The sequence below is a fragment of the Micromonospora sp. LH3U1 genome (assembly GCF_028475105.1).
GTDB lineage: Bacteria > Actinomycetota > Actinomycetes > Mycobacteriales > Micromonosporaceae > Micromonospora.
The window spans coordinates 2,958,187-3,864,957 of the sequence record NZ_CP116936.1; the positions used below are offsets into that span (position 1 = coordinate 2,958,187).

Sequence of the window (906,771 nt, forward strand, 5' to 3'; positions counted from 1 at the left end):
AACGCGCGCACCGTCTGCAGCAGTCGCCACCGGACCGCTCCGCCTCGGCGGTGCACGCTGACCAGGCTCTTGTCCGCCAGCCTGCCAAGCACGTCGGCAACCGCACCGCGGGTGCTACCGGTCGGGCTCACCCCGGCGACGGCGGCGAGGTCGAACGCTCCGGCGAAGACGGCGAGCCGCCGGAACAGTGCCTGTTCCTCGTCATCGAGCAGGTCGTGGCTCCAGCCGATGACTGCGCGCAGCGAGCGGTGCCGCTCGTCCACACCCCGACCGCCGGCCACCAGCCGTAGCTGGTCGTCGAGCGCGGCCAACAACCCGTTCTCGCCCAGGGTGGCACTACGGGCCGCGGCCAATTCGATCGCCAGCGGCATGCCGTCCAGTCGCGCGCACAGCTTGGCGACCACCACGGGGTCCGCCCCGAACCCGGGGTCCGCGGCGGTAGCGCGGTCGATGAAGAGCCGCTCGGCGTCGGACTCCAGCGGCAGCGGGCCCAGCGGTACGGCACGTTCACCCCGTACGCCGAGGCGTTCCCTGCTGGTGGCGAGGATGTGGGTGCCGGGGCAGGCGGCCAGCACCCGCTCGGCGAACGGTGCCACCACGTCGATCACATGCTCGCAGTTGTCCAGCACCAGCAACGATCGACTCTCTCCGAGCCGCTCCACCACAGCGTCCTCCAGCGACTGCTGGGGGCGCTCGCTGACGCCGAGCGCGGTGGCCACTGCCTGTGCGACGTACCCGCCACGGGCCGGGACGAGGTCGACGAACGCGCCGCCGGAGGGAAAGGAGGGCCCTGCCGCGCCGGCGATCTGGCCCGCCAGCCGGGTCTTCCCCACCCCGCCTGGTCCCACCACGGTCACGAGTCGGGCGCCGCGCAGCGTCTCCATCAGGTGCTCGCGCTCCACGCTCCTGCCAACGAAGGTGGTGAGCGCCGACGGCAGGCCGGCCAGCCGCCCGGGTACCGGGGCCCCCGCCTGCACCTGTACGGCGAGCTCGCCGAGCGCCCTTCGGTCGGCGACACCGTACTTGCGCAGCAGCGAGGAGACGTGATTCTCCACGGTCCGCACGGAGATGTGCAGCCTGCCGGCGATGTCGGCGTTGGACATGCGCGCGCCGAGCATGACGAGCACCTCGACCTCTCGCTTCGACGCTCCGGCGGGATGGGTGACGTCCATCCCTCCATCATGGTCGACGCTGGATCAGTAGTGCGTAGTCCCATGAGTGGTGGAATGCGTGGTCGCCGCCGATGCCCGTCCCGCCCCCCGTGCAGCAGGCTCTACCCGAGTTCAGCGAAATCACCTGGGAGACATCATGGGACGCGTTGTTCTGTCCATCTTCACCAGCGCCGACGGGGTCGTCGTCAACCCGCAGCGGTTCACCTTCCAGTTCGTCAGCGAGGACTCCATGCGGACCGGGCTGGCGCAACTGCGGGCCGCCGACGCGCTGCTGCTCGGCCGGGTCACCTATGAGGGGTTCGCCGCGTCCTGGCCGAGCATGACCGACGAGGCGGGCTTCGCGGACAAGATGAACAGCATGCCCAAGTACGTCGTCTCGACGACGCTGGACCGGGGCGAGTGGAACAACACCACCGTCATCAGCGAGAACGTCGCCGAGACGATCACCAAGCTGAAGGCCGAGGTGCACGGCGACATCCTGATCTACGGCAGCGTCGCGCTGGTCAGGTGGCTGCTGCGCAACGAACTCGTCGACGAACTGCGCCTGGTCACCTACCCCGTCGTGATGGGTGGTGGCGTGCGCCTCTTCGAGGAGTCGGGTGAGCCGGCGGTCCTGCGGCTGGTCGGCGCGCAGGCGTTCGACTCGGGCGTGGTCATGCTGACCTACGCCCCCAGCGGGGACAATCTCGTCGGGTGGGGGCCGGAGCCTGGGGCCCCAGACGGTGAAGGATAAGAGCGAGCCGGCGCTCGGCCCTCGGCTGCGACACGTTCTACAGACCCGTGCTTTTCAACGAACAGTGCTGAAGGAGAAGACCGTGAACGACGATGTCACCCAGTACATCAACAAGACGCAGCCGTGGCAGATGGACGTATGTGAAAAACTACGTGCGATGATAGACCAGACCATCCCAGGTGTCGAGGAACGGCTTCAGTACGGCAAGCCGCACTACCTCAAGAACGGTCATTACGCGGCCGTCATCGCGGTAGCCAAGTCCAAGGTCTCGTTCATGGTCTTCAACGCGACGGAGATCCCCGAGGTCAAGGGATTCCTCCGGGCAATGGGCAACGGTGAACGCAAAACTGTCGACATCAAAGAAGGGCAGGACGTCGACTACGGCTCACTCGCCAGCATCCTGGGAAAGACCACGGCCGCCTTGTAGGTGCAGCGTGTCTGCCGGGGCAGGGTCTGATCGATCTGATCCGCCGCGATCAACAAATAGTAGTGATCCCAGCATCGACGAAAGAGAGCCGAGAACCCATCTGCGTACGGAAGCGATCTTCGGCGGGGTGCCGTGACGCTGACGCGGATCTCACGCCACGCGCGGCGGCGTCGGTTCCTGGCGGCGCTCGGTGCCGTGCGGCGGGATGTACGGGAGGAGCTCGGCGAGCTTGGCGGTGTTGCCGAGCCGGGTGAAGATCGCGCGAGCTTCCTCGAACGCCCGTCGCGCGGCCAACGGCTCGGTCTGCGCGTACGCCTTGCCCAGATTTGTGAGCGCCGCGGCCTGCATCGAATGCCATCCGCGGGTGCGCCAGATCGCTACCGATTCCTCGAGGTGGCCGATCGCCCGTGCGGGGCAGCCGTCGGCCAGCTCGATCTCGCCCAGCACCTCCAGCGCCTGGGCCAGGTGGTGGCTCATGTGGTACTCACGGCTGAGCAGCACCGACGTCTCGGCGATGCTACGCGCGGCCGGATCACCCCGTTGAAAGTCCAGCCGTGCCAGCGCGAGCAGCGTCAAGACCTCGGTGTACGTGTCGCCGTAGTGACGCGAGATGCTCAGCGACTCGCGAAGCATGCCGTGGCTACGTTCGAAGTTGGCGAGCTCGCGATGGGTGATGCCGGAGAACTGCAGGACGGTCGCGACCCAACGCGGATTGCCCAGGGTCCGCGCCTCGTCCAGTGCATCGGCCAGGCCAGCGGCGGCGTCGTCGAACCGCCCCTGCTCGTAGTAAGCGACTGACAGCGCCAACCGGGCCCGGATCCGGCCCCCCCGGTGCTCCGACCGGTTGGCCCACTGGAGGGCACGGGTGGCGTAGGTGATTGCGGTGGTGCGGTCGCCCGCCGCGGTGAGCGCCCAGGAGCACATCACGGCGGCGTCGCTCATGCCCTGCTCGTGCCTCAGGAGGGTGAACATGTCCAACAGCCGGAACGCCTCGTCGTGCAGCCGGGACATCGCGTCGCCGTCGCCGCCGTCGGTGATCCACGTGGTCACGTCGATCAGGCCGCGTAGCATGACCGCCTCACCGAGCAGGTTGCCCGCCGCGCGGCACGCAGACATGACCTCGGTGTTGGTGTCGACCCAGTCGCTGTACATGCCGCGCACGTCGAAATACTTCTCCATGCACCCGGCCAGGTCGAACGCCACGTCGTCGAGGCCGAGCAGACAGACCTGCCGGATCAGGGACAGCAGCGCCGCCCTCTCGGCATCGAACCACAGGCCCGGGTCGATACTCGGCGTGTACCGCTCGACCCAGCCCATGACCGGGCGCGGCGCGGGTCCGCTGATCGCCGCGTAGCACGGCCCTGGGATGTGTCCAGCCATCCGCTCGGTGAGGGCCAGCCAGCCGCCGAACCCGCGGGTGAGCGCGGCCGCAAGCGACTCACCGGTCTCCTCGACCGTGGCGCGCTCCCGAGCGAAGATCCGTACCAGGTCGTGGAAGCGGTAGCGCTGCTGCCCGGCCGCATCGGTGTCGGCGGCCGTCAGCAACTGCGCATCCACCAACGCTTCGGCGTGCTCGACGCCGGTGTCCAATGTCGAGTCGAGCATGGCTGCGGCGAACCAGGCCGGAAAGTCCGGCAGGTCGAAGAGGCCGAGCAGCCGGAACAGCCGCTGTGCCGTCGGGTCGAGCCCCTGGTAGCTCAGCGCCAGCGAGGCGCGAACCTCCAGGTCACCGACTGCCAACTGGTCCAGGCGGCGTCGCTCGTCGCCGAGCATCGTCGCCAGGTGTCCGAGGTGCCATTTGGGCCGGGCGGCGAGGCGCGCCCCGGCGACGCGCACCGCCAGCGGTAGCCCACCACACAACGCGATGATCTGCGCCGCCCCGGTGTGCTGTGCGGCCACCCGCTCGTCCGTGGTGATGCTGGCCAGGAGCCGGATCGCCGTCGTAGGTGCAAACACGTCGAGGTCGACGCGACGGGCACCCTCGATGCCGGTCAGCCGTGCCCGGCTGGTCACCAGGACAGCGCAGGTCGCCGTGCCCGGCAGCAGGGGTCGGACCTGGCTCTCGGTGGCCGCGTTGTCCAAGACCAGCAGCACCGAGCGGTCGGCGAGGCGGGTGCGGTACAGCTCGGCACGTTCGGTCTCGTCCGCCGGAATTCTCTGGTTCGGTACACCCAGCGCGCGCAGAAACCGGGCCAGGACGTCGCCGGACTGCAACGGCGACGCGTCGGCACCGCGCAGGTTGACGTAGAGCTGACCGTCGATGTATTTGGCGGCCAGCCGATGGGCGACGTGGACGGCGAGGGCCGTTTTGCCGACGCCACCCATGCCACTGATCGTCGCGATGGCCGGGGCGTGGTGGCGTCGGCCGGGTCCCGTCGGGCCCGACAGGTGCTCGTACAGCGGTACCACATGCTCCTCGCGGCCGGTGAAGTCGGCGATGTCGGCGGGCAGCATGGCAGGCACGGGTCCACCGTCCGGTGCGGGCTGCGGCGCGTCGTGCGTGACAGGTGCCGCGCCATCCGGCCGGGCCGTTGCGGCGGCGAGCGCATTGCGTGCCGCGACCCACGTGGCGACCGCCGCCCCGTCGAGCCCGCAGGCGCGGACGAACGTCGCGACGATGTCGCTCCTGGGCAGGCTGGCGCGGGCGAGCATCGAGGCGGTCGTACTCGCCGGCAGCACCTCACCGGCGGCCTCCGCCCGACGGGCCAGCTGCCGGTACGACAGGTCTGACCACGCTCTCAACTGGCGGAGAGCGGCAATGAACTCGCCCGGCCCGTTGATCCCATTCGGGTTCGGCGAACCACCAACATGCTGAGTCATGCGTCCCCCGCATCGACGTCGCTCTAGTTGATCACCCTAGTCCCCGACTGGTTGTGGAGCCAGGGGCGTTCAGGGCTGCCCGAGACAGACCCAGAAACCGAATCCATTGTGGTGGCTGGTCTCAGCTGAAGCGACGGCCGCACATCCAGAACGGTGACCGACACGTATCCATCTCCGAGCTCGGCCCGGGATAGGCGGGCAACTCGCTGCCTTCGGCGGTTCGTGACCTGCGGCCGATCGACGGGAGCGTGACAGGGAGCGGTCCCTGGTCAGCGTTCGCCGCTGAGTAGTGCGGCGTTGAAGTCGTCAGGTTTGACGGTGGTGGGACGGTCGCTGACTTGGCCGTCTCCGAGTTCGATGACGCGCCAGACGCCGTCGTCTCGCTGGGCGAGATCGACGGTGACGAACGGCAGGCCGAGCGCGGCGACCAGCGGCGTGGTCGCGGTGAGGTCGAGGTCGGCGGGTGGGAGGTCGTTCGGGGTGTCGGGGTGCGCTCCGATGAGTGCGCAGGTGCCGTTGATCCACCAGGTACGGACCTCGGCGGTGGTGAAGCGTTCGAAACGGCGCAGGACGAAGCCGCCGGTGACGTCGTCGCCGCGTAGTTCGAGGAATCGGGCCCCGACCTGCCAGGCGGTGGCAGCGTCGCTGAGGTCGGGGATGAACGCGGCTTCGTGCCAGTGGTGTTTCATCGACTTCGTGTAGTCACGCAGCACGGCCGGCCCCTCGCCGAGATCCGTGCGCGCCTGGTCGAACGCAGTCCGGTCGGTGCCGGTGGTCCAGGCGGAGGTCGGGGTGACCGGTGCGAGTGCGGCGTACCAGCCGGGGAGTTCGTGGGCGCGGCGGTACTGGTCGCTGCTGGTTCGTAGGGTCACGCCGCGGACGGCGAGCGCCTCGGCGAAGGCCTCGTACTGTTCGCTGCGGAGCATCCAGCCGCGGTAGACCGCGACCCCGCCGGTCGGGACCGTGGCGACGGCCCGCGCCGGGTCGTTCTGGGTCAGGGCGTCATGGTCGACCAGCGCGACGTCGAGCCCGGCGTCGCGGGCCGCGAGGGCTTCGGCCGCGAAGTGGTCGTCGGGCCGGCGTGGCCGCAGAGGGTTCGCGGGTACCAGCAACATCACCAGGGCATCATGCCCGAGGCGTGGCGGGGGCGATACCCGATATTCCTCCGGGCTGGATCGGCTCCGAGTGACCCCGGATGAGTGTCGAAGACCGCGGTCCCCAGAACCGGTGGGCGGCTATTCGAGGTGGAAGGTGGCGGAGGCACGCTCGGCGCTCGAACTTACCGCTTCCACGTAGAGCAGTCCGTCGCGGTGACGCACATATCGGCCCGGGAAGTTCTGTGACTCCAGGGAGAGCCCGTCGCTGGCGGCCAGGCCGGATTGGCGACGGAAGCTCGCGTCGCCGCCGAAGAGGGTCGAGCCGTCGTTCCGCTCGACGTACAGGGCGAAGCCACGGTGACGCAGGTAGTACCCCGGGAAGTTCGTCGACTCCAACGACACCGATCCGCCCCCGGCCAGGCCGGTGACGATGCGGAACTGGGAGTCGGCCAGGTTCGCCACGTTCGGCTCGACTCGGGTCCGGTAGTCGTAGTGTCGGATGTAGCTGCTGGTCAGATCATGTGACCGCAGTCGAACCGGGGTGGTCCCGTCGGGCACCGGGATGCCGAAGTTCGGGGTGCCATCGGCGTTCCAGTACAGCTTCTGAACCCTGGTCCGTCGGTTCGGGTCGTTGAGCGGATCACCGTTGATGTCGCGGTAGTTGCGGTCGTGATAGACCAGGATGTCGCTCTGCCCGTCCTCGGAGACGGTGAACGAGTTGTGGCCGGGGCCGTACTGGCCGGTGGCCGCGTTGCTGGCGAACACCGGGTTGGGGCTCTTGCTCCAGGAGCCGGCGTCGAGCAGGTTCGCGGTGGCGGAGGCGCTCAGCATCCCAAGGCAGTAGTTGGCGTCCGTGGCGCTGGCCGAGTAGGTCAGGAAGAGGCGGCCGTTGCGTTGGATCACCGCCGGTCCCTCGGCGACCCGGTAGCCGCGGGTCTCCCAGTCGTACGTCGGCACGACCAGCCGGGTCACCGTGCCCGTGATCTGCCAAGGGTTGGCACCCATCCGAGCGAGGTAGACGTTGGAGTTGTTGGATATGCCCGGCTCCTGCTGCGCCCAGGTCAGATAGCGCACCCCGTTGGCGACGAAGGTCGATGCGTCCAGGCTGAAGGTGTCCCAGGGTGTCGTGATCCGGCCACGTTCGGTCCACGAACCGGTCAGCGGATTCGCGCTGGAGTTCTCCAGCACGTACATCCGGATTCGCCACACGTCATCGGTCCGGCCCGCGGCGAAGTAGACGTACCACCGGTTGTTGATGAAATGGATCTCTGGTGCCCAGATGTGGGCGCCCATCTCTCCGCTGGTGTGCCGGCTCCAGATCGTCGTTTCCGCCGCCGTCGCCAGGCCCTGCAAGGTGGTCGCACGTCGCAGTACGATCCGGTCGTACTGCGGCACCGTCGCGGTCATGTAGTAGTAGCCGTCGGTGTGCCTGACGATGTGCGGGTCGGCCCGCTGGTTCACCAGCGGGTTGGTGTAGTTGACGGCCGGTGCGGCGTACGCCGGCCCGGCCACCGGCAGGCTGGCCGACACGGCGAGCACCACCAACACCGCGGCCACAACCGACCGTAGGCCTCGGGGGCCACAGTTGCCGGCAGGCCCCGAACCGACGGCTCGGCGGGTAACTGGACCGGTTCGGTGGAGTGGCAGCGGCATCTGTCCTCCGTGCGGTTGGTGAGCAACCATCGATCAGCACAGGTGATACCGGCCTGCGGTGTCGTAGTCGATCCGGTGACGCAATGTTGGCGCTAACATCGATGGATGTCAAGGCGCGCTGCTGTCGGCGCGGCGTTTGCCAGTGGCGGGACGCGGGAGCCCGGAGCGGTCGTCACATCGGGCGACGTGGTGCGCAACGGCAAGGAGTCGCTGTACTCGGCTGCCGCGCTACTCCGGCTCGCAATCGTTGACCGGCCGGGCCAACTGCCCTGACCAGCCACCGCGCCGGCGGCGACCTGATGATGGCCGCCGCCGGCGCGGCCCGGCGTCAGAGCCGGGAGGTGAAGGTGGCCAGGAAGCGGTGCGGTGTGACCACGCCGGCGTTGTCGAAGCAGATGACGTCGACGTCGGCGTTGGTGGTGTACGTCCAGGGTTGGGTGAGGTGGCAGTAGTTGCTGCCGGAGCCCTGCGCCACCACCTGGGCGTGCGTCTCCTTGATGCCGATCTGCGGGAAGGTCGCCAGGTAGCGGCCGGCGGGCGCCAGCGCTGCCACCGTGTTCGCGCCGACGCCGAGCACCGAGTTGTCGTTGGTCGGCCCGCCGACGGCGGTACCCAGGTAACCGAAGTACGACGGCGGGCCGAGGGATCCGATCACCGGCCGCCGGCGGTGGTACGAGAGGGCGAAGTCGGTGTTGGTGAACGCGCCGGCCTGGTCGTAGCAGAAGACGTACACCTGCACGTCGCTGCCGACCGCGTTCCAGGAGTAGACCTTGCACCGGCGGGGACCGGCGTTCGGCTGCACGGCGGTGACCTGCACGTTGCCGGCGAGCAGCCCGGCCAGCCCCACCCCGGGCAGCCGCACCAGGTACTGCCCGACGCCCAGCGGCCCCACCGCATTCGCCACGCCCGTGGAGTTGTACGACTGCACCACCACGCCGCTGCCCCACTGCACGTACGCGTGGGAGGTGCCGGCCGGCAGCACGCCCGAGCTGGTGGTCCAGAGCACGGTGAACGGGGTGTCCTCGCGCGTGCCGCCGGGCTTGTGGCACTGCACGTCGACGATCTCGTCGGCGCCGGACTGGAACCAGCGGACCACCTCGCAGTAGTGCCCGGTCCGGTTCACCGGGGTCACGTGTGGCACGCCCCGTGAGCTGGCACCCACCTGCGGGAAGCGGACCTGGAACCGACCGGGTGCGAGCTTGACGCCGTCGGCCCAGGCGGCAGGGAACGCGGTCTTCCAGCTACCCCACTGCCGGCTGGTGTCCAGCACGGTCCAGACCGGCACGGTGGGGTCCTTGACGTACGCGAACCCCCAGCGGTCGGCGGTGGCCGCCGCGGCCGGTGCCGCTGGTGCGAGTGCGCTGGCGGCCAGAACGGCGGCCAGTGCTGCGGTGACGAACGATCGGAGACGCATGTGTTCCTCCATTCGACGGGAACATGTCGGGGAGGAGTGTGCAGGTGGTGACGCTATGGTCACAGTCGGCTACCGTGCGCTCCGCTGTCGGGTGTCCGCCACTCGCCAGCGAGCTACTGGGGAGGGGGTCGGTCGCTACCGCCGCCGCTGGGAAGCCGCCCCGTGAGGGTCTCGCGTAGATCGTCGGGCAGCCCGTCGATCTCGACCAGCTCGGGCAGCAGCCCCGGCTCGGTCATGTACGCCCGGAACGCCTGCGCGATCGTCACCCCGTGCGCCGGACGGTCCTCGACGATCACCGGATCGCCGGCCCACACCTCGCCCGGCTCCACCACGCGCAGGTACGCGCCCGGACGGTTCGCCCGGGTGAACGTTTTCACCCAGCGCGGCTCGCCCATCTTGTGCTGGAACGTGACGCACGGAATGCGGCCGAAGGTCGGCTGGAGGACCAACCGTGGACCGATGCGCCACCGCTCGCCGATGACCGCGCCGTTGACGTCGACCCCCTCGGTCGTCAGGTTCTCGCCGAAGAGCCCGTTGGACAGCCGGCGGCTCAGCCGTGCCTGCCACCAGTCGTAGTCCTCCCGCGCGTACGCGTACACGGCCTGGTCGTCGCCGCCGTGATGCTCGACGTCGAAGATCTGGTCACCGACCAGGCCGCTGTGCAGCCCGGTCGTCTTGGGCCCCGGCGCGCGCACGGCAACCAAGCGGTCAACCGGCCGCTTGTTGATGCCCGTGACACCAACGCCCTTGGCCGGGTTGGGCTCCGGCACCGCGAGATTGACCGAGACAATCCTGCTCACGCCCAGCAACCTAACCGCCCTGGCCACCGCCCGCCGAGCCATTTCTCGCCATCCGCCGAGGCACCCCTGGCAGCCCAGCAGCCCAGCAGCGGGCAGCGGCAATTGCACCGCGACTCAAGGCGGACGGCGTAGGAGAGCGGTCCCTTGCACCCCTTTTCCGGCTGGCAGCGCTGGCCGTGGCCGGGGCTGTCACTGACCGGGGGCTGACAGGCTAGTTTGCTCGGATGAGTCTCCTCGATGACGTCGCGCGGCGTGACAATTGGCGATGCTGGGTGTGTGACGAGCCGGTCGACGCGGACATGTCGGTGAACGACCCGCGTGGTCCCAGCGTCGACAGCCGCACCGCCGACAAGAAGGCCAAGGTCGCCGAGCGACTCGCGCACCGTGCCTGCAACACTCGCAAGGGCGCGGTCAAGGTGGTCATCGCCTGGCCGGACCGTCTGCACGTGGTGGAGCCCGCGCCGCTGATCACCGTCGCCGAGCGACTCGAACGCAAGGGTGGCCGCGAGTTGGTCGCCCGCTGCCCGAGCAAGAAGGACGCCCAGGAGGCGGCGGACTGGCTGGTCGACCGGTTCTCCCGGCTGGCACCCGGACTCCCGGTGACCGCAAGCGTCGACGCAGGCGGCGGACAGTATCTCGTCACCCTGGCCACCGGCCGCCGCTGACCGGTGGCCCTGGGCCGACGACGCGAGGTCGCCGGCCCACCACCCCTCTTGCTACCGAACCCGCAGCTGCTGGTGGACTGCCGCAGCGGGAGCGTAGGTCGGGTCACCGGAGTAGGCGACGTGGACCGGGTACGCCCCTGCTGACAGTCCGGTGGTCGGCAGGTTGATGACGGCCGCCCCGCCGGTCAGCGGCGGACGTTTCACCCTCGCGTAACGGGTATTCAGGCGTACCGACGCGGCCGGCGGCTGAACAGCGTCACGGAGTAAGGGAGTACGTGTCATGCCCGATCAGCCCACTATCGTCTTCGTGCACGGCGCGTTCGCCGAGTCGGCGAGCTGGAACGGTGTGATCGAGCGGCTGGGCGCCGCGTACGACTCGGTGGCCGCCGCCAACCCGCTACGGGGCGTCGCGAGTGACGCCGCGTACGTGCGGGATGTGGTACGCGGGATCGGCGGCCCGGTCATCCTCGTCGGCCACTCGTACGGCGGCATGGTGGTCACGCAGGCCGCAGCCGACGAACCATCGGTGCGGGCCCTCGTGTACGTCAACGCCTTCTGCCCGGACACCGACGAGTCGGCGCTGTCGCTGTCCGGGAAATTCCCCGGCAGCACGCTCGCCGACACGCTGGTGCAGTACCCGGTGTCGACCGGTGGCAACGAGGTGGCGATCGGTCAGGACTCCTACCACGCGCAGTTCGCCGCAGACGTGTCGGCCGACCTTGCCGCGCTCATGGCCCGGACCCAGCGACCGATCACCGAGCAGGCCCTGGGTGACAAGCTCTCCGGCGACCCCGCCTGGCGCTCGCTGCCCAGCTGGTTCGTGTTCGGGGACGCCGACAAGAACATCCCCGTCGCCGTGCATCGATTCATGGCCGAGCGGGCCGACCCGCGGGGTCAGCGCGAGGTCGTCGGTGGTTCACACGCGATGGCGGTGTCCACGCCGAGCGAGGTCGCCGAGACGGTCATCGAGGCGGTCCGTGGCGTGAGCGGCTGACGTTCCCTGCCCGAACCGGCGGCGGGGCGACGCGGGCGGTGGCGGTAATTGGCGATGCGGTCCAGGACGGCGGTGCGGCAGACTGGCCGGCATGGTCACCTTGATGCGCAGCGTCGCCGAACTGACCAACGCGGTGCGTGCGGGTTCCCCGGTGAAGTTTCTGTTCTTCTGGGGTCACCAGCCGCAGCGTGACGGCAGCATCGGGGCAGGTTGCCTGAGCCAATGGTGGCCAGCGTCCTTCAGCGTCGACGGGCGGGAGTTTCCCTCGGCCGAGCATTACATGATGTGGCGTAAAGCCATCTTGTTCGGCGACGAGGCGGTAGCCGCCAAGATCCTGACGGTGACGCACCCTCATGCGGCGAAGACGCTCGGCCGGCAGGTCGAGGGGTTCGACGAGCAGGCCTGGGAGCGGCATCGCTATGACATCGTGGTGGCGGGCGCCGTGGCGAAGTTCGGCCAGCACCAGGAGCTACGCGAATATCTGGTCGACACCGGTGAGCGCGTGCTTGTGGAGGCCAGCCCGGTAGACCGGTTGTGGGGCATCGGTCTGGCTGTCGATCACCCACACGCCATCGACCCCGCGCGGTGGCGCGGGTTGAATCTGCTCGGTTTCGCTCTCATGCAGGCCCGCACCGTCCTCGCCGGCGCGGCGACCCGTGGGGAAGCGACGGACGGCGCCCTGCGGTCAACGAGGTAACGGGGGCAGCGCCGGGCTGTCGAGCCACGCCGCGAACAGGCCGTCCAGGGGCTCGTGGGCGAAGCGCTGGGCGTGTGAACGGAACTGCTCGGTCGTCACTGTCGCGTGCTGGCGCTCGGCAACCCAGGCCCGCAGGAGCGCGAAGAACGACTCGTCGCCGATCCTCTTTCGCACGGCATGCACCGTGAGCGCGCCACGCTTGTAGACCAGCGGGTCGAACATCCGGTCGACGCCGGGGTCCGCGACGACGACGTCCCTCGGGCGATTCGCGACGCGGGCGTACCACTGCGCGGCCAGGGCGTCCGCCGGCACGTCGCCGCAGACGCCGGACCACAACCACTCGGCGTACGTGGCGAAGCCCTCGTTGAGCCAGATGTGCCGCCAGTCCGCCACCGTCAGGCTGTTGCCGAACCACTGGTGGGCCAGTTCGTGCACGACAAGCCGCTCGTGCGTGCGCCGCCCGTCGACGTGGTTCCGGCCGAAGATGGCCATGCCCTGCGCTTCGACCGGATCGTCAAGGTCGTCGTCGGCGACCACGACGACGTACTCCCGGAACGGGTACGGCCCGAAGAGCCGCTGCAGCGCCGCCATGATCTCGCCGTGCCGGCCGAAGTCGTGGGCGACGTGCCTGCGCAGCGCGGGCGGGATCGCGGCGCGCTGCACCACCCCGCCGGCGGCCAGGTCCACCAGCTCGTAGCGTCCGATCTGGACGCTCATCAGGTACGGCGAGGTGGGCTCGTGCCGCTCGTACACCCAGGTCGTGCTGCCCGCGCCACGCCGCCGGAGAACGGGATCACCGGTCACCAGGACGGTGTACGGGGAGGAGGTCGTGACCGCCACCCGGAAGGTGGCCTTGGCGCCGGGCTGGTCGTCGCACGGGAACCACGACGGTGATCCGTTCGGCTGGCTGGCCACGAGCGCACCGTCGGTCAGCTCCTCCCACCCGAGTTCGCCCCAACGGCCGGAGATGGGCACCGGCTTCCCCGCGTACCGGATGTCCACCCGGAAGGTGTCCCCGGCGCCGATCGGCCGCTCAGGCTTGATCTGCAGCTTGTCCGGCCGGTGGAGGTATTTTGCCGGGCGCCCGTCCACCCGGACGTCCTGTACGCGGAGCCGACCGAGGTCGAGCGTGAACCGCGACAGGTGCTGCACGGCCACCGCGGTGATGTCGGCCCGGCCGCCGAGCCGGTTCGACGCGACCCGGTAATCGAGGTCGAGGTCGTAGTGCAGCACCCGGTAGCCGCCGTTGCCGTGCTCGGGCAGGTACGAGTCGCCCGAGCGTTCGGCGCCGGGCGTGGCACCGGGCGACGTCATGCCGACCGCGCGACCGGCGCCGGCCAGGTCGCGATCGGGTTGCCCAGCCACCGGCTGTCGCACGGAACGGCGTCGCCGCGGGTCACCAGCGAACCCGGTCCGACGGTGGTCCGCGCGCCGATGCTCGCGCCCGGCAGAACGATGCCGTGCGGGCCGAGCGCGGCTCCCGCGCCCAGTACGACCTCATCCATGCTCATCACACGATCATGGAACAGGTGGGTCTGCACCACACAACCGCGGTTCACCGTGGCGCCGTCGCCGAGCCGCACCAGGTCGTACTCGGGCAGCCAGTAGGTCTCCAGCCAGACGCCCCGGCCGATCTTCGCGCCGAGCGTGCGCAGCCACAGCGTGAGGAGCGGCGTGCCGGTCGCGAAGCGGACGAGCCACGGCGCGGCGAGGACCTCGACGAACGTGTCGGCGAGCTCGTTGCGCCACACGAAGGAGGTCCACAGCGCGCGCTCGGTGGCCCGGAACCGCCCGACCAGCAGCCACTTGGCAGCCGTCGCGATGGCGGCGGCGGCGATCGCCGCACCCAGCAGCACCGGCCCGGAGACGAGCGCCGCCGCTCCCCACCCAGCGGTTCGCCAGACGAACGCGAGGACGGCCAGGACGCCGACCGCCAGGGCGGCGGCGAACATCACCGGGACGATCCGGCACAGCTCGATCGCGGCCCGGGCCAGCTTCAGCCGAACCGGCGGGTCGAAGGTGCGGCTGGTGTCCGCGGCTTCCACGGTACGGCGCAAGGGCATCGGCGGTGCGCCCAGCCACGACGAGTCCTTCTTCGCCTTGAGCGGCGCCGACGACAGCACGCCGACGAGCCCGCGCTTGGGCACCGATCTGCCGGGCGCCGCCATCCCGGAATTGCCGAGGAATGCCTGCTTGCCGATGCGGGCCGGAGCGACACGCAGCCACCCGTGGCTCAGCTCGTACGTCGCGACCATGGTGTCGTCGGCCAGGAAGGCCCCGTCCGCGACCGTGGTCATCGTGGGCAGGGCGAGCACCGTGGAGGCCTCCACTCCGCGCCCCACCTTGGCCCCCAGCAGCCGTAACCACACCGGTGTGAAGAGGCTGGCGTAGAGCGGGAACAGCCCGACCCGGGCCATCCCCATCAGCCGCTCGGTCGTCCAGACCTGCCACGCCACCCGCCCCTGCACGGGGTGGTACCCGGCGCGCAGGCCGATGCTGAGCGCCCGGACGGCCCCGAGCACCAGCAGCGCATAGCCCACGACGTAGGCGACGGTCGCCACCGCGACGGCGGCCAGCACCGCACCGACTGTCGGTCGGACCGTGAGGGTCCAGCCGAGCAGGGCGAGCGCCGGCAGAGCGGCGACGACCGGTACCAGCCCCAGCAATTGGGCGGTCACTCCGTACGCCATCGGCCAGAGGCGTGACCCCGTCCGCGACTGCGTGGGACGCTGCCCGGGCCACCCGGCCGAATCCTTGGCAGCGGGTGCGGCCGGTGAACCGGCCCAGAGCTGGTTCGCCGGTACGGCACCGGTCACGGCCGAGCCCGCGGCGATGCGCGCGCCCTTGCCGACCCGAGCGCCCGGCATCAGGGTGCTGCGGGATCCGACCCGGGCGCCGGCGCCGACGCGTACCTTGCCGATGCGGACGACGTCGCCGTCGACCCAGTGGCCGGACAGGTCGACCTCCGGCTCGATCGCCGCGCCGCGGCCGAGCTTCAGCAGGCCAGTGACCGGCGGCGCGGAGTGCAGGTCGACGTCGGCGCCGATCTGCGCGCCGAGCGCCTTGGCGTAGGTGATCATCCAGGATGCTCCGGCGACGCTGGTGGCGCCGGTCAGCTCGGCGAGTCGTTCAGCGGCCCACAGCCGCAGGTGCACGCTGCCCCCGCGCGGGTAGCTGCCCGGGCGTACCCCCCGGAGCAGCAGTCGCGCTCCTCCGGCGGCCACGGCGATCCGGCCGAGCGGGCTGAACAGCAGCGCCCAGCCCAGCGCCACCCACCACCAGGACACGGTCGCCGCCCAGGGTGCCGGAGCCAGCAGGGCGAGAACGTTGCCGAGGGCGGCCAGGACGGTCAGCCAGCGGAGCCCGACCAGCGCGAGCATCGGCACCATGAGCACGGCCTGGATCAGCCCGGCACGCCGGGGCGTCGGCCGGACCTCCCGACGCGTTGCCACCGTGCTGTCGAGCGCGTCGAGTACGGCCGCGAGCCGCGACAGCTTCGGGTGGAGGTAGATGTCGGCCACCGAGACCCGTGGGTGCCGCCGCCGGATCCACGCCACCAGTTGCGCCGCGTTCAGGCTCCCGCCGCCGTGGTTGAAGAAGTCCGCGCCCGCCTCGGTGGGGCGTACGCCCAAAATCTCCGCCCAGCCGCCAGCGAGCCAGTCCTCGGTCGCGGTCAGCTCACCCGCGGTGTCCTCAGCGGTGGCCAGCGGCCAGGGCAGCGCGGCCCGGTCCACCTTGCCGGACGTACGGGTGGGCAGCGCATCCACCACGGCCAGCAGCGGAACGAGCGCGGCCGGCAGTTGCTCACGGATCCGCAGCGCCGCCATCGCGGAGTCGAATGCGACGCCGTCCTGCGGCACCACGTACCCCACCAGCAGTTGATTGCCCGCGGCGGTCCGCTGCACCGCCGCGGCTGCACCGGCGACTCCCGGCAGTGCCTGTAGTGCGGCGTCGATCTCACCCAGCTCGATCCGGCGTCCGCCGAGTTTGACCTGTTCGTCACCGCGCCCGACGAACAGAAGCCCCTCGGGTTCCGCCCGGACGATGTCCCCACTGCGGTAGGCCCGCTGCCAGCCGAGCGCGGGCAGCACCGCGAACTTCTCGGCGTCCTTGCCCGGGTCCAGGTAGCGGGCGAGTCCCACCCCGCCGATCACCAGCTCGCCGGTCTCGCCCATCCCGACCGGAGCGCCGGACCCGTCGACGACCGCGAGCTCCCAGCCGGCCAGCGGCAGCCCGATGCGTACCGGTCCCTCGCCGGTCATCCGCGCGGCGCAGGCGACCACGGTCGCCTCGGTCGGTCCGTAGGTGTTCCAGACCTCGCGGCCCTCGACGGCCAGGCGCTGCGCGAGCTCAGGTGGGCAGGCCTCCCCACCGAAGATCAGCAGCCGGACGTCCTCCAGCGCCTCGACCGGCCACAGTGCCGCGAGCGTCGGCACGGTCGACACCACGGAGATGCGCTGCTCGGCCAGCCACGGACCGAGGTCGACGCCGCTGCGGACGAGCGACCGCGCGGCCGGCACCAGACAGGCGCCGTGCCGCCACGCCAGCCACATCTCCTCGCAGGACGCGTCGAACGCCACCGACAGCCCTGCCAGGACCCGGTCCTGCGGGCCGATGGCCTCATCGGCCTCGCCGGCGAGAAACAGTTGCGCCTCGGCGTCCACGAAAGCCGCCGCCGCGCCGTGGCTGACCGCGACACCCTTCGGGGTGCCCGTCGAGCCGGAGGTGAAGATGATCCAGGCGTCGTCGGCCGGGCCGGGCCGGCCGCTCCCGCCCTCGGGAGTACGGCGAAGCGACACCGTCAGCCCGTCACCGAGCACCGCGGCGACGTCCGCCTCGGCGAAGACGAGCTCGGCGCGTTCCTCGGGATCGTCCGCGTCGACCGGCACGTAGGCCGCGCCCGCCGCGAGCACACCGAGGATCGCCAGGTACAGCTCGGCCGTACCCGACGAGATCCGGACGCCCACCCGGTCGCCGCGGCCAATCCCGTGCCGGGCGAGCGACGTTCGTACGGCCTCGACCTCGTCGGCCATGTCGCGGTACGTCAGTGCCGTGGCGCCGCTGTCGAGAGCGCGGGCGTCGGGGTGTGCGCGCACGGTCTCGTCGAGAATGTCGACAAGTGTGCGGCGGACCGGGGCCGAGGAGGAGCGGAACACCGCGGGGGCCGCCGGTGCGGTGCCCATCGGCGGAAGTGTGCCCGGCCGCGAATCAGTCGTCATGGTCACCGGGCGTGCACCATCTTCACCTCGCGGGTCGGCCTCATCCAGGCGTGCGGCATGCGGACCCGCCCTGGGCAGCCCTCAACGCTACGTCGCACCAGCGGAAAAGCGGCCGCAACACAGCGGATTCGTGTCCACCACCACACTGCGTCTCCCGCCAGAGGCTTGACACAGAGCGGTGCCGTCAACCTGACAGGCCCGGGCCGTGGGTCGCGGCCCGGGCGTTCCCGGCGGTCAGACGATCTCGATCACCGCGGCGGTCCACATGAAACCGATGCCAGCGCCGATCGTGACAAGGCGGTCGCCGGACTTCAGGCGGTTCGTCTCGTACAGGTGGTTGATGCCGGCGAACTGGTCGCAGTTGCCCATGTGGGCGTAGTCCAGGCCCCACTCGTACGTGGTGGTGGCCGGGTCGAGATCGAGCGTCTTGTAGAAGCTCCACTCGGCGATCGGCCGGATCAGCGTCGCGTGGACGAACCACTGCGCGTCCTTGAGGGTCATCTCGGCCTCGTCGAGGAGCTGCTCGAGCACCCCGGCCACCCTCTGGCCGACCAGGCCCACGGCGTCGTCGTACGCGTCCTCGTTCTTCATCAGCCAGTCGTCCTTGCGGGCGGTCAGATTCACCGGCTTGCCGTCGTCGAACGGCGTCCTCGACCACGGCTCGGGACCGCGGTAGAGCGGCTCCAGGCTCGGCTCGGTGGCGCTGACCGTGCTGATCACCTTGGCGAATCCGCCGCGCTTGGAGACCACGGCCGCGGCGGCGCCGTCGCCGAAGACGGTCTGGTCGTCGCTCGTCCACCGGTCGATGAACGGCAGGTGGAAGGCGTCGCCCGAGGTGATCAGCGCGGCGGTGGCCGACGGGCGGGCGATCAGGTGCGAGGCGGCGAGCTCGATGCCGCCGAGTAGGCCGTTGCTGCCCTGGCGGATCTCCATGGTGACCGAAGCGCCGTTGGCGCCCACGGTCTCCTGCTGCACGTAGTGTGCGGGGCTCCAGAACTCCCGGCCCTGGTGTCCGACGTACGCGTGCAGCACCGCGTCGAAGTCCTCGGGTCGGTGCCCGGAGCGCTCCACCGCCTGCCGTCCCGCCACGGCCGCCATCACCGGGCCGGACTCGCCGGGCCCGGCCACCCGGACCGCGCGGATGCCGTTGGTCTCGGCGGCGGTCGCGTCGTAGACGCCGTCAGCGACCGCCTGCTCGGCGGTGTAGACCTCCTCCGGCAGGTGTACCCCGAGCCCGGCCAGATAGATGTTGTCCCAACGCACAGCGCCTCCTTGTGGTCGCACCATTTGCACCGAGCATGGCGGGCCCGGCTCGACCGGCCCTTGAGCGCGACTCAGCGCCGGCTGAAGACGACCTCGCGGGTGGGTTGATCAGCGCGGCCGGCCCCGGCCGGGCGGCCTCCGCGCCGTCCGGTGCGGCGCCGAGGACAGCGACCCGTACCGCGGCCGGCACGGCTGCGGTCGGGTCGTTCGCACTGTCGGGGCCGTGCGTTCCGGCAGGGGTACCGGGGTGGCCGACTCGCCCACACTGATCAGTCCTTGTGCGATCCAGCCGGCGACCCGCCGGATCACGATGCCCAGGGTGGGCCACAGGCGCGCCATGCCGTGAGGTTGCCTCAGCGCGGTCCAACGTCCCTGGAGCGCGGCTCGCCCAAGGGCCGCTCCAGGGACGTGCGCCACGGTGGAACCCCGAACCTGGTCACCGCAGGAGGCTCAGCACGAGCACGACCGCCCCCAGGGTGAAGAAAAGGGGGAAGTCCGGTGGCAGGATGCCGCCGAGGTGCCGGTGAAAGCGCAGGACCAGCATCAGGCCGAAGAAGCCCAAGGCGTACGCGGCACCCAGCACGGCGGCCGACGAATGCCACCACCCGAGGACCAGCAACGCCGCCGCGGCGGCGTCGAACGTCCCGAGGAGCAGGACCAGCCAGCGCTCCGGCCGGAAGCCGAAGTGCTTGGTCAGCGGATCGATGCCGGCCTCCATGCCGATGAACATGGCCAGCCCGTGCAGGACGAACTCCATGACGAGGATGGCTGAGCAGACAGTGGCGATGATCCGCACCTGTGGCCTCCTAGGCGGGTAGCGGGCCGGTCGGGCAATGAATAGATGAATCCCGATGTAGGCTGCCGTGCCCGGACTCCCCTTCGCGTGCCAGGCAAGATCAGGACGACTTAATTAGATCAGTGGCCCGGAAGAAAATCAATGCTCTTGACAAAGAGCAGTGCTCCCTAAATGATCGGTCTGTACACCGGCGCAGGACATATCTGTAGGTAAGGGCGAAAGGAAGCGCCATGAGCGAGCAAGTCCAGGTCGCGGCCGGGCGCGAGTCGGCGTTGCACCGCCGCCGCTGGCTGATCATGTCCGTGGTGTCAGTCGGTCAGTTGATGATCGCGCTCGACACCACGGTCGCCAGCGTGATGGGCCCGCAGTTGCAGAAGGATCTCGGGCTCTCCGCCACCGGCCTGCAATGGGTCTTCAACAACTACATCGTGCTGTTCGGCGGCCTGTTGCTGCTCGGTGGCCGGCTCAACGACGTGATCGGGCGCCGGCGCATGTTCATCGGCGGGCTGGTGCTCTTCGCGCTCGGCTCGCTGCTGGCCGCGATGGCGAACACCGACACGCAGATCATGGCCGCCCGGGCGGTCCAGGGCATCGCCGCGGCTGGTCTGTCCCCGGCCTGTCTGTCCATCCTGGTCGTCGCGTTCAAGGACCCGACCGAGCGCAGCAAGGCGTTCGGCGTCTGGGGCGCGGTCATCGGCGTCGGCGCCGGTCTCGGCACGCTGCTCGGTGGCGCCATCGTCGATGTCAACTGGCGGCTCGCGTTCTACATCAACCTGCCGATCGCCGCGGTGCTGCTGTTCGCCGCGTTCGCGCTCATTCCGGGCGGCGCCCCGGTCGGGCCGCGACCCAAGGCGGACGTGCTCGGTGGCCTGACCGGAACGCTCGGCCTCGGCGCGCTCGTCTTCGCCATCGTGAGCGTCAACGACCACGGGTGGACCGGCATGCGCACCCTGGTGTCGTTCGCGATCGCGGTGATCATGCTGCCGGCGTTCGTGGTGATCGAACAGCGGGCGGAAGCGCCGCTGCTGCCGCTGCGACTGTTCCGCCTGCGCGGGGTGGTCGCCGGCAGCCTCGGCGAGCTGTTCACCGCCGGCATCATGATCCCGTGCTTCATGCTGCTGCCGATCTACATGCAGAGCGTCCTCGGGTACACCCCGCTGGAGACCGGCCTGGCGTACCTGCCGACCACGCTCGCGATGATGATCGTCGCGGGGCCGCTGTCCAAGGCGATCCCGAAGATCGGCGCCCAGGTGCCGTACGTCATCGGCGCCGTCCTGCTGGCCGTCATGCTGGTCCTGCTGCTGAGGACACCGGTCGACGCGTCGTACTGGTCGGTGCTGTTCCCGATCACCACGCTGCTCGGTGTCGGCCTGGTGCTCTGCCTCATCCCGACCCCGACCGTCGGCACGTCCGAGGCGACCGAGGAGGACGCCGGCACGACGTCGGCCTTGCTCAACGTCTCCACCCAGGTCGGCGGCGCGCTCGGCCTGGCGGTCGCGGCCACCGTGCTCCAGCACCGCATCACCGAGTACGCCGCAGACGGCCGGGTCGGCGCGGACGCGCTCAACGACGCCCTCCAGGCGGGCATCGCGACCCTCTTCGTCTGGGTCGGGCTGAGCCTGCTCACCGGCATCATCGGCTTCCGTGGACTGCCGCCGCGGGTGCCAGCGGACACCGCGGCCGGCACGGACACCGACCGCCCCTCGGTCACGGTGGCCACCTGACCGGCGGCACGTGAACGACCAGGCCCGGCCGACGGCCGGGCCTGGTCGGCGTCTGCTCGGGCGGGGCGAGCAGCCCGGCGAACCGGTGCGGTGCCAGCTCCACGGCGGCTCAGATCCAGCCGGCGTCGCGGGCTATGCGCACCGCGTCGACCCGGGTGCGGGCGCCAAGCTTCGCCGTGATCGACGTGAGGTTGTTGCGGATCGTGCCGATCGACAGGTGCAACATCGACGCGATCTCGCCGGCCGAGTGACCGTGCGCGGTCTTGGTGAGGATCTGCGCCTCGCGCGGGGACAGCGGGTTGAAACGGCGCTCGTTGAGCGCCGCCAGAGCGATCTGCGAGTCGACCACCCGGCGTCCCGCCGCGACCTCGCGGACGGCCGCCGCCAGGGTGGTCGGCGACGATCCCTTGAGGATGAACCCGGTTACCCCCGCCTCGATGCTGCGTTCCAGCATGCCGGGCTGTTCGATCCCGGTGAGAATGAGGGTGCGGCAGGTCGGCAACTGAAGGTGCAGTTGACGGGCGGCGCTCAACCCGTCCAGGCCGGGCAGATTCATGTCGATGATGGCCACCTGTGGACGGTGAGTGAGCGCCGCCGACAAAATCTTGTCGCCGCGCGCCAGTTCGACGACGACCTCGAAATCTGGCTGTAACTGAAGAAGGGCGACCAAGGCCCCTCGAATCATGTGGACGTCCTCGGCCAGCAAAATCTTCAACTGCGGCGACGACAACATGGCCTCCCGTTCTGTCATCGACCCGGGCGGGACAGCACGGCCCCGTCGTATGGTGGGTTTGTTCGTTCACGTAAGGGAGTCGCCCAGCCGAGCACCGGCTCGCCTGCTCCTGAATGGACAGCCGGTCCCTGGCCCTGCGAGCCGCACCCGACCTGCTGTCAGGCGCCGACACCGCATTCGCAGACCGCGGCGACCAGGACACCGACCGCAGGCACGGCCGCACCGAACAGTGCACCCTGCGGGGCGCCGCCGGTTGGCACCGGGCCGTCGAAAACTGCTCGCACCGGGCGCGAGCCGTAACTGTCCGCGAGCGCGTTCTCCAGCTCCGGACCGGCACCGCGACCCACGCGATGGCTACCTTCCGCGAGCGAACCAGCCATCAGCACGGTCTGGGTCGCGGGACGCGTGAACATCGCCCATAACCGCTGTGACCTCCATGATCCGCACCGTCTACAGCAATTAACAGAACCGGCCCGAACCGGGCAGATAGGAATAACGACGGGGCCGTGGGCGGGATAGGGGAAAAGCGGGCGGAACGAAGGTGACGCGAAGACGGGCCCGGCGTGCAGCCCGGCCCGCTCGCGCAGGTCTGAATATTCATTGTGGTCAGTAGATCACGGCCGGCGGACCCTGTCGGCAGCCCACCGTGTTGATTTGATGACAGAAATCTCGGTGGGGCGCCGGAGTTCCGGCGCCCCACGTGCGAGCTATGCCATGGCGGTCAGGACCGGGTCCAGCAGGGGCCGGCCGCCGCTGAGAATGACTTCCTGGAGGCGGCGCAGGCGCGGGGCCGGCTCGACCCCGAGCTCATCGATGAGCAACGTGCGAATGCGCTGGAACTCCTGCAGCGCGCCATTGATCCGGCCGGACTCGTACAGCGAGACCATGTAGTGGGCGGCGAACCGCTCGTTGATCGGGTGGCGGCTGGAGAGTGTACGTAGCTCACCGACGATCTCGTGGTGCCGCCCCAGGTGCAGGTCGGCGTCGATCCGACGGCTGAGCGCGGCCTCCCTGGCGTCCTGAAGCGCCATCGCCTCCAGGCCGAGCAGCGGGCCGATCTGGATGTCCGACAGCACCGGCCCGCGCCACAGGTCCAGTGCCGCGCCGAGCAATCGGCTGGCCATCCGGCGGTCGCCGTCCTCGGACGCCCGGGTGCCCTCGGCGGAGAGCCGGCGGAACTCCTGGGCGTCGGTGACGGCGTGGCTGAGCGAGTATCCGCTGCGGTGGGTCACCAGGATCTCCCGGGAGCCCGTCGGGTGCCGGCCGTCGACCGCCTTGTCGATGAGTCGGCGCAGCTGATGGATGTAGGTGTGAATGGTGGTCGTGGCACTCTGCGGAGGATTGTTTTCCCACAGTTCCTCGAAGAGATCCGACTTCGTCACCAGTCGATCCGGGTTGAGAGCCAGCAGGGCGAGTATTTGGCACGGTTTCGCGGCACTCGGAACGATTGACGTCTCGTTGTGAGACGCGGACAACGGACCCAACAATTCAATTCGCACGGCCCCCCCAGTCTGTGCAAACGCAACTTCGGTCGAGGGAAAGCCTGCCGAGAGGACGAGTTCTGTGCCAGTGATGGGATCATCGCTGAACGTGAAAATCTCACGGGACCGGTTCCTCCGGTCGATCAACGTCCTGCTCGGGCGGCCTCCGTGGCGAGCTCGACGCGTAACTCGGCACGCAACTGCCGGGCGAACTCGGCCATCGCGTCGCCGGCGAAGTAGAAGTGCCCGCCCGGGAACAGGCACTGCCGCAGCGGCTCGACGGTCTCCTCCTGCCAGGCAGGCAGGCTGCTCAGCGGCGCGAACGGGTCGTCGATGCCGCCGAAGACGGTGACCGGGCAGGGCAGCGGCAGCCGGCCCGCCACGGGTCGGTAGGACGCCACCGCCTCCAGGTCGGCCCGGACGATCCGCAGGAACTGCTCGCGGAACTCCGGGATCTCACCGATGCGGGCCGGTAGCCCGCCAAGCCCGACCAGCGTGGTGAGCAGGCTCGTGTCGTCCAGCCCGGTCAGCTCGGCCGGCCCGGCGACCGGGGTGGCTGGCGCGCTCCGGCCGGAGACTCCCACCCAGACCGGCGGCCTGCCCTGCCCGGCCAGCCGGCGTGCCACCTCGCCGGCCACGATCGCGCCCATGCTGTGGCCGAAGAGCGCGTAGCGGCCATCCGCCTGCGGCGAGACGTCGGCGAGCACCGCGTCGACGACCCGCGTCATCTCCCGGGACAGCCGCTCGCCGTGCCGGGAGCCGCGCCCGGGCAGGTCCAGCAGCAGCACGTCCCAATCGTCCGGCAGCAGCCCGACCAGAGGGTAGTAGGCCATCGCGGAACTGCCGGCATGGTGCAGCAGGATCAGGCGGACGGTGGGGTCGTCGACCGGGCGCGGACGGATGAACGGCCTCACCGGACGCCTCCCGCCGCCACGCTGACCGGCTCCGCCGCCGACCGGGCCGCGATCGTCGCCGCCAACTCGGCGAGCAACTCGCCCAGCGGCCGGTCGACGGCGAACTCCGCCTGCATGTCCGGCGTCGCGTAACGGTTCTCGACACTGCGCACGAAGAGCATCGCGGTGAACGAGTCGCCGCCCAGGTCGGCGAAGGTGGCCGCGAGGTCCAACTCGTCGGCTTTGAGGGCGGCCGCCAGCTCGTCACGGAGGAAGGCGACGACCGCGTCGGTGCCGGTCAGAGCGTCCGTAGCGGCCGGCAGCGGCGTCACCACCGGCGCCCCCGCCTCGAACCCGCCGGGCCGGGGCTCGTCGACCCAGTACCGGCGCCGCTGGAACGGATAGGTGGGCAGGTCCGGAAGGTACCGGGCCCCGCTGGCCCGCAGCGGTTCCCAGCGCAGGTCGACACCGGCCCGGAACACCTGACCGAGCGCGTCCAGGAACACCCGCTCCGCCCGGGCCACCTCGGCCGGGACGAGGACCACGCGCCGCGTACCGAAGCTCAGGACCGCCGCCTCCGTACCAGCGCGCTCACTGCTGGAACGCACCGGTACGGCAAGCGCCGTCAGGGCGGCGACCAACCAGCCGGCCGGTTCGTCGCCGGCGTCGGCGAGGCCGGGGAAGCGGTCCGCCAACCGCCGTACGGCGTCGGCCAGCGCGGCCGGGTCCCCGGTGTGCAGCAGCACCTCCCGGGGCACGTCCGTGACCGTGGCGGCGGGCAGGTCGACGGCGTTGCTGAGCGCCCGGGCCAGCTCCGCGGCGCGGCGCCGGTCACCGCGATCCGGTACGCCATCGGCGCGCGCCCGGCCCGCACCGTGTGGCAGATCGAACCGACCGTCCGGTCGTCTGCGCGGTAGAGCCGGGTGCTGACCGAGGCGGCCAGCGCGCGCAGCGCCGGCTCGCTCCGGGCGGAGAGCACCAGCAGCTCGGGTCGTCCGGCCGGCTCGTCCGGCTCGGCGGGCGCCGGCGCCGACTGGAGCACGACGTGCGCGTTCGTGCCGCTGAGCCCGAACGCGCTGATCCCGGCGAACCGCTCGCCGGTCCAGTCGCGCGGCTCGCGCACCACCTCAAGGCACTGCCGGGACCACGGGATGAACGGGTTCAGCGGTCCCTCGCCCGGTGGCACGTCGGCCACGAGCCGGCCGTGCTGGAGCATGAGCACCACCTTGATCAGCCCGGCCATGCCGGCCGCCGCCTCCAGGTGGCCCAGCCGTGCCTTGACGCTGCCCAGCCGCAGCGGGTCGCCGGCCGGCCGGCCGGGCGCGAACACTCCGTCCAACGCCGCCGCCTCGATCGGATCGCCGAGCGAGGTGCCGGTGCCGTGCGCCTCCACGTAGGAGACCTGCGCCGGCGCGACCCCGGCGTCCTGGAGCGCGGCCAGGATCACCTCCTGCTGGGCGGGGCCGTTCGGCACGGTGAGCCCGGACGACGCGCCGTCGTGGTTGACCGCGGTGCCGCGCAGCACCGCCAGCACCGGCCGGTCCTCGGCCAGCGCGTCGTCGAGGCGCATCACGACCACGGTGGCGACGCCCTCGCCCCGACCGTAGCCGTCGGCGCCGTCCAGGAACGGCTTGGACCGGCCGTCCGGGGCGACCGCGCGGCTCTGACACAGCGACACCATCAGCTGCGGTGAGAACAGCAGATTCGCGCCGCCGACCAGCGCGTACCGGCACTCCCGGCCACGCAACGCCCGGGCCGCGGAGTGCAGCGCCACCAGCGACGACGAGCAAGCGGTGTCCATGGTGACGGCCGGGCCGCGCAGCCCGAGCGCGTAGCTGATCCGCCCGGCCGCGAAGCAGTGCCCACTGCCGGTGCCGAAGTACGGGTCGAGCCGTTCCGGGTCACCGTCGGCGAGCCGTTGCCCGTACTCGGCGGCCATGATGCCGACATAGACGCCCGCGTCCAGCCGCCCACCGCGGCGGACCGCGACGCCGGCCCGCTCAAGTGCCTCCCAGGAGGTCTCCAGCAGCAGCCGCTGCTGCGGGTCCAGCGACTCGGCCTCCCGGTTGGAGATGCCGAAGAAGTCGGCGTCGAAGCTGGCCACGTCGCGCAGGAAGCCGGCCCGCCGCACGTACGACCGTCCGGCCCGGCCGACCTCGGGGTGGTACGCCGCGCGCAGCCCCGGCCGGTCGGCGGGAATCTCGGAGGCCGCGTGCCCCGTGCCGCTGAGCAGGTCCCAGTACGCCTCGGGCGTGCTGACCCCGCCGGGGAACCGCAGCGCCATTCCGACCACCGCCAGGGGGGTGTGCCGCTCCTGCTCAAGTTCGCGGATGCGTGCCCGCAGGCCACGGGACTGCCGTAGTTGTTCCTCGACCAGGGCGCGCAACTCCGTTGAATCCACGTCGCTCCTCGCTTCTTGCTGGGCCTCGCGGCACCGGTGCTCGATTACGGCGGGACCGTACCGACGCGTACTTGAGACCGCCTGAGGTCAGCGCGGTGCAGCGATCGTCAAGAACGGCTCAAGGGGGCCCGGACAGACTCGGCCTCACCGACAGCAGGAGGCACAGTCATGACCCGCAACACGGTGCAGGGCATCCTCGGGTGCATCGGCGGCACACCGCTCGTCGAGCTCGACGGCCTGCTGCGTGACGTTCCGGCCCGGGTGTTCGCGAAGCTCGAGCTGGCCAACCCGGGCGGCAGCATCAAGGACCGTACGGCGCTGAACATGCTGTTGCACGGCATCCACAGCGGCGAGCTGGTCCCGCACCGGTCGGTGGTGATCGAGTCCAGCTCGGGCAACCTGGCCGTGGGCATCGCACAGATCTGCCGGTACTTCGGGTTGCGCTTCATCTGCGTGGTGGACGCCAAGACCACCCAGCAGAACCTCGCGATCCTGCGGGCCTTCCAGGCCGAGATCGAGCTGATCGAGGAACCGGACCCGGCCACCGGTGAGTTCCTGCCGATTCGCCTGCAACGGGTCCGCGAGCTGATGGCACGCGAGCCGCACGGCTACTGGCCGAACCAGTACGCGAACCCGCGCAACCCGCAGGCGCACCACCGCACCATGCAGGAGATCGTCGACGCGCTGCCCGGCGATCTGGACTTCATCTTCTGCGCCACCAGCACCTGCGGCACGTTGACCGGTGTCACCGAGTACGTCCGGGAGCACCGGATGGGCACCACGGTGATCGCGGTGGACGCGGTCGGCAGCGCCATCTTCGGCGACGAGAGCCGGCGGCGGCTGATCCCGGGCCACGGCGCCTCGGCCCCGCCGCCGCTGCTCGACCCGGCCAGCACCTGGCCGGTCGTGCACGTGTCCGACCTGGACGCCGTGGTCGGCTGCCGGCGGCTGATGGCGCGGGAGGCGATCCTGGCCGGCGGCTCCTCCGGCGCCGTGGTGTCGGCGCTGGAGCGCTACCGCGACCAGATCCCGGCCGGCGCCACCTGCGTGCTCGTCTTCCCGGACCGCGGGGAGCGCTACCTCAACACGATCTATTCCGACACCTGGGTCCGGCAGAACTTCGGCGAGGTGTCGCACCTGTGGAAGGAATCCGGGATCGCGGCCGCCGGGCGGCTGTGACGACCGGCAGGCAATCGACGAGAGGGACGACGATGCGGATCTCCGCTCTTCCCGACGGTCTTCCGGCCGTCATCAGCAACGACGACAACGGCGCGATCCTCGACACGGTGCGCGACAACCGCGCCGCGATCCGGTCGCTCATCACCGAGAAGGGCGCGGTGCTGTTCCGCGGCTTCGACGTCGGCGGCGTCGACGGGCTGCACACCGTGGTGCGGACGCTGTCCGGCGAGCCGCTCGACTACACCGAGCGGTCCTCGCCGCGCAGCAGCCTCTCCGGCAACGTCTTCACCTCGACCGACTACCCGGAGAGCGAGGAGATCTTCCTTCACAACGAGTGCTCGTACCAGCAGCACTGGCCCATGAAGGTCTACTTCTACTGCATCACCCCGTCCGCGACGCAGGGCGCCACCCCGTTTGCCGATGTCCGCAAGGTCCTTGAGCACATCGACCCGGCGGTGGTCGAGGAGTTCACCCGGCGCAAGTGGTCGTACGTGCGCAACTTCGGGCCGATGGGTGGCACCTGGCAGTACTTCTACGACACCGACGACCGGGCCGAGGTGGAGCGGTACTGCGCCGCGCAGAACATCCAGGTCGAGTGGATCGGCGAGGACGGGCTGCGCACCCGGGCGGTGCGCGACGCCGTGCACCGGCACCCGGTCACCGGCGCCGAGGTGTGGTTCAACCACGCCACCTTCTTCCACGTGGACACGCTGCCGGGCGTCTACCGCGAGGAGATGCTGGAGATGTTCGGCGAGGAGAACCTGCCGACCAACAGCTACTACGGCGACGGCGGCCAGATCCCGGCCGAGGTGACCAAGCACCTCCAGGAGGCGTACCGGGCCGCCAGCACCCGGTTCGACTGGCAGAAGGACGACCTCGTCGTCATCGACAACATGCTGACCGCGCACGGCCGGGAGCCGTACACCGGCGCTCGGAAGATCGCCATCGCCATGGGTGAGGCGTCGAACGCGGCGGTCGAGGCACCGTGACCACGTACGCCGGCCCGGCGCTCGTGATGCGGCCGGCGCTCCCGGACGACCTCGACGAGATCACCCGGATCGAGGTCGGGCCGGAAACCACGCCGTACATCGGCGTCACCGGCCGGGAATACCACCTGGCGGCCCGCGCCGACGCCGACCAGGAGCACCTGGTCGGTGTGGTCGGGACGACCGTGACCGGTTTCATCCTGCTGGCCGGGCTGCGCGACGGCGGCGGCCGGATCGAGCTGCGCCGGATCGTACTGGCGCACGAGTTCCGCGGCCGCGGGCACGGCCGGGCGATGGTGCGGGCCGCGGTGGCCCACGCCCACGAGCGGTACGACGCCCGGTCCGTCTGGCTGGACGTCAAGCCGGACAACCACCGGGCACTGGCGCTCTACACCTCCGAGGGTTTCCGCCCGGACGGCACCATCCCGGATCCGCAGGAGCCCGCTGAGGTGCTGTTGCTGATGACGCGGCCGCGCGACGACCGCGCCGCTCGAACCGAAAGTGAGGACTGAGGATGAGGGAGAAGCTGGCGCTCGTCGACCCGGACGCGACCGGGTCGGCGTTCACCGCCGGTCACGCGGGCGACGCCGGATGCGAGCGGTGCGTGGCCGAGCTGACCGAGGTCGGCCACGACTTCGTCGGGGCGTTCGCCAAGCGCGACTACGAGCGGTTCATCGGGCACTTCATCGGCGCCAACGCCACCGGCCTCGGCGCCGACGGGACCGTCGGCATGAACCGCGACGCCTGGGGCCGGATCCTCCAGGAGTACTTCGAGGAGCCGACCTGGACGCTGACGGTCACGCCGATCAAGACGGTGGTCCAGCAGTGCGTCAGCGGCCAGATCCTCGAGGTCGTCCGCTTCGACTCCGCCGAGATGACCATCACCTTCGTGCACGCCACCTGCTGGCTGCGCGACCACGGCACCTGGAAGGTGGTGCTGCAGACCGAGGCCGGCCCGTTGCAGGACACCCAGGCCCTGCTGGACCGCGTCGCCGAGCAGCAGGCCGAGGTGGCCCGGTCATGACACAGACCCTCCCCGCGCGGACCGACGGCGGCCCGGCGCCGGACCGCCGGAGCCGACCCGAGTTCCACGGCTCGGCGGTCGTCGCGTTCCGGGAGTCGGCCGCGGCCCACCCCGGCCGCGCCGCGGTCGTCGGTGTCGACGCCACGCTCACCTACGCCGAGCTGGACGACCGCAGCGACCGCCTGGCCACACTGCTGGCCGCCCGGGGCGCCGGGCCGGAGCGCGCGGTCGGCGTGCTGCTGCCCCGCACCGCCGACCTGATCGTCGCGATCCTCGGCATCCTCAAGGCCGGCGCGGTCTATGTGCCGTTCGACCCGGAGCAGCCGGCCCAGCGCCTCGGGCGGATCGTCCGCGACGCCGCGCCGGTCACCACTATCACGCACGCCGACCTGGTCGACTCGCTGCCCGAGGGGTCCGGGCCCGACCCGGTGCTGCTCGACCGGACCGACTGGTCCACCGTGGAGCGCTCGGAGCCGGCCGTCCTGCACCCGGACAACCTCGCGTACATCATCTTCACCTCCGGCTCGACCGGGCGCCCGAAGGGCGTCGAGGTGTCACACCGGGCGCTGATCAGCTTCCTGAACGGCATGGAGCAGGGCGGCTTCTTCGGGCCGCCCGGCGTCCGGCTGGCCTGGAACGCCTCGGTCGCGTTCGACGCCTCGGTGCAGGAGTGGGTGCGGGTCTTCCGCGGTGACACGGTCGGCGTGTTGACCGACGACATGCGGCGCGACGCCGAGGAGTTCGCCGAGTTCATGGTCGAGCGCGAGCTCACCGAGGCGGACATGACGCCGTCGCACGCGCAGATGCTCATCGAGGACCTGGCCGACATCGCCGGCCCGGAGCGGCACCTGCGGCTCTTCATCGCCGGCGAGGCGGTGCCGCCCGGCCTGTGGTCGCGGTTGCAGGCGCTGATCGGCGACGGCGTGGTCACGGCCATGAACCTGTACGGGCCGACCGAGGCCGCGGTCAACGTGGCCGGCACGTTCATCCGGCCCGGCGAGAGCCCGACGATCGGCCGCCCGCTCGCCGGGGTCGAGGCTCGCGTGGTGGACATCGATCTCGTACCGGTCCCGGACGGCACGCCTGGCGAGTTGTGCGTGGCCGGGCCCTACCTGGCCCGGGGCTACTCCGGACGGGCCGGGCTCACCGCCGCGCGATTCGTGCCCGACCCGCTGTCGGCCGACGGCGCCCGGATGTACCGGACCGGCGACCGGGTGGTCCGCCGGGTCGACGGGACGATCGAGTACATCGGGCGCACCGACGACCAGATCAAGATTCGGGGACACCGGGTCGAGCTCGGCGAGATCGAGTCGGTGCTCGCCGATCACCCGGACGTCAGCCGCGCGGTGATGCTCTACCAGCGCGGGGACGACGGCGGGCGGCTCTCCGCCGTGCTCCACCTGCGGCCCGGCGGCGACCTGAAGGCCGTCCGGGCGTACGCGGCCGGCCAGTTGCCGAGCTGGATGCAGCCCAGCGACTGGGCGGTCGTCGACGCCATCCCGCTGACCGTCGGCGGCAAGGCCGACCGCGGTGCCCTCATCCGCCGGCTCACGTCCCCCGAGGACGCCCCGGACGGGTCCGAACCTGCCAAGGAGACGCAGATGAAGGTCGACGCCACGAACACCGTCCGCGAGGTGTGGTGCGAGGTCCTCGAGCTCGAGAAGGTCGACGACGAGGACGACTTCTTCGTCATCGGCGGCCACTCGCTCAGCGCGATGCAGGTGGCCAGCCGCCTGCGGGCCGGCCTGGGCGGGGTCAAGATCCCCACCCGGATGCTGTTCGAGCACCGCACGTTCGCCGCCTTCACGGCCGCGGTGAACGAGCGCCTGAACAGTGCGGCGGTGTCGGCGTGAGCCGCTGGACCGTGCTGGTCAACCACGAGGAGCAGTACGGGCTGTTCCCGGCCGACCGGCCCAGCCCCGGCGGGTGGCGCCCGGCCGGCTTCGAGGGCACCGAGGAGGAGTGCGTCGCGCACGTCGACCAGGTCTGGACCGACCTGCGCCCGGTGTCGCTGCGCCGCGCCACGGCCGGGCAGCCCGGCAGCTAGGAACCGGGAGGCCGGCCGGCCGATGCCCCCTCAGCGGCGGCCGGCCTCCCCCAGCCGCACGACGACTCAGGAGCTGATGAGAAGCATGTCCCAGGTACCACCATTCGCGATCATCTCCGGCCGGCAGGTCCACGATGCCGTGCACGGGCGGGAGCGCGAGGTCACCGAGCTGATCGAAAGCGCGTACCGGCTGCACGGCGAGGGCGAGACGACCAACCCGGACTCGTACTTCCTGCGCTTCCCGGACCGGCCGCGGGACCGGATCATCGCCCTGCCGGCCTCGGTCCGGGGCAAGGTCGGCGTGCACGGACTCAAGTGGATTTCCAGCTTTCCGGACAACGTGACGGCCGGCATCCCGCGCGCCTCGGCGGTGCTGGTCCTCAACGACTTCCACACCGGCTACCCGATCGCCTGTCTCGAGGCGTCGATCATCAGTGCGGCGCGGACAGCGGCGTCGGCGGCGTCGGCGGCGGTCCGCCTGTCCACCGCGCGCGGCGCCGCGCCGCGCCGGCTCGGCGTGGTGGGCGCCGGGGTCATCGCCCGCTACACCTACCACTACCTGCGGGCCAACGGACTGCACTTCGATTCGGTCGGGGTACACGACCTGTCGGCGGAGCACGCCGCAGGGTTCGGCGACCACCTTCGACGCTCCGGAGAGCAGGACGTGGTTCGGCACGACAGCCTCGACGGGCTGTTGGCCGACAGCGACCTGGTGCTGTTCGCGACCGTCGCCGGCGAGCCGCACGTGATCGACCCGGCGCTGTTCGGCCACGCGCCGCTGGTGCTGCACCTGTCGCTGCGCGACCTCGGCCCGGACGTGATCCTGAACGCCTGGAACGTGGTCGACGACGTCGAGCACGTGATGAAGGCCGGCACCTCGGTCCACCTCACCGAGCAGCGGGTCGGCCACCGGGACTTCGTCGCCGGCACGCTGTGTGACGTCCTGGCCGGGCGGATCGCCCCGCCCGCGGACCGGCCGGTCGTGTTCTCCCCGTTCGGCCTCGGTGTGCTCGACCTGGTGCTGGCCAAGCACGTCTACGACCAGGTTGCCGCCGACGGCGGGCTGACCACCGTCCCGGACTTCTTCTACGACCTCCAGCGGTACGGCTGAGCGCCCGATCACGACGGCCCCGATCTCGAAGGCAAGGATCGAACATGAGACTGGTTTCATTGAGCGAGGTGCTGCCCGGCGAGCCCGTGACCAACCGCGACATGGCCGAGCGCTTCGGCTTGCACGAGCGGTGGCTGGACTCCGTCACGGGCAACCGCACGCGCTACTTCTGCCGACCGGACAGCCCCACGGGCGTACCGAAGACCACCGGCGACCTGGCCACCGAGGCGGGGGAGCAGGCCCTGGTCCGGGCCGGTGTGGACCCGGCGGCCATCGACTTCCTCATCCTCTCCACGGCGTCCCCGGACCACCTGATGCCGGCGACCGTCAACCTGGTCGCCGACCGGCTCGGCCTCAACGACCTGCCGACCTTTCAGCTGACCTCCGGCTGCGCCGGCGCGTTGCAGGGCCTCTACACCGCCCGCGCGCTGCTCGCCTCGGGCCTGCGCCGCGGCCTGGTCATCGGCGCCGACACCTGCCGCAACATGCTGCCGCCCGGCGACGCCGCGGTCCAGCTGCGGCCGGCCGAGATGGTGAACTTCGCGATGTTCGGCGACGGCGGCGGGGCGGCCGTGGTGGAGGCCGGCGAGGACGGCCCGGGCCTGCTGGTCGAGCACCTGTTCCTGCGCACCGTCGGCAAGGGCCGGGCGCCCGCCCAGATCGTCCGCTGGTACGGCGCCGCCGGCGCGCCGCAGGAGACCGGCGAGCACGGCCGCGTGGTGCGCGAGGCGATGAGCGAGGAGGACTACAAGGCGATCGAGCAGCATGTGCCGGAGGCCGCCCGGGCCATCCTCGACGAGCTGGTGGCGGTCACCGGATGGCGGCTGCCCGACGTCGAGCACGTCCTCACCCCGCAGCTCAACGGCGTGATGACCGAACGGATCCGCGAGTATCTCAGCATCGGCGAGCAGCAGGCGGTGTCCTGCGTGGCGGACACCGGCAACAACGGCAACGCGTTGCCGTTCATCCAGCTCAACCGGGCGCTGCGGCGCATCCGTGGCGGGGTGGGCGAGCGCGGCCGGATGCTGGTGGCGACCGTCGAATCGTCGAAATGGGTACTGGCCGGCATGGCGCTGCGCCACCGACCCGAGGGCGACTCCAATGTCGATTGACCACAGCGTCCCGCCCGCCCCGGCCACCGGCCGGGTCGCGCTGGCCGAGTTGCGGGCCACTCTCGGCGCCATCCCGCCGGATCTCGCGGCGGTCCGCGAGCTGCTCGGCCGGGTGCCCGACCCCTCGATCTGGAGGCGGCCGGCCGCCTCCTGCACGGCGCCCGCGGCCGCGCCGCACTTGCCGGTGCGGACCTGCCGCGGACGACCGTGGCCCTGCTCGGCAGCTCCACCCTGGACGCGCTGCCCCCGATGATCACCGCGGCGGCGCTCCGCCGCGGGATCCTCCCCGAGGTCCGGATGGCCGGGTTCAACCAATGGCAGCTGGAGATCGCCGCCGGCGCGCCGGAGCTGTCCACGCTGCGTCCCCGGCTGGTTGCCTGCCTGCTCGACGACGCGGCGGTCTTCGACCGGGTGGCCGACCCGGTCGACCTCGACGAGGTCGAAGCCCGTTGCGTCGCCTTCCCGACGGAGGTTGCCACCTGGGCCACCGCCGCCCGCGAGACGCTGGGCGGCCTGACAGTGCTCGGCACCATCCCGCTGAGCCCGCTGCGGTCGCGCCGGCTGGTGAGCTACGCCGCCCGTGCCCGGCTCGCCGCAGTGTGGTCGCGGATGAACGCCGAGTTGGCCGGCCTGGCCGCCGACCTGCCGTCGGCCGTGGTACTGGACTTCCCGGACCTCGCCGAGACGGCCGGCGGCATCTTCGCGGGCGACCGGATGCGCCACGTCGCGGGCCACGCCTACAGGCCCAGCTACCTGCTCGCGTACGCCGAGGAGCTGTCCCGGGTCGCCGCCGCCGACCTGGGCCGGTCCGCCAAGTGCCTGGTGCTCGACCTGGACAACACGGTCTGGGACGGCGTGGTCGGTGACGTCGGCACCGCCGGGCTGCGGGTTGGCGGCAGCTATCCGGGGACCGCGCACACCGAGCTCCAGCGGCTTGCCCGCGACCTGTCTGCACAGGGCGTCCTGCTCGCGGTCAGCTCCAAGAACGACGACCCGCTCGCCGTCGAGGCGCTCGACACCCACCCCGAGATGCTGCTGCGCAGCGAGCACTTCGTGGCCCGACGGATCGACTGGGAGCCCAAGGCCGGCAACGTCCGGGCCATCGCCGCCGAGCTGAACCTCGGCAGCGACGCCTTCGTCTTCGTCGACGACAACCCGGTCGAGCGGGAACTGATGCGCCGGATGGCGCCCGAGGTCGCCACCGTCGAGTTGCCCGACGACCCGGCGGGTTACGCCGGCGCGCTCGCCGCCCGCGGCGACTTCCTGGTGCTGTCGCTGACCGACGAGGACCGCGACCGCACCACTTCGTACCGCGCCCGGGCCCGGAGCCGGGAGATCGAGCAGCAGGCGACCAGCCTGGAGGATCACCTGGCACAACTCGGCTCGCGGCTCACCGTCGAGCCGCTGACGCCGATGAACGCCGGCCGGATCACACAGTTGTTCGCCAAGACCAACCAGTTCAACCTCACCGGCGTTCGGTACGGCGCGGCCGAGGTGGACCGGTCCGGCACGGACGGCGCACCCACCTTCTTCGCGGCCCGGCTCAGCGACCGGTTCGGCGACCACGGGCTGATCGCCGCGATCGCCCTCGACCGGGCCGCGGACGGCGCCTGGACGGTCGGCAACTTCGTGCTCAGCTGCCGGGTGTTCAGCCGCGGCGTGGAAAGCACGCTGCTCGGCCTGGTGCTGCGGTCGGCGGCCGCAGCCGGGGCGCCCGGCGTCGCCGGCACGTTCCGGGCGACCGACCGCAACGGCCGGTTCGCCGGCCTCTATCCGTCGCTCGGCTTCCGCCCCACCACCGCTGCCGGCGAGTTCCGGCACGACCTGGCGCGGCTGCCCGACCTGAGTCCCTTCATCGAGATCACGCATGAATCGGAGGTGTTCCGTGCTGGCTGAGGACCTGGTGGTCGAGGTCATCACCGACCTGCTCGACCTGCCCGGCAAGACCCTCGCGGCGGGCACCCCGCTCGTCGCGGTGGACGGCTGGGACTCGGTCAACGCGCTGCGGGTGCTGGTGTACCTGGAGCGCGAGACGGGCCGGCCGCTCGACTACGAGCGGTTTGCCGCGGCCGCCACGGTCGGCGACCTCGCGGAGCTCGTCGACCGGACCGGCGCGGGGACGCCCCGATGAGCGCCGTGCAGGAGACGGACGTCCTGATCGTCGGCGGCGGGCCGGCCGGCGCGCTGCTCGGCTTCCTGCTGGCCCGCCGCGGCGTCGGTGTGCTCGTGGTCGAGAAGCAGACCTCCCTGGAGCGCGACTTCCGGGGCGAGACCGTGGCCGCGCCGTCGGTCGTGACACTGCGCCGGCTCGGCTTCGGCCCGGCGCTCGACGACCACGGCTTCCTGCGCACCGAGGGCGTCACGATGCGGATGGAGGGCCGTCGGGTGATGCACGTCGACTACCGGCGGTTCGGGCTCGGCGAGGTGCCGGTCGACATCCCGCAGCCCGCGCTCATCGCGATGTTCGCGGACGCGGCCGCGCAGTACCCGACGTTCGAGTACCGCTTCGGTGTCTCGTTCACCGGCCTGGTACGCGACGGCGACACCGTCACCGGCGCCCGCCTGCGCAGCCGCGACGGCACGACGACCGAGGTGCGCGCCCGGCTCGTGGTCGGTGCCGACGGCCGGTTCTCCAAGGTGCGGCACGCGGCCGGCATCACCGCCGACGTGCAGCACATGGCCCGCGACTTCCTGTCCTTCAAGCTGCCCCGGCCGGCCGACTGGGGCCTGCAGGCGGAGCTCGTCGTCGACCGCGACCGGCACCTGGTGGTGCTGCCGACGTTCCCGGACTTCCTGCGGATCGGCCACAACCTGCCGAAGCGAGGGCTCGGCGCACTACGCAAGGCGGGCTTCGCGCCGTTCAAGGCGGGCATCATGGCGCTCGACCCGCGGCTGGCCCCGGTCGTCGCGGAGCACCTGAACTCGTGGGACGACACGTCGTTCCTGGAGATCTTCACGGCCGAGGTGCCGGAGTGGACCCGGGACGGCCTGGTCCTGATCGGCGACGCCTCGCACACCTGCACGCCGATCCTCGGCCAGGGCGTCAACCTGGCCATCCAGGATGCGGTGGTGATCGCGCCGATCATCGCCAACGCCCTGTCCGGCGCCGGCCCGATCCCCGCCTCGGCGTTCGCCGGATTCGTGACCGAACGGCGCCGCCACAAGGCGCACGTCACCAGCTTCCAGCGGCTCCAGGAGAAGGCGCTGGCCACCGGCAGCACGCCCGGTGTGCTGTTGCGCCGCGCCCGGTACCGGCTGCTCGACGCGCTGCCGCTGAAGTACCGGATTTTCGGCGGCGTCCTGAACGCTCCGCACGGCATCGACCCGGTCGACCTGGCCCCGGATGCCGGCGGCACCCGGCAGGGCCTCGGCGTCTGACTCACCCGGCCCTGCAACTCCGTTCCTCTCTTCGTCGACATCGAGGCGGTCCCGTGATGCATGACAACGACCCTGCCGGCGACCCGACCCAGCTCCTGGCCGTGGTGGGCATGGCCGGGCGGTTCCCGAACGCGCCCGACCTGGACGCCTTCTGGCAGCTGCTGGCCGACGGCGGTGACGCCATCCGGCCGGTGCCGCCGGAGCGCTGGGACGCCACCGCCCAGCTCGACCCGGAGCGGGCGGTGCAGGACGTCGGCGGCTTCCTCGACGGCGTTGACCAGTTCGACCCCGGCTTCTTCGGCATCTCCCCGCGCGAGGCCGCGGACATCGACCCGCAACAGCGGCTGATGCTCGAGGTGGCCTGGCGGGCGCTGGAGGACGCCGGCCAGCCGGCCGCGGCGCTGCGGGGCACGCGTACCGGCGTGTACGTCGGCGCGTCCTGGCACGACTACGAGATCCTGCGCAAGGAGCGGGGCGCAGGCGCCACCCAGCACAGCACGGTGGGCAACGCCCTGGACGTGATCGCCGCCCGGGTCTCGTACTTCCTGGGCGCCACCGGCCCGTCGCTGGTGGTCGAGACCGGGTGCTCGTCGTCGCTGGTGGCTCTGCACCTGGCCGGCCAGGCACTGCGCACCGGCGAGATCGACGCGGCCCTGGTCGGGGGAGTCAACCTGATCCTCGCGCCGGACGTCTCGATCGGGCTGACCCACTTCGGCGGCCTGTCCCCGGAGGGCCGGTGCAAAGCTTTCGCCGCAGACGCCGACGGGTTCGTCCGGGCCGAGGGCATCGCCGGGCTGTATCTCAAGCGGCTGGACCGGGCGATCGCCGACGGCGACCGGATCCAGGGCGTGATCGTGCGGACCGTGGTGAACAACGACGGCGGCGGGGACAGCCTGGTCACGCCGAACCCCGCCGGCCAGGAGGACCTGTTGCGCCGGGCGTACACCGAGGGCGGCATCCCGCTGGACCGGCTCGCCTACGTCGAGGCGCACGGCACCGGCACCGGCCGCGGCGACCCGGTCGAGGCCGAGGCGCTCGGCCGGATCGTCGGCCAGGCGCGGGACGCGTCCGCCGGCCCGCTGCCGATCGGGTCGGTCAAGACGAACATCGGACACACCGAGGCGACCGCCGGCCTGGCCGGACTGCTCAAGGTGCTGCTCGCGATCCGGCACCGCACCGTGCCAGCCACCCGGCACCGCGGCGAGCTGAACCCGGCCATCGACTTCACCGGCCTGAACCTGCGGGTGGCCACCGGTCCGGTCGCGCTGCCCGACGAGCCGCTCTTCCTCGGCGTGAACTCGTTCGGCTGGGGCGGCACGAACGCGCACGTGGTCGTCGCTGGCCCTCCGCGCGACCCGGCCGGCACCGAACCGGCGTCACCAGCCCTCGGCGTCCCGGCCGTGCTGCCGATCTCCGCGCACTCGCCGGCCGCGCTGCGCGACCGGGTGCGGGACGTGCACGGCCTACTCGCGCACGGCGCCGACCCGGTGCAGGTGGCCGGCGCCCTCGCGCACCGCGCCGACCACTTCCCGCTGCGGGTGGCCGCGCTCGCCGCCGACACCGCCGCGACGCTGGAGCGCCTCGACAAGTGGGCCGCCGACGCGGACGCCGACATCGACGGGCTGGTCACCGGCCGCGCCGAGACGGTCGGTCGGGTCGCCTTCGTCTTCCCGGGCCAAGGTTCGCAGTGGGCGGCCATGGGCCGCGACCTGTACGCCGCCAGCCCGGTCTTCCAGTCCGTGGTATACCGCTGCTCGCGGGCGATCGCGCCGCACGTCGACTGGGACCTCGCCGAGGTGCTCTCCGGCGCGGCCGGAAACGCGTGGACGTCGCGCGTCGACATGGTGCAGCCGGCCCTGTGGGCGATGTCGGTGGGGCTCGCCGAGCTGTGGCGACACGCCGGCGTCACCCCGGACGTGGTGGTTGGGCACAGCCAGGGTGAGGTCTCCGCCGCGACCGTGGCCGGGATCCTGTCCTACGAGGACGCTGCCCTGGTCGTCGCCACCCGCAGTGCGCTCGCCGTGCGGGCGTCCGGCCGGGGCCGGATGCTCGCCGTGGCGCTCGACCCGGAGTCGGCGCGGGCGGCGCTCGCCGGGTTCGAGGACCTGGTGTCGCTCGCCGTCGAGAACGGACCGGACTCGTGCGTGCTCTCCGGCGACGGGGACGCCGTGCTCGCGCTTCGCGAGATCCTGGAGGCGGACGGCGTGCACTGCCGGCTCGTCGACGTGGACTACGCGTCGCACAGCCCGCAGATGGACGCGCTCACCCCGGCCCTGACCGCGGCGCTCGGCGCGATCACCCCGACCGGCGGGACGGTCGAGCTGGTCTCGACGGTGCGGGCGGCCATCATGTCCGGTCCCGAGATGGGCGCGACGTACTGGGCCGAGAACCTGCGCCGTCCGGTGCGCTTCCTGACCACCGTGGACGAGCTGATCGACCGGGGGGTCACGCACCTGGTCGAGATCAGCCCGCACCCGGTCCTGCTGACCGCGCTCGAGCAGATCGCCGTGCGGCGCCCGCTCCCGCCCCGCGTGCTGACCACCCTGCGCCGGGACGCCGGGACGGTGGACGACCTGGCCGGGGCGTTCGCCGCCGCGTACGTGGCTGGTGTGGCCCCGCACGCCTACCTGCCACCGGGCCGGACCGTCCGGCTGCCCGGCGTTGCCTGGCAGCGCACCCGGAACTGGACGGAGGGCGCGCGCCGTCGCACCGGCCGGCTCGGGCTCGACGTCGTTCTCGTTCCGTCGGCCACCGAGCCCGACCTGTGGCAGGGCGAGCTGGAGCTCGGCACCGGCAGCCAGCCGTGGCTCGTCGACCACCAGGTGCACGACGCCGTGGTGGTGCCCGGGGCGGCGATGCTCGCCATCGCCCTGGCCACCGGCCGGGCCCGGACCGGGCAGGAGCCGGCCGTGCTGCGCGACGTCCGGTTCAGCGCCGACCTCACCCTGGCCGGCGACGCGGCGGCGCAGATCGGCGCGCTGTGGCGCGACGACGTCACCGAGGGCGGCTCGTTCACGCTGTGCTCGTTGTCGTCCGACGGATCCGGCTGGACCACCCACGCGACGGCCCGGGCGCAGCAGTCCGTCGGCACCACCCCGGTGCCCTTCCCGACCGGGCTGGCCGCGCAGAGTCCGATCGAGGCGGCGGAGTTCTACGAGGCGTGCGGGCGGCGCGGGCTGCGGTACGGCCCGGCGCTGCAGGGCGTCCGCCGGGTGTCGGTCGACGGCGCCCGCGCGCTCGGCGAGCTGGAGCTGCCGGCGAAGTGCCGGGCCGGTGCGACGGCCGCCCTGCACCCCGCGCTGTGGGACGCGGCCCTGCAGGTCAGCCTCGCCGTCAGCGAGGGCACCGCCACGGTGGTGCCGACCGAGGTGGAGCGGGTCGAACGGCACGCCGGCACGACGCTGACAGCCGGCTGGTCGTACGCCGAGCGGCGCGACGACGGCCGGTACGACGTGCACGTCTTCGACACCGAGCGGCAGCCGGTGCTGAGCATGATCGGGCTGTGCCTCCGGGAGTTGGCGCTGACGGCCGGCGACGACCCGGACGAGGCGCTGCTGCACCGGCTGGCGTTCCGGCCCGCCCAGTGTCCCGAGCCGGCGGAGCTCACCGGCCGGTGGCTCGTCGCCGGGACCGGCCCGCTGGCCGCCGCTCTGCCGGGGGAGGAGCTGACCGACCTGGCCGCCCTCGTCGGGGAGGAGCCGGCCGGCGTGGTGTTCCTCGTGCCGACCGCCGAGCCGGAGCAGCGTGCCGCACTGGTCCGTCTCACCGAGCTGGCCCGGTCTGCCGCGGCACTGCCCGCGCCGCCCCGGATCGCGGTGGTGACCACCGGCGCCCAGGCGGTCACCGAGGCCGATCTGCCGGATCCGGGCGCCGCCCTGTTCTGGGGCTTCACCCGCGTGCTGCGCCGCGAGCACCCGGAGCTCGCCCCCACGCTGATTGACGTCGGTGCGACCGGTGACCCGGCTGCGGTGGCGCTCGCCGTCGCCGCCGAACTGGCCACCACCGGCGACGACCAGGTGGTGCTGCGCGGCGCGGACCGCTGGGTGGGTCGGATCGTGGCCGGCCGGGCGGAGCCGGACGAGGCCGTGCCCGAGTGGCGCACTCCGGCGCAGCCGTTCCGCCTGGTGCCGGCCCGGCCGGGTCGCTGGGACGGCCTGGAGTTCCGGCCGCGGTCCCGGCGCGCTCCGGCCGACGGCGAGGTGCAGGTGGAGGTGACCGCCGCCGCGCTCAATTTCATCGACGTGATGAAGGCGATGGGCACCTACCCGGACCCGGTCGGCGGCGAGCTGCTCGGCGGCGAGTGCGCCGGGCGGATCACCGCCGTGGGCGCCGGCGTCACCGGGCTCGCCGTCGGTGACCGGGTGGTCGCCTGCGCGTTCGGCGCGATCGCCTCGCACCTGACGGTCGACGCCGCCCGGGTGCGCCCGCTGTCCCCCGAGATCGACGACGCCGACGCGGCGGCGCTGCCGCTGGCGACGCTGACCGCCTGGTACGCGCTGGCCGACCTGGGCCGGGTACGGGCCGGCGAGACGGTGCTCGTGCACTCCGCCGCCGGCGGGCTGGGTCTGGCCGCGATCGGCGTCGCCCAGCACCTCGGCGCCGAGGTGCTGGCCACCGCGGGCACCGAGGAGAAACGCGACTACCTGCGCGGTATCGGCATACGGCACGTCTTCGACTCGCGCGACCTGTCCTGGGCCGGCGAGGTGCTGACGGCCACCGGCGGCCGCGGCGTCGACGTGGTCCTCAACTCGCTCACCGGCGCGGCGATCGACGCCGGGCTGGACGTGCTCGCCGAGGACGGCCGGTTCCTCGAGGTCGGTAAGAAGGACGTGTACGCCGGCCGCCGGATCAGCCTGGCCGCCTTCCGCAAGTCGGTCACCATCTCGGCGGTCGACCTGGCCGGCCTGATGGACCGGCGTCCGGAACGGTTCGACCCGCTCCTCACGGAGGTGTGGGACCTGGTGACGACCGGCAAGCTACCGCGGCTGCCGGTGACCCGGTACGACTTCGCCGGCGCCGCCGACGCGCTGCGCACGATGGCCACCGGCCGGCACATCGGCAAGCTGGTGCTGGTGGACCCGGCGACGGTCACCGCCGTGGCCCCGGAGCCGATGCCGGGCGGCCGGTTCCGGTCCGACGGCAGTTACGTGATCACCGGCGGCCTGGGCGCGCTCGGCCTCTCGCTGGCCGAGTTCGTCGCGGGGCATGGCGGCGGATCGCTCGCCCTGCTCGGGCGGCGGGCGCCGGATCAGGCCGCGGCGGACCGGATCGCAGCGCTCCGGGCCGCGGGTGCGATGTCCGGGCGTACCCGGTGGACGTCACCAGCCGCGAGGCGCTGGCCGGGGTCCTCGACCAGGTCCGCGTCGGGCAGGCGCCGATCCGGGGTGTGGTGCACGCCGCCGGTGTGCTCGACGACGCGACGGTCGCGACCCTGCGCCCGGAGCAGATCGAGCATGCGGTGGCGCCGAAGGCGGACGGCGCGCGGCACCTGGACGCGCTGACCGTCGGCGACCCGCTGGACCTGTTCGTGCTGTTCTCCTCGGCCGCCGCGCTCGTCGGCAACGCCGGCCAGGCCGGCTACGCGGCCGGCAACGCCTACCTGGACGGCCTCGCCGAGGCGCGCCGCCGCCGTGGCCGGCCGGCACTGTCCGTCCAGTGGGGACCGTTCGCCGACGTCGGACTCGCCGCGCAGGACGGCAACCGCGGCGACCGCCTGTCCGAGCGCGGCATGGGCAGTTTCCCGGTCGCCCAGGCGTGGCCAGCCCTCGCCCGGTTCCTGCGCGACGGCGAGCGGGTCGTCGGCTACGTGCCGCTGAACGTGCGGCAGTGGTTCGACGCCTACCCGGACACCGCGGCGCTGCCCAGCTGGCAGGAGCTGCGGGCCGAGGGCGGCGCGGCCGGCGGCGCGGACAGCAAGGTGTTCCTGGATCGCCTGCACGGCGCGGCGCCGGACGACCGGGTGCCGTTGGTGGAGGACAAGGTGCGCGAGCTGACCGGGCGGGTGCTGCGCATCGATCCTGGCGCCGTGGACCAGCAGACCCCGTTCAAGGCGCTCGGGCTGGACTCGCTGATGAGCCTGGAACTGCGCAACCGCCTGGAGTCCGCGTTCGGGTTGAAGCTCTCACCCACGCTGCTCTGGACCTACGGCACGGCCGGCGCCCTTGCCTCGGTGCTGTGCGAGCAACTCCTCGACATCGCGACGGAAACGGAACGAGTGCAGTGACGACGACACCGGGCGGCCCGACGCCGCTGAGCCGTGCCCTGGACACCATCCGCAAACTCCGCGGGCAACTCGACGAGCTGGGCGGCCGCCAGCCGATCGCCGTCATCGGCGCCGGGCTGCGCCTGCCCGGCGGGATCGACACCCTGGACGGGTACTGGGCCGCGCTCACCGCGGGCCGCGACCTGATCCGGCCGATCCCGGCGGCCCGCACCGAGCCGTTCACCGACGAGTGGGCGACGCTGCCCCGCCAGGGCGGTTTCCTCGACGAGGTGCTCACCTTCGACGCCGCGTACTTCGGGATCAGCCCGCGCGAGGCGAGCGCCCTGGACCCACAGCACCGGTTGTTGCTCGAGGTGGCGGCGGAGGCGCTGGACCACGCGGCCACCCCGCCGGACCGCCTGCGCGACCAGCGGGTCGGCTGCTACATCGGCATCACCCACCAGGACTACCGGGACTGGGAGCCACGGACCGCGGACGCCTACTGGGCGACCGGCAACGGCCACTGCTTCGCGGTCGGTCGGGTCGCGTACGCGCTCGGCCTCACCGGCCCGGCGGTGGCCGTGGACACCGCGTGCTCGTCGTCGCTGGTCGCCCTGCACCAGGCGGTGGCGGCGCTGCGGGCCGGCGAGTGCGAAACGGCGCTGGCCGGCGGAGTCAACCTGATCCTGTCGCCGCGCTCGACCCGGCTGCTCGGCCCGGAGATGGGCGCGCTCGCCCCGGACGGCCGGTGCAAGGCGTTCGACGCCCGCGCCAACGGCTTCACCCGCGGCGAGGGCTCCGTCGTCCTGGTGCTCAAGCGGCTCGACGCCGCCGTCCGTGACGGCGACAACGTGCTTGCCGTGGTCAAGGGGTCCGCGCTCAACCAGGACGGCCGGTCCTCGGGTTTCACCGCCCCGAACGTCCTGGCGCAGACCGCGCTGCTGCGCGCGGCGCTGGCCGACGCCGGTCTCACCGCCGCCGACGTCGGGCTCGTCGAGACCCACGGCACCGGTACGGCCCTGGGCGACCCGATCGAGATGGAAGCCCTTGCCACGGTGCTCGGGCGCCCGCGCGGCACGGACGCGCCGCTGCTGATCGGGGCCGCCAAGACGAACTTCGGTCACCTTGAGGCGGCTGCCGGCGTACTCGGCATCCTCAAGGCGGTCCTCTCGCTGCGGAACGCCCAGGTGCCGCCGCTCGTGCACTTCGGCACGCTCAACCCGCGGATCGACCTGAGCGGCACCGCGATCACCCTGCCCACCGAGGTGCTGGCGTGGGACGAGGCGGCCGGGAACCGGCACGCCGGGGTCAGTTCGTTCGGCATGAGTGGCACGAACGCCCACGTCATCCTCGGCACCGCCGAGTCGGCTGGGGTGACACCGCCGACCCGGCCGGAGTCGGACGAGGTGGTCGGCTTCGAGATCGGCGCGCACACGCCGGAGGCGCTGCGGACGCTCGCTGCCCGCTACCGGGACCGGCTGGCGACCCTCGACGAGGCGGACTATCCGGCCTTCGCGCACAGCGCCGGGGCGGGCCGGCCCCGACGACGGGTGCGCGCCTGGGTGGCCGCCGCCGACACGGGCGTCGCGGCGGACGCGCTCGCCGCCCTCGCCGCCGGCGAACCGTCGCCGGCGGTGCGTGATCTCGCCGTGGACGCCGAGCCACCGGCGCCGGCGCCGGCCCGCCGGGTCGTCGACCTGCCGAGCTATCCGTGGCAGCGGCAGCGCTTCGCCCCGAAGGTGGACGTCGCCACCGCGCCGGCCCCTCCGCTGAACGAGCTGACCTGGGTGCCGCTGCCGGAGCGCGACGACCGCCGTCCGGTCGTGGTCCTGGGTGACGACGCCGAACTGACCGGGCTACTCGAGTCCCGAGCCCGGGCGGCGGGCCGCGTGGTGCTTCCGCTCGGCGGCGCGCGCCCCGAGGAGCCGGCCTGCGTCCTGCTGGCGTACGCGGCGCCGGCGCTGCCGGCCACCACCGGCGACGCCCCGGCCATCGACGCGACCGCGGCCCTGTGCGCGGCGGTCACCGTCGCGCTGCGCGACGTGCCGGCCGGCCATCGGGTCGTGTTGCTGACCCGGGGTGCCCGTCGGGTGACCCGCGACGACGAGGTGCCCGCCACCGGGCACGGCGCGCTGCACGGCCTGGCCCCGGTGCTGGGCCTGGAGTCCGCCGCGTACGCCGGGATCGCCGACCTGCCGGCCAACCCGGGCGTGGCCGACATCGACGCCCTGCTGCGGGCTCTGCCCGACGGCGGACCGGAGGATCTGCTCGCGGTCCGCGACGGGCGGGTGCTCACCGGACGGCTTCGGGCCGCCGCTTCCACCGCCACGGCCGACCGGCCGCCGCTCCGCGCCGACGCGACCTACCTGGTTACCGGCGGGCTCGGCGGGGTCGGCCGGGTGCTCGTCGACGACCTGGTCCGCCGCGGCGCCCGGCACCTGCTGCTCCTCGGCCGACGGCGGGAGGACGGCCTTGCGTCAGCCGCAGCCGACCTGCTCGCCCGGCTCCGGTCCGAGGGCGTCGATGTGCGCTACCGGTCGGCCGACTGCGCGGACCCGGTGGCGCTGGCCGACGCCCTGGCCGCCGACGGCCGCCCAATCGCGGGCGTGCTGCACGCCGCGGGCACGATCGAGCGCACGCCCCTGCCCGAGGTGGACGGTCCGGCCTTCGCCGAGGCATTGCGCGCCAAGCTGGCCGGCGCCTGGTGGCTGCACCTGCTCCTGGCCGACCAGCCGCTCGACTTCTTCATCGTCACCTCGTCGGTGTCGGCACTCTGGGGCGCCGACGGCTATGCCGCGTACGCCGCGGCCAACGGCGCCGCCGAACTGGTGATCCGGCACCGTGCCGGCCTGGGGCTGGCGGCCACCACGGTCGCGTACGGCCCGTGGGCCGGCGACGGCATGGTCGACGCCGACGATCTCGCCGACCTGGCCCGCGGCGGCGTGGGCGCGGTGCGGCCCGAGCACGGCGTCGCGGCGCTGACCGCCCTGGCGCAGGGGGCGGAGTCGTCGATCGTGTGCTGCCCGGCCGACTGGGCCCGGCTCGACGCGGTGCTGGCCGGCCGCCACCCGCGCGCCCTGCTCCGCGAGCTGGCTCCGGCCGTCGAGCCAGCTGCGGAGCCGGCCGCCGCGGTCTCCCTACGGGACCTGCCCGACCTGGCCCGGCCGGGCGCCGCCCGGGACGCCGTGCGGGACGCGGTGGCCCAGGTTCTGGGCTTCGCGTCGACCGCCGAGATCCGCGACGATCAGGGCTTCTTCGACCTCGGGCTGGACTCGATGATGGTGATCGACCTGCTCGACGCACTCGGCGCGCGGTTCGGCATCCGACTGCGGACGGCGGACGTCTTCGACCACCCGACGGTGGCCGACCTCGGTGCGCTCGTCCTGGACCGGGCGGTCGGCGCGGCGGCACCCGAGGCGCAGCCGCTGCGCCTTGCCGAGCCGCTGCTGGCGACGCCTGTTCAACCCGAACAACCGGCCGTGATCCCGGCCGGCGAGCCGATCGCGATCATCGGTATGGCCGGCCGCTTCCCCGGCGCCGACTCGGTCGACGAGCTGTGGGACCTGTTGATCGGCGGCCGCGACGGGGTCGGCCCGGTGCCCGCAGACCGATGGGATGGCGCCGCCCTGCACGACGCCGACCAGTTGCGTGCCGGCACCATCACCACCGACCAGGGCGGCTTCCTGCGCGACGTGGACCGGTTCGATGCCGCCTTCTTCGACATCCCGGGCCGCGAGGCGGAGAGCCTGGACCCGCAGCAGCGGCTACTGCTGGAGACGGCCTGGCACGCGTTCGAGAACGCCGGCCTCGACCCGCGCAGCCTGCGCGGCGGCCGCACCGGCGTCTTCGTCGGCATCTCCAACAGCGACTACGCCCGCCTGCTCGAACGCGGCGGCCTGGACGGGCTGGACGCCTACTTCGGCACCGGCACCGCGCTCAACGCCGCGGCCGGCCGGCTCAGCTATCTGTACGGGCTCCAGGGCCCGGCGATGGCGGTCGACACCGCGTGCTCGTCGTCGCTGGTCGCGCTGCACCTGGCGATCCGATCGCTGCGCGCGGGGGAGTCGCAGACCGCGCTGGTCGGCGGGGTCAACATCATCGCCGCCCCGACCGCCTCGGTGGCGGTCAGCCGGGCGCACATGCTGTCGCCGACCGGTCGCTGCCGCACCTTCAGCGCCGACGCGGACGGCTTCGTCCGCTCCGAGGCGGTGGCGATGGTGGTGCTCAAGCCGCTCAGCGTGGCCCGGCGCGAGGGCGACCGGGTGCTCGCGGTGCTGCACGGCAGCGCCGTCAACTCCGACGGCGCGTCGACCGGGCTGACCGCGCCGAACGGGCGGGCGCAGCAGGCGGTGATCCGGTCGGCGTTGGCGGACGCCGGGGTTGACGCCGCCGAGGTGTCCTATCTCGAGGCGCACGGCACCGGTACGGCGCTGGGCGACCCGGTCGAGGTCGCCGCCGCCTGGCAGGTCCTCGGCTCCGGCCGCAAGCCGGGCACCCCGCTCTACGTCGGCTCGGTGAAGAGCAACGTCGGCCACTGCGAGTCCGCGTCCGGCATGGTCTCGCTGGTCAAGACGGTGCTCGCGATGCGGCACGAACGGCTGCCGGCCGACCTGCACTGCGCCGAACTGAACCCGAAGATCGACTGGGCGGAGATGAACGTCCGGGTGGTGGACGGCGCCATGCCGTGGCGGGCCGTGGGCGACCGGCGACTGGCCGGCATCTCGGCGTTCGGCTTCTCCGGCACGAACGCGCACGTGGTCGTCGGCGAAGCCCCGGCCGAGGAGCAACCGCCGGCCGTACGCCCGCCGTTCGTCCTGCCGCTGTCCGGATCGGACGCCCCTGGCCTGGACCGGGTCACCGCCGCCTGGCGCGACGCGCTCGCCGACGACCCGTCCGAGGAGCGGGTGGCCCGGCTGACCGCGGTCGCCGGCTCCGGGCGGGCCCACCTGCGCGCCCGCCGCGCGGTCGTCGGTCGTACTGCCGCGGAGTTGCTCGCCGGGTTGGAGAAGGCGCCGCCGGAGACTGGCACCGGCCGGCCGCCGCGGGTGGCGTTCCTCTTCTCCGGCCAGGGCAGCCAGTACTTCGGGATGGCCCGCGAGCTGTACGAGACCGAGCCGGTGTTCCGGGCCCGCTTCGACGAGTGCGACGCCGTCGTGGCCCCGCATCTGGGCGCCTCGCTCACCGAGCTGCTCTGGACCGGCACCGACCCGGACCGGATCAACCAGACCGCGGTGACCCAGCCCGCGCTGGTCGCCCTGCAACTGTCGCTGGCCGCCCTGTGGGAGTCCTGGGGAGTCACCGCGACCGCCGTGCTCGGCCACAGCGTCGGCGAGATCGCGGCCGCCGTCCACGCCGACGTGCTCGACCTGGCGGACGGCCTGTTCCTGATCAGCCATCGGTCGCGGCTGATGCAGCACTCCACACCGGGCGCGATGCTTGCGGTGACAGCCACCGAGGCCGAGGTCGCCGAGCGGATCAGCGGCTACCCGCTGGACGTCGCCGCGATAAACGGGCCGCGCGCCGTCGTGGTGGCCGGCCCGGCCGACGCCGTCGACGCGTTCGCCGCGGCCTGTAAGGCCGACCGGATCGGGGCACAACGCCTGGTCGTCTCGCACGCCTTCCACTCCCGGCTGATGGAGCCGATGCTCGGCGAGTTGCGGTCCGTCGTCGCCACGCTGGAGCACCGGCCGCCCGCGCTCCCGATCGTGAGCAATGTGACCGGCCGGCTCGCCGAGGGCTACGACGCCGACTACTGGACCCGGCACGTGCGGCAGCCGGTGCGCTTCGCCGACGGCATCGAGGCGTTGCGCGAGCTCGGGGTCGACGCGTTCGTCGAGATCGGGCCGGGACGCACGCTTACCGGCCTGGTGACGGCGGGCGGCCTGCTGCCGTCCGGCGGCGCGCTGCCGTCGATGCGCCGCGGTTCGTCGGACCGGGCGGTCCTGATCGAGGCGGCCGCGCGGCTGTACGAGCTGGGCCAGCCGATCAAGTGGGCCGCGGTGCAGGGCCGCGCGGCCGGGCCGGCGCCGGACTACCCGTTCGCCGACACCCGGTTCTGGGTGCGGCCGGTCCCGGCGCAGCCGTCGCCCGCGCCGGCCGTCAACGGACCACACTGGGGCAGCGAGGTCCAGTCGCCCGCGCTGCGGGCGCGGGTCTTCGAGTTCCCGCGCACCACCGCGTTCCCCGCGTACCTCACCGACCACCGGCTGTACGGCACGGTGGTCACCCCGGCCGCGTCGCACCTGGCGACCGCGCTGTCCGCGCTGGCCGGCGACGGCGCGGCGCTGACCCTGACCGACGTGGTCTGCCCGCGCGCGCTGGTCGTCGCCGAGGACGAGGAGTACCGGGTGCAGCTGGTCGCCGACACCGCGACCGGTCACCTGGCCGTGCACAGCCTGCTCGACGCCGAGCGGCGGCAGTGGCAGGAGCACCTCTCCGGCCGGTTGGCCGACGGCGACGATGCGGGCCGGTCGGCCCCGGCGGAGGCGGAGCGGGCGGCGTTCGTCGCCGACGCCGAGCGGCACATCCCCGGGGCGGCGTTCTACGCCTACTTCGCGGCGCTCGGCTACACCCTCGGTCCGTCCTTCCGGTGGATCGCCGACGTGTGGATCCGCGGCGAGGAGGCGCTGATCCGCTACGCGCCGCCCGTGCTGCCCGACGATCCGGCGTCGTACCAGCTGTATCCGGGCTTGATCGACTCGTGCTTCCAGAGCATCGCCGGTTTCCTGGTCGACGACCGGGCCGCCGAGGCCGCGTCGCTCGCCATCCCGTTCTCGGCGGCTCGGATCGCCTTCCCGGCCGGACCGCGACCGTCCGGCGAGCTGTGGGGAAAGGTCCGGGTGCGGTCGGCCGAGCCGCTGGCCGGCGGACGCAGTCGGGTGGACGCCGCCGACCTGCATTTGTTCACACCCGGCGGCGAGAGCCTGATGGTGGTGGACGACTTCCGGGTGCGGCACGCGCCGCGCGAGCTGCTGCGGCAGAGCCTGCGCGAGGAGCGGTCCCACCTGTACGCCGTCGACTGGACCCCGATCGAGGTCCCGGAGCGGCCGGCCGGGCGGCAGTACGTCGTCGGGCTGGTCGGTGACGGCCCGTTTGCCGCCGACCTGGCCGTCGCCCTGCGCCGCGCCGGGCACACCGTCGATCCGGACGGCCCGGCCGACCTGGTGGTGGACGCCCGATGGTCCGCACCGGACGGGTCCGAGCCGCTGGACGCGGTCCGGGCGCTCGCCAGGTCGCTGGGGGACACCCGGCCGGCGGTGCCGTACGCGGTGCTCGGACCGGCCGGACCGGCCGGGGCGCCGCTGCGTGAGGCGCTGTGGGGCCTGCTCACCGCGCTGGAGGCGGAGGAGCCGGACCGTCGGCTGCTCCGCGTCGCGACCGACCGCGACACCGTGGATCGGCTGGCGGCGACGCTGATCGACGCGGTTGCCGGCGGGCTCGCCGAGCCCCGGCTGCGCGTGCTGGCCGGCGACGTCACCGGTGCCCGGCTGACGCCGACGCGACCGCGGCCGCGGGCGCGGCTGGCCGGCCGGAGTGCTGATCACCGGTGGCCTGGGCGCGCTCGGTCTGAGCACCGCCCGGATGCTGGCCGAGCGGGGGACCAGGGCGGTGACCCTGGTGGGACGGTCCGCGCCGGGCGAGGGTGCGCGGCGGGTGTTGGACTCGCTCGCCGAGCAGGGCGTACGGGTCGAGGTGGTGCGCGGCGATGTCGGTGACCCGCGGGTGTGTGCCGCGGCGGTGGCGGCGGCCGATCGGCTCGGCCCGCTGGACGCCGTCCTGCACCTGGCGGGGACAACCGCCGACGGGGCGTTCGCCACGGCGGCGCCGTCGACCTACGATGCGGTCTTCGCCGGCAAGGTGGACGGCGCCGCAGCCCTCGCGGGGGCGCTGCGGGGCCGGAACCTGAGCGCGTTCGTGCTGTACTCCTCGGTCTCCGCGGTGCTGGGCTCGGCCGGGCAGACCGGCTACGCGGCGGCCAACGGCTACCTGACCGGGCTGGCCGAGTCGCTGCGGGCCGAGGGTGTTCCGGCGGTGAGCGTCGCCTGGGGCCCGTGGGTGCCTGACGGCGACTCCGGCCTGGCCGGCACCGAGGCGGTGCGGAGGGCGGCCGAGCGGTTCCAGGTGCGGCCGCTGACCGACGCGGATGCCGCGCCGGTCCTGGCGGCGGCGCTGGACAGCGACGTGCACCAGCTGGTGGCGGTCGCGTTCGACGCGCCCCGCTATGCCCAGTTGGTGGCCGGCCATCCTCGGGCGGCCCTGGTGGCGGCGTTGGCGGAGCCGGTGGCCGCCGCGCCCGTCGATGCGACCGCGCCGCAGCCGGGCTGGCTCCAGGACCGGGTGTCCGGCCTGGCCGAGGCGGACGCGCCGGCCGCGCTGCGTGACGCGGTGGCGTCGATGGTGGCCGAGACGCTCGGCAGTCCCGCCCCGGTGGACGAGCACCGCGGCTTCGCCGACCTTGGCCTCGACTCGATCATGGCGATCGACCTGCGGACGCGGCTGGCGCACGGCCTCGGCCGGGAGCTTCCGGCGACGGTGGCGCTCGACCACCCGACAGTCGTGGCCCTGACCGCCTATCTGGCCGGGGAACTGTCCGGCGCCCGGGCCCCGGTGCCGGTGCCTGGGGCCCGGCCGGCCGAACTGCACGACACGGTGCTGTCCGAGCTGTCGCTCGACGACCTGGTCGCCGCGGCCCGGGAGGACCTCGCCGCCGGCTGGTGAGACACGACGGAGCCCGGTCACCGCGACGGTGACCGGGCTCCTTTGTGTCGAGAGTTCAGCGGCCGGCGAGCGTGGCGACGCCACCGACGACGTCGGACCAGAGCGCCCTGGGCAGGATGCCGTGCCCGTACCCCGGGAAGGTCATCAGGCGGGCGCCCGGGATGGCGTCGGCGGTGGCCCGGCCGCCCGCGACGTCCCAGATCTTGTCCGCCTCGCCGTGCACCACCAGGGCCGGGATGCGCAACTCGGCGAGCTGGGCACGGCGGTCCCGGGAGGCCATCAACGCCGCCTCGTGCCGCAACCGGCCGGCCTGGTCGTAGGCGCGGTCGAACGCGATCCGGCCGCGCTCGCGCAGCCAACGCTCGTCCATGTCGTGTCCGGGCGAGCCGATCAGGTCGAACAGGTCGACCATCAGTTGGCCGGCACCCTCCCGGTCCTCGACCGGCCGGTCCTGGAGCTTCTGCAGGCGCATCGCGGTGCGCATGGTCAGCCGGCCGATCCGGGGCGACGCGGTGGCCGAGATCGAGGTCAGGCTCAGCACCCGTTCAGGGTGCTGGATCGCGATCTGCTGCGCGATCATCCCGCCGAGCGAGATGCCGACGACGTGCGCGCGCGGCCAGCCCAGCGCGTCGAGCACGGCGACCGCGTCACCGGCCATGTCCGGCAGCCGGTACGCCGCAGCGCCCGGCCGCAGCATCATGCGCATGATGGTGGGGCGTCCGGCCTCGTGCAGGTGGGTCGAGGCGCCCACGTCCCGGTGGTCGAATCGGGCGACGGTGAAGCCCCGTTCGGCGAAAACGCCGCAGAGGTCGTCGTGCCACATGATCATCTGCATGCCGAGGCCCATGACGAGCAGCAGTGGCTCACCGTTGGGGCGGCCGAGGCTCTCGTACGCGATCTGAATGCCACCCGGGCGGCCGGCGTGCGGCGACACCGCCGTGCCGGCCAGGCGGGCATGCCCTGGTTCGGTCGTCATCCCTGCAGGATCCTCCGCGCCGCTTGAGCCCGGGTCGAGCCGCCGGGTCAAGCTGCGCTCCAGCCCCGGTACATAGCGTGAGCAGCACAAACAGTTGCTAGCCGAAGGGGTCACAATGGACGATCAGAAGGTCACCGTCCTCGCCGTGCTCGATGGCGGCCCGGCTGACATCCCGGTCACGATGCGCACCTGTCACGTCGCCGGCGACGCGGACACGATCAAGCTCCAGTGGCTCAACGGGTACGAGCATTTTCACCGTACGGCCGCAGGTCCGGACGGCTCGGCCGTGTTCGCCTGGGTCGCCCGGACCCGGATCGCCGAGTAGCGGCCGACTCCGCGAACTGCGGGTCGGCCGGGATCCGGGCGGTCACGACGAAGCGACCGTCCCGGGGGCCGACGTCCAGATCGCCACCCACGATCTCCATGCGCTCGGCGAGCCCGGTCAGTCCGGTGCCGTACGAGAAGGGCTCGTTGAGCGTGCCGCCCACCCCGTCGTCGGCGACCTGCACGACGAAGGTGTCGCCTTCGTCGATGACCGTGATCGAGCACTGCCGGGCCGAGGCGTGCCGAATCACGTTCGTCGTCGCCTCCCGCACCACCCATCCGGCTGTCTCGTTGGCCAGTTGCGGCAGTGACAGCGGCCCGGTCACGGTCACGGCCACGCCGCAGGCGGTCAACAGGGCCTCGGAGCTCTCGGTCTCGACCCGCAGCGACACCGTGCGATAGCCGGACACGGCCGCGCGCACCTCGGCCAGAGCGTCCCGGGCGGTGGCGCTCACCTCGAGGATCTCGGTGATCGCCCGGCCCGGGTCGCGGCCGACCATCTGGGCGGCGATCTCGGCCTTCAGGGTGACCGCGGAGAGTCGCTGGCCCAGGATGTCGTGCAGGTCGCGGGCGATGCGCAGCCGCTCCTCGGCGACCGCGAGGTAGGTCAGCTCGGCGCGCGCCTCCTGCAGCTGCATCGACGTCTCGATCTGCTTGTAGACGGCCACCTGGACGGCCCCGACGATCACCAGGAGCACCAGGAGCACGACGACCGAGTTGCGCTCGGCGTGCAACACGAACTGGGCGATGATGGTGAGTGAGCCGATAAGCCCGACCAGGAGCGCCCGCCACCACCGCAGTGGAAAGTTGATCAGCAACATGATCGCGGCGAAGACGCCCAGCCCGGAGAGCCAGTCGTAGTGCAGTGTCGGGATCAGCAGCCCGCCGAGCACCAGGGTGAGCAGGACGGTCACCGGCGCCCGGTTGCGGTGCATCTGCGGGGTGTTGCGAATGATGACCCGGCAGTAGCCGGCGGCGAAGGCGATCAGATTCAGGGCGAGCCAGATCGAGTTGCTGCCGATCGCACCGACCGGATAGGCGAGGAAGAGCAGGCAGGAGAGGCCGAAGAACCGGACTTGCATACCTCGTCGTCGAAGCGTCCAGTCACGGCGGAAGACGCGCATCGACTCATTCAACCATCAGGTACATAGTGGATGGCTGTACAAAAGTTTACGTCTTGTGAACTTGGTGTCGCCCGGCGTCACGGAAGGCCGGCGAGCCGCTCGCCGGCCTCGGTGGCGTGCCCGGCTTGAGCAGCTCGGCCGGAGAGGCGCTCAAGCGCTGGACCGTACGGTCGGTGGCGTGCCGCACACGATGACCGCAGACCTGTTCCCGGCCGGCGTCGTCGCCGTCGAGGCGTTCGACGACGCCGAGCCGGCGCCGCTCTTCCCGGAGGAAGAGCGGCTGATCGCCCGGGCCGGCTCGAAGCGCCGCACCGAGTTCGCCACCGCCCGCCGCTGTGCCCGGGAGGCCCTGGCGGGTCTCGGCTGCCCGCCCGCCCCGGTGCTGCCCGGCGAGGGGGGCGCTCCGACCTGGCCGGCCGGCGTGGTCGGCAGCATCACGCACTGCGCCGGCTACCGGCTGGCGGCTGTCGCACCAGCCTCGACACTGTGGACACTGGGCGTGGACGCCGAGCCGAACGAGCCGCTGCCGCCGGGCCTACTTGGCTGCGTCGCCTCCGCACCGGAGCGCGTCGCCGTCACCGCACTGCTGGCCTCGGATCCGTCCGTCCGCTGGGACCGGCTGCTGTTCTGCGTCAAGGAAGCGGTCTACAAGGTCTGGTTCCCGCTGACCCGGCAGCCGCTGGGCTTCACCGGGGCGGTTGTCACCATCGACGCGGCCGGCCGGACCTTCGACGCCCGCCTCACGGTGCCCGGCCCACGGCTGGACGGCCGCGAGGTGACCGGGTTCGCCGGCCGCTGGCTGGCCCACCGGGGCCTGCTCGTCGCGGCTCTGGCCACCCCGGTCCGCGACCCGGCGACGACCCGGGCCGGCTGAGCCGAGCGGTGGTGCTCGACCGGACGTGTCGCCGGCCTGCCGGCGCTGCCCGACGGCGCGGAGGCGGACCTGGACCGCTGCTTCCGGTTGGAGATCGACCTGATCGTGGCCGCGTTGAGGCGGACGCCGGCGTCAGGCGGTCAGGCCGGCCAGCGTGGCGGCCTTACCCAGCTGAAAGCCGAAGAAGCCGCGCCGGTCCCGGTCGACCGAGTTGGTGAGCTGGCCGAAGAGCTCGGCGTTGACCGCGCCGCAGAGCATGAAGAACATCGCCGCGCTGTCGGCGACGAGCCGCGGCGGCATGTCGTCGCCGAGCCGGGCCGCGACGACGGCCAGTTCCTCGGCGTACTCCCCGGTGAGCGGCTCGCCGAGCTCCAGGAGCCCGGCCCGCAGCGCCTCCTTGAGCACCCGCCCGATCAGCAGGATGACCCGGACGCCGGGCCCGATGGTGTCCTCCGGCGCGCGGTAGCCGGGCACCGGGCTGCCGTAGATCAGCGCCCACTCGTGCGGCGCCGCCAGGGCCCAGTCGCGGACGGCGTGCCCGACGGCGAGCCAGCGCTCCAGCCCCGGCTCGGCCTTCTCGGCGGCGCGCTCGGCGCTCTCGCCAAGCGCGTCGTACGCGTCGATGATGAGCGCGGTGAGCAGGTCGTCGCGGCTGGGGAAGTAACGGTAGACGGCGGACGACGCCATGCCCATGTCCCGGGCGACCGCGCGCAGCGACAGGTTGGAGCCCTCGGCGGCCAGGTGGCGCCAGGCCACCGTCTTGAGCTCCTTGACCATTTCGGCCCGGACCCGGGCGCGGACCCCCGACGCCTTCATAGTGATCGACCGTAGCACATCGAGAGCACTGCTCTGATTCGGAGCGCTCGACCTTGACCGGGGTCCAGGTCCGCGGATCCTCGGACCTGCCTGACGTCAACGAATCGACGGCTCGCTGATCGGCGCGGTTCGCCCGACTGCGCACGCCCCCGAGCGGCGCTCGTCAGGACGTCGCGGCCGACTGCCCACTGCGGTTGCCCGGGCTCGTGGCGTGCCCGGGGCGGAAGGTCAGCACCCGGGGGCCAGCCTTGGTGATCGCGACGGTGTGCTCGGAATGGGCCGTCCGCGAGCCGTCTGCGGACCGGATCGTCCACCCGTCCTCATCAAATTTAATCTTGCCGGTGCTGCGGCAGAACCACGGCTCGATCGCGAGCGTCAGGCCGGGCTTGAGCTTCATGCCTCGGCCTGGGCGACCGTCGTTCGGCACGTGTGGGGCCTCATGCATGGTGCGGCCGATGCCGTGCCCGCCGAATTCGTCGTTGACCTGGTAGCCGTAGCGGCGGGCGACCTCGCCGATGGCCGCGGAGATGTCGCCGAGTTGATTGCCTGGCTGGGCGGCGTCGATCCCGGCCCTCAGTGCGGCCTCGGTGGCCTCGATCAGCTTCAGGTCATCCGGGGCGGGAGTGCCGATGATGACGGACAGCGCGGAGTCGGCGACCCAGCCGTCGATCCCGACCGCCATGTCGATGCTCAGCAGGTCACCGTCGCGCAGGGCGTAGTTGCGCGGCAGGCCGTGCAGCACGGCGTCGTTGACCGAGAGGCACAGGACGTTACGGAACGGGCCGCGGCCGAACGACGGTGTGTAGTCCCAGTAGCAGGACTGGGCGCCACGCTCCTTGATCCGGCGGCGGGCGTGGTGCTCAAGGTCCATCAGGTTGACCCCGATGGCGGCAACCTCACGCAGCTCCGCCAGCAACTCGCCGACGAACTGGCCGGTCACGGCCATCCGATCGATCTCCTCGGCGGACTTCAGTTCGATCACGATCAGCCCTTCCCTCTCGTAGCGGTATATTTATACCACGCTGGTCGGGGCGCCCGGCGGGTCGGCATTGCCGGTCCGGGAAGGCGGATCTATCCTGCTCACATGGTCCGCCCACCGCTCACACCCGAACAGATCGCAGCGGGGCAACGTCTCGGAGCGGCGCTTCGGGTCGCGCGAGGTAACCGCAGTCCCGTCGAGGTGGCCTTGGCGGCCGGCATCTCGCCGGAGACGCTGCGCAAGATCGAGGTGGGCCGGCTCCCCGCTCCCGCGTTCGGCACCGTGGTCTGCCTCAGTGAGGTCCTCGGCGTCGCGCTCAGCGACCTGGCCGAGGTGTGGCTGGCCGACCTACGCCTCCGCGAGGCGTCCTGAGGGCGTGGTGGAGACCACCGCTCCTGCTGCCACCGCAGGTTCGAGCTTCTCCGAAGTTCCTCGGCTCAGCCTTGGCGGCTGACAGAAGGCCTCGCTGACCGCGGCTTCTGAAAACGTTTACCGTCGCCGATCCCGACGGCGGCCTTGTGTTCCTCGAATGAACCCGACACATACACACGTGACAAGCAAGTATCTTAGCGGTAAGTTAGCTGCAAGTCAGCGTGTGGAGGGATCATCATGACGTACACGTCCGAGTTCGGCGCGGTCAGCGCCGCGCATCACCCGGAGGCCGCGCAGGAGCGGGTGGTCACGAAATCCGGCACGATCGGTCGGTTCGTCGCCCCGGGAAGTGCCACCCAGGGTCGCTTCGGCCTCTACGAGTGGCGGATGCGGGCCCGGGCAGGCGGGGCTGGCGCACACTTCCACCGGACCTTCTCCGAGTCCTTCTACGTCGTGGCAGGCGCGGTGCGGCTCTACGACGGGTCGGACTGGATCGACGGGAGACCCGGCGACTTCCTGCACGTGCCCGAGGGTGGCGTGCACGGCTTCCGCAACGACAGCGACGCCGAGGCGGTGATGCTGATCCTGTTCGCGCCGGGCATCCCGCGCGAGACCTACTTCCGCGAACTTGCCGAGATCGCCACGACCGGCCGGACATTGTCCGAAGAGGAGTGGACCGACCTGTTCGCTCGCCACGACCAGTACCGCGCCTGAGGAGGTCCGATGCCGACGTACGCCGACATGTGGTTCGACCCGAAGTGCCCCTGGGCCTGGAACACCTCGCGCTGGCTGATGGAGGTCGAGCAGGTCCGCGATGTGCGGGTGCGCTTCCACGTGATGAGCCTGTGGCTGCTCAACCGTGACCGCGAGGTCGACCCCTGGTACCGCGACTGGTTGACCGACACTCTCGGTCCCGTCCGCGTGGTCGTCGCCGTCCAGCAGGCGTTCGGGGACGACACGGTTCGTGACCTCTACACCGCCCTGGGCACCCGCATCCACCACGACAAGACCCCGATCGGGCCCGAGCTCTACGCCGCGGCCCTCTCCGAGCTCGGCCTGCCGGCCGACCTCGCCGCTGCAGCCGACGCGTCCGATCAGGACGAGGCCCTGCGCCGGAGCCACGATGACGGCCTGCGGCCGGTCGGTGAGGACCTCGGCACCCCCGCCATCCACGTGCCCGCCCCCGACGGCACCGTCAATGCCTTCTTCGGCCCCGTCGTCACCCCCGTCCCTCGCGGCGAGGCCGCCGGCCTGCTCTGGGACGGGGTCCTGCTCGTCTCCAGCACCCCCGGCTTCTACGAGATCAAACGCGGCAACCGCCCCAGCCCTCGCGTCTTCTGACGGCGAGGGTGGAGCGGGCCATCGCCCTGTCGCACAAGATCCGCCGGCCACGGACGTCCGGGGAGATCTACGACGACCTCGTCAGCTCGCCCCCGTACATCTGATGTATGTGTGTCTGGAGCGGCACCCTGTTGGCTTCCTTGCGGTGACCCGCGCTCCGGCGGCTCTGACGAAGCGCTGTTCTGACGGGCCAGATGACGTCGATTCCACCCATTGATCGATCGTTGCCTATCCTGTCGCTCGGGAGTAACCTTCGCGAAACACATCAGATGTCTGGCTGACTCAGGGCCTGGCGTCGGCCTGCCCAGCGAGGTCGGCGTTGGCGCCACCAAGCGGATAGTTGTCACGCTTCGGGCTGGCCGGATCGGTCACCGTTTGGAGGATCGATGTCAGACCTGACCCGACGGCAAGCCCTCAGGATGGGAGCGGCCGGGGCGGGCGGCGCGCTGCTGCCGTTGCCCTGGTCCGCCGTGGCCCGAGGAGACTCGGTGGCGCCGCCGCAGGTGCTGGCCGCCGGGGACCTGGCCCTCTGGTACGACGAGTCCGCGGGCACCGACTGGCTCCGTGCGCTGCCGATCGGCAACGGTCGGCTCGGCGCCATGGTCTTCGGTAACGTCGACACGGAACGACTTCAGCTCAACGAGGACACCGTCTGGGCCGGCGGCCCCCACGACCCCAGCAACCCCAGGGGCCTGGGGGCGCTGCCGGAGATCCGGCGGCTGGTCAACGCCAATCAGTGGACCCAGGCCCAGGACCTCGTCAACCAGAACATGATGGGCAACCCCGGCGGTCAGTTGGCCTACCAGACCGTTGGCAACCTCCGGCTCACCTTTCCCACCTCGGGTGGGGCATCGCAGTACGACCGGCAGTTGGACCTCACCACCGCGACCACCTCCGTGACGTACGTGATGAACGGCGTCCGATACCAGCGCGAGGTGTTCGCCAGCGCGCCGGACCAGGTCATCGCGATGCGGCTGACCGCCGACCGGGCCAGTTCGATCACCTTCACCGCCACTTTCGACAGCCCGCAGCGCACCACGGTGTCCAGCCCCGACGGCACGACGGTCGCCCTCGACGGTGTCTCCGGGAACATGGAGGGCGTCACCGGTGCGGTCCGCTTCCTCGCGCTGGCCAACGCCACCGTCAGCGGCGGCACCGTGTCCAGCTCCGGCGGCACCCTGCGGGTCACGAACGCCACCAGCGTGACCCTGTTGATCTCCATCGGGTCCAGCTACGTCAACTACCGCAACGTCGGCGGCGACTACCAGGGCATCGCGCGGCAGCGCCTCACCACGGCGCGGGCCAGCAGTTACGACCAGCTGCGCAGTCGGCACGTGGCCGACTACCAGGCGCTGTTCGGCCGGGTCACCCTCGACCTGGGCCGGACCTCTGCCGCCGACCAGACGACCGACGTCCGGATCGCCCAGCACAACAGCGTCAACGACCCGCAGTTCTCCGCGTTGTTGTTCCAGTACGGCCGGTACCTGCTGATCTCCTCCTCGCGGCCCGGCACCCAGCCGGCCAACCTGCAGGGCATCTGGAACGACTCGCTGACCCCATCCTGGGACTCGAAATACACGATCAACGCCAACCTGCCGATGAACTACTGGCCGGCCAACACCACCAACCTGTCCGAGTGTCACGGCCCGGTGTTCGACATGGTCAGGGACCTGTCGGTCGCTGGCGTCCGCACCGCGCAGCTGCAGTACGGCGCTGGTGGCTGGGTCACCCACCACAACACGGACGCGTGGCGGGCCACCTCGGTGGTGGACGGCGCTTTCTGGGGCATGTGGCAGACCGGCGGCGCATGGCTGGCCACGTTGATCTGGGACCATTACCTGTTCAACGGTGACATCGAGTTCCTGCGGGCGAACTACCCGGCCATGAAGGGCGCCGCGCAGTTCTTCCTGGACACCCTGGTGACCGAGCCGACCCTCGGCTACCTGGTGACCAACCCGTCGAACTCACCGGAGCTCGGCCACCACGCGAACGCCAGCGTGTGTGCCGGCCCCACGATGGACAACCAGATCCTGCGGGACCTCTTCGACGGCTGCGCCCGCGCGAGCGAGATCCTCAACGTGGACAGCACCTTCCGGGCCCAGGTCCGGGCCACCCGGGATCGACTCGCGCCCATGAAGGTCGGCTCGCGCGGCAACATCCAGGAGTGGCTCTACGACTGGGTGGAGACCGAGCCCAACCACCGGCACATCTCGCACCTGTACGGTCTGGCCCCCAGCAACCAGATCACGAAGCGGGGCACGCCGCAGTTGTTCGAGGCCGCACGGCGGACGCTGGAGCTGCGCGGTGATGACGGAACGGGCTGGTCGTTGGCCTGGAAAATCAACTTCTGGGCCCGGATGGAGGAAGGCAAACGGGCCCACGACCTGATCCGCTACCTCGCCACGACCGCCCGGCTCGCGCCCAACATGTTCGACCTGCACCCGCCCTTCCAGATCGACGGCAACTTCGGTGCCACCGCCGGCATCGCCGAAATGCTGCTACAGAGCCACGCCGGCGAACTGCACATCCTGCCCGCACTGCCGGCCGCCTGGCCGAGCGGCCGGGTGACCGGCCTGCGGGGTCGGGGCGGGCACACGGTCGACATCACGTGGAGCAACGGGCAGGCCAGCGAGGTTCTCATCCGGCCGGACCGCGCCGGAGCCGTCCGCCTGCGCGGCCGGCTCTTCACCGGCAACCTCACGGTGGTCGACACCGCCGACGGTACGCCGGCCCGGATCACCCGGATCGAGACCGACCTCGTCGAGCTCACCGTGCAGGCCGGGCGCACCTACCGGGCCACCAGCTCGGGCAGCACCACACCGACGCTGGAACAGAGCTTCAGCAACGCCGGCATCACCAACGACACCAACACCGGCGCCGGAAACTTCGACGGCAACGGGGCCACCCTCTCCGCGCAGGCTCTGGCCCAGGCCGGCGTCACCCCGGGCAGCACGGTGAGCCGCAACGGGGTCAACTTCCGCTGGCCGAACGTCAGCCCCGGCGTCGCCGACAACGCCATCGCCTCGGGGCAGTCCATCAGCGTGACCGGCACCGGCCGTACGCTCGGTTTCCTCGCGACCGGCACCTACGGGGCCGTCTCGGGGACCGGCGCGGTGGTCTACGCCGACGGCACGCGCCAGACGTTCACGCTCAGCACGCCCGACTGGTATGGCGGACCACATGCCGGCGGCACCGCCGCCGTCGTGACCGCGTACCAGAACCGGCCCGGCAACCAGCGCCAGGCCACCGCCGCCTGCATCTACTACGTGGGGGTCGCCTTGCAGAGCAAGGCGGTGGCCCGGGTCGAGTTGCCCAACATCAGTGCCCGGCCCGCGGCCAACGTGCCGACCATGCACATCTTCGCCATCGCGATCGGAGCCTGACGGCGTCGGCAGGAGATCACAATCGTGACGCCCACGTCGACCCCGGCCAGCGGTTACGCGCAGTTGTCGTCGTGGCCGTCCGACGTCGTCAGACCAGGAACTGCTCCCGCATCTTCGCGCCCAGGTTGATCCCACCCACGGCCCGGGGGCCGGCGGGATCGTGCACGCTGACGGTGTTGTTGCGGCGCATCAGCTCACGAACCGACGGTGGCAGCCGGGGTGGGTCGTCCATGGCGGCGAGGACCTGACCGGCACTCGCGATCAGTCGATCGGCCAGCGCGGCGGCATCGGTGTCGACCCGTACCCGTCCGTACTCCCAGCCGGCGGTGGTGAGGTCGAGCACCTCGAACATGCGGGTCAGGAGCGGGTTCGGGTCGGTCACCCGGTCGAGCCGGGGCGCCCGGGTGCCGACCACCGCGACGGCGGCGGTCACCTGCGCGTACGGGTGGAAGCCGCACGGCAACGCGAACAGTGGCCACCGCAGGGCCGGACCGGCTTCCATCCACAGCGGCCGGTAGTTGCGGCGGTGCACCAGGAGCCGCCGGCCCGTCCGCCGGTGTATCTCGTGGGCCTGGGCCTGTAGGTCCACGTGGGCCTCGTCGGCGACCTGGCTCACGATTCGGGCCGCCACCACCAGGCCGTCGTCGCTGTTCAGCGTGCCGGTAAGCGCCTCGACCTGCTCGGAAAACCGGATCTGAGCCTGGGCGCCGTATCGGTACTGGACGTCCTGTAGCAGCGCCTGCTGTCGTCCCGGATCGAGCTGGACCCGCCTACCGCCCAGCAACCGCCGGAGCCAGCGCATGTCGCCTCGTTTCAGCAGAGCCGTCGCGGACGGCGGCAATGCTAGTGCGTCCGGCCCCGCTCGTGTGTGGACGGGGTGGCTGAACCACCCCTCGGAGCTTGATGGTGATCACCGGCGGCGCGCCGTGGTCACCTTCGGCCCGTGCGCCACACGACCACCTGAGCGCGGGCTCACGGCCTGGCTCGACCGGCGGCGGGTTTGGCCACTAGTTGCCTGGGGCAATAAGACGGCGACGATAATCCTTCGGAGGGACGGCTCTCGTGGAAATTTCGGGCTTCTTCACCGCCATCATCATCGGCCTGATCATCGGCGCGCTCGGCCGGCTGGTCGTACCGGGCAAGCAGAACATCCCGATCTGGCTCACCCTGCTCATCGGTGTGGTCGCCGCGATCGTCGGCACCCTCGTCGCTGGCGCCTTCGGTGTCGCCGAGACCGGCGGGGTCGACTGGATCGAGCTGATCCTCCAGGTCGCCTTCGCCGCTATCGGCGTCGTGATCGCTGCGGGCGCCTACGGCCGCCGCCGCGTGCGCTGACTCTTCGCGCCATCGCGCCGGCCCGATCCCGTTCAACCGGGGTCGGGCCGGCGTCCGTTGCGGGGGACTGCTCGCGTGACAGAGTGGTTCATGCCCTTGAGCGCGTATCACCTCAGAACGTCGATCGCCGTCTCGGATATACACGAGGCCGTTGCGTTCTACGAGGGAAAGCTGGGCCTGCAAGCGCTGCAGTCCGGCCCCAGTGCGAGCGTCGTCGACGGCAGCCGCGTCTATGGTTCCGGTGGCGGGCCGGCGCTGAACGTGTACCAGTCGGGCACCGCCGGGAAGACTCCGGCGACGTTGGCGACGTGGTATGTCGACGACATCGACCAGATCGTCGACCAGCTCTCCTCGGTCGGCGTCGAATTCATCCGCTACGAGCAGTTGGACCACGACCCCAAGGGAATCACTGCTCGGGCCGGCGGTGGACGTATCGCGTGGTTCCAGGATCCGGATGGCAATACCTTCGCCCTCGAAGCCGACGTCTGATTCTGCCTCAAAAACCCGCCGACCGATCGGTTGAGGCTATGGGAGCGCTCCCGTACCATACCTGACGCGGCCTGTTAACGCTCACAACAGGGACCCCTGCCAATGACCATCACCAATGTGTAGGCCGCCAACCCGTCAGGAGGGTGCTATATGACCAGATCCAGATCCACCAATGTCGGCTTGATCGCGGCCGGCACTGCTCTGCTGGTGTCGACGACGGTTGTCGTAGCGTTACCAGCTGGGGCCGCTGCTGCCGGCTGTTCGGTGAACTATGCCGTGTCGTCGCAGTGGCAGGGCGGGTTCGGTGCCAACGTGTCGATCACAAACCTGGGTGATCCGTTGACGGACTGGACCTTGACGTGGTCGTACACCGCCGGGCAAGCGGTGACGCAGGCGTGGAACACGTCGTTGACGCAGAGCGGATCGGCGGTGACCGCCAAGAACGTGAGTTACAACGGCTCGGTCGCGACCAACGGCACGGTGTCGTTCGGGTTCAACGGCTCATGGACGGGCAGCAATCCCGCGCCGACGAGCTTCGCCCTGAACGGCGTGACGTGTACCGGTAGCACGACGCCCACGACCCCGCCGCCGACGACCCCACCCCCGACCACTCCACCGCCGACGACCCCGCCGCCGACGACGCCTCCGCCGGGTGGCACGTGCAACCTGCCGTCGACGTACCGCTGGTCGTCGACGGGTTCGTTGGCGAACCCGAGGTCGGGGTGGGTGTCGCTGAAGGACTTCACCGTCGCTCCGTACAACGGTCGGCAGTTGGTCTACGCGACGACGCACGACTTCGGGTCGAGCTGGGGGTCGATGAACTTCGGGCTGTTCACGAACTACTCGGAGATGGCGTCGGCCAGCCAGAACGCGATGAACTCGGCCACTGTCGCGCCGTCGTTGTTCTACTTCGCGCCGCGCAACATCTGGGTGTTGGCCTACCAGTGGGGTGGCACGGCGTTCTCCTACCGGACCTCCAGTGATCCCACGAACCCGAATGGGTGGTCGGGGGCGCAGACGCTGTTCACCGGGAGTATCTCCGGTTCCGGGACCGGGCCGATCGATCAGGCGGTCATCGGTGACGGCACGAACATGTACCTGTTCTTCGCCGGCGACAACGGCAAGATCTACCGGGCCAGCATGCCCATCGGGAACTTCCCGGGCAGCTTCGGCTCCACCTACACGACGATCATGAGCGACACCACGAACAACCTGTTCGAGGCCGTTCAGGTCTACAAGCTCCAGGGCCAGGACCGGTACCTGATGATCGTCGAGGCGATCGGCTCGCAGGGCCGCTACTTCCGTTCCTTCACCGCGACCAGCCTGGGCGGTTCGTGGACCCCGCAGGCCGCGACCGAGAGCAACCCCTTCGCCGGCAAAGCCAACAGCGGCGCCACCTGGACCAACGACATCAGCCACGGCGAGCTGCTACGGACCAACGCCGACCAGACCATGACCGTTGACCCCTGCAACCTGCAACTGCTCTACCAGGGCCGTTCCCCCAGCTCCGGCGGCGACTACGGCCTCCTGCCCTACCGGCCCGGCCTGCTCACCCTGCAACGCTAAGCCCACCGACGCACGGCCCACCGGCCGGCGTCCAGGATCGAGTGGAACGGAACGGGCGGGCCCGGCGCAACGCCGAGCCCGCCCGCGGTCCCTGCGAATGCTGACGGAGTGCAGCCACGAAGGACTGAGCGCGAAACGCCGAACTCGCGCCGGGACGGACCGGTGGTTGGCCGATGAGTTTGGGATGATGCGCCGGTCTACCTACCGACATCACCTGACTCGAAGGGATCACCGCGATGGCAAAGGTCATCTCCACGCTGTTCATCTCGGCCGACGGTGTGGCCGAGATCGACCCTGATTGGCACTTCCCGTACTTCGACGAGAACATGGGTCGCGCCGTCACCGAGGACTATGACGCCGCTGACGTGCTGCTCATCGGGCGCGAGACCTACGGCAGCTTCGCCGGAGCCTGGCCCGAGCGTGAGGCCGCGGGTGGCGACGACGCACCGTTCGCCAAGCAACTCGGGGACGTTCGCAAGGTCGTCGTCTCGCGCCAGCCGTTGGAGTTCTCCTGGCGCAACTCGGAGCTGATCAACGGCGATCTCCTCGATGCCGTCACCGCGCTCAAGGCCGACGCCGGCATCCGCGGCATCCTCATCCCGGGGTCGATCTCCGTGGTACAGCAACTGCTCGCCGCAGGGCTGGTCGACGAGCTGCGACTTCTGGTGCATCCGGTGGCAGCGCGCAAGGGCCGCAAGCTGTTCGACGAGGGCGATGCGGCCTACCACCTGCGACTGGTGGCGACGGAGGCGTTCCCGACGGGCGTACTGCGGGTGATCTACGCGCCGGGCGCGGCGCCGACCAAAGCCGGTTACGACGATGCCAAGGACCAGCTGTCGGCAGACAACTAGTCACCGTCGCAAGGAGGCACGCTCACGGCGGGAGCAGCGGCGCGAATGGGGTGAGGTGCGCGGCAACATGCGCCGTTGGTCTGAGCACCACCGATCCATCCCACACTCCGAACAAATTTTAGTGAGGATCTTCGATATTGACGTAGGGCGTTGGCGGCGGCAGGATCTCGGCACCACCACCACTGTGATCCCCTCTGGGAGACGCCATGACCCGTCCTCGCCTGCCCCTCCTGCGGGCAGCCACCCGGTTGGCCGCACTCGCCGCAGCCACCGCCGGCGTGCTGCTCACCGTCGCCACTCCCGCCAGCGCCGCTGTGCCCGCTGGCCGCTACGTCTCACTCGGCGACTCGTACGCCGCGGGTCCGTTGATCCCCACCCAGGTGGACCTGAACTGCCTGCGGTCCAACCGCAACTTCCCATCGCTGGTCGCAGCATCCGCCGGCTCGTCGTCGTTCGCCGACGTGAGCTGTTCCGGGGCCACCACCGACGACATCCTCTACGGTGGCAGCGGCCAGTTGGGCATCGCGGTGCCACCGCAGCTCAACGCGGTCACGTCGAACACGGCGCTGGTGACGGTGCAGATCGGCGGCAACGACATCAGCTTCTCCGGCATCATCGGTGACTGTGCGGAGGCGAGCCTCAGCAGCCCGCTCGGGTCCCCGTGCAAGAACCGGTACACCGCCGGGGGCGTCGACCAGTTGCAGGCGAGGATCGTCGCCGCCAAGCCGAAGGTGACGGCCGTGCTGCAGGCGGTCCGCCGGGCCGCACCGGGCGCGCGGGTCGTGGTGCTCGGGTACCCGGCGATCCTGCCGGACAGCGGTTATGGCTGCTGGCCCGTCGTCCCGATCGCCTACCAGGACGTGCCGTACCTGCGGGGCATCGAAAAGTCGCTCAACGCGATGCTGGCCAGCGCCGCTGGCGCGAACGGCGCCACCTACGCCGACGTCTACACCCCGTCGATCGGCCGCGACGCGTGCAAGAGCAGCGGCACCCGGTGGGTCGAGGGACTGGTGCCACAGAACGCGGCCGCACCCTTCCACCCGAACGCCCGGGGCGAGCAGGGCATGGCGAACGCACTGCTCGCCACGTTGAACAGCTGACCGGCCCGCACTCGGTGGATCCGGGCACCGCCGGTCGTTACCCGTAACACCCACCTCTGGCGTGGCGGCCTCGGCCGCCACGCCAGAGGTGGTGTCAGGAGTTGGTCGGGGTCAACTGGTACGGCAGGTGACCGTCGGCCAGGTCCAGTTGCCGTTGGCCATGATCGTTACGCCGAAGTTGTTGCCGTTGCCGTTCGGCGTCGCGGTGACCGTGCCACTGTTGCCGTTGACGGAGGCGTTCCAACTGTTCTGAATGCTCTGGCCTCCGCCAAGGCCGAGGCTGACGACCCAGTTGTTGGTGCCGCTGACCGCGACATTGAGGTTGAACCGGTCACCCCACTGCTGGCCGGCGGAGAGCGTCGCGTTGCAGTTGCCGGTCCCTGGATTGCCGGTGGTGGGCCCGGAGGTCGGGTTGCTGCCACCGCCCTCCCGGACGGTGATGTCGGAGCTTCCGCTGCTCTGGTAGCCCTCGGTGGCCATGATCTGGTAGCTGTGGTTGGTGCCGAGGTTCAAGCCGGCGCGGGCCCAGGCGTCGAAGTGGTTGGCCGTGGTGATGGTGCCACTCGAGCGCTTCTGCTGGCGGACGCTCCAGTACTGGTAGAACGTCTGGTTGCCGTCGATCGACGGGGCGTTGACCCGCTGGCTGCGGAGGATGTCGTAGGTGCCGCCGTCAGTGGTGACCGTGCCCATCCGGGTGGCGCCGCTGCTCGGGTTGTAGCTGCCGAAGTTTTCCACCACGTAGTACTCGATGAGCGGGTTGCGCGTCCATCCGTACAGGGCGAGGTAGGTGTTGTTGTTGCCCGGGTTGTAGCTGCCCGAGTAGGTGACCGTCCGTCGGTTGCCGGTGGCCCAACCCTTGCCGCCGACCCAGTTGTTGGTGCTCCTGTCCCAACTGCTGGAGTATCGACCGTCGGCGCGCAGCGTCATGCTGGCGTTGCCACTGTCTTTCCAGAACGAGAAGAAGTAGCCGTTGTGCGTGCCGGTGAGGTTCGAGGTGAGGGTCCGGTCGGCCTCGGCGTACGCGTTGGTGGCCGTCATCGTGCCCGCGATGGCCAGTACAGCGGCGCAGGCGGCGCCGAGGAGTAGCCGCAGGCGGCCGCGCCTCCTCGGTCCGGTGGGGGTGTGGTGGGTGTCGATCATGTGCCTGTTTCCTCCTCGTGACGGCTGGCGGACGCCAGCAGCGCGGCACGACCCGGCAGGCTGTCGGTGGCCGGGTGACGGCCATCGGGCAATCGGCGTCGCACCGCGTGGTGGTGGTTGGCCGGTCGTCCTGCGCGACGACCGGAGGAGTGGGTCGCGGTGGCTGGCATTGACGGTGATTGAGCGCCGTCGATGGGGACCGTATTAACACGGCCGTCGACTTGTCAATATTTTCCGGAAACACTGGGGCGGTCTCGCGCTGGCGGCCGATCTTGCGCAGCACGGTATCAATACTGGTCATTAGTCGATCAGGGATCAGGTCGATGACGCCAGCGTCCCGAGACGCTGATCGCGATCCAGGTACGAGCCGCCGAAATTTCCGGAGAGCTCCCGGATCGAAATCAGCGGTGCCGGCGGGCGTTGAGCCGGGCCGCCTGGCGGGTCAGGTGGTCACGTTCGGCGAGGTTGGTGGCCTTCTGGGCCGCCTCGGCGTACAGCCGTGCCGCCGTTCTCACATCGCCGTCGCGCTCGTGCAGGTACGCCGCCACCGCCGCATAGCGGGGCAGCGCGTCGTTCAGCGCCGCGAGCGCCGCCAGGCCGGCACGCGGGCCGTCGGCCTCGCCGACGGCGACCACGCGATTGAGTCGGACGACCGGGCTGTCGGTCAGGCGCGCGAGTTCGTCGTACCACTCGACGATCTGCACCCAGTCGGTCTCCTCGGCGGTCGGCGCGTCAGCGTGCAGTGCCGCGATGGCGGCCTGGGCCTGGAACTCGCCCAGCCGGTCGCGGGCGAGGGCCGCCTGAAGGATCTCGACGCCCTCGGCAATCGAGGTGGTGTCCCACCGGCGGCGATCCTGCTCGGCGAGCGGCACCAGGCTGCCGTCGAGCGCGGTCCGGGCGGCGCGTCGGGCATGGTGGAGCAGCATGAGGGCGAGCAGCCCCGCCACCTCGGGGTGGTCGATCGCTGCCGCGAGCTGACGGGTGAGCCGGATGGCCTCGGCGGCGAGGTCGACGTCGCCGGAGTAGCCCTCGTTGAAAACCAGGTAGAGGACGCGCAGCACGGTGGCGACGTCGCCGGTCTGGTCGAACCGCACTCCGGAGACGGTGCGTTTGGCCCGGCTGATGCGCTGCGCCATGGTCGCCTCGGGCACCAGGTAGGCGTGGGCGATCTGGCGTGTGGTCAGACCGCCGACGGCGCGCAGCGTGAGCGCGACCGCGGATGACGGCGTCAGCGACGGGTGGGCGCACAGGAAGTAGAGCTGGAGCGTGTCGTCCACCGCTGGCGAGGGCCCGGGCGCCGGCTCCTCGTCGGCGAGGTCCTCACGCCGACGGCGGGCGGCGTCCGACCGGGTCGTATCGAGGAACCGGCGCCAGGCCACGGTGACCAGCCAGCCCTTCGGGTCCCGCGGTGGGTCGTCCGGCCAGACGCGGACCGCCTCGACCAGTGCGTCCTGCAAGGCGTCCTCGGCCGCCGCGAAGGTGACTCCGCGGCGGACGAGGACGCCGAGGACGCTCGGCGTGAGGCTCCGGAGCAGGGCCTCGTTCACTGCGGAAGTCACTCCGTGATGGTGGGCGGCTCGGTCAGGAACGGACGCAACTCGAGCCACTCGTGGATGGGCTTGCCGCCTGCCCCAGGGGCGGCCGACAGTTCCCCGGCCAGCTCGATGGCGCGCTCGTAGGTGTCGACGTCGATCACCATCCAGCCGGCGATGAGGTCCTTGGTCTCGGCGAATGGGCCGTCGGTGACCGGCGGGCGGCCCTCACCGTCGTACCGGACGAACGTCCCCTCGGGCGCGAGCGCCTGACCGTCGACGAACTCGCCGGTCCCCTCGAGCCGGGTCGCGAAGTCGTTCATGTACTGCATGTGGGCCGAGATCTCCTCCGGCGTCCACCGGTCCATGGGCACGTCGTTGACCGCCGCCGGCGCGCCGCGGTAGTGCTTGAGCAGCAGGTACTTGGCCATCGTGTTTCTCCTCGATGTTGGTGCGACCCATCGTGGTCACGTTCCACCTCGGGGACGCAGCCAGTCACCAGTTCTCGACATGGTTGCCCGAAACTTGATCCGTTCCAGAATAGTGAGCTAGTGTTCGTCAGGTGATGTCCGACTTCGAGGCGCAACTGCGGGCCGTCTCGCTGCGCGTGACCCGGCCCCGATTGGCGGTGCTCGCGGCGTTGCGCGACCACCCGCACGTCGGCACCGACGCGGTGATCGCGCTGGTACGGGCGGATCATCCCACGGTGTCCCACCAAGCGGTGTACGACGTGCTGCGTGTGCTCACCGATGCTGGTCTGGTGCGGCGTATCCAGCCTGCCGGTGCGACCGCCCGCTACGAGTCCCGGGTCGCGGACAACCACCACCATGTCGTGTGCCGCTCCTGCGGCGCGATCGCCGACGTCGAGTGCGCCGTCGGTCACGCCCCCTGTCTCACCGCCCCGGTCGACCACGGTTTCGTGGTCGACGAGGCGGAGGTCGTCTATTGGGGCACCTGCCCCGACTGCGCGACCGACCGCATGCCCCAGAACTCCGTAAGCTCGGAAGGAAGTACATGAGCGACACCCAGGACAATCACCCCATCAGTGCGCAGGGCGTGGACCAGAAGGCAGCGGCCGGCTGCCCGGTCGCGCACGACTCGGTGACCGCGCACGGCAGCGAGAGTGAGAACCCGGCGATCGACTCGCCGACCCCGAAGACCGGCGGTCGTCCGCGCACCAACCGGGACTGGTGGCCCAACCAGCTCGACCTCTCGGTGTTGCACGCCCACTCGTCCAAGGGCAACCCGTTGGGGGAGAGCTTCAGCTACGCCAAGGAGTTCGCCAAGCTCGACGTCGAGGCCCTCAAGCGCGACATCACCGAGGCCCTCACCACCTCGCAGGACTGGTGGCCGGCCGACTTCGGCCACTACGGCGGCCTGATGATCCGGATGAGCTGGCACTCCGCCGGCACGTACCGCATCGAGGACGGCCGCGGTGGCGCCGGCGACGGTGGTCAGCGTTTCGCTCCGCTCAACAGCTGGCCGGACAACGCCAACCTCGACAAGGCCCGCCGGCTGCTCTGGCCGGTCAAGCAGAAGTACGGCCAGCAGATCTCGTGGGCCGACCTGATCGTGCTCGCCGGTAACGTCTCCCTGGAGTCGATGGGCTTCAAGACCTTCGGCTTCGGGTTCGGTCGCGAGGACGTGTGGGAGCCCGAGGAGATCTTCTGGGGTCCGGAGGACACCTGGCTCGGCGACGAGCGCTACGCCTCCGAAAAGGAGATGGCGGCCGGCGTCGGGGCGACCGAGATGGGTCTCATCTACGTCAACCCGGAGGGGCCTCGCGGCAACGCCGACCCGCTGGCGGCGGCGCACTTCATTCGCGAGACCTTCGCCCGGATGGCGATGAACGACGAGGAGACCGTCGCCCTGATCGCGGGTGGCCACACCTTCGGCAAGACCCACGGTGCCGGCGTCGCCGACAACCACGTGGGCCCCGAGCCCGAGGGCGCCCCCCTGGAGGCGCAGGGCCTCGGCTGGCTGAGCACCCACGGCAGCGGCAAGGGCGGTGACACGATCACCAGCGGTCTCGAGGTGACGTGGACCGACGTCCCGACGCAGTGGAGCAACCGGTTCTTCGAGATCCTCTTCGGCTACGAGTGGGAGCTCACCACGAGCCCTGGCGGCGCCAAGCAGTGGGTCGCCAAGGACGCGGAGGCGATCATCCCGGACGCCCACGACGCGTCGAAGAAGCACAAGCCGACGATGCTCACGACCGACCTGTCGCTGCGCGTCGACCCGGCGTACGAGAAGATTTCGCGCCGCTTCCTGGAGAACCCCGACCAGTTCGCGTTGGCTTTCGCCAAGGCCTGGTACAAGTTGCTGCACCGCGACATGGGCCCGGTCGACCGCTTCCTCGGGCCGTGGGTCCCGGAGGCCCAGCTGTGGCAGGACCCGGTGCCGGCCGTCGACCACGAGCTCGTGGGTGACGCCGACGTCGCCGCCCTCAAGGCGAAGGTCCTGGAGTCCGGCCTCACGACCGCCCAGCTGATCTCCACCGCCTGGGCCTCGGCCGCCAGCTACCGGTCCACCGACAAGCGCGGCGGCGCCAACGGCGCCCGGATCCGCCTTGAGCCGCAGCGCAGCTGGGAGGTCAACCAGCCCGAGCAACTCGCGACGGTCCTGGAGACCCTCGAGGGCATCCAGCGGGAGTTCAACTCCGCTGGTGGCGCGAAGGTCTCGCTCGCGGACCTGATCGTGCTGGCCGGTTCGGCTGCCGTCGAGAAGGCGGCGCGTGACGCCGGCGTCGAGGTGACCGTGCCGTTCCGTCCGGGCCGCACCGACGCCACGCTGGAGCAGACCGACGTGGAGTCCTTCCGGGTCCTCGAGCCGCGCGCGGACGCGTTCCGCAACTACCTGCGTCCGGGCGAGAAGACCCAGCCGGAGGTGCTGCTCATCGACCGCGCCTACATGCTCAACCTGACCGCGCCCGAGATGACCGTCCTCATCGGCGGCCTGCGCTCCCTCGGCGCCAACACCGGCGGCAGCCAGCACGGTGTCCTCACCGACCAGCCGGGCGTGCTCACCAACGACTTCTTCGCCAACCTGCTTTCTCCGGGCACCCGGTGGAGCGCGTCGAAGTCCGACGAGCACGTGTACGAGATCCGCGACCTGGCCACCGATGAGGTGAAGTGGACCGCCACGGCGGTCGACCTCATCTTCGGCTCCAACTCGCAGCTGCGGGCCCTCGCCGAGGTCTACGCCAGCCAGGACGCCCGCGACAAGTTCGTGGTCGACTTCGTGGCAGCCTGGACCAAGGTCATGGAGCTCGACCGGTTCGACCTCGTCTGACAGGTCTCACCCGACGAGCCCCGGTCAATCCATCAGCGATTGGCCGGGGCTCGTCGGCCGTTGCACGTCCGTGAGCAGGTATGCCGTGGCCGTCCTCACCGCCGCGGCGTTCGGCGGCCATCCTTGGCGGACCGATACCCCCCGGGGTATGGTCGGACCTAGGAGGTGTCGATGAAACTTCGGCCGGAGATGACGTCGGATGCGCTGACCAGGCTCAAGCGGGCCCGTGGGCAGCTCAACGCGGTTATCGAGATGATGGAGAGCGGTCAGGACTGTCGTGAGGCGCTGACCCAGCTTGCCGCGGTGTCCAAGGCGATCGACCGGGCGGGTTTCAAGATCATTGCCTCGGGGATGCGGCACTGTGGGACCGCGCGCGAACGCGGCGAGGAGCCGGAGATGACCGAGGAGGAGCTGGAGAAGCTCTTCCTGGCCCTCGCCTGAGACGGCACGAGGTCACCTACGCCGCGTAGCTGCGGCGTAGGTGGGTGACAGCGTGCAGATGAAGAACAAGGCAGCAGTGTGCCATCTGCATACCCCCAGGGGTATGTGCGCTTTGTCGAACTTGAAGGAGTAGGCATGACAGTCGAGGTTTCCGTCGTCGCGACGTCCTCCCTCGGTGATCGCAGCTACCTCGCCTCGGACGGGCGGGTGGCGATCGTGGTCGACCCTCAGCGCGACATCGACCGCGTGATGTACCTCGCCGGGGCGTTGGGCGTCCGCATCACCCATGTCGTGGAAACCCACATCCACAACGACTACGTCTCCGGAGGGCTGGAACTCGCCCGGATCACCGGCGCCCACTACCTGGTGGCCGCGGCCGACGAGGTCCGCTTCGAGCGGACGCCGGTCTCCGACGGCGACCAGGTCGCCGTCTCCGACTCGCTACGGCTGCGGGTGCTCGCCACGCCGGGTCACACCTTCCACCACCTGTCGTACGTCCTGGATGAGGCCATCGACGGCGGTTGGCGGCCGGTCGGTGTCTTCACCGGTGGGTCACTGCTGTTCGGCACGACGGGCCGGACCGACCTGCTGGGCAAGCAGCACGCCCACGAATTGGCCCACCGCCAGCACGCCTCGGCGAAGCGGTTGGCGGATCTGCTGCCCGAGGGGGCCGAGGTGTGGCCGACGCACGGGTTCGGCAGCTTCTGCTCGGCCAGCCAGTCGGACGCCCCGGAGTCGACGATCGGCCGGGAAAAGGAGAAGAATCCGGTCCTGAGGCTGGTCGCGGACGACTTCGTCACAGAGACCCTCGCGGGCCTCGACGCCTACCCGGCGTACTACGCCCACATGGGCGTGGAGAACTTCGCCGGAGCGGCCCCGGTCGACCTCACCCCCGTGAGCCGCGCCGATGCCGCCGAACTGCGTGAGCGGATGACCGACGGGCAGTGGGTGGTGGACCTGCGGCACCGCAAGGCGTACGCCGCCTCGCACCTGGCCGGCACGGTCAGCCTCGGCCTCGACGGCCCGATGTCCACCTGGCTCGGTTGGCTGATCGACTGGGGCGTGCCGATCACCCTGCTCGCCGAGACCCCGGGACAGGTCGCCGACGCCCAGCGTGAGCTGGTCCGGATCGGCATCGACCGCCCGGCCGCGCAGGTCACCGGCGAGGTGGAGCAGTGGGCGGCCGAGCCCGGCCAGCTGCGGGAGCTACGGATGGCCGACTTCGTGGCCCTCGCGGCCGCTCGCGCGGGGCACGTCCCTGCCGGCCTGCCCGCCGCGGACGTGGTCCTCGACGTGCGAATGACCAACGAGTGGCGATCCCGCCACATCGACGGCGCCGTGCACATTCCCCTGCCTGACCTGCCCATGCGCCTGGCCGACGTGCCGGTCGGGGCCGTCTGGGTGCACTGCGGCTCCGGCTACCGGGCCACCGCGGCGGCGTCGCTGCTGGCGAACGCCGGCCGCGAGGTGGTCGTCATCGACGACATGTTCGGCCAGGCCGAGCGCGCGGGCGTGGAGATGTCCACCGACGCCTGACCCGAACAGCACGACCACTGGCCGACGCCTCCCAGGCCTCGGCCGGATACCCCTGCCATGCCGTGTAGCGCCTTGTCCGTGAAAGAGGAGAAATGAGCCCTTCCGAGAACGCCCGCCCTGCCACCGTCGATGCCCCCGGGCTGCGGGAGCTGATCGACTCCGGCCACGCACCGCGCCTGCTGGACGTGCGTACCCCGGCGGAGTTCGAGACGTCGCACATCCCCGGCTCCTACAACGTGCCGCTCGACCTGCTCAAGGAGCACCGCGAAGAGCTGCGCAACCACCTGGACGAGGACGTCGTGCTGGTATGTCGCTCCGGTGCCCGCGCCACCCAGGCCGAGCACTCCCTGGCCGGGGTCGGCCTGCCGAACCTGAAGGTCCTCGACGGCGGCATCATGGCCTGGCAGGCGGCCAACGCGCCGATCAACCATGGTGCCCCCCGATGGGACCTCGAACGCCAGGTCCGCCTCGTCGCCGGCTCGATCGTGCTGGTCAGCGTCATCGGCTCGGTGTTCGTGCCGCAGCTGAAGTGGGTGGCCGGATTCATCGGCGCCGGCCTCACCTTCGCGGCCGTCACCAACACCTGCGCCATGGGCATGATGCTCGGCAAACTGCCGTACAACAGGGGCGCCAGCTGTGACCTGGACACCATCGTCGGCCACCTGCGCGGCAGCACCGGTAAACGCGCGTGACACCGGCCCTGGCACTGACCGTCGGACTGGCCGTGCTGATCGGGGTCAGTCTCGGGTTGCTCGGAGGTGGCGGATCGATCCTCGCCGTGCCGCTGTTGGTCTACGTCGCCGACCTGCCCGCGAAAGAAGCCATCGCGACCTCGCTGCTCGTTGTCGGCGCCACCAGCATGGTAGGCGTCCTTCCGCACGCTCGCGCCCACCGGGTGCGCTGGCGTACCGGCCTGATCTTCGGGTTCGCCGGGATGATCGGTGCCTACATCGGCGGCCGTCTGGCCGGGTTCGTCCCGGCTGGGTTCCTGCTCACCGGGTTCGCCGTGATGATGCTGGCCACCGCGGTCACGATGATTCGCGGCCGACGCGACGCCGAGGGCAGGGCAGTGCCGCACGAACTGCCGGTGCTGCGGGTGATCCTCGACGGTCTGGTGGTCGGGCTGGTGACCGGCCTGGTCGGTGCCGGTGGCGGCTTCCTGGTGGTGCCCGCCCTGGCCCTGCTCGGTGGCCTGCCGATGCCGGTCGCGGTCGGGACCTCGCTGGTGGTCATCGCGATGAAGTCGTTCGCCGGCCTGGCCGGCTACCTGTCCAGCGTGAGCATTGACTGGGGACTCGCGGCAGCGGTCACCGTCGCCGCCATCGTCGGCAGTGTTGCCGGCGGGCGGCTCGTCGGTCGGATCCCGGCCGACGTCCTGCGCAAGTCGTTCGGCTGGTTCGTCGTGGTGATGGGCGTCCTCGTCCTCGTCCAGCAACTGCCCACGGAACTGCGGACCGACCCGCTGTTGTGGACCGGCGTCGGCGTCGCCGCGGCGACCTCGGTCGCGCTGGCCGTGCTGAGGGGCCGGAACAAGGCGCGGACGCAGAGCGAGCCGGCCACCCGCTGAGGTCTCGCACGGTGCCACCACCGTCCACCTCGACGTCATCCGGATGACATTCCACGAGTAGCGAATCCCACTGACGAATTTTTTGTCTGGATGATCAGCTGGCGGATGGGCCTGTTCATGGCAAGGTGTTGATCTGCCCGGGCGGCGGGCGCGGACCTAGTCACGCAGGGAGTCATCGTGGCCCATCCCGACCTGCAGGCCGAGGAAGCGGACCAAGACGCTGGAAGTCCTGCGATTCCCCGGCAGCGGGGCGAGGGCGTCCCGGTCGGGCGGGTGCTTCCCGCGCGGCCGGCCGTACCAGGCGCCGATTGGCGTCCGCTGCGGATCGCGATGATCGGTCAGAAGGGGCTGCCGGCGACCTACGGCGGGATCGAACGGCACGTGGAGGAGGTGGCCAGCCGGTTGGCCAGCTACGGGCACGAGGTCACGGTCTACTGCCGCAGGAGCTACGGTGACGTGCCTGCCAACGGCTACCGGGGCGTACGGCTGCGCCAGGTCCACACGATCGCGAGCAAGCACCTCGACGCCATCGTGCACGCGGCCAACTCGACCGTGGCGGCGATGACCGAGCGACCGGACATCGTGCACTACCACGGGCTCGGGCCGAGCCTGGTCGCCCCGATGCCGCGCTGGTTCTCACGAGCACGAGTGGTGCTGACCGTGCACGGGTTGGACAACCAGCGGGCCAAGTGGGGGCTCGCCGCGCGGGCGGTGTTGGGGACCGCCCACTGGCTCAGCGGGTACGTCCCGCACCAGCGGGTCGCGGTCTCGCGTGGGCTCGTCGCCCACTACGAGAACCGGTTCGGTCGGCCCACGACCTACATCGCGAACGGCGTCAACCCGGCCCGACCGGTGCCGACCCGTCAGATCGAGGCCCGGTTCGGGCTGACCCCCGGCGGCTACCTGCTGCTGGTCGGCCGATTGGTCCCCGAGAAGGCGGCCGACCTGCTGATTCGGGCCTTCCGCCGGACCCAGACCGGAATGCGGCTGGCGATCGTCGGCGGGTCGTCGTTCACCGACGACTTCGTGGCCCGCCTGCGCCGGGAAGCCGAAGGGGACGACCGGATCGTCTTCACCGGGTTCGTCTACGGCGACCTGCTCGCCGAGTTGTACGGCAGCGCCGCCGGCTTCGTCCAGCCGTCCCGCTTGGAGGGACTGCCGTTGACGTTGCTGGAGGCGGCCGCGTACGGGCTGCCGGTGGTCGCGAGCGACATCGCGCCGCACGTCGAGGTGCTGGAGTCCGACGCCGCTGGCCGGCGGTTGTTCCGCGACGGCGACGAGGACGACCTGGTCCGGGTGTTGACGGCGCTGCTCGCCGACCTGCCGGGAGAACGGGCCGGTGCCGTGGCGCTGGGCGACCGGGTGACCGAAATGTACAGCTGGGACACCGCTGCCCGCGAGTTGGAACGGCTCTATCTCAGCCTCGTTCCGGCGCCTGGCCGGCGGAACAGAGCACGACTTGCGGCAGCGACCGACTGACCGTGCGAGCCAGGTGTCAACGGAGCGTCGGGTCAGCCCCGCGGAGGACGGCGCAGTCGGTGCAACGGCCCCTTCTGCCGTCGAGAGGGCAGGGCTAGATTGAACCGTCTTTGTGCCGGGAGGACATCGGTTGGCCGCGCCCGGCAGCGGCCGGGCAGCGTCGATTCGGTTCAGTGGGATCAGTGGAACAACACACGCAGCAGGTGGTCGATGCGGGACGGTCGGGGTACACGAGGCCGCCGGGCGACGGGACTCCGCCCGTGAGCAGGGGGCTCGACACGCCTCGCCTCCTCACCGGCGGTGCGGCGCTGGCCGCCGCGGTCGTGGCGGTGGTCGCGGGAGTCTCGATGGCGGCCGGTGACCGTAGGGGCATGGTGCTGCCGCTCGCCGCGGTCGCGGGCCTCGCGGTGGCCGTCCTCGCGCTGACCCGGTTCGCCGGGTACGTGTTGCTGATGCTCGCGGTCCGCTCCTGCGTCGACCTGTTCAAGCTCACCGGACCGAGTGCGGGCCAGGCCGACTCCGCCGGAACGGCGCGGGCGGTGGACCCCTCCACCCTGCTCGCGGTGCTGTTCCTCCTCGCCGCCGGGCTCTGGTTGGCCGCACAGCTCAGCCGGCACGGGCGGCTGCGCGGCTCCCCGCTGAGTTGGGCCATGCTGCTCGTCGGCGCCAGCAGCGTGGTCAGCGCCCTCGGTGCGACCCGGCCGGCGAACAGCCTGTTGGAGGCGTTGCGGATCCTCACCGTGGTGGTGATGTTCGTGGTGCTGGAACAGCTCATGCCCGACACTGCGGCGATCCGTCGGGTCCTGCTCGCCTGCTACGTCTCGTTGGTGCTGGCACTCGGCTACACCGTGGTCCTGTCACTGCTCGGCAACCCGCCGGCCGAGGTGAAGGGCGACTTCACCCGGATCAGCGGAACGTTCAGCCAGTCGACCACATTCGGCCGCTACCTGATGTTCATGGTGATCTTCGGGTTCGCGATGTACCGCTTCCTGGGTCGCCGGCTGCGGGTGTCACTCGGCGTGCTGCTCGCGCTCTCGCTGCTGTTCCTGCTGCTCACCAACACCCGTAGTGCCCTGCTCGGCGCGGCGATCGGCCTGGTCGTGGTCTCGGTGCTGCACCGCAGCAAGCGGATGCTGGTCACCCTCTGCGTGGTGGCGGTCGCCGGGGTGGCCCTGGTGCCCGCCGTCGGCGAGCGGTTCGCCCAACTCGGCACCTCGCGCGAGGTCGGCGGAGACCCGACCGGAAACACCCTGGCATGGCGGATCGGTTACTGGACCGAGATCGTCACGCTGGCCGACCGTAACCCGGTGACCGGTATCGGGCCGAACATGACCCAGCGCGAGACCGACGAGGCGAAGAAGCCGCACAACGACTTCCTGCGGGCGTACGTCGAGACCGGGCTGCTCGGTCTCGGGGCGTACCTCATGATGCTGTTCGCCTTTCTCTACACCGCGCGGACCGCGCTGCGGCGGGCGCCTCCGGGCAGCTTCGAGCGCGGCGTCGCGGTCGGCTTCACCGGCTGCGCCACCGCGTTCGTGGCGGTCAGCGCCGCGTCCAACGTCATATCCAACGTGGTTACGCTCTGGTATTTCGTCGCGTTCGCCGCGGCGGCCAGTGCGATCGCCCGCCGCCCGGCCCCGAACCTGGCCGGCGAGCAGCCGCGAAGCACGTCTGTCCCGGTCTGAATGAACGACAGCATTGGGGAAAAAGTGGAGATCGTCGACTACCTGCGGGTCGCCCGGCGGCGCCTCTGGGTACTCGTGGGGGTGCCGCTGCTCGCCACCGGAGCCGCAGCCGGCATCGTCCTGTTCGCACCACAGCAGTACAGCGGCGCCGCGTACGTCGCGGCGCCGGCGCTGGTGGGCGGTGCGGCCGGGACGCAGTACACCGGTACGCAGGCGGCGAACCAGTTCGTCGCGGCATTCGGTGCGGCGGTCACCTCGCCCCGGGTCCTCGCCGACGTGGCCGGTGACACCGGGGTGACGCCGGAGCGGTTGCGCGACGGGCTCGCCGTCACCCAGGTCGGCGCGAGCAGCCAACTGGAGGTGACGTACACGGCCCGCGACCAGGCGAAGGTCGCGCCGGTGCTGACCGCGACGACCACCCGCGCCCTCGCCTTCCTCTTCACCTCCCAGGTCGGGATCGCCACCGGTGAGGTCGAGGCGGCCAACGCCGACGTCACCGCGGCCACCAAGGCGATCGGAGAGTGGGAGAAGGCCAACAAGGTCTCCCAGCCGGACCGGATCTACCAGGCGACGTTGGGCGAGCTGACCAGCCTGCGGCAGCAACAGCTCTCCATGCAGGCGGTCGGCAACGGCCGGGGCGCCGACGCGGCTGCCGCCGCGATCACCGCCGCCCAGAAGAAGCTCGACGACCTGGGGCCGAAGCTTCCCGACTACCAGGCCCTGCTCGCCCAGCGGGACGCGGCGACAAGTGCGCTGTCCCAGGCGCGGGAGGGGTTGCAGGCGGCTCGGGCGCAGGCCCAGGCCGCCGATCCGAAGCAGGTGACCAGCATCGGCGAGACGCACGAGGTGAGCCGGATGGCGGAGCTGCTGCGTACCGCCCTGCCGGTGGGTGGTGCCGGCCTGCTGCTGGGGGTGCTGCTGGTGGGCGTACTCGAACTGCTCTCGCGGGCTCGTGCCGCCGCTCGCCGGACGACCACGCCAGCCACCGCGGCGCCGGCCGCTTCCGCGTCGGGTGGGCCGTTGGTGCCGGCGGAGACCGTGACCGCGGCGAGGCCGTGACCGTCCGGGAACGAGCTGTCGGTTGCGCGGCGAGGTGACCGGCCGGTCGCCGGCCGCGCCGGAGGCCGGCGACCAGCAGGTACGCGGCATGGCGCGCGGGGGAGTGCTGAACCTGGCGAGCGCGGTGCTCAGCCAGGTGGCGCTCTTCCTGGTCATGTTGCTGCTGGCCCGGGTGCTGGGGGTACGGGAGCTCGGCCGGTACGCCCAGGTCTACGCCGTGCTGTCGTTGCTCGGGCTGCTGTCGCTCTCCGGTTTCCGGGCCGGGCTGACCCGGTTCGTGGCGGTGCATCTCGCCGATGACGACCCGGCCGCGCTCCGGGGCGCGATCCGCCTCGGGATCGGCATCTCGGCCCTGGCATCCGCCGTGATCGCGGTCGGTCTGGCGGTCGGCGCACCGTGGCTCGCCGAGGCCCTGCACGACCCGCACCTCACCACCGGTCTGCGGTTGGTCGCGCTGTGCCTGCCCGCCGCGACCGTCTGCGAGGCCGCGCTCGCGGCCACCCGAGGTTGGCGCACGCAACGGGCCTACGCGCTCATCGGCCAGGTCTACGAGCCGGCCGCCCGGTTGGTGCTCACCGCGCTGGCGCTCGCCGTCGGCGCGGGTCTGACCGGCGCGTTCTGGGCCCTGGTGGTGGCGAGTTGGAGCGCCGCCGGGTTCGCGCTCGTGGCGCTCGCCCGGATGGTGCGCCGGGTGCCCGCCGCCCGGCCCGCGTACCGCCCGGGCGAGCTGTTCCGCTTCTCCACGGTCAGTTGGGTCTCCTCGCTCTCCTCCACCGGGCTGATCTGGGTGGACGCGTTGCTGCTCGGGTTCTTCGACTACGGCGCCGACGCGATCGGCGTCTACCACGTGGCGACCCGGCTGGTCACGATCGCGGTGTTCGTGCTCGCGCCGGTCAACGCCTCGTTCGGCCCGCACCTGGCGCATCTCTACCACCAGGGCCGGCTGGACGAGGTACGCCGGATCTACAAGGTCGCGACCGGCTGGGTGGTACGACTGTCGCTCCCGGCCTTCGTGGCGTTGCTGGTCTTCCCGGAGCAGCTGCTGCGCCTGATCGGCGGGCCCGGGCTGGCCGCCGGTGCGGTGGTGACGGTCGTGCTGGCGCTCGGCCAGCTCGTCAACGCCGCGACCGGGCCGTGCGGGACGCTGCTGAACATGTCGGGCCGGGTCTCGGTCAACATGGTCGACAACCTCGCCGCCCTGGTGCTCAACGTCCTGCTCAACCTCTGGCTCATCCCGGCGTACGGGATCCTCGGCGCGGCGGTGGCCTGGGCGGTCTCGCTGGCGGCGGTGAACATCGCCCGCGTCTGGCAGGTGCGCGCGCAGGTGCACACCGTGCCGGTGACGGCCGGCATGGTCAAGGGGCTTGTCGCGGCGCTGTTCGCGCTTGCCGTCGGGTTCGGTGTGCGGTGGCTGTTCGAGGGCTGGATCGCGCAGCTCACGGTCGGTCTGACCGCGATCGGGGTGGCGTACGTTGCCGCGGTGCTCGCCCTCGGGCTCAGTCGGGAGGACGTCATGGTGTTGCGATCGGTGACCCGCCGGGGCGGTCGACGCGCCGCCGCCGTCCCCGGCCCCGCCGCCAGGGTCGGCTCGTGACCGGCGTCGCCCGGCGTCAGGTCACCGACCGGCTGCGCCGGGGGTACGCGCCGCGCGGGCGTGGGGACGCGCGGCGAGGCCGGGTGAGCCCGGCCCGCTGCCCGACTTCCTGGTCATCGGCGGGCAGCGCTGCGGCACCACATCGCTGTACCACCACCTCGCCGCGCATCCCCTGGTACGGGTGGCCAGCGGCAAGGAGTTGCAGTACTTCAGCGTCCACCACGGTCGGGGTGTGCGCTGGTACCGGGGGCACTTTTCACGCCTCGCCCCGGACGAGCGCACCTTCGAGGCGAGCCCCTACTACCTGTTCCATCCGAGCGTGCCGTCCCGGGTCGCGGCGACCCTGCCGGAGGCCCGCTTCGTCGCCCTGTTGCGTGACCCGGTGCAGCGGGCGTACTCGCACTACCTGCACACCCGCTCGTACGGCGCCGAGCCGCTCTCCTTCGCCGACGCGCTCGACGCGGAGGAGGAGCGGCTGGCGCGGGCGGTGCGCGGCGGCCCGGACACCCGTGCGGCCCACCGGGCGTTACGCAACCACTCGTACGCCGCCCGGGGCCGCTATGCCGAGCAGGTGGAGCGGTGGTTCGCGCAGGTCCCACGAGAGCGGATCCACGTCACGCGTACCGAAGACCTGCATGCCGATCCGGTGGGCACGTACGGCGAGATCCTGGGCTTTCTCGGCCTACCGGCCTTCATCCCCGACACGTTCACCCGGCACACCCGTCGCGTCGACCACGGCCCCTCCCAGCTCACCCCGGGGCTGCGGGACCGCCTGGGCGACTACTTCGCGCCGCACAACGCCCGCCTGGCCACACTGCTCGACTGGCCCGACCCCTGGCCCGCCCCCCACGACGAGTTAGCGCACGGCGGCGAGGATCCGGTCCACCGGCTGGTCGGCGCTGAGCAGGAGGGGAACGTCGGTCACGGTGGTGCCGCCACCGGCCACCCGTAACGGGGCACCCACCGCCCCGGTACGTCCACCCGATGCCGCCGGCACGGTCACCGGCGTGTTCGACGCCGACCAGAGCACCAGCGTGCTCGACCCTCCACGGGCGAACGCGACCCCGTTCAGCTTGCCGGCCACCGAGGCCGGCAACGGGGTGACGGTGGCGTCCCGGGCCGCGTCGGCGAGGCCCGCCAACATCCGGCCGGCCTCGCGTTCGGTGCCGTCCGGGTCGAGCAGGCCGTAGCGGACCTCACTGCCGGCCGCGTTGTTCGGGTTGTACGCCAACGGCAACCAGCTGATCTCGCCGATCCCGCCGGCAGCCAGCAGGGTGACCGTCTTGACCATCTCGGCTGCCCGGCTGGCCGGGTCACCGTCACCGTCGCGCCAGAACTGCCCGACCTCCCACGCCTGAACCGGAGTGCCGGCCGGTGTCGTCGCGCCGAGGTAGTCCAGCAGTGGCGCCACGCCGCTGAAGTGCTCGTAGAAGTGCACCTGCCGGACGTCGACCGTGCGGTCGGCCAACAGGGACTCGGTCGCGGCCAGGAAACGCAGGCTGCGGCCGTTGGTCTCGGTGCCGAGCGCCCTGCGGAGCTGCGCCTCCCCGGTCACCACCGGGATCTGCTGCCCCCTGGTGCCGACCCGGCGCTGGAAGTACGCCTGGTAGGCGGCGACCGCCTCGGGCATCCGACCGGCGCGCACCAGCCGGTCGGCGACACCCATGCCGTACGCGACGCTGCTGATGCCGGAGTCGACCACCCGCGCCTGCGGGTCGGTCGCACGGATCGTCTCGGCCGCGGCCTTGACCAGCCGCACGTAGTCCTCGGGACTGCCAGCCCAGTAACTCGGCGCGTTGACCTCGTTCTCGATGGCGTACTCCCGCACCCCGTACGGGCCGTAGCGCTGAACCACCGAGCGGACGAACCGTTGGTACGCGGCGAGGTCGGTGGGCATCGCCGACTCGGTCTTGTTCGCCGTGCCTCGGGTGAAGCGCGCGGTGCCGCCGGTCGCCCAACACACCCCGGTACGGATCTTCAGATGCAGGGTGATGCCCAACTCCCGGCTGCGGGAGGCGATCTCGTCCAACCCGGCCCAGTCCACCTGCCCCGAGGTCCGTTCGATCTCGCACCAGGAGATCTCCTCGTACGTCGCCGAACCGGTGATCCGACGCAGGTACGGCGCGAACTGCTGGTACCGCGACCAGTCCCAGTGCGCGCCGAACGGGTTGCTGGTGCGCCCGGGTGCGGCGTCACCGGGTGCCGGCGTACCGGACGGAGGGCTGGCGACCGACGGTGCCTTCGACGGTTCGTCACCGCGGGCGGTGCAGCCGGCGGTGACCAGGAGCGTGGCGGCGAAGGCGGCGGCGAACGCGCGCAGCCGGCGGGGGCGCTTCACCGGTACCCGAGAGCGCGCAGGGTCGGTCCGGAGAAGACCCAGACCAACAGGCGGAGGAACGGGTCGAGTTCGCGGCGGTAGGTACCCACCCGGGAACCGTAGATCGGCGCGGCGACGCTCGCCGCCGCACGCCGCTTCTCCGCCTCGGTGGTGTACTTCTGCGCCACGTCGTGCTGCTTGCTGTCGTAGTCGAGGATGCCGTCCTCCCACGGCTCGCCGAGGAACTCGAACAGGCCGCGCATCGCCTTCTCCGGCTCGGTGACCGCGTGCTCGTACCGCAACTCGTAGTAGCGGTCCGCCGGCAGGGTGGCGCCGACCGCCCGGGCGGTGCGGATGTAGCGCGGCCACTTCACCACGCACTTCACGGCGGACCAGTAGCCGAACCGTTTGCGGTGCGACACCACCACGTCGCGCCCGTCGCGGATGAGGTGCACGATCTGGGCGTCCGGGAAGACCTCGGTGACGAAGTCGAGCGACATCGCGTACAGCGGGGTCTTGTCGGCCCACCGGGTCTTGCCCCGCGCGGCGGCGTAGTCGGCGTGGACACCGCCGAAGAAGTCCCGGATGCGGCGCAGCCAGTCCTCGCGCGGAAAACCGAAGCGGGCCAGCCGTTCCCAGTCGCGCCCGACGATCCGTTGCAGGTCGGGCAGGAACCTGGTCTCCGGGCCACAGCTGATGTTCGAGTGCGAGTCCAGGACGAGGCGCACCATGGTGGTGCCCGATCGCTGACATCCGACCAGGAAGATCGGCGCGGTACGGGGTCCGGGTTCAGCCACGGTCGGCCGCCTTCTGGTCGGATCGGGCGTCGACGGCGCTGCGGGCGAGCCGGTCGGTCAGCTCGTCGCAGAGGGCCCGGACGCGCCTGTCGATCGGCAGCGGCCGGTGGTTCGCTGCGCCGGCGCCGTGGGAGTCGCGCGGGGCGATGTGCGCGTGTAGTCGTGGGTGGTAGGGGAAATCGAGGAAGGCGCAGAGCCGCCGGACCTGCGCCGCGGGCTCCGCGACCAGGGTGTCGTAGTGGCAGAGCAGCACGTCGGCACGCTGGTCCAGGCCGAGCTGGAAGAAGAGCGAGTTGCGGACGTACCAGAAGAGCACCGCCCCGCCATGCGGGTCCAGCCGGTGCGGGTCGTGGGCCCGGATCAGCTCGACGGCGTCGGCGTCGAGCCGCTGCCCCTGCCACCGCCGGCCGATGCTGCCGTCGGCGATCGCGCGCAGCGCCCGCAGGTTGGCGTCACCGAACTTGGCGACCTCGGAGCGGGCCCGGTCGTCGACATCGCGGTAGACCCAGAGGGCACGCCCGGGAGCAAGCCCCGGCAGAGCCAGCAACTCGTCCACGCGGTGGCTCTCGCAGAGCGGCTTGACGAGGACGTACGCGTGCCGGCTGCGCTGGACCGTCGCGGTGAGCACCGCGTCCGGGCGGAGTTGGAAGCGGTGGAAGAGGGTGCGGTCGTTCTCGTTGCGGACCTCGACCTCGGGTGCCGCGTCCAACCCCCGGACCAGCATGTTCGTGCCTGATCGCTGGAGACCGACCAGGTAGACCGGCACCGCCGAGCCCGGTGCCCGTCCGGCCCGCCGTCGCCAGCGTCGCTTGGCCAGGGCGGTGCCGATCCGGTCGACCGGGTTGAGGCGGTCCTCCTCGATCAGCCGTCCGATCCCCTCGGTGCGCGCCCAGCGCAGGTGCCGCCTGACTCTCCGGGCGGTGTACGCGAGCGTGGAGACCTCGTCGTCGGCTGCCACGGGTCCTCCTCGTTCGGGCACCGGCACTGCCCGGTGGAGAGCGGGTACGACCGGTGGCGGAGCCAGGTTAGCGGGAGATCATGGCGGGAGGCCAGGCTGCGGGCCGCACGGGCATACGAAGATCAACCGTTCAGGCACATGCCATAGGTGAACTGGACTCGCAGACCCGCCCTGCATACCGTGAGCCGTGGCCGGGGCGGGCAGACCCCGGTCATCACCTCCGGGCCGGGTTCGCCCGATCGACGTGAGCAGGCCGAGTCGATGCGCGTGCTGCATGTGAACAAGTTCCTCTACCGCCGTGGCGGCGCCGAGGGTTACCTGCTCGACCTCGCGGACCTGCAACGGGCGGCGGGCGACACGGTCGCCTACTTCGGCATGAGCCATCCGGAGAACGAGTCGCCGTTGCCGTACGCGGCGCGGTTCCCGACCGAAGTGGAGTTGGAGCCGGCGCCGACCGGGGTGCGGCCACGCGCGGTGGCCGCCGGCCGGATGCTGTGGTCACCGACGAGCCGTCGCGGGCTGGCCCGGGTGATCGACGAGTTCAGGCCGGACGTGCTGCACCTGCACAACATCTACCACCAGCTCTCCCCGTCGGTGCTCGCCGCGGCCCGGTCGGCCGGCGTCCCGTGCCTGCTGACCATGCACGACTACAAGCTCGCCTGCCCGAGCTACCAACTGCTGGACCGGGGCCGCCCCTGCCAGGCGTGCGTCACCGGCGGCCCGCTACAGGCGGCCCGTCGTCGTTGCAAGGACGGTTCGCTGTCCCGCAGCGCGCTGCTCGCGGTCGAGTCCTGGTTGCATCGGGAGTTGAACGCGTACGACCCGGTGCAGGTATTCGTCAGCCCGAGCGAGTTTCTGGCCGACGTGATGCGCCGCGCGGGCGTCTACCCGGACCGGTTGCGGGTGGTGAACCACTTCGTCGACCTGACCGGCATCGCCGCCAAGGAGGCACCCGGAGGCGGTGTCGTCTTCGCCGGCCGGCTGGCTCCGGAGAAGGGTGTCGACGTGCTGGTCGAGGCGGTCGCCGCGCTGCCCGACGGGGTCGCCGTGGACATCGCCGGGGACGGTCCGGCACGCCCCGGGTTGGAGGCGCTCGCCGCGCGGCGGGTGCCGGGGCGGATCCGGTTCCACGGTCGCCTCGACAAGCCGCGTCTGCACGAGCTGATCCGGTCGGCGGCGGTGGTCGCCGTCCCCTCACGGTGGCACGAGAACCAGCCGATGGCCGTGTTGGAGGCATTCGCCTGCGGTGTTCCGGTGGTCGCCACCGACCTGGGCGGTCTCCCCGAGCTGGTCGACTCCGATGTGGACGGCAGCATCGTCGCCGCCGACCGACCCACGGAGCTCGGCGCGGCGCTGAACGCCATCCTGGCCGACCCCCAGCGGGCGCGCCGGATGGGTCGGGCCGGCCGAGCGAAGGTCGCCCGGCAGTTCGCGCCCGACCTGCACCTGGCCCGGATCCGTGCGCTGTACGCCGAGGCCGCCGAGGCGCTGCCGACCGGGCGGCGTGCCGCCGGGGCATCGGCCGGTGGGGGAGCGGCCCGGTGAGCGGGGTCCGGGTGCTCTACCTCGCCGGAAGTGGTCGCAGCGGCAGCACGCTGGTCACCACGGTCCTGGGGCAGTTGCCGGGCTTCTTCGCCGCGGGTGAACTGCGCTATCTGTGGCGGCGCGGCGTCCTGGAGAACCGGCCCTGCGGCTGCGGTGCGCCGCTGGCCGACTGCCCACTCTGGACCCGCGTGCGCGCCGACCTGACCGAGGCCGACCCGGCCGGCATCGCCGGCAGGCTCGCCGAGCGGTTGCGACTGCGCGGGCTGCCCGCACTGCTGCGCCGCCAGCGTCGGGGACAGCCGCCGGTCGCAGGGCACCCGGACGACACGCACCTGGCCCAGCTCTACGCCTCGATCGCCGAACACGCCCTGCCCGACCAGGCCGGTGGGGTCATCGTCGACTCCTCCAAGTTGCCGCCGTACGGCGCCCTGCTCGGCAGCCTGCCCGGCATCGACCTGTACGTGCTGCACGTGGTCCGCGACCCGCGGGCGACCGCGTACTCCTGGCGTCGCCGACGCCCACTGGACGGGCGCGTGGACGACCGGTTGATGACCCGGCCACCGGTCTGGAAGGCCGCCCTGCTCTGGCTGGTGTGGAACACCGCGACCGTACGGCTCTGGGGTGGCCACCGTGCCGCCGACGACCGTGCGGTGGGCCGCTACCTGCGGGTGCGGTACGAGGACTTCGTCGCCGACCCGGCCGGCACCACGGCCCGGATCGTCCGGTTCGTCGGCGCGACCCCCGACGATCTGCCCTTCCCGACACCGGACACGGTGCGGCTGGCACCCACCCACTCGGTGGCCGGCAATCCCTCGCGGCACCGCACCGGTGTGGTCGGTGTGGTCGCTGACACCGAATGGCTGTCCGGTCTCTCCACCCGCGCCTACGCCGTGGTGACCGGGCTGACCGGACCGGCGCTGTCCCGGTTCGGCTACCCGTTGCGCCGCCCCGTTGTCCCCTCGTCACCCGCCACCCGGCAGGAAGGCTGAACGATGCTGTCACTGGTGGTGGGCACCGGTCGCTGCGGTTCGACCCTGGTCCAGGAGTTGCTCTCCCGGCATCCCGCGGTCGGCTTCGTCTCCGGCCTGGACGACAAACTCTCCCGACTCAACCCCAGGGGCAGGTTCAACGGGGCGCTCTACCGGCGCTCCGCGCCGCGCCCGACGGGGATGACCTCGCTGCGGCACAGTCGACGGCTGCTGGAACGGGGACGCCTGCGGGTGGCGCCGTCGGAGGCGTACCACCTGCTCGACCGGCAGGTGCTGGCCGGCTTCTCCCGACCGTGCCGGGACCTGGTGGCCGAGGACCTGACGCCGTTCGTGGCCCGGCGACTACGGGCCTTCTTCGACGAGCGGATCGCCCGGCAGGGCTGTCAGCAACTGGTGCAGCACGTCACCGGGTGGCCGCGTACCGGCCTGCTGCACGCCGCGTACCCGGACCTGCGGGTGGTCAACGTGGTGCGGGACGGCCGCGCGGTGGCCAACTCCTGGCTACAGATGGGCTGGTGGGACGGGTGGCGCGGGCCGGACAACTGGATCTACGGGCCGCTCCCGTCCGATCTGCTGGAGGAGTGGCTCGAGTCCGGCCGCTCCTTCCAGGTGCTCGCCGCGCTGGGTTGGAAGATGCTGATGGAGTCCTTCGCGGTGGCCCGGCTGCGCCACCCGGCCGACCAGTGGCTCGACGTGCGCTACGAGGACCTGGTCGAGCAACCCCGGGAGCAGGTGGGGCGGATGCTCGACTTCCTCGGGCTGAGCTGGTCACCCGCCTTCGAGAAGGGCTTCGCCCGGTACGACTTCTCGATGGGCCGGGCGGCAGCGTACCGGGACGAACTCAGCCCGGCGCAGCTCGCCGCGATCGAACGGGCGTTGGAGAAGCCGCTGGCCGAGTGGGGCTACCCGGTCTAGGAAAATCCTGCCACCATCGCCTGGTTGATGGCTCAGTGTCGGACTTTCCCGCCGGGTGCTGCTGCCACAGCCGCCCAGCAACCCGGCGTGATCTGGGAGTGGCTCGCCGGATCGGGTACGGTCGCTTAGCACAAAGTCTATGAACCAGATTGGCTTCCTATGAAATGGAAGCCGAACCGGAGGGACACAGCCGTGAGGTTCCAAAGCGCCGTCCGTCAGGCCGGCCTCGTCGTGGCGATTGCCGCCCTCGCGGTGACCGCGGGATGCGCGAAGAAGGACGACAGCGAGGTCCAGGCGAACGGGGTCAAGCTCGTCGAGGCGGGCAAGCTCACCGTCTGCACCCACCTGCCGTACCCGCCGTTCCAGTCCAAGGACTCCAGCGGCAAGGTGACCGGCTTCGACGTCGAGGTCCTGGACCTGGTGGCCAAGGACCTGGGCGTCGAGCAGACGATCATCGACACCCCGTTCGAGGGGATCAAGTCCGGCCAGGACCTGAACACCGGCAAGTGCGACGCGGCCGCCGCCGGCATGACGATCACCGAGGAACGGCAGAAGGTGATGAACTTCTCCGACCCGTACTTCGACGCCACCCAGGCGATGCTGGTGAAGACCGGCAAGGCGTACAAGTCGCTCGACGACCTCAAGGGCAAGAAGGTGGGCGTCCAGGCCGCCACCACGGGCCGTGACTACGCCAAGGGGCTCGAGAAGGAGAAGGGCCTGCAGCTCGTCGAGTTCGAGGACCTCGCCGCCGAGCAGCAGGCCCTCGCCAACGGCCAGGTCGAGGCCGCCATCAACGACCTGCCGGTCTGGACCGAATACCTCAAGGACAACCCGGGTGGGTTCCAGGTGGCCGCCGAGTTCAACACCGGCGAGCAGTACGGCTTCTCGGTGAAGAAGGACGGCAACCCGGAGCTGCTCAAGAAGATCAACGAGGCGCTGGCGAAGGCCAAGCAGGACGGCACGTACAACACGATCTACGAGAAGTGGATCGGCAAGCGGCCGAGCGCCTGATCGAAGCTCAGTGCAGGAGGGCGCGCGCCCCGCGCGCCCTCCTCGTCGGTAACCTTTCGGAAGGCAACGAGCGAACGTGAAGCTGCGACGCCGCCAGCGGGAGCGGCTGTCCCTCGGGCTCCAGTACCTGGTCTTCATCGCCATCATCGCCACGGTGATCTTCGCGGCGGACTGGGACAGGTTGAAGGACGCCTTCTTCCGCGTCGACATCATCAAGTCGATGTTCCCGACGATCATCACGGTCGCGCTGCGCAACACCATCCTCTACACGCTGGGCGCGTTCGCCTTCGGCCTGGTGTTCGGCACCATCCTCGCGCTGATGCGGCTGTCCCGGGTGGCGCCGTACCGCTGGGTGGCGACGGCGTACATCGAGCTGTTCCGAGGTCTGCCCGCGCTGCTGGTGCTCTTCCTCGTCGGGTACGGCGTTCCGATCGCCTTCCCGGAGCGTGAGATTCCGGGCGGTGTGTTCGGCTCGATCGCGATCGGGCTCGGGCTGACCGCCGCGGCGTACATGGCGGAGACCATCCGGGCCGGCATCCAGGCTGTCCCCAAGGGACAGATGGAGGCGGCGCGTACCCTCGGCATGTCGCACTTCACCGCCATGCGCACGATCGTCATCCCGCAGGCGTTCCGGATCGTGATCCCGCCGCTGACGAACGAACTCATCCTGCTCACCAAGGACTCGTCGCTGGCCTACGTGTTGGGCGTGACGGCACAGACCATCGAGGTCACCAAGTTCGGTCGGGACATGCTGAACGACCGGGTGAACGCCACTCCGCTGCTGGTGGCCGGCCTCGCCTACCTGGTGATCACTCTGCCCCTGTCCCAGGTGGTACGACGCCTCGAACTCCGATACGCCAAGGCTCGGTGACTAGCATGACGATCACCCCATCCCGCCCGGCCGTCGAGATCCGCGACCTGCACAAGTCCTTCGGGCCGCTCGAGGTGCTCAAGGGCATCGACTTCGAGGTCGGCCAGGGCGAGGTGGTCTGCGTCATCGGGCCGTCCGGGTCAGGCAAGTCGACCCTGCTGCGCTGCGTCGACCTGCTGGAAGAGCCGACGGCCGGCAAGATCTGGGTGAACGGGGTCGAGATGACCGATCCGGATGTCGAGATCGACGCGGTGCGCCGTGGCATCGGCATGGTCTTCCAGTCGTTCAACCTGTTTCCGCACCTGACCGTGCTGAACAACCTCACCATCGCCCAGCGCCGGGTGCTCCGGCGCGGCCGTGCCGAGGCCGAGCGCATCGCGCGGGTCAACCTGGAGCGTGTCGGGCTGATCGACAAGGCTGATGCGTTCCCGGCGCAGCTCTCCGGTGGTCAGCAGCAGCGGGCGGCGATCGCCCGGTCGCTGTCGATGGAGCCGAAGCTGATGCTCTTCGACGAGCCGACCTCCGCGCTCGACCCGGAGTTGGTCGGTGACGTGCTCACCGTCATGCGCAAGCTGGCGGAGGACGGCATGACGATGATGGTGGTGACCCACGAGATGGCGTTCGCCCGGGACGTCGCCGACCGGGTCGTGTTCATGGATGGTGGCGTGGTGGTCGAGCAGGGGCCGCCGCAGGAGGTGCTCGGCTCCCCGAAGCACGAACGGACCCGCGCGTTCCTCGCCCGGGTCCTCGACCCGACCCGTGTCGCGCAGCTCGGTCAGCCCGAGCAGTCGCCCGAGCCGACTGAGGCTCCCAGCCTGCCGGCCGACGACCGCCACAACCTCTGACGACCCCTTCCCGTACGTCTGTCCGCCGGGCTGCCTGATCGATGGCAGCCCGGCGTCGACTATGTGTCCGTCCGTGCGTGACAGGTTCATGTCAATCGACGGTCGTCGTGATGTCAACGTAATCTTTTTGCAATCAGACCTGTACTTTCGTCGATGGATTACATAAGTTGCTGTCATCCATCGAAAGTTCTGAGTCTTCCGAGCAAAGTCCGCGACGAGCCTCACCCTCAGTCGTGCTACCGCCCCCGTGCTCGGCGGTCGATGCACCCTGCCCTCGTCGCGTCTTCGCCCGGTCGGGAACGGAGACCCATGGACGATCACGCCGGTGGCCCTCACCGCCACCTGTCCCGCAGATCCCTCATCGCCACCGGAGCGCTCGCCGCCGGGGCGCTGGGCGCGTCCGCACCAACGATCGGCACCGCGTTCGGAGGCAGCCCCGCACAGGCCGCCGCAGGCGTCACGAAGAAGGTCACCATCTACGCCGAGCAGCTGCCCGGCGGGCTGTTCGGCTACGGTCTGGCACCCGGCCAGGCCACCGTGCCCGGGCCGCTCCTGGAGATGTACGAGGGTGACACCCTGGAGATCACCCTGGTCAACACCACCAGCCAGCGGCTGTCCATCCATCCACACGGTGTGGACTACAGCACCGACTCGGACGGCAGCCCGTTCAACGCCTCGTTCAACAACCCCGGCGAGACGCGGACGTACGTCTGGCGCTCGCGGGAGATGTTCGCCGCAGCGGGTCGGCGGTTCATGCCCGGCAGCGCCGGCTACTGGCATTACCACGATCACGCCATGGGCACCGACCACGGCACCGCCGGGGTGGCCAAAGGGCTGTACGGCGCGCTGATCGTCCGTCGCCGCGGCGACATCCTGCCGGAGAAGCAGTTCACGGTCGTGTTCCACGACATGACGATCAACAACCGGATGGCGCCGAACACGCCGATGTTCGAGGCGAACCTGGGCCAGCGGGTGGAGTGGATCGCCATTGGGCACGGCAACCTGTTCCACACCTTCCACCTGCACGCACACCGCTGGGCGGACAACCGCACCGGCATGCTCGAAGGCCCGAGCGACCCGAGCCACGTGATCGACAACAAGGACCTCAATCCGGGCAGCTCGTTCGGTTTTCAGGTGCTCGCCGGGGAGGGCGTCGGACCCGGGGCGTGGATGTACCACTGCCACGTGCAGACCCACTCCGACGGCGGCATGGCCGGGATCTTCCTGGTGCGCAACGCCGACGGCAGCATGCCGCCGGGCGCCGAGGAAGCGATCCACCGGTTCCAGGGCCACACCCACACGCACGGAAGCTGACCGAACCGAAAGTGGGGACGGGGATGACCAGAACTATTCGACGAGCCCTCGCCGCGGTAGCGGCCTTCGCGACACTGATTCCAGCAACGACGGCGGCAGCCGCACCGCGAACGGCAGCGGCCCCGCAGGCGGCGCAGCCGCCGAAGACAGCGGTCCTCGTGTTTCACGGGCCGGTGGCCGAGCAACAGGACCCGGTCTCTCGCGCGGTGGACACCATCACGCAGCTTGGTGCCACCAATGACATCGATGTCAGGACCACCACGGACCCGGGTGTGTTCACCACGGCCGGACTGTCGACGTACCGCAGCGTGGTCTTTCTCTCCGCGACGGGCGCCGCGCTCAACCGCGACCAGGAGTCGGCGCTGCAGAGCTACATGAAGGCCGGCGGCGGTTTCGTCGGCATCGCCGACGCCGCCCGCGCCCAGGTCGATTCGGCCTGGTTCACCGGCCTGATCGGCACCCGCCCGGCGGGCGCCATCCCGGTGGCCGAGCCGGTGGCCCGGGTGACCGCCAGCGGCGAGAACGCGCCGAACGAGACCAAGGAGAAGCTGACCGACGGCGACGGCAACACCAAGTGGCTCGTCCGCACCCCGACGGCCTGGGTGGCATACGAGTTGAGCGCACCCAAGCGGATCACCGGGTACGCGCTGACGTCGGCCAACGACTCCTCCGGCCGGGACCCCAAGGACTGGACCCTGCAGGGCTCCACGGACGGCCAGACCTGGTCCGATCTGGACCGACGCACCAACCAGACCTTCCCCGACCGGTTCCAGACCCGCCGGTTCGACATCGCCACGCCGCAGGAGTTCACCCGCTACCGGTTGAACATCACCGCGAACAGCGGGGAGCCACTGACCCAGCTCGCCGACCTGCGCCTGTTCACCGGCAGCACCACCGCCCCGGAGCCGCCTGCGGTGAACCGCGCGGTGGTCGACATCCTGGACCGGAAACACCCGGCCACGGCGTCGCTGCCGATGACCATCACCCGGTCGGACCGCTGGGAGAACTGGGACCCGAACCCCATCGGCACCGTGCACACGCTCGCGCAGGTGGAGGAGCGGCACTACAACCCGGGGCCGGGTGCCAACGGCGCCTTCCACCCCGTGTCCTGGTGCCGGGACTACGACGGCGGCCGGTCGTTCTACACCGGCATGGGCCACACCGAGGGCAGCTACGGTGAGGAGGCGTTCCGTACGCACCTCGCCGGAGCCCTCAACTGGACCACCGGTCGCGTACGCGGCGACTGCCAGGCCACGATCGCCGCGAACTACAAGGTGGAACGGCTCACCGCGGCGAACCAGACCGGGCAACTGGACCAGATCGGCGAGCCGCACGGGCTCACCATCGCGCCGGACGGCACGGTCTTCTACGTCGGCAAGGCGGCCTGCCCGAGCGGCCCGATCGCGGACTGGAACAACCCGAAGGTCGGCCTGGGCTGCGGCACCATCCACTCGTGGGACCCGCGTACCAAGCAGGCCAAGCTGCTCACCACCCTCGAGGTGATGGGCAACCGGGGCAGCGGCTCCGAGTTGGTGAAGAACGAGGAGGGCCTGCTCGGCATCGTGCCCGACCCCGCGTTCGCGGAGAACGGGTGGCTCTACGTCTACTGGATGCCACACGACTCCGTCGACCGGGTCAAGCGGGTCGGGCAGCGCACCGTCTCCCGGTTCACCTACGACCGCGAGGCGCAGACCATCGAGCACGCCACCCGCAAGGATCTGCTGCAGTTCCCGGTGCAGATCCACAGCTGCTGCCACGCCGGCGGCGGCATGGCGTTCGACGCCAAGGGCAACCTCTACGTCGGCTCCGGCGACAACAACTCCTCCGAGGGATCGCAGGGCTACTCCGGCAACAACTGGACCCAGGAGTACCAGGGGATCTCGTTCCAGGACGCCCGCCGCACGTCGGGCAACACCAACGACCTCGCCGGCAAGATCATCCGGATTCACCCGGAGTCGGACGGCACGTACACCATCCCGGAGGGCAACCTGTTCCCACCGGGCACCGAGAAGACCCGGCCGGAGATCTACGTGATGGGCGTCCGCAACATCGCCCGCCTGCAGATCGACCCGGTGCACCAGTGGCTGACCGCTGGCTGGGTCGGCCCGGACGCCGGATCGCCCAGCCCCACCCTGGGCCCGGCCAAGTACGAGACCGCCACCATCATCACCTCGGCCGGTAACCAGGGCTGGCCCTACTGCATGGGCAACCGGCAGCCGTACCGGGATCGCAGCAGCACCGACGCGACCGTCCTCACCGGCTGGTACGACTGCGACAACCTGAAGAACGAGTCGCCGCGCAACACCGGACTGGTGGACATCCCGGCAGCCCGGGACAACATGATCTGGTATTCGCCCGATGGCGGCGGCCCGGTGTTCCCGCAGCGAGCCGACGGCAGCGGCCTCCCGACCTACGTCGCGGCCGACGCCACCTACACACAGCCGTACCTGCGTGGCGGCGGGCAGGCCATCATGTCCGGCCCGACGTACCACCGGAAGCTCGTCGACACCAACAGTGGCGTGGCGTGGCCGGAGCACTGGGACGGAAAGTGGTTCATCGGCGACCAGTCGAACGCGACCAACCGGGTCGCGGTCACCGTCGACCCGGCCGGCGTGCCGCAGGCCGCCCCGCCGGTGTACGCCGAGTCGCTGCGGACCATCATTCCGGGCGGCAACGGAGACGCCCGGCTGCAGAGCTGGATGGACGCCAAGTTCGGCCCGGACGGCGCGCTCTACCTGCTGGACTACGGCGGCGGGTTCTTCAGCCTGCACCCCAACCAGAAGCTGATCCGGATCACCTACACCGGTGGCGCGCCCACCCCGGCACCGGCCGCGAACTCGGTCGCCGTACAGAACAAGCCCCTGACCATCGCCTTCAACGGTTCCCGCTCCGGCGGCGTCAGCCACCGGTGGGAGTTCGGCGACGGCGCCACGTCGACCGAGGCGAACCCTCGGCACACGTACGCCCGGGTCGGCGTCTACACCGCGAAACTGACCGTCACGTACGCCGACGGTGCGACGGCGACGGTGCAGACCACGGTCACGGTGGGCTGCGCGGTGCCGGACGGCCGGCAACAGGTGTGGCTCGGCGACACGGACACCGGGGTGCCCAGTCGGACGGTCGGGCAGGGCTGCACGATCAACGACCTGATCGACGACGAGAGCACCTGGACCGACCACAACGGTTTCGTCCGGCACGTGAGCGCGGTGGCCCGCGCGCTGCAGGACGACGGGTTGCTCAACTCCCGCGAGTCCGGCACCCTCACCCGCCTGGCCGCCGCGTCCGAGATCGGCCGGGACGGACACACCGGGTACGAGCCGCTCTTCGACGGGACCGCCGAGTCGCTCCTCGCCTGGCAGCAGGCGCCGTCGGGATCGTTCGCCATCCAGCCGGACGGTTCGCTGCGGTCCAGCGGTGGCCTGGGCATGCTCTGGCACACCAAGGAGTTCGGCGACTTCTCGCTGAAGGTGCAGTTCCGGGACATCGCGCCGGGCACCGGTCGGGCCAACACCGGCGTCTTCACCCGATTCCCGGACCCGCGGATCCCCCTCGACCAGCGGCCACCGGGCAGTTGCGGCACGGTCGGATCAGCCCGGACCTCGCAGGCCTGGGTGGCGATCTTCTGCGGACACGAGATCCAGATCTACGACGGCGAGACCGGCGAGCCACAGAAGACCGGCTCGGTCTACAACTTCGACCCGGTGCCGCTCGCCCAGGCCGGGGTGACTCCGAAGAACCAGTGGAACGACTACGAGATCCGCGTTGTCGGGCAGCACTACACCATGATCCGCAACGGTGTGGTGATCAACGAGTTCGACAACACGCCCGGCAAGCAGTCCTCCCGTGCCGGCGATCCGCCGACCGATCTGCGGCAGTTCCTCCGCGGCTTCATCGGCCTGCAGAACCACGGTGACAACGACCTGACCGAGTTCCGCAACATCCGCGCGCGGGAACTCTAGGAGAGACGATGCCCCGACGACTGACAGCCGCGCTGGCGGCGCTCCTGCTCACGGTGATCCCGTTGGCGCCAACGCCCGCCTCCGCCGCCCCTCGCGTCGCGGAACAGGTGCTGACCTGGACCGCTGACGACAGCATCACCCGCTACAAGTCCACGCCCACCTCAGCCGTGGCTGGCGAGACCACGATCATCTGGGAGAACAGCGCGGCCACCGGCAACACCACCGGGATGCCGCACACGCTGACCTTCGACACCAGCACCGAGGGATACAACCACGACGTCACCCTCAACATCCTGGCCAGCCCGTTCGACGCCAACGACGGCCGCCACCAGGCGACCGTCACGCTGACCCCCGGCCGGTACCGCTACTTCTGCTCGATCCCCGGGCACAGCCAGATGGTCGGCGAGCTGGTGGTCACCGACGGCGGTGGTGGCGGCGACACCACTCCGCCGACGGTCACCGCCGCCGTGTCGGGCGACCGCGACCAGGACGGCAACTACCTCGCTGCGGCCACGGTGACCGTGACGGCCACCGACGCCGACTCGGGTGTGGAGACCGTCGAATACCAGATCGACGACACCAGCTTCCAGCCGTACACGCAGCCGGTGCGTGTCACCGCGATCGGCGACCACTCGGTGCAGTTCCGCGCCACCGACCAGGCCGGCAACGTCAGCGCGGTCGGCTCGGTGTCGTTCCGGATCGTCGAGCCGGGGGAGGACGACACCACCGCGCCGGTGGTGACGGCGACCCTGGCCGGCGACCGCGACGGCGACGGCAACTACATCGGTACGGCCACCGCCACGCTGACCGCCACCGACACCGGATCCGGTGTCGCCACCATCGAGTACGCGCTGGACGGGGCTGCCTTCACCGCGTACGCGAACCCGATCGTCGTGAACGTGGCCGGAATGCACATGCTGCACTACCGGGCGACCGACGTCGCCGGGAACGTGTCGGCCGAGCAGATGGCCCACTTCACGGTCGTCGCACCGCAGGCCGAGGACACCACGCCACCCGTCGTCTCCGCCACGGTGACCGGCGAGCGGGACGACGATGGCGGGTACGTCGGCGGCGCGACCGTGACCGTCACGGCGACCGACGACGAATCCGGTGTGGCAACGATCGAGTACGCGCTCGACACCGGCGCCTGGACCCCGTACGCCGGACCGGTCCCCGTCCGGACCGTCGGCGCCCACACCCTGCGGTACCGGGCGACCGACACCGCAGGGAACGCCTCCACCGGGCAGTCGACGACGTTCACCGTGGTGGCCGACGGCACCGACGGCTGCCCCGACTCGGACACCCGGTCCACGGTGATCATTGACGGCGACGACACCGGCGTGGCCAACGTCGACACCGGCGACGGCTGCACCATCAACGATCTGATCGACGAACGTGCCGACTACCCCGGCCACGCCGAATTCGTCCGGCACGTCGAAGCGGTCACCGCCGCGCTCGTGACCGGCGGCACGCTCAACCGGCGGCAGCAGGGCGCCATCGTCCGGGCCGCGGCCCGATCGGACGTCGGCGCATGAGTCCTCGAACCTCACCGACAGGGAGTACAACGATGCCTGGACGTACCGTCGTCAAGCTGGCCACCGTGAGCGCCGTCGTCGCCGCCTCGGTGCTGGCGGTGGCGCCCACCGCACACGCCGACCTGCTCACCCACTGCATCGGCACCGGCGGTGCGGTGACCGTGCCCAACGACCTGCTCGTGCCGGCCGGCGAGTCCTGCGCGCTGACCGGCACCACGATCACCGGCAACGTCACCGTCGCGGCCGGCGGCAACCTGGTGGTGGCCGGTGGCCGGGTCAGCGGCGAGGTGCGCGTCGCCGCGGACGGCTACCTCGACGCGACCGACACGACCATCGAGGGCCAGGTGGTGCTGGCCGCCGGCGGGTACGGCGTCTTCCTCAAGGACGCGCGCACCGGCACCGTGACGGTGCGGCCGAAGGGCTCCGCGACCGTCGACAGCTTCCTGTTCGCTGAGCAGTCGACGGTGACCGGGCACGTCAACGTCAGCGCCGGTGAGGTCCGGCTCGACCGCGGCACCCAGGTGGAGCGCAACGTCAGCAGCACCGGCACCTACTACACCGACGTGCACGACTCGTTCGTCGACGGCACCCTGTCGGTGCTGAACAGCGCCACCGGCAGTGTCGTGTGTGGCAGTGCGGTCCGCGGCCGGGCCACCTTCGCCGGGAACGTGGGCGGTGTGCAGCTCGGCCCGAACGGCGCCCTCGACAGTTGCGCGTCCGGCGGCTACTGGGGCGGGGACGTCAGCATCACCAGCACCACCGGTGGCGTCACGGTCGACGACAACATCATCAACGGCCAGTTGACGGTTACGTCCAACGACCCGGCCGCCCAGGTGGCCGCGAACAACCGGATCCGCGGTGGCGTGACCGGTGACCAGGCGGCGGCGACCACCAACCGGTCGGCACGGGTGGCCGGCCCGGACCGGGAGGACGCCGGCGACCAGCGGGCCGAGGTTCGTCGTACCTCGGCGGTGCAGGAGGCCACCGGCCGGCGACGCCCGGCTCTAGGCGCCCGCTGGTCACGCCGGGCCGGACGTCATCAGGCGTCCGGCCCGGCGCCCTGGTCTCACCGTGTGGCCGACCCCGGCAGGCGGGCACCCGGGCTCACCTCACCCGCTGCGCCCCGATCGCCGACGGAAGCCCGTTGCGGCCCCGGACGCCCAGCTTGACGTACGCCCTCTGCAGGTGGTTCTCCACCGTCCGTACCGACAACACGAGCTGGGCCGCGATCGCCGCGTTGTCGTGCCCGGTCGACGCCAGCTCGCAGATCTGCCGCTCCCGAGGGGTGAGCCCCTCCCGGTCCGACGGACGAGGGATCAACGGCGGCCAGTATCCGCCGCAGCGCTCCCGCAGCACGTCGGCCTGGCGGGCCAGCAGATTCGCCCGGCGCTGGTCGCCGCGTCGGGCGTACGCCGCCTCGGCCACGACCACCGCCTCCAACCCGAGCGTCAGGTACCCGCTGCTCTCCAGTGCGCTGGCGACGCGTTCCAGCGCGGCCGGGTCGTCGGCGGCGAGCGCCTGGGCGTAGTCGGACCACAGCTCGAACAGCGGACTGTCACAGTCGGCGGTGGCCTTTGCCAGCCGCTCGGCGGTCTCGGCGCTGGGCTCCAACCGGGAGAGCAGGTGCAGACACTCGACCGTGACCGTCGTCGCCTGCTCGGCCCGTCCGTGCAGCTCGCGGAGCGTGGCGACGGCCATGGCCGGACGTCCCTCGGCCGCGGTCAGCCAGGCGGCGGTCAGCTCCGCGTCGATGCCCACCAGGCCGCTGCCGTGCGCGCCGTCACCGTCGACGAGCTGCCGCAGTAGCCGTCTACTCTCGGCCAGCTCACCCAACTGCGCCGCCACGTACGCGTTGGCGGACAGCACGTAGTCCCGGATCGGGAACAGTGTGCGGTCGGCGGCGAGGGTACGGGCCTCGTGCAGCCACCGCATCGACCGGCGCATCTGCCCGGCGTGGTAGGCGCACTTGCCCAGGGAGAAGGCGAGCAGACCGACCGCGTCGGCGGCGCCCCGCGCCACCGCGTCCCGGTAGTAGCACTGAGCCAGTCGCTCGGCCTCGCGCAGTCGTCCGGACAGGAGCAGGGACTGCACGTGACAGGCCTGCGTGGCGGCCCGCATCGTCGGCCAGCTCTCCGGGATGTCCACCTCGCCGGTGTCGAACATCCGTACCGCCCGATCCGGCTGCCCGTTGAACAGCAGCAGGTACGGCAGCAGCGCCGCGACGGCCGTCGCCAGCAGAGGGTCTCGGGGTCGGTCGGCGGCCAACCGCGCCATGGACGCCCGCGCGCCGTCGGCGTCGCCGCCGAACGCCGCGACCCCCACCTCCGCGGCGAGCAGTCCGGCGAGCGCGTCGGCGGGCAGCTCGCGGCGGCCCGCCTCGATCACCGCACGGGCCCGGTCGGGCCGACGGTCTCCCAGTACATGTTGAGCGCCCGCAGCGCCGTCGCCTCCGCGCGGTCGCGCGCGTCGGTGAGGTCGGCCGCCGCCCGGGCCAGGTATCCGTCCGCCTCACCGCCGCGGCCCTGAGCGACCAGTGCCCGGCCCACCTGCCAGTGGCCACGCGCCGAGTCGACCCGCCGGCCCAGCCGTTCAGCCAGCACCGCGTCGTGCCGACGCAGGGCGTACTCCGATGCCGCGAGCAGGTCGTCCGCGTCGACCGGCAGATCCGCCTCACAGCGCCAGGCCGCGATCCGTGCCCGGTCGTCGACGCCGCCGCCGTCCGCTGCGGCGAGTGCCTCGGCGAGGGTCCGGCGCAGGCGGCGGGCCCGCAGCGCACCGGTCCGGTTGCGGACCACCTCGGCGTACAGCGGGTGACCGGTCTGCACCAGCACGGACGCGTCGTGGCGAACCAGACGGATCAGGCCCCGTTCCTCGAGCCGTTCCGCGATGACCGGGTCCACCGTCCGCTCGATCAGCGTCAGCGGCGCCGGTTCGGCGTGCGCGACGTACTGCAGCGCCTCGACCTCCGGTGGGGTGAGCGTGCCGAGTGTCTGCTCGATGAGGTCGGCGAGATGGGTGGAGCACAGCGAGTCGGCGGGCCAGGTCCACATCCCGTCGCGTTGGACCAGACCCCCGTCGCGCAGCCCGCACCGCAGCGCCTCGCGCAGGAAGAGCGGGTTGCCCTGACTGATCCGCCACAGCGCACCGACGGTCAGACCGTCGACCGGACCGCCGAGCCCTTCGCGGACCAGCAGCGCGGCCTCCTCCGGGTTCAGCGGCGGCACCTGGACCCGGTCGAGGTCGCCAGTGCGTCGGAGGGCCGCCACCGGCGCGGCGTCCAGGGCGTCGCCGCGCACGCTCGCCGCCACCCGCACGGTGCCGCCCGCGACGAGCCGTTCGAGCAACGCACTGGACGCGTCGTCCAGCCAGTTGAGGTCGTCCACGCCGACCACCACACTCCGGCCCGCCGAGACCTCGCGCAGCCGGCGCTCCACGTCCCGGAAGACGTCGGCCACACTCGCGTCCGACGGCTGGGGGAGTCGGCTGGCGAGTACGCCGAACGGCACGCCACGCCATCCGGGGGTGGCGGTGACCCGCAGCACGACGTTCTGCCGCCTCAGCGCGTGATCCAGCACCTCCTCCAGCAGCCGGCTCTTTCCCACGCCCGGGTCACCGGTGAGCAGAACCCCTCTACCCGCCGCCGCGGTGAGCGCCTCGACCGCCCGGTCCCGCTCGCGCGTCCGGCCGACGAACGGCCACTCGGTGGCTGACGCGCGGAGTGAGCTTGCGAGCCCCGCTGTCGGCAGCCGAAAGGATGACACTCCGCCCACGAAACCCCCTGGTGCAGACACGGAACTCCTTCAGCCCGGCCGGGTTCCCCTGGGCCCGGTCGCCATCTCCGTCCTCGATCCGCTCGTCGAGCCGGATCGTGTGCACAGCGGTCTGGGTGGCGCGGGCCCACCCTCACACACCCCGACCGGCGGTGCCGTCGCCTTCCAGACATGCCTGCACACCTGACGCCCCGACCCGGCGGTTCGGTTGTCACCGCCGCGACAGTGCCGGCCCGGGATGAGGTACCGGCTACTCATGTGCCGGCACCCCCCTGGCACGGACGCTGTTCCTGCCAGCGATCGCCGGGCAGGCCGGCGGTCGTCGTGAAAGGAGCTCCGAATGTCCATCACCGACATCGTCAGCAGCTGGAAGGACGAGTACCAGCGCGCAGCCTCGCCCGAGACCGTCGAGACCCACCCGGTCGGTCTGGTCGAGCTGGACCGTGACCAGCTGGAAACGGTGGCCGGCGGTGCCGCCGCGACCACGGGTCACACCACGGCCTGCTGCCACTGCGTCTGCTGATCTCGTTCGACTCTCGGGTCCGCGCGGGGTCCGGGCCTGGCCCGGACCCCGCCGTCCCACCCGAACCACACGCCAGGGGAGCCCTGAATGTCCGTACATCCGTACCGTGCCGCCGACGACCCGACCGCCCGCGCGGAGGATCGCCTCCTGGCCGCGTTGACCATCACCGAACGGCTGGCCGTACCCGTGTCGACGGTCCCGCAGCCCGGCGAGCGGGCGCGGTGGCGGCTGTCCCGGTGGCGCACCGGCGGCGCGTTCGCCGACGACGAGGACTGGCGTCGGCGGCTGGCGGCGGAGGGCATCGACGAGCAGGTGCTCCTCGCCCTGCTGGACGAGACACCCGAGCGGCTCGCCGCCCGCCTCGGCCGAACCCCGGAGTGGATCAACCGCATGCTGGCCGGCTACCGCCAGTCGACGAGCCGCGCGATCGAACCCGAACTGCTGCCCGGCCGCCCGCTGGACGCCTGCCTCACCCTGGTGGCGCCACTGGTCGCCGAGGCCCGTGCACGAGTGGCACGACGAGTTCGTCACCTCACCGACGACACCGGGCTGCTGCCCGCCGACGCCGACCGGATGGGGTTGACCGGCCTGCTCGACGAGTTGGTGGTGGTCCTCAGCCGAGCGGTCGTCCTGGAACTCAACATCGACCGGCTGCGCGGCACCTCGCCCGGGGAGACGCCGCAGCAGCGCTTCACCGCCTTCTTCGGCCGGTACCGTTCGCCCGAGGCCGCCCTGACCCTGTTGGCCGACTACCCGGTCCTGGCACGGCAGGCGTACGAGTTGACCCGCAACTGGGCGGATCGCACGATCGAGTTCCTGGAGCGTCTGCACGCCGACGCGTCGACGCTCGGCGCGACCTTCCACGCCGGTGTTCCGGTTGGCCGCCTGCTGGAGGTCCAGGAGACCGGCGACGCGCACCGTGACGGTCGCCGGGTGTTGGTGGCGACGTTCGACAGCGGGCTGCGACTGGTCTACAAGCCCCGCGCGGTCGCCGTCGAGGCCCGGTTCCAGCACCTGCTGGCCTGGCTCAACGAGCGTGGCGCCGACCTGCACACCTTCACCGTCGTTCCGCGCGGCGAACACGGCTGGGCCGAGTACGTCGACACGTACGCCCCCACCACGTCGGCCGGGCACCGCAGGCACGCCCGCCGGTTCGGCGCGTTGCTGGCCCTGTTGCAGGCTGTCGGCGCCACCGACTGCCACCAGGAGAACGTGATCGTCCACGGTGAGCATCCGGTCCTGGTCGACCTGGAGACGGTGTTCACCCCGTCGGTCGTCCGTGCCGCGAGCGCCCGTGGCGGCGACGCCATCGCCGACTCGGTGCTGGCGGTCGGCCTGTTGCCCCGCGCCGACGAGGCGGCGGGACCGGCCGGCGACGGCTGCAACTGCTCAGCCTGGGAGGCCGAGGGGACCGACGAGATGCGTCTGTGCGCGCCCGGGCACCACCACGACGAGCGCGACGCCCACGACCCGGCCGCCGAGTCCCCGGTGACCGACGTCGGCACGCACCTACCGCAGGTGGTGGACGGCTTCGCGGAGATGTATCGCCTCCTCGTCGATGTCCGTGCCGACCTGCTGGCCCCGGACGGGCCGCTCGCCGCGTTCGCCGCCGACGAGATCCGTGTCGTGCTCCGTCCCACCCGCACCTACCTGCGGCTGCGCGACGCCGCCCTGCACACCGACGCGCTGCAGGACGGCCTCGACACCGAACGGCTGCACGACTGGCTCTGGTCGGGGGTTGCCGAACTGCCGTTGCTGGCGGCCACCGTCGAGGCGGAACGGGCCGACCTGGCCCGCCGTGACGTGCCGATCTTCACCACCACGGTGGACTCCCGCGACCTCTGGACCGGCCGGGGACGGCGGCTGCCGGGACTCCTGGCCCGCTCCGGCCTCGCCGAGGCGCGCCGTCGGCTCGACCGGCTCGGCGAGCCCGACCTGGCCCGGCAGCGCTGGCTGATCGAGGCCGCCTTCGCCGCCCCGGTGGACGCCACCGACGCCCCCACGCGCGAGTGCGCTGGACGCTGGCCGACGTGTCGCCGACGCCGGTGCCTCCGCGCGCGGATTACCTGGCCGCCGCGGCCGAGGTGGCGGACGCGGTGGCCGCGCTCGCCTGCCCGGGTGCCGAGCCGACCTGGTTCGGCCTCACGCCCGGTGTCGCCGACCCGGGCCGCTGGGTGCCGGCACCACTCGGTCCGCATCTCTACGACGGGGTCGCGGGGGTGGCCCTGTTCCTGGCCCAGGCCGGCCGGCTCGCCGACGAGCAGCGATTCACCGACCTCGCCGAGCGCGCAGCAGCCGGGCTCGCCGACCGCGTCCTCGAGCACCGCATACCCGGCGAGCGGATCGGCGCGTTCACCGGATGGGCTGGGCTGCTCTACACCTTCGGTCACCTCGGGGCGTTGTGGCAGACCCGCCGGTTCGCGCCGGTCGTCGACACGGCCCTGGCACGGATCGTCGCGCTGGCCGGCACCGACCAGGCCGCCGATCTGGTCGACGGGTACGCCGGCGCCGTCCTCGCCGTTTCCCGCGCCGGCCTGGACCCCGAGCGGGTCGAGCCGGCCGTCCGCGCCGCCGCCCGACGGCTGCGCGTCGCCGCCGACCGCTACCCGCACCCGACCGGAGCGCCGACCGGTGCCCCGCTGGGCGGGCTGTCCCACGGGTCGGCCGGGATCGCCGCGGCGCTCGCTCAGGCCGGTCAGGCGACCGGTGACCCCGGGTACGCCGAGGCCGCCGCCCGCGCGCTCGCGTACGACCGCAGCCTGTTCCGGCCGGAGCAGGCGAACTGGGCCGACCTGCGGCGTCCTGGGCAGAGCACGGTGACCTGGTGCCACGGCGCACCGGGGATCGGCCTGTCGCGGCTGCTCGTCCGCGACGCCCTCGGTGCCGACGAGACTCTGGACGCGGAGATCAGCACCGCGGTCGGCACCACCCTGGCCACCGGGTTCGGTCGCAACCACTCGCTGTGCCACGGGGACCTCGGCAACCTGGACCTGCTGCTGGCCGCCGCCCCGCAGCACGCGCCGGCGCCGGCGGCGGCGGTGCTGCGCGACGGCCTCGCCTCTGGTTGGCGCTGCGCGAACCCCACCGCGCTCGCCACGCCGGAGTTGATGACCGGCCTGTCGGGGATCGGCCTGGCCCTGCTGCGGCTCGCCGCGCCCGAACGGGTGCCGTCGGTCCTCCTGCTGGCCCCGCCGACGGACGCACGCACCAGCACGGCTGACATCCGGAGGCGGCAGTGGGCCGCCTGACCGCGTGGCCGCGCCGACGCCGGGTGCCGCTGGTCATGCAGATGACCGACGCCGACTGCGGGGCCGCCTGCCTGGCCATGGTCTCCCGGCGGCACGGCGTGCGCGCCTCGTTGGCGCAGGTCCGGGAGGGGCTGGACATCGGCCGGGACGGGGTCACCGCGCGGGCACTGCTGGCGGCGGCGCCACGGTTCGGGTTGAGCGGCCGAGCGTTCCGGGCCGACCCAGGCCAGCTGGGGACACTTCCCCTGCCGGCCATCGCGCACTGGGAGGGTGCCCACTTCGTCGTGGTGGAGGAGATCGGCCCACGGGGCGTACGGCTCGTCGACCCGGCGCAGGGGCGTCGGCTGCTCACGGCGGCGGAGTTCGCCTCCGGCTTCAGCGGAACGGTGCTGACCTTCACCCCCGACCCGCGGTCCGCCTCCGAACCGCCCGCGGCCCGGTCCGGCCCGGTGGCCAGGTGGCGGCGTGTCCGCCCGCTGCTGCGGCCCTTCCTGCCTCGGCTGGGCGTCGCGTTCAGCGTCTCCCTGGTGCTCCAGATGCTGGGACTGGCGCTGCCACTGGCCACCACGGTCGCCTTCGACCAGATCATGCCGGCCCGGGAGACCGCCCTCATGCCCTACCTGGCGCTGGGCATCGCGGCGCTGGTGCTCACCCAGTTCGGTGTGGCGTATCTGCGCTCCCGGCTCCTCGTCACACTGCAGGCGACGGTGGACGCCGCGTTGATGACCCGGCTGTTCGGGCACCTGTTGCGACTGCCGTACGCGTTCTTCCAGCAGCGGGCCAGCGGGGACCTGATGCAACGCCTGTCCAGCAGCATCCTGCTGCGCGAACTCGTCACCACCCAGGTGCTGACCGCGGTGATCGACGGCGTGCTCGTGATCGCGTACTTCGGTGTGCTGTTCGCCAGGGACCTCGCTTTCGCCGGGCTCGCCGCCGCGATCGGCGTCACCCAGGTGGTGGCCGTCGCGGTGGTCAACGGCCGGCTGCTGCGGTTGAACCAGCGGCACCTCACCGTGCAGGCGGACGCGGAGAGCGCACTGATGGAGGCGCTGTCGGGCATCGCGACGGTCAAGTCGATGGGCGCCGAGCGTCAGGTGTACGACGGCTGGCTGCGCCGCTACACCACGGCGCTGGACGCCGACGTCGCCCAGAACCGTCTGTCCGCCACGGTCGCCAACATCACCGCGAGTGTCCAACTGGCGGGCCCGCTGGCGCTGCTGTGGCTCGGCACCGGTCGACTCTTCGACGGCGCCGGCCTCGGTCAGACCCTGGGCCTGCAGGCGCTGGCGCTGTCCGCGCTCATCCCGCTCGCCTCCCTGGTGGCCAGCGCCCAGGTCCTCCAGTCGGTCGTGTCGCACCTGCAACGCCTGCGTGACGTCTTCGCCGCCCAGCCCGAACCGGCCGGGGATCCCGACCTGCCCGCGCCCCGGCTCACCGGCGCGATCAGCGTCCGTGACCTCAGCTTCCGCTACGACGGCGGTGCCGCGCCGGTGCTGCGGGACGTCTCCTTCGACGTCGCGCCGGGGGAGAAGATCGCCCTGGTCGGCCCGTCGGGAAGCGGCAAGAGCACCCTGGCCATGGTGCTGACCGGCCTCTACCGGCCCACCAGCGGGGAGATCCTGTTCGACGGGGTGCCGTTGTCGCGCATCGACCCGACCGCGCTGCGCCGCCAGTTCGGTGTGGTGCTGCAGGAGAGCTACCTGTTCCGGGACTCCATCCGGCGCAACATCAGCCTGGTGCACCCCGACGTGGGCATGCCGGCGATCCGGGCGGCCGCCGAGGTCGCCGCGATCGACGAGGACATCGCGGCGATGCCGATGGGGTACGACACCCAGGTTGCCGAGCGCGGGCAGGCCCTGTCCGGCGGGCAGCGGCAGCGGCTCTCCATCGCGCGGGCCGTGGCCGGGCAACCCGCTGTGCTCCTGCTCGACGAGGCGACCAGCCACCTCGACGTGGCCACCGAGCGGCGTGTCGACCAGGCCATCTCGGCGATGCGCTGCACCCGGATCGTGGTGGCCCACCGGCTGAGCACCGTCCGTAACGCCGACCAGATCCTCGTCGTCTCCGGTGGTCGCATCGTGGAACGCGGCCGGCACGACGACCTGCTGCGCGCCGGCGGCGTCTACGCCGACCTGGTCCGGTGTCAGTTGACCGACGACGAACCCGCTCACTCAGGAGGCGACGCGTGGATACCCGTACCGTGACCGCCGGCGCGACGCCGGACCGAACCGACACCGATCCCGCACGGTTCCCGGCGCGGCGGGTCCTCGTCGCCGCGTGCGGGTCCGCCGACGTCCTGACCCTGCCTCAGTCGATCATGGTGATGCGACACGCGTTGGGGCTCGACGTCCGGGTCGTGCTCACTCCCGCCGCGGCCCGCTTCGTGCCGGCTCGCTCGTTCACCCTCCTGACCGGACAGCCGGCGCTGACCGACGAGGAGGCGACGACGGAGATCCCGCACCTGACCCTGACGGCGTGGGCGGATCTGGTGCTGGTCATGCCGGCGACCGCCAACACCCTGGCCAAGGTGGCCCTGGGGATCGCCGACAACCTGGTCGGCACCTGCGTACTGGCCGCCGCCGCTCCGGTCGTGCTGGTGCCGTCGATGAACGCCGCGATGTGGCAGCGCCCCGCCGTGCAGCGCAACGTGGCGCAGTTGCGCGCCGACGGGTACGGCGTGGTGCCGCCCGTGCCCGTGCTCGCCCTGAGTACCGGCACTCTCGCCGGCCGGGGGATGCCGGCGGTCGAGGTGGTGCTGGAGTGGGTCGCCGCTCATCTTCGGGGTGGGGGAGAGGGCCGTGGCTGAGGCGCGTCTCGGGTACGGGCCGAGGATCGCCGCGGCAGCCACCGCGCTCGGCGCTGTCCTGCTCGTGGTGGCGGCAGTTCCGTTCCTGCGCGCGTACGCCGACCCGGCCGCCCGCCAGCCGGCCGCCGCGATCGGCGTCGGGGCCGACCGGGCCGGCTGCGATCCGGAGTTGACCGACCCGATCCGTGGCGCGGGCGTCCACGTCGGCCCGGGCACCGCCGAGCCGTACGCCACCCGGGTGCAGTATGACGTGGTCCCGCCGTCGTCCGGGCCGCACTTCGTGGTGCCGGCCCCGACTGTGCGCCGGTTCTACACCATCCGTGACCGCCCGCCGATCGAGACGTTGGTTCACAACCTCGAACACGGGTACACGATCCTCTGGTACGTCGAGCCGCTCGCCCGCAACCAGATCGAGGCACTGCGGGCGCTGGCGCGCACGCTCGGCGACGACCGGTACGGCGGCAGGTTCGTGGTCGCACCGTGGGATCCGGGGTACGGGGTGTTCCCCGAAGGCCGCCCGCTGGCCCTGTCGCACTGGGGAGCCACCGCCGGGTACCGGCAGTTCTGCGCCGAGGTCAGCGGCGCGGCCGTGGAGCGGTTCGTCCTGGCGCACCCGCGCAGCGACGCCCCCGAGCCGACCGGGATGTGACGCCGCCGCAGCGTGAACGGCGGCGGACGGTCAGCCCCGGATGGGAGAAGAGCCGTGCCGCCGCCGTCGTGCCGCGTCGACTAGAAGTTACCGGCCGAGTTGCACTTCACGCCCTGGTCGAGGCAGTTGCGCACCCGTGCGGCGAGCGCCTCGTCCTTCCACGCGTTGAAGAAGTCCGCGTGCATGGAGAACGAGGTGCCGGAGGCGAGGGTGATGCCGTCCGTGTTGGCGCTCAGCGGGTACGAGATCACGAACGACACCGAGGGGACCGGCACCGGGTGACTCTTCGGGCACGCCCCGGTGTGGTCACCGTTCGCCATGTGCGCCTTGTGGTCGGGGCTGTCCAGGTGCTTGCCGTCCCAGCAGTCCGGGAAGGTGATCTGCCGGACGATGTTCGCGGTCTTGGCGCAGACCGGGAAGGTCTTGTCGGCGCTGCGGCCGATTTCGCCACCGATACCGGCGCACCAGAAGTGGTTGCCCTGCTTGTCCGGAGTGTCGACCTGGTTCTTGGCGTTACCGGTGATCATTCGCAGGCCGAACGGGAAAGGCTGGGTCCTGCTCGGGTCCTTGAGGCGGGAACCGTAGTAGACGGTCACCTCCGTGGGGTCGACGACCTTGCCGTTCTGGTACATCGTCGGAATCCAGTATGCGGACTGGTCATCCGGCGAGTTGCACGTGGTCGCCTTCGACGATCGCAGCGACTCGGCGGTCGAGTTCGCGTTGGTCGACTTGTTGCCCCAGAACGTGTGGTTGTGCGAGCCGCCGACCAGCTTGGGCAGCACGATCGGGTCGTCGCTGTTGTGGTGGCTGGTCTTACAGCCGACATTGAACTCGGGCACCTTCACCGGGTTGCCGGTCACGGGCTTGGGCTTGCGCGCGAAGAATGCCTTTGTCGCGGCGGCCTGCCCGGCAGGGTCGATCGTGATCCAGCCACCGGATGCGGTGGGTGGGGCACTGCCGGTCGACGGAGTCGCCGGCTTGCCCGAGGCGGACGGGGTCGCCGAGGCGCCCGGCGCACTCGGCGTGGCCGACGGGTCGCCCGGGACGGCGGACGTCGGTGCCTCCGGGCCGGACGAGCCGATGCCGGTGTCGCTGGACGGACCGGACGCACCGGGAGTGCCCGGAGCCTCCTTGCATCCGCCGGCGAGCGCCACGCTCAACAGCAGCAGGGCGGTGACGGAACGACGTTGTCCAGGGGTGGATCGTAGAATCATCAACGGGGGCGCACCTTTCTTCCGAGAACGAAGAATACGAGTCGACCCCCTGAGCGCTTCCAACTGAGACGATTAATTCTCCCTTAAATATCGCTCAGCGATTGACCGATCAGCTTTGCGCAGCGGCCCAGCTGTCGTATCAATCTCATTTCCCTGATTTTTCTCTAAAAACTGTAATCGGCGACTCCCGCGCTACTCCACTTTCTTGAGTGGTCGGCCAACGGCGGTATCCGCGACGCCCCCACGATGGGCAGGTCGACGTGGCGCGGGTCATCCACACGGCGGAGGCCCGCCCACCTCGGGCTGTGGCACGCTTGGGCGGTGCGGCACACCGACCTGACCGGCCTCCTGGTGGTCGTCGGCGTGCTCACCGCCGCGACTGTCCTGGGCTGGTGGTGGCGTCGCCGCGACGGTCGGATCCGTCCGGTCGTCGCCGACGACCGACCCGTGGACTCCAACTCCGAGCCTGCCTCGTCGGCGCTCGCCGCGCTCGGTGTGCGCCCCGGGGCGGTCACCCTCGTGCAGTTCTCGTCCGATTTCTGCGCTCCCTGCCGGGCCACCCGCCGCCTTCTGACCGACATCGAGGGCCGCGTCGACGGGATCCACGTCGTGGAGATCGACGCCGAGCGGCACCTCGACGAGGTCCGCGAACTCGCGATCTGGCGTACACCGACGGTCCTCGTGGTCGACACCGAGGCCCGGATCGTCCAGCGCGTGTCCGGCGTGCCGGACCGCGACGAGCTGATAACCGCGCTCCGGCCACTGCTCGCCGGAGCCGCACGATGACCGGCACCGCGTTGACCGACGTTGCGTTGACCGGCGCCGCGTTGACGCGCAGGCGGACCGTGGACCACGGCCGGCTGTCGGCGAGCCTCTGTCCGGCGTTCCCTTCCGCCTGAGTCCTTCCTCGCCTCCGCCGGGCCCACCCTCGCGCGCCCGGCGTCCTCGCCGAACGGAACCCACATGCTGCTCGACCCTCGCGCGCCCCGGTTCGCCGCGGCCATCACCACCGTGGTCCTCGCCGTCGCCCTCGTCACCGGCTCGACCCTGTTGCTGATCGTCCAGGCGGTGATCTTCGCGGTGACCGCGGCCAACCCCCGCCTCGGCCCGTACGGTCTGCTCTACCGTTCCCTCGTCGCGCCCCGGGTCGCGCCGCCCTCCGTGCTCGAACCGGTGGCCCCGGTGCGGTTCGCGCAGCTCGTCGGGCTGGTGTTCGTGGTGGTCGCGGTGACCGGGCAGCTGGCCGGTGTGCCGGCGCTCGGCCTCGCCGCGACCGGCGCGGCACTGGCCGCCGCGTTCCTCAACGCGGCCTTCGACCTCTGCCTCGGCTGCGTCGGATACCTTGCCCTGCGTCGGCTGGCGGGTCGGCCGATGGCGGCCCGCGTGCCGGCTGGGCTGTCCTGACCGTCGAGCGCCATTCCGTCCGTGACCGTCGGGTCGACGGCGTCTCGTCAGCAGCTGTCGCGTGCCTTGCGCAGAAAGGCCTCCCGCGACACGACCTTCGTCGTGTCCCGTCCGCGCGGCACCAGCACCTCGTCCGGGCCGATCCGCGGGAAGTCCGCGAGAGTGAAATCGACCGAGATGGCTTTATGGCGGGCTCTTCCGCTGACGCTGTAGGTGACCCCGGGCCGGAGTTCGGTGAGCGGCTCGACGTCCACGGCCATGCCCGCCTCAGCCGCAGAGATGTCGACGATGTCGTTGACCTCCCAGCCATCGGGCGGCTGTCCGAACAGGGGAACCTCCACGACCTCGCTCGTGGGTCGGCCGCTGACGCTCCAGGTGAACAGTGGTCGCTCGCTCACGTCGCCCGGGTGGTCGTTCTCGAACACACCGACCCGCGCGGAACTGTCGTCGCACGTGACCAACACGCCGACCGGCTGACCGTCCTGGACGGCGAGAGCGACAAGCGGCTCGTCAGGTGGGGAGCAGGCGGCCAGAAGGCTGAGCAGGGGAAGCGATAGCAGAATCCACGGAAATCGTTTTCTGCGCATCTCCGCAGCATTCCAAGGCGACATCACACTTCGATGGCCCGAGGGTCACGAAAGGTAGACGGAGCGGGTGGCCAGTCTCCGACCGGGTGGTGTCTGGGACACCGCGAATTCCGTGAAACAGCGCGCGGCGCCTACCGGCGCGGAGAGAATTGCGGCCACGGAACACGAGAGCGGGGGACGGTTGATGGGGTTGAGACGGCGATTGGCCCTGGTGGCGGTGACCGTAGCCGCGACACCTCTGGTCCTCGGCGGATGTACGGCCGAGCGGAAGTTCGCCGCGCGGCCCGCCGAGCGGGAGTTGCCATCGCCGGAACTGACCCTCACACCTGCCGACCTGTCCCGTGACGTGCCGGTCAGCGCCGAGGTCACGACGCTCGTCAAGGGCGGGACGATCACCGCTGTGCGTATCGCCGACGACAAGGGCACGCCGGTCAGGGCGGAGCCACGGGAGGACGGGTCGGCCTGGGTGCCGACTGCTCCGTTGCAGCCGCAGCGCACCTACACCGCCGAGGTGACCGCCACCGGCGACTCCGGGAGGACCACCACCCGCAGGACGACCTTCACCACCATGGCGACATCGACGAAGCCGCAGGTGACCAGCACGTTGTATTTCGCTGGGAAACGGACGTACGGCACGGCCATGCCGGTGACCATCGCATTCGATCCGCCCATTGCGAAAGCGGCTCGCGCTGGTGTGCAGCGTCGGTTGTTCGTGACAACAAACCCACCGCAGCCGGGGGTCTGGTCCTGGGTGGACGACGGCAGTCAGGTCTATTACCGGGCTCCCACCTTCTGGCGGCCGGGCACGACCATCAGCGTCCGGGCCGGACTGCAGGGCCTGCCGATCGGCAGGAACCACGTCGGTGACGCCGATCGTGCCGCCACGTCCAGGATCGGGCGGCAGGTGGCGCTCGAGGTCGACAACGCCACGAAGCAGATGCGCGTGCTGCGTGACGGCAAGCTGATTCGCAGGATCCCGGTCAGCCTTGGCAAGCCGAGCACGCCGACCTCCAGCGGCAAGATGGTGATCATGGAGAAGCATCAGCGCACCACCTTCGACACGCGCGGCGAGCCGAACGGCGGCTACGTGGTGGATGTCGAGGACGCGCAACGGCTCACCTGGGGCGGCGAGTTCATCCACGGGGCGCCCTGGTCGGTGTCGGAACAGGGACACCGCAACGTCTCGCACGGCTGCACGAACGTCTCAGCGGCCGCAGCCGATTGGCTGATGGGCGTCACCCAGGTCGGTGACCTGGTCACCTTCACCGGCACCGAGGTCCGGCTGCAGCCGGGCAACGGTTGGACGGCCTGGAACACCAGTTGGAGCGAGTTCGTCAAGGGCAGCGCGCTGCCCGTACCCGCTGGTCTTCGATCGGCCCCGACCCCGGTGCCGCACGCGGGCGCCGTCGCCAGCCGCTCACCGTCGCCGGTCCCGCCCGCCCCCGGCGGCTGACCGGCAGATGTGTGGCGCGCTCATGTCGCTTGCCGCACATCCCTACCCTCCGGGCTATGACGTACGAGCCGATGATGGTGCCCAGCCCGAAAGCCAACCGGACAACTCGTACGGTCCTGATCGTCGTCGGCGCGTTGCTCGCGCTGTGCTGCACGATCGCCGTCTGCGTCGGGTTCTGGCTCTACCGCACCGTCCAGGACAACGCCGAGCCGGCCCGGGCGGCCGCGGTGGCGTACGTGGACGACATGCGGGCCGGCAACTACCCGGCCGCGTACGGCCGCCTGTGCGGCGAGGTGCGCGAAACCATGACGCAGGAGGATTTCGCCCGGATCCAGGCTGCGCAGCTGAAGATCAGTAGCTACGAGATCACCGGTGTGAACGTCAGCAACTACAACGGCCGGATCACCGCGAGTGTCACCGTTGAGATGGTCCAGTCGGCCACGGGTGCGCGGTTGACGCAGCGGATGGCGTTGGTCAAGAGGGACGGTGAGTGGCTCGTCTGCCAGTGACTCACCGCACCGGTGCGGTTGCGGTGTAGAAGGCGCTCGGGTCGTTGGCCAGGGACGCCTTGACGTAGGCGCTCCACTCGTCGGCGAGGACCTCGATCCGGCCGGCCTCGATGCCGTCCAGAGCGGCGCGTACGACGTCGGCGGGGTCGACCTTCTCGCCGTCGTAGCCGGCCGACATGTCGGTGTCGGCACTGCCCAGGTGCAGTCCGGTCACCAGAGTGCCCTGGCCGGCGAGTTCCAACCGGATCCCGTTGGTCAGGCTCCACTCGGCTGCCTTCGCCGCCCCGTAGGCGTTGGCCCCGTTGTAGGAGAACCACGACAACGCCGACAGGACGTTGAGGATTCCGCCTCCGCCGTTCGCGCCGAGCACCGGAGCGAACGCCCGCACCATGCTCAGGGTTCCGTAGAAGTGGGTGTCCAGCTCGGACCGGATCTTGCTCAGATCACCGGTGACCAGGTTGGTCCAGGTGGAGATTCCGGCGTTGTTGATCAGCAGGGTGACGTCGGACGCGACGGCCGCCGCCTCTTCGACGGATCGCGGGTCGGTGATGTCCAACCGGAGCTTGTCGACGCCGGGGGTGTCGATCTGCTCCGGGTTGCGGGCCGTGGCGTACACCTTGGCCGCTCCGCGCTCCAACAGTTGCCGGGCGAAGTGTCGGCCGATGCCACGGTTGGCGCCGGTAACCAGAGCGATCGAACCGGAGATCCGCATGATTGATTGCCTCCTTGCAGGTTCGGGGACGAGCCGTACGCGAGCTACGTTAAAACCTGACGTATACGTGAGGGACAAGGTCGTGTGACTGGTGTCACCGGCCGGGGGAGGGTCCATGCGGATCGGTGAACTCGCCACGAAGACCGGGGTGTCGGTGCGAGCCCTGCGCTACTACGAGGAGCAGGGCCTCCTGAGCGCCGCACGCAGCAGCGGCGGCCAGCGCCACTACCCCGACAGCGCGCTCGACCGGGTGCACCTCATCCAGATGCTGTACGCCGCCGGCCTGTCCAGCCGGACCATCCTGGACCTGCTGCCCTGCGTCGACGCGAAGGTCAACACACCGCAGTCGCGGGCCATGCTCCGCGCCGAACGCGACCGCATCGATCGGCAGATCACCCAACTCCTGGAGGCGCGAGACCGGCTCGACGCGGTCATCGCGTTCAGCGAAAGCGCGGCCAGCGGTTGCACCCGGACGGACACCGACGCCCTGGTGGCGTAGCAGGCGTGACGGCGCGTCAGCCCGAACGCTCAGATGGGGGCGAGCCCCGGGATGCCGTACTGCTGATCGAGGACCTGCATGGCGGCGCCCGCGGCGATGACGTCCGCGCCGAGGCTGGACAAGGCAACCGTCGTGGTGAGCCAGTCCGCGCGTCGCGCGTCCGCCCCGACGGCCTCGACAACTGCCGCGAGATAGGTCTCCGGGTGCCGTAGGAGATCCGCGCCCGCCAGCACCACGTGGGCGAGGTCGAGTGTCTGGAGCAGGTTGACGACGCCCACTGCCACGACGCGGGCGGCGCGGGTGATGTCTCCGGCCTGGGCGGCCTGGTTGTGCACGATCTCCAGGCAGCCGTGGCGCCCGCAGACACAGAGGGGCCCGTCCAGGTCGACGACCGTGTGCCCGAATTCTCCCGCGTTGGTGTGCGCGCCCCGGTGGGCTGTGCCGCCCAGCCAGAAGCCGCCGCCGATACCGGACTCGACCATGATGAGAGCCGCGTCGCCGAACGTCGCGCCGTGCCGCCAGGCCTCGGCCGTGATCCCCGCGGTGACGTCCTTGTCGAGGTGGACGGGCAGGTCCAGGTGTTTCTCGGCGATCTCGCGCAGCGGTACGTCGTGCCAGTGCCGCAGACCGTGGGCGTCACGGACCAGGCCGTTGGCGTGGTCCAGCGGGCCGATCATCCCGATGCCGACGCCGGTGAGCCGGCCCCGGAGGTCGGTGATGCCGGGTATCGCGTCGATGCCGGACGCCAGGACGTCGAGGAGTTGCTGCGGGGTGAAGTCGCCGGGCAGTGGGTTGACCGTCGAGTGGTGCACGGTGCCGGCCAGGTCGACCAGGGTCAGCCGCAGCGTGCGCCGCGCGACGTGGGCGCCGATCGCGTACCGGCTGTCGGGGACGAGTTCGTGGACGACTGCGGGCTTGCCGATGCCCGGGCGGCGAACGCCGGCGGGACGGATCAGGCCGTCGGCGGTCAGTCGGGCGATGACCTTGGAAACCGCCTGCGGCGTCAGGCCGGTGGCCGCGACCACGGTCGACCGTTCGAACGTCCGGACGGTACGCCCCACCGCCATGACCAGTGCCTGGTTGTAGCCGCGCAGGAACGTGACGTCCGCAGTGATGCGAGTCATCTCCCCACCCTATTACGCAACGCTGTTGCTAAATTTTCTCGGTGATCGAGATGAGCAGAGGCCGACGGGTAGCGGCGTTGGTCGCACTGGCGCTGGGTGGCGTCGCCATCGGCCTGACCGAGTTCGTGGCGATGGGCCTGCTGCCCGACATCGCGCGCGGTCTCCTCCCGCAGGAGTACGCCCAGTCGTCGTCGGGCGCGGTTGCTCGGGCCGGGTGGATGATCACCGCCTACGCGCTCGGCGTGGTCGTGGGCGCGCCCCTCATCGCCGCGCTGAGTGCGCGCCTGCCCCGTAAGAAGCTCGTGCTCGGGCTGCTCGCGCTCTTCGCCGTCGGCACGGTCGCGTCCGCGATCGCCCCCACCTTCGACCTGGTTCTGGTGGCCCGGTTCGCGGCGGCGCTGCCGCACGGCGCGTACTTCGGAGCAGCCGGCCTGCTCGCGGCGACCCTGATGGGTCCCGGTAACGAGGCCCGCGGTTTCGCCACCGTGCTCAGCGGCCTGACCGTGAGCAACGTGGTCGGCGTACCCCTCATCACACGGCTCGGGCAGACGGCCGGCTGGCGCGTCGCGTACCTGGTGATCGCCGGCGTCTTCCTACTCACCCTGCTGGCGGTGCTCGCGGTCGTTCCGGAGGTCGCCGCGGCGGTCGACGGCTCGCCGGCCGCCGAGCTGAAGGCGCTGCGGACCCCGCAGGTCTGGCTTGTCGCCGCGACGGGCGCGGTCGGGTTTGCCGGGTTCTTCGCGGTCAACACCTATATCGCGCCGGTCACCACCGACGTCGCCGGCCTCTCGGCCACGATGGTGCCGTGGGCACTGGTCGCGGTGGGCCTCGGCATGACGGTCGGAAATGCCCTGGGCGGTTGGTTCGCGGACCGCGACCTGCAGCGGAGCATGGTCATCGGCTTCGTCGCGATGACCGTGAGCATTGCCGTCTTCAGCCTCGTCGCGTCGACCAGCGTCGGCTTGTTCGTGGGCGCGTTCCTGGTCGGCGCGACAAGTCTCTATCTCGGCCCGGTCCTGCAGGCACGCCTGATCACGGTCGCCCCCGGAGCACAGATGATGGGCGCGGCGCTCAACCAGTCCGCGATGAACATCGCGAACAGCCTGGGCGCGGCCCTGGGCAGCGTCGCCATCGCCGCCGGGCTCGGTTACCTCGCACCGGCCCGGGTGGGTATCGCCCTGGCGATCGTCGGGCTGGCCCTGGGGATGGTCAGCTTCGCCGTCGGGCGACGCACGCGTGAGCGGGTCCCGGCCACCGTCACGAGCTGAGATGGCCGGGCCGCCCACGGCAGGTGCTCAGAAGTCGTCGACGCTGACCGTCACCCGATGGGCGCTCGATCTCCAGTTGGGCACGTTGACCACGTCGTACCCGCCGCCGCGTTGACCCACGGTGATCCGCACGAGGCCGAGGTGCGCCGGTGTGGCCGGGATGAACAGGTCCATGCCGGTGATGAAGGTCTGGCTGAAGAACTCCGGCAACGGCGCGGTCAGATCAGTCACGCCGTCGCTTCCGTCGTCGAACGCGAAGATGGCGATCGTCCTCTTGACCCGGGGGGCGTTCGCCGCGTTCAGGACATCCCTGCCGTTGATCCAGAGGTTGTCGCCGGCGTCGCCCTGGTCGCCCCACCACTCCTTCTGGCGTTGGATCGTCAGCGCCGTGTGCCGGTCGCTGGTGTCGACCAGCGCGCCCAGACCCTCGCCCGGCACGCTGGTCGCCAGGCGTACGAACGAATCCGAGCGCAGGAACGGCTGGAAGTAGAAATGGTGCGTCGCGGCGCCGGAACGCACGATCGCGAACTCGTAGCGGGCCGTGGCGAGCACCGGAAAGGGCCCGAACGAGCCGTCGCCACTCAGGGGCACCCGATGCACGGGCCGGTGTGACAACCGACCGCCGGTCAGGGAACTGACCGGGTAGACCTCAAGAGTCGCGTCGGTGACGCCGACGTTGCTCGGGAAGAGCACCGCGCGACCGGAGACCCGGGCGGTGCCGAGGAGTTGAGGCACGATCCGCGTCGTGTGGGGCGCGCGACCCTGAAGAAAACGGAAGATCTCGCCGAACGACTCCGGCGACGACACGGTCTGGGTGTGGGACTGGTCGGTGAAGTGCACGTTGGTCGCGCCGACGATGGCGCGGGCCGGGTCGCCCTCACCCCAGATCGCGAGGGTGGGCACCCCGCCTGGCGGGGACGACGCGGTGCGTCCGTCCAGGTTGACGTAGTGCGCGACCCGGCCGGCGCGCGCCGGCGAGCTGGTGAGATAGCCCTGCATGACGAAGGTGCCCAGGGAATGCGCGAGCAGGTCGACCTTGTCCGTGCCGGTCGCCGCCAGCAGGCGGGAGATCCGTGCGTCGAGCCCCGCGTACACCTGAGGCAGGATTGCCGCGATGTTCGGTGAGTCGTACTCGTGGGCTTCGATGATGTCGATGGGGTAGCCGTTGCTGGCGAGACGTCTGGCCTGCGACTGGAACTGCGAGGCTGATCCGGCACTGCCGTGCACGAAGATCACTGGACGGTACGTCGGTGTGGCGGCCGCTTCGGCGGCGCGCGGAACGGGTGCGATGGACAGGCTGGCCGCGAGGGCGCCCCCGGCCACCACGGAGAGCAGTCTCCGGCGGAACGTGTGCATCGGTCCTCCACCTTGATGGACGAAGTATCTGCACTGCTAGCGCAAGTATCGTGTCAGGGTGAGGCTCAGCGGTCCACACCTCCCTGGCGATCTCGACGAATTCGGGGACCGGCGAGGATCAATGGTGCAGTGGCGCTGCGGTCAGTTGACCTCTTTGGCCAGCAGGTCGCCGACGGCGGCACGGACCGGGTCGGGGTTCGCCCAACTCCAGTTGGGGTGCGCGCGGTTGGTGAGCAGGGCGAGCACGAGTTTGCGGTTGGGGTCGACCAGGAGCGAGGGGCCGGCGAAGCCGGTGTGGCCGAAGGTCCGGGTGGAGGCCAGCCTGCCCATGAACCAGCTCTGGTTGAGGACGACCCCGAGGCCGTGGGCCGAGGTCCGGTTGGGCCGCTCGGGGTCGACGGCGGGCTTCCCGGCGTTGTGGTTGGTGAGCATCCGGCGCACGGTCGCCTCGGCGAGGATCCGCTTGCCCTTGTGGGTGCCCCCGTCGAGGAGCATCTGACCGATCGCCGCGAGCTCGCTGGCGGTCGCGAAGATGCCGGCGTGACCGGCGATGCCGCCGAGGTGGTTGGCGACGTCGTCGTGGACGGTGCCACGGAGCAGGCCCCGGGACGAGCGGGCGTCGGTGGCGACGAGGCGGCTGGACCTCGCGCCGGTGGACATCCAGGTCCTGGGGTTGAAGCCAGTGTCGCGCAGGCCGAGCGGGCCGGTGAGGTTGCTCCTGAGCGCCTGGTCGAGCCCCTGACCGGTGACCTTCTCGACGATCTTGCCGGCGACCATGAGCCCGACGCTGGAATAGCGGAACGTGTTCCCGGGAACGGCGCCGGAGACCAGCCCGGTGGTGAGTACGGCGTTCCAGCGGGCCGCGTTGTCGGGAAGGCCGGTGACCTTGGCGCCCACAGGAAGACCGCTGGTGTGGGTGAGCAGCATCTCGACGGTGATCCGCTCCTTGCCCGCTCCGGTGAAGGCCGGCAGGTAGTCGCGGACCGGCGCACCCAGGTCGACGTGCCCCTTGTCGACCTGCTGCAGCAGCAGGATGGCCGTGTACACCTTCGTGACCGAGGCGAGGTCGAAGATGGAGTCGGGGCGCATCGCGACACGCTGGCTCGCCGTGAGGAGCTTCGGGCCCGCGCCGTAGCGCAGCGCCTCCCCGACAGCGATGTGCACCGTCGTCTTCCCATCGACCAGGACGACAGCGACCGCGCCGGGGAAACCCTTGTGCTGAACGGTCTGCGGTGTCGCGGGCAGATGTCGCCGCAGCAGCGCGGTCACGTCCTGCGCGTAGGGGGCCTGACCGGCTGGCACGGCACCGCCGTTCCCGGGCGCAGTGGCGGTCGGTGCGCCGGACGGCGTCCTGATGTTTCCGGCCGAGCCGAATCCCACCCTGTTTCCGGCGGCGTCGGTCGCGGTCACCGCGTCGCCGGGACCGGCCAGACCGGAATCCGCCGCGCCGTTGTGACCGCATCCGGCGAGCGCGGAGGTGGCGGCGGCCAGGCCGACCCCGAGCAGAGTGCGACGCGCGACGGGCATGCCGGAGATCGTGACAGGCGGCATCGACGCGCGCCAACCGACCCACCCGCACGCCGGTCGTGTCCACCGCACCGTCCGGCAGGTGGTCACCTAGCGGACACGGTCGGTTGACGTTCGACGGGTTTGTGCGACGATCGGCGTGCGTCACTCCGAACGACCGCCCACCGGTCTGTCCGCGCCCCGTTCGCTGGCAGACCCGGGGAGGGCACCACCCCTCGCATCCCTTTGGAGAGCACGATGTCCCCCTCCCCGTCTCGGGTCTTCGCAGAGCTGAACGCGGTGCGACCCCCCGACGAGCACTCCCCGATGATGGGTACGGCCGTCGTGGTCGGCGGCAGTGTCGCCGGCCTGCTGGCGGCCCGGGTGCTGTCCGATTACGCCGACACCGTCGTCATCATCGACCGGGACGACCCGCAGCTGCCGGGCGCGCGGGCCGGCGTACCCCAGGGGACGCAGCTGCACGCGCTGCTGCCCGGCGGTCTCCTCCAGCTGGAGCGGCTGTTTCCGGAGTTCCGCGACCAGGCACTGGCTCACGGGGCGGTCGAGGCACCGCCCGCGTCCAGGCGCAACTACCTCGACGGCCGTCTGAAGGTCGTCGTCCCCGACGACGCCAACAGCCTGGCGGGCAGCCGGCCCCTCCTGGAGGGACTGATCCGCCAGCAGGTGCTCCGACTGCCCAACGTCAAGACGGTCACCGCCCGTGCCACCGGTCTCGTGTTCGACGGCACCGCGGTCACCGGGGTCCGCTGCGACGTCGGCGGGGTGCCCGGCGTCGAGAGCGCAGACCTCGTGGTGGACGCCATGGGGCGTTCGAGCAAACTGTCGGACTGGCTGGAACGGGCCGGCTGGGAGCGGCCGGTCACGCGGCGGATGACCGTGCACCTGAACTACGCGACCGCCCTGTTCCGACGCCCGGCGGTGACCCCGGCCCCGACGGTCGTCCTGGCCCTGCACACTCCGAAGATGGCGTCTGACGTGGCCGGCGCCGCATTCTTCGCCATCGAGGACGGTCGGTGGATGGCCATGATGGCCGGTTACGGCGACAACCGTCCGGGCCGCACCGGGGAGGACTTCGTCCGCCGCCTGCGGGAGCAGTTCCCACCGGAGTTCGGCGACGTCGCCGGCCAGGAGATGCTCGGCGACGTCCAGACCTACCACCATGCCGACAGCCGGCGGCGCGACTTCCACGCGCTTCGCCGGTTTCCGGCCGGGCTGGTCAGCGTCGGCGACGCCGTCGCGTCGTTCAACCCGGTGTATGGGCAGGGGATGACGGCGGCGGCCCTGCACGCGGCCTGCCTGTCGACGTACCTGCGGTCCGGCCCGGACCTGACCGTCCCCGCGCACCAGTACCTCGCACTGCAGAAGGTCGTGGTCGACGCCGCGTGGTCGATATCAACCTCTGCCGACCTGGCGCTGCCGCACGTCGACGGGCCCTACCCGCGCGGCCACCGGATCACCAGCTGGGCCAGTAGGCAGATCATCGCCGCGACCGTCACGGACGTGGCGACCGCGCGACGGTTCAACGAGGTCGTCTCCATGCAGGAGCATCCGCTCTCGCTGACCCGCCCCGGCGTGCTCCTCGGTGCCATGCGCGCCAACCGGCGCGCACGCTGACCGCCCTCGCGGCCCGCGCCGCGCGGCTAGCGGGGGAGCTTGCGCAGGATGTCGACGACGAAGCGGTGGTCGTCCAGCTGCGGTAGTCCGGAGACACCGACCCAGCCCACCACGCCGGTGCCGCGAACGCGCAGCGGCACCGCGCCACCGGCCGCCGCGTACCGCGAGGCCGGCAGACCGAACTTCTCCGTCAGCGTGACCTGCTTGTCCTGGCACAACCGGGCCATGTACAGCGACGAGTGCTCGAACCGCATCACCACCCGCCCCTTGCGGCGCAGCCAACCGTCGTTGTCCGCCGTCGACCCCGGCAGGCCACAGTGGAACAGCTGGCGTCCGGCCCGCCACACCCCCACCGACACCGGCAGCCGCTGCTCACTCGCGGCGGCGACGGCGAGCATTCCCAGCTCGTACGCGTCCGTCTCGGACAGGCCCGCCAGCTCCAGCTCGCTCTCCTCGCGCAGCAGCTCGTCCAACGTCGGCCACGGGTCACGGTCAGCTGACATGTTCGCTCTCCTCGTCGTACGGGGTGATCACCAGGCGCAGGGCGCGTAGTCCTTCAGGAAACAGCCGTACAGGTCCTCGCCCTGCTCGCCGCGGACGATCGGGTCGTACACCCGGGCCGCGCCGTCGACCAGGTCCAGCGGGGCGTGGAAACCCTCGTCCGCCAGCCGCATCTTCGTCGGGTGGGGACGTTCGTCGGTGATCCAGCCGGTGTCGACGCTGGTCATCAGGATGCCGTCGGTCAACATCTCCTCGGCGCTGGTGCGGGTCAGCATGTTCAGCGCGGCCTTGGCCATGTTGGTGTGCGGGTGCCCCGGCCCCTTGTAGCCGCGGCCGAACTGCCCCTCCATCGCCGACACGTTCACCACGTACTTGCGGCGGGCCCGCGCCGCGGCCATCGCCGGGCGCAGCCGGCTGACCAGAACGAACGGCGCGGTGACGTTGCACAGCTGCACTTCGAGCAGCTCGACCGGGTCGACCTCCTGCACCCGCTGGACCCAACTGTTGACCGAGTCGAGGTCCGGCACGAGCCCCCCGGCGTCGATGGCCGTGGACGCCGCGATCCGTTCCGGTGAGGCGGAGCCGCTGGTGAGTGCCAGCGCGGTGAGCGCGTGCGGGGTGAGCGCGGTCGACTGCGGGCCGGCGGTCAGACTGCCCACCGGGCCGCTCTGGCCGTCCGGCTTCGCGAACGTGATCAGCTCCGGCAGTGGTCCGTCCGGCAGGGCCGCGGCCTCCGCGGCGATGAGCTGCGCGTACGCCCCGGGGGAGCGGCGAACGGTCTGCGCCGCGTTGTTGATCAGGATGTCGAGGGGGCCCTGGCTGCTGACCGAGTCGGCGAGGGCGATCACCTGGGCGGGGTCGCGCAGGTCGATCCCGACGATGCGCAGGCGGTGCAGCCAGTCCCCGCTGTCGGGCATCGCGGCGAACCTGCGGACCGCGTCGTGCGGGAACCGCGTGGTCACCGTCGTGTGTGCGCCGTCGCGCAGCAGCCGCAGCGCGATGTACATGCCGATCTTGGCCCGGCCGCCGGTGAGCAGCGCGCGCCGGCCGGTCAGGTCGGTACGGGCGTCGCGGCGTTCCCGGTTGAGCGCGGCGCAGGACGGGCAGAGTTGGTGGTAGAAGGCGTCCACCTCGCGGTAGCGCTGCTTGCAGACGTAGCAGCCGCGCGGATTGTGCAGGAAGCCCGCCGTCTCACCGGCGGCGGAGGACGCGAGCGGGATGCCCTGGGTCTCGTCGTCGATCCGCCCGGGAGCGCCGGTGGCGGTGGCCTCCGTCACCGCGCGGTCGGCCGCGAGGAGAGCATCTCGCCGTTCCTCACGTCGCCGCTGCTTGATCACCTTGTAGAGCCGGGCGGTGGCTCGCTGCACCCGCACCACGTCGGGGTGGTCGGGGGGCAGGGCCTCCAGCGCCTCGAAGACGCTGAGGCAGGCCTCCAGCCGGCTTCGGTCAATGCCATCTTGACCGTTTTCGGTAATGTTGTCCACCGTCATGCGTCTCTGTCTCGTCCCGTATCCCGTGCCGGATCCAGCCGGCCCACCCCAAGTCCGACCCAAAACTGTACGCACCACGCGATCCGCCATGCACCCCGCGTGCTGCTCGGCTCCGTCAGCCATGGGCTACCGGCGGCCAGTCTGGGACCGGCGGTCGTCCGGGCCGTGCACGCGTGAGGGATGCTGGGTCCGTGCAGATCACCACCCTCGGTCCATTCGCCGTCGACGGCCAGCCCGTTCGGGGCGAACGGCTCGCGGCGGTGATCCGCGCGCTCGTCGACGCGCGTGGGCGGGCGGTCTCCACGAGCCTGCTCGTGGACGCCGTGTGGGACGGCGCGCCACCCGACGACGCGACTGGCGCCGTCCAGGCGCTCGTGTCCCGGGTGCGCCGTCTCGGGCTGCCCGTGGTCGCGGTGCCGGGCGGATACCGTCTGCCCGCCGAGGAGGTCACCGTCGACGCGGTCGAGGCGCGCGCGCTCATCGACCAGGCGCGGACCGTGCTCCGACGCGGTGACGTCCGTGCCGCCCGCAGCGTGGCCGATCAGGCGCGTGGGCTGTTCCCCGAGGTTCCGGAGCTGGTCACCGCCGAGGACACGCGCCTGTTCGCGGACGTCGCCGCCCTGCGCGCGCAGGCGGCACTCGCTGGCGCGGGCCCGTTCGACGAGGCCGACCTGAGCCGGCTCGTCGCGCGTACGCCGCCCGACGAGCCGTCCGCCGCCCTGCTCGTCCGGGTGCTCGCCGCCCAGGGGCGGGAGGCGGAGGCACTGGAGGTGGTCGAGCGACTCCGGGCCGAACTGGCCGACCGGTACGGCACCGACCCGTCGCCCGTGATCACACAGGTCCACCTGGCGCTGCTGCGCGGCGAGCTGACCACCCCGGTCGCCCAGGCGCCGCCCCGGCAGCCGACGCGGATCGCCCTGCCCACCGCCTGGCGCCGGCCGATGACCGCCCTCGTCGGCCGGGAGCGGGACGTCGAGACCGTGGGCGAGGCCCTCACCAGTGCGGCCCTGGTGACGATCGTGGCGACCGGTGGCGCGGGTAAGACCCGGCTCGCCGCCGAGGTGACGCGCCGCGCGGCGGCGTCCGGGCAGTCGGTACGCGTGATCGAACTCGCCGGCCTGCGCTCGCCCGACGAGGTGCTGCCCACGGTGCTCGCGGCGCTCGGGGGCGCGGACACCTCGGCAACCGGCGGCAACCTCGGCCTTGAGCGGCGGGTGCTCAGCCCCGAGGAGCGGCTACGCGCGGTCGCACCCGACCTCGACGGGTTGGTCGTGCTGGACAACTGCGAACACGTGCTCGACGCGGTAGCGACCGTCGTGGCGGACCTGGTCGCGGTGACCTCGCCGGAGGTCACGGTGCTCGCGACGAGCCGCGCCCCGCTGGGCCTGGCCGGCGAGCTGGTCCATCGGCTGACCGCGTTGCCGGACACCGACGCGCTCGCCCTGGTCGAGTCCCGGGCGAGGGCCGGAGGTGCGGTGCCGACCTGGGACACCGAGCGGGTGCTGGCGCTGTGTCACCGCCTCGACAACCTGCCACTGGCACTCGAGCTGGCCGCCGCGCGACTGCGGCACATGCCGATCGACGATGTCCTCGCCGGGCTGAGTGACCGGTTCGCTCTGCTCGACGACGCCCTGCGTGGCCTGCCGGAGCGGCACGCGAGCCTGTGGGCGATGGTCGACTGGAGCAGGGAACTGCTCACCGCGGGCGACCGTGAGTTACTCCAACGGGTCGCGGCCATCCCCGCGCCGTTCACCGCCGACCTCGCCGCTGCGGTCGCGCAGACCCCGGACGTACGGCGCGGCCTGGCGACGCTCGTCGAACAGTCCCTGTTGACCCTGGTCGAGGGGGACGGTCCGCCCCGCTACCGGATGCTCGAGACGGTCCGTGAGTACGGCGAAGCCCGGCTCGACGCGGCGGACGCCCGAGGGCCAGCGATGGCCGGCCTGGTCGGGTGGGCCCGGGAGCAGGCCGTCGCGCTCGCCGGCCGTTTCGTCGGCCCTGGCCAGGTCGAGGCGCTCCGCCGCTGCACCGCCGAGCAGGACAACCTGGTCGCGGGCCTGCGGTGGGCGCTAAGGGAGGACGACGAGCCCGCCTCGGTCGACGTCGCCACCGCGCTGTTCCACCTCTGGTCGGTGCGTGGCCTGCACCTTGAGGTCCTCGCGTGGGCGCGCGGGCTGCTGAACGTCGACGACCCGGAGCGACGCCTGCGGTCGGCGATCCTGCGGGGCAGGGCCAGCGGCCGGCCGCTGCCCAACGCCGACCGTCTCGCCTGGACGTGCGTGGTGATCAGCGTGAACGCCGGCATCAGCGCCGATCTGCGGCCCGCCGTGCTCGCCCGGCGGGCCCTGCGGACGCTCCAGGCCGAACGGCCCGCCGAGGTGTCGCCCCGGCTGACCGCACTCGCGTCGGCGTTCCCCGGCTTCGACGCGTCCGATCTGGAGCAGAGCATGAAGAGCGCGACCGAGATGATCGCGCACCCGGACCCGTACGTGCAGGGCCTCGGGCTGTTCGCGCGCGCGGCGGTACGGGAGAACAGCGGCCTGCCGGAAGCGTCGATCAGTGACGCCGAGCAGGCGTACCACCGCTTCGAGGTTGCCGGTGACCACTGGGGCATGGCGATGGCGGCGGGTGCCGTCGGGCAGTTCCTGATCCCGGGCGGGGAAGCCCGGTCGGCCGAGTGGCTGAAGCGCAGCGTTCAGCACATGGAACTGGTCGGCGCCGCGCAGGACGCGCGGTCGATCCGGGTCCGGCTGGACGTGCAGCTCGCCCTCACCGGCGATGCCGATGCGGAGCGGCGACTGAGTGAGACGGCCACACTGGGCCAGGCCGAGCATACGGACGCCGCACAGGCGCTTCTCGGCCTGGCGCACCTCGCCTGGCAGCGCGAGCGCTACGACGAGGTGCTCGCCCACGCCGACGAGGTGACTCGCATCCTCGCCGGGTGGGCCGGGCCGCCGCCGCAGCCGCGCGTGATGCTCAGGGCCGCGGTGGCGGTCCTCTACCTGCGGGTGGCCCAGGAGCGGCGGGTGTCGGGGAACGACGCCGCCGTCCAGGCGGCCACGATGCTGTCGCTCGCCCGCGACGATGCGCTGACCTCGAAGGACCTGCCGGTGATCGGGGCGTGGGCGTCGGGCGGCGCGGAACTCGCGGCGTACCGGGATGACGTCAGCACCGCCCGCGAACTGGCCGCACTCTCGAAGCGGATCGGCACCCACATCGAGATGTTCTTCCCCACCGGGACCGGCGAACGGCTCAGCGCCGTCCTCGGGGACGAGGAGCAGCGTGAGCCGTTGCTGGCCGCGTGGCGCGAGCGGCCGCCCGCCGTGGCCGTCACCCGGATCCGCGAGCTGATGGACGACCTGCTCGCCTGACTCAGATCCTCTTGCGGTACGCGCGAAGCGCCAGCGGCATGAACACCGCCACGAAACCGGCGCACCAGGCGAGCGTCCACCACACGTGTGAGCCGAGCGGTGTGCCGAGGAACAGTCCGCGCACCGACGCCACCAGGTGGGTCATCGGATTGACGTCGACGAAGGCCTGCATCCAACCCGGCAGGGTGTCGGCGCCGACGAACACGTTCGACGCGAAGCTCAGCGGCATGATCAGCGCGAACATCAGGCCCTGCACCGCACCCGGGGTACGGACCTTCATCGATACGAGCACCGGCAGCCAGCTGAGGCACAGCGCGAACAGCACCGCGAGCAGACACCCGGCGATCGCCCGGAGTGGGTCGGTGTCGATCCGGAAGCCCATCAGGTAGCCGATCGCGAGGGTCGAGACCGTGACGATCACGTACCGGACGACGTCGCCGAGGACCGCGCCGACAAGTGGTGCGGAGCGGGGGATCGGCAGTGACCGGAACCGGTCGAAGATGCCCTTGGAGATGTCGGTGTTGAGGTTCACGCCGATCGCGATGGAGCCGGTGGCGATGGTCTGCGCCAGGATGCCGGGCAGCAGGAACTGCAGGTAGTCGTGGGTCGATCCGGCGACCGCGCCGCCGAAGATGTACACGAAGATGATGAGGAACAGCACTGGTTGCAACGTGACGTCGATGAGCGCCTCGGGCGTACGCCAGGTCTTGATGAGGCTGCGCTTGGCGAGCGCCAACGAGTGCCGGACCAGCCGGAACGGCCGTGGGTTCGGGGCGGTTGTGGAGAGCACAGGGCTCGTCGTGGGGTCTGTGCGGACGAGGGTGCTCATGCGGCGACCTCCTTGAGGCTGGTGGTGTCGTCCTCAGATGCGGTCCGCCCGGTGAGGGTGAAGAACACCTCGTCGAGGCTCGGCAGGTGCAGGGAGAGTTCGGTGACCGCGATGCCGGCGGTGGCGAACCGCGCGACGCTTTCGGTCAGGGCCGCGTCGTCGGTGACCGGGACCGCGAGCACGCCCTTGCGGATCTCGTCGGCCTGCGCGCCGGAGCCGACCTGGGTCAGGATCGCCGCGGTCCGGGGCAGCTGCGCCGGGTCGGACGGCCGGACCTCGAGGGTCTGCCCGCCGACCACCCGCTTGAGCCCTTCGGGTGTGTCGTGCGCGATGACCCGGCCGTGGTCGATCACCGTGATCGCGTCGGCGAGGGCGTCGGCCTCCTCCAGGTACTGCGTGGTGAGCAGCACCGTGGAGCCGTTGCTGACCAGCGAGCGGACCACGTCCCACATGTCCTCGCGTTTGGCCGGGTCGAGTCCGGTCGTCGGCTCGTCCAGGAAGATCACGTCGGGGGAGCCGACGAGGCTGGCGGCCAGGTCCAGTCGTCGCCGCATGCCGCCGGAGTAGGTCTTGGCCTGTCGGTTCGCGGCGTCGGTCAGGTCGAACCAGTCGAGTAGTTCGGCCGCGCGTCGCCGGGCGCCGGTGCGCCCCAGCTCCAGCAGGGTGCCGAACAGCTCCAGGTTCTGTCGCCCGGTCAGGTCCTCGTCGACCGAGGCGTACTGGCCGGTGAGCCCGATGCTCTGACGAACGCGCTCGGCGTCACGTACCACGTCGAAGCCGCTGATCCGGGCGGTGCCGCCGTCCGGGGTCAGGAGGGTGGAGAGGATGCGTACGGCGGTGGTCTTGCCGGCGCCATTGGGGCCGAGCACGCCGAGCACCGTCCCCCGGGGCACGGCGAGGTCCACGCCCTGCAGCGCCCTCGTCTTCCCGAAGTTCTTGACGAGGCCCGCGGCCTCGATCACCAGGTCAGCTGTCATGCCCAACAGCGTGCGCGGGCCGGCCGACACCGCTCCGACACGTCACCGACACGGGCACCGACACGCGGCCGAGCCCGTGCGACCTCGCGGTGGACGGCCGCTGGCCGCAGCTCGGCGCGCCGGGGGTGTACGAGGTGGCACGGCAGCGACGAGAATGCCGACCAACGTGAATGTCCCTCGGGCAGCGGCGCCCGGGGGCGACGGGGGGAGGACGCGGTGACAGTATCAACACGCCTCGGCGCGGCGGGGGTGGTCCTGGGCCTGATCCTGGCGGGCCTGAGCGGGCCCCCGGCCGGCGCGCACCAGCGCGACCGGGGCTACTCGGCCGAGATCCGACGCGCGTCGTACGGCGTCCCGCACATCACCGCCACGAGCTACGCCAACCTCGGCTTCGGGGTCGGGTACGTTCAGGCGGAGGACAACCTGTGCGTCATCGCGGAGAAGGCGGTGACGGTCAGCGGCGAGCGCTCCCGCTACTTCGGCGCGACCGGCCCGACCGACGCGAACGTGCGCAGCGACCTGTTCTTCCGCAAGATCATCGAGGATCGGACGGTGGAGCGGCTGCTCGACGGTCGCCGCGACGGCGTGCACTCCCCGTCCAACGACGTCCGTGACCAGATTCGCGGCTTCGTCGCCGGCTACAACTCCTACCTACGCCGCACCGGCGCGGCGAGGCTCACCGACCCGGCGTGCCGGGCCAAGCCGTGGGTACGCCCGCTGACCGAACTGGACGTCTGGCGTACCACCTGGGACAGCATGGTCCGGGCCGGCTCAGGGGCGCTGCTCGACGGGATCGTCGCCGCCGCCCCGCCCACCGCCACCGGCCCGGCGGCCGTCCAGGACGCGCCCGGTGCGGCCGCCGTGCTCGCGTCGGTCGACGGCGCACCCGCCGGGGTGGGCAGCAACGCGTACGGGCTGGGCGAGGCGGCGACCGCCAACCGGGGCGGCATGGTGCTGGCCAATCCGCACTTCCCGTGGGAGGGCGCGGAACGCTTCTATCGCATGCACCTCAAGGTGCCCGGCCGCTACGACGTCGAGGGCGCCGCGTTGATCGGCGACCCGATCATCGAGATCGGGCACAACCGCACCCTCGCCTGGAGCCACACCGTCTCCACCGCTCGCCGGTTCGTCTGGCACCGCCTCGCGCTGGTCCCCGGCGACCCCACCTCCTACTACCTGGACGGTCAACCACGGAAGATGACCATCCGCACCGTCACGGTGCAGGTGCCCGGCCCGAACGGCGGCACGGTGCCGGTCAGCCGGACCTTCCACGACACCCACTTCGGGCCGGTCGTGGTGGTGCCCGGCAGCTTCGACTGGACCGCCGCCACCGCGTACGCCATCACCGACATCAACGCGACCAACAACCGGGCCTTCGACGGCTGGCTGCAGATGGGCCGCGCCGAGACGGTCCGGGACCTCAAGCGCGTACTCGACCGTTACCAGTTCCTGCCCTGGGTCAACGTGATCGCCGCCGACGCCCGTGGCGAGGCGCTCTACGCCGACCATTCGGTCGTGCCCCGGGTGACCGACGCCCTCGCCGCCGCCTGCATTCCGGCACCGTTCCAGCCGCTCTACGCCAGCAGCGGCCAGGCCGTCCTGGACGGCTCCCGGTCGGCCTGCGCGCTCGGCGCCGACCCGGACGCCGCCGTGCCCGGCATCCTCGGCCCCGCGAACCTGCCCGTCCGCTTCCGCACCGACTACGTCACCAACTCCAACGACAGCTTCTGGCTCGCCAACCCCGAGGCCCCGTTGGAGGGCTACGCGCGGATCATCGGCGACGAACGCACCCCCCGCAGCCTGCGTACCCGTCTCGGCCTCGACCAGGTGCAGCAGCGCCTCGACGGCACCGACGGGCTGCCCGGCCGCGGGTTTACCACCGACCGTCTGTGGCGGACCGTCTTCGGCAACCGGGTGTACGGCGGCGAACTGGTCCGCGACGACCTGGTGGCGCTCTGCACCGCCCAGCCGACCGGCACCGCCTCGAACGGCGCGACGGTCGACCTGCGCGCCGCCTGCACGACACTGGCCCGCTGGGATCTGCACGCCGACCTGGACAGCCGCGGCGCACACCTGTTCACCGAGTTCGCCCTGGCCAACGGGCTGCGCTTCGCGGAGCCCTTCGCCGTCAGCGACCCGGTGCACACGCCACACCGGCTCGACACCGCCAACCCGGGCGTACGTACCGCGCTCGCCGACGCCGTACAGCGGCTCGCTGGCATCCCGCTCGACGCGCGTCTCGGCGACGTCCAGACCGAGCAGCGCGGCGACCGGCGTATTCCGATCCACGGCGGGCGCGCCGAGGCCGGCATCTTCAACATGATCGTCAACAACCGGGTGCCCGGCGTCGGCTACCCGAAGGTGGTGCACGGCTCGTCGTTCGTGATGGCCGTGGAGTTGGGCCCGCACGGGCCGTCCGGGCGCCAGATCCTCACCTACTCTCAGTCGACCAACCCGAACTCACCCTGGTACGGCGACCAGACCGCGCTCTACTCGGGCAAGGGTTGGGACACGATCAAGTACACCGAGGCGCAGATCAAGGCGGACCCGAACCTGCGCACCTATCGGGTGGTGGAGGGCCGCCACCACTGACCGCGAGCACGCGGCGGCCGGGCTTCCTGGCGGGGAGCCCGGCCGGTGCGGTCCGCGCGTCCGTAGAGCTGTCCGGCTCAGCAGGGGTGCTGCGGCGGGAGAGGTACGGTACGGCGCGCGACCGCTCTCCGCGCGGTGGTCCACCTGGCATTTCAGCCTGGTAGGCGGCCCCGCGTGGAGACGAAGTGGTACGACATGACGGCGAACCCGGGGTCGCGGAGCAGCCGCCGGAAGGCGTTCAGTTGGTTGGGCGACAGCCCCGCGGCGAGCAGGCCCGGCTCCAACTGGCGGGAGTTCGTCTCGTAGAGCGACGATCCGGTCGAACCACCGGCCCAACTCTGCGAGTGGGTGATGGTGTCCAGGTCGGTCAGGCCGGCGAGGGCCATCTCGGTGTGGACGTCCTGCGCCCACCCGAGGTCGGCTCCGTGGTCCTCCAGGACACCCATCATGGCGTCCATGACCAGCGCGAAGAGCTTCGCGGCGTCGTCGGTTGGTGCGGTCAGTACGCGCGGTGTCGCGGTGCAGTCGAACTCCTCGACCACCAGCCACCCGCCGGGAGCCAGCGCGCCGGTGAGCGTGCGGAGGACCCGTCGTCGATCGGGGAGGTGCAGCAACACGAGCCGGGCGTGGATCAGGTCGAACGCGTCTCCGGGTGGCGGTTCGGTGCGGACGTCGTGCCGGCGTACGTGCAGGTTGCCCTCCGCCACGAGGTGCGTGGGGTCGATGTCCGTGGCCAGCACATGACCGTCGTCGCCGATCGCGCGGGCGATCCGCCGGGCCATCGAGCCGCCACCCGCGCCGAGCTCCCAGCAGGTCGCCCCCGGTTGCAGCACCGGGCGGGCCAGGCGGCGCGTCGTGATCGGGTCCAGGAAGGACTCCAGCGCGTGCATCTGGGGAACGGCGTCGGGAGCACCATTGTCAAACGTGTACGCGTCATCGCTCATAGCGGTATCCATCGATGTCGCACCTCTCCAGGTGGGTCGGGTGACTACGGGGTGTCGGCCCAGAGCCGAGGCAGTGGTCGGCTGGCCGGGGGCGGCGGGACGGCGGCGACGCTCAACATCGCCGCCAGTGGGGCCGGATCGATGCGCGCCTCGGCCGTCGGTCGGTCGTAGACCACCCGGCCGTACTCCAGCACCGCCACCCGGTCCGCGATCTCGATCGCATGTTGGAGCTGCTGCTCCACGAGGAGCACGGTCAAGCCGTCGGCGGCGAGGCCACTGACGATCTCGCGAACCCGCGCCGCCAGGTCGGGCGAGAGGCCCTCACATGGTTCGTCGAGCAGCAGCACCCGTGGTTGGCCGAGGAGCGCACGGGCTATCGCCAGCATCTGCTGCTCGCCGCCGGACAGCTCGCAACCGCGGTGTCGCAACCGCGCCGCCAACCTCGGCAGCAGTTCGAGGGTCCGAGCCACCGTCCAGCCCTCACCACCGGGGGTGGGAGCCCGCCACGGCGCGGCCGCCAGGACCAGATGCTCGGCCACGGTCAACCGGGAGAAGACCCGCCGGCCCTGCGGGACGAGACCGACACCGGACTGGGCGATGCGATGTGGTTGCCGGCCGGCCACGTGCACGCCGCCAATCTCGATGCGGCCGCTGGAGGCTCGCACCAGCCCGGCGATCGTGTGCACCAGCGTGCTCTTGCCCGCCCCATTGCGACCCACGACGGCCTGGATGCTGCCGGGGCGCACCCGCAGGCTGACCTCGTGCAGCACGATCCCACCGGCGTAGCCGGCGCACAGGCGATCCACACACAGCATCAGGCCACCCCGTCGGCGTAGGCCTGCCGCACCAGCGGCGAGGTACGGATCTGGTCCGGCGTACCGGCGGCCAACGTCTGACCGTCGCGGAGCACGGTCACCGTGTCGGAGAGGGCGTACACCAGGTCCAGTCGATGTTCGACGAGTAACACGGCGACCGCCCTGGGCAGCGCCCGGAGCAACTCGACCAGCCGGCCGACCTCGATGGCGGACAGCCCGGCCGCCGGTTCGTCGAGCAGCAGCAGGCGGGGGCGACCGGCAAGGGCCATCGCGATCTCCAGCTGGCGTCGTTGGCCGTGTGCGAGGTGCCCGGCGGGCACCGCCGCGACGTCGGCGAGGCCCATCTGGTCCAGCAGCGGACCGGCCCGGTGTTGCGCGGTGCGTCGGCGTCCGCCCGGCCACCACCGCCGACGTGGGATGACCCGGGGCAGCGCGGCCACCACGATGTTCTCGGTCGCGGTGAGCGTCGAAAAGACCGCGGGTCGTTGGTGTATGCGGTTGATGCCCCGTCGGGCCCGTGCCGCCGGAGCGAGCCGATCGATGTCCCGTCCTTCGAACCGCACCGTGCCGCGCTGCGGCTTCGTGGACCCGCCGATCACATTGAGCAGGGTCGTCTTGCCGGCCCCGTTGGGGCCGATCAGGGCGTGCCGCTGGCCGTCGTGGATGCAGAGGTCCACACCGGCGAGCGCGGCGAGCGAGCCGTACCGCACGCTGACATCCTGGGCGCTCAGCAGCGGGTTCACGCGCGTAGCTCCGGAACCGTGGCGTGGTCACGGGCGGCTGGGGCGACCGGCTGGCCCGGCGGGGCGCTCGGCGGGGCGCTCGGACGGCGCAATCTGCCCCGTGCCCGGTTGACTCCGGTCGGCAGCAGATAGACCGTCGCCACGAACAGCGCGCCCAGCACCAGCGGCGCGTGGCCGGGCAGCACCCCGAACAGCCAGTCCCGGACGGCGATGACCAGCGCCGCGCCCACCAGGGCGCCGCCGACCGAGGCGGTGCCACCGATGACGACACCGAGCAGCAGCAGGGCGGACGTGTCGAAGCCGAAATCGGCGGGGGAGATGTACTGCTGGGCGACGACCAGTAGCGAGCCGGCGGCGCCGGCTATCGCCCCGGCGGCGATGTGCGCGCCGGACACGTGCAGCGGCACCCGGTGACCACTGGCGTGCAGCCGCGTCTCGTCGTCCCGGCCGGCACGCAGGAGCAGCCCGGCCCGGGTACGCAGCAGCAACAGCACCGCGCCGACCAGCGTGGCCACGACGACCAGGGTGTAGAGATAACGCGCCTGGTCGCTGGCCAGGACCGGCAGCCCCCAGAACGGGCGGACCGGGGCGATGCCGGCCAGCCCGTCCGTGCCACCGGTCACCGACCGCCAGCGGCCGAGAACGGTCACGACGAGTTCGCCGACGGCCAGGGTGATCATCAGAACGATCACCCCGCGGGCGTGGACGACGAGCGGCACGGTCAACGCGGCCAACACCGCCCCCGCGCCCGCCGCGACGGCGAGCTGCACGACGCCGACGTCGGAGATCCGGCTCCCCAGCACGGCACAGCCGTAGGCGCCGGCCGCGTACGGTGCGGTCTGGCCGAGGGTGGGCATGCCGGCGACGCCGGTGAGCAGCGCCACGCTCACCCCGACCAGGGCCAGCGCCAACGTCCGGGCGAGGATCGCCGTGGTGTAGTCGTCGACCACCCACGGCGCGACGACCAGGCCGGCCAGGACGAGTGCCGCGACCACGCCGCGACCCCGCCGGATCACCTCGTCCCTCATGTCGCACCCCACCTGGTGGCCAGGCCACGGGCCCGCACGGCCAGCACGGCCGCCATGGCGGCGAACAGCAGGAACGGCGCGGCGGACGGCAGCAGCGCCACCCCCAGCGTCTGGATCTCGCCGATCGCGAGTGCGGCGAGCAGGGTGCCGGCCATGGACCCGAGGCCACCGAGGACGACGACCACCAGGGACAGCAACAGCACGGTGTCGGCGGTGTCCGTGCCGGGACCGATGATGGGCGCTCCCAGGACCCCGGCCGCGCCGGCCAGCGCACCGGCGGCGGCGAGCACACCGGCCCGGATCCGCGCGGGACTCACGCCCAGACACGCGACCATCTCCGCGTCGTCCACGGCAGCCCGGACCAGCATCCCGGCCCTGGTGCGCCGCACCACGAGGTAGAGCGCGACGGCGATCGCCGCCGCGACGACGATGAAGACCAGCCGGTACGCGGCATAGCGGTGGCCGGCGACCACCACCGAACCGTCCAGGGCGGCGGGCACCTGGACCCGAGGGTCGTCGGGCCCGAAACCGGCGACGAGCAGGCTGCCGCCGGCCAGTGCCACCCCGAACGTGAGCAGCGCCTGGGTCAGATGACTGCCGGTGGCGACCGGCGTGAGGAGGCCGGCCAGCAGCACACCCGCCGCGGCGGCGGCCAGCACACCCACCGCAAGCGCCAACGCCAGACTCGCCCAGCCGCCGTCGAGCAGCGCTGCGGCGGTGTACCCGCCGATCGCGTAGAGCAGGCCGTGCGCCAGGTTGAGGATGTTGGCGACGCCGAAACAGAAGACCAGGCCCGACGCGGCGACGAAGACGAGCAGCCCGTAGGCGACGCCGTCCAACGCCGGGATCAGGTACGGGTCGATCCGGTTCGTGCCGGCCGCCACCGCGATCATCGGCCGACGGTCGCGAGGTCACCCACGACGGTGTTGGACAGCGCCCGGCCGTCCTGGCGGACCTGCCGCAGGTACCACTTCTGCACGGGGGAGTGCGTGGTGGTGGAGAACTGCCAGGTGCCGCGCGGGCTGGCGATCTGGCCGAGCTGACCGATGGCCGCGTTGATGGCCTCCGGGGTCGGGTCGCTCCCGGCGGCGCCGATCGCCCGGTCCAACACCGCCGCCGCGTCGTACGAGGCGAGCGCGTACGTGGTCGGGGAACCGTCGTGCTTGGCCTTCCACGCCGCCACGAAGGCGCGGTTCTCCGCGTTGTCGAGGTCGGGCGAGTAGTTGAGCACCGAGTAGATGTCCCGGGCGGCCTCGCCCTGGGCGTTGAGCACGCCGCCCTCGGTGAGGAACCCGGCCGCGTACAGCGGGACGTCCTTGATCTCGGACTGCGCGTACTGCTTGACGAAGTCGACGGCAGCGCTGCCGGCGTAGAAGGTGTAGACGGCAGCCGCGCCCGACGCCTTGATCCGGGCGAAGTACGGGGTGAAGTTGGTGGTGGTCGGGAACGGCGTGAAGGTGGTCTTGCCGTCGCTGTTGGCGAGCTTCCCGCCGATCTTCCCGAACGCGTCGGTGAAGCCGCGCAGCTCGTCCCAACCGCCCTGGTAGTCCGGGCCGATCGCGTACACCGAGCCCTGCACGTTGTCGCGGACGTGCTGGGCGATCGCCTCCCCGGGCTCGTCCGAGAGGTACGAGGTGTGCCAGACCCGGGAGACGTCCTTGAGCTCGGGTCGGCCGTTGGAGCCGACGAGTGGCACCTTGGTCTCGTTGAGCAGGGGGGTGACCCCGGCGACCGACCCGCCACCGACGATGCCGGTGAGTGCGGACACCCGGTCCTGCTTGAGCAGTTTGGTCGCCGCCGGCACGGCGGTCTGGGCGCCGTTGCCCTCGTCCGCGACGACGAGGTCGACCTGTCGACCGCCGAGCTTGCCGTCGTGGGTGTCCAGGTAGAGCTGGAAGCCGTCGCGGATCTCCGTGCCGACGGCCTGGTACGTGCCGGACAGCGATGCGAGCAGGCCGATCTTTATCGAGCCGCCGGCGCTCGTGCCGGGCCCGTCGTCGCCGCAGGCAGTGCTGACGCCCAGCACGAGCGCGAGCAGTGTCGCGGTGAGGGCATGGCTGCGCCGAGGGGTGGTGAGAGGCATGTGTTTCTCCAGAGGAAGGGTGGGGTTCCCGGCGTGGGGGCGCCGGGGTTTGTCAGCGGCTGCGGGCGAGTGCCGCTCGGGCCGCAGGGGTCAGGGCGTCCCCGATGCGGTTGGCCAGCTCGGTCATCTCGTAGGAGACCTTGCCCACGTCACACTCGGGTGCGGCGAGCACCAGCAGCGAGGCGCCGTCGTTGAAGGCCATCGAGAACATGAATCCGCCCTCGAGCTGCGTGACGTTGGAGATCACGGCGCCGGCGTCGAAGAAGGCCGCGGCGCCGCGCAGCAGGCTGACGAGCCCGCTGCCCGTCGCGGCCAACTGGTCGGCCCGGTCCGGCGGCAGGTCGCGGGTGGCGGCCACCATCAGGCCGTCGCTGGAGATGGCGATCGCATGGCTGACCTCGGTCGCGCGCGCGGCGAAGCTGTCCAGCAGCCAGCCGAGATCCTGTTGGTCACTCACGTGCTCTCCTGTCGCGTCATGTGTTGCTGAGGTTGATCGCGGGGCGCCGTCGGGTCGCCACACCGCGCGCGTACGCGGCCATCGCCGTGGCCACCTGGGCCGGGTCGCGATACTCCGACCGTTGCTGCTGCTGGGGAACGGTCACGCCGCCGGGCACGAGATGCCGTTGCGGCTGCCGTTTGGGCAGGCCCGACGTCGTGGTCGTGGCGACCTCTGGGGTGGTGGCCTGGGCGGCGGTGCGCCAGGCGTCGTCAGCCGGGCTGGACCACTCCTGGCCGTCTTGGCCGTCGACGACATCGCTGTGGAACCAGTGGTTGACCTGTTCGAAGATGAGCAGCTCCTCGGTGGGCGCGTCACCGCGGTCCGGGGGTGGGGGAGCCGGTCGGAACACCGGCGCCGCCGGCAGTGTCCGTTCGGCCGGAGGGCGCCCGGCGGTGGGCTCAGGGCGCGGCTGGTACGGCGGTGGAGGGCTGGCCCTACGGGCCGCACGTCGCGACAGCCGGCCGGGTGCCAGCAGGTACTCCTCCGGTGGCAGCGACCGGATGATGGAGGCGGGCAGCGTCGCCTCGGCGAGGGTGCCGCGTCGGGGGCCGCGTCGCAGGTGGACGGTGGCCCCCAGCCGGGCCGCGAGCTGGCCCACGACGACGAGCCCCATCGCCCGTACGGCGGCAACGTCGATCGCCGGTGGGCGGGCCAGCAGCTCGTTGAGCTGCTGCATCCGCTGCGGGGACAGCCCCACGCCCTCGTCGCTGACCTGGACGATGACGCGGTCACCCAGGCTCCGGCCGCTCACCCACGTCTCGCTGCCCGGCGGCGAGTACGTCGTCGCGTTGTCCATGAGTTCGGCGAGCAGGTGCACGACCTCGTCGACGGTCTTGGCCGCCACGGCGACGTCCCCGTCGATCATGCCGAGCCGGATCCGCGCGTAGTGCTCGATCTGGGACAGCGCCGCCTGGAGCACCTGTTGCAGAGGGACGTCGTTCTGGCGTACGCGACCGACGCCGACGCCGCCGAGCACCAGCAGGCTGGCGTTGATCCGGCCCATCCGGGTCGCCAGGTTGTCCAGTGTGTAGAGCTGGTGCAGCCGGTCGGGATCGGTCTCATCCCGCTCGACCAGGTCGACCTGGGCCAGGACGGCATCGACGAGTCGCTGTTCGCGGCGGCTCAGGTGGATGAAGATGTCGGCGGTGTTGGCGCGCATGACGGCCTGCTCGGCGGCGGTCCGCACAGCGGCCTGGTGCACGGCGCTGAACGCCTGGCCCAGCTCGCCGATCTCGTCGTCACTGGACGCTTCGAGGGCGGCGGTGGAGTGCTGGCGGGCCAGCTTGTGCGGGTCGACGGCGGCGCTGCCCGGCTGTTGAAGTTGGGCCACCACGGCGGGGAGCTGTTCGAACGCCACAGCGTTGGCCGCGTCCCGCAGGCGACGCAGCCGCCGGGTGATCTGCCGGGCGACGGCCCAGGTCACCAGCGCGGTCAGCACCAGTGCCAGGAGGACGCCGACCGCCTCGGCCACGGCCCTGCGTCGCTGGTCGGCGTGCGCGCTCCGGACGTCGTCGAGGACCGCGACGTCGACCCGCCCTCGCAGCTCGGCCAGGCGGGCGGCGCGCGTCTGCGTGGTGGACACCCAGGCGGCGTTCTCCACCTGCAGTCGCGTTCCCGGCTGGGCTCGGAACACCTCGTCCTGCATCCGTTGCAGGGCGAGCGCCTCCTTGCCGGTGCCGGCCTGTTCCCACCAGATGCTCCAGTCCGCAGGGGCCAGTGCCAGGAACGACAGGCTCCCTTCGGTGTAGCTCGTCCGGGCCGCGGTGATGTCCTGCTGCATGGCGGGGGTCAGCTCGCCCGCCGCGACCGCGCGGAGCACGGCCACCTGCTGCTGACCGATCGCCTCCGCCGTCTTCGACAGCGCCGCCGAGGCCCGGATCCCGTCGGCGAGCCCAGCGTTGATCACGCCGTGCGAGACGTTCTCCCGGAAGTTGATCAGGTCGGCGATCGCGATGCGGTAGCTGAAGGTCATCGCCGACACCGAGGCGTGCGCCGCCGTGCGTACCTGGGTGCGCAGCGGGGCCAGGCCGTCCAGGGCCTCGTCGATGCGGCGCAGCAGGACGTGGTTGGCGTCGGCGTCGGAGGGCAGCAGGTCCCGTTGCCGGCGGTAGCGGGCGACCCCCTCGTCGGTGGCGGCGATCTCCGCGCCGAAGGCGTCCTGCTGCTCCGGTGCGGCATAGGTGAGCAGGTCGGCGGCGGCGATGCGTTCGCGTTGCAGCCGGTAGGCCAGGTCACCGGCCTCGGCGCCGACCTGTGCCAGGATCTGCAGGTCGCTGGCGCGGGCGGTCTGGCGTGCGCTCTCGGTCAGCGCGAGACCGGCGAAGCCGATCACGGCGACGAGCGGTGCCGCGACGATGATGCGCATCCGGCCGGCGATCTTCCAACCGCGTCGACGGGTCGGGTAGGGTCGGGCCGCGTGGGACCGGGTGCTCGACGCCAAGATTGACTCCCACGACTCGTCGATGACGGTCTATTCGCACGTTGCCGAATGCAAGTCCCATTCGGCCGGAAGCCGCGCTCGTAGACCAGACCTGGCCGTGGTACAAACTGCCCGTACCCGCATCTGTACCCAACGTCAGCAGCCGGTGACGCCGCGAAACCGAGCCGGGTTCGTGCGGTCAGCGCTGGTCGTCGAGGGGGCCAGTTGCCGGATGCCGCGTCCGGTCGTTCGGGTCGGGTTGGCCGTTGAGGACCTGGCCGATGAGCTCACGCAGCTCATCGATCGCGTCCACCACGGCGCCCGGGTCACGCGCGTCACGCCGGCCCTGCTGACGTGGCACCGGCCGATCCAGTTGGGCCGGGTCCGGGGAGCGGGGCGCGGCGGCCGTCGGCCGCCAACTGCTCGGCGGCGACCTGCGGCCACAGTGCCGCCAACCGGCCGCCGGTGCTGAGCACGTCGTCGCAGCGCACCGCGAACTCGTGGCTGCCGAACCGGCGACCCGACTCGACCGCCGCGACCGTCTCCCGGCTGAACCGCACCAGATCCGCCAGGGCTCGCTGGGTCAGGCCCCGTCGGACGCGGCAGCTGCGCAGTTCCCATCGGAACCGCTGACTGGCCACAGAGTGAGCAGAGCTCGACGGGGACGTGTGCTCCATGCGCTCACCTTCGTGGCAACGGGGAATCAGCAGCGGACATCAGATCGAGATCTGCCGATGCGCTGAACATTCATAGGGGACAATTCTTAACCCACGATGCGATGGGTGTGAAGACGTTCACGGACATGGATCGTCGGGCAAAGCGCGAAAAGTGCGTGCCGGACCCGTTGCGGGAGCCGGTTGGCCCCAGGTGGGGCCGGCAACGCCGGCCTGCCCCACACTCGGTCCGGCCGCAGGCCAGCCCCACTGGCGCTCGTTCACCATCAGGCGGCGTGCACCTCGGTGGTCGCCCCACCTCGTGCCGCCGGGACGTCGGCGGGTGCCATGATATCGATTGTCGCGAGCAGCGTGTGGTGCGCACGAAACGCGACATTGGGTTTGTATGAACGATGTTGCTCAGGCGTCAGCCGTAGGCCGGGAATGGCTGCGGCGAGCCGGGTCAGGGCGATCCCAGCCTCGAGTCGCGCCAATCCCGCCCCGATGCAGAAATGTGGACCGTGGCCGAACGAAACGTGATTCGCCCCGTCCGCCCGGTGCGGATCGAACTGATCCGGATGGGCGAAGACCGCAGGGTCGCGGTTCGCCGCTCCGATCAGCAGCAGACAGCGCGCCCCCGCGGGAATCGTGACCTCTCCCAGGGTGACCTCTCGGCTGGTCACCCGGAGCCAGCCGTCGATGGCGGGCGCGAACCGGAGCGTCTCGGCCACGAACGCGGGGACGACCCCCGGATCCGCGGCGATCGCCGACCACCGCTGCGGGCTGGACAACGCCTGGTCGAGGGCGTGGGCGAGCAGCCCGGCGGTGGTCTCGTGGCCGGCGACCAGGAGATTGAAGGCCAGGCTCGCCACCTCGGGCACCGTCAGCACCGCGTCATCGTCGTCCCGGTAGGCCAGAGCCCGGCTGATGAAGTCCTCGCCCTGATGTCCGCTGTCCACCCGCTGGCGGACAAGTTCCTCGCAGTATTGCCAGAACTCCAGCAGGCTCTGCGCCAGGCGTGCCTGCTCGGCCGGGTCCGGCTGCCCCCAGATGAGGGCGATCTGACCGTCCGCCCACCTCCGGATCCGCCCGATGTCGGCGTCGGGTACCCCGAGGATGTCCAGGACCACCAGCAGGGGTAGTTCGGTGGCGAATTCCGGGATCAGGTCGACCTGGTCGCCCTGGCGGGTGGCGAGGCGGGACACCAGCTGGTCGACCCGGCGCCGGATGATCGCGCCGTACTCGGCCTCGACCCGGTCGGGGGTGTTCGCGAAGGTCGCCCGTAGGGCCCGGCGGGTGCGCGGGTGCACCGGTGGGTCCGCGGCGGCCGTCGTGGGTGGCACGTCGATCTGCATGAACACGCTCATCGCCTCCGGAGACACCTCGTAGACCGGGGCGAGGGTGAGGGCGTTGGCGAACGTCGCGGCGTCGGCGAGGGCGCGCCGGACGTGTGCGTGCCTGCTGATCAACCACAGGCCCAGGTCCTCGGCGTAGTGCACCCCGTCGGGATCGTCGAGAATGCGCCGCCACATACTTGCCGGATCGATGAGATAGGCCCCGGCGAACGGATTCAACCGCATGGAAAGCCTCCTGATGCACGCGGCGGCGAAACAGGCAGCGCCCCCATTCAGCGGACCACGTCACTCGGACCGATAATGGCGCGCATCTGCCTCTGGCTCTTTACGGTGCGCTGACCGCCTGCGCAAGTCAAGATTCGTAGCAGTCTATTTATTGCTCGGCATTGTTGCGTGCTGCAATGGACGGTCGAATCCGGCTGGATGCAAGTTGCGACTCGGTACTTGCCGTCGGTGTCAGCGATAACACGACGATCAGGGGCGGCCGGAGCGGACAACCGACCAGGACGGACGGTGGAATCATCTCGCCGTTTCCCTCATGACCGGAGAAACGACCTCCGGGACGGAGCGTGACGACCGGCGTCCGGTCGCCTGCCCCAAACTCGCGGCGCGGGGGGCTCCGGCACAGGCCGGAACCCCCCTATGTCGTGCTGTCCTGACGACCCGGACCGGTCAGGGCGCCCACGGGGCGGCGATGTTCCAGGTGCTGTCGGCGGCCCACAACGCCGGCGTGTTGTACGCGTCGCCGCCGGCACCGTCGCTCAGCCAGACCTCCGAGTTGTAGTGCCGCAGGTATCTACCCCGGAAGTTGTACGACTCCAGCGACACTCCTGTGCCTGTCAGTCCGACGCGTGCGCACCAGGTGGCGTCGGCACGCATGAGCGCGGAGCCGTCGTCCGGCGAGTTGCGGATCCGGGAGTTCTGGTGGCGCAGGTACTGCCCGGAGAAGTTGACCGACTCGAACGAGTAGCAGCTGCTGTCGGCCAGACCGGGCCGCACCGTGTACGTGGCGTCGGCCTTGAGCAGGCTGGAACTGGCGGCGTCGACCACCGCCGTGTAGGCCAGGCTGTCCTGATGGCGCAGGTACCGGTTGGTGTAGCCGGGCGTGGTGACCTGCAACGACCGTCGGGTGTTGACCGGCAGGGCGACGGGCGCCGAGTTCCCGATGGCCTTTGAGGCGTTGATCAGTGCGGTGTTCGCGGCGCGGACCCGCGCCTGATCCATTTTGATCACTTGTCGGTCGTAGGTGAGGAAGCCGTTCAGCTCGCCCTCCAGGTCGGTGATCTCGGTGTAGACCGAGGCGCTGAGCCCCTTGCCGAGCATCAGGTTCTGGCTGCCCTGCACCAGCCCCACGTACCGGTCCGTGAGCGCGTTCGAACTGGACTGCCATTCGTAGGCGAAGAAGCTGCCGTTCGGGCTGTACTCGTGGCCCGGCGTGTGCAGGCCCAGGCCGCCGAACTCGCCGAGCACTGCGATCCGGCTGCTTGACGGTACGGGGGAACCCGGTCCGAGGTAGACGTGCCAGTCGTCGATGTCACCGTTGCCGGGGTTGCCGAGGGACTGGCAGCAGTTGTGGCCGCTGTGCGGGTTGACCAGGCGGGTCGGGTCCTGGTTCTTGATGTTCTGCGCGACCCTGCGGGTGTCGGCCAGGGCCCGCTCACCCCAACCCTCGTTGTAGGGCGTGTACGCGATCACGGCAGGCGAGCTGCGGTGCTCGTCGACGATCTCGCGTGCCTCGGTCTCGAACTGCGCCTGCTGGGCGTCGGTGGGGTTGATGTCCTGCGCGGTCATCGACGGGATGTCCTGCCAGACCAGGAGGCCGAGGCGGTCCGCGTGGTAGAACCAGCGCTGCGGTTCGACCTTGATGTGCTTGCGCACCATGTTGAAGCCGAGATCCTTGTGCTTCTGCAGGTCGAAGGCGAGGGCGGTGTCGGTCGGCGCGGTGTACAGCCCGTCCGGCCAGTAGCCCTGGTCGAGGGTGCCGACCTGGAACACGAACTGCCCGTTGAGCTTGGGGCGCAGCACCCCGTTCACCAGGCCGGTAGTGATCTCACGCATCCCGAAGTAGTGCGTGGTCCGGTCCACGGTGGCAGCTCCGGCGTTGCGGAGGGTTACCCGGAGGTTGTAGAGGAACGGGTCGTCGGGTGACCAGCGGCGAGCGTTGGGCACCGGCACGCTGAACTCGGTGAAACCGCCGGTGGCCGAGCCGACCACGGTGCTTCCGTTCAGCGCCTCGGCGAGCACGCTGTGGCCGCTCACGTCGCCCCGGGTGAAGACCCGGACCCGCAGGGTGTTGTTGCTCAGGTTCGGATAGACGTCCACGCTGCTGATGGAGGCCGTGGGCACCGGCTCCATCCACACCGTCTGCCAGATGCCCGAGCTGGGGGTGTAGAAAATCCCGCTGGGTGTCTTGGTCTGCTTGCCGATGGGGGGCAGGCTGCCGTTCTGCCCAGTGTCGGTGGGGTCCCAGACCTTCACGACGATCTCGTTGGCTCCGGCGGTGAGCTGGGGGGTCACGTCGAAGGTGAAGGCGTCGTAGCCGCCGGTGTGCGCACCGACCCGGACGCCGTTGACCCAGACGGTGCTCTGCCAGTCGACGGCGCCGAAGTGCAGCAGGGTCCGCCGACCCGACCAGTTCGCCGGGATGGTGACGGTGCGCCGGTAGAACAGGTAGTTGCGGTTGTCGTTGGCGGCCCGTTGGATGCCGGACAGTGCGCTCTCCACCGGGAAGGGCACGTTGACCCGCTCGGGCAGGTTGATGCCGAACTGCGGGGCGTCGTCGGTGCCGGACTGGCGGAGCTGCCACTCGCCGTTGAGATTGAGCCAGTCGGGCCGCGTCATCTGCGGTCGCGGGTACTCCGGCAGTGGTGTGCCGACCAACGCCTGACTGGTCCAGGGGGTGGTCAGTGGCGGCGTCTTGGGAGGGGCGGCCTGTGCCGGCCGGGTGGGCGCGGCGAACAGGCCGGCGACCAGGGTGAGGATCAGCAGCAGAGGCAGGGCGGGGCGGATGCGGACCTGTCGTGTCATGCCGTCTCCGGGGGGCGAGTCGCCGCGGGCGGTGCAGCCGGGCCCGAAGCGCGTTGGCGGTGGGCATCGGGTGGCCACGTGACGAGGGACGGGCATCACGGATGGATGTCGGTGGGATTCCCGTGGTCAAACAATGGCGGTTTGATTGACATCCATCACCACCTCTATAACGTTATAGAGGCCTGCCGGGCATCTCGTCAATCCTTGCCTGTCAATGTCGTGCAGATCGCCAGCCGGATTCGCGAAAGGTCGGTGGATGGGTGTCAGCCTGAAGGACATAGCCGAGCGCGCCGGCGTCTCGCTGGCCACGGTCTCGAACGTGGTCAACGGGTACCGGCCGGTGGGGGAGCGGACCCGGCAGCGCGTGCAGCAGGCGGTCGACGAACTCGGGTACACCCCCAACCTCAGCGCCCGGCACCTCCGTCGGGGGCGTACCGGCCTGATCGCCCTGGCCATCCCGGAACTGAACAACCCCTACTTCGCCGAGCTGGCCGAGATCGCCATCTCCGAGGCCGCCGGGCTCGGCTACACGCTCGTGATGGAGAACACCGCCGCAGACCGAGGGGAGGAGCTGGCCCTCCTCGACGGCTCCCGGCGGCACACCATCGACGGCCTGATCCTCAGTCCGGTGCGGATCGGCCGGAAGGAAGTGCTGGCCCGGGCCGCCGACAGTCCACTCGTGCTGATCGGCGAGGGCGTCTACGACGTGCCGCACGATCACATCGCCATCGACAACGTGGCCGCCAGCCACGCGGCGATCCAGCATCTCGTGGCGATCGGTCGCCGCCGGATAGCGTTCATCGGCGCCACTCCGGGCGGTGACCGGCAGTCGGCGCACCTGCGTGTACGCGGCTACCGGGAGGCCCTGGCCGCCGCCGGCCTGCCGTACCGCCCGCGGTTGGTCGCCCGCACCGACGCCTTCGGCCGACTGGACGGCAAGCGGGCCATGCGTGACCTGCTCGCCCTCGGTGACCCACCGGACGCGGTGTTCGGCTACAACGACCTGGTCGCCCTCGGCGCGCTGCGGGCGTTGACCGAGGCCGGTCGCCGGGTGCCCGACGACGTCGCGGTGGTCGGAATCGACGACATCGAGGAGGGGCGGTTCAGTACCCCGACCCTCACCACGATCGCACCGGACAAGAGGGAGATCGGCCGACTCGCGGTGCGCCGCCTCATCGCCCGTATCGAGGGCGCGGAGGTAACGGCGCCGCTGACCGTGCAGACGCCGTTCCGGCTCATCCGACGGGAGAGCACCGGCACGCCGGGCGGCTGACGACCGGTCGCCCGAGATCCATAGCGTCGGTGGTACGACCCAGAGAGGATGACCCGCAACATCCACGAATCTCAATATGATGACCGCTATCTCGAATGAGGTGCGCTCACGAGGCGTGCCATCCTGATGCGGAGGAATGCATGGTTCGCTGGCGTACCCTCACCGGCCTGTTGGCCACCGCCCTGACCGCGGTGACCGCGGCCAGCCTGACTCTCGCCGCGCCGGCCGCTGCGGCCGACAACCCCATGACGCCGAACGTCGTCGGCGGCACCCGAGCCGCCCAGGGCGAGTTCCCGTTCATGGTGCGGCTCTCGATGGGATGCGGCGGGGCGCTGTACAGCTCCCGGCTGGTGCTCACCGCGGCACACTGCGTGGGCGCGACCGGCACCAACACCAGCATCACCGCGACGCTCGGGACGGTCGACCTCCAGTCGTCAAGCCGGATCACCGTCCGGTCCAACTACGTCTACCGGGCTCCCGGCTACAACGGCTCCGGCCGGGACTGGGCGCTGATCCGGTTGGCCACCCCCGTCACCGGGCTGAGCACGCTGCCGATCGCCAACACGACCGCCTACGACAGCGGCACCTTCACCGTCTCCGGTTGGGGTGCCGCGCGCGAGGGTGGCGCACAGCAGCGGTACCTGCTCAAGGCCACCGTCCCGTTCGTGAGCGACTCCACCTGCAACTCCAACTACGGGGGCGACCTCATCCCCGCCCAGGAGATCTGCGCCGGATACGCCAGCGGCGGTACGGACACCTGTCAGGGTGACTCGGGCGGCCCGATGTTCCGCCGCGGCGCCAGCAACGCCTGGATCCAGGTCGGCATCGTCAGCTGGGGCAACGGCTGCGCCCGGCCCAACTACCCGGGTGTCTACACCCAGGTGAGCTACTTCGCCTCGTCGATCGCCTCCGCTGCGGCGAGCCTCGGCGGCTGACCGTACGACCGCTCGGACGGCCCGGACGCGATGTCCGGGCCGTCCGTTCGTGCCGTCACCGACGGGTGAGCGCCACGTGGGCCACCCGACAGAAACGGCGGGCCGCGCGTGCGACGCCTGCCGGTACGGCCATGATGGGCCGGTGAAGATCCTGTCCATTCAGTCGTCGGTCGCCTACGGTCACGTCGGCAACTCGGCGGCAGTCTTCCCCCTGCAGCGGCTCGGGCACGAGGTCTGGCCGGTCCTGACGGTGCACTTCTCCAACCACACCGGATACGGCGCGTGGCGTGGTCCGATGTTGGCGGCGGCCGACGTGGCCGAGGTGATCGCGGGCATCGCGGACCGAGGTGTCCTCGGCGGCGCCGACGCGGTGCTGTCCGGCTACCAGGGCGACCCGGCCATGGGCGCGGTGATCCTGGACGCGGTGGAGACGGTCAAGGCGACCAACCCGGCCGCGGTGTACTGCTGCGACCCGGTGATGGGCGACGCCGGTCGCGGGATGTTCGTCCGGCCCGGCATTCCGGAGTATCTGCGGGACACCGTCGTGCCGCGCGCGGACATCATCACGCCGAACCACTTCGAGCTCGACTTCCTCGCCGGCCGTACGACGAACTCGCTGGGCGAGGTGCTCGACGCGGTCGACGTGGTGCGCGCGACCGGGCCGCGCAACGTCCTGGTGACCAGCGTGCTCCACGGCGACCTGCCGCCGGACTCGCTGGAGGTGGTGGCCGTCTCGGACGAGGGCGCCTGGGCGGTGACCACACCACTGCTGCCGATCAACCCGAACGGCGGGGGTGACGTCACCGCGGCGTTGTACCTCGCGCATCTGTGGACGACCGGCTCACCCGCGACGGCGCTGGAACGCACCATCGCCTCCGTCTTCGCCGTCCTCGAGGCGACCCTCGCGGCGGGCACCCGGGAGATCCAGCTGATCGCGGCACAGGACGTGATCGCCGACCCGCCGGCCCGGTTCACCGCCCGCCGGCTCCGCTGACGGCGGGTCGACACCGACGCGCCGGCGGGTCGAGGACCACGCGCCAGCGGCGGTCAGCGGCCCTCGGGGACGGCCATCTCGCCGAGCAGCGACCAGTCCTCCTGCGGCACGGTGGCGTTCACGATGCGCGGCGTCGCGGCCAGGTGCGGCGGCAGGGTCTCCTGTGCCGTGCGGAAGTGGGCGGACTGCACGTGGGCCGCACCGGCCTGGTCGTCGCGGAACGCCTCGACCAGCACGTACTCGGTCGGGTCGTCCAGGCTGCGGGACCAGTCGAACCACAGGCAGCCGGGCTCGGCCCGGGTCGCCTCGGTGAAGTCGGCGGCGATCTGCGGCCACCGGTCGGCGTGCTCGGGCAGGACCCGGAACTTGGCGGTAATGAAGATCATGGCCTCAGGCTACCCAGCACGCCCGAGGTGCGGGTGGGTCAGTGGCCGACGCCGGTCGGTCGGGCGCGGGCGACGACCTCCTCGGGGCTCAACGGCGCCTTCGGATGGTGCGTGAGGCACAGCGGCGTACGGACCTTGACGAACGAGAACCCCTCCCCGGCGGCGTAGAACTCACCGCTGTTGAGCAGGCCGATGTCCGGAAGTCGCCCACCCTTGGCCTCGGCGAGCTGACGGGCCGCGTCGATCTGCGCGGGTGCGTTGAGCAGCCCGAAGAACTGTGTCGTCGCGTTGCCGGAGATCTGGTTGTGCAGACCCTTCGGCGCCTGGGTGGCGAAGACCAGTCCGAGCCCGTACTTGCGAGCCTGCGAGGCGAGCGCGATCGTGCTGGCCGTGCAGGCCGTGGTGCCGGTCGACGGGGCGAGTGTCTGCGCCTCGTCCATCACGAACAGCCCACCCAGCGGCCGGTCGCCGGCGGGGTGCCGCTTGATCCAGGCGAAGAGCGCCATCTGCAACTGGTTGACGAAGCTCTGCCGCTCCTGGTCGGATGTGAGACCGACGAAGCTGATCACCGACACCCGAGCTCGTCGTCCCGGCGACGGCGTCAGCAGCAGCCCCGGGTCGGCCGGTGCGCCGACCCCGCCGAAGAGCGGGTCGGTGACCATCGCCGCCTTGAGCGCCTCGGCCAACTCCTCGGCGAGCTTGCCGGCGCGGGCCAGCCGACTGACCCCCTCGGGCAGGTCGGTGAGGAACTCGGTGAAGCCGGGCAGGCCCACCATCCCGCTCCGCGCGTACGCCTGGAGGGCCTCGGTGAGGACGGCCTTGCCCTGCTGGGCGAGCCTGCTCGACCGGTCGACACCGGCCCGTGGCGCGAGCGCCTCCACGGCGGAGCGGACCGCCTGGTCGAACTCGTCGGGCCAGTCCCGCAGCGAGGTGAAGTCGGGCAGCGGCTGGAAGCTCAGCGGCCGACCGGCGCTGACCCGGGGTGTCCACACCACCACCTCGGTATGGGCGAGGTAGTCGCTGGCCCGTTCGGCGTCGCCGGGACCCCAGCCGCTCGGCGGCTCGGGCCACGCGTCACCGAGCCGGGCGAGGTCGTTGTTGGGGTCGAGCACGATCGCGGAGACACCCTCCCGGGCGCACTCCTCGACAAGCCGGCGGATGAGCACCGTCTTGCCCGAGCCGGACCCGGCGAACACGACGGCGTGTCGACGCAGCGACTCCAGGGCCACCGTGAACGGGTGCCCACCGTTGGCGGTCTGCCCCAGCCCGATGGCCCGACCTCCGGCGTCGACCGCCTCAGCGGTCACGGGCACGGCGGCCGAACCGGTCGACGGTCCACCAGTCACGTCGGCGATCGGCGCGGCCGTCGCGTCGGGACCGGCACCGCCCGGCACCGGGCTGGCGCCTTCGGGCCCTGCGCCGGGCCCTGCGCCGGGCCTGGCGCCTTCGGGCCCTGCGCCGGGGCCGGCGCCTTTGGGCCCTGCGGGCGGGGTGCCCTCGCGTGACCCGTCGGACCCGGGCAGGACTGCCCGGAACAGCTCGGTGCCGCTGGCCGGACGACGGGCCACCAGCCACTCCTGCAACGCCGTGGACGGCTCGGCCGCCATCACCCGCAGCGCCGCGAAGACCCGTAGGTCCGCCGCTGTCACCCCGCAGCGGAGGCCGCCGGCCGCGTCGAAGCCGGTCAACACCTCGGTCGTACGCTTCCCGGTCGGCCACGGACCGTTGCGCAGCAGGATCAGCCGCCGTTGCGGCAGGTCCCGGTCCAGTCCGGCCATCGTGCACGCGGCCTTGACCCGGGCGGTGACGGCGATGGCGTTGGGGTGCGCGATGGCCCGGAAGCACCAGTGCGCCTCGTTCTCGGTGGCCTCGTCGAGCACCTCGATCAGCCGTCCGTGCAGCGCGGGTTTGCGTCCGGGCGGCGGGTCGTACTTGTAGGTGGCGCCGGTCGGCGCCTGCTCGGCGATCCAGGCGGCCAGGCCGGCGGCGAGCAGCGGCGGAATGTGCTCGTCCTCGCCCGCCGGCGCGACGGCGGCCGACACGTCCGCGGCTGCCACCAGCTCGGCGAACCGTGCGTCCAGTTCGCGCAGGCGGCGCTCGTCCGTTGTCGGGTCGCCAGGCGTGCCGCGGACGGTTGCCGTCGTCGGCGTCGAGTCGGCGCCGTCGATGAGCCGGTCCAGCTCGACCACCTCGTCGCGGTCGCGGCACCAGGCGACATGGCGGTCCACCCGGCGCAGCAGGGCGCGGGGCGTCAGGGTGGGTGCGTCGGCGAAGGCGGCACGGGCGATCGGCCAGGTGGGGTGAGGTGGCACGAAGTGCGGACCCGCGAACGCGGCGGAGAGTCGCTTCGCCACGATCGCCTGGCCGATCTCCGGGGTGGGGATCCGGTCGGGCAGGGTCGCCTCACGGAACCGGTCGCCGACCGGGGTGGGCACGGTGCGTGTCATCAGCACCCAGGTGTCCGGCAGACACGAGACGACGACCAGCGTGCGGCGGGTGACGTCGCGGAGCTTGAGCAGGCCGTCGGCGATCGGGCCGAGCACCTTGGCCTGGCCGTCCTCCAGCCCGTTGTGGTGGTTCAGCAGTGACGTGCTGGTCTGGGCGAAGAGCGTGTCGAGCTGGTCCACGGCGATGACCGTGGGATCCAGTGTCAGGGCCATCAGCCGGGAGATGTCCTGCACGATCTGCTGCGGGGTCCGGATCGTGGCGCTCATGCCCCACGCGGTCCGCGCGGCCGGGTCGCCGGGCTCGGAGATCAGGTGGGCGTAACCCACGTCCTGCGCCTCGAAGTCGATGGCACCGTGCAGGACGAGCGCCCGAGCGGTGTCCTGGGCGTCCCGCCCGACCTCCCGATCGCGGGCACGCAGCGCCCGGATGAACGCGTCGAGCTGCTCACGGGTCACCGGTCGGGCGCCGGCGACCGCGTCGCGGACGTCCACCGGCAGGCCGAGCTGGGTGGTGAGTCGACGCAGGAAGGTCTTCAGCTGGGTGCCCCAGCCGACGTGGTGGCGGCCCATGCCCTCGACCAGGGCCAGGGCGACGCTCTCCCAGAACGTCTTGCCGCTGACCATGTCGACCAGGAAGAAGTAGCCGCCGTCGCGCTGGATCCGTTCACGGACCGCCCCGAGCAGGTGCGTCTTACCGGCGCCCGCGCGGCCCTGCATGGCCACGCCGAGCGGCACGGTCGTGTCGTCGGTGCGGGCCCGCGCCACCCCGCGCAGGATCTCCGCGACCACCTTCTCGTGCAGCTCCGGCACGTTGTGTGGGCTGGGTCGCCAGACGTCGTCGGGAGTGACCGCCGGGTTGAGACTCACCGCTTCCAGAGCGGCCCTCTGGTCCTCGGAGATCACGCCGGGCCGATCGCCAGGGCGTGGTTGTCCTCGTTCCCGATGCGGACGGCCGCGGCGCGGTCCCGTGGGGTCAGCGACTTGGTGTTCGCCACCGGAATGATGCGAACGTCCTCCCGGCCGAGCATCGCCCGCAACGCCCCGTCCAGGGCGGTCCGATCGGTGTCGGCGAGTCGGTCCCGGACGTCGGCGAGGCCGACCCAGGCACCCGGCGCCGTGGCCAGTTCCCGGTACGCCGCGCGAACCAGCGCCTCCACGTCCGCCGTCGGTGCGGGTGCTTCCTGTCGAGGCTCGCTGGCCGGCGGTGCCGTTGCGTCGGTCTGCTTGAAGAACTCGCCGTGGCTGACCCGGAGCCGGTCCAGCGAACGATGCAGATTGGACAGGACGACGAACAGCGACCGGGTCGTCGAGCCGCCCTGCTTCGGCGGCGCTGAGGTGTGCAGCTGACGGACCACCCGCCAGCCCTCCTCGGTCAGCTCATGGGCGAACGGCCGGTGCGTCCGATCGGTGTCGACAAGACCCAGTTTGACGAGCTTCTCGTTGTCCTTGCCGGTCAGCGTGAAACCGGCCAGCTCGCGCAACTCGACGTTGGTGAGTCGGCGCGCCTCGACCATCAGCACCACGAGGGCGTTGATCTGGTTCGGCGTCAGGTGCGGGACGTCCGCCGGGCTCGTCATGGTGTCTCATCTCCGTGGGGGTGCGTGCCATCCGTGCGTCGTCGCGCCAGCAGCCGACGGATCCCGTCGACCGCCGCCGAGGCGTCGGAAAGCACCTGCTCATTGGTGAAGCGGAGCACGTCCAACCCGAGTAGTTGCAGTTGCACGTCCCTCCGCCGATCGTTGGCGAAAGCGATTCGCCCACGATGCTCCGGGCCGTCCACCTCGACCGCAAGACCCTCTGCGGGCCAAAAAAGATCCAGACGGTACGTCGCACCCAGCACGTGCCACTCGTACGTCTGGTTCCACCGCCGGCCCCGCGCCCAATCGTGTGGTGCGAGCGCGCGTTCCAACGCCTGCTCCGCAGCGCTGTCGCCACGTGGCACACCTGTGATCGGCGGCCAGGCCAGCACCGTCGACTCCCGCTCGGCGGCCGGGTCGGTGATCCGATCGGTGGCGTCGGCGAGCGCGGCGAATCGGGCCGGCACCACCAGCGGCACCGGTCTGACCCGGTCGGCGTGGCGCAGAGGTCCGCCGGCCAACCACACCGTGAAGCCGCCGTGCCGCACCAGCCACTCGGCCGCCGCCACGAGCGTCCGTTCGGCGTCGGGGCCCAGGTCGGGCAGAGCGACGAGGAGTACGCAGTCCTCCCGGTCGTACGACGCGGCGATCACCCGGGCGAGCCCGGCGGCGCGTACCTCCGCAGCGAAGCGGAAGCGGGACCGGCTGGCGGGTCGGCGGGGACCGCGCAGCCCACGCTCGGCGAGGTCCCCGAGAAACGGGCCGAAGTGCCGGGAGCGGGCGGCGGTGCGGGCCGCGAGGGCGCGCACCGCCGCGACACCGAGCGTGCCGTCGTTCTCGAAGCGGTCGGCTCCCGCCAGCCAGCGCGGGAACATCGCCAGCGCTGCGGTGTCCAACTGGTCGAGGAGCGCGTCCACGAGGTCGCCGAGCGCACCCACGACCGTGGGCCGGTAGTGCAGGACCGCTGGCGCCGCCGGCGGCAACGGGTCCAGTGCCACCCGCAGCAGCTCCGGGTCGGCGTCCGGCAGGTGACTGACCCGCCGCGTCGGCGGGGCGGCCCACCACGCATCGTCGGCCTCGCCGTCGGCCCGGACGGGATGCGCCATGTCGGCACCCTACGACACGGGCGTGCCCCACCGGCGGCCCGGCAAAGGCCGTCCGGCTGACGATTGCGGGTCAGCGATCGGGGTCAGCGCAGGCGGCGGATGTCGCCGAACGCCCGGTAGAAACCGCCACGGCCGGACTCGCGGACCTCGGTCACCAGATAGCGGGCGCCCGGCTCGCGGATCCCCTTGGGAAACTGCACCGACCAGTCGCGCCGGTAGCCGTCGGACAGCACCTGAACCCGCAACCGCCCCCGATCGTCCAGGCACTGCACCACCACGCCTGCGCCCGAATCGCTGGTCACCTCGACGATCGTCGGCTCCACGGGTCGTGGGGCCTGTCGGGGGGCCTTGATGTCGCGCACCTGGGGCACATCCCCGACCTGGGCCGCACGGATCGCCGGCTCGCTCGCGTCGATGCAGGCCAGGTGGCCGCCGGTGGTGACGACGTAGAGCCGGTCGTCGTGGTATTGCATGGAGTATGCCGAGCCGCAGCCGGTGCCCAGCTTCCACAGCCGGGTGCCCGCCGCATCGAAGCAGTAGATCGAGGACTGGCTGTCACCGGCGAAGACGTACCGACCGCCTTCCGCGGTGGCGCAGGAGAAGACCGGGGCGTCGCACAGGTAGCTGCGTTCGAGCCGACCCGCCTTGGACAGGCGTACCACCTCGCGGGTGCCAGTCCCGGCGAACACACTGCCGTGCTCCTGCCAGCCGAAGAGCACCGAACCGGTTCTGGTGTGCCACAGCTCGCGGCCGGTACGCCACTCGTAGCCGGTCACCCCCTGCGAGTGGCCGTGGTAGACGGCGTCGGTGTCGCACCGCACCATCCAGGCCGAGCGCCCCCGCCCGGGCCGGCGCCACAGGAACTCGTCCTCGTGGTCGACGGCGGTGATCCCGCCGTCGGCGTCCGAGACGCCCAGAACGCCGTCGTGGATGTCCAGCCAGTAGATGTCGATTTCCGGGGCGATCGTGTATGCCACTCGGGGCACCTTGCCGGAGAGGTCGTAGACGTTGCCGTCATCGCAGCCGGCGTAGATCCAGGCGTCGTCGGCGACGATGCACTTCACCCCGTCGGGAAGGCGGACCTGACTGCGCACCTGGGCGTCGTGGTCGAGGGTGGTGATCACTCCGTGCTCGTTGCCGACCATGCAGTGCTCCCCGTCGACGAAGATGCCGAAGGCGGGGGCGCCGGAGTCGTAGCGCCAGAGCACCGGGGCGGTGCGGGCGGTGGAGCGGGTGCTGACGATCTGCCGCCGGGAGACGGTGCGCTTCTGCCGGACGCCAGCGACCGCGGGCGCATATCCCTTGCGGACCTTTTCCCCGATCTTCTTCGCCGCGGCGGCCCGCGCCCGGGCGTTGTCCGGATAGGCGTTCGCCTTGACCTGCCCCTGGTCGCCGATCCGGCCGTAGCGCACGGTCAGCGTGGCGTTGTCGACGATGACCTCGTAGAACTTGTGCGCACCGTCCACTTCGGACAGTTCGAGGTAGGTCGTCTCCTGGGACATGAGGGGCCTCCGAGGGGGTCAGCGACCGGCCTGACGTGACCGGCGCGGCGACAGTGACCACACGTTAACGGCGGCCCCCGACACAACCGGTTCCCGCCGGTCAGCCTGGATCTGGACGACGAATTCCTCATGTGGGGCGGGTGCCCGGGCAAGGGGAACGCCGGGCACCCGCCGGCAGCGAGTCGGTCAGTGTGGTGTCAGCCCGCTGTGCAGGAGCGGATCTGCGGACGCCCGCTGCTGTTGCCGTTGGTCATCGTGGTGAAGCCGAAGGTGCTGCCGCTGCCATTGGACCGCACGGTCATCACGTTGCCGCTGCTGTCCCAGGTGGCGCTGCCGTTCCAGATGGTGGAGACCCGCTGCGGTGCGGTGATGGCCACGACCACGGTCCACGTGCTGGCGCCGCTGACCGTCACCGACGTGTTGTACCGATCGCCCCAGACGTTGGTGGTCGTCGCCGCCGCGGTGCAGTTGCCACCGGCGGGGGGCGGGGTGCCAGTGCTGGGCGGCGGGGTGGTGCCGTCGGGCGCGACCGCGCGGCCGGTGGACGGCGAGATCATTCCGGGACACAGGTTGCGGCTGGTCAGGTTGGCCATGATCTGGGGGATCGCGTCACGGGTGTTCTGGATCCCGTCGTGCATGAGGATGACCTGACCGGCCTGGAGGCGGCTCGCGTTGGACACGATCTGGCTGACGCTGGCGCCGTTCCAGTCCTGTGAGTCCACATCCCAGATCACCTGGCGCATGCCGAGCGAAGAGGCGACGGACTGAAGAGTCGAGTTGGTCTCTCCATACGGCGGCCGGAACAGTTGCGGCCGGCTGCCGGTGGCCGATTGGATCGCCGAACTGGTCTGCGACAGGTCGGACTGCATCTGAGCCTGGCTCATCGAGGTCATGTGGGCGTGGTTCCAGCTGTGGTTGGCGACCCACATGCCGGCGGCCACCTGCGCCTGGGCCGCCGACTGGTTGCTCTGCACGTTCTGCCCGACGTTGAACATCGTGGCCCGTACGCCGTTGGCGCGCAGCACGTTCAGTAGCGCGCTGGTGCTGCCGGTCGGGCCGTCGTCGAAGGTGAGGCCGACGTAACCGTTGCAGGTGGCGGCGCTCGACGGGGTCGAGGTGGCCGCGAGGACGATGCCGCACATCGCAACGGCGGTGCTGAGGACGGCCAGTAACGCGCGCAACCGCCTCGACCGCTGGGCCGTGCCGGGGGGGACCTTGCTCATCTGATGCCCCTTCTCGCGAGGCCCGGACGCGACCCCGATATGCGGGCAGCACGGTCCGGGCAGGTGTGGGTGAGTAGGGAGGTCAAACCGAAGACGTCACGAAGTCGATTGCATTGACCTCAATGGATCGGAGTATTGCAGCGAGATTTCTGGCACGTCAACAAGTTCCGGAAGCGCTCCGGAACAAGATGGGCCGGCGGGCGAGGTCGCACTCCGCGCTCAGGCGGTGTCGTCGAGCTGAACGAGTCTCCCGAAACCAAGACCGATCCACCCGATCGAGGCAGCTCCGCGCGGCATGATCCGGAAACCCGCCGGAACTACCGGCGGCGATTCGAGGCCGGACGCGACAGTCGGCCGACGGGGGAGGGGGCGAGATCTCCTCAATAGTAAAGAGTGTGAACAGAAGGTGTTACAGTCGCCTCCATCGATATCCGGCCGAGTTCTCGGCCAGTGAGGTCCAGGAAGGAGTGATCACATGACGAGACTGCGCGCGCTGGTCGCACTGGCGGCCCTGGTCGTCGCCAGCGGGTTGGTTGCGGTCATCCCGTCGACCGCCGCATCGGCGGCGGCCTGTTCGGCATCGTGGCAAGCCTCGGCTGTCTACTGGGGAGGTGGCCAGGTCTCGCACAACGGCCGCAACTACCAAGCGAAGTGGTGGACCCAGAACGAGGCGCCGCCGGGTACGACCGGCGTCTGGGAGGATCTTGGAGCGTGCGGAGGAGGCACGACGCCGCCGCCCACCGGGGGGGCCTGCAACCACCCGAACTGGGTCGCCGGGACCTGGTACACCGCCGGGGCGATCGTGCGCTACACCAACGGCCTGTACTACGTCGCCGAGCACGACAATCCCGGCTACGACCCCATCGTGAGCACCTGGTACTGGGAGCCGTACACCTGCGGCGGCCAACCCCCCACCAGCCCGCCGCCCACCAACCCGGGAGGCTTCGTGGTCACTGAAGCCCAGTTCAACCAGATGTTCCCGGGTCGCAATTCCTTCTACACGTACTCCGGGCTCGTCGCCGCACTCAGCGCCTACTCGGCGTTCGCGAGGACCGGCAGTGCCACCGTCCAGCGGCAGGAGGCCGCGGCCTTCCTGGCGAACGTGTACCACGAGACCGGCGGGCTCGTGCACGTGGTCGAGCAGAACACCGCGAACTATCCGCACTACTGCGACTACGGCCAGCCCTACGGCTGTCCCGCGGGGCAGGCTGCCTACTACGGGCGCGGGCCGATCCAGCTCAGCTGGAACTTCAACTACAACGCCGCTGGCATCGCCCTCAATCTGCCACTGCTGACCAACCCGTGGCTGGTGCAGACCGATGCCGCGGTGGCCTGGAAGACCGGGATCTGGTATTGGATGACCCAGAATGGGCCGGGCAGCATGACCGCCCACAATGCGATGGTCGGCGGCGCCGGGTTCGGTGAGACGATCCGCAGCATCAACGGCTCGATCGAGTGCAACGGCGGAAACCCCGCCCAGGTGCAGAGTCGCGTCACCAGGTACCAGCAGTTCGTCGGCATCCTCGGCGTGCCCGCCGGAGCCAATCTCTACTGCTGACGCGCGGCCGGGCCTCGGCGCACGTCGCTGAGTGGAGTCGAGGCCCGGCAGCCCGCCCGTGGTGGGGCGGTGCCCGGGTGACGTCAGCCCCGGACCACCCCCGAAAACTTTTCGCAAGCTTCCGGGCGGCCGTGCGTGATCGCGGGCCTGCTGTTGACTGGAGAATCTCTCTGAGGGCATTGCCGAAAACGTTTTCGGAGTTCATTCTCAGAGGCCAGGTGACCCGGTTGTCCAATGCCCGGAGAGCGCCTTAGGCGGGGGATGTGTCGCAGGGCCTACCCGAACGGGAGGGCAGGGTGTGATCGGGAACGATGGTCGTACGGCAGTGGGTGGCCCGCAGCCGGAGTCGTCCGACCCGTCGCGCGGTGACGGTGCCAGCCCGTCAGGTCGTTCGATCATGCGTGATGTCGCGGAGTTGGCGGGGGTGTCCGCCCAGACGGTCTCGCGGGTCGTCAACGGGCATCCGCACGTCGCGGACGGCACTCGGCAGCGGGTGTTGGCGGCGGTCCGGGCACTGGACTACCAGCGGAACCTGGCGGCTCGCGCGTTGGTCACCCGCCGGTCCGGCACGCTCGGGGTCCTGGGCTACGAGAGCCCGCTGTACGGGCCGACGTCGATGTTGTGCTCGATCGAGGGCGCCGCCAGGTCTGCGGGCTACTTCGTCAGCGTCGCCAGCGTCCGTTACCTTGACCGCCGCTCGGTGCTCGACGCGGTCGACTGGCTGAGTCGTCAGTCGGTCGAGGGGATCATCGCCATCGCGCCGAAGGCCTCCATGGCCGATGCGATCGGCGAGGTGTCGGCCAGGCTGGCCTGTGTGACTGTCGGCGGAGGCTACAGCGAGGCGGTCCCGAGCGTGCGGATCGACAACGTCGCCGGGGCCCGGCTGGCCACGCAGCACCTGCTCGATCTGGGCCACCCGACCGTCCATCATGTCTCGGGCCCACCCGACTGGCCCGAGGCGGCCGACCGGGCCAGCGGTTGGCGGGACGCGCTCCGTGCCGCCGCCGTGCCCGTACCTCCGACGGTGCCGGGCGACTGGAGCGCCCACGCCGGATACGAGCAGGGCAGGCGCCTGGTCCGCGATCCGTCCGTCACGGCTGTCTTCTGTGCCAGCGACCAACTCGCCCTCGGTGTCATGCGAGCGCTGCACGAGGCAGGTCGACGAATCCCGGGCGATGTCAGCGTCGTGGGCTTCGACGGCGCACCGGACGGCGGATACTTCCTGCCGCCCCTCACCTCGGTACGGCAGGACTTCGCCGAGCTCGGCAGGCGCAGCCTGGAGTCCTTGCTGACGCGGGTCGGCCGGGCTGAGGGAGTGCGGGCGTCGCGGCAGGAGTTACTGGTGCCGGAACTTGTCGTCCGTCAGAGCACCGCGCCGGGGCGGCTCTCGGTTTCGCTGCGATCAACACGTTGACACGCCCGTGGTCCGCCCGGAACTATCAGCGACAGTTCCTCGCCCCGGCTCTCGTTGATCGCGAAGTCTTATGACAACGATGTCAGGGCGCGACCCTCCAACTTGGTCGAAAGGCCCCGTCCCTCATGTCGCATACCCCCCTTGCGCGATCCCTGTCGCCCCGCCTGATCGCGGCGACAACGGCCGTCCTGCTACCGCTGGGGCTGCTCGTCGCAGCGCCCCTGGCAAATGCCGCCGCCACGGCAACGCCGGGCAACTTCAGCTCCTCGTTCGAGACCGCCGACCCGCAACCCGCCACCAGCACCGTGGAGGTTGGGGCGAACGGAAAGCCGGTACAGGCGAACCTGAGCGGCACGGTCAGCACCCTTGCCGGCAGCCTGCTCTCCCAGGTCAGCACGGTGACCGCGAGCGCCGAGTACCCGCCCCGAGAGATCGCCGCGAACCTCAAGGACGACGATCCGTCGACCAAGTGGCTCATGTTCGAGCCGGCCGGCTGGGTGACCTACCAGCTCGCCAAGCCCGCGACGGTGGTGCGCTACTCGCTGACCGCGGCCAACGACGCACCGACCCGGGACCCCAAGGACTTCGTCGTGCAGGGGTCGAACGACGGCAGCACGTGGACCGACCTGGACAAGCGCACCGGCGAGAAGTTCAGCGGACGCTTCGCGACCAACAAGTACAGCTTCACCAACACGACCGCCTACGGCTACTACCGGCTGAACGTCACTGCGAACTCCGGTGACACGCTCGTGCAGCTCGCCGACTGGAACATCAGCGACGGCTCGAACGTCCGCCCGCCAGCCACCCCCATGGTCAGCGAAGCCACCGCCGGCCCGAACGGCGGCTACACCACGAAGCCGGACGCCGGGTTCACCGGACTGGCCGCGCTGCGGTACTCCGGCGGCGCCGAGGGCAACGGCCGCTCGTACGGGACCAACAAGCTGTTCGACGTCAACATCCCGGTCGGGCCGAAGACCCGACTGTCGTACAAGATCTTCCCTGAGTACACCGGTGGGGACGCCCGCTACCCGTCCACCTACGCCGCCGTCGACCTGCACTTCACCGACGGCAGCTACCTGAGTGGGCGCTCGCCCGTCGACCAGCACGGCTACCTGCTCACGGGCGCCGGTCAGGGTGCCTCGAAGGTGCTCTTCGCCGACCAGTGGAACCTGGTGCAGGCCGACCTCGGCACCGTCGCGCGCGGCAAGACGATCGACCGCGTCCTGCTCGCGTACGACGACCCGCAGGCCACCGAGGAGACCCGGTTCCAGGGCTGGCTCGACGACATCGAGTTGGAGGCCTCGCCGGCGTCGATCGACGGCTCGAAGCTGACCAACTACGTCGACACCCGACGCGGCACCAACTCGACGGCCGGTTTCTCGCGCGGCAACAACCTGCCGATCACGGCGGTGCCGAACGGCTTCAACTTCTTCACTCCGGTGACCGACGCGAACTCCGACTCCTGGGAGTACGAGTACCACCGGATCAACAACGAGGCCAACCTGCCCATGCTGCAGGGCCTCGCGATCTCCCACGAGCCGAGCCCATGGATGGGTGACCGCAACCAGATGTCGGTCATGCCGGTCGTCGGCGACGGGTCCCGCACCGGTGATCCCGCCAGCCGCGCACTCGCTTTCAGCCATGACGACGAGACGGCACAGCCGGACCTCTACCGGGTCACGCTGCAGAACGGCCTGATCGCGGAGATGTCACCCACCGACCACGCCGGAATCATGCGGTTCACCTTCCCGACCGGGCAGGCGACCGGAAGCCTCGTCTTCCACAACGGCACGTTCACCATCGGCGCGGACGGCAGATTCACCGGCTGGGTCGACAACGGAAGCGGCCTGTCGGCCGGTCGTAGTCGCATGTTCGTGTCCGGTGCCTTCGACCGGGCGCCGACGACGTCCGCCGCGACGTCCGTCACCTTCGACATCTCCGCGAGCCGGGAGGTGACGATGCGCCTCGCGACGTCGTTCCTCTCCGTCGACCAGGCGCGCCGGAACCTCGATCTGGAGGTCACCGGCAAGAGCTTCGACCAGATCCGCGCCGCCGCGACGGCCGAGTGGAAGGACCGGCTCGGCCGGGTCGAGGTGCGGGGTGCCACCGAGTCGCAGCTGGTCACGATGTACTCGAACCTGTACCGGCTGAACCTCTACCCGAACTCGCAGTCGGAGAACACCGGCACCGCCGCCTCCCCGCGCTGGCAGTACGCGAGCCCGGTCTCGGCTCCGACCGGCGCGTCGACCCCCACCCACACCGGCGCGAAGATCGTCGACGGTCAGATCTACGTCAACAACGGCTTCTGGGACACCTACCGCACCGTGTGGCCCGCCTACGCGCTGCTGTACCCGGACATCGCCGCCAAGATCTCCGACGGGTTCGTCCAGCACTATCGCGACGGTGGCTGGATCGCCCGCTGGTCGTCCCCCGGCTACGCCGACCTGATGACCGGCACCAGCGCGAACGTGGCCCTGGCCCAGGCGTACCTCAGTGGGGTCAAGCTGCCCGACCCGCTCGCGGCGTACGACGCGGCCGTCAAGGACGCCACCGTCGCGTCCGGGCGCAGCGCGGTCGGGCGCAAGGGCATCGAGAGTTCCCTGTTCCTCGGCTACACGCCGACGTCCACAGGGGAGTCGGTGTCCTGGGCGCTGGAGGGCTACATCAACGACTACGGCATCGGCAACATGGGTGCGGCGCTCGCCAAGGACCCGGCCACGCCGAAGTCCCAGCGCGACCGGCTCAAGGAGGAGTCGCGCTACTTCCTGGAGCGCGCCCGCAACTACGTCCACCTGTTCGACCCGAAGACGAAGCTCTTCCAGGGTCGGGACGCCGCCGGTAATTTCCTCGCCGGTGACCCGCTGGACTGGGGTGGCGTCTACACCGAGACCAACGGGTGGAACTTCGCCTTCACCGCGCAGCAGGACGGCCAGGGCCTCGCCAACCTGTACGGCGGGCAGAAGGCGCTGCGGGACAAGCTCGACGCGTTCTTCTCCACGCCGGAGAACGCCGACCGCCCCGGCGGCTACGGCGGCGTCATCCACGAGATGGTCGAAGCGCGCGCGGTGCGGATGGGCCAGCTCGGTATGAGCAACCAGCCGTCGCACCACATCCCGTACATGTACAACGTCGCCGGCGCGCCGGCCAAGACGCAGGCGGCGGTACGGGAGATCCTGCGGCGCCTCTACGTCGGCAGCGAGATCGGCCAGGGCTACCTGGGCGACGAGGACAACGGCGAGATGTCGTCGTGGTATGTCCTCAGCTCGCTGGGCATCTACCCTCTGCAGGCCGGCTCGTCCGAGTGGGCCATCGGCTCGCCGCAGTTCACCAAGATGACCGTGCACCGTCGCAGCGGCGACATCGTCGTCAACGCGCCGAGCAACAGCACGCGCAACGTCTACGTGCAGGGCGTGTTGGTCAACGGCAAGAAGCAGCGCAGCCTGTCCCTGGATGTGTCCGCGCTCGCCAAGGGCGGCACCATCGACTTCCAGATGGGCCCCAACCCGTCGTCGTGGGGCAGCGGCAAGAACGACGCGCCGCCGTCGCTGACCAAGGGTGACGAGGCACCGAAGCCGTTGCAGGACACCACCGGCCCCGGCCTCGGCACCGCGACCGCCACTGGCGGCCAGGACGCGTCGAAGCTGTTCGACGACTCGTCGACCACGCAGCTGACCTTCACCTCGGCGACCCCGCAGATCAACTGGGCGTTCCGTGGCGGGAAGCAGAAGCCGAAGTACTACACCGTGACGTCCGGTGCCAGTGCGGGCGATCCGGCGGAGTGGCGGGTGCAGGGCTCCAACGACGGCCTGACCTGGACCACCGTGGACTCCCGCAAGGACCAGGTGTTCCCGTGGCGCAACCAGACCCGCCCGTACACGATCGACAAGCCGGGACGGTTCGCGCAGTTCCGCCTCGCCGTGACGAAGACGGTCGGCGCCGCGCAGACCACCATCGCCGAGATCGAGTTGCTCGCCGGAGGTGACCTCGACCTCGGGGGTGGCGATATCACGGTGACCGCCGCGGGCAGCGTGCACGCGACCTCCGGCGTTCCGGTCTCGGTGCCGCTGGCCTCCGTAACCGGCGGCACCGCCGACGGTTACCAGGCCACGATCGACTGGGGTGACGGCACGCCGGTCACCGCGGGAACTGTGACGCTGAGCTCGCGGGCCGTCTACAGCATCGGTGGGTCACACACCTACGCCACGCCGGGCTACCACCAGGCGAACGTCACGGTGACCGACGGCGACAGCCAGAGCTCCGCGACGGTCGGCGTCGAGGTGGCGTACGCCCCGAGTTCCGGTCTCACCGCTGCGTTCGACACCGTCTGCATCGGTGACGAAGGGGTCCTCGCGGCGGACTGCGACGCCAAGTCGTGGGCGTACTCGCGGGCCGCCCTGGCGGCCGGCGGCGCGATCCAGGGTCAGCGGCAGCAGGTTCCCGGAACGGCGCTGCAGTTCACGCTGCCGGTGATCCCTGCCGGGCAGCCGGACAACGCCACCGGCAACGGTGCGACGGTCGCTCTCGACCTTCCGGACGACGCCAAGAGCATCTCGTTCATCGGCGCCGGAACGCAGGGCAACCAGAGCACCACCGGCACGGCGACGTTCAGCGACGGCAGCACGGCCAGCATCCCGATCCAGATGAGCGACTGGACGCTGGGCGGCAACGCCAACGGCACCCCGTCCTACGGCAACGTCGTCGTTGCCAGGACGGCGTACCGGTTGCAGGGCACGAGCCGGGACGGCGCCCAGCCGTTCCTCTTCGCCAGCGCGCCGTACCAGATCCCGGCGGGCAAGACGCTGGTGTCGGTGACCCTGCCGACGCAGACCGGTGACCCTCGCTCGGCGGGTCGGATCCACGTGTTCGCCGTCGCCAACGACGGCACGCCCGCCCCGGCGCTGGCGACCGTCGCACCGAAGGACCAGACCACCACCGCCGGGCAGGCCCTCGCGGCGAACCTCGGTGCGGTGACCGGCGGCGTTCCCGGCCCGACGGGTTACCGCGCCCGCGTCCAGTGGGGTGACGGCTCGGCTCCGGAGGACGTCACGATCGGTTCGTCCGGTGCGATGAGCGGGCAGCACACCTACGCGCGGGAGGGCACCTACACGGTCCACGTCACCGCGTGGGACACGCTGTCGAGCAGCACCAGGGCATTCACCGTGACCGTGGCCCGGGGCGGATCGCAGCCGGCGATCGCGCTGTCCGCGTCCGGCACCGTCACCACCGGTGGCGCGATCACCGTCGACGGCAGCGGCTTCGCCGCCGGCGAACAGGTGACCGTCAGCGTCGGCACCGACCCGGGCCGGACCATGAAGGTCGCGGCCTCCGCGACGGGAACGGTCCGCGCCTCGGTGCCGACCTCCGGTGACGCGCAACCCGGCCGGTACGCCGTCACCGCGACGGGCGCGTCCTCGCGTACACCGGCCACGGCCACCGTCCAGGTGACCGAGCAGGCGCAGGCGCCGACCTACCGGCCGCGGGTGGCGCTGACGACCACCTCGGGGCCGCGCGGTACGTCGATCACGGTCGACGGTTCCGGGTTCGTGCCGAACGAGGCGGTCACGATCGCCTTCGGTAACGGCCTCGCGGTGAGCACCGTGCGCGCGAATGGTGACGGCGTCATCTCCGGGGCGACGGTCAGCGTTCCGGGTGCGGCGAAGGCGGGCGCGACCAGCGTCACGCTGAACGGCGCCACGTCGGCGACGAAGGTGTCCCGACCGTTCACCGTCACCGGCTAGCACCGAGCCGGGGACAGCGCAGCCGCGTGGGGCGGGCCGTGATCACGGCCCGCCCCACGCGCTTGTCGTGCAGCCCACTGTTAGCGTCGTCTGCCATGGCCGACCACGCGCTGCTCGACTCGGGACGCCGCGCCGCCGCACTGGTCCACACCCGCGTGGGCTGACCGGCCGTGGTGCCCTGCCGACCCCGGGCCCCGGCGCGCCGGCGGCGAGGACCATCTGGGCGCGGAGCGTGACCTCAACCTGCCGGCGGCGGGCCCAGGCGGAGCTGCCAGCGCGTGCCCTGACTGGTGAGCCGGACGATCGCCAACGGCTCCACGTCCAGCTGCCGGTACGTCGCCATCGGCAGACCGAGGGCGTGCACGACCGCGACCCGGATCACCAGCGGGTGGGTGACCGCGATGACGCGTCGACCGACGCCGCCCTGCTCGTCCAGCCAGCTACCGACCCGATCCCGCACGGCCGTGACGGACTCACCGCCGTGCGGCGCGGAGTCCGGTGCGGACAGCCAGTCGTGCAGCGCCTGCGGGTGAGTGCCGGCGATTTCCTCGAGCGACCGTCCGGACCAGTCGCCGTAGTCACAGTCGGCCAACGCCGTCTCGATCGTCGGCAGCAGGCCGAAGGCGTCGGCGGTCTGCCGGGCCGCCGCCGCAGGGCTGGACAGGCAGGTGTCGTTCACCCCGAGGTGCCCACGCCGGTCCGGATCCGCGTGGGCCTGGGCGAGGGCGGCACGCAGGCCACCCTCGTCCAGGCCGTCGTCGGTCCCGCCGAAGCGGGCCCGGCGCAGAGCTGCGGTGTGACCGTGGGCGACCAGCCGGAGGCTGGTGCCGGTCACGTGCTCGGTAGCGCGGTGGCGGCCCGGCGACGCCGCTCGTGGTGCATCAGGGCCGCGAACAGCAGGCCGATGCCGGTCCAGAGCACCACCTGGGTGCCGAGCGAGGCCAGTCGGAAATTCCACAGCAGGGTGGCGGGGAAGTCCGCCGGAACCTCCTGGAAGGACGGCATCACCACGTACGACACTGCGGTGACCAGGAGGAATCCGCCGACGGCCGCTGCGGCACGCAGCCACGGCGGCGCCTGGGCGCCGACCGACCGGTAGCCCAGCGAGCCGGCCCACACGGCCACCAGCCCGAGCACCACCATCAACAGGTAGGTGATGGTCCGTTGGTTGATGGTGGCCGGGTCGCCGACCGCCGGTGGGTTCGCCGGGTACTTGAGGAACGGCACGATCACCGCGCCGAGCAGCGCCGCGCCGGCCAGCAGCAGGCCCGACCGCCCGTCGTCGTCGCCGCGCCGCCGACGGGACAGCAGGACGTACGCCGTGGCCAGAAGGCCACCCATCGCGGCCCCGAACAGGCTGGTGGCCAGGAACAGGCCGCCGCGCTGACCCGTCCGGCCGACCAGGGCGTCCTCGTGATCGTGCGCACCAGCGGCGGGCTCGGCGTGCGTCGCCGCCTCCTCGATGGCGATGGCCGCCTCGACGTGCGGTTCGCCAGCGACGTACGCGAACGCCCCGGCGAGCAGGCCGGCGATCAGGCCGGCGAGCAGCCCGCGGACGAGGACGGCGACGAACGGGGGAGCGGTGGTGGTGTTCAGTGGCACGGGACGCCCAGCAGGTGCCTGCCGTCGTGCATCAGCTCGTGCAGGTACATCCCACTGCGCGACACCGCCCCCTGGTCGAAGGCGACGAGGTAGGCCAGCAGGGTGAGCACGGCAACGGTCGCCAGAGCCGTCCACAGGAGACGGGCACTGCCAGCGGGGTGCACCACCGGCTGGCTGGAAGCGGAGCTAGACATGAATACACGAACCTCCCCAGGGATGACGCGTCCCCATCGCAAGGCTGCGGACGACCGAGCGTCCTGGCTCGCGGCCCCCGGTTGTGTTTGGGGAACCGCTCACAGTGGCGCGACCGCGCCGGATTCACACCGGCTTCCCTCGCGTCGCCGCAGATAGTGGGTCGACGGTATCGGTGCCGCCTCAGGCGGTCAACCCGGACCCCGCGCCCCGAACGCGGCCCCCTCGGTCGGTCAACGAGCCGGACCAGCCACAGGGTGCCGGCGGATTCGTCAGACCAAAAGGTGACAGTGTCGGAAGCTGGTCGCGGCGCGCGTTCCGCGGCTCAGCAACAGTCTGTTACCGCTAACATGGTCAACTTGCCAGATCGGCTCTGTGGCTCCGGGTCGACCCGGGGGTTCGATCAGTGGCTGGGCGGGGTGTGGGGTGGACGAAATACACGACAGGACGGGTCCGGTGACGACGGACGAGGTCGCGCGGCGACCGGGCATCGTCGACGCGCATCATCACCTCTGGGTCCGGGCACGGCACCCACAGCCCTGGATCGATCCGCACACCATGGCCGCGATCGACGACGACTTCACGCCGGTCGAGCTCGCCCCGGCGGCCCGGGCCGCCGGGGTCACCCGGACCGTGGTCGTGCAGTCCGTCGCCGTCCGGTCCGAGACGCCCGAGCTGCTCGGCATCGCGGCCGACGACCCACTCGTCGCCGGGGTCGTCGGCTGGGTCGACCTCACCGCCGCCGACGTTGGCCGCCGCCTCGACCGACTACGGAAGGCGCGGGGCGGCGAACGGCTGGTCGGAATCCGCCACCTGGTCCAGTCCGAGCCCGACCCGACCTATCTCGACCGCCCCGACGTGCGGCGGGGCATCGCCGCGGTCGGTGCCGCTGGCCTCGCCTTCGACCTTTTGGTGCGTCCTCGTCAGCTGCCCGCGGCCGCCCGGCTCGTCCACGACCTGCCCCAGGTGCGGTTCGTCCTCGACCACCTCGGCAAGCCCTCGCTCGGGCGCGCCGATCTCGGTGACTGGCGCCGCGAACTGCGGGCGCTCGCGGCCGAGCCCAACACCACGGCGAAGCTCTCCGGCCTGGTGACCGAGGTGGACGGCGGGTCCTGGACGGCGGCCGACCTGCGGCCCGCTGTCGAGCACGCCCTCGACGTGTTCGGACCGGATCGGCTGATGTTCGGCTCGGACTGGCCGGTCTGCCTGCTCGCCACCTCGTACACCCGCTGGGTCTCGGTCCTCGGTGACCTGCTGGATTCGCTGTCCGTGGACGAGCGGGCGGCGATCTGGCACCAGACCGCCGGCCGGGTGTACCGGCTGGCCCGGTCCTGACGAGGCAGCGGCTTCCGAGCTGGGGACATAGCGTGTTATCGATAACATGCTAGAGACGGCAGTCGATGACGGTTTGGTCAGACGTATGCCTTCGGTGGTGCCGGTAACGATGGCAAAACATGCTCGCAAGACCTTGGCAACCTACGTGAATGCGTGGCAAGGTAACGCCTGATCGTGGGAAACATCAGACCTATCTCCGAGGGTTGCGTGGGCACCTAGCCGCACTGCCATCCGAGCGGGGTCGGTCGCCCACAGGCGTTCGGCTCGTCGGCGGGTCCCCGTCGGACGCCGGCGCTGCGCTTGGGGAGGTCAGGTCCGACGATGAGTAGCGCCGAGGCAACCGCCGGCACGCAGCGCGGCGAACTCAGCGACTGGTTCCGGGAACGAATTTCCCACGCCCTCTCCGAGTTCACCGCCGCTACCGCATTGGTCGTCCTGTTCATCGCCCTGACCTTCGCGAGTCCCTACTTCCTGACAGCGGACAACCTCTTCAACATCGGGGCCCAGACAGCGGTGATCGCCATCATCGCCACGGCCCAGACGATGGTCATCATCACGAAGGGCATCGACCTGTCCGTGGGGTCGGTGGCCGCGCTCGCCGGCGTGTTGGGCGCGATGGTCGTACGGGACCTCGGCTTCCCACTCTGGGCGGCGACGGCGGTCGCGATCGGCGTCGGCGCGCTGGCCGGGCTGTTGAACGGGCTGCTGGTGACGGTGGCCCGGATTCCGCCGTTCATCGCGACGTTGGGGACGATGTCCGTGGGCCGCGGCCTCGTCTTCATCATCACCGGAGCGGTCGGCGTCTACGGCCTGCCCCGATCCTTCCAACTGCTCGGCAACGGGGAGATCCTCGGCATTCCGTTCGCCGTGGTGATCACCGTCCTGGTCGCCGTCGGGGTCGCCTTCCTGCTCTCCCAGACCCGCTTCGGTCAGTACACCTACGCGATGGGCTCCAATCTGGAGGCGGCCCGCCGCTCCGGCATCCGGGTGGGGCGGCACCTGACCGGGGTGTACGTGCTGGCCGGCGTGCTGGTCGGGCTGGGCGGCATGATCGCCGCGTCCCGGGTCAACTCCGGCCAGCCCAACTACGGCATCTCGCTGGAGCTCGACGTCATCGCCGCCGCGGTCATCGGCGGTGCCAGCCTGTTCGGCGGGCAGGGCCGGATCGTCGGAACCATCATCGGCGCGTTCCTCATCGCCCTGGTCCGCAACGGCGCCGTCCTGCTCGACATCAGCATCCACTACCAGCAGGTGATCGTCGGCGTGATCATCTGGGCCGCCGTCTACTTCGACCAGTACCGCCGCCGACGGCTGGAATCACGGGGTTGACATGCCATTCCGAGAGTCCGAACGAGGAAGGACACACACCATGGCACACACCACCACCAGCCGGCGGACGCGAGGACGACTCGTGCGCGCCCAGGCGATCCTGGCCGCGGCCGCGGCCACCGCTCTGCTCGGCGCCTGCGGCGGGGTCGAGGTTCGTGACGGCGGCGACGGCGCGACCAAGGACGCGAGCGGCCCGTTGAAGCTCGCCGTCGTACCCAAGGCGGTCGGGGCCGACTACTGGAACACGGTCAAGGCGGGCGCGGAGTGCGCCGCGCAGCGCGCGGGGGACGTCACCGTCCAGTGGGACGGGGTGACCACCGAGACCGACGTCGAGGGCCAGGTCAACCTGATCCAGAACTTCGTCACCAAGAAGGTCGACGGCATCGTCTACGCGGCGACCGACTCCAGCGCGCTGGCACCGGCGACCGACCAGGCGCTCGGTGCCAACATCCCGGTCGCCATGATCGACTCCGGCACCAGCCCGCAGCCGTCGACGGTGCCCCTCTTCGCCACCGACAACCGTGCCTCGGCAACCGAGGCGGCGAAGCTGCTCGCCACCGAACTCGGCCCCGGCAACCACGAGGTGGCGCTCGTCGAGTTCCAGCCCGGATCGCAGACCAACACCGAGCGGGTCGACGGCTTCAAGTCCGGCCTCGCCCAGTACCCCAACCTGAAGCTGGTCGGCCAGCAGCCGAGCCGCAGTGACGTCAACGAGGCCCGCCGGGTCACCGAGAACATCCTCACCGCCAACCCCAAACTCGCCGGCGTCTTCGCGGCCAACGAGCCGAGCGTGCTCGGTGCGGCGCAGGCCATCCAGGCGGCCGGCAAGTCCGGCAAGGTGGTCATCATCGGCTGGGACGCGGCCCCGGACGAGATCGCCGGGGTGCGCAACGGCCAGATCTCGGCGCTGGTCGTGCAGAACCCGTTCAAGATGGGCTACTTCGGCGTCGACAAGATGGTCAAGCACCTTCGGGACAAGGCCCCGCTGGCCTCGGCCGACACCGGCGTCACGTTCGTCACCAAGGAGAACATCGACTCGGCGGAGATCAAGGCGGTGCTCGAGCCCAGCTGCGCCAACCCTCCGGTGCAGTGATGGGGGGCATTCCAACGGCCACCGCCGACAGCGATCAGCGACCCACCGACGCGGAACCGCCGGTCCTCGAAGCCCGCGGCATCGTCAAGCGGTTCGGGCACGTCGAGGCGTTGCGTGGTGCCGACTTCACCGTCCACCGGGGTGAGGTCGTCGCGCTGATCGGTGACAACGGCGCCGGCAAGAGCACGCTGATCAAGACCCTGTCCGGTGTGCATCCGCCCGACGAGGGCGAGATCCGGGTCGGCGGCCATCCGGTCCGGTTCTCCACTCCGGTCGATGCCCGACGGGCGGGGGTGGAGACCGTCTATCAGGATCTCGCCGTCGCCGACGACCTCAGCGTGGCCGCCAACCTGTATCTCGGCCGGGAGATCCTGCGCTCCGGACCCCTCGGTCGGCTCGGGCTGTTGGACAAGCGCGCCATGCGCCAGGGCGCCGCCGCCGCCCTGGACGAGTTGGGCGTACGGATCCCCCGGGTCACCACGCCGATCGCGATGCTGTCCGGCGGGCAGCGGCAGTGCGTGGCGGTGGCCCGGGCCATCATCTGGGCGACCAACGTGGTCATCCTCGACGAGCCCACCGCGGCCCTGGGTGTGGTCCAGACCGGGCGGGTGCTCGACGTCGTTCGCCGTGCCCGTGACGCCGGCATGTCGGTGGTGCTGGTGAGCCACAACATGCCTCAGGTGCTCGAGATCGCCGACCGGGTGGAGGTGCTGCGCCTCGGTCGGCGAGCGGCCCAACTCCGCGCCGACGAGGTCACCACCGACGACCTGGTCGCGGCGATGACCGGCAGCACCAGCGCGGATCGGGACGAGCGGTGACGTCGGTCGTCCAGCGGGGTGCGCGCGATCCCGCCCGTCAGGCGACCCCGAACGCCGTCCGGTCGCCGCTGCGGCTGAGCCCACTGGGCTTCGGTGATCAGGCGTACGGCGTCACGCTGCCCCGGGCGGCGTTGGCGTTCGTCCGTCGTCACCCGGCCGTGGTGTCGACGGTGGTCGGCATGCGGGACGAGGCCCAGGTGACCGAGACCCTGCGCCGATCCCGTGTCGACGTCCCGGGTCAGCTCTGGGCGGCGTTGTACGACGAGGGGCTGCTCGACGTGCAGTCGTGAGGGTCGGCGGTCACGACCGGGCCGTCTCGGTGCTCGCGTCAGCGTCGTCGGGTAACCCCTGCAACGACTCCTCCACGCCGATCAGGTGGTTGGCCATCCGGGTGCGCGCCCGCTCCGGGTCGCGCGCCACGAGGGCCTTCAGGATCGCCACGTGTTCGTCATGGGTTCGCAGGTCCGCGCCCTCCTCGTGCAGACTCCGCCACAGCCGGCCGCGGATGGTGCGCCCGGCGAATGCTTCGATCAGGCCGACGAGCACCGGATTCTCGGCGTGCACGGCGATGATCCGGTGAAAGGCGATGTCGATTTCCATGATCCGCTCGTGGTCCTGCGGTGACTGGCCGATCATGCGAGCCGCCTCGTCGAGCAGGTCTCCCGCCTGCGCTAGCGCCTCGTCGGTGATCCTGGTCGCCGCCAGCCGCGCGGCCTCGCACTCCAGCAGACGGCGAACGGTGTGGATGTGCCGGGGGTCGCCCTGGCCCTGGAAGTCCACCACGAAACCCATCGGGGCCAGCAGTTGTGGCGCGTCGAGGTTGGTGACGTAGGTGCCGTCGCCCTGGCGGATGTTGACGATGCCGAGGATCGACAGGGCCGACATCCCCTCGCGCAGGGACCCCCGCGAGACACCGAGCTGCTCGGCGAGGTCCTTCTCGATGGGCAACCGGTCCCCGGGCCTGAACTGCCCTTCGAGGATCATCCGCTTGATGCCGTTGACCACTTCGTCAGTGCGAGACATGATCTCCCTAGCGGCCGGCGGGGGTGGCCTTCCCACCCGCGATCACGTACGCCGCCTCCGGAGATGACACGGTAGTCGGGTCTGTCGCCGCCCAGTAGTGGCCGTCGGGAAACCGGTAGAGCGCGACCGACTCGGTGCGCATCCGGGTGGAGTAGCCGGGCTGGCTGGGCAGGACGTATCCGCTGCCGGAACCGGTGTCCCGGATGATGCACGGATCGGTGAAGTGCTCGTGCAGGTGGTCGACGAACTCGGTGACCCGGTCGGTGAGGTCCCCCGAGATCGCGACGTAGTCGAGCACCGACACGTGTTGGACCATCTCGCACAGCCCCACACCGCCGGCGTGTGGGCACACCGGGATGTCGAACTTCGCGGCGAGCAGCAGCACGGCGACGATCTCGTTGATGCTGGCCAACCTGCCGGTGTCCAACTGGCAGAAGTCGATGGCCTCGGCTTGGAACAGCTGCTTGAACATCACCCGGTTGTGGCAGTGCTCGCCGGTGGCGACGCCGATCGGAGCGATGGCACGGCGGACGGCCGCGTGGCCCAGGATGTCATCGGGGCTGGTCGGCTCCTCGATCCACAGTGGCTTGAACCGGGCGAGGGCGGTGACCCACTCGATGGCCTGGCCGACGTCCCACACCTGATTGGCGTCGATCATCAGGTTGCGATCCGGCCCGAGGATCTCCCGGGCGATCGCGCACCGGCGGATGTCGTCGTCGAGGTTGGCGCCCACCTTGAGCTTGACGTAGCCGTAGCCGGTGTCCACCGCCTCCTGGCACAGCCGGCGCAGCTTGTCGTCGCCGTAGCCGAGCCAGCCCGCCGAGGTGGTGTAGGCGGGGTAGCCGGTCCGGTCGAGCTCGGCGAGGCGGGCGGCCTTCGTGCCCTCCTTGGCCCGCAGGATGGCCAGCGCCTCGTCGCGGGTCAGCGCGTCGGACAGGTAGCGCAGGTCGGCGATGTCGACGAGTTGCTCGGGGGACATGTCGACGAGCAGCCGCCACAGCGGCTTGTCGGCGAGCCGGGCGACCAGGTCCCACGACGCGTTCAACACGGCCGCCAACGACAGGTGGACGACGCCCTTCTCCGGACCGAGCCACCGCAGTTGCGAGTCGGAGGTGAGGAGGCGGTAGACCGCGCCCATGTCCGCTGCCATCGTCGCCACGTCCAGGCCCACGAGGCGCTGCGCCTGGTGGACCGCCGCCGCCGCGACGATGTCGTTGCCTCGACCGATGGTGAAGGTCAGGCCGTGCCCCGCGAGCGGCGCACCCACGCCGTCGACGCCGTCGGTGTGCAGGACGACGTAGGCCGCCGAATAGTCGCCGTCCTTGTTCATGGCGTCTGACCCGTCAGCGGTCAGGGAGGTGGGGAAGCGGACGTCTTCGACGGTGATGGCGGTGATCTGCGGCATGCGCTCCTCGCCCGGCTAGGCTAAAGATCAGATGATCACTGGGAGTATACGGAGGGCCGCTCCGGTGCGTCAACGATGTCGATCACCGCAGGCCCAAAGACATAGGATGTTTGGTCGGTGGGTCCATCCGCCTTGCCGCCCATCGTGCCGGTTGGCGGGCCGCCGGCGGTGGGGTCGTGGGCCACGGAGGTTGGATGTTCATCCTCATTCAGTGCGCACTGACGTCGACATATGGGGCTCGGCGCGCGGCACCGGTGCCTCGATACATCAAATCTTTGTCGATTGTCGACACCCGCGTGGAGGGCCCTCTCTGGCGCCTGGCGTCGGTCGGCGTGGCGTGGTCGGCCGAGTTGGTGACGGTGCTCACCGAGCAGCCGCCGACACGCCCGAGACCGACATGTGGGGTGTGACAACGGCTGCGTCCCTATATATGGTGTCGAGCGCAGCTGGTTCGGCCGCTCATCCGGGGCGGTCGAGGCAACAGGGAACCCGGTGGAAATCCGGGACTGTCCCGCAGCGGTGAGTGGGAACGACCGCCGTCATCAGCACTGGGCCACCAATCGGCCTGGGAAGCGACGGCCAGTAGGAGACCGGCGATTCCGGTCGTGCCCGCGAGTCCGAAGACCTGCCAGCGCGCCGCACACCCGCACCCGGGTGGGCGGCGGTCCGAGGCCGCGTGGGACGGCTGACGCCACCTGACCCACGCCCGCATGGCGTGCGTCCGCCGGTGTCTGTCTTCTCGCGTCCGAGGACCATCAGGTCTCGAACTCGCGAGGAGTGAGTGGTGACAGTCACCGAGGTAGTCCCGGCCAGCGGCGACGCGACCCTGCGGCGTACGCCGATGCAGGTCCGCAAGCGCGACGGTGCCACCGAACCCGTCGACGTGAACAAGATCGTCCGAGCGGTCGAGCGGTGGGCCGACGACCTGACCGACGTCGACCCGATGCGGGTGGCCACCCGCACCATCAGCGGCCTGTACGACGGCGCGACGACGGCGGAGCTGGACCGGCTGTCCATCCAGACGGCGGCCGAGATGATCGGCGAGGAACCGCAGTACTCCCGCCTCGCCGCCCGGCTGTTGGCCGGCTACGTCGACAAGGAGGTGCGCCGGCAGGGCATCACCTCGTTCAGCGCGGCGATCCGGGTCGGCCACGCCGAGGGCCTGATCGGCGACGACACCGCCGCGTTCGTCGCCGCACACGCCGCGACCCTCGACCACGCCATCGACCGGAACGGCGACCGCCGGTTCGAGTACTTCGGCCTGCGCACGGTGTACGACCGCTACCTGCTGCGCCACCCCACCAGCCGACTCGTGTTGGAGACCCCGCAGTACTGGCTGCTGCGGGTGGCCTGCGGCCTGTCCCGCACGGCGGACGAGGCGGTGCACTTCTACCGGCTGATGTCCAGCCTGGCCTACCTGCCCAGCTCACCAACATTGTTCAACTCCGGTACCCGGCACACCCAGATGTCCTCCTGCTACCTGGTCGACTCCCCGCGCGACGAGCTGGACTCGATCTACCAGCGGTACGCCCAGGTCGCCAACCTGTCCAAGTTCGCTGGCGGCATCGGCATCGCGTACTCCCGGGTCCGGTCCCGGGGCGCGCTGATCCGCGGCACCAACGGGCAGTCCAACGGGATCGTGCCGTGGCTGCGCACGCTGGACGCGAGCGTCGCCGCGGTCAACCAGGGCGGCCGGCGCAAGGGCGCGGCGTGCGTCTACCTGGAGCCGTGGCACCCGGACATCGAGGAGTTCCTCCAGCTGCGGGACAACACCGGCGAGGACGCCCGGCGTACCCACAACCTGAACCTGGCCAACTGGGTGCCGGACGAGTTCATGCGCCGGGTCGAGGCCGACGAGATGTGGTCGCTGTTCGACCCGCACGAGGTGCCCGAGCTGCCCGACCTGTGGGGGGAGCGGTTCGACACCGCGTACCGGGAGGCCGAGACGCAGGGTCGCTACGTGCGGCAGGTCCCGGCGCGGGAGCTGTACGGGAAGATGATGCGGACCCTCGCCCAGACCGGCAACGGGTGGATGACCTTCAAGGACGCCGCCAACCGCCTGTGCAACCAGACCGCCGAACCGGGCAACGTGGTGCACCTGTCCAACCTCTGCACCGAGATCGTCGAGGTGTCCAGCGACGCCGAGACCGCCGTGTGCAACCTGGGTTCGGTGAACCTCGCCGCCCACCTCGGCGACGGCGGCATCGACTGGGAGCGGCTGCGCACCACGGTCCGTACCGCGGTGACGTTCCTCGACCGGGTCATCGACATCAACTACTACCCGACCCCGCAGGCGGCGGCGAGCAACCCCCGCTGGCGGCCGGTCGGGCTCGGGCTCATGGGCCTGCAGGACGTGTTCTTCGCGCTGCGGCTGCCGTTCGACTCCCCGGCGGCGCGGGAACTGTCCACGCGGATCAGCGAGGAGCTGTACCTGACCGCGCTGGAGACCTCCGCCGACCTGGCGCGCCGCGTCGGCGCGCACCCGGCGTACGGGCAGACCCGGGCCGCGCGGGGTCAGTTGCAACCCGACCTGTGGGGCGTCGAGGGTACGCAGACCGCGCGCTGGGCCGCCCTGCGGGAGCGGGTCGAGGCGTACGGGCTGCGTAACTCGCTGTTGGTGGCGGTCGCACCGACCGCGACCATCGCCTCGATCGCCGGGTGCTACGAGTGCATCGAGCCGCAGGTGTCCAACCTGTTCAAGCGCGAGACCCTGTCGGGGGAATTCCTCCAGGTCAACACCGCTCTGGTACGCGAGCTGAAGGCCCGTGGTCTGTGGACCGACCGGGTCCGGTCGGCGATCAAGCGGGCCGAGGGGTCGGTGCAGGACATCGCGGAACTGCCGGCCGGAGTCCGGGAGTTGTTCCGCACCGCGTGGGAGCTGCCGCAGCGGGCGCTGATCGACATGGCCGCCGCCCGCGCCCCGTTCATCGACCAGTCTCAGTCGCTGAACCTGTTCCTGGCCGCACCGACCATCGGCAAGCTCTCCTCGATGTACCTGTACGCCTGGAAGGCCGGGCTGAAATCCACCTACTACCTGCGCTCACGCCCCGCCACGCGGATCCAGCAGGCCACCGTCACGGTTGTCGCGCCGGTGGCGACCGGCGCCGAGGCGTTGGCCTGCTCGCTGGAGAACCCCGAGTCGTGCGAGGCCTGCCAGTGACCGCCACCACCACCCCCGACGCCAGCACCGCCGACACGAGGACCACGCACATGCTGCTCGATCCCGGGATGGACCTCACCCTCCGCCCGATGCGCTACCCGCACTTCTTCGACCGGTTCCGTGACGCCATCCGCAACACCTGGACGGTCGAGGAGGTCGACCTGCACGCCGACCTCGCCGACCTCGACAAGCTGTCGCCGGCCGAGCGACACCTGGTCAGCCGGCTGGTGGCGTTCTTCGCCACCGGCGACACGATCGTCGCCAACAACCTGGTGCTCAACCTCTACCAGCACGTCAACAGCCCCGAGGGTCGCCTCTACCTGTCCCGGCAGCTGTTCGAGGAGGCCGTGCACGTCCAGTTCTACCTGAACCTGCTCGACACGTACGTGCCCGACGAGACAGAGCGGTTCGCCGCCTTCGCCGCCATCGAGAACATCCCCTCGATCCGTCGCAAGGCCGAGTTCTGCTTCCGCTGGATCGACTCCTTGAACGACCTGCGGGAGCTGCGGTCCCGGGAGAACCGCCGCACGTTCCTGCTGAATCTGATCTGTTTCGCCGCCTGCATCGAGGGGTTGTTCTTCTACGGCGCCTTCGCGTACGTCTACTTCCTGCGCTCCCGTGGCCTGCTGCACGGCCTGGCCTCCGGCACCAACTGGGTGTTCCGCGACGAGTCCATGCACATGGCGTTCGCGTTCGACGTCGTCGACACCGTCCGCGGCGAGGAGCCGGACCTGTTCGACGACGACCTCGCCGACCAGGTTCGCCAGATGCTCACCGAGGCCGTCGAGTGTGAGGTGCAGTTCGCCGAGGACCTGTTGGGCCACGGCGTGCCCGGTCTGACGTTGACCGACATGCGGGAGTACCTCCAGCACGTCGCCGATCGCCGTCTCATCCAACTGGGCATCGCGCCGCACTACGGGTCGAGCAACCCGTTCGGTTTCATGGAGTTGCAGGACGTGCAGGAGCTGTCCAACTTCTTCGAGCGGCGGGTGTCGGCGTACCAGGTCGGGGTGACCGGCACTGTCGCCTTCGACGACGACTTCTAGGAAGGGCTGACCGATCCGGAGTCCTGGCGTCGCTTGGTGAGCCACCGCATGACGTGCAGGGGGTGCGACGCCGGCTCCGGGATCGGGTGGAAGACGTGTTCCACCTCGCCGCCGGCGATGATGAGGGTCAGCCGCTCGTACAGCGTCATGTCACCGGCGGTGCGGGTCGGCAGGTGCAGCGCGGTGGCCAGGGTCAGCCTCGGGTCGGGGATCAGCGGGTAGGGCAGCCGCAGCCGGTGCGCGAGTTCCCGCTGATACCCGGTCGACTGCGCGGACAGGCCGTACACCCGGGCAGCGCCGGCCGCGCGGAGTTCCGCGTGGTGGTCGCGGAACCAGGCGGCCTGCTCGGTGCTGCCCTGGGCGCCGTGGATCTCCAACAGCCCGTTGGGCAGGTCGACGCCCGGCCGCCCGGTCAGCGGGTACACGAAGATGACGCTACGCCCGGCGCCGAGCGCGCCGAGATCGACCGGGCGGCCGTCGGTGCCGTAGAAGGACAGGGATGGCAATCTGGTGCCGACCAGCGTGGCGGGGTCGGCGCCTGGTGCGTGCCTGCCGGATACGACCTGGGTCGCGGCCGCGTCGAGGCGAGCATCCAGCGCGTCCCGCTGGGCGGTCAACGTGCCGATACGTTCCTGCAGGTTGGTGATGGTGCTGCGGTACGTGGCCACCGCCGCCGCGCACACGTCGGTGTCCTCGGAGCCACCGGCGATCGACTCCACGAACGGCCGGGTCTCCTCGACGGTGAGGCCGAGCGCCATCAGCTCGCGAATCTGTGCCACCAACCGCACGGCGATCGTGTCGTACTCGCGGTAGCCGTTGCCCAGCCGCCGGGGCACGACCAGCCCGGCCGACTCGTAGTACCGCAGTGCACGGACCGTGGTCCCGGTCCGACGTGCCAGCTCACCCACCCGCATCCCGCGACCCTAAACCCGCACCCTGGGGTACGGGTCAACGTGTTCATCGTCGCGGTGGCACGGCCGCCGTTTCGTGCCAGTCTGACTGCGAAAAGGCATCTTGATCAGGGAGTTTGTGATGACGGCAATCAGTCGGGTGCGTGGTCGGCAGATTCTCGACAGCAGGGGAAACCCGACCGTGGAGGCCGACGTGGTTCTCGCGGACGGGTCGATCGGCCGGGCCGCCGTTCCCTCCGGCGCGTCGACGGGGGCGAACGAGGCGGTCGAGCTGCGCGACGGAGACCGCACGCGTTTTCACGGCAAGGGCGTCAGTACGGCTGTCGCCGCGGTCAACGGCGAGATCGCCGAAGCGGTGATCGGGTTCGACGCGGAGGACCAGGCGTTGATCGACGAGACGATGATCGATCTCGACGGCTCGAAGGACAAGGGTCGATTGGGCGCCAACGCGATCCTGGCGGTGTCCCTGGCGACAGCGAAGGCGGCGGCGGTGGCGCACCGGCAGCCGCTCTACCGCTATGTCGGTGGCGTCGGCGCCCGCCTGCTGCCGGTGCCGATGATGAACATCATCAACGGCGGCGCGCACGCCGACAATCCGCTCGACTTCCAGGAGTTCATGATCGCGCCGGTCGGAGCGCAGACCTTCGCCGAGGCGGTCCGGATGGGCTCGGAGGTCTTCCACACCCTCAGGGCGTCCCTGGCCGCGGCCGGTCACAGCACCAATGTCGGCGACGAGGGCGGCTTCGCGCCGAACTTCGCGAGCGCCGACGAGGCGCTGCGGTTCGTGCTGCGCGCCATCGAGGACACCGGCTATGAGCCTGGGACCGACGTGCTGATCTGCCTCGACCCGGCTAGCTCGGAGTTCTTCCAAACGGGCGTCTACGACTACGTCGGCGAGGGACGCCAGCGCACCGTCGAGGAGCACATCGACTATTTGCTCGACCTTGTGTCCCGGTACCCGATCAGCTCGATCGAGGACCCGATGGCCGAGGATGACATTGCCGGCTGGAAGCGGCTGACAGCAGTGGCGGGGGAGCGTGTGCAGTTGGTCGGTGACGACGTCTTCTGCACCGACGTCGACCGGCTTCGCGACGGGATCGACGGCGGTTACGCCAACGCGATCCTGGTCAAAGTCAACCAGATCGGCACGCTCACCGAGACCCTCGCGACGGTGGACGCCGCCCACAAGGCGGGGTACCGGGTGGTGATGTCGCACCGTTCCGGGGAAACCGAGGACACCACCATCGCCGACCTGGCCGTGGGCGTCGGATGCGGGCAGATCAAGACCGGCTCGCTGTCGCGCTCCGACCGCACGGCCAAGTACAACCAGCTCATCCGCATCGAGGAGGAGCTCGGTGACCGCGCCAGCTACGCCCGGAGCCGTTGAGGGCTGTGCTCCGGTCAGGTGGTGGGGCCCAACTCGGTGAGGAGCTTCTCCACCCGGCCCCGGATCTCGTCACGGATCGGGCGGACGGCCTCGACGCCCTGACCGGCCGGGTCATCGAGCTTCCAGTCCTCGTAGCGCTTGCCGGGAAAGACCGGGCAGGTGTCGCCGCAGCCCATCGTCACGATGACGTCGGAGGACTCCGCGGTCGCGTACTCCAGGAGCTTGGGGGTCTGGTCGGTGATGTCGATGCCGACCTCCCGCATGGCCTGCACGGCGGCGGGGTTGATCGTCTCGGCCGGGGCGGAGCCGGCCGAGCGGACCTCGACGGTGTCGCCGGCGAGGTGGCGTAGCCAGCCGGCGGCCATCTGGGAACGGCCGGCGTTGTGGACGCAGACGAACAGGACGCTGGGCTTGTCGCTCATGGTGGTCGCCTTCTCAGTCAATCGATGGATGCGGGCTGGGGGTGAAGAACCGGTGGCGTGCCCACAGGGAGACGTAGACGAGCCCGACCAGGACGGGCACCTCGATCAGCGGGCCGACGACCCCGGCGAGAGCCTGACCGGAGGCGACGCCGAAGGTGCCGATCGCGACGGCGATGGCGAGTTCGAAGTTGTTGCCGGCCGCGGTGAAGGCCAGGGTGGTGGTGCGCCCGTAGCCGAGGCCGATGGCCCGGCCGAGGATGTAGGCGCCGGCCCACATGAGCGCGAAGTACACCAACAGGGGCAGGGCGATGCGGAGGACGTCCAGGGGTCGGCTGGTGATGGCGTCTCCCTGCAGCGCGAACAGGATCACGATCGTGAACAGCAGCCCGTAGAGGGCGGCCGGGCCGATCCTGGGCAGGAAACGGGCCTCGTACCAGTCGCGGCCCTTGGCGCGCTCGCCGAGGCGGCGGGTGAGGTACCCGGCCAGCAGCGGGATGCCGAGGAAGATGAGCACGTTGCGGGCGATGTCCCAGGCCGAGATCGTCACCTCGGCGCCGGACAACCCCAGCCACTGGGGGAGCACGGAGAGGTAGAACCAGCCGAGCAGGCCGAAGGCGACAACCTGGAAGACCGAGTTGAGCGCGACCAGGACGGCGGCGGCCTCCCGGTCGCCGCAGGCGAGGTCGTTCCAGATGATGACCATGGCGATGCAGCGGGCCAGACCGACGATGATCAGGCCGGTGCGGTACGCGGGCTGGTCGGCCAGGAAGATCCAGGCCAGGGCGAACATCATGGCGGGTCCGACGAGCCAGTTGAGGACCAGCGAGGAGATCAGCAGTCGGCGGTCGCTGGTGACGGTGTCGAGCCGGTCGTAGCGGACCTTCGCCAGCACCGGGTACATCATGATCAGCAGGCCGACCGCGATCGGCAGCGAGATCCCCCCGACCGTCACCGAGTTCAGCGCGCTGTTGAGGCTGGGGATCAGACGACCGAGGAGCAGGCCGGCGACCATCGCCAACCCGATCCAGACCGGGAGGAACTGGTCGAGTCGGGAGAGGCGGCCGACGACGGCGTTCTCGGCCGGGTCGCTCTGGACGGTCGTTGTCATGTCGCCGGCGCCACGGTGAGCAGTGCGGCGAGCTGGCGCAGGATGGCCGGCCGGGCGCGGTAGTAGACCCAGGTGCCCCGGCGCTCGGCGTCGACGAGCCCCGCTTCGCGCAGCGTCCTGAGGTGGTGCGAGATGGTCGGGCCGGTCAGGTCGAACGCGGGGGTCAGGTCGCAGACGCAGATCTCGCCGCTCTCTGCGGAAGCGATCATCGACATCAGTTGCAGCCGCACCGGGTCGCCGAGGGCTTTGAACGCGGACGCGAAAGCCGTCGCGGCCTCGGCCGGTACGCGCCGCTCGTTCAGAGGGGGGCAGCAGGACACGTCTGCGGCCGGTGCTGCTTGATTCGACATTTCTCTAGGTTGACACCTATCTAATCAGTGTGCAACTGTCTGATTCGACGGACGTCAAGACAGGCGGCGTCGAGTACCTGAAATCTTCCGGAACGGAACCTGCTCATGGCCGACAGCACCGTGCGCCCGATGGCCGTCGCCGACGCCGACCGGGTCCTGGCGATCTACCAGGCCGGTCTCGACGGGGGCAACGCCAGCTTCGAGATCACCGCGCCAACCTGGGCGGCGTTCGACACCACGCGCCTGACCGCGCATCGCTTCGTGGCCGTCGACCGCGACGGCGCCGTCCTGGGCTGGATCGCCGTCTCACCGACCTCGACCCGCGCGGTCTACGCCGGTGTGGTCGAACACTCCGTCTACGTGGACCCGGCCGCCCAGGGTCGTGGCATCGCCCGGCTGCTGCTGGACGCGCTCATCACCTCCACCGAGGCCGCCGGCATCTGGACGATCCAGTCCGGCGTCTTCCCGGAGAACACCGCCAGCCTGACGCTCCACCAGCGGGTCGGCTTCCGCGTCATCGGCGTCCGCGAGCGGGTTGGTCGCCACCACGACCGCTGGCGCGACGTCGTCCTGCTGGAACGCCGCAGCCCCACCATCTCCTGACACGCCTGGCCCGGCAGTCGGGCCACTACCTCGAGGAGCCAACGGATGAACGCCCAGGACAGCCTTCCCGTCGTGATCATCGGCGCCGGCCCGACCGGTCTCGCCGCCGCCGCGCACCTGCACGAGCGCGGCCTGCCCTTCACCGTCCTCGAAGCCGGCGACACCCCGGGTGCCGCCGTACGCCAGTGGAGGCACGTGCGCGTCTTCTCGCCGTGGCGGTACAACATCGACCCGGCCGCTCGTCGGCTCCTCGACGAGGCCGGTTGGGTCGCCCCCGACCTGGAGGCCCTGCCCACCGGCGCGGAACTGGTCGCCGACTACCTCCAGCCCCTCGCGGAGCTGCCGCAGCTCAAGCCACACCTGCGGTACGGGGCACGCGTCGAGGCGATCAGCCGCCTCGGCCTCGACCGGCTGCGTACCGCCGGACGCGACACCGCACCGTTCCTCCTCCGCCTCGATGACGGCGACGAACTGTTCGCCCGCGCCGTCATCGACGCCTCCGGCACCTGGCGTACGCCGAACGTCCTCGGCGCGTCCGGCCTGCCCGCCCGGGGTGAGGCCGACGTGACGGCATACCTGGAGCACGCGCTGCCGGACGTGCTCGGCGCCGACCGGGACCGGTTCGTGGGCCGGCACACTCTGGTCGTGGGCGCCGGTCACTCGGCCGCGAACACCCTGCTGTCCCTGGCGGAGTTGGCCGCCGCCGAGCACGGCACCGAGGTGACCTGGGCGATCCGGACCGCCTCGCCGACGCGGACGTACGGTGGCGGGGACGCGGACGCCCTCCCCGCGCGTGGGGCGCTCGGCGCACGGCTGCGTGCGCACGTCGACGCCGGACGGATCCGGCTGCTCACCGGGTTCTCGGTGCACGCGCTCGCCCCGACCGACGGACGGGTGAGCGTGGTCGTGCGGCACGCCGACGGCACCGACGAGTCGATCACCGTCGACCGCATCGTCGCCGCCACTGGTTTCCGGCCCGACCACTCCATCGCCGCCGAGCTGCGCCTGGACCTGGACCCGGTCATGGGCGCGACCCGTGCGCTCGCCCCGCTGATCGATCCCAACGAGCACTCCTGCGGCACCGTTCCTCCGCACGGCGTGGACGAACTCGCCCACCCGGAGAGCGGCTACTACGCCGTCGGCATGAAGTCCTACGGCCGAGCGCCGACATTCCTCATGGCCACCGGTTACGAGCAGGTCCGTTCCGTCGTGGCCGCTCTCGCCGGGGACTGGGTCGCCGCCCGCGACGTCCAGCTGGACCTGCCCGAAACCGGCGTGTGCAACAGCAACCGCGCCGACTCGGCGAGCGGCGACAACTGCTGCGGGCCGGAGCCGACGGGGCGTGGACTGTCCACCGGCATCTCCGGTGGGCTGCTGTCCGCGCCGATCAGCCTCGTCGCCCTCGACGCCGCGCCAGCGGGCGGTTGTTGCGCCAGCTGATCACCGGCTATGACGGTGCCCGTAGCCCTCGCGGTCGGCGGGCACCGTCACCGCCGGCTGGCGCAGGCGACACACGTACGCGCGGACGGGCGGGCGACCAGCCGCTCGGCGGGAATCGGACGGGCGCACCGTTCGCACACGCCGTAGCTGCCGTCGTCGACCCGGCTCAGCGCGACGTCCAGCTCGGCCAGGCGTCGGCGTGCCGCGTCCAGGACGGCGCTGAGCTGTGCGCGTTCGAAGGCGATCGTGCTGCCCTCGGGGTCATGCTCGTCATCGGCGTTGGACGACCGGGATGCCTCGAAGAGACTCCGTAGGTCGCCGTCCAGGGCGGTGGCCTGGCTTTCGGTCTGTTCGCGCAGCCGCAGCAGTTCCTCGCGGATCGCGCTGGAATCCCTGTTCATGGCCGTTCCACCGTACTGCGCGATGACCGTGTCACTCACATGAAGTTGCGGGTGTGCAGGGCGGAGAGCGCCGCGGCCTCGTCGGGCCGGAAGCCCAGCCGTACCAGTCGGCGCTGGCGGCCCTGATCCATCGCGTGTTGCAGAGCCTGCACCCGGTCGTAGCCGGCGGACACGTCGTCGGGACGCCAGCCACCTGCCGCGAGCACCACCAGCGCGTCGAAGACGTCCGCGTTGAGGCCGGCGGTGTCGACGAGCGCGTCGTGGCGGCGGTGGATGGCCGCCCGCAGCCGGTCCCGCAGCAGCGGGTCGAGCTGGGCCTGATGTTCCAGGTGCGCCATGCCGAACACCACGTGCCGGCGCTCGTCCTGCATGGCGAGCCAGCAGATCCGGCGCGTCACCGGGTCCGGGGCGTTCTGGTGCAGGAACGAGAGCAGGTCGACGAAGCTGCCCTCGCCGAGCACGGAGAGTAGGAACGAGGCCAGTGCGAAGTCGGACTCCGCGACGAGCGTGAAGAGCGACTGCCGACCACCGGCCGACGACGTGCCCAACTCGGCACCCCGCAGCAGCGCCCGCCGGCTGAACACCTCCATGTGCCGGGCCTCGTCGGCCATCTGCACGGCGAGAAGCTGCATCACCTCCCGGAAGTGCGGGTGGATGCGCCCGACGAACCGGGCCGGCACGACGAGGGCTGCCTGCTCGTTCTCGACGAGGTAGGTCATCACCTGAACCACTGCGGCCTCGACATCGGCCGGTAGCGCGAACGGATCGTCCCACGGCACGGCGGTCTGCGGATCCCACTGCCGTGCGGCCGCCTGCGCGTACAGGTGGGGAGCGACATCGGCCCACACGAGGTCGCGGTCGTCCAGGTCGAACCGTGCCTCGGGACCGCCGGCTTCGAGCAGCGCGCCCCGGGCACCGAGCCCCCATCGCGCCGGCGGGCGGCTGCTGAGTGCCGATGGGAGGGCGGGTCCGGCCCGCTCCGCGCCGAACCAGCGGTCGTCATCCGCCGTGCCCCGGACGATCACCGCCACGAGGTCGCTCCGGTCGCCCCGATCCGGCCATTCGACCCGGTGGCCCCGGCCACGACACCAGGCGGGCAGGTGTACGCGCAGCGCCGGGTCGTGGCCGTAGACCGCCAACCGGCCGCCGGGCGGCAGCCCGGCCAGGGCGCGTTGCACGAGCAGATGTGCGCCCCGGCCGAAACCCAGGTCGCCGAGGTCGACCTCGGCAACCGGTGCCGCGCTCACGGCCGGTAGTCCGAGGCCGTCACCCGCCCGTCGGGGGAGTAGAAGCCAGCGGCGTCGACCGCGTCGGCGAGGGCGTCATAGCCGGTGGTGCGGCCCTCCCGCCAGGCCGTCAGCCCCTCCAGGTCGAGCAGCGGACGCACCTGCGGATCGGCGTACGACATGCCGAGCAGCAGCGTGCCGAAGAGCCGGACCCCGGCGGACTCCGGCTCGCGGACCGTCATGTTGCAGTGGTCGTACGGTGTGGTCTGCGCGACGATCCGGGTGCCGTCGGGCGGCAGTGTGCCCTCCTGGACGAACGCCAGGTGGTTGGCGTCGATCATGCAGGCGGCATCGACCTCCCCGGCCATCAGGGCGCGGGCCGCGTCCCGCTCGCCGCCGATGTGGTCGCCGTGCAGGCCGACACCCACGTCGAAGCGGCGTACGTCGACAGTGACCCCGCGCGCCGCGAGGTGGTCCAGCGGAATCATCGTCGCCTGTGGACTGTCGATCGCCCCGACGGCGACCACCCGTCCGGCGAGGTCCGCGGGCTGGCGTACTGGCGAGTCCGCGCGAACCACCACGACCGAGGTGAGGTCCTGGTCGGTGTCGCGCATGGCGAGCGCGTGGACGGTCGTGCCGTTGGCTGCCGCCAGCCGCTCGGCCCGCAAGTAGGCCAGGGGAGAGTTCCACGCCGCGTCGATCCGCCCGGCGACGAGGTCCTCGACCTGTCGTTCGTAGTGTGAGTAGAGGACGAAGTCGAAGTCCAGGCCCCGCCCACGCAGCCAGGCGCGGAAGCCCTCCCAGATGGTCACGACCTTGGGGTCGTACGCGACCGCGCCCATCAGGACGGATGGCGCCGGCATCAGCGGTTGGCCTCGTCGAGCAGCGGCAGCCCGGTGGCGACGCGACCGACGAAGTCGTGCAGCGCGTCGGTGGTCGGCGCCATCACCCGGGCTGCGCGCGAGTCACGGAAACGCCGCTCCAGGCCCAGCTCCTTGCGGAAGGCGCTGCCGCCGCAGAGCTGCATGGCGCCATCGGTCACCTCGGCGACGGTCTCGCCGGCGAGTGCCTTGACCTGTAGCACCCGTAGCATCGCGTCATCGCGGCCGGTCTCCAGCGCCGTGAGGGTGTCGCCCAGGAAGGCGCGCAGAGCGTCGGTGCGGATCATCAGTCGGGCGAAGTCGCGCCGGGTGACGGGCGCGTCGCGAAGGGCCGCGCCGGTGTGCGCGAGCGTCGTTCTGGTGAGGTGCCGGCCGGCCTCGGCAACCGCGCTGTCGGCGAGACCCAGACAGAACGCGGCATTGAGCACCAGGAACCAGGGGAGGACCGCGCCCAGCGCGGTGTCGAGCCCGGCGCCGTCGGCCGCCATCATCGCGGCCGACGGGACCCGGAGCCCATCGGCGGTCATCGGCCGGGAGCCGTTTCCGCGCAGGCCGAGACCGTCGAAGTCACCGGTCACGCTCAGGCCGGCGCTGTCAGCCGGCACGAGCCACAGCGTCATCGGACCGGCGCCGTGCGACAGCGGGAGGCTCGACCAGACGTAACTGTTGGCCTCGCCGGCCGAGGTGACCCAGCTCTTGCGGGCGTCGAGGCGGACGGCGCCGTCGTCGGTGGCCGTCGCGGTGCCGGTCGGCGACCAGAAATGGCTGCGCGAGCCGTACTCGGAGAACGCCAGGGTGGTGAGATGACCGCCGCTGGCGATGGCCTCGCGCACCTCGCGCGGGCCGTGCGCCTCGATCACGGCGGTCGCCGCGTAGTGCATGAGCACCACCATCGCCGTGGAGCCACACTCGGCGGCCAGACGCTCGATGACGTCGGCGACCGCCCGCATGCCGTGGCCGCCGCCACCGACCTCGGTCGAGGAGGCCAGGCCGAGCAGGCCGGCCGCGGCGAGGGCGTCGACACCCTGACGGGGGAATGCCCCCTCCCGGTCGACGACCGCCGCCTGCGGGCGGATCACGTCGTCGATCACCGAGCCGAGGGTGGCCGAGACATCAGTGTTGGGCTGGGCATTGTCGACACTGGCCGTCATGTGGGTGCCCCTTCAGCCAGACCGGTGGGACCGCTGTCGAGACTATCCGAACTGGAGGACGCAGCGCGAGCGTCGGATCACCGTCTGGTGCGGGCGCCGTCCCGGTGGGGCCGTCCGTGCCCGTCGTCCCGGTCGATGCGTAGCTCCCGCTCCAACTCGGCGATGACGGCCCGCAGGTCGTCCAGCCGTTGGGTGAGTGCGATGCGGTCGACCTCGTCCGGTACGCCGTCGCCGTCCTCGTCGTACCCGGGGGCGAGCCGCTCGGTCATCTCCAACCGGCGAGCCTCCTCCATCGAGTTGACGATGACCGCGATGAGGATGTTGAGCAGCAGGTTGACGGTGATGACCACGTAGCTGACGTAGTAGAGCAGCGTCCACGGCGAGATCGCCATGCCCTGCTCGATGAGGTCCGGCAGCGTCTCCAGCGACAGCAGCACGAACAACGTCAGCAGGGATCGGCCGATGTCGCCGTACTGTTCCGGATATCTGCTGCCGAAGATCAGCCAGCCGGCCATGCCGTACACGTAGAGCGTCACGATGGCGAGGGCGAGAAAGCCGCCGACACCCGGCAGGCTCCGCCACAGCGCGGAGACGATGGTCCGCAGGCCCGGCGAGAACCGCACCAACCGGACCATGCGGGCGACCCGCACGACGCGGAGCAGTGCGGGATCCCCGTGCAGGCCCGGTATGAAGATCGCCGCGATCACCACGAAGTCGAAGACGTTCCAGCTCTGCCGGAAGAAGTCCTGCGGACGCTTGCCGTAGGCCGCCAACCGGACGCCGATCTCGACGACGAAGACGGCCCGGAAGACCAACTCCAGCCAGTGCAGTGCCGTGCCCGCCGGGATCAGATCGTCGTACGTCTCCAGGCCGAGGGCGACCCCGTTGGCGAGGATGACCACGACGATGACGATCTCGAAGGGGCGCGACCGGGCGAGCTGGGCGCAGCGGTCAGACCAACTGGGCCGGTGGTGGGCGGGCGGGGCTGGCGCACCTCGTTGGGCGGGCGCGGGTGCACCACTCACCAGTCGGCCGTCTCGATCATGCGTGCCGGGGCCGCCGGGGCGGCCGGCCTCCGGCCGTCGTCGCGGCGGTGCGGGTGGCGTGCGGGCATGCCCATCAGCCTAGTCAAGATCAATGATCCCTGGACGACCGTGCGTCGTCACCCGAACCATGATCCGGTCCACTGACTCGGCGATGACAACAACTGCGAACTACGTTTGCAATTTACAGTAGATCAGTGAGCGACGCACCCACGAGGGCCGGCGACGGCGACCCCGCTCGGCAGCCGATCTGGAGCAGGCCCGAACGTGGCAGCCGGGGCCCCGCTCCGGGGCACAGTCGCGACGCCATAGTCATGGCCGCCATCGCCCTGGCGGACACCGAAGGGCTCGCCGCGGTGTCGATGCGCGCCGTCGCCGGCGTGCTCGGCACCGGCGCCGGATCCCTCTACCGGTACCTGTCGTCCCGGGACGATCTGCTGGACCTGATGACCGACCGCGTCGTGGGGGAGTTGCGACCGTACCCGCAGGCGGAGGGCGACTGGTTGGACGCGATGGTGCTGTTGGCCCGCCGGCAGTTGGCGCTGCACCGCGCCCATCCTTGGCTGCTCGACGTGATTCACCGGACGTCCGGCATCGGCCCTGAGAGCCTGGCCTGGTTCGACAACTGCATCCGGATCCTGGAACCCGTGCGCTGCGCTGTCTCCGCAAAGTTCGAGGCGATCGCGATGACGACCGGTGTGGTGAGCCTCTTCGCCCGCCGCGAGGTCACCTCCGGGGCGTTCAGCTTCGCCGGGGTCGACCTCGCGGCGTACCCGCACCTGGTCGCGGCGTTCAGCCAGCCCTCCGCACCGGCGCCCCGGGCGGATCTCTTCGAGCGGACCCTGCGCAGTCTGCTGACCGGTCTGCTGCTCGCCGGGCAGCCCGAGGCGGGCTGACTGGTCGGAACCCAGGTGGTGTCAGCCGTTCCCGCACCCGGCGTGGTGCCGGCTGGTCTAGTTTTCGGTGATGAGTGGGACCGGCCGCACGGTCGCGCGTCAGCTGCGGAGAGGTGTGCGATGTCCGATTCTGATCTTGCCGACCTGCGAGAACGAGCCGCGAACGGTGACCGGGACGCGGTCGACCAGCTGGTCGAGCTTGCCGGCGAGCGGGGTGACCTGGCGGAGCTGCGCCAGCTCGCGGAGAGCGGCAACGCCGACGCGGCGGCCCAGCTTGTCGAGCTGGCCACCGAACTCGGCGATATGAAAGAGCTGCGGCGCCTTGCCGACCGGGGCGACCGGGACGCGGCTGACCAGCTCGTCGAGTTGGCCGCCGAGCGGGCGGATGTCGGCGAACTTCGGCGTCTCGCCGACGGGGGCAACCGCGACGCGGCCGACGTGTTGGCCGACCTCACCGAACAGGAAGACGAGGGCGAGTAGTCGGCGCGGCCGACCGTCGCGCGCCGGGCGGGCGACGGGACGTGTAACCCGTTGCCCGCCCGGTAGCAGCGTGGGCGGTGGCCGGCTCAGGCCTGCGCGGCCCGGATGGCGTCGCGCAGCGGGGTGCTCGGCCGGCCGATGAGCCGGCTGAGGTCGTCGCTGTCGGTCACCAGCTCGCCGATGGCGATCGAGTGGTCGAGCGCGGCGACGAACCCGGCGGTGCCCGCGTCGAGGCCGACGTTCTCCAGGGCCGAGGCCAGCGCGGCGGCCGACAGGTCCTGGTGGACGACCGTGGAGCTGGTGACCTCGGTGACGGCGTCGGCCAGCTCGTCGAAGGTGAACGCGGTGCCGCCCAGCTCGTAGACGGCGTTGCCGTCCTCCTCGCGGGTCAGCGCCGCGACAGCCGCGGCCGCGTAGTCGGCCCGCGTGGCGGCGGAGACCTTGCTGCCCCCGGTGGCGCCGAGAATCGTGCCGGACTGCAGGTACTGCGGCAGCTGGTCGGTGTAGTTCTCGGTGTACCAGCTGTTGCGCAGCACGGTGTGGGTCAGACCGGACGCGGCGAGGATCTCCTCGGTGGCCTTGTGCTCCGGCGCGAGGGGATTCGTGGTGGTGTCGGCGTTCAGGATGCTGGTGTAGATCAGGCGCTCGACCCCGGCGAGCTTGGCCGCGTCGATGACTGCGGTGTGCTGGGCGACGCGCTGACCGGGAGTGTCGCCGGAGATGAGCAGCAGGCGGCGTACGCCGGCCACGGCGCCGGGCAGCGTCGACGGATCGTCGTAGTTGGCCTTGCGAATCTCGACCCCGCGCGCGGCCAGGTCGGCGGCCTTCTCCGGGTTGCGGACGATGGCGGCGATCTCGGCGGCGGGTAGGCCGGTGTCGAGCAGCTGCTCGATCACCAGGCGGCCCAGCCGGCCGGTGGCGCCGGTGACGGCATAGGTGGGCATGGGGACCTCCGATAGGCAGTGGCGATTCTGCAGGCACTTACGAATCTACAGCACTAGCTGCTGAGTAACTGTGGGGTACGCTGGTGAGGTGAGCGACATGCCGGCCCAGGACCCGGCGGGGCCTACCCAGGAACTCGTCAGCGATGTCTTCGCGCGGGGCTGCACCTCACGTGCCGCCTTCGAGGGCGTCACCTCGAAGTGGGCCTCGCTGGCTCTGCTGGCGCTCGGCGAGGATCGCTACCGGTTCAACGCGCTGCGTCGCCGCATCGACGGGGTCAGCGAGCGAATGCTCTCCCAGACCCTGCAGACCCTCGAACGCGACGGCATGCTCACCCGCGAGGTGCTCACCGCGATCCCACCGCGCGTCGAATACTCGCTGACCCCCCTCGGCGCCCGGGTCGCCGAGCACCTTCGGGGCCTCGCCGACCTGCTGGAGGCCTCGGTGCCCGAGTTGCAGACCGCCCGCGACACCCACGAGCGCGACCGGGCCTAGGACGCACCCGCGCCGGCCTCGTGCCGCGCCACGGCCGTCCGCGGGCTCTGGCGGGTGCGCTGGGTCAGCACGACGCACCCCAGCACCACCAGCGCCGCCGCGATCGAGGTGGAGGTGACCGCCTCGCCGAGCAGCAGCGCCGACCACCCCAGGGTCAGCACTGGCTGTGCGAGCTGGACCTGGCCCACCTGCGCGATGCCGCCCCGGGCCAGGCCCGCGTACCAGGCGAAGAATCCCAGGAACATCGAGACCACGGTGAGATAGCCGAACGCCGACCAGGCGACAGCGTCGGCACGCGGCGGACTGGCGAGAGCGGCGACGACCGTGACGGCAACGGTGGCGGGCAGCGAGAGCAGCAACGCCCAGCAGATCGTCCGAGCACCGCCCAACTCGCGGGCGAGTGCGCCGCCCTCGGCGTAGCCCAGGCCGCAGAGCACGACCGCCGCGAGCAGGAACAGGTCTGGCAGGGTGAGGGTCCCGCGTACCGCGCCGCTGGCGGCGAGGAAGGCGAGCACCGCCAGCAGTCCGCCGATGCTCGCGACCCAGAACAACGGCGGCGGGCGTTCGCCGGCCCGCAGTACCGCGAAGACGGCGGTCATCGCGGGCAGCGCGGCGATGACGACCGCGCCGTGCGCGGAGGTCTGGGTGAGAAGCGCCAGCGAGGTGAACAAGGGAAAGCCGACGATGACGCCGAGGGCGACGATCGGCAGCCGACGCCACTGTCCGCGGGTGGGCCGTGGTGCGCCGGTGAGACGCAGGTACGCCCATGCCAACAGCCCCGCGCCGACGGCCCTGCCGAAGGCGACGAACCACGGGTCGAGCTGCTGCACGACGATGCGGGTGGCCGGAAGCGACAGGCTGAAGCCGAGGACGCCCAGGGCACCGAGGGCGAGCCCGACCGTCCGATTCGCTGTTACCGTATTCGAGGCAGTAGCGCTACTGTTGTCTCTCATGGAAAACGGTAACGCAGCCGAACGCGTTATCCAAGATCTACGCGGCCTCGTCGCCGCCGCCGGTCCCGGCACCCGGCTGCCCTCCGTCCGTGAGCTGACCGCCCGGCATCAGGCCTCGCCGGTCACCGTCGCCGAGGCGATCCGTCAGTTGGTGGCCCAGGGGCTGATCGAGGCGCGACCAGGCCGAGGCACCTTCGTGGCCGCTCCGCCCGACGAGCGGGGCGTACCCGATCTGTCCTGGCAGACCGTCGCGCTCGGACCTCGCCGGTCCGGTCAGGACGAGATGCGGGCACTGTTGGCGCTGACGCCGGCGGGAGCGATCCCGCTGTCCGGTGGCTACCTCGACGCGGATCTGCAGCCTGCCGCCGCGCTCGGCGCCGCCCTCGCCCGAGCCGCCCGCCAACCCGCGAGCTGGCAGCGTGGACCGGTCGAGGGCCGTGCGGATCTGCGCGCCTGGTTCGCCCGTGAGGCCGGGGCAGGGCTGCACGCCGAGGACATGGTGATCTGTCCCGGCGGGCAGGCCGCGCTGTCGTCCGCGTTGCGGGCGCTCACCGCGCCCGGCGACGCCCTCCTCGTCGAGTCGCCGACCTACCTGGGCGCGTTGGCCGCGGCGCGGGCGGCGGGACTGCGGGTGGTGCCCGTGCCGGCCGACGCCGACGGGGTACGACCCGACCAACTCGCCGCCGCGTTCGCCCGCACCGGCGCCCGGCTCTTCTACTGTCAGCCGCTGCACGCCAACCCGCACGGCGCGACGCTGGCGGATCACCGCCGGGCGCAGGTGGCCGAGGCCGTACGCGACGCCGGCGCGTTCCTGCTCGAGGACGACTACGCCCGCGACCTCACCATCGATGGCCAGGCCCCGCCACCACTGGCCAGCGATGATCCCGACGGGCACGTCATCTACCTGCGCTCGCTGAGCAAATCGACCGCGCCCGGGCTGCGCGTCGCCGCCATCGGTGCCCGTGGCCCGGCCGGGGCGCGACTGCGCGCCGCCCGGCTGCTCGACGACTTCTTCGTCGCCGGTCCACTGCAACAGGCGGCGATCGAGTTCCTCACCTCTCCGGTGTGGTTGCGACATCGCCGGGCCTTGAGCACCGCGCTCCGGACCCGCCGCGAGGCGCTGCTGACCGCGCTGCGCCGTCACCTGCCAGGCCTTGCCCCACAGTCGATTCCGCGCGGTGGCATGCACCTCTGGGTCCGCCTTGCCGACGACGCCGACGACGTGGCACTGGCCGCCGCCGCGGCCGCCGAAGGCGTCATCGTCTTTCCCGGCCGCCCCTGGTACGCCGCCGAGCCCCCGGCCCCGCACCTGCGCCTCACCTACGCCGCCGCCGCACCCGAACTCATGGACGAGGCCGTCCGACGCCTCGCCCGCGCCCTCCGATGAACGCCGGCTCGCGGCCATTCCACAAGGCGCGGACCGGGGACCCGGCCTCAGGCGTGCAGCGTCTCGCGCGGCGGCACGCCGTAGCTGGCGTGGTAGCGGGCGGTGAACCTGCTGTGGCTCGCGAACCCCCACCGACTCGCGATCGCCGACACGGTCTCCTGGCCGGGGTCGGCCCGCACCAGGTCGTGGTGTGCCCGGGCGAGCCGGATCCGACGCAGGTACGCCATCGGGGTGATGCCGAGGTGACGCCGGAAGGCGAGTTGCACGGCCCGTAGGGAGACGCCGGCGGCACCGGCGATGTCGACCGCGCTGATGTCCCGGTCAGCGTGTTCCTCCACGAAGGTGATCGCCCGCCGCAACGTGGCGGTGCTGGCGTGGCGGCGGTCCACGGCGGTCGGTTCGGTGAAGGCGGTGTTGGGAAAGACCGTGAGCGCCGCCGCGGCGAGCATCCGCGCGGCGTTGCCGATCACCAGCGGTTGCGCGCTGGCCCTCGGGTTGTTCAACACGACATCGCTGATGAAGCTGGTGGTGTCACGCCACTGCCGGGCGAGGACCGCATCGGCGGGGCCCAGGTGGGTGAATCGGATCCGACCGGGCCGCCGGGCCGGCGTGGTGGTGGCCACCTGCGCCAGAACCGAGAGGTCCAGCACGCAGAGCTCCACCTCGCCGGGATGCCAGCGTACGCTGCACGGCTCCTCCGGCCTGGTGACGAGGAAGACGTCGCCGGGGCCGAACCGGTCGGCCGATCCGTCGCAGGCGCGATCGACGCGGGCGGTGCGGGTGCGGCCGATGACCAGCCCACCGAGGGTGCTGGCGCCGATGTCGAGTTGCCCGGTCTGGCGGGTGGTCGCGATGGCAAAGGGGCCCGTGTCGACGCGGTGATGAGTGAGTCGGTAGCCGTTCCTGCTGTGGATGCGCAGTTTCGGGTCGTACGTCGTGGACAGGAACGTGTGGATGGCCACCGGGTCACGGCTGTCGAACTGGTGGGTCTGCACTGGTGATGACGTCATCCGCTGTCTCCGTCCGGTGAAGGTGCTGCCGGCTGGTGGAACGGTGCCGGCGGCGGAATCTGGACGTGCCGGGGGTGCTCGGCGGTGACCCGGCGTGTCGCGGGCCGGCGGTGCGGTGCGGTGGAACGTCGCGAGCGGGACGGCGGCGACCGGTCGAGGCGGCGTCGGATCTGGCCTGACGGTTGAGTGGTTCGGTTAGCAATATCTGTCAATGGGAATGTCACCATACGACAATCGTCGTCATGACGTCCTGCGATTCGACATGCTGTGTCGGCAGGTGGACTTCGCTTTCCGGCTAGCGCGCCAACTGGTTCTGCGCCTGCGGTCCTAGCCACTTTCGCGGCCGACAGCGAATCCTGTTCACGATTCCCTGGGCGTCGGAGGACGACCGGGCCGATGCCGGGTGACCGGCCCACGGAGGGATGAGCATTGGACAGTACTGATCCTGGCCGCGTCGTTCGACTGGCCGTGGCCGAGGCGCTGGCCCGCGTGGCGGACGAGGACAGCTTGGGGCTGGGCGAGGGCGACGCGTTGCAGAGGCTCGGGGCGGCACTGCGCGAGGTGCTGCGCCGCGCACTCGACGACCGGGTCCCGCTGACCACGCCGGACTTCGTCGACCTCTGCCGTGACCTTCGCCTGAACCGTGACGCCTTCGACCTGCTGGGACACCATGTGCTGACCGCGTTGCTGGCCCACCACGTCGGGCCGGACGCTCTGATCCGTGTGGGGGTGCTCTTCGGCACCGTCGGGCGCTACCTGCCGGGTGCCCGTCCGGTCGGTCATCGCAACGGACGCCCCGTGCCGGCGCGACGCGGCGGGCGCTCGGACAACAGCGCCGTCGGCCGGTACCGCCGCGCGAAGCTACCGGAACACCTTCCCAACCCACCGACTTGGACCTGCACCGGATGTGGTCGCGAGTGGCCCTGCGCCACGAAGCAGAGTCAACTGCTCGCCGAGTTCGGTGGAGCGCGCGCCGCCCTCGCGGTCTATCTCGGCTCCTGCCTCGTCGCCGCCGCCCAGGACCTGCCCACGCAGCCGCTACCCCGGCTCCGATTTCTGGGTTGGCTGCCCCGGGCCCGGATCTGACCGTGCCGCCCGGCTCAGGTGCCGTGGACCTCCAGCTCCCACAGCGAGTAGCCGTACGCGGGCAGGGCCCGTTGGGTGCCCTGGACGCGCAGGTAGCGGCCCGTGGCCGAGATGGCGATGTCATCCACGCCACCGTCGCCCGTGGTCGTGGTGTGGACCGGCGACCAGGTGACGTTGTCCGGGGAGACCTGGATCTGGTACGCCCGCGCGTACGCCGCCTCCCAGGTCAGCCGGACCCGGTCGAGGGTGCGGGACGCGCCGAGGTCCACTGAGATCCACTGCGGGTCGGCGTACGCGCTGCCCCAGCGGGTGGCCGCGTTGCCGTCCACGGCGTTGGCCGCCACGTGCGCGCTACCCGGCTCCACACTGGACGTGGTGACCGGCCGGTCCCGGGAGAGCAGAGTGCCACCGGCGGCGGTGCCGTAGACGTTGAGGTCCCACAGCGAGTAGCCCCACTGGGTGGCGCGCTGGGTGCCGTACACCCGCAGGTAGCGGCCGGTGCCGGTGACCGTGAGGTCGTCGACGCCGCCGTCGCCGGTGGTCGTGGTGTGGACCGGCGACCAGGTCACGTTGTCCGGCGACACCTGTACCTGGTACGCCCGTGCGTGGGCCGTCTCCCAGGCCAGCCGCACCCGGTTGATCGCGTACGTGGCCACCAGATCGACGGAGATCCACTGCGGGTCGGCGTACGCGCTGCCCCAGCGGGTGGTCGCGTTGCCGTCCACGGCGTTGGCGGCCACGTGCGCACTGCCCGGCTCGACGCTGGACGTCGTCACCGGTCGGCCCCGGGCCAGGTCGGTGGCGGGCGGCTCGCTCGGACCGTCCGTCTTGATCCGCACGTTGCGGTAGTTGATGTCCAGCCCGGCGCCGTCGTTCTGCAACCCGATGTAGCCGTTGGCGATGGCCCGGCTGCTGACGTAATCGTTGATCTTGACACCGTTGAGCCAGATCTCGACCCGCTGGCCGTGCACGCCGATCTCGTAGGTGTTCCAGGAGCCGGGTGGGTTGAGCGCCGCCGCGCGGGCGGCCTGGTTCGGTGCCTGGAAGCTGTAGACGCTGCCGGTGGTGCGCGTCGGGTCGCCGTCGGTCGCGTCGATCTGGATCTCGTGACCGGCATCGACCGGGCCCCACGGGTCGCCCTGCGGATCGGGGAACCCGATGAAGACCCCGCCGTTGTCGTCGCCCGGCATCATCCAGTCGACCTTGAGCGAGTAGTTGGCGAAGGTGCGCACCGGGTACCAGAGCAACCCCATACCGCCGTTCGAGGTGAGGGTGCCGTCGGCCAGGGTGAAGTTGCCCGCCCCCGCCTGCCGCCACTGCCCGAAGCTGGCCTGGGTGCCGTCGAACAGCGGGGTGTAGCCGGGCTCCGGCCGGCAGTCGGCCACCACGGCCCCGGCCGCCACCTGGATGCCGCCGAGCAGCATGCGGGTGAAGTTCGGATCGCTGTAGCTCTGCTCGGTGTGGCCGAGGCCGGTGTACCAGGAGCGTCCGCCGCCGTAGCTGTGGCACCAGGTGATCGGGTGGTCGCCACCCATGGACCCACCGGCGTACGACGACTCGTCGAGGCTGGCCAGCACCTTGACCGCGGAGCGGGGGTTGGCCCGGTAGTTGTACCACTCGTCGGTGCGGGTCCAGGTCGACGGCAGGTGCGCGGTGGAGGCGTTGGCCCGGTCCTCGACCCGGACGGTCGCCTGCTGGGTGGCCGGGTGCGAGGCGAAGTACGCCCCGACCAGGCCGCCGTACCACGGCCAGTCGTACTCGGTGTCGGAGGCGGCGTGCACCCCGACGAAGCCACCGCCAGCCGCAATGTACGCCTCGAACGCGCCCTGTTGGCCGGCGTTGAGCACGTCGCCGGTGGTGCTGAGGAAGACCACCGCCTGGTACTGGGCGAGGTTGGCCGTGGTGAAGGTGGCCGCGTCCTCGGTGGCGGTGACGGTGAAGCCGTTCGCCGCACCGAGTTGTTGGACGGCGGCGATGCCGTTCGGGATGGAGGAGTGCCGGAAACCGGCGGTCTTGGAGAAGACCAGGACCTTGCCCAGCGGTGCGGCCTCGGCCGGGGTCGGGGCCACCGTCGTCGCGCCGGCGGCGACGGTGAGTCCGGCGACCACGGCGGCGGCGACTGCGGTGATGACACGTCTGCGCATGGGACTCCTTGGGTAAAGGGTGGACGGACGGGTTCGGGGGACGGAAACGGCCGGCGGGCCCGCACGGGCCCGCCGGCTCCGGGTCAGAGCGCGATCAGGTCGAACTTCTCCCAGGGGCCGACCGCGTCTCGGTTCGCGATCAGTGCCTCGGCCCCGCCGTTCTCCGCGACCACGTACCTGTTGTTCACCGTCGCCCGCAGGCTGACCGAACCGTCCGCGTTGCGGACCAGGGCGAAGGTCTCCCACGACCCGGCGGACGGCCGGTTCGCGATCAGCGGGTTGGCGCCGGCGTTCTCGGCGCAGGCGAACTGGTTGTTCACCCGGGCCCGCAGGGCGACGTTGCCGCCACCGAGGTCGACCTGGTCGAACTGCTCGCCGAAACGAGGGCGATGTCGAGACGAGGTGGAACGGTGTCACCGTGCCGGGTTGACGGCAGTCGGATGAACATCGATCCACATCGTTGACATGCAGTCAACATCGAACGTCTTCGAGGGTCAATCCCTCAGGATGCCCCGTCCCACGCCAGCGGCAGGTCGGGACGCGGTGTTCATCGTGGGCACGCGGCCCGTAGGGCGGGTGTTCACCACGCTCTTCCAGGCTGCTTGATCGAAAGAGCATTCGCTTGATCGAGGAGAGGCTCTCACGTGCGAGACAGGCAACCCGAAGAGACCGAGCACGCGCAGCTGTCGCGGCGCAAGCTGGTCAAGTACGCGGGCGTCGGCGCGACGCTGGCCGCGGCCAGCCCGCTGGTTGGTACCAGTGCCGCGTGGGCCGACGAGGACCGCCGGCCGGGTGACGACACGAGCGACCGGGGCAACGCCAAGAACCGGGTGTGGCGCGCTGGTGACCACCACATCCACTCCGAGTACAGCGGTGAGTTCGACACCACCAAGTCCCCGATTGTCTTCCACAAGGGCGCGGACGCGGTCTACCCGATCGTCACCAACGCCATCATGGCGAAGAACTTCGGTCTGACCTGGGCGATGTGCACCGACCACGGCGGACCGACCCACTCGAAGGTGAACATCGAGCAGGCGTATCCCGACCTGCTGCGTTCGCGCAAGCTGGTCCCCGAGGTGCTCCAGTTCTGGGGAATGGAGTTCGACGCGCCGTCGCTGGACCACCACACGCTGATGATCCCGCGCCACGCCGACGAGGAGAAGCAGCTCTTCGAGCTGGAGAGCCGGTTCGCGAAGTACGACGCGTTCCCCACCGACCCGGCCCGGGACACCGAGGCCAAGATGGTGGAGTTCCTCAAAGTCGCCCGGGGTATGCCGCACAAGCCGCTGGTGATCGCCCACCACGCGTCCCGCTCGGCGCCCGGTCTCGGCGTCTACGGCCAGGACACCCCGCGCGAGTTCCGCAACGGCAACAACGCCGCGCCGGACGTCTACATCGGTTTCGAGGGTGCGCCCGGCCACCAGGCCGGCCCGCTCAACGGTGGCAAGCGGGGCGGGTACGGCAACCACCCCACCTACGGCGGCTTCGACCAGATGACCGCCCGGGTCGGCGGGTTGTGGGATTCGCTGCTCGGCGAGGGCCGGCGCTGGTGGATCACCGCGACCTCGGACTCGCACGTGCACTGGACCCGTGGTGGCTCGGACTTCTGGCCGGGCGAGTACAGCAAGACGTACGTGCACGCCCGTCAGGACTACGGCGACATCATGGACGGCCTGCGCAACGGCCGGATCTGGGTCACCACCGGTGACCTGATCCGCAACCTCGACGTCACCGCCACGTCCCAGGGCAAGACCGCCGAGGTGGGCGAGACCATCACGGTCAGCCGTCGGAGCCGTACCGATGTCGAGATCGAGATCAAGTTCCGCCCGTTGGGCGGCGAGAACGCGAACGGCGACCGTCCCGAGGTCCGCCGGGTCGACCTGATCGTCGGTCAGATCACCGGCCCGAGCGCCAGCCTGGACGCCGACACCAACCCCACCACCAAGGTGGTGGCCCGGTTCGGCCCGCGTGACTGGCGTCGGCAGGGCGCGGACTACGTCATCCGGCACACCCTGCGCAATGTCGAGGCCGACACCTACGCGCGGGTGCGTGGCACCAGCACCGACGAGGCCGAGCCGCTCGCCGACGGGCTGGAGAGCCCGTGGGACGACCTGTGGTTCTACTCGAACCCGGTGTTCGTGCACGTGCGCTGACCCAGCGCGGTAGCGGCACAGCGGGTCTGTCCGGCACCGCCCGACGTACGACGGTCGGGTGCTGACGGGCGGACCCGCGTCGCATTTTCTCTCCTCCGGCGGCCGTCGCCGGGAGTCAGTCGGTGCTGCGGCGGCGGGCTCGGGGGGTGGCGGTGCGCCCGCCACGTTCGGCTGCGGCGTCGGTTTGGCTCGGCGCGGGCACCGTCGGCGCCGGGTCGGGGCGCACCTGCGCCACCACCTCGCACAGGTCACGCAGCGGGTCCACCGCCTGAGCCGAGCAGGCGACCTGCTGGAGCAGTGCCCGCAGCGTCGCCGACTCGGCCGGCGCGAGGGCCCCCAGCAGGTGCGACTCGACCTGCCGCAGCGCCAACCGCCGCTGCTCCCAGGCGGCGCGGCCGACGTCGGTGACGTCGATCAGCCGGTTACGCCGGTCGCCCGGGTCCGCCCGACGGGCGACGAACCCGGGCCGTTCCAGATCGTCGATCAGGTACGTGAGGACGGTGCGGTCGATGCCGAGTTCCTCGGCGATCGCACCCTGGTTCCGGGCTGGTCCGTTGATCGCTGCGGTGAGCAACTGGTAGCCACGGGGGCCGCCGGGGAAGTCGGTGAGCGCGTGCTCGGCCGCCCGGACATAGCCGCGGAAGACGATTCCGAGCATCCAACCCAGGTCGTCGTCGAGCGGATCGGGCCGGTCCGGCCGGTGAGTGGCACCCGTCATCCCTCGACAATAGCGCAGTGAGTCAGACCTTGTTGGCAGCAGATGTTCTGTATGACATAAGGTTGAGGTCATGACGCATCGCCAGAGGCGTCGCGTGAATCGGGAGGCTCGCAGATGAGCGACTACGGCCATGACCTGGTCTTCGGATCCTTCGTCACCCCCAGCGGTGGCAATCCGGACCGCACGGTCGGCGTTGCCGTCCTGGCCGAGCAGGTCGGGCTGGACCTGGTGACCTTCCAGGACCACCCGTACCAGCCGGCATTCCTCGACACCTGGACGCTGCTGAGCTTCGTCGCGGCCCGGACCAGCCGTGTGCGCGTGGCGGCGAACGTGACGAATCTGCCGCTACGCCCACCGGCGGTGCTCGCCCGCAGCGTGGCCAGCCTGGACCTGCTCAGCGGTGGCCGGGTCAGCCTCGGCCTCGGAGCGGGAGCGTTCTGGGACGCCATCGAGGCGATGGGTGGCCGACGGTTGACCCCCGGGCAGGGCGTACGAGCGCTGGAGGAGGCCATCGAGATCATCCGTCAGCTCTGGGACGCCGAGGCGCGCGGCGGAGTTCGTATCGACGGCGAGTTCTACCGGGTGATGGGCGCCAAGCGCGGGCCGGCACCGGCACACGCGGTGCCGATCTGGCTGGGCGCGTACAAGCCCCGGATGCTTCAGCTCACCGGTCGCCGGGCCGACGGCTGGCTGCCCTCGCTCAGTTACCTCCAGCCCGGTGACCTGGCTAAGGGCAACGCGATCATCGACGAGGCCGCGCAGCAGGCCGGCCGCTCACCCCAGGACGTTCGCCGGCTGCTCAACATCGCCGGCCAGTTCTCGGCCGTCGGTCGTGGCGCGCTCAATGGGCCCGCCGCGCAGTGGGTGCAGGAGTTGACCGAGCTGGCGCTGGGGGAGGGCGTCAGCGCCTTCATCCTCGCCAGCGACGACCCCGACGACCTGCGGCGGTTCGCCGGCGAGGTGGCTCCCGCGGTCCGCGAGCTGGTGGCGGCCGAGCGCGACCGTGGGGCAGCGCCGGAGCGTGAGCCGGCGTCGGAGCGTACGCCGGCACCTGAGCCGGAGCCGGTGGCTGCGCCGCCGGTGCGACCGAGCCGCGCGACCGTGACCGGCGGTGCTTTCGCCGTGGTGCCGACCCCCGACGACGGGGTACGGCGCAGCGACCAGCAGGTCTGGGACGAGTCGGCCCGGCCGACCGCGCCGGTGCCCGACCCGAACCGCACCTACACCCCGCACGAGCAGGCCACCGGTGCGCACCTGGTGCAGATCCACGACGGCCTGCGCGCCGAGCTGGCCCAGATTCACGATCTGATCGAGCAGGTGGCGGCCGGTGAGATCGACGCCGGTGCGGCCCGGTCCCACATCAACACGATGACCATGCGGCAGAACCGGTGGACGCTCGGCGTCTACTGCGAGTCGTACTGCCGCATCGTCACCACCCACCACACGATCGAGGACCAGTCGCTCTTCCCCCGGCTGCGTGCGCGTGACCCCCGACTCGGCCCGGTCGTCGACCGGCTGGAGCAGGAGCACCACGTCATCCACGATGTGTTGGAGGGTGTCGACCAGGCCCTGGTCGCGTACGTCGGATCTCCGGACGGCCTCGCCGAGCTGCGGGCCGCGGTGGATCTGCTGACCGACGCCCTGCTGTCGCACCTCAGCTACGAGGAGCGCGAGCTGGTCGAGCCGTTGGCTCGGCTGGGCATCGGCTGATCATGACGGCATCCCAGCGCGATCGGGGGTTGCCGCGTTCAATCTGAGAGACTACTTTCGAAACATGTCTCTCAAGAATCCGTACGGGGATTTCGAGATCACCGAGCCGCAGGCGCTGCGGGCACTGGCCCATCCAGTCCGGCTGGCGATCCTCGAGCACCTTCAGCGGGAGGGCCCGGCCACGGCCACCGGGCTCTCGCCGCACGTCGGCGCCACACCGTCAGTGGTCAGCTGGCACCTGCGGCACCTCGCGACGTTCGGCCTGGTCATCGACTGGGACGGTGCCACCAGCAAGCGGGAACGCTGGTGGCAGGCGGCCGCCCGAGGCTTCCGCTTCACGTTGCCCGACGATGCCGAGGGCCAGGCCGCAGGCCGTCAGCTGCGCGGCGAGATGTTCGCCCGAGCCGCCGAGGCGCCGCAGCAGTGGCTGCTGCACGACGAACCCCGCCTGGACGCCCAGTGGCGCGGGCTGGCCGGGGTGGCCGACACCCGGTTCGTGGCCACCCCCGAGGAGCTACGGCAGTTGGAGGACGCGATCGAGGAGTTGCTCGCCCCATACGTGCGGCGCAAGGACGACGACCAGTCACCGGCCGATGCTCAGGTCGTCCGAATGCTGCGTTACCTCCTGCCCGAGCCCGGCGACGACCCGGCCGCGTCGTGACCGCCACCGCCACCGGCACCGCGCCCCCGCCGGCCCTGCACCGCGACCGGCGGTTCCGCACCTTCTGGATCAGCGAGACGATCTCCCAGTTCGGTGATCGGATCAGCGAACTCGCCCTACCGCTGATCGCCGTCACCCTGCTCACCGCGACGCCCGTGCAGGTCAGCGTCCTCACCGCGTTGATCTGGCTGCCCAACCTGCTGGGCCTGTTCCTGGGCGCCTGGGTGGACCAGCGCACCCACAAGCGGCGACTCCTGATCATCGCGGACCTGATCCGCGCCGCGGTGCTGCTCAGCCTGCCGGTGGCGTACCTGTTCGACGCGATCACCCTCACCCAGCTCTACCTGGTGGCGCTGCTCACCGGCTTCGGCGCGGTGCTCTTCGCCATGGCGCGCCAGGCGTTCTTCGTCGCCCTGGTGCCGCGATCGGCGTACGTGGACGCGACCAGCAAGCTGAGCATGAGCCGGTCGCTGTCCTTCATCGCCGGCCCGGCCGTCGGCGGTGGGCTGGTCCAGGCGCTCAGCGCGCCGGTCGCGATCGTCGTCGACGCGGTGTCCTTCCTCGGCTCCGCGCTGCTGCTCGGCCGCATCCCGGTGACCGAGTCGCCTCCCCCGCCGCGTCGGACGTCCACGCTCGGCCTGGTCCGCGAAGGGCTCGTGCTGGTGCTGCGGCACCCGGTGCTGCGGGCCGCCCTCGGCTGCACCAGCACGGTCAACTTCTTCACCTTCATCGCCAGCGCGCTGCTGGTGCTCTACGCCAGCCGCGAACTCGACCTGTCGGCCGGCGCGATCGGCATCGCCTTCGGCTTCGGCGCGCTCGGCGGGTTCGCGGGCGCGGCGCTCGCCCCGCGGATCTCGCGCGCCATCGGGCTGGGCCGGACCGCCATGATCGGCGTGGTGCTCTTTCCCGCCCCGCTGGCGCTGACCGCGCTGGTGTCCGGACCCACCTGGACGAAGGTGGCCATGCTGGCGGCCATCGAGCTGGTCTCCAGCGTCGGGGTGATGCTGATGGACGTGAACCTGAACGCCCTCCTCACCGCCGTGACACCCGACGACGCGCGAGGACGCCGGGCCGGTGCCTACAGCGCCGTCAACTACGGCATCCGACCGCTCGGCGCGCTGGTCGGTGGGGCGTTGGGCACCACCATCGGGCTGCGGCCCACGCTGGTCGTCGCCGGCCTGGGTGGCGTGCTCGCCGTGTTCTGGTTGCTCGCGTCGCCGGTGCGCCACATCAGGACCCTCGACGACCCGGTGGCTTGACCGCCCCGCGCCGCCGGCCCAGGGGTCGGCGGCGCGGGGCGCAGGTCAGATGGCTTCCGCCACCAGCAGCCGGGCCAGCTCGGCGGGCTGGGAGAGCATCGGCCAGTGTCCGGTGGTCATCGTGAGCAGTCGCCAGTGGTCGCTGGTCAGCAACGTGGCCACGGTGTCGTTGGGCTCCGGCCCGTCCAGCAGACACTTGACGTACGTCGCCGGAAGCTCACCCAGTGGGCGGGTCAACACCGCCGGCTCGGTCAGCGTGGCGCCCGGGTGCGGAGTGGACTTCTCGATGAACCGGGTCACCTGCTCGTCGGTGAGCCCCTGGCCGTCGAGATCGCCCGCGCCGAGCGGCCAGTAGCCGCCGTTGTCCGCGATCAACGACTCCAGCGCCGCCGGGCCCTGCCACCAACCGGAGGCGAACGAATCGCCGTCGACCGGCACCTCCGAGTCGACGAAGACCACTCTGGTCAACCGGTCGCCGATCCGCTCGGCGGCCTGACCCACCGGAATTCCCGAGTAGCTGTGCCCGACCAGCACCACGTCGCGCAGGTCGCGGCGCTCGATCTCGCCGACGATGTCCCGCACGTGGGTCTGCTGCCCGGCGGGCACGGCCTGCTTGTCGGCAAGGCCGGAGAGGGTCAGTGGATGGGTGCCGTGGCCGGCCGCCCGCAGTGGCGGCACCACCTCGTCCCATGCCCACGACCCCAGCCACGCCCCCGCCACCAGTACGAATTCAGCCATGGCCGGGACCCTAGCGCCGCCCTGCGACAGCCCGGCGCGTCTCAAGTGGCGAGCACGGATCTGACGAGCGTGGATCCTCCTCGGTGGGCAGCGTCGCCATCGACCCGCTCCTCACCCGCCCGACGGCGTCCTCGGCTCCATCCGGTGGCCGACGGCTCCGGCCAGCCGGCGCGGTATCCCCGGAGCGTGCCGGGCGAAACCGCAGCCCCGCCCGCCGGGCAGCGTCAGCGCTCAGTCGAGCGGCGGGGCCGGAGGGCCGACCAGGGCGGCGAGCCGCTTCGGGGCCAGCATGCGGTAGCTCTCGGTGAGCAGCTCGCCGACCTCCTCCCAGTCGGTGTCCGCGTTTAGGACCATGCCCATCACGTTCGGCCCCCAATCCGGTTTGTAGAAGGGGTGCCCACCGCCCAGGAGCCCGGCGATCTCATCGGGTGGCGACCGGAAGACCAGCAGGCAGGCGGGCTCGTCGACCTCGGCGGCCCGGGCGTGGACCGCCTGTCGGTCGGGGTCGACGGTGAGCACGTGGGCGAAGGTCCGCTTGCGGATCCGCCAGCGTGTGCCCACCCAGGCGGGCTCCTCGTAGGTCTCCGGCAGCCCGAGGCAGATCGGCCGCAGCTGGTCGAGGACCTCGGGCGGGACGTCTCCGGGTTCGGTCACGGGCAGCGACCCTAGCCGGCCGGTGTGACAAGTTCCGCTCGTCGAACGCCGCCCGGGCCGGTGGTGCGCGCCCTGTCGATCCGCCAGGATGGGCCGGGGCGACCTCGGGCCGTCGTCCTGGCCCGATCCATCCCCGTGCCCGCTGAGGAGTGCCGTGCCGTCCACCCTGCTCTCCCGCCGCGACCTCGATTTCCTGCTGCACGACTGGCTGCGGGTGTCCCAACTCGTCGAGCGTCCCCGCTACGCCGAGCACTCGCGGGAGACCTTCGACGACGCGCTGGATCTCGCCGAGCGGGTGGCCACCGAGCAGTTCGCCCCGCACAACCGTGCCGCGGACCTCGCCGAGCCGACCTTCGACGGGCAGCGGGTGCGGCTCATCCCGCAGGTCCGCGCGGCGCTGGACAGCTTCGCCGAGACCGGCCTGCTCACCGCCGGGTTGGACGCCACGGTTGGCGGCCTGCAACTGCCGCACGCGGTCGCGGCGGCCTGCTTCACCTGGTTCCAGGCCGCCAACGTGGCCACCTCGGCGTACCCGTTCCTCACCCTGGGCAACGCCAACCTGCTGTTGGCGCACGGCAGCGCCGAGCAGGTGGACACCTACGTCCGGCCCATGCTGGACGGCCGGTTCTTCGGCACCATGTGCCTGTCCGAGCCGCACGCCGGCAGCTCACTGGCCGACATCACCACCCGCGCCGAACCCCAGCAGGACGGCTCGTACCGGCTCTTCGGCACCAAGATGTGGATCTCCGGTGGCGACCACGAGTTGGCCGAGAACATCGTCCACCTGGTGCTGGCCCGGATCCCCGGCGGTCCGCCCGGGGTGAAGGGCATCTCGCTGTTCATCGTGCCGAAGGTGCTGGTCGGCGCGGACGGGTCGCTCGGTGACCGCAACGACGTGGTGCTGGTCGGGCTCAACCACAAGATGGGTTTCCGGGGCACCACCAACACGCTGCTCAGCTTCGGCGACGGCGGGCACACGCCGGGCGGCCGCGCCGGTGCGGTCGGCCACCTGGTCGGCGCGCCGCATCAGGGTCTGGCGCAGATGTTCCACATGATGAACGAGGCCCGGATCGGGGTCGGGGCAGGCGCCACCGCGCTGGGTTACACCGGCTATCTCAAGAGCCTGGCGTACGCCAAGGAGAGGCCGCAGGGCCGTCCGGTCGGCGCGAAGGACCCGGCCGCCGCGCAGGTGCCGATCATCGACCACCCCGACGTACGGCGGATGCTGCTGGCGCAGAAGAGCTACGTGGAGGGGTCGCTGGCGCTGGTGCTCTACTGCGCGCGGCTGCTCGACGAGCAGAAGACCGCGCCCGCTGACGCCGACCGCGAGCGCGCGCACCTGCTGCTGGACGTGCTCACCCCGATCACCAAGAGTTGGCCGTCGCAGTGGTGCCTCACCGCCAACGATCTGGCGATCCAGGTGCTCGGTGGTGCCGGCTACACCCGTGACCACGACGTGGAGCAGCACTACCGGGACAACCGGCTCAACCCGATCCACGAGGGCACCCACGGCATCCAGGCGCTGGATCTCCTCGGGCGCAAGATGACCATGCAGGGCGGTGCGGGTCTCGCCCTGCTGACCGCGACGATCGGGGACACGATCGAGCGGGCCCGGGAGACCGGCGGCGAGGCGGCCGGTCTGGCGGACCGGCTGGCCGCCGCGGTGGACCGGACAACCGCGGTCACCCGTCGGCTCTGGGCCGACGGGGACCCGGTGCTCGCGCTGGCCAACGCCAGCGCCTACCTGGAGGCCGTCGGGCACGTGGTGATCGCGTGGATGTGGCTGGAGCAGGTGCTGGTGCTGCCGCCGGAGGGGTCCGGCGACGCGTTCCACGCCGGCAAGAGGCAGGCCGCCCGCTACTTCTTCACGGTCGAGTTGCCCCGGACCGGTCCGCAGTTCGACCTGCTGGACAGCCGGGACCGGACGACCCTCGACATGCGCGCGGACTGGTTCTGAGCGGCGTCACCGTCGGCGGGTCTGGTGGTTCATGGCCTGCCGTCCCTTGACCACGCCCCAGACGATCACGATGATCAGCGCGATCAGACCGATGATGATCAGCCAGCGGGCCGCCTCGAGAATCAACCCGAGCAGAATCAGCACGCCGGCGACCACGCCGACGACCCAGAGCAGTGCACGCATGTCCACCTCCGGTAACCGGTCGCGCTCGCAGCGGCGACCCCCGTGCCACCTTCCCGATTCGGCCGCCACCATGCCCGCGAGGTGCGAAGCCGGTCGCGCTCGACTGAACGGCGGGGCCGTCGCCGCTCAGCCCTCGGTGCGCGCCACGTAGACGGTGTTGGCGGACTCGCCGCCGGTCAGCGGGTTGGCGAACGGCACGACGTGCGCCCGTACGCTCGCGAACACCTCGGTGAGCGCTGCGGTGAACTCGGTGTCCGGCGGGTCGTCCGACCAGAGCGCGAAGACCCCCTCCGGGCGTAGCAGGGCGGCCAGCCGCCGCAACCCGGCCGGCGGGTAGAACGCCGCGTGGCTCGGGTGCAGGACGTTGCGCGGGGAGTGGTCGACGTCGAGCAGGACGGCATCGAACCGCCGCCCGGGAACCTCGGTGTCGAAGCCGGTGTCACCGGCCACCGCCGCGAAGAAGTCGGCCTGCACGAACCGGGTCCGGGGGTCCTCGGCGAGCCCTGCCGCGAACGGCAGCAGCCCTTGCCGGTGCCAGTCGATCACGTCCTCGATGGCCTCGACCACCAGCAGTGAACGCACCCGCGGGTCGCCCAGTGCCGCGCAGGCGGTGTATCCCAGCCCGAGCCCGCCGACCACCACGTCGAGCGAGTCACCGGCCGCCTCGGCGAGGCCGAGCCGGGCCAGCTCGATCTCCGCGACCGGAAAGAGGCTGGACATCAGGTACTCGTCGTCGAGCTTGACCTCGTACACCTCGACCTGGAGCGCCGGATCCTGGCGCCGACGCAGGCTGATCGCGCCGATCGGGGTCTCCCGCCAGGCCAGCTCTTCGAAACGCGCGCCCACGGGTGCCCTTTCGCCGTCGGATTCGTCCCCGGATGGTACCGGTTGCCCCGTGACGGCCACGCAGGGTCCGCAGGACATCGACGCAACGCATATTCTGTGCCCGGCCGATCCACCGGAAGGGACCTCATGCCGTCGCGGCAGGACCAGCTGCACTCCTACCAGTTCAGCATCCAGCGGGCGGTCGCTGCCCTGGTCATGCGGGAGACCGATCCCGCGCAGTCGCCGTTTCGGCGGCTGGCCGGCGCCGGCCTGGCCAGTGTCCTGGTCGCGGCGATCGGGCTCGGCGGTTCGGCGCTCTACGGCCTGTTCGCCGGTGGTGGCAAAGGGTGGCGCGACCCGGGCGCGGTGATCGTGGAGAAGGAGTCCGGGGCCCGGTTCGTCTATCGCGAGCAGAAGCTGCACCCGGTGCTCAACTACGCCTCGGCGCTGCTCATCGTCGGCGCGGACAGCTCGAAGACCGTGCTGGTCTCCCGACGCACGATCGACGGTGTGCCGCGCGGGCTGCCGCTGGGCATCGCCGACGCGCCCGATTCGCTGCCCGCCCCCGGCCGGCTGGCCACCGCGGCCTGGACCGTCTGCTCGACGGTCCCGGCCGGTGCGGGCGGCGAGGCCCCCGGTCCGCGTTGCTGATCGGCACCGAGGCCGACGGCGGTCGGCCGCTGGGCGACGAGGCGTTGCTGCTGCGCCACCCCGACGGTGGGCTGCACCTGGTCTGGCACCAACGGCGCTACCTCGTCCGCGACCCCAGCAGGGTGCTGGCGGCGCTCGCCACCACCCGGGCACAGGCGGTGCCGGTCGCGCCCGCCCTGCTCAACTCGCTACCCACCGGCACCGACCTCGCCCCGCTCGCCCTGCCCGAGCTGGGCCGGCCCGCCACGCGGGTGCCGGGCGCGGCGATCGGCACGGTCTACCTGGTGAGCAATTCCGGTGGCGGCCGGCAGTACGCGGTGGCCCTCGACGCGGGGTTGGCCGGCATCACCGAGCTGCAAGCGGGGCTGTTGCTGGCTCGCACCGGGCAGGGTGAGCCGGTGCCGATGACGTTGGGTCGGTTCGCCGCGCTGCCCACGGTGCCCGATCTCGCCCCGACCGGCCCGAACGCCCCGCCGCCGACCCCGCCCCGGCTCGCGGCTGGCGGCGACGGGGCGCTCTGCACCCGCGTCGCCGACGACGGCGGGGTTGGTGAGGTGCGCTGGGGCGTACCGCTGCGGGACCTGGCGGCCGCGCCACGGACCGCACCGACCGGCGGTGCGGTGCTGGCTGACCATGTGGTGGTGGAGCCGGGTCGCGGCGCGGTGGTCGAGGCCGCCGCGCCCGGGGCGTCCGGCGGCGCGGTCTCCGTGGTCACCGACCTGGGCCGCCGGTTCGTGCTGGCCGACCCCGAGGTGCTCGCGATGCTCGGCTACCGCAATGTGCGACCGTTGCGGCTGCCGGCCGGGCTGGTCAGCCTGGTGCCCGCCGGTGCCACCCTGGACCCGGCGGCCGCCCGGGCCGTCGCCGCGCCCGACTGAGGGTGACGCGGCCCGACCGGGATCGCGCGGGTTGTCAGTCGGCCGGCCGGCGCAAGATGCTGACCGCGAACGCGGCGTCGTCGCGCCACGGGCGCAGGTCCCAGGTGGCGAAGCGCTGCTCCACGCGCAGCCCGGCGGCCACCGCGTCGGCGTCGAACGCGGTCAGCGGGTAACCGCGCTCGGTGCCGAAGCCCACGGTCAGCACGCCGTCGGGCCGCAGGTGCGCGGCGACCCGGCGCAGCACCTCCGGTTCGGTGCCGACGGCGACGAAGGCGAGGACGTTGCCGGCCAGCACCGCCGCGTCGAACGGCTCCGCCTCACCCATCGCCGGTAGGTCCAGCTCGGCGAGGTCGGCGACCAGCCACGTCGGGCCGGGATAGTCGGCGCGGGCGGCAGCCACCAGCGCGGGGTCGGCGTCCACCCCGACCACGGTGTGCCCACGCTGGGCCAGCGCGGCACCGACCCGGCCGGTGCCGCTGCCGGCGTCGAGAACCCGTGAGCCGGGCGCGACCAGGGTGTCCACCAGTCGGGCCTCGCCGGCCAGGTCCGCGCCCTCGGCCGCGAGCTTCCGGAACCGGTCGATGTACCACTGTGAGTGCTCGGGACCGGTGTCGGTCGCCCAGCGGGTCGGGTTGGCCATGGGGCCACCGTAACCGGGCCGGTGGGGGCCCGGCAGGCGACCCGGGACGGCGGCGGTCAGGGCAGGCGGGCCACCGTGATGAACTCGTTGTAGGTGAAGACCCGCCCGAGCGGCCGGGCGAACGGGAACGAGAACTGCCGGGTCACGGTCAGGCCCAACTCCTGGCAGGTCTGCGCCGCCTCGTCGAAGCCGACGAACCGGACGTGCGAGGCGTCGCTGGCATACCCGCGCTCCTGCGGGGTGATGAACACGGCCTGCCCACCCGAACGCACGTACGGCAGGTAGGACGAGATGACCTCGCGCGCCTCCTCGGCCGGAAGGTGCTCCAGCAGGTGCGCGGCGAGCAGCGAGTCGAACGCGCCCGGCCGGGCGTGCGGGCTGTTCTTGAACTCCTCAACCGTGTACGCCTCGAGCCCCGCGGCCCGGGAGTGCGCCACCGAAGTGGGGTTGTGGTCCACGCCGACGCCGTTGCCATCCAGGTTGGCGAGGTTGCGACCCAGGCCGGAGCCGACGTCGAGGGTGTTGCCCAGATTGAGCCGGCGTAGGTTCCACCGGTAGGGCGCCTGCACGTCGAGCATCTGCTTCCAGCGGGCGCCACCGAGGCGCTGCAGCCGGTCGGTGTAGTCCTCGCCCGCTGTTTCGGTCGGACGGCTCCGTTGTGGCTGGCTCATGCACCGGCTCCCTCAGCTGTGCCAGATAAGGACGTGCCGATGGTACGGACATGAAGGCGATTGTGGGAGGCGTCACAGCCCGAATTTTCTTGACCGTGACGCCGACCCCCTCAGCCCTTCTCAGCGCCGCTGGTCAGACCCTCGGTGAGGAGCCGCTCGCTGGCGAAGAAGAGGATCACGATGGGCAGGGTGAGGACGACCGATCCCGCCATCAGCACCGTCTTGGGCACCTCCACCCCGTCGGCGAGCAGGGACAGCCCCAGCGACACCGTCCACCGGTCGGGCTTGTCGACCAGGAACAGCAGGGCGAAGAGAAACTCGTTCCAGGCGATCATGAAGTCGTAGAGCGCGACCGCCATGATCGACGGCATGGCGAGGGGCAGGCTGACGCGCCGGATGATGCCGAGCCGGCCGGCGCCGTCGATGGCCGCGGACTCCTCCAGACTGACCGGGATGGTCTCGAAGTAGTTCTTCAGCATGTAGACCGACACCGGCAGGGTCTGCGAGATGTAGACCAGGACCAGGCCGAACAATGAGCCGCGCAGCCCGGCGCGGGTGAAGACCACGAACAGCGGGATCGCGATGACGATCGACGGGAACAGGTAGACCGCCAGGAACAGGAAATCGACCTGCCTCCGGCCGAAGAACCGCAACCGGGCCACCGCGTACGCGCCGGGGATCGCCACCAGCAGAGTGAGCAGGGTCGCCGCGACCGCGACCATCCCGCTGTTGCGGATGAAGGTGAGGAAGCCCTGGCCGCCGTCGTCGGTGGCCTTGAGCACCTCGGCGTACGTCGCCACGGTCAGCTCACCGAAGCCGACCACCAGCGCGCCGGGGTCGAGCAGAAGCCGCTCGATGGGGCGCACCGAGAGCACCAGCATGTAGTAGAAGGGGAAGACGGTGATCACCAGGAACACGGCGATCACCAGGCGGCGCAGCCAGCGCAGGCTCACCGTCTCGACCACGTCCCGGTCCATCAGTCCACCCTCCGTCCGAAGAAGCGTAGATAGATCAGCACGAACACGATGAGCACCACGGCCAGCACGACCGCCTGCGCGGCCGCGGCGCCGATGTCGGTACGGGCGGTGAGGAACTCGTACACCCGCACACTGACCACCTCGGTGCCCGCCGCACCACCGGTGAGCAGGTAGACGTCGTCGAACTTGTTGAACGTCATGATGAAGCGCAGCACCCCCAGCAGGCCGATCACCGGCAGCAGTTGCGGCAGCAGGATGTGCCGGAAGCGTTGGGTGGGGGTGGCGCCGTCGACCCGGGCGGCCTCCTCCAACTCGCCGGGCACCGCCTGGAGCCGGGCCAGCAGAAACAGGAACGCGAACGGGAAGTACCGCCACGCCTCGAACACGATCACCGTGGTCAGCGCGGTCGACTCCTGGGACAGGAACGGCACCGGTGCGTCCCAGCCGAGCAGCCGTTGACCCCAGGCGTTGACGATGCCGAGCTGCGGATCGAGCATCACCTGCCACACGAACGTCACCGCGACCACCGGCGCCACGTACGGCAGCAGCATGGACGCCCGGACCAGGGTGCGGCCCCGGAACGGTCGGCGGACCACCAGGGCGGCCACCAGCCCGAGCAGGATCGACCCGACGGTGCCGCCGAGGCTGTAGAGCAGCGTGACCCACAGCGTGTCGGCGAAGCCGGGGGTGTGCAGCACCCGGTCGATGTTGTCCATCGTGAACTCGCCGAACAGCCCGGTCTTGCGCAGCGTGGCGAGCCGGACCCGCTGGAAGGCGAGCACTACGGTCCAGATGATCGGGATGCCGATGACCGCGATCGTGACGAGCAGGGTCGGTGCGACCAGCGCGAGCCCGGCCCGGGATTCGCGGCGGCGCAGGGTCAGCGGTCGCCGGCGGCGGGCCCGCGCCGGCCGCTCCCGGGTGGGGGAGCGGCCGGGGCCCGGTGCGGTGGTGGTCAATTGACGCCCGCCTTGATGGCGTCGACGTCCTTCTTGGCCCGGGCGGCGGCGGCCGCCGCGTCGGACTTGCCGGCGACGAGGTCGCTCAACACCTTGGGGACCGGCAACTCGCCGAGCATGGCGCCGACGAGCTTGCCCTGCCCCTGGCTGAGCCCCCAACGCCCGAAGGTGTCCGGGCTGCGGCGCAGGGTGGCCAGCACCTCGTCGCCGTACACGTCGGCGAGGGGCTTCTTCGCGTCCACGCCGGCCTGGCTGGTGTTCCACGCGCTGAGGTACGCCTCCGGCTCGGCGGGGGTGCCCTTGCGTACCGGGAAGCGGCCCTCGGGGGACATGCCGAACCAGCGGGGATATCCGTCGCTGAGCATGTACTCCACGAACGACCTGGCCGGGTCGGCCGCCGCGCCATCCAGCACGGCCCAGGAGCTGATCTCGCCGTACTGTGCCGGCTCGGTGCCGTTCGGGCCCTTGATCGCGGTGACGAACCCGCTGTTCTTCGCGAGGAACGCCGGGTCCGCCTGGCACTGCGGGCAGGTCGGCTTGGCGTCGTTGCGGAGCCCCGCCAGCTCGTCGAGGATGAACGGCGACCAGATCACCATGGCTGCCTTGCCCGCGAAGTAGGTGGCCCGGGTGGTGTCGACGTCCTGCGCGCCCTTCACCGAGCTGGCGCGGATCAGGTCGCCGTAGAAGCGGAACGCCTCGACGCACTGGGGCGAATCCAGGGTGACCGCCCCGGCGTCGTCGGTGAGCTGGCAGCCGTTGGCCAGCGCCAGGTGCTCGAAGGTCTGCTGGGTGAACACGTCGCTGGGGGCGGTCGCCGCGGTGATCCCGGCGACGCCGCCGGTGTTCAGTCTCGCCGCGGCGGTGGTGATCCGCTCGTACGTGTCGGGAGCGGGTAGCCCGGCGGCGGCGAACAGGTCCTTGCGGTAGACGAGCAGCTGCCCCCACCCGTCGCTGGGCACGGAGAGCTGTTTGCCGTCGTCGGTGGTGAGCTCCAGCGCCCGCGGGGAGAACGTCTGCCTGCCCAGCTTGTCGACGACCTCCGCGTTCGCCGATGCGTGCAGCAGCTCGTTGCCGGCGAGCGTGCGGATGCCGGCGAGGGAGACCGATCCGACCACGTCGGGCAGGTCGCCGGCGGCGGCGTTGGCGGCGATCAGGGAGGGAAACTGGTCCTCGTTGACGGTCACGAGGTCGACCTGGATCCCGGTCTGGGCGGTGAAGTCGGCGATGATCGCCTTGGTGGCGGTGACCCGGTCGGCGACGTCTTCCAGGCTCCAGACGGTGATCTTCTTGCTGTTGCTGTCCGATTCGTCGTCGCCGCAGGCCAGCAGGGTGGACGTTGTCAGTGCCAGGATCAGGGTGGTGGCGAGTATCCGCCTCGGAGGTGCTGACATCGGTGGCACTCCTCTCGAAGGGTACATGCCGGATTCAACGCCTTCGATAGATCAATGACAAGACATATGGCGATTTTTTGTTATCCTGGAGCCCAGTGCTACCGGGATGTGACTCATGGTCAACTGGGTTGTCTCTCTCGCCGGGCCTCGACGGATCAGCCTCGAGCCCTGCCCGCCGGATCCGCTCGGCCCCGGCCAGGTCCGGGTCCGCACCTGCTACTCGGGCATCTCGGCCGGCACCGAGCTGACCCTCTACCGGGGCAGCAATCCCCGGCTCAGCAAGGACTGGGACGACGCCGCCCGGATGTTCGTCCCCCGACAGACCCCGGTGCCCTACCCGCTGATCGGCTTCGGCTACGAGGAGGTCGGTGAGGTCGTCGAGGTGGCGCCGGAGGTCACCGACCGGCACCCGGGGCAGCTCGTCTGGGGCATCTGGGGGCACCGGGCCGAGGCCGTGCTCGCCGCCGGGGCGGTCCGTCCGCTCCCCGCCGGGCTGGACCCGCTCGCCGCGGTCTTCGCCCGGCCCGGTGCCATCGCGCTGACCGCCGTGCTCGCCGGTGACCTGCACCTCGGCGACTGGGTCGGTGTCTTCGGGCAGGGTGTCATCGGGCTGCTCGCCACCCGACTCGCCGTGCTCTCCGGCGCCCGTGTGGTGGCCGTCGACCGGGTGACCGACCGGTTGGAGCACGCCACCCGATACGGCGCGACGTCCACCGTGGACGCCGGCTCCGAATCCGCCGCCGCCGTGCTGCGTCGGGCCACCGACGGCCGAGGCGCGGACGTCTGCCTGGAGTTGTCCGGCGCGTACCCGGCGCTGCACGAGGCGATCCGATCCACCGCACACGCCGGCCGGGTCGTGGCCGCCGGCTTCTACCAGGGCCAGGCCGACGCGCTCGGCCTCGGCGAGGAGTTCCACCACAACCGCATCCAGTTGGTGGCCGCCCAGGTCTCCGGACCCACCCCCGCGCCGAGCATGGCCGGCCGGTGGACCGGAGACCGGGTGGCGCAGACCTTCATGGAGCTGGTGGCTGACCACAGCGTCGACCCGTTGCCGCTGGTCAGCCACATCGTCGACGCCAGCGCGGTCGCCGACGCCCTCGCGCTGCTCGACCGCGGCGCCGGTGACGTCCTCCAAGTGGTGCTGAGGTTCTAGATGACCACCATCGCGCTGGCCTGCCAGGAACAACTCCTGCCGGGCACCAACCTGATCCAGAAGTACGCCCTCGCGGCCGCCCTCGGCTACCAGGGCATCGAGCTACGTGGACGCGGCGACCTCGCGTTCGCCCGCCGCCTGCCCGAGCTGCGCCGCGCCCGCGCCGCCGGGGTGGTGATGCCCACCGTCTGCGTCGAGATGGACCACTTCATCGGCGACTTCGACCCCGCCCGGTCCGCCGACGCCGTCCGCAACCTGCGCTCCCAGCTGTCGGTGATCGCCGAGCTGGGCGGCGTCGGGGCGATGACCCCGGCGGCCTGGGGGATGTTCTCCCGGCGGCTACCGCCGTTCGAGCCGCCGCGTCCGCCGGCCGGCGACCGGCAGGTGCTCCTCGACGCTCTCGGCGAGCTGGGCGAGCACGCCAGGGCCGAGGGGGTCACCCTCTTCGTGGAACCCCTCAACCGGTACGAGGACCACATGGTCAACCGTCTCGACGAGGCGGTCGCGCTCTGCGCCGCACTCGGGCTGCCGTCGGTCCGGGTGGTCGCTGACACCTTCCACATGAACATCGAGGAGGACGACATGCACCGCGCGCTGCGCGCCGCCGCGCCGTACCTCGGGCACGTGCAGGTCAGCGACTCCAACCGGTACCAGCCGGGTGCCGGGCACCTGGACTGGCCAGGGCTGGTGCGTACCCTGCTGGAACTGGACTACCAGGGCTGGCTGGCCCTGGAGTGCCGGCTGCGCGGCGACCCGGTCCGGGCCCTGCAACAGGCCGCCACGGTGCTGCGACACGCGTTGCCCCGGCGGGCCGCCGCATGACCGCCGGCGCCGCTTCCGCCCGCACCGGGGGACCGGCCGACCTGGTCGGGCTGCGCCAACTCGCGGTCGACACGCTCGACGCCAACTGGGAGCACGACCACACCGTCCCCTCGCGCACGCTCTACCCGCACCAGTGGAGCTGGGACTCCGCGTTCATCGCGATTGGGCTGGCCCAGGTCCGCCCCGAACGGGCCTGGCGGGAGCTGGCGAGCCTGTTCCGGGCGCAGTGGGCCGACGGACGGGTGCCCCACATCGTGTTCAACCCGGCGCTGCGGGTCGGCGCGTACTTCCCGGGGCCGGAGATGTGGCGCTCGGCGAACGTCCAGGGCACACCCAGCGTGGACACCTCCGGCCTGGTCCAGCCGCCGGTGCACGCGCTCGCCGCGTTGCTGGCGTACCGGCGGGCACCCGACCCCGCCGGCCTGGCAGCGCTGCGTCGGCTCTATCCCGCCCTGGTCGCCCAGCAGCGCTACCTGGCCGACCGGCGGGACGTGGCCGGCGACGGGCTGGTCTGCATCGTGCACCCGTGGGAGTCCGGGTTGGACAACAGCCCGGCCTGGGACGAGCCGATGGCCGCGGTCCCGGCCGAGGCCGCCGTCATGCGCGCGTACCGTCGGCATGACACCAGGCACGCCGATGCCGCGCACCGCCCCACGGACCTGGACTACGCGCGCTACCTGGCGATCGTCGCCGCCTACCGCGACCACGGCTACTCCGACCGGGACCTGGCCGGCGGCCACCCGTTCCTGGTGGAGTGCCCGCTGTTCAACGCCGCGTTCGGGGCCGCCGAACACGCGCTCGCCGAGATCGCCGCGCTCCTCGGCGACGACCCCGGGCCGCACCGGGCCCGCGCGGCCCGGATCACCGAGGCACTGGTACGACGGCTCTACGACCCGACCACCGGCACGTTCCAGCCTCGCGACCTGCGCGCCGACCGGCTGGTCAGCGCTCGTACCGTGCTCGGGCTGACGCCGCTGATCCTGCCGGACCTGCCGACCCGACAGGCCGACGCGCTGGTCGTCGAGGCCCGGTCGGCGCGTTTCGGGGTGGCCCGGCACATGGAGCGGCCGTTGCCCACCTACGACCGCACCGCACCCGATTTCGAGCCTCTGCGCTACTGGCGCGGGCCGAGCTGGCTGAACATCGGCTGGCTGGTCCGGCGCGGGCTGCTCACGCAGGGGCATCCGGGGTTGGCCGCCGGGCTGCGCCGCTCGATGGTCGGGCTGGTGGCGGGGGCCGGCTGCCACGAGTACTTCCACCCCGACAGCGGCGTCGGGCTGGGCTCACCGGCGTTCGGCTGGACCGCCGCGCTGCTGCTCGACCTGCTGGCCGACGAACCCGCGCCCTGAGCCTGCTTTCGGCCGGGATCGGGTGGTAGCGTGCCCGGTCCCGGCGGCCAGGAGGAACAGCGTGCGCGAGATCGACAAGGTGGCCTGGATCCTCATCGAGGACGGACGGGTGCTCAGCACCCGGTCCGAGGGCAAGGACGTCTGGTACCTGCCGGGCGGCAAGCGCGAGCCGGGCGAGACCGACCTGGAGACCCTACGCCGGGAGATCGACGAGGAGTTGAGCGTCGAGGTCGAGGTGCGCGGCGCGGTGCACCTGGGCACCTTCACCGCTCAGGCGCACAGCCAGGCGGCCGGCATCACCGTGCGGATGACCTGCTACCGGGCCGGATATCAGGGCCGGTTGCGGCCGGCCAGCGAGATCGCCGAGATGGCCTGGCTCGGGTACGCCGACCGGCACCGCACCTCGCCGGTCGACCAGATCATCTTCGACCATCTGCGGGCAGAGGGCCTGCTGAGCTGACCTGACAGTTTGTCGGCCCCGGCCGGGGGTAACCGCCCGAGCGTGACCGACGGCGACGGTTTTCCGTACTTCATCGACGCGGTGTCCCGGCGGTCTGGCCTGCCGACCGAGCAGGCCGCCGCTCTCGCCCGCGCCGTGCTTCAGACGATGGCCGAACGAGTGACCGGCGGCGTGCCCGACGACCTCGCCGGGCACCTTCCGGACCAGGTCGACGGCTACCTGACCGGCCCTGCCCCGGAGCCGCCCGGTTACGGCGGCCCTGCTCCAGATCGGGCCGGTTACGGCGGCCCTGCTCCAGATCGGGCCGGGGCCTTCGATCCTGCTCTGGACCCGGCCGGGGTCGTCGGCCCGGACGGTGGCCCGGATGGTGGCGTGGACGGGCTGGACAACGGGGTGGGCCTGGATGTCGGTGGCACCGCGGCGGCTCCACCGTCGGCGGACGCCGGCCCGGCGGAGTTCCTTCGCCGGGTGGGACAGCGCGCCGGGGTGGACCCGGCCACCGCCCGGGCCGGAACCGGGGCCGTCTTCGCCACGTTGCGGGAGGCGATGACCGTACGGGAGTTCCGAGAAATGGTGGCCCGACTGCCACACCACGGCGGGGCCGCACCCGAACCGCCCGGCCCGTACGTGCCCTGACCTGGCCCGTACGCCGCCGCATCCGGCCGCCGGCGTCGAGATCCACTCGCGTTCTGTGATGCCGGGGTTTCCCGTGACCAGGACACCCCCAGTTCCATGAACCCGAGCCGATCATGCCGCACGGCGCGGGTCTGATCACCGATCGGCGGCGTCGGCCTCGGGCAGGTCTTCGGGCTCGGTGACCCAGGCGGAGAAGACCGGCACCCCGTGCCACGGCCCGGTGACACTGTCGGCCCGGGTGTCGGTGGCGACGGCCACCACGGCGTACGGGTTGCCGAAGCGCAGCTCGGCGGTGCGGGCCACACCCTCCGGTGGCAGGCTGGTCACCCCGACCATGCCGGTGACTGCCGCCGCTTCGAACCCGTACCGGCCATATCGGGCCATGGCCACCTGCCGCGCGTCGTAGCCGTCCACGCGTGTGGCCAGAGCCCGTGCCAGGGCAGCCGTCGCGGCGGGGAATCCGAGCGCCGGGGCGGTCAGGGCGTGCTCGCTGCGAGCCGACCAGCAGGGGAGCACCGCGTGGTGTCGTTCCTCGCGGCCGTCGCGGGCTGTGGTCCGGATCCGTTCCTCGCTCAACGTCCACAGCGGAGTGTCGCCGAGCTGCAGGTCGAACAGCGAGCGGCTGCCGGCCGGTGGCGCGCCGTCGGCCGCGCTCGCACTGAGGTCGTACGCGATGGCCAGCACCTCGGCCGGCGGCACCTGCGGTGCGGCGGCCACCGAGAGGACCACCAGCCCCGCGCCGTCGGTCGTCTGGGCCGGCGCGGCGTGCACGATCACGTCGCCGGCCCGGGCGGTGGACACGATGGCGCACCGGTGGCCGTGGCGCGGGCTGCGCAGCGCTCGATGTAGCCGGCGTGCCCACGGGCTGCCGGCACCGAGCGCGCGGGCGTCGGCGACATCGAACGGGGTCGCCCAGGAGATCCGCGTGGCCAGTGCGCTGGCCAGGGCGAAGATCACCTCCGCGTTGACCTTCAGGGGGAAGGTCTCGATCAGGCCGAGGGTGTGTTCGCGCGCCCAGGCGTCCAACCCGGCCTGGTCGGGCAACACGCCGACGTCGGTCGTCGCGGGCAGCGCGGCCCGCCACTCCGCCGACCCGCCGTCAGTCGCACCCGGTCGGTACCACAGCGCGCTGGCGGACGCGACCAGCGGATGCGGCGCGTCCAGCAGCGCGCGGGCGGCTTTCGCCGCGCTGGCCAGGTCCGTGCCCAGGGCATCCGCCAGCGACGGGCCCACCGGGTCGGCCTCGGGCGGCGCTGTGGCGCAGACCGCGAGCAGCAGCCAGGCGCCGAGCGGTGAGGCGACGTGGTGCCGGTCGCCGATCGTGGCGTGCAGCCGCGCGGCGTACGCGGAGAGCGGCACGTGCAGATCCGTCGTCATGCCCCCACTCTGCCCGTCGGCCCGGCTCACGACCACAGCTCGAACGGTTCGTCGATCTCCTCGCCGGCGAGGAGAGGGGTAATCAGCCGGGGAAGCTGCCCGGGGTAGAACCGTTCCTGGCTGGCAACCACCTCCGGCAGCGGCCACCAGCGGAAGCCGAAGTAGTCCTCCCGCTCGTAGTCGAGCCGGTGCGCCTCGTCCACGTCCGGGCCGGGGCCTGCCAGGCGTACGGTGACGACCACCTCGTCCTGGACGTGCCGCAACTGGCGGTGCAGGAAGCTCGCCCGCCGCCGCCAGGTCGGCGCGCCCACCTGGTCGGCGGTGACCACGATGCCGGTCTCCTCACGTAGCTCCCGCACCGCCGTGTCGCGATAGGTCTCCCCGGCATCCATGCCGCCGCCCGGCAACTCCCACCAGGTGCCCAGCCGGGGATGGTCCGGGTCGCGGGTGTGGAACAGCAACACCCGGTCCATGCCGTCGGTGACCACCACCCGGACCGCGCGCCGCTCCAGGATCGGCAGGTCGCGGGGCAGCTCAGGCATCGGTCCGCCGGAGCCCGGCGCCGACGATCTCGGTGTGACCCAGCCGTACCGGGGTGCCACCGCGCAGCGAGTTGGGGATCTCGGCGATCGAGTCAACCCGCTCGACCAGGGCGCGGAGCACCTCCGGTGGGGCGTCGCCCTCAACCCGGACGTCGTAGGCAACCTCGGTGGACACCGCCGGGTCACCGGTGAAGTCGCCACGCACCGTCACCTCCACGCGGTGCAGGTCGAGGCCGGCCGCCCGCGCCTCGCGGAACAGGTCGTTGGAGACGCAGCCGGCAACCGCGAGAAAGAGCAGTTGCCCGCCGTTGAACCCGAGCCCGCCGCCGCCGGCGTCCGCCGGCCGGTCCACCACCAGGGTGTACGCCCCGGCGGACCCGAGCGCCGTCGCCGTTCCGGGCAGACTCCTGGTGCGCACCTCGATGGTCATCGCACCAGTCTGCCCCAGCAACGCCCACGCGGACGGCTGGCACGGCGGCGGGTAGGCTGCCCGCCGTGGCTGGTCTGTTGAGGAATGTCGCGGCTCGCATCTCCCGGGTGGGTGCGGTGATCCCGTCGCCCCGGCGCACCGGGCCGGCCCCCGCGCAGGTGGCCCGCCGCCGTCAGGTGAGCGCGTTGCAGCGTCGGGAGCTGACCTACGCGCCGGAGCGCGACGGCCAAGCGGACCCCGGCGAAATCGTCTGGACGTGGGTGCCGTACGAGGACGACCCCCGGCAGGGCAAGGACCGGCCGGTGCTGGTCGTCGGGCGGCACAGCCGCACGCTGTTCGGGCTGATGCTGTCGAGTCAGAGCGAGCGGGACGGGCAGCGGCACTGGTTCGCGCTCGGGCCGGGTGAATGGGACCGCGACAACCGGCCGAGCTGGGTCCGGCTGGACCGGGTGCTCACCATGCGCGAGGACAGCATCCGCCGCGAGGGTGCCGTGCTGGACCGGCCCCGGTTCGACCGGGTCGGGCAGGCGTTGCGCGCCAGCTACGGCTGGCGCTGACCGTCTCCTTCGAAAGCCCGTCGGTGGTCAGGCCGGCTCGCGGCTCGGGCCTACTGCGGCGCCCTGTGCGTCCGGTGGCGGGTACGGCTGGTCGGCGAGCAGCCGGGCCAGGTGTGCGGTGTTGAGCGCCAGCGCCTTCGTGGTGCGGCCGGTGGTGTCCGGCTTGGGGCCGGCGTCGCGGTAGTCCACCTTGTGCAGTGCCTCACCGACCCAGTAGGTCGCGGCGGCGGCGGCGAGGGTGAACCCGACCTCGTTGAGTGCCTGCTGCACCTGGCCGATGGTGTGGTGCGCGCCGTCCTCGTTGCCGACGACGGCGACACCCGCCACCTTGCCGTAGGTGCGTAGCCGACCCTCGGCGTCGGTCTCGGAGAGTTCGGCGTCGAGGCGTTCGAGGACCATCTTGCAGACGCTGGCCGGCTGACCGAGCCAGATCGGTGTGGCGATGATCAGCACCTGGGCCGCCACCAGTTTGGCGCGGATCGCCGGCCAACCGTCGCCGTTGCCCTCATCCGTGGACACGCCGAAGCGCACGTCATGGTCGACCACCCGGACCAGTTCGCCCTCCACGCCCTGCGCGGCGAGCTCGGCCAGCACCTCCAGACCGAGTTGTTCGGAGCTGGACGGGGCCGGCGACGGCTTGAGGGTGCAGTTGAGTACGAGGGCGCGAATGCTCGCCACGTTGGTTCCTTTCGGCCGTCGTATGGGGGTACCGCTTCCCCATACCCGGGCTGCGTTCCTGAACACCCTCGTGGGCGGGCCGACCGGACGTGGCGGAAGCGCATGACGCCACGGTGCTGAGCTGTATATTCAACCGCAAGGTTGATTAGCCGAATGGTTGAAAGCGACAAGATGCCAGCAGATCCAGTCAGCTCCGTGTTCGCCGCGCTCGCCGACCCGACGCGGCGGGCCATCTTGGCCCGGCTGGCGACCGGCGAGGCGACGGTCAACGAGTTGGCGGCGCCGTTCCCGATCAGCGTCCAGGCGATCTCCAAGCACCTCGCCGTGCTGGAACGGGCCGGGCTGATCGTGCGGACCCGTGACGCGCAGTGGCGTCGCTGCCGGCTCGACCCGGCGCCGCTGCGGACGCTCGCCGAGTGGGTCGACCAGTACCGCCGACTCTGGGACGACCGTTACGACACCTTGGACGACTATCTACGCGACCTGAAGGAGACCCACCATGAGCAAGCTCCCTAACCTGACGATCGACCTGCCGTCCGACCAGGAGATCACCCTCACCCGGTCCTTCGACGCTCCGCGCGAACTGGTCTACGCCGCGCACACCCAGCCGGAGCACCTGAAGCACTGGTGGGGGCGGGGCAACCCGCTGGACGTCGAGATCGACTTCCGGGTGGGCGGCCGTTACCGCTACGTCGAGCACGCCGACGACGGCAACGACTACGCCTTCCGGGGTGAGTTCCGGGAGATCGTCGCACCGGAACGGATCGTGCAGACCTTCGAGTTCGAGGGCATGCCCGGCCACGTGGCGGTGGAGACACTGATCTTCACCGAGCAGGACGGGCGGACCGTCGTCACGGGCACCACCCGCTTCGACACCACGGAGGAGCGCGACGGCCTCGTCGACTCCGGCATGACGCAGGGCGCCGCCGAGTCGTACGCCGCGCTGGACCGGCACCTGGCTGCCACGCAGCGCTAACCCCGCCGGCCCGTAAGACAGAGGGGCCGTTATTCACCCCCCACCCTCGCCGATCATGGAGTTGTGGTGGGCGACAAAGTAACGGCTACAGCGCCAAAATGGACACCGTACCTCCATGATCGACCCAGCACGTCTCCGTGCTGAGCGGCGACCGCAACCGCCTAGGGCGGAAAAGGCAACGGCAAGGAGGTGTAGTCACTCCTTGCCACCTCCAACATATATCGCACCCGGGGTCTTGCCGCAAGACCCGGGTGGTGCTGCAGAATCTCCAGCCGAAGCCCAAAACTGGGGAAATCGGGGGATTTCATGATCGACGTGATCATTGCCGGCGGTGGACCGACCGGCCTGATGCTGGCCAGTGAGTTGCGGTTGCACGGGGTGCACGTGCTCGTGCTGGAGAAGGAGACCGAGCCGACCAGGTACGTCCGCGCGCTCGGCCTGCACGCGCGCAGCATCGAGGTGCTGGACCAGCGCGGTCTGCTGGAGCGGTTCCTCGCGCTCGGCAAGCAGTACCCGGTTGGTGGCTTCTTCGCCGCCATCCCCAAGCCGTCCCCGGGCGGGCTGGACACCGCACATCCCTATGTCCTCGGCATCCCGCAGACCATCACCGACCGCCTGCTGGCCGAGCACGCCGGTGACGTCGGCGTGGAGATCCGGCGCGGCTGCGAACTTGTCGGGCTGAGCCAGGACGACCACGGGGTGACCGCGGAGCTGGCTGACGGCACGCAGCTGCGCTCGCGCTACCTCGTCGGATGCGACGGCGGTCGCAGCACGGTGCGCAAGCTGCTCGGCGTCGGCTTCCCCGGTGAACCCAGCAGGGTCGAGTCGTTGCTCGGCGAGATGGAGGTGGGCGTACCGCCGGAGACGGTGGCCGACGTGGTGGCCGAGGTCCGCAAGACCCACCTTCGGTTCGGTCTCGGGTCCCTCAGCGGGGACGGGGTGTACCGGGTCCTCGTGCCCGCCGAGGGGGTGGCCGAGGATCGCTCGGTCCCGCCGACCATCGAGGAGTTCAAGCAACAACTGCGGGTGTACGCGGGCACCGACTTCGGCGTGCACTCACCGCGCTGGCTCTCCCGCTTCGGCGACGCCACCCGGCTGGCCGAGCGCTACCGGACCGGCCGGGTGCTGCTGGCCGGCGACGCGGCACATATCCACCCGCCGACCGGGGGGCAGGGGCTCAACCTCGGCATCCAGGACGCGTTCAACCTCGGCTGGAAACTGGCCGCCGACGTCAACGGCTGGGCGCCGGAGGGGCTGCTGGACAGCTACCACACCGAACGGCACCCGGTGGCCGCCGACGTGCTGAACAACACCCGCGCGCAGATGGAGCTGCTGTCACCCGCACCGGGACCCCGATCGATACGCCAACTGCTGTCGGAGCTGATGGACTTCGAAGACGTCAACCGGTACCTGATCGAGAAGATCACTGCGATCGGCGTCCGCTACGACGTCGGCGAGGGGCACGATCTGCTCGGCCGCCACATGCGGGACGTGCGGCTGAAGCAGGGGCGCCTCTACGAGCTGATGCACGGAGGCCGCGGACTGCTTCTCGATCAGACCGGCCGGCTCTCGGTCGCCGGGTGGGCGGAGCGGGTCGACCACGTCGTCGACGTCAGCGAGGAACTGGACGTGCCCGCCGTGCTGCTACGGCCGGACGGCCACGTGGCCTGGGTCGGCGACGAACAGACCGACCTGCTGAGTCAGCTGCCACGGTGGTTCGGGGCACCCGCCAACTGAGCGCGCCGGACCGGTCAGCGCTCCGCCGGGCGAGCGCTGTCGACCAGTTGCCGGGGTGACCGGGCGCCGCCGAGGCTCTTCGCCTGGTACATGGCCGCGTCGGCGCGACTGAGCGCGTCGGTGAGCTGAGCCGGGCCGGTCACCGGGGCGAGCCCGACGGACGCGGTGACCCGGACGCTGCACCCGCTCAGCCGGATCGGCGCGGCGACGGTCTCACTGAGACGGCGAGTGGAGTGCTCGATCCAGCGCCGGTCGACCGTCGGGCTGGAGAGCAGCCCGGCGAACTCGTCGCCGCCGAGGCGGGCGACGAGGTTGTCCCCGGCGAAACCGGCGAGCCGTTCGGCCACGCTGATCAGCACCTGGTCGCCGGCGGCGTGCCCGTACCGGTCGTTGATCTGCTTGAAGTCGTCCAGGTCGAGCACGACGGCGATCAACGGCTGGCCGGCCGCGTCGGTGAGCAGGGCGGCCGCCAGGCGGTAGAAGGCGCGGCGGTTGGGCAGCCCGGTGAGCGGGTCGTGACTGGCAGCGTGCCGCTCGGCGGCCAGCTCGGCTTGAAGGTGCCCGATTTCGGCCTCGGCGCGCAGCGACCGTCGGCGTAGTTGCCAGGAGGAGAGCAGTGCGCCGGCCGCGCAGATGCCGGAGGCGACACTCATCGGATCCGGCACGAACCCTCCCATCGCCGCGACCGCCTCCAGCCTTCGGCCGACGCGGCACGCCGCGTCGGGCCCAGTTTTCCCTGCTGGTTGCCCCAATCGGGGTAACGCAAAGTGAACGGATAAGCACCGATCACGTGCGTTATCATGCTCGCCGTCCGGTGCAGATGCAATAGCAGATGCACGTGCAGAACCGTCCACTGTCGATACCGCACCCCCCGCCGTCACCGCTTCTCCCACGGCCACCGGCGGGCTCGTGAGCAGAAAGACGCCCCCATGCAGCAGCCACCCAATGGCGTACCGATCCACCAGTTGCCCCCGCTGAGCTGGCAGAAGAGCCGCCGCAGCAACCCCAGCGGCAACTGCGTCGAACTCGCCGAACTGCCCGGGGGAGCGGGCATCGCGGTCCGCAACTCACGACATCCGGAGGGGCCGGCGCTGATCTACACAGTGGATGAGATCGCCGCCTTCGTGCTCGGGGCGCGCGACGGCGACTTCGATCATCTGATCAACTGACCGTCGCGAGGTGGATCGTCCCGGCGACGGGACTGATTCACCGGTCCGGAGGAGTTCACCTCACTGTCGGTCCATGGCATGCTTACACGTCGGCCGGGCCGGGGTGCCCGCCGCGATGGGTCGGTATCCGGAGGTCCGCACGTGACGATGGTTCCCGCCGAGGGTGGCCCGACAACCGGGCCGACCGTGCTGCGCATGCTGCTCGGCGCCCAACTGCGCCGTCTGCGGGAATCCAGTGGGGTGACCCGAGAGGGCGCCGGCTGGGAGATCCGCTCCTCCGAATCCAAGATCAGTCGGATGGAGCTGGGTCGGGTCGGCTTCAAGGAACGCGACGTCGTCGACCTGCTGACCCTCTACGGCGTCACCGAGGAACACGAGCGCGAGGCGCTGCTCAAGCTTGCGCGGGACGCCAACAGCCCTGGCTGGTGGCATCGCTACGGCGACGTGTTGCCGACCTGGTTCCAGTCGTACCTGGGCCTGGAGGCCGCAGCCGCGCTGATCCGTAGCTACGAGGTGCAATTCGTGCCCGGCCTCCTGCAGACCCCGGAGTACGCGCGGGCGGTAGTGCTGCTCGGGCACGGCGCGGCCGGTCCGGAGGAGATCGATCGACGCGTCGCCCTGCGGATGCAGCGCCAGCAGTTGCTCTACCGGGACAACCCGCCCCAGCTCTGGGCCGTGGTGGACGAGGCAGCGTTGCGCCGCCCGATCGGCGGTGCCGCGGTCATGCGTGGCCAGCTCACCGCGCTCATCGAGGCGACCAAGTCGCCCAACATCCGGCTCCAGGTCATCCCGTTCGCCGCCGGCGGCCACGCCGCGGCCGGTGGTGCCTTCACCATCCTGCGCTTCGGTGACCAGGAGTTGCCCGACATCGTCTACATCGAACAGCTCACCAGTGCCATCTACCTCGACAAACGCGACGACCTGGATTACTACGCGGTGGCCATGGAACGGCTCTGTGTCGAGGCCGAGCCGCCGGAGCGTACGTCGGAGATCCTCGGGGGCATGCTGGACGACCTCTACCCGGCCTGACCGTCGAACGGGCCGGCGGCTGCCCCTCAGGTGGCACTAGCATGGTCAACGACCAGTGACAGTGGACAGACGCCATCGCGGAGGCAGCCTTGACCACCGATGCATCACGCGCGACGGCCGGCTCGCCGAGCGACCGGATCGACACCTCGGTGGCGCACCCGGCCCGCCGCTACAACTACTGGCTGGGCGGCAAGGACAACTTCCAGGCCGACCGGGAGTCCGGCGACGTGATGGCGGCCGCCTTCCCGACCATCCGCACCTCCGCGCTGGAGAACCGCCGCTTCCTGCAGCGGGCGGTGGGTTACCTGGCCCGCGAGGCCGGCATCCGGCAGTTCCTCGACATCGGCACCGGCATCCCGACCGCCAACAACACCCACGAGGTCGCCCAGGGCATCGCGCCGGAGTCCCGGGTGGTCTACGTGGACAACGACCCGATCGTGCTGGCCCACGCTCGCGCGTTGTTGACCAGCTCGTCGGAGGGCGCCACCGCCTACATCGACGCCGACCTGCGCGACCCGGAGCGGATCCTCGCCCACCCGGAGCTGAGACGCACCATCGACCTGTCGCAGCCGGTCGCCCTGATGCTGGTGGCGGTCCTGCACTTCGTGCCCGACGACGACGACCCGTCCGCACGGGTGCGGCACCTGATCGACGCGCTGCCGGCGGGCAGTTACCTGGTCGCCTCCCACGCCACCCACGAATACCTTCCGCCGGAGGTCGCCGAGCAGGCCAAGGCCGCTGCCAAGGGCGGCGGCCCGCACGGGCTGATCAACCTGCGGACCAGGGACGAGTTCGCCCGCTTCTTCACCGATCTCGACGTGGTCGAGCCGGGCATCACCTCGGTCGCGGAGTGGCGGGCCGAGAGCGAGCCGCAGCCGCGTCCCTCGGTCGTCGAGGTGAGCATGTACGGCGGCGTCGCCCGCCTGCCCTGACCGTGGGCGGGCGGCACTCCCGAACCAGGGCGTTCAGCTGCCCGGAGCGTCGTAGCGCGCGCGGGCCGTGTGCACCTCGCCGATGTGCGTCTCGGCCCATGCCTTGATGGCCCGCTGCACCGGCAGCAGGCTCTCGCCCAGCGGGGTGAGCTGGTAGTCGACCCGGGCCGGCACGTCGGCGGTCACCGATCGGCTGACCAGGCCGTCACGCTCCAGCTTGCGCAGCGTCTGGGTGAGCATCTTCTGACTCGCCCCGGCCACCGTGCGGGCCAGTTCGCTGTGCCGTTGCGGCCCGTCGGCCAGTGCGCTCACCACCAGCGTCAACCATTTGTCGCTGAGCGTCGCGAGCAGCTCGTGACCCGGGCACTCGGCCAGGAACGCGTTGTAGGAACGCCGGTCCCGCTCGCGGCGCTCGCCGGCGGTCATGGTGGCCATCGTGTACCTCCCGGGTGCCCAGGGCACCCGAAGGTGCCTCCTTCTCGCCGGAGGGTAACGCTTCTAGCGTCGCTGGCATGAGAGCTGTGATCGTCCGCCGGTTCGGCGGCCCCGAGGTTCTGGAGATCGTCGACCTGCCCGAGCCGGAGCCGGGGGTCGGGCAACTACGGGTGCGGGTGGTCGCCGCCGCCGTCAACCGGATCGACCTGTCCACCCGTAGCGGCGCGTTGAGCGCGGCCGGCCTGCTGCCACCGTTGCCCGTCGTGGGGCTGGGCTGGGACGTGGCGGGGGAGGTGGACGCGGTCGGGCCGGGTGTACGACGGTTCGCGGTGGGTGATCAGGTGATCGGACTGCGGGACCTGCTCTCCGCGCCGGGTGCGCAGGCCGAGTGGGTGGTGCTGGACGAGGGTGCGGTGGCGCTGGCACCGCGTACCGTCGCTCCGGAGTTGGCGGCGACGCTGCCGCTGATCGGTCTCACCGCGGCCCGGTCGCTCGCCCTCACCGGCCTGGACGCCGGGCGGACGCTGCTGGTCACCGGCGGGGCCGGTGGGGTGGGCGGGTTACTGCTCGAACTGGCCGCGCTGCGCGGCATCCGGACCGTCGCCGTGGCCGACGCGCGGGACGAGGAGTTGGTCCGGTCGCTGGGCGCGAACTGGTTCGTGGCGCGGACCGACCGGGTCGGGGCAGCCGTGCGCGCGGTGGTGCCGGGCGGGGTCGACGCGGTGGTCGACGCGGCGGTCATCGGCGTCGCCGCGCACGAGGCGTTGCGGGGCGGGGCAGTGTTCGTCGCGCTGGTGGCGCCGTTCGCCCCGCCCCGCTGCGCGCCACCCGGGTCGTCGTGCAGGAGGTCCATGCCGACGGCGCGCAGCTGGCTGAGCTGTCGGCGCTGGTCGACAGCGGCCAGCTCAGCCTGCGGTTGGCCGGACGGCTGCCGCTGGCCGAGGTGGCGGCGGCACATGAGCGGCTGGCCGGCGGGGGTCTGCGGGGGCGCCTGGTGCTGGAGCCCTGAGGCTTGCCGACGCGTGGATCAAACCCACGTATTGACCGACGCCGACTGGTCGGGTTAGTCTCTGCATCGATACAGACTGGATCGATACAGAGAGGTGCCGGTGAAGCCAACACTGCAAGCCGTGGCCGACGCAGTCGGCGTCTCCCGCAGCACCGTGTCCAACGCCTACAGCCGCCCCGACCAGCTCTCCGCCACCCTGCGCGAGCGGATCCTGGACGCCGCCCGCCAGCTCGGCTACCCCGGCCCCAACCCCACCGCGCGCTCCCTGCGCCGAGGCTTCGTCGGGTCGATCGGGGTGCTGTTCACCTCGCAACTGTCATACGCGTTCACCGACCCGTTCGCGGTCCGCTTCCTCGCCGGGGTCGGCGTGGCGGCCGAGCGGCACAGCACGAGCATGCTCCTGGTGCCGCTGCCCCCGGCGGTGACCGACGCCCGGCGGGCGGTGGAGAACGCCGTTGTCGACGGCTTCTGCGTCTACTGCGTCGCCGACGAGGAGTGGGCGTTGGACGTCATCCGGGAACGCGGGCTGCCGTTCGTCAGCACGGCCGCCCGCGACGATGCCGGCCCCGACGAGCGGTTCGTCGGCATCGACGAGCGAGCCGCCGCGCACAGTGCCGCCGCACACGTGGCGGGCCTCGGTCACCGGCGGGTGGCGCTGCTCGCCGACTCCGTGCTGTCGGACGCCCCGGCCGGCCCCCTCACCCTGGCCGGGGTGGACCAGGTGCCGCACCCCACCACCCGGGGCCGGCTCACCGGCTTCGCCGACGCGTTCGCCGAGGTCGGCGTCGGCTGGGCCGAGCTGACCCTGGTCAACGCCCCGGGCAACAGCCGCCAGGCAGCCGCCGCGGCCGTCGTCGGGCTGTTCGACCAACCCGAACCGCCGACCGCCGTGCTGGCCGGCTCCGACGTGCTCGCGCTCGGCGTGCTGGACGCCCTGGCCGCTCGGCCGTCCCGGGACCGTCCACCCGTCTCGGTGACCGGTTTCGACGACGTCCCCGAGGCCGCCGCGGCCGGCCTCACCACCGTCCGGCAGCCGGCCGAAGAAAAGGGCCGGATCGCTGCCGAACTTCTGCTCGACCCGCCCGCGGACGCCGCGGCCGGTCATGTGTTGCTGCCCACCGCACTCGTCGTCCGGGACTCCACCGGACCTGTCCCGAGGAGTTGACCATGGAACTTCCCACCGGCTACATCACCGCGCTCGACGCGATGAACCGACACGTCAACTCGGCCCGACCGGATGCCCCGGTCCAGGTCGAACGCGCCCGGCCGGCCCTGCTCGTCCCGACCCGGCAGGCCGCCGCCGTCGCCCTGCGCCGGCTCGCCGACCGCATCCAGCCGCGACCGCTGCCCGCCACCTCCCGCTGCTCCTGACCCGGTCGAAACTCATTCTGGTACGCACGGGACGAACAGTGTGGGTCCGGGCACGGAGGGTGGTCGAGTTCAGCATCGCCAGGCAGACTGGTGAAGCCATGTCGCCCTTCATGCCTACCCTCCGTCTCCACGACCGCTACGTACTGCACGAGCGGATCGGCCTCGGAGGCATGTCCGAGGTGTGGCGGGCCGACGACGACGTGCTCGGCCGACCGGTCGCGATCAAGGTCCTCGCCGGGCAACTCGCCGCCGACCCGCAACTGCGGGCCACCATCCAACGCGAGGCCCGCGCGGCCGCCCGGCTGACCCACCCACACGTGACCCAGGTGTACGACTACGCCGAGGCGAACCTGGCCGGCGGCGTCGTGGTCCCGTACCTGGTGATGGAGCTCGTCGACGGCCACAACCTGGCCGACCGGCTGCGGACCGGGCCGCTGCCCTGGCCGGAGGCGGTCCGGGTGGCCGGGCAGATCGCCGCCGCACTGGCCGCCGCGCACCGCATCGGCGTCGTGCACCGCGACGTCAAGCCGGGCAACGTCATGCTCACCGACACCGGCGCCAAGGTGCTCGACTTCGGCATCGCCGCACTTGGCGGGCTCGACGGCCAGTCCGGCGAGCCGCTGATGGGCACACCCGCCTACTTCGCCCCGGAGCGGCTGGCCGCCGGCCCGCCCGACCCGGCCAGCGACGTGTACGCCCTCGGCGTGCTGCTCTACCGCACCCTCACCGGACGGGCGCCGCTGCCCGTGCAGAGCTGGGAGGACGCTCTGGAGGTGCACCGGCGCGGCACTCCGGTGCCGCCGCTGCGGGTGCCCGGCCTCCCCGCCGACATCGCCGAGCTGACCGTCGCCTGCATGGCCACCAACCCGGCCGACCGGCCGAGCGCCGCGCACCTGGCCCGCCGCTTCGGTGCCGGCCAGCCGGTCGAGCCGCCCACCGAGCTGCTGCGCATCCCGCCGGCGGCCCACCCTCCACCCTGATCGACCGCTCGGCGGCCCGCCCCGCGCCGACCGCCGCCGCGCCGGCCCGTCGCCGATCGCGCCGACCCGTCGCCGTTCTCGTCGCGGCCGTCGTCGCCGTGCTGGTCGGCCTCGGCGCAGTGCTCGCCCAGGGCCCCCTCGGCACGCCGGACGCACCAGGCTCGTCCCAGGTCGCCGCCCCGCCGGCGACCCCCGCCCCCACACCCACGACGCAATCGCCGACCCCGGCGACAACGTCCTCGCCGTCACCCCCGGCCGACAACACCGCGCCCCCGACCGTCGGGCAGCAGGTGCCGGTCAGCCTCCGGGAGGTGACCAGCGACTTCTCCGCCGTCCTCGCCGCGGCGGTCGCCCGCGGCGACGTCGAACGGAAGACCGCCGAGGATCTGCGCGACGACCTCGCCGACCTGAACCGCCGCACCAGGGACCGGGCCAAGCGCGTCGCCGACCTACGGGAACGCATCGCCGAGCTGGTGGACCGCGGCCGGCTACCAGCGCAGACGGGCGCTCAGCTCGACGCTCTGCTCACACAGGCGAGCAGCTTTTCCACCAGCCGTACGGACGACTGATAGCTTCGTCGATGCCGCTGGCATGATGTCCCGATGCGGACACGTCTGATCTTCGTGCGACACGGCGAGTCGCTCCACCAGCTTGAAGGAATCGTGGGCGGACCACGTGGTTGTCGGGGCCTCACCGCCCTCGGCCACGAGCAGGCACACGATCTGGCCAATCGGCTCACCGGCGACGTCGCTGCCGACATACCGGTGGCGGTCTACTCGTCCGTGCTGCGCAGGGCCGTCGAGACCGCGCAACCGATCGGCGCGGCGTTCGGCGTCCGACCCGTGGCCGACTGTGGTTTGTGTACCTGGCACACACCCCCGTACGCCGACGGCCTGCCGACCACCCGCTTCCGCACGGAACACGCGGTGGCCGGTGGGGGTGTGTTTCGGCCGTTCGAGGAGGGCAACGAGAGCTGGGCCGAACTGGTGGTCCGCGTCAGCCGCGCGATCATGGAGATCGCACACCGGCACCGGGGAGCCACCGTGGTCCTGGTCGGCCACAGCGAGACCGTCGAGGGCGCGTTCCATGCGCTCGCCGCGCAGCCGATTTTTCGGGCGTTCGACCTGGACGTGCCCCCGGCCTCGATCACCGAATGGACCACGGACCACGACCCCGGCGGCTGGCCGCCGGCCCGTTGGACGCTGCGTCGCTTCGGCGACACCGGCGGGTGGGCTAAAGCGTGATCCAGTACCGCCGTGCCGGGCACAGGTCGAACCCTTCCGGCGACCGCACCTCATCGGTCGACCGCAACCCGAAACCGTCCTCGTGGAGACCGGGACCCCACTCGTCGTGCGCCTCCAACCAGGCGGCGTGCAGGTGGACGGTGGGCGCGACCAACTCGGGCATCCGGTGACGGTAGCGGTCCGGGGCCTACGAGGGGCACCTGATCGACGTGGTCGGCACGGCGTGGTCGCCCAGCGCTTCCCGCCGGCCGTAGTGTCACCGGCATGACGACAACGCAGACGCACACCCTCGCCGTGCCCGGCGTCGACCTGGTCTACGACGTCCGTGGCCCGCTGCCCCCGTCCGGCGGGCGCCCCGCGCTGCTCATGATCGGCCAGCCGATGACGGCGGAGGGCTTCAACGCGCTCGCCGTGCACTTCACCGACCGCACCGTCGTCACCTACGACCCGCGTGGGCTGGGCCGGAGCATCCGCAAGGACGGCCGAACCGACCACACGCCGCAGCAGCAGGCGGCCGACCTGCACCTGCTGATCGAGGCGCTCGGCGCCGGCCCGGTCGACGTGTTCGCCAGTAGCGGCGGTGCCGTGACGGCACTCGAACTCGTCGCTACCTACCCTGGCGACGTCGTCACGTTGGTAGCGCACGAGCCGCCGATCAATGCGGTGCTCCCCGACGCCGACGCCGCCGAGCGCGCCCGCGCCGGCTTCTACGAGGCGTACCAGGCGAAGGGCACCGGTGCCGGCATGGCCGCGTTCATCGCGATGACCTCGTGGCAGGGCGAGTTCACCGATGCCTACTTCGCCCAGCCCACGCCCGACCCGGCGATGTTCGGCATGTCGACCGACGACGACGGCACCCGCGACGATCCGCTGCTGTCGAAGAGTTCGTGGGCGATCACCGACTACCGCCCCGACGCGAGCCTGCTCACCGCGGCACCGACCCGGATCGTGGTCGCGGTCGGTGAGGAGTCGGCGGGGACGTACACCGCGCGTACGTCCCTTGGCACCGCGGCCCTGCTCGGCCAGCAGGCCCTGGTGTTCCCGAGTCACCACGGAGGCTTCCTCGGTGGAGAGTTCGGTTATGCGGGCAAGCCCGAGGAGTTCGCGGCACGGTTGCGGGAGGTGCTGGACGTCGGCTGACCGCGCGTCGGCCAACCGCGCTACTTGGCTATGAGCTGCTCACGCAGGATCTCCGCGTGCCCGCAGTGCTGAGCGAGCTCGCGCAGCACGTGCAGGTACACCCAGCGCAGCGGCAGCGGGCCGCGCCGGTTGCCGCGAAGCACGTCGTCCAGACCCAGAGAGGACGTCGCCCGACGGGAGGCGTCGCAGGCCTCCCGGTGCGCTCGCTGAACGGTGGCGATCGTGTCGTCGTCATCGAGGATGAACGACTCGTCCGGCGTCGCGGGAATGCCGATCTCGGCGCGGGACCGGCACGTGATGGCCTCGTCGAACCAGACCTTCTCGACGAACGCGGTGTGCTTCACCAGACCCAGCAGCGTGGTCCGGGACGGCACCAACGATCGGCGCGCCTGCTCCTCGGTCAGCCCGTCCAGGTAGCCGTTGAGTGCTCTGCGGTGCTCGTCGATGAACGTCTCGAACTGCGCCTTAGCCGGTTGGCCGATGACGTCGTCGGCGAAGGTCCCCGGGAAGGAAGTCATCCGCGCAGCATCCCAAAGGTCGCCGTCGACGAGCAACCGCCACACACTCAGCCGAACGACGTCAGAGCGCCGCGCTCATCGAAGCGCGCCGTGCCCGCCCACGCGATCTCCCAGCGGTTGCCCTCCGGGTCGGCGACATAGCCCGAGCGCCCACCCCAGGACCGGTCGGTCGGCTCTGCCACCACCGTCGCGCCCGCCGCCACGGCTGCGGTAAAGGCCGTGTCGACCTCCTCACGGCTGTCGACGTTGCAGGCCAACGTGACGCCGGACCAGCCGCCCGCCGGATCGGGCACGCCCGGTGCCGCCTCGACCGCCAGCTCCGGCAGCGGATAGAGCGCGAACAGGACCCCACCGAGCAGAAAAGCCGACCACCCGTCATTACTGGATGGCAGCTCCGGCCAGCCCAGCGAACGGTAGAACGACCGCAGCGCGCCGATGTCGCGTGCTCCCAGCGTGACCACGGAGAGTCGAGGGGGGAAGGTGCCCATGGGGTCGATCCTGCCCGAGGCGTACGACAGCGTGCTGGGTGTCGCCCGTCACTGACCGACCGTTCAACCGATGCGGGCGCTGGCCACCTCGCCTGGCTTCGTGCCCGCCCGCACGTACACCTCGCCCTCCGGCGTCCAGACCCCCGACCGGCCCGCCGCCTCGGTGTAACCGCCGCCGGTCGACCCCGCGAAACTCGCGACCGCGACCCAGACCCGGTGCGTGGTGGCGATCCGGTGCGCCCGCTGGTCCGTCACGGCCGTGTCGCGCAGCGACTCAAGGACACCTGCCGCGTAGACGTCAATCCCGAGCGCCGCGGTTCGCGCCGCGTGCGCGGCGACGCCGGTGTCCTTGCAGATCGCCAACCCCACCCGCCATCCGTCCACCTTGAGCACGGCGGGCGTCTCGCCCGGCCGGAACCGGCGGGACTCCACGTCGCCCAGCCACATCTTCCGGTACGCCACCGTTACCCCGGCGCCGGTCACGGCCAGCATCGCGATGTGGTCACCCACGACCGGCGCGCCGGCCAGGGCCAACGCGCCCGTCTCGGCGCACGCCTCGACCAGCGGCGCCAACCGCGCGTCGTCGACCGACACGACCGGCGCGTCCAACTCGTACCCCGTCAGCGACAGCTCCGGAAAGACCACCACCCGGACGCGCGCCGCGCGGACCGCGGCCGCGTGCGTCCGCGCATTCTCCGCGACATCCAGGGGTACGCACAGTGGCTGCACCACCGCGAGCCGCAACGGGGTACGGCCCGGCGCGGCCACGCCGACGCGGTCTTCTCTCAGGATCACTTCGTACGGTGGGTGCATGATTCGAACGTTCCACGCCGTGTTCGTCACCGGAACCCCCACCGCCGCAGCGGAACCGCCGCAGGGCGGAATCGTTGGTTATGTCACTGACCTGGTGGAACGGCTCGGCGGCCCGGGTGCCGGCCTGGCGGTGGCGCTGGAGAACCTGTTCCCGCCGATTCCCAGCGAGGTGATCCTGCCGCTGGCCGGCTTCGTCGCCGCGCAGGGCAGGATGAGCCTGGTCGGTGCGATCTTCTGGACCACGCTGGGCTCGGTGGTGGGTGCGCTGGCGCTCTACCTGATTGGCGCGTCGCTGGGCCGCGACCGGATGCGCGCCATCGTGACCCGGCTTCCACTGGTGAAGCTCAGCGACGTGGACCGGACCGAGGCGTGGTTCCTCCGACACGGCGTGAAGGCCGTCTTCTTCGGCCGGATGATCCCGATCTTCCGGAGCCTGATCTCCATCCCGGCCGGGGTGGAACGCATGCCGGTGACCACGTTCCTGCTGTACACCACGCTGGGCAGCCTGATCTGGAACACCACGTTCGTGCTCGCCGGCTACCTACTCGGCGACAACTGGCATCTCGTCGAGGGTTACGTCGGCACGCTCCAGAAAGTGGTGATCGTGGTTTGTGTGGCTGCGGGCGCCTGGTTCGTCGGGTCCCGCGTGCTGCGAGCCCGACGTGCCTCCCGCACCGCCGAATCGGCCGGCCCTTCGTCGAGCCCGTCGAACAGTGGGCCGGACTTTAGCGGTGGGTCTGACTGGAGCGGTGGGTCTGACTGGAATGGTGGGCGCGACATGAGTAGTCGGCCTGGTTTGGGTGGTGGGCCTGGCTTGGGTGGTGGGTCCGGCTTGAGTGGTGGGCCTGGCTTGAGCGGTGTGCCCGATCCGGGTGGTCGCGGCACGCTCTATCGGAGCGGTTCGCGGGCCTCGGACGAGCGCTAGAGCGGGCAACCCGCTGCGCGCGTTCGCGTGACGGTTGTCGTTGTCCGTTGTCGGGGGCGGTTATGGCACCCGGCCCGTCCCGCGGCCCGCGTCGGGGCGGGTTCGGCGTGCCGTCCTCCGGGCGGTCAGGCTTGATCCCTTAGGCGGGGGCGCCGCAGGTGGGGTGGTTGCGGTGTCCGCCGTGGTTGACCGCGATCTTGGAGGGTTTTGGCCCCTCCAGGGGCCATGTCCCTTCAAGGTCTCCGCCGCCGACCAGAAGATGACCCCCGAGCCGCGATGAATGGCCTCCGCAACCGGCGACTCAGACCCCGAGGGGGCGTTTTGTCAGGTCTGCGCGCGCCGACGGGATCGGCCTGTTCGTGGTCGACTCGGTTTCCGTGATGTCGGGGTGTCCGGACGGCCGGTTACCGCGGTTTCCGTGAAGGGGAGTGGATCATGCCGGGGGAGGGTGGTTTGGTGTCGCCGGCGGGAGGTTATGTAGGTGGTTTGTCCGGCCGTGGGTGGTTATGGGTGGTGACCGGTCGCACCCGTGGGCTGGAATCATGGCCGGCCCGGGGTCGTTACACACTCTGACGATCGCAGCACCACCGGCCCACCACCCCACCCCCAGGGGTTGGAAAGCCGGTCCCCCCGGGGGTTGGAATGCCGGGCCCCGCCCGGTCGTTACAGTCCCCACGACCGCCCGGCCACCGCCTCCACGAGGGTGCCGATGGATGGGCCACCCCCGGAATGACCCCCGGCCCCCGGTCGTTACACCTGAACCCGGCGCCACGAGCCACCGCCCGTAGGCCGCCGACCCCGGCGCCACGAGCCCTCCGCCCGTAGGCCGCCGACCCCGGACGCCGAGCCACCGTAGGCGCCGACCCCAGACCTTTCCCCTTTGTATGTGCAGCGCCGGACGAGGTGCTCACACCCGCACCACCGACCCCCATCGGCGGGCGGGTGTTCTTACCCCCGAAGGAGCTAACCCCATGAACACGATCATTCGTAAGAGCATGCTGTCCGTTGCTGGTTTCGCGTTCGCTGGTGGTGTGTTCGCCGGCCCGATCGCCGCGCACGCCGCCACCCCGGTCGATGCTAAGCCGGTCGCGGTTGCGGTGCGGACGGCTAAGCCTCAGGGCGACCAGTCCCGGATCCCTCTGAACGATGAGCAGACCGCGAACGTCAAGGCGATCATCGCCGCGACGAAGAAGGCCGGCCTGCCCGAGCGCGCCGCGGTGATCTCGATCGCGACGAGTCTGCAGGAGTCGAAGTTGGAGAACCTGGGCCACCTCGGCGACGCCAACGACCATGACTCGTTGGGCCTGTTCCAGCAGCGCCCGACCAGTGGTTGGGGTACCCCGGAGCAGATCACCGACCCCGCCTACTCCACGACCGCGTTCCTCAAGGGTTTGAAGCAGGTTGATGGGTGGCAGGACATGCCCCTGACCCAGGCCGCGCAGACCGTCCAGGTCTCGGCGTACCCGGATGCGTACGCCCAGTGGGAGCAGCAGGCCGCTGACCTCGTCGGCCAGCACTGGAACAGCTGACCCACCGCAGAACACCGACCGCTGGCCGGCACCCCCACCCCGGGGTGCCGGCCAGCGGCATACCTACATCCCGCACCCCGCGCCGGTCGGTGGCAGCGGGTGATGTGTTGGCCGGTGAACAGTGGCAAAGGACGTCGCCCGCCAGCGGTTGCCCGCAGATCTTGGACAGTTTCCGTTAGCGGGGGAACGGAAACTGTCCAAGATCTCGTGCGGCACGGCCATGGCGCGGCGGCGTCGCGGGCTATGGGTCGGTGGGGCAGGGGGCGGCACGGCGTCGGGGCCTTCGGGGTGGCGCGGGCGTGGGCGGGGCGGGGGAACAAGGTGGGGTGCCGGCTGGTTGTGGTGGGTGTCGGTGTGACTCAGTGTCCCCGGGCCTCACCTAATATCGCCTTCGCGGAATACCGTTCGGCTGGAGCCGCGTCGTGCCACTCGCCGAGAGGCGACCTGCACACCGACACCAGCGCCGCCCCCGGCCCACCGGCCGGGGGCGGCGCTGTCTGTACCCACCCGTCGGGCAGTGGCGGCACAATGCTCACGTGACTGACGCTCAGCCCTGGTCCAAGCAGTCGGGCGTACTCGTACTCCCCAGTGGGGCGACGGTGCGCGGTCGTCGCGTCGGTGCGGCGACCTCGCCCGCCGACTTCGCCCTGCTGTTGGCACCTGGTCCGGAGCCTGCCTGGGCGCACCGGCGGATCCGGTGGCCGGATTTCTGGGTACCGATCGATAGGCTGGATGCCCTCGACGCCCTGCGGGTGGCGCTGCGGCGGGCGCACGATGGTGAACGCGTCGAGGTGGCCTGCCGAGGTGGAGTGGGGCGCACCGGGACGGCGTTGGCCGCGCTGGCGATCCTCGACGGCCTGCCGGTCGAACGTGCGGTGCCGTGGGTTCGGGCGGGCTACCACCCGAAGGCGGTGGAGACCCCCTGGCAGCGACGTTGGCTGCGCCGGGTCGCCTGAGCAGCACCACACAAGCAACGCCGCACGGCACAAGCAACGCAACAGGCTGCCCGGCTGGCAGGGCAGGCACTAAGCCTTTGCGGCCGCCGGCTGGTGGACGTACTCGCGCAGGTGGTTGGCGGTGAGGGTGGCACCGCGGGCGACGAGGTCGGCGGGTGTGCCGGTGAAGACGACCTGGCCGCCGTCGTGCCCGGCGCCCGGGCCGAGGTCGATGAGCCAGTCCGCGTGTGCCATGACCGCCTGGTGGTGCTCGATGACGATCACCGTGTTTCCAGCATCGACCATGCGGTCGAGCAGGGCCAGGAGTTGGTCCACGTCGGCCAGGTGCAGGCCCGTGGTGGGCTCGTCCAGGACGTACGTGGTGGTCTTCTCGGCCAGGTGGATGGCGAGCTTGAGTCGTTGCCGCTCCCCGCCCGACAGGGTGGTCAGTGGCTGGCCGAGGCTGAGGTAACCCAGCCCGACGTCGACCAGCCGACCGAGGATGAGGTGCGGGAAGAACGCGTACGCCTCGGTGACGGACATGGCCAGCACCTCGCTGATGTTCTTGCCGCGCAGCGTGTACGTGAGCACCTCGTCGGTGAACCGTCGCCCCTCGCACCGTTCACAGACGCTGGCCACGCCGGCCATCATCGCCAGGTCCGTGTAGATCAGCCCGATCCCCTTGCAGGCTGGGCAGGCGCCCTCGGAGTTCGCGCTGAACAGTGCGGCTTTGACCCCGTTGGCCTTGGCGAAGGCGGTGCGGATCGGGTCGAGCAGCCCGCTGTAGGTGGCCGGGTTGCTGCGTCGTGACCCGCGGATCGGGGACTGGTCGACGATCACGACACCGGACCGGCCGCGTAGTGACCCGTGGATCAGTGAGCTCTTGCCGGAGCCGGCGACGCCGGTGACGACGGTGAGCACCCCGAGCGGGATGTCCACGTTCACGTCGCGCAGGTTGTGCAGGTCGGCCTGGCGGATGGCGAGTTGCCCGGTCGGTTGGCGTACCTCGTCGCGCAGGGTCACCCGGTGATCCAGGTGCCGGCCGGTGAGCGTGTCGGAGCGGCGCAGGCCGGGGAGGTCGCCGGTGAAGCAGATCCGGCCACCGTCGGTGCCGGCCCCCGGCCCGAGGTCGACCACGTGGTCGGCGATCGCGATGGTCTCCGGTTTGTGCTCCACCACCAGGACGGTGTTGCCCTTGTCGCGTAGCCGCAGCAGCAGGTCGTTCATCCGGGCGATGTCGTGCGGGTGCAGGCCGACGGTGGGTTCGTCGAAGACGTACGTGACGTCGGAGAGGCTGGAGCCGAGGTGTCGGACCATCTTCACCCGTTGCGCCTCACCGCCGGAGAGGGTCGCCGACTCACGGTCCAGGCTGAGGTAGCCCAGGCCGATCTCGACCAGGGAGTCCAGCAGGTCGCGAAGGTTGGCGACGAGTGGCGCGGCCCCCGGGTCGTCGATGCCCTGGACGAAGGTCGCCAGGTCGCTGATCTGCATGGCCGAGCAGGCGGCGATGGTGTGTCCGGCGATCCGCGACGACAGGGCCGCCGCGTTGAGTCGGGTGCCGCCGCAGTCGCCGCAGCTGGTGAAGGTGACCGCCCGGTCGACGAAGGCGCGGATGTGCGGTTGCATCGACTCGCGGTCCTTGGCGAGAAGGAGCCGCTTGACCTTGACCGCCAGACCCTCGTACGTCCAGTTGTTGCTGCCCACCTTGATTTTCGTGGCCGGCTTGTGGAGGAAGTCCTCCCACTGTTGCGGAGTGAAGTCCTGGAGTTTGACGTCCGGGTCGAACAGGCCGGAGCCGACGATGGTCTGCCAGTACCAGGAGTCGACAGCGAAGTTGGGCACGGTGATCGCGCCGTCGTTGAGGGAGCGCTCGACGTCGACCAACTCGTTGACGTCGAGGTCGGAGACCCGGCCCAGCCCCTCGCAGGTGGGGCACATGCCTTCGGGCAGGTTGAAGCTGAACGCCCCGGCGCCGCCGATGGACGGCTGGCCGAGCCGGCTGAAGAGGATCCGCAGCATGGCGTACGCGTCGGTGGCGGTTCCGACGGTGGAGCGGGAGTTGACCCCCATCCGTTCCTGGTCGACGACGATGGCCGCGCTGAGGTTGCGCAGCGAGTCGACGTCCGGCCGGTTGAGGTTCGGCATGAACGACTGGAGGAACGCGCTGTAGGTTTCGTTGATCATGCGTTGGGACTCGGCGGCGATGGTGCCGAAGACCAGCGACGACTTGCCCGACCCGGAGACACCGGTGAAGACGGTCAACCGGCGCTTGGGGATGTCGACCGAGACGTTGGCGAGATTGTTCTCCCGCGCTCCGCGTACCTCGATCATGTCGTGGCTGTCGGCGGCGGACCATGCTGGCTGCGGCATGCGAACCCTTCATGGAGTTGTGGCGGGAGTTTCTCCCGCCGGGCACTGGCGGGTTCCATTGTCTCATTCATCCCCACATAGAGACTTCTGACGAGTTTTTGCTGCTGGCTCTGGCGGGTCCTCCCGCAAAGTCTCAAATCACGTAGCAAGCGGTACGGTGACTCACGTGGACGTCGCCCCGCAGGATCGCCTGCGTGCCGTGGACCTGGCGGCCACCGTCGGGATCTCGGTGCAGCAGGTGCGCAACTACGTCGAGGTGGGTGTGCTGCCGCCGGTGCGGCGTACCGCGAGCGGTTACCGGATCTTCACGACCGAGCACGCGCGGGCGCTGACCGTGGCGCGGCGGCTGGCCGAGGGGCACGGCTGGAGCCGTACCCGGGAGATCATGGCGGCGGTGCACCGGGGCGACCTGCCGGCGGCCCTCGCGGCGCTCGACGGCGGCCACGCCGAGCTGGACCGGGAACGCGCCGAGATCCGCCGGGTGCTCGGCGCCTTCGAGACCGTGCTGGCCAGCCCACCGGAGGCCCGGCCCGCACCGCGCCGCAACGTGCGCATCGGAGAGGTCGCCGCCCTGGTCGGGGTCCGGACCTCGCAGCTGCGGCTCTGGGAGGAGCGCGAGCTGCTGCGGCCGGGCCGCGCCCAGGGCACCAACTACCGGGTGTACGACGAGGCGGAGCTACGCGCCGCACAGGTCATCGCGTTGCTGCGGCGAGGCGCGTACCCGTTCGAGATCATCGCGGCGGTTCTGGGCGAACTGCGGACCACCGGCAGCGCTCAGCGGGTCCGCGCCGAGCTGGCCCGCCGGGAGCAGGAGCTGCACGCCCGTAGCCTGCGTCGGCTGCGGGGGAGCGCCGCGCTGCACGACTACCTGGGTGGCCGCGGCGACGCGCGTTGACCGACCGGGGCATCTCGTCCAGCCCCGCCGGGCGATCTTGTTGACTAGGGTCGGGCACATGAGAGCTGCGCTGCTGGCGGTCACGGCGTCCGCCATCCTGCTCGCTCCCGCGCCGGTCGCCGCCGCGGAGCGTCCGCCGGGTCGACCGTGCGATGCCCCCGGGTGCCGTCGCCGGCGATGTCCCGTCCACCCCGGCCCTCACCCCCGCCCGCCGTGCCCGAGCAGCGGGTGGTCGGCGGCGCGGCGCTGGACACGACCGGCCTGGTCGTACCGGCCGGCGCCGCCGCGCCACCGGCGATCACCGCCAGGTCGTGGCTGGTCGCCGACCTGGACAGCGGCCAGGTGCTCGGCGGCTGCGGCCCACACGAGTACGGCACCCCGGCCAGCGTCCAGAAGCTCCTGCTGGCGGCGACGATGCTCCCCCGGCTGAACCCGAAGCAGACGGTGACCGTCACCCCGGACGACATGAACATCGAGCCCGGCTCCTCCGCCGTCGGCCTGGTCGCGGGTGGCCGCTACACCATCGAGACCATCTGGCTCGGGCTGCTGCTCAACTCCGGCAACGAGGCGGCCAATGCGCTGGCCCGGCTCGGCAGCGGCGGGAACGACGCCTCCGCCGGGGTGCGCGCCATGAACGAGCATGCGCACCACCTCGGCGCGCTCCAGACGCACGCGGTCACCCCGTCGGGGCTGGACGGCAAGGGGCAGTTCACCAGCGCCTACGACCTGGCACTGATCGCCCGAGCCTGCTTCGCCGAGCCGACCTTCCGCCGGTACGCGCTGACCGATCAGACGGCGATCCCCGCCCAGCCGGCGCAGCGCACCAAGGGTTTCGAGATCCAGAACGAGAACCAGCTCATCTACAAGTACCCGGGTGCGCTCGGCGGCAAGACCGGCTTCACCGACCTGGCCCGGCACACCTACGTGGGCGCGGCGGAACGCGACGGGCGACGGCTGGTGGTGACCCTGCTGGGTGCCGAACCGGCACCGATGCGCGGCTGGGAGCAGGGCGCGGCCCTGCTGGACTGGGGCTTCACCCTGCCCCGGAACGCCTCCGTCGGCCGGCTGGTCGAGCCGGGCGAGCTGACCGCCACGCCGTCGGCGGTGCCGTCCGCGCTGGCGGCGCCCGGTGCGCCCCGGCCGGCGGCGGCCAGCGGGCCAGCGCGTACCAGCTCGGGGTGGCTCTGGTCGGTGACCGCGTTGAGCGGCGCGGGCGTGCTGGTGTTGTCGGGCGGGCTGCTGTGGCGGCGTCGCCGTCGGTTGACCTGACGGATCGACATCCGGCGCTGCCGTCCATAGACTCCGGTCTTTCTGGCACCACGAGTCCAGGAGGATCCCTGTGTCGAGTGAACTCGAACCGCGAAGCGGTGCGGCGGCACCCCGCCGGCCGGTGCGCGCCCTGACCCGCCTCGCGGGGGTGACCGTGCTCGCCGGGGCGCTGGTCGTCGGGGCGTCCGCCACCGCGGTCGCCGCGCCCGGCCCGTCGGCCGACGCCCTGAGCGCTTCCGCCGCGTCTGACACCGCAACCCGACCGCCGCGCACCACCCACGGGCCGTGCGCGTACACGGAGACGCCGGACGAGCCCGCGGCCCGGCCGGTGCCGCTGCCGCCCGACCCGCGACGCACCCCGGCCCGGGGCAGCGTCCGGGTGACGTTGGCGACCAACCACGGGCCGATCGGGTTGACGCTGGACCGGGCCGCCGCGCCGTGCACCGTACAGAGTTTCCTGCACCTGGTCGGCAAGCGCTTCTACGACCGCACCCCGTGCCATCGGCTCACCGCGTACCCCACGCTGAGCGTGTTGCAGTGCGGTGACCCGTCCGGCACCGGCGAGGGCGGCCCGGGATACCGGTACCGCGACGAACTGCCAACCGACCTGCCGCCGGCACCGACCGACCCGACCGGGGAGCGCCGGGTCTACGCCCGGGGCGTGCTGGCCATGGCCAACGCCGGGCCGGACACCAACGGCAGCCAGTTCTTCCTGGTGTACGCCAACTCCGCGCTACGCCCCAACTACACGATCTTCGGCGAGGTCGACGGGGCCGGCCTGGCCACCCTGGACCGGATCGCGGCCGGGGGAGTGGCGCCGACCGCCGAGGATCCGGCGCCGGTCGACGGCGCTCCCGCGCTGCCGGTGACCATCCGCAAGGCCGTCCGCTCGCACCACCACCACTGACCGTGCGGCGCGGTGGGTGACCGTCGGTCGCTCACCGCGCCAGCGGGTCGGGTAGCGCCAGCCGGCCGGAAATTCTCGGAAGCAGATCGGAACCGGTCCAACCGGATTCTGACGCAGTTCCGGCCGTCACGTCGAGCGAGGCGACCCGGTCAGCGGGGCGGCGGTGCTGTCGCGCACCACAAGTTCCGTGGCGAGCTCCACCCGCGGCGAGTCGATGCCCTCGCCCTGGGCCAGGCGCAGCACGGTCCGTGCCGCCAACCGTCCCATCTCGACCAACGGTTGGCGCACGGTGGTCAGCGGTGGTGAGGCCCAGCGGGCCTCCGGCAGATCGTCGAAACCGACGACGCTCACGTCGTCCGGCACGCGTAGCCCTCGCCGCCGGATGGCCTCGTAGACGCCGAAGGCCATCTGGTCACTGGCGGCGAAGATGCCGGTCGGCGGATCGGCGAGGTCGAGCAGTGCCGTCCCGCCAGCGAACCCGGAGGCGTGGTAGAAATCGCCCGGGTAGATCAGCACGTCGTCAACCGGCACCCCGGCGCTTTCCAGCCCGGCCCGGTAACCGTCGAGTCGCGCACGGCTGCAGAGCAGGGTCGTCGGCCCGGCCACGAAGCCGATGCGCCGGTGCCCGATCGAGAGCAGGTGTTCGGTGGCGGCGAGCCCGCCGGCCCAGTTGGTGGCGCCGATCGTCGGCACGTCCATCGCCGGTACGCCGGCCGGGTCGACGACCACCACCGGCACGTTGAGGCGACGCAGTTGCGCGTGCAGCGGCGGGCTCAGGTGCGAGGTCACGAAGATGACGCCGTCGGTGGCCCGGGTGCGCAGGTTCTGCAACCACTGCCGGGCCGCGGTGGGCTGCCGGTGGATCGCCGAAACGACCGTGCCGACGCCCGCGCCGTGCCCGACATCCTCCACGCCCCGGATGATTTCCACGGCCCAGGGGCTGTCCAGGTCGTTGAAGACCAGGTCGACGAGGCCGGCACGGCGGACGCTGCGGCTGGTGCGACGTCGGTAGCCGTGGTGGCGCAGCAACTCCTCGACGCGCTCCCGGGTGTCCGGGGCCACATCGGACCGACCGTTGAGCACCCGCGACACGGTCGGCACCGACACCCCGGCCTCCCGCGCGATCGCGGTAATGGTCACCCTGCGTCCGTCTTCAGCGCCCACCCGCGTCTCCTTCACACCGAGCCGGAAGAACGACCACAAGACGTCGCCAACCGAGTGTCCCGAAACGGTGCGCCCGTTCCACGCGTCATCTTGCCTCACGGGTAGGGGTTGACAACACGCCAGGTCGGTTCGAGATTCGTCGGAGTTACGGAAACTTTCCGGAAGCCTCTCGGACACCTTCCGCCGGGCGGTTCTGCGGTGTCCTTCGAAGGGGCCACGGGCGCTCCACGCGTACGCCCAGCGCGCCCCGCCGCCGCAGCTGGCGCCCGGAGCCCGATGCGCCCTTTGTCCGGTCTGTGCACGAACAGCGGTGCCCCCGCGAAACCGTGGCGTTCGTCGGAACTGCTGCGTCCCCCTCCCCGGGGTCGGCCGAGCGATCTTGCAGATTCGGTCGCGGTTTTGCGCGAGATATCCCTTAGGTCGGGGCAGAAAGTGCAAGATCGCGTGGGTGTCTCCGGGGGTGAGGTCTGGTGAAGGGGATTTCGGCGGGTCGCCGGGCTGATAGACAGGGCTGGTGGGTCGCCGCATCGTCGTCGTGCTTGCGCTTGCCGCGCTGCTTGGTGGCTGCTCGCGGTCGGAGCCGCGCCCCGCGCCGGCCGCGCCACAGCCGACGCCGCAGCCGACGCCGGTGAGTTCCACCCCTACGCCGACCCCCGCCGAGAGGCTGCCGGGGTTCGTGGTGCTGACCGACGTCGACCCGCGTATCCAGACCGACATCCGGTACGCGACTCCGCACAACTTCGTCGGCCGCCCGATCACCGGCTACCGCGAGCCGCTGTGCCTGGTCACCCGACAGGCAGCCGACGCGTTGCGCCGCGTGCAGGACGCCGCGCTGGCCGGTGGGCACAGCCTCAAGGTGTACGACTGCTACCGCCCGCAGCCGGCGGTGGACGACTTCGTGGCCTGGTCGAAGCGCCCCGGTGAGCAGGAGACCAAGGCCGAGTTCTACCCGGATGTGGCCAAGAACCGGCTCTTCGCCGAGGGTTACATCGGGGCGCCCACCGCGCACAGCCGCGGGAGCACCCTGGACCTGACCCTGGTCGACGAGCCGGCTGCCAGCCAACCCCCGTACCGGGCCGGTCAGCCGCTGGTCGCCTGCACCGCGCCACGTGGGCAGCGCTTCGCCGACAACAGCGTCGACATGGGTACGGGCTTCGACTGCTTCGACTCCCGGGCGCACACCGCCGACCCTCGCATCACGGGGACGGCGCGGGACAACCGCCGGTTGTTGCAGGGGTTGATGACCGACGCCGGGTTCGTCAACTACGACCGTGAGTGGTGGCACTACAGCCTCCGCGACGAGCCGTACCCGGACACGTTCTTCGCCGCGCCGGTCGCTCGCTCCTCGGTCGGCTGATCTCAGGTCCAGTAGAGGATTCGGCAGGCGGGCACCCGCGCCGCGAGTTCGGTGTGGAACCATTCGCGCAGCTCGGCCATGGTGTCGCGCGGGTAGACGTACTTCACCGCGCCGAACTTGCCGTGCTTGCGGGTGCGCGATTCCTCGTCCATCTCCAGCCGGGTCCGCGGGTACCAACCCAGCAGCACCTCCTTGCTGCCGGGGGTGAACCGGTGGGTGATCAGCTCAGCGGTCAGGTCCAGTTCCGGCACCCCCTCGACCGACGCGCGGATCTGGTCGAGCAACTCGCCGTAGCGCTCCGGCCAGTCGGGCAGAGCGATGATCGGCGCGATGGTCAGCCCGACCGGGTAGCCGTCGAGTGCGAGCCGGCGCAGCGCGGCCAACCGGTCCGGCACCCGGGCGGTGCCGCCCTCGAATCGTTCACTCACCGGGGCGCAGTTGACGCTGAACCGGACCCGGGTCCGGCCCGCGTGCGGCAGCCCGACGAAGGTGTCCACATCGGCGTACTTGGTGGTCCAGCGCAGCTGCACCGGCGCGTCCCAGTCGGCGAAGTGCTGCACGGCCTGTCGCCAACTACCGGTCAGGTGCTCCAACGCCAGGGGGTCGGTGTAGCAGGACGCCTCGAAGGTGGTGCCCTCGTCGGCACGCCGCGCGTTGCGGCTGGTCACCGTTCCGCGCCCGGCGTACGTGGTCAGCCCGGCCAGGATGTCGTCGAGGTCCGCGTACACCCGGGTCACCGGCGGGCCGGACAACGATCCGGCGAGGTAGCAGTACTGGCAGTGCGCCGGGCAGCCCTCGGCCAGGTCCACCCGCCAGTCGGCGCTGGGCGCGATGGGTTGCAGGGTGCGCCGCGAGGGTGGGCTCACCACGATCGCCATGGTCGCCTTGGCCCGGGCGTACGTCTCCCGGTCGGTCTGCCCGCGTACCCCGGTGAGTCGGTTGGATCGTAGGTGTTCCACCTCGATGCCCTGTGCCTGCACTCGTTCGACGATCCGTTGGCCGTGCGGGTGTTCGAGCGCGGCCGGGGTGGCCACCACCCGGCCCGGGGTCCAGCGGCGTGCCGACCTGGCTGGCGGCGCGAGGCCGGCGAGGTCCCGGGTCGGCACCCACTCGCCGCTGGCGTCGTGCGGCGCGGCGGGCACGTCCACGGCGAGCGGCTGGTCGACGTCGACGGCGTCCGGGCTGGTCATCCGGCCGGAGTACCCGTTGCCGTAGGAATCCCACCCGACAGGCCGGCCCACGATTGACGACACGCGGCGTGAAGGAATAACCTTCCGTCTATCTGTAAACCTTGTGAACAGATGATTCAGGTCGACGCGGCGGCGCGCGTCCCCATCGAAGGGACGATCAGGTGATCGCAGAACTCTCCACCCGTACCAGACGGATCTTGTCGATGTTCGTCGCCCTCATCGTCGCGCTGAGCGCCGGCCTCGCGGTCAACGCCTCGCGTCTCGCGCAGGCCGCGCCGACGTTCAAGGTCCTGGCCTTCTACAACGGCACCTGGGACGCCGCGCACATCGACTTCGTCAAAGACGCCCGGGCCTGGTTCCCGCAGGCCGCCGCCCAGCACGGCTTCTCCTGGGAGGCCACCAACAACTGGGGCCTGCTGAACACCGCCAACCTGGCCCAGTACAAGGTCGTCATGTTCCTCGACGACGCGCCGCCCACCGCGCAACGGGCCGCGTTCCAGCAGTACATGCAGAATGGCGGGGCGTGGCTGGGCTTCCACGTCAGCGCGTGGACCGACAACCCGTCGAGCTGGAGTTGGTACTACAACACCTTCCTCGGCACCGGCGCCTTCCAGACGAACACCTGGGGCCCCACCCGGGTCACGCTGCGCGCCGACAACCGCACCCACGCCGCCACCCGCAACCTGCCCGCGACGTTCCCCTCGTCGATCAGCGAGTGGTACTCCTGGAGCAACGACCTGCGGCAGAACCCGAACATCGACATCCTCGCCTCGATCGACCCGTCCAGCTTCCCGGTCGGCACCGACCCCAACCAGTCCTGGTACAGCGGCTACTACCCGCTCGTGTGGAGCAACCGGCAATACAAGATGCTCTACGCCAACTTCGGCCACAACGCGATGGACTACAGCACCAACACCGGGCTGTCCTCCACCTTCGACAGCGCGCAGCAGAACCGGCTGCTGATCGACGGGTTGCACTGGCTCGCCGGGGTCGGCACCAGCCCCACCCCGACACCGACGCCGACCCCCACGGCCGGCCCGATCTCGCCGACCGCCTGGCACACCGTGGTCAATCGCGGCAACGGCAAGTGCGTGGACGCGCGGGCCGCCGCCAGCGCGAACGGCACGGCCATTCAGCAGTACGCGTGCAACAGCAGCGCCGCGCAGCAGTACCAGTTCGCGCCGACCAGTGGCGGCTACCTGCGGGTCAACAACCGCAACAACAGCGCCCAGGTGATCGACGTGACAAACGTGTCGACCGCCGACTCGGCGCCGATCCAACTCTGGTCCTACAGCGGCGGCAACAACCAGCAGTGGCGGGCCGAATCGGAGGGCGGCGGCTACTACCGCCTGGTCAACCGACTCAGCGGCAAGTGTCTCGACGTGCCCGGGGCGTCCACCGCGGACAGCGTCCAGCTCATTCAGTACACCTGCAACGGCACCGCCGCGCAGTCCTTCCGGCTGGTGCCGCAGCCCTGACACCCACTGATACGTCCCCGGCCAGGGTGATCCCCGACGTGACGGATCACGCTGGCCGGGGGCCGGCGGGCCGGTTATTCGGTTGCCCGCCCCGCGACGGGCTGCTGAACTAGCCGAAACCGCCACCAACATCCAGGGAGTAACAATGCGCGCTGCGTCGATGTCCGATCAGAAGGGACCTGCCGCCTACCTGAAGGACCTGACGCTGCGTGAAAACCCTGAACCTCGGCATCCTGGCTCACGTCGATGCCGGTAAGACCAGCCTGACCGAGCGGCTGTTGCACGACGTCGGTGTGACCGACCAACTCGGCAGTGTCGACGCGGGCAGCACCCGTACGGACTCGCTGGCATTGGAGCGGCAACGCGGAATCACCATCCGCTCGGCTGTCGTCTCCTTCGTGCTGGACGACGTGACCGTCAACCTGATCGACACTCCCGGTCACCCGGACTTCATCGCCGAGGTCGAGCGGGTACTCGACGTGCTCGACGGCGCGGTGCTGGTGGTCTCCGCGGTGGAGGGGGTGCAACCGCAGACCCGGGTGCTGATGCGGACCCTGCGCCGGCTGCGCATCCCGACGTTGATCTTCCTGAACAAGGTCGACCGGGCCGGGGCGGACCCCGAGCGGGTCGTACGAGCCGTCGCGGAGAAGCTCACCCCGGCTGTGGTGGCAATGGGCTCGGTGGCGGCACCGGGGACCCGCGGCGCCCGCTGCACGCCGTACGGGCCCGCCGACGTCGCCTTCACCGACCGGTTGCTCGACCTGCTCGCCGGACAGGATGACGTGCTGTTCGCCGACTGGGTGGCGGACGCGTCGTCGCTGCCGTACTCCCGACTGCGCCGCGCCTTGGCGGCGCGGACCGGCAGCGCGCTGGTTCAGCCCGTGTTCGCCGGCTCGGCCATGACCGGCGCCGGGGTGGACGCGCTGATCGCCGGGATCACCGAACTGCTGCCCACCATCCAGGGCGATGTCGATGCCCCGCTCTCCGGCACCGTGTTCGCCATCGAACGGGGCCCGGCGGGGGAGAAGATCGCCCTGGTCCGGCTCTTCGCCGGCACGATCCAGGTCCGTGACCGGGTCCGCGTCGGCGCCGCCGACGCGGTGCTGGTCACGGCGATACGAGTCGTCACCCACGGGGCCGATGCCGTGGCGTCGTCGGTCGGCGCCGGCCACATCGCCCGACTGTGGGGCCTGACGGACGCGCGGATCGGCGACCCGGTCGGCGTACCTCCCGAACGTGCGGGCGTGGACCGCCACTTCGCGCCGCCCACCCTGGAGACCGTGGTGGTGCCGGCGCGCTCCGTCGACCGGGTCGCGCTGCACGCCGCGCTCACTCAGCTCGCCGAGCAGGATCCGCTGATCAACCTGCGGCAGGACGACCGGCAGCACGAGCTCAGCGTGTCGCTCTACGGCGAGGTGCAGAAGGAGGTCATCCAGGCCACCCTGGCCGACGACTTCGGCGTGGCGGTCACCTTCCAGGAGACCAGCACGGTGCACGTGGAGCGGGTGTGCGGCCCCGGCGCGGCGGTCGAGGTGATCGCCGTGGCGCCCAACCCGTTCCTGGCCACCGTCGGGCTGCGGATCACGCCGGCGCCGACCGGTGCCGGGGTGAGTTTCCGGCTCGGCGTCGAGCTGGGCTCGATGCCACCGGCCTTCTTCGCCGCCGTGGAGGAGACGGTGCGCCACACCCTCCGCCAGGGCCCTCACGGGTGGGAGGTCCTCGACTGCGAGGTGACGATGACCCACGCCGGGTACTGGGCGCGGCAGAGTCACTCCCACGGCACCTTCGACAAGAGCATGTCCAGTACGGCGGGGGACTTCCGACATCTCACCCCGCTGGTGCTGATGACCGCGCTCAGCCGTGCCGGCACGCAGGTCCACGAGCCGGTGCACCGCTTCCGGCTGGAGGTGCCGGGTGACGTCCTCGGCACCCTGCTGCCCGCGCTCAGCCGGCTGGACGCGGTGCCGACCCACACCACCGGCCAGGGCGCGTCCTACCTCGTGGAGGGCGAGATCCCGGCTGGTCTGGTGCATGCTCTGGAGCGCCGCCTGCCCGCGCTCACCCGGGGTGAGGGCGTGTTGGAGACCGAGTTCGACCGCTACCGACCGGTGCGTGGTCCCGCCCCCACCCGAGCCCGCTGGGACCACAATCCGCTGGACCGCAAGGAGTATCTGCTGGCGGTCGCCCGCCGGGTCGGCGGCCGGTAGCGGCGATATCCATTGCGGACGCGCCGCGGCCCTCCTACTCTCGTCGGTGCAAGGTCAACCGACGACACCCCGAGGGAGTACGCCATGTCGCGACGCGTCCGCACCGATGCCGCCTGGCGCCTGCTCCCTGCCGGCGCCCCTGCTCTCACCAACGCCAAAACCCGTGCCTGCCGACCATTGCGGTGCCTCGGGCCGGGGTGGCGCGACTGACGCCGACGCTGACGCGTCCGCCGGCCGCCCATCCCACAGGGATCGGGCGGCCATTTCGTATCCGCGTACCGCCGCCGAAACCCGGACGGTCGACGCATGATCATTAACGGTCACTGTTCGACGGTGGCCACGGCACGACACAAGGAGACCACGATGGGATTCACCCCTCTCGCCGGTACCCGGGCACCGGTCCGGGTCTGGACCGACCCGTACGCCATCGAACCGCAGGCCGCTCAGCAGCTGCGCAACATCGGCGCGCTGCCCTGGGTGCAGGGCGTCGCTGTCATGCCCGACGTGCACTTCGGCAAGGGCGCCACGGTCGGCTCCGTGATCGCGATGCGACAGGCCGTCTCGCCGGCCGCGGTCGGCGTCGACATCGGCTGCGGGATGTCGGCGGTACGCACCTCGCTGACCGCCGCCGACCTTCCGGACGACCTGGCCGGGCTGCGCTCCGCGATCGAGGCCACGATTCCGGTCGGCTTCGCCCAGCGGCAGGACTCGGTCGACACGCGTCGGATCCGTGGTCTGGAGCAGGCCGGCTGGGACGCCTTCTGGGACCGGTTCGCCGGCCTCGACCGGCGGGTCGCGCAGCTGGAGACGCGGGCGCGGCGGCAGCTCGGCACCCTCGGCGGGGGCAACCACTTCATCGAGGTATGCCTGGAGCAGGGCGGTGCCGACGAGGGCCGGGTCTGGCTGATGCTGCACTCCGGGTCCCGCAACATCGGCAAGGAGTTGGCCGAGCGGCACATCGGGGTGGCCCGGAAGCTGCCGCACAACGCCGACCTGCCCGACCGGGACCTCGCGGTGTTCCTCGCCGGCACGCCGGAGATGGAGGCGTACCGGCGGGATCTGTGGTGGGCGCAGGAGTACGCGCGGCGCAACCGGGCCGTCATGCTGGCCCTGTTCTGCGGCGTGGTGCGCGAGCACTTCCCGCACGTTGCCTACGACGAGTCCATCTCGTGCCACCACAACTACGTCTCCGAGGAGAGCTACGACGGGGTGGACGTGCTGGTGACCCGGAAGGGCGCGATCCGGGCCGGCCGGGGTTACCTGGGCATCATCCCCGGGTCGATGGGCACCGGGTCGTACATCGTGCGGGGTCGGGGGAACCCGGACGCGTACTGCTCGGCCTCGCACGGGGCCGGGCGGCGGATGTCACGGGCGCAGGCCAAGCGGACGTTCAGCACGGAGGACCTGGCCGCGCAGACCGCCGGGGTGGAGTGCCGCAAGGACGCCGGGGTGGTCGACGAGATCCCCGGCGCGTACAAGGACATCACCGAGGTGATGGCCCAGCAGGAGGACCTGGTCGAGGTGGTCGCGCACCTCAAGCAGGTGGTCTGCGTGAAGGGCTGACAGGCCGCGCGGGCCGGGGTGACCGGCCCGCGCGGCACCTGCTCAGAAGCCGGCGAAGACCCGGCGCAGATCGTCCAGGCTCACGGGGCCGGTCACCCGCACCCCTTCCGGCGTGTGCTGGGCACCCAGCCGACCGGTGGCCAGCCGCAGCCACGCCTCGGCCGGGGCGGTCAGCTCGCCGTCCGGCTGCTCCGGTGCGTCGGTCAGCTCGACCCGCTCGCCCAGCCGCAGCCCGTGCGTCCGCTCGGGCGCGTGCAGCCGAACCAGCAGGGTGGCCTCCCGACCGGCCAGTTCCTGCGGCCGGCTGGTCCAGGCCAGCATGCCGCCGATCTGGTCGAGCAGCAGCGACACCGCCTCCGGCGTCACCGCGGCGAACGGGTTGAATGCCACCTCGACGTCCCACTGGTGCAGGGCGAACTCGCTGAGCCGGAACCGGCCCGCGGTGGCCAGGTCGACCGGCTCCGGCAGGAAGCCGAGGTCGATCCGCAGCGAGGCCCGGGTCTCGGCGTCCAGCGCCTCGTACGCCTCGACCAGCCGCTCGTTGGCGGCGAGGAACCCGGCGGCGTGCTCAGCCGGGGACATCGCATCCCAGCGCTGCCAGACGCCGCGGTTGAAGTCCCCGTCCGGGCCGGGCGCGCCGGTGCGGGCGGCGTCCAGCGACGCCAGGCTGATCTCGGCGCCGCTGCCCAGGTGGCTCAGCACCTGGGACACCTGCCACTCGCTGGCCCCCGACGGCTGGAGCAGGTCGTCTTCCTTGAGATCCCGGACGAGCGCGGCGAGCTCCTCGTGGCCCGTGCGCAGAGCAGTGATGATCTGGTCAGCAGGGGATGACATGGATCTCCTCAAAGGGACTTTCGACGATGGTCGGGACGTTACCGGAAGCGATCGCCGGCCGGCCCACCCCAGGTTCGGGCGGTCCGGCCGACGGCCGCGTCGGTCAGCTCAGCCCATGTGCACGGTGTTGCCGGTCGGGATGTCCTCCTTGCGGACCTTGACCAGGATCAGCGTGGCCAGCCCGGCGATCACGATCAGGGCCGCGCCCCAGGCGAACGCCACGCGGTAGCCGTGCACCAGCGCCTCGATCTGGTTGACCGGGTTCGGCACCCGACCGACCAGGTACGCGGCGACCGCGCTGGTGTACATGGTGTTCAACAGCGCGGTGCCCAACGAGCCGCCGATCTGTTGGGTGGCGTTCAGCGTCGCGCTGGCCGCGCCGGCGTCGTGCTCCGGAACCCCCACCAGCGCGAGGCTGGACAGCGGCACGAAGGTGAAGCCCAGACCCATGCCGAGGATGACCTGGGCGGGCAGCAGGAGGGTGAGGAACGAGGTGTCCACGTCGATCTGGGTCAGCGCCAGCATGGCCACGGCGGCGAGCACAGCGCCGCCGACCATCAGCGGCTTGGCACCCACCCGTGGCATCAGCTGGCTGGCGACGCCGGCGGCGATCAGCACGCCGGCGGTGACCGGCAGCGACGCGAGCCCAGCCTCCAGGGGCTTGTACTGCAACACCACCTGGAAGTAGAACGTCAGGAACAGGAACGCCCCGAACAGGCCGGCTCCGATCAGCGTCGAGGCGAGGTACGCCCCACCCCGGTTGCGGTCCAGGATGATTCGCATCGGCAGCAGCGGGTGGTTGGAGCGCAGCTCGATCACCACGAAGGCGGCGAGCAGCACCACACCGGCGGCGATGAAGCCGAGCGTCTGGGTGGCGTCCCAGCCGTCCTCGGCGGCCTTGGTGAAGCCGTACACCAGGGAGACCAGGCCGGCGGTCACCACGATCGCGCCGGGCACGTCGTAGCGGGTGTTGCCGTGTGCCCGGCTCTCCGGCACCAGCGGGAGGGCCAAGGCGATGGCGATGGCCGCCACCGGGATGTTGACCAGCAGGCACCAGCGCCAGTCGGCGTACTCGGTGAGGACCCCGCCGAGCAGCAGACCGACCGCGGATCCACCGCCGGCGATCGCGCCGTACACCGCGAAGGCCTTGGCCCGCTCGGTGGTCTCGGTGAACAGGACGGTGAGCAGCGCCAGTGCGGCGGGGGCGAGCAGCGCGCCGAAGGCACCCTGCAGTGCGCGGGCGGCGAAGAGCATCTCGCCGGTGGTGGCCAGACCGCCCAGCGCGGAGGCCAGGGCGAAGCCGGTCATGCCGACGATGAATGTGCGCTTGCGGCCCCAGTAGTCGGCGATCCGGCCGCCGAGCAGCAGGAGGCCACCGAAGGCCAGGGTGTAGGCGGTGACGACCCACTGCCGGTTCGCGTCGCTGATGCCCAGGTCGGCCTGGGCCTGCGGCAGCGCGATGTTCACGATGGTGGCGTCCAGAACCACCATCAGCTGCGAGACCGCGATGACCGCCAGCGCGATCCAGCGCCGCGGGTGCGGCGTGCCTGTCGACGTCCCGGCGCCGGGTGCGCCGGGTGCGGTCGAGGTAGTTCCGGGCATGGTGAAGCCTTCCGTGTTACGAATGGGGATGAATCAGGCCTGTGTCGGGCCGTCGGGCTGGTAGCGGAGTACCGGGATCAGCACCTGGTCGACGACCTGGGTGAGGAACGCGTCATCGGCGGGTAGGCCGTGCGCGACGATGCGGGACATGGTGAGCGCGGGCGCCAGGTCGTGGAACAACTCCCGTTCGCCGGCCTCCGGCGGGATCTCCCCGCGGGAGGCGGCACGGATCAGGATGGCGGTGCTGGCCACCCGCCCGGCTGGCAGCACCTGGTGGCGTACCAGGCGTTCCAGCTCGGGGTTGGTCCGCATGGCGAAGGTCAACGCCTGCATCAGGTCGCTGTCGGCCACACAGATCGCGGCCGTGGCGCGCAGCAACTCGATCAGGTCGCCGCGCAGGGAGCCGGTGTCGGGCGGGCTGTGCACACCCACCTGCCGACCGCGCAGGGCGGCGACAACCAGCTCCGCCTTACCGTCCCAGCGCCGGTAGATGGTGGCCTTGCTGACGTGGGCGCGAGCGGCGACGGCGTCGATCGTCATCCTGTCGAAGCCGACCTCGCGCACCAGGTCGATGACCACGGCGAACAGGTCGCTGTCGGTGCATCGCGGGCCCCGGGCCGCCGGCACCCCGGCACCCGCACCCACCTGCTGACCACCCAGCACCCGAACCCCCCTTGAAACGACGCCGTACTGACACTAGTTCGCGGTTGTCCGAACGCGCAGGTTTTCGTGAGTTGCGTCGCACTGAGTCGGCGAAACGATTGCGTTTCCCTGCGGAGTCCGGCGGGTGAACGCGGTGGTCAGCCGCCGGGCGCGAGGACCACCGGCACGGCCATCGTGTTGATCCGCGAGCCGTCGCGGGCGGACACTTCGTACACCTCGACCGTGCCCTTCTGCTCCCGCGCCGTGCGCCAACCGACCACCACCCGGTAGCCGCCCCGACAACCGCTGCCGCAACTGGCGGTGCCGAATCCGGTGGCCACCTCCCGGCCGGCGGCGTCCAGCACCCGGACGCTCACGGTGGCCTCGAACACGGTGGCGGTGCCGGTGACCACGAGCGGGGCGGAGACGCGCTCACCGGGAATCGGGCCGGTGACCACGATCGGCGGCAGCAGGTCCGCGAAGTCCGTCCGGTCGACCGGGGCGGCGTCCTCGACGCGGACCTGACGCACGGTGGGGAACTGGGTGAGCGTCCACACCACCTGCGCCTCGCGGAGCCGCCGCTGCGCCGGGTCGTCGGCCGACGGAACCCGCAGCGTCGCCATGCCGTCGGTGATCCGGGTGACCTCGACGCCGGCCGGGACGAGCGTGGTCAGCCCGGTGGCGGCCTCGGCCGGCGTGGGTCCGCGGCCAGCTCGGTCAGCGCCAGCCGGGACGTCGCCACGGTGGCCGGCCGAGCCCGCCTGGTCGGAACGATCTGCCCGGCGCGGACGAACCACAGCTCGATGGCCACGGTGTCACGGGTCGTGGTGCTGGCCGGCGCAGGTGAGGTGGTCGTGGGTGACCGGGGTGGGTCCGCTGGCGGGGTCGGGTCGGCACGTTCCGTCGGTGCGGGGCCCGACGACGTGGGGCTGGGCGGTGCCGCGCTCGACGGCACCGCCGTGGGCGCCGGGCCGAGCGCGCCCGAGCGCGGGGTGCCGCACCCGCCCACGAGCAGTGCGGTGACGAGCACCGACGCGGTCACCCTGACGGCGCCTCGCCGGCTCATCGCACACCGCCCGCCGCTGTGCCGGCCCCGGAGTGCCGCTCCTCGTCGTCGTCGCCCGGTGGCGGTGGCGCGGCCGGACCGTGCGCCGGCAGTTCCAGCCGGAAACGGGCGCCGACGCCGGGTCCGCTGCGCACGCTCAGCACCCCGCCAAGCAGGGCGGTGTGCTCGCGGGCGATGGCCAGCCCGAGCCCACTGCCCGGCGCCGAGCGAGACGGGTCGACCTTGTGGAACCGGTCGAACACGCGTGGCAGGTGCTCCGCCGCAATGCCCGGCCCCTGATCGGTGACCTCGAAGACGACCAGCGGGCCCGCCCCGGTCACGGTGGCCCGGATCTCGCCGCCGCCGTGCTCGATCGCGTTGGCGACCAGGTTCGCCAGCACGCGCTCCAGCCGACGAGGATCGGTGCGCAGAGTGACCGGCTCGCCGCTGACCCGTACCCGCTCCGACCAACCGCGCGCGGCGAGGATCCCGTGCAGCAGCGCCGACGCGTCGACAGGCCCGATGGCCGGCTGCTCCTGCCCGGCGTCCAGCCGGGAGATCTCCATCAGGTCCTCGACCAGCCGGCGCAGCCGGACCACGTCACCAACCAACAACCGGGCGGCCGGCCGGGCATCGTCGGGCAACTGGTCGAGGTGCTCGCGCAGCAGCGACGCCGCGGCCACCAGCGCCGTCACCGGGGTACGCAGCTCGTGCGCGACATCGGCGGTGAACCGCCGCTCGCGGGCCTGCGCGGCCGACAGTGCCGCGATCTTCGACTCCAGTGCCTCGGCCATCTCGTTGAACGACGCCGCCCAGACGCTGAACTCGTCGCGCCCGCGTACCGGCAGGCGGGTGGCGAGCAGACCCTCGGTGAGCGCTCGGGCGGCCCGGCTGGCCCGACCCACCGGCTCCAACGTGCGGCGGGCCAGCGCGTGACCCACCCCGGCGGCGAGCAGCACCACGAGCACCCAGCCAGCCACCAGCGCGGTGCGGAGCTGACCCAGGTCGGTGGCGACGTCGTCCTCCACCGTGAGCACGTACAGCTCGGCGGTCGAGCCAGGAATACGGCCGCCGACCACCAGCAGCCGAGGACGTTCCGCCGGTGCGGAGCGCTGGTAGCCGAGCTGTCCATCCGCGACCATGGCCCGCAGCCGGGTGCCCAGCACCGGGGCGTACGCGGGGTGCGAGGGACGACTCGGACCGTCGACGAGCACCACGTGCCGGCCGCTCGCCTCGAAGCTGGTGAGCAACTCGGTGCTGCGCTGCTCGGTCAGCGGCAGGAACTGCCCGGCGACGACGAGTTGGTAGCGGGCGTCGGCGGCCGCCTCGTGCAGCGAAGCGTCCAACCAGGACTGCCGCAGCAGCAGCCCGGTCCCGCCGGCGAGCAGCCCCGCCGAGACGCCGGCGACCAGGACGAACGCGATCGTCAGCCGGCGCCGCAGGCGGCCCGGGGTCACCGCGCGTCCGGCCATCGCCGACCCTCCCGTCAGCCCGTGGACAACTTGTAGCCGGCGCCGCGCACGGTACGCACCAGCCGCGGCTGCGCCGGGTCGTCCTCGATCTTGGCGCGCAGCCGTTGCACCGCCACGTCGACCAGTCGGGAGTCGCCGAGGAAGTCGTGGTTCCAGACCAGGTCCAGCAGCAGTTCCCGGGTGAAGACCTGACCGGGGCGGCGGGCCAGCTCCAGCAACAGGCGGAACTCGGTCGAGGTCAGCGCCACCTCCCGGCCGTGTCGGCGTACCACGAAACTGCCCGGGTCGATCTCCAGGCCGCCGATCTCGATGATCGTCGACGCGACCGGCGCGCTCACCCTGCGCAGCACCGAGCGAACCCGGGCCACCAACTCGGGCAGATCGAAAGGCTTACGCAGGTAGTCGTCCGCGCCGCACTCCAGCCCGACCACCACGTCGATCGTGTCGGTACGCGCGGTCAGCATCAGGATCGGCACCTGACTGGTCCGTCGGATCTCCCGGCAGACCTCCAGGCCGTCCAGACCGGGCAGCATGACGTCGAGCACGATCAGATCGACCGGGCGGGCTCGCCACGTCGCCAGGGCCTGCCGCCCGTCGGCGGCGGTGTCGACCCGGAAGCCGGCGCGGCGCAGACCGAGGGCGGTGACCTCCCGGATGGAGGCGTCGTCCTCGACCACCAGCACGCGGCCCTCCATCACCTGAGGGTAGACCTCCCGCGACGGTGCGCAGTCCTGGCGAAACGGTCGGTGTCGGCGGCCCGGCCGGGCCACCCTCGCCGCCCCACACCAGGCATCCCGCAACCGCGGCGGAGGTGCACTACCTTGCTCTCGACTTGGTCAGCTCACACGAAAGGGCACGACGTGCAACGTCATGGCTGCGTGATCCGACTCCGCCCGGAGCAGCGGGAAACCTACCTCCGGCTGCATGCCGACGTCTGGCCGAGCGTCGAGCAGACGCTACGCGAGGCGAACTTCCGCAACTACACGATCTTTCTTCACGGCGACCTGCTCTTCGGCTACTACGAGTACGTCGGTGACGACTACGACGCCGACCTGCGACGCATCGCCGCGGACCCGCAGACGCAGGAGTGGTGGAAGCTCACCGACCCGTGTCAGGAGTCGATCGCCGAGCCCGGATCCGGGGACTGGTGGGCCCCGATGCGCGAGGTCTGGCACCTGGCCGACGAGACGGTTGGCGAGGCGCTTGACCAGGCCCAGCAGAGCGCGCGAGGCTGAGGTTCGTCCGGCCGGACGGTAACGAACCGTCCGGCCGGACGCGCCGTCGCCCCTGTCACTCCTGCCACTGGTGGGCCACGTCGAGCACGATGCGGCTGTGTGTGCCGGGGCCGGCGAGCACCAACACGCGGAACGGCAACCGGGCCCGTACGCCGACCGCGAAGGTGCTGTAGCCCTCGAAGCTGCCGCCGAAGACGACATCGCGCAGCGTCGAGTAGCGCAGCAGGTTCGCGACGTGCTCGCCGACCGCGTAGGGCACGGTGCCCTGGTGGGCGGCGTCGTACGACGGAGCCCGCAGCGAGACCCGCAGCAGCGCGCCCCCGGCGGTGTACGGCGACAGCGCCAGCCCTTCGCCCTCGGTCCACGTCTCGCCGTAGCCGATCGCGTAACCGTCCACCGGGCCGGCGAACTCGAACACCACCCGGTCGTAGCAGTCGTGACGGCCGGTCCGTACATCGGCCAGCGGGGCATCGCTCAGCGAGCCGGCCGTCTTCTCCGCGCTGCCCCAGGTGATCCCGCAGTACGGCGACCCGGTCGTGGTGCCCGCCGCGGTGCTGCTGCCCGCGCCGGCGACCAGCCCGGCGAGCACGACCGCCAACGCTGTCAGTGCGCTCCTGATCCTCATCGTGGTTTCTCCGTTCGATGGTCGGGGCCACGTCGCGGCGGCGCTGCCGGTGACCCTCTGCCGCTACCGTCGTCCTGCCTCGGCACGGGCACTTCGCTGCGGCGTAACCGCTGAGTAACAGCCGATGGTCTCCCCGGTATGACGCTTCCGCTATGCCGGACATCGACCGTCATCGTTCTAGCATTCACGTAGATCAATGACCGGTGGCCGATGGTCGCCGGACGACCGCAGGGGAGTGCGTGATGTTCCGACGACAACTGAGACGTATGGCGCTGGCCATGCTGGTGGCGACCCTGGCGGCAGCCGGGGTGCAGCTCACCACCGGCGCTCCGGCCGCCGCCGTGCGGACCGTCTACTACGACGCGAGCCGGACCGGCGAGTTCCGCACCAACTTCGACCAGGCGGCACAGATCTGGAACAGCCGGGTCAGCAACGTCCGGCTCCTGGCCGGCACCCCGGCGAGCATCACCATCACCGTCGACGACGGCTGGCCCCGGGCCCAGCCGACCGGCCTCGGCTCGGGCCGGATCTGGATGGGCCGCACGGCCGTCAACCAGGGGTACGACCGCACCCGGATCGCCACCCACGAAGTCGGTCACATCCTGGGCCTGCCGGACCGGCGCACCGGCCTCTGCACCGACCTGATGTCCGGCAGCAGCGCCCCGGTCTCCTGCCGCAACGCGAACCCCAGCTCGGCTGAGTCCAGCCGCGTGAACTCGCTGTTCGCCGGAAGCCTGGCCGCACCCGCCAGCACGACGTACACCTGGAACGACGACGGGGTCATCGGGCCGACGGTGGTCGGCGGCCGGGCGGCCACCGAGAACTACCCCTTCATGGTGTACGTCTCCGGCTGCACCGGCACCCTGATCAAGGGCAACTGGGCGGTCACCGCCAAGCACTGCTCTACGCCGTCCTCGGTGCGGGTGGGCAGCGTCAACCGCACCAGCGGCGGGACCGTGGTCCAGGTGACCCGCGCGGTCAACCACCCGAGTGTCGACGTCAAGCTGCTGCAACTGGCCAGTTCGGTCGCTTACGCCCCGGCCCCGATTCCCACCACCTCTGGCGCAGTCGGCACCGCCACCCGGATCATCGGCTGGGGTCAGACCTGCGCGCGCCCGGGCTGCGGGTCGGCCCCGGCGGTGGCCAACGAACTGGACACGTCCATCGTGGCCGACAGCCGGTGCTCCGGCATCAACGGCCCGTACGAGATCTGCACCAACAACACCAACGGCACCTCCGGCGCCTGCTACGGCGACTCGGGTGGGCCGCAGGTGCGCCGTGTCAACGGAGTGTGGAACCTGATCGGCGCGACCAGCCGGGCCGGCAACAACAACTCCACCTGCGCCACCGGCCCGTCCATCTACGTCGACCTGCCGTCGATCCGATCCTGGATCTCCACCCAGGTCGGCGGCATCTGACCAGAAGGGACAACACCGGCGGGGACGTGCGCAGGGCACGTCCCCGCCCGGGCGCGGCTGTGTCACCACGCGCTACCGCACTGCGGTACCGTGCGTGGCATATCGACACATCCGAGGTGGTCCATGCCTGCCGTCGTCGCCCTCCTGCTGACCCTCGCCCTCGCGCCCACGCCGTCCCCATCGGCCACCTCGGGCCCGGTCGGTGACCTCCTCGGTGGCATCGGCCAGGTCGTCGACGACCTGCTGGGGGTCGGTGGCACACGGAGCGCGGCTCCGACGCCGACGGTGACTCCCACCCCGGCGTCCACGCCATCGGCCACCGGCCAACCCGGCCCGGTGGCCCCCATTGCCACCCCCGGGCCCGCTGGGTCGTCGACCGGTGTCCAGGCCCCGGCGGCACCCGATCGCCCCGCCGGTGGCGGAGGCACGGGCGCCCGTGAGGCCGCCGTGCCACGGCGCAACGGTGACGCCCCCGCTCCGGTCGCCCCACCGACGTTGGGCGACCCCGGTCGCGACGGCTGGCCGCCCGCGTACTACCTGCTGGTCGCGGGTGCGCTCGGGGTCCTGGCGCTGCTGCTTCTGCGGCGCCGCCCGGCGGGCCTCGCCGCCGCGCCGACTCCCGCGCCGGCTCCCACTCCCGAGCCGGATCCCGGTCCCGCACCGGACAATGTCAGCCGCCTCCCGACCAACCTCAACGCCATCTACGAATTGGGCCGGCTGGACGAGCGGCTCGACCGGGAGCGTGGCCGCAGAACGTGAGGCATGGTGCTCAACCCGCCAAGTAGGCACCTTCCGGCCCCGGGATCTCGTCGCGGTACGCCCCGACGGGTCCGCTGTAGCGACCCTTGTCATCCGGGTACGGCCAGGCGTTCGCGGTGCAGCCGTGCAGGCCCAGCGTCTGCTGCTGCATCACCGGCGCCGGCCGGCCCCGCCCCGGGCACCGCTCGTGGCCGAACCCGAGCCGGTGCCCCACCTCGTGGGTGACCACGTACTGCCGGTAGGTGGCCAGGCTCGCGCCGTAGCCAGGAACGCCCTTGACCCAGCGCGCCACGTTGAGCACCACCCGGTCGCCGTTGCGACACGAGGTGTAGCCGTCCGGCACGTCCTGGCAGAGCGTGTCGCGGGTGCCGGGGGTCGCCAGGTAGATGGTGAAGTCGGTCGCTTCGTCGGCACCCACCCGCCGCAGCCGCCACATCCCGCCGGCCGTCCACCCGCGTCGGTCGTTCAACGTCGCGGAGACCGCCGTGGCGATGTCGCCCGCCGGCAGGCCCTGGATGTCGCGCTCCACGGCGACCCGGTACCGCAGCAACCGACCCCCGGTCGCGCGTCCGGGTGCGGCCTCGGCGGGCGCCACTGACCAGCGGTTGCCGCCGGTCCGGGGGTAACTGATCGGGATCGCCGGCACGGAACTGGACGCGACCTCGGCGTTCCCGGCGACTCCGGTCGGCCGACCGGACGTGGTCGCTGCGGGAGGCGCGTCGGGCGACGGTCCGGCTGTGCCGGGATCGGTCGGAGGTTGCCCGGCGGCTGGCAGCCCGCATCCGGTGAGCAGCGCCACCGCCAGCAGCAAGGCCGCTGAGGCGGAACGCCGCCGGCGAGTAACCTTCGTCGACATGTCTCTCCCCTCGTGCGTCGCTCGGTGGCGGCGCGGAGGAGAGGACGGGTGACCGAGCCGAAAAGTTGATGTGACCAGGGCTCAACCTTTTGCCGTCCTCGCCCGTCCTTGACGCTGTGGAACGGGGAGGGTGCACGGTGGCGCGCGGTGACGCGGAGTTCGTCGAGTTCGCGCGGGCGGCGTCCGCGCGACTGGTGCATGCCGCGTTCCTGATGACCGGCGACCACCACCAGGCCGAGGACGCCGCACAGACCGCCCTGGTCCGCACCTACGCGTCGTGGTCCCGGATCCACGACGACGACGCCTACGGGTACGCCCGCCGCACCCTGGTCAACCACCTGGTCGACGGGTGGCGGCGGCCGATGCGGGAGTATCCGACCGAGGAGGTCCCCGAGCAGCGGCGCGGCGACGTGGCCGACGAGGTGGCCACCCGGCGCTGGTTGATCACCATCCTCGGTGCGCTCAGCCCTCGCGAGCGGGCCATCGTCGTGCTGCGCTACTACTTCGACCTGCCGGAGTCGCAGGTGGCCCGGGAACTCGCCGTATCCGTGGGCACGGTCAAGAGCACCAGCTCGCGAGCCCTGGAAAAGCTGCGCACCGTCGCTCCAGGGACGGTCGACAAGGAGGCGCACCGATGAGCGAGCTGGACCGGCTCCGCCACGCCATGCGGGCGACCGAGCGCCCCGACGCCACGCTCGACCTGGCCACCGTCATGCGCGAGGGGCGGCGGTTGCGTACCCGTCGACGGGTCGCCGGAGCCGGGGCGGCGACGCTCGCGGTCGGGCTGGCCGCCGTCGTGGTGGCGGTCGGCGTCCGGCCAGGTGATCCTTCGACGGACGAGCGTCCACCCCCGGTCGCCGTCGCTCCGCCAACGGCCGGTGCCTCGCCCACGGCGCCGAAGTCGCTGCGGCCTACGTCACCGCCGGGGACGACCCACGACGTGACGCCCCCGAAGCCCCAGGGTCAGGTGATCGACAGCGGGGTGCGGCACGGCACCGACCAGCGGGTGTACTACATCGTCGGGGTGTCGGTGCCCGGCCAGCCCACAGTGACCATCGGGCTGGCCGCCGGTCGCCGCGCCCCGGACGGCACGCTGACCACGGACATCCTGGTCAACGCCGTCGAGGGGGCTGACCGCGGTCCCGGGTTCCACGAGATCGGCTACGACCAGCGCTCATCGGCCGCGCCGGTGCCCACCTTCGGCTACTTCGTCGGCCCCGCCCAGCGGATCATCGGCACCGTGGACGGTCGGAAGGTCGATGCCCAGCTGGCCCGATGGAGTGTCGACAAGAAGGTGGTGATCTTCTGGTTCGACCCAGCCGAGTTGACCCCGGGGGAGCGGCTCGACGGCATCGTCGCCAACAACGGCAGCGGCCGCCGACTCTGACGAGCGGGCGGCTGATCACTCAGGCTTGGTCGGCCACTGGTCGTTCAGGCAGGGTCGGCCAGCTGGCGCTCGATGGTCACGGTCGTCCCCTCAGCGGTGGAGACCAGCCGTACGTCGCCGTAGGCGTTCATCAGCAGCGCACCGCGTCCCCGGTCCATGGCCGGTCGGCGGTCCCGCCAGGTGCCGAAGTCCCGTACCGAGATCCGGATCAGGCCACCGCCCACCTGGACCCGCAGGTGCACCTCCGGGCGGCTGGGCCGCTGCGCGTGCTCGACGGCGTTGTTCATCGCCTCGGACGCGGCGAGTAGCAGATCCTCCAGCAGATCCGGGTCGAGGTCGCCCAGCGTCAGCCGGACATCCCGCCGCATCGCCGCCGCCGAGGTGGGTGCGGAGGGGTACGTCCATCCGGCGTCCAGGATGTCTCCCAATCCGTCCGGGTCGGCCACGGTCTCCGCGACCACGGACGCGTCGCCGACGGGCTCGACCGCCGAAGCCGGCGCGACGGCGGTGACCGCGGCGGGTCGCGCCGACGCCGCTGCGACGTTGACCGCCGGTGAGGTGGCATCGGCGGCCGGGTCGCTGCGGTCGCGGGCCCGCCGGATGGCGGCCCGGATCCGGGCGATCAGGTCGGCCGCCGCGAACGGCTTCACCAGGTAGTCGTCGGCGCCCAGGCTCAGGCCCTCCACGCTGGCCTCCCCACCGGCGCGGGCGGAGAGCACCAGCACCGGCAGCACCCGCGTCGCCGGGTCCGCGCGCAGCCGGCGTACCAGGTCGAAGCCGTCCAGCACCGGCATCATCACGTCGGTGAGGACCAGGTCCGGCAGGTCCCGGCGGATCTCGTCGAGGGCCTGCCGGCCGTCGGTGACGGCCCGCACCCGCCAGCCCTGCCCGGTGAGCAGTCGGCTGAGGTACGCCCGCATGTCGGTGTTGTCGTCGGCGACCAGGATTCGTGCCCCGGACAGCTCATCCCTGGCCAGCGCGGACGCGCGGTCGGGCTCGGTCAGGCTGCCGCCCGGCTCGGTGAGCCAGCCCATCGCCTCCTCGACAGCGGCGCGGGCCGCGTCTCCCCGCCCGTCCGGCGACGGCCCGGTCACCGCCGTGCGGCGCGCCGCCGACCAGGACAGCGCCACGGTGAACGTGGTGCCGACGCCCACTCGGCTCGCCACCCGGACCTCCCCGCCCTCCAGGCGGGCCAACTCGTGCACCAGCGCCAGGCCGATGCCCGTGCCCTCGTGGCTGCGCGAGCGGGCGCCCCGCACCCGGTGGAAGCGTTCGAAGAGTTTCGGCAGGTCCCGTTCGGCGATGCCGATGCCGGTGTCCGCGACGGTGAGGCGTACCTCCTCGTCGTCGGCGTCCAGGGTGACCCGGATGCGGCCGATGAACGTGTACTTGAGGGCGTTGGACAGCAGGTTCGTGACGATGCGTTCCCAGTTGACCGGGTCGACAGTGACCGGCCGGGGCAGCGGCGGGCAGATCACCTCGAGAGTCAGCCCGGCCCGCTCGACGGCGGCCCGGAACACGCCGGCGAGCTCGGCCGTGAGCGCGGCCAGGTCGACCACGCGGGCGTCGCTGCGGGCCCGCCCGGCCTCCAGGCTGGAGAAGGTGAGCAGGCTGTTGACCAGGGTTAACAGCCGGGTGGCGTTCCGCCAGGCGGCCTCCATCCGTTCCCGCTGCACCGGTGCCAACGGCGCGGTGGCGTCGGCGAGGGCGTCGGTCAGCGGGCCGAGGATGAGAGTCAACGGGGTGCGGAACTCGTGGCTGACGTTGGCGAAGAAGTCGGTCTTCACCCGGTCCAGTTCGGCCAACGCCTCGACCCGGCGGCGCTCCTCCTCGTACTCCTGGGCGTTGCGCAGCGCCATGGAGATCTGCTGGGCCAGGAGTTGGTCGAAGGCCCGGTACGCCTCGTCGAGCCCTCGGCTGGGGCTGACCCCCGCCAGTAGGACGCCAAGCGGTTGATTCTCGTCGCCCGAGGGCAGCGGCAGCGCCAGCGCGGTGCGGACCAGGTCGTCCCACGGGCCGGCGGGCAGTGGCAGCCGGTCGGCGACGTCGGTCACCTGGGCGGGCCGACCCTCGGCGGCGTCCGGCAGCCCCCAGGCGTACGCGGCCGGGCCCGGGTCGCCCAGCTCGACGGTGTGCGGCAGTGCTCCCGCGTGCCCCTGGTCGCCGCCGGTGCAGGCGACCCGCCGCAGCACCGCGCCGTCGCGCAGGTAGATGGCGGCGAACGGCACGTCCAGCGGATGGCCCACGATCACGTCGATCAGCCGGGCGCCGGTGGCGTCCACGTCGACGGTGCGACCGTCGCCGAGAACGGACAGGTCGCGCAGCAGGCGCAGTCGGCGTTCGCCGACCACCTGCTCGGTGACCTCACTGCACACGGCGAGTACGCCGACGGTGCGACCGTCGTCGTCGCGGGCCGGGGCGTGCGAGACGCTGAAGTATGCCTCCTCGCGGTAGCCGGTCCGCTCCAGCAGCAGCCGTAGGGCGGGGACCCAGCTGGCCACCCCGGTCGCCATGGCCTGCTGGATCAGCGGGGCCAGCACGTCCCAGCCCTCCGCCAGAGTCACCCGCACGTCGGCACCGAGTGCGGCCGGGTGCTTGTCGCCGATCAGCGCGGAGTATGCGTCGTTGTAGAGCTGGGAGAAGCTTTCACCCCAGAGCAGCAGCATGGGGTACCGGGAGGAGAGCACCACCCGGACCGCGGCGCACAGGCTCTGCGACCATCCGGTCACCGGACCGAGCGGCGTACGGGCCCAGTCGAGTTCCGCCATCAGCCGGCCGGTGTCGCCGCCGCCGCTGAACAGGTTGGCGCTGGGTGGTGTCACGCTCGACCCGGCCCCATCGCAAGCCCCCGTTCCGGGCCCGATGACCCCTGCTGCATTACCTACCCATCCTGACACCTCTACTCACCTGTGCCGCCGCCGGTACCCACCGTCGAACCGGTGATGGTTCAGGACGAACGACTGATGCTCAAGACATTGATATCTGTAAGTCTCGCGGGTATCTCTCCAACCCCGAGGAGCCCCCATGAGAGGCAGAACGCTGAGCGCGGGAATCGCGCTCGTCGTGTTCGCCGGAACGACGGTGACGCTGGCCGCCCAGCCGGTGACCGCGTCGCCCAGGACCGCAACGACGATGGCCCGGCCGATCGCCGCGACCGCCGCCGCGCTCGCAGCACCCGACATCTCCGTCAGCAACGTCCAGGCGCACCTGACGCAGTTCAACTCCATCGCCACCAGCAACGGCGGCAACCGGCGGGCCGGCTCGGCCGGCTACACCGCCTCGCTCACCTACGTCAAGACGAGGCTCCAGGCGGCTGGCTACACCGTCAGCGAGCAGAACTGCTCCAGCTGCACGTACCCCTCGAACAACCTCATCGCCGAGTGGCCCGGCGGCCCGGCCGACCAGGTGGTCATGTTCGGCTCCCACCTGGACGGCGTCTCGGCCGGCCCGGGGATCAACGACAACGCGTCCGGGTCGTCCACCCTGCTGGAGAACGCGCTGGTCCTGGCCGCGCAGAACCCGACCATGACCAAGCGGGTCCGGTTCGCCTGGTGGACCGACGAGGAGCAGGGGCTCAACGGCTCCCGGTTCTACGTCAACTCGCTCAACGCCACCCAGCGCGGCTACATCAAGGGCTACTACAACTTCGACATGGTCGGCTCGACCAACGGTGGCTACTTCATCAACCGGGTCACCTCCACCACGGCCGCGCCGCTGAAGGCGTACTGGGACTCGCTCGGGCTGCAACCGGAGGAGAACGTCGAGGGCCAGGGCCGCTCCGACGACTACTACTTCCAGCAGGCCGGCATCCCCACCTCGGGGTACGCCGCGGGTGCCAGCGCCCGCAAGACCAGCGCCCAGGCGGCCAAGTGGGGCGGCACCGCGAACTCCGCCTACGACCCCTGCTACCACCGTGCCTGCGACACCACCGCGAATGTCAGCGCCACCGTGCTGAACCGGTCCGCCGACGGTGTCGCGTACGCCCTGTGGGAGCTCGCCGTGGGCGGGGGCACCCCAACCAACGACTTCTCCGTCGCGCTCAACCCCACCACCCGTTCCGTCGCTCGGGGCGCCAGCACCACCGCGACGGTCGTCACCGCGACCACCGCCGGCTCGGCGCAGACGGTCAGCCTCTCCGCCTCCGGAGCGCCCAGCGGGGTGACCGTCTCGTTCAGCCCGTCCTCGGTGACCTCCGGCGGCTCGGCCACGATGACGCTGGCCGCGTCGTCCAGCGCGGCGACCGGCACCTTCACCGTGACGGTCACCGGCACCGGCTCGGTCACCCGCACCGCCAGCCTCACGCTCACCGTGACCGGCACCGGCGGCTGTGCCGGCGGCCAGGTGATCGGAAACGGTGGCTTCGAGAGCGGCAGTACGCCGTGGACCGCTTCCTCCGGCGTGATCACCAACGCCAGCGGCCAGCCGGCCCGGACCGGGTCGTACAAGGCGTGGCTCAACGGGTACGGCAGCACCCGCACCGAGACCCTGTCCCAGTCGGTGACCGTGCCGGCCGGCTGCGCCAGCTACACGCTGTCGTTCTGGCTGCACATCGACACCGCTGAGACCACCAGCTCCACGGCGTACGACAAGCTCACCGTGCAGGTGGGCTCGACCACGCTGGCGACGTACTCGAACCTGAACGCCGCCGCCGGCTACGTCCAGCGCACGCTCAACGTGGCCGCGTTCGCCGGTCAGACGGTGACCCTGAAGTTCACCGGCACCGAGGACTCCTCGCTGCAGACGAGCTTCGTGATCGACGACGTGACGCTCCAGGCGAGCTGACCGCGCACGCCGGGTGGAGGCCTGCCCGCAAGCCTCCACCCGGCGGCCATGCCGCCCCCCACCCCCCACCGGCGCCGATCTAGGGCGAACGGTTGTGCACAGAGATCGTCTGACGACGATTCCCCCTAGATCGACGCCGTGATGGGCGGCGCGGGAGAGCGGTGGGGGTTAGGGGAGCTGCGGGTATAGGGCGGTTACGCCGCCGGCTAGGCCGGCTTGGACCTGGCGGCTGGTCTCGTCGGTGACGATCTCGTACGCGTCGGACTCGATGCCGTCCACCCCGATCCGGGCGATCACCGCCGGGTCGGACTTCGGGGCGGTGACCCCGGCGGTCATGTCCGTGTCCATGTAGCCGACGTGCAGGCCGGCGACCCGGACGCCCCGCTCGGCGAGCTGGACGCGCAGCGCGTTGGTCATCGCCCACTCGGCCGACTTCGCGGCGCCGTACGCCCCGACGCCGGGAAAGTTCACCCAGGACAGCGCGGAGAGCACGTTGAGAATCGTCCCTCCGCCGTTGCCGGCGATGATCGGAGCGAACGCCCGGACCATCGACAGGTTGCCGAAGTAGTGGGTCTCCAGCTCCAGCCGGACGAGGTCCAGGTCGCCTTCGAGCAGGTCGGTGCCGGTCTCGATGCCGGCGTTGTTGATCAGGAGGTTCACGTCGCCGGCCAGCTTGGCGGCGGCGGCCACCGAGGCGGGGTCGGTGATGTCGAGGCGTACCGGCGTCACGCCGGGCAGGTCGACGGTGTCCGGGTTGCGGGCGCCGGCGTAGACGGTGGCGCCGCGGGTGAGGAGTTCGGCGGCCAGGTGTCGGCCGAAGCCGCGGTTGGCCCCGGTGACGAGGGCGGTGCTTCCAGCGATCTTCATGGGCGTCACGCTATCCGACCTGGCTTCTGTTAGCCAAAGTCAGCTATGTCACGAGGACGCCGCGCCCGGATCGGGAATACGACCCGGAGGCGGCCACCGCCCAGGCGGTGACGACTCGTATCCTTTCCGCGAACGTCCGCACGAGCCGAGCAGGGAGACGGTGTGAGCAACCAGGCCGAGACGTTGGAGTTCCAGGCCGAGGCGCGTCAGCTCCTCCAGTTGGTGGTCCACTCGATCTATTCGAACAAGGACGTCTTCCTGCGGGAACTCATCTCGAACGCGTCCGACGCGCTGGACAAGCTGAGGCTGGCCACGCTCGTCGACAAGGACCTCGTCGCCGACACCGACGACCTGCACGTCGCACTCGAGGTCGACCGGGACGCCCGCACCCTCACCGTGCGGGACAACGGCGTCGGGATGACCCGCGACGAGGTGGTCCAGCTGATCGGCACCATCGCCAAGTCGGGCACCGCCGAGCTGCTGCGCCAGCTGCGCGAATCCGCCGACGCCCCCGCCAAGCAGGACCTGATCGGCCAGTTCGGTGTCGGCTTCTATGCCGCGTTCATGGTCGCGGACCGGGTCACCCTGCTGACCCGCAAGGCCGGCGAGACCGGCGGCACCCGCTGGGAGTCCACCGGCGAGGGCACGTACTCGATCGAGGGAGTCGACGAGGCGCCGCAGGGCACCACGGTGACCCTGCACCTCAAGCCGGCCGACACCGAGGACAACCTGCACGACTACACCGCCGAGTGGACCATCCGGGAGATCGTCAAGCGATACTCCGACTTCATCGCCTGGCCGATCCGGATGACCGTCGAGCGCCCCGGCGCCGACGGCGAGGCCGCCACCAGCGAGGTGCAGACCCTCAACTCGATGAAGGCGCTCTGGGCGCGGCCCCGCGACGAGGTCGACGCCGCCGAGTACAACGAGTTCTACAAGCACGTCAGCCACGACTGGGCCGACCCGCTCGAGGTCGTGCACATGAAGGGCGAGGGCACCTTCGAGTACGAGGCGCTGCTGTTCCTGCCCAGCCACGCCCCACTGGACCTGTTCTCCCCGCAGGGCCGCCGTGGTGTCCAGCTCTACGTCAAGCGCGTCTTCATCATGGACGACTGCGAGGCCTTGGTCCCGACGTACCTGCGCTTCGTCAAGGGCGTGGTCGACGCCCACGACCTGTCGCTGAACATCTCCCGGGAGATCCTCCAGCAGGACCGGCAGATCCAGATCGTCCGCCGCCGCCTGGTCAAGAAGATCCTCGCCACGGTCAAGGACCTGAAGGCCAACCACGCCGAGCGCTACCGCACCTTCTGGACCGAGTTCGGCGCGGTCGTCAAGGAAGGGCTGATCGACGACACCGACAACCGCGACACCCTGCTGAACATCCTGTCGGTGGCCTCCACCCACGACGCGGCCGAGCCCACCGACCTGGCCGGCTACGTCGCGCGGATGAAGGACGGCCAGAGCGACATCTGGTACGCCACCGGCGACTCCCGGGCCGCCATCGAGAACTCTCCGCACCTGGAGGCGTTCCGGGCCAAGGGCCACGAGGTGTTGCTGCTCACCGACCAGGTCGACGAGGTGTGGGTCGAGCGGGTCGGCGCGTACGACGGTCGGCCGCTGCGCTCGATCGCCAAGGGCGAGATCGACCTGGACACCGACGAGGAGAAGCAGCAGGCCGAGGCCGAGCGCGAGCAGCAGCGACAGGAGTTCGCCGCGCTGCTCGACTGGCTGGGCACCACCCTGACCGACAGTGTCCGGGAGGTCCGCCTGTCATCCCGGCTGACCACCTCACCGGCCTGCGTCGTCGGCGACGCCAACGACCTCACCCCGACCCTGGAGAAGATGTACCGGGCCATGGGTCACGAGGTCCCCCCGACCAAGCGGATCCTGGAGATCAACCCCGGTCACCCGCTGGTGTCCGGGCTGCGCAAGGCCCACGAGCAGGGCAATGACTCCGCAGCGTTGACCGAGACCGCCGAGCTGCTCTACGGCCTGGCAGTGCTCGCCGAGGGCGGTGAGCTGACCGACCCGGCCCGCTTCACCCGGACGCTCGCCGACCGCCTGGCGCGCACCCTGTAGGAGGCGTACCCCTCCGGCCGGCGGGCCGCCCGATCAGCGGGCCCCGCCGGCCGGTCACGGCCCGTCGGCGTCCGTGAGCCGACGACGGATGCGCTCCGCGTCCGGGTGCCCGAGGTCGTCGAGGATGCGCAACGCCGTCCGCCAGCTCCGGGCCGCCTCCGCCGGGTCGCCGGCCTCGGCCTGCGCCTCGGCCAGGTGCCCCAGCGTGTCCGCCTCGTAGTACCGGTCCCGGAACTCCCGGTACAGCTCCACCGCGTGCCGGTACGAGCCGACCGCCTCCGCCGGTCGCCCGGCGCGGTGCTGCGCGTACCCGAGGGTGTCCCAGGTCGGTGCCTGACCCTGGCGGTCGTCGAACTCCCGCAACAGCGCCAAACCCTGCCGACACGCCTCGATCGCGGCGTCGTGCTCATTCAGTTGGGCGCGGTACCACCCGATCGCGTTCAACGCCATCGCCTGCCCGTACCGGTGCCCGGCCATCCGGTACAACGCCAGCGCCACCTCCGCGTGCTCGACCACCTCCGCGCGCCGGCCCTGCCGGTCGGCCATCTCGGCCAGGTCCAGGCAGGTGTGCGCCTGGTTGGCCGGGTCGTCGAGGGCCCGGAACAGCTCCAGTGCCCGCTGGAGCTGACCGGGTGCCTCGTCGAGCTGGCCCAGTCGGGCCTGGGCCCGGGCCAGACTGCGGTGCGCGTGTGCCTGCCCGGCCGGGTCGCCGCTGCGGCGCGCGGCGACCAGCGCCGTACGCTGCACCGCCAGCTGGTCGTGCCAGCCGCCCTGCCGGTCCAGGAAGATGGTCAAACTCCAGGCCAGCTGCCAGGCGTGCCGGTCGAACCCGCTGGCCGCGCACCGCTCGACCAGTGCGATCAGCACCTCACGCTCCCGGGCGAACCACGCCGTCGCCTCGTCGTGGTCGCTGACCTTCTCGGGTCGGACCCCGGCGACGGCCGGCGGCAGCGCTATCGGGTCCCAGTGCGGGTGCAGCAGCACGGCAGCAGCGTGCGCGCTGTGCAGGTAGTGGTCGAAGAGCCGACCCCGCGCCACAGCCCGGTCACCGGCCGGGTCCTGCTCGCCGGAAAGCTCGGCCGCGAAGGCCCGCAGCAGGTCGTGCATCCCGTACCGGTCCGGGCCGCGCTCCAGCACCAGGTGCGCGTCGGCGAGTTCGGCGAACGCCACCCGGACCTCGCGGTGCTCGGCACCGGAGAGACTGGCCCCGGCCGCTGTACTGAGCGTCACGTCCGTGCTGCCGCCGACGAGCCGGAAAAGCCGGGCGGTCGGCCCGGTCAACAGGCGGTACGACCAGGACAGCGCCGTCCGGACGCTGCTGGCGTGGTCGCCCGCGTCCAGTCCGTCGAGCCCACCGTCGGTGCGCAACTGCGCGCCCAGCTCGGCCAGGGAGAGTTGAGGCCGGACCACCGCCCGGGCCGCCACCACGACCAGCGCCAACGGCAGCCGGTCGCAGAGCCCGACCAACTCGCCGACGGCGGCTCGTTCCCTCTCGGCCCGCACCCCGATCCGCGCGTGCAGCAGAGCCTCCGCGTCCGCGGCGGTGAGCAGGTCCAGCACCAGCGGCTCGGCGCCCTCGGTGGCCACCAGGCCGGTCAGCCGGTCCCGGCTCGTCACCAGCACCAGGCAGTGGGCGGACCCGGGCAGCAGCGGCCGGACCTGCGCGGCGTCCCGGGCGTTGTCCAGCAGTACCAGCATCCGTCGGCCGGCCAGCAGGCTGCGGTACAACGCTGTCTGCTCCTGCGGGTCGAACGGCAGCTCCCGGGGCGACACCCCCAGCGCCGCCAGAAAGCCGCGCACCACCTGGTCCGCGCTGCGCACCACGCCGCTGTGGCTGTAGCCCTCCAGGTTGGCGTAGAGCTGCCCATCGGGGAAATGCTCGACCACCTGGTGCGCCCAGTGCACGGCCAGCGCCGTCTTGCCCACCCCGGCCAGCCCGGAGATCACCGCCACCGGCACCGCGCCGGGATGCGCCTCGGCGTTCGTCCGCAGCGCGTTCAGGTGGGCCAGCTCCGCCCCCCGCCCGGCGAAGCCCCGGACGTCCGAGGGCAACTGCGCCGGGACCGGGTGGGCCGGGTCCGGCCGCGCGACGGGTCCGGCTGCGCTGTGCGGCGGGGTGGGTTCGGCGGGGGGTGTCGGCACGGTGATCTCACCGCGCAGGATGGCCTGGTGCAGCTGGCGAAGCTCGGCACTCGGGTCCGCGCCGAGCGCGTCCGCCAACTGATCCCGTAAGCGGGCGTAGTACGCCAGCGCCTGTGCGCTCCGTCCGGCGGCGGCCAGCGCGTGCAGCAGCGCGGCGGCGACCGGTTCGTCGAGCGGGTGGTCGTCGGCGAGCCGGGTCAACGGGTCGATCACGGCCTCCGGCTCACCCCGGCGCAGCAGGCCGCGGGCCCACTGCACGACGGTTTCGGTGTGCCGGCGGTGCCAGTCCTGTCGGACCCGGGCCGCCCACTCGCCGGGCAGTCCGGCCAGCGGCTCGCCGCGCCACAGCGTCATTGCCCGGCGCAGCAGTTCCGCCCGCTCCGGGCCGTCGTCGGCCAGTTCGTCGGCCCGCTGCCGCAGCGCGTCGAAGTGCTGTCCGTCGACCGTCTCCGGCGGTAGGTCCAGCAGGTATCCGCCGGAGCGGCGGACCAGCGCGTCCGGCACCCCTGCGGCGGTCAGCACCCGGCGGATCCGAGCGAGGTAGACGTGCAGGTTGTGCCGGACCCGGGGCGGCGGGGATTCACCCCAGACCCGATCCACCAGGGTTTCCGCGCGAACCGGCCGGCCCACGTCGACCGCCAGCGCGGCGAGGACGGCGCGTTGCCGGGCCGCTCCCGCGTCGATCAGTTGGCCGTCTGCCCACACCTCGACTGGTCCGAGGACCCGAATTTCCATGAACCGCCGCTCGCCCCCGTGCCGCCGGTCGGCCAACCCGGCCGGTACGGCCGGATTGAGGTTCCGGCAGGAATCCGTCGACCTTCCGCGCAGATCATCGTGGGCACAGCGACATCTCTCAATCCGATGTCGGCAATTCGACTCACGGCCGACGCGGTCGTGACGAGACCCGGAGGTCACTTACGTGCGAAGCATTCGGCGAAGGCTCACGTCCGCCCTGGTTGCCACGGTCGCCCTGACCGCCGCGCTCGGTGCCGCTCCGAGCCCGGCCCAGGCTGCCAACTACGCCTGTCCCTCGAACCTGCTCTGCCTCTACGCCGGGACCAACTTCTCCGGTGACGTGTTCTACCTCGACGGTCCGTACAACGGCTGTAACGACGTCACGCTGCCCTCGTACTTCCGCAACAGGACCCAGTCGATCAAGAACAATCGGGCGTCCGGCACCGTCTCCACCTTCTGGGACAACGCCAACGCCACCGGCCTGCTCGGCTACCAGCACGCGTACGGCTACCGGGCGAACCTGGCCTACGACTCGGCGGCGATCGGCGGCACCTGGAACACGCGCATCGAGGCCGTACGGGTGTGCTGAGGGCCGGCGTCGCCGGTGCGGGGGAGGGACCGGAGACGCCACGACGGCGCCGGCCGGAATCCAACGGGGGATTCCGGCCGGCGCCGTCGCGCGGGTCAGCCCGGGTAGTAGCAGACGTTCGGGATCACCGGGCCACCATTCACCCCGAAGATCGCGAAGCCCATGTACGCCCGGGTCTGCGGACCGTACTCGCCGTCCTCGGCGATGTGCGCGTACACGTAGTCCTGGTTGATCCGGCGCTGGGCGGCCCGGACGGCGTTGCGGGTGTTGGTGCCGTACTGGCCGTCGAGCCGCAGGGACTGGGAGTAGCAGTTGTTCAGCGCCTCCTGCAACACCTTCACCGCGCTGTTGGAGTGGCCGTACTCCAGGTAGCAGGTCTTGTTACCGTCCTGCCAGCCGACGGTGGGCACGTGCATGTCGGCGCCACCCGGGTAGCCGCCGACGCGGTAGTAGGTCAGGCTGGTGCACGTGCTGGCCGCCTGCGCGGCGGTTGGCGTGAGCGCGGCGAGTCCGGCGCTGGCCAGCACGGTCAGCAGGACGGCGGCGGCGCTGCGGCGCCCGGTGCGGTTCTGGTGGATCGGCATGATCTCCTCCTGGGCGGGCTTGGCTGCTCGGGTCAACCCGGCATGCCCAGGAGCATCGCGACCGTCGATCTACCGTTTCTTGCTCGAACGTCAATTCGCTACCAGCGGTTCCAGTGGGCGAACGCGTCGGCTTCGGCCCGGGGGCCGGGCTTGAAGTCGGTGCCCAGGGTGTAGGCCACCGGTGTGAGGGCCACCTGCACGACCGTGTCGTAGGGGATGCCGAGCAACTCGGCCATCTCCCGCTCATAGCTGAGATGGCTCGTGGTCCACGCGGTGCCCAGCCCGCGTTCGCGGGCGGCCAGCATGAAGCTCCAGAACGCCGGGATGACGGAACCCCAGGCCCCCGCCTGTCCCCGGACGCTGTCCAACTCGGCGCGTGACTCGACGCGCAGGCAGGGGATGAGCAGCAACGGGACCTCGTGCAGGTGGTCCGCGAGGTGCTGCAGGCTGCCCGCGATCCTGCCCCACTGCTCGGAGGCGAAGTTCATCCGGCTGAAGGCCGGCCCGGTGCCGCCCGATGCCGGTGGTGGCGCCATCAGACCGAGGCGCCACAGTCGGGCGACGGCAGCCCGGGTCTCCTGGTCCTCGACGAAGACGAAGTCCCAGCGCTGCCTGTTGCGGCCGCTGGGTGCCTGAAGCGCGATGCTGAGGCAGTCCTCGATCACGGCACGGGGGACCGGGCGTCGCAGGTCGAGACGCTTGCGGACGGCGCGGGTCGTGCTCAGGACCTCGTCGGCGGACAGGCCCAGCGTGTTCGGCGCGATCTGCCCGGTCGGTCCGGCGTCGGTCATGCGGGCACTCCCACTCGCTCGGGCAGGTCGAGGTTGGCGATGATCCCGGGGAGGAGCCCGGGAAAACGGTCATTGATCTCGTCGGCACGCAGTTCGTGGCGACGGAAACTGCCGTTCGGTGTGACGCGCAGGACGCCGGCGGCCCGCAGCACCTTCAGGTGGTGCGAGAGCGTGGAGATGCTCACCTCGGACAACGCGTCGAACTTTCCGCAGACGACACCACCGGCCTGCGCCAACTGCCGTACGACGCTCAGGCGCACCGGGTCGGCGAGGGCGCCGAGCAACGTGGCCAGGTCGACCGAGGCGAGATCGGGATGATGCAGGGCTCTCATGGACGCCATGCTAGCTTTCAATTCGTGATTTCGAAAACTATCCAAATGCTGAGCGGAGCACGGCCATGCCTGTCGACACTGTGATCTTCAGCGGGGATGGTCCGCACGCCGACCCCTGGCACCAGTTGGCCGAGACCAGCGCCACGATCGCCAGCCTGCTCGGCGACGAGGACCAGGTCGCGATCGTGACCTCCGTCGACCAACTCGAGGCGGCACTCGACGGCGCCCGCCTGCTGGTGGTGAACGCGAGCGCGGACCGTTCCACCCCGATCCCCGAGGACGAGGCCTTCGCCCGCATCCTCGACCGCTTCCTGGCCCGTGGCGGCAGCCTGCTCGCCACCCACAGCGCCACGATCGCGTTCCCTCAGCTGGCGAGCTGGCGTTCCGCCCTCGGCGCCGCCTGGGACCACGGCCGGACCTTCCATCCGCCGATCGGCCCGAGTCTCGTCCGGCGCACCGGTGTCGAGCATCCGATCACTACCGGTCTCGGTGACATCGAGGTCCACGACGAGCGCTACACCGACCTGGAGCTGGTCGACGGCGCCCAGATCGAGCCCCTCTACGTCCACGACGAGGGCGGTGACACCCACCCACTCGTCTGGGCGCGCACCATCGGGACCAGCCGGATCGTCTACAGCGCGCTCGGGCACGGCGTCCGGTCGTACGAGTCGCAGGGGCACGTCGAGCTGCTGCGCCGCATCGTGGCCTGGCTCCGTTACGACGTCTGATCCGCAACGGTCCACGGTGGTCACTGCACAGTGTCCACTCGCTCGCAACCGCTGCGGGTCACGCCCCGCGTAGCCCGGTGAAGAACTTCACAGGGGTTGGGCGATCGTCGCCGGCCGTGCCTAACGTCGGTCGGGTTCGCCACTGCGGACACCACGACCGGCAACGCCAAATCCTGCCCCCGGTCGTCGGATACCAATAACCCGGGCAGGAGCGGGGGACCCAATGTTCCTCGGTGCACGTCACCTCGGGGTGAAGCCGCCACCGCGCGGCCGGGCTCCTCGGCCCGAACCCGACAGCTCACCTCGCCGGCGTGGAGGAAGCACACATGACGTCTGTTCACACGCCCCGTCACCGACGGGTCACCACCCGCCGCATCGCCGTCGGCACCCTGGCCGTCGGTGCGGTCACCGGCGCCGTCGCCCTCTTCGGCCCGGCCGCGCCGGCGCAGGCCGGCGTCAACTGGGACGCGGTCGCCAGGTGCGAGTCCGGCGGCAACTGGAAGATCAATACTGGTAACGGCTACTACGGCGGGTTGCAGTTCTCGCAGGGCACCTGGGCTGGTTACGGCGGCAAGAAGTACGCCGCCCGCGCCGACCTGGCCAGCCGTGGCGAGCAGATCGCCATCGCCGAGAAGGTGCTCGACGGGCAGGGCATCGGCGCCTGGCCGACCTGCGGCAAGAAGGGCGGCTCGTCGGGCGGCTCCGCCACGAAGTCCTCGACGAAGTCGTCGAAGTCCACCGCGAAGGCCACCACGCCGAAGGAACGTTCGTCGCGCGGCGAGCAGCCGGCGACCCGCAACCACGAGCGCACCGCGCCCGCGGCGGGTGGCGAGACGTACGTGGTCAAGCCTGGCGACACCCTGTCGGAGATCGCAGACAGCCACCGGCAGGTCGGCGGCTGGCAGGCCCTGTACGAGCGCAACCGGCAGCTGATCGGCACCAACCCGGGTCTGATCTTCCCGGGTCAGCGGCTCAGCCTCTGACGGATGACACGCGAACGCTCGGCCGGTGAACCGGCCGAGCGTTCGCGTGTGGGGTGCTGATCAGCCCGACTGTCCGTGCCCCCGACGGACCGCCGTCACGCAGCGGAGGCGGACGCCTTCGACTCTCGCTGTGACGCCACCGGGCCGGCGTTCCAGCCCCAGCGGGGCGCCGGTGCCGCGCTCTCCCCGGGCCGGCCCGTCCCGACCCCGTCACTGTCGTCGCCGTCGATGGTCGTGTCGACCGAGGCGGGCGTGCTGCGGGCCAGTCGCAGCGACTGCTCGGCGCCGTTGCGGGCCGCGCACGGCCAGGACTGCCCGGCGCACTGGAGGTTGCGGCAGTGCCCCTCGTCGTCCGGCTCGTGGGCGCTCAGCACGTCGATCGCCAACTGCCAGAGCAGCGGGTCGGTCACGTCGTGCGGGCGCTCGGCGCTGCGGCTCGGTCGGTTGCTGGTGTCGTCGTCGGACATGGTGGGTCCCCCCCTTGGCAGGCTGTACCCCCCAAGGGTCACCCGTCAGCCGCAGGCTAAACCGCCGGCCTGCTGTGATGTGTCTCCGGTCGCAGCTCCGACGTCCGAACACGGCACGCATACCGGTCAATCCGGCAACAGCGGCATCTCGACGCCCGGATCCCGGCCGAGCAGCACCGCACGGGTGAGCGCCGCCGATCCGAACCGGTCGCGGACCGCGTCGACCGCGGCGTCCAACTCCGCACCCGGGTCGCGGTGGAACGGCAGCTCCGGCTGCACCGGGTTGTCGTCCAGATTGCCGATCGACACACCGATCAGGGTGGCACCACGGCGATCAATCTCGGGCAGCGCGGCTCGCAGCAACGCCCGGGCGGCGGCGAGCAGCGGGGTCGTGTCCGCGGTCGCCTTGCCCACCGTGTGCGAGCGGGTGGCCCGGGTGTAGTCGCCGAAGCGCAGCCGCAGCACCACCGTGCGACCGGACCGCCCGGCCGCCCGCATCCGCCGGCTGACCCGGTCGACCAGGCCGGCGAGGATGGCATCCAGCTCCGCCGGGGCATGCGGGGTACGGCTCAGCGCGTGCTGCGCGCCCATCGAACCGCGCCGTCGGCCGACCTGCACGGCCCGGGGGTCGTGATTGTGCGCCAGGGCGTGCAGGTGTCGCCCGGCCCCGGCCCCGAGCAGCGACACCAGCGCGGCCTCGCCGAGCCGGGACACCTCCCCGACGGTACGGATCCGGTGTTCCCGCAGCTTCGCGGAGGTGACCGGGCCGACGCCCCAGAGCCGCTCCACCGGCAGCGGGTGCAGGAACGCCAGCTCGGCGTCCGGCGCCACCACCAGCAGCCCGTCCGGCTTCGCCACCCCGCTGGCCACCTTCGCCAGGAACTTCGTGCGGGCCACGCCCACCGTGATCGGCAGGTGGACCCGTTCACGGACCTCCCGGCGCAGCCGCTCGGCGATCTCGGCCGGCGACCCGACCAGCCGCCGCAGGCCACCCACGTCCAGGAACGCCTCGTCGATGGAGAGCCCTTCGACCAGCGGGGTGGTCTGCCGGAAGATCTCGAAGACCGCGCGGCTCGCCGCCGTGTACGCCGACATCCGGGGCGGCACCACGATCGCATCCGGACACAGTCGGCGCGCCTGCTGCCCGCCCATCGCGCTGCGTACGCCCCGCGCCTTCGCCTCGTAGCTGGCCGCGAGGACCACGCCGCCGCCAACGATCACCGGCCGCCCGCGTAGGCGCGGGTCGTCGCGTTGCTCGACCGACGCGTAGAAGGCGTCCAGGTCGGCGTGCAGGATGCTGGCGCCGGGCGACACGTACACATGTTCGCATGACGTCCGGCCGTCGCGGCAGTGAGCTGGGCGAACTCCCGATCAGTCGAGGCAGAACTCGTTGCCCTCCGGGTCGGCCATCACGAGGTGACCGGCTCCCAGCGGGGGAGCGGGTTCGTGACGACCGAGCCGGGTGGCGCCGTGCGAGGCGAGCCGTTCGGCCTCCGCCTCCAGGGCCGCCATCCGCTCGTCGCCGGTGAGCCCGGGTGCGGCTCGTACATCGACGTGGACGCGGTTCTTCGTCTGCTTGCGCTCCGGCACCCGCTGGAAGAACAGGCGCGGCCCCGCGCCGTCGGGGTCGACCACCGCCGACGCGTCGTTGCGGTTCTCCGGAGGCACACCCATCGCTTCCAGTGCCTGCTCCCATGACTCGAAGTCGCCGGGCGGCGGCTGCACCTGGTAGCCGAGCGCCTCGGCCCAGAACGCCGCCAACGCGGCCGGGTCGGAACAGTCGAACGTGATCTGCACATCGCGGGCCATGTCAGCTCCCTGTTCGTTGATCTGGTCGGTCCTGATCCCACCCTGTCGCCAATAGCGGACAGGGTCGTTCCGCATTGTGTGCAACGATCGGCGCGTGACCGTCGAAGCGACGACCGAACGGGTGCTGCGGTTGCTGGCGCTGTTGCAGCGGCGACCGTCCTGGACGGCCGCCGAGCTCGCCGCCGAGCTGGGGGTCACCGGCCGCTGCGTGCGCCGAGACGTGCAGCGACTGCGTACGCTCGGGTACCCCGTGCACGCGACGGCGGGCGTCGGCGGCGGCTATCAACTCGGCGCGGGCACCCGGCTGCCGCCACTGCTCCTCGACGACGAGGAGGCGATCGCGACGGCGGTCTCCCTGCGGTTCGCCTCGGGGGGCACGGTCGCCGGGGCGGGCGAGGCGGCGCTGCGGGCACTCGCGAAGCTCGATCAGGTGATGCCGGCGCGGCTGCGCGCCGAGGTGCGGGCCGTGCACGGCTCCACGGAGACCCTCGTCGGTCCGGTGGTCGAGATCGACGCGGACCTGCTGATGACACTCGCACGGGCCTGTCGAGACGCCGTGCGGGTCCGCTTCCGGTACGCCGGCCGTGACGGTGGGAACCGCGAGCGGACGATCGAGCCGATTCGGATGGTCACGACCGGCCGCCGCTGGTATCTGATGGCCTGGGACGTCGACCGCGACGACTGGCGCACGTTCCGCCTGGACCGGATGAGCGCGGCGGTGGCGACGACCTGGCGCTTCCGGGCGCGCGAGCACCCGGATCCGGTCGCCTTCGTGCAGCGGTCCGTGACCGAGGCGCCATACCGGTATCTCGCCCGGGTGCGCGTGCACGCCCCGGGCGACCGGGTGCGGGAGCTGGTCCCGCCCCAGGTGGGGCGTGTCGAGGACGATGGCGACGGGTGGTGTGTGCTGGTCGTCGGCGGGGAGCGCCTGGACTGGCTCGCCGCGCACGTCGCCCGCCTGGACTACGAGGTGGAGGTGCTGGAGCCTCCGGAGCTGCGCGAGGCCGCCGCTCTGCTCGCCCGCCGCCTCGCGGCGATGGCCGGCGCGGCGTCGGAGCGCAGCGTGTAGTGACGCAGCGACACCGGACTGCCGTCGGGGGCGGTCCATGGTGCCGTGCTGCTGCCGGTGCACCGCCACCCGGCGCGCTCGTAGAGGGCGACCGCCTCGGCGCTACCGGAGGTCACGTCCAGCACCAGATCCGTCCCACGCGCACTCGCCCACTGCCGGGCCCGGCCCAGCAACGCGTTGCCCAGCGCCAACCCTCGGGCGCGCGGTATCACGAAGAGCCGAGCCACCTCGGCCGTCGGCCGGGCAGGCGGCCCGTTCGCTGGACTGGGCACCCGGTGCACCGCGACGTGTCCGAGGATTGCCGCGTCCGCGTCGACGGCCACCCACGCGCGCGCCGGGTGCGGCTCGCGTAGCCACCGGTGCGGGTCGGCGGGCCAGTTCAGGGGGTACCGGTCGGCCTGGTGAACCGTCGCGAGCCCCGCGACGCAGCCGTCGAGGTCGGTGAGGCGTCGCCGACGGATGCGGGGTTGAATCACAGTTCGTCGAATGGGCGGGCGTAGCGGAACTCGCCGCGGATCGATTCCCGCCACGCGCTCAAGGGGCGGGCCTGGAAATACTGCGGGCCCCACGGCTGCGGCGGGGTGACGCCCACCTCGACGGCGGGCCGGAACCCGAACCGCGGGTAGTAGTCGGGGTGCCCGAGCAACACCACCAGCGGCTCGTCGTGGGCGTCGGCCGCGCCGAGCACCGCGTGCATCAACGCCGAGCCGACCCCACGCCGCTGCCAGTCGGGCAGTACGCCGAGCGGCCCCAGCCCGAGCGCCACCGGCTGACCGGCCACCAGAGCGCGGGTGGCCACCACGTGCCCCACCACCAGGCCGTCCGGGTCGGTCGCCACCAGGGAGTACGCGGGCAGCCAGCCCTCGTCGGCGCGCAGCGCGTCGACCAGGGTCGCCTCGATCGGTACGCCCCCGCCGTCCGCCTTCCCGAAGGCGGCAGAGTGCACGGCCCGAATTCCATCGATATCGGCGGGCGTCTCGCGTCTGATCAGCACCGCGCCACCATAAGGTGTGCCCTGTCGTGGGCTCCAGGCGTTTATCGGGTCGAACGCCGATGACGCAGCCAGGCCGAGCCCGCCGCGCCTCATCCGACGGCCGTGGCCGATGGTGGGGCACTGCCGCCCCGCGGTGCCTCCGGTGCCATCAGCCGAACGATCTCCGCCTGGTCGGCCGCCGAGGGTAGCCCCCATTCCGGCCGGTAGCCGTACACCTCGTGCAGTGGGGTGGAGCCGGTGCGGCCGTCCAGGATCTCCACGGCGTCCGTGCCGATCAGACCGGGATGCTCCACGCCGCAGGCCTCGGCGACCTTGGTCAGGTCGCGGCGCAGCGTCCCCAGGTAGTTGGCGGCCCGGACCGATTTCGACGCCGGGTCCAGGCCCCGGGTGAGCCACGCGTTCTGCGTGGCGACGCCGGTGGGGCAGGTGTCGGTGTGGCATTTCTGCGCCTGGATGCAGCCGATCGACAGCATCGCCTCGCGACCGACGTTGACCAGGTCGCAGCCGAGCGCGAAGGCCACGATCGCGTTGTCCGGCAGGCCGAGTTTGCCGCCGCCGACGAAGACCACCTTTTCGTGCAGGTCGTGCTCGGCGAAGACCTTGTACACCCGGGAGAAGCCCTGCTGGAACGGGAGCGAGACGGAGTCGGTGAAGATCAGCGGTGCGGCGCCGGTGCCGCCCTCGCCGCCGTCGATCGTCACGAAGTCGACGCCTCGGCCGGTGTCGCGCATCAGGGTGGCCAGCTCGTGCCAGAAGCCCAGGTCGCCGACCGCCGACTTGATGCCGACCGGCAGACCCGTCTCGGCGGCCAGCAGTTCCACCCAGTCGAGCAAACTGTCGCAGTCGGAGAACTCGGCGTGTCGGGACGGGCTGACGCAGTCCTGTCCGGCCGGGATGCCCCGGGTGGCGGCGATCTCGGCGGACACCTTCGCCCCGGGCAGCAGCCCACCGAGGCTGGGCTTGGCACCCTGGCTCAGCTTGATCTCCAACGCCTTCACTGGTGCGCCGGCGACCAGGTCCTTCAGCCGGTCCAGGCTGAACCGGCCGTGCTCGTCGCGGCAGCCGAAGTACGCCGTACCCAGCTGAAAGACCAGCTCACCACCGTTGCGATGGTATGGCGACAGCCCGCCCTCGCCGGTGTTCTGTAGGCAGCCGGCGAGCGCCGCCCCCTTGTTCAGCGCGGTGATGGCGTTGCCGGAGAGCGAGCCGAAGCTCATCCCGGAGATGTTGACCACCGATTCCGGTCGGAACGCTCGAGCCCGCCCCCGGGCCGCGCCGAGCACCTTCGCGCAGGGCAACCGCACGTCGTGCCCCGCGGTCGGCGACGACGGCGGCACGGCCCGGCCGAACGTGCGGTGCTTGATGATCGGATAACCGGCGGTGTACTCGATGTCGTTGTCCGTGCCGAAGCCGAAGTAGTTGTTCTCCTGCTTCGCCGACGCGTACACCCAGCGGCGCTGGTCGCGGGTGAACGGCCGCTCCTCGTTGTTGCCGGCGACGATGTACTGCCGAAGCTCCGGCCCGATCGCCTCCAACAGGTATCGGGCGCGGCCGAGCACCGGGAAGTTGCGCAGCAACGCGTGGTCGCGCTGGATCAGATCACGCGCGGCGAGCGCCGCGACGGCGGCGGTGACAGCGGGTACGGCTCGACGGGCCCATTTCATGCCCGGCAATCTTTCCGCCCAGGCCGTCGGCCAAACCGGCCCGGGCGCGCCGACGTGCTGGTCAGGCCTCGGGCGGGGAGATGTTGACCAGCCAACTGATGCCGTACGCGTCGACGCACTGGCCGAACTCCGCGCCCCACATCTGCTTCTCCAAGGGGATCGTCACCGAGCCGCTCTCGGAGAGCTGCTTCCAGTAGCCGGTCAACTCGTCGTGGTCGTCGCCGCTGAGACTGATCGTGATGGTGGTGCCGGGTTGGTAGGCCATCCCGGGCGGGAGGTCCGAGGCCATCAGCGTGAAGCCGCTCGGCGACTCGAGCTGCCCGTGCATGATCTGGTTTGCGAGCCCCGGGTCCGGGTTACCGAAATCGCCGAACGTGTTCACCGTCAGCTCGCCACCGAACACGCGGTGGTAGAACTCCAACGCCTCGCGCGCCGTGCCGGGAAAGTTGAGGTACGGGTTGAGTCGCGACTGCACAGCACCCTCCTTGGTCCTGGTCAGCGGTCATCGTCGCAGCCCGATGGAGGGTGGACAACGAGGCGCGCCCAGGGTCGTGCGCCAGGGCGGCGGTGCGGGTACGCCCCTGCCCCGCCGCCCTCGCCGTCGTCGGTCAGCGGTGCCGGAACGACTGGCGGACCGACCCGCCGACGACCGCGCACCACGTGCTCGTGCTGAGCTTGCCGTTGCGGGGCAGGCCGTGCAGCGCCTGCAGATCCTGCACGGCCGCCCGGGTGGCGTTGTCGTACGCCCCGGTGACGGTGACCGCGTACCCCTTGGTCGCGAGGATCTCCTGGACCGCCGTGACCGGCGTGCCGGTGGCGTGCTGGTTCAGTTCCGGTACCAGCGTCTCCCAGGTCGGCGTGGTGAGGGTGGCGTCCACGTCCACCGGGATGCCGTTGCGGGCCTGCCAGTCCTGCACGGCCGCCACGGTCGCGGCGTCGAACGTGCCACTGACCGTCACCGCGTAGCCCCGATGCACGAGCAGGTGCTGCACCACCCGGACCGAGGGGGAGTTGACGAAGCGCCACAGGTCCGGCCAGCGGCGCGCCGGCACGTCACCCAGCTTGGTGCCGAGGGCGGCGTGGACCCGTCGGCGCAGCTCGGGGAACTGCCGGTAGAAGGCGGCGCCCGGGCACTGGGTGGTGCGGAAGTCCCAGTGGCCGAAGATGTCGTGCGCGTGCAGCCCGTACTGCCGGCAGATGGCGACGCAGAGCTCGACCAGCGAGTCGGTCAGTGCCTTCGGTGGCGTCTCGGTGACGTAGGTGCCCTCGTTCTCGATGCCGATGGCCCGGCCGTTCTCGCCCGGGCAGTGCGCCGAGATCATCTGTCGGTCGCCGGCTTCGAGGCGCTTCAGGCTGCCCCGGCGGCCCTCCAACACGTAGCCGCCGCGGCTCACCGTGAAGTGCTGGCCGGTGTCCGACCAGCCATTGCCGTCGATGTGCAGGTCCTGGCAGTCGTGGGCCAGCCTGACCGCCTGCTCGCGGGAGTAGTCGGTGACGTTCGGGAACGCCATGTGATGCACGATGATCTTGTTGGTGGCGATGGCGCTGACCGACAGCGGGTCCTTCGGCGGGCGGGCATCCCACTCGGCACAGCTGATGATCCAGTCCAGGTCGGTGCCCGGAGCGGCCTGGGCTGTGCTCGGGAAGGCGAGTTCGCTCCCGACGACGGCGACCGTGGCGGCGCCGAGACCGGCCCGCAGCAGCGTCCGGCGATCCACTTCGGAATGGTCGACGTGCATGACATCTCCTCCTGCGGCCGGTGGCGGGGGGATGAAAAGTAGCTCCAGTGGCCGCACGCACACCGGAGAATATTGCCAAATCTCGCCCGCGCGCTAGACCCCGTCCCACCGAAGTCGGTGGCGGCATAACCGGTGGGTCAGGAGATCGAAGATCCGCTAACCTGGCCGTTCACTCGGGGGTGGACGATGAAGCTTGGTGAGGCGCTGGCAGACCGCGCCGAGGCGGTACGACGGGTCGAGCAGTTGCGGACCCGGATCAACGGCAGTGCCCGTTACCAGGAGGGCGAGCTGCCTCCGGAGGACGCCGCAGCGCTGTTGACCGAGCTGGACCAGGTGCTCGACGACCTGGAGACGTTGATTCGGCGGATCAACCGGACCAACGCCGCGGTGCCGGTCGACGACCTCGGTACGCTCACCGACGCGTTGGCTCGGCGGGACGTCCTGCGCCTGCGGCACGCCGCCATCACGGCCGCCGCCGACGCGGCCGCCGGCAGTGGGCGCGGCCACGTGGCCCGGCAACTCCGCTCCGAACTGAAGATGCTCGCCGCGCTGCCGGTCGCGGAGCTTCGGGGACGCGCCGACACCCTGGCCGGGGAACTGCGAAAGCTTGAGGTGCAGATTCAGCGCGCGAACTGGGAGATGGACCTGCTGGACTGACCGACGCAGGAAAAATGTGGAGCAGGTAGCCGTTGTGGAGGCGTGTACGCACCGGGTCGGGCTGCAATCCCGACACCCTCTGGCGCGCGGTGGGCAGCGCGGGGTTCGACTCCCCATTACTACGCAGCCCAGCACCGAGGACAGGTAACACGGCAGCACGCACAACACATCACCACGTACAGATCCACGACGGCGAGGGTGGGCTCGGGGCACTCCACACACGCGTGATGCGTGCTCACCATCAGGTGAGCACGGGGACAGCCCCGCCTGGGCGGCGTTTCCGCGCCTCGCGTCGGGGGTAGGTCGGGGCAGACCGTCCCGGCTGCGCGTGAAGGAATGACCATATGAGTGACAACGTCAGCGACGCGGTGGGCGACGCCCTCCGCTCGGTGATGCTCTTCCTGCCCAAGGCCGTCGCCTTCCTGGCGATCCTGGTGGCCGGATGGCTGATCGCCAAGGCCGTGCTGAAGATCGTGGAGAAGGTCCTCGAACGGGTGGGCTTCGACCGCGCCGTCGAGCGCGGCGGCGTCCGTCGGGCGTTGAGCCGCTCCCGGTACGACGCCAGCGACATCGTCGCGAAGCTCGTCTACTACGGGGTGCTGCTGTTCACCCTCCAGCTCGCCTTCGGTATCTGGGGGCCGAACCCGATCTCCGACCTGCTCGGCGCGGTGATCTCGTGGCTGCCCCGTGCCTTCGTCGCGATCGTCATCGTCGTGGTCGCCGCCGCCATCGCCAGCGCGGTCAAGGACATCATCAGCGGCGCCCTCGGCGGCCTGTCGTACGGCCGGGTGCTGGCCAACATCGCCTCGGTGTTCATCCTCGGCCTCGGCGTCATCGCCGCGCTGAACCAGATCGGCGTGGCCACCGCGGTCACCACTCCCGTGCTGATCGCCGTGCTGGCAACCGTCGGCGGGATCCTCGTCGTCGGGGTGGGCGGTGGCCTGATCCGCCCCATGCAGAGCCGTTGGGAGGGGTGGCTGACCCGCGCCGAGCAGGAGTCGCAGCTGATCGCCTCGCACGCCCGCGCCTACCGGGCCGGCCGCCGTGACGCCGAGGCCGAGCTGGCCCGACCGTCGACCGCCGCCACCGGCCCGGACGCCGAGCCGGCCCGACCGTCGTTCGTCGCCACCGATCCGGAGGCCACCCAGCTGGTGACCCGACCGGCAGACCCGGAGGCCACCCAGGTGGTGCGTGCGCCCGCCGACTCGGAGGCCACCCAGGTGGTGACTCGACCGGCCGACCTGGACGCCACCCAGGTGGTGACTCGACCCGCCGACTCGGAGGCCACCCAGGTGGTGACCCGCGACGGTGTCGACGCCGACACGACCCAGGTGGTGAGCACTGGTGCCGGCGGCGCGGTGCCCGGCCAGCGCACCAGCGACGACAGCGAGACCACCACGGTCATCCCGCCGATCGACCCGAACCGGCGCTGACACGCGGCGACATCAGCGGGGTGGGGTCCCTTCGGGGATCCCACCCCGCTGCACGTTGTCCGGCACGCCCGAAAGCGTTGGCTGGGGCGGCGATGCGCGTCTAGCATCGCGGGCATGACCTGGCGACATTGATCCCGCGCTGTAGGCCGAACCCGTGGGCCGCCACGGGCACCGCACATCCGGTGTCCGTTCGCACTCCCACGGGAAGGCCCCATGATCCGCATCGCCTCGCGCGTGCCCGATCCGGCGGTCCGCCGGCTGACGGCCACCCTCTACGGGTACGCGTTCCTCAGTGACCTCGTCCTGCTCTACCCGCTGTACGTGGTGTTCTTCGCCGACACCGGGCTGTCGGTGGGCGAGATCTCGTCGCTCTTCGTCATCTGGTCAGCGGCCGGCATCCTGTTCGAGGTGCCGTCCGGCGCGTGGGCCGACGTGGTGTCCCGTCGGCTGCTGCTGTGTCTCGCCCCGCTGGTGACCGCCGCCGGGTACGCGCTCTGGGTGCTGGTGCCGTCGTACCCGGCGTTCGCGATCGGCTTCCTGCTCTGGGGCGCCGGTGGAGCGTTGGTCTCCGGCGCACTGGAGGCGTTGGTCTGGACCGAACTGGACCGGCTCGGCGCGGTCGGCCGGTACGCCCGGGTGCTCGGGCGCGCACGGACGGCGGGTGTGCTGGGCGTGGTGCTCTCCGGAGTGCTCGCCGGTCCGGTGCTCGCCGTCGGCGGGTACCCGGCGGTTGCGGTGGCCAGCGTGCTCACCTGTCTGCTTGCCACGGCGGTCGCCGCCCGGTTTCCGGAGACTGTCCCACCAGCCAACCCGGACGACGATGGTGACCTGGGTTGGTGGGACACGCTGCGGGCCGGGGTGGCGCAGGTCCGTACCCGCCCGCCGGTGCGGGCAGCCGTGCTGCTGGTCGCCGTGGTCGCCGCCGACTGGGGCGCCCTGGACGAGTACACCCCGCTGCTGGCGCTGGACACCGGTGTCGGTGCGCGGGCCGTGCCCCTGCTCCTCCTGCTGCTCTGGGCAGGGGTGACCATCGGCGGGCTGCTCGCTCCGGCGGGGGAGCGGCTGGGCAGCCGGGGTTACGCCGCTCTCCTTGGCCTGGTCGCCGTCGCGCTGGCCGGGGGTGCCCTCATCGGGCACCCGTCCGGGTTCGTGCTGCTCGCGGTGGCGTTCGGAGCCGCGCAACTCGCAACCGTGCTGGCCGACGTGCGGCTCCAGGCCCGGATCACCGGCACCAGCCGAGCCACCGTCACGTCCCTGGCCGGGATGGCCACCGACCTGCTGATCATCGGCACGTACGCCTGCTATGGCATCGTCGCCACGGCGGCCGGCAACGCGGTGGCGTTCGCGGTGACAGCCGGGCCGTACCTCATCGTGGCCCTGGTGTTACTGAGCAGCCGGCGGCGCCCTTCGGCCGTGCCCACCGACGTCACCGCGGCTGCCGCGCGCGGCCCGAACTGACCGGGGCCCGGCGGCGGCCGGGTGGCCGCCGCCGGCCCCCACGCTCAACTGGCCAGGTGCAGGAACGACCACTGGTGGCCGTCGAGATCCCGGAAGCCGCGCATGTACATCGGCCCGTTGGCGATCCCCGGTCCGAGTGACTCCCCACCGGCGACCGCCGCCTGGTCGACCAGCTCGTCGACCTGCTCCCGGCTCTGCGCCGACAGGCCGACGATGACCTCCCGGCTGGTCGACGTGTCCGTGGCGGCGACCCCGGTGTACGACTCGAAGGCCGAGCGGATGTGCAGCACCAGCCGGGTGCTGTCGGAGATGGTGAGCACCATGCTGCCCCCGTCCGATTCGCTCTGGTCGCTGGTGAAACCGAGCGCCCGGTAGAACTCGGCGGCGGTGGTCAGGTCGCGCACCGGCAGGTTGATGAACGCCATTGTCATCGGTGGTCTCCGTTCGACTCGAGCACTACCTTCAACGCGCCGAGCCGCTCCGCCGGTACGCCTTCAGCTCCGAGGCTTGCGCAACTGTCGGCGCAGCCGTCAGGGCTGGTCGCCGTCGAGGTAGACCCACCGGCCGTCCTCGCGAACGAACCGGCTGTGTTCGGTCATCGTGCCGGGCTGGCCCGCCTTCCGGTAATGGGCGTGGAACGTTACCGTGCCGGCGGTGTCGAGCAGGCCGCCCCGCTCGGACTCGACGATGTCCAGTCGGGTCCACCGCTGCCCCGGGTCCAGTTCGAGGGAGGCGGGGCGGGTCGAGGAGTGCCAGCTGCGCAGCAGGTAGCCGGTGTCGCCGAGGGCGAAGGCGCTGAACCGGGAGCGCATCAACGCCTCGGCCGTCGGTGCCTCCGCGTCGCCGCCGTGCACCGGGGCGCAGCAGTCCGCGTACGCCCGGCCGGAGCCGCACGGGCACGCCCGTCCCGTCGCCGTGCTCGCCCGTCGTCGTGCCGCACCCCTACCCACCGCACCATCCTGCCCCACCCCCACCCCCCGCTCCCACCCTCCACCCCTCACTCCCGCGATCTTGCACTTTCGGTCGCCGTATAAGCCTGCAAAAGGTTCAAAAGGGCGACACAAGGTGCAAGATCGCGCGGGCCGAGGGGGTGGGGGCGCGCAAGGGCGCGGGGGATTAGAGCCAGCCGGAGCGGCGGAATAGGCGGTACAGGAACAGGGCGGCTGCCGCCATCAGGGTGAGGGCACCGGCGTAGCCGTAGCGCCAGGCCAGCTCGGGCATGTGGTCGAAGTTCATGCCGTAGATGCCCGCGATGCCGGTCTGGGTGGCCGCGATGGCCGCCCACGCGGCGATCTTGCGCATGTCGTTGTTCTGCTCCACGGCGAGCTGCGCCAGTCGCGACTGGACGATCGAGGTGAGCAGGTCGTCGTACGCGGCCACCCGATCGACAGCCCTGCTCAGCCGACCGTCCACGTCGACGAACCAGCGGTGCAGGGCGCGGGGCGGGCCGTCGGGTTCGAGCAGCGTACGCATGGGCGCCTGCAACGGCAGGACCGCACGCTTGAACTCCACCACCTCCCGCTTGAGCTGGTAGATGTGCTGGATGTCGGCCGTGCGGTCGCGGGCGAACACCGCCTCCTCGACCCGTTCCAGGTCCCGCTCCACGTGCCCGGCGACCTCCAGGTAGGAGTCGACCATCCGGGCGCAGACCGCGTACGCCACCGCCCACGGTCCGGCGGCCAGCAGCGTGGGGCGGTGTTCGATGTCGGCGCGGACGCTGCGCAGCGCCCCGGCGGCGCCGTGTCGCACGGTGATGGCGAACCGGTCACCGAGCAGCACCATCACATCCCCGGTGTCGATCACCTCGGAGGTGTCGGTCAGCTCGGCGTGCTCCACGTACCCGGCGGTGCGTAGCACCAGCAGCGTGACCGGTCCGTGCCGCTGCACGGTGGGCCGGTGCCCGTCGGCGAGCGCCTGTTCGACGGTCAGCTCGTCGAGGCCGAAGGTCCGACCCACCGCGGCGAGCACGGCCGGGCCCGGTTCGTGCAACCCCAACCACACGAAGGCGTCGCGGACGTGTCGCGCGCGGGCGTACGCGTCGGCGTAGTGCCGTTGGCCGGGCTCGCGGCGACCGTTGACGTAGACGGCGCAGTCGACCACGGCGTCCGGGTTGGACCGGCGGGGGGTGGGGGAGTCACCCTCGACCCGGCCGAGCAGTCGACGGGCCAGGGCGCGTACGCCTCCACCGGTCCGGTCCCGTACCGGTCGCTGATCCACCGCGTGCCTCCCCGTCGTCCGGCGCACCGCCCCGATCACGGTGCCCGCAGGGGATGGTGTCACCGCATTCTGCCGAGCAGGGTCCGGCTCCCGACAGGCGGGCGGTCCGGCTCAGGCGGTGCGGGTGGCGAAGACGACGACGTTGTCGACGTAGTTGCCGGTCGCGGCATCGAACCGGCCGCCGCAGGTGATCAGGCGCAGCCCGGCGGCGTCCGCCGGGCCGTAGACCAACGTGGTGGGAAAGTGCTCCTTGGGGTACGCGCGAACGTCGTCCACGGTGAACGTGGCGACCTGTGCGTCGGCGCGGGTGATCTGGATCTGCTGGCCGGCGCGCAGCCGACCGAGGTCGAAGAAGACCGCCGGGCCGGCCGGTGAGTCGACGTGTCCGACCAGGACGGCGTTGCCGGTCTCGCCAGGGCTGACCCCGTGCTCGTACCAGCCGGCGAGGGTGGGCCGATCCAGTGGTGGCACCTCCAGCACCCCGGCCGCGTCCGCGCCGACCGGGACGACCTCCGCGCGTACGCCGATGGCGGTGATCTGCACCCGGACCGGCGCGGCGCGCGGCAGCGGCGCCAGGTCCGGTGCGGGGTGGGTGCGCATCGGCGCGTGGGCCGGCGGTCGTGGTGGCCGCGCCGGGTCGGCGGTGAGGCCGACGGTGATCAGCCCCAGCCCGGTCACGCCGAGCAGGGCTACCACGGCAGGTAGGGTCCGCCGCCACCACACCTGGGCACCTCCGTACGGGTTCGTCCGGGTGCCCGCACCGGTGTCACCGGTGCGGGCACCCGTCCTCAGGGATGGAACGGCCGCCAATCAGGCGACAGTGGACACCGGACGACGCCGGCGGATCAGGATCACCGCACCGGCGACGGCGGTGCCGAGCAGCGTGCCACCAGCGGCCAGGGCCCCGCTGTCGCGGCTGTCGCCGCCGGAGCCGGCCGGTGCGCCGCCGATCGGTGTGACGGCGAACGTGGCGCTGCCGGCCGAGCTGCCGTCGCCGCAGGTGCCCGCCACCGTGTACGTACCCAGGGTGAACCCGGCGGTGAAGAGTTCGGCGCTCAGTCCTCCGCCGGCGGCGGCCGTGGTGGATCGGACGTTCTGGTCGCGGTTGGGGCCGGTGACCCGGAAGATGGCGTCGCCTGACTTCGGGTTGCAGGTCGTCGCGGTGAGCACGACGGTCCCACCGACCGGTGTGGTGGCCGGTGACACCGTGGTGTCGGCCAGTGCGGCGCCTGGCAGCAGGAGCGTGCCGAGGCCCACGCCGAGCGCCGCCGAGCAGAGTGCTGTTGAGACCTTCATACGCGTCTTCCCTCACTTTTCGTCCGCTGACTGCGTGGGACGTCGTTCGGGTGGCCAACTCCGTGACTAGCACCGGTGTGCCCAACACTAGGTGGGTTGGGTCCTCGATCAGGTGAAAATGAGAATTCCTCGTTGCCGTCACGTGTCCACCCGAAGGCGGTGAGAGCTGCGCAAAGGCGCGGACGGCCCGACCGGCACCGGTGCTCCGATCGATGTCTCTCCGGTCGCACTGTCACCGCTGGGTCGATGGCGAGGTTTTGCCGGCGACGGCGCGAATGCGCCCCCTGGCCGGCCGAGCCTGCCCGCGGGTCAGCCGGCCGGGGTCGGCGCGGGCATCGGCTCGCCGGTCTCAACCAGGGTCTTGAGGCTGGCCAGCAGTTCCGGCCAGCCGCCGCTGCCGCCGAGCTGGCCACTGATCGCCCGGTGCATCTCGCTGTCGGCGGAGAAGTCTCCGTGGATGACAGTCAGCCGGACGGCCGAAGCGCCGTGTGGCTCGATCTCGAAGGTCACCTTCGACCGGCGTTCGCCGAGCCGGGCCGTCAGCTCGTCAGCGGACCAGCCGAAGTGCTCGGCGTGCTCGGGTTGGAAGCCGTGCCAGCTGTAGGAGAGACGACGGTACGGTTCGGCGACCAGCACCCGCTGGCCGAGGTCACGTGGCTCGGCGCCCGGCGCGTCCTGCCACAGCACCGGTGACCCGACCTGCCAGTCCGACACCAGCGCGACCCCGCCCCAGTAGCGCCGGGTGAAGGCTGGCTCGGTAAGCGCCGCCCAGAGCCGCTGCGGCGTCGTGGTGACGTACGTGGTGTAGGCGAACGTGGGGCTCTCCATGGGCTGGCGCTCCAATGCTGTGGTCAGGTCGGCGAGCGCCGCCGCCCGATCGCGGTCGTAGCGGCTGAGCCACCGGTCGGCGATGGCGTTGATCGGAGCGGCGTTGAGGAAGTGCAGCTTTTCCCGGCCGCGCCGCATGGTCGTGACGAGGTTGGCCGCCTCCAGCACCGACAGGTGTTTGCTGACGGCCTGTCGGGTCGTCGCCAGCCCGTCACAGAGCTCCCGCAGGGTCTGGCCGTTGCGCTCATTGAGCCGGTCGAGCAGCTGACGCCTCTTGGGGTCGGCCAGCGCGCGAAAAGCCTCGTCCACGGCTCCTCCTTGACATGCAACCGTCTGGCTGCCTGTCAGGATAGGCAACCAGATGGTTGCATGTCAACCGATCGCGTCGCTTCTGCCGAGGGACAAATTCGGGAGGAGGCCGGGAGGGTCGCTGGTAGTTTCCGTGCCCGTGACACAGGACAAGGTTGCCGGACTGGGCACACGGTTCGCGCGGCTGTGGGCGGCCAGCACCCTCTCCGCCCTGGGCAGCGGGCTGGCCACCGTCGCCGCGCCCCTCTTCGTCGCGTCGCGCACCGACGATCCGCTCGTGGTGGCCACGGCGTCCGCGGTGGCCTGGCTGCCGTGGTTGCTGTTCGCCCTGCCCGGCGGGGTGCTGGTGGACCGGATGGACCGACGCCGCTTGATGATCATCATCGATCTCGTGCGGGTGGTGGCGCTGGCTGTACTGGCTGCGGCGATCATGACCGGGACAGCCGGGGTGGCGGTGCTGTACGTGGTGCTGTTCGTGGTCAACACCGGTGAGATCGTGTTCCGCTCGGCCAGCCAGGCCATGCTGCCGACGGTGGTGCCCCGACACCGTCTGGAGCGCGCCAACGGCTGGCTCGGCGGCGGCACCACCCTCATGAACGGGATGCTCGCCGGGCCGCTGGGCGGCTTCCTGTTCGTGCTCTCGGCGGGCAGCCCGTTCGTGGTCAACGCCGTCACGTACGCCCTCAGCGCGGTGCTGGTGGCACTGATCGGCGGCGACTTCCGGGCCGCCGCCACCGACGCGAACACACGGCGGACCCGTTCGATGCGCCGGGAGATCGTCGAAGGGCTGCGCTGGCTGGCCCACCAGCGGTTGCTGCGCACGATGGCCGTGCTGATCGGCCTGCTCAACGTGACCCTCACCGCCGCGCTGGCGGTGCTGGTGTTGCTCGCCGAGGAGCGGCTACGACTCGGGTCCGTCGGTTACGGGCTACTCTTCACCTGCATGGCCTGCGGCGGGGTGCTCGGCGCCCTCTTCGGCGACCGGCTCGTCGCCTGGATCAGCCCCACCTGGACGATCCGGGTCGGTCTGCTGATCGAGGCGGGGCTGCACCTGGCGTTGGCCGCATCGCGCAGCACCATCGTGGTCGGGGTCGCGCTCTTCGCCTTCGGCGTGCACGGCGCACTGTGGAACATCGTGGCGAACTCACTGCGCCAACGACTCACTCCGCCGACGTTGCAGGGACGGGTGGCCAGCACGAACCTCTTCGTGGCAGCGGGTGGCAACTGCGTGGGCGCACTGCTCGGCGGACTGCTCGCCGCCCAGTTCGGCATCACCGCCCCGTACTGGGTCGGGTTGGTGGTGGCGATCGGCGTCTCCGCCGCCACCTGGCGGGTCTTCAACCGCGCGGCGGTCGCGCGCGCCTATGCCGACGAGCCCCCGGTCGAGCAGCAACCCGCCCCGGTGCCCTGAGCATCGCGTCGGGTGGCGGCGCGCGGCCGACCGCGACGGTGTGGCAGCGTGGTGCGGTGACCGATTCCGTGCCGCTCGACGTCGACCTCGCGCTGCTCGGTGGCGGCGGCGCGGCGTCGTTGCTGCTCGCCGCGCTGGACCGGCACGGCGTCCGCGACCTGCGGATCGCCATCGTCGACCCGGTGCGTCGGCGCGGCCAGGACCGCACCTGGGCGTTCTGGGGCCACCCGGACACCGACCTGGACCCACTGCTCAGCGCGAGCTGGCAGCAGGTCGAGGTGGCCACGCCGGCGCAGCGCCGCGTCCTGGACCTGACCCCGCTGCGGTACGCCATGCTCCGCTCCGGCCCGGTCTACGACCGGGCTGCCGAAGCCGAGCGCCGGCTGGACGCCACCCGGATCGTCGCCCCCGCCGACATGGTGACCGACGACGGCACCCGTGTGCTGGTGCGCACCGGGGACGGGCACACCGTGCGGGCCGGTTGGGTGCTGGACTCCCGTCCCCGCCCGCCAGCGCGAGCGGGTCGGACCACCTGGTTGCAGCACTTCCGCGGCTGGTGGCTGGAGGCCGACCGGCCGGTGTTCGACCCGGCGCGGGCGGTGCTGATGGACTTCCGTACCCCGCAGCCGCCCCGGGGCGTCTCCTTCGGGTACGTGCTACCGGTGAGCGACAGTTACGCCCTTGTCGAGTACACCGAGTTCTCGCCGGGCCTGCTCAGCGACGCCGGGTACGACGCGGCGCTGGCCGGCTACCGGGACCTGCTCGGGCTGGACCCAACCGGGCTGCGGGTGCGCGAGGTGGAGAACGGGGTGATCCCGATGACCGACGCGCCGTTCCCGGCCCGGCCCTCGCCCCGCGTGGTCCGGCTCGGTACGGCCGGTGGCGCGACCCGCCCCTCCACCGGCTTCACCTTCTCCGCCATGTACCGCCAGGCCGACCAGGTGGCCCGCGCCCTCGCGGCGGGTCGACCGCCGGTGCCTGCGGCGGCGTACCCGGCCCGGCACCGCTGGATGGACGCGGTGGCCCTGCGGGCGCTGGACCGGGGACGGGTGGGCGGTCCCGAGTTCTTCGACCGGCTCTTCGACCGCAACCCGGCCGAGCGGGTGCTGCGCTTCCTCGACGGCGTCACCACCCCGGCCGAGGAGGTCGCGATCATGAACTCCACCCGGCTGCTGCCGATGATCGCCGCCACCGCCGGTGACGCGGCGCACCGCGTCCGCGACCGGCTGCGCCCCACCCGGCCCGTGCCGGCCATCCCGGCCGCTGTGGTCGGCACCCCGGCGACGGGTTCCGCAGCGGGCGGTGGCGCACCACCCGGCTGACCTGCCGCCCGTTCCGGCGCGGCGGCCCCCGAGCGGGGAGTACGACGTCACCGCCCGGTAGGTTGCCGGGCATGGTGGACGCGGCGACCGGCAGAGGCGTGCAGATCTGGACCGACGGGGCATGCAGTGGTAACCCCGGGCCGGGCGGCTGGGGTGCGCTGCTGCGCTACGGCGACCACGAGCGGGAGCTGTGCGGCGGCGAGGCCACGCCCACCACCAACAACCGGATGGAGCTGATGGCGGCCATCCAGGCGCTGGAGAGCCTCAACCGGCCGGTCACCGTGGAGCTGCACACCGACAGCACGTACGTGCGCAACGGCATCACCAGCTGGTTGGCGTCCTGGAAGCGCAACGGTTGGCGGACCGCCGCGAAGCAGCCGGTGAAGAACGCCGACCTGTGGCAACGGCTGGAAGCGGCCTGCGAACGGCACGAGGTCACCTGGCTGTGGGTCAAGGGGCACAACGGTCATCCGGAGAACGAGCGGGCCGACGGGCTCGCCAACAAGGGCATGACCGAGGCACGGTCGGCCGCGACGGCCAGCCGCTGAGCCTGCGTCAGCGGGTAGCGTCCGGATGCCCGGGCATGCTCGATCCGCCGCCACTGCTGCCGGACGAACCGCCGGTCATTCCTGAGCTGTTGTCCTCGGTCACGATGTCCGGCCGTACGTCGGTGTCGTCCGGTGGTGGGACCTCGGTGTCCGCCTCGACCTGCACCAACGGCACCTGGCCGGCCTCGTCCTCGCTGTGCTGCGGGTCGCCCGGCAGCTCACCGTCCCGCTTTCGGTAGCCCACGCCGTGCCCCCCGTCGATGCCGGTCCGCGTCGGGCGCTGGCTACCCGGCGTCGTCACGGCCGAAACCTCGCGGTCAGCGGCGCCGGCTGCGGCGGGCGGGGGCGTTGGAGCGTGACGGCTGGCGTAGCGGGGTGAGCGGCAGCGCCGTCCAGTGCGGTGGCCGGGTGAGCGTCGCCGGCAGCCCGGTACGCGCGTCACCCCGGGCCGCGTCGAGCTGGGCCTGGTGCAGGAAGAGGGTGCTCCGCAGGTCGGCCCCGCGTAGGTCGGCCCCGCGCAGGTCCGCGCCGGTGACGTCGGTCAGGCTCAGGTCGGCCCCGCGCAGGTCGGCACCGAGCAGCAGCGCCCCGCGCAGGCTGGCCCGGCGCAGGTCGACGCCACGCAGGTCGGCACCGAGCAGGTGGGCGCCCCGGTGGTCGGCGCCCCCTGGGAGGCGGGCCGCGTCGCTGGCCCGGGCCAGCAGCGGGTTGACCCGGTCCCGATGCGCGGCGACGTCCACCGCGCGTAGCCGCGCCGGATCACCCTCGGTGAGCGTCACCGTGTCGGCGCGAGCGCGCTCCAGCTCACCGAGCAGGTCGGCCGGCGGGCGCAGCGCCACCGCCTCGGTGAGATACCAGAGCAGTTCGTGCAGCGGCCGCAGCACGGCGAACGCCTCGGCCATCGCCGGCAACGTCTCCGGTGCGTCCCGCCAGTCCCGCCCGCCGAAGGTGACCTGGGCGACCTGCTGACCGGCGCCGAAACAGTCGAACACCGTGCAGCCGGGAAACCCGCGTTGCCGCAGCTCGGTGTGGATGCCGCAGCGGTGGTCCGGGCGCAGGTTGGGGCAGGGCTGCCCGGCCGGTTTGTCGATGGCGAAGTCCGCCGACGCGGCGAAGGCGGGCACCACACAGCACAGCCCGAAGCAGCGCTCGCAGTCGGCGCGCAGCCGCGCCGACCCGGGCGGCGGTGCGGTGCTGGGTGACACGGGTGGCCCTCCTGGCGCTCGACGCGACGGCTCGCGGTGGCCACCATTGTCCCGCGCGTCGAGCCAGCCCGGTGGGTCGGGGTTCACCGTCCGTGTGTGTCGCCGGCCGCCGCGGAGCGAGGTGCCGGGGTACGGGGATCACCCGGCGCCGCGACCAGCCGGTAGATCTCCCGCTCCCCGTCGCCATGCCCGTACTTCTGGTCGAAGTGCCGCTCCACGACGGCGGCCCGTGTGCGGTCCCCGTCAGCCGGCTGGGCCAGGGCGAACACCGCCGGGGTCGACCCGGATGCGCGGGGCGGCAGCGCGGCTCGCACGGTCAGTGGGCCCCCGGTCACCCGGAACCCACGGCAGTCGACGTAGTGCTGCCCGTCCACCGTCACGTACGGCACCCGCACCTCGATCACGTCCGAGTTGTCGTGGCGCAGCGTGACGGTGACCGACCAGTACCGCTCCAGGTTGAGAGTGGCCTGCTCGTGCTCCCACAACTCCTCGAACCGGGCGTGCACGAACCCGCCCCACGGGCTGTCCATGTCCACCTCGAGCTGAGGCACGTTGAACGACAACTTCCCGATCGGGAAGAACGAGATCAGCGCCCGCCCGTCCCACTGGTAGAGCTGGATCGACGGGGACGCGTCGTAGAGCCGGACCTGCAACCGGTGCCGCAGCCGGGAGTCGAGGGCGTCGGAGAAGGCGGCCAGGTGGCGCAGGTTGGTGCGGATCTGCCGCGGCACGTCCACCCGCTGCCGCTCCAACTCCTCGGAGCGCTGCTGGGCGGCGGTGCAGTCCGGGTCGAGCAGGAGCAACTGCACCTGGGCGCCGTTGGCGAGCGCCGACCGCACCGCGGTCAGCGTCTCCTCGCGGTGTCGTTGCTCCAGCAGGATCGTCCAGGTGTCGAGGATGCGCACCCGGCGACCGGAGCGGTGCAGCCGCGTCACGAACGCCTGCTGGTCGAAGCTCAGGTGCTCCTGCACCCGCGCCTTGCGGGCCTCCTCGAACAGCGGGTCGAAGATGACGTACGAGATGGCCGCGAGCACCACGCTGGCACCCAGGTTGAGCAGCAGATCGCTGAGGAAGCCGCTGCTGAGCCAGGCGGCCACCAGCATGAGGCAGGCGACCAGGAGCAGCGGCCCTCCGACGACGAAGGCACGTCGTTGCCGGCCACCCCGACCAGCCCACACGGGCATCCGGTCTCCCTCCGCCGTCGGCCGACCCGGCCGCCGCCCACTGATCACCGGCATGCGGAGGATACGTGCCCGCTTTGCCGCGCGCCGTCCCGTTCGGGACCGCAGACCGATCCCGGCGTACCGTCGCCGGATGCGGATCACCCGATTCACCCACTCGTGCGTCCGGGTCGAGCACGACGGCGGGGTGCTGGTCGTCGACCCGGGGACGTGGAGCGAGCCGAGTGCCCTGGTCGGCGCGGACGCCGTCCTGGTCACCCACGAGCACACCGATCACGTGGACGTGTTGCGGCTCGCCGGCCTCGGCGTCCCGGTGTACGCCCCGGAGGGCGCCCGACTGCCGGATCTCGCCCCGCTGCCGGTGACCCGGGTCCGCGCGGGGCAGCGGTTCACCGCGGCCGGCATCGAGGTCAGCGCCCACGGTGGTCGGCATGCCGCGATCCACGAGGGACAGCCCGACTGCCCCAACCTCGGCTACCTGATCGGCGACGGGCTCTACCACCCGGGCGACGCGCTGCACGTGCCCGACGAGCCGGTGCGCACCCTGCTCGTCCCGGCTCAGGGGTCCTGGATGCGGTTGGGCGAGGCGATCCGGTTCGCCCGCGAGGTGGGGGCCGCCGCCGCGTACCCGATCCACGACGCGCAGCTCAACGAACGCGGCCTGGCCAGCGTCGCCGGCTGGTTCGCCGAGACGATCCCCGGTTACCGCCACCTCGTCCCCGGCGACACCGCCTGACGCGGCGCGAACGGACTTCCTATCGTTCGGTGAGGGCGAGCGTCACGCCGAGCGCGACGAACGTGCCGGCGACGGAGCGGCGCAGCCAGTCGGTGACCCGGGGCCGGGTCAGCACCCGGTCGCGGACCCGGGCCGCGAAGATGCCGTATCCGCTGAAGATCACGAAGGTGAGCAGCATGAACACCCCGCCGCAGGCGAGCATCGCGCGGGTCGAGCCCGGGGCGGCGGTGTCCACGAACTGCGGTAGGAACGCCACGAAGAACAGCGTCGGCTTCGGGTTGAGCAGGTTGACGAGCACCCCGGACACGATCACCCGGACCGCCGACTTGGGCGGGCTGTCGGTGGTGGCCGCGAAGGCGCTGCGGTCCCGTGCCGTCGACCAGCCCAGGTAGAGCAGGTACCCGACCCCGAGATACCTGACCACCTCGAACGCCGCCGCACTCGTCGACATCAGCGCGGCGAGCCCGGTCATTGCCGCCAGCAGGTGCGGCACCACGCCCACCGTGCAGGCGAACGCGGCCAGCACGCCGGCCCGTGCGCCCCGGGACAGCCCGGCGGCGAGGGTGAAGAACACCCCGGTGCCGGGAGTGACCACCACGATCAGCGTGGTGACCAGGAACGGGATGGTCATGGTCGTCCTCCGGGGAAGTTGGCGGGGCTGTCTCGTGCTCACTCTGCTGCCAGAATGGTCCGGTGAGCAGAGCCAAAGCGGAGGCACCCGAGAGGTCCATAACTGCTGGATCCGACTTTCTGCACCTGACCATCGCCGACGCGCCGCGCGGCGGGCGTGCCGACTGGCTTGCCGGCCGGCTGCGTCAGGCCATCGTCGACGGGCGCGTGCCGGTCGGTGACCGGCTGCCCGCCACCCGCGTGCTCGCCGCCGACCTCGGTGTCTCCCGGGGCGTGGTCACCGAGGCGTACCAGCGGTTGACCGAGGAGGGTCACCTGGCCGGGCGGGGCCGTGCCGGCACGGTGGTGGTGGCCGCACCGGGCACGCCGACACCACCCGTACCCGCCCCGGCCGCCGCGCCGAACCCGGCCGGGCTCTTCACGCCGGCACCGGACAGCGACATCTTCGAGGCGGTACGCGCAGCGAGCGCGACCATCGACCTGGCGCCCGGTGTGCCCGACCTGACCGCCTTTCCCCGCGCGGACTGGCTGCGCGCCGAACGGACCGTGCTGCGCCACCTCGCCGCGGCCGACTTCGGCTACGGCGACCCGTGTGGTGCGCCCGTGCTGCGACAGGCCGTCGCCGCCTGGCTGGCCCGCAATCGCGGCATCACCGTCGACCCGGTCGAGGTGATCGTCGTGGCCGGCGTGACGCAGGCGCTCGGGCTGCTCGCCCAGGCACTCGGCGCCGCCGGCATCAACCGGATCGCGGTCGAGGACCCGGGTTCCCTCGGCGTCCGGCAGCACCTGAACAACTGGCGCATGGACACCCCGCCGATCGGCGTTGACGACGCCGGGCTGCGGGTCGACGAGTTGGCCGCCAGTGGTGTGCCCGCCGTGATGCTCACCCCCGCGCACCAGTTCCCGACCGGCGTGGTGCTCGACGGCGACCGCCGCCGCCAGCTCGTCGCCTGGGCGCGGGCCGGCGGCCTGATCATCGAGGACGACTACGACGCCGAGCACCGCTACGACCGTCCCCCGGTGCCGGCGCTGCGTGGCCTGCTGCCCGAGCAGGTCTGCTACGCCGGCAGCGTCTCCAAACTGCTCGCCCCCGCGCTGCGGGTCGGCTGGCTACTCGTGCCGTCGCGCCTACGGGAGGCGGTGGTGGTCGCCAAGCGCAACGCCGACCTGGGCAACGCGGTGCTGCCGCAACTGGTGCTGGCGGAGCTGATGACCTCCGGGGCGTTCGAGAGGCATCTGCGGCTGCTGCGCCGCCGGCACATCCGTCGGCGGGACGCGATGATCGCCGCGCTGGCCCGGCACCTGCCCGACGCGACCGTGCACGGCGCCGCGGCCGGTCTGCATCTGATGATCACGCTGGACGACGCCGTGGTCGACACGGAGCTGGCGGCGGCGACGCTGGCGCGCGGAGTGAAGGTGCAACCGCTGTCCTGGCACTGCCAGCGGCCGTACCGACCGGGCCTCGTTCTCGGCTACGCGGCCCGTACGACGACCGAGATCGAGGAAGGTGTCATCGAGATCGCCGCCGCGCTCCGCGACCGCCGTCGGTTGGATGGCTGAGCGCGGTCGGGCTGGGGTCGCTCAGCCCAGGAACAGCTGGACGAGGACCAGCACGGCGAGCAGCGCCGGCCCGCGTGAACCCTGACGCAGCAAATCGACCGGGATCATCCCGAACGGCGTGTTGACCGTCGCGCCGCCGTAGTTGATCGGCGGGCGGGTGCCGGCCCGAAACGCGGCGAGCACCACTCCGAGGGCCAGCATCGGTGCCAGCGAGGCCGGCCCCGGGTCGACGGTCGGCAGGGTCAGCAACCACCACAGGCCCGCGCCGACCGCCGGCACCACCACGTGGATCCCCCGCAGCAGGGCGTCGCTTCCGCCGAGCGCCCGGCGCAGCCCGGGTGAGCGGCTGACCGACCGCAGGCCGCCGGTCAGCCGGTTGGCGGCGAGGTAGGCGAACACCACCTGCATGGCCCCGGCCAACCCGGGCAGGGCGAGCGCGGCAGCGTACTGGACCCCGATCAGCGCCGCCCAGATCAGCACGGCGCTCGGGTGGCGGCGCAGCCGGCGTACGTCGGCCTGCAACAGCACCCACCAGCCGGGGCCGGGCAGGAACCGGCGGCTGCGAACCCGGCCGATCCGGCGCCAGCGCCGGCTCTCCATCAGGCCGGTGAGCAGGCTGGGGTCCAGCAGGATCGTGGCCGTGGCGGCGGCGTTGGCGAACTGGGCGCCGGTGGTCAGCGTGGCGCGGTCGACCCGGGGCAGCGCGCGTACCGCGAGGAACGTGCCCACGACCGCGAGCGGCACCGCGACGGCGACCAGCGCGACGGTCGGCGTCGTCGCCGGCCGGGGCAGCCCGTCGCCGAAACGAGCGGCGAGCACCACCAGCGCGGTGACGGCGGCTGCCGCCACCAGCGGCGCCGTCCCGGCCAGGGCCGGCCACCGCCGGCCCGCCCGGCTGCTCTGGGCGACGACGCTGAGCGCCAGCGCGGCCGCACCCCACCCCGCACCGGCCGCGGCCGCCCAGCCCAGAGCCGCCGGGTCGCTCACACCGCCGAGCGCCGCCACGGCCACCCCGAGCAGCGCGGTGCCGGCGGCGGCGCCCACCAACAGGATGGCGAAGCGCGGCGCCAGCCAGGCCCGCCGGTCGACCGGCGCGCTGGTCGCCCAGCTCTGCGTGGCCGGCGTGACCAGCAGCGGGCCGAGCGCGCGCAGGCCACGCCAGGCGAGCCCGGCGCCGGCCAGCAGCGCGGCCACCGCCAACCACCACCGCACCCCCGGCTCAGCCTGCCCCACCGTGGGCGACTGAAGCATGTCGCGGCTGGCGCTGATCGCGAACCAGCCGTACATCCCCACGAACAGGACCATGACGTACGCGTCGCCCAGCACATCGCCGAGCGAGTGGTCATGGTGCCTGCTGCGGGCCTTGCGCAGGTGCGTACGCAGTTGCCGGGCGGTGGGCACCCCGCTCGGCGTGTCGGCGATCGTGGCCGGTGGGGCGGTCACCGGCCGATCTCGATGCGCTCGTCGACCACCGCGTCGATCAGCTCCGGGTCGTGCGAGGCCAGCAGCACGGCTGTACCGGCTTCACGTTCCCGAAGCAGCCGCTCGGCGAGCCACTGCCGCCCGCGTACGTCCAGCCGCTGCTCCGGCTCGTCCAGGATCAGCACCCGGCGTGGCCGTACGAAACACGACGCCAGCGCCAGCCGGCGGCGCTGCCCACTGGACAGGGTCACCGGCAGCTGGTCGCGGGCCTGCTCCAGACCCAGCTCGGCGAGGACCTCCTCGACCGGCTCGGCGTCACCCCCGTGGGCGTACGCGACCAGCTCCAGGTGCTCGACCACGGACAGGTCGGGGAAGAAATCGATGTCGTCCAGGGCGGCCGCCACCAGCGCCCGCACCTGCGGGTCGGTCTCGTCGGCCCGGCGGCCCTGCACCAGTACCTCGCCGGCGTCCGGCCGGTCGGCGCCGACGACACAGCGCAGCAGGGTGGTCTTGCCGCTGCCGTTGGGGCCCAGCACCACCGCGATCCGGCCCGCCTGGAGCGTGAAGCTCACGTCGTTGAGCACGACCAGGTCGCCGAAGTTGCGGCTGAGTCCCCGTACCGAGAGCGCGTCCACGATCACAGAGTCTCGCAGACCCGTGCCAGCGACCAACCGCAGCGACCTACGTCACGCGGTCGGTGGCGTCGTCCTCAAGTCGGGCGTCTGCGGCGGCCTGCCCCTGGCCGTCGGCGACCTCCTCGGCCACCGTCGCCGCGTCCGCCCAGTGCCGCCGCGCGTCGGCGTGGTCGCCCAGGGCCGCGCAGGCGTCACCCAGGTAGAGCAGAGTGCGCGCCAGCCCTGGAGTGGGCCTCGTCTCCTCGCGCAGCCGCCGGCTCTCGGCCAGCAGCTCGTACGCGGTGCGCGCCTGCCCCGGTGTGCTGCTCAGCAGTGTCGCCCCGGCGTTGAGCAGCGCCGTCGCCCGGCTGGTCGGGTCGTTGACCGACTCGTACTCGCGCAGCGCGGCCCGCCACGCCTGGGCGGCGTCCAGGTGCTCGCCGAGCGCCGCGTGCACGAGCACCAGGTTGGTCAGCGCCGCCGCGTACCCCCGCGCGTCACCCACCGACCGGAACGTGTTCGCCGCCCGCACCAGGTGGTGGTGCGCGGTGTCCAACTCGCCCCGGGCCAGCTGCGCCGCGCCGAGGCCCAGGTCGGTGAGGGCGTGCCCGGCACGGTCGGCCCCGGAGCGGTGCCGGCGGGACATCTCCAGGTGCTCCACCGCGTCGTCGAGCTGGCCCAGGTCGAGCAGGGCCAGGCCGAGGTTCATCCGAGCCTGGGCGGTGCCCCGACGCCCCCGTTCGTTCACCGCGAGGGTGAGCGCCGCCGCCGCGCCCTGCGGGTCGTGCCGCCGCCGCCGCAACACACCCAGCTCGTTGTGCGCCCACCCGGCGATCTCTGGTCGGTCGTCGGCGGTCGGGGTGGCCAGCACGGTACGGCAGACCTGCTCCCACTCGTCGAGCCGCTCGGCGTACGCCAGCCACCCGCACAGCGCCACGGCCAGCCGGAACCACCACCGGCGCACCCGGCGGGGCAGTGTCTCGGCCGCGCCGGCCGGCACCCGCACCACCGCCAGCAGCAGCTCCTGGTGCAGGTCGAACCAGCCGTACGGGTCGTCGTCGAGCGGTAGCGACCACTCCCGGTCCGGTGGGGAGCCGAGCATGGCCAGGTTGGCGGCGTGCCGTTCGGCCCGGCGGGCCAGGTGCCTCGTCAGGCGGGCCTGTGCGGCGACCCGGGCCCGGGCCGGATCCGCGTCGCGCAGGTGCAGTCGCGCACTGCCGGCGAGCAGGGGGCGGACCTCGTAGCGGTCACCGGGCGCGCCCACCACGAACGCCGCGGCAGCCAACTGGTCGAGCAGCGCGGTCACCCGCTCGGGGTGCCGCCCGGCGAGCGCGGCGATCGTCGGCCGGTCCACCGGGGCGGGGACCAACGACATCACCCTGTACAACCGGCGGGCCTCGCGGGTCAACGCCCAGTAGGCGGTGTCCCGTTCGGTGATCAGACGGGCGGCTGGCGAGACGGTGAGCCGCTGGTGTGGTGGCGTCTGCACGGCGCGACGCAGCGCGTCCAGCACGTCGGAGTGTCGCCAGCCGTGCTGCGCGGTGCGGTAACCGAGCGCGCGGACGGTGCGTGGCTGGCGCCCACACAGGTCGACGACCTCGCGTACCGCCGGGTCGGTGCGCGGGTCGGCGCGGCGGACCCGGGCGGCGGGCGCGGCCCCGCCCGCGGCGGCGAACAGCTCGACGGCCTCGGACGTGCCCGGCTCGGCGATCCAGTGTGCGACCACACCCTTCAGCCCGACCAGCGCCGGGCCGCCGGCGAGCAGCAGCCGGCAGGTACGCGCGGTGGGTGGCAGCAGCGACCGGACCTGCTCGGGACGGTCGACGTTGTCCAGCACCAGCAGGATCCTGCGACCGTCGAGTTGACCGCGCAGCGCGTCGGCGGCGGCGGCGAGCGCGTCCGGCCGGCCGGACGTCGGCGGCGCGGTGCCCAGGATCCGGGCCAGAGCGGTGAGCACCTGTCGGGCCGAGCGGGGTCGGCCCCGCGGCCGCAGGTCCAGGTAGTACTGCCCGTCCGGGAAGTCCTCCCGGCACCGGTTGGCGGCCTGCACGGCGCACGCGGAGGTGCCCACCGCACGCCGGCCCAGGACCGCCACCGCGTGCTCCCGGGCGAGCAATCCGAGGATCGCCTCGACGTGCTCGCCGCGACCGGTGAACTCGGCCGTGTAGGGCAGGGTGGGCGCGCCGGTGGTCGGTGCGGTGAGCACATCCGTCGGCTCGGGGTCGGAACCCCCGCCGGCCCGGCGGCGGCGCACCTCGTACACCAGGTAGCCGATGCCGCCGACGCCGCCGCCGACGACGGCCAGGGCGATGCCCGCCGGCCCGAGCACGCTGGCCGCCAGCTCGGAGAGCAGGTCGCTGGCCAGGTTGCTGACCACGCCGGCGACACCGCCGCCGACCAACCCGCCGATCCCGACCAGCGCCGGCCAGCGCGGGCTCCGGCGGGCGCCGCCCGGCCCGGTCACCGGACGCCCCCGGAGACGAGCCCGGCGACCAGGTGCCGCCGCGAGAGCACGACCAACACCACCGGCAGCACCGAGGCGAGCACCGAGCTGGCGGCCAACGCGCCACTGTTGCTCACGAAGCTGCGGGTCTGCTCGGCCAGGAACGGCCCGAGCGGTGACGCCTCCGGCCCGCCGAACAGCCGACCCACCACCAGGTCGTTCCAGACCTGGACGAACTCCAGCACCGAGACGGCCACCACCGCGGACAGGTTGTGCCGGGCCAACCGGCGCAGGGTGTGCCACCACCGGCGCCCGCCCAGCCGGGCGTCGCGTACCTGCTCGGCCGGCAGGTCGGCGAACGCGTTGCGCAGCACCAGCACCGCGAACGGCACGCCCAGCGCGATGTGCACCAGGGCCAGGCCCTGGGCCGTACCGGAGGAGAGCACCAGACCCAGCACCTCGTTGACCGGCCCGGCGATGACCTGGACCGGCACGACGCTGGCCGCCAGCAACAGCAGCCCGGTGGCCTGCGCGGCCGGCCCGGTCAACCAGGCCAGCGGGTACGCGGCCAGCAGCGCGACCACCACCACCGTGGCGGTCACCGCGGTGGCCAGGAGCAGCGTGAAGCCCAGCGTGTGCCACAGCTCCGTTCCGGTGATCACGTCGCGGTAGGACTCGTCATCCGGTGGCGCCGACCACCAGCCGCGCGCGGCGGCGTCCACCCTTCCGTGTGCCGACGTGGCGACCAACACCGCCAGCGGCACCAGCCACGCGACCGCGGCACCCGCCGCGAGCAGCCGGAACACCCGCCGGGGCGGGGCGACGGGGCCGGGCTCCGGGGCCGCCTCGGCGTGCGGCGGGGGCCAGGCCTGCCGGACGAACAGCGCGGCCACCATCATCCCGCCGATGACCGCCACCAGCCACACCACGCCGAGCGCGGCGCCCTCGCCGGTGGTGGTGCCACCCGACGTCTGCCAGATCCGTAACGCGAGCACGGAGGCGTCGTCGCGGACCGAGCCGGGGGTCATCACCAGGATCAGGTCGAACGTGCGGCTGGTGCCGACCGCCACCAACGCGAAGACCACCGCGGTCGTCCGCAGCAGCAGTGGCCGCCACTGCGCGTCCCACAGCACATGTCGGCGCCGGCCGCCGTAGGCGCGGACCGCGTCGGCGAGACTCGGCGGCACCGCGTCCAGCGCGGAGCGGAAGACCAGCACGGCCAACCCCACCCAGGCCCAGACGAACGCCGACATCAGCGCGACGGTGACCAGCCCTGGCCCGAGCAGCTGCGGCGCGTCGTCGGCTGAGCGGCCGGTGAGCCGGGTCGCGACCAGGGTGGCCAGCCCTCGGCTCGGATCCGGGTCGTACATCAGCCGGAAGGTGACCCCGGTGACGACCAGCGGCAACGCCACCGGCACCAGGAGGATCAACCGGACCAGGCCGCCCTCCTGGGAGCGGCGCGACGCGACGGCGAGCAGATAACCCAGTGCCGTCACCACCGCCGGCACCAGCAGTGCCCAGAGGACCGTCCGGCCGACCACCGCGCCGGTGCCCGGCGCGGCGAGCGCGGTCCGGAAGTGCGCCGCGCCGACCCAGAGACCGTCAGTGGTGACGCTGGCGTGGATGGTCCGGAGCACCGGCCACAGCACCAACCCACCGAGCAGCACCGCGGCCGGCAGCAGCAGTGCCGAGGTCGCCCCCGCCGCCGGATACGCCCGGCCCCGCCGGGGCGGCCCGACGTCGTCGAGGACCGCCAGCTCGCCGAGGACCCGCACCTGACTCATCGGCCGCCACCCGCGCTGCGGGCCGCCGCGGCGAGCTGACCGGTGGCGCGGCGGATCGCCTCGTTGGCCCCGACCCCGTCGGTGACGTCGGCGAAGAAGCCCTGCATGATCCGCCAGATGCCGACACCGTCCGAGCCGGTGAACGCGCCGGGCAACTGGTCGGAGAGGTCGAAACGCAGAGTGCCCGGGGCCCGCATCTCCTCGACGAGTCTCCGACCGACCTGGTCCGTGTAGCTGTCGATCGAGACGTTGGTGTTGGGCGACAGGTAGCCGCCAGCGCGTAGCCAGGGCTGGAACGAGTCGGCCCTGGTGAGCCACTCGATCAGCTCGACCCCGCCCCGCGCGTCGGCGAACACCACCGCCGCGTCCCCGCCGACGATCAGTGGGCGGCCGCCCGGCTGGGCGCCCGGGAACGGGAACGTGGTCGGTGCCTGCGGGCCGCGCTGGAACGGACCGACGACGTCAGCGGTGAAGTCGGCCCCGACGAGCATCACCGCCCGCCGGGCGTACACCACCTGAATCACGGACTCCTCGTACTGGGTGAGCAGGGCGCGACGGCCGCCGCCGAGGAACGCGCCGTCGACGCTCCAGAGCTCGGCGAGCCGGTCCAGGGCGTCGCGTACGGCCCTGCCCTGCCAGTCGGCGTACGGCCCGGCGAGGGTGTTGTAGTCGTCGGGCGCCACGTCGGCCAGAACGTTCTCGAACCAGTCGGTCAGCACCCAGCCGTCCGCGGCGCCGATGGCCAGGGGAGCCGGGCCGCCGTTGCGCCGAGCGAGCGCGCCGAGCCGGCGGGTCATCGCGACCAGCTCGTCCCAGGTGGCCGGCGGCTCGGGCAACATGGACCGCAGGCGCCAGACCAGTGACTTGTGCGCCGCCTTCACCCAGACGCCGTAGCGCTGCCCCTCGGCGGTCAGCAGATCGCCCAGCTCGTCGGGCACGGAGTACTCGGCGGACGGACGCACCGGGCTCAGCCAACCGCGCTGGGCATACTCGGTGACCAGGCCGGGGCGGGGCAGGATCGCGACGTCCGGGCTGGTGCCGGCGAGGTGCCGGGCCCGCAGGAACGCGTCGATGTCGTTGCCGGCGCTGACCACCTGCACCGGGGCGGGATAGCCGGCGACAACCTGGCGGAACCGGTCCAACTCGCTGGTGCTCCAGACCACCGCGACCTGCACCGACCGGGCCCCGCCGGAGCAGCCGGCGGCCAGGGCGGTGGTGCCCGCGGCGGCGGCGCGCAGCAGGCTACGGCGACTCAGCCGGGCGGTCGTCGTCATCGGGTCACCCCGGTCGGCTCGGTGACCAACTCGTGCCGCAGTGGAATCTCGGCCAGGGTGGCCGGGTCGGAGGTGCAGACCAGCACCGCCACCCCCGGGGCATCCGGTGGGGAGAGCCGGGGCATCAGGTCACCGAGACGGCTGTCGCCCGCCGAACCGGCCGGCAGGTCGACCACGAGGACCTCGGGCAGGCAGGCCGCCGCCCGGGCGAGCGCCACCCGGAACCGCTGCGCGGCGGAGATCTGGTGCGGCAGCAGGGTGAGGGAGAGCGCCAGCTCGAGCCGGTCGACCACCGTGGCCGTCCAGTCGTTGGCCACCTCGTGCACCCGTTCGCGCTTGCGCTGGCCGTACTCGATGTTGCGGCGCACGGTGAGTTGCGGAAGGAGCGCGCCACCGGCGGGCACGTAACCGATCTGCCGGCGCGGCGGCGGTAGGGCGGTGACGTCCCGGTCGCCGACCAGGATGCGACCGGTCACCGGGGCGGCGAGCCCGGCCAGCACCCGGGCGACCGCGGTGCCGAAGCGGGGTGGGGCCACCAGGGCGGCGAGCGTGCCGGCGGGAACGTCGAGGGTCACCGGCCCGGTGCCGGGGACGGCGACCAGTGCGCGTAGCCGTAACGTGAGCCTCACCTCCGGTGACCGCTGGTGCCCGTCCCAGGGTGGCACACGACGGCGACAATCGATGCCCGCGTGCGCCTCCACTGTGGAGATGTGAGGGCTGCTCAGTCGGGGGCGTAGAGCGCGGCAAGTCCGGCCGCCGTGGCGGTCAGGCGTTCGCGCAGCGCCACCGGGGCGAGCACCTCGACGTCGGCGCCGAGGCGCAGCAGCTCACCGTGGGCGTGGGTGAGCGACTCGATCGGCAGCACCGCGGTCACCCAGCCTCGCGCGTCCGGTGACCCGGCGCTGGCGTCCATCGCGGTCACCACCGGATCGCTGCCGATCTCCCGCAGCCGCTGGCGACCGCCGGGGGAGAGCCGAACAGTGGCCTCGTCGCGGTGCAGCCGGGCCCGGAACTGCACCACGTGCGCCCGCCACCAGGCCGGCAGGTCGAAGTCGGCGGGTCGGTCGAACTCCTGTGCCAGCGGCGTCAGCGCGAGGATCTGGTTGACCCGGTAGGTGGCCGGCGCGTTCCGGCCGGGCTGGTCGGCGACCACATACCACCGGCCACCCTTGAGCACGAGGCCGTACGGCTCCAGCACCCGGGTCACCTCGCCGTTCCAGCCGCGGTAGCGCACCTCGATGCGGTGCTGCCGCCAGACGGCCTCGGCCGTGCGGGCCAGCTCGGGGGAGGCGTCGCCGTCGGCGTACCAGCCGGGGGTGTCCAGGTGGAAGCGTTGCTGGAGCTGCGACGCCCGGTCGCGCAGCGGCGCGGGGAGCGCGGCGTGCAGCTTGAGTTGCAGCGCGGCCACCACGTCGCCGTAGCCCAACTCGTCGGCGGGGCCCGGCAGCCCGGCCAGGAAGAGCCGGTCGGCCTCGTCGGCGGTCAGCCCGGTCAGTCGGGTTCGCCAGCCGTCGACCAGTTGGTAGCCACCAGCGTGCCCGGCCTCTCCGTACAGCGGGATGCCGGCGGCGTGCAGCGACTCCACGTCCCGGTAGATGGTGCGCGGGGAGACGGCCAACCGGTCGGCGAGTTGCGCGGCGGTCAGCCGGCCGTGCGACTGGAGCAACAGCAGGACGGAAAGAAGTCGACTGGCCCGCACTTCACTGACACTAGCTGTCAGGGGAGCGGTCGTACCGTCCCGGCATGGCTTTTCGCGACAAGGAACTGAGAACGCCGGGACCGATCATGGTGGACGGGCGACAGCTCAAGCGCTACCACATCGACCAGCCCGAACGGCCGATCGAACCCGAGGTGGAGAAGGCCGCGTACGACCTGCTGCCCGCGCTGCTGGCCGACGTCGTCGACGACGGCACCCCGGCCGCCGGATGGGTGGTGCTGCACCGGGGCGCGGACACCGGCGCATACCTGCTCGCGTACACCTGGGTGTGGGACAACGCGGTGGAGGTCCGCATCGCGGCGGCCGGGCAGCCGGCACTGGACTGCCCGGACCTCGACCCGACACACTTCGTCGAGCTGCGCCGCCCCGCCGTGGGGTGCGTGTGGGAGCTGGCGGTGCTGGAGCACGAGCGGGCCGCCTGGGTCCGGCACATGCTGCTGCCGGAGAGCCCCGATCTGACCAATTATCTGCACGACTCGCGAGCGGAAGGGCCGGTGGGCCGCTGATGGGCGACTTCGACTTTTTCAAGGGCACCTGGAACGTCGTGAACCGGCGGCTGCGCAAGCGGCTGGTGGGCTCCGACGAATGGGAGGAGTTTCCGGGGGTGTCGCTCGCGCACGGCTTCTTCGGCGGCGGCGGCCACTTCGACGAGATCACCTTCCCGACCAAGGGCTCCTCCGGCGCCACGATCCGGATCTTCGACCCGGCGCGCGAGGAGTGGTCGATCTACTGGATGAACAGCGACGACGGAGTCCTGGAGCAGCCGCCGATGGTGGGCCGCTTCGTCGACGGTGTGGGCCGCTTCTACGCCGACGACCAGCACGAGGGGCGGCCGGTCCGGTGCCGGTTCATCTGGTCGGACATCAGCGCGACCACCGCACGCTGGGAGCAGGCGTTCTCCACCGACGGTGAGCAGACCTGGGAGACCAACTGGATCATGATCTTCACCCGAGCGTCCGACCAGCTCAGCGAGACGGCCGCAGTGGTGCCGCGGTAGCTTCCGACCATCCGGGTGCGGTGTTAGTGTCCGTCCACCGCCCCGGATGGAGGAACGCCGATGGCCTCCGACCACGTCGACGTGCTCATCGTCGGAGCCGGCCTGTCCGGCATCGGCGCTGCCTGCCACCTGCGCCGCGACTGCCCCGACAAGGCGTTCGCGGTGCTCGAGGCGCGGGACGCCATCGGCGGCACCTGGGACCTGTTCCGCTACCCGGGCATCCGCTCCGACTCGGACATGTTCACCCTCGGCTACTCGTTCAAGCCGTGGACCGCCCCGAAGGCCATCGCCGACGGTACGACCATCCGCGAGTACGTCCGGGAGACCGCCCGGGAGTACGACGTGCAGCGGCACATCCGCTTCGGCCACCGGGTGCTACGCGCCGACTGGGACAGCGCCAGCGCCCGGTGGACGGTGCACGCCCAGCGCACCGACACCGCCGAGACCGTGGTGCTGACCTGCTCGTTCCTCTTTGCCTGCGCCGGCTACTACCGCTACGACGAGGGTTACACCCCACCCCTGCCCGGTGTCGACGCGTACGCCGGGCGGGTGGTGCACCCGCAGCACTGGCCCGACGACCTCGACCACAGCGGCAAACGGGTGGTGGTGATCGGCAGCGGCGCCACCGCGGTCACCCTGGTGCCGGCGATGGCACAGCGGGCCGCTCACGTGACCATGCTCCAGCGCTCACCCACGTACGTCATGGCACTGCCCTCGCGTGACCGGCTGGCCGACGCGCTGCGGCGCCGGCTGCCGGCGCAGGCCGCGTATCCGATGGTGCGCTGGAAGAACGTGCTGCTGTCGACCGTCAACTTCCAGCTCAGCCGGCGTGCGCCCGGCCTGGTGAAACGGATGCTGCGCCGGGCCGCGCGGGGCCGGCTCCCGGTGGGGTACGACATCGACCGGCACTTCGCACCCCGCTACGACCCATGGGACCAGCGGCTGTGCGTGGCACCCGACGGTGACCTGTTCACGGCCGTCCAGCAGGGCACCGCCTCGGTGGTCACCGACACCATCGACACGTTCACCGCGCACGGTGTCCGGCTGACCTCCGGCACCGAGTTGCCCGCCGACATCGTGGTCACCGCGACCGGGCTCAACCTGCTCGCCCTCGGTGGCCTGACGCTGCGCGTCGACGGCACCGACGTCGACCTCGCGAGCACCGTCGCCTACAAGGGCATGATGCTCTCCGGCGTGCCGAACTTCGCCCTGACCATCGGCTACACCAACGCGTCGTGGACGCTCAAGGCCGACCTGGTCGCCGGCTACGTCTGTCGGCTGCTGCGTCACCTGGACCGCACCGGTCAGCAGGTCGTCACCCCGCTCCCACCGCCCGGCGCCGAGCGGGTGCCGCTCATCGACCTCCGCGCCGGCTACGTGTTGCGCGCCGTCGACGCGCTGCCCAAGCAGGGTGCGACCACGCCGTGGCGGCTGCACCAGAACTACCCCCGCGACGTGCTGCTGATGCGGCACGGCCGGCTCACCGACGAGGGTGTGCGGTTCACCCGCGCTGGCGAGGTGGCCGCGTCCGGGAACACCACGCATCCCGTCTCATTCGATCGTCGGTAACGGCCAGGAGAGGAGCACCGATCGTGCAGAGGTTCGAGTTCACCGGCGCTACGGCTGTGGTCACCGGCGCGGCCAGTGGCATCGGTGCGGCGCTGGCGCACGCGCTGGCCCGCCGGGGCAGCGACCTGGTTCTGCTGGACCGCGACGCCGAGCGGCTGGACGCGGTCGCCGCGGCGATCCGCGCCGACCACCCGGGCCGTCAGGTGCACACGCACCTGGTGGATCTCGCCGACGTGACGGCCACCGCGCGGGTCGCCGCGGAGATCGGCCAGCGGCACCCGCGTGTACGACTGCTGGTGAACAACGCCGGTGTCGGCCTCGGCGGTCGGTTCGACCAGGTGACGTTCGACGAGTTCAGCTGGGTGATCGACATCAACTTCCGGGCCGTGGTGCAGCTGACCCACGCGCTGCTGCCCGCCCTCAAGGCGGAGCCGAACGCGCATCTGGTCAACGTCTCCAGCCTGTTCGGGCTGATCGCGCCGGCCGGGCAGACCGCCTACTCGGCGAGCAAGTTCGCCGTGCGTGGCTTCACCGAGGCGCTGCGCCACGAGTTGGTCGACGACGGCATCGGGGTGACCTCGGTGCACCCCGGCGGGATCCGCACCCGCATCACCGACAACGCCCGGATCGGCAGTGGCGTCTCGCACGAGGAGTACGCGGCCGGCCGGGCGCAGTTCGAGAAGCTGCTCACCATCGCGCCCGAACGGGCGGCCGAGGTGATCCTGCGCGGCGTCGAGCGGCGTCGCGGCCGGGTGCTGATCGGCTGGTCGGCGAAGCTGCCCGACCTGCTGGCCCGGGTCCTGCCGGCCTCGTACAACCGGCTGTTGGTCACCGGCCTGAACCGGGGCGTCGTCCGTCCGGCGCCGCCCACCCCCGGCGTGCCCGCGCAACGCGCCGACGCCGTTGACCCTGCCCGCGAGGTGGCGTGAGTGGCGGCGCGGTCACGCCGGCCCGACGTCGCGGCGGCGCAACAGCACCGTCAGCGTCACGAGGGCGACCAGCAGCGCCGCTAGCAGGAACACCGGTGCCGGGCCGAGCGGCGCGAACAGCGCCAGCAGCGCGACGACCGGGAAGGCGACGACCACCGCGCCGTGCTGCTGCCGGCGTACGTGCAGCACCCAGACCGTGAGCAGGAAGACCGCGATCGGGACGGCGACCGCGTACCCGGCGGTCGTCTCGGAGAGGTGCGCGAGGTGCCGCTCGACGTCCACCGACACGCCCAGGCCGGCGCCGATCGCGGCGATCGCCGCGAAGACCAGATAGTGGCCATAACCCCAGATCAGGGAGTACGGCAGCCGGTCGGGTGCCTCGACCGGCCGATCGAAGTAGAGCCACCAGAGCGCAAACACGATGACCGCGCCGGCCGCGGCGAGTGACCAGAGGCCGTGCTCTCCGGCGTCGAGCCCGGTCTGGATCGCCATCGAGATGGCCAGGACCGCCTCGCCGAGCACGATCAGAGTGAAAAGCCCGTACCGCTCGGTGATGTGCTGGGGATGCCACGGGGTCATGCCGGGACGTTCGGCCACCGCAGGCACCAGCAGGTCGGCCAGCCCCAGCAGCACGAACGACGCGAGGCCCCACTCGGCGGGCAGCAACAGCCGCAGCAGCCACCCGATCTGCACCACGGTCACGCCGATCGCGTAGCGGCCCGCCGCCGCACGGTGCCTGGGGTCGCCGACGGCCGCTCGGGTCCAGTGCACGACGGCAGCCAACCGCATCACCACGTACCCGTAGGTGATCACGGTGAAGTCGCCGTCGGTGAAGGCGCGCGGCACCCCGGCTGCCAGGATCAACGCTCCGGAGATCTGCACCAGGGTGGTGATCCGGTAGACGTCGTCGTCGGTGTCGTAGGCCGAGGCGAACCAGGTGAAGTTCATCCACGACCACCAGATCGCGAAGAACACCATGACGTAGCTGGTCGCCGCGTGGCCGAGGTGGCCCTCGGCGACGTCGTGGTGCAGGCTACTGGCCGCCTGCGCCACGGCCACCACGAAACAGAGGTCGAAGAAGAGCTCCAGCGGGGTGGCCGCGCGGTGCGGCTCGTCGCGGCGACGGGGCCTCATCGGCCGGTAGAACGGCCGCACCGAACGAGGTTGGGTCACCGCAGCTCCTCGGGCCGCCCGCCGGGTCAGCCGCGCCGACGGCCGTGGGTCAGGCCCTCCAACACCAGGGTCAGCCCGGCGCCGACCAGCCAGACGTCCTTGGCGAGCCCCGCGCCCTGCTGGGTCGGGCGTATGCTGCCCGGCTCCCGCATCCCCGGCGTCTTCAGGTAGAGCTGCACCAGACCCGCGCCGAACGCGGTCAGGCCGAGCCCGACCAGGGGCGCCGGGACGAACGGCGCGAGCAGCGCGGCCCCCAGCGCGATCTCGGAGTACGACAGCAGCTTGGCGAAGCGCCCCGGCTCCAGTTGCCCGAGCTGGGGCATGGCGGCGACCGCCATCCCGTGCATGCCCTCCGCGGCGGCGCCCTCCAGGTTTCGCTTGCCCAGACCCGAGTTGAGGAAGTACGCGCCGATGCTGAGCCGCAGCGGCAGATGCGCGAGTTTCATGGTCACTCCCGATGGCCGTGGTCGAATGCGGCCCGCGTACCCCGGACTGTCCGCGATAACCGCCGGCCCGGGTGGGCTGGCTGTGCTGGTCGCGGTAGGTTCGCCGGGGGCCCATCGCCGAGCCCGTGGCATACTCGCCCGCCCGGCAACCGGCCCTGCCGCAGACCACCAGCAGGAGGCGAAGTGAGCCAGGAAGTCCGGGGAGTCATCTCCCGCAGCAAGGGCGCGCCGGTCGAGGTCACCACCATCGTGGTGCCCGATCCCGGCCCCGGTGAGGCCATCGTCCGAATCCAGTCCTGCGGCGTCTGCCACACCGACCTGCACTACCGCGAGGGTGGCATCAACGACGACTACCCGTTCCTGCTCGGCCACGAGGCGGCGGGCATCGTCGAGCAGGTGGGGGAGGGCGTCACCGACGTCGCCCCGGGTGATTTCGTGGTCCTCAACTGGCGCGCGGTCTGCGGCGTCTGTCGCGCCTGCCGCCGGGGTCGCCCCTGGTACTGCTTCAACACCCACAACGCCAAGCAGCGGATGACCCTGACCGACGGCACCGAGCTCGCCCCGGCGCTGGGCATCGGCGCCTTCGCCGAGAAGACCCTGGTGCATGCCGGGCAGTGCACGAAGGTGGACCCGGCTGCCCGACCCGCTGCCGTGGGTCTGCTCGGCTGCGGGGTGATGGCCGGGCTGGGCGCGGCGATGAACACCGGCAACGTCACCCGTGGCGACTCGGTCGCGGTGATCGGCTGCGGCGGTGTCGGGGACGCGGCGGTCGCCGGCGCGGCCCTCGCTGGTGCCACGACGATCGTCGCGGTGGACACCGACAGCCGGAAGCTGGACTGGGCCCGCAAGTTCGGCGCCACCCACACCGTGAACGCCTCCGAGACCGACCCGGTCGAGGCGATCCGTGCCGCCACCGGTGGCTTCGGCGCCGACGTGGTGATCGACGCGGTGGGCCGACCGGAGACCTGGAAGCAGGCGTTCTACGCCCGGGACCTGGCCGGCACTGTGGTGCTGGTCGGCGTACCCACCCCGCAGATGCAGATCGAGCTTCCGCTGCTGGACGTCTTCGGGCGCGGCGGTGCCCTCAAGTCCAGCTGGTACGGCGACTGCCTGCCCAGCCGGGACTTCCCGATGCTCACCGAGCTGTACCTTCAGGGTCGACTCGACCTGGACGCGTTCGTCACCGAGGAGATCGCGCTCGACCAGGTCGAGAACGCGTTCGCCCGGATGCACCACGGCGACGTGCTCCGCTCGGTGGTGGTGTTCCCGTGACCGCCTGGATCGACCGCGCGGTCACTGCGGGCACGTTCTCCCTGGACGGGCAGACGTTCGACGTGGACAACAATGTCTGGGTCATCGGCGACGACAGCGAGTGTGTCGTCCTGGACGCGCCACACGACGTTGCCGCGATCCTCGCCCTGGTGGGCGAACGGCAGGTTCGGGCGATCCTGGCCACCCACGCCCACGACGATCACGTCCGGGTGGCACCGGAGCTGGCCGAGGCCACCGGGGCGCCGGTGCTGCTGCACGCCGCCGATCGGGTCCTCTGGGACATGGTCCACCCGCACCTGCCGCCGCACGGCGAGCTGCACGACGGGCAGAGCATCGAGGTGGCCGGCACCGAGCTGCGGGTGCTGCACACCCCGGGGCACAGTCCCGGCGCGTGCAGCTTCCACGCCCCGGACCTGGGCGTGGTGTTCACCGGCGACACGCTCTTCGCCGGCGGTCCGGGCGCGACCGGCCGCTCGTACAGCGACTTCGAGACCATCGTCCGGTCGATCCGCACCCGCCTGCTCACCCTGCCGGCGGAGACGATCGTGCACACCGGCCACGGCGACGACACGACGATCGGCGCGGAGGCTCCGCACCTGGAGGAGTGGCTGGCCCGCGGCCACTGAACCAGGTCGGCCTGACTGCGCGCGGTCGACGGGCTCAGCGCTCGTCGACCGCGCCCAGCACCGGCTTGACGTCCAGGACCGGGGTGCCGTCGAGGGCCTCCAGGTCGGCCACCTCAACGCGCAGGCCGTCCACCCCCAGGACCCGCACCCGGTGCAGCCCGATCGGGTTGGGCCGGTGCGGCGAGCGTGTGCTGAACACCCCGGTCTCCGGCCGGCTCTCGTCGCCGCGGGGGTGCACCGCCAGCACGTCGCGCCGGGCGCGGTCCAACCACGTCAGCACCAGGAGCTCCGCGCCGACCCGCAGGTCGCGTAGGGCCCGTTCGACCTGCGGGTCGAAGTCCAACCACGCCGTCGGCGCCCCCTCGTCGCCCTGCCGTGGCGCGCTCGACGCGTCGGTCAGCGGCGAGACGACCCGGCCGACCGGCTGCAACAGGTACGTGTCACCGTTCGCTGCCTCGACCACGGGTCGCTCCCTTCTCGACGGTCCCAATCTAGCCCCGCCGCGACGCTAGGATCCCGCTCATGGTCACCGACTCGCCCGCCCCCGTTGTCCGTCAGTTGCGCCTCGTGGTGGAGGCAGAAGACCACGAGGCCGCCGTCGCGTTCTTCCGCGACGCACTCGGCCTGCCCGAGGAGGCGGCGTTCAGCGGCGACGGGGACGCCCGAGTGGTGATCCTGGACGCGGGCCGAGCCACCCTGGAGATCGCCAACCCGGCGCAGAAACGCATGATCGACGAGGTCGAGGTGGGTCGACAGGTCGCACCCCGTATCCGGGTGGCCTTCGAGGTGGACGACGCCGCGGCGACCACCGCCCGACTTGTCGCCGCCGGGGCGAGCGAGATCGCGCCGCCGACGCGGACGCCCTGGCAGTCGCTCAACTCCCGCCTCGACGCCCCCGCCGGCCTCCAGATCACCGTCTTCGAGGAGCTGCGTACGCCGGACGAGCGGGCTGGTGGTGCGGACCGCTCCGGCGCCGGACGTGACGACGAGAGCTGAGCCGGGCGGGCTCCGGGCCGCGGTTCTCAACGCGGCGCAGACGGCGGCGCTGGCGTACGTGCGGTCGATTGCCGTGGCCGAGCGTCCCGCCGCCCTTGCCGCCATGGCCCGGGAACTCGCCGACGCCGACGTCGGCGACCGGCCCGAGCGGTTGCTCGCCGCGGTTGTCCACCATGCTCGGCTCACCGTCAACTTCCATCCCGACCGGTTGGGCGCGGACGGGCGGACCGTCGCCGCCGCACTGGCCGACGACGGGGCGTACCGCAGTCAGTTCGTCACGGGCATCTCCAACGGCGGGCTCACCGCGTACCCCGGTGGCGACCGGGACCGCTGGGAGCGCCGGATGTTCGGCGGCGCGTACCAGCGGCCCGAAGTGACGCCGGCGGAGCGGCCCACGTACGGCGGCCTGAACCTGCTCGACCACCCGGACGGCGCCTGCCCACGTTTTGGCTCCTGCCACCTGCGGCTGCGCCCCGCGGTGCTGGCTCGGGCCACGTTCTGCCTCGGCGACAGCCACCTCGGCCCCCGTACGGTGGGCACCTCCGACGCGTTCGAAGCGATGTTCGCCGGGCTCCTGGCCAGCACCGTCGCCACCGGCGAATGCCTGGGACGCGCCGGGACTGGCGTCGGCACCCTGGTCCGGACGGTGCTGAACGCGCCGTCCACGCCGCCCACGGTCGGACGTGCTCTGGACGACTACGTGGAGGCCCAGATCCACGGCACTCTCGACCTCGCCCGAGACGTCGAGGAGTTGGTGGTGGACCCGTCCTTCGCCGGCACCTCGACCGGCGTGACCCTGGAACTGATCGCCGAGCGGTACGGTTTTCCGCTGCGCTGGCACCCCGGCTTTGTGCTGCCGGTCGACCGGGTCGATCCGGTGTTTCGCGGCCCAGAGATCCCGGTGCTGGCGGCCCGGCTGCACCGGGAGTTCGCCCGGCCGGGCGAGCCGGTGGACGCGGCACTGATCGGTCGTGCGGCGGCCTCGGTGGTCGCCGAGCCGGAGCGGTGGGCGGACCGGGGCCCGATCGCGGACACCCTGCAGCACCTCAAGCAGCTCTGGCACGTTCTCGTCCGATACGGCGAACCACACGGCAACCTCACCCACCGTGCCATTCCAGACGCTCGCTGACAGTAAGGCGAAGTTGCTCGACGCCCCTGTTCGCGACCGCCCAGGCCACCCTGCTCGGCCCCTTTGCTCTGCTTCAGCGGAGGCAACACGGCCCCTGAGCTGCGGATGGGCGATTTCGACCAGTCATTGAGGTTTCCGACCGCCGTCACGTTCCGCAACTGTTGCCTGGGCTGAAGCAGAGCAAAGGCTGCTGGGTGTGCATGGCCCTCCGCTCCGAAGAGCACCCTCCGTCACCGTCGTAGGGCGTCGTCGGCCACCGGCCGGCCTGTCCGATTCGCCGAGCGTGAGCGGGGTCGCACTTCGCTGGGCTCGGGCATTTCCGGAATGCCCGACACGTGAACCTGGTTGTGTCCCCCGTACCGCCGGAGCCCAAACTCTTTCCTGCGGTCATCTCCCGAGGAGTGTTCACCCCGGAGCGCTCCGCACGATCGAAAGGGCAACCATCGTGAAGGTCGACTTCACTCGATGGCTCCCCGCCATCGCTAAGGATTCGTACCGCAAGACCGCTCTGAGCGTTGTGGGTGTGGCCGCCCTCGGTGGTCTGGCGCTCGCGCCGACCGCGGTCGCCGCCCCGGTCACCTCCGGGCCGCACCAGGGCGCCGTCGCCGCCATCGACCGCGCCACCGGCAAGGCCCCCACCACGGCCCGCCAGGAGGACCAGCCCGTCGAGTCCGGGCTGACCACCGGCTCCGCCACCGGCAAGCCGCCGGCGGGCAAGCCGACCCGCGACCAGCTGATTCCGCACGGCATCGAAGGCGCACAGTCGCGCGTTCCGCTCGACGACGCGCAGCTCGCCAACGCCCGGGCGATCGTCGACGCCGCCAGGAAGACCGGCGTCGGTGACCGGGGCGCGGTGATCGGCGTCGCCACCTCGCTGCAGGAGTCGAAGCTGTACAACCTCGGCCACCTCGGCGCGTACAACGACCACGACTCGCAGGGCCTGTTCCAGCAGCGACCGTCGTCCGGTTGGGGCACGCCCAACCAGATCACCGACCCGGAGTACGCCGCCACGGCGTTCTTCACCGCACTCAAGAACGTCGGCGGCTGGCAGGACCTGCCGCTGACCGCCGCCGCGCAGACCGTCCAGGTCTCCGCCTTCCCCTACGCGTACGCGCAGTGGGAGGAGCAGGCGGCGGACATCGTCCAGCAGATCTGGTGACACCCGCACACAACGCCGGCCGGCCCCCTTTCCGGGAGCCGGCCGGTGTCGTTGTGTCCGCGTACCTCAGCAGGCGGGGTAGAGGCGGCGGGTGCCGACGCCAGCGGCGTACGCGTCCCGGTCGCTGAACCGGCAGCCATAGTCGGGTCGGGCCACCACCGCCGGGTCGGTCACGTTGTCGCCGGCCGGGCGCTTGCCGGTGCGTACCCAGGACACGAGGTCATCCCAGGCGGCGCCGGCCTCGGCCGGGGTGAACTCGCAGTGCTGCGTGGCCCGGATGGCCCGCTGGACCACCATCTTGCTGCGACCGTGCCGCGCCACGTCGGTGGCGTACGCCTGCTCCATGCTGAACGGCACGAAGAGGTCACCGAGGCCGTGCAGGCTGAGCACCGGCGCGGTGGGCCTGCCGGCGATCCGGGGCACCTCGGTCAGCGTCGGCAGGAGCCGCTGCACCACGTTCTCCGGGGCGACCCGCTGCACGGTGGCGTTGACGTTGACCGGGCTGTTCGGGGTGTAACGGGTGAGCAGGTTGGTGGAGAGCTGACCGGGTCGCTCGGCGGGGGAGACACCACCACTGGTCACCGTGATCGAGAAGAGGAAGTCCTTCCAGACCGCAAACGCCGCGTCCGCGCCGGGGCGCGGCCCGCCCGAACGGTTCACTGTGATCGCCCGCAACTGCTTGCCCCGGTCGGTGGTGGTGTCCGGCCCGGTGGGGGTCAACCCGGCCAGGCCGAGCGCCACCTGGATGCGGGGCACCGCATTGGTCAGGTAGTCGGCCGGCGTGGGGTAGGCCGGCACACCGACGAGCGCCTGCGCGACAAGCTTGTAGTCCAGGTAGAAATCGAGCAGGGTCTGATCGCCGAGCACCCCGCACATCGGCAGCGCCCCGTCGTAGTAGCCGGGGTACTGCTCCAGCGAGCGACCGATGACGTACCCACCCATCGACACCCCGGCGAGGTAGGTGTGGTGCGGCCGGCGGACCGTCCGCCCGAAGTGGTCGGCGAGATCCTTGGTGCCCAGCACCCCCGAACGGATGTCGAAGCCGTTCTGGTCGTACGAGGACGACGCCCAGGCGTACCCCTGCTCCAGGAGACGCTGGCGCATCCCGAAGCCCGGCGGCTCCGGCGAGAGCACCGTGCCCTGGCCGCGGTAGCCGTGCGCCCACAGCACCAGGTCGCCGTTCCATCGGGCGGGAACCTCGATGATGTACCCGGCGTGGCGGTGCACGCCCTGACGTACCGTCGTCGGTTTGCCGCCCACAACCAGCGGGGCCAACGGCGGATTCTCGATGGTGTACCCGGGCAGCGGCTGGCCACCCGTCGGGTCGTGACCGGTGGCGCTGGCCGGCGCAGCACCGGCCAGCCCGACCGCAAGGGTCAGCGTCGCGGTGGCAGCGAGCAGACGGCGGAGGGTACGAAAGGGTGTGGACAGCATCGATGCTCCCCATCGGACGGATGTCGCCCGGGGGCGACCAGGCGGGACGGTTGCCTACCGGCCGGTAGCGCCCTGAACCTAGGACCGCCGTCGACCAGTGTCAATGGCTTCGCTGATCGGCCGGTCAAGCAGAACTGTCCGGCCGATCAGACCAGGCCGTACGCCTCGACGCGGCCGGCTCTCCCTGCAGCGGCGGAGCGGCGCAGGCGGCTGGTTGCTGGGGTGCCGGTCGGCTGGGTCCGGTGGTTCGGCGGTCCGTGGTCCGGTGGTTCGGCTGGGTGGCCCTTCCCGTCGGCCACGCACCTGTCGTTGGTCGCGACCGCGCCGCCGTACCCGGTTGCGTGAGCTGGTGTGCCGGTCGGGTTGACTGGTCGCCGTGGAAGAGTCGATCTGGGAGGCGGCCCGGGCGTCGCGCAGCTGGTTGGACGCAGCGAACGGTACGGGGCAGACCGAACTGACCTGCCGCATCCTCAAGCTGACCGAGGAGGCGGGGGAAGCGTCGGCCGCCTGGATCGGTCTGCTCGGTCAGAATCCACGCAAAGGCGTCACCCACAGCCGCGAGGACGTCGCGGCGGAGTTGGCCGACGTCGCCTTCACGGCGTTGGTGGCCATCGAGAGCCTGGGGCTGGACGCACAGACGGTCCTGGACGCCTGCGCCGCGAAGGTCCGCTCCCGCCTCGCGGCGTGAGAGCCGTCCCGCCGCACCAGCCGTCCCGGCCCGCCCGGTCGCCCGGTCGCGCTGTCCGCCTGGTCGCTCGGTTGCGCTGTCCGCCTGTCCGCCTGTCCGCCTGTCCGCCTGCCGCCTGTCCGCCTGGGCTGTGGGGGTCGCTCGAGGGCTGTCCGGGTCGTTCGGGCTCACCCGGTCATCCGGTCATCCGGTCACCCGGTGCGTGCGCGGTGCTCCAGCGCGTGCGCGGTCCCCAGTGCGTGCCCCGGTCACCTGGCGTGTGCCCGGTCCGGCGCACGCGTCAGGTCAGCCCAGCCCGGGACCGAAGGACAAAAGGGGCTTTTGCCTGGTATGTGTGCGCCCGACGGGGTCCAGTCTGTTCGTGATCGACTCGGTTTCCGTGATGTCGGGGTGTCCGGACGGCCAGATACCGCAGTTTCCGCGAAGGCGAGTGAATCATCCCGGGGCCGGGTGGTTTGGTGTCGCCGGCGGCAGGTCCTTGTGGGTGATTTGTCCGGCCGTGGGCGGTTGTGGGTGGTGACCGGTCGCACCCGTGGGCCGGAATCATGGCCGGCCCGGGGTCGTTACATACTCTGACGATCGCAGCACCACCGGCCCACCACCCCACCCCAGGGGTTGGAAAGCCGATCCCCCCGGGGTTGGAATGCCGGGCCCCGCCCGGTCGTTGCAGTCCCCACGAACGACCGCCCGGCCACCGCCTCCACGAGGCTGCCGATGGATGGGCCACCCCGGAATGACCCCGGCCCCCCGGTCGTTACACCTGAACCCGGCGCCACGAGCCCTCCGCCCGTAGGCCGCCGACCCCGGCGCCACGAGCTCCGCCCGTAAGCCGCCGACCCCGGCGCCGAAGCCACCGTAGGCGCCGACCCCAGACCTTTCCCCTTTGTATGTGCAGCGCCGGACGAGGTGCTCACACCCGCGCCACTGTTCCCCCGATTGGTATGCGGGTGTCCTTACCCCCGAAGGAGCTAACCCTCATGAACACGATCATTCGTAAGAGCATGCTGTCCGTTGCTGGTCTCGCGTTCGCCGGTGGTGTCTTCGCCGGCCCGATCGCCGCCCACGCCGCCACCCCGGTCGAGGGCAAGCCCGTCGCCGTCGCGGTGCAGGCTGACAAGCCTGACACCAGCAAGCTGATCCCGCACGGCACTCAGGGCGACCAGTCCCGGATCCCTCTGAACGATGAGCAGACCGCGAACGTCAAGGCGATCATCGCCGCCACGAAGAAGGCCGGCCTGCCCGAGCGCGCCGCGGTGATCTCGATCGCGACGAGTCTGCAGGAGTCGAAGTTGGAGAACCTGGGCCACCTCGGCGACGCCAACGACCACGACTCGTTGGGCCTGTTCCAGCAGCGCCCGACCAGCGGTTGGGGTACCCCGGAGCAGATCACCGACCCCGCCTACTCCACCACCGCGTTCCTCAAGGGTTTGAAGCAGGTTGACGGGTGGCAGGACATGCCCCTGACCGAGGCCGCGCAGACCGTCCAGGTCTCGGCCTACCCGGATGCCTACGCCCAGTGGGAGCAGCAGGCCACCGACCTCGTCGCCCAGCACTGGAACAGCTGACCCACCGCAGAACACCGACCGCTGGCCGGCACCCCCACCCGGGGTGCCGGCCAGCGGCGTCATCCTGTCCGCACGACGACTGTCAATCTTGGACAGTTTCCGTTGCGCGCGAACGGAAAGTGTCCAAGATCTGCGTAGGCGACGTAGCGGAGTGGCGTGATCGGCGCGGAGTGATCCGATCGGCTGGCGGGCACGTACCTCCTGGCGGGGACCGGCGGAGGGACGAAGGATGGCCGCAGTGGGGTACGGCACGGAGGGTGAACCGCGAGAGCAGCCGGAACCTGCCGGTGATGCGGCATCAGGCCGGCGCTGGTCCGTCGGTGCTCGCCTGCTGGTGGCTGCGGCGGCGGTCGTGCTGGTTCTCGGCGCGGCGGCGGCGGCCGCGATCGTTGCTGCGCCGCGACGCCTCGGCATGACCTACTCCGACGCAACCGACGGTGCCCGGCCTGACGGCGCCGGCCGTCCAGGTGGCATCGTCGAGCCGGACGCGGCTGGTCGTGGCCCGGGCGGTGCGGGTGCTGCTGCCGAGCAGACGATGACCGCGCCGCTGGCAGGTCGGCAGACAGGCACTTTTGTGCTCGCTGACGGGCTGTCCTCGTTCGACCTGCGGGTGGCCGATCTGGGCGACGACCTCTACCGGATCAGCAGCCCGGCGGATGGCGTCTGCGGTTGGCCGGTGGGGTGAGCAGCCAGGTGCTGGATCTGACCCGGGCCCGGCTGTTGGGCGTGGAACTCGCCGGTGGGTCGGCCCGCACCGAAATCCTCCTACCGCCGATCACGACCGCCAGCGAAGGCAGCGCCGCCAGCAATGGCAGCGCCGCCAGCAATGGCAGCGCCGCCAGCAATGGCAGCGCCGCCAGCAATGGCAGCGCCGCCAGCAATGGCAGCGCCGCCAGCAATGGCAGCGCCGCCGACAATGGCAGCGTCACAAGCGAAGGCAGCACCGCCAGCCCGACCAGATCAGGCAGCACCGGCACCATGACTGTGCGGCTCACCGGCGGGACGAGCCAGCTCGACGTCCGGGTGCCGGGGGAGACGCCGGTCCGGGTTCGGGTGGGAGCAGGCGCCGGGTCGGTCGTCGTACGCGGCGAACGTTGGGACGGGGTGGCCGCGGGTGCGGTGCTCGGTACCCCCGGGTGGGACCGTGCGGCCGAGCGGGTCTACCTCGACCTGGTCGCGGGCGCGAACAGCGTGACGGTGTCATCCAGCACCCGGTGAGCCCCGGTCACCGGCCGTGCCGGAAGCGCTGCGGCCGTGGGTGGGCGTGAGCGTACAGTCGGGCGGTGGAGCGTACTGAATCAATGCTGGCGCAGACCCGGCCACCTGGTGTGGCCGACGTCGATCCCGGGAGCGTGCTGCTGCCCGGCCACGACGTGCCGTTGGGTCGGTACACCACTGTGCGGCGGTTGCTGCCGCAGCGCCAGCGCCGGATGGTTGGCGCCTGGTGTTTCGTCGACCATTTTGGCCCGGACGACGTGGCGCAGCGGCCCGGCATGGAGGTGCCGCCGCACCCGCACACCGGCCTGCAGACGGTGACCTGGCTGCTGGACGGTGAGATTCTGCACCGGGACAGCCTCGGCAACGTGCAGCCGATCCGTCCCGGTCAGCTGAACGTGATGACCTCCGGCAACGGCATCGCCCACTCCGAGCGGTCGCCGGCCACCCATCCGCCGGTGATGCACGGCGTACAGCTCTGGGTGGCACTGCCGGACCCCGCGCGAGCCGGGGCGGCGGATTTCGCGCACCACGCTGACCTGCCGCGCTGGCGTGACGGTGACCTTGACGTCACCCTGCTGGTCGGCGAGTTCGCCGGGGAGCGGTCACCGGCGGTGGTGCACACCCCGCTGGTGGGTGTGCAGCTGGAGCTGAGCGGCGAGGCGCCGACGACGCTGTCGTTGCGGCCCGATTTCGAGTACGCCGTGCTGGCGATGTCCGGTTCCGCGGAGGCCGCCGAGGTCGGGTTCGAGCCAGGGGCGCTGCTCTACCTGGGCTCGGGCCGCCGCGAGCTGACCGTGCGCGGCGGGGCTGGGGCCCGGTTGCTGCTGCTGGGCGGTACGCCGTTCGAGGAGCCGTTGGTGATGTGGTGGAACTTCGTCGGCCGCTCGCACGAGGAGGTTGCCGCCGCCCGGGAGGACTGGATGGCCGGGGACGCGCGCTTCGGTGTGGTCGCCGATGACTCGGCGCCGCCGCTGCCGGCACCCGCCCTGCCCACGACTCGCCTCAAGGCTCGCGACCGCACCGGTGGCCTGCACGGCTGACGCCCCGCCCGTCGGGGACCGGCGCATCCGCGTGTGACCGACGGTCGCGCGGGTAGTCGCCGGCATGCCGACCACTCTGATCAATCCGCTGGAGGACCGGAAGCGGCTGGCCCGCCGGCTCGCCGGCAGCGGGCGAGGATTCGCCGAGCAGTACGGCTTCCGCGTGACCAACAACCCGGCGAGCCTGTTCCAGGTGCTCTACCTCTCGGTGCTGCTGGCCCGTCGTGGCGACTTCCGCCGGGCGTTGGACGGGGCGCGGGCGATGCGCGACGAAGGGTGGGACAGCGCCGCCCGGCTGACCCGTTCGCTGCACGAGGACCGGGTACGGGTGCTGCGCGCCAGCGGTCAGCGTGGCGACGTGAACGCGCTGGCCGACGTGTTGGGGGACCTGGCTCGTACGGTGGTCGAGCGGTACCGGGGCGATCTGCGCCGGTTGCGGGCGGTGGCGCACCATGACCCGGTCCGGGAGCGGGCGCTCCTCGCGGAGCTTCCCGGCGTGGACGATCAGGTCGTCGACCTGTTTCTGCGCGAGGCGCAGGCGCTGTGGCGGGAGGTGGCCCCGGTTGCCGACCGGCGTGCGTTGGCGGCGGCCCGCCGGCTCGGGTTGGGCAGGTCGGCGGATGACCTGGCCGGCCTGGCCAGCGGCGAATCGGAGCGGCTTGCCTGGTTGGTGGGGGCGCTGGCTCGGGTGGAGCTTGAGCATCGGTATGCGGAGGTGACAAGCCGACCGTGACGTGCCCTGGCCCACACTTCGGCGAAAATTGACCAAACGGAGGATGTTCTGTCGTATGGTTGGACCCGGCAGTGCTGGCCGCTCGGTTCGAGTGGGCATCCACCGCCTGGTGACCGCGACCGGTTCGGGAGCGGTTCACCGCCTGGGCAGGCTTGCGTGGCGCCCTGGGTCGCGGTTCGTGACCAGGGGCGCCCGCCTGCCCCGGCGTTTCGTTTCGTTCAGCCCCGCCCCGTGTCGCCACCGGGGTCGGCGCGCCCGCTCAGCGGGCCAGACCAGCCAGCAGGTTCACGGTCACGGCGATGATGAACGCGCCGAACAGGTACGACACCATCGAGTGCCGCAGCACCGTGCGACGCATCTCGTTGCTGGTCAGGTTGGTGTCGGAGACCTGGAACGTCGTCCCGATGGTGAACGCGACGTAGGCGAAGTCGGAGTAGCGCGGCGGCTCGGGCTGGTTGAAGTTCACCCCGCCGTCCGGGCCGGTGTAGTAGATCCGGGCGTACCGGGCGGCGAACACGGTGTGCACCACGAACCAGGAGAGCACCACGCTGAGTACGCCCAGGCCGCTGTGTAGTTCTCGGTTCAGGCCGGGTGGCGCGCTCTGCGCGCTGGCCACGACCAACCCCACGGCCAGCAGGCTGGCCAGGCAGGCGACGAGCAGCAGCGCGTCGCGGATCGCCCGGTTCGGGTCCTCGTGTACGGCCAGTTGGGCGGTCCGCTCGGCGTCCATCGGCCAGATTTTGTGCCAGACCAGCGCGAGCCAGCTCAGTGCGCCCACGTCCCAGCCGGCCAGCGCGGCGAGCGGCAGTGGCAGCAGCAGCGCGAAGACGCAGCCGGCGATGACGCCGGCCACCGCCACCACGGCGAGCTGGACCACCGCGGCCGGGAAACGCACATCCGCTGGCCGGGACGGGCCGGTTCGGTTCATCGGCGACGCCCCCGCGTCAGAGCCGCCACCGCCGGATCAGATGCCGCGTAGATGCTGCGAGACCCGGTTGTGCTTCTTGTCCCGGGCCTGCTCGGCCCGCTGGGCGGGGCTCACCTCGGGCGCCGCCTCGATCCCGGCAGACCGGGCCACTTCGGTGCCGTTGGCGTAGTCCACCGGCGGCAGGGCGCGCAACGCCTTCAGCACGTCCGGCGGGGCGCCTTCCCGTTCGGCCTCGCGGACCACCTCGTTCTTCTCGGCCGGGTAGTCCAGGCTCGACAGGTACTGCAGGACGTCCGCGTAGCTCGCCATGGCAGGGGCTCCCTCGGGGCATCGACGTGGTCACGACCGGCGGCGGTTACCCGCACGCCGGCTGGTCACGCCCGCCGGGCGGAGGAAACCCGACCGTTTCCAACCCGCCGGCGCGGGTACCCGCAGGCGCCGACGCGAGCCCGAGGGAGTACGCGATGAACTACGACACCTTCATCGACCAGGTTTCCCAGCGCACCGCGACGTCGTCTGAGCGGGCGGTCGAGCTGACCCGGGCCGTGTTGGAGACGTTCGGTGAGCGGCTGACCGGTGGTGAGGTCCTGGACCTTGCCGCCCAGCTGCCCCAGCCGCTGCAACTGGTCCTCAAGCCGAGCCCGAGCACCGAGCAGGCGGACCGGTTCGGGGCGGCCGAGTTCGTCGCCCGGGTCGCGTTGCGTGCCGGTGTGGAGGAGCCTGCCGCCCGGGATGCCGTCCGGGCGGTTTTCACCACCCTGCGCGAGGCGATCACCGGCGGTGAGTTCGATGACGTGGCCACCCAGTTGCCGCGGGATTACCGGGGCTTGGTGGAGCAGGCGATGGCACCGGGCGCGACGCTGCGCCGCGCCTGACGGTGCCACCTCCGCAGGGCGTACACAGCTGTTGGTCAGGGCAACCACTGATGTCCCGCTTGGCGTGGCGATTCAGCCTGGCCTAACCTTGTCGTGCGAGGGGAGTACTTCCCACGAACCATTCCGGTCAGTACGGCGCGCCCGGCGCGCCTCGGGTGGTTGCCCATCAGGTGGTGGGTGAAGGAGACCTCGAACATGACGTGTTCGAGGAGACCCGATGACCGAAGTGTCTTATTTGTCCGCCGCCAGCGATCTGTCGTCGGTGGGCACGCCCACGCTGTGGGCGGTGACCATCCTCGGCGTACTCCTGCTGCTGGTGCTGGACTTTCTGGTCACGCGGCGCCCGCATGAGGTGTCCATGCGGGAGGCCATCGGCTGGTCGACGTTCTACATCGCCCTGCCGTTGGCGTTCGGCGGCTGGCTCTGGTATCGCTACGGCTCCCAGCAGGGCGTGGAGTACCTGACCGGTTACCTGGTGGAGAAGTCGCTCTCCGTCGACAATCTCTTCGTCTTCATGCTGCTGCTGGCCGCGTTCGCGGTGCCGGCCGTGCTCGCCCAGCGGGTGCTGCTCTACGGCATCGCCGGCGCCCTGGTGCTGCGGGCGATCTTCATCGCCCTCGGCGCGGCGGCGTTGCAGACCCTCGACTTCGCCTTCCTGCTCTTCGCGATCATCCTCATCGCCACCGCGGTGAAGCTGCTGCGCGACGCCATGTCCGGGCATCAGCAGGAAGTCGACATCAACAACATGCGCGCGGTGAAGCTGCTGCGCCGGTTCATGCCGGTGGTCGACGACTACCACGGCACCAAGATGACCGTCCGGCAGGGCGCGAAGCGGGCACTCACGCCGTTCGCCCTGGTGGTGGTCGCGGTGCTGGCCACCGACATCGTCTTCGCGGTCGACTCGGTGCCGGCGGTCTACGGCATCACCGAGGACCCGTACCTGGTCTTCGCCACCAACGCGTTCGCCCTGCTCGGTCTGCGTGCCCTCTACTTCGTCCTGCACGCGGCGCTGAGCCGGCTGGTGCACCTCAGCTACGGCCTGGCCACCATCCTGGCGTTCATCGGTCTCAAGCTGGGTCTGCACTGGGCGCACGGCATCTGGGACAGCGTTCCGCAGATCCCCACCCTGGCCTCGCTCGTTGTGATCATCGGCGTGTTGGTGGTGGTCACCGTGACCAGTCTGCGCGCCACCCGCGGTGGCACACCCGAGGACCGCGAGGTCGTCGCGGAGCGGCACTGACCGCGCCGCGCCGGGGCGACAAGGAGGTACGCGGGAAAGCTCCCGCCTCGGCCAGCGTGGGTGGTACGACTGTGCAATGGGAATCGTGTCACCGGGTTTTCAGGGTCGGCCCCGAACACAGGAGCCGGCCCTGCCACCCGGTCAGTACCTGACCGAGGACTTCCCGGTGCTCTCGGCCGGCCCCACGCCCCGGGTGTCACTGGACACCTGGGAGTTCGTCATCTCCGCCGAGAACGGCGGCGAACACCGGTGGTCGTGGCAGGAGCTGATGGCCCTGCCGCAGGAGACGCCAATGGTGGACATCCACTGCGTCACCCGCTGGTCCAAGCTCGGCACCAACTGGCAGGGCGTCTCACTGGACACTCTGTTCGCCGACGTCGACACGGGAGCGCACTTCGCGCTCGCGCACTCCTACGGCGGGTACACCACCAACCTGCCGCTGGACGACCTGCGCGGCGGCCGGGCCTGGGTGGTGCACACCTTCGACGGTGCGCCGCTGCCCGCCGAGCACGGCGGGCCAGCGCGGCTGCTGGTCCCGCACCTGTACTTCTGGAAATCCGCGAAGTGGGTGCGCGGCCTCCGGCTCAAGACGATGGACGAGCCGGGGTTCTGGGAGACCGCCGGCTACCACGACTACGGCGACCCGTGGCGCGAACAGCGGTACCAGGGTGACTGAGCGCGCCGTGGCGACGAGCACGCCGTCCCGCGCGCCCAACCGGTGGCATGTGGCCCGGCTGGTGGAGCGCCGGGTGGAGACACCGACCGCGCAGACCCTGGTGCTGGAGCTGCCGGACTGGCCGGGGCACCTGCCGGGGCAGCACGTCGACGTGCGGCTGACCGCGCCGGACGGCTACCAGGCAGCACGGTCGTACTCCATTGCGGGGCCCGTCGTGGACGGCCCGGGCGGCCCGCGCATCGAGGTGACCGTCCAGCGGGTGCACGACGGCGAGGTGTCCCCGTACCTCATTGATGTCTTTGCCGACGGCGACCCGGTGGAGGTCCGCGGACCGCTCGGTGGCTGGTTCATCTGGCGGCCGGAGGAGACCGCGCCGGTGCAGCTCGTCGCCGGTGGCTCCGGGATCGTGCCGCTGATGGCGATGATCCGGTCCCGGCGGGCCACCGGCAGCAAGGCGCCGTTCCGGTTGATCTACTCGGTGCGCACCCCCGGCGACGTGATCTACGCCGACGAGCTGCGCCGCCGGATCCGCGACGACTTCGGCCTGGACATCGCGTACGTCTACACCCGCGAGGCACCCGAGGGTTGGCGTGGTGAGCCGCACCGGATCGGGCTGGCGGACGTCAACACGCACGGCTGGCCACCGGACCTGCAACCGCTCACCTACGTCTGCGGCCCGACCGGGTTCGTGGAGACCGTGGCCGACCTGCTGGTGGGCCTGGGTCACCCGTCACGGCGGGTCAAGACCGAACGCTTCGGCCCCACCGGCTGACCGCCCGCTCGCTCCCGCAAGGTCGAGGAGATTCGATGACCGAGATGTCGTACCTGGACGGCAACATGCTCGACGGCCCGATGCGTGAGCTGTTCACCGTCGACCTGAGCAGCGCGATGGGCCGCTGCGAAAACTGCGGGATGACCGGCTCGATGGCCAGCCTGCACGTCTACTCGCACGCCCCGGGCCTCGTCGCGCGCTGCCCGTCCTGCGAACAGGTGATGCTGCGACTGGTCCGCGGACCCGACCGGGCCTGGCTGGACATGCGCGGCACCACCTTCCTCCAGGTCCCGATGCCGATGGAGCAGCCGTTCCCCGGCCCGCTCTGACGGAACGCTTGCCCGGCTGAGGCAGCATGGCCGGATGAGCGCCGGTCGATGGCGTGGTGTGCCGCTCGCGGTCCGGTGGGTGGTGGCGGTCGCCGTGCTGGTCTTCGCCTACGGCACCGCGGTGCACGTGGTGCAGTTGCTCCTGCCCCAGTTCGGCCCGCAGCTCGCCCTGCCCGGGTGGCTGACGTTCTACTTCACGTCCCTGACTGTGTGGGATCCGTTGGCGGCGGTGCTGTTGGCCGCTCGCCGGGTGCAGGGGCTCGTGCTGGGTTGCGCGGTGCTGGCGACGGACGCGGCCGCGAACGGGTACGCCAACTACGTGCTGGACCCGGCGGCCGGTGTCACCCCGGGCCGGATCGGGCAGGCCGTCATCACCGGCCTCGCCGTCGGTCTCGTCGCGCTCAGCCCGTGGCTGGCACCGTGGCTCATCTGCTCGGGAGGCCGAAGCGGCACGACCGCTCAGGCGCGGAGGAGGTCGTAGGCCCGGGCGAGGTCGTCGGCCCACTGCGAACCGTCGTCACGTTCCCATGCGCGGTGCAGGCGGTCGCGGGTCGCCTCCCGGCGTACCCAGTCGCCGAGGGCGCTCGGCTTCTGCCTGGCGAAATTGAGTCCGCAGACCACCTCGGCCAGGTGCCGGTCAGCGGACGAGGTGAGCGTGGTGTCCCAGACGTCGAGAAATCGTTCGGCACGCTCGCCGGCAGCGCGAGCCGCGTCGAGGAAGGTCACCGGATCGGTGAACGACCCGAGCCGCGATGGGTGGTCGGCCAGCAGTGACCGCCACACCGCGTCGAGGTACGCGTCGACGGCCTCTTGCTCGCCCTGCGGCCAGGTGCGCCACTCCTGGTGGGGAAGCTTGCCCAGGACGATGACCGGGTCAAGCTCGTCGGACCCGAGCAGGCTCTCCAGGAGTACGGGGAGCAGGGCCTTCACGTCAGCGCGGTCGCCGACCGTGTTGCCGAGGCTGATGGTCAGTGAGAACAGGTCGTGCTCGTCGACCAGCACCGAGCCCTCGCAGTGCGGGCAACCGTCGAGTACCGCACGGCGCGGATACCGGGCGAACGCGTCCCGCACACCCGCCAGAGCCGTCGTCAGCACGTTCCCCACCGGCCGATTCTCGCATCGACGGCTCACTGGGCGCTGCCCGCGAGCAGCCACCGTCGGATGGGGATCTCCAGCAGCGCCCGCTCGCCGTCCGGGCCGACCTGCCGGCCGACGTCCCAGCCGTCGTACTTGCGCGCGAACGCCTCAACGACCGTGCTCGGGAACCCACTCCGGTATACGTGGGCGGTGCCCTCCGCCACCACTGGCGCGTTGCCGTCCTCCAGGGCCATTGACACCCGCGGGTCGGTCAGGACGTTACGGGCTTTGACGCTGCGGCTCTCACAACCGACCCAGAACGTCGCGGAGAGGTAGACGAACCAGACCGGCGTCAGGTGCGGGGACCCGTCGCGCCGCAACGTGCACAGCCAGCCGTTCAACTCCCGCGACAGTCGCTCCTGGACGTCGGCCGGGGGGATCGAGAGGGTTCGGCTCACCGGGCCAGTGGATCACAACGCCGCACGTTCCGACGACGGTCTTTCTGCCTGCTGCGCCGCGTCGAGTCAGGCGGCAGAGGGTTCGTCGATGGAACAGCCGGTACGTGCGGCCCGCGCGGCGCTTGGGCATCGCGGGGATGACCCCGCCGGATCCGGACTGGCGTCAGGTGCGGGCAGCCTTCACCGCCGGGTACCGGAAACCCGGGTGCGGTCGACCCTGGCACCCCCTAGGCTCCCGCTCCGACGGCTGGCACGGCGTCCGGTCGGCCGGGAGGAGCGCAGCGATGACCGCACACCTGTTCGCGATCAGCTTCGACGCGCGCGAGCCGCTGCGGCTCGCGCGGTTCTGGTCCGGGCTGCTGGGGCGGGAGATCGTCGACGATCCACACGACGGCGTCCTGCTCCTGCCCACCAACGACAACGAGTTCCACCTCCGCTTCGTCCTGAACCAGCAGCCGAAGGTCGTCCAGAACCGGATGCACTTCGACCTGACCAGCAGTTCGCTGGAGGACCAGCGGCAGACGGTGGCCAGGGCGTTGGAGCTCGGCGCGCGGCACGCCGACATCGGGCAGGGCCCGGAGATCGATCATGTGGTGCTCGCCGACCCCGAGGGCAACGAGTTCGACGCCATCGCGCCGGGCAACAACTTCCTCGCCGGCTGCGGCTTCGTCGGTGCGCTGGCCTGCGACGGATCGCAGCAGGTCGGGTACTTCTGGAGTCAGGCGCTGGGGTGGCCGCTGGTCTGGGACCAGGACGAGGAGACCGCGATCCAGTCACCGAACGGCGGTACGAAGATCTCCTGGGGCGGTCCGCCGCACCTGCCGAACGGCGGGCGGGACCGGGTGCGGTTCGACCTCGCCCCGGCTGTCGACGTTGACCCGCAGGTCGAGCTGGCCCGTCTGCTCTCGCTCGGGGCGACGCGAGTCGACACCGATCAGGACGGGGCGGGCCGACTGGTGCTGGCGGACCCCGACGGTCAGGAGTTCAGCCTGTTGACGTCCCGCTAGCGTGGCCATTGCCCGCATGATCGTGCTCGATCGGTGTTGTAGTGGTCACGTGCGCTGCCGGATGCCACTACATCCTTGTTCGAGCACGATCACGTGACCGCGCGGCGCCACTCATCGGGCGGCTGGTTGGACAACGGCGGCACCGCTCGGTCAGAGTGGTCCGCCGTGAGATACCTGCGTACCGGTGGTCCCGCCGCGATCCGGCGGCCCCGGCCCACCGACTCCGAGGAGTTCGTCGCCGCCGTGCGGCGCAGTCGGGACCTGCACCACCCGTGGTTGGTCGCGCCGGCCAGCCCCGAGGAGTACGACCGCTATCTGAACCGGATCCGCCGCCGGGACAATGCCGGCTACCTGATCTGTGATCGGGCCAGTGGTGCGATTGCCGGTTATGTGAATATCAGCGGGATCGTGCTGGGTGCGCTGCGGGGCGGTTACCTGGGGTACGCGGCGTTCCAGCCCTACAGCGGGACCGGGCACGCCTCGGCGGGTGTCGCCCTGGTGATCGACCACGCGTTCCACACGGTCGGGCTGCACCGGCTGGAGGCGAACATCCAGCCGGGCAACGAGCCGTCCCGGCGGGTGGCCCGCAAGCTCGGTTTCCGGTTGGAGGGATTCTCCCCGGATTACCTGTTCATCGACGGCGCCTGGCGCGACCACGAGCGGTGGGCGATCACCGCCGCGCCAACCCCCAGCTGACCGGCGGCCCGGCCCTCCTCCCCGTGACGCCGGCCCCACGCGCACTTCACCCGGAACGGGTGATGCCACCTGGTGTTGCCTGTTCCTACGGTGGTGTCATGGCTGTCGTGCGCGCGACCCCTGCGGACCCGACCCCCGGCGTGCCCGCCGCGGCCACGGAAGCCGGCGACCAGCGGGCCATGCCGCCCGAGCTCGGACCCGACTCGCTCGCCGTGCTGAGCGGTCCCGCGTTCCTCTACTCCAACGCCCGTGGGGACGTGCCGCCGGGCAGCATCGGCGGGCTCGTCCACCTGGACACCCGACTGCTCAGCGGCTGGACGCTGACCGTCAACGGCAGCGAGCTGCTGGTGCTGCGCGCCGAGACCATCGACCACTACTCGGCGCAGTACGTGCTCACCAACCCCGACCTGCCCGGGCTGCCCCCGAACAGTCTGGGCGTGGAGCGGCTGCGGTACGTCGGCGACGGATTTCACGAGCGGGTGGAGCTGCGGTCGTTTCGGCCGGAACCGGTCCGGGTGGAGCTGCGGCTGGCCGTGAACGTCGACTTCGCCGATCTGTTCGAGGTCAAGTCGGTGGTCCGCGACCGGTCCGCGGAGATCACCCGTGACCACGCCGCCGATGGCTCCGAGCTGTGCTTCTCCTACCGCAACGGGGACTTCTGGGCAGAGACCCGGGTGTGCTGCCAGGGGCCGGCCGACCGCGTCGAGGGCGACGATCTGGTCTGGGAGCTCGACCTGCACCCGCGTGAGCAGTGGCAGATGGACCTGCATGTGCCACTGCCACCCGGGATGGGGGTGGTCGAACCGGTCCGCGGCGACATCGCCGACATCATCCACGGCCGGGCCGACGATCCCCTGCGCCGGTGGACCGAGGACCGGGCTGTGCTGCACGGCGACAACCAGGCGCTGGAGCGCACCGTACGTCGGTCCCGCGACGACCTCAGCGCACTGCGGCTCGACCTGGAGATCAAGGGCCAGCGCATCATGCTGCCCGGCGCGGGGCTGCCGTGGTTCCTCGCCGTGTTCGGCCGGGACACCCTGATCACCGCGTACCAGACTCTCGTCGCCGGGCCGGCGCTGGCCAAGGGGGCGCTGCTCGCGCTGGCGCGGCTTCAGGGTGACAAATGTGACGACTTCACCGACGAGGAGCCCGGCAAGATCCTCCACGAGGTGCGCAGCGGCGAGCTGACCCGCAACGGGCTCAAGCCGTACGGCCCGTACTACGGCACCGCCGACGCCACCCAACTCTGGCTGATTCTGCTCTCCGAGTACTGGCGGTGGACCGGGGACGACGAGACGGTCCGGCGCCTACGGGACAACGCGCTGGCCGCCCTGCGCTGGATCGACGAGTACGGCGACCGGGACGGCGACGGCTACGTCGAGTACGGCACGCGCTCCCCGGAAGGGCTGGGCAACCAGTGCTGGCGGGACTCGCCGGACGGGGTGTGCTTCGCCGACGGGCGCATTCCGGTGCTGCCACTGGCGACCAGCGACATTCAGGGCTACACCTACGACGCGAAGGTGCGCCTGGCGGAGCTGTTCGACGGTCCGCTGGCCAACCCCGCTCTGGCGCGCCGGCTGCGCGACGAGGCCGGCACGCTGTACGAGCGGTTCAACCGGGACTTCTGGATCGAGGAGCGGGGCGGTTACTACGCGATCGCCCTGGACGGTGACAAGAACGTGGTCGACGCGAAGACCTCCACGATGGGCCACCTGCTCTGGAGTGGGATCGTGCCGAGGGAGCGGGCCGACGCGGTGGTGCGGCAACTGATGTCGCCGGACATGTTCTCCGGCTGGGGCATCCGGACACTGTCCCGCGAGGAGTCGCTCTACAACGCCGTCGGCTACCACCTCGGCACGGTCTGGCCGCACGACAACTCGATCGCCGTGCTCGGCCTGGCCCGGTACGGCTACCGGGCCGAGGCGAACCGGATCAGCCTGGCGCTGTTCGAGGCGGCGGAGCAGTTCGGTCACCGGTTGCCCGAGGCGCTCTCGGGATTCGCGCGGGAGCGCATGGTGTTCGCGGTGCCGTACCCCACCGCGTGCAGCCCGCAGGCGTGGGCGGCCGGCACCCCCCTGGCTTTGGTCCGCGCGATGCTGGGGCTCAACCCGATCGACGGACAGCTGGTGCTCGATCCGGACATTCCTGAGGAACTGGGCCGGATCACGGCTGATCGTGTGCGTGCCTTCGGCCAGGAGTGGGGGCTGGAGGCGGTGCGCACCAACGGACACGTCCGGCTCCAGCCGAGCTGACCGGCGTCCCGCCCGTTCGACGTTTGTCCCGGGCTTCGACGGGAAACGGGCCGCAATGACGAAACCTCGTGTGGTGATCGTGGGGGCCGGGTTCGCCGGTTACCACGCGGCGAAGACGTTGAGCCGGATCGCCCGGGACCGGGCCGAGATCGTGGTGCTGAACTCCACCGACTACTTCCTGTACCTTCCGCTGCTGCCGGAGGTGGCGGCCGGGGTGGTCGAGCCCCGACGGATCGCCGTGCCGCTGACCGGGACGCTCAAGGGCGTACGGGTGGTGATCGGCGAGGCGGACCACGTCGACCTGCAGAACCGCTGGGTCGGCTTCACCCAGCCCGAGGGGGAGAAGAACCGGCTGGCGTACGACCGGTTGGTGCTCGCCGTGGGCAGCGTCAACAAGCTGCTGCCCATCCCGGGGGTGACCGAGTACGCGCACGGCTTCCGCGGCCTGCCCGAGGCCGTCTACCTGCACGATCACATCGTCCGGCAGATCGAGCTGGCCGAGCAGGCCGAGGACCCGGCCGAGCAGCAGGCCCGGTCCACGTTCGTGGTGGTCGGGGCGGGCTACACCGGCACCGAGGTCGCCGCGCACGGACAGCTGTTCACCGACGCGCTGCACGCCCAGCGGCCACGGCTCACCGTCCGGCCCCGCTGGATGCTGCTCGACGTTGCGCCCCGGGTGCTGCCCGAGCTGGACAAGCGGATGTCGGTCACCTCGCACAAGGTGCTCAACCGGCGCGGCGTGGACGTGCGGATGGGCACCTCGGTGGCCGAGGCGACCTGCGACGGGGTGAAGCTCACCGACGGCGAGTACGTGCCGACCTGCACCCTGGTGTGGTGTGTGGGGGTGCGCCCCGACCCGTTCGTCAACGAGTTGGGCCTGCGCACCGACAGGGGCCGACTGGTGACCGACGAGTTCCTCAACGTCCCCGGCTACCCGGAGGTGTACGCCTGCGGCGACGCCGCCGCCGTGCCTGACCTGACCCATCCCGGTGCGGTCTGCGGGATGACCGCCCAGCACGCGCAGCGGCAGGGCAAGCTCGCCGCACACAACATCGCCGCGTCGTACGGCTTCGGCCGGCGCAAGCCGTACAAGCACCACGACCTGGGTTGGGTCGTCGACCTCGGTGGCAAGGACGCGGCGGCGAACCCGTTGCACCTCAACCTGGCCGGGTTGCCGGCCAAGGCGGTCACCCGGGCGTACCACCTGATGGCGATGCCGGGGAACCGCACCCGCGTCGGGGCCGACTGGGTGCTGGACGCCGCGCTGACCCGCTCGGCGGTCCAGCTCGGGCTGGTCCCGGCGAACGCGGTGCCGCTGGAGAGCACCTCACCCGAGGTCGCGACCCGACTCCGCTGACCGCGCGCCAACCGACCTGGCCGGTCAGCCCTGGTGGGCGGGACCGGCCGGTCGCCGCGACTGGGCGGCCGGCCCGGCCGGTGGGGTGGGGCGGAGCCGGCGCGGACCGTACTCGCGCAGCAGGGTCTGGACGATGCCGGCGGCGGGGATGGCCAGCAGCGCGCCGAGCAGACCGACCAGCTCCGCCGCGAGCAGCACACTGATCAGCACGGTCAGCGGGTTGAGCCGGACCGCGCGGGACAGGATGAGCGGCTGGAGCACGTGGTTCTCCACCTGCTGGTAGAGCACGAAGAACACCAGCACCACCACCCCGGCGGTGGGGGAGTGCAGGAACCCGGCGCCGGCCGCGATCACCGCACCGAGGGTCGCACCCACCAGCGGTATCAGGTCGGCCACCGCCACCAGCAGGGCGATCACGGCCGCGAACGGCACCCCGCTGAGGGCCAGGACCGCGAAGGTCAACGCCCCGCAGATCACGCTGATCAGCAGGTTGCCGGTGAGGTAGCCGGTGACGGAGCGCGACACCTCCCGGCTCACCCGGCGCAGCCGCTCACCCTGGCCGTCCCCGGCCGCCGCGAGGACGCGGTGGGTGATCCGCGGTGCTTCCAACACCATGAGGTACGCCAGCACGATGACCGTGACCAGCCCGGCGACCGTCTCGACGATGCCGCGCAGCACGCCGACCGCGGGCTGGCGCAACCTGGTGCCGACATCGCGCAGCTGGTCCGAGTGCTCGCTGACGTAGCGTCGCGCGCCGGTGCGCTCCAGCAACTGCCCCAGCGGGCCCCGGCCGGCGCGGGCGTCGTGCAGCAGCTCGGGCGCCTGGTCGGCGAACCGGCCCAGCTCCGCGGACAACGGCACCAGGATGAGCGCGGCCAGGATCGCCAGCAGCACGAACGCGGCGAAGAACACCAGGAGCGTGGCCAACGCCCGACGCCGGACGAGACGGCGTTGCAGCCGGTCGACGAGGGGCTTGAGCGCGACGGCGAAGAACGCGGCCACCACGGCCCAGGTCAGCACCCGGCGGGTCGCGTACACGAAAGCCAGAGCGAACGCGGTCGCCAGCACCAGACCGATCACGACCAGGGTCCGGCGGGCGGTCACCCGATCGTCGGCGTTGCTCATCCGCGGCGACTTCCCCGCGCTCGCCGTCGGAAACCCGGCATTGCGGACGGAACGCCGATCAGTCGCGCCCGCTGTCGTCCGAGTCGGTGACCGGGTGGGCGCCAGCGACGAACGTGTCGAGCGCGGCGGCGTGCAGGAGGCCGCCGGGCACCGGGTCGCGCAGGGCGGCCACCGCGAGCCGGCCGACCGGCAGCCCGCCGGGGCGGGACGTCGCGGCCAGCACCAGGTTGCCGTAACGCCGGCCGCGCAACATCCGTCGGTCGCCGAGCACGCACACGTCGGCGAAGCCCGCCCGCAACGTGGCCACCTGCACCCGTGTGCCGACGAGTGGCGGCAGGTCCGTGACGTTGACCAGGTACGACCCACCGGGGCGAAGGGTGCGGGCCACCTCGGCGGCGAACTCGACGGTGCGGACGTGCCGGGGCATCCGGGCCGCCCGGTAGATGTCGGCGATCACCAGGTCGTACCGATCGGCCGGGGTGGCGGTGAGCGCGTCCCGGGCGTCGGCGACCTCCACCCGCACCTCCGGCGGCAGCGGCGGCAACTCCCGGGCGACCAGCTCGACCACCGCCGGGTCCCGCTCGACGACCCGCTGCGGGGAGCCGGGCCGGGTGACGGCCAGCCAGCGGGGCAGCGTCAACGCGCCGCCACCCAGGTGCAGCACACTCAGCGGGGCTCCCGCCGGGGCCGTCAGCTCCACCGCCGAGGCGATCCGCCGGACGTACTCGAAGTGCAGGTACCGGGGATCCTCGACATCCACGTACGACTGCTCGACACCAGCGGACAGCAGTGTCCGGCCGGTCCGGCGGGCCGGGTCGGCGACCAACTCCAGCCGGTCGGCGGCGCGGTTCATGACCGGCACGCTAGCCGAGCCCACGGCCCACCCCGCCCGTGGCCCGGCACGGCCGACGGGCCGGCGGAGCGGGGTTGCCCCCGGTCCGCCGGCCCGCCCATGCCGCTGTGACCGGTCAGCCGCCGGCCATCCCGGCCCCCACCTCGTCGATCGCGTCGTCGATCTGGTGGGCGAGGTCCACGTCGAGCGCGGTCACCCCGTCGGCCTGGTTGGTCCGTACGGTCAACACGGCGGCGGTGTCCCCCGGACGTCCGATACTCGGGCCGCGGCCGGTGTCCTGGCGCAGCCGGTCGAGCCGGTCGAGCACCCGGTCCAGGTTGTCCGGCGGCAGCGCGACAACCCGATAGAAGCCCTGGCTGTCACCGGCCCAGTACGGCAGGTCGTCGAGCGCCGCACTGATCTCGTCCGGTTCCAGGGTCGGTGTGGTGGTGGAGGCGCCCACGAGGCCGCCGCCGGCCTCCGGCGGGTTCAGCAGGTCACGCAACCCGTCGGGTACGTGCAACGACTCGACCAGGTCACCGTCCTGCTCGGCGAGCGCGGCGATGGTGGCTTCCGCCTGGTATCGGGCCTGTTCCGGGGTGTTGCCGCTGATCCGGCCCACCTCGGCCAGGAAGCCGGGCAGGTCCCGGTGCCGTTCGATGCCGTCGATGGGCAGCACGTCGTGCAGCGATGCCGGCACTGCCGCGAGCAGCCGCTGCCGCTCGGCGGCGTCCAGGGCGAAGGCGAGGACCAGCACGGTCGCTTCGGTGCCCACCTTGGCCGTCTTGAAGTCGACCCCGGCCCGACGCCGGACCTCGTCGACCAGGTCGTGGTAGCCCATGCTGCTCACGCCGGCCGCGCCGCTCGGCGGGGACGGCTGAGGCCTCGGATTGTCGGCGCTGCCGACCGGCGGCGGCGCCGGCCCGCCACGCGTACTGTCCGGTTTGTGGGGTCCGGCCGCCGGTGGGCCGGCTCGCTTGCCCTGGTCGAGGCTCGTGAGCTGCTTGGAGGCGCTCAGGCTGGCGCCGATCTCGCTGGGCTGGCGACCCTGTTCGCGGGCCTGCCGAGCTAGAGCCCGGCGCCTCTGGTTGTCGCCCTCCATCTGCTTGCGCATGGTGGCACCCCTTCCGCTGGGGATCGTGGCTGCGCCCGTCGCCTTCCCGTCGTCCCGGGAGCCGAAACGGACGCTGCCGGCCCGGTCGGCCCCGCGTCCGCAGCGCTTCATCCGGCGGGGGTGAGGGGTGCTCACCCACACGACCCGCACCATCAGGTCAGGACCGGAGTTCTTCCGAGGTACGCGGAAGGAAGGTCGTCATGAAACAGATCGTCGAGATCGTCCCCGCCCGACCCGGCTGGTACGCACGCTGGCAGCTCAACCCCGATGTCACCAGGTGTTACCCGGTGAGCCTGTGGGCGCTGCTGGAGGAGGCCGACGGGACTGGCCGCGAAGTGGTCGGCATGGACTGCATCGGCCAGTGGCCCGGCGCGGACGACAACGAGGTGGGTGGGGAGTTCGTCCGCTACCTGTACCAGACGCCCGATTCGGGAGAACCCGAGGACGTCGACCCGACCCCGACCGGCGAGCTGCGCGAGAGCGGCCCTCGGCTCCAGCCGATGACGGCACCCTAGACATTCCTCCGGCCCCCGACCCCAGGTCCCAGGGTCGGGGGCCATCCCCGTTTTCCGGGGGTGGCCGCGGTCAGCCGATGGCGCGCAGGTCGTTGGCGTGCGCCACGGCCAGTAGTTCGGTCAGGCCCGTCCGGTCGAGCATTTGCTGGAGCTGCGGGCTGACGCCGGTCAGCCGGATCGCCCCGGCGCGGCGGTGCACCACCAGCAGCGCGCTGAGCCCGGAGGAGTCGCAGAGGCGCACGCCGGTCAGGTCGATCAGCACCTGGTCCTGCCCGTCGCCGTGCAGGTCAGCCGCCGCCGCGACCAGCTCGGGCGCGGTGTCGTAGTCGAGCTCACCGGTCAGCCGGAGTCGGACGTGCCCGGCGTCGAGCCGGGTCGCCTCGATGGTCAACAGCTGGTCCGACATCCCACCATCTTCCCCGTCGGGCGGAAGAACGCAACGCGGGGGCCACGACGCGCACGAGAACGGTCGCCCCGGTGCCGCTCGGGCGGTGGCGGCGGTGCCCGCCAATTGCGCCGAGATGCCGCTTTCCCCGTACCCGCGTAGTGTGGGCTGAACAGTTTTGACCATAGACGCCGGTTCCGGTACGGGTTCGGGTGGATGACAAGGAGTGAGGCTCAGCTGGTGACTGCTTCCGACGTCAGGGACTACGACCCGGGCGACGGACGGATCTCCACGCCGAGCACGACACGCTCCCCGGCGTGGTCCGCCGACGTCCGGCCCCGACCCACAGCGGCCCTGCCGCCGCTGGCCCCCGACCGGGGTCAGCCCGCACCTGACCTGTTCGAGGTCGTCGAACACTTCCGTGAGGGCCTGGTCGTCTGCGACGCCGATGGCGTCGTGCGGCACGTCAGCCCGGTGGCCGAGCGGTTGCTGCCCGAGGTGACGCCCGGCGAGCTGCTCAGCGCGGCCGGAGTGCCCGGGTTGAGCGAGGGCACCGCCGGTGCCTTCACCTATCGCGGGCGCCAGCTCACCGCCCGCCAGGTGCCCCTCTCCGGTGCCCGTTGCTGCTGGTACGTCGAGGACGTCACCGACAGCGTCAGCCGCGCCGACGCGCTGCTCGCCGAGCGGGCACGCTCAGCCTTCCTCGCCGTGGTCGGTGACAAGCTGGGTAACCCGCTGCACCCCGACCGGGCCGCCGCCGCGGTCGTCCGACTCGCCGTGCCGACCCTGGCCGAGGTGGCCGTGCTGGTGCTGGCCCCGCGTGCCGGTCGGGCCCGCTGGTGGCGGGCCTCGCGCACCGACGGCGAGGCGCCGATGGTGGACAGCGGCGTGCTGGCCGACGGTGAGCTGCCGGTCGCCATCGCCGACGGGTTGACCGGGGTCGAGCCGCACGCGGTGGACTGGCTGGTCGAGCAGGCGGTCGACGCTGGTTGGCTGCCCGGGCTCGCCGGCACCGGGAGCGCCGCCCGGGTCGTCCCGCTGCCCGGCCGGGACGCACCGGTCGGTGTGCTGCTGGTGGCCCGCGCCACGCGCTGGTATGACGAGGCCGACGTGGAGCTGATCCGCGCGTTCGCGGCCCGCGCCGGCGCGGCGTTGACCACCGCTCTGCTCTACCGCGACCAGGCGGAGGTGGCCGACACCCTCCAGGCCAGTCTGCTGCCGATCGAGCCGGCCGAGGCCGCCGGTGTGCAGTGGGGCACCGCGTACCGGCCCGCGCAGGCGGGACTGCGCATCGGTGGCGACTTCTACGGCTCGCACCGACTCCCCGACGGGGGCTCGGTGTTCTTCCTCGGCGACGTGTCGGGCAAGGGCGTCGAGGCGGCCGTCTTCACCGGTCAGTTGCGCCAGTGCCTGCAGGCGTTGCACCGATTGGAGTCGCACCCCGGGCGGTTGCTGCGGCTGCTCAACGACGCGCTGCTGGAGACGACCCAGGCGCACGGCCAGGGCCGCTTCGCCACGATGGTGCTCGGTGTGGCCCGCCCGCAGCGCGACGGGGGCCTCACCCTCACCATGGCCAGCGGAGGGCACCTGCCGCCGCTGGTGCTGCGCGCCTCCGGCGAGGTGGAGTCGGTGCCGCTGCGCGGCATGCTGATCGGGGTGGTGCCCGACCCCCGCGTCGGCGAGGCGACCGTGCGGCTGGCGCCGGGTGAGACCTGTCTGCTCTACAGCGACGGGGTGACCGAAGCCCGAGGTGGACGCCGCGGCGACGAGCAGTTCGGCACGGAACGGCTGGTCACCGCGCTGACCGGCTGCCAACGGATGCCCGCGCCGGCCCTGGCCGAGCGGGTTGAGCAGGTCACCTGCGACTGGCTGGCGCATGGCGACCACGACGACATCGCCGTGCTGGCGGTGCGGGCAGCCGGCCCGAGCGGGCGCGGGTCACGGCACCTGCACTCGGTGCCCGCACCAGCCGACGCGGACCAGCAGAAGGAGACTGACGAGTGACCGCCCCCACGGCCCCCGCCGGACCCCTCGCCGCCGACCCGACCGATGCGTACCCCGGTTACCTGGACTGCCTCGGCGACGCCGACGAGTACGCCGCCATCGACATGGCGATCGGCCTGCTCGACGCGGGCGTACCGGCGGAGCGGGTGCTTCTCGACCTGGTCGCGCCCGCTCAGGCCGAGGTGGGTGAGCGGTGGGCGCGCAACGAGTGGAGCGTCGCCCAGGAGCATGCCGCCACCCACATCAGCGAGCAGGTGGTGGCGGCGGTGGCCGGGCACGTCAACCCGCGCCCGACCGGCGGACGGGTCGTGGTCGCGTGCATGGACGGCGAGTGGCACGCGCTGCCGCCCCGGCTCGTGGCCGAGGTGCTGCGGCTACGCGGCTGGCAGGTGACCTTCCTGGGTGCCAGCGTGCCTGCGGCGCACCTCGTGTCGTACCTGCACCGCTACGACGCGCACGCGGTCGCGTTGGCGTGCGCGCTGCCGATGCGGCTGCCACACGCCCATCGGATGATCGAGGCGTGCCGCCGCTCGGACGTGCCGGTGGTGGTCGGGGGGCGCGGGTTCGGCGTGGACGGTCGGTGGGCGCGTCGGCTCGGCGTGGCCTGGGCGCCGGACGCGCCCTCCGCGGCCGAGTTGATCGCCGACGAGCGGGCGCTGCGTGGGGTGCCGCCGGCGCGGCTGGCGCACCTGGCCGACGACGAGTACGCCAGCCTGCTGCGGCGTCGTGGTGAGCTGATCGACAGCGCGTTGGCGGACCTGTTCGAGCGGGTGCCGGCGGCCCGGTCCTACACCGCCGCTCAGCTCGACTCGACCGTGAGCGACCTGGGTCACATCGTGGATTTCCTGGCCGCGGCGGTCTACGTCGACGACGCCTCGTTGTTCACCGAGTTCGTCGAGTGGCTGTCGGAAATCCTGGTGAGTCGGGGGGTGCCCGCCACCGCGGTCGCGCAGCCTCTGGAGCACTACGGCGTCGCGTTGCGTGACTTCCCCCGGGCGGGGCAGGTGCTGGCCCTGGGGCGCGCCGCGCTGCCCGTCGCAGGCCGCTGACCGGGCGCGCCGCCGGCACCCGGTCGATCACCCGCGCCCGGTGTTCGGCAACTGGGCCCTGCGTATACTTGTCGCACTGCAAACGTCCCACCCAAAGGTGGAGCGAGGGGAAGAACGGTGACGTTCAGCGTCAGCTATGTCGAGCGCGACGGCGGTGGCCCCTGCCTGCGGCTCGCGGGCGAGCTGGACCTGAGCACCGCCCCCGAGTTGACCGCCGCGATCGACCGACTCATCGCCGCAGGCGAGAGCCGGGTGCTGCTCGACCTCACCGACCTCACGTTCTGCGATTCCACCGGGATGGCCGTGTTCGTCAAGGGAGACAATCAGGTGGCGGCCGACGGGGGTTGGCTTCGGCTCACCGGCGCCAATGGCCGCGTCGAGCGGGTGTTGCGGGTGACCGGCTTGGCCGACGTGTTGCGCTACGAACCGGAGTCGGTCGACCCCGCGTCCCGCAGTGCCCTCTGATGGGCTAGATTTCCCCGCCAGCGCGGTGACCGTCAGGTCCCGTCTCCACCAACCCGAGGCAGGTAGTGATGGGCGCAGACAGCCCGCAGCCGGTACGCATCCTGGTGGTCGACGACGACCCGGGCGACGTGCTCATGATCGAGGAGGCGTTGGCGGATTCCGACGTCGCGAAGGTCATCGACGTGGTCAGCGACGGGGAGGAGGCGATGGAGTTTCTCCGCGCCGAGGGCCGGCACGAGCAGGCCCGTCGGCCGGACGTGATCCTGCTTGACCTCAACATGCCGCGGATGGACGGTCGGCAGGTGCTCGGCGCGGTGAAGCAGGACGAGGATCTGCGGACCATCCCGATCGTCGTGCTGACCACCTCCAACGCCGACACCGACATCGTCGGCAGCTACACGCTTCAGGCCAACGCGTACGTCACCAAGCCGATCGACCTGGACGACTTCAACGACGTGGTCCGCCGCATCGACGAGTTCTTCGGCCGGGTGGTCGTGCTGCCCAAGCGCGTCTGACGTACCCCCACGCTCGCGCATGCTGAACATTTTTCCCGAACCCCCTCGGCGGCTGCGGTCGCAGCCGAGGATCCAGGTGGGGAAGTAACAGCAGCAGCTGCCTGGGGGGCGACAGTATGAGGTTCTCCGTCGTTGAGACCGGTTACGACCAGCGGCAGGTGGATTCCTGCCTGGATGAGCTGGGGATCCGGTTGTCCCGGCTCGCGGCGCGGGCTGAGGGCGCGGCCGGGGCGGCCCGGGAGTGGGACGAGATCCGCCAGGAGGCCGCCTGGCTCAGCGGGCTCCTACAGCGGCTGGACCTGGGCGACGCCAGCGGCAGCCGGCACGGCGGTGACGCGGTGCGCCGCGAGGCCGCCGAGGTCCTGGCCCAGGCTCGTTTCGCGCTGGACGAGGCCCGCGAAGAGGCACGGCAGGTTCGTGAGCGGGCGTACACGGAAGCCGTGCAGGCCCGGCGCGACTTCGAAGCGGCGTTGTACGTCCGTCGGCGACGCGAGGCGCGGGTGGACGAGATCCTCAGCCAGCTGACGGTGGATCAGGTGCCCGCGGACACCCCGACCGCGGCTGCCGGCGTACCGGAGCGCCGTCCGGCCGTCGCGGACACCGACCGGGGCTCCCGGCTCAGGAGGTGAGGGCCGCCGCGACGGTGGTTGCCCGCTCCTCGTGCTGGGCGTACGCGTCGGGGTAGGCGGAGATCTGCACGGACTGGGCGGCGGCGGTGACGCTCATGTCCTGCCAGCCGAGGATCTCGTTGAGCGCGCTGTAGAAGGCTCGGGCGGCGTACGACGGGCGCATCAGCTCGGCCACCGTGCCCCAGCCGCTGCTGGGCCGCTGCTGGAACAGCCCGACCGAGTCGTGGTCGGAGCCGCTGCCCTGGTTTGGGTAGTCGGCCGACTCCGGGAGGACGTCACTGGCCAGGTTGTAGAGGTTGCTCTCCTGCATGGCGGTCGCCAGAGCCACCACCAGGGCGCGGCGCGGCATCTTCATCTCCAGGCCGACGTCCACGATGATCTTCGCGTTGTCCATCTGTGCCTGGTCGAGGCCGGCGACCGGTCGGGGTCGGCGGGGCTTGACCGGCTTTTTGGGCGCCTTACGTACGGCGGTGGGTGTGGCTGTGGCTGTGGGCTTCGCCGTCGGGCTGGGGAGCACGCGTGCGGGGGCGACGTCGCGATCCAGCGACCGGGAGGCGCGCTCGTCGGCGATGGCGGCACGGTCGGCCACCGCCTCGGCGAGCGGCTCCACCGTGCGGGGCGTCTCGTCGTTGCCGGGGGTGCTGGCGACCGCGACGAGGCTGAGGCAGCAGGTGACACCGGCGGCCAGCGCCACCCGGACCGGGGTCGAGCCCCACAGGGGGCGCCGGGACGGCTCGGGGACGCGGTGACGGCCAGTCATCCGTGCGGTTGATGCGGCATCATCCGAACGGGTGGTCGGGCGCGCGTCGGTCAGCTTCTGGTCGGCGGGGTCGTCGGGATCCACCCGCCGAGGCTAAAGAGTTGAATGCTCGATGCCATCGGCCCGTACGGTGGCATGCGCCACAATTTGCCCCGATCAGCCCGACTTTAATGGGCAAAAGCGGAGCAAGTCTCATCAAATTCGCCAAGCAGGCGAGCCGGTTATTCCCGATTCGCCCGTCATATACAGACGCCCCGTCCGGCGCTCAACACGGAATCCGCGCACCCCGCACGCTCAGCCATACAGTCGATGCCAGCCCCACCAAACAGCCGTCCGCACCCCACCAGACGCCCCGCCCCCACCCTCCCGCGCCCCTCCCGGTCCCCGCGATCTTGCAGTTGCTGTCGGCGTTGTGCGCCGAATGTGTCTAAATGCGCGGGCAGGAAGTGCAAGATCGCGCGGAGGGGAGAGGGTCAGCAGTGGCGGTGGGGTCGGCCTGGCTGCGTCCTTTGCTCTGCTTCAAAGGAGGAAACACCTCGCGTCCGGATAGCGGACGTCGGGTGTTGCCTGGGGTGAAGCAGAGCAAAGGACGCAGCGTGCAGGGTGCCTGCCCCTGTGGGACACGCCCGCCGCGACGGCGGACCACCCGGGCGTCGCCGGCCAGGCAACCGGCCAGGCACACCGGCCAGCCGGACGACCGGACTAATGCCGGCCGTTCTCCGCTGGCGTGACGGTCAGCCGGTGGCGGCTGGCGTCCCCGCTGGAGAACGGCCAGAGCCGGTCGGCGTACTCGACCAGGTCGGCCAGCTGATCGCGGCTCAGGCCGGCTGAGGAGATCTCCGCGTGCACGTCGGCCCGGTACCGGCCGTCGTTGTCACGCCCCAGTTTCGCCTCCGCCCGCACCTGGACCGTGTGCGCTTCGTCGGTGATCTCCCCGGCCACCTCCACCGCCGCGTGATGCAGGCAGGAGGCGAAGGCCGCGGCCAGCAACTGTTCCGGGGTCAGCCCGGTGCAGTGCGGCGCCAGCGGTGAAGCCAGCGCGGTGGAGAGCCCGCCATCGTCGGTGCGTACGTGACCGCCCTCGGCGGTCGCTGTGGCCTCACGCAGCCAGGAACTCTGATCCGGCATCGCGTTTCTCCCGTCGCTCACCAGGTCGGCTACCCGGCCGCCGCCCCGCGAAACGCCGTGGACCGTACGGTCAGCGCCCGGAGAGGTGGTTCGGCTCGTCGAGCACCTGCACCGCCTCGGTGGCCTCCATCGCGGCGCGTTCGGTCCACGGAGACGTCCGGGCCGGCCGGCGGGTCGTCGGGATCGTCATCGGCACGTACACCCGGGCGTCCACGGCCTCGGCCAGCAGCAGCGCTGCGATCAGGCTGCTCGGGCGCTGCTCGGGGTCGTCGGCGAGGCAGGAGTGGCACAACTCGGCCACCTCCGGCGGGAGCCCGTCGATCTCGGGTAGCGGCTCCGGTGGCTGACAGCGGCGTACGCCGAGCAGTTCGTGGGTGGTGACCGCGTGGTACGGCAGACGGGCGGTGAGGCAGTAGTAGAGCAGCACGCCGAGGGCGTACATGTCGGAGGCTGGCGTGGCCGGCACCCCGTCCAGTTGCTCGGGCGCCAGGTACGCCGGGGTGCCCAGCACGATCCCGGTCGGCATCGGGTCCGGGGTGCCGGCGGGGACGGCGATGCCGAAGTCGAGCACCTTCACCCCCGACGGGGTGAGCATGACGTTGGCGGGCTTGACGTCGCGGTGCACGATGCCCTCCGCGTGTGCGGCGGCCAGCGCCGCGGCGACCTCCGCGCAGACCCGCACCGAGATTCGCCAGTCCAGCGGCCCGGCGCGCAGGTGCGCGGCGAGCGTCTCACCCTCGGCGAGCTCCATCACGATGTAGGGCACCGGGCGGCCGGGCCACGTCGAGGAGGTGCCGAAGTCGTGCACGCTCGCCACGTTCGGGTGCACCAGGCGGGCCGCCGATCGGGCCTCCGCGCGGATCCGGTCCACGGGGCCGTCCTGGCCGTCGGGACCGGGCAGGATGAGCTTCACCGCGACCGGCCGGTCCAGCACCTGGTCGTGCGCCCGCCACACCTCGGACATCCCGCCCACTCCGATGCGCTGCTCGAGCTGGTACCGCCCGTCCAGCGTGCGCATCGATCACTCCTCGCCCTCGTCCCGCCGAGCGCGGGTGCTTGGGTCGCGGTACCCGGGCTCCGAGCTGGGCAAACCGGCGCGGGATTCGAGGGGAGCCCAGCCCGCGCACCCGCTGCGGCACGGGCGGAGGTTGCGGTAGCTTGCGAGCCAGAGCTGGTGTCACCGATTGTGCCGGCACGGTCACCCGAGGGAGTGTCGCGATGGGCGAGGTAACCGTACGCTTCGTCGGCGGCCCCGCGGACGGCCTGGTTCGGCTGCTGCCGGCCGGTGCGGACGGCGCCCCACCACAGCGTTGGATCATGCGGCACCCGGACGGCACCGGCCCGGTGCAGCCCGGCCCCGACCACCTCTACGAACGCGACCGGCCCGACGACGCGGGCGGCTGGAGCATGCGGTTCCTGCGCACCGACGCGTACGGGGTGTCCGAGTGACCACGAGTCGGGGCTGACCGGTGGCGACGCCGGCGTCGCGTCGGCCGGGCCGCACAGCTGGCACACAGCTCCCGCAGGGGCGCGGCACAGACGTCGCGGCCACGATGGGGGACATGGTCATGAACGGGCAGGCCGGGCCGGGCCGGATCGAGCTGCGCCGCCCCGACGGTGAACCCGTCCGGGTGCTGGTGGTCGACGACGAACCGACGCTCACCGACCTGCTGTCGATGGCGCTTCGCTACGAGGGCTGGCAGGTCCGCAGCGCGGGCAACGGCATGGCGGCGCTGAGCGCGGCCCGGCAGTTCCAGCCGGACGCCGTGGTGCTCGACGTGATGCTGCCCGACCTGGACGGCTTCCAGGTGCTGCGCCGCCTGCGCGAGCACGCCCCCACCGTGCCGGTGCTCTTCCTGACCGCCCGCGACGCCGTCGAGGAACGCATCGCCGGTTTGACCGTCGGTGGCGACGACTACGTCACCAAGCCGTTCAGCCTGGAGGAGGTCATCGCCCGGCTACGCGCGCTGCTGCGCCGCTCCGGCTTCGCGGTCGCCGCCCGGGAGGACGCGGTCCTCACCGTCGGCGACCTCAGCCTCGACGAGGACAGCCACGAGGTACGCCGCGACGGTCAACTGATCACCCTCACCGCGACGGAGTTCGAGCTGCTGCGCTACCTGATGCGTAACCCGCGCCGGGTGCTCAGCAAGGCGCAGATCCTCGATCGGGTGTGGAACTACGACTTCGGCGGCCAGGCCAACGTGGTGGAGCTGTACATCTCGTACCTGCGCAAGAAGATCGACGCCGGTCGGGCGCCGATGATCCACACGCTGCGTGGCGCGGGCTATGTCCTCAAACCCGCCGAGTAAGCGTCGCCCGGTGCGCGCCGCCCGCCGATGGCTGGCCGGCCGCTCCCTGCGTACCCGACTGGTGTTTGCCCTGGTCGCGTTGCTGGCGTTGGTCAGTGTCGCCATCGGTGGCCTCACCACGGTGGCGCTGCGGCACTTCCTGATCGACCGGCTCGACGCCCAACTGGCGCCCGCGACGGCCATGCGGGGCGACCGTCCGGGGCGGCCGGCCTTCCCGGGCAACGGACCGGGCGTCCCGCTCGGGTTGCCGTCCGGCTCGGTGGTCGCCGAGCTCACCGACGGCCGGGTGACGAGCGCGCGGACCCTGACCAACAGCCCGTCCAGCGACGATCCGTTCCCCGACGAGCAGTCCGTCCCGGTCGGGGAGGTCGCCACACTGGCGGACCTGCCGGTCGGCGCCGAACCGCGCACCGTCGACCTCGGCGCCCGCGGTGACTACCGGGCCGTGGCCCGGCAGTTCCGCGACGGCGCGGTACGTGTCGTCGCGATCCCGCTGGCTGGCGTGCAGGAGACCGTCTGGTGGATGGTCGCCGCCCAGGTCGCGGTGGCCGCCGTCGGGCTGGTCATCGCCGGAGCCGCCGCTGCGCTGATCGTCCGGGCCACGCTGCGCCCACTCAACCGGGTGGCCGCCACCGCCACCCGGGTCACCGAGCTGCCCCTGGACCGCGGCGAGGTGGCGCTCGCCGTCCGGGTCCCAGCCGCGGACACCGATCCGCGTACCGAGGTCGGCCAGGTCGGCGCGGCCCTGAACCGGATGCTGGGCCACGTCGCCGACGCGCTGGCCGCCCGGCAGGCCAGCGAGACGCGGGTACGCCAGTTCGTCGCCGACGCCAGCCACGAGTTGCGGACACCCCTCGCGGCGATCCGTGGCTACGCCGAGGTTGCCCGGCGCGGCCGCGACGAGGTCCCCGCCGACGTGGCGCACGCGCTACGACGGGTGGAGTCGGAGAGCACCCGGATGACCAGCCTCGTCGACGACCTGCTGCTGCTGGCCCGGCTGGACTCCGGCCGGCCGCTCGCGGCGGACCCGGTGGACCTGACCGCCCTGGTGGTGGACGCGGTCAGCGACGCGCACGTCGCCGGTCCCGAACACCGCTGGCAGCTCGATCTGCCCGAGGTGGCGATCCGGGTGCCCGGCGACGCCGCCCGGCTGCACCAGGTGGTGGCGAACCTGCTGGCCAACGCCCGGGTGCACACTTCGCCCGGCAGCACGGTCACCACCACGCTGGCCATCGACGCGGACAGCGCGGTGCTCAGCGTCGCCGACGACGGGCCGGGCGTGCCGGCGCAGCTGCAACCGGAGATGTTCGAGCGGTTCGCCCGCGGCGACGGCTCCCGGTCGAGGGCGCACGGCAGCACCGGCCTCGGCCTGGCGATCGTGGCGGCCGTGGTGGAGGCCCACCACGGCACGGTCGGGGTGGACAGCCGTCCGGGTCGGACCGTGTTCACCGTCCGGTTGCCGAATCCCACAGCTGACGCATAGTTCGCGCACGGCGTCGCGCCAGCCCCGCCGTCGAGGCTGGCCCCATGGACAGAACAGAGACCCTGCCGCCGACGCACCGCTCGCCGGCCTGGACCAGGCCCGCGCTGGTGGTCCTGCTGCTCGCCACCGGCCTGCTCTACCTCTGGGGCCTGGGCGCCTCCGGCTGGGCGAACTCGTTCTACGCGGCGGCCGCGCAGGCCGGCTCGGTCAGCTGGAAGGCGTTCCTCTACGGCTCGTCGGACGCCGCCAACTCCATCACCGTCGACAAGACACCCGCGTCGCTGTGGCTGATGGCCCTGTCCGTACGCGTATTCGGTCTGAACAGCTGGGCGATGCTCGTCCCGCAGGCGCTCTGCGGGGTCGCCTCGGTCGGCGTGCTCTACGCGACCGTGAAGCGCTGGTACGGGCCGGTGGCTGGCCTGATCGCCGGCGCGGTCCTCGCGGTCACCCCGGTGGCGACGCTGATGTTCCGGTTCAACAACCCCGACGCGCTGCTCGTCCTGCTGCTCGTCGCCGGGGCGTACGCCACCGTCCGGGCCCTGGAGGTGGCCAGTACCCGGTGGATCGTGCTGGTCGGTGTGCTGGTCGGTTTCGGCTTCCTCACCAAGATGTTGCAGGCGTTCCTGGTGGTGCCGGTCTTCGCCGGCGTCTACCTGCTGGCCGCGCCGACCGGGCTGTGGCGGCGGGTCCGGCAACTGCTGCTGGCCGGCCTGGCGGTGGTGGTCTCCGCCGGCTGGTGGGTGGCGATCGTCGAGCTGGTCCCGGCCAGCGCCCGCCCGTACATCGGCGGGTCGCAGGGGAACAGCATCCTGGAGCTGACCCTCGGCTACAACGGCCTCGGCCGGATCACCGGCGAGGAGGTGGGCAGCGTCGGCGGTGGTGGCGGCCCGCGGGGCGGTGGCGGCGGCCCGTTCTCGGGGCAGACCGGCGTGCTGCGGATGTTCGGCGGCGAGATCGGCGGTCAGATCTCCTGGCTGCTGCCGGCCGCGCTGATCCTGCTGGTCGCCGGCCTGCTGCTGGCCGGTCGCGCGGCCCGTACCGACCGCACCCGGGCCGGGCTGCTGCTCTGGGGCGGCTGGCTGCTGGTCACCGGCCTGATCTTCAGCTTCATGTCCGGCATCTTCCACGCCTACTACACGGTGGCGCTCGCCCCGGCGATCGGCGCACTTGTCGGCATCGGTGTGACGCTGCTCTGGCGGCAGCGCCACGCGCTGCCCGGTTCGGGCACCGACGCGACCGCTGGCACGCGCTGGCAGCGGTGGCGTCCCCTGGCCGCCACGGTGACGCTCGCCGGCACGCTCGCGGTCACCGTCTGGTGGGCGTGGGTGCTGCTCGGGCGCAGCCCCGACTGGTACCCGTGGCTGCGGACCGCCGTGCTGGTCGCCGGCCTGGTCGGCGCGGCCCTGATCCTGCTGGCCGGTCGGCTGCCCCGCCGGTTGATGCCGGTGGTGCTGGGTCTGGGCGCGGCAGCGGCGTTGGCCGGCCCGGTCGCGTACGCGGTGCAGACCGCCGCGACCCCACACACCGGCTCGATCCCGAGCGCCGGCCCGTCCGTCGCGGGCGGCTTCGGTCGGGGCGGCTTCCCCGGTGGGCAACCGCCGGGCGGCATGCAGCTCCCGGGTGGCGGACAGCGTCCCGGCGACGGCCGCGACGGCGGTCAGGCTCCCGGCGGTCAGGCTCCCGGCCTCCCCGGGGGTGGGCAGGGCCGTGACGCCGGCGGGGGAATGGGCGGGCTGCTCGACGCCCGTGAGCCCAGCGCCGCGTTGCGCGCACTGCTGGAGCGTGACAGCGGCGACTACACGTGGGTGGCTGCCACCGTCGGCTCCAACAACGCCTCCGGCTATCAGCTCGCCACCGGCGACCCGGTGATGCCGATCGGCGGGTTCAACGGCAGTGACCCGTCACCGACCCTCGCGCAGTTCCAGGGCTACGTCGCCGACGGAAAGATCCACTACTTCGTGGGTGGCGGTGGCTTCCGGGCCAACGGCGGCAGCTCCGCCTCCCAGGAGATCGCCGCCTGGGTCGAGGAGACGTTCACGGCGCAGACCGTCGACGGTGTCACCGTCTACGACCTGAGCACCGGTACGGAGGCGTCGTGACCGCGCTCAGCGGCCCCCGGGTCGCCGTCCAGGCCCGACCCGCCACCACCGGTGCGGTGCTGGATGTGGTGATCCCGGTCTACAACGAGGAGACCGACCTGGGGCCGTGCGTACGGCGGCTGCACGCTCATCTGAGCGAGCACTTCCCGTACCCGTTCCAGATCACCATTGCCGACAACGCCAGCGTCGACGACACCCTCACGGTGGCCGACGGCCTCGCCGGTGAGCTGCCCGGCGTCGAGGTGCTGCACCTCGACGCCAAGGGGCGGGGGAGGGCGCTGTCCGCTGCGTGGTCCGCGTCGTCCGCGCCGGTGCTGGCGTACATGGACGTGGACCTCTCCACCGACCTGGCGGCGCTGCTGCCGCTGGTCGCACCGCTCATCTCCGGTCACTCCGACCTGGCGATCGGCACGCGGCTGGCGCGTACCTCCCGGGTGGTGCGCGGTGCCAAGCGGGAGGTCATCTCGCGGGCCTACAACCTGCTGCTGCGCGGTGCGCTGGCCGCGCGGTTCTCCGACGCGCAGTGTGGGTTCAAGGCGATCCGCGCGGACGTGGCCGGTGAGCTGCTCCCGTTGGTGCGGGACACCGGCTGGTTCTTCGACACCGAGCTGCTGGTGCTCGCCCAGCGGGCCGGGCTGCGCATCCACGAGGTGCCGGTGGACTGGGTCGACGACCCGGACAGCCGCGTCGACGTCGTCGCCACCGCTCTGGCCGACCTGCGCGGGGTGGGCCGGCTGGGCCGGGCACTGCTGACCGGCGCGCTGCCCCTGACCGAGCTGCGGGCGCAGATGGGCCGGGCGCCGCTGACCGCGCCGTCCGGGCAGCCCGGCCACACGCCGCCGGGGCAGGTGCCGGTCGGGTTGCCCCGGCAGCTGATCCGGTTCGCGGCGGTCGGGGTGGCCAGCACGCTGGCGTACCTGCTGCTGTTCGTGGCCACCCGGGGCGCGCTCGGCGCGCAACCGGCGAACCTGCTGGCGCTGCTGGTGACCGCGGTGGCGAACACGGCCGCGAACCGGCGGCTGACGTTCGGCATCAGCGGACGTCGGCACGCCGGTCGGCATCACCTGCAGGGTTTGCTGGCCTTCGCGCTCGGCCTGGCGCTGACCAGTGGCTCGTTGGCCGTGCTGCACGTCGTCGACGCCGTACCGGCCCGGCCGGTGGAGCTGACCGTGCTGGTGGCCGCGAACCTGGCCGCCACCGCACTGCGCTTCGTGCTGCTGCGCCTCGGCATGCACCACCGGCGCACCTGATACACCGGCTGGTCAGCCGGCCAGCACCTCCGCGAGGACCTCGACGACGCGTCGTGTGTGGCGCCCGTCGGGGTCCTCGTCGGCGTTCAGGTCGGCCACGCTCATGCCGAGCAGCCGGTCGGCGCGGGCCAGCGGGGTGACCAGCGCGATGAGGTCCGGCCAGCGCAGCCCGTCCGGCTCGGGGTAGGTCACCGCCGGCAGGTCGCGGGGGTCCACCGCGTCCAGGTCGAGGTGCAGCCAGGCCGGCCCGTCCCCGCCGGCGGCCAGGGTGACCCCGACGGTGCCGGCGCCCCGGCGCAGCAGCTCCGCGGCGGGCACCTGGTGGATCGCCGGGTCGATCCGGGCCGCCTCGACCCGGCTGCTCTCGTCGGTGGCCGGGCGGTGCCCGAGCAGGTGTACGCGGCTCGGATCGAGCAGCGCGCCGTCCGGCCCGATGGCGACGGGGCCGTGCCCGGTGACCACCGACAGGTCCATGTCGGCGGCCTCACCGGTCGGCGAGGTCACGCCGTCGAGGAAATCCGGGTGGGCGTCGACGAACCACAGCTCCGTCGCCGGGGGCAGGGCCCGGCAGATGCCGGGCAGGATGGCGCAGTCCCCGCCGAGCACCAGCGGTCGGCGGCCGTCCGCGATCAGTGCGGCGACCCGTGCGGTGATGGCCTCGCCTGCGCGGCGAAGGCCGTCGGCGCCGATCACCCCGCTCGCCGGGTCCCGGATCGGGTCGCGCAACCGTGCTTCGTCCACCCGCCCGCCGTCGTCGGTGGCCACGGCGTCCAGCAGCCCGGCCCGGCGCAGCGCGGCCGGCGCCCGCTCCTCACCGCGTCCGGCTCCGGAGGAGTCCAACGGCGCGTCCAGCACGACCCAGCGCACGTCCGCAGCGTACCGGCGGGGGCGGTGCCTCGGCCGCATTCTGTGACGAGGCTGGGAGTCCGCCGATGTGCCCGCGGTGGCGATGACGAGCGGCGTACGGTGGGACAAGTCCGGCCTTCTGGGTCAAAAGCCTCATCGCTGTGTACCCGGGACGCCGGTGTGGAGACCGGCGAGGGAAGGAGCGATCGGTGATCCATCTGGCCTATCTGGACGCGGGGTCCGGCAGCCTGATCGTGCAGGCGGTCGTCGGCGGGGTGGCCGGTGCCGCGGTCGCCGCCAAGCTCTACTGGCGACGCCTGGTCGACCGATTCCGCCGCCAACCGACCGACCAGCGGTGAGCGGGCCAGTCCCGGCGATGGCGATCTCACCCACGGAGGTACGGCCCGAGCCGGCCTCCTTCCGCGACCCGGCCAACCGGGTCTTCCACGTCGGCGACGAGGTGCTGCGCGGGCTGGACACGCAGGCCGCCGAGCACTGGCGGGCACTCACCGGCAGCACGTTCTTCCCGGCGCTCGTCACCGCGCGCAAGGTCTGCGCCACCGAGGACGCCCCACCGACACTGGTGCCCGCCGCGACCGGGGCGCCGTGGGCCGCCGTGCTGCGCCACGAGCGCATCCCGTTCGTCTCCCACCCGTACGAGTGGTCGTTCAGCATGCTGCGCGACGCCGCGCTGCTGCACCTGGAGATCCTGCGCGCCGCGCTCACCGACGGCTTCACCATCAAGGACGGCTCGGCGTACAACCTGCAGTGGCGCGGCGCCGAGCCGGTCTTCATCGACATCGGCTCGTTCGAGCCGGTACGCGACGGCGAACCGTGGGCCGGCTACCGGCAGTTCTGCCAGACCGTGCTCTACCCGCTGATGCTCACCGCCCACCTGGGCGTCGACTTCCAGCCCTGGCTACGCGCCCGCGTCGACGGCATCGAGGCCGACGAACTGCGGCCGCTCTTCGGCGGGGCCCGCCGGCTGCGCCCCGGGGTGCTGACCCACCTGCACCTGCACGTTGCCATGCAGCAACGCAACGCCGCCACCAGCACCAGCGACGTCCGCGACCAACTGCGGGCCGCCGGCTTCTCCCGGGAGCTGCTGCTGGCGACCGTACGCGGCATCGAGAAGTTGGTCCGCCGGCTGGACCGTCGTCCGGCCGAGAGTCACTGGTCGGACTACCAGCGCACCTGCGGATACTCCGCACGGGACCGGGTGGCCAAGGAGCAGTTCGTGGCCGCCGCCGTAGCGGCTGGCGCCCGCCCCCGCCTGGTGCTCGACCTCGGTGCCAACGACGGCCGGTACTCCCGGTTGGCGGCCGGGCACGCCGACTACGTGGTCGCCGTCGAGCAGGACCCGGCCGTGGTCGACGAGCTGTACCGACAGCTGCGGTCCGAGGGGCAGCGGCGCATCCTGCCGCTGGTGCTGGACCTGGCCGACCCGTCACCGGGTGGCGGCTGGCGGGGCGTCGAGCGGGCCGGCTTCGCCGAGCGGGCGTCCGCCGACGTGGTACTCGCCCTGGCAGTGGTGCACCACCTGGCGATCGGGCGCAACGTGCCGCTGCCGGAGGTCATCGACTGGTTGGCCGGGCTGATGGTGCCGGGCGGCGCGCTGGTGGTGGAGTTCGTCCACCCGGAAGATCCGATGGCGACCCGGCTGCTCGCCAACAAGCCCGCCAACCTCTTCCCGGACTATCGGCGCGACACCTTCGAGGCGCTGCTCGCCGCCCGGGGTCGGGTCACCGACCGGCTGGAACTGCCCTCGGGCACCCGCACGCTCTACCGGACGGTGATGGGTGGCTGAACCGGCCGACGCCGACCTGCCAGCTTCGGACGACCAACCGCGTCCGGCCTCCGAGCGGTGGGACCGTGGCTGGCGTGGCGAGCTGGGCCGGCTGCTGGAGGTGGTCGCGCTGGTCGGGCTGGTGGTCACCCAGCCACTACTGGACGTGCTCGGCCGCAGCCCCGATTTCTTCCTGTTCCACCGCGCCGACCCGGCCCAGATCCTGCTGCTGGTCGCTCTCGTGACAGTGGTGCCCACGGTCGGAGTGGGACTGCTCGGCGCACTCAGCCGACTGGCCGGCCGGACCGCCCGCGCCCTCACCCACACCGGGCTGGTCGGGCTGCTGCTCGCCGCCCTCGCCGTGCAGGTGGGCCGGCACGTGACGCCGCTTCGGGGCGTACCGCTGCTGCTGGTGGCCCTGCTGGCCGGAGCCGCCGGCGCGGCCGCACATCGGCGGTGGCGGGTGCCGGGCCGGGTGCTGCGACTGGCCGCCGCCGGGCCGGTGGCCTTCGTGGCGCTCTTCCTGCTCGTCTCACCCACCTCGGCGGTGGTCCTGCCGCGCAGCGACGGCGGCGCGGCCGGCACCGCGCAGGGCACGGGCGCGCACCCGCCGGTGGTCATGCTGATCCTCGACGAACTGCCGCTGGTCAGCCTGCTCGGCGCCGACGGGCGGATCGACGCGACCAGGTACCCGCATTTCGCCGAGCTGGCCGGCGGCTCGACCTGGTACCGCAACGCCACCGGGGTCAGCGGGTGGACCCCGAACGCGCTGCCCGCGATGCTCACCGGCCGCTACCCGGCGCGGCCGGTCGCCCCGCACTACTCGCAGTACCCGGACAACATCTTCACCGCCTTCGGCGGCCTGTACGACATCCGCGCCGAGGAGAGCATCACCCGACTGTGCCCGCCCAGCCGCTGTGAGCAGCCGGTCACCCCGGAGCAGGGGCTCGGCGTGCTGGTCCGGGAAACCGGCAAGTTGCTCGGCCAGGTCGCCGGGCCGACGGCCACCCGGGTCGACCCGGAGGACTCCTACCGGGAGCAGACCCGGGCCGAGGCCGGCCTGGACGCCGCCGAGCCGGTGCCGGCCGACCCGAAGTTCCGCTGGGACAGCCTGGACGACAACCAGCCGGCCCGCTTCACCAGCTTCCTGGCCGGGCTGAAGCCGACAACCCGGCCCACCCTGCACTTCCTGCACCTGCTGATGCCGCACTCGCCGTGGGCGTACCTGCCGTCCGGGGCGCGCTACGACGCCCCCGAGGACCTGCCCAACGATGGCACCGGTTGGGTCGAGCTGGCCCGGCAGAGGCACCTCGCCCAGCTCGGCTACACCGACCGGCTGATCGGCGAGACCCTGCGGACCCTGCGCGCCAGCGGCCTCTACGACCAGGCCCTCGTCGTGGTGACCGCCGACCACGGGGTCAGCTTCCGCCCCGGAGCCCAGGGTCGGGGCATGGACGCCATCAAGGCCGCCGCCGGCGAGGTCGCCTGGGTGCCGATGTTTGTCAAGGAGCCCCACCAGCAGACCGGCCGGGTGGACGACCGCAACTGGGAGCACGTCGACCTGCTGCCGACCGTGGCCGACGAGGCCAACATCCGGCTGCCCTGGCGGGTCGACGGCCGCTCCGCCCGGCAGGCCCCGCGCACCGACGGCACGAAGCACTTCTACGACCGCCCCGGCGAACCGGTCACCTTCCCGGGCGGGGTGCCCGCCCCGCCGCCGCAGCCGACGCCGCACCCCTGGTCGGCACCGACGTGCGCGCCGGCCCGGCCGGGGGCAGCGCCCGGGTCGCCGACCTGGCCGCCTTCACGGCCATGGATCCGGACACCGGCACCCTCCCGGCGCTCGTCTGGGGGGACGTCCCGGACCGGATCCCGGACGGCACGCTGCTGGCGGTGGCCGTCAACGGCCGGATCGGGGCCGTCGTCCCGGTGGTGCCGGCAGACCCGGGCGGACGCCGGTTCGCCGCACTGCTCACCGACGACAAGCTGTTCCACGCCGGCACCAACCGGCTCGACGTCTTCCAGGTCGCGACGGACGGTACGCTGCGACGCCTCGCGCTGTCCTGACCTGGTCCCAGATTCGTCCCGGGTACCGGGATGCCGGGTTTCCCTTCGGCCTGGTCGGGAATCGGGTGACGCAGGCCTCACCGGCGAACCACGGCGGGCGTTGTCCCCCGAGCCGCAATTACGGTAGAAGCGAAGGCAATTCAACGTAGATCTGCCGGCGAAGCGAGGAACCACATGACGGAAGTCAAGCTCGATCACCCCGGTGGGCAGCTGTCGATGCCGGTACACCCTGCGGTCGAGGGCCCCGCCGGTGTCGGGGTGAGCAAGCTGCTGAAAGAAACCGGGATGACCACGTACGACCCCGGTTTCGTCAACACCGCGGCTGCGTCATCCGCGATCACCTACATCGACGGCGACGCGGGGATCCTGCGTTACCGGGGATACCCGATCGAGCAGCTGGCCGAGAAGTCCTCCTTCCTGGAGGTCTCCTACCTGCTCATCTACGGTGAGCTGCCGAGCGAGCAGCAGCTGACCGAGTTCACCGAGTGGATTCGGCGGCACTCGCTGCTGCACGAGGAGATGCGCCGCTTCTTCGACGGCTTCCCCCGGGACGCCCACCCGATGGCGGTGCTCTCGTCCGCGGTGAGCGCCCTGTCCACCTTCTACCAGGACAGCCTGGACCCGTTCGACTCCGAGCACGTGGAGATCTCCACGGTCCGGCTGATGGCGAAGGTGCCGACCATCGCCTCGTACGCGTACAAGAAGTCCATCGGGCAGCCGCTGCTGTACCCGGACAACTCGCTCGGGTACGTGGACAACCTGCTGCGGATGACGTTCGGCGTGCCGGCGGAGCCGTACGAGGTCGACCCGGTGATGTCGAAGGTGCTGGACATGCTCTTCGTCCTGCACGCCGACCACGAGCAGAACTGCTCCACGTCGACCGTCCGGCTGGTCGGTTCCAGCAACGCCAACCTGTTCGCCTCGGTCTCCGCCGGCGTGAACGCCCTGTTCGGCCCGCTGCACGGCGGCGCCAACCAGGCCGTGCTGGAGATGCTCCAGCAGATCAACGCCGGTGATGACGACGTCCGGTCCTTCGTCCGCAAGGTCAAGGACAAGCAGGACGGCGTCAAGCTGATGGGCTTCGGCCACCGGGTCTACAAGAACTACGACCCGCGGGCGGCGATCGTCAAGAAGGCCGCGCAGGACGTGCTGGGCCGGATGGCCAAGCCGGACCCGCTGCTGGACATCGCCATGGAGCTGGAGGAGATCGCGCTCGCCGACGACTTCTTCGTCTCCCGTCGGCTCTACCCGAACGTGGACTTCTACACCGGCCTGATCTACAAGGCCATGGGCTTCCCGACGAAGATGTTCACGGTGCTCTTCGCGCTCGGCCGGCTCCCCGGCTGGATCGCCCAGTGGCGCGAGATGATCAACGACCCGGAGACCAAGATCGGCCGTCCGCGGCAGATCTACGTCGGCTCCGCCGAGCGGGACTACGTCCCCTTCGCCGAGCGCTGACCTCCGCTTTTCGCACCACCGGCAGGCCGTCGACCCACCCGGGTCGGCGGCCTGCCGCCTTTCCCGGCGTCCGGCCTTGATCGACTCCGTTTCCTTGAAGCCGGGCTATCCGTCGCCTGGGATGCCGCGACTTTCAAGGAAACGGAGTCGATCAAGCCGAGGCCCGCGCCAGGGGGTCAGAAGGCAGAGATGTCGTGTGCCCGCTCGCTGCGGCTGAGGGCACTGATCAGCGCGGACTGGCCGTGACGCCGCACGGCCAGTCGTACCAGCAGGTCGCGTACGGGGTCGAAGACTTCCGCCGGGAACGTTGGCGTGGGCACTCCGACGCTCACGGCGAGGTCGTCGGAGTGGACCACGATCTCCAGCTGGCGGGTCAACAGGAACTCGCTGCGCCGCAGGGACCAGCCCTGCCACGGGATCGGGACGACGTCGCGGGCGGCCCCTCGCGCAAGCAGGTCGCCGACCTCCCGCAGCGCGACGGCGGAGCGGTCGTGCAGGTCTGCCGGCCCCCGTACGGCTTCGGCTTCGTCGGGACCTGAGGCGACCGAAGCCTCGTCGGGAGACCCCTCGGTGACCCACGCGGCCCGCTCGTAGTGGTCGTCGGCGGCCTCCAGGAGCAGCAGGTCGGTCGGCGTCGGTAGCAGCTCCGCCGCGCGTACCGCCTGACGCCCCAGGTGGCACGCCAGGGCTCCCACGGACAGGTGCGGCAGCGCGCTCGGGCTCGACCACTGCTCCGAGACCTCGGGGCGTCGGATCAGGTCCAGCGCGATCGAGGCGGCGATCGGGAAGGCGGCATCCAGGGCATCGACAGGACGAGGCATCCGCACATCCTGACAGGCCCGGCCGGTCAGCGCCGAACTCGCAAGCCCGAGCTCAGGCGCCGCAACGACGACACGATCACCACCAGCATGGGTGGTTGCAGTATTAAGGGCGCGGCGATCTCACCTGACCACGTTACGAAACGCTACATTAGCTCCGGGACTTCGCAAAGCTATACGAATCGAAGGTTGTTCACGCAGAAGCCCGCCCTGGTGTCTGGCCAATCATTTGCGGCATTCGACTAGAATGGCCACGTCCGATAGCCGGAGAAGAGCGCTCCCGAGAGGGACAACGATGGGGAATTGGATCCTTGGTCTGCTGGCCAACGTCGTCGCGGCGCCAATTGCATTCGCGCTCGGTTACCTTTATCGCCAACGCGAATGGATGGTAAGAAGACTCCGCGGGCTCGGAGAATTCATTATCTTCTCTCCGCGCGGTGAGACACTGGTTGTGTGTGGAAGTCAAGCGGCAATCGGGGACGTCAACCGAATCATCCGTGCGGGTGACGTCGCAGCCATGCTGGAGGTTTCCTTGGAGGCTTTGAATTACAATTCCTCCAGCCGTGTCACGGTCGCGACGGTCGAGGAGGTCGACTCTTCCGCGACCAGCAGGAGGGATTGCATCTTCGTCGGAGGACCTTATGTGAACTCTTTCAGCAAGGCTGCCTTGCGCGCACTTGAGGCACAAGGCAAGGAATTGGTGAAATTTGATGCCTATACCGTTGTGGTCGCAGGTTACGAGCCCTCGACGCCAGTCCTGGACGGAACGCAGATAGTCACCGATTTCGGCGTTATATACACCTTTCCGAACCCAGCCGACTCGAAGAAGCGTGTGACCATCATCTGCGGTTCTCTCCGTGTGGGAACTCTGGCCGCAGCGAGGACACTCTCGTCGCGAGAGTTCAAGCGGTCAATCCGTAAGGTTGGCCGATCGGCTCATCACTGCACGCTTATTCGCGCAGACGTTGCCGAACGCGATATCGCCACGTCCAGGATAGTACACTCACTAACGAGGAATTTGGAATAATGACCACTGAACACCGAGGCGCCCCTCTTGGCATCGTCGAGGCAACAAAGGGTGCGAGTTGGTCCAGTGACGAGCGAGTGCTATTCGTAGAACACCTCGCACGGGAAGGGTTAGCGTTCTACCTGCTGGGGTCCAGGCCTCACCTACAGCACAGGTCCGCTCTTGTCGCATTTTCTCGGAACAGCGACGCGGAAATCTCTCGGTTGGCCCCGATTTCAAGGTCCACTGGACTGGCACTGGGCATTTCTGCCTTTTTCGAGGAAGCGCTCGTCCGCTCGTCGCGTGACATCTCGGTCATTGTGGAAAGCCTGCAGAACGCGGACTTCATTGGTGATATCAAGACGCTGCTCCTGCGGTTCGACGGCGCACCACTACGAGGCCGTCACCTGTTAGCCGATATCCAGGTGGAGATCGTTCATGCGATCTCGTCGTCCTTCGGCTTGACGATGCAAATTGTGGTATGCCCAACGCTCTACGCGGACGATGTGAGCGAGATCGGCATCTCCGACTCCGAAAGAGACCGCTATCGACAGACCTTGTCGCAGATTGACGCCAGCGTCTCGATATTTTGGAGTGGCCCTACGCTCATGAGTGATCGCATTACTCATGGGGCCGTGGAAAGGGTGACAGAGCAATATCAGCGCAAACCGGCCCTCTGGTACAACTTTCCCGTCAACGACGGCCGCGGTTACGAAAGCCGCTTGCGGTTGATCCCTGAGATAGAGGACGTGCAGCAAACTCTCGGCGGCTTCGATATGGTCGCCTTCAACCCCATGAGGCAGCTTCGACTGTCGGAAATACCGATCATCTCGGCGATGCGGGCGATCCAATCGAGGCGCAGCGACTGGAGCGATATCACCCAAACCGTCTGTATCGAGACTCTGGGGTTGGATGTAGGTGAGGTTGTCTGGTCGAATATCACCAGGCTTGACCACAGAGATAGACTGTGGCCATCTATAGACGAAGCGATCGGTTTGGCCCTCAAGGGCAAGAAGTCTCCATACGCTCTGGAATTGAGGACGTGGCTCGATCAAGCTCCGTCGACTTGAGGAGGGAGCCTGGATGATTCTTCACCATGGGTCGCCGACGATCTCCATCGTCCTTCCAGCTCACAACGAGGCTAGGCACCTGCCTTCCACCATCACAGTATTGAGCCGGTATCTGGAGGGCCTCGTAGAGCAGTACGAGATCCTGGTCGTGGACGACGGCAGTACTGACGGCACACACCTCACTCTTGTCGAAGACAACAGGGTCACCCTTATTCGGCATCCCCTCAGGTTGGGGAAGGGTGCCGCGCTGCGAACGGGCATTACCGAGTCCGCGGGCATCTACGTCGCCTATACCGATGCGGATCTACCAGTGGAGCCGTCGTCGATTGGGCTGGCATTCCAGATCGTCACTGAGAACAACGCCACGCTCGCCATCGGTGACCGGCGGCATCCTGGATCCATAGTTATTGGGAATGCGACACGCAGCAGACGCGTCACCAGCCGAATATTCAATATGTTCACCCGCGCGGTTCTGCTGCCTGAAGTACGCGACACCCAGTGTTGCATGAAGATGGCCCTTGGGACCTCACTGAGGTCGATCGTCAGAAATGTATCCACTGATGGCTACAGCTTCGACGCCGAATTGATCTACCTCGCCAAAAAAGCCGGCATGACGATCGCGGCGTGCCCCGTTGTGTGGCGAGACATTCGAGCAAAGCTAGGGCCGGTGGAGTCTCTCCTGTTGTTGCTCAGGATGATGAACGACGCGTGGCGGGTAGCGTCCAGAAATGGTCGCGTGGCCTGACCCGAATCAAGACCCCGACGCCTGCGAGCCCGGACTCAAGGCAGCGGGACCAGGTAGGAATCGACGCGCGCGATGAGACCGTCGCGGAACGTGAAAAGGTCGTTGAACGCGAACTGGAACGGCCCGTGGTCGACGCTGACGCCGCGGCCCTCGCCCGTGGTGACGACCACCGGCCCGTCCTCGTGGACACGCTGGACGTCGAGCTCAGGGCTGCCGGTGAATCCGGGGTTCTCGATCTCGCCGTCGAACTCCGCCTTGCCGTGGGTGGTCCGGTGGCCGTGGATGACCCACTCGACGTCGTCGGTGAGGGTCGCGAGGATGCGCGGGTGGTCGCTCGTCCGGAACCCGGCGAAGTATTCCGCGACGAGGTCGCGTTGGGTCGTCTGCGTCATGTCGTTCTCCGTCGTGGTGTTGCTTCAACGTGTGCAGCCTCGTCGTGCCGCAGGTGTGTGGCGAGGGCGTCGAGGATCGAGGCGAGCCCGTCGACTGCCTGGGCGATCCGCAGCTCGGGGGGAAGCCGGCGCTGGTGGACGGTCAGGTCCGAGCCGTCGCCGGCGGCTTGCACGGTGACGGTCGTGCGAAGACCGGTCACGGGTTCGTCGAACACGAGCTCGTGCGGGGCGGTGATGCGCACGTAGACGAACCGGAGCTGGTGCGTCGCACCGTCCGGCGCGCGGGTGTCCAGCGCGAACACGCCGCCCGGACGCAGGTCGACGGTGACGGACTCCGGGGGCACGGTGGCATGCGAACCGCCCCAGAACGCCGCGATGCCCGCCGGTGAGGTGAAGGCGGCCCACACGCGTTCCGGTGCCGCCGGGAGATGGCGCCGGGCGATCAGTTCGTCGCCACGGAGCTCCGCGCGCGCGGTCAACGGACCGCTCCGCCACGGAGATTCGCGCTGGCGTCGGTCATCGGACCGCTCCGCCACCATCGAGCTTCGCGCGGGCGGTCGACGGAGCGTCGCCGCTGAGATGCTGTTCCAGGGCGTCGAGTCGGTCGTCCCACGCGCGACGCTGGTCGTCGATCCACCCGCTGAGCAACGACAGCTGATCGGCTCGAAGCCGGCAGGGGCGCCTGGTGCCCTCGCGTCGTTGTTCGACCAGGCCACAGCGCCGCAGGACACCGACGTGGTGGGAGATCGCCTGTGGGGTCAGGTCGAACGGTTCGGCGAGCTCTCCCACCGTCGCGTCACTCTGCGCGAGACGCGTCACCAGGGCGCGACGGACGGGGTCGCCGAGAGCGGCGAAGGCCGAGTCGAGATCGGGGGTGGATGTCGCGAGTGAGGAGGACACCACCCCACCCTAAGGCAAACAATCGCTTGCGCAAATGACCATTTGCAAAAGCCGTCGGGATGTCCCCTCGCAGGGACACCCCGACGGCGGCGAGGCGAGAGTCGATCAGCGCAGCCCGGCGGCGGCGAGCAGGTTGCCCTCGGGAAGCGCCGGGAGGGCGCGGCCCTGGGACATGCGCTGCTCGGCGCGCTGGGCGGTGCACGCGGCGTCGGTGGCGATGGCGGCGGCGTAGCTGGCAGCGGTGCGCTGGGCGATCGCCGACCAGCCGTACTGGTCGTGGACCACCCGGCGGGCGCGGCGGGCCATGACGCGGGCGCGGTCGGGATCCGACAGCAGCGCGTCCACGGCGTCGATCAGCCCGTCGGGGTCGTGCGGGCGGAAGGTCACCCCGGTCACGCCCGGCTCGACGATCTCCGCGAGGCCACCGGTGGCGGCGACGGCGAGGGCGCGCCGGCCGCGGCGCCCTCCAGGGCCACCATGCCGAACGGCTCGTAGATGCTCGGCACCGCGAAGCAGTCGGACGCGGCCATCAGCGCCGGCAGGTCGGTGCCGCCCAGGAAGCCCGGCATCGTGACCATGCCGCCGAGGCCGCGGCGGTGCACCTCGGCCTCCAACTCGGCGCGGTACGGGCCATCACCAGCGATGACAGCGCGCAGGCCGGGGTGCCGTTCCCGAAGCTGGGGGAGCCCGGCGATCAGGTGCTGCACACCCTTTTCGTACACCAGTCGGCCGGCGAAGGTGACCAGCGGGCCGTCCCCGGCGAACCGGGCGCGGGCGGCGGCCACCGCACGGGCGGGCACCCGCCAGCGGTGCGGCTCCACGCCGTTGGCGACCACGTCGACCCGCCCGGCCGGTACGCCGAACAGCGCGGTCACCTCGTCGCGCATGTAACCGGAGCAGACGATCACCCGACCGGACTCGCTGCTCAGCCACTGCTCGACGCCGTGGATGGTGCGGTTCATCTCCTCCGGCAGCCAGCCCTGGTGCCGCCCCGCCTCGGTGGCGTGGATCGTGCTGACCAGCGGGATGTCCAGGTGGTCGCGCAACGTCATCGCGGTGTGGGCGACGAGCCAGTCGTGGGCGTGGATGACGTCGTAGGAGCCGGCCTGGGTGGCGCGCAGCGCGGTGCGGGTGAGGGTGTGGTTGAAGGCCATCGTCCAGGCCAGCAGGGAGTCGGTGGCGAGGGGGAAGGTGACCGGGTCTTCGGGGGCGCGCAGGATGCGGACGCCGTCGGCGTACTCCTCGAGGGGTGCGCCGTCGCTGTGGCGGGTGACGACGGTGACCTCGTGGCCGGCGGCGGCCAGCGCCACCGACAGCGCGTGGACGTGTCGGCCGAGGCCGCCGACGAGCACCGGCGGGTACTCCCAGGACAGCATGAGGATGCGGCGGGTCTGCGGGGGAACCCCGGGGCCGGACTGCGTCGGGAGCTGGGGCCGGGAGGTCAGGGTGGGCCGGTGGGCCCGGTCCTTGGTGGCAGCGAGCTGCTCGTCGACCCGCAGGGTCGTCACATCAATCTCCGTCCGTGCATGGATGTGCGCGCCGGCGTCAGTGGCGGCGGAGCGAGAGGTGTAAGGGGTGGCCGAGGGCCTGGCGGGGCGCGCGCGAACGCTCGCCCTCCGGTCAAGGAAAAGGCATCGAGCCCAAGAACGCACCACGAAAACGGGGCAAGGTGACGGAGGACACCTGAGGGTGTAGCGCGCACCAGACAGGTCGATTCCGGTCACCTCCTGGAAGGATGGATTGGCGCGCCAGGGCGGGGGGCAATTACCCGCCTGCGCGCGCGGGCGGCCTCCGTCGGCGCGCTCGTGGCGCAGTGCGCAGATGACCATGGTCTGAAGGAGCGACATGCAGGTCTGGCCGGGCGAGCGGTACCCCCTGGGCGCCACCTACGACGGGATGGGCACCAACTTCGCCATCTTTTCCGAGGTGGCCGAACGGGTCGAGCTCTGCCTTTTCGACGAGTGGGACACCGGCGCGGAGCGCCGCGTCGAGCTGCGCGAGGTGGACGCCTACGTGTGGCACGCCTACCTGCCGGGCATCGAGCCGGGCCAGCGTTACGGCTACCGGGTTCACGGCCCGTACGACCCGGCGAACGGGCTGCGCTGCAACCCGCACAAGCTGCTGATCGACCCGTACGCCAAGGCCATCGACGGTGACGTGACGTGGGACCCGGCGGTCTACGACTACGACATGGCGGAGCCGGATCGGATGTCGGAGACGGACTCGGCGCCGTTCATGCCGAAGTCGGTGGTGGTCAACCCGTACTTCGACTGGGGCAACGACAAGCCGCCGCGCACCCCTTACCACCACTCGGTGATCTACGAGGCGCACGTGCGCGGGCTGACCATGCGCCACCCGGACATCCCGGAGGAACTGCGCGGCACGTACGCGGGCATCGCCTCCCCGCCGATGATCGAGTATCTGACCCGGCTCGGGGTGACCGCGATCGAGTTGATGCCGGTGCACCAGTTCATCCACGACAACCGCCTCGTCGATCTGGGGCTGCGCAACTACTGGGGTTACAACACCATCGGCTTCTTCGCCCCGCACCACGGCTACTCGGCGCTGGGCCACCTCGGGCAGCAGGTGCAGGAGTTCCGGGGCATGGTGAGGGCGTTGCACGCGGCCGGCATCGAGGTGATCCTCGACGTGGTCTACAACCACACCGCCGAGGGCAACCACCTTGGGCCGACGCTGAGCTTCAAGGGTGTGGACGCCCCCAGCTACTACCGGCTGAGTGAAGAGGACCGCCGCTACTTCGTGGACTACACGGGCACCGGCAACAGCCTCAACGTACGCAGCCCGCACTCCCTGCAACTGATCATGGATTCGCTGCGGTACTGGGTGACCGAGATGCACGTCGACGGCTTCCGCTTCGACCTGGCCGCCACCCTGGCCCGCGAGTTCTACGAGGTCGACCGGCTGTCCACCTTCTTCGAGGTGGTGCAGCAGGACCCGGTGGTCAGTCAGGTCAAGCTGATCGCCGAACCGTGGGACGTCGGCCCCGGCGGCTACCAGGTGGGCAACTTCCCGCCGCTGTGGACCGAGTGGAACGGCAAGTACCGGGACACCGTGCGGGACTTCTGGCGTGGTGAGCCGGCCACCCTCGCCGAGTTCGCGTCCCGGATCTCCGGCTCCGCCGACCTCTACCAGGACGATGGCCGTCGACCGTTCCACAGCATCAACTTCGTCACCGTCCACGACGGGTTCACGCTCAACGACCTGGTGTCGTACAACGACAAGCACAACGAGGCCAACGGCGAGGACAACCGGGACGGCGAGAGCCACAACCGCTCCTGGAACTGCGGGGTCGAGGGTGACACCGACGACGAGGCGGTGCTCGCCCTGCGGGCCAAGCAGCGGCGCAACTTCCTGGCCACCCTGATCCTCTCCCAGGGTGTGCCGATGATCGGGCACGGCGACGAGCTGGGCCGCACCCAGCGCGGCAACAACAACGTCTACTGCCAGGACAGCGAGCTGGCCTGGGTCGACTGGGACAACGTCGACGAGCAACTGCTGGAGTTCGTCCAGACGCTGACCGCGTTCCGTAAGCGGCACCAGGTGTTCCGGCGCCGCCGGTTCTTCACCGGCCTGCCGGTCGGCGGGCGCGACGTGGACGCCCCGCTGCCCGACCTGGCCTGGCACACCCCGGACGGGCGGGAGATGACCGGCGACGACTGGGGCAACGACTTCGGCCGCTCGGTGGCGTTGTTCGTCAATGGTGAGGGCATCCGCGAGCGCGGCCAGTACGGCCAGAAGCATCGCGACGCGTCGTTCCTGCTCTGCTTCAACGCCCACGACGCGCCGCTGGAGTTCACGATGCCGGGCAGCGACTACGGCCAGAAGTGGGAACGGGTGATCAGCACCGCCGAACCCCAGCCGGACGACGCCACAGTGATCAGCGCGGGCGGCACCATCCGGGTGCCAGACCGTTCGCTCGTGGTGCTGGAGAGGATGATCTGACATGGCGGTGCCCCCTCACCCCAACGCGACGCCAACAGCCACCTACCGGATCCAGGTCCGCCCCGGCTTCGACCTGGACGCCACCGCCGGGATCCTCGACTACCTCGCCGATCTCGGCGTCAGCCACCTCTACAGCGCCCCGCTGCTGGCCGCCACCCCCGGCTCGGCGCACGGCTACGACGTGGTCGACCACCGGGCGGTCAACCCCGAGCTGGGCGGTGAAGCCGCTCGGCAGCGGCTGCTGCGCGCGCTGCGCGACAAGAAGCTCGGCCTGATCGTCGACATCGTGCCCAACCACGCCGGTATCGCGGTGCCGTCGGCCAACCCCGCCTGGTGGGACGTGCTGCGCCGGGGGCGCGACTCGGCGTACGCCGACTGGTTCGACATCGACTGGGACCGGGGCCGGCTGCTGCTCCCGGTGCTGGCCGACGACCCGGCCGCACTGGACGACCTCACGCTGGTCGACGGGGAGTTGCGCTACCACGAGCACCGCTTCCCGGTCGCCGACGGCACCGGCGACGGCAGCCCCCGCGAGGTGCACGACCGACAGCACTACGAGCTGATCTCCTGGCGTCGCGGCGACGCCGAGCTGACGTACCGCCGGTTCTTCGCCGTTTCGGGCCTGGCCGGGCTGCGCGTGGAGGACCCGGCGGTGTTCGCCGCCACCCACGAGTTGATCCTGCGCTGGGCCGCCGACGGGGAGGTCGACGGCATCCGTGTCGACCACCCGGACGGGCTCCGCGACCCCGCCGGCTACCTGGCCCGGTTGCGGGAGGCCGCGCCGCAGGCCTGGCTCGTGGTGGAGAAGATCCTGGAGTACGGGGAGGAGCTGCCGGACTGGCCGGTGGACGGCACGACCGGCTACGACGCTCTCGCCGCGGTCGGCGGGCTCTTCCTCGACCCCGACGCGGAGGGCGACTTCACGGTGCTGGACACCCGACTGACCGGGCACCACACCTCCTGGGAGGACCTGACCCACGACACCAAGCTGGCCGCCGCCACCCGGCTGCTCGCCGCCGAACTGACCCGGCTGGCCGCGCTCGCCCCCGACGTGCCGCCCGAGCAGGCCCGGCCCGCGCTCGCCGAGCTGGCCGCCGCGTTCGCCGTCTACCGGGGCTACCCGCCGCACGGCGACCAGCACCTCGCCGCCGCCCGCTCCGAAGCTGGGCGTCGCCGACCTGATCTGGCCACCGCCCTGGACGCGGTCACCCGCCGGCTGCGCGACCCCGACGACGAGCTGGCTCGCCGCTTCCCGCAGTTCACCGGCGCGGTCATGGCCAAGGGCGTCGAGGACACCGCGTTCTACCGGTGGAGTCGGTTCGTCGCCCTGAACGAGGTCGGCGACAGCCCCGCCTACTTCGGGGTAACGCCGGCGGAGTTCCACCGCTTCGCCTCGGCCCGGCAGGTCCGCTGGCCCGACAGCATGACCACCCTCTCCACCCACGACACCAAACGCAGCGAGGACGTGCGCGCCCGGCTCGCCGTGCTCAGCGAGCTGCCGCACCGCTGGGGTGAGCAGGTCACGGCCTGGATGGAGTACGCCCCGCTGCCCGACCCGGCCTTCGCCCACCTGCTCTGGCAGACCACCGTCGGCGCGTGGCCGATCGAACGGGAGCGGCTGCACGCGTACGTCGAGAAGGCCGCGAGGGAAGCGGCGACCTCGACCAGTTGGGCGGACCCGGACCCGGCCTTCGAGCAGGCGCTGCACGCCGTGGTCGACCTGATGTACGACGACCCGAGCCTGCACGACGAGCTGACCGAACTCGCGGCGACGATCACCCCGGCCGGCTGGGTCAACTCGCTCGGGCAGAAGCTCGTGCAGCTCACCATGCCCGGCGTGCCGGACACCTACCAGGGCACCGAGCTGTGGGACAACTCCCTCGTCGACCCCGACAACCGCCGCCCGGTCGACTTCTCCGTACGCCGAGAGATGCTGGCGCGTCTGGACGACGGCTGGCGTCCCCCGATCGACGACAGCGGCGCCGCGAAGCTGCTGGTGGTGTCGCGGACCCTGCGGCTGCGGCGGGCGCACCCGGAGCTGTTCACCGGCTACCGGCCGGTGCCGGCGCACGGGCCGGTGGGGCGGCACGCGTTGGCCTTCGACCGGGGCGGCGCGATCGCCGTGGCCACGCGCCTGCCGCTGGGCCTGGCCCGCGTCGGTGGGTGGTGCGACACAGTCCTGTCGCTTCCCGTTCACGAGATGACGGAGCTGTTCACCGGCCGGGTCTACAGTGGCGGGGAGACCCCTCTCGACGACCTTCTGGCCGACTATCCCGTCGCTCTGCTGGCTCCCACCACTTCCGTGGAGGCTGCGTGATGACCGAATTCACCGTGTGGGCGCCCGACGCCAGCCGGGTCCGGCTGCGCCTCGCGGACGACACCGACCACGAGATGCGGGCCGCCACCGACGGCTGGTGGCGGGTCGAGGTGCCCGACGCCGGCCCCGACTACTCCTTTCTGCTGAACGACGACGAAACCCCGCTGCCCGACCCCCGATCGCCGTGGCAGCCTGCTGGTGTGCACGGGCCGAGCCGACGCTACGACCACGCCGCCTACGCGTGGTCCGACAGCTCGTGGACCGGCCGGCAACTGCCCGGCAGCATCCTCTACGAGCTGCACATCGGCACCTTCACCCCGGAGGGCACCTTCGACGCGGCCATCGACCGCCTCGACCACCTGGTGTCGTTGGGCGTCGACCTGATCGAGCTGCTCCCGGTCAACGCCTTCAACGGCGAACACAACTGGGGGTACGACGGCGTCTGCTGGTATGCCCCGCACCAGCCCTACGGCGGCCCCGACGGCCTGAAACGGTTCGTCGACGCCGCCCACGCCAAGGGGCTGGGGGTGATCCTCGACGTCGTCTACAACCATTTCGGGCCCTCCGGGGCCTACGCGCCGCGGTTCGGCCCCTACCTCGCCGAGCAGAGCAACAGTTGGGGCCGCTCGGTCAACCTGGACGGCCCGCACTCCGACGAGGTACGCCGCTACATCATCGACAGCGTGCTCATGTGGCTGCGCGACTACCACGTCGACGGGCTGCGGTTGGACGCGGTGCACGCCCTGCCCGACACTCGCGCGGTCTCCCTGCTCGAAGAGCTGGCCATCGAGGTCGAGTCCTTGTCGACGCACGTGGGCCGGCCGCTGTCGCTGATCGCCGAGTCTGACCTCAACGATCCACGGCTGATCACGCCTCGTGAGGCGGGTGGGTTCGGGCTGCACGCCCAGTGGAACGACGACGCGCACCACGCGCTGCACACGTTGCTGACGGGGGAGCGGCAGGGGTACTACGGGGACTTTGGCACTCTGGAGACGCTGTCGGACGTGTTGACCGGCGGGTTCTTCCATGCCGGCACCTGGTCCAGCTTCCGTAACCGGCACCACGGGCGGCCTCTGGACTCGCGGGTGCCTGGGCATCGGTTGGTGGCCTACTTGCAGAACCACGACCAGATCGGGAACCGGGCTACCGGGGATCGGATCTCGGCTTCTCTCTCGCCCTCCATGCTCCGCGTTGGGGCTGTGCTGCTGTTGACCGCGCCGTTTACGCCGATGTTGTTCATGGGGGAGGAGTGGGCGGCTTCTACGCCGTGGCAGTTCTTTACCTCGCATCCGGAGCCTGAGCTGGCTACTGCGGTGGCTCTTGGGCGGCGGCGGGAGTTTGCGTCGCACGGGTGGGCTGAGGGGGACGTGCCTGATCCGCAGGATCCGGAGACGTTCGTGCGGTCGCGGTTGGACTGGGCTGAGCTGGACAAGCCTGAGCATCGGGAGATGTTGTCGTTCTACCAGCGGTTGATCGCGCTGCGGCGGTCTCTTCCTGACTTGTCTGATCCTCGGTTGCACGCGGTTTCTGTGCAGCATGGGGACCAGTTCCTGCTGATGCGGCGGGGGGACACGCTTGTCGTGGCGAATCTGGCTGGGCGGGGGCAGGGGGTGTCGCTGCCTGGGGTGGCGCGGCGGGTGCTGCTGGCCACGGGGGAGGGGGTCACCGTCATGCGGGACCGGATTCAGTTGCCTGCGGAGACTGCGGCGATCGTGGCGCTCTGAGCGAACGTGGATGACGCGACGCAACGGCGGGACAACTGGTGACACCGTAACGAGGCGTATTCGGTCGGATCACCTGGTCGGCATCGGCCCGCTTGGCGGTAACTAGTGTGTCCCCTGCCACGGGGGGACTCACGGTGTAGAGGCTGGTGTGTCCGACTTGGGCGGCGGGTTTATGAAGATGGGTGCTGCGTTCGTTGTGCTTGGCCGGGCCGACTCTCTGGCAATCGCCCCGATCTGCTCCGGCGACATGGAAACGCCAGCTAATTGTACCGCGGTCGCTACTTTTACGGCGTCCCGAAGAGAGGGCGAAACGATGCTGTTTGCCGAAACCATGCCAGCGATGAACTTTATCTCTCTGTCGCGATCATCGCGAAGCTTGTCGATCAGTTGCATCATCAATCCTCGGGCGTTGTCAGCTCGGCGGAAGAACAAATACCCAACACCCTGCGTGACAAGTCCGACCGCTCCCGAGATGGCCGCTGGTTCGGGATCCTTTGGATGTGTTAATAGATAGACGCAAGCGGCAATAATGACGCCAAAACCAACAACGGCGAATGCGATGCTTGCTATGAAGGTGACGAAGGCTTGTTGATGGCCCTGCGCGTAATACTTGACAATTAATCTCGCGTGACCGTCGGATTGCTGCTGGGCTATCTCGGCTAAGGCTTCCGAAGCTTCGCTACCGTTTCTAAGGTCAACATAAATCGTCTGATTTGCCGAGCTAGGGTTCTTCTGCGGGTTGTCGCTTGCTTCATCGGCCTCAGCATCGTGCGATTTAGAGGCCTCGGCAGAAGGGTCCTGAGGTGGAGGCCGCTCTGTCAACCCGAGAGCTGATATGACTTCCGCCTCGACCGCCTCAGCCCTTCCGCGGCCAATTCTCGTCCAAAGAAGCAGCCCCAGTAAGGCTGTAACCGCCACTGCAGCGTTGCCCAATATTTCAATGGTAGAATTCAGCAAAGCCTCGCCCCGGCTCTGTGCGTGATATGACTAACCTGCAGGCGAGAGTGTGCTTCCTTCTGTTGGTTGAGTCAACGCTGAGTCGGCTGTGCGACAGGTGTCTTCGGTGGGCTAAGCGACCGACTCCCAGGGATTCGTCGACTCTCGACGGTGGTCTTCGCAGCGCTTAAAGAGGTAGTATCCAACAGTTCGACCCTTAGTCGCTATGTTCTGCCCAGACGCTGCAAACTTGTCGCGGCTTTGCTGACCCTCCTGCACGAAGACGAACGACCCGTTCAGTAGCTCCCAACCCTCGCGACAGACGGCATTCAGGATCGCGACTGGATCACTCGTCTTCTGAGAGGTGGTGCTGCCTACCATTGGAACGATTATTGCCTCTTGGCTCATGACGTTCATCGAGTACTGGAAAACGTGATCGCCGCGTTCGAATGCTAGGCGCGCTTGGCCGGGTGGTGAAATGAAGAAGGCATTCCGCGCCTTCATAACCTGCTCTTCGCGCCTCCTCGCATCCGCCTCGTGGCGCTGCTGCTGCTTGCGTGTTGCTTCCTGAGCGAGCTGTTCGGGCGTCTTCCTCTGGAACAACGCGGATTCCCCTCTGGTTAATTGCACCAAGGCCTGTAACAAGCCAACAACCTTGAGGATTATAGGTCTGGTTAGCTACGTTCAGGGGGACGCACGGGGCACTAGGGCGGCCGCACCAGTCCAAGTGGGACTGAGCGGCTGAGGTGTGGTGACTGCAGCCCGCTGCGGCGAGTACCGTCGATAACCGCTGGATCGTGGTCAGCCGGCGCAAGGTAGGAGTGCTGTAATGCCACCACGTGCAACCACCATCGTCGACCCCCGTTTTCCTGCTGAGCTGCGGCGACATCGCGAGGAGCGAGGCCTTTCCCTGCGGCAGCTCGCCGCCGCCGTCAACTATGGCAAGAGCCTCATCCACCAGTTGGAAGCGGGGCAGACGAAGCCGACGGTGGACGTGGCGGTCCGGCTCGACGACGCCTTGCAGGCGAACGGCGCTATAGCAGCGTTGGTCATCGACGCTCCCAACGGCGGCGATCGTCTGGCGTACGTGACGGTGCATCCCCGCCGCGTCGATCGTGCCGCCGCAGACGCGCTCATTGGCCTTCTCGCTGGCTACCGCCGGCTAGAGGATGCAATTGGGTCAGGCCCCATTATGGGGCCAGTCCATGCCCACCTCGACACCGTGACTGGTCTGCTTCGGGACGCCCCGCACGACCTAAGGCCACGCGTAGTCGGCGTGGCTGGGCAATGGGCGCAGTTCGTGGGCTGGTTGAGCATCGCCCGAGGTGAGGAGCGCGCTGCCACTGTCTGGAACGCCAGGGCCTTGCAATGGGCCACCGAGGCCGGCAACACGGATTTGATTGCCACCGTGCTGTCCTTCCAGGGGCACCAGGCGGAGTTGCGGCACGACCTCCCGGCCATGATCGAGCTGTCCCGGGAATCACGTCGGGACCAGTCGGTGAACGCGGCCTTACGCGCCTACTGCGCAGGGCAGGAGGCCAGGGGTTTAGCTATGGCCGGAGCAGCTAGCGCTGACGTACTCGCGCGGCTGTCGGAGGCGTCGGACCTTTCGGCTCAGGCGGCTGAGGAGCCACTGTCCCCTTGGGGCTACTGGTACACGCCATCGTTCTTCGCTGTCCAGCAAGGCAGTGTCTGGCGTTATCTGGGTGCTGAGGACAGTCGCGCGAACGATCGCGCGCTTGAACTGCTGACGACCGGTGTCGCGGGCGTCAGCGAGGACGCCGGTGGCGCAGAGTGGCACGGCCGCAACCTGGTGCATCTCGCCGTCACTCATGCGCAGGCCGGGGATGCGGCGGCGGCCCGCGAAACCCTGGCGGCGGCAGACGCCATTGCGCTTGCTACGGACTCCCGAGAACTTGCCCGCCAGGTGACCGAGGCTGCTCACCACCTCCGACTGTCCGCTATGCCGTAACGGACGCGTTTCGCCTGGTCTACCACCGATCGTCGCGCAGACGATGACGGTGGGTGACGCCGCTGGTGGCAGTTCCGAAACCTGCGTCGCGCCCACGGTCCGGTGGAGGTGGGCATGCAAGGCGATGAGTTGACGAACACGGGCGAGCAGTCGGAGGAGGCCGAGCGGGAGGCTGCCAAGCAGCGCCTCCTCGCCCAGGCCGAGGCGGAGCGCGTACCGGTGGAGGACACGACCCGCGCGGTCCCGGACCGGCGGTGGCGGCGTGACCGGTGATGACCTGCCGATCGGCCGGCGGGTCGCCCGCTGGCGGGTGCGGCGCTCGATGACGCAGCAGATGCTGGCCGACCGGCTGCGCAGGTCGAAGAGCTGGGTGGACAAGATCGAGCGGGGTGCCCGCAGCCTGGACCGGTACTCGGTGATCCAGGAACTGGCCCACGTGCTGCGGGTCGACCCGGAGGTGCTGTTCGGCCAGCAGCGGCCGACGCCTGCCTGCCCTCCGGACGGGGTGGACGACATCCGGGCCGCTCTCGCCCGCTACGACATCCCGCAGGCCCCGGCCCAGGCCCCGGAAGCGCTGCGACGGCAGGTCGGGTACGCCTGGTTGACCTACCAGCACGCGCACTACGGGCAGTTGGTGCGGGTGTTGCCGGGTCTGCTGGACGCCGCTCAGGGCGCGCGGTCGGCGGAGGTGCTGGTGCACGCGTACCGGATCACCTCGTCGGCGCTGGTGAAGCTCGGCGAGGCCGACCTCGGGTGGCTGGCCGCCGACCGCGCGATGGCCGCCGCCGGCGACGATCCGGTCCTCGCGGCGACGGCGGCCGTCGCGGTCGGCCAGGCGCTACGCGCGTCGGGCCGGGACCGCCTCGCTCTCGCCGCGACGCTCGCCGCCGCGAACCGCATCACGCCTACGCCGCTGCGGTCGGCGGGGGAGGGGCCGTGGGCGGGACGCTGCTGCTCCAGGCCGCCCTGGCCGCCGCCGGCTGCGGCGAGCACCAACGCGCCGACGAGCTGACCGACGGGGCCGCTGGGATCGCCGCCCGACTGAGGGGGTACGACGACACGCACCGCACCAGCTTCGGGCCGATCGCCGTCGACCTGGCGCGCGTGGTGCTGGCGGCGCAGCGGGGTGACGCCACCGAGGCAGTGCGGCGGCACGTGACGGTGATTCGGCGGGAGGCGTGGCGGCGGTTGCCGGCGGAGTACCGGGGCGCATACCTGGTCGACGCCGCGCGGGCGTACCTCCAGATTGGTGACCTGCGCGGCGCAGCACGGGCCCTCGTCGACGCGGACAGCGTCGCGCCGGATGAGGTCCGGTGCCGGCCGTTGGCGCGTACCGTGATCGCCGACGTTGCCCGAGGTCACCCGGCGCCGGCCGGCGTGGCGCGACTGGCGACGCTGGTTGGCCTGACTCGATGACCGCGGTCAGCACCTTCGCGGGCGGCGAGGGGCGGGCCTACTCGGGTGCTGCGGTGAGCGGCTCGGCGGGCCAGCCCTGGCGGACGCGCAGGGTGATGCCGGGGTGGAAGGCGATCGGCTCTGCCAGTAGGCCAGGTCAGCGCTGTGCCGACCTCGCTCGACGTCAGCCTCCGGAACGTCGCCGTCGTTCCCTCGCCGCGAAGCCCACGAGCATGACGAGCAGCCCAGCGGCGATCAACCCGCCGCCCAGGTACCGAAGCGTTGGTGACATCTCCGGCCAGGTGAACCTTGCTGCCATGATCAGCGCGAAGAGCGCGAGTAGCACCAGTGCACCCGTTGCTTGCCGACGCCGCATCGTGAACCTCCCCTAATCCCCTGCGCGTCCCATGGCCTGATCAGTCCCTGTCCCGCCGCTGGCGCAGCAGGTGCACGAGCACGGCAGTCAAGCCCAGGATGATGATGCCGGCGGACGTACCCACGAATGCGTCTGGATGGCGCTCACTGACGGTGTTGGCGAGCAGAAACCCGATGACGGTGCCCAAGATTACGAGGAGTATGCCGAGAGTCGGTCGTTTCACTGGCTCACTCCTGTCTGGCAACCGGACCTGACCTCCTTGGTTGTGCTCGAACTCCTCCTCGGTCAAACCTCCAACTCGCCAGCGCATGCCCGGTGCCGGCCGGCGTGGCCCGACTGGCCGCGCTTGTTGGCCTGAAGCGGTCGATCATGGACTTCTGGTGCCCGCTCGGGGATGGATCGCGGCTTTTGTGGCCCACCACAACTCCATGATCAACAATTCACGCCCATTCTGCGAACGTCGTGAGAGGAATGCCAAAGGCTCGTGCGTACTCCAGGCGGGCAGGTTGTCCGGCCGCATTCACCTGTCCGTGGGAGATGCCAACCCATTCCAGCCCAGACGGTCGACCCACCCCTACTCGTCTGCTCAAGTGGTCAACTGCTCGTCCACCGGCAGGTCGACGAGGTAGTGCAGGGCAAGGGCTTGTCGCTGCCCCTCGGGCAGCCCGCGCAGCGCGGCGAGCGGTCGGCGGCGGGCCGATTCGACGCAACAGCCGATCGAGTACGCGCCGACGCCGGTATCGACTACGGGCCTCGTTCACCGCGACGCGGCGCAGCCACGCCTCCGGGTTCTCCAGCTCGGCCAAACGCCTCGGTGCGGCCAGCGCCTTGGTGAATGCCTCCTGGACCGCCTCCTGCGCCTCGTTCAGATCGCCGGTCACCGCGTACAGCTGGACCACCAGGCGTCGGAAACAGCCAGCGTAGAGCCGGGAGATCAAATCACCGTCAGACACCGTCACCCCCCTCTTCCCACCAATCCCACCAACGGGGAGGGGGGAAGGTTCCGGTGAGCGACCCGATAATGTCGGTCCGGCTCGATGGCGGAGGGGCCGACCAGGTCAGTCGGGGCATACTCGGTATGCTCTGCGGCATGCGACCTGGTGACCGCACGGTGGCGCTCGCCTCCGTGGTGGGCGGATTCCTGCTCGGCTTTCTCGACTTCTGCTGGATCAAGTGGCTGCCGTTCCCCCTCGCCGAACTCGGCAACTCCACCGCGACCTGGGCGGTCGCTGCCTTCTTCTTCGGGTACTGGGTGCGGTCCGGGTGGCTGCGTTCGGCACTCGGTGCCGCCGTTCTGCTCGTCGTCGCGGTGCCCAGCTACTACCTCGCGGCGGCGCTCCTGCAGGGCGACGACCTCGCGGTGCTCTGGGCACCGTCGTCGCTGGTCTGGATGTTCTTCGGCGTGCTCGCCGGAGTGGTCTTCGGCACCGGCGGGACGTGGGCGCGTGGTGAGGGGTGGCGGCAGGTCGTCGGGGTCGCGCTGCCGGCCGCCGTGTTCTTCGAGGAGGCGGCCCGGTTCGCCGGCAAGGCGACCGACCCCGACTACGGGGCCGGCGCGTGGTGGAACGTGGCCATCGACTGTGCGCTGGGCCTGCTGATCGTGGTGCTGACCGGCGGGTCGCCTCGTCGGCGGGGGCTCGCCGTCGCGATGGCCGTGCCACTGGCCGGCGCGATTCTGGTGAGCTTCGCGCTGGCCAGCGGGACTGTCTCGTAGGCCGGTGCCTCAGTACGGCAGGTCGATGCCCTGGCGGCGGGCGAACTCGCGGTGGGCGGTGACTACCGTGTCGATGAAGTAGGCGGCCATCTCGTCGGCGCGCAGCACCCGGGTCGTCTCGACCTTGAAGTTCTCGTCGCAGTAGTGCTCGGCTGAGCTGACGCCCGGCTGCGCCACGAGAGCGTCCCGGAGGAAATCCACGGGCTCGTCCCCGGTGTCGACGATGAACTTGACGCCGTCGCCGAAGCTCAACTCCCAGTGCAGCCCGTCGTCAGTGCCGACCCAGAGTTGGCGGCAGAGCGCGGCGCTGCTCTGGGCGAAAGCCTCCCGCATCGCGCTGTCGTCCGAGCAGATCGCCGGCAGGACGCTCGGGGTGCGGCCGATGGCCGCGGCGACCGGGGGGAAGCCGGCGAGTCGGTCGACACGGTAGAAGAAGTAGCCCGGGGTGTTGGTGGGGTCCTCGGACTCGACGCCCGGCACCGCGTACGCGGGTGGTTCAGAGGTCATGGGTTCGTGGTCCTTCATGGTGAACGCGTCGGGGGCCGGGCTGGCGGCCCGGCCCCGACGGGACCCGGCTAGCTCAGCGGGAAGTGGATGGTGAAGGGGATGTTGTTCTTCTTCAGACAATCGAGCACAAGATCCGACGGCCCGAGTGAGTTATACCCATCATGTGGCATGAAGTGCCACTGGGCTCCCTTGATCTTTGTGTTTCGGAACTGCGGGTTAATTTTGTTGTCCCTCAGGATCTTCTCCTGGTTGGCCGGGTCGGAGTACCACTTGTCCTCATCGCACTGGATGAGGTTGTGGCGGTCATGTTCGGTCGGGACGCCGGTCTTGACCTCGTGGACGACCCAGCCTTCGGGGGTGTGCTCGCCATAGTCGGCCGACCGGCCGCTGGGCTCGAACTGCCCTGGCTCACCGGCCTGCCTCAGCCAGAGCTGGGGCTGGCCGCGAGTGGTGTCCTGACGGTAGCCCATGAGTTCGTCGACGAAGATGTTCTGACCGTCCCTACTGCCCGTGGCCCACCTGACGTTGGGTCCGGGGACGTGCAGGTTCTGTCCGTTGCTGCCCACCGCCTTGAGCGCGAAGTGGATCTTCTGGAGGTCGGTGCGCTCACCACTCAGCAGCCGATTGAAGTTGCTCTTACTGACTCTTCCGGCGGCGGCTGCTGCCAGACCCTCCGGTTCGACGAGAGCTGCCCAGACCTCCGGCATGATGAGCTCGTAGGTGAGCTCCTTGACGGTGTCGGGGATCTTGTCGTACTTGGCCACGAACCGGGCCGCCGGGGTGAGGCGGTGGGTGTATTTGAGGACGAACTTCGCGACCTTGGCGGGGAGAGCGACCGCGTCACCGACGTAGGGGACGACGCCGAGGATGCTGAGACCCGCACTGACCCACTCGCCGTGGATGAGGGCGGCGATCGTGTCGCGGATGTCGGCGAGCCCGCCGAGGATCCAGCCGACGACCGGGATGACGCTCAGCCCGCCGCTACACAGGTTGCCGGCGAGCCACGCCATCGAGTCCTTCTCGGCGAAGTCACCGGCGAACATGCCGAGCAGGAAGTCGGAAACGTACGTCCACTTGCTGATCTGCTCGTCGACTCGGCCAGGGTCGAGGCCCTGGGAGTCGGCGTTGGCGACCTCGTAGTCGTCGCGTAGACCATCCCCGTCGGTGTCCTGAACACGCGGGTTGATCGAGAGGTCGTCCTCAGTGAAGTCCGAGAGCCCGTCGCCGTCGGTGTCGACGTTGTTGGGATCGGTGAGGCCGTCCTCCTCCACGAGGTCCGGCAGGCCGTCGCCGTCGGTGTCGGTGTCCGTCGGGTTGGGGACGATCGGCGGGACGTCGCCGGGTGCCGGCGGAGCGCGGGGCTGGTCAGCCACGAGCGGATTGCTGCCCTGAGCCACCTCGGCACCGTCAGTGGCACCGTCGCCGTCGGTGTCCGGGTCGGTGGGCGACGTGCCGATCCGCTGCTCGTCGAGGTTGGTGAGCCCGTCGCCGTCGACGTCCTCCGCGCCGTCGGCGACCGCGTCCTGATCGGTGTCGACCGCGTTGGGTCGGGTCCAGCCGGCCAACTCGGTGATCTCGAACTTGTCGGTCAACCCGTCACCGTCGGAGTCGACCAGCAGCGGGCTCGACCCGAACCGAAGCTCCACCCCGTCGACGACCCCGTCGCCATCGTGGTCGCCGCCGTAGGTGATGCCCAGCCGGGTCAACACGCGGAAGCCGCTGGCCCAGGCTTTCGACGCGTGGACCGTCGCCGGCTCCGGGTTGGCCTTGACCAGCATCGTGTCGGCCTTGGCCAGGCTGGCCTTGGCCGCATCCAGATCCGCGAACGCCTCAGTCAGCCCCGCTGGGGCGGGCGCGGGTGGTGGACTGGCCCGGAACGGCCCGATCGTCGCCTCGGCATCCTGGATCGCGGCGTCCGCCAGCAGGCGCAACCCGGACAGGGTCTCCACCAGCGCAACCACATGTGCCTGCTCGGCCTCGCCGTTGGGCGGGCTGGCACCAGAGAGCCGACTCTTGAGGAACGATTCCAGATGCTGGAGGTTGTCGAACGCCGTCGCACCGTCGGTGGCGCTCTTGAGTCGGGCGCCGTCGAAATACCGGCTCTCGACGTCCGCCAGCACCGGGGCGATCCGCCGGTCTCCCAACCCGCCGTCCACGTACGGCCGCAGCGCCTGGAGGGACTCGGTGATGTAGACCTTGGCGTCGCGGGTGTACTTGGCGGTGGGGATCTTGGCGACCTCCACCTCCCACAGGCGTTTCTCTCCTGCCGACGCCGGGGCGGCGGCGAGCGCCACCTGTGCGACGACCAGTGCCGCAACCGCAGCGGCAAGTCTTGAGCGCAATCGTCTTCTGTGCCTCACCGACACCTCCGTCTATGCGTACCGAACAAGATTTCGTTACGGTATCCACAGGCATTGATGATCGAGGTCCCGCCGGAATTAGTCGCCTATTAATGCACGGCTATATCTATGGCGGGTTAAAGCGGCATCCGCTGCTGCTCGATATGGCAGCCGATCGCGAGCGGCAGCGGTTCAGAGGGCGCGGTCGGGTACCGCGCACCCGTCCGGGGCGCACATGCCCTCGGCGTCACCGACAACCGGCAGCGGCTGCGGCGTGGGATGGCTCTCGGCCCACGCCTTGGCGATGACCGCGAGCAGGTCGTCGAGGCCGATGGCCCCGGGAACGGCGAAACGGCCATCGAACACGAGGAACGGCGCGCCGCGAGCCCCGAGGCGCTGTGCCTCGCGCTGGTCGGCCGCCACGCGGGCCCGGTAGCGGCGGCTACGCAGGGCCTCGGCCGCCCCGGCGCGGTCCAGGCCCACCTCGGCGGCGAAGTCGAGGACCTCCCCGGCAGTCCACAGCTTGCGGGCCTGCCCGAAGTGCGCGCGGAACATCGCCGTCCAGATCTCGCCGCCGCGGCCCTGGTCGGTCGCGTACGCGAGCAGCTCGTGGGCCAGGTCGGTGGGACCGAGCGTGCGGTCGACCGCGTGGTAGGGCGTCAGGCCCTCCGCCTTCGCGGCCCGCTCGATCGGCCGCAGGACCCGGTCGACGGTCGTCGCGGGGGCCCCGGCCATCGTGATCAGCTCCCGTTGACTGACACCCTCACGGGGCAGGTCGGGGTGTAGCTGGAACGACCGGTGGATCACCTGCACCTGGTCGCCATCCGGGAACTGGTCCAGGGCCTGGTGGAGCCGGTGATCCATCAGCCCGCAGTACGGGCAGACGATGTCCGACCAGAACTCGATCTTCATGGCGCTCCTCCTCATTTCTCACTAGCTGTTCGTAGCAACATCATGCATTAGATTTGGAGAGCCACAAAAGGTACATTCATGTGCGTAGCAACGGCTGACGGAGGAGTGGCGGGTATGAGCGCGGAGGATCTTCGACGGAGGCGCACCAACGTCCGGGCGAACGTCCGGGCCGCGCCGGGGCCCTGTGCGCACTGGAACGACGAAGACGCCGATTTCATCCGCGAGGTCCTGGACCTCGTCGGCGACAAGTGGAGCGTGTTGATCATCGGTACGCTCGCCGACGGCCCCGTCCGCTACTCGAACCTGGGCGACGCAATCCCCGGCATCTCTCAGCGCATGCTCACGCTGACCTTGAAGCACCTGCAGCGCACCGGCCTCGTCACCCGGACCTCCTATCCCGAAGTCCCGCCCCGCGTCGAGTACGCCCTCACCGAACTGGGCACGTCACTGCTCTCCACCGTCCTGGCCCTGGCAGCCTGGTCCGCCGACCATCATGCCGAGATCCGCCGCCATCAGACGGAGTACGACAACGTCACGAGGAGCTAGCGCACGGGCGCGCCGATCTACGTCAGATCATTCGAAGAACTTGATGCTGAATCCGGTGTCGCTCGTTGGGCCGGGCACGTTGGCGCGGCGGTAGGTGGTGGTGCCCCACCAGCAGAAGGTGCCCGTGTACCAGTAGCGGTTCGCCCAGGAGTACGGGGTGCCCTTGGGTACGGCGTGGAACATCAGCGGGAACCTCGGCCCGGCGGGTGGGCTCGTGGCGATGTCGCCGTTGAGCAGCACGAAGCTGTGGTGGCCGGGCCCGTTCACGTACAGGGTGGGATCCCAGCCGGCCATCATGGTGGCTCGGTTCGAGCCGAACAGGCAGCCGTTCGACTTGTACCAGTCCCACACGTACGTCGGGTCGCCGCCGGCTCGCAATCGCAGGTCGGCGAGGCAGTACTGGTCACTCCAGCTGCCGTTGGCGGAGTAGACGATGTGGAGTTGCCCGTTCGGGTCCTTGATCGCCTCGGGGGACTCGTTGATGAACGGGTTGCCGACGACGCGCTCCCAGCTCTCCCGTGGTTGGGAGATGATGTAGCGGTTGCCGGTCGGGGTGAGCGGGTCGCTCATCCGGCTGAGGTAGATGTTCTGTTCGATGTTGGTGTCGCCGGCCCATCCCGACCAGACGAACCACCGCTGCCCGTTGAAGGTGAACAGGCTGCCGTCGATGGCCCACTTGCCGCCGGGCAGCGCGAGCAGCCTCTCGGCCGTGTAGCCGCTGGCCGGCGACGCCGAGTTGATCGCGTACATGCGGTGGGCGGTGCCGCGCCCGGCCGAGAAGTAGATGTAGTAGCGGCCACCATCGGTGACGATCTCCGGCGCCCAGACCTCACCGAGGTTGCGGGTGTCCGTCCAGACCTGCCGCGCGGGCGCGGCGGCCAGCCCGTCGGTTGATGATGCCTGCCGGACGGCGATCCCGCCGTTCAGCGACTGGACGGAGATGTAGGTGCCGCCGACGCGGATCACGCTCGGATCGGCGGCCCGCAAACTGGTCTGCCCGGCCGCCGCCGGCCCAGCACCGACAGTGGACAGGCCGGTGACGAGCACGGCGGTCAGCAGGACGGAGAGGAGCCGCGGGAGGGTTCGGTTACCGACTTTCACCATCGGGAATCCTTTCCTCGAAATGAGTGAGAGCAATCGAGGATCATAGATTAGTTCAAGGCGCAGGGGGTTCTGGTCACAGCTGGGCGACGACGACCTTCGTGGCCTGGGCGATGAGGGCGTCGTCGGGGGAGGCGTCCTTCTCGTCGCGGCGGGACAGCACGGCGAGGACGATCGGGGCGCGGTTGGGAGGCCAGATCACGGCGATGTCGTTGCGGGTGCCGTACCCTCCGGTGCCAGTCTTGTCCCCGACCGCCCAGCCCTCGGGCACCCCGGCGCGGATCAGCGCCGCACCGGTGGTGTTGCCCTGCAGCCAACCGCGCAGAAGGTCGCGGTCCGCGGGCTCCAGGGCAACCCCGACGGTGTACGCCCGAAGGTCGCCCGCCAGGGCCCGCGCGGTGCTGGTGTCCCGCTTGTCACCCGGCGTCGCCTCGTTGAGTGCGGTCTCGTAACGGACGGCGTCGGTGACCGTGTCACCGACCTCACGCAGCTGCTTCTCGAACCCCTGCGGCCCTCCGAGGTGACGCAGCAGCAGGTTGCCAGCCGTGTTGTCGCTGTAGCGCACGGCGGCGTCGGCGAGGGCGGTGGTGCCGCCCAGGACCTCGGCGGTGTCACCGGCGCGGCATGCCCCCACCGAAACCAGGGTTGACGCTGCGGCCACCGCTGCCGCCAGACGTCGTACAGAGGGGTAAAGCGCCGGCCGGGCGACGTCAGGCGCCGCGATCGGGTGCGGCCATGTCGCCCGTGCCGGGCGTGCCGTCGGCGAGCCCGTAGCGCAGGTAGACCGTGCCCTTGGGGTTGGCTACCGGCGGTTCGAGGAGCGTGAGGTTCGTGGGCACCGCGCCACCGTCGAACACCTTCTTGCCGACGCCGAGCACGATCGGGTGCACCCAGAGGTCGAGACGGTCGAAGAGCTTCTCGCGCAAGAGGGTCTGCACCAGGTTCAGGCTCCCGACGACCTTCACGTGCTCGTGCCGGTCGCGGATCTCGCGCACCGCGCCGGCCAGATCCGGGCCGAGCTGCGAGGACCCGGCCCACGAGAGGTCGGGCCTGCCACGGGAGGCCACGTACTTCGGGACGCTGTTGAAGAGCGTGGCGAACGCGTTGTCCGCGCCGCCCTCCTGGTGCGGCCAGTAGGCGGCGAAGATGTCATACGTCCGCCGGCCGAGCAGGAGAGCGTCCGTGCCCTCGTACGCGGCGAAGACCTGCGCCCCGGCGACCTCGTCCAGCAGGGGCGCCTGCCAGCCACCGAACGAGAACCCCGCCGGGTCCTCGTCGGGGCCGCCGGGCGCCTGCCCGACGAGGTCGAGGGTCGCGAACAGCTCGATGTGGATGTGGCCCATGCCCTACTCCCGATGAATTGGTCGTCTCCGTCGGGAGAGTAGACCGGTCGGCACCGACAAACTCATCGCCGCGACGGCACGCGCAGAAAATCGCGCGTCCATTCTTCGAACGTCGTGAGTGGGATGCCGAGCGCTCGCGCGTACTCCGGGCGGGCAGGTTGCCCGGTCACGTTCAACTGTTCGTGGGAGATGCCGGCCCATTGCGGCATCCCTGCGGCGACCGCCTCCTCCTCAGTCATGTCGGGCGCGGTCAGCTCGGTGCCCAGTGCGTCGGAGAGGACCTTGGCGATCTCCGTCATCGTCAGGTAGTCGCTCGCCAGCTCCAGCTCGACTCCGTTGAATCGATCGGGCTCGGCGATGGCCGCGGCGGCTACCCGGCCGATGTCGTCCACCGCGACGAGGGAGAGCGAGGTCTGGGGCTTCAGGACAGTCGCCAGACCGCCGGCGACGCCGCGGGGGAGCAGGTATGCCTCGGAGGGCAGGAAGTTGTCCATGAAAAAGCCCGGCTTGATGAGCGTCCAGTACGTGAAGCCCGCCTCGCGTACGCGGTCCTGGATGCCGGCCTTGGTGGCGTAGTAGGGCTCCAGGGCCACCCAGCGGCCGTCCGCCCAGCCGGCGGACTCGGTGTGCTGTCCGGCGCCGGTGACGGACGTGTGCACGAACTGCGGCACCTCCGCGGCCAGCGCGCCTTCGATCAGGTTGACCGCTTGGGCCAGCTCGCCGTCGAAGTCGATCGTGTTTCCGTTCATCGCGGGCATCTGCACCGAGAAGACGGCTCGTGCTCCGTGCGCGGCCCTGATCAGCGAGTCGCGATCCGTGAGGTCGCCGGTGACCAACTCGGCGCCGAGCGCCTCGACTGTCCTCGCGCGGTCGGTCGCGGGGTCGCGGACCAGTGCCCGGACGGGAACGCCGGCCGCGAGCAGGGCGCGAGCCGTGGCACCGCCCTGCCTTCCGGTGGCACCGGTGACCAGGACGGGTGCGGAATCGGTGGACATGAGGCGTCTCCTGTCGCGGGACAACATTAAACGGCGGGGCCCGCCGTTTCTGCTTCCGATAAGATACGGCGGACCCCGCCGCTTAGCAATCCGTGAGGTGACGCCATGCCCACCCAGCGAGCGGACGCCCGGCGCAACTACGCGCGCCTGCTTGCCGTGGCCGAGCAGGAGATCGCCGCGCACGGCGCCGACGCGTCCCTGGAGCAGATCGGCCGCATCGCGGGAGTCGGCTCGGCCACCGTGCGCCGGCACTTCCCCAGCCGCCACGCGCTGCTCGACGCGGTCTTTCGCGGACTGATCGAGACCCTGGCCGACCGTGCCCGCGACTTGGCCGACGCAGCCGACGCCCGGGCCGCGTTGCTGGAGTGGCTGACCGCCGTCAACGGGTACGTCGCCACCATGCGAGGACTGGCCATCGCACTGACCCGCGACTGCACGGCCGCACCCACCGAGGCGCACGAGCACTGCGCCTCGGCGCGGCTCGCCGAGGCGGGCGAACCACTGGTGCGTCGCGCCGCGAAGGAGGGCGCGGTGGCCCCGGACGTGACCATCGGCGATCTGCTCGCGCTGATCACCGGTATCGCCCTGGCCACAGAGCACCACTCGGACCCCGCCGCCGACGCGACCCGACTCCTCCGCCTGGCAGTGGCGGGCGTGAGCCCTCGGCGTGGCGAAACTGTCGGCCGAGTGGCTGAACGCTGCTGAGCACCGTCACCACTGAGACCGATGCCGATAGCGCAACTCACCGCGGCCTTTGTCCGGTCTATGCGCGGTGGCGCGGTCGGTCTGGTCATGATCGACTCGGTTTTCGTGATGTCGGGGTGTCCGGGCGGCCGGACACCCCGACATCCGTGAAGGCGAGTAGATCCCGCCCGACATCTCATCAAAATCAAGACCGAGCCCTTGCATGGTTAATATATTCAAGGTAGAACTTGAGATATGACAGAGCAGGCGATGGACTGGCAGGAACTCACGAACCTGACCCGGGGCCAGCCGTTCGTCGTCGAGCGGGTCCGCCTGGCCGGTAACGGCGTCGCGATCGAAGGCGAGTTCGAGCTACCGCAGTTGGCTCAGCTCAACGTCGAGGACCAGGTCTTCGTCACGGCGTTCGTGCGGTGCCACGGCTCCATCAAGGAGATGGAGCGGATCTTCGGGGTGAGCTACCCGACGATCAAGTCACGACTCAACCGGATCACCCAGATGCTCGACTTCGTCGAGACCGATCCGGCGCCGTCGCGGGCCGACATCATCGATCGACTGCGCCGCGGCGAGATCACCGCACAACAGGCGCTGACCGAGCTGGACGGTGGCAGGTGATGCCGCAGTTGGTGACCGTCCGGGTCGAGCGCCCGGCGGGTCGTGCCATCCGTCTGTGGGTGCCGGTGCTCCCCGTGGTTCTGGTGCTGTTGCCGCTCCTGATCCTGGCCGCGCTGGGAGCGGTCGTCGCGTGCCTGGTGTACCGCATCGAGGTGTTGCGGGCATTCGGCGCCGGCTGGCGGCTTCTCCGCGCGATGCCCGGCACCCGGGTCGACGTCCGAGAGGGACGTACGGGTGTGCTCGTCAGTGTCCGATAAGGATCAACAGGAGGTTGCTATGAACGACCAACGTAAGGACATCCTCGACATGCTGGCCGAGGGGAGGATCACCGCAGACGAGGCAGAGCAGTTGATCGCCGCGCTTGAGCGGGACCAGTCGCCGGTCGCCGCGAGTGCCGACATCCGGCCGAAGGCCAAGGCGAAATACCTGCGCGTGCTGGTGGACACCACCGACAACGGCGAACCGGGCCGGGTGAACGTCCGGGTGCCACTGCAACTGCTGCGAGCCGGCGTACGGCTGGCTGCGCTGATCCCCCCGCAAGCGCTGGGCAAGGCCAACGCGGAACTTGCGCGATCGGGCGTTCCGCTCGACCTGACCCAGCTCAAACCCGAACAACTCGAGGCACTGATCGAGCACCTCGACGAGGTGGCCATCGAGGTCGACCAGCCCGACAGCAAGGTGCGAGTCTTCTGTGAGTAGCCGCCCGATGGCTCCCCTGCCTCCAGGACTCCTCGGCGGGGGAGTGCCACTGTTCGGCCGGTTCCCTGGACGGGAAGTCCGACGTTGCGGGCCTGCTGACCGCTCCTGCCCACCGATCTCCGGGGGAGACAGTCGGTAGGTTGTTGACCTGGTCTGCGAGCACCCTGCTGCTTGACAGCAATTTCGCGACCTGGGCCGACGCCATCACCGCCGCGAGAAGGTATGCGCAGGGCGAGATCGCGGGCGCCACCGACAGTCAACGGCATCGTGACGAGGCCGTCGGCGGCCAGGATCTGGCGAACCTCGCCGCGCTCGTCGGCCTGGATGCCGGAAGCGCTCGCGGTCGACTGGCTCCGGGCGGAGCCCTGGGTCGCAGCTTCGTGCCGTTCCCGCACATATCGTAATCCGGACACCACGCGGAGTGCTGGCGTGGGGCGTCCGACCCCTCGCCACCTGGCCAGATGGCTGCGGCCGGGTCGCCCTGCCCGGCCGCTGACCTGATGCCTCGTCCGGCACGGGCAGCCCCGGTCGTGCCGCGGATGGTGCAATAGGGGCCATCGTGGTGGCACGTCGCTGATGGAGGAACGCGTGGACGGTGTGGAACTGCTTGTCGCCGCCTTGACGGTCGGTGCCACGACGGGGGTCACCGACGCGACCAGCGCGCTGGTACGGGATGGCGCCGTCACACTTCGGGGTCTGGTGCGACAGAGGCTGACCAGCCGGGGCCAGGAGGCGTTGCAGTCGATGGAGGCGGACGGGTCCGGCTCCGGTATCTGGCAGGTCCGCCTCGCCGAGGACCTGATCCGTGCGGGCATCGACCGGGACGAGCAGATCCTCAGCATCGCGCGGGACCTGTTGGCGCGTGCCGAGGCGGCCGGCGGGCGGACCGAGACCGGGCATGTCGACCTGCGCAGGGCGCAGGGCGTCCAGCTCGGCAGCGCCAACACCCAACACAACAACTACCACTGAGGCGGTCGGGCAGATGGGCAGCGGCCAGCCGGAAGACCGCCGGTCGCGAGATGTCGACGCCCGCGACGCCCGGGGCGTGCAGGTCGGCGACAACAACGTCCAGCACAACAACTTCGGCCCGGTGGTGCGGTCGGCGTACCTGGCGGAGGTCCGCCGGATCGCCCCCGCCCAGCTGCTGAGCCGCAAGGCCGACCTGGCGCGGCTCGCGGCCTTCTGCGCGGGCGACGGGCCGGACGCGTACCTGTGGTGGGAGGCCGCCCCGGAGGCCGGAATGACGGCGCTGATGTCCTGGTTCGTGCTCCACCCGCCGGCGGGCGTGCGGGTGGTGTCGTACTTCGTCGCCGCGGGCCGCACCGAACGGGAGCACCGCGCCGCCTTCGTCGACGTGGTGCTGGAGCAGCTCGTCGAGCTGACCGACGGCTCGATGCCGGCCCACCTGACCAGGTCGACGCGAGAGGCGCACCTGTTCGGCCGCTACACGGAAGCGGCCGAAGCCTGCGCACGGCGTGGCGAACGACTGGTGCTGGTCGTCGACGGGCTCGATGATCGGCGGAACGCGTCCGGTGTCGCGGCGCTGTTGCCGGACCGGCTGGTCGGCGGGTTGCGGGTGGTGCTCGCCACGGGCACCGGTTGGCGTGTCCCCGCCGACCTGCCACAGCGTCACCCGTTACGGAAGCCGAGCCGTCCCAGACTCCTGTCGCCGTACGTGAGCCCGGAAGAAGAGGCCCGGCGCAGGGTGGAGCTGGTCCGGCGGGACGACGAGCGCGGTCGGCGGGAGGCAGAGCGGCAGCGCGCCGCGGACGAACTCCGGGATGCGCAGCGGCGGGTCGACCAGTGGCGCTCGGCCGAGGCGGCGCGGACCACCCCAGCGGCCCGTGCGACGGCCGTGCGGCGGGCGCTGGTGTTCGTCGGCGGTTGGACGGGTGCCCTCGTGCTCCTCGCCTGCCTGGCGGGGGCCTGGTATGACCTGCGGGTCGCGGGAATTCTGAGCGCCCAGGTCGCGGTGGGTGGTCTGGGCGCCTTGCTCGGGCTCGCGCCGGCCGCGTTCCGGCTGGGTGCGGCGTACGATCCGACGCCGCGGTCGCCCGCCGCCTGGTTTGCGTCGCCCCGGGTCATGCTGGTCCGCGGCGGTATCGCCCTGGCGGCCGGCTGGGTGGCCGGGGCAGGTGCGGCCGACTACCTCGACGCCCGCCGTGACCGGCTGCTGGCGCGGTCCCTCGGCATGGGTGGGGCCCTGCCCTCCTTCGAGGAGGGGGTGGCGTTCGTCTTCCTCGTACTGGTCGCGCTCGGCTGTGGGTTGACCGGTCTGCACGTCGCCAGGACGGCCGTCGGTTCGTGGCAGGAACGGCACCGGGCGGAGGAGCGCGCGTACCGGGCCGCCACCGACGCGGTGGCTGCCGTGACCGAGCAGGCGGCGTACGCGGCGATGGCCGCCGACGCGATGTCCGCGAAACCGACGGATCGGACCCAGGCGTACCAGGATCTGCTGGCCCGGCTGGCGGGCCAGCCCCGGCGTCGCCCGCCGCGCTGAGGCCCGTGATCACCCGTACCGCCCGAGCCGCGTGACCGACCCGGGCCAACGCTTCTGGTCAGGAAAACTAGAGTCGGCGGTATGCGGATCCGGATCGACGGCAGCGACCTACCCGGTCGGCGTGCCGGTGCGGAGGCCGACGCATTACGGCTCGGCAACGTGCACGTCGGGGTCCAGCGCAAGGCTGAGGTGGTCGATCAGGTGCCGGCCGACGCGGCGGAGGCGACATGGTGCTTCGAGGTGTCCAGCCGGGAGATCGACGGGAAGCTGGATGTCGGCGGGCCGTGGGTGCATGGGCGTCCCGGGGCGCGGTTTCTGTATCTGAGCTGGGGCGCGGTGACCGATGAGGGCTTCGCGATGTTCAGGCGAGCCAAGTTGATGTTCACGGACATCCCGACCGAGTTGCTCCGCGCCGCACACGAGGACAGTGGGATGCTGGTTGGCCGAGTGGGGTTGACCGATGCGACCGGCGGTCCGCTGTGCGCTCGGGTCCACCCTTCCGCCATTGCCTGGACGCTGGAGTGACGTCGCGACTGACGATCCGGTCTGGGACGCCGGGCCATCTCGCGGTGTGGCTCACTTGACCTTGGCACGGTGGCAAGGTCTTCAGTGGGTCGAGGAGGTGACCTCGATGACCACGCCGGAGAAGGACACGAACATGATGCGGGCTCTCCAGGGGTTGGAGAACAACAACTCGTCGGTGCGGCTGCGCGCGGCGCTGGCGGTAGGCACGACCCCTGACCCGCGGTTCATCGACAAGCTCGTCGAGCGATGCGCCATCGAGCCCGAGTTCTCCGTACGCGAGATGCTCACGTGGGCACTTATCCGCCAGCCACCCGCCCTGAGCGTTCCGAAGCTCACCGACGAACTCCGCTCGGAACGCGCGCAGGCACGAAGCCAGGCGTTGCACACGCTGTCCAAGATCGGGGATCGGCAGGCCTGGCCAGCGATAACACGGGCGCTTCTGACCGACGCCGACGACGAGGTGGCGCGGAGCGCCTGGCGTGCGGCGGTCGTACTCGTGCCCGCGGGTGAAGAGCCCGAACTGGCCGCAGTGTTGTCGACGCAGCTCGGGCGCGGCAAGCGTGAGACGCAGCTGAGCCTCAGCCGGGCGCTGGTCGCGCTCGGTGAGGTGATCATGCCGGGCCTGCGCGCCGCGATGACGGATCTCGACCCGCGCGTACGCGCGCACGTGATCGCCACGGAACGACTGTCGCAGGACCCCGATGCCGGTTTCGAGTTCGCGATCGAGGAGGCCAGGCGCGTCGTGGCCCTCGGCACGACCGGTGAGAAGGGGTGATGGGCGATGTTGATCGGTGATGTGGCGCGACGGTCCGGGGTCAGCGCCCGCATGCTCAGGCATTACGACTCGCTCGGTCTGGTCCGGCCAAGTGGTCGTACCGGCGCCGGCTATCGCGAGTACACCAACGAGGACATCCGGCTGATCTTCCATGTCGAGAGCCTGCGGTCATTGGGGCTGTCGCTGCGTGACGTCCGGCGCGCGCTCGATGATCCCGGCTTCACACCCGCCGAACTCGTCGACGACCTCATCCGTCAGACGCGGAAACGCATCGCGGGTGAGATGGAGTTGCTCACTCGACTCCGTCGGATCGGTGCCGCTGAACCCGACGACTGGGAGAACGTCCTCCAGGTCGTCGCACTCCTGCAGGCACTGGGGTCGGAGAGCGCGGGCAAGCGCCAGCGCGCGGCCCTGTCCGCGGTCGACGAGGTGCCGGTGCCAGTGGAGGCACTTGTCGACGCGGCGCTGAGCGAGACGGACCCGAACGTCGCCGGAGCCCTTCGATGGGCTCTGGCGCAATCGGGTGACAGCGGATTGGTGCTGTTGGCGGAGGGCCTCGGGTCACCAGAAGCAGAGGTACGCAAGCGTGCCGTCCAGTCCGTCGCCGAGATCCCCCATGGAGCGGCGACCGACGTGCTGCGGGCCGCCCTCGCGAACTCCGACATGGTGGTCTCCAGGTATGCGGCTCTGGCGCTCGGGGCACGTCGGGTGGCGGACGCGGTTCCGGCACTGATCGAGATGGTCGTCGGGGAGGCGAACGATGCCGATGCCGCCGATGCGTTGAGCGTGCTGGCGACTGATCCCGCGTTGGCGGATCAGATCGCGACCAGACTCATCGACCGCCTCGCCCACGGCACCGCTGAGTCGTCTGGGCGTCGACGGCTGACAGAGGCCCTGGCGGACATCCCGGGGAGCACGGCCGCACGCGCCCTCGTGGACCTGTCACAGGACGATGACCGTGCCGTCGCGCTGACGGCCACATCCATCCTCAAGCTGCGCAACGCGGAGTCTCCACCGTGATGTGACACTGGAGCGTTTCGTCTCAGGGACTGCGGCGTACGAATTGATCATCGCCGAGACATCGGCTAACGTGCGCGTCCGTGAACCGCTCTCGAATTGCCACCGCACTGCTGATCCTTGCCGCCACGACGGCTCTCACCGCCTGCGGTGACGGAGATACGGCGACGACCGCCGGATCCACGCCTTCCACCCCCACGTCCGCCGCCGCAACCTCAGCGGCCGCCTCCCCGACCGCCGCGCCGGCCTCGTCAGCCGCGACGGGCGCCACCAGCGACAAGAAGCTCTGCGAGTCGGTGAAGAAGGCCAGCGACGAGATGAAGGCGGAGGCCCTGAAGGCCGCCATGGCTGGTGGTGAGCCGTCGGCCGCGGATTTCAAGAAGATCCTGACGGAGCTGGAACAGAAGATGACCACGGCGGCCTCGACCGGCGGTGACAGCAAGGTGGCGGCCGCCCTGAAGGAGTTCGGCGCCCAGGCGTCCAAGGCCGCAGCGGCGGCGGACCCGGCAACCGCTGCCGACAACCCGGCCTTCGAGAAGGCCGGCAACGACGTCACCGCCGCGTGCAAGGCGGCCGGGACCAACGTGATTCTCTGACCATAGTGGTCTATCAATCGTCGGACGGCCCCACGCCCTGAGCGTGGGGCCGTCCGACGATCTACGTGCAGGAGCGGACCATCCCGGCGCGCGATGCCGGCGGCGCGTCGGCGATGCTGTGGGCGTGGAGTACGTGTCCAGAGTGCCGCGACCGCCGCTGGACGGGCTGATCGACGACCTCTACTACCTGAAGGGTGCGCCGCCGTACGCCCGGCTGACGCTGCCGGCAAGTCCGGCGGCGTTGCTCATCGTCAACCTCGGGGCCCCGTTCCGCATCCGCGCCGGCACCGACATCGAGACGGCCGAGTACGCCGACGGCTGCGTGGTCACCACGCCCACCCGCGCGTTCGAGTTCGGCTACCCACTCCGGACCCGGTCCGTCGGCGTGCACTTCAAGCCGTGGGGGCCGGCGCCGTTCTTGCCGATGCCCGCGGCCGAGCTGTGTGACCGGCCGGTGACGTTAGAGCAGGTTTGGGGCCGGCCCGCCGTTGCTGAGCTGCGAGACCGGCTGGCCACGGCGGACGGACCGCACGAGATGCTGACGCTGCTCGAGGAGGAGCTGATGCGACGGCTGTGCGAGACCGCCGGCCTGGGACTGGTCCGCCATACGAGCCGCATCATCGCTGCGACCAGCGGGGCGGTGACTGTCGACGACCTGCGGGTTTCAGCCGGTGTCAGCAGCACTCATCTGGCACAGCGGTTCAAGGAGCTCATCGGCGTCACGCCGAAGCGGCTGGCCCGCTCCTACCGCTTCACCGTCACCGTGCTCGCGATCAACCCCGCCGGACCGATCGACTGGGGCGACCTCGCCGGTGGCGCAGGCTACTTCGACCAGGCCCACTTCGGCCACGAGTTCCGGGCGTTCACCGGGCTCACGCCGACCCGGTACGTCGAAGTCCGGCGGCGGTTCCTGCGCGAACATCCCGGCCACGTGCTGGACGGCTGGCCGCTGCCGGCCGATTGATTTCTTACAAGAGCGACAGCTCACCACACGCTAATTTGGGGGCATCCCAAAGCAGAGGAGAGCCCGTGGGCAAGGTGGTCATGTACAGCTCGGTGTCGGTAGACGGCTTCATCGCAGACGAGAATGACCAGCCCGGACCGCTGTTCGACTGGTTGTCCAGCGGTGACGTCCCGTTGGACGAGAGCGGCGAGGTGAAGGTGTCGCAGACCTCCTACGACTACACCCGGCCGTACTGGGACCAGATCGGGGTGACAATCTGCGGCCGCCACGTCTTCGACCTGACGGACGGCTGGGACGGAAAGCCTCCGAGCGGGATCGACCACGTGGTCGTCGTGACGCACCGGCCGCAGCCCGAGGGCTGGGACCCCGAGGCGCCGTTTCACTTCGTCGACGGCGTCGAGGCAGCCGTGGCCAAGGCGCAGGAGCTCGCGGGTGACCGCATGGTCGAGGTCGCCGCTGGCGACGTCGGTGGCCAGGTGCTTGCCGCGGGCCTGGTCGACGAGGTGCGCATGGACGTCGTACCCGTCGTGTTCGGGTCCGGCAAGCGCTACTTCGGGTCGGTCCGCGCGCAGCACCTGTTGGAGGATCCTGACGTGGTGATTCAGGGCAACCGGGTGCTTCACCTGCGCTATCGGGTGCGCCGTTGACCGATCTGAGCGGGTACTCGAAGAGGTTGATTTCTCCGGCCACTGTCGTCGACCTCACCCGCCAACAAGTTCGACCGAGATGGACGGCGACAGCGCGCGGAGGAAGTCGAGCGCGTCGAAGATCTTGCCGGCGGAGGCGACGCCACTCGTCCTCGTCTGACCGGTGAGAATGCGGCGGACCGCCTCGACCGCCAGGGGCGCGCTGATGGCGTAGATGTCCTGGCCGCTGGCGACGACGCGTCGCTGCGTGTCGCCGGAGCGCACGATGACGTCGACCGTGAACGTCTGCGCGGACCGGCCGAGCGCGTCGACCGCGACCGGTTCGTTCCCGGCGGCCAGGCCCGTGGCGGCGTCGGCGGTCATGTACGTACGTACCTCGGGGATGACCAGGTGGCTGGGGACGGTGACGACGTCGGCCATGGTGAACTCGCCGAGGACGCTGCGGCGGCCCAGCGGCTCGGGAAAATCCCAGTCCATCCTCGGCAGGTCGTGCTCGTCGACGTAGTACTCGAGCCGGCCACCGGTGTAGCGGACCCGGCGACCCGCGCGCCGCTCGCGCGAGACGGTGCCGGCGGCGAGGGTCCCGGCCGTGGGGTGCCAGCTGCTCAATCCGTACGCGATGTGCGCCTCGTCCGCCGACGTCCAGTCGCCCATCGCCGCCGTCACCAGCAGATCGCCGAGCCCGCCGAAGAAGGCCATCGCCGGGACCACCGCGACGCTCGCGGTCCGGGCGCGTTCGGCGAAGTGCGCGAACGTGTCGACGTTGGCCTCGATCTCGGCCGCCACATCCACGTACGGGATCCCGGCCCGCAGGGCAGCCTCGATCACCGGGGCGGCGGTCGAGGCGAACGGGCCGGCGCAGTTGATGACCGCGTCCGCGCCCGTCAACGCCCGGTCGAGCGAGGCGGGATCGTCGACCGACGTCACCCGGTATTCGAACGACTCCGCCAGCGCCCGGAGCTTGCCCTCATCACGACCGAGGAGGAGTGGAACGAACCCGCGTTCCCGCAGCTCCGTCACCACGAACCGTCCGGTGTGTCCGTACGCCCCGAACACTGCCACGCTCTGACTCATCGGTAAGTTCCCCTCAGAAGATCGACTACGAGGAGCCTCGCAGCGGCGGTCGCCGTCGACGAGTGTCGGGAACGCCATACCCCGTACAGTTTCGGACATGACCACCATCGCGATCGCCGCCACCGACGGGATGCTGCACTTCGAGGTGGCCATGGCCTGCGAGGTCTTCGTCCGCGACCCCTCCGGTCTGGCACACCCGTGGTACGACGTCGTGGTCTGCGGCCCAGGCCCGGCCCGGATCGGCCGCTTCCTGATGGAGCCGGACGACGGGTTGGACCGCCTCGCCCACGCCGACACCGTGATCATCCCCGCCGTGGAGGACGTCGACGCGGACATACCCTCCGACCTGCTCGACGCCGTCCGTGCGGCCCACGCGGCGGGCGCCCGGATGGTCTCGCTGTGCACCGGTGCGTTCGTGCTGGCCGCTGCCGGGGTGCTGGACGGGTTGCGCGCCACCACCCACTGGGCCCACACCGAGGCGCTGGCCGTCCGCTACCCCCGGGTGCGGGTCGACCCGGATGTGCTCTACGTCGACAACGGCACCGTGCTCGCGTCCGCCGGCAAAGCCGCCGCTATCGACCTGTGCCTGCACCTGATCCGCCGCGACCACGGCTCGACGGTCGCCAACGCCGTCGCTCGCCGCCTGGTCGTGCCGCCGCATCGGGCCGGCGGCCAGGCCCAGTTCGTCACCACTCCGGTGCCCGCCCGCGACGACCACCCGCTCGCCACCCTGTTTCCCTGGGCGATGCAACGGCTGGACCAGCCGCTGACCGTGGAGGACCTGGCCCGCCAGGCGAACATGAGCTCACGCAACCTGGCCCGCCACTTCAGGTCCGCAACCGGCACCACCCCACTGCAATGGCTGTCGACGCAGCGGATCCGTCGCGCCCAGGAGTTGCTGGAGAACAGCGACGACAGCATCGACGTCATCGCCGAGGCGGCCGGCATGGGCACCGCCACGACGCTGCGCCGGCACTTCCACCGCACCGTCGGTGTGCCTCCGGACGCCTACCGGCGCACCTTCCGCAGCGCCTGACGGCACCGCCCCGACCCGGTCAGCCCGGCCGCTCGGCCGAACGGGCGACCTCGCGTACGGCCTCGGCGACGGCCGGGAAGTCCTTCTTGAGGATCGCACCGTGGTTGCTGGCGACCTTCGCGCCGATCTGGATGTTCGGGTTGCGGGCGGTCACCGCATCGAGGCTGGTGCGGATCTGTTCCTGCTCATCACCGCGGCTTCCCAGGGACGTCCCCGAAGCGACCACGTACCGCACCGGGACGGTGATGTCGTCGAGCACGGGGCCCAGTTCCCGCTCGCGGGAGAGCCTGCCGCGCTCGATGTTGCTCTCGGCCTGCTGTTCGGCGCTCATCCGCGGTGCCAGGCCCGTCGGGCGCAGCAGCGGCATGAACCAGCTCATCCGCCGGAACAGCTTCCGGATCCGCTGCTCCATGGCCTCGTCGAGCCAGTCGGACGGGAACGCGCCGTCGACCAGGACGGTGCCCAGGGCGCGATCCGGATTCCGGCTGGCCCAGTGCGCCGCGACAACCGCGCCGTAGGACCAGCCCACCACCAGCGCCCGATCCACACCGCGGGCCGCGAGAACAGCATCGACGTCCCGGACCGCGGCCTCGAAGGAATAGTCCGCCGAACGCTGCGACTTCCTGCCGCGAGCCCGCTCGTCGTAGGTGAGGTGCCGCCACCCCGTTCCCAGGTCGGCGATGACCCGCCGCCAGTACCCCTGGGTGGCGAACTGGCCATTGAGGTAGACCACCGGGACACCGGGACCGCCGGTGTCGGTGACGGCCAGGGCGGTGTCGTCGACCGACACCATGCCGGTCCACGTCGAACTGATGGGGGCGGTGCTGTTCTTCGTCACGGGTTTCACTCCTGATCGCGCTGGGCTTCAGAGACTGCGGGCGGTGATGTCGCCGTGGGAGGTGGTGGCGTGGATGTCGAGTGCGGCGGTGCCGTCGTTCTTGAGGGCGTTGCTGATGCGGCCGTGGCCGGTCCCGGCGTCCAGGGCGGCCGAGACGCCGGCGACGGCGGCGATCGAGATATCACCGGACTGGGTGCGGAGCACCACCGTGCCGCGCACGGCCTCGGTGATCCGGATGTCGCCCCTCGCGGTGCTGATCTCCGCGGGGCCGTTGAGCCGGCCGACCTCGACGTCGCCGTCGATCGCGACGAGGCGGACGCTCGCGGCCTCGTCGATCTTGATCTGGCGGTACGCGCCGTCGAAGGCGACGTCGCCGAGGCGTCCGACGCCGCGGAGCTCCGCGCTGGCGGCCTTGGCGTCGATGCGGGAGTCCGCGGGCAGCTGGATGGTGACCGCCAGGGATCCGGAGGGACCGATGAGCGGGTTGCGGGGGGTCGAGGCCGTGATCCGCAGGACGCCGTCGGCGTAGGTGACGGTGGTCTGCTCGGCGGCCTTGGTGTCGCGACTCTTGGAGGGGTCGACGGGCAGGACCTCGACGGTGGTGTCGGCGCGGTCCGCGGCGATGATCTGGACGCGTCCGGCGGGGATGTCCAGGACGACGGAGATCGGGGTGGGGGTGTCGAACTTCTGCATCGTGCTCTCCCGTGCTCGTTCACTGTTTCCGACATTGGAAACGCTACGTTGCTTTCCATGGACCGGCAACATGCCCGTTGCGCTTTAAAGCCATATTCCCAGGCCAGGATAGCTAAAGTGTTGCAACGAGTCGCGGGGTAATGCAACGATGGCGAGTCTGACCATTGCAATGGGCGAGAGGTTAACGCTATGGTGGGCGGGATCAGAGACCGCAACGAAGGACCACCGAGGAGATCGCGATGCCGGGAGGCAGGCTTACCCAGCAGGAACGCCAGCAGATCGCGCTGGGGCTGGCCGACAGCCTCCCCTACGCCGAGATCGCCCGGCGTCTCGACCGTCCTACCTCGACGGTCACCCGGGAGGTGATGCGCAACGGCGGCCCCACCGCCTACCGCGCCGACCTGGCCCACCGCGCCACCGAACGCCGCGCCCACCGGCGCGGGCCCGCCTCATCCGCACGGGCGGCCGCAGTTCCGCAGACGCACGGACGCGACGCGGAGGCCGTGGCCGAGTACGAGGAGGCGTTCACCACCGTCCTCATGGCGTCCGGCCTCACCAAGATGGCGGCCCGAGTGTTGACCTGCCTGTTCACCACCGACGCGGGCAGCCTCACCGCGTCCCAGCTCGCCCAGCGTCTCCAGGTCAGCCCGGCGTCCATCTCGAAGGCGATAACCTTCCTGGAGGGCCAGAGCCTCGTCCGCCGAGAACGCGACGAACGCCGTCGCGACCGCTACCTCGTGGACGACGAACTCTTCTACCAGGCGACGATCGCCAGCGCCCGAGCCAACGACCAGCTCGTCGAAACCGCACGCCAGGGCGTCGCCATCCTCGGCCCCCACACCCCCGCCGCCGCCCGCCTGGAGAACATCGCCCGCTTCCTCGACTTCATCAGCGAGAGCATCACCCGCGCCGCCGAACAGGCCCGCGACGTCCTCCGCACCAGACCCGAAACAACCTGAGGTGACACTGCCCCGAGGCTATGGCTGGTCGGGGCGACGGCGGGCGAACGCGTCGACCTTGCCCCAGCGGCCGGGGATGTCCAGGAGCGCGATCCGCCCGAACGCGGACGGCAGCGCCGGGTCGACGGCCAGGTGGTCCTCGTGCGGATCGATGCCGAGCATGGTGCGGATGAGCAGCATGGACGCCCCGCTGGACCACGCCTGCGGGCTACCCGCGGTCGGGTACCGGACCGGAAACCGGGTGGTGTCGCGGTCGAACCCACCGAAGGCCTCGGGCAGCCGACCCTGGAAGTAGGTGGCGGCGGAGAGGATGCCCTCGGCGATGCGGCCCGCCGCACTGCTGAACCCGTAACGGCGCAGACCCCACGCGATGAACGAGTTGTCGAACGGCCAGACCGTGCCGTTGTGATAGCCGAGTGGGTTGTAACGGCCCTGCCCCTCGGCGAGGGTCCGCACCCCCCAGCCGGAGAAGAGCGCCGGACCCATCAGGTGTTCGGCGACCCGCGAGGCCCGCTCCGGCGGCACGATGCCGCTCCACAGCAGGTGCCCGATGTTGGAAGACAAGCTGTCGACCGGGGTGCCGTCGTGGTCGAGCGCGAGGGCGTAGTAGCCGCGGTCCTCAAGCCAGAAGTCCCGGTTGAAGCGGTCGTACAGCGCCGCCGCCTCACGCTCCAGCCGGTCGGCGAAGTCGGGGTCACCCCAGACCGTACGGGCCAGCCGTGCTCCTCGGATCTTGGCGTCGTAGGCGTACCCCTGGGTTTCGCAGGTGGCCCTCGGAAAGCCCGGCAACCTGCCGTCGGCGTAGGAGATGCTGTCCCAGGAGTCCTTCCAGCACTGGTTGTCCAAACCGGTGGCGCGGTTGCGTCTCTCGTACCAGATGTAGCCGGTGGAGTTCAGGTCCGCGTACAGGTCGATCCACGCCAGGGCCGCGCGAGCATCCTGCTCCAACTCGGTCACCAGCGCCGTGTCGCCGCTCCACCGCTCGTACTCGTCGAGCAGCACCACGAACAGCGGTGAGGCGTCCACGGTGCCGTAGTAGGGGGAGTGCGGCTGTTCCTCGAACGCGGCCGACTCCCCGTAGCGCAGCTCGTGCAGGATCCGGCCGGGGTCCTCCTCCAGCACGTCGTCGTGCCGGGCGCCCTGAAGCGAGGCGAGGATCCGCAGTGTCGGTGGGGTCAACGACGGTGTGACGGGCAGGGTCTGTAGGCAGGTCAGCAGGCTGTCGCGGCCGAACAGGGTCATGAACCAGGGCAGCCCGGCCGCGGGCACGGTCGCGCCGCCGAGCGAGAGCGGGGCGAAGCGCAGCGCCGCCAGGTCCACCAGACTGCGGTCGTACACCTGCTGGAGGGAGACGCTGTCGGTGTCCAGTGTCGGGGCCGCCGCGACCCAGGCCCGCACGCTCTCGGGCAGGGTGGAGTCGTCCGGCCGTTGGGCCCGGAGGGCGGCGCGCAGGTCGACGCCGTCCGGACGCAGCGCCCGCATGGCGGCCTGCAACCGCGTCGACCACTGCTCCCCGGGGCGAAGCCGGACCGCGAACCGCAGGCCGTTCGGGTCGACCTCGGCGGGCTCACTCGCCGACACCACAACCTCACGTCGGTACGTGCCGCGCCGGTAGCCCAGGGTCAACTCGTTCGGGCCGACCTGGGTGTAGTAACTGCCGGCCTTGTCACCGATGTCGAACTTGATCTCAAAGATGTCGGCGAAGTCGGCTGCCATCTCCAGCCGTACGTCGAGCTCCTTGTCCCCCTCACCGTAATTGAAGATCGTCAGTGACTCGGTGAGGTCCGGGCCGATCCGCCTCCGCCGGATGGCCGACACGTCAGCCTGCACGTAGTCGACCGCCCCGCCCGGCACCACGAAGAACGTCACCTCGTAGTACTGGCTGTCGTCCACCGACAGCGCGGTCATGCGTTCGCCGTTGACGGTGAGCATCCAGCGGGACAGGAAGCGTGTGTCGGCGGCGAACAGCCCGACCGGAGTGCCGGGGGACGACTCCACATCGCCACTGGCGTCGGACACGATGAACGTGTTCCCATCGATACACGCGACGGTGCCCGGGATGTCCCTCATCAGTTACCTGTCGCCATCCGGGTTGCCGCGCTGAGAGGGCTCGGGCGCTCGCGGGAACAGCCGCCCGATCCGCAACGCCAGGCCGAGGTCACCGTCGACCAGGATCTCCCCACGGGTGATCGCCGCCAGGCCGTTCACCTCACCGCGTGCCATCGCGTCCGCGACCTGCGCGGACACCCTGATGACAGTCGTGGCGGGACCGGCGCTCCGCGTCACCCGCATCCGGCCGTGATCGATGTTCAGGAGCCACTGCTCCAGGTGGCCCCCGTCCCGAATGTCGAATCGCACGCTCCCACACACCTTGTTGAACCGCGGATCCTGGCCGGCAATCGTCAACCGCTCGAAGAAGGAACTGGTCGCCGTCATCCCACCTCCCCGGCCGCTGGTAGAAGCGGATGTCGGCTACCCCGTGCGGGTCACTGTTAACTCCGGGCGACGCGGCTCGTCCAGGGGCGTGCGGGCGCGCGGCTCGGTCGGGTGGTCGAGCAGGCCGGTCAGGAAGGCCGCGCCCCGGTCGCCTGGACGGAGGTCGACGCGTCGCCGATCGTGCTGCTCGCATCGGACGTTCTACCGCGAAGCGGGCGCACACGCCACACATACCGCATAGCGTCACGGGGGCGGCACCGCCGCTCCGCCGGCCCGCCGGCGGTCACGCCGACCGGACGGGACCGGACATGGACCGCGTCGACACTGTGCTCCTGCCGGAGTTGGACGGGCCGGTGCCGGCGACGCTGCCGAGCACGCTGGGCCTGCTGAGCCTGGCCCTGGGCGTCGGTGCCCTGGTCGCGCCCGGACCCCTCGCGCGACTGATCGGGGTGGACGACTCCGCAGCGGCGCGGGCGGTGATCCCGGCCGTCGGCGTACGGGAGTTGGGCAGCGCCGCCGGCCTGATCAGCGGCCGTGGCCCGGCCGGCTGGGCCTGGAGCCGGGTGGTCGGCGACGCCATGGATCTGACCCTGCTCGGCCGTGCCCTGGCGGACCGCAGTGGTGAACGGCGCCGCCGGTTGACACTGACCACCGCCGCGATCGCCGGCATCGCCGCCGTCGACGTGCTCGCCGCCGTACGGATCGGGCGTGCCCGGCGGGCCCGTGCCCGGTTGATCCGGATGGAGATCGCGGTGACGGTGAACCGTTCGCCCGCCGAGGCGTACCGGTTCTGGCGGGACATGGAGAACCTTCCCCGGTTCATGGCGCACCTGGAGTCGGTGCGCGCCGACGACCTGCGCCGTTCGCACTGGATCGCCCGAGGCCCGGCCGGTCACCGCGTCGAGTGGGACGCCGAGATCATCGACGACCAGCCGAACCGGTCGATCACCTGGCGTTCGCTGCCGGGGACCCGGGTGCCCAACGCCGGGCGGGTGCGGTTCGTGCCCGCCCCCGGTGACCGGGGCACCGAGGTTCGGGTGGAGTTGCGCTACGCACCGCCGGCCGGCGCGCTCGGCCGGGTGGTGGCGAAGCTCTTCGGTGAGGAACCCGAGCAGCAGGTCCGTGACGACCTGCGCCGGTTCAAGCAGGTGCTGGAGACGGGCGAGGTGGTCCGCTCCGAGGGCAGCCCCAACGGCATCTCCGTACGCCAACAGGCCATGCAACGTCCCGCCCAGCCGCTGCCGCCGTCCCGCCGCCGCTGACCGCCCGAGCTCCGAAAGGGACCGAGAATGAAAGCCACCGCCTGGATGGGCACCAACAGCGTCAAGGTGATCGACGTACCCGATCCGAAGATCATGAACGCACGGGACGCGATCGTCCGGATCAGCACCACCGCGATCTGCGGCTCCGACCTGCACCTCTACCACGGCTTCATCCCCGCCATGCGCAAGGGCGACATCCTCGGCCACGAGTTCATGGGCGAGGTGGTCGAGGTTGGCCCGCAGGTCCGCAACCTCAAACCCGGCGACCGGGTGGTGGTGCCCTTCCCGATCGCCTGTGGGCACTGCTCGTCCTGCCAACGCGGCCTCTACTCGGTCTGCGAGAACTCCAACCCGAACGCCGGCATCGCCGAGAAGATCATGGGGCACTCGCCGGCCGGCATCTTCGGCTACTCCCACCTGCTCGGCGGCTACGCGGGCGGTCAGGCCGAGTACGCCCGGGTGCCGTTCGCCGACGTCGGCCCGCTCAAGGTGCCCGACGAGATTCCCGACGACCAGGCGGTCATGCTCGCCGACGTGTTCCCGACCGGCTACATGGGCGCCGAGATGTGCGACATCAAACCCGGGCAGGTGATCGCGGTCTGGGGCGCCGGTCCGGTGGGGCTGCTCGCCGCCGCCAGCGCCCGGCTGCTCGGCGCGGAGCGCGTGATCGTCATCGACCGGTTCGCGTACCGGCTGCGGCTGGCCGAGGAGCACATCGGCGCCGAGACGATCAACTACGAGCAGGCTGACGTGCTGGACACGCTCAACGAGATGACCGCCGGCCGGGGGCCGGACGCGTGCATCGACGCGGTCGGCCTGGAAGGCCACCACGGCAACGCCGCCATGTACGCGTACGACCGGGCGAAGCAGGCCACGCGGACCGAGACGGAACGGCCGTTCGCCCTGCGCCAGGCCATCCTGGCCTGCCGCTCGGGAGGGGTGGTCTCGGTCGTCGGCGCGTACGGCGGTTTCGTCGACAAGTTCCCCATGGGCGCGTTCATGAACCGGTCGCTGGTCATGCGGACCGGTCAGTGCCACGTCCAGCGCTACACCCGGCCGCTGCTGGAGCGGATCCAGCGCGGCGAGATCGACCCGAGCTTCATCGTCAGCCACCGGATGCCGCTGCGCGACGCCCCGAAGGGCTACAAGATCTTCCAGAAGAAGCAGGACGACTGTACGAAGGTGCTGCTCACGGTCTGAGGTGGCCGACTCGGTTTTCCTGAAGTCGGGGTGTCCGGGTCGACGTGACACCCCGGTTTCGCCAAGCCCGAGCGATAGCTAGCGTCTCGGGGATGGACAGTGGCGGTGGTGCGGCGGGGGCCGTGCGGGGCGAGCCCAGCGTCCGGCTGCGCCCGGTCGGGGAGCCCGACCTGGCGATGTTCCGGCGGTTCTGCACCGAGCCGGGCCTGATCGGGCTGGACTGGGTTGGCTTCAAGGACGCTGGGGCGCCGGCGCGGCGGTTCGCCGTCGACGGCTACCTCGGCGAGGACGACGGGCGGCTCGTCGTGGAGGTCGAGCAGGAGCATGCCGCCGGCATCGTCAGCTACACCGCTGGGCGGTACGCCGGACGGGCGTCGTACTGGGAGATCGGCATCGTCCTGCTGCCGCAGTGGCGGGGGAGGGGCATCGGCTGGCGCGCGCAGGCGTTGCTCTGCGACTACCTTTTTCACCACAGCCCGGCGCAGCGCGTCCAGGCCGGTACGCACCCGGAGAACGTCGCCGAGCAACGGGCGCTGGAGAAGGCCGGTTTCCAGCTCGAGGGCGTCGTACGGGCCAGCGAGTTTCGGGCTGGCCAGTGGCGCGACGGCTACCTGTACAGCCGGTTGCGCGACGACCCGTCCCCCTGGGACCCGACGCCGCACTAGCGTGGGCGGACTCCCGGTTCCACCGTCAAGGTCCCTGCCGCGGCGTCGATCGTGGCGCTTGAGCCCAGCGGCACGGTGAGCTGCCCGTCGCCATGCCCCAGCCGTAGCCCGCCCAGGACCGGCACGCCAAGGTCGTACAGGCGGTCCTTCAGCACCGCCGCCGCGTCCCACTCACCCGGCTCAGCGACACTGTTGGTGATCTGGCCGATGACCACCCCGGCGACCCTGGACAGCACGCCCACCCGGCGCAGCTCGGTCAGCATGCTGTCGATGCTGTACGGAGCCTCGTCCACGTCCTCGAAGAACAGGATCGCGCCGTCGAACCTCGGGGAGTCCTCCGCACCGAGCGAGGTGGAGATCAGCGTCAGGCAGCCGCCGAGCAGGGGCCCCGATGCCCGCCCCGGCACCAGCACGGACGCGGCTGTCTCGGCCGGGTCCCGGGAGATCGTGAGGGGTGCGGTGGTCATCACCGCCCTGCGAAGCGCCTCGGCAGACTCGGGGCCGGTGCGGTCGTCACTCCAGTTGACCATGGGGCCGTAGAAGGTGACCAGGCCGGTGTCGCGCCAGAGCTTGCCGTGGATGCTGGTGATGTCGCTGAAGCCGACGACCACCCGGGGGTCCCGGCGCAGAACGGAAACGTCGATCTGATCGACGATCCGCTGCGTGCCGTAACCGCCGCGGGCGGCGAAGACGGCACGGATTCCCGGGTCGGTGAGCGCGGCGTTCAGGTCGGCCAGCCGCTGCGCGTCGGTGCCGGCCAGGTAGCCGTACCTGGTGAAGACGTGCCTGCCCAGCTCGACCTCCAGGCCCCAACTGCGCAGGATCTCGATGCCGCGGGCCATGTTCGTGGGGTCGGGCGTGCTGCCGGGCGACACGACCCGGACGCGGTCACCGGGTGCCAGCGCCGGTGCCCGCAGGACGCGCTTGGCGCCGCCCGGCGCGGCCTGCGCGGGCGCGGCCTCCGCCGAGCCGACGAGCACCGCGCCACCGGCCGCCGCCGCTCCCATCCGCAGCATGTGTCGACGGGACAGGGGCACCCGCGCGGACCCATGGGTCGGGGCTGGGTCTGTTCCAGAAGTGGCCACGGGCGTCCCCTCATCGTGATCAGACGATGTGCGAGCTGTCACAGCCTACGACAATCATCGATGTCAAGCGGGGTCCACAAGGGACTCAGCCCGCTCTGGCGGGCTTCCAGCACGGCGCGACCTGGCTCAGCTGGCAACCCCACGCCTGGTTCGCGCCGGCTTGTGCGGCCACGCCCGCCGATGGCGTGAACGTCCGAGTCCGCGCGTGACCCGTTTGTCGGCAGGGAGCGTGGGAACTCGCCCCGTTCGTCCGCAGGCAGGCCTGACGGCATGTCGAGGAGACCGAAGGAGCGGAGCATGGAGTACGAGCAGATGATCGCCACGGTACGACAGCGCGCTGGCCTCGGTGAGAATGAGGCCGTGCGGTCCGTCCAGGCCGTCCTGTCGGTGCTCGGTGAACGGCTCGCCGGACGGGAGGCCGACAACCTGGCGGCACAGCTACCGGAGCGGTTGAGCGGGTCCGTCACTCGCAATCCGGAGGGCCGCCGGTGGGATGTTGGCGAATTCCTGAAGAACGTCGGGGACCGCGAGCAGGTCGCGAACGCCGACCAGGTGCGTCAACACGCCCAGGCGGTGCTGCGTACCGTCGCCGAGGCGCTCGATGACGACGAGCGACACGACCTGCTCGCCCAGCTTCCCGGCGGCATCATCGATCTCTTCGGTGTTCCCACCCCGCGAGGCTGAGCCCCGTGCGGATCGGGCCACCCGGGGCGCTCACGGGATGGGCCACTCGTGCACCGGCCGGTTGCTGTGCATCAGGTCCACGTAGTGGCGGACCACCTCGCGCAGCGCCTCCGGCCGGTCCAGGTGGTCGGCGGACTCCAACCGGTGCAGCGTCTCCACCTGCCAGGTCGCGCCGTTACGGCTGGTCAGGCAACGCTGCTCGATGATGCCGAGCAGCCGGTCGCGTTCGGCCGGGTCGAGCCCCCACCGGTCCAGGCCGTGATGCGCCATCGGCAGCAACCGGCGCAGCACCAACTCGGTCACCGGCAGGTAACCGAGGCCGGGCCAGAAGACCTGCGCGTCGATGCCGTGCCGGGCGCAGTTGGTGAAGTTTTCCTCGGCGGCGCTGAACGACATCTGCGACCACAGTGGTCGGTCCGACTCGGCGAGGGCACGGACCAGCCCGAAGTAGAAGGCGCCGTTGGCGATGGTGTCCAGCACGGTCGGGCCGGCGGGCAGCACCCGGTTCTCCACCCGTAGGTGCGGCCGGCCGCGCGACACGTCGTACACCGGGCGGTTCCACCGGTAGACCGTGCCGTTGTGCAGGCGCAACTCGGCGAGATTGGGCACCTCGCCGGCCGCGAGGGCCTGCGTCGGGTCTTCCGGGTCGCAGACCGGCAGCAACGCCGGGAAGTAGCGCACGTTCTCCTCGAACAGGTCGAACACACTGGTGATCCAACGTTCGCCGAACCAGACCCTGGGGCGTACCCCCTGGGCTTTGATCTCTTCGGATCGGGTGTCGGTGGCCTGCTGGAACAGCGGGATGCGGGTCTCGCGCCACAGCTCCCGGCCGAAGAACAGCGGCGAGTTCGCGCCGACCGCAACCTGGATGCCGGCGACCGCCTGGGCGGCGTTCCAGTAGTCGGCGAACTGGGCCGGGCTGACCTGCACATGGAACTGGGTGCTGGTGCAGGCCGCCTCCGGGGTGATCGTGTCGGCGGTGACCGCCAACCGTTCCACGCCGCTGATGGCGATCGGCAGGTCCTCACCGCGGGCCGCGAAGATCTGCTCGTTGAGCAGCTTGTAGCGAGGGTTGGCCGAGAGCGTCTCGGCGGTCAGATGCTCCGGGCGCAGCGTCGGCAGGATGCCGATCATGACCATGTGCGCGCCGATCGCCCGCGCCTTCACCTCGGCGGCGTTGAGGCTGGCCCGCACGTACTCCTCGAAGTCGGCGGTGCCGGTGCCGGTCAGTCGGCGTGGCGGCACGTTGATCTCGATGTTGAACTGGCCCAGCTCGGTCTGGAAACTCGGGTCGGAGATCGCCGCCAGCACGTCGGCGTTGCGCATCGCCGGATTCGACGCCTCGTCGACCAGATTCAGCTCGATCTCCACGCCGGTCATCGGCCGGTCCACGTCGAAGCGCGACTCGCGCAGCATCTCGGCGAAGACATCCAGGCAGCGTCGGACCTTGTCGCGATAGCGGGCGCGATCCTCTCGACTGAAGGTTCGTACGCCGACGTCCTCGCCCATGGTCACCACCCTGTCACCGCTGGTCCCCCTAACCTCGCACGTGATCGGCGGGCGGGGAAGACCCGATGCTCCTTTCCTACCCAGTTGCCCGCCCTGATAGCCCGGCCAGCCCGCCCCGATACCATTGCGGCCCGAGAGGTGGTGGCGTGCGAATGCGCGAGAAGGTGACCCGGCTGTTCGTCGCGGCGGCGATCGCCGAGGCCTGCTCCTGGCTGGCCCTGCTGGTCGGCATGCTGGTCAAGTACGGCCCGACCGACAACGAGCTGGGCGTCAAGATCTTCGGCCCGATCCACGGCGGCCTGTTCGTCGCGTACGGCCTGCTGGTGCTGGCCGTGGCCCGCCTGCACCGGTGGAGCCTGCCGGTCACCGTGGTGGCGTTGGCCTGCGCCGTGCCGCCGTTCGCCACCCTGATCTTCGAGCGTTGGGCCCGCCGCCGGGGCATGCTCGACACCGCCGGCCGGCCGACCCGCGAGCCCGCCCCGGTCGGCTGAGCGCCGACCGGGAAGAGCCCGGACGCTCAGATCAGGTCAGCGCGGAGCAGGCCGTGATGCCGGCGAGCAACACCAGGCCCAGCATGGCCTGCAACAACAGCGGCGGCCCGAGGTGCGACCAGAGCGTCGCGGTACGCGGGGTCAGCAGCTGCCCGGTGGTGAGGTTGACGATCCGCTCGATCCGGGGTGGCAGCTCCGGGTCGCGTTGTGGGCGCAGGGTGAGCTGCACCTGGTCCGCCGGGTGCAGGGCGCTCTGCGGCAGGTGACCGTGCAGCTCCACCTCGCAGAGCTGACCGGCGGTGTTGCGCAGTCGCACCGGGGTGACCAGGTATTCCGGGCCCTGCTTCAGCTCCTTCCAGCGTCGGCGGGTGCCGCCACCGCCGAAGGAGAAGAGCGCGCGTAGCAGCAGAGCGGGTAGCCGGGCGATCGCCGCCGCGGCGAGCACCGCCACCAGCACCGGCTGACCGATGCGCACCTCACGGGTGTAGCCGTCAAGCAGGCGGATCAGGCGCCCCGTGACGATTCGTTCCGTCGGGTGCACGATCCGTCGGATATCGAGTCCGCTGTCCATCCCCACCACCGAGAGTCCGCTTGTGTTCACTGATCGTAGCGATGTCCTCGGTTGAACGACGTGAATGAAACCTGGTCACGGGCTCACGGCCGCGAGGTGACATCCCGGGCGACCCGGGTAAGCGGGGGGCCGAGCTGGAAAGGGGTCGAGCATGCAGCTGTCCTTCCTGCGCCCGCTCTACGACCGTCCCGGGCCGTGGTGCTCGGTGTATCTGGATGCCTCCGCGGATACGGAGGATGCCAAACCAGCGCTGGACCTGCGCTGGCGTGCCCTGGAACGGCGCCTCGCCGAACAGGGGGCCGACGAGGCGAGCATCGCCGCGCTGGACCGGGTGATCCGTGGCCACGACCCGATGGTCGGCGACTACGGTCTGGCGGTCTTCGCCAGTCACGGCCGGGTGGTGCTCTCCGAGTACCTGTCCGCGCCACCACTGCGCGATCTGGCCAGTTACGGTCCACTTCCGCACGTGATGCCGCTCCTCGCCCAGCGCGGCGAACAGGTGGCCTGGGTGCGGGTGCTGGCCGACCGGACCGGCGCGGACGCGATCGCGATCAGCGCCGGTGGGGTCCCCCGGAAGGCGCACGTCGTCGGTGGGGAGACCTTCCCGTTGCGCCGTCCGCAGCCCGGCGGCTGGTCCCAGGACATCTACCAGAGGGCCGCCATGGAGGCGTGGCACCGCAACGCCGGCGATGTCACCGCCGCGACCGTGGAGCTGGCCGAGAAGGTAGGCGCTGAGGTCGTGGTCGTCGCCGGCGATATTCGGGCCACCGGGATGATCGCCGCCCAGATGCCGGCGCGCTGGCAGGACCTGATGGTCCGCACCGATGCGGGCTCACGGGCCGGCGGCGCCGACCAGACGATGCTGGACGACCTCACCGTGCAGACCATCGCGGAGGTCGCCGACCAGCGGATCGCCGCCGCCCTGGACAAGTTCGGCGTGCAGGAGGACGTGGGCGGCGGTCTCGACGCGGTCGTCTCGGCCCTGCAACGCAACCAGGTCGACACGATGATCATCGTGGATGATCCGTCGGCCAACGGTGAGTTGTGGATCGGCTCCGAGCCCACCGAGATCGCCGTCGACCCCGGCCAGTTGTCCGCGATGTCGGTGGCCGACCCGCAGCGGGTACGCGCCGACGCGGCGCTGATCCGGGCGCTCGTCGGCACCGACGCGGCGCTGACCGTGCTGGGCCCGGACGAGGCACCCGAACTCACCGACGGTGTCGGAGCGGTGCTGCGCTACGTCGACCCCGGCACACCGGGGCGCGGCAATGGCTGAGCGACGTGTCGCGGACGTCGTGGTGGAGCGGCTCCTGGCCTGGCGGGTGCCCCGCGCCTTCGGGTACCCGGGCGAGGCGATCGCCCCGCTGGTCGACGCGTTGCACCGGACCGGCGGTGAGCCGGCGTTCATCCCGGCCCGGCATGAGGAGACCGCCTCGTTCATGGCCACCGGGCACGCCAAGTTCACCGGCGGCATCGGGGTCTGCCTCGCCACCCAGGGGCCCAGCGCCGTCCAGCTGCTCAACGGCCTCTACGACGCCAAGCTGGACAGCAAGCCGGTGGTGGCGATCGTCGGGGAAGACATCTCCGGGCCGCTCGGCGGCGCGCACCAGGAGATCGGGCTGAGCCGGCTCTTCGGCGACGTGTGCAACCAGTTCGTCCAGTACGGCCGCAGCCCCGAGGACGTGGGTGCGCTGCTGGACCAGGCGTTCCGTACGGCGGCGGCCACCCGCAGCCCGACCTGTGTCGTGCTGCCCCGGCAGTTGCAGGAGGCCCTGGTGCCCGACCTGCAGACGTACGCCTCCGGGGTGATCTCCGCGACGCCCGGTGAGCCGCTGGCCCGGGTGCTGCCCCACGAGGTGGACCTCGACGCCGCCGCGCAGCTGCTCAGCGGCGGTCAGCGCACCGCGATCCTGGTGGGGCAGGGCGGTCGGGACGCGGCCGCCGAGATCATCGAGATGGCCGACCGGCTCGGCGCCGGGGTGGCCACCTCACTGCTGGGCAAGCCGGTGCTCGACGAGCGGCTGCCGTTTCACACCGGGGTGCTCGGCGAGGTCGGCACCCCGGCCGCGGCCGAGCTGATGGGCGGCTGCGACACGCTGCTGATGGTCGGCACCAACGACCCGTGGACCGACTACTTCCCGATGCCCGAGCAGGCCCGCACGGTGCAGATCGACATCGACGGCCGCCGGATCGGCAGCCGCTACCCGGCCGACGTGCCGCTGGTCGGTGACGCCGCCGAGACGCTGCGGGCGCTGCTGACCCGCGTGCGTGGTCGGCCCGAGCAGCGGTGGCGCGCCACCGTGGAGAGCTCCGTGGACCGGTGGCGGGAGGTCGCCGCCGACCGGGCCGCCGCGCCCGCCGACCCGGTCAACCCGCAGCTCGTACTCCAGGAGCTGTCCGCCCGGATGCCGGGCACCGGCGCGGTCGCGGTCGACGTCGGCTCGGTCCTCTACTGGTACGCCCGGCACCTCACCCTGCCACCCGGGGTGAACGCGCAACTGTGCGGCACCCTCGGCTCGATGGGCTGCGCACTGCCGTACGCGGTGGCCGCCAAGCTCGCCGCCCCGGACCAACCGGTGATCGCGCTGGTCGGTGACGGGGCGATGCAGCTCAACGGGCTCGCCGAGCTGATCACCGTGTCGCACCACTGGCAGAAGTGGCGGGACCCTCGGCTGGTGGTGCTGGTGCTCAACAACCGGGACCAGAACGGCATGGGTGGCGGGCGGGAGTCGTCGGCCGACCCGACACACCGCCGCCCCGACGTGCCGTACGCCGGTTGGGCCCGGCTGCTCGGGCTGCACGGTGTGCGGGTGGACCGCCCGGAGCTGGTCGGCGCGGCCTGGGACGAGGCGCTGGCCGCCGACCGTCCCTGCGTACTGGAGGCCGTTGTCGACCCGGCGGTGTCGCTGGCGCCGCCGGAGCCGGCGTTCGCCGACCTGCGGGGCCTGTACGCCGACGGTGCCCCCGCCCGGAAGGTCCGGGAGCAGGTGGAGGCTACCGCGAGCGCCGAAGATCTCGTTTAGCTGCTGTGGGCCAGGGCATCAGTAGCGGCCCGACGACGCTGGAGGTCCCATGTCCGAGCCCGCTGATCGCCGCTACGGCCCCGCGACGCTGCCGCGGCCGCGCGGCCCGCTCTCGGCGGCCGTCATCGAGGCTCTGCGGCGCCCGCCGCACGACCTGCCGATCGGTCTCGGCGTCGACCTGGACCCGGCGGACCCGATCCTCGACGAGGACCTCCAGCTGACGCTCTTCCTCTGCTACGAGCTGCACTACCGGGGTTGGCACGGGGTGGACGAGTCGTGGGAGTGGCAGCCGACGCTGCTCGCGCTGCGAGCCCACGCCGAACGGGCCTTCGAGGCGGCGCTGCGTCGGCTGGTCGGCTCGCCGCCGGTGCCCGCCGCCGGGGTGGCGGCCGGCCTGGCCGAGCTCGTCGCGGCCGACAACGGGCCGCCGCTGGCTGCGACGCTGCAGCGTCGCGCCGACCTCACCCAGTTCCGCGAGTTCGTCACCCACCGGTCCGTGTACCACCTGCGCGAGGCGGACCCGCACAGCTGGGCGCTGCCCCGCCTCGGTGGCCCGGCGAAGGCCGCGCTCGTCGAGATCCAGACCGACGAGTACGGCAACGGCCGGCTGGACCGGATGCACGCCGAGCTGTTCCGGTGCACCCTCGACCGGCTGGGCCTGGACATCGCGTACGCCGCCCACCTGGACGTGGTGCCCGCGGTGACCCTGGCGACCAACAACCTGATGTCGCTGTTCGGGCTGCACCGGCGGCTGCGCGGCGCGCTGCTCGGGCACCTGGCCGCGTTCGAGATGACCTCCTCGCTGCCGAACCGTCGTTACGGCAACGGGCTGCGTCGGCTCGGCTTCGACGAGGTGGGCACCCGCTTCTACGACGAGCACGTCGAGGCCGACGCGGTGCACGAGCAGATCGCCGCCCACGACATGTGCGGCGGCCTGGTCCGCGTCGAACCAGCCCTCGCGCCCGACGTGCTCTTCGGCGCGGCGGCCGGGCTCGCGGTGGACCGGTTGTTCGCCGCGCACCTGCTGGACAGTTGGGCCGCCGGCCGCAGCTCACTGCGCTCACCCGCCGCACGGACCCTGCCGTCGCACGTGCTGCCGACCATCCCGCTCGTCGCGACGGCGTCCGCCATGGCACCGCCGGCCGAACCCGTCGTCGCCTGACCCGAGCCAGCCCTCGCCTGACCGGGTCAGCCCTCGCGGGCGGTGCCCGCGCGGAAGTCGACCACCTTGTGGGTGCCGTCGCAGAACGGCTTGAGCGCCGACTTGCCGCACCGACAGAGCGCCACCGTGCCCCGCCGCGCGTCAATGCGCTCGCCGTCCGGGGTGACCAGTTCGAAGTCGCCGCGGACCAGCAGCGGTCCGTCCTCGTACGGGGTGATCGTGGCGGCGGCTGGCTCGCTGGTGTCGTCGGTGCGCATGGCCCCGGAAGTGCCCGCCCTGGCCCGGGCGAAACCCCGAGCGACCGAACGCCGGTGATGACCGGCGCACCCCGCTGAGCAGCGAAATGTGCCGCCGGGTGGGTGATGCCCCGTTTGAACCCCATCGGGACGGGAAGCCGGGCCGCGTGGTGAGCGAACGAGGCAAGGTGGGGCCGGTGCACAAGGTGCACAAGGGGCTCACGGCCGATGGCGCCGGTCTTGCCGGCGACCGGGTCGTGGCCGCGGGCAGCACCGCCCGGGTGCTGGTCGCCGCCACCGCCCGGGCGCTGCGTGGGGAGGACTGCGCCGACCTCGGGCACACCGGGCCGACGTCGCGGTTCCCCGGCGCCCCGGAGCTGGTACGCCGCGCCGCGGTCACCCGCGCCGCCGGTCGGGTCGCGCTCACCGTTGCCCAGGTCGACGAGGTGGACGCCGCCCGGGTGGCCCGCTGGTTCGTCGACCAGTACCCCCGCCGGCGCTACCCCGGAGTGCTGATCGGCTCTCCACACGGCGCGGCGGCACACCTTGCGGTGGCTCTCGGCGTGCCCTGGCTGCCGGCCGGCTTCGAGATGTCGGTGCACTGGTCCGACGGCGCGGTGGACCGCCCGGCGGACGCCCTGGAGCACGGCGCGGCACTCGCCGCCCGGCTACTCGCCAGCAACGCCGACCTGCACCTACGCCAGGTGCACTGCCCGGCCAGCCATGGCCCGTTGATCGGGGCGACGGTGTCGCTGGCCGCCGCGTGGAGGGCCCTGCCGGCCGCGTACGCGCAGTTCCTGGCCGACCGACTGGTCCCGGGCGCCCCGGTGCTGCTGGTCCGCGACGCGCGTACCTGGCCGGTGCTGGAGCGCGGTGTGGGGCACAGCTTCCAGGTCGGCTGCCCGGCCAGCGGGTTGGACCCGGTCGACTTCCACCCGGACAGCCAGGTGCTGCGGCAGGTGCTGCGCTCCGTCGGCGGCGATCCGGCCCGGTGGGAGCCGCCGGAGGTGTCCGTACCGTCGGGTTACGCCGAGCACGGCGTCGACTCAGGCTTCGAGCTTGCCGCGCGGGACTGGTCGGCGCGGCACGAGCACCCGCTGCACCGGGTGCTGGTGCCCCGGCCGGCGGCGCTGAGCGCGGGCGTGGCCGACCTGTACCGGCGGTGGCTGCGCGGCGCCGGCAAGACCGGTAACCGGTTGGTGGTGGAGTGCGGCCGGTTACTCGACCCGTGGCAGGTGGTGCGGGCGGGGCTGGTGCCGTACTGGTGTGAGAACGCCACCCGGCGCAGCGTCGACGAGGCCGAGTGGTGGCTGGCCGGCAGCGAGGCGTTCAGCTCGGTGGACGTGTTGCCCGAGCCGCCCGGGGTGCGCTCGCCCGCCCTGGCGGGGCTGCCGCAGTGGCTGGCGGTGGCCGGGTTCGGGCGGCGGCGGCGGGCGTTGGACCGGACTGCCGCCCGGGGATACCCGGTCACCTCGGTGCCCACCCGCCGGGCCACCGAGGTCCTGCGTGCCCAGCCGTACGACCTGCCCGCGCCGCCCCCGCTGGGGGTCGCAGAAGCGTTGGCCGTGCTCCGCGACAGCGGCGGCCACCAGGGGTTGCTGGTCTCCTGAGGCGGAGCACGCCGAAACATCCTCGCGAACCCGGGGTCCCGTGATTGAGTACCTACGGAGCGGGAACATCGCTGGCTGCGACGGCCTAATTGCGCTGCGTAGAGGCGGTGTCGCCCGCTGGCATCCCAGTCACTGACCCACTTTTCCGGCCCGGTGCGTGGCTCGACCACGCGCACGACCGGTTTCCCGATCCGGGCGGGGGACCTTCCTGAGGGAGGCGCGGATGTTCGGACAGACGAGCACGACCACGACCACGACACCACCACCCACCGATCGAGGTCTGGAGGATCTCGACGCGGCGGCACTGGCGTACGCGGCCCGGATCGCAGGGCTGCCGCCGGAGCGGCGGGGGGAGGCCCGGGAGGACCTGGTGCGCTTCGCGCTGCCCTTCGCCGGCCGGCTCGCCCGCCGGTACCGGGGGCGTGGGGAGCCACTGGAAGACCTCGAGCAGGTGGCCCGGCTGGGGCTGGTCAACGCCGTCGACCGGTATGACCCGGAACGGGGCTCGTTCACCGCGTACGCCGCGATCACCATCGTGGGGGAGATCAAACGGCACTTCCGGGACCGCACCTGGGGCGTACACGTACCCCGCCGGCTGCGTGACCTGATCCTCGAGGTGGGGCAGGCCACCGCCGCGCTGACCAGCGAACTGTCCCGGGCGCCGTCGGTGGCCGAACTGTCGGCCCGACTGGAGACTCCGCAGGAGGAGATCCTCGCCGCGCTGGAGTCGGCGGCCGGCTACAGTCCGGCCTCACTCAACGCACCGGTGGGCGGGGAGAGCTCCGCGGAGTTCGGGGACCTCGTCGGCGAGTCGGACAACGCGCTGGAATCGGTCGACGACCGGGTCACGGTCAGCGGTCTGCTGCACCGACTGCCCTGGCGTGAGCGGCGGATCCTGGCGATGCGCTTCTACGGCAACCAGACCCAGGCGGAGATCGCCGCCCGGTTCGGCATCTCGCAGATGCACGTGTCCCGGCTGCTGTCGCGGGCGCTCACCTGGCTGCGTCAGGCGATGCTCGCCGACGCGCCGCCGCCATGGCAGAACGGTGCCGCCGAACCCGACCCCGGCAAGACCCGGATCTCCATCAAGCAGAACGGCGACCAGGTGGTGGTCGAGGTCGGCGGCGAGGTCGACCGCGACGGCGCGGACCAGTTGCGCCGGGCCATGCTGGAGGCGGTCACCGGCCAGCCCAGCGAGGTGGTCGTCGACCTGGTCGGCGCGGGCGGTTTCGACGCCGGCGGGATCGCCGCGCTGATGGCCGGGCGGGACGCGGCGGAGCGGACCGGGGTGCCACTGCGGCTGACCCGGGTCCAGCCCGCGGTGCGCCGCTCACTCACCGCCGCCGGCCTGGCTCCCGCCCGGGACTGAGCAACCAACCGCCCGGGACTGGGCCGGCAGGCCGGGCAGCACCCACGCGCCCACCGACACGATGAGGGCCGACACCCACCGGGGTGTCGGCCCTCTCGGCGTACGCCGGTCAGCGTTCCTCGGGTTTGTCGTCGCTGTGCGGGTGGCGCCAGCGTTCGTGCGGCTTCGGCGCGTCCTCGGCGTCCTGGGGTGCGTCGCTCTGCTCGAAGCTCGGCCGGCGGACGCCCTCGGGCTCCGGCACGTCCACCGGCCGGGCGCCGGACTGCGGCGCCGGCTGGAACTCGACCGCGTCGCGGGCACCGTGCGCGCCCTCGGCGGCGGGCGACTCTGGCGCGTGGTGCTCGGTCCGCAGTTCCTCGGCGAACTGTTGCGGCGGCTTCGTGGTGCGCTGTGGCAGGTCGCGGCCCAGATCGGCGACGAGCGGACCGTACTTCAGGTCGAAGGCGGGGCGCTCGGATCGGATCCGGGGCATCTGGTCGAAGTTGCGCAGCGGCGGTGGGCAGCTGGTGGCCCACTCCAACGAGTTGCCGAAGCCCCACGGGTCGTCCACCGTCACGACCGCCCCGTACCGCCAGGACTTCCACGCGTTGTAGATGAAGAACAGGGTGGACGCCCCGAGGATGAACGAGAAGATCGTGGAGAGCGTGTTCAGTCCGGTGAATCCGTCGGTGGGCAGGTAGTCGGCGTACCGGCGGGGCATGCCCTTGGTGCCCAGCCAGTGGTGCACGAGGAAGGTGCCGTGGAAGCCGATGAACATGGTCCAGAAGTGCGCCTTGCCCAGCCGCTCGTCGAGCAGCCGGCCGGTCATCTTCGGCCACCAGAAGTAGTAGCCGGCGAAGAGGGCGAAGACCACGGTGCCGAAGACCACGTAGTGGAAGTGCGCCACGACGAAGTAGCTGTCGTGGGTGTGCCAGTCCACCGGAGGGCTGGCCAGCAGCACCCCGGTGAGCCCACCGAGCAGGAAGGTGACCAGGAATCCGATGGAGAACAGCATCGGTGTCTCGAAGGTGAGCTGGCCCTTCCACATGGTGCCGATCCAGTTGAAGAACTTCACGCCGGTGGGCACCGCGATCAGATAGCTGAGGATGCTGAAGAACGGCAGCAGCACCTGGCCGGTGGCGAACATGTGGTGCGCCCAGACCGTCATGGACAGCACGGTGATGGCGACGGTGGCCAGCACCATCCCGGTGTAGCCGAAGAGTGGCTTGCGGGAGAAGACCGGAATGATCTCGGTGATGATGCCGAAGAACGGCAACGCGATGATGTACACCTCGGGGTGGCCGAAGAACCAGAACAGGTGTTGCCAGAGCATCGGCCCGCCGGTGGCCGCGTCATAGACGTGCGCGTTGAGCAGCCGGTCGGCGGACAGCGCCAGCAGTGCGGCGGCCAGGAGCGGGAAGACCAGGATCACCAGCACGCTGGTGAAGAGCATGTTCCAGGTGAAGATCGGCATCCGGAACATGGTCATGCCGGGCGCGCGCAGGGTCAGGATCGTGGTGATCAGGTTGACCGCGCCGAGGATGGTGCCCAACCCGGAGACGACCAGGCCGAGCACCCACATGTTCGCACCCACACCGGGGGAGTTTTCGACGCTGCTCAGTGGGGTGTACGCGGTCCAGCCGAAGTCGGCCGAGCCCTGCGGGGTGAGGAAGCCCCCGACCACCATGAGCCCGCCGAACAGGTAGAGCCAGTAGGCCAGCGCGTTGAGGCGGGGGAACGACACGTCCGGCGCACCGATCTGGATCGGCACGATGAAGTTGCCGAACCCGAAGGCCGCCGGGGTCGCGAACAGCAGCAGCATCACCGCGCCGTGCGAGGTGAAGAGCTGGTTGTACTGCTCCGGGGAGAGGATCTGCATCCCCGGGCGGGCCAGCTCGGCCCGCATCACCATGGCCTCCAGGCCCGCCAACACGAAGAACCCGAAGGAGGTCAGCAGATACAGCACACCGATCTGCTTGTGGTCGGTGGTGGCAAGGAACTTGATCAACGAGTTGCCGGGGACCGGTGTTCGTACCGCCCCGGGGAAGCCCCCGAAGCGGGCCGGTGCCAGGATCGCCGGGCCCCGATCGCGGCCGGGTTCCGTGGTTACCCGCTTGGGCATGGCTGCTCACCCCGTCGTGACGGCAGAAAGGACGGGCAATGCCTACCCGACCCTCTCACCATGTAACCAGGCCAGAGCGGTAAATTCGGTCAGATCGTCGGTACCGGGTGCAAGCACCTCGAATGATCAGGTCGCCGGCAGCATCGCCCAGACCGCCTTGCCCTGACCGGCCGGCACGCTGCCCCACTTCTGGGCCAGTTCCCGCACCAGGAGCAGCCCGCGCCCACCCTCGGCGTGCAGGTTCGTCCCGCCCGGCCGGGCCTCCGCGCAGCTGCCGTCCACGACCGCCAGGTGCAGGTACGGTCGGCGCAGGGTCACCGTCACCTGCATCGGCGTGCCGGCGTGCCGGACCACGTTGCCGACCAGCTCGGTGAGCACCAACGCGGCCGGGCCGGCCGCGTCGGGCAGGTTCCACCGCGCGCACGCGTCGGTGACCAGCTCCCGGGCACGCCGGCAGGCCCCGGCCACCGGCTCCAGCCGGGTCCGCATCCGCAACGTGCTTGTCGCGCCTGCCACCCGGGTCGCCTCCGCGCAGTCCGCGGACACCGGGACCACTCGGCACGTGGTCGACTCGGCCAGCCATCGCGCGGCGACCGGCGACGGGGCGCAGAGCACCACCGGCACGGCCGGCCACTCCTCGGCCCGACGGGCGGTCGCGGCGAAGACGGACAGCGCCAGCCGGTCCTTGACATTCACCTCGGCCATGTCGACGACCAGCGCCTCCGGCTGATCGACGAGCGCGTCGGTGAGCGCCTCGTGCACCGACCGCATGGTCCCCAGGTCCAGCGCACCCTTGAGCCGGACGACCGCCACCGGTGTGGTGGTGTGCACGTCGCAGGTGATCCGGCTCGACATCGGCGCCTCGATTCGCTGCTGGGTCGGGATCTGCCAACTACCCGACGCCGTGCCGGACCAAACCGGACCGACGGCGGGGGCGAGGCAGGTCACGGCGCGCGACAGCAGGTTACGGACGGGGCCGCCCGGTCAGGAGGCCCAACGCGATCATGCCGACGCCGAGGCCCAGGTGCAGCCAGCCGTCGGCGTCGTTGACCGGGAGCACGTTCGCCCCGGTGTCGTGGTCCACCGCCAGCCCGTACAGCCAGAGCACCAGGTAGACGGCGCCGCCGCCGATCAGGAACGTCCGAGCGCCGGTGACCGTCCGCGCCAGCACCAGACCCGCCACCCCGAACGCCAGGTGCACCAGGTTGTGCAGCACCGACACCTGGAAGACGCCGAACAGGTACGCGCCCGAGCCGTGGCCGGCGAAGCGCAGAGCGTCCATGCCGCTGGTGATCCCCGGCACGAAGCCGAGCACGCCGATCAGGAGGAACAGCACCCCCACCGTTGCCGCCGCGCGGCGGACCGGCGGCTTGCCGTCGGCCGGGTTGGGTCGGGCCCGGGAGTGGGCCATCGGTCCGACCATCACCGGCTCCTCGCTGCGCGGCGGGCATGAGCGCTGCCGGGCTACCCGCTGCCGCCGCCGACAAACCGCGGCCGCCGCTCCGGTTGCGACGACGGTCAATCCGCGCCCACGGTCCTGCCGCGTCGCCGGTCAGGCCGGTAGCAGCCGCGGCGCGCTGGCCAGCCGACGGACCCGCTCATACAGCTCGACGTAGCGCTGGGCCATGACCGCGGGGGTGAACCGCTGCGCGGCCACCCGCCGGCACTCGTCGGGGTCGAGCAGGTTGGCGGAGAGTACGAGATCGGCCAGCTCGTCCTCGTCGGTGGTGAGCAGCCCGGTCCGGCCGTGCTCGATCAACTCCGGCAGGCAACCCCGGGCGGTGGCCACCACCGGTGTGCCGAGGGCGAGTGACTCGACGACCGCCGTGCCGCCCGGCTCCTCCCAGCGCAGCGGGAACAGCGACGCGCGGGCGCTGGCGAGCAGGTCGTCCCGGTCCTGACCGGCCACGGTGCCGACCCAGCGGACCAGGTCACCGTCGATGTGTGGCGCCACCTCGTCGAGGAAGAACCGCACGTCCGGGTTCTGTCGGGCCTCGTCGCCGGCCGCGGCCAGATCGTCCGGCCGGTGGTACGGGCCGACCGGCCCCGCCAGCACCAGCGGGATACCGACGCGATGCGCGAGCCGGGCGCCCACGTCCTGCCCCTTGCCCGGATTGATCCGGCCCAGGATGAGCAGGTGCTCGCCCTTCTCCGGCCGGGGCCGCCGGTCGGCATCCACGGCGAGTGGGGTGGACAGGTGCACGTGCCCCACCGAGTGCTCTCGCAACGCCAGCGGGGCTCGGGCCAGTTGCGACGCGGAGACACCGTTGACCCGGACCCGGGCGCCGCCGTCCAGAGCGCCGTAGAGCGCCGGGTGCTTGGCCAGGTCCCAGTGCAGGGTGTGCAGGGTCGGCGGGCCGGCCGGCCCCATCGCGGCGAGAGTCGCCAGCCCGACCGCTTCCACGTGGTCGTGCACCAGGTCGATGTCGTCGCGGGAGTGCAGCTCACGGACCACCCCGGCCAGGTGCGCCTGGGCGATCCCGCAGACCTGGTTGTACGGCCGCTGCAACGCGGCGAACTGCCCGTCGGCGAAGACCGACATCTGCTCGTCCACCGGCAGGGTGCTGCTGCCCACCGAGGCGAGCACCACCCGTACGCCGAGACGCCGCAGCTCCGGCACCAGCGTGGCGATCACGTTCTCGATGCCGCCGTAACCGGGCGGTGGCACGGACAGCCACGGGCCTGCGTTCATCAGCACGGTGAGGCTCATCGTGCCCCTCCCTTCCTGCCGCTGCCGCTCACTGGACCTTCGGTTCGCGACTGCGGGGCTCGCAAGAGCGGCGCACTCCTCGCGCTCACGCGGCGGCCACCCGTCGACGGGGCACCCGGTGGCGCAGCTCGGCCAGCGGCGGGCGCTCCTCGATGGCCACGTCGCTGACCACGATCTCGCGGTCGAGGTTCGGCAACGTGTCCGAGCCACCGCGACGGAACTGGGTCAGCAGCGTCTCCGGTGAAAGCCCGGGGGTCGCCCATCCGCGCCGCTGCAACCGGGACCAGGCAGTCAACATGATCTGCGCGGACATCCGGCCGAGGGCCGCCGTGTCCTGGTGCCGGTGCTTGCGCTCACCGAGGTCGACCTGCGCCATCGCGTCCAGGCCCACCATTTCGAGCAGATCGATCATCATGGCCGTCTCCACCCCGTACCCGGAGACGAACGGCACCTGGGCCAGCACGTCCCGGCGGCCCGCGTACTCGCCGGCGAGCGGCTGCACGAAGCCGGCCAACTCGGGCCAGAAGAGGTTGAGCAGCGGACGCGCCATCAGCTCGGTCACCCGGCCCCCGCCGTCCTGCTCCACGCTGGCGGTGCCCACCAGGGGCCGGTGATAGAAGCCCTTCACGAAATCGACCGACGGGTCGGTCAGCAGCGGGCCGAGCAGCCCGCTCACGAAGTGCGGCCGGAACTCCCGCAGGTCGGCGTCGATGAACGCCACCACGTCCCCCTCGGCGGCGGCCAGACCGGCCCAGAGCGCGTCGCCCTTGCCGGTGAGCCGGGGCAGCCCCCGGGTCATCGCGTCTTGGCTGACCACCTCCGCGCCGGCGGCACGGGCCACCTGCGCGGTGCGGTCGGTTGAACGTGAATCCACCACGATCAGCTCGTCGACCAGGGTGACCCGATCCATCAGGTGCTCCCGGATGGTCGACACGATCGCGCCGACGGTGGCCTCCTCGTTGCGCGCCGGCAGCACCACGCTGACCCGGGTATCACCCTTGGCACGCAGCAGTCGACGCGCCGGCCAGTCCCCCGCCGACGTCGTCCGATAGGTGGCCCACGCCTCCACCACTGGTGACACGCTCGATGTTGCATCCCGCACGGGCACCCCTCCATTCGTGCGTGGAAAAACCGAAATTGGTTGTTCCCATTCCGCAGCACGCGCTAACCGCTTTCAAGGCAACAGCTTGATCACAGAGGTGACGCTGACGCGTTCCCGGGGGATGAACGTTTGATTGCGCACACACCAGGGGACTGTTCCCATCGCATATGAAAGGTCTTCGAAGGGGTTGTCGAATGCGTGAATGCCGGGTGGGTCTGGTCGGAGCCGGCGGGGTGGCACAACGTCACGCGCGGGTGCTGGCCGGATTCGACGACGTCGAGCTGGTCGGGGTCACCGACGTCACGCCGAAGGCGGCGTCGGCGCTGGTCGCAGAGCACGGCGGGCGGGCCTGCGCCGACGTCGCCGAGCTGCTGGCGACCGGCCTGGACGCGGTGTACGTCTGCGTGCCACCGTTCGCGCACGGCCCAGCCGAGGAGGCGGTGATCGCCGCCGGGGTGCCGATGTTCGTGGAAAAACCCGTAGCGGTCGACCTCAGCACCGCCGAGCGGATCGCCGACCTGGTAGCGCGCAGCGGGCTGCGCACCGCCGTCGGCCACCACTGGCGCTACAGCAGCGTGCTCGACGAGGCCCGTGCACTGCTCGCCGACCGCCCGGTGCGGATGGTCAGCGGCGCCTGGCTGGACAAGGTGCCCCCGGTGGCGTGGTGGTCGCAGCGGGACCGCTCCGGTGGCCCGGTGGTCGAGCAGGCCGCCCACGTGCTGGACCTGATCCGCGTGCTGGCCGGCGAGGTGACCGAGGTCACCGCGTACGGCAACGGCACCCCGCCTCCGGTCGACGGCGCCGACATCGACTCGGTGACCACCGCCGCGCTGCGCTTCGCCGACGGCGCGGTCGGCACGCTCAGCGCCGCCTGCGTGCTGGGCTGGAAGCACCGCGCCGGCCTGGAGATCCTCGCCGACGGGCTGGCCCTCTCCCTCTCCGAGGACGGCCTGTCGATCCGCGACGCCGACGGTGAACGACACGTCCCCGCCGACCCGGAAGCCGCCCGGGTGGCGGTGGACCGGGCCTTCATCGACGCCGTACGCGGCATCGGCGACGACGTCCGAGTGCCGTACGCCGAAGCCCTGGCCACCCAGCGGCTAGCCCTCGCGGTGGCCGACTCGGCCCGCACCGGCGCGACCGTGCGGCTCGCCACCCCGACCGCCCCGGCGGCGCTCAGCACGGGGGTGACCGTCGATGCGTGACAAGGTCGTGGTGGTCACCGGCCCTGGCCGGGTCGACCTCGTCGAGCAGGACGCCCCGCCGGTGCGCCCCGGCACGTTCCGGGTCGAGACCCTGTTCAGCGGGGTCTCCGCCGGCACCGAGCTGAGCTACGTGAAGGGCACCAACCCGTACCTGAACGTCACCTGGAACGCCGACCTGGGGCTGTTCCAGCCGGGCGCGGCGAGCACCCCGTACCCGGTGACCCGGCTCGGCTACATGCAGGTCGGCCGGGTGGTGGAGAGCGCCACCCCGGCCGTCGCGGTGGGCACGGTCGGCGCGATGACGTACGGGCACCGCACCGGCTGGCTGGCCGACCCGGTCGCCGAACGGTTCGTGGCGCTGCCCGACGACCTGGACCCGCTGCTCGGCGTCTACGTCGCGCACATGGGTCCCATCTGCGCCAACGGTCTGCTGCACGCCGCCGCCGACCTGCACGGCGCCGACGTCCGCACGCTCGGCGACGGGGTACGCGGCCGACGGGTCGCCGTTGTCGGCGCCGGTGTCGTGGCGTTGCTGACGGCGCTGTTCGCCCGGCGCAACGGCGCTGCCTCGGTGGTGGTGCTCGACCCCACCCCGCAACGCCGCCAGGTCGCCGAGGCGCTCGGCCTGGAAACCCTCGACCCGGACGCGGACGACCCGGCGGTCGTGCTCAAGACCCGCTGGGCTCACACCGCCGGTGACCGGGGCGCCGACGTGGTGTTCCAGTGCCGGGGGCAGGCGTGGGCGTTGCAGCTCGCCCTGCGGCTGCTGCGCCCACAGGGCACGGTCATCGACCTCGCCTTCTACCAGGGCGGCGCGGACGCGGTCCGGCTCGGTGAGGAGTTCCACCACAACGGGCTGTCGCTGCGCTGCGCGCAGATCGGTCGGGTGCCGCGCGGACTCGCCCCCAGCTGGGACCGCGAGCGGCTCTCCGCCGAGACGGTCGACCTGCTCCGAACCTACGGGGACGTGATCCGCAAGCACCTCGTCTCGGCGGTGGTGCCGTTCGACGAGGCACCCACCCTGCTCACCGACCTGGCCAACCGTCGCCGCCAGGAGCTACAGGTGGTGCTGGCCGCGTGACCTGGCCCCGGAGCGCGCCCGCCCGGTGACACGGCGGGCTACCGTTCCCGGCATGAGCACCCCGAAGGACCGGCCGGTCGGCCTGACCGCGCTGCTGCCGTACCTGCGTGAGCACCGCGGCACCCTGATCGTGGTGGGCGCGCTGTCGCTGGCCGGGGCGGGGGCGTCACTGGCCCAGCCGCTGCTCACCCGGTCCGTGCTCGACCGGGTGAGCGACGGCCTGGGGGTGTCCCGGCTGGTGGCGGTGCTGGTGGCCCTCGTGCTGCTCGGCGCGGCGATCGGCGGCCTGCGCAACTACCTCCTGCAACGCACGGCCGAAGGGCTGGTGCTGGGCACCCGGCGACGGCTCGCCGGTCACCTGCTGCGGTTGCCCATCGCCGAGTACGACCGTCGGCGCACCGGCGACCTGCTCTCCCGCGTGGGCTCGGACACCACCCTGCTGCGGGCGGTGGTCACCTCCGGGCTCTTCGAGACGGTCACCGGGGCGGTGATGGTGCTCGGCGCGGGCACCGCCATGCTGCTGCTCGATCCGCTGCTGTTCGGCGTCACCCTGCTCGGGGTGGGGCTGGGACTGGGCTTCGCGGCCACCTTCGCGCGGCGGGTCCGGGCGCTGGCCCGTGCCGCCCAGGAGCGGGTCGGCGAGATGACCTCGGCGGTGGAGCGGGCCATCTCGGCGGCCCGGACCATCCGGGCCAGCCGGGCCGAGGCCCGGGAGACGGAGACCGTCACCGGTAGCGCCCGGGCGGCGTACGGGGCGGGGCTGCGGGTGGCCCGGGTGCAGGCGGTGGTCGGGCCGATCGGCTCGGTCACCGTGCAGGGCGCGTTCCTGCTGGTGCTCGGTATCGGCGGGGCCCGGGTCGCCGCCGGTGCGATCTCCGTCGGTGATCTGGTCGCCTTCGTCATGTACCTGTTCTTCCTGGCTCTGCCGCTGGCCCAGGTGTTGAACGCGTACACCCAGTTGCAGTCTGGCCTGGGCGCCCTGCAACGGATCGAGGAGATCCTCGCCGTGCCAGCGGAGGGCGCGGACGACCGGCCGGTGGCCGCCGCTGCGACGGCGATCCCGCGTCGCCCCATCCCCATGATCGAGTTCGACCGGGTGGGGTTCGGCTATCCGGGTGGCGAGTCGGTGCTGCACGAGGTCAGCTTCGCGGTGCCCGCCGGCACCCGTACCGCACTTGTCGGCCCGTCCGGCGCCGGCAAGTCGACCCTGCTGGCCCTGGTCGAGCGCTTCTACGAGGTGAGCGCCGGGGCGGTCCGACTGGACGGCAACGACGTACGGGACCTGCCCCGCGACGCGCTGCGGGCCCGGCTCGGCTACGTCGAGCAGGAGGCCCCCGTGCTGGCCGGCACACTGCGGGAGAACCTGCTGATCACCACCCCGGACGCCACCGACGACCGCCTGCGCGACGTCCTGGACGAGGTCAACCTGGGCCACCTGGCACTGCGCTCCCCGCAGGGCCTGGACGTCCAGGTGGGGGAGGGCGGGGTGCTGCTCTCCGGGGGTGAGCGGCAGCGGCTGGCCATCGCCCGCGCGCTGCTCGCCGGCCCACCCGTGCTGCTGCTCGACGAGCCGACCAGCAACCTCGACTCACGTAACGAGGCCGCGCTGCGCCGCGCCATCGACGCGGTCGCCGTCCGCCGAACGCTGCTGATCGTGGCGCACCGGCTCGCCACCGTGGTCGACGCCGACCAGATCGTCGTCCTCGACGGCGGCCGGGTGGTGGCCGTGGGCACCCACGCCGAGCTGACCGCGACTGATCCGCTCTACCGGGAGCTCGCCACCCACCAGCTGCTGGTCGGCTGAGTCCCGTCCCGTCGGGTCGACATACCGGGCGGCCGGGCCGCGCAAGCCGGCTGGAATCGCGTACCGTTGCCGCTCATGGGTGTGTCGCAACGGTTCAAGAGCAAGTTCCGGCGGTTCCTTCAGCGCCCCGGCTCGACCGTGGATCTTGCTCCGCTGGAGAAGCTGCTGCCGGCGATCGAGGCGCGCGAGGATGACCTCGCCGCGCTCGACGACGCCGAGTTGACCGAGGCCGCGAGTGCCGCCTCCGGTTACGAGGAGGTCTGCGCCATCGGCCGCGAGGCCGCCCGCCGTGGCCTCGACCAGCGGCCGTACGACGTGCAGCTGCTCGGCGCGATGGCGCTGCTCTCGGGCAAGGTCGCCGAAATGGCCACCGGTGAGGGCAAGACGCTGACCGCCACGATCGCCGCGTACGGGCACGTCCGGCTCGGCAACGGACCGGTGCACGTGCTCACCGTCAACGACTACCTGGCCCGCCGCGACGCCCAGTGGATGGAGCCGGTCTACATCCTGCTCGGCCTCACCGTCGGCTGGGTCAACGAGGCCTCCACCCCGCAGGAGCGGCGCGACGCGTACGCCTGCGACGTCACCTACGTCTCCGTCAGCGAGGCGGGCTTCGACTACCTGCGCGACCAGTTGGTCACCGACGTGGACGACCGGGTGCAGCCCGCGCTGGCCACCGCGATCGTCGACGAGGCCGACTCGATCATGATCGACGAGGCTCGGGTGCCGATGGTCCTCGCCGGCGCGGTGCCGGGCGAGCAGGACCCGGTGCACGCCGCCGCCGGGCTGGTCCGTGGCCTGCGCAAGGGCAAGCACTACACGGTCGCCGAGGACGGGCGGAGCGTGGCGTTCACCTCCGCCGGCCTGGCCGCCATCGAGGCCAAGCTCGGCATCGACCTGTACGACGAGGAGCACGTCGCGCAGCTCTCCGCGGTCAACGTGGCGCTGCACGCACACGCCCTGCTGCACCGCGACGTGGATTACATCGTCCGGGACGGCTCGGTCGAGCTGATCGACGAGATGCGCGGCCGGGTCGCCCAGCGTCGCCGCTGGCCGGACGGGCTCCAGGCCGCGGTCGAGGCCAAGGAGGGCCTGGACGCCACCGCCGAGGGCGAGGTGCTGGGCACCATCGCCGTGCAGGCGTTCCTCGGGCTCTACCCGAAGCTCTGCGGCATGACCGCCACCGCGGTGCTGGTCGGCGACCAGCTGCGGGAGTTCTTCGACCTCGAGGTCGCGGTCATCCCGCCGAACACGCCGTGCGTCCGGGAGGACGAGCCGGACCGGATCTACGCCACCCGGGCGGAGAAGGACGAGGCGCTGATCGACGAGATCCAGCGCTGGCACGCCAAGGGGCGGCCGGTTCTGGTCGGCACGCTGGACGTCAAGGAGTCCGAGGGGCTGGCCGCCGGGCTGAACGCGGCCGGGGTGCCCTGCGTGGTGCTGAACGCCAAGAACGACGACGAGGAAGCGGCGATCATCGCCGAGGCCGGCGCGTACGGCGCGGTGACCGTCTCCACCCAGATGGCCGGCCGGGGCGTCGACATCCGGCTCGGCGGCAGCGACCAGAGCGACCAGGATCGGGTGACCGAGCTGGGCGGGCTCTACGTGATCGGCAGCGGCCGGCACGACAGCCGCCGAGTGGACGACCAGTTGCGCGGTCGGGCCGGCCGGCAGGGTGACCCGGGCGGCTCGGTCTTCCTCGTCAGCCTGGAGGACGACCTGGTCGTCCGGCACGCCGCCGACTCGGTGCCGGCGTCGCCGCGGATGAACGCCGACGGTCTGGTGACCGACGATCAGGTGGACTACGCGGTGGAGCACGCCCAGCGGGTCGCCGAGGGTGTCAACCACGAGATCCACCGCAACACCTGGCGCTACAGCGTGGTGATCGAGCAGCAGCGCAAGGCCCTCGCCGCGCGCCGGGAGCGGCTGCTGACCAGCGACGTGGCCGCCGTGATGCTGCTCGAGAAGGAGCCGGACAAGGCGAGCGAGATGGACGAGGACCTGCTCGCCCGTGCGGCCCGCTCGATCGCGCTCTTCCACCTGGACCGACTCTGGGCGGAGCACCTGGCCGAGTTGTCCGAGGTCCGCGAGGGCGTGCACCTGCGGGCGCTGGGCCGGCTCGACCCGCTGGACGAGTTCCACCGGGCCGCGGTGCCGGCGTTCAACGACCTGATCCCGGAGATCGAGGCCCGCACCATCGCTACCTTCCTCGAGACCGAATTCGATGAGGACTGGCAGCCCGAGGATGGCACCCTGGTCCGGCCCACCGCGACCTGGACGTACCTGGTGCACGACAACCCGTTCGGTTCCGAGCTCGATCGGCTGATCGCGTCGATCGGGCGGCGACTTGGCGGCGGCTCGCGCTGACGTAGGCCCGCCGGGGCCTCTGTCGCGCGTCCACGTGCGGCAGGGGCCCCGATTTACGCCGTTTCGACCCGCCTTTCCGAGGGTAGTAGGGCTGGTCGGTCAAGTCGGGAGAGAGCAGACGGATGACACAGGTGACGATGCCCACCGGGCAGGCGCGAGAGTGTGCGAAGGCTGCGGACCGGTGAACCTCGACACGCGGGAACCGGTGGTGCAGCACCTCGGCGTCCTGGAAACCGCCGCACTCTTGCGGGAGTTGACCGCCGGCCTGATCGCGCTGACCGATTTCGACGAGGCGCTGCTGGCGCTGGTCCGAGTCACCCGGGACGCGGTGGCCGGGGTGCGCTGGTGCGGGTTCACCGCCCTGCGCGCCGGCGAACCGGCCGGGGTGGCCGCCTCCGACGAACGGCTGGCCGGCCTGGACGACCTGCGGCACGGGCCCGACTCGCCGGCGATGAGCGCGATCCGACGCCGCGAGATGATCCTCGCCGTCGACCTGGCCGGTGAGCCTCGCTGGCCGGCCTGGACGCCGCGCGCCCGCGATCTTGGCGTACGCGGGGTGATCTCCGCGCCGGTGGACATAGACGACCAGGTGATCGGCGCGATCAACCTCTACGCCGCTTCGCCGAACCTGCTGACCCCGCAACACCAGTTGACCGCGATGCTGCTCGCCGAACACGCCGGGCTGCTGCTGGCCGCCGTCCGCGACCGCAGGCGGCAACTCGTGCTCGCCGGTGAGCGGGACGCCTCGCTGCTGCACGACGGGGTGGTGGGCCAGGCCGTCGGCGTGATCATGACCCAGCGTGGGTGCCCGCCCGCCGAGGCCCTCGAGGTGCTGCGTACCGCCGCGACGTCGTTGGACATCCCGCTGCGCGAGGTGGCCGAGCGGTTGGTCCGTACGGTCTCCCGCCAACGCGACACCTGAGCGGACCGCTCGACGTCGCCGCTGGCCTTCCGGAGTCGCTGGGCGCGCCGGAGGGTGCCCGTTCTCTCTGCCGGCGGCGAGTCGGGCGGCATCGTTTCGCTGCGGCGGGGGGCGGGTAGCACTCTGGTCAGGTGAGCTGCGCCGACCCGGGGGAGGCCCGATGCAGAGCCGGCTGCGGGTGCAGGGGCACCCGATCCAACCGATGCTGGTGACGTTCCCGCTCGGGCTGTTCGTCAGCGCCACCGTCTTCGACCTCACCGACGTCGTCGGCGGGCCGGCTTTCCTGGGCGAGGTCGGCTACTGGACGGGCGTCGCGGCCCTCATCGCCGCCGCGCTGACCGTGGTGGCCGGCATGGTCGACCTGTGGGACGTTCCGGGCGACCGCACCCGCCGCACCGCGATCGCCTTCAACCTGGTGAACGCGGTGATGGCCGGCATGTTCCTGCTCACCTGCCTGATCCGCGCACAGTCCCCGCAGCGCGGCGCGTCAGCCGCGATCCTGGTCACCGAGCTGGTCGCGCTGGCCGTTGGTGGGATCGGCGTGCACCTGGGCGCCCGGCTGATGCGCCAGTTCGATACCGGCCGCGCCGAGGCCGGCAGCCTCGACGCGCTCGCCGGCTCCACCGTCGAGATCGTCCGCCCACGCCCCTGACCCGACCGGCCGGCCCGGCGCGCGGAGCCGACCTCCGAGGAAACGGCCGTCTACCATCCGCGGATGACCTCGTCTCTGGACACACTTCCGAAGATCGGTGCGCCCGCGACTCGAGCCCTGCACGGCGCCGGCTACACCACACTGCGCCAACTCGCGGACGTCCCCCGGTCGGACCTGGCCGAGCTGCACGGCATGGGACCGAAGGCGCTCGGCATCCTCCAGGCCGCCCTCGAAGAGCACAAGCTCGGCCTCGGCTGAGACCTGCCGCTTCCCGCAACGGCATGGCCCGGCCCAGCGCGGAGGCGGCAAATGGGTTGCCGGCCGTGCGACCGTCCGGCGAGGCTGACCGCCATGAACGCCGTGCGTGACGCTGAGGATCTGATCGCGGAGGGGGCTGCCGCACCGGTCGACGGTTGGGGCTTCGACTGGTTGGACGGCCGGGCCACCGAGGAACGCCCACCCTGGGCGTACGCCCGGCTGGTCGCCGACCGGATGGCGCGCGCCGACGCGGCACTGGACGTGGACACCGGTGGCGGGGAGGTGCTCGCCGAGGTGCCGAGCCCGCCGAAGCTGCTGACGGCCACCGAGGCCTGGCCGCCGAACGTCGAGGTGGCCCGGCGGACCCTGCGCCGGGTGGGCGCGACGGTGGTGGCGGTCGCCCCGGACGGGCCGCTGCCGTTCCGCGACGGGTCCTTCGACCTGGTGGTCAGCCGACATCCGGTGCGTACCGACTGGGCGCAGACGGCACGGGTGCTGCGGCCGGGCGGGACGTTCCTGTCGCAACAGATCGGGCCGGGCACCATGCGGGAGCTGAGTGTGGCGATCCTCGGTCCGTTGCCGCCACCGACCCAGCGGCACCCCGAGCACGCGGTCGCCGCCGCCGAAGCCGCTGGCCTACGGGTGGTCGACCTGCGCCGGGCCACCCTGCGGGCGGCCTTCTTCGACGTCGGCGCGGTGGTCTGGTTCCTGCGCAAGGTGATCTGGACGGTGCCCGGGTTCACCGTCGACCGTTACCGCGCACCACTGCTGGACCTGCACCACCGCATCACCGCCGAGGGCCCTTTCGTGGCCCACGCCGAGCGCTTCCTCATCGAGGCCACCCGCCCCTGACTCCGCAGCGTCGATCATGGAGTTGTGGTGCCGCACGGATGCCACGCATCGGGGCAAGCCGCCCACCACAGCTCCATGATCGACGGGGGTGCGGGGCGGGGTGGGGTGGGGTGGGGTGGGGTGGGTGGGGTGGGGTGGTTGTTAGTGGTGGGTTTGGTGGTGGGTTGCCAGCACGTCGGCGCCGAAGTCACTCCCGGGGCGGCGCAGCACGGTGTGCGCGTGGTTGCCGTCGGCGGTCGTGTTGTCGTACTCGATCAGCAGGTCGTCGCCCTGCACCCGGTAGTAGTGCCGCTGCCCGGGGCGGGTCGGACCGGCCCAGGCGAAGTGCAGGGGGCCGCCGTCCAGTCGAGCCGCCTCCCGGTTGGCAAGCTCGGGCGGCAGCCGGTCCAGGTAGAGCGCGACCACCTGGTCGAGCAACGCGCGGCCGGTCGGCCCCAGTCGGTCGGCCGGCACGCCGAGCGGCTCCAGCGGCCCGTCGACCCGCCCGCGGGTTGCGCTGATGATGTCCGCAGGCGCCTCGTCGGCGATGATCGCGGCGGCTCGCTCGGCCGGCCCCAGCGCGTCGAGCAGTGCCCGAGCCAGGTCCTCCTCGACACCCAGTGGGCGGGAAACCGGGCGGCCGGCGTACCGGACCACGGCCGGGTTGGCGCCGAAGAAGATCGGCGCGGGGGAGACCTGGTCGTCCACCACGGTCATGTTCACCGACAGGTGGTGTCCTTCGAGGCGCCACGCCCAACGGTCGTCGCGCGCCGGATCGCCGAACACGGCCACCCAGTAGTCAGCGCTGTGCCGACCGCGCTGCCAGCCCTCGGCCCGGTCCAGCACCTCCTCCAGCGAGATGATCGCCATCGCCTGCGCGTACGCCGAAGGGCTGAGCGCGGTGGCCAGCAGTCGGTGCGCGGCCTTGCGACCGGCGACGTCCAACTCGGCGAGGCTGACGCCGGGTCGGGGTCGGGGCCGGTACTCCAGCCAGCGCCGGGCCGCCTCGTCGTCGAACGGGTGCACGGCGCTCTCGCGGGCGGCGGGGTCGAGGGCGGCCAGCAGCGTGGTGCCGGCGGTGCGCATCTGCTCGGGCAGGGGATCTTCCACCGGCCCTGTATACCGGCACGTCGGCGCTGATGTCACTCGGCGCGCAGCAGCTCCGTCATCTGCGGTAGGTCGAAGAACTGCGCGGTCTCCATTGCCGACGGGTTGCCGTGTGCCGGGTCGGCGCCGGCGGCGAGGAGCGCGCGGACGGCTTCGGTGCTGCTGCGGAAGACCGCGGCGGCCAGCGCGGTCTGGCCCCGGTCGTTGGCCCGGGAGTGGTCGGCGCCGCGACTGAGCAGGGCGGCCACCGTGTCCGGGTGGGCGTGGTAGGCGGCCAGGATCAGCAGCGTGTCGCCCTTGTCGTTGGTGAGGTTGACCGGCAGGCCGGCGTCGAGTTGCGTGGCCAGTTCCTCGGTGGAGCCGGCCCGCGCCAGGTCGAACATCCGGTGCGCGAACGCGAGCGTCTCGGCGTCAAGGTCGTCGGTCACCGGTCCAGGTTAGTCGCACCGGCCCTGATAGGTTGCTCGGCCGGCGTGCTGGGGGAGGGTCCGATGAGTGAGACGGTCTACGTGGGTAACGCGGGTGTCGACGGCGCCGGCAACGCCGGTTGGCTGCTCGGGCACTTCGCGCCGCCGGGGGAGATCCGGCACAGCACCGATGTCGAGGTGAAGTGGGGCGTGCATCCGCCCGGTCAGGCCCGGTCGCGGTGGGCGACCGGTGAACGGCGCACCACCCTGCTCGTGCTCGTCGAGGGGTGTTTCCGGGTGGAGCTGCCGGATCGGACGGTACGGCTGTCCGAGCCGGGCGACTACGTGGTGTGGGCCCGTGGGGTGGACCACTCCTGGTTCGCCGAGCGCGCGTCGGTGGTGCTGACCGTGCGGTGGCCCTCGCTGCCCGGCTACCGGGTGGACCCGCCGGTGCTCCACTGATCGGCTCTTGCCACGGCCGGCGTCCCAACAGGCGGAATTACCTACTAAACCTATAGGCTTTGCCGTCTAGAGTACGAGGGCACCCCGCCGAACGACCCGCGAGGAACCGCCATGACCCACGATCGCCCGGAGCCCGACCTGCTCACCGTCGCCGCTCGGTGGACCGACCCGGCCGGCTGGCCGGTCGCGCTGCGTTTCGATCCCGCCGAACGTTGGTACGCCCGTCTCGCCGTCGGCGACGACCACGAGGTGTGGGCGCTGAGCTGGCTGCCCGGGCAGGGCACCGACCTGCACGACCACGGCGGATCCGCCGGAGCGTTCCGGGTCGTCGACGGCACGCTCACCGAGGAGACGGTCACCCGTGGCCGGCTGCACCCACGACTGCTGCCCGCCGGCGCCGGTCGCCGCTTCGGCCCCCGACACGTGCACCAGGTGACCAACCAGGGTCCGGTGCCGGCGGTCAGCGTGCACGTCTACCGGCCGGCGCTGCTGCGGATGACCCGCTACCACCTCCTGAACGGGCGGCTGCGGGTCGCCGAGATCGCCGAAGCCGGCCGGTCCTGGTGAGCACGGCGAGCCACGATCCAGCCCCTGTCACCGGAAGGAACCGAGAATGCAGGTAACCGCCGAGCACCGTCCAGCCCCCGTGCCGCCGCCGGGCTCCCGGGGCATCGACGAGATCCTGGCCGCCGCGCGCGCCCGGCTCGACCGGTTGGACCCGGAGCGGGCGCACCTCGCGTACCGGGCCGGAGCGCTGCTGGTCGACATCCGCCCGGCCGCGCAGCGGGCCGCGCACGGCGTGGTGCCGGGCTCGCTCGTGGTCGAGCGCAACGTGCTGGAGTGGCGCTTCGACCCACGCTGTCCGGCCCGACTGCCGCAGGCGGTCGACTACGACGTGCCGGTGGTGATCCTCTGTCAGGAGGGCTACACCTCGTCGCTGGCCGCGGCCGCGCTGCAGGACGTCGGCCTGCACCGGGCCACCGATGTGGCTGGCGGCTTCGCGGCCTGGCGGATCGCCGGCCTGCCGGCTCTCGGCCCCACCCCGCTGCACCGAACCTCCCCCCTCGCGTCCCCGGTCAACGCCGGGTGGGCGCGCCACTGACCGTCACGCCGCACCGGGCGTGGCGGTCGTACCGCCACTCAGGAGGCACCATGTCCGTCGTCGCCATCCCCACGCGCCGCCACCCGGGGGCGCGTCCGGCCCGTCCCCGCACCGGCCCGACCCTGACCATCACCCTCGACCTCGCCCCGGGGCCGCTGAGCCCCCGGCTGGCACGGCTGGTGCAGTTGCTCGGCGAGCTGGCCGAGTCGGGGGAGGGTCAGCTGCGTACCGTCGAGGACGCCGCGCCGGGGCCGCGACCGGTCCCGAGCCCCGCCGCCGGCGGGCCGTCCGCCGACGCCGACCAGGTCCACATCCTGGCCGGCTCGCGGATGGTCCGCCGGGGCGACCGGGTCGTCTCGCTGACCCGCATCGAGTACGAGCTGCTGCTGTTCCTGGCCGAGCGGCCACGTCGGGTCTTCACGCGTCTCCAGTTGCTGTCCAGCGTCTGGGGGTACGAGCACGCGGTGGCCCGGACCGTGGACGTGCACGTCCGCCGGCTGCGCGCCAAGTTGGACGGGTCGGAGGTGGTGACCACCGTCTACGGGGTCGGTTACCGGCTGGCTGACGAGGCCCGGATCAGCGTGGACCACAGCCGCTGAGCCCTGCTCCGACCGCCCCGGTGAACCGGGCGGGGACCCCCGTAACGGGGCATCTCGGCGACTCTGCTGTAATCATCAGGCTTCGTACGCAGAGCGAGCAACTGGCTCCGATGAGTTCGTCAATTGTCACATTCATGCAACGCAGCCGCCTCTTGACCCTCGCCCAGGCGCCGGGAAACATCGACGAAGCGGCGTCCCGGGCCGTGGGGAGATACCCGGACCAGCCCAAGGAGGACCATGTCGGTCAGCCCCGCCTCGTCGCGCGCCGGATGGCATACGTCCCAACCCGCGGTGCCCGGTCGACCTCCCGGCGGCCAACGTCGCCCGGCGAACACCGCCGCGCCCGTGCTCACCGTGACGCTGTCCATCCCGCTGGCCTGTGAGGAGTCGCTGACCCCAGCGGCACGTCGGTTGCTCGATGCGGCGCGCGAGATGCTGGAGCGGGGCGAAGGCGTGATCATCGGGTCCGTCCCGGCCGAACGCCGCCCCGACCAGGCGCCCGCCAACCGTGCTCCGGCCCGGGCGCTCAGCCCGACCATCCCCGCCCTGCACATCCTCGCCTCGTCTCGATCGGTGCTGCGCGACGAGGACCCGCTGCCGCTGACCCGGCTGGAATTCGACCTGCTGCTGCACCTGGTCGCCCATCCGCGCCGGGTGTTCACCCGGCTGCAACTGCTCAACGCCGTCTGGGGCTACGAGCACGCCGGCGTACGCACCGTCGACGTGCACGTGCGTCGGCTGCGCGGCAAGGTCGGCGTGGACGTACCTCTGGTCACCACCGTGTACGGCGTGGGTTACCGGTTGGCCGACGACGCCCGGGTCACCATCGACCGCAGCAGCTGACCGGCGTCACCGACCCCACGCGGCGCGGGGCAGGATGGTTCGGTGCGCATCCGCCCCATCTCGCCCGACCTGCTCGTCACCGAGCTGACCGGCCGGCTGGCCGACGCGGCGACCCGCGCCGCGACCGCTGGGGCCGCCCGGCTGCGGGTGGCGGTGGACGGTGCTCCCGCCGCCGGTGCCGACGAGTTGGCCGCCGCGCTCGTCGACCCGTTGCGTGCCCGAGGCCGCCCGGTGCTGCACGTCCGGGCCACCGATTTTCTCCGCCCCGCATCGCTGCGCTTCGAGGTGGGCCGCACCAATCCGGACTCCTTCTACGAGGGCTGGGTCGACGAGGCCGGGCTGCGTCGGGAGGTGCTCGACCCGGCCGGCCCGGGCGGCAGCGGGCGGCTGCTTCCGTCGCTCTGGGACGCCGACGCCGACCGGGCCAGCCGCGCCCGTTACGTCGACCTGACACCCGGAGGCGTCGTCCTGGTCAGCGGCCCGTTGCTGCTCGGCGGTGGCCTGCCCTTCGACGTCACCATCCACCTTCAGCTGTCGTCGGCGGCGCTGCGTCGGCGTACCGAACCGGCCCAGGAGTGGGCGCTTCCGGCCTTCGACCGGTACGCCGAGGAGGTCGTTCCGGCGAGCTTCGCGGACGTGGTGGTGCGGGCCGACGACCCCCGCCACCCCGCGCTCGTGGAGCCTGACGGCGACGCCTGACAACCGCCGCGAACTCTCCGGTTTGCTCGGCTGATCCGGCGGGTACTCGCCCGGCTCACAGAGCGCGGGTGATCGCACGCGCACCGATTGCGACCGTGACCGGGGCCTGACGCCGCCGGCGCCCGGTTCACCTTGAGCCCACCGGCTCAGGAAAGGCAGGCAGTGATGCTCGTCCACGACACGGTCGGTACGACCCGTTCCCAGACGGAGATCGACCAGATCCGGCTCTCCCTGGAGGCCCGTTACGACGAGCTGACCGCGGAGTACGACCAGGCCCTGCTCCAGAGCCAGGTGCTGCGTCTGGTGGAGGTCGGTGACACCGCCGGCGACGACCAGGCCGACAGCGGCACCAAGACGGCCGAGCGGGACACCGCCCAGTCCCTGTTGCGCACCATCCTGGACCGCCGCGCCCAGTACGAGCACGCTCTCGGCCGGCTCGAGGAAGGCACCTACGGCTGGTGCGAGGGCTGCTCGGCGGCGATCCCGGTGGAGCGGCTGGAGATCTTCCCGTCCGCCACCACGTGTGTGACGTGCAAGCAGACCCGCGAGCGGCGGGCAGCCTGAGCGACGCCAGCGGTTGCGGTTGCCGGTCGGTCCGCGACGCGATGGACTTCAGCCATGGGTGACATCCTCGTGGGCACCGCGTCCTGGACCGACCGCACACTGCTGGACTCGGGGTGGTATCCGCAGACCGCGGACACGCCGGAGAAGCGGTTGGCCTACTACGCCCGGCAGTTCCCGCTGGTCGAGGTGGACGCCACCTACTACTCCCCGCCCGCCGAGGCGACCGCGCGGCTGTGGGCCGACCGCACCCCGGTCGGCTTCACCTTCAACGTCAAGGCGTTCAGTCTGCTGACCGGGCATCCCACCCGGGTCAACGCCCTGTACAAGGATCTGCGTCCGGAGACCGACAAGAAGAACGTCTACCCCGACGACCTGCCCGCCCAGGCGTACGAGGAGGTCTGGACGCGCTTCCTGTCCGCGCTGGACCCGCTGGTCGAGGCGGGCAAGCTGGGTTCGTTGCTGTTCCAGTTCCCGCCCTGGTTCACCATCAAGCGGGCCAACAAGCAGTACCTGCTGGAGGTGGCGAAGCGCTGCGCGCCGCTGCGCCCGGTCTACGAGTTCCGGCACGCCTCCTGGTTCGACGGTGACAACGCCGACGAGACCCTGGCCTTCCTGCGTGAGCACAAACTGCCGTACGTCTGTGTGGACATGCCGCAGGGCCACCGCTCGTCGCTGCCTCCGGTGCTGGCCGCCACCGCAGACCTCGCGGTGGTGCGTTTCCACGGCCACAGCGACAAGTGGACCAGCAAGGACATCCACGAGAAGTTCGGCTACCACTACTCCAAGCGGGAGCTGGCCGACTGGGCACCGAAGCTCCGGGAGTTGGCCGACGAGGCCGCCCAGACCCACGTACTTATGAACAATTGTTACCGCGACTACGCGCAGACCAACGCGCAGCAACTGACGGCCCTGCTGGGCGGTGACAGCTAGAGCCAACGCCGCGCGCAGGCTCGGGTCGAGATGCTCACCCGATTGGGGTGGGGTCGACTCACCCACCCTGTTGGCAGGGTGGAGACGGTGGGTGCGGCCGCCCGGGGTGGCCGACACCCGGAGACGACACGGAGGTGACGGGGATGACGGTTCGAGTGGTGACGGATCGACGGCGCGGTGCCGTCCTGCACGTGGTCGGTACAGCTGACAACGCCCGGCGCGCCCCCCAGGGCAGCCCGGTGCGGGCCCGCCGCGGGCCGGCGGGGCCGCCACGCCGCGCCGACGACCGACGGTGGGACAGCACGGAACGGGGGTCGACCGATGGCTGACCAGATGATCTCAGCGTTCGAGTCCTCCCTGGACAAGACGAACCTCATTCTCAAGGACATCGAGAATGCCTACGGCTGGCCGAAGGAGCGGCGCAACCAGTCGTACGCGGCCCTGCGCACGGTGCTGCACCTGCTGCGCGACCGGCTGCCGGTGGACGAGAGTGTCGAGTTCGCCCAACAGTTGCCGGTGCTGGTCCGCGGAATCTACTTCGACGGCTGGGTTCCGTCCGACGTGCCGATCAAGCTCAACCGGGACGACTTCCTCTACGAGGTCCGTCAGGGCTTTCCGTACGACGCGAAGGGCGGCCCGGAGCGGGTGACGCAGGTGGTGCTGGACACCCTGCGCCGACACGTCACCCAGGGCGAGTGGCAGGACGTGAAGGACACCATGCCCAAGGACCTCGCCATGATGATGCCGTGACGGTCTGACGACCTGAGCCCGCCCGACGACCCGTTGGGCGGGCTCAGTCGTCGCTGATGTCCGCCTCGGCGGCGGTTGGCACCCGCGATACCGGGTGCCCGGCCCCACGGGCCAGCGCGGCGAACGCGACCGCATCCACGATGGCGGCGCCGCCGGGGTCGTTGTTGAAGTAGACGTACGTCGGCTCGTCCGCGCCGAAGGCGTCGGTCAGCCGGCTCACCCAGGATCGGAGCGCGGCGCGTCCGTACCGGGGCCAGGGCCGGGCCCGCCCCTCGTGCAGTCGAAGGTAGCCGAAGTCGGTGGTGCGCCAGCGCGGGGCGACCGGGCGCCCCAGCCGGTCCGCCCAGACCAGCGCCGCCCGACGCCGTTCGAGCACCGCCCGGGTGGCGTCGGTCCACCAGGAGGGGTGGCGGGGCTCCACCGCGACCCGCACCTTCCTCGGAAACAGCCGAAGTGTGGCGTCGAGCGCCTCGGGGTCCGCCCGCAGGTTCGGTGGCAGTTGCAGCAGCACCGGGCCGAGCCGGTCACCGAGCGCGGTGGCGCGACCGAGGAACCGGGCCACCGGCTCGGCCGGGTCCCGCAGCCGTTTGATGTGGGTGAGGTAGCGGCTCATCTTCACGGCCACGCAGAAGTCCGCCGGGGTCCGTGCCCGCCAGGCGGCGAAGGTGTCCCGCTCCGGCAGCCGGTAGAAGGCGTTGTTGACCTCGACCGTGGCGAACCCGTCGGCGAAGTGCTCCAACCAGAGCCGTTGCGGCAGCCCTTGCGGATAGAAGCGGCCCCGCCAGTCGCGGTACTGCCAGCCGGACGTGCCCACCAGGATCACCACCCCATCCTGGCACCGTCACCGCCACGGGTGAACCGCCCGTGTCGACCTGGTTCGACGTCTACGGTGAGGGTTAGAGAAGATCGCGCGTGGGGTACCACCCGCAGCACGACGAACCCCGGCGTACGGCGGGGCGGCACACCCGAGGGAGTACCAATGGCACTCAACGATGACGATATGCAGACCACGGGCGGCGGCGGCGCGGAAGGCCCGGCCGACGGTGGCGCGACCCCCGGCCAGCACGACGGTGGCGCCGATGGCGGCGCCGAAGGCCCGGCTGACGGTGGTGCCACCCCGGGTCAGCACGACGGTGGCGCCGACGGCAGCGCGGAGGGTCCCGCCGACGGTGGTGCCACCCCGGGTCAGCACGACGGTGGCGCCGACGGCAGCGCGGAGGGTCCCGCCGACGGCGGTGCCACCCCGGGCCAGCAGGACGGCGGCGCTGACGGCAGCGCCCGGTAGCGACACACCATGACGCACCTCGACCCGCCGGACGGCCACGGCCGTCCGGCGGTTCCGTCCGCACACGCCGCCGCGGCGCTGGCCCGCTGCGTCTCGGTCGAACCGGCCAAGTTCGCCGCCGCGCACTGGGGACACACCCCGCTGCTGTCCCGCGCCGCCGAGCTGCCCGACTCGGCCGGCTTCACCGACCTGCTCAGCCCCGCTGACGCCGACGAGCTTCTGAGCCGGCGCGGTCTGCGTACCCCGTTCCTGCGCGTCGCCAAGGACGGCCAGTTGGTCGCGGCAGCGCGCTGGACCGGCGGCGGCGGCGCGGGGGCCGAGATCGGCGACCAGGTGCTCGACGAGCGGATCCTGGAGCAATACGCCTCCGGCGCCACGCTGGTGCTGCAGGGTCTGCACCGGATCTGGCCGCCGCTGGTCGACTTCGCCCGCGACCTGGGGCTCGCGCTCAACCAGCCGCTGCAGATCAACGCCTACCTCACCCCGGCGGGCAGCCAGGGATTCGCCACCCACTACGACACCCACGACGTGTTCGTGCTCCAGGTCGACGGCCGCAAGCACTGGCGTATCCACCCGCCGGTGCTGCCCGATCCGTTGGAGAAGCAGCCGTGGGGTGGCCGCGCCGACGAGGTCGGTGCCACCGCGCAGGGTCCCGCAGCGCTCGACGTGGTGCTCGCTCCGGGCGACGCCCTCTATCTGCCCCGGGGGTGGCTGCACAGCGCGCAGGCGCAGGACGCCAGCTCGTTGCACCTGACCGTGGGCATCCGCGCGCTGACCCGATATGCCCTGGTCGAGGAGTTGCTCGCGCTGGCCGCCGAGGACCAGCGGCTACGGGCCAGCCTGCCGTTCGGCACCGACGTCGCCGACCCGGACGCCATCGAGCCGGAGCTGACCGAGACGGTGGAGGCACTGCGGGACTGGCTGCTGCGCGCCGACCCGGGCGCGGTCGCCGCGCGGCTGCGGCAGCGGGCCTGGCCGGCCGCCCGGCCGGCGCCGATCCGACCACTCGCCCAGGCCGACGCGCTCGCCACCCTGGACGCCGACTCCCGGGTCACAGTGCGGCCCGGCCTGCGCTGGCAGCTCGTGCCGCACGGCGCGGACACGGTGGCGCTGCGGCTGTTCGACCGCACCATCACCCTCCCGGCCGGCTGCGAGCCGGCGGCTCGCGCTCTGCTCAGCGGCACGGTCACCCGGGTCGGTGACCTACCCGGGCTGCCCGACGACGCCGACCGGGTCACGCTGACCCGCCGACTGCTCCGCGAGGCCGTCCTGGTCCCGGCCTGACCCACTGCGGGTTCGATCAGAGGCAGAGCGGTCAGCGGCCGAGCACGAGCAGCAGGACGGTGGTGACCGCCCCGGCGCCGAGGACCACGGTGATCGGCTGCGGGCCGAGCACCGCGTGCCGGCGGTCGGCCACCACCCGCGCCGGCACCAGGCCGATCAGGGGCCCGAGCAGGGTCACCACCAGAGCCAGCACCGGCATCCCGACCGCCAGGTCGCCGCCGTACCCGACGCCGAGCGCACGGGCGCCAGCACCCAGCGCGTACGCCAGCACAGCGCCGGCCACCCCGCAGAGCGCCAGCAGTGGGTTGACCGAACCCGGAAGCTCACCCGGCTGCCCGGCCCGGTCGAGCAGGTCCCGGGCTCGTCCGAGCAGCAGCACCGGGTCGGTGGCCCCGCTGCCGTTCGCGGGTGCGGGCGGGCCGCCGAGCCGGCGGGCGCCGAGGCGCAGGCGCACCTGCTGCCACAGGTGGGCCACCTCCGCGTCCACCCGTTCCTGCTGCTCGCGGGCGGCGACGAGTTCCTCCTCCGCAGCGTGGACCTGCTCGGCGGCGTCGGCGACGGCCCGCTCGGCCGCCGTGCACTGCCGCTCGTACCAGGTGTGCGCCTCGGCGCGTTGCTCCCGCACCCGAGCGGTCAACTCGGCCAGCCGCCGCAGCTGCGCCGCGTACGACTCGCTGGTCACCGGTTCATTCATCGAGACGGCCCATAGGGGATGATCACCTGTCCGGTGCGGTGGACCGCCCGATCGAAGAAGAGTCCCCGCCACGGGCGGGGATACCAGTCCGGGCCGCCGGTGCCCGGGTAGAGCGAGGCGCCCAACTCGCCGCCATGCGCGTCCAGGGCCACCCAGGCGCCAATCTGGTCGGTGCGGGCGGCCGGCCCACCCAGGTCGGCGCGCATCCGGGCCACACCCCGCCACCAGGCCAGCACGTGCGTTCGCCGTTCCGGCCCGTCGTGCAGGATCCGGCGCAGCTGCTCCAGACCGGTACGTCGGCCCGCGCGGGCGGCCAGCGCGCCGGCTGCCGCGTCGACCGCGAACAGCAGCAGGTAGTGCGGGGTCCCCGGCCCGGTCAGCCCGTCGGCCGTCTCGGCCATCAGCTCGCCCACGGTCTCTTCGTCGTACCAGGCGGCGTCGTCGGCCAGGTCGTCGTAGAGGGCGCGGGCCATCGGGTCGGCGTCCGGGTCGAGGCAGGCGATCGAGAACCGGGCGGTGCCCGGCGGGTGCTGGCGTGCCAGCGACCGGGCCGCCGCGTCCAGCACCGCGCACGCCTCGTCCACCCGCGTGCCGAGCACCGCGAGGTTGCGCCCCGGGGCGCGCGGCAGCCGCAGCGCCGCCGAGCGGGACTGCACGTCGATGATCTCGCCGAGCAGGGCCACCGGGTTACGCGGCACGGTCCCGTCCGAGGGCACGGCGAGCGCCCGGAAATCCGGGGCGTCCGCCAGCCGGGGGATCGCGTCGCCGTCGAAGAGCCGGGCCGGTGCCGCGTCGGCCGGGCGCATCCTCCACAGCCGGTGCTGCAACCCGCTCCACGTCTCCCAGTCGCTGGCCGACGGGATACGGGCGACCTCGTTGCCCTCCACCATGCCCGACTCGGCATTGACCACCGCGTGCCAGCGGGGCAGCGACTGCGCCGCGTCGTTGCGCTCGGCGAGGATCCGTAGCGCCTTGGGCAGCGCGATGCGCAGGGTGAACTGGGCGACCAGCGCGGGGCGACCCCACAGCGCCTCGATGCCCCGCACGTCCTGGGAGGCGAGCACCAGGTGGATGCCCTGGGACCGGCCGCGCCGGGCCAGGTCCTCCAGCAGGTCGGCCGCCTCCCGGGCGACCACGTCCCGACCGGCCAGCAGCATCTGGAACTCGTCGACCACCGCGACGATCCGTGGCCAGTGCCCGGTCGGGTCGACCGCCCGCAGCTCGGCCAGCTTGGTCACCTCGTGCTTCTTGGCCGCGTCGGCACGCCGGCGCAGCTCCTCGGCGAGGAAGCGCAGCAGCGCCAGCCCGAACTCACGGTCGGTGTTGACGTTGATGCCGACCAGACGCATGTGCGGCAGCCAGCTCGGGTCACGCCGGCCCTGCGCGAACCGCGCGAAGGAGACGCCCTCCTTGAAGTCGAGCAGATAGAACTCCAGCTCGGCGGGGGAGTAGCGGGCCGCCAGCGCGCCGATCCAGGCGAAGATCAGATTGGTCTTGCCGGTGCCCGACGGCCCGCCGATCAGGGCGTGCGGCGGGTAGTCGCCCAGCGTCAGCCGCACCGGCCGCCCCTGCGGCCCCTCACCGATCGGCGCGGTCAGCCCGTCGGCGGAATCCTCCCGCCACATCAGCTCGGGCGGGGGCAACAGGTCGGCGAACGGGGTCGGGGGTGGGCCCGCGTTCACCCGGGCGGCGATCTCCCGGCAGGTCTCGGTGACCAGGGTCGCCGGTGGCGACGGGTCCAGCCGGACCGCCAGCCCGGCCGACCCGCCGATCCGCGCGCCGGACGCCCCGGCCACCACCCGGGTGACCGTGGGATCCTCCGGCAACGGCAGGCCGTGGACCACCAGGTGCACCCCGCAGGCCGCGCCGGCCCGCACCACCCGTTCCAACTGCCCACGCTCGTGCCGGTTCAGCTCGTCACCACCGAGCAGCACCGCCACCCGCCAGGGCTCGGGTCGTCGGCCGGTCGCCGCCGCCAGTTCCCGCAGCGAGGCGTACTCGCCGGCGAGCACCGTCTCGTTGATCCGGCGGATCTGCTCCACCAGGTCGTCCAGCAGCGGACCCAGCCCCCCGGGGCCGACGAAGGTGAGCAGCCCCGCCGTGCCCAGCGGGGCGAACCCGGCCAGGCCGCCGCCGAGCTGATCCGGGTCGTACCCGATCAGCCGTACCGCCCCCGGGTCGGCGCGGCCGACGGCCCGCAGCAGCAACGCGGACACCACCGCGTCGCAGCCGGCGCGATCGTCCCCGGCGAGGTGTACGTGCCCGGCGTCGAGCAGCGGCACCAACGCGGGTACCGGGTCCACGCCGTCGATCCGGACCGTGCCGACCCGCAGCGCCCCGGGCGGCTCCGCCCGCCGGGCGGGCGTCGGCGCCCAGCCCGTCCAGTCGGCCCCGGCGCAACCCGGCGCCTCCGCACGGGCGGCGTCGGCGGCGCGCCGGGCCAACTCGGCGATCCGGGCGGAGTAGCGGGCGTCGATGTCGGCGACGCGGCGGTCCCGCTGGGCGCCCACCCGCTCCGGTACGGCGGACGCCGCCCGCTGGACCCGGGCCAGCCGTTCCCGCCCGGCGGTCAGCTCGGCCTGGGCGGCGGACAAGCGGGTACGGGTGGCGCCCAACGCCTCGGCGAGGGCGTCCCGGACCCGGCCGGCCAGTTGACCGCGCCGGTCAGCCATCGGAGGCCCGACGGGCCGGCGCGTCCCGCCAGGGGCTGCCCGAACGCGGCGGCAGCCCGCCGGAGCGCTGCCCACCGGCGCCCCCGGCCGCTGAACCGCACCGCCGGGTCGTGGACCCATTCCGGCCGCCCGGCCCGCGTCCGCCGGCTGGCCCGCTCGCGCCGGTTGCCTCGCTCCTGTCGGCTGCTCCGAGCCTGTCGGTTGCCCCGGGCCTGTCGGTCGGCCCCCGCCCGTCGGCTGCCCCGAGCCCGTCGCTCGGCTCGCGCCCGTCGGTTGCCCGGCACCGTCCGAGGGCAGGTCCCGGCCGAGCCGGGCGAGCAGCAGCCCGGTCGCCACGCCGGCTGTCACCGCGGAATCGGCGGCGTGCGGCGGTTCTCCGGAGGCGCGCGGCGGCGGCATCCGGCACACCCGGGTCAGCAGCGTCTCCAGCACCGGCGGTGGCAGCCCGGGCAGCAGGTCACGGACGCGCCCGTCCAGCTCCCCGCGCAGCCGGCCGAGGTCGGTGGCGCGGGGAGGGTGCCCCAGCAGCTCACCGGCCAGCTCGCGCAGCAGCGGTGGCGCCAGCGCCGCCATGCCCAGCCCCACGTCGGCCGGGGCGCGGCGCAGTTCGGTACGCAGTCGGTCCCGGTCGCCGGCGCGCACCCCGTGCACGACGCGGCGCAGCAACTCCTGGGAGTCGTCCACGCGCTCGTCCGGTTCGTCGTCGCCGCCGTCGCGCCCGCCGGTCAGCTCCGCCACCCGCGCCGACCACCAGCGGCGCAGCCGGACCTGCTCGGCCGGCTCCGGTGCCACGACGGTCGGCCCGGCCGACGGCGGTGTGTCGTGCCGGGGTTCACGCGATTGCGGGCGGGGAGTCGGAGCGCCACCGTCGGCGAGCCCGATCGCCGCCAGATACGCCGACAGTTGTTCCTGCGCCACCCGCAGCGCGTAGCCGGCGCTCTCGGCGTGCTCGGTGGCGGCGGACAACTCGGGCACCCCCATCGGGTTGGCCGACTCCTGCCGTACCCAGCGCAGTCGCTCCGCGGCCAGGCCGAACTTCTCCAGCGCCTGCCCGAGCAGGGCCACCGGGAACTCCTCGGTGGCGGCACGGACCTGCCCGCCGACGTCCTCGATGATGGACATGGCGGCCTACAGGGTGGCGACGTAGAGCTGCGCCTGCTCCACCGCGACAAGTGTCGCGGCGAGACACTCCTCCAGCTCCTGGCTGGCCTGGGTCAGCGACGCCTGGGCCGCCTCCACCGTCTCGTGCCCGCTGCCCTCCAGTGCGCCGGCCAGGGTCTGCTGCGCCTCGGCCAGCTTTTCGCCGGCCGCCTGCACGGCTGTCTGCCCGTCCCCGATCTGTTGGAGGGCGACATCGATGGCAGCCTTCAGCTCGGCGACGCTCGCCACGGTGGAACCTCCTGGGGGCGGGGAGATCTCCATTAGAGCCTATCGGCGGTCACGAAAGAACATCCGCCCTGTCGGTGTTCCTGCCCGCCTGTCCGGTAGGCCCCTGGAAGTGCCGGGAGTCCGTTCTGTGGGAGTCCCAGTGCGAGAACTTCTCAGTTGTTGGTGGGGCTCTCGCGGAGCCAGCGCGGTCCGTACACCTCGGCGCCCAGCGCGGTGACGCGGCCGCGCAACTCCCGGTCGGCGGTGACCACCAGCCGGCGGCGCAGCGGCGCCCCTCCACCAGCTCGACCACCGTGTCGTCGCCGGAGCCCGCGGCGGAGACCACCCGGACGCCCTCGGTGCCCGGCACGTCCCGCGCGGCCCCCTCGACCACCAGCACCACTTCCACCGGGGCCGGCAGTCGAGCCGGCAGCCCGACGGTCGCCACCGGCGCCAGGGAGTCACGCAACCGGGCTGCGGCGCCGGCGCGGTCACGCCACCACCCGTTCGGGCGGGAGCCCACCACGTTGGCGCCATCCACGATCAGCAGCGGGGTCTCATCCATTCCGTCAGCCTGCCACCAACGGGCGGCCCTGGCCCGATGCCACTCCCGGGATGCCGGTGCTCCGCCTTCCGCGGCGTTTGTCGGCCCGCGCGCCGGGTAGCCCCTGCCGACCGTGCCGCGCCCTACTGCGGAGGAGAGACATGATGGGACCCGGTGACATCGGCTCCGACCCGTGGGACGAATTCCTGGCCAGGTACTTCGGCCGGGGCGAGGGAGGACGCCGACCGCCGCACCGGGTCGACATCACCCGACTGATGACGGCTGACGCCCGGGAGATGCTGGCCGACGCGGCCCGGCGGGCCGCGCAACGTCAGAGCAGCGACCTGGACACCGACCACCTGCTCTGGGCGGCGCTGCAACGTGAACCCCTGCGCGACCTGGTACGCCGGGCCGGCGCCGACCCGGACACCCTGCTCAACGCGCTCGGAGGGAAGGGCGACGGCGCGCCGCGCGGGGAGGTGCCGCCGAACCTGTCGTTGACCCCAGCCGCCAAGCGGGCGCTGCTCGACGCCCATCAGCTGTCCCGGGCGATGGGCGCCAACTACATCGGCCCCGAGCACATCCTGATGGCGCTGCCGCTCAATCCGGAGTCGCCGGCCGGGCGGATGCTGGCCGCCGGTCGGATCCAACCCGAGTCGTTGCAGGCCGCCAACGCCGAGCGCGGACCGATGACCGGGCCGAAGCCGGATCGCGGCACCCCCACCCTGGACCAGTACGGGCAGGACCTCACCGACCTGGCCCGCAACGATCAGATCGACCCCGTGATCGGACGGGCCGACGAGATCGAGCAGGCCGTGGAGATCCTGTCCCGGCGTACCAAGAACAACCCGGTGCTGATCGGCGAGGCCGGCGTCGGCAAGACCGCGATCGTCGAGGGGTTGGCCGAGCGGATCTGCGACGGTGACGTTCCGCAGACCCTGCTCGGCAAGCGGGTCGTCCAACTCGACCTGGCCGGCCTTGTCGCCGGCACCCGGTACCGGGGCGACTTCGAGGAGCGGCTGAAGAAGGTGATCGACGAGATCCGGGCACACCGGGACGAGCTGATCATCTTCATGGATGAGATCCACACCCTGGTCGGGGCGGGTGGCGCCGGCAGCGAGGGCGGGATGGACGCGTCCAACATGCTCAAACCCGCGCTGGCCCGAGGTGAGCTGCGGGTGATCGGCGCGACGACGCTGGATGAGTACCGCAAGAGCATCGAGAAGGACGCCGCGCTGGCCCGGCGCTTCCAGCCGGTGCTGGTGCCCGAGCCCAGCGTCGACGACACCATCGCCATCCTGCGCGGACTGCGCGACCGGTACGAGGCCCACCACCAGGTGCGCTTCACCGACGAGGCGTTGGTCGCCGCCGCCGAGCTGTCCGACCGGTACGTCACCGACCGGTTCCTGCCGGACAAGGCCATCGACCTCATCGACCAGGCCGGCGCGCGGGTGCGGTTGCGTACCCGCACCCCCGCCTCCGACGTGCGGGAGCTGGAGCAGCAGCTCGACGAGGTACGCCGGGACAAGGAACAGGCCGTCACCGACGAGCAGTACGAACGCGCCTCGGCGCTGCGCGACCGGATCTCCGAGCTGGAGGAGGAGATGCGCCGCGCCAACGGCGACGACGGCACCAGCTCGCAGGTGCCCGAAGTGGGTCCAAAGGAGATCGCCGAGGTGGTGTCCCGGGCCACCGGCATCCCGGTCAGCCAGCTCACCGAGGAGGAACGGGACCGGCTGCTGCGCCTGGAGGGGCACCTGCACCAGAGGATCGTCGGCCAGGACGACGCGGTCACCGCCGTCGCCGAGGCCGTCCGTCGCTCCCGAGCCGGTCTGGCCGACCCGGAGCGGCCGATGGGCAGCTTCCTGTTCCTCGGTCCGACCGGCGTCGGCAAGACCGAGCTGGCCCGCGCCCTGGCCGAGGCGTTGTTCGGCGAGGCGGACCGGATGGTCCGGGTGGACATGAGCGAGTTCCAGGAACGACACACGGTCAGCCGGCTGGTCGGCGCCCCACCCGGGTACGTCGGCTACGAGGAGGCCGGCCAGCTCACCGAGGCGGTACGTCGTCGCCCGTACGCGGTGGTGCTGCTCGACGAGATCGAGAAGGCCCACCCGGACGTGTTCAACATCCTGCTCCAGGTGCTCGACGACGGGCGGCTGACCGACAGTCAGGGCCGCACGGTGAACTTCAAGAACACCGTACTGATCATGACGAGCAACCTCGGCTCGGAGCTGATCACCGGCGCCCAGCGCTCGGTCGGCTTCGGCACCGGGGACGTGGGCAGTGAGCAGGAGAGCGACGAACTGCGCGAGCGGCTGATGCGCCGCCTGCAGGAGAACTTCCGCCCGGAGTTCCTCAACCGCATCGACGAGGTCATCATCTTCCGCCGGCTCGAGGCCGAGCAGTTGCGCGACATCACCGCGCTGCTGCTGGAGGAGACCCGCCGCCGCATGCACGCCCAGGACCTCCAGGTGGAGTTCACCACCGCCGGTATCGACTGGCTCGCCGAGCACGGCTACCAGCCGGAGTTCGGTGCCCGCCCGCTGCGCCGGGTGATCCAGCGGGAGGTGGACAACCACCTGTCCCGGATGCTGCTGGAGTCGGCGATCTCACCCGGACAGAAGGTCGTCGTGGATGTCCGCGACGGCGCGCTCACCTTCGACGTGACCGCGGGGGAGCGGGGGTACACCGCCGCCACGACATCACATCCGCGATGAGTGGGCCGGCGCGCCGAGGCGAGACCGAGGACCCGCAGGAGCCCGCGAAACCCCGGGACGAGGACGACCATCCCGACCCGATCCTGGCGCCGCCCACCGCGAACCCCCGCCGAACGCGGCTGGCCGCCGAGGGCCTGCACCCGAAGACCGACCAGGACGACCCGGAGACGTCCGGGCCGCCGCCGGCGAGAGGAGACCTGATGGTACGCGAAGCGCGGCTCGACCCCGAGGTGGAAGTGCTCTGGGAGGACTTCCACGCCGAGGTCAACGTCCCGTCCGAGCAACTGCGGACCTGGCTGCTGACCCGGGGTTCCGGGGAGGAGTCGTTCAGCCCGAACCCGAACCTCGACCTGCCCCAGCCGGGCCGGGAGATCCTCAAGGTGCTGAACAAGCGCAAGGTCGATCTCACCCCGGAGGACATCGAGGTGATGCGCGAGGCGGTCGAGCGGATCCGCGAGCTGATGGACGCCAAGCCGCAGCGCGGCAACGCCGACGACAACTGGCGGCACTCGCTGCTCGACCTGGGACACGACCCGCTCGTCGAACGCTGAGCGGTGCCACGCGACGGTGCCGTCCCGGGCAGGGACGGCACCGTCGCGTCGCGCTACTGGCCCTGGTTTGGCTCCAAACTGGCGATGGTCAGCCCCGCCGTGTCGGCGGCGGCGTCCCGGTCTCCCCGGGTCTGGTCCTCCCGGGTGAGCAGGTTGGCGTACTCGGTCACGTCGGCCGGGTCGGGCACCGCCGGCAGGCGGCGCAGGAACGCCTCCACCTCGCGGGTGGCGGCGGTGTGCGCGGCGGCCGCCTGGCGCAGCAGTTCGCGGTCGTCGGCGGGCGGGTAGAGGTCGGTCATATCCGCCAGATACCCGGCCAACGGCAGTTCGCACCGCAACCGGCCGGGATAACCTCCCGCTCAGTACGGTCGGAACCCGCTGGCCTGCCGGACGCCGAACCCCGGATTGTGCAACAGCCAGGCCAGGTACGCGGGATGCGGGACCAACGAGTCGACGTACGCCGCCTTGGCCGTCTCCAACACCCGCTCGGCCTCCTGTGCGGCGGGGGAGTCCGGATGCCAGCCGAGCAGCAGCCGCCAACGCAGCGGTATGCCGGCCAGCCGGCGGGTGACCAAGCCGGCCACCGGGCGGAACGTCGCCTGACACAGCGCCACCGCCACGCCGGCGTCCACCAGGTCGACACAGCCGCGGATGTCGGTCTCGTACACCTTCCGGGGGCTGAAGCCGGCGCGGGCGCAGGCGGCGGCGAAGCAGTCGCCGAAGCAGCCGTCGCCCGGCGCCGCCACCCACTGCTCGTGGCGCAGGTCCGCCAGGCGCACCTCGTCCTGCGCCGCAAGGGGGTGCGTCTCCGGCAGCAACACCAGCACCGGGTCGATGGCCACCTCCTGCCAGCTCAACCCGGAGCCGACCGACGGGCTGGCGTCGCCGCACACGCCGGTGAGCGCGAAGTCCAGTCGGCCGCCTGCCACCAACTGCGCCAACTCGTCCACCGACCAGGAGGCGTACGTGGTGATCTGGGCGGGGGGCTGCTCGGCCGCCAACCGGTGCACCAGCCGGCCCAGGATCGGGCTGTTCACCCCACCGAACCGGTGGCACGGCGGCGCGTCCCCGGCCCCGGCCAGGCGGGCCGCCTCGTCCTGCAGCCCCTTCATCGCCGGCAGCAGCACCCGGGCCCGGGCCAGCACCAGCTCACCGAGTGCGGTGGGCCGGGCACCGCGCCGGTCCCGGTCGAACAGCGGGCCGCCCAGTGTCCGCTCGATGCGCTGGAGCTGGGCGGTGAGCGCCGGCTGGGCCAGGCCGAGCGCCGACGCCGCCTTCGTCACACTCCCCGTCTCCGCGATCGCGCAGACCACCCGCAGGTGACGCAGCTCCAGGTTCATAAGGTGACGGTAGGACTACGCGTCAGCTGGCGGAATAGCCTGAGCGGATCGGTGATAATGAATGCAGTGGCGAGTGCCGCCGCTTCTCAGTCGCGGGGTGGCTCCGGCAGGTCCGCCAGGTACGTCGGCCGACGGGTCACCGCGTCGAGCACCTTGTCCACCACGCCGACCGCCGGCTCCACGATCCGGTTCCACGGAGGGGTGGCCGGGGTGCCCGGGTGCGGTCGGGTCGGCGCTGCCTCCTCGGCGATCTCCAGCCGGTTGCCGAGCCGGATCAGCTCCTCCTCGGTCGCGACCGCGCGCAGCTCGGTGACGAGCGCGCCCACCCCGTCGACGTGCTGGCGGACCCGCTCGGCGACCTCGGTCAGCGCCTCGTCCGTCAAACCCTTCAAGGCGCTCAGCAGGCCGGCGTCGGCGCTGATCTCGGCGTCCACCCGCTCGGTGGCGGCCGGCAGCGCGGCGCGTGCCGCCGGCAGCAGGTACTGCTCCTCGGCCGACAGGTGCCGCGACAGCGCGGCGGTGAGCACCGCCAGTCCCTCCTGGGGCGTGGTGTCCGGGCCGGTCAGCTGGTCCAGCAACGCCAACAGTTGGCGGTGCTCCTGGTCGACGATGTCGGCGATGCTGCGACCACCGGGCCGGTAGCCCTCCTCGGGTGTGGGCGCGGGCGGCAGCGGCGGCAGGGGAACGGTGGACATGGTGCCCTCCTCGACTGGCGGGCGGAAGCTCCGGCAGGGATGTGCGGTCGTGGGCGGCGGTACCCGAACGCGGTCACGGCGAAACCGGCCCCGTCGATGCGTTGCCCCGCGCGCGTCGGTGCGTCGGCCCGTCCGCGCCGGTGCGCCGGCCCGTCCACCACCTCGGGCTGGTATGAAGAGGCGATGACGAGCGATGCCGCCTCCGCCCGACCCGACCCGACCGCAGAGGTCGTGGACCTCTGCCGCGACCTGCTGCGTATCGACACCACCAACACGGGGGACAACGACACCAGCGTCGGCGAGCGCCGCGCGGCCGAGTACGTGGCGGAGAAGCTCGCCGAGGTGGGCATCGAGTCCGTCCTGCACGAGTCCGCCCCGGGTCGGGCCAACGTCGTGGCCCGCATCCCCGGCACCGACCCGAGCCGGGGCGCGCTGCTGGTGCACGGCCACCTGGACGTGGTGCCCGCCGACGCCGACGAGTGGTCCGTGCACCCGTTCTCCGGCGAGGTGCGCGACGGCTACCTGTGGGGCCGGGGCGCGATCGACATGAAGGACTTCGACGCGATGGTCCTCGCCGTGGTGCGGCACTGGCAGCGCACCGGCGTACGCCCCCCGCGCGACATCGTGCTCACGTACACCGCCGACGAGGAGGCCGGCGGCGACTACGGCGCGCGTTTCCTGGTGGAGAACCACCGTGGCCTCTTCGACGGCTGCACCGAGGCGATCGGTGAGGTCGGCGGCTTCTCGTACTCGGTCAACGACAGCCAGCGGCTCTACCTCATCGAAACCGCCGAGAAGGGGCTGGACTGGCTGCGGCTGCACGCCAAGGGCCGCCCCGGGCACGGGTCGATGATGCACGACGACAACGCGGTCACCGCGCTCGCCGAGGCGGTCGCCCGGATCGGCCAGCACCGCTTCCCGGTGGTGGTCACCGACACCGTGCGGGCCTTCCTGACGGAGGTCTCCGACGTGCTCGGTGTCGAGCTGGACCCGGACGACCCGGAGACGGCCATCGCCAAGCTCGGCCCGATCGCCAACATCATCGGCGCGACCATCCGCAATACCGCCAACCCGACGCGGTTGAGCGCCGGCTACAAGGACAACGTCATCCCCGGCCGGGCCACCGCCACCATCGACTGCCGCAGCCTGCCCGGCCAGTCCGAGCTGCTGGAGCGGCAGCTGCGCGAGCTGGTCGGCCCGGACATCGCGATCGAGTACATCCAGCGGCAGCCGGCGCTGGAAACCACCTTCGACGGTGACCTGGTCGAGGCCATGTCGGCGGCCCTGCGAGCGGAGGACCCGGGGGCGCGGCCGGTGCCGTACATGCTCTCCGGAGGCACCGACGCGAAGGCGTTCTCGCAGCTCGGCATCCGCTGCTTCGGGTTCGCCCCACTCCGGCTGCCCGCCGACCTGAACTTCTCGGCGTTGTTCCACGGCATCGACGAGCGCGTTCCGGTGGACGGACTACAGTTCGGCGTGCGGGTTCTCGACCGGTTCCTCCGGACCTGCTAGTCGTGTCCGGCAGTTGCCGCCGGCGCGCAACCTCCCCATCGTGAAGGGACTGCCCCACATGACCGACCAGAACGGTGAGCTGGACGCCGCTCTCGAGCGCGTGATCGAAGCGGCCCGCCACCACCTGGCCGCCGTACGCGCCGCTCAGGGCCGCGTCGACGACGACGACGTCTGGCAGGCGTACGTGGCGTTGAACAACGCCTCCTTCGCGTACGACGAGCGACTGCTCGACGCCTTCGGCGAGGTGACGCCGTGGGATGTCGACTCGATCGACCCGGACGAGGCCGACGAGCGCTTCGGCGGCGCCGACGGGGCCGAGGCCAGCGACCCGCACCCCCGGGTGATCTCGGTGCGCCAGCGCCGTGACTACCGGGTGCCGAGCGTTTCGGCGCTGCTGCGGGTGGCCGAGGCGGCCCGCCGCGAGGGCACCCCGGAGGACGACGAGCCGGCACCGGTGGAGGGCGTCGGCGAGGCGGTGCTGGAGCTGCTGCAGAGTGGCGACGGCTCACTCGGCGCGTTGGACGTCCCCGAGCTGGAACCGCTCGACGGGGTGGTCATGGTCAGCGAGGTGGGCACCCCGGTCGACCTGGAGTCGTTCGACGACGACGACGCGGTCGGCCCGTTCCAGCCAGCGGTCGACGACCGGCTGGTCGGCCGGCTCGACGAGCACCCGTTCCTGGAGCTCGACGACGATCACGACCACGCCGGGCACCAGCACTAGTCCCAAAGGCCGTCCTGCCGCCCCGGGGCCCGCACGGGCCCCGGGGCGGCACCGCCCGGTTTTTAGTACGACAGGCCCGGCTGCGGCTGGTTGACGCGACGCCTACGTAGCACCACCTGCCGCGTGCCGTCCCGGTACAGCCGCACCCGGGCCAACTCCCATCCGGAGAACTCCGCCTGGATCGCCAACTGCGCCGCGGCGGTCAACCGGTCGACGTTCGGCGGCAGCCGCAGCGGCGCGTATTCGTAGTCCATGCCATCCATGCTGCCCAGCCCAGCGGCCGTTCGCCACCCCCTCCAGGGTGACCAACGACGCTGCCGTGGGCGGTTCGTGCCGCCCTGTGCACGCTCGCGTGTTCCCGGCCGCCCGCTCGCGTGTGCGCTGCGGCGCAGGCCGTCAGCCGGTGGGGACGTTCACCGTCAGCAGGGCCGCCAGCGCCGGCGCGGCCAGGGCGACCGCCCGGGCCCCGCCCGGGTCGACCACCAGCCCCCACGACGGGTCCGGCCAATCCTCGAGCAGTTCGGCGCAGGGCAGCGCGACGAACGGCACGCCGTCCCCGGCGAACGCGGCGAGCGCCTGGGGTGAGCTGAAGACGGGCAGCAGCGGCGCGCCGGTCGCATCGCCGACCACCGTCCAGGGAAGCCGGCGTCCGCCGTCGGTTCTCCCGCCAGTGGGACGCACACCGTGGCGCCGGCCAGCACTCCGAGGTAGCCGGGCAGGTCGCGCCGGTCGGCGGCCGCGGCGAGCAGCGCCACCACCGCCGGCTCCGCCGCCTCGACCGGTGCCGGTCGCGCTGGCTCGGCGGGTGCCGGTTGCGCTCCTCGGCGGGTGCCGACCGCGCCGCCGATCCGGCGTGGGTGGCCGGTGGCACCGCCCGGCAGGTGAGCGCGCCCGGCTCGTCGGTCAGCACCTCGGCGGCGGTCCGGGCCACGAACACGCTGAGGCGCTCCACCTGGTCCGGAGTGCGCGGTGCCTCGTACCACCAGCCCGGCCCGTCGGTCGGGCGATGCCAGCCGAGTGCGGCCAGGCGTGCCTCGTCGTGGCTCGGGCAGACCACCCGCACCACCTCGCGGCGCACCAGTAGCCGGATCCCGCGCGGACCGGCGGAGAGCTCCAGGTCGGTGTCACGGTCGCAGCGGGCGACCGTTTCCCGCAGCCGCGTGACGATCTCCGGCCAGGTCGGCGACGTCACGCCGGTGAGCCCGGCAGCCGGTCGTCGAGCCGTCCGATCCGGGCGACGGTCTCCTCCAACCGGCCCAGCGCCGAGAAGTCTCCGGGCTTGCCGAACAGGTCGGTGAGGCCCGTGCCGAGCGCGGCCTCCAACCCGTCGGTGTGCTCATCGACGTGCTCGGTGGCCGTCGCACGGGCCCGCCGGTACGCGTCGAGCACCAGCTCGGCCACCCCCTCGGTCCCGGTGCGCAGGGCTGCGGGCGCGATGGTGAGGCCGGTCAGCGCGCCGGTGGCGTCGACGGTCGCCGAGACCAGGCCGCTCTCGTCGGTCGCGGTGCCGGACAGCTCGGCCAGGTTGTCGCGGAGCCCCGCGAACCGGCTTTCGATGTCGGCGATCCGCCCGGCGAGCGCGTCGAACGCGGACATCGGGTCACTCATGAGATCCCTCCCCCGTGGACCGTGCGACCGGGTGGTGCCGGTGGCCGGGAGATCGTATCGTCGGTGCGCTCGACACATGGGGGAGGAACGGCATGCCGCCGGATATCGATGTCGACGTGCAGACGGTCCGTCGATTGGAGACGGCCGCAAAGCAGGTCGCCAGCTCGCTCGCCGCGCTGGAGAGCCAGATCGTCTCGGCTGGTGACGTCCCACCGGACGCCTTCGGCCACCTGCCGTTCGCCAGCGACATGCTCCGCGCGAAGTACGCCGAGCAGGTCACCGGCGGCGTGGAGCTGTTCGGCGCCGCGAATGCCGCGTTCGGCCGGGTCGCCGGCGCGTTGGCTGACACGGTCGAGGCGTACGAGCGCACCGAGCAGGACCTGGACGCCGGGTTCAAGGCCATCCAGTCGGGGCTGCCCGGATGAGCGGGCCGGCCGGTAGCGCCGTCCAGTTGTGGAACGGCCTCGACAACGCGCTCTCCGGGGTGCAGGACGCGGTCGACAGTGTCTGCCGGACCCTGGCCTGGCCGCTCATCCAGGTCGTCGACATGGTCGACGGTGAGCCCGCGGCCCTGCGCGCGAAGGCCGCCGAGTGGGACGCGCTGGCCGCACAGGTGCGTGACCTGGCACAGGGGCACCGCGGCGTCCGCGAGGCCGCGCAGCCCGGGTGGCGTTCACCCGCCGGCGAGGCGTACGGCCAGCGGCTGGCCGAGGTCGAGCAGCAGATGCTCGACGTCGCCGAGCAGTTCGCCGCGACAGCCGAGTACCTGCGCAGCGTCGCCGACGGTCTGCAGACCGTGCACGACGTGCTCGTCGATCTCTGCGTCGAGTTCGTGAACTTCCTGCTGGTCACGCTGGTGACGGCGTTGCTGATGGCGCCGTTCACCGCCGGGGCGTCCTGGGCGGCCGGCATGGGCGTCGCCGTGACCAGGGGCCTGATCGTGCTCGCCCGGATGTTGAAGGTCATCCGGCCGCTGGCGACGCACCTGCAGAAGGTCATCCGCCTGCTCCAGCGGGTCATGCTGCAGCTGCGCAAGTTGCGCGACCACCTCGACAAGCTGGTCGACATGCAGAAGAAGCTGCGCACCGGCCAGAAGTACGCCGACAAGCGGCGCGCCGCCGGCAAGGCTGACAAGTGGCACCACAAGTTCCTCGACCCCACCAAGGGCACGTACAAGTTGGGCAAGTCGGGTTCGCCGTTCGACATGGGCGCTCTCGACCGGGCCGCCGCGCTGCGAGCGCACGGCCTCACCGACGGTGCCCGGGTGATCGCCCGGGACTGGGCGACCAACCTGCCGTGGAACGTGCCGAACTCGGTCGTCCATGGGGTCACCTGGGGGACCGTCGCGTTGACCAGCGGCCTCTCCGTTCCCGGCAGCGACCAGGTCGGCGACCAGATCGACCAGGCGGTGCAGGGCGGCGCCGACTGGATCGACCACAATGTCTTCGGTCAGCCGCCGGCAGGTCAGCCGGCGGGCCGCTAGGGAAGGAACGCGTGATGTCAGGGGAGCGAGGCCGGCTCGGTCGGTTCACCGACGCGCTGCTCGGTGGCGTGCGGGCCGCTGGGGACAAGGCTCGTGAGCTGCGCGACGAGTTCCGTACCAGCGACGAACCCGAACGTGCCCTCGTCGCGCCGCTGCTGCCGGGTCAGGAGCTCCGTTACGTGGGGCTCGGCCCGGTCCGCGCCTCGGAGACGCACAAGGCCGGCCGACAGCTCGCCGACGTGATGGGCGACGAACTGGTCGACTCGCTCGACCCGAAGGTGCTGTTCGGTCTGCTCAACATCGTCAATCCGGTGGTCTGGGTGGATGCGGTGCTGGCGCCGGTGCGGCTGGCCGCGGGCGTGCTCCTGCTGCCGGGCAACGCCGGCGCCCTCGCGGCCGGCCTGCCGCAGGCGGCCGAGCCGGAGCCGGGCCGCCCGCCACACCAGCCGGCGCAGCGTGAGCCCATCGTGCTCACCGAAGAGCAGGAGGCGTTCCGGGCGCTGTTCCGGCTGAGCCAGTACCGCCCGCTGGCCGACCAGCTCGCCGAGATCGCCTACCGGCGCCGGTACGTCTTCAGCGGCGACCTCGCCACCCTCGCCGGCAGTCTGCTGCTCTTCCTGGAGCGCTACACGGGCACACCGCTGGCGGTGACCGACACCCATCTCCACCTGCTGCGGATGGGGCTTCGCCCCGACGCCGACCGGCCTGACCGGCGCCAACCGCGAGTGCTGTGGAGCGTGGAGCGCGGCCGGGTGGCCCGGGTCGACTCCGAGCGGGGCATGGCCGGGCTGGTGCAGTTCTCCTCCACCGTCTTCTTCGACGACGGCTCGTGGATCCGGCTCACCCAGCCCGCGCTCCGCGACGACCAGTCGCGCTTCCTGACCGCGATCCACGAGATCCCCGGCCAGCGTCCGAGGCCGTGAGCCGGCCCGCGGGTCAGCCGTCGCGCTCGGGGTAGCCCACCGGCACCGCGGAGACGTCGTCCAGCGCGGTGGTGATCTCCTCGGGAAGTGTGATGCGTTCCACTTGGAGCGCGCCGAGCAGTTGCCCCACCGTCCGGGCGCCGAGGATCGGTGCGGTCACCCCGGGCCGGTCCCGGATCCAGGCCAGCGCCACCTCCAGCGGCGACACACCCAGCCCACCGGCCGCCGTCGCCACCGCCTCGACGATGCTGGAGCAACGCGGCTCCAGGTACGTGGCGACGAACCGCTCGAAGTGCGGCGAGGCGGCCCGGGAATCCGCCGGACGGCCGTGCCGGTACTTGCCGGTGAGCACTCCCCGGCCCAGCGGTGACCAGGGCAGCACGCCGAGGCCGAGCGCGTCGCACGCGGGCAGCACCTCCCGCTCCACGCCCCGCTCCAGCAGCGAATACTCCACCTGGGCGGCGACCACCGGTGCCCGTCCCGGCCAGGCGGTCTGCCAGGCGGCGGCCCGCGCGGTCTGCCAGCCGGAGAAGTTCGACACCCCGACGTAGCGGACCTTGCCGCTGGCCACCGCGTGGTCCAGTGCGGCGAGGGTCTCCTCGAGCGGGGTGTCCGGGTCGTACCCGTGCACCTGGAACAGGTCGACGTGGTCCGTGCCGAGCCGGCGCAACGACGCGTCCAGGGTGCGCAGCAGATGCCCCCGGGACCCGTCCCGGCGCCGGCCGCTGCCGGGGCGCAACCCCGCCTTGGTGGCGATCAGCAGGTCGTCGCGGGGCACGAGGGTGCCCAGCAGCGAGCCGATCACCGACTCGGCGTCACCGTCGCCGTACACGTCGGCGGTGTCGATCAGGTTGCCGCCGGCGTCCAGGAAACTCTTCAGCTGGGCGGCCGCGTCGTCGGCGTCGGTGTCCCGGCCCCAGGTCATGGTGCCGAGCGCGAGCCGGGAAACCGCCAGCCCGCTTCGGCCGAGCGGTCGCTGCTGCATGGGTGAACCTTATTTCGAACCTGCCGATACGGATATCCTCGCTCCCGTCATCTCTGCCGGTTCTGCCGGTTCCGCCGACGGCGGGCACCGCGACGGATGGGGATCATTGGTGGAGAGCCGGTGATCGAGTCCGTTATCGGCATTGCGTAACCTGGTGCGACCTGTGCCACGGATGGGGGAGGACCAGTGCGACTCGGGCTCAGTCTTGGATATCAGACAGCGTGGAGCACACCGGCCGACCACTTGGCGCTGGCCCAGGAGGCGGACCGGCTGGGCTACTCGGTGGTGTGGGCGGCGGAGGCCTACGGCTCCGACTCGCCCAGCATGCTCGCCTGGATGGCCGGCCAGACCGAACGGATCGACGTCGGCGCCGCGGTGATGCAGATCCCCGCCCGTACGCCGGCCGCCACCGCGATGACCGCCGCCACCATCGACGCGCTCTCCGGCGGTCGGTTCCGGCTCGGCCTGGGAGTGTCCGGCCCGCAGGTCTCCGAGGGCTGGCACGGTGTGCGCTTCGCCAAGCCCCTCGCCCGGACCCGCGAGTTCGTCGACATCGTCAAGCTGGCCATCGCCCGCAAGGAGGTGGCGTACGACGGCGAGCACTACACGCTGCCGCTGCCGGACGGTCCCGGCAAGGCCCTGCGGCTGGGCTTCCACCCACCGCGCGAGCACATACCGATCTATCTGGCCGCGGTCGGCCCGAAGAACCTGGAGCTGGCCGGCGAGATCGCCGACGGCTGGTTGGCCGTGTTCTACTCCCCGGAGTTCGCCGACGAGCAGCTTGCCTCGGTGAGCGCCGGGCGGGCCAAGGTCGGCAAGGAGCTGGCCGGGTTCGACGTGGTGCCGTCGGTGCCCGTGGTGATCGGTGACGACGTGGCCTCCTGCGCCGAGCTGGTGCGCTGGTACGCCGCTCTGTACGTGGGCGGGATGGGCAGCCGCCAGCAGAACTTCTACAACCAGCTCGCCACCCGGATGGGCTACGGCGACGCCGCCCGCGAGGTGCAGGACCTGTACCTGGCCAAGCGGCAGCGCGACGCGGCGGCGGCGGTGCCGATGGAGTTCATCGACCGCACCTCGCTGCTCGGCCCGAAGGAGCGCATCGCCGAGCGGATGCGGGAGTACGCCGCCGCCGGTGTCACCACCCTGTCGGTGACCCTGTTCGTGGCCGACCGGGACAGCGGCGTGCAGACCCTGCGTACCGTCGCCGAGGCACTCGACCTCTCGGGAGTCGGCGAGTGACCTGGGTCGAGGCCATCGTCCTGGGCATCGTCCAGGGACTGACCGAGTTCCTTCCGGTCAGCTCGTCCGGGCATCTGCGGATCACGTCGGCGATCTTCTTCGACCGGGACGCCGGCGCGTCGTTCACCGCGGTCACCCAGCTCGGCACCGAAGCCGCCGTGTTGATCTACTTCGCCAAGGACATCTGGCGGATCACCCGGACCTGGCTGGTCGGCATCAGGGACAAGTCGGTCCGTTCCAGCCTCGACTACCGGATGGGCTGGTACGTGATCGTCGGCTCGATCCCCATCGGGCTGTTCGGTTTCCTGTTCAAGGACCAGATCAAGACCGCCGGGCGCAACCTGTGGGTCGTGGCGACCACGTTGATCGTGTTCGCGTTCGTGCTGGCGTTCGCCGAGTACTGGGGGCGGCAGACGCGCACCCTGCAGAACTTCCGGATGAAGGACGGCGTGGTGATGGGCTTCGCCCAGGCCATGGCGCTGGTTCCCGGGGTGTCCCGCTCCGGCGGCACACTCACCGCCGGTCTGCTGCTCAACCTGACCCGGGAGGCGGCGGCACGGTACTCGTTCCTGCTGGCCATCCCGGCGGTGGTGATGTCCGGTGTGTTCAGCCTCGGGGACGTCTTCGAGCCGTCCGCCCCGGGCACGTCCGTACCCACCGTGGCCCAGACGATCGTGGCCACCGTCATCGCGTTCGGCATCGGCTACGCGGCCATCGCCTGGCTGCTGCGGTACGTCGCCCACCACACCCTGTACGTCTTCGTGCTGTACCGGGTCGCGCTGGGCACTCTGGTCCTGGCCCTGCTGATGACCGGCACGATCAGCGCCACCTGATCCGCGCGTACCCGCGGCCCCCGGCCCCCGTCCCAGTTGGGGCGGGGGTCGGTCCGTCTTTTCGGTCATTCCGCATCAGCTGGATCTAGCGGCTCTATCCTCTCGATATCGGGCTCTCTCCCGGATGGCATCCGCCGATGGCTCGCGTCAGAGGGGGACGACCGTGACTGCCAGCGGCGACGCGAAGCGCGGGCGGGGGAGGCCACCGAGACGCAACCTCATCGCGGTCGTCTCGATCGTCGTGCTGTCCGGCGCGTTCTTCGGCTACGACCAGGGCGTGATCAGCGGGGCGCTTCGCGACATCCGCCAGACCTTCGACGCGAACACCTTCGCCGTCGAGGTGGCGGCGAGCTGGGTGACCCCGGGGGCGCTGGTGGGTGCCCTGCTCGGCGGTCACCTCGCGGACCGGATCGGTCGCCGGGGGGCGCTCTGGGTCGCCGCTGTCACGTTCGTGGTCGGCACGATCCTGCAGGCGGTCGCGCCGGTGATCGGAGTCATGTTCGGTGCGCGGTTGATCCTGGGGCTGGGCATCGGGGTGGCCTCGGTCGCCGGGCCGATGTACGCGGCCGAGGCCGCGCCGGAACGGATCCGTGGCAGCCTCCTGGCGGTCTACCAGTTCTCCACCACCTTCGCCATCTTCATCGGTTATCTGGCCGACGAGCTGTTCGAGGCGGGCAACTCCTGGCGTTACCTGCTGGCGGCGGCGGCGCTGCTGGGGGTGGCCCTCGCCCTGGTCACCACCGTGATCCCCGACTCGGCCGTCTGGTATTTCGGACGAGGTGACAAGCGCCGGGCGGAGGCGTCTTTGAAGGCGACCGTCCCGGAGCGGAAGGTGCCCGAGCGGCTGCACGCCATCGAGAAGGGCCTCTCGGCCGGCAAGGCGGGTTGGCGGGAGGTGCTCTCGCCACGGTGGCGGCGTCCGTTGGCGCTCGGTGTCGGCATGGCGCTGTTCCAACAGTTGACCGGAATCAACGGGATCATCTACTACGCCGATGAGATCTTCTCGGCCGCCGGGTTCCACACCCCGCAGGCGCAACTGGCCGCGACCACCTGGGCGATCGGCGGGGTCGATTCACTCTTCACGCTGGTCGCGGTGGCCTTCCTGGATCGGCTCGGCCGCCGGCCGCTGCTGCTGGTCGGGCTGCTGGGCATGGCGGTTTCACTGGCGGTGGTCAGCATCAGCTTCGCGAAGATGGCACCGGCGGCGCAGACGGCCGGGGCGACGGGGCACCATCCCACCGACGCGGGCATCTTCCTGCTGATCGGTGTGGTCATGTTCGTGGCGTTCTACGCGATGTCGATCGGACCGACCGCCTGGACCGTCATCAACGAGATCTTCCCGGGCCGCATCCGGGGCCGCTGCGTCGCGATCGCCTCCGCTACCCACTGGGGCACCGAGTACCTCATCACGCAGTTCTTCCTGAGCATGCTCGATGCCCTGGGGAGATCGGGTGTGTTCGCTCTCTTCGGCGGCACCTGTGTGCTCGGCTTCCTGTTCATCTGGCGGTACCTGCCCGAGACGAAGGGCAAGACCCTCGAAGAGATCCAGCAGATGTGGCAGGACGACGCTCGTGCTCGTCGCCCGCACCGTGCCAACGGCCGGTCCACCGGAACGACGGGGACGTGATTTCCGGCTTCTGACCCGCTACGCAGGGGCGCGGCGTACGGTTCGATCGAAGCCGTCGAAAACGGATCTACTGGACAAAGCAGTTTATTTTGGTCGAGCTCCAACGCTCACCCTGTGGCGAATCCGCTCGGCGCGATGGCGGCTCCCGACCGACAGTCGTGAAGGACCAGGACAGTGCATCTGACACCAAGGGAATTCGACAAGCTGACGATCCTCTCGATGGCCATCGTCGCCAACGCACGGAAGGCCAGGGGAGTGAAGCTCAACCACCCCGAGGCTGTCGCGGTGATCTGCGCCGCCGCCCTGGAGGGGGCCCGGGATGGCAAGACCGTCGAAGAGGTCATGAACGAGGCCCGCAGCACGCTCAGCGCCGACGACGTGATGCCGGGCGTGCCGGACATGCTGCCCATGATCCAGGTCGAGGCGGTCTTCACCGACGGCTCGCGACTGGTCACTGTGCACTCACCGATCCGTTAGGCGCAGCAGCCCAGACGCGATCTCCAGGAAGGTGGAGCAGAAATGGCCAACCAACATCCCGGCCCCAACTCCAAGCACGTGCGGCCCATCGGCGGCTACGTGCTGAGCGACCAGCCACTGGAGTTGAACGCGGGTCGGCCGGTTACCGAAGTCGTCGTCCACAACACCGGTGACCGACCGATCCAGGTCGGCTCACACTTCCACTTCTTCGAGGCCAACCGCATGCTCGCCTTCGATCGTGAGGCGGCCTTCGGAAGGCGGTTGAACATTCCGGCGACGACATCCATCCGCTTCGAGCCGGGCGACAAGAAGACCGTGGAGCTCATTCCCTTCGGCGGGCAGCAGCGCGTCTACGGGTTCAACGGCCTGGTGCAGGGGTGGAGCGGCAGCGAGTCGACTCCCAGCTACCGGCCGGACCGGACCGAGGCGATCCACAACGCCAAGACCCGGGGCTTCAAGTTCGGCCCGGAGCAGCAGGACAGCCCCAAGGGCAAGAAACAGTAGATCCACTATCCCGCAGGGCTGCCAGCCTCGGGCAGGAGAGATGATTCGATGAGCCAGATTTCGCGGCAAGAGTATTCCGGGATGTACGGCCCCACGACGGGTGACCAGATCAGGCTCGGCGACACCGACCTGTACATCGAGATCGAGAAGGATCTCCGGGTCCTCGGCGATGAGGTGATGTACGGCGGGGGCAAGACGTTGCGCGACGGCATGGGGGTCAACAACCAGTACACCAACGCGCAGGGTGGCCTGGACCTGGTCATCACGAACGTGACCATCCTCGACGCGACTCTTGGCGTGATCAAGGCTGACGTCGGTGTCAAGGACGGCAAGATCGCCGGCATCGGCAAGGCCGGCAACCCGAACGTCATGGACGGGGTCACCCCCGAGCTGGTGACCGGTCCGGGCACCGAAGCCATCTCCGGCGAGCACCTCATCCTGACCGCCGGTGGCATCGACACGCACGTGCACCTGGTGACGCCGCTCCAGGCGTACGCCGCCCTGAGCAATGGCGTGACCACCCTGTGGGGCGGCGGCACCGGCCCGACCGACAGCACCAACGGCGTCACCATCACTCCCGGTCCGTGGAACCTCCACGCGATGATGCGGGCCTTCGAGACCATTCCGATCAACATCGGCCTGATGGCGAAGGGCAACAGCACCGGACGCGCGCCCCTGGTGGAACAGATCATGGCCGGCGCGCCGAGCTTCAAGATCCATGAGGACTGGGGTGCGCCGCCGGCCGTGATCCGGGCCTGCCTGGACGTCGCCGACGAGTTCGACGTGCAGGTCAGCATCCACACGGACACCCTCAACGAGAGCGGCTACCTCGAGGACAGCATCGCCGCGTTCGAGGGCCGGACGATCCACACCTTCCACACCGAGGGCGCCGGTGGTGGACACGCACCGGACGTCATCAAGGTCGCCAGCCAGATGAACGTGCTGCCGAGCTCGACCACGCCGACGGTGCCCTACGGCATCAACAGCCAGTCCGAGCTGTACGACATGATCATGGTCTGTCACAACTTCAACCCGCAGGTCCCCTCGGACGTGGCCTTCGTGGAGAGTCGGATCCGGACGGAGACGATCGCGGCCGAGGACGTCCTGCTCGACGAGGGCGTCATCTCGATGATGCAGAGCGACTCGCAGGCCATGGGGCGCGTGGGCGAGACCTGGCTGCGGACCATCCAGCTCGCCGGGCAGATGAAGACGGCCCGCGGCAAGCTCGCCGAGGACTCCAGCGCCAACGACAACTTCCGGGTGCTGCGGTACGTGGCCAAGATGACCATCAACCCGGCGATCACCCAGGGGATCTCGCACGTGCTGGGCTCGGTCACGCCGGGCAAGATGGCCGACCTCGTGCTCTGGGAGCCGGCCTTCTTCGGTACGAAGCCGAAGCTGGTCCTCAAGGGCGGCATGATCGCCTGGTCGATCATGGGCGACCCGAACGCCTCACTGCCGACCCCGCAGCCGGTCTACTACCGGCCGTCGTTCGCCGCGTTCGGCAGTCAGCTCGCCAAGACCTGCGTGACCTTCGTGTCCCGGGCCGCGCACGAGAACGGCATCGCCGAACAGCTCGGTCTGCAACGGCAGGTCATGCCGGTGTACCGGACCCGGGGCCTCACCAAGCGGGACATGGTCCGCAACGACAGGACTCCCAAGCTCGAGGTCGATCCGGAGACCTTCGCCGTGAAGATGGACGGCGTGCACGCGACCGTGCCGCCGGCCAGGAACCTGCCCCTGAGCCAGCTCTACTTCTTCAGCTGACGCCGCCGGGGCCGTCTCGTCCGTGCCTGGCCCCGGCATACCGACCGAAAGGAGAGGCCCGTGCTCGTCGAGACGGTGCTGGGCAACATGAACGAGCCGGACTGGACGCTCCGCCTCCGGGAAGCGCGCATCGACGACCTGGTCCTCGACCAGTGGGACGCCCAGAAGAGCCGAATCCGCAAGATGACCAGTTCCGGGGCGGAGTTGTCGGTCTCGCTGGAGCGTGGGGTGCGGCTGCGCGACGGCGACGTCCTCGCCTGGGACGACCTGACCGCCACGGCGGTGGTGGCCCGGGTGCAGTTGGGCGAGGTGATGGTGGTCCACCTCGACAAGTTGCGCGGCGAGTCAGCTGAGCTGCTCATCCGCTCGGCCGTCGAACTCGGGCACGCCATCGGCAACCAGCACTGGCCGGCCGTGGTCAAGGGCACGAAGATGTACGTCCCGCTGACCGTCGACCGCAAGGTCATGGACTCGGTGATGCGCACCCACGCGTTCACCGGGATCACCCACGAGTTCGTTCCGGGAACCGAGGTCATCGCGTACCTCGCTCCGCACGAGTCGCGGCGGTTGTTCGGTGGCGCCGACTCGACGCCGCACTCCCATCTCCCCGCCGACCTCAACTGAGCAGGGCCGGACGGTGCGCACCATGGCCGAAACCCTGAAGCTGTTGCAGTTTGGCGACTCGGTCTTCCCGGTTGGCGCCTTCTCCTTCTCCAGTGGCCTGGAGATGGCCGTCGAGCACGGTGTCGTCCACGACCGGACGACCCTTCAGGACTACGTCCGGACGGTCACCCGGCTCGCCGCCACCGGGGACGGTGTCGCCCTGCTCGCCGGGCACCGTGCCGCCACCGCCGGGGACCTCGACCGGATCCGGCGCGCCGACGAAGCCGTCCACCTGCGCAAGATCAACGAAGAGATGCGGATCATGTCCGTACGCATGGGACGCAAGCTGGCCGAAGCCGCGACCCGGATCGTCGGGGAGACCCTGCTCAAGAAGCGGCTCAGCGAGTCGGCGACGGGCGCGCCGGTCACCTATCCGGTCGCGCTCGGGGTGGTCTTCGCCGACCTGGGGGTGCCCGAGGAGGACGCTTTCGCGGCCCACCAGTACGGCGCGGCCTCGACGGTGCTCAGTGCCGCCATCCGGTTGATGCGGGTCGACCACCTCGACGCGCAGTCGATCCTCTTCGCGGTCAACGAGAAGGTCGCCGACGACTACCGCGACGTACGCACCGCGGATCTCGACGACATGCAGACCTTCGGGCCCCACATCGATGTCCTGGCCGCCGCGCACCAGCACGTCCACGTGCGGATGTTCATGAGCTGAGGGCCCAGCACCGCGATCCACAACTTCCTGGAAACGTCTCTCAGAAGGACTGGTCACATCATGAAGTCGGCAAGTCGTATCGGCGTCGGCGGCCCGGTGGGCAGTGGCAAGACCGCGATCATCGAGGCCGTCGTGCCCCGTTTCGTGGACAACGGACTGCGGATCCTGGTGATCACGAACGATGTCGTCACCACGGAGGACGCGAAGCACGTGCGACGCGCCCTGACCGGGGTCCTGGTGGAGGAACGGATCCTCGGGGTGGAGACCGGGGCCTGCCCACACACGGCCGTGCGTGAGGACCCGAGCATGAACCTGGCCGCCGTGGAGGACATGGAGTCCAGGTTCCCGGACAGCGACGTGGTGCTGATCGAGAGCGGCGGGGACAACCTCACCCTGACGTTCAGCCCCGCCCTCGTCGACTACTTCATCTACGTCATCGACGTCGCGGCCGGCGACAAGATTCCGCGCAAGAACGGCCCAGGGATCTCCAAGTCCGACATCCTCGTGATCAACAAGACCGATCTCGCGCCCTACGTGGACGCCGACCTCGAACTCATGGCGCGGGACGCGGACATGATGCGCAATGGCAAGCCGGTCGTGTTCACCAACTGCAAGACCGGCGAGGGCATCGACGACCTTGTCTCGCTGATCCGCCGCAACGCGCTCTTCGACACCGAAGTGGTCGCATGATCACACTGGACGATGCGCGGGAACTGGCGCCGTACCAGGACCAACCGGCACAGTTGCCCGCCGCGTCCAACGGCAAGGTCGGCGTGCTGCGCCTCGGGTTCGAGAGGCGTGGCGATCGGACGATCCTGCACGATCTCTACCGGCAGTCACCGCTGCTGGTCCAGCGGGCGCTCTACTGGGACGAGGAGATGCCGCAGCTGCCCTGCGTCATGATCCTGACCACCTCCGGCGGTGTGCTGCAGGGTGACCGTCTGCGGATGGACGTCGACCTGGCGCCGGGCAGCCAGGCGCACCTGGTGACCCAGGCCGCCACCAAGATCCAGGAGATGGACGCGAACTACGGCTCGCAGATCCAGCGGTTCACCCTGGCCGAGGACACCTACCTCGAATACCTCCCGGAGCCCGTGATTCCGTACCGGGGCAGCCGGTTCGTCACCGACACCCGGGTGCGGCTCCCGGAGAGCGCCACCATGCTCTACGGCGAGGTCCTGCAGCCCGGCCGGAAGTACTACCGCGACGGCGAACTCTTCGCCTACGACCTCTTCTCCGCCTCGTTGCGCGCGGAGCGACCCGACGGCCGGCAGTTGTTCGTGGAGAAGTTCGTGGTGACCCCCGGGCAGTTCCCGGTGGCGCGGCTCGGGGTCATGGATCGCTTCCACATCTTCGGCAACGTCGTGCTGCTCACCGGTCCCGAGCGGGCCGCCCGGGTCTTCGACCGGACCTCGACGCCGGTCTGGGACGAGGAGACGCCGCTGGCCAGCGCCGTCAGTCGGCTGCCGAACGACGCGGGGCTCATCTTCAAGGTCCTGGGGCAGGAGACCGAGCCGGTTCGTGCCGCGGTACGCGCCTTCTGCGTGGCAGCCCGCGAAGAGGTGACCGGTCGAACCTTCCCGCCGGCGTTCAGCTGGCGATGACGCACCGAAGGAGGACGCCGTGACAAGTGTGACCCGGGGCTGGGACAGGCTGAGTGACCGCAACCCGTTGATCGCGTTCGTCGACGCCTGCCTGCGCGGGCCCGCGCAGGTCGTCCTCCAGAACAACCCGCTCACCGGCCTGCTCGTCCTCGTCGCGATCGCCTGGGGAGCGTTCGAGAACGGGCAACCACGGATCTTCGGGGGAGCGGTCCTCGGTCTTGTCGTCGGCACCGCCACGGCCGTCGCCCTCCGGGTGGACGATGCCTCGTTACGGAAGGGACTGTTCGGCTTCAGCCCACTGCTGACCGGCATCGCCGTCCCGACATTTCTCGATGACCGGCCGCTGATGTGGCTCTACCTGGTGCTCGGCGCGGTGGCCACGACGGTGGTCACCCTCGCCCTGAACGCGATCTTCAAGACCTGGGGCCTGACCGCGTTCACCATGCCGTTCGTGCTGACCACCTGGGTGCTGCTGCTGGCCGCGTACCAGTTCGACCGGTTCACCGTGCTGACCAACCTGAAGCCGATGTTTCCCGGTGCGGGGCAGTTGACCGGTGGCCGCTTCAACTGGGACCTGGTCCCCACCTTCCTGCGCGGGGTGTCCCAGATCTACCTGATCAACAGCTGGGTCACCGGGTTGATCATTCTGGTCGCGCTGCTGGTCAACTCCCGCTGGTCGGCGCTCTTCGCGGTGATCGGCGCCGTCGGCGCGACCCTGCTGGCGCTCTGGTTCGGCGCCGACGCGACCTCGCTGGACAAGGGCCTGTTCGGCTTCAACGCGGTGTTGACGGCGATCGCCGTGGGCGCGGTGCTGCACCGCCCCGGAGCGCTGGTGACCCTCTACACCCTCTTCGGAATAGCCCTGACGCTCTTCGTCCAGATGGCCCTGGCGACCGTGCTCACGCCGCTGGCCATCCCGGTGCTGACCGGACCGTTCAACATCGCCACCTGGTTGTTGCTGCTGCCCAAACGGCACTTCGCGCCGGTGCCCAACCACGAACGCGCCAAGGAGACCGTCGTCTCGACGGTGAAGCACTCCGTCTGACCGTACCGAGAGGAGAGGTGAGCTTCCGTGCTCGCTCAGGACGCGGTGAACTCGGGCGACACCGCCTGGGTGCTGGTTTGCGCCGGCCTCGTGTTGTTCATGACTCCCGGCCTGGCCGCCTTCTACGGCGGGATGGTCCGCACTCGCAACGTGCTCGCGATGTTGCAGCAGAACATCATCGCGCTGGGAGTCGTCAGCCTGACCTGGGTGCTGGTCGGCTACACCATCGCCTTCGGCGACGACGCCGGCACTGGCCTCTTCGGTAACCTCGAGCTCTTCGGCCTGACCGATCTCCGGGTCCCGCCCGCGCCACACCTGCACGTGATCGCCGGCCAGGTGACCATTCCGACCCTGGCCTTCGTCGCCTATCAGATGATGTTCGCGGTGATCACCCCCGCGCTCGTCACCGGGGCCACGGCCGGCCGGTTGAAGTTCGCCGGCTGGGTCGCGTTCCTGGCGATCTGGTCCATCGTGGTCTACGCGCCGATTGCGCACTGGCTCTGGCACCCCGACGGCTGGCTGGCCCGGTTCGGCACCCAGGACTGGGCGGGTGGGATGGTGGTCCACGCCTCGGCGGGAGCCGCGGTGCTGGGCACGTTGCTGGTCGTCGGGCGCCGCCGTGGTTGGCCGCGTACCGCCTCCCCGCCCAACTCGATCCCCCTGACGATCCTCGGCGCGGGCATTCTCTGGTTCGGATGGTTCGGTTTCAACGGTGGGGACGGACTCCAGGCCAACGGCCTGGCCGCCCAGGCGGTGATCAACACCCATCTCGCGGCTGCGGCCGGCATGCTCGTCTGGCTGGTGGTGGAGCGGTTGAAGGACGGCCACAGCACCGTGGTGGGCGGCGTCTCCGGTGCTGTCGCGGGGCTCGCGACGGTCACTCCCGCCGCCGGGTACGTCAACACGATCTCCGCCATCGCCATCGGCGCGATCGCCGGGCTCGTCTGCCACTTCGCGCTGCGGTTGAAGTACCTGCTCCGGCTCGACGACGCGCTCGACGTCCTCGCGGTCCACTTCGTCGGCGGCATGCTCGGCTCGCTGCTGGTCGGCTTCTTCGGCGACAGTGGCATCAACCCGCTCGGCAAGGACGGTCTCTTCTTCGGCGGCGGCGGATCCCTGCTCTGGCACCAGATTGTCGGCGTGGTCAGTGTGGTGCTCTTCTCCTTCGTGCTCAGCTGGGCGATCGCCGCCGCGGTGCAGGCCGTCATCGGGCTCCGTGCCCCCGCCGAGGTGCAGGACAACCTGGACCATGCCCAGCAGGACGCCGACGCGTACCACCTGGGTGGCGTGGCGGGTCTCAACGGCACGGGCGCACCGCAGCGCCGGAGCCAGCCCGGACGGGAACGCGTGGCTGAACGGCCCGCCCGGACGGTCCAGAACGCCCGGCTGGTCACCGCGACGGTCAATCCGACGCTGCTGCCGACCACCCGGGAGCTACGCGATGCCCTGGTCGACGCGGGAGCCACCTCCATCGTGCTCTTCGACGCCACGGTCGCCACCGCCGAACCGACCGCCCGTTCGCTGCCCCGTGGCTACTGGCAGGACCAGGATCTCGCGGGCCGGGCCCGGGTCGAGGTGGTGGTGGAGCGCGAGGCGGTCTCCGCGGTGCTGGACGTGCTGGGTCGTTACGGCGCCGAACGGTCGGAGTGCTTCGTGCAGGACGTCCAACTCGCGACGGACGTTCGCTGAGCTGGGGCGCGTTCGTGCGGGGGCGAGGTCAGCTCCGGGACCGGCCGGAGCGGACGAGGAGCGACAGGGTGGACAGGGATTGGGCATTTTGCTGGCACCCGGCCGTGTCATCCCGTTTCGCGCCGGATGGCACCCGGGCGGCGCGGACACTGGTCGGGCCGGAGGGCGCCGCCCCCGGCCGGGCGCAGGTCATAGGGTGGTCCCCGTGGCGACTCTTCTGCTTCTGCGACACGGCCGGACGACCGCGAACGCCGACGGCGGCTTGGCCGGCCGGCAGCCGGTCGAGTTGGACGAGACGGGCCGGGTCCAGGCGGCCGCGGTCGGCGAGCGACTGCGGCCGGTGCCGCTCGCGGCGGTGGTGACCAGCCCGCTCATCCGTTGCCGGCAGACCCTGGAGCTGGCGCTGCCCGAGGCCGCCCCGGTGGTGGAGGAGGGGCTGATCGAGTGCGGCTACGGTGCCTGGGAGGGGCAGCCACTGAAGAAGTTGGCCAAGGAGCCGCTCTGGCCGGTGGTCCAGCAGCACCCGAGCGCCGCGGTCTTCCCGGAGGGGGAGGCGATGGCGGCGATGGCAGCACGGGCGGTCGCGGCGGTACGTGCCTGGGACGCCCGGGTCACGGCCGAGCACGGTCCGGAGGCGGTCTGGTTGGCGTGCAGCCACGGCGACGTGATCAAGGCGATCGTGGCCGACGCGCTCGGCGTACACCTGGATCTTTTTCAGCGGATCGTCGCCGACCCGGCGTCGGTGACGGTCATCCGGTACACCGCGCTGCGGCCGTTCCTGCTACGGCTCAACGATACCGGGGGTGACCTGGCCGGACTGGTGCCGCCGCCGCAGAAGCGGCGCCGGCGGACGCCTCGGGCGGCCGGCGCGGCCGACTCCGACGCGCCGGTCGGCGGCGGCGCGGGGGCCGGCCGGTGACCGACCAGCGCCCGCCACGCCCGGGTGCGAAGCCCGGTGCACCGGGCGCGGCGGGCCACGCGGTGATTCGGGTCGGTGGGGTGCGCGACCCCATGGCGGGCCGGATAGGGTCGTGGGTATGACCCACCAGGTGCATGCCTTCGAACCGCCGGAGCGGTTCGTCGCCGGGACTGTCGGGGCGCCGGGGGAGCGCACGTTCTTCCTGCAGGCCCGCGGCGGCGGCAGGCTGGTCAGCGTCGCGCTGGAAAAGGTCCAGGTGTCCCTGCTCGCCGAGAAGCTGGAGGAGCTGCTCACCGAGGCGCAGCGTCGCTTCGGGGTGGACCTGCCCGAGCTGGCGCCGGTGATCGGTGACAACGAACCGCTGGACACGCCGGTCGATGAGGAGTTCCGGGTCGGGACCCTCGGGCTGGCCTTCGACGTGGACACGGCGACCGTGGTGATCGAAGCGATCGCCGCGGGCGAGGTGGAGCCCGAGGTCGAGCTGGGCGATGAGGACGACGAAGACGACGACGAGGACGAGGACGACGAGCCGGACGAGGACCTGGACCGGCTCCGGGTCCGGCTCACCCCGCAGGCGACCCGCCAGTTCATCGAGCGGGCCCGGCGAGTGGTCAACGCGGGCCGGCCGCCGTGCCCGCTCTGCGGCCAACCGTTGGACCCCGCCGGGCACCTCTGCCCGCGGCACAACGGTTATCACCGGTGACCTCGTCCGGCCTCCAGCCTCGCCAGGACGGCGACGCCGCGCTGCGGCTGTTACGTGACGGCGCGCTCGATCTGGAGGGTCGGCTGGTCGACGCGTCGAACACGACGCTGCGCGGCATCCTGACGCTGGACGGGCTCACCGCCCGGTGCGTCTACAAGCCGGTCCGTGGCGAGCGTCCGCTCTGGGACTTCCCCGACGGCACCCTGGCCGGGCGGGAGGTCTCGGCGTACCTGGTCTCCCGGGCCACCGGCTGGGGCCTGGTGCCGCCCACCGTGCTGCGCGACGGCCCGTTCGGTCCCGGCTCCTGCCAGCTGTGGATCGACGAGCCGGAGGACGCCGAGCCGCTTGTCGGTTTCCTCCCGGCGGGGGAGCTGCCGCCACGCTGGATCCCGATCGCCGCGGCTCAGGACGAGGACGGCGCCGCGTACGCGCTGGCGCACGCCGAAGACCCACGGTTGGCCCGGCTCGCGGTGCTCGACGCGGTGATCAACAACGCTGACCGTAAGGGCGGTCACGTGCTGGTCGGGGCCGACGACCGGATCTACGGCGTGGACCACGGGGTGAGCTTCCACGTGGAGGACAAGCTGCGTACGGTGCTGTGGGGTTGGGCTGGCAAGCAGTTGCCCCCGGACGCCGTGGAGATGCTCGACGGGCTCGCCGGGCAGGTCACCGGAGCGCTCGGCGACGAGCTGGCCGACCACCTGACGATCAGCGAGGTGGCCGAGTTGGCCTCCCGGATCGACCGGCTGCGGGAAACCGGCCGCTTCCCCCAGCCGCCGGAGGACTGGCCCGCGATGCCCTGGCCGCCCATGTGACCCGCTGTCATCTTGATCACCCGTGGGGCGCTCCGGCGGCGTCCTCCGGCTGGCTAGGCTGATCCCATGGAGTCTTGGGCGGGACACGAGGTGCCACGGCTGCCGGGCAGGGGCGAGCCGCTGGCCTTGTACGACTCGGCGCGGCAGGGCGTCCACCCAAGTGAGCCGGTGGACGCGGGGACCATGTACGTCTGCGGCATCACCCCGTACGACGCCACGCACCTCGGTCACGCCGCCACCATGATCACGTTCGACCTGGTGCAGCGGATGTGGCGGGACGCCGGCCGTCCGGTGCGCTACGTGCAGAACGTCACCGACATCGACGACCCGCTGCTCGAGCGGGCCGCCCGCGACGGCGAGGACTGGGTCGTCCTGGCGATGCGCGAGACGGCGCTGTTCCGGGAGGACATGGAGGCGCTGCGGCTCATCCCGCCGGCGCACTACGTGGGAGCGGTCGAGTCGATCCCGGACATCGCCAACAAGGTCGAGGTGCTGCTCAAGGACGGCGCCGCGTACCGGCTCGACGACGGCACCGGCGACATCTACTTCGACATCTCCGCCACGCCCCAGTTCGGCTACGAGTCGAACCTGACCCGCGAGCAGATGCTGGAAGTTTTCCCGGAGCGCGGCGGGGACCCGGACCGCGCCGGCAAGCGTGACCCACTGGACCCGCTGCTGTGGCGTGGGGCCCGCGAGGGTGAGCCGTCCTGGCCGGGCGGGGAGTTGGGCCCCGGCCGCCCGGGCTGGCACATCGAGTGCGCGGTCATCGCGCTGAACCTGCTCGGCGACCGGATCGACGTCCAGGGCGGCGGCAACGACCTGCTGTTCCCGCACCACGAGGCATCCGCCGCGCACGCCGAGCGGCTCACCGGCCAGGCGCCGTTCGCCGAGCACTACGTGCACGCCGGCATGATCGGCCTCGACGGCGAGAAGATGTCCAAGTCCCTCGGCAACCTGGTCTTCGTGTCCCGGCTGCGCGCCGACAAGGTCGACCCGATGGCGATCCGGCTGGCGCTGATCTCCGGGCACTACCGCAGCGACCGCACGTGGACCGACGACCTGCTGGCCACCGCTCACGAGCGCCTGGACCGCTGGCGGCGGGCCGCCGCCGCGCCCGCCGGGCCGTCCGGGGCTGAGCTGCTGGCCGGGGTACGCGAACGCCTGGCCGACGACCTCGACACACCTGGCGCCCTGGCTGCAGCAGACCGCTGGGCCGACGCAACCCTCGCCGGTGCGGCGGACGACCCGTCCGCCCCGGCCCTCTTCGCGAACACGGTAGACGCCCTCCTAGGCATCCACCTCTAACAGCCGCCCCCAGCGCCCGGCCCGCGCCTCAGGTCCGGGGCCGCACCCCAAGTCCCCGTCCGCGCCCCAAGTCCCCGTCCGCGCCCCAAGTCCCCGTCCGCGCCCCAAGGTCCCCGCCCGCGCCCCAAGGTCCCCGCCCGCGTCGATCATGGAGTTGTGGTGGCCGATATGCGGCGTTCCACACCCTTTGCGGCGCACCACAAGTCCATGATCGATGGTGCGCTCCGGGCCTGGTGCTCTCGCTCCCCGCGATCTTGCGATTCCTGCCCTCGCAGAAGGGGCGGGGCGGGGCATAAGGACGACAGCTAGTGCAAGATCGGCGGGGCTGGGGCTGGGGCTGGGGCGGTGTGGGGCGGGCGGGGCTTGGGCGGTGTGGGGTGGGGTGCTGGGGTCAGCCTAGGACCAGGCCGGGGTTGGGGTCTGGGTCTGGGGTTGGGGCGGGGATCTTGTACTCCTCGGTGAGGGTGGTCATGGGGCCGGGCCAGGTGGCCTGGGACACCTCGATCGGCTTGCGGTTCGCGTCGTAGGCGACGTGCAGCAGGTGCAGCACCGGGGTGTCCGGACGGATCTGGAGCGTCTCGGCCTCCTCCCGGCTGGGCTGGCGGGCGCTGATCGTGTCAGTGGCTGAGACGTACCGGCGCCCGGTGACCTCCTCGGCCTCCTGGTAGAGGGGCCGGCCGAACGCCTCGGCGCGTTCCAGTGAGGTGCCCGCGGTGTTGGCGGGCAGGAACCAGGATGCGCCCACCTCGACGGGGGAGTCGTCGGTGCGGACGAGGTGCCGGCGGCAGAGCAGGTCGGTGCCGTCGGGCACCCCGAAGGCGTCGGCCACCTCGGCGGGGGCGGGTGCGCGACCGACCGAGACGAGTTGCTGACGGTATCGGGCGGCGAGGTCGGTGTGGTAGCCGCGGAAGCCGCCGTACCGGCCCCGGGAGAGGCGGTTGAGTCGGCGGCGGGTGCCCCGGACGTACGTACCGGAGCCAGGCTTGGTGATCAGGATGCCCTCGACCCGCAGCTGGTCGACGGCGCGTTGCACGGTCTGCTTGGCGACGCCGAACATCTCGGCGATGGCCGGGATGGACGGCAGCCGTTCGCCGGGTCCCCAGTCGCCGCGGCGGACCTGGGCCTTGAGCTGCGCGGCGATCTGTCGGTGCGGGAACTCCGCGGCCCCGGGATTGATCTGCACACCCGCCTCCTTGATCACATCTAGGTTCCTAGGATGCCCTAGCGGGTGTGACGGCGCTACCCCGGACACGCGAAAACGGGCCCCCGGACCACAAAAGGTCCGAAGGCCCGCACCAAACAGTGCTACCAGGAACCGGCGGTGGGGCCGGCCGAACCGCCCCGACGACGCAGGTACTTCTCGAACTCCTGGGCGATCTCGTCACCGGTCAACGGGGTGATGCCCTCGTCGCCGACCCGTTCCTCCAGCTCGCGAACGTACTCGCCGAGTTCGGCGTCCTGATCGGCGGCGCTGCGCACCCGCTGCTCCCACTCGGCGGACTCCTCGGCCAGGTCGGCCATCGGCACCGGCAGGTCGACGACCTCCTCGACCCTGTGCAGCAGGGCGACGGTGGCCTTCGGGCAGGGCGGGTTGTTGGCGTAGTGCGGCACGTGCACCCAGAACGAGACGGCGTCCACCTCGGCGCGGGAGCACGCGTCATGCAGCACACCGACGATGCCGGTCGGCCCGTCGTACCGGGTGGGGGTGAGCTGGTAACGCTCGGCGGCCTGCGCGTCGGAGGCGCTGCCGCTGATCGGCAGCGGCCGGGTGTAGGGAACGTCGGCCAGCAACGCGCCCAGCAGCACGACCCGTTCCACCTCAAGGCTGTGGCAGATCTCCAGCACCTGCTCGCAGAAGGTCCGCCAGCGCATGCTCGGCTCGATGCCGCGGATCAGCACCACGTCGCGTTCGGTGCCCTCCGGGCTGGCCACCATGAACCGGGTCGTCGGCCACTCCACCCGGCGGGTCTCCCCGTCGGCCATGGTGATGGTGGGCCGGCTGACCTGGAAGTCGTAGAAGTCCTCCGGGTCCAGCTCGGCGATCTGCCGGGCGTTCCAGACCTGCTCGAGGTGCTCGACCGCGGCGGTGGACGCGTCGGCGGCGTCATTCCAGCCCTCGAAGGCGGCGATGGCCACCGGGGACCGCAGCACCGGCAGTCCGTCGAACTCGGTCATGCCGTCACCTCACCCTGCTCGTCGCGGCTGGCGCCGGGACCGTGCCCGGTCGTCAAACCGTTAGGCACGGCGGCGTCCCTGTTGTCCTTCACGTCCGCCAGCCTACGTGCCGGGCGGGGGTGCGGCCCGTCGGCCGCGCCGGTCGGCCGCGCCAGCGGCCGGTCATACACGAACGAACCGGACGGCGTGATCCCGCTGACACAATATGGGATCGCGTACCGGGGGGCGTTGGGTGTCGCGGGGTCGCACTAATCTGAACGGGTGCCTTCTTCGTTGATGGATGTGCTGGCCGACCGGATTCTCATCGCCGATGGGGCGATGGGCACGATGCTGCACGCAGCGGACCTCACGCTCGACGACTTCGACGGGCTGGAGGGGTGCAACGAGATCCTCAACGTCACCCGGCCGGACGTGGTGCGCGGGGTGCACGACGCCTACCTGGCTGCCGGCGCGGACTGCGTGGAGACCAACACGTTCGGCGCCAACCTCGCCAACCTCGCCGAGTACGACATCCCGCACCGCATCCGCGAGCTGTCCGAGGCGGGTGCCCGGATCGCCCGGGAGGCCGCCGACGCGGCCAGCACCCCGGAGCGGCCCCGGTTCGTGCTCGGCTCGATCGGGCCGGGCACCAAGTTGCCCACCCTCGGGCACGCCGACTACGCCACGTTGCGTGACGCGTACCAGGAGAACGCGGTCGGTCTGATCGTCGGCGGCGTGGACGCGTTGATCATCGAGACCTGCCAGGACCTGCTCCAGGTCAAGGCGGCCGTGGTCGGGTCGAAGCGGGCGATGGCCGAGTTGGGCCAGTCGGTGCCGATCATCTGCCACGTGGCCGTGGAGACCACCGGCACCATGCTGGTGGGCAGCGAGATCGGTGCGGCACTGGCGGCGATCGAGCCGCTCGGCGTGGACCTGATCGGGCTGAACTGCTCGACCGGCCCGGCCGAGATGAGCGAACACCTGCGATACCTGTCGCAGCACTCCCGCATCCCGCTGTCGGTGATGCCGAACGCCGGCCTGCCGGTGCTCACCGCCGACGGCGCCTACTTCCCGCTGACTCCGGTGGAGCTGGCCGAGGCCCTGGAGCGGTTCATCACCGAGTACGGCGTGGGGCTGGTCGGCGGTTGCTGCGGCACCACCCCGGAGCACATCCGGGTGTTGTCCGAGCGGCTGCACGGCGTCACCGCCCCGGCCCGCGAGCCCCGGCACGAGGCGGGCGTCTCGTCGGTGTACCACCCGGTGCCCTTCGCCCAGGACGCGTCGGTGTTGATGGTGGGGGAGCGGACCAACGCCAACGGGTCCAAGGCGTTCCGGGACGCGATGCTCGCCGCCGACTGGCGGGCCTGCGTGGAGATCGCCCGCAGCCAGGCGCGCGACGGCTCGCACCTGCTGGACCTCTGCGTGGACTACGTCGGCCGGGACGGCACGCAGGACATGCGGGAGCTGGCCGGCCGGTTCGCCACGGCGTCGACTCTGCCGATCATGCTGGACTCCACCGAGCCGAACGTGGTGGAGGCCGGGTTGGAGATGCTTGGCGGCCGGTGCGTGGTCAACTCGGTGAACTTCGAGGACGGCGACGGCCCCGACTCCCGGTACGCGCGGGTGATGCCCATCGTCCGTGAGCATGGCGCGGCGGTGGTGGCGCTGCTCATCGACGAGGAGGGGCAGGCCCGTACCCAGGATTGGAAGGTTCGGGTCGCGGCGCGGCTGATCGACGACCTGACCGGCCGGTGGGGCATGGACCGCGCCGACATCCTGATCGACGCGTTGACGTTCCCGATCGCCACCGGGCAGGAGGAGACCCGCCGCGACGGCATCGAGACGATCGAGGCGATCCGGGAGATCACCCGCCGCTACCCGGGGGTCAACTTCACCCTGGGCGTCTCGAACATCTCGTTCGGGCTCAACCCGGCGGCCCGGCAGGTGCTCAACTCGGTGTTCCTGCACGAGTGCGTGCAGGCCGGCCTGACGTCGGCGATCGTGCACGCCAGCAAGATCCTGCCGATGTCGAAGATCCCGCAGGAGCAGCGCGAGGTCGCACTGGATCTGGTGTACGACCGGCGCCGCGAGGGGTACGACCCGGTACAGCGTTTCCTCGAGCTCTTCGAGGGCGTCGACGTGACCAGCGCCCGGGCCAGCCGCGCGCAGGAGCTGGCGGCGTTGCCGCTCGACGAGCGGCTCAAGCGGCGGATCATCGACGGTGAGCGCAACGGCCTGGAAGCCGACCTGGACGAGGCGATGGCCGGCGGTCGGCCCCCACTGTCGATCATCAACGACATCCTGCTGGACGGGATGAAGGTGGTCGGTGAGCTGTTCGGCTCCGGGCAGATGCAGCTGCCGTTCGTGCTCCAGTCCGCCGAGGTGATGAAGACCGCGGTGGCGTACCTGGAGCCGCACATGGAGACCGCCGACGATGGCGGCAAGGGTCGCATCGTGCTCGCCACCGTGCGCGGCGACGTGCACGACATCGGCAAGAACCTGGTCGACATCATCCTGTCGAACAACGGCTACGAGGTGGTGAACATCGGCATCAAGCAGCCGATCAGCGCCATCCTGGACGCCGCCGAGCAGCACCGTGCCGACGCGATCGGCATGTCCGGCCTGCTGGTCAAGAGCACCGTCATCATGAAGGAAAACCTGGCCGAGATGGCCACGCGCGGGGTCGCGGAGCGCTGGCCCGTCCTGCTGGGTGGGGCGGCCCTGACGCGGGCGTACGTCGAGGACGACCTGCGGTCGATGTTCCCCGGGCAGGTGCACTACGCGCGGGACGCGTTCGAAGGGCTGTCCCTGATGGACAAGGTGATGACCGCCAAGCGCGGCGGCGCACCGGTGATCGACCCGGAGCGGGAGGCGGCCCTCGCGGCGCGGCGTGCCCGCCGGGAACGGCAGCGGTCCGTGGTCACCGACTCGCTGCCGGAGCTGCACGACTCCTCGGTCCGTTCCGATGTCGCTGCGGACGTGCCGGTGCCCACCCCACCGTTCTTCGGCACGCGGGTGGTCAAGGGCGTGCCGATGGCCGACTACGCGGCGCTGCTGGACGAGCGGGCCACCTTCCTCGGGCAGTGGGGGTTGCGCGGCGCCCGCGGCGGCAGCGGACCCTCCTATGAGGAGCTGGTCGAGACCGAAGGTCGGCCGCGCCTGCGGTACTGGCTGGACCGCCTGATCTCCGACCAGGTGCTCGAGGCAGCCGTGGTGTACGGCTACTTCCCGGCGTACTCCGAGGGCAATGACCTGGTGGTGCTCGACGAGAACGGGCACGCGGAGCGCGCCCGGTTCTCCTTCCCCCGGCAGCGGCAGGAGCGCCGGCTCTGCCTGGCGGACTTCTTCAAGCCCAAGGGCGACCAGCTCGATGTGGTCGCGCTGCAACTGGTCACCGTCGGTCAGCCGGTCAGTGAGTACGCGGCGAAGCTGTTCGCCCGCAACGAGTACCGCGACTACCTGGAGGTGCACGGGCTCTCCGTGCAGCTCACCGAGGCCCTCGCGGAGCACTGGCACCGGCGTGTCCGCGCCGAGATGACCCTGCCCGACGGCCGTCCGCTGGGCCACGCTGACCCGACGGACCTGGCTGGCCTGCTGCGCAACGACTACCGGGGCTGCCGGTACGCGTTCGGCTACCCGGCCTGCCCGGATCTGGAGGACCGGGCGAAGATCGTGGATCTGCTCGGGGCGGATCGGATTGGCGTGGAGCTGTCCGAGGAGTTCCAGCTCATGCCGGAGCAGGCCACCGACGCCATCGTGGTTCACCACCCGGAGGCCAGCTACTTCAACGCCAAGTAACGACGGCAGGTGCCCTGACCCTGCGAGCGCTGGTCGTTCGGAGCGGGGTTTCCCGGGCGCTCAGGATGGCCGTGGCGCAGCTCTTCGTGGCGACACCGCTCAGCGGCGAGCGGTCCGGCGTCGAAACGCCGCAAGGTCTGGTGGGCGACGTGCTGACGCCGCTGCTGGTACCCGTTCAGGTGTAGAGACGCAGGATCCGTAGGACGGCCTCCCGGTCGCCCTCGACGCGCACGGTCCCGTCGCGCTCGGCGCGCGCGAGTGGCAGGTCGTCGAAGAGAAGGCGGCTCCAGACCGTCGACTCCGCAGTCACGGTCGCCGCCGGCTCCGTGGCCACAACGGCTCGGACGTCCAGGCGCCCGTTGATCGCTGCCACGCGGTAGTCGCGCGTCGGCGGATCGGAGCGCCGGCCATCGTAGAGGCGGAGGGCCAGGACCGGCACCTCGCCCGGCGCCTCCGGAGCCATCGTCCGCATGGCGAGGACCGTTCCATCAGGAGTCATGCCGCCGTCCGTGCTCGGGTCGGGGCCGGCGGAGTACCAACGCCCCAGCGATTCCAGGACTGACTCCAGCTTGCGGCCCCAGTCCGTCGCGGCGTACGCGCGGGTGCGGGCCAGGTCCGGCAGGACGACCTGCTCGACGATCCCGGTCTCCTGCAGCGACCGCAGCCGGTCGGTGAGAACGGCCGGTGTGATGCCACGGACCGACTCCTGCAGGTCGACGAACCGCTTGGGCCCGAGAATCACCTCACGCACCACGATCAGGGTCCATCGATCACCCACCAGATCGAGAGCATTCGCGGCGCGGCAGGCGTCCCCGAGATCCCGAAAGGTCCGCTTGGTTGGCACGAACGCCTCACTACCTTCCCGCCTAGCTATGGTCAAGCAAGCACGCACTATGCTTAGGATAGCGACATGACAACCATCCACACCACGACCCCTGCCCCTCCGGTCGTCGATCGCGAGACCTGGCTCGCCGCGCGCGAGACGTTGCTCGTCCGCGAAAAGGCGCACACACGCGAGGGCGACGCGATCGCCGCCGCCCGGCGCCGCCTGCCGATGACCGAGGTATCACCGATCTTGCTTATCGGAGCGCACGGCCCGACACCACTGCAGGACATCTTCGCCGGCCGTGACCAACTGGTTGTCTACCGGCACATGTGGCACCTCGGAAAGCCGTTCGAGGATCAGTGCGAAGGCTGCACCGCCACCATCTGGGACTTCCACAATGCGGTCTACCTTGAGGAGCGCGGCATCTCCTTCGCGGTCTTCTGCGAGGGGCCGTACGAGGAGGTCGCTCCCTTTCGGGACTTCATGGGCTACACGCACCCGTGGTATTCCACCCACGGCATCGAGGACCCCGCCTATGCCGGCGGCGGCGAGATCGCGTGCTTCCTGCACCGGGACGACCGATTCTTCCTGACGTATGAGACGACCGGCCGGGGCGTCGAAGCGATCATGTCGTCGCACAAGATGCTCGATATGACCGTCTACGGCCGGCAGGAGGTTTGGGAGGACTCACCGGAGGGCTGGCCGCAGGAACCGACCTACACGCGGTGGCGCAGGGACGGCCGACCCGTACCGCAGTGGACCAGGCCCGGAGCCGGGCGCGTCGGCGCACAGCAACAACAGCACTGCCACTGACGGGTGCCGGGCGTTCACATCTCCGGCGCCGGCTCGAACGGCCCGGACGGGCCGAGCAGCTCAGCTGACAGCCGCCATCGACGTGCCCGTTGTGGTCAATGCCGCGATCACCATCGTGCTCGTCGGCACCCTCTTTCTGGCCATCACCGTGGTCTACCGCAGCGTGAGAGGCCTCGACCTCTAGCAACACCGAAGCGCACCCGCGGAGGAAGCAGCGCCTTGGGTACGCTCCGGGCATGTTCCGTGCGGCTCGTTCTGGCGACTTCGAGCAGATCATCCGCCTCTACCGGCAACTGAACCCCGACGATCCGGTGCTGCGAGACGGGTCTGACGCAGCGGCCTTCCAGCAGATCCTGGGCTCTACGGCGCTGCACCTCTTCGTACTCGAACTGGATGGGGTCGTCGTCGCCACGACGTATCTCAACGTGATCCCCAACATCACCCGATCCGCATCGCCGTACGCTGTCATCGAGAACGTCGTCGTCGAGGAGTCGCGGCGAGGCACGGGTCTGGGCCGGCAGATCATGGCCGGCACCCTTCAAGCCGCCTGGGATGCGGGCTGCTACAAGGCGATGCTGATGACGGGCTCGCGCACGCCCGCGACCCACGCCTTCTACCGGGCCTGCGGGTTCTCAGCCGACGTCAAGACGGCGTATCTCGCTCGACCATCGTGACGAGCACCGTAAGGCTAGGCAGCCCCGCCGTCGGGGAAGGTTTCGCGCAGCGCCGGGTCCAGCGATCGGCCGGTCGTCGGCTCGATGAACAACTCGGCGAGTAGGAGGTCGGCAAGGTGGCTCGGGTTCATGCCGGACTCCTTGCCGCTGCGGGCCTGGAGTGCGCCGCCGAGGCGTAGGGCGGCCTTTACCGCGCCGGCCGGGAGGCGGGCGACCCGGCGGCGTCGGCCGACGGCCTCGGCGATGCGCCCGATCATGTCGTTCCAGGTGAGATTCTCGTCGGCGACGGGGATGTCCGCACCGCTCGCCTGCTCCAGCGCGTCCATCGCGACGTCCGCGACGCTGCGGGCCGAGGCCGCGGCGCTTCCGCCGGTGGGAACAGCCAAGGGGGTACGCGAGCGCGCCCACCGGTCCAACGGCCCGGACCAGTTGGGTAGCCGGTCACCGGCCCGACCGAAGATGAACGGCAACTCGAGTACGGCGATCGGCAACTCCGGGCCGGCCGCCGACCGTCCCTCCTGGGCCTGCTCCAGGCGGCAACGGATGTACGTGTGACGCTCCGCGAGCCGCCACTGCGGATGTAGCCGGTCGAAATAGGTGTAGTACGAGCCCATGATGACGCCGCGGCTGAGACCTTCGAGGCGGGCGGCAGTGCACAGGCGTACCACCGGCTCGACGTTGTCCCGGCGGAACGCCGGGTAGATCGGCTTGGGCAGCGGTCGCTGCTCGTCGGTGCGGGTGGCATAGACCACGCCGTCATGACCGGCGAGCAGCGGCCGCAGATCGTCGATCGAGGCGGACTCGACATCGAGCAGGTGATCGACACCCGGCTGGGCGGTACGCGCCACCGTGGTCGCCTCATGTCCCCGCTCGCGCAGCACGTTTACGACATGAGCGCCGATCAGGCCACTGCCACCCACCACGAGAATGCGCACGCTGCATCGTCCACTCTGGAGCCCGGTGCTTGTCAAGCCGCAATGGGCATCAGCTGGAGAGTGGACCGGCCCGGATGATCAGCCACACGCTCGGATGCCGACAATCCCGGTTACGCGGGCGATGGCGGGTAGGTTCGACGTTGGACCGGGCAATCCGGGCCGGTGGACGTCCGTGAGCTGGCTCGGGCCGCCGCTCAGACGAGGATGACGCGATCGATGCCATCGCGATGAACGGGGTTGAGGATGCCGGAACCGCGCGCCTTCTGGCTGGACGAGCAGTTCGACCGTGAGCACGGCGCCGACGGGTGTGGTCGCTACGAGGCCGAGGTGCTGAGGCGGATCGACGACTTCACCGACACCTGGGGCGACATCGCGCCGGTCGAGTTCGCCGCGACGGCATGGCGGGTGGCCAGTGAGCTGTCGCCCGGCTTCGTCCGCTGGCACCGGCGGATTGTCTCGGCGACCTGCGCGCGAAGCCCGTGGGACGGCAGCATGGTCGGCGCGGTGACGGTGATCTCCCGCTGGCCGGCTGAGCTCACCTGGACGAAGCAGTGGCAGCGCGACCGTGGCTGGCGGGACTGGCCCCAACTGTTCGGCCAGTACACGACACCGACCGAGCAGGATCAGACGCGAAGCCCGCATCTGCGGGCGATGCTCCAGGTGGAGGCGCCGGTCCCGCTCGATGATCTGCCGCCGGCCCCGGACGGTCCGGATGACTCCGTGGCGATCACGGCGCGCAGAGCCGTGGTGGTGCTGGCTCGGGAGCTCAACGACCTCCTCGCCCCGATCATCGGCCAGCTCGAGGCCGGGGTTCCTGCAGACTCCTGACCTGCGCCCGGCCCCTCACGGCCGTAGGGGTGGGTGACCCGGCACCGGTGGGCCCGGCCTGGTCAGCGACCAGGCCGGGCCCACCGCCCGTCAGCCGGTCAGGATGAACTTCTCCCAGGACCCGACCGTCGTACGGTTGGCGATCAGTGCTGCCGCACCGGCGTTCTCGGCGGCCACGATCTGGTTGTTGGCCAGGGCACGCAGGCCGACCGTCCCGTCCGAGTTGGTGATGAGCTGGAAGGTCTCCCACGGTCCGATCGTCGTGCGGTTCGCGATCAACGGTTCGGCGCCCGCGTTCTCGGCGCAGACGTACAGCCCGTTGGCGCGCGACCGTAGGGCGATGGTGCCGTTGCCGGCGTCGACCCGGTCGAACTGCTCAGTCGTCCCGACGGTGGCCCGGTTGGCGATCAGCGGGCTGGTGCCGACAGCCGACACGTACTGGTTGTTGACCTGCGCCCGCAGGCTGATCCCTCCGGGTCCGCCGCCGGCGCCGGTGGTGAAGGTGAACGAGTCGACGTCGAACAGGTTGCCGGAAGCGCCCTTGAACACCAGGTACAGGGTGGTCGTCGAGGCGGGCGGGTTACTGATGGCGCTGGACACCTCGGTGAAGGTGTCCCAGCCACCGGTCACCGGCACGGTGACGGTGCCCAGCAGAGTGCCGGTGGCGGATCCGGCGCGTACCTCGATGGTGCCGCCCGCGCCGGCCGAGGAGACCCGAGCGGTGAACCGGTTCGCGTTGGCCAGGTGGTACGGCTGGTACGAGATCCAGTCGTTGTTCTCGATGAATCCGGCCGTGCGGCCACCCTCGGCGCTGGGGTGGTCGGCGAGCTGGACGCCGGACTGTGCGCCGAAGTGCTCGCCCTGCCGGTGTTTCGGTTGCAAAGTCTTGATGCTGTGCGTGGTGAGCCCGCCGTTGTCGGTGTAGGCGGCGTCGAAGACGCCGTAGATGTTGGCCGCCGCGTCGTGCTCACCGTCGGTGGGAACGGTGATCGTGCCGCTGCAGCCGGTCTTCGAGGTGATCTGGTGAGCATGGCTGTCGTGGCCCAGCGCGTAGGTGAGGCTCACCCGCGCACAGTTGATCGTGCCGTCCTGCGGGTCGCTCACGGCGATCTGGTAGGGCACCGTGTCACCGAAGCTGAAGAGCTGCCCGTCGGTGGGCAGGGTGAGCGAGACCGTCGGGGCGGTGTTGCCGACGGTGACGACCAGGCTCGCCGTGCCGGACAGGCCGGTCGGGTCGGTGACCTTCAGGGTGGGGCTGTACGTGCCGTTCGTGGAGTACGTCTTCGTGGGGTTGGCCGCCGTCGACGTGGTGCCGTCGCCGAAGGTCCACAGGTAGCTCAGCGCGCCACCCTCCGGGTCGGAGCTGCCGGCCGACGAGAAGGCGACGGTCAGCGGGTTCGGCCCGGAGGTGGGATTCGCCGAGGCGACCGCGATGGGGCTGCGGTTGCCGCCGCCGATGTACTCGATCCGGAAGAGCGCCTGGTTGTTCGAGCCGGTGCCGTAGTCCAGCACGTACAGCGCACCGTCCGGGCCGAAGGCCATGTCCATGACCTGGGTGCCGGTCCACGGGAAGTCGGAGATCTCTCCACGGGTGCCGTCGGCGTTGACCGCGATCGCCTTGATCCAGCGGCGGCCGTACTCGCCGGCGAAGTAGCGGCCGTCCAGCGATGCGGGGAACTTGATGCTGGAGTTGAGCGAGGCGTTGTACCGGTACACCGGCCCGCCCATGGGTGACTCCGAGCCGCTGCCGAACTCCGACGGCGACCCGGCGTCGCCGTACTTGATCCAGCTCGGCTTCGCCGCGGGCAGCGTGGTGAGCCCGGTGTTGCGGAACGAGTTGTTGGTCGGCCCGCCCGTGCAGGTGTACTTGGCCTGCGACGGGCCGGACGGGAAGGTGTATTCATTGTATGTTTCGGCGGTCGTGTTGGTGCCGGTGCAGTACGGCCAGCCGTAGTTGCCGGGCGCGGTGATGCGGTTGAACTCGACCTGACCCGCGGGGCCACGGTTCGCGTCGCCCGTGCCGGCGTCGGGGCCGTAGTCGCCGAGGTAGACGATGCCGGTCGCCTTGTCGACGCTCATCCGGAACGGGTTGCGCAGGCCCATCGCGTAGATCTCCGGGCGGGTCCGGGCCGTGCCGGGCGCGAACAAATTGCCGGACGGGATCGTGTACGAGCCGTCCGCCTGCGGCTTGATCCGCAGCACCTTGCCCCGCAGGTCGTTCGTGTTGCCCGCCGAGCGCTGGGCGTCGAACTGCGGGTTCCGGTTGGTCCGCTCGTCGAGAGGCGCGTACGAGTTGGACTCGAACGGGTTCGTGTCGTCGCCGGTGGTCAGGTACAGGTTGCCGGCGGCGTCGAAGTCCAGGTCGCCGCCGACGTGGCAGCACTGCCCACGGTCGTTGTCGACCTGGAGCATGATCCGCTCGCTGCTCATGTTGAGCGTGTCGTCGGTGTCGAGCGTGAACCGGGACAGCCGCAGGTGCCCTCTCCACCGATCGAAGTCCGACGCCGTGCCGGTGGTCGGGGCGTCCCCGGACGGGGTGCTCAGCGTGGGGGAGTAGTAGAGGTAGACGTACCGGTTGGTGGCGAAGTTGGGGTCGACGGCGACGCCCTGCAACCCCTCCTCGTCGTGGGTGTAGACGGACAGGGTGCCGGCGACCTTGGTGTTGCCGGCCACGTCGGTCACCCGCACGACGCCGTTGCGGGCGGTGTGGATCACCGAGCGGTTGGGCATGACGGCCAGGGACATGGCCTCACCGAGCTCCGCCGAGCCGGTGGCGAGTTTGACCTGTTGATAGTCCGAGGCGGGAATCGCCGCCGCCTGGGCGGTGGATGGCGCGGCAACGGCCAGGGTCACGCTCGCGGCGGCGGTGAGCGCCGCGACGAGGGCCCGGGGCCAGCGCCGGGGGTACGAGGGCATGATCGTCCTTCCTCGACGACCGGGGACCGGGCGTGCGGGGGCGCACCACGGCCAGGTGGAGGTGGTGAAGAGCCAACCGGAGCGGGGTCAGCCGGTAACGAGGTCGAACTTCTCCCACTGGCCGACGGAGGTCCGGTTGGCGATCAGCGCGGACGCGCCCGCGTTCTCGGCGGCGACGTACCGGTTGTTCACCGTGGCCCGCAGGCTCACCGTGCCGTCGGAGTTGCGGACGAGCTGGAAGGTTTCCCAGGCACCGGCGGTGGCCCGGTTGGCGATCAGCGCGGCGGCGCCGGCGTTCTCGGCGGCGACGTACTGCCCGTTGCCCTTGGCGCGCAGCGCGACGTTGCCGTTTCCGAGGTCGACCAGGTCGAACCGCTCGGTGGTGCCGATGGCGCTGCGGTTGGCGATCAGCGCGGTGGTGGAGTTGGGCGCGCTGACGTACTGGTTGTTGGCCCGGGCGCGCAGGCTGGAGCCGCTGGGCGGCGGCGTCGTGGTGCGCGGCGAGCAGTCGGCCGTCACGGCGCCGGCGGCGACGCGGAGGCCGCCGAGCAGCATCCGGGTGAAGTTCGTGTCGCTGTACGACGCTTCGGTGTGCCCGAGGCCCGTGTACCAGGCCCGCCCGCCGCCGTACGCCTTGCACCAGGTGATCGGGTGGTCGCCGCTCATGTTGCCGCCGCTGTAGGACGACTCGTCGAGGCTGGCGAGGACCCGCACGTTCGGCCGGGGGTTGGTGCGGTAGTTGTACCACTCGTCGGAGCGGACCCAGGTGTCGCCCAGGTGGGCGGTGGAGGGGTTGGTCCGGTCCTCGACTCGGACGGTGGCGGTCTGGATCGCCGGGTGCGAGTCGAACCACGCCCCGACCAGCCCGCCGTACCACGGCCAGCTGTACTCGGTGTCGGCGGCGGCGTGCACGCCGACGTATCCGCCACCAGCGGCGATGTACGACTCGAAGGCCGTCTGCTGGGTGGCGTTGAGGACGTCGCCGGTCGTCGACAGGAAGACCACCGCCTGGTACTGGGCCAGGTTGGCGGTGGTGAACTGGGCGGCGTCCTCGGTCGCGGTCACGGTGAAGCCGTTGGCGGAGCCGAGCTGCTGGATCGCGGTGATGCCGGTCGGGATGGACGAGTGGCGGAAGCCGGCGGTCTTGCTGAACACCAGGACCTTGGTCAGTGGTGCTGCCGAGGCCGGCGCCGGAAGGGCTACCAGGGTGGCCAGCATCACGGCCAGGCCGGTGACGAGTGCTGACAAACGGGGACGGGAACGCATGGTCCTGCTCCTCTGCTGAGCGTCGACCCGGGCACGCGCGTCAGTGGGCGTGCGGACTCGCCGGGGCCGGGTTGGCGGTGGTACGGAGCCGGGCCGCCGATGCTCGGCTGAGGTGGTGCGGTGTGGCGCGGTGTTGCCGTTCGGTGCTCCCCACCCGCCGAGGGGGGATCGTCATGTCGCGGCCGACAGCGCCAGGAGACGGGCTGGCGCGACAGCGGCGACCATTCGCGATGGCACCGCCGACGACCTGGACGCCACCAGTGTGGACGGTCAAGCCATCGACTTGTATCGCTGACGCAGTAAACCTCCGATGTCTACGTGGCGTCAAGCCCGCCCGGCGACACCACTGAGGAACCCGGGCAGGGTGAACGACAGCGCTTGGGCTCCGACAGGTGACCGTCGCTGGTGGGGTCCCTCAGTCCGATACGACTGCCGGCGCGAGTGCCAGCTGTTTGACCTGGCGCAGCATCAGCGCGGTCTCGACGGTGCGGATGCCGTCCAGGGCGCCGATCTTGTCGTTGAGGTACGCGTACAGCTCCTCGGTGCCCCGGCAGCGAACGGCCGCGATGATGTTGGTCTGGCCGGTGGCCGCGGCGGCGAACTCCACCTCCGCGTGCTCGGCCAGCGCGTGCCCGGCCGCGGCCAGCGCGGACGGTGCCACGGTCAGCCACAGCATCGCGCCGACCTCGCGGCCGACGTGTTCCGGGAGATATTGCACGGCGAAGTAGAGGACGCCGCTGCCGCGCAGCCGGTCCAGGCGGCGTCGCACGACGTCCTCGGACTGGCCGCACGCCGTCTGCAGCTCGGTGAGGCCGGCCCGGCCGTCCCGGAACAGCGCGGCGAGTAGCGCCTCGTCGGTTTCGTCGACCGTGACGGTGCCTGGCACCGCCTCGACCGGAGTGGGGCGCAGGGCCGCCTCCTGCTCGGTGGTGAGGGCGTTGGCCTTCTGCAGCCAGCGGAGAGGGCCGCCGTAGAAGCGGTGCAACAGGCAGTGTGCGCTGAACCCGATCACCCGCTGGGTGCGCTGCAACCGGCCCAGCAACAGTTCGTCCCGGGCGGCGAGGCTACGGGGCCTCATCTCGCAGACCACCTCGCTGCCGCCGGAGATCAACGCGACGTACGACGTATCGGGGCGGCGGGCGAGCGCGTCGGCCAGTCGCTCGGACATGTCCGGGGTGCACCGCAGCCGGACGATCCAGTTGGAGCGGCCGAGCCGGCTCTCGTCGGTCATGCCCAGCACGCGCAGCCCCGCCTGGGTCTGCAGGCGCCGGAAGCGGCGGGCGATGGTCTGGTCCGAGACGCCGAGGGCGGCGGCGATCCGGCTGAACGGGGCGCGGCCGTCGAGTTGCAGGGCCTGCAGCAGTCGCAGGTCGAGCTGGTCCAGGGGAGGGGTCACGGTCTTCCTGATCGTCGGCGGCGTCACCAGCGTAGGAGCCGGTGACGCCGCCGTCTCTTGGTTGGGGGAGGTCAGGCCGGGACGGTTTCTGGTAGCTGGGCCGCGGGCTGGGCCTCGAGCACCGGGCGCGGGCGGCGCAGCAGGATGACCGCGGCCAGCGCGGCGATGAGCATCAGCGTGGCCGACACGGTCAGGGACAGGTGGAAGCCGTCGAGGAACGCCATGTTGAGGGCGTTCATCGCGACGTCCCGCTGGCCGCCGTAGTCGATGACGGCGACCGCCTGGAAGCCGCTGTCGTCCATCGCCGTGGTGGCGGCCTGCTGGCGGTCACCGCTGACGCCGCCGTCGGCGAGGTGCCCCGGCAGGGTGCTCGCCGCCCTGCTGATCAGCAGGGCGCCCAGCACGGCGGGGCCCAGCGCGCCGCCGACCTGGCGGAACGCGTTGTTGGCTGCCGCGGCCATGCCGGCAAGCTGGAACGGCACCGAGCTGACCGCGGTCGCGGTCATCGGGGTCAGCACCGCGCCGAGGCCCAGGCCGAACAGCGCGAGCCGCCAGCTCAGCTGCCCGAACGACGTGTCGGCGTCGACGCTGCTGAGGAAGAACAGGGCGGTCGCCGAGATGAAGAGGCCGGCGCTGAGCAGCCAGCGCACCTGCACGCGGTGCATGAGGCGGGCGATCAGCGGCCCCACGACGACCGGGACTGCCGTGTTGGTCAGCAGCCGCAGCGCCGCTTCCATGGTCGACAGTTGCTGGACCAGGCCGAGGTAAAGGCTGAGCACGAAGATGCTTCCGATCACGCCCATGAAGCTGACCATGGCGATCACGGCGGTCGCGTTGAACCCGCGGCTGGCGAACAGGGCGGGGCTCAGCATCGGCGAGTCGCTGCGCTGCTCGATCACGACGAACGCGGCGAGGCTCAGCGCGGCCACGGCGAACGCCAGGAGCACGATGGGGTCGATGAATGAGCCGGCACCGCCCTCGATGACGGCGAAGACCAGGGCGACGATGGCCAGGGCGGCGGTGATCTGCCCCGGCCAGTCCAGGTGCCGCTTTCCCGGCGCCCGTGAGTCGGTGACCAGCGGAATGGCGATCAGGGCGGTGAGCAGCGCGAGCGGGATGGCCGGCAGGTAGATCCAGCGCCAGGACGCGTGCTCGAGGATCGCGCCGGCCAACAGGGGGCCGAGCGCGAGGGCGAGCATCAGGGAGGTGGCCCAGAGGCTGATGTACCTGCCGCGCCTGCGTGGGTCCGGCACAGCGTGGCTGATGAGCGCCAGGGTGGCGGGCAGTAGAGCGGCCGCACCCACGCCGGCGAGTGCCTGGCCGACCCAGACCATCGTGATCGACTGGGCGGAGAGCGCGACGGTCGCGCCGATCACGCAGAACAGCAGGCCAGCCTGGAAGACCTTCTTGCGCCCATGCACGTCGCCGAAGACGCCGGCGGTCAGGATCAGGGCGGCCATCGGGAGTACGAAGGCGTCCGACACCCAGGACAGGTCGGCGGTCGACGCGTTGAGTCCGCGTTGAATCGCCGGCAGGCTCACCGACACTGTCGTCACTGGCAGGTATGCGACGAACACCCCCAGGCATGCCATGACCAGTGTCGCGCCGAGCCGGTCTCCGGACGCCTTATCCGTTGTTGCCATCTACGCGCAGCTCCTCTTCGGCGGACCGAGTGTCCGGCCGACGAGTCAGCATCCGTGCCGTCGAGGGTGGGCCGCCAGCCGATCGCATCGAATCCCGGAATACCGACGGGTGGCCCCCGTACTGCGGGGCTTTTCGACACCCGTACCCGTCCGTGCTGCCGGAGTTGCGGGCGAACCGAAGCACGCGGAGCCCTCGGTGCCGCCGACCGGGGCTCCGGGCGGGGCGGCGCAGGGGCGTCAGGCGCCGACGTGATCGGGCTGGTTGCCGGTGCTGGTCCGGTGGCCCTCGGGTGCCGCTGCGGCAAGCGCGGTCCGGACGACCTCCACCAGAGGGATGTCCGGGTGCTCGAACCAGTGCTGGACTCCGACCCGCAGGATGGCCAGGAAGGTCGCGGCCAGGAGGCGGGAGCGCAGTGCCACGTCGGCGTCGGTGTCGGCGTCGGTGAGACGGTGGGCGAGTTCCGCGGCCAGCTCACGCTCGATCGCGGCGTACGCCGCGACCTGGTGGGGGGCCAGGCCGGGGTGCCCTCGTAGCTTTCGGCGTTGGGTCAGCCAGGAAGGCTCAGCACCGCCGAAGACCTCCTCGGTGAGGCGTTCGGCTGCCCGGCTCAGCACGGTCCATGGCTGCTCGTTGACGGGCTGTTCGCGGATCAGCTGCAACAGCCGGTGCAGGCGCATGGTGTCGCCGTGGAAGAGCGCCTGTTCCTTGCTTGAGAAGTAGTTGGAGAAGGTCCGCCGGGAGACGTTGGCGGCGTCGGCGATCGCCTCGACCGTCACCGCGTCGATCCCCTGGTCGGCGGCGAGGTGCAGGGCCGCCTCGTGCAGGGCGAGGCGGGTCGCCGCCTTCTTGCGCTCCCGCAGCCCGGTGGTCTCCTCCATCGCTCCGAGGGTACGTGCGGGTGACGGACTTCTCAATGCGCAAACTTGCCTGTTGGGCAAGATCGGTAGATGCTTGCTTGAGGCAACCAACATGTGGGTGTGGAGCGGACGTGGACAGCGGTGCTAGTGAACTCGGGCTTCGCCTGTACGACCTGGTCAGAACCGTTCGGCTGCTGAAGCAACGCCGAGCCGACGAGCGCCCGGCGATTCCGCCCGGCCTGCTCGGCATGCTCGTGCAGATCGATCAGCTGTCCAGCGACTGCCACGCCCGCGAGCTGGCCCACCACACCCGGCTCGACCCGTCGACCGTCAGCCGCTCCGTTACCGCGCTCGTCGCGCACGGCCTGGTCGAGCGGCGGCCCGACCCGACCGACAAGCGGGCGACGTTCCTGGCGGTCACCCCGGCCGGCCGGGCGGCCCTGGCCGACAGCCACCGCTGGTACGGCGAGGTGCTCGAGCGAGCGCTCGCCGAGTGGACTCCCGGCGAGGTGGCGGCGCTGAGCGCCGCCCTCGGCCGGTTCAGCGGCGACATCGAGGTCGCCCTTGGAAATCACGACAACCTGGAGGCCGCGCGATGAGCGCACCCACCATCACGACCGGCGCTGAGCCGATGACCCATCGGCGGACGCTGGAGGCGCTCAGTGGGCTGCTGCTGGTGCTGTTCGTCGCGATGCTCAGCAGCACGGTCGTCTCGACCGCGCTGCCGAAGATCATCGGATCACTGAACGGCTCGCAGAGCCAGTACACCTGGGTGGTCACCGCGACCCTGCTCACCGCGACCGCGACCACCCCGATCTGGGGCAAACTCGCCGACCTGTTCAACAAGAAGACCCTCATCCAGGTTGCCATCGTGGTCTTCCTGGTGGGCTCCGTCATTGCCGGCTTCTCGCAGAGCGCGGGCCAGCTGATCGCCGCCCGCGCGTTCCAGGGCATCGGGGTCGGCGGTCTGCAGGCGCTCGTCCAGGTGGCGATCGCGGCCATGATCCCGCCGCGCGAGCGGGGCCGCTACAACGGCTACCTCGGCGGTGTCATGGCCGTCGCGACCGTCGGCGGTCCGCTGCTCGGCGGCCTCATCGTCGACACGTCCTGGCTCGGCTGGCGCTGGTGCTTCTTCGTCGGCGTGCCGGTAGCCGCCATCGCGTTGCTCCTGCTCCAGGCCACCCTGCACCTGCCCACCGTGCGACGCGAGAACGTCAAGATCGACTACCTGGGTGCCAGCCTGATCGCCGCCGGCGTCAGCCTGCTGCTGATCTGGATCTCCTTCGTCGACAGCTCGTTCGCCTGGGCCTCCTGGCAGACCGCGGCCATGGTCGGCGGCACGCTCGTCCTGATTGCCCTGGCAGTCTGGGTCGAGTCGCGTGCGGCCGAGCCGGTCGTCCCGCTCAGCATCGTGCGCCAGCACACCACCGCGCTGGCCATCCTCGGCAGCCTCGCGGTCGGCATGGCCATGTTCGGCGGCGCCGTCTTCCTCGGCCAGTACTTCCAGATCGGCCGCGGCTACAGCCCGACGGAGGCAGGCCTGCTCACCATCCCGATGATGGCCGGCGTCCTCGGCTCCTCGATCGTCGCCGGCCGGCTGATCACCAAGAGCGGAAAGATCAAGCCGTACATCGTCGCCGGCTCGATCCTCCTCGTCGCCGGGTTCGCCCTGCTCGGCACCATCGACCACGAGACGTCGCTCGTCCTGGTCGGCGCCGCCATGTTCATCGTCGGCGTCGGCGTCGGCATGACCATGCAGAACCTCGTTCTCGCCGTTCAGAACACGGTCTCGCTCAAGGACATCGGCGCGGCCAGTTCCAGCGTCGCGTTCTTCCGGTCGCTCGGCGGCACCATCGGTGTCTCCGTGCTCGGCGCCGTCCTCGCCCGCCGGGTCAGCGACCAGATCACCCACGACCTCGCCGCCGCCGGGATCCCCACCTCCGGCAGCGCGGGTGGCAGCAGCAACCTCAACATCACCGCGCTGCCCGAGCAGGTCCAGGGCATCGTCCGGGCCGCGTACGGCGACGCCACCGGACACATCTTCCTCATCTCCGCCGCCATCGGGGTCGTCGGCATCATCGCCGCGCTCCTGCTCAAGCCGGTCACCCTGCGGACCAGCCTCGACCTGCCGGACGCCGCCACCTCAGCGGCCGTCGCCGCCGACGCGGTCGACGGCGCTCCCGCCTTCGACCAGGTGCACGTCGACGCCGACCAGGACGAAGCGACCCGCCGACGCTGACGTCGGGCCGTACGACCCGGGGCCGCCGCCGTCCGAAGACGGCGGCGGCCCCGATCTGTCCAGCGAGGCCAGCACGAGCGAACGTCACCGAATCGAGGGACCTGTGGACACCGCGGAGCTCTCAGCGGCGCGGCCGGCGGCACCCGGCCGGCGAGCCGCCGCACTGCGCCGGGCGATGCGTGAGCTGGGCCTCGTCGCCGCACTGTTCCTCGCCTACAAGGCGGCACGGGTGGCGGTGGCCGACCGCGCATCGACCGCAGTGGGGAACGGGGAATGGATCTGGCGGGTGGAGCGCCTGATCCACCTGCCCAACGAGGCCGCCGTCCAACGTCCCGTGCTCTCCCTGGATTTGTTGGTGCACCTCGCCAACGGCTACTACGCGTACGTGCACTTCCCCGCCACGGCCATCTGTCTCATCTGGCTGTACGTGCGACACCCCGTGCACTATCTCTGGACGCGTCGGATGCTCGCCGGGCTCACCGCGGCGGCACTGGTGCTACACATCCTGGTTCCGCTGGCACCGCCGCGACTGACCGCCCTGACCGGCATGGTGGACACCGGCAGCCGTTACGGGCCCGCCGTCTACGGCCCACCCGACACGGACGCGTTGAGCAACCAGTACGCCGCGATGCCCTCCCTGCACGTCGGTTGGGCAATCGCGGTCGCCGTCGCCCTCATCGCGGTGACCGGTGGGCGCCTGCGGTGGCTGTGGCTGGCGCACCCGCTCGCCACCCTGCTGGTTGTCGTGTGCACGGGCAACCACTACTGGCTCGATGGCATCGTCGCGGCGATGGTGCTGACCGCCGTCTGCCTGGTGCTGTCCACGCCCCGCACCGGCGGCCGATCGATCCACCCGCTGACGCGGCACCCGACCGGATGGCCCCGCCAGCGCGTACGGGCGCCGCAGGCGCCAGCCGGGCAACCACCCGCGCACGTCGACCCCGGTGACGTCCTGCGAACACCATGACCCGCCACCCCCGGCGCGGGTAACTCGTCACCTGATCGGCTCTGGTTCTCGTGCCTGCCAGTGCAGGCGGTTCCGGTGGAGCCGTTCCATGGCCATCCAGCCGAGCGAGAACGGTATGGCGCCCATGGCGACGAATCCCAGAACGTCAGATCCGGTCACGTCGAAGACGGCGCCCACCTCTCCGAACAGTTGGGCGACGCTCTGGAACGCCACGTGGAAGCCGATGCCCGCCCAGATGTCGCCGGTGGCGACCCGGAAGCCGCCCAGGAGAAGCGCGAAGACGAAGAAGAGCAGCAGTCTGTCGAGGGAGACTGCGGCGCCGACGAGGAACCCGAACAGGGTGAACAACACGGCCTGTCCGATGAAAGCCTGCCAGGCCGGCAATCGGGTGGCGAGATTGCGCTGGAGATAGCCGCGGAAGACGAGTTCCTCCGGCAGCGCCTCGTACAGGAAGACGAGTACGACCAGCAGCGCCGCTACGCGCAGGGCGTCCGTCGCGGAGGTGCGCAGGCTGATCTCGACCCAACCGAAGCCGAGGCAGAGCGCGAACCCGATGGCGGCGGGAATGAGCCAGCAGGCCATGCCGAGCAGCAGGCGCCTGCCGACACGCCGGGAGGGCAGCCCGAGGCCGGTCCAGGGGCGACGGTCGAGCAGGCGGCGGGCGGCCACCACCAGGGGGACGACGAGCACTGTCGTGAGGATGGCCCTGGCGACGTGGGTCGGGCGGTCGTAGTCCCGGCCGAGCAGGGCGCCGTGGTAGAGGAACAGCCACACCAGCACGGTGCCGGTGAACACGATGAGGATTCGCCAGTGCAGGGCGAGGCGAGAGTCGGGGGACGTCCGGGTATCAGACACGTCAGGCTCGCTCTCCGACACGGCACGGCGGACCTCTCCGCACGGCGCAGCGTAGCCACCGGCGTCAAAGGCGGACCGTGGTCACGGCCAGCAGTCGGCGTGCCAGCGGGGCCGTCAGCGACCGAGGACGAGGTAGGCGAGGCCGAGGACGCCGCGGTAACCGCCGACGTACTGGCGCAACCGGTCGTCGAGTTCCGCGCGGACATCGGCCGAGCGGGGATCCTCCGGGTACGTCAGCAGCCACTCCTGGCGACCCGCGAGCCAGGTGGATTCGAAGTCGTCCCACTCCCGTTGGTCGGCGGTACTCAGGTGCAGCACCCGCCAGCCGCGCTCGCGGGCGGCTTCGACGAGCCCTGGGAGGGTCGTGACCTCCGTGCCGAAGATCTGCTCGACCTCCGGCGTCGGGGGACGTTCCCAGTACGCGTCACCGAACAGCAGCCTTCCACCGGGTCGGACCACGGTGGCGAGCGCGTCGAGGGCGGCGCCGCTGCCGCCGAAGGCGTGTGCCGAGCCGATGCAGAGGACCCGGTCGGCGGGCTCCTGCCAGGCCGCCGCTTCTCCCATCACGAAGGCGACGTGCCGGTTCAGCGACCGACCCGCGGCCAGCCGCCGCCCCCGGTCGAGGGCGGCATCGTCGGTGTCGACGCCGACGCCCCTCGTCGCGACCGGACCGGACACACCTCCGGCGGCGACCGCCCGCAGCAGCAGCTCACCCCAGCCGCAGCCGAGGTCGAGGACGCGCGCGCCCGGGCGGACGTCGAGTCGCTGCAGCAGCACCGACGCGTGCTCCTGGGACAGCGGAGTGTTCCAGCGCATCCGGGCGTAGCGGCTGGCGGCGAGGTGGTCGGTTGACTGCATGCGTTGAGGGTGCCAAGTCGTGATCGTCGGCGTGCGGCGGGTCCGGTGCCCGGGCGTACGGCAGGATCGGTGGCGTGGACGTGGGACGTGGGGGGCCGGTGCGGCGGCCGACCCCGCAGGAGGTGGCGGCAGCCGCCGGTCGGGGTCTGGCGGACGTGATCGGCCCTGGCCTGCGGGTGCTGTTCTGTGGTTTCAACCCGGGCCTCTACTCCGCTGCCGTGGGGCTGCCCTTCGCCCGGAAGGGCAGCCGGTTCTGGCCGGCCCTGCACGGTGGCGGCTTCACCGACCGGGAGCTGCACCCGTGGGAGCACGACGAGCTGCTGCGACAGGGCCTGGGCATCAGCAGCCTGAGCAACCGGGCCACCGCCCGTGCCGACGAGCTGACGTCGGCGGAGCTGGTGGCCGGGGTCACGGGGTTGGCGGTGAAGGCCGAGCGGTACCGGCCGCGGTGGGTGGCCGTCCTCGGGGTGACCGCTTACCGGATCGCCTTCGTTCGGCCCAGGGCCGGGCTGGGTCCGCAGCCGGACCGGCTGGGCCCGGCCCGGGTCTGGGTGCTGCCGAACCCCAGTGGCCTGAACGCGCACTTCCCGCTGCCGGCGTTGACCGCCGAGTTCGCCAACCTGCGGCGGGAGCTCGGCCCCTAGCCGTGCAGTGTGCCGGCCTCGGCGGCCAGCCCCTGGTAGTAGGGCTGCATGGCGGGGTGGTAGTCGTCGAACTGGGGACGGGGTGAGCCGTCCCGGGACGCGACGAGCATGTCCAGGTAGTACTCCCAGCCGGCGCCCACCTCGGCGACGCCCTCCAGGCTGCTGAGGTGCTGGACGAACCGCAGCTCGGTGGTGCCCTCGGTCTCGGCCAACGTCAGCTCCAGCATCCACGTGCCGTAGCTGTCGATCATCGAGACGGCAAGGTGCCGCTGTGGCTCGCACGCGTCGATGCGGACCTCACACCAGGGCTGCTGTTCCTCGTACGCCATCTGGACCCGGATGGTCCGTCCGGGGCCGGCGTCGCCCTCCCACGGGCCGAACCAGCGGGCCGTGCGCTCCGACTCGGTCAGGCTGGCCCAGACGTCCGCCACCGGGGCGCGGAACGTCCGGGTGAGCACGAGATCGTTGCCGGTGGCGGTGCGAAACAGGCGTCCGGCGGGTGTACGGGTCATGCCGTGTGCTCCCTTCGGTGCTCCGCCGGGCCGCGACTGCGGCGCTCTCGGCGGGTGCGATAGACCTCGGTCTCCAACGCGTCGAGGTGCCGCTCCCACCCGTGGGTGGCGGCAAGCCCGGCGAGCCAGTCGACCAGCGGGGCGAGCGGGCCGGGGTCGAGCCGGTAGATCCTCTGCCGGCCGACCATCTCGTCGCGGACCAGCCCGCTCTCGCGCAGCACTCGCAGGTGGCGGCTGATCGCGGGCCGGCTGATCACGAATCGCTGGGCGATGTCGCCCGCGGACAGCGGCTCGTCGCGCAGCAGGGTCAGGATCTGCCGCCGCACCGGGTCCGCGATCGCGGCGGCCACCTCGTCCACCCCGGAAGCGTAACCCAGAAGTTACGGTTCCGGGATAGTGAGGGCATCGCCACCCGCATATCACCGCGTCGATGGTGGGCACATGATCACCTGACCTGGCACTCTGTATGACATGGTCGCCCTCCTTCGTTCCCGCCTGACCGACTGGACGTTTGTCGTACCCGTGCTCGCCGTCCTGATATTGATGGTCACCTGGGGGCGGAGCCTGCCTGGGCCCGTCATCGTGGTCGTCGCGGTGCTGCTGGGCGGCGCGGTGCTCGCGGCCGTGCACCACGCGGAGGTGGTCGCCCACCGGGTGGGGGAGCCGTACGGGTCCCTGGTGCTCGCTGTCGCGGTCACCGTGATCGAGGTCGCCCTCATCGTCACGCTGATGATCAGCGGGCCGGAGAAGACCCAGTCGCTCGCCCGCGACACCGTCTTCGCCGCCGTCATGATCACGTGTAACGGGATACTCGGCCTGTCCCTGCTGCTCGGGGCGCTGCGCCGTCGCGTCGCGGTGTTCAACCCGGAGGGCACCGGCGGTGCGCTGGCCACCGTGATCACCCTGGCCACTCTGAGCCTGGTCATTCCGACCTTCACCACGGCCCGGCCCGGCCCGGAGTTCAGCCCAGCCCAGCTCGTCTTCGCCGCCGTCGCGTCGCTGTCGCTCTACGGGCTGTTCGTGCTCGTGCAGACCGGCCGGCACCGCGACTACTTCCTGCCGGTCGACAGCCGGGGCAAGGTCATCGAGACGGAGGAGCACGCCAAGCCGCCCACGACCCGCGCGGCGATGGTCAGCCTGGTCCTGCTGCTGGTGGCGCTGGTCGCGGTGGTCGGCGACGCCAAGACGGTCTCCCCGACCATCGAGGCCGGGGTCGCGGCGGCGAACCTGCCGCACGCGTTCGTCGGCGTGATCATCGCCCTGTTGGTGCTGCTGCCGGAGACCCTGGCCGCCGCCCGCGCCGCCCGCCGCGACCGCGTCCAGACCAGCCTGAACCTCGCGCTCGGCTCGGCGATGGCCAGCATCGGCCTGACCATCCCGGCCATAGCGATCGCCTCGATCTGGCTCGACGGTCCGCTGCTGCTCGGCCTCGGCGGCACCCAACTCGCACTGCTCGCGCTCACCGCGGTGACCGCCGTGCTGACCGTGGTGCCGGGCCGGGCCAACGTGCTGCAGGGCGGCGTGCACCTGGTGCTGATGGCCGCGTTCGTCTTCCTGGCCGCCAGCCCCTGACCCGCCAGCCCCTGACCACCCGCCGCTGACCCGTCCTCCCGGCGGCTCAGTCGGCGGCCGGCGGGTCGCCCGCGAGGCGGTCCGCGCGGGCGTTCAGGTAACGCTGCTGCGCCAGGTTCGTCGACCGTGCCGCCGCCATCCGGTACGCCTCCCGCGCCGCGACCCGCTCACCGACCAACTCCCACAGGTGGGCGCGGGCGGCCGGCAGTCGAGGGTCGTCGGCCAGCCGCGCGTCGTCGACAAGGTCGGCGAGCAGCGCCAACCCGGCCGACGCCCCGCGGCTCATCGCGACCGCCACCGCGTGGTTGAGCGCCACGACCGGGTTGTCGTTGATGCCCAGCAGCACCTCGTACAGGGCGGTGATCTGCGCCCAGTCGGTGGCCGCGGCGCTGGGCGCCTCGTCGTGCACGGCCGCGATGGCCGCCTGGAGCTGGTACGGCCCGACGACCCCGCGCGGCAGCGCCCCGGTGATCAGCTCGACCCCCTCGACGATCTGGTCGGTCCGCCACCGTCCGCGGTCCTGCTCGGCCATCGGCACCAGTTCGCCGTACGGGCCGATCCGTGCCGGCGCGCGGGCATCGGTGAGCAGCATCAACGCGAGCAGCCCGGTGACCTCGGGATCCTCGGGCAACAGGCGGTGCACCAGGCGGGTCAGTCGGATCGCCTCGGCGGTCAGGTCGGCGCGCATCAGTCCCGGGCCGGCGGTGCGCGCGTACCCCTCGGTGAAGATCAGGTAGAGCACGTGCAGCACGGCGGCGAGCCGGTCGGCACGCTCGGCGTCGGTGGGTGGTGCGAACCGCAGCCCGCTCTCGCGGATGCGCTGCTTGCCCCGGCTGATCCGTCGGGTCATCGTCGCCTCCGGCACCAGGAACGCGCGCGCCACCTCGGCGGTGCTCAACCCGCCCACCGCCCGCAGCGTGAGCGCGATCTGCGACGCCGGCGACAGCGCCGGATGGCAGCACAGGAACACCAGGATGAGCGTGTCGTCGGCGTCCGCCGGGTGTCGATCGGCCGCCGGGGCGCGCCACTGCTCCGGCAGCCCCCACCGCGCCACCGTGTCCTCCCGTCGCATCCGGGCCTGCTCGCGGCGCAGCAGATCGGTCAGCCGGCGGGACGCGACGGTGATCAACCAACCGCGCGGATTCTCCGGTACGCCGTCGCGCGGCCATCCGCCGGCCGCGGCGATCAGCGCCTCCTGCACCGCGTCCTCGGCGGTGTCGAAGTGCCCGTAGCGGCGTACCAGCGCGCCGAGGACCTGCGGCGCCAGTTCGCGCAGCAGGTCCTCGATGGGCGTCTCCGGCACCGGTCAGCCGGCCAGGTCCTCGACGCCTTCCAGCACCGGCCGCACGTCCACGTACCCACCGGGGGCGTCCGGGTCGACAAGCCCGGCGGCGATCTCGGTGGCCCGGTCGAAGCTGGCGCACTCCACGATCGTGTAACCCGCGAGGACCTCCTGCGTCTCCGGGTACGGGCCGTCGGTGACCACGGGTGCGCCCCCGCGTACCTGCACCCGGCGGGCGTGCACCGGCTCGCTCAAGCCCCGGGCGTCGACCAACTCCCCGGATTCGGCCAGCTCCTGGTGGAAGGTCTGCATGTGCTTGTGCATCGCCGCGATCTGCTCAGCGGACATGGCCGGCCGGTCGGTCGCACGGCCGGACAGCACGTCGTAGTCCTGCTGCGAGCCGTACAGCAAAATCATGTACTTCACGGTAGATCCCTCCTAAGGCCGGAACCCCTCAGCGCCGGTCCACCAGAGACGTCGAAGCCCCAACCCCCACCCGGACAAACCCCACCCACCCCTTTTCCGTCGATCATGAAGTTGTTGCCGCGACACGCCGGCATCGATGACAACAACTTCATGATCGACAGGGCGGGGCGGGGGTAGGGCCGGGGGAGGGGTGGTGGGTTGTGGGTGGTGGTTAGGTTGGCGGGCATGACGACGGTGTGGGTGGTGGTCGGGCTCTTCGCGGTGGTGGCGGGTCTGGCGGCTGGGGTCCTGGTTCGGCGCGGGCGGGCACCGTCGAGCGATGGCGACGAACCGGCAGCTGGGCGGGATGCCCGGGCTCGGCAGCAGCGGTACGAGGCTGAGCGGCACGGCGACCAGGGTGACACGTGGCAGCGCGGCCGCGACTCCAGCGGCTGACCGGTCACTGCCCGTAGGAGCGCCGGAGACGGTTGTTGATCAGGTAGTTGAGCCGGTGCCGCAGGTATCCGAGGGTGCTCTCACCCGGCACCTCCCCGTCGGTGGTGAGCGTCCAGCGCAGCGCGCAGTCCTGGCTGCCCGGCGCGGCGGCCAGGTCGAAGCGGATCCGGTCGAGCGGCCGGTGCGGCCACAGCGACGACCAGACCACCAGCACCGGCGCGTACCCCGCCACCACCCGAGGTGGCACCTCGTCGTCCCGCAACTCCAACCAGGCCCGGCTGCCGGCCTCGTACGGGTCGCACAGCGAACGCCACACGATGTGCGGCGGAGCCGGCAGACGGCGCAGACGGCTGCCCAGTTCGTGCACCACGACCCTCCTCACCGGACGGCCAGACCCGCCCGGCCCATTGTGGCCGCCCAGCACCACGCGCCGCGAGCCGTTGCCGTCGAGCGACCACAGCCGTGAACCGTTCGGCGCTGGCGTACGTGACACCGGTGCGTATGCGTGGCGGTCGTATCCTCGGGGTACTGCGCAGCGCGAGCACCGACGCCAGGGGAGGGCACAGTGGGAGCACGGCCAGGACGTGAGGCCCGGGGCCCGTTGGCCGGTCTGCTGATCGCCGCACTGGTGTCCCTCGCCTGCGCCGGCGGTGGGCTGGCCGAGCCGGACGGTGAGCGCCCGGCGCCGGACCGGTCGCAGGCATCCCCGGGGCCGAGCACCACCCGGGCCGACAGCACCACCAGCGTGGCCGAGTTCGAGCAGGACGTCGCCGACGCGCAGGCGATCGCCGAGCGGTACTGGGCGGCCCAGTTCAAGGCGTCCGGGCAGCGGTTCCAACCGATCCGGCGGATCACCCCGTACCAGCGGGCGGGCGAGGTGTCCTGCGGCGGCCAGCCGTTGCCCCGCAACAACGCCGTCTACTGCTCGCAGGGCGACTTCATCGCGTACGACGTCAACTGGTCGGTGGCGGCGTTCCGCCAGGTCGGCGACGCGTTCGTGTTCTACCTGCTCGGCCACGAGTACGCCCACGGCATGCAGGTGCGGCTCGGCATCAACTACAGCTACACCATCCAGCAGGAGTTGCAGGCCGACTGCATGGCCGGCGCGTACCTTGGCGACTCGGTGCGCTCCGGAGTCCTGACCCTGGCCGAAGGTGACCTGGACGAGTTCCGGGAGGGGGTGGCGGCGGTCGGCGACGACCCGGACCAGCCGTGGTTCGCGGAGGGCTCACACGGCACCTCCGAGCAGCGCACCGACTCGTTCTTCCGCGGCTACGAGCGCTCGCTTGCGGCCTGCGACCTGGGCTGAGCGGGTTGCCCGGATCACGTCGGCGCCCACCGTGACCACCGGTGGTGGTCGGGCCTGGCAGGATCGCCGGTGTCGGCTACGACCCTGGAGGATCCGCTGAGCAGCCATCACCCCGCCGCCGTGCTCTTCGACATGGACGGCACGCTGGTCGACAGCGAGAAGCTGTGGGACGTCGCGCTCCAGGAACTCGCGAGGGAGTACGGCGGGGAGCTCTCCGCCGACGCCCGCCGGTCGATCATCGGCACCAACATGGCCGAGTCGATGCGCATGGTGCACGACGACCTGGGGCAGCCCGAACGGGATCCGGAAATCAGCGCGGCGTGGATCAACGCCCGGATCCTGGAGCTGTTCCACACCGGGCTGAGCTGGCGGCCGGGCGCTTTCGCCCTGCTGCGCGCGGTCCGTTCGGCGGGGATCCCCACCGCGCTGGTCACCTCCAGCGGTCGGGCGTTGGTCGAGATCGCCCTGGACACCCTGGGTCGGGACAACTTCGACGCGGTGGTCTGCGGCGACGAGGTGGTGGCGACCAAGCCGCACCCGGAGCCCTACCTGACCGCGGCCCGACTGCTGAGCGTGCCGATCGAGCGTTGCGTGGCGATCGAGGACTCGTCGACCGGGGTGGCCAGCGCGTTCGCCTCCGGTGCGGCGGTGCTGGCCGTACCGGCGGAGGTGGCACTTCCGAGCACTGTCGGCGTACACCAGCGGGAAAGCCTGACCGGCGTGGACCTGGAGTTCCTCGCCGGGCTGTTGACCGACCGGGCCGGCGCGACCAGCTGACGCGGTCGGCGCGCTGGCGCCGACGACACAACGACCAGGCTGGACGGCCGAGGCCCCCGATCGCACATGGCGACCGGGGGCCTCGGCGGTGCCGATCAGTCGTGGGCGATCGCGCCCAGGACGTTGATTCGAGCCGCCCGGATCGCCGGGAGCACCGCGGCCACCACCCCGATGAAGGCGGCGAGACCGAGGAAGACCCCCATCTGCCCCCAGGGCAGGATCAGGTCGGTGATCCCCTCGTCCTTCAGCGCCTCGACCACCGCGGCGCCGAGACCAGTGCCGACCACCACGCCGAGCAGCGCTCCGAACACGGAGATCACCACCGCCTCCACGGTGATCATGCCCATGGTCTGCGACCGGCGTAGGCCGATCGCCCGCAGCAGCCCCAACTCGCGGGTCCGCTCCAGCACCGACAGCGCGAGGGTGTTGATGATGCCCAGCACGGCGATCACGATGGCCAGCGCCAACAGGATCTGGATCATCGTGAGCAGCCCGTCCAGCTGACTCATTTGCTGCTTGATGAACGCCTCCCGGTCGGCCACCGACACCTCGGGGCTGTCCGCGAGCAGCGTCTCCACCTGCGGCTGCACGTCGGACACCCGGGCGCCGGGTGCCAACTGGATGAAGCCCTGGATGGGCTGCGGGATGGTGAAGTCCTTCGCCGCCGTCGCCGGCAACGTCACCGGGTTGGTCAGCTGGGACGACTCGTAGATGCCGCTGACCGTGTACGCGCGCTCCTCGCCCCGGGTCAGCTGCACCTTCACCGTCGAGCCCACCGACCAGCCACGCGACGTCGCAGTGTCCGAGCTGGCCAGCATCTGGGTCGGCCCGAGCCGGTCGATGTCACCGGCGGTGGCCTTCGCGCCGAAGATCTGCCGCAGCGACGCGATGTCGCTGCTCGCCGCGACCCAGGTGCTGGTGCCGTCCACCTTCGCCATGTCGCCGTACTCGCCGTCGACCAACTGCACGCCGGGCAGGGCCTTGGCCTGGTCCAGCACACCCGGGTCGAAGCTCGGCGGACGCGGACCGCCCTGCTGGCCGGAGATCACCAGCTCGGCCTTGATGGTGTCCTGGGCGAGCGCGCTGATGCTGCCCTTCGCCGAATCCAGGATCACCGTGACGCCGGTGACCAGCGCGATTCCGACCATCAGCGCGGCGGCGGTGATCGCGGTGCGGCGCGGGTTGCGCCCGGAGTTGAGCCGGCCCAGCTTGCCCGGCACCGACCAGGAGAAGATCGCGCCGAGCAGGTTCACCACCGGCCGGCTGATCAGCGGGGTCAGCAGTGCCACCCCGATGAAGGCGAACAGCACACCGCCCAGGATGGTGGCCAGCGTCTGACCGCCGGCGTTGCCGCTCAGCCCGAGGAAGAGCAGCACCGCGCCGATGCCGGTGACCACCGACCCGGCAACGGTGACCTTGGTCAACGGCCGGTCCGGGGTCGCGACGTCCTGCATCGCCGCGATCGGCGGGATCCGGGACGCCCGCAGTGCCGGCAGCAACGCCGCCACCACGGTGATGATCAGGCCGACGGCGAACGAGCCGATCACCGCCGCCGCCGGCACACCGATCCCGGCCAGGGTGAGCCCACCGGCCAGCTTGCCGAACAGGAACGCCAGCAGCGCGCCCACGCCGATGCCGGCCGCCAGGCCGAGCACCGACGCGATCAACCCGACCGCGATCGCCTCCAGCACCACCGAGCCGATGATCTGCCGCCCGCTGGCCCCGATGGCGCGCATCAGCGCCAACTCCCGGGTCCGCTGCGCCACGATGATCGAGAAGGTGTTGAGGATCAGGAAGGTGCCCACCAGCAGCGCCACCGCGGCGAAGCCGAGCAGGATCTTGTTGAAGAAGGAGAGGCCCTCCTTCAGGCTGGCCGAGGCGTCCGCGGCCACCTGCTCGCCGGTCTTCACCTCGAAGTCCGCGCCCAGGGTGCGGGCCACGTCGTCGCGCAGCGCCTCGTCAGAGACCCCACCGGCGGCGCGCACCGTGATGCTGCTGAACGTGTCGGGCTCGCCCAGCATCAGCCGCTGCGCCACCGGCGTGGTGAAGAAGACCTCGTTGACCCCGCCGATCGAGTCGCGGTCACCGCTGTAACCGAGGATGCCGACGAGGGTGAAGTCCCGCTTCTTCGACTCGAACGCGGTGAGCACGCCGACCTTCTGGCCGACCTGCACCTTCGCCGTGGTGGCCAACGACTTGTTGATGACGATCTCGTCCTCGGCCTGCGGCGCGCGCCCCTCACGCAGTTGCAGCAACTCGCTCTCACCGGTCCAGTTCTCGCCCAACTGCGGCGGACCGAACGAGGTGACCACCTTGCCGTTGCTGCCGATCACCCGGGCGCCGTCGGCGTTGACGACGCCGGTCGCCGAGGCCACCCCCGGCACCTGCTTGGCCCGGTCCACCACGGCCGCCGGCAGCGGGGCGGCGGTCTGCTCGCCCTCCATTTCGTTGAGCTGCACCTTCGGCTTGGCCGCGACGTTCACGTCGATCTCGGAAAAGCCGTCGGCGAAGACCGAGTCGAAGGAACGACCCAACGTGTCGGTGAGGACGAAGGCGCCCGAAACGAACATCACCCCGAGCACCACCGCCAACCCGGACAGGATCAGCCGGACCTTGCGGGCCAGCAGACTCTTCAGTGTCGCGCGGAACATCAGTTGCCCACCTCAGCGGGAGTGTCCAGCTTCTTCATGGTGTCCAGCACCGTCTCAGCGGTCGGCTCGATGAGCTCCGAGACGATCTCCCCGTCGGCGAGGAAGACCACCCGGTCGGCGTACGCGGCGGCGGTCGGGTCGTGGGTGACCATGACGATGGTCTGGCCGTGCTCGCGGACCGAGTTACGCAGGAAGTTGAGCACCTCCGCGCCGGAGCGCGAGTCCAGGTTGCCGGTCGGCTCGTCGGCGAAGATCACCTCGGGGCGGGAGACCAGCGCCCGGGCGCACGCCACCCGCTGCTGCTGCCCACCGGAGAGCTGCGCCGGCCGGTGGTCCAGCCGGTCCCGCAGACCGACCGTGTCGATCACCGTGTCGTACCAGGCCGGGTCGGGCTTGCGCCCGGCGATCGACAGCGGCAGCAGGATGTTCTCCTTGGCGGTCAGGGTGGGCAGCAGGTTGAACTGCTGGAAGATGAAGCCCACCTTGTCGCGGCGCAGCTTCGTCAGCCCCGCGTCACCCAGCCCGGTGACCGTCGTCTCACCGATCGCCACCGTCCCCCGGGTCACCGAGTCCAGGCCAGCCAGGCAGTGCATCAGCGTCGACTTGCCGGAACCCGACGGCCCCATGATCGCGGTGAACCGGCCACGTTCGAACTCCGCGCTGACCCCCCGCAGCGCGACGACCTGAGCCTCGCCGCTGCCGTACACCTTCCACACGTCGTTCGCCCGGGCCGCGGCCTGCGCCTGCTGGCCTACCGTCGCGGTCACGTCATCTACCTCTTCCGTCTGTCCGTCCGTATCCACGCCGCCCCCCGATGGTCCGGCGTGACTGTTCCATCATCGGCGCTGCTCACGCCCGTCCCGTCCGCCCGTGGGGGGACCCTGCGCGGATTTCCCGCTGCGGGTGCACCCCCATGCCGGGTCAGGGTTGCCCCTGACCCGACGACCGGTCGACCGCATTCCCACGCGGCGACGGGCGGCCGACCCGGACACTTCCGCCTGACGCCACAGAAGGGTCAACCGCGCTACGCCATTTCCGGTCACGGTAGGTGACGACGGCAACGGTCGCCGTCCCCCCACGGAGGGATCTTCGAGTACGCCGGGTGAGGTATCCGGACCGGCGGAGCTACGCCCGAGGGCGGACCAGCCCCGACTCGTACGCCAGCACCACCGCCTGCACCCGGTCGCGTAGCCGCAGCTTGGTCAGCACATGCCCGACGTGGGTCTTGATGGTGGTCTCGCTGACCGACAGCACCGCCGCGATCTCGGCGTTGGACAGCCCTCGGGCGACCTGCACCAGCACCTCGCGCTCCCGGTCGGTGAGCGCGTTGAGCGCCGCCGACGGGGTTGCCGCCGGGTCGGGCAGCAGCTCGGCGAAGCGGTCCAGCAGCCGCCGCAGGATCCGCGGCGCCACCACCGCGTCCCCACCGGCCACCGTGCGGATCGCCGAGATCAACTCCTCGGCCGGCACGTCCTTGGCCAGGAACCCGCTGGCCCCGGCGCGCAAGGCACCCACCACGTACTCGTCCAGGTCGAACGTGGTCAACACCAGCACCCGTACCGGCAGCCGGGCGTCGACGATCGCCCGGGTCGCGGCCACCCCGTCCATCCGGGGCATCCGGATGTCCATCAGAACGACGTCGGGCAGCAGACGGCGGGACAGCTCCACCGCCTCCAGTCCGTCACCGGCCTCCGCCACCACGTCCAGGTCGCCCTCGGCGCCCAGCACCATCCGGAACCCGGTACGCAGCAGCGGTTGGTCGTCGGCGAGCAGGATCCGCACCGGCCGCGCCGAGGCCCCCCAATCGGTCATCTCGTCTCCCGTTCCGCCGACGTCGTGCTGCCGCACCGGTCATCCTCGCGTACGCCGGCCGGTGCGTCGCGGATCACCGTAGAGGCCGGCCCGTCGCCCTGACCCGACCGGAGCGGTACCGCTCCGGTCGGCCTCCGGGGTCACCGGGGGGAACCGGAGGCTGTTACTCGTCGGAGCCCGGCGTGACCGGGGCGGACCGGGAGTCGCGCAGCGGATCAGCGGTCACCGCGGTGACCGGGAACGGCGGCGGCGTGCCGCCGAAGCTGGGGCACAGCGCCTGGTGGCTGCACCAGTCGCAGAGCCGGCTCGGCCGGGGCCGGAAATCCTGCCGGACGGTGGCCTGCTCGATCGCCCGCCACAGCGCCACGACCGTGCGCTCGAAGCGAACCAGCTCGTCGGCGTCCGGCGTGTAATCCAACACCTCGGCGTCGCGCAGGTAGAGCAGTCGCAGCACCTTGGGCACCACCCCGCGGGTGCGCCACAGCACCAGCGCGTAGAACTTCAGTTGGAACAGCGCCCGCGCCTCGAACGCCTCCCGGGGAGCGCCACCGGTCTTGTAGTCGACCACCCGCAGCGCGCCGTCCGGGGCCACGTCGAGCCGGTCGAGGTAACCCCGGATCAGCAGCTCGTCGTCGACCACCGCCGAGATCAGACTCTCGCGCTCGGCCGGCTCCAGCCGGGTCGGGTCCTCCACCGCGAAGTAGCCCTCCAGCAGCCCGGCCGCCGAGCGTAGGAACTCCGCCGGACCGGCCGGCTCGGCGCCGTCGAAGAGCTCGGCCAGATCCGGCTGCTCGGTGACGAGGCGGTCCCACTGGGGGGCCACCAGGTCACCGGCCGCCGCCGGAGTGCGGGCCGGCGCCGGCAGGTCGAACAGGCGCTCCAGCACCGCGTGCACCAACGTGCCCCGGGCCTGCTCGACGGTCGTCCGCTGGGGCAGCCGGTCGATGCTGCGGAACCGGTAGAGCAGCGGGCAGGTCTTGAAATCAGCCGCACGCGATGGGGACAGCGAGGCCCGCACCGTCGGCGGCGCCTGCGCCGGGGAGGGGGGCTGGGGAGTGGTGACCGGTTCCGCCGTCATGTCGGCAAAGGTTAGGGCACCGGTGTGACACCGACCGCCGCCCGCCCCGCACAGCGACGGTCCGTAGCATCGTGCCGATGGAGCAGACATCCCGGCCGCCGCGCCGACCCGACCGGCGCCTCGGCCTGAACGTCGGCCGGGTGTTCGGGGTCCCGCTGCACCTCAACGGCTCCATGGTCCTGCTCGCGGTGCTCATCGCCGTGCTGTACGCCGAGTTCGCCCGCCGACAGCTGGACCTGCCGCAGATCAGCGGCTACCTGATCGGCTTCGGATTCGTGGTGTCGCTGCTCGGCTCGGTGCTGCTGCACGAGTTGGGCCACGCCCTCACCGCCCGGCGGTACGGCATCGGTGTGCGCGGAATCACCCTCGAACTGCTCGGCGGCTACACCGAGATGGACCGGGACGCCCCGTCCCCCCGCGTCGACCTGCTGGTCTCGCTGGCCGGCCCGGCGGTCTCCGCGGTGCTCGGCGGCCTCGCGGTCGCCGCCACTCTCGCCCTGCCCGAGCGGACGGTGGCCCACCAGCTCGCCTTCCAGCTCGCCGTCAGCAACGTCATCGTCGCCGTGTTCAACAGCCTGCCCGGGCTGCCGCTCGACGGCGGCCGGGCGCTGCGCGCCGCGGTGTGGGGGCTGACCCGCGACCGGCACCTCGGCACCGAGGTCGCCGGGTGGGCCGGCCGCGTCGTCGCCGTCGGCACCGCAGCCCTGGTCCTGCTCCTCACCCTCGCCAACTATCTGGCGCCGCTGGCGCTGCCGCTGATGCTGCTGGTCGCCGTCACCCTCTGGCGTGGCGCCGGGCAGTCGATCCGGGTCGCCCGGGTCAGCCGCCGGTTCTCGCTGATCGACCTCTCCCGGCTGGCCCGTCCGGCGTGGCCGGTGGCCACCGGCACGCCCCTGGCCGAGGCCCAGCGCCGACGCGCCGAGGGTGGCCAGCCCGGTGCAGCCCTGCTGGTCACCGACTCCACCGGCCGGCCGGTGGCGCTGGTCGACCCGGCCGCCGCCGACGCGGTGCCCGTCGAACGCCGACCGTGGCTGGCGGTGGACGCCGTCGCCCGGTCACTGGGGACACTTCCCACGCTGCCGGTCGGGTGGGACGGCGAGCAGGTGATGGAGGCCGTACAGACCCACCCGGGCGCGCAGTACGTGGTGACGTCAGGCGAAGATGTCGTCGGCATTCTGCACATCGCGGACCTGGCACAGCTCCTCGAACCCAACCGGAAGATGACACCGTGACCGCAACTCCCTCCACCGTCCCGGCCGACCCCGCCACCCCGGCGCTGACACCCGTGCACCGTGGGCCGTTCCGGCCCGGCGACCGGGTTCAGCTGACCGACCCCAAGGGGCGGATGCACACCGTGACGCTGGAGCCCGGCAAGGAGTTCCACACCCACCGGGGCATCCTGGCGCACGACGCGCTGATCGGGCTCCCCGACGGCAGCGTGGTGACCACCTCCGGTGGCGGCACCGCGTTCCTGGCCCTGCGGCCACTCCTGTCGGACTACGTGCTGTCCATGCCGCGCGGCGCTCAGGTGATCTACCCGAAGGACTCGGCGCAGATCGTCGCGATGGGCGACATCTTCCCCGGCGCGAAGGTCCTCGAGGCCGGCGCCGGCTCCGGCGCGCTGAGCTGCTCCCTGCTGCGCGCCGTCGGCACCGAGGGTGAGCTGCACTCGTTCGAGCTGCGCGACGACTTCGCCCACATCGCCAAGCGCAACGTCGAGGCGTTCTTCAACGGGCCGCACCCGTCGTGGCACCTGCACGTCGGTGACGTCGCGCAGTGCCAGGAGACCGGCTTCGACCGCATCATCCTGGACATGCTGACCCCCTGGGAGACCCTCGACATGGTCGAGCGGGCGCTGGTGCCCGGTGGGGTGTTCATCGGCTACGTCGCCACCACCCCGCAGCTCTCCGAGCTGGTGGAGGCGCTGCGCGAGCGCGGCGGCTGGACCGAGCCGCGGGCCTGGGAGTCCCTGGTGCGCGACTGGCACGCCGAGGGCCTCGCCGTCCGGCCGGACCACCGGATGATCGCGCACACCGCGTTCCTGGTGTCGGCGCGCAAACTGGCCCCCGGTGTCACCGCGCCGCCGCGTCGGCGCAAGCCCAGCAAGGGCAACGAGGCGTACGCGCAGCGCCGCCAGGACCTGCGCGAGGCGGAGGCGGCCCGACAGGCCGCCGCCGCGCAGGCCGCAGGTGCGCAGCCCGACGGTACGGGGGAGATGGACACGCCGTGACCATCGAGTGGGACTCCGGCACCGCCGAGCAGGGGGAGACGCTGGCATGAGCCGACCGGGTTACGGCGGCGGTGACCTCCCTGCGGTCTTTCCCGACTGGTCGCCCTACCAGGACCTGGAATCGGCGGCGCGGGCCTACCTGCGCGACCCGGACGTCGCCCTGGAGGCGCTCGGCGGCGTGCTGCGCGGCGCGTCGGTGCTCGGCTTCACCCTGGAACGCTTCGTCAACGAGGTCAACGGTGTGTGGCAGGAGGTTGTCGTCTGCGACGGCAGCCGGCTGATCCTCTGGCACGGCGAGGACGTACCGCCGGAGGAGGGCCCACCGGGCTCGATGACCTCGTCGCTGCGGGTGGTGCCGGTGTCGACCGTCACCGAGGTCGGCTGCCGGCGGCGGCTCAACCGCTCCGACAGCGGCGAGATCCGGGTCGACAGCATCGACGTCTATCTGCTGCTCACCTCACTCGACGAGGCGCCGCCGACCGAGGAGATGGCTGGCACTCCACGGCACGACGCGCTGCGCTTCGGCAAGACCCTCGACGACGGCGGGGCCGGGCAGATCGCCCGGCTGGAGGAGTTCGCGCGGCTGGTCGCCTCGGTGGTCGGTCGTCCGATGCTCTGAGGCGTACCCCACCCGCCGGCCGGGCCTCGCGGCCCGGCCGGCGGGTGGCTCAGTCTTCCTCGGCCTCCGGGCCGGCGACCTCGACACCGTCGTCGCGCACCACGTGGATGCAGTCGCCGGGGCATTCCTTCGCGGAGTCGATCACCTCGAGCCGCAGGTGCACGGGAACGTCGACCCGGCTGCCCGGCGCCATCAGCAGTTCGCCGTCGACGCCCTTGACGTAGGCGAGGCCGTCGACGTCGAACTCGAAGACCTCCGGCGCGTACTGCACGCAGAGCCCGTCGCCCGTGCAGAGATCCTGGTCCACCCAGACCTGCAGTTGGTCGGTCGCGACCTCGGCCACCGGTGCACCCCCCATGTTCTCGCGTCCCACGCTTCGACGGTACCTGAACGCCAGTAACGGCCCGTCAGGCCACCCTTGGCGATCAAGGTTCGGTGACGAGGGTGTTGCATGGGACCGAATCGGCCTCATAGCGGCTAGTGTTAGGGCAGAACGTTCAAGCCCCCCGGGGAGGTGGGACGTGGCAGCACGCAGCGACGACGCGGACTCGCGCGCCGCACGGTGGGAGAAGGAAGCCCACGATCTCTCCACGCAGGTCGCGTTCCTCCAGGAGGAACTCGCTCTGGTGCGGCGTAAGTTGACCGAAAGCCCCCGACACGTCCGGCAGCTCGAAGAGCGGCTGGCGGCCACCCAGGCACAGTTGGCGCGGCTGACCGAGAACAACGACCGGCTGGTGAGCACCCTCAAGGAGGCTCGCACGCAGATCGTGACGCTCAAGGAGGAGATCGACCGACTCGCGCAACCGCCGAGTGGCTACGGCGTCTTCCTCGCCAAGCACGACGACGGCTCGGTGGACGTCTTCACGGGCGGCCGCAAGCTCCGGGTCGCGGTCTCTCCCTCACTGGACGTGGCCGAGCTGCGCCGCGGCCAGGAGGTCCTGCTCAACGACGCGCTCAACATCGTCGACGCGTTCGGCTACGAGCGGGTCGGCGAGGTCGTGATGCTCAAGGAGATCCTGGAGGGGCCAGGCGGTGGTCCGGGAGACCGGGCGCTGGTGGTCTCCCACTCCGATGAGGAGCGCATCGTCCACCTCGCCGAGACGCTCATCGGCTCGACGATCCGGGCCGGCGACTCGCTCATGATCGAGCCCCGCTCGTCGTACGCGTACGAGCGGATCCCGAAGAGCGAGGTCGAGGAGCTGGTCCTGGAGGAGGTGCCCGACGTCGACTACGGCGACATCGGTGGCCTCCAGTCGCAGATCGAGCAGATCCGTGACGCGGTGGAGCTGCCCTTCCTGCACGCGGACCTGTTCCGTGAGCACCAGCTCCGTCCGCCCAAGGGCATCCTGCTCTACGGCCCGCCCGGCTGCGGTAAGACGCTCATCGCCAAGGCGGTGGCCAACTCGCTGGCCAAGAAGATCGCCGAACGGCAGGGCAAGGAAAAGCACACCAGCTTCTTCCTCAACATCAAGGGCCCCGAGCTGCTCAACAAGTACGTCGGCGAGACCGAGCGGCACATCCGGCTGATCTTCCAGCGCGCACGGGAGAAGGCCGGCGAGGGCACCCCGGTGATCGTGTTCTTCGACGAGATGGACTCGATCTTCCGGACCCGCGGCTCCGGTGTCTCCTCCGACGTGGAAAACACCATCGTCCCGCAGCTGCTCAGCGAGATCGACGGCGTGGAGGGGCTGGAGAACGTCATCGTCATCGGCGCCTCCAACCGGGAAGACATGATCGACCCGGCGATCCTGCGCCCCGGTCGGCTCGACGTGAAAATCAAGATCGAGCGACCGGACGCCGAAGCGGCCAAGGACATCTTCTCCAAGTACATCCTCTCCGGGCTGCCCCTGCACCCGGACGACCTGACCGAGCACGGGTCCGACCCCCAGGCCACCGTCGCCGCGATGATCGACGCCGTGGTGCTGCGGATGTACTCGGAAACCGAGGAGAACCGCTTCCTCGAGGTCACCTACGCCAACGGTGACAAGGAAGTCCTCTACTTCAAGGACTTCAACTCCGGCGCGATGATCCAGAACATCGTCGACCGGAGCAAGAAGATGGCCATCAAGGAATTCCTCACCTCCGGCCGCAAGGGGCTGCGCCTACAGCACCTGCTCGACGCCTGCGTCGACGAGTTCCGCGAGAACGAGGACCTCCCCAACACCACCAACCCCGACGACTGGGCGCGCATCTCCGGTAAGAAGGGCGAGCGGATCGTCTACATCCGCACGCTCGTCTCCGGTGGCAAGGGCGCCGAGGCCGGCCGGTCCATCGAGACCGCCAGCAACACCGGCCAGTACCTCTGACCGTCCAGCGGCGGCACCGGATCTCCTCCGGTGCCGCCGCTGCGCGCATCCCGCCACCACCCCCGTACCAGCGGGACTACGGACCTTCGCGTTCCGGCTAGACTGCGGCGACTCCGCTGACCTACCGATCGAGGACTCCCGTGCGTGCCGACGCCACCGTGGAAACGCCAGCAGTGCCAGACACCACGGACAGCCAAGATCCGGTAGGCGCCTCGCCGGCCGCCCGACGTCCCCGCATCGGCCTGCTGGTGGGCATTCTGCTCGCCTGCTGGCTCGTGCCCTTCGCCGCGAACGCCGTCCACGCCGCGTGGCTGCTTCCCCCGGTGGTCCTGGTCGCAACGGCCAGCCTGCTGCGCTCCGGCCGGAGCCTGCTCGACCGGGTGGTGCTCGCCCTGGCCCTGCTCGCCGGCCTCACCTGCGCCGTCGGGCTGCTCTTCACCGTCTGGCCCTGGGGCCTGCACCCGGTGCCGGTCACCGGCCTGGCGCTGACCGTCCTGACCCTGGCCGCCGTGCTGTCCCGGCGCGCTCCCCGGCTGCCCCGTCCCGGCTGGTCCGACCTGGTCTCGCTGGCCGTCGCGGCCCTCGCCGCCGGCTACCTCGCCACCCCCTACCTGCGGGCCAGCAGCTTCGGTCAGCGGCTCAACCTCGCCATGGTCGGTGAGGACAACGGCCGCCACCCGGCCCTGTTCGACGTGATCGGCCGCCTCGGCGGATACCTCTTCCTCGACCCCGACACCGCCCGCGACCACATCTTCTCCGGCCTGGTCCACTACCCGCAGGGTTGGCACCTCACCACCGCACTGCTCGACGGCTTCCTGCGCAGCGCCGGCGACCCGCCCACCGGGGCACGGCTCATGGACCACTACGTGCTCTGGTGCCTCGCCACCTTCGGACTGCTGCTGCTCGCGCTGATCTGGGCTGCCCAGCACGTCGCCGGTGATCTGCACCCGCTACGCCGACTGGTCCTCATCGTCGCCGTCACCGCGTTCGTCCTCGGCACCGAGCTGCCCCGGCTGCTGGTCGCCGGCTACCCCAGCGAGACGTTCGGGCTCAGCCTCGCGGCGATTCTCGTTGCCCTCGTCGCCCGCCCCCTGCACCGGCTGCGAGAACAACTCATCCTCGTCGGGGCGCTGCTGATCGGCATCGGCTTCAGCTACTACCTCTTCCTCTTCCCGACCGGCGCCATGGTCCTCTGCTGGCTGATCGCCGACCGGCGCCGGCTGCGTACCCGCCCCGGCACCGTCGCCATCGTCGGGGTCCTCACCGCGATACTCGCCCCGCTGGTCGCCCTCATCGGCGTGCTCGTCGCCGGCCAGAGCGAGGCGCTCGCGGCTGCCGGCGGCACACCGCCGGTCGAGACCTACAACACCATCCTCGGGCTCGGCGCGGTCGTCGTCGCCGCCGTGCTCGTCCGGACCAACCTCGGCGAAACCACCTGGCGGCGCTTCCTCGTCGTTCTGACCGTCGCCCTGTTCTTCTCCGCCAGCATGGCCGCCGTGAACCTCGCCAACGGCACCCAACCCGCCTACTACTTCGGCAAGACCGCGCACCTGGTCATCCTCGTGCTCATCGTGGGCGCCGCCGCGCTCGCCCGACTGCTCCCGGTGCCGCCCGCCCAGAGCACCGAAACCGAGCCGCGCCGCCGCCCGATCACCGGTGCCATCCCCGCCGTCGCCACCGCCGTACTGGTGACCCTCGCGGTGCTCGCCGGCACCGGCCTGGTCGGTTGGACCGGTGGCTTCTTCCACCGCAACGGCGGCAACGGCACGTGGGCGAAGGACTGGGCCGGCCGCGACGTCCGGGCCATCACCCGCCCCGCGTCGGTCACGAACGCCGCCTACCGGGCCTACCCCGCGATCCCCGGCACCGTCACCCTGGTCGTCGACAAGCAGGGCCTGCACGGCTACCGGGAGTCGATCTTCCTGTCCGCCATGCAGGGCACCAGCGGCCAGACCGAACCCGGCATCTACTTCCAAATCTATGACGAGCCCGCCCGGACCGCGGAGATCCTGCGCCGCGTTCCCCGCCCTCTGCGCCTCATCGTGGCCGACCCGGCCGCCCAGCAGGCCATCGACGGGGCGCTAACGGCAGACCCGGCCCTGCGCGAAGGCCTGACCGTGGTGCCACTCAAACCCGCCACGCCCCGGTAGCCGCGCCGCGCCGACACTCAGGGTCGCGCGGTGCGCCAGCGGGCGGACTAGTCTCGATGGTGTGAGCGGCGGGCACGCCGGCTCCGTGGGCGAGCGAAGCGAGTGGTCGCATGACGGTACGTCGGATCATGGGCACCGAGGTCGAGTACGGCATCTCCGTGCCCGGACAAGCTGGAGCCAACCCGATGGTCACCTCATCGCAGGTGGTCAACGCCTATGGGGCACGTCCAGAACTCAACCGGGGCGGGCGGGCCCGCTGGGACTACGAGGAAGAGTCGCCGCTGCGCGACGCCCGCGGCTTCACCTACTCCGGAGCCGCCTACGACCCCGCCGAGGCGCTGGCCGACGAAGATCTCGGCCTGGCCAACGTGATACTCACCAACGGTGCACGGCTCTACGTCGACCACGCCCACCCCGAATACTCCACCCCGGAGGTCACCACCCCCCGGGACATCGTGCGCTGGGACAAGGCCGGCGAGCGGGTGATGGCCGAGGCGTCCCGCCGGGCCGCCACCATCCCGGGCAGCCAGCCGATCCACCTCTACAAGAACAACACCGACAACAAGGGCGCCAGCTACGGCGCCCACGAAAACTATCTGATGCGTCGACAGACCCCGTTCGCCGACATCGTGGCGTACCTGACGCCGTTCTTCGTCACCCGGCAGATCGTCTGCGGCGCCGGCCGGGTCGGCATCGGTCAGGACGGCGGGCAGAGCGGCTTCCAGATCTCCCAGCGCGCCGACTTCTTCGAGGTCGAGGTTGGCCTGGAGACCACGCTCAAGCGTCCGATCATCAACACCCGCGACGAGCCGCACGCCGACGCCGACAAATACCGCCGGCTGCACGTCATCATCGGCGACGCCAACCTCTCGGAGATCTCCACCTACCTGAAGGTCGGCACCACCGCGCTGATCCTCACGATGATCGAGGAGAAGGCGCTCGGCGCCGACCTCGGCATCGCCGACCCGGTCAGCGAGCTGCGCGCCGTCAGCCACGACCCTGCCCTGTCACACCGCATGCGGCTGCGCGACGGCCGTCGGCTCACCGCGCTCGACCTGCAATGGGCATACCTGGAGCGGGTTCGGTCCTTTGTCGACGACCGCTACGGCACCGACGCCGACGAGCAGACCATCGACGTGCTCGACCGCTGGGAGAGCGTGCTGGACCGGTTGGGCCGTGATCCGATGCTCTGCGCCGACGAGTTGGACTGGGTGGCCAAGCTGCGGCTGCTGGAGGGCTACCGGGAGCGGGAGAAGCTTGGTTGGGGCTCGCACAAGCTCCAGCTGGTCGACCTGCAATATTCGGACGTCCGCCCGGAGAAGGGCCTCTACCACCGCCTGGTCTCCCGTGGGGCGATGAAGACGCTGCTCAGCGACGACGAGACCCGCACCGCGATGACCGAGCCTCCAGAGGACACCCGGGCCTATTTCCGCGGTCGCTGCCTGGCCCAGTACGCCTCCGAGGTGGTCGCCGCGAGCTGGGACTCGGTGATCTTCGATGTAGGTCGGGAGTCGCTGGTCCGGGTGCCGATGATGGAGCCGGAGCGGGGCACTCGCGCGCACGTCGGGGCACTGTTCGATCGCTGCGCCAGCGCCAAGGACCTGCTGGAGACGTTGACCGGGGGCTAGGCCGGAAGTTGGATGCCCGCCGTGTGCCGCAAGCCGGCGCGCGGCGGGCTTTTCGTCGCCCGCGCGAGGTAAGTTCATCGCAGACGATCGTGGAGGAGGCAGCAGTGGCCACTCATGACAGCGGCGGCCAGTCGCAGTCCGGCAAGTCCCGTCAGGGCGAGGAAATCGAGGACGTCACCACCGAGGCCAACCCTGAGGTGGCTGAGCGGCACGCCGAGATCACCGAGGACGTCGACGACCTCCTCGACGAGATCGACTCCGTCCTCGAAGAAAACGCAGAGGAATTCGTGAGGGGCTATGTGCAAAAAGGGGGCGAGTAGGGCATAGCGGGACAATTAGGACATGCCCCGCTCTCTGGATGACCGGGACGGCCACCGCCGCTGCCGGGACTGCGGCGAGTGGCTGTCCCTTGATGAGTTTTGCGCCATCAGCAGAGGGCCGGACGGTCGCGGTAGTTACTGCAAGCCCTGCTTCAACGTTCGCTCAAAGGCGAGTTATGCCAAGCGTCTGAAGGAGCGGCAGGGCAGGGACGTACGTCAGTTGCCGGTAGTGCCCGAGGGTCACCGACGATGCCCGGACTGTGGTGCCACCAAGCCCCTCGATGACTTTCCGCGGAACCGCTCCGGCCGGGGAGGCTACGGCCGATACTGCAAGCCTTGCCACAACGAAAAGGGGCAAGGAAAGCAAGATCCGCCTGCATGGCGGGACACGCGAGTACCACCTGCGGCGGCGGTACGGCGTGGGCGAGAAGGAGTTTCAGGAGCTCCTGGCCGAGCAGGGCGGGATCTGCGCGATCTGTGGCCGTGCCGACCCGCAACATCTGGACCACGATCATCGCACCGGATGGGTGCGCGGGATACTCTGCTTCAACTGCAACGGTGGTCTTGGCCAGTTTCGTGACAGTCCCATGAGGCTGGCCAGGGCGATCACGTACCTGAGAGGAACCACGTGGCAGCGGGCTTTGATCCATCCGGGCGTCTACCAGATGTGTTCACCAACGCGGGGACGTCCTCCTTCACCACGTTTCTGAGCCGGGTGGCCCCCGAGATGCTGCCCGGCCGGCGACCGCTGCCGCCGGGCATGGCCGCCGACCTGGCACCACACGCGACGACCATCGTGGCCATCGCAGCCGCCGAAGGCGTGGTGATGGCCGGCGACCGACGGGCGACCATGGGCAACCTGATCGCCCAGCGCGACATCGAAAAGGTGCACCCGGCCGACGCGCACTCGCTGGTCGGCATCGCGGGCACCGCGGGCATCGGCATCGAGTTGATGCGACTGTTCCAGGTGGAGTTGGAGCACTACGAGAAGATCGAGGGCGCGATGCTCTCGCTGGACGGCAAGGCCAACCGCCTGGCCTCGATGATCCGGGGCAACCTGGGCGCGGCCATGCAGGGGCTCGCCGTGGTGCCGCTCTTCGCCGGCTTCGACCTGGCTGCCGCCGACCCGGCGCGCGCCGGTCGGATCTTCAGCTTCGACGTGACCGGTGGTCCGTACGAGGAGACCGGCTACGACGCGATCGGGTCCGGGTCGTTGTTCGCCAAGTCCGCGTTGAAGAAGCGTTTCCGGGCCGGCTTGTCCGTCGCCGACGCGACTCGGCTCGCGGTCGAGGCGCTCTACGACGCGGCCGATGACGACACCGCGACCGGCGGGCCCGACCTGACCCGGCGGATCTATCCGGTGGTGATGACCGCGACCGCCGAGGGCACCTACCGGCTCACCGATGCCGAGACGGCGACGATCGCCGAGGGCGTGGTCGCCGGCCGGATGGAGAACCCGGGCGGTTAGTCCCCGCCCACCCCCACCAGCCAGCAGTCCTCAGCACAGCGCCGTAAGGAGAACCGCCGCCGTGGCCATGCAGTTCTACGCCTCGCCCGAACAGATCATGCGTGACCGCTCCGAGTTGGCCCGTAAGGGCATTGCTCGGGGGCGCAGCGCCGTGGTCCTGAGCTACTCCGGCGGGGTGCTCTTCGTCGCGGAGAACCTCTCCAGCGCCCTGCACAAGGTCAGTGAGATCTACGACCGGATCGGCTTCGCCGCGGTCGGCCGTTACAACGAGTTCGAGAATCTCCGTCGGGCCGGCGTGCGAATGGCCGACCTGAACGGGCTCAGCTACGACCGCCGGGACGTCACCGGTCGGGCCCTGGCCAACGCGTTCGCACAGACCCTGGGCGCGATCTTCACCGAGCAGTCGAAGCCGTTCGAGGTGGAGATCTGCGTGGCGGAGGTCGGGGCCACGGCCGCCGACGACGAGTTGTACAGGCTCACCTACGACGGCTCGGTCAACGACGAGCCTGGGCGGATGGCGATGGGCGGTCAGGCTGAGGCCATCACCGGTGTGCTGAAGTCCAACCACCGGCCGGACATGTCGCTCGGCGAAGCGGTCCAGGTCGCGGTGCAGGCACTGAGCAGCGTCGGCGGGGAGGGCGGTGCCGCCCGGACGATCGCCGCGAACCAGCTTGAGGTCGCGGTGCTGGATCGTCAGCGGGTCGGCCGGACGTTCCGGCGGATCACCGGTGCGGCGCTGACCGCGCTGTTGGATGGGAAGGCTGCACCGCCGGCGAGTGACCTGCCGGACACGCCGAGCGTGCCGACCGGGGACGCGGGTAAGCCGACCAGTTCGGCGGGCTCGGCCGACCTGGAGGATCGGCCGGGGCAGGCCGACAGCTGATCGTGTGACAAAAGCGTCGGGGACCGCAGGTGCGGTCCCCGACGCTCGTGTTTGCGGGCCGGGTCAGCGGCGCTGGAGCAGGGGCCGGGCGAGGGCCCAGTAGCCGGCGGCGACCGCGTTGAACACGCCCATTCCGGGGGGCGAGTCGACGTTCGACGGGGCGACCCGGGCGGTCATCAGCTCGGCGATCACCCCGTCGGGCACGGTGCGTTCGGCCTGGAGTTGACGGCGGCGGGCACCGACCCAGGACCGGTTGCTCCACAGCCAACCCCAGCCGCGGGTCTTCTGCCGGGTCCAACCGCCGGCGAGCGCGGCGGCGAGCATGGCGGCCTCGGTGAGCAGCAGCATCGGGGCGAGCACCACCAGCGTCCGGGTCTGGTACGCGGTGAGCAGGGTGACCAGCCGGTTGCGTTCCACCAGGTAGAGCTTCAGGTCGTTGCGGGAAAACTCGTAGTGGTGGCGCACGACGGCGTCGGGAACGTACTCCAGGCGCAGGCCGCGTTGCCAGAGCCGCAGGCTGAGCTCGGTGTCCTCGTGGTAGGCGAAGTACTCGGCGGCGAAGCCGTCGAGCTCCTGCCACCGCTGGCGGCTGATCACGAAGCAGCAGCCGCTGAGCGACGGCACGCTGGTGCGTACGGCGTGGGCGGTGGCCGGCTCGCCGTTGCCGCCGGCCCAGGACAGCCCGGTGAAGTGCAGCGGGTTGCCGGAGGTGTTGATCAGCTCGGGAGTGTCGGCGAGCCGGATGGAGGCCATCGCGGCGCCGACGCCCGGTTCGGCGGCGACCGCGACCGTCTTCGCGAGGGCGTCGGGTGCGACGATGGCGTCGGAGTTGACGAAGGCGAGCCAGTCTCCGGTGGCCTCGGCGGCGCCGACCCGGCAGCCGCCGGAGTAGCCGGTGTTCTGTTCGGGGCGGACCACCCGGACCTGGGGGAAGCCCTTGACGACGTCGATGCCGTCGCCGGTGCAACCGTTGTCGACGACAACCAGCTCGATGTCGATGTCGGTGCTGGCCAGGACGGCCCGGGCGGCGTCGACCAGGTACGGCTCGGCGCCGTAGGCGAGCATTACCGCGGTCACCTGTGGGCGGGTCATCGGATGCCTCCGGATACGGCAGGGGCGACGGCCTCGGCGAGCGGCCGGGTGGGGGTGGGGCTGCGGCGGACGCCGCCGCGGAGCAGCACCGCCATGGTGACGGCGACGACGGCGGAGCCGATGGCGTAGGCCAGCTCGACCCGGAGGATCACCGGGGCCGGGAGCAGCGTCACGATGATCAGGGCGGCGACGCCGACAACCCAGGCGAGGGCCTGGGCACGATGCCGGTCGAGGGCGAGCAGGGCCTGGCCGAGCACCATCGCCCAGAGGTAGGCGAGGGTGGCGGCGGCCAGCCAGGCGAAGTCGCCGTGGCCGAGGACGTCGGGGGCGTCGAAGAGGGTGCCGACCAGCCAGGGGCCGAGCAGCACGGCGCCGACGGCCCCTGTGAGGCCTAGTGCGGTGACGATGCCGAGCGCCCGGCGCAGCAGGCTGTGGAAGCCGGCCTGGTCGCCGGTGGTGGCGGTGGTGGCCAGGCCGGGCAGCAGTGACGCCTGCATCGAGCCGAAGACGAACAGGGGGATGCGGACCAGCACGAGGGCGGAGAGCAGCGCGCCGGCGGCCGCGGTGTCGGAGGGGGCGAGCAGCTGCAGGTTGATCACGCCGACGTTCACCACGACCTGGGAGAGCAGGCTGGATGCGGTGAGCAGCCCGAGGCCGCGCAGGAGGGTGGCCCAGGCGACCGGTGGGCCGCCGCCGATGGCGCGCAGCACCGGCGGCAGGGTGAGCAGGACGCTGGCCAGCGGGGCGGCGACGAGCACGACGCCGTACCAGACGGGGGAGGTCACGCCGGCCAGCCCGAGCACGGCGACCATGACGATGCGCAGTCCGCCGTCGATACCGAGTTGGGTGCCGTACCAGGGGAACAGTTGCAGGCCGGAGAGGACACCGCGGGTGGCGTAGGCGACGGCCATCGCGGCGAGCGCGCCGACGAGCACGGTGACCATGGTGCCGTCGCCGTGGAAGAGGTGGTCGGCGAGGAGCTGGCGGCCGGCGGTGACGGCCAGCACCAGCACGGCGAGCATCGCGGCGGCGACGGTAACGCCCCGGGCCAGCACCGGCCCGGGGGGCAGCCCCTGGCTGTGCCGGGCGGCGACGACCCGGGCGACCTCTTGCTCGATCGGCATGAACACGCCGATGCCGAGGGTGAACACGATCGACCAGAGCACCGACAGGCGGTTGTAGTCGGCCCCGCTGAGGCTGTGGCCGGCGACGGCGAGGTGGACGTAGGAGGCGAGGCCAAGAAGACCCAGCCCGGCACCAACAGCGATGGTGCCGGGCGGGATCAGGCGCAGCAGACGGCGGATCACCGGCGAATGAGCGCCAGCGTGAGGACGGCGAACGCGCGACCGAGGTAGATCATCGCCCGGGCGGGGGAGTGGCTGGGCGTGCCGGCCATCCGCTTGCGCATGGCGACCGGCACCTGCCGGATGCGGTAACCGCGGCGGGCGGTGTGCACCAGGGTCTCCACCGTGTCGCCGAGGTACTCGGCCGGGTACCAGGTGGCGAACATCTCGATGACCCGCCGGTTGGCGGCCCGGAAGCCGGAGGTGGTGTCGGTGAGTTTGGTGTGGGCGACCCGGGACAGCACGGCGGAGAGCATCACCATGGCCCAGCGGCGGGGGCCGCGGACGTTGTAGTCACCCTCACCGGCGAACCGTGCCCCGATGACCAGGTCGTTGTCCTCGAGCAGGTCGACGAGTTTCGGGACGTACCGGGGGTCGTGCTGGCCGTCGGCGTCGATCTGGATGGCCACGTCGTAGTCGTGGTCGCGGGCGTAGCGGTAGCCGAGGCGCATGGCGCCGCCGACGCCGAGGTTGTACGGCAGTTTGGCGACGCGGGCACCGGCGGCGGCGGCGACGGCCGCCGTGCGGTCGGTGGAGCCGTCGTCGACGACGAGGACGTCGACGCTGGGCAGCTCACCGCGGACCTCGCCGACGACGTCGGCGATGGAACCCGACTCGTTGAGGGCCGGGATGATGATCAAGGTGCGCTTGCCGTTAACCATCGGTGGACACCAGTTCGTCTCGGGCTGCCCGGTCCGCGTCGATCTCTGCGCGGAGCAGGGCGAAGTCTTCGGCCAGGGTGCGGGTCTCTTCTTCCAGTGCGCTGACCTCCCAGCTCAGGTGCACGCACACGAGCAGCAGGAAGACGATGCCGAGGAAGAGCACCAGGCTGACACCGGAGGCGACGCCGAGGAGCCCGGCGACGTTGTCGAGCAGCCGGGGGAACAGGGACAGCGGGATCACGACGACCAGTACGGCGAGCCAGAGCATGCCGTACTTCTCGCGCAGCTGACGGCGGCGCAGCAACTCGACGATGGTGCCGAGGAGCAGCAGGCCGGTCAGGCCGGTGACGAGGGTGAGCTTCATGCGACCTTCCACGGGGCGGGTGGAGCGGGGGAGGCGAACGCGTCAACCAGGGCGCTGTGCCAGTCCGGAAGCGGCGGCAGACCCGCGGCTGCCCATCGGCTGTGCCCTAGCACACTGTACGCAGGCCGGGGGGCGGGACGCGGATACCGGTCGCTGGTGGTGGGTCGGATCCGGTCCGGGTCCAACCCGGCCAGCGTGAACGCCGCGCGGGCCAACCCGTACCAGGTCGTCTGTCCGGCGCAGGTGCCGTGGTAGACGCCGGGCGCCGCGTGACCGGCCAGTGCCGCGTCGGCGAGCGCGACCAGCCGCTCGGCGAGCGTGTGGGACCAGGTGGGCTGGCCGTGCTGGTCGTCGACCACGTCGAGGTGCTCGCGCTGGGTGGCGAGCCGGAGCATGGTGGCCACGAAGTTCGGGCCGTGCGCGCCGTACAGCCAGGCGGTGCGGACGACGTACCCGTTGTCGGGCAGCAGCCGCGCGACAGCCTGTTCACCGGCCAGCTTGCCGCGGCCGTACGCGTTGACCGGCGCGGTGGGCGCGTCCTCCGGGTAGGGGGTGTGCGCGTCCCCCGCGAGGACGTAGTCGGTGGAGACCTGGATCAGTCGCGCGCCGCTGGTCGCGCACGCCGTGGCGAGGTTGGCCGTGCCGCCGCCGTTGATGGCGGTGGCCGCCGCCTCGTCGGTCTCGGCGCCGTCGACGTTGGTCCACGCCGCCGCGTTGATCACGACGTCGTGGCCGGCCACCGCGCTGAGGGCCGCGGCGGGGTCGGTGATGTCCAGGTCGGCCCGGGTGGCGGCGGTCACCTTGAGGTCGGGCCGAGTCGCCAGGACGGCGACCAGGTCCTTCCCGAGCATCCCGCCGGCGCCGGTGACGAGCACTCGGCTCATGCGGTCGGGGCCGACTTCAGAGGCTCCCACCAGGCCCGGTTCTCCTGGTACCAGCGAACCGTCTCGGCGAGGCCGCGGTCCAGGTCGATGCTCGGGGCGTACCCCAGCTCTTCGCTGATCTTGGAAATGTCCAGCGAGTAGCGGCGGTCGTGGCCCTTGCGGTCGGCGACCGGGACGACCCGGTCCCAGCCGGCGCCGCACGCCTCGAGCAGTTGGCCGGTGAGCTCCTTGTTGGTCAGCTCGGTGCCGCCGCCGATGTTGTAGACCTCGCCGGGGCGGCCCTTCTGCTGAACCAGTGCGATGCCACGGCAGTGGTCGTGCACGTGCAGCCAGTCGCGGATGTTGCCGCCGTCGCCGTAGAGGGGGACAGTGCCGCCGTCGAGCAGGTTGGTGACGAACAGCGGGATGACCTTCTCGGGGAACTGGTACGGGCCGTAGTTGTTGGAGCAGCGGGTGACGACCACGTCCATGCCGTGGGTGCGGTGGTACGACAGGGCGAGCAGGTCCGAGCCGGCCTTGGACGCCGAGTACGGCGAGTTCGGGGCGAGCGGCCAGGTCTCGGTCCAGGAGCCCTCGTCGATCGAGCCGTAGACCTCGTCGGTGGAGACGTGCACGAATCGACCGGTGCCGTGCCGCAGCGCGGCGTCGAGCAGCGTCTGGGTGCCCAGCACGTTGGTGGTGACGAACGGCGCGGCGCCGGCGATGGACCGGTCGACGTGCGATTCGGCGGCGAAGTGCACGATCACGTCGTGCTCGGCGACGACCTCGTCGACCACGACCGGGTCGCAGATGTCGCCCTGCACGAACCGTAGCCGCGGGTCGTCGCGAACGGGCTCGAGGTTGGCCAGGTTGCCCGAGTAGGTCAGCTTGTCGAGCACGGTCACGACCGCCGGCTCGATCGGGGGTACGCCGTCGGCACTGCCGAGGGGCTTGCCCAGCAGCAGGCGAACGTACTCTGACCCGATGAATCCGGCTCCGCCGGTGACGAGGATCCTCACGGGTCCGGAAGTATACGCGAGGTCCGGCGCAACTCCCGGGACACGACCCCCCGCACGTTCCGTGTCCGTGCCGCTAGGCTTCGCGGGTGCGTGGAATCCTACTTGCTGGCGGCACCGGATCTCGGCTCTGGCCGATTACCCGGGCGGTGTCGAAGCAGCTGATGCCGGTCTTCGACAAGCCGATGGTCTATTACCCGCTCTCCACCCTGGTGATGTCCGGGGTCAAGGAGATCCTGGTGATCACGACGCCGGACGACCAGGACCAGTTCCGTCGGCTGCTCGGCGACGGCAGCCAGTTCGGGCTGCGACTGGAGTACGTCAGCCAGGAGCGCCCGGAGGGCATCGCACAGGCGTTCATCCTCGGTGCGGACTTCATCGGCGCCGAGTCGGTCGCGCTGGTCCTCGGCGACAACATCTTCCACGGCGTGGGTCTGGGCCGGCAGCTCGCCGACCACGGTGACCCGATCGGTGGGCGGGTCTTCGCCTACCAGGTGGCCAACCCGCAGGAGTACGGCGTGGTCGACTTCGACGCCGCCGGTCGGGTGCTCTCGATCGAGGAGAAGCCGGCCCGGCCGAAGTCCCGCTACGCGGTGCCCGGCCTCTACTTCTACGACAACCGGGTCGTGGACATCGCCCGCAAGCTCACCCCGAGCGCCCGCGGCGAGCTGGAGATCACGGCGGTCAACGAGGCGTACCGGGAGATCGGGGAGCTGTCGGTGACGGTGCTGGATCGGGGCACCGCCTGGCTGGACACCGGCACGTTCACCTCGATGATGCAGGCCGCCGAGTTCGTCCGGGTGGTCGAGGAGCGGCAGGGTCTGAAGATCGGCTGTGTCGAGGAGGTCGCCTGGCGGGCTGGCCTGATCGACGACGCGCAACTGCGCGCGCTCGCCGAGCCGCTGACCAAGAGCGGTTACGGCGACTACCTGCTGGGTCTGCTGGCCGACAACGACGGCACGCAGGCCGGCCGATGAAGATCCGGGAGCTGAGCATCGAGGGCGCCTGGGAGATCACCCCCCAGCAGCACGGCGACCCGCGCGGCATGTTCATGGAGTGGTACCGCTTCGACCACCTCGCCGAGGCGGTGGGGCATCCGCTGCGGCTGGCCCAGGCCAACCTGTCGGTGTCCGCGCGTGGCGTGGTGCGCGGCATCCACTTCGCCGACGTCCCGCCCGGGCAGGCCAAGTACGTGACCTGTGTGCGCGGTGCGGTCCTCGACGTGATCGTGGACCTGCGGGTGGGCTCGCCGACCTTCGGCCGCTGGGAGGGCGTCCGGCTGGACGACACCGACCGTCGGGCCGTCTACCTGAGCGAGGGGCTGGGGCACGGGTTCTGCGCATTGACCGACGACGCGACGCTGAGCTACCTCTGCTCGGCCACCTACAACCCGACCGGTGAGCACGCGGTGCACCCGTTGGACGAGGAGTTGGGCATCGAGTGGCCCGCCGACGTCCCGCTGCTGTCCGCGCGCGACGACGCCGCGCCGACTCTGGCGCAGGCCCGCGAGCGTGGCCTGCTGCCGGAGTACGAGAGCTGCCGGCGGTTCGTGGCGAGCCTCGGCCCGGACGGAATGTCGCACTCAACCGGTATGTGAACGCGCTCGGGGCACGACCTGTGGTCTGACAGTGACGAACCGGGCCTCCGGGCGGCTAATGTCACACCATGGAGCGGCGAATCTTCGGCCTCGAGACCGAGTACGGCGTCACCTGCACCTATCGCGGGCAGCGGCGGCTGTCCCCGGACGAGGTCGCGCGGTATCTGTTCCGCCGCGTGGTGTCCTGGGGTCGGTCGAGCAACGTCTTCCTGCGCAATGGGGCCCGGCTCTACCTGGACGTCGGGTCGCATCCGGAGTACGCGACACCGGAGTGCGACTCGGTGACCGATCTCGTCGCCCACGACCGGGCCGGCGAGCGGATCCTGGAGGGCTTGCTCGTCGACGCGGAGAAGCGGCTGCACGACGAGGGCATCGCGGGTGAGATCTACCTGTTCAAGAACAACACCGACTCGGCCGGCAACTCGTACGGCTGCCACGAGAACTACCTGGTCTCCCGGCACGGCGAGTTCGGTCGGCTCGCCGACGTGCTCATCCCGTTCCTGGTCACCCGGCAGTTGATCTGCGGGGCTGGCAAGGTCCTGCAAACCCCACGCGGCGCGGTCTACTGCCTCTCGCAGCGGGCCGAGCACATCTGGGAGGGCGTCTCCTCGGCGACCACCCGCAGCCGCCCGATCATCAACACCCGCGACGAGCCGCACGCCGACGCCGAGCGCTACCGGCGGCTGCACGTGATCGTCGGTGACTCCAACATGAACGAGGTCACGACGCTGCTCAAGGTCGGCACGGCCGACATCGTGCTGCGGATGATCGAGGCCGGGGTGGTGATGCGCGACCTGTCCCTGGAGAACCCGATCCGGGCGATCCGGGAGGTGTCGCACGACATCACCGGCCGGCGCAAGGTCCGGTTGGCCTCCGGCAAGGAGGTCAGCGCGCTGGACATCCAGCAGGAATACCTGGCCAAGGCCACCGAGTTCGTCGAGCGCCGTGGCGGTGACCAGGCCGCCAAGCGGGTGGTCGAGCTGTGGGGCCGGGTGTTGAACGCGGTCGAGTCGGGCGACCTGGAGCCGGTCTCCCGGGAGATCGACTGGGTCAGCAAGTTGCGGCTGATCGAGCGTTACCAGCGCAAGCACGACCTGCCGCTGTCGCACCCCCGGGTGGCGCAGATGGATCTGGCCTACCACGACGTGCGCCGTGGCCGTGGCCTCTACGGGTTGCTGGAGCGCCGCGGCGAGGTCGACCGGGTGGCCACCGATCCGGAGATCTTCGAGGCCAAGGAGACCCCGCCGCAGACCACCCGGGCCCGGCTGCGGGGCGAGTTCATCCGGCACGCCCAGGAGAAGCGACGGGACTTCACCGTCGACTGGGTGCACCTGAAGCTCAACGACCAGGCGCAGCGCACCGTGCTCTGCAAGGACCCGTTCCGGGCGTACGACGAGCGGGTGGAGCGGCTGATCGCCAGCATGTGACCGAGGTGTCGGCCCCGGCGGTGGTGTCCACCGGCGGGGCCGGCCGGCTCGGTGGGCTCAGCGGCCCGCTGGGCGAGCCGCCCGGTAAGCTGGGCGCGCCATGACGACTTCTGGACCTTCCGACCGCTCCGAGCGGGGCACCGAGCGGCAGAACTGGGTCGAGCGCCGGCGGGAGAAGATCCGCGCCGAGGTCGACCGTAACCGGCGCGGTGAATACACGGTGCCGACGTGGGTGCTGGCCCTGGCGCTGGTGCTCATCGTGGGCGGCTGGCTAGCCCTGATCTTCCTCGCCTGACCCCCGCCCCCGCGCCCACCCTGCCCCCGCCCCCCTGCTTGCGTCGATCATGAAGTTATTGCGGTGACACGCCGAGGAGTCGGGCAATAACTTCATGATCAACGGTCGGGGTTGGGGTTTGGGGGTCGTTAGGGGAGCAGGGTGATGGCGTGGCGGCCGGCTGCGGCTGCGGCCAGGAAGTAGGCGTGGTCGGCGTCTAGACCACGGCCCATTGTGGACAGCGGCACGGCGCTGGCGCGCAGCGCGGCGTCGAGTCCGGCGGTGGGCACCCGGACGATCCGGTGCCGGGCCGCCAGGGGAACCAGTGCCGCGTCCACCTCGGCAGCGAGGGCCGGGTCCAGGTCGTCGGGCACCACCAGGTCCGCCGGGGCGAGTGCCACCCGGCCGTACGCGGTGAGGCTGTGGTGCGACACGCCCCGGTGCCGAGGGCGGGGATCGGCGTCGGAGATGCGCAACGAGCCGACCGGCCGCCCGCCCAGCGTGGCGATCGCGTTGACCGCCTCACCGACGGCGACGCCAGAGAAGCCCCACCGGGTGCCGGTGCCCAGGTTGCCCGGCCCCTGGGCCACGATGGCCACGTCGGCGCCCAGCACGTACCGGGCGGCGAGCAGGCCGCCGTGCAGGGTGGTGGCCTCCAGGTCACCGCCGAAGGACTGCCCGACGGTGATCGTGCCGGCCAGCTCGGCGCGCAGCCCCGCGAGGGTGCGGGAGAACCAGGCTGGCAGCGCCCCGCCGTCGGTGAGCAGGTACGCCACCCGCGCCTGCGGGGCGTCGGCCCGGATGCCGGCCAGGATCGCCGGCAGCGCCGAGTGCAGGTCGGCGGTGACCACCGGCAGACCGCCCAGGTCGTCCGCGTCGGCCAGCACATCGCGGTGCGGGGACGCTTCCTCGTCGACGCCGAGCAGGATCGGCTGCAACGGCGTGTAGCGGGCCTTGACCAGGTGCCCGGCGTCACGGGTGTCACCGACGTCCGGCGGGTCCTCCGGCAGCCGGTCTGGCAGGGCGACCACCAGGGCGTACCCACCGGTGCCCAACCCCATCAGCAGCGCCCCGGCGTTGAGTAGCACCCGGTCGCCGGGCTCGGGCGTGCCGACCAGCTCGGGATAGGCCAGTGCCCGCATGCGCGTGCCGTCGGGCAGGTCGACGTCCAGCTCCACCGCCCCGGTCCACTGCCGTCGCAGCGTCGCCACCGTCCCCGTACGCCATCGCACCATGACGGGCACGCTAGCCGCGCGGGCCCGGCGGCCCGCGCCCGGGTGCTGGATGGCCTGGGTCAGGGGTGGTCGGGTTCGTCGCCGGCGCTCGGGTCCGGCCCGGCCTGGGTGTGCCGGGCCCGACCGGTGGCGCCGGGCAACGAGCGGGTGGGGTCGAGGAAGACGTAACGGATCTCCGGGTACCGCCCGGTGAGCCGCCGTTCGGCCTCCTCGGCGGTGGCCTCGATGGCCGCGCCGGTGGCCTCGTCGCGGAAGTCGACCTTCGCGGCGACGAGGATGTCGTCCGGGCCGAGCTGCATGGTCATCAGGGTGTCGATCCGCTCCACCTCGGGCAGCCCGGTCAACTCCTGCTCGATCTCGTGGCGCAGCCGCTCCGGCACCGCTCGGCCGACCAGCAGCGACAGGTTGTTGGCGGCGAGGATCCCGGCGACCGTCAGCAGCAGGAGCCCGATCAGGATCGACGCGACGCCGTCCCAGACCTCGTCGCCGGTGGCGTGGGAGAGGCCGACGCCGGCCCCGGCCAGCAGCAGACCGATCAGGGCCGCGCTGTCCTCCAGGAAGACCGCCTTGACGGTGGTGTCGGCGGTCAGCCGCAGGAAGCGTCGGGGGGTGGTCTCCCAGCGCCGCGACTCGTTGCGGACCTGCCGCACGGCCCGGGCCAGGGAGATCGACTCGATGACGAACGACACCCCCAGCACGATGTACGAGATCAGGTAGTCGCCGCTGTGCTTGTGCACGAGGATGGTCGTGATGCCGTGGGTGACGGCGAAACCGGCGCCGGCGACGAAGGTGAACATCGCGGCGAAGAACGCCCAGACGTAGCTCTCCTTGCCGTACCCGAAGGGGCGTCGCTGGTCCGCCGGCCGGGCGCCACGGCGCAGCGCCTGGTAGAGCAGCACCTCCGTGGTGGTGTCGGCCACCGAGTGCGCCGCCTCGGAGAGCATCGCCGCCGAGCCGGAGATCACCCCGGCGACCAGCTTGGCGACCGCGATGGCGAGGTTGGCGGCGCCCGCGATGATCACGGTGCCGACGCTCTCGCTCTCGGTCTTGACGTCCGCTTGCGACATGAGAGCACCCTATGACCGGTGCCGGCGAGGCGCTGGGGGAGTGACCCGGAGCGGGCCCGATCCGAACAGATGTGCGGCACGCCCGCGCGGGTGCACGTCGCGGGCGCGTCGACTGCTAGCGTCTACCCGTGTCGCGGACCCGCACCGAACGCCTGGTCAACCTGGTGATCTGTCTGCTGTCCACGCGACGGTTCCTGACCGCCGCGCAGATCGCCGCGACCGTGCCCGGCTACGAGCACGATCCCGACGACGCGCGCGACCACGAAGCGTTCCAGCGCAAGTTCGAACGGGACAAGGCCGAGCTGCGCGAGCTGGGTGTGCCCCTGGAGACCGGCACGGCGAGCGCCTTCGACGCCGAGCCCGGCTATCGGATCGCCCACCGCGAATACGCGCTGCCCGACATCCTCCTGGAGCCGGACGAGGCCGCCGCGGTCGGCATCGCCGCACGGCTGTGGCAGCACGCCGGCCTGGCCGCCGCCGCGTCGTCCGGGCTGGCCAAGCTGCGTGCCGCCGGGGTGGACGTGGACCCGCAGGCCACCCTCGGCCTGGAGCCGATGGTCACGGTCGACCCGGCGTTCGCGCCGTTGACCGCCGCCGCCCGGGACCGCCGCGAGGTCGGGTTCGACTACCGGGTGCCCGACCGCGACGCGCCCAGCCGTCGCCGGTTGCAACCGTGGGGCGTGGTCTGCTGGCGCGGCCGGTGGTATGTGGTCGGCCACGACCAGGACCGGGAAGCGACCCGATGCTTCCGCCTGTCCCGGGTCGTCGGCGCCGTCCGGGTGACCGGCGCGCCCGGTGCGTACGAGCCGCCGGCCAACGTCGACCTGATCAGCCATGTGGCCCGCTGGTCGGGTCCCGTGGAGCGCACCGGCCGGGCCACCGTGCTGGCCGCACCGGGTCGGGCCGCCGGGCTGCGCCGCTGGGCGGTGGAGGTGACCACCGGGTCGGACGGCGACCGGCTGGTCCTGCCGTACGCCGACCCGGACGGGCTGGCCGGCCATCTCGTCGGCTACGGCCCGGACATCCGGGTGCTCGACCCACCGGAGGTCCGCGAGGCGGTCATCCAACGACTCAAGGAGATCGCCGTCCGACACGACGAGCTGGCCGTCACCGGGGGTGCCCGGTGACCCGCCCGGCCGCCCGAGGCGGCTCCCGGGCGTCCGCCGACCGGCTGGCCCGACTGCTCAACCTGGTGCCCTACCTGCTGGCCCGGCCCGGCATCGAGATCGCCGAGGCGGCCGGCGACCTGGGCGTCACCGAGCGGCAACTCCGCGAGGACCTGGAGTTGCTCTGGGTGTGCGGGCTGCCCGGTTACGGTCCCGGTGACCTGATCGACATGGCGTTCGACGGCGACCGGGTGACGATCACCTACGACGCCGGCATCGACCGGCCGTTGCGACTCACCCCCGACGAGGCCCTCGCGCTGGTGGTGGCGCTGCGGATGATCGCCGAGACGCCCGGGGTGGCCAACCGCGAGGCCGTCGAACGGGCCCTGGCGAAGATCGAGGACGCGGGGGATCTGGTCGGCGCGCCGGTGGCGGTCCGGCTGCCCGGGGACACCCGGCGGGTCGAGGCGCTGCGCGCCGCCGTGGAGGGCGGGAAGGCGCTGCGCATCACCTACTACACGGCGGCCCGGGACGAGACCAGCGAGCGCGTCATCGACCCGCTGCGGATGCTGATGGTCGGCGGCCGGGCGTACGTGGAGGCGTGGTGTCGGCGCGCGGAGGCGGTCCGCCTGTTCCGGGCCGACCGGATCGACGCGATCACCGAGCTGGCGGAGCCCGCCACCGTTCCACCGCAGGCCGTCCCGCACGACCTCACCGAGGGCGTCTTCCGCCCCTCGCCCGACCTGCCGCTGATCACGCTGCGCATCGGTCGGGGCGAGCGGTGGATCACCGAATATTATCCGTGCGAGCGGGTCGAGGCTGGCGACGGCGACCAGTGGCTCGTCTCCCTGCGGGTGACCGACCTGGGGTGGGCCCGCCGATTCGTGCTCGGCCTCGGTCCGGACGCCATCGTGGTCGCCCCGGTCGAGCTGGCCGAGCAGGTGCGGGCGACGGTGGTCGCCGCCCTGGACGCGTACGCCGTGCCCACAGCCGCGCCCCGGCTGCCCGCGCCGACTGACCTCGCGAGTCCGGTCGCGCCGTCGGGCGACCCGGCAGTGGCCGGCCGCACCCAGTAGGCTGACCGCCGTGCTGATCTGGATCGTGCTCGCGGTGGTGCTGCTCCCGCTCGTGGCGCTCGCGCTGGCCGTGCGCCCGGTGCTCACCCGGTTGCCCCGGCTACGCCGCGCAGCCGTGGCGTTGCAGCGGCGGGCGGCCGAGGCCGAGGCGCTGCGGGAGACCGCCGAGGCGTTGCAACAGCGTGCCGAGGGTGTCCAACGCCAACTCGACACCACCCAGCAGCGGCTCGCGTTGATCAAGGCCAAGCGCGGCTGATCGGGCCCCCGCCCGAGCGTGGGCCCGGCGACGGTTGACGGATCATCGCGCGTTGGTCAAGACTTCACCCTTCGGGCCGAACCACCACCACCCGGCGGGTGGCAGGCAGCCGATCCGCACGTACGATGGGCTGCGTACCACCCCTCGGACACAGAGCGACTGGAGCTTCTCATGGGTGCCCTCAAGCCGTGGCACATCGCTGTTCTCGTGGTTGTGCTGATCCTGCTCTTCGGTGCGAAGCGGCTCCCCGACGCGGCCCGTTCGCTGGGTCGGTCGCTGCGGATCATCAAGGCCGAGACCAAGAGCCTGCAGGAGGACGACCGCGACCTTGCTGAGAAGGCCGACGCGCAGGCCGGCTACCAGCCGCTGCCGCCGCACGCCGGGCAGCAGGCGCCGTACGCCGCGCAGCCGCAGCAGGCGCCCTACCAGCAGGCGCCGACGCAGCAGCCGGTCGTCGACCCGGTGCACCGCGTCCGCGACAACTGACCGAAGGGCCCCACCACCGTGGCCTTCGCACTGCGTAAACGCGGCCCGAGCACGTTCGAGCGGGCCGCCGACGGCTCGATGACGCTCATCGAGCACGTCCGCGAACTGCGCAACCGTCTGTTCCGCGCCTCCGTGGCTATCATGATCGGCTTCGGCCTCGGCCTCTGGCTGGCCAAGCCGGTGCTGCACCTGCTTCAGCAGCCCTACTGTGATCTGCCGCAGGCCAGGATTGTCAACGGCAAGTGTGAGTTCGTCCAGCTCGGGCCGGCCGACCTGTTCCTGCTCAACCTGAAGGTCGCGCTCTGGGTCGGGTTGATCGTCGCCGCGCCGGTCTGGCTCTACCAGCTCTGGGCGTTCATCGCGCCCGGGCTGCATCGGCACGAGCGGCGCTACGCCTACTTCTTCACCGCCATGGCCGCGCCGCTGTTCGCGGCCGGCGCGGTGCTGGCGTACTTCGTCACGGCGAAGGGCCTGGAGTTCCTGCTCAGCATCGCGGACAGCGAGATCAGCACAACGCTGGAGATCACCAAATACATCTCCTTCGTCACCAACCTGATCCTGCTGTTCGGTGTGGCGTTCGAGTTCCCGCTGCTGGTGCTGATGCTCAACTTCGTGGGCATCACCAGCGCGAAGCGGCTGCTCAGCTGGTGGCGAGTGGCGATCTTCGTGTTCTTCGCCTTCTCCGCCGTGGTCACCCCCACCCCGGACCCGTTCGGGATGACGGCTCTGGCGATCTGCCTCTCCGCGCTCTATTTCGGTGCGGTGGGCATCGCGTTCCTCAACGACAAACGGCGTGGGCGTGGCAAGGAGGTCTACGCCGGCCTCGACGACGACGAGGTGTCGCCGCTGGAGCACGACGCGGATCCGGTCGTGGCCGGGCAACGGGTCGACGCGACCGCGCCGATCGGCGTACCGGATCCGATCGCGGCACCGGCCCCGATCGAGCGGCGCTACGACGACATGACCTGACGGCCCCGCGCCAACCGTTTCGACGACGCCGCCCCCGGCAACGGGGGCGGCGTCGTCGTGTCGCGACCGCACCCCGAGCCCCGACAGCGGGACTGATCCGGACGGCACCCGCCCCTGTGAAAGGCGGGTGTCCGACCGGTACGGTGCTGCCCGTGACCGCAGACGATCACCTGCCGGGCCCGGTCGCCGTGCTCGCCAACCCGACCGCTGGTCGGGGACGGCACCGCGCCCTGCTGCCTCGGCTGCTGGACGGGTTGGCCGCCGCAGGCCGGCCGATCCGGTTGCTGTCGGCGTCCGGCCCTGCCGAGGCGGAGGCGGCCTGCCGTGCGGCGGTAGCCGATGGTGCCGGCGCCCTGGTGGCGATCGGCGGGGACGGCACCGTGCACCGGGCGCTGCAGGCGGTCGCCGGCACCGAGGTGCCGTTCGGTTCGATCCCCGCCGGCACCGGCAACGACTTCGCGTTGGACACCGGTTTCCCGGCCGATCCGCTGGTGGCGGCGGACGTGATCGCGTCAGCGCTGCGCGACGGTCGCGGCCACGCCGTCGACCTGGCCCGAATGGTCGGCGTCGGTGGCACCGAGCGTTGGTACGGGGCGGTCCTCGCGGCCGGGTTCGACGCGATCGTCAACGAGCGGGCCAACCGGATGCGCTGGCCGCGTGGCCCGCGCCGCTACGACCTGGCGATCCTGGTCGAGTTGGCCCGTCTTCGGCCCCGCCGCTACACGCTGCGCCTCGACGGGGTGCCGCACGAGTTGGACGCGGTGCTGGTGGCGGTGGGCAACTGTCCGACGTACGGCGGCGGGATGCGGATCTGTCCGGACGCCGACCCGACCGACGGGCTGCTCGACGTGGTGGTGGCGGGTCGGGTCAACCGGCGGACCCTGATCCGGGTGAAGCCGCGCATCTATCAGGGCACCCACGTCAGTCACCCGCTCGTGCGCAGTTTCCGTGCCCGCACGGTGGAGCTGACCGCCGAGGGCATCACCACGTACGCCGACGGGGAACGCTCCCTGGACCTGCCGGTGACGATCAGCGCCGTGCCGGGCGCCGTGCGGTTGTTGCGTTGACCCGTACCGCGCCGATGCTGGCCGCGATGACCAGCACGATGGCGGCACATTCGAGCAGGGTCAGCGCCTGCCGCAGCACCAGCCACCCGGCGAGCGTGGCGATGGCCGGGCCGAGGCTCATCAGGACCGCGAAGGTGGCGGTGGGCATCCGCCGCAGCGCCAGCAGCTCCAGGGTGTAGGGCAGCACGGAGGCGAGCACCGCGAGGCCGGTGCCGAGCGCCAGCACCGACGGGTCGAGCAGCACGGATCCGCCGTCGATGATGCCGAGCGGCAGGGTGACCAGCGCGGCGAGCGCCAGCGCGAGGGCGAGCCCGTCAGCGCCCGGGAACCGGCCGCCCACCCGGGCGCTCAGCACGATGTACGCGGCCCACATGGCCCCGGCGCCGAACGCGAAGGCCACCCCGGCCGGGTTCAGCCGGTCGAAGCCGCCCTGGCCGAGCAGCGCCACCCCGGCCAACGCCAGCCCCGCCCAGCCCCAGCTGGCCAGTCGCCGGGCGCTGAACACCGACAGCGCCAAGGGCCCGAGCACCTCCAGAGTCACCGCCGGGCCCAGCGGGATGCGTTCGATGGCCTGGTAGAACAGCGAGTTCATGCCGGCCAGCGCCAGCCCGAACGCGCCCGCCGCGAGCCAGGCCGACCGGTCGTGCCCGCGCAGTCGGGGCCGGCAGACGACGAGCAGCAGCACCGCCGCGATCGTCAACCGCAGGGTCACCGCGCCGGCCACCCCGGTGCGCGGGAAGAGCAGCGCGGCCACGGCCGACCCGAACTGCACCGACAGCGCACCGCCGAGCACCAGCCCCACGGCGGCGACGCCACCGCGCCGGGCCGGTGGTGTGTCGGGCGGGCTCGACGCGGGCAGCAGGGTCTCCGTCACGGGCATGACGGTAGGCGGGCAGGTCAGTCCGCCCTCCGGCGGTGTCCACCTCCCGAACCGACCGCTCGCGTCGACACGGTCGGGAACGGTCGCCAACGCGGTGCTACCGGCGTACCTTCCGAGGTATGACCAGCGGCATGCGAAAACTGTCGATCTCCGTGCCACCGGACGTGGCTGAGCGCCTGGAGCACGAGGCCAATGCCAGCGCCTACGTCACGCAGGCGGTCCGGGACCGGATGCGTCTGGACGCCCTGGACGCGGAGTTGGCCCACCAGGGCATCCACATCACCGAGCAGGGTGTGGCCGAGGCGCGCGCCCGCCGCGCCGCCGTCGAAGCCGAGTGGTCGCCGGAGCGCCGGAATGCCCTCCGTGAGCGGGCACGCCAGCACGCGCTGGACGCCGCCGCCGGCGCCTCCGAGCAGCCGGCAGCGTGACCGCCGGGAACGACCGACCGGTCCGGCTCGTGCTGGACCGGTCGGCGCTGCTGGCCTACCTGGCGGGCTCGGTGCATGTCGGTGAGCCGCTGCACGAGGTCATTCAGGACCGCAACAGGTTCGGCGTCACCGCCGTGACCGCGGCGGAGGCCCTGGCAATGGTCAGCGACCCAAAAGAACGGGCGACCCTGCACCGGCTGCTGACCCTGGACGCCTGCGAGGTGCTCTCTACCGAGGGGCACTCCTGGCACGAACTCAGCTTCTGGCGCACGTTGACGGGCCGTGCCGATCTGGCCACCACCGCGTTGGCCGTCCTCGAACACGACGCCTCGATCCTCAGCGCGGAGGACCGGTACGGTGACGGCGATCTACCGGTGATTCACATCCCGGACTGACGGCACAGCCGCCACCGGTCAGCCCGGCAGGGCGAGATCGAGCACGGCGCCCAGCCCGTTCTCCCGACCCGGGTCTGCGGCCGGGAGCACCAGCACCGCGCAGCCGGCGGTCACCGCGCCCGCGTCCGCCGGGGTGTCACCGACCATCAGCGTCTGCTCCGGGTCGACGCCGAGCATCCCGCAGGCACGCCAGAAGATCGCCGGGTCGGGCTTGCAGCGCCCCACCTCGTACGAGAGCACGAACGCGTCGACCAGGTCGGTCAACCCCCAGGCGTCGAAGTGCGGTCGCAGGTCGAAGCCGATGTTGCTGACGACCGCCACCGGCACCCCGGCGGCACGCAGCGCGGTCAGCGTGGGCGCGGTGTCCGCGTACGGCAGCCAGCCCTCGGCGCTCAACAACCGCTCGTAGAGCGCGTCGGCGAAGCCCTCGATGCCCGCGTCGACGGTCTCGGCCAGCCCGGTGTACGCGCCTCGGTGGGCGTGTTGGTAGAGGTCCCGGTCGGCCCACAACTCGGCCAGCCGGGGCGGCACCCGCGCCGGCGGTGGCCCGCCGGCGCGTCCGGCGGTGAGCAGCCGGTCGGCCAGCGAGGTGGCGCGGACCCGGTCCAGGGTGACCCCGCACGCCGCCGCGGCCTCCAGCACCCACTGCCGGGGCTCCTCCACCTGGGCCAGGGTGCCGTGGAAGTCGAAGAGCACCGCCTTGACGGGCCGTCGGGACGCCCGGGGAGCGGCGGCGGCCTCGGCACTGCCCGGCGGACGGGTCTGGGGCGGTTCGGCATGGTCCGGCACGCCGTGCACCCTACCGACAGCCCCCGGTGGCTCCTCCGGACGGCCTTGTGGGGTGCCGTGTCCCGGCACGCACTAATCTTGGAGGCATGTCGAGCCCCGCCGAGCGGTACACAGCGGCGCGCCGCCGGGCCGCGCAGGCCGCAGAGTTTCCGGCGTTGGACGAGTTCGCCCTTGACCTGGGGTTCGAGCTCGACGATTTCCAGCGGGAGGCGTGTCAGTCGCTGGAGCGGGGCAGCGGCGTGTTGGTCTGCGCCCCCACCGGGGCCGGTAAGACCGTGGTCGGGGAGTTCGCCGTCCACCTGGCGCTGCGCGGGCGGCCCGACGACCCGGTGCCCGCCGACGACGCGGCGACCCGGCCGCCCCGGCGCAAGTGCTTCTACACCACGCCGATCAAGGCCTTGTCCAATCAGAAGTACCACGACCTGGTCGCCCGGTACGGCGCCGAGCAGGTTGGCCTGCTGACCGGCGACAACGCGATCAACGGTGACGCGCCGGTGGTGGTGATGACCACCGAGGTGCTGCGCAACATGCTCTATGCGGGCTCCAGCACCCTGCAGGGCCTGGCGTACGTGGTGATGGACGAGGTGCACTACCTGGCCGACCGGTTCCGCGGTGGGGTGTGGGAAGAGGTGATCATCCACCTGCCACCCTCGGTCACCCTGGTCTCGTTGTCGGCGACCGTGTCCAACGCCGAGGAGTTCGCCGACTGGCTGGTCACCGTGCGCGGCGAGACCGCCGTGGTGGTCAGTGAGCACCGGCCGGTGCCGTTGTGGCAGCACATGCTGGTCGGCAAGCGGATGTTCGACCTGTTCCACGACGCCGACGCCGCCCGCAAGCACGATGTGCATCCGGAGTTGCTGCGCTACACCCGTGAGACCGCGCGGCGGCTGGAGTTGGGCGAGGGACGCAGCGCGGGGCCTGGTGCCGGCCGGCGTGGCCCGCGCTGGCGGGGCCCGCTGCGCCCGGACATCGTCGACCGCCTGGACCGGGAGGGTCTGCTGCCGGCGATCCTTTTCATCTTCAGCCGGGCCGGTTGCGCCGCCGCGGTGCAGCAGTGTCTGGCCGCCGGGTTGCGGCTCACCTCGCCCGAGGAGCGGACCGAGATCCGTAGGGTCGTCGAGTCCCGGGTCACCGCCATTCCCGGCGAGGACCTGTCGGTGCTGGGGTACTGGGAGTGGCTCGACGGCCTGGAGCGTGGCCTGGCCGCTCACCACGCCGGCATGCTGCCGGTGTTCAAGGAGATCGTCGAGGAGTTGTTCGTCCGCGGCCTGGTCAAGGCGGTCTTCGCCACCGAGACCCTGGCGCTGGGGATCAACATGCCGGCCCGCTGCGTGGTCCTGGAACGGCTGGTGAAGTACAACGGCGAGGCGCACGTCGACCTGACCCCGGGGGAGTACACGCAGCTCACCGGGCGCGCGGGCCGCCGTGGCATCGACGTGGAGGGGCACGCCGTCGTGGTGTGGTCCCCGGAGACCGACCCACGGCAGGTGGCCGGGCTCGCCTCCACCCGCACCTACCCGCTGCGCTCCAGCTTCCGGCCCTCGTACAACATGGCGGTGAACCTCGTCGGCACGGTCGGCGCGGAGCCGGCCCGGGCTCTGTTGGAGTCCTCGTTCGCCCAGTTCCAGGCGGACCGGTCGGTGGTCGGCCTGGCCCGGCAGGTGCAGCGCAACACCGAGAGCATCGAGGCGTACGGCGTCGAAGCCGCCTGCCATCACGGCGACTTCGACGAGTACTTCGCGCTGCGGGTGGCGATCGCCGACCGGGAGAAGGCGATTGCCCGGCAGGGGCAGACCCAGCGCAAGGCCGCCGCGGTGACGTCGCTGGAGCGACTGCGGGTCGGCGACGTGATCCGGGTTCCGGCGGGCCGGCGGGCCGGGCTGGCCGTCGTGCTGGATCCGGCGACCGGTGGGTTCGGTGAGCCGCGGCCGCTGGTGCTCACCCAGGATCGCTGGGCCGGGCGGGTCAGTCCCGGCGACTTCACCACCCCCGCCGAGGTGCTGGCCCGGATCCGGGTGCCGAAGCACTTCAACCATCGGTCCCCGGCCGCCCGCCGGGATCTCGCCGCCGAGGTCAGCGGCACCGGCCTGGACCGGCACGGCGGCCGACGGGGTGGCCGTTCCCGGCAGGTGACCGGCGAGGACCACCGGCTCACCCAGCTCCGCACGGAGATGCGCAACCACCCCTGCCACGCGTGCCCGGAACGGGAGGACCACGCCCGCTGGGCGGAACGGCGTCGCCGGCTGGAAGGCGACACCGAGGAGTTGCGCGAGCGGGTCTCCGGGCGTACGGGGTCCCTCGCTCGGACGTTCGACCGGATCGTGGCGCTGCTGACCGAGCGGGGTTACCTTGCCCGCGACGGCGCGGTCACCGATGCCGGCCGGATGCTCGGCCGAATCTGGACCGAGGCGGACCTGCTGGTCGCCGAGTGCCTGCGCCGGGGAGTGTGGAACGGGCTGTCTCCGGCCGAGTTGGCCGCCGCGGTGTCCGTGGTGGTCTTCGAGGCGCGCCGTGACGTCGACGAGCGGGCGTCGCTGCCGCGCGGGCCGGTGGCCGACGCGGTGGACGAGACGCTGAAGCTGTGGGGGGAGATCGAGGCCGACGAGGCGGCGCGCGGGCTGACCGCGACCCGGGAGCCGGATCTCGGCTTCGCCTGGCCCGTCTACCGGTGGGCCCGGGGCGAGGCGCTGGCCAAGGTGCTCGGCAGCGGTCACGAGATCGACGGTGAGATGCCGGCCGGTGATTTCGTCCGGTGGGCGCGACAGGTCGTCGACCTGCTGGGTCAACTTGCCGACTCGGGCGGCGCGTCGCCCGAGCTGCGGTCGACCGCCCGGCAGGCGATCGCGGCCGTCAACCGGGGCGTACTGGCGTACCACACCACCGCCTGATCGTCACATTCAGTCATTATCACTGACGAATCGCCGTATCGGACGGTCACCGCAACAGCACCCCCCGGATAGCCCGGGGGGTGCTGTTGCGCCTGCTCACGGCACCCCTGATCATTGCCCGAGCGCCTTGTTGACGCGCCGCTAACGAATGGGGAGAAGACCGCCGTGGCGGAAATCAATCACTTTGAGTACGGGTGGATCACACCCACGCTGAGCTACGCGCTGTCCGTGCTCGGTTCGATCCTCGGGCTGGTCTGCGCGGGGCGTATCCGCACGGCGCGCACGAGCGGCCAGCGGGTCTGGTGGGGCCTTCTGTCCGCCTGGGCTCTGGGTGGCACCGCCATCTGGGCGATGCACTTCATGGCCATGCTCGGCTTCGCCGTCGACGGCACCCGGATCCGCTACGACGTGCCGCTGACCGTCGCCAGTACGGCCATCGCCGTGGTGGCGGTCGGTATCGGCCTGGCCATCGTTGGCACTGGCCAACTGAACCCGGTACGACTGATCGCCGCTGGCATCTTCACCGGTGCCGGTGTGGCCTCCATGCACTACACCGGGATGGCGGCGATGCGCCTCAACGGCAGCCTCGGCTACGACACCCTCCGGGTCGCGCTCTCGGTGGTCATCGCTGTCGTGGCGTCCACCGTCGCGCTGTGGCTCGCGATGACCGTCCGCCGGGGGTTGGCGATCTTCGCCTCCGCGCTGGTCATGGGCGTCGCCGTGAACGGCATGCACTTCACCGGCATGAGCGCGTTGTCGGTGCACCGCCACGAACGTGTGGGTGAGGTGACCGGCGCCAATGTGAGCACGCTGCTGGTGCCGATCGTGCTGGCAGTGCTCTTCGGGGTGGTCGGTCTGCTCTATGCGCTGCTCGCCGCCCCGACCGACGACGATGTGGCCGCCGCCGCCTACCTGGACGGGCGGCGGGTCTCGGAGCCGGCAGCCGCGACACCCATCCCTGCCCCGGACCCGGTCGGCCTGCGCGCCCGCTCCACCCTCGGTCAGCCGGGTACGCCGTTCCCGTCCCGCCGGGACACGCCGCCCCGCTGACGCCGTGTCACGTCCGCGGAGACCATCAACCCGCCGGTCGGCCGTGCCCGGTGCCGGTCAGGCCGGCGGGCGACCGGGACGGCTGCGATCGATGGTGAGGGTGGCCAGCAGCCCGGGGTGGTCGGTCGCCCCGTGCATGGGCACCGACCTGCGGCAACAGAGCGTGATGTCGGTTGTCGCCACGATGTGTTGCAGTCTGCCGTCGTCGATCCGCTGATAGCTCGGCCGTTCACACGACCGCACGGTGGGACTGCCGCCGGCCCGAAGGTTGAAGTCGCCGCTCAGCACGATGGGCTCGTATCCCGTGCTTCTGCTGATCGTCGGCAGGATGGTGTCCACCAGGTGGCCGCACTGGGCGAGCGCGACACGGTAACTGGTGGCGGCCAGGTGCGTGGTGCAGGCCAGCACGACGCCGTCGACGTTGACGCAGAGCCAGGCTCGTTCCTCGGGGTCCGCGAGGTCCTGCGTCGGGTGGATTCCGCGGTACAGGGCGCGTGGGCTGCCCGGCGCCTCCACGTGGGTCAGCAGCCCGATGCCGTACGACTGGCCGTTGCGGCACCGGGTGTCGCCGCCGCTGGGGCGGTCGCCGGCGGCCTGGAACGCGGACACGACGGTCCGATCAGTGTGGACGGCTTCGAACACGCGCGTCAGGGCGGTGACGTCGCCCTGGCAGATCTCGTTGAGAGTGACCACATCGGGTGCCTCGGCGCTGATCACCTCGGCGGCTGTGGCCACCGCCCGGCCGGTGTAGCAGCCGGCGCGGCCGCTGTTGCAGAGGTTCATCTGGAGCACCCGCAGGACCGTGGGTTCGGGCGTCTCCACGGTGTCGGTGGAGACGGCCACCGACGGTACGGCCGGCAGTCCGGCGGCGGCGATCAGGCAGCCGACGGCAAGGGCTCGACGTAGGAATCGGTACGAACGGTCGGCCATGCGGACTCCGGGTCGAGCAGGCGACAGTCTTCGCCGAGGTGCCAGTGATCTTACCGACGGCCGCTCGGCGACCGAACCCGCGCGGGCGGCCGAGGGGGCACACGCGGCCGCGCGTACCCCCTCGGGTTGCTCAGTGGGTGCGGACCGCGACGGCCGTGTACGGGGTGGTCGGGGTAGGTGGCGTGGTGAAGCGGCCGTTGGGCAGGTAGAGCCGGCCCAGCGCCTCGGCGACGGTGGTGGGCACGTCGAAGTTGGGGTCGGTGATGGTGCCCGTGACCGTTCCCGTGGTGCCGGCGCGGTTCAGCGTGACCACCGCGATCTGGTTGAGGCGGTTCTGCACGACGTAGAGGGTGCGGCCGAGCAGCAGCAGCCCGTCGCCGTTGGTGAAGGTGTAGCCGGGCACGTCCACGGCGGTGGTCGCGCCGGTTGCCGGGTCGACCCGGTACAGCGTCCCGGTGTTGGACTGGACGACGATCAGCGCCCTTCCGTCCGGTGTGGTGGCGATGCCGTTGAGGTTCACGCCGGTGCCGACCTGCTCGTACGCGCCGGTCAGCGCGATGGTGGTGAAGCCGTCGGCGGGCGGCAGCGCGCCGCCACGGCCGAGTGGCAGCCGATAGAGCACCGGGCGGTTGGAGTCGGTGAAGTACGCGGCGTCGCGGGTCAGGATGACGTCGTTGACGAACGTCGGAGCGGTGGCGAACTGGTAGCGCGCCAGCACATCGCCGGTGCGGGTGTCGAGCACACGGGCGTCGCCGGCGGTACCGCCGGCGACGAAGAGCCGGCCTCTCGGGTCGACCTTGAGACCGAGCGACGGGGTGCCGGTGGGTGCGCCGATCCTGGTGTCCCGGCCGGTGACCAGGTCGACCCGCTGGATTGCGCCGGTGGTGCGGGAGCCGAAGTACGCGTACCGGCCGGCGGTGGCGATGCCCTCGGGCGAGAACCCGTCGGGCAGGGCGAGGACGGTGGGCAGCCGCCCTCCGGGGTGCGCCTGCGCGGGGGCGACGGCGCCGGAGGTCAGGAGGGCGGCGGTCAGGGCGACGCCGAGCGTCCTCCGGAGGGGTCGGTTCACTGTGCTCCTTCCGGGCGGAAGGCGGCATGGGCCGACACATCCGCCACGATCTTTTGGGGCCAGGACCCTCCCCACTGTACGACCGGCGCCGCCGCACGCCCGGGTGCGACGACCGGCGTCACCGGCAGCGGTCTTCTGGGACCGCTGCCGGTGGCCCGTCGAGCTGAGACAGGTCAGCTCTGTGCGATGTCAGGCGTTGCGGAGGAGCCTCCACCGGTTGTCCGCGCTGCCGTTGTCCGAATCCTGTACGGCCTGCGCGCCCCAGGCGGTCGATCCGTTCAGGATCCCGAGTAGCTTGCCGCTGTTGACGTTGCGGATCCGGTAGGTGCCGTCGCCGTTGTCGACGAGGGTCCAGCGGTGGTCGGCGGTGCCGTTGTCCGACCATTGCAGGACCCGAGCGTTGTCGGCGGTGGACATGTTCTCCACGCCCAGCACCTTGCCACTGTTGACGTTGCGGAACCGGACGGCGCTGCCGTCGGTGACGACCACCCAGTTGTGGTCCGCGGTGCCGCTGTCGCCCCACTGCACCGCAAGTCCACCGTCGGCGGTGGACATGTTCTGGACACCGAGGACCAGGCCGGTACCGACGTTGACCAGACGGCTGCTGCCGCCCGTGGTGCCGCCGGTGGTGCTCCAGTAGACGGTGTAGTTGTATCCGTGGGCATCCTGGAATGGGGCGAGGGGCACCGTGGAACCGTTCGCGCTGGCGGTGAACGCGAGCGAGGTGGTGCTGGTGCGGGTGATCGAGGAGGTGGTGAGTGACGGCAGGGCGCTCAGGGCGGTGTTGCCGTAGTTGCCGGCCAGCACCGCCGGGCCGTACGTGATCGCGGCGACGTTGGCGTTGTCGTTGGCCGCTCGGATGGCGACCTGCATCGGCAGTCGTACGGTGATGGTGTCGCCGGCGGCCCAGGTGCGGGTGACCGTGGCGTAGCTGCCCGGTGTGGTGGCGACGTTCTCCACCGCGCCGTTGACGGCGATCGTCGCGCCGCTGGTCCAGGACGGGATCCGCACCCGGATGCTCCACGAGCCGCTCATCGACCCGGACAGCGTCAGGGTGGTGGTGTCACTGACCGGGTAGCTGGTGCTCTGGGTGACCGTGATGCCGCGCTGCGACCAGGTCAGCACCGACGGCGTGAACAGGTTCACGGTCAGCGTGGTGCCGTTGTAGAAGTAGATGGAGTCCATCAACCTCGTGTTGATCTCCAGGCCGGTGCCCTGACAGCACCAGAACGAGTTGTAGTCGGTGCTCCAGGTGCCGCCGCCCCACGCCGGGCCCACGCCTCGACGCCCGCCCGGCCTGAGCGGGGTGAAGTACGTGATGTGGCCGTGGTTGTCGGCCGGGTTCTGTCCACCGATCAGGTGGTTGATCATCGCGCGCTCGTAGAAGTCGAAGTAGTCGGTCCGGTTCGGGTCGAGCAGCCACAGCTCCCGGGTCAGTTTGAGCATGTTGTAGGTGTTGCACTGCTCGCAGGTGTCGTTGCTGAGGTAACCGGCGATCGCGTTGGGTGCCCGGAAGTGCTCGGCCTGACTGTTGCCGCCGATGACGTAGGAGTGCGCGCCGACGGTGATGTTCCACGCGTTGCTGGCGATGTCCCGGTAACGGGTGGTCCCGGTGGCCTTGAACTCCCGGGCGGCGCCCACCCACTTGGGCACCTGCGTGTTGGCGTGCAGCCCGGAGAGCTGGTCCTGGTTGGCCGCCAGCGGGTTGAACACCGCGGCGTGGTCGAACCGCTGGGCGGTGGCGAGCCACCGGCCGTCACCGGTCTGCTGGTAGATGTCGGTCAACACGTCGTTCATGCCACCGAACTCGGTGCCCAGCATCGACTGCATCTGGCTGGAGCTCAACCGGGACGTCCGGGTGTCGACCCAACCCGCCAACGCCAGCAACACCGTGCGGGCCTGCGTGTTGCCGGTGTAGCGCCAGACGTCGAGCAGCCCCGCGAGGGTCTTGTGGATGCAGTAGTAGGGCACGTTGCCGTTGGACAACGTCCGTGCCTCGAGCGCCGTGAAGTCGGACTCCGGGAAGCCGGAGAGGTAACCCGCGCCGAACCCGGCAGCCCCGTTGTTCGCCTGGCACTTGGCCAGCTCGGCCACCATGTAGTTCGCCTTGTCCCGGCAGGTGGTGTCGCCCAGCACCGCGTACCCGTACGCCCAGGCGGTCAGGAAGTGCCCCTGCATGTGGGTCCGGAACGGGAAGTTCGGCGCGTCCCAGCCTCCGTTGGTGGCGGCACCGTTGGTGGACAGCCGGTGGTTGGCGCGGAAGTTGTAGAGCAGGCGGTCGACGTCGACGAACCGCAGATAGTTCAGCGTCCGCGTCTGGTTGTCCATCCAGCGGCCGGTGGTGAGCCGCACCTGACCGAGGTCGAACGAGTACGCCGAGACGCCGAGGTCCGACCGGGCCGGTGGCACCACGGCCGCGGCCGCGCTGCCGGCGGCGAAGGTGGTGCCGGTCGCGGACAGCACAACGGTGGCTCCTGCGGCCTGAAGGAGGTGGCGGCGGCTGAGGGGCAGGGGTGACATGGATCCTCCAGGGGAGTGCTACGGGGTGATTCGGAAGGTGGCGTCCTGGCGGTCGGCGGCGCTCGAACTGCTGCTGAGCGGATCGATGCGCAACAGGTAGTTGGCGTGTCGCAGGTAGCGGGTCGGGAAGTTGTACGAGCGGAACGACGTCCAGGCGGCGTCGGCGAGCCCTGCCGTCCGGTAGAAGGTGGCGTCGGCCCGGAACACCGAGGTGTTCTCGTTCGCGGCGAGCCGGACCTCGTAGTTGTAGTGCCGGAGGTAGGAGCCGGGATAGTTCACCGACTGGAAGGACACCCCGGTGGAGTCGGCGAGTCCGGGCACCATCCGCCACATCTGGTCCTGGTACGGGTCGAACGGGTACGCGTCCAGCCGGGCCACGTTGTCGGCGTGCCGGACGTAACGGTCGGGCAGGTTGGACGACTTCAACCGGACCCAGTTCGGCGTCCCCCAGCGGGCGATCAGGCCGTTGTACTCCGCGTCCGTGATACCGACCATCGAGCCGTGCTTCGCGTTCATCGGCGGCGTGTAGTCGCGCTGGTTCATCGGGGTCCACGAGTTGCCCCCGATGGTGGTGGTCGACCAGGCGTAGTAGTCGTTGTTGACCGGGCCGTACGAGTCGCCCCACAGCCGCCAGCCACTGCCGTCGATCGCCTTGACCAGCAGCGGAGCCTCGATGCCGGTGCCCTGGAGGAGCCCGCTGGTGTACGTGGTGAAGCTGTTCGGGGCGCCGGTGCTGGACCGGGCGCCGTAGAGGTTCCCGTTGCCGAGATTCTTGTAGTAGAGGTACGTGGTGCCGCCGTCGACGACGACGTCTCCGTCGAGGACGCCGAAGCCGGGGCTGAAGAACACCTGCGGCGAGCTGACCGTCTGGAAGTCGCTGGTGTAGTTGACCAGGAAGACGTCCTGGCCGTTGTTGGCCGAGTAGACGATGGCGTACTGGCCGCGGGCGGCGTCCCAGAAAGCGGTTGGGGCCCAGGTGTGGGTGTTCAGCGTGTGCATCCGGATCCGGCGGTATCCGGTGAGGCTCGTCAGGTCGGTCGAGTCCCAGACGTGCAGGTACTGACTGTTCAGGCCGAAGTTGGTGCCCTTCAGATCCGTGGCGAGCACGACGAAGGTGCCGTCCTGCTTGCGGAGGACGAACGGGTCCCGCAGGCCCAGCTGGCCGGCTGTCGGCGTGACGACCGGGTTGTTCTGGTTGAGCGGCGTCCAGTTGAGGCCGTCGCGACTGACGGCGAGGTGCAGGCCGTAGTCCGCGCCCTGGAACTGGGGAGTTTCGGTGAAGTAGGCCATCACGTATGCGGTGTTCGCCGCGGCGAGGGCGGCGTGCGGGAGACTCAGCACGCCGGTGGTGGCGGCAGCGGTGGACAGTGCGCCCAGGGTGAACGCGCGTCTGGTCAACGGCACGGTAGGCGACCTTTCTGACGGCGGGACGGGTTGGTGGCCAGCGCCCGGAGCGGCAGCGCGTCAGAGCGGCCATTTATAGCGAGATGTCTATGTGATCGCTAACATAGTTGTTCCGTAACACGCCCGCAACCCCCCGCGTCGCGGGCGGTCACTGTTGGTGACCGACTGCCCTCCCGTTGACGCCCGCGACGACTCTCAGTACGGTGCATCGTAAATCTTCGATGTCAGCGCCGAAACATCGTTGCTGCGGTGGGGTTACGCCGTTCATCTCGCGCCATGCAAAAACCCAGGTCACGTAAGTAGGGGAGGTGTCGTTGACCTTCTGTTAGCGATAACACCACGTCCGACATCGCACGGCACACTCTCTGGGAGTAATCGTGAAGGTGGCAAGAGGAACCACGAATCGGACCAGCCAAAGAGCCAGGCGCGCCGTCGCCTGGCTGGCGAGCCTGGCCTGCGTCCTCGCCCTGGTCCCCGGCGCGGCCAAGGCCGACAACCCCATCGTTCAGCACATCTACACCGCGGACCCGGCGCCGTTGGTGCACAACGGCCGGGTGTACCTCTACACCGGACATGACGAGGACGGCTCCACGTACTTCACCATGCGGGAGTGGCGGGTGTGGTCGTCCGCCGACATGGTGAACTGGACCGACCACGGCTCGCCGATGAACCTGGCGACTTTCGCCTGGGCGGACGCCAACGCGTGGGCTGGTCAGGTCATCGCCCGCAACGGGAAGTTCTACTGGTACGTGCCGGTACGCCAGCGCTCGAATGGGCAGATGGTGATCGGAGTGGGGGTGGCGGACAGCCCGACCGGGCCGTTCCGGGACGCGATTGGTCGGCCCCTGGTGGGCAACGGTGAGATCGATCCGACCGTGTTCGTCGACGATGATGGTCAGGCGTACCTGTACTGGGGTAACCCGGGTCTGTGGTACGTGAAGTTGAACCCGGACATGATTTCTTTCTCGGGCAGCGCGACCAGGATTCCGCTGACCACAGCGGGTTTCGGCACCCGTAGCGGGAATGCGAGTCGGCCCACCCTGTATGAGGAGGGGCCGTGGGTGTTCAAGCGCAACGGCTTGTATTACAACGTGTTCGCGGCGGAGTGCTGCTCGGAGTTCATCGCGTACTCGACCGCTCCGGGTCCGACCGGGCCCTGGACGTATCGGGGGACGATCATGCCCCGGCAGGGCAGTAGTTTCACCAATCACGCGGGTGTGATCGATTTCAACGGCGGATCGTATTTCTTCTATCACAACGGTGCGCTGTCCGGTGGTGGTGGCTACACCCGATCGGTCGCGGTGGAGAAGTTCACCTACAACTCCAATGGCACGTTCCCGACGATCACCATGAGCACCACGGGGGCGCCGCAGGTGGGCACGTTGAACCCGTACGTGCGGCAGGAGGCCGAGACGATCGCGTGGGGTTCGGGGATCGAGACCGAACCGTCCAGCGAAGGCGGTATGAACGTCGGCTGGATCGAGAACGGCGACTACGTCAAGGTCAAGGGCGTCGCGTTCGGCGCTGGTGCGACCTCGTTCACCGCCCGGGTCGCCTCGGCCACCAGCGGCGGCCGCATCGAGGTACGGCTCGACAACAGCAACGGCCCACTGGTGGGCACCTGCACCGTGCCGGGCACCGGCGGCTGGCAGTCCTGGGCCACCGCCACCTGCGCGGTGAGCGGTGCGACCGGGACGCATGACCTGTTCCTCCGCTTCGCCGGCGGCACCGGCAACCTGTTCAACATGAACTGGTGGCAGTTCGGCGGCGGCACCGGTGGCACCGGAAACCTGCTCACCAACGGCAACGTGGAGAGCGGCACGACGGGCTGGGGTGTGAACGGCAGCGGGACGCTGTCGTCGAACACCGCTGTCGTGCACGGCGGCACCGGCTCACTGTCGATCACCGGTCGGGCCTCCGCGTGGAACGGCCCCAGCCAGGACGTGACCTCGAAGCTCACCAACGGCAAGAGCTACACCACGAACGTCTGGGTACGGGCGCAGAGCGGCACACCGTCCGCTAAGGCGACCCTCGCGCTGACCGCCAACGGCACGACGAACTACGTGCAGCTGACCCCGGCGGCGGGGGTGAACGCCAACGGCTGGACCCTGCTCACCGGCACGGCGACGGCGTCGTGGAGCGGCACGCTGTCCAGCGCCACCTTCTATGTCGAGACGGCAGCGGGCACCGACAGTCTCCTCGTCGACGACGTCTCGTTCGAGTGACGCGCGGTGCCGGAGCCGTGCTCGCGCGGCTCCGGCACCGCGATGGCACGAACCGCCGGTACGGACAACAGCGACGCACTCTCGACGCGGATCGTTACGGCTTGACGAACGGCATGTTATCGCTCACAGTCGATGGTTGAGGGCGGCCGCACCTGTGGTTCACCGGGCGAGCCTGCTGGTCGCACCTCGGAGCACGACGTCCGCCCAGGGCATGCCGGACGTCGTGTCAGGCCTCCCAGCGCTGGTGCCGTGACGGCGACCGGGCTCTCGCTCGTCATGGTCCCGCCAGTGTGGGACGACTCCGCGGCTGGACTGATGTCCCCGACGTCGCAGGAGCAGATTCGGGCGCTGTACCTCCATCACCGAACCACCACAGAGAAGGAATTCGGATGAATCACAAGAGAGCCCTGCGAGCGGCGGTGACCATCGCAGTCACTGGCGCCCTCGCCGCCGGCATGACGATGGCGCTGACCACCGCGGCCAGTGCCGGAACGACGCTCCGAGCGTCGGCGGCCGAGAAGGGCCGCTACTTCGGCGCCGCGGTGGCGACCGGCAAACTCTCCGACAGTACATACGTGACTGTCCTGAACCGCGAGTTCAACAGTGTCGTGGCCGAGAACGAGATGAAGTGGGACGCGACTGAGTCGCAGCAGGGCCGGTTCAGTTACACCGGCGGTGATCGTTTGGTGAGTCACGCTCGGGCCAATGGCATGAGTGTGCGGGGTCATGCTCTGTTGTGGCATGCGCAGCAGCCGGGTTGGGCGCAGGGTATGTCCGGTAGTGCGTTGCGTAGCGCGGCGATCAATCATGTGACTCAGGTGGCGACGCATTTTCGGGGGCAGATCTATGCCTGGGATGTGGTGAATGAGGCGTTCGCTGACGGGGGTGGTGGCGGGCGGCGTGATTCGAACCTGCAGCGCACCGGTAATGACTGGATCGAGGCGGCGTTCCGTGCGGCGCGGGCGGCTGATCCGGGTGCGAAGTTGTGTTACAACGACTACAACACTGATGGGGTCAACGCGAAGTCGACCGGTATCTACAACATGGTGCGGGATTTCAGGTCTCGTGGTGTGCCGATTGACTGTGTGGGGTTCCAGTCGCATCTGGGCACGTCGCTGGCGGGGGATTATCAGGCGAATCTGCAGCGTTTCGCTGATCTTGGCGTCGATGTGCAGATCACCGAGTTGGACGTGATGACCGGCGGTAACCAGGCCACCATCTACGGCTCGGTCACCCGTGCGTGCCTGGCCGTCTCGCGGTGCACCGGCATCACGGTGTGGGGTGTGCGGGACTGCGACTCGTGGCGTGGATCCGACAACGCCCTGCTCTTCGACTGCGGCGGCAACAAGAAGGCGGCGTACACCAACGTCCTGAACGCCCTCAACGCCGGCGGAGGCATCCCGACGACCCCGCCGCCGACGACCCCGCCGCCGACCACGCCTCCGCCCACCACCCCGCCGCCGACGACGCCTCCGCCGGTGCCGGGTGGTTGCTCGGCGTCGGTGTCACTCAACTCGTGGACCGGCGGTTTCGTGGCCACCGTGCGGGTGACGGCTGGTTCCGCCGGTACGAACGGGTGGAACGTCAGCCTGACGCTCCCCGGGGGTGCGAGTGTCACCAACACCTGGAGCGCTACGGCCAGTGGCTCCACGGGCACGGTGCGGTTCACCAACGTGGACTACAACGGTCGGCTCAGTGCGGGCCAGGTCACCGAGTTCGGCTTCCAGGGCAATGGCAGCGGGGCCGGCATGACGCCCACCTGCGCTGCCTCCTGACCACGGAATGAGTGACTGAACCGCCCGTCGTCGGCCGGTGCGGAGGACCACTGTTGGTCCTCCGCACCGGCCGACCTGGTGTCGCGACGTGCGGGTCGATCAGGAGTACGGAAGCCGCAGCACCGACTGGTTGCCGATGCCCACGGTGCTGGGGTTGTTGCCGATCGCCGACCAGATCTCCACCCGGACCGTGCCGTTGCTCAGCGCGCCCAACGTGCCGGTGGCCGAGGACAGCCCGGCGCTCTGGGTGTAGTGCTCGTAGCCGGAGACCGGATCGGTGGCGAAGTAGCGTGAGGTCTCCACCCGTTCCCAGCTGCCGTTGCCGGTGAGGTCGTAGGAGATCCGCACCTGCACACCGTTGCCGACCGCCGATCCGGCGTCCACGAACAGGTCGAACGCGGTCTGCCCGCCGGAATAGGCGAGGTTGAGGCCGGTCGCCGTGAAGACCTGCGCGTTGGTCGGCGTACCGTCGTGGTTTCCGTTGGCCGCCGCGACCGTCGTCGTGGCCGCGCTACCGGCGGCGCCCAACCCGCCCCCGGGCAGCAGGTACCGCGTCGGACTGCCCGTGGTCGGTGGCGGGGTGGTCGGTGGCGGGGTGGTCGGTGGCGGGGTGGTCGGTGGGGGTCCGTGGGCGTCGGCCCCGGGGGTACGCCGCCGGCCGCGTTGCCGCCGCTCCAGGTGTACGCCCCGGTGGTGGCCGTCTTACCGGCTCCCACGGTGAGGGCGGTGCCGTTGGAGAACGTCACCGTGATCGGCGAGGCGGTCGGGTTCGATGCCACATAGGTGCGGGCCCCGTTGCGCGAGAAGACCGCCGACAGCGGGTGGTTGCCGGTCACCGTCGTGTCGACGGTGCCCAGAGCGGCGAGGTTGCGGATCCAGTGGAAGGTGTGCGCCCGGCTCTCCCCCTCCTCCGGGGTGTAGCCGGGGTTCGCGCGGAGGTTCGCCAGCGCCGCGTCACCGTCGCCGAGGGCCTGGAACTGCCAGAGGATGTCCTGCCACACCGTCGGTTGCCCGCCGTTGTTGCGGACCAGTTCGGCGTAGTTGGTCCGCACGTACGCCGGGTTGTTGCCCAGGTAGAGGTGTCCGCCGGTGACCGGCAGCAGGTTGATGCCCTGGATCATCTCCGGCTCGCCACTGAACCAGGTGGCGTACGCGCCGCCGTCGCCCCAGACCATGCCGACCGTCGAGTGTCCGAAGGCGGCGGGGAAGTTCTGGTCGCTGACGTCGAACCAGTATTCCTGGATGGCCGCCGCCTGGGTGGTGTACAGGAAGACGCCCGCGTCACGGACGGCGGTGTCGCCGGTCGCCTGCCCCCACTGGATCAGGGCGCTGGCGAAGTTCATCCCCTCCGACGAGGACTCCTGATTGTTGCCGGAACCGAACGAGCCGTGCCCGGACGCCCAGTCGTGGCCGGCGTAGATGTCGAAGTCACGCAGGTACGGGAAGCGGGTGTCGTCGCGGCGGTAGTTGTTGGCGTCGCGGATCAGCAGATCCACCATGCCGCCGTAACGGCTGGTGGCGGCCCAGGCCGGGTCGAACTTGGCCAGCGTCGCGGCCGCCGCCACGTAGTAGCCGTAGTGGAAGTGGTGGTCGTTGAGCTCCTGGTCGGAGCCGTACGACGCCGGGTAGCCGATCAGGGTGCCCCAGGTGTTGTTGTAGTAGAAGACCCTGCTGGTCTTGCCACTGGACGCGGTGAACCAGTCGGTCAGTGTGCTGCGGATCGCGTTCAGCGCGCTGTCCCGCGTCGCGGTGTCGTTGACCAGGTCGGCGATCTCGGCGATGCGGGCGGCCCGGCCGAGCCCCTTGCCGGTCCAGTAGGTGTCGTCGCCACGCTGGTCCATCGGGTTCGCGCGAGCGGCTGCCAGCTGGCTGGTGAGCGTCGCCAGGTCGCTTCCGCTGCCGTCTCCGACGGCCGGCAACTCCGGCAGGACGCCCTGGAACTTCATGGCGGTGCGGAACTGACTGACGCCGGTGAGCACCTTCATCCGGCCGCGCGCCGACGGGTAGGTCGGAGTGATCGCGGTGGACCCGCTCAGCGACTTCCACTGGTGCGGGTAGAGGCTGACCACGGTCTGCGTGGCCGTTCCCTCCCGCGCGGTCGTGGTGAACGCGTACGTGGTGGTCAGGCTGCTGGTGGCCGGGTTGTAGGCGTACGACACCTGGGTGCCGGTCACGTGGGCGTGCGCGTACCGGCCGTAGGTGGCGGCCAGGTCGGCGCGCTCCGCCGCGCTCGACGTCGGCGGCAGGAGGGCGACGGAGAAGTAGCCCCGACCGGCCAGATTGGACGAGATCCGGCCCGCAGCGACGGTCCAGCTGGCACCGGTGGGCGCGTACCCGACATAGTCGTGACCGTTGACCCGGAAGCCGATGGTGGCGCCACTCTGGGACCAGACGTCGGGGGTCCCGGCGGTGCCGATCACCGCGTCGCCGCCGGTGGTCTGGAAGTACGCGAAGGGCAGGCCGTGGCCGATGGTGGCGCGCATGGTCCGCGTGCCGTCACTCCAGTGCGGGCTGACCGTCCAGTCCGTCCAACCGTCGACCTTGACCAGGGGTGCGCCGAGCCCGGCCACGCCGACCCGGATGTCCTGGACGTACGGGTAGTGGAACTCGCCGACGCCGGTCGCGGTGCCGCTGATGGCGGGCGTGGAGTTGGCCGAGAAGCCCAGGCCGTCGGTGAAGGTGTCGTACGAGATCGGGTGGGCGTGCAGGGGCTCGCTGAAGGCGCAGTCGGTGCGCTTCCACAGCAGCGAGGACCACCAGTCGTTGGTGGGTATCGGTCCGGCGGGCGCGTTGGCGGTGGCGAACTGTCGGGGGTTGCTGGACATCGCGCCGCACCCGCTGGGGAGCGGGCCGACCGGGGTGGTGGTGTAGCTGCCGGCGCCGACGGGCGCGGCCTCGGCTGCGCGGGTGACGGGGATCGCGAGGCCGCCGACGACCAGGGCCAGAGCGGTGGCGGCGGCCAGGGCCCATCGGCGGTGGGGGACGGGAGGTTTCATGGTGCCTCCATCGCGCGTCGGGGTGCGGCCCTTGCCGGTTCCGACGCGTTGCGTCTGAATTGGGGAGAAGGTCGTACGAGAGAGCGCTCTCTCGGCCACGGTAGTGGAGCACCGAGATCCCCGTCAATGTGTCCATCCGGTTGCGTGCTGATGTCGCTATTTGCCAGCGCCCTCGACGTCGCTCAGCAGCGCGACCGGCGCGCGCATCCGCCACGCGTCGGTCACGAGCTCGCTCAGGCGTTCGAGGTCGACCGTCGCCAGGCGCAGCAGCACCAGGGGCAGGCCGTCGTAGCCGGGCGTGGTGAAGAAGACGTCCGGCTCCCCGAGCAGGAGAGCCTGCTTCTCGGCCTCGTCGCCGACGAACAGCACCGCGATGTCGAGTCGAATCACCCGCGGCTTTCCCGGTCTGCGCTCGGGATAGGACCAGACGAAGCCCTTGTCCGCCACCCGGAAGTCGAAGCCGTCACTGGCGATCTCCACAGCGTGCGGAAGAGCCAGTGCCACCCGGCGTACGTCATCCGCGTCAACCACCGGGGCCCCTTGCACCGCGCACCATCCGCATGCGCCGAGATTACGCGGTGAACAGGCCGATGGCGGTGGCGCCGACGATGGCCTGGTTGGCGTTCTCCTGCACATAACCAACGACGGTGGCATTCCGAGGATCGAGATCTGCCGGCGCTGCCAGCTCCACCCGTCCCCGCTCGCCGCCCAGACCCACCGACGTGAAGGCACGTACGACGTTGTCCTGCCGTAGCGTCCGCCCGGCGTTCTCCCCCCGGGCGATCTCGCTGTCCAGGCCGCGTTCGACGATCGCCACGTTCAACACCGCGCCCTCCGGCGCCCGTTCGGTCTGATAGTCCAACGCCACCTGGTGCCCGCTGAGGTCCGGTGCGGAGAGTGCGAGAGGCGCGGGGGCGGTCGACGTCAGAGCGGACGTGATGGCGCCGGCCGCCTGTCGACGATCGGAACCGACGAACTCGACGGTGCCGTTGACGACCATCTGCGGGGTGTACAGACGCCCGGAGACGAAGGCCTGGGCGTACGCCTCCTGTCGCGCGGTGTACGCGGGGTCCGCGAATCGGTCGGGCCAGCCCAGGTAGTCCCAGTAGTCGACGTGGAATCCGAGGGTGAAGACGGGCTGCCCCCGCTCCCGGGCGTCGCGCTCGATCTCGGTCAGCAACTCCTCCGCGGGAGGGCAACTCGAGCACCCCTGGGACGTGAACAGCTCCACGACGGCGAAGCCGCCGCCCGCCGATGGGTTCGTCATGTGGCGCATCTCCTCCCACGTTCCGGCCGTCGTTGCTGCGTTTCCCGTTACGGCCGAGACAATGCGCGTGGGGTCGCCCCGTGCCGGCCTCGGCGTGCGGGGTGGGTGGTTGGATGGGCGGGTGCAGTTCACCGTGACAGACGCGCCGGCGCGGGAGCGATTCGAGGCGCGCGACGAGGCGGGTGTGGTCGCCGGGGTTGTCACCTACCAGCTGACCGGCACCATCATCGCCTACACACATACCGAGGTCGATCCGGCGTTCGAGGGCAGGGGCGTCGGGTCGACGCTGGCCCGGGCCGTGATGGACGACGCGCGGGCCAAGGGGCGAACCGTCGTGCCCATCTGCCCGTTCCTCGCCGATTGGCTGGTCAAGCACCCGGAGTACGAGGGCATCGTGGTCCGCTCGACTCGCAAGGTCAAATAGGGATGGTCAGGCCGGTTCTGCCTTGAGGCACCGCGACGACCGGTCTCAGGCGTCGGGCAGGAACCGGCCCGCGAGGGTGCGGGCGGTCGCGGTCAGCGTGTCGATGTCCAGACCGGTCCGCCCCATGAACACGAGTCCCTGTTGTGCGGCGAGCAGTGCGCGCGCCGTCTCGACCGGGTCGGTGTCGCGGGACAGGTCACCCTCGTCCTGGGCTCGCACGACACACTCGGCGACCACGTTGGTGGTCGCCTCGTAGCTGCGCCGCGCCTCCGCGAGAACGTCGGGGTCGGTGGTGGCGAGCTCGCAGGTGCTGTTTGCCATGAGGCAACCGCGCCGTGCGGCGGCTCCGCCCGGATCGCTCACCGGTGCCATGAGGAACGCCCGCAGCGCGTCCAGGGCACGGGGAGTGGACGCGAGCATCTCCCGCAGGTAGCCGCCGCTGGTGTCGGTGTACTCGCGCAGCGCCCGCAGGAACAGTTGGTGCTTGTCGCCGAAGGCGCCGTAGAGGCTGCCCTTGCCCAGCCCGCTGACGCGCATGAGGTCCTCCAGCGACGTCGCCGCGTAGCCGGCGTCCCAGAACTGGTCCCGTGCGGCGCGCAACACCTGCTCTTCGTCGAACTGTCGTGGCCTGGCCATGTGACCAGCCTAGCAATTCTTGACCGTACGGTCCACCATGCGTATGGTGGACCGAGCAGTCAATAACTCGGTCACGTGGAGGAACACCTCATGTCACAGCCACTTCAGGGCAGGATCGCGCTCGTCACGGGCGGTTCGCGCGGCCTCGGCGCGGCCACGGCCCGTGCTCTCGCCGACGCCGGCGCGGACGTCGCGATCACCTACGTCGGCTCCGCCGACAAGGCCGCCGAGGTCGTCGAGGAGCTGGTGGGCCGGGGTGTCCGGGCGGTCGCCCTGCAGAACGACCAGGCGGACAGCTCGCGGGCACCGCAGTTGATCAACGACGTCGTCACCCGGCTCGGCGGCCTGGACATCCTGGTCAACAACGCCGCCATCTCCATCGAGCAGGGCAGGACGGTCGACGACCCGGATGTCGACGTCGCCGCCCTGGACCGGATGCACGCCACCAACTACACCGGAGTGATCGCGATCATCCGCGCGGCGGCGAAGGTGCTGCGTGACAACGGCCGGATCGTCACCATCGGCTCGGGAATCGGCACCCGCGTCGGGGTCCCCGGTCTCGCCGACTACGCCGCGACCAAGGCCGGCCTGGTCGGCTACACCAGGGGTGTCGCCCGGGACCTGGCACCGCGCGGCATCACCGTCAACATGGTGCAGGCCGGACTGATGCTGACCGGTATGGAGCCGCCGAACCCGGAGGTGCTCAAGGGCATGGTGTCCAGCCTCGCGATTCAACGGGTCAGCGACCCGGCCGAGACCGCCGCGGTCATCGCCTTCCTGGCCAGCCCCGCAGCCTCCTACGTCACCGGCGCCGTGCTTGACTCCAACGGCGGGTACACCGCGTGACCCCCGCCCCTCCGCATCCCGTCGGGAGACGTGAACGATGACAGCCTCCACCTTCCGTGCCCTGCACCACGGCCGCGCTGCCGGCGACCCGCTCGTCCTGCCGGGTCCCTGGGACGCGGCCAGCGCCCGGGTGTTCGCCGACGCCGGCTTCCCGGCACTCGCGACCCCGAGCGCCGGGATCGCCGCCTCGCTCGGCTACGAGGACGGCTCGACCCCGCCCGACGAGATGTTCGCCGCGGTGACGCGGATCGTCCGAGCGGTTTCCGTTCCCGTGTCCGCTGACGTCGAGGGCGGTTACGGCCTCGCCCCCAGCGAGCTGGTCGGGCGGCTCCTGGAGGCGGGCGTTGTGGGCTGCAACCTGGAGGACTCCGAAGGGCACGCCACGCTCAAGGATCCGCACCGGCACGCGGACTGGCTGGCCGAGGTGCGGGCGGAGGCGGGCGACGCGCTCTTCATCAACGCGCGCGTCGACACGTTCCTGTTCGGCACGGGTGACCCCGCCGACGCGGTGGAGCGAGCCCGGCTGTACGTCGCCGCCGGCGCCGACTGCGTATACCCGCTCCTGGCGCCGATCGAGGTGCTCCCGGCGCTGAGGGAGGGCATCGAGGGCCCGCTCAACATGGCCGCCGGAACGGACAAGGTTTCCGTGGCCGAGTTGGGACGGCACGGCGCGACCCGCATCACCTTCGGCCCGGGGATGCAGCGGTACGCGATGGGGGCGATCGGCGACCTCGCGGCGGAGCTGCGCGCCTGAGGCCCGGAACCGCGCGGTGGGCTTCACGCCTGAAGCTGAGCCGCCGCGCGGCCGGACGCCGCGCGGCCGGAGGTCAGGCGTCGGTGCGGGCGGCGAGGGCGTCGACCAGGCGGCGGGTGGAGCCGGCCAGATTCCACCGTTTGGCAAGCTCGAGCAGCCGGTCCGGGTCGACGGGGGCGGTCGGCAGCGCGGTGGGCAGCTCCGGCAGTGGCACGTCCAGGGCGACCCGGACCACCGTTGGCGCGACGCCGAGGTAGTCGCGTGCCGCGACCAGCTTGGTGCGCAGGCCCGGTGCGAAGGACGAGTCGGAGTCGTCGAGGGCGGCCAGGATGCCGGCGATGCTGCCGTACCGCTCGATGAGCCGTGCGGCGGTCTTCTCGCCGACACCCGCGACCCCGGGCAGCCCGTCGCTGGGGTCGCCGCGCAGCGCGGCGAAGTCGGCGTACCGGTCGGCCGGCACGCCGTAGCGGGCCCGCACGGCGGCGTCGTCGCAGTCGTCGAGCTTGGCGACGCCGCGCCCGACGTAGAGCAGACGGACCGGCCGGGCGTCGTCGATGAGCTGGAACAGGTCCCGGTCGCCGGAGACCACCTCGACCGGACCCGGCTGGGTCACCGAGAGCGTGCCGAGCACGTCGTCGGCTTCGTAACCGGTCGCGCCGACGGCCGTGATGCCGATGGCCTCCAGCACCTCCAGGATCATCGGCACCTGCGGGGAGAGCGTGTCCGGCACGATCTCGCCGCCCTGCGGTGCCACCCGGTGCGCCTTGTACGACGGCAGCAGGTCGACCCGCCACGCCGGGCGCCAGTCGTAGTCCAGTGCGCAGACCATCCGGTCGGCACCGCGTCCGCGAATCAGGGTGGCGAGCATGTCGAGGAAGCCGCGCACCGCGTTGACCGGGGTGCCGTCCTCGGCTCGGGCGGCGGATTCCGGGATGCCGAAGTAGGCCCGGAAGTAGAGGCTGGCTGCGTCGATCAGCAGGATCGGGGGTCGATGTGCCACGCCGGACAGCCTGGCACAACCGTCTGACGATCAGGGGTACGCCCGGCCGTCGGTGCTGTCAGCGCTGCTCGTCGTGCCGGTAGACGGTCTCCCGCCGGGCCAGGTGCTGCACGACGTAACTGGTCACCAGCAGCAGGATCGCGACCAGTACCTCGACCCAGGCCGCGACGCCGTCGGCCACGGTGAGGCCGATGATCAGCAGGACCAGGCCGACGAGTGCGAGGACCCCGGCCCACAGTTGACGGCGACGACGTGTCGCCGCCCGGTTCGCCTCGTCCGCTGCCACCTGGTCCTCCCGGTTGGGGTGCCCGCGCGGGCGTTCCCGGATCCAGGCTATGACCCCCGGGTGCCCTCCGACCAGGAAAACCACCCTGCTAAGCGCGGTCAGCGACTGCCGACGGTGACGGTGGGCGCGGCGGGACGGGGGTCGTCGTCGTCCCGGTCGTGGTCGGTGAGGTCGCGCAGGTGCCGGACGGGGGAGAGCAGCAGCACCAGCGGCGCGCACACCAGGGTCGCCGCGAAGACGAACAGGGTGGCGCGGGCGCCGAGCGGGCCGGCCAGCGCTCCGGCGACCAGCCCACCGACCGGGATCGCGCCCCAGGACACGAACCGCACGGTGGCCATCACCCGGGAGAGCAGGTCGGGCGGGCTGGCGATCTGCCGGTAGGTCCGGGTGGTCACGCTGAGCACCACCGTCCCGAGGGAGAAGACGACGCTGCCGGTGGCGAAGGCGGCGTACGCCAGCCAGCCGGTGCCCCCGGGGATCAGGAACGCACCGGCGACCGTGGTGAACCCGGCGGCGATCAGCGCGCGGGCGGTGCCGATCCGCGTGGTGATCCGTGTGGTGAGCGCCGCCCCGACCAGCGCGCCGACCCCCTCGACGGCGAGCAGCACCCCAACCAGGCCGGCTGGGGCGTGCAGTTCGCGGACCAGGTAGAGCGGGAAGAGCGCGAACTGTGCGCCACAGACGAAGTTCATGGCCGTCGCGGCCCACATGCTCGGTCCCATCACCGGGTGGTGCACGACGAAGCGCCAGCCCTCGCGGATCAGATCGCCGATCGGGGGCCAGCGGTCCGGCGCGTCGACGCGGCTGGCGGGCAGGGTGCGCAGCAGTGCCGCCGAGACGAGGTAGCTCGCCGAGTCGACGAGGAGTGTCGGCACCGCGCCGAGTGCCTGCACGGCGAGCCCGCCGAGGGAGGGGCCGCTGAGCAGGGTCGCGGCGTGGGTGGCCGAGGTGAGGCTGTTGCGTGACTGCAACTGCTCGCGTTCGACGATGCTGGGCAGGAAGGTCGAGTTGGCCACGTCGAAGAGCACGTTGGCGAAGCTGACGACGAGGGCGGTGACCACCAGATGGGTGACGGTGAGGTGGTCCCACCACCAGGCCAGCGGGATGGACGCGACGGCGACCGCGCGGGCCAGGTCGGCGCCCACCTGGGTGCCGCGCAGCGGCAGGCGTTGCACGATCACGCCGGCGGGCAGCCCGATCACGATCCAGGCGACGTAGCTGGCCGCGGCGATCACGCCCATCTGGAACGCGGAGGCGTCGAGGACGGTGAGCGCGGTCAGCGGCAGGGCCACCGCGCCGACCGCCGACCCGACCATGCTGGTCGTGCCGGCGGTCCACCAGCGCCAGAACACTCCGGCCCGCTCGTCGACGTGCATGTCGCCGGCCCCCGTTCGTCGAGCTGGTGCGTTCCAATCTGGAACGGACTATAGTCGTGCGGGAACGGACGGAGGAAGTGGTGCGGCGAGAGGATCTTGCCGATGCGGACTGCGGCATCGCGCAGGCGCTCGGCGTGCTGGGGGACTGGTGGACGTTCCTCATCGTGCGCGACGTCGCCGGTGGGACGACCCGTTTCGACGCCCTCCAGCGTGAGCTGGGTGTCAGCCGGCGGGCGCTCACCGAACGTCTCGCCGCCCTGGTCGAGCACGGTGTGCTGGAGCGCAGGCCGTACTCCCGCCACCCACCGCGGTACGACTACCTCCTCACCGGAAAGGGCGAAGGGCTGTTGCCGGTGTTGATCGCACTACAGGACTGGGGGACGAGGCACCTGATGGGTGACGGTGAGATGACCGCGACGGCCGACGCCGGCTCGGCCGAGGCGCGCCGGGCGCACGACCTGATCGGGCGGCGGTTGCCCGAGGTCGTCCTGCCCGGTCCCGACGGGCAACCGGTCCCGTTGGCCACGACGGACGCGTGGAGCGTCCTCTACTTCTTCCCCGGGGCGTACGCGCCGGGAACGCACGGCTATCCGCCGGGCTGGGCGGAGATCCCCGGTGCCCGGGGTTGCACCCTGGAGTCGACCACCTACGCGAAGCGTCATCCCGACTTTCAGGCCGCCGGGGTGCGGGTGTACGGGATCAGCACCCAGCGGCCCGATCAGCTCGCCGACTTCGCCGCGTACGCCGAGTTGCCGTTCCCGCTGCTGTCCGATCAGGACGGCCGGCTGGCCGCGGGGCTGCTGCTGCCCGTCTTCCGCGCCGGCGGGGTGACCCGGTTCAAGCGGCTGACGTTGCTGGTCGAGCCAGCGGCAGTGGTGCGAGCCGTGCAGTTCCCGGTCACCGATCCCGCCGGCTCGGTGGAGGAGATGCTCACCCTGGCCCGCGAGCACGCAAGGACCCCCGGCTGACGCTGGGCGCCAACCGGGGACCTTGGGACGCGCCGTCAGGTCAGCTTTGCCGCCAGGCTCGGAACGTCTGCTGAATCCGCCACATGCCGTCGGGCTGTTGTGCCTCGTTGCGCCAGCGGAACTCGTCGCGCTCGATGTCGGAGAAGGTCCAGCGCAGATCGCCGCCATCGAGCACGATCTGATCGCCGACGCGAGATGCCAGGAAGGTGTGTGTCCGACGTCGGCCCGGTCCCACCCATGTCGATCGCCATACCCCCGCCCCGGCCGCTGGATCGGGGAATCGGATGCTGACACCGTGTTCGACGTCGGGCAGGATCCACACATCGGTGGTTGCCCGCCCGCCCAACGCGTACCCGAAGTGCCACTCGCCTCGGCGAACAGTCGAGGATCCGTCGGGGTCGTACTCGGTGCAGTCCAGCGCCCAGGATCCCGCGAACTGTCCGAACAGGCTGAGGTCGACGCCATCGGCGGGCTCGTCCGCGAGGAAGGCTGCAGCAACGGCATCGGACGAATTGATCACCATGCCAGAACGTTAACTGGGGCCGGCAATGTGGCCGGCTCTCCTACCGCCGGCCCAGTAGCCCGGCCCCGTCCCTGGTCTCGACAAAGGCCTGTCCTGGTGCGACGTCTACGGCGTCCCAGACATGGCGCGAGCTGGGCACCATCAATCGGGCCGTCGGCTGGCCGTTGCGGGCGTCCAGCACCGTGATGTCAGGATGACTGGACTTGGTCGAAGAGGGCGAGGGCTTCGGCGGGGTCTGGGCTCACAAGGCGTTCCAGACCAGCCGCCGTGATCTTCGCCCACCTGCCGGCCCGTGCCCACATCTGTTCCTCGAAGGCGCGGACGGCCTTGTCCAGATCTGCAGAGCTGGCGGCGATGGACTCGGCCAGTTCGGCGCCTTCCAGCATCGCGAGGTTCGCTCCCGCCCCCAGTGGGGGCATCAGATGGGCGGCGTCGCCCAGTAGCGTCACCCCGACGACGTGGGTCCAGGTGTGCGCTACGGGCAGGACGTAGAGAGGGCGGTGGACGAACGCGGTGCCACGGCGGAGGAGGTCGAGGACGGGCGGGGCCCAGCCGGGAAACAGAGCCAGAAGGCTCGATCGCACGGCCTCGAGGTCGGCCAGGTCTAGATTCGTGTGCCAGTCCAGCGGCGCGCGGAACCTGGCGTACACCTTGACGTGGCCGCCGCTGTTGCGCTGGGCGACGAGAGATCGGTTCACGCCGTACACAGCCACCGAACCGTCACCGATCAACCGGGCGAGGTCAGGGTGGCCCGCGAGCACGCGAAGATCCCCGGCTGACGCTGGGTGCCGGCCGGGGACCTTGCGGGTCGCGCCGTCAGGCCGGAAGCGTCCAGCGCTGGTTGGCACCGGCGAAGCAGTCCCAGATCTGTAGGCGGGTGCCGTCGGCGGAGCTGTTGTCACTGGCGTCCAGGCACTTGTTCGACTGCGGGTTGCGCAGCGTGCCGTTGGACTGCGCCTGCCAGACCTGCGCGCCGCTGCCGTTGCAGTCCCAGAGCTGGACCTTCGCGCCGTTGGCGGTGGAGCCGCTGGCGATGTCGGCGCACTTGCCGAGGGCGCGCAGCGTGCTGTCGCTGGCCACGGTCCAGGTCTGGGCGGTGGTGCCGTTGCAGCCCCAGAGCTGGATGGCGGTGCCGTTGGCGGTGCTCGCCGAGGCCACGTCGACGCACTTGCCGGCGATCCCGGTGATCCGTCCGGTACGGCCGGTCGGCGGTGGGGTGGTGCCGCCCATGATGGTGTCGTACATGGCGCTGACCAGCGAGGTCGAGCCGGTGGTGTCCTGCGACAGTTCCCAGTTCATCACGCCGCCGGCGTTGGCGAGCGCCCACTGCGTCTTACGCTTGACCGTCGGGATGCCGTTGTAGCACTGCTGCGCACCGCCGGCGGTGGTGCAGTCGCGGTTGGCGTTGGCCGGGTCCATCGCGACCAGCGCCGTGTAGGTGTAGTAGCCGGGGCGGCTGTAGAACGGGATGCCGAGCACGGCCTTGCTGGCCGGTAGGCCGCGGTTCTTCCACAGGTTGATGCTGTTGATCGACCAGTCGTAGTTGGCGTGCGGGCTGCCACCGTCGTACGCCATGATGTTGAGCCAGTCGACCTGGCTGAACACGGCCGTCTGTACGCCCTGGACGCTGCCGCCCTCGGAGACCACGGCAGCGGTGAGCAGCTTGCCGCGACTGTGCATCGCACTGCTGAGCTGCGTCATGAGCTGGGTGTAGTTGTTGGCCGAGGTGCCGGGGTCGGGGTATTCCCAGTCCATGTCGACGCCGTCCAGGTTGTACTGGTTGACGAAGTTGACCAGGTTGTTGACGAAGGTGGTCCGGCTGCCGGAGTTGCCCGCGAGGGCCTCGAAGGCCGAGTCGTTGCCGTCGTTCCAGCCGCCGACGGCGATCGACACCTTGACGTTGTTGGCGTGCGCGAGGGAGACCAGCGAGGAGAGCTTGCCCGGGTTCTCCACCGCGCGCAGGCTGCCGTCGTTGTTGGGCAACACGAAGGCGTAGTTGATGTGGGTGAGCTTGTTGTACTGGATGGTGGTGACGTCGCCCGCCCAGGAGGGCATGTAGCCGACGCTCTTGAAGTTGTTCGGCAGCACCACGGCCTGCGCGGCGGTGGAGGTGACGGTGAGGGTGGCGCCGGCTGTGGCCAGCGCGAGCAGGCCGGCGGCGAGGGCGCGGCGCAGTGGTGAGGACATCGGGGGCCTTCCCGTGGGCGGGGGACGACACCCGCCCGCGCAGGTTGTCACGGGCGGGAGGTGCGAACGCAGGGACGGGTGGGCCTCGAGGCAGCCAAATCTTAAAGAGTGTTAACTGTCCGCGTCAATCAACAACTATGGATTTCCCGGCCGCCGGTGCCGATATGGGGTTTGCCCAAACGACCGTTAAGCTGGCGGTGTGGGAATCGACGAGCTGTATCCGCCGGATCGGTTGATCGCCGCGCAGCGCGCCACCGCCGCCGCCGGCCTGGACGCCCTGCTGCTCACCCCCGGCTCCGACCTGCGTTACCTGACCGGGTACGACGCCCACGCAGGGGAGCGGCTGACCTGCCTGGTGCTACCCGCCGAGGGCGAGCCGACCCTCATCGTGCCCAGGCTCGAACGCCCGGCAGCGGAGGCGTCCCCAGCACCGGCCACCGGGGTACGCATCGTCGACCACGTCGACGGCGCCGACCCGTACCCCCTGGTCGTCGCCGCCCTCGACGGCCCGGTCACGGCGGTCGGGCTGGCCGACCGGATGTGGGCCGAGCAGGTCCTCGCGCTGCGCGCTGCGCTCCCCGGCGCCGCGCAACGGCTCGCCGGGGAGGTGCTGCGTGAGCTGCGCATCCGCAAGTCCCCGGCGGAGGTCGCTGCGCTCGCCGAGGCCGGCGCGGCGATCGACGAGGTGCACCTGCGGATGGGCGAGTGGCTGCGCCCCGGGCGCACCGAGGTCGAGGTGGCCAGCGACATCGCCGCGGCGATCCGGGCCGCCGGGCACGTCACCGTCGACTTCGTCATCGTGGCGGCCGGGCCGAACGGGGCCAGCCCACACCACGGCACCTCGGACCGACCGATCGGTGCCGGCGAGCCGGTGGTGGTCGACATCGGCGGCACGATGGCCTCGGGCTACCGCTCGGACTGCACCCGCACGTACGTGGCGGGCGGGTCCGCGCCGGCCGACTTCCTGGACTACTACGCGGTGCTGCGCGACGCCCAACGCGCCGCGGTCGCGGCGGCGCGACCCGGGGTCACCGGCGCGGCGGCCGACGCCGCGGCCCGGGAGCCGATCACCGCCGCCGGCTACGGCCCCGCGTTCCTGCACCGCACCGGCCACGGCATCGGTCTCGACGGTCACGAGGAGCCCTACCTGGTGGCCGGCAACGACCGGCCGTTGGAAGCCGGGATGGCGTTCTCCATCGAACCGGGCATCTATCTGGCGGGCCAGCACGGCGCCCGCATCGAGGACATCGTCGTCTGCACCACGGACGGCGTGCAGCGGCTCAACACCACCCCCACGGAGCTCATCGCACTATGACTGTCGACCGGATCCTCCCCACCGACGAGGCCCACGACCTGCTGGGTCTCGCCACCGAGCTCGCCGACCGCGAGCTCGCGCCGAAGGCCGCCGCCTTCGAGGAGCGCGCCGAGTTCCCCCGCGAGGTGCTCCGTACCCTCGGCCGGGCCGGCCTGCTCGGCCTGCCCTACCCCGAGGAGCACGGCGGTGCGAACCAGCCGTACGAGGTGTACCTGCAGGTGCTGGAGATCCTGGCCAGCCGCTGGCTCGCGGTTGCCGAGGCGGTCAGCGTGCACACGCTGTCCTGCTACCCGGTGGCCGCGTTCGGCAGCGACAAGCAGCGCAAGCTGCTGCCGGACATGCTCGGCGGCGAGTTGCTGGGCGCATACTGCCTCTCCGAGCCGCAGGGCGGCTCCGACGCGGCGGCGCTGAGCACCCGGGCGGTTCGGGACGGCGACGCGTACCTGGTCTCCGGCACCAAGGCGTGGATCACCCACGCCCGGACCGCCGACTTCTACAACGTGTTCTGCCGCACCGGGGGCCCCGGGCCGAAGGGGATCTCCTGTCTGCTCGCCGACTCGGGCACGGCCGGCATCACACCGCAGGCGGCCGAGCGGACGATGGGGCTGCGCGCCTCCCCGGTGGCGCAGATCGCGTTCGACGAGGCCCGGGTGCCGGCGGACCGCCTCATCGGCGGCGAGGGGGTGGGCTTCACCATCGCGATGTCCGCGCTGGACTCCGGCCGGTTGGGCATCGCGGCCTGCGCGGTCGGGTTGGCCCAGGCGGCCCTCGACTACGCGGTCTCCTACGCCCGGGAACGCCAGCAGTTCGGTCGGTCCATCATCGACTTCCAGGGGCTCGGCTTCATGCTCGCCGACGCGGCCACCCAGATCTCCGCCGCCCGCGCCCTGACCCTCTCGGCGGCCCGGTTGCGCGACGCCGGCCGCCCGTACGCGATCGAGGCGGCCAAGGCGAAGCTCTTCGCCACCGACATGGCGATGCGGGTGACCACCGACGCGGTGCAGGTGCTCGGCGGCGCCGGTTACGTGGCCGACCACCCGGTGGAGCGGTACATGCGCGAGGCCAAGGTGTTGCAGATCGTGGAGGGCACCAACCAGATCCAGCGGATGGTGATTTCCCGGGCGCTGGCGAAGAGCTGACGACACTGCGTGGTGGCGCGGCTGCGGTGGGTCCACCGCAGCCGCCGGCCGCGCGGTGCGGCGGGAGCTTCGTCGCCGTCGGGCGGTTTTCCCGGTAGGTTGCACGCCGTGGAGGAGATCGACCGCGCTATCGTCGCCGCGCTGACCGCCGACGGCCGTCTGTCGTACACCGACCTGGCCGAGAAGGTGGGGTTGTCGGTGTCCGCGGTGCACCAGCGGGTGCGCCGGCTGGAGCAGCGCGGGGTGGTCAAGGGTTACGCTGCCCGGGTCTCGTTCGAGGCGCTGGACCTGCCGCTGACCGCGTTCGTGGCGATCCGCCCGTTCGACCCGTCGCAGCCGGACGACGCGCCGGAGCGACTGGCCCACCTGCCTGAGATCGACTCCTGCTACTCGGTGGCGGGGGAGGACTTCTACATGTTGTTGGTACGGGTGGCCGGCCCGACCGACCTGGAGCGGGTGTTGCAGGAGATCCGCACATCGGCGAACGTCACGACCCGGACCACCGTGGTGCTGTCCACCCCGTACGAGAACCGGCCGCCGAAGATCAGTGCTGCGGCACCGAGTCGGTCGCGGTCCCGGGTGCCGGAGGAGCCGGCTGGTTCCACCGCAGGATGACCTGCCGGCCGTGCTCGTGACCGAGCGCGCTGACCGTGGCGGTGTCCAGGCGTAGGCGTCCGCCGGCGGACGGGGGCAGACCGATCCAGCGAGCACCGAGCACCCGCAGGCTGTGGGCGTGACCGACCAGCGCGACGGTGCCACGGTCCAGCAGCGGGGTGACGCGGGCCAGCACCCGGTCGAGCCGTTCGCCCACCTGCGCGGGTGACTCCCCGCCGGGGCAGCCGTCGGTCCAGATGTTCCAGTGCGGCTGGTCCTCGTGGATGTCGACGGTGGTGCGGCCCTCGTACTCGCCGTAGTTCCACTCGCTGAGGTCCTCGTCGACGGCGTCGACGGTGAGCCCGGCCAGCTGCGCGGTGCGCAGCGCCCGGGCGCGGGGGCTGGCCAGGACGGTCGTGAAGCGCCGTCCGGCCAGGAACGCGGCGAGGGTGCGGGCCTGTCGCTCGCCGTCAGGGGTCAGCTCCAGATCGGTGTACGAGGTGTGCCGCCGGGTGGCGCTCCAGGTGGTCTCGCCGTGCCGGATCAGCAGGAGCTCTCCCATGCGGTCAGTTAACCACCGAGGCCGGGTCGGCATGCGGTGGGCACGGACAGCACCGTCATCCCTCTCAACCTATCTTCCTAGGATGCCTTAGCGGGTGTGCCGACCGGCACCACCGGTTTCGGCACCCGGAGACCGGGCAAGCGAGCCAGGACAACCGCCAGACCGAGGAGGCGCGATGAGCTTCACCGAGAAGGCAAAGAACAAGGTTGAGCAGATGGCCGGCGCCGCGAGGGAGCGCGTCGGCGACATGACCGACAACGAGCGGATGCGTGGCGAGGGCGCCAGCCAGCAGAGCGACGCGCGCGCCAAGCAGGCCGGTCAGAACGTCAAGGACGCCGGCCGCAACGTGAAGGACTCCTTCACGAAGTGACCTGAGCGGTCCACGGGTCCCCGGGCGAAGACGCCCGGGGACCCGCTGTGTGTGACGGCTAGTCTCGCCGGGTGACCGTGCTCCGTTCGCTGGTGTTGTTCGCGTTGGCCGCGCTGGCCGAGATCGGTGGTGCCTGGCTGATCTGGCAGGGCTGGCGGGAGCATCGTGGCCTGTGGTGGATCGCCGCCGGGGTGGTCGCGCTGGGCTGTTACGGGTTCGTGGCGACGTTCCAGCCGGACGCGAACTTCGGCCGGATCCTGGCCGCGTACGGCGGGGTGTTCGTGGCCGGGTCGTTGGGTTGGGCGATGGTGGTGGACGGCTTCCGCCCGGATCGGTGGGACCTGACCGGCGCGGCACTCTGCCTGCTCGGCGTCGCGGTCATCATGTACGCCCCGCGCGGCGGCCCCGCGTAACCCCGTCCCTGCTCCGCGATCTTGCACTTGCTGTCCCGACACAAGGGGCATCCCACCCATGTCGACGACCGGAACTGCAAGATCGCCGCGGCGGGCTCACGGGGCAGTGAGGCGTTTTCGCGTCTGCGATGATCTGCGGCGTGATCCGACCTCGGCTTCGCCCGTTGTGGTGTGGCGCACTGGTTGCGGCGGCCGTTGTCGGCAGTGTCGCGTGCTCGGCATCCCGGGTGCCACCGCCGGACCGGCCGGTCTTCGTCGGCTCGTCCGCCTCTTCGGCCGTGCCGTCAGCCAGCGCATCGCAGGCAGTTCCGACGCCAACGGCTCCCGCCACCCCGCAGGCTGTTCCGGGGGCGACGCGGGTGGGGACCAGGGCGCCGGTGGTGGATCACGGTCCGCGTACCGGTGCCAAGGTCGCGTTGACCTTCGACGCGGACATGACCGACGGAATGCTGGCCAGCCTGCGTGCCGGCCGGGTGAAGTCGTACGCGAACCTGCACATCCTCGACCTGCTGGAGCGGGAGCAGGCGCCGGCGACGTTCTTCCTGACCGGCAAGTGGGTGCAGCGGTATCCGGACGTGACCCGGCGGATCGCCGACAACCCGCGCTTCGAGTTGGCCAACCACACCTACGGGCACGCGGCGTTCACCGCTGACTGTTACGACCTGCCCCGGCTGCCGGTCGACGAGCTGGCCGGCGATGTGGCGAAGACGTTCGAGGTGATCGAGCCGTACGGGGGTCGGCAGACCAGGTACTTCCGGTTTCCGGGGTTGTGCCACGACGCGGCGGCGCTGGACGCGTTGGCGCCGCTGGGTGTGACGGTGGTCGACGGGGACGTGGTCAGCGGCGATCCGTTCGCGACCGCGTGGAAGCCGTTGGTGCGGGCGGTGCTGGACCACGTCCGCCCGGGGTCTGTGGTGATCATGCATCTGACCGAGGCGAACGCGACGATGACCGATGAGGCGTTGCCGCACATCCTGAGCGGGCTGCGCGAGCGGGGGCTGGTGCCGGCGGCGTTGTCCGAGGTGTTGGCGGGCGCCTGACCTGGAGTCGACGACACCCCCGGGTCCATTGGTCCCGAGGGTGTCGTGGGTGTGTCGGGTCAGTCGTCGCGGTGGTCGGCCCACCACTGCTGGCCGCCCTCGGGCAGGGTGTCGATCGGGTCGTAGTAGGCGTAGCGCTTGTTGAGCGCCTCCAGGTCGGCGGACTCGATGGAGGTGCGGTAGTTCTTGGTCCAGTAGGAGATGCCGCGCTCACGGTCGTAGTCGGTGAGCATGTGCACCCAGCGCTTGCCGACGAACGGGACGTCGCAGACGATGCGGGGGGTGGCGTAGCCGGGGAGGTAGCCCATGATGTCGTGCTGGAGTTGCTGGGCGTGCCAGACCGGGACCCGCCAGTGTTCGGCGTTGGGGATCATGTCGCACATGTAGAAGTAGTACGGCAGGATCCCGGCTTCGCCCTGTAGCGCGAAGCAGAGGTCGAGCAGTTCGGGGGTGGTGGCGTTGACGCCGCGCATGAGGACGCCCTGGTTGCGGACGTCGCGGACGCCGACGTCGAGGGCGGTCTGGGCGGCCTTGGCGACCAGTGGGGTGAGCGACTGGGCGTGGTTGACGTGGGTGTGGATGGCGAGGTTGACGCCGCGGCGGGCGGCGGTGCGGGCGACCCGCTCCAGGCCTTCGACGACGTCGGGCTGCAGCCAGTGTTGGGGGAGACCCATGAGGGCCTTGGTGGCGAGCCGGATGTCGCGGACCGTCTCCAGTTCCAGCAGCCGCATGAGGTACGACTCGAGGTTGCGCCAGGGGACGTTGGCCACGTCGCCGCCGGAGACGACGACGTCGCGTACGCCGGGGTGGGCCTTGAGGTAGCCGATGTGGGCGTCGTAGCGGTCGACGGGCTTGAGGGTGAGTTTGAGCTTGTCCACGGCGGGGGTGGAGTTGCCGACGAGGTCCATGCGGGTGCAGTGCCCGCAGTACTGGGGGCAGGTGGAGAGCAGTTCGGCGAGGACCTTGGTGGGGTAGCGGTGGGTGAGCCCTTCGGCGACCCACATGTCGTGCTCGTGGAGGCTGTCGCGGCTGGCGTAGGGGTGTGACGCCCAGTCGGTGCGTCGGTCGGAGGCGACCGGGATCATGTAGCGGCGGATGGGGTCGGCGAGCAGCGCCTCGGTGGTGAGGGGCGCGAACGGCACCATCGTGTTGATCATTTGCGGCGGCACCAGCATCGACATGGTGGCCAGGGCCTTCTGGTCGGCCTCGATGTCGGCGTAGAAGGTCTCGTCGATGAGGTCGCCGAAGACGGCGCGGAGCTGCTTGGTGTTCTTGACGCAGTTGACGCGTTGCCACTGGGCGGATTCCCACTGGTCGCGGGTGATGTGGCGCCAGCCGGGGAAGCGGGTCCAGTCGGGTTCGACCAGGGGGCGGCGGTGGTATTCGTAGGGCTGCCCGGCGGTCGGTACGGCGACCGGGGCGTGACGGGGTTGAGGGATGGTCTCAACCGGTTGGGTCTGGGTCACGGCCCCTCCTCGGTGTTGTGGCTGATCATCGAAGCCCGAAGGCTACTGGAAAATATTCGGTACAGAAACTAGTCTGCCGTAAGTTTTCCCGTTACGCGAGCCTTGACCGGGGCTTCGAGCGGCTGGACAGGGGAGGTCGGCGTGACGTCACCGGTGGGACTGCACCGCGTCGTACAACCGGCGGGGGTGCTGCCGCAGGCGGCTTGGCGCCTGGACGCGTCGGCGGCGATCGGGCCGAACGAGGTGCGGATCCGGGTGCAGCGGCTCAACCTGGACGCGGCGAGCTTCCGGCAGTTGTCGGAGAAGCACGGCGGGAACGGCGACGCGGTCCGTGCCGAGGTGCTGGAGATCATCTCTACGCGGGGGAAGATGCAGAACCCGGTGACCGGGTCCGGCGGGATGCTGATCGGCACGGTCGAGGAGGCCGGCCGGCGTTCCCCGCTCGGGTTCAGGCCGGGGGATCGGGTCGCCACCCTGGTGTCGTTGACGCTGACCCCGCTGGTGGTGACCGACGGGTTGGCCCGCTGGGACGGGCGCAGCGAGCAGGTGCCCTGTGACGGGTGGGCGATCCTGTTCGCCCGTTCCATCGCCGCGGTGTTGCCCGACGACGAGGACCCCCAGTTGTCCCTGGCGGTGCTGGACGTGTGCGGGGCGCCCGCGTTGACCGCGCGGGTGGTGTCGCGCTACGTCGAGGATCGTCGCCGGGCCGGTGATCCGACGCCGGTGCGGGTCGCGGTGATCGGCGGGGCGGGTAAGAGTGGGTCGTTGTCCCTCGCTGCGGCGCGGCGGGCGGGTGCCGCGCGTACCGTCGGGGTGGTGCCGGTGGCGGCGGAGCGCGATGCGCTGACGGCCGCCGGCCTGGCGTCGGTGGTGGCGTTGGCCGATGCCCGGGACCCGGTGGGGCTGTCCACGGCGGTGACCACCGCCCTGGGGGCTCCGGCGGACGTCACGGTGGTCTGCGTGGACGTGCCGGGGTGTGAGCATGGGGCGGTGTTGGCGACCGCGGACGGCGGCACAGTGATTTTCTTCTCGATGGCGACGAGCTTCTCCGCGGCGGCGTTGGGCGCGGAGGGGTTGGCCGCGGACGTGACGATGCTGGTGGGCAACGGGTACGTGCCGGGGCACGCGGAGTTGGCGTTGGGGCTGCTGCGCGCCGAGCCTGGGGTGCGTCAGCTGTTCGCGGCGCGAGTGGCGGCAGACTGAGGTCATGACGAACCCCTCGACGTTGTACCGCGGCGGCGTGCTGCACTGCCCCGCCGACCCGAGCGCCACCGCGCTTCTGGTGTCCGGTGGGCGGATCGCCTGGTTGGGGACCGACGGTGACGCGCCGCCGGCCGACCGGGTGGTGGACCTGGGTGGGGCGTTGGTGACGCCGGCGTTCGTCGACGCGCACGTGCACGCCACCGACACCGGGTTGGCGTTGTCCGGGCTGGATCTGTCCGGGGTGCGCTCGGCGGGGCAGTTGCTGGATGCGGTGGCCGGGTTCGCGGCGGGTCTGCCGGCGGACGCGGTGGTGCTGGGGCACGGTTGGGACGAGTCGGTCTGGTCGGATGCGTCGTTGCCGGACGGAGCGGCGTTGGATCGGGCGGCCGGTGGACGGCGGGTGTATCTGGCGCAGGCGTCGATTCATTCGGCGTTGGTGTCGTCGGCGCTGCTGGCGGCGTGTCCGCAGGTGGTGGAGGCGGCCGGGTACGACGCGTCGGGGTGGTTGCGGCGGGACGCGCACCATGTGGTGCGGGCCGCGGCGCAGGGGTCGGTGAGTCGGGCGCAGCGGGTCGCCGCGCAGCGGGTGGCCCTGTCGCACGCGGCGTCGCTGGGTATCGCGGCGGTGCACGAGTGCGGTGGCCCGGAGATTTCCGACGAGGAGGACTTCACCGGCCTGTTGGGCATCTCCGGTGCGGGGTTGCCCGAGGTGTACGGGTACTGGGGTGAGTGGGGTGGTGCGGCGCGGGCCCGGGAGTTGGGTGCCGTGGGCGCCGGTGGTGACCTGTTCGCCGACGGGGCGTTGGGTGCGCGCACGGCGCACGTGTCGCAGGCGTACGAAGACGGTGACGGCTGCGGGCACGGTTACCTGTCGGCGGAGCAGGTGCGTGATCACCTGCTGGACTGCGCGGCGCACGGCCTGCAGGGCGGGTTCCACGCGATCGGTGACGCGGCGGTCGGCACGGTGCTGGAAGGTTTCGCGGGGGCGGCGCGGACGGTGGGCGTGGAGCGGTTGCGGGCCGCGCGGCACCGCATCGAGCACGCGGAGATCATGACCAAGCGGTTGATCGCCGGGTTCGTGGAGTACGGGGTCGTGGCGAGCATGCAGCCGGCGTTCGACCGGTTGTGGGGTGGCGCGGGCCGGATGTACGAGGCGCGGTTGGGTCTGGACCGGTCGTTGGAGTCGAACCCGATGGGTGCGATGCACTCGGTGGGTGTGGCGTTGGCGTTCGGCTCGGATTCGCCGGTGACGCCGCTGGACCCGTGGGGGTCGGTGCGGGCGGCGGCGGCGCACCACAACCCGGCGCAGCGGATGAGTGTGCGGGCGGCGTTCGCCGCGCACACCCGTGGTGGGTGGCGGGCCGTGCACCTGGACGTCGAGGGGGTCCTCGCGTTGGGTGCGCCGGCGACGTTCGCGGTGTGGTCGACGCCGGCGGGGGTGGAGCGGGGCCTGCCGGTGCTGCTCGCCGAGGACCCGGAGTTGCGGGGTCCGCAGGACCCGACGCCGTTGCCGGTGTGCCGGAGCCTGGTGCTGCGCGGTGAGGTCATCTATGAGGAAGGGTCATCGTGAGCGAGCGACGCGAGCGAACCATCAGGCACAGGAACGAGTGGATGGTCGATGAGCAAGCTTGATCTTGATCCGGTGCTGGTGACGCGGGCGCGGGAGTTGGCGCGTCGTGCCGGGCAGCCGGTGGTGGACCTGGCGCGCAGCCACACGACGGTGTCGGTGGAGCGGGCGGTGCTGCGCCTCGCCGGCGTGACCGGCGCCGACCCGGACGGCATTCCGTGGGTGAACCGGCTCGTCGACGCGGTCGCCGCGGACGTCGGGCTGGGGCACGGGGTGGCGGTGCCGGTGTTCGACGCGCTGGTGCGGGAGGGCAGCACCGATGTGACGTTGTTGGCGCAGAAGGCGGCCGCCGGGTCGGTGCGGTTCACGCTGCCCACCGGCCGGGCGGCGACGGCCGCCCGGTCGGCGGCGCGTAAGGCGGTCGGTGCGGGCATCCGGCGTATCGACCGGCGGCGCGCGGAACGGGACCGCCTCGTCAAGCGCCACGGTGACCCGAAGCAGCGGCCGTGGATCTACCTGATCGTGGCGACGGGGGACATCTACGAGGACATCCCGCAGGCGCAGGCGGCGGCGCGGGCCGGCGCGGACGTCATCGCGGTGATCCGCTCCACCGGGCAGTCGTTGCTGGACTACGTGCCGGAGGGCGCGACCCGGGAGGGTTTCGCCGGCACGTACGCCACGCAGGAGAACTTCCGGTTGATGCGCGCGGCCCTGGACGAGTCGTCGAAGGAGGTGGGCCGCTACGTGCGGTTGACCAACTACGCGTCCGGGTTGTGCATGCCGGAGATGGCGACCCTGGCGGGTCTGGAACGCCTCGACATGATGTTGAACGACTCGATGTACGGGATCCTGTTCCGTGACATCAACCCGGTTCGTACGTTCGTCGACCAGCGGTTCTCCCGGCAGGTGCACGCCCGTGCCGGGATCATCATCAACACCGGTGAGGACAACTACCTGACCACCGCCGACGCGGTCGACGAGGCGCACACGGTGACGGTGTCGCAGCTGCTCAACGAGTTCTTCGCGCACGAGGCGGGGTTGGCGGACTGGCAGTTGGGGTTGGGGCACGCGTTCGAGATCAACCCGGAGGTGCCGGAGTCGTTCCGGTTGGAGTTGGCACATGCCCTGCTGGCCCGGGAGCTGTTCCCGGACGCCCCGCTGAAGTGGATGCCGCCGACGAAGCACATGACCGGCGACGTGTTCCGGGGCAACCTGCTCGACGGGTTCTTCAACCTGGCGGGCGCGCTCACCGGTCAGGGCATCCTGCTGGTGGGGATGATGACCGAGGCGGTGGTGACGCCGTGGTTGTCGGACCGGGACATCGCCCTGCAGAACGTGCGGTACGTGCTGGGCGCGGCCGGTGGGCTGCACGAGGACTTCGTGCCGGCGCCGGGCGGGTTCATCCGACGCCGGGCCAACCAGGTGCTCGGTGAGGCGCTGGACCTGCTGGAGCGCATCGGGGAGCAGACGTTGCTCACGGCGATCGCGGAGGGCACGTTCGGGATCATGAAGCGGCCCGCGGATCGGGGTAAGGGCCTCGCCGGGGTCGCGGCGCACGAGGCGGACTACTGCAACCCGGCCACCGAGATCCTGGAGGCGGCGGCGTGAGCAAGGCGATCGTGCGGCCGTACGGGGACACCACCGGCGACGGGATGGTGCAGGTGTCGTTCACCCTGCCGGTGACCCACGACAAGCGGGCCGAGGGCGCGGCGGTGCAGTTGGCCAACCGGATGGGCATCGACCCGGCGATGGTCGTGCACGCCAAGCCGATGGGTGACGGGTTCACCTTCTTCGTGGTCTACGGGCGGGTCAACCACCTGGTCGACCTGAACGCGGTGCAGGTGGTGGAACGGGACTTCGCGTTGTTGTCGGCGAAGGACGTCAACACGGTGATCAAGCAGCGGTTGCGGCGCAAGCTGTCCGTGGTCGGGGCGTGCATCGGCACCGACGCGCACACCGTGGGCATCGACGCGATCCTCAACGTCAAGGGCATCGCGGGGGAGAAGGGCCTGGAATATTACCGGGAGTTGAAGGTCATCAACATGGGTGCGCAGGTCAGCGTGCCGGAGTTGGTGGAGGCCGCCCGGGTGGAGAAGGCCGACGCGGTGCTCGTGTCGCAGGTGGTCACCCAACGCGACGCGCACCTGCACAACACGCGGGAGATGTCCGCGGCCTTCCGGGAGGCGATGCCGGCGGGGCGGCGGCCGCTGCTGATCGTCGGTGGTCCCCGGTTCGACGAGTCGATGACCGACGAGTTGGGTGTGGATCGGATCTTCGGTCGGGGCACCACACCCGGCGAGGTGGCCAGTTACCTCGTGCACGCCCTGATCACACAGCGAAAGGCGACGGCATGACCGACTCCAGGCTCGGGTTGACGGTGACGCACCGGCGGTACGTGCCGTACTCGCACGCCCACTATGCCGGCAACCTGGTCGACGGGGCGTACGCCCTCGCGTTGTTCGGGGACGTGGCGACCGAGGTGTGTATCCGCACCGACGGTGACGAGGGCCTGTTCGCCGGGTACGCCGACGTGCGGTTCCACGCGCCGATCCGCGCCGGTGACGTGGTGGAGGTGACCGCCCGGGTGTCCCGGGTGGGCACCCGCAGCCGCACCCTGGAGCTGAGCTGCGCGGTGGTGTGCCGGGGCCGACCGGACCGCTCCGAGTCCGCCGCCGAGGTCCTGGACCCGCCGATCGTGGTGGTCACCGCGACCGGCACCGTGGTCGTTCCCGCCGCCAGAGTGAGTCGCGAGGAGTGAGCCGGGGTTGCGAGCCCCGCAGTCGCGAACAGGGGAGGCCTGTGACCCTGGCGGTCTGCGCGGACGTCGGGTCCACGTACACCAAGGTGGCGGTGGTGGATCTGGCCGCGGGTGTGCTGGTGGGCGCGGCGGCGTCGCCCACCACGGTGGGCACCGACGTGCTGCACGGCCTGGACGCCGCGGTGGCGGCGGCCACCGCCGGGCTCGGTGTGCCCGACGCGCCGTGGTACGTGTGCTCGTCGGCCGGTGGTGGGCTGCGGCTGGCCGTGATCGGCTACGAGCCGCTGGTCACCGCGCAGGCGGGCCGGCGGGTCGGGTTGTCCGCCGGGGCGCACGTGGTGCACGTGGCGGCCGGTCGGCTCGGCGCGGCGGACCTGACGGCGTTGCGGGCGGCCCGACCGGACGTGGTGCTGCTGGTCGGCGGCACCGACGGCGGTGACGCCGAGACGATCACCCACAACGCGACCCGGCTGGCCCGTGCCCGTTGGCGGGTGCCGGTGGTGTTCGCCGGCAACGGCGACGTCCGCGAACAGCTGACCGGGCTGCTGGAGGCCGCCGGTGTGCCCGTGACGGGCGCGGAGAACGTCCTGCCGCGCATCGGGGTGCTCGCACCGGCGTCGGCGCGGGCGGCGATCCGTGCGGTGTTCCTGCGCCACGTCATCGGTGGGAAACGGCTGTCGAAGGGCACCCGGTTCGCGCGGCTGGTACGGGCGGCCACCCCCGACGCGGTGCTCACCGGCGTGGAGGTGCTCGCCGACACCATCGGCGGTGACCTCGCCGTGGTCGACGTGGGCGGGGCCACCACCGACGTGTATTCGGTGCTCACCCCCGACGAGCGGGCCACCGGGCCCGGTCGGGAGGTCGCCGGCAGCCTGTGGCGGGCCCGCACCGTCGAGGGCGACCTGGGCATGCGGTGGAGCGCCCCCGGGGTCGTACGCGCGGCCGTCGAAGAGCGGCTGCTCGCCGCGGGTGAGTCCGACGACCTGGCGGCCGCCGCGGCACGCCGGGCCGCCGACCCGGCGTTCCTGGCCGTCGACGACGTCGAGCGGGCCGTGGACCGGCGCATCGCCACCCTCGCGGCGACGGTGGCGTTGCGGCGGCACGCCCGGGGCGCCTCCACGGGCGAGCGGGCCGGGCGGGACCTGCGCGACGTGCGACTGATGGTGGGTTCCGGTGGGGTGCTGCGGCACGCGCCGCCGGACGCGTCCGGGCAGGTGCTGGCGGCGGTCCTCGCCGATCACGCCGGCGGTTGGGCGTTGCCACGCGCCGCCGCCGCGGTGGTCGACGCCGACTATGTGCTGGCCGCCGGGGGGTTGCTCGCCGAGGAGCATCGGGCGGCGGCCGGGGCGCTGCTGCGCCACCATCTCCGCGCGCATTGAGACTCGCCGACCCGACACGCCGTGTCGCAACACACGACAGGCCGGGGGTGGGTTGACAACCGACGGGGGTTGGCACGTACCGTCTTTGAGTCCTACCACGGGAAGCGGCTGTTGTTCGCTTCGTCCCTTCGTCCGCTGGCCGAGCGACATTTTCAGCGTCATCGTCGCGGCGGCCAGGTCCAGCGGGCGGGGGTCGGCGGGGCGGCGCGAACCGGCCGCGGTTACCGGTGTACGGGCAGGGTGAGGTGCACGGCCAGTAGACAACGGCCCGGCGGGGGCAGCCAGTCCGCGTCCGGTCGGTCCGAAGGTCGTCGTGCCCCATCCTCGCCTCACCGGCCGGGAAGGGCCTGGGAGCATCGGGGCGCGGCGAGAGCCGCGCCCCGATTTCATGTCCGCTGGGGGGTCTGTGCCCGGCGGCCCGATGCGGCCGGTGCGGCCGCCAGCCAGGTAACCTTCGCCCCGTGATCGAGGTGAAGCGGTGACGACCCTGGACCGGGATGAGACCCCCACTGCGGCGGTGCTGCCCCAGCCGGTCGTGACCGGCCGGCCGCTGCCGCTGAGGGTCGCCGTGCCCCTGGCCGTGGCCGCCGGGCTGGCGCTGCTGGTGGCGTTCCCCCCGTACGGGGTGTGGCCGCTCGCGCCGGTCGGGGTGGCGTTGCTGGCCGCCGCCGTGCACCGTCGGCGGTTGCGCGCCGGCGCCGGTCTGGGCTTCCTGACCGGGGTGGCGTTCTTCGCCCCGCTGCTGGCCTGGACGAACCTGCACACCGGTTACCTGCCGTGGGTGCTGCTGTCGCTGCTGCAGGCCGGTTACCTGGCGCTGCTGGGCGCGGCCACCGCCTGGGTGTCGCCGCTGGCCGACCGGAGCCGCTGGGCGTGGCCGGCGCTGACCGCGCTGCTGTGGGTGGGGCAGGAGGCGCTGCGTGACCGCACCCCGTTCGGCGGGTTCCCGTGGGGGCGGTTGGCGTTCAGCCAGGACACCTCACCGCTGCTGCGCCTGGCCTCGCTGGGTGGCGCGCCGCTGGTGACCTTCGCGGTGGCGCTGGTCGGCGGCCTGCTGGTCGCCGCCGTCTGGCGGGGCTGGGTCACCGCCCGCGAGACCCCCAGGACGACGCACGGCGCGCGGACGGCCCCGGGGTGGGAGCCAGTCGCGTCGGTGGGCTCCGGTGGCCGTACCGGCCGCTGTGGCGGTCGCGCTGACCGCCGCGTGCCTGCTCGTGCCGGTCGCCGCCGCCGGGTCCGGCGCCACGGTCACCGTGGCGATCGTGCAGGGCAACGTGCCGCGGCTGGGCCTGGACTTCAACGCCCAACGGCAGGCCGTGCTGAACAACCACGTCGACGCCACCATCGAGCTGGCCGCGCAGGTCGCCGCCGGCACCCAACGCCAACCCGACCTGGTGGTGTGGCCGGAGAACTCCAGCGACATCGACCCGCTGCGCAACCCCACCGCCGGGGCACGTATCTCCCAGGCCGCTGACACGATCCGCGCGCCGATCCTGGTCGGCGCGGTGCTGCTGGGCCCCGGCGTCGGGGAGGTCCGCAACGTGGGCATCCTGTGGCAGCCCGGCACCGGCCCTGACCTGGACCAGTTGTACGCGAAGCGCCACCCGGTGCCGTTCGCCGAGTACGTACCGCTGCGCAACGTGGCCCGCATGGTCAGCGACAAGGTCGACCTGATCCGGTCGGACTTCGTGGGCGGCAGCACCCCGGGCGTGGTACGCGCCGGTCCCGCCGTGCTCGGTGACGTGATCTGCTTCGAGGTCGCCTACGACGGGGTGGTCCGCGACACCGTCACCGGCGGCGCGCAGCTGCTGGTGGTGCAGACCAACAACGCCACCTTCGACGTGGCCGAGGCCCGCCAGCAGTTGGCCATGGTGCGGTTGCGGGCGGTGGAGCACGGTCGGCCGGCGTTGATGGCCTCCACGGTCGGGGTGTCCGGGTTCGTCGCACCCGATGGGCGGGTAAGCGATGCCACCGGGTTCAACACCCGGGAGGTCGTGGTGCGGCAGTTGCGGCTCGACGACGGACGTACCCTCGCCACCCGGCTCGGTTGGTGGCCGGAGGTGGCGCTCGCCGGGCTGGCCGCGGCGGCCCTGGTCGGCGCGGCGGTGCTGCGCCGACGGCAGCGGGTCATGCCCGGATAGCAACAGCCGGTACGCCGGCGGGAGCGGAGGAACCGTGATCCAGGCGACCGATACGATCCGACGTCCGGGTGAGGTACCCGGTGTGGGCCGGGTGCTGGTGGTGATCCCCACCTACAACGAGGCCGACAACATCGCCGCGATCGTGGGCCGGGTCCGGCGCGCCGCCCCGGCGGTGCAGATCCTCATCGCCGACGACAACAGCCCCGACGGCACCGGCGCGATCGCCGACGCGCTCGCCGACGGCGACGCGCACGTGCAGGTGCTGCACCGCCAGGGCAAAGAGGGCCTCGGCGCGGCGTACCTGGCCGGGTTCGGTTGGGCGCGGGAACGCGGCTACCAGGCGGTCGTGGAGATGGACGCCGACGGTTCCCACGCCCCGGAGGACCTGCCGGCGCTGCTGGACGCGGCCCGTGACGCCGACGTGGTGATCGGGTCGCGGTGGACCAGCGGCGCGCAGGTGCTCAACTGGCCGCTGCGGCGGTTGCTGCTGTCGCGCTGCGGCAACCTGTACGCGCGTCTCGCGCTGGGCATGCCGGTCTCGGATGCCACCGGCGGCTACCGGGTGTACCGGATCAGCGCGTTGGACGCCATCGACCTGGGGTCGGTGACCTCGCAGGGCTACTCGTTCCAGGTGGAGTTGTCCCGGCTGGCGCACCAGGCGGGGGTGCGGATCGTGGAGGTGCCGATCACCTTCGCCGAACGGGAACGCGGGGACAGCAAGATGAGCCCGCGGATCGTGGCCGAGGCGCTGTGGCGGATCACCGCCTGGGGTGTGCAGGACCGGCGGCAGGCGGTACGCCGCGGCCTGCACGGCACCGCCACCGGTCAGGCCCGGTGGCCGTGAGCGCGGCCGTGTCATGCTGGATGGACGCGACGCGTCCGTGGTGTCGCGGGAATGGCGATGAGGTGAGATGCGCCGAGGACTGAAGTTCGTACCGTTGGCCCTGTTGCTGGCGGTGGTGCTGGAGCTGGCGGTGTTCGTCGGTGTGGGGCGGGCGCTGGGGTTCGGGGCGGCGGTGTTGCTGGTGTTCGCCGCGTCCCTGCTGGGGCTGGTGCTGATGCGCCGCGAGGGAATGCGCGCCTGGCGCGGTTTCCGCTCCGCCGCCACCGCGGGGCAACCACCGGGTCGGCAGGTGACCGACGGGCTGGTGGGGTTGGCCGGGGCGATGTTGCTCGCGGTGCCCGGTCTGGTCAGCGGGCTGCTCGGGCTGCTGTTGCTGGTGCCGCCGGTGCGTCGGCTGGCCCGGGCCGGGGTGCAACGCGTCACCGAGCGGCGGGTGTCGTCGATGGTCGCCGGTGACCTGTTCGGGCCCCGCACCGTGCGGGTGCGCCAGGGCGCGCCGCAACCGACCCCGCAGCCGGAACAGCCGGTGGTGGTCGACGGCGGCCGGGCGATCGAGGGCGAGATCATCGAGCCCCGTCGCCACTGAGCCACACCGCTACTGCCAACCACTGAGCACAGATACGACGGCGCCCCCGGGGTTTTCCCCGGGGGCGCCGTGTTCGTGCGTTCGTGCGGCTCAGGCGCGGCCGCGGCGGGTCCGAACCTCTTGCAGCCGCTCAGCGAGGATGTCCTCGAGCTCGGCGATCGAGCGCCGCTCCAGCAACATGTCCCAGTGGGTACGCGGCGGCTTGGCCTTCTTCTGCTCCGGCTCGTTGCCGTCGACGAGTCGGGCGACGCTGCCGTCGAACTTGCATTCCCAGGTCATCGGGACCTCGGCGTCGACGGCGAACGGAACCTCGAACTGGTGGCCCTTGGCACAGAGGTACTCGCGGGTCTGACGCGGCGCGAGCTCCGTGTTGCGGTCGGATTCGTAGCTCACCGCGCCAAGGCGGCTTCCGCGCAGCATACGCTCGCCCATGATCGACTTCCCCTCGTTCGTGGTGCTGGTCTTCTGGGTGTAACGGTGCGTTCCCGTCAAGCCATTCCCGCCCGAGGGCGTGAGGCGTCCACGGGTGGGCCGAGACCAAGGGTAGCCGGCCGGGACGGTCACCCGGCCAGGTGATCCCCGGGCGGGTCGCAACGGCGATGTGTAACCGCTGCCACCGGGGATGTTAACCGCCCGAGCGCTGCGAAGGTTGCGCCGGCTCCCGCTCCGATCAACGGGCGGCGTCGTCGGGAGTGGCGGCACCCAGCCGCGCCAGGGCCAGCGCCAGGTCGCTGACCTGGTCACCGAGCTGCGCTACCCGCCGCTGGGCCAGGTCCCGGTCGGCTTCGGCGGCGTCGAGCCGTACCGTCAGGGCGGTGACACTGCCCTCGGCGGTGGCCGCGGCCTTCCGGGCCCCGGCCAGTTCGGTGGTGAGCGTGTCGCGGTGGGCGGCCGTGGCGGCCAGCTCCGCGCGCAGCCGCGCCGCCAGCTCCGCGGCCTCCTGCCGGGCGTCGTCGGCCTGGTGGGCGGCGACCTGCGCGCGGTCGCGGGCCCGGTCGGCCTGCTCCCGCGCACGGGCGGCGTCGGCGGCCTCGGCGCGAGCCCGCGCGGCGTCGGCGCGGGACTGCTCGATCTGCCGCCGCACGTCCTGCACCTCGTCCTGCCACCGCCCGGCCCGCTCGGTCGCCTCGGCGGCGGCCCGGGTGGCCCGCTCGGCGTCGGCGCGCGCCGCGTCACGCTCGACGGTCAGGTCGGCCACCCGCTGCCGCTCGGTGTCCCGCTCCGCCCGCAGGTCCCGTACCTCGACGCGGGCCTGGTCACGGTCGCGTTCGGCCTGGGTGCGCAGCGCCTCGGCGGCGCTGACGTCGTGCCGCGCCTGATCGCGGGCAACCTCGGCGCGCTGCGCCCGCTCGTCGGCCACGGTGGCCTGTCGCACGGCCTGCTCGGCGCGCTGCCGGGCGTCGTCGGCCTCAGCGAGGGCACCACGGGCCTGCTCACGGGCGCGCGCCGCGTCGGCCGCCGCGGTCTCGGCGTCGTCGCGGGCCTCGTCGCGTTCGGTCTGCGCCGCGGCGACCTCGGTGGCGGCCTCCGCGCGAACCTGGGCGAGTTGTCGCTGCACACCCACCGGCGACAACTCGGCGTGCAGTGACTCGGTCAACGTCTCGACGATCTGATCGAGCCGGTCCACCGCCTCCCAGGTGCGGGCCACCTGTCCGGGCAGACCGGGGGCGTTGCGGTGACGCATCCGGCTGTTGCGGGAGGCACGCTGGCAGGCGCCGTCGTTGTCCCGGCAGTAGCGGAACGGTCGGCCCGCGCCGACCCGCTGCGGCACTGGCTGTCCACAGTGGGCGCAGGGGCGGGTCTCGGTGGTGCTGGGCTGGGCGTCCATCGAGGGCGAAGTCTAGTGCCGGGCGGCCGACGGGTCAGCTCGCGGCCCGGGCGGTCGTGTCGAGGGTGTAGCGGCGCTGCAGCAGCACCGCCGCGAGCATCGCCACCGCCGGCAGCAACCCGAAGCCGTAGCGGACCGCCGCGAGCGCCGCGTCCGGCTGTACCGGCGACTCACCGGCCGTCGAGGCCACGAAACCACCGACGGCCAGGCACAGGGCGTACGCGTACGGGCCGAGGGCCGCGCCGGTGGCCTCGGTGGCCGTCCACACCCCGGTGTAGGTACCGGCACCGGTGTTGGTGGCGCCTGCGTTGGCGGCGCGGATCACGTCGGGCAGCATCGAGAACGGCAGCAGTTGCATGCCGGCGAACGCCACGCCGAGCACCACCACCGCGCCGATCAGCACCGGCAGGCCGGCCGGGCGGCCCACCGCCAGCACCAGCGAGCCGACCGCGAACGCGCCCTGTGCGCCGAGCAGCGCGCGCTGCTTGCCGACGCGGCGGGCCACCACCAGCCAGGCCGGGGTGATCAGCAGCGCCGGCGCGACGAAGGCGGCCACCAGCACCGTGGTCAGGCCGGTGGCCCGCAGCTCGTACTCGGCGTAGTAGGGCACCCCGGCGAGCACCAGGTGGGTGGTGGTGGACATCGCCAGGTACGCGGCGACCAGCCAGCGGAACTGCCGGTCGCGTAGCGCCGTGCGCAGTGCCCGCCACCCGCCGTGCCCCGCCGGTGCGGTGGCCGCGGCGGATCCGCGTAGCCGGGCGATGCCGGTGACACCGACCAGCATGGCGAACAGCATCCCGACGGCGAGGACCACGCCCATCCGTTGGTAACCGGCGCGGGTCGCGGCGTCGCCGCCGGTCAGCAGTGGGGCCAGCAGCCCGGAGACCAGGATGCCCAGGGTCAGCACGACCATCCGGAACGCCATCAGCCTGGTGCGTTCGTGGTAGCCGATGCGCAGGTCGGCCGGGGTCGCCAGGTAGGGGACCTGGTAGGCGGCGAAGAGCAGGTTGCCGGCGACGAAGAACACCGCCACCCACGCGGCTGCCGGCGCCCCGGTGAGGCCGCCGGGCACCGCGAAGATCGCGGCGAACGCGATCGGCAGGGCACAGCCGAGCAGCAGCAGTCGACGCCGGTCGCCCCGGCGGGTCTGCTCGACGTCGGCGCGGTGCCCCACCCAGGGGTGCAGCAGCACGTCGAAGACCTTCGGCAGCAGCAGCGCGAGGCCGGCCAGCCACGGCCCGACGGCCAGCACGTCGGTGAGGAAGTAGAGCAGCAGCAGGCCGGGCACGGTCACCCAGACACCCATGCCGAGCGAGCCGGCCGCGAAGCCCGCCAGGGGGCCACGGGGCAGTGTCGCTTCGGTGGCGGCCACGGGCCGCCGGTCGAGCCCGGTCATCGCCGCATCCTCTCCGCAATCCAACGGTTGCTGGATTCTAGGGGCAGAATGGCGGCCATGACCATGCCTCGACGCCGTCCGGGTCGGCCCCGTCGCGACGAGACCCGGCCAACCCGCGAGGTGGTGCTCACCGCGGCGACCGCGCTGTTCGCCGAGCGAGGCTTCGACGCCGTCGGGCTGCGGGAGGTCGCCGCCGCCGCCGGGGTCGACGTCGCCACGGTCGCGCACCACACGGGTACGAAGGCAGCGCTCTACGACGCCTGCTTCGCCCGTGTCTTCGCCGCCGAGCGGGAGGTGCTGACCGAGGCTGCCGAGCAGGCCCGCTCTGCCCTCGACGCGGGGCCGGACGCGGCGCGACGAGCCCTGCACGAGTTGGTCGACGTCTTCGTCGACTTCTTGGAGGACCGGCCGGAAACCACCGCGCTGTGGCTGCGTCGCTGGTTGGAACCGCGGCGGCACGCCGAGCTCGACCAGCGCTACGCGGACCCGTTGTACCAGCTGGTGGCGGATCTGCTCACCGCCGCGGCGGCGACCGGCGCGCTGGCGGAGCCGACCCCGCACATCACCGTACGCAGCCTGGTGTGGGCGACGCACGGTCACGTGGTGGCGCTGGCCGCGGGTGCGCCGGGCGCTCGGGAGCGGCGCGAGTTCCGGGCGTTCGTGCATCGCCTGCTGGACGGGCTCTACGGATCGCCGACCACTTGACGGGCCGCCGCCGCGCGACGATTATCCATCAGACGTTGGATTAATTGGGGGCGGCGATGGGCGTACCACCCAGGGTGGCGGTGATCGGTGCGGGCGCGGCCGGGCTCGCCGCACTCAAGGCACTGCGCGACGCTGCCGTGCCCGCGGTCGGCTTCGAGGCGTCCGACCATGTCGGTGGCCTCTGGGTGTACGGGGCACCCGACTCGCCCGCGTACCGCACGCTGCACCTGAACACCAGCCGTGGCCGCACCCAGTTCGCCGACCACCCGATGCCCACCGACTGGCCCGACTACCCCGACCATGGCCGGGTCGCCGGCTACCTGGCCGACTTCGCCGACCGCTTCGGGCTGGGCGACGACATCCGCCTGCGGCACAGCGTCGAGCGGGTCACCCAGAACCCCGCCGGCACCTGGACGGTGACCGCTCGCGGGCCGGACGGGTCGGTCGAGGTCACCGTCGACGCCGTGGTCGTCGCCAACGGCCACAACCGGGTGCCCCGGCTGCCCAGCCCGCCGCACCCCGGCACCTGCACCGCCGAACAGCTACACAGCCACGACTACCGGGGCCCGGAGCAGTTGGCCGGCAAGCGGGTCCTGGTCGTCGGGGGCGGCAACTCCGCGATGGACATCGCGGTGGACGCCTCGTACGCCGCCACCCGCACCCTGCTGTCGCTGCGCCGGGGTGTCTGGGTGGTGCCGAAGTACCTGCTGGGTCGCCCGTCGGACACCCTCAACGGGGCGCTGGCCCGCCGGCTGCCGTGGCGACTGCGTCAACGCATCAGCCAGACCATGCTCACCGCCACCGTCGGCAGTCCCGCCCGCTACGGGCTGCCCGCGCCGACGCATGGCTTCCTACAGGACCATCCGACGCTCTCCGACGGGTTGCTGTCCCGGTTGACCCACGGCGATGTCGAGGCCCGCCCCGGCGTCGCCGCCCTCGACGGCGACCGGGTCGAGTTCACCGACGGCCGTAGCGACACCGTCGACCTGATCATCTGGTGCACCGGCTACCGGGTCGAGATCCCGTTCCTCGACCCGGCGCTGCTCGGCGGGGGCGCGGACACCCTGCCGTTGTACCGGCACGTGTTCCACCCCGACGCCCCCGGCCTGACCTTCGTCGGGCTGATGCAGTCCACCGGTTCCGCGTTTCCCCTGGTGGAGGCGCAGGCGAAGCTGATCGCCGCGCAACTCGCCGGCCGGTACGCGCTGCCGGACCCGGACCGGCAGCGGGCCGCCTGCCGCGCCGAGTTGCGGGCCGCGACCGCCCGCTGGGGTCAGCGCCGCCCGGCGATGCGCGTGGACTTCGACGTCTACCTGGCCGAGTTGACCCGGGAGTTGGCCGCCGGCACCCGCCGCGCCCGCGTCACCGCCCCGGCCGGAGCCGACCGGTGAGCGCGCTGACCGGCCGCCGGGTGCTGGTGACCGGGGCGAGCGGGACCTTCGGCCGACACCTCGGCGCCGCGCTGACCGCTGCCGGCGCCCAGGTGGTGGGGCTCGACCTGCACGCGCGGCCCGACGGCGACCTGCCGGTGCTCGGCTGCGACCTGACCGACCCGGACGCCGTACCACCGGCGGTGCAGGCCGCCGTCGACCGGCTCGGCGGGCTCGACCTGCTGATCAACAACGCTGGAGTCGGTGGCCCCGCCCCCGCCGAGCTGCCGCCCGACGAGGTGGTCCGGCGGCAACTGGAGGTCAACCTGCTCGCCGCGTGGCGGACCACCGCCGCGGCGCTGCCCCCGCTGGTCGCTGCCCGGGGGCGGGTGATCTTCGTGTCCAGCCGGATGGCGGTGCTGCCACTGCCCCTCGCCGCCGCGTACGGCGTCAGCAAGAGGGCACTTGTCGCCTACGCCGACGCGCTGCGTCACGAGGTGGGCACCCACGTCGGGGTGAGCGTGGTCTACCCGAGCATGGTCGCCTCACCCATCCACGACAGCACCGCTGAGGCTGGCCTGTCCCTGCAAGGCGTGTCCCGCCCCGAGCCGGTCGAGGGAGTGGTCGCGGCGATCCTGCGCACCGCCACCGCCCGGCGGGCACCCCGGGACGTGGCGACCACCGCACGAGGACGCCTGGAGATGGCGGTCGGCCGGCACGCGCCCGCGCTGGCCGACCGGCTGGTACGCCGTACCCTCGCCGCCCGGCTCGCCGCCGGTGACCTGGACGCCGCGCCGCTGGCCGCCGCGATGGTCCGCCGCCACCGCGACCCGGGACAGTGACCGTCGCCTCAGGGTGTGGCGACCGCCGCGCGGGACCGGTCCGCGGCGATCCGGACGGCCAGCGCCGCGAGGGCCGTCCCGGTCACCCAGCGCTGCACCCGCAGCCACACCGGTCGGCGGGCGAAGAACCCGGCCAACGCGCCGGCGCTGAGCACGATCAACGCGTTCACGCTCAGCGCGACGGCGATCTGGGTCAGGCCGAGCAGCAGGCTCTGCATCGCCAGGTGCCCCCGCGCCGGGTCGATGAACTGCGGTAGCAGCGACACGTAGAGGATGGCGATCTTCGGGTTCAGCAGGTTGGTGACCAGGCCCATGGTGAACAGCCGCCGGGGCGGGTCCGGCGGCAGCGGCGCGGGGGTGAACGGCGAGCGCCCGCCCGGACGCAGCGTCCGCCAGGCCAGCCAGAGCAGGTAGCCGGCCCCGGCGAGCTTCACCGCCGCGTACAGCGTCGGCACCAGGACGAAGACGGCGGCCAGGCCGGCGACCGCCGCTGCCAGGTAGACGCCGAACCCGGCTGCCACCCCGAGCAGCGAGACCAGGCCGGCCCGGCGTCCCTGCGCCACCGAGCGGGACACCAGGTAGACCATGTTCGGGCCGGGCGTGAGCACCAGCCCCAACGCCACCAGCGCGATGCCCAGCAGTGCACCCGTACCCACCATGACGATCCCCCCGTTCACCGATACCCGTACCGACCGTAGGCGAGGCGACCGTCCCGGAGCAGAGCCAACGGGCAGGTCGTGGCCTGCCGCATCGAACCGGTCACCCGGGCGGAAACCCACCTGGCGGGCGGCCGCCGGGAATTGTCACCGGACCGGGCGCGCTGACCGTTGCGGTGCGCGCGCCGTCCGGAGGCTGCGCGATACGGTGGCCGGGGGAGGTGCCGCAGGGTGACGGAGGCATGGGACGCGGCCGTGGAGGCGCAGATCCGGGGAGCCGTGCAACGCGGCGAGTTCGACGACCTGCCCGGCATGGGCAAGCCGATCCCCGGCCGAGGCGCGCCGTACGACGAGTCGTGGTGGATCAAGAGTTTCCTGGAGCGTGAGGCGCTGCCCAGCGATCTGCTCCTGCCCACCCCGCTGCAACTGCGCCGGCGCATCGAGCAGGTCCCTGACGAGGTCCGCGACCTGCCCACCGAGCAGTCCGTACGCGACTTCGTGGGGCAGCTGAACGCGCAGATCGTGGCCTGGCTGCGCAATCCTGACGGCCCTCGCGTCGTGGTGCGTCCCGTGAACGCCGACGAGGTGGTCCGCCACTGGCACACCGGGCGTACCCGACGCGAGGTCCACACGTCCGCCACCGAGCCGGTGACCGGGGTCGCGCCGGCCCGCCGGCCTCGCCGCGGCTGGTGGCTGCGCTGGCGCCGCCGGGGCTGACCCCTACACAAGCCCCGTCAGCAACTCCCCACCGCCCGTCCGAACTCGTTCCGAACGGATCCGAACGTCTGGTCCCGGCCCCGACCGCGCCGACGCGGATACGGTCTGGGCCGAGCGCCTTGCCGACCGCCGGCGCTGGGACGGGACCGGGGGCGAAGTGACCGAGCGCGCCGCGACGTACGCCGAGGTGTTCGCGGTGCGCGAGTACCGCTACCTGTTCACGGCGTACCTGCTGTCCCTGGCAGGCGACCAGCTCACGGCCGTGACCGTGGCGTACCTCGTCTACAGCCGAACCGGCTCCGCCGCGCTCGCGGCAGCCGCCTACGCCAGTTCCTACCTGGCCTGGCTCACGGGCGGACCGCTGCTGTCCGGCCTCGCCGACCGGTTCCCCCGGCGGCGGGTCATGGTCGCGTGTGACCTTGCCCGCGCGGCGCTCATCCCGGCGGCGGCGCTGCCGGACCTCCCCGCGCCCGCCCTGGTGGTGCTTCTCTTCGTCGTCAACCTGATGCGGCCACCGTTCGTGGCCGCGCGGGCGGCGTTGATGCCGGAAGTGCTCGACGGCGACCGCTACGCGGTGGCCAACGGCGTGGACAACATCTTCGCCCAGGTCGTGCAGGTGGTCGGCTTCGCCGTCGGGGGGAGCCTGGTGGCGTTGCTGTCGCTGCGCGGTGCGCTGCTGGTGGATGCCGGCACGTTCCTGGTCTCCGCCCTTCTGATCACGATCGGCGTCCGTTCCCGCCCCGCGCCCCGACCGCCATCGAGCCCGGAACGTCGTGGCCGGGCGGTCGGCCTGCGGGTGATCTTCGCCGATTCGCGGCTGCGCTCCTACGTCCTCGTCCTCTGGACTGCCAGCGCCTTCACCTACGCCGCCGAAGGGCTGATGGCGCCGCTCGCCCGGCAGTACGGCGGCGGCGCCGGCACCGTCGGACTGTTGCTGGCGGCGGCGCCGTTGGGGATGGCCCTCGGTGGGGTCGCCCTCACCCGGCTCTGTCCACCGGCGGTCCGGCCACGACTCATCCTGCCTCTGGCCGCGTTGTCGGCCGGGGTGCTGGCGGTGGCCTGGCTCGTTCCTCCGTTGTGGATGGTGCTTTTGCTGTTGGTGTTGGCCGGCGCCGCGAGTGCTTTCGCCATCCCGCTGAACGCGTTGTTCGGCCGGGCGGTGCCCACGGAGTACCGAGGGCGCGCATTCGGGGTGGCTATCACCGGTCTGAGTGGACTCCAGGGGACGGCGATGGTCATGGCGGGTCTGGCCGCCGACCGGTGGCCGGCCACCACGGTGATCGGGTTCAGCGGATTGTCGGGCGCGGTGGCGGTCCTCGCCTTCGTGCCGCTGTGGCCGCGGCGACCTGCCTCCACGCCGGTGACGTTCGAGTTTCCGGTCGAACAAAGCCGAACGACTTCGAACGCCCACAGCCCTACCGCCGAAGCGGGCGGCGGGCGACGCTGAGGTCACCTGGCGGGCACGGGGGCCGTCAGCTAGGGGAGAGGAGAAGCGCATGCGCACCGTCCGCAACCGTGGTATCAGCTGGACCTGACCGTGGCGCGGTGGGTGGTCGCACGACAGACGACCACCCACCCCTCGGCGCTGGCCCCCCGCAGCGGCGACGGCGACGGCAGACTGTACCCATGTTGATCGAGTCACGGGCGTCGGACACCTTTCCGGCGCTCATCCTGCGCCCCTGGTGCGAGGACGACCTGGACGCGTTGCTGGCCGCGTACCGGGATCCGGTGCTGCACCGGTGGACCCGTGTCCCGGTGACAAACGCCGCCGAGGGCCGGCAATGGCTGGATCGGACGCGGCAGGACTGGGACGACGGCCGGCGGTACAGCTTCGCCGTGCTCGAGGACAACGTGGACGGTCCACGGCTGGTCGCGAACGTGGTGCTCAAGGGGGCCACGCCCGAGCGGCCGGCGGCTGAGGTGGGCTACTGGACGGCGTCGTGGGCGCGCGGTCGCGGCGTCGCACCGCGGGCGGTCACCGCGCTCAGTCGGTGGGCGTTCGACCGGTTCCCCGGGCTGGTGCGCCTCGACCTGCTGCACCAGGTGGACAACGTCGCGTCCTGCCGGGTGGCGCAGAAGAGCGGCTACCTGTTCCAGGAGGTGTTGGCGGCCCGGCCGCCCTTCCCCCTCGACGGTCACCGACACACGCTCACTGCCCCCTGACCGAGGGCGGCTCAGTCCACCGCGGCGCGCCAACTCCAGGAGGTGCGCCGTGCCCGGCCGGGCAGCTCGCCACGACCGGTCATCCACAGCAGCACCTGGGGTGCGGCGCCGTCCGGGGCGTCCGGGAAGAGCCGCCGCAGCACCAGCGCGCTCAGCCCTTGCGGCGGTTGCCACGGCACGCCGAGACCGAGGGTGATGTCGTGGGTGTGGAGCAACGTCTCGGCCACCCCCATCGCGGCGAAGCCGGCCGGGTCGCAGGGACCGAAGTGCCAGGCCCGTGTGTCCGGTGGGGCGGTGTCGACGGCGGCGGCGAGCAGCCCGGCGCTGGCCCGCACCACGGGAAGCACCTGCGCCGGGCTCGCGTCGGGGGAGACCCGCAGGTCGTACGGCAGGTAGCCGTCGTCCGGGCGGCCGGTGACCTGGCCGGCGTATGCGAGAAGGTCGTGCGCGACGTGCGCTGCGGTGGTCCAGCAGCTCCACCTCAGCGGACCGGCCGGCACCGACCAGTCGTGCTCACGGTGCGGCATCAGCACCCGGGTCATCTCGTCGGCCGCCTGAAGCAGGTCGGCGCCGGTCACCGCTGACATCCGTCGACCCTCGCAGGGCCGCTCCGACGATGCAAGCGAGATCGTCAGCCGGCCGCTGCGGGATGCGAGTCGAGACGGTGTGTCGAACCCGCTGCCAGGGCCTGGTCGACGTGTTGAATGCCCGCGCGGACCAGGTCGCCGTACTGGTCGGCCGGCAGCTGCGCGACGAGGCTGCGAGCGGTGTCCAGGTGCTCGCGGGCCGGGCCGGCGTGACCCAACCGCCGGTGTACGTCGGCGAGGTTCAGGTGCAGCGACGGCAGGAAGCCCTGCACCTGAAGCGTGTGGTGGTAGTGCTGGGCACGGTCGTCGGTGAGGTCGGCGACGGCGGCGAGGGCGCGTTCGTCCCACACGAGTTCGGCCTCGGCGGCGTCCTGCAGGTCGGCGAGGTAGTGGGCGAGAGTGCACCGGTGCAGGGCGTCACCGGTGGGGCCGATCTCATCCCACAGTGAGGTCAGCAACTCGCGGGCCTGCGGTCCGGCGCCGGATTGGCCGAGTTGCACCGCTTCGACGATGCGCGTCATGGTCGGGTCGGGTGTCGGCTGGTCGTCCATGTCGCCGATGCTCGGGCCTCAACCCGGTCGAGGGTCAAATCACCGCCGCTATCCGGCGGCGGCCAGCCCGACGAGGTGTCCTTCGGGGTCGGTGAAGAAGCCGACCACCAATGTCCCGTCACGGTTGGAATGCGGTCCCGACACGCGGGCGCCGCCGAGATGCTCGGCTTGCCGTAGTGCCACCTCCACATCGGGTACGCCGACGTAGAACAGCGTCCGGTGTGGGTATCCCGCGCCGCCACCGACACCGCCCGGGATCCCGCCGCCGCCGGTGCTCGTGTCGGGGTGGACGAACCCGTAGGTGCCCGGTGCCGATACCGCCTCGGCTGCTGCGTCCCCCACGTCGAACTGCCAGTCGAAGAGCGCGCCGTAGTAGGTGCGCAACCGCTGCGGATCGGTCCCGATGATCTCGAAGTGCACCACTGGCAGTCCCACGGACGTGCTCCTTCCGACGCCAACATGTCTGCCGACCGTAACGCCAACGGTTGTTAAAAACAACCAAGCGATAGCGATTAACATGTAACCCGAATCCACTGGGGAAGGAAGGCCGACATGCCGACCAGTCGCACCTACGGCGACGCCTGCGGAATCGCCCGCGCCCTCGACGTCGTCGGGGAACGGTGGGCGCTGCTCGTCGTCCGCGAACTCATCCTCGGGCCACAGCGCTTCTCCGACCTGCGCCGGGCACTGCCCGGGGTCAGCTCCAACATGCTCACCGACCGGCTGCGCGAGCTGGAAAGCCACGGCGTGGTCCAGCAGCGCCGACTGCCGCCCCCCGCGGCCTCGGTGGTGTACGACCTCACCGATTCCGGACGCGAGTTGGAGCCGATTGTGCTGGCTCTCGGCGGTTGGGGCTTACGCGTACCCCTGCCGCCGGCTCCGGTCCACCTCAGCGCGACCTCGGTGCTGCTGTTCCTGCGCGGCTCACTGCGTCCGAACCCGCAGGCCGCGGTGGCCACCTACCGGTTCGAGCTCACCAACCAGGTGTGGACCGTCCGTACCCAGGACGGCCAGGTCCACATCGAGCCCGGCGAACCAGCCCACCCCCACGCCGGCCTGCGCACCGACCCTGCGACGCTCAACTCCCTGCTCGACGGCTCCACTTCACTGGCCACCGCGCTGACCAACGGCGCGGCCAACCTCACCGGGGACGAGTCAGCCCTGCGCTGGCTCCTCGGAGCCGTCACACCCTGAACTGCCACCGGACCTCTCAGGCCTGGGAGGCGATGCCCTCGAGCACCGAACGGGCGGACGTCGGACGGCGACCGATGAGGGTCTCCAACGTCGGGTCGGTGACGGCGAACTCTCCCCGGCGAGCCGCGCGATAGATGCCGAGGGTGAAGTCGGCTGCTTCCGCGGGCATGCCCTGCGCGATGGCTGCCGCCCTCCACTCCTCGTCATCCGCGACGACACGCCGGATAGTGCGGCCCGTGATGTCAGTGAGGACGTCGGCCACCGCCGCGAGGTCGAGCATCTCCGGTGCGGTCAACGGCGCCGTGACCCCGTCGAGTGCGCCGTCCTCGGCGATGGCGATGGCCGCGGCCTCGGCCAGGTCGGCGTGGGCGGTCCAGGAGACCGGCCCGTCCGCAGGCGCCACGAGCTGTCCGGTTTCGAGTGCCGCGCCGATGCTCAAGCTGAGCGTGCTCGCGTAGAAGCCGTTGCGCAGTGCGGTGAAGGGGAGACCCAGCCCGGCCAGGTACTCCTCGGTCTCGGCGTGCGTGAGCTGAGCGGGGAAGAGCGAATCCTTCGACGCGGCCTGGTGGCTGGTGTAGAGGACGCGCTCGGCTCCGGCGGCGTGAGCGGCGTCGATGGCGGTACGGTTCGCGGTCACCGCAGCGCCGCCACGGATGGCGGGGGACACCACAAGGATCTTGCGTGCTCCCTCGAAGGCGTACCGCAACGTGGTCGGGTCGGTGAAGTCTCCGGCGCGGACCCGTACGCCGCGCTCGGCGAGACCCGCGGCCTTGGCGACGTCGCGCACGCTGACGCCCACGGTGTCGGCGGGAACCCGTTCGAGCAGCCGGTCGACGATCCGGGATCCGAGCTGACCGGTGGCTCCGGTGATGACGATCATGATGAACACTCCTATGTTAACAGCGTTACCGTCTAGACGTTAACACCGATAATCCGCAGATAACAAGGCGCTGTTAGCATTGATTCATGAGTGCTACGCAGGACACGGCATCCCGGGACCACGTCCGGCTCGGCATCGTCGCGGCAGCTAGCCAGCTGCTGCGCGAGAAGGGCGCGAACGCGGTGACGACGCGAGCTGTCGCCCAGGCGGCGGGCGTGCAGGCGCCCACCATCTACCGCTTGTTCGGCGACAAGGACGGGCTCATCGAGGCCGTCGCGGAACACGTCATGGCCACCTACGTCTCCGCCAAGGCGGTCGCGGTGGAAGCCGCCGAGGGCGATCCCGTCGCGGACCTGCGCTCCGGCTGGCGGGTGCACGTCGAGTTCGGGTTGGCGAACCCTGAGCTGTACGCGCTCATGGGCACTCGGGGTCGCGGCGGGCCGTCCCCGGCGACCGCCGCGGGCATCGAGGTGCTGCGCACCCGCGTACGACGAGTGGCCGCGGCCGGCCTGCTCCGCGTCGACGAGCAGCGCGCAGTCATGATGATCCACGCGGCGGGCAACGGAACCGTTCTCGCCCTACTGGCGACGTCCGCGGAGCAGCGCGACCCTGGTCTGAGTAACGCCATGTTGGATGCCGTGCTCAGCGGCATCCTCGTGACCGCCCCGGTGACACCCGACACGACCGTGAACGCGGTAGCTGTCACCTTCGCCACGGTGGTGCCCGACCTTCCGGGGCTCACCGCCACCGAACGCGCTCTCATGACGGAGTGGCTCAACCGGTCGTTGACCTCTCCGCGTAGCCGCTCGGTCCTTCACCCAGCGGCTCCAGCGGACTGATCCGACGACAACCACCTGCGGAGGCGAGAGGGTTGCCGATCTACTCGGTGGCCGGCGCGGATCCCGACGGCGTCGCGCCATCCTCGTCGGTGCGTCGCATCGCCCTGGCAGTCGCAGCGCGACGATTTTGGCGTCACAGCCGCCGGACGCGCAGCACGCAGGTCAGCATCGGGAGGGTGAACTCGCCGTTCGCGGTCTCCGGCCTGCTCGTCAGAAAGGCGCGGATCCGGCCGAGCGTGGCATCGCGATCCGGATCTTCCATGACCAGCATCCCCGCCCTTGTGGCAAGTGTCGCCAGAAGGGAGTCGGCGGTACGGCGCTGTCCGTGTGGGAACTCGGCCTGTTCCGGTGCGCCGAACCGCGCGGCCACGTCATTCTTGGGAAGGTGCGCGGTGGCCGTCGCGACCCGCCAGCTGGCGGGCGTATCCCGCGGGCCGATCGCCGCGCTCCCGCTGACCCGCGCCAGCCCGGCAACCCAGTCGGCCCGGTCGTCCACGACGTTCCACAGACCGGCCATGATGCCGCCGGGCGCCAGGACGCGGGCGATCTCGGGCCCGGCGACGGCCATGTCGAACCAGTGCATGGCGTTGCCGGCCAGCACGACATCGACGGACGCGTCCGGCAGCGGTATCGCCTCGGCGCTGCCCGGCAGGGCTCGGACGTCCGGCAGTGCGCGGCGCAGCTCGGTCAGCATCGCCGGATCAGGCTCGACCGCGGTGACGTCGGCGCCCACCGCGACCAGAGTGGCGGTGAGTTTGCCGGTCCCGGCGCCGAGGTCGAGCACCCGCAAGCCAGGCGCGGGCTCAAGCGCCCATCGCACCGCCGCTTGGGCGTAGTCCGGGCGGTGCTCGGCGTATGCGGTCGCGGCCGCACCGAACGACGAAGCGTGACGGAGTCCTTCGACCGGTGCCATGCGATCAACCTACCGATGCCTGGCACGCCCACACCACCACTGCTCCTGCCGACATGGAGAAGACCGCGGCGTGCCCGACCACCCGGCTGGTATCGGTCGCGGCGATCCGGCCGTCAACCCTCACGGGCTGTATCGCAAAGGCGACTCAACGCTACGATCGATTCATAATCACGAATATAGTTCGGGAAGGTTTCGAGTCAGCGAGAAGGGAACAACCATGCGGGTAGCACGTTGGATCACGGCGGTGACGATCACGGGTGCGCTCGGGGTCGCCGTCGCGTCCCCGGTCGCGGCGGCACCATCCGCCGGCACGGTCGAGCGGCTGAGCGGCGCGACGGAGTCCGACATGAGTCCGCAGCTGTTCTGCAGCACCAAGTTCATCGTGGATGGCGTGCGTATCAGAGCCGCCCCGAACACCAGCAGCACAATCCGCGGTCTTGGCTACAAAGGGCAGTGGTTCGACATCGACAAGTTCAACAACTCGGCGTTGAGCTGGGCCTACGGCACCAACAGGTCGACCGGGGTAAAGGGGTGGGTCAGCAACACTTCGGGCTTCCTTGATGTTCGCCTGTGCCCGTGAGGCCTACCTTGATGCCTCGTGCCGGTGGAGTTCCTCAGTGACGAGCCGGCCGCGAAGTACGGGTGTTCCACGGTGCCGCTGCTGACTGCTGAGCAGCGCTACCGCAATTACTAGATATCCGGTAACGATAATTCAGAAATTAGGTACCACGAAAGGTGCGTATCGGACGTACATCATAATGACAGTTCTTGTGCGTAAGCATTCCGTATGGTGTACCGACGGAGGCCCAGCGGTGTGGCGCCGGTGGGCCCGCCCGTTGGTGGCGGCTCAGGACGTGTTCGCGGAGGAGGAACTGGAGCAGCTTCGGGGCTTTCCGGAGATCAACCGGCCCGAGTTGGTCGGGCGCACGCTCAAGTCCTGGCGACGGGTGCCGGTGCGTCGGATCTGAAGGACGGCGACGGAGGACAGCACGAGGGCGCCGCCGGCGAGTTGCACCGGGGTCAGGGACTCGCCGAGGACGAGCGCGGCCAGCGCCGAGGTGACGACGGGCTCGAAGGTGGACAAGATAACGGCGGTCGACGGGCCGGTGCGCTTGAGCCCGGCGAAGAAGGTCAGCATCGCCACGACGGTGGAGACGACGGCGATGCAGGCCAGCCAGAACCATCCCGACACCCCGAAGTCGAGGTCGACGCCGCCGGTGAGCATGGCGCGGGCGGCGAGGGTACCGGCCGCGCCGGTCATCACCAGCGCGGCGAGCACCACGGGTGCCAGCCGGTGCACGACGGTGTCGGCGACGAGGATGTAGACGGTGTAGGTGATCGCGGCGGCGAAAGCTAGCAGCGCCCCGATCGGGTGGAAACTCACGCCGCCGGCGCCGAGCAGGACCAGCAGCGTTCCGGTTGAGGCGGCCGTCAGTGCGGCGCCGCGCGCGGGGGTGAGCCGGTCACGGCCGAGCAGCACCGCCGCCACGGTGACCATGACCGGGTAGGTGTAGAGGATCAACGCCAGCAGGGACGCGTCCATCCGCTGCAGCGCGGAGAAGAACAGACTCGCCTGCGTGGCGTACCCGATGGCGCCCAGTCCGACGGCGATGGCCAGCACCCGGCCACGTGTCATCGTCGACCGACCGATCGCCTCACGTAGGGGCGAACTGGATGCCGCGCGGCGTAGTCCTGGCCGCACCAGCAAGACGATCCCGAGCAGGACGGCCGCCAGGGTGAAGCGCACCAGCAGCAGAGCCCCGGGCGAGACGCCGGCGTCGTACGCGAGCTTGCCGAAGATCGCCATCGCGCCGAAGCAAGCCGCGGACAAGAGACACAGTGCTGCACCCATGCAGCTAAGGGTCGGACAGCCGACGCATCGGGTCCAGCGATGATTTCCAGGGGTGAATCGTTAGGATTTCCGCATGATCGAGCTGGACCTGCGGCGGTTGCGCTTCCTGCGCGAGTTCGAGGAACGCGGCACCCTGGCCGCAGTCGCCGCGGCTCTGGGCTACAGCCCGTCCACGGTCTCCCAACAGCTCGCCCTGCTGGAGAAGGACGTCGGCGCACGGCTGCTCGACAAAGCCGGGCGCGGTGTGCGGCTCACCGACGCCGGACACCTGCTCGCTCAGCACGCCCGGGTGCTGCTGTCAGCCGCCGAAGCGGCACAAGCCGACCTCGCCGCCCTCAGCGGCGACATCCGAGGCACCGTCCGTGCCGGCGGCCTGCAATCGGCGGCCCGTCGCCTACTGATCCCGGCCGTGGCCCGCATGAAGGCCGACCACCCGCAGGTCCGGGTGGAAATCTTCGAGCTGGAACTCGAACAGTCCCTGCCAGGCCTACGCCTCGGCGCGGTCGACCTCGTCATCGGCGATGAGTACGACAGCCACCCCCGCCCTCGCCCGGCCGGTCTGTGCTTCACGCGCTTGCTGGAAGAGCCCCTGAAGATCGTGCTTCCAGCCGCGCATCCGCTCGCCCAGGCCGGCGGACCGGTCGCGGTCACCGACCTGCGATCCGACATTTGGACCGCCTCCGCCGAAGGCACCGGCCACCACGCCATGGTCGTCGGAACCTGCCGCGCCCTCGGCGGCTACGAACCCGACCTCCGGCACCGCTCCAGCGACGCCGACGTCCAACTCGAACTCGTCCGTGCCGCCACCGCCGTCGCCCTGATGCCAGCCCTGACCCTGCCCACCAAAGACCCCGCGCTCGCGATCCGAGACATCGCCGAAACCACCCTCAAACGCCGCCTGGTCGCCGCCACCCGAGACACCCCACCCGCTCCCGCACTCACCGCCCTCCTGGCAGCCGTGACGGACCAGGTGCACAACCTCGATCCGAAGAAACCCTTGTCCACCGCCTAGCGATGCTTGTGGGCTGCTGAGCAGGTCGGGCTGTTCGTGGCCACTCTGGTCCGGAGATCGACTGCTCTTGGCCCAGATGGTAGGTCCAGTAAATTCGCTACCCGGCGGCCGGAGCGCAGTGATACACAACCGACGTGCAGAACATTCTGGAGTTCCCCGAGGTCCTGTGGCTGATCGAAGACCGCTCGGCCGCGTTCCGCGCCGCGATCGCGTCCGCTGCGGACCTTGACGTCCAGGTCCCGACCTGCCCGGACTGGACGCTGCGCGAACTGGCGCAGCACCTCGGCGACGGCCGCCGCCGCCAAGCCGCCATCGTCGCGGCAGGCCCGGGCGCTGAGCCCCCGGCGAGGACGGACCCGAAGGGCGCCCCGACCGCGCCCCGCGACCACGAAGCCCTGGACGCCTGGCTCGCCGAGTCGACCGAGCTCATGCTCGACGCGATGCGCGAGGCCGGCCCGGACCGCGGCTGCTGGACCTGGTGGGGCCGCTCGCAGGCCCCGGAGACCAGCGGAGGCGTGGCCCGGCACCAGATCCAGGAGCTGGCCGTCCACACCTACGACGCCCAACTCACCCAGGGGGCCGCACAGCCGCTGCCGACGGACGTCGCGGTCGAGGGCGTCGACGAGTTCCTGACGACCGTCGCGGCGACGACCGTCCCCTGGCCGTTCAAGCCGGCAACCATCGACCTGCACACGACCGAGGGCCGCTCCTGGCGCCTGACCCTCAACGTCGACGGCGTCCGCTGCGACGACCTCGCCGCCGACGCGGAGCCGGGCGACATGGCGATGCGAGGCGCAGCGAGCGACCTGGTCCTCTACTTCTACGAGCGCGTCCCGCTCGACGGCCTGGAGACCACCGGCGACACCGAGCCGATGGAGCAGCTCGCAGACTGGGACCCGAACGCGTAAAGCGCGCACTTGTGACGCACATGTCGGTTGTGCGCGCTCCTGCGGGCGCCACTGGGCCCGGGGTCGCGGACATCGCGCGGCTGCGGGCAGGCTGCGGGCCTGCTGTCCAAGGGCGAAAGGCGCACCTGCGGGCGGCTCGCGCTCGACTGGGGACACGTGCGCGGCGGGTGCAGAGTGCTGGGACTGACCTCGTAGATCAAGCAGCGAGTCGGTAGCGGGCCCGGTGGTTGCGCTGGTGGCCCTCCTGGTTGGCCAGCCTCCTGATCTTGACCCGCTCCGCCACCACGCCCCAAACGCGTCGGATGTCCGTCTCATCCAACCGGTTCCGGCCCCGCCGCCGCCAACCCGGTAAACGGTCCCGGTCGGAGCACTAGGCCCGTCGTACGGTGCGGGCGGCACCGAATCCACTGAGGAGGTCGACGTGATCGCGCAACAGCTCAGGGTCGCCGCGTACGCGGTGTGTCTGCGGGACGACCGGTTGCTGCTCGCCCGGTGGGTCTCGCCGGACGGGTCTCGGCGGCATTGGACGCTGCCCGGCGGAGGAGTCGAGCACGCCGAGGATCCGTTCGACGCCGTCGTGCGGGAGGTGGCTGAGGAGACGGGGTACGAGGCGCAGGTCGAGCAGTTGCTCGGCGTGAACTCGCGAACGAGGCATGTGGAGCGGTACGACGGGGACGTCGTCGAGCTGCACATGCTGGCCATCTTCTACCGGGCTCGGATCGGTGCTGGTGAGCTTCGACCCGAGACGGGCGGCACGACCGACCTGGCGCAGTGGATACCCATGGCACAGGTCGCGGCCCTGGAGCGCTCCGTCGTCGTCGACATCGGGCTTGACCTGCACCGCGATGCGCCGCCCACCGGGCACCGGGAGCCGATCCGCATGACCGGCCTCCTGCGGCACTGATCGGCCACGGTCCTCGTCGTGTCCCGTCGGTGGCCGACATGACTCCAACCTCTGGGGTCAGTGCACCTCGCGCAGGGCTGCGATGCCGGTCAGGAAGATGTCGATGCCGGCGAGGAACTGCTCGCGGTCGTCGTGCTCGCGTAGCTGCGTCACCGTCGCGTGCACGAACGGGTACTTGCTGGGGTCCAGTTGCGCCCACTGCGCGGCGGCGGTGTTCAGGAATGCCTCTCGGTCCGTGTCGTCGCCGGTGAGGTGTCGAGCGTTCGCGGCGTTCTGTACGGCGACACCGAGGACGTAGTTCACGAGCGTTCCGGCCGCGTCGAAGCGCGCCTCCTCGGGGACGGCGAGTGCGTTCAGCAGCCTGCCGATGCTCTCGTAGAAGTCCAGCAGCGCGGGCCGCCACGGTTGCCGGGAGAGTTCTGCCCCGATCCAGGGGTGGGCGTCGATCGCGTCGAACAGGCCCAGAGCGAGGCCGCGCAGGGTTTCGCGGGGGCCCGCGTCGGTGACCGTGCCGGACAGCACGCGGGTGATGGCGTCGTCGGTGGCCGCCGCGAGCAGGTCGCTCTTGTCCGTCACATGGTGGTAGATCGCACCGTAGCCGGTCTTCAGGCGAATGGTGAGCGCGCGCAGCGTCAGCGCGCTCTCGCCGCCGCTGTCCAGGATGTCGGTCGCGGTCTGAATGATCAGCTCCCTGGACAGGCTGTCCGTGCGCCGCTGGGCCTGCGCGGATCCGTTCGCGGTTCTCTTCGCCATGGACCCAGTGTCGCACTGATGGATCGTCGCTCCAAGTCGTGTTAGCGTCTTTGGAGCGGCGATCCAAAGGGTTCGTCCATCGGATCCGGGAGGACCACCATGACGACACCGGTCGCGATCATCGGAGCAGGTCTGGGTGGCCTGGTGCTGGCCCGCGTGCTGCACGTGCACGGCGTTCCGTCCACGGTCTACGAGGCGGAGGCGTCCCCGTCGACGCGCACGCAGGGCGGGCTGCTCGACATCCGCGACTACAACGGTCAGCCGGCGCTGGAGGCGGCGGGCCTGACCGAGGAGTTCCGCACGCTCATCCTGGAAGGGCGTCAGGCGATGCGGATCCTGGACCGGCATAAGAACCTTCTGCTCGACGTGCCCGACGACGGCACGGGTAGCAGCCCCGAGGTGCAGCGCGGTGAACTGCGGCAGATGCTGCTCGACTCACTCCCGGCCGGCACCGTCCGGTGGGGCCACAAGGTCAGCGGCGTCCGCACCCTCGGCGAGGGCCGCCATGAAGTGGCCTTCGCCGAGGGCACGGCGGTCGTCACGAGCCTGCTGGTCGGCGCGGACGGCGCCTGGTCCCGGGTCCGATCGCTGCTCTCCGACGCGACACCCGAGTACACCGGCTTCTCGTTCATCGAAATCCACCTGTTCGATGGCGACAGCCGGCACCCGACCAGCGCGGAAACCGTCGGTGGCGGAGCGATGATGGTGCTGGAGCCGGGCAAGGGGATCCTGGCCCACCGGGAGCGCGGCGGGAACCTCCACACCTGGGTGATGCTCGCCAGGCCGCAGCACTGGTTCGCCGCCATCGACTTCACCGACCCCGGCGCGGCCACCGCACGGATCGTGCGGGAGTTCGACGGCTGGGCGCCGGAGCTCACCGCTCTGGTCACCGACGGCGAGACCCCGCCGGTCCTGCGCCACATCTTCACCCTGCCCGTCGAGCACCGGTGGGACCGGGTGCCGGGGGTGACCCTGCTCGGCGACGCCGCACACCTGACGGCCCCCAACGGCGAAGGCGCCAACCTGGCCCTGTTCGACGGCGCCGAACTGGGCAAGGCCATCGCCGCGCACCCCGACGACATCGAGACCGCGCTCACCGAATACGAGAAGGCCATGTTCGTGCGTCATGTCGCGGCCAACGCCGAGGCCTCCGACCTGCGCGACATGCTGGGCGACGACACACCCCACAAGCTGATCAACGCCTTTACCGGCAGCTGACCTGGCCCTCGGCGGGTGCGGCGTGGACATCCGGGGCGTTGGGGGTTTTGCGGGAAGCTACGGGTGGTCCTTCGGGGGCTGGGAGTGCGGGGGTCGGTCAGCCCGCAGGCCCTGGTCGACATGGTTGATCATCCAGGTGAAGCTCTCGTCGACGTCGGTGTCGATCTGGAAGCCGCCGGCTGCTTCCAGGGTCGCGAAGCCGTGCATCATGCTGCGGAACATCCGGAGAGCGTGGATCTCCTGGCCGGGGTCCAGCCGGTACCCGCGCAGCACGGCGGAGAGGGAGGCGAGCAGTCGGCTGCTCGCGGTGAGGAGCGGGTCGTCCGGTCCGTTCGAGCGGGCCGCGTTGCCCGCCGCGTACCGGCCGGGGTGGTCCTTCACGTACGTCCGCATGGCCTGGGCGGCGGCGGTCAGGGCGTCGGTGCCGGCCCGACCCTGGGTGGCGTCGCGGATGGCATCACCGACCTCGATCGTGGCCAGGACGGCGATCCGGTGCGCGAGGTCGGCCAGGCTGTCGACGTGTCGGTAGAGCGAGGGGGTCTTGACCCCGAGCCGTTCGGCGAGCAGGCCCATACTGAGCTGGGCAAACCCGATCTCGTCGGCCAGGCTCGCGCCGGCTTCGACGACGGCCGCCGAGGTGAGTCCGGCCCTAGGCACGAGCGGTCGTCTCGGCGAGGAAGGGCAGAGCCAGCGCGAGGACCTTCTCGGGCGTCTGGGCGTGCGGGTAGTGGCCGGCGCCCTCGATGACCACCAGCTCACCGAGGCCGTTGGGCAGGTCGGCGATGATCTTCTCGCCCTCGGCGCGCGGGTTGGCCCAGTCGGGGTCGGCGCTGCCCTCGATGACCAGGACCGGGCAGGTGACGTTGGGTAGCTGTGCGCCGGCGTCACCCGGGCTGGACTTGCACATGGCCTGCAGGGCCTTCATCCGGCCGGGCTCGCTCAGCTTGGCCTCGATCCGCGCCAGTTCGCTGTCCCAGTCGGCGGGCTTCACCGGATACGCCACGTCGAGGTATTTCTTCCAGCTCGGCAGGCTTCCCCGGACCAGGGTCATTGCCAAGTGGGTGGACCCGACCCGGTAACGCTTCACCCGTAGCAGCCCGCCCAGGGCGATCGACTGGTTGCGGGTGAACGGCGCCAACTCGATGACGCCGGTGATCAGGTCGGGCGCCGTGGCGGCGGCGATGGTCGCGGCACCCCCACTGATCGACTGGCCGATGATCACGGCCGGACCGCCGAGGTGACGCACGACGGCAACCAGGTCACCGGCGATGTCGGTGCGGCTGTAGCCGTCCCAGCCGAGGCTGGAGTCACCGCAACCACGGATGTCGACGTTCGCGACCCGGTAACCGGCCGCGGCCAGGGCCGGGGCGACGAATCGGTAGGAGTGCCGGCTGTCACCGATGCCGTGCGCGAGGACGACGAGTGGACCCTCACCGATCACGTCGAAGGCGATGGTGTTGCCGTCGATGGCCAGGTACTCGGTCATGACAACCTCCAAGGGGTTAACTAACTGCGTTAGCTAAAAACTAACTGAATTAGCTATCTGGGTCAACCCGCGAGGCTAGAACGTCGTGCGGCCGTACGCGGCGCGGGCCTGGGCCACCTCGGCGGCCGCGCGTTCACGCCACCGGCGCTGGGCCTCCTGGTTGCAGACCCGGCAGACCCGGCGGTAGCGGCCCGTCGTGGCGTCGAGTTCACGGTCGTGGCCGTTGCGGCACTGTGCCGCCTGCGACCGGGTGCGGCAGGTCTCCGAGCGGCTGACCTGGCGCAGGTGCGTCGGCTCGATGCAGTCGGCGGCGCCGCAGGTCTGGTCGACGTCGAGGGTGGGGTCGTACCCGCCGACGAGGACCACGAACGCGGCGATGTGTGCCCAGGCCCGTCCGGCGACCTTCTGGTGGATCCCGCGTCGCGGCCCGTAGCCGTGGATGACGAGACAGCCGTCGTCGGTGCGGTGCGAGCGCTCCAGCAGGTACGCGCGCAGCGACTCCTCGGTGTGGTACCGAGACAGACCCTTCACCGCCGACAGCACGCCGACACCGTACCCGCACGTCGCTGTGCTGATCGACTGCCACAGCGGCGTGCGGGTCGGTCGACACTCAGCCCTGGCGGCCGAGCCACTCCCGGTAGGCGGTGGGCGCGATGACGGCGCCGTCGGAGGCGATGAGGACGTCGCTGGGGGCGGCGGCGAACATGCCGGCGCTGTCATCGGTGGTGACGGTGCGCTGGTCACCGCGGGCGGCGAGAGTGATCCGCCCCAGCTCGTCGAGTCCGAAGACGTCGGGGCCGGCGATGTTGCGGATGCCCTGAAGGGGCGTGCCCATGCTCACGTCGGCGACGGCCTGCGCGACGTCGGCCGCGGCGATGGGCTGCAGGGGAGCGCTGGGCAGGCGCACGGTGTTCTCGTCGGCGGTCCACGAGAGGATCGAGTCGATGAACTCGAAGAACTGGGTGGCGCGGACGATCGAGTACGGAACGGGACCGGCCTTGAGGATGTCCTCCTGGAGGGCCTTGGCCCGGTAGTAGGCCAGGTCGGGCACCTGGTCGACGCCGACGATGGAGAGCACGACCGCGTGGCCGACGCCCGCACGGGCGGCAGCGGCCAGCAGGTTGTCCATGGTCGTCTGGAAGAAGGCGGGCGAGGCGTCGTCGAAGGTTGGTGAGTTCGTCAGGTTGACGACGACCTCGGCGCCGGTGAGCGCCTCGGACAGGCCCTGCCCGGTGAGGAGGTCCACCCCGGTGGACAGCGAGAGCGGCACCGCGTCGTGCCCGGCCGTCTGCAAGATCTTGACGACCTGAGAACCGATGAGACCGGTCCCACCCAGTACGGCGATCTTCATGCCAATGCACCTTTCCGTGACTATGGGGTCGTCTGTCCGGCTCCAAGGGTCAGCCGAACTCGGACCTCTTCTGTCCGAGAACCATACTCGGACATGAGAAGTCCGAGTAACGAGGGTTGGCTAGGGTGATGCCATGAAGATGTCCGGCGGGGTCGAGTGGGCGCTGCACTGCTGCGTGGTCCTCACGGCCAGCAGCACGCCCGTCCCGGCGGCCAAACTGGCGGAACTGCACGACGTCTCCAGCAGCTACCTCGCCAAGCAACTCCAGTCGCTTGCCCGCGCCGGCCTGATCCACTCCGTGCAGGGCAAATCGGGCGGCTACGTGCTCACCCGCGCACCGGAGAGCATCACCCTGCTCGACGTGGTCCGGGCCGTCGACGGTCCAGGCCCCACCTTCGTCTGTACGGAGATCCGCCAGCGGGGCCCGTTCGCGACCCCAGCTTCCTCCTGCACCACGCCGTGCCCGGTCGCCCGCGCCATGTGGGCAGCCGAGGACGCCTGGCACCAGGCACTCGCCGCGGTCACGATCGCCGATCTCGCCAGCGACGTCGACACCAACTCCGGCCCCGAGGCCATGGTCGGCATCCACACCTGGCTCACCGGCGAAAGAGCCGGCTGACCACGGTCAGCCCGTGTGGCGTACCTCGGTGTCCCAGATCTGGGCCCACGGACGCCGCAGCCCTCGACACACGTGGATCGGGCCGCCGTTCTCGTCGTTGTCCACCTCGACCCGCTGATCCACCCGCCCGGCGAGCGTGCACTCGTCGAACCACGCGTTCAGCCGATCGGGACGGTCCCAGCCGACGGCGATGACCACGTCCGCGTCGGCGGATGGCCGGCCGAAATCGACCATGCTGTTGTGCCCGGAGTATGCGCGGGGGAGACCACGGGCCGGACCGTAACGGGCCAGCGCACCGGCCTCGCCGTAGTTGGCGGTCAGGACGACCGCCCGCGAACGGTCCTCAGGCGACAGACCGTGGTGGACGGCCGCGACCGAGTCGGCGAACGCCGGCCAGCCGATCGTCTCACCGGCGTCGTAGTTGACCTCGACCACGAAACCGGGCAACCGGTCGGCCGGCAGCACCGGCAGCAGCAGCACGACGGTGGGCAGGAGGAACGGCACCGCGCCCAGCGCGAGCAACCCTCGACGCAGCCGGACCGACCCCCGCGACGCCCACGCGGCGGTGACCACCACGCCAGCGGCGGTGAGGACCAGCAGCAGCGGCGCGTCGTAGTAACCCTTGCCACCGGCCAGCAGCACGACGCCGACCACGACCAACCAGGCCCAACCCACGGCACGGTACGCCCGCCACGCCGGTCGGCGCAGGAGCGCGACGAGGCCGGCGATCCAGATCGGTACGGCGTACGGACTGATGATGAGGAACTGGAGGATGAACGCGTCGAGGCGGCCACTGTAGGAGCTGTCACCGTCGGAGATGGAGGCCGCCACACCGAGCTGCGGAAAGCCGTGCGTCGCCTGCCAGACCAGGTTCGGTGCGGCCAGCAGCACGGCGATCCCGGCGGCGGCGAGCACCCACCGGTCCCGCAGCAGCCGGCGTGGCCCGGCGATGAGCACCCCGGCGATCAGGCCCACGGCCAGCAGCGCGGGCAGCACCTTGCTGAGCATGCCCACGCCGAGCGCCAGCCCGATGCCCAGCGCCCAGCGGCTGTCGCCGGTGCGCAGCAACCGCACCGCGCACCACGCCGCGACCAGCCAGACCAGCAGGTCGACGGTGGTGGTGCTGAGCAGGTGCCCGCTGGCGAGCACGATGCCGGACAGCGCGGCCAGCACCGCCGCAAAGGTCTGCCCGCCTCGGCCGGCACCCAGCTCACGGGCGATGGCGGCGACCAGCAGCACCGCGCCGCCGGCCAGCAACGCCGACGGGGTACGCAGCACCACCAGGTTGCCCGGCGCGATCGTGTCGAGCAGCCGGGCCAGCGCCGGAACCAGGGGGCCCTGATCGACGTAGCCCCAGTCCAGGTGTCGGCCGGCGAGCAGGAAATAGAGCTCGTCGCGGTGATAGCCGTAACCCCCGGCGAGCAGCAGCAGCGTCACGCAGGTGGCGGCGGCCACCAGCCACGGGCCGAGCGTGCGTGGACCAGGCTCCGGTGGCCGCCCCGAGGGTGGCGACTGGGCCGGTTCGTGAGGTCGGTCGATGTCGATCGCGGGCTCGCTCACCCGCCCATCATGACCGGCGGAGCCGCCGCGTGGGTGCCCGTAGGTCTCCGTGTGCAAGCGGTCTGACCAGGTGCGAAGATCAGCTTTGTCACTCGGACCGGAAGGACGACATGCGCTATCGCACTCTGGGCACCACCGGCACGGTGGTGTCGACCCTGTGTCTTGGCACGATGACCTTTGGCGCGGAAACCGACGAGGCCGGCAGCTTCGCCCAACTGGACCGGTTCGTCGAGGCCGGGGGCACCTTCATCGACACCGCCGACGTCTACTCCGCCGGTGTCTCGGAGGACATCGTCGGACGCTGGCTGCGGACGCGGCAGGACCTGCGTGACCGGCTGGTCATCGCCACCAAGGGGCGGTTCCCGATGGGCTCGGGGGCGAACGACGCCGGCCTGTCCCGGGTGCACCTCACCCGCGCCCTGGACGCCAGCCTGCGGCGGCTCGGCGTCGAGGCAGTCGACCTGTACCAGGCGCACGCCTGGGACCCGCTGACCCCTCTGCCGGAGACGCTGCGGTTCTTCGACGACGCGGTGAGCGCGGGCAAGATCCGTTACGCGGGTGTCAGCAACTTCACCGGTTGGCAGTTGCAGAAGGCGGCCCTGCTCACCCAGCACCTCAACCTCACCCCGATCGTGACCCTGCAACCGCAGTACAACCTGCTGGCCCGCGAGATCGAGTTCGAGCTGGTGCCGGTCTGCGAGAACGAGGGCATCGGGATCCTGCCGTGGTCCCCGCTGGGCGGCGGCTGGCTGACCGGCAAGTACCAGCGCGACAGCGTGCCCAGCGGCGCGACCCGGCTCGGTGAGAACCCGGAGCGCGGCGTCGAGGCGTACGCGGGTCGCAACGCCGACGAGCGCACCTGGCGGGTGCTCGACGCGGTCGGCCAGGTCGCCGGGGAACGCGGCGTGTCCATGTCGGCGGTGGCGCTGGCCTGGCTGGCGGCCCGACCGGCGGTCACCTCGGTGATCCTCGGTGCGCGCACCACCGAGCAGCTCGACGACAACCTGAGCGCCGCCGACCTGGTCCTCGACGCCGAGCAGATGCGGCTGCTGGACGAGGCGAGCGCCCCGCTCGTGGGTGACTACCCGTACGGCGTAGCGGGTGTGCAGCAGCGGGCCCGCGACCTGCCGGCCACTTCCGGACGATGACCGCCTTCCCCGAGCCCACCGCTGCCGTCGGCAGCCGCACCGAGGTACGCCCGCCATCTCGGCCAGCTCGATGTGGTCACCGAACTCGCCGGCGGCCCGACCGGAGAGTGAGGCCGCCACGATAATGGGCGCATGCCGCTGCTCGTCGCGCCCGCCCTGCCCGCCGGGAGCGTCGGCGCCCAAGACCAACCCCACCTTCCGGTACGCCCCGGGCTGGCACTGCGGCCATGGCGCGACGACGACGCGCCGGCCGTCCGGGTCGCCTTCGACTGTCCGGCGATCCAACGGTGGCACGTCCGCCGCCTCGACAGCGATGACGAGGCGCGGGCGTGGACGGCACAGTGGGCGAGCCGCTGGCACGACGAGTCGGCCGCCAGCTGGGCCATCGTCGACGCCGACGACCGACCGGTCGGTCAGGTGGGGTTGCGGGGCGTGCTGCTGGCCGAGGCGTCGGCGCAGCTGTCGTACTGGGTGGTGCCCGCCGCGCGTGGTCAGGGGATCGCCACCGAGGCGCTGGGGACACTGACCCGGTGGAGTTTCACGCGGGCCGGTCTGCACCGGTTGGCCCTGGAGCACTCGACCGCCAACGCGGCGTCGTGCCGGGTGGCCATGCGGGCCGGCTTCCCCGTGGAAGGCGTGCTGCGCGGGTCGGTGCGCCACGCCGACGGCTGGCACGACATGCACCTGCACGCACGGCTGGCGACGGACTCCGTATCGCCCAGGTAGGCGCGGCCGGCGTTCGCCGCGCTCATCAGCTCCAAGCGGGCGGTGCGACCGGGGACCACGCGCCCATCCACTGTTCGGTCGGCACCATCGAGCTCAACCGGCTGGATGGGCCAGGGCCTCGCGAGCCCAGGCCCGACTTTGCGGTTCGTCCACCCGTGCGGCCTCCGTCATGTGGCGGGAAAGGGGGCCAGGTCGGGCTCGACCCAGCCGGTGCGGGCTTGCGTGCTGGCCAAAGTCGCTGAGCTGTAGAAGCGGGTGAGCAGGCGCTTGTCGAGCAGTGCGGGATGCCGATCGATGAAGACGGTGAAGTCCCCGGTGGCGCGGTCGGCAATGTGGTGGGCCACCAGTTCCACCCAGGCCCGGCTGACAGTGGCGTGGTACTTCTGCGGCATTCCGGCATAGCGGGCGGTCCGCTGGATGCCATCGCTGACCAGACCGATGGCTGCCGGCATGCCGGCAGCGCGGACTGCCAGCCAAGTCAGGTGCAGGTGAGCGCGGTGGTCGAAACGTTCGTTGGCTGCGTTCACCTCGGCCATCAGCTCGTCGAAAAGCAATGCTCTGGAGCTGGTCGGGGTCATGCGGGCACCTCTGCCAATGCGCGCAGGACGATGTGGAAGCCGGCGATCGACTCCGCGGGCAGGTCGGCGAGGGCACGCTCCTCCAGCTCGGTCAGCGTCTGACGGATGGTGTCGGCGGCCAGGCGGCCCGAGGCGGTCAGCTCGATGACCACGACCCGGCGGTCTCCCGGGCGCGCGCCGCGCGTGATGTGCCCGCGCCGCTCCAGCCGGTCCAGCACGCTGGTCAGCGTGGTCGGCCGGGTGCCGGCGGCGGCCCCCAGTTCGGAGATCGTGCGGCCACGGCCGTCCGCGAGGATGGCCAGAACATTGATCTCGGAGGCGGTCAGATCGAGGTCGACCAGTCTCGCGGTGAGGATCTGCAAGGTGGCATGGGTCGCGCGCTGCAAAGCAAGCAGCGCGGACTCCTCCGATGCCGTAGAGAAGTTAGTCACGAGATCGGACTATACGGAATCGTAGTACTGCTCGACAAGCCCCGCCGAATCGCTGCCCACGTAGCTAGCGGGCTTCAGCCCAGCCGACGAAGCGTGGGGTCAGGTCGGGAAGCACAACGTCCGGGTTGAGCGTGGTGAGATCGACTTCGGCTGCCTTCTGAACCTCCGCCAGGTGAATCAACAGGCCGGGACGGTCCTCGCGGTACTCGCCGAGGAGGCGCAGCTTCGCGGCCGAGCACGGCCACAGGATGCCGCAGGCCGGGCAGCGCCACGACGGCCGCAACGGGGAGTGCTTCGGGCGCTTACGCATCAGAGGACTCCCACGGGACCGGAACGCCGGATCGGGCCGGGCAAGCAGGCCCCGATGTCACTGCGGGGGGGCCTCAACCTGCACGCCCGCACGCATCCCCGCACCTCCGGCTGCGACCTCTCCCTCGCCTGACACCGATTCCCCCTGACCGACGTTGGGAAAGGGCCGCCCGTGAGTGGTCGCCCATCGGGGCGGCCCCGCTACGAACGCGTCCGCCGGGTTCGGGTCCCTGCCGGTCGCGCCGTCTACACAGCACTGCGCCGAGGGTTGCCGGACAATCACACAGCGTTGTCTAATCTCCGTCGGGCAGGTGCTTTGTTTCCGGGGGGAGGGTTGGCATGAACCACGCCTTTATCGCAGCGCGCCGGAGCGGGTCACACCGCCGAAAGCCTCGCAGGCCAGATCGGTGTGCACCCGAAGACCGTCGCCAGGTGGGCGATCCTGCTGGCCCACTTCAGCCCGTGAGCGTCAGTCCTCCGGCGCGGGCAATGGGCCGCCGCGTCCCCGGCGTCCCCCGGCATCCCCCGGCATCCCCCCGTCGATCTAGGGAGAATCGTCGTCAGATGATCTCCGATCATGACGATTTTCCCTAGATCGACGGGGTGCCGGGGCGCTGGGGTGCCGGGGTGCCGGGGCGGGCGCGTCGGGTGTGCGCGTCGGGTCTTACGCGTCCAGGCGGCGGGAGTAGCGGAGCTGGGGAGTCGTCCCTGCGGACGCGCCCAGCTACCCCGGGCTCGACGGACCATTCACCATCGCGGATATGCCGGACGGGTCGCGGGTCGCGTACGTCGAAAGCCCGGCACAGGCGCAGATCCTCGATCAGGCGTCGGACCTTGTTCGCCTGGAACGACGGTGGGAGCGTATTCGCGGAGAGGCACTGCCCCGGGGCGTTCCTTGGAACTTCTCAGAGGGGCGGCAGCATCATGGACATGGCCGGTGCGCGGTGGCGTAAGAGCACCAGGAGCGGCGGCAATGGTGGCAACTGCGTCGAGGTCGCCGACAACCTCCCGGGCGTGGTCGTCGTTCGTGACACAAAGGATCGTGACGGCGGAACGCTTACCTTCAGCCCGGAGTCGTGGCGGAACTTCGTCGCGATGACGCCGGCTAACTGACGGCCCGATCTGATCAGCGGACGCCAGCGGGCTCGGCCGGTTGCGGTTGCGGGGCCGCCGGCCAGGTGAGTCGGCGTACGCCGGGGACGAGCGCGGTGCCCGCGCAGGAGACCAGGACCAGCAGCCCGGCGACCGCCAGCGGCACGGGCGCGCCGAACGCGTCGGCGGCCAGCGGCGCCAACGCGTACCCCAGCGGCATGGCGCCCAGCGACACCAGCCAGTCGTACGAGGTGACGCGGGCCAGGACGTCCGGCGGAAAGTGGTGCTGCACAACGGTCTCCCAGACCGGGTTGAGGTAGCCGAGGGCGGTCAACGCCACGGCGTACGCGGCGATCACCGCTGGGGCAGGCGCGGCGACGGCGAGCAGGAACAGCGGGGCGGCGTAGCTGGCCAACCCGAGGTTGGCCAGCAGCACCGGCCGGTGTAGCCGGACCCGCCCGGCCAGCAGCGATCCGGTGAGCATGCCGATCGCGCCGGCCTGCAGCAACAGCACCCAGGTCGTCTCGCCACCGAGTTGGTCGATGGCGATGGCCGGCCCGAGGGTCATCAGCACGGCGGCGGCGCCGTTCCACACGCCGTGCCCGAGCAGGCTGGTCCAGAACCAGTCGCGGGCGCGTACCTCGCCGAAGCCGTGCCGCAGGTCGGCGAGGACGGAGCGGTGGGGCATCGGCACGTGGCGGACCCGTACCAGCGCGAGCAGGGTGGCGCTGACCGCGAACGACGCGCTGTCGAGGATGAACGCCCAGCCGGGTCCGGCGGCCCAGATCAGCGCGCCGGCCAGCGCCGGACCGGCGAGCCGACTGGTGTTCGCGGTGATCCCCATCAGGGCGTTGGCCCGCTGCCGCTCGGCTGGTTCGACGGTGCCGGCGACAAGCGGGGACGCGGTCGGCATGGCGAACGCCGACGCGGTGCCGCCGATCGCGGAGGCCACGACGACGGTGGTCAGCGATGGTTCGCTGCCCAACAACTCCACACCGACAGCGAGTTGGGTCGCGCAGCGGACCAGGTCGGCCAGCAGAGCGACCCGGCGGGCGTCGAACCGGTCGGCGACGACACCACCGAGTGGCAGCAGGAGCAGTCGGGGAACCATGGCCGCGGCGAGGACGACGGCCAGCGCCCCGGTGGAGCCCGTGGCCCGCAGCACGGCCAGGGCCAGCGCGGCGGGCACCACCGCCTCGCCGAGGGCCGAGACGGTCCGGCCCAGGAACAGCAGCCGGAAGGATCGGGTGCGCAGGGGGTGAACCATATCGGCAACATACTTCGACACCGAACCTTTTGGCAATGAATATCTCGGCACTGAGGTAAGGTGGCACGGTGACCACCACCCCGGATGCCGTCGACCGGCACATCGAGCGTTGGCTACCCGTGGTGCCCGCCCTCGACGCGGACGTCGAGGGCGCGGTGACCAGGATGATCAGGCTGATCCGGCACCTGCGGACGGTCAAGGAACGAGTCCTGGCCGATCTCGATCTGCCAGCCCACGAATACGACACCCTGCACGCCCTGTCCGGCCGGCACGGTCGGGCGGCCCCCTCGGACCTCGCCGCGGATCTCGCGGTGGCCCCCGCCTCGATCACCGCCCGGGTCGACACCCTGCTGCGGCGGGGTTTCGTGCGCCGGATTCCGTCGACAGTCGACCGCCGGCGGGTGGACGTGGAACTCACCGACGCGGGTCAGGCGGCGTGGCGCGGGGCGATGGAGATCCAGGGCGCGGAGGAGCACCGGCTGCTAGGCGCGCTCACCCCGACCGAACGGCGACAGCTCTCCGACCTGCTGCGTCGGGTGCTACTCGTCGCCGAAGGACCGGCGGGCGCACCGAAAGCGGATTGACGCACGCCCCGACAATCGGCAGGAAACCCCGCCGTCCCGCCCGCCACGTATCGGCGGGTAGGGAGGCGGGGCCTCCTGCCTGCTACTTGCGGCAGCGGGTCATCCCCTCCACCTCGACAACGTCGGTGGGGCCGCTAGTTGGCTCCGGAGGCCGCTGCCAGGAAAATGTTCGCCATCGCAGCGGCGAGGTCTTTGGGATTCTGCGCGGCCTCCGCCCGGCCGTCGGTTGTCTCGGCGACCGCGCGCAACGTGTCCAGGTCCGCGCTTTCCCCGATGCCGATCGAGAACACCGGCACCGAGGGCTGGTTCTGGGCGAGCTGATTGAGGAATTTTGCTTTGTCTTTGGCATAGGGGGAGTTTCCGTCTCGACCGTCGGTCAGGACGACGACGATCGGCCGGCGATCCGGCTTGATCTTGGTTTGCATATAGCTCACCGCTTCGAGCACTGCTTTGTAGAGCGGGGTTCCGCTATTAGGAATCGGGGTGTATGCGGCAATCTTTCGGCCGATAGCCTGGCGACGCGTCTCGCCTTTTACGGTGCCGGTGACCGGTCCCAGAGGAACTACCACCTCGGTTGACGGACTGTTGGCAGTCGGCGTGCCGAAAAACCACAGTCCGAGTTCCGTGTCATTGGTGAACGTCTGTGCCGCGACAGCGCCGAAAGACCGAAGCAACGTCGCCTTGGTCTCGGTGCGACCGGGCCCGACGACCACGGGAGCGGCCATGGAACCGGAACGGTCGATGACCACGAGCACCTGGAAGCGTTGAGGTTGGTAGCGGGACCATTCGGCAGCCTTCACACCCAAGCTCACGTCCGCGACCGGCGTCGGGTCGGCGATCTTCAGGGGCAGCCCCTTGGGAACGCCGACCCGGGGCGACGGCCCCCCGAACCCGGTGAGGCGAAAACCTGCCGCCACCAGGGCGTTACTGGTCTCCACCGAGCGCAGGTCGCCAATGAACTGGGTCAGCAGCCGGCGCTGCACGGCCGTGGCGGTGGCCTGGTGTGCGACCGCCACGGGGTAGTCAGCCTCGACCGCGATGTCGCTGGCATACAGGCTCTGCACTGGCTGGTCGCGGCCGTCGTTGTGCATCCAGAGTTGCTGCTCGATCACCGGGAACATCCCGAGCTCGGCAAGGGCCTTGCGGTCGCCGAGCTTCTCGGCGGATTCACGGAGCAACTCACCGGCCGACGCGTCCGCGTCGAGCAGCCTGCTGCGCAGCGCGAGGGCCCGAAGCTGCGCCACGCCGGCGTCGGTTCCAGGCGAGGCAGCGGCGGCCTGGACCGCCACGAAGGACAGCAGACCGGCGAGATCCCGGGAGGGGTCGCCCATGCTGAACGTGGCCTTCCCTCCCACGACACCGCTCAACAACGTCGCCCACGAGAAGCCGGATCGGGCCCACGGGGTGCCGGCCACACCTGCGGGCACAGCAAGAATCAGAGGAGACCGTGCCAGGTAGTCGTCGTGGATGGGGTAGACACGGCGGTCCGGGTCGACGCTGTCCAGCCAGAGGTGAGACGACGGGATCCACACCTGCGGCGCGCCCGGCGCACCTTTCTGCGCCGTGATCGCCGAATCTTCCCCGACGAGATCCACCCTACTGCAGGCATCACCCGTCTTTCCCACCGCCGCCGCCACCGTAGGCAAAATCTCGGGGGCCACGACAACGCGCAGGGACTCCGCGCCCTTCCCGCAGGACGAGCCGGGTGAGAGCTTGTCGATAATCCCCGCGTAATTCGTCGTGGCGGCGACTACCAACCCCGCAACAACGATGGATGTCAGGACGAGAAATCCACTCCGGCGCCGAGACCGGCGACGATGGCTTTTCGGCGCCTGATCCCTGCCTAACTCCGCGCCATGCGGGCCATAACGATTGGTAGTCATCGGCGGACGATCGTTGCCACCACTATCGGTAGTCATGTCTTCTCTCACAGTCGCACGTTCGTTGACTCGACCGCTGTAACAGGCGGAAGTGATCTTCGCGCAAAACTACTTGATGGGCGGCAAGGACTTGAAGGTGGTCGTGAAGACTGCACTCATTCACCATGTGGGCCGACGGCTGCCCGCTCCGCGAAGCGTCTGGTCGCGGAAGATCTTGCTAGCCTCGGCGCATGACCTCCTGCACGCCCGCCGACGGCCCCCCGGACCTGCTGTTCCTGCTCTCCTGGACGAGCCACGCGCTGCAGACCGAACACGCGGCGGGGCTGGCCGAGCTGGGCATCTCACCGCGGGCGCACTATGTGCTGGCGCAGGCACGCACCGGCGACCTGACCCAGCGGGAGATCGGCGAGCGGTGCGGCGTGGACAAGACCACAATGGTCGTCACGCTCGACCAGTTGGAGCGGGCCGGGTTGGCCGAGCGTCGCCCGGCGCCGACGGATCGGCGGGCCCGGCTGGTCGCGGTGACGCCAGCGGGGGAGCAGGTCCTGCAGCAGGCGCAGCAGGTGGTTCGCCGCATCCAGGACGACCTTCTCGCGACCCTGCCCGAGCCGGACCGGGAGGCGTTCCTGGGTGCTCTCCTGGCGCTGGTGGGTGGACCGTTGGCCAACACCTCCCCGTACGCGCCGGGTGCCCGATCCGGTTGTTGATCCCGGAAGAGATAGTTCCGAACAAGACTATCTGATACGGTCGTACTCATTCGTTTCCCTGACCGAGGAGCCGTCATGAGTGCTACCGCTGTCGCGACCCCTGCCACCTCATCGCTGCGCCGCCGCGCCCTCGCTGTGGCTGTCGCCGTCGTGGCCTGCCTGGCCATCTGGGCGATCGGCGCGCTGGCCGGAGTCGACTACACCGTCGAGAATCCGGGTCAGCCCGCGACAGTCATCGGGGCTGGCCCGATTTTCGTGGTCTCCCTGGGCATCGCACTGCTCGGCTGGGCGACACTGGCCCTGCTGGAGCGGTTCGCCCCACGGTTCGCCCGTCCTGTCTGGACCTCGCTCGCCGTCGTGGTGACGTTGCTGTCCTTCGCCCCGCTGCTCAGCACCGAGGCCACCGGCGGCGCCAAGCTGGCCCTCGGCGCGACGCACGTGGCCGTGGCGGTCGTGCTGATCGCCCTGCTGCCGACCCGTCGTCGCTGACCGCGCGCGGTAAAGCCGTTGACCGGACGGTGATGATCGACAAATGACCACCACCGTCCGACCAACCTGGGTGACCAGCACCAGCCGTCCCGATCGGCCCGACGCGGTGCAGCTGCTGCGCGAGTACATGACCGAGATGGTGATCCGCTACCACCGCCGCCCGGCCCTGCCCGGTGAGGTCGACGAGGCGCTGGCCGAGTTGCCCAGTGACGACCTGGCGTACCCGAGCGGACTGCTGTTGCTCGCTCATCACGGCTCTGACCTGGCCGGCTGCGCCGGGCTGCGCTGGCAGCCGGACTGGGCCGAGCTGACCCGGGTGTTCCTCCGCCCCGAGCATCGTGGCGCCGGTGGAGGCGCCGTGCTGCTGGCCGCCGTCGAGCAGGAGGCCCGGGCGGCCGGGGTGGATCGGATCCGGCTCGACACCCGCGCTGACCTGGTCGAGGCCCGCGCCCTGTACGCCCGCCACGGCTACGTCGAAATCCCGGCGTTCTCGCGAGGCCCCTACGCCGAGCACTGGTTCGAAAAGCGGCTGCCGTGAGCGGTTGACGCCCGGCTCCGGACGCGCTAAAAAATAGGAGGAAGTTGAGCCGCACCGGCTCAACTCATCACCTTCGGCTAGGAGAACCGAGGAGGCATGACCATGTTGATGCGTACCGACCCGTTCCGCGAGATCGACCGGCTCGCCGAGCAGTTCTTCGGTACGGCAGCCCGTCCCGCGACGATGCACCTGGACGCCTACCGCGACGGGGACCACTTCTACGCGGCGTTCGACCTGCCCGGCGTCGACCCGGACAGCATCGACTGCACCGTCGAGCGCAATGTGCTCACCGTCCGCGCCGAGCGTCGCCGGCCCGCCGGCGACGGCGTCGAGCTGGTGGCCGCCGAACGCCCGATGGGCACCTTCACCCGGCAGCTGTTCCTGGGCGACACTCTGGACACCGACAAGCTGGAGGCGGGCTACGAGCACGGGGTGCTGACGCTGCGCATCCCGGTTGCCGAGCGCGCCAAGCCACGCCGGGTGACCATCACCGCCAACGGCGACGGACGCCGGCAGATCAACGCCTGATCACGGTCTCGGGTGGGATCGGCGCGCCTGCACGCCGATCCCACCCGAGACTGAGAACCTTTTTCACATGGTGTTCTCCCACGCTCCGGTGCGCGCCCGCCCGTCCGCGCCACCCGCGCTGCCGAGCGGGCCGGTCGAGGTCACCGAGGCATGGCTGCGCAACCGGCGGCTGTCCGAGCACACCCGCGACGCGTACCGGCGCGACGTCACCGGCTGGCTCACCTGGTGCGCCAGCCGCGACCTGGACCCGCTGCGGGCCACGTTCCTGCACGTCAACGACTACGCCCGCGCGTTGGAATCCACGATCGGCGCCCGCAGCGGCAGACCGCTCACCCCGGCGACCGTGGCGCGCCGGCTCTCCGCGCTGTCCAGTTGGTACGACTTCCTCGTCAAACTCGGTGGGGTGCCGGCCAACCCGGTCTCCGGCGCGGACCGGCCCCGCGTCGACCGGGACCACTCCGCGACCGTCGGGCTCACCCCCGAGGAGGTGGACGCCCTGCTCGGCGCCGCCGACGCGGACACCGGCGCGACCGCCGCGCGCAACCGGGCGGCGATCGCGCTCCTCGCCGACCTGGGCCTGCGGGTCGGGGAGCTGATCTCGCTGGACCTGACCGACCTCGGCACCGAGCGTGGGCACCGCAGCGTGCGCTTCGTCGGCAAGGGCGGCAAGCAACGCCGTCGCGCCCTCACCCCCGGCACCGGGTACGCGGTGGACGCCTACCTGGCCCAACGGGCCGCCGCCACCGGCGTGCCGGTGCCACAGCTGACCGGGCCGCTGCTGGTCACCGCCAGCGGCGCCCGGCTGGACCGGCACTCGGTGTTCCGGATGGTCCGGCGGCTTGCCCGAGCCGCCGGCATCCCGGCCTGGGCGAAGCTGTCCCCGCACTCACTGCGGCATGCCTTCGCCACCACGGCCCGCTCCGAGGGTGTCCCGTTGGAGGACGTGCAGGACGCGATGGGCCACGCCGACCCGCGCACGACCCGCCGCTACGACCGGGACCGGCACAACCTCGACCGCGACCCGGCCTACGTGGTGTGGGCGGCCCGGTCCCGTCGTCGCGGCTGAGCAGCACGCGGCCCCCGACCTGGGGCGTGCTGCTCAGCTCTGCGGGCGGGGGCAGATGCAGAACGGCTGCCCGATCGGGTCGAGAAGCACCACCCACCGCTCGCCGCCGGGCTGGAAGTCCGGCTTCGACGCGCCCGCCGCGACGAACTTCTCCTCTGCCGCGGCGAGGTCGTCGACATAGAGATCCAGGTGGTAGCGCTTGTCGCCCGTCGGGTCCGGCCAGGACGGCGGTTGGTAGCCCTCGACCAGCCCGAAGCCGATGGAGACGCCACCGGAGCTGATCATCGCGTACTCGGGTTGGCTGTGGGTGACCTCCCAGCCGAGCGCCTGATGGTAGAAGGCGGCGTGGCCGGCAGGGTCGGAACTGTCGAGGTTGACCATGGCGAGGTCTGCAGAGACTGTCACGTCAGCAGTATGCCGCCGGCCCCCGACAACCCCGGTCCAGTGACACTCGCGGCTGAGCGTCGGACCCCCGCCCTACGGTCGACGGATGAGACACGGTCTGGAGATTTCCTGCGGCGGTGCCTCCGTCACAGTGTCCACCCTCGTGGAGCTGGGTGAGCTCGCCGAGCGCGCCGGCTGGGACGGCGTGTTCCTCGAGGACTACCTGATCCACTACTCCGGCGACGAGCCGTCCACGTACGACCCATGGCTGGTGCTCGCTGCGATCGCCGGCCGCACCGCCCGGGTGCGACTGGGCACCACGGTCACCGCGCTGCCCCGGCGCCGCCCGGCGAAGCTGGCGCGTGAGGTCCTCACCCTCGACCACCTCAGCGCGGGCCGCGCCACCGTGGCGGTCGGCGTCGGCGACCCGGGTGACCGAGGGCTGGCCGCGTTCGGCGAGCAGACCGAGATGTCCGTGCGGGCCGCGATGCTCGACGAGGGTCTCGACCTGCTGACCGGGCTGCTCAGCGGCGAGCGGGTCAGCCACCAGGGCACCCACTACCGTGCCGACGGGGTGACGCTGCGACCCGCGCCGGTGCAGTCGCCCCGGGTGCCGGTCTGGGTCGGCGGCAGCACCCAGGCCGCCGCGGTGCGCCGCCGCGCGGCCCGCGCCGACGGCATCGTGCCGTACAAGCTCACCGACACCGACGAGTGGTCCGACTTCACCCCCGACGAGGTACGCGAGCTGGTGAGCGCCCTGCCACCGACCCGCGCCGACGGCCAGCCGTTCGACGTGGCGATCGGCGGCCGGCGGCGCAGACCCGACGAACGCGCCGAACGGACGTACCTCGACGAGCTCACCGCGGCCGGTGCCACCTGGTGGCTGGAGTTCATCCCGGTCGGCGATCCGGCGGCGATGCGCGCCGCTGTCGCCCGTGGGCCCCTCCGCTGACGCCGGGTCAGGATGCGTCGAGCGGCCAGACCGTCACGCGTGCGGTGCCGTCGCGGCAGATGAGTCCGGCGGCGACCCGCCGGCAGTCGGTCAGGCCCGCCGGGAGCACCGCGGTCACCCGAGGGCCGTCCCGGCCCACCGTCGCGACCAGGGTGCGCTTGCCGTCCGACGCCATTCCCAGCAGCAACAGCGGCTCCGTGGCGACCCGTGCGCCCGCCACAGTGTGCCAGCGCGCGCCGGCCGGCCACGTCCACGCCCGCGTACCGGTGCCCACGTCGATCGCCCAGCGGCCCCGCTCATCGTGTCCGCAGATCAGGCCCTGGCAGGGCCGCAGGGTCAGCTCGCCCGGCTCCACCGGCGTCTGCCAGCGCGGTGCCAGCCCAGGCAGGTCGTACCCGGTCAACGCCGCCCCACTGCCGCTCGGGTGGCGCAGCACCAGATTCCCGCCGACGACCTGGGGATTGTCCGGGCCGTAATCGGCCGGCGGAAGCCATCCCCGTCCCCGGTCGGTGCCGTCGCGGGCGTCGAGCAGCCGGGCCAGCCCGTCGTCCTGCACCAGCAGCACTCGCCCGGGCGTGCCGGGCAGCACCCTCAGAACGGCCGTGGAGGGCAACGGGACCGACCATCGGGTCGCGCCGGTGGCGGGCTCGACGCCGTGCACCGTGCCCTCGACCCGCCGCCCCGGATCGGAGGCACTGCGAACCTCGCTCACCGCGACCGCCGCGTCGCCGGCCGCGTACACCCGTTCGGGTCGCTGCCACAGTGGCTGGCCGGTACGCATCGACCGTGCGGTGGTCACTCTCGCCCCGCGTACCTGGTCGCGTTCGGCGACCAGCAGCAGGTCGCCAGCTGCCTCGGCGGACCACCCGGAGGCCGGCGGCATCGTGACCTGCCACCGTGCCGGGCGATGCGGCGCGGCCGCGTCGTAGGCGCTCAACGTCGGCGGGTTCGTGCCGGGGTCGACGACCAGCAGCAGCGGGCCTGACCCGAGCACGGTCGCTCCGGCGGGCAGCGCGGGCCCGACCCGGGGTGTCAGGTGCGCGGGCTCGGCGGCGCCGCCGAGCAGCAGCCCACACACCATCAGCAGCAGCGCCACCCGCCAGCGGCGGGACACCTCCGGCGGCGGCGGGCGGTCGTCCGGGGGCGCGCCCCGGTCGTCGTCCAGCTCGATCAGCACCGACATGGGCGCCCAACCGTCCGCCCGCGCCGGCCGGTCAGCAGAGCAGGTCCAGATGGTGGTGGGCGTCCTCGGCGATCTCCTCGTGCCGCAGCCAGCGCCGCGCCCACAGTCGGGCGGCCAGTTCCGCCTGCTCGTCACCCCACGCGGCGTGCTCGATGAGCAGCGCGGTGGTCAGCGCGTACGCCAGGCGCAGCGCCAGGCCACGGGCGCCGGCGAGCACCGTCGGCGCACCCGGGTCGGCGGTCACCGAGGTGATGGTGTCGCCCAGCTGCGCGGCGGCGGCGGCCAGGGTGTCGGCCAGCACCGGCGACAGCGGCCGGGCCAGGTCGACGGCGGCGGCGAGCCGGCCCAGCAGCGGCGCCCCGGCGTCCTCCCGGGTCAACGCGCGCAGCACGTCCAGGGCCAGCACGTTGGTGGTGCCCTCCCAGATCGGCAGCACCTGGGCGTCGCGCAGCAGTCGGGGCACGCCGGTGTCCTCCACGTAGCCGGCCCCGCCGAAGCTCTCCACGTACTCACTGGCGGAGCTGACGGCGAGCCGACCGGTGGCCAGCTTCGCCAGCGGTGCCACGATGCGCAGCTCCGCCGCGGCCACCGGGTCGGCACCGACCTCGACCCGCCCGAGCAGGGCAAATGCGTGCCCGGCCAGCGCGAACGCGCCCGCCGCGTCGACCGCGAGGGTGCCCAGCGTCGCCCGGTGCAGTGGCGAGGACGCCAGCGCGCCGCCGGCGACGTGCCGCACGTCGGCGTACGCCCGGGCGTAGGCGAGACCGCGTCGCATCCCGCCGGCCGCCGCAGCGGCGTTGTGCACCCGGGTCACCACCACCAGGGTCATGGCCCGGACCAGGCCGGGCACCGCCGGGTCGCCCAGCGGTACGGCGTATGCGTCGCGCAGACCGATCTCGGCGGTGGGCAGCGCCCGGGTACCGAGCTTGTCCTTGAGACGGTGCACGGTGACACCCGGTGCGGGTGAGTCCGGTGCCACGCCGCTGGCCAGCGGTGAGTCGGCCGCGTACCGGGGAACGAGGAACGGTGCGAGCACGCGGCTGCCGCGCCCGGCGCCCTCCGGTCGGGCCAGCGCCACCGCCATCGCCGCGTCGGCGGCGGAGCAGAACCACTTTTCTCCGGTCAGCCGCCACGAACCATCCGCCGCGGGGCGGCCGACCGTGCTCGATCGGCCCAGGTCGGAGCCGCCCTGCGACTCCGTCATCCACTGCCCGCTGGTGATCGCCGTGGCGGGGTCCGTGGAGATCAGCCGGGGCAGCCACGTGTTGCGGACGCCGGCGTCCACGTCGGGCATGCTGAGCAGCGCCGCAGCCCCGTCGGCCATCGCCACCGGGCAGGAGAACGTCGCCGATTCCGGCCCGTACAGGTGCAGCAGGGCGTGTTGCACGACCCGCGCGGCGGCGCCCCAGGTGCCGCGCGCGTCCGGAAGGTAGGGCAGCGCGACCACGGCGTGTCGGGCGGCGGCGGCGCGCTGCGCCTGCCAGCCGGCGGAGGTGTCGATCCGGTCGATCCGGGCACCCCACGGGTCGTAGCGGACCAGCGTCGGCGGGTGCGCCTCCGCGTCGGCGTGCGCCGCGCGCAGCGGCCCGGCGACGTCGGCGGCCAGGTCGGCGAGGCGGCCCTTCGCGGCGGCGTGCCCGGCCGGGCCGAGGTGACGCTCCAGCCAGGACCGCAGCAGGCCGTCACCGGCGTACGCGTCGACGGGGCGTGGTACCGGCTGCACGAAGCGGCTCATCGATCGGCTCCTGGACACTGCTCGGGGGGTGTGCGCCGACGGTAGACGATCCGTGGTCGATCCGAACAGGGCATACCCGCCCACCGGGCGCACCCAGTTTTCGGCTTGTCGTGCTCCGGTGCGATGGTGTTCTCTACGGTCGGTAGTCGTGGGTGCCGGCCAGCCGTGGAGCCGACCGGCCCGGCGTCACCGCCCGATGCGCACCGGGTTGGCCTTCGTCGGGTTCGGCGTGGCGCTGTGCTGCGTCGGGGTGGCCGGCCTGGGCGCCTGGAACCTGCAGACCGTCCGTCAGGCCGCCGGCCCGATCCGGGAGACCGCCGACGGCTTCCTCAACGAGGTGGCCCTCGGCGACAGCGACCGGGCGTACGAGCGGCTCTGCGAGGACGCGCGCAGCCGGTGGAGCGCCATCGGCTTCACCAGTTGGGTGCGTACGCCGCCGATGGTGACCGACTACGAGATCACCGACGTGTCGGTGGCCACCCGCAGCGGGCGACCGCAGGGCACGGTGACCGTGAAGGTGACCCGCGACGGTGGGATCAGCGAGGAACGCCGCCTGCCGGTGGTCCGCGAGGGCGGCGACTGGCGGGTGTGTGGTGACCCGTTCTGAGCCGCCGGTCGTCCGGCCGAAGCGGCCCTGGTTGCTACGCGAGCGTCGGGGGGTGGAGCCGACCACCTCGACGGAGCTCTTCTTCGATCTGGTCTTCATCTTCACCATCACCCAGTTGGCGCATTACCTGATCGCGCATCCGGACTGGCGTGGGGCCGCACGCACCGCGCTCCTGCTGGCGCTGGTCTGGTTCGTGTGGATCTACACCGCCTGGGGGACGAATTGGCTGCGACCCGACCAGGCGCCGGTCCGGGCGCTGCTGATCGCGCTGATGCTGGGCAGCCTGCTGCTCTCGGCGGCGATCCCCGAGGCGTTCGCCGGCGCCGGGCTTGTCTTCGCGCTGGTCTACGTGACCGTGCAGGTGGGCCGCACCCTGTTCGCGCTGTGGGCGGTGCAGGGCCAGCCGTGGCTGGTCGACGGGTTTCAGAAGACGCTGCCGTGGTTCACCGCAACGTCGTTGCTCGTGGCGCTCGGCGCCGTGGTCGGCGGAGCCTTCCAGGAGGTGCTGTGGGCGGCGGCGATCGTGATCGAGGTGATCGGCCTGTCGACCGGGTTCCCGGTGCCCGGTCTGGGCCGTAGTCCCGCCGAGCGGTGGATGGTGGAGGGCGGGCACCTGGCCGAGCGGTGCCAGGCGTTCATCCTCATCGCCCTGGGTGAGTCGATCCTGGTCACCGGGAGCACACTCGCGCAGCACCTGGACCTGACGATGTCCGGCGCGTTCGTGCTGGCGTTCGCCGGTTCGGTGGCGCTGTGGTGGGTGTACTTCGCCCGGTCGGCGCCGGCGGCGGAGGAGGTCATCGCCCGCGCTGGGGAGCGCACCGGCGCGTTGGGCCGGCTGGCGTTCAACTACCTGCACCCTGTGATGGTCGCCGGCATCATCGTCACCTCGGCGGGCGACGAGCGGCTGCTGCGCGAGCCCGGTGCGCCCGCCACCACGGTCACCGTGCTGTTCACCCTCGGTGGTCCGGCGCTGTTCCTCGCCGGGCACGCCGCCTACAAGGCGGTGCTGTGGCGGACCCTGCCGACCGGCCGGATCGTGGCCGTGGTGGTCCTGCTGACGCTGATGCCGGTCTGCGTCGGGCTGGGGGTGCCCGTCGCAGCGTGCGCCACGGTGGCGGTGACCATCGCCGTGATCATGACCGACCGGTTCGGGTACGACCGGCCGCCCGACAGCCGTCCCGACCGTCCGGCGGCACTGCGTCGGTTGTAGGACAACCGCACACCAGGCCGACCGCCGGCTGGTTAGCGTGGGTCACCGGCCCTCCGGGTGACCTTCCGCAGTGCTCGGACGAGCGGAGGCGACGCGATGGCAACCGCGCAGCGGACCTGGCCACAGCGGTGGCTGATGCTGGTGGCCGCCGCCGGCTACGGCAAGACCACCGCCCTGGAGACCATCGGCGGGGACGGACCGACGGCCTGTCACCGGGCGACCGACCTGATCGAGGTGGCGTCGCTCGCCACCAGCCCACCGACGGGCGCGCGCCCGCTGGCCCGGGTCGCGGTGGACGAGGTGTCCGCGCTCACCGACGACGACCAACTGACCCTGGTTCGTCTGTTGACCGCGCTGCCGGGTCAGCCGGCGGTGACGCTGGCTGCCCGACATCCGCTGGCCGACGAGGCGCTGAGCGCCTGTGCCGTACCCGTCGTCGAGCGCGGGCCCGAAACCCTCGCGCTCAGCCGCGACGCGGTCGCCCGGATCCTGCGCGACGAGCACGCGGTGCCCGACAGCGACCTGGCCTACCTGGTGTACGAGCTGACCTCCGGCTGGCCAGCGTGGGTACACCTCGCCGGTGACGCCCTCGGCCGCCAGGGCGTCGGCCGGCGGGAGTTGCTCGCGGCCCTGACCGAGCCCGGCACCGCCGGTGGGCACTTCGCCCGCGATGAGGTCCTCGCCGACCTGCCCCCGCCTGTGGCGCGGCTGCTCGGTCGTGTCCACGACCTCGATCCGGTCAGCGCACCGCTGTGTGTGGTGGTCGACGGTCACGCCACGGCCGACGCCACCGAGGAGGCGCTGCGTTGGTCGATCCGCACCGGGCTGCTGGTCGCCCACCCCCGCCGACAGACCGGCCGTACGCCGCCGACGTTTCACCTGGTCCGGGTGCTCGCGGCGGTGTTGGCGCAGCAGTCGGGCCGGCCAGACGCCGCAGGGCGCCACCGGCTGCACGCCGCCGCCGACTGGTACCTGACCAACGCGTACCCGCTGGCGGCGGCCCGAGCCCTGCACGACGCCGGTGACACCGGCGGGTGCGCTGACCTGATCGCACGCCACGGCGGAGAGATGCTCGCTGGCGGCGGTGCGCCGGACGTCACCGAACTGGTCAGCGCGTTGCCGCAGACCGAACAGAGCGCCGACATCCGGCTGATCCACGGTGAGGCGCTGCGAATGTCCGGCTCGGTGACCCAGGCGTCACGGGTCTTCGCCCCGCTGCTGGCACAGGCGGACCGCGACCGTCGCTGGTCGGCGCGGCTGCTCTGGCGGGCGGCGATGGTGCCGTACCTGCGTGCCGACTATGCCGGTGCCCTGGCCGTGCTCGACCTGGTCGGTACACAGCCGACGGTTACCCCGCCCGACTCCGACGACGTGCTGTTGCTGGCCTGCCGCAGCAGCACCCTCGCCCAACTCGGCCAGGTCGAGGACGCCCTCACCACCGGGACCCGAGCGCTCGCCGCGGCGCAGCAGTTGAACGAGGACGGCCCCTTGGCGGCGGCGCACATCGCGGCCGCGCTGACCTCGTCCGGCACCCGCCGCGACGGGCACCTCGCCGAGGCCCTGGCAGCGGCGGAACGCGCGGGCGACCTGGTCCAGCAGGCGCGGGTCCTGGTCAACCAGGCGCACTGCCTGCTGCGGGAGGCCCGTTACCCGTCGGCGCTGGCCACCGCCGTGCGGGCCGTCCGCTCGGCGGAACTCGCCGGCCCGCCGGGAGCGCTGGTGACCGCTCTGCACAACGCCGGTGAGGCGCTGCTGCGGCTGGGGCGTTACGACGAGGCGACGCTGCACTTCACCCGATCCACGTTGGTCTCGCAACGGCTGGGGCTGAACCGGGCGGCGGCCGGGGTCTACGGGATCGCCGAGGTCAGCCGCCGCCTCGGCCGGCGGGAGGAGGCGCTGGCGTCCTTCACCGAGGCGGTGGAGCTGGCCCGCGACGTGGGAGACCTGCAGGTGCTCATTCCGGCGCTGGTCGGCCTGGCCCGGCTGCGGTGCGAGGGCGCGGGCGCCGACCTCGCGGCCGCCCGTGCCGCCGCCGACGAGGCGCACCGGCTGGCGCCGGCGTTCCTGCTCTCATCCGCGCTGGTCGCGGCGGGCTGGGTGGCGTACGCCGGGGGTGATCTGGGTGTGGCCCGGCGGCGGGCGGCCGAAGCGGTCGGTGCGGCCCGGGCCGGCCGGCAGTCCGACGCGTTGGCGGAGGCGTTGGAGCTCACCGCCGCGGTCGCCGCCGAGCCGGCCGCGAGCCGGGGCGCGTTGCTGGAGGCCGGCGAGATCTGGCGGCCGCGGGCGCGGGTCCCGCCGCCGAACAGACCGTCGTCCTGCTGGGGCGCATCCCGGGTGCCGACGGCGCACAGCGGTCGGCGGCGCAGGTGGCCGCCGACCGGCTGGTGGCGCTCGGGGTCGAGACGGTCGACGGGCGGCAGTTGTCCGAGCCGACCGCCGGCGGTGGCACCGTCGAGGTGCGGGTGCTCGGCCGGTTCGAGGTCATCGTCGGTGGGCGGGAGGTCCCGCTGCCGGCGTGGCGGTCCCGGCAGGCCCGTACGCTGCTGAAGATCCTCGTCGCCCGGCGTGGCCGCGCCGTGGGGCGGGCCGAACTGTGTGACCTGTTGTGGCCCGACGACGAGCCGAGGCGTACCGCGCACCGACTGTCGGTGCTGCTGTCCGCCGTGCGTGCCGTGCTCGACCCGCCCCGCCGGTGGCCCGTCGACCGGTACGTCCGCGCCGACCTGACCGGCGTGCGGGTCGACCTGACCCGGGTGGTCGTCGACGCGGAGAGCCTGCTCGCTGACGTCCCGCAGGCCGAGCGCCTCGCCCGTGACGGTGACCCGGCGCGAGCCCGCGAGATGCTCGCCGAGGTGGACGCGGCCTACCGGGGGGACGCCTTCGCCGACGAGCCCTACGCGGACTGGGCCGACGGGTTGCGGGAACAGACCCGCTCGGTGTGGTTGCGGGCGCTACGCGAGCTTGCCCGCCTGTACCGGCGCGACGGTGACGCCGACCGGGCCGCCACCACCCTGGTCCGGCTGCTCGACGCCGACTCCTACGACGAGTGGGCGCACCGCGCGCTGGTCGGGACGCTGGTCGGCGCCGGCCGGCACGGGGAGGCCCGGCGGGCGTTCGACCGGTGGGCCGGGGCGATGCGCTCGATCGACGCACCGTCCCCGGACCCGGCCGTGCTGCGCAGGCGGGCCGGTCAGCAGCTGTAGAGGTTCTCGTTGCCCGCGTCGGTCATCACGTACTTGTAGAAGATGTCGTTGGGGTCGGTGCTGCTGTCGTCCGCGCAGGTGTCCGCCCCGGACCCCCCGTCGAGGGTGTCGCCGGCGACGACACCCCAGATGATGCCGCTCGTCTGCCCGATCAGCAGGTCGGCGCCGTTGGCACCGGAGAGGACATCGTTGCCTTCGAGGCCGGCCAGCAGGTCATCGTCGGCGCCGCCGACGATGATGTCCCCGCAGCCCTGACCGAATATGGTGTCGTCGCCGGCGCCGCCGCGGATCGTGTCGACGCCACCGCCACCGTAGATGGTGTCGTTGCCGCCGAGCCCGTAGATCTCGTCGGGTCCGCTGCCGCCGTACAGGATGTCGTCACCGTCGGTGCCCATGATCGGGTCGCCGTCGGTGGTGGCGCACGGATTCGCGTCCGGATCGGCGTGCGCCGCGACGCCACCGCCGCCGACCAGACCGCCGCTGAGCAGTAGGGCGGCCAGCACCGCCGCCGCCGACGCTCGGGTACGCATGATGGGACCTCCTGTTCGTGGGCCCCCGTCCGGAGCCCGGCGACGCCGCGATGACGTCGCCCGCAGGGTCGCAGCCGCACGTCATCGTGGCGTCAGTACGCCGTCCGCGGTCGCGCTGCTGACGCCCTCCTGACGGCCGTGCGGAGTCTGATCCCACAGCCGTCGTCGACCGTCGACGAGGCAGTGCGGAGGGAAGATCCAATGAAGCGGAAACTGGCTGGTCTGGCAGTGCTGACCGGCATGGCGGCGGCCACGACGCTGCTCGCACCGACGAGCCCGGCGCAGGCGTCGGTCGGCCTGTACCGGGTCGCCGCCACCAGCGTCCTGGACGCGACGAACTCCAAGACGATGCCCATCTCCTGCAACGGCGTCGACCAGGTCGTCGGTGCCGGCGGGCGCATCAACGACGGTCAGGGCGACGTCCTGATGACCCGCGTCTACGCCGACGCCACCCTGCACACGGTGACCGTGCTCGGGGTGGAGGCCAACGCCACCAACGTGCCCTGGTCGGTGGACGCGTTCGCGGTCTGCGCACCGGCCGGGGCGGTGGCCGGCCTGCAACTGGTCACCACCACGTCGGCGAACAACGCGTTGAACAAGGTGGGCATCACCGCCGTGTGCCCGCCGGGCAAGAAGACCTTCGGCGGTGGGTACCGGATCGACAACGCCAACGCCGCGGTGGCGATCGACGAGCTGGCGTTCACCTCGGCGCTCGGCTCGGTGTCGAGCACCGCGTACGTGTTCGGCGCGCCGGGCAACTTCACGTTGCAGACCCAGGCGTTCTGCGCCAACCCGCTGCCGGCGATGGCGTTGACGGAGGCGACGAGCGCGTTCAACGCGAACGCGCCGAAGACCGCGACCGCGCCGTCCTGCGCGCCGGGGTCGCAGACGGCGGGAGTCGGCGCGGTGCTGACCGGGCTGCTCGGGTCCGGCTCGGTGGCGACCCTGCTGCCCAAGGCGGCACTGGACAGCGCGGACGCCACCGGGCGGGAGATCGTGCCATTCGCCGCGTCGTGGAATGTCAAGGCGCAGCAGGTGTGTGTGGGCTGATCCACCCGTACCAGGGCCGGCCGTCCCCAGCTGGGGGCGGCCGGCCGGCGTGTCTTCGCTCAGCGGCCGGTGTTCGCCGGGCCGAGGTCGCCGCTGCGGTAGTGCCGGCGGCACAGCACCTGGTAGCGCACCTCGGCGGTGTCCACGGTGTCGCCGATGACGACCTGCGCACCCTCGCGGACGACCCGTCCGTCGACGACGCGCGCGTTGAGCAGCCCTTCCCGGCCGCACCAGCAGAGCACCTCGACCTGGATGCGGGCCACCTCGTCGGCCAGTTCGAGCAGGCGCTGCGTGGCGGGGAACAGGCGGGACCGGAAGTCCGTGGCCAGGCCGAACGCGAACACGTCGACGTCGTAGCTGTCGACCAGCTCGGCCATCTGCTCGACGTGTTCCACGGTGTAGAAGCACGCCTCGTCGCAGATCAGGTAGTCGACGCGTACCCCGTCGGCCCACCGGCCGCGGACCAGGGCCCGCAGGTCCAGGTCGTCGGTGACCTCGATGGCCTCGTGGGCCAGCCCGATGCGGGTGGTGACCTGTGGGCCCAGCGACCGGTCGATACGGGTGGTGACCAGCCCACGACGGCCCTGCCGGGCGTGGTTGTAGTTCATCTGCAGCGCCATCGTGGACTTGCCGCAGTCCATCGGCCCCCAGAAGAACTTCAACGCCGCCGCGTGCACCGGACGCCCGTCGAGCCCGCGCGCCGCCGCGCACCCCGCCGGAGCGTGCGGCTGGCCGGGGAACGGGTGGGCCAGGCAGGTCGGGGGAGTGGCGGCGTCGTCAGTCACGGTCGGGCAGCCTAGCCGATCGGCCGCCTCTGATCTGCCGGGTGCGGGATGCGTGCTCAGAGCACCCGGGGTGGCGTGTTGCCTGCCGCGACGATGGCACGTCGGATCGGCACAGCGGCGAGGAGCAGGAAACCGACCACGAAGAAGATCAGCAGTGAGACCAGGCCCACCCGGTAGGAGGAGGTGAGCTGGAACACCAGGCCGAAGGCGAGCGGGCCCAACCAGCTGGTGCCCTTGTCGCTGATCTCGTAGAAGCCGTAGTACTCGCCTTCCTTCCCGGCCGGGATGAGCTGGCTGAACAGCGACCGGCTCAGGGCCTGGCTGCCGCCGAGGACCAGGCCGATGGCCGCGCCGAGGACCATGAACGGCACCGGGGCCTCGGCGGGCAGCCGGAACGCGGCGATGATCACGCCGGTCCAGAGCACCAGGCTGAGCAGAACGGTCTTCCAGGCGCCGATGCGCTTGGCCAGCGCGCCCAGGCTCAACGCGCCGCCGAAGGCGAGGAACTGCACCAGCAGGATGGTGACGATCAGGGTGCTCTGCTCCAGGCGCAGTTCCTCGGTGCCGTACTGGCTGGCCAGGGTGATGACGGTCTGGATGCCGTCGTTGTAGACCAGGAAGGCGAGCAGGAAGTACAGCGTCAGCGGGTACGCCTTGATCTCCCGCATGGTGCGGCCGAGTTGGCGGAACCCGTCGGTGAGCACGTTGCCTCCGCCGGCCAGGGCCGCGACGCTGGGGCGCTCGCGCAACCAGCGCAGCGGCACCAGCGTGAACGCCGCCCACCACACTCCGGCGGACACGATCGACCAGCGGGCCAGGTCCAGGGTGCGTTGCGGGTTGTCACCCTCGTCGAGCAGGGTGATCACGACGAGGTTGAGCGCCAGCAGCAGACCACCGCCGAGGTAGCCCAGCGCCCAGCCGCGGCTGGAGATGCCGTCGCGTTCGTCGGGGCCGCCGAGCTGCGGCAGGAACGAGTTGTAGACCACGATCGCGGCGCCGAAGGAGATGTTGGCGATCAGGAAGAGCGCCCCGCCGAGCAGGTAGCGGTCGCCGGTGACGAAGGCCATCGCGATGGTGGCGCCGGCACCGGTGAACGCGGCGCCGCCGAGCAGCCGCTTCTTGTGCGCCGACCGGTCGGCGATCGCCCCGATGACCGGCAGCACGAACACGGTGAGGAAAACCGACAGTGAAATCAGGTACGGGTAGTAGGACCCGGCCGCGACCTTGATGCCCAGCGGGTACACGAACCCGTCGCAGGTGTCCGCGCCCAGCTCGCAGCCGGCGTTCAGCTCGGCGACGGTGGTGAGGAACGGGCCGAGGAACACCGTGATGACGGTGGTCTGGAACGCGGAGTTGGCCCAGTCGTAGATGTACCAGCCGCTGCGCTCGCGGCGAGTGCTCGCCGGAGGCGGGGTGTCGTCCACCGTGGGGGTGACGGTCTCGGCCATCGGGGGTCCTTCGATGGTCAGGCGGCCCAGTGGCCGCGGCTGCGGTAGACGTCGCGCAGCACGCCGACGTGATCGGTCATGATGCCATCCACACCACGATCCAGTAAGTCGTGCATCTGGTCCGGTCCGTCGATCGTCCAGACGTGCACCTGCAAGCCGATCCAGTGGCAGTAGGCGAGGAATCGGCGGTCCACCACCGGCACCCGCCCGTAGTGCGGCGGCACCTGCGCGGCGACCACCGACGGGGGCAGCCGCAGGGGGCGCCCGTGCAGGGAGGCGAGCCGTAGCCGGGCGACGCCGCGCATGCCGAGGCTGGTGGCGACCCTCCCCTCGGTGAGCGCCCGCAGTCGGGTCAGTCGGGCGTCGCTGAACGAGGCGAGCAGCACCCGGTCGGCGGCGCCGGCCCGGGTCACCGTCGCGACCGTCGGCTCGACGCCGCCGTCGGCCTTCACGTCGATGTTGAAGCGGACCTGCGGCCAGGCGCCCAGCACCTCGTCGAGCCGGGGTACGACGGCGGCGCCGCCGACGCGTACCGAGGCGAGGTCGGCCCAGCTCAGGTCGGCGATGCGCCCCGTCGCACCGGTGAGCCGGGCCAGCGTCGGGTCGTGGAAGATCACCGCCACGCCGTCCGCGGTGGCGTGCACGTCGGTCTCCACGTACCGGTAGCCCAGCCCGATGGCCCGGGCGAACGCCTCGGTGGTGTTCTCGTCGCCCTCGGCCGCGCCGCCACGGTGGGCGAACGCCAGCGGCGCGGGCGCGTCGAGGAAGCCGGGTCGGGTCAGCACGCGACGCAGTATGCCCGCCGCCGGTGGATCGCGGGTGACCTCCCGGCGACATTCGTCGACCGGCGGTGGGTCAGCCCGCGGGGCGGTGGATCAGTTGGAGGCTGCGGCGGATCCGGTCGCGAAAATCGTCCCTGGTGGCCGAGGTCGACTTCCAGGTCAGTGCGGCGGAGAAGAGGAGGTCCATCACGTCGTCCGCGGTCAACTCAGCGTCGAGCAGGCCGGGTGGGGCGAAATCGGCGATATAGGCGCTCAGTGTCGCCCGGGCCCGCTCCTGGTAGTCGTGGAACATCGAGCCCAGCCGGGGCTCGCTGTTCTCCAGGAGTTCGTTGAGGTCGCGGGCCACCTGGGTGTCGATGTACGGGCCCATCAGCGCATCCAGCCCCGCCACGATGCGCTCGTCGAAGCTCAGCGACTGGTCGACGAGGCGCGCCTCCATGGCTCGCTGGGCGCGCTCCAGGACGCCCTGCATGGTGGCGCGGTACAACTGCTCCTTGTTGGGGAACATCAGGTACAGGCCCGGTCGGGAGATGCCGGCCGCCTTGGCGACCGCCTCGACCGACGTCTTCTGGAAGCCGAAGCGCCCGAACACCCCGACCGCCGCCGTGAGGACGGCGGTGCGCTTCGGGTCCTGGGTATCCATCTCCACAGTGCTCACACTGGACAGAGTAGACGATCTTACAACGGTCGTTTAATCTGTCGGTCGAGGGTGTGGCGACGACGATCAGCCCGAGTTGCGGCGGTGGGCGCGGCTGAGGTCCGTCGGGCGACCGGGGTCGACGTGCCGGGGCAGGTCGGGTTCGTCGGGGCGCAACGGGGCGAGGGTGTCGGTGAGCGCGTCGATGATCCGGCCGGTGGCCCGGCGGGCGGCGCCGGGGTTGCCGGCCGCCGTCTCGCCCAGGTCGACGGGCGCGCCGAAGTGCACCCGGATCACCGGACGGCGCCACAGCGAGCGGGCGATGCCCCGCAGCATTCCCCGGGGCGCCTGGTAGGGCAGCACCTCGTGGGAGCCCCACTGGGCGACCGGGATGACCGGGGCGCCGCAGGCCAGGGCGAGTCGGGCCGCGCCGGTCTTGCCGCGTTCGGGCCACATGCCGGGGTCCAGGCCGATGCGTCCCTCCGGGTAGATGAGGATCACCGACCCACGGGCGACGGCGGTGGCGGCGTCGTCGAGGGCCCGATGCACGGCGCTGGTGCCCCGGTCGACACGGATGTGCCCGGCGTGGCGCATGGCGGCACCGAGCACCGGGGCCCGGAAGAGTCCGGCGGTCGCCATGATCCGCGGGGCGATGCCGCGGGTCTGGCAGGCGGCGGCCAGCACCAACGGGTCGAACGGGCTGATGTGGTTGGCGGCCAGCACCAGCGGGCCGCGGCGCAGGTGCGCCGGCACGTCGCCGGTGACTTCGAGGCGGGCGAGCAGGCCGACCAGCGCCCGGGCCAGCAGTTGAGCGGCGCGCCAGATCAGCGGCGGCTGCCAGGTGGAGTGCACGGTGTCCATCAGCGCGACATCGTCGCACGCGACGGCGTGCTCGCGAGGGCGGGTCGGCCGGTTGCCCGGGTGATCAGGGTCATTGGTCCCGGGTCGGTTCGGGCCGCCCGGCCCTGCCCATTCCTCTACGACGAGCAGTAGTATTTACTACGTCTCGTAGTACGGATGGCTGGGGGTTTTCTGGTGGATGCGTTGGACGTTGCCCGCTGGCAGTTCGGTGTCACCACCGTCTACCACTTTCTCTTCGTTCCGCTGACCATCGGCCTGTCCGTGCTGGTGGCCATCCTGCAGACGTTGTGGCACCGCACCGGCAACGAGAAATACCTCAAGCTCACCAAGTTCTACGGCAAGCTGTTCCTGATCAACTTCGCCATGGGCGTGGTCACCGGCATCGTGCAGGAGTTCCAGTTCGGCATGAACTGGAGCGACTACTCCCGCTTCGTCGGTGACATCTTCGGCGCCCCCCTCGCCATCGAGGCGCTGGTCGCGTTCTTCCTCGAATCCACCTTCATCGGCCTGTGGATCTTCGGCTGGGACCGGCTGCCCAAGCGGGCGCACCTGGCCAGCATCTGGGCCGCCGCGATCGGCACCAACCTCAGCGCGTACTTCATCCTCGCGGCGAACTCGTTCATGCAGAACCCGGTCGGCTTCCGGATCAACCCGGACAGCGGGCGTGCCGAGCTGACCGACTTCCCGGCCGTGTTGACCAACAAGGTCGCCCTGATCACCTTCCCGCACACACTGGCCGGGTCGTTCCTGGTCGCCGGGGCGCTGGTCGTCGCCGTCGGCCTGTGGCACGTGATCCGCAACCGCGACTCCGCCGACACCGGCGCCTACCGCTTCGCCACGAAGTTCGGCTCCTGGGTGGTCCTGGTCGCCTCCGCCGCCGTCGTGTTCACCGGCGACATCCAAGGCAAGATCATGACGGACGTGCAGCCGATGAAGATGGCCGCCGCCGAGGGTCTCTACACCACCGAGAGCCCCGCCTCCTTCTCCGTACTCACCATCGGCAGCCTCGACGGCAGTCGCGAGGTGTTCGCCCTCAAGATCCCGTACCTGCTGTCGTACCTGGGCACCGGCGACCCGAACGGCACCGTGCACGGCATCAACGACCTGCAGGCCCAGTACGCCAGCCAGTACGGCGCGGGCAGCTACACCCCGATCATCCCGGTCACCTACTGGAGCTTCCGCTTCATGATCGCCTTCGGGTTGGCCGCCGCCGCGATTGCCCTGCTGGTGCTCTGGAGCCAGCGCAAGGGTCGCACCCCGAGCAGCAAGTGGCTGCTGCGCGCCGGGCTGGCCATGCCGGTGCTGCCGTTGCTGGCCAACTCGTTCGGCTGGATCTTCACCGAGATGGGCCGCCAGCCGTGGATCGTCTTCGGCGAGATGCTCACCCGCAACGGCGTGTCCCGCAGCGTCTCGCTGACCGAGGTGCTCACCTCGTTCACCGCCTTCACGCTGATCTACGCCGTCCTCGCCGTGATCGAGGTGAAGCTGCTGCTGCGCTACGCCAAGGCCGGTGTGCCGGACGTCAGCGAAGAGCACCCCATCGACGACACCCACGACGACGCCGAGCGTCCGCTCGCCTTCGCCTACTGATCCCGGAGCCCATCGTGGAACTGACCACCATCTGGTTTCTCCTCGTCGCCGTGCTGTTCACCGGGTACTTCATCCTGGAGGGCTTCGACTTCGGCGTCGGCATGCTGCTGCCCGTGCTCGGCCGCGACGACCGGGAACGCCGCGTCCTGATCAACACCATCGGCCCGGTCTGGGACGGCAACGAGGTGTGGCTGATCACCGCCGGCGGGGCCATGTTCGCCGCCTTCCCCGAGTGGTACGCCACCCTCTTCTCCGGCTTCTACCTGCCGCTGCTGCTGATCCTGCTGGCCCTGATCGCCCGGGGGGTGGCCTTCGAATACCGGCACAAGCGCCCCGAGGCGTCCTGGAAGCGCCGCTGGGACGCCGCCATCGTGGTGGGCTCGCTGCTGCCGGCGATCCTGTGGGGCGTCGCCTTCGCCAACATCCTGCGCGGTGTGCCGTTGGACGCCGAGCACGAGTACGTCGGCGGCCTGCTCAACCTGCTCAACCCGTACGCCCTGCTGGGCGGCGCGACCACCCTCGCGCTGTTCCTCACCCACGGCGCGGTGTTCCTCGCCCTGAAGACCACCGGTGACATCCGCGTCCGTGCGGGCGCCCTCGCGGTGCGCCTGGGTGTCGGCGCCGCCGTGCTCGCGGTCGGGTTCCTCACCTGGACGTTGAGCATCCGCTCCAGCCCGGCCGCCGTCGTGCTCGCCGTCGGCGCGGCCCTCGCCCTGCTCGGTGGTCTCGCCGCCGCCAAGGTACGCCGGGAGGGCTGGGCGTTCACCGGCACCGCCGTGGCGATCGGCCTGGCCGTGGCGACCCTGTTCGCGGCGCTGTTCCCGAACGTGATGCCCTCCACCCTGGACGCCGCCGGCACGTTGACCACCACCAACGCGGCCTCCACCCCCTACACCCTGAAGATCATGACCTGGGTGGCGGTGATCTTCACCCCGATCGTGCTGGCCTACCAGGGCTGGACGTACTGGGTGTTCCGCAAGCGCATCGGCGTGGCCAACATCCCGCAGCACTGAGCGACGGTCGTCACCGCCACCGCCACCGCCACCGCGCCGATCTTGCAGTTTCGGTCGCCGAAATGCATGTAATGCCTCTTATGGTGAGGCAGGAGGTGCAAGATCGGCGCGGTGTAAATCGGCGGTCGGCGCGGGGCGGTGCGGCTACGGTGTGCCGATGCCCGCCACCGCGCACGTTCGCGAACTCACCGCCGACGACCTCGACGCCGCCTGGGAGCTGGGCCGGTTCGCGTTCGGCTCCGACCCGCAGCGCCCCGCGAACGCGTCCGCCGTGGTGCCCGGCCTGACCCGTTACGGCGCGTTCGACGACGCCGGTCGGCTCGTCGGCAAGGCCGTCGACCTGCATCACGACCAGTGGTGGTCCGGGCGGGCGGTGCCGGCCGCCGACGTGGCCGGGGTGGCGGTCGCCCCCGAGGCCCGTGGCCGGGGCGTGGCCCGTGCCATGCTCACCGCCCTGCTGGCCGGCGCCCGCGACCGTGGGGCAGCGATCAGCGCGCTCTACCCGACCGTCGCGGCCCCCTACCGGGCCTGCGGTTGGGAGGCCGCCGGTGTGCTGCGGACCGTCGATCTGGCCACCGCCTCGCTGCCCCGGCACCGGCCCGCCTCGCATCTGGCCGTCCGTGCCGGCACCCCAGCCGATCTGTCCGCCGTCGCCGACCTGTACGAGCGGGTCACCCGACACCGAAACGGGATGCTGACCCGCCGGGGCGAGCTGTTCGACTTCTTCGCCGCCGATGGCGGCCTGCCCGGCGACGGGCTCACCCTCGTCGAGGACGACGGCAACCTGGTCGGCTACGCCACCTGGCAGCGGGGTCGCGGCTACGGTGCCGACTCCGTGCTCACCGTCGACGAGGCCCTGGCCGTCACCGCTGAGGCCGCCCGGGAACTCGTGGGGGTGCTCGGCAGTTGGGCCAGCGTCGCACCGACCCTGCGGCTGTGCCCCCTCGACGGCGACGCCGTCAGCCCTCACCTGCCATTGGAGTCGGCCCGCGACCACGAGCGGGACCTGTGGATGCACCGACCGGTCGACGTCGCCCGCGCGGTGAGCGCGCGGGGTTGGCCGGCCCACGCCCGGGGCGCCGTCGACTTCGCCCTCGCCGACCCGCTCGCCGAGTGGAACACCGGCACCTGGCGGTTGAGCGTCGCCGACGGCGCCGCCGAGCTGACCCGGATCAGCGGTGAGGCGGACCTGCGGCTGGACGTACGCGGCTTCGCCCTGCTCTACGCCGGAGCCGCGCACGCCCGCTCGGTCGCGCAGGCCGGGCTGCTGCACCACGGCGCCGGTGTCGACCCGGCCGCTCTCGACCTGCTGGTCGCCGGCGGGCCGGCGCAGCTGCTCGACTACTTCTGACCGGTCGGGCCTCGCGGTAACGCTGTCGAGGGTGGTGTCCGGTCAGGCTGGGATCGCCGCCAGCTCAGCGTTCGCGCGCTGGGTGATCAGGGTGAGCACCCGGGCGGCGGCGCTCGCCTGCTCGGTCGGGATGTCCCCGTACAGCCGGGCGGTGATGTCCGTGACGGCGGCGGAGACGCGGCGCTGGGTGGCGTGACCGGCGTCGGTGAGCCGTACCTGCGGCTCGGGAGCGCGGTCGTCGACGTGCGCGAGGTCGGTATCGACGAGGTGGGCGAGCACGTCGCGCACCGCCTGCTCGTCGACCTTGAGGGTGCTGGTGATCCGGTGGACGAGCCGGGCCCGGTCGACGGCGCCGTCGGCGAGGACGTTGAGCGCGAGCACCTGCCCGAAGCTGAGCCCGAGCGGGGCGACGGCACGTTCGAGCAGTGCCCGGGTGGCGTAGTGGGCCTGGCCGATGACCTGGCCGTTGAGGGCGGGGACGGTGGACATGACGCCTCCTTCGAAACGTTGGCCACGCCAACGTTGGAGCCGCCAACGTAACACCTGATCGTGGGTCGCGCCAACGATTACTGGTAGGCTGCGCCCATGGATCACGCGGCCCCGCAGTCACCCGCCGGGCTCAGCACCACCCCGAGCTGGCTGCTCAACCAGACCGCCAGCCACGCCGCCCGCCTGCTCAGCGAGGGCTTCGCCGCACACGACCTGCGCGGCTACCACTACCGGCTGCTCGCCTCGCTGGCCGAGGACGGCCCCGCCAGCCAGGCCGACCTCGGGCGACGCTGCGGCATCGACCGCAGCGACGTCGTGGCGGCCGTCAACGACCTGGCCGGTCGGGGACTCGTCGTACGCGCCCCCGACCCGGCCGATCGCCGCCGCAACATCATCAGCAGCACCGACGCCGGCACCGCCGAGGCACGCCGGATGGGCGACACCGTCGACCGCGTCCAACGCGATCTGCTCGCCCCACTGTCCAATACCGAGCGCGCGCAGCTGACGCGACTGCTCACCCGGCTGCTGGAGCACCACAGCCGGCACTGACCCGCCTCAGCGGGCCTCGCGCAGCTCCGCCAGCCGGGCCTCGATCTCGGCCAGCTCCGCGCGCAGCTTGTCCGCCTGCTGCTCCGCCTCGGCCCGCTCGGTGCCGAGAATGTGCTCCACCGCCTCCTGAACGCCCGGCACGTCGACCAGGGCCACCATCTTCAACGCCTCGGCCGGCTTCACCACGTACGGCTTCGCGAGCGCCTTGGTGCCCTGCTGCGCGGCAACGGTCCACTCACCGTCGGCGTACGCCAGGGTCACCGTGAGGCCCGCCGGCCCCTTCGGCTTGACGGCCTTGACCGCCCGCCGCGCCGGCGGCTTCTCCGTCTGCTCCACCTTCGGCTCCTCCTGACGCTGCACGGGCACCCGCGGCGTGTCCAACACGAACTCCGGTGCCGCCACCGCCGGCGACTCCTGCGGCTCCGGCTCCGGTTTCGGCTCCACCACCCGGCGAGTCACGCCCTTGGGCGCCACGGCCAGATCGGCGGGGGAGAACGGCAACTCGTCGCGGCCGAAGCGCACCACCACGAACTCGTCGGACACCTCAGGGTCGGTCAGCTCGATCACCTGACCGACCTGACCGGCGATCTGCCCCGCCGCCGCAGTGAACACCACCCGTGGCTTACGCCCGGCCGCCAACGCCTCCCGGATGCTCTGCACCTCGCTAGTGGACAAACCCTGGCCGGCATCCATCACAACCCTCTTCCGTACACCTGTTTGATTGCTGTCTTGATACCAGCCGGCTGCGACACCCGCCGCACGGGGCTCGCGCCCGCTCAGCCGCCCAACGCCCGCAGCGCCCGGTCCGCGTGGTCGTTCATGCTGACCTCGCTGTGGATCACCTCGATGATTCGCCGGTCCGCACCGATCACGAACGTCATCCGCTTCATGCTCAACGGCCCCAACGGAAGCCGCCGCTTGACCCCGAACTGCTGCGCCACCGTCCCGTCCTCATCCGACAGCAGCGGATAGTCGAAGCCGTGCAGCTTGGAGAACTCCGCCTGCTTCGCCACCGGGTCCCGGCTGATGCCCACCCGCGACGCGCCCAGCGCCGTGAACTCCGCCGCGAGGTCCCGGAAGTGGCAGCTCTCCGCCGTGCACCCCCGGGTCATCGCCGCCGGGTAGAAGAACAGCACCACCGGCCCGGCCGCCAGGAACTCCGACAGCCGCCGTGGCGTGCCCGTCTCATCCGGCAGCTCGAAATCCTGCACCACATCGCCGACACCCACACCCGTCACCGCGCACCTCCGTTGTCCGATCGAACGCGCGGTGAGCGTAAGCGATCAGGCCCAGAGCGCCGCCACCTCGTCCACCACCACCGCGGCCTGTGCCCGTCCGGCCCGCGCCGCGCCCGCCCGCCGCGCCGGGTCCAGCACGTTGCGGCCGATCGCCGAACGCGCCGCCGCGTCCGGCGTCACCACTGCCACCCGCGACCCGGCGACCCGCAACTCGGCCACCTGTGCGGACAACCGTGGCATCGGCCCGAACGCCGCCGACGTCGGCGCGATCACCAGCACCCGTCGCGCGCCCGCCGCCAGATCGGCGTTCACGGACGAGCGCATCCCACCGTCGACGTAGCGGCGCGCGCCGACCGTCACCGGCGGCCACACCCCGGGCACGGCGCAACTCGCGCCCACCGCGTCGACCAGAGACACCCCGCTGTCGCGGTCGAACACCACGAACTCACCGGAGGACGCGTCCACCGCCGTGATCAGCAACCGCCGCGCCGGCCACTCCCGGGCCGGGAGGCGAGCCTCGATCACCGCGCGTCGCGACGCCTCCGACGGGGTACGCGCCGCCACCGCCATCGCCCCGATCCGGGCTCGTGAGCGCACCGCGTCACGGGTACGGCCACCGGCCCACACCAGCCGCGCCAGCGCCGCGAAGCCCAACCGTGCCGCCACCTCGCTCGACGGTGGCGCCAGCTGCTCCTCGTAGAACTGCTCCAGGGGCAACCCGGAACACACCTGCGCGCCGACCACCGAGCCCGCCGACGTACCCACCACCAGATCCGCGCCGGTGACGGGCACGCCCCGCTCGACCAGCCCCGCCAGCAGCCCCAGCTCCCAGGCCACCCCGGTCACCCCGCCACCACCGAGCACCAACGCCCGCTGCATGTGACTCTCCTCTCGACGACCGACCCGCGCCGGTCACGGTAGCGTCGGCGCGGCTGCTCCGCATCCATCGACAACCCGGGGGAGGACACCGTGGCACCCGTCACCGTCATCACCGGCGGCGGCCGCGGCATCGGCGCGGCCACCGCCCGCCGCCTGGCCGGGGCCGGTCATCACATCGCCCTGTGCTACCGCCGCGACGACGCCGCCGCCAGCGCCGTCCTGGCCGACCTGCGCGCCGTCGGCGCGCAGGCCATCGCGGTACGCGCCGACACCACCGACCCCGACCAGGTCACCGAGCTGTTCGACGCCGCCGCGCAGCTCGGCCCGCTCACCGGCCTGGTCAACAACGCCGGCGTCACCAGCCCCATCGGGCCCTTCACCGAACTGCGTGTCGACGACCTGCGCCGGGTCGTCGACGTCAACCTCATCGGGTACGTCCTCTGCGCCCAGCAGGCCGCCCGCCGACTGACCGACGGCGGCGCCATCGTCAACGTCTCGTCGGCGGCCGCGACCCTCGGCAGCCCGGGGGAGTACGTGCACTACGCGGCGGTGAAGGCCGCCACCGACACCCTCACCGTGGGCCTCGCCAAGGAGCTCGCCCCGAAGGGCATCCGGGTCAACGCCGTCGCACCCGGAATCGTACGCACCGACATCCACGCCGACTCCGGCGTACCCGATCGCCCCGACTCCGCGGCCGGTCGCATCCCGCTGGGCCGTGCCGGCGAACCCGACGAGATCGCCGCCGCCATCGCCTGGCTGCTCAGCCCGGACGCCTCGTACGCCACCGGGACGGTGCTGCGCGTCTCCGGCGGCCTGTGACGGGGGTGCCGCGCCGCGGTGCGGTGCGGCACCCCCGCACGGCACCTCAGTGGGTGAACAGCTTCGCCGCCGTGATCAGCGTCTGCACCACCCCGTAGCCGAGCAGCGCCGCCACCACCAACCAGGAGATCCACAACCGGGTCTGCTGCCCGCGTCGGCTGTCGTCGCTCATCGCGTACCACTCCTCTGCGCCGTCTTGTCCTCGTCCACGTCCCGATCTGCCGACGGTTCGTGGTAGCGCTGCGGTACCGGCCGCACCAACAGGTTCGCCACGAAGCCCACGGCCAGCACGCCCACCATGGTGAACAGCGCCGGCCGGTACGCCGCCGCCGTCAACGTGCCCGGTTTGCCCTGCGCGTCGAGGAACCCGTTGACGATCAGCGGGCCCGCGATCCCGGCCGCCGACCAGGCGGTCAGCAGCCGGCCGTGGATCGCGCCGACCTGGAAGGTGCCGAACAGGTCCCGCAGGTACGCCGGCACGGTGGCGAACCCGCCGCCGTAGAACGACAGGATCACGCAGGCCAACAGCACGAACAGCGCCGTCGCGGTCTGCCCGACGAGGGCCAGCAGCGCGTAGAGCACCATGCCGACACCCAGATACACCATGTAGATCGGCTTGCGGCCGATGACGTCCGACGTGGACGACCACGCGAACCTGCCGGCCATGTTGAACAGCGACAGCAGTCCCACGAACCCGCCGGCCGCCGCGACGGTCACCGCTGAGGTGCCGTTGTCGCGGAAGAAGTCCTGGATCATCGGGCTGGCCTGCTCCAGGATGCCGATGCCGGCCGTCACGTTGCAGAACAGCACCACCCACAGCAGCCAGAACGAACGGGTCTTCACCGCGTTCGCGGCCGACACGTTCGCCATGGTGACCAGCGGCTTCGCCGCCACACTCGCGGGGTCGAAGCCAGCCGGCCGCCAGCCCTCCGCCGGCACCCGCACGTTCGCCACCCCGAACATCATGATCACGAAGTAGCCCAGGCCGAGCGTCACGAACAGCCACACCAGCGCGCTGCCCGACGCCGTCGAGCCCGCGTTCGACGGGTCGTAACCGGGGTCGTAGAACGACAACAGTTGCCGGGACAGCGGAGAGGCGACCATCGCCCCACCACCGAACCCCATGATCGCCAACCCGGTGGCCAGACCCGGCCGGTCCGGGAACCACTTGATCAGGGTGGAGACGGGGGAGATGTACCCGATTCCCAGACCGATGCCGCCGAGCAACCCGTACCCCAGGTACAGCAGCCACAGTTGCTTCGTGGCGATGCCCAGCGAGCCCACCAGGAAGCCCACCGCCCAGAAGCAGGCGGACACGAACATCGCCTTACGCGGCCCGTTCGCCTCCACCCAGGTCCCGGCGACCGCGGCGGACAACCCGAGCATCACGATCGCGATGCTGAAGATCACCCCGATCGCGGTCTGACTGGTGTCGAAGTGGGCGATCAGCGAGTTCTTGTAGACGCTGGTCGCGTAGACCTGGCCGATGCAGAGGTGGATGGCCAACGCCGCGGGGGGTATGAGCCAACGGCTGTAACCGGGTGGCGCGACGGTGTGCCGACGATCGAGTGCGGAAAGCATGCGCTGCTTCCTCTCCGAAGCGGACGAGAAACGTCCCGCACAACGTGCCCACACCACGCGGAAGCGGCAAACCTCACCGTCGCCGGACGGTCGCTCCGCTGAGCTGAGCGGTCAGTCAGCGTCCATCGCGACGCACCGACGCGCGGCGTGATCGCCGCTACCGCAGGTCCGGGATGTGCCAGCCGCCCGCCAACGCGTCCGCGTCCGCCGGGCCCCAGGTGCCCTTGTCGTACGGCTGCACCTCGGCCGCCAGATCCAGGATCGGCTCGACGATGCGCCACTCCTGCTCGATCGTCTCCGCGCGAGCGAACCTCAGATGCTGCCCGTCCATCGCGTCGTCGAGCAGCCGCTCGTACGCCTCCTGACGCCGGCCGAACGCCGCGCCGAAGTCGACCGACAGGTCCACCGGACGGCTGGTCACCTCGGCGCCCGGGCTCTTCGCCTGGATCGACATCGTGATGCCGTCACCGCGACCGAGCCGGAACCGCAGCAGGTTCGCGGGCGCCATGGCACCACCCTCGGCCGGGATGAGCGAACGCTGTGGCTGCTTGAACTCGACCACCACCTCCGTCGCCGTCCCCGGCAGGGACTTGCCGGTCCGCAGGTGGAACGGCACACCCGACCAGCGGGGGGAGTCGACCGTCAGACGGGTGGCCACGAACGTCTCCGTGTTCGAGTCCGCAGCGACGCCCGGCTCGTCGCGGTAGCCGGCGTACTGCCCCCGCACCGTCGACTGCGGCGACAGCGGTTCGATCTGCCGCAGCACCGCCGCCTCCGCCTCGCGGAACGCGTCCGTGTCGTCGGCGGCCGGCGCCTCCATGGCGATCAGCGCGACGACCTGCAGGATGTGGTTCTGCAGCACATCCCGGGTGGCGCCCACCCTGTCGTAGAAGCCGGCGCGGCCCTGCGTGCCGAAGCCCTCAGCGAGGGTGACCTGCACGTTGTCGATGTGCTGGTTGTTCCACAGCGGTTCGAACAACCGGTTGGCGAACCGGAAGGCGTAGAGGCCCTCGACGGCCTCCTTGCCCAGGTAGTGGTCAATGCGGAAAACACGCTGCGGGTCGAACGCCGCGCGCAGCGTACGGTCCAACTCCCGGGCGGAGGTCAGGTCACGCCCGAACGGCTTCTCCACGATCACCCGGCCCCGGTCGGCGAGACCGACCGCCGCCAGGCCCTCGACGACGGCACCGAACACCGCCGGCGGGATCGCCAGGTAGAAGATCGGCCGCTCGGCGCCCCGCAGGCGCTCGGCGAGCCGTTGGTACGTGGTGGGGTCCGCGTAGTCGCCGGAGATCATCGACAGGTTGCGCGCGAGGGCGTCGAACGCCTCGTCGTCGACCTCGTCATTGGCCTCGGTGACCGATTTGCGGGCCGTGGTGACCAGTTGCTGATCATCCCAGGGGGAGCGGGCCACGCCGATCACCGGGACGTCGAGGCGACCGCGGCGGCTCAACTCGTACAGCGCCGGGAACAGCTTCTTCGAGACGAGATCTCCCGTGACGCCGAACAGCACCACCGCGTCGGAGCGCATGTGCATGGCACTTCCATTCGATCATGAGAACCTGATCTTCCGAACGGACAACCACCCGACCCGCCCCGAGAATTCCCTGTCCACGTCCCACGTGAGCTCCGCGACAGAAGCGCCGCCCTACGGCGTACCCCTGGGATGTTGCTGCGGGCACCGGCCGCGACGGCCGGTGCCCGCATCGACGGTCAGCGACCGCAGGTGGTGTCCAGAGCCTTCAGGGTCGGGTCCAGATCCGGAGCCTCCACCTCGGTCGCCAGATTCTCCAACCCGCGCCCCGCCCTGCCCGCCCCGCCCTGCCGCCCCGAGCCCTGCCCCGCTCTGCCGCCCCGCGCCCTGCCCCCGCCCCGCTCTGCCGCCCCGCGCCCTGCCCCGCCGATCTAGGGCAAATCGTCGTTGGATGATCTTTGATCACAACGATTTGCCCTAGATCGACGAAGGCTGGCGGGCGGCAGGGCGCGGGGCGGCAGGGCGGCGGGCGGGCGCCGTACGCAGCTGCGGATCCACCGCCGTTGGCGCCTCCGTTGCGGACGTCCTGCGCGAGCGCCGTGTAGTGACCTCGCACCTTCTCGCCCTGCTCCTTGGCGCTGACCGGCTTGTCGATCGCGGCAATGGCGTCGTCCGCCATGGCGACGAAGTGCTTCTTGACCACGTCGAGGGTGATATCGCAGACCTGCTTGCTGTTCGCCGCGACATCGACCGTGGGACTCGGCGCGGCGGCCGCCGACGGCGCGGTGCTCCCCGCGTCCTCCTTCGGCGAAGGGTCGCAGCCAACAGCGAGACCAGCGACCGCGACCAGGGTCAGGATGGTACGGACAGGCTTACCCATCATCTGTCGGTAGTGGAAGGGAGACTGCCGTCATGACTCCATCCCTCGGCACCGTTGTCGTCACGGGCGCCGCCGGCCGCATCGGCACCATCGTCCGACAACGCCTGCGCGACGAGGTCCGCCATCTCGTGCTCGTCGATCGCGAGCCACTGGAGGTGCAATCGCCGGCAGAACGAGTCATCCGCCTGGATCTGACCGACCTCGACGCCGTGGTCGCGGCGTTCGATGGCGCCGACGTGGTGGTCCACCTCGCCGGCGTGCCGGACGAGGCGCCGCTCGCGGAGCTGTTGGACGCCAACGTGCTGGGCACGTTCCACGTGCTCGAGGCCGCCCGCCGGCAGCAGGTCGACCGGGTCGTCCTCGCCAGCAGCAACCGGGTCACCGGCTTCCATCCCGTCGGAAGGATCGTCCACCCCGATGACCCGGTACGACCGGACGGACTCTACGGAGTCAGCAAGGTGGCAATCGAGGCTCTCGCCCGCCTGTATGCGGACAAGTTCGCCCTGTCCGTGGTGTGCCTGCGCATTGGTAGCTTCGAGGACAGGCCGCACGAAGCTCGATATCTCGCCACCTGGCTCAGCCCGCGCGACTGCGTGGGTTTCATCCGGGCGGCCATCACCGCGCCCAGCGTGTCCTTCGTGACCGCCTACGCCGTGTCGGCCAACACCCGCCGGTTCTGGGACCTGGACGCGGCCATCCAACTCGGCTACACGCCGGTCGACAACGCCGAAGACCACGCCGCCCACGTCGCGGGCGCCGAGGACGACATCGACTCCGACGCCCCCCAGGGTGGCGCATACGCCAGTGCCGACTACTCCCTCCCGCACATCCACCCCCGTTTCCAGTGAGGCCTGCTGGCCGGCGCGCACACCTCGACACCGCACTGGGCCACCGCACCTGCGCCGTCGTCACCACGGTCGGTGGCGGGAAAGGGAGAACGGGACGGGCGGCCCAGACGAACGCTTCGCGCAACAGACCGAACGCTGCCGCGCGTCGACCGCGTCCGACGGTCCTGGTCAGGCGCGTCAACCGCGGACGGCAGGTGGGTTGACCGACCCCAACACAGCCCCTATCGTTCCCGTAAGTAGAACGGCGTACGGCTCAGTCGAACGATTTGGCGGTAAGTAGTGGTCGAGGCAGCTCTGGGCATCATCGTTCCACCGGCCAACCCTACGGTTGAGCCCGAGCTTCGCCGTCTGCTGCCGCCACGGCTCCGCTACCACGTCGCCCGGCTGCCGGTCGTGAACGGTGCACTCGCGCAGCGGCTGGATCGGTACGCCGAGTTGCTGCCGGACACCGCCGCCACCCTGCACGGCCTGGACGTGCGAGCCACCTACGTCGCCTGCACCGGCTGCTACTACCGACCGGGGCCGGCCGACGCGCACCGCACCGACGGGGCTGCGACCGAGCGGCTCGGTACGCCGGTGTTCGGCGCGGCGAGCGCGGTGCGGCAGGTGCTCGACCGCCTCGCAGTGCGGTCACTGACCCTGATCTCGCCGTACCCGGACTGGCTCACCGAGCAGGCGGCGGCATTTTGGCGGGCGACCGGCCGCAGTGTCGGCACGCCCGTGCGAGTGCCCGGCACGGGCGCCATCTACGACCTGACCTTAAGCACCGTGCGCGACACCGTGCGGCAGACGCTGCGGGCGCCGGCCGACGGGTTCCCACCCGGGCACGCGGTGCTGCTGACCGGCACAGGCGCGCCCAGCCTCGACGTCCTCGACGAGGTCCTGCCGGAGGCGCCGGTGCCGGTGCTCTCGTCGAACCTGGCGGGCGCCTGGCAGCTGTTGGAGATCGCCGGTGCAACCCACCTGGCGAGCGAGTCGCACAGCCCGGCGCTACGGCACCTGGCCACGGCCCTCGCTCAGCCCCCCTTGACCGGAGTCGTCGGCCGTGTCGCCGGCGGGAAGGAGTGAACGTGGCGCCACCCGTGGAAGCACCGGTCGTCGTCCTCGGCGGCGGACCGGTGGGCATGGTGACAGCCCTCGCCCTGGCCCGACGCGACATTCCGGTGATCGTTCTCGAACGCGGCCACGACGAGGTGCAGTCGGAATGGCGGGGCTCGACCGTTCACCCGCCGACGACCGAGCTGCTCGACGAGCTCGACCTGGCCGCCCCGCTGCTCAAGGAAGCGGTCCGGGTGCAGCGGCTGGACTACCGCGACCTTGAGCTGACCGAGTCCGCCTGCTTCTCCTACGACGTTCTCGAGGGCGAGACCCGGTATCCCTTCCGGCTGCAGTACGAGCAGTACAAGCTGGTCCGCCTGCTGCGCCGCGCGGTCAGCGAGGCGCCGAACGTCGACATGCGGTTCGGACACGACGTGGTCGGGTTGCGGCAGGACGACACGCGCGTCGACTTGGACGTCGCGGTCGGCGACGCCCGAACCACGGTGACCGGCCGGTGGGTGGTGGCCGCCGACGGCGCACACAGCACCGCCCGCAAACTGCTCGACGTCCCGTTCCCCGGCTTCACGTACCCGTCCCTGAGCCTGGTGGTGGCCACACCGTTCCGCTTCGAGGACGCGGTGCCCGATCTCGGCGCGGTCGGATACTGGTCCGGCCCGAAGGGCCGCTTCTCGCTGATCAGGACACCGGACATCTGGCGCGCGGCGCTGTCGACGGCGACCGGAGTCGACGACGAACCGCCTCCGGGAACCCACCCGGCGTTCCTGGCCGCCGTCGCGCTTCTGCTGGGCGGTCGGCCCGACGCCCGCGAGCTGCCGCTGAGCCAGCACCAGCTGTACCGCAGCCATCAGCGGCTCGCGGCCTCCTTCCGGCTCGGGCGGGTGCTGCTGGCCGGCGACGCCGCCCACCTGAGCAGCACCACCGGCGGCATGGGCCTGAACTCGGGCATCCACGACGCGGTGGCGGTCGCCACCGCGCTGGCCGAGCCCAACCAGGACACGGCGACCACCGAGTACGCGCAGCGTCGCCGATCCATCGCCGAACGTTTCGTCCAGCCGACGACGACCGAGAATCGCACCTCGGCGGACGGGGTTGAACTGGTCGGGCGCCGCGAACGGCTGGTCCGCCTTCGGGCACTCGCCGAGAACCCCGACGATGCCCGAACGTACCTTCGGCGTGTCAGTATGCTCGGGATCCAGCACTAGACGCCGGGCGTCCACACAGCAAGGTCGGACCGACCGCTGGCGTGCCCTGAATGCACGGACGAGAGGTTGTCGAATGGGGAGCAGCGGTGCCGGTAACTGAACCAGAGGACGGCCATCGCTACACGACGAGTGGTCTGGGTCGCGCGCTGTCCGTGATCGACCTGCTCGCCGAACGCAGCCCGGAGATGATCGGGGTCTCCACTGTGGCGCGAGAGCTGAACCTGCCCAAGGCGGTGGCGCACCGCATCCTCAAGGAGTTGACGGCCAACCAGTTCGTCACCTTCGACGAGGGGACCCGGCGGTATCGGCTCGGGCCGGGCGCTCTGGCGGTCGGTCTGGCCGCACTGCGCGCCATCGACGTCCAGGCGATCACGAACCGGCACATGCGGCGGCTGGTGGAGGTCACGGGGGAAACCGCGACGCTGTCGATGCGGCAGGGCTGGGTGCGGGTCTACACCGACCAGGTGCTCTCGCCGCATGAGATCCGGATGTCCGTCACGCTCGGCTCCCGACATTCGCTGGTCGCGGGCTCGTCGTCCAAGGCGATCCTGGCGGCGCTGCCCGACGCCGAGGTGGCCGAATATCTCGCTACCCACGAGCTGATCCCGGTTACCGCGGCCACCATCACGTCGGTCGAGCAGCTCTGGGCTGACCTGCGGGTGGTCCGCCAGCAGGGCTACGCGGTGAGCCGGGGTGAACGGCAGGCCGGCGCGGCGAGCGTGGCGGCGCCCATCCGGCTCGCCTCGGGCGAGGTCTACGGGTCGCTGTCGCTGTGTGGCCCACAGGACCGCTTCTCGTCGCGGCTGCTGGCCGAGTACGGCGAGCTGGTGGCCGACGCCGCCCGCCAGGCCAGCGCCGAGTTGGGCTACCAGTCCGCCCCGGCCGAGACGGACCAGCAACCGGTGGAGCGCAAGCGGGTCGCCCGGAGTCAGGCGACCCGGACCGCCGCGGACCAGGCCGCGACCAGTTCGACCGAGGTCGTCGTCTCGCAGAAGTAGAAGCCCAGGTTGCGGATCGCCGGCTCGGCGAGGTCCGCGCGGGTCCAGCCGACCAGATCGGTCGGCATCGTGGCGGCCAGGTCCGCCATGTACGCGTCACGGATGGTGGAGTCCACGCAGACGTTGGCGGCCGTGCCGACCACCACCACGTGGTCGCGTCCGTGCGCGCGCAGCAAATTGTGCAGGGGCGTGCCGACGAAGGCGCTGTAGCGCGTCTTTTCCAGGTGGCAGTCGCCCTGCTCGGGCCGCAGGCCGTCGGCGAGCTCGGCGCCCCAGGAACCCGCGGCGCAGACGCTGAGCGGGCTGCGGCCCATCGCCTCGGCGCGTGCCCGCCTCGCCGGTGACACGAGCTGCTCGTGGGCGGCCTGGCGTACCCAGATGACCAGGCAACCGGCGGTCCGGGCCCGGCCGAGGAAGTCCGGCAACCGGCGGGCCAGATCGCTGTTCACACCGACGTCGGCGCCGAGCTTCGCCATGGCGCCGGTGGGGGCGCAGAAGTCGTTCTGCATGTCGATGACCAGCACTGCCGTGCGCCGCGTCGGGTGTTCCATGACAGTTCCTCCGGTGTTGGGCGATTGGTAAGGAACTAGTGGTATGGAGTCGGGTCCCGCGAACCATTGACCTTGCCGGCGAACATAGCTTACGTTCCCTCCAACAGAACGGCGTACTGCACAAGCGAACAAAATCTCGCGGTATTCGCGGACCGGTCGGTGACAGGGGTAGCCATGAGTGCGATCAAAGTGGAGGGCGTCAGCAAGGTCTTCGCCGGCGCCGGCGGGCAGTCGATGCTCGCGCTGAGCGACGTCTCGCTCGACATCGCCGACGGTGAGTTCGTCGTGCTACTCGGTCCGTCCGGGTGCGGCAAGACGACACTGCTGCGGATCATCGGCCAGTTGGAGAGCCCGACCGTGGGGCGGGTACGACTCGACCACGGCGCACGGAACGACAACGCCGACCGCCCGCTGGGCTTCGTCTTCCAGGAGGCCACCCTGATGCCCTGGCGGTCGACGGGCGCCAACGTCGCCCTGCCGCTGGAGATGGCCGGCGTCGGTCGGCGGGAGCGCACGGACAGGGTCCGCGAGATGCTGACCCTCGTCGGGCTTCCCGAGGCGGAGAACAAGCTCCCACACCAACTGTCCGGCGGCATGCGACAGCGGGTCTCCATCGCCAGGGCGTTGGCGCACGACCCGCAGGTGCTGCTCATGGACGAGCCCTTCGGCGCCCTGGACGCGCAGACCCGCGACATGATGAACGCGGAGTTGCAGCGCATCTGGCTGGAGCAGCGCAAGACGGTCGTCTTCGTGACGCACTCCGTCTCCGAGGCGGTGTTCCTGGCCGATCGCATCGTGATGCTGGGGACCAAGCCCGGGCACATCCACTCCATCACCGAGGTGACGCTGCCGCGACCGCGCACCCTCGCCATGACCGAGTCCGCCGAGTTCCGCGCCCTCGCTACCGAGCTGCGCCGCCAGATCGGCGAGGTGCAGGAAAACGAAATCCGACCCGCCGTCTCGGCCTGAGCAGCACTCGAGGTGTCGCACGTGACCACTACAGAACAGCGCCACCCGGCGCCGACGTCGTCCTCTGGACAACCGCTGCGTCCCCCGCCGCCGACCTGGTCGCAGCGACTGCGCAACAACCGCTGGCTGTCCTTCTACACCAGTCCTCTGCTGGTCGTGTTGTTCCTCGTGGCCTGGAAGGTCTACGTCGAGGTCACCGACCTGTCCCGGTTCGTGCTGCCGGCGCCGGAGGCGGTGTTCACCTCGTTCGTCGAGCAGATCACCGACCCGTTCGTGTGGCAGACCCACATCTGGACGACCTTCTACGAGGTCATGATGGGCCTGGCACTGGCCATCGTCCTGGGCGTGGGCCTCGGCTTGATGATCGGCAAGTCGCCGCTGTTCGACCGGATCGCCCGGCCGTTCATCGTCGCCACCCAGGTGGTGCCGAAGGTCGCGCTGGTGCCGCTGTTCATTCTCTGGCTCGGCTTCGGCCCGTCGTCGAAGGTAGTCATGGCGGCGTTGCTGGCCTTCTTCCCGCTGCTGATCAACACCTCGTTCGGCGTCCGTTCGGTGCCACGCTCCATGCACGACCTGATGACGACGCTGAAGGCGTCGCGCTGGGAGCGGTTCTGGAGGGCCGACCTGCCGTACACGATGCCGTTCATCCTGGCCGGCATGGAGCTGGCGGTCGTCCAGGCGACCATCGGCGCGATCGTCGGTGAGTACCTCGGCGGCGACAAGGGCCTCGGCCGGTACGCGGTCAACCTGCAGAACGGCCTCCAGGTCGACAAACTGTTCGGCGCGATCCTGATCATGGCCTTGTTCGGCTTCACCCTCTACAGCATCGTGACCGGCGCCCGCCGGCTCCTGATCCCCTGGCACGAGTCCGTGCAGCCGCGACGCACGCCCTGACGGGCCGCGCCCCGCACCCTCACTCCGATCCATGGTCGGCGCCGCGACGCGGCGCGGGCAGATACCTCCTTGCCTCTATCCGTCGCACCTCATCCATCCCTTCCTCGGCTCCGGGAGATTCTCATGAGAAATGACCGTTCCATCGGCACACCGGTCTCGCGGCGCTCGCTCCTGCGGGCCGGCACCACCGCCGGGCTCCTGCTGCCCAGCGCCGGCGGCATGACCCTGCTGCTCAGTGGCTGCGGCGGCGACGACGACAACAAGGTCAACGCCGACGGCAGCATCTCCGGCTCGTACATGACCGCCTCCGGCATGACGCTGAGCTTCGTGGAGACGATGGTCGCCAAGGAGCGCGGCTTCTTCGCCGAATACGGCCTGAAGCTGGACATCAAAGGTGGGCAGGGCACCGCCACGGCCATCCAGGCGGTCCTCGGCGGTTCGGCCGACCTGACCCGGGCCAACGGCATCAACGCGATCATCGCGGTGGCCAACGAGCAAGCGCCGTTCATCAGCATCGCCGGCGTGCGGCAGAAGTCGCAGTTCGAGGTGGTGTCCCTGCCGAACAGCCCGATCCGCAATCCGGCCGAGCTGGCCGGGCGTACCTGCGGCATCGTGTCCACCGGTGGCGCCACCGAGAACCTGCTCGACGTCATGCTGATCAACGCGGGCGTCAACCCCAAGTCGGTGAAGCGTCCGGTCACCGGTGTCGGCACCGCGGCCTACGAGCTGGCCCGCAAGGGCGATGTCAATGCCTGGATCTGCGTCAACACCGATCGGGCCACCATCCAGAAGGAGGTCGGTGAGGTCGTCTTCTTCAGCACCGACGACTTCGCACCGATGCCGTCGGACTCGTACAACACCAGTTCCAAGATGGTGGAGTCGGGCAGCGACATGCCGGTGAAGTTCCTCGCCGGTGTGCTCAAGGCCATCGACTACGCCAGCAAGGAGGAGAACTGGGACCAGGTCATCAACGACCTGCGTAAGTACAACCCGGAGGCCGACCCGGCCCAGGCGCGCACCGAGCTGCCACTGCTGGTGGAGAGCTGGCTGGCGGCCGGCCCGGACAAGGCCCTGCAGATGGACGACCAGACCTGGCTCAAGGGTCAGGAGAGCCTCATCAAGGCCAAGCTGGTCAAGTCCGCGGCACCGATCGACAAGCTGATCTACCGGAACTACCTCGAGCGCGCGAGGACCCTGTGACAGCCGACAGCGCCGCCGCCGCGGTGCTGGCGGCGGCCGCGGCCAGCGGCGTACAGCGGCTGTGGTTCAACAGCGGCTCCGAGCTGACCTCGTTCCAGGAGGCCAGCGCGCAGGCCAGGCACAGGGGGGAGCCGACCCCCGAAGTGATCACCTGCCCGCACGAGCACGTGGCGCTCACCGCCGCGATGGGCGAGACCATGGTCTCCGGTCGACCCTCCATGACCGCGGCCCACGCCGACCTCGGCCTGTTGCACCACGGCGGCGCCATTCACAACGCGATGTGGGGCGACCACCCCATCATGATCATGTCGGGCTACCCGCCCACCCGGGCGGAGTCGCGCACCTCGCCGGTCTTCTGGAAGCAGCAGCGCTGGGACCAGGGCTCGATCGTCCGGCAGTACGTCAAGTGGGACTACAAGCTGTCCGCGCTCGATGACGCCGCCCTGGTCGTCGCACGTGGCCTACAGGTTGCGCTCGCTCCCCGGCGGGGTCCCGTCTACCTGGCGATGCCGGAGGAGGTGGGCCGGTACCCGATCGCGACCAGTGATCCGGTCCCCAGCGCCCAGATGCTCGGCGTTCCGGTCCTCGGCCCCGGCGATTCCGGCGTGGTCAGTGAGGTGGCCCGCCGCCTCACGGCCGCCCGGCGGCCGGTCATCGTCACCGACCGGGTCGGCGTGGATCCGCGGGCCGTGGCGCTGCTGGCCGAACTGGCCGACACCCTCGGCGTGGAGGTGCGCGCCTCCCGCTACCGGATGAACCTGCCCGACGACAACCCATGGCATTCGACCGCACCGCTGGACGAGTTCGACGTCATCGTCGTGCTGGACCACCCGGTGCCCTGGATGCCCGCTCTGGAGCGGCCGCGCGACGACGCGTGGATCGGCTGGGTGGGGCCCGACCCGATCGAGAGTCGCGTCCCGCTGTACGAACTGCGCGCTGACGCCCGTACCACCGCCGACCCGGCCGCGTTCCTCACGGCGGTGCTCGCCGAGGTCGGCGCGGCCGGTCCGGGCGACGCCGACAACGTCCGGCGGCGTCGGCAACGGCACCCGGACACCGGTGCGTCGCGGGCCGCCACCGGCACCGCGCCGGCCTCCGGTGTACCCACCCCCGAGCTGATCGCCGCAGCGCTGGACCAGCACCTGCGGCCCGACGATCTGCTGACGTGGGAGGTGTTCGACACCACGACGGTCAGCCGTACGAAGCCGGGCACCCTCTTCGAGAAGGGCGGCTCCAGCCTCGGCTGGTCCGTGGCCGCGGCGACCGGCGCCAGCATGGCCGCTGGCGGCGCCCACGCGGTGGCGGTGACCGGGGACGGTTCGTACCTGTTCGGCTCGCCGGACTCGTGCCTGTGGTTGCAGCAGCAGCACAACGCCCCGGTGGTCACCGTGGTCGTCAACAACGGCGGGTACCGCACCGGCACGACCACACTGGCCGCGCACTACCCGGACGGCCTGGCCGTCACCGAACCCACGGTGATCGGCGGCCACCTGACCCCGTCGCCGGACTTCGCGGCGCACGCCCGCTCGCAGGGCTGCTACGGGGAGCAGGTGGTCAGAGCGGCCGACCTGGCCGGGGCCCTGGACCGGGCCCGCACGGCGGTCGCGCGTGACCGCGTTCCGGCGGTGCTGGACGTCTGGGTGCCCGAACACCTCACCGGGTCGATGGATCCGGGACGCCGGGCGCGCCCGGTCCACCCCGAAGGGAACACCGATGGTTGATGTCGTCTCGCCTATCGACGCCCGGGTCCTGACCCGCGTCGCGTCCACGTCGCCGGCCGAGGTGGACGCCGCTGTCCGGGCGGCACGCGCCGCCCAGCCGGCGTGGGCCCGGCGCACCGGCAGCGACCGCGGCCGGATCCTGCACGCGGTCGCCGACCTCATCGAGGCCCGGCTCGACGAGCTGGCCGAGACCGAGACCCGTAACACCGGCAAGATCCTCAGCGACACCCGGCGTGAGGTACGTCGGGCGGCCGGCAGCTTCCGCTACTACGCGGGCTGGGCGGACCAGGTCCGCGGCGAGACCATTCCGGTCGGCCCGGAGTACCACACCTACACGGTGCCCGAGCCGCACGGCGTCGTCGCCGGCGTCATCCCGTGGAACGTGCCGTTCTTCTTCGCCGCCAAGAAGATCGCGCCGGCGCTCGCCTTCGGCAACGCCTGCGTGCTCAAGCCGGCCGAGGAGACGCCGTTGACCGCCCTGCGACTGGGCGAGCTGCTGACCGAGGCGGGCCTGCCAGACGGCCTGGTGCGGGTGCTGCCGGGCGGCCGGGAGACCGGGGCTGCGCTGGTGTCGCATCCGGACGTCGACCTGATCGTGTTCACCGGGCACCACGAGACCGGAAAGGCGATCGCCCGCGCGGCGGCGGCCAACCTCACCCCGGTGGCGCTGGAACTGGGGGGCAAGTCCCCACAGATCCTCTTCCCCGACGCCGACCTGGATCGGGCGGTCGACGCGGTGATCCTGGGCGTCTTCGCCTCCTGTGGGCAGATGTGCATCGCCGGTTCGCGGCTCGTCCTGCACGAGTCCATCTACGACGAGGTCCTCGACCGGGTAGCCGAGCGGGTGCGGGCGCTGCGGGTGGGCGACCCGTTCGACGAGCAGACGGACCTGGGTCCGCAGATCACCGCGGCGCAGCGGGACAAGACGGTGGCGTTCATCGCCGAGTCCACCGGGGCCGGCCGGCTGGTCGCGCAGGCCGCCCTGCCCGACACCGAGCGGCTGCGCAACGGCTTCTACGTGGCGCCGACGGTGTTCGACCGGTTGGACGACGATGCCCGTCTGCTGCGTGAGGAGGTCTTCGGGCCGATCCTGGCGGTGTCGTCGTTCCGCGACGACGCCGAGGCACTGCGGCTGGCCAACGACACCGAGTTCGGCCTGGCGGCCGGAGTGTGGACCGCCGACATCGCCCGGGCTCACCGGTTCGCCGGGCAGGTGCGGGCGGGCACGGTGTGGATCAACACCTACCGGGTGTTGTCGGACCTGGTGCCGTTCGGCGGTGTCGGCCTGTCCGGGTACGGCCGCGAGAACGGCACCGAGGCGGCCCGCCTCTATCTGCGCCCCAAGTCGGTGTGGACCTCGCTGGCCAGCGGAACCCCGCAGGGGTACGGAATGGGAGGCGCGGGTGCGGCAGGCTGACCGCCCGGCCGACGCGCCAGCCGACGAGGTGGGACGCGGGGGGCTCGCGTTACTGCGGGACCGCCGCTTCGGCCCGTACTTCTTCGGGTCGCTGGCGTCCAACACCGGCACGTGGTTCCAGAACGTCGCGGCGATCCTGACCATCTTCGCGCTGACTGGCTCGGCGTTCATGGTGGGGCTGGTCACCGCCCTGCAGTTCGCCATGCAGTTGGTCCTCGCCCCGGTGATCGGGGCATTGGCCGACCGGGCCGACCGGCGGCTGCTGATCATCGTGGGGCAGACGCTGGGCGGTACCGCCGCGGCTGTTCTCGCGCTGTTGGCGTTCCTGGACGCGTTGACCCCCTGGCTCCTGCTCACCTTCATCGGACTGTCCGGGGTGGGCCAGGCGATCACCGGCCCGGCGGCGCAGGCTCTGGTGCCCAACATCGTGGGACGGGCCGACGTCGCCCAGGCGATCGCGCTGCATTCGCTCACCTTCAACCTGTCCCGCGCCATCGGACCGATCGCCGGGGCGGCCACGTACGCGGTGGCCGGCGCCGGTACGGCGTTCGCCGTCAACGCCGCCAGTTTCCTGGTGTTCGCCCTGGCGCTGACCGGCGTACGGCTGCCACGGTCCGGCGACGGGACCGGCCGGCGTGGGCGGCTGGGCGTGTTCGACGGCGTCGCCTACGTGCGTCGCCGTCCCGAGTTGGTGCGCTGTCTGGTCGCCGTGGCCCTGATCGGGTTGGCGATGGAGCCGATCAACACGTTGTCCCCGCTGTTCGCGGAGGGTTTCGGAGGCGGCGAACTGCTGGTGGGTGTCTTCATCACCTTCTTCGGTGTCGGCTCGGCGTTGATCGCCATCTGGGTGGGCCGGCTGCGGCGCACGGTGGGCAGCGGCCGGACGGGCGCGGTCGGCGTGGCCGCGCTGGGCGTCGGGATGGTGGTGCTGGCGGTGAGTCCGGGACCGGTGGTGGCCACCGTGGGCATCGCCCTGGGCGGGGCCGGCTACCTGCTGGCCGTGAGCGATGTCAACGCCACCATGCAGCAGGGACTGGCCGACGCGGTACGCGGCCGGGTGATGGCGCTGTGGTCGATGTGTTTCCTCGGTATCCGGCCGGGTGCGGCGATGCTGCACGGCTGGTTGGGCGACACGTTCTCCGCCCGTACCGGCGCGTTCGTCGCGGCGGCGTCCGCGATGGCCGCCGCAGTGGTGCTGCGCGGACGACTGACCCGGTCCCGGTCGGTCACCGGGCCTGTCCAGGAGGGATGGCAGGCGTCTCGTTGACCTCTCACCACACCACCGCCTATTCTGCTGAGCGAAACACCGTTCGCTTGAAGCGAACGAACCGAGTTGGGGAGGCCCCATGCACGACGGACCGCTGACCGGACTCCGTGTCATCGACGCCTCGACGATCCTGGCCGGCCCGCTGTGCTGCCAGATCCTCGGTGACTTCGGTGCCGACGTCATCAAGGTCGAACACCCCGTCGCCGGCGACAGCATGCGCGGACACGGCCACGCCAAGGACGGCCACCCGCTGTGGTGGAAGGAGATCTCCCGCAACAAGCGGACGATCGGCCTGAAGCTGTCCACGCCGGAGGGCGCCGACCTGCTGCGCCGCCTGGCCGCCACCGCCGACGTGCTGGTCGAGAACTTCCGCCCCGGCACTCTGGAACGGTGGGGGATCGGCCCGGAGCAGCTGCAGGAGATCAACCCCAGCCTGGTCATCGTGCGCATCTCCGGCTTCGGCCAGCAGGGCCCCTACGCGCACCGACCCGGTTTTGGCACGCTCGCCGAGGCGATGAGCGGCTTCGCCCACCTGACCGGCGACGAGGACGGCCCGCCGACGCTGCCGGCGTTCGGCCTGGCCGACAGCATCTGCGGCATCGCCGCCTCCTCGGCCACGATGGTGGCGCTGTGGGCCCGCGAACGCAACGGCGGCAAGGGCCAAGTCGTCGACATGAGCCTGCTCGAACCGATCATGATGGCGGTCGGTCCCGGACCCACCGTGTACGACCAACTCGGCGTGATCGAGCACCGGCACGGGAACCGGTCCACGAACAACTCCCCGCGCAACACGTACCGCACCAAGGACGGTGACTGGGTCGCGGTGTCCACCAGCGCGCAGTCCATCGCCGAGCGGGTGCTGCGCCTCGTCGGCCACCCCGAGGTCATCGACGAACCATGGTTCGCCTCCGGGCGCCAGCGGGCCGCGTACGCCGACCTCCTCGACGGCTACGTGGGCGGGTGGATCGGCGAGCGCACCCGCGACGAGGTCATGCGCGCCTTCGAAGAGGCCGGCGCGGCCGTCGCGCCCGTCTACACCGCCCGCGACATCGTCGCCGACGAACATGTCCAGGCCGCCGCGATGGTGGTCACGGTTCCCGACCCCGACCTCGGCGAGGTGCTGATGCACAACGTGCTGTGGCGCATGTCCGACACGCCAGGCCGGATCCGTTTCACCGGTCGGGCCCTCGGCGCCGACACCGACGATCTTCTCGTCAACGAGCTCGGCTGCACCCCCGACACCGTCGCCGAGCTGCGCTCCCGGGAGATCGTGGCCTGACGGCCGCCACCACCGAAGGTAAGGATTGTCGTGACCACAACGAGCATCACCGCCGAAACCAGCCCGGCGACCGGGACGGGGGCGCTACTGGCCGCCGTCGACGCCGGAGTCCGGGCGTACGACCTGGGCCGTCGCCTGACCATCGGCATGCCGCAGTCGCCGAACCACCCGCCGTTCTGGCATGCCCTGCCCCGCCGCCACGGCGACGCGGTACGACCCGACGGCGGCTCCGCCGCCAACGACATCATCACCATGGGCACCCACGTCGGAACCCACGTCGACGCCTTCTCCCACGTCTCGCAGGACGGCCGGCTGTTCGACGGCTCCGACGCCACCGACGCCGGCCGCGGCGGGCGGTACGCCGACCTGGGCGCGCACACCATCGCCCCGATGGTCCGCCGTGGCGTGCTGCTCGACATCCCGGCCGCCCTGGGCCTGCCCGACGGCTGCGTTCCCGGCTACGAGATCACACCCCAGGACCTGTCGGCCGCCGTCGAGCGGCAGGCCACCCCGGTCCGGCCCGGCGACGTGGTGCTGGTCCGCAGCGGGTGGGGCAGACTGTTCGACCACGAGGACCGCACCCGCTACCTCGGACACACCACCGGCGTACCCGGAGTCGCCGCAGCCGGCGCCACCTGGCTCGCCGACCAGGGCATCCACGCCGCCGGCGCCGACACGATCGCCTTCGAGTGCCTGCGACCGGGCGCCGGGCACAGCGTCCTGCCAGCCCACCGCGTCCTGCTCGTCGAACGCGGCGTCTACATCATCGAGACGATGGCGCTGGAGGAACTGGCCGCCGACGGCGTCCACGAGTTCCTGTTCGTGCTGTCACCCCTGGCCATCTTCGGCGCCACCGGCTCACCGGTGCGCCCCCTGGCGGTGATCGTCAATGGCTGAGCAGACCCTCGCCCGGCAACTCGCCGCCTTCGCCGCCCGCACCGGCGCCGAGCCACTGCCCGAGCGGCTCGCCACCAGCGTGCGCCAACGGGTGCTCGACATCCTCGGGCTGTGCGTGGCCGCGCACCGGCTGCCCACCAGCCGCGCCGCGCTGGACTACGTCGCCGACCAGGGCGGGCGCGGCCAGGCACACGTCGTCGGGCTACCCGCCGCGGTGCCGCGGCGCAGGCCGCGTTCGGCAACGGTGTCCTCGCGCACTCGCTGGACTACGACGACACCCACCTGCCCTCCGTGCTGCACCCCAGCGCCGCCGTCGTCCCGGCGGCCCTCGCCGCCGCGCAGGCCGCCGGCGCCGACGGCGCCGCGCTCACCAACGCGATCGCGGTCGGCATCGAGGTGACCGTACGACTGGGGATGGCCGGCTACGACCCGGTGCTGAACAACTCGGTGTTCTTCGAACACGGCCAGCACGCCACCTCCATCTGCGGCGCGATGGGCGGCGCCGTAGCCGCCGGCATGCTGCTGGGCCTCGACGAGGACGGGCTGCTGGACGTGCTCGGCGTGACCGCCTCCATGGCCTCCGGGGTCATCGAGGCCAACCGGACCGGCGGCACGGTCAAGCGGCTGCACTGCGGCTGGGCCGCGCACAGCGCCGTCACCGCCGCCGACCTGGTCCGGCGCGGCTTCACCGGACCACCCACCGTCCTGGAGGGCCGGTTCGGCTTCTTCACCGCCTTCCTGCGCGGTGAGGCCGACCACGACCAGATCACCGACGGGCTCGGCGAACGGTGGGCGGTGCCCGACATCTTCTTCAAGCCGTACCCCGCCAACCACTTCACCCACGCGGCCATCGACGCCGGCCTGGCCCTACGCGCGCGGGGCGTGCCCGTGGACCGGATCACACACATCGAACTGAAGGTACCCGCCGCGGTGATCCGCACCATCGGGGAGCCGATCGCCACCAAACGCGCCCCGGACACCGGCTACCAGGCGCAGTTCAGCGGGCCGTACGCGGTCGTCGCCGGCCTGCTCGGCGGCGGCGGGCTGGGGCTCGGGCTGGGCGACTTCACCGACGAGTTGGCCCGTGACCCGCAGCGCCGGGCGCTGATGGCACTCGTCGACGTGGTCCCCGACGACGAGTGCAACGCGATCTTCCCGCACCAGTTCCCCGCCATCGTGGCGGTACGCACCGACGACGGACAGACGTGGCGCGAGGAGGTGCTGACCAACCGCGGTGGTCCGCAGCGGCCGCTGTCCGACGCGGAGCTGGCGTCGAAGTTCCGGGACAACGTCGCCGGGCGCGTCGACCCGGACACCGCCGACCAGGTGGTGGCCACCGTGCTCGGCCTCGCCGACGTCGCCGACGTCGGTGACCTGCTGCGCCCACTGACCCGACTGCGGGCCGCCACCGGCGCCGACTGACACCGCCCCACTCCGCTGTCCGCCAACCTCAGGAGCACACCGTGGAACCTTTCGATCTCGTAGTGAAGAACGTCAGAGTGGTGCGGCACGACCACACCGAGCCGGCGGCGCTGGACATCGGCGTACGCGACGGTCGGGTGGCCCGGCTCGCGCCGACGATCGACCCCGCCGGAGCGAAAGCCGTCGTCGACGGCGGCGGCAAGCTCGCCTTCCCGGGCGTCGTCGACGCGCACCAGCACTGGGGCATCTACCACCCGTTGGCCGAGGACACCGGCACGGAGAGCCGCGCCTGCGCGCAGGGCGGTGTCACCTCCGCGATCAACTACATCCGGACCGGGCAGTACTACCTCAACCGGGGCGGACCGTACCGCGAATTCTTCCCGGAGGTGCGCAGCGCCACCGACCAGAAGTCCTACGTGGACTTCGCCTTCCACGTCGCACCCATGACCGCCGAGCACATCGACGAGATTCCCGAGCTGGTCCGCGACCACGGAGTGACCTCGTTCAAGGTCTTCATGTTCTACGGTGGCCACGGGCTGCACGGCCGCTCCGCCGACCAGAGCTCCTTCCTCATGATCCCGCCGGACGCCCGCTACGACTACGCCCACTTCGAGTTCGTGATGCGCGGCGTCCAGGCCGCCCGCGAGCAGTTCCCCGACCTGGCCGACGAGATCTCGCTGTCGCTGCACTGCGAGACGGCGGAGATCATGCGGGCGTACACCCGGTTGGTCGAGGAGGAGGGCACGCTGACCGGGCTGGCCGCGTACAGCGCCTCTCGCCCCCCGCACTCCGAAGGGCTCGCGATCAGCATCGCCGCCTACCTCGCGCACGAGACCGGCCTGCCCACCATCAACCTGCTGCACCTGTCGTCGGCCAAGGCCGTCGACGCGGCGCTGCGCATGGCCAAGGCGTTCCCGCACGTCGACTTCCGCCGCGAGGTGACCATCGGCCACCTGCTGGCCGACATCGACACCGCCTACGGCCTCGGCGGCAAGGTCAACCCGCCGCTGCGTCCCCGCGAGGACGTGGAGGCGCTGTGGGGCTACCTGCTCGACGGCAATCTCGACTGGGTCGTCAGCGACCACGCCTGCTGCCGCGCCGAAACGAAGTTCGGCGAGCCGAAGGACGACATCTTCGTCGCCAAGTCGGGCTTCGGCGGTGCCGAGTACCTGCTACCCGGCCTGGTCAGCGAGGGCTCCAAGCGCGGCCTGTCGTACGCCCGTGTCGCCGAGCTGACCTCGTGGGCGCCGGCACGCCGATTCGGACTGGCCACCAAGGGCGCCATCGCCGAAGGGTTGGATGCCGACTTCTGCCTGGTCGACCCCGATCACACCTGGACGGTTCGGGCCGACGAGTCGCTGTCGGCACAGGACTACACGCCGTTCGAGGGCATGGAGCTGACCGCTCGGGTCACCGACACCTTCCTGCGCGGCGAGCAGATCCTGCGCGACGGCACCGTGGTCGGGCAGCCACGCGGCCGGTACCTCTCCCGCCCCACCCGGCCGTGACCGCCGTCGGGCGACCCCGGAGCATCGCGCGCAGCTACCTGTACGTGCCGGGCGACCAACCGGACAAGGTGGCGCGGGCGGCGTCCCGGGGCGCCGACGCCTGCATCCTCGACCTCGAGGACGCGGTGGCACCGGCGAACAAGGCCACCGCCCGCGCGACCGTCAGCGCGTTCCTCGCCGACGGTCGCGCGGCGGCGCCCGCCGCTCCGCAATGGTGGGTACGCCTCAACGCGGACACCCCGGCCGCTGACATCGCCGCGATTGCCGGCCCGCACCTGACCGGCGTGGTCGTACCGAAGGCCGACGTCGACCTGCTGGCCGAGGTGCACCGGCTGCTCGGCGACGCGGAACGGGAGCACGGCCTCCCGGTCGGTCACGTGGCGGTGTTCGCGCTGCTGGAGACCGCCGGCGGCGTGCTGCGCGCCGAGGCCGTGGCCGCCGCACCCCGGGTCGAGCGCCTCGGCCTGGGCGAGGCGGACCTGGCGGCCGAACTGTGCCTGCAACCTGGCCCGGACAAGGTGGAGCTGTGGCCGCTGCGGTCGCGTGCCGTCCTGGCCTGCGCGGTGGCCCGCCTCGCCCCACCGGTGGGGCCGACGGAGACGGTCCTGCGGGACCCGGACCGGCTTGAGGCGACCAGCCGGCTGCTGCTGCGTCAGGGGTTCCGTGGACGCACGGCGATCCATCCCGCGCAGGTGCCCGTCGTCAACCGGGTGTTCTCGCCGACGACGGCGGAGGTCGAGGCGGCCCAGGACATCATCGACCGGCTGGGGGGCGCCGAACGGAACGGCTCGGGGGTGGCGGTCACCGCCGATGGACGAATGATCGACGCGGCGGTTGCCCGCAGCGCGCGCGAGGTGTTGAGCCGGGCCGTGGCGGGCCGCTAGCGGCTGGACGGGGCCGGGTGACCGGTGGACAAGGGGCTGGCCGGCGTGAATTGCCTGGCCAGACCCTTGCTCCCTAAACATGATAATGTTTAGCATGTTTAGGACTGCGGGTGAGGGGAGAGTCCGACATGAACGCGTCCATCGCTGCGACGCAAGGCCGAGACCACCTGCCCACCGTGCAGCGGCACACCTGCGAAATGTTCACCTGCGACATCACACTGGCGAGCAACGGCCCGCCGGCCACACCGTTCACCGAGGTGCAGCGGCGGTTACGGGAACTGGACCAGCGATACTCCCGCTTCCGCGCCGACAGCGAACTCTCCCAACTCAACACCGCCGCCGGGCAGTGGCACCACATCTCCGACGACCTGCACGCGATGCTCCGGCACGCACTGGCGGTGGCCGTCGCCAGCGCCGGCCTCGTCAACGTCGCGATGCTGCCCCGGCTACTCGCCGCCGGCTACGTACGCTCATGGGGGACAGGCGCCCCGACCGCCGCACCGCCCACGACACCGACGCCCGTGCCACCGTTGGCCTCGCTGCTGGAACTGCGCCACCACAGCGCCCGCCTGGCACCCGGCTACAGCATCGACATCGGAGCGCTGGCGAAGGGCAGGTGGGCCGACGACGTCGTCACCTGGCTCGGCCCCAACTCGGCAGCCAGCATCGGGGGAGACGTCACCTGCCACGGACCCGGCCCAGCCGGCGACGGCTGGCCCGTCGAACTCCCCAACCGCGAGGTACTCCTGGTACGCGACGGCGGCGTCGCCACCAGCGGCACAGGCAAACGCCGCTGGGGCAACACCGGACATCACCTGATCGACCCGCGAACCGGACAGCCCGCCACCTCCGACATCACCCAGACGACGGTCCTCGCCGCCACCGGCGCCTGCGCCGACTGGGTCGCCTCAGCAGTGGTCATCGGCGGCAGCCCGGCAGCAGATCGACTCACCGGCCGAACCGACGTGCACCGCATGTGGCTCAGCCGAGCGGACAAGGGGGAGAGGCACAATGAACCACACCAGCCGTGACCTGACCGGCCAGGACCGCCTCGTCGAGACCCCCCGCTTCCGGGCCGCCTTTCGGCAGGTCCCCGCACCCGTGGCGATCGTGCTCGTACCCGCCGGCCCGGCCGGCGTCACCGGCATCACCTGCACCTCCGCCACCTCACTGTCCGGCCAACCACCGATGGTGCTGGTCGCCGTCGACGAGAAGACCGGCCTCGCACCACTGGCCGAGCGAGCCGGCCGATTCAGCATCAACTACCTCGCCGCCGACCGCGCCGCCTGGGCACAGGCATTCGCCGCCCGCGGTCGAGACCTCGACGAACTCACCGCAGCCGTCGTCACCGGCCGCACACAGGTGCCCACCCTCGCCACCGGCACCACCGCGGTCCTCGAATGCCGCACCACCGCCGTCCACCAGGGCGGAGACCACTGGATCCTGTGCGGCGAGGTGCTGCACGCCCGATCCCAGACCGACGCCCGGCCGCTGCTCTACCTCAACGGGCGCTACGGCACCTTCCAGGCCGACGAGCTCTGACAACCCCCATCGGCGGACGACCCACCCGCTTCCGAACCGCACCCAAGGCAGGAAAATGCCCCCACCACGCACCCACACCATCAACGCCGGCGGGTTCACCACCCGCTACTGGGAATGCGCGCCACCCGGACAACCCGAGGGCACCGTCGTCCTCGTCCATGATGGAGCGTTCGGCGGCGACGCCATCGGCAGCTGGGCCGGCGTCATGCCCATCCTCGCCAAGCACTACCGCGTACTCGCACCAGACATGCTCGGATACGGCGATACCGACAAGGTCGTCTACCTGGACCGATCCCCGTACTCCTTCCGCACCGCCCACCTGGCCGCGTTCTGCGCCGCCCTCGACGTCGACGCCGCGCACTTCGCCGGCCAGTCATTCGGCGGGTCCCTCCTGCTACGGGCACTCGCCACACCAGCACCCACCCTGCCAGCGCTGTCCGCAGTCAGCATCTGCGGCACCGGCGGCCCGTGGCGATCGACCAAGGGAACCACCGAACTCGCCCGGTTCGACGGCACCGAAGAAGACGTCCACCGCCTCGTCGCCCTCATGACCGACGACTACGCGGGCTTCGACAAGACCGTCCAGGTGCGCTACGCCAACACCCGCAAGCCCGGACACGTACCAGCGTGCCTGGCCCCCCGCCTACGCCACCCCACACTGCCCAAGCCGGACAGCCCCGACGACTGGCCCACCCCACTGCGCGACAGCCCCGTGCCTGTCCTCGTGGTCGAGGGCACCCGAGACGACCTGCTCGAACCGGACTGGGGCCGACACTTCGAGAACCTGTCCCCACAGGTCCACGTACACCGCATGGACGCCAGACACGCGCCGAACCTCGACCAACCCGAGACGGTCGCCGCCCTCCTGCGAACCTTCTTCACCCAGGGGAGGGGCACACCGTGAGCACCCTGCTGTTCCTCCACGACGCGGACGTGCTACCCGGGCCGGTCGGCGCGCTGAACCTGCTGGCAGACGACCTCGACGTCGTCGTACCCCGACACCCCGGCTTCGGTAGTCCACTGGACAACACGACGCAGGAGTGGGACACCGTCGCCGACCTCGCCCAGCACTACCTGTCCGGCCCCGCCGCCGAGCTGGCACACGCACCGCTACACCTGGCAGGCGCAGGCTTCGGCGGCTGGATCGCCCTGGACATGGCGGTACGCGCACCCCACCTGTTCACCTCACTCCTCCTCGTCTCCCCGTACGGGGTGAAACTGTCCGGGCCAACCGAGCCCGACTTCGCCGACATCCTGCTGCTCGACCCGACCGAAGTGGTGGAACTGGGCTGGGCCGACCCGACGGCCTGCCACGACCTGCGGATGCCCGGCTACCCGACCGGCCTCACCGACAACGAATACGAACGGGCCTTCGCCGACCGGGCCGCCCTGTCGCGATACGCCTGGAAACCATTCCTGCACGACCCACGGCTCCGCCGATGGCTACACCTGGCCACCATGCCAACACTCATCCTCGCCGGCACCCACGACCGGCTCGTACCACCACGGCACAGCGCCGCACTGGCCGACCTGCTGCCGTCAGCGCGCTTCGTCGACCTGCCGCACGCCGGGCACTACCCGTACCTGGAGCGCCCCGACGAATTCCACCGGCTGGTCCGGTCCTTCCTGATCGGAGAGGCCCAGTGAGGCTCTACCACTTCACCGAAATGCCCTACCCGTTCGTCCCACCCGAGGCCGAAGAGGCCAACCGGGGCCTCAAGTACTTCATGCCCAACCGGTACTACGACCCGATCCTCGGCCACGAGCTCTACCAGCGGTACCTCGACGAATACGAACTCGCCGACGAACTCGGCTTCGACCTGATGGTCAACGAGCACCACCAGTCGGCGTCGACCCTCCAGGTATCGGCCACCCTCAGCGCCGCGTCGGTGCTGCACCGCACCCGACGCGGCCGGGTACTGGTGCTCGGCACCCCACTGCCACACCGCGAAAGCCCCATCCGAGTCGCCGAGGAAATCGCCTACCTGGACTCGGTCAGCGGCGGCCGCATCGACTGCGGCTTCGTCCGCGGCGTCCAGGGAGAAACGTTCCCCTCCAACCAGAACCCCGTACACAACCTGGAGATGTTCATCGAGGCCCACGACCTGATCAAAAAGGCGTGGACCAGCGGCGACGTCTTCTCCTGGGAAGGCCGCCACTACCACTACCGGTACGTCAGCGTCTGGCCACGCCCATACCAACAGCCGCACCCACCGATCTGGATCAGCGGCACCTCAACCCGACTCGTCGAATGGACCGCCACACACGGCTACACCCTGTGCAACCTCCTCGGCACGTACGACGACACCGCGACCTCCTTTCGCCTCTACCGCCGAACAGCCGTGGCGGCCGGACAACCCGAACCCGGCCCGGACCGCTTCGCCTACATGGCCCTGTGCCACGTCGCCCCCACCGAGGAGAAGGCCCGCGAGATCGGCCGCAAACTCATGTACTACCTCAAGCCCGGAAACCTGCGACTCGGCGCCGCCAGCCCACCCGGCTACTTCCCGCCGTCCGCCGCCGTGGCCGCACTCCAGGGCCGCCTCGGAGCCGTCCGCCGCATGAGCTACGAGGACCTCATCGACGCCGGCATCCTGCTCGTCGGCACCCCCGACCAGGTCACCGCGCAGATCCACCGCCTCTACGAGCAGACCGGCGTCGGGCACCTCATCCTCATGAACCACGCCGGCGACATGACAAGCAACGAGGTACGCGACCACCTCACCCTGTTCGCCAGGGAGGTGATGCCCGCCGTCAGCGCCCTCGGCACCGACTGGCGCGACCAGGACACCACCTGGCGGGTGGACCAGGACCGCACACCGGTGCAGGCGGTGCTCTCCAGCGCACTGTCCTGACCGGACATCACCACCAGCCGATCACCTCGTCGTGCAGACCGCCGTAGTCACGTTGGAGGTGATCGGCCAAGGCGACCATGTGCGCCCGCATCAGCCTCTCCGCCTCAGCCCCGTCCCCGTCGACGATCGCCGCGGCGACCGCCTGGTGCTCACGCCGCACGTCCTCCCACCGCTCCGGGCGACGCTCGGCCGCGACGACCCGCTCGGTGTAGATCTCCTTCAGCGCCCGGCCGAACAGATCCAACACCCCATTGCCCGACAGACCCGCCACCACACCGTGGAAACGCTGCATGACAGCCAGGTAGCTGGCCTCATCGCGCTCCTCCAACGTGCTGTGCTCACGCATCGACTCGGCCAACTCGCGCAGATGCGCGGCGTCGCGCCGCTCGGCGGCCAACCGGGCCATCATCGGCTCCATGATCACGCGCGCCTCGACCAGCTCACCGAACCGGGTCCGCCCCATCTGCATGAACAGCGCCATCGTCCGACCGAACGTATGCGGATCAACCGCACCGACGATGGGCCCACCACCACGACCCGGGCGCACCCGCACCAGGCCGTTGATCTCCAAAATCCGCAGCGCCTCGCGCAGTGTGCCGCGACTGACCCCGTACGCCTGCAGCATCTGAGCCTCGGTGGACAGCGCCGCCCCGGCGGGCAGCCCCTGCTCGACGATGTCCTCCAGGATCTGCCGGGCCACCAACTCGCCCATCTTCGCCGCGTACTGGCGGAATCGCGGGGTGGGCTGGGCATCAGACATGACCCGATTCTACGAGCCCACGATCTTGCAGCCGTCGACTGCTTCACGGCCGGTCCACCCGGCGGGGGAGCGGCAACCACGACAGCGCCTGAGACAGCAGCGCCCGGCCGGCCGGCGAGTCTCCTCACCGCCCGGGCAGCGATCCCACTGCGATCAAGCTGCTCGGTCCGGACCGCTGTGCGGCCGTCTCAGCGGTCCGGCCTCGGGCCGCACCGGCAGCGCGCGACGGCAGATTTCGGCGGCGTACGTGACGGCAACGCGTCCGTCGAGAAGGCTTGAGTGCAGCTCACAACCGGGCGACCTGCACTCAAGCGCACATTCGATAATGCACATTATGTAAAGTCGGGTTGATTGGGTGGTCCCCCCACCACCGGTCAGCGGTGGTCAGTCGCGCGTCAGCCCTGGCGGTAGTGCGTCCTCGTCGGGTCGGACCAGACGGGCGTTGACCAGTGGGTTGCGCTGCAGTCCCGCACATAGGGCGGCGCTGCCGCCGACGTCGGTCCAGGTGTCGTCCCAGAGGGCGGAGACCAGCCAGGAGCGATCCGCGGGAAAGAACAGGTCGGGCAGCGGCCCGTCGCCCCGCATGTGACCGGTCCGCCATGTGAGGGCCTGTTCGGGTCCGGCTTCGACCAGGACGTAGGGCCAGTCCCAGTACAGGGACACCTTCGGCGCGCGTGGAAAGACGATGTCGTGGGCGCCGGTGTCGAGATAGCCCAGCCACCAGGTCTGGTCCGGCGTGTACGCGCCGAGTTCGTCGACCACGGCGCGCTCGTGGTCGACGAAGCTGACGCCGTCGGGCGGATAGAAGGTGGCGTACGCGTCGAACACCGGCGGAATCGCCGCAGTGATCGAGACGCCCGGTGTGGTGTGGCCGGCGAGCCAGGCGACGTCGTCGGCCGTGCCGATCCGCCAGGTCCGACCCTCCCTGACGAAGTCCCTGGGGTCGGTCGACACCGATGCGTCACCCGCGTCGCGGCTTCCTGCGACAAGGGTTGGTGCTGCCCAGGGGGCCCAGCCAGGCCGATCGGCCGCCCGCCACTCGTGCCCCTCGGGGCAGGCCCAACCTAAGGGATCGTCGGGCTCCCGGTACACGGTCGGCCTGCCGGACCGGCCACAGTCGGGACAGATGGCGGCTGGCAACGTCATACCGGGCACGTTACGTGCATCTCGATCAGCGCGACTCGTTCCCGCACTGGTCCGGCTGGCACGTCGACCAGGTGGTGCCCGTGCTCGTCGTACACCTCCTGGTGGTGTCTGGGCGAAGGCCAGCGCCTCGGCGTAGCTGATCCGGCGCGCGGCCGTGCGTTCCACTCCCCCTCTCTGAGCACTTTCCGGAAACCCGAAAATGCTGCATAATATCCCTTATGCATGACAAACAGGACGAATCGCTCATGGTGTTGATCGAGGAGTTCCTGACCGCTCGGGCCACCCGCAAGCCCTCCCCCCACACCCTGGCCGCGTACCGGCGGGACCTGCACGCGGTGGTGGCCCTGGCCGCGGAGGTTGCCACCCCTCCCCTCCCCCAGGACGCGCTGTCGATCACCGACCTGTCCCCCCGGCTGATGCGGGCGGCCTTCGCTCGGTTCGCCGCACCCCGGGCCGCCGCTTCGGTGCACCGGGCCTGGTCCACCTGGAACAGCTTCTTCACGTTCCTGGTGGCCGACGGCGTGGTGGCGGGCAACCCGATGCCGGCCGTCGGACGCCCCCGGGCACTACTCCCCCAGCCGAAGCCGTTGCGCGGCGCCGACACCCCCGAGCTGCTGCTCGCCTCGGTGGCACGCGACGACAGCCGGCAGCGCGACCCGTGGCCCGAGCGGGACGTGGCGGTCTTGGCGGTGGCGCTCTGTGCCGGGCTGCGCCTGTCGGAGTTGCTCGCGCTGCGGGTCAGCTCGCTGGCCGGTCGGCCCGGTGAACGGCGCGTCGAGGTGGTCGGCAAGGGCGGGCGGCCCCGGGTGGTGCCGATCGAGGCGGATCTGGATCGGGTGCTGTTGGACTACCTGGACAGTCGGGCGCGGCGCTTCGGTTCGCGGTCGGTACGCCCCGACTCGGCGTTGTTGGTGGACCGGCACGGCGAGCCGCTGCGCCGTGGTGGGCTCCAGTATCTGGTGGAGTCGTGTTATCGGCGGGCGGGCATCGGTGACCGGGTGCCGCGTGGGGCGCGGTTGCACGCGCTGCGGCACACGTTCGCCACTCGTCTGGCCGAGGATGGAGCGAGCGCGGTGGAGATCATGCGGCTGCTGGGGCACGCGTCGTTGGCGTCGTCGCAGACGTACATCGAGGTGACGGCCGGTCAGCAGCGCGATGCGGTGCGGGCCAACCGCACCAACCGGGCGCTGGCGGCGCTGGTGCCGGTGGATCAGGGGTGAGGGTGGTCAGTGGGCTCGCTGGTCGCTGTCGTTGGCGGTGACGGGCAGCGGGCCGAGTACGGCGTTGATGATGTGGATGCGGGTGTTGGTGGCCTGGTAGTCGGCGCAGACGGCGTCAGCGCGGTCGGCGAGGCGGACGGTGGGGCCGGTGCGGGTGACAGCGACGGTGGTGCCGTCGAGGGTTGTGGCGGTGCCGGCGTTGGCCAGGTCGCCGATTGCGTGGGCTCCCGTGATGAGGTGGGCCTTCAGCAGGGTGCGTAGCTGATCGCCGTTGCGGGTCATGAGGTCGTCCCAGTTGTCCTCGGAGAACGTGGCGGCGAAGGCGTCGTCGGAGGGCGCCAGGATGGTGACGCCGGTGCCGGTGGGCAGGTCGGTGAGGACGCCGCTGGTGCGCAGGGCCGCTTCGAAGGTGGTGAGGGTGGGGATCCACCGCAGCGCCTGGTCGGCGGGTTGACCGGCGAGGAAGGTCGGGTTTCCGGGGTCGGTGCCGGTGGGCAGGGCGGCGCAGAGCGGGCCGCTGACCTGGGGTGTCGCTGGTTCGGCGTTCGCGCGGGGGGCGGCGGGGGTGCCGGTGCAGGCGGTGACGGCGAGCAGCAGGGTCGGCGCGAGGAGGCGGAGGCGCCGGGTGGGTCGGGGGTGCCGCGGTGGGGTGCCGTTCGGGGTGGCGGGGTGCGACACGGCGGTCTCCACGGGTCGGGGGTCGGTGGATGGGTGGTGCCGGCGGCACGGGCGTGGTGCCCGCGCCGCCGGCACGGTGGCTCGACTATCTGGTGGTCACAGTGCCGCGCACTGGTTGGTGCGCGGACCGTGCACGGTGTTGGTGACGCCGAGGTTGATCGGGGCGGGGCTGTTTGCGGTGCAGCTGAGCGGGCCGCGGATGGTGTTGCCGGCCAGCAGGGGTGCGTTGGTGCGGGTGGTGTTGCCGGACAGGCTGACCGGGCCGGCGATGGTGACGTCGATGATGGAGATCGCGTCGGTGGTGTTGGTGATCTGGACGGGGCCGTTGATGGAGCTGTCGGCGAGGAGGACGCCGGCGGCGCCGGTGGCGCTGACGGGGCCGCTGATGGTCGTTCCGGTCGCGACGAGTGCCGCGCCGGCCCGGACGGTGACCGGGCCGTTGATGGTGGCGTCGGCGGCGCAGGTGAAGCCGGAGACGGTCAGTGGTCCGTTGCGTCGGCCGGTGAGGGTGGGGTAGATGCGTTCGCCGTCGGTCAGCTTCTCCACGCCCTTCGTGTCGAGCAGCAGCGGGATGAGGCCGCGTTCGGGCTGGTTGAGGGGTACGTAGTAGCCGTCGCTGGTCTTGATGACCTTCCAGCCGTGTGCGGCGATGCGCTGCGCGACGGTGGTGCCGATGCCGCCGGGTCCGTCGGTGCGTGCCCCGTTGTACTGCTCGTCGGTGAGTTTGTAGGCGCACGGGGCGTTGTCGAGGATGAGGTCGGCGCGGGGTGCGTCGAGCGGCGGCGGGCTGTCGCCGGGGTGCGGGGCGGGGTGGGCGGGGATCGGTCGGGAGCCGCGGAAGACGAGGCGGCCGGTGTTGGCGGCCTGGATCTCGATGGACTCGGCGCGGGAGTTGAGGATCTCGCCGCGGTCCGCGCGGTGGTAGTCCAGGAACTGCTGGAAGGTCCACAGTGCGGAGTAGGTCTTGCGGCGCCGGTTGTTGGCGGTGTTGCCCTCGTCGGGTCGGGTCTGGCCGCCGGAGCTGCGCAGTTCCAACAGGGAGTTGGCGACGTTCTTGAGGCCGAGGGTGTTGCGCAGGATGGTTTCTTCGCTGAGGCCGACGTTGCCGCCGCCTTCGCAGCCGTAGGGGCAGGCCCACCAGCCGGCTTCGGCGCCCTTGGCGTACATGTGGCCTTCGATCATGTCCTGGGACTGGTCGAAGATGGGTTGGGGGACGTTCTGGTGTCGGGGCGGCAGCATCGGTAGGTCGCCGGCGCGGGCGTTGCCGAACTCGTGGCCGTCGTAGCCGGCGACGGGACGGTAGTCGCGGACCATGGTGATGTACGCGGCGGTCTCCGGCTGGCGGATCAGGGAGTAGTCGCGGTTGAGGTCCTGGCCGGTGGAGTTGCCGCGGGTGTTGGCGGCCCGGCCGTCGCCGTTGATGGTGGGGACGATCAGGACGGTGGTGCGGCTGAGCAGGTCCGTGACCCGGGGGTCGGTGCTGAAGGCGAGTTGCCGGGCCATGATGAGGCAGGCTTCGCGGTCGCCGGGTTCGTTGCCGTGCACGTTGCAGTTGATGGCCACGGGTGCGGTGGCGGCGACGGCCTCTGGGGTGGCCGCCGGGGTGGGGTAGCCGATGACCATCATGTTGATGGGTCGGTTCTGGACGGTGCGGCCGAGTTCGACGACACGGACCCGGTCGCTGAGGGTTTCGATGGCGGCGGTGTAGGCGTACTCGTCGGTGTCGCTGGTGTATTGCGCGGCGTGGGCGGTCTCCCACTGGGTGCGTAGTTGCTCGCCGGGGGTTGCGGGGTTGCCCCAGGGTGCGGTGGTGGTGGCGACGACCGGGTCGGAGTAGGGCTGTTCGGTGGTGCCGGCGCGGGCGCGTACCCGCCATTGGAACGTGTCTCCGGGGTTGAAGCCGGAGTCGGCGAAGGTGGGTGCCTGTTGGTTGATCTGGCGGTTGGGTCGCCAGATGCCGACGATGGTCGGTGCGCCGGTGGGGGTGCCGGTGGCGTCGACGGCGGTGCGTTCGATCTGGTAGTCGCTGGCCCCGTCGATGGGCTGCCAGGCGAGGGTGGCGTACCCGTCGGCCTGGCGGACGGTGAGGTTGGCGACCTGGTTGGGTTCTGCCGCGCTCTGGGCGTTGGCGGGGGTGGGTGCGGTGGTGAGGGTGATGGCGAGGAGTGTGGAGATGGCGATGACGGTGGGTCGCTGGCGTCTCATGTGGCCTCCGACTAGTTGATCGTGGCGCGTGCCGATCAGCATGATCGTCGAGGTGCGTCGATGCAATGATCTTGAGGGAATCTTGCGACTCGGCGGTCGCCCTCAACCAACGCCGCAGGGCAGACCCCGGCGCGTACCAGGGTCGGCGCGGCGGCGTGTCAGCCGAGGTCGACCAGCAGGGGCCGGTGGTCGGAGATGGTGGACAGCGGCGCGGTGACCGCCCGTACCGGTGGGAGCTGTTCGAGGGCGTGCCGGTCGGCGAGGATGTGGTCGAGTTGGACGCGGGGCTGCCCGGCGGGATAGGTGGGGCGGCGGCCCAGGGGGTGCCAGCCGGAGATGAGCCGGGCCGCTCCGGCGGGCAGGTTGAGGTCGCCGAGCAGGACGCGGGGGGCCGGTAGCGCGCGGAGGGCGCGGACGGTCTGGCGCAGTTGGCGGGCGTTCCAGCCGGGCACGAAGGACAGGTGGGTCGCGGCGACGGTGAGGGGGCCGTGTGGGGTGTCGAGGATGGCGGCGAGGACGACGCGGGGTTCGTCGTGCAGCAGGATGAGGCCGCCGCGGGGGCCGGGCACGTAGATCGGTGAGCGGACGGGGGCGGGCTTGAGTCGGGTGACCTGCCAGCTGCGTACCGGGTGTCGGCTGATCAGCCCGATGCCGTAGCAGGGTTCGCCGTGCCCGTCGTCCTCGTGGCGCAGCGGGCGGAACTGTTCGCCGGGGGTGCCGACGACGGCGGCGGCGAAGCGGTGGTGGGGTGCGCCGAGGGCGTGGGCGGCGATGGCGGTGAGGTCGAGGTGGCCGCTGCGGAGTTGGTCGCGGTCGACCTCCTGCAGGGCGAGCACGTCGGCGTCGAGGGCGCCGACGGCGGCGGCGAGTCGATCGGAGTTGACGAGCCCGTCGGTGAGGGATCGTCCGTGCAGCAGGTTGAAGGTGGCCAGGCGCACTCCTGCACCTTACGTCCCCGTGGCATGGTTGCCCGGTGGTGAAGGTGCTGCTGTGTTCCGTGCTGGTATTCGTGGCGGTTGGCGCGTTGGGGGTGTGGTTGCGGCGTTCGCGGGGTCGTTGAGGTGAGGCTGGCCACTCCGGGGCCGGTCGGGGTCGGCACGGTGGGGAGAATTGCCGCCCGTGGACGCTGTGACGCTGAGTACGCTGCTGGCCGCCGCCGCGATGGCCGGGTGGGTCGATGCCGTGGTCGGTGGCGGTGGGTTGTTGCTGCTACCGGCGTTGCTGGTGGCTGCCCCGGGGTTGCCGGTGGCCACCGCGCTGGGCACGAACAAGTTGGCTGCGATCTTCGGTACGGCCACGGCGGCGGCGACGTACGCCCGGCGGACCAAGGTCGACTGGCGGGTGGCGGGGCCGGCGGCGGGGTTGGCGGTGTTCAGCGCGGGCGTGGGGGCCGCGCTGGCCGGGTCGGTGCCGGCGTCGGCGTACCGGCCGGTGGTGCTGGTCGTGTTGGTGTCGGTGGCGGTGTTCGTGTTGCTGCGCCCCCGGTTGGGGGTGGTGGCGGCACCGCAGCGGCGGACGCCGGTGCGGGTGGCGGCGGTGATCGCGGTGGCTGGGGTGGGCATCGCCCTGTATGACGGGTTGATCGGCCCGGGCACCGGCACGTTCCTGGTGTTGGCGTTCACCGCGCTGGTGGGAGCGGATTTCGTGCACGGTTCGGCGATGGCGAAGGTCGTCAACGCGGGTACGAACCTGGGTGCGTTGGTGGTGTTCGGGGTGACCGGGCACGTGTGGTGGTTGTTGGGCGCGGGGATGGCGGTGTGCAACATCGCTGGCGCGGTGTTGGGGGCGCGGATGGCGTTGCGCCGCGGGTCGGGGTTCGTGCGGGTGGTGCTGCTGGTGGTGGTGGTGGCGTTGGTCGCGAAACTTGGCCACGACCAGTGGGTGGCGCGCTGATGCCGGTACGCGCGGAGCACGACCGGGTGGTCCTTTCGCGGTTGCTGGGGCGTGACCCGGTGCTGCACGCCTACCAGTTGGGCGATCTGGACGACTTCTTCTGGCCGTACACCTCATGGTTTCGCCGGGGTGAGCAGGTCGCGTTGCTGTATCACGGGGTGGACCCGCCGACGTTGCTGGCGTTCGCGGCGCCGGCGGACACTACGGCGCTGGCGGCGTTGCTGACGGAGGTGGCGCCGGTGCTGCCCGCCCGGCTGTACGCGCACCTGTCCCCCGGGCTGAGTGGCGCGTTGGCCGGGTCGTTCCGGCTGGATTCCGGTGGCGCGCACCTTCGGATGGCGTTGACCGATCCGGCGCGGTTGAGCGCGGTGGCCCCGGCGGGTGTGGTGCTCGGCGCAGCGGACCTGCCGAGGTTGCGTGAGCTGTACGAGCAGGCGTACCCCGGTAACTGGTTCGACGAGCGGATGCTGGAAACCGGGCAGTACCTGGGCGTACGCGAGGGCGGTGAGCTGGTCGCGGTGGCCGGGGTGCACGTGTTCTCGCCGGTGTACCGGGTGGCGGCCCTGGGCAATGTGACGACGCATCCGCGCTGGCGTGGGCGGGGCCTGGCGGCGGCGGTGGTGGCGGCGCTGTGTGCCCGGCTGCGGGAGACCGTTGAGCACGTCGCGCTGAACGTGAAGGCGGACAACATGGCCGCGGTGCGCCTGTACGAGCGGGTGGGTTTCACCCGGGTCGCCGACTACGACGAGTGGACGTTGACGGCCCGGTAGCGGCGGGTGAGCGTCTGGGGAGTCAGCGGCGGCGGCTGGGCGAGTCGAAGCGGCCGGCGCGGATCTCGCGCAGCGCGCGGCGGCGGGTGTCCCCGCTCAGCGTGTCGACGTAGAGCTTGCCGAGCAGGTGGTCGGTCTCGTGTTGCAGGGCGCGGGCGAGGAACCCGCTGCCGGCGATGGTCAGCGGCTCGCCGTGCTGGTCGACGCCGTGGGCGGTGGCGTGCAGGGCCCGTACGGTCGGGAAATACAACCCGGGGATGGACAGGCAGCCCTCCTCGTCGTCCTGGACTTCGTCGGACAGCTCGAGGGTGGGGTTGATGAGATGACCGCGGTGCCCGTCGGCGTCGTAGACGAACACCTGGGCGCTGACACCGATCTGCGGTGCGGCGACGCCGGCGCGGCCGGGGGCGCCGAGCAGGGTGTCCATCAGGTCGGTGACGAGGGCCCGCAACTCGGCGTCGAAGGTGGTGACCGGCTCGCATCCGGTGCGCAGGACGGGGTCGCCGATGATCCGGATGGGCCGCATGGTCATACGGGTCAGCGTATCGCCGGTGGCGGCGGGTTCAACGCCCGGCCAGGGTGGCGCGGATCGGGGCGGTCTTCGCGGCGGCTTCGGCGACCTCGGCGGTCGGGTCGCTGTCCCAGGTGATGCCGCCGCCGGCCCAGGTGTGCAGGTGTTGGCCGTCGGCGGCGGCGGTGCGGATGGTCAGGCCGAGGTCGACGCGGCCGGGGGCGACCCAGCCCAGCGCGCCCATGCTGGCGCCCCGCCCGACGGGTTCGAGGGCGTTGATCTGGGTCAGGGCGGCGAGTTTCGGCGCACCGGTGACGGAGCCGCCGGGGCAGGTGGCGCGCAGCAGGTCCGCGAGGCCGAGGCCTTCGGCGGCGGCGGCGCGTACGGTCGACTCGGCCTGCCACAGGTCGCACCAGCGGCGGACGGCGAACAGGTCGTCGACTTCGACGGTGCCGGTGCGGGCGATGCGGGCGAGGTCGTTGCGTTCCAGGTCGACGATCATGATGTGTTCGGCGCGTTCCTTCGCGCTGGCGAGGAGTTCGGCGCGGCCGGCGGCGGTGGCCGGGCGGGTGCCTTTGATGGGTCGGGTGATCAGGTGCCCGTCGGTGACCTCGACGAGGGTTTCCGGGGAGGCGCAGCCGATCGCCCAGCCGTCGCCGGTGAGCACGCCGCCGTAGCGGGCGCCGGGGAGCGCGCCGAGGCGGCTCAGGGCGGGCAGCGGGTCGCCGGTGTAGCGGGCGGCGGCGTGTCCGACGAGGTTGGTCTGGTAGACGTCGCCGCGGCCGATGGCGGCGCGGACCGCGTCGACGGCGTCGGCGTGTTGGCGGGGGGTCCAGCTCTCGGTCCATTCGCCGAGCCACCACGGTGCTGGTGGGCCGGGTGGTGTGGCCCGGGTGGTGCCGGTGGTGCCGTGGTCGTAGACGACGACGGTGAGGTCGGGCAGGGTGGGCGCGGGTTCGGGTGCCGTGGTGGGTGCGCCGGCCAGGTGCGCCCCGGCCGCGGCGGACAGGTAGAGCGCCGCGCCGCAGGCCCCGGTGTCGTGGTGTGCGGTGGCGGGTCGGGTCAGGTCGTGCAGCGGTAGGCTGTGCGCGGCGAGGAACTCCTCGGCGAGGGCCGCGGGTCGCCGCCGTCGCTGCGGCGCCACTGCAGGCGCGCGCGTTCGGTGAGTGCGCCCCGGCACGCGGCCGGTGCCGCCGGCACATCGACCAGCACCTGTGGGAGCGTTTCCACGCCGTACGGTCCGATCTTCCTCATCCGTTCAGTGGATTTCGTGTACGCCAGGCCGACTCCTGGTCGATGCTGGACACTTTCGCTTGGTACTGTGCGTCACTGGTCATGTGAACCATGACACAGTGCCCCCACAGTCCGGAGAACCCGATGTGCCAGCACCAACCGACCTGCCCCTCCGCTGAAGCCACCGACCGGGAAGCCGCACGAGTGCTCGCCTGCTTCCGTGAGCAGGGCTGGAGCCTGCTCTGCAACGGTGTCATCGTCTTCGAGGACACCGGCGAGCTGCTCCCCGACGGCAGCAGCATCGCACCGCACCGCGGCCCCGCCCGCCACGCCCTCGTGGCTTGATCGACCACTAAGCGTTACCGAATAGCCGCCGCCGACCCAGGCTAGTCCCCCGGTAAGGGACGTCCCGCCCAGGTCGCAGCGGCTGCCGGGGCAGGCCGTACCGCCCGCCCCGGCTCGCCCGTTGTCAGTCTTCGAACGCCTCCGGCGACGGGCACGAGCAGACCAGGTTCCGGTCGCCGTACGCGCCGTCGATCCGCCGCACCGGCGGCCAGTACTTCCCAGCCCGGTCCACCCCGGCCGGGTACGCGCCCACCGACCGCGGGTACGGGTGCGACCACTCGTCACCGCTGACCATGACCGCTGTGTGCGGCGCGTTGGCGAGGGGGTTGTCCCCCGCCGGCCACTGCCCCGACCCCACCTGCTCGATCTCGGCCCGAATCGCGATCATCGCGTCGCAGAACCGGTCCAGCTCGGCCAGGTCCTCACTTTCGGTCGGTTCCACCATCAGCGTCCCCGCCACCGGGAACGACATCGTCGGCGCGTGGAAGCCATAGTCGATCAGCCGCTTCGCCACGTCGTCCACGGTCACGCCGGTCGCCTTCGTCAACGGCCGCAGGTCGAGGATGCACTCGTGCGCCACCAGACCCTTGTTGCCGGCGTACAGCACCGGGAAGTGCCCCCGCAGGCGTGCCGCCACGTAGTTCGCCGCGAGGACCGCCACACCGGTCGCCCGGGTCAGCCCGGCCGCGCCCATCATCCGCAGGTACGCCCACGGGATCGGCAGGATCCCCGCCGACCCGTAGTTCGCCGCCGAGATCGCCGGCGTCGCGTCCGCGTGCGCGCCCAGCGGGTCACCGGGCAGGAACGGCGCCAGGTGCGCGCGCACCGCCACCGGACCGACGCCCGGGCCGCCGCCGCCGTGCGGGATGCAGAACGTCTTGTGCAGGTTCAGGTGCGACACGTCCGCGCCGAACTTGCCCGGCTTCGCGAACCCGACCAGCGCGTTGAGGTTCGCCCCGTCGACGTACACCTGCCCACCGGCGTCGTGGACCTTCGCGCACAGCGACGCGATGCCCGTCTCGTACACCCCGTGCGTCGACGGGTACGTCACCATGATCCCGGCGAGCGCGTCGCGATGCTTGTCGATCTTCGCGTCCAGGTCGACCAGGTCGACGTTGCCGTCCTCGTCGCAGGCCACCACGACGACCCGCATGCCGGCCATCACCGCCGACGCCGCGTTGGTGCCGTGCGCCGACGACGGGATCAGGCACACGTCGCGGTGCGCCGCACCCCGGGAAGCGTGATAGGACCGGATGGCCAGCAGCCCGGCCAGCTCACCCTGCGAACCCGCGTTGGGCTGCACACTGACCGCGTCGTAGCCGGTCACCTCGGCCAACCACGACTCCAGTTGGCCGATCATCTCCCGGTACCCGACGGTCTGGTCGTCCGGCGCGAACGGGTGGATGTTCGCGAACTCCGCCCAGCTGACCGGCTCCATCTCGGTGGTCGCGTTCAGCTTCATCGTGCACGACCCGAGCGGGATCATGCCCCGGTCCAGGGCGTAGTCGAAGTCCGACAGCCGCCGCAGGTAGCGCAGCATCGCCGTCTCCGAGTGGTGACTGCGGAACACCGGGTGGGTCAGGAAGTCACTGGCCCGCGTCACCGCCGCCGGCAGCGCCGAGTCGGCGTCACCGTCGAACGCGGGCACGCCGAACGCCGCCCACACCGCCGCCAGGTGCGCGACGGTCGTCGTCTCGTCGCAGGACACACCCACCCGGTCGGCGTCGACCAGCCGCAGGTTCACCCCACGCTCGGCGGCCCCCGCGACGACCTGCGCCGCCCGTCCCGGCACGCTCGCGGTGACGGTGTCGAAGAACGCGACGTCCGCGACGTCCACGCCACCGGCGCGCAGCCCGGCCGCGAGCCGCGCCGCCATGCCATGGGTACGCGTCGCGATGTCCCGCAGCCCGTCCGGGCCGTGGTAGACCGCGTACATGCCGGCCATCACCGCGAGCAGCACCTGCGCGGTGCAGATGTTGCTGGTCGCCTTCTCGCGCCGGATGTGCTGCTCACGGGTCTGCAACGCCAACCGGTAGGCCGGGTTGCCGTCCGCGTCGCGCGACACCCCGACGAGGCGCCCGGGTAGCATCCGCTCCAGGCCGGAGCGCACCGCCAGGTAACCGGCGTGCGGCCCACCGAAGCCCATGGGTACGCCGAACCGCTGGGTGGTGCCGGCGGCGATGTCCGCGCCGATCTCCCCCGGTGCCCGCAGCAGCGTCAACGCCAGCAGGTCCGCCGCGACGGTCACCAGGGCGCCGACGGCGTGCGCCGCCTCGACGAGCGTCGCGTGGTCGCGGACCACCCCGGACGCCCCCGGGTACTGCAGGTGCAGGCCGAAGAACTCCGCCGGCAACTCGTCACGCTCGACGTCGAGGACCCGCACGTCGATGCCGAGCGGCTCCGCCCGACTCGTGATGACCGCGATGGTCTGCGGCAACGCGTCGGCGTCCACCACGTACACGGCGCTCTTGCTCTTGGAGGCCCGGCGGGCCAGGGTCATCGCCTCCGCGGCCGCGGTGCCCTCGTCGAGCATGGAGGCGTTCGCGGTGGTCAACCCGGTCAGGTCGGTGACCATCGTCTGGAAGTTCAGCAGCGCTTCGAGGCGGCCCTGGCTGATCTCCGGCTGGTACGGCGTGTACGCCGTGTACCAGGCCGGGTCCTCGAGGACGTTACGGCGGATCACGGCGGGGGTGTGCGTGCCGTGGTAACCCAACCCGATCATCGACACGGCGACGGTGTTGCGCGCCGCCAGGGCCCGCAGCTCGGCGATCGTCTCGGCCTCGGTGGCCGGGTCCGGTAGGTCGAGGGTGCCGTGCCAGCGGATCACCTCGGGGATCGCGGCGTCCATCAGCTCGTCGATCGAGCCGTGCCCGACGGTTTCCAACATTCGACGCTCATCGTCGGGGCCGGGACCGATGTGACGGGTGGCGAACTGCTCTACGGTCATGGGGGCACTCCCGGGGCGAGGTCGACGTGTCGGCCTCCCCCTCTGTCGCACCCCGAAGGGCGCTCCACAGTGCCTGCCCACGAGGTCCTTTTGCCTGAGAGGTTCCGGGGAGGATTTGCCCCTTCGGCGCCGCCCTGCGTGCTGTCGGGCGGTCTCTCCCACGTGGGTGTTACCGGCGTGGTCAACGCTACCAGCGCCGGTGTTTCCGGCAGATGTCCTACCCCCTGGCGGGCGGCGCGTTCACACCCGCAGCGGCGTCGCCGCGTCACCGGCGACCCGTGCGGCCAACTCCGGCAACAGCGCACCCAACGGCGCGTCGACGCACACGGCGGCGTGGTCGTCACCACGGGTCGGCCCCTGGTTGACGATGGCCACCGGGATGCCCTGTTTCGCCGCCCGAATCACGAAACGCCGCCCCGACATCACCGTCAACGACGACCCGAGCACCAGCAACGACCGGGCCTGCTCCACGGCCGTGAAGCACCGCGCCACCCGCTGCGGCGGGACGGTCTCACCGAAGAACACCACGTCCGGCTTCAACATCCCGGTGCCGCAGATCCCGCAGTCCACCGCCCGGAACGCCGCCACCTGCTCGTCGGGGAGATCCACATCACCGTCCGGATTCACCGCGGCGACCCGGGCCACGAAGTCCGGGTTGGCCTCGCGCAGCCGCCGGTCCAACTCCTCCCGGGACGTCAGGTTGCCGCAGTCCAGGCAGGTCACCTCGTCCAGACGACCATGCAACTCGATCACCGACGTGCTGCCGGCCGCACCGTGCAGACCGTCGACGTTCTGCGTGATCACCGCGTCGACCAGACCGGCGTGTTGCAACCCGGCCACCGCCCGGTGCCCGGCGTTCGGCGCCGCACCCGCGATCAACCGCCACCCCAGGTGGCTGCGCGCCCAGTAGCGCCGGCGAGCGAGGGGATCCCGGGTGAACGCCTGGAAGGTCATCGGTGTGTGCCGCCGGGCCACCCCGCTGGGTCCCCGATAATCCGGGATACCCGATTCGGTGGACAGGCCCGCACCGCTGAGCACCACCACCCCACCGCCGGCCACCAGCGAGGTCAACGCGTCGAGGCTCTCCGTCACCCCTCCATGCTGCCTCAACACGCCCGCCGACGCCGAACCCCCGGGCGGCCTGACGTCTACACCGCGACGACATCCGCGACGACGCAGGCGACATTGTCCGGCGCCCCTGCGGCCTGAGTCAGCGCGATCAACCGCTGCACCGTGTGCGCGGGATCGGTCCCCGCACTCAACGCCACCCGCAGGGCGGCCCGGTCGACGACAGCCGACAGCCCGTCGGAGCACAGCAGGTACCGATCACCGGGCAGGGCGGTACGCAGCGCAAGATCAGCCTCGACCTCCTGGCCGCCGCCGAGGGCACGCACCAGCACAGCGCGCTGGGGATGCGCCACCGCCTGGTCCCGGTCGAGCCTGCCCTGATCCACCTGGGCCTGAACCCAGGTGTGGTCCTGGGTGAGCAGGGACAGCTCTCCCCCACGCAGCAGGTACGCCCTGGTGTCACCGATGTGCACCAACGCCAGTTGGGAGCCGCTGCGCAGCAACGCGGTCAGCGTGGTGACCGGCTGGTGATCGTCGGACGCCAGCCCACGTACGGTGTGGTCGGCGTCGGTGACCGCACCGGCCAGCATCGTCAGCAGGTCGACGGCCGGCACCTCGGCGAGTTCCAACGGCCGCAGGGCGTTGATGGCGGCAGCGCTGGCCGCAGCGCCACCAGCCCCCCGCATGCCATCGGCGACGGCGAACAACCGCTCGCTGGCGTACGCGGCGTCCTCGTTGCTGTCGCGCACCGCCCCGGTCTCACAACCGGTGGCGTAACGGACGGCAAGCCTCGGATTGGTGTGGGACATGGTGGTTTCCCCTCCGGACAGGTGATCAACGAGGAAGGTGGCGAGCCGCCCGCGCGCCGCGGTATCGGCACTGACCTGCTGCCAGTACGCGGTGACCGCCGCACCCGCCGCCGCAGGCTCCAACCCGCACACGGTGCGGATCATGGCCAGTGGCATACCGATGCGACGTAACTGGGCGACCAGCCGGGCCAGCGGCACCTGGTCCGGGTCGTAGAGCCGGTAACCGGACTCGGGATCGACCGCGGCCGGCCGCAGGACACCCACCTGGTCGTACAGGCGCAACGCCTTCGGCGTCAGTCTCGCCGCCTGCGCGAACGCTCCGATGGTCAGCAGCCCCACGTCGGCATCCTCCTCGTGCCGGTCACGGCGACCGACAGGCACCAGAGTGGGGGTTGACCAAAGGTCAAGGTCAAGGGTTCGGCGGCCTCAGCGCAGGAGCCCGATCCGTTAGGTTGGGCGTATGCGTGTCGTCATCGCCGGAGGCCACGGCAAGATCGCCCTACTCCTGGAACGTCACCTCGCCGGGCGCGGGGACACCCCCGTCGGCCTGATCCGCAACCCCGAGCAGGCCCCGACGCTGCGCGCCGCCGGCGCCACCCCCGTCGTCTGCGACCTGGAACACGCCGACGTCACCCAGGTCGCCGCGCACCTCGACGGCGCCGACGCGGTGATCTTCGCGGCGGGTGCCGGCCCCGGCAGCGGCGCCACCCGCAAGGACACCGTCGACCGGGGCGCCGCCGCGCTGCTCGCCGACGCCGCCATCCACGCCGGTGTCCGCCGCTACCTGCTCGTCTCCTCGATGGGCGTGGACGACACACCCACCGCCGGCACCGACGACGTGTGGGCGGCGTACCTGCGCGCCAAACGAGCCGCCGAAGACGACCTGCGCGGCCGTGACCTGGCCTGGACGGTGCTGCGACCCGGGCGGCTCACCGACGACCAACCCACCGGCCGGGTCACCCTCACCCGACACGCCGGGCGCGGCGCGATCAGCCGCGCCGACGTCGCCCACGTCCTCGTCGCGCTGCTCGACGAACCACACACCACCGGCGCGACCCTGGAACTCGTCGGCGGGCCCACCCCGATCGCCGACGCCATCCGCGCCGCCACCACCTGACCGGCCCGCCGCGCCGTGCACGCGAGGAGAGCAATGGACCCGCAACCACTCGACCACCGCTTCACCGCGCCCATCGGCGCGTTCGCCACCTACGTGACCGCGCAACGCCTCAGCTGAGCGACACCGGCGGACCCCCAGCACGGCCGGGTGGGGCCCACCCTCGGCGGACCCCACCCGCGCAGGTCACCGCTGCTGGTGCCTCGGCAACGCCGACTGCCCCACCGCACCGCCGACGAACGGGGCCCCCGACGTCTCCGCCGCGATCCGGTCCATCGTGCGGGCCAACTGCTCACTGCCGTCGTCGAGATGCCGCGCCGCCGCCTGCATGTGCGACACCATCATCTCGCCGAAGATCCGCAACGCCTCCCGGGTCGCCACCGTGTCGTCGAAGCTCGACCCAGCCGCGCTGCGGTACTCCGTCACCGCCCGCTCCGCCTCCTGCTTCGCCTCCGCCTCGGCCGCGTGCAGGTAACTCTCGTACTGCACCCGGGCGTACTCGGCGACCCGCCGCGCGTAGTCATGCGCCTGCGCGATGATCTGCTCCGCCTCCCGTTGCGCCGCGGACAGCAGATTCACCTCCCGCGCCGCCGGGGCCTTCGCCGCCGCCCCCGTGCTCGGGATCACCCCATGCCGGTGCAACTCGACCCGGTCGGTCAACCGCTCGTTCTCCGCCCGCAACGTCGCGATCTGCGTCGCCAACAGGTCCAACTCGTCGGCGACCTGCATCCGGAACCGATCCACGTCGGCGTTCTCGTAACCGCGCCGGGCGAACGACGCGGCGCCGAACTCCCACCGCCGAACCCGATCGGCGGTCATCCGCACCTGCACACCGCCGGAAACCTGCATCCCGTCGTACCGACTGACCGGGATCGCGCTCACCTGTGCCCACCTCCGTTCGCGACTGCGGGGATCGCAAGGTCCCTCCTCGCGCTCACCTGTGCCCACCTTCCGACGTGTCACCGGCGGTCGACTGCTGCACCGCCGTACGCCAGGCCGAGCCGTACCACTGCTCACCCAGGCCCTCGTGGTGCACCTGACCCGCGTGGAAACCCGCCTGGACCAACGCCCGCACCGCGTGCGAAACCATCTCGTCCGACCCGCACACGAACACGTGCCGGGAACGCCAGTCACCGTCGGCCAACGCCCGGTCCACCGCGTGCACGAACTCCCCCGGCCGGTTCACGTCGGCACCCACCACGTAGGTCACCGTCAACCACGGGTACGACGACGCCAACTTGTCGATCGCGTCGCTGTCGTAGAGCTCACTACGGGAACGAGCCCCCACGTACAGGTCGACCCGTCGCCGGGAACCCTCCGCGGCCACCTGCTCCACCAACGCCTTCACCGGCGCCCAGCCGGTACCCGCCACCAGCAACAACAGATCACCGGAACCCGCCGACCACAACCCCAGCCGATCCCCCACCGGCGCCGCCAGGTGGATCCGATCCCCCACCGCCGACCCGTACACCAGCCGCGACGACACCGCACCACCCGGCGCGGCCCGCACATGCAACTCCAGCGTGCCATCCGCGCGCGGCGCGTTCGCCGGCGAGTAGTACCGCCACGACCGCACCGACGGATGCGACACCCCGACCGACTGACCCGGGGTGAACGGCAACAGGTACTGCGGGCGGACCGTCAACACCGCCACGTCGAACGCCCGCCGCTCGTGCGCCACGATCTCCGCCACCCACCACGGCGGGTTCACCGCCTCAGCGGCCTGCGCGGCCTCCGTCATCACCTGGGCGACCAACCCGTACGCGGCCGCCCAGTCCTGCGCCAACTCGGCGGTCCACTGCTCCCCGAGGAAATGCTGCAACGTCGCCAACAGCGCCTCACCGACCGCCGGGTAGTGCTCCGCGCGTACCGCGAACTTGCGGTGGTCCGCGCCGAGATCCTGCAGGAAACCCACCAGCCCGTCCACCTGGTCCACGTTGGACACGATGTGGCCCAACGCGGTCACGAGGCGGTCCCGCTGCCCGGCCATGTTCGTGGGGAACATCTGCCGCGTCTCAGGATGAGCGAGGAACAACGTCGAGTAGAAGAAGAGTGGCACCTGGTCGCCGTGGCCAGCGACCACCGACCAGCTCTGCTTGAGTCGGGCCGCGTCCACGCTCAGGCGCCCGACCGGTTCCCGGCGGCCACCACCTGGTCCTGCACCTGCCCCAGCACCGTCCGCACGTCGGCCAGGATGTCGGCCGGCACACCCAGCTCGGTCAGCGTCACCGTCAGGTGCCCACCCACCTTCGCGTAGTGCGCCACCGGGATGTTCAACGGCTGGTGCGCCTCGGCCAACCCGCGACCGGTGTACTCGTTCGGCCCACCCAACACCGTCGTCAACATCAACGTCAGGTGCCGCCGCTGACCTGGCATGTCCACATCGGAGAAATAGCCCGCCAACTCCGGGTCGGCGAGGACCTTCTCGTAGAACAGGTCAACGGCCGCCTTGACCGAGCTGGCACCGCCGATGCGGTCGTAGTGCGAGGCGGGAGCGGTCTCTTCCGTAACCGTCACGGTCGTTCCTTCCGGGGGGGTGAAAGGTCGCGCGGGGTCGACGCGGAGGGGCAACGGCCCACGGAGCGACATCGACGTACCACAGCGGCACCGCGCCGGAACCGTGTCGGACCATAGCGTGTCAATCGTCTCCGGTCAGGGCCCCCCGATCGGGATCCCGACATCTGACCAACACACAGCGTCACTATTACCGGCGCGTATCTCACAGCCGGCCACCGCAGCGCCACCCACCGTGTCCACAGTGGAGCGCAGAGATCCACCAACCCGAACGACCGTCACCGACGGTCGCGAGAAAACCAGCCAGAAAAAAACCGGACGCGCCGAACGCCCCGGTGACTCAGCCAGCCCGCCGCCGCGCCCGCCGCGCGGCCAACTCATCACCCATCGGCTCCGACGCCGCCGCCGCCGGCTCGACCGGGCCGCTCACCGCCGGCTCAGCCGGCAGATGCGACAGCGACCCCTGGATCTCCTTGAAGGCCCCACCGATCGCGATCCCGAAGACGCCCTGGCCACCCTGTAACAGGTCAACCACCTCCTCCGGGGACCGGCACTCATACACCGTCGTCCCGTCAGAGATCAGCGTGATCCCGGCCAGATCCTCGACACCACGCGACCGCAACGCCTCGATCGCCTTACGGATGTTCTGCAGGGACACCCCCGCATCCAACAACCGCTTCACGACCTTCAACACCACCAGGTCCCGGAACGAATACAACCGCTGCGTCCCCGAACCTGAGGCGTCCCGCACGCTCGGCACCACCAGCGTCGTCCGCGCCCAGTAATCCAACTGCCGGTAACTGATGCCCACCGCGTGGCAGGCCGTCACTCCCCGGTAGCCGACAGAACCGTCACCCTCAGTCGCCACACCTGGCGACGAGGCACCCGGCTCGTCCAACTCTCCACCCGGATCGGAATCCCGCGGCTCGTGCATCCGGACAACCTCCCCGTCAGTGTGGCGACGCGTCGTTTCCGGGACGCGCACCCCTCGACATGGCAACCCTATAGCCACCTTCAGGGGTTACCACGGAGGAACCGACGCGACACGCCGCGCAGCCACCGAGAAAGATCACCAACCGAACCGGAGCGTCACCCACCGTGACGCCAAGACGCAGAGCCGAGGCTCACCTCAGCCCGCGAAATCCTCCGGACGCACCTGCTCCAGGAACTCGCGGAACTTCTCCACCTCGTCCTCCTGCTCATCAGGGATGATGATCCCCGCCTCGCTGAGGACCTGCTCCGCACAACGAATCGGCGCACCGACACGCAACGCCAACGCGATCGAATCGCTCGGCCGCGCCGACACCCGCACCCCATCACCGATCAACAGATCCGCGTAGAACACGTTCTCCTTGAGCTCGGTGATCTCCACCGCCTGCAAGGGCGCCTTCAACGCCGCCAACACATCCCGCAGAAGATCATGCGTCAACGGCCGGGCCGGCTTGACCCCCTGCTGCTCATAAGCGATAGCCGTCGCCTCGACCGCGCCGATCCAGATCGGCAGATAGCGGTCCCCCTCGACCTCCCTGAGCAGGACGATCGGCTGGTTGCTGGGCAGCTCCACCCGAACTCCGACCACGCTCAGCTCGCGCACCGCCGCCTCCGTGTCGTTGTCACCTACGCCGCACCGCGCCCTTCCCTGCACGGTACACGGACCGCGACACGGCCGTCCCATGCGCTACAGCACCACGTCCGCGCCAGAAAGGGGTTACCCCGGCAAGCCTACGGCACGCTTCCCGGAAGAGATCTTTCCGCTCAGCCACCACCCGCCGGGCACCCTCACCGACCCAACGTCGAGCGCAAACCCACCCGCACCAACGCCGCGTGCAACTGCTCCGACAACGCCACCAACTCACGCGCCGTCTCCGCCGCCCGCGCCCGCGCCGCCGGATCACTCTGCCGCGCCAACGGCGCCACCAACTGCGCGAACAAACCGACCTCACGGTCCGCCGCCGTCCGATAACCCCGCAGGTGCCGCGGCTCCAACCCGTACGACGCCAACCCCGCCACCGCCGACGCGATGATCAACGCGTCCGCGTCATACCACCCCGGCGGATCCGACACCAACACACCGAGTCGCTCCAACTCCACCAACGTCGACTCGTCGATCCCACTACGCGCCACCAGATCCGCCCGGCCGAGCCGCACCTGCGACGACTCGGCCGGCTCCGCAGACTCACGACCCGGCACCGCACCATCGGGGCCAACCGCCACCAACGCCGGCCGCGACCGCCCCGGCTGCTCACCGGACGAATCCCACTCCGCCAACTGCTCACGGATCACCCGCAACGGCAGGTACTTGTCCCGCTGCGCGGTCAACACGAACCGCAGCCGCGCCACATCGTCCCAGCTGTACTTCCGGTAACCCGCCGCCGTCCGCTGCGGCTCGACCAAACCCTCAGCCTCAAGGAACCGCAGCTTCGAAATCGTGGTGTCCGGGAAATCCACCCGCAACTGCCCGAGCACCTCACCGATGCTCATCAGCGGCTGAGACCGGGCCGCCCCGGGTGACGTGGAGGCCGCAGGCTCGTTCACCCCCGGCCGGCCTCCTCCTCCGGGCGCGGACCGGCGATGAACACCACCCGGAACTTACCGATCTGGACCTCGTCACCATTGCTCAACGTGGCCGCCTCGACCCGCTCACGATTCACATACGTGCCATTCAGGCTGCCCACGTCGCGCACCGTGAACGTGCCACCGTCACGGTGGAACTCCGCGTGCCGACGCGACACCGTCACGTCATCGAGGAAGATGTCACTGTCCGGGTGCCGGCCACTGGTCGTCACATCGTGGTCCAACAAGAACCGGGCACCCGCATTCGGGCCTCGACGAACCACCAGCAGCGCCATACCCGGCGGCAACGAACCGGACATCCGGCTCGGCACCACATCGGTGTCCGGCCCCTCCAGCACTTCGTCGAGCGAACCGAGATTGAGCGTCGAAGTGACGTCGAGCGGGGGGAACTCGTCGTCTGGCCGCGTCATGGGACCACCTCACGGATCTGTTCGGTCGGCGTCGGGTAATGGCGGGTCTGGCCGCCGGGCACTCGAACACCCGGCGGCTGGCTCCCCGTGCCCGGGAAGGCAATTCCGCAACGCTCAACTATTGGGTACTCGGTCGACTGGGCGAGCCTAGCCAGCGCCGAAATGCAGGGCAACCGGACGCGCGCAGACATCCCACGCGCCGGATCAAGCACACTCAGCCTTCGGTGATCTTCTGATACGCGGCCGCCGTCAGCAACCCGTCCGTAGCCGTCGGATCATTCGGCGTGATCTCCACCAACCAACCCTCACCGTACGGATCAGTGTTGATCAGCTCAGGCGTGTCACCCAACGCCTCGTTGCGCGCCGCGACCGTACCGGCGACTGGCGCGTAAATCTCCGACACACTCTTGGTCGACTCGATCTCACCCAACGAATCGCCGGCCGCGACCACCGCACCCGCCTCGGGCAACTGCACGTACACGATGTCACCCAGCGCGTCCTGCGCGAAGTGCGTGATGCCGACCCGAATCGAAGCCGTGCCATCACCCGCCACCCACTCGTGCTCGGCGGTGTATCGCAGATCCTCGGGAATCACCAGACGCGTCCTTCATCCATCGGTGCCCCGGACCACCCGGGTCCGGGGCGGCCGCGCCGGTCAGGAGACCGGACGGGCGTGTTCCAACTTGATCGGCACGTGCAGCGCCGAAACCTCGGCAACCTCACGCTCCCCAAACGTCACGTTACCGCCGACACCCCGGACCGACGCCACCACCCCACCAGGAATGTTCAACGCCGTACGCATCGTCGCCGGATCACCGATCACCGTGATCGTGAACGGCGCTGTCAACCGACGCCCCTCCACCATCAACGACCCGTTGTCCCCATCGAGGAAGTACGTCGACGCGATGATCCGCACCGCCGCCCCGTCACCACCGGAAATCTGCATCGCCTCCGCGCCGGCACCCCGCAGCTCCTGCACCGCGTCCAGCACCCGGTTCGCCGAGATCGGCTTCGCACCAGCATCGAACTGCACCGTCAACCCCGGCCCAACCGCCGGCAACGTACCCGCCAGGATGCCCAACTCGTCCGCCCGCCGCGTCGCCTCGTCCAACGCCGCCTGACGGCCCTGCTCACCCGAGGCCAACTGCCGCTGACTGTCCTCCAGGGCGCGGATGTCCTGCTGGAGACGGTTCTCCCGCGCATCCAGATCCGACAAAATCCGGACCAGGTCCTCCTGACGCGTCGCCGCCAACGTCGGATCCGTCGACGTCGTCTTGAACTGCACCACCAGCGTGAAGCCCAGCAACGCCAACAACGCCACGATCATCACACTGGCCGTACTCCACCGCGACCGACCCGCCGCCACCGGACCCACCGAATCCCCGGCCGGCTCCGCCAACCCGTCGGAACTCGCCACCGGCTCCCCCGACCGCGACACCGCGCTCAGGTCCACCGTCGCACCGTCGTCGACGCGCTCCACAGCAGGATCCTCGTGCGGACGCTCCGGCTCCGCGGGCTCCTGCGGGGCCAACGGGCTCAACTCGTCCGGATCCGGCGCATCCGGCCGCGGATCCGGCTCACCCGCCGGCCCACCCGGCCGCACCGGACCCGCCGGCTGCGGCCACCCGGTCCCCGTGTCGGTCTGCTCGTCACTCATCGCAACCCAACCTACGCCCGGAACAGGTGCCGACGGATCGCCGCCACGTTGCCGAAGATGCGCACACCCAGCACGACGACCACACCGGTGGACAACTGCCCGCCCACCCCCAACTGGTCACCCAGATACACGATCAGACCAGCAACCAGCACATTCGAGATGAACGACACCACGAACTGCTTGTCGTCGAAGATGCGGTCCAACCTGGCCCGCACACCACCGAACACCGCGTCCAACGCGGCCACCACCGCGATCGGCAGGTACGGCTGCAACGCCGCCGGCACCGTGGGATCAAGCCACACACCGAGCACCACACCGGCGAGCAACGCCAGCACCGCGATCATCGGCCACCTCCGAAGGGGCTAACGGTCGTCGTCGGACCGGACGACCCGGGACTGCCGGACCGGACACCCGACGCGGAAGGGCTCGGACTGACCGACGGCTTGGCGTAGCGTAGCTGCGGCTCCGCAGCCGCCGGCAGGGTGAGGTCGTCCGCCTCCCGCACACCGAACGACAACCCGGTCTTCTGCGCGACCTCCCGCATCAGCGCAGCGTTACGGCTGTCCTCGAACGCGCGCCGCATCGAACCCGGCCCGATCGCCGACACCTCGTACGGGCCGGTCACCGGCCGGAAATCCACCAGCATCGCCTCACCCGCCGACCGGATCGTCGACGTCGACGTCAACCGCTGCCCGTTGATGGCGATCGCCTCCGCGCCGGCACTCCACAACGCGTTCGCCACCCCCTGCAGGTCGCTGTAGAGCACCCGCGGCGGCCCCGCGCCGGCGCCGGTCACGGCGTCCGCGTTGTCCGGCGCGTCCGCCAACCGCACCACCACACCATCGCCGCGCACCCGACCCAGCCCGGTGCTCGCCTCCAGGCTCCGCAGCCGCGCTGCTGCCGACCCGCTCAACGCCGCGTCCCGCTGCCGACTGACCTCTTCGCGCAGCTGGTCCGCTCGCGTGGACAACCGATCGGTCTGGCTCTCCCGGTCCTTGATCTGCGTCACCAGACCGGAGCGGGCCTGGCTGCGCCCAGGTTCGTCCGCCATCGTCTGCCGGTACGCGACCGCGAACAGGAAACCGAGCAGCACCGCCACGACCAGGCTGACCGACCGTGCCGACCAGGCACGCCACCCCCGGGTCGGCTCGCTGGACGCCGACCGCCGTCGAGCAGCCGCCGCGTCCGCGTACCCCGGGTCCAGTGGGTTGCGAAACAGTTCGGTGAGGAAGTCCGGCGCGTACACCCGGTCCTGGCGGGGCTTACCGGGCTGTGGGGCGCTCACGCCGCCGCTCCCGAGCCGCGCGCCGCGCGCACCAGCCGTGCCGCCTGTACGACGTACATCCCGCCGGCCACCCAGTAGAGCACCAACCCCCACCAGGCCAACCCCCAGCCGATGGCACTCGCTGCCGTCGCCACGTCGGTCGCCGCGGTGGCCAACAGCAGCACCGGGAACGCCGCGAGCAGCAGGAACGTGGCGGTCTTGCCGACGTAGTGCACCGGCGGCGGCCCGTACCCGAAGCGACGCAGCACCGCCAGGGACCCGAGCAGGAGCAGTTCACGGGCCAGCAGCGCCGCCGTGAACTGCCACGGCACCACCTCCCGTGCGGTGAAGGCGACCAGGGTGGCGAGGATGTAGAGCCGATCGGCCAGCGGGTCGAGCAGCTCCCCGAGTCGGCTCACCTGGTGCAGACGGCGGGCGATCCAACCGTCGACCCAGTCGGTGGTGCCGCCGATGGCAAGCACGACGAGCGCCGCCACGTCGGCCCGCGCGACCAGGAACAGGTAGAGGAAGATCGGCACGCCCAGCAGACGTCCGAAGCTGATCAGGTTGGGCAGGGTGAGCACCTGGTTGCCGGGGGTCTGGTCGTCGATGTCCCGCGGTTGCTCTGCCCGAGCCGGCCGACGCGACACCGATCCTCCTTCACGGCACGGGCCCCCGGCCGACGCGGGGCGCGGCTGAGGGTCGTACGCGCTGTCGGGCCGGCCACCGCCGGCTCCCCTGCGGCCCCGGGCGGGGCCCCTTCCCCTGATGCGGCCCGCGATCTCGATGATCGCGGGCCGGGTAAGTGCGCTGTCACTATATCGGGCTTCCCTCGGCTTCCCGGGTGCCGCCAGGCGGCCTCCGGTGCGGCGGTGTCGCATTGTGGCGTGGATCACCACGCGTAGAGCGTCCTAGGATACTAGTGGAAGGCGGGTGGCGCTCAGGCCGTCTGGACCGCGGAATCGGTCTGCTGCTCGGGCACCGGCTGGGTCGCCGCCCGAGCGAACGCGACCAACGCCAGCAACAGGTCATGCTGCATCCGCGCCGGCATCCGATCCAGCACCGCCTGCACCGCGCGCTGCCGCCGCTCGGCCAACTCCCCCAACAGGGTCAACGCGGCGGCGGTCGGCACCAACCGCACCTCACGCCGATCCCGTGGATCGGCCACCCGGCGCAACAGCCCGGTCGCCTCGAGCCGGTCGCAGAGGCGGCTCGCCGACGAGGGCACCACGTCCAGCAGCTCCGCCAACCCGTTGACATTTGTCTCCTGCCGGCTGCTGATCAGCGTCAGCACCCGCAGCTGGGTGGGCGGCACCTGGGGTCGCGACGACGCCGAGTCGAGGACGGCGATCAGTGTCTCGGCAGCCACGTCGATCGCCGCGGCGAGATCCGCAGATCGCTCCACCCGATGTCCCCTGCCGTCGTCGCGCGGATGGCCGCCCAACGGAGCGGCGGCGACCCTCACCCGCTGCTCCGTTCACGCGGACCGTGCCAGTCCAGACAGACCACGACAGCGTCGTCGCGCAGATCGGAGTCCGCGTGGTAGGCATGCAGTTCGCGCATCACCGTACCAACCGCTTCGGCTGGCGGCTGCAAGCGCGTGGCGCGCAGGGAACGTGCCATCACTCGCTGCCCGTACGGCTCCTGGCCCGGCGGCTCGGCGGCCCACACCCCGTCGCTGACCACGAAGAGGCGATCACCCGGCGCGAGGTGCAGCTCCTGCAACTCGTAGCGGGTCTCCGCGAACATGCCCAGCGGCAGCTGCTGATCCAGCTTCATCGGCTCCACCACGGACCCGCGCATCCGCAGCATGTGCGGAGATCCCGCGTCGACCGCCCGGACCCGGCCGGTGCGAGTGTCCACCTCGAGCAGCAGAGTGGCCACGGACCGGCGGCCCCGGTGCTGGTAGAAGACCGTGTCCGAGGCAAGCTCGGCCTGCTCCACCAGGCCCCCACCGGAGCGACGCGCGTTGCGCATCGCGTTGACCGTGACGGCGGTCAGCATCGACGCGGCCAGGCCACTGCCCTCGCCGTTGAGCACCGTCAGGGTGAGACGGTCGCCGTCCAGGGACCAGTCGAAGTGGTCACCACCCACCGTGTACGCCGGCTCGAGCTGGCCGGCCAGATCGAACGCGTGGTGCGCCACACTGCGACCGGGCAGCAGGTCCCACTGCATCTCGGCGGCCATCGTCAGTCGCTCGCGACGGCGGGCCCGCCGGTAGCGGTCGGTCTCCCGGTCCGCCGCACGCATCGCCACCGCCAGGGCACCGGCGATGTCCGTCGCGCGGCCGGTGACGGCCGGACCCGGTACGGCGGGCAGCTCGATCAGCAGCACACCAAGCCGCTCCCCCCACACCGTCAACGGCAGGTAGAGACGGCAAGGGCCTTCGGCGGCGATATCGCGCACCGGTTGCTGGCTGCTGAAGCAGCGCTGCGCCACGGTGTGGCAGGCCAGGAACCCGGCCGCCGGCAGATCCGGATCCAGCACCGGCCAGAGCCCGCTGATCCGGTAGTCGGCGACGAACACGTCGGTGCGCAGCGCGCCCATCGTCGACCGGATCGCCCGGTCCGCCGCCTCTGCCAACTGATCGGGCGGGGCCTCGCGCAGCGCGCGCGACACCCCGTCCGGCGCGTCCACCATGGTCGTCCTCCCCCGAAGCTTGCTATACGGCAAGCATCATACGGACGCCTCCGAACGACGAACCCGCGCGGTCAGTCACCACCCCGGGCGGCGAGCACGCCATGGAACGCGTCGGGCACCTGCGCCGGCGGACCCTCCGGTCGCCACTGGGTGACCGGGACGATCCCGTCCGCCGTCGGCGCCCACCGACCCAGCAGCGGCGCGAACGCCGCCGGTGGACGCATCCGGAACTGCGGCCCCATCATCGCCAGCGCCTGCGGGTGCCCCGCCAGCTCCTCGGTGTCGAAGTCCACGGCGAGCAGGCTGCCCGGCGCCGCTGCGGCGTACAGCTCGTCGAGGGTACGGGTCAACGTGGCGTCGTCGAGGAACGCTGCGAGCCCGAGAAAGACGACCCCGACCGGCCGCCGGCCCCAACCCGGAACGAAACGGTGCAGCTGCGCCGGGTCGACCGTGCCGATGTCGGTCGCGTCACCGAAGCCGTAGCCGGCCCGGTCGCTGCCGGCGAGGACGCTCTGCCCCAGCCGGATCGTCACCGGGTCGACATCGGTGTAGAGCACGGTCGCGTCGGTGGCGACCTCGTGCACGTTGCCCATCGTGGGCACCCCGGCGCCGAACACCAGGAAAGCGTCCACGCCCTGCCCGGCCATGGCCCGCACCGCCCGGCCGAGGAACGCCCGCAGCTCCCGGAAAACCGGCGCGCACGGCCCGTACGCCTGCTCGAACGCCCCCGCGGCGGCCACGTCGACGGGGAAGTGGCGCGCCCCGCCGAGCCAAAAGTCGATCATGCGCGCGGTGCTCGGCTGGTCTGGTTCACCCATCGACGACGCCCCTCCCCGGCCGGTCGTCGCCAGCGTACCGACCGGGGAGCGCTCCGCGGTATCACGGCGCGACGGCGTCTCCGCCCGCGATACTGGCCCCGGCGGGAGGTGGGCGGTGAACTCGGCGAACAGCGCGGCGGTGGTGGTCGGCGTGGACGGCTCGGAGACGGCGCTGCGCGCCGTACGCCTCGCCGCCACGGAGGCGGCGCGCCGGCATCGGCCACTGCGGGTCGTACACGGCTTCATCTGGCCGCTGCTGCACGTGCCGGTCTCCCCCGCCCCCGATGCGCCGCCCGGAGGTGGGCTGCGCCACCGTGCCGAGGAGCTCGTCGAGGCCGCGGTGAACGAGGCCGAGGCGACCGCTCCCGGACTGTCCATCTCCGGCGAGATCATCGACGGTGAGGCCGCCGCCGTGCTGGTGGGCGAATCCCCCACCGCCGCGCTCATCGTGCTCGGCGACCGCGGTTTGGGTGGTTTCACCGCGCTGGTGGTCGGCTCGGTGGCGGTGCAGGTCGCCGCGTACGCCGACTGCCCGGTGCTGGTGGTCCGCGGCGAGCAACGACCCGACGAACCGGTACTGGTCGCGGTGGACGGTTCGGAGGCCTCCCGGCTGGCGGCCGACTTCGCCGCCGAGACCGCCGTGTCGCGCGGCGTGCCGCTGGTGGCGGTGCACGCCTACCGGCACCCGGGCAGCAGCGGCCCGGGCGACATGCAACCCCTGGTGTACGACGAGGCGAAGCTGCACGGCGAGCAGGAGCGGATGCTCGCCGGGTGGCTGACCGGGCTGACCGAGGACCACCGGGAACTGCGGCTGACCTGCCGGGCGGTACGAGGCCGCCCTGGTGCCGTGCTCGCCGAGGCGTCCCGCACCGCCCAACTGGTGGTCGTCGGTGGGCAGGGGCGCGGCGAGGTGACCGGGTTGCTGCTGGGGTCGGTGAGTCAGTCGGTGCTGCACCACGCGCAGTGCCCGGTCGCCGTGGTCCGCGCGCCCCACTAGGGCGCGGGGTTGGCCCGTGGCGAGACGGGTAGACGGCCGCGGTACGCCGATGGCAGCAGGTACCCCAGACCGACCAAGGAGGCAGCAGATGCCAGGACCACGGCCGGGCAGTAACGCGTACGACAAGCAGCGGGCGCGGTTGCGCAACGCGATCGACGACTCCGGACGCCGGGTGCCCGACGGTAAGGCCAACCAGGTCGCCAACAGGATCCTCCAGGAGGATCGGGGACAACGGGGCGTGGTGCGCGGCGACCGCACGTACGGCCCCAAGAGCGAGCGCGAACCGGGCGACCCGAAGTGAGGAGGGTCGACGTGGCCGACGGCGCCATCGCTGGCGCCGTCGGCAGCACCGCGCTGAACGTGGTCAGCTACCTCGACATGGCGCTGCGGGCACGGCCGGAGAGCGACGTCCCGCAGGAGACCGTCGACCGGCTGGCCGGGATCGCGCACGTGGACCTGGGGTCCGGGGACCAGGCGGCGAACCGCCGCTCGGGCCTCGGGCCCCTGATCGGCTACGGGCTGGGCATCGCGGCGGGCGTCGCGTTCGCGCTCTACGCCGGTGGTCGGCGCCAGCCTCTGCCGATGGCCACCGGCCTGCTCGGCGCCGGCGTCATGACCATGACCGACGGGTCGATCACCGCGCTCGGGATCAGTGACCCGCGCACGTGGCGGCGCTCCGACTGGATCTCCGACATCATTCCGCACCTCGCGTACGGGCTGACGGCCGCCGCCACCTGGAACAGGTTGCGGCGGCCGTCAGGCCGCGGTCGCTAGTTAGCGGGTGTCGTCCTCGGCCACCGGCTCACCGGCCGGGCCGTACGGCGACACCTGCCCCTTGGGCACCGGCCGACCCTCGTCGCCGCGCGACGAGCCGCGGTTGAGCGGGTGCCCGGTGGGCTTGGGCCCCTTGCTGTCCTGACTGGTGGCTCCCTTGGCGTTGCGCCGGAGCTCCTCCTGCTGCGGGTTGACCACGGGTGTCTCCCTCCGGATACGGCAGGCGGCATCGACCGCCTCCCCCGCCGGCATACCCGCCCGCCCCGGCGGCATTCCGGCCCCGGGCACCGGCGCGACGGCTAGCGGGGCACGGACTGGGTACCCGGTCGGCGTGGGTAACGATCGAACGGTGGTGGAGGTCCTGCTGGACCGGCGTGGCCGCACGTACGCGGAGGAGGCCGGTATCCGGCTCTCCGACCGCCCCGGGCCGCTGTACCAGCTGCTGGTGCTGGCCACCCTGCTGAGCACCCGGATCCGGGCGTGCGTGGCGGTGGACGCCGCGCGGGAGCTGTTCGCCGCGGGCTACCGCACCCCACAGGCGATGGAGGCGGCCAGCTGGCAGGAGCGGGTCGACGCGCTGGGCCGGGGCCACTACCGCCGCTACGACGAGCGGACCGCCACCATGCTCGGCACCGGCGCCCGACTGTGCCTGGACCGCTGGCACGGTGACCTGCGGCGACTGCACCGGGAAGCCCAGGGCGACCCCGCTGGGCTGCGTCGACGGCTCACCGAGTTTCCCGGCATCGGCCCCACCGGCGCGGACATCTACCTGCGGGAAGCTCAGACGGTCTGGTCGGACCTGCGCCCGTACGCCGACCGTCGCGCGCTGGCCGGGGCGAAGCGGCTGGGTCTGCCGGGCTCCCCGGACGGGTTGGCCGACCTCGTGGACGAACCGGACTTCGGCCGGCTCGCCTCCGCGCTGGTGCGGGTGGCGCTCGGCGAGGAGTCCGCTGGCGAGGTCACCCGCGTCGCCGCCCGCTGAGGCGCTCACTTCACCGTCTTGTCCCCCGGGCGGGTCAGGTGCCACACCAGCAGCGCGGCGAGCAGCGCCAGGACCACCACTCCGCCGGAGATGCCACGGCCCTCCTCGGGGCTGCGGCCGGCGCTCCCGAAGTAGATCACCGCGAGGCCGGCCAGCACCGTGACGAACGTACGCAACCCTCGGTCCTTCACGTATCGCACCGTAGGGCGGCCGAATCCGCTCTGGGGGGTTTTTGGCGTATTGCCCTCTTCTGGGTGATGGTCAGCGTTCGGTGACGAACCCGCGTAGCCGCACCCGCCGCACCGCCCGGTCGGCGACCTCCACCACCTCCAGGGTCAACCCGGGCAGGCGCACCAACTCCCCTGGCTCATCCGGCAGGTGCCGCAGCCGAGCCAGCACCAACCCCGCCACCGTGGTGTAGTCCCGGGACAACGGGAAGCTCAGCCGCACCCCCAGATCAGGCAGGTCGTGCAGCGGGAAGTCACCGGGCACCAGCAGGGACCCGTCCGGTTCCCGGATCACCCCGTGCACATCGCGGTCGGTCTCGTCGTACAACTCACCGACCACCTCGGCCAGCAGATCCTCCATGGTGACCATGCCGTCGATGCCGCCGTGCTCGTCGACCACCAGGGCCAGTTGCTGATGCTCCTGACGAAGCTGACGCAACGCGTCGGCGACCGGCAGGGTGACCGGCAGCAGCAGCGGCGGCCGGACCCGTTCGCCCACCGAGGCGGTGCCGGCCTGCACCAGGTCACGGATGTGCACCACACCCAGCACGTCGTCCAGGCCGGCGGCACCGGTGACCGGAGCGCGGGACCGGCCGGCGGCGGCGAGCCGACGCACGCCCTCGTCGGCGGTCAGGTTGGCCGGCAGCGTGGTCACCTCCCGCCGGGCCACCAGGATCTCCCGCAGCGTCCGGCCGGCGATGTCGAACGCGCCAGACAGGATCTCCCGCTGCTGGGCCGACAGGCCGCGCTGGCTGGCCAGCATCTCCCGCAGCTCATCCTCGGTCATCTCCTCCCGGTTGGCCCGCGGGTCACCGCCGGCCAGCCGTACCACGGCGTCGGTGGCCCGACTGAGCAGCCACACCGCCGGTCGGGACACTCGGGCGAGCAGGTCCAGCGGGCCGGCGCTCAGCAGCGCCCACCGCTCCGCCCGCTGCATGGCCAGCCGCTTCGGGGCCAACTCCCCGAGCACCAATGTGACGAAGGTCAGCAGCATGGTCACCAGCAGCACCGAGGCGGGGCGGGCCGCGCCGCCGAGGAAGCCCAGCGGGCCGACCAGCGGCCCGGCCAGGGACACGGCGGCCGCCGCCGACGCGAGGAACCCGGCCAGGGTGATGCCGAGCTGAATCGTGGCCAGGTAGCGGTTCGGGTCGCGGGACAGTTGCACCAACCGGTCGCCGGCGCGCGACCGCCGGCCCAGCCGCCGCAGCTGCCCCTCGCGCAGCGTCACCAGAGCCATCTCGCTGCCGGAAAGCGCGGCGTTGACCAGCACCAGCACGGCCACCAGCGCCAACTGCCCGAGCTGACCGCCCATCGCGCACCCCCGTCCGCCGCCTCAGGTCACTCAACCGCAGCGGGGCCGGCTCCGGGTGCGGATTCAACCCGGCGTGCCCCGCTCAGTCGACCTCCAGGTCATCCAGCGAGATGGCGTGCGTCATCAGCCACCGGGCCAGCGCCGACATACCGAACAGCCAGAGCGGCACAGACTCGGTGGGGCCGTTCGTGGCGTAGACGGCGAACCGCAGGTCCGGCGCGCGGTACGCCTCGATCCGCCACTGGTGCTGCCGGTCCCGCCAGACCGCGGAAGGGTCCATGGCGTCACCGTAGGTGACCACCGCCGACCCGGGGGCCGGTTAGGCCCGGTGCACGTGCGGCGCTCAGGTGACGACGATGCGGGCGTCGTCGGGCAGTCGTCGGGTCGCGCCCCGACGGTCCAGCAGCTCCAGCAGTGGCACCGCCACCCGGCGGGTGGTGTCCAACGCCTGCCGGGCCGCCGAGAGGGTGAACGGTTGGGGTAGCCCGGCCAACACCCGGACTGCGTCGTCGAGCGCGTCGGGCAGCAGCACCACGTTGTCGGCCAGCCGCAGCAGGGCGCCCGCGCGCACCGCGGCTCCGATCTCCCGGGGGCCCAGACCGAGGTCGACGAGGTGGTCCGCCTCGGGGGCGCGAAACGGCCGGTCACCGTACTCGGCGCGGACCCGTTGCACGGCCCGGGCCACCGGTTCGGGCAGCGCGTCGGCGCCCGCCGCCCCGACCCGGCCGGCGTGGATCCGCAGGGGCGGCCGGACCAACGCCTCGACCAGCACCCGGTCGGGCAGGGCGAGGCGCTGGCGCAGCGCGTCGACCGGCATCCCGGGCTCCAACGGGTGCTCCCTGGCGTAGCGGGCGACCTCTTCGGTCAGCTGGTCGCCGAGCCGCCGCCAGTGCGTGGGGTCGGCCAGCCAGTCATCGGCCACCGGGGCGGCGTGCACCGGCACTCCCATCCGGATCAGCGCACCGGCCCGGACCAGCCGGCGGCGGCGCAGCTCACCGGCCAGGTCGGGCCGACCGTCCAACTCGGCGAGGACCTGCGCGCGGACGGCGGCGGCACCACGACGGGCCAGCGGTGGCGGCGCCACGTCCAGCACCCGCACCCCGCCGGACACGTGGTGCCGGCCCGGGTCCCGCAGCAGCGCCCGGTCACCCACCAGCAGCGGCAGCGGACGGGCCAACCGCAGCCGCACGGTGTCCGGACCGAGCGGTCGCACCCGTACCGGCACCGCCGCCGACCCGACGTGCAGGGTGAGGGTGGCCGGCAGGTCGGCCGCCGGGTCGCCGGTGAGCCGGACGTCGACGACGTCGGTGTGGTGGAACCGGCCCGGGGTGAGCAGCGCATCGCCGCGGCCGAGCCGGTCGCGGGGCGTACCGCGCAGGTTGACCGCCACCCGGGCCACCGCCGCCGCCTCCGGTCGGGCTTCGCCCAGTGCGTGCAGGCCACGGACCCGGACCGGTTCGTCGGTGCCGGCCAGCTCCAGCTCGTCGCCCACCCGAAGGCGACCGGCACCGAGGGTGCCGGTGACGACGGTGCCACTGCCCCGCACGGTGAAGCTACGGTCGACCCAGAGCCGGACCGGATCGTCCACCATGGGTGGCGGCAGCCCGGCGGCGAGCCGCTCCAGCGCGGTACGCAGCTCCGGCAGGCCCGCGCCGGTCCGGCCGCTGACGGCCACGGCCTCCACCGCACCGAGGCTCGTCGCGGCGATCTCGGCGCGGGCGCGGGCTGTCGCCGGCCCCGGATCGGCCAGGTCCGCGCGGGTCACCGCCAGCAGGCCGTACGCGACTCCGAGCGCGTCGAGCGCGGCGAGGTGCTCGGCGGACTGCGGCATCCATCCCTCGTCGGCGGCCACCACGATCAGCGCTGCCGGCACCGGGCCGACCCCGGCGAGCATGTTCGGCACGAACCGCTCGTGCCCGGGCACGTCGACGAAGGCGACGGTGCCGCCCGACGGCAGTGTCGTCCAGGCGAAGCCCAGGTCGATGGTCATCCCCCGGCGGCGTTCCTCGGCCCACCGGTCGGGTTCCATCCCGGTCAACGCCCGGACCAGGGTCGACTTGCCGTGGTCGACGTGTCCGGCGGTGGCGACGACGAACACTCTCAGTCGTCCCCGGGTACGCGCAGCACGGCCGCCCGGACGGCCTCGTCGGCGTCGGCGGGCACACACCGCAGGTCGAGCAGGAGTCGGCCCCGCACCACCCGGCCGAGGACCGGCTGGTGTCCGGTGCGCAGCGGCGCCGCGTACCGTTCGGGCAGGCTCAGGGCCCACGAGTCCAGTTCCACACCGGGGGCGCCGCCTCCGCCGACGACCGCGACGGCCGGCACCACCTCCGCCTTGCGGCCGTCCGCGCCGAGCCGGTCGCGGAGCCGCTCCACCCGGCGGCGCAGGGCACCCGGGTCGGCGTGCAACGCCGACCGGGTCGGTGTGTCCGGTTGGTGCAGGGTGGCGGCCAGCGCGGCCAGGGTGAGCTTGTCCACGCGCAGCGCCCGGGCCAGCGGGTGGCGGCGCAGCCGATCGATCAGCGCGACGTCACCGAGCAGCAGCCCCGCCTGCGGCCCGCCGAGCAACTTGTCGCCGCTGGCGGTGACCAGCGCGGCGCCGGCGCGCAGGGTGCCGGCCGCGTCGGGTTCGTCGGGCAGCAGCGCATCCGCGCTGAGCAGGCCGGAGCCGATGTCGGCGACAACCGGCACCCCGAGCGTGGCCAGTTGTCGTACTCCGGTGGCGGAGGTGAACCCGGTGATCTGGAAGTTCGATGGGTGCACCTTGAGCACGAAGCCGGTCTGCGGGCCGATCACGGCGGCGTAGTCCGCGAGGGTGGTGCGGTTGGTCGTGCCCACCTCCCGCAGCCGCGCTCCGGTGCTCTCCAACAGGTCGGGCAGGCGGAAGCCGTCCCCGATCTCGACCAGCTCGCCCCGACTGACCACGATCTCCCGGCCGGCGGCCAGCGCGGTGGCGGCCAGCACCAGCGCGGCGGCGCCGTTGTTGACCACGTGCACGGCGCCCGCGTCGGGCACGGCGGCGGCCAGCGCGTCGAGCGCGTCACGGCCACGGCGGGCCCGACGGCCGGTGGTCAGGTCCAGTTCGACATCGGTGTGCCCGGCCGCGCCACCACCGCGGCGACCGCGGCGGACGACAACGGCGCGCGTCCCAGGTTGGTGTGCAGCACGACGCCGGTGGCGTTGAGCACCGAGCGGGGACCGGGTGCGGGCAGCGCGGCGACCGCGACATCCCGAACCTCGTCGGGGTTGATCTCGCCACGGCGAGCCCGATTCTGTGCCCGGGTGACGACCGCCTTGACCTGGTCCCGCCCGAGCGTCACGGTGGCCGCGGCCAACAGCGGGTCGGCGAGCAGCGTGTCGGTTCGGGGCACCCGGCGTCGCGGGTCCACCCGGCCGTCGCCCATCGCGTCATCTCCTGCCCAGCGTTGGCGGAGACGGACGGGAATCGAACCCGCCTGGCCCGGGTCCCGGACCACACCGGTTTTGAAGACCGGGAGGGGCACCAGCCGCCTGAACGCCTCCACCGGACATTCGATCACACTGCGGGCGGGGCCGCCCGATCAGATGGAAGATCCATGCCCGTCCGCCGGGCGTCGACCCGCTCACGTTGTGGCACCACCGTGTACCGAGGGTCGCGGGCGGAGGCGACGCCGCCGTAGAAGATGCCGAACCGGGTCACCACCGACGCGGCCAGCAGCGCCGCACCGGACAACCCGCTGACCACCCGGCTGCGCCGGCCGAGCAGAGCCCCGGCGACACCGCCAGCGGTCAGCAGCCGGCCGGCGCGCAGCAGCTGACCGGGCCGACCCAGCCGGTAGGGCTCGCTGAGCAGGCCGAGGCGGGTCTCCACCCGATGCGCGCCGTACAGCTCCAGGGCCGCGCCGGCCACCGCCATCCGGCGGGCCGGGCCGGCCTGAGCCGGCGGCGCGGCGAGCAGACCCACGCCGGCGCCGCTGGCCAGCGCGCTGCCCGCGAAGATGACCGGCAACTCGGGGTACGCCTCGTGCCAGGACGGCACCGCCGTGTCGGCGAGCAGCACCCCCGTGTACGTGGCCAGCGCGGGCGCGGTGCCAGCGGCGAGCAGCCCAGCGGCGTGCCCGATCGGAGGCAACGCCCGGCCGGCCAACCCGAGCAGGCCGTGACGGGGCAGCCGACCGGCGACCTCGGCGATCGCGGCGACACCCGCGGCCGGCCCGTACGCGGTGAGGATCCAGGTGCCCACCGACATCGGAGAGGTCAGCTTGGCCACGCGGAGCATGTGGTGAAACCGTGCCGGCCTGCCCAGGTCCTTGACCAGGAAGACAGCGCTGGCGCTGACGGCGGCCAGCGCGGTGACCCGACCAGCGCGACGCAGCGCCGGCCGCCCGGTGAGCTGCCCACCCGCGGCGAGCAGCGACGAGCCGGCGGCCAGCCCGCCCGTGAACAGGTACGCGGCGATGTCCCACTTCCAGACCGGCGCCTTCAGGATGGGCCGACCGTAGTACGAGGTGAACTCGGCCTCCGGCACCCGCAACTCCTCGCCGCCCCCACGACGACCGCCCCGGCGACCCGTCCGCCGGCCGGACGGTTCGGCGGTCCGCTGCGGCGGCGAGGTCAGGTCCGCCCGGGCGTCGGTGCCCGCCGGTCCGCGCCGCACGCTCGCCTCCGGCGGCACCGGGACGCCCAGCCGGCCCGAGCCGTCGGCGGCCAGGCGGCCGGAGCCGTCGGCGGCCAGGCGGTCGCGGAAGCGGCGGAACAGGTCGCCCACCTCGGGACGGTGCGGACTCACGACGAACCTCCGACGAACGCGGCGACGGTGGCCGCCGCCATGACGAGGGCCGCGAGGCCGGCGCGCTTCCACATGGCCGGCAGATCGCGGGTGGTCACAATCGGATCCGGTGGCAGGCCGTACACCTCGGGCTCGTCGAGGAGCAGGAAGAACGCACCGTCACCGCCCACACCATCATTCGGGTCATGCCCGTACAACCGCGCCTCGGGGACCCCCCGCTCGTGCAGCGTCTCGACCCGCGCGGCAGCCCGCTCCCGCAACTCGTCCAAAGCCCCGTACTGAATCGACTCGGTCGGACACGCCTGCGCACACGCCGGAGTCATCCCCGCGCCAAGCCGGTCGTAGCACAGCGTGCACTTCCACGCCCGCCCATCATCCTTACGCTGATCAATCACACCATAAGGACAGGCCGAGATGCAGTAACCACACCCATTGCAGATGTCCTCCTGCACCACCACCGTCCCGAACTCCGTCCGGAACAACGAACCCGTCGGGCAAACATCCAGGCACGCCGCATGCGTGCAGTGCTTGCACACGTCAGACATCATCAGCCAACGGAAATCACTACGCCCCTCCGCGCCGGTGCCCCGACCCGGCGGCTGCGCACCCGGCATCCCGAGGAACTGCGGACCCGCGCCGGCGTCGGCCCGTGCGACACCGACCGGGGCGCCGAGGACGTCGGCCGGCCCGCCCGCAGCCATCCGAGCGGCCGCCGACGGTGAACCGGGCGGTAGCCCCGGGTCCGTACCGGTCGGACCGGCCGTGCCGGCCGCCACGCCTGCCGAGGCGGCGCTGACCGGCTCACCAGTCGGCGTACCCGCGAACGGCGGGGTGCGGTGCCCGACCGGGCGAGGCTGTTCGATGAACGCGACGTGCCGCCATGAGTTCGCGGTCAACGCACCGGTGTTGTCGTACGACATGCCGAGCAGGTCGAGGCCGCTCTGCGGGACGCCATTCCACTCCTTGCACGCCACCTCACAAGCCTTACAGCCGATGCAGACGCTGGTGTCGGTGAAGAACCCCATCCGCGGCGGCGCGTCCACGTAACCGGCGTCGGGCGCCGGGTCCAGCGGGCCGTACAGGCTGTTCGGGTCAGGAATCACCGCGCTCCTTCCCCTCGCTGTCGGTGGTGACCGCCGGGGCGTTCTGGCCCGGCTTGATCCCGGCACGCCGCTGGTAGTCGCCGACCAGGTCCAGCAGCGCCGGTCCGGTGGGACGACGGCCGGGCCGGACGTCGCAGGTGCCGACCTTGCTCTCCTGGATCAAAACGTTCGGGTCGAGGCTGATCCCGAACAGGTCGTTGGCCGAGTCGCCCGTCACCAGACCCTCGAAACCGAAGTGGTACGGCAACCAGACCTGGTGGATGATCCGACCATCCACCCGCAGCGGGGCGAGCCGGTCGGTCACCAACACCTTCGCCTCGATCACCGCACGACCACTGACCAGGTACGCCCAGCCCAGGTGGTCGAGGCCGCGCTCGACCGCCAACTCCGGTGACACCTCCACGAACATCTCCGGTTGCAACTCGGCGAGCGGCGACACGGTCCGGCTCATCCCACCGGCAGTGTGGTGCTCGGTGAGCCGGCTGACCGTGAACACGTACGGGAACACCTGACTGTGTTCCTCCGGCGGGCTCGGGTTCACCGAGTTCACCGGGTGCGCGTACATCTTGCGGGTCGGGTTGGCCTGCTGCCCGTAGAGGGGGTTCCGCACGGGTGACTCGACCGGCTCGTAGTGGGTCGGCATCGGGCCGTCCAGGACGCCGCTGGGCGCGTACAGCCAGCCCTTGCCGTCACCCTGCATGACGAACGGGTCGTCGCCGGCGATGCCCTCCGGCCCGGACGCGCCCGGTGGCGGCCGGTACGACGGCGGTTTCGTCTTCTCGAAGTCCGGCACGTCGTAGCCGGTCCACTCAGCCTTCTCCGGATCCCACCAGACGTAGCGCTTGCGCTCACTCCACGGGTTGCCGTCGGGGTCGGCGGAGGCACGGTTGTAGAGGATGCGCCGGTTCGCCGGCCAGGCCCAGCCCCACTCGGCGGCCACCCAGTCCTGCTCGTGTCGGGACTTGCGCCGGGCTGCCTGGTTCACGCCGTCCGCGTACACCCCGGTGTAGATCCAGCAGCCAATCGCGGTGGAACCGTCCGCACGGGCCTCGGCGAAGCTGGACAACGGCTTTCCGCTCGCCACGTCGTACCCGTTGATCTCACGCAGCACCGACTCGGCGCTCGGCTCCGCGCGCGGACCGTGCGTGGGGTAATCCCAGGTGAGGTCGAGCAGCGCACGGTCGCGCGGCAGTTCGGAGTCGGCCAGCTTCTCCCGCAGCCTGAGCCCCAGGTGGTAGAAGAACCACAGCTCGGATCGGGCGTCGTCGGCGGGCTCGACGGCCTTCTCCCGCCACTGCAACAAGCGTTGGGTCTGGGTGAAGGTCCCCTCCTTCTCCACATGGGAGGCGGCGGGCAGGAAGAACACCTCCGTGCGGCACTCCTCGGGCACGATCTCGCCGGTGGCCACCTCGGGGCCGTTCTGCCAGAACGTCGCGCTTTCGATCATGAACAGGTCCCGGACCACCAACCAGTCCAGGTTGGCCATCCCGAGCCGCTGCGCACGACCGTGCGCCGAGCCGACCGCCGGGTTCTGACCCAGCAGGAAGTACCCCTTGATCTTGCCGTCGATCATGTTGAGCACCTGCTGGTACGTGCCGTGATCGCCGGTCATCCGGGGCAGGTAGCCGTAGCAGTAGTCGTTCTCCGGCGTCGCCGCGTCACCCCAGTACGCCTTGAGCAGGCTGGCAGCGAACGACCGCGCGTTGCCCCAGAACCCCTTCTGGCCCGGGTGCCGAATGCTGTCCACCCACTCGTCGAAGGTCGGGTGCTCGGCGTGGTGCGGCATCGGCAGGTAGCCCGGCAGCAGGTTGAACAACGTCGGGATGTCCGTCGAACCCTGAATGCTGGCGTGCCCGCGCAGCGCCATGACCCCGCCACCCGGGCGACCCATGTTGCCAAGCAACAGCTGGATGATCGCGCCCGTGCGGATGTACTGCACACCCACACTGTGCTGCGTCCAGCCCACCGAATAGATCAGCATCCCGGTGCGTTCCCGGCCGGAGTTCTCCGTCCACGCCTGAGCCAGTTCGAGGAACTTCTCCTGCGGGATGCCGCACACCCGCTCCACCATCTCCGGCGTGTAGCGGGAGAAGTGTCGCTTGAGGATCTGGTAGACGCAGCGCGGATGCTGCAACGTCTCGTCACGCCGGGTCTGCCCGCTCACCTGCGCGCCATGCGACTCGTGCGCCAGCCCCGCGGCGCTGTCCCGCTCCTGGGCGGTGTGCCCACTGCCGGACGAGCCCTCGTGCCCCTCGTACTGCCAGCTGTCCTGCACGTAGGTGCCGGTCTCCGGGTCGAACCCGGAGAAGAAGCCGTCGCCGTCCTCGGTGTCGCTGAACTCCTCGCTGACGATCGTCGCCGCGTTGGTGTACGACAACACGTACTCCCGGAAGTCCAGCTCGTTGTCCAGGATGTACCGCACCACCCCACCGAGCAGGGCGATGTCCGTGCCCGCACGGATCGGCAGGTACGCATCCGCCACAGCACTCGTCCGGGTGAACCTCGGGTCGACGTGGAAGACCTTCGCGCCGCGACGCTTGGCCTCCATCACCCACTGGAAGCCCACCGGATGGGCCTCAGCCATGTTCGAACCCTGAATGACGATGACGTCAGCGTTGGCGATGTCCTGCTGGAAATCCGTCGCACCGCCACGACCGAAGCTGGCCCCCAGACCGGGGACGGTGGCGGAGTGTCAAATACGGGCCTGGTTCTCGATCTGGAGCGCCCCCATCGCGGTGAACAACTTCTTGATGAGGTAGTTCTCCTCGTTGTCCAGCGTCGCCCCACCCAGACTGGAAAAACCCAGCGTCCGGTTGAGCGGCCGGCCCTGCGTGTCGACGTCCTCCCAGGTCTGCTCGCGCGCCGCGAGCATCCGGTCGGCGATCATGTCGAGCGCGGTGTCGAGCTCCAGGTCCTCCCACTGCGTCGAATACGGACGGCGGTAACGGACCTTCGTCTGCCGCAGCGGGCTGGTCACCAGACTCTTACTCGCCGAGCCCTTCGGACAGAGCCGACCCCGCGAGATCGGGCTGTCCGGGTCGCCCTCGATCTGACTGACCTGCCCGTCCTTCACGTACACCCGCTGGCCACAACCCACCGCGCAGTACGGGCAGACGGACCGGGCCACCGAGTCGGCCGTTTCGGTGCGAGCGGTGAGCGCCCGGGATCCGTCGGACTTCGCCGCGGCGCCCCGGCCGAGCGGGTCGGTGCCGGTCAGCTGGCGGTAGACCGGCCAACCCTCGATGAAGGTACGCAGCCTCATGCCTCGACACCCCCTTTCACGCGAGCGACCCCATGAACATAGGCCAGCTGAGTCATCTTCGCGAGCGGGGAAAAACAGACAGCGCCGCCCCCGGCCGGTGGGCCGGGGGCGGCGCTGGTGTCGGTGTGCAGGTCGCCTCTCGGCGAGTGGCACGACGCGGCTCCAGCCGAACGGTATTCCGCGAAGGCGATATTAGGTGAGGCCCGGGGACACTGAGTCACACCGACACCCACCACAACCAGCCGGCACCCCACCTTGTTCCCCCACCCCGCCCACGCCCGCGCCACCCCGAAGGCCCCGACGCCGTGCCGCCCCCTGCCCCACCGACCCATAGCCCGCGACGCCGCCGCGCCATGGCCGTGCCGCACGAGATCTTGGACAGTTTCCGTTCCCCCGGGCGGGCTCAACCGGTGGTTGCAACACTGAGTAGCTGGGTCATCTTCTCACCTGGGGTGGCCCAGCCTAGGGTCATGCGGGGGCGGTCGTTGAGTTCGTCGGCGACGTGGTCGAGGCCGGCTTGGTCGATGGTGGTGAAGTCGAATTGGCCTTTGGGGAAGTACTGGCGCAGCAGTCCGTTGGTGTTTTCGTTGCTGCCGCGTTGCCAGGGACTGTGTGGGTCGCAGAAGTAGACCGGGCAGTCGGTGGCGATGGTGAAGTCACGGTGTCGGGCCATCTCGACGCCCTGGTCCCAGGTTAGCGAGGCTCGTAACCGTTGCGGGAGCCAGGTCATCGCGGCGGCCAGCTGAGACACGACGTGTTCGGAGACCTTGCCCTCGGGCAGCCCGACCAGGATCACGAACCGGGTAGCGCGTTCCACCAACGTGGCGATCGCGGAACCACCGCACCCACCCCGACGGACTCCTTCGAGCAGGTCACCCTCCCAATGCCCCGGCACCGCCCGGTCGGCGACCTCGGCCGGCCGGTCAGCGATGCGCAGGTTCACCCAGGGCCGAGCCGAACGCACCGCCCCAGCGCTCGCTGCCCGACGGCGGCGAGCGGCGCGACCCGATCGCAACGCCACCTGCCGCGTCAACTCCGCGCGTAGATTGCCCCGCGCCTGCAGGTAGATCGCCTGGTAAATCGTCTCGTGCGACACCCACATCTCCGGCGTGTCCGGGAACTGCGCCCGCAGGCGGGCACTGATCTGCTGCGGCGAACGACGTCGCCGCAGCATATCCAGCACTATCTGACGCAACGGCCCGTCACCAGCCAACCGCGGCACCCGCCCGGAGCGGTTATGCCGCAGAAACGACGCCCACTGCGCCATCGACGGCTGATACCGCTGCCCGTAGCGCTCGAACCGGCCTACCTCCCGCGAGATCGTCGACACCGACCGCTCCAACCTGCGCGCGATCGACCGCAACGACTCATTCGCAGCCCGACCCAACCCGATCTGTTCCCGCTCCAGCGGGCTCAACCTCGACGCCATAACCACCCCAACGAAGATCACCGAAGGGTGTTGCAACCACCGGTTGAGCCCGCCCCGCTAACGGAAACTGTCCAAGATCTGCGGGCAACCGCCGGCGGGCGACGTCCTTTGCCACTGTTCACCGGCCAACACATCACCCGCTGCCACCGACCGGCGCGGGCTGCGGGATGTAGGTATGCCGCTGGCCGGCACCCCGGGGTGGGGGTGCCGGCCAGCGGTCGGTGTTCTGCGGTGGGTCAGCTGTTCCAGTGCTGGGCGACGAGGTCTGCGGCCTGCTGCTCCCACTGGGCGTAGGCGTCGGGGTACGCGGAGACCTGGACGGTCTGCGCGGCCTGGGTCAGGGGCATGTCCTGCCACCCGTCAACCTGCTTCAAACCCTTGAGGAACGCGGTCGTGGAGTAGGCGGGGTCGGTGATCTGCTCCGGAGTGCCCCAGCCGCTGGTCGGGCGCTGCTGGAACAGGCCCAACGAGTCATGGTCGTTGGCGTCGCCGAGGTGGCCCAGGTTCTCCAACTTCGACTCCTGCAGACTCGTCGCGATCGAGATCACCGCGGCGCGCTCGGGCAGGCCGGCCTTCTTCGTGGCGGCGATGATCGCCTTGACGTTCGCGGTCTGCTCATCGTTCAGAGGGATCCGGGACTGGTCGCCCTGAGGCTTAGCCGTCTGCACCGCAACCGCGACCGGCTTAGCATCGACCGGGTTGGCGTGGGCGGCGATGGGGCCGGCGAACACACCACCGGCGAACGCGAGACCAGCAACGGACAGCATGCTCTTACGAATGATCGTGTTCATGGGGTTAGCTCCTTCGGGGGTAAGAACACCCGCCCGCCGATGGGGGTCGGTGGTGCGGGTGTGAGCACCTCGTCCGGCGCTGCACATACAAAGGGGAAAGGTCTGGGGTCGGCGCCTACGGTGGCTCGGCGTCCGGGGTCGGCGGCCTACGGGCGGGGCTCGTGGCGCCGGGGGTCGGCGGCCTACGGGCGGGGGCTCGTGGCGCCGGGTTCAGGTGTAACGACCGGGGGCCGGGGGTCATTCCGGGGGTGGCCCATCCATCGGCACCCTCGTGGAGGCGGTAGCCGGGCGGTCGTTCGTGGGGACTGTAACGACCGGCCGGGGCCCGGCATTCCAACCCCCGGGGGACCGGCTTTCCGACCCCTGGGGGTGGGGTGGCGGGCCGGTGGTGCTGCGATCGTCAGAGTATGTAACGACCCCGCCCCGGCCATGATTCCAGCCCACGGGTGCGACCGGTCACCACCCACAACCACCCTTGACCGGACAAACCACCCACATGACCTCCCGCCGACGGCGCCAAACCACCCTCCCCCGGCATGATCCACTCGCCTTCACGGAAACCGCGGTATCCGGCCGTTCGGACACCCCGACATCACGGAAACCGAGTCGATCACGAACAGGCCGACCGCGCCAGATCCCTCAAACCGGGCAAACACCGCGACGGGGTCTGAGCGCCACGGCCGCAGGTAGCCGGCTGGCGCGGACAGCCAAGGCCACCGGACAAGCCGGGACCATGGCGGCGGGCCGAGACCACGGGACAAGCCATGGCAAGGACAGGCCGAGGCCACAGACCGAGGCCACGGACAGACCGAGACCACGGGGCAAGCCGGGACCACGGGGCAAGCCGGAAGCGCCGGGACAGACCGGGACACGGGCTACCGGAACCCAAGAGCCGGGACACGGAGCGGCGAACCCCACCCACAACCCCGACATCAGAGCCGTCCGGCCCGTACAGGAAGGGCCGCCGGCCGGCCGCAAGCAGGCCGCTGGGATCGTCTTGAGCGACACCGGCTCCGGTGGGCGTTACCCTGACACCATGCAGGTCGTCTCCCCCACCGCGTCCGGCGTGGCCTTCCTGGCACGCCCGGGTCGCCCTGCCGTGGTGGCGAGGACGCTCGCCGAGCTGGCCGGCCCCACCCGGGGTGTGGTGGAGCTACCGGTGCGGTTGATGTGGAACGCCGAGCGCACCTTCGACCTTGGCGACCCCGACCAGCTGCTCTGGATGTACGAGAACGTGCTCCGCGAGACCACCCGCGCCGAGGACCTGCGTGTCCTGATCAACGGGCGGACGTTGCGCCGGGTGTGGCGACTGCTCAACCTCCCTCGGGGCGTACGCCAGGCGTGGGAAAGCCGGCACCGCGGCCTGCGCGCGGCGTGATCGGCCCTCATCTGCACGAGTTCTACCGGGAGGTGGCCCGGGTGGCGTTGGCCGCCGCCGGGCCGTACCGGTTCGTGTTGGGTGGCGGGGTGGCGTGGGCGGCGCACGGTTTGGTGGCCCGTCCGACGGAGGACGTCGACCTCTTCGCAGACGTGGAGGGCGCTGCCGCGGCGGCGTCCGCCGGTGTGCGTCTGGCGTTGGAGCGGGCTGGGTTCAGCGTGACCGATGCTGACCCGGACAGTGAGCTGGCCGAGCTGTTCGACGGGTACGACCAGGACATGAAGGACTTCGTGGTGAGCCGTGACGGGCGGCAGATCCGGCTCAGCCTCGCCCGGTTGGACCGTCAGCAGAGTCCGGTGGTGATGGACCTCGGCCCGGTGATGGACGTCCGTGACCTGATGGCCAACAAGATCGCGGCGTTGGTCAACCGGCGGGAGGTCCGTGACTTCATCGACGTGGCGGCGGCGCTGGAGCACTACGACGTGACCGAGTTGTTGGTGCTGGCACGGCAGGTCGACCCGGCGCTGGATCCGGCGGACGTGCGGGCCGCCGGCCGTTACCTGGACCGACTGTCCGACCAGCGCTTCGGCCGTTACGACCTGGGCCCCGCCGACGTCGCCCGGATCCGGCAGCGCTTCGCCGCATGGCCACGCTGACCAACACACCGGTCACTTGGTCGGTCGACCGCCGGTGACCCCCAGGATCTCGCCGGTGACGTAGCTGGACTCCTGCGAGGCGAAGAAGACGTACGCGGGGGCGAGTTCCGCCGGCTGGCCGGGGCGACCCATCGGGGTGTCGGTGCCGAACTGTTTCACCTTGTCCTCCGGCATGGTGGCCGGGATGAGCGGCGTCCAGACCGGGCCGGGTGCGACCGCGTTGACCCGGATGCCCTGCTCGGCCAGGTCGATGGCGAGGGCCTTGGTGAAGTTGGCGATCCCCGCCTTGGTGGTGGCGTAGTCCAACAGCTGCGGCGACGGGTCGAACGCCTGGATCGACGACGTGTTGATGATCGCCGACCCCTCGGCCAGGTGGGGAATGGCGGCCTTGCAAAGCCAGAACATGGCGTACAGGTTGGTCTTGAACACCCGGTCGAGCTGCTCGGTGCTGATCCCGAGGATCCCCTTGTCCTGCGACATCTGGTAGGCCGCGTTGTTGACCAGGATGTCGATGCCGCCCAGGTCACGCACCGTCCGATCAACCAGGTGCTGGCAGTGCGCTTCGTCGGTGATGTCGCCGCGCACCGCGATGCCCCGCCGGCCGGCGTCCTCGACCAGCCGGATGGTCTCCTGTGCGTCGGCGTCCTCCTCTTCGCTCAGATACGAGATGAGCACGTCCGCGCCCTCCCGGGCGAAGGCGAGCGCGACCGCTCGGCCGATCCCCGAGTCACCGCCGGTGATCAGCGCCCGCTTGCCGTCGAGTTTGCCGCAACCCCGGTACGACTCCTCACCGTGGTCCGGCTTCGGGTTCATGTCTTCGGTTGAGCCGGGCGCTGACTGCTGCTGGGCGGGTTGGCCGGACTGCTGACCGTACTGGCTGGTCGGATCCTGTTGGGTGTGCTGGTCGCTCACGGACATCTCCTCGCGCTGCGCGGAAGCGGGGTTCCTATCGCCCTACCCTGCGGTCGCCCGCGAAAACCGCGGTGACGATCAGGGCTGGCGTGGCGGTAGTGCCCGCTGCTGGTTATGGTGCGCGAGGCGCCCACGAAGCGCGTCCACCCCCATGGAAAGGCACGTCATGACCTCTCCCTCCGGCCCGTCGCGTCGTCAGGTGCTCGTCGCCGCGCCGCGGCGGCGACCGCCCCGCTGATCGCCGCCGCCCCCGCGCAGGCGGCCGGCGCGGCCCGGTCACGCACCTGGGACCTCACCCTCCTGGGCACATCGGACACCCACGGCAACGTCTACAACTGGGACTACTACCGCGACGCCGAGTACGACGACAGCAAGCAGAACGACATCGGCGTCGCGAAGCTGGCGACCCTGATCAACCAGATCCGTCGGGAGCGGCGCGGCAAGGCGACGCTGGTGCTCGACGCCGGCGACACCATCCAGGGCACGCCGCTGGCCACGTACTACGCCAAGCAGGAACCGATCACCGCCACCGGGGAGAAGCACCCGATGGCCCGGGCGATGAACATCATCGACTACGACGCGGTGACGCTGGGCAACCACGAGTTCAACTACGGTCTGCCGTTGCTGGACCTGTGGATCCGTCAGCTCGGCTTCCCGGCGCTCGCCGCGAACGCGGTCAACGCGCGGACCGGCAAGCCGGCCTTCCTGCCGTACGTCATCAAGAAGGTCTCCCTCGGTTTCGCCGCGCCGACCCTGCGGGTCGGCATCCTGGGGCTGACCAACCCCGGTGTGGCCATCTGGGACAAGGGCAACGTCGAGGGCAAGCTGCGCTTCGACGACATGGTCGCGACCGCCGCGAAGTGGGTACCGATCATGCGTGCCCGCGGCGCGGACCTTGTGCTGATCTCCGCGCACGGCGGTGACAGCGGCACCTCCAGCTACGGCCCGGAGTTGCCGAACGAGAACCCGGTGGCCCTGATCGCCCAGCAGGTGCCGGGGATCGACGCGATCCTCTTCGGGCACGCGCACAACGAGGTGGTCGAGCGGTTCGTCACCAACGAGCGGACCGGCGCGCAGGTGCTGCTCTCCGAACCGTCGAAGTGGGGCCAGCGGCTCACCCGGATGGACTTCACCCTCGCCCGTGAGCGTGGCCGGTGGACGATCACCAAGAAGGCCGCGACCATGCTGAACACCAACACGGTGGTCGAGGACCCGAAGGTGCTCGCCGCCGTGCGGGCCCAGCACCAGAAGACCGTGGCGTACGTCAACCAGGTGGTCGCGAAGTCCACGGTGGAGTTGTCGGCGGCGGAGTCACGGTACAAGGACACCCCGATCCTGGACTTCATCAATCACGTGCAGACCGAGGTGGTCGGCGCGGCGCTGGTCGGCACCGCGTACGCGGACCTGCCGGTGCTGTCGATCGCGGCACCGTTCAGCCGTACCGCGGTCTTCCCCGCCGGTGACGTCAAGATCCGCGACGTGGCAGGGCTGTACGTGTACGACAACACCCTTGAGGCGGTCGTGCTCAGCGGCGCCGAGGTGCGCGCGTACCTGGAGTACTCGGCGAAGTACTTCCGCACCCTCGCCCCGGGCGCCACTGTCGACCCGGAGCAGATCAACGACCCGGCGGTGCCGGACTACAACTACGACGTCTTCTCCGGCCTGGACTACGACATCGACATCTCGAAGCCGGTCGGGCAGCGGATCACCCGACTGGTGCTGACCGGCACCGACACCCCGGTGGCCGACAACGCCCAGTTCGTGGTGGCGGTGAACAACTACCGGCGCAGCGGCGGCGGCAACTTCCCCGGCATCGTGAAGACCCAGGTGTACAACGCGCAGCAGGAGATCCGTCAGCTGCTCATCGACTGGGCGCAGGCCAAGGGGACGATCGACCCGGCCGAGTTCTTCCAGCCCAACTGGCGACTGGTACGCGAGGGCGTGCCGGTCTTCTGACAGCGGCACATCGCAGGCGGGCCGTGGGTGGTGACACCCGCGGCCCGTTGTGCGTTCTCAGCCCTGCACGTTCCAGCGGATCGGGTCCTCGGCCTTCTCCGGCCGGTCACGGCCGGGATCGGTCTCGGTAAGGGCGACGCGCTCGTCGGGACGGACGGCGGGCGGTAGCTCTCCGAACCGGATCTGGCGCAGGAACGCGTACTCGTCATCGGTGAACGGCTGCTCGGCCATCACTACCTCCTGCTGCTCCCCCGCCATTGTCCAGCGGCTGGGGCAGTCAGCACCAGTGCGCGCTCACATCCCGTAAGGCATCCTAGGATCCTGGGTGAAAGCGCTAGCGCTTGGTGGGCAGCCGGTCCAGCACCGCGAGGGCTGCCCGGATCGGCCGACGTCCCAGCATCTCGTCGAAGCTCGCCCGCCCCTGGCAGAACTGGACGAACATCCGCCACCCCGGCGGCGTCGCCAACAGGGCGTGGAACACGTCCGGGCGGCGGGTGAAAACGTCGAGCAGCCGGAACCCGGCCCGCATCTCCGGCACCAGGCGCTCGGCAACCGCCCGCTCGTACCCGGCCAGATCACCGTCGACGACCGCGGCACCGGCCAGCTCACCGGAACGCAACGCGAAGCTGATGCCCTCCCGGCTCCACGGCTCCAACAGCCCCGCCGCATCCCCCACGACCAGCACCCGGCCGTTGCGCAACGGCGAATCCTCCGCACGGCACCGGGTCAGGTGACCCGAGTCGTGCTCCGCCGGCAACCCGGTCAGCCCCAACCGGTCGACGAACCGCCGCAGGTAGTCCCGGGTCCCCTCCCCCGCGCCCCGACCGGCAATCACACCAACCGTCAACCGGTCACCCTTGGGGAAGACCCAGGCGTACGAGCCCGGCATCGCACCCCAGTCCAGCAGCAGCCGCCCTCGCCACCGTTCCTGCTCGGCGGGCGGCACCGGGATCTCCAACTCCAGACCCAGGTCCACCTGCCGGTACCGAACCCCCACGTGCCGGGCGGTCACCCCCGAGGAGCCGTCCGCCCCGATCACCGCGCGGGCCGCGATCGTCGTACCGTCGGCCAGCCGCAGGCGTACCCCCTCGGGGTCCTGCTCGATCGCGCGGACCGCAACCCGCTCCCGCATCTGCGCGCCGGCGGCGACCGCCGCCGCGCGCAGCCGATCGTCGAACTCCTCACGGCGCACCATGGTGACCACTGGACCGTCGTTACGGCGGGTGAACTCGCGGCGGCCGTCGCGGGTGAACGTGACACGGTCCACCCGGTCGTGCGCGGGCACCTCGATCCGATCCTGAACGGCCGCCAGGGAGGTGCCGATCAGGCCACCACCACAGGTCTTGTACCGCGGGTGCGCAGCTCGCTCGACAACCAGGGTGCGAACACCCGCACGGGCAGCGGCGTACGCGGCGGAGAGCCCGGCGGGGCCGGCGCCGACGATGACGAGATCCCAAACGATCACGAAAGCAGCCTAGGGCACCGCCGGACGCCCGAACTCCCGCCACAGCGGGTCCCGCGCACCGCACCGACCGCCCGATCGGGTGTGCATTTTCAGTCACCGAGGGGGTAAACGGCCCGGGGTAACCGCCGCCTCGATGGCGGACGACCAGAGGAGGAAACCATGCAGCAGGTGCAACTGTCGGAGGCCGAGCAACGGGTGTACCAGGCGGTCACCGCCCTTGAGGCACGCGGGCAGGTCCCCTACCCGGACCTGATCGCCGAGGAGTCCGGGCTGACCGGTGAGCAGGTGGGCAGTCCCCTGCACCTGCTCACCGAGAAGGGCCTGCTGCACCGCGAGGATTCACCGATGGCCGGCCTCGACTTCGGCCCCCGGTTCTGCGCACGCCAGATGGCGTGACCCGCGGAACCATCCGAGACGATTCGCCCCCCGGTGACCCGGGTAGCGACCAGCAATGCGTGATCGACGGTCAACGGGGGGCACGATGAGTGCGGCACAAACGCCGCAGCCGGTGGACGCGGCCGAGAATCGGCGACGCTGGCAGGCTGTCGGCGTCGGGTTGGTTGCCGCCTTCATGACACTGCTAGACGTGAGCATCGTCAACGTCGCGGTGCCGTCCATCGACCGGGCGTTGCACGCGTCGCCGAGCGACCTGCAATGGATCCTTTCCGGGTACGCGCTCACCTTCGGCCTGGCACTGGTGCCCGCCGGCCGTTTCGGCGACGCCCGCGGTCGGCGCAACGCGTTCGTCTTCGGCATCGCGCTGTTCACCGTGACCAGCGCGCTCGCCGGCCTCGCCACCTCCCCGACGTGGCTGGTCATCGCCCGACTACTTCAGGGCGCCGCCGCCGGCATCGTCAACCCGCAGGTCATCGGGCTGATCCAGCAACTCTTCCGGGGGCCCGAACGGGCCCGCCCGTTCGGGCTACTCGGCGCCACCATCGGTATCTCCACCGCCATCGGGCCGCTGCTCGGCGGGCTGCTCATCGCCATCGGCGGCGAGGAACACGGATGGCGGTGGGTCTTCTTCGTCAACGTGCCGGTCGGCATCATCGCGGTGATTCTCGGCTGGCGCCTGCTGCCCGGCCGCCCCGCCGGTCAGCGCGGCTGGCACCGGCTCGACCCGGTCGGCATCCTGCTACTCGGCGTGGGCGTGGTTCTCGTCCTGTTGCCGCTGGTGCAGGAACAGCAGTGGCACACCCCGTGGAAATGGACGCTCATTCCGGCCGGACTGGCGGTGCTGGTCGCCTTCGGACTCTGGGAGCGACGGTACGCACGCCACCACCAACCCCTCTTCGACCTTCGGCTGTTCAGCTTCCAGTCGTACACCCTGGGGTCGCTCATCGCGCTGATCTATTTCGGTGGCTTCACCGCGATCTTCTTCATCTTCACTCTGTTCCTGCAGATGGGTCTCGGCTACAGCGCGCTCGTCGCCGGGCTGGCCATCACCCCGTTCGCCCTGGGTTCGGCGGCCGCGTCCGCGCTGGGTGGCCGAATCGTCAACCGCTTCGGCCGACCACTGGTCGGTCTCGGTCTGCTCGCCGTGGTGATCGGGCTGGCCGCAACGGTGGTCGCGCTGCACCTCGCGCCGGACGCCCCCGCGCCCTGGGTAACCGCCGGCCCACTGCTCATCGCCGGGATCGGCAGCGGCCTGGTGATCGCCCCCAACCAGACGCTCACCCTCGCCGAGGTGCCGGTAGAGCAAGCCGGTAGTGGCGCGGGCATGCTCCAGACCGGTCAGCGGATCGGAGCCGCCGCCGGCATCGCCGCCGTCGGCTCGCTGTTCTTCTCGACGCTCACCGACAGCCGCGGCAACTGGACCAGCGCCTTCGAACGGTCCCTCATGCTGGCCACCGGCATCATCGTGCTCGCGCTGATCGCCGCGCTGATCGACATTTTCCGCACCCACAACCACCGCAAGACCTGAGGGGTACGCCGCTGGCCGGCACCCCGGGGTGGGGGTGCCGGCCAGCGGTCGGTGTTTCTGCGGTGCTGTTCTGCGGGTCGCGCGGTGGGTCAGTTGTTCCAGTGCTGGGCGACGAGGTCGGTGGCCTGCTGCTCCCACTGGGCGTAGGCGTCGGGGTAGGCGGAGACCTGGACGGTCTGCGCGGCCTGGGTCAGGGGCATGTCCTGCCACCCGTCAACCTGCTTGAGGCCCTTGAGGAATGCGGTGGTGGAGTAGGCCGGGTCGGTGATCTGCTCCGGGGTACCCCAACCGCTGGTCGGGCGCTGCTGGAACAGGCCCAACGAGTCGTGGTCGTTGGCGTCGCCGAGGTGGCCCAGGTTCTCCAACTTCGACTCCTGCAGACTCGTCGCGATCGAGATCACCGCGGCGCGCTCGGGCAGGCCGGCCTTCTTCGTGGCGGCGATGATCGCCTTGACGTTCGCGGTCTGCTCATCGTTCAGAGGGATCCGGGACTGATCGCCCTGAGGCTTAGCCGTCCGCACCGCAACCGCAACCGGCTTAGCATCGACCGGGGTGGCGGCGTGGGCGGCGATCGGGCCGGCGAACACACCACCAGCGAACGCGAAACCAGCAACGGACAGCATGCTCTTACGAATGATCGTGTTCATGGGGTTAGCTCCTTCGGGGGTAAGAACACCCGCCCGCCGATGGGGGTCAGTGGCGCGGGTGTGAGCACCTCGTCCGGCGCTGCACATACAAAGGGGGAAAAGTCTGGGGTCGGCGGCCTACGGGCGGTGGCTCGTGGCGCCGGGTTCAGGTGTAACGACCGGGGGCCGGGGGTCATTCCGGGGGTGGCCCATCCATCGGCAGCCTCGTGGAGGCGGTAGCCGGGCGGTCGTGGGGACCGTAACGACCGGGCCGGGGCCCGGCATTCCAACCCCGGGGGACCGGCATTCCAACCCCTAGGGGTGGGGTGGCGGGCCGGTGGTGCTGCGATCGTCAGGGTATGTAACGACCCCGGGCCCGCCATGATTCCGGCCCACGGGTGCGACCAGTCACAACCCACAACCGCCCTGGACCGGACAAATGACCCAACAGGCCCAACATGCAGGGCCTCAGAACGCCCACGCTGGGCATGATCCACTCGCCTTCACGGATACCGGGGTATCCGGCCGTTCGGACACCCAGGTATCAAGGAAACCGAGTCGATCACGAACAGGCCGAGTGCGTTAGCGAGCGCAAATCCGGCAAAGGCCCCGCCGGGATCGCGTGCCGCGGTCCGGGGTAGGCGATCCATCGCGGCGCGGAACGCTGGTCGCCTTTCAGCAGGTGCGGCAGGCCAGAAAGCCCCCGGACACCGAACGTGCTCCGGACGCCAGGTGGCACGGATCGCCAGGAGGCACGGCGGCGCGGACGCCAGGACCGCCAGGAGGCACGGCGGCGCGGACGCCAGGACCGTCCGGAGGCCCGGAGGCCCGGAGGCCCGGAGGCCCGGAGGCCCCGGACGCCCCGGACGCCCCGGACGCCCCGGACGCCCTAGACGCCCCGGACGCCCTAGACGCCCTAGACGCCCTAGACGCCCTAGACCTCAAAGCGTCCTCGACACCAGGAGGCCAGAAGGCCCGGATGCCCAGACTGCAGCCGCCGGGACGGGAGACGGCACACGACCCGGGACGCGGGACCGACTGCAGCCGTTGGGAAGGGAGACGGCACTCGGGAGGGGCCCACCTTTACCAGGACGGGCTGGCGCCCGTCGGAGTGTTCCGACGGGCGCCAGCTTCAGGTGCGAACCGGGCACTGCCCGGTCTTGTGCGGATTAGTGCGCAGCCCCGCCGAGGCGCTGGCGGCGACGCCAGGCCAGGGTCAGCAGCAGCATGATCGCGCCGGCGCCGACCAGGCCACCGCCGAGCTTCATGGGCGTGCCGAGGCTGTCACCCGTGACGGGCAGCGGCTGCTTCTTGTGCAGAACCCGCAGTTCCGTGCTGGCGGTACGGCCGGACTCCCGGCCCGTGGCCGTGAAGGTCAGCAGACCTGTGACCGAGGGCTTGTACGACTTGGTGAAGCGGCCCTGGCCGTTGGTGAACGCCGTGAAGTTCAGCGGCGCGCTCGCCTGGTAGGCCACCGGGGCCATGGCCACGGTGCTGCCGTCGCTGCGGCGGGCTGGTGCCTGGCCGGGCGCCGGGGCCGCCAGCGGGGTCACCGTCACCGAAATGTCGACGGTCTCGTTCGGACCGAAGTTGGTGCCGGTCAGCACCACCGTCTCGCCAAGGTAGATCGTCGGCCGGTTGACCGTCAGCGACGCGAGCTGTGGCGTGTACGGCGGCGGCTGGGTCGGGTCGGTCGTCGCGGACGGCGTCGGCTGCGGCGCCGCCCCCGCTGCGGTCGGCACGGCCACCACGGCCAGACCGACCGTGAGCGCCATGATGATGCGGGATAGCCGCATGATTGGTTCCCTCCTACTGGTCACATCTTGGTGCGGAATGAACTTGGGTGGTCCAGGGGCTGGCGGTGGGGGTCAGCCACAGCTCGGCCTGCCCGACGCCGGTCTTGGCCGTCAGGACGGTGACCTCGAGCGCCCGTTCGGCGCCGGGGCCCACGTCGACGCTGGCAGTCGCGACTTGACGGCGGCGTTCGGTGCCGCTGCCAAGCGCTATCTCGGCCCCGTCGAGCCGGGCCTCGATCACCGCTCCGCCGGCCGGGCTGAAGACCGACACCAGGGTGCGAGCGGTGTACGGATCACCAGCCATGCCGAGGCCGAGGACGGACTCGCTGAGTCCGGACTTCGGCGCCGTGGAGCGCAGGGTCACCCGCAGCCGGAGCTCGCGGCGGCCGTCCGGCCGGCATTCGCCGACCGTCAGGTTCGCCGTCGGCCGCAGGTAGTAGCCGAGCTTCGCGCCGCTGCCGTCGTTGAGGAACACGCCGACCGTCGGCACGGTGTCCTGTTCCGGGAGCGTCCCGGCCATCCGGCTGTCGCCGAATGTCCGCTGTTCTTCCGGTCGAGCACTCCAGAACAATATCCGGCGTTCCGTGATAGCACGGTCGAATGCGGACAACAACACCCGTGGGTTGACATTCTTCGTGAAGAAGGCATCGAACACCGCGGCGGCGGATGCCGTGAAGAAGGCGTCCTGCTCCTTCAGGCCCAGCCGCTGGTAGGTCTCGTTGAGCAGGGTCTGCACGACCTTTTCGCTGGCCAGCGGGACACCACCGGGCACTATCACCGGACCGGTCGCCTTGAGCAGGTAGGACAGCACCACCGGGTCGACGGCGAGCACGCCGTCGACCGTGATGCCCATCTTGCGGCGGAACATCTCGCGGTACAGCGCGGCGGCGGTCGGGAAGTGCGGGGACAGATTGACGTCGGCGGGATAGATGCCGGGCAGGTCCGTCCAGAGCGCCCGGGTCTCGGCGGGCACCTTCAGCGCCGGGGTGAAGCGGCCGAGCGAGGCACTGCTGCCCTGCTTGCCCATCTTCACCTTGCCGTCCTCAGCCTCGATCATCGCGTACGCGCCGAGCATGCCGCCGGTGGCGCGCAACTCGGCGAGGTTCTGCGAGACCAGCAGGTACCGTCGTGGGCCGTTCGCGCCGAGCAGTGGCGGCAGCAGACGGGATCCCTGGTCGGCGGCCGAGGTGAGGCTGGCCAGTCGGTCGATCTCGCCGCGCAGATCGGTCAGCGCCTGCCGGATCTGGCTGACCAGGCTGTCGGCCGACACCGCCGCCAGGTCCCGACGCGTACGCTGCACCGACTCGTCCGCCCGGGTCAGCTCGGCGGAGACCGCGGTGAGCCGGGCCAGATCCACCCGGCCGCCGGTCGGCACCAGGCTGGTCAAATCTGTCCGGAGCAGGGTCGGGAACGCCTGCCGGGCCAACTGGTCGATAGCGACGGCGATCTGTCGGACGGCGTCGAGGTCGTCACCCGCGATCGGGGTACGCCGACCAAGCTGCCAGCTCGGGTCGGTGGTCGCGGCCCGAGCCGCGCTGGACTGCTCCTGAAGGGCGGCGAGCGTCCGTAGGGCACGGTCGGTGTCCCCACCGACCACCTGGGCGCTCAACTCCCGGGCCAGGCCAGCCGCGTTGAGCAGGTGCGCGCGCGCCTGCCAGCCGCGGAAGCCGATCCACCCGCCGGTCGCCAGCAGCAACGAGCCGACCACCAGAGCACCGAGCAGCGCCCGTCGCAGTCGGGCACGCCGACGGCGCCGGGACCGGCTTCGCCGCCGGGTCGGTCGTTCGCTTTCCGTCACACCACACTCCCGTTCGCGGAATCGGACAGAAGGTCGATTCCCTGACGTTCTTAGCACGCGTCAGGGAATTTCGTACCGTTATTGCATTTTTCGTCCCTTAAGCGAGGTTGCTTCGCGATTCCACGACGGGCTCCGCGACTCGCCCTGCGGCCTCGTGCAGCAGCCGCTCGATCCGGTCCACCCCGGCGGGCAGTGACATCTCCCGCAGGTACGCGGCCCGCCCCCGGCGACCCATTTCGGTACGTGCCGGCGCGGGGATGGTGGCGGCCAGCCAGAACCGGTCGGCCAGCGCCGCCCAGTCCTCCGGCGGGCAGGACAGCCCGGCCCGGGCCCGCTCGACCAGCTCGGCGGTGTCCCCGCCGGCCGACGCGACCACCGGTGCGGCACAGGAGAGCGCGGCCTGGAGCTTGCCGGGCACCATGCCGCGCAGCTCCGGAAGATCACGCAACATGACCAGTTGGTAGTCGGCGGCGGCGTACAGCTCGGGCATGTCGACCGGAGACCGTCGCTCCACGAAGCGGACGTTGTCCGCACCCAACTCGGCGGCGAGCCCCCGCACCCGCCGCTCGGCCGCGCCCGAGCCGACCAGGACCAGATCCATCGTCCGGTCCAGCGCCGCGGCCGCCCGGACCGCGGTCTCCAGGCCCTGCTGCGCGCCGATGGTCCCGGCGTGCATCACCACGCACCGACCGTCCCGACGGACCAACTGTCGGGCCGCCGCGCCGGGCGTCGCCGGGTGGAAGATCCGCTCGTCGGTCCAGTTCAGCACCAACCGGACCCGGGCCGGGTCGGCACCGGCCGCGACCACCAGGTCCCGCATCGACGGCGCAGCGACCGCTATCCGCGCCGCGGCCCGGTAGACCCGGGTCATCGCGCTGCCCATCCGCGCCGCCCAGCGGCCCTCGCCCGCCTCGTCCACGGCGTCCCGGGCCCAGACATCCTGCACGTGCAGCACCGTCGGCACCTGCCCGAGCAGCCGGAGCACCCCGGCAGCGGCGAACGTCGTAGCCGGCAGTTGAAAGACGTAGAGCGCGTCCACGCCGCCGAGGAACCGGCGTGCGGCCAGCGTCGCACTGCCAGCGAAGGAGAGATAACTGGCCATCCGGGCTCCGGTGGACGCGGCACCCCCGGGGTACCGGGGCACCCGTCGGACGGACAGCCGTTCGCTGTGCGTCTCGTGGTGCCACCGCTGCCGCCAACCGGGATAGACGTGCCCGCCGGGGTAGTCCGGAAAACCGGTGAGCACCCGAACCTCGTGCCCACGCGCGGCCAACTCCTCGGCGAGGCTTCCGGGGATGAACGCCGGCTCGGGCGGAAAGTGGTACGACAGGATGCCGATCCTCACCGGTGCGCCCCCGTCCAGCACGGATCGACGGCGGCCGGCGCGGCACCACGACCGACGGGTGTCCGGCCCGCGTACGATGCCGACAACCCCTCCCTGCGCGGCCACCGGCGTCGACGCACCGCCCTCGCGGTGCGGGCACCCGTGTCCGCACCGATGAGAGGGGCACCGATGGCTGATCGCGTGTTGTTCGTCTGCCACGCCAACCTGTGCCGGTCGCCGATGGCCGAATACCTGGCCCGCCAACTGCTGGCCGACCGGCCGGTCACCGTGGCCAGCGCCGGCACCGACGCGATCGACGGGTTGGCCATGCATCCGTACGCCATGGAGGTTGTGGTCGAGAGCGGCGCGGACCCGGCGGCGTTCCAGACCCGGGGGTTGCGCCCCGAGTACCTGATCGACGCGACGCTCGTGCTGACCGCGACCCGGCGCCAGCGCTCGGTCTGCACCGCGCTGGCACCGGGAGCGCTGCACCGGACGTTCACGCTGCGCCAGTTCGGCCGGCTGGCCGCGGCGGCCGAGCCGCCCGCCGAGTCGGTCGACGACCCGTTGCGGGCGGCGATCGCCGCCGCCGCCCAGGCGCGGGGACGGCTGCAACCAGCCGCACCGGACGCGGACGACCTTCGGGACCCGATCGGCGGCACCGCCGCCGACTTCCGACGCTGCGCCGAGGAGATCGAACGGTCGCTGCGACCCCTCGCCGCGCTCATCGGGGCAGCCGGGTGAGTTCCTGGGTGTGGTCGGCGACGCCGTTGACCCCCTCGGTGGTCGCGCTGTGCCGACCGGACGCGGCCCGGTCGGCCGGCACCGACGCCGCGGACGTCGAGGTGACCACCCGGTAGGCCTCGTACTGGTACGCCTCGGCCTTGGCCACCTTGGCCATGTTCAGCACGCAGCCGAGCAGTCGGACCGAGACCGAGTGCAGTGAGCGTGCCGCCGCGGCCACCTGTGTCCGCGAGGTGCGGCCCTGTTGGGTCACCAGCAGCGCGCCGTCGGCCTGCACGGCCACGACCACGCCGTCGGTCACCGCGAGCAGCGGCGCGGTGTCGATGATCACGATGTCCGCCGACTCCCGCAACGCCAGCAGCAGGTCCGACATCGCCTTGGAACCGAGCAGCTCGCTCGGGTTCGGCGGGGCGGAACCGCTGGGCAGCACCAGCAGCGACTTGTCTCCCCAACGCTGCACGACGTCGCCGACCTTCACGTCGCCGACCAGCACGTCGGTGAGGCCGACACCCGCGTCCAGGCCCAGGTAGTCGTCGACCTTCGGGCGGCGCAGGTCCGCGTCGACCAGCAGCACCCGCCAACCCGCCTCGGCCAGCGCGATGGCCAGGTTGCAGGAGAGCGTGGTCTTGCCCTCGCCCTGCAGGGCGCTGGTCACGGCGATGACCCGGGCCGGCTCGTGGACATCCACGAAGCGCAGGTTGGTCCGCAGCTTGCGCACCGCCTCGGCGCGTGCCGAGGTCGCGGCGTCACCCACGATCAGCGGCGAGGTGCGGGCGTCGGCCTCGAACGGAATCTCACCGAGCAGTGGGCTGCCGGTGACACGTTGCAGACCGGCCGCGTCGCGCAGCCGAACGTCGGCGACCCCGCGCAGGATCGCCAGACCAACGCCGAGAAGCAGGCCAACGAGGCCACCCAGGGTGAGGTTGCGGACGGGCTGCGGCGAGACGGGGCTGGCGCTCACCCGTGGGCCACTCACCACTTCGATCTTGATCGGCGCCTTACCCTCGGGCGTCGTCTCGACCTTCTGCACGAGCTCGACGAATTTCAGGGCGAGGGTCTCCGTCACCCGCATCGCGCGGGTCTGGTCGGTGTCGGTGACGGACGCCCGCAGCAGAACGGTTCCGGTCTCGGTGGAGGTGCTGACCCGGCGCTGCACCTCGTCCGCGGTGAGGCCCACCGGGTTCTCGGCCACCACGCTCTGCGCAAGCCGGTCGCTGCTGAGTAGGTCGGCGTACGACTTGACGCGCTGCTGCAGGAAGAGCCCACCCTGGTAGGCGTCGCTGACGCCCGAGTTGGGAGTCGTAACGAAGAAGGTCACCGAGGCGACGTACCGGGGTTGGGCCCGTACGGTCAGGAACGCCGAGACGCCGAGAGCCACCATGACCGTGACCAGCGCGACCCACCAGTGCCGACGCACGTGGCGCAATTGGCGGAGCAGGTCCATCAGGAGCGCCTCCGTGCCGGTCCGGTTACGCCAAAGAACTTCACGAAAACCCCCAAGGTCGTCTCTAAACTCGTGAAACCATTAAAGCGGCTCATACGGCTTATGTCCGGAGTTATGCAATTTCCCGTGGTGACATGTGCGTCCGCATGACCAACCCGACAAACGTGCATTCGGCAGCGGCGACATCGGGGAAAAAAGTCAAAGGCCGATCAGGCGGCGTCCGATCGGCCCAGCGGTCGTCGCCGAACGCGAAGCCGGATAGGGTCGGCAGCGGTGTGCCGGGAAGTCTGGTCGGCGAGTGGATTCCTGCCGTCCTGATTCCCGAGGTGAGCCCCGCAGATGACCTCCCGCACCCCACCACCCGAGCAGCGCCCGCCGAGGATCCGGCTGTTCTCCCGGTCCTCCTGGCCGGAGGCCCGGCACCTGGCCGACGTGCTGCGTACCGAGACAGTCGGCGGCGCGCTGCTGCTGCTCGGAGCCGTGCTCGCGCTGATCTGGGCCAACTCCCCCTGGTCCGACTCGTACACCCGGCTCAGCGGCTGGGTGCCCTGGCCCGGCGGCGCACCCTGGCACCTCGACCTGGACGTGGCCACGTGGGCTGCGGACGGCCTGCTGGCCATCTTCTTCTTCGTGGTGGGCCTGGAGCTCAAGCGGGAGTTCGTCGCCGGTGAACTACGCGACCCGCGTCGGGCCGCCCTGCCCGTGGTCGCCGCGCTCGGCGGGATGCTGCTGCCGGCGCTGATCTACGTGGCGGTCGTCCTGAGCGCGGGCGGGGAGGGTCTGCGCGGCTGGGCCATTCCGACCGCCACCGACATCGCCTTCGCGCTGGCCGTGCTCGCGGTGGTCAGCTCGCACCTGCCGCAGGGCCTACGCGCCTTCCTGCTCACCCTCGCGGTGGTCGACGACCTGTTCGCGATCACCATCATCGCGGTCTTCTACACCACCGACTTCCATCCCGTTCCGCTGCTCGCGGCGCTGGCGCCGATCGGCCTGTTCGCGTCGCTGGTGCAGCGCGGGCGCAGCTGGTGGTGGGCGCTGGTCCCACTCGCGATCGCCGCCTGGGCACTGGTGCACGCCTCGGGTGTGCACGCCACGGTGGCCGGTGTCCTGCTCGGCTTCACGGTCCCGGTGCTGGCCCGCCGCCGGACGGCGGGTGGCCAGCCGACCGCGAGCGGTACGGGGGCGGACGAGGGCGGGCTCGCCGCGCACCTGGAGCACCGCTGGCGGCCGGTGTCGGCCGGCTTCGCGGTGCCGATCTTCGCCCTGTTCGCCGCCGGGGTCACCCTGCGGGGCACCGACCTGGGCACCCTGCTGACCGAACCAGTGGTGATCGCCATCGTCGCCGGCCTGGTGCTCGGCAAGAGCATCGGCATCTTTGGCTCGACGTACCTGCTGGCCCGGTTCACCCGCGCCGAACTGGACGAGGACATCACCTGGTCGGACCTGCTCGGGGTCGCCCTGCTGGCCGGCGTCGGGTTCACCGTGTCGCTGCTCGTCGGCGACCTGGCCTTCGGCGCCGGCAGCACGGCCGACGACCGGGTCAAGGCAGCCGTGCTCCTCGGGTCGGTGATCTCCGCCGGGCTCGCCGCCACGGTGCTCGTCCGCCGCAACGCGGCGTACCGCCGGGTGGCGGAGCGGGAGCGGCTGGACGCCGACGGCGACGGCGTGCCCGACGTCTACCAGCGGCCAGCCGACCGCTGAGCGGGGGCGTCGCCACGGTCCTGGTGGTCGCGGCCCACGCCGGGCCGTGGGCTCCCGATCAGCGGCGACGCTCGGCGGGCGGCAGGTCCTCGGTCTCCTCGGCCAGCGCCTCGACCGTCGGCGCGGTGAGGTCGTCGCCCGGCACCGCCACCGCCTCGACTCGATCCTGCTCGTCAGGCTTGCCTGCGGGCGGCGGCTCGGGAGCGGTGCCGTCGCCGGCGAAGCCGTACTCGTTCGGTTCGTCGTGCCGCCTCATGTGGTTACCCTCCCGCTTTCCCCGGTTTCGCCTCTTACCGCCAACGGTAGGTGGTGATCGTCCCCGGCGCAGGACGCCGGGGATTGTCGCCCGGACCACGGCGGTGGGCCGCTCAGCGCCGCCCCGAGCAGCTGACGCAGGGCGATGATCGCCACCGCGCCGGCCAGGCCGCTCCACCCCGGATCGGCGGCGAGCCGGAGCAGGGCGGCCGCGGTCAGCAGGTCCAGCAGCACCCGGACGGCGGTGCGGAGCGCCCCGGTGCTGAGCGCGATCACCACACCGGCGACCAGCGCCAACGCGGTGACCACCGTGACCAGGGGGCCCATCACGTCCGACGCTCCCCCTCGGCCACCTGGCGCTGCTCCTGGCGGATCTCCCGGCCCAGGAAGTAGTTCAACGCCGTCCGGATCGTCGCGATCGCGGCCAGTTGGCCGATCTGTTCGAACGACGGGGACACCGCGGTCCGCAGCACGTCGGCCGCCAACTGGAATTCGAGGCCGAGGGTCAGAAACCGACCCAGCGAGAGCCGGATCGGAGTGAAAATGGCGGCGGTGCGGTGTCGCAGCCCTTCGACCACGAACCGCACCGCCGCCCAGACGGCCCCGACGAAGATGACCAGTGCGCCGGCCACCTCCACCACGGCAACCAGCACCTGGTCGCCGTGGCGCAACAGCTCGGCGGGCTCCACCCCGGGCCGTTACCCGCCCTCGGGGCAGCTAGTCGGCACTCAGGTCAGCTCGTTCACCGCTTCGAGGATCAGCCAGAGACCGGAGATGGCGAAGAGGATCGCGGCACCGTACTTGATGGCCTTCTCCGGCAGCCGGCGACCCAGCATCCGGCCCACCAGAATGGCCAGCGCGTCCGCGGCCACCATGCCGATGGTGGAGCCGAGCCAGGTGCCGAACCAGCCGTACTTGGTGGCGAGTGTGATCGTGGCGAGCATCGTCTTGTCGCCCAGCTCGGCCAGGAAGAACGCCACCGACACCGCCACGATCGCGGTCTTGCTGGTCTTCTCCGCCTTGCGCTTCTCCTCTTCGGTGAGCTTGTCCCCGCGCAGCGTCCACGCGCCGAAGCCGAGGAACGCCACGCCGGCCACCAGGGAGATCCACTCGGTCGGCAACACCGCACCGAGGCCCACGCCGATGGCGACCGACGCCAGGTGCACCACCGCCGTGGCAACCGTGATGCCGATCAGCACCGGGATCGGCTTGAACCTCGTGGCGAAGGTCAGCGCCATCAGCTGGGACTTGTCCCCCAGCTCGGCGACGAAAATGACGCCGAAGCTGATGACCAGCGCGGCGAAAAATCCCTCCATGACTTCCTTCCCGTTCACGCCGGGAGGAGGTACAGGGGCGCCCTCGACCCGGCTGCAACAGCCTGAGTCGAAGGTCTCGCCCGCCTCGAAAAAACCCGAGGCCGCGTGGCCGGATGCGGAACGCACCAGTATGTCGACCACGACATTGGGGGCTACTCCCCTTCGCGCGACCAGCCTATCCGATCACCGCCCGGCCCGGTCGAGGCGGGTGAACACGCTCACCGTGCCCTCGCCAGCGTGACCCCGAAGAGCCCGTCCGGGTCGGACCAGAACGACGTCGTGTCGAAGCCCGCCGTGGCCAACTCGGCGGCGATCCCCTCCGGGTGGAACTTCGCCGACACCTCGGTGCGGAGCTCCTCCCCCGCCGCGAAGTCGACGGTCATGCCCAGCACCCGCACCCGCATCGGCCGCGTCGCCCGCAACCGCATCTCGATCCACTCGTGGGCCGGGACCCAGAGTGCGACGTGCTCGAACGCACCCGGATCGAAGTCGGCGCCCAACTCCCGATTGATCACGTACAGCACATTGCGGTTGAACTCGGCGGTGACCCCGGCGGCGTCGTCGTACGCGGGCACGATCACCGACGGGTCCTTCACCAGGTCGGTGCCGAGCAACAGCCAGTCGCCGACCTCCAGCGCGGCGCGCATCGCCGTCAGGAACTCGGCCCGCTCGGCGGGCAGCAGGTTGCCGATGGTGCCGCCGAGGAACACCACCAGCCGTCGGCCGCCGGTGGGCAGCCGGTCCAGTTGTCGGGTGAAGTCCCCCACGATGCCCCGGACCCGCAGGCTCGGATAGTCGGCGGCGATCTGGGCGGTGGACCCGGTCAGCGCGCTGACCGACACGTCGAGCGGGACGAACGTGCCCAGCCCGCCCTGGCGGGTGAAGGCGTCCAGCAGCAGCCGGGTCTTCTCCGACGAGCCGGAGCCCAACTCGATCAGGGTCTTGGCCCCGGTCAACGCCGCGATGTCGGGGGCGCGCTCAGCCAGCACGGCCCGCTCGGCCCGGGTCGGGTAGTACTCGGGAAGGCGGGTGATCTCCTCGAACAGCTCGCTGCCCCGGGCGTCGTAGAACCACTTCGGCGGCAGCCACTTCTGCCCGGCGCTCAACCCGGCCCGCACGTCGTCGCGCAGGCCGCGCTCCAGGTCGCTCTCTTCGAGGTAGATCTCCAGCGGTTCCGCGGTCATCGGTTCACCTCTCAACTCGATCAACAGTTGCGTGCCCAACCCGTGCGGCTCACCGGGTCGGCAGTGGACGCACCCGCACCTCGCCCGCGGTGGCGATGACCAGATGCCCCTCCGGCACCGCCCGCCACCCGGGATCGTCGTCGTGCGGCTCGGAGGCGAGCAGCACCGAGCCCGACGCCTCGCGTACCGACAACGCGTGCCCGGCCACGCTGGCCACCGCCCGGTGCCCGTCAGTGAGCAGCAGGTTGAGCCGCGACCCGGGGGCGGCCGCGGCGACGTCGGCCACCGTCCGCCCGACCGCCTCCGCCGGGTCCTCGCCAGCGCGTAGTCGATGCCGCACCAGCGCCCAGAGCAACGCCGAGTCGGTGGCGGCGTCCAGAGTGAGCAGGTCACGCACCGGCAGACCGGCGGCGAGCGGCACCACAGCGTCCGGCCAGCCGCGAACCACACCGTTGTGGCTGAACAGCCACGGCCCCTCGGCGAAGGGCGCGGCAGCGCCGTCGAGCACCGCCATCCCGACGGTGGCCGAACGCACCGCCGCGAGCACCGCTCCGGCGCGGGTCACCGCCGCGAGCTGAGCGATGGTCGGGTCGCTCCAGATCGGCTGCGCCCGTCGGTAGCGCACCGGCTCACCCTCGCCCGGGTACCAGCCGACGCCGAACCCGTCCGCGTTGATGGTGCCGCCGCCGCGCATGTCCTGGGGCGCCCACGACTGCCGCACCAGCGAGTGCGGAGGATCGAACAACACCTCGGCGAGGGTGACCGGCGGGCCCAGGTAGGCCAGGTGCCGACACATCAGCCCACCTCACCCGCCGGGCCGCCGGGCGCGCGGTGACTCACCGGTACGACTCGTCCGGTCGGGCGTCGCGGGCGCAGCGGAAGCCGCTGAAGATCTGTCGGCGGATCGGATAGTCCCAGTTACGGAAGGTGCCCCGGCAGGCCGACCGGTCGGTGCCGAACGAGCCCCCACGCAGCACCCGGTAGTCGTCGCCGAAGAAGACCTCCGAGTATTCGCGGTAGGGGAACGCGGTGAAGCCGGGATGCCCGTCGAACCCGGTCGACGTCCACTCCCAGACGTCACCGATGAGCTGGTGCACACCCAACGGGGAGGCACCAGCCGGGTACGCGCCCACCGGCGCCGGCCACAGATGACGTTGATCGAGGTTGGCGTGCGCCTCGGTCGGGTCGTCGTCCCCCCAGGGGTAACGGCGGGACCGCCCGGTTGCCGGGTCCCAACGGGCCGCCTTCTCCCACTCGGCCTCGGTCGGCAGCCGCTTGCCGGCCCACGCCGCGTACGCCTGCGCCTCGTACCAGCACACGTGCACCACCGGCTCGTCCGCGCGGACCCGGCTCCACCGGCCGAAGCGCCGGTACGACCATTCGTCGCCGTCGCGGCGCCAGTGCATCGGCGCGCTGAGCTGCTCCCGAAGCCGGTGTGCCCAGCCGGCCGGGCTCCACCAGCGCTGATCGGTGTAACCGCCCTCGGCCATGAAGGCCGCGTACTGGCCGTTGGTGACCGGGGCGGCGTCGATGACGTACGCCGGGAGGTCGACGCGGTGCGCGGGGCGTTCGTTGTCCAGAGCCCACGGGTCGGTGTCGGTGCCCATGGTGAACTCGCCGGCTGGCACCAGCACCTCCCCGCCGACCTGCACGGACGGTCCCGGCGGCTCGGGCGGCGCCGGGGCGTGCAGCACCGCCGGCCCCGAGCGCAGTTGGTGGGTGGCGAGCATCGTCTCGTCATGCTGCTGCTCGTGCTGCACGATCATGCCGAAGGCGAACCCGTCGGCAACCAGCGGACGCTCGGTGAAGGCCACCGTGTCGAGCAGGTCGTGCACCTTGTCCCGGACGGTGTCCAGGTAGGCGCGCGCCTCGGCGGGCGGTAGCAGGGGAAGCGCGGGGCGGTCCCGGCGCGGCTGCTTGAACGCGTCGTACAGCTCGTCGATGTCGCACCGGACCGGCTCACGGCCTCCGACGTCGCGGACCAGCCAGAGCTCCTCCTGGTTGCCCACGTGGGCCAGGTCCCAGACCAGCGGCGACATCAGCGGTGAGTGTTGGCGCATCAGCTCGGCGTCGTCGACCACCTCGGTCAGCAACGTGGTGCGGGAGCGGGCCCGTGCCAACTCCACCGCGATCCGGTCACGTAACTGCTCCCCGTCGACCTGCCCCGGCGTGCTCGTGCCCGCACTCACCGCACCACCCTTCGTTCGCGACTGCGGGGCTCGCAACCCCGGCTCACTCCTCGCACTCACCGCGCCGCCTTCGTTCGCGACTGCGGGGCTCGCAACCCCGGCTCACTCCTCGCACTCACCGCGCCGCCTTCGTTCGTGACTGCGGGGCTCGCAACCCCGGCTCACTCCTCGCACTCACCGCGCCGCCTTCGTTCGTGACTGCGGGGCTCGCAACCCCGGCTCACTCCTCGCACTCACCGGTCCCCCCTTCTCGCGGCGGCCAGCCGCCGACGTACGCCTCGGTGGATCTCGTCGTGTGTGCCGGCCGGCAGGTCCAGCCGGGGCAGGGTGGTCAGCGCCAGGTCGAGCAGGGCCGTCGCGGCGGCGGCCAACGCCGGGTCGGCCAGGCCGTGCCGGGCGGCGGCCGACCAACGGTGCGCCACCGGAGCGGCGATCGTGTACGCCCCGCGGACCGTGCCCGGATCCGTGAAGAGGGCGCTCAGCACCGCCAGCGGGAGCCGCCAGTCCCGGTCGGGTTGCGCGTCCAGGTAGCGCAGCTCCAGGTAGCCGCGCGGCCGCACCGGCGGAAAGAGGGTGCTGACGTGGTAGTCGAGGTCATCGGTGGTGGGTGGTTGGGGCAGCGCGCCGTCGAGCCAGTCGGCGAAGGTCACGCCGGGCGGCGCGGTCCAGTCCGGGCCATGCCGGCGCAGGCAGAGCAGCGGCGCGGCGAGCACATACCGGATCCAGGTGGCGGTCGGGTCCTCGTCGGCGCGGCCGGGCATCCAGACCGGGCGGGTGCGGGCCGGGTCGATGGCCAGCCAGGCCGCCATCCGGGCGGAGGCCCAGCCGGTGCGCCGCCCGGCGTGTCGGGTGGCGGAGGCGAACGCCGCGAGCAGCGGCGGCCCGACCGCGTGGGCCGTGGCCCAGCGATCAGCGACCTGATCCGGCTCGCCTGCGTCGAGACACACCTGCAGGCCGGCGGTGCTGTACATCATGGTGCGGCCGGCCGGACCACGCCGGTCGAAGGCACCGCGCATCGCGCGGTAACGGGGAGTCTCCACCACCGGGCGGGGCCGTCGGTGTGGGTCGATGCCGCTGCGGCCGAGGATCATCCCGGCGGCGGCCAGCAGGTCGGTGACCTGGGCGATGTCGGCCTCGGTGGCCTGGATCAACGTCGCGACCGAGGAACGGGGTGGGGTGGAGATCTCCAGCTGGCCACCCGGCTCCAGGGTCACCATGCCACCGTGTCGCAGCGGCTCGGCCGGGCCGATGGCATCCAGTGTGGCGGGGCTGTGCCGCCCCAGCGCCGCCCGCAGCCGCATCGAGTCGATGGGGCGGGCGGGATCGGCGGCGTCGTGCACGGTCCATTCCAGTTCGACGCCAGTGTGTGTCGGTGGACCGGTCTTGAAGCAGATCCGGGCGAGGTGCCGGCCTGCGGCAGCGGACTCGCGCAGGATGGCGCTGCGATCCAGCTCGTGCGACGTCACCATCAGTCGGGCCCCTCTCCGTGTGCCGGCTCCGGCACACTGTGCCACCGTAACCTGACCCACCGACACCGTCAGGGGCGTGCACGGCGCCACCAACCTCTGTCTAACAGACGAATTTCCGATGCAGGGCGGAACGAACCGCCCCGGCCGCCGACCACTCACTCCGGGGTCGGGCGGCCCGTCGGCGGGTGGGGCGGCGAGGCCTTCGCCGGAGCGGACGGCTTCGCCACGGGCACCAGCCGCTGGCAGTACGCCTCGACCTCCTCGGCGCTGCCGGCGGCGATCACCAGCTTCTTGAAGCCCGGCGTCCGCAACGCCTTCTCCCGCTGTTCGGGCTTCTTGGCCTGCCAGGCGCGGCACAGGCCGTGCAACTGCCCGGCCGGCGCGGTGTAGGCCGGTGCGGTGCCGGGGGCGGACGGCACGGCGGGCGACGGGGTCCGGGGCGACGGGGTGCCGGGGGACGGGGTGCCGGGGGACGCCGAGCGACTGGGCTCGCCGGACCGGGACGCAGGCTGGTCGGGGGTCGGTGACGTGCGGGACGGCGCGGGTGCGACCGGATTCGGCACCCAGTCGCGGGTCACCGCGGCGAAGGCGGCGCCCGCCGTGGCGGTGGCCGCCACCGCGCCGATCCAGGCCACCGCGCCGGTGGTCAGGCGGCGCCGGTGCGGCCGGTGCGGCACGGACGGCGCCGGGTTGCTCCGGGCGGCCCGGAACGCGGCCAGCGCGGCCTCCTCGCCGGCCAACTCCGCCGGCCGGATCGGGCCGGCGGCCGCGGCGAGCAACCTGGCCACCGGCTCGGTGGGGGCACGGCGGCCCGAGCCGGCGTCCGGTCCTGAGGTGACGCCGCGTCGGCTTCGGTGGGCGTGGCGGGGTGGGCCTGGTCCAGGCCGGTGTCCGCGTCGGCGCGAGCCGAGTCGAGCAGCCGTTCGCTGTCGGCACGGCCGACCCGCCGGAACGGGTTCATCGGGAATCCCCTCACGTCAGCCGTCCGCCGGCTCAGCGTGCGGCGCCCGCAGGGATGGGCCGCTGCCCGTGCGGGGCGACGGCAGCCCTTCGACCCCGGCTGACGGCCCGGCCGGGGTCTGCGGCTCCAGCAGGGCAGCGAGCCGTCGCAGACCGCGGTGGGCGGCGGTCCGAACGGCACCGGCGCGGCGGCCCAGCACCCGGCCGGCGGATCCCGCGTCCAGCCCGATCACGGCCCTCAGCAGCACTGCTTCGGCCTCGCGCGGTGGCAGGGTGGCGATCAGTGCGAGGGCGGTCTCGGTGCCGATCGTCTCGCTGGCTCCCTCGGCGGTGTCCGCGTCGCTGGCCAGGTCGACGAGCGCCTGCACCGGGACCGGAAGGGACGGTCGGCGGCGCAGCCGGCGCAGGTGGTCCATCGCCCGGTTGCGGGCGATGGTGACGGTCCAGGCGCGGAATTCACCACCGGTGAAACTGGGCAGGTCGCGGGAGATCTGCAGCCAGGTCTCGGAAGCGACGTCCTCGGCGTCCGCGCCGACGAGGGCGGTCAGATACCGCAGGAGTCCCGGCTGGAGGCTGCGGTAGAGGTAGCGGAACGCGTCCTCGTCGCCGGCCTGTGCGGCGCTGACCGACTCCGACAGGTCGCCGGTCATCCGCGGCCCGCGGATCGCCCGGCGCGTGCCGATCCGGTCCGCCGCGCTGCGGCAGACCATGCGGTACGAATCGTCCGCCCAGCCAGCTCCCGCACCGCCCTCCGCCGAACTGATCGTGCCCGCGACCGCAGTGGTCGGGGCGGGGTGTCTGGGCCAGCGCCAGGGCGGCCGCATCGGCGTGCCGCCCGCCGAGGTCGCCGGCCGGGCCCGAGCCGGGCTAACGGTAGGAGGGGGTCGACGAGGCGACAAGTCGGCGTCGTGTCACGGAAGAGTGACAATTATCAACAGTGCGCATTGGCGCGTCGTCGTAACGACCGGTGACCAGGGGGCGCCGAGCGTGCCTGGAGGCGGTTTCCTGTCGTAAAAGAGGGTCCGCACGCCCAAAAATGTCGGGTTTCGTCACACCGCGTTGTGACCTCGTCACGGATACGCAGCGTCCACACTGGTCATCGCGGCTGAGTCGATCGGCATCCACCGCCACCGCCAGCCGGCCGTGGCACGCCGGTGCGCGCCGCTCTAGGTACGGTAATGCGGTGTTGTCATCGGAGGTCGTGCTCAGCGGTCGCTACCGCTTGGACGAACGTGTCGCCACCGGCGGTATGGGCGACGTGTGGCGTGCCTCCGACCTGATCCTCGGCCGGCAGGTCGCGGTCAAGGTTCTGCTGCCGGCACTCGTCTCCGACCCCGACTTCATCGCCCGGTTCCGGGCCGAGGCCCGGATCATGGCGGCGCTACGACACCCCGGCATCGTGCAGGTCTTCGACTGCGGCGCGGACGACCTGCCCGACGGCGGTCGGGCGGACTACCTCGTCATGGAGTTCGTCGCCGGCGAGCCGTTGTCCAAGCGGATCGAGACGGCCGGCCGACTCGACGTGGCCGAGACGATGTCGATCGTGGCCCAGGCGGCGGCGGCACTGAACGCGGCGCACCGCGGCGGCATCGTGCACCGCGACGTCAAGCCCAGCAACCTGCTGGTGCAGGAGGACGGCACGGTCGTCCTGGTGGACTTCGGCGTGGCCCGTTCCACCGACATCACCAGCATCACCAGCACCAACGCGGTGCCCGGCACCGCCCTCTACATGGCCCCCGAGCAGGCCGCCGGCCGACCGGTCAGCGGCGCCACCGACATCTACGCCCTGGGTGCCGTCACCTACTGCTGCCTCACCGGCAGTCCGCCGTTCACCGGCGACAACCCGCTCCAGGTCGCCGTCCGGCACCTGGACGACGAGCCGCCGGAGCTGCCGCACGACATCCCGGAGGCGGTCCGCGCCCTGGTGTCCCGGGCACTGGCCAAGGATCCGCTCGATCGGTTCACCAGCGGCGCGGCGATGGCCGAGGCCGCCCGGACCGCGGTCACCGGCGGCGAGCCGCCGACGGCGATGGCGACGCCTGTCGCGCTGCGCGACGCCGGGCCGGGCACCCGCACCGACGCGCCGGTAGGCGCGGCAGTGGCGACCAGGGCGCAGGCGGGGCGCAGGCGACGTCGGGGTCCACTGGTCGGCGCGGCGGCGGCCGTACTGGTCGCGCTGGTTGGGCTCGGCGCGGCATTGGCCGCGGACCGCAACGCCAGCAAGGACCCGGCCGTCCATCTGCCGGCCACCTCCCCGACGGAGGCGCCGACCGGCCCAGTGGACCTGCCGGCGGCGAACGAGCAGATCGCCACCGACGGCCCCGACCGACCCGACCGGCCGAACGCCCCCGACAACCACCCGTCGGCGTCGGTCTCCGTCCCGCCGAGCATGCAGCCGAGCCAGACGACCAGCCCGCCGACGGCGACGCCGACGGTCACCACCGCGCCGCCGCCCACCGTGCCGCCGACGAGCGCGCCGCCTCCGAGCGATCCGCCGCCCTCGTCCGAACCCCCACCCGCCACCACGGGCCCGCCGACCGTTCCGGAGGGGCCGGTGGCCGGCTGAGCCGAGCCGCGCCGACCATCGCGGGCAGTCCCACCAGCACCGATATCACCAAAACGGACTTACGTCACCGAAGACGCCTCTAGGCTCCCAGCAGGCCATTTCCACCATCTGCTGCGGGAGCCTGGGTGAGCGCTGAAAAGCTGGTCGTGATCGGTCAGGGATACGTCGGACTGCCGCTGGCGATGCGTGCCGTGGAGGCCGGGCTGGACGTGGTCGGCCTCGACGTCGACGCCGACCGGGTGAAGCGTCTCGCCTCCGGTGAGTCGTTCGTCGAGGACATCCCGACCGACCGGCTGGGCCGGGCGCTGGGTAGCGGCCGGTACAACCCCAGCACGGAGTACACCGATGCCGAAGGCTTCGACATCTGCGTCATCACCGTGCCGACCCCACTGCGCGACGGCACCCCCGACCTGAGCTTCGTCGAGCAGGCCGGCGTCGGTATCGGCCCGTACGTACGCCCGGGCTGCACGGTGATCCTGGAATCGACCACGTACCCCGGCACCACCGAGGAGCTGCTGCGCCCGCTGTTGGAATCGGCCAGCGGGCTGAGCAGCCCCGGCGACTTCCACCTCGGCTACAGCCCGGAGCGGATCGACCCGGGCAACCCGACCTGGCGGCTGGAGAACACGCCGAAGGTGGTCTCGGGTGTGGACCCGACGTCGCTGGCGCGGGTGGACGAGTTCTACCAGCGCCTCGTGGAACGCACCGTGCCGGTGGACTCCACCCGGGTCGCCGAGCTGACCAAGCTGATCGAGAACACCTTCCGCCAGGTCAACATCGCGCTGATCAACGAGCTGACCATGCTCTCGCACCACCTCGACATCGACGTCTGGCAGGCGATCGACGCCGCCGAGACCAAGCCGTTCGGCTTCCTGCCGTTCCGGCCCGGCCCCGGCGTCGGCGGGCACTGCCTACCGATCGATCCGTGCTATCTGTCGTGGCAGGTCAAGCGCCGCCTCGGCCGGCAGTTCCGATTCATCGAGCTGGCCAACGACATCAACCACGAGATGCCCGAGCACGTCGCGCAGCGGGTCATGGCGGGGCTGAACCGGGACGGCCGGGCCGTCAGCGGTGCCCGACTGCTGCTGCTCGGTCTGGCGTACAAGAAGAACACCGGCGACATGCGGGACTCCCCCGCGGTCGACGTGGCCCGCCGGCTGCAGGCCCTCGGTGCCGACGTCCACGCGGTCGAGCCCTACGCCGAGGCGCACCAGATCCCGGCCGGGGTCACCGTGGTCGAGCTCACCGAGCGGGAGGTGGGCGCCGCCGACGCGGTCGTGGTGGTCACCGACCATGACAGCTTCGACTACGACCTCGTGGTCCGGCACGCCCGCTACGTCTTCGACACCCGCAACCGGTGCGTCGGCCCGATGGTCGAGCGCCTGTAGGCCCGGCGCCGCTGGCCGGTCCCGCCGCCGGGGAAGACGGCGGGGCCGGCCGGCGGACGTCCGTCCGCGTCGCCACGGCGGCATCCGCCCGGTCGGGACAGCCACCGGTCACTGGTCGGCGAGCGCCTCGACGACCGGGCGGGACAGCGCCCGGCGGGCCGGCAGCACCGAGGCGAGCAGGGCGGCCAGCACGGCGACGCCGAGGATCAGCCCGAGCTGGCCGAGCGGCAGGACCACGTGGAAGTCCCCGCCGAGGCGCGCGAGCAGCGCCATCGCGGAGGCGCTGACGCCGGTGCCCAGCCCGACGCCGAGCACCGCGCCGACCAGCGCCATCAGCACCGCCTCGACGGCGAGCACCGCCCGCATGCGCCCTCGGGTGAGCCCGACCGCCCGCAGTACGGCGTTCTCCCTGGTCCGCTCGACCACCGACAGGCTCAGCGTGTTCGCCACGCCAACCAGGGCGATCACCACAGCCAGGCCGAGTAGCGCGGTGACGAACGCGAGCAGCATGTCCACCGTGCCGGTGAGCGTCTTCTTGTACGCGCCCTGGTCCATCAGGTTCACCGTTGGATAGCGACCCAGCACCGCCTCGATCGCGTCCCGTGCCCGTTCGGCGCTCACCCCGGCAGCGGGGTCGATCTCGGCGAGGAAGCCTCGCTGACCGGGGAAGAGGGTGGCGAAGTCCTCGTCGGCCATGTCGATGACGTGACCTGCGGGTGCCTCGCCGCCGGGTGTGTCGTCGGTGACCACGGCGGCCACCCGGAACGACCTCCCCTGGACGGTCACCGGGGAGCCGACCTGCCAGCCGCGCGCCCGCGCCAACTCCCGGTGCACCAGCACCTGCCCCGGCCCGACCCGGTCGGCGGCGCCGGCCAGCACCCCACTCAGCGTCCGGCCGACCAGTGCCGGGTGGGCCGCGCGGATCTCGACGTCGGCAACGACTGTGCTGCGCTGCTCGTGCACCACACCCAGCTCGGGGCGGGCGGCTAGCTCACCGGCGAGCACGGCAGGCAGGTCCTGACCGATTCCGCTGACCACGAAATCCGTTCCGATCTGGACGTCCACGCTGCGTTCGATGCCGTCCTTGGTGCTGCGTGCGCCCACCATGAACGCCGACACCAGGCCGATCCCGATCACCAAGGCGGTGGCGGTCGCGGCGACCCGCCGCGGATTGCGGACCGTGTTGGCCACCGCCAGGTCGCCGGTCGCCCCGAGTACGCGACGTATCGGCCAACCGAACACCCGGGCCAGCGCCGGGACGAGCACCGGCCCGAACAGCACGATCCCGAAGAAGGCCAGCACCCCGCCGACCGCCACCAGCAGTAGCTGACCGGCGCTGGCGGCACTGGCCAGGGCGGCGACACCGAGGGCCAACACCACCGCGCCGAAGGTCAGCCGGACCCGACCAGCACCGTGGCTGGGCTGCACCGCGGCGTCGGTGAGGGCGGCGACCGGGGCGACCCGAGTCCCCCGCCAGGCCGGCAGCAGGGCGGCGCACACGGTGAGCGCGGTGCCCAGCAGCAGGCCGGTCAGGGCGGTCGAACCGGTCACGGTCAGGCCACCGGTGACCGGCACGTCCAGTCGGGACATCAGCAGCCGCAGCCCACCGGCGAGGGCAACCCCGAGCAGGACGCCGAGCGCGGAGGCGACAAGCCCCAGCACCGCCGACTCCAGCAGTGCGGCCCGGAAGACCTGCCCTCGGGTGGCGCCGATCAGGCGCAGCAGCGCGGTCCGCCGGGTGCGCTGTGCCAACACGATCGCGAAGGTGTTGGCGATCACGAAGCCGGCCACCACCACGGCGACCCCCACGAAGATCAACAGCAGCATCCGGAACTGGTCCACGTTGCGGACCGCATCCTCGACGGCCTCGTCGAGGATCTGCTGGCGACTCTTCACGGTGGCGTCGGCGCCCGCCACGGCGCGCAGCCGATCGGCCAGCGCCGTGACGGAGACTCCCGGTCGGGCCGCCACCAGAATGCGGCCATAGCCTCGCTCGCCGGTGAGAGCCAACGCATCCGGCCCGACCAGGCCGACGAACGGACCGCCGACGTCGCGGACTGTGCCAGCCACGTCGACCGTGCCCACCAGGGTGTACGGGCGGGCGGCGCCACCGCTGCCGCCGATGCGAACCGCAGCGCCGAGCGCGTAGCCCTCCTCGGCCACCGTCGGCGCGTCGAGCACCACCTCCCCGGCCCGGTCGGGCAACCGACCGGCGACCACGTCGTACGAGCGCAGCGCGTCCTCGGTGGGGATGGCGACGAGCATGGTGAAGCCGAGCACCGGACGACCGTCCGCGCCGACGATCCCGGCGGTGTTGGTCAGTTCACCGGCTGCGGCGTCCACCCCGTCGACCGCGCGCACCCGGTCGACCAGGGCAGTGGGCAGCACCTCGCGGCCGGCCGAGTAGACACCCAGGTCGGTGTGGCGGTCAAAGGTGCCGGCCCGCTCGTACGCCCCGGTTCTCATCCCGTCGACGAAGATCATCGTGCCGGCGACGAACGCGACACCGAGCACGACGGCCAGCGCGGAGAGCAGCATGCGCAGCGCCTCGGCGCGCAACGAGCGCAGGGTCAGGCGGATCATGCGGGGCTCCCGGTGCAGGTGGCGGATCGGACCCCTCCGACGCTATGGCCGGCGTGGGTCTGTCGATCTCCACCTGAGCGCTCGACCTGCGTGCGTCCCTGGTCGCGGTGCGTCCACCGGCCGGTACGACCCAGGTCGTACGCGACGTCATCCGCCGGGTGTGACCAGTCCGCTCTCGTACGCCAGGACCACCGCCTGGACCCGGTCGCGCAGCTGGAGTTTCGCCAGGATCCTGCCGACGTGGGTCTTCACCGTCGCCTCGGCCACATGCGCCCGGGCGGCGATCTCCGCGTTGGACAGCCCCTGGGCGACCAGCAGCAGCACCTCCCGTTCCCGTTCGGTGAGTTGCGCGAGCCGAGGGTCGGCGCTCGGGGCGGCGCCGAGCTGGCCGGCGAACCGGTCCAGCAGCCGCCGGGTGATCGACGGGGCCACCACCGAGTCGCCCTGGGCCACCACCCGGATGGCGGCCAGCAGCTCCTCCGGCGGGACGTTCTTGAGCAGGAACCCGCTCGCCCCGGCCTGCAGGGCCGCGAACGCGTCCGCCTCGGTGTCGAAGGTGGTCAGCACCAGCACCCGGGGCGGGCCCGCGGGCCGGTCGGCGCAGAGCCGCCGGGTCGCCTCCACACCGTCCATGGTCGGCATCCGGATGTCCATCACGACGACGTCGGCCTCGGTGCGGGCGAGCACCCGCAGCGCGTCCGCGCCGTCGATGGCCTCCCCGACGACCTCCAGGTCGGGCTGGGAGCCCAGCACCATCCGGAACCCGGCGCGGACCAGCGCCTGGTCGTCCACGATCACCACCCGGACCGTCATGCCGCGATCACCTCCGTTACCGGCTCAGACGGTAGCGGTAGCCGGACCTCGACCTGCCAACCCCCGGTCGGTAGGGGGCCGGCGGTGAGGCTGCCGTCGTACACCGTCACCCGCTCCCGCATGCCGAGCAGACCGTGACCGCCGGACGGCGCCGGGCTGACCAGCGGGCGGCCCTGACCGTTGTCGACCGCCCGGACCACGACGGCCTCGGCGGTGTACGCCAGGGCGACCTCGACGCCGGCACCGACGCCGGCGTGCTTGAGCGCGTTGGTCAGTGCCTCCTGCACCACCCGGTAGACGGTCAGCTCCAACCCCGGGGGCAGGGCCGGTGGTTCGCCGGTGACGGTGCTGCGGATGCGCAGCCCGGCGTCGCCGAACCGGGCCAGCAGGTCGGGCACCTCGGCCAGGGCCAGGCGCCGGTGCTCCGGGTCGGCGGCCACCACGAGCCCGTCCCCTCCGGCCGGGCCGGCGTCGCGGAGGACCCCGACCAGCCGGCGCATCTCCTCCAGTGCCTGCCGACCGGTGTCCGCGACGACCTTCACGGCGGTGCGGGCCTGGGCGGGGTCGCGGTCGAGCATGAACCGGGCGCCGTCCGCCTGAACGATCATCACCGCCATGCTGTGGGCGACCACGTCGTGCAGCTCCCGAGCGATCCGGGTGCGCTCCTCGGCGACCGCGGCCCGGGACTCGGCCTCCCGTTCGCGTTCCAGCGTCGTGGCCCGCTCCTCCAGGCTGAGCACGTAGAGCCGGCGGGTGCGCACGTTCAGGGCGACCAACCACACCGCACCGGTGACCAGCGCGTACCACAGGGCGGTCACCCACCAGCTGATGACGCCCGGGGTCTGCGCGGCGGCGAGCAGCACGCCCACGGCGGCGACCGCGCCGGCGAGCACACCGTCGCGCAGCCGCTTGCCGTACTTCACCACGCTGTAGAGCGCGATCAGGACGGCGACGTCGTAGACGAGCGGGCCCCACTCGGCGATCACCTGGACCAGAGCGAGCGCCGCGACCGCCACGGTCACCGCGCTCGGGTGGGTGCGGCGGAACAGCAGCGCCGCCGCCATTCCCGCGCCGACAAGCGTGGCCGCCCAACCGCCCGGCTGGTTCACCGCACTGGTCAGGGCGACGAGCGCCACCAGGGCGGAGACGGCCACGTCGAAGGCGACGCCGCGCAGCGGGCGACCGAACATCGTGCGTCTCACGGTCACCCAGCGTACGTGCCGGGGGCCCGGCTCAGCGGCCGAGGACCTCGCGCATGCGGTCGATCTCGACGGTCTGCTCGGTGGCGACCGAGTTGGCGAACTCGTTGAGCGTCAGGTCGGAACCGACCGTGAGCAGGTTGGTGGCCATCTCGATGGCACCCTCGTGGTGCTCGGTCATCATCCGGACGAAGAGCCGGTCGAAGTCCGCGCCACGGGTGGCGGCGAGCTGCCGCATCGCCTCGGGTGTCTGCATGCCGCGCATGGTGCCGTGGTCGTGCCCCTGGACCTCCGCCGGGAGACCACGGGTCTGCAACCAGCCGCGCATCATGCCCATCTCCGGCCCCTGGCTGGCGCGGATGCGCTCGGCGAGGGCACGGATGTCGGGATCGGCGGCCCGGTCGGGGGCGAGCTCCGCCATCGCGAGGGCCTGCGCGTGGTGCGGGATCATCATCCGTACGAACACGACGTCCAACGAGTTGTGCGGAGCGGGGCCGGCGTCGCGGACCTCGTGGGCCGCGCGGGTGGCCGCCGACTCACCCGGGCGGCCGGGCGCGATGACGGTCAGGTCGGTGGGTACGGGACTGGCCGGCGGTGTCACGACGGGTGCGGGCGCGGAGACCGGCTGTGCGGTGCCCGTTGCGGCGTCGCCCCCGGAGCGGATCACGATGAACGCCACCAACGGCAGCAGGAGCGCGAGTGTGACGACCGCCAGGGTTCGTGCGCGCCGGTTGGTCATGGGCCACTCCCTGGGGTCGAGGTCATCGCGATGCTATCCATTGAAGAACACACTTTGATGTGACCTGGGTCACATCGACGATCATCGTCGGGCGGTAACGTGTCAACCATCGTCTTCCCCTTGCGAAGGGCCTCGCCGATGATCAGACTCCACATGCCTCGGATACGACAACTCCGCGTCGTGGCGATCGCCACGACCGGCCTCCTCGTCGCCAGCGCTCTCGTCGCCCCGGCGAGCAACGCCCAGGTGGTGCAGGACCCGGCTCCGGCCGCCGCCCCCACCAACACGATCCCCGGCGTCGACGAAATCGTCAGCAGCCCCAACCTGCGCCAGATCGCCAACGTGCCGAAGGTCGCCCCACTGGACGCGACCAACAGCGACATCGCCTTCCAGGGCAGGTACGCGTTCGCCGGCAACTACAACGGCTTCGTCATCTACGACATCTCGCGGCCCAGCGCGCCGACGGTCAAGGCCCGGGTGCTCTGCCCGGGGTCGCAGAACGACATCTCCGTCCACGGGGACCTGCTCTTCCTCTCCACCGACTCGTCCCGCAGCGACGACTCCTGCAACAGCACCACGCAGGGAGCGGACGTGAAGGGGTCCTGGGAGGGCATCAGGGTCTTCGACATCAAGGACAAGGCCAACCCGCGCTACATCAAGTCCGTCGAGACGGCCTGCGGCTCGCACACCCACACCCTGGTGCCGGGCAAGGACCGCAAAGCCGTCTACCTGTACGTCTCGTCGTACAGCCCGCGGGCCGAATTCCCGGACTGCCAGCCGCCGCACGACTCCATCTCGATCATCAAGGTGCCGCTGAAGAAGCCGACCGACGCGGCCGTGGTCGCGACGCCGAACCTCTTCCCGGACGGCGGCTTCCCCGGCAGCCCGACCGGCTCGGCGACCACCGGTTGCCACGACATCACCGCCTACCCGTCGAAGGACCTGGCGGCCGGCGCCTGCATGGGTGACGGCATCCTGCTCGACATCAAGAACCGGGAGGCACCCCGGGTCATCAACCGGGTCCGGGACACGGCCAACTTCGCGTTCTGGCACTCGGCCACCTTCAACAACTCCGGCACCAAGGTGATCTTCACCGACGAGCTGGGCGGTGGCGGGGCGGCAACCTGCAACGAGGCCATCGGACCGGACCGGGGCGCAGACGCCATCTACGACATCACCGGCCGCGGTGACGCTCGGGCGATGACCTTCCGCAGCTACTACAAGATCCCCCGCAACAACGCCGACACCGAGAACTGCGTGGCCCACAACGGCTCGCTGATCCCGGTGCTCGGTAAGGACATCATGGTCCAGGCGTGGTACCAGGGCGGCATCTCGGTCTGGGACTTCACCGACTCGGCCCACCCGAAGGAGATCGCCTTCTGGGAGCGCGGCCCGCTCTCGGCCGACACGTTCGTCGGCGGTGGCACCTGGTCCGCGTACTACTACAACGGCCACATCTACTCCAACGACATGGTGAAGGGCCTGGACGTCCTGGAGCTGAACGACTGGCGCACCTGGACGGCGAACCTGACCCGCTACAAGGAGCTCAACGTGCAGACCCAACCCAGCTACCTGGGCTGGTAGGCACCGCGCGCGACGCCGGGCCCGGTCCCCGATCTCCGGGGGCCGGGCCCGGCGCTGTCCGGACTACGGGTCCGGTGGGGCCCGTCACTCGGACGAGGGCTGACGATCGGCTGGTCGGGCGCTGTGCCAGCGTGGGCAGATGTGACGTCTGCCGTCGGGGCACCACCCGCACCACCCGCACCACCCGAGCCGACCACGCGCTGGCGACCCCACCCGCTGGACCTGGTGGCGGTCGTCCTCGCCGTGGCCGGCGCGGCCTGCGCGCTGAGCGGGCTGCTGCCCCGCGCGGAGACCACCGCCACTCTGCACCGGATCCTGCCGCTGCTGCTCTTCCTCGGCACCGTGATCGTGCTCGCGGAGCTGACCGCCGTGGCCGGCGTCTTCGATGTGCTGGCCAGCCGACTGGCCATCGCCTCCCGGGGCAGTTGGGCGGCGCTGTTCCTGCTCTGTGGCGGCCTCGCCACGCTGACCACCCTCGTGCTCAACCTCGACACCACCGCCGTACTGCTCACCCCGGTGCTGCTCGCGTTGGCCCGGAACCTGCGCGTCCCGGCCGGCCCGCTCGCGGTCACCACGGTCTGGCTGGCGAACACCGCGAGCCTGCTGTTGCCGGTGTCCAACCTGACCAATCTGCTGGCCGCCGACCGGGTCGGGCTGGCGCCCCTGACGTACGCGGCCCGGATGGCGTTGCCGCAACTCGCCGCGGTGACGGTCACCATGCTGCTGCTCTGGTTCGTGTGGTGGCGACGGGACCGGCCCGCCGGTGGGCGCTTCGTTCCGCCGGCCCGGCACGTACCGGCCGATCCGGTGCTGCACCGCACCGCGCTCGCCGGCTGCCTGATCTTCGTCGCCGGCATCCTCGCCGGAGTGGAGATCGGCCTCGCCAGCAGCGTCGCGGTCGCGCTGGTGCTGGTCGGGTTCGCCGTCCGCTCCCCCGCCACGCTGCGCCCGGGGCTGGTGCCGGTGCGCCTGCTGCTCTTCGTCACCGGCCTGTTCCTCGTGGTGCAGACCCTCGGCCGGCACGGGCTGGACGACCTGGTGGGCGGCCTGTTGGGCACCGACGGTGGTGCGCTCGGCGCGCTGCGCGCCGGTGGCACGGGCGCGCTGCTGGCCAACGCGGTGAACAACCTGCCGGCCTACCTGGCCGGTGAGGCGGTGCTGCCGGCCGGCGACCACACCCGCCTGCTGGCACTGCTGATCGGCACCAACGTCGGCCCGCTGGCCGCCCCCTGGGCGTCGCTGGCCACCCTGCTGTGGTTCGAGCGGTGCCGGGCGGCCGGCGTGGCGGTGCCGGTGACCCGGTTCGTGCTGACCAGCACGGTGCTCGCGGTCACCGGCACCCTCGCCGCGGTCGGCGCGCTGCTGCTGGTGGCCTGAGCGTCAGTCGGCGGCCCGCCGCACGGCGAACATGAAGCACCCGTACACCACGTTGCGGCTGTGCAGTTGGTGCACCGCCGGGTCACCGAACAGCTCCGCGATCACCGCCTCCGGGTCGGTGCCGTCGTGCAGCTGGCCGCCGCAGATCCGGCCCTGCCGGTCGTACGCCCGCAGGACCTGGGGGCGCCCCCGCCATGCCGGCGGGTGACCACCGGCCGCGTCCGGGCCTGGGCAGGCGGCGGCGTGCGCGAAGACCGGGCCGATCTCGCGGTACGGGCCGGCGGCGACCGGCGGTGCGTAGCCGAAGAGCACCAGTTCCTCCCCCTCCTCGGCATCGCGCAGGCAGCAGCGCAGTGGTTCTCCGCCACCGGCCAGGAGTGCCTCAACGGGCTGGTCGGCGGCGTCACGGCCGGTCCGTCGGATGGTGTCGAGCGCCGCGGCCGGCAGGGCGTGGACGCGGAACGTGGTGCGGTTCGTCATCCGTCCAGCGTGCCCTGGGGACGGCGCGGGTGCTGGCGGCGATCGGACCTGACGCTGGGCGGCCCGGTCAGCCCCGGTGCACGGCGAGCTGGAGCTCGGTGACGCCCTTCTCCGGCGTGTCCGGGCAGTAGTCCAGATACACCTCTCGGGTGAAGCCGTCGGTGCGGTAGCCGTTCTCCTCGACCCACCGGGCGAGCACCTGCATGCTCTGCTCCACGTCGTCCATCGGGCCGTGGTGGATGATCGTCGCGGCGGTGCGTACGGCGGGCAGGTCCACCACCGCGACGTCGGATGCGCCGGTCGCCCCGACGTCGACGGTCACCCCGGCGTGCACCACCACCGCGTCGCCGTCGTCGCCGGGGGCGGGCTCGTACCAGGCGATGCCCGGCCCCGTCGGCGTGATCCCGGCGGCGGCCAACCGTCGGAACAGCTCCGGGTAGAGCGGCTGGATCACCGGACCGATGTCCTCGCTCTCGTAACTGGGCGCGACCGCCGTCAGCTCCGCGACGCGAACGGGCGCGATCTCCTTGAGTACGACGTCCTGGGTGGTCATCCGACCCTCCGACTCGATCATTCGAAGCCTCGCCTCCACGGCCGCGAGCCGGGCGCTGTCCGCGGTGAGCTGCGCCGCCAGCTGGTTGCGGCGCAACCGCAGCATGCCGCGCAGCTCGGCCACGTCGACAGCATCGTCGACGATCACGCGCACCTGCTCGAGGGTGAGGCCCAGGTCCTTGAGGGCGATCACCCGGTTGAGTCGGCGCAGCTGGTCGGCTTGGTAGAAGCGGTAACCGGTGTGCGGGTCGACGCTGGCGGGGCGCAGCAGGCCGATGCTGTCGTAGTGGCGCAGCATCCGCACCGACACCCGGCCGAGTCTGGCGAAGTCTCCGATGGTGAACATGGTCCCCCCACGCTCGTCCCTGACACGATGTCAGAGTCAAGCGTGGCCCACGCGGTGGTTCAGGGACGGGCCGGGCGTGGGCCGACCAGCCGGCGGACCATCGGCGCGGCGTTCCACTTGGCCGCACCGACCAGGTCGCGGGCATGCTCCAGGACCGTGTAGTCGGGTCGGGTCAGCCCGTCGGCGATGGCCCGGTCCAGGTCGTTGCCGCAGCGGCTCAGCACGCTGTCGAAGTCCCGGCGGACCGGCTCCTGAAGGTCGTAGCCGAACGAGCGGTGCAGCCGGGAGAAGAGCGGCTTGTACAGCCGGACCCGCTCGTGCAGCCCCGACGAGTACGACATCGGGTTCTTCGGGCGGCGCAGGATGTAGTCGGGCAGCACGTCGGCGAACGCCCGCCGGACGATCCACTTCTCCTGCCCGTGACGCAGCTTGAGGCTCAACGGCAGCCGCATCGCCAGCTCCACCACGCTGAGGTCGAGGAACGGCACCCGGGCCTCCACCCCGTGCCCCATGGCCGCCCGGTCGACCCGCTGCAACTCCGTCCGGCACAGGTTGCGGATCCGGTGCAGGAACAGGCGGCGGGCCGCGGCCGGACCGACCTGGTGATACATCGGGTACCCGCCGAACAGCTCGTCGGAGCCGTCGCCGGTGAGCACCACCTTGATGCCCAGGTCACGCAGCCGACGGAAGATCGGCACCGAGACGACCGCGTTGATGATGTCGCCGTACTCGGTCAGCTCGGAGATCCGGATCGCCTCGCGGACGTCGGTGAGCCGGATGTCGCGCGGCCGCAGCTCGACCACCACGTGCGGTACGTCGAGGTCGGCGGCGAGCCGCCGGGCGTACGCCACGTCGGGGCTGTCGGCCACGCCGACCGTCACCGCGACGCAGTCCGGGTGGATGTCGCGCACCTGCCGCAGGGTCAACGAGCTGTCCAACCCACCGGAGAGCACCACCCCGACGGTCAGGTCGGTCTCCACCCGCATGCGGATCGAGTCGCTCAGCGCGGCACGAACGAGCAGCGCCGCCTCGTCCGGGTCGTCGATGACGGGCAGGCCCTCGCCGATGGTGAGCAGGTCGACGTACGGGCTCAGCCGCACGTGTCCGTCCACCTCCGCCCAGCCGTGGTGCCCCGGTGGCACCTCGGCGATCGGGGCGCCATGCCCGACGAGCGCCTTGACCTCGGAGGCGACCTGCAGGCAGCCGGGCCGACGGGACCAGTACAGGGGCTTCACCCCGAGCGGGTCACGCGCCAGGTACGCCCGGCCGGTGGCCCGCTCGACGACCGCGAAGGCGTACTCGCCGCGGAGCCGGGTCACCGCCGCCTCGCCCCACTGCTGGAACGCGGCGAGCAGCACCTCGGTGTCACTCTCGGTGCGGAACGCCTGACCCAGGCGGGTCAGCTGCGCCCGCAGCTCCCGATAGTTGAATATCTCGCCGTTGAAGCAGAGCAGCCAGCGCTCGTCGGTCGAGGTCCACGGCTGCACCGCCCGGTCCCGGTCGACGACCCGCAGCCGGCGGGTGCCGGCGAGCAGCCCATTCTCGGATCGGGTCTCGGTGACCTCACCGCGAGGGGCCAGAACGGCGAGCATCCGCCGGAAGGTCGCCGGGTCGGCCTCGGGGCCGATGCTCAACGCGATGCCGCACACCGGCTCAGACCCCCATCTCAGCCTCGTACGCCCGGCGTAGGCGCCGCCGGGCGGTGGGCGCGAGGCACAGGTGCCAGGCCTGTCCCTCGTCGATCACGTTCAGCTCGCCGGCGTCCTGCCGGTCCAGCAGCAGCTCGGCCAGGGTGTCCCGCGCCCCGAAACGCTCGAACCAGGCCAGCTCGACGTCGACCGAGTAGCCGAGGCAGTGCCCGCTGGGCAGCATCGCGGCGTAGCCCAGGCGGCGCAGCCGGTACTGGTGCTCGGCGCTGCGGACCAGGCTGGTCACCCACAGTGGCGGGGTGGCCGGCGGCGCGGCGGCGGTGAACTCGCGTCCGATGTCGTTGAGCAGCGCCACCACCTCGCGCCGGGCGCGTCGAAACAGCAGCCCGGCGGTGCGCGGGGTGGCGTCCGGTCGGAGCCGGCGGCGCAGCCCGCGCGCGGCCCGGCCCAGCACCGTGGCAGGTTGCTCCTGGTAGCGGAAGCGCAGCAGGTCGCGGCGGCGCAGCCACTCCAGGTCGACCAGTTCGGCGCTGCCGTTGACCTGGTCGTCGGTGACGAACGTCGGAGCGTCCTGCCACCACAGCACGTCGATGCGGGAGAGCAGGTAGATCCGGACCAGCGCGGTGAGGTCACGCGCCGAGGTGCGCGCGTTCGGCTGGTAGCGGGCCATCTCCAGCAGCAGGGTCTCGCGCGCGCCGATCAACCCCTGCGGGGTGGCGTCGAGGACCGCGGCGAGCGCTGGCTCCCGCAATCGCTCGTCGATGAGCACCTGTCGAGCCCGGGTGCTCGCCGCGTCGGCCAGGGCGCCGACCTCGACCAGGAGCTCGGCGACGGCAGCCCGGTAGGCGGCCAGGTCGGGCGTGGCGGCGGCAAGGCGGCGGGGGTCAGATTGGGGGCCGGCGGCGGGCCGGCGCGGTGGGCGACACGGGCGGACCGGGCTGCTGTCCCGGGCTACGGCTGGGCACTCGCATGACGGGGGTCCCTTCTCCGGTCACGACACTGGGTGGTTCGCCCTGTAACACACCGTAATCGTCGGGACCGGAGTGGACCGAACATTCCTCCTATCTACCCCTAAGGGAGCGCGACGTCCGATTGATCGCGGTGGTCCGCCGGCACCAGTCCCTGCACCTCGGCGTACGACGGCAGCCCGTCCAGCGCGGCGATCCCCCCGGCGCGTATCCCGTCGGCGGCGGCGACCGCGGCGGCCAGCCCTGCCCGGAACAGCAGGGAGCCGGTGCTGACCCGGGCCACCCCCGCGCCGCCCAGGTCCTCCAGCCCTGGCCCACCCGGCTGGTACAGCGCGTTCAGCGGAGCGTCGATCCGTTGGGTGAGCACGCGCAGCGTCGCCAGGTCGACGGTGCCGGGCACGAAGATCCCGTCGGCGCCAGCGGCCTGGTAGGCGCGGGCACGGGCGAGGGTCTGCGACAACGGGTCGTCCACCCCGAGCCACCAGGTGTCGGTGCGGGCGTTGACGAACAGGTCCGGCACCGCCGCCTTCACCGCGGCGACCTTGTCGGCGGTGTCCTCGGGGTCGGCGAGGGTACCGTCGGCGCGCCCGTCCTCCAGGTTGATCCCGACCACGCCCAGCCCGGCCAGCTCCGCCACGTACCCGGCGACGGCCGCCGGATCAGCACTGAACCCGGCTTCGACGTCGACGCTGAGCAGCACCGGCAGCGTGGCGAGCCGGCGGGCCAGCGCCAGGGTCTCCCCGGCGGTGGCAGCGGTGCCGTCGGGTCGGCCGGCGGCCGCGGCGACCCCGAGGCTGGTGGTGCCGATCGCCCGGTGGCCACGCGCGGCGAGCGCCGCCGCCGAGGCGTGGTCCCAGGCGTTGGGCAGCAGCAGGGGCAGGCCGGTGTGGTGCAGGGCGCGGAACTCGGCACGGCGGTCAATCATCGGACGCTCACTTCCACGTTCGTCGGCACACGCAGGGTCGGATGTGGCTCATGGCGGAGGTCGGCGCGGGTGCGTCGGCAGCGTTCGCGCAGCACGTCGAGCACCCCGCCGGCGAGAGCCAGGGCATGTCGGTCGCCGGGGCAGCCGCGCTCCCCCGCGCCGAAGGTGAGCAGCCCAGCCTCGGGTCGACCCGGTCGGAACGTCGCCGGCTCGGCGAACACCCGCGGGTCGCGGTTGGCCGCGTCGAACCGCAGCAGCACCGGGCTACCCGGCGGCAGATCCTGCCCGCCCACGCGTACCGCGGCGGTGGTGACTCGGCGGGTCGCCCGTACCGGCGGGTCGAGTCGCAGCACCTCGGCCAGCAGGTCGGCGGTCCCGGCTGGACCCGTCGGGTCACGGCCCGGCCCTGGCAGCAGGTGGTGGGCGGCGGCGCCGATCAGGCCGGCGGTCGCGTCGCACGCCTGGACCAGCAGACCGATCAGGTTGGCCCGTACCTCCGGCGGGGCCGGCGGCGCCAGCGCCAGCAGCGTCGCCACCGCCCGGTCGGCCCGCCGGGTCAGGGCCACGTCAACCCCCGGGTGGTACGCAGTGGCGACGACCGCGACCGCCGTCCCGGCGGCTGCCGGATCGGCGAGTCCGAGACGACCGGCCAGCACCCGCAGCGGCACCGGCCGGGCCAGTGCGCGCATCACGTCGAGGTGGTCACCGGCCCGGTCCAGGACGGCGACGGTCAGCCGGGCGGTCTCCTGCCGCAGTTCGTCGGGGTCCAGCTCGGCCAGCGCGGTCACCCCGATCGCCCGGCGATCGGCGTGCCGCTGTGGCGGACTGAACCGACTGACCGTGGCACGCAGCCAGGCGAGCGTGCCGGGCGGGCCGCTGTCGACGGCCGGCACCCGGAGGGCCGGGTCGGTCAGCGCCGTCCGCACGTCGGCGTGCCGCGTCATCCACCAACCACGCCCCGGTGCGAACGAGGGCGGGCCGCATTCCGGTGTTTCCGCGGCGGGAGCAATGTGAGGCCACCTGTCAGTCACCGCCCGACCGTAGAACCCGAACCCTTCGCTCCCCACCGAACAGTCCCGCCTGCGCCACGCCCCACCGGCCAAGATCGTGCTCGATCCTGGATCGAGTGGCCTCGTCACCACCGGAGACCACTCGATCCAGGATGTTGTGCCATGCCGCAGCCCGCCGCCGGCGCGGCGGGCGGCGGGCGGCGGGCGGCGGGCGGCGGGCGGCGGGCGGCGGGCGGCGGGCGGCGGGCGGCGGGTCAGGCTCGGCCGCTGGTCGGTGCCGGGGTCGTGTCGGGGGTGAGGGTGCTGTCGGGAACGTGCAGGGTTTCGGCCAGGGCGGCGCGGCCGGTCGGGGTGAGACGGACGGCGCGGCCACTGCCCTGGGTGATCCAGCCCAGGTCGGTGAAGCGGCGGCAGAGCGCCGCGCCGAGCGACCCGGCCAGGTGTGGGCGGCGCTCGGTCCAGTCCAGGCAGTCGCGGACCACCGGGCGTCGAGCGGCGCGCAGCACGTCCACCGGTATGCCCAGCTCGGTCGCCCACGCCCACCCGTCGGCGGTCAGCGCCAACCCGCTGGAGCGGTCCAGCCGTCCGTCGGCCAGCAGCGCGTCGTACATCAACACACCCAGCCGTCCGGCGAGGTGGTCGTAGCAGGTCCGGGCGTACGCCAGGGCGGCGCTGGCGGTCGCCGCGCGCAGCGAGCCGGTCGGCGGGGATGGGGCCGGGGCGTGTCCGGCGAGGTGCTCGATCAGCTGGGCCACCGATGGCCCGGCCAGCCGCAGGTAGCGGTGCCGCCCCTGCCGTTCCTCGACCAGCAGCCCGCCCCCGACCAGCCGGGTGAGATGGTCGCTGGCCGTCGATGGCGCGACTCCGGCACGGCGGGCCAACTCCCCGGCCGTCCAGGCCCGGCCATCGAGCAGGGCGAGGCAGATCCCGGCGCGGGTGCCGTCGGCCAGCAACGCGGCCAGCTCGGCCATCCCCCGCCCCTCGGTGCCACCACTCATGGCCCCATCATCGCCGGACCGTCGGCGCTCCGGTCGGCCGGGTTCGATCGGCGCGCCGATCCGCGTTCCCTTTACAACGTTGTATCCATCGTTGTAGAAACGAGGACACCGCCATCCACTCCCCGAGGCAGGTCCATATGCGACACCTTCGCCGCGGCGGCGCGCTCGTCGCCGCGCTCGGTCTGATCCTGGCCACGACCGCGCCCCTACCAGCCGCCGGCTCCGATGGTCCGTCCCGCTACCGCAATCCGATCTCGGTCGGCGTGGGCGACACGTTCGCCGACCCGGTCATCGTGCGAGGCGACGACGGCTTCTGGTACGCCTACGGCACCACCGACCCCCTGCGCGAAGGTGAGCACGAGTTCCACCACGTGCCCACCGCCCGCTCTGCCGACCTGATCGACTGGACCTACGTCGGGGACGCGTTCGGCCCCGACCAGCGCCCGCCGTACGCGGCTTCCGGGGCCGCATTCTGGGCCCCTGACGTGCGCAGAGTCGGTGACCGATGGGTCATGTACGTGACGGTCACCGACACCACCGTCTCCACCGAGGGCAGTGATTACGCCATCGGCGCGGCCACCGCCCCCACCCCGACCGGGCCGTGGACCTTCGCCGCCCAGCCGGTCGTCGCCCCGCGCCCCGGCGGTGGCGGTGGCTACCTGTGGACCATCGACCCCAGCCAGTTCACCGACATCGACGGCCGCGGTTACCTCTACTACGGCAGCTACTACGGCGGCATCTCGGTCACCGAGCTCAGCCCCGACGGGCTGACCGCTGTTGGCGCACCGACGCAGGTCGCGATCGACAACAAGTTCGAGGGCAGCTACGTGCTGCGTCACGACGGCTGGTACTACCTGTTCGCCTCTACCGCGAACTGCTGCGCCGGCCCGGCCACCGGCTACTCCGTCCAGGTCGGACGCGCGCGCGGCCCGCGCGGCCCGTTCACCGACCGCGACGGCGTCGCGTTGACCGCGTCCCGGGCCGGTGGCACGCCGGTGCTCACCCAGAACGGCAACCGGTGGATCGGCACCGGCCACAACGGCTTCCTCACCGACCTGTCCGGGCAGGACTGGATCGTCTACCACGCCATCGACCGCGCCGACCCGTACCTCGACGAGCCGTTCGGCATCAACGAACGCCCGATGCTGCTGGACCGCCTGGACTGGATCGACGGCTGGCCGACGGTGAACGCCGGTGCCGGCCCGTCCGAGGGCGTCCGGCCCGCGCCGGTCACCACCGGCCGGATCGACGACCGGTTCGACACCGCCGGGCTGTCTGACTGGCGACGGGACGCCGGCACGTGGCGGGTCGCCGACGGCCACCTCACCGGCAGTGGCGCGCTGACCAGCCGTACCACCGTCGGCGGCGACGTGCGCGCGGAGGCCGACCTACGGCTGACCGGCGCGGCCAGCGCGGGGCTCACCCTCTCCGACCGGGTCCAGGTCCGGGTGGACGCGGCGGGCGGCCGCCTGGTCGCCAGCGACGGCCGCCGCCGCGCCACCGCGCCGCTGCCCGCCGGGTTCGACCCGGCCGACCGACACAACCTGGCCATCGAGGTACGGGGTCAGCAACTGGTCGCCGAGGTGAGCCCGGCCCGCCTCGGCGATCAACTCGCCGTGGTGTCGCTGCGGCTGGACCGCCCGGTCGCCGGTCGACCCGGGCTGGTTACGACCGGTGGCCAGGCCGAGTTCGACAACGTCAGCGTGGCCCGGCTGTTCCAGCCGGCGAAGCGGGCGGTGCCCGAGCCCCGGGCCGGGGCGCCGCTGCGGGCGTACTCCGACGAGTTCAGCGACGGGCTGGACGGCGACTGGCAGTGGGTACGCGAGGACCCGGCGGCCACCGTCTCCGGCGGCGCCCTGCGCTGGCCCGTGCAGGCCGCGGACCTGACCGGCACCGGCAACACGGCGGGCGTGCTGCTGCGCGACGCGCCGAACGGCGACTACGTCGTCGAGACGAAGGTGACGCTGGACCTGGGCGAGGAGACCGTCCGCAACTACCAGCAGGCCGGTCTGGTCGCCTACGTGGACGACGACCGGTTCGCCCGGCTCACCCAGGTGGCGATCTGGAACACCCGGCAGGTCGAGTTCGGCTACGAGCTGCCCTTCGCCGGCCAGCCGGTCTACGGCGGCAGCATCGTCGGCGCCCCGGCCACCACCACCTGGCTACGCCTGGCGCACCACGTCGACCCGACCACCGGGGAACACGAGTTCCGGGCCGGCTCCAGCCGGGACGGGCGTACCTGGACCTGGGGTGCGGTGTGGACCTTCCCGGCCGACACCACCCCCCGGATCGGACTGGTCGCGCACGGCGGTGCCGAGCCTCCGGTCACCGCCGAATTCGACTACCTGCGCTTCTACCGCTAGGCGGCGGAACCTGGACGCGGCAAGCCGGGCCTGACCCGCCCAGCAGCGGCTCAAGATCTGCGCAAGAACAGGGAAAGTGCTGCCTCCGCGAGGTGTGAGGCAGCACTTTCCCTGTAGTTGCGCGGATCATGCTGGTCGTCGTCCTGCGGGACAGTCGCGTCGCGTACCCGCGCCTATCCGAGCCGGGTCACCGTTCGATCCGTGCCGTCGTAGCTGCGGGCCGCGACGAACGTGCCCGCCGGCCGCTGGCCGCCAGCAACAGCCCGGGCCAGCCGCAGATCCGCGTTGCGAAACCGCAGCGCCAGGCTCAGGTGCGGCACCCACGCACCCGGCGCGTGCCACGGTCGAAGTCCGTCGGCCTGGGCGAGGACGTCCCAGACGGCGGCGTGCAGCACGGTCAGCGCCGGCGTGGGACGTACGAGCCAGACCAACGGGGCGGTGCCGTCGAGAACGACAACGCGATCGAGTGTGACCGGCATCGGCAGCGCGGCATCGAACACCTCGGCCAGCCGATGCTCGACTCCGGGCGAGAATTCGTCCACCGCGGCGAGGGTGAGGTGCGGTCGGTTGGTCGGGTGGGTGTTGCGGGCCAGGCTGGGCAGCCCCGCCGCCGCCAACCGCTCCCAGGTCGACCGGACCTCAGTCTCCAACCCGGCCGAGCAGACCAGTTCCACCGTACGCACGCGCCCACGCTAGCCGGGCGGTCAGCGCGAGATCCCCGGGCAGTACACCTAGCCCGAAACCGGATTGACTTCGCCGGCGATCCGGGCCCGGTGGACCAGGTCGAAGACGGCGACGGTGGTGATGGTCGCCGCGCCCAACAGACCCACCGCCAGCGGCGGGAGTCGCGCCGCAACCGGGCTCAGGATCAGACACGCCGTCACGGCCGCCAGGCAGTGCTTCGTCAGGCGGCCGAACACCCAGATCTCGAAGATCATCCGCCCGACGAGGAAGGTCAGTGGCCCGATCAGAATCGCCACGACGTTGCCGGCCGACCGCTGTCCGTCGGGCTCCTTCAGCATCAACTCCCCTCCGATGCCGGTGAGCAGGATGCCCGCCACCATCACCAGGTGGGTGTAGCTCGCCCGCAGGTTGAGCCGGTACGGGTCCGCCGCGGTGTTGATCTTCATGGCGAGGCTGGTCGTGGTGCGATAGAAGTAGGTCCACCAGAGAAAGACCACCGTCCAGAAGGTGATCAGAAATGCGGTGGTGTCCTCCAGATCCCGCGTCGACAGCCGGTAGAAGTTGCCGGTGGCCAGGATCGTCTCGCCGAGGGCCAGGATGATGAACTGCCGGTACCGCTCGTTCAGGTGTTCACCCGAGAGGTGCCACTCGGCTGCTCGTGCCCGACCGAGCCACGGAACAGGCCACCCCAGGACCGGCCCCGAGTAGTCGATCGCCAACGCGCACGCCCACAACAGGACTCGCGTTTCGCCGCCGCTGGCCGCGGCCCCGGCGAACCAGATCGTCGCGGACATCAGATACCAGACGATTCCCCGTACCGGCCGGCGCCAGGCAGGGGTGCCGCGCAGATAGAGGGCCATGACCAGGGTACGGCCGAGGTGGATCCCGAGGTACGCGCTCACGAAGACGAAGGCCTGGTCACCGAAGGCGTCCGGAACGTTGATGGACATCAGCAGACTGCCGAGCATCACGCAGATGATCAGGATCTGCACGGTGGGTCGTTCACAGTCGAGACTGTCGGTCGCCAGGTTGGTGTTGTACCAGATCCACCAGAAGGCGAGCAGGAAGATCACGGCTTGCGCGTCGGCGAGCAAGCTGGGCTCCTCGACCAGGGTCGCCGACAGCCGGCCGAGGGTGAAGATGAAGACGAGGTCGAAGAACAGTTCGACGGCACTGGACCGCACCGGGTCGACCGGGCCCGCCGCGACCTTTCTGGGCATTTGCCCATCTTTGCAGCAGATGAGGACACGAGCCCGACTGGCCGTGAAGATCAGTCAGAGCCAGCCGTTGTCCCGGGCGGTGCGGACCGCCTCGGCCCGGTCAGGTGCGCCGAGCTTCTGGACGGCGGCGGACAGGTGGTTGCGCACCGTGCCGGTGGACAGGTGCACCCGGCGGGCGATCACCGCGACCGGGGCGCCGAACTCGGCCAGCCGCAGCGTCTCCAGCTCCCGGGGGGTCAGCGGGCACGGGGGCAGGGTCAGCGCGTCAGCGGCCAGCGACGGGTCGACGTAGCGGCCACCGCCGTGCACCCGGCGGATCACGTCGGCGAGCGCGCCGCCCGGCGAGCCCTTGCGCAGGAACCCTCTCGCGCCAGCGGTCAGTGCCTGGCGCAGGTGCCCGGGGCGGCCGTGCCCGGTCAGCACCACCACCGCGCATTCGGGTCGCGCCCGGGTCAGCTCGGCGGCCACCCCGATGCCGTCCAGACCGGGCATCTCCAGGTCCACCACGGCGACGTCCGGACGGTGCGCCAGCGTCGCGGTGACCGCCGTCGGCCCGTCGACGGCGTGTGCCACCACCTCGATGTCCGGCTCCAGACCGAGCAGCGCGGCGACCGCGACCCGGATCAGGTCCTCGTCATCGGCGAGCAGGACGCGGATCACGACGGCACCGGCACGATGGCCTCGAGGGTGAACACCGCATCCTCCCGGCGTACCCGCAACTCGCCCCCGGCGGCGGCGAGCCGGTCGGCCAACCCGCGCAGCCCGTGGCTGTGCGCGTCCGGACCATGGTCGTCGGCGCCGTCGTTCACCACCGTCATCCTGGCCACGTCGTCCTCCCGATCGATGCGGATCCGGCACCAGTCGGCCCGGCTGTGCCGCAGCACGTTCGTGCCCGCCTCGCGCAGCACCGCCGCCAGTTCGGTCGCGGCGGCCTGCGGCAGGTCCGCGGGCGGCGGCAGGACGGTGCACCGCACGCCACAGGAGCGCAACACCCCTACGACCGCGGCGAGCTGTTCGTCGAGGTCGACGGCCCGGTAGCCGTGCACGGTCTCCCGTACCTCCGTCAGCGCGGACGCGGCCAACTGTTGCACCTCGGCGGCTTCCCGACCGGCCCGTTCCGGGTCGACCGGTGCGAGCCGGGCGGCGAGTTCGGCCTTCAACGCGATCACCGTGAGACGGTGCCCCAGCACGTCGTGCACGTCACGGGCGAAGCGCAGCCGCTCCTCCGCGGCGGCCAACCGGGCCAGGGCGGCCTGACCCTGCCGGGCCTCCACGAGGAGGTCCCAGAACCAGACCTGGAACCCGTTCACGGCGGCGACGGCCACCCCGATCCCGCCGGTCACGGCGAGGTGGCGCGGGACGGAACCACCGGTCCACCAGGCGACCGCCACCGCCACCAGCAGGACGCCGGCCGCCAACGCCAGCGCGGCCCGCAACCGCACCAGCAGAGGTGCCATCCCGATCAGTGCCGCACCGAGCCAGGCCCAGGTCGGCCACGCGCCCGCCGCCACCGGCCCCACCAACGGCACGGTCAGCACCGCCACCCCGGCCAGTCCCACCTGAGCGCGGCGCCGCCAGCGCGGGTCGAGCCAGGGCGTGACGGCCGCGTACAGCACACATGTCTGGGCGATCACGAAGGCGAGGATGCCGACCGCGCCGAGCGCCACCCGGCCCGGATGGGGCTCGCGGGTCAGGCCGACCGCCGGCAGCAGGACGCTGCCCCAGACGCCGGTCGCCAACGACAACAACGTCGCCTGCCGGGCACGGTGCAGCCGGCGGTCCGCCCGGGGTGTCACCGCCTCGCTCGCCACGCACCGATCCTAGGACCGCCCGACGCACGGTCCACCCCCACGAACGTCACGGTCGGACCGTGCGAACCGCACGGGTTTCCGGTGACGGACGAGCCTGTCGGCCGCTGCGGCGCCCCGGCAGGGTCAACGGCATGGAAGAGACACGGATGTACGCGGACACCACGGTCGTACCGGCGTCGGGGCCGCTGCCGACCGACCAGCCGGCGCCCTCGCACGCGACACCGACCGGCGGCACGCGGCGGTTGCTGCGGCACCTCGGCGAGATGGCGCTGGCGATGCTCGCCGGGATGCTGCTTCTCGGCCCGCTGTGGGACGCGGTCGGCGCCGCGTGGGGGCTCGCCGGGTCACTGGGCCGCCCGGAGGTGGCCGCGCTGGTGATGGCCACGAACATGACGGTCGGGATGACGGTGTGGATGCGCTACGGGGCGCACGGCTGGCCGGCGGTCGGCGAGATGGCGGCGGCGATGTACGTGCCGTTCCTGCTGCTGCTCGTGCCCTTTCGGGCCGGCCTGCTCGACGGTGACGCGCTCCTGCTCGGCGGTCACCTGCTGATGATTCCCGCGATGGTGCTGGTAGCGGTGCGCCACCGGCACGAGACGCCGGTGCCCGTGCGCCGGCACCCGGCGGTGGCGGCGCTCGCCCACCGCTGGCCGACCGGGCTGGCGCTGCTGATGACCGTGGACATGTGGGTGGAACCGAAGGTGTTCAGCCCGTGGACGATGCTGGTGCTGCCCGGCGGCTATCTGCTGATCGGAGTGGTCCGCCGCACGCTGCGCGGGCCGGGCGTGCTCGTCACCCAGCTGGCCGGCCTGGTCGGCTGGGTCGCCCTGACGCTGGTCGCGGTCGCTGCCGGCGGGCGGACAGCCGCGTGGCTGGTGGCGTTCGGTTGGTTGGCGCACGCCGGCTGGGACCTGATCCACCACCGCACCGGCCGGGTGGTGCCGCGCGGATACACCGAGTGGTGCGGAGTGTTCGACGCGGCGCTGGCGGGCACCATGATCCTGGCAATCCTGACCACCGGCGCCTGACCGGACCGCCCGCCGACCGGCACGTGGCGGCTCTTGTGGCGGTCGGCGCAGCGGCCACGACGGCGTAATGAAAGGCTTGGCACATGAGTTCCGCACCTGCACAGCACGACGCACCGATCGACGCACCGACTGACGCCACCCCCGCCGACACCGAAGAGGTGTATGCCTTCACCGAGCTCGGGCTGCGTCCCGAGCTGCTGGGCGCGCTGTCCGCCCTCGGGTACGAGGAGCCGACCCCCATCCAGCGGGAGGCCATCCCGCCGCTGCTGGAGGGTCGGGACCTGCTGGGTCAGGCGGCCACCGGCACCGGCAAGACGGCGGCGTTCGCGCTGCCGCTGCTGAACCTCATGACGGCACACCGCCAGGGCGGCGACCCGGTGGCACTGGTGCTGGTCCCGACCCGGGAGCTGGCGGTGCAGGTGTCCGAGGCGTTCCACCGCTATGGCAAGGACCTGGGCGCGCGGGTGCTGCCGATCTACGGTGGGCAGCCGATCGGGCGGCAGCTGCGGGCGTTGGACAGCGGCGTCGACGTCGTGGTGGCCACCCCCGGGCGGGCCCTCGATCACATCGCCCGGGGCACCCTGCGCCTCGGCGGGCTGGCCACGGTGGTGCTCGACGAGGCCGACGAGATGCTCGACATGGGCTTCGCCGAGGACATCGAGGCGATCCTGGAGCACGCTCCGACGGAGCGTCAGACGGTGCTCTTCTCGGCCACCATGCCGTCGCGCATCGACGGGATGGCCCGGCAGCACCTGCGTGAGCCGGTCCGGATCGAGATCGGCCGGGAGCAGACGGTCGCGGGTGAGGCGCCCCGGGTACGGCAGAGCGCGTACATCGTGACGCGGGCGCACAAGCCGGCCGCGCTGGGCCGGGTGCTGGACGTGGAGTCGCCCACCGCGGCGATCGTGTTCTGCCGCAGCCGGGAAGAGGTCGACCGGCTGACCGAGACGATGAACGGCCGGGGTTACCGCTCCGAGGCGCTGCACGGCGGCATGAGCCAGGAGCAGCGCGACCGGGTCATGGGCCGGCTGCGGGCGGGCACCGCCGACCTGCTGGTGGCCACCGACGTGGCGGCCCGTGGGCTGGACATCGAGCAGCTCACCCACGTCGTCAACTACGACGTGCCGTCGGCCCCGGAGTCGTACGTGCACCGGATCGGTCGGGTGGGCCGGGCCGGGCGGGAGGGTGTCGCGATCACTCTCGCCGAGCCGCGCGAGCACCGGATGCTCAAGACCATCGAGCGGGTGACCGGGCAACGGATCACCATCGACAAGATCCCCACCGTGGCCGACATGCGTACCCGGCGGCTGGAGCTGACCCAGGCGGCGCTGCGGGAGAGCCTGCTGGAGGACGACCTCGACCCGTTCCGGGTGATCGTGGAGACGCTGACCGACGAGTTCGACCTGATGGAGGTCGCCCTCGCCGCCGTGAAGTTGGCCCACGAGGTGACGTCGCCGGGGTCCGACGACGAGGAGGAGATCCCGCAGGCGCCGGTGCGCAGCTCCCGCGAGGGTCGACCGGAGACCGGCGGCCGGGGCGGCGATCGGCGTGGCGGGGGCCGGCCGCGCTCGGGCGGCGGCAACACCGTCCAGGTCTTCGTCGGCCTGGGCCGACGCGCAGGTGTGCGCCCGCAGGATCTGGTCGGCGCGATCACCGGGGAGACCGGGATCCGCGGCCGGGACATCGGCTCGATCGAGATCGCCGACCGGTTCTCGCTGGTGGAGGTGCCGCAGGCGGTGGCCGACGACGTGATCTCGGGCCTGCGCTCCAGCACGATCAAGGGCCGCAAGGCCACGGTGCGTCGCGATCGCGGGGGCGACGAGCGCTGAGCCCGCCGCTGGCGACCGCCGGGGTACGACGGTCGCCGGCGGCGCGGATCAGAAGGAGTACGGGCCGAACCGGCCCCACGCCACCACGGCCGCCAGGACGAGCAGCACCGCGCAGGTGATCGCGCCCTGGATCTCCGTCTTTCGCCGGTCGCCGGTGTCCTGCTTCTTCATGTCACGCAGGTGCACCAGGATGCCGCCGATCATGACGATGACCAGGCCGACGGCGGCGAGGGGGGTGAGCACGGTGGCGATGCCGGTGAGCGGGGGCAGCACCAGCCCGAGGGCGGCCAGCAGCTCGACGGCGCCGAGCGCCTTGACCTGGGTCGGCGGGACCGGGTCCACCCACCGCATCAGCTCGCGCAGTTTGTCCTTGGGCTGGGTCAGCTTGGCAAAGCCAGCGCCGGCGAAGACGACGGCGAGCAGGATCTGGATGATCCAGAGCACCACGTTCACGGGGGTTCCTCCAGGGGGCCGCCTCGCGGCGGAGAGGTAGTTGAAGGTTCAAGCGAGACAGTAGACCTCTCCGCGCGTACCAAAGGACCCCCGCCGTCCGAAGACGGCAGGGGTCCTTGTGCTTGTAGCGTCAGACCGTGAAGAGCGCCGGACCGTCCAGCGCCTCGACGTCGGCCGGGCGCAGCGCCAGGGCGAGCACGTCGGCCACGTCGGCCAGGGTGTGCACGGTCAGCGCCTCGCGCACCTCGGTCGGCAGGTCGTCCAGGTCGGGCTCGTTGCGCGCCGGGATGATCACCTCGGTGAGGCCGGCCCGGTGTGCGGCGAGCAGCTTCTGCTTCACCCCACCGATCGGCAGCACCCGACCGGAGAGCGTCACCTCGCCGGTCATCCCGAACTCGGGGCGGACCGGGCGGCCGGTGACCAGCGACGCCAGGGCCGTCACCATGGTGATGCCGGCACTCGGGCCGTCCTTGGGCACCGCGCCCGCCGGGACGTGCAGGTGGATGCGCCGTCCCGCCAAGGCGTTCGGGTCGATGCCGAGCCGACGCCCGTTGGAGCGCAGGTACGACAGGGCGATGTGCGCCGACTCCTTCATCACGTCACCGAGCTGGCCGGTCAGGGTCAGCCCCGGCTCGCCCTCCATGCTGGTCGCCTCGATGAAGAGCACGTCACCACCGGCGCCCGTGACCGCGAGGCCGGTTGCCACGCCGGGCACCGCGGTCCGCTCGGCCGACTCCGGGGTGAACTTCGGCCGCCCCAGGTAGCCGGTCAGGTTGTCGGTGTCGACGCGTACCGGGGTCGGGTCGGTCGCCAGGGCCACCGCCACCTTGCGCAGGATCTTGGCCAGGCCACGCTCGAGCTGCCGTACGCCGGCCTCCCGGGTGTACTCCCCCGCGATCAGCGCGAGAGCCTCGTCGGCGACGCTGACCTCGTCGGCGGTCAGCCCGGCCCGCTCCCGCTGCCGGGGCAGCAGGTGGTCCCGGGCGATGGCGACCTTCTCGTCCTCGGTGTATCCGTCCAGGGTGACCAGCTCCATCCGGTCCAACAGCGGACCGGGGATGGACTCCACCACGTTCGCGGTGGCCAGGAAGAGCACGTCGGACAGGTCCAGGTCGACCTCCAGGTAGTGATCCCGGAAGGTGTGGTTCTGAGCCGGGTCGAGCACCTCCAGCAGGGCGGCGGCCGGGTCGCCGGCGTAGCCGGCGGAGACCTTGTCCACCTCGTCGAGGAGCACGACCGGGTTCATCGAGCCGGCCTCGCGCAGCGCGCGGACGATCCGGCCGGGCAACGCGCCCACGTAGGTGCGGCGGTGACCGCGGATCTCCGCTTCGTCGCGGACGCCGCCGAGCGAGACCCGCACGAAGTTGCGCCCGAGCGACCGAGCCACGGACTCGCCGAGACTGGTCTTGCCCACCCCGGGAGGACCGGCGAGGGCGAGGACCGCGCCGGAGCCGCGACCGCCGACCACGCCGAGGTTGCGCTCCGCACGCCGGTTGCGCACGGCCAGGTACTCCAGGATGCGGTCCTTCACGTCGGCCAGGCCGGCGTGGTCGGCGTCGAGCACCGCCCGGGCCGCGGCCAGGTCGGTGTTGTCCTGGGTACGCGTGCCCCACGGCATCTCGAGCACGGTGTCCAGCCAGGTGCGGATCCAGCCCGCCTCCGGGGAGGCGTCACTGGCCCGCTCCAACTTGCCGACCTCGCGCAGGGCCGCCTCGCGGACCTTCTCCGGCAGCTCGGCGGACTCGACCCGGGACCGGTAGTCGGCCGAGCCGTCCGGCTCGTCCTCGCCCAACTCCTTGCGGATCGCGGCGAGCTGCTGGCGCAGCAGGAACTCCCGCTGGGACTTCTCCAGCCCTTCGCGGACGTCACTGTTGATCTGCTCGGTGACCTCCTGCTCGGCCAGGTAGTCCTTCACCCAGCCGACCAGAAACTCCAGCCGGGCGGTGACGTCCGGCGCGGCGAGCAGTTCGGTCTTCTGGTCCAGGGTCAGCCAGGGCGCGTAGCCGGCCGAGTCGGCCAGTTCGGAGAGGTCGGTCATCCGCTCCACCGCGTCGATGACCTGCCAGGCGCCTCGCTGCTGGAGCACGGAGGTCACCAGGGCGCGGTACTCGCGGGCGAGTTCCCGGGCGCGGCCGGCGGGAGCGGGTTCGTCGAGTTCGGTCGCCTCGACCCAGAGTGCGGCGCCGGGGCCGGGCACGCCGGAGCCGATCCGGGCCCGGGACAGGCCACGGATGACGGCGGCGGGCTCACCCTCGGGTAGCCGGCCGACCTTCTCGATGGTGGCGACCACGCCGACCGGGCCGTACTCGCCGTCGATGCGGGGCACGGCCAGCAGCTTGCGGTCGCCGGTCGCCCGCGCCGCGTCGATCGCGGCCTGGGTGGTCGGGTCGAGGGTCACCGGGATGACCATGCCGGGCAGCAGCACGGCGTCGGTCAGGGGAAGTACCGGAAGAGTTGCCATCGAACACCTGCTATCGCGTTGAGTTGAGCGTGTCTCACTCAAGTAACAAAGCGTTCCCCTTGTTCCGATCTGTGGCCCAGGACACTGTCCGCCCGTCCCGTCGGGGTCGCCCGGGACCGGCGGGCGACCCGACGAGGCGCATCAGGTGAGCTTGCTCTTCACCGTGTTCACGACCGAGCCGGCCACACCCGGGTTGGTGCCGTACAACCGCGGATCCCCCGGAGGCAGCACCGGCTCCGGGGCGTTCGCCCGCGGGCTGTCGCCGTACCGGAACTCGCCCTTGCCATCCGGCGTGGGCCCGGACGCCCAGCGCCCCTCGTTGGCGTCGGTGCCCGAGGAGAAGCTCAGGTAGGTGTAGCCGAACTCCTCGGTGAACTCGCCAGAGTCCGGGAATGCCTCCGGCACCGGCATGTCCTCCAGCCCGTCCTCCTTGAGCTGCTCGATCGCCGCCAGCCACATGTTCTGGTGCATGGTGTCGCGGGCCAGCAGGAAGCGCAGCATCTGCTTGACCCCCGGGTCGTCCGTCATGTTGAACAACCGGGCGACCTGGAGCCGACCCTGCGCCTCCGCGGTGACGTTGAGCTGGAAGTCGGCCAGCAGGTTACCGCTGGCGGTGACGAACGAGCCGTTCCAGGGCACCCCGTTGGCGTCGGCGGGCAAGGCCCCGCCACCGCCATGGATGAAGTGCGCCGGGTTCGACGCGGCGAAGGTCGCCGCGCCCCCGGGGTTGTCCGCGATGCCCTCCGACAGCGACAGCGGCGCGTTGTCCAACAGTCGGGTGATCATCGTGACGATCATCTCGACGTGGCCCATCTCCTCGGTGCCGACGTCGAGCAGCAGGTCCTTGTACTTCCCGGGCAGCCGGCAGTTCCAGCCCTGGAAGAGGTACTGGTTGGCCACCGTCATCTCGCCCCACTTGCCGCCCAGAACCTCCTGCAACCGGCGGGCGAACGCGGCGTCCGGGCCGTCCGGCTTGGCCTCGAACTGCAGATCCTTGACATGGCTGAACATCTGACCTCCTCGGGTACCGACAGTGGTAGCGAGGCGGTTCCCGCCTCGCTGACCCGAGCGGGCCAACCCGTGTCCCGCTCGGGTCAGGGCACCGGGCGAGCCATCGGCAGCAGCACCTCCAGCGCCACGCCGCGCGGCCGCAGCCGGTGCACCCGCAGCGCTCCCCCATCCGTCACAATGAGCTGCCGCACGATCCACAGCCCCAACCCGGACATCCCGACGGCCGGCGCCGGGCGGCGCAACGCGGCCAGCAGGGCATCGTCGACCCGACCCTCGTCGGTCACCAGGATGCTCAGGCCGGGACCGCGCAGCGTGGCGTAGAGCCCGATCTGCCCGTCCGGCGGCCCGTGCCGCAGCGCGTTCTCCACCAGGTTGACCAGCACCTGCCGGGTCCGACCCGCCGGCACCGGGCAGGAACCCGCCCGCCGGGTGGCCCGCGCACGCCGCCGACCCGCCGGAACCAGCGCCGCCGCCTCGCGCAGGATGCCCGCCAGCGGGACGACCGACTCCGGTTGTGGGGTCAGCGCCAGCGCCCCGGTGCCGGCGGTCGCGTCGCGCAACAGGCTCTGCAGGTGGACGGCCTGGTCGCGGGCCAGCTCGGTGATCGCCCGCCGGTCGGCGCTGGTCAGCTCGCGACGCTCGTCGGCCAGCGCGCGGGTCAGCGAGGTCAGGGTGCTGATCGGCGTACGGAACTCGTGGCACAACACCCGCAGCAGCAACTCCGAATCGGCCTCCGGTGGTCGGATGTCACCGGGTGCGGGCTCGGTTCGGCGCAACCCTCGCAGCAGGCCCTGCAAACCGTGCCGTGCGCGCATCCACCCAACTCCCCTCGTTCGGTGCGTACCCGCATGATCGGTACCCGCTGGGGAACGGCCCAGACATGCCGGGAGCCTCCACCATTCGACTCGTTGTCGTGGACGATCACCCCCTCTTCGTCCGCGGCCTGGAGTTGCTGCTCCCGATCACCACCGACGGCCGGGCCGAGGTGGTCGGCTCGACCGGCGACGCCGCCGCCGCGGCGGCGCTGATCAGCCACTGCCGCCCCGACCTGGCCCTGGTCGACCTGCACATGCCGCCGCCCGGGGGCATCCGGGCGGTGGCCGCGATCCGGCGGACCACCCCACGGGTACGGGTGGTCGCGATGTCCGGTTCCGCCGATCCCGCACCGGCGCTGGCGGCGCTGCGGGCCGGTGCCGAGGGGTTCCTGCCGAAAACCAGCGAACCGGAGGCGCTACTGCCCCCGCTGCTGGCCATCCTCGACGGCTGGGCGGTGCTGCCGGCCCCACTGCTGCATGCCATTCTGCGGCCCACGCACGCCGCGTCGGTCGATCTCGACGGCGAGGAACGTCGGTTGCTGCGGGCGATCGCCTCCGGCCGCAACACCGTCGACATCGCCGAAGAACTGCACGTCTCGGAGCGGACGGTGAAACGAATGACCGCCGCGTTGCTGCGCAAGCTGCGGGTGTCCAACCGGGCGGAGGCCGCCGCCGTCGCCGGGCAGACCGGTCTCCTCGGCGAATGAAGCCCCTTCATCGCACCGATTCACGGTTTGCTCGGTAACGGAATCGCGACGCGCCGAATGAATGGGGGCATATTGTTGCGGATTCCCGGGGTGATAGGTCAGACTTTGGACACATCCCGCCGCACACAGGGAGTAATCGGCAATGGCGAGAAAAGTAATCACGGTCCTGACCGACGACCTCGACGGTGGGAAGGCCGACCGGACGGTCGAGTTCAGTCTCGACGGCGTGGCCTACACGATCGACGTCTCGGACGAAAATGCCGGTGTCCTGCGCAAGGCGCTGGATCCGTACATCAATGCGGGTCGGCGGATCGGGCGCGGCCCGGTGGAGAGCACCCGCGCAGTCCGGCGACCGGGGCGACCCACCGGTGCCGGAATGGATCGGGAGCAGAACCGGGCCATCCGGGAATGGGCCGTCAAGAACGGCTACAAGATTTCCGAACGGGGCCGGATCCCGGTTGAGGTCGTCGAGGCGTACAAGGGCCGCTGACACAGGAGTTGACGACGGGGTCCCGCCGAAAACGGCGTGACCCCGTCGGATTGTCCGGACACCGGAAACAACGCGGCGGCCGGTCACCCAGGGCTGTCGCCCCCGGTGACCGGCCGCCGCTGGCAGTTCCGGTCAGTTGACGGTGATACGCACCGAGTCGAATGCGGGAGTCTGGTTGGCCCGCTCCATCATCGGCAGACGGTGCGAACCGTCACCGGCCCAGACGGAGCACTGCGCGGTACCCGACTCCGGCAGACCCGGAATCTGAATCGTCACCTCGTCGGGCTGGGCACCACCGCGGCCGTCCTCGGTCGCGACGAAGAACGCGGGCACCTCCTGGGGCTCCGGCGGGGCGGTCAGGCTGTCCAGCATCCGGCAGGCGGTGTGGAAGTGGCCCCGGACCAGGCCCTGGTCGTTGAGCAGCGAGCTCTCCACGTAGTAGCCACCCTGACCGGCGGCCAGGAAGCGGTCGCGGATCAGGTTGCGGGTGCTGACCCGCAGGGTGAAGGCCTGGTTCTGGCCGACCTGCTGGGGGAACTGGGTGATCAGCAGCGACGGGTTGTTGGCGGCCGCGCCGACCTCACCGAACTCGGTGCTCACGCAGCGGTTGCCGATCTGGAAGCCGTCGTGCGGCTGGAGCCGGCTCTCGTCGCAGTCGTTGGCCAGCACGCCGAGTCCGGCGCCGGGGGCGGTGCCACCACCGTTGTTCCCGCCGTTGTTACCGCCGGGGGTGCTGCTGGGAGTGCTACCGCCACCGTTGTTGCCGCCCGTGTTATTGGTCGGCTGCACCTGGCACTCGGCGAGCTGCGCGAGACCCTGCGGCCGGGGACCAACACGGTCGATGGCGGTCGTGATCCGGGCCAGCACCGCGCGCCGCTTCGAGGCCAACGGCTGCAGGATCGCACTGCGGATGAACGCCTCGCCCTTGTTGCCCTCGGCGGCCAACCGGCGGTCCGCCTCGGCGATCTGGGACTGCAACTGGGCGAGGTTGCGGTCCACCTCGGCCCGCGCCTGCGCCGGCACCTGCGGCAGCTTGGCCGTCACGTCCGGACAGGCGATCGCCGTACCGGTGCCCACCGTGCCGTCCTTGCCGTCCTCGCACTCAGGGACCGACTGCTGCCCGTCACCCCAGTGATTACGCACCCACCGACCGTTCTGCCAGGTGCGGCTGGTCGAGCCGTCGCCAGTCGGCGCGGTCGCGCCCGGGCTCGGCTCAACGCACTGCCCAGCAGCCGGACGTGGCTTATTCGTCCGCCGGTCCTGGGCCGACGAAATCTGGGTCACGGCGACAACTCCGCCGAAGACCACGAGCGTGCCGACAACGGCCAGCAGACGCTTGCTCCGCGCGTTGCCGGATGACCGGCGCGCCCGTGTGGACCTGCGCATCGAATTGCTCTCCTTCTCGATCCGGTAGTGGATTCCTGCCCTCGGCGGACCGACGGATGTGAGAGGGCACGGCACGGCGGCGAGCACCGTGACCTACCCGGTAACGTGTCGATGGCCGACGATGCCCTTTCCGCACCGTCTCCCGCGTCCGGTCGACGCGGATGGGGAGATCCTGTTCATTCGCGCAGGAGTACGGGGCGGCGGCCGGGAAGGTTCAACCGGCGCACAGGAAATTGCCGCGACCCGACAAGAAGCCGGTGCGGAGCAGGAGTAAGCAGGTGGAACGGGCGTCGGTCAGTCGGCGCAGAGGTGGTCGAAGGCGAACCCGCCCACCAGTTCGTGGCGACGCCGACTCAGCGCGACGATCTGCGCGGTCAACTCGGCGCGCGGCAACAGTTCCCCGACGTCGTTCGCCCGCAGCCGCTCCCCGACGGCGACCGTGGCGAGATCCTCGGCCAGCCGAGCCGCGTCGACGCCGCACGAAAAGCGGTGCTCGGTCACCGAGACCCGCTCGATCAGGCACGCGTCGGGGCGCACCTGCACCCAGCTCCACCCCTGCGCCGGCCCGTCGGCCCAGCGCACGTGCAGCCCCCGCACGATCGGGTCCGCCACCCGCCCGGCCACGTACGCCTCGACCGCCGCCGCGCGGGTCAGCGCGCCGAGGTCGTTGACCGGCCCGGGGCGGCCGTCCGGCAGCCGACCGAGGATGTCCCGGAAACCCACCGGGGACGGCCCGTTCCCAGGGGCGGTCACCCCGGCACCGCCCTCGGCGTAGGCGCGCGCGTCGATGACGTACTCCACGAGGCGTCGGCCGTGCTCGGCCGCCCGCAGCGTCGGCGATCCGATCCGCAGCACGGGCAGGCCCACGGCCGCGCTCACCGCGTCCTTGAGTCGCTCGACGCGCTGCTCTGCCGAGCCGGCGGACGCGACCGGACCGATCTCCACGGCAACGATCGCCCGGCCGGTGTCGGCGGCGCAGACCACGAAGTCGAAGCTGGCGCGGCTGGCCGAACTCCACTGGCTGCCGGTGACACCGGGCGGGCGGCCCTGAACAAGGTCGCTGAGCCGGCGCGCCGGATAGACCCGATGACCGGCGCGGCTGAGCAGCGTGTCACGCCCGCCGTCACCGGCCACCGCCCGCAACCAGCTGCGGTCGTCGCTGCCGATGCTCGTCATCTGCCTGATCCATCCGCCGGTCGGTCGAGCCGGGCCGAGTCTAGGCGGTCGATCATGCTGCTCGCCTCGGCGGTGCGGCCAGCGCCACCCCGGCCGGCCGGACCCTCGGACCGCCACGGGCCGCGATCGGTGCCAGCACCCGACCAGCAACTGTGACCGGGATCACATCAGGGTCGTGTTCCAGAAGTCCCGGCGGGGTGTATCCAGCGGGGTCGCCGGTAGCGGACCGGCCGGGAGGCCAGCATGTCGCGACAGCAGTTCGGCGCCCTCGCCAGCAGCGGCCTGGGTGCTCGCCCGCGCCCGGATGACCCTCGCCGCGCCCGCCGACCCCGGCTGGTCGGTGATCCGACGATCCTCCGGCGCCCTCGCGCCGATCGAGCGGGGCGACACCACCGGCTCCCCCCGCGGCCCATCGCCACCCGTCCGTCCGCCCCAACCACCGGCCCCGCACCCAGCACCGGCACCCCGAGCACCGAGACCCGCGCCCGCATCGACTCGCACCGGCGCACCAAGGCGGTGGAGGACGTCGCGGTGGAGGACGTCGCGGTGGGGGACGTTGCGCGGATCGCGGCCGAAGCGGCCGGCCGTGTGCCCGGCGTATCCGACGCCCACCCGGCCACCGTCCGGCTGGGCGACCGGTCCGTGGGTCTCGACCTGCACCTCGTCACCACGTACGGGCACAGCGTGCCCGCCGTCGCCGAGGCCGTCCGGACGACGGTCACCGACCGGGTCGCCGCCGGCACCGGGCGCGCCGTGGCCGCGGTGACCGTCACGGTGGACGACCTGCTCGTCCCCGGGGCGGACGGCGCCGGGACAGGACGACCGGTCAGTCGGCCGGAGGCCGGCATGCGGACCGTCAACCGGGCCGCCTCGCTGTTGCTGTCCGTCGCCCTGCTCGCCGGCGGCGCGCTGCTGGCAGTGCAGGCGCTGCTGGTGACACTGGGTCGCCCGGCACCACTGCTCGCCCGCACCGGCTGGTACGACGCGCTGACCACCACCCGTTGGCACGACCCGGGCGTCCGGACCGGGGCCGGCGCGGCCGTGCTGCTGGGTCTGGTCATCCTGGCCGCCCAGCTGCGCCGCTGGACACCGGTCCGGCTGCGGATCGACGAGCGCGACGGCTGGTACCTGCACCGGCGGTGCGTGGAGCGCCGGCTGACCGACGCGGCCGGCACCGTGCCGGGCGTGCGTCGGGCCCGGGTGCGGGTCCGCCGGCGCGGCGACCAGTGGCGCCCCCGGGTGCGTGCCACCGGCGACCCGGCCGCCCGCGCCGAGGTCGAGTTCGCGGTGCACCAGGAGCTGCGTCAGCTCGCCTCGCCCCGGACCGGGCGGATCGAGATCCGGCTGCTGCCCCGCAGGCGGCCGGCATGACCGACGCCGCGCACCGACTGCTGTGGACCATCGTCGCGCTGCTACTGGTGGTGGGCGGAACGGCCGCGCTGGTGGTCAGCTTCGGCACGCTGCCCGGCGGCGACCCTGGCGCGGTACTGCTCGGCGCGGGACTGCTGGACGCGTGGCGGCTGGCCGCGCCGTGGAGCACCCTGGCCGCGGCGGTCGCCGGCGTGCTGACCGCCCTCGCCGGGCACCGCCTGCTCGACCGCGAGCTGCGCCGACCCGGCCGGGCACTACGCGGCATGCTGAGCCACCCCGGCATCCGCCCCGGCCGCACCCGACTGGCCACCGAGGTGCTCGTCCACGCACTCGAACGGGACCTGACCGGCGACCCCGGGGTGCGCGGCGCCCGAGTGGCGCTGACCGGCGCACCGCCTCGACCCGACGTGTGGATCCGGGTGGACCTGGCGGCCGACGCCCGGGCCGACGACGTACGCAAGCACGTCGACGCCGCGGTCCGCCGGTTCGCGACGACCGCCGGCTGCACACCGGCGCACCTCGACGTGACCGCCCGCATCGAGCCCGGCCGCCCCTGAACCGGACCGCCCCACCCCGGCGGGCATGATCGGTGCCGGGACGGGCGGCGGACGGGAGGTACGCGGGGTGCGGGTGGTGTCGCTGGTGCCATCACTGACCGAGGCGGTGGCGCTGACCCTGCCCACAGTGCTGGTCGGAGCCACTGACTGGTGCAGCCACCCGGCCGGGCTCGACGTCGCCCGGGTCGGCGGCAGCAAGTACCCCGACCTGGACCGGGTCCGCGCGCTGCGACCGGACCTGGTGCTGCTGAACGTGGAGGAGAACCGCCGAGCCGACGCGGAGGCGCTACGGGCAGCCGGTGTGCCGGTGCGGGTCACCTATCCGCGTACCGTCCCGGGCGCGCTGACCGAACTGGGCGACCTGCTCGCCGAGCTGGGCGCACCAGCGGAGCCGGCCTGGCTGCGGTCCGCCCGGCGCGCGTGGGCCGAGCCACCCCGGCTCGCGCCGCCCCGCCGGGCGGTGGTGGCGGTCTGGCGGCGGCCGTGGGTGGTGCTCGGCAGCGACACGTTCGCCGGCGACGTGCTGCGTCGGCTCGGCGTGGTCAACGCGTACGACGAGCACCCCGAGCGCTACCCCCGCCCAGCCCTTGACGAGTTGCGTGAACGGAAGCCCGAGCTGGTCGTGCTGCCCGACGAGCCGTACCGGTTCACCGCCGACGACGGGCCGGAGGCGTTCCCCGGCGTACCGTGCGCCCTGCTCTCCGGCCGGCACCTGACCTGGTACGGCCCCTCCCTGACCGAGGCGCCCGCGCTCCTGGCCGACCAACTGTCCCGGCCGGTGCTGGTCGACTGACCCGGCGTTTCAACCGGCCCGGGGGCGACGCGCGGCCAGGATGCTGGCGCCGATGGAGACCCCCAGGGTCAGCACCACCACCGCGAGGGTCAACCAGACCGGCAGCTTGCCCACCGGCGTCTCGGCGAGGATGAGCTTCACCCCCGCGAAGGCGAGCAGCAGCGCGAGTCCGTACCGCAGGTAGCCGAAGTGTCGCAACAGGCCGGCGAGGCAGAAGTAGAGGCTGCGCAGCCCCAGTACGGCGAACGCGGTGGCCGTCCAGACCAGAAAGGTGTTGGTGGTGATGGCGAGGATCGCCGCCACCGAGTCGATGGCGAAGACCACGTCGGTGGCCTCGATGGCGACGAGCGCCACCAGAAGCAGCGTCGCCACCCGTCGGTCGGCCACCCGGGCGGTGAACCGGCCGCCGTGGTACCGGGCGTCGGTGGGCACCAGCCGACGGAACAACCGGACCACCACGTTGCGTTCCGGGTCGACGTCCGGCTTCCCGCGTACGGCCAGCCGCCAGCCGGTCCAGATCAGGAAGGCGCCCAGCACGAACCCAGCCCAGGCGAGCCGGTCGAGCAACTCGGCGCCGGCGAAGATGAACAACAGCCGGAAGACGAGCGCCCCCACCACGCCCCAGAACAGCACCTTGTGCTGGTAACCCGGCGGCACCTGAAAGTAGCCGAAGAGCAGGGCGAAGACGAACACGTTGTCCACCGAGAGTGCCTTTTCCAGCAGGTAGCCGGAGAAGTACGCGATGGCCGGGTCGCCGCCGAGGCCCCACCAGACGACCAACCCGAACAGCAGGCCCGCGCCGATCCAGATGGCGCTCCACAACAGCGCCTCGCGGAGCTCGATGACGTGGTTGTCCCGGTGCAGGACCATATCCACGGCGAGCATCACGGCGATCACCACGGCGACCGCCGCCCAGGCCCACAACGGGACCGCGACCGTCGCCTCAGCCACCGACGACCTCCGCATCGACCACGGTGCACCGCCCGCCACCCCGCCAGCAGGCTGGCCGTTCCCGAGCCTAGGCGAACGGCCGACCCGACGTCGGTGGTCCGGCGAAGTCCCTCCCCGCACCGGAGCAGCGCTGCGGCGACGGGTGTTTCACTACGGCGGCAGGCCGCACTCAGGCGACCGGCATCACCTGACCCGGGTCGGAGACCGTGTCGTCAGCGTCGTAGGCGACCGCGTTGGTCACCCGCACGACGCCGCTGACCTGACCCGCGAGCCGGCCGGCGAGGTCGACCGCGGAGCGGCGGTCCAGCCGACCGGCCAGGGTCACGTCACCGTGGCGGACCTCGACCGTGACCAGCCCGTCCCGCACGGCGAGCACCCTGCGCAGCACCTCCTGCACCACGTCCGTACGGATCTCGGCGTCCGAGCGCAGGTGCACCCGCAGCAGGTCCCCACGACTGACGATGCCGACCAACCGGCCGAGGTCGTCCAGCACGGGCAGCCGTTTGACCTGCTCACTGTCCATCAGCCGGGCGGCAGCCGACAACGCCGCCTCCGGGTACGTGGTGACCGCCGGCGCGGTCATCAGGTCGCCAGCCAGCAGCGCCGCACTCTTGCTCCGGGCACCGCGCCGACGGCGGCTCTCGAAGACCCGTCGCTGCGCCGGCTCACCGGCGCGCTCGACCCGGTGCAGCAGGTCGGCCTCGGACACCACGCCCAGCACCCGACGGAACCCGTCGATCACCGGCACCGCGCTGACCCCGTGGCGCAGCAGCACGTCGACGATCTCCCGGTACGGGGTCTCGGCCACCACGGTCTCGACCTCCCGGGTCATCACGTCACCCACCTGCCAGGTCCTCATCACGGCCTCCCTCTCGTCGTCCACCTCGGACGTTACGACCGGACGCCTTACCTCGTCAGAGGCGCCGGACCGGACGGGAGGGGGTCCAACGGCCCGGGCCGTTGCGGTCTGTCGGCCCTGCCCCCGACGGCGCCGTGGGCGTCCACTGGAGATGCCACCGGGAAGCGCGGTGCGAAGCTGAGAAGGGACGTGGAGACCATGACCGCGACGATCGAGCAGGTCACCGCCGAGAACACCGCTCCGAGGGCCGGCACCGCTCGGGAGCGGGCCGTCCGGTACATCCTGGCCGGCACCCGAATGGCGCTCGGCTGGATCTTCCTCTGGGCTTTCATCGACAAGATGTTCGGCTTCGGGATGGCCACCGAGTCGAAGAGCGCCTGGATCAACGGGGGTAGCCCCACCAAGGGCTTCCTGACCTTCGGAGTGGCGGGTCCGTTCAAGGACGTCTACACCGGGATCGCCGGGGCCGCCTGGGCGGACTGGCTCTTCATGGCCGGCCTGGCCGGGATCGGTGTCGCCCTGCTGCTCGGCATCGGCATGCGGGTCGCGGCCGTGGCCGGTGGGCTGCTGCTGGTCCTGATGTGGACCGCCGTCCTGCCTCCGGAGAACAACCCCTTCATGGACGACCACCTGATCTACGCCGCGGTGCTGGCGGTCCTGGCGCTGCTCAACGCCGGCGACACCTGGGGCCTCGGCCGGGTGTGGGCGAAGCTGCCGATCGTCCGGCGGACGCCCTGGCTGCGATGAACCACCACGCGCCACTCGCTTGGCGGGCGTCACCAACACCGGTGACGCCCGCCAACCCGTGCGCCGATCTTGCACTTACTGCCCTGACGAAAGGTGCGAGTCGAGGCACACCGGCGACCGAAAGTGCAAGATCGACGTGTGGGGTGACGGGGGCAGTGGCGGGTCCGCCGTGTATTGGTCAGGGGTGATCCGGCAGGATCGACGGTGACCGGACACATCACCCAACACGGCAGGAGATCCCCGCATGAACCAGGCAGCAGGCGCCCGATCGGGCAAGCCCGAGGTGGGTCCGATCGAGGGAGCACCGCCGGCCGACCTCGTGATCGAGGACATCACCGTGGGCGACGGCCCGCAGGCCGAGCCGGGCCAACTGGCCAGCGTGCACTACGTCGGCGTGTCGCACTCCACCGGCGGCGAGTTCGACTCGTCCTGGAACCGGGGCGAGGCGTTCGAGTTCCCGCTCGGCGGCGGTCAGGTCATCGCCGGCTGGGACCAGGGAGTTGTCGGCATGCGTGTCGGCGGCCGGCGCCGCCTCACCATCCCGCCGCACCTGGGGTATGGCGACCGTGGCGCCAGCGGAGTCATCAAGCCGGGCGAGACGCTGATCTTCGTCGTCGACCTGCTCGGCGTGAGCTGACCGATTCTGGGGGGTCGCCGGCCCACGTCGGCGGCCCCGCACCACGCCCACGCAACACGGCCCGAGAAGACCGGCGCTGGCCCGCGTCAGCGAGCTCGGGTTGGGTCGGGTCGAGGGCTCTGGGGTCAGCTCAGGCGACGAGCTGCAGGTGTGCGGTGGTGGTCACCGGGCGACGAGCGGCCTCGACCACCCGGGCCGGCTCCAGAATCGGCATCACCCGGTGCAGGCCGGTAGCGCGCAGCACCCGCGCCACCACCGGGCTCGGGTCGACCAGGACCAGTTCGCCACCGCGGGCCCGGACGCGCAGATGCGCGGCGAGCAACGCGCGGACACCGGTGGCGGAGAGCAGCCGCAGCTCGGACAGCTCCAGCTGGAGCACCGGGCGAGCCGGCGCGGACCACAGCGCGGACCGGAACGCGGCCACGGTGGCGATGTCGACCTCGCCGGCCACCCGCACGAGGACCACCCGGTCACCCACGCTCACCTGCACGTCGAGCCGGTCGCTGCACTCTTCCATGCCCTGAAATCTAGCCGCCACCACCGACACTTTCGCCCCTCCACGGAGTGATTCCGGGTACGCCCAGGGTCATACCCCGAGGTGCGCCTCATCCCTCTAGGGGTGGAGGTCAGGGGCACCGGCCGCACGGACCACGGACCACCGACCCGCGCGTTCGGACGGTGATCCACTCCGGATCACCGATGTCGGGGTGTCCGGGTCAGCGGGACGCCCCGACATCACCGATACCGTGATGATCACGCCGTCGGCGCGCCGTGCGAGCGTTGATTCGGAGACGGCCGGCACCGGCGGTGGAGAATAGGCCGATGCTGATCCCTCGGCCTCGCCCGCCCCGGCTGATCCGTCCCGTCCGCGAGCCGGCAACCGTTCCTCCGGCGCTGGCCGGGGCATGGGCTCCCACCGACCGGCGGCTCGACCGAGCAGAGTTGCTGCCCCTCCCCGAGGGTGCCGTCGGGCCGGAGGACGTGCTGGTCGACGGTGCCGGCCGGGTGATCAGTGGTGACGAGGGCGGTCGGCTCTGGTGGTGGCCGGTCGACGCGCCGGCCGGCACCCGACCCCGGCTGCTGGCCGAGACCGGTGGCCGGCCGCTCGGCATCGAGTTGGACCCGTCCGGCGAGGCTCTGGTGGTCTGCGACGCGTACCGCGGGTTGCTGCGGGTCACACCCGACGGCACGGTACGCGAACTGACCGGGACGGCGCCCCCGGTGCACCTGGCCAACAACGCCACGGTGGGCCGCGACGGCACCATCTACTTCACGGACAGCTCCGACCGGTTTCCGGTCTCACACTGGAAGCGGGACCTGCTGGAGCACCGCCCCAACGGCCGGGTGCTGGCCCACCATCCGGGCAACGGCCGCACCGAGGTGGTGGCCGACGGGTTGTACTTCCCCAACGGGATTGCGCTGACCCCGGACGAATCAGCGCTCATGCTCGTGGAGACCAGCACCCACCGCCTGCTCCGCGTCGAGCTGAGCGGTGGTGTCCGGGTTCTCGCCGACCTGCCCGCGTACCCGGACAATCTCGCCGCCGTGGGCGACGGGACGTACTGGATCGCTCTGCCCAGCCCACGGGTGCCGATCGCCGAGCGGCTGCTGCCGCACCCGCGACTACGCCAGATCGCCGCGTTGCTGCCCGACGCGATGCAGCCGCAGCCACGCCGCTACGGCCTGGTCGCGCTGGTCGACGGCACGGGCGCGGTCCGCCGGACGCTGCACGGCCCGAACGGGCACTACTGGATGATCACTGGAGTACGCCAGCACGGCGATCACCTCTGGTTGGGCAGCCTGATCGGCGCTGGTGTGGCCCGCGTACCCCTGGATTGAGCGCGTCGAGTCGCACCCGCGCCAAACGATCATCGAGCTGGCGTGACGTCGGGGCCGGTCCGCCGCAGTGGCGGGCCGGCCCCGAATGTCCGGCGGCGGTGTGTCAGCGACCGCTGACGGAAGGCGCCGGGGCGGGCGACCCACCGGCCACCGCGCCGGGGTGCGCCGGGGCGACCGGCGCCGGCTTGAGCCCGGGTGGCACCGGCAGGGCGCTGCCCCGGGTGAACTCGTCCCAGCTCACATTCCACGCGGTCCAGCCGTTGCCCGGCTGCAACTCCACCTCGGTGCCCTTGACGGTGACCAGGTCACCGACCTGCGTCACCCCCATCAGCCAGTCCGCCGCGGTGGCGGAGACGTTCGCGCAGCCGTGCGACACGTTGGTGTTGCCCTGCTCCCCCTCCGACCACGGGGCCGAGTGGATGAACTCGCCGCCCCAGGTGTAGCGCTGGGCATCATCGACGTCGACCACGTAGCCACCGTTCGGCTCACCCCGGGTGTCGAAGGTGGTCCGCTCGTGCTTCTCCATGATCACCATTTTGCCGCTGGAACTCGGCGTGCTCGACTTGCCCAGGCTGACCGGGATCCGGCGGATCTGCTTGCCGTCGCGCAGCACCGTCATCTGCTTGGTGGCGTTGTCGATCTCCAGCGCGAGTTGTCGTCCGATCTTGGAGGTAGCGGTCCGCTCGGCGTCGCCGATCCGGTCCTTGCCGATCGGCAGACCCTCCAGACCGGCCCGGACGCTGATGGTGGTCCCCGGCTTCCAGAAATCGGGCGCTCGGTAATAGACCTGACTTCCGTCCTCGAGCCACGACCAGGTGCCCGGCTGCGGCGGATTCGTCTTCACGAACAACCGCCGCTGAACATCCGCTCTGGCCTCTTTTGGAATTGCCGGGTCGAACGCGACGGTTACCGGCATCGCTGTGCCGTACGTCCGATTGCCGACGAAATAGAGAGTGCTGGTGATCTGCGGTTTGGTCGATTTGGCCATCGTGGTGAACGTGGTGGTGCGAGTGGTGGTGGCACCCGAGTCACCGGTCGCGGTCACCTCGGCGGTGTACGTCCGTCGCGGTTGCAGCGGCCCGCTCGGCACCCACCCCGAGCCGTCCTCGCGCGGCTCGGCGTTGACCTGCTTTCCCTTGTCGTCCGTGAGGCGCACACCGGTGACCCGTCCACCCTTGACCACGGTGCCCACCTCGGCGCTGACCGGGACGTCCCGGGCCTTGTCCCCCGGTGTCACGGCGAGTTCCGGTGGAGCGTGGTGGGCCTTGGCCGCACCAGCACCCGAATCCCGGTCGGCGGTGCACCCTCCCAGGACGAGCGGTGCGGCTGCGATGGTTACCGCCAACAGCGTCAATCGCCGCCTAGACGTCATGTTCAGTCCCCCCGTTTTCGACTTCCCTCTGCCACATTCTCGCCTCCTCGACAGGGGCGTCCACGGCATTCGGAAATAATCGGTGGCGCATTTATCGACGCAATTTCCGACAATGTTCCACTTGGCGGAACAGGGGTTCAAGAGACCCCTGTCAGGTCCTTTGCTCTGCTTCAGCGGAGGCGACACCGGCTGTCCGGATAGCGGACGTCTGGTGTTGCCTGGGGTGAAGCAGAGCAAAGGAGGCGGTGTGGGAGGTCGCCCCGCCCCGGGACCGGGCCCGCAGGTTGAAGGTCACCCCGGTTGGCGCACGTCGGGGGCGGACTTTTGTCAGCTGAAGCGAAACTTTTGCCGAACGCGACGAAGCTTTGCCTTCGTCCGAAGGCAAGGGTAGGGTCACGATCCAGATAGAGGGTTGCCCATTCGTCGATCAGCTAGCCGCCACCCCTACCGGGTCGCCGCGTTCCGCCCCCGATGGGTCTGGGCCGCACCCGCGCGCCGCCCCTCACCGTCCAGCCGGAGCCCGCCTCCGGCCGGTTCGGCGCGCCTGGGCGACGGCAGCCAGGTCGACCGCCGCCGACGGCATGCCAGCCGTCAGGAAGGGACCACCACCATGGATCAACAGATCAACCGACCGGAGCCGACACTGGCGTCCGAGCCGGTCAGCCGGCGCGGAGTGCTGCGCGCCGCGACCGTCTCCGCCGCTGCCGTCGGCGCAGCCGGCCTGCTCGCCAGCCCCGCCACCGCCGCGCCCGCAGGACAGTCCCAGGGCCGGCGACGGGTGCCGGTGGACCGGATCAGCATCCAGCTCTACACGCTGCGCGACCAGCTCGCCGCAGACCTGCCCGGCACTCTGGACGCGCTGCGCCGGATCGGCTACCGGCGGGTTGAGCACGCCGGCTTCGTCGGACGCACCGCCGCGCAGTTCCGGGCCGCGCTCGACGAGGCCGGACTCCGCGCCACCTCCGGGCACACCGGCATCCCGCAGCCCTTCGACGCGGCCACCTGGGAGCGTGCCCTCGCCGACGCGAACGTCGTCGGCTCCAAGAAGATCGTCCACCCGTACTTCGGTCGGGACGCCAGCGGCCAGCCGATCCGGGACCCCGCCGTCTACCGGGCCCTGGCCCGGGACCTGAACCGCGCCGGTCGGCTCGCCGAACGCGCGGGGCTCGACTTCGGCTACCACAACCACCAACTCGAGTTCGTGCCGCTGACCGGCGGCTCGACCGGGTTCGACATCCTCACCGCGCAGACCGATCCCCGGCTGGTCCACTTCGAGCTCGACCTCTACTGGACCTGGCGAGGCGCACACGACCCGGTCGACGTGATCCGGGCCAACCGCGGTCGGATCCGTCAGGTGCACGTCAAGGACCTCGACGTCGAGGGCGGTTTCGCCGACCTCGGCGACGGAGTCATCGACTTCGGCCGGATCTTCGCCCACGAGCGGGAGGCCGGCATCGAGGAGTACATCGTGGAGCGCGACGACGCCGGCACCTCGCCACGCTCCCCCGCCGACGCCCTGGACACCGCTCGGGTCGGCTTCGACTATCTCGCTTCACTTCGGTACTGAAACCATCTCGGGGGACAACCTGATGAACAGGACCGCATTCGCGTCCGCTCTGCTGCTGGTAACGGCCGGCCTGGCCGTACCACCGTCAGCCGCGGCCGCCGCGCCGGCCGCGCCGCCGGACAGCAGCTTCCAGAAAGTGACACTGAACGACTTCCCCGGCGAGCCGATGAGCCTCGCCGTCCTGCCCGACCTGCGGGTGCTGCACACCTCCCGCACCGGCGAGGTCCGCATCCACGACCCGCGCACCGGGCTGAACACCCTCGCTGCCGACATCCCGGTGTACGAGCACGACGAGGAGGGGCTGCAGGGGGTCGCCATCGACCCGAACTTCGCCCAGAACAAGTGGGTCTACCTCTACTACTCGCCGCCGATGGACACGCCGGTGGACGACCCGGCAACCCCCGACGTCAACGAGGGGGACGCGCCGCTGGTCGGCACCGAGGCGGACTGGCAGCGGTTCCGGGGCGCGCTGCGGCTGTCCCGGTTCAAGCTGGACGGGATGAAGCTGAACCTCGGCACCGAGCAGCAGATCATCGACGTGCCCACCGACCGGGGCATCTGCTGCCACGTCGGCGGCCAGATCGACTTCGACAGCAAGGGCAACCTGTACCTGTCGACCGGTGACGACTCCAACCCGTTCTTCTCCGACGGCTACATCCCGATCGACGAGCGGGCCGACCGGCACCCGGCGTTCGACGCCCAGCGCACCTCGGCCAACACCAACGACCTGCGCGGCAAGCTGCTGCGCATCCGGGTGAAGCCCGGTGGGGGTTACACGGTGCCGGCCGGCAACCTGTTCAAGCCGGGGGCAGCGCAGACCCGCCCGGAGATCTACGCGATGGGGCTGCGCAACGCGTTCCGGTTCGCCGTCGACCGTCGTACCGACAACGTGTACCTCGGCGACTACTCCCCGGACGCCTCCAACTCGAACCCCGAGCGCGGGCCGGCTGGACACGGCCGGTGGATGCTGGTCGACAAGCCCGCGAACTACGGCTGGCCGTACTGCGTGACGCCGACGCTCGCCTACCGTGACTACGACTTCGCCACCGGTGAGTCCGGTCCCACGTTCAACTGCAAGCGCCCGGTCAACGACTCACCCCGTAACACCGGCAAGCGGCAACTGCCGCCGGTCGAGCAGCCGCAGGTCTGGTACCCGTCCGCCGCGTCCGGCGAGTTCCCGCAACTGGGCACCGGCGGCATCGGCCCGATGGGCGGCCCGGCGTACGACTACGACGGGACCAGCACGTCGCGGACCCGGTGGCCGGCCTACTACGACGGCGTGCCGCTGTTCTACGAGTGGACGCGGGACTACATCAAGGAGTTCCGTCTCGACGAGGACGGCGACGTGCAGGACATCCGGCCGGTGGTGCCATCCCTGGTGGTGGACAACCCGATGGACATGGAGTTCGGCCCGGACGGCGCGCTCTACGTGCTGGAGTACGGCGACGGCTACTTCGCCGAGAACCCGGACGCCCAGCTGTCCCGGTTCGACTTCGTCCGGGGCAACCGGACGCCGATCCCGAAGATCAGCGGCACCCCGACCGTCGGGCGGGCCCCGCTGACCGTCGCGTTCTCCAGCGCCGGCACCACCGACCCGGACGGTGACAAGCTGAGCTACGCGTGGGACTTCAACGCGGACGGCTCGGTGGACAGCACCGACGCCAACCCGACCTGGACGTTCCAGGAGAACGGCTCGTACACCCCGACGCTGAAGGTGACCGACCGCACCGGACGGTCCGCCTCGGCGACCCTGCCGCTGGTGGTCGGGCCGACCGCGCCGATCGTCGAGTTCGTCGCACCGGTGGCCGGGCAGCCCTTCCAGTTCGGGCAGACGGTCGCGTACGAGGTGAAGGTCACCGACGATCTGCCGGTGGACTGCTCCCGGGTGAAGGTCACCTACGTGCTGGGGCACGACGAGCACGGACACCCGCTCTCCACGGCGACGGGGTGCTCGGGAACGATCACCACCTTCGTGGACGGCGGGCACAGCGGCGCGGACAACCTCACCGCGGTCTTCGTCGCCGAGTACACCGATGCGCCGACCGAGCCGGGCGTACCGGCGCAGTCCGGTACGGCCACGGTGGTGCTGGACCCGAACCTGGTGGCCGGTCTGGCCGGCTGACCAGCTCACCATGACAGCGGCGGCGGCCGGATCACTCCGGCCGCCGCCGCACGTCGTTCAGCTCAAGCCCTCGCCGAGGTGCTGGCCGGTCAACTCCAGTCGCTGTCGACGTGGTTGTCACGCCAGCGTCCCCCCACCGGTGGGGTGTCCAGCCGCATGCCGTCGTCGACGTTGCCGGCGAGGTCGTTGTCCTCGACCCGGCAGTCCACGCAACTGCCGCGTTCGGTTATCCACAACCCGTGCGTCTGGGTGTGGTCGTCGTGGTTGTCCCAGATCCGGTTGCCACGGATCGTGGCCGAGTCGAACGCCGCGTCGATGGTGATGCCCGCCCGCCGCTCCGGCGCGGCAGACAGTTCGTATCCGCATCCCGGCGGCGGCACGTCCCCGCTCCAGGCGCTGAAGGCGTCGGGCCGGACCGGGGCGAGGGTGAGTTCGTTGCCGGTGTTGGCGGCCACCATAGCAACGGCCCGACCGACCCGCAGGACCTTGCCCCGGTGCCCGTCGTGCGGCCAGTTGGCCGACCGGTCCACCAGGCTCCGCTCGTCGTAGCGGACGGCATCACCGCTACCGCCGGCGGCTTCCGCGCACTGCCGCCCGTTGTTGCGGATCCGGTTGTTGAGCAGCACCGCGTCGGTCATCTGGTGGTCGATCCGGACCGCGTCCAGGCCGTTGCCCCAGAACTCGTTGCTCTCGATCACCACGTCCCGGATCGCGCCCTGGTAACCGCGCCCGAGGTCATGGGCGTGATAGCCGTGCCGGCCGTTGTCGCTGATCCGGTTGCCCCGGACGGTGTACGGGCCGGGGCTGTTGCCGATGCTGACCCCGTCGCGCACGTTGCCGTCGATGACGCAGTCGGTGAGCAGCCCACCCCGGCCGGCCACGGACGAGGTCCCCTGCCCGGACACGTCGAAGCCGGCTTCCAGGTTGCCGGTCATCGTGCAGGCGGAGACGATCAGACCCTCGGCGCCCCAGTCGGAGATGCCGTACCGGTTGCCCTGACTGTGGCAGCCGACGATGCGGTAGCCGCGCGGCGGTACCCAGTAGTCCTTCTGCAGCTCCAGAAAAATTCCGTTGGTGCCGTTGGCCAGGGTGGTGCAGTTGGCGATGGTCAGCCGCTCCACAGCGCCCCAGCCGCCGATGCCGACCCCGATGCCGGCGCCGCCCCACTGCTCGCCGTTGTCCAGTCGGCCACAGCCGACCACCACCACGCCGTCGATCAGGGAGTCCTGGAGGAAGTCGCAGCCCAGCCCGGTGGCTGCGGTGTGGTGGATGTAGAGGTTGCGGAACACACCCCGCACCATGTACTGGAGGCCGAGGCCCTTGGCCAGGTAGTTGTACTCGGCCATCGCCACACCCGAGCCGTCGATCTGGAAGTCGGAGAAGGTGCAGTCGGCGATGTGCCGGTCCCGGTCGGCCCCGTGCTGCACCGTGGTCCAGAAGGCCAACGGGGTCGGGTCGGCCCGGTTGCCCTCGTTGCTGAGCATGAAACGGGTCGCCGCCGGGCCAGCCCCGATCAGCGACACGCCGCTGCGCCACACCGTGCCGGCGTCCCGGATCGAGTAGATGCCCGGCGGGCAGTAGATGACCCGGGCCCGCCCGTCCGAGGCGTACCCGGCGCCGAGGCGGTCCACGAGGGCGGCCAGCGCCGGCTGGTCGTTGGTCGCGCCGTCACCGGTCAGCCCGTACTCCAGCGCGTCGCAGTAGAGCGGCGCGCCGGCCGAGGCTGGCCGTCGTACCCGAACCGAGTTGAGTAGCACCTCGTACCCCATGGGCCGGCTCCCTTCGACGCGAATGGTGCGCTCCGGCGGGGCCGACTTCCCGATGGCACGTCCGGGAAACCCCGGACGCGCGCCGGCCCTGGCGCCGCACAGGCAGCGCCAGGGCCGGGGCTACGCAGTCAGACGGCGGCGATCAGCAACGCGGGCCGCTCCACGCAGTCGGCGACGTGCCGCAGGAAGCCACCGGCCACCCCGCCGTCGCAGACCCGGTGGTCGAAGGTGAGGCTGAGCTGGGTCACCTTGCGGACGGCGAGTTGCCCGTCGACCACCCACGGCTTGTCCACGATCCGCCCGACGCCGAGCAGTGCCGCCTCGGGGTGATTGATGATCGGCGTGGAACCGTCGACGCCGAACACCCCGTAGTTGTTCAGCGTGAACGTACCGCCGGTCAGCCGGGCCGGCGGCAAGCTGCCCGCCCGCGCGGCGGCGGTGGTCGCCGCCAGTTCGGCGGCCAGTTCGGCGGTGGTGAGCCGCTGGGCGTCGCGCAGCACCGGCACGAGCAGGCCCCGGTCGGTCTGCGCGGCGATGCCGAGGTGCACCCCGGCGGACTGGACGATCCGCTGGGCCTCGGTGTCGACCCGGGCGTTGAGCTGCGGGAACCGGCGCAGCCCGCTGAGGCAGATCCGGGCCAGCAGGGCCAGGATGCTCACCGGCGCGTCGGGCGTCGCCGCGTTGATCGCGGCCCGGGTCTCCAGCAGCCCGGTGGCGTCCACGTCGACCCAGATGGTCACCTCCGGGATCTCCCGCCGGCTGCGGGAGAGCTTGTCGGCGATCACCTTGCGGACGCCGGTGAGCGGGACGATCACGTCGCCGTCCCCGGCCGGGGCGGTGGGGACCGGCGCGTCCGGCACGGCGGCGAGCCGGGCGGCGGGCACGGTCAGCGCCGTCTCCACGTCGGCGCGGCGGATCACCCCGCCGGGCCCGGTGCCCCGCACCGTGTTCAGGTCGACGCCCCGCTCGCGGGCCAGCCGCCGCACGATCGGCGAGATGACCAGGGCAGCGGGCGACCCCGCCGGGTCTCCGGACGCGGTACCCGCGCCGGGCGCACCACCGACAGCCGCGCCAGAGCCACCGATCGAGCCAGAGTCCCCGGGCGAGCCGGAGCCCCCGGTCAAGCCAGAGTCCCCGGTTGAGCCAGAGTCGGCCGGCTCGGGGGCCACTGCCAGGCGGGGCCGACGCCGACGCCGGGTGGCATTGCCGTGCCCGGTGCCGTAGCCGATCAGCACGTTGCCGGACCCGGCCCGCTCCTCCTCACGGTAGGTGGCGTGCCCGGCGGGCTCGTCGCCGCCGTCCAGCGGGGCGATGGTGATCAACGGCTGGCCGACCGGGCGTACCTCACCCGCCGCGCCGTGCAGGGTGACGACCCGGCCGGCGTACGGGCAGGGCACGTCGACGACCGCCTTGGCGGTCTCCACCTCGACGACGGTCTGGTCGACCGTGACCACGTCGCCCACGGCGACCCGCCACTCGACGATTTCGGCCTCGCTCAGCCCCTCACCCAGATCGGGTAGGAGAAAGACCTGTGTCCGTTCGACGATGGTCATGCCGCGCTGCCCTGCGCCGCCCAACGCGGGTCGGGCTGGTCGTCCCACTGCAGGCGGGCCACCGCGTCGAGCACCCGGTCCACGCCGGGCAGGTGGGTGTGCTCCAGCATCGGCGCCGGGTACGGGATGTCCAGCCCGGCGACCCGCAGCACCGGGGCGTGCAGCGCGTGGAAGCAGCGCTCCTGCACCCGGGCGGCGATCTCCGCGCCGACGCCCGCGAAACCGGGCGCCTCCTGGATCACCACGCACCGGCCGGTACGTCGGACCGAGGCGGTGATCGTGGCGTCGTCGAACGGCACGATCGTGCGCACGTCGACGACCTCCAGGTCCCAGCCCTCTTCGCGGGCGGCCTCGGCGGCCTCCAGCGCGACCGGCACCGCCGGTCCGTACGCCACCAGGGTGGCGTCGCGTCCGGGACGGCGCACGACGGCCCGGCCGAACGGCTCGGTACGCGCCGGCAGAGACGCGTCGGCGCTGCCGAAGTAGAGCTTCTTGGGCTCCATGAAGACCACCGGGTCGGGGTCGTCGATCGCCTCGCGCAGCAGCGAGTACGCGTCCTCGACGGTCGCCGGGGTGACCACCTTCAGCCCGGGAGTGTGGGCGTAGTACGCCTCGGACGAGTCGCAGTGGTGCTCGACGCCGCCGATCCCACCGGCGTACGGCACGCGAATCACGATCGGCACGCTCAGCGCGCCCCGGGTCCGGTTGCGCAGCTTCGCCACGTGCGAGGCGATCTGCTCGAACGCCGGGTACGCGAACGCGTCGAACTGCATCTCGACCACCGGTCGCAGCCCGGACATGGCCAGACCGACGGCGAAGCCGACGATGCCGGCCTCGGCGAGGGGGGTGTCGAAGCAGCGTTTCTCGCCGAAACGAGCCTGCAGGCCGTCGGTGATCCGGAAGACACCGCCGAGCTGGCCGACGTCCTCCCCGAAGACGACGACCCGGTCGTCGGCCGCGAGGGCGTCGGCCAGGGCGGCGTTGAGCGCCTTCGCCATGGTGGTGGCCATCAGGCGTCACCCTCCTCGTCGCGGGCGGCGGCCAGCTCGGCGCGGACCTGTTCGCGCTGCTCGATGAGCTGGGGGGTGGGCTCGGCGTAGACGTGGTCGAAGAGGCTCATCGGGTCGACCGTGGGCTGCTCGTTCATCCGGGTCCGCAGGTCCGCCGCGTACGCCTCGGCCTGCTCGGCGACCTCGGCGACCGCCGCGTCGTCGAGCACCCCGCGGGCCCGCAGGTAGGTCTCCAGCCGGGTGACCGGGTCCCGGTCACGCCAGGCGTCGACCTCGGCGCCGTCGCGGTAGCGGCTGGCGTCGTCGGCGTTGGTGTGCGGCTCCATCCGGTAGGTGTGCGCCTCGACCAGGAACGGCCCGTTGCCGGCGCGGGCGTGTGCGACCGCGCGGGTGAGCACGGCGAGCACCGCGACCGGGTCGTTGCCGTCGACCTGCTCGCTGGGGACGCCGTAGCCGACACCCTTGTACGCCAGTGACGGTGCGGCGGTCTGCCGCGACAGCGGGACGCTGATCGCATACCGGTTGTTCTGGACGAAGAAGACCACCGGCGCCTTGAACACGGCGGCGAAGTTGATCCCCTCGTGGAAGTCGCCCTCGCTGGTCGCGCCGTCGCCGATGAAGGCCAGCGCCACGGTGTCGCGGCCCTGGTACGCCTCGCCGTACGCCAGCCCGGCGGCGTGCACGCACTGGGTGGCGAGCGGGGTGCACTGCGGTGCGGTCCGTACCTGGGTCGGGTCGTAACCGCAGTGCCAGTCACCGCGCAGCAGGGTGAGCACCTCGACCGGGTCGATGCCCCGGGCAACCAGCGCCATCGATTCGCGGTAGGTGGGGAAGACCCAGTCGGTGTCGCGGACCGCGAGCACCGCGCCGACCTGGCATGCCTCCTGGCCGCGCGAGGACGGGTAGACGGCGAGGCGGCCCTGCTTGGTCAGGGCCGTCGCCTGGGTGTCGAACCGGCGGCCGAGCACCATTCGGCGGTACAGCTCGCGCAGCACCTCGACGGGTGGCTCCGGGTAGTCGGTGCGGGCGGGCAGCGGCGTGCCGTTCGGGTCAAGCAGGCGGACCGGCTCGGCGTCCGGCAGCAACGGGCGCGCCGGGTCGGGCGGGGTGGCCGCCCGACGGGTGCGCGGGGATGCCCTGCGGACCGCCTGGGGTGTGGTCGTCACGGCGGAACCTCCTGGGACGTGTGGTGGCCCTATGCTTCCGCTTGACGGATGATTGACTCAAGATCCAGGCGGAAGGCAGGACGGTTGGCATGCGGAGGGCCCATCAGTGAGCCAGGAGACCGCCGACGAAGCGGGCCGGGCGGGGGGATCGGGACGATCGGCCCGAGCCCTGGACGAGGTCGACCGGCGGATCCTCGACGAGCTGGTCCGTGACGGTCGGACGTCGGTGCGCACCCTCGCCGAGCGCATCCACATCTCCCGCACCAACGCGTACGCGCGGGTGGAGCGGCTGGTGCGCGACGGGGTGATCACCGGGTTCCGGGCCCAGGTGGCGCCCGAGGCGGCCGGGCTGGGCACCTCGGCGTACATGGCCCTGACGATCGAGCAGAACACCTGGCGGGTGGTGTCGGCCGAGCTGGCCCGGGTCCGCTACGTCGAGCACGTCGCGCTGCTCGGCGGCGACCACGACGTGCTCGCGCTGGTCCGCGCGCCGGACAACGCCGCGCTGCGGGACGTGGTGCTGGGCCGGGTGCAGAGCATCCCGGGGGTGCTGTCCACCCGCACCTGGCTGGTCTTCGAGGAGTTCGACGGGGCCGGCAGCCCCTGGACCTGACCCGCTCAGCGCTCCGGCGGAGCCTCCAGCCCCTCCCGATCGGCCAGTTCCAGCAACGGATCCAGCGAATGCCGGTCACCGTCCAGGCCGGCATGCGGGTCGCCCCGCTCGGCGAACCGGGCCGGCATGCTGAGCACGTCGAAGTCCTCCGGACGGACCTGGTCCAGCTCCGACCAGTCCAGAGGCGCCGAGACCAGCGCGGCCGGCGTCGGCCGGATCGAGTACGCCGACGTCACCGTGTGGTCCCGCGCCATCTGGTTGTAGTCGACGAAGACCGGCCGGTCCCGCTGGTCGCGCCACCAGGTGGTGGTGACCAGCTCGGGCAACCGGCGCTGCATCTCGCGGCCCAACGCGAGCACCGCCCGACGACAGTCACCGAAGCTCCAGCGCGGTTCGATCGACAGGTAGATGTGCAGGCCCCGGCCGCCGGTGGTCTTCGGGTAGCCGGTCATGCCCAGCTCGGCGAGGAACGCGCGCACCTCCAGAGCCACCGGCACGACCTGCTCGAAGCCGACGCCGGGCATCGGGTCGAGGTCGATGCGCAGCTGGTCGGGACGTTCCACGTCGACGGCGGTGACCGGCCACGGGTGAAAGCGCAGGGTGCCCAGGTTGGCCGCCCAGATCACCACGGCCAACTCGCTCGGCGCGATCTCGTCCGCGGTGCGGCCGCTCGGAAAGGTGATGTGCGCGGTGCGGACCCAGTCGGGCGCGCCCGCCGGCAGCCGCTTCTGATAGAAAGCGTCGCCCCGGTTGGTCTGCCGGGTGGCGATCGTCGCGCCCTCGAAGACACCGCGGGGCCAGCGCTCCAGCATGGTCGGCCGGTCCCGCAACGCGCGCAGGATGCCGTCACCCACGGCGAGAAAGTAGCGGACCACGTCCAGCTTGGTCAGCCCACGCTCCGGGAAGTACGGCTTGTCGGGGCTGGAGACGCGGAGCAGCCGCTCCCCCACCTGGATCTCCTCGGCCGCCGTCGCCACGCTCCCGAGGGTACGACGCCGGGGCGGGCTTGACGTCTAACGGCCGGGAACCAGCGTGGCGGGCTGCTGCGGCAACTCCTCGGTCTGACCGCCGACCTGCACCGGCGGCGTCCCGGGCGGCTCCTCGGCCACGGCGGTCTGCTGCTCGACCGGCACCTGCTGGGACGACCGGCGGGCCACGAAGCCCGGCGTCCAGTCCTTCAACCGCAGCGCCGGTCGTTCGACCAGCTTCCAGGACAGGAACGCGGCGGCGAAGGCGGCCGCGACCGACATCGCCGCGAACGGCACGTACCCCCAACGGCTCCAGCCCAGGCTCGCCATCACCTGCTGGAGGACGAACCCGTAGATGTAGATGCCGTACGAGTAGTCGTTCTTACGGCCCACCCAGTGCAGTTGGCGCGGCATCCGCACCGACAGCCAGACCAACAGGTACGCGAACGCGGGCAGGCCGATGACGAAGAAGCCGCCGAAGAGCAGCGACAGCCCGAGCGCCACCGCCGAGCCGATGCCGAGCGCGTCGTTGATCGGCACCCGCTCCCGGTAGAGGTCCAGGGTCGCGCCGAAGGCGAAGAAGAAGCCCAGGTAGACGATGAACTGGAAACTCATCGAGCCCACCAGGGGCGCGTGGAACGACCAACTCCCCGCCGTCGACGGCGGGCCACTGAACTGCCCGGAGCTCCACCAGTCCTGCACGATGCTGAGGTAGAACGCGATGGTCAGGAACAGCACGAACCGCCGGGCATGGCGCAGCACCCCCGTCACCGCCAGCACACCCACCACGACGTAGCAGAGCATCTCGTAACTGAGCGACCAGAGGGCACCGTTGAAAACGCTGGCGCCGCCCTTCCTACCCCACGGGGTGCTCTCCTTGAGCAGGTCCTGGATGCCGAACTGGCGGAGGCCGGTCCACCAGTTGGCCTGTAGGTAGGCCAACGGGCCGCCGCGGTCCCAGCCGTTGTCGAAGAAGCCGGCGGTAGTGCCATGCTCCCGCAGCGCGATCAGCGGGGCGACCACCAGTGCGGTGATCAGCAGGCAGACCCAGAGCCCCGGGAAGATGCGCAGCGCCCGGTGCCAGGCATAGCGGACGAGGCCGGTACGCCGGGCGCTGCGAGTGATCAACAGGCCGGACAGCACGAAGAAGCCGTAGACGGCCATGACACCGACGTTGGTCTGTCGACCGGTCAGCTGGTAGCCGAGGTCGCTGGCACCGAAGCCCAAGGGCTTGGAGTGCGACAGCACGACGCCAACGGCGAGGCAGAGCCGGATCAGCCCGATGCCGTTGCTACGGCCGGAGAGCAGGTCGGCCAGCGTGCCGCGGGACCGGACGAGGGCGGGGGTAGTCATGCGGTCAGGAACCTCTCGACCATCAGGCGGGCACCTCGGTGCCGGCGTGCTCCCACAACTGCTTCAACTCGATGTGCAGATCACCGCTCGGCGGCCAGCCCGATGTCGGGCCGCTGACAGATGACTCGGCGTGGTCGGCGCCCGCGGCCTTTGTCAGGTCGGCACCTCACCCACGTCGATGAAGAGGTGGACAATATCACGCGCGATGGCCGCCACCCCGACCCGCGATGATCTTCCGGCCGGCCGCACGGTTACCGCCGCCGACGCCCGGGTAGGGGATCGGCATGGCGGAACTGGCGACGCTCTGGATCATCCGACACGGCGAGAGCACCGCGAACGTGGCGGCGACGCACGCCGAAGCTTCCGGCGAGGAGCTGATCGGGCTCAGTCACCGTGACGCCGACGTGCCGCTCTCCCCCACCGGTGAGGAGCAGGCCCGGGCCACCGGCCGTTGGCTGACCGGGCTCCCCCCGAACCGTCGACCGGACGTGGCGGTGGTCTCGCCGTACCTGCGGGCGGTCTCCACCGCCGAGTTGGCGCTGCACGGCACCGGCGTGCCGGTGAGCCGGGACGAGCGGCTGCGCGACCGGGAGCTGGGCATCCTCGACGGCCTGACCGGGCACGGGGTGCGCCGACGGTACCCGGACGAGGCCGAGCGCCGGGAACGGCTCGGCAAGTTCTACTACCGGCCGCCGGGCGGAGAGTCCTGGACGGACGTGGCGCTGCGGCTGCGGACGCTCCTCGGCGACCTGCGCCGGGACCACGAGGGCCAACGTGTTCTGCTCTTCGGCCACGACGCGCTCGTCTTTCTGCTGCGCTACCTGGTGGACGGGCTGACCGAGCCGGACCTGATGGCACTGACCCGCGAGCACGTGATCGCCAACTGTTCCATCACCGACTGGTCCGCCGACGCACACGACCGGCTGCTGCTGGGCGGATTCAACGAGGTCGGTCACCTGCACCGGCAGGGCGCCCAGCCGACCAGGGAGGACGAGATCCATGCCGAACCGGTCTGACGTGAAGGTGATCACGCCGGGGCTGCTGCGGAACTGGGCGCTACCGGTGCCGGCTGGAGGCAAGGAGAGCCGGGGCACCGTCCTGGTGGTCGGCGGGTCCCGCTTCACCCCGGGTGCGGTGCTGCTCGCCGGGGTGGCCGCGCTGCGCGCCGGCGCCGGGGTGCTCCAGCTCGCCGCCGCCGAATCCACCGCCGCCACGCTGAGCATCCAGGTGCCCGAGGCACTCGTGGTCGGGCTGCCGGAAACCCCCGACGGCGCGGTCGCCGCCGACCGGGACGGCCAACTCGGCGAGCTGGTCGCCCAGGCCGACGTGGTGGCCCTCGGCCCCGGGCTGAAAGCGATCGACGAGACCAACGACCTGCTGGGCCTGGTCCTGGACGCGGCCCGTCCGCACACGTCACTGGTGCTCGACGCGTACGCCCTCGGTGCGCTCAGCCACGCGCCGGACCTGCTGGTCGGTTCGGACCGTCCCGTGGTGCTCACCCCCAACGTCACCGAGGCCGGGCACCTGCTCGGCCGGGACCCGGGCGACGACCTGGACGCCGAGGCGGCCGAGCTGGCCGCCCGGTACGAGGCTGTCGTCTCGCTCTACGGGCACGTGGCCGCCCCCGACGGGCGGGGTTGGCGGGAGGAGAGCGGCGACGCCGGGCTGGGCACCTCCGGCAGCGGAGACGTGCTCGCCGGGTTGCTGGCGGGGCTGCTGTCCCGGGGCGCGGATCCGGCGCAGGCCGCCTGCTGGGGCTCGTTCGCGCACGCGGTGAGCGGCCAGCGGCTGATACCTCGGTACGGCCGGATCGGTTTCCTCGCCCGGGAGCTGCTCGACGAGATCCCCGGAACGCTGTCCACGGTCTGACCGGGCGGCATGCGGAGGTCGGCCGGGCCCGGGATCCCCGGCCCGGTAGGATCGGCCCGGGCCGTTACTGGCGCGTGGGGATGGAGAACCATCGGGAAGCGGCCCCGTCACGAGGACGTCTTGCCGAGCGCCTGGGCCTTCCCGCACGTCTGTAGGAGGTCGCATGTCGCGCAACGCCGAGTCCACCGCTTTCCGTAGTGCCCTCGAGGTGATCCGGGCTGTCGAGCCGCGGGTGGCCGATGCCATCGGCGCCGAGCTGACCGACCAGCGGGAGTCGCTCAAACTCATCGCCAGTGAGAACTACGCCTCCCCGGCGACGCTCCTGGCCATGGGCAACTGGTTCAGTGACAAATACGCCGAGGGCACCGTCGGGCGCCGCTTCTACGCCGGCTGCCAGAACGTCGACACCGTCGAGGCGCTCGCCGCCGAGCACGCCCGGGAGCTGTTCGGCGCCGCGCACGCGTACGTGCAGCCGCACTCGGGCATCGACGCCAACCTGGTCGCGTTCTGGGCGGTGCTGGCCGACCGGGTGGAGTCCCCCGCGCTGAAGAAGGCGCAGGTCCGCCAGGTCAACGACCTCACCGAGGCCGACTGGTTCGCGTTGCGCCGCGAGCTGGGCAACCAGCGGATGCTCGGCATGTCGCTGGACGCCGGCGGTCACCTCACCCACGGCTTCCGGCCGAACATCTCGGGCAAGATGTTCGACCAGCGCAGCTACGGCACCGACCCGGTGACCGGTCTCATCGACTACGACCGGGTGGCCGAGGCGGCCCGCGAGTTCAAGCCGCTGATCCTGGTCGGCGGCTACTCGGCGTACCCCCGGAAGGTGAACTTCCGGATCCTGCGGGAGATCGCCGACTCGGTCGGTGCCACCTTCATGGTCGACATGGCACACTTCGCCGGCCTGGTGGCCGGCAAGGTGTTCACCGGCGACTTCGACCCGGTGCCGCACGCGCACATCGTCACGACCACCACCCACAAGTCGCTGCGCGGCCCGCGCGGCGGCATGGTGCTCTGCCAGCCGGAGCTGGCCGACCAGGTCGACCGGGGCTGCCCGATGGTGCTCGGTGGTCCGCTGCCGCACGTGATGGCCGCCAAGGCGGTCGCGCTCGCGGAGGCCCGCCGCCCCGACTTCGCCGACTACGCGACCCGGATCGTCGACAACGCGCAGGCCCTTGCCGAAGGGCTGCTGCGCCGGGGCGCGAAGCTGGTCACCGGCGGCACCGACAACCACCTGGTGCTGATCGACGTGTCCGGCTACGGGCTCACCGGCCGGCAGGCCGAGCAGGCCCTGCTGGACTCGGGCATCGTCACCAACCGCAACTCGGTCCCGCAGGACCCGAACGGGGCCTGGTACACGTCCGGCATTCGGGTCGGCACGCCGGCGTTGACCACCCGGGGGCTGGGCACCGCCGAAATGGACCAGACCGCGGAGCTGATCCACACCGTGCTGGCCCAGACCACCGCCGGCGCCAACGCCGACGGCACGCCGTCGAAGGCGAAGTACACCCTGGACCCCGATCTGGCCGACAAGATCGCCCGCCAGGCCACCGACCTGCTGGCCCCACACCCCCTCTACCCCGCCATCAACCTGACCTGACCCCAGCTACCCCGCTCCGCCCGCCCGCTCCCCGCCCGCCGCTCCCCGCCCGCCCGCCCGCCCCCTCACCGCGTCGATCTAGGGAAAATCGCTGCCGCTAGAGGTCAACTAGCGATGATTATCCCTAGATCGACGGGGCGGGGGCGGGGGCGCGGGGCGGGCACAGGGCGGGGCGCGGGGCGGGGGCGGGGTTAGGCTAGGGGGCGCTTGAGGTGGTAGCGGTGGACTTCGGTGCTTCCTTGGACGTTGTTCACGTCTTCGGCGGCGGAGACGAGCTCCCATCCCTCCCGGCCGGCGAGGTTGAGGTGCGCGATGGCGGTGTCGCCGAAGGCGGTGATGTCCTTGCGTGACCCGTCCGGCGCGTACCAGACGAACGAGACATGGAAATTGCGGCCCTGTCCCTGATAACGGCGGACGAGCAGGGCGTACTCCCAGGCAACCATGCGGCCTATTATGACCGTCCAACCAGGACGACGGCACGTGGGCCGTCGCGCATTGCCATCCGATGAACGCGGTGTGTCAACCCACCGTGCCGGTTACCCGGCGGGTCAGCTCATCGGTGATCAGGGCCGCGAGGCGATCCAGCCCGAGGTCGATCTGCTGGGGAGTCACCGCGCTGACCGACAGCCGCAGCGCACACACCGGCGCGGTGTCGTCGTAGAAGTGCGCCATCGGCGTCCACAGCACCCCGTAGTCGCGCGCCGAGCGGTCCAGCAGCGCGTCGTCGACCGGAAACGGCACGGTCACCACCACGAAGAACCCGCCGGCCGGCACCGTCCAGCGCACTGCTGCCGGGCCGTCCGTCCGGTCCGGGAATCGCCGGCCCAGGCCGGCCACCAGGTGGCGCAAATTACGGGTGTACGCGGACCGCTCCCGGGTGTTCGCCGGCACCAGGCTGCCGCCGTGTTCCAGCAGCCGGCCGCCGATCACCGCCTGCGCGATCGGCGACGTGTTCACCGTGACCATGCTCTTGATCATGGCGAGCTGGTCGGCGAGCGGGCCGACCCGGCCGTCCGACCCGGACACCCGCTGGTCGGCGACCACGTACCCGACGCGTGCACCGGGCAGCACGGTCTTGGCGAACGAGCCGAGGTAGACGACCCGGCGCTCGGTGTCCAACGCCTTGAGGGTGGGCGGGCGTGGCCCGTCGTCGAGGTGGAACAGCCCGTACGGGTTGTCCTCCAGCAGCAGCAGATCCTCCTCGGCGGCCAGCGCCAACAGCCGCCGCCGGTGGGCGGTGTCGATGCTGACTCCGGAGGGGTTGGCGAAGTCCGGCATCACGTAACAGGCGCGCGGTCGGAGCCCCGCTGCCCGTGCCCGGCGTACCTGGGTGGAGAGGTCGACCAGGTCCACCCCGGACGACCCACCGGCGACCGGCCACACCGGCAGGTCCACCAACCGGGCCGCCCCGGTCAGCCCGACGTAGGTCGGGGCGACCGCGAGCAGCACATCCGCCGGCCCGGCCCGCAACGCCCGCAGCACCAGGAACATCGCCTCCTGGCAGCCGACGGTCACCACGACGGCCTCCGGGTCGACGGTGATCCCTTCGTCGACCGCGAGGTTGCGGGCGATCAGGTGGTGCACGATGCCCTTGGTGCGGCCGTACTGCAACAGCAGCCGCCGGGCCTGTTCGGGTCGGTGACCCAGGTCGTCCGTGAGGTGCCGGTGGAACGTGTCCAGGTGTCGGTGCACCGCCGCGAGGTCGAAGAACTCCTCGTACGGCCGGCCGGCCGCGAGGGACACCGCCGCCGGATAGCGTTCGGACACCTCGTTGAGGAAGTTCATCGAGGTCAGCGCCGGATCGCCCAGCGCGGGGTGCAGGTCGGCGACGGTCAGGTCGACCGGTTCGGTGGCGGTCACCGCTCAACCCGCCGTACGGGTGCGCAGCTCGCCGGCAGCCGCCGGGTCGGGGCAGCCGGCCAGGGTGAGAGCGTCGCGCAGTTCGACGGCGAGCAGGTCCAGCGCGTCCCGCGCGCCGTGTTCGCCACCGACGGCCAGCGCCCAGAGCAGCGGCCGACCGACCAGCACCCCGGCGGCACCCAGCGCGAGCGCCCGCAGCACGTCGGTGCCGCCACGGATGCCGCTGTCCATCAGCACCTGGCAATTGTCACCGACCGCGTCGACGACCTCCGGGAGCATGGTCACGCTGGCCGGCGCACCGTCGAGCTGCCGTCCACCGTGGTTGGACACGACCACCGCGTCCGCGCCGATCCGCACCGCCTCGACCGCGTCGTCGGGGTCCAGCACCCCCTTGACCACCAGCGGAAGGTCGACCTGCTCGCGGAGCCAGGCCAGGTCCGTCCAGCGCAGCGCGGGCGCGAAGGCCGCCTCGGTGTGTGCGGCGATCGCGGACACCCCGGGGGCGCCAGCGTGCGCCAGGGCATCCCGTCCGTCGGGCAGGTTCGCGGCGACCACGTCGGCTGGCAGTCGGAACGAGTTGCGCAGGTCCCGGGGGCGGCGGCCGAGCACCGGAACGTCCACGGTGACCACCAGTGCCCGGCAGCCCGCCGTGACGACCCGGCCCAGCAGGTCGCGGACGAGGGCCCGATCGCGCAGCCAGTAGAGCTGGAACCAGACGTCCGCGCCCACGCCGGTGACCTGTTCGATCGGTGTGCTGCCCAGCGTGCTCGCCAGATAGGGCACCCCGGCGGCACCGGCCGCCGCCGCGAGACCCAGCTCCCCGTCCGGATGCATCAACCGCTGGTACGCCATCGGCGCCACCCCGACCGGCATGGCGTACGGGCGGCCGAGCAGTCGGGTGCCGAGGTCGACGGTGTCCACCCCGCGCAGCACCCGGGGCAGCACCGCGACCCGGTCCAGCGCGCGACGGTTCGCGGCCAGGGTCACCTCGGCCGCGCTGCCGCCCGCGACGTAGTCCCACACATCCGGCGGGAGTACGGCCCGGGCCTGCTCGGCGTAGTCGGCGAGCGACACGGCCGGCAGGTCGGTCAGCACCGGCTCACCCATCGCGCACCGCCGTGCCCGTCCCGGCGGCTGCCGGCTCGTCCGGCCCGGGTGGCAGCCCGAATCGCTCCCGGAGAAACGCCGCCGCGCTCCCCTGCGCCCGCCGCCCGTCGGTGAAGGCGCCGGGCATGGCGAAGAAGCCGTGGATCATGCCCGGGTAGTGCGCCAACCGGGTGGGTACGCCCGCCTCGCGCAGTCGCTCGGCGTAACGCTGCCCCTCCGCGCACAGCGGGTCCAGCTCGGCGGTGACCACCAGCGCCGGCGGCAAACCGGAGAGGTCGTCGGCGAGCAGCGGCGAGGCCAGCGGGTCCCGGGCGTGCGCCGGGTCGGACAGGTAGTGCGTCCGGTACCAGGCCACCGAACGGCGGTTGAACAGCGTCGGGTCGACGTCGTCGGCCGGGCGAGCCGGGCCGCCGCTCTGGTCGGTGTTCGGATAGACCAGCAGTTGCGCGGCGAGCGCGGGCCCGCCCGCACGGCAGAGCAGGGTGACGGCGGCGGCGAGGTTGCCGCCAGCGCTGTCCCCGCCGACCGCCAGCCGGTCCGGGTCCACGCCCAGCCGGTCGGCGTGGCCGGCCACCCAGCGGATGGCGGCGTGGCAGTCGTGCACCGCCGCCGGGAAGGGATGCTCCGGGGCGAGGCGGTAGCCGACGGTGATCACCTGGCAGGGCACGGCGTTGGCCAGTCGTCGGCAGATGTCGTCGGCGGTGTCGATGCTGCCGAGCGTCCACCCGCCGCCGAAGAAGTACAGCAGGGTGGGTAGCGGGCCCGACCCGGCCGGCCGGTACACCCGCAGCGGCAGCTCGCCGGCGGGGCCAGGGATCGTCTCCTCGCGTACCTCGGCCACCGGCTCGACCGCGCCGTTGCCGGCGCGGATCGCGGCCAGGTCCGCGGCGCGCGCCTCGACCAGGGTCTGCGCGTACAGCGGCGGGGTGCCGGCCGCGGCACGGGCCGCCCGGTACGCCGCGACCTCCGGGTGCAGGGCCATGTCGCTCCTATCCGCCGGTGCTGACCAGCAGCTTGTCGATGCCGCGCAGGAACAGGCTGCCGCTGTACGTCGGCGTGCCGCTGTAGGTCAGGTCGGGGAACCGGGCGAACAGCCGGGGCAGTGCGAGGCGTCCCTCCAACCGGGACACCGCCGCGCCGAGGCAGAAGTGCAGGCCCACTCCGAAGGCCAGTGACGGAGGGCCGGGGCGGGTCGGGTCGAAGGCGTCCGGGTCCGGAAAACGGGCCGGGTCCCGGTTGGCCGCACCGATCATGATCAGCACGTTGTCGTCCTTGGCGACCGCCACGCCGTCCAGCGTGGTGTCGGCCGGCGCGGCGCGGGCCAGGAAGTGCACCGGGCTCTCCAACCGCAGCACCTCGTCGACGCAGCCCTGTGCCAGCGTCTCGTCGGTGGGCAGGGCGGCGACCGTCTCCGGGTGGGCCAGCAGCAGCGGCAGCCCATTGCTGAACATGTAGACGGTGGTGACGAAGCTGGCGTTGAACAGCACGATCAGGTTGCTGACCAACTCCTCCTCGGTCAGCTCCACCTCGCCGGAGTCGAGCGCCTCGACCAACCCACTGAGCAGGTCGTCCCCGGGCACCCGGCGGCGGTGCCCCAGCAGCTCCCGGTAGAAGGCCCGCAACTCCTCGGCGGCCGTGTTGGCCGCGGCCAGCCGCTGCGGGGTCTTCCCGGACACGTCCAGGAACTCGTCGATCCGCTCCACCCGCTCGCGGTACCACGCCAACTCCCCCGGTGGGATGCCGATGAACTCGGCCATCACCAGGGCCGGAATCGGGTACGCGAAGTCGGCCACGAAATCGACGACACCATCCCCGGCATCGGCCATCCGGTCCAGCAACTCGTCGACCACCCGCAGGATCACCGGCTCCAGCGCGCCCAGCCGGCGCGGAGTGAAGGTGCGGGAGAAGACGTGCCGCATCCGGGTGTGATCGGGTGGATTGACGAACATCATCGAGGTCTGGAAGGTGCGCAGGATCTCGTGCTCCTCCCAGCCCGGCGGCGGCTGTTTCGTCCACTCCGGATCGCGCAACAACCGGTCGATCAGGTCGTAGCCGACCGCCACGGCTGCCACCGTACGGTGCTCCGCGCGGGCCGGCACCGCGCTGACCGGGCCGAGCCGGTGCAGGCCGGCGTACCACGGATACGGATTCTGTCGGCCCTGCTCGCTGTACAGGCCGGTGAGTAACTCCTGAACCTCCACGACGATCTCCTCCCCAGGATGTCGGTGACCGGGGCAGCGAGGATCACCCGCCGCCCCCGGCCCGTGTCACAACCCCAGCACGCGCAGCGGCACGGCGTTGGCCATCGCCTGGTTGCCGACGTCGTTCGGGTGGATGTGGTCACCCGAGTCGTACGCGGGCAGCAGTTGGCTGGGCCGCGCCGGGTCCCGCAGCACCCGGTCGAAGTCGAGCAGCCCGTCGAACTCCCGACTACCGCGCAGGTATGCGTTCACCGCCTGCCGGGTGGCCTCCTTCTGCGGAGTCCACACGCCCTCCGCACCGTGCCCCTCGTACGGCGTCAGCGTGGCCACCAGGCTCGTCAGCCCGCGCTGCTGAAGCTGCTGGTTGATCTGCCGAAGGGTGGCGATGATCGCCTCGGCTGAGTCGTTGGACATCCAGATGTCGTTGATGCCCAGGTGGGTGACGACGGTGCGCACCCCGGTCTGGGGGAGGACGTCCTCGTTGAGCCGGGCCGCCGCGTTCGGGCCGAGCTGGAAGTAGCCGGGGTAGTTTCCGTCGCCCGGCTCGGTGCCCTCATGGTTGAGCCGGTTACCGGCCAGGCTCAGGTTGAGTACGCCCGGGGTGCGCTTGTCCGGCCGGTCGGCGAGCAGTCGGTCGGAGAGCAGATCGGGCCAGCGCCGGTTGGCGTTGACGGTGCTGCCGTTGCCGTCGCCCATCGAGTCGCTGAACACGACCACCGCGCCGGGGCTGGCCTTGCGCTGCACGTCGATGCCGGAAAGGAAGAACCAGCAGCAGGTGGGCCGGATGGTGAACCCGGCGCCCTCGGCGGCTGCGGTCAGGTCACCGGCGCCGATGAAGTTGTTCTGCTGGGACTGCCCGTGGAAGGTGGTCGGCCCGGTCGGCGTCGGGAAGTGCACCGTCACCACCAGGTCGCTGTCATCCGCGACCGGGAAGGCCAGCGGGTCGCTGAGCAGCTCCGCGCCCCGGTTCATCGTCGCCGTGGCAGCACCGGTGAAGGTCAACGGGCGCAGCGAGGCCGGGTCGATGTCGGAGACGTCGTCGGGGGTCGCGGTGTTCGGTCGGGCGACGGTGGCGCGACCGACCTTCACGGCCTGCTCGCCGTACAGGTTGCTCAGGCGTACCCGCAGCGCCGGGCCGCCCACCGAGACGTGCACGATCATCCGGACGCTCTGGTCGTTCAGGCCGGTGTTGGTCAGCCCGACCGAGTTGCCCCGGGTGACCGCGGTGGCCCAACTGCCCGCCCACTCGGAATGCTCGGGCCGGCCGGCGGCGGTCCCGGTTGGACCGGCGCTGGCGACGACGGCGGGTGCTCCCGCCAGCAGCAGCGCGGTCACGGCGGCGACGACATGCCATCTCTTCGGGGTCGACATGGAACCTCCATCGTGTGGCAGCCCAGGGCCGTCCGCTGACGGCGCCCGCCTGGACGATGGTCCAGAAACCTAGCCGCCGCCGCTGACGTGCGTCAATCAACCTGATCGACGCGAACAAATGTCCGGCGGGTCTGTCGGATCGCCCGTCGGCACGGTTCCGACCAGCCGTTACCGGCCTAGGCTTCCAGGCGGCGGTGCGGTCGCCCAGGTGCGCCACCGTCGCGTCGTCACCGGCGCCACACGGGATTCGCCGCTTTCTCGAATGGGGGCTGCCGGATGACTGACGGACCCGGGCACACGACGACCTACGTGGACAGGGTGCTGGACCTCTTCGCCGACTTCGGTGACCGGGAGGCGTTGGTCGGCGCGGGACGCCGGCTCACCTACACCGAGGCCGCCGCGCAGATCCGGGCGATGGCCGCGACGCTCACCCGACACGGCGTACGGCCCGGCGCGGCGGTGCTCGTGACCGTGGCGAACGCGGTGGAGGGCCCGCTGCTTCAGCTCGCTCTGCACCTGATCGGCTGCCGGACGATGTGGGTCGCCCCGGTGACCGCCCGCCGGGAGGTCGACGAGTTCATCCGGTTGGCCCGTCCCGACGCCCTCGTCTACGACGCCCGGGACCGGGCCAGCCTGGGCCCGGAGTTGGCCGCCGCCCTGCCCGGCACTCCGGTGTGCTGCCTGGGCGCGGGCGGCGCCGGCCCGGACCTCACCGCCGTCGGCCCCGACGATCCGGTCGCGTTGCCGGTGTCCGTGCCGGCGCCGGAGTCGTTCCTGCAGACCAGTGGCACCACCGGCAGCCCCAAGCTGGTCCACCACCGGGAGAGTTTCTACGCCCAGATCCTCGCCCTGGCCGCCGACTTCCGCGCCGCCGGGTTTCCACTGCTGCGGCACCTGTCGCACTCGCCGATGTGGCTGGCCAGCGGTCAGATCACCACACTGTTCAACCTGTTCACCGGTGGGGTGCTGTTCCTGCGCGACGACTGGGACCCGGTGGCCTTCGTGGACACCGTCCAGCGGGAACGGATCAACTCGACCTTCGTCACCCCGCCGATGCTCTACGAGGTGCTGGACCACCCGGCGCTGGTCGGCGCGGATTTCTCCGCCATGTTCATGTTCAACGTGGGCGCCGGTCCCGCCGCACCCGCCCGGCTGCGCCAGGCCATCGCGCGTTTCGGCCCGGTGCTGCGACTCGTGTACGGCCTCAGCGAGGCCGTCGTGATCACCGCACTGCCCGGGCTGACCGACGATCCGGAGCACCCGGAGCGGCTGCGCTCCTGCGGGCGACCCTACGGCGACGTGCGCATCGAGATCCGCGCCGACGACGGCACCGTGCTGCCGACGGGCCGCGACGGCGAGGTGTGGGTGCAGACCCGGCTGAGCTTCGCCGGCTACCACGGCCAGCCCGAGCTGACCGCGCAGACGCTCGTCGACGGCTGGGTGCGTACCCGCGACATCGGCCACCTCGACGACGACGGCTACCTCTACCTGGTCGACCGGGCGCACGACATGATCGTCACGCATCGGCGGAACTGGGCGATCTTCTGCCGCCCGATCGAGGACGTGTTGGCCGGGCATCCACAGGTGCGGGCCGCCGCCGTGATCGGCGTACCGGACGAGACGGTCGGCGAGGTCCCGTACGCGTACGTGGTGGTCGCGCCGGGCGCGACGGTCACCGGGGCGGAGCTGATCGACCTGGTCACCGCCGAACTCAACGAGATGTGGGCGCCGGCCGGGGTGGAGTTCACCGACCGACTGCCGGTGAACCGCTCGGTGAAGGTGGACAAGCGGGCCCTCCGCGACCGGTACGCCGCGCGTCGGGCGGCGGTCGGGGCGTGACCCCCCGCCGGCAACTGGTCGTCCTGGTCAGCGCGGACCTGATCTCCAACCTGGGCACCCGCATCTCGGTGGTGACCATCCCGTGGCTGGTGCTGGTCACCACTGGCAGCCCCACCAAGATGGGCCTTGTCGCGTTCGCGGAGACTCTGCCGTACCTGCTGTCCAGCGCGTTGGGGACACCATGGGCGGACCGGATCGGCCTGCGCCGCACCTCGATCATCTGCGACGCGGGTAGCGCGGTGGCCATGGTCGTCGTCGCGCTGACCCCGTGGTTGGGTTTCGCCCCGCTGGTGGCGCTCGTCGCGGTGGCCGGTGCGCTGCGGGGCATCGGGGACCGGGTGAAGCACGTGATGTTCCGGCCGGCCGCGCAGGCCGCCGGGGTGCCGCTGATCCGGCTGACCTCCGCGTACGACGGGCTGAGCCGGGTGGTCACCCTGTTCGGCGCCGCCGTGGGCGGCCTGCTGATCGCGGCGTTCGGGGTGACCGAGGCGATCCTCATCGACGCGGCCAGTTTCGGCGTCTGCGCACTACTGATCGGCGTCCTGGTCCGCCCGCCGGCCGCCCCGTCGCAGCCCGCCCAGCCGGAGAGCTACCTACGCGCGCTCCGCGGCGGCTTCAGCTACCTCGGTCGGGACCGGCCGCTGCTCGGCATGCTGATCGTCGTCTCGGCGCTGAACATGGTGGCCAACGCCAGCGTGGCCGTCTACATCCCGGTGTGGGTCGCCCGGGAACTGCACGGCCCGAGCGGGCTCGGCCTGGTGCTCGCGGCGTTCTCCGCGGGCGCGCTGCTGGGCAACGTGCTGTTCACCGCGCTCGGGACCCGACTGCCCCGCCGGCTGACGTTCCTGGTCGGGGCACTGGTCGCCGGCACACCCCGGCTGGTGGCGCTGGCGATCAGCGACGAACTGCCGATGGTGCTCGTGGTGACGTTCCTGTCCGGAATCGGCATCGCGGCGGTCAACCCGCTGCTCGGGGCGGCGCTCTATGAACGGGTGCCGGCGGAGTTGCAGACCCGGGTGATCGGCATCTCCGGCTCCGTGGCCTTCGTCGGGCTACCGGTCGGCGCGCTGCTCGGCGGTTGGTCGGTGGACGCCCTGGGACTCACGCCCGCTCTGCTGGGCATGGCGGCGGCGTGCCTGGTGGTCAGCGCGTTCCCGCTGGTGACCCGGGCATCAGAGGCGGAGACACCGACGCCGTCCACCCCCACCGCCACGCGCTGACCTGACGCTGGCCAGCCGCCCCCGGTGCACCACCGCCGTGTCGGTGCACCACCTTTGCTCTGCTTCACCCCAGGCAACACTTTCGGGGCGTCACTGTAGCGTCGGTTGAAGCAGAGCAAAGGTGGCAGTTGAGGTGCGGCCAGGCTCGCCCGCTTCCCACGCTCGTTTCCCACGCCTGTCCCGAGCGCCGGCAGGACCGGTCCCGGGCACGGCGCAAATCGGTTGCGGGTGACCGGTGGCGCCCGCAGGCTCGGACGGATGAGCGCAGAGCACTCACCCGACGTACCGCACACCGACGACGTGGTGGACGACCGGATCGACGTCGCTCTGGTTCGCCGTCTGGTGGCCGAGCAGTTCCCGCGGTGGGCACACCTGCCGGTACGTCCGGTGGAGGCCGGCGGCTGGGACAACCGCACGTTCCACCTGGGCGAGGAGATGAGCGTGCGGCTGCCCAGCGGCGCGGGGTACGCCCCGCAGGTCGCCAAGGAGCAGCGGTGGTTGCCGGTGCTCGCGCCACGACTGCCGGTGGAGATCCCCACCCCGCTGGCGTACGGCCGACCTGGGGACGGATACCCGTACCCGTGGTCGGTCTACCGGTGGATCGACGGGCGGACCGCCCGAGGTGAGCGGATCAACGACCTGACCCGGTTCGCCACCGACCTCGCCGCCTTCCTGCGCGCCCTGCGCGCCGTCGACACCACCGACGGCCCGGCGCCCGGCCTGCACAGCGCGTGGCGGGGCGGTCCACTGTCCACGTACGACGCGGAGACCCGGGCGGCGATCGACGCGCACCGGGAGCGCCTGCCCGCCGACACGGTCACCGGCATCTGGCAGGCAGCGCTCGACGCCACCTGGGCCGGGACGCCGGTCTGGTTCCACGGCGACGTCGCGTTCGGCAACCTGCTGGTCCGCGACGGCCGGCTCGCCTCCGTCATCGACTTCGGCTGCTCCGGCGTGGGCGACCCCGCCTGCGACACGGTGATCGCCTGGACCCTGCTGCACGGCCCCAGCCGGGCCGTCTTCCACGACGCGCTCGGCCTCGACGAGGCCACCTGGGCGAGGGGACGAGGCTGGGCGCTGTGGAAGGCGCTGATCACCCTGGACGACCAGGACCCGGCCAAGGCCGCCGACGCCCGGCACGTGCTCGGCGAACTCCTCGCCGAGCACAGCGTGGCCCGCTGAGCGCGAAGAAAGCGACCGCTAAGGTGGCGAGCCTCGGCGCACCGGAGCAAACCGGCCGTTCGTCAACCCGCCCCACCCCGCCCTACCTCGCCGATCATGGAGTTGTGGTGGGCGACAAAGTAACCGCAATAGCGCCACATCGGGCACCACACCTCCATGATCGACCGCAGCCGGACTGCCCCCTTCCGCGATCTTGCAGTTGCTGCCTCGACGTAGGGGGCATTCCACGCATCTCGGCGACCGAAACTGCAAGATCGGCGCGGCGGTCGTGGCGCGGCGGTCGTGCGTGGTGACAGCCCGCCCTCGCTGTGGGGGGGGCGGGCTGGGGCTTGTTAGCGGTTGGCTGGGGATGGGACGGGGTGTTCAGTGCGGCAGCGGGGGCAGCGCAGTCGGGCCCCGGCGGCCGTGCGGGGAACGCGCAGCCGTTGACCGCAACCGCAGGTCAACACCGGAGCCGACGCCCGCAGGTATTCGTCCCGCTCGCGCCGCGGCCACCGGCCGTGGCAGCGGGCGCACCACTTCGGTGGGTAGCTGTGGTAGTGGGCCAGGCCGAACGCGCCCGCGATCATGAGGGTGGCGGGGACCAGGAGACCGAGCGGCGCGAGCAGGGCGGGCAGCACTCCGCCGACGCCGTCCGACACCACCACGGCGACCATCATGAGTACGACCACCGGCAACCCGAGCAGGGTGAACCCGAAGCCCCATGCGAAGGCCAGCAGGGACGGCAGGAACAACCACATGCCGCCGGGGGCCCAGCGGCGGACGCCGTACCCGCCGCAGCGGGGGCAGTTCGGCGAGGCGCGGTGCGGCACGGACCGCAGCGCCTTCGGCGCCAGCCACTCGACCAGCAGCTTGAGGATCTCCTCGACCAGTTTTGACGCGAGGGCCTGGAGGAACGAACTGAGCACCGGGGGCCACCTCCCTCGTCCCAGGGATCCGCCCAGGTCAGGCCCAGGCTTTCACGCGATGTCGGCTCACCGCCCATCGTGACCCGTCGGTGCCAACGCCCCGCCCCGGCCCGCCGACGCCACCACCCCGGCGACGCCAATCCGACAGCGCCAGCCATTCGCGGCGAGGCTTACGGGCTGCGCCGGTCCTGGCCGGGTGACCCGCCGGTCGGTTAGCGTGCCGGCATGCCATCGACGCTCACCGAATCGACGGATCCGTACTGCCTCCGCTCCGGCGAGGCCGCCGAGCTGCTGCGCGGGCATCCGTGGCGACGGTTCGTGGCGCTCGGCGACAGCGTCGTGGAGGGCATGTGCGAGCCGACGCCGGGCTACCCGGACGTGCAGTGGGTCGACCGGATCGCCGCCGAGTTGACGGGCGTACGCCCCGGGCTGGCGTACCGGAACCTGGGTCGACGCGGGCTGCGCGCGCACCAGGTGCGGGCCTCCCAGCTCGCGCCGGCGCTGGCCTTCGCGCCGGATCTGGCGCTGGTCGTCTGTGGTGGCAACGACGCCTTTCACCCGGCGTACGACGCGGACGCGGTGGACGAAGAGCTGACCGCGATGATCAGCGCCCTGCGCGGGGCCGGCGCAGACGTGATCACCGTGGGCATGTTCGACGTCTCGCACAGCCCGGCGGTGCCCGAGCACGTACGGGCCGGCCTCGGGCAACGGATGCGCCGCCTGTCCGCACACACGGCAGGGCTGGCCGAACGGCTGAACACCGTCCACGTGCACCTGACCGACCACCCGCTGACGGCGGACCCGACCCTCTACAGCACCGACGGCCGCCACGGCAGCGCCCGCAGCGACGCCATAGCAGCGGCAGAAACCCTCCGCCGCCTGTCCACCCACCTCAACCCGCCCCGTTGATCATGAAGTTATCGCCACCGACTGCCGCGTGTCGTGACAACAACTTCATGATCGACGCGAGAAGGGTGGGGTGGGACCGGGTTAGTTGTGGAGGAGGATTCCTGTTAGGAGGACCCCGTGGGCCAGGTTGAGGATTCCGTCGCAGCCGGGGTAGCCCACCCGGGCCAGGGCACCGGAGGCCCGGCGGCCGAACAGGTACGGGGCGAGCGAATACGGGACGTCGGCCGTGACCGTCTCCCCCGTCTCGATCTGCACGAAGTCCATCGGCACCCGGTCGGTCGGTAGGTATTCCTGCAGGATCGCGCCGCCTTGGTCGACGGCGGCGCGCAGGCCGCCGGCCCAGTCTTCCGGGCTCAGTTCCGGGCCGAGCAGCACGCCGTGCCCGGCTGAGCCGTCGGCCGGTTTCGCCACCAGCTCCGCCTGCTCGGCGATCGCTCGGTCGAGCACCGCGGCGGTCAACGGCACCGTGAACGGCACGTGCCGACGGATCAGCGCCTGGTCGTCGGCGGGCAGCCCGTCCACGTCCTCCCACAGCCAAGCGAACGTGGTCTTGTTGCCGAGCAGCCAGGCCGACGCCGAGACGAACATCGGCAGCGTGCCGGCGGTCAGCGCACCGGCCACCGCGTCCAGGCCGGCGGTCGGGGTGACCCGGTTCGGCACGAACAGCCGGAACAGCGCATCGACCGGCCTGCCGTCGACCACCAGCCGATTGTCCGCGTCCAGGGTGGCGGTGGATACCGGCGCGATGACCAGGTCGATGCCGAAGTCCCGGGCCCGTACGGCCAGTGGGTCGAGGATCCGGATGAACGTCTCCGGGTCGTCCAGGCCCGGGTAGTCCGAGTCGAAGTCCATCAGCAGTGCCACCCGGGCACCATCGGGCAACCGCAGCTCCTCGCGGATCGCCACGAACCGCTGGTCCAGCAGCGACGCCGCCGCCCGTACCGGCAGGCCGTCCAGGATGCCCTGCTCCCGGTAGAGCTGCGCGAACCGCTGGATGACGGTGTCAGCGTCGAACCCGCCGCCGAGGCTGCTGTCGATGTTGTACTCGACGAACTTCGGCACCCCCGCGGAGAAGATCACATCCGGGCGGTACGCGGCCAGCAGTGCCTCGGTCAGCACCTCCGACTCGTCCAGCAGCCGGGTCTCCCCCGCCGGTACGCCGAGGAGCCGGCGCAACTCACCGGCGGTGTCCACCCGACGACGGCAGGCGTCGAGGATCAGTTGGGCGAGCCGGTCGCAGACCTCGTTCAGCTCCCGCCAGGCGTCGGCGTCGAGCACCGGGGGTCGGGCCAACCGCCACTGCTTGTTGTAGGTGGCCCGGCCGTGGAAGACCCGCTCCCAGGCCGCCGTCCCACTGGCCACCATGGCGCGGCGGGCCGGCTCCGGCAGCTCGGTCCAGGCCTGGTCGGCCGCCGGCCACGCGTAGTTCGGGTCGATCATGATCCGTCCTTCATGGTCAGGTGGATGGCGGTGGCGAGCTGGTCCCGACCGGGCTGGACGGCCCGGTCCAGCGCGGGTGCGAACGGCAGCACCGCCCCGTCCGGGCGGGTGACGCGGCGCGGCGGGGCGAGCAGCCGGACCCGTTCCACCACCGAGGCGATGATCTCGGCGGCGATGCCGCAGGAGCGGTTGGCGTCGTCGACGACCACGAGCCGCCCGGTGCGGGCCACCGACTCGGTCAACCCGTCGATGTCGAACGGGTACACCGTGCGCGGGTCGAACACCTCCACCGACACCTGGTCGGCCAACTCCTCGGCGACCGCGAGCGCGTCGTGCACCAGGTGCCCGACCGCGACCACGGTGACGTCGTCGCCGAATCGGTGGATCCGGCCCCGACCCAGCGGCACCGGCACCAGGTCGTCGACGTCCTCCCGCGTGTCCATGGCACCGGCGGGGGCGAACACCACCACCGGGTCGTCGTGGCGGATCGCGGTGACCAGCAGCCCGTACGCGTCGGCCGGGGTGGCCGGCACGACGGTGACCACGCCGACGTGGGCGAAGAGGCTGTACGGGTGGTCGGAGTGCTGCCCGGCCCAGCCGGTACGTGAACCGGAGCCGGGCACCAGGTAGGTGACGGGCACGGCGCACTGACCGCCGGTCATCAGGGGGAACTTGTGCGCGTGGTTGACGATCTGTTCGAAGACCAGGTACAGCAGCGACGGGATCTGGAACTCGAGCACCGGCCGTAGCCCGGCCAGCGCCGCCCCGGTGGCGAAGCTGGTGAACGCCTGCTCGGACAGGGGGGTGTCGCGTACCCGCTCGGTCCCGAAGCGCTTGGCCAGGCCGGTGGTCACCAGCGACGCGCCGACCTGGATGTCCTCTCCGAGCAGGAACACCGCCTCGTCGCGGGCCAGCTCGTCGGCGAGGGCCCGGGTCAGTGCCCGGCGGTACGACAGTCGGGGCACCTCAACCACCTCCGGTGCGGGCGGTCATGCCGCTGGCGTACAGGTGGGCCAACGCGTCGGCCGGGTCGGGCTCCGGGCTGGCCAGGGCGAACCGCACCGCCGCGTCGAGGGTCGCCTCGACCTCGGCGTCCACGGCGGCGCGGTCGGTGTCGGTGAGGCGTTCGCCCTGGATGCGCACCGGGTCCCGGACCCGGCCACGGGTCACCTCGTCGGGCGGGCGGTAGTCGAGGCGTACCGCGTGTTCGAAGGTGTGGTGGACGTCGAAGCGGTAGGTGCGGGCCTCGATCAGCTCGGGGCCGCCGCCGGCGCGCATCCGCTCGACGGCGGCGGCCGCGGCGATGCGTACCGTCTCGGGGTCCTGGCCGTCGACCTGGACGGCCGGGATGCCGAACGCGGCGGCCCGGCCTTCGATGCTGCCGGCCACCGCGCCGGTGACCGGCATGGTGGTGGCGTAGCCGTTGTTCTCGCAGACGAACAGCACCGGCACCCGCCAGAGCGCGGCCAGGTTGAACGCCTCCAGCAGCATCCCCTCGTTGACCGCGCCGTCACCGAAGAAGCTCACCCCGACGGTGTCGCGCCCCCAGCGACGGTGGGCCCAGACCGCGCCCGTGATGATCGCCCCGGAGGCGCCGACGATCGCGTTGGCGCCGAGCACGCCGAGGCTGAAGTCCGCGGCGTGCATCGAACCGCCCCGGCCGGCGTTGAGGCCGGTGACCCGGCCGCACAGCTCGGCGAGCATCCGGGCCGGGTCCGCGCCGCGCGCCAGGACGTGCCCGTGCCCGCGGTGGGTGCCGGCGATCACGTCGTCGACACCCAGCGCGGCGCACACACCGGCGGCGATCCCCTCCTGACCCAGGTACGGGTGGATGCCGCCGACGATCTGCCCACCGTGGACCAGCTCCACCGCCCGCTCCTCGAACCGGCGGATCAGCCGGACCGTGCGGTAGAGCCGGACCTGGTCGGCGTCGGTCACGCCGGCCCCTTGATGGTGGCCAGGATGTCGTCCCAGAAACGGGACCGGGCGGCCAGCGCGGTGTTGACGGTGTCGGCGCACTCCTGCCACTTGGTGTCGTCGTCGCCGCACAGGTCGGCGAGCATCTGCATGGCCATCGGGGTGTGCTGCTCGCCGTCGACCTCGATGTGCCGCTCCAGGTAGTCGACGAACGTGTGCAGCCGGTTGCTGCGCTCGTTGACCGAGACGACCTGCGTGAACATGTCCGGGATCAGGTCCTCCCGACCGAACGCGAACGCCGCTGCCTGGCAGTGCACCGGGGTCGACTCGATGATCTGCCAGGTCGTGCCGGCGAACCTCGCCGACGCCTCCGGCACCCCGGCCTCGGTGAGCGCCTCGGTGACCGGCCGACCGGCGCGCAGCAGGTCGACGAGAGCGTCCACGGCCGTGGTGTCCGCGCCGGCCTCCCGCATGCCCTGCACGTACAGCTCGAAGTGGCTGATGTAGCCCCCGCCCAGCTCGTCGCTCTCCTCCACCATCACGATGTCGTTGATGAGGCGGCGGCTGCCGGTCGGGCCGGTCGGGATCCACGGCACGGTGACGCAGGTCAGCTGCCGCTGCAACGACTTCAGCAGGGACATGAAGTCCCAGACCGCGAAGACGTGGTGCTCCATGAAGGTGACCAACGCCTCGTGGGTGTCCAGGTTGGCGTAGAGCGGGTGCTCGACCACGGCGTCACGCCGGTCGGTCACCGCCCGCTCCAGTCGCTCGATCCCCGGGTGCGTCTTACCCCAGTCGTACCGTGACATGTCAGCCTCCCTGCTGGGCGCGGTGGCGCCAGATGACCGGGCAGTAGTCGGGGTCCGCGTAGTCCGGCCGCCCGTCGTGGGTGCGGCGGACCAGCACGTCGTGGTTGTACGCGGCGAGTGTGCCGTCGGAGAGCGGATACTCCCGCCAGGCGTTGTCGCCGTCCTGCAGGTGCAGCGAGATCGCCTGGCGGGGGCGACCGCTGACGTTCGGGCCGCTGCCGTGGTAGGTGCGGCAGTGGTGGAAACTCAGGTGTCCCTTGGGGATCACCATCGGGATCTTGCGGATCTCTGCGCCGTTGTGTGCCGCGTTCTCGGCCAGCATCTCCTCCAGCTGGCTGCGGTCCCGGTCGGCGAAGTGCCGCACCACGGTGTCGTCGGCACCGATCTCCTTCCACCGGTGCGACCCGTCGACCATCGTGATGGTGCCCATCTCCTCCCCGCAGTCGTGGAAGGGGATGAACGCGGTGAGCATCTTCTCCGACGACGACGACGCCCAGTAGTGCTTGTCGAAGTGCCAGGGCACGATGTTGCTCGGCTCGCCGGAGATCGGCGGCTTGTAGATCAGCGTGGACTGGAAGACGCGGATCTCGTCGGCCTGGGCCAGCCGCGCGGCGACCGCGCCGATCAGCGGCTTGCGCAGGATCGCGCCGAGGCCGTCGTGTTCGTGGTGGACGTAGTCGTTGTGCCGCTGCACCGGCCCTCTGGATGGCTCCCAGTAGGCCAGCTTCGGTGGACGCACCGGCAGCCGGCGGTCCCGCTCGCCGTCGTAGTAGCGCTGCGTGGCGGCGGCGAGGGCGTCCACCTCGTCGTCGGTGAAGAGCTTCTTCGACAGATACCAGCCGTGCTCGGCGTAGTGCCGCACGTCGTCGTCGGAGGGCAGCAGAGCCTGCTCCTCGGCGGTGAACCTCACGCCCCCACCTCCTGTGGTGCGACCGCCACGGCGGCCAGTTCCCGTTCCTTGGCCTCGTAGAGCGCCTTGATGTTGCCGCTGCCGAAGCCGCGCGCACCGCGCCGCTCGATCAGCTCCAGGAAGAGCGTGCGGCGAACGTGCATCGACTCGGCGAAGATCTGCAACAGCTGGCCGTCGTGGTCGGAGTCGACGAGCACACCCAGCTCGCGTAGCCGGTCCAGCGGCGCGTCCACCGCACCGACCCGCGCCTCCAGGGAGTCGTAGTAGCTGCCGGGGGTGCCCGCGAAGCGCACCCCGCGCCGCCCCAGCGCCTCCACCGCGCCGACGATGTCGTCGGTGCGCAGCCCCAGGTGCTGCACCCCACCACCGGCGTGCTGGTCGAGGAACGCGTCGATCTGCCCCGGCCGCCGGGTGCGGTCCGGTTCGAGCAGCACGACGGTGACCCGCCCGGACGGGCTCTGCACCACCTTCGAGTTCATCCCCTGCCCGCCGACCTCGATGTGCTCCTCGAAGATCTGCGCGAAGTCGAACAGCGTCTCGAAGTGCCGGACCGTCTCGTCGAGCTGGTCGGGTGGCACGCAGACCGCCAGGTGGTCGATCTCGGCGAGCACCGGCGGGTGCCCGTCGACCGTGGATGGTGTCGGTGTGATGGCGCCGGGCAGGAACTCGCCCCGGTCGCCCCGGCGCTGCACCAGCCGGTGTCGCACGTCGGCGAAGCCGTCGACCTCGGCGGTCACCACCTCGGCGTTCGCGCCGGTGACGGTGGTCGGTGGCGTCACCCCGGTCGCGCCCCGACCCACCAGCTCGGCGTACGCGGCCGCGACGTCGTCGACCTCGACCGCGACGACCGCGATGCCGTCACCGTGGCGTTGCACGTACCTCGCCGCCGGGTGCTCGGCGCTCAGCCCGGAGGTGAGCAGCAACCGGATGTCGCCGTGACAGAGCAGCAGTGAACGCTGCCCCGCCAGCCCGGTCTCCGGGCCACCCTGGCCGCAGATCTCGAAGCCGACGGCGGTACTGAAGTAGAAGGCCGCCTGCCGGGCGTCCCCCACGTAGAGTTCGATGTGGTCGATACCACGGATGTCCATGTCCCCTGAACCCTTCCCACACAGTTCCCCCTGTGTTGCCGTCCGGACGCCCCCCGCCCGGGATGCCGCGTCGATCACCTCCTCGGTTCGGCGACGCGCGCGAGCAGCAGGCTCACGTTCTGACCGCCGAACCCGAACGAGTTGGTGACCGCGTACTCCGGGTCGGCCTTGCGGGGCGTGCCACGGATGTGGTCCGCCGGGCAGGCCGGGTCCGGGTCGTCGAGGTGGTACGTCGGCGGCAGGAGCCCCCGACCGAGCGCCAACGCCGTGACCGCCGCCTCCAGCACGCCGGAGGCCCCGAGCAGGTGACCGGTGAGCGCCTTGGTGGAGCTGACCGGCACACCGCCGACGCCGAAGACGTCGGCCAACGCGGTGGTCTCCGCGATGTCGCCGAGCTTCGTGGCGGTGCCGTGCGCGTTGACGTAACCGACCGCCGCCGCGGGCACACCGGCGCTGCGCAGCGCGCGGCGGATGCAGGCCGCCGCGCCGGCGCCGTCCGGGCGGGGCGCGGTCGGGTGGTACGCGTCGGTGGTCGCCCCGAAGCCGGCCACCTCGGCGTACGCGGTGACACCGCGCGCGGCGGCGTGCTCGGCGCGTTCCAGCACCAACAGCGCGGCGCCCTCGGCCAGCACGAAGCCGCTACGGGAGGTGTCGAACGGCCGGCTCGCCCGGGCCGGGTCGTCCCCGGCGCGGGCCAGCGCCCGCGCGTTGGCGAAGGTGTCGGCGAAGGTCGGGAAGAGCGGTGCCTCGCTGGCCCCGCAGAGCACCACGTCGGCTTCTCCGGTCGCGATCAGCCGGACGGCATCGGCGACCGCCTGGGCACCGGAGGCGCAGGCGGTGCCGACCGACGAGCTGTAGCCCCGGATGCCGTGCGCGATGGCGATCCGCGCCGCCGGCATGTTCGGCAGGATCCCGGTGAGCAGGTACGGGCTGACCGCCGCCCGACCCCGGGCGGCCCTGGCCAGCACCTGCGACTCCAGGGTGGCCATCCCACCGACACCACCGACGATCACGCCGATCCGGTCGGGGTCGACGTCGCGGCCCACCTCGATGCCGGCGTCGGCGAGCGCGTCGGCGGCGGTGAGGAGCGCGAGCACCACGATCCGGTCCAGCACCCGGGTCTCCGGCCCGGACGCGACGGTGCGCGGGTCGATGTCGGGCAGCAGGCCTGCGACGTCCAGCGACTCCCGCGCCGGGTGTCCGTCGGGCGGGCGGGTCAGCCCGGAACGGCCGGTGGTGAGCGCGTCGAACGTCTCCTCGACGCCCCGCCCGACGGGGGTGAACAGACCCATCCCGGTGATCAGAGCCGTCATGAGGCTGCCTCGCTGAGGTAACGCTCGCGCAGGACCACCTTGCGGACCTTGCCGGTCACGGTGACCGGGATGTCGGCGGAGCGCACCGGCACGACCCGGCGCAGCGTGGCGCCGACGTCCGGGCCGAGTGCCACGCGGACCCGCTCGGTGCGATCCTCGGCCTCGTCGGCGCCGGCGGCCAACTCCAGCAGCACGTCGGTGACCACCCCGCCGGCCTCGGCGACGATCACCACCGTGCAGTCGGTGACGTCCGGGCAGTCGGCGAGGATCCGCTCCTCGGACCACGCGGTGTAGAAGCGTCTTCCGTCGCCGGCGTCGACCGAGTCCACGGCCCGGTCCAGGTGGTAGTAGCGGCCGTCGGCGTCGGCGCGGACCAGGTCGCCGGTGAGGTACCAGCCGCGCTGACGGAACCGGTGGGTGGTGACCGAGTCGTTCCAGTAGCCGCGGAACAGCGACGGCGAGTCGATGCCCAGGAAACCCACCTCGCCGGTCGGCACCGGCTCGCCGTCGGCGTCGAGCACCGCGACCTTGGTGAACTGGTACGGGCGGCCGATGCAGCGGCCGTACCGGTCGGTGTCGGAGCGGTGGGTGATGTGGAACATCGAGTGCCCCATCTCGCTGGAGCCCAGGCCGTCGATGAAGACCGAGCCGGGCACCCTCGCCACCCCGTCGCGGGTGACGGTGTCGTGCCAACCGACCGCGACCAGCCGACGGATGTGCGGCTCGTGCGAGCAGTCACCGGTGTTGAACCACAGCCGCACCGAGTCCAGGTCGTACCCGGACAGGTCGAAGCGGGCCAGTTCCGCCCAGGTGACCGAGAAGCCGAACACGCCGTCGGGGCGCCATCGTTGGATCGCGTCCAGCACCCGCTCGCCGCCCTGCTCGGACAGCAGGAGCATCTCCGCCCGGTTGCCCAGCGCCTGGTTGACCATCAGCACCGTGGCGGTGTGCGGGGCGGGCAGCGCGTTGAGGATCCGGCTGGTGCCCTGCGCCTGCGGCATGGTCAGCAGGTGCCGGGTCGCGGCGAAGAGGCTGGCGTGCGAGTGCAGCACCGCCTTGGGGACACCGGTCGTCCCGGAGGTGTGGGTGATGACGATCGGGTCGTCCGGGTGGTGCCGGTAGTGCGCCGGGGCGGCGGCCGGGTCGCCGGTGCCGGCCTGTGCGGGCGTGCCGAGCAGCGGTACGCCCAGGTCGTGCCCGGCCAGCAGCGCGGTGTGCGCGTCATCGGCGAGCACACCGACGCCCCGCAGCCGACGGATGTACTCGGCGGCGATCTCCGGACGGAGTTTGCCGTTCATCAGCGCCGGGATCGCCCCGAGCCGGGCCAGGGCCAGGAAGCTGAGCACCATGTCGGCGGCGGCGGTGGCCCAGACGGCGACCGGGTCGCGGGGGCGTACCCCGCGCTCGTGCAGCCAGGCGGCACGGGCGGCGACCCGCTCGTCCAGCCGCCCCAGCGTGAGCGGCGCCTCGGCCGGGTGCCCGTCGACAGCGGTGTCGAAGGTCAGCCCAGGCCCGTCCGGGTCGGCGCCGTGCGCCAGCACCCGGGCCAGAACGTTGCCCGCGCCCAGCTCGGTGTCGGCGGCCAACGCGCCGCGTAGTCCTCGCGTCCTCATGGTCGTTCTTCTCCCCCCAGCAGCACCGCGACCGCCTCGGTCGGCGCGTCGGGTGTCTGTTCGATCAGGATCAGCAACACCTCGTCGGCGTCGCCGTCGTACCGCAGCAGGTCCGCCTCGGCGCTGCCGTCGGCGTACGGGTCACCGGTGGGGCTCAGGCAGACCACCGGGCCGCGCAGGCCCCAGCGGGCCGCGATGTACCCGGCGACGCTGTTGGGCACGGACTGGAAGAAGAACAGCGGGCCGATCCGCCCGCCGGCCTCGACAGTCGCCCGGACGTGCTCCGCGCTGACGAGATCGCCGCTGGCGCTGACGAGCACGATCCCCGTCCGCACCCCGTCCGACACCCCCGCCGACCCGTACCGCCGCCGCAGACACCGCTCCGCGACGGCCACCACGACGGGCGCAAACCCCGAAAGAACGAATCCCGGAACCCCCGGCGCGACCCCATCCCCCACCTCAGGCCACCGCGCCCACACCTCTCCCCGCGGCGATCTTGCAGTTTCGGTCGCCGGTTCGCGTGCTTCGCCGGATTCGTCGGGACAGAAAGTGCAAGATCGCGGGGAGTGGGGGGCGGTCACGGGGTGCCGACCAGGAGTGCGGTGTTGGCGCCCCCGAAGGCGGCGTTGAGGGTCAGCGCGTGGGTTGCGGTTGTTTTGCGGGGACGGTCGGTGATGACGTTGAGGGGGCATGCCTCGTCCGGGCCTCGCCAGCCGGCGTTGACGGGCAGTTCGCCGTGTCGCAGCGCCAGCGCGGTGACCACCAGTTCGAGCAACCCGGACGCCTCCAGCGCGTGCCCGTGCACCGACTTCGTGGAGCTGACCGGGACCTGCGCGGCGTGGCCGCCGAGAGCCCGGCGCAGTGCCGCCGCCTCGGCGACGTCGCTCTGCGTGGTGCCGGTGGCGTTGGCGTTGACGTAACCGACGGCCTGCGGCGACAACCCGGCTCGGCGCAGCGCGGCGTCGACCGCGCGGGCCAGCCCGGCGCCGGTCGGATCCGGTTGGCACGGGTGGAACGCGTCCCCGGCCCGCCCCCAACCGGCCACGGTGGCCACCGGCTCGGCGCCGCGTCGCCGGCTCACGGTGCTCGACTCGAGGACCACCGCGGCCACGCCGTCGCCGAGCAGCAGTCCCCGCCGGCCGGCGCTGAACGGGCGGACCGCCCCGTCGACCGCGAGGGCCCGACCGGCGTCGAAGAGCGCGAACTGGTCCGGCTCCACCAGGTACCCGGCGGCGACCACCACCCGGTCCACGTCACCCCTGGTGATCAGGGTTGCCGCGTCGGCCACCGCCGTGCTCGCCGACACGCAGGCGCTGGTGTAGACCCGGGTGTGGCCGGAGAGCCCACATCGGACGACGAGTTGGTCGGCGAGCGCGGCCGGGGTTGGGCCCGCGCCCGGCGCCGGTCCGCCGTGCACGGCGAGCAGCAGGGCGCACTGTGCCCGCTGCGCGCGGTCCACACCGGCCACCCGGCACGCCGCGTCGATCGCGGCGGCCAGTTCGTCGGGGAGCGTACCGACGTCGGGCAGGGTGGCCGCCACGGTGACCCGGCGGGCGGCGGTGTCGAAGCGGCGTACCGGGGCGAACGCCGGCACACCGGCCAGCACACCGGCGAGCTGCGCCCCGGCGCCCCGACCCAGGGCGCTGAGAGCGTGTACGCCGGTGAGCTGGATGACGCGCGGCTCAGCCATCTGTGGGGGCGCTCAACGACGCCCGGAACACCGCCAGGGCGTCATCGACGGTACGGATGCCGGCCAGTTCGTCATCGGTGAGGTCGAGCTGACGCTCGTAGCGCTGCTCGACGAGGTGCACCAGCCAGGCGAGCTCCATCGAGCCGATCCGGTCGGGCACCTCGGCGGACGGTTTCGCGGTGAGTTCGGCGAGCATGGTCAGCAGGTCAGCTCGCCCCAGGTCGGGCTGACCGCTCATCAGGCTTTGTCGCTCGTCGCCTCGGTGACACGGTTGGCGACCATGGTGGTGAACTCGCCGACCGTCATCAGGGCCAACTGCTCCGATTCGTCGTCGGCGAACGTCACGCCGTACCGGTCCTCGACGCGGACGGACAGGTCGGCCAGGGCAAGGGACTCCAGGTCGACACCGGACGGGCCGAGCGTGGTGTCGTCGTCGAGCCCCTCGACGTCGTAGTTCATGTCGGCGAGCTGCTCGACGACGAAGGCGCGGACCTCGGCTCTCATGGTTACCCTCTCTGCGTGGGCCAGTTGACGGCGTCCGGTCGGGACACCGCCTACGTGTGGGTCGGTCGGGATGCCGGCGGTCAGCCGGATCCGGCCGCTGTGCTGCTGCGACGGGCGGGCACTGTGCTGCTCGACCGCGCGGAGACCGAGCTGGTGCTGACGCACGGTCCTGGTGGGAGACCCGTCGTCCGGGTCGACGAACACACGACCCGGTCGGTCGAGTTGGCGGTCAGCGTCAGCCGCACCGCCGGCCTGGTGGTGGTCGCCGCCCGTCGTGCCGGCGCGGTCGGCGTGGACGTGGAGCGGATCCGCCCGCTGCCCGCGCTCGCGCTGGCCCGCCGCTGGTTCCCGCCCGCCGAGTCGGCCTGGTTGGCCGATCGGCCCGAGGCTGGCCGGGCGGTGGACTTCCTGCGGCTGTGGACCGCGAAGGAAGCGGTCGGCAAGGCCCTCGGGCTGGGGCTGCGCGACGGCGGGCTGCGCCGGGAGATGCCGCCGCCGGGGCTGCCGTTGCGACCGGTGCCCGGCGGCGAGATCCTGCGGGTCGGCCACCCGGAGCTGGGCGGAGGGCTCGTCCTGGCGGTCGCGGTGCACGCCACGGCCCACGTCGAGGTCGAGGTGGTGCAGCGGGCCGGTCACGGCGTGGCCGCCGAACGCAGCGCGTCGGTCGAGCGGACCAGCTTGCCGGTGGTGGTGCGGGGCAACTGGTCGAGCAGGTGCAGCACCCGGGGCCGCTTGTAGCCGGCCAACCGCCCGGCGAGGAGCTTGTCCAGCGTCTCCTCCGACAGCGGGCCGTCCGGTTGGACGTACGCGGTGATGCCGTCGTCCCACACGACCACCGCGGCGGCCACCCCGGCCAACCCGGCGACGGTTGCCTCCACCTCGGTCAGGTCGACCTTCATCCCGCCGACGGAGACCTGTGAGTCGAGTCGGCCGCGCACGGTGACCAGGCCGGTGTCGGGATCGACGGTGCCGGCGTCGCGGGTGTGCAGCCAGCCGTCGGCCCACCGGGTCGGGTCGCTCAGCCCGACGTACGGCGACGCCGGGCAGGACACCCACAGTTCGCCGTCGGACTCCCGGACCGCGATGCCGGGCGCCGGGGCGATCGAGGGTCGGTGCGACCCGTGCAGGTCGGTGCCGATCACCCCGACCTCGGTCATCCCGTACATGTTGCCCAGCGGCACGCCGTACCGGTCGGTGAAGGCCTGGGCGACCGCGGCCTGCACCAGCTCACCGCCGGTGGTCATCCGCCGCAGCTGCGGCAGTGGACCGGCCGGCCGGGTGGAGGCGAGCAGTCCGATGTGGAACGGCACGCCCAGCACGGTGGCCGGCGTGGCGTCGGCGCTGATCGCGGCCAGCACGGCGTCGCCGCTGAGCCGTTCCGGCGGCACCAGCTCGACCCCGGCGCGCAGGCCGTAGAGCAGGCCGCCGACCAGGCCGAGCACGTGCACCATCGAGGGCAGCAGGATGATCCGCTCGCCGGGCAGCGCCACGCCGTCGATCCGGGTGTAGCGGTGCACCTCGGCGACCAGGTCGGCAGCGGTGCGGCCGATCACCTTGGACGGGCCGGTGGAGCCGGAGCTGAGCTGGATCACGGCGTGGCCGCTGACCGCCGGACGGTCGGCGTACCGGGTCACGCCTTCGGTGACGTCGACGAAGATCCTCAACGCGCCGCCGCCGGTGCGTATCGGCGCGACCACCACCTGCGGGGTGAGCCGGACGAGTGCCCGGTCCACCTCGTGGTCGGTCAGCCGGTGGTCGAGCAGGATCGCCTGTGCACCGGCGCGCCAGGTGGCGAGCAGGTTCACCACGTACGCCAGCGACGGCGGCAGCCGCAGCGCGGCAGCGCCACCGGGGCGCAGTCCAGCCGCGGTGAGCCGGTCCTGCGCGGCAGTGACCAGCCGGTGCAGGGTGGCGCGGTCGATGGGCTCGGGCAGACGCAGACAAACATCGGCCGGCCGGCCGGCGAACAGGACTTCGTCCACCCAGCCGGGGTCTGTCGCCGTAGGATCTTCTGCCGTCACTGCCGATCACCGCCCAGCATCAAAGAGGGCGAATCCGCCCATCACGTACGCTTGTCGGGGTGCTGCGGGGAACCATACGACCCCCAACGGTGACATTGCTAGATGCAAATGGATGGATCAAAAGCAGCGGCCAGCCGGATTGCCGACAGCCCGTTCGGCGGGCAGGATCGGGCGGCCGATTCGGCAGAGCGTCACCGAGGCACGACGCCTCGTACAACCGTCGCGCGGCCCCAGCCGGACGGCCGATGGCGTCGCGCCTAGCGGGTGAGCCCGACGAGGGTGGCGAGTCGCGCCACGCAGGCGGCTGCGCGGCCGCTGTGCGCGATCTCGGCGATGAGGGTACGAGCGGCAGGCCGGTAGCGGACCTCGTCGGGCGCGATGGTGTCGGCGTCGGCCAGGGCACGCCCGGCAGCGGTAAGGTCGCCGCTCTGGAGGTAGGCGCGGGCGGCGTCGAGAAGGTGGGCGGCCCGATGCTCGGCGGGTAGTCGACGCCAGTCGTCGCGGCGGATGGCCACGGCGGCGGCGCGGTGAGGGCGAGTCGGTCGCGGCGTCAGGCCAGGGTGTACTCCAAGACATAGGAGTGGCTGCCGTCGTCGGACTGGATGATCTCGAAAGCTCCCACGATCCCTGTGAGGTCATCGGAGCCCGTTCCCGGGACGACGCGGATCGCGAGTTGCTCACCGTGGCTGCCGGGTGCGCTGTGTTGGAGGACGAACGAGCCCTTGAGGCCGTCGAGTTCGCCCGTGAATCGCTCCACGGCGACATAAGCAGCGGGGCTACCCTCGATGTCGGCGACCGACAGCATGTTCACCGTACTGATGCCGGCCAGGCCGCCCTGGAAGGTCTTGGTGATCCGCACCCGGCCAAGCGCGGCTCCCGGGGCTTCGTCGAGCATTTCCGGCTCGAATGATGTGACGTCAAATGTTCCGCCAGCCTTCGTGCTCATTTCGCACCCTCTCATCGTGATCGCATTTATCGCGGAGAAGCCTTGCACACGGCACTGACTTTCCCCGGACGGTGACCCTGGGAAGCCCTGCTCAGTGCTTCCGGCGGAGGGCCGACCGAGCGTCGATGTCCGTCCGCTTCGTCGATATCGGCGGAGACGTGGTCAGGCCTCAATCCCCTGGTGCTGGCCGGTACCCTGGCCAGCGTCAACTCCGATGCGATGGGTGTGAAGCCATGCTGATCTACGCGATGGGCGTCTCGGTGGACGGTTACGTCGCCGACCGGGAGGGCGATTTCGGGTGGGGGGCTCCCAGCGAGGAGCTTTTCCGTTTCCACCTCGCACGGGTGAGCGGGCTCGGCGGCTATCTGTTGGGCCGTCGGCTCTACGAGGCGATGCTGGCGTGGGAGACAGATCCGTCGATGCGCGACACCGACCTCAAGGCCGCGTTCGCCGACGTCTGGTGCGCTCTCCCGAAGGTCGTCTTCAGCCGCACCCTCGACAGCGTGCAGGGTAACGCCCGGCTCGCCGAGGCGTCGGTGGCCGAGGAGGTTGCCGCGACGCTGGACGCGACCGACAAGGACGTCGAGATCGGCGGCCCCGGCCTGGCCTCGGCGGCGATCCAGCTCGGCCTCGTCGACGAGCTGCGCATGTTCCGCTATCCGGTCGTCGTCGGCGGCGGCACGCCCTACCTGCCACCGGTCACCGACACCGTTCGGCTGGACCTGATCGAGACGAGGACGTTCGACTCGTGCGTGATCTACGAGCGTTACAGCCGCGCCCGCGACGACTCGGGCCGACAGCCGTGATCAGTTGATGAAAGTAGGTCAGAGACGGCCCTGACACCTATTTTTCATCAACTGATCAGGCCGCCACCGTCGCCGTCGATCAGCGCGGAACCGTCAGGCCAGGGCAGGCGTCTGGGCGTGGATGTGGAAGCGCAACGAACGGGCGTCGGTGAAGCACTCCCGCATCGGGCGCACCAACTCCCGGTGTTCCTGGCTGCGCTCCCAGTCCTCGAAGTCGGCCAGGCTCGCCCACTCACTGGTGATCAGCCACTGCTCCGGGTCGGTCGACGAACGGCACACCTGGTCGACAAGGTGCCCCGGCACGCCGCCGGCGACCAGATGCCGCACCTCCTCGTACGCGGCGAGGAACTGCTCGGTGCGCGGCACCGGCACCCGTACCAGAAAGACCACCCGGGCCCGTTGGTCGCTCATGACGCCTCTCCCCTCATCGGCGCGGCCCCGCGCAGGACCAGCGCGCTGTTGAACCCGTCGAAACCCCGTGCGCAGACCAGCGCGAGCCGGCTGCGCGGCCGACGGTGCTCCCGCAGGAAGTCAAGCTCGCACCCGTCGGCCACCTCGTCCGGCCCCGCCGACGCCGGCAGCGTGTCGTGCGCGAAGGCGAGCAGCGCGGTGGCCACGTCCAGTGCGGACCCACCCTGGTACGCCCGCCCCGTCAGCGGTTTCTGCGTGGTCACCGGGGGCGGCCGGTCGGCGAACACGGCGCGCAGCGCCTCGGCCTCGCTGCGGTCGTAGCGGGGCACACCGAGCGCGTCGGGCAGCACCACGTCGACCCCGGCCGCCGCGACGCCCGCCCGGTCCAGGGCCAGCCGCATCGCCCGCGCGTACTGGAGCGGGTCACCCGCACTGTCCTCGGTGGTGTGCGCGGCGTCGTGGGTGGAGCCCCACCCGCTCACCTCGCCGTAGACCCGGGCGCCCCGGGCTAGCGCGTGCCCCAGCTCCTCCACCACGAACACCGCTCCCCCCTCGGCCGGCAGGTAACCGCTGGCCGTGGCGTCGAACGGCCGGTACGCCCGCTCCGGGTCGGCGACGTCGCTGAGTAGTCCGGAGCGCAGCTGACAGGCCAGCGCGTACGGGCTCAGCGGACACTCGGTGGCCCCGGCGATCACGACCGGGGTGCCCCGGCGCACCGCGCGGGCGGCGTGCGCGAGGCTGTCCAACCCGCCGGCCGCCTCCGCCACCAGCACCCCGCTCGGGCCCTTGAACTGGTGGTGGATGGAGAGCTGCCCCACGCTGGCCGCGTAGAACCAGGCGATCGACTGGTACGCCCCGACCGTCCGTGACGACCCGCCCCAGAGCCGTTGCAACTCCCGCTGGCCGAACAGGTTGCCCCCGGACGAGCTGGCCAGGGTCACGGCGTAGCCGTACGGGTCGGGGGCACGGTCGGGCAGGCCGGCGTCGGCCAACGCCAGCCGGGTGGCGGCGAAGCCGAGGTGCGTCCACCTGTCGGTCTGCACCAACTGTCGGCTGTCGGCGTAGGAGTCGGCGGTGAAGTCGGGCACCTCCCCGCCGTAGCGGGTCGGGTAGTCGGACGGGTCGAACAGCGTGATCGGCCCGGTCCGGCGGGTGCCGGCCAGCACCGTGCGCCAGTGCGCGTCCGCGCCGATGCCGCTCGGTGCGACAACACCGATGCCGGTCACCACCGCCCGGGCGGTCACCCGGCCACCTCCGCAGGACCGAGCCCGGCGGCGCTCACGCCGCCACCGCCCCGGGCGGTCGCCGGAACACCATCGCCGACTGGAAGCCACCGAACCCGCTGCCCACCGAGAGGGCCACGTCCACCGGGACCTCCCGCGCCTCGTTCGGTACGTAGTCCAGGTCGCATTCCGGGTCCCGGGTGCTCCAGTTCGCCGTCGGCGGCACCACGCCGAACTCGATGGCCAGTGCGCACGCGGCCATCTCGATCGACCCGATCGCACCGAGCGAGTGCCCGACCATCGACTTGATCGAGCTGATCGGCACCCCGTACGCGGCCTGGCCGAGGGCCCGCTTGAACGCGGCCGTCTCGTGCCGGTCGTTCTGCCGGGTGCCCGAGCCGTGTGCGCTGATGTAGGAGACCTGCTCGGGGAGGATCCGTCCCTGCTTGAGCGCGTCGGTGACGGCGAGGCTCATCTCCAGCCCGTCCGGGCGCAGCCCGGTCATGTGGAAGCCGTTGCTGCGGCTGGCGTAGCCGGCCACCTCGCAGTAGATGTGCGCACCCCGCCGGCGGGCGTGCCCGGCCTCCTCCAGCACCAGCACCGCACCACCCTCGGCCAGCACGAACCCGTGCCGGTCCGCGTCGAATGGGCGGGAGGCGTGCGCCGGGTCGTCGTTGTCCGGGCTGGTCGCCTTGATCGCGTCGAACGAGGCGACGGTGACCGGCGAGATCGGTGAGTCGGCCGCGCCGGCCAGCATCACGTCCGCCTCACCGTCCACGATCATCTGATGGGCGTAGCCGATGGCGTCGATGCCGGAGGTGCAGCCGGTGGACACCACCTGCGCCGGCCCGTGCAGCCCGTGCCGGCAGGCCACGTCGGCGGCGAGGCTGCTGGGCACGAGCGCCTGGTAGAGGTACGGGCCGCCGCTCGTCGGGTCGACCAGCCAGCGCCGGCCGTGCTCGCTGACGGTGACGTACTCCTGCTCCAGCGCCATCGTGCCGCCCACGGCGGTGCCCAGCACCACCCCGGCCCGGTCCCGCTCGGCGTCGGTGAGCACCAGCTGAGCGTCGGCGACGGCCTCGACGGAGCAGGCCAGCGCGAACTGCACGTACCGGTCGGCCCGGCGTCGTTCGGCCTCGCTGAGCCCCGCGGCGATCGGGTCGAAGTCGCACTCCGCCGCGATCTGCGAGCGGAACGCGGACGGGTCGAAGAAGCTGATCCGCCGGGTGGCGGTCCGCCCCTCGGTGATGGTCTTCCAGAAGCGGTCCCGGCTGGCGCCGCCGGGGGCGACCACCCCTACCCCGGTCACCACCGTGCGGCGCCCAGTCATGACCCGCCCCGCTGCTCGGCCAGCTCGGTGTCGACGTGTCCCAACTCGGGGCGCGGGGCGAGCGGGCCCAGGTGGAAGACCACCTCGGCCGGTTCGACGCCGGTGTTGCGCAGGCGGTGCCGCACGTTCACGGGCACGAACAGCGCCTCGCCGGCGGCCAGGAGCGTCGGCTGGTCGTCCAGGTCGACGGTGATCGCGCCGCGCACCACGTACAGGAACTCCTCGCTGTACGGGTGGTAGTGCTCGGCGATCCGCTCCCCCGGCGCGAGCGCGGCCACCCCGAGGAAGCCCGAGGTGCTGCCGACGGTGCGGGGGCCGAGCAGCACCCGCAGCTCACCGCCGCGCCGCCGGTCGGCGGGTACGTCCCCGGCGGCGATCGGCCGGGTGCTCAGGTCACTCATCGTCGGCCTCCGTCTGCTCGTCGTTGGCCGCCGGGCGGCCCTGGTCGGCGCGCTGCCAGGCGATCCGCTCCACCCGGTCCTTGATCACCGCGAGTTGGATGACGCTGTTGGTGTTGATCCGCTCGGTCATCGCGGCGTTGTCGACCGGCGCGGTCGGCTTCATCGCGAAGTCCTGCGTCCAGGCCATCCGGGTGCCGCCGGCCTCCTCGGTGTAGCGCCAGTGGATCCGCATGTACTCGAACGGCCCGGTCTCCACCCGGTACGCCCGGACCTGCCTGCTCACCGGGTCGGCGGTGCGCTCACTCACCCAGCTCCAGGCCGTCCCGTTCTCGTCGGGGTACATGGTGAGCCGGAACCGCACGGTGTGCCCCTCGCGGTGCAGGATGTCCACCACGGCGTACTCGGTGAACAGCTCGGTCCAGTTCGCCACGTCGTTCGTGACCTCCCAGACCAGCGCCAGCGGCGCGTCGATGACGACGCTGTTCTCGGTGTGCCCGGGTGGGTCGACGCGGCGGGTGACCAGGTCGGCCACCGCCGGGATGCTCAGTTGCCCGGCCTGCTCGGGGATGCTCACCTGCCACCGGTCCGCGACGACCGCGGAGAGCTCCAGCAGGGCGAGCGAGTCCATGCCCAGTTCCTCCAGCGACGCGGCGGGCGCCCGGGCCGCGGCGTCGGCGTCCAGCCCGCAGTGCGCCACCAGGATGTCGGTGATCTCGGCGGTCATCGGGCGACCATGGGTGACGGTCATCGGGTCCTCCTGTGGGTTACGTCGGGCTCCGCGGTGGACGCGGGGCGCGGTGCGGGGGTGGCCGTCGGCCGCTGCGCGGACGCGGCGAGCAGACGGTCGACCAGGCCGGTGGTGTAGCGGCCCTTGCGGAATGCGGCGTCGTCGAGCACCCGCCGGACGAACGGGATGGTGGTGTGCACGCCCGGCCCGGCGATGTCGAACTCGTCCAGGGCACGTTCCAGCCGGTTGAGGGCCAGCTCCCGGTCGGGCGCCCAGACGATCACCTTGGCGAGCAGCGAGTCGTACCAGGGGCCGATCAGGTAGCCGGCGCTGGCGTGGGTGTCGACCCGGGTGAACGGGCCGCCGGGTGGGGTGAAGCGCTCCAACCGGCCGGGAGTCGGGGCGAAGCCGCGCTCGGGGTCCTCGGTGTTGACCCGGCACTCCAACGCGACGCCGTGCAGGCGGATCTCCTCCTGCCGCCAGCGCAGCGGCACCCCGGCCGCGATGTGCAGTTGCTCGTGCACCAGGTCGATCCCGGTGACCATCTCGGTGACCGGATGCTCCACCTGGATCCGACAGTTGATCTCCAGAAAGTGGAACTGTTCCTCGGCGTCGACCAGGAACTCCAGCGTGCCGGCGCCGACGAAGCCGACCTGAAGCGCACCCCGCAGCGCGGTCTCGGCGATGGTGTCGAGCACAGCCGCGGACAGTGCCGGGGCGGGCGCCTCCTCGACCAACTTCTGGTGCCGGCGTTGCACCGAGCAGTCCCGGGTGCCCAGGTGCACCCCGTTTCCGTTGGAGTCGCAGAGCACCTGCACCTCGACGTGCCGAGCCTCGGTGAGGTAGCGCTCGACGTACACCCGGTCGTCGCCGAAGGCGGCCTGGGCGGCAGCCCGGGTCCGGGCGTACGCCCGGCGCAGCTCACCCGGGGTGCGCACCACGGTCATCCCCCGGCCGCCACCCCCGGCGGCGGCCTTCACGATCACCGGGTATCCGACGGCCTCGGCCACCTCGGCCGCCTCGGCGGCGGTCGGCACCGGCGCGACGCTGCCCGGCGACAGTGGCAGGCCGGCGGCGCTCATCAGTGCCCGTGCCGAGGACTTGTCGGCCAGCGCGGCCATCACCGTCGGCGGCGGGCCGATGAAGATCAGCCCGTTGTCCGCGCAGATCTCGGCGAAGTCGGCGTCCTCGGAGAGGAATCCGTAACCGGGATGCACGGCCTGCGCGCCCACCTGCCGGGCCGCCTCCACGATGGCGGCGGCGTTGAGGTAGCTGCGCCGGCTCGACGCGGGCCCGATCCGGACGGCCTGGTCGGCGAGACGGACCGCCGCCGAGTCGGCGTCCGCGGCGGAGTAGACCACCGCCGTCCGCACGCCGAGCTCCTTGCAGGCGCGCAGCACCCGCAGCGCGATCTCGCCCCGGTTGGCGATCAGCACGGTCTCGAACATGGTCAACCACCCCGCGCCGTCACGCCGGGTCCAGTTCGACCAGCGGCTGGTCGTACTCCACCGGCTGGCCGTCCTCGACGAGGATCGCGACCACCCGACCGGCGCGGTCGGCGGTCACCTCGTTCATCAGCTTCATCGCCTCGACGATGGCGACCGGCTGGCCCGGTCGGACCAGGTCGCCCACCGCGACGAACGGCCTCGCGCCAGGCTCCGGCGCACGGTAGAAGGTGCCGACGATCGGTGCCCGCACCGCGGCGCGCCCGGGCACCGGCGGCCGGATCAGCGCCGCTGGTGAACCGGGTGCCGGCGCGACCGGCGGCGCCACCTCGGCCCGTGGCAGGGGTACGTCCGGCCGGCTCACGTCCTCGGGGTGCCACTCGACCTCGAGCACCGCAGGCCCACTGCGCAGCCGGATCCGGCGCACCGGCCCGGCCAGCTCGGCGATCAGGTGCTGCGCCTGCCGGCGCAACCCAGCCAGCGCCTCCTCGCCACCCGCCCCGGCGTCGTCGGGCGCGTCGACGGTCGACACCGCCCCGTCGCCGGTGGTCACCGAGCACCCGCCCGGGTGCCGGCGCGTGCCGCGCCGAACCGCCGGAAGCGCTGTCGGCGCTGGCGGACCAGCACGGCGGGCGGCACGTCCAGCAGCGGCAGCAGATTGCTCAGCAAGGCGGCGCGCAGCCGATGGGCGGTCTCCGCCGGGTCGTCGTGCGCGGCGGTCGCCGGCTCCGGGACCACCTCGTCGACCACCCCGAGCCGGCACAGGTCGGGCGCGGTCAGGCGCAGCGCGCGGGCGGCCTGCGGCGCCGCGGACCGGTCCGGCCAGAGGATGGCCGCACAGCCCTCGGGACTGATCACCGAATAGACGGCGTTCTCCAGCATCAGCACCCGGTCGGCGACCGCCAGCGCCAGCGCGCCGCCGCTGCCGCCCTCACCGGTGATCACCGCGAGCACGGGGGTGGGCAGCACCGTGAGGGTGAGGATGTTCTCCGCGATGGCCGCCGCCTGCCCCTGCTCCTCGGCGCTCACCCCGGGGTCGGCGCCGGGGGTGTCCACGAGGGTGACCACGGGCAGGCCGAGCCGGGCGGCGAGGCGCATCAGCCGCAGCGCCTTGCGATGCCCGGCCGGGCTGGCCATGCCGAAGTTGCGGGCGACCAGTTCGGCGGTGGTGTGCCCCTTCTGGTGACCGATGACCATCACGTGCCGGCCGGCCAGCCGCGCCACGCCGCCCACGATGGCCGGGCAGTCTCCGCCGAGCCGATCGCCGTGCAGCTCCACGAACCCGTCGAAGACCGAGTCGAAATAGTCCAGTGTGGTGGGTCGGCCGGGGTGCCGCGCCATCCGCACGGTGTCCCACGCGTCGCGTACCGCCGGAGCGTCGCCCACTCCTGGCGCGACGGCGGCGTCGACTCCGGCCGCCGGGTCCGTCGGCCGCGCCAGAACCGCGCCGTCGTCGGCGCGGTGCTCGCGGCGCGGCGCCGGCTCCTGCCGGGGTACGGGCGGGCGGGGCGGACGGCCGGCGCGGGTCGCCGCGAGCAGCGCCACCAGCCGCCCGCGCAGCGACCGACGCTGCACCACCATGTCGACCTGCCCGTGCCGGAGCAGGAAGTCAGCGGTCTGGAAGCCCTCCGGCAACGCCCGGCCGGTGACCTGACGGATCACCCGGGGGCCGGCGAAGCCCATCCGCGCGCCGCTCTCGGCGAGCACCAGGTCGGTGTTGGTGGCGAACGACGCGGCCACCCCGCCGTAGGTCGGGTCGGTGAGGACGCTCACGGTGAGCAGACCCGCCTCGCGCAGCGCGGCGATTGCCTGGCTGACGGTGGCCATCTGCATCAACGACAGCGCGCCCTCCTGCATCCGCGCACCGCCGGAGGCAGTGATCAGGATGAGCGGGGTCCGGTCGTCCAATGCCCGCTCGGCGGCCCGGGTGATCAGCTCCCCCACCGCGCACCCCAGACTGCCGCCGAGGAAGCGGAAATCCATCACGGCCAACGTGGCCGGGTGTCCACCGATGGTGGCCGTGGCGCAGACGACCGCCTCGGCCAGGCCGGTGCTGGCCCGCGCGGCGGTGAGCCGGTGCGGGTACGGCAGCACGTCGACGAAGTCGAGCGGATCCACCTCAGGCAGCCGATCCGGCAGGAGGCGCAGCGATCCCGGGTCGACGAGTTGGCGCAGGCGTTCCGGTGCGCCGAGTCGGGCATGCTCCCCGCACTCCGGGCAGACGTCCAGATTGCGGCGCAGCCGTTTGCGGTAGAGCAGGCTGGCGCAGCCGGCGCAGCGGGACCAGAGCTGCTCCTCGCGCGGCACGGTGGCCGTCACGACCGCCGCCCGATGTCAGGGGCGTCGAACCGGTAGAAGCACTGGGCCATCGCGTCGCGCGGCGAGCGCCAGGTCGACAGGTACGGCGAGACGTACGGGCGCAGGCGGTCGCTGACCCGGATGAACTCGGGGTGACCACGGGCGCCCTCCACCGCGCTCTCCGCCGGCTGCTCGGTCTCGAGCAGGTGCACGTAGAGGTCGTGCAGTCGGTACAGCGAGCGGTGCCGGACGCCGACCAGGCGCGGCAGCTCCGTCGCGTCCGACTCGGCGAAGATCTCGGCGACCCGCTCCTCGGCGGTCGGATCCACCTTCGCGACGATCAGCGATCGGTCCATACTGGGCCTCCCCCCACGGCGTCCGGCCGGCGACGGGTTGCCCCCGGACGCGCTGGACGACTCCCGACACGATGCGGCAGTCCTCGTCACGGCGGCGTCACCGCGCAGGACAGGTCAACGACGCATGGTGGTGACGCTGCGTTGACGCAACCTGTGTATCAGCTATGCGTCCATCGCACCCAGCGCGGTCGACCACACGAATGTTTATGCAGTTCAGAACCGATCTCGGGTTGACCGTTGCCAATAGAAGGTTCACGCCGACATTGACGCACCGTGACCGCAATTGATAATCTTCACCGTGGTCAGCCCGGCGGCCTCGGCGGGCGGGGTCGCCGGCGGCAGCCGTGCGCCGCGCCTCCACCGCTGAGGTAGACAGTGGCGTCACGGGCAACCGATCCGGGACACAGCAGACAGTCGGGACGAGCGTTCCGCAGGGGGTGCCGCCGTGGCCGCTGATCCGTCCGTGCCGACCGCCGGAGACCCGCCCGAGGAGGGCGTCTCACTGCACCTGCTCGGCGGCTTCCAACTGCTGCGCGAAGCGGTGCCGGTCGTCGTGCCACGCGGGCTGCAACGGGTGATCGCGCTGATCGGGCTACGCCCCGGCGCCACCCGCAGCCAGCTCGCCGGGCTGCTCTGGCCCGACGCGTCGGAGGAGCGGGCGCTGTCCTCACTGCGCACCGCACTGTGGCGACTTCGGCAGGACCCGTGCTGCCCGATGACCGTGGCCAGCGACACCGTACGACTCGGCCCGGCGGTCCGACTCGACGTGGACGACCTGGTCGGCACCGCGGCCCGGGTCCGCGACGGCGACGACCCGCGCACCGCGGCCGGGGCGCTCGCCGCCGGCCGGCACGACCTCCTACCCGGGTGGTACGACGACTGGGTGCTGCTGGACCGCGAGCGACTGCGCCAACTACGCCTGCACATGTTGGAACATGTGGCCGGGCAACACCTGACCGCGGGGCGGCACGGCCAGGCGCTGGAGGCCGCACTGGAGGCGATGGCCGCCGAGCCGTTACGGGAGACACCGCACCGGCTGGTGGTCCGCATCCACCTGGCGGAGGGCAATGCCTTCGAAGCCGTGCACGCCTTCTACGTCTACCGGGACCTGCTGCGCAGGGAGTTGCGCCTGGAACCGAGCCCCGCGATGAGCGCCCTGCTCGACGACACGCTCGCCCCGATCCGCCAGGCCAGCCGGGACGCCATCACCGATCGCCCGTCACCGGCCGGCCGGCGCACGTGACGGTGACGTGACAGTCGCTGCGGCACGGTGGGTGCACAGAGCACGTGGCGCCGATCCGAGGGTCGGGGAAGCCACCGGCGGAAGGGGTCCCATGAGTCGTCTACTGATCGTCAGCCGAATCATCCCGGACGCGGAGGGGCGGGTCGCGCAGATCTTCGCCGAATCCGACGCCACCGAACTTCCCGGTCTGACCGGCGTCACACACCGATCCCTGTACTGCCTGCACGACCTGTGCGTACACCTGCTGGAAACCTCGGACGTCGACCCGGACGCGCTCGCGGCGGCCCGCAACCACCCGCTCTTCCAGCAGGTCAACGAGCGGCTCTCCGCGCACACCTCGCCGTACCTGCCGACCTGGCGCTCCCCTCGGGACGCGATCGCCGGCTGCTTCTACCGGTGGGACGCCGCCGAGGCGCCCGCGGCGCACCCGGCCGGCTGACATGTCCGCCGCGCCACCGCACGTCCTGATCATCGGCGCCGGCACGGGCGGGCTGTGCCTGGCGCACGGCCTACGCCGCGCCGGGATCACCGTCGCCGTCTACGAACGGCACCGCGACCGCGCCGAGGGGCTGCTCGGTTACCGGGTCGGCATCGGTCCGACCGGTAGCCGGGCACTGCGGGAGTGCCTGCCCCCGGAGTTGTTCGCCACCTTCCTGGCCACCTGCGCGCGGCCGCCGCACTACTTCAACGTCGTCACCGAAGGGCTGCGCCAGACCGCCTCGTTCGAGCTGCGGCCAACCGCCGACCCGGTGCACACCGAGCACTCGGTGGCCCGGATGGTGATGCGCCAGGTGCTGCTGACCGGCCTGGACGATGTGGTGCACTTCGACAAGACCTTCACCCGGTATGAGCAGCGCGACGACGGCACCGTCACCGCGCACTTCGCCGACGGCACCACCGCCACCGGCGACCTGCTGGTGGCGGCCGACGGCACACACTCGGCGGTGCGCCGCCAGTACCTGCCGCACGCCGTCACCAAGGACGCCGGCACCATCAACATCGCCACCCGGATTCCGCTGACCGCCCACACCCGCGCCCTCGTACCGGAGCGGGTCCGTCAGGGCATCTCGTTGATCTTCGGTGTCGGCGGGGTGATGGGCGTACTGCACGTCATGGAGTTCAAGTGGGACGCCGGGCGGACGATCAAGCCTGGCGTCAGCGACGCCGACGCCGCCCTGCTGCGTGACTGGCCCGGCCTGGCCCACGACACCACCACCGACAACATCAACCTGATCATCTGGAGCGCGGCCCGCCGGTTCCCGGCCGACATCATGCAGCGCCGCGGCGAGGACCTGGTGCGGGTCGCCCTGGACCTCACCTCGAACTGGCACCCGAACCTGCGGGAACTGCTGACCCGCGCGGAGCCGACCAGCGCCCTACCGATCAAAGTGTCCACGTCCGAGCCGGTCCCGCCCTGGAAGAGCAGCACCGTCACCCTGCTCGGCGACGCCATCCACACCATGACCCCGGGTCGCGGTGTGGGCGCGAACACCGCGCTACGCGACGCCCGCCTGCTCTGCGAGCAGCTCACCCGCGCCACCACCGGCGACAAGACGCTGCTACAGGCGGTGGCGGACTACGAGGCGGCGATGGCGCCGTACGGGTTCGCGCGGGTCGCCGAATCGTTGAATCGCAGCGGCACCAGCGGCGAGGACCGGATGTACCGGCCGGTGGTGGGTCGACTCGCGCTGCTCGGCGCGCGCGGCTACTTCGGAGTGACCAGTCGGGTGCCGCGGCTACGCCGGCGGTTCGTCGACGACTTCCACACCTACGAGGGCGACCAGGACTGACTGCGGCTCGAGGGCGGGCGCGGCGACGCTGACCTCGGTCATCGCCATACCCGGCACGGCTGTTTCCTGCCGGCCGGCGACAGACCACACCGTGTCCGCTTCGGCGAGTGCCAGCCCGCCGCACGGACCTCGGCCCCTCGGTCGGCAGCTACGGCGTGCCGTACCTGCCCACTGCGAGCACCCGAACGCGTTCGGCGCGCTTCCCTCCGCCGCCAGGCGCAACGCTGCGTTACTCGGCAGACACCCGTTGACGTGGGTGTCCCGTCCGAAACGCCATCGACCGATCCTCTCTGTCATCGGAAATATGCGTGTGCGAAGCTGCGGCGAGTTTTTCTCGCAACTTATCCGACGACATGAGAGGGAGGTTCGCCGTGGCGTGGTCTATCGGACACTCGCTGATAGTGGTGCTGGCACTGGTGCTGGGCCTGGCCGCCGGGTGGCTGCTGCGTGGCCGGCGGGGCGTACAGGGCAGTGGACAAGGTCGGTCGATCGTGGACGGTGACCCCGTCGCCGGCCTGGCCGTGATCTCCACGCCGACGCCGGCGGCCACCACCGACGAGGCCCGGCCTGCGGCCGCCGTCGACCCGGCTCCGACCGCCGTCGCCGACGAGCCGGTGCCGGTGGACACGGTCAGCGCGCCAGCCGCGGTGACCGAGCCGGGCGACCCCACCCCGGCAGAAACCCCGAGCACTGTCGACCCGGCCGACATGGCACTGACCGAGGCCCCGCCGCCGGTCCCCGCCGCCGCACCGGCCGACCCGGCTGAGCTGCACGATCCCGTCGTGGAAGCGGCTCCCGAGCCGGTCGCGGTCGAGGAGCAGCCCGCTCCGGCCGCCGTGATCGCCCCCCCGCCTTCCTGCGGACGACCTCCCACCCGCCGACGCCCCGCAGGCCGACGCGACCCCGGTCGACGACGCCCCGGCCGAGGCCGAGCCGACCGATACCGCGCCGCTCGACACCACCCCGGCCGACACCACTCCGGCCAACGACGCGCCGACCGACACCACCCCGCTTGACACCACCCCGGCCGACGACGCGCCGACCGAGGTCACGGCAGTTGACCCGCTGCCGGCTGAGACGCCGGTGACCGCTGAGTCGGTGGACGCTGAGTCGGTGGACGCCGACGCGGAGTCGGCGCTACCGGCGGTGGCCACGCCTGAGGTCCGGCCGACCGCCACCGCGACCCCGCCGGTCCGTTCGGCCGCCGACACCACGACCAGCAGCGTGGACGCCGACCCGACGGGCCCGGCCGACGACTTCCGCCGGATCCAGGGAGTCGGGCCCAAGATGGCGGCGGCGTTGCAGGACGCCGGCGTGCGCACGTACGGCCAGCTCGGTGAGCTGGACGAGCCGGCGCTGCGCGACCTGATCCGGTCTGCCGGCCTGCGCGCCGCGCCCGGGCTGGCCAGCTGGCCACAGCAGGCGCGCGTGCTCGCCGGCGCCGGCGACGCGATGGCTGCGGTGCTGCCGGGCGGCAACCAGGCCTGACGCCTGACATCGAGCCCCCGGCCGCCGTCCAACGGGATGGCAGACCGGGGGCTCGGCCGTTGGGGGCGAAACATCCGCGTGCACCGACCACCTGGACACGGTCGATCCACTCGGGTTACCGGAAACCGGCCCATCCACCGGCCCGGACACCCCACCTTCCAGGAACCCGAGTCGATCAATCCTCGGTAGGGGGAAGGACGGGCGGATCCGGGGCGCCTGCGGTCGACCGATCGTTACCGTCCGTTGAGGCGGCCCGGACGGGTCCGTCGAGTCGACCGGTTCCACAGGAGCAGCCCGTGCACCCCGCCGCGCCGGAGCCCGGGTCCCCACCGGCCCGCCGCCCCCCGGTGCGTGACCCGGAGGCCCCGCGCAGGGTGACCCTTCTCGAGCTCTTCTTCGACCTGGTGTACGTGGTCGCGCTGGCGCTCATCTCCCGGGGAATGGTGGACCAGCTCGACTGGCACCGGGCCGGGCAGGCACTCATCATGCTGGCGGCCGTCTGGTGGACGTGGGTAATCACGACCCTGGTCACCGACCTGTACGACCCGGAACGCACCGAGATCAAGCTGCTGATCAGCGCCGTGATGTTCGGCGCGCTGCTGATGACCACGGCGATCCCGGCGGCGTTCGACCACCGCGGGATCGTCTTCGCCGCCACCTACGTGGCGATCCACCTCGGGCGCGGGCTGTTCCTGATGCCGGCCGTGCGCCGCGAACCGCAGACCCAGCGCCGCGCGGCGCGCATCTTCGTCTGGTTCGCCGTGTCGGCGATCCCGTGGATCATCGGCGCGTTCGTCAACGACGACGCCCGCCTGGCGTGCTGGGCCATCGCGCTCGCCATCGACTACATCGGTTTCCGGCTCGCGTACCCGGTGCCCGGACTCGGTGTGGTGCCCGAGAAGCAGCGCAACGTCACGGCGGAGCACCTCTCCGAGCGCTACCAGCAGTTCTTCATCATCGCCCTCGGCGACGCCATTCTGACCATTGGCAGCAGGTTCAGCACGGAACACAGCGAGGCGGCGAACATCGCCATGTTCGCGGTGGCGTTCCTGACCACCCTGCTGCTCTGGCGGATCTACGTGCACAAGTCCGGCCAACTGCTGCCGGCGGCCATCAAGGGGTCGGAGTCACCGAACAAGTTTCTGTTCACCGCGCCGTACACCCACCTGCTGATGGTCGCCGGGGTGGTGACCACGGCCTCCGGGTTCCACCTCGTGCTGCACCAACCGACCGGACGGACGCCACCGGCCTGGGCGGCGGTAATCCTCGGCGGCCCGGCACTGTTCCTGGCCGGCCGGGCCTCCTTCGAGTACGAGGTGTTCAGCCGGGTGTCACTGTCCCGCCCCGGTGGTGTGTTGGCGCTGCTGACCATCGCGCCCGCCGTGCTGTTCCTGCCGACGGTGTTCGCCTCCCTCGGTGCCCTCCTGGTGTTGGCCAGCGTGGCCTACGCGGACTTCCGGCGTAGCTACGGCAAGCCACCGGAGGCACCGTCCCCGCCGCACTGAACGGTCGGCGCCAACCCCTGCCGGCGCCGGCCCGCTCAGCGGGCAGTCGACCCGGCCAGCAACCGTCCGGCGTCCGGCACGTACGGCTCGACACCCAGACCGGTGAGCAGTTGGTGCACGGTGGCGGTGGCCGCGGTGAGTACCGGGCGGCCGAGACGGGCCTCCACCTGCGGCACCGCCGCCAACGACGGCAGTTGCACGCAGGCGGAGAGGACCACCGCGTCCACGTCGGTCACGTCCAGCCGATCGGCCAGCTCGACCAGGCGGGACGGGGGGATGCGCCCGACCGCCACGTTGTCCGGCTCGCTCAGGCTCACCGCCTCGGTCACCTGCACACCGTGCGAGGCGAGGTAGGCGGCGACGGTCGCGGTCAACGGCGGCAGGTACGGCGCGATCAGGGCCACCCGGCGGGCGCCCAGCGACCGCAGCCCGGTGACCAGCGCGCCCGCGCTGGTCACCACCGGCATCTCGTGCCCGGCGCGACCGGCCGCACGGCCCAACCGCCGCTCGGCCCGCTCGTGCGCCCCGGCGCCCTCGCACATCACCGCCACCAGGCAGGCGTACGCGAGCACGTCACAGCGGGCGTCGGCCAACTCGGCGGCACACCGGACGGCGGAACGGTTCATCCGGGCGAGTTCGTCGGGAGTCACCTGGCGCAGCCGTACCCGGCTGGTGTGTGTGGTGAAGCGGACCGTCGGGTCGACGGTCTCGCGGCGGCGCAGCATCGCCGGGATCTCGGTCTCCATGGTGGTGTTCGAACTGGGCACCACCAGCCCGATGCGGTAGCCGCTCACACCAGTGCTCCCGCGTACCCCCGGACCCGCAGCCGCTGCCCGGCGCCGCCGCCGAGGCGCACCTGGAGCCCGAGCGGCGCGGCGGCGCGGCGGACGTCGTCGAGGTGCAGCGAGCCGTGCCGGTCGACGGTGAGCACCGGCGGCTCCTCGAGCTCGCCCTCCGGTGCGTGGAAGGAGAGCAGGGTGACCGAGGTGGTGAGGTAGCCCGGGTACGCGGCGCGGGCCGCCGCCTCGTTCCGGTGGACGAGCACCACCAGGTCGTCGAGGTGGGCGAAGTCGACGGCGAGCGCCCCGGCCTTCCAGTGCGCTGGTTCCTCGGCTGCGCCGGTAAGATGCCGGGATCGGTTCGCCGAGGTGATGTAGAGGTGATCCGACCCGGTCTCGGCGAGCGCCCGCTCGAAGAAGGCGTTGGACGGGCAGGTCAGGCCCGGTGCGATCACCTGGGTGGTCCGCAGCCCCTGGTCGACCTGGGTGAGGTGCTCGGGGATCCGCTCCGCCGCCGGCCCACGGAAGCCGAACGGCCCGGCCCCGTAGAGGGCGTCCATCAGCGCCCGCACCCGACCGACCGGCAACCGGGGCGAGATCCGCGTCCAGTCGAACATCCCCGGGATCCGGCCGATCGCGGTGGTGATGCTGCCGACCTGGTGGACGGGACGCCCCTTGGCCAGGTTGACCCGGCGTACGGTGGCCGCGTCGGGACGCGTGACGATGACGTAGAAGTTGGCGAACGCCGCCGCGACGATCGCGCCGCCAGCCAGCGCGCGAGCCGCGACCGCGACGTCCTCGGGGCGGTCGATGTACAAGGGCGGTGTCGGGGCGTCCATGAGTCCTCCTCGGCGGGGCCGTGAGGCAGTTCTACGTCCGCCGACCCGTACGACGGCGAGGTCGGTCGTCGATCCGATAGCCGACCCGCGCTACCCGGTGCGGGCGGCCGATGCCCCGGCGGTACCGACGGCGGACGGCATCGGCCGGATGGAGGATCCGGCGGTGGTTATAGCGCGAAACCGTTAGCCGCGCGACCCGATTGGGTACAACGCCTGCACCTCAGATCCACCACATACCTCAGGAGGCAGCGATGCGCGGCACCTCGATACTCGGAGTCATCGTCGTGATCTGGTTGGTGATCGGCGCGATCGCCGGTGGCCAGCGAGGTTACTACAGCGGCGACGACACCAACTGCGCCGAGGCCGGCACCATCCTGGTCACCATCGTGGCCGGGCCGTTGAACTACATCGGCGCCAACCCGAAGGTCGACTGCAAGCTGCCCGAGCCGTCCAAGTAGGACAGACATGGACCGGCCCGTGCCCCTTGACTTAGGGACACGGGCCGGTGTGCGCAGCTCAGCTGGCGTAGACGACCATGTGCAGCGGCCGTCTCCCCTGTTGGCGCTGCCACCGCACACCCCGTACGCCGTCCTAGGAGGCTGGATTGCATGGCTCCGCAGCGTTTGTCGGCGCCGAGGCCGGGAACCGCCCGGCGTCAGTCGGCGGACGGAATCGGGAGTACGGCATGCAGATCGGCTACAAGCTGGCCTCGGAGGGATACGGCCCACAGGAGATCATCCGGCAGGCCGTCCTGGCCGAGCAGGCTGGTTTCGACTTCGTCGAGATGAGCGACCACTTCCACCCCTGGCTCGACGCGCAGGGCCACTCGTCCTTCACCTGGAGCGTGCTCGGCGCCATCGCGGCCAGGACCAGCACCCTACGCCTGGCCACCGGCGTCACCTGCCCGACCGTCCGCTACCACCCGGCGATCATCGCGCAGGCCGCGGCGACCATGGCGCTGATCTCCGACGGGCGGTTCACCCTCGGGGTGGGGGCTGGCGAGCGACTCAACGAACACGTTGTCGGGCAGGGCTTCCCCAGTGTGCGGGGCCGGCACGAGCGCCTCCGCGAGGCGCTGGAGATCATCCGACTGCTCTGGCAGGGCGGCTACCAGTCCTACGAGGGCCGACACCTGCACCTGGAGGACGCCCGGATCTTCGACCTGCCGGACACCCCGCCGGTGATCGCGGTGGCGGCCAGCGGCGAGGCGTCGGCCCGGCTCGCCGCCGAACTGGGCGACGGGCTGTTCGCCACCGAGCCGGAGGCGTCGATCGTCGAGCACTACCGACGCGCTCACGGGTCGGGCCCGCGCTACGCCGAGGTGCCGTTGGCCTGGGCCACGGACGAGCAACAGGCGGTGCAGGCGGTGTTGCAGACCAGCCGGTGGATGGTCACCGGCTGGAAGGTGATGAGCGAGCTGCCGAACCCGGTCAACTTCGACGCGGCCAGCGCACACGTGGAGGAGAAGCACGTCCGCCAACTCTTCGCCATCGGCCCCGACCCGGAGCCACACGTGACCAAGGTCCGGTCGTACGTCGAGGCCGGGTTCGACCACATCGTCCTGCAGAACGCCGGCCCCGACCCGGACGGCTTCCTCGACTTCTTCGCTCACGATCTTTCCGGCCGCCTACGTGCCATGGGCTGATGCCCGTGTCGACGTGATCAGTTGATGAAAAACAGCAGCCGCCCCGACTGATCGTCGGGGCGGCCGGCTGCGCGCTCGGGATGGGTGCGCGGGTGTGCTCAGCGGAAGCAGTGCGCGATCGGGACCGCGCTGCCCTCGCAGTTGGTCGGCTCGTTCTCGACGACAACGCTCTCATCGTCGATCTTGACCTGGGCGTGCTGGGCGAAGATGCCGCCGGGCTTCACCGTCGACGCGTTGTGGGTGACCTTGCTGGTGTAGATCGCCACCGAGCCGGCGGCGGCGTAGATGCCGCCGCCCTTCGACGCGGCGCCGACAGCCTCGTTACGGGTCACGTCACTGCCGCGCACCAGCAGGTTCGCCTTCTCGGCGTAGATGCCGGCGCCGAGGCCATGGGTGGTGTTGCCGTCGACCACGCTGTCGTCGAGCGGCGTCAGGCCCTTCACGGTCGAGATGCCGCCGCCGTTGACGGTGGACGTGTTGCCGCGGATGGTCATCTTGCGCATCACCAGCACCGCGTCGGAGTTCGCGGCACCGCCACCGACCTGCGCGGTGTTGTTCAGCAACTCGGTGTCGGAGACCTTCGTCCGGGCCGAGAAGCTGGCCAGCCCGCCACCCTGGCCGGCGCTGTTCTGGGTAAAGGACACGCTCTCCACGTCGGCCGCACCACGGTAGTTGCCGAGCCCGCCGCCGTACCCGTTGGCACTGTTGTGGTGGAACTCGGAGCGCTTCAGCGTCAGCACACCACCGTTGAGCAGGCCCCCGCCCTTGCCCGCGGCGCCGGAGGCGCTGTTGCCGACGAACGTGGAGTCGGTGACCACCATGTTGCCGTCGTTGAAGATCCCACCACCGCCGCCCTCCGGGGACAGGGAAGTGCTCTGGGAGACGGTGACCCGCTCCACCACAGCGGTCGCCCCGTGCACCACGTGCACGCTGCCGCCTTCGATGGCCGAGCGGCCGTTGTGCAGTTCCACGTCACGCAGGGTCAACTCGCCACCGTCGCGGACGGTGAAGAAGCGGAACGGGGCGGCCTGGGCGTCGCGGGCGATGGTGGCGCCCGCGCCGTCGACCGTGATGGGCTGGTAGATCACGGGCAGGCCGGCGGTGTCGTCGGCCGGGTTGTGCGGGGGTGCGTCGGCGTCACCGGGGGTCTCCGCGGCGTCGGCCGTTTCCCGCGCGTCGCGGATTCCGCCGTCGTACTGGTCGGTCTCGTGGAACGCCTCGGTGAGGACGTAGCGGCACTTGGGTGCCAGCCGGAGTTCCGCGCCGCCCTCGGCGTTGGCCGACACCAGCGCCGCCACCAGCTTCGCGGCGTCGCAGGGCACCGACACCACACCCCGCTTGCCGGTGCCCGGGGTGGCCGGACGGGCCCCCTCGGCGCCGTCCTGGTCGCGCTTCTCCCCACGCTGATCGCCGGCGCGGCGGTCGTCGTCACTTCCGGCCGTCGTGGTCAGCCGGCCCAGACCCGAGAGGGAGAGGTCACGGTCGGCGGCGGCGGCTACGCCGGCCGCTCCGGCCGCTCCCACGACCAGGCTCCCCGCCAGCAACCCGCTGGCTAAGAGCCACCGGGACCGCCGTCTGGGTCGGGTCGCGTCGTCTCCTCCTTGGTACGTGGACATCAAAGGTGCCTGCCTTCCTGCCTGCCTGACGTGGCCGCGCGCCGATCCGGGCGCGGGGGGCTCGACGTACCGTCGGCCACCAAACGTCACCATAAATCCGCAATACGGACAGGAAGGTGTGAACGTGAATAGTGCCCCTATTCATCTTTGAACGGTCACACCGGCGACCAGATCACCCGCCGACGTGGATACCGGGCCGACGTAGGGGGTCCCGCTCGGTCCGGCGGATGATCTCCCGTACCACCGGCGGGGTGTCTCCGCGACCAAGGATGAGATAGCGCGCCAGGTGCGCGATCGGGCTTCCCTCCGACCACTCGAAGTGCGCGTGCGGCCGAACCCCGGTGGCGTCACGCAGGGCCAGCAGGATCGCGGCGATCGCGTTGGGCGCGGCTGGGCTGCTGGCCCGCAGCACCCGGAAGCCACCCACCTCGATCCCGTGCACACACAGCACCTGACTGAACTCCGACGGGTCGACCACGTCGATCTCCAGGAACAGCACGTCCGCGGCGCCGGGCACCGGATTCATCCCCCGCTGCGCCCGCTCCTTGACCGTGTACTCCTTCACCGACCCGCTCTGCCTCTTGTTGGCGATCAGGTGCAGTTGCCCGTCGTGGGCCAGCGACTCCGTGATGAACCGACGGGCCGCCTCGTCGAACTCGATCCGCTCGGCGCGCAGCTCCGTGGTCCGGGTGACCCGGGAGACCAACGAGACCACGATGATGCCGAGGATGAACAGCGCGGAGATGGTGATTCCGTCCGGCTGCTCGATGACGTTCTCCAGCAGCGCGTACAGCAGCACCAGGGTCAGCACGGTGAAGCCGATCGCGGAGGCGCGCTGGTGGCCGCGGGCCGCGGAGATCGTCACCGCCACCGCGCCGGAGACCATCATCGCCAGGATGCCGGTGGCGTACGCCCCGGCCTGAGCGTTGACGTCGGCCTGGAAGGCGATCGTGATGGCGACGCTGACGACGGTGTAGACGATCACCACCGGGCGCACCGCCCGCGCCCACTCCGGTGCCATGCCGTACGAGGGCAGGTAGCGCGGCACGATGTTGATCAGCCCGGCCATCGCCGAGGCGCCGGCGAACCAGAGGATGAGCACGCTGCTCACGTCGTAGACGCTGCCGAACACCTCACCCAGGTCGCGGTGCGCCAGGAAAGCCAGAGCCCGACCGTTCGCGGCACCGCCCGGCTGGAACTCCTCCTCCGGGATGAGCGCCGTGGTCACGAAGGTCGTCGAGACCAGGTACACCGACATGATCAGCGCGGCGGTGGTGAGCAGCCGACGCGTGTTGCGAATCCGGGCGGCGAGCCGCGCCTGCTTGTCCAGACCGTCGGCCGCGACCAGGGGCATCATGCTGACCCCGGTCTCGAAACCGGACAGCCCCAGCACCAGCAGCGGGAACGCCAGCACGGCGGTGAGCAGCACGCGGCCCGGCCCGCCGCCGGTCGTGGTCAACGCGGCGGTCCAGTCCGACACGAGGCCCGGGTCGTCCACGATCCGGGCCACCGCGACCACGACGATCACCGCGTTGAGCGCCAGGAAGATCGCGACCAGCGGGATGGCCACCACCACGGCCTCCCGGAACCCGAGCAGGAACACCCCGCCGAGGATGAGCAGCAGCACCACGGTGACCACGACCGGAACCAGCCGGCCGTGCAGGGCCTCCGGCAGGTACGGGTTCTCCAGCAGGTGCACGGTGGCGTCGGCCGAGGAGAGGGTGATCGTGATGATCCACGAGGTGGCCACGAAGCCGAGCAGCACGAGGACGAAGATCTTGCCGCGCCAGAACGGCAGCAGCCGCTCCAGCATCGCCACCGAGCCCTGCCCGTGCGGGCTCTCGTGGGCCACCCGCCGGTACATCGGCAGCATGCCGAACAGGGTGAGCACGACGATCAACAGGGTCGCCAACGGGGAGAGCGCACCGGCCGCCAGCGCCGCGATGCCCGGCAGGTACGACAGCGTGGAGAAGTAGTCCACGCCGGTCAGACACATCACCTGCCACCAGGCGTGCCTGCGGCTCTGCCCCTCGGTGGCCTCCGGGCCGGGCGGCTGGACCTGGTGCTGGAAGAGCCACCGGCGCAGTGGGCTGGCCGGCGGCGCCGACTGCGCCGGGGTGGCCACGCGTTCGGGCACCACGACACCCGGCCGGCCACCTCGGTGCGGGCGCGCCGGGTCGCGGGCCGCCCGCAGAGCCGGGTCCGGCCCGGTCGGCGCGTGGCGGCGTCCGCTCCAGCGTCGTGGTTTCGCCCGGTGCTCGTCACCCATCGCCAGTCCCACCCTCACAGGTCCTGCTCCGACGGTAGGCGGTAGCCCGGCACCCGAACGGCGGAACCGGGCACGTGAATGGCCTGGTCAGGACAGGTCCGGTACGGCGAGCAGCCGGGCCAGCGCGGGCGGATCAGCGACAGTCACCGTGGCCGCCGGGTGCCGTGGCCGCCCACCGGGCAGCAGGGCCGGCACCGGTACGCGGAAGCGCAGGCAGATCCCGCCGGCCGTGCTGCTGCCGAAGCTCACACCTCCGTCGGCCAGCGACGCGTGCGGCCCGATCACCCGCCACCAGCGGTACGGGCCGCTCAGCTCGACGGCGGTCACGTTTGCCCGGTCGGTCCGCAGCCGCCACGGCCCGTACCGGATCTGCAGATCCTGGTCGGTGACGGCGACCCAGGCGGTCGCCGGGCGGACCCCCAGCAGCGCCAACGCCGGGCGGAACACTGGATCGAAGCGGAACGGGAACCGCGTCGCGACGCCGGTCATCGCGCGCCGGGCCGGGCGGTGGGTCGCGGTACCGGGCCACCCGGCCGCAGCGGGCCGGGCCGCGCGGGCCGGGGGCGGGCGGCGGGCCGGCGCCGGGCCAGGACGGTCATGGCGCGGGCGTACCCGGTACGAGCCCGCCGACACCCCCGGATCTCCGACCGTTGGCCGGAGCTCGACGCCCCTCCCCCACCGCCGGCCGACACCCCCGGGCCGGCCGACGGTGGCAGACGGTCGGCACCCCCGGGCCGGCCGGCTGTACCGCCCGGTGCCGACCGAACCTCGGGCGGCACACGGGCTGGTGGGACGCGCCCCCGCGCTCCGCCGCCCCCCACGGGGCGGAGCGCGGGGACCCCCCGTCCCGGCTACTGCAGGAACGCCCCCAGGGGCGAGAGCAGCAGCCGGCCGAGCGCCGCGGCGTTGTCGTCCAACCGCGTGCGCTCACACTCGCGGGCGTCCGGGTCATGCCGGCACCGCCAGATCTTCTGCGCGTTACGCCATGCGACATCGCGGGTGTACTCGACCAGTTCCCCCTGGTACCAGTCGTCGATGTCGCCGTTGAGCATGTCGATGAGCAGCTGCCACCGCTCCAGATAGCCCCGGCGCAGGCCGGGGATCTTGTCCGCGAAGATCTTGTTGATCTCGAGGTAGTCGTGGTGCTGGTCGGTGCCGTCGACCGGCTCCGACTCCAGGTGGTCGAACGTGGTCACCAGCGCGAACGGCAGGTCGAAGTTGATGTGCGCGTTGACCCCGGCCGCCGCCGACGGCAGCGGGCGGGCGTCCGGCCCGCGCATCCGCTCGAAGAGGCATGACCACGCCTTCGGGGTGCCCGGGCTGGAGTCGGTCCACAGACGCATCGCGTCGAAATACCGTGCGGCGAACTCGACGTCGAGCCGGGAGAGGAAGGCCGGATCGACGAAGCGATCGTCGTACAGGCCGTCCAGCACGCTGCTGGTGATGGTCAGGTAGAGCCGGTTGAAATCGGCCAGCGGACAACTGGCCTCCAACGGAGGCAACCGCACCAGCATGTCCTGGAGTTTGGTGAGGTGATCGACCACGGCCGGCACGTCCGCGGGATGGTCGGCGAGCAGGTCGACGATGTCCCGCTGCACGGGCCCCCAGACCGGTTCGGTCATCTCTCCTCCATGGTGGTCGGCGGCATCCCCCGTGCCGTCGTCGACGCGGCTCAGCCTTCCAGCCAGCACCCACTCGCCGGATCAGTAGAACGACGTATCCCGGCGCGCACAGGCGCCGGCGGACGGAGCGGTCGGTCAGCCCCGGTGGCTGCGCAACTGGATCGCGCTGGCCTGGACACGGGTGCGGACCTGGAGCTTGTCGAAGATGTGCGACACGTGCACCCCGATGGTCCGCTCGCTGATGAACAGCCGCTGCCCGATCTCCTTGTTGGTCAGCCCCTCCGCGACAAGCACGAGCACTTCCCGCTCCCGTGCGGTGAGCGCCGCCAACTCGTCGTCGGACGGCTCGGACGGTGCGCCCCGCGTACCGCCGGCGGTCTCGTGCTCGTCCAGCGACACCCGGGCCCGCCCGGCCAACTCGCGGATCTCGGAGGTCAGCGGCACCGCGCCCAACCCCTGCGCCACCCGGTACGCCTCACGCAGCAGCTTGCCGGCGGTGGCCACCCGGCTGCGGCGAGCCAGCAGCGCCTCGGCCTGCCGCAGCCGCGAGTACGCCGCCGGGTAGGGGTGTTGACGTCGGTCCCACTCGGCGGCCGACACGGCCCACAGCTCCGGGTCGCTGCCGTCGAGGCGGCTCACCTCGGCGGCGCAGAGGGCCAGGAAGCCCTCCACCACCGACCGCACCGGCCGGGCCGCACCGGCGCTCTTGCGGGCCACCCGCTCGGCGACGTCCCGCAGCCGGCGTACCGCCGTCGGGTCCACGTCCACGGTGCGGCTGGCATGCGCCTCCGCCTCGGCGCGCAGGCCGTGCCAGACCAGAGCGGACAGGATCATCACGTCGTCGGAGCGGCTCTCGGTGAGGCCGCGCTGCACCGCCAGCCGCGCCACGTCGTGCCGACCCTCCCACATGGCCAGCCCGGAGCGCAGGGTGAGCAACGGAATGACGTGTCGCGCCCCGCCGCCGGCGAGCAGGGTCGCCACCGCGTCGAGGTCCCGACTGGCGGCCTCGATGTCGCCGTAGCCCACCGAGAGCCGGCATCGGGCGAGCAGCAACTCGACGGCGTCCGCACCGGACGGTCGGTGCCGCAGGGCGGCGGCGACCACCTTCTCCGCCTCGGCCCACTGGCCCACCCGGAACAACCCGTTGATGGCGATGGCCAGCAACCGGGTGCCCCAGGTGCGGCCGAGCCCCAGCTCCGCCACCCGCTCGGCACCCCGCCGGGCCACCACCACGCCCTCTTCGAGGATGTTCAGCGGCCCGGTCAGCAGCTCCGCCAGGTGCAGGTACGCGCAGGCCACGTCCTCGGGCTGGCCGGCACGCTCGGCGGTGTCGAGGGCGTCGCGCATGACCGCCAGACCGGCATCCGGGTCTTCCAGACAGGCGTCGCTGAAGCCGAGCGCCGAGCTGGCCAGCACGACCTCGGTGGCGGAGCCCTCCACGTTCTCGGCCAGCGCCAGCGCCTCCGGGCCCGCTGGCCGGCGTCGGCGTACCGGCCCAGGTGCAGCAGCAGCTCGGCCAGACGCGCGGCGGCGGCCCGGTCACGCGGCGAGCAGTCCGCCGCCTCCAGCGCCCGCTGGTATTCCTCCTCGGCCAGCGCCGAGCGACCAGCGGCGGCCAGGTAACGGGCCCGGCGGATGTGCAGCGCGCAACTCGGCTCGCCGCCCCGCAGCGCGGCCAGCTCTTCCAGCAGGGCCAGCGCGCGGGCGTGCTCCCCACAGTGGTGGGCTGCCTCGGCGGCGTTGCCGAGCAGCTCGACCCGGTCCACCGCCAGCGGGCCCGGGTCGACGGCCAGCTGCAACGCCGCCGACCAGTGCCGGTGCGCCTCGGCGTAACCGTGCAGCCGCTCGGCCTCCTGCGCGGCAGCCACCGCCGCCGGCAAGGCGCGCGCCGGCTCGCCAGCCAGCCGCCAGTGGTGCGCCAGCCGGGCCTGGTGCAGCTCACCCGGCACCGCGGTCAGCGCCTCGGCATAGCGGCGGTGCAGCCCGGAACGCTCGGCCGGCAGCAGCTCGTGCGCCAGCACCTCGGCCACCAGCCGGTGCCGCAGCCGGTAGCCGTCGTCGGCGCCGACCAGCAGCCGGTGCGCCACCGCGGCGCGGGCCGCGTCGATCAGCTCGTCCTCGGGCAACCGCAGCACCTGGGCCAGCAGCCAGTGCTGCACCGGCTCGACGCCGGCGGCCACCGCGTGCACCACCGCGTGCGCGTGCTGGGGCAGCGCGTCGACCCGGTCGAGGAAGATCTCGCGCAGCGTCTCGGACAGACCGTCGCGGCCGTCGCGCAGGTCGCGGGCCAGCTCCTCGATGACGAACGGGTTGCCACCGCTGCGCTGCCACACCTGCTCGGCCGCGTCGGCGGACAGCGTCCGGCCGACCACCGCGCCGGCGAGCTTCTCGGTGTCGGCCCGGCCCAGCGGTGCCAGGTCGAGCACCTGCACCGTCCGCAGCCGGCGCAGCTCGGTGAGCACCCGGCGCAGCGGGTGCACCCCCTGCAACGACTCGGCGCGCACCGCCGCCAGCACCGAGAGCTGGAGGTCACCGAGCCCGGCCAACAGGTAGAGCAGCAGTTGCCGCGTGCTCCGGTCGACCCACTGCAGGTCGTCGAGGATCAACACCAGCGGCCTGCCCTCGGCGATCAGGTGCAGCCCACGGGAGACCCGCTCCAGCAACGCGCCCGCGCCGTCCGGGCCGGCGGTCTCGTCGGCGAACATCTGCAGCAGCCCGCGCACCGCCGAGGAGGCGCGTACGTGCGAGGTGGACACATCGGCGTCGAAGCGGCGCAGCGCCTGCAGGAGTGGGTGCAGCGGGGAGGCGTCGCCGATGTCCAGGCAACTGCCGGTAAGCACCACCGCGCCCTGCTCACGCAGCCGGGCACCGATCTCGCCCAACAGTCGGGTCTTGCCCACACCGCTCTCGCCGGTCAGGAAGACGGCGGCAGTCTGCCCGTGCGCGGCGCCACCGAGCAACGCGGACCGAACCGTCTGCACCAGCTCGGTCCGGCCCACGAGCGGTGCGGTGTCCACATCGCTGGCCATGGCACGCAGCCTAATCACAGGTCCCCGTACCGTTCTACGGCCATCTACCGCTTGTGGTACTCCTCGCGTCGACTTTGCGACTAAAGGTTGCAGGTGGCCGACATACGTCGTTCGGCAGATCCCCCGTCAGCCCAGGAATGCCAATCTCCGGAGGTCATCAGGCATCAGCGGGGAGAAAGGCCGGTGCGACACCCATGACCACCACCACCATCGTCGTCGTCGACACACAGCGGACCCCGACCCCGCACTGGCCGGTACCGGAGGAGAGACGCACCGTCACCGTGCTCTTCGCGGACATCGTCGGCTCCACGGCCCTGGTGGACCGGCTCGACCCGGAGGACGTCCGAGCGTTGCAGCGGGCCTACTTCGACACCGTCGCCGGTGTGCTGCACCGCTGGCAGGGGGTGGTCGAGAAGTACGTCGGCGACGCCGTGATGGCGCTCTTCGGCGCCCGGCACTCCGACGGCTTCGACGCGTACCGGGCGGTGCGCGCCGGACTCGAGATCCAGGCCGCGCTGGACCGCCGGCAGATGGTGGGTGACATCAGACTGCGGGTCCGCGTCGGTGTCGCCACGGGCGAGGTCGTGGTCGACCTGGGCGGCGCCGTCAGCGGCGGACACGGCGTCGCCAGCGGCGCGGTGATCACCACGGCGGCCCGCCTCCAGGAGTACGCGCCACCCGGCGCCGTCGCGCTCTGCGCCGCCACCGCACGGGCCACCGCCGGCCTGATCACCCAGCGTCAGCTGACGCCGGTGCCGGTCGCCGGCCGGGTGCCGCCGGTGCCGGTCTGGCACGCCGTCGGTCCGGTACGCCCCAGTGCCGACCGGCACGACGGGCCGCTGATCGGTCGCCGCCGCGAGCTGGCCACCATCCGCGACCAGCTGAGCTGGGCCATCCGGGAGCAGAACCCGCGCTGGCTCTCCCTGGTCGGTCCCACCGGCAGCGGCCGCAGCCGGCTGCTGCACGAGCTGACCCGTGGGCTGACCACGGTGGACGGGTTGTCGGTCCGCTGGTGTGTGGCGACCTGCCAGCCGTACCCCGACCAGGTGTTGGCGCCAGTCGCGGAGCTGCTCCGCGGTCTCGCCGGGATCCGTCCCGGCGACGGCCCGGCGGCGGTCCACGACCGCCTGGTCGTCGCCCTGACGCCGTTGTTCCCGCCGGCCCAGGTCGCCGCGACGGTCCCGGCGCTACAACGGTTGCTGACCACCCCGGACGGCTCGGACACGGCGCTGGCGGGCGCGGCGATCTGCCGGGATGTCCTGTTGCGCCTGGCCGCCCACCGGCCGCTGATCGTCGCCGTCGACGACGTGGACCGGGCGGCACCGGCGGTGAGCCAGTTCCTGCACGCGCTGTTCAGCGCGGCGACGGCGCGCGGGCTCCCGCTGGCCATGGTCACCCTGCACCAACCGCAGTGGGCCGATACCCGGCCCGGCGCAGCCCGGCGGGTGACGATCCGACCGCTGGCCACGGTGCAATCCGGGCGACTGCTGCGCCACCTGCTCACCCGGGCCGGGCAGCCGGTGGCGCTGGTCGAGCGGCTGCTGCCGCTGGTGGGCGGCCGGCCCGGGCATGCGGCGGCATATGTCACGTCGGTCGCGGACGGCGCCGACCCGGTGACGCTCCCGCTGCCCGAGGCGGTCCGCCGGGCCGTCGGCGCGGAACTGGACCACCTCGACGGTGAACGGCGGGCGGTACTGATGGCGGCCGGCATCCTCGGCGGCGTGATCTCCGGCGCAGCCGTCGACCGGGCACTCGGCTGGACGCCCGGCCGGTCGGCGCCGGCGCTGCGTGGGTTGGTCGCCGCCGGGCTGCTGCTCCCCCACCGCGTCGGCGGGTACGCGTTCGCCACCCCAGCGCTGCGCCAGGTCGCCGCCGAGCGACTGCCTCGCGTGCTGCGGGCCGTGTTCACGCGCCGGACCGCCGACGCCCCGCGCCACGACACCGTCCGCGCGTCCGCCCGCGAATCCGCCGTCCGCCCTGCCGCCGTCCGCCCTGCTGTCGTCAGCGGCTCGGCCGCGCGGCCCGCCGAGGTCGTGCGTCTCGACGCCGTTCGCGCCCGGGCCGGCCTCGACGCCGCCCTCGCGGCGCTGACCCCGACGCCGGCCGTCCGCACCGACCCGCCGCACCGACGCGTCCCCACGCCGACGATGGCCACCCTCCGGCCGCGCCGGCTCGCACGACCAACCATCCGCCGGCCTCCCGCCGGCTCCGAGCCGTCGCGTCGGCCGGTGACGTGCCGCCGACCTCGGCCGTAGCGGTGTCCGCGTCGCGGACCAGTACGAGCGGTCACTGGCCCCCGGACGTCAACCGATCCCTGGCGGCGATCCGTGCGGTGCCTGCCGGGCCGGGGTCAGCCGGACCCGGCGCGCGTGCCGGCGTCGGCGCTCCGACCGGGAAGGTGCGCGCCGCACCCCGACCGCCGTTGATCCGCTGGCCGGTCGGCCTGGCCGCCTCTGCCTAGGACGTACCCGGACGACGGATCAGGACGGTCGCCCGCCGAACTGCCAGTGGTGCACCTCGATGTCGGCGTACCGGTCCACGGTCAGGATGGCGCGCGCCGCGTCCGGGTTCGGTGCCCGGACCAGCGCCGCGGTACCGAGCCAGGTGGCGCCGTCGTCGGACAGCAGTGGCCCGTACGCGATCAGCTCGTCCGGGTCGGGCGGCACGGCCAGGTCGGCGGCCTGCCCCAGGCCAAGGCCGAGCACCAGGTACCGGTTGCCACCGGTCCGGCCTCCGGGAAAGTCCCACATGGTGCGGCCGAGCGCGTTGTGCCACCGGCGCAGCAACACGTCCCGGTACACGCCGGCCTGGTAGTTCGGCTCGTCGAGGGCGAACGTCCGCGCAGCGGCCGGATCGGGCACGTCGACGATGTGCACGCTGCCGGTGGGTGTGTCGTCGGCGAAGGTGGGGCCGCGGGCGATCATCTCCGCCGCGTAACCGTCCATGTAGGACCAGTGCGCCGCCAGCAGTTCGTCGCGCAACGCTGCCGATCCGGGCCGGTCACGGTGGTAGCACAGGAACTCCATGGCCCACATTCTCGACGCGGTGCCGCACCGACCGGCAGACGGGGTGTCGCCCGGCCGCATCGACGGTCCTGATCGACGTGCTCAGCGGGCGGCCAGGAAGGCCAGCACCCGTGGCCAGGTCGCCGCGGCGGCGTCCGGAGCGTGCTCGGCCAGGTCCGGGTCGGTGAACAGATGTCCGGCACCGGGATAGCGGAAGACCGTCAGGTCAGCGCCGGCGCCGGTCATCGCCTGCTGCCACTCGTCGACCTCGTCCGGCAGGTCGTACGGGTCGGGGTCGGCGAGGTGCAGCTGCACGGGCAGGCCGGCGCGGACCGCGTCGGGTGCGCCGCCGGTGCCGTGTAGCAGGAGCAGACCGGCGGCGTCGGGGCGCTCGGCCAGCAGCGCCCCGGCCACCCCGGCGCCCATCGAGAACCCGGCGAGCACCGTCTCCGGTGGCAGGTCCCGCAGCGCTGCCCGGGCCCGGTCGAGCACCACCTCCTGGCCGATCTTGTCGAGCAGCGCAAAGCCCTCCTCGACGGTGTCGGTGGCCGGGACGCCGTACAGATCGGGGGTGGTGACCCGGTGCCCGGCGGCGCGCATCCGGTCGGCGGCGGCGCGTACGGCGGGCCGCAGCCCATACACGGAGTGGAACAGCACGACGTGTCGCATCGGGCCATCCTGCCGCAGCCGGGCGTCCGTCCGGTGCGGCCACGCGGGAGGAACGTCAGACCAGCGCCGTCAGCCGCGCGACGAGGTCGCTCGGTGGCGGCATCGCGGCGATCTCGCGGCTGACCTGCGCGGCGGCGGTGCGCAGGCCATCGTCGGTGAGCAGCTGGGTCAGCGCCCGCGCGGTGATGTCCCGGGGGCGCAGCGCCAGACCGGCGCCCCGGCGGGCCACCAGCTCGGCGTTGTGCCGTCGGTCCCCGGACCCATGGTGGCCAGCTGGGGCAGGCCGGCGGCGAGGGCACCGAGGGTGCTGCCCGCCCCGCCGTGGTGGACCAGCGCCGCGCTCGCCGGCATTGCCTCGTCGAGCGGAATCCAGTCGACCACCCGCACGTTGCCCGGCAGCGAACGAGCCGACCGCTCGTCGGGCCGGACCAACACGATCTCGGCGTCCACCTGAGCGGCGGCGGCCACCACGGCGGGCATCGGCCCCCGGTCGCCGGGGCCGGTCAGGGTGCTGCGGGTAACCAGGATGCGGGGCCGCTCACCCGGCTCGCGCAGCCAGCCCGGCAACTCGCCGCCACCGACGTAGGACTCGTACCGCATCGGCCAACCGCCCTGGACGGCCACGCTGGGCGGGGCCACGGCGAGGGCGGCGGCGGGTGGCGGCAGCTCGGTCAGGCCGTGCCGGCGCAGTGCGGCGCCGAGTCGGGCGCTGGTGGCGCGGACCAGCTCCCGGCCGTCGAAGAGGGAGTTCTCCTGGCGTACGGCCGGCACGTCGAGCCGCGCGGCGGCCACCGCACCGGCAACCGCGAACGGCTCGTACAGCACCAGGTTCGGCCGCCACTGGGTGGCCAGCGCGACCACCGGGTCGGTGAGCTGGTCGTTGAGCGCGCCGAAGAGCAGGCCGGCGCCCCGGGTGCCGGCGGTGCCGGCCAGCTCGGCGCGGGCGATCAGCGGATGGCGGGGGAAGACCCGCAGGGCGATCCGGCCGAAGTCGAAGCCCGGCGCGACGTCGTGCACCGGCAGGCCGGCCTCGGCGGCGGCCAGGCCACCGCCGCCGGTGGCCAGCAGCACGTCGTGGCCGGCGTCGCGCAGCGCGACGGCGAGCGGCACCAGCGGGAAGACGTGCCCGACCAGCGGGGCGGAAACCACCAGCACGCGCATGGCCGGGATCCTATGTCGACGCTGGCGAGACCGGGTGCCCGACGACCGTTGGCGGGGATCGTTCAGGCGACCGGTCGCTGGTCGACGATGCGGCGCATCTTGCCCACCGACCGCTCCACCGCGTCCGGGGCGAGGACATCGACAGCCACGCTCACGCCGATGGTGTTCTTCACCAGCTCGACCAGCGTCGCGCCGGCCCGCTCCGCCGCGTCCACGCCGACCCCGGCCCGCCGCTCCACCCGCACCGTCAGGGTGTCCAACCGGCCGTGCCGATCGAGGACGCACTGGAAGTGCGGGGACAGCTGCGGGGTCCGCAGGATCAACTCCTCGATCTGGGTGGGAAAGACGTTCACCCCCCGGACGATCATCATGTCGTCGGTCCGACCGGTGATCTTCTCGATCCGGCGCATCGGCCGGGCGGTGCCGGGCAGCAGCCGGGTCAGGTCGCGGGTGCGGTAGCGCACGACCGGCATCGCCTCCTTGGTCAGCGACGTCAACACCAGCTCACCCTGCTCGCCGTCGGGCAGCACCGCCCCGCTGACCGGGTCGATGATCTCCGGATAGAAGTGGTCCTCCCAGAGGTGCAGCCCGTCCTTGGTCTCGACGCACTCGGTCGCCACGCCCGGACCCATCACCTCGGAGAGCCCGTAGATGTCCACCGCGTGGATGTCCAGCTGCTGCTCCACCTCCCGGCGCATGTCCTCGGTCCACGGCTCCGCGCCGAAGATGCCCACCCGCAGTGAGGTGGCTCGCGGGTCCACGCCCTGGCGGTACATCTCGTCCACGATCGCCAGCATGTAGCTGGGCGTGACCATGATGACCTCGGGTTCGAAGTCACGGATCAGCATGACCTGACGCTCGGTCATGCCGCCGGAGACCGGGATGACCGTGCAACCGAGCTCCTCGGCGCCGTAGTGCGCGCCCAGGCCGCCGGTGAAGAGCCCGTAGCCGTACGCGACGTGCACCCGGTCGCCGGGACGGCCGCCGGAGGCGCGGATCGACCGGGCCATCAGCCGCGCCCAGGTGCGCAGGTCGTCGCGGGTGTAACCGACCACCGTCGGTCGGCCGGTGGTGCCGGAGGAGGCGTGCAGCCGGGCGACCCGATCCCGGGGTACGGCGAACATGCCGAACGGGTAGTTGTCCCGCAGCTCCGCCTTGCCGGTGAACGGAAAGCGGGCCAGGTCGTCGAGATCCCGGCAGTCGTCGGGGTGCACCCCGACCGCGTCGAACGCCCGGCGGTAGTGCGGCACGTTGTCGTACGCGTGCCGCAACGACCACCGCAGCCGGTCGCGTTGCAGTGCCCGCAGCTCGTCGATGCCGGCGCGCTCGATTGGCTCCAGCTCCTCCGGGCGAGGGGTGCGGTCCTGCATCGCCTGCCTCCTTCTCACGACGGTCCCGGCGCGGCTGCCGGTACCGTACGCCGCAGCGCGCCGCCCCGGACGAGGGCCCGGCGGGTCAGCGGGCGGTCGGCAGCCGGTGCAGGGCGTCGACCAGCGGGGCCAGCTCGGGGGCGGCCGCCGCCTCGGCAAGCGCATCGGTGAGCACCCGGTCGTGGGTGGGTCGGGCCTGGGCGAGCAACTTGGAGCCGGCCGGGGTCAGCTCGGTGTAGATGCCGCGCCGGTCGTCGGCGCACAGAATCCGGGTGAGCAGACCACGCTGCTCCAGCCGGGTGACCAAGCGGGTGGTGGCGCTGCCGGAGAGCGCGGCGGCCCGGGCGAGCTGGCTCATCCGCATGTGCCAACCGTCCTGGCGGGAGAGCGCGTCGAGCACCGTGTATTCGACGACGGACAGGTCGTGGCCGGCCTGCAACGCCCGCTCCAGGGACGTCTCGATCAGCCCGTGCAGGGCGGCGAGGGTGCGCCATCCCTGCGCGCGGATCTCGATCGCGTCATCGCCGATGCCCATGCCGCCCCCTGGGATGTGTGATCTGGACGGCCCAGACTACCACGCTTGCGCCGATATAAGGCGCGTGCAAGTATCTAGTTGTCGGCGCGTGTAGTTGCACGCGCTTTATATCTGCCCCCTCCCCGATGGGAAGTCCATGTCCGTACGCCACAAGTCCCTGCCGCCCGGCCTGATCGCGCTGGCGATCGGCGCCTTCGGCATCGGGCTCACCGAATTCGTGATCATGGGGCTGCTGCCCGAGGTTGCCGCCGACTTCGCGGTCACCGAGCCGGTGGCCGGCTGGCTGATCTCCGGCTACGCGCTCAGCGTGGCCGTCGGCGGCGTCGCCCTCACCGCGGCGGTCACCCGACTGCCGCGCAAGCCGGTGCTGCTCGGCCTGATGGTGCTCTTCATCATCGGCAACCTGCTCTCCGCAGTCGCCGGCGACTACGCCGTGATGATGGCCGGCCGGATCGTCGCCGCGCTGTGCCACGGCGCGTTCTTCGGCATCGGCGCCGTGGTCGCCGCCGGCCTGGTCGCTCCGGCCCGTCGGGCCGGCGCCATCGCCATGATGTTCGCCGGCCTGACCATCGCGAACGTGCTCGGCGTCCCCTTCGGCACCTTCCTCGGGCAGCACTTCGGCTGGCGGTCGACCTTCTGGGCGATCACCGCGATCGGGGTGGTCGCGCTGATCGGGCTGGCCCTACTCATCCCGGGTCGCGACACCGCCGACGCCGACCGGTCGGCCGGCGGACTGCGTGGTGAGCTGCGCGCCTTCGCCCACTCACAGGTCTGGCTCTCCCTGCTGATCACGGTCCTGGGCTTCGGCGGGATGTTCGGCGCGTTCACCTACATCGCCTACACGCTCACCGAGGTCAGCGGATTCGCCACCAGCACCGTGCCATGGCTGCTCGTCCTCTTCGGCGTGGGGCTCTTCGCCGGCAACCTGCTCGGTGGTCGGGCGGCCGACAGGTCACTGTCGCGCACCCTGGTCATCGTCCTGGCGGTGCTCACCGTCGTGCTCGTCGGATTCGCGCTGACCGCGACGAGCCCGGTGCTGACCATCGTCTCGCTGGTGCTGATGGGCGGGTTCGGGTTCGCCACCGTGCCGCCGCTGCAGATGCGGATCATGCATTACGCCCAGCAGGCGCCGACCCTCGCGTCCGGGGCGAACATCGCGGCCTTCAACCTCGGCAACGCGCTGGGCGCCTGGATCGGTGGTGTGACCATCGCTGCCGGGCTCGGCTACACCTCGCCGATCTGGGCCGGCGCCGCGCTCACCCTGGCCGGCCTGGGCGTCCTGCTCGGAGCGCTGCGACTGGCCCGCCGCAACGAGCCGGCGACGGTCGACGCCGACCTGGTGGACACGACGGTCTGATCCCGCCGGCACGAGGACGCCGGGCCGAGCGGAAGCCCGACCCGGCGTCACCCTGATCATCGCCCTGCCATCTTCTCGCAATTGCAAATTATGTGCAACAAGGTCTGGACCTGGCTGCGTCCAGTAACTAGCCTGATCGCTATGAGTCCTTACATCGTGGATCCGTGGGCCTGGCAGGAGAGCTGGGACCGTCAGCAGGAGGCCTTCATGCCGGACCGGGAACACCGGTTCACCGCCATGCTCGACACCGTCGACGCGGTCCTCGACGGCCGGCCGCCGCGCCTGCTCGATCTGGCCGGCGGCACCGGCACCATCTCGCTGCGGACGCTGGCGCGCTTCCCCGGCACCGAGGCGACCTTGGTGGACCTCGACCCGGCCCTGCTCGCCATCGCCGACGCCTCGCTGGGCGACCGGGCCACCATCGTCACGGCCGACCTCGGCACCCCGGAGTGGCGCTCCGCGCTCCCCCACCGCGAGTACGACGCCGTACTCACCGCCACCGCCCTGCACTGGCTTCCGGCCGACCGGCTCAGCCAGCTCTACGCCGAGCTGCGCGACGTGCTCCGACCGGGCGGGGTCTTCGTCAACGCCGACCACATGCCGGACGACACCGTGCCGGAGCTGACCAAGCGGCTGTTGGACCGGGCACGGGACCGGCGCAACGCCCGGTACGCCGCCGGCTCGGTGCTGTCCTGGTCGGACTGGTGGGAGCGGGCCGGCGCCGACCCGGCACTCGCCCCGCTGGTCGCCCAGCGGCACACCATCTACCCGACCGGACACAGCCCGGAATGGAACCCGCCGGTCTCCTGGCACCTCGCCGCGCTCACCGCGGCCGAGTTCAGCGAGGTCGGCACGGTGTGGCGGGGCGGTCCGGACGCCGCTGTCGCGGCAGTACGCTAAGGACCCGTGTCAGAGCCGTTCGAGCGCCGTACCGACCCCGACGTCGATCTCCGCGTCCCCGCCGACCGGGGCGAGCTGACCGCGCGCCCCGCGACGATTCTCGCCACGATCGCGGCCGGCGGGGTGCTCGGCGCGCTGTCCCGGGCCGGCCTGCAACACGCCGCCCCGCACTCGCCGACGGGTTTCCCGTGGGCGACGTTCGGCATCAACCTGTCCGGCTGTCTGCTGATCGGCGTGCTGATGGCGGTGCTCGGGCACCTCGGCGGTGGGCACCCTCTGGTCCGCCCGTTCCTCGGGGTCGGGGTGCTCGGCGGGTTCACCACCTTCTCCACCTACGCGGTGGACGTCCAGCAGGCGCTGGTCGCGGGCGCTCCGGGCACCGCGCTGGCGTACCTGGCCGCGACGGTGCTCGGGGCGCTCGCGGCGGTGGGGTTGGGCGACGCCGTCACCGCTGGACTGCTGCGGCGGCGGGTGGCCCGATGACCGTGCTGCTCATCGCCCTGGGCGCGGCCCTCGGCGCTCCGCTGCGCTACCTCACCGACCGGGCCGTGCAGTCCCGGCACGACTCGGCGTTCCCCTGGGGCACGCTGACCGTCAACGTGATCGGGTCGCTGCTGCTCGGCGTACTCGTCGGGTTGCCGGCCGGCCCGGCGGTCACCGCGTTGCTCGGCACCGGGTTCTGCGGCGCGCTGACCACCTACTCGACCTTCAGCTACGAGACGCTGCGGCTCGCCAAGGACGGCAACCGGCTCCTCGCCCTGGCCAACGTGCTGGGCAGCGTCGCCGCCGGGCTCGCCGCAGCCACCACCGGCTACGCCCTGACCCACGCCCTGGTGGGCTGAGCCCCGCAGGATACTGAGGGTATATACGCGGGGTATACCCTCAGTGTAGTCTCCTGGCATGAGCGTGCCATTGACCCTTCTCGGCCTCCTCGAACGGGAGCCCAGCCACGGGTACGACCTGAAGCGTGACTACGACGCCTTCTTCGGCCGGGGCAAGCCCCTGCCGTTCGGCCAGGTCTACTCCACCCTCAGCCGACTGGCCCGGGACGGCAAGGTGGTGATCAGCGACGTCGCCCCCGGCTCCGGCCCCGACCGCAAGCGCTACATCATCACCGACCTGGGCGCGACCGAGGTCGAGCAGTGGCTGACCCAGCCGGTCGACCCGGAACCGCACCTGCAGACGGTGCTCTTCGCCAAGGTCGTGCTCGCGCTGATGCTGGACCGGCCGGCCGCCGAATACCTCGACACCCAGCGCAGCGCACACCTGGCACGGATGCGCGAGCTCACCGAGATCAAACGCGCCGGCAACCTGGTCGACGCCCTGCTCGCCGACCACGGCCTGTACCACCTGGAGGCGGACCTCCGGTGGATCGAGATGACCGGCGCCCGGCTGGACGCCCTGAGGAAGGCGGTGCGGCCATGAGCGTCGTGATCGAAGCACGCGACGTCGAGTTCTCCTTCGGCCAGACCCCCGCGCTGCGCGGCGCCAGCGTCGCCGTTGACGCGGGCGAGATCCTCGCCATCATGGGCCCCAGCGGCTCGGGCAAGTCCACCCTGTTGCACTGCCTGGCCGGCATCCTCGTGCCCGACTCCGGCGAGATCCTCTTCGACGGGGCGCGGATCGACGCCATGGCCGAGACCCAGCGCAGCAGCCTGCGCCGCGACCGCTTCGGCTTCGTGTTCCAGTTCGGCCAACTCGTCCCCGAGCTCACCGCCGTGGAGAACGTCGCGCTGCCGCTGCTGCTCAGCGGCGTACACCGGAAGCAGGCGCTCAAGAAGGCGAAAGCCTGGTTCGAGCGCCTCGGCCTGGACGGCCTGGAACAGCGCCGGTCGGGTGAGCTGTCCGGCGGGCAGGCGCAACGCGTCGCCCTCGCCCGTGGCCTGGTCGCCGAGCCGCAGGTGCTCTTCGCCGACGAGCCGACCGGCGCGCTCGACTCGCTCACCGGTGAGCAGGTCATGGACCTGCTGGTCAGCTCGGCCCGCGAGCAGGGCACCACGGTCATCCTGGTCACCCACGAGCCCAGGATCGCCGCGTACGCCGACCGCGAGGTCATGGTCCGCGACGGGCGCGTGAACGCGCCGGACCGGATCGCCTCATGATCCGCTTCGGGCTCCGCCTCGCCGTGGCCGGCGGACGCGAGGCGCTCACCCGCCTGCTCGTCATCGCCGCCGCGGTCGCGGTCGGCAGTGGGCTGCTGCTGACCACCCTCGCCGGGGTCAACGCCGTCGACGCCCAGCTCACCCGGTACGCGTCGATCTATCCCAGCGCCTCGACCGGCGGCGACGCCGACCCGCTGTGGTGGTCGACCCGGGGCGACTACTTCCACGGCAAACAGATCATCCGGATCGACGTCGCCGCCACCGGAGCGAACGCGCCCACCCCGGCCGGCATCCCGAGCACTCCGGGCCGCGGTGAGTTCTACGCCTCGCCCGCGCTGCGGGACCTGATCGCCGCGCACCCGGCCGACCAGTTGGGCGACCGTTACCCGGAGCGTGACCTGGGCACCGTCGGAGCGGCCGGGCTCACCTCACCGGACACCCTGCTCGCCATCGTGGGCGGCACGCCGGACAGCGTCGGCAAGCTGCCCAACGCCAGGCAGGTCGGCGACCTCGGTGACAAGCCCACGCTCCCCGAGGCCACGGTGAACCTCATCCTGGGCGTGATCGCCGGCGGGCTGCTGTTTCCGGTGCTGATCTTCATCGGCACGGCCACCCGGCTCAGCGCCGCCCGCCGGGAGCAGCGCTTCGCCGCGATGCGTCTGGTCGGCGCGACACCGAAGCAGATCTCGGTGGTCGCGGCGGTGGAGGCGACCGCCGCGGCTGTCGCCGGCACCGCCCTCGGTTTCGCTCTGTTCTACGCGTTACGAGGCCAGATGGCGGGCATCCCGTTCACCGGCATGCCGTTCTTTCCCAGCGACATGTCGCTGGGCCTGCTGGACCTCCTGCTGGTGGCGCTCGGCGTCCCGGCCGGCGCGGCGCTGGCGGCCCAGGTCTCGCTGCGCCGGGTACGGATCTCACCGCTGGGCGTCACCCGGCGGGTCACCCCTCGGGCGCCGCGCGCGTACCGGCTGATTCCGATGGCGCTCGGCGTCGCCGTGCTGTTCTTCGCCATCGGCTTCCGGCCCGAGACGTCCGACGGCCAAGCCGCGGTGTTCCTGCCCGGTCTGCTGCTCATCATGGCCGGCCTGGTCTTCGCCGGCCCGTGGTTGACGATGGTCGGCGCCCGGGTGATGGCCCGGTACGCCAACCGCCCGGCCGCGCTCATCGCCGCGCGACGCCTCGCCGACAACCCGAAGGCCGGCTTCCGGGCGATCAGCGGCATCATGCTCGCGCTCTTCGTGACGAGCGTGGCCATCGGCGTGATCACCACGATCGTCGCCAACCGCGGCCCGGCACCGATCGGCTCGACCGATGCGGGCACGGTGACCACGGTCTTCGACGAGGAGGCGCCGTCGGTGCCCGACGCGCTCTTCGCCGAGCTGCGGGCGATCACCGGGGTACGCTCCGCGACCGCCATCCGGGAGAACCCGAACATGATGAACGGTGGCGAGGGCGGAGTGATCGCGTGCACCGACCTCCCGAGCGCGTACGGCCGGTGCGCCGAGGACGCGAGCGTCATCGAGGTGCCGATGGGCCTCAGCCGCTGGCGGGAATCGGCGTCGACCGCGACGGTCTGGCCCGCCGCGTCTTTCACCCTCGACGAACTCCAGCGGCTTCCGGTGGTGTCGATGGTCGTCGGCACCGACGGCTCCGCCACCGCCATCGAACGTACCCGCACCGTGCTGGAGGTCGCCTTCCCGACCTTCTGGGTCGGGCCGAACGTGCCCGGCGACTTCGAGTCGGACTTCGCCGACACGCTGCGCGGCTGGGAACAACTGGCGAACGTCATCATCGTCGCCAGTCTCGCGCTCGGCGGGTGCAGCCTCGCGGTCAGCGTGATCGGCGGTCTCACCGAACGCCGACGCCCGTTCAGCCTGCTGCGCCTCAGCGGCGCTCCGGTGCGGGTCCTGCGTCGGGTGGTGGCGCTGGAGAGCGCCGTGCCGATGCTCGCCGTCGCCGCGGTCGCCATCGGAATGGGCCTCCTCGCCGCCCACCTGTTCCTGCGGGCGCAGATGGGCTACACCCTCGTCGCGCCGGAGCCGGGCTTCTACGTGATCGTCGTCGTCGGGTTGGCCGCCTGCCTCGGCGTCATCGCCTCCACCCTGCCGCTGCTGGAACGCATCACCGGGCCGGAGACCGCCCGCAGCGAGTAGTCGTCAGACCGTCGGCCCGGTGGTGGTGAGGGCGACCACCGGGCCGAGGACGAAGACAGCGGGCGGGCGAATGTCCTCCCGGGCGGCGACCGCGCCGATCTCGTCCAGCCGGGCGGGCACCGACCGCTGGGCGGGCAGCCCGGCGTCCTGCACGGCCAGCACCGGGGTCTCCGGGGCGCGACCGTGCTCGATCAGCACGGTCGCGATCTTGGCGATGGTGTCGACGGCCATCAGCAACACGACGGTGCCCCGGGCCCGGGCCAGCGCCGCCCAGTCCACAAGCGAGTCGGGGTGCCCGGGCGGGAGGTGCCCGGAGACCACGGTGACGTCGTGCGCCACACCCCGGTGCGTCACCGGCACGCCAGCGAGGGCCGGCGCGGCGAGCGCGCTGCTCACCCCGGGCACCACCGTCACCGGCACACCCGCCGCCACACAGGCCAGCACCTCCTCGTGGCCGCGTCCGAAGACGTACGGGTCACCACCCTTGAGCCGGACCACCCGCCGGCCGGCGCGGGCGTGCGACACGAGGGCCTCGTTTATCGCCTCCTGGGCCATCGACGGGCCACGGGGCACCTTCGCGGCGTCGACCACCAGCACGTCGGGGCGCAGCCCGGCGAGCAGCCCCTGCGGGGCGAGCCGGTCGACGACCACCACGTCCGCCGCGTCGAGCAGCGCCTTGCCGCGTACCGTGATCAGGTCGTCGGGCCCCGGCCCGCCACCGACCACGGCGACCGAGCCGTGGTCGTGGTGGTGGTCGTGCCCGTGGTGGTGGTGGCCGACCGGGTCGTCGGGGTGGTCGTGCGGACGTTGCGGGCGACCCACCTTGTCCGCGAAGCCGGGCATCAGCACCCGGTACGCGCAGGTGTCGCAGTTCATCCGGATGTCCCCGCCCAGCGCTTCGGCGTAGCGCTCCAGGACGAGGTCGGCGAGGGCGTCACAGTCGCCGATCACCTCGGCCACCCGCACGTCCAGCTCGGGGTGGGCGGCGGCGAACTCCGCCGACTGGGCGACGATCCGGTCGGGCAGCACCCCGGCGAACAGGAAGTACGGCGCCACGACGATCCGCCGCGCGCCGAGCCGGCGCAGCCGGTCCAGCACCGCCGGCACCGACGGCTGCGCGAGGGAGATGAACCCCGGCTCCACGCCGGCGTAGCCGCGCCCCTCCCAGAGCAGCCGGGCGACCTTGGCGACCTCGGCGTTGGCGTCCGGGTCGGTGGACCCCCGCCCAATCAACGCCACCCACGTGCCGGCCCGGTCGGCGCCGGCCAGTGCGGCGTCGATGCGCTGTTCGAGGGCTTCGTGCAGCAGCGGGTGGGGGCCGAGCGGGCGTCCGTAGCGGTAGCTCAGCCCCGGATGACGCTGCTGCTCCCGGCCCATCGCGGCGGGGATGTCGCCCTTGCCGTGCCCGGCGGCGGTGAGCACCAGCGGCAGCGCCACCAGCGCCCGGTGCCCGCGCGCGACGAGCGCGCCGACCGCGTCGGTCAGCGGTGGTCGGGACAGCTCGATGAAGCCGCCCTCGACATCGGCGACGTCGCCGCGACGACGGACCCGCTCGACGAGCGCGGCGAACTGGTCGACCCCGGCCGTGCTGCGCGTACCGTGCCCGACGATGACCAACCCGGTCATGACTTCTCCTCGATGTAGAGCAGGGCGTTGAGGGCGGCGGCGGCGACCGCCGAGCCACCCTTCTCGCCCACGTTGGACACCCCGGGCAGGCCGCTGGCCCGCAGCGCCGCCTTCGATTCGGCGGCACCCACGAAGCCGACCGGCAGGCCGACGACGAGCGCCGGTGCGGCGTCCAGGGTGAGCAGTTCGACGAGCGCGGTGGGCGCGCAGCCGACCACCCAGACCGCGCCCGGGCCGACCCGGGCCAGTGCGATCCGCACGGCCGCCGCCGAGCGGGTGATCCCGGCCGAGCGGCCCAGTTCCGCGGCGGCCGGCTCGGCGACCGGGCAGACCAGCTCCAGGCCGGCCCGGGTGATGCCGGCGGCGACCATCGCCACGTCGGTGACCACCGGCGCCCCGGCGCGCAACGCGGCCAGCCCCGACTCCAGGGCCGCCTCGTCGCAGACCAACTCGTCGACGTACGCGAGGTCGGCGCTGGCGTGCACCACCCGCTCGGTCACCGCTCGGCTCAGCGGCGGCAGGTGCGACAGGTCGACGCGCTCGCGCAGGATGCGGTACGACTCCACCTCGATCGGGTGCACCACCCGGCTCATCGGGCTCCTCCAGGTTCCGCGTCGAAGGCGTCGACGACGCGGATCGCGTCGACCGGGCAGATCTCCAGGCACTCCAGGCAGCCGGTGCATCGGTCGGCGCGGACCGTCAGGCCGCCGGCGACCGGCCGGATCGCGTGCGTGGGGCAGGTGAGCAGGCAGGCGCCGCAGCCCTGGCAGGCGCCGATCGTCACGATCGCCACCGGTACCCCCGAGGTGTGACCATCCGACCCGCGACCAGCCGCGTGTCACTGCTGCCGACCACCACCACGCTGTACATGTCGACCACGGCCGGGTCGAGAGTGGACAGGGTCGCCAGGTGCACCCGCTCGCCGGGACGGCTGGCGTTGCGCACCACACCGACCGGGGTGTCCGGTGGCCGGTGCGCGCCGAGGATGCCGAGCGCCTTGCCGAGCTGCCAGTCCCGCGCCCGGCTGCGCGGGTTGTAGAACAGCGTCACGAAGTCACCCTCGGCGGCGGCGGTCACCCGCCGCTCGATGACCTCCCACGGGGTGTGCAGGTCGGACAGGCTCACATAGGCGTGGTCGTGGCCGAGCGGGGCGCCGAGCAGCGCACCGGCGGCCAGCGCGGCGGTCACCCCGGGCACGCCCACCACGTCGATCCGCTCGTCGGCGTACTCCAGGGCGGGGCTGGCCATCGCGTACACCCCGGCGTCGCCGGAGCCGATCAGCGCGACCGACCGGCCGGCGACGGCCTCGGCGACGGCGGTGCGAGCCCGCGCCTCCTCCGCGCCCAGCCCGCTGGAGAGCACCCGGGTGCCAGGGCGGAGCACGTCGCGGACCTGGTCGAGGTACTGGTCGAGGCCGACCACCACGGCGGCGCGGCGCAGCTCGGTCACCGCGCGGGGGTGCGCAGGTCGGCGGCGCCCGGTCCGAGCCCGACGACGGCCAGTCGGCCGCGCGGCGCGTGGCGGGCGACCGCCACGGTGGCCATGGCCGTCGCGGTCTTTCCCACCAGCAGCGTGGCGTCGTCCGGACGGCCCGCCGGGCCGAGCAGGGCCGCGGCCTCCGCCACGCTCGGGGTGCCGACCGCGGCGCGGACCACCTCGCTGGGGTGCGGCACGTCGACCGCCGCCAGCCGCGTCACCGGCCAGGTCACCAGGGGTACGCCGAGCGTGTCGGCGGTGCTCAGGATGCCCGCCTCGTCGGCCTTGACGTCGGCGGTGGACAGGCAGCGCAGGCTTGCCGGGCTGAGGCCGGCGTCGGTCAGCACCCGGTGCAGCAGCTCCGCCACCTCGGCGGCGGGTACGCCCCGACTCGCGCCCACGCCGGCGACCAGCGACGGCGGCCGCAGCACGGCGGTCCGCTCGTCCAGCGGCACCATCCGGTCGGTGACCAGCAGCCGGTATCCGTCGTCCGTCGGGTCCTCGTCGGCGGCGCGCACGTTCGGGGGCAGTGCGGGCAACGGCCAGGCGGCGTCGGCGATCAGCCGGACCGGCTCGCCGTCCAGGATGGCCCGGGACACCGCCGCGACCGCGCCCTGCACGGGCCAGCCGAGGGTGTCCAGCCCTGGCAGGCCGACCGCGTCGGTGGCGGTGGTGATCACCGGTCGTGCGTCCAGCAGTGCGGCGACCCGCTCGGTGAGGTCGTTGCCGCCGCCGGCGTGCCCGCCGAGCAGCGCCACGGCGTGCCGGGCCGCCTCGTCGACGACCACCACGGCCGGGTCGCTGCGCTTGTCGCCGAGCAGCGGCGCGAGGATCCGCACCACCGCGCCGGTGGCCAGGAACGCGACCACCGCGTCACACCCCGCCCAGGCGGCCCGCAGCGCGGCGGCCACGGTCTCGCCCTCGACCAGCCGGGCGTGCGGCCAGGCGGCGGCCAGGGTCTCGGCGTGCCGGCGGCCGGCGGCGGTGGCCGCCACCAGACCGATCCGGGCAGGCGGTTTCTGGTCGTTCACGGGCGCTCCCCGGTAAGGACGACCACCGGGTTGGTGGCCGCGAGGCGGATCGACCCGCCGGGCAGGTCGGCGAGGCGGGCGGCGGAGAGCTGACTGCCCTCGACCGTGTAGCCGGCAGCGCGCAGGAGGCCCACGGCCGGTGCGACCCGGTCCAGTGCGGCCAGGGTGAGCACCACCCGCTCGGGCTGGCGGGCCACCACGGCGGCGAGGACGTCGGCAGCGCCACCGCCGACGAAGACCGCGTCCGGCTCGGGCAGGCCGGCCAGTGCCTCCGGGGCACGCCCGGTGACGAGCCGGACGTACACGGCGTGCGCGGTGGCGTTGGCCCGGATGGTCGCGCCGGCCCCCGGGTCCTGTTCGACGGCGAGCACGGCCGCGCCGAGCAGCGCGCACTCGATGCCGACCGAGCCGCTGCCCGCGCCGACGTCCCACACCAGCCGGCCCAGCCGGGGCGCAGTCGCGCGACGACGAGGGCGCGGACCTCCGACTTGGTGATCATCGAGTCGCGGTGGGCGTACCGGGTCTCCGGCAGCGCCCAACCGCCTGCCGGCGCGGCGGCCGGCTGGTTGTCGGACCGCATCCCACCGGGGGTGACCCGATCCGGCGCGGACTCGGCAGGGTCGGGTGCGGCGAGGCTGAGCAGGACGTGTGGGTCGGCCCAGGTCTCGGCGGTGGCCTGCTCGGGGGTCACCTCGCGGATCCGTTCGGCGTCGGTGCCCAGATGCTCGGCGACCAGCAGGCGACGCGACCAGCCGATCAGGCCGGCACCCACCTCTGCGGCACCGGCGCCGGGTGCGGTGAGCACCGCGACCAGCGGCAACGCCCGGCAGGCGTTCAGGGCCGGTCGCGGGTCGCGCCCGTGCGCCGTGACCACGGCGGCGCCGTCCCACGGCATCCCGGCGCGGGCGAACGCGGCGGCCACACTGGACACCGCCGGCACCACCCGCAGCGGCAGCCCGGCCGCCCGCAGCCGGCGGACGATGCCGAACAGGCCCGGGTCCCCGCTGGCCAGCACCACGGCGGGCACCCCGGCGTCGACGGCCTCGGCCAGGCGGTGCAGGGCGGGGGCGAGCGGCCCGAGGGCGACGGTGTCCACCCCGGCCGGTACGGGCACCGCGGCCAGGTGCCGGGCGGCCCCGACGACCAGTCCGGCGGCGGCCAGCACCGGTGCGAGCGCGGGGTGCGGCGATGCGCCGGCGGCGTCCAGCCCGACCACCGTCACGCCGGTCACCGGCTCCATCCGCGTCACCGGGGCCACCGGCCGGACGAGGCGACGACGCGGGCGCCGGCGAAGTCGACCATCGCCACGTCCACGGTGACCGTCGGCCCCGCGAAGCGCCGCAGCACCTGGCGGACCCGCTGGCAGAGCAGGTCGCCGGCCGGGGTGAGCAGCCCGGCGGTCTCCCACAGCTCGTACGCGTGCCGCCCGGTGTTGGCCTCGGTCACGGCGGCGACGAGCGACGGGTCGCCACCGGCCTCGGCGGTCACGGCGCCGAGCAGGGAGAGGTCCACCGTGGAGCGCGTGTAGTGCGTCATCAGCACACCGGCGGCGAGTTTGGCCAGCTTGCCGGCCATGCCGACGAAGACCACCCCGGTCATCGCGTCGCCCACGGCGGCGGTCACCGCGGCACCGGTGAAGTCGCCGACCTCGACGAAGCAGACCTCGGGCAGGTCCGGCAGCAGCGCGCGGGCGGCCCGCTCGGTACGCCCGCCGGTGCAGAGCACCACGGTCCGCTCACCCTGGGCGGCCATCACGTGCACGGCCTGGACGACGCTGGCCCGCCACGACGCGGTGGAGAAGGGACGAACGATCCCGGTGGTGCCGAGGATCGAGATGCCGCCGAGGATGCCGAGCCGCCGGTTGGTGGTCTTGCGGGCCATGATCTCGCCCCGGGGCACGCTGATCACCACGCGGACGCCGACCTCGCTGAGGTCGACCACCTCGGCCACCGCCTCGCCGATCATCCGGCGCGGGGTGTCGTTGATCGCGGGGCCGCCGACCGTGAGCCCGAGGCCGGGCTTGGTGACCGTGCCGACGCCGGCACCACCCGCGAGCCGCAGGCCGGGGACGTCGGTCCAGTCCACGGTGGCGGTCAGTTCGGCCCCGTGGGTGACGTCCGGGTCGTCCCCGGCGTCCTTGACGACGACGGCCTCGGCCCGGACCGGCGGGGTGCCGGTCACCTCGCAGCGTTCCACCGGGAAGCGCACCCGACGCCCTGCGGGCAGACCGATCTCCACCTCCGGCTGGATCTCCCCGGTGACCAGGGCGGTGAGCGCGGCCTTGGCCGCCGCCGTCGCGCAGGCGCCGGTGGTCCAGCCGGTCCGCAGGGCGGTGGGCCGGACCTTCGCGGTACGCGGCAGGTCCGGCTCACGCAGCGGTGGCTCGGCGTACGTCATGGTGTGTGCCCCGGTGTGGCTGTCCCCCCGGTGCGGGCGCCCGCCTGGCGGCGCAGCTCGGCGCGGGCGGCCGGCTCGGCCCGGCGGAAGGTGTGGAAGTGCCCGGGGTGGTAGAGGTGCGAGCGGGTGCCCTCGGCGGCGAGGGCCGGCCCGACCAGGAAGAGGGTGTGCTTCCACAGCTTGTGCTGCTTGACCGTCTCCTCCAGGGTGCCGACCGTGCAGCGCACCACCAGTTCGTCCGGCCAGGTCGCCTGGTACCCCACCACGGCCGGGGTGTCCGCCGGGTAGCCGCCGGCCAGCAACTCGGCCTGCACCTGCCCGGAGCGGGCGGCGGAGAGGAACAGCGCCATGGTGGTGCCGTGCCGGGCGAAGTCACGGACCCGCTCGCCGGGCGGCATCGGGGTCTTGCCGCCTTCGAGGCGGGTGAGGATCACCGACTGGGCCACCTCGGGCACGGTCAGCTCCCGCCCGACGATCGCCGCGACGGCGGTGAACGAGGACACGCCGGGCACGATCTCGACGGCCAGGCCGAGCGCCCGGCACAGGTCCAGCTGCTCCTGCACCGCACCCCACAGCGACGGGTCGCCGGAGTGGATCCGGGCCACGGTCAGCCCCTGCTCGGCGGCCCGCTCGTAGAGCGGCAGGACGCCCTCGATGGGCAGCTGCGACGAGTCGATGATCTCCGCGCCGGGGCGGGCGTGGTCGAGCACGTCGGCGTGCACCAGGCTGGCCGCCCAGATCACGATGTCCGCCGCGGCGATCACCCGGGCGGCCCGCAGGGTCAGCAGGTCCGCCGCCCCGGGTCCGGCACCGACGAACCACACCTTGCCGTCGCTGGTCACAGCTTTCCTCCTCGTTGGTCGCGGCGGGCCGGGACCAGCAGCGTCGACAGGTACGGCAGGTCGTGCTCGGTGTCGTCGACCGGCCCGATCCGTTCACCGGGCAGCCCCAGGCTGCGTCCGAGCACCGCGTCGGAGCGCCGGCCCTGTCGGCGCAGCTCGGCGAGCAGTTCCGGGTGCCGCCGCCAGCCCTTGTAGACGACGACGGTGCCCGGCCCGGCGAGGGCGTCGGCGAACAGCGCCAGGCCCGCGGTGGCCGGCAGCAGGGTCAGCGGCTCGCGGCCCTCACAGAGCGGGGTACCGCTGCGCGCCGCCAACTCCTGCATGGCGGTGACACCGGGCACGGTCGCCACCCGCACCGCCGGGCGCAGGGCCCGGACGCTCTGCGCCAGATACCCGAAGGTGGAGTAGACGTTGGGGTCACCGATGGTGGCGAAGGCCAGTGACCGCGCGCCCGCGTCGATCGTCTCGGCCACCACCCGGGCCGCGTCGTCCCAGGCTGCCGTCCGACGGGCGGTCACTCCGCCCCGGTCGTCCAGGGCGAACGGCAGCCGGCGCAGGCGGTCCGCCGCGACGTGGGCCCGCACGGTCCGTTCAGCGCGCCCGGCGTCCACGCCCGACGGCGTCGGACCGGCGGTCGCGGTGGGCTCGGCCCGGTCCGCCATCACGGGTACGAAGACCACGTCGGCCTCGCGCAGAATCCGCACCGCCTTGACGGTGAGCAGTTCCGGGTCGCCGGGGCCGACACCCACCCCGGTCAGCGTGGCGTCGGCGCTCATCGGCACGCCTCGACGAGCCGGCGGGCCGCGTCCGGGTGACCGGCCCAGTGGGTGTGCAGGTAGGAGGCGTGCACCTTGCCGGTGACGAAGCCGTGTTCCGCGTCGTCCCAGTGCCACGCCGGCCGGTCGCCGTGCCCCGGGTCGGTGGTGGTGCGGTGGAACTCGTGGCCGCGTACGGGCTCGCCGGCGAGGGCCACCGGGGAGTCGGTGACGGCCGTCGCCTCGCGGTAGCCGAGGGTGAGCCGGCCGGTCATCCGGGCGGTCAGGTCGAGCCGGCCGCACATGGGTACGCCGTCCAGGGACCGCCCGAGGTAGAGCAGCCCGGCGCACTCGGCCACGATCGGCCCGTCGAAGTCGGCCAGTTCGGCGCGGAGCCCGGCGTTACTGGCCAGCGCCTCCGCGTACGCCTCGGGAAAGCCGCCGCCGATGACCACCGCACGGGTGCCGGCGGGCAGCGCCGGGTCGCGCAGCGGGTCGACGGTGACCACATCCGCGCCGGCCGCGGCGAGCAGCTCGGCGGTCTCCGCGTACGAGAAGGTGAAGGCGGGACCACCGGCGAGGGCGACCCGTGGTCGCTCGACGCCGGCCGGCCCGCCGACGGCGGCGACCGGGTCCCACGCCGGGACGGTCAGCGGCGGGGCGCTACGGGCCAGGTCGAGCACGGCGTCGAGGTCCACGGTGGCCTCGACCAGCTCGGCGAGCGCGGTGACGATCGCGAGGGACTCGGGTGCCCGTTCGGCGACGGGGACCAACCCGAGGTGCCGGGCCGGCGCGGCCACCTCGGTGGCGCGGGTGACGGCCCCGAGGACCGGCACGCCCACCTCTGCGAGGGCGTCGCGCAGCAGTGTCTCGTGCCGGGGCGAACCGACCCGGTTGAGGATCACCCCGCCGATCCGCACCGCCGGGTCGAACGCGGCCATGCCCAACGTCAGCGCGGCGGCCGAGCGGCCCTGCGCGGTGGTATCCAGCACCAGCAGCACGGGTGCCTCGATGAGCCGGGCGACGTGGGCCGTGGAGGCGTAGTCACGCCGGCCGACCGCGCCGTCGTGCAGGCCCATGACGCCCTCCACCACGGCGATGTCGGCGGGCGTCGGCACGCTCGCGCCGTGCCGCAGCAACGGTGCGATCCGCTCGGGGCCGACCAGGAACGGGTCGAGGTTGCGACCGGCCCGACCAGCGGCGAGGGCGTGGTAGCCGGGGTCGATGTAGTCCGGGCCGACCTTGTGCGGGCTGACCGTCAGGCCGCGACGGCGCAGCGCGGCGAGCAGTCCGGTGGCCACGGTCGTCTTACCGTGGCCACTGGCCGGCGCGGCGACGACCACCCGGGGCAGCGGCCACGGTTCTGCGGGGACGTTCACCACTCGATGCCCTTCTGGCCCTTCTGGCCGGCGTCCATCGGGTGCTTGACCTTGGTCAGCTCGGCCACCAGGTCGGCGGCGGCGACCAGGCGCGGGTCGGCGTCCCGGCCGGTGATGACGACGTGTTGGAAGCCGGGCCGGTCGGCCAGGGTGGCGACCACCTCGTCGACGTCCACCCAGCCCCACTTCATCGGGTAGGTGAACTCATCCAGCACGTACAGCCCGTAGCGCTCGCCGGCCAGGTCACGCTGGATCTGCCGCCAGCCCTCCAGCGCGTCCGCGGCGTGGTCGGCGTCGCCGCCGCGCTGGATCCACGACCAGCCCTCGCCCATCTTGTGCCAAGCCACCGGCGCGCCCTGGCCGGTGCGCTCGTGCACCTCGCCGAGCGCCCGGAAGGCGTTCTCCTCCCCCACCCGCCACTTCGCGCTCTTGACGAACTGGAACACCCCGACCGGCAGACCGGCCGTCCAGGCCCGCAACGCCAACCCGAAGGCCGCCGTCGACTTCCCCTTCATCTGTCCGGTGTGGACCATCAGCAGTGGCCGGTGCCGCCGCTGCCGGGTAGTCAACCCGTCAGTAGGCACGTTGCTCGGCCGTCCCTGCGGCATCAGCGATCTCCCCATCCCGCGAGCACTCCCGCGATCTTGCAGTTTCGGTCTGCCATAAGTGCACTTTGTCCCGTCATGCCGCGACAGGAAGCGCAAGATCGCGGGGATGGGGGTGGGGGTGGGTTAGGGCGGCTAGGGGGTGGTGGGGGGCACTTAGCTGGGTTGCCAGGCGGCTCGCCAGGTTGAGGCGGACCGGGCCGGATTCGCAGTCGATGACCACGCAGGGGGCACCGGTTGCCGCCAGGACAGCAGCGGCTCCTGCGGCGCGGTCCAGCGGGCGGTTGCCCGCCGTGGCCCGACCGTCGGTGACGATGAGGACCAGGGGTCGCCGCTTCGGGTCGCGCAGGCGCTCCACCCGCAGCAGGTCGGCGGCCGCGAGCAGCCCCTCGGCCAGCGGCGTACGCCCACCGGTGGGCAACTCGGCCAGCCGCGTCGAGGCGGCCAGCACCGACGAGGTGGCCGGCAGCAATGTCCGGGCGCCGGCCCCTCGGAAGGCGATCACGGCGACCTTGTCCCGCCGTTGGTACGCGTCGGTGAGCAGGGCGAGCACCGCGTCCTTCACGGCGGTCATCCGCTGCCGGGCGCCCATCGAGCCGCTCGCGTCCACCACGAACAGCACCAGATTGCCCTCGCGCCCCTCCCGGACCGCCTCGCGCACGTCGTCCGGGCGCAACCGCAGGGGGCCGGTCAGCCGCCCCCGCCTGGCCTGGTGCGGCGCGGCGGCGCGGACCGTCGCCGGCAGGTGCAGCGCCCCGACCCGGCCCGTCGGCACCCGGGCCCCGGTGGTACGCCCCCGTCCGGTGCGGGCACGCGAACGCCGGCCCGGCACCCCGTCACCCACGCCGGGCGCGGTGAGCACCCGCGCCTTCAAACCACCCCGGGGTACGGCCACCGGCTGCGCTTCCCCACCGGCGCCCCGCCCACGGGTCCGGTCGTCGTCACCGGTCGTCGCTGCTCGGCCGCTGTGCGCTCCCTCGTTCTGCCGGTCGCCGCTCCGGTTGTCCGGCGGGCGGTGCGACCACCCGCCGTCGTCAGCCCCGCTCGGCGTCTCGGTGCGCCCGTCGGGGCCGGCGTCGTCATGGGCCGCCGAGTGCCCGGCCGAACCGGCTGCGCCCTCCTCGACACCGTCGCCGCCGCTCCCATCCCCGCCGTCCCGGCCGCCACCGCCAGCCGGGCCGCCACCGCCATCCGGGCCGCCGCTGCCGTCCGGGCCACGGTCGTCGGGGCCACCGCCAGCCGGGCCGCCGCTGCCGTCGTCGGGGCCCTGGTCGTCGGGGTCGTCGGGGTGTGCGTCCTGGGCGCGCTGCAACGCCTCGTCGAGGCGCTTCTCGTCCAGCCCAGGGGTGTCGAACGGGTCGCGGCGGCGGCGGTGCGGCAGGGCCAGCCGGGCCGCCACCCGGACGTCGTCGATGGTGACCCGGTTCCGGCCGTGCCAGGCGGCGTGTGCCAGCGCGGTACGGGCGGTGACGATGTCGGCGCGCATTCCGTCCACATCGAACGCGGCGCACACCTCGGCGATCTGCCGCAGCGCGGCGTCCGGGAGGCGTACCCCGGGAAGTCGGCGGCGGGCGGCAGCCACCTGGCCGGCGATCTCCGCGTCGGCGTCGGCCCAGCGGGCGGCGAAGCCGGCCGGGTCGGCGTCGGCGGCGAGCCGGCGGCGGACCACCTCGACCCGGGTCTCCGGGTCCCGGCTGGCCCCCACCTCGACGGTGAGCCCGAACCGGTCGAGCAACTGCGGGCGCAGTTCCCCCTCCTCCGGGTTCATCGTGCCGACCAGCAGGAACCGGGCGGCGTGACTGACCGAGACACCCTCCCGCTCGACGTGGCTGCGACCCATCGCCGCCGCGTCGAGCAGCAGGTCGACGAGGTGGTCGTGCAGGAGGTTGACCTCGTCGACGTAGAGCACGCCCCGGTGCGCGGCGGCGAGCAGGCCCGGCTCGAAGGCGCGTACCCCCTCGCCGAGGGCCTTCTCCAGGTCCAGTGAGCCGACCACCCGGTCCTCGGCGGCGCCGACCGGCAGCTCCACCAGCCGGGCTGGGCGACTCTCGGCAGCGGCGTCCACCGGATGGGGGCCGTCCGGGCAGGCCGGGTCGGGGTCGGCCGGGTCACAGCCGAAGCGGCAGCCGGCCACCTGGCGAACCGGGGGCAGCAGCGCGGCGAGAGCCCGCACGGCGGTGGACTTGGCGGTCCCCTTCTCGCCACGGACCAGCACCCCGCCGATCGCCGGGGAGACCGCGTTGAGCAGCAGCGCCAGTCGCATGTCGGCCATGCCGAGCACGGCGCTGAACGGGTAGGTGACGGTCACTGGGCCTTCTTTCGATCGCGACTGCGGGGCTCGCAAAACCGGCTCACTCCTCGCGCTCACTGCGCTTCTTTCGATCGCGACTGCGGGGCTCGCAAAACCGGCTCACTCCTCGCGCTCACTGCGCTTCCTTCGTTCGCGACTGCGGGGCTCGCAAAACCGGCTCACTCCTCGCGCTCACACCCGGTCCTCCAGGTCACCCTCGCTGGCCAGGTACGTGTCACGGAGCCGGTCCAGGGTGGCCGGCTCGGGTTTGGCCCACAGCCCCCGATCGGCGGCCTCCAACAGCCGCTCGGTGATGCCGCGCAGCGCCCACGGGTTGGACTGCTCCAGGAACTCCCGGGTGGTCTCGTCGAAGAGGTACGCGGCGGCCAGGTGCTCGTACATCCAGTCGTCGACCACGCCGGCGGTGGCGTCGTAGCCGAACAGGTAGTCCACGGTGGCGGCCAGCTCGAACGCGCCCTTGTAGCCGTGGCGGCGCATCGCGGCGATCCACTTCGGGTTGACCACCCGGGCGCGGAACACCCGGCGGGTCTCCTCACCCAGGGTGCGGGTCCGCACGTCGTGCGGCATCGCCGAGTCACCCACGTACGCCTGCGGTGACGTGCCGGTGAGGTGGCGGACCATCGCCACCATCCCGCCGTGGTACTGGAAGTAGTCGTCGGAGTCGACGATGTCGTGCTCACGGGTGTCCTGGTTCTTCACCGCCACCGCGATCCGGGCGAAGGAGCGTTCCATGTCGGCGCGCGCCTCCCGCCCGTCCAGGCCCCGGCCGTAGGCGTAGCCGCCCCACACGGCGTACACCTCGGCCAGGTCGGCGTCGCTGCGCCAGGTCCGGGCGTCGATCAGGGGCAGCAGACCCGCGCCGTACGCCCCGGGTTTCGAGCCGAAGATCCGGGCGGTGGCCCGCCGCTCGTCGCCGTGCTCGGCGAGGTCGGCGGTGACGTGCGCCCGCAGGTAGTTCTCCTCGTCCGGCTCGTCCAGGGCGGCGACCCGCCGGACGGCGTCGTCGAGCAGCGCCACGACGTGCGGGAACGCGTCGCGGAAGAAGCCGGAGATCCGCACGGTCACGTCGACGCGGGGCCGGCCCAGCTCGGCGGTCGGCACGACCTCGATGCCGGTGACGCGCCGGGACCGGTCGTCCCAGACCGGGCGGCAGCCCAGCAGCGCGAGCACCTCGGCGATGTCGTCACCCTGGGTGCGCATGGCGCTGGTGCCCCACACGGTCAACCCCACCGAGCGGGGGTACGCCCCGGTGTCGGCGAGGTGCCGGGCCAGCAGCGAGTCGGCGAGGGCCACCCCGACGTCCCAGGCGTTGCGGCTGGGGATGGCCTTGGGGTCGACGGAGTAGAAGTTGCGGCCGGTGGGCAGCACGTTGACCAGGCCCCGGGTGGGTGAGCCGGACGGGCCGGGCGGCACGAAGCGGCCGTCCAGCGCGCCGAGGGTGTTGGTCAGCTCGTCGGTGGTCCGGTCCAGCCGGGGCACCAGCTCGGTGGCGGCGAAGTGCAGCACCGCGGCGACGTCCGGGATCGGCTGGCCGGTCACCTCCTCGACCACCGTGTCGGCGGCCTCGGCGTCCCAGCCGAGCGTCTCCATCCCGATGACCAACCGCCGCGCGAGGGCCTCGATCAGGTCGACGGCGTCGGCGGCGGTGCCGGCTGGCCCGTCCACCACGTCGGTCAACGCCGCGGGCAGCGCCAGTCGCTGTCCCGGTTGCGCGAGCAGCGCCTGCTCGTCGAGCCCGTACGCACCGGCGAGGGCCTGCCGCAGGCCGGGCAGGGCACGGGCGCCGCCCCAGATCTGCGGGGCGCGCAGCACCGCGAGGACCAGGTTGACCCGCGGTTCACCGGTGGGCGCGTCGGCGAGGATGTGCAGCCCGTCGCGGATCTGCACGTCCTTGACCTCGCAGAGGTACCCGTCGAGGTGCAGCACGAAGGTGTCGAAGTCGTCGGCGTCGGGCATCGCCTCGGCGTGCAGGTCGTGGTGCAGCTCGGCGACGCGCACCAGGTCCCAGATCTGCGCCCGCACGGTGGGCACCTTGGCCGGGTCGAGCGCCTGCACGGTGGCGTACTCGTCGAGCAGTTGCTCCAGCTTGGCCAGGTCGCCGTAGGTCTCGGCGCGGGCCATCGGCGGCACCAGGTGATCGATCACCACGGCGTGCGCCCGCCGCTTGGCCTGGGTGCCCTCGCCGGGGTCGTTGACGATGAACGGGTAGACCAGCGGCAGGTCACTGAGGACCGCGTCGGGTGCGCAGTCGGCGGCGAGGCCGAGGCCCTTGCCGGGCAGCCACTCCAGGGTGCCGTGCTTGCCCAGGTGCACCACGGCGTCCGCGCCGAAGCCGCCGTCCGCGACCGGCGCGGCCAACCAGCGGTACGCGGCCAGGTAGTGGTGGCTGGGCGGCAGGTCCGGGTCGTGGTAGATGGCGATCAGGTTCTCCCCGAAGCCGCGCGGCGGCTGGATGAGCAGCACCACGTTGCCGAAGCGCAGCCCGGCGAGCACGATGTCGCCGCCCTCGGTGTAGAGCTCGCCCGGCGGCTCACCCCAGTGCTCCCGGATCCGCTCGCGCAGCTCCACCGGGATCTGGTCGAACCACCGCCGGTAGGTCTGCCCCGGTATCCGGGCCTCGGCGGCGGCCAACTGCTCCGGGGTGAGCCATTCCACGTCGTGACCGCCGGCGGCGATCAGCGCGTGGATCAGCGCGTCACCGTCGTCGGGCAGCGGCGCGTCGCCCAGGTGGTAGCCGGCCTCGGCGAGCGCGGCGAACAGCCGGACCGCCGAGACCGGGGTGTCCAGCCCGACGGCGTTGCCGACCCGGGAGTGCTTGGTGGGATACGAGCTGAGCACCACGGCGACCCGCTTGTCGGCGTTGGGCACGTACCGCAGCCGGGCGTGGCGCACCGCGATCCCGGCGACCCGGGCGGCCCGCTCCTCGTCGGCCGCGTAGACCGAGAGCCCGTCGGCGTCGATCTGCCTGAACGAGAACGGCACGGTGACGATCCGGCCGTCGAACTCGGGGATGGCCACCTGCATGGCCGCGTCCAACGGGGACAGTCCGGCGTCGCTGCCGGCCCACTGCGCACGGGTGCTGGTCAGGCAGAGCGCCTGGATGATCGGCACGTCAAGGGCGGCCAGGGCGCCGACGTCCCAGGCGTCCTCGTCGCCGCCTCCGGAGGCGTCCGCGGCGACCGCGCCGCCGGCCGCGAGCACGGTGACCAGCAGCGCGTCGCAGCGGGCGAAGAGCCCGAGCGGGCCGGCGCCCGCGGTCAGCCCGCGCAGCGAGCCGCAGAAGATCGGCAGCGGGTTGCCGCCGGCCTTGTGGACCGCGTCCGCGAGCACGTCGACGAAACCCGTGTTGCCGGCGAGGGCGTGCGCCCGGTAGAAGACGATCCCCACGGTGGGCCGGTCCGGGTCGGTCGGGTGCTCACCGTGCACGCCGTATGCCGGGGTCAGGGCGGGCGGGGCGAACCCCTCGCCGGTGAGCAGCACCGTGTCGGAGAGGAACCGGGCCAGCTGCCCCAGGTTGTCCGGCCCGCCCTCGACCAGGTACGCCAGCGCCTGGGTGACGACCCCGGACGGCACGGTGGAGATGGCCATCAGCTCCGCGTCGGGTAGCGCCTCGCCGCCGAGCACGACCGTCGGCACGCCGGTGGCGAGCACCGCCGCGAGGCCGTCCGGCCACGCCTGCCGGCCCCCGAGCAGGCGTACGACGACGAGGGCGACCCCGTCGAGCAGAGCGGGGACCTCGTCGGCGGCGACCCGCGCGGGGTTGGCCAGCCGGTAGTCGGCGCCGCTGGCGCGGGCGGCCAACAGGTCGGTGTCGGCGGTGGAGAGCAGCAGGATACGCACGGCAGGCTCCGGGAGGTGACGTCCTGGCCACCACAGGGGTGACCGGGACGATGCGGGTGGGTACGGCGTCAGCCGGTACGACAGCCGGGCGGACGGCTCACCGACGCGGGCGTCGGGGCCGGTCAGCGCCGGGCGTTCAGCTCAGCGGTACCGGTGGCCGGCGCGGGCGACCCGGAGCGCGCCGACACGGGCGACCCGGAGCATGCCGGCGCGGCCGGGCACGGACGCGGTGCAGCGCCCACCATGCGGGTCATGACGATGTTCGTCGATGAATGAGACGCCGTGCGTCATCGGGTCCTCCTCGGGTGTCCACGCCCTGGGGTACGTCCCGACGGCCGAAGTATCCTGGCTTCCGGATCGACGCTCTCCCCCGGCCTTCCAACCGCAGACACACGGCCGTGACTCACGAGGGGGGATCACTCCCCGGTGACAGTGGCGGGACCGCGTCGGAATTGCACCGACTTCCTTCACTGCCGTCAGGCCGCGAATGCTGCCACACCCCTCCGCCGCCGGTCAACGCCGCCCCAGCGCCGCCGCACGGGTGCGCTACATCAATGCTTGGCGATTGGTTCGCGCGCCAACACCCGCTTCGCAATGCCCCGGGTCAATGCCGCGTGTCCTTTGCTCTGCTTCAACCCAGGCAACAGTGACGCCGCATTTTCGTTGCCTCCAGGTAAGCAGAGCAAAGCGTGCGAACCAGTGCCCTGGCCTGGGCCGAGAGCCCGGCAGGGCGATGGCACGCGACTCGAGCACCCAGGATCGACGATCAACGGACCAGCGTCGGCGATCAATCCCGGGGGTCGATCACCACCGTCGCCCTGCGATTCCGCCACCTCGTCGGTCGCGTCTGGCCCTGTCCGGGCGATCCGGACCGGAAGCGGTCCAGACCGTCGTCGCCGACGAGCGCGGCGGTGTGATGATCGACGCCGGGCCTCAGTGGGCGTGGCGTTCCGGGTGGGCGCGGCTCCACACCCGCATCCGTTCCGGGTAGCCGGTGCGCGCCGCCTCGTACAGCGGCACCGCGTGCTTGCGGGCAATGGACCCCGCCGCGCGCGGCGTGCCGGTACGGCGACGGATCCACTCGCCGTCGTCGGCGATCGCCATCACGGTGGTGTCCGTCGCGGTGGTCTCCGGCTCCAGGTAGAACTCCACGCCCCGCCGACTGGTGACGAACGCCTCCAGCGCGGCGAGGTCGTCGCGCGTCGCCTCCCGGTCCAGCTTCGTCGGGGTCGCCTCGGCGCCCCGTGACCGGCGATTGAACCAGCTCATGCCCAGCCCCTCTCCTCGACGCCCCTCCAGTGCAGCACCGATTCCTGGCAATACGCTGCACGCCCGATGGGAGACGGCTGACCCGCTGCGAAAACCGCCGGTGGAACCCGCGGCGCGTACGCGGTGTCATGAGTGTGATCCGAACGGAGGTCTCCCCTGGACGACGACGCGCTCGTCACCCGCGCTCGGGCAGGTGACCTGGAGGCGTACGACCTCCTGGTCGCCCGGCACACCGCGTCCGCGCACCGGACGGCGGTGTTGCTCGGCGCGGGCTCGGACTCCGAGGACGTCATCCAGGAGGCGTTTGTGAAGGCGTACCGCAAGCTGTCCCGCTATCGGGGCGAATCGTCCTTCCGGTCATGGCTGCTCGCGATCGTCGCCAACGAGACCCGCAACCTGCACCGCTCCCGCGCCCGGCGGGACGGTCTCGTCCTGCGGGCCGCGACGAAGAACCCGACGTCGGAGATCGCCGAGGACGGGGCGGTCAGCGCGATCCTCGCCGGGGAGCGCCGTGCCGCGTTGGTGCAGGCCCTGCGTCAACTGCCGGTACGGGACCGCGAGGTGATCGTCTGCCGATTCTTCCTCGATCTCACCGAGGATGAGACGGTGGCGGCACTGGGCTGGCCCCGGGGCACGGTGAAGTCGCGCACGTCACGGGCACTGGCGAAGCTCCGCGGCCTGCTCGACCGCGAGGAGGCCCGGCATGGGTGACCTCGAACGGGAGCTGCGCGACCTCTCCGCCTGGCTGGAGACACCCGACCCGCCCGACGTGACCGCTCGCGTCCGCGTACGGCTCAGCGGGCCCGCACCCCGGCGGCGCCGGTGGCACGCGCTCGCCGCGGCGGCGCTCGTCGCCCTGCTCGTGGCGGTGTTGCCGCCGACCCGTGCCGCCATCGCCGACGCCGTCGCGGGGCTGCTGCGCTTCGCCGGTGTCAGCATCGCCACCTCGCCCGCGCCGACGCTGCCCAGCGGCAATCCGTCGCCGCTGCCCGGGCAGCGGGCCGTCACCCTGGACGAGGCACAGCGGGCGGTGCGGTTCCCGATTCGCCTACCGGCGAAGCTGGGCCCGCCCGAGCAGGTGCTGGTCGCCGACCCCGACCCCATGGGCGCCTGTCGGGTGGCGACGCTGCTCTACGACGGGGGCGCGCTGCGCGTCGACGCGTTCGATGGTCGTCTCAACCTGGCCTTCCACAAGGAGGCCACCCCACCAGGAGTGGCCTGGGTCCAGGTCAACGGCGACTTCGCCGTCTGGGTCGACGGCCCACACGTGCTGTCGTACGTGGACCGTGCCGGTCAGGTCCGCACAGAGACCGCCCGGCTGGCCGCCTCGACCCTGATCTGGCAGGACGCCGACGTGAGTTACCGGCTTGAGGGCGACCTCAGCAGGGCAGAGGCCATCGAGATCGCCCGCTCACTGCGCTAGGAACCTGGCGAGCCCGGCCGGTGTCATGACAATGCGACGAGTCCTCGACGCGTACCGGGAGGGGCGAGATGGGTTCATGGGGCAGGTTGGTGCTGGCGTCAACGGTGGTCCTGCTGGCGGGGTGCACCACGACCACGACAAGCGGCGGGTCGCCCGCGCCGGACGGCGGCGAATCGGCCACGTCGGCCGGCACTGCAGCCACCACGGCGAGCGCCACCACGGGCTGCGGTTCGCGGGTCGAGACGGGGTCCCTGCCGGACTGGGCGGACGCCGGGTTCAGCGGGGACGCACGGATTCCGCACGTCTTCAGCGCGAAGGGTGACATCGTGGCGGCGTTGTTCGCGCATCCGCTACGGCAGGACCGGAAGGACGGCTCGAACAACAAGATCCTATGGGTTGCCCGCGCCTCCACGACCTCGCCCGACCCGACGTCGCCGGCAACCCTGGTGATCACCGCGACGCTGGACGGCACCGACACCACGGTGACCCGGGAGGTCGACGGCGGTCCCGGTCCGTCGATCATCGACATGCCCCGGGCCGGTTGCTGGCACCTCGACCTCCGCTGGTCCGGGCACACCGACACGATGGACCTGGTCTACGCCCCATGAGCCGCTCTGGCGCCATTCGTCCGGAGCCGTCGGAGCGACCGTTGTGCTGGACCGCCTAGGCTGCCTGGCGTGCTGGAGGACCCGCGAGCGGCGGCGGCCCGTAACAACGCCGAATGGTGTGACATCGTCTGCGGCAGCCAGGGGCTGGCCGGCCGTACCGACGCCGAGGCCTGGTCGGTCCCCCGCCGCTCCCCACCGTGGTATCCGGACGCGGTCACCCTACGGCCGGGCGTCGCCGCCGAGGCCCTCCTGGCCCGGATCGACGCGGGACCCGGTGCGTCGGTGAAGGACAGCTTCGCCGACCTCGACCTGTCCGGGTACGGGTTCCGAGTGCTCTTCGACGCGCAGTGGATCCACCGGCCACCGGCGGAGCCACCGGTCGACGCACCGCTCACCCCGGTCACCACACCCGACGAGCTGACGGCCTGGGCGGCGGCACACGGCGGCGGGGAACTGTTCCGCCCAGCGCTCCTGGCCGACCCGCGGGTACGGGTGCTCGCTCGCCACGACGAACGAGGCGTGATCACCGGCGGCGCGGTGCTCAGCGGCGACGGCAGATAAGGCGTCTCCAACCTGTTCACCCACACCACCAACCCCCGCGACGTCTGGCTGGCGGTGTGCGCCACCCGGCCCGAGGCACACCTGGTCGGCTACGAATCGGCCCCGGACCTGACCCCAGCCCTGGAAGCAGGCTTCACCACCACCGGCCCCCTCCGAGTCTGGCTCAACAACTAACAGGTTCCACCCCGCCTTTCTCGCGTCGATCATGAAGTTGTTGTCACGACACGCGGTGGTCAGTGGCGATAACTTCATGATCAACGGGGAAAAGGTGCGGGGGCAGCGGGCGAGGGGCGGGGACGAGGGCGGGGGGGGGGGTTAGGCGAGGGCGGTCAGGTCTTGGGGGGTTAGGTGCAGGGCGCCGGCCGCGATGTTCTGCGCCAGGTGTGTCGGGTCTCCGGTGCCGGGGATGGCCAGCACGTGTGGGCCCTGGTGCAGTGTCCACGCCAGGCGTACCTGATGCGGGGTGACGCCGTGGGCGCGGGCGACCGCCTCGACGGCCTCGCCCTGCGCGGCGCTCGCGCCCGCCTCCCGGCCGGTGCCGGCGAGCGCGAAGAACGGCACGTACGCGATGCCCCGTTCGCCGCAGACCCGGACGAAGTCGTCCTGCTCCCGGTAAGCGTCCACGCCGTAGTTGTTCTGCACGCAGACCACCGGCGCGATGCCCGCCACCTCGTCCACCTGCTCGGGCCGGGCATTGGAGAGCCCGAGGTGCCGGATCAACCCGGCGGCGCGCAGGTCCGCGAGGGCGCCGAACCGCTCGACCAGCGGCACCGCCCCCGGTCCCCGGCCGAGGCGCAGGTTGACCACGTCGAGTTGATCGCGGCCGAGCCGACGCAGGTTCTCCTCCACCTGAGCGCGCAACTGCGCCGGGGTGAGCGCCTCGGTGAAGCCGGCCACCGGGTCGTACCCGAAGCCGACCTTGGTGGCGATCACCAGATCCTCCGGGTACGGGGCGAGCGCGGCGCGGATCAGCTCGGTGGCGTAGCGGGCCGGGCCGGTGCCGACCCGCAGGGTTCCGCCGGGCGAGACGTAGAACGCGGCCGTGTCGATGTGGTTGACGCCCAGCTCCACGACACGGCGCAGCAAGGCGACGGCCCGGTCGCGGTCGGGGTTCGCGGTGATCCGCATGGAGCCGAAACCCATCCGGCGCACGGTGCGGTCGCCCAGGGTCCAGGTACCCGCCGCGGCGGCGGTGATCTCGTCGATTGGCATCAGGCGACCGTAGTCAGCGCGGGTGCACGGCACAGTCAGCCGCGCACCCGATACCGCTCGGCGGCGGTCTGGGTTAGTTTTTGTGTGCTGACGGAGACGGTTCTGCGGCGTGCTGCTGACGCAGCACCGGCACCAGCAGCAGGGTCGGTAGCAGCAGCAGCGGCACCACCAGCAGCGCGCGCAGGGTGCCGACGTCGTCGCCGAGCAGCCCCAGCAACGGCGGCCCACCCAGGAACGCGGTGTAGCCGATCACCGCCACCACGCTCACCCGCACCGGCGCGTGGGCCTCCTCGTCTGCCGCCGCGCTCATCCCGACCGGGAAGCCCAGCGACGCACCGAGGCCCCACAGCGCGACGCCGACGATGGCCAGCGGTCCGGAGCCGGCCAGTACGGCCAGGCTGGCGCCGACCACGGCGAGCCCGATGGTGCTGCTGAGCACCGGCACCCGACCCCACCGGTCCAGCGCGACCGTGCCCGCGGTGCGCCCGACGGTCATGCCCACGACGAAGACAGCGAAGACCGCCGCGCCGGCCGCCTCGCTCAGGTCCCGGCCGTCCACGAACGCGACGGCCAGCCAGTCGTTGGCGGCGCCCTCGGTGAACGCCGCCACCAGCACGAACAGCCCGATCAGCAGGGTGCGCGGCTCCCGCCAGGCGGCGAGCTGCGCCCGGCGACGGGCAGCCGGGGTGGCGTCCGCCGGGTCGCCGGTGTGATCGCTTCCCACGGGCAGGAACGTCCGGGCGGCGAGCACCGTGCCGGTCATCACGACCACCGCCACCGCGACGAGATGCGCGCCGACCGGCACGTCGAACCGGGCCGCCCCGGCGCCGAGCACCGCTCCGGCCACCGAACCGAGGCTCCACCCCGCGTGGAAACGGGGCATGATCGTACGACCCAGCAGCCGCTCCACCGCCGCGCCCTCGACGTTCATCGCCACGTCACAGGCGCCGGAGCCGTAGCCGAGGACGGCCAACCCCACGGCGACGACGGCGAACGACCCGGTCATCGTGGCGCCCAGCCCCGCCACGGTCAGGCCGACCGCGACCAGCACGGTGGCCAGGGTGACGGTGCGGGCCGCGCCGAGTCGCTGGGCGAGCAGGCCGGAGGTGGGCATGGCGAGCAGCGCGCCGACGCTCATCGCCAGCAGGAGCAACCCGAGCCGGCCGGCGGAGAGGTCCAACGCCTCGCGGACGGCCGGCACCCGGGAGAACCAACTGCCGACGGCCAGCCCGTTGAGGGTGAAGGTGACAGCGACGCCGTTGCGGGCGAGCCGCACAGCCCGTGAAGGCGGCGGTGCGGTGTCCGGGGCTACGGGTCGGCTGGTGGGGGCGCTCACGGGGTCAGGTCCTCTTCCTCGGGGTGATCTCCTCGCACGATCGCACACCTGAGAGCGTTACCACCACAACCGGCAGCGCCCCTTACCGCTCACGGGCTGGCAAGGGCATGATGTGAGCAGGCGTTTGTCCGACCGGATGGGCCGCCGCAGGAGGCAACGATGACGGCAGCGGCACACCGACCGGCCACTCTCGAGGACGTCGCGCGGGTCGCCGGGGTGTCCCGGTCCACCGCGTCGCGGGTGATCGCCGGCACCGGGTTCGCCTCGCCGGCAGCCCGGGAACTGGTCACGGCAGCCGTCGACCAGCTCGCCTACGTGCCCAACCCGGCCGCCCGGGCGCTGGTCCGCGGCGGCGGAGGCGTACGACTTGTCGTGGCCGTTCTGGGGACCAGCGCGGCGGTGCTGGACGACCCGTACGTCCACCGGGTGGTCGGCTCGGCCGCCCGGGTGTGCACGCCCGCCGGTGTCGGGGTGGCGCTGCACTGGCTGCCGCTCGGCGACCCCCGCGGTCTCGAACAGCTCGCCGGGGACCGCACCGTGTGCGGGGTTCTTCTGGTCAACACCACCGAGGACCTGCTGGAGGCGGTGCCACGGTCGCTACGCGGCCGGGTGGTCTCGATCGGCGTCGGCTCGAGGACTGTGCCATCGTTCGACGTCGACAACGCCGCCGGCTCCGACGCGGTGCTGCGTCACCTGTACGCCACGGGTCGCCGCCGGATCGCCATGGTCACCGGCCCGCGGTGGCTGCCGTGCGCGCAACGCCCCGTGGAGACGTACCGCCGACTCATGCGCCAGGCCGGCCTGCCCGAGCGGGTGCTGGCCGGGGACTTCACGGCGGCGCGCGGCCGGGCGGCGGCCGGCGAGGCACTGCGCAGCTGGCCGGACGTCGACGCGATCTACGCGATCAGCGACGACACCGCGCTCGGGGTGATCGCGGGCCTGCGTGACGCCGGCGTGCGGGTGCCGGGCGATGTCGCGGTGGCCGGCTTCGACGACATCCCGCTGGCCGAGATGACCACCCCGGCGCTGACCACGGCGAGCCACCCGGTGGGGCGGATCGCCGTCGCCGCGGCCACCGCCCTGCTGGACGGACGTCCGACCGCTCGGGTGACCCTCTTTCCGTCCGCCCTGGTGGCCCGGGCCAGCGCCTGAGGTCGCCGCCGCTTAACTCGTGGCGGGACGGGTAACCGCGTCGGACGTTGCGTCGACCGCGAGGAGTGGTGACCCGTGTCCGACTCCGCGCCGCCGCACCGGGACCCGGCGCAGGGTCCTCGGC

The 906,771-nt window shown here is 71.5% G+C and carries 852 protein-coding genes, 1 tRNA gene, 22 pseudogenes and 6 riboswitches (2 of these 881 cut by a window edge); of the genes and pseudogenes, 442 read left to right on the forward strand and 433 right to left on the reverse strand.

The genetic code is table 11. The features are described 5' to 3' along the window. Positions 1-1,172 carry the 5' end (the start) of an ATP-binding protein gene (locus PCA76_RS13360; protein ID WP_272618075.1) on the reverse strand. It extends 1,567 nt beyond the left edge of the window, so only the first 1,172 of its 2,739 coding nucleotides appear in the window; the start codon lies at positions 1,170-1,172; the stop codon falls past the left edge of the window. A 136-nt stretch (positions 1,173-1,308) separates the two neighbouring features. Between PCA76_RS13360 and PCA76_RS13365 the strand changes: the two genes are divergently transcribed. Continuing rightward, positions 1,309-1,905 carry a dihydrofolate reductase family protein gene (locus PCA76_RS13365; RefSeq protein WP_272618076.1) on the forward strand — a complete coding sequence of 199 codons (597 nt, stop codon included), beginning with the start codon at positions 1,309-1,311 and terminating at the stop codon, positions 1,903-1,905. Between the two features lie 82 nt (positions 1,906-1,987). Further along, complete coding sequence (locus PCA76_RS13370) at positions 1,988-2,332, forward strand: DUF1801 domain-containing protein (RefSeq protein ID WP_272618078.1); 345 nt, start codon at positions 1,988-1,990, stop codon at positions 2,330-2,332. Positions 2,333-2,482: 150 nt separating this feature from the next. Here the strand turns inward: PCA76_RS13370 and PCA76_RS13375 are convergent, their stop codons facing one another. The 3 genes from PCA76_RS13375 to PCA76_RS13385 form a co-directional block, all read right to left on the reverse strand. Continuing rightward, a complete protein-coding gene (locus PCA76_RS13375; protein WP_272618080.1) occupies positions 2,483-5,152 on the reverse strand; it encodes an ATP-binding protein in 2,670 nt (889 codons plus the stop codon). A gap of 269 nt (positions 5,153-5,421) precedes the next feature. After that, the gene (locus PCA76_RS13380) at positions 5,422-6,267 is read right to left on the reverse strand and encodes an ATP-grasp domain-containing protein (RefSeq protein ID WP_272619359.1); all 846 of its coding nucleotides are present in this window, start codon (positions 6,265-6,267) and stop codon (positions 5,422-5,424) included. 120 nt (positions 6,268-6,387) lie between these two features. Then, positions 6,388-7,806: a family 43 glycosylhydrolase gene (locus PCA76_RS13385; protein WP_272618082.1), complete on the reverse strand. Its 1,419-nt coding sequence runs from the start codon at positions 7,804-7,806 to the stop codon at positions 6,388-6,390. A 201-nt stretch (positions 7,807-8,007) separates the two neighbouring features. On the opposite strand from PCA76_RS13385, the gene PCA76_RS13390 reads away from it, so the two are divergent. After that, positions 8,008-8,175: a hypothetical protein gene (locus PCA76_RS13390; RefSeq protein ID WP_272618084.1), complete on the forward strand. Its 168-nt coding sequence runs from the start codon at positions 8,008-8,010 to the stop codon at positions 8,173-8,175. A gap of 55 nt (positions 8,176-8,230) precedes the next feature. Here the strand turns inward: PCA76_RS13390 and PCA76_RS13395 are convergent, their stop codons facing one another. Continuing rightward, positions 8,231-9,316 carry a hypothetical protein gene (locus PCA76_RS13395; RefSeq protein WP_272618086.1) on the reverse strand — a complete coding sequence of 362 codons (1,086 nt, stop codon included), beginning with the start codon at positions 9,314-9,316 and terminating at the stop codon, positions 8,231-8,233. Positions 9,317-9,429: 113 nt separating this feature from the next. Beyond that, entirely contained in the window at positions 9,430-10,116 is a 687-nt protein-coding gene (locus PCA76_RS13400; RefSeq protein WP_272618088.1) for an MOSC domain-containing protein, read from the reverse strand. Positions 10,117-10,340: 224 nt separating this feature from the next. Between PCA76_RS13400 and PCA76_RS13405 the strand changes: the two genes are divergently transcribed. The 3 genes from PCA76_RS13405 (at position 10,341) to PCA76_RS13415 (ending at position 12,472) form a co-directional block, all read left to right on the forward strand. Continuing rightward, positions 10,341-10,781 (forward strand): hypothetical protein, encoded by a 441-nt coding sequence (locus PCA76_RS13405; protein WP_272618090.1) that lies wholly within the window; start codon positions 10,341-10,343, stop codon positions 10,779-10,781. Between the two features lie 280 nt (positions 10,782-11,061). Continuing rightward, positions 11,062-11,775: an alpha/beta fold hydrolase gene (locus tag PCA76_RS13410; protein WP_272618092.1), complete on the forward strand. Its 714-nt coding sequence runs from the start codon at positions 11,062-11,064 to the stop codon at positions 11,773-11,775. 91 nt (positions 11,776-11,866) lie between these two features. Next, positions 11,867-12,472 carry an NADAR family protein gene (locus tag PCA76_RS13415; protein ID WP_272618094.1) on the forward strand — a complete coding sequence of 202 codons (606 nt, stop codon included), beginning with the start codon at positions 11,867-11,869 and terminating at the stop codon, positions 12,470-12,472. On the opposite strand, the gene PCA76_RS13420 is transcribed toward PCA76_RS13415, so the two are convergent. From PCA76_RS13420 to PCA76_RS13435, 4 genes are all read right to left on the reverse strand, one after another. Then, positions 12,461-13,786: a M1 family metallopeptidase gene (locus PCA76_RS13420; protein ID WP_272618097.1), complete on the reverse strand. Its 1,326-nt coding sequence runs from the start codon at positions 13,784-13,786 to the stop codon at positions 12,461-12,463. The genes PCA76_RS13415 and PCA76_RS13420 overlap by 12 nt on opposite strands. Then, positions 13,783-17,655, reverse strand: coding sequence for a Pls/PosA family non-ribosomal peptide synthetase (locus tag PCA76_RS13425; RefSeq protein WP_272618099.1), 3,873 nt, complete (start codon positions 17,653-17,655; stop codon positions 13,783-13,785). The genes PCA76_RS13420 and PCA76_RS13425 overlap by 4 nt, the downstream gene beginning before the upstream one ends. A 270-nt stretch (positions 17,656-17,925) precedes the next feature. Continuing rightward, a complete protein-coding gene (locus PCA76_RS13430) occupies positions 17,926-18,954 on the reverse strand; it encodes a ketoacyl-ACP synthase III family protein (protein ID WP_272618101.1) in 1,029 nt (342 codons plus the stop codon). 436 nt (positions 18,955-19,390) lie between these two features. Continuing rightward, the gene (locus PCA76_RS13435) at positions 19,391-19,750 is read right to left on the reverse strand and encodes a hypothetical protein (RefSeq protein ID WP_272618103.1); all 360 of its coding nucleotides are present in this window, start codon (positions 19,748-19,750) and stop codon (positions 19,391-19,393) included. Between the two features lie 230 nt (positions 19,751-19,980). Between PCA76_RS13435 and PCA76_RS13440 the strand changes: the two genes are divergently transcribed. After that, complete coding sequence (locus PCA76_RS13440; RefSeq protein WP_272618105.1) at positions 19,981-21,474, forward strand: MFS transporter; 1,494 nt, start codon at positions 19,981-19,983, stop codon at positions 21,472-21,474. Between the two features lie 109 nt (positions 21,475-21,583). On the opposite strand, the gene PCA76_RS13445 is transcribed toward PCA76_RS13440, so the two are convergent. The 6 genes from PCA76_RS13445 to PCA76_RS13470 form a co-directional block, all read right to left on the reverse strand. Continuing rightward, complete coding sequence (locus tag PCA76_RS13445) at positions 21,584-22,225, reverse strand: response regulator transcription factor (RefSeq protein WP_272618107.1); 642 nt, start codon at positions 22,223-22,225, stop codon at positions 21,584-21,586. 140 nt (positions 22,226-22,365) lie between these two features. Beyond that, positions 22,366-22,620 (reverse strand): hypothetical protein, encoded by a 255-nt coding sequence (locus PCA76_RS13450; RefSeq protein ID WP_272618109.1) that lies wholly within the window; start codon positions 22,618-22,620, stop codon positions 22,366-22,368. 294 nt (positions 22,621-22,914) lie between these two features. Continuing rightward, a complete protein-coding gene (locus PCA76_RS13455; RefSeq protein WP_272618111.1) occupies positions 22,915-23,706 on the reverse strand; it encodes an AfsR/SARP family transcriptional regulator in 792 nt (263 codons plus the stop codon). A 125-nt stretch (positions 23,707-23,831) separates the two neighbouring features. Beyond that, a complete protein-coding gene (locus PCA76_RS13460; protein ID WP_272618112.1) occupies positions 23,832-24,602 on the reverse strand; it encodes a thioesterase II family protein in 771 nt (256 codons plus the stop codon). Then, a complete protein-coding gene (locus tag PCA76_RS32635; RefSeq protein ID WP_336298077.1) occupies positions 24,599-25,189 on the reverse strand; it encodes a phosphopantetheine-binding protein in 591 nt (196 codons plus the stop codon). Before PCA76_RS32635 ends, PCA76_RS13460 begins: the two co-directional genes overlap by 4 nt. A gap of 17 nt (positions 25,190-25,206) precedes the next feature. Next, complete coding sequence (locus tag PCA76_RS13470) at positions 25,207-26,982, reverse strand: beta-ketoacyl synthase N-terminal-like domain-containing protein (RefSeq protein ID WP_272618114.1); 1,776 nt, start codon at positions 26,980-26,982, stop codon at positions 25,207-25,209. 168 nt (positions 26,983-27,150) lie between these two features. Between PCA76_RS13470 and sbnA the strand changes: the two genes are divergently transcribed. The 14 genes and pseudogenes from sbnA to PCA76_RS13545 all read left to right on the forward strand — a co-directional run bounded on the left by sbnA (position 27,151) and on the right by PCA76_RS13545 (position 52,739). Next, positions 27,151-28,161: a 2,3-diaminopropionate biosynthesis protein SbnA gene (gene sbnA, locus PCA76_RS13475; protein ID WP_272618116.1), complete on the forward strand. Its 1,011-nt coding sequence runs from the start codon at positions 27,151-27,153 to the stop codon at positions 28,159-28,161. 32 nt (positions 28,162-28,193) lie between these two features. Beyond that, positions 28,194-29,150 (forward strand): TauD/TfdA family dioxygenase, encoded by a 957-nt coding sequence (locus PCA76_RS13480; protein ID WP_272618118.1) that lies wholly within the window; start codon positions 28,194-28,196, stop codon positions 29,148-29,150. Continuing rightward, positions 29,147-29,659 (forward strand): GNAT family N-acetyltransferase, encoded by a 513-nt coding sequence (locus PCA76_RS13485; protein ID WP_272618120.1) that lies wholly within the window; start codon positions 29,147-29,149, stop codon positions 29,657-29,659. Before PCA76_RS13480 ends, PCA76_RS13485 begins: the two co-directional genes overlap by 4 nt. 2 nt (positions 29,660-29,661) lie before the next feature. After that, positions 29,662-30,171 (forward strand): hypothetical protein, encoded by a 510-nt coding sequence (locus tag PCA76_RS13490; RefSeq protein ID WP_272618121.1) that lies wholly within the window; start codon positions 29,662-29,664, stop codon positions 30,169-30,171. After that, a complete protein-coding gene (locus PCA76_RS13495; RefSeq protein WP_272618123.1) occupies positions 30,168-32,024 on the forward strand; it encodes a non-ribosomal peptide synthetase in 1,857 nt (618 codons plus the stop codon). The genes PCA76_RS13490 and PCA76_RS13495 overlap by 4 nt, the downstream gene beginning before the upstream one ends. Further along, positions 32,021-32,218: an MbtH family protein gene (locus PCA76_RS13500; protein ID WP_272618125.1), complete on the forward strand. Its 198-nt coding sequence runs from the start codon at positions 32,021-32,023 to the stop codon at positions 32,216-32,218. The genes PCA76_RS13495 and PCA76_RS13500 overlap by 4 nt, the downstream gene beginning before the upstream one ends. 85 nt (positions 32,219-32,303) lie before the next feature. Further along, positions 32,304-33,329 (forward strand): 2,3-diaminopropionate biosynthesis protein SbnB, encoded by a 1,026-nt coding sequence (gene sbnB / locus PCA76_RS13505; RefSeq protein ID WP_272618127.1) that lies wholly within the window; start codon positions 32,304-32,306, stop codon positions 33,327-33,329. Positions 33,330-33,373: 44 nt separating this feature from the next. Then, positions 33,374-34,441: a 3-oxoacyl-ACP synthase III family protein gene (locus PCA76_RS13510; RefSeq protein ID WP_272618129.1), complete on the forward strand. Its 1,068-nt coding sequence runs from the start codon at positions 33,374-33,376 to the stop codon at positions 34,439-34,441. Positions 34,442-34,648: 207 nt separating this feature from the next. Then, entirely contained in the window at positions 34,649-36,337 is a 1,689-nt protein-coding gene (locus tag PCA76_RS13515; protein ID WP_272618131.1) for an HAD-IIIC family phosphatase, read from the forward strand. Beyond that, positions 36,327-36,572, forward strand: a complete 246-nt coding sequence (locus tag PCA76_RS13520) for an acyl carrier protein (protein ID WP_272618132.1) — start codon at positions 36,327-36,329, stop codon at positions 36,570-36,572. Before PCA76_RS13515 ends, PCA76_RS13520 begins: the two co-directional genes overlap by 11 nt. Further along, entirely contained in the window at positions 36,569-37,819 is a 1,251-nt protein-coding gene (locus tag PCA76_RS13525; protein WP_272618134.1) for an FAD-dependent monooxygenase, read from the forward strand. Before PCA76_RS13520 ends, PCA76_RS13525 begins: the two co-directional genes overlap by 4 nt. A 110-nt stretch (positions 37,820-37,929) precedes the next feature. Beyond that, positions 37,930-44,042, forward strand: a pseudogene (locus tag PCA76_RS13530) (type I polyketide synthase). After that, positions 44,039-50,977: pseudogene (locus tag PCA76_RS13540) on the forward strand (SDR family NAD(P)-dependent oxidoreductase); the annotation flags it as partial. The pseudogenes PCA76_RS13530 and PCA76_RS13540, both read left to right, overlap by 4 nt. 625 nt (positions 50,978-51,602) lie before the next feature. Then, positions 51,603-52,739, forward strand: a complete 1,137-nt coding sequence (locus PCA76_RS13545; protein WP_272618136.1) for a beta-ketoacyl reductase — start codon at positions 51,603-51,605, stop codon at positions 52,737-52,739. Between the two features lie 55 nt (positions 52,740-52,794). Here PCA76_RS13545 and PCA76_RS13550 read toward each other — a convergent pair whose 3' ends face one another. Next, positions 52,795-53,715: an alpha/beta fold hydrolase gene (locus PCA76_RS13550; RefSeq protein WP_272618138.1), complete on the reverse strand. Its 921-nt coding sequence runs from the start codon at positions 53,713-53,715 to the stop codon at positions 52,795-52,797. Between the two features lie 115 nt (positions 53,716-53,830). Between PCA76_RS13550 and PCA76_RS13555 the strand changes: the two genes are divergently transcribed. Continuing rightward, a complete protein-coding gene (locus tag PCA76_RS13555; RefSeq protein WP_336298058.1) occupies positions 53,831-54,040 on the forward strand; it encodes a DUF5988 family protein in 210 nt (69 codons plus the stop codon). Here PCA76_RS13555 and PCA76_RS32640 read toward each other — a convergent pair. Beyond that, positions 53,949-55,121, reverse strand: coding sequence for a sensor histidine kinase (locus PCA76_RS32640; protein WP_336298059.1), 1,173 nt, complete (start codon positions 55,119-55,121; stop codon positions 53,949-53,951). The genes PCA76_RS13555 and PCA76_RS32640 overlap by 92 nt on opposite strands. 220 nt (positions 55,122-55,341) lie before the next feature. On the opposite strand from PCA76_RS32640, the gene PCA76_RS13565 reads away from it, so the two are divergent. Continuing rightward, positions 55,342-56,037 carry a 4'-phosphopantetheinyl transferase family protein gene (locus PCA76_RS13565; protein WP_336298060.1) on the forward strand — a complete coding sequence of 232 codons (696 nt, stop codon included), beginning with the start codon at positions 55,342-55,344 and terminating at the stop codon, positions 56,035-56,037. Positions 56,038-56,169: 132 nt separating this feature from the next. Here PCA76_RS13565 and PCA76_RS13570 read toward each other — a convergent pair whose 3' ends face one another. Then, on the reverse strand, positions 56,170-56,853 hold the full coding sequence (locus tag PCA76_RS13570) for a TetR/AcrR family transcriptional regulator (protein ID WP_272618139.1): 684 nt from the start codon (positions 56,851-56,853) through the stop codon (positions 56,170-56,172). Positions 56,854-57,016: 163 nt separating this feature from the next. Then, positions 57,017-57,835 carry a type I methionyl aminopeptidase gene (gene map, locus PCA76_RS13575; protein ID WP_272618141.1) on the reverse strand — a complete coding sequence of 273 codons (819 nt, stop codon included), beginning with the start codon at positions 57,833-57,835 and terminating at the stop codon, positions 57,017-57,019. A gap of 102 nt (positions 57,836-57,937) precedes the next feature. On the opposite strand from map, the gene PCA76_RS13580 reads away from it, so the two are divergent. From PCA76_RS13580 to PCA76_RS13595, 4 genes are all read left to right on the forward strand, one after another. Next, complete coding sequence (locus PCA76_RS13580; protein WP_272618143.1) at positions 57,938-58,204, forward strand: helix-turn-helix domain-containing protein; 267 nt, start codon at positions 57,938-57,940, stop codon at positions 58,202-58,204. A 237-nt stretch (positions 58,205-58,441) separates the two neighbouring features. Then, positions 58,442-58,918, forward strand: coding sequence for a cupin domain-containing protein (locus PCA76_RS13585; RefSeq protein WP_272618145.1), 477 nt, complete (start codon positions 58,442-58,444; stop codon positions 58,916-58,918). Between the two features lie 9 nt (positions 58,919-58,927). Beyond that, positions 58,928-59,545, forward strand: coding sequence for a DsbA family protein (locus PCA76_RS13590; RefSeq protein WP_272618148.1), 618 nt, complete (start codon positions 58,928-58,930; stop codon positions 59,543-59,545). Positions 59,546-59,931: 386 nt separating this feature from the next. Then, complete coding sequence (locus PCA76_RS13595; protein WP_272618149.1) at positions 59,932-62,928, forward strand: glycoside hydrolase family 95 protein; 2,997 nt, start codon at positions 59,932-59,934, stop codon at positions 62,926-62,928. An 88-nt stretch (positions 62,929-63,016) separates the two neighbouring features. Here PCA76_RS13595 and PCA76_RS13600 read toward each other — a convergent pair whose 3' ends face one another. Continuing rightward, a complete protein-coding gene (locus PCA76_RS13600) occupies positions 63,017-63,730 on the reverse strand; it encodes a hypothetical protein (RefSeq protein WP_272618151.1) in 714 nt (237 codons plus the stop codon). A gap of 260 nt (positions 63,731-63,990) precedes the next feature. Here PCA76_RS13600 and PCA76_RS13605 point away from each other — a divergent pair, with 260 nt between their 5' ends. The 5 genes from PCA76_RS13605 (at position 63,991) to PCA76_RS13625 (ending at position 68,269) form a co-directional block, all read left to right on the forward strand. Continuing rightward, positions 63,991-64,263 (forward strand): GlsB/YeaQ/YmgE family stress response membrane protein, encoded by a 273-nt coding sequence (locus PCA76_RS13605; protein WP_272618154.1) that lies wholly within the window; start codon positions 63,991-63,993, stop codon positions 64,261-64,263. 75 nt (positions 64,264-64,338) lie between these two features. Beyond that, the gene (locus PCA76_RS13610; protein ID WP_272618156.1) at positions 64,339-64,752 is read left to right on the forward strand and encodes a VOC family protein; all 414 of its coding nucleotides are present in this window, start codon (positions 64,339-64,341) and stop codon (positions 64,750-64,752) included. 150 nt (positions 64,753-64,902) lie between these two features. Next, positions 64,903-66,318 carry a non-reducing end alpha-L-arabinofuranosidase family hydrolase gene (locus PCA76_RS13615; protein ID WP_272618158.1) on the forward strand — a complete coding sequence of 472 codons (1,416 nt, stop codon included), beginning with the start codon at positions 64,903-64,905 and terminating at the stop codon, positions 66,316-66,318. Between the two features lie 236 nt (positions 66,319-66,554). Beyond that, positions 66,555-67,169, forward strand: a complete 615-nt coding sequence (locus PCA76_RS13620; protein ID WP_272618160.1) for a dihydrofolate reductase family protein — start codon at positions 66,555-66,557, stop codon at positions 67,167-67,169. Between the two features lie 206 nt (positions 67,170-67,375). Continuing rightward, positions 67,376-68,269 carry an SGNH/GDSL hydrolase family protein gene (locus PCA76_RS13625; protein WP_272618162.1) on the forward strand — a complete coding sequence of 298 codons (894 nt, stop codon included), beginning with the start codon at positions 67,376-67,378 and terminating at the stop codon, positions 68,267-68,269. Positions 68,270-68,380: 111 nt separating this feature from the next. Here the strand turns inward: PCA76_RS13625 and PCA76_RS13630 are convergent, their stop codons facing one another. The 3 genes from PCA76_RS13630 to PCA76_RS13640 all read right to left on the reverse strand — a co-directional run bounded on the left by PCA76_RS13630 (position 68,381) and on the right by PCA76_RS13640 (position 71,372). Further along, positions 68,381-69,409, reverse strand: coding sequence for a glycoside hydrolase family 11 protein (locus tag PCA76_RS13630; protein ID WP_272618164.1), 1,029 nt, complete (start codon positions 69,407-69,409; stop codon positions 68,381-68,383). A 401-nt stretch (positions 69,410-69,810) separates the two neighbouring features. Beyond that, positions 69,811-70,956: an RNA polymerase sigma factor gene (locus tag PCA76_RS13635; protein WP_272619369.1), complete on the reverse strand. Its 1,146-nt coding sequence runs from the start codon at positions 70,954-70,956 to the stop codon at positions 69,811-69,813. Positions 70,957-70,964: 8 nt separating this feature from the next. Beyond that, a complete protein-coding gene (locus PCA76_RS13640) occupies positions 70,965-71,372 on the reverse strand; it encodes a YciI family protein (protein ID WP_272618166.1) in 408 nt (135 codons plus the stop codon). A 131-nt stretch (positions 71,373-71,503) separates the two neighbouring features. Between PCA76_RS13640 and PCA76_RS13645 the strand changes: the two genes are divergently transcribed. From PCA76_RS13645 to PCA76_RS13695, 11 genes are all read left to right on the forward strand, one after another. Continuing rightward, positions 71,504-71,959, forward strand: coding sequence for a Fur family transcriptional regulator (locus PCA76_RS13645; RefSeq protein WP_272618168.1), 456 nt, complete (start codon positions 71,504-71,506; stop codon positions 71,957-71,959). Continuing rightward, positions 71,956-74,232: a catalase/peroxidase HPI gene (gene katG, locus PCA76_RS13650; protein WP_272618170.1), complete on the forward strand. Its 2,277-nt coding sequence runs from the start codon at positions 71,956-71,958 to the stop codon at positions 74,230-74,232. The genes PCA76_RS13645 and katG overlap by 4 nt, the downstream gene beginning before the upstream one ends. Positions 74,233-74,403: 171 nt before the next feature. After that, positions 74,404-74,673, forward strand: coding sequence for a metal-sensitive transcriptional regulator (locus PCA76_RS13655; protein WP_272618172.1), 270 nt, complete (start codon positions 74,404-74,406; stop codon positions 74,671-74,673). Positions 74,674-74,808: 135 nt separating this feature from the next. Then, positions 74,809-76,209, forward strand: coding sequence for an MBL fold metallo-hydrolase (locus PCA76_RS13660; RefSeq protein WP_272618174.1), 1,401 nt, complete (start codon positions 74,809-74,811; stop codon positions 76,207-76,209). Positions 76,210-76,301: 92 nt separating this feature from the next. Then, positions 76,302-76,901, forward strand: coding sequence for a rhodanese-like domain-containing protein (locus PCA76_RS13665; protein ID WP_272618176.1), 600 nt, complete (start codon positions 76,302-76,304; stop codon positions 76,899-76,901). Then, entirely contained in the window at positions 76,898-77,776 is an 879-nt protein-coding gene (locus PCA76_RS13670; protein WP_272618178.1) for a sulfite exporter TauE/SafE family protein, read from the forward strand. The genes PCA76_RS13665 and PCA76_RS13670 overlap by 4 nt, the downstream gene beginning before the upstream one ends. 330 nt (positions 77,777-78,106) lie before the next feature. After that, complete coding sequence (locus PCA76_RS13675) at positions 78,107-79,255, forward strand: glycosyltransferase family 4 protein (protein WP_272618180.1); 1,149 nt, start codon at positions 78,107-78,109, stop codon at positions 79,253-79,255. A 260-nt stretch (positions 79,256-79,515) separates the two neighbouring features. Further along, positions 79,516-80,940 carry an O-antigen ligase family protein gene (locus PCA76_RS13680; protein WP_272618182.1) on the forward strand — a complete coding sequence of 475 codons (1,425 nt, stop codon included), beginning with the start codon at positions 79,516-79,518 and terminating at the stop codon, positions 80,938-80,940. After that, positions 80,941-81,999 (forward strand): Wzz/FepE/Etk N-terminal domain-containing protein, encoded by a 1,059-nt coding sequence (locus tag PCA76_RS13685; protein WP_272618184.1) that lies wholly within the window; start codon positions 80,941-80,943, stop codon positions 81,997-81,999. Between the two features lie 22 nt (positions 82,000-82,021). Beyond that, the gene (locus PCA76_RS13690; protein WP_272618186.1) at positions 82,022-83,593 is read left to right on the forward strand and encodes a flippase; all 1,572 of its coding nucleotides are present in this window, start codon (positions 82,022-82,024) and stop codon (positions 83,591-83,593) included. A 109-nt stretch (positions 83,594-83,702) separates the two neighbouring features. After that, positions 83,703-84,545: a sulfotransferase family protein gene (locus PCA76_RS13695; RefSeq protein WP_272619372.1), complete on the forward strand. Its 843-nt coding sequence runs from the start codon at positions 83,703-83,705 to the stop codon at positions 84,543-84,545. On the opposite strand, the gene PCA76_RS13700 is transcribed toward PCA76_RS13695, so the two are convergent. From PCA76_RS13700 to PCA76_RS13710, 3 genes are read right to left on the reverse strand one after another with little or no spacing between them, the layout of a single operon-like run. Further along, on the reverse strand, positions 84,450-85,931 hold the full coding sequence (locus PCA76_RS13700) for a hypothetical protein (protein ID WP_272618188.1): 1,482 nt from the start codon (positions 85,929-85,931) through the stop codon (positions 84,450-84,452). The two genes, PCA76_RS13695 and PCA76_RS13700, sit on opposite strands and share 96 nt — an antisense overlap. Then, positions 85,928-86,707 (reverse strand): sulfotransferase family protein, encoded by a 780-nt coding sequence (locus PCA76_RS13705; RefSeq protein WP_272618190.1) that lies wholly within the window; start codon positions 86,705-86,707, stop codon positions 85,928-85,930. The genes PCA76_RS13700 and PCA76_RS13705 overlap by 4 nt, the downstream gene beginning before the upstream one ends. Next, positions 86,700-87,665, reverse strand: a complete 966-nt coding sequence (locus PCA76_RS13710; protein ID WP_272618192.1) for a hypothetical protein — start codon at positions 87,663-87,665, stop codon at positions 86,700-86,702. The genes PCA76_RS13705 and PCA76_RS13710 overlap by 8 nt, the downstream gene beginning before the upstream one ends. A gap of 180 nt (positions 87,666-87,845) precedes the next feature. On the opposite strand from PCA76_RS13710, the gene PCA76_RS13715 reads away from it, so the two are divergent. The 10 genes from PCA76_RS13715 to PCA76_RS13760 all read left to right on the forward strand — a co-directional run bounded on the left by PCA76_RS13715 (position 87,846) and on the right by PCA76_RS13760 (position 101,818). Beyond that, positions 87,846-89,210, forward strand: a complete 1,365-nt coding sequence (locus PCA76_RS13715) for a glycosyltransferase (protein ID WP_272618194.1) — start codon at positions 87,846-87,848, stop codon at positions 89,208-89,210. After that, positions 89,207-90,199: a sulfotransferase gene (locus PCA76_RS13720; RefSeq protein ID WP_272618196.1), complete on the forward strand. Its 993-nt coding sequence runs from the start codon at positions 89,207-89,209 to the stop codon at positions 90,197-90,199. Before PCA76_RS13715 ends, PCA76_RS13720 begins: the two co-directional genes overlap by 4 nt. A 3-nt stretch (positions 90,200-90,202) precedes the next feature. Next, the gene (locus PCA76_RS13725) at positions 90,203-91,114 is read left to right on the forward strand and encodes a sulfotransferase family protein (protein ID WP_272618198.1); all 912 of its coding nucleotides are present in this window, start codon (positions 90,203-90,205) and stop codon (positions 91,112-91,114) included. Positions 91,115-91,306: 192 nt separating this feature from the next. Next, complete coding sequence (locus PCA76_RS13730; protein ID WP_272618200.1) at positions 91,307-92,125, forward strand: basic amino acid ABC transporter substrate-binding protein; 819 nt, start codon at positions 91,307-91,309, stop codon at positions 92,123-92,125. 76 nt (positions 92,126-92,201) lie between these two features. Further along, entirely contained in the window at positions 92,202-92,996 is a 795-nt protein-coding gene (locus PCA76_RS13735; protein WP_272618202.1) for an amino acid ABC transporter permease, read from the forward strand. A 5-nt stretch (positions 92,997-93,001) separates the two neighbouring features. Beyond that, complete coding sequence (locus PCA76_RS13740; RefSeq protein ID WP_272618204.1) at positions 93,002-93,841, forward strand: amino acid ABC transporter ATP-binding protein; 840 nt, start codon at positions 93,002-93,004, stop codon at positions 93,839-93,841. Between the two features lie 309 nt (positions 93,842-94,150). Next, complete coding sequence (locus tag PCA76_RS13745; RefSeq protein WP_272618206.1) at positions 94,151-95,155, forward strand: multicopper oxidase domain-containing protein; 1,005 nt, start codon at positions 94,151-94,153, stop codon at positions 95,153-95,155. Between the two features lie 23 nt (positions 95,156-95,178). Beyond that, on the forward strand, positions 95,179-99,114 hold the full coding sequence (locus tag PCA76_RS13750) for a ThuA domain-containing protein (RefSeq protein WP_272618208.1): 3,936 nt from the start codon (positions 95,179-95,181) through the stop codon (positions 99,112-99,114). A gap of 8 nt (positions 99,115-99,122) precedes the next feature. After that, a complete protein-coding gene (locus PCA76_RS13755) occupies positions 99,123-100,649 on the forward strand; it encodes an OmpL47-type beta-barrel domain-containing protein (protein ID WP_272618210.1) in 1,527 nt (508 codons plus the stop codon). A gap of 32 nt (positions 100,650-100,681) precedes the next feature. Beyond that, the gene (locus PCA76_RS13760) at positions 100,682-101,818 is read left to right on the forward strand and encodes a hypothetical protein (RefSeq protein WP_272618212.1); all 1,137 of its coding nucleotides are present in this window, start codon (positions 100,682-100,684) and stop codon (positions 101,816-101,818) included. On the opposite strand, the gene PCA76_RS13765 is transcribed toward PCA76_RS13760, so the two are convergent. Together PCA76_RS13765 and PCA76_RS13770 are read right to left on the reverse strand one after the other, a co-directional pair. Next, positions 101,754-103,034, reverse strand: coding sequence for a helix-turn-helix transcriptional regulator (locus PCA76_RS13765; protein WP_272618215.1), 1,281 nt, complete (start codon positions 103,032-103,034; stop codon positions 101,754-101,756). The genes PCA76_RS13760 and PCA76_RS13765 overlap by 65 nt on opposite strands. Continuing rightward, positions 103,031-104,440, reverse strand: a complete 1,410-nt coding sequence (locus PCA76_RS13770) for an AAA family ATPase (protein ID WP_272618217.1) — start codon at positions 104,438-104,440, stop codon at positions 103,031-103,033. Before PCA76_RS13770 ends, PCA76_RS13765 begins: the two co-directional genes overlap by 4 nt. Before the next feature lie 319 nt (positions 104,441-104,759). Here PCA76_RS13770 and PCA76_RS13775 point away from each other — a divergent pair, with 319 nt between their 5' ends. The 6 genes and pseudogenes from PCA76_RS13775 to PCA76_RS13800 all read left to right on the forward strand — a co-directional run bounded on the left by PCA76_RS13775 (position 104,760) and on the right by PCA76_RS13800 (position 111,645). Next, entirely contained in the window at positions 104,760-104,942 is a 183-nt protein-coding gene (locus tag PCA76_RS13775) for a mersacidin/lichenicidin family type 2 lantibiotic (protein WP_272618219.1), read from the forward strand. 390 nt (positions 104,943-105,332) lie between these two features. Further along, a pseudogene (locus PCA76_RS13780) lies at positions 105,333-106,910 on the forward strand (type 2 lanthipeptide synthetase LanM family protein); the annotation flags it as partial. A 251-nt stretch (positions 106,911-107,161) separates the two neighbouring features. Continuing rightward, positions 107,162-108,190: a lanthionine synthetase LanC family protein gene (locus PCA76_RS13785; RefSeq protein ID WP_272618221.1), complete on the forward strand. Its 1,029-nt coding sequence runs from the start codon at positions 107,162-107,164 to the stop codon at positions 108,188-108,190. Beyond that, complete coding sequence (locus tag PCA76_RS13790) at positions 108,178-110,394, forward strand: peptidase domain-containing ABC transporter (RefSeq protein ID WP_272618223.1); 2,217 nt, start codon at positions 108,178-108,180, stop codon at positions 110,392-110,394. The genes PCA76_RS13785 and PCA76_RS13790 overlap by 13 nt, the downstream gene beginning before the upstream one ends. Further along, on the forward strand, positions 110,376-110,996 hold the full coding sequence (locus PCA76_RS13795; RefSeq protein WP_272618225.1) for a flavoprotein: 621 nt from the start codon (positions 110,376-110,378) through the stop codon (positions 110,994-110,996). The genes PCA76_RS13790 and PCA76_RS13795 overlap by 19 nt, the downstream gene beginning before the upstream one ends. After that, positions 110,989-111,645: a DUF3105 domain-containing protein gene (locus tag PCA76_RS13800; RefSeq protein ID WP_272618227.1), complete on the forward strand. Its 657-nt coding sequence runs from the start codon at positions 110,989-110,991 to the stop codon at positions 111,643-111,645. The genes PCA76_RS13795 and PCA76_RS13800 overlap by 8 nt, the downstream gene beginning before the upstream one ends. A gap of 80 nt (positions 111,646-111,725) precedes the next feature. Here PCA76_RS13800 and PCA76_RS13805 read toward each other — a convergent pair whose 3' ends face one another. Continuing rightward, the gene (locus PCA76_RS13805) at positions 111,726-112,859 is read right to left on the reverse strand and encodes a DUF1996 domain-containing protein (RefSeq protein WP_272618229.1); all 1,134 of its coding nucleotides are present in this window, start codon (positions 112,857-112,859) and stop codon (positions 111,726-111,728) included. A gap of 321 nt (positions 112,860-113,180) precedes the next feature. Here PCA76_RS13805 and PCA76_RS13810 point away from each other — a divergent pair, with 321 nt between their 5' ends. Both PCA76_RS13810 and PCA76_RS13815 read left to right on the forward strand, forming a co-directional pair. Continuing rightward, positions 113,181-113,645: a TlpA family protein disulfide reductase gene (locus PCA76_RS13810; RefSeq protein WP_272618231.1), complete on the forward strand. Its 465-nt coding sequence runs from the start codon at positions 113,181-113,183 to the stop codon at positions 113,643-113,645. A gap of 177 nt (positions 113,646-113,822) precedes the next feature. Further along, a complete protein-coding gene (locus tag PCA76_RS13815) occupies positions 113,823-114,263 on the forward strand; it encodes a DUF4395 domain-containing protein (RefSeq protein ID WP_272618233.1) in 441 nt (146 codons plus the stop codon). A gap of 47 nt (positions 114,264-114,310) precedes the next feature. Here PCA76_RS13815 and PCA76_RS13820 read toward each other — a convergent pair whose 3' ends face one another. Then, entirely contained in the window at positions 114,311-114,874 is a 564-nt protein-coding gene (locus PCA76_RS13820; RefSeq protein WP_272618235.1) for a hypothetical protein, read from the reverse strand. Between the two features lie 160 nt (positions 114,875-115,034). Between PCA76_RS13820 and PCA76_RS13825 the strand changes: the two genes are divergently transcribed. Further along, a complete protein-coding gene (locus PCA76_RS13825) occupies positions 115,035-116,303 on the forward strand; it encodes a L,D-transpeptidase (RefSeq protein ID WP_272618237.1) in 1,269 nt (422 codons plus the stop codon). Positions 116,304-116,359: 56 nt separating this feature from the next. Then, positions 116,360-116,812, forward strand: a complete 453-nt coding sequence (locus PCA76_RS13830; protein ID WP_272618239.1) for an Rv0361 family membrane protein — start codon at positions 116,360-116,362, stop codon at positions 116,810-116,812. A gap of 1 nt (position 116,813) precedes the next feature. Here the strand turns inward: PCA76_RS13830 and PCA76_RS13835 are convergent, their stop codons facing one another. Beyond that, positions 116,814-117,524: an SDR family oxidoreductase gene (locus tag PCA76_RS13835; RefSeq protein WP_272618241.1), complete on the reverse strand. Its 711-nt coding sequence runs from the start codon at positions 117,522-117,524 to the stop codon at positions 116,814-116,816. 115 nt (positions 117,525-117,639) lie between these two features. On the opposite strand from PCA76_RS13835, the gene PCA76_RS13840 reads away from it, so the two are divergent. Further along, a complete protein-coding gene (locus tag PCA76_RS13840; RefSeq protein ID WP_272618243.1) occupies positions 117,640-118,023 on the forward strand; it encodes a MerR family transcriptional regulator in 384 nt (127 codons plus the stop codon). Between the two features lie 29 nt (positions 118,024-118,052). Here the strand turns inward: PCA76_RS13840 and PCA76_RS13845 are convergent, their stop codons facing one another. Then, positions 118,053-119,147, reverse strand: a complete 1,095-nt coding sequence (locus PCA76_RS13845) for an ROK family protein (RefSeq protein ID WP_272618245.1) — start codon at positions 119,145-119,147, stop codon at positions 118,053-118,055. A gap of 50 nt (positions 119,148-119,197) precedes the next feature. Between PCA76_RS13845 and PCA76_RS13850 the strand changes: the two genes are divergently transcribed. Beyond that, positions 119,198-120,415 carry an MFS transporter gene (locus tag PCA76_RS13850; RefSeq protein WP_336298062.1) on the forward strand — a complete coding sequence of 406 codons (1,218 nt, stop codon included), beginning with the start codon at positions 119,198-119,200 and terminating at the stop codon, positions 120,413-120,415. A gap of 27 nt (positions 120,416-120,442) precedes the next feature. On the opposite strand, the gene PCA76_RS13855 is transcribed toward PCA76_RS13850, so the two are convergent. Then, positions 120,443-121,771, reverse strand: a complete 1,329-nt coding sequence (locus PCA76_RS13855) for an alpha/beta hydrolase (RefSeq protein ID WP_272618249.1) — start codon at positions 121,769-121,771, stop codon at positions 120,443-120,445. 141 nt (positions 121,772-121,912) lie between these two features. Continuing rightward, positions 121,913-123,298: a serine hydrolase domain-containing protein gene (locus PCA76_RS13860; RefSeq protein WP_272618251.1), complete on the reverse strand. Its 1,386-nt coding sequence runs from the start codon at positions 123,296-123,298 to the stop codon at positions 121,913-121,915. 237 nt (positions 123,299-123,535) lie between these two features. Between PCA76_RS13860 and PCA76_RS13865 the strand changes: the two genes are divergently transcribed. Next, on the forward strand, positions 123,536-124,912 hold the full coding sequence (locus PCA76_RS13865) for an FAD-dependent oxidoreductase (RefSeq protein ID WP_272618253.1): 1,377 nt from the start codon (positions 123,536-123,538) through the stop codon (positions 124,910-124,912). Positions 124,913-124,938: 26 nt separating this feature from the next. Here the strand turns inward: PCA76_RS13865 and PCA76_RS13870 are convergent, their stop codons facing one another. Both PCA76_RS13870 and PCA76_RS13875 read right to left on the reverse strand, forming a co-directional pair. Then, positions 124,939-125,415 carry a heme-degrading domain-containing protein gene (locus tag PCA76_RS13870; RefSeq protein WP_272618255.1) on the reverse strand — a complete coding sequence of 159 codons (477 nt, stop codon included), beginning with the start codon at positions 125,413-125,415 and terminating at the stop codon, positions 124,939-124,941. A gap of 27 nt (positions 125,416-125,442) precedes the next feature. Then, positions 125,443-126,903, reverse strand: a complete 1,461-nt coding sequence (locus tag PCA76_RS13875; RefSeq protein WP_272618257.1) for an SDR family NAD(P)-dependent oxidoreductase — start codon at positions 126,901-126,903, stop codon at positions 125,443-125,445. Positions 126,904-127,094: 191 nt separating this feature from the next. Between PCA76_RS13875 and PCA76_RS13880 the strand changes: the two genes are divergently transcribed. Then, on the forward strand, positions 127,095-130,274 hold the full coding sequence (locus PCA76_RS13880) for a BTAD domain-containing putative transcriptional regulator (protein ID WP_272618259.1): 3,180 nt from the start codon (positions 127,095-127,097) through the stop codon (positions 130,272-130,274). 1 nt (position 130,275) lies between these two features. Here the strand turns inward: PCA76_RS13880 and PCA76_RS13885 are convergent, their stop codons facing one another. Continuing rightward, positions 130,276-131,103: an ABC transporter permease gene (locus tag PCA76_RS13885; RefSeq protein ID WP_272618261.1), complete on the reverse strand. Its 828-nt coding sequence runs from the start codon at positions 131,101-131,103 to the stop codon at positions 130,276-130,278. Beyond that, positions 131,100-132,080, reverse strand: coding sequence for an ATP-binding cassette domain-containing protein (locus PCA76_RS13890; RefSeq protein ID WP_272618263.1), 981 nt, complete (start codon positions 132,078-132,080; stop codon positions 131,100-131,102). The genes PCA76_RS13885 and PCA76_RS13890 overlap by 4 nt, the downstream gene beginning before the upstream one ends. A 216-nt stretch (positions 132,081-132,296) precedes the next feature. Here PCA76_RS13890 and PCA76_RS13895 point away from each other — a divergent pair, with 216 nt between their 5' ends. Then, positions 132,297-134,672 carry an acylase gene (locus tag PCA76_RS13895; protein ID WP_272618265.1) on the forward strand — a complete coding sequence of 792 codons (2,376 nt, stop codon included), beginning with the start codon at positions 132,297-132,299 and terminating at the stop codon, positions 134,670-134,672. Positions 134,673-134,824: 152 nt separating this feature from the next. Here PCA76_RS13895 and PCA76_RS13900 read toward each other — a convergent pair whose 3' ends face one another. From PCA76_RS13900 to PCA76_RS13955, 12 genes are all read right to left on the reverse strand, one after another. Beyond that, the gene (locus PCA76_RS13900; protein ID WP_272618267.1) at positions 134,825-135,616 is read right to left on the reverse strand and encodes a class I SAM-dependent methyltransferase; all 792 of its coding nucleotides are present in this window, start codon (positions 135,614-135,616) and stop codon (positions 134,825-134,827) included. A 44-nt stretch (positions 135,617-135,660) separates the two neighbouring features. Continuing rightward, positions 135,661-136,431 (reverse strand): ABC transporter ATP-binding protein, encoded by a 771-nt coding sequence (locus PCA76_RS13905; RefSeq protein ID WP_272618269.1) that lies wholly within the window; start codon positions 136,429-136,431, stop codon positions 135,661-135,663. After that, positions 136,431-137,174 carry an ABC transporter ATP-binding protein gene (locus PCA76_RS13910; RefSeq protein WP_272618271.1) on the reverse strand — a complete coding sequence of 248 codons (744 nt, stop codon included), beginning with the start codon at positions 137,172-137,174 and terminating at the stop codon, positions 136,431-136,433. The genes PCA76_RS13905 and PCA76_RS13910 overlap by 1 nt, the downstream gene beginning before the upstream one ends. Further along, a complete protein-coding gene (locus tag PCA76_RS13915; protein WP_272618273.1) occupies positions 137,171-138,202 on the reverse strand; it encodes a branched-chain amino acid ABC transporter permease in 1,032 nt (343 codons plus the stop codon). Before PCA76_RS13915 ends, PCA76_RS13910 begins: the two co-directional genes overlap by 4 nt. Next, positions 138,199-139,095: a branched-chain amino acid ABC transporter permease gene (locus PCA76_RS13920; RefSeq protein ID WP_272618275.1), complete on the reverse strand. Its 897-nt coding sequence runs from the start codon at positions 139,093-139,095 to the stop codon at positions 138,199-138,201. Before PCA76_RS13920 ends, PCA76_RS13915 begins: the two co-directional genes overlap by 4 nt. Then, positions 139,092-140,285: an ABC transporter substrate-binding protein gene (locus PCA76_RS13925; RefSeq protein WP_272618277.1), complete on the reverse strand. Its 1,194-nt coding sequence runs from the start codon at positions 140,283-140,285 to the stop codon at positions 139,092-139,094. The genes PCA76_RS13920 and PCA76_RS13925 overlap by 4 nt, the downstream gene beginning before the upstream one ends. A 52-nt stretch (positions 140,286-140,337) precedes the next feature. Beyond that, on the reverse strand, positions 140,338-140,742 hold the full coding sequence (locus PCA76_RS13930; RefSeq protein WP_203174378.1) for a roadblock/LC7 domain-containing protein: 405 nt from the start codon (positions 140,740-140,742) through the stop codon (positions 140,338-140,340). A 16-nt stretch (positions 140,743-140,758) separates the two neighbouring features. Then, positions 140,759-143,224, reverse strand: a complete 2,466-nt coding sequence (locus tag PCA76_RS13935; RefSeq protein ID WP_272618280.1) for a sensor histidine kinase — start codon at positions 143,222-143,224, stop codon at positions 140,759-140,761. A 178-nt stretch (positions 143,225-143,402) separates the two neighbouring features. Continuing rightward, positions 143,403-143,564, reverse strand: a complete 162-nt coding sequence (locus tag PCA76_RS13940; protein ID WP_272618282.1) for a hypothetical protein — start codon at positions 143,562-143,564, stop codon at positions 143,403-143,405. Next, positions 143,539-143,880 carry a helix-turn-helix transcriptional regulator gene (locus PCA76_RS13945; protein ID WP_272618307.1) on the reverse strand — a complete coding sequence of 114 codons (342 nt, stop codon included), beginning with the start codon at positions 143,878-143,880 and terminating at the stop codon, positions 143,539-143,541. The genes PCA76_RS13940 and PCA76_RS13945 overlap by 26 nt, the downstream gene beginning before the upstream one ends. 263 nt (positions 143,881-144,143) lie before the next feature. Further along, positions 144,144-145,436 carry a cytochrome P450 gene (locus PCA76_RS13950; protein WP_272618309.1) on the reverse strand — a complete coding sequence of 431 codons (1,293 nt, stop codon included), beginning with the start codon at positions 145,434-145,436 and terminating at the stop codon, positions 144,144-144,146. 447 nt (positions 145,437-145,883) lie between these two features. Continuing rightward, complete coding sequence (locus PCA76_RS13955; RefSeq protein WP_272618311.1) at positions 145,884-148,238, reverse strand: AbfB domain-containing protein; 2,355 nt, start codon at positions 148,236-148,238, stop codon at positions 145,884-145,886. 256 nt (positions 148,239-148,494) lie between these two features. Here PCA76_RS13955 and PCA76_RS13960 point away from each other — a divergent pair, with 256 nt between their 5' ends. The 3 genes from PCA76_RS13960 (at position 148,495) to pdxY (ending at position 151,440) form a co-directional block, all read left to right on the forward strand. After that, complete coding sequence (locus tag PCA76_RS13960; protein WP_272618313.1) at positions 148,495-149,511, forward strand: LacI family DNA-binding transcriptional regulator; 1,017 nt, start codon at positions 148,495-148,497, stop codon at positions 149,509-149,511. A 140-nt stretch (positions 149,512-149,651) separates the two neighbouring features. After that, complete coding sequence (locus PCA76_RS13965; protein WP_272618315.1) at positions 149,652-150,446, forward strand: S1 family peptidase; 795 nt, start codon at positions 149,652-149,654, stop codon at positions 150,444-150,446. A gap of 142 nt (positions 150,447-150,588) precedes the next feature. Next, the gene (pdxY, locus tag PCA76_RS13970; RefSeq protein WP_272618317.1) at positions 150,589-151,440 is read left to right on the forward strand and encodes a pyridoxal kinase PdxY; all 852 of its coding nucleotides are present in this window, start codon (positions 150,589-150,591) and stop codon (positions 151,438-151,440) included. 53 nt (positions 151,441-151,493) lie between these two features. Here pdxY and PCA76_RS13975 read toward each other — a convergent pair whose 3' ends face one another. The 6 genes from PCA76_RS13975 to PCA76_RS14000 form a co-directional block, all read right to left on the reverse strand. Next, positions 151,494-151,826, reverse strand: a complete 333-nt coding sequence (locus tag PCA76_RS13975) for a putative quinol monooxygenase (protein WP_272618319.1) — start codon at positions 151,824-151,826, stop codon at positions 151,494-151,496. Between the two features lie 38 nt (positions 151,827-151,864). Further along, positions 151,865-155,176, reverse strand: a complete 3,312-nt coding sequence (locus PCA76_RS13980) for an ATP-binding protein (RefSeq protein WP_272618320.1) — start codon at positions 155,174-155,176, stop codon at positions 151,865-151,867. Then, the gene (locus PCA76_RS13985) at positions 155,173-155,850 is read right to left on the reverse strand and encodes a hypothetical protein (RefSeq protein WP_272618322.1); all 678 of its coding nucleotides are present in this window, start codon (positions 155,848-155,850) and stop codon (positions 155,173-155,175) included. The genes PCA76_RS13980 and PCA76_RS13985 overlap by 4 nt, the downstream gene beginning before the upstream one ends. Then, positions 155,847-156,956, reverse strand: coding sequence for an endonuclease domain-containing protein (locus tag PCA76_RS13990; RefSeq protein ID WP_272618324.1), 1,110 nt, complete (start codon positions 156,954-156,956; stop codon positions 155,847-155,849). Before PCA76_RS13990 ends, PCA76_RS13985 begins: the two co-directional genes overlap by 4 nt. Positions 156,957-157,039: 83 nt before the next feature. Beyond that, a complete protein-coding gene (locus tag PCA76_RS13995) occupies positions 157,040-158,458 on the reverse strand; it encodes a WGR domain-containing protein (RefSeq protein ID WP_272618326.1) in 1,419 nt (472 codons plus the stop codon). Between the two features lie 197 nt (positions 158,459-158,655). After that, positions 158,656-159,681, reverse strand: coding sequence for a polysaccharide deacetylase family protein (locus PCA76_RS14000; protein WP_272618328.1), 1,026 nt, complete (start codon positions 159,679-159,681; stop codon positions 158,656-158,658). Between the two features lie 475 nt (positions 159,682-160,156). On the opposite strand from PCA76_RS14000, the gene PCA76_RS14005 reads away from it, so the two are divergent. The 3 genes from PCA76_RS14005 (at position 160,157) to PCA76_RS14015 (ending at position 168,391) form a co-directional block, all read left to right on the forward strand. After that, entirely contained in the window at positions 160,157-161,239 is a 1,083-nt protein-coding gene (locus tag PCA76_RS14005) for a glycoside hydrolase family 19 protein (RefSeq protein WP_272618330.1), read from the forward strand. Between the two features lie 397 nt (positions 161,240-161,636). Then, on the forward strand, positions 161,637-162,653 hold the full coding sequence (locus PCA76_RS14010; protein ID WP_272618332.1) for a LacI family DNA-binding transcriptional regulator: 1,017 nt from the start codon (positions 161,637-161,639) through the stop codon (positions 162,651-162,653). A 125-nt stretch (positions 162,654-162,778) separates the two neighbouring features. Further along, positions 162,779-168,391, forward strand: coding sequence for a GH92 family glycosyl hydrolase (locus PCA76_RS14015; protein WP_272618334.1), 5,613 nt, complete (start codon positions 162,779-162,781; stop codon positions 168,389-168,391). A gap of 238 nt (positions 168,392-168,629) precedes the next feature. Here the strand turns inward: PCA76_RS14015 and PCA76_RS14020 are convergent, their stop codons facing one another. Genes PCA76_RS14020 through PCA76_RS14030 form a run of 3 tightly spaced genes read right to left on the reverse strand, consistent with a single transcriptional unit; the run spans position 168,630 to position 170,187 of the window. Beyond that, positions 168,630-169,226: a histidine phosphatase family protein gene (locus PCA76_RS14020; RefSeq protein WP_272618336.1), complete on the reverse strand. Its 597-nt coding sequence runs from the start codon at positions 169,224-169,226 to the stop codon at positions 168,630-168,632. After that, positions 169,223-169,993 (reverse strand): CbtA family protein, encoded by a 771-nt coding sequence (locus tag PCA76_RS14025; protein ID WP_272618338.1) that lies wholly within the window; start codon positions 169,991-169,993, stop codon positions 169,223-169,225. The genes PCA76_RS14020 and PCA76_RS14025 overlap by 4 nt, the downstream gene beginning before the upstream one ends. Continuing rightward, positions 169,984-170,187, reverse strand: a complete 204-nt coding sequence (locus PCA76_RS14030; protein ID WP_124822026.1) for a CbtB domain-containing protein — start codon at positions 170,185-170,187, stop codon at positions 169,984-169,986. Before PCA76_RS14030 ends, PCA76_RS14025 begins: the two co-directional genes overlap by 10 nt. A gap of 35 nt (positions 170,188-170,222) precedes the next feature. Beyond that, a riboswitch (cobalamin riboswitch) is annotated at positions 170,223-170,368 on the reverse strand. Positions 170,369-170,641: 273 nt separating this feature from the next. On the opposite strand from PCA76_RS14030, the gene PCA76_RS14035 reads away from it, so the two are divergent. From PCA76_RS14035 to PCA76_RS14055, 5 genes are all read left to right on the forward strand, one after another. Beyond that, a complete protein-coding gene (locus PCA76_RS14035) occupies positions 170,642-171,520 on the forward strand; it encodes an amidohydrolase family protein (protein WP_272618343.1) in 879 nt (292 codons plus the stop codon). Positions 171,521-171,841: 321 nt separating this feature from the next. Beyond that, a complete protein-coding gene (locus PCA76_RS14040; protein ID WP_272618345.1) occupies positions 171,842-172,849 on the forward strand; it encodes an ABC transporter permease in 1,008 nt (335 codons plus the stop codon). 40 nt (positions 172,850-172,889) lie between these two features. Beyond that, entirely contained in the window at positions 172,890-173,942 is a 1,053-nt protein-coding gene (locus PCA76_RS14045) for an ABC transporter substrate-binding protein (RefSeq protein ID WP_272618347.1), read from the forward strand. Beyond that, the gene (locus tag PCA76_RS14050; protein ID WP_272618349.1) at positions 173,942-174,760 is read left to right on the forward strand and encodes an ATP-binding cassette domain-containing protein; all 819 of its coding nucleotides are present in this window, start codon (positions 173,942-173,944) and stop codon (positions 174,758-174,760) included. The genes PCA76_RS14045 and PCA76_RS14050 overlap by 1 nt, the downstream gene beginning before the upstream one ends. Next, complete coding sequence (locus tag PCA76_RS14055; RefSeq protein WP_272618351.1) at positions 174,757-175,050, forward strand: hypothetical protein; 294 nt, start codon at positions 174,757-174,759, stop codon at positions 175,048-175,050. Before PCA76_RS14050 ends, PCA76_RS14055 begins: the two co-directional genes overlap by 4 nt. Before the next feature lie 10 nt (positions 175,051-175,060). Here PCA76_RS14055 and PCA76_RS14060 read toward each other — a convergent pair whose 3' ends face one another. Further along, positions 175,061-175,783 (reverse strand): FadR/GntR family transcriptional regulator, encoded by a 723-nt coding sequence (locus PCA76_RS14060; RefSeq protein ID WP_272618353.1) that lies wholly within the window; start codon positions 175,781-175,783, stop codon positions 175,061-175,063. A gap of 7 nt (positions 175,784-175,790) precedes the next feature. After that, the gene (locus tag PCA76_RS14065) at positions 175,791-177,188 is read right to left on the reverse strand and encodes an enolase C-terminal domain-like protein (RefSeq protein ID WP_272618354.1); all 1,398 of its coding nucleotides are present in this window, start codon (positions 177,186-177,188) and stop codon (positions 175,791-175,793) included. A 430-nt stretch (positions 177,189-177,618) separates the two neighbouring features. Further along, positions 177,619-177,835, forward strand: a riboswitch (cobalamin riboswitch). A gap of 194 nt (positions 177,836-178,029) precedes the next feature. Between PCA76_RS14065 and PCA76_RS14070 the strand changes: the two genes are divergently transcribed. Then, on the forward strand, positions 178,030-180,348 hold the full coding sequence (locus PCA76_RS14070) for a ribonucleoside-diphosphate reductase subunit alpha (RefSeq protein ID WP_272619374.1): 2,319 nt from the start codon (positions 178,030-178,032) through the stop codon (positions 180,346-180,348). Positions 180,349-180,398: 50 nt separating this feature from the next. After that, on the forward strand, positions 180,399-181,394 hold the full coding sequence (locus tag PCA76_RS14075; protein WP_272619376.1) for a ribonucleotide-diphosphate reductase subunit beta: 996 nt from the start codon (positions 180,399-180,401) through the stop codon (positions 181,392-181,394). On the opposite strand, the gene PCA76_RS14080 is transcribed toward PCA76_RS14075, so the two are convergent. After that, positions 181,391-182,308 carry a MerR family transcriptional regulator gene (locus PCA76_RS14080; RefSeq protein ID WP_272618356.1) on the reverse strand — a complete coding sequence of 306 codons (918 nt, stop codon included), beginning with the start codon at positions 182,306-182,308 and terminating at the stop codon, positions 181,391-181,393. The genes PCA76_RS14075 and PCA76_RS14080 overlap by 4 nt on opposite strands. Positions 182,309-182,426: 118 nt before the next feature. Here PCA76_RS14080 and eno point away from each other — a divergent pair, with 118 nt between their 5' ends. Next, positions 182,427-183,692 (forward strand): phosphopyruvate hydratase, encoded by a 1,266-nt coding sequence (eno, locus tag PCA76_RS14085; RefSeq protein WP_272618358.1) that lies wholly within the window; start codon positions 182,427-182,429, stop codon positions 183,690-183,692. Between the two features lie 14 nt (positions 183,693-183,706). Here eno and PCA76_RS14090 read toward each other — a convergent pair whose 3' ends face one another. From PCA76_RS14090 to PCA76_RS14100, 3 genes are read right to left on the reverse strand one after another with little or no spacing between them, the layout of a single operon-like run. Then, positions 183,707-184,114, reverse strand: coding sequence for an arsenate reductase ArsC (locus PCA76_RS14090; protein ID WP_272618360.1), 408 nt, complete (start codon positions 184,112-184,114; stop codon positions 183,707-183,709). Positions 184,115-184,127: 13 nt separating this feature from the next. Continuing rightward, a complete protein-coding gene (gene arsB, locus PCA76_RS14095; RefSeq protein ID WP_272618362.1) occupies positions 184,128-185,222 on the reverse strand; it encodes an ACR3 family arsenite efflux transporter in 1,095 nt (364 codons plus the stop codon). Continuing rightward, positions 185,219-185,572 (reverse strand): ArsR/SmtB family transcription factor, encoded by a 354-nt coding sequence (locus PCA76_RS14100; protein WP_272618364.1) that lies wholly within the window; start codon positions 185,570-185,572, stop codon positions 185,219-185,221. The genes arsB and PCA76_RS14100 overlap by 4 nt, the downstream gene beginning before the upstream one ends. 105 nt (positions 185,573-185,677) lie before the next feature. On the opposite strand from PCA76_RS14100, the gene PCA76_RS14105 reads away from it, so the two are divergent. Further along, a complete protein-coding gene (locus PCA76_RS14105) occupies positions 185,678-186,175 on the forward strand; it encodes a GNAT family N-acetyltransferase (protein ID WP_272618366.1) in 498 nt (165 codons plus the stop codon). Positions 186,176-186,220: 45 nt separating this feature from the next. Beyond that, entirely contained in the window at positions 186,221-187,615 is a 1,395-nt protein-coding gene (locus tag PCA76_RS14110) for an FAD-dependent oxidoreductase (RefSeq protein WP_272618368.1), read from the forward strand. A gap of 47 nt (positions 187,616-187,662) precedes the next feature. On the opposite strand, the gene PCA76_RS14115 is transcribed toward PCA76_RS14110, so the two are convergent. The 5 genes from PCA76_RS14115 to PCA76_RS14135 form a co-directional block, all read right to left on the reverse strand. Continuing rightward, positions 187,663-188,016 (reverse strand): TraR/DksA family transcriptional regulator, encoded by a 354-nt coding sequence (locus tag PCA76_RS14115; protein ID WP_272618370.1) that lies wholly within the window; start codon positions 188,014-188,016, stop codon positions 187,663-187,665. A 35-nt stretch (positions 188,017-188,051) separates the two neighbouring features. After that, on the reverse strand, positions 188,052-189,263 hold the full coding sequence (locus tag PCA76_RS14120; protein WP_272618372.1) for a ferritin-like domain-containing protein: 1,212 nt from the start codon (positions 189,261-189,263) through the stop codon (positions 188,052-188,054). After that, on the reverse strand, positions 189,260-190,105 hold the full coding sequence (locus PCA76_RS14125) for a phosphate/phosphite/phosphonate ABC transporter substrate-binding protein (RefSeq protein WP_272618374.1): 846 nt from the start codon (positions 190,103-190,105) through the stop codon (positions 189,260-189,262). Before PCA76_RS14125 ends, PCA76_RS14120 begins: the two co-directional genes overlap by 4 nt. Continuing rightward, a complete protein-coding gene (locus tag PCA76_RS14130; RefSeq protein ID WP_272618376.1) occupies positions 190,105-191,274 on the reverse strand; it encodes an acyl-CoA dehydrogenase family protein in 1,170 nt (389 codons plus the stop codon). Before PCA76_RS14130 ends, PCA76_RS14125 begins: the two co-directional genes overlap by 1 nt. Positions 191,275-191,351: 77 nt before the next feature. Then, positions 191,352-192,299: an ion transporter gene (locus PCA76_RS14135; protein WP_272618378.1), complete on the reverse strand. Its 948-nt coding sequence runs from the start codon at positions 192,297-192,299 to the stop codon at positions 191,352-191,354. 215 nt (positions 192,300-192,514) lie between these two features. Between PCA76_RS14135 and PCA76_RS14140 the strand changes: the two genes are divergently transcribed. Further along, complete coding sequence (locus PCA76_RS14140) at positions 192,515-193,213, forward strand: TetR/AcrR family transcriptional regulator (protein ID WP_272618380.1); 699 nt, start codon at positions 192,515-192,517, stop codon at positions 193,211-193,213. A gap of 120 nt (positions 193,214-193,333) precedes the next feature. Further along, positions 193,334-193,693 carry a hypothetical protein gene (locus PCA76_RS14145; protein WP_272618382.1) on the forward strand — a complete coding sequence of 120 codons (360 nt, stop codon included), beginning with the start codon at positions 193,334-193,336 and terminating at the stop codon, positions 193,691-193,693. A gap of 86 nt (positions 193,694-193,779) precedes the next feature. Here PCA76_RS14145 and PCA76_RS14150 read toward each other — a convergent pair whose 3' ends face one another. Then, complete coding sequence (locus PCA76_RS14150; protein ID WP_272618384.1) at positions 193,780-194,637, reverse strand: SDR family oxidoreductase; 858 nt, start codon at positions 194,635-194,637, stop codon at positions 193,780-193,782. Positions 194,638-194,734: 97 nt separating this feature from the next. Between PCA76_RS14150 and PCA76_RS14155 the strand changes: the two genes are divergently transcribed. Beyond that, positions 194,735-195,130, forward strand: a complete 396-nt coding sequence (locus PCA76_RS14155; RefSeq protein ID WP_272619378.1) for a winged helix-turn-helix transcriptional regulator — start codon at positions 194,735-194,737, stop codon at positions 195,128-195,130. Here the strand turns inward: PCA76_RS14155 and PCA76_RS14160 are convergent. After that, a complete protein-coding gene (locus PCA76_RS14160) occupies positions 195,127-196,083 on the reverse strand; it encodes a DMT family transporter (RefSeq protein ID WP_272618386.1) in 957 nt (318 codons plus the stop codon). The two genes, PCA76_RS14155 and PCA76_RS14160, sit on opposite strands and share 4 nt — an antisense overlap. On the opposite strand from PCA76_RS14160, the gene PCA76_RS14165 reads away from it, so the two are divergent. After that, complete coding sequence (locus tag PCA76_RS14165; protein ID WP_272618389.1) at positions 196,082-197,470, forward strand: aminotransferase-like domain-containing protein; 1,389 nt, start codon at positions 196,082-196,084, stop codon at positions 197,468-197,470. The two genes, PCA76_RS14160 and PCA76_RS14165, sit on opposite strands and share 2 nt — an antisense overlap. A 47-nt stretch (positions 197,471-197,517) precedes the next feature. Here the strand turns inward: PCA76_RS14165 and PCA76_RS14170 are convergent, their stop codons facing one another. Further along, complete coding sequence (locus PCA76_RS14170) at positions 197,518-198,480, reverse strand: helix-turn-helix transcriptional regulator (protein ID WP_272618391.1); 963 nt, start codon at positions 198,478-198,480, stop codon at positions 197,518-197,520. A gap of 429 nt (positions 198,481-198,909) precedes the next feature. Here PCA76_RS14170 and PCA76_RS14175 point away from each other — a divergent pair, with 429 nt between their 5' ends. Beyond that, positions 198,910-199,566, forward strand: coding sequence for a hypothetical protein (locus PCA76_RS14175; protein WP_272618393.1), 657 nt, complete (start codon positions 198,910-198,912; stop codon positions 199,564-199,566). Positions 199,567-199,580: 14 nt separating this feature from the next. Here PCA76_RS14175 and PCA76_RS14185 read toward each other — a convergent pair whose 3' ends face one another. Further along, complete coding sequence (locus tag PCA76_RS14185) at positions 199,581-201,710, reverse strand: ThuA domain-containing protein (RefSeq protein WP_336298064.1); 2,130 nt, start codon at positions 201,708-201,710, stop codon at positions 199,581-199,583. Between the two features lie 83 nt (positions 201,711-201,793). Next, entirely contained in the window at positions 201,794-202,030 is a 237-nt protein-coding gene (locus tag PCA76_RS14190) for a fascin domain-containing protein (protein ID WP_272618395.1), read from the reverse strand. A gap of 324 nt (positions 202,031-202,354) precedes the next feature. On the opposite strand from PCA76_RS14190, the gene PCA76_RS14195 reads away from it, so the two are divergent. Continuing rightward, on the forward strand, positions 202,355-203,863 hold the full coding sequence (locus PCA76_RS14195; protein WP_272618397.1) for a phosphoesterase: 1,509 nt from the start codon (positions 202,355-202,357) through the stop codon (positions 203,861-203,863). Positions 203,864-203,978: 115 nt separating this feature from the next. Here the strand turns inward: PCA76_RS14195 and PCA76_RS14200 are convergent, their stop codons facing one another. Then, complete coding sequence (locus PCA76_RS14200; RefSeq protein ID WP_272618399.1) at positions 203,979-204,581, reverse strand: MarR family winged helix-turn-helix transcriptional regulator; 603 nt, start codon at positions 204,579-204,581, stop codon at positions 203,979-203,981. Between the two features lie 114 nt (positions 204,582-204,695). Between PCA76_RS14200 and PCA76_RS14205 the strand changes: the two genes are divergently transcribed. From PCA76_RS14205 to PCA76_RS14215, 3 genes are all read left to right on the forward strand, one after another. Then, a complete protein-coding gene (locus PCA76_RS14205) occupies positions 204,696-206,291 on the forward strand; it encodes an LLM class flavin-dependent oxidoreductase (protein WP_272618401.1) in 1,596 nt (531 codons plus the stop codon). Between the two features lie 64 nt (positions 206,292-206,355). Further along, entirely contained in the window at positions 206,356-206,952 is a 597-nt protein-coding gene (locus tag PCA76_RS14210) for an ArsR/SmtB family transcription factor (protein WP_272618403.1), read from the forward strand. After that, positions 206,949-208,211, forward strand: coding sequence for an MFS transporter (locus PCA76_RS14215; RefSeq protein ID WP_272618405.1), 1,263 nt, complete (start codon positions 206,949-206,951; stop codon positions 208,209-208,211). The genes PCA76_RS14210 and PCA76_RS14215 overlap by 4 nt, the downstream gene beginning before the upstream one ends. 45 nt (positions 208,212-208,256) lie before the next feature. On the opposite strand, the gene PCA76_RS14220 is transcribed toward PCA76_RS14215, so the two are convergent. Continuing rightward, positions 208,257-208,949: an alpha/beta fold hydrolase gene (locus tag PCA76_RS14220; RefSeq protein ID WP_272618407.1), complete on the reverse strand. Its 693-nt coding sequence runs from the start codon at positions 208,947-208,949 to the stop codon at positions 208,257-208,259. Between the two features lie 231 nt (positions 208,950-209,180). Further along, the gene (locus PCA76_RS14225; protein ID WP_272618409.1) at positions 209,181-209,603 is read right to left on the reverse strand and encodes an MmcQ/YjbR family DNA-binding protein; all 423 of its coding nucleotides are present in this window, start codon (positions 209,601-209,603) and stop codon (positions 209,181-209,183) included. Between the two features lie 154 nt (positions 209,604-209,757). Between PCA76_RS14225 and PCA76_RS14230 the strand changes: the two genes are divergently transcribed. Continuing rightward, positions 209,758-211,560 (forward strand): acyl-CoA dehydrogenase, encoded by a 1,803-nt coding sequence (locus tag PCA76_RS14230; protein WP_272618411.1) that lies wholly within the window; start codon positions 209,758-209,760, stop codon positions 211,558-211,560. A gap of 6 nt (positions 211,561-211,566) precedes the next feature. Here PCA76_RS14230 and PCA76_RS14235 read toward each other — a convergent pair whose 3' ends face one another. Continuing rightward, positions 211,567-211,743, reverse strand: a complete 177-nt coding sequence (locus tag PCA76_RS14235; protein WP_272618413.1) for a hypothetical protein — start codon at positions 211,741-211,743, stop codon at positions 211,567-211,569. A gap of 126 nt (positions 211,744-211,869) precedes the next feature. Then, positions 211,870-212,589, reverse strand: coding sequence for a spermidine synthase (locus PCA76_RS14240; RefSeq protein ID WP_272618415.1), 720 nt, complete (start codon positions 212,587-212,589; stop codon positions 211,870-211,872). Positions 212,590-212,715: 126 nt separating this feature from the next. On the opposite strand from PCA76_RS14240, the pseudogene eccB reads away from it, so the two are divergent. Further along, positions 212,716-214,097, forward strand: a pseudogene (gene eccB / locus PCA76_RS32645) (type VII secretion protein EccB). Positions 214,098-214,131: 34 nt separating this feature from the next. On the opposite strand, the gene PCA76_RS14255 reads toward eccB, so the two are convergent. The 5 genes from PCA76_RS14255 to PCA76_RS14275 all read right to left on the reverse strand — a co-directional run bounded on the left by PCA76_RS14255 (position 214,132) and on the right by PCA76_RS14275 (position 218,735). Then, positions 214,132-214,737, reverse strand: coding sequence for a class I SAM-dependent methyltransferase (locus PCA76_RS14255; protein WP_272618421.1), 606 nt, complete (start codon positions 214,735-214,737; stop codon positions 214,132-214,134). 56 nt (positions 214,738-214,793) lie between these two features. Then, entirely contained in the window at positions 214,794-215,408 is a 615-nt protein-coding gene (locus PCA76_RS14260; protein ID WP_272618423.1) for a methyltransferase domain-containing protein, read from the reverse strand. A 110-nt stretch (positions 215,409-215,518) separates the two neighbouring features. After that, a complete protein-coding gene (locus tag PCA76_RS14265) occupies positions 215,519-216,385 on the reverse strand; it encodes a carbohydrate ABC transporter permease (protein WP_272618425.1) in 867 nt (288 codons plus the stop codon). Then, a complete protein-coding gene (locus PCA76_RS14270) occupies positions 216,385-217,344 on the reverse strand; it encodes a carbohydrate ABC transporter permease (RefSeq protein WP_272618427.1) in 960 nt (319 codons plus the stop codon). The genes PCA76_RS14265 and PCA76_RS14270 overlap by 1 nt, the downstream gene beginning before the upstream one ends. Continuing rightward, on the reverse strand, positions 217,341-218,735 hold the full coding sequence (locus PCA76_RS14275; protein WP_272618429.1) for an ABC transporter substrate-binding protein: 1,395 nt from the start codon (positions 218,733-218,735) through the stop codon (positions 217,341-217,343). The genes PCA76_RS14270 and PCA76_RS14275 overlap by 4 nt, the downstream gene beginning before the upstream one ends. A gap of 115 nt (positions 218,736-218,850) precedes the next feature. Here PCA76_RS14275 and PCA76_RS14280 point away from each other — a divergent pair, with 115 nt between their 5' ends. From PCA76_RS14280 to PCA76_RS14300, 5 genes are all read left to right on the forward strand, one after another. Continuing rightward, entirely contained in the window at positions 218,851-219,888 is a 1,038-nt protein-coding gene (locus tag PCA76_RS14280; RefSeq protein WP_272618431.1) for a zinc-dependent alcohol dehydrogenase, read from the forward strand. Next, positions 219,889-220,710, forward strand: coding sequence for a sugar phosphate isomerase/epimerase family protein (locus PCA76_RS14285; RefSeq protein ID WP_272618433.1), 822 nt, complete (start codon positions 219,889-219,891; stop codon positions 220,708-220,710). It abuts the gene before it with no gap. Continuing rightward, a complete protein-coding gene (locus tag PCA76_RS14290; protein WP_272618435.1) occupies positions 220,707-222,059 on the forward strand; it encodes an MGH1-like glycoside hydrolase domain-containing protein in 1,353 nt (450 codons plus the stop codon). The genes PCA76_RS14285 and PCA76_RS14290 overlap by 4 nt, the downstream gene beginning before the upstream one ends. Positions 222,060-222,120: 61 nt before the next feature. Further along, the gene (locus PCA76_RS14295) at positions 222,121-222,519 is read left to right on the forward strand and encodes an NUDIX hydrolase (protein ID WP_272618436.1); all 399 of its coding nucleotides are present in this window, start codon (positions 222,121-222,123) and stop codon (positions 222,517-222,519) included. A 42-nt stretch (positions 222,520-222,561) separates the two neighbouring features. Next, a complete protein-coding gene (locus tag PCA76_RS14300; protein ID WP_272618438.1) occupies positions 222,562-223,155 on the forward strand; it encodes a DUF2267 domain-containing protein in 594 nt (197 codons plus the stop codon). Between the two features lie 135 nt (positions 223,156-223,290). On the opposite strand, the gene PCA76_RS14305 is transcribed toward PCA76_RS14300, so the two are convergent. Genes PCA76_RS14305 through PCA76_RS14315 form a run of 3 tightly spaced genes read right to left on the reverse strand, consistent with a single transcriptional unit; the run spans position 223,291 to position 225,504 of the window. Next, entirely contained in the window at positions 223,291-224,532 is a 1,242-nt protein-coding gene (locus tag PCA76_RS14305) for a hypothetical protein (protein ID WP_272618440.1), read from the reverse strand. Positions 224,533-224,558: 26 nt separating this feature from the next. Further along, entirely contained in the window at positions 224,559-225,074 is a 516-nt protein-coding gene (locus tag PCA76_RS14310) for an NUDIX hydrolase (protein ID WP_272618442.1), read from the reverse strand. Further along, positions 225,067-225,504 carry an OsmC family protein gene (locus PCA76_RS14315; RefSeq protein WP_272618443.1) on the reverse strand — a complete coding sequence of 146 codons (438 nt, stop codon included), beginning with the start codon at positions 225,502-225,504 and terminating at the stop codon, positions 225,067-225,069. The genes PCA76_RS14310 and PCA76_RS14315 overlap by 8 nt, the downstream gene beginning before the upstream one ends. 65 nt (positions 225,505-225,569) lie before the next feature. Here PCA76_RS14315 and PCA76_RS14320 point away from each other — a divergent pair, with 65 nt between their 5' ends. Next, on the forward strand, positions 225,570-226,061 hold the full coding sequence (locus PCA76_RS14320; protein WP_272618445.1) for a type II toxin-antitoxin system PemK/MazF family toxin: 492 nt from the start codon (positions 225,570-225,572) through the stop codon (positions 226,059-226,061). 27 nt (positions 226,062-226,088) lie between these two features. Here PCA76_RS14320 and PCA76_RS14325 read toward each other — a convergent pair whose 3' ends face one another. After that, the gene (locus tag PCA76_RS14325) at positions 226,089-226,739 is read right to left on the reverse strand and encodes a flavodoxin family protein (protein WP_272618447.1); all 651 of its coding nucleotides are present in this window, start codon (positions 226,737-226,739) and stop codon (positions 226,089-226,091) included. A 171-nt stretch (positions 226,740-226,910) separates the two neighbouring features. Here PCA76_RS14325 and PCA76_RS14330 point away from each other — a divergent pair, with 171 nt between their 5' ends. From PCA76_RS14330 to rox, 3 genes are all read left to right on the forward strand, one after another. Beyond that, complete coding sequence (locus PCA76_RS14330; protein ID WP_272618449.1) at positions 226,911-227,255, forward strand: ArsR/SmtB family transcription factor; 345 nt, start codon at positions 226,911-226,913, stop codon at positions 227,253-227,255. Further along, positions 227,239-227,715, forward strand: a complete 477-nt coding sequence (locus PCA76_RS14335) for an SRPBCC family protein (RefSeq protein WP_272618451.1) — start codon at positions 227,239-227,241, stop codon at positions 227,713-227,715. The genes PCA76_RS14330 and PCA76_RS14335 overlap by 17 nt, the downstream gene beginning before the upstream one ends. Positions 227,716-228,021: 306 nt before the next feature. Further along, a complete protein-coding gene (rox, locus tag PCA76_RS14340; RefSeq protein WP_272618453.1) occupies positions 228,022-229,452 on the forward strand; it encodes a rifampin monooxygenase in 1,431 nt (476 codons plus the stop codon). Between the two features lie 14 nt (positions 229,453-229,466). Here rox and PCA76_RS14345 read toward each other — a convergent pair whose 3' ends face one another. Further along, complete coding sequence (locus PCA76_RS14345; RefSeq protein ID WP_272618455.1) at positions 229,467-230,117, reverse strand: GGDEF domain-containing protein; 651 nt, start codon at positions 230,115-230,117, stop codon at positions 229,467-229,469. A 264-nt stretch (positions 230,118-230,381) separates the two neighbouring features. Here PCA76_RS14345 and PCA76_RS14350 point away from each other — a divergent pair, with 264 nt between their 5' ends. From PCA76_RS14350 to PCA76_RS14360, 3 genes are all read left to right on the forward strand, one after another. Continuing rightward, positions 230,382-230,621, forward strand: a complete 240-nt coding sequence (locus PCA76_RS14350; protein ID WP_074309213.1) for a DUF397 domain-containing protein — start codon at positions 230,382-230,384, stop codon at positions 230,619-230,621. Between the two features lie 147 nt (positions 230,622-230,768). After that, positions 230,769-231,650: a helix-turn-helix domain-containing protein gene (locus PCA76_RS14355; RefSeq protein ID WP_442930259.1), complete on the forward strand. Its 882-nt coding sequence runs from the start codon at positions 230,769-230,771 to the stop codon at positions 231,648-231,650. Between the two features lie 89 nt (positions 231,651-231,739). Then, a complete protein-coding gene (locus PCA76_RS14360; RefSeq protein WP_272618462.1) occupies positions 231,740-232,582 on the forward strand; it encodes an SAM-dependent methyltransferase in 843 nt (280 codons plus the stop codon). A 33-nt stretch (positions 232,583-232,615) separates the two neighbouring features. Here PCA76_RS14360 and PCA76_RS14365 read toward each other — a convergent pair whose 3' ends face one another. Then, positions 232,616-233,017 (reverse strand): winged helix-turn-helix transcriptional regulator, encoded by a 402-nt coding sequence (locus PCA76_RS14365; RefSeq protein WP_272618464.1) that lies wholly within the window; start codon positions 233,015-233,017, stop codon positions 232,616-232,618. 77 nt (positions 233,018-233,094) lie between these two features. Between PCA76_RS14365 and PCA76_RS32825 the strand changes: the two are divergent. The 7 genes and pseudogenes from PCA76_RS32825 to PCA76_RS14395 all read left to right on the forward strand — a co-directional run. Next, positions 233,095-233,382 (forward strand): annotated as a pseudogene (locus tag PCA76_RS32825) (alcohol dehydrogenase catalytic domain-containing protein); the annotation flags it as partial. A gap of 473 nt (positions 233,383-233,855) precedes the next feature. Next, on the forward strand, positions 233,856-234,026 hold the full coding sequence (locus PCA76_RS32830) for a zinc-binding dehydrogenase (protein WP_442930260.1): 171 nt from the start codon (positions 233,856-233,858) through the stop codon (positions 234,024-234,026). 121 nt (positions 234,027-234,147) lie between these two features. After that, positions 234,148-235,191 carry a LacI family DNA-binding transcriptional regulator gene (locus PCA76_RS14375; RefSeq protein WP_272618468.1) on the forward strand — a complete coding sequence of 348 codons (1,044 nt, stop codon included), beginning with the start codon at positions 234,148-234,150 and terminating at the stop codon, positions 235,189-235,191. A gap of 2 nt (positions 235,192-235,193) precedes the next feature. Continuing rightward, entirely contained in the window at positions 235,194-235,397 is a 204-nt protein-coding gene (locus tag PCA76_RS14380; RefSeq protein ID WP_272618470.1) for a hypothetical protein, read from the forward strand. Positions 235,398-235,507: 110 nt separating this feature from the next. Next, on the forward strand, positions 235,508-236,377 hold the full coding sequence (locus tag PCA76_RS14385; RefSeq protein ID WP_272618472.1) for a serine/threonine-protein kinase: 870 nt from the start codon (positions 235,508-235,510) through the stop codon (positions 236,375-236,377). Between the two features lie 98 nt (positions 236,378-236,475). Next, the gene (locus PCA76_RS14390; protein ID WP_272618474.1) at positions 236,476-236,946 is read left to right on the forward strand and encodes a hypothetical protein; all 471 of its coding nucleotides are present in this window, start codon (positions 236,476-236,478) and stop codon (positions 236,944-236,946) included. Between the two features lie 33 nt (positions 236,947-236,979). Then, positions 236,980-237,621 (forward strand): histidine phosphatase family protein, encoded by a 642-nt coding sequence (locus PCA76_RS14395; protein WP_272618476.1) that lies wholly within the window; start codon positions 236,980-236,982, stop codon positions 237,619-237,621. On the opposite strand, the gene PCA76_RS14400 is transcribed toward PCA76_RS14395, so the two are convergent. Next, positions 237,611-237,784, reverse strand: coding sequence for a hypothetical protein (locus tag PCA76_RS14400; protein ID WP_272618478.1), 174 nt, complete (start codon positions 237,782-237,784; stop codon positions 237,611-237,613). The genes PCA76_RS14395 and PCA76_RS14400 overlap by 11 nt on opposite strands. Before the next feature lie 101 nt (positions 237,785-237,885). Here PCA76_RS14400 and PCA76_RS14405 point away from each other — a divergent pair, with 101 nt between their 5' ends. Then, entirely contained in the window at positions 237,886-238,761 is an 876-nt protein-coding gene (locus PCA76_RS14405) for an alpha/beta fold hydrolase (protein WP_272618480.1), read from the forward strand. Positions 238,762-238,781: 20 nt separating this feature from the next. Here PCA76_RS14405 and PCA76_RS14410 read toward each other — a convergent pair whose 3' ends face one another. From PCA76_RS14410 to PCA76_RS14420, 3 genes are all read right to left on the reverse strand, one after another. Then, complete coding sequence (locus PCA76_RS14410) at positions 238,782-239,279, reverse strand: DinB family protein (RefSeq protein WP_272618482.1); 498 nt, start codon at positions 239,277-239,279, stop codon at positions 238,782-238,784. Between the two features lie 47 nt (positions 239,280-239,326). Next, a complete protein-coding gene (locus tag PCA76_RS14415) occupies positions 239,327-239,767 on the reverse strand; it encodes a VOC family protein (RefSeq protein WP_272618483.1) in 441 nt (146 codons plus the stop codon). A gap of 63 nt (positions 239,768-239,830) precedes the next feature. Further along, positions 239,831-240,580, reverse strand: coding sequence for a carbon-nitrogen hydrolase family protein (locus PCA76_RS14420; RefSeq protein WP_272618485.1), 750 nt, complete (start codon positions 240,578-240,580; stop codon positions 239,831-239,833). On the opposite strand from PCA76_RS14420, the gene PCA76_RS14425 reads away from it, so the two are divergent. The 3 genes from PCA76_RS14425 to PCA76_RS14435 all read left to right on the forward strand — a co-directional run bounded on the left by PCA76_RS14425 (position 240,579) and on the right by PCA76_RS14435 (position 243,990). Then, a complete protein-coding gene (locus PCA76_RS14425; protein ID WP_336298066.1) occupies positions 240,579-241,505 on the forward strand; it encodes a DedA family protein in 927 nt (308 codons plus the stop codon). The genes PCA76_RS14420 and PCA76_RS14425 overlap by 2 nt on opposite strands. Positions 241,506-242,476: 971 nt before the next feature. Then, positions 242,477-243,034 (forward strand): hypothetical protein, encoded by a 558-nt coding sequence (locus PCA76_RS14430; RefSeq protein WP_272618487.1) that lies wholly within the window; start codon positions 242,477-242,479, stop codon positions 243,032-243,034. A 536-nt stretch (positions 243,035-243,570) separates the two neighbouring features. Next, a complete protein-coding gene (locus PCA76_RS14435; RefSeq protein WP_272618489.1) occupies positions 243,571-243,990 on the forward strand; it encodes a protein-tyrosine phosphatase family protein in 420 nt (139 codons plus the stop codon). A gap of 69 nt (positions 243,991-244,059) precedes the next feature. On the opposite strand, the gene PCA76_RS14440 is transcribed toward PCA76_RS14435, so the two are convergent. Further along, on the reverse strand, positions 244,060-246,339 hold the full coding sequence (locus PCA76_RS14440) for an excinuclease ABC subunit UvrA (RefSeq protein ID WP_272618491.1): 2,280 nt from the start codon (positions 246,337-246,339) through the stop codon (positions 244,060-244,062). A gap of 166 nt (positions 246,340-246,505) precedes the next feature. Here PCA76_RS14440 and PCA76_RS14445 point away from each other — a divergent pair, with 166 nt between their 5' ends. The 3 genes and pseudogenes from PCA76_RS14445 (at position 246,506) to PCA76_RS14455 (ending at position 249,410) form a co-directional block, all read left to right on the forward strand. Then, the gene (locus PCA76_RS14445; RefSeq protein WP_272618493.1) at positions 246,506-247,234 is read left to right on the forward strand and encodes a MerR family transcriptional regulator; all 729 of its coding nucleotides are present in this window, start codon (positions 246,506-246,508) and stop codon (positions 247,232-247,234) included. Between the two features lie 58 nt (positions 247,235-247,292). After that, positions 247,293-248,503 (forward strand): annotated as a pseudogene (locus PCA76_RS14450) (D-alanyl-D-alanine carboxypeptidase family protein). A 70-nt stretch (positions 248,504-248,573) separates the two neighbouring features. Continuing rightward, on the forward strand, positions 248,574-249,410 hold the full coding sequence (locus PCA76_RS14455) for a peptidylprolyl isomerase (protein WP_272618495.1): 837 nt from the start codon (positions 248,574-248,576) through the stop codon (positions 249,408-249,410). A 126-nt stretch (positions 249,411-249,536) separates the two neighbouring features. Here the strand turns inward: PCA76_RS14455 and PCA76_RS14460 are convergent, their stop codons facing one another. Beyond that, positions 249,537-250,574, reverse strand: coding sequence for a LacI family DNA-binding transcriptional regulator (locus PCA76_RS14460; protein WP_272618497.1), 1,038 nt, complete (start codon positions 250,572-250,574; stop codon positions 249,537-249,539). Between the two features lie 535 nt (positions 250,575-251,109). Between PCA76_RS14460 and PCA76_RS14465 the strand changes: the two genes are divergently transcribed. After that, on the forward strand, positions 251,110-251,931 hold the full coding sequence (locus tag PCA76_RS14465; protein ID WP_442930261.1) for a M15 family metallopeptidase: 822 nt from the start codon (positions 251,110-251,112) through the stop codon (positions 251,929-251,931). Between the two features lie 2 nt (positions 251,932-251,933). Here the strand turns inward: PCA76_RS14465 and PCA76_RS14470 are convergent, their stop codons facing one another. Continuing rightward, positions 251,934-253,121 (reverse strand): spore photoproduct lyase family protein, encoded by a 1,188-nt coding sequence (locus PCA76_RS14470; RefSeq protein ID WP_272618501.1) that lies wholly within the window; start codon positions 253,119-253,121, stop codon positions 251,934-251,936. A gap of 161 nt (positions 253,122-253,282) precedes the next feature. Here PCA76_RS14470 and PCA76_RS14475 point away from each other — a divergent pair, with 161 nt between their 5' ends. From PCA76_RS14475 to PCA76_RS14485, 3 genes are all read left to right on the forward strand, one after another. Continuing rightward, positions 253,283-254,599, forward strand: coding sequence for an RICIN domain-containing protein (locus tag PCA76_RS14475; RefSeq protein WP_272618503.1), 1,317 nt, complete (start codon positions 253,283-253,285; stop codon positions 254,597-254,599). 209 nt (positions 254,600-254,808) lie between these two features. Further along, complete coding sequence (locus PCA76_RS14480; RefSeq protein ID WP_272618505.1) at positions 254,809-256,806, forward strand: elongation factor G; 1,998 nt, start codon at positions 254,809-254,811, stop codon at positions 256,804-256,806. Between the two features lie 363 nt (positions 256,807-257,169). Continuing rightward, entirely contained in the window at positions 257,170-258,369 is a 1,200-nt protein-coding gene (locus PCA76_RS14485; protein ID WP_272618507.1) for an RtcB family protein, read from the forward strand. A 42-nt stretch (positions 258,370-258,411) separates the two neighbouring features. On the opposite strand, the gene PCA76_RS14490 is transcribed toward PCA76_RS14485, so the two are convergent. From PCA76_RS14490 to PCA76_RS14520, 7 genes are all read right to left on the reverse strand, one after another. Next, on the reverse strand, positions 258,412-259,203 hold the full coding sequence (locus PCA76_RS14490) for a maleylpyruvate isomerase family mycothiol-dependent enzyme (protein WP_272618509.1): 792 nt from the start codon (positions 259,201-259,203) through the stop codon (positions 258,412-258,414). Positions 259,204-259,311: 108 nt separating this feature from the next. Further along, complete coding sequence (locus PCA76_RS14495; protein WP_272618511.1) at positions 259,312-260,805, reverse strand: MFS transporter; 1,494 nt, start codon at positions 260,803-260,805, stop codon at positions 259,312-259,314. 33 nt (positions 260,806-260,838) lie between these two features. Further along, entirely contained in the window at positions 260,839-261,468 is a 630-nt protein-coding gene (locus tag PCA76_RS14500; RefSeq protein ID WP_272618513.1) for a TetR/AcrR family transcriptional regulator, read from the reverse strand. 137 nt (positions 261,469-261,605) lie between these two features. Beyond that, positions 261,606-262,121 (reverse strand): Gmad2 immunoglobulin-like domain-containing protein, encoded by a 516-nt coding sequence (locus PCA76_RS14505; protein WP_272619382.1) that lies wholly within the window; start codon positions 262,119-262,121, stop codon positions 261,606-261,608. Then, on the reverse strand, positions 262,118-262,513 hold the full coding sequence (locus PCA76_RS14510; RefSeq protein ID WP_272619836.1) for a hypothetical protein: 396 nt from the start codon (positions 262,511-262,513) through the stop codon (positions 262,118-262,120). Before PCA76_RS14510 ends, PCA76_RS14505 begins: the two co-directional genes overlap by 4 nt. Continuing rightward, on the reverse strand, positions 262,510-263,964 hold the full coding sequence (locus tag PCA76_RS14515; RefSeq protein WP_272618515.1) for a sensor histidine kinase: 1,455 nt from the start codon (positions 263,962-263,964) through the stop codon (positions 262,510-262,512). Before PCA76_RS14515 ends, PCA76_RS14510 begins: the two co-directional genes overlap by 4 nt. Before the next feature lie 14 nt (positions 263,965-263,978). Then, positions 263,979-264,659: a response regulator transcription factor gene (locus PCA76_RS14520; RefSeq protein ID WP_272618517.1), complete on the reverse strand. Its 681-nt coding sequence runs from the start codon at positions 264,657-264,659 to the stop codon at positions 263,979-263,981. A gap of 183 nt (positions 264,660-264,842) precedes the next feature. Here PCA76_RS14520 and PCA76_RS14525 point away from each other — a divergent pair, with 183 nt between their 5' ends. Then, complete coding sequence (locus tag PCA76_RS14525) at positions 264,843-265,199, forward strand: L-rhamnose mutarotase (RefSeq protein ID WP_272618519.1); 357 nt, start codon at positions 264,843-264,845, stop codon at positions 265,197-265,199. A gap of 55 nt (positions 265,200-265,254) precedes the next feature. Here PCA76_RS14525 and PCA76_RS14530 read toward each other — a convergent pair whose 3' ends face one another. Next, positions 265,255-265,824: an AMIN-like domain-containing (lipo)protein gene (locus PCA76_RS14530; RefSeq protein WP_272618521.1), complete on the reverse strand. Its 570-nt coding sequence runs from the start codon at positions 265,822-265,824 to the stop codon at positions 265,255-265,257. A 278-nt stretch (positions 265,825-266,102) separates the two neighbouring features. Here PCA76_RS14530 and PCA76_RS14535 point away from each other — a divergent pair, with 278 nt between their 5' ends. Further along, positions 266,103-267,242 carry a snapalysin family zinc-dependent metalloprotease gene (locus PCA76_RS14535; RefSeq protein WP_442930262.1) on the forward strand — a complete coding sequence of 380 codons (1,140 nt, stop codon included), beginning with the start codon at positions 266,103-266,105 and terminating at the stop codon, positions 267,240-267,242. A gap of 123 nt (positions 267,243-267,365) precedes the next feature. After that, a complete protein-coding gene (locus PCA76_RS14540; RefSeq protein WP_272618525.1) occupies positions 267,366-268,001 on the forward strand; it encodes a hypothetical protein in 636 nt (211 codons plus the stop codon). Between the two features lie 10 nt (positions 268,002-268,011). Here PCA76_RS14540 and PCA76_RS14545 read toward each other — a convergent pair whose 3' ends face one another. Next, entirely contained in the window at positions 268,012-268,857 is an 846-nt protein-coding gene (locus PCA76_RS14545; protein WP_272618527.1) for a DUF3152 domain-containing protein, read from the reverse strand. A 137-nt stretch (positions 268,858-268,994) separates the two neighbouring features. On the opposite strand from PCA76_RS14545, the gene PCA76_RS14550 reads away from it, so the two are divergent. Further along, a complete protein-coding gene (locus tag PCA76_RS14550) occupies positions 268,995-269,495 on the forward strand; it encodes a SigE family RNA polymerase sigma factor (RefSeq protein WP_272618528.1) in 501 nt (166 codons plus the stop codon). Beyond that, positions 269,492-270,244 (forward strand): hypothetical protein, encoded by a 753-nt coding sequence (locus PCA76_RS14555; RefSeq protein ID WP_272618531.1) that lies wholly within the window; start codon positions 269,492-269,494, stop codon positions 270,242-270,244. Before PCA76_RS14550 ends, PCA76_RS14555 begins: the two co-directional genes overlap by 4 nt. Before the next feature lie 44 nt (positions 270,245-270,288). Here PCA76_RS14555 and PCA76_RS14560 read toward each other — a convergent pair whose 3' ends face one another. Continuing rightward, the gene (locus tag PCA76_RS14560; RefSeq protein WP_272618533.1) at positions 270,289-273,066 is read right to left on the reverse strand and encodes an ATP-binding protein; all 2,778 of its coding nucleotides are present in this window, start codon (positions 273,064-273,066) and stop codon (positions 270,289-270,291) included. A gap of 202 nt (positions 273,067-273,268) precedes the next feature. On the opposite strand from PCA76_RS14560, the gene PCA76_RS14565 reads away from it, so the two are divergent. Continuing rightward, positions 273,269-275,026, forward strand: a complete 1,758-nt coding sequence (locus tag PCA76_RS14565; protein WP_272618535.1) for a M28 family peptidase — start codon at positions 273,269-273,271, stop codon at positions 275,024-275,026. A 168-nt stretch (positions 275,027-275,194) separates the two neighbouring features. Here the strand turns inward: PCA76_RS14565 and PCA76_RS14570 are convergent, their stop codons facing one another. Further along, positions 275,195-275,893 (reverse strand): SDR family oxidoreductase, encoded by a 699-nt coding sequence (locus PCA76_RS14570; protein WP_272618536.1) that lies wholly within the window; start codon positions 275,891-275,893, stop codon positions 275,195-275,197. Positions 275,894-276,055: 162 nt separating this feature from the next. Between PCA76_RS14570 and htpG the strand changes: the two genes are divergently transcribed. Further along, positions 276,056-277,972: a molecular chaperone HtpG gene (htpG, locus tag PCA76_RS14575; RefSeq protein ID WP_272618538.1), complete on the forward strand. Its 1,917-nt coding sequence runs from the start codon at positions 276,056-276,058 to the stop codon at positions 277,970-277,972. 54 nt (positions 277,973-278,026) lie between these two features. Here the strand turns inward: htpG and PCA76_RS14580 are convergent, their stop codons facing one another. Further along, on the reverse strand, positions 278,027-280,849 hold the full coding sequence (locus PCA76_RS14580; RefSeq protein WP_272618540.1) for an AfsR/SARP family transcriptional regulator: 2,823 nt from the start codon (positions 280,847-280,849) through the stop codon (positions 278,027-278,029). Between the two features lie 184 nt (positions 280,850-281,033). Here PCA76_RS14580 and PCA76_RS14585 point away from each other — a divergent pair, with 184 nt between their 5' ends. Beyond that, entirely contained in the window at positions 281,034-281,438 is a 405-nt protein-coding gene (locus PCA76_RS14585) for a peptidase inhibitor family I36 protein (RefSeq protein WP_272618542.1), read from the forward strand. Positions 281,439-281,533: 95 nt separating this feature from the next. Here PCA76_RS14585 and PCA76_RS14590 read toward each other — a convergent pair whose 3' ends face one another. From PCA76_RS14590 to PCA76_RS14600, 3 genes are all read right to left on the reverse strand, one after another. Then, positions 281,534-282,022 carry a peptidoglycan-binding domain-containing protein gene (locus PCA76_RS14590; protein WP_272618544.1) on the reverse strand — a complete coding sequence of 163 codons (489 nt, stop codon included), beginning with the start codon at positions 282,020-282,022 and terminating at the stop codon, positions 281,534-281,536. Positions 282,023-282,120: 98 nt separating this feature from the next. Further along, positions 282,121-282,813: a nitroreductase family protein gene (locus PCA76_RS14595; RefSeq protein WP_272618546.1), complete on the reverse strand. Its 693-nt coding sequence runs from the start codon at positions 282,811-282,813 to the stop codon at positions 282,121-282,123. Beyond that, positions 282,810-283,145 carry an ArsR/SmtB family transcription factor gene (locus PCA76_RS14600; RefSeq protein ID WP_272618548.1) on the reverse strand — a complete coding sequence of 112 codons (336 nt, stop codon included), beginning with the start codon at positions 283,143-283,145 and terminating at the stop codon, positions 282,810-282,812. Before PCA76_RS14600 ends, PCA76_RS14595 begins: the two co-directional genes overlap by 4 nt. A 65-nt stretch (positions 283,146-283,210) precedes the next feature. Here PCA76_RS14600 and PCA76_RS14605 point away from each other — a divergent pair, with 65 nt between their 5' ends. Together PCA76_RS14605 and PCA76_RS14610 are read left to right on the forward strand one after the other, a co-directional pair. Beyond that, positions 283,211-283,873: a ThuA domain-containing protein gene (locus PCA76_RS14605; RefSeq protein ID WP_272618550.1), complete on the forward strand. Its 663-nt coding sequence runs from the start codon at positions 283,211-283,213 to the stop codon at positions 283,871-283,873. A 154-nt stretch (positions 283,874-284,027) separates the two neighbouring features. After that, positions 284,028-284,199, forward strand: a riboswitch (cyclic di-AMP (ydaO/yuaA leader). Continuing rightward, entirely contained in the window at positions 284,200-284,856 is a 657-nt protein-coding gene (locus PCA76_RS14610; protein WP_272618552.1) for a LysM peptidoglycan-binding domain-containing protein, read from the forward strand. A 95-nt stretch (positions 284,857-284,951) separates the two neighbouring features. Here PCA76_RS14610 and PCA76_RS14615 read toward each other — a convergent pair whose 3' ends face one another. The 3 genes from PCA76_RS14615 to PCA76_RS14625 form a co-directional block, all read right to left on the reverse strand. After that, positions 284,952-285,323 (reverse strand): hypothetical protein, encoded by a 372-nt coding sequence (locus tag PCA76_RS14615; protein ID WP_272618554.1) that lies wholly within the window; start codon positions 285,321-285,323, stop codon positions 284,952-284,954. Between the two features lie 126 nt (positions 285,324-285,449). Beyond that, a complete protein-coding gene (gene dinB, locus PCA76_RS14620; protein WP_272618556.1) occupies positions 285,450-286,637 on the reverse strand; it encodes a DNA polymerase IV in 1,188 nt (395 codons plus the stop codon). Positions 286,638-286,694: 57 nt separating this feature from the next. After that, complete coding sequence (locus PCA76_RS14625; RefSeq protein WP_272618558.1) at positions 286,695-287,132, reverse strand: VOC family protein; 438 nt, start codon at positions 287,130-287,132, stop codon at positions 286,695-286,697. Positions 287,133-287,226: 94 nt separating this feature from the next. On the opposite strand from PCA76_RS14625, the gene PCA76_RS14630 reads away from it, so the two are divergent. Continuing rightward, the gene (locus tag PCA76_RS14630; RefSeq protein ID WP_272618560.1) at positions 287,227-288,201 is read left to right on the forward strand and encodes a helix-turn-helix transcriptional regulator; all 975 of its coding nucleotides are present in this window, start codon (positions 287,227-287,229) and stop codon (positions 288,199-288,201) included. Here PCA76_RS14630 and PCA76_RS14635 read toward each other — a convergent pair. From PCA76_RS14635 to PCA76_RS14655, 5 genes are all read right to left on the reverse strand, one after another. After that, positions 288,096-288,677, reverse strand: coding sequence for a GNAT family N-acetyltransferase (locus PCA76_RS14635; protein WP_272618562.1), 582 nt, complete (start codon positions 288,675-288,677; stop codon positions 288,096-288,098). The genes PCA76_RS14630 and PCA76_RS14635 overlap by 106 nt on opposite strands. Beyond that, positions 288,674-289,195, reverse strand: coding sequence for a GNAT family N-acetyltransferase (locus PCA76_RS14640; RefSeq protein WP_272618564.1), 522 nt, complete (start codon positions 289,193-289,195; stop codon positions 288,674-288,676). Before PCA76_RS14640 ends, PCA76_RS14635 begins: the two co-directional genes overlap by 4 nt. A gap of 89 nt (positions 289,196-289,284) precedes the next feature. Beyond that, positions 289,285-290,859: an FMN-binding glutamate synthase family protein gene (locus PCA76_RS14645; protein WP_272618566.1), complete on the reverse strand. Its 1,575-nt coding sequence runs from the start codon at positions 290,857-290,859 to the stop codon at positions 289,285-289,287. A gap of 61 nt (positions 290,860-290,920) precedes the next feature. Then, positions 290,921-291,334, reverse strand: a complete 414-nt coding sequence (locus tag PCA76_RS14650; protein ID WP_272618568.1) for a VOC family protein — start codon at positions 291,332-291,334, stop codon at positions 290,921-290,923. A 133-nt stretch (positions 291,335-291,467) separates the two neighbouring features. Then, complete coding sequence (locus PCA76_RS14655; RefSeq protein ID WP_272618570.1) at positions 291,468-292,598, reverse strand: peptidoglycan recognition protein family protein; 1,131 nt, start codon at positions 292,596-292,598, stop codon at positions 291,468-291,470. Positions 292,599-292,784: 186 nt separating this feature from the next. Here PCA76_RS14655 and PCA76_RS14660 point away from each other — a divergent pair, with 186 nt between their 5' ends. From PCA76_RS14660 to PCA76_RS14670, 3 genes are all read left to right on the forward strand, one after another. Continuing rightward, positions 292,785-293,255 (forward strand): DIP1984 family protein, encoded by a 471-nt coding sequence (locus PCA76_RS14660; RefSeq protein ID WP_272618572.1) that lies wholly within the window; start codon positions 292,785-292,787, stop codon positions 293,253-293,255. Between the two features lie 344 nt (positions 293,256-293,599). After that, positions 293,600-294,688: a mechanosensitive ion channel family protein gene (locus PCA76_RS14665; protein WP_272618574.1), complete on the forward strand. Its 1,089-nt coding sequence runs from the start codon at positions 293,600-293,602 to the stop codon at positions 294,686-294,688. 213 nt (positions 294,689-294,901) lie between these two features. After that, a complete protein-coding gene (locus tag PCA76_RS14670) occupies positions 294,902-296,146 on the forward strand; it encodes an MFS transporter (protein ID WP_272618576.1) in 1,245 nt (414 codons plus the stop codon). 44 nt (positions 296,147-296,190) lie between these two features. On the opposite strand, the gene PCA76_RS14675 is transcribed toward PCA76_RS14670, so the two are convergent. The 6 genes from PCA76_RS14675 to PCA76_RS14700 all read right to left on the reverse strand — a co-directional run bounded on the left by PCA76_RS14675 (position 296,191) and on the right by PCA76_RS14700 (position 300,796). After that, complete coding sequence (locus PCA76_RS14675) at positions 296,191-296,577, reverse strand: VOC family protein (protein WP_272618578.1); 387 nt, start codon at positions 296,575-296,577, stop codon at positions 296,191-296,193. A 99-nt stretch (positions 296,578-296,676) separates the two neighbouring features. Continuing rightward, a complete protein-coding gene (locus tag PCA76_RS14680) occupies positions 296,677-297,096 on the reverse strand; it encodes a YchJ family protein (RefSeq protein WP_272618580.1) in 420 nt (139 codons plus the stop codon). A gap of 166 nt (positions 297,097-297,262) precedes the next feature. Next, positions 297,263-298,363, reverse strand: a complete 1,101-nt coding sequence (locus PCA76_RS14685) for a magnesium and cobalt transport protein CorA (protein ID WP_272618582.1) — start codon at positions 298,361-298,363, stop codon at positions 297,263-297,265. A 111-nt stretch (positions 298,364-298,474) separates the two neighbouring features. Then, positions 298,475-299,059 carry a class F sortase gene (locus PCA76_RS14690; protein ID WP_272618584.1) on the reverse strand — a complete coding sequence of 195 codons (585 nt, stop codon included), beginning with the start codon at positions 299,057-299,059 and terminating at the stop codon, positions 298,475-298,477. 114 nt (positions 299,060-299,173) lie between these two features. After that, positions 299,174-299,659 (reverse strand): hypothetical protein, encoded by a 486-nt coding sequence (locus PCA76_RS14695; protein WP_272618586.1) that lies wholly within the window; start codon positions 299,657-299,659, stop codon positions 299,174-299,176. A 309-nt stretch (positions 299,660-299,968) separates the two neighbouring features. Next, positions 299,969-300,796, reverse strand: a complete 828-nt coding sequence (locus PCA76_RS14700; RefSeq protein ID WP_272618588.1) for an ArsR/SmtB family transcription factor — start codon at positions 300,794-300,796, stop codon at positions 299,969-299,971. A gap of 139 nt (positions 300,797-300,935) precedes the next feature. Between PCA76_RS14700 and PCA76_RS14705 the strand changes: the two genes are divergently transcribed. From PCA76_RS14705 to rnhA, 3 genes are all read left to right on the forward strand, one after another. After that, positions 300,936-302,207, forward strand: coding sequence for an MFS transporter (locus tag PCA76_RS14705; protein ID WP_272618590.1), 1,272 nt, complete (start codon positions 300,936-300,938; stop codon positions 302,205-302,207). Positions 302,208-302,245: 38 nt separating this feature from the next. Next, complete coding sequence (locus PCA76_RS14710; protein WP_272618592.1) at positions 302,246-303,529, forward strand: lycopene cyclase family protein; 1,284 nt, start codon at positions 302,246-302,248, stop codon at positions 303,527-303,529. A 71-nt stretch (positions 303,530-303,600) separates the two neighbouring features. Next, positions 303,601-304,077, forward strand: coding sequence for a ribonuclease HI (gene rnhA, locus PCA76_RS14715; RefSeq protein WP_272618594.1), 477 nt, complete (start codon positions 303,601-303,603; stop codon positions 304,075-304,077). 7 nt (positions 304,078-304,084) lie between these two features. Here rnhA and PCA76_RS14720 read toward each other — a convergent pair whose 3' ends face one another. The 3 genes from PCA76_RS14720 to PCA76_RS14730 all read right to left on the reverse strand — a co-directional run bounded on the left by PCA76_RS14720 (position 304,085) and on the right by PCA76_RS14730 (position 306,466). After that, positions 304,085-304,378, reverse strand: coding sequence for a preprotein translocase YidC (locus PCA76_RS14720; protein WP_272618596.1), 294 nt, complete (start codon positions 304,376-304,378; stop codon positions 304,085-304,087). A gap of 16 nt (positions 304,379-304,394) precedes the next feature. After that, positions 304,395-305,282, reverse strand: coding sequence for a pentapeptide repeat-containing protein (locus PCA76_RS14725; protein WP_272618598.1), 888 nt, complete (start codon positions 305,280-305,282; stop codon positions 304,395-304,397). Positions 305,283-305,365: 83 nt separating this feature from the next. After that, positions 305,366-306,466 carry a DUF5919 domain-containing protein gene (locus tag PCA76_RS14730; protein WP_272618600.1) on the reverse strand — a complete coding sequence of 367 codons (1,101 nt, stop codon included), beginning with the start codon at positions 306,464-306,466 and terminating at the stop codon, positions 305,366-305,368. Between the two features lie 130 nt (positions 306,467-306,596). Between PCA76_RS14730 and PCA76_RS14735 the strand changes: the two genes are divergently transcribed. Beyond that, on the forward strand, positions 306,597-307,199 hold the full coding sequence (locus tag PCA76_RS14735) for an MBL fold metallo-hydrolase (protein ID WP_272618601.1): 603 nt from the start codon (positions 306,597-306,599) through the stop codon (positions 307,197-307,199). Between the two features lie 19 nt (positions 307,200-307,218). On the opposite strand, the gene PCA76_RS14740 is transcribed toward PCA76_RS14735, so the two are convergent. Continuing rightward, positions 307,219-307,830 carry a LysE family translocator gene (locus tag PCA76_RS14740; RefSeq protein ID WP_272618603.1) on the reverse strand — a complete coding sequence of 204 codons (612 nt, stop codon included), beginning with the start codon at positions 307,828-307,830 and terminating at the stop codon, positions 307,219-307,221. Between the two features lie 62 nt (positions 307,831-307,892). Between PCA76_RS14740 and pdxR the strand changes: the two genes are divergently transcribed. Next, complete coding sequence (gene pdxR / locus PCA76_RS14745) at positions 307,893-309,389, forward strand: MocR-like pyridoxine biosynthesis transcription factor PdxR (RefSeq protein WP_272618605.1); 1,497 nt, start codon at positions 307,893-307,895, stop codon at positions 309,387-309,389. 21 nt (positions 309,390-309,410) lie between these two features. Here the strand turns inward: pdxR and PCA76_RS14750 are convergent, their stop codons facing one another. From PCA76_RS14750 to PCA76_RS14780, 7 genes are all read right to left on the reverse strand, one after another. Beyond that, positions 309,411-310,832, reverse strand: a complete 1,422-nt coding sequence (locus PCA76_RS14750) for a DUF6297 family protein (protein ID WP_272618607.1) — start codon at positions 310,830-310,832, stop codon at positions 309,411-309,413. Continuing rightward, on the reverse strand, positions 310,829-311,446 hold the full coding sequence (locus PCA76_RS14755) for an ABC transporter ATP-binding protein (RefSeq protein WP_272618608.1): 618 nt from the start codon (positions 311,444-311,446) through the stop codon (positions 310,829-310,831). The genes PCA76_RS14750 and PCA76_RS14755 overlap by 4 nt, the downstream gene beginning before the upstream one ends. 46 nt (positions 311,447-311,492) lie before the next feature. Next, positions 311,493-313,889, reverse strand: a complete 2,397-nt coding sequence (locus PCA76_RS14760) for a tetratricopeptide repeat protein (protein WP_272618610.1) — start codon at positions 313,887-313,889, stop codon at positions 311,493-311,495. After that, entirely contained in the window at positions 313,886-315,652 is a 1,767-nt protein-coding gene (locus PCA76_RS14765; protein ID WP_272618612.1) for an ABC transporter permease subunit, read from the reverse strand. Before PCA76_RS14765 ends, PCA76_RS14760 begins: the two co-directional genes overlap by 4 nt. Further along, complete coding sequence (locus PCA76_RS14770) at positions 315,649-316,926, reverse strand: ABC transporter substrate-binding protein (protein WP_272618614.1); 1,278 nt, start codon at positions 316,924-316,926, stop codon at positions 315,649-315,651. The genes PCA76_RS14765 and PCA76_RS14770 overlap by 4 nt, the downstream gene beginning before the upstream one ends. Then, positions 316,923-317,555: an ATP-binding cassette domain-containing protein gene (locus tag PCA76_RS14775; protein WP_272618616.1), complete on the reverse strand. Its 633-nt coding sequence runs from the start codon at positions 317,553-317,555 to the stop codon at positions 316,923-316,925. The genes PCA76_RS14770 and PCA76_RS14775 overlap by 4 nt, the downstream gene beginning before the upstream one ends. Positions 317,556-317,647: 92 nt before the next feature. Then, positions 317,648-318,625, reverse strand: coding sequence for a helix-turn-helix transcriptional regulator (locus tag PCA76_RS14780; RefSeq protein ID WP_272618618.1), 978 nt, complete (start codon positions 318,623-318,625; stop codon positions 317,648-317,650). A 44-nt stretch (positions 318,626-318,669) separates the two neighbouring features. Here PCA76_RS14780 and PCA76_RS14785 point away from each other — a divergent pair, with 44 nt between their 5' ends. From PCA76_RS14785 to PCA76_RS14800, 4 genes are read left to right on the forward strand one after another with little or no spacing between them, the layout of a single operon-like run. Then, positions 318,670-319,149 carry a hypothetical protein gene (locus tag PCA76_RS14785; protein WP_272618621.1) on the forward strand — a complete coding sequence of 160 codons (480 nt, stop codon included), beginning with the start codon at positions 318,670-318,672 and terminating at the stop codon, positions 319,147-319,149. Beyond that, positions 319,149-319,640: a hypothetical protein gene (locus tag PCA76_RS14790; protein WP_272618622.1), complete on the forward strand. Its 492-nt coding sequence runs from the start codon at positions 319,149-319,151 to the stop codon at positions 319,638-319,640. The genes PCA76_RS14785 and PCA76_RS14790 overlap by 1 nt, the downstream gene beginning before the upstream one ends. 60 nt (positions 319,641-319,700) lie before the next feature. Beyond that, positions 319,701-321,209 carry a flavin-containing monooxygenase gene (locus PCA76_RS14795; RefSeq protein ID WP_272618624.1) on the forward strand — a complete coding sequence of 503 codons (1,509 nt, stop codon included), beginning with the start codon at positions 319,701-319,703 and terminating at the stop codon, positions 321,207-321,209. Between the two features lie 23 nt (positions 321,210-321,232). Next, positions 321,233-322,138 carry an SDR family NAD(P)-dependent oxidoreductase gene (locus tag PCA76_RS14800; RefSeq protein WP_272618626.1) on the forward strand — a complete coding sequence of 302 codons (906 nt, stop codon included), beginning with the start codon at positions 321,233-321,235 and terminating at the stop codon, positions 322,136-322,138. Between the two features lie 12 nt (positions 322,139-322,150). Here the strand turns inward: PCA76_RS14800 and PCA76_RS14805 are convergent, their stop codons facing one another. Together PCA76_RS14805 and PCA76_RS14810 are read right to left on the reverse strand one after the other, a co-directional pair. After that, positions 322,151-323,311 (reverse strand): low temperature requirement protein A, encoded by a 1,161-nt coding sequence (locus tag PCA76_RS14805; RefSeq protein WP_272618628.1) that lies wholly within the window; start codon positions 323,309-323,311, stop codon positions 322,151-322,153. A gap of 26 nt (positions 323,312-323,337) precedes the next feature. After that, on the reverse strand, positions 323,338-323,757 hold the full coding sequence (locus tag PCA76_RS14810) for a hypothetical protein (protein ID WP_272618630.1): 420 nt from the start codon (positions 323,755-323,757) through the stop codon (positions 323,338-323,340). 183 nt (positions 323,758-323,940) lie between these two features. Between PCA76_RS14810 and PCA76_RS14815 the strand changes: the two genes are divergently transcribed. After that, entirely contained in the window at positions 323,941-325,029 is a 1,089-nt protein-coding gene (locus PCA76_RS14815) for an S-(hydroxymethyl)mycothiol dehydrogenase (RefSeq protein ID WP_272618632.1), read from the forward strand. Next, positions 325,026-325,655: an MBL fold metallo-hydrolase gene (locus PCA76_RS14820; RefSeq protein ID WP_272618634.1), complete on the forward strand. Its 630-nt coding sequence runs from the start codon at positions 325,026-325,028 to the stop codon at positions 325,653-325,655. Before PCA76_RS14815 ends, PCA76_RS14820 begins: the two co-directional genes overlap by 4 nt. Positions 325,656-325,689: 34 nt before the next feature. Here PCA76_RS14820 and tsaA read toward each other — a convergent pair whose 3' ends face one another. Continuing rightward, positions 325,690-326,118, reverse strand: a complete 429-nt coding sequence (gene tsaA, locus PCA76_RS14825; RefSeq protein WP_272618636.1) for a tRNA (N6-threonylcarbamoyladenosine(37)-N6)-methyltransferase TrmO — start codon at positions 326,116-326,118, stop codon at positions 325,690-325,692. 59 nt (positions 326,119-326,177) lie between these two features. On the opposite strand from tsaA, the gene PCA76_RS14830 reads away from it, so the two are divergent. The 3 genes from PCA76_RS14830 to PCA76_RS14840 all read left to right on the forward strand — a co-directional run bounded on the left by PCA76_RS14830 (position 326,178) and on the right by PCA76_RS14840 (position 328,939). Beyond that, positions 326,178-326,651, forward strand: coding sequence for a VOC family protein (locus tag PCA76_RS14830; RefSeq protein ID WP_272618639.1), 474 nt, complete (start codon positions 326,178-326,180; stop codon positions 326,649-326,651). After that, positions 326,635-327,780 carry a DUF3626 domain-containing protein gene (locus PCA76_RS14835; protein WP_272618641.1) on the forward strand — a complete coding sequence of 382 codons (1,146 nt, stop codon included), beginning with the start codon at positions 326,635-326,637 and terminating at the stop codon, positions 327,778-327,780. Before PCA76_RS14830 ends, PCA76_RS14835 begins: the two co-directional genes overlap by 17 nt. Before the next feature lie 445 nt (positions 327,781-328,225). Next, positions 328,226-328,939 carry a hypothetical protein gene (locus tag PCA76_RS14840; protein WP_272618643.1) on the forward strand — a complete coding sequence of 238 codons (714 nt, stop codon included), beginning with the start codon at positions 328,226-328,228 and terminating at the stop codon, positions 328,937-328,939. 66 nt (positions 328,940-329,005) lie between these two features. On the opposite strand, the gene PCA76_RS14845 is transcribed toward PCA76_RS14840, so the two are convergent. Beyond that, positions 329,006-330,373, reverse strand: a complete 1,368-nt coding sequence (locus PCA76_RS14845) for a hypothetical protein (protein WP_272618645.1) — start codon at positions 330,371-330,373, stop codon at positions 329,006-329,008. A gap of 376 nt (positions 330,374-330,749) precedes the next feature. Between PCA76_RS14845 and PCA76_RS14850 the strand changes: the two genes are divergently transcribed. The 6 genes from PCA76_RS14850 (at position 330,750) to PCA76_RS14875 (ending at position 335,617) form a co-directional block, all read left to right on the forward strand. Next, on the forward strand, positions 330,750-331,061 hold the full coding sequence (locus tag PCA76_RS14850; RefSeq protein WP_272618647.1) for a MazG-like family protein: 312 nt from the start codon (positions 330,750-330,752) through the stop codon (positions 331,059-331,061). Between the two features lie 977 nt (positions 331,062-332,038). Then, positions 332,039-332,626 (forward strand): hypothetical protein, encoded by a 588-nt coding sequence (locus PCA76_RS14855; protein WP_272618649.1) that lies wholly within the window; start codon positions 332,039-332,041, stop codon positions 332,624-332,626. A 229-nt stretch (positions 332,627-332,855) separates the two neighbouring features. After that, complete coding sequence (locus PCA76_RS14860; RefSeq protein WP_272618651.1) at positions 332,856-333,311, forward strand: hypothetical protein; 456 nt, start codon at positions 332,856-332,858, stop codon at positions 333,309-333,311. Beyond that, positions 333,308-333,844 (forward strand): hypothetical protein, encoded by a 537-nt coding sequence (locus PCA76_RS14865; protein ID WP_272618653.1) that lies wholly within the window; start codon positions 333,308-333,310, stop codon positions 333,842-333,844. Before PCA76_RS14860 ends, PCA76_RS14865 begins: the two co-directional genes overlap by 4 nt. A 65-nt stretch (positions 333,845-333,909) precedes the next feature. After that, positions 333,910-334,884, forward strand: a complete 975-nt coding sequence (locus PCA76_RS14870; RefSeq protein ID WP_272618655.1) for a pirin family protein — start codon at positions 333,910-333,912, stop codon at positions 334,882-334,884. Between the two features lie 64 nt (positions 334,885-334,948). Further along, positions 334,949-335,617, forward strand: coding sequence for a hypothetical protein (locus tag PCA76_RS14875; protein ID WP_272618658.1), 669 nt, complete (start codon positions 334,949-334,951; stop codon positions 335,615-335,617). A gap of 259 nt (positions 335,618-335,876) precedes the next feature. Here the strand turns inward: PCA76_RS14875 and PCA76_RS14880 are convergent, their stop codons facing one another. After that, entirely contained in the window at positions 335,877-336,545 is a 669-nt protein-coding gene (locus PCA76_RS14880) for a DUF1345 domain-containing protein (RefSeq protein ID WP_272618660.1), read from the reverse strand. 36 nt (positions 336,546-336,581) lie between these two features. Then, positions 336,582-336,854, reverse strand: a complete 273-nt coding sequence (locus PCA76_RS14885) for a DUF2795 domain-containing protein (protein ID WP_272618662.1) — start codon at positions 336,852-336,854, stop codon at positions 336,582-336,584. A 155-nt stretch (positions 336,855-337,009) separates the two neighbouring features. Between PCA76_RS14885 and PCA76_RS14890 the strand changes: the two genes are divergently transcribed. The 6 genes from PCA76_RS14890 (at position 337,010) to PCA76_RS14915 (ending at position 340,918) form a co-directional block, all read left to right on the forward strand. Then, the gene (locus PCA76_RS14890; protein ID WP_272618663.1) at positions 337,010-337,420 is read left to right on the forward strand and encodes a DUF2267 domain-containing protein; all 411 of its coding nucleotides are present in this window, start codon (positions 337,010-337,012) and stop codon (positions 337,418-337,420) included. A gap of 217 nt (positions 337,421-337,637) precedes the next feature. Continuing rightward, entirely contained in the window at positions 337,638-338,660 is a 1,023-nt protein-coding gene (locus PCA76_RS14895; RefSeq protein WP_272618666.1) for a TerC/Alx family metal homeostasis membrane protein, read from the forward strand. Between the two features lie 76 nt (positions 338,661-338,736). After that, entirely contained in the window at positions 338,737-339,336 is a 600-nt protein-coding gene (locus PCA76_RS14900; RefSeq protein ID WP_272618668.1) for a sulfite oxidase-like oxidoreductase, read from the forward strand. A gap of 7 nt (positions 339,337-339,343) precedes the next feature. Continuing rightward, a complete protein-coding gene (locus tag PCA76_RS14905) occupies positions 339,344-340,108 on the forward strand; it encodes a ferredoxin reductase (protein WP_272619384.1) in 765 nt (254 codons plus the stop codon). 35 nt (positions 340,109-340,143) lie between these two features. Beyond that, positions 340,144-340,437: a DUF6510 family protein gene (locus tag PCA76_RS14910; RefSeq protein WP_272618670.1), complete on the forward strand. Its 294-nt coding sequence runs from the start codon at positions 340,144-340,146 to the stop codon at positions 340,435-340,437. Between the two features lie 34 nt (positions 340,438-340,471). Continuing rightward, complete coding sequence (locus PCA76_RS14915) at positions 340,472-340,918, forward strand: hypothetical protein (protein ID WP_272618672.1); 447 nt, start codon at positions 340,472-340,474, stop codon at positions 340,916-340,918. Here PCA76_RS14915 and PCA76_RS14920 read toward each other — a convergent pair. Beyond that, a complete protein-coding gene (locus tag PCA76_RS14920; protein ID WP_272618674.1) occupies positions 340,897-341,541 on the reverse strand; it encodes a hypothetical protein in 645 nt (214 codons plus the stop codon). The two genes, PCA76_RS14915 and PCA76_RS14920, sit on opposite strands and share 22 nt — an antisense overlap. A gap of 23 nt (positions 341,542-341,564) precedes the next feature. Further along, complete coding sequence (locus PCA76_RS14925; protein WP_272618676.1) at positions 341,565-341,972, reverse strand: pyridoxamine 5'-phosphate oxidase family protein; 408 nt, start codon at positions 341,970-341,972, stop codon at positions 341,565-341,567. 284 nt (positions 341,973-342,256) lie between these two features. Here PCA76_RS14925 and PCA76_RS14930 point away from each other — a divergent pair, with 284 nt between their 5' ends. The 4 genes from PCA76_RS14930 to PCA76_RS14945 all read left to right on the forward strand — a co-directional run bounded on the left by PCA76_RS14930 (position 342,257) and on the right by PCA76_RS14945 (position 347,284). After that, complete coding sequence (locus PCA76_RS14930) at positions 342,257-342,979, forward strand: VOC family protein (RefSeq protein ID WP_272618678.1); 723 nt, start codon at positions 342,257-342,259, stop codon at positions 342,977-342,979. Positions 342,980-343,144: 165 nt separating this feature from the next. Next, positions 343,145-343,675: a GNAT family N-acetyltransferase gene (locus PCA76_RS14935; protein ID WP_272618680.1), complete on the forward strand. Its 531-nt coding sequence runs from the start codon at positions 343,145-343,147 to the stop codon at positions 343,673-343,675. Between the two features lie 98 nt (positions 343,676-343,773). Further along, positions 343,774-345,927 (forward strand): amylo-alpha-1,6-glucosidase, encoded by a 2,154-nt coding sequence (locus PCA76_RS14940; RefSeq protein WP_272618682.1) that lies wholly within the window; start codon positions 343,774-343,776, stop codon positions 345,925-345,927. Positions 345,928-345,982: 55 nt separating this feature from the next. Next, positions 345,983-347,284 (forward strand): NAD(P)/FAD-dependent oxidoreductase, encoded by a 1,302-nt coding sequence (locus PCA76_RS14945; RefSeq protein ID WP_272618684.1) that lies wholly within the window; start codon positions 345,983-345,985, stop codon positions 347,282-347,284. A 24-nt stretch (positions 347,285-347,308) separates the two neighbouring features. On the opposite strand, the gene PCA76_RS14950 is transcribed toward PCA76_RS14945, so the two are convergent. From PCA76_RS14950 to PCA76_RS14960, 3 genes are all read right to left on the reverse strand, one after another. Next, positions 347,309-348,409, reverse strand: a complete 1,101-nt coding sequence (locus PCA76_RS14950) for an AI-2E family transporter (protein ID WP_272618685.1) — start codon at positions 348,407-348,409, stop codon at positions 347,309-347,311. A 58-nt stretch (positions 348,410-348,467) separates the two neighbouring features. Continuing rightward, the gene (locus PCA76_RS14955) at positions 348,468-349,262 is read right to left on the reverse strand and encodes a spermidine synthase (protein WP_272618687.1); all 795 of its coding nucleotides are present in this window, start codon (positions 349,260-349,262) and stop codon (positions 348,468-348,470) included. A 115-nt stretch (positions 349,263-349,377) separates the two neighbouring features. Further along, complete coding sequence (locus tag PCA76_RS14960) at positions 349,378-350,355, reverse strand: DUF2267 domain-containing protein (protein ID WP_272618689.1); 978 nt, start codon at positions 350,353-350,355, stop codon at positions 349,378-349,380. Positions 350,356-350,555: 200 nt separating this feature from the next. On the opposite strand from PCA76_RS14960, the gene PCA76_RS14965 reads away from it, so the two are divergent. Further along, positions 350,556-350,870, forward strand: a complete 315-nt coding sequence (locus PCA76_RS14965; RefSeq protein WP_272618691.1) for a hypothetical protein — start codon at positions 350,556-350,558, stop codon at positions 350,868-350,870. 70 nt (positions 350,871-350,940) lie between these two features. Here the strand turns inward: PCA76_RS14965 and PCA76_RS14970 are convergent, their stop codons facing one another. After that, positions 350,941-351,276, reverse strand: coding sequence for an STAS domain-containing protein (locus tag PCA76_RS14970; protein ID WP_272618693.1), 336 nt, complete (start codon positions 351,274-351,276; stop codon positions 350,941-350,943). Positions 351,277-351,495: 219 nt separating this feature from the next. Between PCA76_RS14970 and PCA76_RS14975 the strand changes: the two genes are divergently transcribed. The 5 genes from PCA76_RS14975 to PCA76_RS14995 all read left to right on the forward strand — a co-directional run bounded on the left by PCA76_RS14975 (position 351,496) and on the right by PCA76_RS14995 (position 355,917). Beyond that, complete coding sequence (locus PCA76_RS14975) at positions 351,496-353,259, forward strand: PP2C family protein-serine/threonine phosphatase (protein ID WP_272618695.1); 1,764 nt, start codon at positions 351,496-351,498, stop codon at positions 353,257-353,259. Continuing rightward, a complete protein-coding gene (locus PCA76_RS14980) occupies positions 353,256-354,308 on the forward strand; it encodes a cobalamin B12-binding domain-containing protein (RefSeq protein WP_272618697.1) in 1,053 nt (350 codons plus the stop codon). The genes PCA76_RS14975 and PCA76_RS14980 overlap by 4 nt, the downstream gene beginning before the upstream one ends. Before the next feature lie 117 nt (positions 354,309-354,425). Further along, positions 354,426-354,773 (forward strand): STAS domain-containing protein, encoded by a 348-nt coding sequence (locus PCA76_RS14985; protein ID WP_272618698.1) that lies wholly within the window; start codon positions 354,426-354,428, stop codon positions 354,771-354,773. A 68-nt stretch (positions 354,774-354,841) separates the two neighbouring features. Next, positions 354,842-355,288 carry a response regulator gene (locus tag PCA76_RS14990; RefSeq protein WP_272618700.1) on the forward strand — a complete coding sequence of 149 codons (447 nt, stop codon included), beginning with the start codon at positions 354,842-354,844 and terminating at the stop codon, positions 355,286-355,288. 116 nt (positions 355,289-355,404) lie between these two features. Continuing rightward, positions 355,405-355,917 (forward strand): ATPase, encoded by a 513-nt coding sequence (locus PCA76_RS14995; RefSeq protein ID WP_272618702.1) that lies wholly within the window; start codon positions 355,405-355,407, stop codon positions 355,915-355,917. Here PCA76_RS14995 and PCA76_RS15000 read toward each other — a convergent pair. From PCA76_RS15000 to PCA76_RS15010, 3 genes are all read right to left on the reverse strand, one after another. Continuing rightward, positions 355,907-356,761 (reverse strand): hypothetical protein, encoded by an 855-nt coding sequence (locus PCA76_RS15000; protein WP_272618704.1) that lies wholly within the window; start codon positions 356,759-356,761, stop codon positions 355,907-355,909. The two genes, PCA76_RS14995 and PCA76_RS15000, sit on opposite strands and share 11 nt — an antisense overlap. A gap of 618 nt (positions 356,762-357,379) precedes the next feature. Further along, a complete protein-coding gene (locus PCA76_RS15005) occupies positions 357,380-357,805 on the reverse strand; it encodes an OsmC family protein (RefSeq protein WP_030332593.1) in 426 nt (141 codons plus the stop codon). A 70-nt stretch (positions 357,806-357,875) separates the two neighbouring features. Continuing rightward, positions 357,876-358,823: a serine/threonine-protein kinase gene (locus PCA76_RS15010; protein ID WP_272618709.1), complete on the reverse strand. Its 948-nt coding sequence runs from the start codon at positions 358,821-358,823 to the stop codon at positions 357,876-357,878. A 200-nt stretch (positions 358,824-359,023) separates the two neighbouring features. Here PCA76_RS15010 and PCA76_RS15015 point away from each other — a divergent pair, with 200 nt between their 5' ends. The 5 genes from PCA76_RS15015 to PCA76_RS15035 all read left to right on the forward strand — a co-directional run bounded on the left by PCA76_RS15015 (position 359,024) and on the right by PCA76_RS15035 (position 364,946). Then, the gene (locus PCA76_RS15015) at positions 359,024-359,254 is read left to right on the forward strand and encodes a hypothetical protein (RefSeq protein ID WP_272618710.1); all 231 of its coding nucleotides are present in this window, start codon (positions 359,024-359,026) and stop codon (positions 359,252-359,254) included. Positions 359,255-359,367: 113 nt separating this feature from the next. Next, positions 359,368-360,114 carry a response regulator transcription factor gene (locus PCA76_RS15020; protein ID WP_272618712.1) on the forward strand — a complete coding sequence of 249 codons (747 nt, stop codon included), beginning with the start codon at positions 359,368-359,370 and terminating at the stop codon, positions 360,112-360,114. After that, entirely contained in the window at positions 360,092-361,597 is a 1,506-nt protein-coding gene (locus PCA76_RS15025) for a sensor histidine kinase (protein WP_442930224.1), read from the forward strand. Before PCA76_RS15020 ends, PCA76_RS15025 begins: the two co-directional genes overlap by 23 nt. 44 nt (positions 361,598-361,641) lie before the next feature. Continuing rightward, entirely contained in the window at positions 361,642-363,696 is a 2,055-nt protein-coding gene (locus PCA76_RS15030) for an ArnT family glycosyltransferase (protein ID WP_442930225.1), read from the forward strand. Next, on the forward strand, positions 363,693-364,946 hold the full coding sequence (locus tag PCA76_RS15035; protein WP_272618713.1) for a glycosyltransferase: 1,254 nt from the start codon (positions 363,693-363,695) through the stop codon (positions 364,944-364,946). Before PCA76_RS15030 ends, PCA76_RS15035 begins: the two co-directional genes overlap by 4 nt. A gap of 12 nt (positions 364,947-364,958) precedes the next feature. On the opposite strand, the gene PCA76_RS15040 is transcribed toward PCA76_RS15035, so the two are convergent. Next, positions 364,959-365,813 carry an arginase family protein gene (locus PCA76_RS15040; RefSeq protein WP_272618716.1) on the reverse strand — a complete coding sequence of 285 codons (855 nt, stop codon included), beginning with the start codon at positions 365,811-365,813 and terminating at the stop codon, positions 364,959-364,961. 188 nt (positions 365,814-366,001) lie between these two features. On the opposite strand from PCA76_RS15040, the gene PCA76_RS15045 reads away from it, so the two are divergent. The 4 genes and pseudogenes from PCA76_RS15045 to PCA76_RS15060 all read left to right on the forward strand — a co-directional run bounded on the left by PCA76_RS15045 (position 366,002) and on the right by PCA76_RS15060 (position 371,103). Next, positions 366,002-366,151, forward strand: a complete 150-nt coding sequence (locus PCA76_RS15045) for a hypothetical protein (protein ID WP_007459587.1) — start codon at positions 366,002-366,004, stop codon at positions 366,149-366,151. A gap of 17 nt (positions 366,152-366,168) precedes the next feature. Further along, on the forward strand, positions 366,169-367,599 hold the full coding sequence (locus PCA76_RS15050) for a class I SAM-dependent methyltransferase (protein WP_272619388.1): 1,431 nt from the start codon (positions 366,169-366,171) through the stop codon (positions 367,597-367,599). Positions 367,600-367,615: 16 nt separating this feature from the next. Then, positions 367,616-369,645 (forward strand): annotated as a pseudogene (locus PCA76_RS15055) (sulfatase-like hydrolase/transferase). Between the two features lie 174 nt (positions 369,646-369,819). After that, positions 369,820-371,103, forward strand: coding sequence for a citrate synthase (locus tag PCA76_RS15060; RefSeq protein WP_272618720.1), 1,284 nt, complete (start codon positions 369,820-369,822; stop codon positions 371,101-371,103). 176 nt (positions 371,104-371,279) lie between these two features. On the opposite strand, the gene PCA76_RS15065 is transcribed toward PCA76_RS15060, so the two are convergent. Continuing rightward, positions 371,280-371,924 carry a maleylpyruvate isomerase N-terminal domain-containing protein gene (locus PCA76_RS15065; RefSeq protein ID WP_272618722.1) on the reverse strand — a complete coding sequence of 215 codons (645 nt, stop codon included), beginning with the start codon at positions 371,922-371,924 and terminating at the stop codon, positions 371,280-371,282. 292 nt (positions 371,925-372,216) lie between these two features. On the opposite strand from PCA76_RS15065, the gene PCA76_RS15070 reads away from it, so the two are divergent. Genes PCA76_RS15070 through PCA76_RS15080 form a run of 3 tightly spaced genes read left to right on the forward strand, consistent with a single transcriptional unit; the run spans position 372,217 to position 374,742 of the window. Further along, positions 372,217-372,948 carry a hypothetical protein gene (locus tag PCA76_RS15070; RefSeq protein WP_272618724.1) on the forward strand — a complete coding sequence of 244 codons (732 nt, stop codon included), beginning with the start codon at positions 372,217-372,219 and terminating at the stop codon, positions 372,946-372,948. Continuing rightward, entirely contained in the window at positions 372,948-373,997 is a 1,050-nt protein-coding gene (locus PCA76_RS15075; protein WP_272618725.1) for a beta-N-acetylglucosaminidase domain-containing protein, read from the forward strand. Before PCA76_RS15070 ends, PCA76_RS15075 begins: the two co-directional genes overlap by 1 nt. A gap of 13 nt (positions 373,998-374,010) precedes the next feature. After that, positions 374,011-374,742: a glycosyltransferase gene (locus PCA76_RS15080; protein WP_272618727.1), complete on the forward strand. Its 732-nt coding sequence runs from the start codon at positions 374,011-374,013 to the stop codon at positions 374,740-374,742. 35 nt (positions 374,743-374,777) lie between these two features. On the opposite strand, the gene PCA76_RS15085 is transcribed toward PCA76_RS15080, so the two are convergent. The 4 genes and pseudogenes from PCA76_RS15085 to PCA76_RS15100 all read right to left on the reverse strand — a co-directional run bounded on the left by PCA76_RS15085 (position 374,778) and on the right by PCA76_RS15100 (position 377,542). Beyond that, a complete protein-coding gene (locus PCA76_RS15085) occupies positions 374,778-375,134 on the reverse strand; it encodes a nuclear transport factor 2 family protein (protein ID WP_272618729.1) in 357 nt (118 codons plus the stop codon). Beyond that, positions 375,131-375,613, reverse strand: coding sequence for an SRPBCC family protein (locus PCA76_RS15090; protein ID WP_272618731.1), 483 nt, complete (start codon positions 375,611-375,613; stop codon positions 375,131-375,133). Before PCA76_RS15090 ends, PCA76_RS15085 begins: the two co-directional genes overlap by 4 nt. A 37-nt stretch (positions 375,614-375,650) precedes the next feature. Continuing rightward, the gene (locus PCA76_RS15095) at positions 375,651-376,034 is read right to left on the reverse strand and encodes an ArsR/SmtB family transcription factor (RefSeq protein WP_272618733.1); all 384 of its coding nucleotides are present in this window, start codon (positions 376,032-376,034) and stop codon (positions 375,651-375,653) included. A 105-nt stretch (positions 376,035-376,139) separates the two neighbouring features. Further along, positions 376,140-377,542, reverse strand: a pseudogene (locus PCA76_RS15100) (glycosyltransferase family 4 protein). A gap of 337 nt (positions 377,543-377,879) precedes the next feature. Between PCA76_RS15100 and glgX the strand changes: the two are divergent. From glgX to treZ, 3 genes are read left to right on the forward strand one after another with little or no spacing between them, the layout of a single operon-like run. Continuing rightward, the gene (gene glgX, locus PCA76_RS15105; RefSeq protein WP_272618735.1) at positions 377,880-379,997 is read left to right on the forward strand and encodes a glycogen debranching protein GlgX; all 2,118 of its coding nucleotides are present in this window, start codon (positions 377,880-377,882) and stop codon (positions 379,995-379,997) included. A 1-nt stretch (position 379,998) separates the two neighbouring features. Then, entirely contained in the window at positions 379,999-382,314 is a 2,316-nt protein-coding gene (gene treY / locus PCA76_RS15110) for a malto-oligosyltrehalose synthase (RefSeq protein WP_272618737.1), read from the forward strand. After that, complete coding sequence (treZ, locus tag PCA76_RS15115) at positions 382,314-384,038, forward strand: malto-oligosyltrehalose trehalohydrolase (RefSeq protein WP_272618739.1); 1,725 nt, start codon at positions 382,314-382,316, stop codon at positions 384,036-384,038. The genes treY and treZ overlap by 1 nt, the downstream gene beginning before the upstream one ends. Before the next feature lie 129 nt (positions 384,039-384,167). Here treZ and PCA76_RS15120 read toward each other — a convergent pair whose 3' ends face one another. Further along, complete coding sequence (locus PCA76_RS15120) at positions 384,168-384,971, reverse strand: TRADD-N-associated membrane domain-containing protein (protein WP_272618741.1); 804 nt, start codon at positions 384,969-384,971, stop codon at positions 384,168-384,170. Between the two features lie 135 nt (positions 384,972-385,106). Continuing rightward, a complete protein-coding gene (locus PCA76_RS15125) occupies positions 385,107-385,577 on the reverse strand; it encodes a hypothetical protein (RefSeq protein WP_272618744.1) in 471 nt (156 codons plus the stop codon). Positions 385,578-385,803: 226 nt separating this feature from the next. On the opposite strand from PCA76_RS15125, the gene PCA76_RS15130 reads away from it, so the two are divergent. The 4 genes from PCA76_RS15130 to PCA76_RS15145 all read left to right on the forward strand — a co-directional run bounded on the left by PCA76_RS15130 (position 385,804) and on the right by PCA76_RS15145 (position 388,362). Then, complete coding sequence (locus PCA76_RS15130; protein ID WP_272618746.1) at positions 385,804-386,946, forward strand: helix-turn-helix domain-containing protein; 1,143 nt, start codon at positions 385,804-385,806, stop codon at positions 386,944-386,946. A 114-nt stretch (positions 386,947-387,060) separates the two neighbouring features. Continuing rightward, positions 387,061-387,219 carry a hypothetical protein gene (locus PCA76_RS15135; protein ID WP_272618748.1) on the forward strand — a complete coding sequence of 53 codons (159 nt, stop codon included), beginning with the start codon at positions 387,061-387,063 and terminating at the stop codon, positions 387,217-387,219. Further along, a complete protein-coding gene (locus PCA76_RS15140) occupies positions 387,209-387,958 on the forward strand; it encodes a helix-turn-helix domain-containing protein (protein WP_272618750.1) in 750 nt (249 codons plus the stop codon). The genes PCA76_RS15135 and PCA76_RS15140 overlap by 11 nt, the downstream gene beginning before the upstream one ends. Further along, positions 387,883-388,362, forward strand: a complete 480-nt coding sequence (locus PCA76_RS15145) for a hypothetical protein (RefSeq protein ID WP_272618752.1) — start codon at positions 387,883-387,885, stop codon at positions 388,360-388,362. The genes PCA76_RS15140 and PCA76_RS15145 overlap by 76 nt, the downstream gene beginning before the upstream one ends. 163 nt (positions 388,363-388,525) lie before the next feature. Here PCA76_RS15145 and PCA76_RS15150 read toward each other — a convergent pair whose 3' ends face one another. The 3 genes from PCA76_RS15150 to PCA76_RS32835 form a co-directional block, all read right to left on the reverse strand. Further along, entirely contained in the window at positions 388,526-388,717 is a 192-nt protein-coding gene (locus PCA76_RS15150; protein WP_272618754.1) for a hypothetical protein, read from the reverse strand. A gap of 40 nt (positions 388,718-388,757) precedes the next feature. Next, positions 388,758-388,904, reverse strand: coding sequence for a hypothetical protein (locus PCA76_RS15155; RefSeq protein ID WP_272618757.1), 147 nt, complete (start codon positions 388,902-388,904; stop codon positions 388,758-388,760). Positions 388,905-389,157: 253 nt separating this feature from the next. Beyond that, the gene (locus tag PCA76_RS32835) at positions 389,158-389,676 is read right to left on the reverse strand and encodes an RNA polymerase sigma factor (protein WP_442930226.1); all 519 of its coding nucleotides are present in this window, start codon (positions 389,674-389,676) and stop codon (positions 389,158-389,160) included. 131 nt (positions 389,677-389,807) lie between these two features. Between PCA76_RS32835 and PCA76_RS15160 the strand changes: the two genes are divergently transcribed. Next, the gene (locus tag PCA76_RS15160; RefSeq protein WP_272618759.1) at positions 389,808-390,431 is read left to right on the forward strand and encodes a DUF6518 family protein; all 624 of its coding nucleotides are present in this window, start codon (positions 389,808-389,810) and stop codon (positions 390,429-390,431) included. A 9-nt stretch (positions 390,432-390,440) separates the two neighbouring features. On the opposite strand, the gene PCA76_RS15165 is transcribed toward PCA76_RS15160, so the two are convergent. The 3 genes from PCA76_RS15165 to PCA76_RS15175 form a co-directional block, all read right to left on the reverse strand. Continuing rightward, on the reverse strand, positions 390,441-390,938 hold the full coding sequence (locus tag PCA76_RS15165; protein WP_272618761.1) for a hypothetical protein: 498 nt from the start codon (positions 390,936-390,938) through the stop codon (positions 390,441-390,443). A gap of 68 nt (positions 390,939-391,006) precedes the next feature. Beyond that, positions 391,007-393,298 carry a hypothetical protein gene (locus tag PCA76_RS15170; RefSeq protein ID WP_272618763.1) on the reverse strand — a complete coding sequence of 764 codons (2,292 nt, stop codon included), beginning with the start codon at positions 393,296-393,298 and terminating at the stop codon, positions 391,007-391,009. A gap of 171 nt (positions 393,299-393,469) precedes the next feature. Then, positions 393,470-394,189: a DsbA family oxidoreductase gene (locus PCA76_RS15175; protein WP_272618765.1), complete on the reverse strand. Its 720-nt coding sequence runs from the start codon at positions 394,187-394,189 to the stop codon at positions 393,470-393,472. Between the two features lie 114 nt (positions 394,190-394,303). Between PCA76_RS15175 and PCA76_RS15180 the strand changes: the two genes are divergently transcribed. Continuing rightward, positions 394,304-394,735: a winged helix-turn-helix transcriptional regulator gene (locus PCA76_RS15180; RefSeq protein WP_272618767.1), complete on the forward strand. Its 432-nt coding sequence runs from the start codon at positions 394,304-394,306 to the stop codon at positions 394,733-394,735. A gap of 27 nt (positions 394,736-394,762) precedes the next feature. On the opposite strand, the gene PCA76_RS15185 is transcribed toward PCA76_RS15180, so the two are convergent. The 4 genes and pseudogenes from PCA76_RS15185 to PCA76_RS15200 form a co-directional block, all read right to left on the reverse strand. Continuing rightward, positions 394,763-395,839 (reverse strand): glycoside hydrolase family 43 protein, encoded by a 1,077-nt coding sequence (locus PCA76_RS15185; RefSeq protein WP_272618769.1) that lies wholly within the window; start codon positions 395,837-395,839, stop codon positions 394,763-394,765. Positions 395,840-395,912: 73 nt separating this feature from the next. Then, a pseudogene (bla, locus tag PCA76_RS15190) lies at positions 395,913-396,419 on the reverse strand (class A beta-lactamase); the annotation flags it as partial. A 127-nt stretch (positions 396,420-396,546) separates the two neighbouring features. Next, positions 396,547-397,179 (reverse strand): dihydrofolate reductase family protein, encoded by a 633-nt coding sequence (locus tag PCA76_RS15195; protein WP_272618771.1) that lies wholly within the window; start codon positions 397,177-397,179, stop codon positions 396,547-396,549. Positions 397,180-397,241: 62 nt separating this feature from the next. After that, positions 397,242-398,174: an NmrA family NAD(P)-binding protein gene (locus tag PCA76_RS15200; RefSeq protein ID WP_272618774.1), complete on the reverse strand. Its 933-nt coding sequence runs from the start codon at positions 398,172-398,174 to the stop codon at positions 397,242-397,244. Between the two features lie 105 nt (positions 398,175-398,279). Here PCA76_RS15200 and PCA76_RS15205 point away from each other — a divergent pair, with 105 nt between their 5' ends. The 13 genes from PCA76_RS15205 to PCA76_RS15265 all read left to right on the forward strand — a co-directional run bounded on the left by PCA76_RS15205 (position 398,280) and on the right by PCA76_RS15265 (position 407,214). Then, complete coding sequence (locus PCA76_RS15205; RefSeq protein ID WP_272618775.1) at positions 398,280-398,879, forward strand: TetR/AcrR family transcriptional regulator; 600 nt, start codon at positions 398,280-398,282, stop codon at positions 398,877-398,879. Positions 398,880-399,113: 234 nt separating this feature from the next. Further along, positions 399,114-399,491 (forward strand): DUF2089 domain-containing protein, encoded by a 378-nt coding sequence (locus tag PCA76_RS15210; protein ID WP_272618777.1) that lies wholly within the window; start codon positions 399,114-399,116, stop codon positions 399,489-399,491. Beyond that, positions 399,491-399,748, forward strand: coding sequence for a hypothetical protein (locus PCA76_RS15215; protein ID WP_272618779.1), 258 nt, complete (start codon positions 399,491-399,493; stop codon positions 399,746-399,748). The genes PCA76_RS15210 and PCA76_RS15215 overlap by 1 nt, the downstream gene beginning before the upstream one ends. A gap of 19 nt (positions 399,749-399,767) precedes the next feature. Beyond that, complete coding sequence (locus PCA76_RS15220; protein ID WP_272618781.1) at positions 399,768-400,190, forward strand: SHOCT-like domain-containing protein; 423 nt, start codon at positions 399,768-399,770, stop codon at positions 400,188-400,190. Positions 400,191-400,333: 143 nt separating this feature from the next. Beyond that, positions 400,334-400,594: a hypothetical protein gene (locus PCA76_RS15225; protein WP_272618783.1), complete on the forward strand. Its 261-nt coding sequence runs from the start codon at positions 400,334-400,336 to the stop codon at positions 400,592-400,594. Positions 400,595-400,778: 184 nt separating this feature from the next. Further along, positions 400,779-401,159, forward strand: a complete 381-nt coding sequence (locus PCA76_RS15230) for a hypothetical protein (protein WP_272618785.1) — start codon at positions 400,779-400,781, stop codon at positions 401,157-401,159. Positions 401,160-401,172: 13 nt separating this feature from the next. Further along, a complete protein-coding gene (locus tag PCA76_RS15235) occupies positions 401,173-402,690 on the forward strand; it encodes a hypothetical protein (protein ID WP_272618787.1) in 1,518 nt (505 codons plus the stop codon). An 81-nt stretch (positions 402,691-402,771) separates the two neighbouring features. Then, positions 402,772-403,215, forward strand: a complete 444-nt coding sequence (locus tag PCA76_RS15240) for a DUF5990 family protein (protein WP_272618789.1) — start codon at positions 402,772-402,774, stop codon at positions 403,213-403,215. 106 nt (positions 403,216-403,321) lie between these two features. Continuing rightward, positions 403,322-403,990, forward strand: coding sequence for a HEAT repeat domain-containing protein (locus tag PCA76_RS15245; RefSeq protein ID WP_442930227.1), 669 nt, complete (start codon positions 403,322-403,324; stop codon positions 403,988-403,990). A 6-nt stretch (positions 403,991-403,996) separates the two neighbouring features. Beyond that, the gene (locus PCA76_RS15250; protein ID WP_272618791.1) at positions 403,997-405,010 is read left to right on the forward strand and encodes a MerR family transcriptional regulator; all 1,014 of its coding nucleotides are present in this window, start codon (positions 403,997-403,999) and stop codon (positions 405,008-405,010) included. Between the two features lie 80 nt (positions 405,011-405,090). Further along, on the forward strand, positions 405,091-405,603 hold the full coding sequence (locus tag PCA76_RS15255; RefSeq protein WP_272618793.1) for a hypothetical protein: 513 nt from the start codon (positions 405,091-405,093) through the stop codon (positions 405,601-405,603). Between the two features lie 124 nt (positions 405,604-405,727). Further along, positions 405,728-406,567 carry a helix-turn-helix domain-containing protein gene (locus PCA76_RS15260; protein WP_272618795.1) on the forward strand — a complete coding sequence of 280 codons (840 nt, stop codon included), beginning with the start codon at positions 405,728-405,730 and terminating at the stop codon, positions 406,565-406,567. 65 nt (positions 406,568-406,632) lie between these two features. After that, a complete protein-coding gene (locus PCA76_RS15265; RefSeq protein WP_272618797.1) occupies positions 406,633-407,214 on the forward strand; it encodes a dihydrofolate reductase family protein in 582 nt (193 codons plus the stop codon). Positions 407,215-407,268: 54 nt separating this feature from the next. On the opposite strand, the gene PCA76_RS15270 is transcribed toward PCA76_RS15265, so the two are convergent. After that, positions 407,269-408,288 (reverse strand): saccharopine dehydrogenase family protein, encoded by a 1,020-nt coding sequence (locus PCA76_RS15270; RefSeq protein WP_272618800.1) that lies wholly within the window; start codon positions 408,286-408,288, stop codon positions 407,269-407,271. Between the two features lie 97 nt (positions 408,289-408,385). Here PCA76_RS15270 and PCA76_RS15275 point away from each other — a divergent pair, with 97 nt between their 5' ends. Continuing rightward, positions 408,386-409,324 carry a helix-turn-helix domain-containing protein gene (locus PCA76_RS15275; protein ID WP_272618802.1) on the forward strand — a complete coding sequence of 313 codons (939 nt, stop codon included), beginning with the start codon at positions 408,386-408,388 and terminating at the stop codon, positions 409,322-409,324. Between the two features lie 19 nt (positions 409,325-409,343). On the opposite strand, the gene PCA76_RS15280 is transcribed toward PCA76_RS15275, so the two are convergent. Continuing rightward, positions 409,344-410,162: an alpha/beta fold hydrolase gene (locus tag PCA76_RS15280; protein ID WP_272618804.1), complete on the reverse strand. Its 819-nt coding sequence runs from the start codon at positions 410,160-410,162 to the stop codon at positions 409,344-409,346. A 27-nt stretch (positions 410,163-410,189) separates the two neighbouring features. Beyond that, entirely contained in the window at positions 410,190-410,855 is a 666-nt protein-coding gene (locus PCA76_RS15285) for a DUF4097 family beta strand repeat-containing protein (RefSeq protein WP_272618806.1), read from the reverse strand. Between the two features lie 239 nt (positions 410,856-411,094). Here PCA76_RS15285 and PCA76_RS15290 point away from each other — a divergent pair, with 239 nt between their 5' ends. After that, positions 411,095-411,814 carry a helix-turn-helix domain-containing protein gene (locus PCA76_RS15290; RefSeq protein WP_272618808.1) on the forward strand — a complete coding sequence of 240 codons (720 nt, stop codon included), beginning with the start codon at positions 411,095-411,097 and terminating at the stop codon, positions 411,812-411,814. Between the two features lie 18 nt (positions 411,815-411,832). Here PCA76_RS15290 and PCA76_RS15295 read toward each other — a convergent pair whose 3' ends face one another. Next, a complete protein-coding gene (locus tag PCA76_RS15295; RefSeq protein ID WP_272619392.1) occupies positions 411,833-413,875 on the reverse strand; it encodes an amylo-alpha-1,6-glucosidase in 2,043 nt (680 codons plus the stop codon). A 12-nt stretch (positions 413,876-413,887) separates the two neighbouring features. Continuing rightward, entirely contained in the window at positions 413,888-414,250 is a 363-nt protein-coding gene (locus PCA76_RS15300; protein WP_272618810.1) for an SCP2 sterol-binding domain-containing protein, read from the reverse strand. Positions 414,251-414,558: 308 nt separating this feature from the next. On the opposite strand from PCA76_RS15300, the gene PCA76_RS15305 reads away from it, so the two are divergent. From PCA76_RS15305 to PCA76_RS15315, 3 genes are all read left to right on the forward strand, one after another. Next, positions 414,559-415,512, forward strand: a complete 954-nt coding sequence (locus PCA76_RS15305) for an SRPBCC family protein (RefSeq protein ID WP_272618812.1) — start codon at positions 414,559-414,561, stop codon at positions 415,510-415,512. A 27-nt stretch (positions 415,513-415,539) separates the two neighbouring features. Beyond that, positions 415,540-416,712, forward strand: a complete 1,173-nt coding sequence (locus PCA76_RS15310; RefSeq protein WP_272618814.1) for a zinc-dependent alcohol dehydrogenase — start codon at positions 415,540-415,542, stop codon at positions 416,710-416,712. Between the two features lie 92 nt (positions 416,713-416,804). Continuing rightward, positions 416,805-417,377: a GNAT family N-acetyltransferase gene (locus PCA76_RS15315; protein ID WP_272618816.1), complete on the forward strand. Its 573-nt coding sequence runs from the start codon at positions 416,805-416,807 to the stop codon at positions 417,375-417,377. Here the strand turns inward: PCA76_RS15315 and PCA76_RS15320 are convergent. Beyond that, a complete protein-coding gene (locus tag PCA76_RS15320) occupies positions 417,374-418,393 on the reverse strand; it encodes a S66 peptidase family protein (RefSeq protein WP_272618818.1) in 1,020 nt (339 codons plus the stop codon). The two genes, PCA76_RS15315 and PCA76_RS15320, sit on opposite strands and share 4 nt — an antisense overlap. Before the next feature lie 366 nt (positions 418,394-418,759). Between PCA76_RS15320 and PCA76_RS15325 the strand changes: the two genes are divergently transcribed. Further along, entirely contained in the window at positions 418,760-419,146 is a 387-nt protein-coding gene (locus PCA76_RS15325) for a DUF2267 domain-containing protein (RefSeq protein WP_272618820.1), read from the forward strand. 30 nt (positions 419,147-419,176) lie between these two features. Here PCA76_RS15325 and PCA76_RS15330 read toward each other — a convergent pair whose 3' ends face one another. Then, on the reverse strand, positions 419,177-420,655 hold the full coding sequence (locus PCA76_RS15330) for a glutamate--cysteine ligase (protein WP_272618822.1): 1,479 nt from the start codon (positions 420,653-420,655) through the stop codon (positions 419,177-419,179). Between the two features lie 152 nt (positions 420,656-420,807). Here PCA76_RS15330 and PCA76_RS15335 point away from each other — a divergent pair, with 152 nt between their 5' ends. Continuing rightward, complete coding sequence (locus PCA76_RS15335) at positions 420,808-421,146, forward strand: DUF3817 domain-containing protein (protein WP_272619394.1); 339 nt, start codon at positions 420,808-420,810, stop codon at positions 421,144-421,146. A gap of 31 nt (positions 421,147-421,177) precedes the next feature. Here the strand turns inward: PCA76_RS15335 and PCA76_RS15340 are convergent, their stop codons facing one another. Continuing rightward, positions 421,178-421,726 (reverse strand): hypothetical protein, encoded by a 549-nt coding sequence (locus PCA76_RS15340; protein ID WP_272619396.1) that lies wholly within the window; start codon positions 421,724-421,726, stop codon positions 421,178-421,180. Positions 421,727-421,868: 142 nt separating this feature from the next. Between PCA76_RS15340 and PCA76_RS15345 the strand changes: the two genes are divergently transcribed. Genes PCA76_RS15345 through PCA76_RS15355 form a run of 3 tightly spaced genes read left to right on the forward strand, consistent with a single transcriptional unit; the run spans position 421,869 to position 425,902 of the window. After that, positions 421,869-422,993 (forward strand): baeRF2 domain-containing protein, encoded by a 1,125-nt coding sequence (locus PCA76_RS15345; protein ID WP_272618824.1) that lies wholly within the window; start codon positions 421,869-421,871, stop codon positions 422,991-422,993. Beyond that, entirely contained in the window at positions 422,986-424,740 is a 1,755-nt protein-coding gene (locus PCA76_RS15350) for a thiamine pyrophosphate-binding protein (protein ID WP_272618826.1), read from the forward strand. The genes PCA76_RS15345 and PCA76_RS15350 overlap by 8 nt, the downstream gene beginning before the upstream one ends. Before the next feature lie 49 nt (positions 424,741-424,789). Next, entirely contained in the window at positions 424,790-425,902 is a 1,113-nt protein-coding gene (locus tag PCA76_RS15355) for an iron-containing redox enzyme family protein (RefSeq protein ID WP_272618828.1), read from the forward strand. Positions 425,903-425,928: 26 nt separating this feature from the next. Here the strand turns inward: PCA76_RS15355 and PCA76_RS15360 are convergent, their stop codons facing one another. After that, positions 425,929-426,159, reverse strand: a complete 231-nt coding sequence (locus PCA76_RS15360) for a CDGSH iron-sulfur domain-containing protein (protein WP_272618831.1) — start codon at positions 426,157-426,159, stop codon at positions 425,929-425,931. 146 nt (positions 426,160-426,305) lie between these two features. Here PCA76_RS15360 and PCA76_RS15365 point away from each other — a divergent pair, with 146 nt between their 5' ends. Continuing rightward, entirely contained in the window at positions 426,306-427,748 is a 1,443-nt protein-coding gene (locus tag PCA76_RS15365; protein ID WP_272618833.1) for a hypothetical protein, read from the forward strand. Between the two features lie 223 nt (positions 427,749-427,971). Beyond that, positions 427,972-429,117: a SigB/SigF/SigG family RNA polymerase sigma factor gene (locus PCA76_RS15370; protein ID WP_272618835.1), complete on the forward strand. Its 1,146-nt coding sequence runs from the start codon at positions 427,972-427,974 to the stop codon at positions 429,115-429,117. 109 nt (positions 429,118-429,226) lie between these two features. On the opposite strand, the gene ctaD is transcribed toward PCA76_RS15370, so the two are convergent. The 5 genes from ctaD to PCA76_RS15395 form a co-directional block, all read right to left on the reverse strand. Beyond that, on the reverse strand, positions 429,227-431,218 hold the full coding sequence (gene ctaD / locus PCA76_RS15375) for an aa3-type cytochrome oxidase subunit I (protein WP_272618837.1): 1,992 nt from the start codon (positions 431,216-431,218) through the stop codon (positions 429,227-429,229). Positions 431,219-431,344: 126 nt separating this feature from the next. Further along, a complete protein-coding gene (locus PCA76_RS15380) occupies positions 431,345-432,073 on the reverse strand; it encodes an STAS domain-containing protein (RefSeq protein ID WP_272618839.1) in 729 nt (242 codons plus the stop codon). Between the two features lie 109 nt (positions 432,074-432,182). After that, positions 432,183-432,641 carry a DUF4383 domain-containing protein gene (locus tag PCA76_RS15385; RefSeq protein ID WP_442930228.1) on the reverse strand — a complete coding sequence of 153 codons (459 nt, stop codon included), beginning with the start codon at positions 432,639-432,641 and terminating at the stop codon, positions 432,183-432,185. 129 nt (positions 432,642-432,770) lie between these two features. After that, entirely contained in the window at positions 432,771-433,928 is a 1,158-nt protein-coding gene (locus PCA76_RS15390) for a glycosyltransferase (RefSeq protein WP_272618841.1), read from the reverse strand. An 85-nt stretch (positions 433,929-434,013) separates the two neighbouring features. Next, complete coding sequence (locus tag PCA76_RS15395) at positions 434,014-434,997, reverse strand: glucosyl-3-phosphoglycerate synthase (protein WP_272619400.1); 984 nt, start codon at positions 434,995-434,997, stop codon at positions 434,014-434,016. Between the two features lie 227 nt (positions 434,998-435,224). Here PCA76_RS15395 and PCA76_RS15400 point away from each other — a divergent pair, with 227 nt between their 5' ends. From PCA76_RS15400 to PCA76_RS15435, 8 genes are all read left to right on the forward strand, one after another. Further along, on the forward strand, positions 435,225-436,235 hold the full coding sequence (locus PCA76_RS15400) for a Gfo/Idh/MocA family protein (RefSeq protein WP_272618843.1): 1,011 nt from the start codon (positions 435,225-435,227) through the stop codon (positions 436,233-436,235). Next, the gene (locus tag PCA76_RS15405) at positions 436,228-437,316 is read left to right on the forward strand and encodes a zinc-dependent alcohol dehydrogenase (RefSeq protein ID WP_272618845.1); all 1,089 of its coding nucleotides are present in this window, start codon (positions 436,228-436,230) and stop codon (positions 437,314-437,316) included. The genes PCA76_RS15400 and PCA76_RS15405 overlap by 8 nt, the downstream gene beginning before the upstream one ends. A 52-nt stretch (positions 437,317-437,368) precedes the next feature. Further along, positions 437,369-439,120: an ABC transporter ATP-binding protein gene (locus PCA76_RS15410; protein WP_272618847.1), complete on the forward strand. Its 1,752-nt coding sequence runs from the start codon at positions 437,369-437,371 to the stop codon at positions 439,118-439,120. Positions 439,121-439,195: 75 nt separating this feature from the next. Further along, complete coding sequence (gene secA2 / locus PCA76_RS15415) at positions 439,196-441,487, forward strand: accessory Sec system translocase SecA2 (protein ID WP_272618849.1); 2,292 nt, start codon at positions 439,196-439,198, stop codon at positions 441,485-441,487. A 181-nt stretch (positions 441,488-441,668) separates the two neighbouring features. Then, complete coding sequence (locus PCA76_RS15420) at positions 441,669-442,409, forward strand: GAF and ANTAR domain-containing protein (RefSeq protein ID WP_272618851.1); 741 nt, start codon at positions 441,669-441,671, stop codon at positions 442,407-442,409. A 160-nt stretch (positions 442,410-442,569) separates the two neighbouring features. Further along, positions 442,570-443,061, forward strand: coding sequence for a DUF2231 domain-containing protein (locus tag PCA76_RS15425; protein WP_272618853.1), 492 nt, complete (start codon positions 442,570-442,572; stop codon positions 443,059-443,061). Positions 443,062-443,124: 63 nt separating this feature from the next. After that, positions 443,125-443,319, forward strand: coding sequence for a helix-hairpin-helix domain-containing protein (locus PCA76_RS15430; protein ID WP_272618855.1), 195 nt, complete (start codon positions 443,125-443,127; stop codon positions 443,317-443,319). A gap of 93 nt (positions 443,320-443,412) precedes the next feature. Beyond that, positions 443,413-444,171, forward strand: a complete 759-nt coding sequence (locus PCA76_RS15435; RefSeq protein WP_272618857.1) for a class I SAM-dependent methyltransferase — start codon at positions 443,413-443,415, stop codon at positions 444,169-444,171. A 141-nt stretch (positions 444,172-444,312) separates the two neighbouring features. Here the strand turns inward: PCA76_RS15435 and PCA76_RS15440 are convergent, their stop codons facing one another. Both PCA76_RS15440 and PCA76_RS15445 read right to left on the reverse strand, forming a co-directional pair. Beyond that, entirely contained in the window at positions 444,313-445,260 is a 948-nt protein-coding gene (locus PCA76_RS15440; RefSeq protein ID WP_272618859.1) for a DUF3500 domain-containing protein, read from the reverse strand. A 32-nt stretch (positions 445,261-445,292) separates the two neighbouring features. Further along, complete coding sequence (locus PCA76_RS15445; RefSeq protein ID WP_272618861.1) at positions 445,293-445,685, reverse strand: ankyrin repeat domain-containing protein; 393 nt, start codon at positions 445,683-445,685, stop codon at positions 445,293-445,295. 63 nt (positions 445,686-445,748) lie between these two features. Here PCA76_RS15445 and PCA76_RS15450 point away from each other — a divergent pair, with 63 nt between their 5' ends. From PCA76_RS15450 to PCA76_RS15490, 9 genes are all read left to right on the forward strand, one after another. Next, a complete protein-coding gene (locus PCA76_RS15450) occupies positions 445,749-446,126 on the forward strand; it encodes a signal peptidase I (protein WP_272618863.1) in 378 nt (125 codons plus the stop codon). Between the two features lie 111 nt (positions 446,127-446,237). Beyond that, the gene (locus PCA76_RS15455) at positions 446,238-446,693 is read left to right on the forward strand and encodes a cysteine dioxygenase (protein ID WP_272618865.1); all 456 of its coding nucleotides are present in this window, start codon (positions 446,238-446,240) and stop codon (positions 446,691-446,693) included. 46 nt (positions 446,694-446,739) lie between these two features. Next, positions 446,740-447,228 carry a rhodanese-like domain-containing protein gene (locus PCA76_RS15460; RefSeq protein WP_272618867.1) on the forward strand — a complete coding sequence of 163 codons (489 nt, stop codon included), beginning with the start codon at positions 446,740-446,742 and terminating at the stop codon, positions 447,226-447,228. A 122-nt stretch (positions 447,229-447,350) separates the two neighbouring features. Next, entirely contained in the window at positions 447,351-447,827 is a 477-nt protein-coding gene (locus PCA76_RS15465; RefSeq protein WP_442930263.1) for a winged helix-turn-helix domain-containing protein, read from the forward strand. A gap of 237 nt (positions 447,828-448,064) precedes the next feature. Continuing rightward, the gene (locus PCA76_RS15470; protein WP_272618871.1) at positions 448,065-448,670 is read left to right on the forward strand and encodes a winged helix-turn-helix domain-containing protein; all 606 of its coding nucleotides are present in this window, start codon (positions 448,065-448,067) and stop codon (positions 448,668-448,670) included. 42 nt (positions 448,671-448,712) lie between these two features. After that, positions 448,713-449,369, forward strand: a complete 657-nt coding sequence (locus PCA76_RS15475; protein WP_272618873.1) for a uridine kinase — start codon at positions 448,713-448,715, stop codon at positions 449,367-449,369. A gap of 165 nt (positions 449,370-449,534) precedes the next feature. After that, a complete protein-coding gene (locus tag PCA76_RS15480; protein WP_272618875.1) occupies positions 449,535-449,933 on the forward strand; it encodes a TraR/DksA family transcriptional regulator in 399 nt (132 codons plus the stop codon). 54 nt (positions 449,934-449,987) lie between these two features. After that, positions 449,988-450,863: a DUF72 domain-containing protein gene (locus PCA76_RS15485; RefSeq protein ID WP_272618877.1), complete on the forward strand. Its 876-nt coding sequence runs from the start codon at positions 449,988-449,990 to the stop codon at positions 450,861-450,863. 321 nt (positions 450,864-451,184) lie between these two features. Next, positions 451,185-451,613 (forward strand): DUF2267 domain-containing protein, encoded by a 429-nt coding sequence (locus PCA76_RS15490; protein WP_272618879.1) that lies wholly within the window; start codon positions 451,185-451,187, stop codon positions 451,611-451,613. Between the two features lie 43 nt (positions 451,614-451,656). Here PCA76_RS15490 and PCA76_RS15495 read toward each other — a convergent pair whose 3' ends face one another. Beyond that, on the reverse strand, positions 451,657-452,436 hold the full coding sequence (locus PCA76_RS15495; RefSeq protein ID WP_272618881.1) for a DUF72 domain-containing protein: 780 nt from the start codon (positions 452,434-452,436) through the stop codon (positions 451,657-451,659). 156 nt (positions 452,437-452,592) lie between these two features. Between PCA76_RS15495 and PCA76_RS15500 the strand changes: the two genes are divergently transcribed. Then, entirely contained in the window at positions 452,593-452,898 is a 306-nt protein-coding gene (locus PCA76_RS15500; RefSeq protein ID WP_030490939.1) for a hypothetical protein, read from the forward strand. A gap of 9 nt (positions 452,899-452,907) precedes the next feature. Then, the gene (locus PCA76_RS15505) at positions 452,908-454,182 is read left to right on the forward strand and encodes a cupin domain-containing protein (RefSeq protein WP_272618884.1); all 1,275 of its coding nucleotides are present in this window, start codon (positions 452,908-452,910) and stop codon (positions 454,180-454,182) included. A gap of 31 nt (positions 454,183-454,213) precedes the next feature. Here PCA76_RS15505 and PCA76_RS15510 read toward each other — a convergent pair whose 3' ends face one another. The 4 genes and pseudogenes from PCA76_RS15510 to PCA76_RS15530 all read right to left on the reverse strand — a co-directional run bounded on the left by PCA76_RS15510 (position 454,214) and on the right by PCA76_RS15530 (position 459,481). Beyond that, positions 454,214-454,876 carry a hypothetical protein gene (locus tag PCA76_RS15510; RefSeq protein WP_272618886.1) on the reverse strand — a complete coding sequence of 221 codons (663 nt, stop codon included), beginning with the start codon at positions 454,874-454,876 and terminating at the stop codon, positions 454,214-454,216. Then, on the reverse strand, positions 454,873-457,548 hold the full coding sequence (locus tag PCA76_RS15515; RefSeq protein ID WP_272619402.1) for an FtsK/SpoIIIE domain-containing protein: 2,676 nt from the start codon (positions 457,546-457,548) through the stop codon (positions 454,873-454,875). The genes PCA76_RS15510 and PCA76_RS15515 overlap by 4 nt, the downstream gene beginning before the upstream one ends. 1,128 nt (positions 457,549-458,676) lie before the next feature. Next, positions 458,677-458,937 (reverse strand): hypothetical protein, encoded by a 261-nt coding sequence (locus PCA76_RS15525; protein WP_030504016.1) that lies wholly within the window; start codon positions 458,935-458,937, stop codon positions 458,677-458,679. A gap of 152 nt (positions 458,938-459,089) precedes the next feature. Then, positions 459,090-459,481 (reverse strand): annotated as a pseudogene (locus tag PCA76_RS15530) (hypothetical protein). A 140-nt stretch (positions 459,482-459,621) separates the two neighbouring features. Between PCA76_RS15530 and PCA76_RS15535 the strand changes: the two are divergent. Continuing rightward, positions 459,622-462,177, forward strand: coding sequence for an ATP-dependent Clp protease ATP-binding subunit (locus PCA76_RS15535; protein WP_272618895.1), 2,556 nt, complete (start codon positions 459,622-459,624; stop codon positions 462,175-462,177). Between the two features lie 200 nt (positions 462,178-462,377). Then, a complete protein-coding gene (locus PCA76_RS15540; RefSeq protein WP_272619404.1) occupies positions 462,378-462,728 on the forward strand; it encodes a DUF3140 domain-containing protein in 351 nt (116 codons plus the stop codon). 53 nt (positions 462,729-462,781) lie between these two features. On the opposite strand, the gene PCA76_RS15545 is transcribed toward PCA76_RS15540, so the two are convergent. From PCA76_RS15545 to PCA76_RS15555, 3 genes are all read right to left on the reverse strand, one after another. Continuing rightward, positions 462,782-463,027 (reverse strand): hypothetical protein, encoded by a 246-nt coding sequence (locus PCA76_RS15545; protein ID WP_272618897.1) that lies wholly within the window; start codon positions 463,025-463,027, stop codon positions 462,782-462,784. A gap of 60 nt (positions 463,028-463,087) precedes the next feature. Further along, complete coding sequence (locus PCA76_RS15550; protein WP_272618899.1) at positions 463,088-464,068, reverse strand: LysR family transcriptional regulator; 981 nt, start codon at positions 464,066-464,068, stop codon at positions 463,088-463,090. A gap of 86 nt (positions 464,069-464,154) precedes the next feature. Beyond that, positions 464,155-464,763 (reverse strand): hemerythrin domain-containing protein, encoded by a 609-nt coding sequence (locus PCA76_RS15555; RefSeq protein WP_272618900.1) that lies wholly within the window; start codon positions 464,761-464,763, stop codon positions 464,155-464,157. A gap of 183 nt (positions 464,764-464,946) precedes the next feature. On the opposite strand from PCA76_RS15555, the gene PCA76_RS15560 reads away from it, so the two are divergent. After that, positions 464,947-466,275 carry a M20/M25/M40 family metallo-hydrolase gene (locus PCA76_RS15560; protein WP_272618902.1) on the forward strand — a complete coding sequence of 443 codons (1,329 nt, stop codon included), beginning with the start codon at positions 464,947-464,949 and terminating at the stop codon, positions 466,273-466,275. 58 nt (positions 466,276-466,333) lie between these two features. Continuing rightward, the gene (locus PCA76_RS15565; RefSeq protein ID WP_272619406.1) at positions 466,334-466,996 is read left to right on the forward strand and encodes a hypothetical protein; all 663 of its coding nucleotides are present in this window, start codon (positions 466,334-466,336) and stop codon (positions 466,994-466,996) included. A 62-nt stretch (positions 466,997-467,058) separates the two neighbouring features. Here the strand turns inward: PCA76_RS15565 and PCA76_RS15570 are convergent, their stop codons facing one another. The 4 genes and pseudogenes from PCA76_RS15570 to PCA76_RS15580 form a co-directional block, all read right to left on the reverse strand. Continuing rightward, the gene (locus PCA76_RS15570) at positions 467,059-467,250 is read right to left on the reverse strand and encodes a DUF5703 family protein (RefSeq protein WP_013734349.1); all 192 of its coding nucleotides are present in this window, start codon (positions 467,248-467,250) and stop codon (positions 467,059-467,061) included. 142 nt (positions 467,251-467,392) lie between these two features. Next, entirely contained in the window at positions 467,393-467,677 is a 285-nt protein-coding gene (locus PCA76_RS15575; protein ID WP_336298067.1) for an SseB family protein, read from the reverse strand. Positions 467,678-467,912: 235 nt separating this feature from the next. Next, positions 467,913-468,188 (reverse strand): annotated as a pseudogene (locus tag PCA76_RS32840) (TY-Chap domain-containing protein); the annotation flags it as partial. After that, positions 468,185-468,604 carry a YbaB/EbfC family nucleoid-associated protein gene (locus PCA76_RS15580; RefSeq protein WP_272618910.1) on the reverse strand — a complete coding sequence of 140 codons (420 nt, stop codon included), beginning with the start codon at positions 468,602-468,604 and terminating at the stop codon, positions 468,185-468,187. The pseudogene PCA76_RS32840 and the gene PCA76_RS15580, both read right to left, overlap by 4 nt. A 92-nt stretch (positions 468,605-468,696) precedes the next feature. Between PCA76_RS15580 and PCA76_RS15585 the strand changes: the two genes are divergently transcribed. Genes PCA76_RS15585 through PCA76_RS15595 form a run of 3 tightly spaced genes read left to right on the forward strand, consistent with a single transcriptional unit; the run spans position 468,697 to position 471,010 of the window. Further along, positions 468,697-469,029, forward strand: coding sequence for a hypothetical protein (locus tag PCA76_RS15585; protein ID WP_272618912.1), 333 nt, complete (start codon positions 468,697-468,699; stop codon positions 469,027-469,029). Then, positions 469,026-470,087 carry a WXG100 family type VII secretion target gene (locus PCA76_RS15590; protein WP_272618914.1) on the forward strand — a complete coding sequence of 354 codons (1,062 nt, stop codon included), beginning with the start codon at positions 469,026-469,028 and terminating at the stop codon, positions 470,085-470,087. Before PCA76_RS15585 ends, PCA76_RS15590 begins: the two co-directional genes overlap by 4 nt. Positions 470,088-470,101: 14 nt before the next feature. Continuing rightward, positions 470,102-471,010: a hypothetical protein gene (locus PCA76_RS15595; RefSeq protein WP_272618916.1), complete on the forward strand. Its 909-nt coding sequence runs from the start codon at positions 470,102-470,104 to the stop codon at positions 471,008-471,010. Between the two features lie 13 nt (positions 471,011-471,023). Here the strand turns inward: PCA76_RS15595 and PCA76_RS15600 are convergent, their stop codons facing one another. After that, positions 471,024-471,995, reverse strand: a complete 972-nt coding sequence (locus PCA76_RS15600) for an aldo/keto reductase (RefSeq protein WP_272618917.1) — start codon at positions 471,993-471,995, stop codon at positions 471,024-471,026. Between the two features lie 186 nt (positions 471,996-472,181). Here PCA76_RS15600 and PCA76_RS15605 point away from each other — a divergent pair, with 186 nt between their 5' ends. The 16 genes from PCA76_RS15605 to mshC all read left to right on the forward strand — a co-directional run bounded on the left by PCA76_RS15605 (position 472,182) and on the right by mshC (position 487,846). Then, positions 472,182-473,234, forward strand: coding sequence for an LLM class F420-dependent oxidoreductase (locus PCA76_RS15605; RefSeq protein WP_272618919.1), 1,053 nt, complete (start codon positions 472,182-472,184; stop codon positions 473,232-473,234). Beyond that, positions 473,231-474,067: an undecaprenyl-diphosphate phosphatase gene (locus tag PCA76_RS15610; RefSeq protein ID WP_272618921.1), complete on the forward strand. Its 837-nt coding sequence runs from the start codon at positions 473,231-473,233 to the stop codon at positions 474,065-474,067. Before PCA76_RS15605 ends, PCA76_RS15610 begins: the two co-directional genes overlap by 4 nt. A 163-nt stretch (positions 474,068-474,230) precedes the next feature. After that, positions 474,231-475,694 carry a sugar porter family MFS transporter gene (locus PCA76_RS15615; protein WP_272618923.1) on the forward strand — a complete coding sequence of 488 codons (1,464 nt, stop codon included), beginning with the start codon at positions 474,231-474,233 and terminating at the stop codon, positions 475,692-475,694. Between the two features lie 174 nt (positions 475,695-475,868). Next, complete coding sequence (locus tag PCA76_RS15620; protein ID WP_272618925.1) at positions 475,869-476,171, forward strand: urease subunit gamma; 303 nt, start codon at positions 475,869-475,871, stop codon at positions 476,169-476,171. 42 nt (positions 476,172-476,213) lie between these two features. Further along, positions 476,214-476,675, forward strand: a complete 462-nt coding sequence (locus tag PCA76_RS15625) for an urease subunit beta (RefSeq protein ID WP_272618927.1) — start codon at positions 476,214-476,216, stop codon at positions 476,673-476,675. A gap of 48 nt (positions 476,676-476,723) precedes the next feature. Further along, a complete protein-coding gene (locus PCA76_RS15630) occupies positions 476,724-478,442 on the forward strand; it encodes an urease subunit alpha (RefSeq protein WP_272618930.1) in 1,719 nt (572 codons plus the stop codon). Between the two features lie 60 nt (positions 478,443-478,502). Next, positions 478,503-479,066, forward strand: coding sequence for an urease accessory protein UreE (ureE, locus tag PCA76_RS15635; RefSeq protein ID WP_272618932.1), 564 nt, complete (start codon positions 478,503-478,505; stop codon positions 479,064-479,066). A gap of 22 nt (positions 479,067-479,088) precedes the next feature. Next, positions 479,089-479,766 (forward strand): urease accessory protein UreF, encoded by a 678-nt coding sequence (locus tag PCA76_RS15640; protein ID WP_272618934.1) that lies wholly within the window; start codon positions 479,089-479,091, stop codon positions 479,764-479,766. A 60-nt stretch (positions 479,767-479,826) separates the two neighbouring features. Next, positions 479,827-480,456: an urease accessory protein UreG gene (ureG, locus tag PCA76_RS15645; protein ID WP_272618936.1), complete on the forward strand. Its 630-nt coding sequence runs from the start codon at positions 479,827-479,829 to the stop codon at positions 480,454-480,456. Next, on the forward strand, positions 480,453-481,370 hold the full coding sequence (locus tag PCA76_RS15650; protein WP_272618938.1) for an urease accessory protein UreD: 918 nt from the start codon (positions 480,453-480,455) through the stop codon (positions 481,368-481,370). The genes ureG and PCA76_RS15650 overlap by 4 nt, the downstream gene beginning before the upstream one ends. 19 nt (positions 481,371-481,389) lie before the next feature. Then, the gene (gene yut / locus PCA76_RS15655; RefSeq protein WP_272618940.1) at positions 481,390-482,415 is read left to right on the forward strand and encodes an urea transporter; all 1,026 of its coding nucleotides are present in this window, start codon (positions 481,390-481,392) and stop codon (positions 482,413-482,415) included. 27 nt (positions 482,416-482,442) lie between these two features. Continuing rightward, positions 482,443-484,104, forward strand: coding sequence for an ammonium transporter (locus PCA76_RS15660; RefSeq protein ID WP_272618942.1), 1,662 nt, complete (start codon positions 482,443-482,445; stop codon positions 484,102-484,104). 196 nt (positions 484,105-484,300) lie between these two features. Continuing rightward, on the forward strand, positions 484,301-485,023 hold the full coding sequence (locus PCA76_RS15665) for an MSMEG_4193 family putative phosphomutase (protein ID WP_272618944.1): 723 nt from the start codon (positions 484,301-484,303) through the stop codon (positions 485,021-485,023). Positions 485,024-485,141: 118 nt separating this feature from the next. Continuing rightward, the gene (locus tag PCA76_RS15670; protein ID WP_272618946.1) at positions 485,142-485,726 is read left to right on the forward strand and encodes a DUF3090 domain-containing protein; all 585 of its coding nucleotides are present in this window, start codon (positions 485,142-485,144) and stop codon (positions 485,724-485,726) included. Then, positions 485,723-486,541, forward strand: a complete 819-nt coding sequence (locus PCA76_RS15675; RefSeq protein WP_272618948.1) for an SCO1664 family protein — start codon at positions 485,723-485,725, stop codon at positions 486,539-486,541. Before PCA76_RS15670 ends, PCA76_RS15675 begins: the two co-directional genes overlap by 4 nt. Positions 486,542-486,607: 66 nt before the next feature. Next, the gene (mshC, locus tag PCA76_RS15680; RefSeq protein ID WP_272618950.1) at positions 486,608-487,846 is read left to right on the forward strand and encodes a cysteine--1-D-myo-inosityl 2-amino-2-deoxy-alpha-D-glucopyranoside ligase; all 1,239 of its coding nucleotides are present in this window, start codon (positions 486,608-486,610) and stop codon (positions 487,844-487,846) included. A 391-nt stretch (positions 487,847-488,237) separates the two neighbouring features. On the opposite strand, the gene PCA76_RS15685 is transcribed toward mshC, so the two are convergent. Together PCA76_RS15685 and PCA76_RS15690 are read right to left on the reverse strand one after the other, a co-directional pair. After that, positions 488,238-489,029 (reverse strand): GntR family transcriptional regulator, encoded by a 792-nt coding sequence (locus PCA76_RS15685; RefSeq protein ID WP_272618952.1) that lies wholly within the window; start codon positions 489,027-489,029, stop codon positions 488,238-488,240. A gap of 122 nt (positions 489,030-489,151) precedes the next feature. Beyond that, positions 489,152-490,021 (reverse strand): PAC2 family protein, encoded by an 870-nt coding sequence (locus tag PCA76_RS15690; protein WP_272618954.1) that lies wholly within the window; start codon positions 490,019-490,021, stop codon positions 489,152-489,154. 276 nt (positions 490,022-490,297) lie between these two features. On the opposite strand from PCA76_RS15690, the gene metH reads away from it, so the two are divergent. Further along, positions 490,298-493,798, forward strand: coding sequence for a methionine synthase (gene metH / locus PCA76_RS15695; protein ID WP_442930264.1), 3,501 nt, complete (start codon positions 490,298-490,300; stop codon positions 493,796-493,798). A 175-nt stretch (positions 493,799-493,973) separates the two neighbouring features. On the opposite strand, the gene PCA76_RS15700 is transcribed toward metH, so the two are convergent. Continuing rightward, positions 493,974-494,807, reverse strand: coding sequence for a winged helix-turn-helix transcriptional regulator (locus tag PCA76_RS15700; protein WP_336298068.1), 834 nt, complete (start codon positions 494,805-494,807; stop codon positions 493,974-493,976). Between PCA76_RS15700 and PCA76_RS15705 the strand changes: the two genes are divergently transcribed. Both PCA76_RS15705 and PCA76_RS15710 read left to right on the forward strand, forming a co-directional pair. Continuing rightward, positions 494,709-495,437 carry a DUF899 family protein gene (locus PCA76_RS15705; RefSeq protein ID WP_272618960.1) on the forward strand — a complete coding sequence of 243 codons (729 nt, stop codon included), beginning with the start codon at positions 494,709-494,711 and terminating at the stop codon, positions 495,435-495,437. The two genes, PCA76_RS15700 and PCA76_RS15705, sit on opposite strands and share 99 nt — an antisense overlap. Before the next feature lie 236 nt (positions 495,438-495,673). Further along, positions 495,674-496,111, forward strand: coding sequence for a GNAT family N-acetyltransferase (locus PCA76_RS15710; protein WP_272618962.1), 438 nt, complete (start codon positions 495,674-495,676; stop codon positions 496,109-496,111). A 14-nt stretch (positions 496,112-496,125) separates the two neighbouring features. Here PCA76_RS15710 and PCA76_RS15715 read toward each other — a convergent pair whose 3' ends face one another. Further along, positions 496,126-497,046 carry an NAD-dependent epimerase/dehydratase family protein gene (locus PCA76_RS15715; RefSeq protein WP_272618964.1) on the reverse strand — a complete coding sequence of 307 codons (921 nt, stop codon included), beginning with the start codon at positions 497,044-497,046 and terminating at the stop codon, positions 496,126-496,128. A 243-nt stretch (positions 497,047-497,289) separates the two neighbouring features. Between PCA76_RS15715 and PCA76_RS15720 the strand changes: the two genes are divergently transcribed. Next, positions 497,290-497,874, forward strand: a complete 585-nt coding sequence (locus PCA76_RS15720) for a hypothetical protein (protein WP_272618966.1) — start codon at positions 497,290-497,292, stop codon at positions 497,872-497,874. A 90-nt stretch (positions 497,875-497,964) separates the two neighbouring features. Here PCA76_RS15720 and PCA76_RS15725 read toward each other — a convergent pair whose 3' ends face one another. The 5 genes from PCA76_RS15725 to PCA76_RS15745 all read right to left on the reverse strand — a co-directional run bounded on the left by PCA76_RS15725 (position 497,965) and on the right by PCA76_RS15745 (position 505,974). Continuing rightward, on the reverse strand, positions 497,965-500,790 hold the full coding sequence (locus PCA76_RS15725) for a PQQ-dependent sugar dehydrogenase (RefSeq protein WP_272618968.1): 2,826 nt from the start codon (positions 500,788-500,790) through the stop codon (positions 497,965-497,967). An 87-nt stretch (positions 500,791-500,877) separates the two neighbouring features. Further along, a complete protein-coding gene (locus tag PCA76_RS15730) occupies positions 500,878-502,008 on the reverse strand; it encodes a ThuA domain-containing protein (protein ID WP_272619408.1) in 1,131 nt (376 codons plus the stop codon). A 463-nt stretch (positions 502,009-502,471) separates the two neighbouring features. Further along, positions 502,472-503,452: an Lrp/AsnC family transcriptional regulator gene (locus tag PCA76_RS15735; RefSeq protein ID WP_272618970.1), complete on the reverse strand. Its 981-nt coding sequence runs from the start codon at positions 503,450-503,452 to the stop codon at positions 502,472-502,474. Between the two features lie 71 nt (positions 503,453-503,523). Beyond that, entirely contained in the window at positions 503,524-505,095 is a 1,572-nt protein-coding gene (locus PCA76_RS15740; RefSeq protein WP_272618972.1) for an MFS transporter, read from the reverse strand. Positions 505,096-505,332: 237 nt separating this feature from the next. Then, entirely contained in the window at positions 505,333-505,974 is a 642-nt protein-coding gene (locus PCA76_RS15745) for a TetR/AcrR family transcriptional regulator (RefSeq protein WP_272618974.1), read from the reverse strand. Positions 505,975-506,084: 110 nt separating this feature from the next. Here PCA76_RS15745 and PCA76_RS15750 point away from each other — a divergent pair, with 110 nt between their 5' ends. The 3 genes from PCA76_RS15750 (at position 506,085) to PCA76_RS15760 (ending at position 509,159) form a co-directional block, all read left to right on the forward strand. After that, positions 506,085-506,552: a MarR family winged helix-turn-helix transcriptional regulator gene (locus PCA76_RS15750; protein WP_272618976.1), complete on the forward strand. Its 468-nt coding sequence runs from the start codon at positions 506,085-506,087 to the stop codon at positions 506,550-506,552. Further along, entirely contained in the window at positions 506,549-508,192 is a 1,644-nt protein-coding gene (locus PCA76_RS15755; RefSeq protein WP_272618978.1) for an MDR family MFS transporter, read from the forward strand. The genes PCA76_RS15750 and PCA76_RS15755 overlap by 4 nt, the downstream gene beginning before the upstream one ends. 103 nt (positions 508,193-508,295) lie before the next feature. Continuing rightward, positions 508,296-509,159 carry a phosphatase PAP2 family protein gene (locus tag PCA76_RS15760; protein ID WP_272618979.1) on the forward strand — a complete coding sequence of 288 codons (864 nt, stop codon included), beginning with the start codon at positions 508,296-508,298 and terminating at the stop codon, positions 509,157-509,159. Positions 509,160-509,186: 27 nt separating this feature from the next. On the opposite strand, the gene PCA76_RS15765 is transcribed toward PCA76_RS15760, so the two are convergent. Together PCA76_RS15765 and PCA76_RS15770 are read right to left on the reverse strand one after the other, a co-directional pair. Then, positions 509,187-510,014 carry a CPBP family intramembrane glutamic endopeptidase gene (locus tag PCA76_RS15765; protein ID WP_272618980.1) on the reverse strand — a complete coding sequence of 276 codons (828 nt, stop codon included), beginning with the start codon at positions 510,012-510,014 and terminating at the stop codon, positions 509,187-509,189. A 114-nt stretch (positions 510,015-510,128) separates the two neighbouring features. Continuing rightward, positions 510,129-510,872, reverse strand: a complete 744-nt coding sequence (locus PCA76_RS15770; RefSeq protein ID WP_272618981.1) for an SAM-dependent methyltransferase — start codon at positions 510,870-510,872, stop codon at positions 510,129-510,131. 74 nt (positions 510,873-510,946) lie between these two features. Here PCA76_RS15770 and mug point away from each other — a divergent pair, with 74 nt between their 5' ends. After that, positions 510,947-511,516 carry a G/U mismatch-specific DNA glycosylase gene (mug, locus tag PCA76_RS15775; RefSeq protein WP_272618982.1) on the forward strand — a complete coding sequence of 190 codons (570 nt, stop codon included), beginning with the start codon at positions 510,947-510,949 and terminating at the stop codon, positions 511,514-511,516. Here mug and PCA76_RS15780 read toward each other — a convergent pair. Both PCA76_RS15780 and PCA76_RS15785 read right to left on the reverse strand, forming a co-directional pair. Further along, the gene (locus tag PCA76_RS15780; RefSeq protein ID WP_272618983.1) at positions 511,513-512,028 is read right to left on the reverse strand and encodes an SRPBCC family protein; all 516 of its coding nucleotides are present in this window, start codon (positions 512,026-512,028) and stop codon (positions 511,513-511,515) included. The two genes, mug and PCA76_RS15780, sit on opposite strands and share 4 nt — an antisense overlap. Beyond that, positions 512,025-512,387: an ArsR/SmtB family transcription factor gene (locus tag PCA76_RS15785; RefSeq protein WP_272618984.1), complete on the reverse strand. Its 363-nt coding sequence runs from the start codon at positions 512,385-512,387 to the stop codon at positions 512,025-512,027. Before PCA76_RS15785 ends, PCA76_RS15780 begins: the two co-directional genes overlap by 4 nt. 112 nt (positions 512,388-512,499) lie before the next feature. Between PCA76_RS15785 and PCA76_RS15790 the strand changes: the two genes are divergently transcribed. Beyond that, complete coding sequence (locus tag PCA76_RS15790; protein ID WP_272618985.1) at positions 512,500-513,600, forward strand: calcium:proton antiporter; 1,101 nt, start codon at positions 512,500-512,502, stop codon at positions 513,598-513,600. A gap of 46 nt (positions 513,601-513,646) precedes the next feature. On the opposite strand, the gene PCA76_RS15795 is transcribed toward PCA76_RS15790, so the two are convergent. Beyond that, a complete protein-coding gene (locus PCA76_RS15795) occupies positions 513,647-514,903 on the reverse strand; it encodes an RNA polymerase sigma factor (RefSeq protein ID WP_272618986.1) in 1,257 nt (418 codons plus the stop codon). Between the two features lie 3 nt (positions 514,904-514,906). Continuing rightward, a complete protein-coding gene (locus PCA76_RS15800) occupies positions 514,907-515,299 on the reverse strand; it encodes a YciI family protein (RefSeq protein WP_272619410.1) in 393 nt (130 codons plus the stop codon). Positions 515,300-515,533: 234 nt separating this feature from the next. Here PCA76_RS15800 and PCA76_RS15805 point away from each other — a divergent pair, with 234 nt between their 5' ends. Then, a complete protein-coding gene (locus tag PCA76_RS15805) occupies positions 515,534-515,743 on the forward strand; it encodes a hypothetical protein (RefSeq protein WP_272618987.1) in 210 nt (69 codons plus the stop codon). A gap of 4 nt (positions 515,744-515,747) precedes the next feature. On the opposite strand, the gene PCA76_RS15810 is transcribed toward PCA76_RS15805, so the two are convergent. Beyond that, the gene (locus tag PCA76_RS15810) at positions 515,748-516,113 is read right to left on the reverse strand and encodes a hypothetical protein (protein WP_272618988.1); all 366 of its coding nucleotides are present in this window, start codon (positions 516,111-516,113) and stop codon (positions 515,748-515,750) included. Positions 516,114-516,308: 195 nt separating this feature from the next. Here PCA76_RS15810 and PCA76_RS15815 point away from each other — a divergent pair, with 195 nt between their 5' ends. Together PCA76_RS15815 and PCA76_RS15820 are read left to right on the forward strand one after the other, a co-directional pair. Continuing rightward, positions 516,309-517,052, forward strand: a complete 744-nt coding sequence (locus PCA76_RS15815; RefSeq protein ID WP_272618989.1) for a neutral zinc metallopeptidase — start codon at positions 516,309-516,311, stop codon at positions 517,050-517,052. A gap of 120 nt (positions 517,053-517,172) precedes the next feature. After that, the gene (locus tag PCA76_RS15820) at positions 517,173-517,829 is read left to right on the forward strand and encodes an HAD family hydrolase (protein WP_272619412.1); all 657 of its coding nucleotides are present in this window, start codon (positions 517,173-517,175) and stop codon (positions 517,827-517,829) included. Positions 517,830-517,924: 95 nt separating this feature from the next. On the opposite strand, the gene PCA76_RS15825 is transcribed toward PCA76_RS15820, so the two are convergent. The 4 genes from PCA76_RS15825 to PCA76_RS15840 form a co-directional block, all read right to left on the reverse strand. Then, the gene (locus tag PCA76_RS15825) at positions 517,925-520,480 is read right to left on the reverse strand and encodes an ABC transporter permease (RefSeq protein ID WP_272618990.1); all 2,556 of its coding nucleotides are present in this window, start codon (positions 520,478-520,480) and stop codon (positions 517,925-517,927) included. Further along, positions 520,480-521,247, reverse strand: a complete 768-nt coding sequence (locus PCA76_RS15830) for an ABC transporter ATP-binding protein (protein WP_238661268.1) — start codon at positions 521,245-521,247, stop codon at positions 520,480-520,482. The genes PCA76_RS15825 and PCA76_RS15830 overlap by 1 nt, the downstream gene beginning before the upstream one ends. Positions 521,248-521,605: 358 nt before the next feature. Then, entirely contained in the window at positions 521,606-522,292 is a 687-nt protein-coding gene (locus tag PCA76_RS15835) for a response regulator (RefSeq protein WP_272618991.1), read from the reverse strand. Between the two features lie 163 nt (positions 522,293-522,455). Next, on the reverse strand, positions 522,456-523,370 hold the full coding sequence (locus PCA76_RS15840) for a RecB family exonuclease (protein WP_272618992.1): 915 nt from the start codon (positions 523,368-523,370) through the stop codon (positions 522,456-522,458). A gap of 140 nt (positions 523,371-523,510) precedes the next feature. On the opposite strand from PCA76_RS15840, the gene PCA76_RS15845 reads away from it, so the two are divergent. From PCA76_RS15845 to PCA76_RS15855, 3 genes are read left to right on the forward strand one after another with little or no spacing between them, the layout of a single operon-like run. Beyond that, on the forward strand, positions 523,511-524,602 hold the full coding sequence (locus PCA76_RS15845; protein WP_442930265.1) for a site-2 protease family protein: 1,092 nt from the start codon (positions 523,511-523,513) through the stop codon (positions 524,600-524,602). Continuing rightward, positions 524,599-525,600: a tRNA (adenine-N1)-methyltransferase gene (locus tag PCA76_RS15850; protein ID WP_442930229.1), complete on the forward strand. Its 1,002-nt coding sequence runs from the start codon at positions 524,599-524,601 to the stop codon at positions 525,598-525,600. The genes PCA76_RS15845 and PCA76_RS15850 overlap by 4 nt, the downstream gene beginning before the upstream one ends. 46 nt (positions 525,601-525,646) lie before the next feature. Then, the gene (locus PCA76_RS15855) at positions 525,647-526,219 is read left to right on the forward strand and encodes a hypothetical protein (RefSeq protein ID WP_272618994.1); all 573 of its coding nucleotides are present in this window, start codon (positions 525,647-525,649) and stop codon (positions 526,217-526,219) included. 49 nt (positions 526,220-526,268) lie between these two features. On the opposite strand, the gene PCA76_RS15860 is transcribed toward PCA76_RS15855, so the two are convergent. Further along, entirely contained in the window at positions 526,269-526,562 is a 294-nt protein-coding gene (locus tag PCA76_RS15860; RefSeq protein WP_272619416.1) for a ferredoxin, read from the reverse strand. A 178-nt stretch (positions 526,563-526,740) separates the two neighbouring features. On the opposite strand from PCA76_RS15860, the gene arc reads away from it, so the two are divergent. The 7 genes from arc (at position 526,741) to prcA (ending at position 534,974) form a co-directional block, all read left to right on the forward strand. After that, the gene (arc, locus tag PCA76_RS15865) at positions 526,741-528,525 is read left to right on the forward strand and encodes a proteasome ATPase (RefSeq protein ID WP_272618995.1); all 1,785 of its coding nucleotides are present in this window, start codon (positions 526,741-526,743) and stop codon (positions 528,523-528,525) included. 173 nt (positions 528,526-528,698) lie between these two features. Continuing rightward, entirely contained in the window at positions 528,699-530,675 is a 1,977-nt protein-coding gene (locus tag PCA76_RS15870) for a hypothetical protein (RefSeq protein WP_272618996.1), read from the forward strand. 110 nt (positions 530,676-530,785) lie between these two features. Next, entirely contained in the window at positions 530,786-532,303 is a 1,518-nt protein-coding gene (gene dop / locus PCA76_RS15875; RefSeq protein WP_406069566.1) for a depupylase/deamidase Dop, read from the forward strand. A 104-nt stretch (positions 532,304-532,407) separates the two neighbouring features. Further along, a complete protein-coding gene (locus PCA76_RS15880) occupies positions 532,408-532,623 on the forward strand; it encodes a ubiquitin-like protein Pup (RefSeq protein WP_088948111.1) in 216 nt (71 codons plus the stop codon). A gap of 281 nt (positions 532,624-532,904) precedes the next feature. Further along, positions 532,905-533,333: an endonuclease VII domain-containing protein gene (locus PCA76_RS15885; protein ID WP_272618997.1), complete on the forward strand. Its 429-nt coding sequence runs from the start codon at positions 532,905-532,907 to the stop codon at positions 533,331-533,333. Next, positions 533,252-534,091, forward strand: a complete 840-nt coding sequence (gene prcB / locus PCA76_RS15890; RefSeq protein ID WP_272618998.1) for a proteasome subunit beta — start codon at positions 533,252-533,254, stop codon at positions 534,089-534,091. The genes PCA76_RS15885 and prcB overlap by 82 nt, the downstream gene beginning before the upstream one ends. 61 nt (positions 534,092-534,152) lie before the next feature. Further along, on the forward strand, positions 534,153-534,974 hold the full coding sequence (prcA, locus tag PCA76_RS15895) for a proteasome subunit alpha (protein WP_272618999.1): 822 nt from the start codon (positions 534,153-534,155) through the stop codon (positions 534,972-534,974). 63 nt (positions 534,975-535,037) lie between these two features. On the opposite strand, the gene PCA76_RS15900 is transcribed toward prcA, so the two are convergent. The 6 genes from PCA76_RS15900 to rfbB are packed head-to-tail and all read right to left on the reverse strand — an operon-like array spanning position 535,038 to position 540,317. Further along, on the reverse strand, positions 535,038-536,066 hold the full coding sequence (locus tag PCA76_RS15900; protein WP_272619000.1) for a glycosyltransferase family 2 protein: 1,029 nt from the start codon (positions 536,064-536,066) through the stop codon (positions 535,038-535,040). Further along, positions 536,063-537,373, reverse strand: coding sequence for a polysaccharide biosynthesis protein (locus tag PCA76_RS15905; protein WP_272619001.1), 1,311 nt, complete (start codon positions 537,371-537,373; stop codon positions 536,063-536,065). Before PCA76_RS15905 ends, PCA76_RS15900 begins: the two co-directional genes overlap by 4 nt. Beyond that, entirely contained in the window at positions 537,370-538,071 is a 702-nt protein-coding gene (locus tag PCA76_RS15910) for a glycosyltransferase family 2 protein (protein ID WP_272619002.1), read from the reverse strand. The genes PCA76_RS15905 and PCA76_RS15910 overlap by 4 nt, the downstream gene beginning before the upstream one ends. Continuing rightward, the gene (locus tag PCA76_RS15915) at positions 538,064-538,435 is read right to left on the reverse strand and encodes a DUF2304 domain-containing protein (RefSeq protein ID WP_272619003.1); all 372 of its coding nucleotides are present in this window, start codon (positions 538,433-538,435) and stop codon (positions 538,064-538,066) included. The genes PCA76_RS15910 and PCA76_RS15915 overlap by 8 nt, the downstream gene beginning before the upstream one ends. Next, positions 538,432-539,319 carry a dTDP-4-dehydrorhamnose reductase gene (rfbD, locus tag PCA76_RS15920; protein WP_272619004.1) on the reverse strand — a complete coding sequence of 296 codons (888 nt, stop codon included), beginning with the start codon at positions 539,317-539,319 and terminating at the stop codon, positions 538,432-538,434. The genes PCA76_RS15915 and rfbD overlap by 4 nt, the downstream gene beginning before the upstream one ends. Then, positions 539,316-540,317, reverse strand: a complete 1,002-nt coding sequence (gene rfbB / locus PCA76_RS15925) for a dTDP-glucose 4,6-dehydratase (protein ID WP_272619005.1) — start codon at positions 540,315-540,317, stop codon at positions 539,316-539,318. Before rfbB ends, rfbD begins: the two co-directional genes overlap by 4 nt. Before the next feature lie 86 nt (positions 540,318-540,403). On the opposite strand from rfbB, the gene rfbA reads away from it, so the two are divergent. From rfbA to PCA76_RS15945, 4 genes are all read left to right on the forward strand, one after another. Next, complete coding sequence (rfbA, locus tag PCA76_RS15930; protein WP_272619007.1) at positions 540,404-541,291, forward strand: glucose-1-phosphate thymidylyltransferase RfbA; 888 nt, start codon at positions 540,404-540,406, stop codon at positions 541,289-541,291. Further along, a complete protein-coding gene (gene rfbC / locus PCA76_RS15935) occupies positions 541,288-541,911 on the forward strand; it encodes a dTDP-4-dehydrorhamnose 3,5-epimerase (protein WP_272619009.1) in 624 nt (207 codons plus the stop codon). The genes rfbA and rfbC overlap by 4 nt, the downstream gene beginning before the upstream one ends. A gap of 68 nt (positions 541,912-541,979) precedes the next feature. Beyond that, positions 541,980-543,338 carry a Pup--protein ligase gene (pafA, locus tag PCA76_RS15940; protein WP_234581936.1) on the forward strand — a complete coding sequence of 453 codons (1,359 nt, stop codon included), beginning with the start codon at positions 541,980-541,982 and terminating at the stop codon, positions 543,336-543,338. Positions 543,339-543,438: 100 nt separating this feature from the next. Further along, positions 543,439-543,633, forward strand: coding sequence for a hypothetical protein (locus PCA76_RS15945; protein ID WP_088948118.1), 195 nt, complete (start codon positions 543,439-543,441; stop codon positions 543,631-543,633). A gap of 128 nt (positions 543,634-543,761) precedes the next feature. On the opposite strand, the gene PCA76_RS15950 is transcribed toward PCA76_RS15945, so the two are convergent. Then, on the reverse strand, positions 543,762-544,847 hold the full coding sequence (locus PCA76_RS15950) for a DUF3866 family protein (protein WP_272619014.1): 1,086 nt from the start codon (positions 544,845-544,847) through the stop codon (positions 543,762-543,764). Positions 544,848-544,906: 59 nt separating this feature from the next. Then, positions 544,907-545,914: a cation diffusion facilitator family transporter gene (locus PCA76_RS15955; protein ID WP_272619016.1), complete on the reverse strand. Its 1,008-nt coding sequence runs from the start codon at positions 545,912-545,914 to the stop codon at positions 544,907-544,909. 128 nt (positions 545,915-546,042) lie between these two features. On the opposite strand from PCA76_RS15955, the gene PCA76_RS15960 reads away from it, so the two are divergent. The 6 genes from PCA76_RS15960 (at position 546,043) to PCA76_RS15985 (ending at position 550,874) form a co-directional block, all read left to right on the forward strand. Beyond that, the gene (locus PCA76_RS15960; protein ID WP_272619018.1) at positions 546,043-547,041 is read left to right on the forward strand and encodes a helix-turn-helix transcriptional regulator; all 999 of its coding nucleotides are present in this window, start codon (positions 546,043-546,045) and stop codon (positions 547,039-547,041) included. Continuing rightward, positions 547,038-548,096: a helix-turn-helix transcriptional regulator gene (locus PCA76_RS15965; RefSeq protein WP_272619020.1), complete on the forward strand. Its 1,059-nt coding sequence runs from the start codon at positions 547,038-547,040 to the stop codon at positions 548,094-548,096. The genes PCA76_RS15960 and PCA76_RS15965 overlap by 4 nt, the downstream gene beginning before the upstream one ends. A gap of 10 nt (positions 548,097-548,106) precedes the next feature. Beyond that, positions 548,107-548,352 carry a hypothetical protein gene (locus tag PCA76_RS15970; RefSeq protein ID WP_272619022.1) on the forward strand — a complete coding sequence of 82 codons (246 nt, stop codon included), beginning with the start codon at positions 548,107-548,109 and terminating at the stop codon, positions 548,350-548,352. Between the two features lie 171 nt (positions 548,353-548,523). After that, positions 548,524-548,838: a Sec-independent protein translocase subunit TatA gene (gene tatA, locus PCA76_RS15975; RefSeq protein ID WP_272619024.1), complete on the forward strand. Its 315-nt coding sequence runs from the start codon at positions 548,524-548,526 to the stop codon at positions 548,836-548,838. Positions 548,839-548,856: 18 nt separating this feature from the next. Beyond that, complete coding sequence (tatC, locus tag PCA76_RS15980; RefSeq protein ID WP_272619026.1) at positions 548,857-549,807, forward strand: twin-arginine translocase subunit TatC; 951 nt, start codon at positions 548,857-548,859, stop codon at positions 549,805-549,807. A gap of 143 nt (positions 549,808-549,950) precedes the next feature. Then, the gene (locus tag PCA76_RS15985; RefSeq protein WP_272619028.1) at positions 549,951-550,874 is read left to right on the forward strand and encodes a diacylglycerol kinase family protein; all 924 of its coding nucleotides are present in this window, start codon (positions 549,951-549,953) and stop codon (positions 550,872-550,874) included. On the opposite strand, the gene PCA76_RS15990 is transcribed toward PCA76_RS15985, so the two are convergent. After that, a complete protein-coding gene (locus PCA76_RS15990) occupies positions 550,837-551,754 on the reverse strand; it encodes an EamA family transporter (RefSeq protein WP_272619030.1) in 918 nt (305 codons plus the stop codon). The two genes, PCA76_RS15985 and PCA76_RS15990, sit on opposite strands and share 38 nt — an antisense overlap. Before the next feature lie 119 nt (positions 551,755-551,873). Between PCA76_RS15990 and PCA76_RS15995 the strand changes: the two genes are divergently transcribed. Together PCA76_RS15995 and PCA76_RS16000 are read left to right on the forward strand one after the other, a co-directional pair. Next, complete coding sequence (locus tag PCA76_RS15995) at positions 551,874-552,182, forward strand: hypothetical protein (protein WP_272619032.1); 309 nt, start codon at positions 551,874-551,876, stop codon at positions 552,180-552,182. Further along, on the forward strand, positions 552,179-552,577 hold the full coding sequence (locus PCA76_RS16000; protein WP_272619034.1) for a hypothetical protein: 399 nt from the start codon (positions 552,179-552,181) through the stop codon (positions 552,575-552,577). Before PCA76_RS15995 ends, PCA76_RS16000 begins: the two co-directional genes overlap by 4 nt. 18 nt (positions 552,578-552,595) lie before the next feature. Here the strand turns inward: PCA76_RS16000 and PCA76_RS16005 are convergent, their stop codons facing one another. Next, on the reverse strand, positions 552,596-553,366 hold the full coding sequence (locus PCA76_RS16005) for an HAD family hydrolase (RefSeq protein ID WP_272619036.1): 771 nt from the start codon (positions 553,364-553,366) through the stop codon (positions 552,596-552,598). A gap of 86 nt (positions 553,367-553,452) precedes the next feature. On the opposite strand from PCA76_RS16005, the gene PCA76_RS16010 reads away from it, so the two are divergent. Both PCA76_RS16010 and PCA76_RS16015 read left to right on the forward strand, forming a co-directional pair. Further along, positions 553,453-556,254: a DEAD/DEAH box helicase gene (locus PCA76_RS16010; protein WP_272619038.1), complete on the forward strand. Its 2,802-nt coding sequence runs from the start codon at positions 553,453-553,455 to the stop codon at positions 556,252-556,254. Positions 556,255-556,419: 165 nt separating this feature from the next. Continuing rightward, a complete protein-coding gene (locus PCA76_RS16015) occupies positions 556,420-557,304 on the forward strand; it encodes an MHYT domain-containing protein (RefSeq protein ID WP_272619041.1) in 885 nt (294 codons plus the stop codon). A 57-nt stretch (positions 557,305-557,361) separates the two neighbouring features. Here the strand turns inward: PCA76_RS16015 and PCA76_RS16020 are convergent, their stop codons facing one another. The 4 genes from PCA76_RS16020 to PCA76_RS16035 all read right to left on the reverse strand — a co-directional run bounded on the left by PCA76_RS16020 (position 557,362) and on the right by PCA76_RS16035 (position 563,227). Next, entirely contained in the window at positions 557,362-558,234 is an 873-nt protein-coding gene (locus PCA76_RS16020; protein WP_272619043.1) for an endonuclease/exonuclease/phosphatase family protein, read from the reverse strand. 130 nt (positions 558,235-558,364) lie between these two features. After that, entirely contained in the window at positions 558,365-559,303 is a 939-nt protein-coding gene (locus PCA76_RS16025) for an SMP-30/gluconolactonase/LRE family protein (protein ID WP_272619044.1), read from the reverse strand. Between the two features lie 189 nt (positions 559,304-559,492). Further along, positions 559,493-561,823 carry a beta-L-arabinofuranosidase domain-containing protein gene (locus PCA76_RS16030; protein ID WP_272619046.1) on the reverse strand — a complete coding sequence of 777 codons (2,331 nt, stop codon included), beginning with the start codon at positions 561,821-561,823 and terminating at the stop codon, positions 559,493-559,495. An 18-nt stretch (positions 561,824-561,841) separates the two neighbouring features. Further along, entirely contained in the window at positions 561,842-563,227 is a 1,386-nt protein-coding gene (locus tag PCA76_RS16035; protein WP_272619048.1) for a glycoside hydrolase family 43 protein, read from the reverse strand. Between the two features lie 440 nt (positions 563,228-563,667). Here PCA76_RS16035 and PCA76_RS16040 point away from each other — a divergent pair, with 440 nt between their 5' ends. The 3 genes from PCA76_RS16040 (at position 563,668) to PCA76_RS16050 (ending at position 567,480) form a co-directional block, all read left to right on the forward strand. Continuing rightward, entirely contained in the window at positions 563,668-565,452 is a 1,785-nt protein-coding gene (locus PCA76_RS16040) for a family 43 glycosylhydrolase (protein WP_272619419.1), read from the forward strand. Between the two features lie 389 nt (positions 565,453-565,841). After that, positions 565,842-567,227, forward strand: coding sequence for an endo-1,4-beta-xylanase (locus tag PCA76_RS16045; protein ID WP_442930230.1), 1,386 nt, complete (start codon positions 565,842-565,844; stop codon positions 567,225-567,227). Positions 567,228-567,315: 88 nt separating this feature from the next. After that, positions 567,316-567,480 carry a hypothetical protein gene (locus PCA76_RS16050; RefSeq protein WP_272619050.1) on the forward strand — a complete coding sequence of 55 codons (165 nt, stop codon included), beginning with the start codon at positions 567,316-567,318 and terminating at the stop codon, positions 567,478-567,480. Here PCA76_RS16050 and PCA76_RS16055 read toward each other — a convergent pair. The 3 genes from PCA76_RS16055 to PCA76_RS16065 form a co-directional block, all read right to left on the reverse strand. Beyond that, entirely contained in the window at positions 567,428-570,223 is a 2,796-nt protein-coding gene (locus PCA76_RS16055) for a glycosyl hydrolase (protein ID WP_272619053.1), read from the reverse strand. The genes PCA76_RS16050 and PCA76_RS16055 overlap by 53 nt on opposite strands. A 156-nt stretch (positions 570,224-570,379) precedes the next feature. Then, a complete protein-coding gene (locus tag PCA76_RS16060; protein WP_272619055.1) occupies positions 570,380-570,754 on the reverse strand; it encodes an MmcQ/YjbR family DNA-binding protein in 375 nt (124 codons plus the stop codon). 40 nt (positions 570,755-570,794) lie between these two features. After that, positions 570,795-571,490 carry a DUF1223 domain-containing protein gene (locus PCA76_RS16065; protein ID WP_272619057.1) on the reverse strand — a complete coding sequence of 232 codons (696 nt, stop codon included), beginning with the start codon at positions 571,488-571,490 and terminating at the stop codon, positions 570,795-570,797. Positions 571,491-571,611: 121 nt separating this feature from the next. On the opposite strand from PCA76_RS16065, the gene PCA76_RS16070 reads away from it, so the two are divergent. Continuing rightward, positions 571,612-571,914, forward strand: a complete 303-nt coding sequence (locus PCA76_RS16070; RefSeq protein ID WP_272619059.1) for a GNAT family N-acetyltransferase — start codon at positions 571,612-571,614, stop codon at positions 571,912-571,914. Between the two features lie 45 nt (positions 571,915-571,959). Here the strand turns inward: PCA76_RS16070 and PCA76_RS16075 are convergent, their stop codons facing one another. Further along, entirely contained in the window at positions 571,960-572,550 is a 591-nt protein-coding gene (locus PCA76_RS16075; protein ID WP_272619061.1) for a TetR/AcrR family transcriptional regulator, read from the reverse strand. 90 nt (positions 572,551-572,640) lie between these two features. On the opposite strand from PCA76_RS16075, the gene PCA76_RS16080 reads away from it, so the two are divergent. Beyond that, positions 572,641-573,396 (forward strand): SDR family oxidoreductase, encoded by a 756-nt coding sequence (locus PCA76_RS16080; protein ID WP_272619063.1) that lies wholly within the window; start codon positions 572,641-572,643, stop codon positions 573,394-573,396. 37 nt (positions 573,397-573,433) lie between these two features. Further along, complete coding sequence (locus tag PCA76_RS16085) at positions 573,434-574,150, forward strand: isocitrate lyase/PEP mutase family protein (protein ID WP_272619065.1); 717 nt, start codon at positions 573,434-573,436, stop codon at positions 574,148-574,150. Between the two features lie 73 nt (positions 574,151-574,223). Here the strand turns inward: PCA76_RS16085 and PCA76_RS16090 are convergent, their stop codons facing one another. The 3 genes from PCA76_RS16090 to PCA76_RS16100 all read right to left on the reverse strand — a co-directional run bounded on the left by PCA76_RS16090 (position 574,224) and on the right by PCA76_RS16100 (position 576,812). Further along, positions 574,224-575,150: a 5'-3' exonuclease gene (locus PCA76_RS16090; protein WP_272619067.1), complete on the reverse strand. Its 927-nt coding sequence runs from the start codon at positions 575,148-575,150 to the stop codon at positions 574,224-574,226. 58 nt (positions 575,151-575,208) lie between these two features. After that, positions 575,209-575,436: a hypothetical protein gene (locus PCA76_RS16095; RefSeq protein ID WP_272619069.1), complete on the reverse strand. Its 228-nt coding sequence runs from the start codon at positions 575,434-575,436 to the stop codon at positions 575,209-575,211. 98 nt (positions 575,437-575,534) lie between these two features. Continuing rightward, on the reverse strand, positions 575,535-576,812 hold the full coding sequence (locus tag PCA76_RS16100; protein ID WP_272619071.1) for an MFS transporter: 1,278 nt from the start codon (positions 576,810-576,812) through the stop codon (positions 575,535-575,537). Between the two features lie 80 nt (positions 576,813-576,892). Between PCA76_RS16100 and PCA76_RS16105 the strand changes: the two genes are divergently transcribed. Then, complete coding sequence (locus PCA76_RS16105) at positions 576,893-577,780, forward strand: winged helix-turn-helix transcriptional regulator (protein WP_272619423.1); 888 nt, start codon at positions 576,893-576,895, stop codon at positions 577,778-577,780. Between the two features lie 40 nt (positions 577,781-577,820). On the opposite strand, the gene PCA76_RS16110 is transcribed toward PCA76_RS16105, so the two are convergent. The 3 genes from PCA76_RS16110 to PCA76_RS16120 form a co-directional block, all read right to left on the reverse strand. Then, on the reverse strand, positions 577,821-578,303 hold the full coding sequence (locus PCA76_RS16110) for a hypothetical protein (RefSeq protein ID WP_272619073.1): 483 nt from the start codon (positions 578,301-578,303) through the stop codon (positions 577,821-577,823). 188 nt (positions 578,304-578,491) lie between these two features. Continuing rightward, positions 578,492-579,064, reverse strand: coding sequence for an FAD-dependent oxidoreductase (locus PCA76_RS16115; protein ID WP_272619075.1), 573 nt, complete (start codon positions 579,062-579,064; stop codon positions 578,492-578,494). Positions 579,065-579,119: 55 nt separating this feature from the next. Continuing rightward, a complete protein-coding gene (locus tag PCA76_RS16120) occupies positions 579,120-580,490 on the reverse strand; it encodes a glycosyl hydrolase family 18 protein (RefSeq protein WP_272619077.1) in 1,371 nt (456 codons plus the stop codon). 199 nt (positions 580,491-580,689) lie between these two features. Between PCA76_RS16120 and PCA76_RS16125 the strand changes: the two genes are divergently transcribed. The 3 genes from PCA76_RS16125 (at position 580,690) to PCA76_RS16135 (ending at position 583,559) form a co-directional block, all read left to right on the forward strand. After that, complete coding sequence (locus tag PCA76_RS16125; RefSeq protein ID WP_272619079.1) at positions 580,690-581,805, forward strand: M24 family metallopeptidase; 1,116 nt, start codon at positions 580,690-580,692, stop codon at positions 581,803-581,805. Beyond that, positions 581,802-582,944 carry an acyl-CoA dehydrogenase family protein gene (locus PCA76_RS16130; RefSeq protein ID WP_272619081.1) on the forward strand — a complete coding sequence of 381 codons (1,143 nt, stop codon included), beginning with the start codon at positions 581,802-581,804 and terminating at the stop codon, positions 582,942-582,944. Before PCA76_RS16125 ends, PCA76_RS16130 begins: the two co-directional genes overlap by 4 nt. Positions 582,945-583,052: 108 nt before the next feature. After that, a complete protein-coding gene (locus PCA76_RS16135; protein WP_272619083.1) occupies positions 583,053-583,559 on the forward strand; it encodes an Lrp/AsnC family transcriptional regulator in 507 nt (168 codons plus the stop codon). Here PCA76_RS16135 and PCA76_RS16140 read toward each other — a convergent pair. Beyond that, positions 583,489-584,100 (reverse strand): histidine phosphatase family protein, encoded by a 612-nt coding sequence (locus PCA76_RS16140; protein WP_272619085.1) that lies wholly within the window; start codon positions 584,098-584,100, stop codon positions 583,489-583,491. The genes PCA76_RS16135 and PCA76_RS16140 overlap by 71 nt on opposite strands. A gap of 175 nt (positions 584,101-584,275) precedes the next feature. On the opposite strand from PCA76_RS16140, the gene PCA76_RS16145 reads away from it, so the two are divergent. From PCA76_RS16145 to PCA76_RS16155, 3 genes are all read left to right on the forward strand, one after another. Continuing rightward, positions 584,276-584,470 (forward strand): CsbD family protein, encoded by a 195-nt coding sequence (locus PCA76_RS16145; RefSeq protein ID WP_088989634.1) that lies wholly within the window; start codon positions 584,276-584,278, stop codon positions 584,468-584,470. 71 nt (positions 584,471-584,541) lie between these two features. Then, positions 584,542-584,883: a YnfA family protein gene (locus PCA76_RS16150; RefSeq protein WP_272619088.1), complete on the forward strand. Its 342-nt coding sequence runs from the start codon at positions 584,542-584,544 to the stop codon at positions 584,881-584,883. Positions 584,884-585,263: 380 nt separating this feature from the next. Continuing rightward, entirely contained in the window at positions 585,264-585,923 is a 660-nt protein-coding gene (locus tag PCA76_RS16155) for a polysaccharide deacetylase family protein (RefSeq protein WP_272619091.1), read from the forward strand. A gap of 59 nt (positions 585,924-585,982) precedes the next feature. On the opposite strand, the gene PCA76_RS16160 is transcribed toward PCA76_RS16155, so the two are convergent. Beyond that, positions 585,983-587,389 carry a KamA family radical SAM protein gene (locus PCA76_RS16160; RefSeq protein WP_272619093.1) on the reverse strand — a complete coding sequence of 469 codons (1,407 nt, stop codon included), beginning with the start codon at positions 587,387-587,389 and terminating at the stop codon, positions 585,983-585,985. 153 nt (positions 587,390-587,542) lie between these two features. Here PCA76_RS16160 and PCA76_RS16165 point away from each other — a divergent pair, with 153 nt between their 5' ends. The 9 genes and pseudogenes from PCA76_RS16165 (at position 587,543) to PCA76_RS16205 (ending at position 597,867) form a co-directional block, all read left to right on the forward strand. Then, positions 587,543-588,592, forward strand: coding sequence for a zinc-binding alcohol dehydrogenase (locus PCA76_RS16165; RefSeq protein WP_272619425.1), 1,050 nt, complete (start codon positions 587,543-587,545; stop codon positions 588,590-588,592). Positions 588,593-588,596: 4 nt separating this feature from the next. Beyond that, positions 588,597-590,162, forward strand: a complete 1,566-nt coding sequence (locus PCA76_RS16170) for an amidohydrolase (RefSeq protein WP_272611256.1) — start codon at positions 588,597-588,599, stop codon at positions 590,160-590,162. Between the two features lie 48 nt (positions 590,163-590,210). Beyond that, positions 590,211-591,767, forward strand: a complete 1,557-nt coding sequence (locus tag PCA76_RS16175; RefSeq protein ID WP_272611257.1) for a lysine 5,6-aminomutase subunit alpha — start codon at positions 590,211-590,213, stop codon at positions 591,765-591,767. Next, the gene (locus PCA76_RS16180; protein ID WP_272611258.1) at positions 591,764-592,513 is read left to right on the forward strand and encodes an OAM dimerization domain-containing protein; all 750 of its coding nucleotides are present in this window, start codon (positions 591,764-591,766) and stop codon (positions 592,511-592,513) included. Before PCA76_RS16175 ends, PCA76_RS16180 begins: the two co-directional genes overlap by 4 nt. Continuing rightward, entirely contained in the window at positions 592,510-592,917 is a 408-nt protein-coding gene (locus PCA76_RS16185) for a hotdog domain-containing protein (protein ID WP_272611259.1), read from the forward strand. The genes PCA76_RS16180 and PCA76_RS16185 overlap by 4 nt, the downstream gene beginning before the upstream one ends. A gap of 41 nt (positions 592,918-592,958) precedes the next feature. Continuing rightward, positions 592,959-594,296 (forward strand): glutamate mutase L, encoded by a 1,338-nt coding sequence (locus PCA76_RS16190; RefSeq protein ID WP_272611260.1) that lies wholly within the window; start codon positions 592,959-592,961, stop codon positions 594,294-594,296. A 517-nt stretch (positions 594,297-594,813) separates the two neighbouring features. Beyond that, positions 594,814-596,475: pseudogene (gene lnt, locus PCA76_RS16195) on the forward strand (apolipoprotein N-acyltransferase). Beyond that, positions 596,472-597,281, forward strand: coding sequence for a polyprenol monophosphomannose synthase (locus PCA76_RS16200; protein WP_272611261.1), 810 nt, complete (start codon positions 596,472-596,474; stop codon positions 597,279-597,281). The pseudogene lnt and the gene PCA76_RS16200 overlap by 4 nt, the downstream one beginning before the upstream one ends. 67 nt (positions 597,282-597,348) lie before the next feature. Continuing rightward, positions 597,349-597,867, forward strand: a complete 519-nt coding sequence (locus tag PCA76_RS16205) for an FxsA family protein (protein WP_272611262.1) — start codon at positions 597,349-597,351, stop codon at positions 597,865-597,867. 90 nt (positions 597,868-597,957) lie between these two features. Here PCA76_RS16205 and PCA76_RS16210 read toward each other — a convergent pair whose 3' ends face one another. From PCA76_RS16210 to PCA76_RS16220, 3 genes are all read right to left on the reverse strand, one after another. Continuing rightward, positions 597,958-598,299 carry an RNA polymerase-binding protein RbpA gene (locus tag PCA76_RS16210; RefSeq protein WP_091636146.1) on the reverse strand — a complete coding sequence of 114 codons (342 nt, stop codon included), beginning with the start codon at positions 598,297-598,299 and terminating at the stop codon, positions 597,958-597,960. A gap of 238 nt (positions 598,300-598,537) precedes the next feature. Then, positions 598,538-599,695, reverse strand: a complete 1,158-nt coding sequence (locus PCA76_RS16215) for a hypothetical protein (RefSeq protein WP_272611263.1) — start codon at positions 599,693-599,695, stop codon at positions 598,538-598,540. Between the two features lie 34 nt (positions 599,696-599,729). Next, positions 599,730-601,091 carry an MFS transporter gene (locus tag PCA76_RS16220; protein WP_272611264.1) on the reverse strand — a complete coding sequence of 454 codons (1,362 nt, stop codon included), beginning with the start codon at positions 601,089-601,091 and terminating at the stop codon, positions 599,730-599,732. Positions 601,092-601,148: 57 nt separating this feature from the next. Here PCA76_RS16220 and PCA76_RS16225 point away from each other — a divergent pair, with 57 nt between their 5' ends. The 3 genes from PCA76_RS16225 to PCA76_RS16235 are packed head-to-tail and all read left to right on the forward strand — an operon-like array spanning position 601,149 to position 604,008. Next, positions 601,149-601,796, forward strand: a complete 648-nt coding sequence (locus PCA76_RS16225) for a TetR/AcrR family transcriptional regulator (RefSeq protein ID WP_272611265.1) — start codon at positions 601,149-601,151, stop codon at positions 601,794-601,796. Positions 601,797-601,852: 56 nt separating this feature from the next. Then, positions 601,853-603,187, forward strand: a complete 1,335-nt coding sequence (locus tag PCA76_RS16230) for a flavin-containing monooxygenase (protein ID WP_272611266.1) — start codon at positions 601,853-601,855, stop codon at positions 603,185-603,187. Then, positions 603,184-604,008, forward strand: a complete 825-nt coding sequence (locus PCA76_RS16235) for an SDR family NAD(P)-dependent oxidoreductase (protein WP_272611267.1) — start codon at positions 603,184-603,186, stop codon at positions 604,006-604,008. The genes PCA76_RS16230 and PCA76_RS16235 overlap by 4 nt, the downstream gene beginning before the upstream one ends. A gap of 8 nt (positions 604,009-604,016) precedes the next feature. Here the strand turns inward: PCA76_RS16235 and PCA76_RS16240 are convergent, their stop codons facing one another. Next, positions 604,017-604,667 (reverse strand): LysE family translocator, encoded by a 651-nt coding sequence (locus PCA76_RS16240; protein WP_272611268.1) that lies wholly within the window; start codon positions 604,665-604,667, stop codon positions 604,017-604,019. Between the two features lie 228 nt (positions 604,668-604,895). Between PCA76_RS16240 and PCA76_RS16245 the strand changes: the two genes are divergently transcribed. The 3 genes from PCA76_RS16245 (at position 604,896) to PCA76_RS16255 (ending at position 607,544) form a co-directional block, all read left to right on the forward strand. Continuing rightward, a complete protein-coding gene (locus PCA76_RS16245) occupies positions 604,896-605,381 on the forward strand; it encodes a J-domain-containing protein (RefSeq protein WP_272611269.1) in 486 nt (161 codons plus the stop codon). A 157-nt stretch (positions 605,382-605,538) separates the two neighbouring features. Beyond that, on the forward strand, positions 605,539-606,828 hold the full coding sequence (locus PCA76_RS16250; RefSeq protein ID WP_272611270.1) for an MFS transporter: 1,290 nt from the start codon (positions 605,539-605,541) through the stop codon (positions 606,826-606,828). A 179-nt stretch (positions 606,829-607,007) separates the two neighbouring features. After that, positions 607,008-607,544: a GNAT family N-acetyltransferase gene (locus tag PCA76_RS16255; RefSeq protein WP_272611271.1), complete on the forward strand. Its 537-nt coding sequence runs from the start codon at positions 607,008-607,010 to the stop codon at positions 607,542-607,544. Positions 607,545-607,555: 11 nt separating this feature from the next. Here the strand turns inward: PCA76_RS16255 and PCA76_RS16260 are convergent, their stop codons facing one another. From PCA76_RS16260 to PCA76_RS16270, 3 genes are read right to left on the reverse strand one after another with little or no spacing between them, the layout of a single operon-like run. Next, complete coding sequence (locus PCA76_RS16260) at positions 607,556-608,131, reverse strand: maleylpyruvate isomerase N-terminal domain-containing protein (protein ID WP_272611272.1); 576 nt, start codon at positions 608,129-608,131, stop codon at positions 607,556-607,558. Positions 608,132-608,175: 44 nt separating this feature from the next. Next, positions 608,176-608,682, reverse strand: a complete 507-nt coding sequence (locus PCA76_RS16265) for a hypothetical protein (RefSeq protein ID WP_272611273.1) — start codon at positions 608,680-608,682, stop codon at positions 608,176-608,178. 48 nt (positions 608,683-608,730) lie between these two features. Further along, on the reverse strand, positions 608,731-609,117 hold the full coding sequence (locus PCA76_RS16270; RefSeq protein WP_272611274.1) for a VOC family protein: 387 nt from the start codon (positions 609,115-609,117) through the stop codon (positions 608,731-608,733). A 117-nt stretch (positions 609,118-609,234) separates the two neighbouring features. On the opposite strand from PCA76_RS16270, the gene PCA76_RS16275 reads away from it, so the two are divergent. Next, positions 609,235-609,876 (forward strand): winged helix-turn-helix transcriptional regulator, encoded by a 642-nt coding sequence (locus PCA76_RS16275; protein ID WP_272611275.1) that lies wholly within the window; start codon positions 609,235-609,237, stop codon positions 609,874-609,876. A gap of 16 nt (positions 609,877-609,892) precedes the next feature. On the opposite strand, the gene PCA76_RS16280 is transcribed toward PCA76_RS16275, so the two are convergent. Continuing rightward, positions 609,893-610,756, reverse strand: coding sequence for an NmrA family NAD(P)-binding protein (locus PCA76_RS16280; RefSeq protein ID WP_272611276.1), 864 nt, complete (start codon positions 610,754-610,756; stop codon positions 609,893-609,895). Positions 610,757-610,842: 86 nt separating this feature from the next. On the opposite strand from PCA76_RS16280, the gene PCA76_RS16285 reads away from it, so the two are divergent. Continuing rightward, entirely contained in the window at positions 610,843-611,595 is a 753-nt protein-coding gene (locus PCA76_RS16285) for a TetR/AcrR family transcriptional regulator (protein ID WP_272611277.1), read from the forward strand. 133 nt (positions 611,596-611,728) lie between these two features. Here PCA76_RS16285 and PCA76_RS16290 read toward each other — a convergent pair whose 3' ends face one another. Further along, the gene (locus PCA76_RS16290) at positions 611,729-612,508 is read right to left on the reverse strand and encodes a class I SAM-dependent methyltransferase (RefSeq protein WP_272611278.1); all 780 of its coding nucleotides are present in this window, start codon (positions 612,506-612,508) and stop codon (positions 611,729-611,731) included. A 244-nt stretch (positions 612,509-612,752) separates the two neighbouring features. Between PCA76_RS16290 and PCA76_RS16295 the strand changes: the two genes are divergently transcribed. After that, positions 612,753-613,088 carry a hypothetical protein gene (locus PCA76_RS16295; protein ID WP_272611279.1) on the forward strand — a complete coding sequence of 112 codons (336 nt, stop codon included), beginning with the start codon at positions 612,753-612,755 and terminating at the stop codon, positions 613,086-613,088. A gap of 267 nt (positions 613,089-613,355) precedes the next feature. Here PCA76_RS16295 and PCA76_RS16300 read toward each other — a convergent pair whose 3' ends face one another. Further along, positions 613,356-614,360 carry a DMT family transporter gene (locus tag PCA76_RS16300; RefSeq protein ID WP_272611280.1) on the reverse strand — a complete coding sequence of 335 codons (1,005 nt, stop codon included), beginning with the start codon at positions 614,358-614,360 and terminating at the stop codon, positions 613,356-613,358. A gap of 73 nt (positions 614,361-614,433) precedes the next feature. Here PCA76_RS16300 and PCA76_RS16305 point away from each other — a divergent pair, with 73 nt between their 5' ends. The 3 genes from PCA76_RS16305 to PCA76_RS16315 all read left to right on the forward strand — a co-directional run bounded on the left by PCA76_RS16305 (position 614,434) and on the right by PCA76_RS16315 (position 617,184). After that, entirely contained in the window at positions 614,434-615,372 is a 939-nt protein-coding gene (locus PCA76_RS16305; RefSeq protein ID WP_272611281.1) for a LysR substrate-binding domain-containing protein, read from the forward strand. 134 nt (positions 615,373-615,506) lie between these two features. Then, on the forward strand, positions 615,507-616,280 hold the full coding sequence (locus PCA76_RS16310) for a maleylpyruvate isomerase family mycothiol-dependent enzyme (protein ID WP_272611282.1): 774 nt from the start codon (positions 615,507-615,509) through the stop codon (positions 616,278-616,280). Positions 616,281-616,701: 421 nt separating this feature from the next. Beyond that, the gene (locus PCA76_RS16315) at positions 616,702-617,184 is read left to right on the forward strand and encodes an NUDIX hydrolase (protein ID WP_272611283.1); all 483 of its coding nucleotides are present in this window, start codon (positions 616,702-616,704) and stop codon (positions 617,182-617,184) included. Positions 617,185-617,241: 57 nt separating this feature from the next. On the opposite strand, the gene PCA76_RS16320 is transcribed toward PCA76_RS16315, so the two are convergent. Then, positions 617,242-617,937, reverse strand: coding sequence for a TetR/AcrR family transcriptional regulator (locus PCA76_RS16320; RefSeq protein ID WP_272611284.1), 696 nt, complete (start codon positions 617,935-617,937; stop codon positions 617,242-617,244). A 99-nt stretch (positions 617,938-618,036) separates the two neighbouring features. Between PCA76_RS16320 and PCA76_RS16325 the strand changes: the two genes are divergently transcribed. Then, complete coding sequence (locus PCA76_RS16325) at positions 618,037-619,155, forward strand: FAD-dependent oxidoreductase (protein ID WP_272611285.1); 1,119 nt, start codon at positions 618,037-618,039, stop codon at positions 619,153-619,155. Positions 619,156-619,212: 57 nt separating this feature from the next. Here the strand turns inward: PCA76_RS16325 and PCA76_RS16330 are convergent, their stop codons facing one another. The 4 genes from PCA76_RS16330 to PCA76_RS16345 all read right to left on the reverse strand — a co-directional run bounded on the left by PCA76_RS16330 (position 619,213) and on the right by PCA76_RS16345 (position 621,992). Further along, positions 619,213-619,812: a TetR/AcrR family transcriptional regulator gene (locus tag PCA76_RS16330; RefSeq protein WP_272611286.1), complete on the reverse strand. Its 600-nt coding sequence runs from the start codon at positions 619,810-619,812 to the stop codon at positions 619,213-619,215. Beyond that, positions 619,805-620,641 (reverse strand): alpha/beta fold hydrolase, encoded by an 837-nt coding sequence (locus PCA76_RS16335; RefSeq protein WP_272611287.1) that lies wholly within the window; start codon positions 620,639-620,641, stop codon positions 619,805-619,807. Before PCA76_RS16335 ends, PCA76_RS16330 begins: the two co-directional genes overlap by 8 nt. Before the next feature lie 75 nt (positions 620,642-620,716). Then, positions 620,717-621,184 (reverse strand): HNH endonuclease, encoded by a 468-nt coding sequence (locus tag PCA76_RS16340; RefSeq protein ID WP_272611288.1) that lies wholly within the window; start codon positions 621,182-621,184, stop codon positions 620,717-620,719. 67 nt (positions 621,185-621,251) lie between these two features. Further along, positions 621,252-621,992, reverse strand: a complete 741-nt coding sequence (locus PCA76_RS16345; RefSeq protein ID WP_272611289.1) for an SDR family oxidoreductase — start codon at positions 621,990-621,992, stop codon at positions 621,252-621,254. Positions 621,993-622,125: 133 nt separating this feature from the next. Between PCA76_RS16345 and PCA76_RS16350 the strand changes: the two genes are divergently transcribed. After that, on the forward strand, positions 622,126-622,611 hold the full coding sequence (locus tag PCA76_RS16350) for an RrF2 family transcriptional regulator (protein WP_272611290.1): 486 nt from the start codon (positions 622,126-622,128) through the stop codon (positions 622,609-622,611). A 6-nt stretch (positions 622,612-622,617) separates the two neighbouring features. Here the strand turns inward: PCA76_RS16350 and PCA76_RS16355 are convergent, their stop codons facing one another. Continuing rightward, positions 622,618-624,171 (reverse strand): ArnT family glycosyltransferase, encoded by a 1,554-nt coding sequence (locus PCA76_RS16355; RefSeq protein ID WP_272611291.1) that lies wholly within the window; start codon positions 624,169-624,171, stop codon positions 622,618-622,620. Positions 624,172-624,281: 110 nt separating this feature from the next. Here PCA76_RS16355 and PCA76_RS16360 point away from each other — a divergent pair, with 110 nt between their 5' ends. Together PCA76_RS16360 and PCA76_RS16365 are read left to right on the forward strand one after the other, a co-directional pair. Further along, positions 624,282-625,319 carry an aldo/keto reductase gene (locus PCA76_RS16360; protein ID WP_272611292.1) on the forward strand — a complete coding sequence of 346 codons (1,038 nt, stop codon included), beginning with the start codon at positions 624,282-624,284 and terminating at the stop codon, positions 625,317-625,319. A gap of 132 nt (positions 625,320-625,451) precedes the next feature. Continuing rightward, a complete protein-coding gene (locus PCA76_RS16365) occupies positions 625,452-626,045 on the forward strand; it encodes a GNAT family N-acetyltransferase (RefSeq protein ID WP_272611293.1) in 594 nt (197 codons plus the stop codon). A 167-nt stretch (positions 626,046-626,212) separates the two neighbouring features. Here PCA76_RS16365 and PCA76_RS16370 read toward each other — a convergent pair whose 3' ends face one another. The 3 genes from PCA76_RS16370 to PCA76_RS16380 form a co-directional block, all read right to left on the reverse strand. Continuing rightward, positions 626,213-626,623: a hypothetical protein gene (locus PCA76_RS16370; protein WP_272611294.1), complete on the reverse strand. Its 411-nt coding sequence runs from the start codon at positions 626,621-626,623 to the stop codon at positions 626,213-626,215. Beyond that, on the reverse strand, positions 626,620-627,054 hold the full coding sequence (locus tag PCA76_RS16375; RefSeq protein ID WP_272611295.1) for a MarR family winged helix-turn-helix transcriptional regulator: 435 nt from the start codon (positions 627,052-627,054) through the stop codon (positions 626,620-626,622). Before PCA76_RS16375 ends, PCA76_RS16370 begins: the two co-directional genes overlap by 4 nt. Positions 627,055-627,118: 64 nt before the next feature. Then, complete coding sequence (locus tag PCA76_RS16380) at positions 627,119-627,364, reverse strand: flavin reductase (RefSeq protein ID WP_272611296.1); 246 nt, start codon at positions 627,362-627,364, stop codon at positions 627,119-627,121. Between the two features lie 338 nt (positions 627,365-627,702). Here PCA76_RS16380 and PCA76_RS32845 point away from each other — a divergent pair. Together PCA76_RS32845 and PCA76_RS16395 are read left to right on the forward strand one after the other, a co-directional pair. Further along, positions 627,703-628,294 (forward strand): annotated as a pseudogene (locus tag PCA76_RS32845) (Scr1 family TA system antitoxin-like transcriptional regulator); the annotation flags it as partial. Then, on the forward strand, positions 628,288-628,476 hold the full coding sequence (locus tag PCA76_RS16395) for a DUF397 domain-containing protein (protein ID WP_272611298.1): 189 nt from the start codon (positions 628,288-628,290) through the stop codon (positions 628,474-628,476). The pseudogene PCA76_RS32845 and the gene PCA76_RS16395, both read left to right, overlap by 7 nt. Positions 628,477-628,489: 13 nt before the next feature. Here the strand turns inward: PCA76_RS16395 and PCA76_RS16400 are convergent, their stop codons facing one another. Beyond that, complete coding sequence (locus PCA76_RS16400; RefSeq protein ID WP_272611299.1) at positions 628,490-629,722, reverse strand: MFS transporter; 1,233 nt, start codon at positions 629,720-629,722, stop codon at positions 628,490-628,492. A gap of 68 nt (positions 629,723-629,790) precedes the next feature. On the opposite strand from PCA76_RS16400, the gene PCA76_RS16405 reads away from it, so the two are divergent. After that, positions 629,791-630,306 (forward strand): MarR family winged helix-turn-helix transcriptional regulator, encoded by a 516-nt coding sequence (locus PCA76_RS16405; protein ID WP_272611300.1) that lies wholly within the window; start codon positions 629,791-629,793, stop codon positions 630,304-630,306. Positions 630,307-630,440: 134 nt separating this feature from the next. On the opposite strand, the gene PCA76_RS16410 is transcribed toward PCA76_RS16405, so the two are convergent. Then, positions 630,441-632,189 carry a substrate-binding domain-containing protein gene (locus PCA76_RS16410; RefSeq protein ID WP_272611301.1) on the reverse strand — a complete coding sequence of 583 codons (1,749 nt, stop codon included), beginning with the start codon at positions 632,187-632,189 and terminating at the stop codon, positions 630,441-630,443. A 227-nt stretch (positions 632,190-632,416) separates the two neighbouring features. Here PCA76_RS16410 and PCA76_RS16415 point away from each other — a divergent pair, with 227 nt between their 5' ends. The 5 genes from PCA76_RS16415 to PCA76_RS16435 all read left to right on the forward strand — a co-directional run bounded on the left by PCA76_RS16415 (position 632,417) and on the right by PCA76_RS16435 (position 635,514). Further along, on the forward strand, positions 632,417-632,893 hold the full coding sequence (locus tag PCA76_RS16415) for a MarR family winged helix-turn-helix transcriptional regulator (protein WP_272611302.1): 477 nt from the start codon (positions 632,417-632,419) through the stop codon (positions 632,891-632,893). A gap of 75 nt (positions 632,894-632,968) precedes the next feature. After that, on the forward strand, positions 632,969-633,382 hold the full coding sequence (locus tag PCA76_RS16420) for a DUF6069 family protein (protein ID WP_272611303.1): 414 nt from the start codon (positions 632,969-632,971) through the stop codon (positions 633,380-633,382). A gap of 43 nt (positions 633,383-633,425) precedes the next feature. Next, entirely contained in the window at positions 633,426-633,920 is a 495-nt protein-coding gene (locus PCA76_RS16425; RefSeq protein ID WP_272611304.1) for a GNAT family N-acetyltransferase, read from the forward strand. A 102-nt stretch (positions 633,921-634,022) separates the two neighbouring features. Next, entirely contained in the window at positions 634,023-634,448 is a 426-nt protein-coding gene (locus PCA76_RS16430; RefSeq protein WP_272611305.1) for an Hsp20/alpha crystallin family protein, read from the forward strand. Between the two features lie 67 nt (positions 634,449-634,515). Continuing rightward, complete coding sequence (locus tag PCA76_RS16435; protein WP_272611306.1) at positions 634,516-635,514, forward strand: tyrosine-type recombinase/integrase; 999 nt, start codon at positions 634,516-634,518, stop codon at positions 635,512-635,514. Positions 635,515-635,547: 33 nt separating this feature from the next. Here the strand turns inward: PCA76_RS16435 and PCA76_RS16440 are convergent, their stop codons facing one another. Continuing rightward, entirely contained in the window at positions 635,548-635,919 is a 372-nt protein-coding gene (locus PCA76_RS16440; RefSeq protein ID WP_272611307.1) for a VOC family protein, read from the reverse strand. Positions 635,920-636,004: 85 nt separating this feature from the next. Between PCA76_RS16440 and PCA76_RS16445 the strand changes: the two genes are divergently transcribed. Further along, positions 636,005-636,850, forward strand: a complete 846-nt coding sequence (locus PCA76_RS16445; RefSeq protein ID WP_272611308.1) for an LLM class flavin-dependent oxidoreductase — start codon at positions 636,005-636,007, stop codon at positions 636,848-636,850. A 7-nt stretch (positions 636,851-636,857) separates the two neighbouring features. Here the strand turns inward: PCA76_RS16445 and PCA76_RS16450 are convergent, their stop codons facing one another. Both PCA76_RS16450 and PCA76_RS16455 read right to left on the reverse strand, forming a co-directional pair. Continuing rightward, on the reverse strand, positions 636,858-638,033 hold the full coding sequence (locus PCA76_RS16450) for a PQQ-binding-like beta-propeller repeat protein (RefSeq protein WP_272611309.1): 1,176 nt from the start codon (positions 638,031-638,033) through the stop codon (positions 636,858-636,860). Positions 638,034-638,064: 31 nt separating this feature from the next. Continuing rightward, positions 638,065-639,768, reverse strand: a complete 1,704-nt coding sequence (locus PCA76_RS16455) for an acyl-CoA dehydrogenase family protein (protein WP_272611310.1) — start codon at positions 639,766-639,768, stop codon at positions 638,065-638,067. 148 nt (positions 639,769-639,916) lie between these two features. On the opposite strand from PCA76_RS16455, the gene PCA76_RS16460 reads away from it, so the two are divergent. From PCA76_RS16460 to PCA76_RS16475, 4 genes are all read left to right on the forward strand, one after another. Then, positions 639,917-640,375, forward strand: coding sequence for an Rv0361 family membrane protein (locus tag PCA76_RS16460; protein WP_272611311.1), 459 nt, complete (start codon positions 639,917-639,919; stop codon positions 640,373-640,375). After that, complete coding sequence (locus PCA76_RS16465; protein ID WP_272611312.1) at positions 640,362-641,585, forward strand: low temperature requirement protein A; 1,224 nt, start codon at positions 640,362-640,364, stop codon at positions 641,583-641,585. Before PCA76_RS16460 ends, PCA76_RS16465 begins: the two co-directional genes overlap by 14 nt. 96 nt (positions 641,586-641,681) lie before the next feature. Continuing rightward, on the forward strand, positions 641,682-644,132 hold the full coding sequence (locus PCA76_RS16470) for a tetratricopeptide repeat protein (RefSeq protein ID WP_272611313.1): 2,451 nt from the start codon (positions 641,682-641,684) through the stop codon (positions 644,130-644,132). A 206-nt stretch (positions 644,133-644,338) separates the two neighbouring features. Next, positions 644,339-644,788, forward strand: coding sequence for an AfsR/SARP family transcriptional regulator (locus PCA76_RS16475; protein ID WP_336298078.1), 450 nt, complete (start codon positions 644,339-644,341; stop codon positions 644,786-644,788). Here the strand turns inward: PCA76_RS16475 and PCA76_RS16480 are convergent. Beyond that, positions 644,776-645,318, reverse strand: a complete 543-nt coding sequence (locus PCA76_RS16480; protein ID WP_272611314.1) for a calcium-binding protein — start codon at positions 645,316-645,318, stop codon at positions 644,776-644,778. The two genes, PCA76_RS16475 and PCA76_RS16480, sit on opposite strands and share 13 nt — an antisense overlap. Positions 645,319-645,519: 201 nt before the next feature. Here PCA76_RS16480 and PCA76_RS16485 point away from each other — a divergent pair, with 201 nt between their 5' ends. Beyond that, positions 645,520-646,368 (forward strand): hypothetical protein, encoded by an 849-nt coding sequence (locus PCA76_RS16485; protein ID WP_272611315.1) that lies wholly within the window; start codon positions 645,520-645,522, stop codon positions 646,366-646,368. A 59-nt stretch (positions 646,369-646,427) separates the two neighbouring features. Here PCA76_RS16485 and PCA76_RS16490 read toward each other — a convergent pair whose 3' ends face one another. The 5 genes from PCA76_RS16490 to PCA76_RS16510 form a co-directional block, all read right to left on the reverse strand. Next, positions 646,428-647,153 carry a thymidine kinase gene (locus PCA76_RS16490; RefSeq protein ID WP_442930126.1) on the reverse strand — a complete coding sequence of 242 codons (726 nt, stop codon included), beginning with the start codon at positions 647,151-647,153 and terminating at the stop codon, positions 646,428-646,430. Between the two features lie 56 nt (positions 647,154-647,209). Beyond that, complete coding sequence (locus PCA76_RS16495) at positions 647,210-648,601, reverse strand: MFS transporter (RefSeq protein WP_272611316.1); 1,392 nt, start codon at positions 648,599-648,601, stop codon at positions 647,210-647,212. Between the two features lie 17 nt (positions 648,602-648,618). After that, on the reverse strand, positions 648,619-649,386 hold the full coding sequence (locus tag PCA76_RS16500; protein WP_272611317.1) for a glycerophosphodiester phosphodiesterase: 768 nt from the start codon (positions 649,384-649,386) through the stop codon (positions 648,619-648,621). Positions 649,387-649,456: 70 nt separating this feature from the next. Next, the gene (locus PCA76_RS16505) at positions 649,457-650,041 is read right to left on the reverse strand and encodes a TetR/AcrR family transcriptional regulator (protein ID WP_272611318.1); all 585 of its coding nucleotides are present in this window, start codon (positions 650,039-650,041) and stop codon (positions 649,457-649,459) included. A 66-nt stretch (positions 650,042-650,107) separates the two neighbouring features. After that, a complete protein-coding gene (locus PCA76_RS16510; RefSeq protein ID WP_272611319.1) occupies positions 650,108-650,881 on the reverse strand; it encodes a lysophospholipid acyltransferase family protein in 774 nt (257 codons plus the stop codon). A gap of 174 nt (positions 650,882-651,055) precedes the next feature. Here PCA76_RS16510 and PCA76_RS16515 point away from each other — a divergent pair, with 174 nt between their 5' ends. The 3 genes from PCA76_RS16515 to PCA76_RS16525 all read left to right on the forward strand — a co-directional run bounded on the left by PCA76_RS16515 (position 651,056) and on the right by PCA76_RS16525 (position 654,835). Further along, the gene (locus PCA76_RS16515) at positions 651,056-652,471 is read left to right on the forward strand and encodes a cytochrome ubiquinol oxidase subunit I (RefSeq protein WP_272619431.1); all 1,416 of its coding nucleotides are present in this window, start codon (positions 651,056-651,058) and stop codon (positions 652,469-652,471) included. A gap of 14 nt (positions 652,472-652,485) precedes the next feature. Then, positions 652,486-653,484 (forward strand): cytochrome d ubiquinol oxidase subunit II, encoded by a 999-nt coding sequence (gene cydB / locus PCA76_RS16520; protein ID WP_272611320.1) that lies wholly within the window; start codon positions 652,486-652,488, stop codon positions 653,482-653,484. Positions 653,485-653,641: 157 nt separating this feature from the next. Then, positions 653,642-654,835: a GNAT family N-acetyltransferase gene (locus PCA76_RS16525; RefSeq protein ID WP_272611321.1), complete on the forward strand. Its 1,194-nt coding sequence runs from the start codon at positions 653,642-653,644 to the stop codon at positions 654,833-654,835. A 42-nt stretch (positions 654,836-654,877) separates the two neighbouring features. Here PCA76_RS16525 and PCA76_RS16530 read toward each other — a convergent pair whose 3' ends face one another. Next, complete coding sequence (locus tag PCA76_RS16530) at positions 654,878-655,324, reverse strand: hypothetical protein (RefSeq protein WP_272611322.1); 447 nt, start codon at positions 655,322-655,324, stop codon at positions 654,878-654,880. A gap of 96 nt (positions 655,325-655,420) precedes the next feature. On the opposite strand from PCA76_RS16530, the gene PCA76_RS16535 reads away from it, so the two are divergent. Next, positions 655,421-655,873 (forward strand): MarR family winged helix-turn-helix transcriptional regulator, encoded by a 453-nt coding sequence (locus PCA76_RS16535; RefSeq protein ID WP_272611323.1) that lies wholly within the window; start codon positions 655,421-655,423, stop codon positions 655,871-655,873. A gap of 6 nt (positions 655,874-655,879) precedes the next feature. Here PCA76_RS16535 and PCA76_RS16540 read toward each other — a convergent pair whose 3' ends face one another. The 3 genes from PCA76_RS16540 to PCA76_RS16550 form a co-directional block, all read right to left on the reverse strand. Further along, positions 655,880-656,566: a hypothetical protein gene (locus tag PCA76_RS16540; RefSeq protein WP_272611325.1), complete on the reverse strand. Its 687-nt coding sequence runs from the start codon at positions 656,564-656,566 to the stop codon at positions 655,880-655,882. A gap of 83 nt (positions 656,567-656,649) precedes the next feature. Further along, positions 656,650-657,111 (reverse strand): peroxiredoxin, encoded by a 462-nt coding sequence (locus PCA76_RS16545; RefSeq protein WP_272611326.1) that lies wholly within the window; start codon positions 657,109-657,111, stop codon positions 656,650-656,652. A gap of 45 nt (positions 657,112-657,156) precedes the next feature. Continuing rightward, entirely contained in the window at positions 657,157-657,990 is an 834-nt protein-coding gene (locus PCA76_RS16550; RefSeq protein ID WP_272611327.1) for a patatin-like phospholipase family protein, read from the reverse strand. Positions 657,991-658,080: 90 nt separating this feature from the next. Here PCA76_RS16550 and PCA76_RS16555 point away from each other — a divergent pair, with 90 nt between their 5' ends. Then, on the forward strand, positions 658,081-658,809 hold the full coding sequence (locus PCA76_RS16555) for an SDR family NAD(P)-dependent oxidoreductase (protein ID WP_272611328.1): 729 nt from the start codon (positions 658,081-658,083) through the stop codon (positions 658,807-658,809). 46 nt (positions 658,810-658,855) lie between these two features. Here PCA76_RS16555 and PCA76_RS16560 read toward each other — a convergent pair whose 3' ends face one another. From PCA76_RS16560 to zwf, 3 genes are all read right to left on the reverse strand, one after another. Next, positions 658,856-658,981, reverse strand: coding sequence for an MFS transporter small subunit (locus tag PCA76_RS16560; RefSeq protein WP_272611329.1), 126 nt, complete (start codon positions 658,979-658,981; stop codon positions 658,856-658,858). Then, a complete protein-coding gene (locus tag PCA76_RS16565; protein ID WP_272611330.1) occupies positions 658,978-660,390 on the reverse strand; it encodes an OFA family MFS transporter in 1,413 nt (470 codons plus the stop codon). Before PCA76_RS16565 ends, PCA76_RS16560 begins: the two co-directional genes overlap by 4 nt. A gap of 157 nt (positions 660,391-660,547) precedes the next feature. Beyond that, positions 660,548-661,927, reverse strand: coding sequence for a glucose-6-phosphate dehydrogenase (gene zwf / locus PCA76_RS16570; RefSeq protein WP_272611331.1), 1,380 nt, complete (start codon positions 661,925-661,927; stop codon positions 660,548-660,550). An 849-nt stretch (positions 661,928-662,776) separates the two neighbouring features. On the opposite strand from zwf, the gene PCA76_RS16575 reads away from it, so the two are divergent. The 4 genes from PCA76_RS16575 (at position 662,777) to PCA76_RS16590 (ending at position 666,851) form a co-directional block, all read left to right on the forward strand. Further along, positions 662,777-663,592, forward strand: coding sequence for an NAD-dependent epimerase/dehydratase family protein (locus PCA76_RS16575; protein WP_272611332.1), 816 nt, complete (start codon positions 662,777-662,779; stop codon positions 663,590-663,592). Positions 663,593-663,871: 279 nt separating this feature from the next. After that, entirely contained in the window at positions 663,872-664,660 is a 789-nt protein-coding gene (locus PCA76_RS16580; protein ID WP_442930128.1) for a hypothetical protein, read from the forward strand. A 2-nt stretch (positions 664,661-664,662) separates the two neighbouring features. Continuing rightward, on the forward strand, positions 664,663-665,853 hold the full coding sequence (locus tag PCA76_RS16585) for an FAD-dependent oxidoreductase (RefSeq protein ID WP_272611335.1): 1,191 nt from the start codon (positions 664,663-664,665) through the stop codon (positions 665,851-665,853). Between the two features lie 86 nt (positions 665,854-665,939). Further along, entirely contained in the window at positions 665,940-666,851 is a 912-nt protein-coding gene (locus PCA76_RS16590) for an IclR family transcriptional regulator (protein ID WP_272611336.1), read from the forward strand. Here PCA76_RS16590 and PCA76_RS16595 read toward each other — a convergent pair. Next, complete coding sequence (locus tag PCA76_RS16595; RefSeq protein ID WP_272611337.1) at positions 666,782-667,402, reverse strand: cysteine hydrolase family protein; 621 nt, start codon at positions 667,400-667,402, stop codon at positions 666,782-666,784. The two genes, PCA76_RS16590 and PCA76_RS16595, sit on opposite strands and share 70 nt — an antisense overlap. Positions 667,403-667,576: 174 nt before the next feature. On the opposite strand from PCA76_RS16595, the gene PCA76_RS16600 reads away from it, so the two are divergent. From PCA76_RS16600 to PCA76_RS16680, 17 genes and pseudogenes are all read left to right on the forward strand, one after another. Then, the gene (locus PCA76_RS16600; protein ID WP_272611338.1) at positions 667,577-668,371 is read left to right on the forward strand and encodes an ABC transporter ATP-binding protein; all 795 of its coding nucleotides are present in this window, start codon (positions 667,577-667,579) and stop codon (positions 668,369-668,371) included. 21 nt (positions 668,372-668,392) lie between these two features. Beyond that, entirely contained in the window at positions 668,393-669,265 is an 873-nt protein-coding gene (locus tag PCA76_RS16605) for an ABC transporter permease (RefSeq protein ID WP_272611339.1), read from the forward strand. 123 nt (positions 669,266-669,388) lie between these two features. Beyond that, positions 669,389-670,465, forward strand: coding sequence for an ABC transporter substrate-binding protein (locus tag PCA76_RS16610; RefSeq protein WP_272611340.1), 1,077 nt, complete (start codon positions 669,389-669,391; stop codon positions 670,463-670,465). Further along, the gene (locus PCA76_RS16615; RefSeq protein ID WP_272611341.1) at positions 670,462-672,186 is read left to right on the forward strand and encodes a thiamine pyrophosphate-dependent enzyme; all 1,725 of its coding nucleotides are present in this window, start codon (positions 670,462-670,464) and stop codon (positions 672,184-672,186) included. Before PCA76_RS16610 ends, PCA76_RS16615 begins: the two co-directional genes overlap by 4 nt. After that, positions 672,179-673,603, forward strand: coding sequence for an aldehyde dehydrogenase family protein (locus PCA76_RS16620; RefSeq protein WP_272611342.1), 1,425 nt, complete (start codon positions 672,179-672,181; stop codon positions 673,601-673,603). Before PCA76_RS16615 ends, PCA76_RS16620 begins: the two co-directional genes overlap by 8 nt. After that, on the forward strand, positions 673,590-674,870 hold the full coding sequence (locus PCA76_RS16625; RefSeq protein ID WP_272611343.1) for an MFS transporter: 1,281 nt from the start codon (positions 673,590-673,592) through the stop codon (positions 674,868-674,870). The genes PCA76_RS16620 and PCA76_RS16625 overlap by 14 nt, the downstream gene beginning before the upstream one ends. A gap of 79 nt (positions 674,871-674,949) precedes the next feature. Next, positions 674,950-676,149 carry a CaiB/BaiF CoA transferase family protein gene (locus PCA76_RS16630; protein WP_272611344.1) on the forward strand — a complete coding sequence of 400 codons (1,200 nt, stop codon included), beginning with the start codon at positions 674,950-674,952 and terminating at the stop codon, positions 676,147-676,149. Positions 676,150-676,179: 30 nt separating this feature from the next. After that, a complete protein-coding gene (locus tag PCA76_RS16635; protein ID WP_272611345.1) occupies positions 676,180-677,046 on the forward strand; it encodes a cyclase family protein in 867 nt (288 codons plus the stop codon). Further along, positions 677,039-677,736, forward strand: a pseudogene (locus PCA76_RS16640) (MmgE/PrpD family protein); the annotation flags it as partial. The gene PCA76_RS16635 and the pseudogene PCA76_RS16640, both read left to right, overlap by 8 nt. Positions 677,737-677,841: 105 nt before the next feature. Beyond that, entirely contained in the window at positions 677,842-678,468 is a 627-nt protein-coding gene (locus PCA76_RS16645) for a hypothetical protein (RefSeq protein ID WP_272619433.1), read from the forward strand. A 62-nt stretch (positions 678,469-678,530) separates the two neighbouring features. Beyond that, positions 678,531-679,976 (forward strand): dihydroorotase, encoded by a 1,446-nt coding sequence (locus tag PCA76_RS16650; protein WP_272611346.1) that lies wholly within the window; start codon positions 678,531-678,533, stop codon positions 679,974-679,976. After that, positions 679,973-680,860 carry an HpcH/HpaI aldolase/citrate lyase family protein gene (locus PCA76_RS16655; protein ID WP_272611347.1) on the forward strand — a complete coding sequence of 296 codons (888 nt, stop codon included), beginning with the start codon at positions 679,973-679,975 and terminating at the stop codon, positions 680,858-680,860. The genes PCA76_RS16650 and PCA76_RS16655 overlap by 4 nt, the downstream gene beginning before the upstream one ends. Before the next feature lie 128 nt (positions 680,861-680,988). Continuing rightward, a complete protein-coding gene (locus tag PCA76_RS16660; protein ID WP_272611348.1) occupies positions 680,989-681,891 on the forward strand; it encodes an FAD:protein FMN transferase in 903 nt (300 codons plus the stop codon). Then, entirely contained in the window at positions 681,872-682,402 is a 531-nt protein-coding gene (locus PCA76_RS16665; RefSeq protein WP_272611349.1) for a flavin reductase family protein, read from the forward strand. Before PCA76_RS16660 ends, PCA76_RS16665 begins: the two co-directional genes overlap by 20 nt. A gap of 55 nt (positions 682,403-682,457) precedes the next feature. Further along, the gene (locus tag PCA76_RS16670; RefSeq protein WP_272611350.1) at positions 682,458-683,306 is read left to right on the forward strand and encodes an alpha/beta fold hydrolase; all 849 of its coding nucleotides are present in this window, start codon (positions 682,458-682,460) and stop codon (positions 683,304-683,306) included. Next, the gene (locus PCA76_RS16675) at positions 683,303-684,049 is read left to right on the forward strand and encodes an alpha/beta fold hydrolase (protein WP_272611351.1); all 747 of its coding nucleotides are present in this window, start codon (positions 683,303-683,305) and stop codon (positions 684,047-684,049) included. The genes PCA76_RS16670 and PCA76_RS16675 overlap by 4 nt, the downstream gene beginning before the upstream one ends. Next, the gene (locus PCA76_RS16680; RefSeq protein ID WP_272611352.1) at positions 684,046-685,257 is read left to right on the forward strand and encodes an LLM class flavin-dependent oxidoreductase; all 1,212 of its coding nucleotides are present in this window, start codon (positions 684,046-684,048) and stop codon (positions 685,255-685,257) included. Before PCA76_RS16675 ends, PCA76_RS16680 begins: the two co-directional genes overlap by 4 nt. 7 nt (positions 685,258-685,264) lie before the next feature. Here PCA76_RS16680 and PCA76_RS16685 read toward each other — a convergent pair whose 3' ends face one another. Then, a complete protein-coding gene (locus PCA76_RS16685) occupies positions 685,265-686,017 on the reverse strand; it encodes a FadR/GntR family transcriptional regulator (RefSeq protein WP_272611353.1) in 753 nt (250 codons plus the stop codon). Positions 686,018-686,401: 384 nt separating this feature from the next. Continuing rightward, entirely contained in the window at positions 686,402-686,971 is a 570-nt protein-coding gene (locus PCA76_RS16690; protein WP_272611354.1) for a hypothetical protein, read from the reverse strand. Positions 686,972-687,381: 410 nt separating this feature from the next. Between PCA76_RS16690 and PCA76_RS16695 the strand changes: the two genes are divergently transcribed. Continuing rightward, the gene (locus PCA76_RS16695; RefSeq protein WP_272611355.1) at positions 687,382-688,383 is read left to right on the forward strand and encodes a tyrosine-type recombinase/integrase; all 1,002 of its coding nucleotides are present in this window, start codon (positions 687,382-687,384) and stop codon (positions 688,381-688,383) included. Positions 688,384-688,389: 6 nt separating this feature from the next. On the opposite strand, the gene PCA76_RS16700 is transcribed toward PCA76_RS16695, so the two are convergent. The 3 genes from PCA76_RS16700 to PCA76_RS16710 form a co-directional block, all read right to left on the reverse strand. Continuing rightward, positions 688,390-689,061, reverse strand: a complete 672-nt coding sequence (locus tag PCA76_RS16700) for a fasciclin domain-containing protein (RefSeq protein ID WP_272611356.1) — start codon at positions 689,059-689,061, stop codon at positions 688,390-688,392. Between the two features lie 96 nt (positions 689,062-689,157). Further along, on the reverse strand, positions 689,158-691,266 hold the full coding sequence (locus tag PCA76_RS16705) for a M14 family zinc carboxypeptidase (protein WP_272611357.1): 2,109 nt from the start codon (positions 691,264-691,266) through the stop codon (positions 689,158-689,160). 158 nt (positions 691,267-691,424) lie between these two features. Then, the gene (locus tag PCA76_RS16710; RefSeq protein WP_272611358.1) at positions 691,425-692,204 is read right to left on the reverse strand and encodes an endonuclease/exonuclease/phosphatase family protein; all 780 of its coding nucleotides are present in this window, start codon (positions 692,202-692,204) and stop codon (positions 691,425-691,427) included. A gap of 181 nt (positions 692,205-692,385) precedes the next feature. On the opposite strand from PCA76_RS16710, the gene PCA76_RS16715 reads away from it, so the two are divergent. Then, positions 692,386-693,159, forward strand: coding sequence for a sulfite exporter TauE/SafE family protein (locus tag PCA76_RS16715; protein ID WP_272611359.1), 774 nt, complete (start codon positions 692,386-692,388; stop codon positions 693,157-693,159). Further along, the gene (locus PCA76_RS16720; RefSeq protein ID WP_272611360.1) at positions 693,159-693,929 is read left to right on the forward strand and encodes a GNAT family N-acetyltransferase; all 771 of its coding nucleotides are present in this window, start codon (positions 693,159-693,161) and stop codon (positions 693,927-693,929) included. Before PCA76_RS16715 ends, PCA76_RS16720 begins: the two co-directional genes overlap by 1 nt. A 22-nt stretch (positions 693,930-693,951) precedes the next feature. On the opposite strand, the gene def is transcribed toward PCA76_RS16720, so the two are convergent. Together def and PCA76_RS16730 are read right to left on the reverse strand one after the other, a co-directional pair. Beyond that, a complete protein-coding gene (gene def / locus PCA76_RS16725; RefSeq protein WP_272611361.1) occupies positions 693,952-694,461 on the reverse strand; it encodes a peptide deformylase in 510 nt (169 codons plus the stop codon). Positions 694,462-694,492: 31 nt separating this feature from the next. Beyond that, positions 694,493-695,694, reverse strand: a pseudogene (locus tag PCA76_RS16730) (chorismate-binding protein). A gap of 123 nt (positions 695,695-695,817) precedes the next feature. Between PCA76_RS16730 and PCA76_RS16735 the strand changes: the two are divergent. Next, positions 695,818-696,018: a DUF5999 family protein gene (locus tag PCA76_RS16735; RefSeq protein ID WP_007460326.1), complete on the forward strand. Its 201-nt coding sequence runs from the start codon at positions 695,818-695,820 to the stop codon at positions 696,016-696,018. A gap of 124 nt (positions 696,019-696,142) precedes the next feature. Here PCA76_RS16735 and gcvP read toward each other — a convergent pair whose 3' ends face one another. The 3 genes from gcvP to PCA76_RS16750 form a co-directional block, all read right to left on the reverse strand. Beyond that, the gene (gcvP, locus tag PCA76_RS16740; protein ID WP_272611363.1) at positions 696,143-698,965 is read right to left on the reverse strand and encodes an aminomethyl-transferring glycine dehydrogenase; all 2,823 of its coding nucleotides are present in this window, start codon (positions 698,963-698,965) and stop codon (positions 696,143-696,145) included. 72 nt (positions 698,966-699,037) lie between these two features. Next, a riboswitch (glycine riboswitch) is annotated at positions 699,038-699,136 on the reverse strand. A 69-nt stretch (positions 699,137-699,205) separates the two neighbouring features. After that, positions 699,206-700,057, reverse strand: coding sequence for an NAD-dependent protein deacetylase (locus PCA76_RS16745; protein WP_272611364.1), 852 nt, complete (start codon positions 700,055-700,057; stop codon positions 699,206-699,208). Positions 700,058-700,113: 56 nt separating this feature from the next. After that, on the reverse strand, positions 700,114-701,181 hold the full coding sequence (locus PCA76_RS16750; RefSeq protein ID WP_272619435.1) for a MerR family transcriptional regulator: 1,068 nt from the start codon (positions 701,179-701,181) through the stop codon (positions 700,114-700,116). Positions 701,182-701,302: 121 nt separating this feature from the next. Here PCA76_RS16750 and PCA76_RS16755 point away from each other — a divergent pair, with 121 nt between their 5' ends. Beyond that, a complete protein-coding gene (locus PCA76_RS16755) occupies positions 701,303-701,959 on the forward strand; it encodes an SDR family oxidoreductase (RefSeq protein WP_272611365.1) in 657 nt (218 codons plus the stop codon). 183 nt (positions 701,960-702,142) lie between these two features. On the opposite strand, the gene PCA76_RS16760 is transcribed toward PCA76_RS16755, so the two are convergent. The 15 genes from PCA76_RS16760 to PCA76_RS16830 form a co-directional block, all read right to left on the reverse strand. Further along, positions 702,143-702,838 (reverse strand): DivIVA domain-containing protein, encoded by a 696-nt coding sequence (locus tag PCA76_RS16760; protein WP_272611366.1) that lies wholly within the window; start codon positions 702,836-702,838, stop codon positions 702,143-702,145. A gap of 52 nt (positions 702,839-702,890) precedes the next feature. After that, a complete protein-coding gene (locus PCA76_RS16765; protein WP_272611367.1) occupies positions 702,891-704,072 on the reverse strand; it encodes a globin domain-containing protein in 1,182 nt (393 codons plus the stop codon). Between the two features lie 2 nt (positions 704,073-704,074). Continuing rightward, entirely contained in the window at positions 704,075-704,473 is a 399-nt protein-coding gene (locus PCA76_RS16770; protein ID WP_272611368.1) for a group I truncated hemoglobin, read from the reverse strand. Between the two features lie 337 nt (positions 704,474-704,810). Beyond that, positions 704,811-705,404: a MerR family transcriptional regulator gene (locus tag PCA76_RS16775; RefSeq protein WP_272611369.1), complete on the reverse strand. Its 594-nt coding sequence runs from the start codon at positions 705,402-705,404 to the stop codon at positions 704,811-704,813. Positions 705,405-705,599: 195 nt separating this feature from the next. Continuing rightward, entirely contained in the window at positions 705,600-706,064 is a 465-nt protein-coding gene (locus tag PCA76_RS16780; RefSeq protein WP_124774070.1) for a bifunctional nuclease family protein, read from the reverse strand. 185 nt (positions 706,065-706,249) lie between these two features. Beyond that, complete coding sequence (gene ftsR, locus PCA76_RS16785; protein WP_272619437.1) at positions 706,250-706,951, reverse strand: transcriptional regulator FtsR; 702 nt, start codon at positions 706,949-706,951, stop codon at positions 706,250-706,252. A 50-nt stretch (positions 706,952-707,001) separates the two neighbouring features. Further along, positions 707,002-707,454 carry an oxoglutarate dehydrogenase inhibitor Odhl gene (gene odhI, locus PCA76_RS16790; protein WP_007071101.1) on the reverse strand — a complete coding sequence of 151 codons (453 nt, stop codon included), beginning with the start codon at positions 707,452-707,454 and terminating at the stop codon, positions 707,002-707,004. A 214-nt stretch (positions 707,455-707,668) separates the two neighbouring features. Continuing rightward, positions 707,669-708,049: a glycine cleavage system protein GcvH gene (gene gcvH / locus PCA76_RS16795; RefSeq protein WP_272611370.1), complete on the reverse strand. Its 381-nt coding sequence runs from the start codon at positions 708,047-708,049 to the stop codon at positions 707,669-707,671. Positions 708,050-708,109: 60 nt separating this feature from the next. After that, positions 708,110-709,111, reverse strand: a complete 1,002-nt coding sequence (locus PCA76_RS16800) for a DUF881 domain-containing protein (RefSeq protein WP_272611371.1) — start codon at positions 709,109-709,111, stop codon at positions 708,110-708,112. 11 nt (positions 709,112-709,122) lie between these two features. Beyond that, complete coding sequence (locus tag PCA76_RS16805) at positions 709,123-709,455, reverse strand: small basic family protein (RefSeq protein WP_030327710.1); 333 nt, start codon at positions 709,453-709,455, stop codon at positions 709,123-709,125. Then, on the reverse strand, positions 709,452-710,396 hold the full coding sequence (locus tag PCA76_RS16810) for a DUF881 domain-containing protein (protein ID WP_272611372.1): 945 nt from the start codon (positions 710,394-710,396) through the stop codon (positions 709,452-709,454). Before PCA76_RS16810 ends, PCA76_RS16805 begins: the two co-directional genes overlap by 4 nt. Beyond that, positions 710,393-711,025, reverse strand: coding sequence for a CDP-alcohol phosphatidyltransferase family protein (locus PCA76_RS16815; RefSeq protein WP_272611374.1), 633 nt, complete (start codon positions 711,023-711,025; stop codon positions 710,393-710,395). The genes PCA76_RS16810 and PCA76_RS16815 overlap by 4 nt, the downstream gene beginning before the upstream one ends. A 290-nt stretch (positions 711,026-711,315) precedes the next feature. Further along, entirely contained in the window at positions 711,316-711,780 is a 465-nt protein-coding gene (locus tag PCA76_RS16820) for a MarR family winged helix-turn-helix transcriptional regulator (RefSeq protein WP_272611375.1), read from the reverse strand. Between the two features lie 56 nt (positions 711,781-711,836). After that, positions 711,837-713,015 (reverse strand): PP2C family protein-serine/threonine phosphatase, encoded by a 1,179-nt coding sequence (locus PCA76_RS16825; protein ID WP_272611376.1) that lies wholly within the window; start codon positions 713,013-713,015, stop codon positions 711,837-711,839. A gap of 71 nt (positions 713,016-713,086) precedes the next feature. Then, a complete protein-coding gene (locus PCA76_RS16830) occupies positions 713,087-713,833 on the reverse strand; it encodes an SAM-dependent methyltransferase (RefSeq protein ID WP_272611377.1) in 747 nt (248 codons plus the stop codon). A gap of 115 nt (positions 713,834-713,948) precedes the next feature. On the opposite strand from PCA76_RS16830, the gene PCA76_RS16835 reads away from it, so the two are divergent. From PCA76_RS16835 to PCA76_RS16845, 3 genes are all read left to right on the forward strand, one after another. Beyond that, positions 713,949-714,830: a universal stress protein gene (locus PCA76_RS16835; RefSeq protein ID WP_272611378.1), complete on the forward strand. Its 882-nt coding sequence runs from the start codon at positions 713,949-713,951 to the stop codon at positions 714,828-714,830. 88 nt (positions 714,831-714,918) lie between these two features. After that, complete coding sequence (locus PCA76_RS16840; protein WP_088989541.1) at positions 714,919-715,131, forward strand: phosphatidylethanolamine-binding protein; 213 nt, start codon at positions 714,919-714,921, stop codon at positions 715,129-715,131. Next, positions 715,128-715,604, forward strand: a complete 477-nt coding sequence (locus PCA76_RS16845) for a hypothetical protein (protein ID WP_272611379.1) — start codon at positions 715,128-715,130, stop codon at positions 715,602-715,604. The genes PCA76_RS16840 and PCA76_RS16845 overlap by 4 nt, the downstream gene beginning before the upstream one ends. On the opposite strand, the gene PCA76_RS16850 is transcribed toward PCA76_RS16845, so the two are convergent. Continuing rightward, positions 715,605-715,802: a hypothetical protein gene (locus PCA76_RS16850; protein ID WP_272611380.1), complete on the reverse strand. Its 198-nt coding sequence runs from the start codon at positions 715,800-715,802 to the stop codon at positions 715,605-715,607. 133 nt (positions 715,803-715,935) lie between these two features. On the opposite strand from PCA76_RS16850, the gene PCA76_RS16855 reads away from it, so the two are divergent. Continuing rightward, the gene (locus PCA76_RS16855; protein ID WP_272611381.1) at positions 715,936-716,586 is read left to right on the forward strand and encodes a hypothetical protein; all 651 of its coding nucleotides are present in this window, start codon (positions 715,936-715,938) and stop codon (positions 716,584-716,586) included. A 5-nt stretch (positions 716,587-716,591) separates the two neighbouring features. Here the strand turns inward: PCA76_RS16855 and PCA76_RS16860 are convergent, their stop codons facing one another. From PCA76_RS16860 to PCA76_RS16910, 11 genes and pseudogenes are all read right to left on the reverse strand, one after another. Further along, positions 716,592-716,777, reverse strand: a complete 186-nt coding sequence (locus tag PCA76_RS16860; RefSeq protein WP_036410487.1) for a hypothetical protein — start codon at positions 716,775-716,777, stop codon at positions 716,592-716,594. Between the two features lie 70 nt (positions 716,778-716,847). After that, positions 716,848-718,125 (reverse strand): hemolysin family protein, encoded by a 1,278-nt coding sequence (locus tag PCA76_RS16865; RefSeq protein ID WP_272611382.1) that lies wholly within the window; start codon positions 718,123-718,125, stop codon positions 716,848-716,850. Between the two features lie 82 nt (positions 718,126-718,207). Continuing rightward, positions 718,208-718,405: a hypothetical protein gene (locus PCA76_RS16870; protein WP_272611383.1), complete on the reverse strand. Its 198-nt coding sequence runs from the start codon at positions 718,403-718,405 to the stop codon at positions 718,208-718,210. Positions 718,406-718,468: 63 nt separating this feature from the next. Further along, complete coding sequence (selB, locus tag PCA76_RS16875; RefSeq protein ID WP_272611384.1) at positions 718,469-720,223, reverse strand: selenocysteine-specific translation elongation factor; 1,755 nt, start codon at positions 720,221-720,223, stop codon at positions 718,469-718,471. Positions 720,224-720,225: 2 nt separating this feature from the next. After that, a pseudogene (selA, locus tag PCA76_RS16880) lies at positions 720,226-721,529 on the reverse strand (L-seryl-tRNA(Sec) selenium transferase). Positions 721,530-721,551: 22 nt separating this feature from the next. Next, a tRNA-Sec gene (locus PCA76_RS16885) sits at positions 721,552-721,647 on the reverse strand. Between the two features lie 13 nt (positions 721,648-721,660). Further along, positions 721,661-722,893 (reverse strand): NrfD/PsrC family molybdoenzyme membrane anchor subunit, encoded by a 1,233-nt coding sequence (gene nrfD / locus PCA76_RS16890; RefSeq protein ID WP_272611385.1) that lies wholly within the window; start codon positions 722,891-722,893, stop codon positions 721,661-721,663. After that, on the reverse strand, positions 722,890-723,993 hold the full coding sequence (locus PCA76_RS16895) for a 4Fe-4S dicluster domain-containing protein (protein WP_272619439.1): 1,104 nt from the start codon (positions 723,991-723,993) through the stop codon (positions 722,890-722,892). The genes nrfD and PCA76_RS16895 overlap by 4 nt, the downstream gene beginning before the upstream one ends. Next, on the reverse strand, positions 723,986-727,258 hold the full coding sequence (fdh, locus tag PCA76_RS16900; RefSeq protein ID WP_272611386.1) for a formate dehydrogenase: 3,273 nt from the start codon (positions 727,256-727,258) through the stop codon (positions 723,986-723,988). Before fdh ends, PCA76_RS16895 begins: the two co-directional genes overlap by 8 nt. Before the next feature lie 403 nt (positions 727,259-727,661). Then, positions 727,662-728,687 carry an IS30 family transposase gene (locus PCA76_RS16905; protein WP_272611387.1) on the reverse strand — a complete coding sequence of 342 codons (1,026 nt, stop codon included), beginning with the start codon at positions 728,685-728,687 and terminating at the stop codon, positions 727,662-727,664. A 236-nt stretch (positions 728,688-728,923) separates the two neighbouring features. Then, positions 728,924-729,478, reverse strand: coding sequence for a hypothetical protein (locus PCA76_RS16910; RefSeq protein WP_272611388.1), 555 nt, complete (start codon positions 729,476-729,478; stop codon positions 728,924-728,926). A gap of 1,036 nt (positions 729,479-730,514) precedes the next feature. On the opposite strand from PCA76_RS16910, the gene PCA76_RS16915 reads away from it, so the two are divergent. Both PCA76_RS16915 and PCA76_RS16920 read left to right on the forward strand, forming a co-directional pair. Further along, the gene (locus PCA76_RS16915) at positions 730,515-730,856 is read left to right on the forward strand and encodes a hypothetical protein (RefSeq protein WP_272611389.1); all 342 of its coding nucleotides are present in this window, start codon (positions 730,515-730,517) and stop codon (positions 730,854-730,856) included. After that, the gene (locus PCA76_RS16920; RefSeq protein ID WP_272611390.1) at positions 730,853-731,512 is read left to right on the forward strand and encodes a nucleotidyl transferase AbiEii/AbiGii toxin family protein; all 660 of its coding nucleotides are present in this window, start codon (positions 730,853-730,855) and stop codon (positions 731,510-731,512) included. Before PCA76_RS16915 ends, PCA76_RS16920 begins: the two co-directional genes overlap by 4 nt. 12 nt (positions 731,513-731,524) lie before the next feature. Here the strand turns inward: PCA76_RS16920 and PCA76_RS16925 are convergent, their stop codons facing one another. Further along, on the reverse strand, positions 731,525-732,430 hold the full coding sequence (locus PCA76_RS16925; protein ID WP_272611391.1) for an SDR family oxidoreductase: 906 nt from the start codon (positions 732,428-732,430) through the stop codon (positions 731,525-731,527). A gap of 108 nt (positions 732,431-732,538) precedes the next feature. Here PCA76_RS16925 and PCA76_RS16930 point away from each other — a divergent pair, with 108 nt between their 5' ends. Beyond that, positions 732,539-734,380, forward strand: coding sequence for a bifunctional metallophosphatase/5'-nucleotidase (locus tag PCA76_RS16930; RefSeq protein WP_272611392.1), 1,842 nt, complete (start codon positions 732,539-732,541; stop codon positions 734,378-734,380). 57 nt (positions 734,381-734,437) lie between these two features. Here PCA76_RS16930 and PCA76_RS16935 read toward each other — a convergent pair whose 3' ends face one another. Together PCA76_RS16935 and PCA76_RS16940 are read right to left on the reverse strand one after the other, a co-directional pair. Beyond that, positions 734,438-734,611 (reverse strand): hypothetical protein, encoded by a 174-nt coding sequence (locus PCA76_RS16935; protein WP_272611393.1) that lies wholly within the window; start codon positions 734,609-734,611, stop codon positions 734,438-734,440. Between the two features lie 103 nt (positions 734,612-734,714). Continuing rightward, positions 734,715-735,845, reverse strand: a complete 1,131-nt coding sequence (locus PCA76_RS16940; protein ID WP_272611394.1) for a geranylgeranyl reductase family protein — start codon at positions 735,843-735,845, stop codon at positions 734,715-734,717. Between the two features lie 159 nt (positions 735,846-736,004). On the opposite strand from PCA76_RS16940, the gene PCA76_RS16945 reads away from it, so the two are divergent. Beyond that, positions 736,005-736,241: a hypothetical protein gene (locus PCA76_RS16945; protein WP_272611395.1), complete on the forward strand. Its 237-nt coding sequence runs from the start codon at positions 736,005-736,007 to the stop codon at positions 736,239-736,241. Between the two features lie 85 nt (positions 736,242-736,326). Then, the gene (locus PCA76_RS16950) at positions 736,327-737,769 is read left to right on the forward strand and encodes an MFS transporter (RefSeq protein WP_442930131.1); all 1,443 of its coding nucleotides are present in this window, start codon (positions 736,327-736,329) and stop codon (positions 737,767-737,769) included. An 89-nt stretch (positions 737,770-737,858) separates the two neighbouring features. Here the strand turns inward: PCA76_RS16950 and PCA76_RS16955 are convergent, their stop codons facing one another. The 4 genes from PCA76_RS16955 to PCA76_RS16970 form a co-directional block, all read right to left on the reverse strand. After that, positions 737,859-738,416, reverse strand: coding sequence for a hypothetical protein (locus PCA76_RS16955; RefSeq protein WP_272611397.1), 558 nt, complete (start codon positions 738,414-738,416; stop codon positions 737,859-737,861). A 1,148-nt stretch (positions 738,417-739,564) separates the two neighbouring features. Further along, a complete protein-coding gene (locus tag PCA76_RS16960; protein WP_272611398.1) occupies positions 739,565-740,191 on the reverse strand; it encodes a hypothetical protein in 627 nt (208 codons plus the stop codon). A 13-nt stretch (positions 740,192-740,204) separates the two neighbouring features. Then, on the reverse strand, positions 740,205-741,989 hold the full coding sequence (locus tag PCA76_RS16965; RefSeq protein WP_272611399.1) for a DUF4012 domain-containing protein: 1,785 nt from the start codon (positions 741,987-741,989) through the stop codon (positions 740,205-740,207). A 97-nt stretch (positions 741,990-742,086) separates the two neighbouring features. Further along, on the reverse strand, positions 742,087-743,334 hold the full coding sequence (locus tag PCA76_RS16970) for a glycosyltransferase family 4 protein (protein WP_272611400.1): 1,248 nt from the start codon (positions 743,332-743,334) through the stop codon (positions 742,087-742,089). Positions 743,335-743,502: 168 nt separating this feature from the next. On the opposite strand from PCA76_RS16970, the gene PCA76_RS16975 reads away from it, so the two are divergent. Continuing rightward, complete coding sequence (locus PCA76_RS16975) at positions 743,503-744,057, forward strand: arsenate reductase/protein-tyrosine-phosphatase family protein (RefSeq protein WP_272611402.1); 555 nt, start codon at positions 743,503-743,505, stop codon at positions 744,055-744,057. Here PCA76_RS16975 and PCA76_RS16980 read toward each other — a convergent pair. Next, a complete protein-coding gene (locus tag PCA76_RS16980; protein ID WP_272611403.1) occupies positions 744,038-745,501 on the reverse strand; it encodes a polysaccharide biosynthesis tyrosine autokinase in 1,464 nt (487 codons plus the stop codon). The genes PCA76_RS16975 and PCA76_RS16980 overlap by 20 nt on opposite strands. 339 nt (positions 745,502-745,840) lie before the next feature. Here PCA76_RS16980 and nhaA point away from each other — a divergent pair, with 339 nt between their 5' ends. Next, a complete protein-coding gene (gene nhaA / locus PCA76_RS16985) occupies positions 745,841-747,202 on the forward strand; it encodes a Na+/H+ antiporter NhaA (RefSeq protein ID WP_272611404.1) in 1,362 nt (453 codons plus the stop codon). A gap of 58 nt (positions 747,203-747,260) precedes the next feature. On the opposite strand, the gene PCA76_RS16990 is transcribed toward nhaA, so the two are convergent. The 10 genes from PCA76_RS16990 to PCA76_RS17035 form a co-directional block, all read right to left on the reverse strand. Beyond that, positions 747,261-747,458, reverse strand: coding sequence for a hypothetical protein (locus PCA76_RS16990; protein ID WP_272611405.1), 198 nt, complete (start codon positions 747,456-747,458; stop codon positions 747,261-747,263). Beyond that, a complete protein-coding gene (locus PCA76_RS16995) occupies positions 747,455-747,784 on the reverse strand; it encodes a hypothetical protein (RefSeq protein WP_272611406.1) in 330 nt (109 codons plus the stop codon). The genes PCA76_RS16990 and PCA76_RS16995 overlap by 4 nt, the downstream gene beginning before the upstream one ends. Next, positions 747,784-748,146 carry a DUF1622 domain-containing protein gene (locus PCA76_RS17000; RefSeq protein ID WP_272611407.1) on the reverse strand — a complete coding sequence of 121 codons (363 nt, stop codon included), beginning with the start codon at positions 748,144-748,146 and terminating at the stop codon, positions 747,784-747,786. Before PCA76_RS17000 ends, PCA76_RS16995 begins: the two co-directional genes overlap by 1 nt. A 39-nt stretch (positions 748,147-748,185) precedes the next feature. Further along, positions 748,186-748,773: a TMEM165/GDT1 family protein gene (locus PCA76_RS17005; RefSeq protein WP_272611408.1), complete on the reverse strand. Its 588-nt coding sequence runs from the start codon at positions 748,771-748,773 to the stop codon at positions 748,186-748,188. 218 nt (positions 748,774-748,991) lie between these two features. Then, positions 748,992-749,957 carry an L-histidine N(alpha)-methyltransferase gene (gene egtD / locus PCA76_RS17010; protein WP_272611409.1) on the reverse strand — a complete coding sequence of 322 codons (966 nt, stop codon included), beginning with the start codon at positions 749,955-749,957 and terminating at the stop codon, positions 748,992-748,994. Positions 749,958-750,006: 49 nt separating this feature from the next. Continuing rightward, on the reverse strand, positions 750,007-750,753 hold the full coding sequence (egtC, locus tag PCA76_RS17015) for an ergothioneine biosynthesis protein EgtC (protein ID WP_272611411.1): 747 nt from the start codon (positions 750,751-750,753) through the stop codon (positions 750,007-750,009). Between the two features lie 40 nt (positions 750,754-750,793). Beyond that, positions 750,794-752,146: an ergothioneine biosynthesis protein EgtB gene (egtB, locus tag PCA76_RS17020; RefSeq protein ID WP_272611412.1), complete on the reverse strand. Its 1,353-nt coding sequence runs from the start codon at positions 752,144-752,146 to the stop codon at positions 750,794-750,796. 233 nt (positions 752,147-752,379) lie between these two features. Next, complete coding sequence (egtA, locus tag PCA76_RS17025; RefSeq protein ID WP_272611413.1) at positions 752,380-753,615, reverse strand: ergothioneine biosynthesis glutamate--cysteine ligase EgtA; 1,236 nt, start codon at positions 753,613-753,615, stop codon at positions 752,380-752,382. A gap of 155 nt (positions 753,616-753,770) precedes the next feature. Continuing rightward, the gene (locus PCA76_RS17030; protein ID WP_272611414.1) at positions 753,771-754,403 is read right to left on the reverse strand and encodes a hypothetical protein; all 633 of its coding nucleotides are present in this window, start codon (positions 754,401-754,403) and stop codon (positions 753,771-753,773) included. Positions 754,404-754,592: 189 nt separating this feature from the next. Continuing rightward, positions 754,593-755,285 carry an RNA polymerase sigma factor gene (locus PCA76_RS17035; protein WP_442930132.1) on the reverse strand — a complete coding sequence of 231 codons (693 nt, stop codon included), beginning with the start codon at positions 755,283-755,285 and terminating at the stop codon, positions 754,593-754,595. Between the two features lie 473 nt (positions 755,286-755,758). On the opposite strand from PCA76_RS17035, the gene PCA76_RS17040 reads away from it, so the two are divergent. Together PCA76_RS17040 and PCA76_RS17045 are read left to right on the forward strand one after the other, a co-directional pair. Further along, complete coding sequence (locus PCA76_RS17040) at positions 755,759-757,141, forward strand: serine/threonine-protein kinase (protein ID WP_272611415.1); 1,383 nt, start codon at positions 755,759-755,761, stop codon at positions 757,139-757,141. A gap of 125 nt (positions 757,142-757,266) precedes the next feature. After that, complete coding sequence (locus PCA76_RS17045) at positions 757,267-758,529, forward strand: nucleotide sugar dehydrogenase (protein WP_272611416.1); 1,263 nt, start codon at positions 757,267-757,269, stop codon at positions 758,527-758,529. A gap of 108 nt (positions 758,530-758,637) precedes the next feature. Here PCA76_RS17045 and PCA76_RS17050 read toward each other — a convergent pair whose 3' ends face one another. From PCA76_RS17050 to PCA76_RS17065, 4 genes are all read right to left on the reverse strand, one after another. Further along, positions 758,638-761,112: an ABC transporter permease gene (locus PCA76_RS17050; protein ID WP_272611417.1), complete on the reverse strand. Its 2,475-nt coding sequence runs from the start codon at positions 761,110-761,112 to the stop codon at positions 758,638-758,640. Between the two features lie 147 nt (positions 761,113-761,259). Then, positions 761,260-761,925: a response regulator gene (locus PCA76_RS17055; protein WP_272611418.1), complete on the reverse strand. Its 666-nt coding sequence runs from the start codon at positions 761,923-761,925 to the stop codon at positions 761,260-761,262. Next, on the reverse strand, positions 761,922-763,133 hold the full coding sequence (locus PCA76_RS17060; protein WP_272611419.1) for a sensor histidine kinase: 1,212 nt from the start codon (positions 763,131-763,133) through the stop codon (positions 761,922-761,924). Before PCA76_RS17060 ends, PCA76_RS17055 begins: the two co-directional genes overlap by 4 nt. A gap of 25 nt (positions 763,134-763,158) precedes the next feature. Next, positions 763,159-763,863 (reverse strand): DUF305 domain-containing protein, encoded by a 705-nt coding sequence (locus tag PCA76_RS17065; protein WP_272611420.1) that lies wholly within the window; start codon positions 763,861-763,863, stop codon positions 763,159-763,161. Positions 763,864-764,016: 153 nt separating this feature from the next. Here PCA76_RS17065 and PCA76_RS17070 point away from each other — a divergent pair, with 153 nt between their 5' ends. Together PCA76_RS17070 and PCA76_RS17075 are read left to right on the forward strand one after the other, a co-directional pair. Next, a complete protein-coding gene (locus PCA76_RS17070) occupies positions 764,017-765,447 on the forward strand; it encodes an LVIVD repeat-containing protein (protein WP_442930266.1) in 1,431 nt (476 codons plus the stop codon). 141 nt (positions 765,448-765,588) lie between these two features. Beyond that, positions 765,589-766,824, forward strand: coding sequence for an SLC13 family permease (locus PCA76_RS17075; RefSeq protein WP_272611422.1), 1,236 nt, complete (start codon positions 765,589-765,591; stop codon positions 766,822-766,824). Between the two features lie 3 nt (positions 766,825-766,827). Here the strand turns inward: PCA76_RS17075 and PCA76_RS17080 are convergent, their stop codons facing one another. From PCA76_RS17080 to PCA76_RS17110, 7 genes and pseudogenes are all read right to left on the reverse strand, one after another. Further along, a complete protein-coding gene (locus PCA76_RS17080; protein ID WP_272611423.1) occupies positions 766,828-767,304 on the reverse strand; it encodes a DUF1203 domain-containing protein in 477 nt (158 codons plus the stop codon). Positions 767,305-767,371: 67 nt separating this feature from the next. After that, on the reverse strand, positions 767,372-768,202 hold the full coding sequence (locus PCA76_RS17085; protein WP_272611424.1) for a MerR family transcriptional regulator: 831 nt from the start codon (positions 768,200-768,202) through the stop codon (positions 767,372-767,374). Between the two features lie 59 nt (positions 768,203-768,261). Further along, positions 768,262-769,851, reverse strand: a complete 1,590-nt coding sequence (locus tag PCA76_RS17090) for an asparagine synthetase B family protein (RefSeq protein ID WP_272611425.1) — start codon at positions 769,849-769,851, stop codon at positions 768,262-768,264. A 4-nt stretch (positions 769,852-769,855) separates the two neighbouring features. After that, positions 769,856-770,822, reverse strand: a pseudogene (locus tag PCA76_RS17095) (DUF5715 family protein). A 100-nt stretch (positions 770,823-770,922) separates the two neighbouring features. Beyond that, the gene (locus tag PCA76_RS17100) at positions 770,923-771,744 is read right to left on the reverse strand and encodes an isocitrate lyase/PEP mutase family protein (protein WP_272611426.1); all 822 of its coding nucleotides are present in this window, start codon (positions 771,742-771,744) and stop codon (positions 770,923-770,925) included. Next, positions 771,741-772,688, reverse strand: coding sequence for a cytochrome P450 (locus PCA76_RS17105; protein ID WP_272611427.1), 948 nt, complete (start codon positions 772,686-772,688; stop codon positions 771,741-771,743). Before PCA76_RS17105 ends, PCA76_RS17100 begins: the two co-directional genes overlap by 4 nt. Positions 772,689-773,008: 320 nt before the next feature. After that, positions 773,009-773,752, reverse strand: coding sequence for an ArsR/SmtB family transcription factor (locus PCA76_RS17110; protein ID WP_272611428.1), 744 nt, complete (start codon positions 773,750-773,752; stop codon positions 773,009-773,011). Between the two features lie 137 nt (positions 773,753-773,889). Here PCA76_RS17110 and PCA76_RS17115 point away from each other — a divergent pair, with 137 nt between their 5' ends. Then, positions 773,890-776,115 (forward strand): family 43 glycosylhydrolase, encoded by a 2,226-nt coding sequence (locus PCA76_RS17115; RefSeq protein ID WP_272611429.1) that lies wholly within the window; start codon positions 773,890-773,892, stop codon positions 776,113-776,115. Positions 776,116-776,288: 173 nt separating this feature from the next. Here PCA76_RS17115 and PCA76_RS17120 read toward each other — a convergent pair whose 3' ends face one another. From PCA76_RS17120 to PCA76_RS17135, 4 genes are read right to left on the reverse strand one after another with little or no spacing between them, the layout of a single operon-like run. Next, positions 776,289-776,798 (reverse strand): 2'-5' RNA ligase family protein, encoded by a 510-nt coding sequence (locus PCA76_RS17120; protein ID WP_272611430.1) that lies wholly within the window; start codon positions 776,796-776,798, stop codon positions 776,289-776,291. Positions 776,799-776,846: 48 nt separating this feature from the next. Continuing rightward, positions 776,847-778,019: a low temperature requirement protein A gene (locus PCA76_RS17125; protein ID WP_272611431.1), complete on the reverse strand. Its 1,173-nt coding sequence runs from the start codon at positions 778,017-778,019 to the stop codon at positions 776,847-776,849. A gap of 54 nt (positions 778,020-778,073) precedes the next feature. Next, the gene (locus PCA76_RS17130) at positions 778,074-778,679 is read right to left on the reverse strand and encodes a response regulator transcription factor (RefSeq protein ID WP_272611432.1); all 606 of its coding nucleotides are present in this window, start codon (positions 778,677-778,679) and stop codon (positions 778,074-778,076) included. Continuing rightward, entirely contained in the window at positions 778,676-779,830 is a 1,155-nt protein-coding gene (locus PCA76_RS17135; protein WP_272611433.1) for a sensor histidine kinase, read from the reverse strand. The genes PCA76_RS17130 and PCA76_RS17135 overlap by 4 nt, the downstream gene beginning before the upstream one ends. A 131-nt stretch (positions 779,831-779,961) precedes the next feature. Here PCA76_RS17135 and PCA76_RS17140 point away from each other — a divergent pair, with 131 nt between their 5' ends. Beyond that, entirely contained in the window at positions 779,962-780,858 is an 897-nt protein-coding gene (locus tag PCA76_RS17140; protein WP_272611434.1) for a hypothetical protein, read from the forward strand. Between the two features lie 83 nt (positions 780,859-780,941). Beyond that, on the forward strand, positions 780,942-782,687 hold the full coding sequence (locus PCA76_RS17145; protein ID WP_272611435.1) for a DEAD/DEAH box helicase: 1,746 nt from the start codon (positions 780,942-780,944) through the stop codon (positions 782,685-782,687). A gap of 48 nt (positions 782,688-782,735) precedes the next feature. On the opposite strand, the gene PCA76_RS17150 is transcribed toward PCA76_RS17145, so the two are convergent. The 4 genes from PCA76_RS17150 to PCA76_RS17165 all read right to left on the reverse strand — a co-directional run bounded on the left by PCA76_RS17150 (position 782,736) and on the right by PCA76_RS17165 (position 787,427). After that, positions 782,736-783,140: a DoxX family protein gene (locus tag PCA76_RS17150; protein ID WP_272611436.1), complete on the reverse strand. Its 405-nt coding sequence runs from the start codon at positions 783,138-783,140 to the stop codon at positions 782,736-782,738. A gap of 130 nt (positions 783,141-783,270) precedes the next feature. Then, positions 783,271-785,601, reverse strand: a complete 2,331-nt coding sequence (lon, locus tag PCA76_RS17155; protein WP_272611437.1) for an endopeptidase La — start codon at positions 785,599-785,601, stop codon at positions 783,271-783,273. Positions 785,602-785,742: 141 nt separating this feature from the next. Then, positions 785,743-786,612 (reverse strand): manganese catalase family protein, encoded by an 870-nt coding sequence (locus PCA76_RS17160; RefSeq protein ID WP_272611438.1) that lies wholly within the window; start codon positions 786,610-786,612, stop codon positions 785,743-785,745. A gap of 83 nt (positions 786,613-786,695) precedes the next feature. Next, on the reverse strand, positions 786,696-787,427 hold the full coding sequence (locus tag PCA76_RS17165) for a sensor histidine kinase (RefSeq protein WP_272611439.1): 732 nt from the start codon (positions 787,425-787,427) through the stop codon (positions 786,696-786,698). 98 nt (positions 787,428-787,525) lie between these two features. On the opposite strand from PCA76_RS17165, the gene PCA76_RS17170 reads away from it, so the two are divergent. Beyond that, a complete protein-coding gene (locus PCA76_RS17170) occupies positions 787,526-788,134 on the forward strand; it encodes a response regulator (protein ID WP_272611440.1) in 609 nt (202 codons plus the stop codon). Positions 788,135-788,276: 142 nt separating this feature from the next. After that, on the forward strand, positions 788,277-788,624 hold the full coding sequence (locus PCA76_RS17175; protein ID WP_272611441.1) for a histone-like nucleoid-structuring protein Lsr2: 348 nt from the start codon (positions 788,277-788,279) through the stop codon (positions 788,622-788,624). A 132-nt stretch (positions 788,625-788,756) separates the two neighbouring features. On the opposite strand, the gene PCA76_RS17180 is transcribed toward PCA76_RS17175, so the two are convergent. After that, the gene (locus PCA76_RS17180; protein ID WP_272611442.1) at positions 788,757-790,010 is read right to left on the reverse strand and encodes a hypothetical protein; all 1,254 of its coding nucleotides are present in this window, start codon (positions 790,008-790,010) and stop codon (positions 788,757-788,759) included. 294 nt (positions 790,011-790,304) lie between these two features. Beyond that, the gene (locus PCA76_RS17185; protein WP_272611443.1) at positions 790,305-791,186 is read right to left on the reverse strand and encodes a DUF2726 domain-containing protein; all 882 of its coding nucleotides are present in this window, start codon (positions 791,184-791,186) and stop codon (positions 790,305-790,307) included. Positions 791,187-791,429: 243 nt separating this feature from the next. Here PCA76_RS17185 and PCA76_RS17190 point away from each other — a divergent pair, with 243 nt between their 5' ends. From PCA76_RS17190 to PCA76_RS17200, 3 genes are all read left to right on the forward strand, one after another. Then, positions 791,430-792,557 carry an Asp23/Gls24 family envelope stress response protein gene (locus PCA76_RS17190; protein WP_272611444.1) on the forward strand — a complete coding sequence of 376 codons (1,128 nt, stop codon included), beginning with the start codon at positions 791,430-791,432 and terminating at the stop codon, positions 792,555-792,557. After that, the gene (locus tag PCA76_RS17195) at positions 792,554-793,114 is read left to right on the forward strand and encodes a hypothetical protein (RefSeq protein ID WP_272611445.1); all 561 of its coding nucleotides are present in this window, start codon (positions 792,554-792,556) and stop codon (positions 793,112-793,114) included. The genes PCA76_RS17190 and PCA76_RS17195 overlap by 4 nt, the downstream gene beginning before the upstream one ends. A gap of 67 nt (positions 793,115-793,181) precedes the next feature. Beyond that, on the forward strand, positions 793,182-793,907 hold the full coding sequence (locus PCA76_RS17200) for a helical backbone metal receptor (protein ID WP_272619443.1): 726 nt from the start codon (positions 793,182-793,184) through the stop codon (positions 793,905-793,907). Positions 793,908-793,916: 9 nt separating this feature from the next. On the opposite strand, the gene PCA76_RS17205 is transcribed toward PCA76_RS17200, so the two are convergent. Further along, a complete protein-coding gene (locus PCA76_RS17205) occupies positions 793,917-794,873 on the reverse strand; it encodes a TerC family protein (RefSeq protein ID WP_442930133.1) in 957 nt (318 codons plus the stop codon). A gap of 154 nt (positions 794,874-795,027) precedes the next feature. Continuing rightward, the gene (locus PCA76_RS17210; protein WP_272611447.1) at positions 795,028-795,717 is read right to left on the reverse strand and encodes a CBS domain-containing protein; all 690 of its coding nucleotides are present in this window, start codon (positions 795,715-795,717) and stop codon (positions 795,028-795,030) included. A 189-nt stretch (positions 795,718-795,906) separates the two neighbouring features. On the opposite strand from PCA76_RS17210, the gene PCA76_RS17215 reads away from it, so the two are divergent. Both PCA76_RS17215 and PCA76_RS17220 read left to right on the forward strand, forming a co-directional pair. Next, entirely contained in the window at positions 795,907-796,464 is a 558-nt protein-coding gene (locus PCA76_RS17215; protein WP_272611448.1) for a hypothetical protein, read from the forward strand. 244 nt (positions 796,465-796,708) lie between these two features. Then, positions 796,709-797,101: an FKBP-type peptidyl-prolyl cis-trans isomerase gene (locus tag PCA76_RS17220; protein ID WP_272611449.1), complete on the forward strand. Its 393-nt coding sequence runs from the start codon at positions 796,709-796,711 to the stop codon at positions 797,099-797,101. Positions 797,102-797,231: 130 nt separating this feature from the next. On the opposite strand, the gene PCA76_RS17225 is transcribed toward PCA76_RS17220, so the two are convergent. Next, a complete protein-coding gene (locus PCA76_RS17225; RefSeq protein ID WP_272611450.1) occupies positions 797,232-797,618 on the reverse strand; it encodes an anti-sigma factor antagonist in 387 nt (128 codons plus the stop codon). Between the two features lie 305 nt (positions 797,619-797,923). Here PCA76_RS17225 and PCA76_RS17230 point away from each other — a divergent pair, with 305 nt between their 5' ends. Then, positions 797,924-798,940 (forward strand): SMP-30/gluconolactonase/LRE family protein, encoded by a 1,017-nt coding sequence (locus PCA76_RS17230; protein WP_272611451.1) that lies wholly within the window; start codon positions 797,924-797,926, stop codon positions 798,938-798,940. A gap of 103 nt (positions 798,941-799,043) precedes the next feature. On the opposite strand, the gene PCA76_RS17235 is transcribed toward PCA76_RS17230, so the two are convergent. Next, a complete protein-coding gene (locus PCA76_RS17235; RefSeq protein WP_442930267.1) occupies positions 799,044-800,294 on the reverse strand; it encodes an Ig-like domain-containing protein in 1,251 nt (416 codons plus the stop codon). Between the two features lie 628 nt (positions 800,295-800,922). Here PCA76_RS17235 and PCA76_RS17240 point away from each other — a divergent pair. Together PCA76_RS17240 and PCA76_RS17245 are read left to right on the forward strand one after the other, a co-directional pair. Then, positions 800,923-801,879 carry a sugar phosphate isomerase/epimerase family protein gene (locus PCA76_RS17240; protein ID WP_272611453.1) on the forward strand — a complete coding sequence of 319 codons (957 nt, stop codon included), beginning with the start codon at positions 800,923-800,925 and terminating at the stop codon, positions 801,877-801,879. A gap of 22 nt (positions 801,880-801,901) precedes the next feature. Next, positions 801,902-804,001: a PQQ-dependent sugar dehydrogenase gene (locus tag PCA76_RS17245; protein WP_272611454.1), complete on the forward strand. Its 2,100-nt coding sequence runs from the start codon at positions 801,902-801,904 to the stop codon at positions 803,999-804,001. A gap of 89 nt (positions 804,002-804,090) precedes the next feature. Here PCA76_RS17245 and PCA76_RS17250 read toward each other — a convergent pair whose 3' ends face one another. From PCA76_RS17250 to pdhA, 4 genes are all read right to left on the reverse strand, one after another. Beyond that, positions 804,091-805,770, reverse strand: a complete 1,680-nt coding sequence (locus tag PCA76_RS17250; protein ID WP_272611455.1) for a right-handed parallel beta-helix repeat-containing protein — start codon at positions 805,768-805,770, stop codon at positions 804,091-804,093. Positions 805,771-805,898: 128 nt separating this feature from the next. Further along, positions 805,899-807,323 (reverse strand): dihydrolipoamide acetyltransferase family protein, encoded by a 1,425-nt coding sequence (locus tag PCA76_RS17255; RefSeq protein ID WP_272611456.1) that lies wholly within the window; start codon positions 807,321-807,323, stop codon positions 805,899-805,901. Then, entirely contained in the window at positions 807,320-808,336 is a 1,017-nt protein-coding gene (locus PCA76_RS17260) for an alpha-ketoacid dehydrogenase subunit beta (protein ID WP_272619445.1), read from the reverse strand. Before PCA76_RS17260 ends, PCA76_RS17255 begins: the two co-directional genes overlap by 4 nt. After that, complete coding sequence (pdhA, locus tag PCA76_RS17265) at positions 808,333-809,499, reverse strand: pyruvate dehydrogenase (acetyl-transferring) E1 component subunit alpha (RefSeq protein WP_272611457.1); 1,167 nt, start codon at positions 809,497-809,499, stop codon at positions 808,333-808,335. The genes PCA76_RS17260 and pdhA overlap by 4 nt, the downstream gene beginning before the upstream one ends. A 106-nt stretch (positions 809,500-809,605) precedes the next feature. Here pdhA and PCA76_RS17270 point away from each other — a divergent pair, with 106 nt between their 5' ends. Then, on the forward strand, positions 809,606-810,112 hold the full coding sequence (locus tag PCA76_RS17270) for an Lrp/AsnC family transcriptional regulator (protein ID WP_442930134.1): 507 nt from the start codon (positions 809,606-809,608) through the stop codon (positions 810,110-810,112). A 5-nt stretch (positions 810,113-810,117) separates the two neighbouring features. Here the strand turns inward: PCA76_RS17270 and PCA76_RS17275 are convergent, their stop codons facing one another. Beyond that, positions 810,118-811,089: a DNA polymerase domain-containing protein gene (locus PCA76_RS17275; RefSeq protein WP_272611458.1), complete on the reverse strand. Its 972-nt coding sequence runs from the start codon at positions 811,087-811,089 to the stop codon at positions 810,118-810,120. Between the two features lie 36 nt (positions 811,090-811,125). Continuing rightward, on the reverse strand, positions 811,126-812,433 hold the full coding sequence (locus tag PCA76_RS17280) for an acyltransferase family protein (protein ID WP_272611459.1): 1,308 nt from the start codon (positions 812,431-812,433) through the stop codon (positions 811,126-811,128). A 284-nt stretch (positions 812,434-812,717) separates the two neighbouring features. Between PCA76_RS17280 and PCA76_RS17285 the strand changes: the two genes are divergently transcribed. From PCA76_RS17285 to PCA76_RS17295, 3 genes are all read left to right on the forward strand, one after another. Further along, a complete protein-coding gene (locus PCA76_RS17285; RefSeq protein WP_272611460.1) occupies positions 812,718-813,449 on the forward strand; it encodes a histidine phosphatase family protein in 732 nt (243 codons plus the stop codon). Further along, positions 813,433-814,302 carry an NAD(P)H-hydrate dehydratase gene (locus PCA76_RS17290; RefSeq protein ID WP_272611461.1) on the forward strand — a complete coding sequence of 290 codons (870 nt, stop codon included), beginning with the start codon at positions 813,433-813,435 and terminating at the stop codon, positions 814,300-814,302. The genes PCA76_RS17285 and PCA76_RS17290 overlap by 17 nt, the downstream gene beginning before the upstream one ends. Positions 814,303-814,355: 53 nt before the next feature. Beyond that, positions 814,356-814,446: riboswitch (ZMP/ZTP riboswitch) on the forward strand. A 19-nt stretch (positions 814,447-814,465) separates the two neighbouring features. Further along, complete coding sequence (locus tag PCA76_RS17295) at positions 814,466-815,902, forward strand: glycine hydroxymethyltransferase (RefSeq protein WP_272611462.1); 1,437 nt, start codon at positions 814,466-814,468, stop codon at positions 815,900-815,902. A gap of 191 nt (positions 815,903-816,093) precedes the next feature. Here PCA76_RS17295 and PCA76_RS17300 read toward each other — a convergent pair whose 3' ends face one another. The 6 genes from PCA76_RS17300 to PCA76_RS17325 all read right to left on the reverse strand — a co-directional run bounded on the left by PCA76_RS17300 (position 816,094) and on the right by PCA76_RS17325 (position 822,441). Beyond that, on the reverse strand, positions 816,094-816,354 hold the full coding sequence (locus PCA76_RS17300; protein ID WP_272619449.1) for a hypothetical protein: 261 nt from the start codon (positions 816,352-816,354) through the stop codon (positions 816,094-816,096). Positions 816,355-816,421: 67 nt separating this feature from the next. Further along, positions 816,422-817,762 carry an aminotransferase class I/II-fold pyridoxal phosphate-dependent enzyme gene (locus PCA76_RS17305; RefSeq protein WP_272611463.1) on the reverse strand — a complete coding sequence of 447 codons (1,341 nt, stop codon included), beginning with the start codon at positions 817,760-817,762 and terminating at the stop codon, positions 816,422-816,424. 3 nt (positions 817,763-817,765) lie between these two features. Then, on the reverse strand, positions 817,766-818,869 hold the full coding sequence (locus tag PCA76_RS17310) for an alpha-hydroxy acid oxidase (protein WP_272611464.1): 1,104 nt from the start codon (positions 818,867-818,869) through the stop codon (positions 817,766-817,768). Next, complete coding sequence (locus PCA76_RS17315) at positions 818,862-819,851, reverse strand: alpha/beta hydrolase (protein WP_272611465.1); 990 nt, start codon at positions 819,849-819,851, stop codon at positions 818,862-818,864. The genes PCA76_RS17310 and PCA76_RS17315 overlap by 8 nt, the downstream gene beginning before the upstream one ends. A gap of 7 nt (positions 819,852-819,858) precedes the next feature. Beyond that, on the reverse strand, positions 819,859-821,070 hold the full coding sequence (locus tag PCA76_RS17320) for a cytochrome P450 (RefSeq protein WP_272611466.1): 1,212 nt from the start codon (positions 821,068-821,070) through the stop codon (positions 819,859-819,861). A gap of 66 nt (positions 821,071-821,136) precedes the next feature. Further along, the gene (locus PCA76_RS17325; protein WP_272611467.1) at positions 821,137-822,441 is read right to left on the reverse strand and encodes an SGNH/GDSL hydrolase family protein; all 1,305 of its coding nucleotides are present in this window, start codon (positions 822,439-822,441) and stop codon (positions 821,137-821,139) included. 276 nt (positions 822,442-822,717) lie between these two features. Between PCA76_RS17325 and PCA76_RS17330 the strand changes: the two genes are divergently transcribed. From PCA76_RS17330 to PCA76_RS17340, 3 genes are all read left to right on the forward strand, one after another. Continuing rightward, positions 822,718-824,280 (forward strand): AMP-binding protein, encoded by a 1,563-nt coding sequence (locus tag PCA76_RS17330; protein ID WP_272611468.1) that lies wholly within the window; start codon positions 822,718-822,720, stop codon positions 824,278-824,280. Continuing rightward, positions 824,277-825,500 carry an MFS transporter gene (locus PCA76_RS17335; RefSeq protein ID WP_272611469.1) on the forward strand — a complete coding sequence of 408 codons (1,224 nt, stop codon included), beginning with the start codon at positions 824,277-824,279 and terminating at the stop codon, positions 825,498-825,500. Before PCA76_RS17330 ends, PCA76_RS17335 begins: the two co-directional genes overlap by 4 nt. Before the next feature lie 258 nt (positions 825,501-825,758). Beyond that, positions 825,759-826,682: an aminoglycoside phosphotransferase family protein gene (locus PCA76_RS17340; RefSeq protein ID WP_272611470.1), complete on the forward strand. Its 924-nt coding sequence runs from the start codon at positions 825,759-825,761 to the stop codon at positions 826,680-826,682. 332 nt (positions 826,683-827,014) lie between these two features. Here PCA76_RS17340 and PCA76_RS17345 read toward each other — a convergent pair whose 3' ends face one another. Continuing rightward, on the reverse strand, positions 827,015-827,590 hold the full coding sequence (locus PCA76_RS17345; protein ID WP_272611471.1) for a hypothetical protein: 576 nt from the start codon (positions 827,588-827,590) through the stop codon (positions 827,015-827,017). A gap of 225 nt (positions 827,591-827,815) precedes the next feature. Between PCA76_RS17345 and PCA76_RS17350 the strand changes: the two genes are divergently transcribed. Then, the gene (locus PCA76_RS17350; RefSeq protein ID WP_272611472.1) at positions 827,816-828,499 is read left to right on the forward strand and encodes an SGNH/GDSL hydrolase family protein; all 684 of its coding nucleotides are present in this window, start codon (positions 827,816-827,818) and stop codon (positions 828,497-828,499) included. Positions 828,500-828,580: 81 nt separating this feature from the next. Here the strand turns inward: PCA76_RS17350 and PCA76_RS17355 are convergent, their stop codons facing one another. The 12 genes from PCA76_RS17355 to PCA76_RS17410 all read right to left on the reverse strand — a co-directional run bounded on the left by PCA76_RS17355 (position 828,581) and on the right by PCA76_RS17410 (position 839,783). Further along, positions 828,581-829,939, reverse strand: coding sequence for a hypothetical protein (locus tag PCA76_RS17355; RefSeq protein ID WP_272611473.1), 1,359 nt, complete (start codon positions 829,937-829,939; stop codon positions 828,581-828,583). Then, positions 829,936-830,904, reverse strand: coding sequence for an alpha-ketoacid dehydrogenase subunit beta (locus PCA76_RS17360; RefSeq protein WP_272611474.1), 969 nt, complete (start codon positions 830,902-830,904; stop codon positions 829,936-829,938). Before PCA76_RS17360 ends, PCA76_RS17355 begins: the two co-directional genes overlap by 4 nt. A gap of 1 nt (position 830,905) precedes the next feature. Beyond that, on the reverse strand, positions 830,906-831,877 hold the full coding sequence (locus PCA76_RS17365) for a thiamine pyrophosphate-dependent dehydrogenase E1 component subunit alpha (protein ID WP_272611475.1): 972 nt from the start codon (positions 831,875-831,877) through the stop codon (positions 830,906-830,908). Then, positions 831,874-832,665, reverse strand: a complete 792-nt coding sequence (locus PCA76_RS17370) for a DUF3050 domain-containing protein (RefSeq protein WP_272611476.1) — start codon at positions 832,663-832,665, stop codon at positions 831,874-831,876. Before PCA76_RS17370 ends, PCA76_RS17365 begins: the two co-directional genes overlap by 4 nt. A gap of 1 nt (position 832,666) precedes the next feature. Further along, complete coding sequence (locus PCA76_RS17375; protein WP_272611477.1) at positions 832,667-833,575, reverse strand: phytanoyl-CoA dioxygenase family protein; 909 nt, start codon at positions 833,573-833,575, stop codon at positions 832,667-832,669. Then, positions 833,572-834,663 carry a 4-hydroxyphenylpyruvate dioxygenase gene (hppD, locus tag PCA76_RS17380; RefSeq protein WP_272611478.1) on the reverse strand — a complete coding sequence of 364 codons (1,092 nt, stop codon included), beginning with the start codon at positions 834,661-834,663 and terminating at the stop codon, positions 833,572-833,574. Before hppD ends, PCA76_RS17375 begins: the two co-directional genes overlap by 4 nt. 74 nt (positions 834,664-834,737) lie before the next feature. Continuing rightward, positions 834,738-835,976 (reverse strand): beta-ketoacyl-[acyl-carrier-protein] synthase family protein, encoded by a 1,239-nt coding sequence (locus tag PCA76_RS17385; protein ID WP_272611479.1) that lies wholly within the window; start codon positions 835,974-835,976, stop codon positions 834,738-834,740. Then, on the reverse strand, positions 835,973-837,589 hold the full coding sequence (locus PCA76_RS17390) for a class I adenylate-forming enzyme family protein (protein WP_272611480.1): 1,617 nt from the start codon (positions 837,587-837,589) through the stop codon (positions 835,973-835,975). The genes PCA76_RS17385 and PCA76_RS17390 overlap by 4 nt, the downstream gene beginning before the upstream one ends. Continuing rightward, positions 837,586-838,068 (reverse strand): beta-ketoacyl synthase chain length factor, encoded by a 483-nt coding sequence (locus PCA76_RS17395; protein ID WP_272611481.1) that lies wholly within the window; start codon positions 838,066-838,068, stop codon positions 837,586-837,588. The genes PCA76_RS17390 and PCA76_RS17395 overlap by 4 nt, the downstream gene beginning before the upstream one ends. Positions 838,069-838,166: 98 nt before the next feature. Then, positions 838,167-839,279 (reverse strand): beta-ketoacyl-[acyl-carrier-protein] synthase family protein, encoded by a 1,113-nt coding sequence (locus tag PCA76_RS17400; RefSeq protein ID WP_272611482.1) that lies wholly within the window; start codon positions 839,277-839,279, stop codon positions 838,167-838,169. Then, a complete protein-coding gene (locus PCA76_RS17405; RefSeq protein WP_272611483.1) occupies positions 839,272-839,517 on the reverse strand; it encodes an acyl carrier protein in 246 nt (81 codons plus the stop codon). The genes PCA76_RS17400 and PCA76_RS17405 overlap by 8 nt, the downstream gene beginning before the upstream one ends. Further along, the gene (locus PCA76_RS17410; protein WP_272611484.1) at positions 839,517-839,783 is read right to left on the reverse strand and encodes an acyl carrier protein; all 267 of its coding nucleotides are present in this window, start codon (positions 839,781-839,783) and stop codon (positions 839,517-839,519) included. Before PCA76_RS17410 ends, PCA76_RS17405 begins: the two co-directional genes overlap by 1 nt. Positions 839,784-839,798: 15 nt before the next feature. Here PCA76_RS17410 and PCA76_RS17415 point away from each other — a divergent pair, with 15 nt between their 5' ends. After that, on the forward strand, positions 839,799-840,521 hold the full coding sequence (locus tag PCA76_RS17415) for a 4'-phosphopantetheinyl transferase family protein (protein WP_272611485.1): 723 nt from the start codon (positions 839,799-839,801) through the stop codon (positions 840,519-840,521). On the opposite strand, the gene PCA76_RS17420 is transcribed toward PCA76_RS17415, so the two are convergent. The 3 genes from PCA76_RS17420 to PCA76_RS17430 all read right to left on the reverse strand — a co-directional run bounded on the left by PCA76_RS17420 (position 840,416) and on the right by PCA76_RS17430 (position 842,750). Beyond that, positions 840,416-841,765, reverse strand: coding sequence for a class I adenylate-forming enzyme family protein (locus PCA76_RS17420; protein WP_442930136.1), 1,350 nt, complete (start codon positions 841,763-841,765; stop codon positions 840,416-840,418). The two genes, PCA76_RS17415 and PCA76_RS17420, sit on opposite strands and share 106 nt — an antisense overlap. A gap of 296 nt (positions 841,766-842,061) precedes the next feature. Then, positions 842,062-842,319, reverse strand: a complete 258-nt coding sequence (locus PCA76_RS17425) for a hypothetical protein (RefSeq protein ID WP_272611487.1) — start codon at positions 842,317-842,319, stop codon at positions 842,062-842,064. Between the two features lie 35 nt (positions 842,320-842,354). Next, entirely contained in the window at positions 842,355-842,750 is a 396-nt protein-coding gene (locus PCA76_RS17430; protein ID WP_272611488.1) for a DUF3224 domain-containing protein, read from the reverse strand. 233 nt (positions 842,751-842,983) lie between these two features. On the opposite strand from PCA76_RS17430, the gene PCA76_RS17435 reads away from it, so the two are divergent. Beyond that, a complete protein-coding gene (locus PCA76_RS17435; RefSeq protein WP_272611489.1) occupies positions 842,984-843,556 on the forward strand; it encodes a dihydrofolate reductase family protein in 573 nt (190 codons plus the stop codon). Positions 843,557-843,649: 93 nt separating this feature from the next. On the opposite strand, the gene PCA76_RS17440 is transcribed toward PCA76_RS17435, so the two are convergent. From PCA76_RS17440 to PCA76_RS17480, 9 genes are read right to left on the reverse strand one after another with little or no spacing between them, the layout of a single operon-like run. Then, on the reverse strand, positions 843,650-843,967 hold the full coding sequence (locus tag PCA76_RS17440; protein ID WP_272611490.1) for an antibiotic biosynthesis monooxygenase family protein: 318 nt from the start codon (positions 843,965-843,967) through the stop codon (positions 843,650-843,652). Further along, positions 843,964-845,211 carry a beta-ketoacyl synthase N-terminal-like domain-containing protein gene (locus PCA76_RS17445; protein WP_272611491.1) on the reverse strand — a complete coding sequence of 416 codons (1,248 nt, stop codon included), beginning with the start codon at positions 845,209-845,211 and terminating at the stop codon, positions 843,964-843,966. Before PCA76_RS17445 ends, PCA76_RS17440 begins: the two co-directional genes overlap by 4 nt. A gap of 34 nt (positions 845,212-845,245) precedes the next feature. Then, positions 845,246-846,520: a beta-ketoacyl-[acyl-carrier-protein] synthase family protein gene (locus PCA76_RS17450; protein ID WP_272611492.1), complete on the reverse strand. Its 1,275-nt coding sequence runs from the start codon at positions 846,518-846,520 to the stop codon at positions 845,246-845,248. Then, positions 846,517-846,921 carry a cupin domain-containing protein gene (locus PCA76_RS17455; protein ID WP_272611493.1) on the reverse strand — a complete coding sequence of 135 codons (405 nt, stop codon included), beginning with the start codon at positions 846,919-846,921 and terminating at the stop codon, positions 846,517-846,519. The genes PCA76_RS17450 and PCA76_RS17455 overlap by 4 nt, the downstream gene beginning before the upstream one ends. Beyond that, positions 846,914-847,669 carry an SRPBCC family protein gene (locus tag PCA76_RS17460; RefSeq protein ID WP_272611494.1) on the reverse strand — a complete coding sequence of 252 codons (756 nt, stop codon included), beginning with the start codon at positions 847,667-847,669 and terminating at the stop codon, positions 846,914-846,916. The genes PCA76_RS17455 and PCA76_RS17460 overlap by 8 nt, the downstream gene beginning before the upstream one ends. After that, complete coding sequence (locus PCA76_RS17465) at positions 847,666-849,096, reverse strand: acetyl-CoA carboxylase biotin carboxylase subunit (protein ID WP_272611495.1); 1,431 nt, start codon at positions 849,094-849,096, stop codon at positions 847,666-847,668. The genes PCA76_RS17460 and PCA76_RS17465 overlap by 4 nt, the downstream gene beginning before the upstream one ends. 19 nt (positions 849,097-849,115) lie before the next feature. Continuing rightward, complete coding sequence (gene accB, locus PCA76_RS17470; RefSeq protein ID WP_442930137.1) at positions 849,116-849,646, reverse strand: acetyl-CoA carboxylase biotin carboxyl carrier protein; 531 nt, start codon at positions 849,644-849,646, stop codon at positions 849,116-849,118. Next, a complete protein-coding gene (locus tag PCA76_RS17475) occupies positions 849,643-851,412 on the reverse strand; it encodes an acetyl-CoA carboxylase carboxyltransferase subunit alpha (protein WP_272611496.1) in 1,770 nt (589 codons plus the stop codon). The genes accB and PCA76_RS17475 overlap by 4 nt, the downstream gene beginning before the upstream one ends. Continuing rightward, positions 851,409-851,747, reverse strand: coding sequence for a TcmI family type II polyketide cyclase (locus PCA76_RS17480; protein ID WP_272611497.1), 339 nt, complete (start codon positions 851,745-851,747; stop codon positions 851,409-851,411). Before PCA76_RS17480 ends, PCA76_RS17475 begins: the two co-directional genes overlap by 4 nt. 445 nt (positions 851,748-852,192) lie before the next feature. On the opposite strand from PCA76_RS17480, the gene PCA76_RS17485 reads away from it, so the two are divergent. From PCA76_RS17485 to PCA76_RS17510, 6 genes are all read left to right on the forward strand, one after another. Then, on the forward strand, positions 852,193-852,990 hold the full coding sequence (locus PCA76_RS17485; RefSeq protein ID WP_272611498.1) for an AfsR/SARP family transcriptional regulator: 798 nt from the start codon (positions 852,193-852,195) through the stop codon (positions 852,988-852,990). Between the two features lie 91 nt (positions 852,991-853,081). Further along, positions 853,082-853,429 (forward strand): TcmI family type II polyketide cyclase, encoded by a 348-nt coding sequence (locus tag PCA76_RS17490; RefSeq protein WP_272611499.1) that lies wholly within the window; start codon positions 853,082-853,084, stop codon positions 853,427-853,429. A 1-nt stretch (position 853,430) separates the two neighbouring features. Further along, a complete protein-coding gene (locus tag PCA76_RS17495; protein WP_272611500.1) occupies positions 853,431-854,780 on the forward strand; it encodes an FAD-dependent oxidoreductase in 1,350 nt (449 codons plus the stop codon). Between the two features lie 371 nt (positions 854,781-855,151). Next, positions 855,152-855,796, forward strand: coding sequence for a hypothetical protein (locus PCA76_RS17500; RefSeq protein ID WP_272611501.1), 645 nt, complete (start codon positions 855,152-855,154; stop codon positions 855,794-855,796). A gap of 67 nt (positions 855,797-855,863) precedes the next feature. Continuing rightward, the gene (locus PCA76_RS17505) at positions 855,864-856,268 is read left to right on the forward strand and encodes a hypothetical protein (RefSeq protein WP_272611502.1); all 405 of its coding nucleotides are present in this window, start codon (positions 855,864-855,866) and stop codon (positions 856,266-856,268) included. 374 nt (positions 856,269-856,642) lie between these two features. Continuing rightward, the gene (locus PCA76_RS17510) at positions 856,643-857,773 is read left to right on the forward strand and encodes a low temperature requirement protein A (protein WP_272611503.1); all 1,131 of its coding nucleotides are present in this window, start codon (positions 856,643-856,645) and stop codon (positions 857,771-857,773) included. A gap of 35 nt (positions 857,774-857,808) precedes the next feature. Here the strand turns inward: PCA76_RS17510 and PCA76_RS17515 are convergent, their stop codons facing one another. Further along, positions 857,809-858,567, reverse strand: a complete 759-nt coding sequence (locus PCA76_RS17515) for a maleate cis-trans isomerase family protein (RefSeq protein WP_272611504.1) — start codon at positions 858,565-858,567, stop codon at positions 857,809-857,811. Then, entirely contained in the window at positions 858,564-859,391 is an 828-nt protein-coding gene (locus tag PCA76_RS17520; RefSeq protein WP_272611505.1) for a hypothetical protein, read from the reverse strand. The genes PCA76_RS17515 and PCA76_RS17520 overlap by 4 nt, the downstream gene beginning before the upstream one ends. Before the next feature lie 251 nt (positions 859,392-859,642). On the opposite strand from PCA76_RS17520, the gene PCA76_RS17525 reads away from it, so the two are divergent. Both PCA76_RS17525 and PCA76_RS17530 read left to right on the forward strand, forming a co-directional pair. Continuing rightward, on the forward strand, positions 859,643-859,849 hold the full coding sequence (locus PCA76_RS17525) for a hypothetical protein (RefSeq protein ID WP_007460667.1): 207 nt from the start codon (positions 859,643-859,645) through the stop codon (positions 859,847-859,849). Between the two features lie 227 nt (positions 859,850-860,076). Next, positions 860,077-861,036: a TIGR03557 family F420-dependent LLM class oxidoreductase gene (locus tag PCA76_RS17530; RefSeq protein WP_272611506.1), complete on the forward strand. Its 960-nt coding sequence runs from the start codon at positions 860,077-860,079 to the stop codon at positions 861,034-861,036. Positions 861,037-861,134: 98 nt separating this feature from the next. On the opposite strand, the gene PCA76_RS17535 is transcribed toward PCA76_RS17530, so the two are convergent. The 5 genes and pseudogenes from PCA76_RS17535 to PCA76_RS17555 all read right to left on the reverse strand — a co-directional run bounded on the left by PCA76_RS17535 (position 861,135) and on the right by PCA76_RS17555 (position 869,572). Beyond that, the gene (locus PCA76_RS17535) at positions 861,135-862,652 is read right to left on the reverse strand and encodes a hypothetical protein (RefSeq protein WP_272611507.1); all 1,518 of its coding nucleotides are present in this window, start codon (positions 862,650-862,652) and stop codon (positions 861,135-861,137) included. 172 nt (positions 862,653-862,824) lie between these two features. Further along, positions 862,825-864,921, reverse strand: coding sequence for an amino acid transporter (locus tag PCA76_RS17540; RefSeq protein WP_272611508.1), 2,097 nt, complete (start codon positions 864,919-864,921; stop codon positions 862,825-862,827). An 87-nt stretch (positions 864,922-865,008) separates the two neighbouring features. After that, a complete protein-coding gene (locus PCA76_RS17545; RefSeq protein ID WP_272611509.1) occupies positions 865,009-865,410 on the reverse strand; it encodes a hypothetical protein in 402 nt (133 codons plus the stop codon). Positions 865,411-865,772: 362 nt separating this feature from the next. Further along, positions 865,773-866,543 (reverse strand): DUF5995 family protein, encoded by a 771-nt coding sequence (locus PCA76_RS17550; protein ID WP_272611510.1) that lies wholly within the window; start codon positions 866,541-866,543, stop codon positions 865,773-865,775. Positions 866,544-866,678: 135 nt separating this feature from the next. Next, positions 866,679-869,572: pseudogene (locus PCA76_RS17555) on the reverse strand (helix-turn-helix transcriptional regulator). 194 nt (positions 869,573-869,766) lie between these two features. On the opposite strand from PCA76_RS17555, the gene PCA76_RS17560 reads away from it, so the two are divergent. Continuing rightward, positions 869,767-871,827 carry an adenylate/guanylate cyclase domain-containing protein gene (locus tag PCA76_RS17560; protein WP_272611511.1) on the forward strand — a complete coding sequence of 687 codons (2,061 nt, stop codon included), beginning with the start codon at positions 869,767-869,769 and terminating at the stop codon, positions 871,825-871,827. A gap of 225 nt (positions 871,828-872,052) precedes the next feature. Here the strand turns inward: PCA76_RS17560 and PCA76_RS17565 are convergent, their stop codons facing one another. The 6 genes from PCA76_RS17565 to PCA76_RS17590 all read right to left on the reverse strand — a co-directional run bounded on the left by PCA76_RS17565 (position 872,053) and on the right by PCA76_RS17590 (position 876,312). Further along, complete coding sequence (locus PCA76_RS17565) at positions 872,053-872,598, reverse strand: YciI family protein (RefSeq protein WP_272611512.1); 546 nt, start codon at positions 872,596-872,598, stop codon at positions 872,053-872,055. An 81-nt stretch (positions 872,599-872,679) separates the two neighbouring features. Then, complete coding sequence (locus tag PCA76_RS17570; protein WP_272611513.1) at positions 872,680-873,246, reverse strand: dienelactone hydrolase family protein; 567 nt, start codon at positions 873,244-873,246, stop codon at positions 872,680-872,682. Positions 873,247-873,301: 55 nt separating this feature from the next. Beyond that, positions 873,302-873,475 (reverse strand): hypothetical protein, encoded by a 174-nt coding sequence (locus tag PCA76_RS17575; protein WP_272611514.1) that lies wholly within the window; start codon positions 873,473-873,475, stop codon positions 873,302-873,304. Further along, a complete protein-coding gene (locus PCA76_RS17580; protein WP_272611515.1) occupies positions 873,415-874,407 on the reverse strand; it encodes a nucleotide disphospho-sugar-binding domain-containing protein in 993 nt (330 codons plus the stop codon). The genes PCA76_RS17575 and PCA76_RS17580 overlap by 61 nt, the downstream gene beginning before the upstream one ends. Before the next feature lie 62 nt (positions 874,408-874,469). Beyond that, the gene (gene paaK / locus PCA76_RS17585; protein WP_272611516.1) at positions 874,470-875,777 is read right to left on the reverse strand and encodes a phenylacetate--CoA ligase PaaK; all 1,308 of its coding nucleotides are present in this window, start codon (positions 875,775-875,777) and stop codon (positions 874,470-874,472) included. Between the two features lie 85 nt (positions 875,778-875,862). Further along, the gene (locus PCA76_RS17590; RefSeq protein ID WP_272611517.1) at positions 875,863-876,312 is read right to left on the reverse strand and encodes a MarR family winged helix-turn-helix transcriptional regulator; all 450 of its coding nucleotides are present in this window, start codon (positions 876,310-876,312) and stop codon (positions 875,863-875,865) included. A gap of 136 nt (positions 876,313-876,448) precedes the next feature. Here PCA76_RS17590 and PCA76_RS17595 point away from each other — a divergent pair, with 136 nt between their 5' ends. The 7 genes from PCA76_RS17595 to PCA76_RS17625 all read left to right on the forward strand — a co-directional run bounded on the left by PCA76_RS17595 (position 876,449) and on the right by PCA76_RS17625 (position 882,824). Continuing rightward, positions 876,449-877,669 (forward strand): MFS transporter, encoded by a 1,221-nt coding sequence (locus tag PCA76_RS17595; RefSeq protein WP_272611518.1) that lies wholly within the window; start codon positions 876,449-876,451, stop codon positions 877,667-877,669. A gap of 141 nt (positions 877,670-877,810) precedes the next feature. Next, complete coding sequence (locus PCA76_RS17600; protein WP_272611519.1) at positions 877,811-878,569, forward strand: class I SAM-dependent methyltransferase; 759 nt, start codon at positions 877,811-877,813, stop codon at positions 878,567-878,569. 6 nt (positions 878,570-878,575) lie between these two features. Further along, positions 878,576-879,052, forward strand: a complete 477-nt coding sequence (locus PCA76_RS17605) for a fluoride efflux transporter FluC (protein ID WP_272611520.1) — start codon at positions 878,576-878,578, stop codon at positions 879,050-879,052. Continuing rightward, a complete protein-coding gene (gene crcB, locus PCA76_RS17610; RefSeq protein WP_272611521.1) occupies positions 879,049-879,411 on the forward strand; it encodes a fluoride efflux transporter CrcB in 363 nt (120 codons plus the stop codon). Before PCA76_RS17605 ends, crcB begins: the two co-directional genes overlap by 4 nt. 58 nt (positions 879,412-879,469) lie before the next feature. After that, positions 879,470-879,994 (forward strand): PadR family transcriptional regulator, encoded by a 525-nt coding sequence (locus tag PCA76_RS17615; RefSeq protein ID WP_272611522.1) that lies wholly within the window; start codon positions 879,470-879,472, stop codon positions 879,992-879,994. Beyond that, positions 879,991-880,671, forward strand: a complete 681-nt coding sequence (locus PCA76_RS17620; RefSeq protein WP_272611523.1) for an ABC transporter ATP-binding protein — start codon at positions 879,991-879,993, stop codon at positions 880,669-880,671. The genes PCA76_RS17615 and PCA76_RS17620 overlap by 4 nt, the downstream gene beginning before the upstream one ends. Continuing rightward, the gene (locus tag PCA76_RS17625) at positions 880,668-882,824 is read left to right on the forward strand and encodes an ABC transporter permease (RefSeq protein WP_272611524.1); all 2,157 of its coding nucleotides are present in this window, start codon (positions 880,668-880,670) and stop codon (positions 882,822-882,824) included. Before PCA76_RS17620 ends, PCA76_RS17625 begins: the two co-directional genes overlap by 4 nt. Before the next feature lie 3 nt (positions 882,825-882,827). Here PCA76_RS17625 and cobA read toward each other — a convergent pair whose 3' ends face one another. The 15 genes and pseudogenes from cobA to PCA76_RS17695 all read right to left on the reverse strand — a co-directional run bounded on the left by cobA (position 882,828) and on the right by PCA76_RS17695 (position 900,355). Further along, entirely contained in the window at positions 882,828-884,450 is a 1,623-nt protein-coding gene (cobA, locus tag PCA76_RS17630) for a uroporphyrinogen-III C-methyltransferase (RefSeq protein WP_272611525.1), read from the reverse strand. After that, positions 884,447-885,043 (reverse strand): precorrin-8X methylmutase, encoded by a 597-nt coding sequence (locus PCA76_RS17635; RefSeq protein ID WP_272611526.1) that lies wholly within the window; start codon positions 885,041-885,043, stop codon positions 884,447-884,449. Before PCA76_RS17635 ends, cobA begins: the two co-directional genes overlap by 4 nt. Beyond that, positions 885,040-885,243, reverse strand: coding sequence for a DUF362 domain-containing protein (locus PCA76_RS17640; RefSeq protein ID WP_336297998.1), 204 nt, complete (start codon positions 885,241-885,243; stop codon positions 885,040-885,042). The genes PCA76_RS17635 and PCA76_RS17640 overlap by 4 nt, the downstream gene beginning before the upstream one ends. Beyond that, a pseudogene (gene cobJ / locus PCA76_RS17645) lies at positions 885,231-886,957 on the reverse strand (precorrin-3B C(17)-methyltransferase). Before cobJ ends, PCA76_RS17640 begins: the two are co-directional and overlap by 13 nt. After that, positions 886,954-888,179: pseudogene (gene cbiE / locus PCA76_RS17650) on the reverse strand (precorrin-6y C5,15-methyltransferase (decarboxylating) subunit CbiE); the annotation flags it as partial. The pseudogenes cobJ and cbiE, both read right to left, overlap by 4 nt. 23 nt (positions 888,180-888,202) lie before the next feature. Continuing rightward, positions 888,203-889,354, reverse strand: a complete 1,152-nt coding sequence (locus PCA76_RS17655; protein ID WP_272611527.1) for a cobalt-precorrin-5B (C(1))-methyltransferase — start codon at positions 889,352-889,354, stop codon at positions 888,203-888,205. Next, positions 889,351-890,196, reverse strand: coding sequence for a precorrin-4 C(11)-methyltransferase (gene cobM, locus PCA76_RS17660; RefSeq protein WP_272611528.1), 846 nt, complete (start codon positions 890,194-890,196; stop codon positions 889,351-889,353). Before cobM ends, PCA76_RS17655 begins: the two co-directional genes overlap by 4 nt. Beyond that, a complete protein-coding gene (gene cobI / locus PCA76_RS17665; RefSeq protein ID WP_272611529.1) occupies positions 890,193-890,972 on the reverse strand; it encodes a precorrin-2 C(20)-methyltransferase in 780 nt (259 codons plus the stop codon). Before cobI ends, cobM begins: the two co-directional genes overlap by 4 nt. Then, a complete protein-coding gene (locus PCA76_RS17670) occupies positions 890,969-892,330 on the reverse strand; it encodes a cobyrinate a,c-diamide synthase (RefSeq protein ID WP_272611530.1) in 1,362 nt (453 codons plus the stop codon). Before PCA76_RS17670 ends, cobI begins: the two co-directional genes overlap by 4 nt. After that, the gene (gene cobO, locus PCA76_RS17675) at positions 892,327-892,938 is read right to left on the reverse strand and encodes a cob(I)yrinic acid a,c-diamide adenosyltransferase (protein ID WP_272611531.1); all 612 of its coding nucleotides are present in this window, start codon (positions 892,936-892,938) and stop codon (positions 892,327-892,329) included. Before cobO ends, PCA76_RS17670 begins: the two co-directional genes overlap by 4 nt. Before the next feature lie 73 nt (positions 892,939-893,011). Then, a pseudogene (locus PCA76_RS32850) lies at positions 893,012-893,836 on the reverse strand (VWA domain-containing protein); the annotation flags it as partial. A gap of 153 nt (positions 893,837-893,989) precedes the next feature. After that, positions 893,990-895,303: pseudogene (locus PCA76_RS32855) on the reverse strand (ATP-binding protein); the annotation flags it as partial. A 114-nt stretch (positions 895,304-895,417) separates the two neighbouring features. After that, positions 895,418-899,086, reverse strand: coding sequence for a cobaltochelatase subunit CobN (gene cobN, locus PCA76_RS17685; protein ID WP_272611532.1), 3,669 nt, complete (start codon positions 899,084-899,086; stop codon positions 895,418-895,420). Between the two features lie 141 nt (positions 899,087-899,227). Then, positions 899,228-899,377, reverse strand: coding sequence for a hypothetical protein (locus PCA76_RS17690; protein ID WP_272611533.1), 150 nt, complete (start codon positions 899,375-899,377; stop codon positions 899,228-899,230). A gap of 25 nt (positions 899,378-899,402) precedes the next feature. Continuing rightward, a riboswitch (cobalamin riboswitch) is annotated at positions 899,403-899,579 on the reverse strand. Between the two features lie 440 nt (positions 899,580-900,019). Next, complete coding sequence (locus tag PCA76_RS17695; protein WP_272611534.1) at positions 900,020-900,355, reverse strand: hypothetical protein; 336 nt, start codon at positions 900,353-900,355, stop codon at positions 900,020-900,022. 255 nt (positions 900,356-900,610) lie between these two features. Here PCA76_RS17695 and PCA76_RS17700 point away from each other — a divergent pair, with 255 nt between their 5' ends. From PCA76_RS17700 to PCA76_RS17715, 4 genes are all read left to right on the forward strand, one after another. Continuing rightward, entirely contained in the window at positions 900,611-901,066 is a 456-nt protein-coding gene (locus tag PCA76_RS17700; protein ID WP_442930138.1) for an RNA polymerase sigma factor, read from the forward strand. Then, positions 901,059-901,778 (forward strand): hypothetical protein, encoded by a 720-nt coding sequence (locus PCA76_RS17705; RefSeq protein WP_272611535.1) that lies wholly within the window; start codon positions 901,059-901,061, stop codon positions 901,776-901,778. Before PCA76_RS17700 ends, PCA76_RS17705 begins: the two co-directional genes overlap by 8 nt. Positions 901,779-901,867: 89 nt before the next feature. Further along, a complete protein-coding gene (locus PCA76_RS17710) occupies positions 901,868-902,386 on the forward strand; it encodes a hypothetical protein (protein ID WP_272611536.1) in 519 nt (172 codons plus the stop codon). Between the two features lie 69 nt (positions 902,387-902,455). Beyond that, positions 902,456-902,947 (forward strand): hypothetical protein, encoded by a 492-nt coding sequence (locus PCA76_RS17715; RefSeq protein ID WP_272611537.1) that lies wholly within the window; start codon positions 902,456-902,458, stop codon positions 902,945-902,947. A gap of 315 nt (positions 902,948-903,262) precedes the next feature. Here the strand turns inward: PCA76_RS17715 and PCA76_RS17720 are convergent, their stop codons facing one another. Together PCA76_RS17720 and PCA76_RS17725 are read right to left on the reverse strand one after the other, a co-directional pair. Then, positions 903,263-904,159, reverse strand: coding sequence for an aldo/keto reductase (locus tag PCA76_RS17720; protein WP_272611538.1), 897 nt, complete (start codon positions 904,157-904,159; stop codon positions 903,263-903,265). Positions 904,160-904,232: 73 nt separating this feature from the next. Next, on the reverse strand, positions 904,233-905,495 hold the full coding sequence (locus tag PCA76_RS17725; RefSeq protein ID WP_272611539.1) for an MFS transporter: 1,263 nt from the start codon (positions 905,493-905,495) through the stop codon (positions 904,233-904,235). 159 nt (positions 905,496-905,654) lie between these two features. Here PCA76_RS17725 and PCA76_RS17730 point away from each other — a divergent pair, with 159 nt between their 5' ends. Both PCA76_RS17730 and PCA76_RS17735 read left to right on the forward strand, forming a co-directional pair. Further along, complete coding sequence (locus PCA76_RS17730; RefSeq protein ID WP_272611540.1) at positions 905,655-906,647, forward strand: LacI family DNA-binding transcriptional regulator; 993 nt, start codon at positions 905,655-905,657, stop codon at positions 906,645-906,647. A 75-nt stretch (positions 906,648-906,722) separates the two neighbouring features. Continuing rightward, a protein-coding gene (locus PCA76_RS17735) for an alpha/beta hydrolase (protein WP_272611541.1) crosses the window boundary here: on the forward strand, positions 906,723-906,771 show its beginning. It continues 659 nt past the right edge of the window; the window shows 49 of its 708 coding nt (coding positions 1-49); its start codon is at positions 906,723-906,725; its stop codon lies off the right edge, out of view.

Excerpts from the sequence above, each read along its gene's own strand:
- PCA76_RS17005 (WP_272611408.1), bottom strand. The coding sequence starts at position 748,773 with ATGGAGGGATTTTTCGCCGCGCTGGTCATCAGCTTCGGCGTCATTTTC.
- PCA76_RS16485 (WP_272611315.1), top strand. The coding sequence starts at position 645,520 with ATGAAGCGGAAACTGGCTGGTCTGGCAGTGCTGACCGGCATGGCGGCG.
- PCA76_RS14510 (WP_272619836.1), bottom strand. The coding sequence starts at position 262,513 with ATGAGCCGGCGAGGCGCCGTCAGGGTGACCGCGTCGGTGCTCGTCACC.
- PCA76_RS15380 (WP_272618839.1), bottom strand. The coding sequence starts at position 432,073 with ATGTCGAGCCGGATCACCTGCGACGTGCACACCACCACACCGGTGGCG.
- PCA76_RS17565 (WP_272611512.1), bottom strand. The coding sequence starts at position 872,598 with ATGGAGTTCCTGTGCTACCACCGTGACCGGCCCGGATCGGCAGCGTTG.
- PCA76_RS17465 (WP_272611495.1), bottom strand. The coding sequence starts at position 849,096 with ATGTTCGAGACCGTGCTGATCGCCAACCGGGGCGAGATCGCGCTGCGG.
- PCA76_RS17065 (WP_272611420.1), bottom strand. The coding sequence starts at position 763,863 with ATGACCAACCGGCGCGCACGAACCCTGGCGGTCGTCACACTCGCGCTC.
- PCA76_RS16480 (WP_272611314.1), bottom strand. The coding sequence starts at position 645,318 with ATGCGTACCCGAGCGTCGGCGGCGGCGGTGCTGGCCGCCCTACTGCTC.
- PCA76_RS15390 (WP_272618841.1), bottom strand. The coding sequence starts at position 433,928 with ATGAGCCTCACCGTGCTGATGAACGCAGGCCCGTGGCTGTCCGTGCCA.
- PCA76_RS17145 (WP_272611435.1), top strand. The coding sequence starts at position 780,942 with ATGAGTTCCGCACCTGCACAGCACGACGCACCGATCGACGCACCGACT.
- PCA76_RS17225 (WP_272611450.1), bottom strand. The coding sequence starts at position 797,618 with ATGGAAGAGTGCAGCGACCGGCTCGACGTGCAGGTGAGCGTGGGTGAC.
- PCA76_RS13585 (WP_272618145.1), top strand. The coding sequence starts at position 58,442 with ATGACGTACACGTCCGAGTTCGGCGCGGTCAGCGCCGCGCATCACCCG.
- PCA76_RS16345 (WP_272611289.1), bottom strand. The coding sequence starts at position 621,992 with ATGAAGATCGCCGTACTGGGTGGGACCGGTCTCATCGGTTCTCAGGTC.
- PCA76_RS16265 (WP_272611273.1), bottom strand. The coding sequence starts at position 608,682 with ATGGACGACCAGCCGACACCCGACCCGACCATGACGCGCATCGTCGAA.
- egtA (WP_272611413.1), bottom strand. The coding sequence starts at position 753,615 with ATGGTGACGTCGCACGAGCTGGATCGCAGCGCCATCCTGCGCGAGTCC.
- PCA76_RS16665 (WP_272611349.1), top strand. The coding sequence starts at position 681,872 with ATGAACCACACCAGCCGTGACCTGACCGGCCAGGACCGCCTCGTCGAG.
- PCA76_RS14670 (WP_272618576.1), top strand. The coding sequence starts at position 294,902 with ATGATCCGCATCGCCTCGCGCGTGCCCGATCCGGCGGTCCGCCGGCTG.
- PCA76_RS13675 (WP_272618180.1), top strand. The coding sequence starts at position 78,107 with ATGATCGGTCAGAAGGGGCTGCCGGCGACCTACGGCGGGATCGAACGG.
- PCA76_RS13805 (WP_272618229.1), bottom strand. The coding sequence starts at position 112,859 with ATGATTCTACGATCCACCCCTGGACAACGTCGTTCCGTCACCGCCCTG.
- PCA76_RS15950 (WP_272619014.1), bottom strand. The coding sequence starts at position 544,847 with ATGGTGCGATGGCGTACGGGGACGGTGGCGACGCTGCGACGGCAGTGG.
- glgX (WP_272618735.1), top strand. The coding sequence starts at position 377,880 with ATGCAGGTCTGGCCGGGCGAGCGGTACCCCCTGGGCGCCACCTACGAC.
- PCA76_RS13945 (WP_272618307.1), bottom strand. The coding sequence starts at position 143,880 with ATGGAGCACACGTCCCCGTCGAGCTCTGCTCACTCTGTGGCCAGTCAG.
- PCA76_RS13570 (WP_272618139.1), bottom strand. The coding sequence starts at position 56,853 with ATGAAGGCGTCGGGGGTCCGCGCCCGGGTCCGGGCCGAAATGGTCAAG.
- PCA76_RS16980 (WP_272611403.1), bottom strand. The coding sequence starts at position 745,501 with ATGGACCTGCTCCGCCAATTGCGCCACGTGCGTCGGCACTGGTGGGTC.
- PCA76_RS14395 (WP_272618476.1), top strand. The coding sequence starts at position 236,980 with ATGCGGACACGTCTGATCTTCGTGCGACACGGCGAGTCGCTCCACCAG.
- PCA76_RS13510 (WP_272618129.1), top strand. The coding sequence starts at position 33,374 with ATGAGACTGGTTTCATTGAGCGAGGTGCTGCCCGGCGAGCCCGTGACC.
- PCA76_RS13445 (WP_272618107.1), bottom strand. The coding sequence starts at position 22,225 with ATGACAGAACGGGAGGCCATGTTGTCGTCGCCGCAGTTGAAGATTTTG.
- PCA76_RS16995 (WP_272611406.1), bottom strand. The coding sequence starts at position 747,784 with ATGGGCCCCCTGGTCACGGTGGTCACCGCGTTGGCGCTGGTCGCCGGT.
- PCA76_RS15290 (WP_272618808.1), top strand. The coding sequence starts at position 411,095 with ATGCCGGGAGGCAGGCTTACCCAGCAGGAACGCCAGCAGATCGCGCTG.
- PCA76_RS16175 (WP_272611257.1), top strand. The coding sequence starts at position 590,211 with ATGAGCAAGCTTGATCTTGATCCGGTGCTGGTGACGCGGGCGCGGGAG.
- PCA76_RS14205 (WP_272618401.1), top strand. The coding sequence starts at position 204,696 with ATGAGCGACTACGGCCATGACCTGGTCTTCGGATCCTTCGTCACCCCC.
- PCA76_RS14285 (WP_272618433.1), top strand. The coding sequence starts at position 219,889 with ATGACCACCATCGCGCTGGCCTGCCAGGAACAACTCCTGCCGGGCACC.
- PCA76_RS17595 (WP_272611518.1), top strand. The coding sequence starts at position 876,449 with ATGTCCGTACGCCACAAGTCCCTGCCGCCCGGCCTGATCGCGCTGGCG.
- PCA76_RS16415 (WP_272611302.1), top strand. The coding sequence starts at position 632,417 with ATGACCTCCTGCACGCCCGCCGACGGCCCCCCGGACCTGCTGTTCCTG.
- PCA76_RS14430 (WP_272618487.1), top strand. The coding sequence starts at position 242,477 with ATGAACACGATCATTCGTAAGAGCATGCTGTCCGTTGCTGGTTTCGCG.
- PCA76_RS16945 (WP_272611395.1), top strand. The coding sequence starts at position 736,005 with ATGCAGCAGGTGCAACTGTCGGAGGCCGAGCAACGGGTGTACCAGGCG.
- PCA76_RS15330 (WP_272618822.1), bottom strand. The coding sequence starts at position 420,655 with ATGGGCGAGGACGTCGGCGTACGAACCTTCAGTCGAGAGGATCGCGCC.
- PCA76_RS14950 (WP_272618685.1), bottom strand. The coding sequence starts at position 348,409 with ATGAGCAACGCCGACGATCGGGTGACCGCCCGCCGGACCCTGGTCGTG.
- PCA76_RS13450 (WP_272618109.1), bottom strand. The coding sequence starts at position 22,620 with ATGTTCACGCGTCCCGCGACCCAGACCGTGCTGATGGCTGGTTCGCTC.
- PCA76_RS15310 (WP_272618814.1), top strand. The coding sequence starts at position 415,540 with ATGAAAGCCACCGCCTGGATGGGCACCAACAGCGTCAAGGTGATCGAC.
- PCA76_RS14785 (WP_272618621.1), top strand. The coding sequence starts at position 318,670 with ATGGCTTTTCGCGACAAGGAACTGAGAACGCCGGGACCGATCATGGTG.
- PCA76_RS16075 (WP_272619061.1), bottom strand. The coding sequence starts at position 572,550 with ATGGCCAGGCCACGACAGTTCGACGAAGAGCAGGTGTTGCGCGCCGCA.
- PCA76_RS17185 (WP_272611443.1), bottom strand. The coding sequence starts at position 791,186 with ATGACGAGCATCGGCAGCGACGACCGCAGCTGGTTGCGGGCGGTGGCC.
- PCA76_RS14015 (WP_272618334.1), top strand. The coding sequence starts at position 162,779 with ATGTCGCATACCCCCCTTGCGCGATCCCTGTCGCCCCGCCTGATCGCG.
- PCA76_RS13725 (WP_272618198.1), top strand. The coding sequence starts at position 90,203 with ATGCTGTCACTGGTGGTGGGCACCGGTCGCTGCGGTTCGACCCTGGTC.
- PCA76_RS17720 (WP_272611538.1), bottom strand. The coding sequence starts at position 904,159 with ATGCCAATCGACGAGATCACCGCCGCCGCGGCGGGTACCTGGACCCTG.
- PCA76_RS13595 (WP_272618149.1), top strand. The coding sequence starts at position 59,932 with ATGTCAGACCTGACCCGACGGCAAGCCCTCAGGATGGGAGCGGCCGGG.
- PCA76_RS17340 (WP_272611470.1), top strand. The coding sequence starts at position 825,759 with ATGAGCGCAGAGCACTCACCCGACGTACCGCACACCGACGACGTGGTG.
- hppD (WP_272611478.1), bottom strand. The coding sequence starts at position 834,663 with ATGGACATCCGTGGTATCGACCACATCGAACTCTACGTGGGGGACGCC.
- PCA76_RS13915 (WP_272618273.1), bottom strand. The coding sequence starts at position 138,202 with ATGAGGGACGAGGTGATCCGGCGGGGTCGCGGCGTGGTCGCGGCACTC.
- PCA76_RS15180 (WP_272618767.1), top strand. The coding sequence starts at position 394,304 with ATGAGCGCGGAGGATCTTCGACGGAGGCGCACCAACGTCCGGGCGAAC.
- PCA76_RS15015 (WP_272618710.1), top strand. The coding sequence starts at position 359,024 with ATGGGCGAGGTAACCGTACGCTTCGTCGGCGGCCCCGCGGACGGCCTG.
- PCA76_RS14220 (WP_272618407.1), bottom strand. The coding sequence starts at position 208,949 with ATGGCTGAATTCGTACTGGTGGCGGGGGCGTGGCTGGGGTCGTGGGCA.
- PCA76_RS15670 (WP_272618946.1), top strand. The coding sequence starts at position 485,142 with ATGACCCACCAGGTGCATGCCTTCGAACCGCCGGAGCGGTTCGTCGCC.
- PCA76_RS15540 (WP_272619404.1), top strand. The coding sequence starts at position 462,378 with ATGGTACGCGAAGCGCGGCTCGACCCCGAGGTGGAAGTGCTCTGGGAG.
- PCA76_RS14615 (WP_272618554.1), bottom strand. The coding sequence starts at position 285,323 with ATGTCCGACGACGACACCAGCAACCGACCGAGCCGCAGCGCCGAGCGC.
- PCA76_RS16420 (WP_272611303.1), top strand. The coding sequence starts at position 632,969 with ATGAGTGCTACCGCTGTCGCGACCCCTGCCACCTCATCGCTGCGCCGC.
- PCA76_RS13685 (WP_272618184.1), top strand. The coding sequence starts at position 80,941 with ATGAACGACAGCATTGGGGAAAAAGTGGAGATCGTCGACTACCTGCGG.
- PCA76_RS16045 (WP_442930230.1), top strand. The coding sequence starts at position 565,842 with ATGAATCACAAGAGAGCCCTGCGAGCGGCGGTGACCATCGCAGTCACT.
- PCA76_RS14900 (WP_272618668.1), top strand. The coding sequence starts at position 338,737 with ATGGGAATCGTGTCACCGGGTTTTCAGGGTCGGCCCCGAACACAGGAG.
- PCA76_RS17250 (WP_272611455.1), bottom strand. The coding sequence starts at position 805,770 with ATGGGGTACGAGGTGCTACTCAACTCGGTTCGGGTACGACGGCCAGCC.
- PCA76_RS17350 (WP_272611472.1), top strand. The coding sequence starts at position 827,816 with ATGCCATCGACGCTCACCGAATCGACGGATCCGTACTGCCTCCGCTCC.
- PCA76_RS17620 (WP_272611523.1), top strand. The coding sequence starts at position 879,991 with ATGAGCGTCGTGATCGAAGCACGCGACGTCGAGTTCTCCTTCGGCCAG.
- PCA76_RS16215 (WP_272611263.1), bottom strand. The coding sequence starts at position 599,695 with ATGGACGCCCAGCCCAGCACCACCGAGACCCGCCCCTGCGCCCACTGT.
- PCA76_RS16955 (WP_272611397.1), bottom strand. The coding sequence starts at position 738,416 with ATGAACACGATCATTCGTAAGAGCATGCTGTCCGTTGCTGGTTTCGCG.
- PCA76_RS13985 (WP_272618322.1), bottom strand. The coding sequence starts at position 155,850 with ATGACGAGCCCGGCGGACGTCCCGCACCTGACGCCGAACCAGATCAAC.
- PCA76_RS16575 (WP_272611332.1), top strand. The coding sequence starts at position 662,777 with ATGACTCCATCCCTCGGCACCGTTGTCGTCACGGGCGCCGCCGGCCGC.
- PCA76_RS16670 (WP_272611350.1), top strand. The coding sequence starts at position 682,458 with ATGCCCCCACCACGCACCCACACCATCAACGCCGGCGGGTTCACCACC.
- PCA76_RS14470 (WP_272618501.1), bottom strand. The coding sequence starts at position 253,121 with ATGACCAGCCCGGACGCCGTCGACGTCGACCAGCCGCTCGCCGTGGAC.
- PCA76_RS16660 (WP_272611348.1), top strand. The coding sequence starts at position 680,989 with ATGAACGCGTCCATCGCTGCGACGCAAGGCCGAGACCACCTGCCCACC.
- PCA76_RS14110 (WP_272618368.1), top strand. The coding sequence starts at position 186,221 with ATGAACGCCCAGGACAGCCTTCCCGTCGTGATCATCGGCGCCGGCCCG.
- PCA76_RS14790 (WP_272618622.1), top strand. The coding sequence starts at position 319,149 with ATGGGCGACTTCGACTTTTTCAAGGGCACCTGGAACGTCGTGAACCGG.
- PCA76_RS15080 (WP_272618727.1), top strand. The coding sequence starts at position 374,011 with ATGATTCTTCACCATGGGTCGCCGACGATCTCCATCGTCCTTCCAGCT.
- PCA76_RS17195 (WP_272611445.1), top strand. The coding sequence starts at position 792,554 with ATGACCGACGCCGCGCACCGACTGCTGTGGACCATCGTCGCGCTGCTA.
- PCA76_RS13900 (WP_272618267.1), bottom strand. The coding sequence starts at position 135,616 with ATGAGCGATGACGCGTACACGTTTGACAATGGTGCTCCCGACGCCGTT.
- PCA76_RS15325 (WP_272618820.1), top strand. The coding sequence starts at position 418,760 with ATGGAGTACGAGCAGATGATCGCCACGGTACGACAGCGCGCTGGCCTC.
- PCA76_RS13905 (WP_272618269.1), bottom strand. The coding sequence starts at position 136,431 with ATGCTGTGTGTGGATCGCCTGTGCGCCGGCTACGCCGGTGGGATCGTG.
- PCA76_RS14160 (WP_272618386.1), bottom strand. The coding sequence starts at position 196,083 with ATGAGAGACAACAGTAGCGCTACTGCCTCGAATACGGTAACAGCGAAT.
- odhI (WP_007071101.1), bottom strand. The coding sequence starts at position 707,454 with ATGACGCGGCCAGACGACGAGTTCCCCCCGCTCGACGTCACTTCGACG.
- cobO (WP_272611531.1), bottom strand. The coding sequence starts at position 892,938 with ATGCCGCAGGGACGGCCGAGCAACGTGCCTACTGACGGGTTGACTACC.
- PCA76_RS17315 (WP_272611465.1), bottom strand. The coding sequence starts at position 819,851 with ATGGCCCTGCACCCGGAGGTCGCGGCGTACCGGGCGGCCCGTGCCGCG.
- PCA76_RS16840 (WP_088989541.1), top strand. The coding sequence starts at position 714,919 with ATGCCAGGACCACGGCCGGGCAGTAACGCGTACGACAAGCAGCGGGCG.
- PCA76_RS14960 (WP_272618689.1), bottom strand. The coding sequence starts at position 350,355 with ATGCGCAAGCAGATGGAGGGCGACAACCAGAGGCGCCGGGCTCTAGCT.
- PCA76_RS16695 (WP_272611355.1), top strand. The coding sequence starts at position 687,382 with ATGCATGACAAACAGGACGAATCGCTCATGGTGTTGATCGAGGAGTTC.
- PCA76_RS13875 (WP_272618257.1), bottom strand. The coding sequence starts at position 126,903 with ATGACGGTGGACAACATTACCGAAAACGGTCAAGATGGCATTGACCGA.
- PCA76_RS16560 (WP_272611329.1), bottom strand. The coding sequence starts at position 658,981 with ATGAGCGACGACAGCCGACGCGGGCAGCAGACCCGGTTGTGGATCTCC.
- PCA76_RS13630 (WP_272618164.1), bottom strand. The coding sequence starts at position 69,409 with ATGATCGACACCCACCACACCCCCACCGGACCGAGGAGGCGCGGCCGC.
- PCA76_RS15275 (WP_272618802.1), top strand. The coding sequence starts at position 408,386 with ATGACCACCATCGCGATCGCCGCCACCGACGGGATGCTGCACTTCGAG.
- PCA76_RS17570 (WP_272611513.1), bottom strand. The coding sequence starts at position 873,246 with ATGCGACACGTCGTGCTGTTCCACTCCGTGTATGGGCTGCGGCCCGCC.
- PCA76_RS15470 (WP_272618871.1), top strand. The coding sequence starts at position 448,065 with ATGTCGGTCAGCCCCGCCTCGTCGCGCGCCGGATGGCATACGTCCCAA.
- PCA76_RS15730 (WP_272619408.1), bottom strand. The coding sequence starts at position 502,008 with ATGCTGGCCACCCTGGTAGCCCTTCCGGCGCCGGCCTCGGCAGCACCA.
- PCA76_RS17035 (WP_442930132.1), bottom strand. The coding sequence starts at position 755,285 with ATGGTCTGCCGCAGCGCGGCGGACCGGATCGGCACGCGCCGGGCGATC.
- PCA76_RS15955 (WP_272619016.1), bottom strand. The coding sequence starts at position 545,914 with ATGTCGCAAGCGGACGTCAAGACCGAGAGCGAGAGCGTCGGCACCGTG.
- PCA76_RS13870 (WP_272618255.1), bottom strand. The coding sequence starts at position 125,415 with ATGTCAGCTGACCGTGACCCGTGGCCGACGTTGGACGAGCTGCTGCGC.
- PCA76_RS15075 (WP_272618725.1), top strand. The coding sequence starts at position 372,948 with ATGACCACTGAACACCGAGGCGCCCCTCTTGGCATCGTCGAGGCAACA.
- PCA76_RS16915 (WP_272611389.1), top strand. The coding sequence starts at position 730,515 with ATGCAGGTCGTCTCCCCCACCGCGTCCGGCGTGGCCTTCCTGGCACGC.
- PCA76_RS17690 (WP_272611533.1), bottom strand. The coding sequence starts at position 899,377 with ATGACGCACGGCGTCTCATTCATCGACGAACATCGTCATGACCCGCAT.
- PCA76_RS17175 (WP_272611441.1), top strand. The coding sequence starts at position 788,277 with ATGGCGAGAAAAGTAATCACGGTCCTGACCGACGACCTCGACGGTGGG.
- PCA76_RS16140 (WP_272619085.1), bottom strand. The coding sequence starts at position 584,100 with ATGGGAGAGCTCCTGCTGATCCGGCACGGCGAGACCACCTGGAGCGCC.
- PCA76_RS17405 (WP_272611483.1), bottom strand. The coding sequence starts at position 839,517 with ATGAGCGGTCAGCCCGACCTGGGGCGAGCTGACCTGCTGACCATGCTC.
- PCA76_RS15720 (WP_272618966.1), top strand. The coding sequence starts at position 497,290 with ATGCCGGAACCGCGCGCCTTCTGGCTGGACGAGCAGTTCGACCGTGAG.
- PCA76_RS17245 (WP_272611454.1), top strand. The coding sequence starts at position 801,902 with ATGAACAGGACCGCATTCGCGTCCGCTCTGCTGCTGGTAACGGCCGGC.
- PCA76_RS16610 (WP_272611340.1), top strand. The coding sequence starts at position 669,389 with ATGAGAAATGACCGTTCCATCGGCACACCGGTCTCGCGGCGCTCGCTC.
- PCA76_RS13755 (WP_272618210.1), top strand. The coding sequence starts at position 99,123 with ATGCCCCGACGACTGACAGCCGCGCTGGCGGCGCTCCTGCTCACGGTG.
- PCA76_RS16400 (WP_272611299.1), bottom strand. The coding sequence starts at position 629,722 with ATGGTTCACCCCCTGCGCACCCGATCCTTCCGGCTGCTGTTCCTGGGC.
- PCA76_RS15550 (WP_272618899.1), bottom strand. The coding sequence starts at position 464,068 with ATGAACCTGGAGCTGCGTCACCTGCGGGTGGTCTGCGCGATCGCGGAG.
- PCA76_RS14895 (WP_272618666.1), top strand. The coding sequence starts at position 337,638 with ATGACCGAAGTGTCTTATTTGTCCGCCGCCAGCGATCTGTCGTCGGTG.
- PCA76_RS14570 (WP_272618536.1), bottom strand. The coding sequence starts at position 275,893 with ATGAAGATCGCTGGAAGCACCGCCCTCGTCACCGGGGCCAACCGCGGC.
- PCA76_RS16130 (WP_272619081.1), top strand. The coding sequence starts at position 581,802 with ATGACTGTCGACCGGATCCTCCCCACCGACGAGGCCCACGACCTGCTG.
- PCA76_RS15315 (WP_272618816.1), top strand. The coding sequence starts at position 416,805 with ATGGACAGTGGCGGTGGTGCGGCGGGGGCCGTGCGGGGCGAGCCCAGC.
- PCA76_RS14810 (WP_272618630.1), bottom strand. The coding sequence starts at position 323,757 with ATGAAACTCGCGCATCTGCCGCTGCGGCTCAGCATCGGCGCGTACTTC.
- PCA76_RS17385 (WP_272611479.1), bottom strand. The coding sequence starts at position 835,976 with ATGACGGCTCTGATCACCGGGATGGGTCTGTTCACCCCCGTCGGGCGG.
- PCA76_RS16020 (WP_272619043.1), bottom strand. The coding sequence starts at position 558,234 with ATGGCCGACCGTTCGTACCGATTCCTACGTCGAGCCCTTGCCGTCGGC.
- PCA76_RS16300 (WP_272611280.1), bottom strand. The coding sequence starts at position 614,360 with ATGGGTGCAGCACTGTGTCTCTTGTCCGCGGCTTGCTTCGGCGCGATG.
- PCA76_RS15450 (WP_272618863.1), top strand. The coding sequence starts at position 445,749 with ATGAGTGAGACGGTCTACGTGGGTAACGCGGGTGTCGACGGCGCCGGC.
- PCA76_RS16120 (WP_272619077.1), bottom strand. The coding sequence starts at position 580,490 with ATGTCCTCACCACTGCGCCGCGCCCTCGCCGCCGGCCTGCTCGCGCTG.
- PCA76_RS15740 (WP_272618972.1), bottom strand. The coding sequence starts at position 505,095 with ATGGCAACAACGGATAAGGCGTCCGGAGACCGGCTCGGCGCGACACTG.
- PCA76_RS13655 (WP_272618172.1), top strand. The coding sequence starts at position 74,404 with ATGAAACTTCGGCCGGAGATGACGTCGGATGCGCTGACCAGGCTCAAG.
- PCA76_RS17290 (WP_272611461.1), top strand. The coding sequence starts at position 813,433 with ATGCCGAACCGGTCTGACGTGAAGGTGATCACGCCGGGGCTGCTGCGG.
- PCA76_RS16220 (WP_272611264.1), bottom strand. The coding sequence starts at position 601,091 with ATGACCGGGCTCGACCGGCGGCCCGTGGCCGCCACCGAAGCGACACTG.
- cobI (WP_272611529.1), bottom strand. The coding sequence starts at position 890,972 with ATGAGCGCCGACGCCACGCTGACCGGGGTGGGTGTCGGCCCCGGCGAC.
- PCA76_RS16950 (WP_442930131.1), top strand. The coding sequence starts at position 736,327 with ATGAGTGCGGCACAAACGCCGCAGCCGGTGGACGCGGCCGAGAATCGG.
- PCA76_RS15640 (WP_272618934.1), top strand. The coding sequence starts at position 479,089 with ATGGCCGAAACCCTGAAGCTGTTGCAGTTTGGCGACTCGGTCTTCCCG.
- PCA76_RS13395 (WP_272618086.1), bottom strand. The coding sequence starts at position 9,316 with ATGCGTCTCCGATCGTTCGTCACCGCAGCACTGGCCGCCGTTCTGGCC.
- PCA76_RS15705 (WP_272618960.1), top strand. The coding sequence starts at position 494,709 with ATGACAACCATCCACACCACGACCCCTGCCCCTCCGGTCGTCGATCGC.
- PCA76_RS15185 (WP_272618769.1), bottom strand. The coding sequence starts at position 395,839 with ATGGTGAAAGTCGGTAACCGAACCCTCCCGCGGCTCCTCTCCGTCCTG.
- PCA76_RS13380 (WP_272619359.1), bottom strand. The coding sequence starts at position 6,267 with ATGTTGCTGGTACCCGCGAACCCTCTGCGGCCACGCCGGCCCGACGAC.
- PCA76_RS16225 (WP_272611265.1), top strand. The coding sequence starts at position 601,149 with ATGACCATGCCTCGACGCCGTCCGGGTCGGCCCCGTCGCGACGAGACC.
- PCA76_RS13495 (WP_272618123.1), top strand. The coding sequence starts at position 30,168 with ATGACACAGACCCTCCCCGCGCGGACCGACGGCGGCCCGGCGCCGGAC.
- PCA76_RS15990 (WP_272619030.1), bottom strand. The coding sequence starts at position 551,754 with ATGCCCGTGACGGAGACCCTGCTGCCCGCGTCGAGCCCGCCCGACACA.
- PCA76_RS15515 (WP_272619402.1), bottom strand. The coding sequence starts at position 457,548 with ATGGCTGACCGGCGCGGTCAACTGGCCGGCCGGGTCCGGGACGCCCTC.
- PCA76_RS14590 (WP_272618544.1), bottom strand. The coding sequence starts at position 282,022 with ATGCCGATCCACCAGAACCGCACCGGGCGCCGCAGCGCCGCCGCCGTC.
- PCA76_RS15250 (WP_272618791.1), top strand. The coding sequence starts at position 403,997 with ATGTTGATCGGTGATGTGGCGCGACGGTCCGGGGTCAGCGCCCGCATG.
- PCA76_RS14955 (WP_272618687.1), bottom strand. The coding sequence starts at position 349,262 with ATGAACCGCGCCGCCGACCGGCTGGAGTTGGTCGCCGACCCGGCCCGC.
- PCA76_RS14995 (WP_272618702.1), top strand. The coding sequence starts at position 355,405 with ATGAGGTTCTCCGTCGTTGAGACCGGTTACGACCAGCGGCAGGTGGAT.
- PCA76_RS17545 (WP_272611509.1), bottom strand. The coding sequence starts at position 865,410 with ATGACCGGCGTCGCGACGCGGTTCCCGTTCCGCTTCGATCCAGTGTTC.
- PCA76_RS17295 (WP_272611462.1), top strand. The coding sequence starts at position 814,466 with ATGTCGCGCAACGCCGAGTCCACCGCTTTCCGTAGTGCCCTCGAGGTG.
- PCA76_RS16510 (WP_272611319.1), bottom strand. The coding sequence starts at position 650,881 with ATGGACACCGTGCACTCCACCTGGCAGCCGCCGCTGATCTGGCGCGCC.
- PCA76_RS13580 (WP_272618143.1), top strand. The coding sequence starts at position 57,938 with ATGGTCCGCCCACCGCTCACACCCGAACAGATCGCAGCGGGGCAACGT.
- PCA76_RS17055 (WP_272611418.1), bottom strand. The coding sequence starts at position 761,925 with ATGACGGTCCGGGTGGTGATCGTGGACGACCAGGCGCTGGTCCGCGCC.
- PCA76_RS13365 (WP_272618076.1), top strand. The coding sequence starts at position 1,309 with ATGGGACGCGTTGTTCTGTCCATCTTCACCAGCGCCGACGGGGTCGTC.
- PCA76_RS14355 (WP_442930259.1), top strand. The coding sequence starts at position 230,769 with ATGGTTCCCGCCGAGGGTGGCCCGACAACCGGGCCGACCGTGCTGCGC.
- PCA76_RS15305 (WP_272618812.1), top strand. The coding sequence starts at position 414,559 with ATGGACCGCGTCGACACTGTGCTCCTGCCGGAGTTGGACGGGCCGGTG.
- PCA76_RS16290 (WP_272611278.1), bottom strand. The coding sequence starts at position 612,508 with ATGGCACCGGTCGAAGGACTCCGTCACGCTTCGTCGTTCGGTGCGGCC.
- PCA76_RS17540 (WP_272611508.1), bottom strand. The coding sequence starts at position 864,921 with ATGGGTGACGAGCACCGGGCGAAACCACGACGCTGGAGCGGACGCCGC.
- PCA76_RS16170 (WP_272611256.1), top strand. The coding sequence starts at position 588,597 with ATGACGAACCCCTCGACGTTGTACCGCGGCGGCGTGCTGCACTGCCCC.
- PCA76_RS14065 (WP_272618354.1), bottom strand. The coding sequence starts at position 177,188 with ATGCCGCAGATCACCGCCATCACCGTCGAAGACGTCCGCTTCCCCACC.
- PCA76_RS14940 (WP_272618682.1), top strand. The coding sequence starts at position 343,774 with ATGGCTGTCGTGCGCGCGACCCCTGCGGACCCGACCCCCGGCGTGCCC.
- PCA76_RS13855 (WP_272618249.1), bottom strand. The coding sequence starts at position 121,771 with ATGCACACGTTCCGCCGGAGACTGCTCTCCGTGGTGGCCGGGGGCGCC.
- PCA76_RS17560 (WP_272611511.1), top strand. The coding sequence starts at position 869,767 with ATGACCACCACCACCATCGTCGTCGTCGACACACAGCGGACCCCGACC.
- PCA76_RS13615 (WP_272618158.1), top strand. The coding sequence starts at position 64,903 with ATGACCAGATCCAGATCCACCAATGTCGGCTTGATCGCGGCCGGCACT.
- PCA76_RS14915 (WP_272618672.1), top strand. The coding sequence starts at position 340,472 with ATGAGCGCCGGTCGATGGCGTGGTGTGCCGCTCGCGGTCCGGTGGGTG.
- PCA76_RS16495 (WP_272611316.1), bottom strand. The coding sequence starts at position 648,601 with ATGGCCGAGACCGTCACCCCCACGGTGGACGACACCCCGCCTCCGGCG.
- PCA76_RS14425 (WP_336298066.1), top strand. The coding sequence starts at position 240,579 with ATGATTCGAACGTTCCACGCCGTGTTCGTCACCGGAACCCCCACCGCC.
- PCA76_RS16705 (WP_272611357.1), bottom strand. The coding sequence starts at position 691,266 with ATGAGACGCCAGCGACCCACCGTCATCGCCATCTCCACACTCCTCGCC.
- PCA76_RS14045 (WP_272618347.1), top strand. The coding sequence starts at position 172,890 with ATGGCACACACCACCACCAGCCGGCGGACGCGAGGACGACTCGTGCGC.
- PCA76_RS15690 (WP_272618954.1), bottom strand. The coding sequence starts at position 490,021 with ATGACCGAGTTCGACGGACTGCCGGTGCTGCGGTCCCCGGTGGCCATC.
- PCA76_RS15210 (WP_272618777.1), top strand. The coding sequence starts at position 399,114 with ATGACAGAGCAGGCGATGGACTGGCAGGAACTCACGAACCTGACCCGG.
- PCA76_RS15005 (WP_030332593.1), bottom strand. The coding sequence starts at position 357,805 with ATGCCGGATCAGAGTTCCTGGCTGCGTGAGGCCACAGCGACCGCCGAG.
- PCA76_RS13665 (WP_272618176.1), top strand. The coding sequence starts at position 76,302 with ATGAGCCCTTCCGAGAACGCCCGCCCTGCCACCGTCGATGCCCCCGGG.
- PCA76_RS14275 (WP_272618429.1), bottom strand. The coding sequence starts at position 218,735 with ATGTCAGCACCTCCGAGGCGGATACTCGCCACCACCCTGATCCTGGCA.
- PCA76_RS14420 (WP_272618485.1), bottom strand. The coding sequence starts at position 240,580 with ATGCACCCACCGTACGAAGTGATCCTGAGAGAAGACCGCGTCGGCGTG.
- PCA76_RS14385 (WP_272618472.1), top strand. The coding sequence starts at position 235,508 with ATGCCTACCCTCCGTCTCCACGACCGCTACGTACTGCACGAGCGGATC.
- PCA76_RS15595 (WP_272618916.1), top strand. The coding sequence starts at position 470,102 with ATGTCAGGGGAGCGAGGCCGGCTCGGTCGGTTCACCGACGCGCTGCTC.
- PCA76_RS17325 (WP_272611467.1), bottom strand. The coding sequence starts at position 822,441 with ATGTCGACCCCGAAGAGATGGCATGTCGTCGCCGCCGTGACCGCGCTG.
- PCA76_RS15505 (WP_272618884.1), top strand. The coding sequence starts at position 452,908 with ATGACGCACCTCGACCCGCCGGACGGCCACGGCCGTCCGGCGGTTCCG.
- PCA76_RS15135 (WP_272618748.1), top strand. The coding sequence starts at position 387,061 with ATGCAAGGCGATGAGTTGACGAACACGGGCGAGCAGTCGGAGGAGGCC.
- PCA76_RS15150 (WP_272618754.1), bottom strand. The coding sequence starts at position 388,717 with ATGCGGCGTCGGCAAGCAACGGGTGCACTGGTGCTACTCGCGCTCTTC.
- PCA76_RS15780 (WP_272618983.1), bottom strand. The coding sequence starts at position 512,028 with ATGACCCGTACACCCGCCGGACGCCTGTTTCGCACCGCCACCGGCAAC.
- zwf (WP_272611331.1), bottom strand. The coding sequence starts at position 661,927 with ATGCACATGCGCTCCGACGCGGTGGTGCTGTTCGGCGTCACGGGAGAT.
- PCA76_RS15745 (WP_272618974.1), bottom strand. The coding sequence starts at position 505,974 with ATGGAGGAGACCACCGGGCTGCGGGAGCGCAAGAAGGCGGCGACCCGC.
- PCA76_RS17240 (WP_272611453.1), top strand. The coding sequence starts at position 800,923 with ATGGATCAACAGATCAACCGACCGGAGCCGACACTGGCGTCCGAGCCG.
- PCA76_RS16335 (WP_272611287.1), bottom strand. The coding sequence starts at position 620,641 with ATGACCGAGTACCTGGCCATCGACGGCAACACCATCGCCTTCGACGTG.
- PCA76_RS16010 (WP_272619038.1), top strand. The coding sequence starts at position 553,453 with ATGTCGAGCCCCGCCGAGCGGTACACAGCGGCGCGCCGCCGGGCCGCG.
- PCA76_RS16910 (WP_272611388.1), bottom strand. The coding sequence starts at position 729,478 with ATGAACACGATCATTCGTAAGAGCATGCTGTCCGTTGCTGGTCTCGCG.
- PCA76_RS15900 (WP_272619000.1), bottom strand. The coding sequence starts at position 536,066 with ATGACCCGCCCACAGGTGACCGCGGTAATGCTCGCCTACGGCGCCGAG.
- PCA76_RS13750 (WP_272618208.1), top strand. The coding sequence starts at position 95,179 with ATGACCAGAACTATTCGACGAGCCCTCGCCGCGGTAGCGGCCTTCGCG.
- PCA76_RS15245 (WP_442930227.1), top strand. The coding sequence starts at position 403,322 with ATGACCACGCCGGAGAAGGACACGAACATGATGCGGGCTCTCCAGGGG.
- PCA76_RS13745 (WP_272618206.1), top strand. The coding sequence starts at position 94,151 with ATGGACGATCACGCCGGTGGCCCTCACCGCCACCTGTCCCGCAGATCC.
- PCA76_RS17050 (WP_272611417.1), bottom strand. The coding sequence starts at position 761,112 with ATGATCCGCCTGACCCTGCGCTCGTTGCGCGCCGAGGCGCTGCGCATG.
- PCA76_RS16620 (WP_272611342.1), top strand. The coding sequence starts at position 672,179 with ATGGTTGATGTCGTCTCGCCTATCGACGCCCGGGTCCTGACCCGCGTC.
- PCA76_RS14310 (WP_272618442.1), bottom strand. The coding sequence starts at position 225,074 with ATGCCTGAGCTGCCCCGCGACCTGCCGATCCTGGAGCGGCGCGCGGTC.
- def (WP_272611361.1), bottom strand. The coding sequence starts at position 694,461 with ATGACCATGCGGCCCATCCGGATCATCGGCGACCCCGTCCTGCGCACC.
- PCA76_RS17495 (WP_272611500.1), top strand. The coding sequence starts at position 853,431 with ATGTCCGCCGCGCCACCGCACGTCCTGATCATCGGCGCCGGCACGGGC.
- PCA76_RS17535 (WP_272611507.1), bottom strand. The coding sequence starts at position 862,652 with ATGTCCACGTACCAAGGAGGAGACGACGCGACCCGACCCAGACGGCGG.
- PCA76_RS17580 (WP_272611515.1), bottom strand. The coding sequence starts at position 874,407 with ATGCGCGTGCTGGTGGTTTCCGCCCCGCTGGTCGGGCACGTCTTCCCG.
- PCA76_RS13490 (WP_272618121.1), top strand. The coding sequence starts at position 29,662 with ATGAGGGAGAAGCTGGCGCTCGTCGACCCGGACGCGACCGGGTCGGCG.
- PCA76_RS15590 (WP_272618914.1), top strand. The coding sequence starts at position 469,026 with ATGAGCGGGCCGGCCGGTAGCGCCGTCCAGTTGTGGAACGGCCTCGAC.
- PCA76_RS14080 (WP_272618356.1), bottom strand. The coding sequence starts at position 182,308 with ATGCGGGTGGGTGAGCTGGCACGTCGGACCGGGACCACGGTCCGTGCA.
- PCA76_RS14600 (WP_272618548.1), bottom strand. The coding sequence starts at position 283,145 with ATGAGAGCCCTGCATCATCCCGATCTCGCCTCGGTCGACCTGGCCACG.
- nhaA (WP_272611404.1), top strand. The coding sequence starts at position 745,841 with ATGACCTCCCGCACCCCACCACCCGAGCAGCGCCCGCCGAGGATCCGG.
- PCA76_RS16260 (WP_272611272.1), bottom strand. The coding sequence starts at position 608,131 with ATGTCAGCGGTGACCGGCGCCGACCTGCTTCAGGCGGCCGACGAGATG.
- PCA76_RS17125 (WP_272611431.1), bottom strand. The coding sequence starts at position 778,019 with ATGCCCAGAAAGGTCGCGGCGGGCCCGGTCGACCCGGTGCGGTCCAGT.
- PCA76_RS14335 (WP_272618451.1), top strand. The coding sequence starts at position 227,239 with ATGAGCAAGCTCCCTAACCTGACGATCGACCTGCCGTCCGACCAGGAG.
- PCA76_RS17070 (WP_442930266.1), top strand. The coding sequence starts at position 764,017 with ATGCCTCGGATACGACAACTCCGCGTCGTGGCGATCGCCACGACCGGC.
- PCA76_RS16930 (WP_272611392.1), top strand. The coding sequence starts at position 732,539 with ATGGTGCGCGAGGCGCCCACGAAGCGCGTCCACCCCCATGGAAAGGCA.
- PCA76_RS14280 (WP_272618431.1), top strand. The coding sequence starts at position 218,851 with ATGGTCAACTGGGTTGTCTCTCTCGCCGGGCCTCGACGGATCAGCCTC.
- PCA76_RS13600 (WP_272618151.1), bottom strand. The coding sequence starts at position 63,730 with ATGCGCTGGCTCCGGCGGTTGCTGGGCGGTAGGCGGGTCCAGCTCGAT.
- PCA76_RS16455 (WP_272611310.1), bottom strand. The coding sequence starts at position 639,768 with ATGAGCCGCTTCGTGCAGCCGGTACCACGCCCCGTCGACGCGTACGCC.
- PCA76_RS14530 (WP_272618521.1), bottom strand. The coding sequence starts at position 265,824 with ATGAGGATCAGGAGCGCACTGACAGCGTTGGCGGTCGTGCTCGCCGGG.
- PCA76_RS15030 (WP_442930225.1), top strand. The coding sequence starts at position 361,642 with ATGGACAGAACAGAGACCCTGCCGCCGACGCACCGCTCGCCGGCCTGG.
- PCA76_RS15065 (WP_272618722.1), bottom strand. The coding sequence starts at position 371,924 with ATGCCTCGTCCTGTCGATGCCCTGGATGCCGCCTTCCCGATCGCCGCC.
- PCA76_RS13625 (WP_272618162.1), top strand. The coding sequence starts at position 67,376 with ATGACCCGTCCTCGCCTGCCCCTCCTGCGGGCAGCCACCCGGTTGGCC.
- PCA76_RS15405 (WP_272618845.1), top strand. The coding sequence starts at position 436,228 with ATGCGTGACAAGGTCGTGGTGGTCACCGGCCCTGGCCGGGTCGACCTC.
- PCA76_RS15570 (WP_013734349.1), bottom strand. The coding sequence starts at position 467,250 with ATGGACTACGAATACGCGCCGCTGCGGCTGCCGCCGAACGTCGACCGG.
- PCA76_RS17140 (WP_272611434.1), top strand. The coding sequence starts at position 779,962 with ATGGAAGAGACACGGATGTACGCGGACACCACGGTCGTACCGGCGTCG.
- PCA76_RS15840 (WP_272618992.1), bottom strand. The coding sequence starts at position 523,370 with ATGACGGCGGAACCGGTCACCACTCCCCAGCCCCCCTCCCCGGCGCAG.
- PCA76_RS13960 (WP_272618313.1), top strand. The coding sequence starts at position 148,495 with ATGGGTGTCAGCCTGAAGGACATAGCCGAGCGCGCCGGCGTCTCGCTG.
- PCA76_RS13420 (WP_272618097.1), bottom strand. The coding sequence starts at position 13,786 with ATGACGTCGCCCGGTGCCACGCCCGGCGCCGAACGCTCGGGCGACTCG.
- PCA76_RS15215 (WP_272618779.1), top strand. The coding sequence starts at position 399,491 with ATGCCGCAGTTGGTGACCGTCCGGGTCGAGCGCCCGGCGGGTCGTGCC.
- PCA76_RS14010 (WP_272618332.1), top strand. The coding sequence starts at position 161,637 with ATGCGTGATGTCGCGGAGTTGGCGGGGGTGTCCGCCCAGACGGTCTCG.
- PCA76_RS15535 (WP_272618895.1), top strand. The coding sequence starts at position 459,622 with ATGATGGGACCCGGTGACATCGGCTCCGACCCGTGGGACGAATTCCTG.
- PCA76_RS14050 (WP_272618349.1), top strand. The coding sequence starts at position 173,942 with ATGGGGGGCATTCCAACGGCCACCGCCGACAGCGATCAGCGACCCACC.
- PCA76_RS14795 (WP_272618624.1), top strand. The coding sequence starts at position 319,701 with ATGGCCTCCGACCACGTCGACGTGCTCATCGTCGGAGCCGGCCTGTCC.
- PCA76_RS13860 (WP_272618251.1), bottom strand. The coding sequence starts at position 123,298 with ATGCCCGTCGCGCGTCGCACTCTGCTCGGGGTCGGCCTGGCCGCCGCC.
- PCA76_RS32640 (WP_336298059.1), bottom strand. The coding sequence starts at position 55,121 with ATGCAAGTCCGGTTCTTCGGCCTCTCCTGCCTGCTCTTCCTCGCCTAT.
- secA2 (WP_272618849.1), top strand. The coding sequence starts at position 439,196 with ATGGGTGTGTCGCAACGGTTCAAGAGCAAGTTCCGGCGGTTCCTTCAG.
- pafA (WP_234581936.1), top strand. The coding sequence starts at position 541,980 with ATGGAGCGGCGAATCTTCGGCCTCGAGACCGAGTACGGCGTCACCTGC.
- PCA76_RS15500 (WP_030490939.1), top strand. The coding sequence starts at position 452,593 with ATGGCACTCAACGATGACGATATGCAGACCACGGGCGGCGGCGGCGCG.
- PCA76_RS16535 (WP_272611323.1), top strand. The coding sequence starts at position 655,421 with ATGGATCACGCGGCCCCGCAGTCACCCGCCGGGCTCAGCACCACCCCG.
- metH (WP_442930264.1), top strand. The coding sequence starts at position 490,298 with ATGGATGTGCTGGCCGACCGGATTCTCATCGCCGATGGGGCGATGGGC.
- PCA76_RS14855 (WP_272618649.1), top strand. The coding sequence starts at position 332,039 with ATGAACACGATCATTCGTAAGAGCATGCTGTCCGTTGCTGGTCTCGCG.
- PCA76_RS16865 (WP_272611382.1), bottom strand. The coding sequence starts at position 718,125 with ATGGGCGGTCAGCTCGGGCAGTTGGCGCTGGTGGCCGTGCTGGTGCTG.
- PCA76_RS15130 (WP_272618746.1), top strand. The coding sequence starts at position 385,804 with ATGCCACCACGTGCAACCACCATCGTCGACCCCCGTTTTCCTGCTGAG.
- PCA76_RS17310 (WP_272611464.1), bottom strand. The coding sequence starts at position 818,869 with ATGGGTGAGCCGGTGCTGACCGACCTGCCGGCCGTGTCGCTCGCCGAC.
- PCA76_RS17330 (WP_272611468.1), top strand. The coding sequence starts at position 822,718 with ATGACTGACGGACCCGGGCACACGACGACCTACGTGGACAGGGTGCTG.
- PCA76_RS15200 (WP_272618774.1), bottom strand. The coding sequence starts at position 398,174 with ATGTCCACCGATTCCGCACCCGTCCTGGTCACCGGTGCCACCGGAAGG.
- PCA76_RS15600 (WP_272618917.1), bottom strand. The coding sequence starts at position 471,995 with ATGCAGCAGCGACCGCTCGGCCGAAGCGGGCTGGCGGTTTCCCGGCTC.
- PCA76_RS15060 (WP_272618720.1), top strand. The coding sequence starts at position 369,820 with ATGACGGAAGTCAAGCTCGATCACCCCGGTGGGCAGCTGTCGATGCCG.
- PCA76_RS15050 (WP_272619388.1), top strand. The coding sequence starts at position 366,169 with ATGGCGATCTCACCCACGGAGGTACGGCCCGAGCCGGCCTCCTTCCGC.
- PCA76_RS13920 (WP_272618275.1), bottom strand. The coding sequence starts at position 139,095 with ATGATCGCGGTGGCGGCCGGCACGAACCGGATCGACCCGTACCTGATC.
- PCA76_RS13845 (WP_272618245.1), bottom strand. The coding sequence starts at position 119,147 with ATGACTCGCATCACTGCGGACGTCACGTTCCTGCGCGGCTACAACCAG.
- PCA76_RS16925 (WP_272611391.1), bottom strand. The coding sequence starts at position 732,430 with ATGTCCGTGAGCGACCAGCACACCCAACAGGATCCGACCAGCCAGTAC.
- PCA76_RS13660 (WP_272618174.1), top strand. The coding sequence starts at position 74,809 with ATGACAGTCGAGGTTTCCGTCGTCGCGACGTCCTCCCTCGGTGATCGC.
- ftsR (WP_272619437.1), bottom strand. The coding sequence starts at position 706,951 with ATGAGCATCGGTGAGGTGCTCGGGCAGTTGCGGGTGGATTTCCCGGAC.
- PCA76_RS15085 (WP_272618729.1), bottom strand. The coding sequence starts at position 375,134 with ATGACGCAGACGACCCAACGCGACCTCGTCGCGGAATACTTCGCCGGG.
- PCA76_RS15160 (WP_272618759.1), top strand. The coding sequence starts at position 389,808 with ATGCGACCTGGTGACCGCACGGTGGCGCTCGCCTCCGTGGTGGGCGGA.
- PCA76_RS15195 (WP_272618771.1), bottom strand. The coding sequence starts at position 397,179 with ATGGGCCACATCCACATCGAGCTGTTCGCGACCCTCGACCTCGTCGGG.
- PCA76_RS14965 (WP_272618691.1), top strand. The coding sequence starts at position 350,556 with ATGAAACAGATCGTCGAGATCGTCCCCGCCCGACCCGGCTGGTACGCA.
- PCA76_RS15945 (WP_088948118.1), top strand. The coding sequence starts at position 543,439 with ATGACGACTTCTGGACCTTCCGACCGCTCCGAGCGGGGCACCGAGCGG.
- PCA76_RS15460 (WP_272618867.1), top strand. The coding sequence starts at position 446,740 with ATGCAGGTAACCGCCGAGCACCGTCCAGCCCCCGTGCCGCCGCCGGGC.
- PCA76_RS14695 (WP_272618586.1), bottom strand. The coding sequence starts at position 299,659 with ATGAAGGTCTCAACAGCACTCTGCTCGGCGGCGCTCGGCGTGGGCCTC.
- PCA76_RS13965 (WP_272618315.1), top strand. The coding sequence starts at position 149,652 with ATGGTTCGCTGGCGTACCCTCACCGGCCTGTTGGCCACCGCCCTGACC.
- PCA76_RS16305 (WP_272611281.1), top strand. The coding sequence starts at position 614,434 with ATGATCGAGCTGGACCTGCGGCGGTTGCGCTTCCTGCGCGAGTTCGAG.
- PCA76_RS15240 (WP_272618789.1), top strand. The coding sequence starts at position 402,772 with ATGCGGATCCGGATCGACGGCAGCGACCTACCCGGTCGGCGTGCCGGT.
- PCA76_RS17635 (WP_272611526.1), bottom strand. The coding sequence starts at position 885,043 with ATGAGCCGGGTGGTGCACCCGATCGAGGTGGAGTCGTACCGCATCCTG.
- PCA76_RS14330 (WP_272618449.1), top strand. The coding sequence starts at position 226,911 with ATGCCAGCAGATCCAGTCAGCTCCGTGTTCGCCGCGCTCGCCGACCCG.
- PCA76_RS16395 (WP_272611298.1), top strand. The coding sequence starts at position 628,288 with ATGGACATGGCCGGTGCGCGGTGGCGTAAGAGCACCAGGAGCGGCGGC.
- PCA76_RS14665 (WP_272618574.1), top strand. The coding sequence starts at position 293,600 with ATGAGTGACAACGTCAGCGACGCGGTGGGCGACGCCCTCCGCTCGGTG.
- PCA76_RS15235 (WP_272618787.1), top strand. The coding sequence starts at position 401,173 with ATGGGCAGCGGCCAGCCGGAAGACCGCCGGTCGCGAGATGTCGACGCC.
- PCA76_RS14625 (WP_272618558.1), bottom strand. The coding sequence starts at position 287,132 with ATGGCCCGCGATGTGCAGATCACGTTCGACTGTTCCGACCCGGCCGCG.
- PCA76_RS15585 (WP_272618912.1), top strand. The coding sequence starts at position 468,697 with ATGCCGCCGGATATCGATGTCGACGTGCAGACGGTCCGTCGATTGGAG.
- PCA76_RS13995 (WP_272618326.1), bottom strand. The coding sequence starts at position 158,458 with ATGTCCCAGGAGACGACCTACCTCGAACTGTCCGAAGTGGACGGTGCG.
- PCA76_RS17625 (WP_272611524.1), top strand. The coding sequence starts at position 880,668 with ATGATCCGCTTCGGGCTCCGCCTCGCCGTGGCCGGCGGACGCGAGGCG.
- PCA76_RS13545 (WP_272618136.1), top strand. The coding sequence starts at position 51,603 with ATGCTGGCCGAGCGGGGGACCAGGGCGGTGACCCTGGTGGGACGGTCC.
- PCA76_RS17190 (WP_272611444.1), top strand. The coding sequence starts at position 791,430 with ATGTCGCGACAGCAGTTCGGCGCCCTCGCCAGCAGCGGCCTGGGTGCT.
- PCA76_RS14660 (WP_272618572.1), top strand. The coding sequence starts at position 292,785 with ATGAAGCTTGGTGAGGCGCTGGCAGACCGCGCCGAGGCGGTACGACGG.
- PCA76_RS14540 (WP_272618525.1), top strand. The coding sequence starts at position 267,366 with ATGCCTGCCGTCGTCGCCCTCCTGCTGACCCTCGCCCTCGCGCCCACG.
- PCA76_RS16595 (WP_272611337.1), bottom strand. The coding sequence starts at position 667,402 with ATGGAACACCCGACGCGGCGCACGGCAGTGCTGGTCATCGACATGCAG.
- PCA76_RS13410 (WP_272618092.1), top strand. The coding sequence starts at position 11,062 with ATGCCCGATCAGCCCACTATCGTCTTCGTGCACGGCGCGTTCGCCGAG.
- arsB (WP_272618362.1), bottom strand. The coding sequence starts at position 185,222 with ATGACAACGACCGTCCAGAGCGACCCGGCCGAGAACGCCGTCGTCGGC.
- PCA76_RS15320 (WP_272618818.1), bottom strand. The coding sequence starts at position 418,393 with ATGCTGCGGATGGGAGCGGCGGCGGCCGGTGGCGCGGTGCTCGTCGGC.
- PCA76_RS16805 (WP_030327710.1), bottom strand. The coding sequence starts at position 709,455 with ATGATCGCGGTGCTGGCGTTGCTCGCCGGTGTGGTGCTCGGTGTGTGG.
- PCA76_RS14945 (WP_272618684.1), top strand. The coding sequence starts at position 345,983 with ATGACGAAACCTCGTGTGGTGATCGTGGGGGCCGGGTTCGCCGGTTAC.
- PCA76_RS15560 (WP_272618902.1), top strand. The coding sequence starts at position 464,947 with ATGACGAGCGATGCCGCCTCCGCCCGACCCGACCCGACCGCAGAGGTC.
- PCA76_RS15360 (WP_272618831.1), bottom strand. The coding sequence starts at position 426,159 with ATGCGCACCGACGACACCAGCGAGCCAGCCGCCGCCACGATCACCCCG.
- PCA76_RS15770 (WP_272618981.1), bottom strand. The coding sequence starts at position 510,872 with ATGCAGTCAACCGACCACCTCGCCGCCAGCCGCTACGCCCGGATGCGC.
- PCA76_RS15805 (WP_272618987.1), top strand. The coding sequence starts at position 515,534 with ATGACGACGGTGTGGGTGGTGGTCGGGCTCTTCGCGGTGGTGGCGGGT.
- PCA76_RS13775 (WP_272618219.1), top strand. The coding sequence starts at position 104,760 with ATGTCCATCACCGACATCGTCAGCAGCTGGAAGGACGAGTACCAGCGC.
- katG (WP_272618170.1), top strand. The coding sequence starts at position 71,956 with ATGAGCGACACCCAGGACAATCACCCCATCAGTGCGCAGGGCGTGGAC.
- PCA76_RS15625 (WP_272618927.1), top strand. The coding sequence starts at position 476,214 with ATGGCCAACCAACATCCCGGCCCCAACTCCAAGCACGTGCGGCCCATC.
- gcvP (WP_272611363.1), bottom strand. The coding sequence starts at position 698,965 with ATGACCGTAGAGCAGTTCGCCACCCGTCACATCGGTCCCGGCCCCGAC.
- PCA76_RS16735 (WP_007460326.1), top strand. The coding sequence starts at position 695,818 with ATGTGCCAGCACCAACCGACCTGCCCCTCCGCTGAAGCCACCGACCGG.
- PCA76_RS16530 (WP_272611322.1), bottom strand. The coding sequence starts at position 655,324 with ATGTCCACCGTCCCCGCCCTCAACGGCCAGGTCATCGGCCAGGCCCAC.
- PCA76_RS14235 (WP_272618413.1), bottom strand. The coding sequence starts at position 211,743 with ATGCGTGCACTGCTCTGGGTCGTCGGCGTGGTCGCCGGCGTGCTGATT.
- PCA76_RS14315 (WP_272618443.1), bottom strand. The coding sequence starts at position 225,504 with ATGACCATCGAGGTGCGCACCAGGAGTCTGCCCGGAACGGCGACGGCG.
- PCA76_RS13525 (WP_272618134.1), top strand. The coding sequence starts at position 36,569 with ATGAGCGCCGTGCAGGAGACGGACGTCCTGATCGTCGGCGGCGGGCCG.
- PCA76_RS16525 (WP_272611321.1), top strand. The coding sequence starts at position 653,642 with ATGCCCGCCACCGCGCACGTTCGCGAACTCACCGCCGACGACCTCGAC.
- PCA76_RS16800 (WP_272611371.1), bottom strand. The coding sequence starts at position 709,111 with ATGAGTGACGAGCAGACCGACACGGGGACCGGGTGGCCGCAGCCGGCG.
- PCA76_RS15565 (WP_272619406.1), top strand. The coding sequence starts at position 466,334 with ATGACCGACCAGAACGGTGAGCTGGACGCCGCTCTCGAGCGCGTGATC.
- PCA76_RS17730 (WP_272611540.1), top strand. The coding sequence starts at position 905,655 with ATGACGGCAGCGGCACACCGACCGGCCACTCTCGAGGACGTCGCGCGG.
- PCA76_RS15800 (WP_272619410.1), bottom strand. The coding sequence starts at position 515,299 with ATGATTTTGCTGTACGGCTCGCAGCAGGACTACGACGTGCTGTCCGGC.
- PCA76_RS14910 (WP_272618670.1), top strand. The coding sequence starts at position 340,144 with ATGACCGAGATGTCGTACCTGGACGGCAACATGCTCGACGGCCCGATG.
- PCA76_RS17105 (WP_272611427.1), bottom strand. The coding sequence starts at position 772,688 with ATGACGCGGCACGCCGACGTGCGGACGGCGCTGACCGACCCGGCCCTC.
- PCA76_RS17530 (WP_272611506.1), top strand. The coding sequence starts at position 860,077 with ATGCAGATCGGCTACAAGCTGGCCTCGGAGGGATACGGCCCACAGGAG.
- PCA76_RS15025 (WP_442930224.1), top strand. The coding sequence starts at position 360,092 with ATGTCCTCAAACCCGCCGAGTAAGCGTCGCCCGGTGCGCGCCGCCCGC.
- PCA76_RS13815 (WP_272618233.1), top strand. The coding sequence starts at position 113,823 with ATGCTGCTCGACCCTCGCGCGCCCCGGTTCGCCGCGGCCATCACCACC.
- PCA76_RS14005 (WP_272618330.1), top strand. The coding sequence starts at position 160,157 with ATGACGAGACTGCGCGCGCTGGTCGCACTGGCGGCCCTGGTCGTCGCC.
- PCA76_RS13835 (WP_272618241.1), bottom strand. The coding sequence starts at position 117,524 with ATGCGGATCTCCGGTTCGATCGCTCTGGTTACCGGCGCCAACCGTGGC.
- PCA76_RS14605 (WP_272618550.1), top strand. The coding sequence starts at position 283,211 with ATGCCTGTCGACACTGTGATCTTCAGCGGGGATGGTCCGCACGCCGAC.
- PCA76_RS17590 (WP_272611517.1), bottom strand. The coding sequence starts at position 876,312 with ATGGGCATCGGCGATGACGCGATCGAGATCCGCGCGCAGGGATGGCGC.
- PCA76_RS17600 (WP_272611519.1), top strand. The coding sequence starts at position 877,811 with ATGAGTCCTTACATCGTGGATCCGTGGGCCTGGCAGGAGAGCTGGGAC.
- PCA76_RS14105 (WP_272618366.1), top strand. The coding sequence starts at position 185,678 with ATGGCCGACAGCACCGTGCGCCCGATGGCCGTCGCCGACGCCGACCGG.
- PCA76_RS16430 (WP_272611305.1), top strand. The coding sequence starts at position 634,023 with ATGTTGATGCGTACCGACCCGTTCCGCGAGATCGACCGGCTCGCCGAG.
- PCA76_RS16110 (WP_272619073.1), bottom strand. The coding sequence starts at position 578,303 with ATGGTGATCAATTCGTCCGATGCCGTTGCTGCAGCCTTCCTCGCGGAC.
- PCA76_RS15010 (WP_272618709.1), bottom strand. The coding sequence starts at position 358,823 with ATGCGCACGCTGGACGGGCGGTACCAGCTCGAGCAGCGCATCGGAGTG.
- PCA76_RS17355 (WP_272611473.1), bottom strand. The coding sequence starts at position 829,939 with ATGATCGACCCGAACTACGCGTGGCCGGCGGCCGACCAGGCCTGGACC.
- rox (WP_272618453.1), top strand. The coding sequence starts at position 228,022 with ATGATCGACGTGATCATTGCCGGCGGTGGACCGACCGGCCTGATGCTG.
- PCA76_RS15835 (WP_272618991.1), bottom strand. The coding sequence starts at position 522,292 with ATGACCGATTGGGGGGCCTCGGCGCGGCCGGTGCGGATCCTGCTCGCC.
- PCA76_RS15270 (WP_272618800.1), bottom strand. The coding sequence starts at position 408,288 with ATGAGTCAGAGCGTGGCAGTGTTCGGGGCGTACGGACACACCGGACGG.
- PCA76_RS14770 (WP_272618614.1), bottom strand. The coding sequence starts at position 316,926 with ATGACGACGACCGCCCGGCTGAGTCGCCGTAGCCTGCTGCGCGCCGCC.
- PCA76_RS16275 (WP_272611275.1), top strand. The coding sequence starts at position 609,235 with ATGCCGACCAGTCGCACCTACGGCGACGCCTGCGGAATCGCCCGCGCC.
- PCA76_RS15710 (WP_272618962.1), top strand. The coding sequence starts at position 495,674 with ATGTTCCGTGCGGCTCGTTCTGGCGACTTCGAGCAGATCATCCGCCTC.
- PCA76_RS13990 (WP_272618324.1), bottom strand. The coding sequence starts at position 156,956 with ATGGCGCATCCCGTCCGGGCCGACGGCGAGGCCGACGATGCGTGGTGG.
- PCA76_RS14115 (WP_272618370.1), bottom strand. The coding sequence starts at position 188,016 with ATGAACAGGGATTCCAGCGCGATCCGCGAGGAACTGCTGCGGCTGCGC.
- PCA76_RS17255 (WP_272611456.1), bottom strand. The coding sequence starts at position 807,323 with ATGACCATCGTCGAACGGACACAGGTCTTTCTCCTACCCGATCTGGGT.
- PCA76_RS14125 (WP_272618374.1), bottom strand. The coding sequence starts at position 190,105 with ATGCCGGCGCCATCCGTCCTGATGGGCGCGGTCGCGTACGACCCCAAG.
- PCA76_RS14535 (WP_442930262.1), top strand. The coding sequence starts at position 266,103 with ATGCTGGTGGCGACCCTGGCGGCAGCCGGGGTGCAGCTCACCACCGGC.
- PCA76_RS17110 (WP_272611428.1), bottom strand. The coding sequence starts at position 773,752 with ATGAGTGGTGGCACCGAGGGGCGGGGGATGGCCGAGCTGGCCGCGTTG.
- PCA76_RS17080 (WP_272611423.1), bottom strand. The coding sequence starts at position 767,304 with ATGACGAACCGCACCACGTTCCGCGTCCACGCCCTGCCGGCCGCGGCG.
- PCA76_RS15790 (WP_272618985.1), top strand. The coding sequence starts at position 512,500 with ATGGTCGCCCTCCTTCGTTCCCGCCTGACCGACTGGACGTTTGTCGTA.
- PCA76_RS15220 (WP_272618781.1), top strand. The coding sequence starts at position 399,768 with ATGAACGACCAACGTAAGGACATCCTCGACATGCTGGCCGAGGGGAGG.
- paaK (WP_272611516.1), bottom strand. The coding sequence starts at position 875,777 with ATGCAGGACCGCACCCCTCGCCCGGAGGAGCTGGAGCCAATCGAGCGC.
- PCA76_RS14405 (WP_272618480.1), top strand. The coding sequence starts at position 237,886 with ATGACGACAACGCAGACGCACACCCTCGCCGTGCCCGGCGTCGACCTG.
- PCA76_RS13850 (WP_336298062.1), top strand. The coding sequence starts at position 119,198 with ATGAGCAGAGGCCGACGGGTAGCGGCGTTGGTCGCACTGGCGCTGGGT.
- PCA76_RS16360 (WP_272611292.1), top strand. The coding sequence starts at position 624,282 with ATGCGCTATCGCACTCTGGGCACCACCGGCACGGTGGTGTCGACCCTG.
- PCA76_RS16720 (WP_272611360.1), top strand. The coding sequence starts at position 693,159 with ATGCCGGTACGCGCGGAGCACGACCGGGTGGTCCTTTCGCGGTTGCTG.
- PCA76_RS13405 (WP_272618090.1), top strand. The coding sequence starts at position 10,341 with ATGAGTCTCCTCGATGACGTCGCGCGGCGTGACAATTGGCGATGCTGG.
- PCA76_RS16030 (WP_272619046.1), bottom strand. The coding sequence starts at position 561,823 with ATGTCACCCCTGCCCCTCAGCCGCCGCCACCTCCTTCAGGCCGCAGGA.
- PCA76_RS14735 (WP_272618601.1), top strand. The coding sequence starts at position 306,597 with ATGCGGATCACCCGATTCACCCACTCGTGCGTCCGGGTCGAGCACGAC.
- PCA76_RS17085 (WP_272611424.1), bottom strand. The coding sequence starts at position 768,202 with ATGTTCACCATCGGAGACTTCGCCAGACTCGGCCGGGTGTCGGTGCGG.
- PCA76_RS17440 (WP_272611490.1), bottom strand. The coding sequence starts at position 843,967 with ATGAGCGACCAACGGGCCCGGGTGGTCTTTCTGGTACGGGTGCCGGTG.
- PCA76_RS14145 (WP_272618382.1), top strand. The coding sequence starts at position 193,334 with ATGTCCGATTCTGATCTTGCCGACCTGCGAGAACGAGCCGCGAACGGT.
- PCA76_RS13440 (WP_272618105.1), top strand. The coding sequence starts at position 19,981 with ATGAGCGAGCAAGTCCAGGTCGCGGCCGGGCGCGAGTCGGCGTTGCAC.
- PCA76_RS17520 (WP_272611505.1), bottom strand. The coding sequence starts at position 859,391 with ATGGACGCCCCGACACCGCCCTTGTACATCGACCGCCCCGAGGACGTC.
- PCA76_RS13925 (WP_272618277.1), bottom strand. The coding sequence starts at position 140,285 with ATGCCTCTCACCACCCCTCGGCGCAGCCATGCCCTCACCGCGACACTG.
- PCA76_RS13590 (WP_272618148.1), top strand. The coding sequence starts at position 58,928 with ATGCCGACGTACGCCGACATGTGGTTCGACCCGAAGTGCCCCTGGGCC.
- PCA76_RS14415 (WP_272618483.1), bottom strand. The coding sequence starts at position 239,767 with ATGGGCACCTTCCCCCCTCGACTCTCCGTGGTCACGCTGGGAGCACGC.
- PCA76_RS17480 (WP_272611497.1), bottom strand. The coding sequence starts at position 851,747 with ATGGACCGATCGCTGATCGTCGCGAAGGTGGATCCGACCGCCGAGGAG.
- PCA76_RS15725 (WP_272618968.1), bottom strand. The coding sequence starts at position 500,790 with ATGCCCTCGTACCCCCGGCGCTGGCCCCGGGCCCTCGTCGCGGCGCTC.
- PCA76_RS17390 (WP_272611480.1), bottom strand. The coding sequence starts at position 837,589 with ATGAGGACGCGAGGACTACGCGGCGCGTTGGCCGCCGACACCGAGCTG.
- PCA76_RS16055 (WP_272619053.1), bottom strand. The coding sequence starts at position 570,223 with ATGAAACCTCCCGTCCCCCACCGCCGATGGGCCCTGGCCGCCGCCACC.
- PCA76_RS13825 (WP_272618237.1), top strand. The coding sequence starts at position 115,035 with ATGGGGTTGAGACGGCGATTGGCCCTGGTGGCGGTGACCGTAGCCGCG.
- PCA76_RS14260 (WP_272618423.1), bottom strand. The coding sequence starts at position 215,408 with ATGAGCCAGCCACAACGGAGCCGTCCGACCGAAACAGCGGGCGAGGAC.
- PCA76_RS15070 (WP_272618724.1), top strand. The coding sequence starts at position 372,217 with ATGGGGAATTGGATCCTTGGTCTGCTGGCCAACGTCGTCGCGGCGCCA.
- PCA76_RS16990 (WP_272611405.1), bottom strand. The coding sequence starts at position 747,458 with ATGAGGCGGCACGACGAACCGAACGAGTACGGCTTCGCCGGCGACGGC.
- PCA76_RS14155 (WP_272619378.1), top strand. The coding sequence starts at position 194,735 with ATGCCGGCCCAGGACCCGGCGGGGCCTACCCAGGAACTCGTCAGCGAT.
- PCA76_RS15410 (WP_272618847.1), top strand. The coding sequence starts at position 437,369 with ATGAGCACCCCGAAGGACCGGCCGGTCGGCCTGACCGCGCTGCTGCCG.
- rfbD (WP_272619004.1), bottom strand. The coding sequence starts at position 539,319 with ATGAGCCGAGTGCTCGTCACCGGCGCCGGCGGGATGCTCGGGAAGGAC.
- PCA76_RS14150 (WP_272618384.1), bottom strand. The coding sequence starts at position 194,637 with ATGCCCACCTATGCCGTCACCGGCGCCACCGGCCGGCTGGGCCGCCTG.
- PCA76_RS15995 (WP_272619032.1), top strand. The coding sequence starts at position 551,874 with ATGACCAGCGGCATGCGAAAACTGTCGATCTCCGTGCCACCGGACGTG.
- treZ (WP_272618739.1), top strand. The coding sequence starts at position 382,314 with ATGACCGAATTCACCGTGTGGGCGCCCGACGCCAGCCGGGTCCGGCTG.
- rnhA (WP_272618594.1), top strand. The coding sequence starts at position 303,601 with ATGGTGGACGCGGCGACCGGCAGAGGCGTGCAGATCTGGACCGACGGG.
- PCA76_RS14765 (WP_272618612.1), bottom strand. The coding sequence starts at position 315,652 with ATGAGTCAGGTGCGGGTCCTCGGCGAGCTGGCGGTCCTCGACGACGTC.
- PCA76_RS16600 (WP_272611338.1), top strand. The coding sequence starts at position 667,577 with ATGAGTGCGATCAAAGTGGAGGGCGTCAGCAAGGTCTTCGCCGGCGCC.
- PCA76_RS16240 (WP_272611268.1), bottom strand. The coding sequence starts at position 604,667 with ATGGTGGGTACGGGTGCACTGCTGGGCATCGCGCTGGTGGCGTTGGGG.
- PCA76_RS15855 (WP_272618994.1), top strand. The coding sequence starts at position 525,647 with ATGAGCCGACCGGGTTACGGCGGCGGTGACCTCCCTGCGGTCTTTCCC.
- PCA76_RS14075 (WP_272619376.1), top strand. The coding sequence starts at position 180,399 with ATGCTGCTCGATCCCGGGATGGACCTCACCCTCCGCCCGATGCGCTAC.
- PCA76_RS15510 (WP_272618886.1), bottom strand. The coding sequence starts at position 454,876 with ATGAATGAACCGGTGACCAGCGAGTCGTACGCGGCGCAGCTGCGGCGG.
- lon (WP_272611437.1), bottom strand. The coding sequence starts at position 785,601 with ATGGCAACTCTTCCGGTACTTCCCCTGACCGACGCCGTGCTGCTGCCC.
- PCA76_RS14040 (WP_272618345.1), top strand. The coding sequence starts at position 171,842 with ATGAGTAGCGCCGAGGCAACCGCCGGCACGCAGCGCGGCGAACTCAGC.
- PCA76_RS16255 (WP_272611271.1), top strand. The coding sequence starts at position 607,008 with ATGTTGATCGAGTCACGGGCGTCGGACACCTTTCCGGCGCTCATCCTG.
- PCA76_RS15350 (WP_272618826.1), top strand. The coding sequence starts at position 422,986 with ATGGCTGAGCGACGTGTCGCGGACGTCGTGGTGGAGCGGCTCCTGGCC.
- PCA76_RS16825 (WP_272611376.1), bottom strand. The coding sequence starts at position 713,015 with ATGGTGGACGCGCCGGACGGGGTGTCGCGCGCGCTGCGCGAGGCCCCG.
- rfbC (WP_272619009.1), top strand. The coding sequence starts at position 541,288 with ATGAAGATCCGGGAGCTGAGCATCGAGGGCGCCTGGGAGATCACCCCC.
- PCA76_RS16320 (WP_272611284.1), bottom strand. The coding sequence starts at position 617,937 with ATGGCGAAGAGAACCGCGAACGGATCCGCGCAGGCCCAGCGGCGCACG.
- PCA76_RS15430 (WP_272618855.1), top strand. The coding sequence starts at position 443,125 with ATGACCTCGTCTCTGGACACACTTCCGAAGATCGGTGCGCCCGCGACT.
- PCA76_RS15370 (WP_272618835.1), top strand. The coding sequence starts at position 427,972 with ATGTTCGGACAGACGAGCACGACCACGACCACGACACCACCACCCACC.
- PCA76_RS17455 (WP_272611493.1), bottom strand. The coding sequence starts at position 846,921 with ATGAGTGACCTGAGCACCCGGCCGATCGCCGCCGGGGACGTACCCGCC.
- PCA76_RS14730 (WP_272618600.1), bottom strand. The coding sequence starts at position 306,466 with ATGCCCGTGTGGGCTGGTCGGGGTGGCCGGCAACGACGTGCCTTCGTC.
- PCA76_RS16365 (WP_272611293.1), top strand. The coding sequence starts at position 625,452 with ATGCCGCTGCTCGTCGCGCCCGCCCTGCCCGCCGGGAGCGTCGGCGCC.
- PCA76_RS17655 (WP_272611527.1), bottom strand. The coding sequence starts at position 889,354 with ATGACGTACGCCGAGCCACCGCTGCGTGAGCCGGACCTGCCGCGTACC.
- PCA76_RS15385 (WP_442930228.1), bottom strand. The coding sequence starts at position 432,641 with ATGGTCGGACCGATGGCCCACTCCCGGGCCCGACCCAACCCGGCCGAC.
- PCA76_RS17370 (WP_272611476.1), bottom strand. The coding sequence starts at position 832,665 with ATGTCACGGTACGACTGGGGTAAGACGCACCCGGGGATCGAGCGACTG.
- PCA76_RS16350 (WP_272611290.1), top strand. The coding sequence starts at position 622,126 with ATGAAGATGTCCGGCGGGGTCGAGTGGGCGCTGCACTGCTGCGTGGTC.
- PCA76_RS15345 (WP_272618824.1), top strand. The coding sequence starts at position 421,869 with ATGCAGCTGTCCTTCCTGCGCCCGCTCTACGACCGTCCCGGGCCGTGG.
- PCA76_RS13830 (WP_272618239.1), top strand. The coding sequence starts at position 116,360 with ATGACGTACGAGCCGATGATGGTGCCCAGCCCGAAAGCCAACCGGACA.
- PCA76_RS16285 (WP_272611277.1), top strand. The coding sequence starts at position 610,843 with ATGAGTGCTACGCAGGACACGGCATCCCGGGACCACGTCCGGCTCGGC.
- PCA76_RS17280 (WP_272611459.1), bottom strand. The coding sequence starts at position 812,433 with ATGACTACCCCCGCCCTCGTCCGGTCCCGCGGCACGCTGGCCGACCTG.
- PCA76_RS14970 (WP_272618693.1), bottom strand. The coding sequence starts at position 351,276 with ATGTCGGACCAGCTGTTGACCATCGAGGCGACCCGGCTCGACGCCGGG.
- PCA76_RS17435 (WP_272611489.1), top strand. The coding sequence starts at position 842,984 with ATGCTGATCTACGCGATGGGCGTCTCGGTGGACGGTTACGTCGCCGAC.
- PCA76_RS13740 (WP_272618204.1), top strand. The coding sequence starts at position 93,002 with ATGACGATCACCCCATCCCGCCCGGCCGTCGAGATCCGCGACCTGCAC.
- PCA76_RS14170 (WP_272618391.1), bottom strand. The coding sequence starts at position 198,480 with ATGACGTCATCACCAGTGCAGACCCACCAGTTCGACAGCCGTGACCCG.
- PCA76_RS14515 (WP_272618515.1), bottom strand. The coding sequence starts at position 263,964 with ATGGCCGGACGCGCGGTGACCCCGGGCCGCCTGCGGCGCCGGCTGACG.
- PCA76_RS16065 (WP_272619057.1), bottom strand. The coding sequence starts at position 571,490 with ATGACGAACCCATCGGCGGGCGGCGGCTTCGCCGTCGTGGAGCTGTTC.
- PCA76_RS15485 (WP_272618877.1), top strand. The coding sequence starts at position 449,988 with ATGGGTGACATCCTCGTGGGCACCGCGTCCTGGACCGACCGCACACTG.
- PCA76_RS16185 (WP_272611259.1), top strand. The coding sequence starts at position 592,510 with ATGACCGACTCCAGGCTCGGGTTGACGGTGACGCACCGGCGGTACGTG.
- PCA76_RS13390 (WP_272618084.1), top strand. The coding sequence starts at position 8,008 with ATGTCAAGGCGCGCTGCTGTCGGCGCGGCGTTTGCCAGTGGCGGGACG.
- PCA76_RS13885 (WP_272618261.1), bottom strand. The coding sequence starts at position 131,103 with ATGAGCACCCTCGTCCGCACAGACCCCACGACGAGCCCTGTGCTCTCC.
- dop (WP_406069566.1), top strand. The coding sequence starts at position 530,786 with ATGACGGTACGTCGGATCATGGGCACCGAGGTCGAGTACGGCATCTCC.
- PCA76_RS15755 (WP_272618978.1), top strand. The coding sequence starts at position 506,549 with ATGAGCGCACCCACCATCACGACCGGCGCTGAGCCGATGACCCATCGG.
- egtD (WP_272611409.1), bottom strand. The coding sequence starts at position 749,957 with ATGACCGCGGAACCGCTGGAGATCTACCTCGAAGAGAGCGACCTGGAG.
- PCA76_RS13415 (WP_272618094.1), top strand. The coding sequence starts at position 11,867 with ATGGTCACCTTGATGCGCAGCGTCGCCGAACTGACCAACGCGGTGCGT.
- PCA76_RS14890 (WP_272618663.1), top strand. The coding sequence starts at position 337,010 with ATGAACTACGACACCTTCATCGACCAGGTTTCCCAGCGCACCGCGACG.
- PCA76_RS14580 (WP_272618540.1), bottom strand. The coding sequence starts at position 280,849 with ATGGAAATTCGGGTCCTCGGACCAGTCGAGGTGTGGGCAGACGGCCAA.
- PCA76_RS16210 (WP_091636146.1), bottom strand. The coding sequence starts at position 598,299 with ATGGGCGAGCGTATGCTGCGCGGAAGCCGCCTTGGCGCGGTGAGCTAC.
- PCA76_RS13375 (WP_272618080.1), bottom strand. The coding sequence starts at position 5,152 with ATGACTCAGCATGTTGGTGGTTCGCCGAACCCGAATGGGATCAACGGG.
- PCA76_RS16935 (WP_272611393.1), bottom strand. The coding sequence starts at position 734,611 with ATGGCCGAGCAGCCGTTCACCGATGACGAGTACGCGTTCCTGCGCCAG.
- PCA76_RS14930 (WP_272618678.1), top strand. The coding sequence starts at position 342,257 with ATGACCGCACACCTGTTCGCGATCAGCTTCGACGCGCGCGAGCCGCTG.
- PCA76_RS15825 (WP_272618990.1), bottom strand. The coding sequence starts at position 520,480 with ATGTTCCGCGCGACACTGAAGAGTCTGCTGGCCCGCAAGGTCCGGCTG.
- PCA76_RS16085 (WP_272619065.1), top strand. The coding sequence starts at position 573,434 with ATGACAGCCTCCACCTTCCGTGCCCTGCACCACGGCCGCGCTGCCGGC.
- PCA76_RS16470 (WP_272611313.1), top strand. The coding sequence starts at position 641,682 with ATGGCAACCGCGCAGCGGACCTGGCCACAGCGGTGGCTGATGCTGGTG.
- PCA76_RS14495 (WP_272618511.1), bottom strand. The coding sequence starts at position 260,805 with ATGCCCGGAACTACCTCGACCGCACCCGGCGCACCCGGCGCCGGGACG.
- PCA76_RS17525 (WP_007460667.1), top strand. The coding sequence starts at position 859,643 with ATGCGCGGCACCTCGATACTCGGAGTCATCGTCGTGATCTGGTTGGTG.
- PCA76_RS15175 (WP_272618765.1), bottom strand. The coding sequence starts at position 394,189 with ATGAAGATCGAGTTCTGGTCGGACATCGTCTGCCCGTACTGCGGGCTG.
- PCA76_RS15580 (WP_272618910.1), bottom strand. The coding sequence starts at position 468,604 with ATGAGTGACCCGATGTCCGCGTTCGACGCGCTCGCCGGGCGGATCGCC.
- PCA76_RS16630 (WP_272611344.1), top strand. The coding sequence starts at position 674,950 with ATGCACGACGGACCGCTGACCGGACTCCGTGTCATCGACGCCTCGACG.
- PCA76_RS16870 (WP_272611383.1), bottom strand. The coding sequence starts at position 718,405 with ATGGACCCTTCCGCGGTCTGGCGGGACCGGCAGCACCAGTGGCGGATC.
- PCA76_RS13550 (WP_272618138.1), bottom strand. The coding sequence starts at position 53,715 with ATGACGACCGAACCAGGGCATGCCCGCCTGGCCGGCACGGCGGTGTCG.
- PCA76_RS17490 (WP_272611499.1), top strand. The coding sequence starts at position 853,082 with ATGAGTCGTCTACTGATCGTCAGCCGAATCATCCCGGACGCGGAGGGG.
- PCA76_RS14030 (WP_124822026.1), bottom strand. The coding sequence starts at position 170,187 with ATGTCTAGCTCCGCTTCCAGCCAGCCGGTGGTGCACCCCGCTGGCAGT.
- PCA76_RS14830 (WP_272618639.1), top strand. The coding sequence starts at position 326,178 with ATGGTCACCGACTCGCCCGCCCCCGTTGTCCGTCAGTTGCGCCTCGTG.
- PCA76_RS16280 (WP_272611276.1), bottom strand. The coding sequence starts at position 610,756 with ATGATCGTCATCACCGGAGCCACCGGTCAGCTCGGATCCCGGATCGTC.
- PCA76_RS13640 (WP_272618166.1), bottom strand. The coding sequence starts at position 71,372 with ATGGCCAAGTACCTGCTGCTCAAGCACTACCGCGGCGCGCCGGCGGCG.
- PCA76_RS14305 (WP_272618440.1), bottom strand. The coding sequence starts at position 224,532 with ATGACGACGGATCTGCACGTGCCGCTCTCCGCGTACGCCGCGCGGCTG.
- sbnB (WP_272618127.1), top strand. The coding sequence starts at position 32,304 with ATGTCCCAGGTACCACCATTCGCGATCATCTCCGGCCGGCAGGTCCAC.
- PCA76_RS17400 (WP_272611482.1), bottom strand. The coding sequence starts at position 839,279 with ATGGCTGAGCCGCGCGTCATCCAGCTCACCGGCGTACACGCTCTCAGC.
- PCA76_RS14565 (WP_272618535.1), top strand. The coding sequence starts at position 273,269 with ATGAGAGGCAGAACGCTGAGCGCGGGAATCGCGCTCGTCGTGTTCGCC.
- PCA76_RS15285 (WP_272618806.1), bottom strand. The coding sequence starts at position 410,855 with ATGCAGAAGTTCGACACCCCCACCCCGATCTCCGTCGTCCTGGACATC.
- PCA76_RS16445 (WP_272611308.1), top strand. The coding sequence starts at position 636,005 with ATGAGACACGGTCTGGAGATTTCCTGCGGCGGTGCCTCCGTCACAGTG.
- PCA76_RS16100 (WP_272619071.1), bottom strand. The coding sequence starts at position 576,812 with ATGCACGTCGACGAGCGGGCCGGAGTGTTCTGGCGCTGGTGGACCGCC.
- PCA76_RS17450 (WP_272611492.1), bottom strand. The coding sequence starts at position 846,520 with ATGACTGGGCGCCGCACGGTGGTGACCGGGGTAGGGGTGGTCGCCCCC.
- PCA76_RS14645 (WP_272618566.1), bottom strand. The coding sequence starts at position 290,859 with ATGAAATGGGCCCGTCGAGCCGTACCCGCTGTCACCGCCGCCGTCGCG.
- PCA76_RS14520 (WP_272618517.1), bottom strand. The coding sequence starts at position 264,659 with ATGGAGGGCCGCGTGCTGGTGGTCGAGGACGACGCCTCCATCCGGGAG.
- PCA76_RS13955 (WP_272618311.1), bottom strand. The coding sequence starts at position 148,238 with ATGACACGACAGGTCCGCATCCGCCCCGCCCTGCCTCTGCTGCTGATC.
- PCA76_RS15300 (WP_272618810.1), bottom strand. The coding sequence starts at position 414,250 with ATGACGGCGACCAGTTCCTTCTTCGAGCGGTTGACGATTGCCGGCCAG.
- PCA76_RS14885 (WP_272618662.1), bottom strand. The coding sequence starts at position 336,854 with ATGGCGAGCTACGCGGACGTCCTGCAGTACCTGTCGAGCCTGGACTAC.
- PCA76_RS17180 (WP_272611442.1), bottom strand. The coding sequence starts at position 790,010 with ATGCGCAGGTCCACACGGGCGCGCCGGTCATCCGGCAACGCGCGGAGC.
- PCA76_RS16450 (WP_272611309.1), bottom strand. The coding sequence starts at position 638,033 with ATGTCGGTGCTGATCGAGCTGGACGACGACCGGGGCGCGCCCCCGGAC.
- PCA76_RS16755 (WP_272611365.1), top strand. The coding sequence starts at position 701,303 with ATGCGTGTCGTCATCGCCGGAGGCCACGGCAAGATCGCCCTACTCCTG.
- PCA76_RS17100 (WP_272611426.1), bottom strand. The coding sequence starts at position 771,744 with ATGATTGACCGCCGTGCCGAGTTCCGCGCCCTGCACCACACCGGCCTG.
- PCA76_RS15355 (WP_272618828.1), top strand. The coding sequence starts at position 424,790 with ATGTCCGAGCCCGCTGATCGCCGCTACGGCCCCGCGACGCTGCCGCGG.
- PCA76_RS14400 (WP_272618478.1), bottom strand. The coding sequence starts at position 237,784 with ATGCCCGAGTTGGTCGCGCCCACCGTCCACCTGCACGCCGCCTGGTTG.
- PCA76_RS14545 (WP_272618527.1), bottom strand. The coding sequence starts at position 268,857 with ATGTCGACGAAGGTTACTCGCCGGCGGCGTTCCGCCTCAGCGGCCTTG.
- PCA76_RS16685 (WP_272611353.1), bottom strand. The coding sequence starts at position 686,017 with ATGTCTGATGCCCAGCCCACCCCGCGATTCCGCCAGTACGCGGCGAAG.
- PCA76_RS15630 (WP_272618930.1), top strand. The coding sequence starts at position 476,724 with ATGAGCCAGATTTCGCGGCAAGAGTATTCCGGGATGTACGGCCCCACG.
- PCA76_RS16145 (WP_088989634.1), top strand. The coding sequence starts at position 584,276 with ATGAGCTTCACCGAGAAGGCAAAGAACAAGGTTGAGCAGATGGCCGGC.
- PCA76_RS13620 (WP_272618160.1), top strand. The coding sequence starts at position 66,555 with ATGGCAAAGGTCATCTCCACGCTGTTCATCTCGGCCGACGGTGTGGCC.
- PCA76_RS17210 (WP_272611447.1), bottom strand. The coding sequence starts at position 795,717 with ATGAGGACCTGGCAGGTGGGTGACGTGATGACCCGGGAGGTCGAGACC.
- PCA76_RS14210 (WP_272618403.1), top strand. The coding sequence starts at position 206,356 with ATGTCTCTCAAGAATCCGTACGGGGATTTCGAGATCACCGAGCCGCAG.
- treY (WP_272618737.1), top strand. The coding sequence starts at position 379,999 with ATGGCGGTGCCCCCTCACCCCAACGCGACGCCAACAGCCACCTACCGG.
- PCA76_RS17615 (WP_272611522.1), top strand. The coding sequence starts at position 879,470 with ATGAGCGTGCCATTGACCCTTCTCGGCCTCCTCGAACGGGAGCCCAGC.
- PCA76_RS16370 (WP_272611294.1), bottom strand. The coding sequence starts at position 626,623 with ATGACCCCGACCAGCTCCAGAGCATTGCTTTTCGACGAGCTGATGGCC.
- PCA76_RS16775 (WP_272611369.1), bottom strand. The coding sequence starts at position 705,404 with ATGCACGAGCCGCGGGATTCCGATCCGGGTGGAGAGTTGGACGAGCCG.
- PCA76_RS16325 (WP_272611285.1), top strand. The coding sequence starts at position 618,037 with ATGACGACACCGGTCGCGATCATCGGAGCAGGTCTGGGTGGCCTGGTG.
- PCA76_RS17550 (WP_272611510.1), bottom strand. The coding sequence starts at position 866,543 with ATGACCGAACCGGTCTGGGGGCCCGTGCAGCGGGACATCGTCGACCTG.
- PCA76_RS14090 (WP_272618360.1), bottom strand. The coding sequence starts at position 184,114 with ATGAGCGACAAGCCCAGCGTCCTGTTCGTCTGCGTCCACAACGCCGGC.
- eno (WP_272618358.1), top strand. The coding sequence starts at position 182,427 with ATGACGGCAATCAGTCGGGTGCGTGGTCGGCAGATTCTCGACAGCAGG.
- PCA76_RS15020 (WP_272618712.1), top strand. The coding sequence starts at position 359,368 with ATGGTCATGAACGGGCAGGCCGGGCCGGGCCGGATCGAGCTGCGCCGC.
- PCA76_RS14880 (WP_272618660.1), bottom strand. The coding sequence starts at position 336,545 with ATGAACCGAACCGGCCCGTCCCGGCCAGCGGATGTGCGTTTCCCGGCC.
- PCA76_RS14100 (WP_272618364.1), bottom strand. The coding sequence starts at position 185,572 with ATGTCGAATCAAGCAGCACCGGCCGCAGACGTGTCCTGCTGCCCCCCT.
- PCA76_RS16205 (WP_272611262.1), top strand. The coding sequence starts at position 597,349 with ATGCGCCGAGGACTGAAGTTCGTACCGTTGGCCCTGTTGCTGGCGGTG.
- sbnA (WP_272618116.1), top strand. The coding sequence starts at position 27,151 with ATGACCCGCAACACGGTGCAGGGCATCCTCGGGTGCATCGGCGGCACA.
- PCA76_RS14845 (WP_272618645.1), bottom strand. The coding sequence starts at position 330,373 with ATGCTGTCCACACCCTTTCGTACCCTCCGCCGTCTGCTCGCTGCCACC.
- PCA76_RS15165 (WP_272618761.1), bottom strand. The coding sequence starts at position 390,938 with ATGACCTCTGAACCACCCGCGTACGCGGTGCCGGGCGTCGAGTCCGAG.
- PCA76_RS15545 (WP_272618897.1), bottom strand. The coding sequence starts at position 463,027 with ATGACCGACCTCTACCCGCCCGCCGACGACCGCGAACTGCTGCGCCAG.
- PCA76_RS16380 (WP_272611296.1), bottom strand. The coding sequence starts at position 627,364 with ATGCGTAAGCGCCCGAAGCACTCCCCGTTGCGGCCGTCGTGGCGCTGC.
- PCA76_RS13890 (WP_272618263.1), bottom strand. The coding sequence starts at position 132,080 with ATGACAGCTGACCTGGTGATCGAGGCCGCGGGCCTCGTCAAGAACTTC.
- ureG (WP_272618936.1), top strand. The coding sequence starts at position 479,827 with ATGAAGTCGGCAAGTCGTATCGGCGTCGGCGGCCCGGTGGGCAGTGGC.
- PCA76_RS16540 (WP_272611325.1), bottom strand. The coding sequence starts at position 656,566 with ATGGATGCCGGCCAGGGTTTGTCCACTAGCGAGGTGCAGAGCATCCGG.
- ctaD (WP_272618837.1), bottom strand. The coding sequence starts at position 431,218 with ATGCCCAAGCGGGTAACCACGGAACCCGGCCGCGATCGGGGCCCGGCG.
- PCA76_RS17410 (WP_272611484.1), bottom strand. The coding sequence starts at position 839,783 with ATGAGAGCCGAGGTCCGCGCCTTCGTCGTCGAGCAGCTCGCCGACATG.
- PCA76_RS16550 (WP_272611327.1), bottom strand. The coding sequence starts at position 657,990 with ATGCAGCGGGCGTTGGTGCTCGGTGGTGGCGGGGTGACCGGGGTGGCC.
- tatA (WP_272619024.1), top strand. The coding sequence starts at position 548,524 with ATGGGTGCCCTCAAGCCGTGGCACATCGCTGTTCTCGTGGTTGTGCTG.
- PCA76_RS14265 (WP_272618425.1), bottom strand. The coding sequence starts at position 216,385 with ATGGACCGGGACGTGGTCGAGACGGTGAGCCTGCGCTGGCTGCGCCGC.
- PCA76_RS16230 (WP_272611266.1), top strand. The coding sequence starts at position 601,853 with ATGGGCGTACCACCCAGGGTGGCGGTGATCGGTGCGGGCGCGGCCGGG.
- PCA76_RS14185 (WP_336298064.1), bottom strand. The coding sequence starts at position 201,710 with ATGCGCAGACGTGTCATCACCGCAGTCGCCGCCGCCGTGGTCGCCGGA.
- PCA76_RS14290 (WP_272618435.1), top strand. The coding sequence starts at position 220,707 with ATGACCGCCGGCGCCGCTTCCGCCCGCACCGGGGGACCGGCCGACCTG.
- PCA76_RS14485 (WP_272618507.1), top strand. The coding sequence starts at position 257,170 with ATGGGATTCACCCCTCTCGCCGGTACCCGGGCACCGGTCCGGGTCTGG.
- PCA76_RS17165 (WP_272611439.1), bottom strand. The coding sequence starts at position 787,427 with ATGCGCGCACGGCACGGTTTGCAGGGCCTGCTGCGAGGGTTGCGCCGA.
- PCA76_RS15425 (WP_272618853.1), top strand. The coding sequence starts at position 442,570 with ATGCAGAGCCGGCTGCGGGTGCAGGGGCACCCGATCCAACCGATGCTG.
- PCA76_RS14990 (WP_272618700.1), top strand. The coding sequence starts at position 354,842 with ATGGGCGCAGACAGCCCGCAGCCGGTACGCATCCTGGTGGTCGACGAC.
- PCA76_RS15480 (WP_272618875.1), top strand. The coding sequence starts at position 449,535 with ATGCTCGTCCACGACACGGTCGGTACGACCCGTTCCCAGACGGAGATC.
- PCA76_RS14165 (WP_272618389.1), top strand. The coding sequence starts at position 196,082 with ATGGAAAACGGTAACGCAGCCGAACGCGTTATCCAAGATCTACGCGGC.
- PCA76_RS14060 (WP_272618353.1), bottom strand. The coding sequence starts at position 175,783 with ATGTCTCGCACTGACGAAGTGGTCAACGGCATCAAGCGGATGATCCTC.
- crcB (WP_272611521.1), top strand. The coding sequence starts at position 879,049 with ATGACCGTGCTGCTCATCGCCCTGGGCGCGGCCCTCGGCGCTCCGCTG.
- egtC (WP_272611411.1), bottom strand. The coding sequence starts at position 750,753 with ATGTGTCGGCACCTGGCCTACCTGGGCCCGCCGGTCACCCTCGCCGAG.
- PCA76_RS13840 (WP_272618243.1), top strand. The coding sequence starts at position 117,640 with ATGCGGATCGGTGAACTCGCCACGAAGACCGGGGTGTCGGTGCGAGCC.
- PCA76_RS15555 (WP_272618900.1), bottom strand. The coding sequence starts at position 464,763 with ATGTCCACCGTTCCCCTGCCGCCGCTGCCGCCCGCGCCCACACCCGAG.
- PCA76_RS17205 (WP_442930133.1), bottom strand. The coding sequence starts at position 794,873 with ATGCGGAGGTCGTCGGTGGCTGAGGCGACGGTCGCGGTCCCGTTGTGG.
- PCA76_RS13480 (WP_272618118.1), top strand. The coding sequence starts at position 28,194 with ATGCGGATCTCCGCTCTTCCCGACGGTCTTCCGGCCGTCATCAGCAAC.
- PCA76_RS14740 (WP_272618603.1), bottom strand. The coding sequence starts at position 307,830 with ATGACCATCCCGTTCCTGGTCACCACGCTGATCGTGGTGGTCACTCCC.
- PCA76_RS14070 (WP_272619374.1), top strand. The coding sequence starts at position 178,030 with ATGCAGGTCCGCAAGCGCGACGGTGCCACCGAACCCGTCGACGTGAAC.
- PCA76_RS17160 (WP_272611438.1), bottom strand. The coding sequence starts at position 786,612 with ATGTTCAGCCATGTCAAGGATCTGCAGTTCGAGGCCAAGCCGGACGGC.
- PCA76_RS13820 (WP_272618235.1), bottom strand. The coding sequence starts at position 114,874 with ATGTCGCCTTGGAATGCTGCGGAGATGCGCAGAAAACGATTTCCGTGG.
- PCA76_RS15915 (WP_272619003.1), bottom strand. The coding sequence starts at position 538,435 with ATGAAGCTCACCCTCGTCACCGGCCTGACCGGCCTGCTGCTCCTCGGC.
- PCA76_RS14350 (WP_074309213.1), top strand. The coding sequence starts at position 230,382 with ATGCAGCAGCCACCCAATGGCGTACCGATCCACCAGTTGCCCCCGCTG.
- mshC (WP_272618950.1), top strand. The coding sequence starts at position 486,608 with ATGGAGTCTTGGGCGGGACACGAGGTGCCACGGCTGCCGGGCAGGGGC.
- PCA76_RS14610 (WP_272618552.1), top strand. The coding sequence starts at position 284,200 with ATGACGTCTGTTCACACGCCCCGTCACCGACGGGTCACCACCCGCCGC.
- PCA76_RS17430 (WP_272611488.1), bottom strand. The coding sequence starts at position 842,750 with ATGAGCACGAAGGCTGGCGGAACATTTGACGTCACATCATTCGAGCCG.
- PCA76_RS14490 (WP_272618509.1), bottom strand. The coding sequence starts at position 259,203 with ATGTCATCCCCTGCTGACCAGATCATCACTGCTCTGCGCACGGGCCAC.
- PCA76_RS14200 (WP_272618399.1), bottom strand. The coding sequence starts at position 204,581 with ATGACGGGTGCCACTCACCGGCCGGACCGGCCCGATCCGCTCGACGAC.
- PCA76_RS15205 (WP_272618775.1), top strand. The coding sequence starts at position 398,280 with ATGCCCACCCAGCGAGCGGACGCCCGGCGCAACTACGCGCGCCTGCTT.
- PCA76_RS16830 (WP_272611377.1), bottom strand. The coding sequence starts at position 713,833 with ATGGGTGAACCAGACCAGCCGAGCACCGCGCGCATGATCGACTTTTGG.
- PCA76_RS17115 (WP_272611429.1), top strand. The coding sequence starts at position 773,890 with ATGCGACACCTTCGCCGCGGCGGCGCGCTCGTCGCCGCGCTCGGTCTG.
- PCA76_RS14860 (WP_272618651.1), top strand. The coding sequence starts at position 332,856 with ATGGCCGCAGTGGGGTACGGCACGGAGGGTGAACCGCGAGAGCAGCCG.
- PCA76_RS14410 (WP_272618482.1), bottom strand. The coding sequence starts at position 239,279 with ATGACTTCCTTCCCGGGGACCTTCGCCGACGACGTCATCGGCCAACCG.
- PCA76_RS15650 (WP_272618938.1), top strand. The coding sequence starts at position 480,453 with ATGATCACACTGGACGATGCGCGGGAACTGGCGCCGTACCAGGACCAA.
- PCA76_RS16565 (WP_272611330.1), bottom strand. The coding sequence starts at position 660,390 with ATGCTTTCCGCACTCGATCGTCGGCACACCGTCGCGCCACCCGGTTAC.
- PCA76_RS14440 (WP_272618491.1), bottom strand. The coding sequence starts at position 246,339 with ATGCCGCAGCCAGCATGGTCCGCCGCCGACAGCCACGACATGATCGAG.
- PCA76_RS17705 (WP_272611535.1), top strand. The coding sequence starts at position 901,059 with ATGGGTGACCTCGAACGGGAGCTGCGCGACCTCTCCGCCTGGCTGGAG.
- cobA (WP_272611525.1), bottom strand. The coding sequence starts at position 884,450 with ATGACCGGGTTGGTCATCGTCGGGCACGGTACGCGCAGCACGGCCGGG.
- PCA76_RS13975 (WP_272618319.1), bottom strand. The coding sequence starts at position 151,826 with ATGATCTTCATTACCGCCAAGTTCCGGGTCCTGCCCGAGCACGCCGAC.
- PCA76_RS17220 (WP_272611449.1), top strand. The coding sequence starts at position 796,709 with ATGAACCAGGCAGCAGGCGCCCGATCGGGCAAGCCCGAGGTGGGTCCG.
- PCA76_RS13555 (WP_336298058.1), top strand. The coding sequence starts at position 53,831 with ATGGACGATCAGAAGGTCACCGTCCTCGCCGTGCTCGATGGCGGCCCG.
- PCA76_RS14255 (WP_272618421.1), bottom strand. The coding sequence starts at position 214,737 with ATGGCCAACCCGACCCGCTGGGCGACCGACACCGGTCCCGAGCACTCA.
- PCA76_RS16960 (WP_272611398.1), bottom strand. The coding sequence starts at position 740,191 with ATGCGGCTATCCCGCATCATCATGGCGCTCACGGTCGGTCTGGCCGTG.
- PCA76_RS14380 (WP_272618470.1), top strand. The coding sequence starts at position 235,194 with ATGGAACTTCCCACCGGCTACATCACCGCGCTCGACGCGATGAACCGA.
- PCA76_RS13950 (WP_272618309.1), bottom strand. The coding sequence starts at position 145,436 with ATGCGGTTGAATCCGTTCGCCGGGGCCTATCTCATCGATCCGGCAAGT.
- PCA76_RS16975 (WP_272611402.1), top strand. The coding sequence starts at position 743,503 with ATGGCTGATCGCGTGTTGTTCGTCTGCCACGCCAACCTGTGCCGGTCG.
- PCA76_RS14595 (WP_272618546.1), bottom strand. The coding sequence starts at position 282,813 with ATGACCGACGCCGGACCGACCGGGCAGATCGCGCCGAACACGCTGGGC.
- PCA76_RS15885 (WP_272618997.1), top strand. The coding sequence starts at position 532,905 with ATGACTTTCCGCGGAACCGCTCCGGCCGGGGAGGCTACGGCCGATACT.
- PCA76_RS17285 (WP_272611460.1), top strand. The coding sequence starts at position 812,718 with ATGGCGGAACTGGCGACGCTCTGGATCATCCGACACGGCGAGAGCACC.
- PCA76_RS14555 (WP_272618531.1), top strand. The coding sequence starts at position 269,492 with ATGAGCGAGCTGGACCGGCTCCGCCACGCCATGCGGGCGACCGAGCGC.
- PCA76_RS17460 (WP_272611494.1), bottom strand. The coding sequence starts at position 847,669 with ATGACCGTCACCCATGGTCGCCCGATGACCGCCGAGATCACCGACATC.
- PCA76_RS16410 (WP_272611301.1), bottom strand. The coding sequence starts at position 632,189 with ATGACTACCAATCGTTATGGCCCGCATGGCGCGGAGTTAGGCAGGGAT.
- PCA76_RS14365 (WP_272618464.1), bottom strand. The coding sequence starts at position 233,017 with ATGGCCACCATGACCGCCGGCGAGCGCCGCGAGCGGGACCGGCGTTCC.
- PCA76_RS15400 (WP_272618843.1), top strand. The coding sequence starts at position 435,225 with ATGCGTGAATGCCGGGTGGGTCTGGTCGGAGCCGGCGGGGTGGCACAA.
- PCA76_RS15490 (WP_272618879.1), top strand. The coding sequence starts at position 451,185 with ATGGCTGACCAGATGATCTCAGCGTTCGAGTCCTCCCTGGACAAGACG.
- PCA76_RS15455 (WP_272618865.1), top strand. The coding sequence starts at position 446,238 with ATGACCCACGATCGCCCGGAGCCCGACCTGCTCACCGTCGCCGCTCGG.
- PCA76_RS15335 (WP_272619394.1), top strand. The coding sequence starts at position 420,808 with ATGCGCGAGAAGGTGACCCGGCTGTTCGTCGCGGCGGCGATCGCCGAG.
- PCA76_RS14875 (WP_272618658.1), top strand. The coding sequence starts at position 334,949 with ATGCCGACCACTCTGATCAATCCGCTGGAGGACCGGAAGCGGCTGGCC.
- PCA76_RS13760 (WP_272618212.1), top strand. The coding sequence starts at position 100,682 with ATGCCTGGACGTACCGTCGTCAAGCTGGCCACCGTGAGCGCCGTCGTC.
- PCA76_RS14130 (WP_272618376.1), bottom strand. The coding sequence starts at position 191,274 with ATGACGGCCAGTGTCGACAATGCCCAGCCCAACACTGATGTCTCGGCC.
- PCA76_RS15910 (WP_272619002.1), bottom strand. The coding sequence starts at position 538,071 with ATGGTTAACGGCAAGCGCACCTTGATCATCATCCCGGCCCTCAACGAG.
- PCA76_RS15435 (WP_272618857.1), top strand. The coding sequence starts at position 443,413 with ATGAACGCCGTGCGTGACGCTGAGGATCTGATCGCGGAGGGGGCTGCC.
- PCA76_RS14000 (WP_272618328.1), bottom strand. The coding sequence starts at position 159,681 with ATGAGCAAGGTCCCCCCCGGCACGGCCCAGCGGTCGAGGCGGTTGCGC.
- PCA76_RS16425 (WP_272611304.1), top strand. The coding sequence starts at position 633,426 with ATGACCACCACCGTCCGACCAACCTGGGTGACCAGCACCAGCCGTCCC.
- PCA76_RS13425 (WP_272618099.1), bottom strand. The coding sequence starts at position 17,655 with ATGGGCACCGCACCGGCGGCCCCCGCGGTGTTCCGCTCCTCCTCGGCC.
- PCA76_RS14675 (WP_272618578.1), bottom strand. The coding sequence starts at position 296,577 with ATGACAATGGCGTTCATCAACCTGCCGGTGCGCGACCTGACCACCGCC.
- PCA76_RS16080 (WP_272619063.1), top strand. The coding sequence starts at position 572,641 with ATGTCACAGCCACTTCAGGGCAGGATCGCGCTCGTCACGGGCGGTTCG.
- PCA76_RS16435 (WP_272611306.1), top strand. The coding sequence starts at position 634,516 with ATGGTGTTCTCCCACGCTCCGGTGCGCGCCCGCCCGTCCGCGCCACCC.
- PCA76_RS14655 (WP_272618570.1), bottom strand. The coding sequence starts at position 292,598 with ATGCACGTCGACCATTCCGAAGTGGATCGCCGGACGCTGCTGCGGGCC.
- PCA76_RS16905 (WP_272611387.1), bottom strand. The coding sequence starts at position 728,687 with ATGGCGTCGAGGTTGAGCCCGCTGGAGCGGGAACAGATCGGGTTGGGT.
- PCA76_RS17230 (WP_272611451.1), top strand. The coding sequence starts at position 797,924 with ATGCTGATCCCTCGGCCTCGCCCGCCCCGGCTGATCCGTCCCGTCCGC.
- PCA76_RS13865 (WP_272618253.1), top strand. The coding sequence starts at position 123,536 with ATGTCCCCCTCCCCGTCTCGGGTCTTCGCAGAGCTGAACGCGGTGCGA.
- PCA76_RS17695 (WP_272611534.1), bottom strand. The coding sequence starts at position 900,355 with ATGAGCTGGTTCAATCGCCGGTCACGGGGCGCCGAGGCGACCCCGACG.